Raw genomic sequence first — 671,775 nt, forward strand, 5'->3', positions numbered from 1 at the left:
TTCGAGCGGCACCAGCAGACCCTGGCCGTCCCGGCCGGCACCACCTACGTCGGCGAGGACGCGGGCTTCGCGGCCCTGCACGACGTGGCCCTGCTCAGCGCCATGTACGGGATGTTCGCCGGGGCCGCGCACGCCTTCGCCCTGATCCGCAAGGAGGACATCGACCCCGCGGCGCTCGCCCCGCTGCTCGCCGACTGGCTCGTCGCGATGGCCCCGGCGGTTCACCAGACCGCCGACCAACTGCGCAGCGGCGACTACACCAGGGGCGTCGTCTCCAACCTCGCCATGCAGGTGGCCGGCACGCCGACCTTCCTGAGCACCGCCGAGCAGCAGGGTGTCAGCCCGGAACTGCTCAGCCCGTACTTCGAGCTGATGCGCCGCCGCCTGGCCGAGGGAAGCGGCGAGGAGGACCTGACGGGCGTGATCGACCTGCTGGTGCACTGACCGGCCACTTGCCGCCCCAGCAGCGGCCGTGCTGGTCACAGTCCTCAACGAGGCGCTGTGACCAGCACTTTCACAGAATGCTCCAGGTGGTCACCTGCCCCCGGCCGGCCGGGTCAGAAGCTGATGCTGCCGATCATCCCCGCGATGTTGGTCGTCAACTCACTGATCGTGGGCGCGATCGTCGACGACGCCATGTAGAAGCCGAGGAGCATGCAGACGACCGCATGCCCGGCCTTGAGGCCCGACTTCTTGATCAGCAGGAAGACGACGATCGCCAGCAGCACCACCGCCGAAATCGAGAGTGCCACGGCGGTTCACCTCCAAGGACCCCAGGACGCGGGGGGTAGGGATATGGGGGCAGAGACATCCACACAGCAGCCAGCAGGTTCATACCCACTATGCGCTAAAGATCATAACTATCTGTACGTGCGCATCGATCGGCGCACGGCCGCACAAGGGGGCGCATGGCCAATATGGTCATGGCATGACGACCGAGGCTGACTCCTTCCCCCGACGGCACGCCCGCACCCAGCGTTTCACGCTCGGCGCGCCGCGTTCTTTCACCGTGGCACCCGACGGTTCCCGGGTGGTGTTCCTGCGCTCAGGTTCCGGCACGGACCGGGCGAATTCACTGTGGGTCCTCGATCCGGGGGACGGCGGGGAGCGCGCGGTGGCCGACCCGCGTACCCTCCTGGGCGGCGCCTCGGAGCGCCTGTCGGCCGAGGAGCGGGCCCGGCGCGAGCGCAGTCGTGAGGGAGGCGCCGGCATCGTCGGATACGCCACCGACGCGGCCGTGGAGTTGGCTTCTTTCGCCTTGTCAGGGCGGCTTTTCACGGCCGAGCTGCGGGCCGGTACGGCACGCGAACTGCCCACTCCCGCACCGGTGATCGACCCCCGTCCGTCGCCCGACGGACGCCACGTCGCCTACGTCGCGCAGGGTGCGCTGCGGGTCGTCGGGGCCGAGGGGGAGGATGACCGCGCGCTCGCGACCCCCGAGGCCGACCACGTCACCTACGGTCTCGCGGAGTTCATCGCGGCGGAGGAGATGCATCGCCTGCGGGGCTTCTGGTGGGCGCCCGAGTCGGACCGGCTGCTGGTGGCGCGCGCGGACGACACGCCGGTGGAGCGGTGGTGGATCTCCGATCCGGCGCATCCGCAGCGGGAGCCGCAGCGGGTGGCGTACCCGGCGGCGGGCACCGCGAACGCGGAGGTGCGACTGTTCGTGATCGGACTGGACGGGGCGCGTTCGGAGGTCGCGTGGGACCGGGCGCGGTACCCGTATCTGGCGCATGTGCACTGGTCAGCGGCGGGTGCGCCGCTGCTGCTCGTACAGGCGCGCGACCAGCGCAGTCAGCTGATCCTGGTGGTGGACCCGGATTCCGGGGCGACCCGGATGGTGCACGCCGATGAAGATCCAAATTGGCTTGATCTTTTCCCGGGGGTGCCGTGCTGGAGCCCTGCCGGGCAGTTGGTACGGATCACGGACGAGGGCGGCGCACGGCGTCTCGCCGTCGGGGAACGCCCTTTGACCGGGCCGCAGTTGCACGTCCGCGCGGTACTGGACGTGTCGGACGACGATGTGCTGGTATCGGCGTCGGTGGGTACCGGGCCGGCGGCGCAGGCGGGCCCGGGGATCGGCGAGGTGCACGTCTACCGGGTGAACGAACTGGGCGTGGAGCGCGTCTCCCAGGAGCCCGGCGTGCACTCCGCGGTACGCGCCGGGGGCGTGACGGTTCTGGTGTCCGCGACACCGGACCGGCCGGGGGCGCGGGTGCGGGTACTGCGTGACGGGAAACCGACGGCGACTGTCCCCTCGTACGCCGAAGACCCCGGTATGTCCCCACGGATGACCCTCACCCAGGGGGGCGCACGCAAAATCCCGTGCGCCGTGCTTATGCCAACGGACTACCCCGGTGACGCCCCCCTCCCCGTTCTCATGGACCCCTACGGTGGCCCGCACGGCCAGCGGGTGATGGCCGCACACAACCCCCACCTGACCTCGCAGTGGTTCGCCGACCAGGGCTTCGCGGTGGTCGTCGCCGACGGCCGCGGCACCCCCGGCCGCTCCCCGGCCTGGGAGAAGGCGATCCACCACGACTTCACGCTTACCCTGGACGACCAGATCGAAGCACTCCAGGACCTCGCCGCGTCCCACCCCCTCGACCTCTCCCGGGTGGCCATCCGCGGCTGGTCCTACGGCGGTTACCTCGCGGCGCTGGCGGTGCTCCGCCGCCCCGACGTCTTCCACGCCGGCATCGCGGGCGCCCCGGTGACGGACTGGACGCTGTACGACACGCACTACACGGAGCGGTACCTGGGCGACCCGGCCGCGCACCCGGAGACGTACGCGCACAGCTCGCTGGTCACCACCGAGGGCCTCTCCTTCCCCGCCGACCAGCACCGCCCGCTGATGATCGTGCACGGCCTGGCCGACGACAACGTGGTCGTCGCCCACTCCCTGCGCCTCTCCTCCGCCCTCCTCGCCGCCGGCCGCCCCCATGAGGTCCTCCCCCTGTCGGGCGTCACCCACATCACCCCCCAGGAACAGGTCGCGGAGAACCTGCTCCTGCTCCAGGTGGACTTCCTCAAGCGCTCGCTGGGCCTCACGGGCTGACCACGACAGGGAGCAACCAAATGGACCGCAGTCCGCTTAAGTGGTACAACTTTAAACAACTGCGGTCCGTGTGCTTCTGCAACGCGGTCCGCATGCCGTGCGGAGGAGACTCCCGCGTCGCACCGGTCTCGGCCCGCCGATGCTCCACGCGCCAGCACCCGGGCCGGTCTGCGAGGACCAGAAGAACAATGGCAGGTTTGCTCGACGGCAAGGTCGCCATCATCACCGGCGGAGCGAGCGGCATCGGACGGGCGAGTGTGGAGCGCTTCGTCGCCGAGGGCGCGAAGGTCGCCATCGCCGACATCCAGGACGAGCTCGGGGCGTCGATCGCCGACCGGCTCGGCGCCGCCGCCGTGTACGTGCACACCGACGTCACGGACGAGGCCGCGATCGAGGCGCTCGTCGCCACCACGGTGGAGCGCTTCGGCAAGCTCGACGTCATGTTCAACAACGCGGGAGCGCAGGGCGACGCGTCTCCGATGACCGAGCTCGGCGCGGCGGGTTTCGACAGGACCCTGGCGCTGCTCACCCGCTCCGTCGTGCTCGGCCACAAGTACGCGGCCCGGCAGTTCCAGGCCCAGGGCACCGGCGGGTCGATCGTGACCACCGCCAGCGCGGCGGGGCTCCAGGGCGGATGGTCCGCGGCCGGCTACACGATCGCGAAGCACGCCGTCGTCGGCGTGGTCCGGCAGGCGGTCGCGGAACTCGCCCCTCTCGGCATCCGCTCCAACGCGATCGCGCCGGGGATCATCATGACGGAGATCATGGCGCGCACCTTCGGCGTGCCCCTCGAGGAAGCGGACGGCTTCTCGGCCTTCCTCGCCGACCGACTGGGATCGACCCAGCCGCTCGGCCGGGTCGGGTTCCCGGAGGACATCGCGAAGGCCGCGGTGTTCCTGGCGAGCGACCTCGCCGACTACGTGACCGGCACGGTCCTTCCCGTCGACGGTGGGGCGACGTCGATCACCCAAGGCACCTTCGCCACCGAGGTCGTCGCGGCGGCACAGGAGTACAACGCGCGCTGAGCGCGCTCCACGCCGGGCGGGCACACGTCACTCGTCTGCCTGCCCGGCGGAGGGCCGAAGCCGCCACGCCCTCACCGCGCGCCCTGCCAGGGCCACGAGGACAGCGACCGCCACCAGCCGTACGACGGTCCACGTCGCACCGACCACGGGCCCTTGCAGCGGCGATTCGACACGGAGTCGCTCCGACATCTCGACGACGGCCAGCAGGGGGACCAGCATCCGGAAGGGCAGGCCGCGCAGGCCGGGGTTCCGGGCCAGGTTCCCGGCCAGCCCCAGCACGGGCCCCGTGACACAGGCGACCACGCACCAGGACAGCGTCTTCGAGGCGAAATCGCTCCAGGAGACATGGGGCGTCGCCCCGGCAGGGTCGCCCAGGTCCAGCGTCAGGTACGCCCCTTGCCCCAGTTTCGTCAGGTAGTACGCGACCACCGCGGTGACCAGGGACGCGGCGGCCAGGACGACCGACTCGGCCCTGGACTTCCGGGCGAGACCGACGCAGAACGCCAGTGCCGCCCAGGACCATCCGGCGGACAGGACCAGATGTACGGCGTGGCCGACCGGATGGGTGGCGTTGATCAGAAGCGGGCCGAGCACCCCGACCCCCGCACCGACGGCCGGCGCGGCCGAGAACACCAGGATGCGGGAGCGGGAACGGGTACGGGTGCGGGAGCCCGTGAGCGAAGCCGACACGATGTCCGAAGGGTCCTTTCAACGACCGATCAGGCGCGTAGAGCCCCTGTCCGGCCGGAGCCTACGCACGGCCGCCGTCGAGGGACACCGGCAGGTCGGATTCAGGACTCCCGCGCACGCACACCCGCCTCACCCCGTCCCGGGCAGACGGGCACCGACCGCTTCAGGGCCCCGGGGGCACCTCCGGCGGTACCACCTGTTTCTCCTCGGCGAAGTGGCAGGCCGAGGGGTGGGCCGCCGGGGTGTCCGAGGCCTTGAAGCGCTCGGGGACCGCCAGCAGCGGGACCTCCACCGCGCAGCGTTCCCGGGCCTTCCAGCAGCGGGTGCGGAAGCGGCAGCCCGACGGCGGGTTGGCCGGGGACGGCACGTCGCCGGTGAGGATGATCCGCTCGCGGCGCTCACGGGCCTCCGGGTCCGGCACCGGGACCGCCGACAGCAGCGCCTGCGTGTAGGGATGCGTCGGGTGGTCGTAGATCTGGGTGTCGGTACCGATCTCGACGATCCGGCCGAGGTACATCACGCCGACCCGGTCCGAGAGGTGCCGGACGATCGACAGGTCGTGCGCGATGAAGAGGTACGACAGGTTGAACTCGTCCTGCAGCCCCTCCATCAGGTTGATGACCTGGGCCTGGACGGACACGTCCAGCGCGGAGACCGGCTCGTCGCAGATGATGATCTCGGGGTTCAGGGCCAGGCCGCGGGCGATGCCGATGCGCTGGCGCTGACCGCCGGAGAACTGGTGCGGGTAGCGGTTGATGTACTCCGGGTTGAGGCCCACGACGTCCAGCAGGTCCTGGACCTTCTTGCGCCGGTCGCCCTTCGGGGCCACCTCGGGGTGGATCTCGTACGGCTCCCCGATGATGTCGCCCACCGTCATCCGGGGGTTCAGCGAGGTGTACGGGTCCTGGAACACCATCTGGATGTTGCGGCGGACGGCCTTGAGGGCCTTCCCCGACAGTGTGGTGATGTCCTGACCCTTGTAGAAGATCTCGCCGGCCGTCGGCCGCTCCAGGTGGACCAGCATCTTCGCGACGGTGGACTTGCCGCAGCCGGACTCGCCGACGATGCCCAGGGTTTCGCCCCGGCCGAGTGCGAAGTCGACGCCGTCGACCGCCTTCACGGCGCCGACCTGCTTGCGGATCACGATGCCCCGGGTCAGCGGGTAGTGCTTGACGAGGCCGGACACCTCCAGAATCGGCTCAGCCATCCAGGCATTCCCTCCAGAAGTGGCAGGCGCTCCCCCGCGTCCCCGAGACCTCGTACAGCGGGGGCTCGTCGGTCCGGCAGACGTCGCGGGCCATGGGGCAGCGGGGGTGGAAGGCACAACCGGGCGGAATGTTCATGAGGTTGGGCGGCAGGCCCTTGATGGCGTAGAGCTGCCGGCCCTTCTGGTCGAGGCGGGGGATGGAGTCCAGCAGGCCCCGGGTGTACGGATGGGCGGGGGCTTTGTAGAGGTCGTGCACGGGCGCCGACTCGACGATGCGGCCCGCGTACATGACGGCGATCCGGTCGGCGACGTCGGCGACCACGCCGAGGTCGTGGGTGATGAGGATGAGCCCCATGCGGTACTCGCGCCGGAGTTCCGCGAGGAGTTCCATGACCTGGGCCTGGACGGTGACGTCGAGGGCGGTGGTCGGTTCGTCGGCGATGATCAGGGCCGGTTCCAGGGCCAGCGCCATGGCGATCATGATGCGCTGGCGCATGCCGCCGGAGAACTGGTGCGGGTACTGCCCGACCCGCTCCCGGGCGGCGGGGATGCGCACCCGGTCCATCAGCTCGACGGCCTTGGCCCGCGCGTCCTTCTTCGACATGCCCCGGTGGACGACGAACATCTCGCCGAGCTGGTCGCCGACCGAGATCACGGGGTTGAGGGAGGACAGCGCGTCCTGGAAGATCATCGCCATCTCGGCGCCCCGGACCCTGCGGCGCGCGTCCTCCTTCAGCGCCAGCAGGTCGCGGCCCTGGAAGACGACCTCGCCGCCGGTGATCCGGCCGGGCGGCACGTCGAGGATGCCCATGACCGCCTGCGCGGTCACCGACTTGCCGGAGCCGGACTCGCCGAGCACGGCCAGCGTCTCCCCCGCGTCGACGCCGTAGCTGACGCCGTTGACGGCCTTCGCGACGCCGTCCCGGGTGTGGAACTCCACGTGCAGGTCGCGCACTTCGAGCAGCATGACGGCGACTCACCTCAGCTTCGGGTCGAGGGCGTCGCGCACCGCGTCGCCGAGCATGATGAACGCCAGGACGGTGATCGCGAGGGCGCCGGAGGGCCACAGCAGCGCGTGCGGGGCGTTGCGGACGTAGGGCGAGGCGGCGGAGATGTCGATGCCCCAGGAGACGCTGGGCGGTTTCAGGCCGACACCGAGGTAGGACAGGGTCGCCTCCAGCGAGATGTACGTGCCGAGCGCGATGGTCGCGACGACGATGACCGGGGCGATCGCGTTGGGCGCGATGTGCCGGAAGATCAGCCGGGAGGGGGAGGCGCCGAGCGCCCGCGCGGCCTGGACGTAGTCGTTCTGTTTGGCGGTGATGACCGAGCCGCGGGCGATCCGGGACAGCTGCGGCCAGCCGAGCAGCACCATGAACCCGATGACGGGCCAGACGGAACTGCTGGTGACCACGGACAGCAGCACCAGACCGCCGAGGACGACGGGGATGGCGAAGAAGACGTCGGTGATCCGGGACAGGACCGAGTCCCACACCCCGCCGAAGAAGCCGGCCAGCGCACCGAGGACGCTGCCGAGGAGCGCGACGCCGAGCGTGGCGCAGACGCCGACCGTGACGGACGTACGGGCGCCGTAGACGGTGCGGGTGTAGACGTCGCAGCCCTGGCCGTTGAAGCCGAAGGGATGACCGGACTGCGAGCCCTCCTGGGCCCTGGCGAGGTCGCACTTGAGGGGGCTGCCGGAGGCGATCAGCGAGGGCCGCAGGGAGATGACGATCAGGAAGAGGATCACCAGGGCGGAGAGGAGGAAGACGGGGTCGCGGCGCAGGTCGCGCCAGGCGTCGGACCACAGGGAGCGCGGCTTGTCCCGCGGCCCGGGGCCGTCCGGCCCGCCCGGGACCCTCTCCAGGGTCTCGGCCTCGTCCACGCCCAGGTCCATGGTGCCGCCCATGCCGGTCCCCGCGGCGGCGCGCTCGGGGTCGTGGTGCTGCTCAGGCATAGCGGATCCTCGGATCGAGTACGGCGTAGAGGAGGTCGACGACGAGATTGCAGACCAGGAAGACCAGCACGAGGACGGTGACGAAGCCGACGACGGTCTGGGTGTTCTGCCGCAGGATGCCCTGGTAGATCTGGTAGCCGACGCCGTGGATGTTGAAGATCCGCTCGGTGACGATCGCGCCGCCCATGAGGAAGCCGATGTCGGCGCCGATGAAGGTGACCACCGGGATGAGGGAGTTGCGCAGCAGGTGCCGGGTGATCACCCGGTGCCGGGGCAGGCCCTTGGCGAGGGCGGTGCGGACGTAGTCGGAGCGCCGGTTCTCGGCGATGGAGGTGCGGGTCAGCCGGGTGACGTAGGCGAGGGAGACGGAGGCCAGCACCAGGCCGGGCAGGATCAGCTCGCCGAAGGGCGCCTCGGAGGAGACCGACGGTCTGATCCAGCCCCACTTCACCCCCAGCAGCAGCTGGAGCAGCAGGCCGGTGACGAAGGTGGGAACCGAGATGACGACGAGGGTGAGCAGCAGGACGCCGGTGTCGACGGGGCGCCCCCGGCGCAGTCCGGTGACCACGCCGAGGGCGATGCCGATGACGATCTCGAAGAGGATCGCGAGGAGCGTGAGGCGGATGGTGACGGGGAACGCGGTCGCCATCAGCTCGGTGACCTTCTGGCCGTTGAACGCCGTACCGAAGTCGCCGGTGAAGACGTTCCCCATGTAGGTCAGGTACTGCTGCCAGACGGGCTTGTCGAGGCCGAACTCCTTCTCCAGCCGGGCGGCCGTCGCCGGGTCGCAGCGCCGTTCGCCGCAGAGGCCGGCGATGGGGTCGCCCATCACGTTCACCATGAGGAAGATCAGCAGCGTGGCCCCGACGAACACCGGGATCATCTGGAGCAGACGCCGGACGACATAGCGTCCCATGGCGGATCAGCTCACCTTGATCTGGTCGTACACGGGGACGCTGAAGGGGTTGAGCTTCACGTCGGACAGCCGGTCCGACCAGCCCGCGCTGCCGTTCTGGTACCAGAGCGGGATGGCGGCCATGTGGTCGCGGACGACCTCCTCGGCCTGCTGGAACAGGTCGACGGCCTTGGCGGTGTCGGCCTCCTGGTTGGCCCGGTCGACGAGGCCGTCGAATTCCTTGTTGGACCACTTGCCGTCGTTGGAGGAGGCGTTGGTGTAGTAGAGCGGCTGGAGGAAGTTCTGGATGAGCGGGTAGTCCATCTGCCAGCCGGCCCGGAACGGGCCGTTCATCTTCTGCTGGGTGATCTGGTCGCGGAAGTCGGCGAAGGTGCCGACCGGGTTGCCGGTGCAGGCGCGCTCGTTGTCCAGCGCGTTGTTGATGGAGTTGCAGACGGCGTCGACCCAGTCCTTGTGGGAGCCGGTGTCCGCGTTGTACGTGAGGGTGAAGCGGCCGCCGGGCAGGCCGCCCCCCTCCTGGATGAGCTTCCTGGCCTCGTCGGGCCTGTACTCGCAGGCGTCCCCGCACAGGCCTTCCTGGTAGCCGCCGTCCTCGCCGAGGACCGGGGAGGTCCAGTCGGTGGCGGGGGTGCGGGTATTGGCGAAGAGGGTGTCGGTGATCTGGTCCCGGTCGATCGCCATCGACAGGCCCTTGCGGACCTTCTCCGAGCCGGACTTGTTCCATGCCTCGTCGTAGAACGGGAAGGCGAGGGTCTGGAGGATGCCGGCGGGGGTGTTGAGGTAGCGGTCGCCGAGGTCGTTCTCGACGTTCTTCAGCTGCGAGGCGGGAACGTCGTCGACCAGGTCGAGGTTGCCGGCGATGAGGTCGGTGTAGGCGGTGTTGTTGTCGGTGTAGACCCTGAGGTCGACGCCGCCGTTCTGTGCCTTGTCGTCGCCGGGGTAGTCCTCCCACTTGCGCAGGGACATCTGCGAGCCCTTGGCGTACGAGTCGACGGCGTACGGGCCGTTGCCGACCGGCTTGGCGACCCAGGCGGCGTGGTCGTCGAAGAAGGCCCGGGGCAGCGGGGCGAAGGCGGCGTAGCCGAGGGTGTCGGGGAAGGTGGAGAACTTCTGGGTGAGCTTGACGGTGAAGGTCGTGTCGTCGACGACCTTCAGGCCGGAGAGGGTGTCGGCGCTCTGCTTGCCGCCGTCCTCGGGGTGGACCTCGTCGTAGCCCTCGATGTAGCCGAAGAAGTAGGCGTTGCGCTGGTTGTTCTTCAGACTGGCGCCGTAGTTCCAGGCGTCGACGAAGGACTGGGCGGTGACCTTCTCGCCGTTGCTGAAGGTCCAGCCGTTCTTGACCCTGACGGTGAAGTTCTGCGAGTCCGTGGTCTCGATGCTCTCGGCGAGCATGTCCTGGGCCTCACCGGTCTCCGGGTCGTAGCGCTTGAGACCCCGGAAGATCATGTCGAGGACCTTGCCACCCTGCACCTCGTTGGTGTTGGCCGGCTCCAGCGGATTCTGCGGGTCGCCCCAGGAGGCGCTCAGCACCGCGCCCGCGTCACCACTGCCGCCGCTGTCCCCGCCTCCGCAGGCCGTCACCGCGAGGGCTGCCGCCACCGCGCACACGGCCCATCCGGCGTGCGTGGCTCCGCGCATGGAGTGCCTCCTCGTACGTACGCAGTGGTGCGCTGATCCGTCAGGCACATATCAGCTTAAAAGGTACAGAGCGCGCACGTGCGACACCTGTGCGGACGGAACTCCAGCCATATGTACGTATGGAAAGCTCTCCATACGGGCGGATGTACGCACACAGGGAGAGGGTGGACCGGGAGGCACCCGGAGACGCCGGAACCCGGCACCCCTGTGAGCGGGGGCCGGGTTCCGGCAAGCGGTCGGACACGGACGTCAGACCGCGTGGACGACGTTCTTCTCCTCGGCGAAGTGGCAGGCCGACTCGTGGGCCGCCGGGGTGTCCGAGGCCTTGAAGCGCTCGGGGACCGCCAGCAGCGGGACCTCCACCGCGCAGCGTTCCCGGGCCTTCCAGCAGCGGGTGCGGAAGCGGCAGCCCGACGGCGGGTTGGCCGGGGACGGCACGTCGCCGGTGAGGATGATCCGCTCGCGGCGCTCACGGGCCTCCGGGTCCGGCACCGGGACCGCCGACAGCAGCGCCTGCGTGTAGGGATGCGTCGGGTGGTCGTAGATCTGGGTGTCGGTACCGATCTCGGCCATCTTGCCCAGGTACATCACGCCGACCCGGTCGGAGATGTGCCGGACGATCGACAGGTCGTGCGCGATGAAGAGGTACGACAGGTTGAACTCGTCCTGCAGCCCCTCCATCAGGTTGATGACCTGGGCCTGGACGGACACGTCCAGCGCGGAGACCGGCTCGTCGCAGATGATGATCTCGGGGTTCAGGGCCAGGCCGCGGGCGATGCCGATGCGCTGGCGCTGACCGCCGGAGAACTGGTGCGGGTAGCGGTTGATGTACTCCGGGTTGAGGCCCACGACGTCCAGCAGGTCCTGGACCTTCTTGCGCCGGTCGCCCTTCGGGGCCACCTCGGGGTGGATCTCGTACGGCTCCCCGATGATGTCGCCCACCGTCATCCGGGGGTTCAGCGAGGTGTACGGGTCCTGGAACACCATCTGGATGTTGCGGCGGACGGCCTTGAGGGCCTTCCCCGACAGTGTGGTGATGTCCTGACCCTTGTAGAAGATCTCGCCGGCCGTCGGCCGCTCCAGGTTCATCAGGAGCTTGGCCACCGTGGACTTGCCGCAGCCCGACTCGCCCACGATGCCCAGCGTCTCGCCCTGGTACAGGTCGAAGGAGATGCCGTCCACGGCCTTCACCGCGCCGACGTTCTTCTTGAAGAGGATGCCCTGGGTCAGCGGGAAGTGCTTCACCAGGTTGCGCACCTGGAGGATCGGCTCACCGCGCTCCACCGGCGCCTCGAGCGCGGCGACTTCCTCCGCCTCGGTCCGGGCGTCGACGACCTCCACCTCGGAGACGTTCGGCGTGGCGTCGACCGGCTCGTCGTTCTTGCTGAGCTCAGCCATGGAGCGTCTCCTTCCAGAAGTGGCACGCCGAGCCACGGCCGACCAGTTCGGTTCCGTCCGGCCCGGTGACCGGGTGCAGCGGCGGAACGTCCGTGCGGCAGATGTCCTCGGCCCTGGGGCAGCGCGGGTTGAACGCGCAACCGCTCGGGATGCGCGTCAGGTTCGGCGGCAGTCCCTTGATCGCGTACAGCTCCTGGCCCTTCTGGTCCAGGCGCGGGATCGAGTCCAGCAGGCCCTTGGTGTACGGGTGGGCCGGGTTCTTGTACAGCTCCCGGACCGGGGCCTGCTCCACGATACGGCCGGCGTACATCACCGCGATCTTGTCCGCGACGTCGGCGACCACGCCGAGGTCGTGGGTGATGAGGATCAGGCCCATCCGGTACTCGCGCTGAAGCTCCGCCAGCAGGTCCATCACCTGGGCCTGGACCGTCACGTCCAGGGCGGTGGTGGGCTCGTCGGCGATGATCAGGTCGGGCTCCAGGGCCAGCGCGATGGCGATCATGATGCGCTGGCGCATACCGCCGGAGAACTGGTGCGGGTAGTCGTTCACCCGCGCCGCGGCGGCCGGGATCTTCACCCGGTCCATCATCTCGATGGCCTTGGCCTTGGCGTCCTTCTTGGACAGGCCCTCGTGCACCCGGTACATCTCGCCGAGCTGATAGCCCACGGAGAGCACGGGGTTGAGCGAGGAGAGCGCGTCCTGGAAGATCATGGCGATCTTCCGGCCGCGGATCCGGCGCCGCTCCTCCTCGGACATCTTCAGCATGTCCTGGCCGCGGAACATGATCTCGCCCTGCGGGATGCGCCCGGGCGGCATGTCGAGGATGCCCATGATCGCCTGCGCGGTCACGGACTTGCCGGAGCCGGACTCGCCGAGCACGGCGAGGGTCTCGCCCGCGTCCACGGAGTAGTTGACCCCGTTGACGGCCTTGGCGACGCCGTCCCGCGTGTGGAACTCCACGTGCAGGTCACGGACGTCGAGCAGGGGGCCGTCGAACCCCTCGGCCCTCGGCTCGAGGACGGCGTCGGTCTTGTCGATGATGCTCACGTAACGCCTCCCTCAGCGCGACTTGGGGTCAAGGGCGTTGCGGACCGCATCGCCGAACATGAGGAACGCCAGCACGGTGATGCTCAGCATCACGGCGGGGAAGAACAGGACGTACTGCGCGGTGCGCAGGTAGTCCTTGCCCGCCGAGATGTCCTGGCCCCAGGAGATCGAGTCGGTCAGACCGATACCCAGGAAGGACAGGGTCGCCTCGGCCGTGATGTAGCCACCGAGCGCGATGGTGGCGACGACGATCACGGGGGCGACGGCGTTCGGAAGGATGTGCTTGAACAGGATGCGGCCGGTTCCCGCGCCCAGCGCCTTGGCCGCGGTGACGTAGTCGGCCTGCTTGACCGTGATCACCGAGCCGCGCATGACGCGGGCGATGGAGGTCCAGCCGAGAACGGCCAGCGCCAGCGCGACGACCGGGACCGAGCGCTCGGCGAAGGTGTTCAGCACGACCATGGCGCCGAGCAGGAACGGGATCCCGAAGAAGATGTCGGTGACCCGGGAGATCAGCGAGTCGATCCAACCGCCGAAGTAGCCGGAGATCAGCCCGACCAGACCGCCGAGCACGGTCACCACCGCGGTGACCATGACGCCGACGAGGATCGAGGCACGGGTGCCGTGCAGCAGCCGGGCGTAGATGGAGCGGCCCTGGTGGTCGTAGCCGAACCACTCGGCGGAGAAGAGATGGCCGAGTTCGGGCTTCTGCAGGAAGTGGTTGGTCAGGTCGCCATCACGCGGACTGACGTCGCCCGAGATGAACAGATCCGGCACCGCCGCTATCAGCAGCAGCAACAGGATCAGGAATGTCGAGAGCAGGAACATCCAGTTGTGGCGCAGGTCGTACCAGGCGTCGGACCACAGGCTGCGCGGCTTGCCCGGAGCGGGGCCCGCGTCGGTGGCGAGTACGGCGTCCGGGGTGGTCGCGGCCTGAGCGGCCACGGCGGTGTCCGTTTTTGAGGCCAGCTCAGGCATAGCGAATCCTCGGGTCCAGGACCGCGTACAGCAGGTCGACGAGCAGGTTGACGAAGAGGTAGATGAGGACCATCACCGTGACGATGCCCACCACCGTCGCTCCCTCGCGGCGGCTGAGTGCCTGGTAGACCAGGTTGCCGATGCCCTGGACGTTGAAGATGCCCTCAGTGATGATCGCACCGGTCATCAGGTTGCCGATGTCGATGCCGAGGAAGGTGATCACGGGGATCATCGAGTTCCGCATCAGGTGCATGGAGATGATGCGGCGGCGCGGCAGCCCCTTGGCTATCGCCGTGCGCATGTAGTCCGCGCGCAGGTTCTCCGCGATGGAGGTACGCGTCAGACGTGCCACGTACGCCAGGGAGAGCGAGGCGAGGACGACGGCCGGCAGGAACAGCTGTCCCATGTTCATGGAGTCCTGGACGGTCGGCGTCACCCAGCCGAACTGCATCGCGAACAGCCACTGGAACAGGAAGCCGAGCACGAAGGACGGCACCGAGATCAGCGCCAGCGTGATCACCAGCACGCTGGTGTCGGTCTTCTTGCCCGCCCGCATGCCGGAGATGATGCCCATCGACACGCCCACGAGGACGGTGAAGACGAAGGCGATGATCGTCAGCCGGATGGTGACGGGGAACGCCTGCGCGATGACCTCGGCGACCGGTCGGCGGCTGGCGATCTGGGTGCCGAAGTCGCCCTGCGGCAACCCGGCGAGATAGTTGACGTACTGCTGCCAGAGCGGCTTGTCCAGCCCGTAGTCCGCCTTGATCGCCGCGATCTGCGACGGGTCCACCGACTGTTCTCCGTACAGCGCGCGCACGGGATCGCCGGGGAGCGCGTACATCATGAGAAAGATCAGCAGTGTCGTCCCGATGAACACCGGGATCATCTGGAGCAGTCGCCGCGCGACGTAGCGCCCCATGAGTTCCTCCATGTCGGTCACAGCGGGAAAAGCCGACGGGCTGTCCGCCTCCGTTGTCCGGAGACTCACACCCCGTCGGCCCCCGCCGGCACCGGTGACGGCCCCGGATCGAGGGACCGTCACCCGCGTGCGAACTGTTCGATTACTTCTTGAGGACCTCGATGTCGTGCAGGATCGGGTCGCCTTCGTTGTTGAACTTCACGTTCTTGACGTTCGTGGAGTAACCGAAGTTCGTCTTGTAGTACCAGAGCGGGATGGCCGGCATCTTCTCGAACATGGCCTTCTCCGCCTCCTGGTAGGCCTTGATGGCACCGTCCAGGTCCGCGGCGTTGTCGCCCTTCTTGAAGAGCGCGTCGATCTCCTTGTCCGCGAAGCCGGACGTGTTGCCGTCCGCCTTGGAGCCGTACAGGTCACGCAGGAAGTTCACGTTGAGCGGGTAGTCCTGCACCCAGCCACCGCGGTACATGGACTTGACTTCCTTGGCGTCACGCGCGTCCAGGTCGGTCTGGAAGTCCGGCTTGGAGTCGCCGACACACTCGACGCCGGTGGCCTTGCGGATGCTGTTGCAGACCGCCTCGACCCACTCCTTGTGACCGCCGTCCGCGTTGAACTGGAGGGTGATCTTGTTGCCGGGAACGCCGCCGCCCTCTTCGATGAGCTTCTTGGCCTTCGCGGGGTCGTACGTGAGGATGTCGCCCGCCACGCCCGGCTGGAAGCCGGCGACGCCCTTGGCCACGAAGCTGGTCGCGGGCTCACGGGTGCTGTTGAGGACGGTCTTGGTGATCGTGTCGCGGTCGATCGCCATCGACAGGCCCTGCAGGACCTTGGGGTCGATGTCCTTCCACTGCTTGGTGTAGAAGGCCGGGACGATGGACTGGATGGCGTTGTAGTCCTGGTCCACCGCGCGGTCGCCCAGGTCCGCCTTGCGCTTGGGCAGGTCCTTCGGACCGATCTGGCGGACGATGTCCACGTTGTTGGAGAGCAGGTCCTGGTAGGCGGCCTCGACGGTGGTGTAGTTCTTGAAGATCACACCGCCGTTCTTGGGCTTGTTCGAGCCCTTGTAGTTGGCGTAGGCCTTGACCTCAATCTGCTTCTTGTGCTCCCACTTGACGAACTCGTAGGCACCGTTGCCGACCGGCTTCTCGCCGAAGGCCGCCGGGTCCTTGAAGAAGGCGGAGGGCAGCGGGGACCAGACGTCGTAGCCGAGCTTGTACTCGAAGTACGGGATCGGCGAGGACAGCTCGATGGTGAAGGTCTTGTCGTCGACGACCTTCAGACCGGACATGGCCTCGGCCTTCGGGTCACCCTTCTCCGGGTGGACGTCCTCGAAGCCCTTGATGTTGGCGAACCAGTTGCTGTTCGTCTGGTTGTTCTTGATGTTGGCGGCCCAGTTCCAGGCGTCCACGTAGGACTTGGCCGTCACGGCCTCGCCGTTGTGGAACGTCCAGCCGTCCTTGAGCTTGACCGTCCAGAGCTTGCTGTCCTCGGTCTCGATGGACTCGGCGTTCTCCAGGACGACCTCGCCCTTCTCGTCGAAGTCGACGAGCTGCGAGAACACGGCCTTGATGACCTTGGAGCCGTTCGCCTCCTTGGCGTTCGCCGGCTGCAGCGGGTTCTGCGGCTCGCCGACGTCGACCGAGAAAATACCCTTCGGGTCGACCGCAGCGTTGCTGTTGTCGTCGCTGTCGCTGCCGCTTCCCCCACCACAGGCGGTCGCGCCAAGCGCCACAACCGCGGCCATCGCGACCCACTTGGCGCTCTTGGCACCGCGCATGGGTTCCTCCTCATGAGTCCATTGGTTCACCGCAAAGGGGAGCACAGGACATGTCGTCGTCCACCGCCCGTCGCCGGTGTCGGAGATTGTCAGGTGCCCCCAGGCTCGCGAGTCTTCGCCGTTGGCGCGTGACCCGTTCATCCGAGCTCTACGCGCCTAACTATCTGCCATGCGCCATGACCGAACCACACCCACGAGGTCTCGGTTCGATCACAGCTGATGCCTACATCTTCCAAAATCCGGACAAAGGGTTTGGTGAAAGATCCCTGCGAAACGGACTTGTTACACATCTACCGGGGAGGGGCGTCCGCATATCGGACAACCGCGTGAGGAAAACCCGTTGCGGGTAGCGTGGCCGCCGTGCAGGCCGCCCTTCAGGGCTGCCGTGCGCTCAACACGTCTGGCCGGCAAGGCCGTTGGCTGGCGGGACGTGGCATCCGCTTTCGCCGGCTGCCCCGGATGCGATCGGGCAGCCCGGCGGCCGCGAGGGTGGTCCGCTTCCAGAGCAGGGTAGTGGGAGTCGGCCAACTCAAGGGCGCCTCCCGGCCAGATCAAGGGTTATCCCTACCCTGCCCCTCCGCTCCACTTCTCCGCACGCGTGAGAACGGCGCCGGGCACCCCTGCTGCAGGGGTGCCCGGCGCCGTTCTCACGCGTGCGGTGTGCGGCCGGTGTCAGCCGTGCTTGGCGCGGCTCGCGGCGCGGGCGCGCTCACGGCCGTCCAGGTTCACCTTGCGGATGCGGATGGACTCCGGGGTCACCTCGACGCACTCGTCGTCCCGGCAGAACTCCAGGGACTGCTCGAGCGACAGCTTGCGCGGCGGAACGATCGACTCGGCCACATCGGCCGTGGACGACCGCATGTTGGTGAGCTTCTTCTCCTTGGTGATGTTGACGTCCATGTCGTCGGCGCGGGAGTTCTCGCCGACGATCATGCCCTCGTACACCTCGGTGCCGGGGTCGACGAACAGCACACCGCGCTCCTGCAGGTTGGTCATCGCGAACGCGGTGACCGCGCCGGCGCGGTCGGCGACCAGGGAGCCGTTGTTACGGGTCTGCAGCGGCCCGAACCAGGGCTCGTGCCCCTCGTGGATGGAGTGGGCGATACCGGTGCCTCGGGTCTGCGTGAGGAACTCGGTACGGAAGCCGATCAGGCCGCGCGAGGGCACCACGAACTCCAGGCGCACCCAGCCGGAGCCGTGGTTCGACATGTTGTCCATCCGGCCCTTGCGGACGCCCATGAGCTGCGTGACCGCGCCCATGTGCTCCTCGGGCACGTCGATCGTCATGCGCTCGACGGGCTCGTGCACCTTGCCGTCGATCTCGCGGGTGACGACCTGCGGCTTGCCGACGGTGAGCTCGTAGCCCTCCCGGCGCATCTGCTCCACCAGGATCGCCAGCGCCAGCTCACCGCGGCCCTGCACCTCCCAGGCGTCGGGGCGGCCGGTGTCCAGAACGCGGAGCGAGACGTTGCCGATGAGCTCGCGGTCCAGGCGGTCCTTGACCTGACGGGCGGTGACCTTGCGGTCCTTCACGGCCGCCTTCGCGTCGGCGCCCTTGCCGGTGCCGCCTCGGCCGACCAGCGGCGAGGTGTTGGTGCCGATGGTCATGGAGATCGCCGGCTCGTCCACCGTGATCAGCGGCAGCGGAACGGGGTTCTCCAGGTCGGCCAGGGTCTCGCCGATCATGATGTCCGGGATGCCGGCGACCGCGCAGATGTCACCCGGGGCGGCCTTCTCGACGGGCTTGCGGGTGAGCGCCTCGGTCATCATCAGCTCGGAGATCCGCACGCTCTGCACGGAGCCGTCGCGCTTCATCCAGGCGACCGTCTGGCCCTTCTTCAGCTCGCCCTGGTGGACGCGGAGCAGGGCGATCCGGCCGAGGAAGTTGTCGGCGTCGAGGTTGGTGACATGGGCCTGGAGCGGGGCGCCCTCGTCGTAGGTGGGGGCCGGGACGTGCTGCAGGATGGTGGAGAAGAACGGCTCCAGGGAGTCGGAGTCGGTCGGGACCGTGCCGTCCGCCGGCTTGGTCAGCGAGGCGATGCCGTCCCGGCCGCAGGCGTAGACGATCGGGAACTCGATCTGCTCCTCGTCGGCGTCCAGGTCGAGGAACAGGTCGTAGGCCTCGTTGACGACCTCGTCGATACGCGAGTCCGGCCGATCCGTCTTGTTGATGCACAGGATGATCGGCAGCCGCGCCTGGAGCGCCTTGCGCAGCACGAAGCGGGTCTGCGGCAGCGGACCCTCGGAGGAGTCGACGAGCAGCACGACACCGTCGACCATCGACAGGGCGCGCTCGACCTCACCACCGAAGTCGGCGTGGCCGGGGGTGTCGATGATGTTGATCGTGATCGGGTCCCCGCCGTCCTTGGGGTGGTACTTCACCGCCGTGTTCTTGGCGAGGATCGTGATGCCCTTCTCACGTTCCAGGTCGCCGGAGTCCATCATGCGCTCGTCGACCTGGTCGAGCTGGTGGGCGGCGAAGGCACCTGCCTGCTTGAGCATGCCGTCGACGATGGTGGTCTTGCCGTGGTCGACGTGGGCGATGATGGCGACGTTGCGGATGTCGTGACGCTGGATGGACAAAGCCATGGGTTGGCGTACTCCCGGAATGGTGAGAAGCGCCCTGCGCAGACGGCTGTGGTGCGCGGGCCCTGCCGGGCTGAACACGCCACGGCCTCTCCCCATGTTACGGGCCCGCGGAACCGAGGGCTCGCCCGTCCTCGGCCGGGGCCGCCTCGAGGGCCCGGTGACCTTCCCGGCGCCGTGACCGCCCCCGCGCACACGGGCGGACCGGAACCCGCGGTGCGGGCACCGTCAGCAACCCCGTGGGCCGACCCCGCCGCAGTTCAGCAGTACGGGAAGCCCTCCCCGGCGCCCGCCCGGTGCGCGGGCCGCCCGCGGTGGCCGCTCCGCCGGGGGCGGGGATCGCGAAAAAGTGCCGAGATCTGCCTCACGTCGGCGCGGTGGTCGGGACTACCCCGCCGAGGAGGAGCCCGAGGCGGCGGTCGAGGGCTCGGTGGTCTTCTCCCCCGGTGTCCCGGCCGGGCCCCTCGCGCCCTTCTTCAGGAAGCCCATGTCCTCGTAGACGGGGGTGCGGAAACCGAAGGCGCCCGCGTTGGCCAGGTCCTTGCGGGCCGCGGTGAGCTGGGGGCGCTGGTAGAGGGGGATCGAGCCGGCCGCCGCCCAGATGCGGGAGTCGGCCTTGCGGAGCAGCGAGGCGCGTTTCGCGTCGTCGAGCGTGGTGAGGGCCTGGTCGAAGAGCTGGTCGACCTGGTCGGTGCCGATGCGGGTGTAGTTCTGTCCGATGTTCAGCGAGCCGTCGGCGGCCGGGACCGGCTTGGCGTAGACGGGGCGGGCATCGGTGGCCGGGTAGGCGGTCGCGGGCCAGGAGTAGAGGGCGAGGTCGTACTCACCGGAGGCGATGTGGTCCGTGAAATAGCTCTCGTCGTCGACCGTGGAGATGTTCGTGCGGATACCGACCCGCTCCAGCATCCGCGTGATCCGGTCGGCCACGGTGCCCAGAGTCTGTGAGCCGGGCCCGGAGGGGAGCACGAAGTCGAGCGTGAGCGCCTTGCCGTCCTTGGCGAGCGGGGCGCTCTCGGCCTGGACGGGGGCGGCGGTGCCCTTGGGCGCGTAGGCGCCGGGGGCGCCGCCCCGCTTCAGCCGCGTGTGCTCGGTGCCGTCCTGCGCGAGGTGCTCCGCCCTGCTGCCCTCGCCGCTCTTGCCGTCGTCCTTGCCGTCGTCCTCGCCGTCGTCCTTCGCGTCGTCCTCGCCGACGACGTACGTCCCGTCGTCGCCCTCCGACTCACTCTTGGAGCCCTTGTCGGACGACCCGGTCTTCTTTTTCCCTCCGCACCGGCCGCCTTCTCGCCCTCCCCTTCTTCCTTGTCCTCCTTCTCCTCGTCCTTCTCGTCCTTCTCCTGGTCGACCGGGCCGCCCGGTACCCAGCCGGCGTCCGCGAGCAGGGCGCGCGCCTCCTTGGTGTCCTGGGCCCCGAGGGCGCCGCTCCCGTCGGCGTAGGCGGCCTGCCCGGACAGCGCGACGTGACTGCCGACGGGCTCGGCGGGCAGTCCGAGCGGCTCGAGCACCGCCTTCGCCAGGTCCTCCCGGTCCAGGGCGCGGGCCACGGCACGGCGGACCCGCTCGTCGGCGAGGGGGCCTTCGGCGCCGTTGAGGGCGAGCTGGGTGTAGGCGGGCTCCAGCGACTTGCGCACCTCGAATCCGCTGAGGGCCTTCTGTTGACGCGCGTGCGTCACGGCGGCCTCGTGCTGCTTCTCGCGGGCGGAGACCTCCTCGTCGGCGGCATCCTCGTCGGAGCCGTTCGCGACGGCCCAGGAGCGCAGTGCGTCCGCGGCGGACCGGCCGGCACCGGGGGGACCCATCAGGGGCGCGCTCGCCCGCTCGGCCCCTCCTCCACTTCCCCGCTCACTCGCGCGTGCGCTCTCGCCCCGCGGGCCGGCGGCGACGGAGACGCGGCGGGCGCCGGTGGCGTCGATCTCGGCCAGGTCCAGGGTGCCGGCGGTGAGCGCGGCGATCCGTTCGCCGTGGGGCACCGCGCGCAGCACGATCGTCGAGAGCCGGGCCGGCTCGCCCCACCAGCGGGCATTGCGGGTGAGGGTGACCTCGTCGTCCTTGCGATCGACCTTCTTCACCTTGAACGGGCCGGCGGTGACCTTCAGTTTCTTGCGGGCCCCGTCGTTGAAGGAGTCCGGGGCGCCCATGACCTCCTTCGGGTACAGCGGTGTGAACAGGGACTTCCAGTCGGCGTAGGGGCGGCTGAAGGTGACCTTGACCTCCAGGTCGTCCTTGCCGCGCTCGATCTTCTCGATGCGGTCGTAGCCGGCGTTGCGGGCGGTCCAGTAGGCGGTGTCCTTGCCGGACAGGGCACGCCACTGGGCGGCGAAGTCGGCGGCGCCGATCTCGCGGCCGTCGCTCCAGACGGCCTGCTGGTTGAGCTGGTAGAGGACGACCTGCTTGGGCTCGGTCTCGACGACCTCGGCGGACTCCAGGTAGTCGGCGTTGCGCACCGGGCGTCCCCGGTCGTCCATCCGGTACATCGACGGCAGGACGGCCTGCGCGATCCGGGTGGTGGTGGCGTCGGCGTCCGACTGGAAGGTGTTCAGGGTGTCCGGGACGGTGTCCACGGCCCAGCGCAGGGTGCCGCCGTCGGCGATCCCCGAGCGGTCGGCGCGTGCGATGTCCTCTGCGGCGAGGGGCCTGGCCGGGTCCTCGGAACTGCATCCGGCCAGCGCGGGCACCACGAGGGCGCCCGCGGTGAGGAAGACGGCCGAGCGCATGACCGCGCGCGGGGCGACGCCGTCGTGGAACATCTCTGGTTACCTCCGGGAAGCCGCGGGCGTTATGATCACTTTTGGTAGTATTTTTGGTGTTCATCTGATGTATGCGGCCACTGAAGAGGAAAGGGTTCGGCAACCGAGAGCGACACGGCGGCCACAGGCCGGAAGGTCACCCGTATGGGCGCAGCGCACCGCACGGTGCACCCATGCGCCTCGGCCAATCGATGCACATCCCTTCACAGCGCAAGGTGTGACGCGCAACACTCACAGGCGCATGAACGTTGCCGCCTTGGGCCTGAAGGACCCGCGGGAAGTGAGGGCAAGTCATGTCCGTGCACGACGAACTGGCATCCGTCCAGCGCAGCCTCGACGACCTGATCCGGTCGGTGGGACGCCTGGAGAAGCAACTCGGCAGCGGCGGCCTGGAGATGCGCCGCGTCCGATCCGACACCAACCATCTGCGCGAGAGCGTCGCGCTGCTGCGGGAGACGGCCACGGCCGGGACCACCGCGCCGAAGCGGCCCGATCTCGTCACCATCTCCGACACGCCGTACGACCCCTCCCTGTGGGTGGACTCGGACGACGAGGGACTCGGCGCCCACGACCGCCGCGCCCCCTGACCCCACCGGACCCGCAGCGACCCCTGACCCCTACCGGAGCGGACAAGTGGCCACTGGTACGGAACCTCCCGCCACCGAACCCCACCCCCGACGTACCGGTGTGCGAACCGGTACCCGCGCCGCGATCGCCGCTCCGCATCTGCGGACCGACCGCTGGTGGTCGGCCCCGGCCGCCACCGCGGCCGGTCTGCTCGCCTTCGTCGTCTACTCGACCTGGCGGGCCTTCGCGAACGCCGACTACTACGCGGCGCCGTACGTCTCGCCGTTCTACTCCCCGTGCCTCGCGGAGAACTGCGAGCCGATGCGCGCCGGACCCAACTGGGAGCTGTTCGGAAGCTGGTGGGGCCTCTCACCGGCGATCATCATCCTGATCTTCCCGCTCGGCTTCCGCGTGACCTGCTACTACTACCGCAAGGCCTACTACCGGGGTTTCTGGGCCTCCCGCCGGCCTGCGCGGTGGCCGAGCCGCACAAGAGGTACTCCGGGGAGACCCGCTTCCCGCTGATCCTGCAGAACATCCACCGGTACTTCTTCTACGCGGCGCTCCTGGTCGCCGGGGTGCTGACCTACGACACCGTGCTCGCCTTCCGCGACGAGCAGTACGCGTGGGGCCACATGGGGCTCGGCACCCTCGTCTTCCTGGTCAACATCGCGCTGATCTGGGCGTACACCCTCTCCTGTCACTCCTGCCGGCACATCGTCGGCGGAAAGCTCAAGCACTTCTCCAGGCACCCCGTGCGCTACCGGATGTGGCAGTGGGTGGCCGGCTGAACGCCCGGCACATGCAGCTCGCCTGGGCGTCGCTGGTGAGCGTGGCGCTCGCCGACTTCTACGTCTATCTCGTCGCGTCCGGCGCCTTCGACGATCCGCGATTCTTCTGATGAGTCTGATGAGTGGGGCCTTTTGAGATGACCGTGGTCGACCGGCAGGAATGGGACGTCGTCGTGGTCGGTGCGGGCGGCGCCGGGCTGCGCGCCGCCATCGAGGCACGCGAGCGGGGGGCGCGTACGGCAGTGATCTGCAAGTCGCTGTTCGGCAAGGCGCACACCGTGATGGCCGAGGGCGGCATCGCCGCCGCCATGGCCAACGCCAACGAGCACGACAACTGGCAGGTCCACTTCCGCGACACCATGCGCGGCGGGAAGTTCCTCAACCAGTGGCGGATGGCCGAGCTGCACGCCCAGGAGGCGCCGCAGCGGGTGTGGGAGCTGGAGACCTGGGGCGCGCTGTTCGACCGGACGAAGGACGGCCGGATCTCGCAGCGCAACTTCGGCGGCCACGAGTACCCCCGTCTCGCGCACGTCGGCGACCGCACCGGCCTGGAGCTGATCCGCACCCTCCAGCAGAAGATCGTCGCGCTCCAGCAGGAGGACTTCCGGGAGACCGGGGACTACGAGTCCCGGCTGAAGGTCTTCCAGGAGTGCACGGTCACCCGCGTGCTCAAGACCGCGCCCGACAGCGGCTCCGCCACGGAGGCCCATGTCTCCGGCGTCTTCGGCTACGCGCGGGAGTCCGGCCGCTTCTTCGTGCTGGAGGCGCCCGCCGTGGTCATCGCGACGGGCGGCATCGGCAAGTCGTTCAAGGTGACGTCGAACTCGTGGGAGTACACCGGGGACGGCCACGCGCTGGCGCTGCTGGCCGGGGCCCCACTGGTCCACATGGAGTTCGTGCAGTTCCACCCGACGGGGATGGTCTGGCCGCCGTCGGTGAAGGGCATCCTCGTCACCGAGTCGGTGCGTGGCGACGGCGGGGTGCTGCGCAACTCCGACGGCAAGCGGTTCATGTTCGACTACGTGCCGGACGTCTTCAAGGAGAAGTACGCCGAGTCCGAGGAGGAGGGCGACCGCTGGTACGACGACCCGGACCACAACCGGCGTCCCCCCGAGCTGCTCCCCCGCGACGAGGTCGCCCGCACGATCAACGCCGAGGTGAAGGCGGGCCGCGGCTCCCCGCACGGCGGGGTCTTCCTGGACGTGTCCACCCGGATGCCCGCCGACGTCATCAAGCGCCGGCTGCCGTCGATGTACCACCAGTTCAAGGAGCTGGCGGACGTCGACATCACGGCGGAGGCGATGGAGGTCGGGCCGACCTGCCACTACGTGATGGGCGGCATCGCCGTCGACTCCGACACGACGGCGGCGCGCGGGGTGCCGGGGCTGTTCGCGGCCGGTGAGGTGGCCGGCGGGATGCACGGCTCCAACCGGCTGGGCGGGAACTCCCTGTCCGACCTGCTGGTGTTCGGGCGCCGGGCCGGCTGGCACGCGGCCGAACACGCGGGGGCGTACGCCGCCGGGCGGGGCGCGGAACGGCCCCGGGTGGACGACGCCCAGGTCGACGCGGCCGCCGCGGAGGCCCTGCGGCCCTTCTCCGCCGAGGCCGAGGAACCGGCCGAGGGCCCGGCGCCTGCTCCGGAGAATCCGTACACCCTGCACCAGGAACTCCAGCAGACGATGCACGACCTGGTCGGCATCATCCGCCGTGAGCACGAGATGGAGGAGGCCCTGCGGAAGCTGGCCGAGCTGCGGGTACGGGCACGCCGGGCCGGGGTCGAGGGGCACCGGCAGTTCAACCCTGGCTGGCACCTCGCCCTGGACCTGCGGAACATGCTGCTGGTCAGCGAGTGTGTGGCACGGGCCGCGCGGGAGCGCACCGAGTCGCGCGGCGGGCACACCCGCGAGGACCACTCCGAGATGGAACGCGCCTGGCGCAACGTCAATCTGCTGTGCGCGATGGCCGATCCCACCGGCGGCCTCGCGGCCACCGCCCCGGAGCGCGGCCAGATCACCCTCACCCGTGAGACCACCGAACCCATCCGCCCCGACCTGCTCGCCCTCTTCGAGAAGGAGGAGCTGGTCAAGTACCTCACCGAAGAGGAGCTGTACGATTGAACCCTCCCCCAGCCACAGCAGGGGGATTCCTGGCTCAGGAAACCCCACAGGTCAGCGACCTGCGAGGTCCTACTCCCTCCACGCCGGCCGGGACGGAACCTGCCCGGTTCGTTCGAGCAAGGCCCGGGTGTGCCGTCCCGGTTCCCGTTCGACACGGTGTGCGCGCTTGGTCCTCGCCACGCACGGCAGGCACTTCACCCGATCGCGTCTTTCGCCCTGGGGGCGAAACCTCGTTCTTGCCCTGCTGCGCAGGAGTTCGATTCTCCCCGTACTCGGGTGGTACCCCCACCCCGGCGCTGAAGGCCGGGGCATCCCCCAAGGAGATCAGGTGAGCAGCTACGAGGCCCGCTTCAAGGTGTGGCGGGGGGACGTGCGGGGCGGCGGCCTGGAGGACTTCGAGGTCGAGGTGAACGACGGCGAGGTGGTCCTCGACATCATCCACCGGCTCCAGGCCACCCAGGCCCCCGACCTGGCCGTGCGCTGGAACTGCAAGGCCGGTAAGTGCGGCTCGTGCTCGGCGGAGATCAACGGCCGTCCACGCCTGCTCTGCATGACCCGGATGTCGGTGTTCGACCGGGACGAGACGATCACGGTGACCCCGCTGCGGGCCTTCCCGGTGATCCGCGACCTGGTGACGGATGTCGGCTTCAACTACACGAAGGCGCGCCAGGTGCCGGCCTTCGTACCGCCGGAGGGGCTCGGGCCCGGCGAGTACCGGATGATGCAGGAGGACGTGGACCGCCCGCAGGAGTTCCGCAAGTGCATCGAGTGCTTCCTGTGCCAGGACGTCTGTCATGTGGTCCGCGACCACGAGGAGAACAAGCGGGCGTTCGCGGGGCCGCGGTTCCTGATGCGGGTGGCGGAGCTGGACATGCACCCGCTGGACGCCGCCGAGGAGACCGGCCTGGACCGCAAACGCGCGGCCCAGGACGAGCACGGGCTCGGCTACTGCAACATCACCAAGTGCTGCACGGAGGTGTGCCCCGAGGGCATCCGGATCACGGACAACGCGCTGATCCCGCTGAAGGAACGGGCGGTCGACCGCAAGTACGACCCGCTCGTCTGGCTCGGGAACAAGATCCGTCGGCGGTCGTCGCCGTCCTGAGCCCTCGGCACGCCCTCCGTCCCGACCCGAACGCCGTCCCTCCTCGAGGAGGAACTCCCGGGCCGACCGTGCGCCGTCATGGCCTGTCCACCCAGTCTTCCCGGTACGCCGTCCAGTCCGCCTCCGTCGCCGCGAAGTCCACGTAGAGGGCGACGCCGAAACGGGCGCGGTCGGCGTCGGTGCGGGACAGCCCGAGCCGGACGCCGCGGACGGCGGCGGGGACGGTCTCGGCGTGGGCCCAGTGGCCGAACCGGTTCTCCTTGAAGAAGGGCAGGCCCATGAGGAGGTCGGTGCCGGGCGGGGTGACCTCCAGGGCGAGCGCGGTCTGCTGGGCGACGTAGCCGCCGTAGGTGCCCTCCAGCGGCTGCATGGTGTCGTACGACATGACGGCGATCTGGTCGACCCGGCGCGCGACCTGTCCGAAGAACTCCTGCGACCACCACTTGGGGTGGCCGGTGACCGCGCCCCAGGAGGAGTGGAAGCCGGGGAGCGGATCGATCTGGTGGGCGGCGACGGACAGCGGCACGTTCCTCGAGTCGGTCTCCCGGTGCAGGGCGTCGAGGAGCTCGAGGTAGTCGCCGTCGCCGGAGTGCAGGGGTTCGAGGTCGAAGTGGACGCCGTCGTAGCCGGTGTCCAGGATCTCCCGGGTGGAGCGGAGGATCGCGGCGCGGGACTCGGCCCGCTCCAGGTGCAGCGCCTCGGGGTGCTCGGGCGCGAGGATGTCACCGAGCCAGGCCTGGACCCGGACGCCGGGTATTTCCCGGTGCACCGACTCGATCAGCCAACGGGCCCGAGGATAGCGGGACTTCGGCAGGCTTCCGTCGTGCTCCAGGGGCCCCGAGTGGACGTAGAGGTCGCGTATCCCGGTGCCTTCGAGACGGCGGGCGAGGGCGGTGACGTCGGCGTCCTTCTTCCGCCCGTCGACCCAGGCGTGCCCGAGCCAGAGGGCGTCGCGGTCCCGGGTGTGCGTCCCGTCGGCGGGGTCACCGGTGAAGTTGATCCGCAGCGCCGTCCCGGCGACCAGCAGCGGCACCAGTACGACGAGCACGACCGCGAGCGCGGCCCAGGTGAGCCGGCGCTTCCAGCTCCGGGGCTGCTTACCCGGCCGGTCGCGGGTGGTCTCCGCGCCGGCGGATCCGGGGTCGTCCGGCTCCGCGGGCCCAGTGGGTTCCGCGGGTTCCGTGGGTTCCGTACGTGGCATCGCGCGTCCCCTCCGCCGCCGGTCCGTCCGGGCCGCGCGGCTGATCTTGCGGAGGAGGACGACGACGGGGGGCCCGCGGTTGCGGTTTCATGCAGCGGTGGGCGCGTGCCGTTCGTGCACGTGCCCGTCCAGAGGGAAGGCGGGTGGTGTGGCCGGGAGGATGCCGGTCAGTGCGAAACCGGCCTTCTCGGCGACGCGGCAGGACGCCACGTTGTCGACTTGGTGCAGCAACTCCAGGCGGGTCAGACCCTCGCGGGCGAAAGCCGTGAACGCCCAGTCGGTCAGCGCCGTCAGAGCACACGGGGCCACTCCGCGGCCGCGCGCGTGGGCAGCGGTCCAGTAACCCACCTCGGCGGAAGCCGATTCCCCGGCCGCGTACTTGAGAACGGCGTTGCCGACGAGCCGCGGCGCGGAGCCGGGAACTCGCGTCTCCTCCACGGCGAACGCGAGCCGGTCCCCCGTCTCCCAGCCCCGCTGTTGCGCCGCCACCCAGCGGGCCGCGCTCGCCTCGTCGTGCACGGCGGCGTCCGCCCAGCGGCGCAGCGCCCCGTCCCGGTACAGCTCGGCCAGGTCCGCCGAGTCCTCCGGACTCCAGGGCCGCAGGGTGAGGGTGCCGGTCGCCAGGTGTATCGGGGTCGGGTGCACGTGACGAGAGTAGGCGAGCGGTGGGTCGGGCACGGGCACCTGGGGTCAGAACAGGCTCAGTAGGGCTTCGGCCGGGTCGGTGAGGGGGGTTTCGCCGCCGGGGAGGGGGAGTTCGAACCAGACGGTCTTGCCGCGGGGGGTGCGGCGGGAGCCCCAGGCCGCGCTGAGCAGGCCGACGAGCTGGAGGCCGCGGCCGCCCTCGTCGGTGTCGCGGGCGCGGCGGCGGCGCGGCTGGACCAGGCCGGAGTCCCAGACCTCGCAGACCAGGGTGCGGTCGAGCAGGAGCCGGAGCCTGATCTCACCCTCGCCGTACCGCAGGGCGTTGGTGACCAGCTCGCTGACCAGGAGTTCCGTGGTGTCGACGAGGGGTTCCAGGTCCCAGCCGAGCAGTTGCGCGCGGGCGTGCTCGCGGGCGCGGCCCACGCTGCGGGGTTCGCGCGGCAGCGTCCAGTCGCCGACGGAATCGGCGGGCAGCCCCTGGACCCGGGCCATCAGCAGCGCGATGTCGTCCTCGCCGTGGTGGGTGTCGAGGGTGTTGAGGACGTGGTCGCAGACGTCCTCCAGGTTCGGGTAGGTGTCGGCGCGCGGCGCCGTCGTCGTTGAGGAATGGTGGCCGGGTGACGGGTTGGGCGGGTCGGTGAGGGCGCCCACGAAGGCCCGGAGGCCCTCGTCGAGGGGATGGTCGCGGCTCTCGACCAACCCGTCCGTGTAGAGCGCGAGCAGGGCGCCCTCGGGCAGCTCGACCTCGACCTCCTCGAAGGGTTCCCCGCCGACGCCGAGCGGCATGCCCGGCGGCACGTCCAGCATCAGCGCGGCCTCCCCCGGCTCGACCAGGACCGGCGGCAGATGACCCGCGTTGGCGAAGGTGCACCGCCTGGTCACCGAGTCGTACACGGCGTAGACGCAGGTCGCCAGGTAGACCTCGGAGAGGTCGGCCTCCCGGGGGCGGCGGGCGGCCCGGGTCGCCTGCTGGACGCCTCCGGGGGCGCCGAGTCCCCGGGCGATCTCGTCCAACTGGGAGAGCACCTCGGCGGGTTCGAGGTCGAGCTGGGCCAGGGTGCGGACGGCGCTGCGCAGTTCACCCATGGCCACCGCGGCACGCAGCCCCCGCCCCATCACGTCCCCGACGACCAACGCGGTGCGGTGGCCGGGCAGTTCGATGACGTCGAACCAGTCGCCGCCGACCTCACTGGGCCGGCCGGTCGCCGCGCTGCCGGGCAGGTAGCGGCAGGCGATGTCGAGGCCGGAAGCCTCCGGGTCGCCGGGCGGCAGCAGGGACCGCTGCAGCAGCAGGGCGCGTTCGTGCTCGCGCCGGTAGAGGCGGGCGTTGTCGATACAGACGGCGGCGCGCGCGGCCAGCTCCACGGCGAGGTCGCGATCGCGGTCCCCGAACGGCTCGCTGCCCTTGGTACGGGCGAACTGGGCGAGCCCGACCACGATGTCGTGGGCGACCATCGGCACGGCGAGCGTGGTCCGCACCAGCCCGCCCTCCTCGCCCGGCACCAACCGCGGACGGGCGGTGCGCAGGGCGTCCGCGCACGGCGAGCTGAACGCGTAGTTGTGGACGGCACCCAGCTTCACGGGCTCGCCGGTGACGCTGAACGGCGCTTCGGAGACGGCACTGGCGAAGGCGACGCGGCGCACGTCCGCACTGCCGTCGGCCAGGCCCGGCGGAGTCTCGTCACCGGCCAGCAGCCCCTGGTAGAGGTCGACGGTGGCCAGGTCGCAGAAGCCGGGGACGGCGACGTCCAGGAGTTCGCGGGCCGTGGTCTCCAGGTCGAGGGAATTGCCGATCCGGGCGCCGGCCTCGTTGAGCAGGGCGAGGTTGCGCCGTGCGGCGGCGGCCTCGCGGGCGGCGGCGCGGCGGGCGGTGATATCGATTCCCAGCCACGCGATGCCGATGGGACGGCCGCTGCCGCTGTGCACGCGGTAGAGGTTGACCGACCAGTGGCGGCGCCCCTCGGAGTCCGGGACGAAGCCGGTGACGTGCATGTCCGTGATGGACTCGCCGGTCTCCAGCACCCTGCGCATGGTCGCGGCCACCCGCTCGGCCTCAGCGCGCGGCAGGTAGTCGTGGACGCCCTTGCCCCGGTGGTCGTCGGGCGTGCCGCCGAAGATGGACGCGAACCGCTGGTTGGCGCGGCGCACCCGCAGGTCGGGGTCGATCAGCAGGAAGCCGAAGGGAGATTGGCCGAATATGGCCTGCGAGGCGGCGAGATCGGTCTCGATGCTGCGCAGGGTGCGCACGTCGACGACGATGCAGACGGCGGCCTTCTCGCCGTCCTCGGTGCGCGTCGGCATGACGTAGACCTCGGCGAGTCCCTCCCGGCCGGGCTCGTCGTCGTCCGCGGTGTCGGGGATCCGGAAGGGCACGACCCCGGTCCACTCCCGGCCGTCGAGGATCTCGGCCATCTTGCGCTGGCCCCGCTCGCGCCGGTCCGGGTCGATGAACGCCGCGATGGGGTCCATCCCGACGGCCCGCTGCGCCGGAATACCGAAGATCTTTTCGGCGCGCAGGCTCCACTGGTCGACCAGTCCGTCGGGGCCGATGGAGAAGGACGCGACCTTTATGTAGTCGTACATGGAGCCGGGAGGGCTGCTCTGCCACATCCCGTGGACGGCCGGGGCATCGGTGGAGCGGGGGACGGCGGAAGAGGCGCCGGTGACAGAGGCGCCGAGGGGAGAAACGCCGACGGACGAGGCGTCGCCGGACGAGGCGTCGCCGGAGGTGAGGCCGTCAGCGGCCTCACCTTTTGCGCCGTCCGACGGGTCCTTGGACTCCGTGGCCTTCGCTGGTATCTCGCTCACGCGAACCGTCCCCTCCAGCTCACCGCGTCCGGCACCGGTCGCCGGGGGCGGCTGCCCGCAGTATCCAGCACTACGGCGCCGCGCAACACGGTGTTCACGATCACAGCACGGTCCCGACGCTTTTCGGTCCGTACTGTGAGAACACTCCCAGTCTTCTAACCAGCGGACACACCATCGAACCCCCTTCTCCGACAACCGTCAGGGGCCTGAACCGGCCGCTCGACAGGAGCGGCTCGTGCGTACACGTGCGGCGCGCGGCACGGCGCCTCGTTTCAGCCGGGCGCGAACGCCTCATTTCGGCACCGTGAGTTCGAACCATACGGTCTTGCCGGCATCGCCCGGCCGGGTGCCCCAGCGGCGGGCGGTGCAGGCGACGAGCTGCAGCCCGCGTCCGCCCTCGTCCTCGGGCCGGGCGACGCGCTCGTGCGGGAGGTCCGGCAGCGGGTCGGAGACCTCGACCCGCAGGACGCCGTCCGGGCCGGAGGGACGCGACAGGCAGACGCCGATGGGGCCGGTGGCGTGCCGCAGGGCATTCGTGACCAGCTCACTGACCAGCAGGGCCGCCAGGTCGCCGACGCCGTCGATACCCCATCCCTGCAACTGTGCGCGGACCGTGGAGCGCGCGGTGCCCACGGCACCCGGGTCCGCGGGGAAGGTCCACGTGACACGGTCGCCTTCGGTGTCGATCACGCGGACCACTTCCGTCACTCCGGGGCTGACGACAAGTTCCCCATATCAGGTTTCATGGGACCAATAGGCCCATACCCGGTATTCCGGTCCGAGTACCGTGCGTACGGGCATCGGGCCGTCAGCTCATCAGGCCGTCAGTTCATCGGTCCGTCACCTCGAAGGCGCCGCGCGCCCCGCGCTCGGCGTCGCTCATGAGGTGCGAGACGAACGGATAGGTACCCGCTTCGGGGAAGGTGAGTTCGACGAAACCTCCCGAGCCCGGGGCCAGGGAGAGGATCTGTGAGCCGCCGTCGCCGGGATCGTCCGGGCGGAGCCGGTAGGCGCCCTCCTGGTACACCGTGTCGAACTGGCCGCCGACCACATGGAACGCGCTCGACCGGTTCGGCCGGGCGTCGAGCACCCACATCCGTACCCGCTCGCCGGTGCGCGCGGTCAGCCGGTCGCGGGCGTACTGGTTGGCGTATCCGTTGAAGACGACGGCGTCGGGCCGCTGGGCCGTCAGCTTGTCCGGGTCGGCGGTCCCACCCTGCGTGCCGAGAGAGAGCTCCGACTGGACGAGCACGTACTCCCGGTCGACCTCCGGCAGGTCGGGCGGATCGACGACGACGGCCCGAACATGCCGTTGGCGATGTGCGGCGACATGGGCATCGTGGCGCAGTGGTACATCCACACACCGCTGCGGGTGGCGGTGAACCGGTACGTCAGTGCCTCGCCGGGCGAAATCGTGCGCATCGGCCGGTCCGGCGCCAGGGCTCCGGCGTGGAAGTCGACGGAGTGGCCGATCGTTCCGCTGTTGACGAGCTCGATCTCGAAGACGTCGCCGACCCGTCCGCGGAGCACGGGCCCGGGAGCGGTCCCGTTGAACGTCCACAGCCTCTGCTTGACGCCCGGGGCGACCTCTCGTACGACGTCCCGCACGGCCAGGGTCTTGCGGTGCACCCGGGGAGCAGTGTCGTCGCGCGCGGGCGGCAACTGCGCGTCGTGGCCGGTGAATCGGGCGGGCGGTTCGGCCATGGGGTCAAAGGCCTCCTCGGCGGAGTCCCGCGTCGCTTCCTCGTTGCCGCTGTCGTCACCGCTGTCGTCGGTGGCCGGGGTGTGGCCCTCGTGGCCCGCCGTGACCGCCGTGCCCTGCTCGGGAGAACCGGTGGCCTCGACGGTGAGCGCCATGCCCGTCTGCCGGTGGCCCACCACGGAGCACCACCCGTCCAGGTCCCGTCCGACGACGCCCGCGTCGAGCATGCCCCACTTCCCCGGGGCCAGCCGGGCGGTGCGGGCGCCGGTCTCCAGGACCAGGTCGTGCGTGTCGGTTCCGAGAATGTGCACCTTGATCACGAGCCGGTCGCCCGCGGGCACCTCGACGGTGCCCGGCGTGGACCGCATGCCGCGGACGGTGACCGTCACCGTGGTGGTCCGGCCGGTGGGCGTCACCGCCTCGCCGTCCTCGGTGGCGGCCGCGGCGGCGTCGGGAGAGCCGATCACGGGCAGGGAGCGTACGTCCACCGCACCGCCGCCGGCGACGGCCAGCACCGCCACCGCCACTCCGACGACCACACCGCCCAGCACCCGGTACGGGTGCTGCCGCGGCACGACGGGCCGGGCCGCCGTCCGGGCCGTCGCCCTCGTCCGTACGGCTGCGACCAGCAGCGTCAGGAAGGCCACCAGCACACCCAGCAGCACCGTCGAGCTGATCACGCGCACCACGCTCGGCACCGGCAGCACACACAGCAGCAACGACAGGTTGACGAGGGTCAGCCTGGCCGGGCCGCCGCGCTCCAGTGCCGCGCCGGTGGCCCGTACGGCGGTGGGCCCGCCCCCGAGCACCACGGGCACCAGGAAACTCAGCGCGCCCATGAGCACCTGCGCCATCCATCCCCCGGCCAGCGGGGCGGTCAGCGACGACGTCCGCTCCACCACCGCGGGCCATGACGGCGACGTCAGCAGGATCGCCGTGAGTGCGGCCAGCGCGCCGAGCAGCCAGACCATTCCCGCCGCCACCGACCAGGCCGCGAACGAGGACGGCCTCCGCACCCGCGCCTCGCGGATCCGGGGAAGGCCCGCGGCCACCAGCCCCGCCGCGATGGTCAGCACCAGGAAGACGACCAGCCAGGGCAGCAGTCGGGGCACGTCCAGGCCGCCCAGCCCCAGCAGTGCCGCACCGAGTGCGCACACCGCGCCTGCGGCCTGGCCCACCAGGGCGGGGCCGGGTTGGCGGCGCCAGAAGCGGACGTACAGGGCGAGCAGCAGGGCGGTGCCGAGGACGAACAGCCACTGCCCGACGCGGAGGTCCGCCGGGCCGATCAGCAGCAGGCCGCCCGCGCCCAGCGAACCGGGGAAAGGTATCCCCAGGGGCGGCCCAGCGCGACGGCCCGCTCGAGCGCGATCAGCGTTCCGACGAAGCCGAGGACCATGAGCACGCCGTGCACCTCCGGCAGCCGGTCGGCGGTGACCGGGGCGGGCAGCCCGAGCAGCAGCAGCGCGGCGTCCAGTCCGGCCAGCAGGGCAAGCCCGGCCGGCAGCAACAGCACCGCCCGGCGGGCGCCAACCCGGCGGGCGCAGAAGGCGGGCAGAAGTCCGGCGGTGGTTGCGGCTGCGGTGGCCACGACGACGCCGACGTGCCCGAACTGGACGCCCGCGCCGTCCCGCACGCCCTGCGCCACGCCACGGTCTTCGGCGCCCTCGGCGCCGTTCCCGCGGGCCGCGCCATGGTGCTGATCGCCCCGCACGACCCGCTGCCGCTGCTGGGCCAGCTCGAGCGCCGCAACCCCGGCGTCCTCGCGGTCGAGTACCTGGAGCGGGGCCCGGAGGCCTGGCGCCTGCTGTTCACCCGCAGCTGAGGGGGCGGAACGCCGTCCGGGGGCCTCACCGCGAACAGGCGGTGAGGCCCCCGGACGTGCGCGAGGGGACAGACGGAGGGGCGAGGCCTACGCGAGTTCGCCGGTGGCGGCCAGATCGTCGAAGAGCAACTGGTCCACGGGCGGCACCAGTTCCCGGTCGGCGTACGAGAACCAGGCCATCTCCTCGATCTCGCTGCTCGGCTCCGGCTCGCCCTCGCACTCGGCGGTGTAGCAGGCCATCCGCACGACCGCGCCCTCCGGAAGCCCGGTGGTACCGGCAGTCCCGGGGATCGCCGCCTCGTACGTGCCCACGTGGACGGCGGTGTCCGGGTCGAGCACGACCGCGAGCTCTTCCTCGATCTCGCGCAGCAACGTCTCGACGTCGCTCTCCGCCCCCTCGCGCTTGCCGCCGGGGATGTAGAAGACATCCTTTCCGCGCGGGCGCGCGCACAGGATGCGGCCCTTCTCGATCCGCACCCAGGCCACCGTGTCGATCAGCACCGAGACCGTCCCGTTTCCGCTCGTCCGAACTCCAGTCGAACGGGACCCTACCGGGACACGCGAGGTCAGTCGGCGGCCGTCGCGTTCTGCCCGATGCGCTCGACCCAGTACAACTGCTTGTGCCCGCGGCCGTCGAGACTGTCCGCGATCTTCTGCGCCTCGGCCCGGGTCGCGTACCGGCCCACGCGGTAGCGGTTGCCGTTGTCGTCCTGCCGCACCACGAGCCAGGGAAGCGTGGCCGTGCTGTCGCTCATCGCGCCCCTCCACTTCCCGCCCGCGATCTGCGCCGCGTCCAGCCCGGTAAGGAAACTCCGATCCGCATATGCCCGAGCCTACGCCTCACCTTTACGCAGCGAACATGGGTTTACACAAAGAGGTACGCAACCAGCCAATACGCAGGAGCGCACGGTGGCGAACGCGCCGTGCACGAGCCCGACGTATCCGGTCAGCGGCATGCCGCTCCGTCACCCCCGCTCGGGACCACCTGCGAGAACGGCCAGATTTCTACGCCGTCCGACAGACGTGCCGCCGTTCCCGCACCCGGCCGGACGCATGGATGGGGCGCAGGCGGAGCGCGGAGGGAGCGCTTCGGGCTCGGCGACGGCTCCGCGTCGGCCTCGGGACTGCCGTCCGTGATGTCCCGGAAGGGGGCGGCTACTTCACCGGGAGGTGGTACGCGACCCGGTAGCGATCAGCGGGGATCACCACGTCGGCCGTCTCGACCGGGCGGCCCGAGGCGTAGTACGTGCGCTGGATGACCAGGACGACGTGACCGGGGACGCCGCCCAGCAACACCAACTCCTCGGCGAGCCCGGGGCGGGCGCCGACCTCCTCGGTGACGTTGTCCACGATCACGTCGATGGCGCGCATGCGCTCGACCACGCCCATGCCGCCGAGCGGCCCTTCCTCGGGCAGCATCACGGGCGTCCGACCGGTCAGGGCGAGCGGTTCCCAGGAGGTGGAGAGCATCATCGGCTCGCCGGCCTCCCGGAAGAGGTACCGGGTGCGCATCGCCCGGTCGCCCGGCTCGATCTCGAGCCGCTCGGCGATGGTCTCCTGGGCATCGACCTGCGCACTGCTCGACTCCCAGGTGCCGTGCACGCTCCCGTCCGCCTGCTCCTGCCGGAACGGGGTGGCGCCACGCTCCGGACGAAACCCCGAACGGGCGACGCGCCGGGGGACGGGCCGCTCGCGGACGTAGGTCCCCGAGCCGGAGCGGCCCTCGACGAGGCCCTCCGCCATGAGCACCTTGCGCGCCTCCAGTGCGACCGTGTCGGAGACGCCGTACTCCTCGCGGATCCTCGCCTGGGAGGGGAGACGGGTGTGCGGTGGCAGCCGACCGTCGACGATCTTCTTACGGAGATCACCCGCGACGCGCAGATATGCCGGCTGTTCACCGAATGTCACTGGCCGCTCCCGTCAGGTTTTACAGATAGCGACAGGGTGGCAACCGTAGGTTGTGCCAGGCAAGTAAAGGCCAAAGAATCACTCGAAGTGATGACGCACCCTTGCCCAAGCCTTTGCCCAGGCACTTTCTCCCCGCTACCGAGGCCCTCACACCTCGATACCGCCGTCATCCGCCCCGCCACCCGCGCCCCCGGTCCCACCGTCGCCCTCACTCCCGCTCTCACCCTCGCCGAACGCCGGCGGGGTGGTGGCCAAGCCCAGAGCCTTGCGTACGGTGACCGTCTTGTGGGGGTCGATGAGCTCCCACCCCTTGTCGTAGTGCTCGTAGAAGGCGTCCACGCCGTCGGCCTCGGCGGCCTTCGCCCATTCGGCCTCAGCCTTCTCGAGCTCACCGGCGAGTTCCGTCACCGGCCGCTCGGCGTCGGCGGGCCACTCGTGCTCCCGCAGCATCCCGCTCTGCTCGGCGAGCGCTTCGGAGATCTCCCCCGCCCACTCCTGATGGCCGGGCAGGTCGTCCTCGACCAACTCCGCCTCGGGGGCCTGGTCCAGCGCCGCGTTGAGGACGTGCGTGGCCTTCAGATAGGCCACCTGATCCGCGTCGAGCATGCTCTCGTCCTGGCGCAGCGACCCGGTGAGGGTGGCGTCCGCGTCCCGGTTGCCGAACACACAGGTGATCACGCGGTCGCCGTAGCGCCAGCTCTCCCGGGACGGAGTGAGGTGGTACACGTCCACGTCGGACGGCAGGGCCCAGGCGTCCATGGCGTAGGCGTCCCGGAGGGCGTAGCACCGGTCGTCGGCGGTGTCGCCGAGGCCGTCGTCGCCCGGGAAGGCCCCTTCGGGCAGGGTGACGAGGGCGAAGACCTCCCCGTCGTGCTCCCCCGAGCAGGGCACCTGGTCGGCCTCGGTCGTCCAGCCCACCAGTCCGCCGGGCGAGTCGAAGCAGTCGCCCTCCTCCAGGACGAGGATCGTGTTGCCGCGCGCGCCCTTCTTGAAGCCCTCCCAGAAGTCGGCCGCGGCGCCGGTGGAGAGCGACAGCACCCACAGCGCCAGCCCGACGGAGGACAGCACGGACCCGGCGATCGCCATGCCCCGGCCGCGCTCCGAGCGCCGCCGGATCTGCCCCAGCGCGATCAGCCCCAGCACGAGCCCGACGGCGGGCAGGAAGCACAGCAGGCCGCACACGAGGGCGGCGATGGCGACGCCGTTGACGGCGGCCGGGGGCTGGAGCCCGTAGGGGCCGTACGGGGGGTAGGGGCCCTGAGGGCCTTGAGGCCCGTAGGGGAACTGCGGGGGCGGGTGGGCCCCTTGCGGCCGCGGAGCGGAGTACGGGCCCTGGGGGTACTGCCCCTGGGCATGCGGGCCCTGGAAGTCCTCGGGCTGAGGGGGCCCGGAGGGCGGGGGTATGGACACGGGTGCCGTGCTCCTGGTTCTGCCGTGCTGATGCGGAGAGGTGCATACGCTGGACGCGGGCCGACATACGGCTCCGCGCGCATCGTAAACGCGCGGGGGGCGGGGGCCGTCGGGGCGCCCCCCGTTCAAGCCGAACCGGGCCGGACCGAGCCAAGTCCGCGGTACGCCACACCTCTTCACACATGCGCCGTGCCTCGCCCCCGCGGCGGGCGGCCGGGTCACCGACCCGAAGCCCGACCACGGGGACGAGGCACCAGAACAGCAATGACGTCGGGTCAGGCCCTACGTCAGAACTGCAGGGCCCAGCCGTTGAGCCGGCCGGTGTCCCACCACGCGCGGTCGCTGACGCGCAGCTTCCACGTGCCGTTCGCGGTCTCCGAGGAGGCGTTGACCGTGTACGTGGTGTTGATGTTGTCCGCGCTGCCGCCGGTGCCGTACGACTTCAGCGTGTACGCCGTGCCGTCGGGGGCGACCAGTTGGACCTGGAGGTCGCCGATGTAGGTGTGGGTGATGTCCACGTCGACGGCCAGGTCGGAGGGTGCGTTGCCGGAGACACCGGAGACGGTCACCGGGGACTCGACGGTGGAGAGGTCACTGATGGTGTAGTCCGTGGTGTTCTCGAAGCGGTCACCGGTGGGCGGCGGGGTGGTGCCGCCCTCCCCCACGTTCAGCAGGCGGTTGGGTGAACCACTGCCCGGGTTGCCGACGACGCCGGTGGTGGCGGCGGCCGTCAGCGCGGAGGAGACCTGGGCGGGGGTGGCCGAGGGGTTGTCGGCCAGGTGGAGGGCGGCCGCTCCGGCGACGTGCGGGCTCGCCATGGACGTACCGGAGATGGTGCTGGTGGCGGTGTCGCTGGTGCGCCAGGCGGAGGTGATGGAGGAGCCCGGCGCGAACAGGTCGAGGATCGAGCCGTAGTTGGAGTAGCTGGCGCGGGCGTCACTGGAGGTGGTGGCGCCGACGGTGATCGCCTCGGCGACGCGGGCCGGGGACTTGGTGGAGGCGTCGGTGGACTCGTTGCCGGCCGCGACGACGAAGGTGACCCCGGAGGCGACGGCGTTGCGTACGGCCGCGTCGAGGACGCTGTCCGCGCCGCCGCCGAGGGACATGTTGGCGACGGCGGGCTTGACCGCGTTGCGGGCGACCCAGTCGATGCCGGCGACGACCTGGGCGGTGGTGCCGGAGCCGGAGTTGTTCAGTACGCGGACGCCGACGACCTTCGCCTTCTTGGCCACGCCGTAGGCGCTGCCGGCGACGGTGCCGGCGACGTGGGTGCCGTGACCGTGGCCGTCCTGGGCGGTGTTGTCGTTGTCGATGGCGTCGTAGCCGTCGGAGGCACGGCCACCGAAGTCGTTGTGCGTGATGCGGACACCGGTGTCGATGACGTAGGCGGTCACGCCCTGCCCGGCCGAGTCCGGGTAGGTGTACGAGTTGTTCAGCGGAAGGTTCCGCTGGTCGATGCGGTCCAGGCCCCAGGAGGACGGGCTGGGTTGGGTGCCGGTGATGTGGAAGGTGCGGTTCTGGACCACCGAGGCGACGGCAGGATCGGCGGCGAGACGTTTCGCCTCGGCCTCGGAGGCCTCGACCTCGTAGCCGTTGAGGGCCTTGGTGTAGGTCCGCTCGATCTCGGCGCCGTACTTCTCCGCCAGGGCGCGGCCCTTGGCGGAGCCGGCCTTCGCCTTGTCCGCCTTCAGGGTCACGATGAAGCTGTCGGCGACGGCGTTCGCCGCGCCCTCGTACTGGATGCGGCCTTCGGCAGCGGCGGGGGCCGCGCCGGCGGGGAGCGCGGAGACGAGCCCCGCCACGAGCGCCGCGCTGGTCGCGACGCCGAGGGTGGCCAGTCTTCGCCGGGGGTGACGCATCACTGCCATGTGAGGGTTCCTCCTCAGTCGGTGGTGCGTTGCTGTGGGGGGTGGTGCGGTCGACGCACGTGCTGCGCGTGTGGCACAGCGGACCCGTCATTGAGCTGATCATGTCAACTCTCAGTGACCAGCCAACTCCGTGCGTCTGTCGAAAGATTGAGGGTTCCACAGGAATCCCACAAGGGTCCTGCACGAACAAACAGGCTGGTCATGCCCATGTCATATTCTCGCCGGGCCTTCCACTGTGCTCCTCCGGCGGCGCACCGAGGCCTCGAACGCCCCTTTTCCCACCGCGCGGGAGGCCCTGCCGAACACCCTCAAGTACGCACAAAAAAGCCGCACTTCGACTGAAGTGCGGCACAGCGGACACGGGATCACCGCGGGACCTCGCCGGTCTCCGCGAACGGGTCGACCTTCCGGGCGACGGCTTCAGCGCGGGCCGTCGGGCGGGCAGCGGTTTCGTCGTACGGGCCTGCCCACCCGCGGGACGGCCGCCGTGCCGCTCCCGCGGGTGACCAGCCGTACAAGCCCCGTCATGGGGTCAGGGCAGTGGTGTACCACCCGTCGCGTTGAGGATCTCCGCGGTGATGAAGCCGGCCTGCGCCGAGGCCAGAAAGACATAGGCCGGTGCCATCTCCGCCGGCTGGGCGGGGCGGCCGAGTGGGCTCTGTTTGCCGAACTCGACGGTGTCCTCCAGCGTTGCGGGAATCAGCGGGGTCCACACGGGCCCGGGTGCCACGGCGTTCACACGGACCCCGTCGGACGCGAGCATCTGGGCCAGGCCCTGCGTGAACGTGACGATCGCCCCCTTCGTCATCGCGTAGTCGAGGAGATGGGGGGTGGGCTTGTACGCCTGGACGGACGCGGAGTTGATGATCGAGCCACCCGCCGGGATATGCGGCAGGGAGAACTTGCACAGCCAGAACATGCCATAGAGATTCGTGCGCACGACCCGGTCGAACTGCTCGGTGGAGATACTGCCGATGCCCTCCGGCTGAGCCATCTGGTAGGCGGCGTTGTTGACGAGGACGTCGATGCGCTCGAATTCCGCCACGGCCCTTTCGACCAGCGACCGGCACTGGGATTCGTCGCGGATGTCGCAGGGAACGGCCACAGCCCGACGGCCCGCCTCCTCCACGAGCCGTGTCGTCTCGCGGGCCTCGTCCTCTTCCTCGTGCAGATGGGTGAACAGGACGTCGGCGCCTTCCCGGGCGAACGCGAGGGCGACCGCCCGGCCGATACCGGAGTCGCCTCCGGTGACCACCGTCTTCCGGTCCCGCAGCAGCCCACTGCCGCGGTAGGACTCCTCGCCGTGGTCGGGCGGCGGGTCCATCGGGCCGGTCCAGCCCGGGTGCGGCTGGTCCTGCCGGGGAAAGTCCGGCTGCGGGTGCAGGCTTGTGGGATCTTGCGGTGAATCGTTTCCGTTCGCCATCGTGTCGCCTTCCTGTCCTTCCTGTCCGCTTCCCCGGAACCGTTCTCCTGCCGACCCGTCGCCACAGCGGCGGCCCGCGGCTCGGCAGGCACTGCGCGTCGCCCCCGGCCGTCACACGGGACGCTGGTTGTACGCCCTTGACGCGCGATCGTTGAGCGCGCTGCCCCACGCGCGGACCTTGCGCGCCACCGGATGGGACGGGGGTCCGACCTCGGCACCCCTCCGAAGCCCCTGAGGACCGCCCCCGGCGGACGGCAGCATGCGCGCGGCCAGGGCGGTGGCCCGGGTGGTGAGCGCCGGTGCCACGCCGTGAGCGAGACCGGCCGCGCGGGCGAGGGGCGTGAGCACGATGCGCGTACGCCGCCGCAGGATGCCACGGACGATGGCCCTCGCCGCACGGTCCGCGTCCATGGACACCACCGGCATGCCCGCCAACGTCGAGAACCAGGCGAATTCCTTCTCCCGCTCACCACCGAAAACGGCGTGCAGGTGTGAGCCGGTGCGCATGAGGCCCGGATGAACGGCGGTGACGGTGACGCCGTCGCGGGCGGCTTCGGCGTAAAGCCCCTCCGCCAGCGCTCCCACGGCGGACTTGGCGCAGGAGTACGGAAGCAGATGCGGCACGGCGAGCAGCCCGCCGACCGAACCGATCAGTGCGAGCCTGCCGCTGGCCGGGCTCATCCGCAGATGCGGCAGCGCCTCCAGCGACGTGTGCAGCGCGCCATGGAAAATCGTGTCCATCGCGGACCGGAACTCCTCGGCACCGACGACGTCCACGGGCGCCACCTGGATGATCCCCGCGTTGGCGATCACCAGGTCGACGCCTCCGCATTCCCGAGCGATTTCGCCGAGCATGTCCCGCACCGCCTCACGGTCTCGCACATCGCACACCGCTGTACGAATGCGTGTCCCGCGGCGCCGACGCAGCAGTTCCGCCGCCCGGGTCAGCTCTTCGCCGTCCCGGGCGACTATCGTCACCGCGTAATGCCGTGCGGCCAGCTGATCCGCGAGGAGCAGTCCCAGCCCCCGCGAGCCGCCGGTGACCACGGCTGACGGTCCCCGAACGGACGGGGAAGCGGTCGGAGGTGACATCACGGCCTCCTTGTACGGTGCGCGCCCGCGCGGCTTCTCGGCGTTGCGGGCCAGGGTGCCTCGCGGACGAGTGCCCCTGGCGAGCTGTGGTTAACGTCCGCGGCACGGTGTGGCATGCCGCGGGCTGCGGGTACCCGCAGAGCGTCAGTTCCTGTGTGACGTCCAGGTGAGACAGAGGAGACGCGTCATGCCGTCCGGGTCGAACGCCAAGCGAGAGCGGCAGTACGAGCACATCAAGGAGAGCGCTGAGAAGCGCGGCAGGTCGGAGGAGCGTGCGAAGGAGATCGCCGCGCGCACGGTGAACAAGGAGCGTGCGCGTGCGGGCGAGGCCGAGAACCCGGGCAAGGTCTCCACGCGGGACCCGAAGTCCGCTTCGCAGCGTGGTGGAGAGCGTTCCCACAAGGGTGCGCAGGGCCCCACGAGGGACCAGCTCTACGAAGAGGCGAAGAAGAAGAACATCGAAGGCCGCTCGTCCATGAACAAGCAACAACTGCGCAAGGCCGTCGGGCGCTGACCGCGTACGCCGGAACGGACCGGCACGGTCGTCCCGTGGCCCCGCGGGCGCCGTGCGCCCGTCTCACCGCTCCGGTGCGGGCGGGTGCCCGGCGCCCGCTGCCGCCCGTTCGGCGGCCCGCTCCATCAGGCGTGCGCGCCGCCGGGCCGCCGCCGTCCCCCGCGGTGACAGGCACCACTCCCACCAGCGGTCGAGTTCGCCGGGCGCCGCCCGGTCCGCGGCGAGGAGCGCCGGCCAGCGCAGGGCCCGCGCCTGCGCCGTCACCTTCGCACCGCCGTCGACCGGGTCGACGGCGAGGACGGGAGTCCCCGCCCTGAGCGCCAGCACCAGACCGTGCAGGCGCGTGGTGACGACGACGTCCAGTCGCGAGACGATCGCGAGGTACTGTTCGGCGGTCGAAGCGTGCCGCCAGTCTCCGGTGGCGAGCCGCGTGTCGGCCTCGATCCGCCCGCAGTCCCGGCCGGACAGCCACCGGGTGAGGCCCTCGCCCAGCGCGTCGTGGCGGCGCCGGGCGCCGTACTCCCCCTGCCCGAAGGTGAGGACCAGGCCCGCGAGAGGCGGCAGGGCCCGCAGCGGCGCCGTCGCCGCCAGGTCGGGCTCCGCAGGTGCCCGTGCCCCGTCCCTGGCCAGCACCAGGTCGAAGCCGGTGACCGCCGGAGAGCGGGGGTCGATGACGCTCACGCCCACCGCGATCCGGCGGCAGCCGCGGTAGCGGGCGTGCAGTCGCTCCAACTGAGTGCCGTGCAGGGGGCCGCAGACGAAGACCAAGGTGTCGTAGTCGGCGGGGTCGGCCTGGGTCAGGGAGAGCGCCGAGGGGGCGAACCCGGGGCTCCACGCCGTGTCGTGGGCGAGGCCCGCCGCGTCCAGGGCGGCCTCGACCCGGCGGCAGGCGAGGGCGTCGCCGGCCGTGACCTCCCCGTCGGGGAAGCTGAACCAGCCGGTCAGAAGGATACGGCGCGCGCTGCCTTCCCGCACGTGAAGTGCGGCCAGCAGCCGGGGAATGGCCTCACGCATGGGGCGTCTCCTCGGAAGGACGTGTGAGCCGACGAGTGCCGGGTACCCAGCAGTCGTCCGTCAGTAGACGTCACTTCGTGAACGCTACTGGCACGGTCGCCGGGCCCGTCCGGACAAGTGGCGGAGCCGCCGGAGCGACGGGCCACCGGGAAAGCGGACGGTGCGCACCGTCGTGCGGCCGCACGCCGCCGACCGCAAACTGCATCGGATCCCGGCCCGCGTCGGAGAAACCAGCCGTTCGGCTCCCGCGAGGCCCGGTAGTGCGCTTTCAGTCAATGACGCAGCGTGAGCAATCACTGTCTGCCTCTCCTCACGCATGCGCCGTACAGGAAGGGTCGCCTGCATGAGCACGAGCACGAGTACCGCACCGTGGCGCAGGGCCGTGGTGACCGGTGGCGCCGGTTTCCTCGGCTCGCACCTGTGCGAACGGCTTCTCGACCTGGGTGTCGAGGTCGTCTGCGTCGACAACTTCGCCTCGGGCGCGGAGGCCAACATCGCGCATCTCGACGACCGGGCCGGCTTCCGCCTCGTACGCCATGACGTCTCGGCACCCGAATGGCTGAACGCCCTGGGCGACGGCCCCTACGGCCTCGTGCTGCACTTCGCCTGCCCCGCCTCGCCCGCCGACTACCTGCGCCTTCCGCTGGAGACACTGGACGTCGGCAGCGCGGGCACCCGCAACGCCCTCGCCCTCGCCCACCGGGACGGTGCGCGTCTGCTGCTCGCCTCCACGTCCGAGGTGTACGGAGACCCGCTGGTGCATCCCCAGCGCGAGGACTACTGGGGCAACGTGAACCCGGTGGGGCCGCGCAGTGTGTACGACGAGTCCAAGCGCTTCGCCGAGGCCCTGGTCACCGCGCACGCCGGCGCCAAGGGCACGGACGCCGGGATCGTGCGGCTGTTCAACACGTACGGCCCCCGGATGCGCGCCCACGACGGGCGGGCCGTGCCGACCTTCGTCTGCCAGGCGCTGGCGGGCGAGCCCCTGACCGTCGCGGGCGACGGCAGCCAGACGCGGTCCCTGTGCTACGTGGACGACACCGTGGAGGGCATCCTGCTCGTCGCGGCAAGCCGATCGGTGCGGCCCGTCAACATCGGCGGCACGGACGAGGTCACCGTCCGCGAGATCGCGGAACGGGTGATCGAGCTGACGGGTTCGCGGTCGCGGCTGACCTTCGTGGAGCGGCCGGTGGACGACCCCGCACGCCGCCGCCCCGACACCACGCTCGTCCGCGAACTGTTCGGCTGGGAGCCCCATGTGCCCTGGCCGGAAGGGATCAAGCGGACGATCGCCCACTTCGAGACGCCGACGGTCGCGGGAGCGCGCCGCACCTCCTGAACGTGAAAGGAACGTTGTGCGAGTTCTCGGAATCAACGCCCTCTTCCACGACCCCGCCGCCGCTCTGGTGATCGACGGCCGTACTGTCGCCGCGGCGGAGGAGGAACGCTTCAGCCGCCGCAAGCACGGCAAGCGCCCGGTTCCCTTCTCCGCCTGGGAACTGCCCGAACAGTCCGCCCGCTGGTGCCTGCGCCGGGCGGGTCTCGCCCCCGCCGACCTCGACGCCGTCGCGTACTCGTACGACCCCGCGCTGGCCCGCCCGGCTGCCGACATGGGGCTGGACGACCCGTTCGACCCGCTCCGCCAGGACTACGCCCGGCGCGCCCCCGACTTCCTCGCCGAGGCGCTTCCCGGTCTGAACCCGGCGAAGGTCCGCTTCGTGCCGCACCACGTGGCACACGCGGCCTCCGCGGGACCGGCCTCCCCGTACCCCGACTGCGCGGTGCTGGTCCTCGACGGACGCGGAGAGTGCGCCTCGCACCTGGCGGGCCGGTACGTCGACCGGGAGCTGACCGTGCTCGCCACCCAGGAACTCCCCCATTCCGCGGGCCTGTTCTATGAGGACCTCACGGACCATCTGGGCTTTTTGCGCAGCAGCGACGAGTTCAAGGTGATGGCCCTGGCCTCGTACGGCGTCCCCCGCCACGCGGACGCGCTGCGGGAGGCCGTGCACGGCAACGGCGACGGCGGGTTCACCGCCCGGCCGGTGGACTGGGCCGCGCTGGCGCCGCGACGGGAGCCCGGCGCTCCCTGGACGCGGGAGCACGCGGACCTCGCGGCGAGCGCGCAGGCATGCCTGGAGGACCTCGTCCTGGACCTCGCCCGGTGGCTGCACGCGCGCACCGACGGCGAGGAGGTGCTCACCCTGGCCGGCGGTGTGGCGCTGAACTGCGTCGCCAACAGCCGCCTGCACCGGGAGGGCCCTTTCTCCCGGCTCTGGGTGCAGCCGGCCGCGGGGGACGCGGGCACGGCCCTCGGCGCGGCGCTCCACGTCGCGCGCGAGAAGGAGCCCACGTGGCAGATGGACACGCCGGCCCTCGGGCGCGGCTGGAGCGACGACGAGCTCCGGGCGTGGCTGGAGCGCGCGGCCGTACCGTACGAGGAGCCGGCGGACATCGCGGAGACCGTGGCGGAGACCTTGGCGGCGGACGGGGTGGTCGCCTGGTTCCAGGGCCGTTCCGAGTACGGGCCGCGGGCGCTCGGGCACCGTTCCCTGCTCGCGCATCCCGGGCGGTCGGAGAACCTGGAACGGCTCAACGCCGTGAAGGGGCGGGAGGAGTTCCGTCCCGTGGCGCCCATGGTGCTGGCGGAGCGCGCGGGAGAGCTGTTCGACGGTCCGCTGCCGAGTCCGTACATGCTGTTCGTGCACGAGGTGGCGCGTGAGTGGCGTGACCGGATCCCGGCCGTGGTCCACGTGGACGGCACGGCCCGTATCCAGACGGTGGACCGGGCCGCGGAGCCTCTGGTGGCCCGGATGATCGAGTACTTCGAACGGCGTACGGGCCTGCCCGTCGTCGTCAACACGAGTCTGAACACGGCGGGCCGGCCCATGGTCGACGATCCGCGGGACGCCCTGGAGTGCTTCGGTTCCGCGCCCGTCGACCTGCTGGCGCTCGGTCCGTTCGCCGTGCGCAGGAAGGCGGTGTTCGCCTGATGGACGTCTCCTACGCGGTGGTGATCCCGACCGTGGGCCGACCATGCCTCGCCGACTGCCTCACGGCGCTCGCGGACGCCGAGGGGCCCCGGCCGAGCGAGGTCGTGGTGGTCGACGACCGGCCCGGCCCGAACGGGGAGTTGGCTCTCGGGGCGGCGGAGCGGCTGCCGGTGCGCCGCGTGGTGAGCGGTGGGCGGGGCCCGGCCGCCGCGCGCAACGCGGGGTACCGGACGGTGACCGCCCCCTGGGTGGTGTTCCTCGACGACGACGTCCGGGTCACCCCCGAGTGGGCGCGGCGTCTCGTCGCCGACCTCTCCGGCGCGGGCCCCCGGGTCGGTGGTGTCCAGGGCCGGCTGGTCGTTCCGCTGCCCGCGGACCGCCGGCCCACCGACTGGGAGCGCGGCACGGCGGGTCTCCAGGAGGCGGCCTGGGCGACCGCGGACATGGCCTACCGCCGGGAGGCGTTGGAGGCCGTCGGCGGTTTCGACCCCCGTTTCCGCCGGGCGTTCCGCGAGGACGCCGACCTCGCGCTGCGGGTCCTGGACGCGGGCTGGGAGCTGCGGCGCGGAACCCGCGTCACCCGTCACCCGGTGCGTCCGGTGGACCGTTGGGTGTCGGTGCGGGCCCAGCGCGGCAACGCGGACGACGTCCTCATGACCCGGCTGCACGGACCCGGCTGGTGGGCCCGGGCCCGGGCGCCGAGGGGCAGACTGCCTCGGCATCTCATGGTGACGGCGGCGGGTGCGGCCGCGCTCGCGCTCGGGTTGGCCGGACGGCGGCGCCCCGCCGCCGCGGCGGCGGCCCTGTGGGCCGCCGGTACCGCCGAGTTCGCCGCCGCGAGGATCGCGCCGGGACCCCGTACGGCGGACGAGGTGGCCACCATGCTGGCGACGAGCGTGGCCATCCCGCCCCTCGCCGTGCGGCACTGGCTCACCGGTCTGGTCATCCACGGGCGGGCCGACCGGTGAACGCCGTGACCGCCGTGCTGTTCGACCGCGACGGGACGCTCGTCGAGGACGTGCCCTACAACGGTGTTCCGGAGCGGGTGCGGCCGCTGGCGGGCGCCCGGGAGGCCGTGGCCCTCGTCCGGGCGGCCGGCCTCCGCACGGCCGTCGTCACCAACCAGTCCGGGATCGGGCGCGGCCTGGTGACGGCCGACCAGGTCCGGCGGGTCAACGACCGGGTCGACCAGCTGTTCGGCGCCTTCGACGTGTGGGCGGTGTGCCCGCACGCGCCGGACGCGGGGTGTACCTGCCGCAAGCCGCGGCCCGGCCTCCTGCTGGAGGCGGCCGACCGGTTCGGGGTCGCCCCGGAGTCCTGTGTGCTGATCGGGGACATCGGCGCCGACGTCGAGGCCGCGCGGGCCGCGGGCGCGCACGGCGTCCTCGTCCCCAACCGGGTGACCCGGCGCGAGGAGGTCGAGGCGGCCGAGCACGCCTTCCCCGACCTCCTGAGCGCCGTGCGAGCGCTGCGCGACGGGAAGTGGTCGCGATGAGGGCACTGGTCGTACGACTCGACAGCTTCGGCGACGTGCTCCTCGCGGGGCCGGCCGTACGGGCCGTCGCGGCGCGCGCCGACCGGGTCGACATGCTGTGCTCGCCCCGCGGTGAGCCCGCGGCACGTCTCCTTCCCGGCGTCGACGACGTCGTGGTGTGGGAGGCGCCGTGGGAGGGGTTCAGCCCGCCCACGGTGGACGGGGCCGACACGGAGGGACTCCTGCGGCGCCTGCGGGAGCACGCGTACGACACCGCACTGGTGCTGACGTCCTTTCACCAGAGCCCGCTGCCCACGGCGCTGCTGCTGCGTCTGGCGCACGTACGGACGATCGGCGCCGACTCCGTCGACCACGCGGGCACGTTGCTGGACGTGCGGCACCACCGGCTGCCCGGCCGCCACGAGGTCGCGGCGGCACTGGACACGGCCGCCGCCCTCGGCTTCCCCCTCCCCCGTCGGACAACGGCCTGCTGCGCCTGGTGCCGGGCCCGGACACGGCCGCGCTCACGGGCAACGGCCCCTATGTCGTGCTGCATCCGGGTGCCAGCGCGCCCGCACGGACCTGGGGGGCGGACCGGTGTGCGCAGGCGGTCGCCCGGCTCGCCGACGCGGGCCACCGGGTCGTGGTGACCGGCGGGCCCGGCGAGCGCGCACTGACGCGGCAGGTCAGCGGGACGGCCGGGGTCGATCTGGGGGCAGGACCGACCCGCGCGCACTCGCCGGGGTGCTGCGTTCGGCGGACGCCGTGGTGTGCGGCAACACGGGGCCCGCGCACCTGGCCGCAGCGGTCGGCACACCCGTCGTCTCGCTGTTCTCGCCGGTGGTCCCCGCCGAGCGGTGGGCTCCGTACGGTGTCCCGACCGTCCTGCTCGGCGACCAGGACGCCCCCTGCGCGGACAGCCGAGCCCTCCACTGCCCCGTGCCCGGTCACCCGTGTCTGGGCCAGGTGACGGCGGACGACGTCGTGCGCGCCGTGCAGAAGCTGACGAAGGAGCACCTGTGAACATCCTGCTGTGGCACGTGCACGGTTCGTGGACCACGTCCTTCGTCCAGGGACCCCACACCTATCTGGTGCCGGTCACCCCCGACCGCGGGCCCGACGGGCTCGGCAGGGCGCGCACCTGGGACTGGCCGGCCTCGGTGCGCGAGGTCGCCCCGGAGCAGCTGCGGCGCTGCCCCGTCGACCTCGTGGTCCTGCAACGGCCGCACGAGGCCGACCTGGTACGGCGGTGGACGGGCCGCCGCCCCGGCACCGACGTCCCCGCCCTGTACCTGGAACACAACAGCCCCGCCGGCACCGCGGTGGACACCCGGCACCCGCTCGCCGACCGGGACGACATCCCCGTGGTGCACGTCACCCACTTCAACCGGCTGATGTGGGACTGCGGGCGCGCGCCCACCGCCGTGGTGGAGCACGGCATCGTCGACCCCGGCCACCGCTGGACGGGAGAGGAGCCGACGGCCGCCGTCGTCGTCAACGAGCCGGTACGCAGAGGCCGTACGACCGGCACCGACCTGCTGCCCCGGTTCGCGAAACGGGTCCCCCTCACCGTCTTCGGCATGGCCACCGACGGACTCGCGGACCACCTGGGGCTCCCGGCCGACCGCTGCCGCACCCGTGACCTGCCCCAGCACGAACTGCACGCGGCGATGGCCCGCTGCCGCCTCTACCTGCATCCCGTGCGGTGGACCTCGCTCGGCCTCTCGCTGCTGGAGGCCATGTTCCTCGGCCTGCCGGTCGTCGCTCTGGACACCACCGAGGCACGGGAAGCGGTGCCGGAGGACGCCGGTGTGGTGTCCAACCGGTTCGACGTCCTGGAGGACGCCGTACGCCGCTTCGCCGAGGACCACGCGGCGGCCCGCGAGACGGGGCTGCGGGCCAGGGCGGCGGCGCGGGCACGCTACGGCCTGCCGCGCTTCCTGCACGACTGGGAACTGCTGATCAAGGAGGTCACGCGATGAGGACGAGGAGCCCGAACACCCGCACCGCGCCGGGCCGTATCGCCATGGTCTCCGAGCACGCGAGTCCGCTCGCCGCGCTCGGTGGCCCGGACGCCGGCGGCCAGAACGTCTACGTGGCGGAGTTGGCGGGGCGGCTCGCCCGCCGCGGCCACCGGGTGACCGTGTACACCCGGCGGGACTCCCCCGACCTGCCGGACCGCATACGGACCGCGGACGGCTACCAGGTGGTGCACGTACCGGCAGGCCCGCCCGCCCGCGTGCCCAAGGACGAGTTGCTCGCACACATGCCCTCCTTCGGGGATTTCCTGGGCCGGAGCTGGGCCCTGGATCCGCCGGACGTGGTGCACGCGCACTTCTGGATGTCCGGCATGGCGGCCCTGGCGGGGGCCCGCCCTCTGGGGATACCGGTCGTGCAGACGTTCCACGCCCTCGGCACGGTGAAGCGCCGTCACCAGGGCGTCGACGACACCAGCCCCCCGGAACGCCTCGGTATCGAGAGGTCCGTCGGCAGGGAGGCGGCCAGAGTGCTCGCCACCTGCGCCGACGAGGTCACGGAGCTGCGGGCCATGGGGGTGCCCCGGCGTCAGGTCTCCGTGGTGCCGTGCGGGGTCGACACCGACCACTTCACCGCGATGCCGGGCGCGGCGCGCGGAGCCCCGGCGCCGCGCAGGCTGCTGTCCGTCGGGCGGCTGGTGCCCCGCAAGGGGTTCGACCGCGCCATCCGCGCGCTGGCGCACGTCCCGGAGGCGGAACTGCTCGTCGCGGGCGGTCCCGAGGAGGGGCTGCTGTTCGCCGACCCGGAGGCCGAGCGACTGCGCAAGGTCGCGGAGGAGTGCGGTGTGGCGGACCGGGTGCGGCTGCTGGGCTGCGTCTCCCGGGAGGAGATGCCGCGCCTGATGTCCAGTGCGGACCTGGTGCTCTCGCTGCCGCACTACGAGCCGTTCGGGATCGTCCCGATCGAGGCCATGGCGTGCCGTACGCCGGTCGTGGCGACCGCGGTCGGCGGCCAGCTCGACACCGTCGTGCCGGGGGTCACCGGCGCGCTGGTACCGACGGACGAGGGGTACGACCTCGCCGCCGTCGTCCGGTCGCTGCTCGACGATCCGGCCCTGCTGGCACGGCTCGGCGCGGCCGGGCGGGAGCGGGTGCTGGCCCGCTACACCTGGGACCGCGTCGCCGAGGGCGTGTCGCGGGTCTACGCCCAGCTCTCTTCCGTTTCCTCGTTGACGGGAGCCGCACGATGAAGACCTCACCCACGCACGTCAGTACGCACTGCGAGGACCTGATGCGGGCGCTGAGGCGCTTCGGGCCCTCGACCGACCTCGTGAACCGCTGGGGCGCCGAGCTCGCCGCCCGGCTCGGCGGGGGCGGCCGGCTGCTGGCCGCGGGCAACGGCGGCAGCGCCGCCCAGGCCCAGCACCTGACGGCCGAGCTGGTGGGCCGCTACCGCGACGACCGGGCGGCGTACTCGGCGATCGCGCTGCACGCCGACACGTCGGCGACCACGGCCATCGCCAACGACTACGGGGTGCAGGAGGTCTTCGCCCGTCAGACCTGCGCGCACGGCAGGCCCGGGGACGTACTGATGCTGCTGTCGACCAGTGGCGCCAGCGCGAACCTGATCGCGGCGGCCGACGAGGCGCGCCGCATCGGCATGGACGTGTGGTCCCTGTCCGGGCCCGCGCCGAACCCCCTCGCCGCGGCGAGCGACGAGGTGCTGTGTGTGGACGCCCCGGCGGCGACGGTGCAGGAGATGCACCTGGTGGCGGTCCACATGCTCTGCGAGGCCTTCGACGCGGCGGTGGCACCGTGAACGGCCTCGTGGTGGTCGGTGACGCGCTCCTCGACCTGGACGTGGCGGGCCGCGCGGAGCGCCTCGCGCCCGACGCCCCCGTGCCGGTGGTGAGCGGCGCCCGCACGACGGCGCGGCCCGGCGGCGCCGCACTCGCCGCGTACCTGGCGGCCTCGGACGGACGGGACGTCACCCTGGTGACGGCGCTCGGTTCCGACGAGGCGAGCGACCGGGTGCGCGCCCTGGTGCGGGGCCGCCTGCACCTGGTCGAGCTGCCCCTGTCGGGGAGCCTGTCGAAGAAGACGCGGATCATGGCCGAGGGGCGGGCGTTGCTGCGCCTCGACGAGGGCGACGGCAGGGCGGCGGCCTCGTCGCCACAGGCGGAGGAGGCACTCGCGGCGGCCGGGACCGTACTGGTCTCCGACTACGGGCGGGGCACGGCGGACGTCCTGCGCACGGCGCTGACGGCCGCGGCGGCACGCGTGCCGCTGGTATGGGATCCGCATCCACGCGGCGGCGCGCCGGTGGCCGGCACCCGGCTGGCGACGCCCTCGGCGGCCGAGGCCCGGACGTTCGCGGACGGTGACGGGCCGACGGCGAACGCGCGCGACCTGGTGCGCCGGTGGGGTGTCACCTCGGTCGCGGTGACGCTCGGTGAGCGCGGAGCCCTGCTGTCGCACGGCGGTACGCCTTTGCTGGTGCCCCCTCCGAAGCGGGCCGCCGGTGACGCGTGCGGTGCGGGCGACCGCTTCGCGGCGAGCGCGGCCGGGCAGCTCGCGGACGGTGCGTTGCCGGAGGACGCGGTGCGGGTCGCGGTGGCCGCCGCGACCCGCTATGTCGCCGCGGGCGGTGCGGAGGCGCTGGGGGCCTGGCCCGAGCGTCCGGCCGCGGCCCGTGATCTGGTGGAAGGCGTCCGGGCGGAAGGCGGCACGGTCGTGGCGACGGGCGGCTGCTTCGACCTGCTGCACGCCGGTCATGTCGCGCTGCTGGAGGCGGCCCGCCGCAGCGGTGACTGCCTGGTGGTGTGTCTCAATTCGGACGAGTCGGTGCGCCGGCTCGAAGGGCCGGGCCGCCCCCTCGTGCCCGTCGCCGACCGGGCGCGGGTGCTGCGTGCGCTCGGCTGCGTCGACGCGGTGGAGGTGTTCGACGAGGACACCCCGGAAAGGCTCCTCTCCCGGCTGCGCCCGCACATCTGGGCCAAGGGCGGCGACTACGGCGCCGCGGACCTGCCGGAGGCCGAGCTCGTCAGGAGCTGGGGCGGCGAAGTGGTGCTGCTCCCCTACCTGGACGGCCGCTCGACCACCACCCTGGCCACCCGGGCGGCGCGCCGGTGACCGCGTGGGACGGCGGGGGTCGGGATCCCGTGCGCGGCGGTGGCGGCCGGGACGACAGCACACCGGCGCCCCACCGGAACAGCAGCGGACAGACGACCGCGCGGGACGTCGGCGGGCGGACCGGCCACGGGCGGACCGGCGGCGGGCGGACCGGCGGCGCACCGGTGACCGACCGGGACGGTAGTGGGCGGGACCCCGTTCACGGCGGGGGCGGGCGGGGGCGGGCCCGCGGCCGCGGCTGCTGGTGCTGCGCGCCCTCGGCCTCGGTGACCTCCTCGCGGGGGTCCCGGCGCTAAAGGCGCTCCGCCGGGCCTTCCCGGAACACGAGTCGGTCCTCGCGCTCCCGCCGGCCCTGCGGGACGCGGCGCTGGCGACCGGAACCGTGGACACGGTCCTGCCCACGTACGCCCCCGGCCGGGCGGTCCCCGACCTCTCGCACTGGACCGGTCCCCGGCCCGATCTCGCCGTGGACCTGCACGGCAACGGGCCCGCCAGCCGGGACGCCCTGGCCGCGCTGTCCCCACGGCGGCTCCTCGCCTTCGCCGAGCCCTCGCCACAAACCCCGGCCTGGCGCGCCGACGAGCACGAACGGGCCCGCTGGTGCCGCTTCCTCCACGCTTACGGCATCGACGCCGCCCCCGACGACGTGCGCGTGCCGCCCCCCGAGGGTCCCTCGCCCGCGTCGGGGGCCGTCGTCGTGCACCCGGGCGCGGAGTCGGCCGCCCGCCGCTGGCCCTCCGACCGGTACGCGGAGGTGATCGGCCGACTGCGGGCACGCGGCCTGCGCGTGGTCCTCACCGGCGGCCCCGCGGAGGACCGGCTCCTCGCCCACCTCGCGGCCCGCACGGGCCTGGACGCCGAGGACGTGTACTCCGGCGGGCTGCCCCACCACGCGTTCGCGGCACTCGTCGCCGGCGCCTCCGTGCTGGTCAGCGGCGACACGGGGCCGGCGCATCTCGCCGTCGCCCTCGGCACCCCGTCGGTGACCCTGTTCGGTCCGGTGTCACCGGCCCTGTGGGGTCCGCCGCCCGGGGACCGGCACGTCGCCCTCTGGCACCCGGGTCCGCCGGGCGACCCCCACGCCTCCCGCCCGGACCGCCTGCTGCTGCGCATCCGCGCCACCGGGGTCTTCGAAGCGGCGGCCCGGTTGGCGGACACGTCCAGGCAGGGGGTACGGCATGCCGTCGGCTGACGTCACCGTCGCGGTGATCACACGCAACCGCAGGGCGAGCCTGCTCCGTACCCTCGACCGGCTGGCCGGCCTGCCCGAGCGTCCGCCGGTCGTCGTGGTCGACAACGGTTCGACCGACGGCACCGCGGCCGCCGTGCGCGCCCACCCGGCCGGCGCCACCCTGCTCGGCCCCGGCCGCAACCTCGGGGCGCTGGGACGCAACCTGGCGGTTCGCCACGCCACGACGCCGTACGTGGCGTTCAGCGACGACGACTCCTGGTGGGCGCCGGGCGCGCTCTCCGCGGCCGCGGACCTGTTCTCCGCGCACGCACGGCTCGGACTGCTGTCCGCCCGGACGCTCGTGGGTCCCGACGACGACGAGGACCCGCTCAACGCCGTCCTCGCCGGCTCACCCCTGCCCCCGGCCGCCGACCTGCCGGGGCGGCCGGTACTCGGCTTCCTGGGCTGCGCGGCCGTCGTGCGCAGACGGGCCTTCCTCGACGCGGGCGGCTACCACCCGGTGCTGTTCTTCGGCGCGGAGGAGACCCTGCTCGCCTACGACCTGACGGCCGCGGGCTGGGGCGTGGTGCACGAACCGTCGGTGACGGCACACCACCATCCGGCACCGGACGGGCGTCCCGGCCGGTCGCCTCTGGTCCTGCGCAACGCCACGCTGACCGCGTGGCTGCGCCGGCCGGTCCCGTTCGCCCTCGCCCGGACCTCGACGCTCGCGGTGGACGCGGCGAGAGGCGACCGGGTCGCCGCGCGCGCCCTGGCGGGCACCCTGCGGAGACTCCCGGCCGCGCTCGCGGCCCGCAGACCGCTGCCGGACGTCACGGAGCGGGCGGCGCGGGTGCTGGACCGGACGGGAGGAGGCACGGATCGATGAACGGCGGCAGGGAGCAGCCCGACCGGCGCACCACCGTGGTGGTGATCACCCACAACCGCAGGGACGAACTGCTCAGGACCCTCGGAGAACTGGCCCGCCTTCCGGAGCGCCCGCCCGTGATCGTCACGGACAACGGCTCGACGGACGGCACGGCGCGGGCCGTGGCGGCCCGCCATCCCGAGGTCACGCTGCTGCGGCCCGGCCGCAACCTCGGAGCGGTCGGCCGCAACGTCGCGGTACGACGCGCCGCCACTCCCTACGTGGCGTTCTGCGACGACGACACCTGGTGGGAGCCGGGTTCCCTGCGGCGCGCGGCCACCCTCCTCGACACGCGGCCCCGGCTCGCGGCGGTCACCGCCCGCATCGTGGTGGAGCCGTCCGGGACGGAGGACCCGGTGGTCGCGGAACTGCGGGAGTCGCCGCTGCCGGGCCCCGACTGGCTGCCGGGCCCCGCGCTCGGCTCGTTCCTCGCCGCCGCGACCGTCATGCGCACCGACGCCTTCCTGTCCGCCGGCGGATTCCATCCCGGGCTGTGGCTCGGCGGCGAGGAGGAACTGCTCGCCACCGACCTCCAGCGACGGGGCTGGTGGCTCTGCTACGCGGAGGACCTGACGATCCACCACGCCGCCTCCACGGCCCGCAACGCCACGGAGCGCCGGATGCTCGGGGTGCGGAACACCCTGTGGTTCACCTGGTTGCGCCGCCCGGTCGTGCCCGCCCTCCTGCGCACCGGTCACCTGCTGCGCACGGTCCCCCGCGACATGGCCTCCGTACGGGCCGTGCTGCGCGCGGCCTCCGGGCTGCCCTGGGTCCTGGCCCAGCGCGACCCCGTGCCCCCCGGGCTGGAGGCACGGATCGCCCTGTTGGAGCGGGCCCGGTCCGGTTCGTCCGCGCGCAGGTACGTCGGCTGAGCCCGCCCGGGAAAGGCCGGCGCGTCGTGTCCACGCGCCTCCGGCCGACACCCGTGGTGGGAGTCACCTCCGATGGCCGTCAGCCAGGTTCACCAGCTCGCTCAGAAGCTGGCGGGTCTCGACGGCGAGTTCGCCACCCGTGGCGACCGCCGCCCCTTCTTCCTGCTGAATTTCCTTGGTCAAGGCCTCGTGGGCAGCCAGCGCCTCTTCCAGTGCGGCATCCCGCCGGGCCCGGAGCGATGCGGATGATGCGGAGGGAGGCCGCCCGGACTCCTCCAGGACTTCCGCGTCCACGCGACACACGGTCGCCGCCTGCCCCAGCACCTCGGCACAGCGGGCCAGGTACGCGGAGGAGGGGACCACCAGGCGCGGCTCGTCCCCGGCCGCGCTCTCAAGGGTGCGGGTGAGGGCGACGAGATGGCCGCTGATCCGCTGCCAGGCCACGTCCACATCGGCCGGGGGCAGCGCGGGACCGTTGCGGCGCATCCGCCGCCCGGGGTTGAACCGGTAGCTCTCCGACGTCCACTGCCTGGCGTCGGCCAAGGCCTGCACCGTCCCGCCCAGCCGCCAGGCCCGGTCGTGCCACTCTCCGGCATCCGAAAGCCCGTCTTCCCCACGGAGTCCCTCGGCCACCGAGGCCAGTAGCTCCCCGCTGCGATGGGCCAGCGCATGAAGGTTCTCCCACACACTGCGCAGATGTACCGGCGGCAGAACGAACGCGTTGACCGCGACACCGACCACGGCACCGATCAGCGTCTCGAGCAGCCGGTGGCCGACATCTCCCGCCGTGGACGCGCCGTAGGTGATGACGAACAAAGCCGTGGTGGCGCCGTAGATGCCTTGGCTGCCCAGTCGGCGGTAGTTGCCGATCAGCACCAGGAACGGCAGGGTGACTGCCATCGCGCCCAGGGTGGAACCTCCCGTGACGGCCAATGCCGCCGAGGCCCACACCGTGCCCACCACGATGATGGCGAACTGCTGCACCCCCGAGCGCACCGACCGGTAGACGGTACTGGCCACCAGCACGATGGCGGTCCAGGGCGCCATCAAGGCCATCGGCGCTTCGAGCCACCATCCGGTCAGCGCCCAGGCGAGGATTGCCGCGCCGGCAGCCTTGAGCGACTGCACCATGGTGTCCCGCTCCGGGCCCGGACACCTCAGCGCGGAGCGGGCGGAACGGCCCACCGCGGCGAGCTCCCACCCCAGCCAGCGAGCCGCCCTTCGAAACCACGCTGCCAACCGATCTTCCTCCCGTTCCGCGTCCGCCCTCTCCCGGCCGCCGACGTGGGCCGGCCCGCGCGTCGGCAACACCCCGCCCCCCTTGCCGGCGCGAGTACCCCGGCGCAGCACAGGACACCCGCCCCCGGTCCTCACCGACTCACCCCGGCTCCCCGCACCCTTTCGACGCGGCACAGTGCCCCCGGGCGATGAACTTGATCAACGACGGCGTCAGCCGGCGGACGGCCCGTCGACGACCGGGCCGGTGAGCCGCCGCTTTCCCTGTCGCTCACTCGGGTGCCGGGGGCCTCCCGTCGATCATGCCCAGGCGTGCCTGTTCCTCCTCGACGATCCGGCGCGCCAGCTCGGTGTCCGAGACGTCGACCGCGTCCGGGGTGGCTTCGGCCACGGCGCTGCGGCGAGCGTAGGCATCGAACAGGCGGGTCTTGTTCTCCAGCATCTTCACCACGCGTTCGTCCACTCCCCCGGTGGCGAGGATACGGTGCACGCAGACCGGCCTGACCTGGCCCATGCGGTGGGCCCGGGCCACCGCCTGGTGCTCGAGGGTCGGCTTGATCTGGGGTTCGCAGATGATGACGACCGAGGCGGCCTGCATGTTGAGGCCGACGCCCGCTGCCTGGATCTGCGCCAGGAGCACCGCGGGACCCGAGACACCGGCGAAGTCGTCGACGATCTGCTGTCGCCGTCCGGCCGGGACGCTTCCGGTGAGCGGACCGAACACCGGAGTGCCGTCAGCGGGTCCTGCGGCGAGTTCCTCCTTCACCACGCCCAGGACATCTTTGAAGTGGGAGAAGACCACCGTCTTCTGCTCGTTCTCACCGGCCTCCTGAACGATCTCCCGGAGCCGGTCCAGCTTGGCCGACTTCTCGGGGCGCATGTACGCGGCCCTGCGCATCGCCATGAAGTTGCCGGCGCGCACGGCCTCCCGGTATGCCTCCTCGTCCGAAGCGCTCAGCTCCTCCCACTCGTCGGTCTGCTGGAGACTCGGCAGTTCCGTCAGCACATCCTCCTGGTTGCGTCGCAGGTAGACCGGGGCGACGGCCTTGCGGAAGGCGACCGATCCGGTCGGCGCGTCCCGTTCGCCCAAGGATTCCGCGATGTCGCCGTCGAGCATCCGGACCAAGTTGCGGAACTCCTCGACCCTGTTCTCCATCGGGGTTCCGGTCATGAAGAGGGTGCGCTCGCAATGCTCCACCCACAGGGCGACTGCCTGGGACCGCTTGGCCTTCGGGTTCTTCACGGAGTGCGCCTCGTCGACCACGAGCAGGCCGACTTCTCCACCCCCCGGCGCGGGAAATCCCCGCAGTGCGTCGAACGTGGTCACCCCGACCCCGCCCCGCCCCTTCCAGTCGGCGAACGCGTCGTGCCGATCGGGACCGTGGAGCACCATGGCGCGCAGGGTGCTGCGGGCCTCGATCTCCCGGGTCCAGTTCACGAGGACGCTCGCCGGGCAGACGACCATGAAGTGACTCTGCCCCTCGGCGGCCAGATGTGCCAGCACGGCAATCGCCTGGATGGTCTTGCCGAGACCCATCTCGTCGCCGAGTATCACCTTGCGTTGCGCAAGGGCGAACCGCGCGCCGAACGCCTGGTAACCGCGCAGGGAGACCCGCCGACGGGAGTCGTCGAGATGCTGGGTCCGTACCCGCTCGGCGATCTCGTCGGGCAGGAACCCCTCGGCGGCGGCCGCGTCGGGCAGCCGCCCGGAGATCTCGGCGAGCAGGCTGTAGTACTCGGCCGAGTGGAGCTCGAAGTCCACCCAGGCCGCGACGTCGGACGAGGACCCCCGCAGCAGGTCCACCGAAGTCTGGGCGAGCAGCCCGGGCAGGCCCGCCTGCTCCTCCTCGTCCACCAGCACCCGGATCTCGGTGACCGCGGCCAGCGCGCGAGCCCTCTTCTCCCGGCCCGCCATGAGCATCCGGAGACGCCCGGCGGCGGGCCTGGCATCGGCCAGCAACGGACCGAGCCGCTCCGACAGGGCGGCGGCCTTGTCGACGGCGCGCCGGGCGTCCGGGCCGGCCTCCACCAATACGCGCAAGGCCGTGACGAGCGCGGTGGTGCTCGGTTCCGGCCGGTCCACGTCGATGTGGACGGCCACGGTCTCGTGCGCGGCCTCGGAAAGCCGGCGGGCGGCGGCGAGCATCTGGTCGACGGTGCGCTGCCCGACACCGGGAATCTGCCGCAACCGGTAGGGGCCCGCTTCGAGAACACGGCCCACCGTGCGCAGTCCGCTCTTCTCGACGTTCCCCAGCCGCAGACGTCCTTCGGTGACGTCCTGCAGCCGGGCGACGGGGATGGCGTCGAGTTCCCGCTGCACCGCCGCGTCGTGGATCGGCTCCAGTGCCGCCCGTACCGCCTCGACGGCCCTGCCATGGTCACCGACCACCGCCTGCGCCGCCTCGTACAGTCGCGCTCCCCTCGCGACCGTGTCCCGCTCGCCCCGCCCCACGCTTCCCGCCCTTCCCTCGCCCTCCCCGCATCCTCCCACCGCCCACACCGGGCCCCGACGGACGTTCGCGGTGCGCTGCGGATCGTTCCGAGCCCACGGGAGCCATTCACGCTCGAAGACTCACGATCGCCAGCAGGATCGACACCCGACCGGGCGGCCGCTCTTCTTCGCACCCGTCTCCACAGCCACAAGTACGTCATCGGCGCCACTCCCGCCGCCATCGCCCGCAGCGTGCCCCAACCGTCCACGGTCCTCACTTCCGACCCCGAGGACCTGACACGGCTGTGCGGTCCGGGTCTCGCTGAACGGCGACCCGTCCGTCCACCCCCCAGTACGCCCACACCCGTATCCGCTCACCCCTGAGCCAGGCCGGCGAGGCCCGCCCCCGCCGCGCACTCGAAGTCGGATCCGCCCAAGGCGGAAGGGGCGCCAGATTCTCCAAGAGCTGCCCTCCAAGCACTGTCGTCCCTGCGCCGGCGTGCCGCCGGAAGGGGGAAGAGATCAGCACCTCCCGTACGGCGGGGAAACCTCATCCAGCACAGGTCCAGCGCGGTCGGGATTTACCCAGTGCGCCCTCCTGCCCGCCCGGCCGCCGCAACGAGAAGGCCCCGCCCGTGCGGGCACCATTGCGTACACATGGCACACTCGGTACACTCGGGCACATGACCCAGCCGCTGCCCATAGAGTCCATCCGCGACGTGCGCACACACCTGGCCGAGGTCGTGGATCGCGCCGATCGCGACGACGTGCCCACCGTGATCACCCGACGGGGAAAGCAGGTCGCCGCCGTCGTATCCATCGAGGTTCTGCGCAAGTACCAGGAGTGGGAAGAACGCGAGATCAACCGGATCATCGACGAGCGCATGGCCAATCCCTCGCCCGGCGTCCCGATCGAGGACGTCATGAAGGAGACGCTGGCGCGCAGTGAGTGAATACCGCACCGTCTTCCACCCCGAAGCGCAGGCCGAGCTCCGGAAGATCCCACGAGATATGGCCCTTCGCATCCTGGCCAAGCTGACCGAGCTGGAGAGCGACCCGCTGGGGCTCAACACCACAGCCCTCGTCTCCCAGCCCGACCGGCGCCGCCTGCGGGTGGGCGACTACCGCGTGATCTACACGATCGACAATGGCGAGCTGGTGGTATGGGTCGTACACGTCGGGCATCGCTCCACCGTCTACGGCACCTGAGCAGCCCCGACATGGACTTGATCCGCTTTGGCGGAGACAGCACCGAATCGGCACGGGAACACAGAAGGGGCCGGATCCGCCGGAGCCCGACCCTTTTTGACCTGCACACTTGATCTGGATCGGCTCCGACGCCATCCCCACCATCATCAACGGGCTACCTGACCTGGGCGGCTTCGGTCGACTGACCGCCATCGAGGCCTTCGAGGAGGTGGGCGATCCCCGCCGCGGATGACGCCCCGGCCTGCCTCGGCCCACCTCACCGAGATCACCAGCGACCTCGCCCCACGCCCAGGGGACCCTCCACTCGCAGTTCTGGCGGGTGGACGCCGGTCGTACCTACGGCATCTCCGACACCGGCCCGGACCGGGAACTCGACTGGACCGCGCCCTGGGAGCACCTGGCCGAAGAGGCCCGCACGCGGTCTCTGCTGGAGGCCGACGAAGCCCCGATCGGCGACAACATCTCCGTCGCCCCCGCCCGGATCGACCACACCGACCTGCACCTGGAGAGGTGACCCCGCGCCCTGAGCCTCCTTGCGACAGAAAGGCCGCCCACACGACAGCCATATCGCACTATGGTGCTTGTATGGCTAGCAAGAAGGTCACCATCACTCTCGACGAATCCCTGGTCGAAGCCCTGGCGAGCGCCGCCGAGGAGGAAGGCATCCCGCTCTCCCGTCTCGTCGCAGGGGCCGCCGAGCGCGAGCTGCGACTGCGAGCCGGACGAGCCGTGATAAGGGAATGGCAGGCAGAACACGGCGCCTTCACTCCGGAGGAGCTCGCCGCCGCCCGCGCCGACATGGCCGATGCCGACGCGGAACACCTCAGCGGTACAGGGGCCCCGGCCGCGTGAACATCCCGTACCTCTACGACGCCGGTGCGCTCATCGCCATCGACAACGACGACCGGCGCATGTGGGTCCGCCACAGCCTGGCGCTCGAAGACGGCCGGGACATCCATGTCCCTTCCGTCGTCGTCAGTCAGGCCTGGCGGGACTCCCGGCGCCAGGTCCGACTCGGCAAGTTCCTCGCCGGGTGCGACGTCGTTCCCGTGGGGCTCGAAACCGCCAAGACCGCGGGCATCCTCTGCGGCAAGGCCGGCACCGCCGACATCGTCGACGCCACCGTCGTCGTCATGGCGGCCACCCTCGGCGCCGTCATCTGGACCTCCGACCCGGACGACATCCACGCCCTCATCGACGCCCAGGACATCAGGCCCGCCCCCGTCGTTCGCACAGTCTGACCTCCCGTGGCCTCCTGTCGGCACCCTGCCGGCGGGTCAGCACCAAGCCAGCACGCTCCCCGGAAAAGGCCGGAATCAGCCAGGGAAAACAGGAAGGGGCCAGATCCTAAGGCCTGGCCCCTGACCTGGCACTTCCTACCCTGACCAGCGCTTCCGGCCAATCAAGGAATCACGCGTCAGACGTTGAAGCGGAACTCCACCACGTCGCCGTCACGCATGACGTAGTCCTTGCCCTCCATGCGGGCCCTGCCCTTGGCGCGGGCCTCGGCGACCGAGCCGGTTTCGACGAGGTCGGCGAAGGAGATGACCTCGGCCTTGATGAAGCCCTTCTGGAAGTCGGTGTGGATGACTCCGGCGGCCTCGGGGGCGGTGGCGCCGCGCTTGACGGTCCAGGCGCGGGACTCCTTCGGGCCGGCCGTGAGGTACGTCTGCAGGCCGAGGGTGTTAAAGCCGACGCGGGCGAGGGTGGCGAGACCGGGCTCCTCGGCGCCGACCGACTCCAGGAGCTCCATGGCGTCCTCCTCGTCCAGTTCGGCGAGGTCCGCTTCCAGCTTGGCGTTGAGGAAGATCGCCTCGGCGGGGGCGACCAGGGCGCGCTGCTCGTTCTTGAAGTCCTCGTCGGTCAGCTCGTCCTCGTCGACGTTGAAGACGTAGAGGAAGGGCTTGGTGGTGAGCAGGTGCAGGTCGTGCAGGGGTTCGGCGCGCTCGCTGCCCTGGAGGATGCCGTGCGCGAAGAGCGTGTCGCCCTTCTCCAGGATCTCCTTGGCCTCCTCGACCGCCTTGACCTTGGGCGCGATGTCCTTCTTGATCCGCGACTCCTTCTGCAGGCGCGGCAGGACCTTCTCGATGGTCTGCAGGTCGGCGAGGATCAGCTCGGTGTTGATCGTCTCGATGTCGTCCTTCGGCGAGACCTTGCCGTCGACGTGGACGACGTTCTCGTCCTTGAAGGCGCGGATGACCTGGCAGATCGCGTCGGACTCGCGGATGTTCGCCAGGAACTTGTTGCCGAGTCCCTCACCCTCGCTGGCGCCGCGCACGATGCCCGCGATGTCGACGAAGTCGACCGTCGCCGGGAGGATCCGCTGGGAGCCGAAGATCTCCGCGAGCTTGGTCAGGCGGGCGTCGGGGACGCCGACCACGCCGACGTTCGGCTCGATGGTGGCGAACGGGTAGTTGGCCGCCAGCACGTCGTTCTTGGTCAGGGCGTTGAACAGAGTCGACTTGCCGACATTCGGCAGACCGACGATTCCGATCGTGAGCGACACGTTGCGACTTCCCGTACGTGAGGTGGGGGACGAGGACCCGACGACTGGGCTGCGTGGGCCGATCCACCAGTCTACGGCGTGCCCGTCCCCGCCCCGGTGACCTGTCGAACGTATGGACAGCCTCCGCTTTCCGGCGTGTCTGACGGGCTATTCAGCACATAAACAGACCTAAGTTGGTCCAGTGGAGCAACACAGGACGCGACCCACCCGGTACGGACCGCGACGCGACAGGCCCCGGCCGCCGCTGCCCCCGCAGGCGGGGCGGGCACCCGGGGGTGGGGTCGCGCGGTCCGCCCGGCCCACCACTCGCCCGGTGCCGGGCCTGGCCCTGGTGCGGCGGCCCGCTCTCCCTGCCGCCCGGCACCTGCCGAACCTCCGGCTCACCGGGCTGGGCGGAAGTCTGTTCTGCGGGTTCGTGATGCTGACGCTCGGGTTCCTCGTCGCGCTGCTGTTCGGGGAGGTCCAGACCGTGTACGGCGTTCTGTTCCTGCCGGTGTGCGTGCTGACGGCGCTGTGGGTGCGCGAGGGGGACCTGCTCACCGCTCCCGTGATCGTCCCGATCGCCTTCGCTCTGGGACTGCTTCCGATGGTCGACGACGGCGGGAGCGGCGGCTGGCTGATGGGCATGGTGACCGGCCTCGCCACCCAGGCCGGCTGGCTGTACGGGGGCACCCTCGTCGCCGGTGCGATCGTGCTCGGCCGGAGGATGCGCATGATCCGCGTGATCAACCGCCGGGCCGCCGCCGCTCGGAGCCGGCTCCGGGCCTGATCCGCTCCCAGGTCCGGAGCCGACTCCGGGTCCGATCCGTCGGGCGTCGCGTCACATACCCGTGGCCGCCCGCATCGCCGCCCCGACGATGCCCGCGTTGTTCTGCAGCTGCGCCGGGACGACCTCGGCCTTGATGCCGTGGATGTGGTGCAGGAACTTGTCGGACTTGCGGCTGACGCCGCCGCCGATGACGATCAGCTCCGGCGAGAACAGCATCTCCACATGGGCCAGGTACTTCTGCACCCGGCGCGCCCAGTGCTCCCACGTCAGGCCGTTGTCCTCCTTGGCCTTGCTGGAGGCCCGCTTCTCCGCCTCGTGGCCGTGCAGCTCCAGATGGCCGAGCTCCGTGTTGGGGACGAGGACGCCGTCCACGAACACGGCGCTGCCGATACCCGTGCCGAAGGTCAGCAGGACGACCGTGCCCCGGCGGCCCCGGCCGGCGCCGAAGTGCACCTCGGCGAGGCCCGCCGCGTCCGCGTCGTTGACCACCGTCACGGGCATGCCGCCGAGGCGGTCGCCGAGCAGCATGCGCGCGTCGGTGTCGACCCAGCTCTTGTCGACGTTGGCCGCCGAACGGACCGTGGTGCCGTCGGTGACCACACCGGGGAAGGCGACCCCGACCGGTCCGGTCCAGCCGAAATGGCCGACGACCTCCTTGACGCCGTCGGCCACCGCGTCCGGCGTGGACGGGTGCGGGGTGAGCACTTTGTAGCGCTCCTGCGCCAGGTCCCCCTTGTCCAGGTCGACCGGAGCACCCTTGATCCCGGAACCACCGATGTCCACACCGAAGATCTGCATGAACCTACGTTATGCCGAACGGCGGACAGTCACCGAACCGGATTCCGCCACCCTCGAAAAGCCCTCACAGGGTCACCGCGCGGAATCCGCCCCCGGCCCGCCCGATCCGGTGCCACCGCGCTCCGCCACCAGCTCCGCCGCCTCCTCGCGCAGGTCGCGGCGCAGCTCCTTCGGCAGCGAGAAGATGATGGACTCCTCGGCGGCCTTGACGATCTCGACGTCCTCGAAGCCGCGCCGCGCGAGCCATTCCAGGACCTGCTCGACCAGCACCTCCGGCACCGACGCACCCGAGGTCACGCCGACCGTGGAGACGCCCTCCAGCCAGGCCTCGTCGATCTCGTCGGCGAAGTCCACCAGATAGGCCGCGCGGGCACCGGCGAGCTTGGCGACCTCGACGAGCCGCTTGGAGTTCGAGGAGTTGCGCGAGCCGACCACGATCACCAGGTCCGCCTCGTCGCCCATCTGCTTGACCGCGAGCTGACGGTTCTGCGTGGCGTAGCAGATGTCGTCGCTGGGCGGGGAGATCAGCTGGGGGAACTTGTCCTTGAGCGCGTCGACGGTCTCCATGGTCTCGTCGACCGAGAGCGTGGTCTGGGAGAGCCAGACGACCTTCGACGGATCACGGACCTCGACCTTGGCGACGTCTTCGGGACCGTCGACGAGCTGGATGTGGTCGGGCGCCTCGCCGGAGGTGCCGATGACCTCCTCGTGACCCTCGTGCCCGATCAGGAGGATGTCGTAGTCCTCCTGGGCGAACCGGACCGCTTCCTTGTGCACCTTGGTGACCAGTGGGCAGGTCGCGTCGATGGTGGCGAGCCGGCCGCGCTCGGCCTCCTCGTGGACCACGGGGGCCACACCGTGCGCGGAGAACATGACGATGTTGCCCGGGGGGACCTCCTCCGTCTGTTCGACGAAGACGGCGCCCTTCTTCTCCAGGGTCTGCACGACGTACTTGTTGTGCACGATCTCGTGCCGGACGTAGACGGGGGCCCCGTACTGCTCCAGGGCCTTCTCGACGGCGATCACGGCGCGGTCGACGCCCGCGCAGTAGCCCCGGGGGGCGGCGAGCAGGACACGGCGGCCAGACGAAGCGGTCATGCGTCCCATCGTAAGGGCCACGTCTCGCGGGCCGGTGGTCGCGTCCGGGAAGCGGTGCGGGCCGGCGGGTGAGGTGGCCTGCGTTGTCGGTGGCCTGCGTTGTCGGTGGCGCGCACTACTCTCGCGGCATGGCTCTCAACACGTCTGCGGAAGCGCCCATCCCGGTCGGTGAGGTGTCGCGGCTCATCGGGGGGTGGATCGACCGGCTCGGCGCGGTGTGGGTCGAGGGGCAGATCACCCAGCTGTCGCGGCGGCCGGGCGCCGGGATGGTGTTCCTGACGCTGCGGGACGCCTCGTACGACGTCTCCGTCGGCGTCACCTGCTACCGGCAGGTGTTCGACGCCGTCGCCGACGTCGTGAGCGAGGGCGCGCGCGTCGTGGTGCACTGCAAGCCCGAGTGGTACGCCCCGCGCGGGCAGCTGTCGCTGCGGGCCGCCGAGATCAGGCCGGTCGGGGTCGGGGAACTGCTCGCCCGGCTGGAGCAGCTGAAGAGGTCCCTCGCGCGGGAGGGTCTTTTCGCGCCGGAGCTGAAGAAGCCGCTGCCGTTCCTGCCGCGGCTGATCGGGCTGGTCTGCGGACGCGCCTCGGCCGCCGAGCGGGACGTGCTGGAGAACGCCCGGCGCCGCTGGCCCGCCGTCCGCTTCGAGGTGCGCAACGTCGCCGTGCAGGGTGTGCACGCGGTGCCGCAGGTCGTCCAGGCCGTGAAGGAGCTGGACGCGGTCGACGACGTGGACGTGATCGTCGTCGCGCGGGGCGGGGGCAGCGTGGAGGACCTGCTGCCGTTCTCCGACGAGCAGCTGGTGCGGGCGGTGGCGGGCTGCCGTACGCCGGTCGTCTCCGCGATCGGGCACGAGCCGGACAGCCCGCTCCTGGACCTTGTCGCCGACGTGCGGGCCTCCACCCCGACGGACGCCGCCAAGAAGGTCGTCCCGGACGTGGGCGAGGAGTACGAGCGGGTGCGGCTGCTGCGCGACCGCGCGCGGCGCTGCGTTCAGGCGTTCGTCGACCGGGAGGAGCGGGGGCTGGCCCATGCGCTGGCCCGGCCCTCGATGGAGGACCCGCACCGGATGGTCGACGCGCGGGCCGAGGAGGTCACGGCGCTGCTCGACCGGGCCCGGCGCTGCCTGCGGCACCAGCTGGACCGGACCGACTCCGAGCTGGCGCACACGCACGCGCGCGTGGTGGCCCTGTCCCCCGCCGCGACGCTCAAGCGCGGGTACGCCGTGCTGCAGCGGGCCGACGGGCACGCGGTGCGTGATCCGGGCGAGGTGGAGCCCGGCGAGGCGTTGCGGGCACGGGTGTCCGAGGGTGAGTTCACTGTCCGAGTCGATGCGTAGGGTGGGCGGATGACCAGCGAGAAGGACCAGTCGACGGCGGCCTCGACCGAGGCCGAGGCGCTCGGTTACGAACAGGCGCGGGACGAGTTGATCGAGGTCGTGCGCCGCCTGGAGACGGGCGGTACGACGCTGGAGGAGTCGCTCGCGCTCTGGGAGCGGGGCGAGGAGCTGACCAAGGTGTGCCGGCGCCGGCTGGACGGGGCACGCGCCCGGCTGGACGCGGCGCTCGCGGAGGAGGCCGCTGGAGCGGAACGGGCGGAGAACGGGGCCGGGGAGCCGTAGTCCGCTCCCCGGCCCGCCCCGACTGCCGGGTCCGCCCGCATCCGGCCCGCCAGGACTACTTGGCGTTGTCCTCGGCCAACGTGTGGGCGACGAGGGCGTTCGCGTGACCGTGGCCCAGGCCGTGCTCGGTCTTGAGCCAGGCGACCAGCTCCATGTGCTTGACGAGCGGCGAGGAGCGCATCAGCTCCTTCCACTCCGCGATCGGACGGCCGTATTTCTTCTCGATCGACGGGAAGTAGCTGGCGGGGCCCTTGACGGTGTCGGTCATACCGGGCTGGTCCTCTCTTCCGCGAGTGGCGGCGTGCTGCCCTTCAAGACCGTGAACAGCCGACGAAGCGTCCGCCGGACCGATGTGACATGCGCCACTCCGACACGGTTTCCCTGTGGAGCAGATCACCGGACCCCACCTTTAGTTGAACTTTGAACTTCCCTGTCGTAACGTTTTCCCCGTCAAGGGTTTCGCGCCGATCGTGCGGAGCCGACGCTCCCCCTCAGAAAGTTCACGCATGTCTCTCGTTCTTGACCCCACCGCCCAGGACCTGCTGTTCCGCGAGGCGCGCACCGCCAACACGTTCACCGACGAGCCGGTGACCGACGAGCAGGTACGGGCCATCTACGACCTGGTCAAGTACGGCCCGACCTCCATGAACAACTCGCCGCTGCGCGTCACCCTGGTCCGCTCCCCCGAGGCCCGCGAGCGTCTCGTCCAGCACATGGCGGAGGGCAACGCGACCAAGACGGCCGCCGCCCCGCTGGTCGCCATCCTTTCCGCGGACAACGAGTTCCACGAGGAGCTTCCGCAGCTCTTCCCGCACTTCCCCGGGGCCAAGGACATGTTCGCCGGCGACCGCTCGATGCGGGAGGGCCAGGCTTCCCTGAACGCCGCCCTGCAGGCCGCGTACTTCATCATCGGCGTGCGTGCCGCGGGTCTGGCCGCCGGCCCGATGACCGGCTGCGACTTCGAGGGCATCCGCAAGGAGTTCCTCGACGACGACCACACCCCGCTGGTGGTCGTCAACATCGGCCGTCCCGGCCCGGACGCCTGGTTCCCGCGCCTCCCGCGCCTGGAGTACGACGAGGTCGTCACCACCGTCTGACGGTCGCCCGCACATACGGCAGGACCCCCCGACACGGCGTGTCGGGGGGTCCTGCCGTATGCCTGCCGTCGCGAACCTGTCAGTCGGCGGATTCGGTGCGCAGGGCCTCGGCCATCCGCGTCAGCTGGTCGAAGGACGCCGTGCCCGTCACCACCGTGGTCGAGCCCTCGGGGTCCTCGTGCACCAGCGCGTCGTAGTGATCGCCCTCGTACCGGGTCCAGGTCCTGCCGTCGATCTGCTGGGTGGTCCCGGTCTTCTCCGCGCCCTGGGTCGCGTCCTCGATGAAGACCGAAGGCTTCCGGGCGGACTGCTCGACCGCCACGTACTCCCCGTCGGGGGCCCGGTAGCCGAGGTGCCAGGCGTCGAAGTCCTCGCCCTGGAAGCGGACGGAGGTGGGCTTCCATGCCTCGGGCAGACCCTCGGGCGCGGCCACCGCGTAGGAGGCGGCACGGCGTGCGGTCAGCAGCTCGATCCGGTAGTCGACCCGCTTGAGATCGGGCTCCGTGCCGCCGTGCGGGCTGAACAGCCAGATCACTCCCGCGGCGAGCAAGATGAGACCCAGGGAGAGAATCATGTCCCGGGCCGATTTCTGTGTGCTGTTCGTTCCTGCCACGCCCCCATCGTTGCAGGTGCCCGCCGCGCTCATCCGTGGGGTCCCCTGCTCATTTTGTCGTCCCGGCGTTAGAGTCGACCCCATACCCTCATCCGGCCGTCGTCGTACAGAAAGGTGCGCTCCGATGACCGAGCATCATCAGTTGCCGTCCGAGCTCGATGTGCCCTCCGAAGCTCCCGACCGCAACCTCGCTCTGGAACTCGTCCGGGTCACCGAGGCAGCGGCGATGGCCGCGGGGCGCTGGGTCGGGCGCGGCGACAAGAACGGCGCCGACGGTGCCGCGGTACGCGCCATGCGCACCCTCGTCTCCACCGTCTCGATGAACGGCGTCGTCGTCATCGGCGAGGGCGAGAAGGACGAGGCCCCGATGCTCTTCAACGGGGAGCGCGTGGGTGACGGGACGGGGCCCGAGTGCGACATCGCCGTCGACCCGATCGACGGCACCACGCTGACCGCGAAGGGCATGACCAACGCGATCGCCGTGCTCGCCGCCGCCGAACGCGGCTCGATGTTCGACCCGTCGGCGGTGTTCTACATGGACAAGCTGGTCACCGGGCCCGAGGCGGCCGACTTCGTCGACATCAACGCGCCCGTGTCCGTGAACATCCGCCGGGTCGCCAAGGCCAAGCGGGTCACGCCCGAGGACGTCACCGTGGTGATCCTCGACCGGCCGCGGCACGACGGCATCATCAAGGAGATCCGGGAGACCGGGGCGCGCATCAAGCTGATCTCCGACGGCGACGTGGCCGGCTCGATCCTCGCCCTGCGCGAGGGCACCGGCATCGACCTGCTGCTCGGCATCGGCGGCACCCCTGAGGGCATCATCTCGGCCTGTGCCGTGAAGTGCCTCGGAGGCACCCTCCAGGGCAAGCTGTGGCCGCAGGACGACACGGAGCGGCAGCGCGCGATCGACGCGGGGCACGACCTCGACCGGGTGCTGACCGACGCCGACCTGGTCACCGGGGAGAACGTCTTCTTCGTGGCCACCGGCATCACCGACGGCGAGCTGCTGCGCGGGGTGCGCTACCGCCCCGAGACCGCCACGACCGACTCCATCGTGATGCGCTCCAAGTCCGGCACGGTCCGCCGGATCGACTCCGAGCACCGGCTGAGCAAACTGCGCGCCTACAGCGCGGTGGATTTCGACCGGGCCAGGTAGCTCCGCCGGGTTCGCCGAAGGACGTGCGGGTGGCCCGCGGTGTGCGGTCCGTGGGTCACCGCGGGCCCGTCCCGTCGAACGGGGCGGGTCCGCCGGGGCCGGGCGCGCGGTTCCCGCGCCCCTCTTGAACCACGGCGCGGGGAGCGCACCCGGCGTGCGGCACAGGTCGCGCGGTTCCCGCGTCCCTTGAAGGGCGCGGCGTCAGAAGGGCGCCCCCGGTGCGGTGGGGGCGCCCTGTCGGTGTACGCCTCAGCCGGCCGCCGCTATGGATCCCGTCGTGCGCACCGCCTTCTGCAGTTCCAGGTCGCGGCGGCGGCGCCGCGCCAGGACCACACGGCGCTCGGCGGCGGTCAGGCCGCCCCAGACCCCGTAGGGCTCGGGCTGGAGCAGGGCGTGCTCCCGGCATTCGACCATCACCGGACAGCGGCCACAGACCCGCTTGGCGGCCGCCTCGCGGGAGAGCCGGGCGGCCGTGGGTTCCTTCGAAGGGGCGAAGAACAGTCCTGCCTCGTCACGCCGGCACACCGCCTCGGTGTGCCAGGGCGCGTCCTGATCCCTGTCTCGCGTCGGCACCCGCTGGGCCGGAACGGCAGCTACCTGCAGGGGCGAATGCGGCGGTTGCGGCACGGGTCTACTCCTGACGACGGCTTCGCGAGCGAGAGACGATGCAGCAAGGCCTACCCGCTGTGCGCACGCCTATGCACTGAGTCCCGAACCGCCGTTTCCGACACCGGAATTCGACACGGACCGCCTCCGCGACCCGCGGACGCGGCGATTCCGCTCACCCCCGCCGCAGAGCGTCAACGGTCCAGGTGCCTGCGCTTGTCCACCGAGCGCTGCACCCGGTCGAGGATGTCCGCCACCAGCTTGCCCCGCTTGGGCCGCGCCTCGACATTGCCCAGCACCGCCCAGCCGTCCACGTAGATCACCGGGGCCTCGGGGTCCTCCGCGTCCAGCGAGGCGACCTCGAAGTTGCCGAGCACGCCACCGCCCATGCCGCGCAGCGACACGTTCTGCGGGACGCGGACCTCGACGTTGCCGAAGACCGAGAAGGCCTTGATCACGACCTGCTGGTGGTCGAAGAGCGCCTCGCTGAGGTCTATCTCCACGTTGCCGAAGACCGCGTACACATGGATGCGGCGCCCGGCCCGCCAGCGGCCCTTGCGGGTGGCGGAACTGAAGACCGCCACCACGTTCTCGTCGGGGTCCATCGGGATGGCGCCGGCGGTGGGCCGGCTCGGCGCCGAGGCATGGGCCGGGCGCCCCTGATGGGCACCCGGCAGGTCCCGGACGAACACCTCGAGCTCACCGGCCGTCTTGGCGGCCAGCACGCCCTCGACACGCTCCGCGTGCTCGTCGGCGGTGAGCCGACCCTCCGCGAGGGCCTCGCGCAGGAGGTCGGCGATGCGGTCACGGTCCGCGTCCGAGACGCGCAGATCGGCGGCCGGCGCGGCACCGTCCTGGGGCTGGGCGTGCTTCTGAAGGTCCACGACAGCAGCGTACCCAAACGCGATAGATCGCGACTACCCCCTGTCAGGAACTACTCGTGAACGAGTCCGGAACCCGTCGGAAACCCACCCACGCACCCGTCGGGAGTCACTGAGGACAACCTCACAAGCTCACCGGCTGCGGCAGGCCATACGCTGGTGAGCGCCCGCCGACGGAGGCGGGCGGCCACCTGTCGAGTGAGGAATGGGCGAGATGCCTGAGTTCGAGTACGCCGATCTGCTCCCCATGGGAGAGGACACCACCCCCTACCGGCTGGTGACCTCCGAAGGTGTCTCCACCTTCGAGGCCGACGGACGGACCTTCCTCAAGGTGGAGCCGGAGGCACTGCGCAAGCTCGCCGAAGAGGCCATCCGCGACATCCAGCACTACCTGCGCCCCGCGCACCTCACCCAGCTGCGCCGCATCATCGACGACCCCGAGGCCTCGGCCAACGACAAGTTCGTCGCCCTGGACCTGCTGAAGAACGCCAACATCGCGGCGGCCGGCGTGCTCCCCATGTGTCAGGACACCGGTACCGCGATCGTCATGGGCAAGCGCGGCCAGAACGTCCTCACCGGGGGCCGCGACGAGGAGGCCCTGTCCCGGGGCGTCTACGACGCGTACCGGAACCTCAACCTGCGCTACTCCCAGCTGGCGCCGCTGACCATGTGGGAGGAGAAGAACACCGGCTCCAACCTCCCGGCCCAGATCGAGCTGTACGCCACCGACGGCGACGCCTACAAGTTCCTGTTCATGGCCAAGGGCGGCGGCTCCGCCAACAAGAGCTTCCTCTATCAGGAGACCAAGGCCGTCCTGAACGAGACCTCCATGATGAAGTTCCTGGAGGAGAAGATCCGTTCGCTCGGCACGGCCGCCTGCCCGCCGTACCACCTGGCGATCGTCGTCGGCGGTACGTCCGCCGAGTACGCGCTCAAGACCGCGAAGTACGCCTCCGCGCACTACCTCGACGAGATCCCGGCCGAGGGCTCTCCGCTGGGCCACGGCTTCCGGGACAAGGAGCTGGAGGAGAAGGTCTTCGAGCTGACGCAGAAGATCGGTATCGGCGCGCAGTTCGGCGGCAAGTACTTCTGCCACGACGTCCGCGTGGTCCGCCTGCCGCGGCACGGCGCGTCCTGCCCGGTCGCCATCGCCGTCTCCTGCTCCGCCGACCGCCAGGCCGTCGCGAAGATCACCTCCGAGGGCGTCTTCCTGGAGCAGTTGGAGAAGGACCCGGCGCGGTTCCTGCCGGAGACGACGGACGAGCAGCTGGAGTCGGAGGGCGACGTCGTCAAGGTCGACCTGAACCAGCCGATGGACGCCATCCTGGCGGAGCTCACCAAGTACCCGGTCAAGACCCGGCTTTCGCTCACCGGCCCGCTGGTGGTGGCCCGCGACATCGCGCACGCCAAGATCAAGGAGCGGCTGGACGCGGGCGAGGGGATGCCGCAGTACCTCAAGGACCACCCGGTGTACTACGCCGGTCCGGCCAAGACCCCCGAGGGCTACGCGTCCGGCTCCTTCGGCCCGACGACGGCCGGCCGCATGGACTCCTACGTCGAGCAGTTCCAGGCGGCCGGCGGCTCCAAGGTGATGCTGGCCAAGGGCAACCGCAGCCAGCAGGTCACCGACGCGTGCGAGGCGCACGGCGGCTTCTACCTCGGCTCGATCGGCGGCCCGGCCGCCCGGCTCGCCCAGGACTGCATCAAGAAGGTCGAGGTCCTGGAGTACGAGGAGCTCGGCATGGAGGCGGTCTGGAAGATCGAGGTCGAGGACTTCCCGGCGTTCGTGGTCGTCGACGACAAGGGCAACGACTTCTTCCAGGATCCGGCGCCGGCGCCGACGTTCACGACGATTCCGGTGCGGGGGCCGGGGCTGGCGTAGTGCCCCGGGGGGGCGGCGGTTGAGGGTTTCGGCTCCCGCCGCCCCCTCCCTTCCCGTCTCCTAGGCCGCGCCCCGGGGCTCCTTCGGCCTCGAACGGGCCCCGCCCCCGAACGCCGGACGGGCCGGGGGCGGTCCACCGCCCGCAGTTCGCCCTCGACCGGCCGGGACAGCTCGACACCGGCCGTGCCCTCACGGCAGACCCCGGCCCCGGAAACGCCCGTGAGGGCTGCTGCGGGGCTCCGCGCGCCCGGATAGCGGACGCCGTGTTCCTTTTTGGACAACCTGCCCGCGCGGGCCCCGTTTCCGTTGACTCCCTCAACCTCCGCTGTGAGTCTTCTCGCCAATCTGACATGTACATGCCATGTCGGGCTCCATGTGGCCACCCCACGGCCACCTCTCGAAGGAGACAGTGTGAGACGACGATTCGCCGTGGCGAGCTTCTCCCTCGCCGTCGTGCTCGGCTGCGGAACGCTCCCCGCCGCGGCCGCCGCTCCCGCGGACGCGAGCCGGTCCGCCCTCGCCGTGGACGCGCTCGCCGCGCCTGACGTCGACGTGACGAAGATGCGTGCGCACCTGAGCGAGCTCAGCGCCATCGCCGGCCGCAACGGCGGCAACCGCCGCTCCACCACCCAGGGGTACCGCGACTCCGTCGCCTACGTGAAGGGCAAGCTGCAGGCGGCCGGTTACACCGTCACCGAGCAGCCCTGCACCTCCGGCTGCACCAGCGGAGCGGGCCCCAACCTGATCGCCGAGTGGCCGCGGGGCGACACGAACAACGTGTACATGTTCGGCGCCCACCTCGACGGCGTCTCGGCGGGCCCCGGCATGAACGACAACGGTTCCGGCTCGGCCGCACTCCTGGAGAACGCCCTGACCCTGGCCCAGCAGAACCCGACCATGCGCAACCGGGTCCGCTTCGCCTGGTGGACCGACGAGGAGCAGGGCCTCAACGGCTCGAAGTTCTACGTCCGTTCACTGTCCTCCACCCAGCGCTCCAAGATCCGGGCGTACTACAACTTCGACATGGTCGCCTCGACCAACGGCGGCTACTTCATCAACCGCATCACCTCGTCGGCCGCCGCGCCGATGAAGGCGTACTGGGACTCGCTGGGCCTGCGGCCCGAGGAGAACACCGAGGGCGCGGGGCGCAGCGACGACTACCCCTTCGAGCAGGTTGGCATCCCCACCTCCGGCTACGCGATGGGCGCCAGCGCCCGCAAGACGTCCGCACAGGCCACCAAATGGGGCGGCACGGCCGGTTCCGCCTACGACCCCTGCTACCACCGGTCCTGCGACACCCTCACCAACATCGACACCATCGGCCTGAACCGCGCGGCCGACGGCATCGCCCACACCCTCTGGCAGCAGGCCGTCTCCTGAAGCCGGGACACCGCCGGGTCCCGGCCCGGCGGTGTCCCGGCCCGGCGGTGTCCCGGCAGGTCCTACGGCAGGTCCACGGTCGAGGTCGGCGGCGGCACGCTCACCACGCCGTCCGACGCCGGCGCCCGCAGCGGACGCGTGCGGCGCCCGGTCGGCCTGACGGCGTACGCGGGTCGCCGGGTGGCCGTCTCCCCGCGGCCGGTGAGAGCGCGTCCCCGCGGACGGGCCTCCTGGCCGACGACGCGTGCCTCCGGGCACCTGGCCGGCGCCGGCCTCCACACGGTACTCCGCCCCGCAGCCCCCTCGCGGCGGGGCGGAGTCCGTTCCGGGTACCCGCGCGCAATGCTGTCAAGGGACCGGCAGGAATACACCCGGCCCGCACCACTGCTGTGGACCTTCGGAGGTATGACGATGACGACCACGGACGACAGCCGGCACTACCGCATCGAGCACGACTCCATGGGGGAGGTGAAGGTACCGGCCGACGCCAAGTGGCGGGCGCAGACGCAGCGGGCCGTGGAGAACTTCCCCCTCTCCGGGCAGCGCATCGAACGCGCCCACATCGAGGCCCTCGCCCGGATCAAGGGCGCCGCCGCGAAGGTGAACGCGGACCTCGGGGTGCTGGACAAGGACATCGCCGAGGCGATCGGCGCGGCGGCCGGGGAGGTCGCCGAGGGCAAGTGGGATACGCACTTCCCGGTCGACGTGTTCCAGACGGGTTCGGGCACCTCGTCCAACATGAACGCCAACGAGGTCATCGCCACCCTGGCGACCGAGCGGCTCGGGCGGGCCGTGCACCCCAACGACCACGTCAACGCCTCCCAGTCGTCCAACGACGTCTTCCCGTCCTCGATCCACATCGCCGCCACCGCCGCCGTCACCCGGGACCTCGTGCCGGCCCTGGAGCACCTCGCGGCCTCGCTGGAGCGCAAGGCCGAGGAGTTCGCCGACGTGGTGAAGTCCGGGCGGACGCACCTCATGGACGCCACGCCCGTGACGCTGGGGCAGGAGTTCGGCGGGTACGCCGCCCAGGTGCGGTACGGGGTGGAGCGGCTGCACGCCTCCCTGCCCCGGCTGGCCGAACTGCCCCTCGGCGGGACCGCCGTCGGCACCGGCATCAACACCCCGCCCGGGTTCTCGGCCGCCGTCATCGAGGAGATCGCCGAGGTCACCGGGCTGCCGCTGACCGAGGCCCGCGACCACTTCGAGGCGCAGGGCGCCCGGGACGGCATCGTGGAGACCAGCGGTCAGCTGCGCACGATCGCGGTCGGACTGACGAAGATCGCCAACGATCTGCGCTGGATGGCCTCCGGGCCCCGCACCGGCCTCGCCGAGATCACCCTGCCCGATCTCCAGCCCGGCTCCTCGATCATGCCCGGCAAGGTCAACCCGGTCATCCCGGAGGCCGTGCTCATGGTCTGCGCGCAGGTCATGGGCAACGACGCGGCGGTAGCCACCGCGGGCGCGTCCGGCAACTTCGAGCTCAACGTGATGCTGCCCGTCATCGCGAAGAACACCCTGGAGTCGATCCGGCTGCTCGCCAACGCCTCCCGGCTGCTCGCCGACCGTACCGTCGACGGGGTCGTCGCCGACCGCGAGCGGGCCCGCGAGTACGCCGAGTCCTCCCTCTCCGTGGTCACCCCGCTCAACAAGTACATCGGCTACGAGGAGGCCGCGAAGGTCGCCAAGAAGGCGCTGGCGGAGCGGAGGACCATCCGCCAGGTGGTCCTGGAGAGCGGGTACGTCGAGCGCGGCGACCTCACCGTGGAGCAGCTCGACGAGGCCCTGGACGTCCTGCGGATGACGCGCCCGTAGACCGGCGTGACGCAGGTGGCTCCCCGTCACGATCCGGTCATGGCAGGCCGTTGCGCATGGGTGAACCGTGACGGGGACCGCGGCGTCGGGTGCCATGGGCACCTAATATCTGCCCATGGAAGAGGGCGGAGCGGCAGGACGCGGAGAAGCGGGCGGTCCACGGCGCGAACACGGGGCGGCGGGCGCCCCGGAGGGCCTCGGCGGCCCCCGGGGCCACTGGGCGCCCGGGACGCAGGTGCTGTGGCGTTACCGGGAGAACGGCGGCGCGCACATCCACATCGCGCGCCCCGTCACGGTCGTACGCGACGATCCCGAACTGCTCGCCGCGTGGATGGCGCCCGGCACCGAGTGCGTGAAGCCGGTGCTCGCCGACGGTACGCCCGTGCACCAGGAACCGCTCCCGACCCGGTACACCAAGCCCCGTACGGTGCAGCGCGACCACTGGTTCGGGACCGGTGTGCTGAAGCTGGCCCGGCCCGGCGACCCCTGGTCGGTGTGGCTGTTCTGGGACTCGGGCTGGCGGTTCAAGAACTGGTACGTGAACCTGGAGGAGCCGCTGGCCCGTTGGTCGGGCGGGGTGGACTCCGAGGATCATTTCCTGGACATCTCCGTGCATCCGGACCACAGTTGGCACTGGCGCGACGAGGACGAGTTCGCACAGGCCCAGCGGGACGGACTCATGGACGCCGCTCTGGCCGGAAGGGTGCGGGAGGCCGGCCGGGCCGCGGTGGACGTGATCGCCCGGTGGGGTGCGCCGTTCTCGGACGGTTGGCAGAACTGGCGCCCGGATCCGTCCTGGACGGTACCGTCACTGCCACCGGACTGGGACCGCGCTCCCGCGCATCTGTCGTCATGAGACTCTTGATGCACCCCGGGGCAAGAAACGTAGGATCGTCCTCCGCAAGGCACGGAGCGGCAACAACTTCCGTAGCACGCGCTGGGATTGACCGAACGTCACCGAGGGGCGGCAGGACGTGAGCGAGGGGTACGGCAACACCGGTGCGGGCCGGGGACGGTCGGCAGGCGGCACAGGAACAACCTCTGACCACGCGGGAATTCCGTTCCGGGGACACACATTCCGGGTATCGGAGTTTCGGCGGGACGTACTGCGCGCACGGCGTACGTCCCTGCCCTCACACTCACGGGGCAGGCGGGAATGCGAGGACAGGGACGTGGCCCCGGACGGATGGACTCGACACGCGTGACGGAGCAGCCGACCTCCTACGAGCGCCCGGAACCGGGCGTCACCCCCGCGGATGCCCGCGGGGCGCTCCTGCCCGCCTCGACACCGGCCCGCGGGCCGGGTGCGACATCGCCGTCTGCGCCGCCCGCTGCGTCGTCCGCGTCGGCCGCGTCCCCGACGGCGGGCCCGGCGGGCGGACCCGGCGCCGAGCACTCCCAGCCGGGCGCCGGGCAGGACGCCGAACCGGACGCGCACCGGCCCCGGCCCGCGTCCGAGGGCATCCCGCTCCAGCCTGCCGGAGAACCCGGAGAACAAGGACACAAGCCCGACGCACCGGACGGCCCGGCGCAGGACCGCTCCGCACGACCTCCCGACGGCCTGGAGCGCCGCACCGGGCAGGTGACGATGCCCGGGAGGCCCACGCCGATGCGACGGGACGGGGACCGGCTGAGGTTCGTCGGCGCCGCGACCCGGCGGATCGCCCGCGGTATCGATCTCGAAGAGATCGTCATGGGACTGTGCCGGGCCACCGTGCCCACCTTCGCCGACACGATCCTCGTCTATCTGCGCGATCCGCTGCCGGTCGGCGACGAGCGGCCCACCGGTCCGCTGGTGCTGCGGCTGCGCCGCAGCGACCGGATCCCGGCCGCTCGCGACACCGAGAACGGATTCGTGCCGGCCGCCCCGCCCGAGCCGTCCCCGCTGGACTCGGTCGGCGCGGAGCGGTGCACGGTGCGGCCCGGCAGCGCGCTCGCCGAAGTGCTGCGCGGCGTACGGCCGGTGTTCACGGACGCGCCCGCCGCCCGCGCCGCGCTGCCCGAACTTCTCGGTGAAGAGGGCGGGTCCGCCGTACCCGACGGGCAGCGGGCGATCCTCGCACCGCTGCGCGGCCGGCGCCGGGTCATCGGCGCGGCCCTGTTCCTGCGCGGCCCCGAGCGCATCGCCTTCGAGGCCGACGACCTGCTGGTCGCCGCCCAACTCGCCACGCACAGCGCCCTCGGCATCGACAAAGCGGTGCTGTACGGGCGGGAGGCGTACATCGCCGACGAGCTGCAGCGCACCATGCTGCCGGAGAACCTGCCCCGTTGCACCGGTGTGCGGCTGGCCTCCCGTTATCTGCCGGCCGCGGAGACCGCGCGCGTGGGCGGTGACTGGTACGACGCCATCCCGCTGCCCGGCAGCAGGGTCGCGCTGGTGGTCGGCGACGTCATGGGGCACTCCATGACGTCCGCCGCGATCATGGGTCAACTGCGCACCACCGCCCAGACCCTGGCCGGACTCGACCTGCCCCCGCAGGAGGTGCTGCACCACCTGGACGAGCAGGCCCAGCGGCTCGGCGCGGACCGCATGGCGACCTGCCTCTACGCGGTGTACGACCCGGTCGCGCACCGCATCACCATCGCCAACGCCGGCCATCCGCCGCCCATTCTGCTGCCCCTGGGCGGGCGGGCCGAGGTGCTGCGGGTGCCCTCGGGCGCCCCGATCGGCGTCGGCGGCGTGGACTTTGAGGCGGTCGAACTGGAAGCACCCGCGGGGGCGACCCTGCTGCTGTACACCGACGGTCTGGTCGAGTCCCGGCTGCGGGACGTGTGGACCGGCATCGAGCAGCTGCGCGAGAAGCTCGCCGCGACCGCGCAGCTGACCGGCCCGGATCATCCGCCGCCGCTGGAGGCGCTGTGCGACGAGGTGCTCGACATGCTCGGTCCGGGCGACCGGGACGACGACATCGCGCTGCTCGCCGCCCGCTTCGACGGGATCGCGCCGAGCGATGTGGCGTACTGGTTCCTGGAGCCGGAGGACGCCGCTCCCGGCCGGGCCCGCCGGCTGGCCCGCAGGGCGCTGTCCCGGTGGGGCATGGAGGAGCTGACCGATTCGGTGGAGCTGCTGGTCAGCGAGGTGGTGACCAACGCGGTGCGGTACGCCTCCCGGCCGGTCACGCTGCGGCTGCTGCGTACGGACGTACTGCGCTGCGAGGTCGGTGACGACGTGCCGCAGCTGCCGCGGCTCCGGCAGGCGCGTGCCACGGACGAGGGCGGACGCGGCCTGTACCTGGTCAACCGGCTGGCCCGGCGCTGGGGCGCGACCCGGCTGAGCACGGGCAAGGTGGTGTGGTTCGAGCTGAACCACGGCGGCTGAGCGGCACGGAGAGGAGGTGGGGCGCCCGGTGTTGTCACCGGGCGCCCCACCTCGTTCGTTGCCCCGCCTACTGCTTCACGCCTACTCGTCCGCGCCGCCCGTCGACTTGTCCGGGTCCTCCGGGACCCCGATCGTCGGCGGGGTGGCGGGCGGAGAAGTCGGCGGCGTGGTCGTCGGCTCCTCGGTCGGCGGCTCGGTGGTGGGTTCCTCGGTCGTCGGCTCGGTGGTCGGGGGCTCGGTGGTGGGCGCCTCGGTCGTCGGCTCCTCGGTCGGCGTGTCCGACGGCGTCGGGGTGGAGGACGACGGTGACGGGGGAGGCTTGACGGCCGCTCCCTGGCTGGTCTCCAGGTCGAACCTGCTGGTCTTCTCCCTCACGCCGAAGGTGTACGCCGACCAGATCTGCGCCGGGAAGCCACCGCCGTTGACCCGGTCCTCGCCGCCCGCGCCGTACATCTCGACCTGCTTGTGCGGGGGCTTGTCGTCCTCGCCGAACAGGCCGACCGCGGTGACCAGGTCGGGGGTGTAGCCGGCGAACCACGCCGACAGGTTGTTGTCGGAGGTGCCGGTCTTGCCGGCGACCTGCTGGCCGCCGCGCAGCGGATGGTCCCGGACGGCCGCGCGGGCCGTGCCGTCGTCGACCACGCCGGTCAGGACCGAGGTCACGGTGTCGGCGGCCTCGCGGCTGATGGCCTGTTCGCCGATCGCGTCCGGGGCGGTGACGGTGCGGTCGAGGTGCTCCGCCGACTTCAGGATCGTCGGGGTGGTCTTCTTGCCGTGGTTGTCGAGGGTGGCGTAGACGCCGGCCATGTCCAGCGGGCTCGCGCCCATGGAGCCCAGGGTCTGGGCGGGCACCGCCTCCAGCTTCTCGACGTCCATGCCGAGCTTGCCGGCGGTCTCCATCACCTTCTCCATCCCGATGTCGACGCCCATCTGCGCGAAGACGGAGTTGACGGACTTGTTCATGGCCGTCTGGACGGTGATGTCGTCGTAGTCGACGTCGCCCTGATTCTCCGGGGCGAACCCGACCTCCCTGCCGTTCTCCACGACGGGGCGCTTGCTGGTGCCGTCGTAGACGGTGTTGGCCGTGATCGGCTCGCCGTCCTGGGTCTCGGCCTGCTCCTCGACGGCGGCGGCCAGGATCACCGGCTTGAAGGTGGAGGCGGGCTGGTAGTCGGGGCGGGTGGCGTTGTTCATGTAGTGCTTGAGGTAGTCCACACCGCCGTACATCGCCACGACCGCGCCCGTCTTCGGGTCCACGGACACGGCGCCGGCCTGGACGTCGGCGTCGACCTCGCGTTCCTTCGGGTCCAGCTTGTCGGTCAGCTGGGTCCTGACCGCCTTCTCCAGCGCCGCCTGCTTCTTCTTGTCGATGTTGAGCGTGATGGTCCAGCCGCCGAGGTCCACCAGGGCGTCGGCCTGCTTGGCGTCCTCGACGGCTTCCTCGGCGACCAGCTGCTTCTTCAGGGCGTTGTTGGCCGCCTCCACCAGGTAGCCGGTCTGGCCCGCCATGCCCGGGTTGCCCTTGGGGTCCTCCGGCACCGGGAACTCCATGCCGGACCGCTCGGAGCCGTCCAGCCAGCCCTGCTCGACCATGTTGTCCAGCACGTAGTTCCAGCGGTTCTTGACCAGCTTCTTGCCGTTCTCCGAGGCCACCGCCCAGTCGTACTGGCTCGGCGCCTGGAGGAGCGCGGCGAGGTAGGCGCCCTGCTCGACCGTGAGGTCCTCGCTGTCGACGCCGTAGTAGGCCTGCGCGGCGGCCTGGACGCCGTAGGCGCCCCGGCCGTAGTAGCTGGTGTTCATGTAGCCGGCGAGGATGTAGTCCTTGGACTTCTCCTGGTCCAGCTTCAGGGAGATGACGAGTTCCTTGAGCTTGCGGGAGACCGTCTGGTCCTGGGTCAGGTAGTAGTTCTTCACGTACTGCTGGGTGATCGTCGAACCGCCCTGCGCGCCCTTGCCGGAGAGGGTGTTCAGCACACCGCGCGCGGTGCCCTTGAGGTTGACGCCGGCGTCCTTGTAGAACGTCTTGTTCTCGGCGGCGACGAAGGCCCGCTGGACCGGCTTGGGAACCTGCGCCAGCTCGACGACCTCACGGTTGACCTTGCCGTCGCGGGCCATGATCGAGCCGTCGCTGTACTTGTAGACGTTGCTCTGCTCCTGGGCGTCGGCGTTCCCCTCGGGGATGTCGATCACCATGTACAGCACGATGAAGGCGCCCATGCCGAGCAGACAGAGCCCGAAGAACGTGCCGAGGATCTTCTTCCAGGTGAACAGGCGGCGTATCCGGCCCCGGCCCTGTCCGCCCGACGAACGGCCCCCGGATGCCGCACGGTGCCCACCGCGCTGCCGTGCGCGTCGTTCTTCCGCTCGTCCCATGGGTCCGCTCTGCTCCGCTTCGTTCATGTGTGCGCGACTGCCACACGGATTCGCCGCTCAGGTCAACTCCGCAACCTAACACCGGGAGGTATGACAAACGGCTGCCGATCCGGTCTTTACGGACGTGACAATCAGCACCCGCCTCACTGGAACCGACGCACGAAAGATGTCCAAGGTTGCCGCGATCCGCTAAAGTGATATCACTTAGATATTCAGGCGCTAGCGGCACGAGACCGTGCGGCAGACGCCCCGGAAGGCGGGGGATCACCCATGTCCACACATGACGCGCAGGTCACGGCCGACGTGCCGGAGATGCCGGCACCACGCGTACGGGAGAAGACGGCGCACAGCATCGGCGGCGGGCTGGCGCTGACGCTCGGACTGGCCGGGCTGCTGCTCGGCGTCGGGCTGGCCATCAGCGCCACGGCGGTCACCGGGAACGGCATGAAGGCCCTGCTGATCATCAGCGGCACCCTGATCGCCATAGCCGCGTTCCTCGCGATGTGCGGGCTGAACATGGTGGCGCCGGGCGAGGCCCGCGTGGTCCAGCTCTTCGGCCGGTACCGGGGCACGATCCGGCAGGACGGCCTGCGCTGGGTGAACCCCTTCACCTCGCGCACCAAGATCTCGACCCGTGTGCGCAACCACGAGACCGCGGTCCTCAAGGTGAACGACGCCTACGGCAACCCCATCGAGCTCGCCTCGGTCGTGGTGTGGCGGGTGGCGGACACGGCGCAGGCCACCTTCGAGGTGGACGACTACGTCGAGTTCGTCTCCACCCAGACCGAGGCCGCCGTCCGGCACATCGCCATCGAGTACCCCTACGACGCCCACGAGGAGGACGGCCTCTCGCTGCGCGGCAACGCCGAGGAGATCACCGAGAAGCTCGCGGTCGAACTGCGCGCCCGCGTGGACGCGGCCGGCGTCGAGATCATCGAGTCCCGCTTCACCCACCTCGCCTACGCCCCCGAGATCGCCTCGGCGATGCTCCAGCGGCAGCAGGCGGGCGCGGTCGTGGCGGCCCGGCAGCTGATCGTGGAGGGCGCCGTGGGCATGGTCGAGACGGCCCTGGCCCGGATCACCGAGCACGACATCGTGGAGCTGGACCCCGAGCGCAAGGCCGCGATGGTGTCCAACCTGATGGTGGTGCTCTGCGGCGACCGCGCCGCGCAGCCGGTCCTCAACACAGGGTCCCTCTACCAGTGACCACCCCCTCCGACTCCTCCGAGGGCAGGGCCCCTCGGCGCAGGCCGCAGCAGCAGCGCAAGCAGGTGCTGCTGCGGCTGGACCCGCTGGTGTACGAGGCGCTGGCGCGGTGGGCGAACGACGAGCTGCGCTCGGCCAACGCGCAGATCGAATTCCTGCTGCGCCGCGCCCTCGCGGAGGCGGGCCGCCTCCCCGGCGAGGCGGGCCCCCTCCCCGCCGGGGCCGCCCACCGGTACGACCCCCCTCCGCACCACCGCCCACCCAGCCCCCCGGCGACTCGCCCAAGCCCGGGTGACCCTCCCCGGGCCCCCGGCTCCCCGCCGGGGTCACCAGCACCCCTCAGTGACAGAACCGTGACAATCACCCCTCACCTGGGCTCCCACCCCTCGCTCCACGGTCTGCACACTCGGTGTATACACGGGGCGTATACACCGTGTGTAGAGTCCTCCGCATGTCCATCGGTCACACTCTTCTCGGGCTCCTGGAGTCCGGCCCCCGCCACGGTTACGACCTGAAGCGGACCTTCGACGCGACGTTCGGCCACGACCGGCCGCTGCACTACGGCCAGGTCTACTCGACGATGTCCCGCCTGCTGAAGAACGGGCTCGTCGAGGTCGACGGCATCGAGGCCGGCGACGGCCCCGAGCGCAAGCGGTACGCGATCACCGAGGCCGGCGTCACCGACGTCGCGCGCTGGCTCGCCACGCCGGAGAAGCCGGAGCCGTACCTCCAGTCGACGCTCTACACCAAGGTGGTCCTCGCGCTGCTCACCAGCCGCGACGCCGCCGACATCCTCGACACGCAGCGTTCCGAGCATCTGCGCGGCATGCGCGTCCTCACCGAGCGCAAACGCCGGGGCGACCTGGCCGACCAGCTCGTCTGCGACCACGCCCTTTTCCACCTCGAGGCCGATCTGCGCTGGCTGGAGCTCACCGCGGCGCGCCTCGACAAGCTCCGTGAGGCGGTCAGCCGATGACGATCCCCGCCGGATCCCTGCTCGCCGCCCAGGACCTGCGCAAGGCGTACGGTCCGACCATCGCGCTGGACGGCGCCGGGCTCTCCATCCACCCCGGCGAGGTCGTCGCGGTGATGGGTCCCTCCGGGTCGGGCAAGTCGACCCTGCTGCACTGCCTCGCCGGGATCGTCACCCCCGACTCCGGCTCCCTCACGTACGACGGGCGCGAACTGACCACGATGAACGATTCCGAACGCAGCAGGCTCAGGCGCTCGGAGTTCGGCTTCGTCTTCCAGTTCGGGCAGCTCGTGCCGGAGCTGACCTGCGTGGAGAACGTCGCCCTGCCGATGCGGCTGAACGGCACGCCCCGCAAGGAGGCCGAGCGGACCGCCCTGTCCTGGCTCGAGCGTCTCGAGGTCGACGACGTGAGCAAGAAGCGGCCCGGTGAGGTCTCCGGCGGGCAGGGCCAGCGGGTCGCCGTGGCCAGGTCGCTGGTCACCGGCCCGCGGGTGCTGTTCGCCGACGAGCCCACCGGCGCGCTCGACTCGCTCAACGGCGAGCGTGTGATGGAACTGCTCACGGACGCCGCGCGGTCCACCCACGCCGCCGTCGTCCTCGTCACGCACGAGGCGCGGGTGGCCGCGTACTCCGACCGCGAGATCGTCGTACGCGACGGGAAGTCGCGGGACATGGAGCACGCCGTATGAGCGGGCTCGAGGAGCGGGCCCGCACCGCCCCCGCCGTCCCCGCGGCCCGCGCGGAGTCGAAGCTCCGGGCCGTGGCCCGGGACCTGGGCATGGGCCTGCGGTTCGCCCTGGCCGGCGGGCGTGAGGGATGGGTCCGCGCCCTGCTCACCGGCGTCGGCGTCGGGCTCGGCGTGGCACTGCTGCTGCTCTGCGCCGCCCTGCCCGGCGTACTGGCGGAGCGGGACCGACGGCAGGAGGCGCGCCTCGACTGGCCCTTCAGCCAGGAGGTCCCGCCCAGGGCCGACGACACACTGCTCATCGCGCGCACCGACACCCAGTTCCAGGAGCGGGAGATCCGCGGCCGCACGCTGGAGCCGGAGGGCCCGAAGGCGCCGCTGCCGCCGGGCCTGAAGGAGTTCCCGGCAGCCGGTGACATGGTCGTCTCCCCCGCCCTGAAGGAGTTCCTCGCGTCGGACGGCGCCGAACTGCTGCGCGAACGGCTGCCGTACGACATCACGGGGACGATCGGCGAACAGGGGCTCATCGGCTCGCAGGAACTCGCCTACTACGCGGGCGCCACGGGGCTCGCGGACCGGCTCGGCAGCACGTCGGCGGTGCGCCTGGACGGTTTCGGCCCCCTCCCGGGTACACGCCCAAGGAAGAGACCGACCCGGTGATCACGCTGCTGGTCCTGGTCGTCTTCGTGGTGCTGCTGACGCCGGTCGCCGTGTTCATCGCCACGGCCGTACGGTTCGGCGGCGAGCGGCGCGACCGCCGGCTGGCGGCGCTGCGGCTGGTCGGCTCCGACGCGGCGACCACCCGGCGCATCGCGGGGGGCGAGGCGCTCGCCGGAGCGCTGCTCGGCCTGGTCCTCGGCGCCGGCTTCTTCCTGCTGGGTCGTCAGGTGGCTGCCTCCGTAGAGGTGTTCGGCGTCAGCGTCTTCCCGAGTTATCTGAACCCCTCGCCGCTGCTGGCCCTGCTGGTCGCGGTGGCGGTCCCGGCAGCCGCGGTGCTGGTGACGCTGCTCGCGCTGCGCGGGGTCGTCATCGAACCGCTGGGCGTGGTCCGTACGGCGCGTCCGTCCCGGCGGCGGCTGTGGTGGCGGCTGCTCATGCCGCTGGCCGGGGTCGCGATGCTCTACCCCATGGTCGGACAGGGCCGCGAGAACGGGAACTTCAACGAGTACCTGGTCGCCGGCGGTGTCCTGCTGCTGCTCATCGGCATCACCGCACTCCTGCCGTGGATCGTGGAGGCGGTCGTCTCCCGGCTCGGCAAGGGCAGCCTGTCATGGCAGTTGGCAGTGCGCCGACTGCAGTTGAGCAGCGGCGCGGCGGCCCGGATGGTCAACGGGATCGCGGTGGCGGTGGCGGGCGCGATCGCACTCCAGATGCTGTTCGCCGGCGTCGAGGACGACTACACCGAGGCCACCGGGCTCGACGTGTCGCGAGCTCAGGCGCAGGTGTTTCTGCCGGACGGCCGGGAACTCGCCCCCGCCGTTGACAAGCTGGCGAACACCAAGGGGGTGAGTAAGGTCTACGCGCTGTCCCACGGCTACGTCGCCGACCGGCCCTGGGAGCAGGAGCCGGGCGAGACCGGCGCCGTGACCGTCGCCGACTGCGCGACCCTGCGCACGGTGGCGGAGCTCCCTTCGTGCGGTGACGGCGACGTGTTCGCGGTGTCGGGCGCCGAGTACGTCACCGGCACCGCGGCGCTGAACCGGCCGGGCCAGGAGCTCCACTTCGAGGTGTCCGACCCCTCGACCGCCTCCGGCTACGGCAAGGGCTTCCGCTGGACGGTCCCCGCGGGCGTCAAGCAGGCCCGGTCGATCCCGGACCCGGTGGGCAATGAGCGCGGTGGCTTCCTGCTGACCCCGGGCGCGGTGCCGGCGGGGGTGACGGACGCGCTCTCCGGCGTGCTCTACCTCGCGGTCGACGACTCGGTGCCGTACGCCACGGAGCACGTGCGCAACACAGCCGCCGCGATCGACCCGTTGGCGGACACGGTCAGGTGGACCGCCACCGAGCGTTCCACCACGTACGACTCCATCCGTACCGGCCTGTTCGTCGGCGCCGTCTGTGTCCTGCTGCTGATCGGGGCGAGCCTGCTGGTCTCCCAGCTGGAGCAGTTGCGCGAACGCCGCAAGCTGCTGTCGGCCCTGGTCGCCTTCGGCACCCGGCGGCGCACACTGAGTCTGTCGGTGCTCTGGCAGACGGCCGTCCCGATCGGCCTGGGGCTGCTGCTGGCCGCGACGGTGGGCGTCGCGCTGGGCACGGTCCTGCTGCGGATGACCGGGACATCGGTACGGGTGGACTGGACGAGCCTGTTCCGGATGACCGGCATCGGTGCGGGCGTCGTCCTGGCGGTGACCCTGCTGAGCCTGCCGCCCCTGCTGCGCATGATGCGCCCGGACGGCCTCCGCACGGAGTGACCCGGCCTGCCCCGCCCCGCACCACGGGGCGGGGCGGTGTCAGGCGTCGTCGGGGACGATCCGTACCGGCAGGTCGGCCATCGCCTCCCGGAGCACCTCCGCCAGTTCCTCGTACTCCGCGGCTCGGGCCGCGCCCGTGCGCATGGCGAGGGCGATGCGGCGGGAGGGGGCCGGGTCGGTGAAGCAGGCGGTGCGCAGGCGGCCGGCGCGGCTGGTCTCGACGTCGACGGCGGTACGGGGCAGGAGGGTCACGCCGAGGCCGCCCGCCACCAGTTGCACCAGCGTGGAAAGTCCCGCCGCCGTCGTGGTGGCCGCGACTCCGTCGCGGCCCGCCTCGCGGCAGATGTCGAGGGCCTGGTCGCGCAGGCAGTGCCCCTCGTCGAGCAGCAGCAGGTTCAGCTCGCGCAGGACCGCGCGGGGAAGTCCCGTCCGGTCGCCGAGCGGGTGGTCCGGCGGCGTGACGAGCACGAAGTCCTCGTCGAAGAGCGGCATTTCGGTCACGCCCGGCACCCCGGGCGAGGGCCCCCGACCGGACCCGCCCGCGGCCGGGGAAGCCTTCGCGGCCGGGGGTGACACGGCGAGGAGCAGCAGGTCCAGGCGGCCGCCGGCCAGCCCCTCCAACAGGCTCGCGGTCTGCTCCTCGTGCACCTGGAGGTCGAGGTGCGGATAGCGGGCGCGGACCTGCCGCAGGACGGTGGGCAGCAGATACGGCGCCACCGTCGGGATCACCCCGAGCCGGAACACCCCGGTGAACGGCGCCCGCAGCGCCTCCGCCTCCTCGATCAGCGCCCCGACGTCCTCCAGCACCGCCTTGGCCCGCACCGAGAGGCGCTCACCGGCGGGTGAGAGCAGCACCTTGCGCGTCGTACGCTCCAGGAGGGTGACCCCCAGTGTCTCCTCCAGTGCCGACACGGCCCCCGACAGCGCGGGCTGGCTCATCCCGATGGCCGCGGCGGCATCCCGGAAATGCAGATGCTCGGCCACCGCGGAGAACGCGCGCAGCTGCGCCAGGCTGGGTTGCCGCTTGCGCCGGTTACCCACGGTCACTTATAGGCACCTCCGATCAGCATGACCGAGTGTAGCTATTTCACTAATCAATGCACCCTGTGCCAACATCAAGAACGTCCAACCCATGGGAAAACCCCGCAATCCGGGTGTTTCCTCGCTGCAAGGAGAGCCTGTGCTCACTGTCGGTGACAAGTTCCCCGAGTTCGAACTGACGGCCTGTGTCTCGCTGGAGAAGGGCAAGGAGTTCGACACGATCAACCACAAGACCTACGAGGGCAAGTGGAAGGTCATCTTCGCGTGGCCCAAGGACTTCACCTTCGTGTGCCCGACCGAGATCGCCGCCTTCGGTAAGCTGAACGACGAGTTCGCCGACCGTGACGCCCAGGTCCTCGGCTTCTCCGGTGACTCGGAGTTCGTCCACCACGCCTGGCGCAAGGACCACGACGACCTGCGCGACCTGCCGTTCCCGATGATGGCGGACTCCAAGCACGAGCTGATGCGCGACCTCGGCATCGAGGGCGAGGACGGTTTCGCCAAGCGCGCGGTGTTCATCGTGGACCAGAACAACGAGATCCAGTTCACGATGGTGACCGCCGGCTCCGTCGGCCGCAACCCCAAGGAGGTCCTGCGGGTCCTGGACGCCCTGCAGACCGACGAGCTCTGCCCGTGCAACTGGTCCAAGGGCGACGAGACCCTGGACCCGGTCGCGCTGCTGGCCGGGGAGTGACCTGACATGTCGCTCGACTCCCTCAAGTCCCGCATACCGGACTACGCCAAGGACCTGAAGCTCAACCTCGGCTCGGTCATCGGCAACTCCGACCTTCCCGCCCAGCAGCTGTGGGGCACGGTGCTGTCGACGGCGATCGCCTCGCGCTCGGCCATCGTGCTGCGCGAGCTGGAGCCCGAGGCGAAGGCCAACCTGTCGCCGGAGGCGTACACGGCGGCGAAGGCCGCCGCCGCGGTGATGGCGATGAACAACGTCTTCTACCGCACCCGCCACCTGCTGTCGGACGACGAGTACGGCACCCTGCGTGCCGGCCTGCGGATGAACGTCATCGGCAACCCGGGCGTCGACAAGGTCGACTTCGAGTTCTGGTCGTTCGCGGTGTCCGCGATCAACGGCTGCGGACAGTGCCTCGACTCCCACGAGCAGGTCCTGCGCAAGGCCGGCGTCGCACGCGAGGTCATCCAGGAGGCGTTCAAGATCGCCGCGGTGGTCCAGGCCGTCGCCGCCACGCTGGACGCGGAGGCGGCCCTCGCGGAGTAACTCCGCGGACCCGCCCTCCTCCTCCGCAGCGGGCCCGATCACCACGACGGTGACCGGGCCCGCTGTCGTGCACCACTCCCGTACTACTCCCGTGTGTCCTCCGGCGGAACCGGTTCCGGCGAGGCCGGCGACTCCGGAGATGCCGGCGGTGACGGCAGTTCCGGCGACACCGGCGGCCCGTGGTGGCTCATGGCCGCCGAAACCGCCGTGACACCCCGGGGCCTGGGGGCGAGACGTACGGCCGACTCCTGCGCGTACGCGTGCAGATAGCCCACGACGGTGTTCGTCACCGCGACCAGCGGTACGGCGACCACCGCACCGCCGATTCCGGCCACCATGCCGCCGGTGGCGACCGCCAGCACCACCGCGAGCGGGTGGACGCGCACCGCGCGGCCCAGGATGAACGGCTGGAGGATGTGGCCCTCGATCTGCTGCACCGCCAGGACCACCACCAGCGTCATGACGGCCGTGAACACGCCCTGGGTGACCAGTGCGACCACAACGGCCAGCGCCCCCGACACCACCGCACCGACGAGCGGGATGAAGGAGAACAGGAAGATGAAGACGGCCAGCGGCACCGCCATCGGCACGTTCAGGAAGTAGATGCCGAGGCCGATGAAGATCGCGTCAATCAGCGCCACCACCACCGTGCCGCGCACATACGCCGTCAGCGTCCGCCACGCGGCCGGTCCCGCACCGGCGACACCCGGGCGGGCGGCGGCGGGCACCAGCTTCAGCGTCCACTCCCAGATGCGCTTGCCGTCGTAGAGCAGGAACAGCGTCGAGAAGACCGCGAGCAGGATGCCGGTGAGCGCCTCGACGACGACGGTCACGCCCTCCAGGCCCGCCGAGGTGATCTGCTCGGTGTTGGCGCCGACCGCCTCACGCAGGTTCTTGGCGATCTCGTTGATCTGCTTGTCGGTGACGTGGAAGGGGCTGTTGAGCAGCCAGTTGCGCAGCTCGTCGATGCCGTCCTGGATCTGGTCGGAGAGGTGGTCGATGTTCTCCATGACCTGCCAGGTCACGAACCAGCCTATGAGGCCGATGACCACGAACCCGAACAGCGCGGTCAGCGCGGTGGCCGGTCCGCGCGGCAGCCCTATCTGCCGCAGCCGGGCCACCGTCGGCTGCAGCAGCGCCGTGATCAGCAGCGCGGAGACGAAGGCCAGCACCACCAGTTGGACGGCGCCGATGACCCGCATGAGCACCCAGACCGTGCCCGCGAGCACCAGCAGGCGCCAGCCGGCCTCGGCGGCCACCCGTACCCCCCACGGCACGGCCTGGGCGGGGTCCGGGCGGGAGAGCACGACATGAGCCGGAACGGAGGCGGGATCGGACACGGGGATGTGGTCGCCTGGCAGCGCGGGGGCCCGGTCGGCGGGTGCGGCGGCCGGTTCGGTCGTCTCGGCGTGCTCCGGGACGTCCCTGCTCTCCCGTTCCATCTCGGCACGGCGCTCTTCCAACCGCCTGCTCACTTCGGTCAGTCGGGCTCCGACCCGGCCGAGCCAACCTGGCACTCGTGACATGAACCGTCCCTTGCCCCCGTTTCGTACCACCACTCCCCCTGGAGTCGTCGCTCAGACCGTACATGGCGAAAGCCCCACACCGTAGGACGGTGCGGGGCTCTGCCGGGGTTGAGCGGGGGTCGCGGAACAGTGGGTCCGGCACGACCCGGGAGGCCCTAGTACCAGTGGTTGGCCTGCCAGAACGACCAGGCACCGCAGGGGCTGTCGTAGCGCTCGTTCATGTAGTTGAGGCCCCACTTGATCTGGGTGGCCGGGTTGGTCTGCCAGTCGGCGCCGGCCGAGGCCATCTTGGAGCCCGGCAGTGCCTGGACGAGACCGTAGGCGCCGGAGGAGGGATTCATGGCCTTGTAGTTCCAGGTGGACTCGCGCTGCACGATGTTGCTGAAGCACTGGAACTGGTCGGCCGGAATCATCTGCCGGGCCATCGCCTGGACCTGGGCGACCGTGTACGAGCTCTGGACCGCGAAGTCGGAGGCGGAGGCGGACGCCGTCTTGGAACGACTGGCGGCCTTTTCGGCCTCCGCGCGCTCCTTGGCCTCCTTCGCGGCCTTGGCCTCCTTGGCCGCCTGCTCGGCGGCTTCCTGCTTCTTGGCGATCGCGGTCTCGGCGGCGGCCTTGCGGGCTGCCTCCTCCGCGTCCTTCTTGGCACTCGTGTCCGCGGCGATGGCCATGGTTTCGGCCTGCTGCGTCAGGGACGCGGTCTGTACCTGGGCCTGCTGGCCCGCGGGGATGTCCGCGAGCAGCGTGGTGCCGGCTGCCGTCACCTCGGCGTCATTGTTGGTCTGCGCGGTGCTGCCCGAGGCAACGCCGACGACGCTTCCGACAGCGGTGACCGCCGTGGCCGAGGCCACTGCGAATCCCCGGACCGAAATCCGGCTCACACGGTTTCCTTCCAGCATCGACCGCTTCGGTGACCCTCGCGGACGCAATCGTGCCCCTGGCACTGGCCTCCCCAACTCGGGTCACGGGAGGCACGGGCCCGGTGGGCAACTCCCGAACGGGAGTGCCGCGTGATGCTCGGGCGGCATACGACGACGCTATGTAGTTGGCGCTGGTGCCTGTGGCGCCGTACCGCTGGGGGCACGACTGTGTCGCATGCGGGGCCTGACAGGAGTGAGACTCTGCCGTAATCCGGAGGCGCGAGGCAATTCCCTCACGCGTGTGAAAGCTCACATCTCGTTTGCCTCCGGCGATTCTCGGAAACCCGCACGCACGCCGACGCCGCCCGGCTAGGCTCTTCGCCTTTCCGGACGGCGCCAACTGCCGTGCCGTCGAACCGCGTTCGGAGGCGGGACCAAAGGGTCAACCTGATCCGCAGGGCGACTTACAGGACCCTTCCGACCTATTTACCCAATGACCCCAAGAGGCCGCGACACGGCCGATAAGACCCGGACGGCCCATCGGGGACGGACGGATCAGAGCTGCCCGTCCTCCAGCATTTCGGTCACAAGGGCGGCGATCTGGGACCTCTCGGACCGGTTCAGGGTCACGTGCGCGAAGAGCGGATGCCCCTTCAGCTTCTCGACGACGGCGACCACACCGTCGTACCGGCCCACCCGGAGGTTGTCCCGCTGGGCTACGTCGTGGGTCAGAACGACCCGCGAATTGGCGCCGATCCGGGACAGAACGGTCAGCAGTACGTTCCGTTCCAGTGACTGCGCCTCGTCGACGATCACGAACGCGTCGTGCAGCGAGCGGCCCCGGATGTGCGTGAGCGGCAGGACCTCCAGCATGCCGCGCGCGGTGACCTCCTCGATGACCTCACGACTGGTGACCGCCGACAGCGTGTCGAAGACGGCCTGCGCCCAGGGGCTCATCTTCTCGGCCTCGTTGCCGGGGAGATAGCCGAGCTCCTGCCCGCCCACCGCGTACAGCGGGCGGAAGACCATCACCTTCTGGTGCTGACGGCGCTCGAGCACCGCCTCCAGACCCGCGCACAGCGCCAGCGCCGACTTGCCGGTGCCGGCCCGGCCGCCCAGGGACAGGATCCCCACGTCCGGGTCGAGCAGCAGGTCGAGCGCGATCCGCTGCTCGGCGCTCCTGCCCTTGATGCCGAACGCCTCCCGGTCGCCGCGCACCAGGCGGACGTCGCCCTCGGGCGTGGCACGGCCGAGGGCCTTGCCACGCTCGGACTGGATGGTCAGCCCCGTGTGCACGGGCAGGTCGGCCGCTTCGGGCACGTAGATGTGCCCCTCCTCGAAGAGGATGTCCACCTGCTCGCCGGACAGGGTCAGTTCGGACATTCCGGTCCAGCCGGAGGCGTCCGTGACGGCGAGCTCCGCACGGTACTCCTCGGCGAGGAGACCCACGGAGGACGCCTTGATCCTGAGCGGGAGGTCCTTCGACACCACGGTGACGTCGAACCCCTCGGCCTGCAGATTGCGGGCGACCGCGAGGATGCGGGAGTCGTTGTCCCCCAGGCGGTAGCCACTGGGCAGCACGCTGGGGTCCGAGTGGTTGAGCTCGACACGCAGGGTTCCGCCGAGGTCCCCGATCGGAAGGGGAGCGTCGAGGCGGCCGTACCTCACCCGGTAGTCGTCGAGCAGGCGCAGCGCCTGCCGGGCGAAGTAGCCGAGTTCGGGATGGTGCCGCTTGGCCTCCAACTCCGTCACCACGACGATGGGAAGCACGACCTCGTGCTCGTCGAAGCGGCTCAGGGCGTTGGGGTCGGCCAGCAGAACGCTGGTGTCGATGACATAGGTGCGCCGGTCGGGCTTGTGGCGCTGTGTGCTGGTCACCACGGAAGGACGTACCCCCTCGGAAGAGGTCGGGGAGCGACGGAGCGGAGCTGGACCGGTTGACGGCGCCGATGCACGGGCCGAGAACCGGCCCTCCGCTGCTTCGTCCGTGCCGTGACCGCACGGTCGGGCTGGTGCAAAGGGCCTCCCGGGCGGACGACCCCGGGCCGCCCGCTGAGATCCGACACCCGTGGTTCGGGCGTCGACCTGTCTGAGTTATGCCCTCGAACAAGCGCTGCCATGCCAGACCGCACGACGGCGCTCCGGTGAACTCCCCGTTACGCCGGGCCTTCCAGCGGGTATACGGACCCGCTCGTGGCGCCGTTCGGCGGGGCGGCGGGGCAGTTCAGCCATTCGGCGGTGTTGTCGTGCTGGCCTGCGGGGTGTCGTGCCGATCTGCGGTGTTGCCCTCGCCGTTCCTCGGGGTGACCTCAGCCGCCGTAACGCCGATGGCGGGCGGCGTAGTCGCGTAGGGCGCGCAGGAAGTCGACCTTGCGGAAGGCCGGCCAGAAGACCTCGCAGAAGTAGTACTCCGCGTGTGCGGTCTGCCAGAGCATGAATCCGGACAGCCGCTGTTCACCACTCGTACGGATGACGAGGTCCGGGTCGGGCTGGGCCTTGGTGTAGAGGTGACGCCCGATCATGTCGACGTCGACGGCCTCGGCGAGTGCCTCCATCGAGGTGCCCTTCTCGTGGGCCTCGAGCATCATGGAGCGCACCGCGTCGACGATCTCCTGGCGACCGCCGTATCCGATGGCGACGTTGACCACTATGCCGTCGACCTGCGCGGTGGCCGCCTCGGCCTCTTTGAGCGTGGCCTGCATCCCGGACGGCAGCAGGTCGGGCGTGCCGACATGGTGCACCTGCCAGCGGCCGTCGGTTCCGAGGGTGCGTACGACGTCCTCGATGATGCCGAGGAGCGGGACGAGTTCGTCCTCCGGCCGGTCGAAGTTGTCCGTCGACAGCAGCCAGAGCGTGACGACCTCGACGTCGGTCTCGGTGCACCAGCCGAGGAACTCCCCGATCTTGTCCGCGCCGACCCGGTGGCCGTGGACGGTGCTGGAACCGGAGGCCTTCGCCCAACGGCGGTTGCCATCCATGATGACGCCGATGTGCTTGGGCACCTGAGCGGGGTCCAGGCGGCCTTCCACCCGGCGTGCGTACAGCCTGACCAGCAGGTCGCGCAGCTTGTCGCGCAGGTTCACGTGATCGTCAGCCCCTCCGTACGGGTCGGACAGGAGCGGCACCCGCCACAATCCGCGGCATACGGCCCGCTCTCGGCCGCGGGCGGATCCTGTCCCTCTGGCAGCCCTCGGACGCGAAGCTTACCCCCGTAGGGGGAGGGCTCAGAAAAACGGGCCGGTCCGTGGGGGGATACGGACCGGCCCGAGGGGGGGTTCCACCATAACCCTTCGTAAGTGATGCTGCGCGCATCGGCGGGCCACAACTACTCTCCGCAGCCATCCGGCGACACCCTGACAACCGCGGAACCTCGCATTCCAGGCACTTCGACGGACGGAATGCAGTACTTCCTCCGGGAAGAAACGGGTAATACGCGGTCATCGTGCCCGGCGTGGCGCGGCACACCCCTGAGCGGTCTCCGCCGTGTCAACCCTTCCGGCCGTCCCCCCGACGGGTGACCCCGCGAGGAACGCCCGCTTGACCCTGACCCGACGAGCCGACGACGGAGCGAAGAGCGGACGACGACGGAGGCGTCACGCAGTCCCCTCCACTGCGCGGCACCTCCCACACATCTTTGCTCGCACGAATTGCTGGGACGTGAACGCAGGCCGACCGACAGCCAAAAACCGAACCGCACGGCGATCGAGGGCGGAGTCCATCCTCGATCCTCCCTACCGCCGAAGACATGACGACGAGGTCGAGCACGAGGACAGCGGCGGGAACCGGGATCGGTTCGAAGGCCAGGCGCGAGCGGGACCAACTCGCGACGCGGTTCTTCAGCGTCTTCACCGAAGGGGACATCGACGGGCCGCGAGAGCTGCTCGCCGCCGATGCGCAGCTGGTCGCGGACAGCGGCGGTAAGGCCCGCAGTGGTTCGAGGGCGTCTTCGGCGCCGACCAGATGGCCTGGGTGCTCGCCGCCCTCCTGCCGCCGTTCGTCCATATCGGCGGCGTCGTGGAACCACACCAGGTGAACGGCTGGCCGGGCGCGGTCTTCCGCGACCGGGACGGCAAGGTCATCAACACCTGGGCCCTGGATATCCCCGATGGGCAGATCCAGACGATCCGCACAGTGAGCAACCCCGACAAGCTCGGGCATGCGGGCCCGGTCGCGGACGCCTGGGCGGTCCTGCGCGAAACACAGCAGGCCCGCCGCAATTCGGGCTGACCGCACAAGCGGAGCCTTCACCACAAGGACTTGCAACCAGGAAGGACAGTCGGCATGCGCATCACCGTCTTCGGAGCCAACGGCCCCACCGGCCGCCTGCTCACCGGCCGGGCGCTCGCCGCCGGACACCGGGGCAGCGCGGTGACGTCGATCCGCACCCCTGCACCGATGGCGGTCCCCTGTTCAACCGGCTGCTTCTGCCCTACCTGACGCGGGTGCTGGGCAAGCCGCTGTACGACGACATGCGGCGAATGGAAGCGCTGGTCCAGGCCAGCGATCTGGACTGGATGATCGTCCGCCCGACCGGGCTCTACCACCTGCCGTCCGTCACCGACTGCACCGTTGTCGAAGGCCCCGCCGACGGCAGGTTCGCCGCCCGCGTGGACCTGGCCGTGAGCATGCTGGCTCTGCTGGACGACGACCGCCACCTCCGCACCACCGTCAGCGTCATCACCACCGTCAACAACCCCACCTTGCTCCAGTGGATCCGCACCGAAGCGCTCGCCAAGAACTGAGCCTGGGACATAGCTCGACGACCAGGTACGGCGCGCCGCCGAGGAGGGGCAACTGCGCGCGGCCGGTCGGCCGTCTCATAGGTGGTCGCCTGTGAAACACCGCGCCGCTCGCCGATCATGCTGCGGTTTCTCTGTCTCATGGTCGACCGAAACCAAACTGCCGGACGCCAAAAGCTCCTCCCCGAACTGATCAATGATGCGCCGACTGAGCACGGAAGCACCTGAGTAGCCGGAGGGAAAGCCGCCCTTGGGCCAACCCCTCTCTCCCCTCCACTCGGCCCTCAGCCTGGTGAGCCAGTTCGCTTCCGCGCTGGTGCGCTGCCAGCGCATGAGCCGCTGCCAATCGAAGTTGTTGAGATGCAGCACCCGGTAGTCACTCAGGCTGGGCAGGAGCCAGTACACCGGCAGCCCTTTGCGGGCACATCAGCCACTGAGCCGCCCTCCGTTTTCGTCGTCGTGTCGACCATGATCCATCGCGGAACGCTCGGCCCGACTGATCGGTTCGACACAGCAGGTGGCCCCGGTCGTCCCACTCCTGGCTGGGCCCGGGAGCCCACACGAGTCGGTGTCCGCCGATCCGGCTCATTTCACCCATGCGTGTCGCGTCGCACCCCCTGGGGCCTGTGGACGGCCGCCCGGCGGGCGTGCGGGTCCGGGCGAACGCGTTGGTCGCGAGAGAGTTACTCTGAAGCGTTCCCGGCAGAACGCGGCGGATGTTCCACGAGGTTGAACAGCTCATCGATGAACTCCTCGTCCATCCGCTCGATGCGGCGTTCGCTGCGCCAGTGCAACACGCGGTCCCACGCCGACGACGGAAGTGTTCCTACCAGGGAGGCGGCGGCTGGGCAACCCCCTTCACACTCCCCCATCGCTCAGCGGTCGATGGCCTGGAGTCCTGTGCGATCACGTCCTGGGTAGCTCCGAAGTCGCCGTCCGCACAGGCGCCGCCCGCACCCCGGTGGCCGTCCACTGGATCTTCCGGTGAGCGGCGAGGTATCTTTCAGTATCTCTGCCGGTGGCCGTGGCTGATTCGTATCGGTGGGTGGCCGTGGAAGCAACCGTAGTTGGTCCCCTTATCGGCACGACAGAGCGTGACTGAATGTCGCCGGTGACTGCCGCTTCCCTTCCAAGCAAGGACCCTGTGGGGTGGCACACGCCCACCCGAGGCGAACTTTGCAACCATTTAGGCGATTTCCCCGCCATGCACATCCGACCAGATGCAAGTGCAAACCCTTACTTCATAGTTGAAGCAGAAAGCAAGTGGCCGTGATTGAGTCAATCTCAGGAGACGATCTTGGCCGGGATGCAGCGAGAACTAGACAATATACCGGGCGGTGGCCTGACCCGAAGAACCACTGCCTGACGAATGGCCGCCGGATCCGGCGGTAACGTGCAGGAGGGGTTTTGGAACGCTACTTCACCAGCGAACGGCATATGGACCTGCGGCGTCGCGTACGTGAATTCGCCGAACAGGAGGTACGTCCACGGATAGCCGAGATGGAGGCTTCGCGGACCGTGGCGCATGAGCTGTCCAGGCTCATCGCGCGGCAGGGCTGGATCGGTGTGACCATTGGCAAGGAATACGGTGGGATGGGGGCCGGGCATCTGGCCAAGACGATCATCATCGAGGAACTTGCCCGTGTCAGCGGAGCGATGGGGGCCATGGCGCAAGCCTCCCAGCTCGGTGTCGCCAAGGTCATTCACTTCGGTAGCACACTGCAGAAGGGAACCTGGCTGCCGCGGATCGCCGCAGGTGACTGCCTTCCCACGATCGCGGTCACCGAACCGGAGTCGGGGGGCCATGTTCTGGGGATGGGCAGCACCGCCGTCCGCGACGGCGACGAGTACGTCCTCAACGGCCGCAAGGTATTCGTCGGCAACAGCCACGTGGGCGACCTGCATGGGGTTGTCGTGCGTACCGGCGAGGGATCGAAGGGTCTGTCGGCTTTCCTCGTCGAGGCCGATCGCCCTGGCTTCTCGCTCGGCGAACTGCGACCTGCCATGGGCCTGCACGGCTTCAGTTTCGGAGAGTTGGTCTTCGACAACTGCCGTGTCCCGGCGGGGAATCTACTCGGCACGGAGGGCCAGGGCCTGGCCGTCGCCTACTCGTCGAGCATCCTGTACGGTCGGCCCAACCTGACGGCGGTCTCGCTCGGTATCCACCAAGCCGTCTTCGAGGAGACGACCGCCTTGTGCACCAAGCGTGAGCGGTACGGTGCACCGCTGGGCGAACTCAACAGCATCAAGCTCAAGCTGGGCAAAATGCAGTCACGGCTGATGACCGCCCGGCTGGCTGCCTACCACGCCGTCCATCTGCTCGATCAAGGTCTGCCGTGCGACGCCGAGTTGATGAACGCCAAGTTCATCAACCACGAGTCCGCCGTCGACTCGGCCCGCGACGGCATGGAGATCCACGCCGCGAGCGGCTTGTTCACCGACCGTCCGGTCGAACGTTATCTGCGCGACGCCCATCACATCTACGCACCCGCCGGCACCTCCGACATCCAGTTGCTGAGGCTGGGTGAAGTCGCGCTCGGCACGGTCAAGGGTCAGTGGTCGCAGCGTCTGGCGGATCACGTGCGGACCATGGAGCCGAAGTCGCAGCGCCAGGAAGAACTGCTGGAGGCTGCCGCGTACTCGGACTGAACCAGAGGGAGCCACGGACTCCATGTCGTGTCCGTGGCTCCCGCGTCTGGTTCTCAAGTACGTCGGCACGGGGGAGTCCGCGACCCGGCCGTTCAGATCTGGTCCCGGCCCTCCATCTCGTCGATCCGGTTGACCAGTTGCTGGGCTACGGATTTGATGGTCGCCAGACCCTCTCGCCCCCACGCGTGGGTGTCCGTGTCGACCACGCAGATCGTGCCCAGGGCCATGCCCGTCTTCCGGTCGATCAGTGGCGCGCCCATGTAGGAGCGGATCCCGATCTCGTCCACAACGCGGTTCCCGGCGAACCGCGGATAGTCGCAGACGTCCTCGAGCACCAGCGCCTTCTTGCGCACGACGACATGCGGACAGTACCCCTGATCGCGCGTCATCGTCCGGCTGACCTGGGGCTGCTGCGGTGCTGCGTCCAGTTGCATCCCCGGCCGCCCGGCGGTGTAGAGGCCGGCGAAGTACTGGCGGTTCTCGTCGATGAAGTTGACCATCGCGAACGGTGCACCAGTGACATGCGCCAGGTTGCGTGCGAACTCGTCGAACTCCGGAACGGGTGCGTCCCCGATGCCGAGTTCGCGCAGCCTGACCACCCGGCCAGGTGCGTCCCGGTCCTCGGGGGTCAGTAGCAGGTGGCCGGTCGGGTCGTACAGGGTGTTGTGGGGAACCGGGGCTGACATGCAGACTCCATTCGGTCGTGCTGAGCGCAATTCAGCGCAAGGGGTTGAACTCCGCGGGCGAGGCGCCGGGAGGCGAGGCGAGCAGGTGCTGGACCAGTGCGATCAACACGTGGGTGCCGGAACTGCACTGCCGCGCGTCGCACATCACGACGGGTACGTGGGGCTTCAGGTCGAGAGCCGCGCGAACCTCTTCGGGCTCGTAGTGATAGGCGCCGTCGAACTCGTTGACGGCCACGATGAATCCGATGCCGCGTCGTTCGAAGAAGTCGACGGCGGCGAAGCAGTGTTCCAGTCTTCGAGTGTCCGCGAGAACCACGGCGCCCAACGCTCCGCTGGACAGTTCGTCCCACATGAACCAGAACCGCTCCTGACCGGGTGTGCCGAACAGGTAAAGGACGCGGTCCCGGTCCAGGGTCATGCGGCCGAAGTCCATCGCCACAGTGGTGGTCGACTTTTCCTCGACCCCCACCAAGCTGTCCGTTCGGGCACTGACCTGGGTCAGCACCTCCTCCGTACTCAGCGGCTCGATCTCGCTGACCGATCCGACGAACGTGGTCTTGCCGACCCCGAAGCCTCCAGCAATGAGGATCTTCAGGGCGGTCGGGAAGGGGTCAGAGCCGCTTGCGAAGGCCATCTAGCACCGCCTCAAGGAGTTTTCGGTCGGTTGGGGTGGCTGCCTCGACGACATGTGGCGACCTCATGGTGAGCGCCTGGTGCGAGACGAGGTCGGAGAGCAGGACTTTGGTGATGACGGCCGGCAACCGCAGATGAGCGGCCACCTCGGCGACCGAGACGGGGGCATCGCACAGCGCGAGGACCCGGTCGTAGTCCGGGCCGAGGTACGTCTGGGGACGGACGCCCGTCGTCATCACAAGGGTCAGAAGGTCGAAGTGTGCTGAGGGACGGGTGCGCCCGTTACTGACCGTGTACGGCCGCACTAACCTCCCGGCGTCGTCGTCGAGCCACGCTCCGTCCTCCGCGTCCCGCACCCTCAGCGCCCCGGATCTATCGATGCGCCGACCGTTTGCTGTCGCGCCGGTGTGGCGAGATACGGGCGGACACTCTTGACCAACATGGCCATCTCGTAGCCGAGCACTGCCGCATCCGCTTCCCCGTCGGCCAGGACGGCCAGGACGGCGCCCGAGCCCGCGGCACACACGAACAACAGGGCGGTGTCCAACTCCACAACCACCTGCCGTACGTCGGCTCCCTGGGCGAACTGCACGCCCGCACTGCGGGCGAGCGAGTGGATACCGGAGGCAAGAGCAGCCAAATGGTCTGCTTCGGTTGCTGTCTCGAACCCGTCGCATGCCTTCGCCAGTCCGTCGGAAGACAACAGCAGGGCGCTGCGTGTGTAGGGGACCCTCTGGACAAGGCCGGCCAGGAGCCAGTCGAGATTCTTCGGCTGGTCGGCATGCATGTCACTCACGGTGGCGTTCCTCTCCTTGCTGCAATTACGAAGCCCGCGGTCAGCGAGAGCTGTTGGTGGAAGGCTCGTCGGGCTCGTTGTCGGCGAGCCTGACTCCGCGCTGGAAGCTGGCCATCAGTCCCGGATCATGCTCCACCTCCGGGTCCTCGGCACTGCGGGGGGCGGCGGGACCGTGCCGGAGCTCCGGTACCAGATGCTCCTGTGCGCGACGCTGCGGCAGGCGAGGTCGCTCGTCCCGGGAGCGCGTGCCGTGCACGTCCTCGCGGTCCTGGGGTGCCCATGCTGCTGTGCTCCGGGCATGCTGCGGCGTCGACGCGGACGCGGAATGGACCGGCGGCAGCGGTTGCCGCAGGGCCGGGGGCGGAGTCACGGGTGGGGCGGGGGACACCTGCACTGCGTGATCCCGCGCCGAGGGCGCCCGGGCGGGTCGGGGATCCCCAGCGGCCGCCTCGGCAGGCTCGTCGCCGATCAGCCCGCGCGGAATGACCAGGACTGCCTGAATACCTCCGTAGATGTTGCCCTGCAGCCGGACCACGATGCCGTGGCGGCGAGCCAGCGCGGACACCACGTAGAGACCGATACGGCCGTCGGCGAGCAGCTTGCTCAGATCGATCCGGTCCGGCTCGGCGAGGAGCAGGTTGATCCGTTCCAGTTCCTGCACCGACATCCCCAGGCCGCGGTCCTCGACCTCAACGGCCAGACCTGCGGTCACCCGCTGGGCCCGCAACAGTACTTGGGTATCGGGTTCGGAGAACATCGTGGCGTTCTCCACCAGTTCGGCCAGCAGGTGGATGACGTCGGCGACGGCGTGGCCACGGAGTGTCCCCTCGATGGGCGGCACCAGCTTGACCCGCGAATAGAGCTCGACCTCGGCGATCGACGAACGCAGGACCTCGGTCAAGGTCACCGGTCGGGTCCACTGTCGACGGGACACGGAGCCGCCGAGCACGGCGACGTTCTCCGCGTGACGGCGGATACGGGTCGTCAAGTGGTCTACGTGGAAGAGGCCTTTGAGCAGTTCCGGGTCCTCGACCTCGTTCTCGAGCTGGTCGAGCATGTTAATCGCGCGGTGCACGAGCGACTGCAGCCGCCGGGCGAGGTTGACGAAGACCTCGACCTTCTCCTCGCTGCTCGGCGAGACTTCGCGGGACTTCTGCGCCGTCTGGGCCAGGACCGTCCGGACCTGCCACATGCCGACGTTCATCTCGTATGCCAGACGACCGAGGACATCCGTCGAGGACGGGGCGTGGGGGGTGAACGGAACAGGCTCCACCTGCTCGCCCCGCTCCAGCCGCCGCAGCACGTCCTGCAGGTCTGCCTGGCCCGCGGAGAAGGCCCGGCGCAGTGACGCGTGCCGTCGTGACATCCCCCGCTCCTGGGCGCGGCCGGCGAGCGCGGCACCGACCAGAACGCCACAGCCGAGGACGACAGCGCTGATGAGCACGGCCCAGGTGGCTGCGTCGGCGGTGCCGTCCTGCATACGGAGGACGAAGAGGACCGTGACGGCCGCGATGAGCGCCATGAAGGCGGCGGGCAGCACGGCGAGGCGAACCGCAGGGGAGCGGATGGCCGAATCCGGCCCGTCCTGAGCGGGAGGCCTGGCGTGTTTTTTCCTTGCCGAAACCGGCGCCATCACCCGATAGGGCTCCGAACGCACTGCATGGGTCGGGATTTCGGGCATCGGGGTCCTCTCGATCAAGCAGCTGGGACACACGGCGCACAGGGCGAGACGACCGTCAAATCACACAAGGAATCGGACAGTCCACGAGGAAGGCCAGCCTACGCCACCTCCTCAATGCGACGTAATCGCAGCATCCCAGAATGGGATCGATGGCCTGCCTCAGCCATCCTCTGACACCACCTCGCCAGGTACGGCAAGACGTTTTTGCGCAACAAAGCGCACAAGTGCCACGCGACGCAGTACGCCGGAAATGCCGTACTGGTTAGACGATGCACCACAGCGACAGTAAAGCCCCCACATGGGAGCCATCAGAGCAATCCGCTAAATGGTCCGAATGACCGATACTCCAGTCGCCTGTAACCTGATCATGGAAGATCTGAAAGCCCCGATTCACTCATCGCAACCAGCACGGACGGACCAGTGCCCTCGGAGTGCGAAGCTTCGAGGCCCGCCCTTACGGTGGGGGATGAGAAGCGTCAACACACCTGGGGCTGCCAGCAGGTTCACGGGTGCTGACCTGGGATTGGGGGGTCGATGACCTCACTGGTGGAGATACTGAGAGCAAGGGCGTGGACGGCACTGGAACAGGTGGAGGAGTCACGTTCACGACTCGCCGCGCTGGAGGAGGAGTACGCCGCCGCGCAGGCGAGGCTGACCCACTTGGGCGTCACCGGAGAGACGGTGGCGGAGTTATTGGCCGAGGACGACGGGAGCAGTCGGCACGCCCTGCCCCCACGCGATGGCTGGGCTGCCGAAGGGTGGGGCGGCCATGCGCATCGGGCTGGGCAGGACGGCTGACGAGAGCGATTCCCGTCGGGCGTTCCGGCGAGAAAGGTGGGGACCCGAGTCCGGCGCTCCGCCGTGCGTGGCTGCCTCGCCGAAGCCGGGCCTTTGGTCACAGCCCGCAGGAGCCGCGGTCGAGGTGGAAGTATCGGGCGTTGGCCCAGCGGCACAACCCGATACCGACGGCGACGCCGACGATGGTGACCAGGGCGGGCAGGTATCCGCTGGCAACCTGGATGATCGGGATTGCCGGGCACCCACCTGAGATCGCCCAGCCCGTACCGAACAACACCGCGCCGGGGATCACGCCGGCGTGGATGCGCCCCGGGGTGCGGCGGACCCGCAGCAGAGCGAACACGCACACGATAATCCCGACGGCGCCCGCGAAGGAGAAGAACATGCGCAGGTCCTGGAAGGTGAACATGCGGTTCAGCTCGGCGTAGTCGCCGAAGCCGATGTTGGTGACGGTATAACCGAGGGCCAGTCCGGTGATGATGTTGGCCAGCAGAATCGCGCCCCGGGTACGCATCAGATCACCTTCCACAAGAGGAACGACACCGCGACGGCGGTGCCGAAGAACACCGCGGTCGCCACGATGCTGACCGGGCGCAGACGGCCGCAGCCGCTGAGTCCGTGGCCGGAGCTGCACCCGCCGGCCAGCCGAGTGCCAAAGCCGACCAGAACGCCACCCAGGAACAACAGGCCGATCATGGCAGTCGAGTTGGCGGTGACCAGGTCCTTGAAACCCGGGCCCATGTCGAAGCGGAGCTGGAACCGCCCGGAGGTTACCGCGGCAATCAGTCCGCCGACGAAAATCGACACCAGCAGGGCAGCCTGGGTGACCAGCGGGGCCGGGCGCAGGCTCGTGACCGAGTGGCTCTCATCCGCCGTCGGTTTAACATCCGGTTCGAACGGCTGCGACACGCCGTACGGAACCGGCGGCGAGGTGGTCGCGCCAGGGCCGGGGCCGGTGCCGAAGTGCTCCGCGGTGGCTGCGGCGAGCGCATCGGCGAGAGCTTGATCGTCGGTGAACTCCTCGTCCATCCGCTCGATGCGGCGTTCGCTGCGCCAGTGCAACACCCGATCCCACGCCGACGAAACCCCGAAAGATCGATCGGTCATGAGGGTGTAGGTGACGGTGACCAGAGCGAGCCCGATAGCGCCCGCCCACCAGGGCCAGTAGGTACTCATGCGGGGCCTCTCATCCAGTCGGCGAGTCGAGCCCACCAGCCGCGCTTCGCGTGGGGGGCCTTCCGCGTGCGTCGAGCGAGGCGGTCCGGTGGCTGGGGTATCTGTGTGGGTGGTGACGGCTGGTGATGCCAGGCCGGTGCCAACGGGTGTGCTGGTTCAAACTCGGCCGTGGTCTCCGGTGCTGCGTGTCCAGGTCCCGATGGGCCAGGTGGTTGGGACGGCGTCGGCTGGGACCAGGACACGGCCTCCGGTGACTGCGGAGTGGGTTGTGGCGGCGCGGCCTGCCGGGGTACCTGCCCTGGGTCGGCCTCGCCGGACCGGTTCGCGTCGGCCCCGGGTTCGAGATGCCGCGCGCGGGCTCCGTTGGGCAGCAGGCTGATGGGCACGGGCTCGCCGGTGAGTGCCAACTGGTAGCGCGCACAGTCGTGCCACTGATCCTGGCTGTCGCAGTAGTAGTCGCGCCAGCCTTGCAAGCTCGCCCTGAGTAGTGGGAAAAGTGGACATCCTACGGCGTGCGAGCAACCCACGTCGCTCCCTCCTGACCGGCGCACACCGCCCGTTCGGGGAGGGCGGTCGCCGTTCTCGGTTTTGTCCCTGCTGCGCCCTGTCGACGATCTCAAAGAGTCCAGGAATATAGGCACAGCGCCGTTTCCTGTCTTACCGTCACGACGTTCAGGCGTGATGCAACCATTGTTCCGGTGTCCCGAGCAACCTCAGGGGGCTTTCCCACCGGACCACTTGACAGCACTAGGTGGAATACGTCATGCGACGAATGCGCCTGTCCATCTCTCATGTCCGGATATTCGCGGCCGACAGTGAGGCCACTTGAATCGTGATCCGACCTCATGGTCGCGTTTCTGCTGGTGCGAGTCAGCCATTCATGGAGAGGGTGCGAATACTGGAGTCGATTGTGGCGGGTGTGTAAATGTTTCAGGTCGGAAACGAAGACACTGATGGAGGGGAATCATGTGCCCACGTACTGTCTGTCGGTCGTGCCGGAAGGTGACCTGCGAGGGGTGCGGGAGGCATGTGGAGCAAGTACTCGCGGGTGTGCCCACGACTCAGCGGTGCGCGTGTGAGTCCGCGGGGCGCACGGGTACGCGCACGGCCGAGGCGATGTCTCGACCGGGACCGGCGCCGAGCCGGCGGGGCGACCGGTGGGCCCGGCTCCTCGACTGGGTGAAGCGCCCGACGTGAGGCGACAGCCGGAAGATGTCGAGCGGGAGTTGGGGAAGGTTATCGGCCATCGTGACCGCCAGGGTGGCCCCGGCCGTCCCCCGTCCCGCAACCGCACAGGAGCTGACTTCCGGGGCCTGGCGGGGATAGGTTCGGTGTGGACGGTTGATCGTTCGGTGGTGGAGTGAAGGGGTGGGGTGGGTCGCTGATGGCGCGTTGGCATGACGGGCGTGGAGAGTTGGTCATCCCCGGCGACGACGACCGGCCTGCTGTGCGCGTGCCGCTGGAGATCGCCGGCTCCTATCGGGCGCGCACCAAAGGGCTGTTGGGGCGGGACGCCCTCGACGGCGCGCTGCTCCTCTCACCCGCCAACAGCATCCACACCTTCCGTATGCGCATGCCCATCGACGTCGCCTACCTCGACCGGCGCCTCCGCGTCATCGCCGTACGCACCATGCCGCCGGGACGCCTCGGGCTACCAAGGGTCCGGTCACGGCATGTGATCGAGGCGGAGGCCGGGACGATGGCGGGGTGGAGCCTGCGGGCAGGGACGCGGGTAGAGGTGGTGCGGGAGGGGGAGTGACGGGGCCGCTACGGCTTTCCGTCCACGTACGCGGACGCGCCTTCCCTGGGCAAGACGGCCCACATGCGGGTGCCTCCGCCCGGCTCCCGCGCGTCGCCGAAGCCCCAGTCGCCGGCGCATGCCCTGACGACGCATGCGAGCACCCTGAGTACGGCCCGGCGGCGGGCGTCACACGCGGTCGCCAGACGGAGGTGAGTGTGGCGGGGGTGTGCGTCGTAGAGGACCACGCGCAGGGTGTCGTCCCGGTAGCGAAGGGATACGTACACCTGGGCTGTGGGGGCCAGGCGGCATGCGCAGGCGGCCAGTTCGCCCACGACCTGTACCGCCGCGTCGGTCATGTCGTCCAGGCCGTGGGCCCGCAGGATCGACCGGGTGGCGGTGCGGGCGATGGCGGGGCTCCGCAGGGCCGGGGGGAGGGTGAGGCTGTAGTTGAGAGTGGCGGGGTTCTGCGGAGTGGGCGGCTTGTCGAGGGGGGCGACGATCGGGCAGAGGGCGGTCGATTCGGGCATGGCGACTCCTTCGGGCAACAGGTGGTTCGCGGCTCCGCCCAGTGGCTCGTCTCCCTGACGCGAACGCGCCCCTCCCAGGGCAGGAGAGTGCGGGCAGGCTCGCGCGATGCCCTTCCGGGTCGGTGCGGGCCGTAGTCGACCCATGACCGAATGTACGGACAGTTGTGGCACACGTGCCACTCCCTAAAGGGAAATGCCTCCATTGAGTTTGGGTCGAACGCATAATTGAGGGCAGACTGGGTCTCCGACCGTGGGGAGGAAGGTGTCGATGCCCACACGTGCCACACCCACCGTGCGACAGCGACGAGTTGGCGCTGAGCTGCGGAGGCTGCGCATCGCGGCAGGGCGGACCACGGAGTACGCTGCCGGGCTGCTCGGACTGGACAGGACCAAGGTCTCCAACATGGAGGCGGGAGTTCGCACGATCTCACCTGAGCGCATCCAGATACTCGCCGGCAGCTACGAGTGCACGGATCAGGCTTACATCGACGCGCTGATCGCCATGGTGGCGTCACGCCGACGCGGCTGGTGGGAGCACTACAAGGGCCAGCTTCCTCAAGGCCTCTTGGATGTAGCAGAGTTGGAGTGGCACGCCACGCGATTGCGTAGTCTGCAGACCGTGCATATCCCCGGACTCCTGCAGCTGAGCGGGTACGCACGCGCCGTTTTCGACTCGGCGCTACCACCTCTTCCCAGGTCGGAAGTCGAGCTGCGGGTGGCTCTGCGCATGCAGCGACAGAAGGTCCTGGAGCGTGAGCCTGCGGTTGAGTACGTGGCCTATGTGCACGAGTGCGCCTTGCGTATGCAGTTCGGGGGACTCCGCAACACTCGGGAGCAGTTGGAGCACCTGTGCGAGATGTCCGAGCGCGACAACGTCGACCTACGTGTTCTCCCCGTCGAGGCCGGCGCATTCCCTGGAGCCGGACACGCGGTTCTCTACGCACACGGAGTGGTTCCCCAACTCGACACCGTGCAGCTGGACTCCGCACATGGCGGAGAGTTCACTCACGCTGACGCACAGCTCACGAAGTACCGTTCGCACATGGACTGGTGGCACGAGAGATCACTTGATCCTCACGCCTCCCACGACTTCATTCGCTCACTCACACGCAAACTCTGAGGAGCCTTCATGGCCGAGATCCGCTGGGAAGAGCCGTTCTGCGCCGAAGGCAACAACTGCTTCCGCATAGGGACCGACGCCGAAGGCAACGCCTACATCGCCGTCGCCGGGCAGGAGGAGCACCCGTTGACCGACAGCAGAGAGGCCCTGCGCGCCCTGATCCTGGAGATCAAGGCAGGCAAGGCCGATCACCTGCTGTAGTCAGCTCTCTGCGCGGGGAAGGAGATCTCCACCCTGCGGTTCTTCTTGCGGCCGGACTCCGTCGAGTTGTCGGCGATCGGGTACTGCTCACCGTAGCCGCGCACCTCGTACGTGAGGTCGGAGTCGTTCAGCTCCTGCTCGAGGACGCCGTGTACGGCGTTCGCGCGCTGGCGGGACAGGACGTCGCCGTGCGCGGAGGAGCCGAGGTTGTCCGTGAAGCCGAAGACGCGGATCTTCGTCGGGTTCTGCGCCTTGATCTCCTCGGCGATCGTGGAGATGCGGGACTTCGCCTGCGCGCTCAGCTTGGCGCTGTCCTTGCCGAACAGGACTTCGGCCTGGAGCGCGAACTTCACGTCCGAGTTGGTGTCCTCGCGACGTTCGTCGCCGCTTTGGTCTTCGACGACCTGCTTGATGTCCAGGACCTTGGGCTCCGCGAGGGTGGCGCCGTCCGGGAGCTTGAGGTCGGGGTCGTTCGCGTCGAGTTCCACGGGGGCGGAAGCGGTGGCTTCGGTGCCTGGGGGGACGCTCGGGCCGTCGGCGGCGGAGGCCGCCGTGGCGCCATAGAGGTTCGTGGCGACCAAGACACCGACGGCGGCAAGAGTCACGGCGTACCGAGGCGGCAACGGGCGCGTGTGGCTATGTGTCATGGTCGGCCTCACCCAGAAATCTGAATGGTGCCGCTGGCGAACGTCGGTAGCTGGAAGGTCACTTCGGACACGTCAGCAGGCGGTGCGGGGAACTGCATGAAGACAGAAAGGTTCTCGCCGGACTTGACCGTCGAGAACTCTGTGGTGGTCAGCGGACGACCGTCCGTATCACGCAATACGTAGTACCGTTTCTTACCCTTCGAGTCGACCAGCGTGGCCCCACCAAGCGACCGACCGTTCCGCACGATTTCGGTCTCATTGCCGCTCAGAGCGGCTGGCACGACAACGCTCTTGGCTCCTTCATTTTTCAGAGTGCCGTTCACGGTGACAAAGCCACCGGCATCGCGCTGCGCAGAAGTGATCTGCAGCAGAAGCCCGTCCGAGCCCCTCAGCTCGGCAAGGGGCTCATCCCCCTGTCCCTCCTGCGCACTGGGGTTAGATCCGTTGCCCTTGGAAGCGGAAGACGTGGTTCCCGGCTTCGGGGCGGCGTCTCCACCCCCACCGCAGCCGGCCACCCCGAGGGCCAGTCCGGCGACAAACGCCAGTGCGACCATCCCCCTGCGTGCCTTCGTTGTGCACCGAATGCTCATGACTCTGCTTCCTTAGTCACTCGTCGTTCGCTTGTCAGTCGGCCAGGTGGACATCGAAGAGGTCCTCGGGCTCGGGGAGGAGGTCCTCGGGCGCCTTGGGGTCCAGGTCCCAGTCCCTGTCCTTGCAGGTGAGTAGAGGCAACGTGTCGTCCCCCGCATCCTCGTCCCCCATGGGAAGTTCGAATGCGCAACGCGGCTCGATCACAGCAGTGGCGGTCTCTTTCGACCGCTTGTCCTCCGTGCCGGGCACGATGGAGTCTCCCACCGTGTCGTTCGTCTCGACTTCAACCGAGTAACCCAGTAGGCCGTCTGGAGCACAGCTCAGCACGACGGCATCGTTCCGCGCCGCGAGTTGATCCGCCCTCCCACACGAAGTGGCGGGCCCCAGGCCCTTGCCGTTGAAGATGTCCTGCCACTTGGTCGGGTCCAGAAGGTTCTTCCCCAGGCACCGGCGAGCTTGTCCCGCCTGTCCTGCGCCGCCGCGAGGGCGGCGGCGTCAGCGGCCGTCTGGGCGCCGTTCCGATTCGCCGCGGCCTGGCCGACCGCAAAGTACGCGAACGCGAGGAAGAGCAGGCCCCCCACCACGGTGATGTAGATGGGGAAAGCCTGCCCTGCGTCGCCGAACTTGCGGGACCGCATCAGCCGCCGGTGACCTCGCCGATCTTGGCCGTGATCGCGTCGAAGATCGACTGACCGAGGCTCGTCCCCGTGATCGCCAATACGATCGCCACGACCACCGCGATGATGCCCAGGTACTCCACCGCGGTCTGGCCCTTGTCGTTGCGGGCTGCGCGGGACTGGAGGTACGTGACCGTCGTGTTGATCCAGTTGCTCATGGTGTTCCCCTCCGGCTGACGCTGTTGCGGCCGCCTTCTCCGTGCGGCTGCTTTCGACACGCACAACGTACGGTTGCCGCACCCGCCCACCAGAGGGCCCCAGGGCCCAATTCCGGGCCCAATCACCGGCCCGGCTTCTCGTCCCCCGTACCGTCACCGCAGGTCACCCGTCCCTCGGTCCGAACCCGGTGTCGTGCCGAGCCACTTCGCCGCGGCCTCGGAACGGCTCGTGCTGTGGAGTTTCGCGAAGATGCGGTTGATGTGGTTCTTGACCGTCTTCTGACTGATGAAGCACGTGGCGGCGATCTGCTGGTTGCTCATGCCGGACGCGATGAGGTCCATGATCTCCGCCTCCCTGGTGCTCAGTTGGAATCTCGACCTGTCGGGAGCGGCCGGGCGGCCGCCTGTCCACCCAGACGTCGACTGTGCCACATCCGGTTGCAGTCGTGAAAGGTTTTCCGAAGAGGTAGGCGGAGCCGGGATACGAGGTAGTCCGAATTCACCCGAACTCGCCCGCATATTCGATGGACTGGCCTCCGCACTCCCCAATCCCTCCGGTAGTACCTGCCCCGCACCCGCCCCCTGGCGCAGTTGCGCCAGCAACGCTCCAGCCGCCGTCGGTGTGAAGTGCGGCTTGCCGTGCTTGATGTCCCGTACCGCCGACACCAGCTGGTCCGCCGTGAACTCGCCGTGGACCAGGTAGCCGCCCGCTCCCCTGCGCAGGGCCTCGTGGACGATCTCCGACTCCCTGCTGTACGTCAGCATCACGACCGGGGCGATCCGCACCAGGTACGGGAGGGCGGAGATGCCGTCCACACCCGGCATGCGGACGTCCAGGAGGACGACGTCGGGGCGGTGTTCGTGGGCTGCCTCGTACGCCTGCCTGCCGTCCGCCGCTTCCGCCACGACCGAGATGTCCTCGCGGCCGGAGAGCAGGGCGGTCAGGCCGGCGCGGACCACCGGGTTGTCGTCGGCCACGACCACCCGGAGCACGGCGGGTGGTGGGACGTTCTCGAAGGGGTTCGGCGGCGGCTGCACGAGGCTGCCTCCTCTCCGCGAGTGGGGGGACGGGTACGGCGTCTGCTCCATCATGCGGCCTCCTCCGCCGGATTCGGGCCCGGCGTCGTCACGGCCGCCAGCGGGAGTTCCAGGCGGACCTCCGTGCCGTGGGCCTGTGTGCCCCGGCCTATGCGGATGCGCGCCCCGACGGAGGCGGCCCGCTCGACCATGCCGACCAGGCCGAAGTGGCCTGCCCGGCGGAGCTGTTCGAGGCTGGTGCCGGGGGAAGCCCGCGGCCGTCGTCGTGGACGCTGATGCGGAGCAGGCCGCCGTGGATGCCCGCGTGGACGTCGACCCGGGTCGGTTCCGCGTGACGGTGGGCGTTCTCCATGGCCTCCGAGGCGATGGTGAGGATCTGGCGGGCCACCGCCGGGGGCACGGGTGGGACCGTGTGGTCGCCGGTCGGGCGACAGTTCGCCGGCAGGCCGGTGCGCGTGCTGAAGTCATGGGTGCGGGCCGCCAGTTCCTCCAGGACGTCCGTGCCCTGCTCCGGGTCGGACTCGCGGCGCAGGTCGGCCAGCAGTTCGCGGGATTCCGCCGCCGCTCGGCGGGCTGAGCGTGCGACGAGTTCTGCCTGCTGCTTCACCAGCTCCGGGTCCATGTGCCGCGCTCCCGCCGAACCGGCCAGTCCGTCCGCTGCCAGGGCGACCCCGTGCAGCGTCTTGGCCACCGAGTCGTGCATCTCCCGGGCCAGGCGGGCTCGTTCCGCGCCGACCGCCTCGGTGACGGCCAGGCGGGCCTGGATCGTGGTGAGGGCCTGGGTCGCCGCGCCGAAGCGGAGCATCAGGCCGCGCAGGGTGGAGCCGACCGCCCCCGCGACCACGCAGAGGCCGGGCAGGAACGAGGTCTCCGCCAGGCTCCCGTGCGGGTTCTCCACGGTCGCGTAGACCATCAGCAGGATCAGCCCCTGGAGGGACGCGAAGACGGCCGCGCCCCGCCAGCCGTAGACCAGGCCGGCCAGCAGCGGCGTGCAGACGCTGACGTAGGCGAGGGTGGTGTCCGGACCCGCCGAGATGAGGAGCAGGGCACCGAAGGCGGTGTCCACCGCGAGGAGCGTGGGGTGGCGCAGCAGGAGGGGGCCGAAGCGTTCCCAGTCCCGGAAGAAGACGTAGGAGGCCATGAAGGTGACCACCACCGCGATGCCGACGAGGCGGGTGCCCCAGCCGGGGCTCGCGTTGAGCAGGGCGGCGGGGGCGGCCAGCGCGATCATCGCCAGCCGGAAACCGAACGCCTGTCGGCACAGGGCCTGGAGGGCGTTGATCTGGATGTCGACGTCCGGTGCGGGTGCGTGGAGGGTGCCCCCGCCTTCGGCCGGGATCTCGTTCCCACCCGCACCACCTGTGCGGCTTTCGCCGTCGGCTGCGGGGGGCCCCTGGGAGGGTCGGGCGTCGGCGGCCAGAGCGTTCACCTGGCCCGCTGCCGTCGGCTCCCAGCCCGATGGCAGTGCCGGCGTCACCGACGTCACCGGGATGTCCGACGCTCCCGTGCGGACGTGCTCCGGGAGGACCGTGCCCGCCGGTGGGGTGGTGATCTCCGCGGCCCTGGGGCGGCGGCGGATCCGCACCGTGCGTTCCCTCTCGATCGTCATGGCACCTGGCCCCCGTCCTACTCGCCCGTGAGCGAGCCGAAGTCGGTGCCGGAGCCGAGGATCAGGCCGGCACCGAGGAGGATCATCGTGGCCGGAACCATGAACGTGGTGATCATCATGGTGGCCTTGGGGACCGCGCGGGCGGCCTTGCGGCGGGCGTTCTGCGCGTCCGTGCGGCGCATGTCCTTCGCCAGCGCCACCAGCGTGTCGACGATCGGGGCGCCCAGCTCCTCGCCCTGCTGCAGCGCCGTGACGAACATGGCGACCTGTTCGGAGTCGTTCCGCCGCCGGAGTTCCGCGAAGGCCTGGCGGCGGCTCATGCCGAGGTCCATCTGACGCAGGGTGATGCGCAGTTCGTCCGCCCAGGGACCCTCGTACCTCCTGGCCACACGGTCCAGTGCCTGACGGAAGCCGAGGCCCGCGCTCACCACGACCGCGAGGACGTCCAGGAAGTCGGGCAGCGTGCGCTCGATCACGTCCTTGCGGATGCGGATCGCCGACCAGATGCCGACCTCCGTCCAGAACACGCCGAAGGCGAGCAGCAGCAGGGCCACGAAGAGCTGGCCGCGCATGAGGAAGACCAGAAAGCCGACGCCGCCGAGGAAGCCGTAGACCGCGCGGCGGGCGGCGTAGCGGTCGATGGTGAGGCCGCCGGGGTTGCCCGCCAGGTTGATCTTGCGGCGGTACTTGGCGACCTGCTTGGGGCCCATGAGGCGCAGGACGGCGGGGGCGTAGCGCATGCCGAGGCGGTCGACCAGGGAGTCGACCGCGCCGGTGCGGGTGGAGCCGACCTCCAGGGCGATGGCCAGGTCGCTGGGGAGTTTCGCCTCGGCCCGGTACATGCGGATGCCGGCGAAGACGCCCCAGACGCCGATGGCCATGGTCAGTGCGAGCAGAAGTGCCATGTCAGTTGCTCCTCGCCGCTCAGACGTCGATGCGGGACAGGCGGCGGATGAGGACGAAGCCGACGGCGTAGAGTCCGAAGGCGATGATGACCGCGGCCTGGCCGGCCGGGGAGTCGGTCATGCGTTCCAGCGCGCCGTCCTTCACCCCGTTCATCAGGAACAGGGAGCCGACGCCCAGGACGGGAACGGCGTACGACGTCATGCTGACCTGGGAGAGCTGGGTGCGGACCTCGCGCCGGGTCTCCTTGCGTTCCTCCAGCGTCTCCGTCAGGTTGCGCAGCGCGCTCACCACCTGGCCGCCGGCCCGGTTGGACAGCACCAGGGTGGTGACCAGGACGACCAGCTCGCGGGAGGGAAGGCGGTCGGTGAGTTCGCCCAGTGCGTTGTCCATCGAGGCGCCCACCGCCAACTGATCGGCGACTTTCGCCAGTTCCTCACCGGCCGGGGCCTCCAGTTCCTCCGCCGCCATGCCGATCGCGGTACGGAGAGCCAGGCCGGCCTGGGTGGCGTTGGCGAGGATCCGGGCCAGCTCCGGAAGCTGGTTGATGAACTTCTCGATGCGTTTCTGGCGTTGCCAGTTGAGGAACTGGAAGGCCATCCAGACGCCCAGGAGTCCGGTGAGCGGGCCGAAGAAGGGGGCCAGCGTGGCCTGGCCGGTGAGCCAGAGGCCGGCGACCGTGACGAGCATGGAGACGAAGAACTCGCCCGGGGTGATGTCCAGGCCGGTGGCCGCCAGGCGCAGTTCCAGTTTCTTGCCGGTCCTGGTGCGGCGCAGGCGGCGGTCCAGGCCGTGGAAGTGGCGACGGCGGCCGACGACGGGGATCTGGCCGGTGGCCGAGAGCCGGTCCACCAGCACCTGCCGCTGTGCCTTGCCCATGGCGTAGGAGTGCACGCCCACGACGGCGAGGACGCAGGTCAGCAGGGCGATGCCCGTGGTCAGCGTGATCAGGTTCTGCAGATCCATGGGGACGGTTCCTACCTGGCTTCTCGGGCGGCGAGCTGGTCGGTGGACTGGGCGATGCCGAAAGCCTGGGGAATGGCCTGACTCGCCATGTAGAGGCGGTCGGCGGTGCGACGCGGCAGCGGGTGGTACTCGAACGCGCCGTGGATCCGGCCGTCGGCGGCCATCGGCTGCGCGTGGAAGCGGGCGGCCGTGGCCAGCCGGTACGGTTCGCCCCCGTGGCTCTCCAGCAGGGCGACCTCGGTGATGCGGCGGGCGCCGTCAGCGAAGCGGGTGAGCTGGACGATGACGTCGACGGCGCTGTTGATCTGGTCGTGGAGGGCCACGAAGGGGACCTCCACCTCCGACATGGAGGCGAGCGTCTGGAGTCGCATCAGGGCGTCCTCCGCGCTGTTGGCGTGGACGGTGGCGAGGGAGCCGTCGTGGCCGGTGGACATGGCCTGGAGCATGTCCAGGGACTCACCGCCGCGGACCTCGCCGACGACGATGCGGTCGGGGCGCATGCGCAGCGAGTTGCGTACCAGGTCGCGGATGGTGACCTTGCCCTTGCCCTCGACGTTCGGCGGGCGGGACTCCAGGCGGATGACGTGCGGCTGCTGGAGCTGGAGTTCGGCCGAGTCCTCGATGGTGATGATGCGTTCGCCCTCGGGGATCAGCCCGGACAGGGCGTTGAGGAGGGTCGTCTTGCCGGTGCCCGTCGCGCCCGAGACGATGATGTTGAACCGTGCCTGCACCAGGCCGGCGAGCAGGTACAGCATGGGCTCGTCGAGCGACCCCAGGCCGATCAGCTCCTGGAGGGTGAAGGAGCGCGGGAAGCGGCGGATGGTGAGGATGGCACCGGTCAGGGACAGCGGCGGGATGATGACGTTGACGCGTTCGCCGGAGGGGAGGCGGGCGTCGACCATCGGATTGGACTCGTCCACGCGGCGGTTGACGGTCGAGACGATGCGCTCGATCGTCTGCATGAGCTGGTCGTTGGAGGCGAAGCGCAGGGGCAGTTGTTCCACCCTGCCGCCCCGCTCGACGAAGATCGTGTCGGGGCCGTTGACCATGATCTCCGTGATGGAGGCGTCCTCCAGGAGCGGTTCCAGGATGCCGAGGCCCAGGGCCTCGTCGACGACCCTGCGGATCAGCTGGGAGCGTTCGAGCGTGGACAGGACCGGGCCCTCGCGGCTGATGATGTGCCCGAGCACTCGCTCCAGGCGCACCCGGCGCTCGGCGGCGGCCATCGAACTCATCTCCGCGAGGTCGATCTCCTCGAGGAGTTTGGCGCGGTAGGCGGCGACCCGGTGGCCGTCCTCGCCCCGGCTTCCCTTCTCCTCGGGGGAGTTGATACGTGCCCGCAGACTCATGAGTCCGGTGCTCCTCTCCTCGTTCTTCGTCCTGGTCGGTGGCCGACGGTCAGTCGGCGGCGGTGGTGGTGACCGGCGGTCGGGCGGCGGCGTCAGCGGTCGATCGGCATCGTGGCGGACTTCCGTGCCGGGTCGAAGTCCCAGCCGGGGACGATCGAGGGGATGTCGATCGTGGCGGTGACGGTGACCTCGTCGCCGCCGTACGCGGCCCGGCAGTCGGTGCCGTCGGCGAGCCAGTCGCTGACGGCGGCGGTGCAGGCCTGCCCGGTGCCCCGGTCGAGCGAGGCGCTGCGCGCCGCGGCTCGGGCCGCGGTGCCGGCCTGCTGGGCGGTGTACGCGATCAGGCCGAGTTGTACGGCGGCCATGGCGACGATGATCAGGACCGGGATGAAGCCCAGGAACTCGATCGCCGCCTGGCCCCCGTCACGGCGCCTGTGGTGGTACGGCATGTCAGTCCACCTCCTCCACCGCGCCCGCGCTGCCCGTCACGTCGAAGGGGAAGTCGGCTGTGCCAGGGAACAGCACGGGGACGTTCAGCTTCACTTCGGCCGTGACAAAGCCGCCCGCCGTCGTGCAGTTCACCGTCGCGGCGCCCTTCCACGCGTCGGGCAGCTTGTCCAGCCCGGCCTCGCGGCAGGCACTCTGGCGCCAGGCCCGCTCCGACGCCGTCCCCGCCCGTACCGCCTCGTCCGCGGCATTCCCCGCGAGGGTGAACGTGTATCCCACCAGCACGAGCTGCCACAGCACCACCAACGTCACGAGAATCGCCGGTGTCATACCGAGGAATTCGATGGTGACCTGGCCCCGGTCCCGGACTCGGTTCCGGACTCGGTCACGCGCCCGTCGTATCGCCCGCATCCTCATTCCCTCTGGTCCTTGCGCCGCCGGAAGTTGGCCGATCCCCGGTCGCCGCGCAGCCGACCGGTCTTGTGGGCACCCTCGGTGGCCTTGACCAGGCCGAGTTCGCCTGCGAGGCCCCACAGGGCCTGTTTCACCGCGCTCTTGCTCTCCAGTTCGTGGACACGGCCCGCGTCCACGACGCTCTGCAGCTCCTTGAAGTTGGCGGGGACCGCGGTCGCCGCGACCGTGGTGCCGGTGATCTTCTGGATCAGCGGCGGTTGGATCTCCGTGGCCCGGGTGTGGCGGTTGACGACCACCGTGGTCTCCTCCGCCTTGCGGATCTGCAGCCGTTCCCACATCCGCACCGTCCGTTTGGCTCCCCGGACCGCCACCACGTCCGGCGTGGTGACCAGGAGCGCGGTGTCGGCCATCTCGACCGCCGCCGCGCCCGCCCCGCCGAGCTGGGCTCCGCAGTCGATGACGACGACCTCGTAGCGGGAGCGCAGGGCACTGACGATCTGCCGGGTGGCGCGGTCGGTGACGTCCTCGCCGCGTTCGCCCTCGGCGGGGGCGAGCAGCAGCGCGACACCGGTGTCGTGCCGGAAGACGGCGTCGGCGAGGACGCGCGGGGAGATGTCGGTGACCGCCGCGAGGTCGACGACCGAGCGGCGGAACTGGACGTCCAGGTAGGAGGCGACGTCGCCGGTCTGGAGGTCCATGTCGACCAGGGCGGCGGCTCGGCCGGACGCCTGTGCGGCGAGGGTCAGCTGGATCGCCGTCAGGGTCGTCCCCACGCCGCCCTTCGCCCCGCTGACCGTGACGACGGTGCCGCCGACGCCGGTGAAGACGTCGCCGCTCGCACCCAGGTGACGGCGTACGCCGACCGACCACTGGGCCACCGCCTGGACGCGGCTGCCGAGTTCCTCGTAGCTGAGCGGGAGGGCGACCAGGCCGCGGGCGCCGTAGTCCATCGCGGCCTGGAACAGGCCGGGGCTCGCGTCCGAGGTGACGAGGATGACGCCGACGGCGGGGAAGCGCAGGGCGACTTCGCGGATCAGCTCCAGTGCCGGGACGGGACCGATCCGCTCGTGGACGACCACGACCTCGGGCAGCTCGTCGACCGACTCGGCGGCCAGGCGCGCGAGGGTGTCGATGAGCTGGGTGGAGTCGGCCACCGGAGCCACCGGCTCGGCGTCCGGCAGCTGACTGAGCAGTGTGGTGATGGACCGCACCGCGTCCGCGTCGCCGACCGCCGGGAGGATCCTCGTGGGCATGCGGCTCTCACTTGTCCTTCGCGAGTTCGTACGTCCGCTGGGAGTCCGGGACGGTGGTGTCGCTGCCGGGGGCGACCAGCGCGAGCCGGACACGCTGGGCGAATGACTCGGCGTAGGTGATGCGCTGGGCGTCGATGGTGGACAGCGCGAAGGTGATCGGGACGCCGTCGGTGGGCTGTCGGCCTCGCTCGTCCTCGTCGGGCTCGAGGGCGGTGATCCGGCCGACGTCGAGGACCTTGGCGTTCGTCACGATGATCTTGGATTGGGCGGGATCACCCTGCTGTGCTCCGGCGAAGGTGGCGTAGACGTTGACCGTCGATCCCGGTGTGATCTTGCCGGCGACACCGGTCGCGGCATCGATCATGATGGCGACCTCCTGCTGACCCGGCTTCAGAGCGGGCTGGTTCACGATCATGTCGTTCTGCAGAAGTGAGCCCTTCCGCAGCGTGGTGACGGCGATCTTGCCCTGGATCTCGTCCAGGTCGGTGACGGCGTTCTGGGACAGCCACCGCTCGGGCATCCGGACCTTTTCGAACTGGCCGCTGCTGAGCTCGGTATAGGGCGCCACGTTGGCCTTCAGCCGGTACGCGGCGGCCTCGGGGCCGACTTTGGAGTTCACGTCACTGATGACGGACAGCACGCCGGCGAACGCGCCGAGGGCGCACAGGACCGACAGGAGCAGGAGTATCACGCCGCGGCGCTGACGGGAGTTCATGAACCGTACAACCTCATTGGGGATATCGGTCGAGCGGAGTCGGGTGTGGTGAGCAGGCGCCCGGGCGGGCGTGGGCAGGATCCCCGGGCCACGAGTACCGCGGCGCGCCGCGTGTGTCCAGGACTCACCCGACGGCCGTCCGGTTCCCGGGGCGGGATTGCGGCGGGGCGTCGTGGCCGGGCGGGGTGGCCGAACAGAACACGCACCGGTCGCCGAGGACGTCGAGGCCGCACCAGTGACAGACGCCGCGCCGCACGGACGTGACCAGCTGGTACAGAACGGACAGCTCGGGCAGGTAGGTGCAGAACTCGATCAGCTTGCCGGTTCCCCACCACCCCGGGGACGCGGCCGGCAGTGAAGTCTCTTGCAATCCCTGCACGTTCCAGGCCGGAGCCAGGGTGCCGGTGACCCAGTCGGACTGGAGCTGTCCCTTGGCGGTGAGCATCCACGTGCCGAACTCCGGTCCGTCCAGCGCGGCTTCCGGGCCGAGGCGCACGAGCTGCGGCTGGGGGTGGGCGAGTACGGCGAACTGGCTGCCGGGGAGCCAGGACTTGGCGTGCTGCTTGAGATTCACGGGGACGCGGTCGAGCCGGGCGACAGAGCCCAGCAGGGCACCGGCGTGGATGTAGTGGACCAGCAGGCCTGGCCGAGGCCAGCACGCCGGGGCTGAGATCGCACGAGGCCAGCTGCCGCAACTGGCGGGCCAGGACGGCCAGCCCGAGCGGCGGAAGATCGGGCTGGAAGAACGCGATCCGGTCGGTCTCCAGCAGGGAGCGGAGGCTTTGCAGCCGCCGCTGGACGGCGGTGGGCGCGGCCGGGGAACAGACCACGATGACGTGCCCGTGCCGCTCGATGAGCGTCTGCAGTTCGGTCAGCGCCTGTTCGAACGGGCGGGTGTCGATGTCCTGCAGCACGACGGCCGGCAGGGTTCGTTCGTCCTGTGGCGGCAGCGCCAGGTCGGCGCCGGTCACAGCGATGGCGGTTGGCACGCGCGGCTCCCCCGTTCCCCTCCTGCCTGTCGGCCCACCGGCTGTTTCACCAGGTGAGCCGTGATTACTTCACAGCGTCACTACGTTCGCACTGTATCCACGGCTTCGTGGCTGGAGAACAGCGATTGGGTAGCCGAACGGCAACAGACGTTGCGCAAGCTGCCCTAAAACGGGGCAGGTAGAGCATCTTGACGGGCCCAATTTGGTACGTGGTGTCTGGGCCCTGCGCGCCGCCTTGACACTGGGCCCCGGTTTGGGCCCACGGGCCCACGCTTTCCGACCACGACCGTACCTACGCTCGCGGTCCACACCGAGGCTGCTGGGCGAGGAGGGGTGCCGTATGGCTCGCGGGGGCATACGGACGGGCGGGCGACAGAGACGCGTCCGGGACGACCGGGGGGCGACCGCCCCGGAGTATCTCGGAATGGTCGTGGTCAGCGCCGCCATCGTCCTGGCGGTCTCCGCCACGGGCATCGGACAGTCGGTCTACGACGAGATCGCGGCCCAGGTCTGCCGGGTCACCGGCGGCGGGAACTGCGGCACCGGCGGGAACGGCGGGAACGAGCAGGGCAAGCCGCTCACCGACGCCGACTTCGAGCCGGCGCTGTGCCAGGTCTCCTCGGTCACCAACAAGGCGGGCTCGAAGGTGAAGATCGCCTTCTGGGAGATCGGCAACGAGTACGGCTTCCGGGAGCAGCGGATCAAGGCGAAGACGGACGTCAACGGCGACGGCAAGGTCGACGACAACGACGAGATGGTGTATCTGACCTTCACCGACGCGGCGTCCGTGGCGGCGAAGAAGGACTTCAAGCCCGGCATGAAGGTCGGCAAGTTCGGCACCGACAAGGTGGAGCTCGGCCTCGGCATCAAGGTCACCAACGGTGACACCTGGGTCTTCGAGAGCCCCGAGGAGGCCCAGCGGTTCCGGGACGACGTCGAGAAGCTGCAGATGTACGAGATGCGGCGCACCGCGCCGGGCGGCGCCGAGGCGAGCATGGGCGACAGCATCCTCTACCTCTTCGGGACCGGCCCGCTGAAGGACGAGGAGGAGACGCGGGAGCGGATCGAGAACGATCTCGGCGACAACCGGAAGATCACTTACGGCAAGGTGAACCTGGAGGCCTCGGCAGCGGCCGGCCTGAAGTTCTCGGTGGCCGACGAGAAGAAACTGAGCGCCACGCTCGGCGGCAACTTCAAGTACGCCCCCGAGGTCACCTGGACCGACAACGCGTACAAGAACACCAGGTCGTACACGTACTCCTCGTCCATCGAGTACGGCGCCAAGGCGAGCTACGAGGCGGGCGCGCTCAGCGGCGACGCCTCGGCGAACACCACGCAGACCGGCACCATCACCGTCACCTACGACAAGACCACCGGCAAGCTGGTCCGTATCGACACCACCCGCACTGTCGAGGAGGGCAGCCAGAAGGACGGCGCCAAGCTGGGCGGCGACAACGGCCAGAGCGGGAAGGACAAGCGGGGCGGGAGCGCGAACGTGAAGGGCACGGACAGCCCCAACGAGGTCGAGATCGTCACCAACACCCTGGCCTTCGACCCGGGACCGGCCGGCGATCAGGACCGGGCGATCGCCGAGCAATGGCTCGACGGCAACAACGAGCAGTTCGGGACACCGTTCCAGTACATGTTCGACGACAACGCGCCCACCGACCGCCCCGGTGCCGACGACCCGTTCGGGCAGCTGATGTTCGACAAGGGCAAGTCGAGCCGGATGAACTACACGGGCGAGGTGAACGCCGCCGAGTACGGCTTCGAGCTGAACGTCGGGCTCAGCCTCGGCCTGTCCATCAGTACCGAGCAGAAGGCGGAGACTCTGACCGACGCGCAGTTCCTCGGCGCCCCCGAGGGGAACAACCGCTCCTACGTCCCCTACAGCTACTGTGCCAACTGACCGGACAAGGAGCCCGCACCGATGACTCATCCGAAGCCCCGCAGCACGTACCTGACCACCGGCCTGCTGGCCCTCACCCTCTCCCTCGCCGGCTGCGGCACGGACGACTCCGCCTCCGGCTCCGCCTCGGTGCCGGACGGCTGGGGGACGCTGAAGACCAAGGGGGTCTCCGTGTCGTATCCGGAGGAATACGAGGAGCAGAGCGCGGGAGAGCGCAGCAGGTTCAACGCGGCCGCGGCCGAGCGCACGGAGAGCGGCAGGACGGTCTCGCTGATCACCGTGCAGCTCGGCTTCACACAGGCGGACTCCGCCGAACGGGCGGCCATCGCCGCCGAGGCCGGCATCCAGATGGGCGCGGACGTCAAGGGCCAGAAGGAGGTCGAGCTGGCCGGCACGGACGAGGCCCGCCGGATCGACTTCACCTTCAGGGCCACCGGCGAGGACGGCGGACCGCCCAAGGGCACACCTGTGAACGGTGTGATCCTGACCGGCCTGGACTCCGCCGAGCAGACCTTCCAGGTCCGGATCGACGCCCAGCGGGGAAGCTCTCCGACGCCGATGTACGGCGGATCGTCGAGTCGGTGGAGGTCCACTAGCCATGGAGGTGCACTAGCCGTGGAGGTGCCGGGCGCCGGGTACGTCGTACCCGCTCTGCTCGTGGCGTTGTTCGGCTGGCTGGCGTTGACGTATGCGCGGCGGCTGGTGACGGTGGCGCGGGTACTGCGGCGCGGGGTGCGCACCGGCGGTGAGTGCGTGCGGGTGGAGAGCGAGCCGTACCAACGCTCGGACGCCCGGCGCCACTTCTTCGCCTTCTACACGGCCGACGGCACCCGGGTCGAGTTCGAGGACCTGGCCGGCTGGTCGACGCAGGAGGGCACGCCGGTGACCGTGACGTACGACCCGCGGGATCCGGAGGGATCCGCGACGGTGGCGGACCGGGGCATGTGGTCGCCGGTGCTGGGATCGCTCGCCGTCGTCGCGGGGTGCGGTACGGCGGCCGTGGGTTTCGCGGTGGTCCTGTACTTCGAGATACGGGGAGGTTTCTGATGACCCGCTACGACACCCCGACGCGGGCCGGTTCGCCCGCCCTCGCGCTCGTACGGTCGTGGGCGGTGGGCGTGATCGTCCTGGTCGCCACGGCGGCGGTGCAGGGGAAGCTGGTGTACGACCACCTGGTGGGCCCGGAGGGCGTCGGGTCGTTCGGGGCGGCGCTGGGGCTGGTGCATCTGCCGAACCTGGTGTGCGTGGTGCTGGCGACATGGGCTGCGGCGTCGGTGCATCCGGAGCCGTGGCGGGAGGTGCCGCTGTGGCACGCGGCGGCGGCCTGCGCGGTGCCGGTCGCGGCCCAGGTGCTCACCCTGTCACTGCACTGGGACCGGGCGGGGGCGGGGACGCTCGCGTTCTGGTTGTCGACGGGCGTGCTGCTGGCGGGCTGTGTGCTGGGGGTGCTGCTGGACCGCTTGTGGAAGGCACGGGAGTAACGCGCAAGGGACACAGGGCAGCGGGGAAGCACGGCATGGGGCCGGCCTGAGGGGCCGACGAATGGTCCGGACCTATTGACAAGCCTGTTGGTCTGGGCCATTTTGCATCTCCAGCGGTGGCCACCGCCGTTCCCTCCTCCCCTTCTCCCCCACCGGAGGCCCCAGTGGATCGCGCACCAGGCACGCCAGGACCCAGGCGCAGACGTTTGTGGGCGGGCGCCCTCGTCTCCGCCCTCGTTCTCACCCTCCCCCTCGTGGGCGCGGGCCAGGCGGCCGCGGCGGACGTCAACAACGTCAAGAACGCCGGCTTCGAGGCGGGCCTGAACAACTGGACCTGCTCGGCGAACAGCGGGACGACCGTCTCGTCCCCCGTGCACGGCGGCACGGCCGCGCTCAAGGCCACGCCGTCCGGACAGGACAACGCCCGCTGCGCGCAGACCGTCGCCGTGCGGCCCGACTCCACGTATTCCCTGAGCACCTGGGTGCGGGGCGGCTACGCCTACCTGGGCGTGACCGGCACCGGCACGACGGACGTCTCGACCTGGACCCCGGACTCCAGCAGCTGGAAGCAGCTGACGACGAGCTTCCGGACCGGCTCCGCGACCACCTCGGTGACCGTCTACACGCACGGCTGGTACGGGCAGCAGGCCTACTACGCGGACGACCTGTCGGTCTTCGGCCCCGACGGGGGCGGGGGCGACGGCGGTGACCCGGAGCCCACGATCCCGGGCACGCCGGGCGGCCTCAGCATCTCCGGTACGACGTCGTCGTCGGTGTCGCTGGCGTGGAACGCGGTGTCGGGCGCGACCGGTTACACCATCTACCGCGACGGTACGAAGGTGACGGCGGTGTCGGGCACGTCGGCGACGGTGACCGGCCTCGCCGCCTCGACGTCGTACTCCTTCCAGGTGACCGCCACCAACGGGGCGGGCGAGTCGACGAAGTCGACGGCGGTGACGGCCCGGACGAAGGAGAACGGTGGCGGTGGGGGCGGTGATCTGCCCAAGCACGCGGTGACCGGCTACTGGCAGAACTTCAACAACGGCGCGGCGGTGCAACGCGTCTCGGACGTCCCGGCCCAGTACGACATCATCGCGGTCGCCTTCGCGGACGCGACGGGCACACCGGGGGCGGTCACCTTCCACCTGGACTCGGCGGGCCTGAACGGCTACACCGTCGACCAGTTCAAGGCGGACGTGCGGGCCAAGCAGGCGGCCGGGAAGAAGGTCGTCATCTCGGTGGGCGGCGAACTGGGCACCGTGTCGGTGAACAACCCCACCTCCGCGACGAACTTCGCGAACTCCGTGTACGCCGTGATGCAGGAGTACGGCTTCGACGGCGTCGACATCGACCTGGAGAACGGCCTCCACACGACCTACATGACGCAGGCGCTGCGGTCGCTGTCCGCGAAGGCGGGCCCGGACATGATCCTGACCATGGCCCCGCAGACCATCGACATGCAGTCCACGTCCCACTCCTACTTCCAGACCGCGCTGAACGTGAAGGACATCCTCACGGTCGTCAACATGCAGTACTACAACAGCGGTTCGATGCTGGGCTGCGACGGCAAGGTGTACAGCCAGGGCTCGGTGGACTTCCTGACCGCGCTGGCCTGCATCCAACTGGAAGGCGGCCTCGACCCGTCCCAGGTGGGCCTCGGCCTCCCGGCCTCCACGCGCGGCGCGGGCAGCGGCCACGTCTCCCCGTCCGTGGTGAACGACGCCCTGGACTGCCTGACGCGCGGCACGAACTGCGGCACCTTCAAGCCGTCCCGGACCTACCCGAGCCTGCGCGGCGCGATGACCTGGTCCACCAACTGGGACGCCACCGCCGGCAACGCCTGGTCCAACGCGGTGGGCCCCCACGTCCACGCCCTGCCGTAGCCTCCAGCCGATCCGGCATCGCCCCCGCCCACGGTGACGCGGGCGGGGGCGATGCCGTAACCACACTGACGGTGGTCAAGCGACGGGGACAGCCGTCGGCTCACGCCGTGCGGCCCGCGCTTGCTCGTACGGCGCGTCGAGCTCCTCGGGCGAGAGCCCGGCCGTCTCGCGCATGAAGTAGACCGCGGTACCCGAGATGATCGACACGATGACGCCGAACACTGCCACGGGCAGCCAACCCAGCGGTCCGTCCCAGAGCAGGGCGGTGGCGATCAGCGGTGCGAATCCGGCAATCACGTTGCCCAGCTGGTTGCCCATCGCCATGCCGGAATAGCGGACCGGGGCTGCGAACTGCTCAGCGTAGAAGGACGGCCACACGCCCTCACGGCAGGCATAGAGCAGCGCCATGAACACGATCGTCATGACGGCGATGCCCGGAACGTTGCCGGTCGAGACGATCCACAGGTAGGGGACGATCGTTACCCCACAGCCAATCGAGGCGGTGAGAGTCACCGGTCGCCGGCCGAACCGGTCGGACAGATGAGCCGCGGCGGGTGACGTGAACATCATCAGGGCGACCGCCACCGCGCTGATGATCAGCATCGTCGACCGCTCCACCCCGACCTCCTGCGTCGCATAGGCCAGGACGAACACCGTCGACAGTGACTGCATCATGGCCAGCATCGTCGCGCCCGCGACGCGCACGACCGATCCGGACTGATAGCGCAGCACGTCCTTCGCAGGCAGGCTGCGCACCTCGTCCTCTTCGGCTATCTCCTGGAAGACCGGGGTCTCCTCCAGGCGCGTACGCACCAGGTAGGCGATCAGGACGACGACCGCCGACAGCCAGAAGGGCACACGCCATCCCCAGCTGTACAGCGCCTCGTCCGGCAACGCCGCGACCGGGATGAACACCAGGGTCGCCAGCACGTTGCCCGCCGCGATGCCGACCGAGAGGAAGCTGCTGAAGAAGCCGCGACGTTCGTTAGAGGAGTGCTCGACGGTCAGCGTTGCCGCCCCAGCCGATTCCGCCCCGGCGGAGAAGCCCTGGAGCAGCCGCAACACCGTCAGCCCGATCGGGGCCAGGACCCCGATGGACCCGTAGGTGGGCAGGCAGCCGATCAGGAAGGAGCTCACGCCCATCATCAGCAGACATCCGAGCAACGCCCGCTTGCGGCCGATCCTGTCGCCGAAGTGACCGAACACCAGGCCGCCGAGCGGTCGCGCTATGTATCCCACGCCGAACGTCGCGAACGACGCGATCAGACCGACGGCCGGGCTCACGTCAGGGAAGAACAGATGGTTGAACACCAGCGCAGCCGCGGCGCCGTAGATGAAGAAGTCGTAGTACTCGAGCGTGCTGCCCAACAGTGACGCCATCGCGGCCTTGCGTGGTGTCTGCTGTCTTTGCGTGACATGCTCCATGGTTCTTGCCGTCCTTGCGTCATGCACGAGGCGCTCGTGTCAGGGCGGGGAGTGTGACGGGTACCTACCGCCCCGTCGCTTATGGAACGGCATTCCAACATGAAAAGCAGTTCGATACAAGCTAAAGTTGGAACGACATCGCATAGCGATATGGCGATCCGGATTTTGGTGACAGGATGGGTCACAAGTCGGCGGCACCACCGGCAACGGCCCTCATTGGAAAGGGAAACGACTCATGGCTCCTGCGCTCGCGCGCGGCCTTGGCATCCTCGAAGTCCTCGCCGGCGTCGAGGAAGGCCTGCAGCTGCACCAGATCGCCGACTCACTCGGTATACCTCGCAGTGCGGCTCACCGACTGCTCGCCGAGCTCAGCGACGCCGGCTACGTGCGCCAGGACGGCGCGCTCGGCAACTACGTGCTGAGCCTCAAACTGGTCTCCCTGGGCCTGAAACACCTCGCGGTCAACGACCTGGTCGGCCTGTCCCGGCCCGTGCTCGAACAACTTGCCAGTGACACCGCCGAGCTCGTCCGCCTGGCCGTCATCGACCTTGACGACATGGTCTGGGTCGCCGCCTACCAAGGCAAACGATCCGGGCTGCGCTACGACCCCGACTCGGGCAGCACCGTCACGCTCAGCTGCTCGGCCACCGGTTTCGCTTGGATGGCGCACGTCCCCGAGGAGATCGCGCTGCAGAAGATCCTGCGTCAAGGCATCGCCAGCCGGGAGGACAGCGGGCCCCGCGCACCCCAGACGATCGATGAGATCCGCGCCGAGCTCACGAAGACCCGCGATCAAGGCTTCGCCATCGCCATCGACACCTACTCCTTGGGGGTCGGAACCGTGGCCGCACCCATCTTCGTCGCCGGTGAGGTCGCCGGGGCGATCAGCATTACCGGTCCGACCCCGCGGCTGACCAAGGAGCGACTGACGCAGCTCGCGCCGCGCCTGCTCCAGACCACGGCCGAGGTCACGAAGATCTTGGAAGCCGCCGAAGGACGCCTGCAGACCGTCACCCGTGCCTGAGAGCGGATCCACCCGCTCGTTTCACAGGTCGTTCTTTCCGGTGATCGGCGGATGGGTCCGGCTGCGGGTAGGGGGCCGCTGATCTGCTCGGCGTTCCACGTGTCCGGGGGGCTTGGACCCTCTCGGGCGGACCTGGTGGTGGCTCATACCCCCTGCGCGGATGGGTACGGGACCGCGTACGTGCCGGGCAGCGGCGGAGTGTGCGGCCCGGCACGACAGGAACCGGCGGAAGACGGCGTGCAGTCGTCACACGCTGGGCAACGGCACCGCCGTCCCTCAACCGGTGAATCGGGGCTGAGTCTCGCCGAAGAAGTCGAGCATCGGCTCCAGTTGGGCCGCGAGCATGTGACGGCCTTCGTGCGTCGCATGGCCCAACCGGTCCGCGTGCTCCAACCACGCGGTGCGCGTCGGGTCCATCACGATGTCCGCGACCACCGCGCCCGGTGCGAGCGAGGTACGGCTCAGATCCAACGGCAGCGGGTCGTTCGGTGACAGTCCCAAGGGGGTGGCGTTGACCACCAGGTCACATGCGTGGCCGTCGACACGGTCAAGGACCTGGACCTCGGTGCCCGCAGCGCCCAGCAACGAGGCCACCGCCTCACGGCGGCCCGCGTCGATCTCCCCGATCCGCACCTCGGCACCCTGCGCGTGCAGGGCGAAGGCGATGGCGACGCCTGCACCTCCGCCGCCGATGATGTCGACCCGCGGATGATCGGGCAGCCGGTGTTGAGCACGCAGCCCCGCGACGAACCCCAGGCCGTCGACGTTGTCTCCGTGCCAGCCGCCGCGCGCGTCACGGCGCACGACATTGACGCTGCCGCACGCCTCGGCCGCCTGGCCGAGACTGTCGCACATCCTGGCGACGTTCACCTTGTGCGGCACGGTGACGACGATCCCGGCCACCTGCCCGTTCCCGGACAGGCCGGCCATGACGTCGGACAGGCTGTCCGCACGACAACGTGCCATGACCATCAACCAGTCCAGGCCGACCTCGCGCGCCCGATCGTTCAACAGGTCGGGCAGCTTGGCCTGTTTGATCGGATCGCCGAGCAGCACGAAAAGCTTCATCGCGCGGCAGCCTCCAAGACTATGTGTGAGGCCGCGACGCGGCCGAAGATCAGGCCCTTGCTCAGCGCCGTGCCGGTCACGTACGCCTTGCCGTGAAATCCGCCGACGACCTCGCCCGCGGCATACAACCCGGGTACGGCCGCCCCGGACTCGGTCAGTACCCGGCCGGCGGCGTCGACGGCCACGCCACAGTACGTCGACGTCATCAACGTCTTCGCCGGGTAGGCGTAGAAGGGGGCCTTGGTGACGGGCACGAGACGCCCTACCCCGTTGCACAGTCCGGTGCGGCCGAAGGCGTCCGAGCGCTCATCGGCCACCGCTGCGTTGTACTCATGCACCGTGCGCTCCAACTGCGCTGCGTCGATGCCTGCCGCCTCGGCGAGTTCCCGCAACGAGTCGGCCCGGTGCACATGCCCCTTGCCCTCGAGAGCATCGATGTCCGAGAGAGGGACCCCTGGCTGGGACTGCGCACGTACGTCCGCGTCGAACACCTGGAACGCGATCTGCTGAGGCTGCTCCAGGCACGCGGCGCCCAACGTCTTGTACGAGGCCGACTCGTCCACGAAGCGCCGGCCCTCGACGTTCACGATGATGGCACCCATGTAGAACGCGGTCAGCAGTTCGTGCTCCTTGATGGTCGTCTCGGGGTGAGAGCCGAAGGTGCCCGAGACGTACTCCATGTCGCGCAGGGCTGCGCCTCGCGCGGCGGCGAAGCGCAGGCCGTCGCCGGTGTTGCCCAGGCCCCCGTACGGCATCGCGTCGACCTGACGCGGAGCGTACCGGCCGATGATCTCCGGGGAGCGGGTGAAACCGCCCGTCCCCAGCAGAACGCCGCCGGCGTGCACACGCTGTCGCGTGCCACCGTCCAGCTCGACCTCGACGCCCACGACGGTCCCTCCGTCGTCGATGAGGTCCACCACGCGCGCACCGGTGCGCAGGACCACGGTGGAGGCGGCCTCGACCCGAGCGAGCAGGGCAGCCAGCACGGTCTCGATCGGCGCGCGGTGCGAGCGGGGGACGCTCTGTCCGGAACTGAGCTTGACCACGTCGAACTCCAGCCCCAGACCGCGCATCCAGTCGTAGGCGTCGTGCTGCTCGCGCGCGAACGCCTCCAGCAGCGCTGGATCAGCGACCCCTCCGGAGGCGGCGAGCATGTCCGCCACGAAGGTGGAGTCGTGGTCGACGATGCCGCGCTGCTGCTGCTCGTCGGTGCCCGAGAAGGCGAACCATCCGCCGCTCATCGCGCTCGTGCCGCCGATCTCGGGCTGTTTCTCCAGCAGGACGGCACGTACCTGCTTCTCGGCGCACCACGCCGCGGCCGCGAGACCGGCGATGCCGGCCCCGACGATGACCACGTCCGCCTGAGACGGCACCACGCCTTGGTCGTGGCTCATGACGCCACCTCGACCCGAGCACCCTCGGCGGCCGGACGACAGACCGCACACACCTGTGAAGACCCGGACAACCGTCTCACCGTCCGTGCACGTTCGTGACGTCGGCGAAGACGGGGGCGCGCTTCTCCAGGAACGAGGCCACGCCCTCGATGCCTTCCTGCCCGCTGAACGTCTCGTCGATGAGCACGGAGAGCGCCTCGCGGACCACCGGCAGCGACTCGGTCAGCATCGTGTGGTTGGCGAACTTCTTGCTCAACGCGGTAGCCCGCGGGGCGTTGCGCGCGATCGTGGCGGCGACCTCCCCGCCCACGCGCTCCAGCGCATCCGGCGCGACGACGCGAGTGATGAGACCCGCCTCGAGTGCCTCCTGCGCGCTGACGGGTTCGCCCGTCAGCGCCAGGTACTGCGTCGTACGTCGGCTGGTCGTGTAGCTGGCCGACCCCAGGAAGACGGTGGCCCACAGGCCGATGCTCGTTTCCGGAAGGCGGAAGACAGCGGCATCGCTGGCGATGACGACGTCGCAGAACTGGAGGAGTTCCATGCCGGCGCCGAGCGCCATGCCCTGGACCTCCGCCACGATCGGCAGCCTGCTGCCGGCCATCGCCGCGAGCGTGGGGACCATCAGGTCCAGGAAGTAGGCTCGCGTCTGCGCCCTCGTGGTGAAAGCGTTTGTCTCCTTGATGTCGTTGCCCGCGCAGAAGGCGCGTCCTTGCGAGCGGAGCGACACCACACGGATCGACGGGTCGTCCTCCGCCGTGCGCAGCTCGCGCAGCAGGTCCGTCCACGCCTCGCTGTTCATGGCGTTGAGCTTCTCCGGCCGATCGAGGGTGAGGATCCGGATCGGTCCGGCGGTCTCAGACTTCAAGGCTGTCCTTTCGGGTGAAAAGCTCGGCTGCCATGGGCGACACGTCGTCGAGCACAAGCGTGAAGGGGCAGTGGTCCAGTACGTCGGCCTGTACGTCAACACCGGGGGCGACCTCGCGCAGAGCCCAGCCCTGGGGGGTCAGCTGGAAGACGGCACGCTCGGTGACGAGGTGGACGTCCTGTCCCCGCTTGATCGCCTGCTCGCCGCTGAAGGTGATCTGGTCGACGTCACCGACGAACTTGTCGACGGAGCCCTCGCGGGCGATGCCCAGCGTTCCGTCGCCGATGTCGGGCTTGAAGCCGGCGGCGGTGAGGGAGCCGCAGAAGACCACGCGACGGGCGTTCTGGGCGATGTCGATGAACCCACCGGCCCCCATCACCTCGCCGTTGTAGAGAGACACGTTGACGTTGCCGTGCCGGTCGGCCTGTGCGAAGCCCAGGAAGGTGACGTCGAGCATGCCGCCCTGGTACAGGTCGATGATGTTCGTCATCGTCAGCAGGGCGTCGTGGTTGCTCGACGCGCCGAACGTCATGCCGAGCGACGTGACTCCACCGATGACCCCGTGTTCGTTCGTCATCGTGATCTGCTCGGTCATGCCGGTCTCCTGCAGCACGGACGCCACACCGTCGGGCACCCCGACACCGAGGTTCACCACATCGCCCGGCTGGACGAAGCGGGCCGCCCGCTCGGCGATGATCCGCCGCCACCCGTGCGGCAGCTCGGGGAACTCGTCGATGCGCACATCGCCGGCGAAGGCGTCATTGCGCTCCGCCACATAGGTCTGCCACTGCTCCGGGTACTCCACGACCGCGCTGACGAGCGCCCCGGGTATGTGCACGCGCTTGGGATGGAAGCGCTCGGACGTGACCTCCTTGACCTGCACGAACGTACGCCCCGGCCCGGGACGGGTCGCGCCGCCCCGGTAGCCGGCCATGCTGATCTCCAGTGTGTCGAGGTACGACGGTTCATCGTCGTACACCACGTTGCCCAGTACGTTGGCCCGGCTGCCGCGCACGAAGGCGAAATCGACGGGGATCGCCCTGTAGAAGAGGTACTCCTCCCCGTCGAGCTCCATCACCTCGACGAGGCGGTCCTTGGAGATCGAGTTCAAGCTGCCTCCACCGAGCCGTGGATCGACGAACGTGCCGAGGCCGGTTGTGGTCAGCAGCCCGGGCCGGCGGCAGCGGTGTCGCGGAAGAGCTGACTCAGCACACCGAGCGGAAGGTTGTAGGCCTCGACCTGGTTGTCGCGGATCATCTTGCCGACGGCGGGGCTGTTGCCCATGTGGCCACCGATGAACTTGGCGACCAGGCCGGGCTTGGCCAGGTGACTCATGCCTCGTAGTGCTTTGTCGCCCAAGCCCACGCTGTGCACGATCGTCAGATCGCGCGGGCTCCCCTCAGCCTCGAAGCGGGCCGCCAGAGCCATGAGCAACGCATCCGGTTCGAGCACCCCGCCCCCGGCTCCCGAGATCGCGAGTGTCGCGCCATCGGTGATCTCACGCACTGCTGCGGCTGCGCTGATCGACACGCCACCCACTGCGACGTCCTCCACTGAAGTCACCTGCCCTCTTCCCTCCCACCGACGTTTGGCCGGAAGTGGACACAAAGTAGCATGACTGGAATGGCGTTCCAAGAAAGAACATAATTTCAACAAGGGCACTCAGGGCTTGACTACCTGGGCCTTTCCCCGGCAGTTCCTCCGGTGATGCGGGCGGGGGCGGTCTCCTCACTTCGCTCTGCGGCGACCTGACGGCAGAGGCTGCAAGAACTCCGACAGGTGCTGCCCGCGAGGGGGGCGACGAGGTCGTCGGCCCCGGCACCGGTCGCGGCGACGACGAGGCCGGGGCCGATGTACCGCCAACTGGACTTGCGGGGTTGAGGGGCCGGGGCCGTGGGGTGGCGCCCCGGCGTCGTGGGTGTTTTTCGCGAACCCGGTGTCCGCCGTGATGCGGGAGTACGGCTTCGACGGCGCCGGCCCGTCCCAGGCGGGCCACGGTCTCCCGGCCTCCACCCGCGGCGCGGGCAGCGGCCACGTCTCCCCGACCATGGTGAACAACGCCCCGGACTGCCTGACACGCGACACCGACTGCGGCACCTTCAAGCCGTCCCGGACCTGACCCCCGCCGAACCACGGTGACCGGTCTCGGCCGGGAGCACTGCACACTCTCGCGAAAGCGTGAGCACTTCGACTGCAACTGTCCGGATGCCGCTCGTTTGAGCGCTCGCGTGACAGTTGGCCGCCAAGTGCTCACGCTTTTCGGCAACCTGGCCCGGGGAGTGGGTCACCCCGACGGCAGGGGTACGGGGGCGGGTGGGCTGCCGTACGACCTCGCGCCCGCGCCGGGCAGGGCGGCCCGCATGCCGGTCTCGCCGCCCGGTTCGCTCATCCCTTGCAGGACGGGGTCCACCAGGCCCGCCTGCCCGTGCGCCCGCAGCAGCTCCCGCGACGCCGCTCTCGCCGACGCCGGACTGGTGAGCTGCGCGGGCGGCGTGAAGCCGTAGGCCAGGGTGTCGGGGACGGGGGCCGTAGGGCAGGCGGAGAGCGCGGGTGCGAAGGGGCGGCGGGACGCGGACATCGGTGACTCCTGATCCTCGGCATCAAGGCGGGGAAGGCCGGCCACCTGTTGTGAAGCCGGTGCCGGCGGGGCCGGACCAGTCCCGCCGGTGTGACGTGTGGGTGAAACATTTTCCCGGGTCCGGCGCATCAATGAGGTGAGAGCTGTGGGGTGAGCCGAGGGAGAGGCGCGGATGGTGCAGGACGGTGGCGGGGGCGAGTACGGGGAGTTCGCGGTGGCGCGGGCCGGGCATCTGTACCGGTCCGCGTGTCTGCTCACGGCCGGGGACACGCACCTCGCCGAGGACCTCGTCCAGGAGACTCTCGGACGGGTGTACGTGCACTGGGGACGGGTTTCCCGCGTGGGCAACCCCGCCGGCTACGCGCAGACCGTTCTCACCCGCGCGTTCCTCGCCCACCGGCGGCGGCGCAGCAGTACCGAGCGCTCGACCGCCGCGCTCCCGGATCTGCCGGGTGCCGACGCCGACCCGTCCCTGCGGCTCACCCTGCTCGACGCCCTCGCCGGGCTGCCCGCGAAGGACCGCGCGGTGATCGTCTTACGGTACTGGGAGGACCGCTCGGTCCAGGAGACCGCCGACGCGATGAACGTCAGCTCGGCGGCGGTGCGGACGCGCAGTGTGCGCGCCCTGGCCCGGCTGCGGGAACTGCTCGGTGAGGACCTCGGTGAGTACGCCCGGTCCTGACCGGCCGCAGGCCGTCCCCTCCTCACTTCTCCATGTTCACCTCACGGAAGCGGTGGTTCGTCATGTCCGTCGACCAGCACAGCGACCCCTTCGAGGAGCGGCTCTCCTCCGCTCTGCACGACACCGGCAACGCCTTCGAGGCCGACCGGAGCGCCCTCACCGACGGGGGGCGGGCCCGGGGAAGGCGGATGCGGGTGCGGCGGCGGGCCGCCGTCCTCGGGGGTGCGGCCGGGATCGCGCTCGTGGGGGTGGGCGGGGCACTCCTCCTGCCGGGCGGGACGGGGGCGGGGGCGGGGAGAACGGGCGGGCGTCGGCAGCCTCGGGAGCCGAGGTCACCGCCGACGCCCGGAGCGCTCCGGCGCCCGTTTCCGGTGAGGAACTCGTCCGCACGCTGAAGGGACTCCTCCCCGACGGGGAGTTCAGCGGGGAGCAGGGGCGCGGGACCGACTCGGTCCTCGGGCCGTTCGCCCAGGTCGTGTACGACGACGGCGAGGGGCCCGCAGCCGTCGGCGTCGGTCTCTCCCGCGTCGAGCCGGGAAGCTCCCAGGCCCGTGAGACCACCCGGTGCCCGGACGAGGTATTCACCCCGCACGAGAGTTGTGTCACCAGCACGCTGGCGGACGGTTCGAAGCTCATGCTGTTCAAGGGGTACGAGTATCCGGACCGGCGCGTGGACACCAGGATGTGGAACGCCGTCCTGGTCACCCCCCAAGGGCAGCAGGTCAGCGTGCGCGAGTGGAACTCGGCCGCCGAGAAGGACGAGCCCGTCAGCCGGCCCGCGCCCCCGCTGTCCGCCTCCCAGCTGAAGGAACTCGTCACGGCCCCGCAGTGGCAGGCCGCCGTCGACGCCATTGCCGAGAGGACCGGGAAACCGTCCGCGGCGTCGAGTACGCCGCCGCCGCGCGCCGACGGTCCAGCGGTCCGGGAGACGCTCGCCGAACTCGTCCCCGACCGTGTCGAGGTGGTGTCGAAGGGCGGTCAGGAGGAGGAGTACGCCTATCTCGTCCTCGACGACGGCAAGGGGAGGAGCTTCGTCCAGATCAACGTCCAGCACGGCATGCTCGGTGACGCAGGCCGGCTCTACGGCTCCGCCGAGACACTGGACGACGGAACCCTGGTCGCCACCCGGCAGGGGCCGGGTGAGAAGGGCGCCGCCGGTGTCGTCATGTGGACCGTCGACACCCTGCGGGTCGACGGCATGCGCGTGGTGGTCAGTGCCTTCAACACCGGTGCTCAGCACGAGGACGCCACACGCGACACCCCCGCGCTGAGCATGAAGGAACTCCGGACGATCGCCCTCAGCCCACGGTGGGACGACCTGAACTGACCTGACCGCTAGAAGAACTCCGACCAGGGCTGGTCCCAGACCTGCTTGACGCACAGGACCAGGAAGAGGAGGCCCGCGAGGGCGAGCATGGTGTTGCTGAGGGGGCCGTTGCGCCATTCGCGGGGGGTGCGGCTGGAGTTGAGGAGCCAGACCAGGGTGAGGGCGAGGAAGGGCATGAAGGCGGCGCCGAGGACGCCGTAGATGATGATCAGGCGGAACGGCTGGCCTTCGAACAGCAGGATCATGGGTGGGAAGGTCAGCCACAGCAGGTAGGCGCGGAAGGGCCAGGACTTCTCCGGCCTGCCGGAGGCGATGTGCTCACCCGTGGACCGGGCGGCCTTCTTCCGGCCGCGGGTCACGAAGTCGGCGAACATCAGGCTCACCCCGTGCCACACGCCGATCAGCGAGGTGAACGAGGTGGCGAAGAAGCCGATCAGGAAGAACGTGGCCGTCGTGGCACCGTACTTGTCCTCCAGGATGTCACTCAGCTGGACCAGGCCCTGGTCACCGCCGGCGATCGCGACACCGGCCGAGTTCAGGAGTTCGGCGCCGACCACCAGCATCGCGACCACGAAGATGCCGGTGGTGAGGTACGCGACGCGGTTGTCCAGGCGCATCACCTTCATCCAGCCGGAGTCGGTCCAGCCCTTGGCGTTGATCCAGTAGCCATACGCGGCCAGGGTGATCGTGCCGCCCACACCGCCGATCAGGCCGAGGGTGTAGAGGACCGAGTCGTCCTCGTCGGGCAGGACCGGGAGCAGTCCGGCGAAGGCGTCGCCCAGGTTCGGGGTCACCCTGATCGCCAGGTAGACCGTCACCACGAACATGACGCCCACCAGGACGGTCATGACCTTCTCGAAGACCGCGTACCGGTTGCACCAGACGAAGACCAGACCCACCAGGGCGCAGGCGATGCCCCACCACTCGAGGTCCATCACGCCCGGGAAGAGGGCCTGGAGGGGCAGGGCGCTCGACGACATCGCCGCCGCGCCGTAGACGAAGCCCCAGATGACGACGTAGACGCCGAAGAAGTACGTCGTCCAACGGCCCAGGCTCGCCCAGCCGTCGAACAGGGTGCGGCCGGTGGCCAGATGCCAGCGGCCCGCGGCCTCGGCGAGGGAGATCTTCACCAGGCAGCCGATCACCGCCGCCCAGAGGAGGGTGTAGCCGAAGCTGCTGCCGGCGATGAGGGTGGCGACCAGGTCGCCGGCGCCCACACCGGTCGCGGCGACGACGATACCGGGGCCGATGTGGCGCCAACTGGACTTGCGGGGCTGGGGGCCGGGGCCGTGGGGTGGCGCTCCGGGGTCCTGGGTGTTTCCCGTGGTGTCCGCCATGAAGGTCAAGAAAGCGGATAGGTGCCGACGGGACAAGGGGGCGTGCGGGGATCTTCACCGGATGCACCTGGTCGAGTGGTCGACTGACACGACGGTCTTGACCTGATCATGTCACGCACGCAGGATTGCGGCACCGCACACCGCACCAGGCACGTCGCCATGGACAACCCCACCTCCCGCAAGGAGACTTCATGCGACTTCGCACACGCGGCAGACGCTCCGCCGTGCTCGCCGCCCTCCTCGCCCTCGCCCTCGCCGCGCCCGTGTCGATGACGGCCACGGAGGCCGGCGCCGACAGCGCGGAGCGGGCGGCGCCTTCGGCCGACGACATCCGCCAGTACGAGATCCATCAGCGCACGACTCCCGTGACCCGTACGGCGATTCAGCGGGCCGGGGTCACCGTGGACGAGGCCGACGAGGAGACGGTGGTCGTCTCCGGCCGTGCGGACCAGGTCCGCGCCCTGCGCCAACAGGGTTACGAGGTCACGCCGTTGGGCGCCGCTCCCGACCGCTCGTCCGCCGCCGACGGTCTGCGTCTGTTCGACTTCCCCTCGGCCGACTCCCGCTACCACAACTACGCCGAGATGAACGCGGAGATCGACCAGCGGCTGTCGGCGTACCCGAACATCATGAGCAAGCGGGTGATCGGCCGGTCCTACCAGGGCCGGGACATCGTCGCCATCAAGATCAGCGACAACGTGACGGCGGACGAGAACGAGCCCGAGGTCCTGTTCACCCACCACCAGCACGCACGCGAGCACCTGACCGTGGAGATGGCGCTGTACCTGCTGCGCGAACTCGGCGCGGGATACGGCAGCGACTCGCGGATCACCAACATGGTCAACGGCCGGGAGATCTGGATCATCCCGGACCTCAACCCGGACGGCGGCGAGTACGACATCGCCACCGGTTCCTACCGCTCCTGGCGCAAGAACCGGCAGCCCCACTCCGGTTCGTCGTACGTCGGCACCGACCTGAACCGCAACTGGGACTACCGCTGGGGCTGCTGCGGCGGCTCTTCCGGCTCCAAGTCCTCCGACACCTACCGGGGTTCGGCTCCCGAGTCCGCGCCCGAGGTGAAGGTCGTCGCCGACTTCGTGCGCAGCCGGGTCGTGGGCGGGGTGCAGCAGATCAAGGCCGGGGTCGACTTCCACACGTACAGCGAGCTGGTGCTGTGGCCGTTCGGCTACACCTACTCCGACACCACGACCGGGATGACGGCCGACGACCACGCCGCCTTCCGGACGGTCGGTCAGAAGATGGCCGCGAGCAACGGCTACACGCCGCAGCAGTCCAGCGATCTGTACATCACGGACGGGTCGATCGACGACTACCTGTGGGGCACGCACAAGATCTTCGGCTACACCTTCGAGATGTATCCGAGGTCCTCGTCGGGTGGCGGCTTCTACCCGCCCGACGAGGTCATCGAGCGGGAGACGTCCCGGAACCGGGACGCCGTCCTGCAACTCCTGGAGAACGCGGACTGCATGTACCGCTCCATCGGCAAGGAGGCACAGTACTGCCGTTAGCGGCACCGCCCGTCGCGGGAAGTCGTCGCGGTCCCTAGGCCACGGGGGCGGCGCCCGGCTCGGGCTTGTCCTCCTTCGCCTCCGCGTCGGCGTCGGCGTCCGGCTTGGACTTACCGGCGCCGGCGTCCGCGTCGGGCGCCTCCACGTCGGATGCCTCCTGTTCGGGTGCCTCCGGTGCGGACGCCTCGTCGTCAAAGTAGGCGTCCAGGACCGCGTCCAGTTCCGTGTCCCACTCGGCGAAGCGGCTTCGGGATGCGGCCTCGATCTCCAGCGGGTACCACCGGCTGTCCGTGGTGTGGACCGTCACCGTGTAGCGCTTGCCGAAGCGGGCGGTCTCCGTCTCCACCGCCCCGATCTCGTCCCAGCGGAACTCGCACTCCTGGTCGTCCAGCCGGAGCCGTACACCGCTGTAGTCGGCGACGATCCTGGCGCGGCGGTCGGACGCCTCGAAGACCGGGCCGTCGGGGACGGACTCCTCCTCGGGTGCCTCGGGCTTCTCCAGTGAGGTCCTCTCCTCGGACTCCGTCTCCGTATCCACGTCCGCCTGCTCCGACGCCGCCTTCGAGTCCTCCGGCTCCCCCTCACCCTTCACGTCCGCCTTGCGGTCGGACACGGGTGCGGTGAGCCCGGGGATGAAGGCCGGGTCGAATCCGGCGCCTTCCAGGGGCTGGCTGCTCGAACCTATGCGCTGCTCCACACCGGAGGAGTATGGTCGACGATCCTGTGTGGGACACAGCCAGCCCCTGTTTTCGTTATCAGACGCCTACATGGGAGCCATCGTTCGTACCAATCGGACGATGATCCGACAGGGTTCGCGGGCCGGAGCCAGCAGGCCGGAGTCAGACGACCAGGCTGAGCGCCGCCGCGACCACGAAGCCTGCCACCGACAGGACGCTCTCCAGTACCGTCCACGTCTTCAGTGTGTCCCGCTCACTGATACCGAAGCACTTGGCGACCATCCGGCTGCATCCATGGGCGTGCTCCGCGCGCGGGCGCCGTCGTGACGTGCGAGGCGAAGACGGAGCCCGCCGAGATGGCCATGATGACGAGGGCCACGAACGCCTGGGCGTGGTCCCCCTCGGACAGCAGCGGGGCTGCGATGCCCGCCGTCGTGACGATCGCCACCGTCGCCGAGCCCTGTGCGGCCCGGAGCACCACGGAGATCAGGGCGGAAGGGATGGTCGGGACATTCGGGGGCCCTCTGCTCAAGCACATGGAGCTTTCGGGCATGGGGGATCGCGGCACGGCGTCGCAGGGGTGGCGGACGCCGCGCCGTGGCACCCGAGGTGGGGGGTACGGGAGGAGTGAGTGCGCGTCAGCCCAGTACGGCCAGTGCGTCGATCTCGATGAGGAGCCCCACGGGCAGGCCGACGTAGACGGTCGTGCGCGCGGCGGGCGGCTGGGTGAGGCCCTGCTCTTCGAAGTAGGTGTTGTAGATCCGGTTCATCTCGGCGAAGTGGTCCACGTCGGTGAGGTAGACGCGGATCATCATCACGTCGTCCCAGGTCGCGCCGCCCTCTTCGAGGATCGCCTTGACGTTGGCGAGGGTCTGGAGGGTCTGCTCGCGCAGGGTGGGCCCGGCGGGTGTGGGCGCCTCGCCCTCCTCGGCGGGGAGGAAGCCGACCTGGCCGGCGACCTGGAGGATGTTGCCCTTCCGCACGCCGTGGGAGAACTTCGCGGGCGGGGTGGTGTGGGTGCTCGGGGTGAGGGCGACCTTCTCGGTCATGCGGGGCTGTCCTTCGCTGGAGTTCTGCCGGAGTACTCGCCGCTGATCGCGTCCGCCGTTCGGCGGACCAGCGGGAGCAGGGTGAGGAGTTCGTCGGCGGTGACGACGACGTTCGGCGCGGAGACCGACATCGCGGCGACCACCCGGCCGTCGGCACCGCGGATCGGCGCGGCGACACAGTTGATGGACTCCTCGTGGCCGCCGAGGTCGGTGGCCCAGCCCTGTTCGCGCACCTTCTCCAACTCCCGCAGAAAAGCGGTCGGGTCGGGTGTCGAACGGGACGTGTACATGGGGTAGTCGAGCCTCTCCGCGAGGGCGCGGCGCTCGTGTTCGGGGAGGTCGGCGAGGAGCAGTTTGGCCACGGCGGCGACGGTGATCGCGACGGGCTTGCCGATCCGCGAGTACATGCGCACCGGGTAGCGGCTCTCCACCTTGTCGATGTAGAGGACCTCGTTCTCCTCGTACACGGCGAGGTGCACGGTGTGGCCGCACCGCTCGTTGAGTCGGGCGAGGTGGGCGTGCGCGATCTCCCGGACGTCGAGGTTCTCCATCGCCTCCTGGGCGAGGGCGAAGAGGCGGGCGCCGAGCCGGTAGCGCTGGTCGGACTGGCGGTAGACGAGTCCGTGCGCGTGCAGGGTGCGCAGCAGCCGCAGCGCCGTGGACTTGTGCACGCCCAGGCGGTCGGCGACCTGCCCGAGGTCGGCGGGGCCTTCGGCGAGCAGCGGCAGGATGCTCAGCGCACGGTCGACGGTCTGGCTCATGGGGTGCGTACCTCCTCCTCGGCCCCGTCCGCGTCGCCCGCATCCGTGTGCGCGCCCGCGGTGTCGGTCTCGGTCCAACCGGGGCCGAGTCGCAGTCTCCCCCACGCCGTGTCGTCCAGGGCGGCCAGCCGGTCGGCCAGGTCGCGGGCGGGGGGTGCGGCGAGGTCGCCGGGGGTGGTGAGGGCGGCGGCGGCCGCGAGGTGGCCGTGTCGGAGCCGGTCCCGTACGGGCAGGGCGCGCAGGGTGGCGGAGAGGAACCCGGCGGCGAAGGCGTCGCCCGCGCCGACGGCGGCCACGACGTCCACACCGAGGGACGGGACGAAGACCGCCGCGTCGGTGTCCGCGCCGGGCGGGCCGTACGCCGTCGCGCCGCGGCCGCCCTGCTTGACGACCAGGATCTCCGGTTCCGGCAGCGCCTCCCGTACGGCGGCGGCGTCCCGCAGGCCCCAGGCCTCGCGTGCCTCGTCGTCGCCGACGAAGACGAGGTCGGCGCCGCGGGCCAGTTCCAGCAGCACCTCGGGGCCGTGGGCAGCGCTGTCGCGCCACAGTCCCGGCCGGTGGTTGACGTCGAAGGAGACGAGCGGCCGGCCGGGGCGGCGGGCGGTCAGCTCCCGCATGAGGTCCAGGCAGCCGGCGGAGAGCGCGGCGGTGATGCCGGACAGGTGCAGGACGCGGGCGGCGCGGGCGGCGGCCAGGTCGACGGTGCGGGGGGTCATCGCGGAGGCCGCGGAGCCGGCGCGGTAGTAGGCGACCTCGTGGGCGTCGGTGGCGCGGTCGCCGGCGGTGCGGAAGTAGATGCCGGTGGGGCGGTGCGGGTCGCGCCGGACGTATGACACGTCGACGCCGCACTCCCCGATGGCCCGTACGAGGTGGTCGCCGAAGCCGTCCTGGCCGACCGCGCTGATCCAGCGTGCCGGGTGTCCGGCCGCCGCGAGCACGCACGCGGTGTTGGACTCCGCGCCGCCGATGGCCCGTTCGAAGGAGGGCACGTCGGCGAGGGGGCCCGGCCGGGAGGGCAGGAACGTCACCATGGACTCGCCCAGCGCGACGACGTCGACGACATTCACGACGTCGGGGGCGGTGCGGGGTCCGGCGGCGGTCACGATGGCGGGGCTCCTCGGCGTGGCGGGGTCGAGCGACAGGGGGCGGTGGCGGGGCTCCGCGGCGTTGTCCGCAGCGGTTGCGTGGGTCGCGGAGACCCGTTTCCGTTGACCCCGCATGGCCGAGATGTTAGACAGCGGTAAGCGATATACGCAATGGGTGTTGCAGAAAATGCAACATGCCTGATCAGGGAGGCTCTGATGGTCCTCGACCCCGGCTCCGACAGCTACAAGCACCTCACCGAGGAACGCGTCGACCACCGTTTCAAGGGCCTCCCGCCGGACGCCGCCGGGCTGACCGTCGGCGAGTTGGCCGCGCAGCGCCGCAACCTGTTCACCGGCGGTTTCACCACCCCGGTGCTCGCGCTGTCCGCCGAGCGCCTGGAGCACAACCTGGAGCTGATGGAGACGTACGCGGCCCGGCACGGCCTCGCCTTCGCCCCGCACGGCAAGACCTCCATGGCCCCGCAGCTCTTCCGGCGCCAGATCGAGCACGGCGCCTGGGGCATCACGCTCGCGGTGCCGCACCAGGTGCGGGTGGCGCGGGCGTTCGGCGTGCGGCGGGTGTTCGTCGCCAACGAGGTGGTGGACGCGGCGGCCCTGCGCTGGATCTCCGGCGAGCTGGACGCCGACCCGGACTTCCGTTTCGTCTGCTACGTCGACTCCGTGCGCGGCGTCGAGCTGATGAACGCCGCTCTTGCCGGGTCCGCCCGCCCGGTGGACGTCGTGATCGAGCTGGCCGCCGGTGAGGGCGCCCGGACCGGGGTGCGCACGGAGGCGGAGTGCGCCTCCGTCGCCGACGCGGTGGCGGGCGCGCGCGGTCTGCGGCTGGTCGGGGTCGCCGGGTACGAGGGCGAGGTGCCGGACGCCGACCCGGAGCGGGTGCGCGCGTGGCTGCGGCGACTGGTGGCCCTGGCGGTGGACTTCGACAAGGCGGGACGGTTCGCGGGCCTGGACGAGATCCTGGTGAGCGCGGGCGGCAGCGCCTGGTTCGACGCGGTGGCCGACGTCTTCGCCGAGATCCCCGAACTCTCCCTCCCCGCACTGAAGTTGCTGCGCTCGGGTGCGTACGTCTCGCACGACGACGGGCATTACCGCGCGGTGACCCCGTTCAACCGGGTGCCGGAGGAGGGCGCGCTGGAACCGGCGTTCCGGCTGTGGACGCAGATCGTGTCCCGCCCGTCCGCCGAACAGGCCTTCGCCAACGCCGGAAAGCGGGACGCGGCCTACGACCTCGACCTGCCGTTCGCCCAGGTAGTCCGCCGGGACGGCGCCGAGCGCCCGGCGACCGGGGTCTCGGTGGTCTCCCTCTCCGACCAGCACGCCTGGCTGCGCACCACCCCGGAGGCCGACCTGGAGGTCGGCGACTGGCTGGGGCTCGGGCTGTCCCACCCGTGCACGTCGTTCGACAAGTGGGTACTCATTCCCGTGGCGGAGGCGGACGGCACGGTGGTCGACTACATCCGTACGTTCTTCTAGGAGGCCGCGGCATGGAAGAGCTCGTCATCCGGGACGCCGATGTCGTGGACGGCTCCGGCGAGCACGCGTACCGCGCGGACGTGGTCGTCGACGGCGGCCGTATCGTCTCGATCGTGAAGGAGGCGGCGGCAGCGGGCTGTCAGCGCCCCAAGGCCCGTCGTGAACTGGACGCCGAGGGGCTGGTCCTCTCCCCCGGCTTCATCGACATGCACGCCCACAGCGATCTGGCGCTGCTGCGCGACCCCGACCACAGCGCCAAGGTGGCGCAGGGTGTCACGCTGGAAGTACTGGGCCAGGACGGCCTGTCGTACGCGCCGGTCGACGACCGCACGCTCGGCGAGGTGCGCTCGGCGATCGCCGGCTGGAACGGTGGCGGGGACGACATCGACTTCGACTGGCGGTCGGTGGGCGAGTACCTGGACCGGCTCGATGGGGGCATCGCGGTCAACGCCGCGTACCTGATCCCGCAGGGCACGGTGCGCGCGCTCGCCGTCGGCTGGGAGGACCGGGAGGCGACTCCCCGAGAACTGGACCGGATGCGGCAGTTGGTCGCGGAGGGCATGGAGCAGGGCGCCGTCGGCATGTCGTCGGGGCTGACGTACACGCCCGGCATGTACGCCGAGGAGGCCGAACTCACCGAGCTGTGCCGGGTGGTGGCGCGGTACGGCGGCTACTACTGCCCGCACCACCGTTCCTACGGCGCGGGCGCGCTGCAGGCGTACGAGGAGATGGTGGCGCTCACCCGGGAGGCGGGCTGTCCGCTGCATCTGGCGCACGCGACGATGAACTTCGGCGTGAACAAGGGCAGGGCGCCCGAGCTGCTGGCGCTGCTGGACGAGGCGCTGGCCGCCGGGTCCGACATCAGCCTCGACACCTACCCGTACACGTCGGGCAGCACCACGCTGGCCGCCGTGCTGCCGAGTTGGGCGAGTGAGGGCGGCCCGGAGGAGACCCTCGGGCGGCTCGCGGACGACGAAACGGCCGAGCGGATCCGGCACCACCTGGAGGTCACCGGCTCGGACGGCTGCCACGGGGTGCCCATCGAGTGGGACACCATCGAGATCTCCGGGGTGGGCGACCCCGCGCTGGGCGAGTACGTGGGCCGCACGGTCCAGGAGTCGGCCGGGCTGCGCGGTGAGAGCCCTTGGGTGGTCGCGCGTGAGCTGCTGCTCAAGGACAGGCTGGCCCCGTCGATCCTGCAGCACGTCGGCCACGAGGAGAACGTGCGGGCGATCATGCGGCACCGGGTGCACACCGGTGGCTCGGACGGCATCCTCCAGGGCGCCAAGCCGCACCCGCGCGCGTACGGCACGTTCCCGCGGTACCTCGGCCGTTACGTGAGGGAGTTGGGCGTGCTGTCGCTGGAGGAGTGCGTCGCGCACCTGACGTCGCGGCCGGCCGCCCGGCTGCGGCTCGCGGACCGCGGGCTGGTCCGCGAGGGGTACAAGGCCGACCTGGTGCTCTTCGACCCGCGGACGGTGGCCGCGGGCTCCACCTTCGAGCAGCCCCGGACTCTCCCCGTGGGCATCCCGTACGTGCTGGTCGACGGGCAGTTCGTGAGGGAGGACGGGCGGCGCACCGACGTGCTGGCGGGGCGGGCGGTCCGCAGGTCTCCCCGCTGACCGCCCGCCCGGCAACCCGTGCCTACTTGGGTCCCTTCGGGCCTCCCTGACCCCATCCGGGATGGTCGCGGGAGTTGTCCGAGCCAGGGTCTCCCGGACCGGCGGAAGGGGAGGCGGTCGGCGTGGGGAGGGTCGGTGGGGAGGTGGTGGAGGCGCCGGCCGACGGCGCGGACGGCACGTCGTCCGCCCGCCCGTCCCCCTCGGGGGCGCCGACGCCGGCACCGGGGGCACGGGAGTCCTCCTCACCGGGGTCGGGGGCACGGGAGTCCTCCTCACCGGCGGACTCCGCACCGGACGGCGGGTCGTCGGTGGGGGCCGCGCTCGTGGCGAGAGGGCCGTCGTCGCCCGGTCCGGTGGGCACGGTGTCCTCCGCCGCCGGACGGGTACCGTCCTCCGTGTCCGGAGAGCCGCCCGACGACGAGCCCGAGAGGGAGAACCCGCCGATCAGCGCCGCCACCGCCACGGCCCCCAGCGCGCTGGCGGTCACCACGACCCGACGCGAGCGCCGGGAGCCGGAGCCCGAACCGGAGCCGGAACCGCCGGACCCGACGCCGCGGGGGCGCCGGGCGTGCCGGCCCGTGCCCCGGCGGGCTCCCCCGGCGCCGGACCGGCTGACGGCCGCGCCCTCCTCGCCTTCCTTCGACCCCACACCCGAACCGGGCCCCGGCTCGGCGTCACCCCCCACCGGCTCCCCGGGGCGGGGCGGGTCACCGTCCACCGGTGGCAGTTCGCGGGTCTCGTCGTACGCGTTCCGCCAACCGTGGGCGGTCGCCGGATCGGCGTACGCGTCGTATGCCGGGGGTGGGGCGGCCGGAGGGAGGTACACGTTCGGCGGAGCCTGGGACTCCCGAGCGCCGTACCCCTCTCGGGCCTCTTGCGAAGGCTGGGACATGGCCGTGGATTGTAAGGAGGTGGGCGACCGCGGGGACAGCGGACGGACATAACCACCCGAGCCGGCGCGTCTCACGTGGCGGATGACACGGCGCGCGGGGCATTACCGAGTCGTAAGCTCCCAGCATGCAGGTGATCCAGTCGACCAAGCTCGCCAACGTCTGTTACGAGATCCGGGGCCCGGTGCTCGAGGAGGCGATGCGGCTGGAAGCGGCCGGTCACCGCATCCTCAAGCTGAACACCGGCAACCCGGCCGCGTTCGGCTTCGAGTGCCCGCCCGAGATCCTCGAGGACGTCCTCCGCAACGTGTCGTCGGCGCACGGCTACGGCGACGCGAAGGGGCTGCTGGCCGCGCGCCGGGCGGTCGTCATGCACAACCAGACCCTCGGCATCGAGACCGACGTCGAACACGTCTTCATCGGCAACGGCGTCTCCGAGCTGATCGTGATGGCGATGCAGGCGCTGCTGGACGACGGGGACGAGGTGCTCGTCCCCGCGCCGGACTACCCCCTGTGGACGGCGGCCATCTCCCTGTCGGGCGGCACGGCGGTGCACTACCGCTGCGACGAGCAGGCCGACTGGATGCCGGACCTCGCCGACATCGAACGCAAGGTCACCGACCGCACCAAGGCGATCGTCATCATCAACCCGAACAACCCCACCGGCGCGGTGTACGACGAGGTGATAATCAAGGGCCTGACCGACATCGCCCGCCGCCACAACCTGCTGGTCTGCTCGGACGAGATCTACGACAAGATCCTCTACGACGACGCCACCCACACCCCCACCGCCTCCGTCGCCCCCGACCTGCTCACCCTCACCTTCAACGGCATGTCGAAGGCGTACCGGGTGGCCGGCTACCGGGTGGGCTGGATGTCGATCTCCGGTCCCCGCGCGCACGCCGACTCCTACATCGAGGGCCTGACGATCCTGGCGAACATGCGCCTGTGCGCGAACATGCCGGGCCAGCACGGAGTGGTCGCGGCGCTCAGCGGACGCCAGACGATCAACGACCTGGTACTGCCCGGCGGCCGGCTGCGCGAACAGCGGGACACGGCGTACGACCTGCTGACCCAGATCCCGGGCGTGACCTGCGTGAAGCCGAAGGGGGCGCTGTACCTCTTCCCACGCCTCGACCCCAACGTCTTCAAGATCAAGGACGACCGGCAGATGGTCCTGGACCTGCTGCGCAGCGAGAAGATCATGGTCGTGCACGGCACCGGCTTCAACTGGACGGAGCCCGACCACTTCCGGGTGGTGACCCTGCCGTCGACCGACGACCTGCGGGACGCGGTGGGCCGGATCGCCCGCTTCCTGGAGGGCTACGGCCAGCTCTGACGGGGGGCACCCGCTCACCCTCTGTCCCCACACTGTCCGATCTTGTGAACAACTCAACTTTAGACGAAATCCAAGCTAGGATGGTTTCCTGTGAGCGCTCAGGAGGCCATCCATGTACGAACCGATCCGCAGGAAGTCGGTCCACCGCACGATGGCCGGCACCCCCCACGACTTCCCCCACCGCTCCCGTGAGGAAGAGCTGGACATCCAGCTCGCTGGTCGTCTCGCCGCGCTGCTCGCCGTCACCGACGAGCTGCGTGCCGCAGCGCCCTCGGCCGATCTGGACACCGCGGCCGAGCGGCTCGCCGAGCAGGTGACCCGCCTGCGGGGAGGACGTACGCCGGCCCGTGCGTCGGCGACCACGAAGGGCCGTCAGGCGAACGCCACGGCCCTGCACCGACAGGCGCACGCCCTCGCGGGCCGCGCCCTGGTCGTCGCCGCGTCCCGCGCCGACACGGTGGCCGCGATTCTGGCCGCCGAACGGATGGACGCGCACACCGCGGCCCTCGAGCCGCGCGCACTCGCGTCCCGCTGAGCCCCACCGGGCTCTCCCTGACGGCCCCGGTCCGCGCGCAACCGCAGCGACGTGCGGACCGGGCGCCACGCACCGCGCACCGCCGACGGGGCGCTCCGGACAGCCCGCCCGGAACGCCCCGTCGCCGTTTCCCCGCGGATCGACTCGCGCCCGCGGGATCAGCCCGCGTACTCCGACGCGCCCGCCGTGCGGCGGATCTCCGGCAGCGCCGAGTAGAGCGCGACACCCGGACAGAGCGTGGCGAAGCCGTCGCGGTGGCCGGAAATCGCGTTCAGCGTGACCTTGTCGCCGTTCTTCCAGCCCTTGGCGTCGGCCGCCGCGGTGAGCGTGACCTTCGCCTCCGGGTCGACGCCGTGCAGGCCGAGCTTCCAGGCGGAGACGTCGGCGATCGCCTTCTTGGCCGCGGCCGTCGGAGTGCCGCCGTTCTCGTAGTCACCGAGCAGCGAGACACCGGCCGAGGAGCCGTTGAAGCCATACGTGTGGGCGCCCCGGACGGGCTTGTCGGTGCCGCCCGCGCGGCCCTCGAAGACCGTTCCGCACTTGTCGACGAAGAAGTTGTAGCCGATGTCGCTCCAGCCGTTGGTCTTCACGTGGTACGTGAGGATCGCCCGGATGATGGCCGGTGAATCGGCGCACTCGTAGCTGTTGGTGCCGGCCGTGTGGTGCACGAAGACCGCGTCGACCTTGTCCAGGTACGACGGCGGGTCCGTCACGAGCGACTCGTCCGCGCCCCAGTCGGCACGGCTGACGACCGCCGGTGCGGCGGGAGCGGACGGTGTCGTCGACTCGGCCGGGTCCGGCTGGGTGCTCGGCTCCGCCGTGGGCTCGGTGGTCGGGTCGGCGGTGGGCTCCTCCGTCGGCTCCTCGCTCGGGGCGGGGGCGCTCGGTTCGGCCGTCGGCTCCTGCGTCGGCTCCTCCGTCGGGTCCTGCGTCGGCTCCTCCGTCGGGTCCTGCGTTGGCTCCTCGGAGGGCTCCGGCGCCGTCGGCTCCTCGCTCGGGCTGCTGGGCTCGGCGGTCGGCTCCTCGCTCGGGGCGGGGGCGCTCGGTTCGGCCGTCGGGTCCTGCGTCGGCTCCTCGGAGGGCTCCGGGGCACTGGAGGTGGCCGGCTGCTCGGTGACCGGGGGCTCGGCCGGCTCCGAGGACGGTCCGGTCGGCTGCTCCGGGGCGCTGCTCGGCTCGGTTTCCCCGCCGGATTGCGACGGGTCCGGGGCGGCGGTCCCGGAGTCGCCGGGCTCGGCGGACGGCTTGCCGTTGCCGTTGCCGTTCCCCTTGCCGTTCTCCTGTCCCTTGCCGGTCTTCTCCTTGCCCTTGCCCTTGCCGCCCTTCGTCTCGCCCGGGTCGATCATGTCCAGCCGCAGCGCGTCCGGCACGGCGGTCTCCTTGCCGCCGGCCACGACACGGGCCTCGACGGCGTCCGACGGCCCCACCCACAGCGGCTCGGACGCGCCCCGGACACCGCCGGCGTCACCCTCCTGCGTCTCGGGGGCCCGGATGTCGAAATCGAGGTCGCGCCAGTCGGTCCACGTGCCGTCCTCCGCACCACGGGTACGGATCTGCGCGGTGCCCTCGAACTCGTCGGCGCTGTCCTCCCAGGAGACACCGACGAGCGAGAACAACTGTGTGTCCGTGCGCGGCAGTTCGCGCTTCTTCGGATCCTTGCCGGTCAGCGCCAGCGTATGGGCCTGCGCGGGACGCGCGGCCTCGTCGGCGCCGCCGCCCTCGGAATCTCCGCCGACGGCCACGGCCGTCACACCGGTGCCTGCCAGGACCACGGCCCCGGCCGCCAGCCACATCGTGCGCTTCGACGTTCTCGTACGCCGCGCGCGGGTTCCTCTTGGACTCATGCCCACCCCTTGTGAACCTTGTACGTGAAGACCAGTTGTCGTTGGCGGGCGGCTCGCCGACACCGGTAAAGCGGCCGAACTCACCCACCGCAGTGGCCCGTTGGACGTGCCCGCTGTGGATCGCGAGCGTGCAGGCCGCCCGGCCGCCCCGCTCGCCGAGGACGAGCGCCACCGCTTGCGCCCTTGCCCGCGTTCTCGCCCGCACCGTTCTGCGCACCGGTGGTTTCGGCGCCGGCCGCCGCCGCATCCGCCTTCACACCGCCCTCGGCTTCCGCGTGGTGCGGCCCCTCGGACATGCTCTCCGGTTCTTCGCTTTCCACGGATGCCATGGATTTCGCGGATTCCTTCGATGACACGAACAGGGCCCGGCTTTCGGTGTGACGGATCGATGCGGCATGCAGCTGAAGTCAGACCGGGCGGTTATACACCACGCGGAGCGCGCCACGCGACGGAGAGAGCAAAAGGGGCGAACCGATCGCTTTTCAAGGGGGTAAATTCCCTGAATGTCCTCGGGCTTGACGAGCCCTCGATCCGTTGGTCAATAATTCGCCCGCGCGCCCGCGAGCCGGTCTTTCACCTGCTCACGGGCGGCGGAACACGGCTGACTCCCGGCTTGGTTCTGTCTCGGGCTTGGTTCTGCCCCGGGTTCGTACACCTGCATCGGCGTCCGCTGATGCGCTGAGCGGGCTGCGGTAGGACTCATAGCAGTCCCGGTCCGAGAAAGGCTGGAACCGGTTGTCGCCGTCGCCCCGATGGCCGCATGCGCCATTGGCTCTGTCCACGTGTTTCGACAGCGCCCGAGGCAGTTATTCAGGCCGACCAAGCGTCACCGGAGTGCCACTGCCGCACCCACTGCTCGAAGCCCCAGGCGTCATCCCCGGGCACCGGGCCGGCTTCCACGTCGGCCACCATCCAGACCTCGCCCCGGCGGGGCCCCGTGGTCACCAGCACCCAGAACGACTGCCCGTCCTCCGATCCGAGAATGATCGACCCCTTGGTGTACACGGCATCGGTGCGTGGATCGTCCTCAGGGTCGACCGTCTCGTCGTCCTCCCACTGCCAGGCCGCCTCTAGAGGGAACAGTTCTCCCGGCTGCCGCGGACCGAGGTCCGGCCAGCTCTCCGGCAGCCACCCGAGCGGCTGCAGACCGCCGTCTTCTGCGGGACCGAGGCTGCACCCGTTGCTGATCTCCGCAACAAAGGTTCTGTACGGCTCCGGGAGCATCACCCGGTTCTCGGTCTCCCAGATGGCGACGTCCTCATAGCCGAGGGGAGGCTCACGCCACTCGGGCCCGAACGCGGAACGCAGGAAGTCGAGGGTGGCCTCAACAGGACGCTGATCAGGTGTGGTCGTCACGGCAGGCATGCTGGCAAAAGATCGGTGGTCTGATGGAACGCCTGAGCGCCGGTATTGGCCATCACGGCCATGAAGGCCAGGCCGACCGAAACGGTTCGGGTAGTGGAGTGGCGGCGTCCACACCGTTTTCCCCTTCTCGCGCCGGCGGAGCCCCACGGCCCTGGCCGGCGGCGTCGAAGTCGATCCACTCCGCACCCGCACGACGTCAGTAGTAAATGACGGAGTCGATGTAGAGCTTCGGGTCATCCGGGAGTTTGCCGTCGAAGGACGCGCCCATGACGGTGGTTTCCGAGGCCGTCTGCCCTGCGGGTACTTGCTGGAATTCGAATTTGTTGGTCGTCACCCAGTCCTTTCCGTTACCGACACTGACGGTGACCCTTATGTTGTGGCTCCTGTCCCTGGTGTTGGTGACGTTGCAGGCGACATTGATGCCGATCTCATTGCGGGTGGCCCGGATCTCCGTGTCGCCGAGCGTGACGATCTTCGTCTTCCCCAGGTAGCTGATGACCGGTGACGGTTCCGGGTCGACTGGGGGAGATGCCGGAGGACTCGGGGTGCCGCTCTGCACAACAGGGGAAGGGAGCGAGGAAGCGGCAGGGGGGTGCTCACTGTTCGAGCACCCGGTGACCAGGACGGCAAGGAGCAGGGCCGCGCCCCAGGACGCGGGACGCAGTGCGTTGGAGGAGGGCATCAGTTGCAGGACCCCGTGGTGAGGTAGTTGTCGATGACGGTGCCGCTCCCGGCCTTCATGCGGTCGTAGGCCCGGCCACAGTCGCCGCGCTTCCGGTGGACGAACCCGGCGACGGACCACATCAGTCGGTGTCCGACGGTGAGTCGGCGTGGGGTGGTGCGGGCAGTTCGCCGGCGCAGGTGGCGCGGCCGTGGGCGCCGGAGGCGGTGGCGCTCTGGACGTGAGCGCCGCGAACGGCGAGGGCGCAGCGGGCCTGCCCGCCCGTGCCGTTGAGGACGATGCCGAGGGTGGGCGGCCGGCCCAGGGGCACGTGGACGGTCTTCTTCCAGGGCAGCTCGATGTCCTTCTCGACGGTTGCCCTGCCCTCCTCGCCGCGGGCGAGGTAGCTGACGTCGACGTGGCCCTCACCGGTCACCTGGTACGTCACGGCGGCCGTCGAGGGCTTCGACTGCTCGGGCGCGGTGTCGCCCGTCGTGCCGAGGACGCCGTACAGGAGGAAGCCCAGACAGGCGGTGAGGATCACGCCGGCGGCGAGGAAGCCGGCCCGGTCGCCGCCACGGCGCCTTTCGGCCGATTCACGGGCCGCGGTGGCTGAATTCTTTCCGGTGGCTTCCGGGTCGGCTGTTTCCGTTCCTTCTGCGGTGCTCTCGCTTTTCGGCATGGGCCTGGCCTTCGTCGGGGCGCGATTTCCGCGCGTGCTTCCTGCACGGAACCGGGCGGTTATACCGCATGCCGGTCCGCCGGGTCCACCCCCCGGATAAAGCGGGCATAAATTCGATGTTTAATTCGGCGGCCTTCCGTATCATCCGTCAATCAACCGGAATGTGAAAGAGATTGACGCGGCCCTTCACGCGTGATTAGACAGGCGTCGCTTCGCGGTTTTTCCGCGAAGCGGTCCGGTCGGGAATTCCCGTCCGGTGGCTCGGCGTGCCCGAATTCCAGGCCGTTCTGGTACTACAGCCGGAGATCTTGTGACGGTCTGCGGGGGCGTCGTTGACCGGGCATGATGCTGGATGTGACGGCTGAGCAGATAGCCGAGTGGGACGCCGAACTGTCTGTTCTGACCAGTTCGTTGGGGTACTTGTTCAACCGGCCGGAGCCTCGGGTGGTTTTCGCGCAGTTCATCGAGGGGCTGCTGGCGGAACTGCCGACGAAGAACGGCTGGACGCTCGCCGAGCGGGCCGGGCATGTGACCGCGGATCGGATGCAGTGGCTGCTCAACGGCTCGGTGTGGGATGCGAACCGGCTGCGCGACGCGGTCCGCGACTATGTGGTGGATCACCTGGGCGACGCAGATGCGTCGCTGGTCATCGACGATACACAGGCCCAGAAGAAGGGCAGCAAGTCGGTCGGGGTGGCCTTCCAGCACTGCGGCCTGACCGGCGATATCCGCAACTGCCAGGTCATGGTGATGCTCAGCTACGCCACCGCCGCCGGGCACGCCTTCATCGACCGGCGGCTGTATCTGCCCGAGGACTGGACCACCGACCGGGACCGCTGCCGGGAGGCCGGCATTCCCGACGAGGTCGCCTTCGCCACCAAGCCCAAGCCGGCCATCGCCATGCTCGAGCAGGCCCGGTCGGCGCAGGTGCCGTTCACCTGGATCCTGGCGGACGCCGGCTGACGGGCGGGACCCTCAGTTGCGCGCCTGGTGTCACCGGCAGAGCGCGCCGTACGTCTTCGGCGTCCCGGTCGATCTGCCGCTTGACGGCCCGCCGGGCAGGCCGCGTCAGCCGGCGGTGAAGCGAGCCGACGACCTGCTGCACTACGCAAAGACCCGTGACCAGTGGGAACGCCGCTCCTGCGGGGACGGCGCCAAGGGCGAACGACTCTACGACTGGACCGCCTTCGCCGTGCACGTCAAGGACGAGGACCCCGCCGACACCTTCACTCACTGGCTGGTGCTGCGGCGTTCACTGCACCCCAACCGGCGTGGCAAGGACGGCGAACTGCACCGCGAGGTCGCCTACTTCCTCGTCCACGCCCCGGCCGGCATCACGGTCTCGCAGATCATCGCGCGAGCCGGCGGGCGCCGGCAGATCGAGGAGGACAACGAGATCAACAAGCAGCTCGTCGGCCTCGCCCAGTACCAGGTCCGCAAGTGGACGCCCTGGCACCGGCACGTCACTGCCTGCATGCTCGCCAGCGCCTTCCTGGCCGTCCAACGCGCCCAGATACCCGAACCCGATCCTGCGCCGGAAGAGGGGGCCGACCTGGGAAAAGACCACAACCCCGGCGTGAGCGAGGCCACTGGCTGATCCCCGGACCACTGCTGCGGCCCTCCGTCCACACCATCCGGCACTGCCTGGCCGCCACCCGCCTCAACCCGCACCACCCCGTCGAAACCATCCTGACCTGCGAGTTATGGCGCCGCCTGCACCAGACCCGCGCCCAGGTCAGTCACTACCGACGCCGCGGCGACCCACTTCCGCACCGCCTCCAGCCCTGGGCGCACCACCGACCGATCCCGCCGATCACCGACCCTCAAGATCTCCGGCTGTAGTACAGGGAGGGCGTCACGGGGTGCAACTTGTGGGTGACGTCCAGGAAGCTTCGGCGCCAGAGATTCGGTCCGCGGCCGGTCATGCCTTTCGGCTCGGTGAGTACTGGGGGAGATCGATCGGTGTGCTGCAAGGGGAAGGGACGGTGGTCGCCTTCCCGCACTCGGATGATCAAACGGTTTCCTGCGTGAACTCGACGACGCGCAAATTCGTTGAAACGTCTTGGCGGTGGTGTTCGGCGAGGAGGACCCTGAAAAAAATGGATGACCCGGATCAACTGCAAGACAGTTTGGAGCGCTTCTACGACCTGGCGTGCGAAGTGGATACCGAAGTAGGGCAGAGCAGTAAGTTCAACTGGTGGCCTGGCGTTGTAGCCGGATGGTGACGGCCCCGCGGTCCGAACGCCTTGCCGGGCAAGCACGGCCCGACGGGCGACAGCGCCCGATATCCTCGGCCGCGTGATCGATGAAGCGAGCCGGTGGCGTCGGTTCGCCGCGCTCCTGCCACCCGCCGACGCCGCGGGATTCGTGGACTGCTGGGACATCGGGGAGCAGGAAGCCGGACTCGACCGGCTCGTCGTCGGCCTTCTGGACCATCGGGTGCCGATCAGCGAGACCGTGCGGGCCGAGATCGCCGTGGCGGCCGAGGTCTGGGGCGTGCGGACAGCGCTCGCTCCCCGTCTCGGCCGATGCCTCGGTGATCACCGGGAGGACACCGGACTGAGGTTGATCGAGCACGCCGAGACCGTCCCGTTGCCCGGATCCTCCGTCGGGACCGACACGGCACTGACCGATCTCCTGGTCGTTCCGTGGATCGCCTGTACGCGCTGCGGCCAGGTCCTCGCGCGAGCGCACACCCGGGAGCCGTGGGGTGACCTGTCCTACCTCGCAAGGCACTACGTACTGTTCGCCCCCGGGCGGAACGCGTCGACGGCGCTGTTCGCTCCCGGCTCGGCATGGGCCGCCCTGACGGAGCTGCGCACTTCCTGCGCCCAGGTACAGGCACCCGTTCGAGGGGCTGTACCGCCATCGGAAAATGCATCTTCTGAGGAAATAGCCGAAGAGTGAGGGGTGCCGGTGGCTGGAGACGGAGGGTGGCCCCTTTCTCCTGACACCAGTCTCACGGCTTCACGCGTGGACGGGCCGCCACGGTGACGACGACCTGGTCATCGATGCAGCGGACGCGGGACACTCCGAGTGTTACGCGCTGCCGGGAAGAAACGTCGTGTTTCTCGACGACGAACCGCTTCGCACCACGATCATGGAGTCACGGTCGCTCGTCGTTCAGTGGCTCCACTCCCCCTCCGAGGGTGAACCGAGTGGAGCCACCGCTTCATCACCAGAGACAGGCAGAACCACGATGGCAGCGAAATGTACCGGTGGGCCGGAAGGCTGGCAGTGGTCCCGTCGGGTCGGCCCGGTGTCGCTCCTGGCCGCGCTGGTCCTGGCCGCGCTCACGCTCTCGGGGTGCGGCCGTGGGCCCGATTCGGCGGACGCCGGTCCGGGGAGGGAAACCCGGGCTCCGCAGTCGGCCGATCCCGGCGTCAGGCAGGACAGGCAACCGGTGCGGACGCACTTCCCCGAACTCGGGGACTTCTCCTCCGTGATCTGGAAGGAAGAGATCCTCGGCAAGGACACGTCAAGGGTGCCCGGCCCCTCGGACGTTCGGGTGTCCGGAGTCGTTCGGCTCGCGGACGCTGACGTGGCAAGGCTCAAGGACGACTATGCCTGGCGGCACGAGCCAAGCACGCCGGTGGTGCTGAGTGACATCCGTCCGCACGTACCCGCGGGTACGCACTGGCAGACAAGCGAGGACTTCACGGCCGCCGTCACGCAGGAGCACTACTCCGGCGCGTTCCATGCCGACTTCGAGCAGAGGATCGTCGTCTTCGACGCGATCAACCCCGAGCCGGGATGAGCTTTCCGGCCATCCGGCATCGTGTGCTGGACAAGTGTGGTGATGCGGGTGGTGCTGGTGCTGCGCCGCTTCGGGGCGAGGAAATCGGTCGCGCCCCGTGAGGGGATCCGTTAACTTCCGCCTGAGCACAGTGTGTTGCGTGCGAGACGCGACCGCCGAGGAGGCCGGGCATGGAGATCGAGGGCGTGCGGACCGACCGGTTGGGGCTCCTGCTCGACCAGTTCGACCAGGCCAGGGAGATGGCCCAGGTGCGGCTGACGGGGCTCGGTGACGAGGAGTACCTGTGGGAGCCGGTGCCCGGTTGCTGGTCGATCCGGCGCCGGGGTGAGGCGGCGACGCCCAGGGCGTTCGGACCGGGCGAGTGGCTGCTCGACAAGGGCGCCCCGGACATCCCCTCGAGCGAGTACGCCGAGGTCGCCCGGCAGGCCGCGGGCGGCATGACCGTCGACAGGATCGCCGATGACTGGAGCGTGAGTGTCGAGCGGGTCGAGCAGGTCCTCGCCCACACCGGTGTGCCGGAGCCCGACGCATCGCCGGTCACCACCATCGCCTGGCGGCTGGGGCACCTGCACTCCTGCTTCGCGGGCCAGTGGGAGTGGATCTTCGGTGAGCGGCGGCGGGAGCCGAACCTGCTGGTCGACTTCACCCCCTCCGCCGCCCTGGCACTGGAGCGGTTCTGGGAGCTGGTCGACCGCTGACGCACCGACGTCGGCGCCGTCACCGACGAGCAACTCGACACGGTCGGCTTCTCCCAGTACCCGTACAGCAACGACGCCGACTACCCCTTCATCGCCGTACTGGCGGGGGCCAACCTCGAGTTCATCCACCACATGGCCGAGATCGCGGTGCTCCGCGACCTGTGGCGGGCCCGCTTCACCACGTCCGAGTGACGTCGCGCGGACGGGTGTCGGGCAGGTCGTTGCCCTGCCCGACACCAGCCGGGTATCAGCCGCCCAGGACCGAGCCGAACTCGGCGTTCGCGTAGGTGAGTCCGAAGGACTCCGCGCCGAAGGAGGTCGCGCCGGCCGTCGTCAGACCGTCCGCCGAACCGCGCAGCACCCAGTCGCCGCCGTCGCGCACCGACCCCTCGGTGACGTCCTCGCCCTTCGCCGCGATCGTGAGGTCCGCCTTGCCGTCGCCGTCCACGTCGGCGAGGTCCACTGCGGAGCCGAACCAGTCGTCCGTCTCCGCCTCGTCGGGCACGCCGGCGGTGGTCTGGTCGAACGCCTGGGAACCGCTGCCGGTCAGACCGGCGGCCGTGCCCTTGAGCAGCACCGTCGCGCCGGTCCCCGAGGCATCCCGGACCGTCTTGCCCGGCACGCCGACGGCCACGTCCGCGTAGCCGTCGCCGGTGACGTCGCCGACCGCGACGGACGCGCCGAAGTTGTCGCCGACCCGGTTCTTGCCCGGCACGTCGGCGGTGTCCTGGTCGAGCATGGCGGTGCGTTGGGCGCCGAGGCCCTGCGCGCTGCCGTAGCGGACGTGGACGAAGCCCGCGGCGTCCGGGTACTCGCCCGTGGTGGTCGCCGACGCGGGGACGTGACCGGTGACGAGGTCGGCGTAGCCGTCGCCGTCGACGTCCCCGGCGGCCGTCGAGACGGTGGGCGCCTCGTTCGCGCCGGAGTCGTCGCCGCCCGGGTCCGGCAGCCAGGACTCCTGCAGCCCGCTGTCGCTCCACGTGTAGACGGCGGTGTGCTGGCAGCCGCCCGTCGTCCCGTCGCAGTTCTCCGGCCCGGTGACGACGAGCTGGGCGCGTCCGGCGCCGGTGAAGTCGGCGGCGGTGAGGGTGCGCGGCTGTATGTAGGCGTTGTAGTTGTAGAAGCGCGCCACATCGGTGGGCGCCGTGCGGCCCACCAGGTTGTCGTACGCCCACAGGTTGGTGCGGCTGAGCGTGGCGATCTGCGGGACGCCGTCGCCGTCCAGGTCGGCGACGACGACCTTCTTGCCGTAGTCCTTCTCGGAGGACCACTCGCTGGTGGCGTACGGGCTGACCATCGAGACGCCGTCGCCGGTCAGGCCGCTCGGGCCGCCCCACAGCACCGTGACCGTGCCGTAGTCGCCGCTGTACCGCACCGATTCGCCCGGCGCGCCGATGACGAGGTCGGCGTACCCGTCGGTGTCCAGGTCGCCACTGGCATGCGTGGCACCGAACAGGTGGTGCGAGCCGGCGTCACCGGGGACGCCCGTGGAGTTCTGGGTGAGGGTGGTCGAGCGGGCGGGCGAGACGCCGTCCGCGGAGCCGTACAGGACGGTGACCGAACCCGCGTCGATGTGGCCGTCGACGGGAGCGTGGGGAGTGGCCACGACGAGGTCGGCGACGCCGTCGCCGTTGAAGTCGTCGGCCGCGGAGGTGGCCGCGCTCGCCGTGGGGGCGAGGGTGAGGGACAGGCCCGCGGCGGCCGTGGCGACCGCCAGGGCGACGGCCAGGGTGCGTGTGCGCAAGATTGCTCCAGTCTCAAGGACAGAAGTGAGGCGTGGGGGGCCGCATGCATGACGATCAAGGTGTGGCGGGGGTTGTGCCCGGTGGGGGAAGGATCACGGACGCTCCACAAACAACCCCGGCTCGCTCACCTGCGGTTCACATCTGTCGCGTCCAGGTGGTCAGCGGTGGGAAATCCCGCCGTGGCGGCGGAGCACCGGTGCCAGGTAGGACACGTGCGGGCCGGTGAGGTCCGCCAGGTCGGTGGGGGTGCGGACGAGGGCGAGCCGGTCGAGTTCCGGGGTGCGGCCGAGGGCGCGCTCGGTTGCCGTGAGGGCTGCGTAGCGGTCGTGCAACCATGCCGACGGGCGGGGCGGGGCCTGGAACAGGACGCCGACACTGCCGTTCGCGCCCCGGGTGACCTGCCAGGGGGTGAGGTCGTCGGCAGGGGTGTCGACACTGGTCTCCTCGGCCAGCTCCCGGGCCGCGTGGTGGCGTAGGGTGGCCAGGTCGAGGGGTGCGCCGTCCGGCGGGGGCTCGACCGAACCGCCCGGGAGCTGCCAGCGACCGGGTGAGGTCGTCCAGGACGCCATCCGGCCCACCAGCAGTCGCCCGTCGTCCGTCGGCTGCGCGACCGACACGAACAGGGACGGCAGCCGTACGGTCGCGCCGGGCAGCTTGCGCAGGACGTAGAAGCGGTAGGTCGCCCGGACCCAGGTCAGGACGAGGCCGTCACGTGCGTCGTGTTCCAGGCCCGTACACCCGGCCACCGGCCCGTCGAACAGGGTCGGGTTGGCCCGGACCGCCGCATCCCAGGCATCATCCATGGCGCGCCGGTCCTCCGGCGACAGCTGAGGTGGCAGGGCTTCGACCAGTCGCAACCGGTCAGCGGCGAAGAGGTCCATGCCGGGACCGTACCGGGCCCGTCCGGTACGTCGTCGACAAGCTCGTGCCGGTACGCGGGGCCCCGCCGGCGATCGCGTGGAAGGGCAACCGCCGGGCGCGAGCCGTCCTGAATGCCGCAGCGGAACTCATCGGCCTCCCGGAAGGCGAGTCCCGCATCCCGCCTTGCTTATGCTGTTAGCGACATATACCGTTGCGGCGTGGATGGCTCTTCGCGATCGAGCTCGAACCCGAAGTGCGGGACTGGCTGGAAGCCCTGCCGGCCAAGCACTTCCTCAAGATCGACGAGTATGTCGGGTTGCTGGCGGAGCACGCTGCCGACCTCGGCGAGCCCTACGCCCGCTACCTCGGCGACGGAGTCCGGGAGCTCCGCCCGACGCTTGATGGCGCTGCCATACGCCTCACGTACTGGCTCACCCCGAACCGCACCGCGGTCCTGCTGACCGTCTTCCGCAAGACGAGAATGCGGGAGGACGCCGAGGTCAGGCGCGCGAAACTCGCGCAGAAGGTTTGCGAGGCGGAACACGAACCGGCCCACGAGGAGTTCATTCGTACCGTCGATGAGGGAGAGGTGGAGCAATGAGCCACAGCCGCTGGAAGAGCCTGCGCGAACGGAAGCTCGCGGAGGGCCTCACCGAGCCGGAGGACGTGGCCGAGGCGCGGCGCGGGATCCGCCTGTCCATGGCACTGGCGAAGGCTGTGTACGACCGGCGGACGGAGCTCGGGCTCACCCAGACCGAACTGGCCGACCGCGCCGGCCTCACCCAGGCCAAGATCTCCCGGATCGAGGGTTCCGACACCGTCCCCACGCTGCCGCTTCTCGCCAAGCTGGCAAAGGCCCTGGACGCGACGCTGAACATCGCCCTGGACAACGACGACACCCACGTGACCTTCACCGCTCACGACACCGACGCAGCCTGAGGGGCCGCCGGGGCCCTCTCTGCCGGCCTGCCCGGCGCGATGCGATCCTGCGGCCGTCTTTCCGGTGAACCAGCACTGACGCGGGCTATTTGAGGGACGTGACGAACGACGTCCAGGCCGGGGCCGTGATGGTGAGGACCGGGCCGTGGGGGACCTTGGAATCGCGCACGGGGACGACACCGGTGTGGGCGTCGCACACTTCGAGGCAGTCTCCGCCGTCGCCGTTGCTGTACATGCTCTTGCGCCAGCGGGCGGCGCCGGGGAAGGCTTCGGCTACCTCGACGCAGTTGCCGCCATCGCCGTTGCTGTAGCTGCTCTTGCGCCAGGCAGCCGTGCTCAAGTCAATCGCGTTGCTTGCCATTTCGGTCATCCTCAGCCGCTTGCTCGATCAGGGCGAGGGACGCCTCCGGAGGCAGTGCGGCGGCCCTGAGCCGATCGTATGCCTTGCGGTACTGCTTCACGAGGGCCGGATCGTCGATGGTGTCTCCGCTGTACTGGGCTTCCGTGTAGATCAAAGGTGGGGCGTCGGCAAAGGTCATGACCATGGCCGTGCCCAGCATGAGCGGGTGCGGCCCGCAGTTCCACGGAAGAATCTGGGAAACAATCCGATGGCGCCGCGCCAGTTCCGTGATGCGTTCCCATTGTTCGGCGTTCTGCTCCGGCGGCAGGATCGGCTGACGCAGCAACGATTCGGGCAGGATCACCCAGTACTCCGGGGCCTTGTGGTTGTCCTCGAAGAGCCGGGCCCGCGTCAGCCTGGCGGACACCTTCTCCTCCACCTCCTCGTCCGGCGCCAGAGGGTGCGCAGACCGGGTCACCGCCCGCGCATACGCCTCCGTCTGCAACAGCCCCGGGATCAGCGTCGGGCACCACTCCTCGATGGTCTCCGCGTGCTTCTCCGCATCCAGCACCCGCTCGAAGTAGCTCGCGTGCCCCCGCCGTTTCGCCCTGCGCACGTCCTCGCAGCGGCGCCGGAAGAAGCCGTCCGTGCCGAGCACCTTGTCGACGTGCTCGGCGAGCTCCGCCGGCATCCGGCGCGTCCCCCGTTCGATCTCGCTGAGGTGGCTCGGTCCGTAGAAGCTGCCCTCGGCCAGCTGCTGGAGCGTCAGCCCCGCCTCCTCCCGCTTCCACCGCAACTCGCTGCCGTAGAAGGTCGGGACGCCCGTCGAGCCGTCGATGTCCTTGCGCTGCCCCATCGTTCACCGTCCTTGGTGTGCCGTTACCGCCCGCTGCCCGGCGTTCCCCGGCCCGCACCCACTCCTGGCGGGCATACGCGCAGCTCAGGGCCGGGAGCCCGAACCCCTGTCACGCTACGGAATCCGGCGGCAGAGTGTGAGTGGTTCGTCACACAGCGCACTGGAAGGTGTGAACTCCCCCATGCACGACCACCACCCCACCTCGGCCGACGACTGCGTCGAGGAGCTGCGGGCCGCGCTCGCCGCGCACGGCATCACGCTCCCGTCCCTCGGCATCGACATCCCGGCCTTCGCGGCCCGCCACCCCACCCGACCGCTGATCGCGCTCGGCAACTGCAACCTCCTCACCGCCCGCGCCCTGACCGCTGCCCTCCGTAAGGGGGACGCGTGATGCGACCGTCCCTGACACTGGAACTGCCCGCCACCCCGGCGGCCGTGTCCGGCGTGCGCCGCGCCCTGCGCGACTACGGCACCGACGTCCAGCTCTGCGCGAGCGAACTCGTCACCAACGTGATCCGCCACCTCGGCGAGGGCGTCCCCGTCACCGTGCGGGTGTCCTGTGACGACGGCCGTACGCGGCTGGAGGTCACCGACCCCGACCCGTGTGCCCTGCCCGTCCTCCGCGAGGCGGTCACCGTCGACGACGAGTCCGGCCGGGGGCTCGCCCCGCTCGACGCGCTGGCGCTGCGGCGAGGCGTGACGCAGGGGCCCGGCAGCAAGACCGTGTGGTGCGAGCTGGCGGCGCGGCCGTCAGGAGGCGAGCGCGGCGGACACCCGGGCGAGCCGGGCGGGCGGCAGGGCGAAGTGGTTGGCGGGGTTGCGGTAGGAGTACTCGCCGTCGTTGATGCGGACCCCGTCCCCTCGCGTGGACCAGGTGGCGGGCCCGGGTGCTCCCTGGCTCTCCACGAGTGCGGCGGCGAGCGCTTCGGGGTCCTCGACGCCGACGAGGGCCCGTAGCGCCGAGGCCAGTCGCTCGGTGGCGTGGTCGTCGGGCACGTCGTCGTCGCCCAGCGCCGGCAGCAGGAGCATCAGGCGCGCGTCGGGGTCGGTGGTGGAGCCGCCGGGCAGACCGTTGTCCGCCGCGGTGAGCAACTCGGGCCAGGACAGGGCGGGGCCCATGAAGTGGCCCTCGTCCATGGCGAGGAGTTCGGCCCCGTCCCAGTCGGGGTGGTGCACCAGGTAGTCGGTGCCCGACTCGCCCTGGAACGCGCGGTAGACGACGTGGAGTCGGTGGCCGCCGACGAGGGGGACGGTAAAGGCGGGCCAGTCGGCGTGCTCGTGCAGGCTGCGGTGGAAGTCGTCGACGGCCTCGTAGTCGGCGCCGAGCAGCAACTCCAGTCCCCCTCGCTGCCGTCGGCGCACGAGACGAGATGCCCGAGCCAGAACAGCCGCTCGTCGAGGAGTTCGGGACGGTGGGTGAGGGGGTCGCCGTCGTATCCGGGTATCCGGGTGGGGATCAGGTCCCTGCTGTTCGTCACGGGCGACATCATGTCGCGACCGTCAGCCCCCCATGTCAGTGGCGTCCGTTTCGATGACGGGCATGGACGAACGGGAAGAACTCCGCCTGGAAGAAATCCTTTCGGCGGTCCACCGGCTGGTCGCACCCAGTACGGGCGACCTGGCGTGCGAGGCGCCGGGGCATCGGGCAGGTCGCACATGTCTGGCGTCGTCGGCGGCGATCAGCTTCCCCTGGGTCGTGAGCTACGGCAACGGGGACCGGCAGTGACACCCCGTTGGGGAATACGCGGGGAAGGTCCCGGGCGCCGGGCATGGCGCCACCGGATGCCGGGATTGTCCGCCGGGGTGATCAAGGGGTGGGCGCTGTTGTACAGTCCGCGCCCCGTCGTGACGTAAGGAAAAGGTCCATGCGAACTCGTCCCGGACGCACCGCCGCGCTCGCCCTCCCGGTCTCCCTCACGCTGGCCGCGTGCGGCGCGGCGGCGGAGGAGCAGGTCGGGGCAGGGAGCCCCGACGTGACGGTGCCGTCGTCTCTGGCGGCCGAGCCGTCCGCACCGCCCGAGACCGCGGAGGACTTCCTCGACCTCGCCGAGAAGGCGATGGCCGAGGAACCCGCCTGGACCTTCTCCGTGCAGGGCGAGGAAGGACTGACGCTCCAGGGCCAGAAGAGCGCGGCGACCTACGAGGGCAGCCTCCGGCGTGCCGCCGGGCGGGCGGCACTGCACTCGCAAGGCGTCAGCACCAGCAGCAAGGGCACGAAGAAGACCGAGGAACTCTACGTCGTCGGCGACGCGGGGTATCTGAAGGAAGGCGCGGCCGGCTGGAAGGCCGTGTCTCCCGCCGATCCCGAGATGCGGAACAAGGTCGAAGACCCGATCGCGGTCGTCGACGAGTTCCGGATGTACGCGCAGGCTGCCGACGGCGAGGTGAAGGTGACCGAGACGGAGGGCGGCGGCACGGTCGAACTCCGTGTCGTGAGCGGCAAGCAGAAGCTGAGTGCCGTCCAGGACCGGGCGTGGGCGAAGAAGGCCAAGCGCGAGTTCGACCCGACGGCCGAGCAACTCCGTCAGGCGGGCGTCCCGGTCGAGGACGGGCAGTTGACGCTCTCCGGCCTGGAGGAGGTGCTGGTCCTGGACGCGACGTCGTACCGGATCGAGAGCCACCGTCTCGACTTCGGCTTCCTGATTCCGTACAACGGTCAGGACATCACGTTCGAGCAGAAGGTCAGCGAGGCGAACCAGGGCCCGTACCAGGGGAAGATCGAGCTTCCGGCGGACGTGCGCTGACGCGGAGTTCCCTGCCCGCACCCGAGTGGTGGGCGGCCGGGTGCGGGCGCTACGGGGTCAGGGTCGATGACGGCACCGACGTGCCGACTGCGACCGGGTGGCGTCAGGCGGCGGCACGCCGGCCCCGTCCGTGCAGGGTCAGGTAGAAGGTGCGCAGCGACTCCTGTGAGCTGCCCGCCGTGAAGCAGTTGCGGACCTTGCCGAGGGGGTTCCACACTCGCCCGTCCGGCATCCGTACGCCGACCGGCTGCCCGAAGTAGGCCCGCTGGTCGGCGTCGAAGTCGACCCACTGCGCGTCCGCACGGCGGACCAGCACCTCACCGACGTACGCCCCGAGCCCTAACAACGCACCGCTCACCCGGGCCTCGTCCACGCCGTCCTTGCGCAGCCCGTCGACCAGGAAGTCGACGAGGCGGAGGCTGGCCACGGAGTAGTCCAGCGGGAGCCGCTTGCGGGCGGTGACGCGACCGACAAAGGCCCCCGCGCAGGTCCGCATGTCCTCCGCACACGGCAGTCGATCACTCACATCACTCACAGGACCGCTCCCCCTCCACTCGATTCGGGGAGAGCTCCCGCCCGTCCCCCATCAGATCAAGCGGATCCGGCCATGGAGGCATTACGGGTCACGGACGTGCGGAATCCCACATGAGGTCCTGCGGAAACCGGTACAACCTTTTCACTCGCCATACGTCCTCAGGGTCATGCCGCTGAGCCGGTCAGCCCACGAGCAGGATCGACGGCCGCCAGCCGGGGACACCGGTCGCCCCGCAGAGTCCTTCCAGGGGGCCCGTCATCAGGTTCCAGACCGCCATCGCGAGCCAGAGCAGGGCCACCACCAAGGCCGCCGCTCCGAGGGCGGGCGTGACAGGCCGACGCCCCTCCGCCCTGTGCAGGAGCGCTCCCCAGGTCGCAACTCCTGCCGCTCCCACGACTGTTGCGCTGATCAGGACATGGAGCATGGCGAATCCGGGCTCATCGGCGTGACAGTCCCGCCAGGCGAGACCAAGAAGCAGTCCGTGCGTATAGAACGAGCTGGTGAAGACGAACCATGGCATCAGGACGGGTGCGGCACCACTCCGGCAGAGAGTTCGACTGCCCCATGTATCCGCTGTACACCGGAAGAGACACCACCAGGCGATCAGTCCGATCACAGAAAGCACGATCCGCGCCATCACCGGAATGTCAGCCACGGTCGCCTGTCCCGGCGCACCTACGGCGAACATGACGGCGAAGCCCACCAGGCGCCAATCAATCCATATGTGCCCTTGCAACAGAACTCCAAGGCGTTGATCGGGGGTACCCTCGGCCGGAGGCTGGGGGAGTGCGACCGCAGCGCAGATGGGCCGGCATCAGCAGCGCCTGTCGTCCGACGGGCAGGCGGCGCCATCGTATGTCTTGTTCACGGCGACGTGCCGCCAGTTCGTGGCGAGGAAGCGCAGGGCCGAGGTGGACAGAACGGCGCCGGCTGCAGACAAGCACGCGGGTCGGGTGGCCCGGAGGAATCTCACCTCCGGGCTCCCACAGATCCCGGCGTGACAGTCTCCCGTCACCGGGCTCTTCTCAACCTCTCCGTCAGCACTCCGGGACCCATCGCCAGTGCGCGAAGAAACGCGGGTACTGGCGGATTGTGCGCTTCCAGGCCGCATGCGCCTTGGTGAAGGTCCTCAGCCGTCTGTACTTCTTCCTCATCCAGCGAACCAGGTAGACGTTGACGCGCCTGAGCAGGGGATATAGCTCCGACCGATAGAAGCGGCCGTAGTAGTTCATCCATCCCGACACGATGGGGTTGAGCCATCGTGCGAGGTCCTGCTCGGAGAGGGGGTGTGGCGGTGCAGCCTCCATGACCACACCGTTTTGCTCATCTTCCGCATGGCGGTCTTGGAAACCGCCGGGCCGAAGCCCGTGAACACGGTCCCCTGCCCGCTATTGATCCGAAACGCTTTGTGTTCGCGCTCGTTGACGGTGTGTGAGTGATCTGGTGGGGGATGCGCGGACCTGGTCACCGGACGCGCAGGAGGCTGTGCGTTTGCCGGCGGTATCCGCGCTGGTGGAGGGCCGGGGCCGGTCGGAGGTTGCCGCCCTGTTCAGGGTGTCGGTCAGGGCCGTGGACAAGTGGTGGGCGAGGTGGCGGGCGGGTGGCCGGGACGCGCTGCTGTCCCGTCCGCGGGGCCGGCGTGCGGGTGATCATCAGGTCCTGTCCGAGGCCGAGCAGGCCGCTGTTCGGCAGGCCGTCCTCGACCACACTCCCTCCGACCTGGGTCTTTCCGGTCAGCTGTGGACGCGGAGGCTGGTAGGCGAGCTGATCTTCAAGCTGTACAGGGTCCGCTTCACCGAGCCGGGGGTGGGCAAGTACCTCAAGCGGTGGGGGCTGACGTTCCAGCAGCCGGACAAGCGGGCGGTCGAGCAGGATCCAGAGGCGGTCCGGATCTGGCGCGAGGAGACGTGGCCGGCGATCCGGGCCCGGGCGAAGGCTGAGAACGGGGTAGTGCTGTTCGCCGACCAGGTCGGCATCCGGTCGGACCAGGTCACCGGCCGCACCTGGGGAGCCAGGGGGTAGACGCCGGTCGTGCACCGCACCGGGAACCGGTTCTCGGTGAACGCGATGTCCGCGATCAGCACCAAGGGGCGGATGCACTTCATGGTCTTCACCGAGTCGTTCGACGCGAAGGTCATGTGCCGCTTCCTCACCCGGCTCGTCGGCCACTTCGACCGCAAGGTTCATCTGGTCGTGGACCGGCACTCGGCCCACCGTTCGAAGGCCGTCCGGGCCTGGCTCGCCAACCACAAGGACCAGGTCGAACTGCACTTCCTGCCCTCGTACTCACCCGAGCTGAACCCAGACGAGCTCGTCAACGCCGACCTCAAGCGCAGCCTGCCCCACACCCACCGGGCCAGGAACCAGACCGAACTCGCCTCCGAAACCCGCCGGTTCTTTCACCGCCGACAACACCAACCTCACATCGTGCGCGGATACTTCTGCGGTCGGCACGTCGGCTACGTCATCGACGAGTGAACCCCAGCAGTTTCTGACCAACTACGCTCACACCAGCCGCATAACCCGTGTCCAGGATTCGAGGTCAAGGCCCGTCTAAGGGCTGTCCCGTAATTGATCTTGAGTGGCTTCGGGCATGGGGGCTGCTGTACGGCTTGGTGGTCTATCCGGCGAGGGCGAGGTTGTGCATCCGTGCGATCCCGAGCATGGCGTGGTGAACGCCGTCGCCTTTGAGACGGCAGTCGCGGAGGATCTTCCAGGTCTTCATGCGGGCGAAGACGTGCTCGACGCGGGCGCGGACCTGCTTGTGGGACGTGTTGTGGGCCTGCTTCCAGTCGGGCAACTCCTCACCTTTGCGGCGGCGGTGGGGCATCACGAGCCCGGTGCCCGGATAGCCGCCGTCCGCGATCACTGTGGTGTTGCCGACGGCGGCCTTCGCGCCGGACTCCTCCCACGCCGTGCAGTCGTTGCGGTTGCCGGGCAGGGGCCGGCCGACGGCCACGACGAGCCGGGTGTCGGCGTCGATGACGACCTGGTGGTTGGTGGAGTACCGGTAGTTCTTGGACTGCTCGGCGATGGTGTGGTCGCGGGTGGGGACCAGGGTGCCGTCCACGATCAGCACGGTGTCCCTGCGGAACCGTTTGCGCTGCTGGAGGGCGAGCTGCGGCCCGAGGTGGTTGATGATGCGGTCGGCGGCCGACTTCGAAATACCGAACAGCGGGGCGAGTTGGCGCAGGGTGAGGTTGGTGCGCCAGTAGGCGGCGACCAGCAGCACCCGGTCCTCCAGCGGCAGCGACCACGGTCGGCCCCGCCGCACCTCGTCCGCGCCCTCGCGGCGCAGCATGGTGATCAGCTTGCCGAACTGGCAGGGGCTCAACCCGGTGAACGGGGCTATCCAGGACGGCTCGGACGCGGTGATCACTGCTGCCACACCAAGATCATGACAGGTTCGGGTGCTTGATTCGCCGGGCGATGTCCTGCGTTGGGACAGCGTGCCGCGCTACGTTCGGGGGATGCAGCAGTCTTCCGGGCAGGTTCCCGCGCTTCCCGACGGGCCTGGCGTCGACGTCTCCGACGCGCGCGAGCTCCTCTTCGGCTACCTGGAGTGGTACCGCGAGGCGCTCATGCGGAAGATCTCCGGTCTGTCCGACGGCCAGCTCCGTACGCCCGTCGATCCACTGGGCTGGTCGCCGCTCGGTTTGATTCAGCACCTCGGCTGGGTCGAACGCCGCTGGATACGCTGGGGATTCGCTGCCGAGGACGTCCTGGCCTACCCACCCGGCGGAGACGAAGCCGAATGGGGCATCCCCGCCGACAGGCCGACCGCAGAGGTTATGGCCGCCTACCGTGACGAGGTGACCGCGACGACCTCCCTGGTCGCGGCTGCCGGTCTGGCGGACAAGGCCCGCCTCGGCGGCCGCTTCCGGGCACCCGAGCAGGCTCCCTCCCTCGGACGGATCCTCTTCCACCTGCTTCAGGAGTACGCCCGCCACGTTGGCCACCTCGACGTCGCCCGAGAACTGATCGACGGGAAGACGGGCGAGTAGCGCCCCGACGAGGCACCGCCAGTCCAATTACGGGACAGCCTTTAGACTTCCGAGACCGACTGACGGAAGGCTGGCGCTATGCGGAGACTGCTCTACGGCATGAACCTGTCCCTGGACGGCTATGTCGCCGCGCCCGGCGACGACCTCAGCTGGAGCGGGCCGAGCGACGAGCTGTTCCAGTGGTGGCTCGACCAGGAGCGGGCGATCAGCCTGTTGCTGTATGGGCGCAAGCTGTGGGAGACCATGAGCGCCTACTGGCCGACCGGCGACCAGCAGCCGGGCGCCACCCCAGCGCAGATCGAGTTCGCGCGGAACTGGCGGGACACGCCGAAGGTGGTGTTCTCCTCGACGGTCGACAAGGTCGACTGGAACACTCGCCTGGTCACCGGCGACGCGGTCGCGGAGATCACTCGGCTCAAGGCCGAGGACGGTGGGCCGATGAGGGTCGGTGGCTCAGCGCTCGCCGGGGCGGCGATGCGGGCCGGGCTGATCGACGAGTACGCGATCGTCACCCATCCGGTCCTGGTGGGTAGCGGCACACCGTTCTTCACCGCGCTGGACAGCTGGGCGAACCTGAACCTGGTGGAGACACGGACGTTTCCCGGCGGCGTGGTCCTGACCAGGTACGAGACGAGGCGCTGAACGCGCTGGTCGAGCGGTGGGACATCGACGACGACCAGCGACGGATCGGGTCACGTCCACAGACCGTCGGCGAGCAGTTCGCGGTCGAACAGCCGCTGCGGGTATCGGAGCGGGTGCGGACGCTGCTGCGGGTCACGCTGTACGCGGTCGCCCGTGACGGCGCAGTGCGGGAGCTGGCCTGAGTCGCAGCCGGAGGGGTGTTCCCTCGCGCGCCTGCTCGGCCTCGGACAGGACCTGATGATCACCCGCACGCCGGCCCCGCGGACGGGACAGCAGCGCGTCCCGGCCACCCGCCCGCCACCTCGCCCACCACTTGTCCACGGCCCTGACCGACACCCTGAACAGGGCGGCAACCTCCGACCGGCCCCGGCCCTCCACCAGCGCGGATACCGCCGGCAAACGCACAGCCTCCTGCGCGTCCGGTGACCAGGTCCGCGCATCCCCCACCAGATCACTCACACACCGTCAACGAGCGCGAACACAAAGCGTTTCGGATCAATAACGCAGCGGAGGGTGGTTTGAGGCCACCTCCCGAAAGGCGGCTCCGAAGGGCCGAACATCCTTCATCTCCCGTGCAGCACCACACTCAATCAGCCGCTACCACCGCCGATCTCTCGTGTTCGTGGCACACAAGCTCCTGGCGGGACGGCCTGGACTCGACACCCACCCGTCCACCAGGAGCTTCTCCACATCTGCGCACCACCCGCATCCTCAACGGCCGTGCGCAGCAGGGAGGTTGTAAAAGTTCACTGTGTCCACTACAAGCCGCATGCCACCACCCCGATCCGGCCACATGATGGACGGTGAGCTCAGCCACTCAACCCAAAAGGCTCAGAATCGCCCCATTCGCAATAAGCGGTTTCATTTATGACCTCGCCCTCGATCGCCTCGAACAGTTGTACTGGATCGCATGACTCCGGGACATCGATCGCCACGTGACGATCTCCGCTCCACTCGGAAAGGAAACGGCCGGCGGCAATTGCGGATCGAAGAGCATCTCGCGAGTCCGGTACGTTGATCGGCGGACGTGGGTCCGTGAAGAACACCCGGAAGACTTTCCTGCCCGATCGGGACAGAACGCCAGACACGAATCGCCCATCACTGAGCTTCACCCTGTCACCGAGAGAAACTCCGTAGATCTGGAAGGGGATACAGCAGACTTCAAATTCCTCCCCACCCAGGGAGCGAAGCCAGACTTGCTCCTGTTCATTTTCGAACCCAAAAGGAGCGAGATCGACCATCGCGATATAGCCGTTGCCCGTTGGCCTCCACGCCGGAGCATCGTGGGTAATGTACGAAATCCTGCCGGTCGAATCGTTCACCTCGAGTATCCACCAATGCAAGTCAGTGAGGCGCGGTCCGCCGCTACTGCGACGGGCCGAATCCTACCTAAGGATCGCTGGGAAGCTGCCTTGACCTTGGAGACCCAGGATGAGAAGCGTTCGGCACACGGGTACGGCCGCACCGGTGGCTCCGGTGCGGCCGTACGGAATTCCAGAAGGGTGCTCGATCGGACCGCTACTCCGCCAGTCCCATTCTGCGGAGATCGTTGAGTTCGGAAAGTACCTGACCGAAGCTCTTCGAACGTTTTGGGGCCACGGCGACAATTGAGTCCCAGGGGCTTGCATCGAATCGACCGGCGGCGATTCCCGCATAAACCGGCAATTCCGAGAGGTTCACCCCTGAAAAACTCTCCCGCCGCAGCAGGAATTGCGTTTCCTCATCCCGGATAATCAGTTCACCCGGGACGTAGTAGAAATCCGCGTCGCTGAACTTCGCCTCCCTGATGTCGAGCGCCCATTCCGTCTCCTGGTAGATGGCGCGCATCGCCTCCTCGAAGCTCTTCCGCACCTCTTCCGGAAGAGTACTGTTGGGAGGCGTTGTCACCACTTTCCCGATGTTCCCCCGCAGGGTGACGTTCTCGAAGACGCACCCCTCCAGGAGCAGACCTCCGGCAACGGCGAGGTCCTCGACCAGGAGATCCCGGAAGAGAACACCATGTGCGCCGCAGTTGTCCAACTTGCACCGCTTGGCCTCGACGCCCTGGACGACGAGCCCGAACCCCGGGTCGTCGAACTGTGCGATGGTCGACCCCACACAAGTGCAGCGGGAGAGCTGGATGTCTGCCAGAACTTTGGGTCCTCCGCTGATCTTCTGAGACCGGAAGCCAGCGGAATTCACCTGTTTCATGAACGACATGCTGCCACCTCGGCCGAATATGTCATCGACGTAGCTGTCAGCCACCGTCGGGTAGTCCAGAATCTGGCCGCGGCTGTCGATGCAGGCACGCCGAAGATGGTCCGCGATTGCTGTGGCACTACCACCGGTGACATCGACGTTCACGACGTTGGCCCCATCCAGCAATGGTGAAGTCGGGAACCGACTGACCGGGAGCAGATGTTCCCATGTGCCGGATGTTTGGATCTGCCAGTACAGAAGGATTGTTCGCTGCTGCCTTCTCGATGTCGCTGCCGATGAACATCCTCTTGAGGAAGGGCTTCTTCTTGCCGGCGGCGATCTGCCCCGCACTGAGGCGGGACTTCACGACACTTGCGGGTCGCGTCGCGGCCTGGGCCACGGCGTCCTTGAGCCGCTGGTAGCTGGCCTTGCCCGCGTCGGTCTTGCAGACCTCGGTGGGTTCGTCGTTGTGGACGAGGACCGCTGCCGAGCCGACCGCCACGAAGTACGTGTGCGGGCCGCCGACGGTGAGGTTGTGAACCCGCTGGGTCCGGTGGGTGTCGTCGATCGCGGTGATCTGGACCCAGGTGCCCGCCGAGGTCTGGAGCCACATGCCGGGCTCGAGGTCCTCCGCGTCGGCCCACCTGCCGAAGTCGGGCAGCCAGAACGGGTGCTCGTCCGTGGCCGTGATCTTGCCGGGCTTGGCGTCGCCGTCCTTGCCGTCGGGGTCGACGGCGAGGGTGACCAGGTGCTTGACCCCGCTGTGGTCACGGGTGTCGGTGATCTGACGGGCCCGCAGGTCGCCGGTCTCCGGGTCGGAGGCCAGGACGTACTCGCCCTCCTTGAGGTCCTCCAGGGTCTGGGAGCACAGCCGGCCCACGTTCCTCGGCAAGGTCGTGGGCCCGCACTTCGAGCGACTGTGCCGCGAGTGGGTCGAGTGGCACGCGGACCCCGAGACGTTCGGGGGCATGCCGATCCAGGTCGCCTCGGGAACCGTCGCCGACCCGGTGAGCCGCACCAGCCTCGAGGCCGATGTCGTGGTGCACGGCGCGATCGGCCAGGACCAGGGCATCCTGCTGTCCGTGGGCGAGGCGAAGTGGCACGAGGTCATGTACCTCGGGCATCTCCAGCGCCTGCGCCGCATCCTGGAGTTGCTCGCCGCACGGGGCGTGGACACCCGCCACGCCAGACCCGCCTGCTACAGCGGTGCGGGCTTCGCCCCCGAACTGCGGGCGGCCGCCGACCGGGGCGAGGTGCTGCTCGTGGACCCGGAGCGGCTGTACCGGGGGTCGTAGCCGACGGGCGGTACGACCGTCCGGGTGGTGACATGGGCGAAGGCCTGTCGTCGCCCTGTCCCGCCGGGGCGGGCGGGAGGGCGGCGACAGGCCCAGGGCCCCGCACGCCGTTGTGCGGCGCCTCGCCTGTCCGTCCCGCGGCCGGTCGTGACGATCGCTGGTCAGGGCATCCCATCCCAACCGGCCGCGGAGTCTTTCGGGCTTGCTCAGCCCAGGCGCTGCACCAGGGCGCGGTACTGGTCCCACAGCTCGGTGGGCGTGTGGTCGCCGAAGGTGTTGAAGTGCTCGGGAACGAGCGCGGCCTCCTCGCGCCACACCTCCTTGTCGACGCTGAGCAGGAAGTCCAGGTCGGCGTCGGACAGTTCGAGGCCGTTGGTGTCCAGCGCGCCCTTGGCCGGCAGGATGCCGATCGGAGTCTCGACGCCGTCCGCCTTGCCTTCCAGGCGCTCCACGATCCACTTCAGGACGCGGCTGTTCTCACCGAAGCCGGGCCAGACGAACTTGCCCTCGTCGTTCTTGCGGAACCAGTTGACGTAGTAGATCTTCGGCAGCTTGGACTGGTCCTTGTCCTTCGCGACGTCGACCCAGTGGCCCATGTAGTCGCCCATGTTGTAGCCGCAGAACGGCAGCATGGCGAACGGGTCGCGGCGCAGCTCGCCGACCTTGCCCTCGGCGGCGGCGGTCTTCTCGGAGGCCACGTTGGCGCCGAGGAAGACGCCGTGGTTCCAGTCGAAGGACTCGGTGACCAGCGGTACGGCGGTGGCGCGGCGTCCGCCGAAGAGGATCGCGGAGATCGGTACGCCCTTGGGGTCCTCCCACTCGGGCGCGATGATCGGACACTGCGCGGCGGGCGTAGTGAAGCGGGCGTTGGGGTGGGCGGCGGGCGTGCCGGACTCGGGGGTCCAGTCGTTGCCCTTCCAGTCGGTGAGGTGGGCCGGGGTCTCCTCGGTCATGCCCTCCCACCACACGTCGCCGTCGTCGGTGAGGGCGACGTTGGTGAAGACGGAGTTGCCCCACAGCGTCTTCATCGCGTTGGCGTTGGTGTGCTCGCCGGTGCCGGGCGCGACGCCGAAGAAGCCGGCCTCGGGGTTGATGGCGTAGAGGCGGCCGTCCTCGCCGAACCGCATCCAGGCGATGTCGTCGCCGATCGTCTCGACGGTCCAGCCGGAGATCGTGGGCTCCAGCATGGCGAGGTTGGTCTTGCCGCAGGCGCTCGGGAAGGCGGCGGCGACGTACTTGGACTCGCCCTGCGGCGGGGTCAGCTTGAGGATCAGCATGTGCTCGGCGAGCCAGCCCTCGTCGCGGGCCATGACGGAGGCGATGCGCAGGGCGTAGCACTTCTTGCCGAGCAGGGCGTTGCCGCCGTAGCCGGAGCCGTACGACCAGATCTCACGGTCCTCGGGGAAGTGCGAGATGTACTTGGTCTGGTTGCAGGGCCAGGGAACGTCCTCCTGGCCGGGCTCCAGGGGGGCGCCGACCGAGTGCACGGCCTTGACGAAGAAGCCGTCGTCGCCGAGTTCGTCCAGGACGGGCCTGCCCATGCGGGTCATGGTGCGCATGGAGACGGCGACGTACGCGGAGTCGGTGATCTCGACACCGATCGCGGACAGCGGCGAGCCGAGGGGGCCCATGCAGAAGGGCACGACGTACATCGTGCGGCCCTTCATCGAGCCGCGGAAGACGCCTTTCTCACCGGTGAAGATCTCCCGCATCTCGCCGGGGGCCTTCCAGTGGTTGGTGGGGCCGGCGTCCTCCTCCTCCTCGGAGCAGATGAAGGTGCGGTCCTCGACGCGGGCGACGTCGCTGGGGTCGGAGGCGGCGTAGTAGGAGTTGGGGCGCTTGATCGGGTCGAGCTTGCGGAAGGTGCCCTTGGCGACGAGCTCCTCGCTCAGCCGTTCGTATTCCGCCTCGGAACCGTCGCACCAGACCACGCGGTCCGGCTGGGTCAGCTCCGCGATCTCGTTGACCCAGGAAATCAGTCCCTGGTGGGTGGTGGGGACGGGGGGAGCCGCGATGTCGCGCGCCACGATTGCTCCTAAGTGAGGGTTTTTGGTTGAGAGGCCCCGTGGGGGCTGCGGCCCGGATGCTTCACGGTGGGACGTTCGGCGCTCATCCGGTGCCGACCGCACTCATTTGATCCTCTGATGAGAGTGCCCATCTGTCCAGCGGTACGCACAAGTGAGCAGAGTGACGCTGGCCACGGTCCCCGAGGAGTCCCGCGCGTACGCTGGGTCGCTTTGCTGGCGCGTTGCGTGCGCATGGCGTGCGGCAGGTCGTGTTTTTGCGGGTTCTTTGCGCGGCCGTCGCCGCTGCGCACGCCTCTCGGACGAGCCGGGCGCACCGGCGGATACCGGCCAGGTGCGCCACGTGAGAGGATGACCACTTCCCCCGGTCAAGCAGGCGTCCCGCTCTGTAACTTACGGTTCCGTAGGTACGATGCCGCCATGACAGCGTTCGCCTCCGACGCACCCGCGGACCCGCCGGCCGAAGGCCGCGGCCCGGTAGAGCTCTCCCTCCCGCACCCGGTCAAGCCCAGGCTGCGCGGCTGGCTGCACCTGGGCATGTTCCCCGCCGCCCTGATCGCCGGGCTGGTGCTCACCGCCCTCGCCGACTCACCCCGGGGCCGCATCGCCTGCGGGATCTTCGCCCTGACGGCCTGCCTGCTGTTCGGCGTGAGCGCGCTGTACCACCGCGGCAACTGGAGCCCCCGCATGGACGGGGTGCTGCGCCGCCTCGATCACGCCAACATCTTCCTCATCATCGCCGGCACCTACACCCCGCTCACCATGCTGCTCCTGCCCGAGGCGAAGGGCCGGTGGCTGCTCTGGGGCATCTGGGCGGCCGCCGCCGCCGGGATCCTCTTCCGGGTGTTCTGGGTGGGCGCCCCGCGCTGGCTCTACACCCCCTGCTACATCGCGATGGGCTGGGCGGCCGTCTTCTACCTCCCCGACTTCATGCGCACCGGCGGCATCGCCGTACTGGTCCTGGTGATCGTGGGCGGCCTGCTCTACAGCGCGGGCGGAGTGGTCTACGGCCTCCAGAAGCCCAACCCGTCACCGCGCTGGTTCGGCTTCCACGAGGTCTTCCACTCCTTCACCCTGGCCGCCTTCACCGCCCACTACGTGGGGATCTCCCTGGTGGCCTACCAGCACGGATGAACCGGGAGCGCCCGGAAAAGCCGGGCCGCGAAGCGCGCGCATGACATCCTGAGCGGGTGAACGGTCCCGAGATCCACGTCGAGTTCGCCCCCGAACTGCTCGTCTTCGTCCCCCGGGCACGGTCCACCGGCGCCACGAAGGCCCCCCTCGACGGCGTCTCCACCCTCGGTCACGTCGTCGAGTCGCTCGGCGTCCCGCTGACCGAGGTCGGCGCGCTGCTCGTGGACGGCCGCGAGGTGCCCGTCTCGCACACCCCGGCCGCCGGCGAGTCGGTGACCGTCCACCCCGTCGCGCTCCCCCAGCGGGTGCCCGGCGCCCCGTTGCGCTTCCTGCTCGACGTGCACCTCGGCACGCTGGCCCGCCGGCTGCGGCTGCTGGGCGTGGACACGGCGTACGAGTCGACGGACATCGGCGACCCGGCACTGGCCGCCCGCTCGGCGGCCGAACAGCGGGTGATGCTCAGCCGCGACCGCGGTCTGCTGCGCCGCCGGGAACTGTGGGCCGGCGCGTTCGTCTACAGCACCGGGCCCGAGGAGCAACTCCCCTACGTACTGGACCGCTTCCAGCCCGAACTGCGCCCCTGGACCCGCTGCACCGCCTGCAACGGCCTGCTGAGCCCCGCCACCAAGGACGAGGTCGCCGACCAGCTGAAGAGCGGCACGCACCGCTCGTACGACGTGTTCGCGCGGTGCGCCGACTGCGGCCGCGCCTACTGGCGGGGCGCCCACCACGACCAGCTGGAGGCGATCGTGGAGCGGGCGCTGAGCCGGAGTACTCAGGGGCGTTGAGTACCCCGGCCGATGTCCGGGCGCCGGCCGGCGCGGTGGGATGGGGGCATGAGCATGAGCGCACCGCCGCCGCACTCCACCGCCCGCTTCCTGACGGTATGGTCCGTCGCCGGACTCGTCCTGCTGCCGCCCACCGTGGTCGTCGCCTGGATCGCCGTCCTGTCCACCGAGCGGGGCAGCCTCTGCCTGCTCTACGGCGAGCAGTGCTCCGGTGTGCCGGACGGGCTCGCCCCGGGCTTCTTCGTGACCGCCCTCGTGGCCGGGGTGCTGGCCACGGCGTGGCCCCGGACCCGGTGGCCGTCCGCCCGGTTCGGAGCCGTCGCCGTGCAGTGGCTGGCCATGCTCACCATGGGTGTGCTCATCCTGAGCGGTCCCTGACGCCCGTCTCCAGTCGCCCCTGACGCCCGTCCGCTGTGTCAGCCGCCCAGGGCCGTGCTCAGCCGGTCGGGGTCGGTCGTCGGCGCGTCGCAGGTGAAGTTGCGGCAGACGTACGCGGTCGGTGCGCTCCCCACCAGGGGCCGGTCGGCCAGCAGCGGGAACTCGTCGCTCTCCGGCGTACCGACGGCGACCACCGCGCCCGGGGCGACGCCCAGAAGTGCCCTGCGGTGCAGGGTCGTCGTGGCCGGATCGTCGAGCGCCGGGCCGACCACCGCGACCTCCCGCGGCCCGTCCAGCGCCGCCTCGGCGACCGCGAGCCCCCAGCCGACGAACCGCGGCACCCGCGGACCGAGCGCCTTCACCACGCCCAACGCCCGCTCCGCAGCGGTGCGGTGCGGTGCGGAGCCGGTCTGGGCCGCATACCCGAGCAGCGCGCCCGCGGCGGCCGTCCAGCCGGACGGTACGGCGTTGTCGGTCGGGTCCTGCGGTCGCCGGATGAGCCGCTCGGCGTCGGACGCCGTGTCGTACAGGGCGCCCGTCTCGGGGTCGGTGAAGCGGGCCAGCACATGGTCGAGGAGCAGCCCGGCGAACTCCAGCCACACCCCCTCCCCGGTCACCGAGGCCAGCGCGAGGAACCCCTCGGCGACATCGGCGTAGTCCTCCAGGACGCCCGCGTTGGCACCGACCCGGCCGTCCCTGCTGGTACGGGCGATCCGGGCGTGGTCGTCGAGATGCACCCTGACCAGCAGGTCGGCGGCGGCGACCGCGGCCTCGGTCAGGTCCGGCCGGTCGAAGTAGGCGCCGGTCTCGGCGAGCGCGGCGATCGCCAGCCCGTTCCAGGCGGCGACGACCTTGTCGTCCCGGCCGGGGGCCGGGCGGGCCTCACGCGCCGCGAGCAGCCGTTCCCTGATCCCACCGGCTCCGCCGATCCGGTCGGCGTCGAACACCTCGTCCTGCTGAGGCAGTCGCAGCACCGAGGCGCCCTCCTCGAAGGTGCCCTCCTCGGTCACCCCGAAGTACCGCGCGGCGAGTTCGGCGTCCTGCTCGCCGAGCACCTCGCGCAACTGCGCCGGCGTCCAGACGTAGTACGCGCCCTCGACGTGCCTGCCGCTGCCGTCGTCGCTGTCGGCGTCCAGCGCGGAGGCGAACCCGCCCTCGGACGTGCCCAGTTCGCGGACCATGAAGTCGGCGGTCTCCAGCGCGACCCGGCGCGCGAGCTCGGACCCGGTGGACCGCCACAGGTGGGCGTAGACGCGGCAGAGCAGGGCGTTGTCGTAGAGCATCTTCTCGAAGTGCGGCACCACCCAGTCCCGGTCCACGGAGTACCGGGCGAAACCGCCGCCGATCTGGTCGTAGATGCCGCCGCGGGCCATGCGCTCGGCGGTGTCCCGCGCCATCTGCAGCGCGCCTTCCGAGCCGGTGCGGGCGTGGTGCCTGAGCAGGAACTCGAGCACCATGGACGGCGGGAACTTCGGCGCCCCGCCGAACCCGCCGCGCTGCGCGTCGTACTCCCGCGTGAGCCCGAGCAGCGCCTGGGCCTGCTGCTCCTCGCCCGGAAGCTGTGCGTCGCCGTAGGAGATCTCCCGCCCGGCCAGATCCCGCGCGATCTTCCCCGCGACCTCGGCGACCTCGTCCCGGCGCTCGTCCCATGCCTGGTGCACGCCCTGGAGCAGCTGCCGGAAGGACGGCATGCCGTGCCGGGGCTCGGGCGGGAAGTAGGTGCCGAAGTAGAACGGCTCGGCATCCGGGGTGAGGAACACGGTCATCGGCCAGCCGCCCTGCCCGGTCGCCGCCTGTACGGCCTCCATGTAGACGGCGTCCACGTCGGGGCGCTCCTCGCGGTCCACCTTGACGCTCACGAAGTGCTCGTTCAGGTAGTCGGCGGTGGCCCGGTCCTCGAAGGACTCGTGCGCCATGACATGGCACCAGTGGCAGCTCGCGTAGCCGACGCTCAGCAGGACGGGCACGTTCCGCTCGCGCGCCCGTGCGAAGGCTTCGTCCGACCAGGGCCACCAGTCGACGGGGTTCTCGGCGTGCTGGAGGAGGTACGGGGACGTCTCGTGGGCCAGTCGGTTCGCCATGTGCTCCATCCTGCCCCAGTACCCACGTGGAGGGAGTGTCACCGGCCGCCGGCGGGGTCCGGCCGAGGGATCGTCCGCCGGGAACCACGCCGGCAGCGGCATCGGCACCGGTTGGTGCGCCAGTGCCTTCTCGGCCGTGATCCGCGACCTCGGGCGGAGACCGGGGATCGGGGCCCGCCGGTACGTCGGCGTGTCCACCGCGGTCGAGGAGCGGGTACTCGGCGGCGGCCCGGCCGGCTTCCGGAAGCGTCCGGCGGCGGCCCGGCCGGCTTCCGGATGTCGTCCGGCTCCCTCCTTGCCCCGCCGCGCTCCCGGGTTTCGTCCTGTCTCCCCCTCTCCCCCTCCCCAAGATGCGGCACGCACAGGACACTGGCCGACGCATAACCGGAGAAGGACTCGGGGATGGGTCGGAAGGGACCCGTGGACTCCCGGGCACACCGGGTGCGACCGAGGCCGCCGGAGGGGGACGTGACATGCGGGACGGTCATCGTGCGGACGCGGAGCGGCTGTTGGCACGGGCTGTGGAGGAAGAGGTGCGCCGGTCGGGCGGGCGTACCGACGGAAAGGTGCTGCTGTCCCGGGCGCGCGGGGCGCTGGACGCGATCGCGCGGCCGGCGGCCGAGGAGTACGAGGCGTACACCCGTGCGCTGGACGAGGCGGCGGCCGGGCAGCTCACCTTCCGCCAGCGGTATGCCCGCGAGGGTGCCGGGACGCCGCTGCTCGTGGCCGGGGTGGCCGGGCTCGCGGCCGTGGTCGCCGACCTCGCCCTCGGTACGGGGACCGGGACGGCACTCGGCGCGGGCGTGGCCGTCGGGGTGGCCGGCGCGGCGGCGACCGTGGTGAAGGTGGTGGGCGCGCATGTGCCCGCCGCGCACCACCGGGCCGGTGCGGTGAGCCAGCCGGGCGGGCCGGAGCAGTTACGGCTGCAGTGGCTGACGGCGCTGGAGGTGCGGGGCATCCGGCCGTTCCTGGACCAGCAGCGGATGCTCGCCGCGTCCACGGGCCCCCGGCAGACGGGGCCGCGGCTGCGCGGCGCGGACAAGAGCGCGGCGGCCCGCGGACGGAGTGTGCTGGCGCAGTCGTTCGGGCAACTGCCGGAGCCGGTGGGGCCGTTCGCGGGCCGGCGGCAGGAGATGGCGCGGATCCGGCAGTGGGCGCAGGCGGCGCGCGCGAGCACGGAGACGCAGCCGACGGTGGTGGTGCTGCACGGGGAGCCCGGCAGCGGCCGGACGACCCTCGCCGTGCGCGCGACGCACGAGCTGAAGGACCACTTCCGCGGCGCCTGCGTGGTCGATCTGCGCGCCGACAGTCCCGGCGAGCCGCCGCTGTCCACCCGGGACGCGCTGCTGCATCTGCTGAACCGGCTGGGAGCGCCCCGCGAGCAGTTGCTGTTCCGTGAGCGGTCCTCCCCCGACCAGCAGGTGAGACGGCTGAGCGAGCTGTACCACCAGCATGTGACGGACATGCCGGTGGCGGTCGTCCTCGACGACGCGGCGGATCCGCAGCAGGTCCGCACGCTGCTGCCGGAGCGTTCCGACAGCCTGGTCCTGGTGACCTCCCGCGCGCCGCTCGGCCTGCCCGACGATCTGCCCGCCCGGGTGTACCAGCTGCCGGTGCGGGCCTTGGACGCGGCGGGCGCCGAGGAGCTGCTGGCCGCCGTCGCGCAGGACTCCTCGGAGCCCTACGACGCCGACTCCGCCGACCGGGTCCGGGAACTGTGCGGCGGGCTGCCGCTGGCGCTGCGGATCGCCGGTTCCTCCCTGGGCCCGCGCTCACCGCGCACGCTGGCCACGGACCTGGGCGCCTACGGCCCGGTGGAGCCGGTCGAGCGCGCCCTGTGGCTGCGCTACACCGACCAGCCGGAGACGCTGCGGCGGCTGCTGCGCCGGCTGGCGCTGGCCGGCCGGGTGTCGCTGGGCGCCGCGGCGGCGGCCGCGTTGCTGGCCACCGACGAGGCCGAGGGGACCCGGCACCTTCAGGCGCTGTCCCGGGCCGGTCTGATCACCCCGGTGCGGCCCGGCCGGTACCGGCTGCACGACCTTGTGCGCGCCTTCGCGCTGGCCCGCCTCCTGGAGGAGGAGGACCCGGCCGAGCGGACGGCGGCACAGGAGCGGCTGATCGTGAACTACGCCGAGCTCGCCGACTCGGTGCTGCGGCTGGTCGACGGCAACATGTCCACCCGCTCGGACCGCTTCGGCCCGTACGGCTTCACCTCGCTGGACGAGGCGCTGCGCTGGCTGGACGACGAGTCGAGCTTCATCACGGCGGCGCTGCGGCACTCGGAGGGCGTGAACCAGGCGGCGGTGCTGAATCTCCTCGGCGCGCTGTGCGACTACTGCCTGCTGCGCGGCGACCTGTACCGCCTCGGTGAGATCAGCGAGCTGGCGCAGGCCGTGGACGAGGGGCTCCTGGTGCGTTCGGTGCAGTGGCGCACGGGTATCGCGGCACGTCAGCTGGGTGAGCTGGACAAGGCGCGGACGACGCTGTCCTCGGTGGTCGACCTGTACCGGGAGGCCCATCACGACGCGGGGGTCGCGCGGGCGCTGACCTCACTCGGCATCACGCTGCACCACCAGGGCAATCTGACGGAGGCGTCGGCGCGGCTGCGGGAGGCGATGGATCTGCAGTCCGCGCCCCGGCTGGCCACCGACCGGGCGTGGACGATGCACGCGCTGGGCGCGGTGGAACGCGACCGCGCCCGGCTGTCCGAGGCGCTGGACCTGCTCACCGAGTCGCTGGTGCTGCACCGCGCGGGTGAGTCCGTGCACGGTCAGGCCTGGGCGCACTTCCAGCTCGGGCAGCTGAAGCTGCGGACGGGCGACGTCCCGCGCGCCGAGTCCGAGCTGCGCGAGGCGCTCGAGCTGTACGGCCGTACCCGTGACGCCCGGGGCGAGGCGTGGGCGCTGACCCAGCTGGCCCGGGCCCGGCTGCTCGGCGGGGACGCCTCGCCGGCGGTGGAGGACCTGCGGCGGGCCGCCGCCCGGCACCGGGACAACGAGGACGCGCGGGGGGAGGCGTGGACGCTGTACTACCTGGGCCAGGCGCTGGAGGAGACCGGGGACCTGGACCGGGCGGTGCGCGAGCTGGAGCGGTCCCGCACCATGTTCTCCCGCATGCGGGACGTCTACGGGCTGGCCTGCGCCCGGCACCATTCGGCCCGGGTGACCCGCGACCAGCGGGCCGCGCAGACCGGTTCGCTGCGCAACTCGGGCTTCGCCCGTCAGCTGCTGGTCGACGCCCGCGCGGACTTCCAGCGGATCGGTGTGGCCCACGGCGAGGCGTGGACGTGCCTGGAGCTGGCGGTCGTCGACGCGGGCAATGCCCGTACCCAGCAGGCGCTGGCCCTGTGCGACGAGGCGGCGGCGCTGTTCGCGTCCTACGGGGACCGGCGCGGCGAGGACTGGGCCCGGTTCCTGCGCTGCACGCTCCTCCCGTACGCGGCCCCGGGCGGTACCGAGGTCGGCACGGCGGTGGCCCAGGAGGACCTGGCGCAGCTGGCCCGGACCGCGCACGCCGCCCGCGACGAGAAGCTGGGCGACTACGTGGACGCCTACCAGCTCCTGCTGGAGCGCGGGGTGAGTCTGGAGGTGGGCTGGCAGGCCTGGCGCCTCGGCATGGTCCCCAGCCGCCGCGCCCGGGAGGTGATGGGGGTGGCCATGGGGTCGACGGCGTAGGGCCGCTCCGGCGGTGTGCCGCCGCGTAGCCCTCCGGAGTCCGGAAGGCTACGCGGTTCAGCCCTGCTTCTTCTTCTCGGCCCCGCCGGAGGCCGCGCCGGACGACGTCGGCTTCGTGGCGTCCCCAGGTCCGGTCCGGCGGTCCGCGGACTCGTTGAAGTCGACCCGGTTCATGTGGCGGTTCATCGACTTCATCAGGCCCCAGACCGCCAGGGCCATCACCGCGAAGACGATGAAGCCGAGAACACCGGGAGTGACCTTGTCCTTGTCGACTTCGGCGAGGGTGACCAGGTGGCTCATTGCCAGGCTTGCGCTAACGCTCATATCAGGCATTGTCCCGGATGCCCGCGAAGAGGTCGTCCTCGGGGAGGGAGGTATCGACGAGCGACTTCGCGAGCTCGTACTCCTCGGTGGGCCAGACCTCCTTCTGGATCTCCATCGGCACCCGGAACCAGCCGCCGTCGGGGTCGATCTGTGTGGCGTGCGCGATCAGGGCCTTGTCACGGATCTCGAAGAAGTCCCCGCACGGGACGTGCGTGGTGAGCGTGCGCTCCTTGCGCTCGGACTCCGCCCAGCGCTTGAGCCAGTCCCCGTACGGCGACTCCAGGCCGCGGTCCAGCAGCGCCTGGTGCAGCGCCTCGGTGCGGGGGCGGTTGAAACCCTGGTTGTAGTAGACCTTCAGCGGCTGGTGGGCCGGGCCGAACTCGCTCTCCGGGTACTTCCCGGTGTCCACCGCGCCTTCGAAGGCCACCATCGTGATCTTGTGGGTCATGATGTGGTCGGGGTGCGGGTAGCCGCCGTTCTCGTCGTAGGTGGTGATCACCTGGGGACGGAACGCGCGGATCTTCCGCACCAGCTCACCGGCCGCCTTGTCGACGTCCTCCAGGGCGAAGCAGCCCTCGGGCAGCGGGGGCAGCGGGTCGCCCTCGGGCAGGCCGGAGTCGACGAAGCCGAGCCATTCCTGCTTCACGCCGAGGATCTCCCGGGCCTCGTCCATCTCCTTCCTGCGTACCTCGTGGATGTGCTCCTCGATGTACGGGTCACCCTGCAGCTTGGGGTTGAGGATGGAGCCGCGCTCCCCGCCCGTGCAGGTCACGACCAGCACGTCCACCCCCTCGGACACGTACTTCGCCATGGTGGCCGCGCCCTTGCTCGACTCGTCGTCGGGGTGGGCGTGCACGGCCATCAGTCGCAACTGGTCAGTCAAGACTCATTCCTCAAGTCGATAGGCACCCGGTGCGCCCGGCGCGGCCCCACTGGCCGCCGTCCCCCGCGGGACGTCGCGGTGGGGTGGCGGTCGGGCGACGGACGGAAGACTTCTATAGTGACCGAAGCCGGGGACGAATAATTCCGAAGCCCGGGACCGGGCCCCGCCCGGGGCGGACGTCCCCCCTTTCCGCCGAGGAGACGATCATGAGTACGGCGAGCACGCGACCGCCCGAGGGCCGTTACGGCCGTACCTCGGACGAACGTCGCGACCGCACCCTCAAGATCGTCGGCACGGGCCTGGCCGTGCTCATGCTGGCCCTGATCGGCTGGTTCGGCTACCACTACGTCGCGGGGAACCAGATCAGCGGCGAGATGATCGGCTTCGACACCTCGAAGGACACCGTGCGGGTGCGCCTGGAGGTCCACAAGGACGCGGGCGTGGACGGCTACTGCACGGTACGGTCCCAGACCGTGGACGGCGCCGAGGTGGGCCGCGCCGACTTCCGCTTCGACGGGGACGGCACGCGTTTCGACAAGGTCGTCACGCTCCGCACCACCTCCCCGGCCGCGACGGCCGAGCTGCTCGGCTGCCACGCCGACTGACTCCGGCCGGCTCCTCCGCTTCCGGGAACCGGTGTCGCGAGCAATACAGGGCCGCTGACCTGCGGGAAACCAGTTCTGATGGCATATGTCCTCCCCCTTCGGTCGCTGAATTGTTAGGCTCGTGGTTTCGCCCATCCGTGGAGGAACATCCTTCAGGGAGGGCGTTGCTTTGTATTCCCAGTACCTACGAGGAGCACCAGTGACCCAGACCAGCGAGAACGCCACCTGGCTGACGCAGGAGGCGTACAACAAGCTCAAGGACGAGCTTGCATACCTTACTGGTCCCGCGCGTACGGAGATCTCCGCCAAGATCGCCGCCGCGCGCGAGGAGGGCGACCTGCGGGAGAACGGCGGGTACCACGCGGCCAAGGAGGAACAGGGCAAGCAGGAACTCCGCGTGCGGCAGCTCACCCAGCTCCTCGAAAGCGCCAAGGTCGGTGAGGCGCCGGCGGCCGACGGCTCGGTGGCGCCGGGCATGGTCGTGACGATCGCCTTCGACGGCGACGAGGACGACACGCTGACCTTCCTCCTCGCCTCGCGCGAGTACGCGAGTGCGGACATCGAGACGTACTCACCGCAGTCCCCGCTGGGCGCCGGGGTGTCCGGCCACAAGGTCGGCGAGACCGTGGAGTACGAGCTGCCGAACGGCAAGACGGCGTCCGTGAAGATCCTGAATGCCGAGCCGTACAAGGGCTGACCCACAGCTCACGGCTCCAGGCCGAGACGGGCCCCCGGCGCCATGCCGGGGGCTTCGTCATGCCGTCGCCGAGCGGTACTTGCGCACGGCGAGCGTCCTGAAGATCACGATGATCAGGACGGAGTAGATCAGCGAGGCCCACACCGGGTGCTGCATGGGCCAGGCGTCCGGCACCGGATAGCCCGCCGGGAGGTTGCCGAAGAGCTGGCGGCAGGCTTGCACAGTGGCGCTGAACGGGTTCCAGTTCGCGAGGGTCTGCAGGAACGAGGGCATGTTCTCCGCAGGCACGAACGCGTTCGAGATGAACGTCAGCGGGAACAGCCAGATCAAGCCGCCGGAGGTGGCCGCCTCCGGGGTGCGGACCGACAGGCCGATCAGCGCGCCGATCCACGAGAACGCGTAGCCGAGCAGGAGCAGCAGGCCGAATCCGGCCAGCACCTTGCCGAAGTTCTCGTGCGTGCGCCAGCCCACCAGGACGGCGACGGCCGCGAGGACCAGCAGGGTGAGCGCCGTCTGCACCAGGTCGGCGAGGGTGCGGCCGGTGAGCACCGCGCCGCGGGCCATGGGCAGAGAACGGAAGCGGTCGATGAGCCCCTTGTGCATGTCCTCGGCGATGCCCGCTCCGGCTCCGGCGGTGGCGAAGGTGACGGTCTGGGCGAAGATGCCGGCCATCAGGAACTCGCGGTATCCGGAAGGGCTGAGGCCCGCACCCGGGACATTGATCGAGCCCCCGAACACATAGCTGAACAGCACTACGAACATGATCGGCTGAATCAGCCCGAAAATAAGAATTTCGGGGATCCGGGCCATCCGGATCAGGTTCCGCTTGGCGACGATCAGGGAGTCCCGGATCGACTGCGTGACGGGGTTGCCCGGTGCCGCGACCCGCACGGCGGCGGTGACGGGACTCACTTGACGGCCTCCTTCGTGTTCTCGCCGTCGTCGTCGGCCTCGGCGGCATGTCCGGTGAGGGACAGGAAGACGTCGTCGAGGGTCGGGCGGCGCAGGCCGATGTCGTCGATCTCGATGCCGCGGACGTCGAGTTCGCGGATGACCTCGGCGAGGAGCTTGGCACCGCCGGTGACGGGCACGGTGAGTTTGCGCATGTGGTCCTCGACCTTGACGTCGCCCTTGCCGAAGCCGTTGAGGACTTCCGAGGCGGTCTGGATGTGTTCGCGCTGGTGCACCACGACCTCGACGCGTTCACCGCCGGTGCGGGCCTTGAGCTGGTCGGAGGTGCCCTGGGCGATGACCCGGCCGTGGTCGACCACCGCGATGTCGTGCGCGAGGTGGTCGGCCTCCTCCAGGTACTGGGTGGTCAGCAGCAGTGTCGTACCGCCGGAGACGAGTTGCTTGATCACGTCCCACAACTGCTGGCGGTTGCGCGGATCGAGGCCGGCGGTCGGCTCGTCCATGAACATCACGGGCGGTGAGACGACGAGGGCCGCCGCGAGGTCGAGCCGGCGGCGCATGCCTCCGGAGTAGGTCTTCGCGGTGCGGTCGGCGGCGTCCGCGAGGTGGAACTGCTCCAGCAGTTCGTCCGCGCGTGCCTTCGCCGCCTTCGCCCTCATCTGGTAGAGCTGCCCGACCATCTGCAGGTTCTCGCGGCCGGTCAGATATTCGTCGACCGCCGCGAACTGGCCGGACAGGCCGATGGAACGGCGCACGGCGTCGGGGTGCTTGAGCACGTCGATACCGGCGACGACCGCCTTGCCGCGGTCGGGCCGCAGCAGGGTGGTCAGGCAGCGGACGGAGGTGGTCTTGCCCGCGCCGTTCGGCCCGAGCAGGCCCAGGACGGTGCTCTCGGGGACGTCGAGGTCGACGCCGTCCAGTGCCTTTACGTCTCCGAAGGCCTTCACCAGACCTTCGGCATAGATGGCGCCTGGCATATGAGTCTCCACGTCATCGGGGATTCTTCCGAAAAGCCTATGGATGCACGTTTTGCTCCGAACGCACCCTGCCGATCATGCCGCACCTGGACCGGGGCCGGGGATGAGGTCGCACGAGACACATCATAACGCGATATGTCGCGTCTCTCGATGTATTTCCACGAACGAGTGACGAGGGGTCATGTCAGGTCAGTGCATGACCCTGTAGCCCGCGTCCCGCAGGGCCTGCTCGACCTCGGCGCAGTGCTCCGGGCCCTTCGTCTCCAGGTGCACTTCGACCTCCACCTCCGTGAGCCCGAGCCGCGGATCAGTCCGCACATGGCTCACGTCGAGGACGTTGGCGTCCACCACCGACAACGCCCCGAGAAGCGACGCGAGAGCGCCCGGCCGGTCCGCCAGCCGCAGCCGAACGGCCAGGTAGCGGCCCTGCGCCGCCATGCCGTGCCGCAGCACCCGCTCCATCAGCACCGGGTCGACGTTGCCACCCGACAGCACGGCGACGACCGGGCCGTCGAACGCGTCGGGGCGGCTCAGCAGCGCCGCGACCGGGCTCGCCCCGGCCGGCTCGACGACCAGCTTGGCCCGCTCCAGGCACAGCAGCAGGGCGGCGGACAGCTCGCCCTCGGTGACCGTGCGGACCTCGTCCACCAGGTGCCCGACGATCCCGAACGGCACGTCGCCGGGCCGCCCCACCTTGATGCCGTCGGCCATCGTCGCCGGATTGCGCACCGACACCGGATACCCGGCCGCCAGCGAGGGCGGATACGCCGCCGCGCCCGCCGCCTGCACCCCGATGATCCGTACGTCCGGCCGCAGCGCCTTCACCGCGACGGCGATCCCGGCGATCAGCCCGCCGCCGCCCATGCCGACGACGATCGTGCGCACCTCGGGGCACTGCTCCAGGATCTCCAGGCCCACGGTGCCCTGACCCGCGATGACGTCGGGGTGGTCGAAGGGGTGGATCAGCACGGCGCCCGTCTCGGCCGCGTACTCCTCGGCGGCGGCCAGCGCCTCGTCGACCACCTGCCCGTACAGGCGCACCTCGGCGCCGTATTCCCGGGTGGCGCTGATCTTGGGCAGCGGGGCGCCCTTCGGCATGAACACCGTCGACCGCACCCCGAGCAGCGAGGACGCGAGCGCGACGCCCTGCGCGTGATTGCCGGCGCTCGCGGCGACCACCCCGGCGGCGCGCTGCTCGGGCAGCAGCCCGGCGATCCGGACGTACGCGCCACGCAGCTTGAACGAACCCGTCCGCTGGAGGTTCTCGCACTTGAGGTGCACCGGTGTGCCCACCGTCCGGGACAGGTGCCTGCTGCTCTCCATCGCGGTCACTCTCGCCACACCCGCGAGCATTTTCCGGGCGCCGCGCACATCGTCGGGCGTGACGGTGCGCAAGGAGTCAGCCGTGCCGTAGCTCATGACTCCAGCATCGCAGTCCACGGCCGACGGAGAGCACGGTGACAAATCCACGGATGCGGCTTTGCGCAGCGCCGGTACGACCGGCCCCCCAGCCGCGTACTCTGTCCCCCAATGAGCAGCCCTCCACGAAGTGAGCCTCCGGCCATGCCCACTACACCTGACATGTCGATGGACATGACGACCGTCGGTGACACCGGTCTTCTCGACACGCTGCAACACGAGGTGGCGCTGTTCGCCCGGCGCGCCGAACAGACCCGGCTCGGCGGCGTCGGCCAGGTACGCAACTCCATGGACCGCGCCGCCTATCTGCTGCTCAACCGCCTCGACAACGAAGGCCCGATGGGTGTCAAGGCGCTCGCCGCCAGCATGGGCATCGACTCGTCGACCGTCACCCGGCAGGTGGCCCCGCTGGTCGACACCGGACTTGTCAAGCGCACCTCGCACCCCGAGGACGGCCGGGCGGTCGTGCTCCAGCTTTCTCCGCGCGGGAAGTCGCGCCTGGAGGAAGTGCGGTCCTCACGGCGCCAGTTGATGGCTGACCTGACCCGCGACTGGGCGCCGGAGGAGCGCGAGGTGTTCTGCGCGCTCCTCACGCGCTTCAACGGCGCGCTCTCCGCGCGGATGTCGGTTCAGGGTGCACCGGGGCCGGAGGGCGGCCGGTCGGAGTCCTGATCCAGAAAAAGGCCCGGGGCCGGGCAGTCGGTGCGCTGAGCCGTGCGCGGCTCTTGACCCCGGGGAGGCCCTGCCCTCAGATGAGATCGGGTCCCGTCGCACGCGCCCGCCGAAGGCCGTACGCGGCCGGGACCGGCTCTGGCAGGGTCGTGCGGGAGGCGCGGTTGCTACAAGGGCATGCGTCCCGGGAGGCCCGCCGGGCCCGCGAGTTCGAGGCGTTCGTCGCGGGCGCGGCCGGGCGGCTGCTGCACGCCGCCACCCTGCTCACGGCGGAGGCGCGGGACGACAACCTCCGCGCGCGGCGCCTGCTGACCCTGGCGCTGGCCCACACGTACGCGTGCTGGGACCGGCTGCGCGGTGACGACCCCTACGACCGGGCCCGCCGGTATCTGGCCACCCGCTTCGCCCGTACCGCCTGGCACCAGCACGGCGGCCTGCTCCGCTCCCGGCCGCACCCCGCGAGCCCTCTGGCCGGGCTCGGCCCGCAGGAGCGTCTGATCCTGGTGCTGCGGCTCTACGAGGGTGTCGCCGAGGAGCAGACGGCGGCCCTGCTCGGCCTGTCCGCGGACCGGGTCCGCGCGATCTGCGACCGCGCGACGACCGCCGTACTGCACCAGCGGCGGCGCGCGCCGGCTCCGGCGGCGCGGGGCGTCAAGGCGGTGTCGTCATGAGCCGGGACCGTGAGGCGGCCGTACGACGGCTGCTGGAGCAGGCACCACCGCCGGTGCCGCCCGAACTGCACGCGAACGCCGTGCGCCGCGGGGCCCGCATACTGCGGCGCAGGACGCTCGCCCGCCGCGTGTGGTGGCTGGTGATGCTCGCGGCGGGCCTGGCCTTCGTGATCTGGGCGCTGACCGCGCACCCCTGGGTGGAGCCGCCGTCGGAGACGACTCCACCCCTGACGGGCTGGTGAACCGGCCGGGTGCGAACCGGACCGGAGCCCCCTCGCGGCTTTACCGGCCGAGGGCCTGCTGGAGGTCTTCGAGCAGGTCGTCGATGTTCTCGATGCCCACGGAGAGGCGCACCAGGTCGCCGGGGACCTCGAGCGCGGAGCCGACCACGGACGCGTGCGTCATGCGCCCGGGGTGCTCGATCAGCGACTCGACACCGCCCAGGGACTCGCCCAGCGTGAACACCTTGGCCCGGTTGCAGACCTCGACGGCCGCCTCCTCGCCGCCCTCCACGCGGAAGGAGACCATGCCGCCGAAGGACCGCATCTGCTTGGCGGCGACCTCATGGCCGGGGTGCTCCGGCAGCCCCGGGTAGAGAACGCTCGTCACGCGCGCGTGCCGGCTGAGCATGTCGGCGACCTTGGTGGCGTTCTCGCTGTGCCGGTCCATGCGCACCGAGAGCGTCTTGGCGCCGCGCAGCACCAGCCAGGAGTCGAACGGCCCGGCGACCGCGCCCATCGCGTTCTGGTGGTAGGCCAGCTCCTCGCCGAGCTCCGCGTCGCCGGTGATCAGGGCGCCGCCGACGACGTCCGAGTGGCCGCCCATGTACTTGGTCAGGGAGTGCACGACGACGTCCGCGCCGAGCGCGATCGGCTGCTGGAGGTAGGGCGTGGCGAAGGTGTTGTCGACGACGAGGCGGGCGCCGGCGTCCTGGGCGACCTGGGCGACGGCGGCGATGTCGGTGATGCCGAGCAGCGGGTTGGAGGGGGTCTCCACCCACACGGCCTTGGTCTTCGGGGTGAGGGCGGCCCGGACGGAGGCCGGGTCGCTGGTGTCGGCCACCGACCACTCCACCCCCCAACGGGCGACGACCTTGGCGAACAGCCGGAACGTGCCGCCGTAGGCATCGTTCGGGATCACCACGTGGTCGCCGGGGCTGAGCAGCGTACGCAGCAGGCAGTCCTCGGCCGCCAGTCCGGACGCGAACGCGAGGCCGCGGCGGCCGCCCTCCAGGGCGGCGAGGTTCTCCTCCAGCGCGGTCCTGGTCGGGTTGGCGCTGCGGCTGTACTCGTAGCCGCCGCGCAGGCCGCCGACACCGTCCTGCTTGTAGGTGGACACCTGGTAGATCGGCGGGACCACCGCGCCGGTCAGGGGGTCCGCGGTGTTGCCCGCGTGGATCGCGAGCGTCTCGAAGTGTTGACTGATATGCCTGTCGCTCATGGGCACCGAGGGTAGTCCGCGCGCGGTGGATGACGCGTTAGGGAGTTTCCCACAGGTCGGGCGGCAGATCGGGCGGCAGGTTGGCCAATCGTCGGCGCGATCTGGTTCGCTGGTGGCATGGAGATTCTCTTGGTCCTGCTCGGGCTGGTCATGATCGGCTTCGTGGTGGTGCCGTTCCTCAGGCGCGCGCGCGGCGGGATCGCGCAGGTGTCGCCCGGCCATCCGGACGCGGCGGACCCGGCGGACTACGGCTTCGCCCTCGAGGAGGAGCTGGACATCCGCATGCCCGGCCCCGACCAGGACCTTCTGGATGTCCTGGACCTGGTGCAGCGCACCCAGGACTACCGCGGGGCGCAGCAGCTGCTGGCCGGTACGGACGCGAGGAGCGAGCTGCGCTGGCAGCGCGTGCAGGCCTTCGCGGGCGCCGCCTCGCTGGAGCTCGCCGCGCGGCCCGGCGGGGCCGGTGAGTCTCCGGGCGGGCAGTGGCTGCGGGTGTGGCGTGCCGAGGCGCCCAAGGACGCGGGCGGTGCGGCGGTGCACGCCGAGTTCCTGGTGCAGCAGGCGTGGCGTACGGCGACGCGGGGGACGGACGAGTTCCGGATCATCATGGAGGAGGCGAAAGCGGCGTGCGGTGAGGCGGCGCTGCTGGCCCCCGGTGACCCGGTCCCGTACATCGTCGAGCTCTCGGTGGCCCGTGGACTGGCCTACGAGCAGAAGGACTTCGAGCAGGTCTGGCTGAAGATCCTGGACCGCGCGCCGACCCACATGGGCGCGCATCTGGCCGCGCTGCACTACTGGTGCGAGAAGTGGCACGGCTCGCGGGAGCTGGCGAACTCGTTCGCGGAGGCCGCGGCGGCACGCGCACCGCAGGGTTCGCTGCTGGCCGCGATGCCGCTGTTCGCCGTGTTCGAGCATCTGCCGGAGGTGAACCTGGTCAGCGGTTTCTACCGGAGCCAGGTGGTGACCAGGGCGGTCCACGGCGCGCTGCACGCGGTGCACTCGGCCCGCCCCGACGACCCGATGGCGGCGCACGTCCGGCACCTTCTGGTGTTTTTCCTGGTCCGGGGTGAGCGCTGGGCGGAGGCCATGAACCAGCTGATACACATCGACGGCCACGTCGGCGCGCTGCCCTGGACCCTGTCCCCCGATCCCGCCGCGGAGTTCGCGGTCTACCGGGCCCTGGCGGTCGCGGGCTACGAAGCGAACGGCGGCAGCCCGGCCACACTGCCGCACTGAGGACCGTCCGCGTGGCGGCTGAGGGCTCGAGCCCGTGTCGCCCCGTATGCGGAGGGCCCGCCGGAAGGTGTGCTTCCGGCGGGCCCTCGCCCGGTGCTCAGCAGTGGGCCGGCGGGCGGCTCACTTGCCGTAGTAGGCGTGGTAGATCGAGATCGTCGACTTGTTGCCCTTCTTGTTGGCGATCTTGGCGTGGAAGGAGACCGCCTTCCCCTTGGCGGGGTTCTTGACGGTGATCCTGCCCTTCTTGACGTCGGTCTTCTTCCAGGTCTTCCCGTAGTCGTAGGAGACGTACACCGCGAGGGACTTGAGGTTCTTGCCCTTGGCGGCGCCCTCGACGGTGACCGGGAAGGTGGCCTTCTTGCCCGCTGTGACCTTGCCGTCCAGTCCGGTGACCGCGTGGAAGCGGGCCGTGGAGGCGGGCAGTCGCTTCAGGCCGGAGGTCTTCTTGGAGCGGAAGGTCCAGCTCGCGTCGATGCGGGTGGACGCGGCGGCGACCTTGGCGCTGCGCTTGACCGAGGTCGTCAGCCGGTAGGAGGCGTCGCCGGCGGGAACCGCGAACTCCTCGTCCCCGAACAGCGGGTCGTCGTGGGAGCCGGCCTTGGTGCCGTTGCGGTAGAGGCTGGTGGTGACCGAGGTGAACTGCGAGGAGCCGGGGTTGCCCTTGCCGTTGGCGAACAGCGGGACGGACCCGTAAATGCTGTTGCCGTCGCGGAAGAGGCCGAATTCCGAGGTGAGACGCGGCCCGAAGACGGCCGTGTGCACGGTCCGAGAGTACTTCTTGCCGGCCTTGAAGGCCAGTGCGTCGCCGAGGGTGTAGCCGGTCTCGACGATCGGCCAGCCTTCGGCGTCGACACCGCCCTGCTGCTCGAAGTCGAGGCCCCACTTCACCCCGCCCGTGGTGGACAGGTACAGGGTGCGGGTGCCGGGCAGGGTCTGCGGGAGGGCGACCGAGGATGCGGAGTAACTTCCCGGCAGCCAGCCGGTGGCGCTGAGCGTGCCCTTCTTGCCGCTCGCCGCGGCGCCCATGGCGACCTTCACCGTGGCCAGTTCGGTCGCCTTGTAGTGACGGGTGAAGCCGGTGGCGAGCTTCTTGACCTTGCCGCCGGCGGCGGTGCTGTACTGCGCCTTGGTGCCCTTGCTCCAGTGGGCGTCCCACTGCTGGCTCAGCGAGCCGTCGGTGATCTGCGGGCCGAGGTGGGCGGAACGGAAGTCGTCGTACGAATCCAGCCACCAGCCGAAGCCGTAGACGCCGCTCTTCGTCTCCACGGTGTAGTCGGCCGAGGCGAACTCCGACTTGGCCGCCTTGTCCGGCACGGTGATCTTCACCGGTTTGGCCTTGCGGGCGTCCAGCGTGACCGTGGTCTTCTTGGTGACGCTCAGCTTCGGCTGGGCGAGCCAGTCGGCGCCGCCGAACTTCTCCGGGTCGGAGCCGACGAACACCGCGGTGTCCACGACGTAGTCGCCCTTGGGCACCCGGACGGTGACGGTGCCGTCGGGGTCGTAGGGCATGAACCACTCGCCGGCCGCCGCGCCGGAGAGGCCGTCCAGGCTGGCGAGGTAGTCGCCGGTCGCCCTGCCGTCGCGGCCGAGGACCTTGAGCGTCACGTCGTAGGACTCGGCCTCCCGCTCCACGCCCGCGGCCGTGCGGACGGTCTGGTCGCCGCCGGTCGCGACCACGTACGCCGAGTACGCGCCGTCGGTGGTGCCGCCGAGCCGGGTGTTGACGGTGAAGTCGACGGAGGCCTTGCCGCCCGCGGGGACCGTCACCGTGGTGGCGCCCAGGGTGAAGAAGCCGGCCGGGGCCGCCTTGCCCTTGGGGTTGGTGGCGGTGGACGTCAGCTTCAGGGTGACGTCCTTGGTGCCGAGGTTGCGGTAGGCCAGCTGCTTGGTGACCGGCTTGTCGTCGGTGTGCGGCCACTGCTGGACGCCGAAGCTCACCGAGACCGGGTCGGCGATCACCGTCTGCTTGACGGCCTTGTCGACCTGGACCCGTCCGGAGCCCTGCTCGAACGGCGTGTACGCGCCGCCCTTGGTGGAGCCGGTGAGCGCGCCCTTCAGCTCCGTGTGGGTCCAGTCGGGGTGCTGCTGCTTCAGGAGCGCGGCCGCGCCCGCGACATGGGGGGTCGCCATCGACGTGCCCGAGAGGGACATGTAGCCGGCCTGCTTCGCCGACCTCCTTGGCGATGTCGTTGCCCTTCGCCGAGGCGGCCGTGATGTCGACGCCGGGCGCGGTGACGTCCGGCTTGACGGCGCCGTCGCCGATGCGGGGGCCGGTGGAGGAGAAGTCGGCGAGCTTGTCCTTGTCGTCGACGGCGCCGACCGTGAGGGCGGCATCGGCGCTGCCGGGCGAACCGATCGACTCGGGGCCGGAGTTGCCCGCGGCGATGGCGAACAGGATGCCCTTGTCCGCGGAGAGCTTGTTGACCGCCGCTTCCAGCGGGTCGATCTCCGCCGTGTCTCCGCCGCCCAGGCTCATGTCGACGACGTCGGCGCCCTGCGCGGCCGCCCACTCCATCCCTGCGAGGATGCCGGAGTCGTCGCCGAAACCGTCGTCGTCGAGGACCTTGCCGTTGAGGACCTTGGCGCCGGGCGCCACGCCCTTGTACTTGCCTCCGCCCTTTGCGCCGGTACCGGCCGCGATCGAGGCGACGTGGGTGCCGTGGCCGACCTTGTCACCGGTGTTCGGCGCGGTGGTGAAGTTCCTGGACGCCGTCACCTGGCCCTTCAGGTCCGGGTGGGTGCCGTCGACACCGGTGTCCAGGACGGCGATCTTCACGCCCTTGCCGTCGTCGCCGGCGGCCCACGCCTTGGGGGTGCCGATCTGCGCGACGGACTTGTCGAGGGCCACCTCGCGGACGCCGTCGAGCCAGACGTGGGCGATGCCGGACGCGGTCCGGTCGCCGTCGGTGACCGCCTTCCACAGGTCGGGCGTGTCCTCGTGCGGGGTCTGCACGGCGTCCGCGTTCAGGGCGCCGAGGGTCCGGCGCAGCGTGCCCGCGTCGCGGACGTCGGACTTCGCGGCGGCGGCGCGACCCTGGTACCCGACGATGACCTTCAGGCCGCGCTGCTGGGAGCGTCGGAGGGATGCCTTGCCGAGTTCGGTGACGTCGAAGAGCCGCCGGTCGAGCCTGCCGCTCGCGACCAGCCGGGCGGCGTCCGCCGGCAGTACGTGGGTGTGGCCGCCGGACCTGCTGATCTGGACGGGTATGTGTTCCCTCCCCTTGGCCCGCTCCAGGCCGACGACGCGGCCCTTGGCGTCCACGGCGACCCGGTCACCGGTGATGAGGGTGACGCGGTGCTTGGCCTTCGGCGAGGACGACGCCTTCGCCTGCGCCGCGTTCGTGTGCGCCGGCCCGGACGCCCGGGCGGCCGTACCGGCCGCGGTGCCCGTCGCCGTCCGTTCCCCGTTCGCCGACGCCGGGCCGGTCATGCCCGCCACGAGCGCCACGGCGGCTGCCGTGGCGACCGTGGCCGCGCCCGTCGCGCGCGCTCTCTTGAATTGTCTGCGCAAGGTTCCCCCTAGCGGAGTTGCCGGGCGAATTCCCCTTCACCCGGCCGGGGGTGGTCTCGTACGCGTGTGCGCACCCCCCGGGTCACGCAGTATGCCGAGGTGTGATCAAACACCTCAAGAGGCCCCGGAAAAGAACACCGAGTCGACGGGTATCTGTGACACCACCGCCGGAACTCCGTTACCTGATCGACGGGTTGAGCGCGTGTGGACGGCTGCGCGACCGTGCCGAGCGGCGGTCGCGTCCCCGGCCCCGCGCCCTCCGGTCGCGTTGTCAGCGGTCGGGGACAGCTTCGACCGGGGCCTTGGCCCAAGGCCCCCGCAGGAGAAGACCGATGCCGCGTCCACCCCCGAAAGGGTGGACGCGGCATCGGTCAAGTGGGCCGAGCGGTTGAGCTGTTGGGCTGCAGGCGGCCGGGCGGTGTCAGACCGCCGAACCCGCCTTCCACTGGGCCCAGTCCATGTTCCAGCCGTTGAGGCCGTTGTCCGGGGCGACGGTCTTGTCGCCGGTGTTCTGCACGACGACGACGTCACCGACGAGGGAATTGTCGTAGAACCAGGAGCCCGGCGTGTTCGGGTCGTTGGCGCCCTTGGTGTTGGCCAGGCCGATGCAGCCGTGGCTGGTGTTCGCGCTGCCGAAGATGGACTTGGCGCCCCAGTAGTTGCCGTGGATGAAGGTGCCGGAGGTGCTCAGGCGCATGGCGTGCGGGACGTCCTTGATGTCGTACTCGCCCTTGCCGTTGTCGTCGGTGAAGCCGACGGTCGCGCCGTTCATCCGGGTCTCCTCGAACTTCTCGGAGATGACCATCTGGCCCTCCCACGTCTTGTTCTCGGGGGATCCGGCGGAGATCGGGATCGTCCGGATGGTCTTGCCGTCCTGGGTGATCTTCATCTGCTTGGTCTTGGCGTCGACGATCGAGACCTGGTTGCGGCCGATCTTGAAGTTGACCGTCTTCTGCTGGACGCCGTAGACCCCCTCGGCACCCTCGACCCCGTCGAGGGCCAGCTTCAGGGTGACGGTGGAGTCCTCCTGCCAGTAGTCCTCGGGGCGGCAGTCCATGCGGTTGGCGTTGAACCAGTGGCAGGCGACCTCCTGACCGCTGGTGGTGGAGACGGTGATGCCCTTCTGGACCTCGGCCTTGTTGGTGATCGCCTTGTCGAAGTTGATCGACACCGGCATGCCGACGCCCACGGTGGAACCGTCGTCCGGGGTGAAGGTGCCGATGAAGCTGTTGTCCGGGGAGACCGTGGTGAACGACGCGTTCTCGTGGGCGGCACGGCCCTCGGAGTCCTCGGCGGTGGCCGACAGCTTGTAGGTGGTGGCGCGCTCCAGCTGACCGCTGGGCTTCCAGCTCTTCTTGTCGGCAGATATCTCACCCTCGACGGCGGTGCCGTCGGTGGCCTCCATCGTCACTTCGGTGAGGGTGCCCTTGGCCACGGCCACCGCGGCGGAATTGTTGATGGAGGCGTTGTTCGAGCCGTCCTTCGGCGTGATCTTGATCTGGGCCTCGGAGGTCTTCTTGGCCGCCGCCTCGTCGACCTGGGCCTGCGACGCACCCTTGGCGCTGTCCCCACCGGAGCCGGCGTCGTCACCGCCGCCGGAGCACGCCGAGAGCACCATCACTCCGCCGAGCAGAGCGGACGCAGCCATCAGACCCCTGCGCCGCTTACCGTCCGTCATCACACGCTTCTCCATCATCGCCGCTTCCCCGAACCCCGCGGGCCCCCGCGCCCGAAGCCGAGAGTCCCCGTCAATCACTTCAACGCTACGACCGGTAGGTCCCGTTCCATATGGGCCACGAATGTGGGGCTTACCACGTCCATCGCGGCCGGGCGGGGGTTCGGCCATGCGCCACCTGAGACGCCGTGCCCCCGGGCTGCGGTTGCCGCCCGGGGTCACGATTTCCCCCGTCGCCTCATCCAGTCACGTCGACCCGGCGCGACTCACCTTTTTCGAGCTGCCCCTTCGGCCAATTCTCCTTATTCTCTTACTTCATCACTCTCGCCTGCTTAGCACTAATTGCCTGCCTTGCCCTTGCTGCCACCGTCGTCGGCTTCGTCACCTTCTCCGTCGTCGGCCTCGTCTGACACGTCGTAGAATTCCTCGCCCTCGCCCTCGTCGAGGTCCCACTCCGGTGAGTCCGGGTCGTAGTCGATCTGCTCGCTGCTCCACGAGGCCTGCTGGAGCTCCACCCCCGGCACGTCACCGACCAGACTGAAGGGGTCGACGAGATACGCGAGGGCCTCGGCCGCGTCCTCGCTCACCGCGTTCCGGGCGGGCAGCCGTTCGGCGTCCGCCATGTCGTCGTCCTCGATCCTCGCCAGCGCGGCGCTGGTCACCGCGTCCTCGTCGTCGACCTGGAGGACGAGGTCGACGCGAAGCCGCACAAACCGTGACGTCTCTGGAGTGCTCATGCCCGGAGCGTACGGCTCCGGGGCCCGTGACTTTCCCGTGACCCGCGACTTTCACTAACATCACTCCACACGGCCAATTAGCCAGCGCCACAAGGGGATCGATATTCCGTGTCATCCGCTCTCCGTCCGTTGCTGACCGCCACCGCCGCGGGCACCCTGCTGTGTGCCCTGTGGTTCGTCCCGTCCGCCAACGCGACATCGGACACCCCGGCGGGGTGGACACCCTCGGCAAGCACGTCTTCGCAGGTCACCGAGCGGACGAGGGTCGTGTCCAGCACCTCGTCCACATCGCCCGCCTCGTCAGGGGTTCTCGACACCGCCGGCGGGCAGGTCAGGCTCGCCGACACCGGCAGCTTCAACAGCACGCCGTACATCCTCGGCGGCACCGCCTTCCTCACCCTCGGCGCGGGCTTCGTCGTCTACTCGGTGCGCCGGGAGCGCCTGGACTTTTAACTCGCCCGACTCCCCTTCGAGAGGGACCTGCCCTCCGGCGCCCCGCACCGCGTGATCGTCACCGCAGCGGGCCGGTGACCTTTTCCACCGCCGCCAGCAGCCGGCCGTCGCGCACGAACGCTTCCGCCGCGGCGAGGTCGGGCGCGAGATGACGGTCCGGGCCGGGACCGCCCACGCCCGCCTTCCGCGCGGCCTCGATGACGGCCCGGGTCGCGGGCGCCGGGCTCAGCCCCTCACGCAGCTCGACGGCGCGCGCGGCGGCGTACAGTTCCACGGCGATGACCCGGGTGAGATTGTCGACGGACGTCCGCAGCTTGCGCGCGGCCGACCAGCCCATGGAGACGTGGTCCTCCTGCATCGCGGAGGACGGGATCGAGTCCGCCGACGCCGGTACGGCGAGCCGCTTCAGCTCGCTCACCAGCGCGGCCTGCGTGTACTGAGCGATCATCAGACCGGAGTCGACGCCGGCGTCGTCGGCGAGGAACGGCGGCAGTCCGTGGCTGCGGTTCTTGTCCAGCAGCCGGTCGGTGCGGCGCTCGGTGATGGAGCCGAGGTCGGCGACGGCGATGGCGAGGAAGTCCAGCACGTACGCCACCGGGGCGCCATGGAAGTTGCCGTTGGACTCGACGCGCCCTCCCCCTGAGCCGAACGCCCCCGATCCGGTGTCCGCGGGCAGCACCACCGGATTGTCGACGGCGGAGGCGAGTTCGCGCTCGGCGACCAGCCGGGCGTGGGCGATGGTGTCCCGTCCGGCGCCCGCGACCTGCGGGGCGCAGCGCACGGAGTAGGCGTCCTGGACCCGTGGGGCGTCGTCCTGGTGATGTCCCGTCAGTCCCGAACCGGCGAGTACGGCCAGCATGTTGGCGGCACTGGCGGCCTGGCCCGGGTGCGGGCGAAGGGCGTGCAGTTCGGGGACGAGCACCTTGTCGGTGCCGAGCAGCGCCTCCAGGCTCAGGGCGGCCGTGACGTCGGCGGACCGGTACAGGGTGTCGAGGTCGGCGAGGGCCATGATGAGCATGCCCAGCATGCCGTCGGTGCCGTTGAGGAGGGCGAGCCCTTCCTTCTCGCGCAGCTCGACGGGCCGGAGGCCGTGCGCGGCGAGCAGTTCGCCGGCGGGCCGCAGGGTCCCGTCGGGTCCCTCGGCCTCCCCCTCGCCCATCAGCGTGAGGGCGCAGTGGGACAGCGGGGCCAGGTCGCCGGAGCAGCCGAGGGAGCCGTACTCGTGCACGACCGGGGTGATCCCGGCGTTCAGCACGTCGGCCATGGTCCGTGCGACCTCGGGGCGTACGCCGGTGTGCCCGGAGCAGAGGGTCTTCAGCCGCAGGAACATCAGGGCGCGTACGACCTCCCGCTCGACGCGGGGGCCCATGCCGGCGGCGTGCGAGCGGACGATGTTGCGCTGCAGCCGGCCGCGCAGTTCCGGGCCGATGTGCCGGGTCGCCAGGGCACCGAAGCCGGTGCTCACCCCGTACACGGGGTCCGGCTTGGCGGCCAGGGCGTCCACGATCTCGCGGGACGCGGCGAGGGCGGCCAGCGCCTCGCCGGAGAGCTCGACGCGGGCCCCGCCGCGCGCCACGGCGAGGACGTCGGACGCGGTCGCTCCGAACGCCCGCCCGTCTCCCACCACCACCCTTTCACGGCCGCGCTTCGCGCCTTCCCCGTTCACCACGGTATGCATATTCATATTCAGGAGCGTACGCAGTGAATTCGACGATGTCACCACTGGAGCCCGTGTTCACCCCTTACAGGCACTAGGGCGAGTGCCGGCCCCGGAACCGGCGCCGCTCCCCGTCCCCGTTCCGCGCGGGTTCGTCCGCCAGCCGCACGACCGGGTCGCCCGGACCCGCACGCCCGGCGACGACGGGATGGGCGGCCCGCTCGGCCTTGGCGCGGTACTGCGCCGCGTCGGCCAGCCGGAAGAGCCGCCGCGCGGAGGACACCGGCCCGATGGGGTCGCCGGTGGAGGCCACCCCGCAGGCCACGCCGTCCCCGATCCCCAACTCCACCGCGCGGCGGCACACTTCGTCGGCCGCCTTGACGACCTCGTCGGCGGACGGGCCCACCGCCAGCAGACAGAACTCGTCCCCGCCGAGCCGCGCCGCCAGGGCCCCCGGCAGCATGGCCCCGCACAGGGACAGCACGGTTCCGAACCGCTCCAGCAGCCGGTCGCCGACGGCGTGCCCCTGCGTGTCGTTGACCCGCTTGAGCCCGTTGACATCGCACACCACGAGGCTGACGACCGCCCCGTCCCCGCGATGCCGCTCGATCGCCCCGTCGAGCCGCGCATCCACCGCCCGGCGGTTGGCGAGCCCGGTGAGCGCGTCCGTGTACGCCAGCCGCCGCGCCTCCTCCAGCCGTTCGGTCTGCGCGAGCCCGGCGGCGACGACGGCGGCCAGCACCGTCGCGAAGTCGGCGTCGCCGTGCCCGAAGACGGGCACGCCCACCGGACGGGCCACATACAGCTCTCCCCATGCCCGCCCGTGCAGCATGATCGGGGCGACCACGCAGCAGCCGCGCCCGCGCCGCCGCAGGGCCGCAACCCGCTGAGGGCAGTAGCCGGGGCTTCCCTCCGCCGGCCCCTCGGCGGTCTCCACCCAGGCGTCGGGTTCGCCGCCACCCGCCCACCGCTCGTGCAGGAACTCGGTGATCTCGGCGAACTGGTGCACGGGATAGGCCTCGCCCTCCGGGAACTCCTCCTCGCCCTCGGCCAGCTCGCCGACGTTCACCAGGACCCGCAGGCGCCCCAGCTCCCGCTCCCACACGGACAGCGCGGCGAAACTCCCGTCGAGCGCCTGGCAGGCTCCGAGGGCCGCGGCCCGCCAGGCCCCCCGCGCGCCCTGCGCGGCGGCCATGCCCTGCGCCAGCGCCACCACGGCCGCCAGCCGGCTGTCCTCACCCATCCCTCCAGGCTAAGGACGTTCGGTGCGAATCGGGAGATATAAGGAGCGAACGGGGAGCCTTCGAGGCAAGTCGCCGCAGGTGGGCGGGGCTCCGCCCACCGCTGCCGGCCCGTTACCGCCCTGCCCGCCCGTCACTGCCCCGGCCAGTTCGGCTTGCGCTTCTCGTTGAAAGCGGCGACGCCCTCCGCGCGGTCGCCCGAGAACGCCACCGCCCGCCAGGCGGCGTCCTCCACCTCGAGCCCGGCGGGCAGATCCAGCCCCTGCCCGAGACGCAGCGCACGCTTGGCGGCCCGCAGGCCCACCGGCGAGTTCGCGGCGATCCGAGCGGCCATGGCCAGCGCCTCCTCCCGGTCCCGCCCCGCCTCCACCAGCTCGTCGACGAGCCCCAGTTCACGGGCCTCGGCGGCCTCCACCCGACGCGCCGTGAAGATCAGCTCGGCGGCCCGGGCCGCCCCCACCCGCCGGGGCAGCAACTGCGTACCACCGCCGCCCGGGATCACCCCGACGGACACCTCGGGCAGTCCCAGCACGGCCGTACGGTCGGCCACGATCACATCGCAGGACAGGGCCAGCTCGAAACCGCCCCCCAGCGCGAACCCGTGCACCGCCGCCACGGTCGGCACCGGCAGCTCCAGCACACCGGTGTAGGCCCCGCGCGCCACCGGCCGCTGGCGGACCAGATCGGCGTCGCTGAAGGAATTGCGCTCCTTCAGGTCCGCCCCGACGCAGAAGGCCCGCTCGTGCGACGAGGTCAGCACCACCACCCGCACCTCCGGGTCCCTCCCCAGCTCCGCGCAGGCTTCGGCGGCGGACCGGGCCATCTCGGTCGAGACGGCGTTCATGGCCTTGGGCCGGTCGAGGACGAGCTCCGCGACATGCCCCTGCTCATGCCGCCGCACCAGCACGAACTCCCCGAACCGTTCCTCACTCATGACACCCTCCGGTTAACGCGGGTTAACATCCGTCACCCCGATCATCGCAGCCGGAACCCGCCGGCAAAAGGGCGTACGCCCGGTTCCCTCGTCACCCCCCGTCCACCCGTTCGAGTGATATCCGGCCTACTTCGGCCCGGCCCCGGACCGGAACGCATAGCGTGCGTGCACCGCGGCGCGTCGGGGGCGCGTACGCAGGGGGAGGAATCGCCATGACGACGAACACGCCGACCAGACCACAGCCCACCGCACCGGACGCGGCCGACCGGCCGCCGGCGCACACCGGATTCGCTCTCTTCAGCGCGCGTATCCGGGGCCGCCACCGCAAACCGCGCCCCCGGAAGCTGCTGCTGGCCGCCGGCGGCCTGGCCCTGGCGGTCGGCACCCTGGGTCTCGTACGCACGGCGTCCGACCCCGGCCCCGGGGACATCGGTGCCGAGGCCGGCCTCCGCCCGGTCCCGGACACCGCGAGTGCCACAAGCCCCGGCAATGACAGCACCGACAGCACCGCCGGCACCACCCCCGCGAGTCCGGCATCCCCCGCCCCGGAGGCGAGTCCCTCCTCGCCCGCCGCCCTGGGCGGCCAGAGCGGCGTGCCCCTCACATCGACCGCTCCGGATGGAACCGCCGCACCGACCGCCACCGCACCGGCCGCACCGACCGCCCCGAACACTCCGAACGCCCCCGGGGCACCGGCTCCCACCGGCACCGCACCGGACGAGCCCCCACCGGGCCCTCCGGGCCGCACACCGTCTCAGTCGCAGCCGCCACCGGACCGGCAGGCACCACCACCGCCCCCTTCCTCGGACCGGCCGGGTGAAACGGACGACGGCCCCCTCCTCTGCGTACCGATCATCGGCCTGTGCGTCGACGGCGGCCTGACGCTCACGGGCTGAACAGACCGAACCGGCCGGGGGCGGCCGTCAGGGATTGTCCCGGCGGGTGAGCAGCCAGGGTTCCACCACACCCAGCCCACGCACCGGCCGCTGATACATCGGCTGCAGCGCGAAGCGGTACGTCGGCGGCTCCTCGCCCTCCTTCTCCGCCGACGCCGCCGCCTCGGCGGCGGCCGCCTCGGAGGCGGGGGCGTCTCCGGTGCGGGTCAGCTCCTCGGCGAACGCGGTGTCGACGAGTATGCCGTCACGAGGAGCTATCGAGGTGAGCCGGGAGGCCAGGTTCACCGTCGTACCGAAGACATCGCCCATCCGGGTGGTGACGGTGCCGAAGGCCATGCCGACCCGCAGCTCCGGCATCGTCTCGTCGTTCGCCATGGTCTCGATCAGCCGCATGGCGATCTCCGCGGCCGTCCCCGCGTCGTCGGCGGCGTAGAGCACCTCGTCGCCGAGGGTCTTGATGAGTCGCCCGCCGCGCGCGGCCACCAGGTCGGCGGCGGTCGTCTCGAACGCCTCGACGAGCTCGCCGAGCTCCTCCTCCTCCATCCGCCGGGTGAGCCGGGTGAACCCGACGAGGTCCGCGAACGCGACGGCGAGGCGCCGGTCCACCATCTCCTCGTCGTCGGCCGCCTGGAGCACCCGCCCGGCCGAGGCGGCGAGCTGCCGCCGCCAGACGTAGACGAGGAACTCCTCCAGCTCGGGCAGAAGCAGCTCGATGATGGGGTACGTGACCTCGGTGCGCGTCATGCCCAGCTCGGGCGGCTCGGTCAGGCCCTCCAGGAAGGAGTCGATCTGCCACTCGGCCAGGCGCGCGGTGGTCTGCCCCGTGGACCGCGCCACCTGCACGGCCATCGCCTCGCTCAGCAGTCCCGCCTCCACCAGACCGGCCAGCCGGCGCAGCGCCAGGACGTCCGCCTCCGTGAGCACCCTGGCCTGCCCGACGTCGGCGAACCCCATGGCCCGCCAGAACCGCGTGGCCAGCTCCACCGTGACGCTGGCACTGCGGGCCGCCTGAAAGGGGGTGTAGCGGCGCTCGGCACCCAGAATGAGCTGTTCGAGACGCAGAGCGAGCGGGTCCTCGCCGTTGTCGGCGGAACGGGAGTCGTCCCCCGCCGGTCCCCCCGCTCACGGGGGTTCCCCCGATCGGGAGGATTCGAGGGTGGGGGAGGCTCCGCGCGGCCCTGCGCTTCCGTACCGGAACCCGAGTCGTCGACGGTCACGCGTTGCTGCCCTTCCGATCTGCCACGGCCATGTATCGACCGGCCTCAACTCTACGGCAGGTGTGCGCCAGCTCACTCCGTCCGGACGGCCCGACAGGTGGCACGACCGGCGCATCCGGCATCGGGGTACCCACCGTACGCATCCGCATCCGCGTGCGCCCGCCGCGCCCCGCCGGGCCTGGCCCGGGGCCCGTCACCCGCCCGCGACGGGGCGCACATGCACGATGTCCCCCGCTCCCACCGGTTCCTGCACCCCGGCCTCCGTCGCCAGCACCAGCCGCCCGTCCCCGTCGACCGCGACCGCCTCGCCCACCAGGACCCTGTCGCCCGGCAGCTCGGCCCGCACCGTCCGCCCGAGCGTCGCGCACCCCGCCGCGTACGTCTCCTGCAGGCCGCTCGCCGCCGGGTCGCCGCCTGCCGACCGCCAGCGCCCGTACCAGTCCTCCAGCGACCGCAGCACCCCGCGCAGCAGCGGGTCCCGGTCGGTGTTCACCGCGCCCGCCAGTGCCAGCGACCCCGCGGTGGGCACCGGTAGCTCGTCGGCGCGCAGGCTGACGTTGATCCCGACGCCGATCACCACCCCGTCACCGGCCCGCTCCGCGAGGATCCCGGCGGCCTTGCGCTCCTCTCCGCCGACGGTGACGAGCAGGTCGTTGGGCCACTTCAGGGCGGTATCGACGCCCGCCGTCCGGGACAGTCCGGTCGCCACCGCGACGCCGGTGAGCAGCGGCAGCCAGCCCCAGCGGGCCACGGGCACCTCGGTGGGCCGGAGCAGTACGGAGAAGGAGAGTCCGGAGCGGGCCGGGGCCGTCCACTGCCGGTCCAGGCGGCCCCGCGCGGCGGTCTGCTCCTCGGCGACAAGTACGGTCCCCTCCTCCGCCTTCCCCTCGGCGGCGCGGGCCACCAGGTCGGAGTTGGTGGAGCCGGTGCGCTGCACCACGTCGACCTGCCGCCACAGCCCGCCGGCGCGCACCAGTCCTCTGCGCAGGCCGGCGGCGTTCAGCGGGGGCGGTCGAGGTCGGACCAGCGTTCCGAACGCTCCGGCCGCGGCGGACGCTGCCCGCCGGGCGTATCTTCGTCATCAGGTGGCTGAGTCATGCGGGCAACCCTAGGTTCGGCCTCCTCCCTCCCGCAGCGCGGACGGACGCCGGGCCCGGTCCCGACCCGGCTTCCAGCGCCCGGACCCCCGTCGTCCACCGCCATTCGACCGCTGTCGCGGAATCGCGTTCTCCGGTCTGTGAAGAGGCAAGGGGTGTGGGAAACACCGCACCGCCGATCCCAAGGGCCCGCACTACGCTACGGATGAGTAACCGTCCCCCCTTTGAGCAGGCAGGGAGCCACATCCCGATGTCCGAGCCGGAAGAGCAGCAGCCTGACATTCGCACGACCGCGGGCAAGCTCGCGGACCTCCAGCGCCGCATCCACGAGGCGACGCACGCCGGCTCGGCCCGCGCCGTCGAGAAGCAGCACGCCAAGGGCAAGCTGACGGCCCGCGAACGGATCGCCCTGCTGCTCGACGAGGACTCCTTCGTCGAACTGGACGAGTTCGCCCGGCACCGCTCCACCCACTTCGGCCTGGACGAGAACCGCCCCTACGGCGACGGCGTCGTCACCGGCTACGGCACCGTCGACGGCCGCCCCGTCGCCGTCTTCTCCCAGGACTTCACCGTCTTCGGCGGCGCCCTGGGCGAGGTCTACGGACAGAAGATCGTCAAGGTGATGGACTTCGCGCTGAAGACCGGCTGCCCCGTCATCGGCATCAACGACTCCGGCGGCGCCCGCATCCAGGAGGGCGTGGCCTCGCTGGGCGCCTACGGCGAGATCTTCCGCCGCAACACCCACGCCTCGGGGGTGATCCCGCAGATCAGCCTGGTGGTCGGCCCGTGCGCGGGCGGCGCGGTCTACTCCCCCGCCCTCACCGACTTCACGGTGATGGTCGACCAGACCTCGCACATGTTCATCACCGGCCCGGACGTCATCAAGACGGTCACCGGCGAGGACGTCGGCTTCGAGGAGCTGGGCGGCGCCCGCACCCACAACACCGCCTCCGGCGTGGCCCACCACCTGGCCGGCGACGAGAAGGACGCCCTCGAGTACGTCCGGCAGCTGCTGTCCTACCTGCCGTCCAACAACCTCGCCGAGCCGCCGGCGTACCCGGAGGAGGCCGACCTGGCGGTCACCGACCAGGACCGCGCGCTGGACGCCCTGGTGCCGGACTCCGCCAACCAGCCCTACGACATGCACACGGTGCTCGAGCAGGTGCTGGACGACGGCGAGTTCCTGGAGACCCAGCCGCTGTTCGCGCCGAACATCGTCACCGGCTACGGGCGGGTGGAGGGCCGCCCGGTCGGCGTCGTCGCCAACCAGCCGATGCAGTTCGCCGGCTGCCTGGACATCCGGGCGAGCGAGAAGGCGGCCCGCTTCGTGCGCACCTGCGACGCCTTCAACGTGCCGGTGCTCACCTTCGTGGACGTGCCCGGCTTCCTGCCCGGCGTGGACCAGGAGCACGACGGCATCATCCGGCGCGGCGCCAAGCTGATCTTCGCCTATGCGGAGGCCACCGTCCCGCTGATCACGGTCATCACCCGCAAGGCGTTCGGCGGCGCCTACGACGTGATGGGCTCCAAGCACCTGGGGGCCGACCTCAACCTGGCCTGGCCCACCGCCCAGATCGCGGTGATGGGCGCCCAGGGCGCCGTCAACATCCTGCACCGGCGCACCCTGGCCGGCGCGGACGAGCCCGAGGCCGTCCGGGCGCGGCTGCTGCGGGAGTACGAGGACGCCCTGCTCAATCCCTATGTCGCGGCCGAGCGCGGCTACGTGGACGCGGTGATCATGCCGTCCGAGACCCGCCGGCACCTGGTCCGCGGCCTGCGCCAGCTGCGCACCAAGCGCGCCTCGCTGCCGCCCAAGAAGCACGGCAACATCCCCCTCTGACCCCAGGAGCCGCTGTGATCAAGGTCGTACGGGGCAACCCCACCCCGGAGGAGCTCGCCGCCGCACTGGCGGTGGTCCGCGTCCGCGCCGCGGCGGCGTCCGCCATGCCGTCCGGCGCGCCCGCTCCCCGCGACTCCTGGTCCGACCCGTCCCGCATCGCCGCCCACCACCTGCCCCAGCCGGGGCCGACGGCCTGGTCACGCACGTACTGGCCAGGCGTGTAGGGCTGTCCGGCGCGCCGGCAGGCGGTGGCCGCCCGGGGAAGTTGAGTACGCGTACTCAGGCGCCCCGGGGGCCGCCGCCGGACCATGGAAGGCATGCTGTGGTCCGATCCCGAGAACGAGCCGCCCAAGGAACTGCGGGACACGCAGGACATGCTGCGGCGACTGGGCGTTCTCGTGGCGCTGGCCATGGTGCTCGCGATGCTCGTGATCGGCGTGAGGTGAGGCATCCGGTCCACGCCGATACGCTGACCGCATGACAGATCAGCCCCGCCGCCGACTCGTGCTCGCCTCCCAGTCCCCCGCCCGGCTAGGGCTGCTCCGCCAGGCCGGGCTCGACCCCGAAGTGGTCGTCAGCGGCGTCGACGAGGACGCCGTCACCGCACCCACCCCGGCCGAACTGGCACTCGCCCTCGCCGAGGCGAAGGCCTCCGTCGTCGCCGCGAAGCCCGAGGTCAAGGGCGCACTGGTGATCGGCTGCGACTCGGTGCTCGAACTCGACGGCCGGGCCCTCGGCAAGCCCGAGGACGCCGAGGAGGCCACCGCTCGCTGGAAGGCGATGCGGGGCCGTGCGGGCATCCTCCAGACCGGCCACTGCGTCTACGACACCCTCGCCGAGGGCAGTCGGTACGCCTCCGCCACCGCGTCCACCGTGGTCCGCTTCGGCGAGCCCACGGACGAGGAGATCGCCGCCTACGTCGCGTCCGGCGAACCGCTCCGGGTCGCGGGGGCGTTCACCCTGGACGGCCGCTCGGCCCCGTTCGTCGAAGGCATCGACGGCGACCACGGGAACGTCATCGGCATCAGCCTGCCGCTGGTGCGCCGCCTGCTGGCCGAGCTGGGCGTCGGCATCACGGAGCTGTGGGCGCCGCCGGAGGCGTGACCGGGGTCCCGTCGGCACCGCCGGGCGCGGGGGCGACGGCCTCGTCCGGGCGGTCGTACGTCATCAGCAGCAGGACGACGAGGCCGCACAGCGCGAAGTAGAGCCCGAAGACGAGGCCGCCGGCCTTCGAGGACACCGACATCATGTGCGAGTCGAGGTCGGCCAGCGACATGTCCTGCCGGTCGATGACGACACCGAGGAACCAGTTCACGGCCCCGATGCCGAGGGCCTCGGCGAAGAGCACGAGTGCCACGATCCACGCCACCGGTCTGCGGACCACCGGCCCCCACCCACTTTCCAGCACGACTGTGGTTACCCCGAGTATGTTCGAGACAGCGCGAACGTTACTGACAAGTAAAGTCAGCGACAAGGGTCCCCCGGAGGGCAAAGAACCATTGGGCCATTCGTAGGGACTCGACAAAAAAACAGAGTGGGCCGCAGCACGCTCTCACAGAGACCTTGACCACATGGGAAGGCTAGGGTTTCCCGGAGGAGTCTTGCGTACCAAGGTGCGACATGGGATTTCGCGGGTCGAGCGAGCCTCGGATCACGCTCCGTGTGGGCAAGCTCACCAATGGGGACGGGTCGTAGTGCCGTGTCGGCAGTCCCTAAACTCGGCTTGTTTCAAGGAGGGAGCCTCAATCGTGCGCAAGGTGCTCATCGCCAACCGTGGCGAAATCGCTGTCCGCGTGGCCCGGGCCTGCCGGGATGCCGGAATCGCGAGCGTTGCCGTCTACGCCGACCCGGACCGGGACGCTCTGCATGTCCGCGCCGCGGATGAGGCGTTCGCCCTGGGCGGTGACACCCCGGCCACCAGCTACCTGGACATCGCCAGGGTCCTGCGGGCCGCCACCGACTCCGGCGCGGACGCCGTCCACCCCGGCTACGGCTTCCTCTCGGAGAACGCCGACTTCGCCCAGGCGGTCCTGGACGCCGGACTGATCTGGATCGGCCCGCCGCCGGCCGCCATCCGCGCCCTGGGCGACAAGGTCGCCGCCCGGCACATCGCCCAGCGCGCCGGCGCCCCGCTGGTGGCCGGCACCCCCGACCCGGTCGCCGGGGCAAACGAGGTCCTCGCCTTCGCCGAGCAGCACGGCCTGCCGATCGCCATCAAGGCCGCCTTCGGCGGCGGCGGCCGCGGCCTGAAGGTGGCCCGCACCCTGCAGGAGATCCCCGAGCTGTACGAGTCCGCGGTGCGCGAGGCGGTGGCCGCCTTCGGCCGCGGCGAGTGCTTCGTGGAGCGCTACCTGGACCGGCCCCGGCACGTGGAGACCCAGTGCCTGGCCGACACCCACGGCAACGTGGTGGTCGTCTCCACCCGGGACTGCTCGCTGCAGCGCCGCCACCAGAAACTGGTCGAGGAGGCCCCCGCCCCCTTCCTGTCGCCGGCGCAGAACGCCGAGCTGTACGCCGCCTCCAAGGCCATCCTCAGGGAGGCCGGCGACGTCGGCGCGGGCACCGTGGAGTTCCTGGTCGGCACCGACGGCACCATCTCCTTCCTGGAGGTCAACACCCGGCTGCAGGTGGAGCACCCGGTCACCGAGGAGGTCGCCGGCCTGGACCTGGTGCGCGAGATGTTCCGCATCGCCGACGGCGAGGAGCTGGGCTACCCCGACCCGGTGCTGCGCGGCCACTCGCTGGAGTTCCGCATCAACGGCGAGGACCCCGGCCGCGGCTTTCTGCCCGCCCCCGGCACCGTCACCGCCTTCGCCCCGCCGTCCGGCCCCGGGGTGCGGCTGGACGCGGGGGTGGAGGCGGGCAGTGTGATCGGCCCGGCCTGGGACTCGCTGCTGGCCAAGCTGATCGTCACCGGCCGCACCCGCGAGGAGGCGCTGCGCCGGGCCGCCCGGGCGCTGGGGGAGTTCACCGTGGAGGGCATGGCCACCGCCCTGCCGTTCCACCGCGCGGTGGTCAGGGATCCCGCCTTCGCCCCGGAGCTGGCCGGCTCGGCGGCCCCGTTCACGGTGCACACCCGCTGGATCGAGACCGAGTTCGTCAACGAGATCCCCCCTTCGGCGCCGCCGCGGACGCCGCCGCGGACGCCGAGGCGGACCGGGAGACGGTCGTCGTCGAGGTGGGCGGCAAGCGGCTGGAGGTCTCGCTGCCCGCCTCGCTGGGCATGTCGCTGGCCCGTACCGGGCTGGCGGCGGGCGCCAAGCCCAGGCGCCGGGCGGCCAGGCGGTCCGGGCCGGCCGCCTCCGGCGACGCCCTGGCCTCGCCGATGCAGGGCACCATCGTCAAGGTGGCGGTGGAGGAGGGCCAGCAGGTCACCGAGGGCGACCTGGTGGTGGTGCTGGAGGCGATGAAGATGGAGCAGCCCCTCAACGCCCACCGTTCCGGCACCGTCAAGGGGCTGGGTGCCGAGGTCGGCGCCTCGGTCACCTCCGGCGCCGTGATCTGCGAGATCAAGGACTGACGACACCCCGGGGCGCCCGGCGGAGCCTCAACGGCTCCGCCGGGCGCCCGGCGTCATCACCGTCTGCGCAGGTCCGCGACGCGTGCCCGCTCCGCGCTCTGGGCCTGTTCGGCCGCTCCCAGGGCCACGGCGGAACGCAGCCCCGGACCCTGTCGGCGCGGACCCGGCAACGGCACGTCCCGACGCTGTTGCTGACGCGCCGGGACCCCGTCACCCCCGGGCCCGTGGCACCTCCCGGTGCCCCGGCCACGGCGATCTGCACGCCCTGGTCGGCGAGCGCCTGCAACTCGGTGCCGGCGCGGTCGTCGTGCGCCGGCGGCTCGTCCGTCACCAGGCGGGTGATGACGTCCGTGGGCACGGTCTGGAACATGGTGTCCATGCCGAGCTTGGTGTGGTCGGCGAGGACCACCACTTCCGCGGCGGCCTGTACCAGCGCCCGGTCGACGGAGGCCGACAGCATGTTGGACGTGGACAGCCCCCGCTCGGCGGTCAGCCCGCTCCCGGAGAGGAAAGCCCTGGACACCCGGAGCCCCTGGAGGGACTGCTCGGCACCGCTGCCGACGAGGGCGTAGTTCGAACCACGGAGCGTCCCGCCGGTCATCACGACCTCCACCCGGTTGGCGTGCGCCAGCGCCTGCGCCACGAGCAGGGAGTTGGTGACGACGGTCAGGCCGGGCACCCGGGCCAGCCGGCGGGCCAGCTCCTGCGTGGTGGTGCCCGCGCCGACCACGACGGCCTCGCCCTCCTCCACGAAACTCGCGGCGAGGTCGGCGATGGCGGTCTTCTCGGCGGTCGCGAGATGTGACTTCTGCGGAAAGCCGGACTCCCGCGTGAAACCGCCCGGCAGTACCGCACCGCCGTGCCGGCGGTCGAGGAGTCCTTCTGCCTCCAGCGCGCGCACGTCCCGCCGTACGGTCACTTCGGAGGTCTGGACGACGCGGGCGAGCTCACGGAGCGACACGGCCCCGTTCGCTCGCACCATTTCGAGAATCAATTGGCGACGTTCTGCAGCGAACACGAAACTGACAGTAACGCCAGCGACCGTCTGCTTTCAGCACTTTGCGCTGAATAGCAGAAGTTGTTCGCGCACCCGACCACTGAATGGTATAAGCCCTAGTCGTACCGCATATGCCGAACACCTATCCGGCAACTCCCCGTAACCGGCGGGGAGTTGGTTTCGGCCGTCAGGCCTCTCCCGTCACCTTGCGCGTGTGCAGCTGCCGCGCCACCTCGGCGATCGACCCCGACAGCGAGGGGTACACGGTGAAGGCGTTCGCGATCTGCTCGACCGTCAGGTTGTTGTCGACCGCGAGCGAGATGGGGTGGATGAGCTCCGAGGCGCGCGGCGCCACGACGACGCCGCCCACCACGATCTCGGTGCCCGGCCGGCAGAAGATCTTGACGAATCCGTCGCGGATGCCCTGCATCTTCGCGCGGGGGTTGCGCAGCAGCGGCAGCTTGACGACCCGTGCGTCGATCTTCCCGGCGTCGACCTCGGCCTGGCTGTAGCCGACGGTGGCGATCTCCGGGTCGGTGAAGACGTTCGACGAGACGGTCTTCAGGTTCAGCGGAGCCACCGTGTCACCCAGGAAGTGGTACATGGCGATCCGCCCCTGCATCGCCGCCACCGACGCCAGCGCGAAGACGCCGGTGACGTCGCCGGCCGCGTACACGCCCGGAGCGGTGGTCCGGGACACCCTGTCGGTCCAGATGTGTCCCGACTCGCGCAGCCTGACCCCGGCCTCCTCGAGCCCCATGCCCTCGGAGTTCGGAATGGCGCCGACGGCCATCAGGCAGTGCGACCCGGTGATGACCCGCCCGTCGGCGAGGGTCACCTCCACCCGGTCCCCGACCCGCTTGGCGGACTGCGCGCGCGAGCGCGCCATGACGTTCATGCCGCGCCGGCGGAAGACGTCCTCCAGCACCGCGGCGGCGTCCGGGTCCTCACCCGGCAGCACCCGGTCGCGCGACGACACGAGCGTCACCTTCGACCCCAGCGCCTGGTAGGCACCGGCGAACTCGGCACCGGTCACACCGGAACCGACCACGATGAGCTCCTCGGGGAGCTCGTTCAGGTCGTACACCTGTGTCCAGTTGAGGATGCGCTCACCGTCGGGCCGGGCGTCGGGCAGCTCGCGGGGATGACCGCCGGTGGCGATGAGCACCGCGTCGGCGGTCAGCGTCTCCTCGGACCCGTCGGCGGCCCGGACCACGACCTTGCGCGACCCGTCCAGGGCCTGCATGCCCTCGAGCCGCCCCCGCCCGCGCAGTACCCGCGCGCCGGCCCGCGTCACGGACGCGGCGATGTCGTGCGACTGGGCCAGGGCCAGCCGCTTCACTCGGCGGTTCACCTTCCCCAGGTCCACGCCCACGACCCGGGCGGCCTGCTCCACGTGCGGGGTGTCGTCGGCCACGATGATGCCCAGCTCCTCGTAGGAGGAGTCGAAGGTGGTCATCACCTCGGCCGTGGCGATCAGGGTCTTCGACGGCACGCAGTCGGTGAGCACCGACGCCCCGCCCAGACCGTCACGGTCGACGACGGTCACCTCCGCGCCGAGCTGCGCGGCGACCAGCGCCGCTTCGTATCCGCCGGGTCCGCCACCGATGATCACGATCCGAGTCACATGCTCCATTGTCCCGCACACTTCACCGCGCGACCGTCCGGGGGCCACCCCCGTGGCTCCCCTGTTACCGGAGTGGCCCGCGGTGCGGCTGCCGTACGCTCTTCCCCATGTCGCTCTACGCCGCGTACGCCGGCAACCTCGACGCGCGGCTGATGTCCCGCCGCGCCCCGCATTCGCCGCTGCGCGCCACCGGCTGGCTGAACGGGTGGCGGCTGACCTTCGGGGGCGAGAGCCTGGGCACTCCCTGGCCGAGCGAGCCCACCGGCCCGGCCGAGGGCGGCGGCGCGCTCCCGACGATCGTCGAGGACCACTTCGCCCAGGTCTTCGTCGCGCTGTACGACATCGCCCCCATGGACGAGGACTCCCTGGACCGCTGGGAGGGCACGGGCCTGGACATCTACCGGCGCATCCGCGTCCGCGTCCACACCCTGGACGGCGAGGAACCCGCCTGGACCTACGTCCTGAACGCCTATGAGGGCGGCCTCCCCTCGGCCCGCCACCTCGGCGAGGTCGCCGACGCGGCGGAATCCGCGGGCGCCCCCCACGACTACGTGATGGAACTGCGCAAACGCCCCTGCTGAACCCGCTCCCCGAGCCGGGCCGCCGGGACCCGCGGCCGAGACGGCAATGCCTCTTCGGAAACGACAGGACAACGATCGCGAGCCCGTGAGCTTTGACATCTACGCGCGTAGGCGAAGACCGGCTACCCTCATCCGCGTGAACGCTTCTCTTCTTCCGGACGACATCCAGGGCGACCCCCACGCCGCAGCCGACGCCGCAGCCGCGCGCCTGCGCGAGCTCACGGGCGCCGAGACCCACGACGTCGCCCTCGTGATGGGCTCCGGCTGGGCACCGGCCGTGGACGCCCTCGGCTCGCCCGACGCCGAGTTCCAGGTCACCGAGCTGCCCGGCTTCCCGCCGCCGGCGGTCGAGGGGCACGGAGGCAAGATCCGCTCCTACCGCCTCGGCACCAAGCGTGCCCTGGTCTTCCTGGGCCGCACCCATTACTACGAGGGCCGCGGCGTGGCCTCCGTCGCCCACGGCGTCCGCACCGCCGTCGCCGCCGGCGCCAAGACGATCGTCCTGACCAACGGCTGCGGTGGCCTGCGCGAGGGCATGCGCCCCGGCCAGCCGGTCCTGATCAGCGACCACATCAACCTCACGGCCACCTCCCCCATCGTCGGCGCCAACTTCGTCGACCTCACCGACCTCTACTCCCCCCGGCTGCGCGCCCTCTGCAAGGAGATCGACGCCACCCTGGAGGAGGGTGTCTACGCCCAGTTCCCCGGCCCGCACTACGAGACCCCGGCGGAGATCCGCATGGCACGGGTCATCGGGGCGGACCTGGTGGGCATGTCGACGGTGCTCGAGGCCATCGCGGCGCGGGAGGCGGGCGCGGAGGTGCTCGGCATCTCCCTGGTCACCAACCTCGCCGCCGGTATGACCGGTGAGCCCCTCAACCACGAGGAGGTCCTCCAGGCGGGCCGGGACTCCGCCGCCCGGATGGGCACCCTCCTGACCCGGGTGCTGGACCGCCTGTAGCCGCCCGCGCCCCCCGGCGGCGGGGGCGGGACAACTCAACCGACACTCGAGAGGCTGACCGACACGTGCACGACGACCTGACCGCCCGGGCCCGCGCCTGGCTCGCCGAGGACCCCGACCCCGAGACCCGGGCGGAACTCGCTGCACTCCTCGACAGGAACGCCACGGACGAGGCCGACGCAGTCGCCGAACTCGCCGCCCGTTTCAGCGGCACCCTCCAGTTCGGCACCGCCGGCCTCCGCGGCGAACTGGGCGCCGGCCCGATGCGCATGAACCGCGCCGTCGTCATCCGCGCCGCCGCCGGCCTCGCCGCGTACCTCGGGAAGCAGGGCCACACCGACGGCCTCGTCGTGATCGGCTACGACGCCCGGCACAAGTCGGCGGACTTCGCCCGCGACACCGCCGCCGTGATGACCGGCGCCGGTCTCCGGGCGGCCGTCCTCCCCCGCCCCCTCCCCACCCCGGTGCTCGCCTTCGCCATACGGCACCTCGGCGCGGTCGCCGGGGTCGAGGTCACCGCCAGCCACAACCCGCCCCGCGACAACGGCTACAAGGTGTACCTCGGCGACGGGTCCCAGATCGTCCCCCCTGCCGACGCGGAGATCGCCGCCGAGATCGCGGCCGTCGGGTCGCTGAACGACGTGCCCCGCCCCACCACCGGCTGGCAGACCCTCGACGACTCCGTCCTGGACGCCTACCTCGCCCGCACGGACGCGGTCCTGGCCAAGGACTCCCCCCGTACCGCCCGCACGGTCTACACGGCGATGCACGGCGTCGGCAAGGACGTCCTGCTCGCCGCGTTCGCCGGGCCGGCTTCCCGGAGCCGGTCCTGGTCGCCGAGCAGGCCGAACCCGACCCGGACTTCCCCACCGTCGCGTTCCCCAACCCGGAGGAGCCCGGCGCGATGGACCTGGCCTTCGCGAAGGCCCGCGAGACCGAGCCCGACCTGGTCATCGCCAACGACCCGGACGCCGACCGCTGCGCCGCGGCCGTCAAGGACACCGGCAACGGCAACGGCGACACCGACACCGCCGCCGGGGACTGGCGCATGCTGCGCGGTGACGAGGTCGGCGCCCTGCTCGCCGCCCACCTGGTCCGGCGCGGCGCGACCGGCACGTTCGCCGAGTCGATCGTGTCGTCCACCCTGCTCGCCCGGATCGCCGAGCAGGCGGGGCTGCCGCACGAGGAGACCCTGACCGGCTTCAAGTGGATCGCCCGGGTCGAGGGCCTGCGCTACGGCTACGAGGAGGCACTGGGCTACTGCGTCGACCCGGACGGCGTGCGCGACAAGGACGGCATCACGGCCGCCCTACTCCTCGCCGAACTGGCCTCCGAGCTGAAGGCGGAGGGCCGTACCCTCCTGGACCTCCTCGACGACCTCGCCGTGGCCCACGGCCTGCACGCCACCGACCAGCTGTCGGCCCGCGTCGAGGACCTGTCGCTCATCGCGGACGCCATGCGCCGCCTGCGCGAGAACCCCCCGACCGAACTGGCCGGCCTGCGCATCACCGAGGCCGAGGACCTGACCCGCGGCACGGACACCCTCCCGCCCACCGACGGCCTGCGCTACACCCTTCAGGGCGCCCGCGTCGTCGTCCGCCCGAGCGGTACGGAGCCGAAGCTCAAGTGCTACCTGGAGGTCGTCGTCCCGGTCACCACGCGGGCCGACCTGCCGGCGGCCCGCACCAGGGCGGCCGCCCTGCTGACCGCGATCAAGCAGGACCTGAAGACGGCGGCCGGCATCTGAGTGATCGGGAACCGGGGGCCTGCGGTTCTGCGGACCCCCGGCCCCCGACCGCCTCCGTCCGCAGAATCAGGCGACGGCCAGCAGGACCGTCAGCAGGATCACCCCGGCGAGCGTCGGGGCCAGAACCGCGTAGGACCACCGCGCGCTCACCGCGCCCTGCGCGCTTTCCGCGGCCTGCCGGTTCTCGTGCAGCTCGCGCAGTTCGTCCATCGCGCGGTCGGTCCGCGCCCGCTCCGGTCCTTCCGATCCGCCCGTCACGGGCGCGGCACCCCCGCGCCGGAACGCGCCGCTCACGCTCGGGGCCTGCCCCGCGGTGCGGACGTCGACGCCCTGCGCCCGCTCGCCCGTGGCCCGCATCTCCCGCCGCGCGGCCCGCTTGCGGGCCCGCAGCGACACGGGCAGGGCCCACAGCTGGTACTTGGTGCCGGCGTCGGAGACGACCTCGTTGGTGTAGCCGGAGCGCAGCGCGGCGACCCGGCCCCAGGGCAGCACGATCGTGCGGAAGGGATTGCGGACGCGCAGCCGGTCCTCGTTGGCGTACACGGCGGGGAGCAGGGTGTAGGCGACCACCGGGGGCACGATCACCAGCAGCGCGGCGAGCGCCAGCCACGGGGCGCGGCCCTCGCCGGTGACCACGGCGTCGACGCAGAGCCAGCCGAGGATCGCCAGCAGCAGCACGCCGCCGGCGATGCCCGGGTTCGACCGGTACACCCGGTCCTCGGCCCCGGGCTCGGGCGCGTTCTCGGGCTCCGGGTCGGACGGCTGCTGCTCGGGGGTCGTCATGCCCCCGATTCTGCCCGACGGGTCCGCACGCGCCGGTGGGTGGTGGGCGGGTCGGAAAGGGGCGGGAGGACTGTACAGCCGCTACGCGCGTAGATATGCTCGGCTGGTGACCATGTCCTCCACTGCACCCTCCTCCCCCAGGCCCCCGGCGGCGCTCGAGCGGGGTGGCGCCCCCTCCGCGCTGGGCGACGTCGCCGCGTCCGACAGCACGCTGCGCCGCTTCCTGCACGGGCTGCCCGGCGTCGACGCGGTCGGCCTGGAGGCGCGTGCCGCCTCGCTCGGCACCCGCTCGATCAAGACGACCGCGAAGGCGTACGCCATCGACCTCGCCATCTCGATGGTCGACCTGACGACGCTGGAAGGCGCGGACACCCCGGGCAAGGTCCGGGCGCTCGGCGCGAAGGCGGTCCGCCCCGACCCGACCGACCGCACGGCGCCCGCCACGGCCGCGGTCTGCGTCTACCCCGACATGGTGGCCACGGCGAAGGAGGCCGTCGCCGGCTCCGCGGTCAGGGTCGCCTCCGTCGCGACCGCCTTCCCGGCCGGCCGCGCCCCGCTCGCGGTCAAGCTGGCCGACGTCCGGGAGGCCGTCGCCGCCGGTGCGGACGAGATCGACATGGTCATCGACCGCGGCGCGTTCCTCGCCGGGAACTACATGAAGGTGTACAACGAGATCACCGCGGTGAAGGAGGCCTGCGGGGCGAGCGCCCGGCTGAAGGTCATCTTCGAGACGGGCGAGCTGTCGACGTACGACAACATCCGCCGGGCGAGCTGGCTCGGCATGCTGGCCGGCGCGGACTTCATCAAGACCTCGACCGGCAAGGTGGCGGTGAACGCCACGCCCGCGAACACGCTGCTGATGCTGGAGGCGGTCCGCGACTTCCGCGCGCAGACCGGTGTCCAGGTCGGTGTGAAGCCGGCCGGCGGCATCCGTACCAGCAAGGACGCGATCAAGTTCCTCGTCCTGGTCAACGAGACCGTCGGCGAGGACTGGCTGGACAACCACTGGTTCCGCTTCGGCGCCTCCTCGCTGCTGAACGACCTGCTGATGCAGCGCCAGAAGCTGGCCACCGGCCGCTACTCCGGCCCCGACTACGTGACGGTGGACTGAATCACCATGACCACGGAAAAGACCACGCACAAGCGGTCCTCCGCATTCGAGTACGCCCCGGCCCCCGAGTCCCGCGCGATCGTCGACATCGCGCCCTCGTACGGCCTGTTCATCGACGGCGAGTTCACCGAGGCGGCCGACGGCAGGGCCTTCAAGACCGTCAGCCCGGCCACCGAGGAGGTCCTCTCCGAGGTCGCCCAGGCCGGTGAGACCGACGTGGACCGCGCGGTGAAGGCCGCGCGGAAGGCCTTCGCGAAGTGGTCGGCGCTGCCCGGCGCCGAGCGTGCCAAGTACCTGTTCCGCATCGCCCGCATCATCCAGGAGCGCAGCCGCGAGCTGGCCGTCCTGGAGACGCTGGACAACGGCAAGCCGATCAGGGAGACGCGGGACGCCGACCTGCCCCTGGTCGCCGCGCACTTCTTCTACTACGCGGGCTGGGCCGACAAGCTCGAGCACGCCGGCTACGGGGCGGACCCGAGGCCGCTGGGCGTGGCCGGTCAGGTCATCCCGTGGAACTTCCCGCTCATGATGCTGGCGTGGAAGATCGCCCCGGCGCTGGCGACCGGCAACACGGTGGTCCTGAAGCCCGCCGAGACGACCCCGCTCTCCGCGCTCTTCTTCGCGGACATCTGCCGTCAGGCGGGCCTGCCCAAGGGCGTCGTCAACATCCTTCCGGGATACGGCGACGCGGGCGCCGCACTGGTCGCCCACCCGGACGTGGACAAGGTGGCCTTCACCGGTTCCACCGCGGTCGGCAAGCAGATCGCGCGGACGGTCGCCGGAACCCGCAAGAAGGTCACGCTGGAGCTGGGCGGCAAGGGCGCCAACATCGTCTTCGACGACGCCCCCATCGACCAGGCCGTCGAAGGCATTGTCAGCGGCATCTTCTTCAACCAGGGCCAGGTCTGCTGCGCGGGTTCCCGCCTGCTGGTCCAGGAGTCGATCCAGGACGAGCTGCTGGACTCCCTCAAGCGCAGGCTGTCCACGCTCCGCCTGGGCGACCCGCTGGACAAGAACACCGACATCGGCGCGATCAACTCCGCGCAGCAGCTCGCACGCATCACCTCGCTCGTCGAGCAGGGCGAGGCGGAGGGCGCCGAGCGCTGGTCGGCGGCCTGCGAACTCCCGGAGAACGGCTACTGGTTCGCGCCGACGCTGTTCACGGGCGTCACCCAGGCGCACACGATCGCCCGCGACGAGATCTTCGGCCCGGTGCTGTCGGTGCTCACCTTCCGCACCCCGGACGAGGCCGTCGCCAAGGCCAACAACACGCCGTACGGCCTGTCGGCGGGCATCTGGACGGAGAAGGGCTCCCGCATCCTGGCCGTGGCGAACAAGCTCCGCGCGGGTGTCGTCTGGTCCAACACGTTCAACAAGTTCGATCCCACCTCACCGTTCGGCGGCTACAAGGAGTCGGGCTTCGGCCGCGAGGGCGGTCGCCACGGCCTGGAGGCGTACCTCGATGTCTGAGAAGTCCGAGAAGATCGAGAAGGCCGAGAAGGCCGACAAGACCCAGAAGGTCGAGAAGACCGAACCGCGGCTCTCGGTCTTCAAGACCTACAAGCTGTACGTCGGCGGGAAGTTCCCGCGTTCCGAGAGCGGCCGGGTGTACGAGGTGACCGATACAAGGGGCAACTGGCTGGCGAACGCCCCGCTGTCGTCCCGCAAGGACGCCCGGGACGCGGTGGTCGCCGCCCGCAAGGCGTTCGGCGCCTGGTCGGGCGCGACGGCGTACAACCGGGGCCAGGTCCTCTACCGCGTCGCGGAGATGCTGGAGGGCCGCAAGGACCAGTTCGTCCGGGAGGTCGCCGACGCGGAGGGCCTGTCGAAGACCAAGGCCGCCGCGCAGGTGGACGCGGCGATCGACCGCTGGGTCTGGTACGCGGGCTGGACCGACAAGATCGCCCAGGTGGTCGGCGGCGGAAACCCGGTCGCGGGCCCGTACTTCAACCTGTCCTCCCCCGAACCGACCGGTGTGGTCGCCGTCCTGGCGCCCCAGGATTCGTCCTTCCTGGGCCTGGTCTCGGTGGTCGCCCCGGTGATCGCCACCGGCAACACGGCGGTCGTGATCGCGAGCGAGCGGTCCCCGCTGCCCGCCCTCTCCCTGGGCGAGGTCCTGGCCACCTCCGACCTGCCCGGCGGTGTCGTCAACGTCCTCTCCGGCCGTACGGCGGAGATCGCCGCGCCGCTGGCCGCGCACCAGGACGTCAACGCGATCAACCTGGCGGGCGCCGACGAGGCGCTGGCGAAGGAGCTGGAGATCGCGGCGGCGGACAACCTCAAGCGCGTCCTGCGTCCACAGCCTGTGGACAACTGGTCGGCGACACCGGGCACGGACCGCATGACGGCCTTCCTGGAGACGAAGACGGTCTGGCACCCGACGGGCTCCCTGGGCGCCTCGGGCTCCGCCTACTGACCGAGCGGCCACTCCGCAACCCGGAGAGCCGCGTCCCTGGACGGAAGGGACGTGGCTCTCCGCCGTTGTCCTGCCGCCCGGGTCAGCCGCCGAGCGGCTCCGTCACCTGGCCGACCACCGGGACACTGCCGACCGACGGGGCATGGGCGACCGGACCGGTCACCGTGCGCGAGTCCACCGGCTTGAAGTCGGCGACCTGGGTGCTGACGCCGTTGTCGAGCGGGTCGACGCCCGTACCGGCCAGCGGATTGGGCTTCAGGCCGGAGACCGGGCCCACGACATGGCCGGCCGTACCGGTCAGGGGCTGCGCACCGGCCTGCGGGTCCGCCTCACCCAGAGACGTGGGAGCGGCGCCGGTCAGGCCCAGCGGGGACCCGGAGTCCGCCGCTGCCGCCGTCGTCGCGCCCACCCCCAGGACCACTCCCGCGGCCGCGAGCGTGGCCAGGGCGCGCCGGACGGTCGACTTCTCGGGTGCGTCGTGTCGGGCCATTACTGGTGCCACCTTTTACTTCGCTCGGTAATCGGTTTGACGCGCAGCGTAATGGGGATGTGATGCGTGCTTCAAAGCCGACCCGCGCGGTCGTGGAGCACCCGTTCCATGCCTCAGACTGGTGTCCCGTGAGTTACCAGTCGCCCCTCTCCGCGCGAGTCGTGCTGCTCTGCGGCCCCTCCGGCTCCGGCAAGTCCCTCCTCGCGGTCCGCTCCGGCCTGCCCGTGCTGCGTCTCGACGACTTCTACAAGGAGGGTGACGACCCGACGCTGCCCCTTGTGGGGGGCAGCTCCGACATCGACTGGGACCACCCCGGCTCGTGGGACGCGGACGCCGCCGTCACCGCCATCGACCGGCTGTGCCGCACGGGCCGTACGGATGTGCCCGTGTACGACATCGCCCTCAGCGCCCGGACCGGTGCGGACACGGTCGACATCGGGGGCGCCCCGCTGTTCGTCGCCGAGGGCGTCTTCGCCGCGGAGATCGTCACGCGCTGCGGCGAGCTGGGCCTCCTGGCCGACGCGCTGTGCCTGAGCCGCGGTCCGATGAAGACCTTCCGCCGCCGCTTCCTGCGGGACCTCAGGGAGGGGCGTAAGTCCATACCCTTCCTGCTGCGGCGCGGATGGCGGCTGATGCGGCTGGAGCGGACGATCATCGCCCGCCAGACCTCGCTCGGCGCGTACGCCTGCGACCGCGCCGAGGCGCTGAGCCGTCTGGCGGCGGCGCGGGACGGCGGCGGCAGCAGTCAGGGTACGGCGGACACGCGCGCCGAGGACTCGGGTGCGGACTCGGGCGCGAGGACGACCGTGCGGGCGGTGTAGCCGACGCGGACCCGGCGCGTACGCACGAAAGCGGGGCCGGAAGGCCCCCCGGCCCTCCAGTCCCGCTCCTTCGTGCTCCCCCGTTGTCCCCCCGGTCCCCCCTTGAGATCCCCCGATCCCCTCGGTTCCCCGTTTTTCCCCTTCCCCGGTTCCCCCGTTCCCCCGGACCTTCAGGCGACCAGTTCGCCGAAGGCGTCCTCCTCGTCACGGCCGAAGCTGAGGACCTCGTCCTCGCGCAGCCGGCGGAGCGACCGCCAGATGCTGGACTTCACCGTGCCGACACTGATGCCGAGGATGTCCGCGATCTCCGGGTCCGTGCGGCCCTCGTAGTAGCGCAGGACCAGCATGGTGCGCTGGAGTTCGGGCAGCCGGGCCAGCGCCTGCCACAGGACCGCGCGCAGCTCGGTGCCGCGCATGGCGTCCGTGTCGCCGACCGTCTCCGGCAGTTCCTCGGTCGGGTACTCGTTCAGCTTGCGGCGGCGCCACGCGCTGATGTGCAGGTTGGTCATGGTGCGGCGGAGGTATCCGCCGACCGCGGCCTTGTCGCTGATCCGGTCCCACGCCCGGTAGGTTGAGAACAGCGCGCTCTGCAGCAGGTCCTCGGCCTCGAAGCGGTCGCCGGTCAGGTGATAGGCGGTCGCGTACAGGGAGGCGCGTCGTTCCTGTACGTAGGCGGTGAACTCCGCCTCCGACAGCGAACGGCGCTCCTCCGCCGCCTCCCCGTACCCGCTTCCCCCGTGCGTTTCCCCCGTGTTCGTTTCCCCCGTGGGCGCGTCAATCACCGTCATGTAGGCGGTGTGACGCCCGGTACCGCGAGCGCACCCCCGTTTGCCCAGGGCACCGGACTTCTCGCCGGCTCGGTGCACGTCGTGCAGACGCGTGACGACTGCGCTGGAGCTGGTGCCGTGCAGCGTGTTCATCTCGCGCCCCCCGTCGTGGACTTCCGGTGTCTCGCACGTGCTGTTCTGCTGATGACGGAAATCCTGCCCGGGCGACTTCATAGCCGTGTCCGCCGACTGTCACAGACCTGTCACAGGGGTCCGCCACGCCGAGCGCCGGTCGTCGCACACGGCACCTTCACGGATGCCGGCGCATGTAGCCGCCCGTATGCGGGCCCAACGGGCATCTGCCCCCATGGGTCGAACCGGGAGCCCTTCATGGGACAGAATGAGCCCGTGCCTTCCCTGTTGCTGATCGAGGACGACGACGCCATCCGCACGGCCCTGGAGCTCTCACTCACGCGCCAGGGCCACCGCGTGGCGACCGCTGCCAGCGGTGAGGACGGTCTGAAGCTGCTGCGCGAGCAACGGCCCGATCTGATCGTGCTGGACGTGATGCTGCCCGGCATCGACGGATTCGAGGTGTGCCGGCGCATCCGGCGCACCGACCAGTTGCCGATCATCCTGCTGACCGCGCGCAACGACGACATCGACGTCGTGGTCGGCCTGGAGTCCGGTGCCGACGACTACGTGGTCAAACCCGTGCAGGGCAGGGTGCTGGACGCCCGGATCCGGGCGGTGCTGCGCCGCGGGGAGCGGGAGTCCAACGACGCGGCGACCTTCGGCAGCCTGGTGATCGACCGCTCGGCGATGACCGTGACGAAGAACGGCGAGGACCTCCAGCTGACGCCGACCGAGCTGCGGCTGCTGCTCGAACTGAGCCGGCGGCCGGGTCAGGCGCTGTCCCGGCAGCAGTTGCTGCGGCTGGTGTGGGAGCACGACTACCTGGGCGACTCGCGTCTGGTGGACGCCTGCGTCCAGCGGCTGCGCGCCAAGGTCGAGGACGTGCCGTCGTCCCCGACCTTGATCCGTACCGTGCGGGGTGTCGGCTACCGACTGGACCCACCTCAGTGACACAGGAGCACCAGGAGAGTTCCCGCGGCTGGTCCGCGGCGCGCAAGGGAGTCTGGTCGCGGCTGCGCTTCACGAGTCTGCGGCTTCGGCTGGTGGTCGTGTTCGGGCTGGTCGCGCTCACCGCCGCGGTGTCCGCGTCGGGCATCGCGTACTGGCTCAACCGCGAGGCGGTGCTCACCCGTACCCAGGACGCGGTACTGGGCGACTTCGAGCAGGAGATGGAGAACCGGGCGGGGGCGCTGCCGGAGCATCCGACGCAGGAGGAACTGCAGCACACCGCGGGCCAGATGGCCAACAGCAGTCAGCGGTTCTCGGTGCTGCTGATCGCCGAGAACCCGCAGGGCCGTACGGTGTACGGCAGTTCGGGCGGGCTGAGCGGCTTCTCGACCAAGGACGTGCCGACCTCGTTGCGCGAGGCGGTGAACGAGCGGCAGAAGATCACCTCGACCAACAAGCACGCCCACCACCTGTACTGGCAGCGGATCGTCGACGGTGGCACCCCCTATCTGGTGGCGGGCACCCGGACGATCGGCGGCGGACCGACCGGCTACATGGTCAAGTCGCTGGAGCCGGAGGCCAAGGACCTCAACTCGCTGGCCTGGTCGCTGGGTATCGCGACCGGCCTCGCGCTGATCGGCTCCGCGCTGCTGGCGCAGGCCGCGGCGACGACCGTGCTGAAGCCGGTGCAGCGGCTCGGGGTCGCCGCCCGGCGGCTCGGCGAGGGCAGGCTGGACACCCGGCTGAGGGTGTCGGGGACGGACGAACTGGCCGATCTGTCCCGGACGTTCAACAAGGCGGCCGAGGCGCTGGAGAAACGGGTGGCCGACATGGCCGCGCGGGACGAGGCGTCCCGCAGGTTCGTGGCGGACATGAGCCACGAGCTGCGCACTCCGCTGACCGCGATCACGGCCGTGACGGAAGTCCTCGAGGAGGAACTGGAGTTCGAGGGCGGCGGCATCGACCCGATGATCGAGCCCGCCGTACGGCTGGTGGTCAGCGAGACACGGCGACTCAACGACCTGGTCGAGAACTTGATGGAGGTCACCCGCTTCGACGCGGGCACCGCCCGCCTCGTCCTCGACGACGTCGACATCGCCGACCAGATCACCGCCTGCATCGACGCCCGCGCCTGGCTGGACGCGGTCGAGCTGGACGCGGAGCGCGGCATCCACGCCCGGATCGACCCGCGCCGACTGGACGTGATCCTGGCCAACCTCATAGGCAACGCCCTCAAGCACGGAGGCTCGCCGGTACGGGTGTCGGTGCGCGTGGAACACGAGGACGGCGGCGACGACGCGGGTCCCGTGAGCAGGGGGGACAGCGGGGACGCCGGGGACGGTGGGGAGCGCAGGGACTGCGGGGCCCGCGAGGACGGCACCGGGGAAGACACCGGGGCGGGCACCGAGGACGGGGGCACCATGGCCGGAGGCGCTGTGGTCATCGAGGTACGGGACCAGGGGCCGGGCATCCCCGAGGACGTCCTGCCGCATGTCTTCGACCGGTTCTACAAGGCCAGTGCCTCCCGGCCGCGTTCCGAGGGAAGCGGTCTGGGCCTGTCCATCGCCCTGGAGAACGCCCATGCCCACGGCGGCGAGATCGCCGCGGCCAACTCCCCCGAGGGCGGCGCGGTGTTCACGCTGCGGCTGCCGCGGGACGTCTCCGCCCTGACCGAGCGGGACGCCGTGGCCGCCGCCGCCGAGGACGCCCGGGAGGGCAAGGGCGGCACCGGCACCCGGCGGTCGAGCGCCGGAGGGGACGCCCGATGAACATACGCCGGACGACCCCGCGCCCGACGGGCATACGAGGCATCCGACGGCTGCCGGGGCTGCTCGCCGTCACCACGCTCGGCGTCCTGCTCGCCGGGTGCGGGATCCGGGCCACCGAGGTGCCGACCGACTTCGGTCCGGCGCCCTCCCGGGTGCGCTGCTCGCAGGCCGAGGCGGGCGGGGCGGCCCAGCCCGCGCAGGGCCTGCCGGTGCGGGTGTTCCTGCTCTGCGGCTCGTCGCTGGCGGCCGTCGACCGGACCGTACGGGTGCCGGAGGGCGCGGCGGACTCCGGGCAGCGGCGCGCCCTGGTGGCGCAGGGCCTGCTGGACCAGCTCTCGGCGCCGCCGGCGCCCGCCGAGAAGGAGGCCGGGTACACGACGCACGTACGGGGCGGGATGACCGTGGGCGGTCCGCGGCCCGGCGACCCGGAGGACGCGCTGCGTCTGAGCACCCCGCCCGGGAGCCTGACCTCCTACGCGCTCGCGCAGATCGTCTGCACCTTCTCCGACTCGGCGGCGGCCGAGGGCGACGGCTCGGTGATCCTGGGCGGCCAGGACGACGGGCCCCCGCGCCGCTACCGGTGCACGGACGAGGTCCGGGCCCGTCCGGGCAGCACGGAACCCCCGTCCTCGGTGGCCACCGAGGGGTGACCCCGGAGGTCGTCCGGGGAGTGCGCCGGCGCGTACCGGGGCGGGGGCGATGGACTGTGGCGCATGCCTCACCCGGCGAACGGGGCACTTCCCGGAACCGATCCCGCCGGGCGTCGCGTCTAGGGTTTCGTGCAGCGTCAAGGCCCCGTCGGCGGCACCGCCGCGTCCCGTGTCCGTGTGACAGGAGGTCTCCTCCTGGCCGCGTACCTCGTATTCGTCGCCTGGTGCACGCTGCGCCCTCTGAACGTCCCCTGGGTGATGCCCGCCAACCTGCGGCCCTTCGACGGCATCCGGGCCGACTTCGCGCTGGGCTGGGGGGCCGGGGCCCGCCGGGTCGGCGAGGGGCTGGCGCTGCTCGCCCCGCTGGGTGTGCTGCTGCCGATGGCGGGGGCAGGCCGGCCGTCTCGCCGCTGGGTTCGCTGATCCGCACCACGGCCGCGGTGGCGCTGCTGTCGCTGGGCATCGAGATGCTGCAGACCGCGGTGCCCGGCAGGGTCGTGGACGTTGACGCGCTGTTGCTGAACACGGTGGGCGCGGCGCTCGCGCATACCGCCGTGGTACCGGGGGGCCGTGCCTGGCTGCGCCGCCGGGCCGTACGCCGGGACGGCGCCGAAATCCGCCAGGAGGAGCCGGCGCAGGGTCGGACCCCGACGATTCCCAGGGTCGGGATCGCCCCGTGGAGCGATGCTTTGCCCCCTTCGTCTCCGTAGTGTGGAGAGCGGTAGAACAGCCGACGGAAGCCGATGCGGCGCCGTGGGTCAACGAACCGCACACCCCACGAAGGAGTCCACGATGTCCCGCCTCGCCCGCCCCACCGACAACCGCGTGATCGGCGGCGTGTGTGCCGCGCTGGCCCGGCGCTTCGGCACCTCCGCGACCACGATGCGCGTGGTCTTCCTGGCCTCGTGCCTGCTCCCCGGGCCGCAGTTCCTGCTCTACATAGCGCTGTGGATCCTGCTCCCCTCGGAGGACAAGGTACGGACGGCCTGGTGAGTCCGTGTGCCGCCCCGCGCGAACGCCGATGGGGCGCGCCCCGGACTCGGGGTGCGCCCCATCGGCAGGGGTCCGCGCGGGTGGGTCGGTGCGGGTGGGTCAGCCGAGCGGGACCCCGTTGACGGAGACACCCTGCGTGGGCAGCCCCTCCGTCGGCAGGCCCCCGAGCAGAGCGGCGGCCCGCTCCTGGGGGCCCTCGGAGGTCAGCTGCTCGGCGACCGGTCGCGTCGTCGTCATGCCCGTGCCGGCCACGTCCTGTCCCGTCTGCAGGGCCCGGTCCGCGCCCGGCGCCACACGGGAGACGCCCTCCGCCGGGAGGCTCTGAGTGACGGTGTCCAGCGCAGCACCGGCGTTCGGGACGGCCGGGGCGGCCGGGACCGCGGTCGCGGCACCCGCGCCGGCGGCGGCGAAGGCGGCACCGAGAACGGCGACACCGAGGGTCTTGGCGGCAGACTGCTTCATGAAATGCGTCCTCGAAACGGGATGGGGGAAGTGAGCGGTCCTCGACCGTAAACACCCGGCACCACCCGCCGCAAACCTCGAAATGCGGACGGACGGTGGGGGCCGCCCGCATTCCCGGAGCCCGCGAACGTCTCTGTCAGTCCTCTGCAGCCACAGAACCGCTGGTGGAGGCGGTCTGCCGAAACAGCCATTCGGATTTCAGCTCGGAATATCCGGGCTTGATGACGTCATTGATCATGGCCAGTCGTTCATCGAAAGGAATGAACGCCGACTTCATCGCATTGACGGAAAACCATTGCATGTCGTCGAGCGTGTAACCGAACGCATCGACCAGGTGCTCGAATTCCCGGCTCATGCTGGTGTGCGACATGAGGCGGTTGTCGGTGTTCACCGTGGCCCGGAAGTGCAGCCGGCGCAGCAGTCCGATGGGATGCTCGGCGTACGAGGCCGCCGCCCCGGTCTGCAGGTTGGAACTGGGGCACAGCTCGAGCGGGATGCGCTTGTCCCGGACGTAGGAGGCGAGCCGTCCGAGTGCGACCGAGCCGTCGTCGTGGACCTGGATGTCGTCGATGATGCGCACCCCGTGCCCGAGCCGGTCGGCGCCGCACCACTGGAGGGCCTGCCAGATGGACGGCAGCCCGAAGGCCTCGCCGGCGTGGATCGTGAAGTGGTTGTTCTCCCGCTTGAGGTACTCGAAGGCATCGAGGTGCCGGGTGGGCGGGTAACCGGCCTCGGCGCCCGCGATGTCGAAGCCGACGACGCCCAGGTCCCGGTAGCGGTTGGCGAGTTCGGCGATCTCCAGGGCCCGCGCGGCGTGCCGCATCGCGGTGAGCAGCGCGCCGACACGGATGCGGTTTCCGTCCTCCCGCGCCCGCCGCTCCCCTTGCCGGAAGCCCTCGTTGACCGCCTCGACGACCTCTTCGAGGGTCAGTCCGCCTTCGAGGTGCTGCTCGGGGGCGTAGCGCACCTCGGCGTAGACGACACCGTCCGCGGCGAGGTCCTCGGCGCACTCGGCGGCGACCCGCACCAGCGCGTCACGGGTCTGCATGACCCCGACGGTGTGCGAGAACGTCTCCAAGTACCGCTCCAGGGAACCGGAGTCGGCGGCCTCCCGGAACCAGAGGCCGAGCTTGTCGGGGTCGCTCTGGGGGAGCCCGGAGTAGCCGGTCTCGCGGGCCAGGTCGACGACCGTGCCGGGGCGCAGGCCGCCGTCGAGGTGGTCGTGCAGCAGCACCTTGGGCGCCCGGCGGACCTGGTCCGAGGTCGGGGTGTTCGCAGTGGTCTGGCTCGTCATTTCCGCACTCTAACGCCTACGCGCGTAGATCGCCGGGTGTACGAATCCGTCGATACGTAACGGTGACCGCACGCGCGGGTGGCGTACACCGGGGCTTCTGACACTCTGCTGTCATGGCACAGCAAGCGACGCCGGTTCGCACGGCCCGGCTGGGGAGGGCGCTCGGCCCGAAGCCGAAGGCGGTGAGCGGCGCGGTGCTGCTGCTCCCCGGCGGTGAACCGGTCTCCAGCCGCAGGCCGTCCCCCGTGGTGGCGACCGCCTCCGTACGCGCACTGGGAAACCGTCTCGGCCGCGCGGGGCGGGCCGAGGGTCTCGCCACCCATGTCGTCCACTACCGCTACCGGGGCTGGAACGGCAGTGAGGCGCATCTCGCGCGTGATGCCACCTGGGCCGTCGACGAGATCGTGCGGCGCTACGGGGATGTCCCCGTGTGCCTGGCCGGCCTCGGCATGGGCGGCCGGGCGGCGCTGCGCGCGGGCGGCCACGAGGCCGTCAGCTCCGTACTGGCGCTGGCTCCCTGGCTGCCCGAGGAGGACGTGGCCGCGCCACCCGAACCGGTGAAGCAGCTGGCGGGGCGGCAGGTGCTGATCGTGCACGGCACGCGTGACGCGCGGACCGACCCGGAACTGTCCTTCCGGCTGGCGGCGCGGGTGAAGAAGGCGAACCGGAACGTGTGCCGCTTCGAAGTGCACGCCGACGGACACGGGTTGAACCAGTACCGGGACGAAGTGCTGGCGTTGTGCGAGGACTTCATGATGGGGACGCTGTTCGGGCAGGCGTTCTCCCGTCCGGTGCAGGACGCCCTGGCGGCGCCCCCGCCACTGGGGCTGCGGATGCCGCTGGCCTCGGGGTTCGGCGCGTCGTTACGGCGGTAGGCGGCAGGCCGTGGGCCGTGGGTCGCAGGTGGTCGCGGTCAGTCCGGAAGCAGGTGGCCCCTTCTCGACAGCAGGAACTTCTTGAAGGCCGCCACCGGCGGGGTGTCCGGGCGGCCGGCCAGCCAGGCGACGCCGATCTCGCGGGCCGCCCGCGGGGAGGTCACGGTCAGTTCCACCACTCCGGGGCGGGGCACCGCCGGCGGGGGCAGCAGGGCGACGCCCAGGCCGGCGGCCACCAGGCCCCGCAGGGTCTCCGCCTCCTCGCCCTCGAAGGCGACCCGGGGCCGGAAACCGGCCTGCGCACAGAGGTCGTCGGTGATGCGGCGCAGGCCGTATCCGGGCTCCAGGGTCACGAACGTCTCGTCGGCGGCCTCGGCGAGGCGGATACGGCGCCGGCCGGCGAGCCGGTGGTCGGCGGGGACGACCAGGCGCAGCTTCTGCTCGTCCAGGCGGCGGGCCACGAGGTCGGGGGCGTCCGGGACCGGAGAGGTCAGGCACAGGTCCAGCTCGCCCGCGCGCAGGCGCTCCAGCATGGCCTCGCCGTAGTTCTGGACGAGGCTGAAGCGGATGCGCGGGTGGTCGGCGCGGAAGGCGTGCAGCAGGCCGGGCACGGTCTCGGCGCCCATGGTGCGCAGAAACCCGAAGGCGACCTTGCCGGTGGCCGGGTCGGCGTCGGCACGCACCTCGTCGGCGGCCCGCTCGACCTCGGCGAGGGCACGTTCGACGGAGGCGAGGAAGGTGCGGCCGGCGGGGGTCAGGGAGAGGGTGCGACCGTGCCGGGCGAACAGGTCGACACCCAGGTCCTGTTCGAGGCGGACCATGGACCGGGAGAGTGTGGACTGCGGGACCTGCATCTCGCGGGCGGCGCGGGTGACATGCTCCGTGCGGGCGACGCCGGCGAAGTGAACGAGACGTGGCGCGAGCAGCGCGACGATGTCTTCTGTGTCACCGGACGGTGACAGCTGCTTCTGTGACCTCTGCTGATGCACCATGGGAACGATTATGTCGATTCCATGCATTGGACGGATGAGCGGGGCCGTTCGTAGGTTCGGGGCATGTCTTCCGTCAGTACCGGGGCGTCCACGCGCGTGGACGCCGGCCCGTCCGTCCCTCCTCCCTCTCCTTCTCCCTCGTCGCCGGCCGTCCCGGGCGGCCCCGACTCCCGGATGTCCCCCGGCGGCCCCGGTTACCGGCGGATGAGCCTCGCCCTCTTCCTGGCGGGCGTCGCGACCTTCGCGCTGCTGTACTCCACCCAGGCCCTGCTGCCGCTGCTCTCCGGCGACCTCGGGGTGAGCGCGGGCGACGCGAGCTGGACGGTGGCGGCGGCCACCGGCGGTCTGGCGCTGTTCGTGCTGCCGATGAGCGCGCTGTCGGAACGCTACGGGCGCCGTACGGTCATGACGGCCTCCCTGGCCGTCGCGGTGACCGTCGGGCTGCTGGTCCCCTTCGCCCCGTCGCTGGGCGCCCTGGTGGCGCTGCGCGCGCTCCAGGGGGCGGCCCTGGCCGGGGTGCCCGCGTCGGCGACCGCGTATCTCGCGGAGGAGGTCGGGCCCAGGTCGCTGGTGACCGCGATCGGGCTGTTCGTCGCGGGCAACAGTGTCGGCGGGATGAGCGGCCGGGTCGTCACCGGATGGGTGGCGCAGGAGTGGGGCTGGCGGATCGCCGTCGGCGTGATCGGGGTGCTCGCGGTGGCGTGCGCGGTGGCGTTCCGGCTGCTGCTGCCGGCGCCGAAGCACTTCCGGCCGGGCTCACTGCACCCGCACGTGCTGGTCGGCACGGTCCGCGGCCACCTCGCCAACCCGCTGCTGCGGCGCCTGTACGCGATCGGCGCGCTGTTCATGACGGTGTTCGGCGGGGTCTACACCGTGATCGGCTACCGCCTGAGCGAGGCGCCCTTCTCGCTCCCCCAGGGCATCGTCGGCTCGATCTTCCTGGTCTACCTGGTCGGCACGGTGTCGGCCTCGGCGGCGGGGCGGCTGGTCGAGCCGGCTGGGCCGCCGGGGCACGCTGTACGCGGCGGGCGGGACCACCGCGGCGGGTCTGCTGCTGTCCCTGGCCGGCTCACTGTCCCTGATCCTGCTGGGCCTGGTGCTGATCACCGGGGGCTTCTTCGCGGGCCACGCGGTCGCGTCCTCGGCGGTCGGACGGACGGCCACCGAGGGCCGCGCCCAGGCGTCGGCGCTGTACCAGTCCGCCTACTACGTCGGCTCCAGCGCGGGCAGCACGGTCGGCGCGCTCGCCTTCCACTCGGGCGGCTGGGCCGGGACGGTGGGGGTCGGCCTGGTGGCGGTGGCCGGCGTCGTGACCGTCACCGTGCTGGGCACCCGGGCGGCCCGGGTGGAGCGGCGGCTCGCACCCGCGTGAGGCCGCGCGCGCCTGGCCTCGCGGGCGGAAGTTTTCGTTCTGCCCGTTGAACCCGCCTCCCCCACCTGCGCGTTCATCCGCTCGGGGGGCCGTTGTCAGTGGGCTGCGATAGCTTCCGAAGTGCTGGGTGCGAAGGCGCGCCACAGAGAAGCCACAGGGGTGGGTGGACGATGACGAACGGCACGGCGACGACCGGTCTCGACGCCAGGCTCGAGGCGCACCGCGTCGAGCTGACCGGGTACTGCTACCGGATGCTCGGCTCCTCCTTCGAGGCGGAGGACGCGGTGCAGGACACGATGGTCCGTGCCTGGCGCAGCTTCGACAAGTTCGAGGGCCGTTCCAGCCTGCGCTCCTGGCTGTACCGCATCGCGACCAACGTCTGCCTGGACATGCTGACGGCCGGCAACAAGCGGGCCCGGCCCATGGACCTGACAGAGTCGACCCCGCTGGCCCGGGCGGCCCTCTCGCCGCGGCCGGACCACACCTGGCTGGAGCCGATGCCGGACTCCCGGGTGCTGCCCGACACCGCCGACCCTGCGGAGGCGGCGGTCGCCAAGGAGTCCGTGCGGCTCGCCTTCATGGCCGCGCTTCAGCAGCTTCCCCCAAGCAGCGGGCGGTGCTGCTGCTGCGGGAGGTGCTGGCCTGGCGGGCGAGCGAGGTGGCGGAGCTGCTCGACACCTCGGTGGCATCCGTCAACAGCGCGTTGCAGCGGGCGCGGGCGACGCTCGCGGAGCGACGGCAGCCGGGCGCCGACGCGTCCGTCTCCGACCCGCTGGACGAGGAGCAGCAGAAGCTCCTGGAGCGCTATGTGGCGGCGTTCGAGGGGTACGACATGTCGGCGCTGACGGCGTTGCTGCACGAGGACGCCCTCATGACGATGCCGCCGTTCGACCTGTGGCTGACCGGCACCGCCGACATCGCGGGCTTCATGACGACGCTGGGCGCCTCCTGCGCGGGCTCGCGACTGCTGCCGGTCCAGGTCAACGGCCTGCCCGGGTTCGCCCAATACAAGCCGGACCCGGAGGCGGGTGGTTTCACGCCGTGGGCGGTTCAGGTGCTGGAGATCTCAGACGGCCGGATCACCGGGTTCCACTTCTTCCTCGACACCCGGCGCTGGTTCCCGCTGTTCGGGCTGCCCCTCCACCTCGAAGCAGAGGCCGACCAGGTCGAGCAGGGAGCATAGGGCGGGATCGGGGTCGCGCAGCCGTATCCGGCCCCCGGTCCGGCGGGCCAGGAGCTGGAGGCGGGCGAGCAGGTTCACGGCGGCGAGCCCCGGCGGCCCCAGCCCGCCCACATCGCAGACGACGATCCCGTCGGCCCCGCCGCCGTCCAGCAGTGCCCGCAGCGCATCGCTCGGCCCGCTCACCCCGTCCTGGGCGGCGGGGCCGCGCAGCACGAGTACGGGAGGTGTCGTGGCGTCCACGAGCGGTAGACCGGGCACGGGCGCGTGATTCATCGCGGCATCTCGCCGGCATGCGGGCGCCACGGAGATCACATTGACCCGAGCACGACCTTCCCCCGAGGGTTGGCTGTATGCGCCACAGACCCTCCTCGTCCGCGACCTCCGGTGCTCGCCGCCCCGGCGAGGAGCCGCTGTGCAGGGGGTGCTGAGCGGTTTCGCGGTGATCGCGGTGGTCATCGGCGTCGGCTATGTGATCGGCCGCCGGGGGTATCTGGGCCGGCAGGCCCACGAGGTGCTGACGAAACTCGCCTTCCACGTGGCCTCACCGGCCCTGCTGTTCACCCTTCTCGCCGAGGCGGACCTGTCGGTGGTTTTCTCCGGCAGGCTGCTGGTCACCGTGCTGAGCACGGCCGCGGTGGGCGGCGTCTTCGTGGCGGTGGGTGTCGTACGCCGCTGGGGCGTGGGCCGCACCACCATCGGCGCCCTGTGCTCCAGTTACGTCAACTCCGGCAACCTCGGCATCCCGATCGCCGTGTACGTCCTCGGCGACGCCTCGCTGGTGGCCCCGGTGCTGCTGTTCCAGCTCGTCGGGGTCACCCCGGTCGCGCTGACGATCCTGGACCTGGCGACCGCCGGTGAGAAGCTGCCCCTGTGGCAGCGGCTGCTCACACCGCTGCGGAACCCGGTCGCGCTGGGCTCGCTGGCGGGGGTGGCGGCGTCGGCGTCCGGCCTCGAGATCCCCGGCCCGGTCATGGACCCGGTGACGCTGATCGGCAACATGGCGGTTCCGGCGGTCCTGCTCGCGTTCGGCATCTCGCTGCGCGGCAGTGCCCTGCCGCTGCGGGGCGGTGAGCGCGGAGCGGTCCTGCTCGCCGTGGCGCTGAAGTCGGTGGGCCAGCCGGTGGTCGCCTGGGCGCTGGCGATGGGGGTCTTCGGGCTGCGCGGGGCGCAGTTGCTCGACGTGGTGGTGACCTCCGCGCTGCCGGCCGCGCAGAACATCTTCACCTACGCCGGCAGCTACCGCGTGGGCGAGACCCTGGCCCGGGAGGCGATCCTGGTGTCGACCCTGCTGTCGGTACCGGTGCTGGTGGTGGTGGCGGCACTCCTGGGGTGAGGCCACTCACCCCAGGAGTGCACCCCGAACGGGGCGTGTCCGACAGCGGCCTCCGGCCGCGGGCGCAGGTCAGGCGATGCGTTCCCGCACCACCGGCGGCGCCGTGAAGGCCGTGTCGGGGGCCGCGATGTCGTACGAGCCCGCCACCGCCTCGAGGGCGTAGTCGAAGCGGTCCGGGGTGTCCGTGTGGAGGGTGAGGAGGGGCTGGCCCTCGGTGACCGTGTCGCCGGGCTTGGCGTGCAGTTCGACGCCCGCGCCCGCCTGCACCGGGTCCTCCTTGCGGGCGCGGCCCGCGCCGAGGCGCCAGGCGGCGACGCCGATGTCGTAGGCGTCCAGGCGGGTCAGAACGCCGGAGGCGGTCGCCTTCACCACGTGCTGTTCCCGCGCCGTCGGCAGGGGCGCGTCCGGATCGCCGCCCTGGGCCGCGATCATGCGGCGCCAGACGTCCATCGCGGTGCCGTCGGCGAGGGCCTTCGCCGGGTCGGCGTCCTTGAGGCCGACGGCGTCCAGCATCTCGCGGGCCAGGGCGAGGGTCAGTTCGACGACGTCCGCGGGGCCGCCGCCCGCCAGGACCTCCACCGACTCGCGGACCTCCAGGGCGTTGCCCGCGGTCAGGCCGAGCGGGGTCGACATGTCGGTGAGCAGGGCGACGGTCTTCACGCCGTGGTCGGTGCCGAGGCCGACCATCGTGGACGCCAGTTCGCGGGCGTCGTCCAGGGTCTTCATGAAGGCGCCGCTGCCCACCTTCACGTCCAGGACCAGCGCGCCCGTGCCCTCGGCGATCTTCTTCGACATGATCGAGGAGGCGATCAGCGGGATGGCCTCGACGGTGCCGGTCACGTCGCGCAGGGCGTAGAGCTTCTTGTCGGCGGGGGCCAGGCCGTCCCCGGCCGCGCAGATGACGGCGCCCACGCCGTCCAGGACGGACAGCATCTCGTCGTTGGACAGCAGCGCGCGCCAGCCCGGGATCGACTCCAGCTTGTCCAGGGTGCCGCCGGTGTGCCCGAGGCCCCTGCCGGACAGCTGGGGGACGGCCGCACCGCAGGCCGCGACCAGCGGGGCGAGCGGCAGGGTGATCTTGTCGCCGACGCCGCCGGTGGAGTGCTTGTCGGTGGTGGGGCGGGACAGCGAGGAGAAGTCCATGCGCTCGCCGGAGGCGATCATCGCGGCCGTCCAGCGGGCGATCTCGGTCCGGTTCATGCCGTTGAGCAGGATCGCCATCGCGAGGGCCGACATCTGCTCGTCGGCCACCTCCCCGCGGGTGTACGCGTCGATGACCCAGTCGATCTGCTCGTCGCTGAGTTCGCCGCGGTCCCGCTTGGTGCGGATGACGGAGATGACGTCCATGGCCATGGCTGGCATTCCTTCCGGAGTGCGAAGGCGCGGCCCCTCCGGTCGGCAGTCGACCGGAGGGGCCGCGGGGGAGTTACTTGGCGAGGTGCTGCGGGCCGAAGGCCTGGGGCAGCATCCGGGACAGCGGCAGGATGCCCGCCGGGGTCTCCAGCAGCAGTCCGGGGCCGCCGAACTCGTACAGCAGCTGCCGGCACCGGCCGCACGGGACGAGGATCTCGCCGTTCCCGTCCACGCAGGTGAAGTGCGTGAGCCGGCCGCCCCCGGTGCGGTGCAGCTCCGAGACCAGCCCGCACTCGGCGCACAGGCCGAGCCCGTAGCTGGCGTTCTCGACGTTGCAGCCGGAGACCGCGCGTCCGTCGTCGACCAGGGCGGCGGCGCCGACCGGGTAGCCCGAGTACGGGACGTACGCGTGGGACATGGCCTCGCGCGCGACCGCGCGCAGGGCCTCCCAGTCGGTGTCGGTCGTGGTGGCCTCGGGCGGGGTCATCCGCCTTGTCCCTTCCGGTAGGGCAGTCCGTCCGCCTTCGGCATGCGCAGCCGCTGTGCGGACAGGGCGAGGACGACCAGGGTGATGACGTACGGCGTGGCGGAGACGACCTGGTTGGGGACCTCGTTGGTGCCGGCGTACCAGGCGTAGACGAGGGCGCCGACGACCAGGGTGACGACCGCGTGCACGTACTTCTTGCGGACCACCAGCCAGATCGTGCCGATGACCAGCAGCAGCGCGCCGAGCAGCAGCAGCGCGTGCACGTTGGCGGAGCCGCCGCGCAGGTTGAGGCTGTCGGTGTAGCCGAAGAGCCCGGCGCCGATGGCGAGGCCGCCCGGCATCCAGTTGCCGAAGATCATCGCGGCGAGGCCGATGTAGCCGCGCCCGCTGACCTGGCCCTCCAGGTAGAAGGGATTGGCGACGATGGACAGGAAGACACCGCCGAGGCCGGCCAGGGCGCCGGAGATGATCACGGCGATGTACTTGTACTTGTAGACGTTGACGCCGAGGGACTCGGCGGCGACCGGGTTCTCGCCGCAGGAGCGCAGCCGCAGGCCGAAGGCGGTGCGCCAGAGGATCCACCAGGTCGCGGGGACGAGCGCGAGGGCGATGAGGGTCAGCCAGGACACGTTGGTGACCAGCCCGCCGAGCAGGCCGGCGATGTCGGAGACGAAGAACCAGCCCTTGTCGTTGAGGTCGCGCAGTCCGTCGGACAGCCCCGGCACGGTGAAGTGGCCGAGCGACTCGATCGCCGGGGACTGCTTGGCGGAACCGCCCTGGTGGCCCTCGAAGGCCAGCGGGGCGAGGTAGCGGGTGGCGCCGAGGGCGAGGATGTTGATGGCCACACCGGAGACGATGTGGTTGACGTGGAAGGTGACGGTGACGAAGGCGTGCAGCAGGCCGCCGAGGGCGCCGCCGAGGAGACCGACGAGGACGCCGGTCCACGGGCCCCACTGGAATCCGGCCCAGGCGCCGAACCAGGTGCCGAGGATCATCATGCCCTCGAGACCGATGTTGACGACGCCCGCGCGCTCGGCCCACAGACCGCCGAGTCCGGCGAGGCCGATGGGCACGGCCAGCTGGAGGGCGGTGGACATCTGGCTGACGTTGGTGATGCCGTTCGCGCCGGTGACGAGGCGGACGAACGAGACCAGGGCCAGGGCTCCGGCGATGACCAGCAGCAGCACGGGCCACGACATGCGGCGGCCGGTGGGCGCCGCGGGCTGCAGCGAGGGCTGGTTGACGTCGGTCGCTGTGGTCGGGGCGGTCATCGGCCAGCCACCTCCTTCGTGGTGTTGTTGTCGGCGCCGAGGACGTGACCCGCGGCGAGTTCCGCGCCGACCCGGCGCTGCTGGCGGCGCAGGCCCCACTCGCGGACGGCCTCGTAGGAGACGACGACCGAGAGCACGATCAGGCCCTGCATGATGACCGCGATCTCCTTGTCGTAGCCGTGGAAGTCCAGCTCGGGCGAGGCCTTGTCGAGCCAGGCCCACAGCACGGCGGCGAAGGCGATGCCGACCGGGCTGTTGCGGCCGAGCAGGGCGATGCCGATGCCGAGGAAGCCGATGCCGGTCGGGAAGTTCAGGCTGTAGGTGTGGGTGTCGCCGAGCAGGATGGGCAGACCCGCGAGACCCGCGAGGCCGCCGGAGATCAGCATGGCGCTGAGCACCATGCGCCTGGGGTTGACCCCGCTGGCCGCGGCGGCGGTCTGCGAGGCGCCGGAGGCGCGCAGGTCGAAGCCGAAGCGGGTGCGGTTGAGGACGACCCAGTAGCCGATGCCGAGCAGGACGGCGAGGATCACCAGGCCGTAGATCTCGCCGGCCTCGCCCATGTCGATGCCGGGGACCCAGCCGGACTCGTGCATCACGCCGGTGGTGTTGTTGTTGCCGACCTTGACGCCGAAGACGGTCGGCAGCCACAGGTAGCCGATCACGGACGTCGCGATCGCGTTGAGCATGATCGTGGCGACGACCTCGCTGACCCCGCGGGTGACCTTGAGGACACCGGCGATGCCGGACCAGAAGGCGCCGGTGAACACGGCGGTGAGGAGCAGCAGCGGGATCTGCAGGGCGGCCGGCAGGTTGGCGTGGGCGCCGACGATGGCGGCCATCATGGCGGCGAGCTGGTACTGGCCGTCGACACCGATGTTGAAGAGGTTCATCCGGAAGCCGATGGCCACCGCGAGGGCCGCGATGTAGTACATCGAGGCCTGGTTGATGATCAGCACCTGGATGTCGGAGAACGTCGCCTGCTCGAACATCAGGGCGAACGGCTCGACCGGGCTCTTGCCCGAGGCCAGCAGCACGATCGCGCTGAGCACGAAGGCCACGGCGAGCGCGATGACCGGGCCGGCCACCGCGAGGAGCACACGCTCCTTGTCGAACTTCTTCATCAGCGGGCCTCGTCTTCCAGAGACTCGGGGGCGTAGGCCCGGGTCTCGGGGGTCTCTTCGTGTTCGAGGTGTCCGGTGGCCGCACCCGTCATGGCGGTGCCGAGCTCCTCCGGGGTGACGGTCGCGGGGTCGGCGCCCGCGACCAGCTTGCCGTCGTAGATCACCCGGAGGGTGTCGGACAGACCGATCAGCTCGTCCAGGTCGGCGGAGATCAGGAGAACGGCGAGGCCCTCGCGGCGCGCTTCCCGGATGTGGTCCCAGATCGCGGCCTGCGCGCCGACGTCCACACCACGGGTGGGGTGGGAGGCGATCAGGAAGCGGGGCCGGTGGCTCATCTCGCGGCCGACGATCAGCTTCTGCTGGTTGCCGCCGGAGAGGGAGGCGGCGGTGACGTCGATGCCGGGGGTGCGCACGTCGTACTTCTCGACGATGCGGCGGGTGTCCTCCTGGGCGGCCTTCAGGTCCAGCCAGGCGCCTTTGGCGTTGGGCTTCTCCGTGACGTGGCCGAGGATACGGTTCTCCCAGAGGGGGGATTCGAGGAGCAGCCCGTGGCGGTGCCGGTCCTCGGGGATGTACCCGATGCCCTCTTCGCGCCGCCGGCGGGTGGTCCAGCCGGTGATCTCCTCGCCGGCCAGCCGGATGACGCCGGAGTCGGCGGTCCGCAGACCGATGAGCGCGTCGACCAGTTCGGTCTGGCCGTTGCCCTCGACGCCGGCGATGCCGAGGATCTCGCCCTCGTGGATGGTGAAGCTGATGTCGTCGAGCAGGGCCTTGCCGCCGGGGGCCACCAGGCGCAGCTTGTCGACGGTGAGCACCGCGCGGTCGGTGACCGTGGACTCGGCGGTCTGAGGCGTCGGCAGTTCGCTGCCGACCATCATCTCGGCCAGCTGGCGCGAGGTGGTCTCGGCGGGTATGGCGGTGCCGACGGTGGTACCGCGGCGGATGACGGTGATGTCGTCGGCCACGGAGAGGACTTCGCCCAGCTTGTGGGAGATGAAGATGACCGACAGGCCCTCCGCCTTGAGCTCGCGCAGGTTGTCGAAGAGCGCGTCGACCTCCTGCGGGACGAGAACGGCGGTGGGCTCGTCGAGGATCAGCGTGGTGGCGCCGCGGTAGAGGACCTTGAGGATCTCCACGCGCTGGCGGGCGGCGACACCGAGTTCCTCGACCAGCAGGTCGGGGCGTACACCGAGGCCGTAGCGCTCGGAGATCTCCTTGATCCTGCGGCGGGCCTTCGCGCCGATGCCGTACAGCTTCTCGCTGCCGAGCACCACGTTCTCGAGGACCGTGAGGTTGTCGGCGAGCATGAAGTGCTGGTGGACCATGCCGATGCCGCGGGCGATGGCGTCGGCCGGCGAGGAGAAGGCGACCTTCTCGCCGTGGATCGCGATGGTGCCCTCGTCCGGCTTCTGCATGCCGTAAAGGATCTTCATCAGCGTCGACTTGCCGGCCCCGTTCTCACCGACGAGGGCGTGCACGGTGCCCTTGCGGACCGTGAGGTGGATGTCGTGGTTGGCCACGACGCCCGGGAAACGCTTCGTGATCCCGGCGAGCTCGACGGCGGTCACCGATTCGTTGACCGCAGCTCCGGCCGGAGGGCTGCTGGACGCGTTGATGGCGTACTCCTGGGGACGGGGGTCGTCTACGCGCGTAGCGCCCCGACGGCATCAAAGGGGGCGGCACACCGAACCGACGGGGCGCGGGGAGCATACTCCCCGCGCCCCGTCGAGCGGTGGCAACCCCATGGGTTACACGTTGCTCAGGACTTGCGGGCTCAGCTCGACTTGACCTTGATCTCGCCGCTGATGATCTTCTTCTTGGCCGTCTCGAGGACGTCCTGGAGCTTGGCGTTGTCCGCGAACTTCGGGTTCGAGTTCGACAGGCTCACCTCACCCGACTTCAGATCGCCCTTGAGGATACCGGTCCGGGGACTGCGGTCCTCGACCGATTGCGCCAGCTTGTACACCGACTTGGCGACGTCCTTCATCGCCGAGGTGAGGATCCAGTCCTTGTGCTTCGCCAGGGCTTCCTGCTTGTACTGGTCGGAGTCCACACCGATCGCCCAGACCTTGTTGGCGGCGGCGGCCTCGATGACACCCTGACCGGACAGACCGGCCGCCGCGTAGACGACGTCGGCCTTCTTCTCGATCTGTCCCTCGGCGGCGGCCTTGCCCTTGTCGGGGCTGGAGAAGCCGCCCTCCTCCGCGGTCTGCGTGAGGTACTGCGAGATGACCTTGACCTTCGGGTCGGTGTCCTTGACGCCCTGCTCGAAGCCCGCCCGGAACTTGTGGATCAGCGGGATGTCCACCCCGCCCACGAAGCCCACGACGTCGGTCTTGGTGGTCTCGGCGGCGGCGACACCGGCGAGGTAGGACGCCTCCTCCTCCGAGAAGACCATGTCGGCCACGTTGTCGGCCTCGACGGTGGCGTCGTCCACGATGCCGAAGGTGGTGTCCGGGTACTTCTCCGCGGCACCCTTCACCGCGGCGGCGTAGGCGTAGCCGACACCGATGACGGGGTTGTAGCCCTGCTTGGCCAGCGAGCCCAGCCGCTGCTCCTTGTCCGCGTCGGTCTCGCCCTCGGTGGGCTCGACGTCGCGGGTCTCGTAGCCGAACTGCTTCTTCGCCTGCTCCAGGCCGGCGTACGCGGCGTCGTTGAAGGACTGGTCACCCCGGCCGCCGACGTCGTACGCGATGGCGATGCCCTTGTCGCCCTTCGACTCCGACGAGCCGGAAGAGGTCGAGGTGCCGCCGCAGGCGGAGAGCGCGAGGGCCAGAGAGGCGGTCGCTGCGCCTGCGACCGTGATCCGGGAAAACCGGCGCATGTGTGGTGCTCCTTCGTACAAGCGCCGGACGGGTTCGGCTACGGCGCTGCCTTCGCCGCAGATTAACGCGCGTAGACCTCCCGGGAAAACCCTTCTGTCCACCTTGTTATGGGCCCGTGGCCAACCCGCCTCCCCGCCCTGTCGCGACGTTGCCGATCGCGAACGAAGGGTGGCCTTGCGGGGCAAGGGAGTTGACGCACTGGGCGGGCACCCGTTCAGGTGCCCGCCCAGTGTTCGGTGTGATGACCGACGCTTTCGTCCTACCGGCTCCTGCTGCCGATCACTCCGACTTGACCTTGATGGAGCCGTCGACGATGCCTTCCTTGGCCTTGGCCACGGCGTCCGTCAGGCCCTCGATCTCGGCCATCTTCGGGTTGCTCTCGGAGAGGCCGACACCGTCCGCCTTCAGGTCGAAGACCTGGGTGCCGGTCAGCGGCTTGTCGCCCTCGACGGACTTGGCGAGGGCGTACACCGAACCGCCGACCTCCTTGGTGGCGGAGGTGAGGATGAAGTCCTTGTAGCCGGCGAGGGCTTCCTGCTTGTACTGGTCGGAGTCGACGCCGATCGCCCAGACCTTCGCCTTGGCGGCGGCCTCGATCACGCCCTGTCCGGAGAGACCGGCCGCCTGGTAGACGACGTCGGCCTTCTTCTCGATCTGTCCCTCGGCGGCGGCCTTGCCCTTGTCGGGGCTGGAGAAGCCGCCCTCCTCCGCGGTCTGCGTGAGGTACTGCGAGATGACCTTGACCTTCGGGTCGGTGTCCTTGACGCCCTGCTCGAAGCCCGCCTCGAACTTGTGGATCAGCGGGATGTCCACCCCGCCCACGAAGCCGACCGTCTTCGTCTTGGTGGCCTTGGCGGCGGCGACACCGGCGAGGTAGGAGGCCTGCTCCTCGGCGAAGACGAGGGAGGCGACGTTCTTGCCCTCGACCACGGAGTCGACGATGCCGAAGGTGGTGTCGGGGTACTTCGCGGCCACGGCCTCCATCGCCGGCGCGTAGGCGAAGCCGACGCCGATGACGGGGTTGTAGCCCTGCTTGGCCAGCGAGCCCAGCCGCTGTTCCTTGTCCGCGTCGGTCTCGCCCTCGGTGGGCTCGATGTCGGCGGTCTTGTAGCCGAACTCCTGCTCGGCCTTCTGCAGTCCCGCGTAGGCGGCGTCGTTGAAGGACTGGTCGCCCTTGCCGCCGATGTCGTAGGCGATGGCGAGACCGAGGTCTTCCTTGGCGCTGCCGCTGTCGCTGTCGCCACCGTCGCTGCTGGTGCCGCCGCAGGCCGTGGCGGCGAGTGCGAGCGACGCGACGCCCACCGCGACGCGAGTCAGTCTGGATATCCGACGCATCTGAAGTTCCCCATTCCGCAAAGCCCCGCATCGGGTGCTTGGTTCGGCGCAGATTAACGCGCGTAGACACTCCTGGGAACGGGGTACCGCGGGGCCGTTATCCATTCGTGCCGCCGGGACGGCACGCGCACCACGCTGCCCCTCCCCCGAAGCACGCGAACGCGACGGAAGGGGGAGGGGAGGGGACCGGGGCAGTCAGCGCAGGGCGTCCAGCAGGGCGGCGGCGGTGAAGAGCTCGACGCCGACGGTGATGGCGTGCTCGTCGACGTCGAAGTCGCCCTGGTGCAGATCGCGCACGGTGCGCTCGCCCGGGGGGCGGACCCCGAGACGGGCCATGGCGCCGGGAACCCGCTCCAGGTACCAGGAGAAGTCCTCGCCGCCGAGGCTCTGTTCGGTGTCCTCCACGGACTCCGAGCCGCGCCGGGCGATCATGGCGTCCCGCAGGAGCTCGGTGACGCCGGCCTCGTTGACCACCGGCGGGACCCCGCGCACGTAGTTGATCTCCGACTTGGCGCCGTGCAGGTTGGCCACCTCGTCGATCGCGGCGACCACGAGGTCGGGGACCAGCCGCCAGGTGTCCAGGTCGAGGCAGCGCACGGTGCCGGAGAGTTCGGCGTGCTGCGGGATGACGTTGGGCGCGTGGCCCGACTCGATCCTGCCCCAGGTCACGGCGAGCCCGCTGCGGCTGTCGACCCGCCGGCCCACCAGGGCGGGCACGTCGGTGACGACCCGGGCGGCGGCGGTGACCAGGTCGGTGGTCAGATGCGGCCGGGCGGTGTGGCCGCCGGGGCCGTCGAGGGCGATCTCCAGGCGGTCGCAGGCGGAGGTGAGGGGGCCCTGGCGCAGCCCGATCCGCCCGGCGTCGACCCGGGGGTCGCAGTGCACGGCGATGATCCGCCCGACCCCGTCGAGCGCGCCGTCCGCGATGGTGTCGGCGGCGCCGCCGGGCAGCACCTCCTCCGCGGGCTGGAAGATCAGCCGCACCGGTCTGGGCAGCAGGCCCTGGCGGTGCAGTTCGGCGAGGACGAGCCCGGTGCCCAGCACCACGGTGGTGTGCACGTCGTGGCCGCAGGCGTGCGCCCGGTCGGGCACGGTGGAGCGGTACGGGCACTCGGTCTTCATGTCGGGGATGGGCAGGCCGTCGATGTCTGCGCGCATGGCGAGGATGCCCGGGTCCGCGCCGATGTCCGGGTCCACGCCGATGCCCGGGTCCGCGCCGATGTCCACGGGCACACCGGCGGCGACGCCGGTGCCGTCCGTCACCCCGATGTCACAGATGACCCCGGTCCCGCCGGAGAGTACGCGCGGCGCGAGGCCGGCCCGCTCGAGCCGTTCCTTGATCGCCGCGGTGGTGCGGAACTCCTGGTTGCCGAGCTCGGGGTGCATATGCAGGTCGCGCCGGAACGCGACGAGCTCGGTGCGCAGAATCTCGGGGAGGGCGCCCGGAAGCACCGCCCCTCCGGGTAGATCGACCTCGGACTCCAGTGACATCAGTTGCTTCACCCTTTGAAGGGTAGGACGCCGGGACGGTCCGCTGCTCCCCGATCAAGAAAAATCAGCCCGTCAGGGGAAGAAAAACTGGCGGCCCCGCGCATAGCCGTGCATCGGGATGGGTAAACTCGCGGCTTTGGTACGGAGTGTAAGGCTGTCCGGCCCGCCGGTGCGTGACGTCGGTCACAGCGGCCGTTCCGCTGTGGTTCCGTCGTCGTTCCGCCGTCTTCCGGTACTCGTTTCACCGCGCTTCACCTCTCCTCGGTGTACCACACACCGCTCGAGGCACGCCGACCGGTTCGTGTGACGGACACCGCGCCCGCGCCACCGCCGCCGCCGTCCGTGCGTACGTACGGGTGAAAGCGTCTCCGGGGCCGCGGATTCCGCCGATAGGGTGCGGAGCCATGCGCGCCGACCCGCCGGAGTTCCTCCACGCCACCCGCGTCTCGTACGACGCCATCGCCGACGACTACACCGACCGGTTCGCCGACGGACTGGCCGGTCTGCCCCTGGAACGCGCCCTGCTCACGGCCTTCGCCGACCTCGCCCGGACCTCCGGGACGGCCGAGGGGACCACCCGGCCGCCGGTCGCCGACCTCGGCAGCGGTCCCGGGTACGTGACCGCGCGGCTGCACCGGCTCGGCGTGCCGGTCTTCGGGGTCGACCTCTCACCGCGCATGGTGGCCCTGGCCCGCGAGGCGCACCGGGGTCTGCGTTTCCACGTGGGCTCGATGACCTCGCTGGACCTGCCGGACGGGACGCTGGGCGGCATCGTGGCGCTTTACTCGGTCATTCACGTCCCGGACGACCACCTCACCGACGTCTTCGCCGAGTTCACCGCCTCCTGATACCGGGCGCCCCGGTCCTGCTCGCCTTCCAGTCGGGCGACGAGGACGACAGCCTGCACCTGGACGAACGTTTCGGCCGCACCGTCTCCCTGGACTACTACTGGCGCTCCCCGGCCACGGTCATCGCCCACCTGACCAAGGCGGGCCTGGAACTCACCGCGCAGGTCCTGCGGGAGCCGGCAGGCGACGAGAAACGCCCCCGCGCCCTGCTGCTGGCCCGCAGGCCGGAGACGGCGCGGGACTGACGCGGGCGTCCACGTGGGCGGCACGGATCGCCGCAATCCGACAGCCGCCGGCCTGCTCGACGCAGTCGGCCCGGACCCGCGGGATCCGGGCCGGGACGCTCCGGCCTCCCGTCCGCACCACCAGGGCGGCGTCTGCTCGGCCAGTTGCGCCGACTTGCCGGAACCGGCGGAGAAGGCCCGGCAGTGGTCCCTTGCCGCACGGCGCATGCCGCTCCACCTGGCCGGCCGGATCGTGGCCGGTCGCGACATCCGCGACGAGGTCGCGGATCCCTTCGTCACCCGCTCTGCCGACATCGCCGAACTGCTGGCGCCGACAGAGGAAGCACTGGGCGACCCCGCCCTCGCCGATGACTCCCTGAACCACGTTCAGCTCCTGTCGGCCTCGCTCAGCTTCGTGGGAGTCGAGGGCTGGGGCGAGCACCTCGACCGGGTGAAGGAGAGGAGTGCGAGGTCCCCTGCCCGGCCTGCTCCTCGGAGAACTTCATCGTCCTCGGAGAGGGCGGCCACTCCACCGCCGACGAGACGTACGTCAAAAGACGCCGCGGTCGGCGCCGTTGAAGGACTCCATGGCGACCAGTTCGTTCCTGGTGCCGGCGGTGTCCCACTGGTCGGTGGCCTCGGGCAGGGCGAAGGCGCTGTCGCCGGTCTTCGCCCTGCCCGGGATCGGCTCAGTGTCCGCGTGCGATCCATTCGGCCAGGTACGGCGCCTCGGCGCCGATCGTGGTGCCGTCGCCGTGTCCGGTGTGGACACGGGTTTCCTCAGGCAGCGTGAACAGCCTGTCGCGGATGGACCCGATGATGGTGGGGAAGTCGGAGAACGAACGGCCTGTGGCTCCGGGGCCGCCCGAGAACAGCGTGTCCCCGGTGAACAGCACCTTGGCTTCGGGCAGGTGCAAGCAGACGGACCCGGGAGAGTGTCCCGGAGTGTGGATCACCTCGAGTGCCGTGCCCGCCACGTTGACGCGTTGCGCGTCACTCGCGTGCCCGAAGGCCTGGCCCGGGTGGGTCATCTCCCACAACTCCCGGTCGCCGGGATGCAGCAGGATCGGCGCCTGGAGCTCACGGGACAGTTGCGGCGCGACGGTGACGTGGTCGTTGTGGCCGTGCGTGCACACGACGGCCACCACGTTCCGGTCTCCCACCGCCTTGGTGATCGATTGCTCGTCGTGCGCCGCGTCGACGATCACGACCTCGTCGTCGTCACCGACGAGCCAGACGTTGTTGTCGACGTCCCACGTGCCGCCGTCGAGGGCGAAGACACCGGAGGTGACCACGCGCTCGATACGCAGACCGCTCACAGGACCACCACCGAACGCAGCACCTCGCCGGCGTGCATGGTGTGAAAGGCCTTCTCGACCTCTTCGAGTGCGATGCGCTCGGAGACGAACTTCTCCAGCGGCAGCCTGCCTTGCAGGTGCAGGTCTACGAGCATCGGGAAGTCGCGCTCCGGCAGACAGTCGCCGTACCAGGACGACTTCAGGGAGCCACCGCGGCCGAACACGTCGAGGAGCGGCAGTTCGAGCTTCATCTCCGGGGTGGGCACGCCGACGAGGACGACCGTGCCGGCCAGGTCGCGGGCGTAGAAGGCCTGCTGGTACGTCTCGGGGCGGCCGACCGCGTCGATGACGACATCGGCGCCGAACCCGCCTGTCAGCTCGGCGATCGCGGTGACGACGTCGGTCTCGCCGGCCTTGACCGTGTGGGTGGCGCCCAGGTCGACCGCCCAGGCCAGCTTCTTCTCGTCCCGGTCCACCGCGATGATCTTCGATGCGCCCGCCAGCCGCGCCCCGACGACGGCTGCGTCGCCCACGCCGCCACAGCCGATGACGGCCACCGAGTCCCCGCGGCTCACCCCGCCGGTGTTGACGGCGGCGCCCAGGCCGGCCATGACACCGCAGCCGAGCAGACCCGCGACGGCGGGGTCCACGGACGGGTCCACCTTGGTGCACTGTCCGGCGTGGACCAGGGTCTTGTCCGCGAAAGCGCCGATGCCGAGCGCCGGGGTGAGTTCCGTCCCGTCGGTCAGAGTCATCTTCTGGCTCGCGTTGAACGTGTCGAAGCAGTACTGGGAACGCCCGCGCTTACAGGCCCGGCACTGCCCGCACACGGCACGCCAGTTCAGGACGACGAAGTCGCCGGGCTGCACCGACTCGACCCCTTCGCCGACGCTCTCCACGGTGCCGGCGGCCTCGTGTCCGAGGAGGAACGGGAAGTCGTCGTTGATACCGCCTTCGCGGTAGGTCAGATCGGTGTGGCACACGCCGCACGCGGCGACCGCGACAACGACCTCACCTGGTCCCGGATCGGGAATCACGATGTCGGTGAGCTCGACCGGAGCTCCCTTGGAACGGGCGATCACGCCGCGGACCTGCTGTGGCATCTGGGCTGGTTCCTTCATCAGTCGGTCGGAAAGGCATGCGCACCGGCGCATGCCCTCCACGACGTTAGCTCCGCACCAAGGACGGGCGACCTGTGCGACGGACCAGTGAAACCTCGACTTCCGGCCAGCGGCCGGACCGGCTATGGTGCGCGGAATGCTCGACATGAAGGCACCCCCGGAGACGGATCTCCTCGCACTGCGAGAGGTCATCGAGGGTCCGCTGCACGAGATCGCACGCCGGTTCTCCCGCCTTTTGTCGGACCGGTGGCCGCACACCGCGCTCATCATCTTCACCAGGGAGTGCACTGGCCGGCCACGAAAGGTCACCGGCGCGACCGAAATGATCAACAAGGTCACGATCGACGAACTCGAGCAGCTGAAGGCCCTTGTCGAGCCCGGTCAGCCGCTCAGCACCACGGCGGCGATCGGCGGGGCCACCCGCACCGTCTGGGCCGTCCGCGACCCGGTCGGCACGCTGCTCGTCCTCGTGCCGCGCGCCTCCCGGAAGCGGCTCCCGCAACCCGCCGCCCTGTCGGCCCTCTTCGGGATCGTCGCGACCTCGATCAGCCAACAGGTCGCGCAGGCGAGCCCGGACTACCTTGCCGAGTCGCGCGCGGCCTCCAGCGAGCGGGCCCGCACCATCACCGAGATGGCGACGGCGCATGAGAGTGCGCTGGTGGCCATCCTGAACACGCTGCGCGCCACCGCACTCGACGATCACCGTGCCCGTGTGGCCGCGACCGAGTCCGCCTCCGTCGCGCTGGTCGCGTTGCGCTCCGCCCAGAAGTCCGATCTGGCCCTGTCCGAGGAACCGGCCCCGGCCGCGTTCACGAAGCTGCGCAGGGACATTCGGCACATGCTCAAGCATCACGAAGCGCGCGTCGAATTCGTGCCGCCGGCGAAGGCGGCGCGGCCGGTGCCCGGAGAAGTCGCCTACGCCGCTCGCGCGATGACACGGACCGCGGTGCTGGCCTTCACCGCGCAACCGGGTCCATCGCGCCTGCGCGTCGCTTGGATCTGTGACGGCACGTCGCTGCGGATCGACGTGCGGGAGCAGGAATCCGGGAACGTGGATGTGCGCACGCTGTCACGCCAGCTCGAAGGCCGCGCACGCACGCTCGGCGCCACGGTCGGCATCGACGTCGTGGCGGGCTGGGGGAGCCGGGCCGACATCGTCCTTCCTTTCGACCCGCCGGCCGTTCGGACAGGTGAGACCAGGCTGTCGAGTCTCAACGCACGGGAACAGGAGGTTCTACACCTTCTTGCGCAGGGCAAGCGGAACAAGGCCATCGCGGACGAACTCGGAATCACCGAGAGCACTGTCAAGTTCCACGTCACCGGAGTGCTGAGGAAACTCGAGGTCAGCTCACGGGGTGAGGCAGCAGCACTGGCCCTGAACGGGTACGAGCAAGGCTCGGCGGCCGGGGGCCGGGAGGGGCAGTGACCGTTGCCCTCCAGCCGGGCTCCCGGAGAGTCGCCGTGCGCTCTGCGGGCGGTGACGCCGTCGCTCACTTCCAAGTGGGCCGTCACCGGCATCCGTTCACGCCGTCGCCACCGCCGACAGGCGGTGGACGTCGCGGGCTGTGCCGGTCACGCCTGACAGGAAGCCCTGGGCGCGGGGGGAGGCGTTCTCAGTGAGCCAGGCGGGGTTGATGTCGCAGACCGCGATGCGCACCTCCGTGCCGGACAGGGCGAGGGGGAGGGTGTGGACGACGGTCGACGGGAAGCTGAGGACGGTGCCGCCGATGGGGCCGCGGCGGGCGATCAGCTCCAGGGGGAGTTCGGGGCGGACGATCTCGAGGCCCGTCTCGACCGCCAGCCGGTGGAGTTTCCCGGTGCTCTCGCGGCGGTGGGCGAAGTAGCGGGTCGCGCCGTGGGCCTTGGCGAGGGAGCGGACGGCCTCCAGGTAGGCGTCGGCGTCCACCACACCGGTCTCCACCAGGGACGTGCCCACCATGTCGGCGGTCCTGGTGATGCGGGGCGGGCCGAACCGGGCTCGGGTCCAGGCGAAGGCGTTGGCGCTGACGGTGACTCCGGTCGGGATGTCCGCCACCGGCATCGAGGAGAAGACCTCCACCCGGCGTCGGCCGCCCGGGGTGAGTCTGCGCCGGGCGACGGCGGACACCGGGGCGAGGAGCAGGTCCCGGGGGCCGCGGCGGCCGCCCTTGCGGTGCCAGCGCACCAGGCGCTCGCCGCGGGCGAGTTGGCCGACGAACTCCATGGTCGCCGTACCGTCGTCGACGACGACGAGGTCGCGGGCCCGGGTGATCGTCAGCAGGAGTTGCACATACCGCGAGAAGGGGTCCCCGAGGAGGACGCGGTCGGCCCGGCGGAGCGGGCCGGCCAGGCCGCCGATCGTCTGCAGGGGCGCGGCGGCTCCGCCCCGTGCCTCCTCCCAGCGGACCTCGTGGCCCTCCTCGCGGGCCAGTTCGGACATGCGGCGCAACTGGCCGCGGGTCATGGGGTCGACGGGGGACAGCACCACGAGGGTGAGCCCCACGCCGGGCGCATGCGCGTGCGCCCACTCCAGCACGTTCAGCAGCTGTACCGGGCTCTCGACGAAGGCGAGAGTGTGGGAGCCGGCGTTCCCGGCGCGGGGGCTCATCGACGTACGACCGTTCCCGTCGTCAGGGGGATGGTGGGTGGGGAGGGTCAGACGGTCAGCGGCTCGCCCGCGGCCGCGGCGATCTCCGCCTCGGCGACGACGCCGGGGACCCGGCGGAGCTTCTTCATCGGGCCCAGCTCGGACTCGTAGACCTTCTTGACGCCGTCACCGAGGGAGGCCTCGATGGTGCGGATGTCGCGGACGAGGCGGGTCAGGCCCTGCGGCTCGACGGACGCGGCCTGGTCGGAACCCCACATGGCGCGGTCCAGGGTGATGTGGCGCTCGACGAAGGTGGCGCCGAGGGCGACGGCGGCCAGGGTGGTCTGCAGGCCGGTCTCGTGGCCGGAGTAGCCGATCGGGACGTTCGGGAACTCCTGCTGGAGGGTGTTGATCGCGCGGAGGTTCAGCTCCTCGGCCTTCGCCGGGTAGGTGGACGTCGCGTGGCAGAGCAGGATGTTGTCGCTGCCCAGGACCTCGACCGCGTGGCGGATCTGCTTCGGGGTGGACATGCCGGTGGAGAGGATGACCGTACGGCCGGTGGCGCGCAGGGCGCGCAGCAGCTCGTCGTCGGTGAGGGAGGCCGAGGCGACCTTGTGGGCCGGGACGTCGAACTTCTCCAGGAAGGCGACGGCCTCGGTGTCCCACGGGGAGGCGAACCAGTCGATGTTCTTGCTCTTGCAGTAGTCGTCGATCTGGCGGTACTCGTCCTCGCCGAACTCCACGCGGTGGCGGTAGTCGATGTACGTCATCCGGCCCCAGGGCGTGTCGCGCTCGATGTCCCACTGGTCGCGCGGGGTGCAGATCTCGGGCGTGCGCTTCTGGAACTTGACGGCGTCGCAGCCGGCTTCGGCGGCGGCGTCGATCAGCTTGAACGCGTTCTCGATGTCGCCGTTGTGGTTGATGCCGATCTCGCCGGTGACGTACACGGGGCGGCCGGGCCGGCTTCGCGGGTACCGAAGCGACGGATGCGGGAGCTGGGGTTCACAGTGCTCATGACGGTGCTTCCTTACGTGGGGAGGGAATCGAGAGAGGGGCCGAGGATCCAGCTGGCGATCTCCCGGATCGCGCCGTCGCCACCGGGGACGGTGGTGACCGCGCGTGCGGCGCCGCGCACGACGTCGTGGGCGCTCGCGACCGCCACGGGCCAGCCCACGAGGGCGAAGCACGGGAGGTCATTGACGTCGTTGCCGACGTAGAGCACGCGCTCGGGCGCGATGCCCTGTTCCTCGCACCACTGCTTCAGTGCGAGGTCCTTGCGGTCGACGCCGTGCAGCACGGGGAGCTTGAGCTTGCGTGCGCGGGCGGCGACGACCGGGTTCTGTTCCGTGGACAGGATCAGCATCTTCAGGCCCGACCTGCGCAGGGCGGCGATGCCGAGTCCGTCGCCGCGGTGCACGGCGACGAACTCCTGTCCGTCGGCGTCGATCAGCACCCTGTCGTCGGTCTGGGTGCCGTCGAAGTCGAGGACGACCGCGTCGATGTCCGCGGCGGTCGGGAGGGCGCCGGCCGCGTCGAAGAGCGGGGCCAGGGCGCGGGCGCGGGCGAGGTCGTGCGGGTCGTCGATCTCCAGGACCCGCGCGGGGTCGGTGCGCACGAGTTCGGTCCGGCCGAAGAAGCGGTGCCGGTGCTCGCGGAAGCCGGCCGCGTCCATCGCGTAGGCGGCGCCGGTCTCCAGCAGGTCCTGGGGGCGGTCCTGGCGGCGGGGGCGGAAGGACTTGTCGTGGTTGACGCCGTATCCGCCCGTCGCCGAGGCGGCGCCGTCCGCCGCCGTCTCGTCCGTCGCGTCCCGCCAGACGAAGCCGTGGAAGGGGGCCACGGTCACCGCGGTGTCGGCGCCCTGCTCGGCGACCGCGGCGGCCACCCCGTCGATGTCCTCGCGGACCAGGAAGGGGCTGGTGCACTGGACGAGCAGGACGACGTCCACCGGGGCGCCGTACAGGGCCTCGTGGGCGTCCATGGCGTGCAGGACGGCGGCCTCGGAGGTGGCGAGGTCGCCCGCGATGGCGGCGGGGCGCAGCACGATCTCGGCGCCGGCCTGCCGGGCGGCGGCGGCGATGGCCCGGTCGTCGGTGGAGACGACGACGTCCGTGACGCGGCGCGCGGCCCGGCACTCGCGGACGGCGCGGGTCACCAGGGGCGCGCCGCCGACCGGCGCGAGGTTCTTCGCGGGCACGCCCTTGGAGCCGCCGCGTGCGGGGATCACGGCGAGCACCCGGCGCTCCCCCGAGCTCTCGACCGCTCCCCCGGGTTCTCGACTTCGCTCGAGCGGGGGGACCCCCACGAGCAGGGGGCATCCCCACTGGCGCCGCTTTGGCCCGCTTGCGGGTCGGTCATGGGATCAGCTCCTTGAGCAGGAAGGGAGTCGGTCACAGCTCGCCCATCCGACGGATCACCGGGGCCACCCGCTGGACGCCGTGCCGGTAGGCGCCCCGCGCCGCGCGGCGCACGATCTGCCGGACCGGTCCGGGTTCCTTGTCGGCGGCGGGGGCGCCGGGCAGCGGGGTGCCGTCCGGGCCGAGGTGGTGGCGGGCGAGCAGTCCGGGTAGGTAGCCGGGCGCGGTGACGGGCGTGTAGTACGGGGCCAGGGGCGGCAGGCCGCCGGGGCGGTCGAGCAGCTCGGCGACGCGTTCGCGGGCGGCGTCGAAGGCGGTGCCGTACGCACCTCCCCCGGAGGGGGCGCCCCCAGCCGCCACGCCCTGCCTGGACACCCACTCCTCGTCCGGCACGGGCCGGTAACCGGCGTCGAGTTGGTCCCAGGAGGCGAGGCAGCCGGAGCCGACGAAGTGGTGGTTGCCGAGCGCCTCGCGCACCCCGAGGTCGGTGAGGACGACGGTCGGGATACGCCGGTGCAGGGACTCCAGGGCGGCCGTGGAGCTGATCGTGACCAGCAGATCGGTGCGGTCCAGCACCTCGCCCATGTGCCCGTACACCAGGCGGAAGTTGGACGGCGGGTCGAGTCGCTGGGCCAGCTTCTGGTACGGCAGTTCCTCGATGTGCGTGGTGTGCTCGCCCGGCTTGGAGCGCAGCTTGAGCAGCACCTCGCGCTCGGGATGCCGTCGTGCGTGCTCGACGAGCCGGTGCAGCAGGTAGGTACGGTCCTTGCGGCTCTCCGGGACGGAGGGCTGGGCGGCGAAGACCACCGTGTAGGGGTCGTGCTCCGCGGTGTAGGCGGCCCCGCCGAGGAAGGGCAGCGCGACCTCCGTCACCGAGCCGGCGTCGGCGCCCACTCCTTCGTACACGGCGCGGAAACGGTCCGCGTCCTGGCGGGAGTTGGCGAGGACGAGGTCGGCGCCGTGGCGCAGCAGCAGGCCGTCGGCGAGCTTCTCGTAGACGACACCCACGTATCCGGTGACCACGACCGGCCGCTTCGGCCGACCGTCGGGGCTGTCCCAGACGCGCCCGAGCCCGTGCAGCATCGCCTGGACCCCGCCGCCGACCAGGGCGAGGACGAGGACGTCGTACGACTCCTCCTTCATCGCGTGCAGGAACTGGACCGCGGTCACCTCGTGGAGGGCGTCCGCCTGGACGCCGACCTCTTCGAGCTGACGGGCGGTGGGAGTCGCACGGCCCCGCAGGAGATATCCGTCCAGACGGATGTCCGAATTCTTCGGGGCGATGCGGTTCGCGGTGAGCGAGCCCCATTTCCACCGGGTGTCGGAATCCGCGAGGACGGCCACTCGCAGGGTCTTCGTTGCACTTACTGGCACGACGAAGACGCTAGGAAGCAATTTCTAGTAGCGGCCCAACCCAAATCCAACAAATGGTTAACAGCAGATCGCCGAATGGCGAATCGGCCCGTCCGGCGCCCGGAAGAATGTTCGCTTCACGGCTTCGACACGCGTCGTTCACTGCGCATCAAGGTTCAGGTAAAGGCGCATGACGGACCGCCACCTAACGTCGCTGACGTGCTCAAGCTCTCCGTCATCGTGCCGTTCTACAACGTGCGCCCCTACGTCCCCGATGCCCTGCGAAGTCTGCGCGCCAACGCGCGGGACGACTTCGAATTCATTCTCGTCGACGACTGTTCGACCGACGGCACCGCCGACCTCCTCGCGCGCGCCGAGCGCGAGCTGCCGGGCGCCGTGCTGGTCAGACACGAGCAGAACGGCGGGCTCGCGACCGCCCGCAACACCGGCGTCGACCGGGCCCGCGGCCAGTACCTGACCTTCCTGGACGGTGACGACTGGCTGGCGCCCGGCCACTACGCCCGGCTGGTCTCCGTGATCGAGAAGCTGGACTGCGACTTCGTGCGCACCGACCACGTGCAGTGCACCGCGCGGGCCCGTGCCGTGCACCGCGTCCCGCACGGCCAGCGCAACGTGCCGCTCAACCCGCGCGACGCGATCCTCCCCGCCCACCGGACCACCTCCGTCGACTACGCCTACGCCTGGGCGGGCATCTACCACCGCAGGCTCGTCGAACGGGGCCTGCTGCACTTCACCGACGGGCTGCGCACCGCCGAGGACCGGCCCTGGATCTGGAAGCTGCACCGGGAGGCGGAGTCCTTCGCGGTGACCGGTCTGCTGGGGGTCTTCTACCGGCGCGGAGTCGCCTCGTCACTCACCCAGATCGGTGACGTGCGGCAGCTCGACTTCATTCGCGCGTTCGACCAGGTGATCGAGGAGACCGCGCGGGACGCGGATGCGGCGACCCTGCTGCCGAAGGCCGTGCGCACGTACTGCGCCATCATTTCCCACCACCTGGGATCCATCGAAAGGTTCGAGCCGCCCGTGGCCCGGAAACTGAAGGCGGTGAGCACCGCCGCGCTGCGGCGCATGCCGCAGGACGTGCTCGACGACGCACTCGGCTCGATGGACGCCGCGCGCGCCACCCGGCTGCGCCGGCTGCGCCGCCGGGCCGTGCCGGCCACGGAGGTCGCCGCGTGACCACGCAGATCTTCATGGCGTCGACCCTGTACGGCACGGCTACCCTCGCCGCCGCCCTGGACTCGGGCTGCTTCGCCCCGGCCGGCCGGCGGATCCTGCTGGTCTCCAACAACGCGACGACGCCCGAGACGGCGCCCGCCGTGGACGAGATGCCCGGGTTCGAGCGGCTGCGGTCCCGGTTCGACGACGTGGTGTCGTGGAACGAGGCCGTCTTCCCCTTCCATCCCGGCGGCTGGGCGCCGCGCCTGGACGACGTGCCCGTGTGGGAGCGGTATCTGCGGCTGCTGTGGAACCTGGGCGACGACGACGTGGCGCTCGCCGTGGAGTCCCTCCAGGTCAACCCGGCGCTGGGGGTGGCACAGATCTTCACCGACGCGCCCGTCACCGTCTACGCGGACGGCCTGATGAGCTACGGCCCCACCCGCAACAAGATCGACCCGCTGGTCGGCACCCGGGTGGAGCGGCTGCTCCACCTCGACCTGGTGCCGGGGCTCGAGCCGCTGCTGCTCACCGAGTTCGGGGTGGCGCCGGAGGTGGTGGCGACCCCGGCGTTCACCAAGGTGCTGGCCGAACTGGCCGACACCGGCGACGAGCTGCCGGACGTGACGGAGCCCGCGCTGCTCCTTGGCCAGTACCTGTCCGCGCTGAACATCCTCTCCGCCGAGGAGGAGGAGCACCTGCACGTGCGGATGCTGAAGGGCGCGGTGCACCTCGGTCACAGCCGGGTGGTGTTCAAGCCGCACCCCACGGCCCCGGCGCGCTTCACCCGCACCCTGGAGGAGGAGGCCGAGCGGCTCGGCGTCGGCCTCACGGTGGTGGACACCCCGGTCCTGGCCGAGGTGCTGTACCAGCGGATGCGTCCCGCACTGGTCGTCGGCTGCTTCTCCACGGCCCTGCTGACCGCGTCCGCCCTGTACGACCTGCCGGTCGCCCGGGTCGGCACGGACACCCTGCTGGACCGGCTGACGCCCTACGAGAACAGCAACCGCGTCCCGGTCACCCTCGTCGACGCGCTGCTGCCGGCGCCGACGGACGCGGCGGCGGTCGCCGAACGGCGCGGGGCCATGGACACCGACGCGCTCGGGGACCTGGTACGGACCGTCGGGTTCACGATGCAGCCGAAGATCCTGCCGGTCCTGCGCCCCGAGGCCGAGCGGTACCTGTCGACGCGGCTGGACAGTGGTACCTGGCGGTACTTCAAGAAGAGGCGGCTCACCTCGCTGGGCCTGCCCGGCGGAGTTCCGCGGCGCCTGGCATTCCTGCGGCACAACGCGACGGCGCGCAGGGCGGTGCGGTGCGCACGGGCCGTCCGGCACGCGGTCAAGCGGTAGGACCGACGCGCGGCCGGGCGGCGAGGGACCGGCCGACCGTGCGAAGGAAAGTGTTCATCACCCGTCAGCCGGAAAGCCACCCGCGGCCCGTAGCAGTGGGGCACATTCGGCCTCCGATCCGAGAACGGTGGAACGTATGACGAACCCCCTGGCGGGATTGCTCAAGGCCCGGCAGAAGGAGGCCGCCAGGCCGGCCTGTTCGCCCGGTGCACGCGCCTGTGCGGCGAGTACCTCGCGACGCGGGGCGCCACGCCCGCTCCTGCCCGGCTGACGCAGGCGATCGGCGCCTTCGCCGTCTCCCTCGAGACCCCGTCCGCCGACCCCTTCGACGCCCTGCTCCAGGTCGGCGAGCGTGCGCTCGAGGCCGGCGGGGACGGCGCGTCGCGCCTCGCCCTGGGCGTCGCCGAGACGGCGACGCTGATCCGGCAGCGGTCCAAGGGAGCCTGGCGGCTGCGCGGCCTGGCGCTGGACGGGCTCGGTCGCGGTGACGAGGCTCTGGAGTGCTACGAGCGCCACCTCTCGCTGCAGCAGAACGGTGACGGAGCACCTGAGGTCGCCCGCAGAATCGACACCCTGCGCCGCCGGAAGGCGTGCCTGGACGCAGCCGTCGCCCTCTTCCCCGGGGCGGACTCCCCACCGCGCGGCCTACCCGGACAGCCCACCGCGACCGCGGTGCTCGAATTCGCCGCCCACGTAAGGGCGCGGGTGGCCGAGCACGGCATGGCCGACCCCGACGTACGGCGCCTGCTGGAGCTGTACAGCACGTACCGACGGCTCGTCGAGCGGACCGGAACGCCCGATCCGCTGCTCGGCGGAAGCACTCCGATCGGCGTCAGCGGTCTGCGCGGCCTGGTCGCGGGGCGGACGGTGTGCCTGGTCTCGCACGGCGGGGATGCGGCCGGGAACGGGCTGGGCGCCGAGATCGACGGCTACGACCTGGTGGTGCGCTGCGACTCGTTCCGCATCCGCGCCGAGGACACCGGCGAGCGCACCGACCTGCACGCCGTCTCGCTGCGGGGCGACGCCCCGTGGAACGGGCCCGCCTGGACCGAGTCGGCCGGCATCCGGCTGGTGTTCGGTGACCCGGCCGCGGGATGGCGCCGCGCCACGCGACAGCGGCTCGTGCCCGGGGCGCAGGAGCACGTCGGTGACGCCTCCCTGCGCCGGCCCCTGACCGACCCCGCGCTGCTGGGCGAGGACGGCTGGGAAACGGCGACCACCACCGCTTTCACCGTCCTGAGGCTGCTGGACTTCCTGGATGTCAGCCCCCGCCTGGACCTCATCGGCTTCGGCCTGCCGGGCCGGCTGCGGCCGAGGGAAGCCGAGTGGGTCATGGACCGTGCGACGCGCGTCGACGACAGCAAGATGAGGATCGCCCTGAGATGACCCACTCCTCCGCGGACGACCGGAGCACCGTCACCGGCAGACGCCGGATGGCCTTCGCCGTCCACGCCGACTCCGACCACATGTCCGGTCTCCCCACGCTGATGCGCAGCCTGGCGCTGACCAACCCGGGCGTGTGCGAGGACTTCGTGGTCCTGCACCCGGGGCTGCCCGACGCCGCGTTCGACGCACTGCGCCGCCTGCACCCGCGGGTCGCCACGCGCCGGGCGGACAGCCGCACGGACCTCTTCCGGCTGGAGGGCTACGACACCGTCATCGCCCTCAGTCCGGCCATGGTCGTCCTCGGGGACATCGGTGAGCTGCTGCGGATGCGCCACGGTGTGGGCGCCGTACCTCAGTTGCTGTGCGACGCGGAGGACGGTGCGCGGCGCGCCGTCCTGCCCGACGGTCTCCTGGTCATCCAGCGCGCCGACGTGGACGACGCCGTGTCGGCCCGGTTCGCCGAGGTCACCGGGGAGGGCGGTCCGGACGCGCTGGAGGACGTCCTGGTTCCGGTGGACGCGCGCTACGACTTCCTCACCCGGCGGCTGTACGACGACACGCCGGTGCCCCCGAACGTCGCCGTCCTCCACTTCACCGAACCGTTCGACGCGCCCGGGTACGGTCCGGCGGCCGAGGCACGGCGCCGCTTCGAGATGAGCGACGACGACTTCCGGGCCGCCTACTGTGCCCTGCCCGGTGGCAAGCACCCCGACCTCCTGGCGCACTGCGCGCCGCCCCTGCTCGAGGCGCGCCCCTCCCTCGACCTCGCCCGCACGGTGGCCGACGTCTACCGTCGGCAGGGCCGCCACGACGAGGCCGTCGACGTCCTCGCGCCCGTGGTGGCGGACCGGCTGGACGCGCCGCGGTGCCACGAGACGCTCGGCCTGTCGCTGATGGCGCTGTCGCGCTACGACGAGGCCGAGGCCCACCTGCTGCTGGCGGCGGCGTCACCCGATGTCGCCCCGCGCGCCTTCGCCCAGCTCGCCCGCCTGGCGTGGCTGTGCGGGCGGGAGGAGGACGCGCACGCGTACGCCCGTGACGGCCTGGACGCCGACCCCACCGATGCCGGGTGCCACAGCTGGTACGTCCGTACCCGCGTGCAGGGCCCGGAACCGCGGCGGCCGTCCGCCGCCGCCGCGGACCAGCTGGCGCACGTGGCGTTGTTCGCGGAGGGTCAGGAGAACGCCGGGGACAAGGTCCTGCCCGAGGCCGTGCGCATGTGCTTCGGTGCCGACACCGGACCGCGCCGCTGGTACCGGCAGCCGGTGCACCACCTGGTCGACGAGGCGGCGCTGGAGCAGCTGAACGCCCGGCGCGGGGTGATCGTGGGCGGTGGCGGGCTCTTCCTCCCGGACACCTCCCCCAACGGCAACAGCCACTGGCAGTGGAACATCCCGGACGAGATCCTGGCCCGGATCACCACTCCCCTGGCGGTGTTCGCGGTCGGCTACAACGTGTTCGACGGGCAGCTCTACCGCCGGGGCCGGTTCGCCGAGAGTCTGCGGGTACTCGTCGAGCGGTCGGCGTTCTTCGGATTGCGCAACCGCGGCTCGATCGAGCGGGTCCGCGAGCTGCTGCCTGAGGAGTTGCGCGACCGGGTGCGCTACCAGCCCTGCCCGACCACGGTGGCCCGGTACCTCGTCCCGGGTCTGCTCGACCCGGCGGAGCGGTCCGACACCGTCCTGGTCAACTGCGCGTACGACCGCGCGGGGCTGCGGTTCGGCCACGACTACGGCCACTTCCTCGCCCAGATGGCCACCGCGCTGCGGGCACTGCGGGAGAGGACCGACGTGCGGTACGCGGCCCACATGCCCGCCGACGAGAAGTTCGTGCACGACCTGCGCCGGGAGCACGGCCTCAGCCTGCCCGTGGAGCAGCTGTACGACATGTCGAACGACGGCATCCGCGGTCTCTACAACCGATCGCGGCTGGTGATCGGCATGCGCGGGCACGCGGGCATGATCCCCTTCGGCTGCGGCACCCCGATCCTCAGCCTGGTCTCCCACCCGAAGCTCGCCTACTTCCTGTCCGACATCGGCCGTGCGGAGTGGGGGCTGTCCGTGCACGACCGGGAACTCGGCGCACGGCTCTCGGAGCGTGCCGCGGCGATCCTCGACGACCACGCGGCAGCCGTGACGGACGTGCACGACGCGCAGAAGTTCCTGTGGGAAACCACCCGGTCGAACATCGACGAACTCCGGGAAATCTTCGGTCGAGCGTGAGACACCAAGAATTCACCTTTGATGTGTACGGAATTCACCTCTCCGTCTCGGGCGGCATCTTCCCTTTCGAAAAAATCAACAGGCTGTTCCCCATCTCCCTCCTTCAAGCGTGAGAGGCCCACGTGCCGAGATTGTCCGTCGTCGTCCCCATGCACAATGTGGGAGCGTTTGCCGAGAGCACGCTGCGAAGCCTCGACAACAACGCGGGCCCCGATGTCGAGTTCCTGCTCGTGGACGACTGCTCCACGGACTCGACTTCCTTGCTGATCGACCGATGGGCGGAGCAACATCCCGGCGCCAGGGTGATCCGGCACGAGAAGAACATGGGGATAGCCCAGGCGCGCAACAGTGGTATCGACGCGGCGGACGGCGAGTTCCTCACGTTCCTCGACGGTGACGACTGGTACGGGCCCGGCCACCTTGCCGAACTGGTGTGCGCCATGGACGAGCTGGGCTGCGACTTCGCCCGCACCGATCACGTCCAGGTCACCGGCACCGAGCGAGTGATCCGGCGGCCCCCGGCCCCGGCGCGCAACATCGTGATGGATCCGCGCGAGGGAATAGCGCCGGCCGACATGGAGACCATGGTCGACTACCCCTTCGTCTGGGCGGGGATCTACCGTCGGCACCTCTTCGACGACGGCGGCATGCGCTTCGCGACCGAACTCCGCACGGCTGAGGACCGGTTGTGGATCTGGCGGCTGCATCTGAAGGCCAGGACGTACGCGTCCCTCGGTGTGCACGGTGTGTTCTACCGGCGGGGCGTCGCGACCTCGCTCACCCAGATCAAGGACTCCCGTCAGCTGGACTTCATCCCGGCGTACGACACGCTGCTGCGGGAGCTGCAGAAGGACCCGGAGGCAGAGCGCTTCCTCCTCAAGGCCGTACGGACCTACTGCGCCATGATCGCCTTCCACACCGGCAAGGCGAACGAGTACGAGCCCTCGGCGGCGCAGCGGCTGCGGCAGGAGACGCGAGCCGCGCTGCACCGCATGCCCCAGCAGGCGCTCGAGGAGACCCTCGGAACCATCGACAGCACTCGGAGCAGGTTGCTCAGCCGCCTGCGCGACGGGCGGAAGGCTGCCTGATCCATGTCCCGCAAGACCCAGATCTTCCAGGTCTCGACCCTCTACGGAGCGGCCACCCTCGCCGCGGCGCTCGACGCGGGCCTGTTCGGACCGCGTGACGGGGCCCGGCGCATCCTGCTGGTCTCCAACAACGCCGCCATACCGGAGACCGCCCTGCGCCTCGACGAGATGCATGGCTACGCGCGCATAGCGGGCCGGTTCGACTCGGTGGTCAGCTGGAACGACGCGATCAGTCCCCATCACCCCAGCGCCTGGGGCCCACGGGGCAACGACACGGTGATGTGGCAGAAGGCGTTCCGTCTGCAGTGGGGCATCGGCGAACGTGACCTGATCGAGCTCGCCGTCGAGTCGATCCAGGTCAACCCGGCCCGCGCGTTGGCGGCGATCTTCTCCGAGAGCACCGTCCACGTGTACGCCGACGGCCTCATGAGCTACGGCCCGACCCGGGACAAGCTGCCGCTGACCATCGCCCGCCGCATCCGGCGGCTGCTCCACCTCGACCTGATTCCCGGTCTGAAGCCCTTGCTGCTGTCCGAGTACGGCGTCGGGCCCGAGGTCGTCCCGGACGAGGCGTTCCGCGAGGTGCTCGACGAGATCTCCCAGGACGCGGCGGAGGACCCGCGGTTGGCACCCGTCCTGAAGGAGGCGCCGACGGCCGTGCTGCTCGGCCAGTACCTGGCGGCGATCAACATCCTGAGCGCGCAGGAGGAGGAGGACCTCCATGTCCGCATGCTCACCGGGGCCGTGCGGGCCGGCCACCGGTCCGTGGTCTTCAAGCCGCATCCGACGGCACCCGCCGGCTACTCGGCGGCGCTGAGCAAGGCGGCGGCGGACGCCGGGGTCCGGCTCACCGTGCTGGACGCACCGCTGCTGGCCGAGACGCTGTACCACCACTGCCGTCCCACACTCGTCGCCGGCTGTTTCTCGACGGCGATGGTGACCGCCTCCGCCTACTACGACGTGCCCGTCGCACGGGTCGGGACCGGACTGGTGATGGGGCGTCTCAAGCCCTACCCGAACAGCAACCGCGTGCCCCTGGCCGTGATCGACCATTTGGTGCCCGACCTGGAACGCGACCAGGCCCCGGCACTCGTCGGCACGGCCCCCGAGACGTTGTCACCGCTGGTCCGGGCAATGGGTTTCTGCATGCAACCCAAGACGTACCCACAGCTGCGGGAGTCGACGGCGGACTGGCTGCGGCGCAACCTGACCGGCAGCCCCGGCTACTACTTCCCCGAACCGCGGCTGGCCGAGCTCCGCCTTCCCGGCAGCAAGCCTCGATCGCGCGCCAAGCTCCAAGTGAGCCGGGCGAAGCGTGTGGTGCGCAGGACGGTACGGCGCGGCGTCCGGAAGGGATGACGCGCTGCGGGGACCGCGGCACGTTCCCGGTCGGTGGCGGATCGGTGGAGCCGCGTTTCGCCGGCGGCCCCTTGCCACCGTGGGAGACCAGCCCCCTCACCTGCCCCGGGCCGCCAACCGAGACTCACCGGTCACAGTGGAGCCATTCACTCTTCAACTCCCGTACACCGGAAGCACCGAGAGTTGCCCGGTGCCGAACGACATAGCAGTGCGCCTGCCGCAGCAGCAGAGCAGCGCTCCTTCCGGACAGACCGCCGCACCGCGCGAACACCGCTTCGACATCGACCTGATGCGGCTGATCTGTTCCGCCACCATCATGCTGGGGCACGTGGGCGCCCAGTTCATCCGCTCCACCGGCAACGACCCGGAGAACGGCTCCGGGTCGTACTGGGCGGGACACGTGGCGGAGGCGATCAACCCGTTCGCCGTTCCCATGTACTTCGCCATCGCCGGCTGGGCCGTGCTGGTCGGCGCGCCCCCGCGCGACAGCGCGCGGATGTGGCAGCGGATCGTCCGCAACATCGTTCCGCTCTTCGTGTGGACGGCGATCTACCTCGTCTGGACCTGGCTGCGCAACCGCAACGACCGGCCCATGACCGAGCTGGCGACGGACTCCCTCTTCGGCTCCGTGCAGCCCGCCTATCACCTGTGGTTCATGTACGCCTACATTCCGATCATCGCGCTGCTCGCCTTCGCGATGCTGCTCAAGGCCGGTAAGCGGCCCTGGGGGCTCGGGGCGGCCCTGCTCGGCATCGCGGTCCTCCCCAGCGTGCTGACCACTCTCGCCGAGGTGACGGACCATGAAATGCCGTCGTCAGCCTGGGGCTTCGGCACCTATTCACTGGTGTACGCGGTCGGCGGCGCGCTGCTGTTCGCCCTCCCGGCCGGCTCCGTACGGTCGCGTTGGCCGCTGTTCGTCCTGCTGCCGCTCACCATGGTCGGAGCCCTCTGGTACAACACGCAGATCCATTACGTGATGCCCAACGCGCACCTTTTCGTCGCCCTCATGAGCATCTGCGTGCTGCTTCTGATCAGCAGGGTCAAGGTTCCCGAGAAGCGGCGGCCACTGCTGCGGAAGCTGGCCGATGCCGCGCTCGGCGCGTACATGGTGCATGTGCTCTTCGTCGAGGAGATCGTCGCCCCGCTGGTGTCGCCGGACTTGAGCGGACCGGTGGCGGGGCTGCTTCTGGTGGGTCTGCTGATCACCGTCATCGCCCTGTCGTTCGCCACCAGCCTGCTGTGGGGGAGGCTGAACCTGCGACGCCTGCTCGGGTGAGCCGACAGGACGCCGATGCGCGTCGAGAGGCCCCGCCCCGCCGAGACGACCGGGCTCGCGGGGGCGGGGCCTTCGGCGTTCCCGCGTCCACCGGCATCCGGCGCACCCGGACCCCGTGAGGGCTCCATACGGAGTTCGCCACTTGTTCGCCTGCCGATCGACTTCGTATTCCTTCCCCACCGCGGCCCCACCCCTAGCCTGTCCCCAGCCCGCGAGCCGCATCACTCCCACTCGACTCCCGACGGATTGAGGCATTCGGTTCCATGAACAGCCTTTCTTTGCTGACCAGCTCGGCTTCCCGACGTCTGCTGCGCCCGGTGGCCGACCTCATCGACCGACGCATCGAGCGGCGCATCCGCTCGGCGGCCGCCGCGGACACGGCGGAGAGAGAGCGACTCCGCGATGCCGTCGAGGAGATGAAACGCGGACGACTCACCCTCGACCTGCTGCTCGACTCGCGTGGTCGAGGTCTTTCACGCATGGTGAGCCCCGGTCCTCTGGGCCGCCTGCACTCCGAGGTGGCCGAGCTGGCCGGGGACCGGGCCGCCGCCGAGCGCAACGTCGCCACCGCCTTCCGGCTGCTGGTCTCACTGGAGTCGCTCGGGGTCGGCCGGATCGCCGGCGGCACCATGAACATCTGCGGCAAGCTCGGCACCATCCCCCTGCTCGACCCGCCGAACGACGAGGTCCTCGAAATCGGCACCCTCTACGGCATGTTCTCCACCGGGCTGATCCGGATGCTGGAGCGCGACGGCCGCAGCCCGAGCGTGACGATCGTCGACCCGTTCGCCGGCGTGCAGCTCCAGCCCGGCACGCCGCGGCGCAACGACCCCTCCGGCACCCCGGTCGACGAGCACGCCGTCCGCACCAACCTCGCCCTGGCCGGTCCGGCGGGCCTGGCCGCCCGGATCCAGCGCGGCTACTCTGAGGACCCCGACACCCGCGCGGCCGTCTCGGACCGCCGCTACGGCGTGATCGTCGTCGACGGCGACCACTCGGCCGAGGGTGTCGCCAGGGACCTCGAATGGGCGGAGGAGATCGCCGCCCCGGGCGCGATCGTCGTCCTCGACGACTTCGGCGACCCCAAGTGGCCCGGCATCAAGGAGGCGCTGGACAAGCACCTCACGAGCGACACCCGCTTCACCTGCCTCGGCAAGGCGTCTCACTCGGCGTTCCTACGGGCTTCCTGACACCCGGACGGGGCGACGGCGCGAACGGCGCGGACAGTACGAAGCACGGAGGACCACCAGCGTGACCGAGACGGCCGTCAGCCCGGCACCGCGGCCCCGGCCCACCGCCACGGCACCCGCGGAACCACGGGACACCCCCACCGCTGCCCCGCCCCGGTCCGGAACCTCCAGCGGCCGGCTGCGCGCCCTGGACGGGCTGCGGCTGCTGGCCGCGCTGATGGTCGCGGCCTACCACTACGGCGGTCGCGGCGGCGAGGTCACCACCGCCTGGGGAAGCTCACCGAAGGACCAGTTCCCCACCCTCCACGAGTACTTCTCGTACGGCTGTCTCGGCGTCCAGATCTTCTTCGTGATCAGCGGATTCGTCATCTGCATGAGCGGCTGGGCAGGCCGCTGCGGTCGTTCTTCGCCTCCCGCACCTCCCGGCTGCTGCCCGCCTACTGGGCGGCGGTCGTCCTGGTGACGGCGGTGTTCGCCCTGCCGGTGGTCGTCTACGACGCGGTCTCACCGAGCGACGCACTGGTGAACATGACGATGCTGCAGATGCCCCTGGGTGTGGACCGGGTGCTGGGGGTGTGCTGGACGCTGTGGGCGGAGATCCGCTTCTACGCGCTGTTCGCCCTGTTCGTGGTGATGCCCGGGGCGACCCGGCAGCGGGTGATCCTCTTCTGCGGGCTGTGGATCCTGGCGGCGGCGATCGCCGAGGGTGCGAACGAGCCGCTGCTCGACCTCGTCCTGATGCCGGAGTACGCGCCGTTCTTCGTCGGCGGTGTCGGCCTGTACCTCGTCCACCGCGACCGCAGGGACGCGTACGCCTGGGGCATCGTCGGGGTGAGCTGGCTGATCGGCCAGCACTACGCGGTCCAGGACCTGTGGCACGCGCCGAGCGCGGACGCCTTCTCCCACCGGACCTCGTTCGGCATCATCCTGATCGTGACGCTCGGCTTCGCCGCGGTCGCCGCCATCGCGCTGGGCCGGCCGGGCTGGGCGAACTGGCGCTGGCTGACCGTCGCGGGCGCCCTCACCTACCCGTTCTACCTGGTCCACGAGCATCTGGGCTGGGTGGTGATCCACGGCCTGCACCGCGGCCTCGGCATCGGCTCGGCGGAAACCTTCGCACTGACGGTCACCGCGATGCTGGCACTGGCCTGGCTACTGAACCGGTACGTGGAGGAGACCCTGACCCCGAGGATCCGGGCACGGTTGTCCCGGCCGTCCTCCACGCCCCTGTCCAAGGCACTCTGAGCGCCGGACAGCCACCCGGGCGCCTCTGCCTGCCCCGCCCGGCCGGGCAGGGCCCTACGCGCTCGCCAGGGACAGCTTCGCCGCGAAGCCCAGGAACAGGGCGCCCGCCGCCGAGGTCGCCCCCGCCGACAGGCTCCGGCGGCGGCGGAAGACGTCGGCCAGCCGGGTGCCGCCGAATATCAGCGCGCTCAGGTACAGGCCGCTGGCGAGCTGGAGCATGACGCCGAGGACCACGAAGGACAGCGCGGGATAGGCGTAGCCCGGGTCGACGAACTGCACGAAGAAGGCGACGACGAACAGGATCGCCTTCGGGTTGATGAGGCTGATGACCAACGCCTGGCGGAAGGGCCGCTCCGCGGCGGTGGCGGCGGCCGGGGCCCCGGCCGGGTCGTTCTCCCGGCGCGTGCGCCACATCTTCCAGGCGGCGCGGAGCATGCCGATGGCGAGCCAGGTCAGGTATCCGGCACCCAGCAGCTTCACGATCCCGAACAGGAAGGCGTTCGCCTGGAGCAGCGAGGCGGCTCCGGCGGCCGACAGCGTCATGAGCACGGCGTCCCCGCACCAGACACCGGCCGCGGCGGTGTACCCGGCCCGCACGCCGCGCCGGGCGGCGACGGACAGGACGTACAGCGAGTTGGGGCCGGGCAGCAGCACGATGAGGATCAGACCCGCGAGGTAGGTGGGAAGATCGATGACACCGAACATGACATGAGTGTCGCACGGGGGTACGACACTCCGATTCTGCTGTCCGGAGTTCGGTCAGTCGCCGTCGAGGAGGGTGTCGACGGCGAGGTCCAGGGTGATCCCGACGGACTCCGGGATGCGGACGGACCGGTCCCGCTCGAAGCGCTGGGGGTCGGGATACTTGCCGTCGGCCGGGTCGGTGCAGAGCAGGACCTGGTCGTGCTTGCGGTCGGCCACGAGGGAGACGGGAATGCCGGCCTCGGCATAGATCCCTACCTTGCTGGCCGTGTCATCGGTCCAGTGGGAAGAGGTCACCTCGAGCACCATGCGGAAGACATGGGGTTCGTAGCAGTTCTTCTGGACGAACGCGTCGGCGATATCGGCGTCGACGACGGACAAGTCCGGAACCGCATAGTTCGCAGGACGGTCGGCAACCACAATCCGATCCCGGGTCGGACCTTGGGCCCGGCTTCCTTCGCGCCGGCCCGCCGAATCTCGTAGCCGACTTCGAAGACCGTTCCCTGATGCGGCTCATCCGGCGGTGGTGACACGGTGATTCCCCCTCGAAGGAATCTCCACGCGGTGTCCGGGCAGCATGCTGGAGATACGGTCGGTGGCCTCATCGATCGTCGTCTCATGCCCTATGACAGCCACGGCAACCTCCTTCCGGGGGACGCCCTCCACGACCGTAACCGGAACCGGGCGCATTCCGCCCATGATCACCCGTCCGGGGGATCCCGCCGGCTCAGAACGCGTCGCTCGGTACGTACGTGCCCCAGATCTCCCGCAGCGCGTTGCACACCTCGCCCACCGTGGCGCGGGCTCGGAGGGCCTCCTTCATCGGGTACAGGACGTTGTCCTCGCCCTCGGCGGCCTTCTTCAGGGCGGCCAAGGCGCTGTCCACCGCCGGCTGGTCGCGCTCCGCGCGGAGCTTTGCCAGGCGCTCGGCCTGCTGGGCCTCGATCGCCGGGTCGACGCGCAGCGGCTCGTACGGCTCCTCCGCGTCGAGCTGGTAGCGGTTGACGCCGACCACGACCCGTTCGCCGGAGTCGGTCTCCTGGGCGATGCGGTAGGCGCTGCGCTCGATCTCGCTCTTCTGGAAGCCGTGCTCGATGGCGTTGACCGCGCCGCCGAGGTCCTCGACCTTCTGCATCAGCTCCAGCGCCGCGGCCTCCACCTCGTCGGTCATCTTCTCGATGACGTAGGAGCCCGCGAAGGGGTCCACGGTGGCCGTCACGTCCGTCTCGTAGGCCAGGACCTGCTGGGTGCGCAGGGCCAGGCGGGCGGACTTGTCGGTGGGCAGCGCGATGGCCTCGTCGAAGGAGTTGGTGTGCAGGGACTGGGTACCGCCGAGCACCGCAGCGAGACCCTGGACGGCGACACGGACCAGGTTGACCTCGGGCTGCTGGGCCGTCAGCTGCACGCCGGCCGTCTGCGTGTGGAAACGCAGCATCAGGGACTTCGGGTTCTTCGCCCCGAACTCCTCCCGCATCACCCGCGCCCAGATCCGGCGGGCCGCCCGGAACTTGGCGACCTCCTCCAGGATCGTCGTCCGGGAGACGAAGAAGAACGACAGGCGCGGGGCGAAGTCGTCGACGTCCATCCCGGCCGCGACCGCCGTACGGACGTACTCGATGCCGTCGGCCAGCGTGAACGCGATCTCCTGCGCGGGGGACGCCCCCGCCTCCGCCATGTGGTAGCCGGAGATCGAGATCGTGTTCCACTTCGGGATCTCGGCCCTGCAGTACTTGAAGATGTCGGCGATCAGGCGGAGGGACGGCTTCGGCGGGAAGATGTAGGTCCCGCGCGCGATGTACTCCTTCAGCACGTCGTTCTGGATCGTGCCGGTGAGCTTGTCGGCCTGGCACGCCCTGCTCTTCGGCGACCAGTTGGTACAGGAGCAGCAGGAGGGCGGCGGGCGCGTTGATCGTCATCGACGTCGAGACCTGGTCCAGCGGGATGCCGCCGAACAGCACCCGCATGTCGTCGATCGAGTCGATGGCGACGCCCACCTTGCCGACCTCGCCGGAGGCGATCGGGGCGTCCGAGTCGTGGCCCATCTGGGTGGGCAGGTCGAAGGCGACCGACAGGCCCATCGTGCCGTTGGCGATCAGTTGCTTGTACCGCGCGTTGGACTCGGTCGCCGTGCCGAAACCGGCGTACTGGCGCATCGTCCAGGGACGGCCCGTGTACATCGTCGGGTACACGCCCCGGGTGAACGGGTACTTCCCCGGCTCGCCCAGTTGCTCGGCCGGGTCCCAGCCCTCGAGGGACTCCGGCCCGTAGACCGGTTCGATGGGTAGTCCGCTCTCGGTGGATCGAGCACTGCCCGACTCGCGCGCCATGGTGTGATGCCTCCCGCTGAGCAGTGCTGCTCGGCCTGCTCGGCCTGCTCGCCCGTTACCCGTCAGTTACTCGCCAGTAAAGACATGTCGCTTCGACGGACTGTAGCCGTGGGGATACGGCCCGGTGCAGAGGCGCACGCTGGGATCTTGCTCACAGGGCCGGTGGGGCCCCGCTCACAGCACGCGTCGCCGCGGGCCGCCCTCCCCTCCCTCACCACCATGCCCCGTGGTTCGGGAACGGTCACGTCCGGGAAACACATCTTATGTGACGACAGACAGCGACCGGTGAGACAACGGGGGGCCGCGTGGTGCGTAGTAGTGCGGGCATGGGGACGGGGAGAGCGGCCGCCGCGTTTCTGGCACTGGCCGCCTTGACCGGCGGTGCGGTGGGGTGCACGGTGCAGCCCGTCGACGCGGACGGCAAGCGACGGTCACCGGTGCACATCGAGATGCCGAGCGAGACGCCGTCCGCGTACCGGCCCCCGGACTCCGGGTCCGATTCCAATTCCGGTTCCGACGGCAGGGAGAAAGGCGGCGCGGAGTCCGGTGACCGCCCGGAGACCGCCGCACCGACTCGGCCGCCCGCGCGGGTGCTCTGGTCGCCCGGCGACTCGGGGCGTGACATCCGCGAGCTCCAGGCCCGGCTGCGTCAGGTCGCGTGGCTGTTCGACGGCCCCACCGGGACGTACGACGGCCGGACGAGGGAGGCGGTCGAGGGGTTCCAGGGCAAGCGCGGGCTCCCGCGGACCGGGAGGACCGACACCGTCACCTGGCAGCGGTTGCTCGGCATGACGCATGAGCCGGGCAAGTGGGAGCTGTACCTGATGGGCGGCCAGCCGGCCGCCGCACCCGACGCGCGTTGCCGGACGGGCCGGGTGCTGTGCATCAGCAAGTCCACCCGCACCCTGCGCTGGATGATCGACGGCCGGACCGTGATGACACTGCCCGTCCGTTTCGGCGCCGACCCCACACCCACCCGCGACGGCGTCTTCCAGGTCTACTGGAAGTCCCGCGACCACTGGTCGACGCTCTACGACTCCCCGATGCCGTACGCCATGTTCTTCAGCGGCGGCCAGGCCGTGCACTTCTCGGCGGACTTCGCCGCGCGGGGCTACGCAGGTTCCTCGCACGGCTGCGTCAACGTGCGGGACGAGGCGGCCATCGCCCGGCTGTACGCGCAGGTGCGCAACGGCGACAAGGTCGTCGTCCACGGGTGAGCGCCGCGCGGGCACGGAGGGGTGGGAAAGGGCGCGGGCGGGACCGGGGGAACGTGTCCCGCCCGCGCCGAGATGCACGAGCCGCAGGTACGGGGGGAACCCCGGCTCAGTGCCAAAGCCGATGACCAGTCGGCTCACTCATTACTGCGCCCCGGTGGCCAAAAACGTCACACATGGCGGTGAAGAGGTAGTCACAGCCGCGAAGTCGCAGGTCAACCAGGTTTGTTGGCACCCTTGCCGCCGCCGTTGTCCTTGCCACCGCCGTTGTCCTTGCCGCCGCCGTTGTCCTTGCCGCCGCCGTTGGGGCTGCCGTTGCCCGCGCCCGCGCCCGCGCCGTTGCTGTTGCCGTTGCCCACGCCCTCGCCGTTGCCGTTGCCGTCGCTGTTTCCGCTGCCGGTGGTACCGCCGTTGCCGTTGCCGTTGTGGCCACCGTTGCCGTTGCCCCTGCTGTTGCGGGTGCCGGAGTCCCCGTTGTCCTGCGCCGTGGAGCCGGAACCGGAGCTGTTGCCGGAGCTGTTGCCGGAGGCCGTGCCGCCTTCTGCGCCGGCTCCCCTGTCCCCGGCGGCCAGGACGTTCTCGCAGTACGGCCCGACCTGGGAGGAGCCGCCCGCGGCGTCCTCCAGAACGCGCTTGCGGTTGCCCTGGAGCTTCCCGCCGTCGCGCAGGGCACGGCAGGCCGAGGCGATCTGTCCGCGGCCGGCACCGACCGCCGGGTCGCCTGGCCGCGCCGCCGCGCCGCCGTCGGTGCCCGGTCCGGCCCCGGGGCCCGTATCCGCTTCGGCTTCCCCGGACCGCTTGCCCGGGTCGTCCTCCGGCGAGACCCCGCCCCGCGTGTCCTCCTTCGGCGGGGGCGGCGGCTGGGGGCTTTCGGGGGTGGCCGTGGCGGAGGCGGCGGAGCCTGAGGACGGCGTCGGCAGGACTCCGGTCGCGGCCACGACCGCCGCTCCACCGACCATGCCCACGGTCAGCGCGGCCGCCAACCCGTAGCGCACGGGGCGCGCCCAGCGGGGTCCCCGCCGGGCTCCGGAACCGTCCGAACCGTCCGAACGCGGGGCGCCGATACGGACCGGTCCGGCGTCGGCGGCCCGCGTTCCGGCCCGGTGCGCGGCGGACGGGACGGACGCGTCAACGTGAGACTGCCCCACGCGTTCCTCGCGCACCTTGCGGAAGGCGGTCAACGCGGCGGCCTCACCGGGGAGTTCCTCGCCGGTCGGCGGAGGTGGGGAGGAGAGTGCGCCGAGCGTTCGGGTGAGGCGTTCTGCCTGGTCACGGGTGGCCGGGTCGGCAGCTTCGAGTGGCTCTCCGTTCAGCAGTCGCTCCGCGGTTCCACGGTTCAGCCACCTGTACTGCTCGTCGGCCATCACATGTCCTTCTGCGTCCGCGCTCGCGTCTGCGTCACACTCGCGGACGTCACCGCAGGGCGGCGCGGTTCTCTCTGGAGTGGGAAGGCATCGAGCACCCCGGCGGATTCCGGATGTGCCTCCGGATCGCCGTCGAGCATCTCGGCCAGCCGTTTCAGGCCCCGGTGCGCGGCCGTGCGTACGGCGCCCGGCCGTTTGCCCAGCGTCTCCGCGGCGGTCTTCGCGTCGAGGCCCACGACCACCCGGAGCACGACGGCCTCGGCCTGGTCCTGCGGCAGTCGGGCGATGAGGGCGAGGGCACCGTCGGTGGCCATCGCCTCGAGGGCCTGGTCGGCGGTGTCGAACGCCGCGGCCCGCCCGGTCAGTTCGGTCTCGTCGCCGCCGACCGCGGGACGGCGCCCGCGCATGCGTATGTGGTCGAGTGCGCGGTTGCGGGCGATCCGGGCGGCCCAGCCGCGGAACCGGTCCGCGTCACCGCTGAACCGCTGCAGGTCCCGGGCGATCTGCAGCCATGCCTCGGACGTCACGTCCTCTGCGTCGAGATCGCCGACCAGTGTGCGCACGTACCCCAGCAACCGCGGATGCACGGCTCGGTACACAGTCCGGAACGCGGTCTCGTCCCCGTCCTGTGCCGCCCCCACCGCGGCGGTCAACTCCGCGTCGTCCCCCAACACCGCGCGCGCCCTTCTGCGCCTCAGCCGGCACCGCTTCCGCGGACCGGGTACTCGCCGTCGTGGTTCCTCGATCGATTACGGACTCTAGGGCCTGCCCCAGGGCCCGTGGTTGTTGTGGTCGTTTGTCCTTCACGGCCTGGCGCGAAAGGCACGTTACGACCTGAAACCTCTCCCCGTCCATGTCCGTCCACGATTTCGTCCATGGTTCAACAGGTCGGTGACCGGGTGGTGTGACAGAAAACGCGCACATGGCGCTGTAGGAGTTACGGGCCGCCGCGCGGCCCGTGCCGCGCGACGGCCGGGGCCTCTCCTGTGGGGGGTGGCGGCCTCGGCCGTTGCCTTGGCGGCCAGGTCCTGGATCTGTGGGACGCCGTGCAGGGCGCCCGCGACCGCGGAGCGCCCTGTCCTCGCCGGCTAACGGCCCGGATTACGGATTCTTCTCGCCACCCGGGCGAGCAGGCTTGCCCTGGCTCTCGCTCGCGCCGGTGCCCGCGCCGTTCTCGGCACCGTTGTCCGCGCCACCGGAGCCGGTGCCGGCGGTGGCCGCGTCGTTGCCCGAAGCGCCGGTGCCGGCGGTGGCCGCGTCGCTCGCGGTGCCCGCGGCGCCGGAGGAGTTGTTTCCGGCCGCCCCGCCCGCGCCACCGGTCCTGTCGGCCGGCGCACCGGTGCCGCCGGGTTCCGCCTCCCCCGTCGACGGCCGCAACTGCGCGGCGCAGTACGCGTCGACGTTCGCCGCGCCGCCCGCCGCCTCGGTGAGCCGCTTCCAGGCAACCGAGTCCAGCGCCTTACCGCGCCCTTCGACCCGCTCATAGGTTCGACAGTGGTCCTCGAGGTCCTGGGCCCGGACGGGAGGTTCCGACGCGGCGGGGTCGGAGCCGGGACGGGAGTCCGCACCCGCACCGGAGGACCGGTCGGCGGACGGGGCCCCGAGCGGGGCCGAGGTGCTGGACGGAGCCGTGGTACGGCTGCCCCGGCTCCCGTCGTCCCCGGAGCCGTCCACCCCCGAGCCGACCGCGCCGATCCCTGCGACGGCGACCCCGCCCAGGCTGAGACCGGCGATCAGGACGGAGAACCCTGCCTTCACCGAGAAGCGGCCGAGGCGCCGCTCCCGGGGCCGCCAGTCGTCCCGGCGCCGGGTGCGGGCGCCGGTGCGGTGCGCGCCCGCCTCCCGCGCCTCCCGGAACGCGGCCACGACCCGCTGTTCGGCCCCGGCGTCGACACCGTCCCGGACCAACGCCTGGACGAGCAGCGCCTCGAGGCCCGCGGTGTCACGGACACCGTGCGGACCGGAACCGGGGCGGCCCTGTCCGGCCGGGCGGTGGCCCTGCGACGCGCCCTCGGGGTGCCCACGCCGACGGCCGGACGGCCCGTCGTCGTTCCTCCGTTCACCCATGTCCGTTTCCGTCCCTGCTCGATCCACTCGGTTCACTCCCGGCTCCGCCCGGCACGGCCGGTCCACACGGCCCGCGCGCCCCGCTCACTCGGGCGGTACGGTCCGACCGACCCATACGTTCCACGCGTCCGGCCTGTTCAGACCGCCCGCCGGGCCGAACGCCGCGGGTCGCCGGGTCCGGCCTGCCCGGTCCGGGCGCCGCCGCCCCGTCCGCTGTCACGCACCGTCCCGGTCACGGGTCACTTCGACTCACCCAGCGTCCGGGAGGCCTCATCCGTCACACTTTCGACGCCCAGTTGCGCGGCCAGGCGTTTCAGACCCCGGTACGCGGCCGTCCGCACCGCGCCTGGCCGCTTTCCGAGGACGCGGGCGGCGGCGGGGCCGTCGAGGCCGACGACCACGCGCAGCAGTACGGCCTCGGCCTGGTCCCGGGGCAGCCCCGCGACCAGCGCCAGGGCGTGCTCCGTGGAAATGGCCTCCAGCGCCATCTCGTACGTGCTCTGCGGACCGGGGAGGTCCCACACGTCCTGTTCCAGCGTCGAGGGGCGGGGCCGCGCCCGTTGCCGGCGCAGGTGGTCCAGCGCCCGGTGCCGGGCGATGGTCGCCGTCCAGCCCCGGAACCCCGCCCCGTCGCCCTTGAACCTGCCCAGGTCGCGGGCTACCTCCAGCCAGGCGTCCGACATCACGTCCTCGGCGTCGTCGCCGACCAGTCCGCGCACGTAGCCGAGCAGTCCGGGCTGGACTAATCGGTAGGCCACGGCGAAGGCGGCCTCGTCCCCGTCCTGGGCCCGCGCGACGGCCGCGCCCAGTTCCCCGTCGTGCGCCTTCGCGCGGCGGGGTTCGCCTCCCTTACCCAAAAACCGTCCTCGTCCGTACCGGGTTCGTAGGGCGATCGCTTGGCGCGACACATCGGGTCGTAGCCACGCCCCCACGGCTCTCAGCGTCCGGCGCCCCGAAAGTGTCACAGCTCGTCAACCGCCCTGTGTGGCCCTCCGGTTGCGCAGGGGCCGGGTCCCACAGACGTGCCGGGCGCCGTGGGCCGGCCGGTGAGGACCCGTGAGTGACGTTTGGCCACGCATGAGCGCTGAGTTAGTGCCACCTGTGTGACAGGTGATGAACTCGTGCTCATTTTCTAGGGGTGGGACAGTTGAGTGCTCGTAAGAGCCGTGTGTACAGACCGCTCAGCATGAAGCGGCGTGCATGGCTGACCGTAGGCGCCGTCGTGCTGAGTGGCGCGGGCATCGCCACATACGCGATGGCCGATCCGTCGTCCACGCCCGCCGGTGCCGGGGAGAAGCCCCGCAAGCCGAGCGTGGACACGGTGAAGCTGGAGAACCGCGGAGCCTGCCGCTGCGGGCTGGAGCGGCGGGACACGGATCGCTTCAGTGCCGTGCTCGTGACCTGGGACAACCCGGATGCCGAGGTCAAGGGCACGCCCGAAGTGCGTACCCGGGACCTTGAGACCGGGAAGTGGTCCGGCTGGCAGGAACTGGAGGACGAACCGAACCAGGCCGACGGCGCGGAAGGCGCGCGGGCGGCCACGCGCGGCGGTACGGCCTCGGTGTGGACCGGTGCCTCCGACGGCATCGAGGTGCGTGTGGTGAAGGCCGACGGCACCCAGGCGGGCGGCCAGCCGGCAGGCATGGACGTCAAGCTGCTCGACCCGGGCACCAACCCGAAGGGCGCCCCGGACGTGGCCGCCCTGGATCCGGTGGCGTTCGCGGCGGAGACCACGGCCCCGGTGACGCCGGAGCCGACGGAGGACCCGACCACCACCCCGCCGCCCACGTCCCCGCTGCCCTCGAGCACGGAGACCGGGACGGAGACGGCGACCGGGACGCCCACCGGCACCGCGTCGGAGACGGCCACGGAGTCCGCGTCCCCGACGACGTCCCCCGAGCCCACCCCGACCGTGCCCGAGGCCCGCCCCTCGACGGTCGTGAAGCCGCCGGTCATCACGCAGGCCGAGTGGGGCGCGTCCACGGACTACGACGGCACGCCGAGCTACGGCACCGATGTCAAGGCCGCCGTCATCCACCACACCGGCATGGACAGCGACAACAGGCTGTCCTGCGCCGAGTCGCGGGCCCGGATGCGCTCCATTCAGCAGGAGCACTTCACTCGCGGCTACTACGACATCGGCTACAACTTCGTCGTCGACCGCTGCGGTCAGATCTTCGAGGGCCGCAGCGGCGGCATGGACCTGCCGGTGGTCGGCGCGCACGACGTCGGCTTCAACACCGACACGCTCGGCATCTCGTACCTCGGCAACTTCGAGAGCGTTCAGCCGGGCCGGGCCGCGATGGACGCGATGGCGCGGATCATCGCCTGGAAGTTCGGGATGTACGGCCTCGACCCGACCGGCCAGGTCACGCTGACCTCCGGTGTGGACGCGGGCGTCAACGGCAACAAGATCGCCAAGGGGCAGGCGGTCACCCTGCCGCGGGTCTTCGGCCACCGGGACACCAACTACACGGCCTGCCCCGGCAAGAACCTGTACCCGAAACTGTCCCGCATCGCCACGCTCGCCAAGACGCCGGGCATCTCGCACGCCCTGCCCACCTCGGACTACAACCGTGACGGCCTCGCGGACCTGGTCGCCGGTGTGCCCAAGGCGAACGCCGTGCGGGTGGTCCCCGGCGGCATGAACGGCCCGGTGACCTCGGCGAAGCTGTCGCTCACCCAGAGCAGCCCCGGCGTGCCCGGCTCCTCCGAGTCCGGTGACGCCTTCGGTTCCTCCACCGCGTGGGGCGACGTCAACGGCGACGGCTACGCCGACCTGGCGATCGGGGTCCCCGGCGAGGACGACACCAGCGGCCACGCCGACCGGGGCGCGGTCACGGTGATGTACGGCCCCGCCCTGAACACCGGCTTCTCGTACACCACCACGGGCGTGACGCAGACCGGCGCCAAGCTCGGCACCACCGTCGCCGTCGGTGACTTCAACGGTGACGGCAAGGCGGACGTCTTCGCGGCCGGCACCGGCCGTGGCGGCAACTGGAACGCCCGGCACACCGGCGGCGCCACCAAGTACGGCACGCTGACCTCCGCCACGGGTTCGGTGTCCTACCTGGACGCCGCGAGCGGCGACTTCAACCGGGACGGCTACGCGGACATCGCCGTCAACTACCGCGACACCGGCGGTATCGGCCGCGTGATGCGCTTCGCGGGCTCCGCGTCCGGGCTGACCAAGGTGGGGGTCATCTCCGTCAAGGGCGGCCGCTCCATCGCCGCGGGCGACATCAACGGCAACGGCTACGACGACATCGTCATCGGCCAGCCGGTCGCGGCCGAGTCCGGCGGTACGAACGCGGGCGGGCGGATCACCATGGTCCTGGGCACGTCGGCCGGGTTCACCACCACCGGCATGAAGACGCTCCACCAGAACACGGCGTACGTCCCCGGCGGCAACGAGTCCGGTGACGCCCTCGGCACCTCGGTAGCCGTCGGCGACTACAACGCCGACGGCTACGCGGACGTCCTGGCCGGCGCCCCCGGCGAGGACCTCACCCGCGGCGGCGTCAACCGCTCCAACGCGGGCAACGCGATCCTGTTCCGGGGCACCTCGTCCGGCCTCACCGGTTCCGGTTCGGTGTCCATCTCCCAGGACACCCCCGGCGTTCCCGGCTCCACGGAGTCGGGCGACAGTTTCGGCTCCTCCGTGTCCCTGGCCGACCTGTCGGGCTACGGCCGCGCGGACCTCACGTTCGGCGCCGCCGGCGAGGACAGCGGCAACGGGGTCCTCACGTACGTGCCGAGCAACAGCTCGGGGCTCGGCTTCGGTGACTCGTACGTGTTCGGCAAGGGCACCCTGGGCACCCCGACGGGCGCCCGGCTGGGGCACACGCTGACGCCGTAGCCGCACGTCGGCCGACGCACACCACGGCCGGGGCCCGTGCGGGACACGGGACCCCGGCCGTGGTGTGCGCGCGGCGCCGCACGTCACGTCATCCCACGCCCCGTGGTACCCCGCACGTCACGTCCGTGACGCGTCCCGGCACAGCAGGCGCAGTGACCCGTCGCCCGTGTAGCAGCGGCGGGCCTCGTCCACGGGGTCCCAGAAGCGGCCGTCGGGGGTGCGGACCCAGTGGTCGCCGCCCGAGGCCCACCACTCTCCGCCGGTCTGACGCACGATCACCTCACCGGTGTAGGCGCCGAATCCGCGCAGCACCGTCTTCACGGCGGCGTACGGGGCCGCCTCCCGGCGTATGTCCTCGATCGTGCGGTCGACGCTCCACAGGCTGCGCGCCGAGTAGTCGAGGCGCAGCCGCGCCCCTTCGCGCATCGCCGTCACGGTGTCCGCCGCCCACCGCGCGGGCTTGGTCGCGGCCGAAGGCCTGGTCTCCTGCTGTGTCGTCACAGTCGTCGCAGTCGTCACACCCGGTAGAGCGCACGAGCCGAGGGATTCGTCACCGCGATTCCGCCCGGGTTCCGCAATCGGTGCGGAACCGCCCCCGGTCCACCGCACCGCGGTCACAGGACGTGCTCGTTCGGGCGGGAATGTCGACACGGGGGTGACGGATCGGGGCCGGCTGCGCTCCTGTCTTCGATGAGTACGTACTTCCATTTACGCGCCGTGCCGTCCCCGGCCCTGCGCAACAGCCCCGCCTGGCTGCTGCGTCTGTTCGAGGACGACTGGGAGGCCGTGCGCGCACGCATCGGCCGGCATCGCGAGGAGATCCTGGACAAGGCTTACCTGGACCAGGAGTTCCTCTACACAGGTGCGCCCCCGCGGCACACGCCGGACGGCCCGCCCGCCCACGTGGTCCTCGGCGGGCGGCCGGTCACCCCGCCCGGCCCGGACCGGCCGCCGTTCCTGCTGCTGACCGCGGCCCAGGCCGGCCGCGTCGCCGGCTTCCTGGAGACCGCCGACTTCGACGCGCTGTGGCGACGGGCCCGTGACCGGCTCCTCCCGCGCTACGGCGGTCCGGACGTGGAGCCGCAGGCCCGCGACGCCTTCGCGGCGGCCCACCGCGACCTGACCACGTTCTACACGCGCACGGCGCGGCAGCACGAGGCGGTGGTGAAGTGGCTCCTGCACTGAACCGGGACGACCGTCCCGGCCGGTCGCCGGTGCCTGGCGGTCAGCCGTCTCTGCGGCTTCGGCGGGACAGCGCGGCGACCAGCACGCGGCGGCCCTCCGTCGACACCTCGAGCGCGCGGCGCAGTCCGGCCGGGCCGTGACCGGCCAGGACCTCCAGGACCGTGATCTGGCGGCGCAGTTCGGCGGCGACGAGCGGCGACATGCCCTCCGTACGGCCTTCGCGGGGCGCGTCGACCGTGTCCGTGGCGTCCTCGGCGGGATCGGCGCCGTCCAGGATCCGGTGGATCCGCAGCGCGGCGACGGAACAGGCGTGGGCCCACTCCCGCAGTGCGGGGGCGGAGCGCTCAGCGGGGGCGGTGGCGAGCATCCGGTGCGCGAGCGCCGTGGCCGCGTCATCGTCGGCCGTCCCGTCGAGCTTGCCCCGCGTCTGCTCCAGCCGCCGCGTCCAGTCGTCGGCGGCGGCGTCCCCGGCGAGGCTCGCCCACAGGGGGCGCAGCGTCTCGTCGCCGCCGCCCAGTAGCGGTACGCACCGATCCAAACAAGCCAGCCCACTCGCGGCCAGCTCACGCTCGTCCGCCTGCGCGATCAGTTCCACCAGGCTCATCCACGTCTCCCTCAGCGGGTCTTCGCAGGCCCCTGACGAGGCCCTTTCACGGACCTCACGGGACGGAGGCCGCATTTTCCCTTACTGCGTGCGACGGCCCGGGAGTGTCACAGAGGCACCACTCCGAGCCGGTCGAGTAAGCGGAAGAAGAGGTTTTCGGCCATGGAGCCGGGGTCGGGGTCGGCGGTCAGGACCCCGACCAGTTCCCCGGCGGAAACGGTGTGTCCGGCCTCGGCGGCCCATTCCACGGCACGGTCGGCGGCGTCACGGGGCTCGAGGAAGTAGTCCTCCAGCGTGAGCCCGCCCTGCTCCACACCGTCCTGCTCGCCGTCCGCTCCCGCGCCGAGGTAACCGGCCATCGCGGCGCGCGCCAGGCAGGTCGTCCACGCGCCGCTCTCCGGCGCCGCCGCCTCCACCACCACGCAGTCGCTGTCCCTCACGTACCCGAACAGCGCGGGCGCGCCCGTCTCCCTGGCGAGGTCGTTCATGTTCCCGATGCCGCCGTCGCCGCTCGGGTACTCCCAGATCTGCCAGCCGCCCGGTGCCGACGTGCGCAGGGTCATGCCCCGGGCGCCGGCAGGCGCGTCCAGTCCGGCGAGCGGCCGCTCCCCACGGCCCACGACGAAACACCCCCAGAAGCCCATGTGCCGGTATTCCCCCCGGTGTCGTTTTCGGCTCGTCAGAAGACCACCACAGTCGCACGGGGGTTCGCAGGAAGACGCCGCAATCCGTCTGTCCGTGACCTCGCCGAAACCGCCCGCTCAGTCCAGCTTGTCCGCCAGGGCCCGGAACTCCGCCCAGGACAGTGCCGGTTCACCGTCCGGGTGCCAGAGCTTCTGCACCGTCGCCCGCAGCGGCATCCTGATCCCGGCCGCGACCTGCTCCTGGGTCTGGGAATTCGCCAGGTCGCACCAGACGGCGAAGGACCCGCCGAGGATCTGTCCGTCGTACTTGTCGGGCACCGCGGTGGTGCCGCGCAGCACCAGCGGCGTCCACTGCTCGTAGATCCGCTCGCCCGTCGGGTAGACGAAGGTCTGCGGCTCCCCGAGCACGTAGTAGAGGAACTCGTCGTTGTAGTTGATGACGTCGCGGCCCTCGCTCAGGTACTCCGCCGGCTGGCGGGCACCGATCTCCTTGCCGGTCCAGTAGGCGACCTGGACGTCCTCGGCGGCCCGCACCGAACCGTCCTCGAAGAAGCCGTCGTTCCAGGCGCGGGGCGTGCGGTCGTGGGCGCGGACGGTGTCGGCCCGGTCGTTGAGCCAGCCGGTGGCCAGGTCCTCGACGGTGGCGCCGGAGCCGTGCTTCTCCCGGGCGGCGGTGGCCAGGCCCGGGAACGACGCCTCGGGGTCGGAGACCACCAGCGCCTGGTACTCGTCGGCGCCGAGGTGCCACTGCCCTCCGGGGAAGAGCCCGGCGTACTCGTTCAGCAGGTCGTCGACGATCTCGGCGGACGCGTCCTTGGAGATGTCGATCGCGCCGCGCACCACGCCGCCGTTCACGTTGCGCAGCTGGAGGTCGGGGTGGGCGGCGATGACCGCGCCGAGGTGTCCGGGCGAGTCGATCTCGGGTACGACGGTGATGTGCCGGCTCGCCGCGAGGTCGACGATCCGCTTGACCTGTGCCTTGGTCAGGTGCTGGTCGGACACGACCTCCGGGTGCGAGTCGGACTCGATACGGAAGCCCTGGTCGTCGGAGAAGTGCAGACCCAACTCGTTGAACTTCAGGTCGCCGAGCTCGCGGACCCGGTCCTCGATCCAGTCGGCGGTGAAATGCTTGCGCGCGACGTCCAGCATCATCCCGCGCCGCTGTTTGGCGGGCTCGTCGCGCACGACGCCCTCGGGGGCGGTCCCGGCGCCGCGTATCTGCTGCTTGAGGGTGCGGGTGCCGTAGAAGACGCCCGCCTCGGCGGGAGCGCTGACGGTCACCCGGCCGCCCCGCACGGTCATGGTGTACGACTCGGGATGCGCGCCCTCGCCCTTGTTCAGCACCAGGCTCAGGTCCCCGGCCCGCTCGTCGTCCTTCTCCCCCGCGTACGTCAGGCCCAGCTCATCGGCTACGAGGCGGCCCTCGTCGGCCAGTGCCGGATCGCCGACGACCACCCGGTGACCACGCTCGGGACGCCAGCCGGGACCGCGCTCGGCGCTGTGGTCGCGGACGGCGGGTATGGTCCGGGGCGCCTGGGACAGGGGGTAGGAGCGGGTGGGGCTCGGCTCCGGCGGCGAGCCCGCGGAGTTCCCGGACCGGGAGGCGGCGGAACCGGCGTCGTCGTCCGAGGTCGCCCAGAACCCGAGGCCCACTCCGGACGCCGCGACCACCGCGCCCGCGGCCAGGGCCACGACCAGCACCCGCCGCTGCTTCTTCTGAACGGATGCCCGACGTGCCCGACGTCTGCCTCGCCTGTGCCGACTCACACGGCCAACCTACGACCCGTACGAGTGACGGGCATCGACGGGGCGTTCCGAAACTCTCCCGTCCGGGTGAATTTCGACTATCGATCGGACACACCATGGACTCACTCGATAACGTGACGACACACCTCTCACACCATCCGTCACCCGATCCCTCACCGATCCCACCCACCGACACACCTGTGACACCTCCGAGGACCCACGCTGCCTGTGCACCGCCTCCCGCATCGCCCCGGCCGTGTCGTCATACCCGGACAGTCGCGCGGCACACCCGCACCCGACACACCGGGACCGTCCGACACGCCCGGCGGCGCCCCGTCCCCGCTGGAGCGCTTCAACGCCGCGTCCGCCGAGGACGCCGAGCGCGCCCTCCTGACCTGTCTGCACAGCCCTCGCTGGGCGGTGCGCGTCGCGGCCCACCGCCCGTACCCGGACCTGGGCTCCCTCCTGGCGGCAGCGGACGAAGCGGCCTACGACCTGCCCCGCGCGGAGCGCGTCGCGGCCCTGGCCGCGGAGGCCCTCCCCGACCTCCCAAAGGACGCGTACTCCGCCGCCCATACGGCGCTGAACGCCGCCCGCGCGGCCTACGAGAGCCGGTTCGGACACCCGTTCGTCACCTATGTCGACGACCTGAAGCCGGACGAGGTCCCGGACCACGTACTCGAGAACATCCGGTCACGATTGGCCAACGATCCGGAGGAGGAGCGCCTGGTCGCGGGGGAGGAACTCCGGCGCCTGGCACGGGGCCGCCTGGCCGCTCTCCTCTCGGACACGGACCGCTGACGGCCTGCGGCATCCGCCCCGTCGGCGCCGCCCCGGAGCATCACCGGACATCTCACCGCAGAAGCCACCTCTCTAGCCCGTAAGCGTGCCAGTTCGATCACAAGGACAGGGCCCCTGTCCGCCTCGCGGCAACACGTGGCTACGATGCTAGGGGCCGGTGGACCGTACCCGGCCGGGCCCGACCGACACGGAGAAGCCGGCGCGGCCCCAACCCCCGCTCCCGGAGGAAACTTCCGTGCCGGCTGGAACGCTGTACCGCGGCCGGGAAGGAATGTGGTCCTGGGTGGCTCATCGAGTCACCGGCGTCCTCATCTTCTTCTTCCTGTTCGTTCACGTGCTGGACACCGCCCTCGTGCGCGTGTCCCCGGAGGCCTACGACACCGTCGTGGCCACGTACAAGACGCCGATCGTCGCGCTGCTGGAGTACGGCCTCGTGGCCGCCATCCTCTTCCACGCGCTCAACGGCCTGCGTGTCATCGCCGTCGACTTCTGGATCAAGGGTTCCCGGTACCAGAAGCAGATGCTCTGGGCCGTCGTCGCCCTATGGGCCGTGCTGATGATCGGGGCCGTCTACCCCGTGCTCGGCCACGCCGCTCGTGAACTGTTCGGGAGCTGACCCATGTCCACCACTGAAACCTCCGCCTCGGGCATCGGCCCCGTCGAGGGCGACTCCCTCTACTCCGTCGACAACCCGGCGCCGGTCATCGAGCCCCCGCGCGCGCGGACCAAGAAGACCCCGAAGACCACCCGGGGCAACTTCGAGATGGCCGCCTGGCTGTTCATGCGCCTCTCCGGTGTCGTCCTGGTCGTCCTGGTCATCGGGCACCTGCTGATCCAGCTCGTCCTGGACGGCGGCGTCTCCAAGATCGGCTTCGCCTTCGTGGCGGGCCGCTGGGCCTCGCCGTTCTGGCAGGTCTGGGACCTGCTGATGCTGTGGCTGGCCATGCTGCACGGCGCGAACGGCCTGCGCACGGTCATCAACGACTACGCGGAACGCACGAACACCCGGCTGTGGCTCAAGGGCCTGCTCTACACCGCCACGGTGTTCACCATCCTGCTGGGCACGCTGGTGATCTTCACCTTCGACCCGAACATCCGCTAGGCACGGGGCTACGAGAATCATGAAGATCCACAAGTACGACACCGTCATCGTCGGCGCCGGTGGCGCGGGCATGCGCGCGGCCATCGAGTCGACCAAGCGCAGCCGCACCGCCGTCCTGACCAAGCTCTACCCCACCCGCTCCCACACGGGCGCCGCGCAGGGCGGCATGGCCGCCGCGCTGGCCAACGTGGAGGAGGACAACTGGGAGTGGCACACCTTCGACACGGTCAAGGGCGGTGACTACCTGGTCGACCAGGACGCCGCCGAGATCCTGGCGAAGGAGGCCATCGACTCCGTCCTCGACCTGGAGAAGATGGGCCTGCCGTTCAACCGCACCCCGGACGGCACCATCGACCAGCGCCGCTTCGGCGGCCACAGCCGCAACCACGGCGAGGCCCCGGTCCGCCGCTCCTGCTACGCCGCCGACCGCACCGGTCACATGATCCTTCAGACGCTGTACCAGAACTGCGTCAAGGAGGGCGTGGAGTTCTTCAACGAGTTCTACGTCCTGGACCAGCTGATCACCAAGGTCGACGGCGTCAGGAAGTCGGCCGGTGTGGTGGCGTACGAGCTGGCCACCGGTGAGATCCACGTCTTCCAGGCGAAGTCCGTGATCTACGCCTCCGGTGGCAACGGCAAGTTCTTCAAGGTGACGTCCAACGCGCACACCCTGACCGGTGACGGTCAGGCGGCCGTGTACCGACGCGGGCTGCCGCTGGAGGACATGGAGTTCTTCCAGTTCCACCCGACCGGCATCTGGCGCATGGGCATCCTGCTGACGGAGGGCGCCCGCGGTGAGGGCGGCATCCTGCGCAACAAGGACGGCGAGCGCTTCATGGAGAAGTACGCGCCGGTCATGAAGGACCTCGCCTCCCGTGACGTCGTGTCCCGGTCCATCTACACGGAGATCCGCGAGGGCCGCGGCTGCGGTCCCGAGGGCGACCACGTCTACCTGGACCTGACCCACCTCCCGCCTGAGCAGCTGGACGCCAAGCTGCCCGACATCACGGAGTTCGCGCGGACCTACCTGGGCATCGAGCCGTACAACGACCCGATCCCGATCCAGCCGACCGCGCACTACGCCATGGGCGGCATCCCGACGAACGTCCAGGGCGAGGTGCTGGCGGACAACACCACCGTCGTCCCGGGCCTGTACGCGGCCGGCGAGGTCGCGTGCGTGTCGGTGCACGGCGCCAACCGCCTGGGCACCAACTCGCTGCTGGACATCAACGTGTTCGGCAAGCGGGCCGGCATCGCGGCCGCCGAGTACGCGCACACGGTCGACTTCGTCGAGCTGCCGGAGAACCCGGAGTCGTTCGTCGCCGAGCAGATCGAGCGGCTGCGGTCCTCCACCGGCACCGAGCGGGTCGCCACGATCCGCCGCGAGCTGCAGGAGACCATGGACGCCAACGTCATGGTGTTCCGCACCGAGCAGACGATCAAGACGGCGGTCGAGAAGATCGCGGAGCTGCGCGAGCGCTACCGGAACGTCGCCATCCAGGACAAGGGCAAGCGGTTCAACACCGACCTGCTGGAGGCCATCGAGCTGGGCAACCTGCTCGACCTGGCCGAGGTCATGGCCGTCTCCGCGCTGGCGCGCAAGGAGTCCCGCGGCGGTCACTACCGCGAGGACTACCCGAACCGCGACGACGTCAACTTCATGCGCCACACCATGGCGTACCGCGAGGTGGGCGACGACGGCACCGAGTCCATCCGTCTCGACTACAAGCCGGTCGTCCAGACCCGCTACCAGCCGATGGAGCGTAAGTACTGATGGCTACCCCTGTTCTGGACAAGGCGAACGCGGCCGGATCGCCCGGGCCCGGTTTCGCCGACTCCCCCTACATCACCGCCAACTTCCGGATCCGCCGTTTCAACCCGGAGGTCTCCGCCGAGGCGACCTGGGAAGACTTCCAGCTGGAGATCGACCCCAAGGAGCGTGTCCTCGACGCGCTGCACAAGATCAAGTGGGACCAGGACGGCACGCTGACCTTCCGCCGCTCCTGCGCCCACGGCATCTGCGGCTCCGACGCCATGCGGATCAACGGCACGAACCGCCTGGCGTGCAAGACGCTGATCAAGGACCTCAACCCCGAGAAGCCGATCACGGTCGAGCCCATAAAGGGCCTCACGGTCCTCAAGGACCTGGTCGTGGACATGGAGCCGTTCTTCCAGGCGTACCGGGACGTGATGCCCTTCCTGATCACGAAGGAGACCAACGAGCCGACGCGTGAGCGGCTGCAGTCCGCCGAGGACCGCGAGCGCTTCGACGACACGACGAAGTGCATCCTGTGCGCCGCCTGCACGTCCTCGTGCCCGGTCTTCTGGAACGACGGCCAGTACTTCGGTCCGGCCGCGATCGTCAACGCGCACCGTTTCATCTTCGACTCGCGTGACGAGGCCGGCGAGCAGCGCCTGGAGATCCTCAACGACCGTGACGGCGTCTGGCGCTGCCGGACGACCTTCAACTGCACGGACGCGTGCCCGCGCGGCATCGAGGTCACCAAGGCGATCGCGGAGGTGAAGCGGGCGCTCATCACGCGCCGCTTCTGACGTTCTCCCGACGCTCTTCGCCGTGACGACCGAGGGCCCCGATCCATTGGATCGGGGCCCTCGGTCTGTTCGTCCGCCGGGCGGGGCATGACCGCCGGGCAGGTCCTGGACGGTGTCAGCCGCGCAGCACGCGGCCCTGCTTGTCGGTGCGGTCGTTGCTGACCAGGTACATGATGCCGTCGATCAGCGCCCAGATGCCGAGGCCGCCGCAGGTGAGCAGCTGGGCGATGCCGATGCCGACGGAGCCGACGTAGAACCGGCCGATGCCCAGGGTCCCCAGGAAGAGCTGGAGGATGCCGGCGACGATCTTCGACTTGTCCGAGTACGGACGGCCCTGCGGGTCAAAGCCGAAAGGAGCCTGGGGGTTGGGGGGACGGTCATGGTGGTGCTCCTGGGAAAAGAAAGCGGATACAGGCCGGGCGACTGCGCCCGGACGGCCCAGGAAGGAGCATCGGACGACCGCGTACGCGACCACGCGCGACAGCCCATGGTTCGTCAACTGTCCCCCCTGCGCGTGAGGAGCGTAAACGGCCAGGTCGGCGGGCGGGAGAGGAGCAGAACTAACGTTCCCGTTCCGTGATCAACTCGTACCGTCAGACGATGTTGCGGGCCACCGTCCAGGCCACCGCCGACAGCAGGATCAGCACCTGGACCCGGGGGGCGAGCCGAGGTGCCCAGGCGCGGCCCCGCAGACCCTCGATCGTCCAGCGCCCCCACAGCACCAGCGCGAACGGCGCGGCGAGCAGCAGGGCCCGGTTGTCCAGCCAGGCCGCGGCGAAGTGACCGTGCATCAGGTCGTACGCCATGCGTGTACCGCCGCAGGCTGGGCACAGCAGGCCGGTGACGGCCCGGAACGGGCACTGGGGCAGGACATGGCCGGGCTCGTGCGGGTCGGTGCCCCACAGGTAGGCGGCTCCCGCGACGCCGGCGACCAGCAGCGCGACGGGGGGCACCGCGGGATGCCACCGCGGCCGCCCCCGGCCGGCGCGGAAGGAGCCGCGTCAGCCACGCAGGATCCGCCCCTGGTCGTCCGTGCGGTCGTTGCTGACCAGGTACATGATGCCGTCGATCATCGACCAGATGCCAAGGCCGCCGCAGGTGAGCAGCTGGGCGATGCCGATGCCGACCGAACCGACGTAGAAGCGGCCGATGCCGAGGGAGCCGAGGAAGAGCTGGAGGATACCGGCGACGATCTTCGACTTGTCGGAGTAGGGGCGGCCGTAGGGGTCGTACCCGTAGAGCGCGTGGGGGTCGCCCGGGGGGAACCCCGGGGACTTCTGGTCAGCCGGCCTGCTGGTAGCCGGGCGGCGGGTAGCCGCCGGGGGGCTGCTGCTGGGGGTAGCCGTAGCCGGGCTGACCGGCCTGCGGGTAGCCGTAGGGGTCGGGCTGTCCGGCCGCGCCGGGGTTCGGGGGGCCGAAACCGGGCGGCTGGGACGGCTGCTGCGGCTGCTCGCTCACGGTGGTGTCTCTCCTGGAGGATGCGGAAACTGCCAGTCATCTTGCAGGACGCGGAGGGCAAAGAGAAGTCGGGGGCCCTACGTCGGCCGCCCCTCCGGAAGAGTGACCCGCCACCGCCCTGTCACCTCATCTGCCCACTTCGCACGGAGAACACCTGATGTGACGTCATGTCAGGTGACGAGTCCTGCGAACTGCTCGGGTTCGACCATGTGCTGCCGCCCGTCGGGGACCTCGACGAGGCCGTCGGGTTCTACGGGCGGGCCGGGTTTCCCGTCGGCTTCCGGCTGGACGAGGCCGGGACCGTCCTGCTGAAGGTGGGCGGCGAGACGCCCGGGACGGTGCTGCGGCTCGAGGAGGGGCTGGGGTGCCGACCGCCGGTGTGGCCCTCCGCACGGGTGTGGCTGGAGGTGCCCGACGCCCGGGTCGCCGCCGAGGCGTTGAGCGGTGCCGGGATCGGTCCGCTCGACGGGCTCTTCTCGGGCGCCACCGGCTGGACCGTCGAGTTCGCCGGCCCCTGGGGCAACGTGGTCGGCCTGACCGACTACACCAAGCGCCCTCAGCTCGGGCGCCGACCGTGACCACCGGCCGTCCCCGCGACGGGCCGGGACGGCCCCGCGCCGCCCCGTAGGGCCTTCCTCCCGCCGGGGGGCTTTCCGCCTGCCGTTAGGCTCTCCTTCCGTGCCCGCGAAGAACGACGGCCCCGGCGACGGTGCCGCACCCAGCAAGTCCGAGCAGACCCGCGCCCTGATCCTGGAGACGGCCATGCGGCTGTTCCAGGAGCGCGGGTACGGCAGGACGACCATGCGGGCCATCGCCGCGGAGGCCGGTGTCTCCGTCGGTAACGCGTACTACTACTTCGAGGGCAAGGAACACCTGATCCAGGGGTTCTACGACCGGATCGCCGCCGAGCACCGGCGGGTGGTCCGGGAGATCCTGGACCGGGAGACCGAGCTGGAGGCCCGGCTCGCGGGCGTGCTGAAGGCATGGCTGGACATCGCCACGCCGTACCACGAGTCCGCGGTGCAGTTCTTCAAGAACGCCGCCGACCCGGACAGCCCGCTCAGCCCCTTCTCCCCGAGTCGGAGCACGCGCGCGTGCAGGCGATCGGTGTCCACCGGGAGGTGCTGGCCGGGTCGGGGGCCAAGGTCGCACCGGAACTGCGGGGGGTGCTGCCCGAGCTGATGTGGCTGGCCCAGATGGGCCTCGTCCTGTACTGGATCTTCGACCGCACCGAGGACCGCGCACACAGTTACCGCCTCGCCGAGCGCGGCGCCCGCATCACCGCGCGGGGTGTCGCCCTGGCCCGTTTCCGCGTACTGCGCCCCCTGGTCCGCGAGGTCCACGAACTGTTCACGGACTTCCTGCCGGGCCTGACCAGGGCCCTGCCCGACCCGGCGAAGCCCCGCGGCACACCCGCCGGCCACGACCGCCCCGCACCGCTCGGCTGACCGCGCCCCGCGCGGGAGGCGCGCGGGGCAGCCGTCAGGTCTGCTTCGACGCCAGTTCGATCACCGTGATGTCCGACGGCGCGCCGACCCGGGTCGGCGGGCCCCAGGCGCCGGCGCCGCGGCTGACGTACAGCTGGGTGTCGCCGTAGCGGTCGAGACCGGCGAGGGTCGGGTTGACGGCGCCGGCGACGAGGCTGGCGGGCCAGAGCTGGCCGCCGTGGGTGTGGCCGGAGAGCTGGAGGTCGACGCCGTGGTCGACGGCCTCGTGGACCTGCACCGGCTGGTGGGCGAGGAGCACGCACGCGCGTGCCCGGTCCCGGTCGCCGAGCGCCCGCGCGTAGTCGGGCCCCTGGCCGTAGCCCTCACCGGCCAGGTCGTTCACCCCGGCGAGGTCGAAGTGCGGGAGTTCCGTGCGGGCGTTCTCCAGGGGGCGCAGACCGAGCCGGCGCACCTCGTCGACCCACTCCTCGGCGCCGGAGAAGTACTCGTGGTTTCCGGTGACGAAGAAGGAGCCGTGCCGCGCCGTCAGCTGCGCCAGGGGAGCCGCGGCCGGGCCGAGGTCCTTCACGGTGCCGTCCACCAGGTCGCCGACGACGGCGATCAGGTCGGGCTGGGTCGAGTTGATCGTGTCGACGACCTTCTGCGCGAAGCCCCGGCCGAGAACAGGTCCCAGGTGGATGTCGCTGACCACCGCGATCCGGTAACCGTGCGCCGCGCGGGGCAGCTTGGCGAGCGGCACGGTGACCCGCTTCACCCGCGGTCCGCGCAGCACGTCGTACGTGCCGTACCCGACCGTCCCGACGGCCGCCGCGGCGGCGGCCCCGGCGACCACCCGGGAGACGAAGAGACGACGGGAGGGACCGACAGGGAGGGAGGCAGTGGCGGGACCGGCAGGGGCGGCTGGAGCGGCCGGATCGGGGGTGGCTGAGTCAGGGGTGCCGGGGGTGCCGGTGGGGGCAGGGGTGTCCGGGCCCGCCGACTGCGTCGATCCCGGTGCGGCGGCCATCGCTCCCGCGGGTATCGGCGTCGGTTCCTCGCGCGGCGGTGCCGTCCGCCGCGCCGCCCGGCGCTCCAGGACCAGGCGCAGTACCGGGCGTACGACCTCACCCGCGAGCACCCCCAGCAGCAGGTAGAGGCACAGGGCCAGCCAGAGGAAGCCGGGCCAGGCCAGGACCTGGTGGAGCCAGAACGGGGCACCGCCGCGCGCGGTGAAGGAGGCCGCGAAGGTCACCGCCCAGCCCCCGGCGATCACCAGGACGCCCAAGCGGCGCACGGCACCCGGCCCCCGGGTCGTGTCGCGGAACAGACGGCGCCACACGTACCAGTTGCCCGTCACCAGGACGGCGAGGACCAGCAGTGCGATGAGTACCAAGACGATGGGCACGGTGCGGTGTTCCCCAGTTTTCCGTTACGACGTCCGTGACGTCCGGCTCAGTGCGCGCAGACCACGCAACCCGATGACCCCGATGACCGTCCCCCATACGAAAGAGACGACGGCCAGCAGCAGATGGACCCAGAAGTACGCCGTCGGCTCGCCGTCGTCGAACGCGAGACCGCTGCCGTCCTTGACCAGGTTCCTGACGAAAGTGATCCAGATGATCCAGCTCCACACCCCGAAGACGAGCAGGAACCAGGAGACGGGGCGGCTGAGTTTCACCAGATCAAACCTTTCATCACAACGCCGGGCACCCGGAGTCGGCCAGGGGGCCGGGAGTGGTCACCCGGACGGGCACGGCATGGATCCAGTATCGCCGGACGGTGTCCGATTCCGTTCACGGGGTGGGGGCGGAAGGGGGACTTCCCCGGGCAGGACATGTACGTTTCCGACCGTGCCCACACCCAAAAACTCCATCCGGCGATCACTGCTGGTCACTTCCGCCGTTCTGTTGTCCACCGCGCTGACCGCTCCCGTCGCACTCGCGGCGCCGAGCCCTTCGAGCAGTCCGTCGAAGAGCCCCTCGGCCACTCCCCCGGCGACCATGTCGTCGGTGGGCGGCGCACGGCTCGGGCAGCCGGGAACGCAGGTCAACCTCGCGAGCGGGGTGCCGGTGCTGCCGAAGGAACTGTCGGCCCGTTCCTGGATCGTCGCCGACGCCGAGTCCGGCGCGGTGCTCGCCGCGCACAACGCGCACTGGCGGCTGGCCCCGGCGAGCACCCTGAAGATGCTGTTCGCCGACACGCTGCTGCCGAAGTGGCCCGGGTCCGCCAAGCACAAGGTCGTTCCCTCCGACCTCGCCGGTATCGGCCCCGGCTCCAGCATGGTCGGGATCAAGGAGGAGGAGACCTACACCGTCCACGACCTGTGGCTCGGCGTCTTCCTTCGCTCCGGCAACGACGCCGTGCGGGTGCTGTCCGCCATGAACGGGGGCGTCGAGACCACCGTCAAGGAGATGAACGAGCACGCCGAGGAGCTCCAGGCCCTCGACACGCACGCGGTGAGCCCGGACGGCTACGACGCCGAGGGCCAGGTGTCGTCCGCGTACGACCTGACGCTGATCGCCCGTTCCGGGCTGCAGAAGAAGGCCTTCCGGGAGTACGCCTCGACGGTCCGCGCCAACTTCCCGGGCGAGACGAAGAAGAACAAGAAGGGCAAGAAGGTCCGCAAGCCCTTCGAGATACAGAACACCAACCGGCTGCTGTCCGGTGACTACGACGTACCCGTCTACGAGGGCATCGCGGGTGTGAAGAACGGCAACACCACCAACGCGGGAGCGACCTTCACCGGGGTCGCCGAGCAGGACGGCACAGTGCTGCTCGTCACCGTGATGAACCCGGAGAAGGACGGGCGCAACGCGGTCTACAAGGAGACCGCGAAGCTCTTCGACTGGGGTTTCAAGGCGGCCGGCAAGGTCGATCCGGTGGGTGAGCTGGTGCCGCCGAAGAGCGCCGTGCGGGCCGACGCCCGGTCGGGTGCCTCCGCCTCCCCCGGCGAGGCGGGCGGCGCCGGCGACGGTACGCCCGGCGTCGCGGGTGCCGAGCCGGTGGCGAGCGCCGCGGCCGGGGGCGGCGCCGACGGCATAGGCACCGCGCTCGCCGTCACGGGCGGGGCGCTGGTGCTGCTCGCGGGCGGGGCGTTCCTGGTCAACCGCCGTTGGCCACTGCCGGATCTGGTGCGCCGCCGCCCGCGTCCGTGAGCGCGGTCTCCTCGTTCTGCGTCGTCGCGGTCCAGGCGGCGCAGAACAGAACGAGTTTCGCGGTGAAGTTGATCCACAGCAGCAGGGCGACCGGGACGCCGAACGCGCCGTACATGCTCTTCGTGGCCACGCCCTGCATATAGCCGCTGAGCAGCAGTTTCAGCAGTTCGAAACCGACCGCGCCGGTGAGCGCGGCCACCACCAGACGGCGGCGGGCGGGTTCAACGCCGGGCAGCAGGGTCAGGACGTACAGCAGGAGCAGGAAGTCGGCGCCCACGGCGACGGCGAAGGCCGCGACGTGCAGCACGATCCCGCCCCAGCCGCCCTCCTCCAACCCGATGCCCCGGCTGATCCGGCCGACCATCGCGGAGGCGACGGCGGACGCGCCCAGGGTGATCAGGAACGCGCCGCCGAGCCCGATGAGGACGCCCGCGTCCTTGCCCTTGCGCAGGGCGGGATTCTCCTCCTCGTCGGGCAGCTCCCACACCGCGCGCAGGCACTCGCGCATGGATCCGGCCCAGCTGATGCCGGTGAGCAGCAGGGCGGCACCGGCGATGAGGCCCACGGTCCCGGCGTTCTGCACCAGGCCCCCGATGTCCAGTTGGTCGGAGATGCCGGGCACCTGCTGGGTGATCTTGTTCTGGAGGGTGTCCTGCTGTTCCTGGCCGAGAGTGGCGGCGCCGATCGCGGCGGCGACCGTGAGCAGCGGGAACAGCGCGACGAAGCTGGTGAACGTCATCGCGGCGGCCAGCCGCGTCCAGTGCACGCGGTCCATCCGCTCGTACGACCGCCACGCGTGCGTGCGCATCAGTCGCACCGCCCACGGGCCGACGACCGGGAGCTTCTTCAGCCAGTCCATGCATCGTCCCTGCCCCCGTCCCACCGGGCCGGAACCCCTGACCGGAACCCCTGCCGCAGCGACATCCCGTTAATCACCCGTTCCGGGCAGGAAAGTGACGTCTCGAAACCGATCGCTCCCGCATGGGCGACACGGTCGCCGGAGGCCGCCGTGCGGGTCGCGCAGACCGACTACACCGGCGCGGTCCCGGCGGGCCTCGTGTGCGCGAGCGCCCCCAGGCCCAGGGACACTGCTCCCCGGTGGTGCTGTCGTCCGTCGCCGGTGGGCGGGCCCGCCGCGCGGACTTCGTCTACGGCATCCACGGCTCCGGCGAGGCAGGCCCGGACACCGTCGCCCAGGACCTCGGCGACGCGCTGTACGGCCCGGGCGTGCACGTCATGGCCGTACGCCCCGGCTTCGTCCGTACCCGGATGACCGCGGGGCCGCCCGAGGCGCCACTCGCCACCCCGCCGGAGGCGGTGGCGACGGCGGTCGAGCTGGGGCTGCGGCGCCGAACGGAGACGGTACGGGTGCCGGGTACGGCGGTCAGTGCGCGGAGACGGAACCGCGGTCCGCGCACCCGGTCTGCGAAGGCACCACCAGCGAGCCGAACGGGAACTTCCGCAGCATGCGCCACACCGCGTCGGCGCCCTGTTCGTAGAGCGCGAAGCCGGTGCAGGCCCAGCGCGCCTCGTAGTCGGCGAGTTCCTCGAAGGCGCGGTCCAGCGCCGCCTCGTCGATCCCGTGCGCCACGGTGACGTGCGGGTGGTACGGGAACTGCAGCTCACGGGCGACGGGACCGGACGCGTCGCGGACCTGCTTCTGCAGCCAGGTGCAGGCCTCGGCGCCCTCCACGATCCGGACGAACACGACCGGCGACAGCGGCCGGAAGGTGCCGGTGCCCGACAGCCGCATGGGGAACGGCCGACCGATCGCGGCGACCTCGCTCAGATGCGCCTCGATGGCCGTCAGGTCGCCCTCGTCGACCTCCGTCGGCGGCAACAGGGTGACATGCGTGGGGATACCGTGAGCGGCGGCGTCGCCGAAGCCCGCGCGCAGCTGCTGAAGCCGGCTGCCGTGGGGCTCCGGGACCGCGATCGACACACCGATCGTTACGGTCCCCACGTCGTCTCCTTCGTTGTGGTGGTGGTGATCTTCGGCGAGCACCCGGCGACCGCCGAAGCGGTCGCCCTCTCCCCGACTGTACGACCACGGCCCCGTCCCGGGCAGGCGCAGCCGGAGTGATGTACGGCGCTCGCCCGGTGGTACGGACCGGTGCCGGGGTCGCGTTCAGTACTGCCGGTAACCTGGTCCGTTCAGTGCTTGGCGGGCAGGAAGCCCACCCGGTCGTAGGCCTGGGCGAGGGTCTCCGCGGCGACGGCACGCGCCTTCTCCGCACCCTTGGCCAGGATCGAGTCGAGTGTCTCGGGGTCGTCCAGGTACTGCTGGGTGCGCTCCTTGAAGGGGGTCACGAACTCGACCATGACCTCGGCGAGGTCCGTCTTCAGCGCACCGTAGCCCTTGCCGGCGTACCGCTCCTCCAATTCGGTGACACCCGCTCCGGTCAGGGTCGAGTAGATCGTCAGGAGGTTGCTGACGCCGGGCTTGTGCTCGCGGTCGAAACGGACCACCGTGTCGGTGTCCGTGACCGCGCTCCTGACCTTCTTCGCGGTGGCCTTCGGCTCGTCGAGCAGGTTGATCAGGCCCTTCGGGGTGGCCGCCGACTTGCTCATCTTGGCGGTCGGGTCCTGAAGGTCGTAGATCTTCGCCGTTTCCTTGAGGATGTACGCGCTCGGGACGGTGAAGGTGTCGCCGTAGGTCTGGTTGAAGCGGTCGGCGAGGTCGCGGGTCAGCTCCAGGTGCTGGCGCTGGTCCTCACCGACCGGGACCTGGTCGGCCTGGTAGAGCAGGATGTCGGCGACCATCAGCATCGGGTACGTGAACAGGCCGACGGTGGTGCGGTCGCTGCCCTGCTTGGCGGACTTGTCCTTGAACTGGGTCATCCGGGACGCCTCGCCGAAGCCGGTGACGCAGTTCATCAGCCAGCCGAGCTGGGCGTGCTCGGGGACGTGGCTCTGCACGAACAGCGTGCAACGGTCCGGATCGAGGCCGGCCGCGAGGAGCTGGGCGGCGGCGACGCGGGTGTTCTCGCGCAGTTCCCTCGGGTCCTGCGGGACCGTGATCGCGTGCAGGTCGGCGAGCATGTAGAACGCGTCGTGGGTCTCCTGCAGGGCCACCCACTGGCGCACGGCGCCGAGGTAGTTGCCGAGGTGGAACGAGCCGGAGGTCGGCTGGATACCGGAGAGCACGCGCGGAGAGGCCATGTTCACCATTCTCTCAGGCCGCGGGGAGCGGTCGGGCACGGGTTCGGAACAGGGGGGTTCCATTCCGTCCGCGGTGGTGTAACAAGGGCCGGGAGCGGGTGGGAGGGGAGCGGCGTGCGGCGAGGGGTGTGCGCGATCGCGGCGACGGCGGCGGTGCTACTGGTGGAGGTGCCCGGGGCCGCGGCGGCGGACGGTGCGCCGCCCGCCGGGGAGCCGGACGTGGCGGTGGTCGTGTGGTCCGGCACCGGACGCACCGCGTCCTGGCACGCCGGGGAGGCCGGCTTCGACCGGCTGCGGAGCCTGCTGGACCCGGCGTACACGGGCACGGAGCGGGTCCCGGAGACCTGGACAAAGGGACGCCGGCCTCCGGTGCGGTTCACCGTGCTGTGGGGGCTGACCGGGGTCGGGGGCTGGCCGCAGACGCGGCGGGCGCCGGGTGGCGACGTGGCGATGCTGCGCCAGGACCAGCTGTTTCTCGCCGAGGACGGCACGCCGTGGGTGCGCACGGACCCGGCGCCGGACCTGGCGGACGACGACATCCGCTGGCACCGGGTGCCGCGGAAGGTCTACGACCGGCTGGACGAGGCCGGTTTCCTCGGGGCGGAGCCCGCCGATCCCGACGGCGGCGACGGCGTGCGGGACCGGTTGTGGTGGGCTGCCGCGGGGATCGGGGCGGGCATCGCCGGGACCCTGCTGACACGCCGCGCGGCGGCCCGGTACGGTGCCGGACCGCCGCGTGAGGAGCCGCGTCAGGAACTGATCGACCTCTGAGCCGCCTGGACCCGTGCGTCAGCCGAGGTCGATCTCCGGGTAGAGCGGGAAACCGGCGACGAGGTCGGTGGCGCGGCGGGAGATCTCGTCGGCGGTCTTCGCGTCGAGGACGTGCGCGGCCTTGGACGGGGCGCCGGACTTGGTGGTGCCGGGCTCCGTGGTGGTCAGCACGCGGTCGATGAGGGCGGCGACCTCGTCCATCTCGGCGGTGCCCAGGCCGCGCGTGGTCAGCGCGGGGGTTCCGACGCGGATGCCGGAGGTGTACCAGGCGCCGTTGGGGTCGGCCGGGATGGCGTTGCGGTTGGTGACGATGCCCGACTCGAGCAGGGCGGCCTCGGCCTGACGGCCGGTGAGGCCGTAGGAGGCGGCGACGTCGATCAGGTTGAGGTGGTTGTCGCTGCCGCCGGTGACGAGGGTGGCGCCGCGGCGCATCAGGCCGTCGGCGAGGGCGCGGGAGTTGTCCACAACACGCTGGGCGTAGTCCTGGAAGGAGGGCTGCCGGGCCTCCGCCAGGGCGACCGCCTTGGCGGCCATGACATGCGGGAGCGGACCGCCCAGGACCATCGGGCAACCGCGGTCGACCTGGTCCTTGAGGGAGGCGTCGCACAGGACCATGCCGCCGCGCGGGCCGCGCAGCGACTTGTGGGTGGTGGTGGTGACGATCTGGGCGTACGGGACCGGGTCGAAGTCGCCGGTGAGGACCTTGCCGGCGACGAGACCGGCGAAGTGGGCCATGTCGACCATGAGCGTGGCGTCGACCTCGTCGGCGATCTCCCGCATGATCCGGAAGTTCACCAGACGGGGGTAGGCGGAGTAACCGGCGACGATGATCAGCGGCTTGAACTCGCGGGCGGAGGCGCGCAGCGCCTCGTAGTCGAGGAGGCCGGTGGCCGGGTCGGTGCCGTAGGAACGCTGGTCGAACATCTTGCCGGAGATGTTCGGGCGGAAGCCGTGGGTGAGGTGGCCGCCGGCGTCCAGGGACATGCCGAGCATGCGCTGGTTGCCGAAGGCGCGGCGCAGTACGGCCCAGTCGGCGTCGGAGAGGTCGTTGACCTGGCGGACACCGGCCTTCTCCAGGGCGGGGACCTCGACGCGCTGGGCGAGCACGGACCAGAAGGCGACCAGGTTGGCGTCGATGCCCGAGTGCGGCTGGACGTAGGCGTGGCGGGCGCCGAACAGTTCCTTGGCGTGCTCGGCGGCCAGCGACTCGACGGTGTCGACGTTGCGGCAGCCGGCGTAGAAGCGGCGGCCGACGGTGCCCTCGGCGTACTTGTCGCTGAACCAGTTGCCCATCGCCAGGAGGGTGGCCGGGGAGGCGTAGTTCTCGGAGGCGATCAGCTTGAGCATCTCGCGCTGGTCGGCGACCTCCTGGCTGATGGCGTCGGCGACGCGCGGCTCGACGGCGCGAATCACCTCGAGGGCGGAACGGAAGGCGGTGGAAGCGGTGGAGAGGGGCTCGGCGGACATGAGGGACCTCCGGACGTGGCGTTCAGCGTGCACGGCATGGCCCAGGCGCACGGCACTCGTACCGGGCGCAGGGGGTGGCCCGCGGGCCGCTCCCCGATGGTCGGTCCCATCCCAGCGCGCCAGTCACGGCCCTCGGTCAGCCTACCGGGCGGCGCTGAGTGTCGTAGTGGGGCGTCCACCATGCGAGCGGAAGCGTCTGCCCAGCGACTGCCGGTTGCGGGTTTGTTGTGGCTGGTCGCGCAGTTCCCCGCGCCCCTCGAAGGGGCGCTCACAGGATCACGTGCGGCAGGAACCGGGCGTACTCGTCGGTGATGAGGCCCGAGGACTCGCGGATGCCGAGGCCGGCGGACTCGCCCCCGACGGTCCAGGCGCCGAGGACGACGTGGTTGCCGTCGAAGTCCGGCAGCGGGGCGAATTGCTGGTAACAGCAGGGCTCGTCGCGGACGACGGGGGCGCTGCCCGGGTGGTGGATCGTCACACCGGCGCCCTCGCGGCCGAGCAGCGGCTTGGCCACGTAGCCCGCGCCCGACGCCAGGTCGCGCGGGCCGTCTAGGTGGGCCGGGAGGAGGTTGGGGTGGTCCGGGTGGAGCTCCCAGAGGATCGCCAGCAGGGCCTTGTTGCTCAGCAGCATCTTCCAGGCCGGCTCGATCCACAGGGTGCTGCCGGTGCCGCCGCCGTTGTCGAGGGTGTCGAGGACGTGACCGGCGAAGCGGTCGGTGGTGAGCCACTCCCAGGGGTACAGCTTGAAGATGCTGCGGATGAACCGGAGGCTCTTGTCCACGAAGCGGCCGGAGAGCCGGTCCCAGCCGATCTCCTCCATGGAGAGCCACTCGGTGTCGAGGCCCGCTTGTTCGGCGGTCTCCTTGAGGTAGGCGACGGTCATGAGGTCCTCGCCGAGTTCGTCGGCCGAGGAGTGGGCGAAGTGCAGGGGACTGCCCGGCGGGAGGAGGGCGGCCTGTTTCCTCCAGGCGTCGACAAGGCGTTCGTGGAGTGAGTTCCACTGGTCGGCACCGGGGAAGCGCTCCTCCATCCAGAACCACTGGGGCGAGGCCGCCTCCACGAGGGAGGTGGGGGTGTCGGCGTTGTACTCCAGGAGCTTCGCGGGGCCGGTTCCGTCGTAGCGGAGGTCGAAGCGGCCGTAGAGGGAGGGGAGTTCGGCGCGCCGGTGCCAGGCCTCGGCGACCGCTCGGACGACCCGCGGGTCGGTGATGCCGAGGTCGGCGAAGCGGTCGGCGGTGACGATGTGGTCGGCGGCCGCGAGGCACATGCGGTGCAGTTCCTCGACGACCTCCTCCAGCGCCTCGACCTCGTCCAGGCCGAAGACGTAGTAGGCGCTCTCGTCCCAGTAGGGGACCCAGGCGTCGTCGGGGACGGGCATTCCCGACGCTCGCGCGGACTCGAGAGCCCTGGGAAGGGTGAGGGGGTAGATGAGCCCTTGTTCCTCGACGGTCTGCTGCCAGCCGGGGCGGGGCTCGATGGTGCGGCGTTCCACGGGCGGGCCCTTCGTTCCTTCGCTCGAGGGGGTGTTCAGCCGCCGCCGCTGCCGGAGGAGGAGCCGAAGCCGCCCCGGTCGACGGCCTCGCTCCGGCTGAAGGTGCCGTCGTCGGCCCAGCCGCTGCTGACGTCGGCGTCGTAGTACCAGTCGGCGTTGACGCGCTGCGCCGAGCCGGAGGTGCCGCCCTTGCCCACGGAGCCGGAGGTCGTGCAGTTCTTGTCGGCGACGATCTTGTAGCCGTCGACGTAGTCGTAGCTGTTCCGGTCCACGCAGCGGCGGTCCGGTTCCGATCCGCACGCGGACAGGGCGGCCGCGAGAAGGCCCGCGCCGCCGAGCATCACCGTGCCGGACCGCAGCCGTCGCCGTGTCTCCGTCATGTCCCCACTCCCCCTTGTGCCGCGTGTGTCCGCCGCCGGGTGCCTGCTCCCCGGCTCGCGGCGGACAGCCTAGGCGTCGGCCGCCCGACGTGTCCGCGAGACCCCTGATGACGGCCCCCCCTCCCCCGTTGTTTTGCGGTTTTTGCGCCGGTGTGCGCGCGTGGCACGGCGCCGGGAGCCTCAGGGAAGGGCTCTGCACAGGGCGTCCAGGGTGGCCGCCCAGGCGTGGTCCGGTGGGGTGCCGTAGCCGACGACCAGGGCGTCCAGAGGGGCGACCTCGGCGGCGGGGTGGCGGAAGTAGGACAGGCCCTTCACGGCGAGGCCCTGCCAGGCGGCCGCCCGGACGACCGACTGCTCGGTGCCCGGCGGCAGCCGGAGCACGGCGTGCAGCCCGGCCGCGATGCCCGTCACCCGTACGTCGGCTGCCTGTTGGGCGACGGCCTCGACCAGGGCGTCACGGCGGCGCCGGTAGCGCAGGCGAGCGGCGCGGACGTGCCGGTCGTACGCACCGGAGGTGAGGAACTCGGCGAAGGTGAGCTGTTCGACGACGTTGACGGACCGGCCGACGCCGTGCGCGACGGCCTCCGGAAGCAGCGACGGGGGAAGCACCATCCAGCCCAGACGGAGGCCCGGGGCAAGGGACTTGCTGACTGTGCCGAGGTGGACCACGCGGTCGGGGTCCAGATCCTGAAGCGCGCCGACGGGCTGGCGGTCGTACCGGAATTCGCTGTCGTAGTCGTCCTCCAGGATCAGGCCGCTGGTGCGGCGGGCCCAGTCGATGACGGCTGCCCGGCGCTCGGGGCGCAGCACCCCGCCCAGGGGGAACTGGTGGGCGGGGTTGAGCAGCACCGCGACGGCGTCGCCCGGGTCGGCGTCGTCGGAGGGAATCGGGGTGGTGCGCAGACCGGCGCGTTCGATCAGGTTCCGGTGTTCGGGCAGACCGTAGGGCTCCACGGCGAGCGTGCGGGCGCCGCGGGCGCGCAGGACGTCGCCCAGCAGGCGGAGGCCGTGGGCGAATCCGGCGCAGACGACGACGCGTTCGGGGTCGGCGCGCACGCCCCGTACCCGCGCCAGGTAGTCGGCGAGGGCGGTGCGCAGTTCGGGGCGGCCCCTCGCGTCGCCGTATCCGAAGGCTTCGTTGGGGGCGGCCGCCAGGGCTCGGCGGGAGGCCCTGAGCCACTCGGCACGTGGGAAGGACGAGAGGTCGGGCGTGCCGGGGTGGAGGTTGTGGGGGAGCCTGCCGGGCGGGCGTTGCGGGGCCGGCGGCCTGGTGGCCGGCCGGGGCGCCGCACGGTCGGCGACGCGGGTCCCGGAGCCCTGCCGGGCGGTCAGCCGGCCCTCGGCGACCAGGTCGGCGTACGCCTCGGCGACGGTGTTGCGGGCGATGCCCAGGTCGGCGGCGAGCGCCCGGGAGGAGGGCAGGCGGGTGCCGGGGCGAGCCTGCCGCTGCGGACCGCTTCGCGCAGGGCGTCGGTCAGGCCGCGGCGCAGGCCCGGACCCGCCGGTTCCAGATGGAGGTCGATGCCGAAAGTGGCCCAGGGTTTCGCCATGCGAGTGGACCATACTCCTGGGCTGCCTCGCTCCTACGCTCGATGCCATGACGACGACCACGAACGACGGCACGACGGCGACCACGAGCGAGGGCGGAGCGACGGCCCAGGGGTACGCACCCGAGCAGGCCCCCAGGCTGGACTGGTCCGCGCTCGCCCCGGACGTCTTCAAGGCGATGATGCGGCTCGACGCGGCGGCCCGGAAGGGGGTCGACCCGAAGCTGCTGGAGCTGGTGAAGATCCGTGCCTCGCAGCTCAACCACTGCGCCTTCTGCCTGGACATGCACAGCAAGGACGCGCTCGCCGCGGGCGAGAGCGTGGAGCGGATCGTGCAGCTCGCCGCCTGGGAGGAGTCACGGCACTTCTACACGGAGAAGGAGCTCGCGGCGATCGAGCTGACCGAGGCGGTGACGGTCCTGACCGAAGGGTTCGTGCCGGACGAGGTGTACGGGCGGGCCGCCGAGCAGTTCGAGGAGGCCGAGCTGGCGCAGCTGATCGCCACGATCACGGTCATCAACGCCTGGAACCGGTTCGGCGTGACCTGCCGCCTGGCCCCGGGTCACTACCAGCCGGGCTCGCACGCCTGACCGGTCTCCGGTACGTGCCGCGTGACAGCACGTACCGCGTGACAAGTGGCCCCGGACCCACCGTGCTCGGTGGGTCCGGGGCCACGCGTCACGCCCGGGCCGGACCGGCCGTCAGGACAGCCACTCCTTCCAGGTGGACTCGTGGCTGTCCACCCACTTCTTCGCCGCCTCCTGAGGTGTCAGCTTCTGGTCGGCGATCATCAGGGAGACCTCGTTCTGGTCCTCCGTCGACCATTCGAACTTCTTCAGGAAATCCGCCGCCTCGCCCCCGTCCTTCGCGAAGTCCGCGTTGAGGTACTTCTGCAGCGGGGCGGTCGGGTAGGCGCAGGCGACCTTCTCCGGGTCGGCGTCGCAGCCCTCCGTGTACGGGGGCAGCTCCACCTCGGTCATCGGCACCTTCTCGAACAGCCAGTGGGGTGTGTTCCAGTAGGTGAGGAAGGGCTTCTGCTCCTTGGCGAACTGCTTGATCTGGGTGAGCAGCGCGGCCTCGGAACCGGCGAACACCACCTTGAAGTCCAGCTTCAGGTTCTTCACCAGCGCCTTGTCGTGGGTGAGGTAGGCCGGTGAGCCGTCCATCAGCTGGCCCTTGCCGCCGCTCTCCGCGGTGCGGAACCGGTCGGCGTACTTGTTGAGGTCCTTCCAGCTCTTCAGGTCGGGGTGCTGCTCGGCGAAGTACGTCGGTATGAACCAGCCGATGTGCCCGGTGACCCCGAGGTCGCCGCCGCGCGCGATCGTCTTCTTGTCCTCGACGTACAGCTGTTCCTGCTCGGGGTGGCCCCAGTCCTCCAGGATCGCGTCGACCCGGCCCTGGCTGAGCGCGTCCCAGGCGGGCACCTCGTCGACCTGGACGATGTCGACGCGGTAGCCGAGTTCGTTCTCCAGCAGGTGCTGGGCGACGGCCACGTTGGCCAGGGAACCCACCCAGGACTGCACCGCCAGGTTCACCGTCCTGGCACCCTTGGCGTTGGCGTACGGCGAGGCCTGCTTGGTCATGTCCGCGGCACCGCAGCCGGTGAGCAGCGCGAGCGCGAAGGCTCCGGCCACCGCGGAGGTCGTACGGCGTCGCATGTCAGGCTCCCTTCTTCGCGCGGCGTTCGGTGGGCTGGGTCACCCGGTCGAGCATCAGGCCCAGGCAGACGATCGCGGCACCGGCGACCAGGCCGGTCGCCAGGTCGCCCTGGGCGAGGCCGAAGACGACGTCGTAGCCGAGTGCGCCACCGCCGACCATGCCGCCGATGATGACGACGGCGAGGACCAGGACCAGGCCCTGGTTGACGGCGAGGAGCAGCGCCGGGCGGGCCAGCGGGAGCTGGACCTGACGCAGCTGTTGGGCGCTGGTCGCGCCGAGCGAGCGGGCCGACTCCAGGGCCGCCGGGTCGACCTGGCGCAGACCCTGCGCGGTGATGCGGACGACGGCCGGCAGCGCGTAGACGATGGCTGCGGCGACGGCGGGGGCGCGGCCGACGCCGAACAGGGCGACGACCGGGATCAGGTACACGAACTGCGGCATCGTCTGGAACACGTCCAGCACGGGCCGCAGCAGACGGTCGACGCGGTCGCTGCGTGCCGCGACGACACCCGTCGCGAAGCCGATGACAAGGGTGACGCCGACGGCCGCGAGGACCTGGGAGAGCGTGTCGAGGGACGGCTCCCACACGCCGAGCACCCCGATGGCGGCCATGGCGAGGACGGCGGTGAGCGCGGTGCGCCAGGTGCCGATCAGCCAGGCCAGGGTGGCGACGACGAGCAGCACCGACCACCAGGGCAGCCACTGCAGTCCGTCGCGGATCGGGTCGAGCACCCAGGTGGTGAAGCGTGCGGCCCAATCGGCGGTGCCGCCGATGACGGGGACGCCCGAGTACAGGTGGTCGGTCATCCAGCCGACGGCCCGGTTGACCGGCTCGATGAGGGGCACGACCCATCCGTCGGGCCACTCCAGGCGCGCTGTCAGCCGTCCGGCGACGGCCACGACCGCGGCGCCGGCCACGACGTACAGCCAGTGCGTGCGGGGCCTGGGCGCCTGGCCCAGGCTCGCCCCGGCCGCGCCGGTCACCCGGTCGAGGACGACGGCGAGCAACACGATCGGGATACCGGCGGCGAGGGCCGCGCCGACGTCGACCGAGGCCAGCGCCTGGTAGACGCGGTCGCCGAGGCCGCCCGCACCGATCACCGACGCGATGACGGCCATGGACAGCGCCATCATGATCGTCTGGTTGAGGCCGAGGAGGAGTTCCTTGCGGGCAAGCGGGACACGGGCCGTCAGCAGGCGCTGGCGGACGCCGGCGCCGAGCGACTCGACGGCCTCCAGCACTTCCTTGTCGGCGCCGCGCAGGCCGAGCGACGTCAGCCGGGCCATGGGCGGCGCGGCGTAAATGACGGTGGCCAGGACGGCGGCCGGGACGCCGATGCCGAAGACCAGCACGACCGGCAGGAGGTAGGCGAAGGCGGGGAACACCTGCATGGTGTCCAGGACCGGGCGCAGGGCGCGGTGCATGCGGTCGGAGAGGCCGGCGGCGAGCCCGAGCAGCGCGCCGACGACGACGGACGCGGTGACCGCGACCACCATCAGGGCGAGCGTCTGCATGGTGGGCACCCACATGTCGAGCAGACCGCAGGTGAGGAACGCGGCGACGGTGCCGAGCGCGAGCCGGATGCCCGCGACCCGCCAGGCGACCAGCCCGGCGACGGCGGTCACGCCCGCCCATCCGACGGCGAGGAGGGCGAGGTAGACGGCTCGTACGGCGATGACGACGACGTTGCTGACGTGGCCGAAGAAGTACAGGAAGAGGGGGTGGGAGTCCCGGTTGTCGATGATCCAGTCACTGACTCCGGCCAGCGGTTCGGAGACGTCGACGGTCAGCGCCTCGGGCCAGCCGGCGCCGGTCCAGCGCGCGAGGGCGAACGGGACGAGGACCGCGGCTGCCACGGTGAGCAGCAGGAGCTTGCGCACGGCGAGGTGCCCGAGCAGTCCCGGCCGACCGGCCCGGGGGACGACTGCGGTGACGGTCACCATCAGACGGCCTCCTCGGACCGTTCCGCCCCGGCGACGGACTCCGTGGCGAGGGGCTTCTCCGGTCCGGCGGACGCCCCCGTCCCCGCGATGACCGACAGCAGGGCGGCGGAGTCGACGATTCCCACGCAGCGGCCCTGGTCGAGGACGCGGGCCGGGGAGCCCGCGCGGGCGACGGCCTCGATGGCCTCCGACACCGTGGCGTCCGGGCTGACGGCGGGTCCGCTGCCGGCCTCGTCCGCCGAGGAGGCGGGACGCATGACCGTACGGACGGTGAGGACCTGCTCGCGCGGGACGTCCCGGACGAAGTCGCGGACGTAGTCGTCGGCGGGCGAGCCCACGATCTCCTCGGGGGTGCCCAGCTGGACCACCCGTCCGTCGCGCATGAGGGCGATGCGGTCGCCCAGCCTCAGGGCCTCGCCGAGGTCGTGGGTGATGAAGACCATCGTGCGGCCCTCCTCGCGGTGCAGCCGGATCACCTCCTCCTGCATGTCACGCCGGATGAGGGGGTCGAGCGCGCTGAACGGCTCGTCGAACAGCAGCACCTGGGGGTCGACGGCGAGCGCGCGGGCGAGCCCGACGCGCTGACGCTGACCGCCGGAGAGCTGGGCGGGCCTGCGCTGCTCCATGCCCTCCAGGCCGACCTTGGCGACGACCTCGGCGGCCTTCTCGCGCCGCTGCGCCTTGCCCATGCCCTGGATCTCGAGGCCGTAGGCCACGTTGTCGAGGACGGTGCGGTGCGGCAGCAGCCCGAAGTGCTGGAAGACCATGGCGGCGCGGTGCCGGCGCAGTTCGCGCAGCCGTGCCCTGTCCATGGCGCGGACGTCCTCGCCGTCGATGACGATGGTGCCCGCGGTCGGCTCGATCAGCCGGGTCAGACAGCGCACCAGCGTGGACTTGCCGGAGCCGGACAGGCCCATGACGACGAAGACCTCGCCCTTGCGGACGTCGAAGCTGACGTCCCGGACGGCGGCCGTGCAGCCGGTGCGGGAACGCAGCCCGGCCGGGTCGAGCGCGGTCAGTTCGGGGTCGCCGGGCACGCGGTCGGCCTTCGGACCGAAGACCTTCCACAGCCCGTCGACGGAGAAGACGGGTGAGCCGGCCTGGGCCGGCGGGAGCGGCGGCAGCGGTGGCGGTACTCATCACACCTCGCCCCCGATCAGATCGACGGCCCGCTCGCCGACCATCAGCACGCCGATCATCGGGTTCACGGCGGTCATGGTCGGGAAGACGGAGGCGTCGGCGATCCGGATGCCCTGCAGCCCACGGACCCTCAGCTCGGGGTCGACCACGGCCTGTTCGTCGGTCGCCGCGCCCATCCTGCAGGTGCCCGCCGGGTGGTAGACGGTGTGGGCAACCTTGCGGGCGTACTCGCTGAGCTCCTCGTCACCCGTGACGTCCGGGCCGGGGGCCACCTCGCGCTTGAGCCAGTGGGCCAGCGGCTCGGTCTTCGCGATCTCGCGGGCGATGCGGATGCCGTCGACGAGGGTACGGCCGTCGTAGTCGTCCTCGTCGGTGAAGTAGCGGAAGTCCAGCGCGGGCTTGACCTCGGGGTCGGCGCTGGTCAGGTAGAGCCTGCCGCGGCTCTTCGGCTTGGGGATGTTCGGGGTCATGGAGACGCCGAACTCCGGCCGCCGGTAGCCCAGTCGCTCCGGATTGTCCGTGAACGGGATCTGGTAGAAGTGGAACATCAGGTCGGGGCCCGCGTGTTCGGGGTCGCGGCGCACGAACAGTCCGGCGTCGGAGTCCATCGCGGAGTTGTCCGGGATGGGGCCGTCGGTCTCCCAGACGATCACCGACTCGGGGTGGTCGAGCAGGTTCTCGCCGACACCGGGGAGGTCGTGCGCCACGGGTATGCCGAGCGCCTCCAGGTCGGCCTTCGGACCGATGCCGGAGTGCAGCAGAAGCCGGGGCGAGTCGACCGCGCCGGCGCACAGCAGGACTTCGCCCCGGGCCCGGACGAGGATCTCCTCGCCGTCCTTGGTGCGGACGTGGACCCCCTCGGCGCGGGTGCCGTTCAGCTCCAGCCGGTACGCCCAGGTCTCCAGCATGATCGTCAGGTTGGGGCGCTCGTCCATCACCGGGTGCAGGTACGCGACCGACGCCGAGGAGCGCTTGTTGTTCTCCGGGTGGTAGGCGAGGTCGAAGAAGCCGACGCCGTCGTTGAACGGTTTCTTGTTGAAGCCCTCGACACGCGGCACGCCCAGCGCGCTCCGGGCGGCGTCGACGAAGTCACGGGCGATGGCGTTCCGGTCCTTCTCGTCGACCGGGACGATGTTGTTCTTGAGCCGGGCGTAGTACGCCTCCATCTGCACCGCGCCCCAGCCCTTGGCGCCGGCCTGCTCCCACTCGTCCCAGTCGGACGGGAGCGGCTTGAAGGCGATCAGCGTGTTGTGCGAGGAGCATCCGCCGAGGACGCGGGCCCGGCTGTGCCGGATGTGTGAATTGCCGCGTGGCTGCTCGGTGGTGGGGTAGTCGTAGTCCAGCTCGCCGCCGAGCAGGCCCATCCAGCGGCGCAGGGTCAGCACGTCGTCGCGGCCGACGTCGCTGGGGCCGCCCTCGATGACCGCGACGGTGACGTCCGGGTTCTCGGTCAGCCGGGAGGCGATGACGGACCCGGCGGTGCCACCGCCTATGACAACGTAGTCGTACGTGTGTTCAGGGGTGTGATGCGGCATGGAGATTACTCCTCCGGGGACTCGAAGACGGGACAGGTGAACGGGGCTTGTCCGGCGCTGTCGGCGGGACCTCGGGGAAGCCCCGGTCAGGGGTGTTGCTCGAAGCGGTACTTCGTCACGCGGGGCACACGGCACGCGAAGGGCGCCGGGGCGGGTGGTCCCGGGAAGGGACCACCCGGTGTGCCGCCCGGCGGCTGCGCCGGCACGGGGGCGGCGCGTGCGCCGTGTACGTCGGGGGCGCGGCCTGCGCCGCACGTACCGTGTTCACCGCGGGTGACGCTCGGCGGTGGCTCCTCAGCCCGCGAACCAACGCACCGGCTTCGGCGCGAGGTTCTGGTAGACGTGCTTGGTCTCGCGGTACTCGGCGAGGCCGGCCGGGCCGAGTTCGCGGCCCACTCCGCTCTTGCCGAAGCCACCCCACTCCGCCTGCGGGAGGTAGGGGTGGAAGTCGTTGATCCACACGGTGCCGTGCCGCAGCCGCCCGGCCACCCGCCGGGCGCGGCCCGCGTCGGCGGTCCAGACGGCGCCGGCCAGCCCGTACTCGGTGTCGTTGGCGAGGGCGACGGCCTCGTCCTCGGTACGGAAGGTCTCGACGGTGAGGACCGGCCCGAACACCTCCTCGCGCACGACCCGCATCTCGCGGTGGCAGTGGTCGAGGACGGTCGGCTCGTAGAAGTCGCCGGCCTCGGGCCGGTCGGCGGACGGCTCGGGCCGCTTGCCGCCGGAGCGCAGCACCGCCCCCTCCTTCAGCGCGGAGGCGACATACGCCTCGATCTTGGCGCGCTGCTGCTCGGAGACCAGCGGTCCGCACTCGACGTCGTCCGCGGTGCCCCGGCCGAGCCTGATCTTCTCGGCGCGGCGGGCCAGTTCGGTGACGAAGCGGTCGCGGACCGACTCCTCGACGATGAGCCGGGCGCCCGCCGAGCAGACCTGGCCGCTGTGGATGAAGGCCGCGTTGAGGGCCTGGTCGACGGCGGTGTCGAAGCCGTCCTTGGTGGCGCAGGCGTCGGCGAAGACCACGTTGGGGTTCTTGCCGCCGAGTTCGAGGGCGACCTTCTTCACGCTCGGCGCGGCGGCCTGGGCGACCTTGGCGCCGCTGACCAGCCCGCCGGTGAAGGAGACCAGGTCGACGTCGGGGTGCTCGGCGAGCCGGGCACCGACGGTGTGACCGGGCCCGGTGACGATGTTGGCGACCCCGGCGGGCAGCCCCGCCTCGATCAGCAGGTCGATGAGCGCCACGGTGGTCAGCGGGGTGATCTCGCTGGGCTTGACGACGAAGCTGTTGCCGGCCGCGAGCGCGGGGGCGATCTTCCAACTGGCCTGGAGCAGCGGATAATTCCAGGGCGTGATCATGGCGCAGACGCCGACGGGCTCGTGCACGACGACGCTGTGGATGTCGGTGGAGCCCGCGTCGACGACCCGGCCGGGGGCCTCGCCGGCGACCAGATCGGCGAAGTAGCGGAAGGCGTCGGCGACACAGTCGATGTCGACGCGCCCCTCCTCGACGGTCTTGCCCGCGTCCCGGCTCTCCAGCAGGCCGAGCGTCTCCCTGTCCCGGACGAGGAGACCGGCGACGCGGCGCAGCAGCGCGGCCCGCTCGGCGACGGGGGTGTGCGGCCACGGCCCCTCGTCGAACGCGCGCCGGGCGGCGGCCACCGCCAGGTCGGCGTCCTTCTCGTCACCCTCCGCGACCACGGCGAACGGCAGCGCGTCCGCGGGGTCGAGGATCTCGCGGGTGGCTCCCGAGACGGCTGCTCGCCACTCGCCTCCCGCGTGGATGGAGGTGCGCACCTGGAGCTCTGTACTGTCCGCCATGATCGTCTGCTGCCTTCCGTTCCTGTTCAGCGCCCGTGAGTGACACAGGTCGAGTGACACAGGTCGAGTCACACGGGCGTCACCCACGGAACGGGGTGGCGCCTTCCCCCGAGACCCGAATACATGCGCGATTCATGCCCGGAGGTGTGCCACCTCACGGAGAATGCGGTCGAAAGGGTGGAAACCCCGCTCCCCGTACACGGAAGGGCCCCGTACCGGTGGAGACCGGCACGGGGCCCTGGCCCGAAGTCCGTCGGACGGAGCGGACGGATCGGATGAACCTGACGGGATCTGACGGGATCAGATGAGGCCGAGGCCGCGGACCGCCTCGCGCTCCTCCTCGAGCTCCTTGACGGAGGCGTCGATGCGGGAGCGGGAGAAGTCGTTGATCTCCAGGCCCTGGACGATCTCGTACTTACCGTCCTTCACGGTGACCGGGAAGGAGGAGATCAGGCCCTCGGGGACGCCGTAGGAGCCGTCCGACGGGATGCCCATGGAGACCCAGTCGCCGTCCGCGGTGCCGTTGACCCAGGTGTGGACGTGGTCGATGGCCGCGTTGGCGGCGGAGGCGGCCGAGGAGGCGCCACGGGCCTCGATGATCGCGGCACCGCGCTTGGCGACGGTCGGGATGAAGTCCTCGGCCAGCCACTTCTCGTCGTTCACGACCTCGGCCGCGTTCTTGCCGGCGACAGTGGCGTGGAAGATGTCCGGGTACTGGGTGGCGGAGTGGTTGCCCCAGATGGTCAGGCGCTTGATGTCGGCGACCGTGGAACCCGTCTTCTTCGCCAGCTGGGTCAGCGCGCGGTTGTGGTCCAGACGGGTCATCGCGGTGAAGCGCTCGGCCGGTACGTCCGGTGCGGCGGCCTGGGCGATGAGCGCGTTGGTGTTGGCCGGGTTGCCCACCACCAGCACCCGGACGTCGTCCGCGGCGTGGGCGTTGATGGCCTGGCCCTGCGGCTTGAAGATGCCGCCGTTGGCCTCCAGGAGGTCACCGCGCTCCATGCCCTTGGTGCGCGGGCGGGCACCCACGAGGAGGGCGACGTTGGTCCCGTCGAAGGCCACGTTCGGGTCGTCCGTGATGTCGATGCCCTGCAGGAGCGGGAACGCGCAGTCGTCCAGCTCCATGGCCGTGCCCTCGGCCGCCTTGAGCGCGGGGGCGATCTCCAGCAGGCGCAGCTTGACCGGCACGTCCGCGCCGAGCAGCTGGCCTGAGGCGATGCGGAAGAGCAGGGCGTAACCGATCTGGCCGGCCGCGCCGGTGACGGTGACGTTCACGGGAGTGCGGGTCATGGCGTTCTCCGTATGACAGCTGGCGGTGGGGCGTCCCTGCCCCGGGGTACGGATCCCGCTCCGGCGCGTGACCGGTGCCCGCCACGATGATCGATCACCGGTGCGGATGGATCACCGAGGGGTGATCGATCTCTTGGCGTCAAGAGAGATCCAGCGGTCAGGCTATCGCGCATCGACGATCGCGGACGTCCGGGCTCCGTGTGGCCCCTCCCACAGAGTGACCGACGTGTACACGAGCGTGCCCGGGGAAGGCGGCCGCCTGTCCGGGAGAGGAGGACGGGAGGCGGCCGCCGGTCGGGGGACCGACCGTGCCGGACTCCCGTGGGGGGTGACATTCGCATGCCCCGATTCCGCCGCCCCATGCCCACCCCGCGCCATGGAATTCACGGGCGGCTTCACGGCGTGCCGGGATCGTCGGTGGGTCGCCGCCCCGGCGCCGCCCTACTCCGTGCACCCCTCCTCGCCGGAGGCCAGCACCGCGCAGGCCCTGGCCTGTGCCGCGCTCCCGACCGCCGTCATCGGGGTGTAGGCGACCGTGTCGCCGACCTCGGTGATGCTGTCGCTCTGCTTCGACTTCCCACCGGCGATCTCGATCTCGTCACCCTGGGTCGCCTGGGTGATACGGCCCCACGCGGCACCGCAGGTCTTGCTGTAGCGGACCTCGACCAGGGTGGTGCCGACGGTCGCCGTCTGTGTGGTGGTCACGAGGTCGCCGCTGCACCCCATGTTCTCCGCGTCCTTGCCGTCGCAGCTGTCGCCGCTGCACTTCACTCCGGCGGGCAGGTTCGCGGGGGCGGAAGCGGTGGGCGAGGGGGACTTCCCGACGTCGTCCTTCTTCCCGTCGTCACTCCCGGTGACGTAGAAGGCGGCGGCGATCACCACCAGCACTCCGACGGCACCCGTGAGGAACATCCCCGTCCGCCGCTTGCCGTCCGAGCCACCGGAGCCGCCTCGGGGCGGTGCGCCCTGCGCGCCGGGCGAACCCGGCGTACGCCCTCCCCCGTGGGCGGCGCGGGAGGGGCACCGGCGCCGCGGCGGCCCGACGGGGAGGGCCCGGCGTACCCGGCCATGCCCCAGGAGTTCGTCCCGGAGGCGTCATGGACGTCCGAGGCGGTCGGCTGCGGCGGCACGGCCGGTGAGACGCCGGCCGGTCCGGCGACGCCCGGCCGGACCGGAGCGCCACCGCCCTTGCGGCCCCTGCCGCCCGCGCCGTTCGACGACGGTCCGGCGAGCTCGCTCAGCGCGGAACGCGCCTGCGAGATCCTGATCGCCTCCATCGTCATGTCGTGCCGCATCTCCGAGCGGCTCCAGGCCCGCTCGGCCAGCTCCCACATGGTGGTCAGATGCACCGGATTGGTCCCGGTGACCTCGGCCAGGGCCACGATCGCGCCCTTGGGCGCGAGCAGCCGGCCGTTCAGGTAACGCTCCCAGGACGTCTTGCTGTAGCCCGTGCGGTCGGAGACCGACGCGATGCTCAGGCCGCTGCGGTCCACGACGCGCCTGAGCTGGCTCGTGAACTCCCTGATCTGCGGATCGAGCTCATCCGGCAAGGCCTTCCAACGAGGCATTGCTTCCCCCTCTTCCCGGTCGTGCCGGTATGTCCCTCGCGCGTGGTGGCCCTCTGCCGAGTCGCCGTTCCGGCTACCCGCATGGATGCCGCCCGTCAGGATCTCAGTTCCCGGGGTGGGGGCGCACGGGAGCGTCAGGGCCGCGGGCATGCGCCGTCGCACGCTCACTCGCTCGTGGCCCAGTCTCCCACCGGCAGCCCCCTCGACCGAACAGAAACCGGCACCACACGTGGGGCGTCACGGATTATCCAGGGTCCTCAGGGTTGTCACGCCGGTCCCGCAGAGTTCCCGCCCTGCGGTGGACGGCGGCCCGTCCTCACCCCCGTGAAAGGACGGGGCGGCCCGTCCTCACCCCCGTGAAAGGACGGGCCGCCGCCGGAAACAACCTTCCTGCACGCCGAACCCGCTGTTCAACGGCTGTCCGGGCGCTGTGGCACGGAAGTGACCGTTCCGCTACGTCCCCCGGATTCCCCGGATCATCCTGGGACGGGCCGCTAACCGCTGACCGTGAAATGCAGGGTGTCCTTCAGGAACGGGATCTCCAGCCAGGGCTTGGGCTGCACCATCAGCGCCAGCAGCACGATCGTCAGCCCCAGCACGCCGTACGTGACGATGTCCGTGAAGCGGGAGCGCACGGCGAGCATGCCGACACTCGGCAGTACCCAGCGGAGCACGCCGCCCGCCAGCAGCGCCACGCCGATCAGCAGCGTGCCGAGCCGGAACAGGTCGAACACGGTCAGCAGCAGGCCGAGCCCGGCCGTGAGCAGCACGGCGAGGATCGGCCACTGCCGGGCGGGCGCGGGGGCGTCGCCGGGGGCGGCCCGGCCGCCGCCCTCCGGGCGGGCGGTGTCCCTGGTGAACCGCGGGAAGCGGCGGGTGGTACGCCGCGGCTTCCCCTCGGCGTCGGGCGCGCTGATGGGATCGGGTGCCTCGGCGAGGTCGGGGACCGCGCCGTTCCCGGCCTGCGCCGAGGTCGGCGCCGGCGCCGAGGTCGGCGCCTGCGCCGACTCCTGTGCCCGGGGTTGCTCCGGCGCCGGCGCCGACCCGGGTGCCCGCGCCTTGCGGGCGTCGCTGTCAGCCGACACTGCGCTCTGCCGCCTCCACCACGTTGACCAGCAACTGGGCCCGGGTCATCGGGCCGACACCGCCGGGGTTCGGGGAGACCCAGCCGGCCACCTCGGCCACGTCCGGGTGGACATCACCCACGATCTTGCCCTCGGCGTCGCGGGAGACCCCGACGTCCAGGACGGCCGCGCCGGGCTTGACGTCCTCCGCGCGGACGAGATGGGCGGAGCCGGCGGCGGCGACGATGATGTCCGCGCGCTTCAGGTGCGCCGACAGGTCGCGGGTACCGGTGTGGCACTGGGTCACGGTGGCGTTCTCGCTGCGCCGGGTCAGCAGCAGCGGCATCGGGCGGCCGATGGTCACTCCGCGGCCGACGACCACGACCTCGGCCCCCTTGATCTCCACGCCGTAGCGGCGCAGCAGGGTGAGGACACCGTGGGGGGTGCAGGGCAGCGGGGCCGGCTCGTTCAGGACGAGGCGGCCGAGGTTCATCGGGTGGAGGCCGTCGGCGTCCTTGTCCGGGTCCATGAGTTCGAGGATGCGGTTCTCGTCGATGCCCTTGGGCAGCGGCAGCTGGACGATGTATCCGGTGCACGCCGGGTCCTCGTTCAGGTCTCGGACGACCGCCTCGATCTCCTCCTGCGTGGCCGTGTCGGGCAGCTCCCGCTGGAGGGAGGCGATGCCGACCTGGGCGCAGTCGCGGTGCTTGCCGGCGACGTACTTCTGGCTGCCGGGATCGTTGCCGACGAGGATCGTGCCGAGGCCGGGTGTGACTCCCTTCTCCTTCAGCGCCGCCACGCGGGCGGTCAGATCGGACTTGATCGCTGCTGCGGTGGCCTTGCCATCGAGAATCTGGGCGGTCATGGACCCATCCTCGCGGATGACCGGGCCCCGGTTCCAATCCGCGCGCGTTCCGCCCGCGCTCCGGACGCGTCCCCGGCTCATCCCGGGCGTCCGCGAGGTTCGCGATCCCACATTTCATCCCCGGCCCACCCTCGGCCCAGCCATGTTTCACCTGTGTCCGGCCAAGATCAGCGATGTTGCACTTGCACAACACATACCGCCTGCGGCTGGACAATCGGCAGATCGGTCAAGAACGATGAATGGCACGGTGCCGCGGGCAAGAACCGGGGGACGGACCGCGTCTGCAGAACTTCCTCCGAACCGTGCCCCGCGTCGTCCCCGCACCCGCAGAGACAACGGAGGAAGAAGCGCCATGAGTTTCGGCGACCCGAACAACCCCTACGGACAGCCGCCCCAGCAGCAGCCCGGCCAGCCCGGCTACGGCTACCCCCAGCAGCAGCCCCCCGGCCAACCCGGTCACGGCTACCCGTCACCGCCCGCGTTCCCGCAGCAGCCCTACGGCCGGCCGGGCCCCGTGGCGGTCATGCCCGGCAGCGTGAAGGCCGCGCGCGTGATGCTGTTCGTACTCGGTGGCTGCCAGATCCTCATCGGCTTGGCAATGATGATCGTCAGCGCCCGGTTCGCCGAGATGTTCGAGGAAATCATCGCCGACGACCCGAGCATCTCCGCGGAGGACGTGGACACCGTCGCCGGCATCGGCGCGGGCGTCATGATCGTGTTCGGTGTGATCGTACTGGCGTTCGCGTTCTGGGCGATCTTCACAGGCGTCAAGATGAGCACCGGCCGGAGCGGGGTGCGTATCTCCGCGATCGTCTACGCCTCGATCGTCACGCTGATCAGTGTGCTCAACCTGCTGGGGGCCAACCTCTTCGCCCTGATCAGCCTGGTCCTCGGCGTCCTGATCATCGTGTTCTGCGCCAACAAGAACGGAAGCTACTGGTTCAACCGGCCCCAGTACTGAACCCGTTCCGCCGCTGTGTGTGTCGTGCGCGCTGCCCGGCGTGCGGGAAGGGGGCCCCGGCCGACGCCGGGGCCCTCATTCGGTTCGGGGAAGACGTGGGAAGACGTGCCACTCAGTGGAAGAAGTGCCGCGTCCCCGTGAAGTACATCGTGACGCCGGCCTTCTCCGCCGCCTCGACCACCGACTCGTCCCGGACCGAACCGCCCGGCTGGACCACGGCCTTGACGCCCGCCGCGGTGAGGATCTCCAAACCGTCCGGGAAGGGGAAGAAGGCGTCGGAGGCGGCGTAGGAGCCCTGGGCGCGCTCGGCGCCGGCCCGCTCCACCGCCAGCTTCGCGGAGTCGACCCGGTTGACCTGGCCCATGCCGACGCCGACCGAGGCGCCGTCCTTGGCGAGCAGGATCGCGTTGGACTTCACGGCCCGGCAGGCCCTCCACGCGAAGGCGAGCTGCTGGAGCTCCTCCGCGCCGAGCGCCTCACCGGTCGCGAGCGTCCAGCGCGCGGGGTCGTCGCCCTCGGCCTGGAGCCGGTCGGTGACCTGGAGCAGCGCGCCGCCGTCGATGGCCTTGACCTCGACCGGGTTCGACGGGCGTTCGGGGCAGCGCAGCACGCGGATGTTCTTCTTCTTGGTGAGGGCCTCGAGGGCGCCCTCCTCGTAGTCCGGCGCGACGACGACCTCGGTGAAGATCTCGGCGACCTGCTCCGCCATCTCCTTGGACACCGGCCGGTTGACCGCGATCACGCCGCCGAACGCGGACAGCGGGTCGCAGGCGTGCGCCTTGCGGTGCGCCTCGGCGACGTCCTCGCCGGTCGCGATGCCGCACGGGTTGGCGTGCTTGATGATCGCGACACAGGGCTCGTCATGGTCGTACGCGGCACGGCGCGCGGCATCCGTGTCCGTGTAGTTGTTGTACGACATCTCCTTGCCGTGCAGTTGCTCGGCCTCGGCGAGGCCCCCCTCGCGGGAGGTGTAGAGCGCGGCGGGCTGGTGCGGGTTCTCGCCGTAGCGCAGGGTGCGGGCGCGGTCCCAGGTGGCGCCGAGGAAGTCGGGGAACCGCCCCGCGGCGGAGCCGCTGTCGGCCGCGGCGTCGACGGGTGCGTACTCGGAGGCGAACCAGGAGGCGACGGCCACGTCGTACGCGGCCGTGTGCCGGAAGGCCTCGGCGGCCAGCCGCTTGCGCGTGGCGAGGTCGAAGCCGCCGTCCCGCACGGCGGACAGGACGTCGGCGTATCGGGCGGGGCTGGTCACCACGGCGACGGACGGGTGGTTCTTGGCGGCGGCGCGGACCATGGAGGGGCCGCCGATGTCGATCTGCTCCACACACTCGTCCGGCGTCGCCCCCGAGGCGACGGTCTCGCGGAACGGGTAGAGGTTGACCACGACCAGGTCGAACGGCTCCACCCCCAGCTCACCGAGCTGCTGCCGGTGACTGTCGAGGCGCAGGTCGGCGAGGATGCCGGCGTGCACCTTCGGGTGCAGGGTCTTGACCCGGCCGTCCAGGCACTCGGGGAAGCCGGTCAGTTCCTCGACCTTGGTGACGGGGACGCCCGCGGCGGAGATGCGGCCGGCCGTGGACCCGGTGGAGACGAGTTCGACGCCCGCCTCGTGCAGGCCACGGGCGAGCTCCTCGAGCCCGGTCTTGTCGTAGACGCTGACGAGCGCCCTACGAACGGGGCGGTCCTGCAAGGCCTCCGACTGAGGGTGGTGGTGGGTGACGGGTGGGTGGATGGCTCGCTTGTTGCTCTCGGCGGTCACTGGATAACTACCTTTCGTCCCTCGATGCGATAGCCGTTGCGGGCGAGCCGCCCCACGACCTCGACGAGCAGCCTTCGCTCGACTTCCTTGATGCGCTCGTGCAGCGCGCTCTCGTCGTCCTCGTCCCGGACCTCCACCACGCCCTGCGCGATGATCGGCCCGGTGTCGACGCCGTCGTCGACGAAGTGGACGGTGCAGCCGGTGACCCTGGCCCCGTACGCGAGCGCGTCCCGTACGCCGTGGGCGCCGGGGAAACTGGGCAGCAGGGCGGGGTGGGTGTTGACGAACCGCCCGCCGAAGCGCGCGAGGAACTCCTTACCCACGATCTTCATGAACCCGGCGGACACCACGAGGTCGGGCTCGTGGGCGGCGACCGCCTCGGCGAGCGCCGCGTCCCACTCCTGACGGTCGGCGAAGTCCCTGACCCGGCACACGAAGGTCGGCAGCCCGGCGCGCTCGGCGCGGGCGAGCCCCTCGGCGCCCTCACGGTCGGCGCCGACGGCCACGACCTCGGCTCCGTACGCCTCGGTGCCGAGGGCGGCGATCTCGTCGAGGAGGGCCTGCAGGTTGGTGCCGGATCCGGAGACCAGCACGACGATGCGCCTGGCGCGCTCGGCCACGGGCTTGGCGGCCACGGTGGGGCCCTTTCTCGGGAAGCGCTCGTGCGGTCGGAGGCACGGCGCTTTGTACATTCGTACGAATGCTTCGCGCCCTCGGATACGGGGGAGCCTACGAAGCGGCCGACCGTCAGCAACGATACCGGCACACGGGGCGGCCCCCACGGGACGGGGGCGTGGCTGGAAGGTAGCGTCTGGGAAGAGTTGGTTCGGGAACGTTCGGGAACGTTCGGGTCACCCGGGAACGCCACCTGTGCACCAGGCGTTCACAGGGCGGGGGACCCGGGCCGGAGAACGGACGGAACACTCCGGCTCAGCCGTGGAAGTCGTTCGTAGTCAGCCGTACTTGATCAGTCGTACTTCGTTAAAAGGGGAAGACGCTCACTTGATGCCGGACCGCAGCCTGCGATTCCTCACGTTCCTCCAGCCGTCGGTACAGGGAGGGGAGCGTGGCGCCGTGCTGCTGCGGGAGCGCCCCGCCTCACCGCCCGAGACGCCCCAGGGCGAGGGCAGCGGCGGCGAGCGGCGCCGTGACTCCGAGGAGGACAATCCGTTCGCGCCGCCACCGAAGGGGACCCCCGACCAGCCCTGGCAGCCCCGGCACCCGTCCGGCGACGAGGGCGGTGACGAGGACGGTGACGGTGGCGGCCGGGGAGACGGCGGCCCCTCCCTCTGGGGTGGGCGGTGGAGCGACCGGCAGCCCGGCCGTTCCTCGGGCGGCTTCGGCGATCGCCCTCGCGGCCCGGAGGGACAGGGCGGCGGGAGCGGCGGCCCCCAGAGCCCCGGTCCGCGCTGGGACCCGACGGATCCGGTCCAGCGCCGGGCGCGTTACTCCCTGCTGTCCGGCATGTGGGCCTTCTTCTTCGCCCTGTTCAGCTGGCCCTACGTCGCGCTGCTGCTGGGCGCGCTCGCCCTGTACTGGGCGATCAGCGCCCTGCGGGCCAAGCCCCGCGCGGCCTCCGACCCCGACTCCCCGGCACCGGGGCAGACGGGCCGTCCGCAGACCACGGCCGCGGTGAGCGGGCTGGTCACGGCCTCCCTGGCGCTCGCCCTCGTCGCCGCCAATTTCACGGCACAGCTGGTGTACCAGGACTACTACACCTGCACGAATGACGCCCTCACTCAGGAGGCCGAGCAGTCCTGCAACACCCTCCTGCCGGACGGACTCCAGAACTTCCTCGGGACGGCCGACTGAGAGGTCGACCGACAACGACTCCCACACCCCCGAGCCGCCCCCCGCCTACACGGTGGGGGGCGGCTCGGGGGTGTTCGGGGGTTCGGGAGCACGCGGCCCGGGGGGAGCCGTGGGAGCACTGGAAGCCGTGGGAGCACTGGGTACGGCCGAGGTGGGGTCCGCGGGCAGGAAGTCGTAGGGGCTGGAGGTGTCCGGGAGCCGTCGCGCGTCCGTCGTGCGCGCCTCGCCCTCCGGTGACCGCCTGCGCGGCCTGCCGATCCTCGGCCCCCGCACCCGCACCCATGCCTGTGCTCCTGCCCTTACCCTCGCGCCTGGCCCCGCTCCTGCCGACGCCGACGCCCTTGCCGGTGCCCGTTCCGCCGGTTCGTCCCGAGGCGGGCGGCACCGCCATGCCCGTACCGCCAGGGCCGTCGCCGTGGCCACCAGCCCGATCCACACCAGCGTCGCGCCTCCCGTCTGCCACCACACCGGCCCGAAGCGGGAGAGCGCCGCGACCCCCATCGGCCCGCCCGCCAGCGCGGCGGACAGCGCCAGCAGGGCCGCGCACAACACCGCCGCCATCCCGGCGGCGCCGGCTGTCCGGCCCCGCGACCAGGCCGCGTCCGGCGCCCGCCCCGACCGCCGGCCCTCCCGTTCCGCTGCCGCCGGGCACCCGGTCGCCGTGGCGCCCTTCCCGACGAACCACCCCGCCACCACGCCGGCCGCCAACGGCACCGCCCCGGCGGCCCAGTTCACCGGCGTCCCCGCCCCCGCGTCCGGCACCGCCGCCAGCAGCGGGAACGCGGGCAGCAGCGGGGCCGGGGTGGCGGAGAACGGGGTCACGGCGACGCCGGCCCGAGGAGGAACCCGGGGCCCAGCGCGTACGCCGCCGCCCACACCGCCGCGTTCGGCAGCAGCATGACGCCGAGCAGCAGCACCGCGACCCGCCCCGACCACCCCTCCGTCAGCCGCAGAAAGGCCGCCTGGGTCTCTCCGCCGTGCCACAGCAGCGACACCGTCAGCAGCAGTGCCCCGCCGCCGACGAGCACCGCGGCCCCGGCCGTCGCCGCGCGTGCCGCGGTCCCGAGGCGTCCGTCCGGGCCGAGGAGCAGATGACGCACGCCCCTCGGCAGCAGCGCCCCCACGGTCTGTTCCAGCGGCCCGCTGGGGCAGCCGTACGCCCGCCACACCCCCACGCCCGCTGCCACCACGGCGACCAGCGGAACGCACACGCCGGCCGACGCCCACGCCGGCCGCAGCTCACCACCCGCGGCATAGAGCGCGGCGGGCGTACCGACGGCCAGGTAGCCGAGGACGACGCCCGCCCATGCGGTCGGGCCGTCGACGAGCGGAGCGTCGTCCGACGCGTCCCCGTCCGTGGCGTCGCGGGCCGCCCGGTGCAGCAGCCACACCGGGACCGTGAGCAGCAGCAGCGGCGGAACACCCAGGGGCGCCGGCACACCGGAGAGCGTGTCGGTACGGATCAGCTCGGCGCCGTGCGCCAGCAGCCACAGTGCCGCCGCGAGGTGCAGCGCGCCGTCGGGTCCGCTGTCGGGGTAGGGCGAGCTGATCCACAGCAGGGTCACGAGCATGGCGAACGCGGCGAGTCCGAGTCCCGCGGCGAGAGCGCCGCCGAGGAGGCCGGAGGTCAGTCCGGGCGAGCGGTCACGCATCCGGGTGAGCAGCAGGGCCGTCGTCGATCGGCGGGCAGTCGTCTGGGTCACATCCGCCATGTTCCCAACGACACGCGCTTTTCCGTCGTAACGGGCGAAGCACCGCTGTGTCGCTCAATATAACTTTATGTACTTTCTCGCACGGAGGGGCGTCCTGTGACACGGAGCCCCGCCACCCCTCTCCCCCGCCCGGGGAACGCCGACGCCTGCGCGAATCCCGCTCTCTGACGCAGGCTCAGCTCGCGAAGCGGATCGGCGTCAGCCGCGAGACGGTGCGTGCGTGGGAGTCAGGCCGCGGCGCACCGCGCGGCCGGAAGCGGAAGAGATACGCGAAACTGCTGGCGGCCACGACGGCATCCGCGCCCGCCGGGAGGTCCGAGCGGCCCCTCGAACACCCTGATCGCCCCGTATGCTCCGATGACCCCGAGGCAGTACTCGCCCCGTCCGGCCAAGAGGGCGGCGGTTCCTCCGACCTGACACCCACTCAGGCCTTCGACGCCCTGTACGCCTTCTGCGCCCCGCCGCTCGTACGGCAGACGTATCTGCTGTCCGGCCGCCGCGGGCTGGCGCGCGAATCGGTCGAGCGGGCCTTCCAACTGGCCTGGGAGCGCTGGCCCGAAGTGGCCCGCGACCGCGACCCGGCCGGTTGGGTGCGCGCGGCGGCGTACGAGTGGGCGCTGTCCCCGTGGCATCGCTTCCGGCCCCGCTGCCGGCGCCCGGAACCGCCGCCTTCGGACCCGTCCGACCGGGCGCTGCTGGACGTCCTGTTGCACCTGCCACCGCCGTACCGCCGCACGCTCGTGCTCTACGACGGTGTCGGCCTCGACCTGCCGGAGACCGCGGCGGAGACGGAGGCCAGCACGCGGGCGACCGCGAGCCGGCTGCTGCACGCGCGCGAGACGGTCGCGGCCCGGCTGCCGGAGTTGTCGGATCCGCGGATGCTGCACGAACGGCTGGCCGAACTGGCCTCCTCCGAGCACCTGCGGTCCGCCAAGCCGCCGGAGGTGCGGGACAGCAGCGAACGCAGGGCCCGGTTCTGGACCCGGGCCGCCCTCGCCTTCACGGTCACCCTGATCGGCGCCACCGCGCTCACTCTGGCCACGGCGCCCACGCGCTACGATCCGCCGCTGCCGCCCGGGGAGACCGTCCAGGGGGTGCCGCCGCAGGTGGCCCCGGGTCCCCTCTCGGACACGGAACGGAAGCTGCGCAGCAAGCTCCGGGAGGAGTTGCAGCACGGCCCGCAACGGCTGGCACCGCAGCCGCGGTGATCGGCCGACGTGGTGCCGGGTGACGCGGTCGGAAACGACGGTGGGCCCGTCCCCCTGAGGGAACGGGCCCACCCGTGTGCTGCGGTCGCTCAGCCCGCGAGGATCTCGCGCGCCAGCTTGGCCGTCTCGGTCGGCGTCTTGCCCACCTTGACGCCCGCGGCCTCGAGGGCCTCCTTCTTCGCCTGGGCGGTACCGGACGAACCGGAGACGATGGCGCCGGCGTGGCCCATGGTCTTGCCCTCGGGCGCGGTGAAGCCCGCGACGTAGCCGACGACCGGCTTCTTCACGTTCTCCTTGATGAACGCCGCGGCCCGCTCCTCCGCGTCGCCGCCGATCTCACCGATCATCACGATCAGGTCGGTGTCGGGGTCGGCCTCGAACGCGGCCAGCGCGTCGATGTGCGTCGTGCCGATGACCGGGTCGCCACCGATGCCGACGGCCGAGGAGAAGCCGATGTCCCGCAGCTCGTACATCATCTGGTACGTCAGGGTGCCGGACTTCGAGACCAGGCCGATCCGGCCCGGCTTGGTGATGTCGCCCGGGATGATGCCGGCGTTCGACTGGCCCGGGGTGATCAGACCGGGGCAGTTCGGGCCGATGATCCGGGTCTTGTTGCCCTTCTCCACGGCGTACGCGTAGAACGCGGCCGAGTCGTGGACGGCGATGCCCTCGGTGATGACGACCGCGAGCGGGATCTCGGCGTCGATCGCCTCGACGACGGCGGACTTCGCGAAGGCCGGCGGCACGAAGAGGACGGATACGTTCGCGCCCGTCTTCTCGATCGCCTCGGCGACCGTGCCGAAGACCGGGATGTCGTTGCCGTCGATGTCGACGGAGGTGCCCGCCTTGCGCGGGTTCACACCGCCGACGACGTTCGTGCCGTCGGCCAGCATGAGCTTGGTGTGCTTCATGCCGGTGGCACCGGTCATGCCCTGGACGATGACCTTGGAGTCCTTGTTGAGGAAGATAGCCATGGCTGTTCTGTCCCTCGTCCCTTACTTCGCGGCCGCGAGCTCGGCGGCCTTGTCGGCCGCGCCGTCCATGGTGTCCACACGCTGCACGAGCGGGTGGTTGGCGTCGGAGAGGATCTTGCGACCCAGTTCGGCGTTGTTGCCGTCCAGACGCACGACCAGCGGCTTGGTGACTTCCTCGCCCCTGTCCGCGAGCAGTTGCAGTGCCTGCACGATGCCGTTGGCGACCTCGTCGCAGGCGGTGATGCCACCGAAGACGTTGACGAACACGGACTTGACGTCCGGGTCGCCGAGGATGATCTCCAGGCCGTTCGCCATGACGGCGGCGGAGGCGCCACCGCCGATGTCGAGGAAGTTGGCGGGCTTGACGCCGCCGTGCGCCTCACCGGCGTAGGCGACGACGTCCAGGGTGCTCATCACGAGCCCCGCGCCGTTGCCGATGATGCCGACCTCGCCGTCGAGCTTGACGTAGTTGAGGTTCTTCTCCTTGGCGGCGGCCTCGAGCGGGTCGGCCGCGGCCTTGTCCTGGAGGGCCTCGTGGTCGGGGTGACGGAACTCGGCGTTGTCGTCCAGGGTGACCTTGCCGTCGAGGGCGAGGACGTCACCGGAGGCGACCTTGGCCAGCGGGTTGACCTCGACGAGGAGCGCGTCCTCGGCGATGAAGGTCTTCCACAGGGTGACGAGGACGTCGGCGACCTTGTCGGCCACCTCGGCCGGGAAGTTCGCGGCCTCGACGATCTCGCGCGCCTTCTCGGGGGTCACGCCCTCGTTGGCGTCGATCGGCGTCTTGGCGACGGCCTCCGGACGGGTGGCCGCCACCTCCTCGATGTCCATGCCGCCCTCGACGGACGCGATGGAGAGGAATGTGCGGTTGGCACGGTCGAGGAGGAAGGAGACGTAGTACTCCTCGACGATCTCCGGGGCGGTCTCGGCGATCATCACCTTGTGGACCGTGTGGCCCTTGATGTCCATCCCGAGAATGTCCGTCGCACGGGCGACGGCCTCGTCCGGAGTGGCCGCCAGCTTCACGCCACCGGCCTTGCCGCGTCCACCGACCTTCACCTGAGCCTTGACGACGGACTTGCCGCCCAGGCGCTCGGTGATCTCGCGCGCCGCCTCAGGCGTGTCGATGACTTCACCGGCCAGCACCGGTACATCGTGCTTGGCGAAGAGGTCCCTCGCCTGGTACTCGAACAGGTCCACGCGCTTCCGTCCCTATCAGTGGTTCGCGATTCGTTGGATGCGTGGGCGTGCCGCGAAGGGCAACGTGACTACGTCCGCAGTGTCACAAAGGGAGCGCACACGGTGTCCGAGCGCGCGGCATGTCCGTCTCGCAGGTTAGCCCCGGTTGCAAGGCGTCTCTAAATCGCGGGTCACACCTGAGCGGTGATACCTGTCACATGATGCCGCAAACAGTGACACAGCGTGCCATCGGTGTGGGGCCTCACCGGGCTGGGGTTGACCCGGTGAGGCCCGCCGTGCACCCGGAGGAGCGGCGACATCCCTGCTCGCCGGGGTGCGGGCGGTCGGCCCCCACCCCAATGGGGGCCGACCACCCTCTCCACGGGGTTGCGGCCGGACCAGCCGATGGCGTTCGGCCGTCCGGTTCCGGATACCCCCGTAAAGCTTTCCTTACTCGTGAGTCAGGTGCCGCACGCACGGGTGGGGACGCGTGCTGTACGGGGCGTGCCTGACGTACGAGGTGGGGGGAGGTGTTCGAGGTGTACTCGAGGTGTACGGATGCAGGGGCGCTCGTACGGGCGTAGGGGCGTACTCGTGCCCGGGCGGGTGGTGAGGGCCTGCGCAGGTGCGCGGCCTACCCGCTGGAGGCCGCCCAGGCGGGAGGGACCGGGACGTCCCGCTCCCGGTCCCGGGTCTCGGCCGCCTCGATGGGCGCGGCGGCGCCGGGTACGAGCCGGACACGGAGACGGTGACTCGGGGTGACGGCGTGCGCGTCGCCGTGGCGTGGTGTGCCGTGGTCCGCCGCGGAGCGGTTGCCCGTCGTGCCGTCCGGGCTCCCGCCGGGGGCGTGGGGCGCCGGGGTCGGGTCGGTGTGCGGCGCGGGGGGCGTGGCGCGGTGCTCGGCGTCGTCGTGCGCCAGCGGGTCGACGGCGAGGCCCGTGCCGGCGCCTCCGACGTCCGGACCGTGCGTGGCGGCCTCCGCGGCTTCGGGCCGCGCGGTGGGAGCGGAGGCGTCGGCCGGCGGCGGGAGGGCCGCGGCGCCCGTCGGCGGGTCGGGGATGAGCGGCGCGGGGAGGATGTCCGGTAGCACGGCGGGCAGCCTCGGGAGTCCGGGCTCCACCGGGACGTCGGACAGACCTGGGAACCCCGGGAGAGGCGCGGGCTGCGCCAGGCCGGGCGCCGCCAGGCCGGGCACGGTCGGCAGGGAGGGAGCCGGAGCCTGCGGCAGCGACGGAGGGGACGGCGCCGGGAGCACCTTCTCGGTCGCCTCGGTCAGACCGGCGGCAACCCCGCCCAGCCGATCGGCGACCGGGGTCACGCCCCGCTCACCCACCGACCGGACCGGGTGCTTCCCGTTGCCCGTGCCCTCGTCCGTGTCTTCGTCTGCGTCTGCGTGCTCCGGGCGGGGCTGCGCCGAGTGGGCCGGCCCTGGGCCGTGAGCGGCGCTCTGTGCGGGTGCCGGGACACCCTCCCCGGAGTGGGCTCCGGTCGCCGGCGGGTCGGGCTCGCCGGTCCGCCCGGCCGCAGCGGTCAGCCCCGCCCCGACGCCGTCCGCCACCGCCACCGGCGCCACCGCACCGGCGGCCGGAGAGGCGGAGGAGGTGTTCACCGGGCCGCCGCCGTCCGCCGCCTGGGCCCGCTCCCCGCACAGCACGCCGAGCGCGAACACCGCGCCCACCAGGAACGTCAGGTGCAGCGCACGCCTGCCGGCCGCCGTGCGCATCGCACGCGGAGCGGCACCGGACAGGACGGCTGACCAGGTCAAGGGAGGGAGGTTCCTCGGGGACGGCGGTACAGGAGAGGGGCTCGACGCCTCAGGCGTCGAGCGGCGTCGATCCTCGCACGCGACTCCCGAGGTTGCGCAAGCCCTCTCTCACCGACGGGGCGTCATGTCCGCCTTTGCCGACCCGAGTCGGACGGCGACGGAGCGACAATTCGCCCCTCTCCCCGATTACCCCTGGCTGCCCCGCTCCGCCGCTCCTCCTCTCTCCTCTACGTTCCTCATGCCGGGTCCGGTACCGGCAGCGGCCGCTTCTCGATCGCCGCGGCCATCACCTCCGGGAACAGGTCGGGCGTGCAGGCGAACGCCGGCGCGCCCAGCGCGGCGAGGGCCGCCGCGTGCTCCCGGTCGTAGGCGGGCGCTCCCTCGTCGGACAGCGCCAGCAACGCCACGAACTGCACCCCCGACGCCTTCATCGCCGCGACCCGCTTGAGCATCTCGTCGCGGATACCCCCCTCGTAGAGGTCGCTGATCAGTACGAGCACCGTCTCCGCGGGCCGGGTGATCCGCGACTGGCAGTACGCCAGCGCCCGGTTGATGTCCGTACCCCCGCCGAGCCGGGTACCGAAGATCACGTCGACGGGGTCGTCGAGTTGGTCCGTGAGGTCGACGACCGCCGTGTCGAACACGACGAGCCGCGTGTGGACGGACCGCATGGACGCGAGCACCGCCCCGAACACCGAGGCGTGGACGACGGACGCCGCCATCGACCCGGACTGGTCGACGCAGAGGATGACCTCCTTCTTCACGGACTGCGCGGCACGCCCGTAGCCGATGAGCCGCTCGGGCACGATCGTCCGGTACTCGGGGAGGTAGTGCTTGAGGTTGGCCGCGATCGTGCGGTTCCAGTCGATGTCGTGGTGGCGGGGCCGGCTGACGCGGGCACTCCGGTCGAGGGCGCCGGTGAGGGTGGCCCGGATGCGGGTGGCGAGCCGCCTCTCCAGTTCGTCGACGACCTTGCGGACGACGGTCCGTGCCGTCTCCTTCGTCGTGTCGGGCATCGCCTTGCTGAGCGACATCAGCGTGCCCACGAGATGGACGTCGGCCTCGACCGCCTCCAGCGTCTCCGGTTCCAGCAGGAGGGTGGCGAGCCCCAGCCGGTCGATGGCGTCGCGCTGCATGACCTGGACGACGGAGGAGGGGAAGTAGGTCCGGATGTCCCCGAGCCAGCGCGCCACCGACGGCGCGGACGCCCCCAGCCCGGCCGAACGTTCCCGCCCCCTCTGCGGCTTGTCCCCCTTGCCGTAGAGCGCGGTGAGCGCTGCGTCCATGGCGGCGTCCTGGCCGGACAGCGCGCATCCGGTGACGTCCGCCGCGTCCCCGCCGAGCACCAGCCGCCACCGCCGCAGCCGTTCCTGCGCCGGGTCCGCCACCGCTGCCGTCATCCGTCCCCCTCCGTCCGCTGCTCCTTCGCCCGGTGACCGTGTGTCCGTCATCGCGCCGCTCCCACCAGGCCGGCGGCCGTGTCCTCGCCGTTCTCGCCGTCCCCGGCCGCCTCCTCCAGTCCCAGCAGCAGCCGCACCACGGGCAGGACCGCGTCCGCCCGGCCGGTGTCGAGGCCGGCCGCGAAGCCGGGTGTTCCGGAACCGGCGTTCGCCGCACCGCCCCGCGCCCCCGGCCCGCGCCGGACCAGCTCGCCGAGCGTGCGCCGCACCCCGGGCTCGTACGCCGAGAAGGTCCGCCGCAGCAGCGGGAGCACATCCGTGAACGCCTCCGCCGGCACCCCCGTCAGCCACGCGTCAACCAGTCCGAGGAGCCGCTCGTCGTGGACGAGGAGCAGCCCGCTCCCCGAACCGCCGGCGAAGCCCTCGATCCACGCCGCCGCGTCCGCCGGTGACGTACCCGGCGACGACAGCACCAGCCCCATCTGCCGGGCCGCCTCCTCCTCCACCAGCTCCTCGTCGTCCAGCAGCAGGCGGACGGACCGCCCCCGTACGACACCGGGCACGGTGTCCCGCGTCGCCAGCTTCCCCAGCACCGACGCCCAACGGGCGCGCAGGTTCTTGTGGCCCGGTGCGGGGACGTCACCGAGGAGCCCCACCGCCCCGTGCACGGCGTCGAGATGGCGCCGCATCTCGTCGGCGGCGTCCGCGTCCAGTCCGGCGCAGGCCGGGGGCAGGCCGACCAGGATCCGCTCCGCCAGCCCGGCGGCGACCTCGGCCAGCGCCGCGGTGCCGGTGCCGCGCACATCGCCGTAGCGCAGCGAGCGAACCAGGGCGGGCAGGGCCTGGGCGAGATGGCCGACGTCCGTGTCGAGGGCCGCGCGGTCGGCGAGTATCCGCATCACCGTGGGCAGCGCGTCGGGCAGTCCGGCCAGGAGGCAGCGCTCGGCGAGCCCGGTGACGTCGGCGAGGTCCCGCGCGGCGACGGCGTCCGCCTCGGCCCTGGCGGTCGCGGCGGCGAGTACGGTCGTGCCCCATATCCCGGCCTCGGCGACCCGCACGGACAGCTCCGGCTCCCAGCGCAGCCGCCACGTCTCCCGGAACGTGCCCGTGCTCCCGTACGAGGCCGCCGGCTCCCCCAGCCGATGCCGAGCAACCGCAGCCGGTGGAGCAGCCTGCTGCGCTGCCCGTTGGTCTCCTTGCGCAGGTCGAGTTCCAGCTCCCGCTCCGCGGCCTCGGGTTTCAGCCGCAGTCGGCGCTGTGTCCGGGTGAGGTCCCGCTGCAGGGGCACCGCGGGAGCCGTCGCCGGCACCTCCCCGAGCACGTCACCGACGATCAGCCGGTCGTGCACCAGCGCCAGCGGCACGTCGGAGCCGTCGCACATCACCGCCCGCACCGCGTCGGTCGTCTCGCCCAGGCCGGGCAGGGGACGGCCGCGCATCGCGGCGAGCGTCTCCGCCAGCCGTACCGCCTCGATGACATGGGCGGAGGACACGATCCGGTCCTCGGCGCGCAGCAGCCCCGCCACCTTCGTCATCCACCGCTCGACGGGCCGGTCCTCCGCGCCGAACAGATGTCCGTACCAGCCGGGCGAGTCGATGCCCGCGCCGTATCCGCTGAACCGGGACAGCCTGCGGTTCGTCCACGGCACCCACGTCATGTCCGTCTTGACCTTCGGCAGCCCTTTGAGCAGGGCCCGGTCGGCGGTGACGGTGGCCTTCCGCCGCAACGCGGGCACGTGCCAGGCCCCGCAGACGACGGCCACGCCTTCCCCGAACTCCCGCTGCGCCGCCCGGATCTGGAGCCGCATGTACGCCTCGCGCACGAGATCCCGGTCGGGTCCCCCGCTCCCGTACACCTCCCGCAGCGCCGTCATGGCCTCTTCCAGTGCGGTGAACGGCGCGAGCGCGTCACCCTCCTCCCCCACTGCCCGGTGCTCGACGACGTCCTCCCACCACCGCTCGGCGTCGTCGTACCCGGCGGCCTCGGCCAGCACCCGGAGCGGATCGATCCGCACATCGCCCTGCTGCCCGGAGGCCGCCTGCTCTCCGGCCGCCTGCTGTCCGTCGTCCGGCTGTTCCCCGTGGCGCGTCCGCCCCCCGTCGTCCGCCCCGCCCCTCCCCCGGGCCAGGGTGTGGGCGGCCGGCAGGTCGATGAAGCGGGCCGGGGCGCCGTGCTCCCGCGCCCAGTGGATCGCGACCCACTCCGGGGAGAACGCGGCGAGCGGCCAGAACGCCGAGCGGCCGGGCTCGTCCACCGCATGGGCGAGCAGGGCGACCGGCGGGCGCATGCCGTCGTCCGCGGCGAGCGGAATCAGCTCGTTCGCCTCGGGCGGACCCTCGATCAGGACGACTTTCGGGCGGGCCTTCTCCAGGGCCGCCCGCACGGCCCGCGCCGACCCCGGCCCGTGGTGCCGCACCCCGAGCAGCAGCGGTCCCGCTCCCCGGCCGCCGCCGGGCTGCTCCACCTCGCTCACGCCGTCCCCCTCACGCTCTCTCCGGGCGGGCGTCCGGGCGAACACGCCGGCTCACGGCGCCGCACGGCCGCCCGCCGCCTGCCGTTCACGCGCCTGTCTCCCTGCAGGCCCGGTAGAAGTCCTGCCAGCCGTCGCGCTCGCGGACGACGGTCTCCAGGTACTCCTGCCAGATGACGCGGTCCGCCGCCGGGTCACGGACGACCGCGCCGAGAATGCCCGCCGCGACGTCTCCGGCCCGCAGCACGCCGTCCCCGAAGTGGGCCGCCAGCGCCAGCCCGCCCGTGACCACGGAGATCGCCTCGGCGGTCGACAGGGTGCCGCTGGGCGACTTCAGCTTCGTCCGGCCGTCGGCGGTGATCCCGTCGCGCAGCTCGCGGAAGACGGTGACGACACGGCGGATCTCGGCGATGCCGTCGGGCACGGCCGGCAGGTCGAGGGAGCGGCCGATCTGGTCCACCCGGCGCGAGACGATGTCGACCTCCGCCTCGGGGGTCTCCGGCAGCGGCAGCACCACGGTGTTGAACCGGCGGCGCAGGGCGCTGGACAGGTCGTTGACCCCCCGGTCACGGTCGTTGGCGGTGGCGATCAGGTTGAAGCCGCGGACCGCCTGCACCTCCTGGCCCAGTTCCGGTATCGGCAGCGTCTTCTCCGACAGGATCGTGATCAGCGTGTCCTGCACATCGGCCGGGATCCGGGTCAGTTCCTCGACACGGGCCGTCATCCCCTCCGCCATCGCGCGCATGACGGGACTGGGCACGAGGGCGTCGCGGCTGGGGCCGTGGGCGAGCAACCGGGCGTAGTTCCAGCCGTAGCGGATGGCCTCCTCGGGCGTGCCGGCGGTGCCCTGGACCAGCAGTGTGGAGTCGCCGCTGACCGCCGCGGCCAGGTGTTCGGACACCCAGGTCTTCGCGGTGCCGGGCACGCCGAGCAGAAGCAGGGCGCGGTCGGTGGCCAGGGTGGTGACGGCGACCTCGACGATGCGGCGCGGGCCGACGTACTTCGGTGTGATCACGGTGCCGTCCGGCAGTGTGCCGCCGAGCAGGTAGGTGGCGACGGCCCACGGGGACAGCTTCCAGCGGACCGGCCGCGGACGGTCGTCCTGCGCGGCCAGCGCGGTGAGTTCGGCGGCGAAGGCGTCCTCGGCATGCGCGCGCAGCACCCCGGCCGCGGGCGGGGTGGCTCTCGCGCCCCCGTTCGCGGGCGCGGAGCCGTTCCGGTTCGGGTCGACGGATGTCGGTTCGACGGACACAGGCATGGCGGAGTCCCCCTCCAGCTCGGCCGGTTCGGATCTGGTACCCACCGTGCACCACACCACTGACAATCGCTGCGACCTGGGCAAACACGCACGCGAGACCGATTGTCAGTGGGGGGGTCTACCTTCGATGACATGACTGAGCAGGGGGTGCGCTGGACCGCGGACCAGGTGCTGGCCTTGGCGCCTGACATCGCGTCCCGCAAAGCGGGAAGCGAACTCGGCGCGACCGGTCCGTGGTCCGAGGCCGGCAGTTCGGGCGAGGGGGCGGTGTGGGGGCTGTGCGAGGGCAGCGGCAGCAAGCCGTACCGGACGGTGGTCGACCTCTCGGACGTCTCCGGGCCCGCGTACAAGTGCAGTTGCCCGAGTCGCAAGTTCCCGTGCAAGCACGCCCTCGGCCTGCTGCTGCTCTGGGCGGGCGACGAGGGGGCGGTGCCGCGGGCGGAGGTGCCGGAGTGGGCCGGGCAGTGGATCACTGGCAGGCGCGGGCGCGCGGAACGGAACGGGACCGCGGCCCCGTCGGTTTCCCCGTCCGGACCAGCCGATCCGGAGGCGGCCCGGCGCAGGGCGGAGCGCCGGGCCGAGCGGGTCACCGCGGGCGCGTCGGAGCTGGAGCAGCGGCTGACGGATCTGCTCCGCGGCGGACTGGCCACGGCGGAGCGGTCCGGGTACGGCCTGTGGGAGGAGACGGCGGCCCGCATGGTTGACGCACAGGCGCCGGGACTGGCCACCAAGGTCCGGGAGTTGGGGGCGATTTTGGGCACGGGTCCGGGTTGGCCGGTGCGGCTGCTGGAGGAGTGCGCGCTGCTCCACCTCCTCGATCAGGGCTGGCTGCGCCGTGACCGGCTGCCGGAGGGTCTGGCCGCGACCGTCCGCTCCCGCATCGGTCTGCCGGCCTCCGCGGACGGCCCGCCGGTGCGGGACCGCTGGCTGGTCCTCGCCCAGTACGACTCGGCGGACGCGCGTCTGACGACCCGCCGGATCTGGTTGTACGGCGCAAACTCGCGGCGCACCGCGCTGCTCCTCTCCTACGGGGCCGCGGGGCGCGCTCCGGAACTCGCGCTGCCGGTGGGGCTGGCCATGGACGCGGAACTGTCCGCCTACCCGGGTACCGGGCAGTCGCGGGCGGCCCTGGGCGAGCGGTTCGCGGCACCCGCCCCCACGGCCGAGCGGCCCCCCGGGACGACGACGGCCCGGGCCGCCGCCCGCTACGGCGACGCGCTGCGCGACGATCCCTGGCTGGACTCCGTGCCAGTGACCCTGGGCCGGGTGATACCGGCCCCGGACGGCGACTCCTGGCAGCTCGCGGACGCCGACGAGGACGCCGCCCTGCCACTCACCCCGGCCGCGCGTTCCCGTCCCGGCCTGTGGCGTCTCGTCGCCCTCTCGGGCGGTGCGCCGGTCACGGTCTTCGGCGAGTGCGGCCACCGGGGATTCACCCCGCTGTCGGCCTGGCCGGAGGGGCCCGGCGAGGTGGTGCCGCTGTGCTGAGCCGCCCGCACTTCCCCGGCTCCACCCTCCGCACGCGTTTTCCGGTCATCGCCGGACACGCGGTGCGCGCCCGCCTGCGGCCGCTTCCGGGCGCCGCCTGACATCCCGCCAGCCCGGCGGTAGGCCCGGTCGGCTTGGTTTTCGCCGACCGGGCATCCCGGACACGTCACCCCGTCCGGGGGCCGTAGGTGGCCGACGACGAATCGCCCTGAAGGACGGGGTTTCCTCGAAGGAGATCAGATGAGCAGGACCTCCGTACCGGCCGCACACTCGGCCGCGCCGGCGTCGCACTCGGCGGACCCGTCCCTCCCGGGCGCCTGGGAGGACCTCGTCACCACCGCACTGCTGGGGACGGACCGGCGTACTCCGGCCGGCTCCGCGCCCGGTGCGGACGCCCCGAAGGCCCTGCTGGACGCGGCGGCCGTGGCGACCGTGCGGCGCCGCGCCGGACTGCGTCCCGCCAGGGCTGCGGAGCGTCCGCGACCGGCGCCCCGGGACCCGCGCCCCGCGCTCCCACCCGCCGCCGCCCGCAGGCTCACGATGCTGCTCGCCGACCGCCCCGGCACCTCCGGCGGCGGCCGCCGGGGCACGGCACCGGACCTGAGGGAGCTGCTGCCCCAGTGGCTGGCGGCGGCGAACGCCCACGGTTTCGCGGCGCCCGCCCCGGCGCTGCCCGCGCTGCTCGACGCCGCGCGGGGGCGTACGGACCTGCGGTCGGCGGCCCTGCGGTTCGCGGGGCCGCGCGCTCTGTGGCTGGCCCGCCTCAACCCGGACTGGCGGTTCGCCCTGCGCTCGGCGCCGGGAGGGGGCACGTCACTGCCGGGGACCGTGAACCCCGAGGACCCCGAGAACACGGAGCCGTCCCTGCGGCTCTGGCAGGAGGGCCTCTTCGCGGAACGGGTCGCCCTGCTCGCCGCCCTCCGTTCCCGCCGGCCCGCCGCCGCACGCGAACTCCTCGCGACGACCTGGGCGACGGAACGGGCCGAGGACCGGCTGATGTTCCTCGACTCGTTGCGTACCCGTCTCGCCCCGGACGACGAGCCGTTCCTGGAGCTGTCGCTCGCCGACCGCAGCCGCAACGTGCGGGCGACGGCCGCCGAGTTGCTGTCGGCACTGCCCGGCTCGGCCCTCGCGGAGCGCATGGCGGTCCGGGCCGGGGTGTGCGTGGCCGTGGACCACACGCGGGACGTGCCCACCCTCACCGTCGAAGCGCCGCACGAGTGCGACGCGGGCATGGAGCGCGACGGTGTGGTGGCCAAGGCTCCCGCGGGCCGGGGCGAACGGTCGTGGTGGCTGGGGCAGCTGGTGGAGGCGGCGCCCCTGGGCACCTGGTCGCGGCGGCTCGGCGGACGTACCCCCGACAGATCGTGGCCCTTCCGGTCGCGGACGGCTGGCGGAACGAACTGCACGCGGCATGGTGCCGCGCGGCGGTGCGCCAGCGGGACGCGGAGTGGTCGCGGGCACTGCTCGGCGAGCCCGCCGCGGCGGAGGCGGGCGGCCCGGGAGCGGTGTCCCCGGCCGAGCGCGCCAAGCTGCTCGGCACTCTGGACGCGGTGGAACGAGCCGAGTGGGTGGCGGGGTTCATCGGGACACATGGGCTGCCGGACGCGTTCCAGCTGCTCGGCGTGTGCGCGGTGCCGTGGGCGCCGCCGCTCGGGCGGGCCGTGGTGGACGCGCTCGACATCGCGCGGGACGCGGGGAGCTATCCCTGGAGTTTCAGTGGTGTCATGGGCCTGGCCGAGCGCTGCCTCGACCCCCTGGAGGCAGGCCACCTCGACGCGCTCCTGGCCGTACCGGACGAGCCGGAGGACGCCTCGCCGGGCGCCGGTGGCTACTGGTCGGAGGCGTTCCAGCGGCTGGTCACCACGCTGCGTCTGCGCGCCGCGATGCTGGCGGAGCTGACCCCGGCGCCGCCCGACCACCCCTGACTCCCCCGCCACGACCAGCGCGAACCGCCCCGCGGAGGAGCGCAGGGACGGCCGGCGTCGAGCCGGAACCGCACGGTCTGCATCGGAGCCGGAGCCCGCACGGTTGGCGCTGAGCCGGAGCCCGCACCGTCGGCGCTGAGCCGGAGCCCGCGCGGTCGGCGCTGAGCCGGAGCCCGCGCGGTTCGACGGTGACCGGCCGGAGGCCGGACACACCGGTGGCGCCCCGTCGCGGCAGCAGCGCCGCGTGGACCGCGCGGGTCGGACGCGGCACCTGCCCCGCGGGGCAGGTGAGCGACCGCCCGGCCCGGGGCCTACGCCTCCGCGGGCTGCCGTACGGTCGCGCGCACCCAGTCCACGATCGACGCCGTCGTCGCACCCGGGGTGAAGATCTCCGCGACGCCCTTCTCCTTCAGCGGAGCGATGTCCGCCTCGGGGATGATCCCCCCGCCGAAGACCAGGATGTCCGCCGCGTCCCGCTCCTTGAGCAGCTCGATCACCGCCGCGAAGAGCGTGTTGTGCGCACCGGAGAGGATGGACAGACCGATCGCGTCGGCGTCCTCCTGGATCGCGGTGTCGACGACCTGCTCGGGAGTCTGGTGAAGCCCGGTGTAGATGACTTCCATACCGGCGTCGCGCAGGGCCCGCGCGATCACCTTGGCCCCGCGATCGTGGCCGTCGAGCCCCGGCTTGGCCACCACCACGCGGATCGGACCGGCTGCCACACCCATCACTGCCTCCCTGAAGCGACTACATCCATCCGTACCGACAAACACCGCACACATCAGCCATGCCGCACCCGTCACGTGTACCGCATGCCTCCGCCGCCCCACCGCACCGAATACGCCGCCGAGGTACGGACGCCCCGGACCGGGGAAGTGAACGCACGTTATCCCCAGCATCCCGCACCCGACAGTTTCACGGTGCGGACCGAGGGGGAAATCACACACAGGAACATGTTCACCGCGCACCGTTCCGGCGCCTCGCGATCCGGGCACTGCTGCCCGTGCGACACGCGGACAACAGTGGGAACATGCGTAGAAGGGATTCGCAACGAGGTCGCCCCACCGCCGCGACCACCTCAAGCTCCTGACGGGCGCGGCGTCGACCGCTTTTCGTGGCGGACCCCATGAGGGCACCCGGGGGACAGAGCTGTCCTTCGCGTGCCGACGGGAGGTCGGCCATGAAGGTCACGGAGGCAGTACTACCCTTTCTGCCGCTCTGCCGGCGTCTGGTACCGAGCCGGTTGACGGGTCTCTCCACCGCCCTGCTGAAGGCCACCGCCCTGGAGCTCGCCATCCTGGCGGCCCACCTGCTCCTCTATCCCGTCGGCATCGTGCAGGAGCGGCGGGACACGACCACCGAACTCCCCCCGCCGGACGGCGCCGCGAAGCTGCCGGTGGAGAGCCGGCCCCGGTCGTGCTGCTGCACGGCTTCATCGACAACCGCTCGGTTTTCGTGCTGCTGCGCCGCAGTCTCGCCCAGCACGGCAGGCAACAGGTCGAGTCGCTCAACTACTCTCCGCTGACCTGCGACATCCGCGTCGCGGCCGAACTTCTGGGCCGGCACATAGAGGAGGTGTGCGAGCGCACCGGCAGCAGCCGCATCGACATCGTCGGGCACAGCCTCGGCGGGCTGATCGCGCGGTACTACGTGCAGTGCCTGGGCGGCGACACCCGCGTACGGACACTCGTCACGCTCGGTACCCCGCATTCCGGCACGCGCGTCGCGCCACTGGCCAACGCACACCCCATCGTGCGCCAGATGCGTCCCGGTTCCCCGGTGGTCGAGGAGCTCGCCCGCCCCGCGCCCGGCTGCCGCACCCGCTTCGTCGCCTTCTGGAGCGACCTCGACCACATGATGGACCCGCTGGAATCGGCCTGCGTCGAGCACCAGGACCTGATCGTGCAGAACGTGCGGGTGAGCGGCGTCGGCCATCTCGCCCTGCCCGTGCACCCCGCCGTGGCGACCGGCATACGGGAGGTCTTGGACACGGCGCAACCTGGAGAACCGTCCACCGGCCACACGGGCGGTCTGACGGTGGCCTGACGCCGGCCCGGTCCTGGATTCCGGCCCGGGGGACCGGTTCGAGCGCTTCGCTGCGGCGTCCGGTCGTGAGGGAGGCGGCGACACGCCCGAAGCGCATGCTCCTCGGCAACCGCGGCGGCAGCGCTTCCCTCCCCGAACAACAGCCGCTCCACCCGGCCGACTTGGCGACGTGAACGCATACACATCTCGAACAGACTTCGAACAAAAAGCCAAGACTCTGGATACCCGCTGCCAAAACGCAACCGAATGCCCGTTTCCTGCGCGCGCGAAACCTGCGGAAGATTGTCGCGCCCGCATACCGCCGGGTACAGTCGCCGCACTGCTCTGCCAGCCCCTGTCGTCGAGGCGAAAGAGAAGTTGGTGAACGACCGTCACCCGTCGGGGACAATGGCCCCGGCCCCGGCTTCCGACGCCGTCTCGGCGCACTACGCGTCCTATGACACCCAGGAAGCCCCGTACGGCGACTTCACCACGTACAGCGGCTACGACACCAACGGTTTCGACCCCACGGGCTTCGGAACCGGCGCTCCGGCCACGGCGGCCTTCGCCACCGACCCCCTCTTCGGCAACCTCCCGGGCAGCGGTCACGACCCGGGTTCGTACGCCACCGGCAACTGGTCCGCGGGCGGCCACGACACCGCGCACTACGACGCGTACGCGGCTCAGCAGCAGGCCGCCTATGACACGGGCGGCTACGACGCGACCGCCTGGACCACCGGGCAGCAGATGCCGACGGTTCCGCCGCAGGCCGCGGCACCCGACGCGAGCGGTCAGTGGGACGCCGGTGCCTGGCTCCAGCCCGACCAGGCCCAGAGCTCCGCCGATCCGACCCGGCAGTGGTACTGGGGCACCCGGACTTCCGACACCGGCGCCTACGACGCCACGCAGTGGAACTCCGACGGCAGCACGGCCGCACCGGTCCCCGAGGCCTACGAGGCCCCCTCCTACGAGCATCGGGCCGTACCGTTCGACCAGCAGGCCACCGCCACGTTCGAGCGGCACCCAGACCTGCGGGCGTCCACCGCCGGCACCTCCCCGGGCTTCGATTCCCAGGCATCCGGTCAGGAACTCCACGAGGTCCGCTACGAGGATTCCCACGAGCCCGCCCCCGACGCGCCGGACGACACCGGTGAGCCGCCCACGGTGGCCCCGCTGCTCGACGAGCAGGAGGAGCCCACCCCGTTGCCCGCGCCGCGCGCGGCGTCACACGGCGGGTCCCGTTCCCGCCGTCGCACGCCCGCCAAGCGCTCCGCGCTGCTGACGGTGGCCGTGCCCTCGGTGTGTGTGATGGGTGTCGCCGGTATCGCGGCGGCCTCGGTCGGCGATCTGGCCGAGGACGGCGGCGGTCCGGAGACCAGGACGACCGCGGCGGATCCGCCGCCGGTGCAGCCCTCCGCCGTCAACAACGAACTCAACACCCAGCTCGAGAGCCTTTCCGCCGGGGCCAACGACTTCGCCGACCGGGCCAGTCGCACCCAGGAACGCATCGACCTGAAGGCCCAGCAGGTGGCCGACCGCAAGGCGGCCGCGGAGGAAGCGGCCCGTAAGGAGCGGCTGCGCCCGAAGTTCGCGCTTCCCGTCGCGCAGCAGGGCCTCAGCGCCTACTACGGCCAGTCCGGCATCAACTGGATGTCCGTGCACAGCGGAATCGACTTCCCCGTCTCGTACGGCGCGACGGTGATGGCCGCGACCGACGGCACGGTCCGCACCCAGTACAACAGCGCCTACGGCAACATGATGATCGTGACCGCGATGGACGGTACGGAGACGTGGTACTGCCACCTCTCCAGCTACCAGGTCCCCTCCGGTACGGCGGTGAAGGCCGGCCAGCCGATCGCGTTCTCCGGGAACTCGGGCAATTCCACCGGCCCGCATCTCCACTTCGAGGTCCGCCCGGGCGGCGACTCGGCGATCGACCCACTGGCGTGGTTCCGCAGCCACGGCCTCGACCCGACGTAGAACCCCCGCCGCTCAGCGCCGGCGGGGCTCGTCAACCGGCTCCGGGTGCCGGGCGCTCCCGGCTCCCGGCTACAGCTTCTCGACCGGCGCGTACCGCAGCAGCAGTCGCTTCGGCTTGGTGTCCCCGAAGTCGATCGTCGCCTCGGCGTTGCCGCCCGTGCCCTTCACCCCGACGACGGTGCCGAGCCCGAACTGGTCGTGCGTGACGCGGTCCCCGACCGTCAGCGACACCACCGGTTTCTCGGCGGCCCGGCGCGTGGCGAAGCCGGACGCGCCCGACGCCGCCGAGCGGGAGCGGGACGACGACAGCGAGGCCGCCACCCCGGACGCCGGTCCGGAGGACACCGGAGAACTCGCACCCGTCCGCTTCCACTCCAGATGGGCGGCCGGGATCTCCTCCAGGAAACGCGAGGGCGGGTTGTACGAGGGCTGCCCCCAGGCACTGCGCAGCGTCGACCGGGTGAGATACAGCCGCTCACGCGCGCGGGTGATGCCGACGTACGCCAGGCGCCGCTCCTCCTCCAGCTCCTTGACCTCCCCCAGGGCGCGCACGTGCGGGAAGACGCCGTCCTCCATGCCGGTCAGGAAGACGACGGGGAACTCCAGTCCCTTGGCGGTGTGCAGGGTCATCAGGGTGATGACGCCGGAGCCGTCCTCGTCCTCGTCGGGGATCTGGTCGGAGTCGGCGACCAGGGCGACCTGCTCCAGGAAGTCGGCCAGCGTGCTCCCCGGGGCGGTAGCCCCTGATGTCGCTGCGCCCTCGCCGCGCTCCTGCTCGAATTCCAGGGCGACGGCGGCGAGTTCCTGGAGGTTCTCGATCCGGGTCTCGTCCTGCGGGTCGGTGGAGGCCTGCAACTCGGCGAGGTAGCCGGTGCGTTCGAGGACCGCTTCCAGGACGGTCGCCGGGCCCGCGCCGGACTCGACGATCGTACGGAGGTCCTCCATCAGCGTGTTGAACCGCTTCACCGCGTTCACGGAGCGCGCGGCCATGCCGTACGCCTCGTCGACGCGCTTCAGCGCCTGCGGGAAGCTGATCCTCTCGCGCTGGGAGAGCGCGTCGATCATGGCCTCCGCGCGGTCGCCGATGCCCCGCTTGGGGACGTTGAGGATGCGGCGCAGCGGCACCGAGTCCTCCGGGTTGGCGAGCACCCGCAGGTAGGCCAGTACGTCCCGGACCTCCTTGCGCTCGTAGAAGCGAACGCCTCCGACGACCTTGTAGGGCAGGCCGACCCGGATGAAGATCTCTTCGAAGACACGGGACTGGGCGTTGGTGCGGTAAAAGACGGCGACGTCCCCGGCCTTGGCCTCGCCCGCGTCCGTGAGGCGGTCTATCTCGTCGGAGACGAACTGGGCCTCGTCGTGCTCGGTGTCGGCGACGTATCCGGTGATCCGCGCGCCGGTGCCCGCGTTGGTCCACAGGTTCTTGGGACGGCGGGACTCATTGCGCTCGATGACGGCGTTGGCGGCGCTGAGGATCGTCTGCGTGGAGCGGTAGTTCTGCTCGAGCAGGATCGTCGTCGCGTTCGGGTAGTCCTCCTCGAACTGGAGGATGTTGCGGATCGTCGCGCCGCGGAAGGCGTAGATCGACTGGTCGGCGTCGCCCACCACGCACAGTTCGGCGGGCGGCGGGTCGTCCGCGCCCGGCTGTCCGTCGGCGGGCTGATCGGAGGTGCCGACCAGCTCGCGCACGAGTGCGTACTGGGCGTGGTTGGTGTCCTGGTACTCGTCCACGAGGACGTGCCGGAAACGGCGGCGGTAGTGCTCGGCGACGTCCGGGAAGGCGCGCAGCAGATTGACCGTCGTCATGATCAGGTCGTCGAAGTCGAGCGCGTTGGCCTCGCGCAGCCGCGACTGGTAGAGCACGTAGGCCTGGGCGAGCGTCTTCTCGAAACCGTCAGCCGCCTGCGCGGCGAAGTCCTCCTCGTCGATCAGCTCGTTCTTCAGGTTGCTGATCTTGGCGCTGAAGGACTTGGGCGGGTAGTGCTTCGGGTCGAGGTCCAGGTCACGGCAGACCAGGGCCATCAGGCGTTTGGAGTCGGCGGCGTCGTAGATGGAGAACGACGACGTGAAGCCGAGCTTCTTGCTCTCGCGGCGCAGGATGCGCACACAGGCGCTGTGGAACGTCATGACCCACATCGCGTGCGCGCGCGGGCCGACGAGCCGCTCGACCCGCTCCTTCATCTCGCCGGCGGCCTTGTTGGTGAAGGTGATCGCGAGGATCTGGCCCGGGTGGACGCTCCGCGCGGCCAGCAGATGCGCGATGCGGTGCGTGAGCACACGGGTCTTTCCGGAGCCGGCGCTGGCCACGATGAGCAGCGGGGAGCCGGAGTGCGCGACGGCGGCGCGCTGGTTGTCGTTCAGCCCCTCCAGGAGGGCGGCGGGGTCGAGCACCGGGCGCGGGGCACCGTCGCGGTAGTGGGTGTCCCGGTCCGGCGGCACGTCGAACTTCCCGCCGAACAGATCGTCCGGAACCTCCTCCGGTACGTGATCGTCCTCGGGCGGCGGCGGGGGTTCGTCCACGGGGGCCCGCTGGGCCTGGAGGTCCGCCAGGAAGCTGTCGTCAAAGAGGCTGCTCATCGCTCTCCGAGTCTAGGCCGCCCCGCCGCCGGTCCGCGGCCACCCCGAGAACATCACCCCACACCGCTTCCCCACCCTCCAGCATCGCGGTCTCACCCTGCGTGACGCAACGAAGAAGGTCACGAAAACGTATCGGGCATATCACCCATCAACCTTCACACGAGCCACATGAGTTGGCTACGGTTCGGGCGGGCCGCGCGTCCCCCACCGGCGAACCCGCCGGGCCGAGCGGCCTCCGCCGGGTCCGTCACCACTGTCGCGGCAGCCGGTCCCCGGCCCTCCCCGGAGCGATGACGACCTGGAAGTCCCCCTGCCGCCGCCCCGCAGGCGGAACGTTGGAAGGAGTCGCCTCCCTTGGCGTCGCACCGCAAGTCGCGCACCCCCGGTACGCGCGTGGCAGGCATACGGACCCCCGCTCTCGCCACGGCGGCCCTGACCTCCGTCGCCCTGCTCTCCCAGACGGCCGACGCCGCTCCCTCGGACGACGGCAGGCCGAGCCTGGAGGAGGTCGAGAAGAAGGTCGACGATCTGTACCGCCAGGCGGAGTCGGCGACCGAGAAGTACAACGCGGCCAAGGAGAGGACCACGAAGCAGCGCAAGCGCGTCGACACCCTCCTCGACGACGTGGCCGAGCGCACCCAGACGCTCAACGAGGCGCGGGAGAAACTGGGTTCCTTCGCGGCCGCCCAGTACCGGACCGGCGCGGGCGTCCCGGACACGGCGACCTTCCTGCTCGCGGACTCCCCGCAGGACTTCTTCGACCGGAACCGGCTGATGGACCGGATGACCGGCCGCCAGAAGGAAGCGGTCGACGACTACGTCACCAAGCAGTCCGAGACGATGGAGAAGCGGCGGGAGGCCACCGAGAGCCTCGAGACGCTCACCGAGTCGCAGAGCGATCTGAGGACCGCGAAGGCCACCGTCCAGAAGAAGCTCAGCACCGCGCGTGAGCTGATGTCGAAGCTGACCGCCGAGGAGAAGTCGCGGCTCGCGGCGGCCGAGGAGAAGAAGCAGGAAGAGGCCGCCCGCAAGGCCGCCGAGCTGGCCCGGCAGCAGGCGGAGCAGCAGAAGGCCGCAGAGCAGGCGCAGCAGGAGAGCGGCCCTTCCGACACCTCCGGCGCGTCCGGCTCCTCCGGCTCGGCGTCGACCGCCCCGTCGACCTCCACCCCGCCGTCGACGTCGACTCCGACGGACTCCTCGTACGCCGCCAAGGCCGAGAAGGCCCTCGCCTTCGCCCGCGCGCAGATCGGCAAGCCCTACGTCTGGGGCGCCACCGGTCCCGGCTCCTACGACTGCTCCGGGCTCACCCAGGCCGCCTGGAAGGCCGCCGGCGTCACCCTTCCCCGCACCACCTACGACCAGGTCGACGCCGGCACCACGGTCCCGCTGTCCCAGGCACAGCCCGGCGACCTCGTCTTCTTCTACGACGACCTCACGCATGTGGGCCTCTATGTCGGCAACGGCATGATGATCCACGCGCCGAAGCCCGGCACCTACGTCCGCGAGGAGTCGGTCTTCTACGACGGCGAGTCGTCGATCCACAGCGTGGTCCGCCCGGCCTGACCCACAGCAGGTGGCCGAGGGAGCCGGAGACCACTGGGTCGCGGGTGGGGCCATCGCTCTCTCGTCACTCGCCGGCGCCAGGCTGCTCGCCGCCGACAACGCCCGGCTGTGTCTGTGGAACGACGACCTCGGGGTCCTGCGCCTGATGACCGTCGCCCTGCTGGTGCTCGACCTGGCCCGGTACGCGGTACTGCTGGTCGCCGAGGCCGTCCGGCCGCGGCTGAGCTAGGACACACGGCGCTGGGCGACCGTGTTCCCCCTCGGCATGACGGCGGCGGCGACGCTCTCCGCGTCCGCCGCCCTCGGTGTCCCGTGGCTCGAGGGTCTGGGGCGGGTGCTGCTGTGGGTCGCGGTGGCCGTCTGGCCGGCGGCCGCCGTCGGCGCGGTGGCCTCCGCGCGGACCGCGACCACGTCCGGCCCCGTACCGGCCTCCGTCAGGTCCAGAGCACGGCGATGAAGATGTTCGCCGTGGTCAGCAGTCCGACCAGCCCGAACAGGCCCTTGTCCACCTTCTCCTCGTCCCGCTTCACGTAGACCAGGCCGAGGATCACGATCAGCAGGGCCAGCTTGACGCCGATCTTGATGTGGTTGACAGACTGGCCGTCGCCCTCGTTGAGGCCGACCAGGACCACACCGGTGACCAGCATGGTCAGCGCGCCGTGCAGCATCGCGGGGACGAAGCGGGCGGTGCCCTGGCCCATGGCCTTCATCTGGGTCAGAAACCCGCCGAGCAGCGACGCGATGCCGATGATGTGCAGTCCGACGAAGAGGTGGGTGAGTACGTCCATGAGCCGGAGCCTAACCAGCCCCGCCCCCTCACCCTGCACCGGCCCGATGCGATGGCTACGGCTGTAGGGCCGTGGCCTGACGGAATGTGGCCGGTCGTCGGCGGTCACGGGCGGCCAGGACGGCTTCGCGAGCGAGGGCGGAGGCACGGGACGTGGTGCCTGACGGAGCCGTCTGTACGGCGTCCTGGATATCGCCACGCGGCACGACGGTACGGCAGCCCCGGCACAGACCGCCGACGAAGGCGGCGGGAGGCCCCGGTACGCCGCACTTGGTGCACTCCGGCAGGAGACGGCCGACGAGGCGTGGCCCGGGGGCATCCCGCGTCGGCTCCGGGGCCGGGGCCGTGGAGGGCACGGGCGGCAGCTTGTCGCGCAGGCGCCGAGCGACGAACCCGCGCGGCGCGTGGACGGCGTCGGGCAGGCCGGAGGTGAGGGCCTGCATCAGGGAGCCGGGAGTCGCACCGCGCTCCAGCCAGGGGACAACCATGTCGGTGAGAGCGTTGCAGTCGGCATCGGACAGGGCGAGCCCGGGTTCGACGCGGCCGAGCCGGGCGAGCGTCCGGTAGCCGGTGGCTCGATGCGTTTCGGGGGCGGTGGGGACGGATTCGGATGCGGGCGCAGCAGGAACAGTGGCCTGGTCGATTGCCCCCGCGATGTCCGCCGCTTCACCGCCTCCCAGGAAGCGAGCCCACCAGGCGCTGTCACGTGCGGTGCTGGACCAGAACGTACGGAACACCCAGCGCGTTGCGCCGTCGCCGGTTGTGGCGAGGCCACGGACCCGGTGGAGATGCCCGGCGCGGGAGAGAGCGTTGAGTGCGCTGCGTACGGCCTGCTGGCCGTAGAGGGGAAGCGCCTTGGCGAGGCTCTTCACGTCCATCGCGGCGCCCTCGGGGAGCTGGTCGACGTAGGCGGCGATGTAGGCCTCGCGGGCGGGGAGGTGCGAGAAGTCGACGGGCCGGAACGCGGCACCGGGCTCAGCCGGGGCGGTGCGTTTCCCATAGCCGGGACTGGCCATGGGATGAGCTGCGGGTGCGGGCAGGGCACCGTTAGAGTCTTCGTAAGCCACGAGATCGCTCTTTTCGATCTTGAGGTGAGACCCCGGTCGGTGTTCCCGCACCTGCCGGGGTTGTTTGTTGTCGCGAACGCTAGAGGGTGGCGACGGCGTGTCGCAAGCCGATCACGAAAAGTCATGACGACTGGTAGCGCGGCACGTTGCGAGGAGGGCGGGTGGTGGGTTGAACCCCACCACCCATTCCTTGCAAACGCCGCTCGGGCCTCGGAGCCTGTCCCTCGAAGCTCAAGCTCCGGTACGGGCGTACGCGACGAACGCGCTCCAGGTGCCTCCGGCGACGGTGAACCGAGGACTCCGGGGCCCGAGCTTCGAGTCTCGGATGTGGATGGTGTGGGGGCAGGGGGCGACTTCGACGCACGCCCCGCCCTGGCTGTGGCTGGACTTACTCCAGTCGAGGGCTACTTCGAGGCAGTTGCCGCCCTCCGTGCCGCTGTACGTGGACTTGAACCATCGCAGGTCCCTGTTCATTACTCCTCCGCCACCTCGCAGATAAATCGTGCGGATTCCGAAAGACTCAACGCCATCCGAAGGATCATCGCATGACGCTGCGTGGCGATACTGACGCGATCCGGATCCGAGTACAGGACGCCAGCCGTTTGTCCCTCCTCGTACCCAACATGCTCGTGCTCCGGTGTCTCAAGCAAGAGCAGTGGCCCGTTGAGGCCAGGATGTGCACCGACAATGGGGAGCACCTGCACCGTGACATTCCGCTGCTGCGACATGGTCAGCAGATGGCGCAACTGACGGGAGTGCGCTTCAGCCCCGCCAACCTCGTTGCGCAGCGCAGACTCGCCAATCACGAAGCTGAAGGACCTGGTCTGCTTCGTCAGCAGATCTTGCCGCTTGAGTCGCGCCGCCACGCGCTCTTCAACGGTCTCATCGTCAAGCGGGGGCCAGTGAGCCTTGAGCAACGCCCGGGTTGTCTCCTCTGTTTGCAGGAGCCCAGGGATGAGTAGCGGCTCGTAGGTACTGAGCGAGATGGCCTCTGACTCATACCGAATGAAGTCCTGCGAGAAAGTCGGGAACGGCTCCGGCTTCAGGTACTCCTGAGCCGCCACCAGCTTCCCGCCCGCCCCGCACACCTGATCCGCGATCTGCAGGAACCGCAGCGTGGGCCGACGGCGGCCGTTCTCCATCGACTTGACGTACTCGTAGTCGTCGCCGGCCTCCTTGGCCAGCGCATCCCGACCGACACCGGCCTCCGCACGCCACATCTTGATCTGGCTGCCGCAGTACCTCCAGGCCACGGGCGGCTGGGAGTTCACTTCGGTCGACACACGCACCTCCGCCGGGTCCACCGTGGGGACAACCACGTGCTGTACCCACGTCGCTCCTCGCGAGGCTATGCGCGAGCCGAGACCGTGATCCCACGAAACGTCAGAAGTTCGACGCAAGGGATGAACAGCGCATGCAGACCCCACGACTTCCGCTGCCCGTGACCGCCCCGAGGGACATCGAGTGGCGCCTGCCGCGTCACGCGAGAAGCGTGGGCAGGGCCCGCGCACTGTTCCGCGAACAGGCGGCGTCCTGGGAACTGCCGCAGGGCGCGACGGACACGGCGGAACTCCTCCTGAGCGAGCTGATGACCAACGCCTACCGCCACGCGAAAGTCCCGGCCGGCCACGAGATCCGGGCCCGCTGCGAACTCACGGCCAACCGCCTCCGCATCACGGTGACCGACGCGAACGACACACTGCCAATGCCGGGAGCGGCAGCTCTGGACGACGAATCGGGCCGGGGCCTGGAACTGGTGACGACGCTGGCGGACGACTGGGGTGCGGAGCTACGCAAGTCCGGCGTCGGCAAGATGGTTTGGTTCGAGCTTCGGTACGAGAACCTCCCGGAGACGTTGCCGCACGCCGAACCAGTGAGGCATTTCCCACCCGGTTGAGCAGCGCGGCTGACATAGCCCATCCCCGTACGCTTCCCCCCGACGCGCTGTCGGGTACGAGCTCAACCGGACGGCGTGACCGAGGACCACACACCGAACCACTGCTCGGCGCCGAACTCCTCGAACCGCTCCACCTCGGTGAACCCCAGCTTCGCCGCGAGACGCATCGAGCGGTCGTTGGCGGTCTGGGTGCAGAGCACCACCGGCTCGCCGGGAAGCGCGTCGGCGAACCAGTCGAGTGCCGCCACGCACGCCTCGGCGGCGTAACCGCCTCCCCACGCCTCCGGCAGAAACATATACGACCTTTCCCACGATTGAGGCGTGGGCGTGCTCGCCCGGCGGTTCGGCTGGTGGATGATCAGCAGGCGGCCTGTCGGGCGAGCGCCAGTTCGGTGCTGTGGATGGGCCGGGTGGCCCGTCGGGCGGCACGGTCAGAGACCAGGCTCGCGATGGCGCGGTGGGTCTCTGCGTAGTCTTCGCGGCGGCTGGTGAAGCGCTGCAGCGGCCGCCAGTGGCGCATCTCGGTGTTGGCGTGCTCGACCGGGATGCGGGAGGAGGACTGGCGGCGCTTGGCTTCGCGCCAGGCTCGCTTGTCGCCCTCGGGTGCGTCGTCCTTGGCCCTCTTCGGCGGGGCGCTGACCTGGTCTGGGAACTCGTTCGCCAGGCCCCGGTAGCCGTCGTCGACCTCGGCCTTGACGCCAGGGTGGAGGCGGAACTGCTCGGCGATCCCTTCGGTGCGCATCGCGGTCTGGTCGTGCATGCGGCTGGGCCGGTCGGCTCCGTTCCACAGGGTGCGGCCCTGCCCGTCACTGATGGTGGTGGTCTTGATGGTGTTCTGCTTCTTCTTGCCGGACACGAACGCACGGCGTCCGGGGCGGTGTGCCCAGGGGCGGCGGACCTGGGTCTCCATGCCATCGATGCGCAAGGTGACGCCCTCGGCCTCGGCGTAGGCGAACACGTCCTCCAGGATTCGCAGGCGCAGACCGGGGCGTTCGGGGACGGCGAAGCCGCGTGCGGCCAGTAGCGGGCGGACCTCGGTCACGGCTCGGCCGATCGTGGAGGAGCCGACCTCGTACAGGATGCCCAACGCTTGGTAGGTCAGCTCGGTCCGGAGATGTACGAGGGTGACCACGAGCCTGTCGACGAAGGGGAGTTCGTACTTCGGGCAGGCTCCGCGTTGCCGGCGGCGCGCGGAGCCGCGTCGTTCCCGGCGCCCGGACTCGCACCGGGCCTCCCAGCGCGAAGCGAGCTCTTCGAGCAACTCGCCGAGATGTTGGCGGGACAGCCCGGTGAAGGCAGGATGGGACAAGGCCGCGCGGGCTTGCTTCTTGACCACACTCGAAGAACCCGCGCGGCCGCCATCACGTCACGGCCACTGCGCCGCAAGCCTGGGTCAGGTCGTAAATACATGGACAGCTCCCCGCCGCACCCGGCAAAGTGGCCGCCCGTGACGAGCAGTGAGCTATGGACCCGTGCGACCGCCGACCGCTACGACGCCGAGGAGAGCGAGATGTCCTCGGCCGCTGTTCTCGGACCGACCCTCGCCTTCCTCACCGAACTCGCCGGAGACGGCCGGGCACTGGAGTTCGCCATCGGAACCGGACGAGTGGGCGTCCCGCTCCGGGAACGCGGCGTGCCCGTTGTGGGCATCGAACTGTCCGAGCACATGGCAGCGGTCCTGCGGCGCAAGATCGACGAGGACATGCTCCCGGTCGCCATCGGGGACATGGCCACGACCGTCGTCCCCGGCGAGTTCACCCTGGTCTATCTCGTCTACAACACGATCACGAACCTGCTCACGCAGGACGAGCAGGTCGAGTGCTTCCGCAACGCCGCACGTCACCTGACGCCCGGCGGCCGATTCGTCATCGAGCTGGGCGTGCCGCCGCTGCGGTTCCTGCCGCCCGGGCAGGTCGCGGTGCCGTTCGACGTCTCCGAGCGGCATCTCGGCTTCGACACCTTCGACCTGGTCGAGCAGATTCTCGTCTCGCACCACCTCACCCGCGACGGCGAGGACGGCCGCTACCGCCGCGGCTACTCCCGGCACCGGTACGCGTGGCCGGCGGAGCTCGACCTGATGGCACGGATCGCGGGGCTCGAGCTGGAACGGCGCGTCGCGGACTGGGACGGGGCGCCGTTCACCCAGGACTCCGCGAAGCACATCTCCGTGTGGCGCAAGCCGGCCTGAGGCAGCCCCTCCTGGTCCCGCCCCTCGGCCAGGCCGGGCACGATGAAAAAGTCACGACGGTGGGAGGTATCCCGCCGTCGCAGGTGCGTATCCACCTGGCACGCCGACTGCCATGTCCTCAGTTCCAGCCGATCGCCGATGACCGGCAGAGCCGCATGGGGCGCGACGAGGGCCGGGAGGACGTGGTCGCGGCCGTGGCCGGGGCTGCCGTGGGGTGCTGCCAGCGGTCGTCGGCGGGCAGAAGGGTGTGCAGAGCGTCCAGGAGGTCGTCGTCGCTGGGCGCCCGTCTCGATGATCGCCACGCCGGTCGTGGCGTGCGGCACGAAGACGTTCAGAAGGCCGTCGCGGCCTGCCGCCGCCTTGCGGAGGAAACCCTCACAATCGCGGGCGAGGTCGATAGCCGAGCTCGGCCTCCCCGGCATCCGGACGGACGTGTCCCGGACGCTCGGCGTCGCGCCGATCGAGCGCGATCGTGCCGATCATCGCTCCGTCGAGACCGATCACGAAGAGGCCAGGGCGCCGCCCGGGCACCTCAGGCACCGCGCGCTCGAGCTCATCACGCGGTCGAGGGCCACCGAGGTAGGTGCGCACCTCCGGCGAGGCGAACAGCTCGATGAACGCCGCACGGCCCCGGGCCCCGGACTCACGGAGCACGAGCCGCTCGGTCCTGATCGGGGCGGGTGGCCAGGCCACGGGTCCGAGCTCGGTCATGGCGGGCAACCTATCGCACGCCCGCCGGGCAGAAGCCTCGGACGACCCACAGCGGCGGCAGCCACTGACCCGTCGGCCCCAGCCGAACGGGATGATCGCGGACGCGCCCAGCAGATCGTCAGACCAGGCGGCGGGCCGTCGCCCAGCGGGTCAGTTCGTGGCGGTTGGAGAGCTGGAGCTTGCGCAGCACCGCCGAGACGTGGGACTCGACCGTCTTCACGGAGATGAACAGCTGCTTGGCGATCTCCTTGTACGCGTAGCCGCGGGCGATCAACCGCAGCACCTCGCGCTCGCGCTGGGTGAGGCGGTCGAGGTCCTCGTCGACCGGAGGGGCGTCGGTCGAGGCGAAGGCGTCGAGGACGAAGCCGGCCAGGCGGGGGGAGAAGACGGCGTCGCCCTCCTGGACCCGGAAGACCGAGTCGACCAGGTCGGCCCCGGTGATCGTCTTGGTCACGTAGCCGCGGGCGCCGCCCCGGATCACCCCGATCACGTCCTCCGCCGCGTCCGAGACGGAGAGCGCGAGGAAGCGGACCGGCTGCTCGGGGTCCCCCATCAACGGGGCGCAGCGGCGGAGCACTTCCACACCGCCGCCACCGGGCAGGTGCACGTCGAGGAGGACGACCTCGGGCCGGGTCGCGGTGATGACCGTGACCGCCTGGTCGACGTCCGCGGCCTCGCCGACCACCTCGACGCCGGTCTGTTCGGTCTGTCCTATCTCGGCTTGGACGCCCGTGCGGAACATGCGGTGGTCGTCGACGAGGACGACACGCACATGACGTCCGGCGCCGTCGGCCGGTCCCGCCGTTGCGTTCGTCCCGGTCGGTTCGGTGGGCTCGCTCATGACGTCTTCTCCGCCCTCTCCATCTCCAGCTCGACCTCCGTGCCGCCGTCCGGCACCGCGCGCAGCCGCGCCGTGCCGCCGTTGCGCTCCATGCGGCCGATGATCGATTCTCTGACACCCATGCGGTCGGCGGGTATCGAGTCGAGGTCGAAGCCGGGGCCGCGGTCCCGGACGGACACGAAGACCGTCCTTCCCTCGACTTCGGCGTAGACCTGTACGGCACCCCCCTCGCCACCGTACTTGGCCGCGTTCACCATAGCCTCGCGCGCGGCCTGCATCTGCGGGCCGATCTTCTCGTCCAGCGGGCAGTCGCCGACGACGACGACCTCGATGGGGACGCCGTGCTTGTCCTCCACCTCGGCGGCGTTGCGCCGCACGGCGTCGGCGAGGGTGGTGGGCTCGTCGGCCTCGTCCTTGCCGGTGCCCTCGGGCTTGTAGAGCCAGGTGCGCAGGTCGCGCTCCTGGGCGCGGGCGAGGCGGCGCACCTCCCCCGGGCTCTCGGCGTTGCGCTGGATCAGGGTGAGGGTGTGCAGTACCGAGTCGTGGACGTGGGCGGCGACCTCGGCACGCTCCTGGGCGCGGATGCGCATCAGCCGTTCCTCGGAGAGGTCCTGGGTCATGCGCACGAGGTAGGGGCCGGCGAGGAGCGTGATCCCGACGAGGACCGCGAGGGCCGCCTGGAGCACCGATGCGAGGTGGCTCCCGGAGCCCCGCAGCACGAAGATGCCCGAGACACCGGCCGTGACCAGCAGGACGCCGGCGCCGGACCGCAGCAGGGTGACCGTACGGCGGCGGCTGCCGACCTCGACCCAGCGGGCCCGGCGCGCGTTGTCGGCCTGCCGCCAGACCAGGGCTACGCCCGCGCCGACCAGCACGGTCGGCCAGAGATAGGCCTTGGCGCCGTTGGACAGGTTCACATTGCCGACGAAGGCCATGGCCACGACGACCATGAGGAGCAGGGCGACGATCTGGCCCTTGTCCGGTCTGCGGGTGACGAGTCTGCGCCGGCCGTCCGGCGAGGTCTCGGTCCCGACCAGCGGGGGCGGCTTCGGCGCGTCCACACCGCCCACGCCGAGCGGTACGAAGAACCAGAACGCGGCGTACAGCAGTGCGCCGAGGCCGTCGGCCATGAACAGGCCGACGAACACGAGCCGTACCCAGACCACGGGCAGCCCGAGGTGCCCGGCGAGCCCCCGCGCCACACCACCGAGCCAGCGTCCCTCACCGCTGCGGTAGAGCTTGCGCGGCGGCCGCGGCTCGACGAGTGGCGCTGCTGCGGCTTCCGACATGCCAATGATGGTCACACGGCCCCCGGTTCCGGGGCATCAGGGTCGGCCCCGGAGACTCCCCTGATCTCCGGTCCGGGCACCTCGAACACTCCCCGGCCGTCCCTCAGGGCCGATATCAGGGTCCGGCCAGGGTCGTCCCGACTGCCGTCACGGCGGCTCGCCCGTCACCATGGACCCATGACAGATCACCAGCACTCCGCGACGGGTCCGGGACCCGGCTCCGGCCCGCGCCCTCCCGAGGGCGCGGGGCCGCGGGATGCCGCGCCTACCGCGTCCGCGGCAGGCGGTGCGGCGGCCGGGGAGACCGCCTCCGCCGGAGCTCCGCACCCTCCCGGCGAGGCCCCCGTGCCCGAGTCGCCGCACCGTTTCCGGCGCGACCGCCGGCACCAGATGCTCGGCGGGGTGTGCTCCGGGCTCGGCCGGCAGTGCGACATGGACCCGGTGATCTTCCGCATCACACTGGCGGTGCTTTCCGCCACCGGCGGCGTCGGCCTCATCTTCTACGGCTTCGCCTGGCTCCTCGTCCCGTACGAGGGCGAGGAGGAGAACGAGATCCGCAGACTGCTGACCGGCCGGGTCGGCGGCCATACGCTGGCGGCGATACTTTTCGCGCTGGTCGGCTGCGGCGTCTTCCTCACCATGCTGAACAACGGCGGGGTGCTGAGCTTCGCCGTGATGCTCTCCCTGCTGCTCGCCGGTGCCGGGTACTGGTCCCGGCAGCGCGGTACCCCCAGCCCCGACCCCCTCGCCGCCCAGGCCGCCGCCGACGCCCCGCCGGAGCCCCAGGCGCCGCCGGTTCCCGTCGCCTACTCCTCGTGGTGGCGCGATCCCCTCGTCAAGGACGGCACGCACATCGGCGGTACGGGCTATCTGTGGGGCCCCGGGGACTCCCGCGACCTGGACGTCGCCGCAGCGGTCAACGTCCGCCTCGACCCCCACGGCTCCGGCCACGGTGACGTGCGCACCCCGCACCCCCGGTCGGCCGAGCCTCGAGGGCCCCGCTGGATCGGCGGCTGGGTCTTCCTGCTCGCCCTGCTCGCGGCCGGCCTGGGCACGGGCCTGACATGGCAGGAGCATCCGCTCGGCACCAGTTTGCAGACCGGCCTCGCGTGTGCGCTCGCCGTCTTCGGCGTCGGTGTGGCGGTCAGCGCGTTCCTGGGCCGCACCGGGGCGGGATCGATCATCCTGGCGGTCGTCACCGCGGGGCTGCTGGCCGCCTCTGCGGCCATGCCCAAGGACATCGGCACCGAGTGGATGCGCACCACCTGGGAGCCCGCCTCGGTCGCACAGATACGCCCGGCGTACGACCTGGGCACGGGGAGCGGCACCCTTGATCTGTCCGGGGTGCGGGTGGCCGAGGGGCAGACCGTGTCGACACGGGCGGACGTCGGCCTGGGCCGCATCCACGTGATCGTGCCCGAGGACGTGACCGTGCGGCTGAACATCCAGATCGGGTTGGGCGACATCCAGTTGCCGGGCGACTTGCGGAAGGACGTGGACGTGGCACCCGACAAGCACAAGGAGGTGACCCTGGATCCGCCCGCGGGCGTCAAGAAGGCGGGCACGCTCGACCTGGACCTCCAGATCGGTGCCGGACAGGCGGAGGTGAGCCGTGCTACGTCATGAGTTCCAGCCCGGCAGGCTGGTCGCCGGCGCCTCCCTCACCCTCGCCGCCGTGCTCTACGCCGGAGACGCGGGCGGCGCCTGGCACACCCCGTGGTTCGTCGTGTTCCCCGTCGTCACGGGCGGCCTGTGCCTGGCCGGAGCGGTGGGCGGCGTGACGGGCCTGATACGCCGGCACAGACGGTCCGGCGACCGGGAGAGCCACGCGAAGTCACCGACCTGACGAAGGCGGCCGGGCCGGGCACCTTCGCCGCGGGTGAGGGCGGCCCTACCGGTAGCCGCCCACCCGCTGTCGCCGGCGTCCACGGAGGGCGGCGTCCACGGAGAGCAGGGGGGCACCTGCCAGCACGAGGGGTACCCAGCAGAACAGGTACGGGAGGTCATTGCCGTAGTAGTACGGTTCGGCGGCCCAGCTCACCGTCAGCCACAGGCTGAGGGAGATCAGCGCGCCGCCGAGGGCGGCCGGCCGGGCGAGCAGACCGATGAGGGTCGCGATGCCGACGGCCAACTCGCCGAAGGCGATGGCGTACCCGAAGGCGACGGGATTCTCCAGGGACATGTCGACCAGCGCGGGAACGGCCGAGGAGTCGCGGACGGCACGCATCATGTCGCCGATCGACCCGGCCCCGGCGTCCTTCATGAACGCGCTGTCGGTGAGTTTGTCCAGTCCGGCGTAGAGGAAGGTGATGCCCAGAAAGATCCGCAGAGGCAGGAGCGCGTACCGCGTGGCGGTGTCCCGCCAGTTCCTGTCACCCTCGAAGCGAGGGCTGTACGTATCCGTGCGCACACCTTGAGTCATCGCCGTCTGTCGCCTCTCGCCGCCGTACCGAGATCCTCTCGACAGACCATACGTACGACAATCAAGGCCGGATCAATCCCCTGCCGCCCTGATTCCCTCGGAGCGTCACCTCGACTGCTCCGTCCGACTACTCCGTCACGTCGATCGCGTACCGGTTCGTCTCCACCCCGGCTGCCGTGACGACCTGTACCTCCACCCGCCCCGGTTCCACCTCCGCCGGGACCGGAACGGTCAGCAGGGCGTCCGTCGGGTTGTCGAAACCGCCCGTCACCGGCACCAGCGGCACATGGACGTGCACCGCTCCCACCCGGACCACCATCCGGGCCAGCCGGTCGGCTCCCTGCGCGCCCATCGGCACGAAGCCGGTGCCCCGGATCTCGATGTCGTCGCCGGTCCGGATCGGCGCGTCCAGGTCGCCCGCCTCCCGCGCCCGTACCACCGAAAGGATGACCGGCCGGCCGCCCTCCGCGTACTTCCCCGCGAGATAGGTCGCCGCCGACACCAGCACGACCACCGCGAGCCCCCACGGCAGATCCGGCAACTGGTCCGGCCGCCGCGCCAGTCGCACCGCCGCGAACACCAGCGCGACGGCGCTGATCACGACGTACTGGATGTCGGCGAAGCCACCCCGTCCCGCGTCGTCGGTCAGCAGATCGGCCGCCCGGGGCCGGTCCGCGCGCACCTTCTGCAGCCGCTGCCCCTGCACCCGCAGTCCGACCACCCGCCGCACCACTACGGCGATCCCGGACACCACGGCGAGCACGGTCACCACGCCCGCACCGCGGGCCAGTTCCAGCCCCGCGATCAGCGCGTCGCGTTCCCGGTGCTCGGAGGCGACCGCCAGTCGCCCCACCAGGACCAGCACCGCGTACGCCAGGAACAGCACCCAGGAGGCCGCCACCGCGCGGGACGTGGAAAGGCGGTTGTCCTCCCCGATCACCGGCGCCAGTACCCCGCCCCGCGCGCGGTGGAACCACGAAGCGGCGGTCAGCGCGCCGGCCACCACCAGCGCGGCCAGCAACCCGGCCGTGCGCGCGGCACTCCAGCCCGAGCCGATCGCCGTGAGCGCCTGGCCCAGAAGCAACAGCACGACCGCCGCCCACACCACGACCGCCGTCCGACGCCACAGGCGCGCCAGCCAGGCCGTGCCCTCGGCCCGGCCGCGCTCGGCGACGAGTTCCGCGGCCTGTGCCAGCTCCTCCGAGACCCACTGGCGGGAGGCGGACGCCGAGTGGGCGACCGCCGCGGGCAGCCCGTGCCCGGCCGCGAACTCCTCGCGTTTGAGCAGGAACGCGGCGACCGCGCGCCGGTGCCCCTCACGCACCCCGTGCGGACAGTCCCCGCAGGCGCAGCCGCCCTCGTGGGCGCCCGCGACCGCGCCGCCCTGTCCCGCCTCCCGCACCGCCACGACCGAAGCCCGCCTTCCCCATGTCCGCGTACACGTTCACTCTCACCATCGGTGCACGCGACTCCCCTGCGACGACTGCGAATTGTGCCCTACTTCCGGCCCCCCACCCGGCAGGTCCGGCCAGTGGGGGTGAAGTTCGAGGCGTCATGTTGACCCGGCCACGAGAATCCCCCCCGCGGCAATCCCCCCGTGGCCGACCGTGGCCGAGCTCATCGGTCAGCCCAGCAGATCCGGCTCGCTGCGGCTGATGTCCTGCCACATCGGCTGGTAGTTGATCCACGCCACCAGGTCTCCGCCCAGCTGCTCCCGTGTCGCCACGGCCTGCCGGTGGTCGATCAGGACGGGCAGGCCCGCGGACTTCGCGCTGAGCTGCACCTGGCAGGAGCGTTCCATGGACACGAACCACCAGGCCGCCGCGTCCACCGAGTCGCCCACGGTGAGCAGTCCGTGGTTGCGCAGCACCAGCGCCTTGTGGAATCCCAGCGCGGCCGCGATGCGCCTGCCCTCGTCCGCGTCGACGGTGACACCGCTGTAGGTGTCGTAGAGGGCGTGGTCCTCGTAGAACGCGCAGCTCTCCTGGGTGATCGGGTCGAGCAGGTCACCGAGGGCGGCGAGCGCGCGGCCGTGCACCGAGTGGCAGTGGGCGACGGCGACGACGTCGGGCCGGGCCAGGTGCACCTGGGCGTGCACGGTGAACGCCGCCTGGTTGACGTGGTGGCCGCCCTGGACGACCTGGCCGTCCCGGTTGGCCAGCACCAGGTCGCTCACGGTGACGTACCGGAAGGGCATCCCGAACGGATTGACCCAGAAGCAGTCGCTGAACTCCGGATCGCGGGCGGTGATGTGCCCCGAGACGCCGTCCTCGAAGCCGAGTCGCCCGAACAACCGCAGCGCGCCCGCCAGCCGCTCCTTGCGGTGCCGGCGCTCGTCCTCGATCGACTCGTGCATGGGCGGCATGGCGAACCGCAGCTTGTCGGTGGGCAACGGCAGGGGCGGGGTGGGCCCGTGCATCAGTCCTCCTGCGGGGGATTTCGCATGGTGCGGAAGTTACCGTCGTGCAGCCGCGGACGACAGGCCCCTTCCATAAAGATGGCGGTGCCGGGTGACAAACGCGACGACCCCGGCCCCGTACGCCGGCTGCTGCTCCCTCCGGAGGACACCGCGGATACCCGACACAAGACGTCCGGTATCCGCGCCACACTCGGCCCATGCACACGAACTGGAAGGCCTTCGCCTCCGCCGAACCCGCTCTCGCGAAGACCGTGGAGGAGCGCTTCGGCGCGCACACCCACCACGTCCTCGCGACCCTGCGCAAGGACGGGTCGCCGCGCACCACCGGCCTCGAGGTGCGCTTCCTGAAAGGTGAGCTGTGGCTCGGCATGATGCCGGACTCGCTCAAGGCGCGCGACCTGCGCCGCGACCCGCGCTTCGCGCTCCAGGCGAACCCGGGGCCGGGCACGGGCATGGGCGGCGGGGACGTCCGGATCAGCGGGCGCGCGTTCGAGGTCGAGGACGCGGACACCCGGGCCGCATACTCCGAAGAAGTGGGGCCGCCGGAGCCGTTCCACCTCTTCCGCACCGAGTTGACGGAGGTCGTACGGACCTCCGTGGAGGACGAGACGTATCTCGTCCTCCAGGTCTGGAAGCCCGGTGAACCGGTGCGCACGCTCACACGGAGCTGACGGCTACTCCCACTCGATGGTCCCCGGCGGCTTGGAGGTCACGTCGAGGACGACGCGGTTGACGTCCCGCACCTCGTTGGTGATGCGGGTCGAGATCTTCCCGAGGACGTCGTACGGCAGCCGCGACCAGTCGGCGGTCATCGCGTCCTCGGAGGACACCGGGCGCAGGACGACGGGGTGGCCGTAGGTGCGGCCGTCGCCCTGGACACCGACGCTGCGGACGTCCGCGAGCAGGACCACGGGGCACTGCCAGATGTCCCGGTCGAGGCCGGCCGCGGTGAGCTCCTCGCGGGCGATGGCGTCGGCCTCGCGCAGCAGGTCGAGCCGTTCCTTGGTCACCTCGCCGACGATACGGATGCCGAGTCCCGGGCCGGGGAACGGCTGCCGCTGGACGATCTCCTCCGGCAGGCCGAGTTCCTCGCCGACCATCCGGACCTCGTCCTTGAACAGCTGGCGCAGCGGCTCGATCAACCGGAACTCGAGGTCTTCGGGGAGGCCGCCCACATTGTGGTGCGACTTGATGTTGGCGGTGCCGGTGCCCCCGCCGGACTCGACGACGTCCGGGTAGAGGGTGCCCTGGACCAGGAACTCCACGGCCGGGCCCGCGTCCGCGACGATCTCGGCCTGGGCCTGCTCGAAGACCCGGATGAACTCGCGGCCGATGATCTTCCGCTTCTGCTCGGGGTCCGAGACGCCCTTGAGCGCGGTCAGGAACCGCTCCGACGCGTCCACGACCTTCAGCTGGACGCCGGTCGCGGCGACGAAGTCCTTCTCGACCTGCTCGGTCTCGCCCTTGCGCATCAGCCCGTGGTCGACGTACACGCAGGTCAGCTGCGAACCGATGGCCTTCTGGACGAGGGCCGCGGCGACGGCGGAGTCCACCCCGCCGGACAGACCGCAGATGGCGCGCCGATCACCGACCTGCTCGCGGATGGCGGCGACCTGCTCCTCGATGACGCTGCCGGTGGTCCAGCTCGGGCTCAGGCCCGCGCCCCGGTACAGGAAGTGCTCCAGCACCTGCTGCCCGTGCGTGGAGTGCATCACCTCGGGGTGGTACTGGACGCCGTAGAGCTTCTTGTCGTCGTTCTCGAAGGCGGCGACTGGGACGACGTCCGTGGAGGCCGTGACGGCGAAACCCTCGGGGGCGGCGGAGCAGGCGTCACCGTGCGACATCCACACGGCCTGCTCGCCCGGGGTGCCCTCGAAGAGGGTGGAGGACGTCTTGGAGACGCGCAGTTCGGTACGGCCGTACTCACGCGCGCCGGTGTTGTCCACCTGGCCGCCCAGGGTCCGCGCCATGAGCTGGAAGCCGTAGCACATGCCGAAGACCGGGACGCCGGCCTTGAAGAGCGCGCGGTCGATGGTGGGGGCGCCCTCCTCGTACACCGACGAGGGGCCGCCGGAGAGGATGATCGCCGCCGGGTTCTTGGCGAGGATCTCCGCGACCGGCATGGTGCTCGGCACGATCTCGCTGTAGACCCGCGCCTCGCGGACGCGACGGGCGATGAGCTGGGCGTACTGCGCGCCGAAGTCGACGACCAGGACGGTGTCGGGCGCGTGGGCAGCGGAAGTCGCTGAGGACACGAGGTGCCTTCCGGCGGTGGGCGGGTCTGGTGCCTCCCGATTCTACCGGGGTGGACGTGCGGCCCTCCCCCCGCTTCCCGGAGCCGCGTACGGCGGGGCCCGTCTCCGTCGCCGTCTCAGCATGCGACCCGTGTTGGACGGTCGGGGCGGGCGCGGCATACTGGAACCATGCTCGCGCACTCGACCTTCCTGTTTACCTATGGCAACCGGCCCACCGGCTGCCATGGTCGTGCTGCTTGAGCAACTGACAAGCGACTTCCCAGGCGCCCCGGGCCGACAAGGTCCGGGGCGCCTGGCGTTTTCGGACCCGGTCGCTCCGGGGCACCCCCACCCGACGAGGAGCCCCGGCATGACCACCACCACCGACCTCATGAGCACCGCCGGCACGAGCACCGGCAGCACGAGCGGCGACACCACGCGCGCCGAGGCTCCGAGCACTGGCATGGCGCACACCGAGAGGACCGGCGCCCGCACCGCCGAGGCCGCCGACGTGATCACCGGTGCCCGCGAGCGGATCGACGCCCTCGACGACCGGATCATCGGCCTGGTCCAGGAACGGATGGCCGTGTCGGCCGTCATCCAGCGGGAACGGATCACCTCCGGCGGCCGGCGTGTGAACCTCTCCCGCGAGATGGAGATCCTCAGTCACTACAGTGACGCCCTGGGCAAGTCGGGCACCACGCTCGCGATGACCCTGCTGGAGCTGAGCCGCGGCAGGATCTGAACCGGCCGGGCACCGCTGCCGTCCACCGGCGACTGGATCCGTGTTCCAGGGACAGGCGTACGCATCCCCCTCACCCGTACGGCGCGTGACCGGAGCCGTGGTCGCGCCGTTGGTCCGGGTGTCCGTGTCAGCCAGGGGCGGGCCCGAAGGAACCACGCGTGGCTCGCCGGAGCGATGAGACGTACGGATCGTGCCGTGCGTCGTGGGACCTCGTTCCGGACAGGTGACCGGACGGCAGGGGACAGCAGCCCGGTCACCCAAGAGAACGGCCGGCTCCGGGGACGCCCGGGGCCGGTCGGCGGGACAAGTCCCGGTCCGGCCGGAACCGCGGGCCCAGGTCCTCCGCGGACAGCGTCCTCGGGGGGCAGTGTCCTCGCGGACGGCAGACGAGACGGACCGCACACGAGACGGACCGCAGACGAGACCAGCGGCGCTCCCCCTGCGCCGCTCCCCGGCACCTGCGCCGTCCTGACGTCGGTGCTCACGCAAGGGAAGGGCCTCCGCGCCCCCCGCCCCGCGGGGGCCCTTCCCCTGCGGCCGGTATCCGCGCGGGACGCGGTGTCAGGTGCGGGAAACGACGCCGCATTCCTCGGCGGCCCCGTCCAGTCCCTGGCTCCGGTCGTACGGATCCTGCGCCTCCCCCGTCGCCGTCGCCGCGGGGCCGCCACCCGGATCGCCGAGGAACATCGGACGGATCACCCCGTCGCCCTCGCGGCAGTCGTCGTTGCTGATCTCACCGTTGATGCCGGCGAGCCAGATGTGTCCGTCGGTCGTCTGGAACCTGACGGGATCCACCGCCTCCACCTCGATCACCCGACGCACGATCACGCGGGCCACCTCGCCGCCACCGGGGCGGTGGAGCGCGTACACGAAGGTGTAGTCGCCCTTGACCACGGCCTTCCCGGCGGTTCCGCGCACGGGCTTGACCGTCAGACGGCCACGAACCCTCACATCGTCCAGCAGTTCGACCTCGTCGGGGTCGAACCGGGTGAACATCCACACCGGGTCGTTCTCCACCGTGGGCTTGCGCAGCCCGGCGCGCACATCGGCGAGGTAGTCCTTCATCAGCGGGTCGAGGAGGGCCAGCGCCTTCTTCGGCTCGGCACCCATGATCACCTCACGGTCGAGGTTCGAGGCGATCAGGAACTCCCTCGCCCCGTCCAGGGCGGCCTCGACGGCGGCGGCGGACACGCCGTTGACGGCCTTCGCCTTCCCCTCCGGCAACCGGATCGCCTCCGCTCCCGACTCCCACCGCGCGGCCGGAGACCCGGCGAACGGCCGCTCACGGGTGGGCATATCGGCGAGCTCTGCGGAAGGGGCTCTCGTGGGGCGGGCGGTCTCGGGGGCCAGCGGTGCGACGGAGGCCGTTTCCACTCCGTTCGCCCCGTCCGAGCCGAACCCGTCACCGAGACCGCCGGGCAACCAGGACAGCGCGGCGGACGGATTGACGGCGGCCACCGCGACCGCGGCGGCGGCCAGCACGCCGACGACGCTCCAGCCCGTGCGCCGACGCGTGGCGCGGCCGTCCATGTCCTGCCAGGCAGGACCGGTGCGCCATCCCTCGGGCTGGGCGGGCGGGGCGGCGGGCTTGTTCCGGCCCCAACGGCGCTTCCCGCCACCGCCGTTCGACCTGGCCTGCGCCTCGTCCATGGCGCGCAGCCGCTCGGTCACCATCCGCGCCCGCGCGGACGGTTCCTTCGGAGCGGAGCCGCGGATGTCGCGCTCACTGTCCTCGACGAATTTGTCCCACACGTCGTCAGACGGAGTGGACGACTTCGGCCTTGCGGGTTCTTCGGGCGGCTGCTGCTCGGGCACTGGGTGACGCGCTCTCTGTCAGGCGGTGTCGGACGTCCGTCCACGCGGATCGGAGGGTGAGCGTACGCGGTTGCCGATCAGCTCATATCAGTGATCCACCTCACATAAAGTTTCTGTCAGGGTCGGGACAACCATTCACAGGCTTCGGTGATCAAACCCACCGGAACCACGGGCCACTCCCGCGCCCCACCGCGGAGGCCTCCCCTGACGCGTACCGCAACCGGCGGTACACCTGACTTCCCGAGGTCTTCATGAAGCTCCGCCGTGCCATGGTCACCGCGGCCGCGACGGCTGTCATATCCCCGCTCGCCCTGCTCTCCGCCCCCGCCGCGTTCGCGACGGGCGAGCAGCCGAGCGCGTCGACCAGCAGTTCCTCCGTGAACGTGGACGGGGACGACTCCTCCACGGAGCAGACCACCCCGGCGACCGACGAGGAGACCAGCCCCACCACGGACGAAACCACGACGGCCGACGAGCAGAACCACTCCTCCACAGAGGAAAGCAGCCCGGCGACCGACGAGGAGACCAGCCCCTCCGCCGACGAAACCACGACGGACGAGGAGGAGAAGGAGGAGGGCGACCCGGTCACCGACGAGAGCAGCCCCGCCACCTCGCCGAGCCCGAGCGAGAGTGCTCCCGGGGACGACGCCCAGCTGTGCGTCGACGAGGACGGCAACGACATCCTCGAGCTGAGCGAGGACCTGACGAGCGGTCTGTCGGGCCTGCCCGAGACGATCGTCGCGGGCAGCGGCTGGACCAACTTCCGGTTCAACGTCTCCAACACGAGCGACCGTGACATCAAGGACATCTCTCCGCTGATCGGCGTGGCGGCCATCGGCTGGGACGACGTGGAGGACTACTCCGGCGAGATCAGCGTGCAGGTCCTCGACAAGTCGAGCGGCACCTGGCGCGAGGTCGCCGGGGCCGCCGGTGAGGGCGGCACGTTCACCTCGTTCTCGCTGGGCGCCCACAAGTCGACCTCGTACGAGCTGCGGCTGCGGGTCAGCGGCGACGTGCCCGACTCGGTCGGCGTGACGATCGGCTTCGCCCACTACTCGGACGAGGGTGGCTGCTGGATCGCCGACGACCCGAACGGCTGGATCTACTTCTTCGACATCCTGGCCGCCGGTTCCGAGCCGGGCAAGCCGGCGGACGCCAAGCCGCAGACCGGTGGCACGAAGCCGATCAGCCAGGTCAAGACGGTCGAGGCCACCGGCAGCCTGGCCGAGACCGGTTCCAGCTCCGCGCTTCCGATGATCGGACTCCTCGGCGGTGCCGCCGTCGTGGCCGGTGCGGGTGCGGTGTTCGTGGTGCGTCGCCGCAAGGCCGGTGCGGTGGCGTAAGCACGTCGCGGACAAGGGGAGAGGACCTGCGCTCGGAGGGGGGCGCAGGTCCTCTTTCCCTTCCCGGCTCGCCCGGCTGCCGCGGCTACTTCTTCGGCGGCACCGTCGGCATCCCCAGGAACGGCAGCTTCAGCGCACCGAACGCGTCCGCCGGGACCACCGGCGACTTCGGCTCGACCGGCCGGAGCCGCTCGTAGGCCGCCCCCTGCTGCGGACGACGGTCGGGCTCGTCCTTGTTGGGCCAGTACGACATGGCCCGCTCGGCCTGTGCCGTGATCGTCAGGGACGGGTTCACGCCCAGGTTCGCCGAGACCGCCGCTCCGTCCACGACCGAGATACCGGGGTGACCGTAGAGGCGGTGGTACGGGTCGATCACACCGGTGTCCCGGGTGGCGCCGATGGGGCAGCCGCCCAGGAAGTGGGCCGTCAGCGGCATGCCCGACAGCTCACCGATGTTGGAACCGGCGAACCCGTTGATCTCGGCCGCCAGGGCGGACGCGCCCTCCGTGGCCGCCTTGATCTGCTTGGGGTTGGCGGCACCATGGCCCTGCCGCGCGGTGAGCAGCCCCCGGCCCGCCCCGGTCGGCTTCAGGTACGTCGTCAGGGAGTTGTCCAACGACTGCATCACCAGGCCGATGATGGTCCGCTCCGACCAGCGCCGGTTGGAGAGCGAACGCATCATCAGCCAGGGGTGCCTCGCCGCGTTGCCCAGCCAGCCCAGCACCCTGGCCGCGCCCGAACCGCCGCCCGCGTACGGGACCTGGAGGATCGACAGGACTCCCATCGAGTTGGAGCCGCGACCGTAGCGGACCGGCTCGATATGGGTGTTCTCGTCGGGGTGGATCGACGAGGTGATGGCCACCCCGCGGGTGAAGTCGACCTTGGGCGCCCCTGTCACCTTGCGATAGCGGCGGTCGTCGGTCTGCGCGCCGACCAGCGCCTCGGAGTTGGTACGGGTCAGCTCACCCAATCTGTCCGAGATGTGCGGCAGTTGGCCGTTGGCCTTCATCCGGTGCAGCAGTGTCTGGGTGCCGTACGTGCCGGCGGCCAGCACGACGCAGCGGGCCCGGAAGGTCCGCCCGCCGCCCTTGCGGCGATTGCCGGTGGGGAGCGTGGCGACGGCGAATCCGCCCCGCGAGTCCTCCGTCACCGACACGGCCGTCGTCATGGGATGGACGACCGCGCCCGCCTTTTCGGCGAGGTGCAGGTAGTTCTCGTTGAGGGTGTTCTTCGCGCCGTGCCGGCAACCGGTCATGCACTCGCCGCACTCGGCACAGGCCCGGCGCGACGGCCCGGCCCCGCCGAAGTACGGGTCGGCCACCTCCTGCCCCGGCTTCGCCCTCACCGTGCCGTCGGCGTCCTCGCCGTCGCCGAAGAAGACGCCGACCGGGGCCATGTGGAAGGTGTCGCCCACGCCCATCCGCTCGGCCGCCGCCTTCAGGTGCACGTCGGACGGGGTCGTCGTCGGGTTGAGCCGTACGCCCAGCATGCGCCGCGCCTGGTCGTAGTACGGCTTCAGCTCGTCCTGCCAGTCGGTGATGTCACGCCACTGCGGGTCGTCGAAGAAGGGTTTGGGCGGTACGTAGAGGGTGTTGGCGTAGTTGAGGGAGCCGCCGCCGACGCCCGCGCCGGCCAGGACCATCACGTTGCCCAGCAGATGGATGCGCTGGATGCCGTACATGCCGAGCCTGGGGGCCCACAGGTAGTTCCTCAGGTCCCAGGAGTTCTTCGGCAGGGAGTCGCGGGTGAAGCGGCGGCCCGCTTCCAGTACGCCGACGCGGTAGCCCTTCTCGGTCAGGCGCAGGGCCGTGACGGAGCCGCCGAAACCCGAGCCGACGACGAGGACGTCATAGTCGTACACGGTGTCGTCTTCGCGTTCGTCGTTCCGTTCCTGGACGGAGTTCTCCTGTGACACACGCTCTCCTCGTCGAAAGCTGCGGGGCCGGCCGACTAGCGGAAACGGAATGCCTTCATCAGGCGCAGGCTCCGGCTCATGAACTCCGCGTACCGCTCGTCGTCCAGGCCGAGGGAGGGAGCCATCGGCAGCAGCCGCTGGTGCGCGACGGTCTGGGCCTCCGTGTACTTGAGGATGCCCTCGGAGCCGTGCCGGCGGCCGAGGCCGGAGTCCTTCATGCCGCCCATCGGCGACTGGACGCTGCCGTAGGCGGGCGCGTACCCCTCGTTGATGTTGACCGTGCCGGTGCGCAGGCCAGGCCACCTCACGGCCGCGCCGGGCGTCCTTCGTCCAGACCGAGGCGTTCAGGCCGTACGGGGTGGCGTTGGCGCGTTCGACGGCCTCCTCGTCGGAGCCGAAGCGGTAGAGGGAGACGACCGGGCCGAAGGTCTCCTCCGCGCAGACGCTCATGGACTCCTCGACGCCGTCGAGGATGGTCGGCTCGTAGAAGTACGGCCCGACGTCCGGACGGGCCGTGCCGCCCGCGACCACCTTGGCGCCCTTGGCGACGGCGTCCTCCACGTGCCGGGTGACCGCGTCCAGCTGGCGTTCGCCGACCAGGGAGCCCATGTCGGCGCCGTAGGCCAGGGAGGTGCCGAGGCGGATCGCGCGGGTCCGGGCGGCGAAGCGCTCCAGGAAGGCGTCGGCGACCGACTCGTGGACGTACAGCCGCTCGATGGAGATGCAGAGCTGGCCCGCGGAGGAGAAGCAGGCCCGGACGGCGCCGGCGGCGGTCTTGTCCAGGTCTGCGTCCTCCAGGACCAGCATGGCGTTCTTGCCGCCGAGTTCGAGGGACACGCCAACCAGGCGGGCGGCGGCGCTCCGGGCGACCTCGCGGCCGGTGCGGGTGGAGCCGGTGAAGGAGACGTAGTCGGCGTGCCTGACGACCTCCGGACCGACGACCGGCCCCTCGCCGAGCACGACCTGGAAGACGTCGGCGGGCAGCCCGGCCTCGATCAGCAGGTCACGGGCCCAGAGCGCGGTGAGGCAGGTCTCCGTGTCGGGCTTCATCACGACCGCGTTGCCCGCGACGAACGCCGGGAGCGCGTCGCCGACGGACAGTTCGAGCGGGTAGTTCCAGGGCGCGATCTGACCGACGACACCGCGCGGGTGACGCAGTTCGGTGACCTTCGTGAGGGCCGGCACGGCGCCCGCGTGGCGCTTGGGCCGCAGATACGCGGCGGCCCGGCGGCCGTAGTGACGGGCGGCGACGGCGACGGCCTGGACCTCCTCGTGGGCGTGCAGGCGGGCCTTGCCGGTCTCCAGCTGGATCAGGTCGAGCACCTCGGCCTGGCGTTCGAGCACCAGGTCGTGGAACCGGAGCAGAACGGCGGCGCGCCGTCGTACCGGGATCTGCGCCCACACGGCCTGGGCGGTGCGGGCCGCATCGAAGGCCCGCGCCACGTCCTCGGGGGTCGACTCGGGGAGGTCCGCCAGCTTCTCGCCGGTGAAGGGCGTGTGGTTGGCGGTCCGCCCGGAACCGACGACTCCCTTGGTGAGCCGGGCGACCAGTTCGGGAGTGACCACGTCGGCCGCGGTGCGGGCGCCCGCCGGAGCGGGGGCGAGAGGGTTGGTGCCGGTGGTGTCCCGAAGGGTCTGCGCGTCCGTCATGAGCCGCAGGGTATGCCCACGCGAACGCTTTGTGTACCCGTCGGTAACAGATTCACGGACCGCTCACACACCCCGCCAGTGAACGCTGGCAGCAAACCCGCTGATCAGGGCGTTGGTCGGTTCAGGGCTCGCCGACGGGCTCCTCGACGTCCAGATTGTCGATCACGGTCTTCGCCACCTCGCGCCCGCGTTCCGTGAAGTCGCCCTTGCCCGGGTAGCTGATGGTGAGCTTGTACATGTCCTCGGAGGAGGTCATGTAGTAGAAGATCCGCATCTCGCGCGGACGGGGGTCCCGGCTGTCGTTCGTGGTGTAGACGACGGTGTTCTCCGCGGCCTGCTTCCCCTTGTACGTGAGGTTGGGCTTCGGATGCGTCGTCGGGTTCTCCGGCATGTCGAGGGAGTAGTTGCCGGTCTCCTTGAAGCGCTTGTCGTCGTCGTACATCTCGGCGTCGGCGGAACCCTCGATGTCGTTACCGGTGTCCTCGGCCTTCCGCTCGAGCGTCAGACCGACCCAGATGCTGCCGCTGTAGTCCGTGTACCTGACCCAGTGGTCCTTGTCCGTCTCCCGGTCGGGCACGGACCTCTGGTAGTCCTTCGGCACCGACACGGACGCCGCGACGTCCCTCTCCTTGTGGGTCTTCCAGCCGTCCGGCAGCGGCCCCGCGAAGGGATCCGCGATCACCAGGTACGCGGCCACCGCTCCGGCGACGACCGCCGCACCCAGACCGGCCAGCGTCTTGTAGCCGACTCGCACACCGCCCTTGCCGCCGGACGCGGGCCCGGACCCGTTGCCGAAGCCCGGGGTGTGGACGACCTGCGTGGGCTGGGGCGCGGGCGGGTTGGCGACGGCTTCCAGCAGCACCCGGACCTGCGCGGCGTTCGGACGGTGCGCCGGGTCCTTCCGCAGCAGCCCGGTGATGGCCTCGGCCAGCGGCCCCTTCGCGGCGGTCGGCGGCGCGGGCGCGGCGTTGAGGATGGACTGGAGTGTCGCGGGCGTGTTGCTGCGCCGGAACGGCGAGACCCCCTCCGTGACCGCGTACAGCACGACGCCGAGGGACCACAGGTCGGAGGCGGGGCCGGGACGCTGGCCCAATACCCGCTCCGGCGCGATGTACTCGGGCGAACCGACGAAGCCGCCGGTGTCGGTCAGGTTGGTCTCGCCCTCGATCTGGGCGATGCCGAAGTCGGTGAGGACGACCCGGTCGTGCCGGCCGAGAAGCACATTGTCCGGTTTCACGTCCCGGTGCAGGATGCGGGCCGCGTGCGCGGCCTCCAGCGCGCCGAGCACCTCCAGGCCGACCCTGGCCGCCTCGCGCGCGGAGAGGGTGCCCTCCTCCTGCAGGACAGCGCCCAGCGAACGGCCCTGGACCAGCTCCATCACGATCCACGGCTGTCCGTCCACGACCGCGACGTCATGGACGTTGACCACCGCCGGGTGGTCGAGCCGGGCGGCGGCACGGGCCTCGCGGCGCATCCGTTCGAAGGCGTTGGCGCGTTCGCGTTCGGGAAGATGATCCGGGACGCGGGGCTCCTTGACGGCGACCTCGCGGTCCACCGTCTCGTCCGCGGCCCGCCACACCGTGCCCATGCCGCCGTGCCCGAGCTTGGAGAGCAGCCGGTAACGACCGGCGATGAGCCGACCGACGCCGGGGTCCTGCGACGGCTGTGAGTGGGGCGGCTGCGACGGCGGTCCCGGCCGGCTGTGCGCCTGCGGCGGCACCACCTGCGTGGGGGACGCGTACGGGTTGCCGGGATGCGGCCCGGACGCAGTCGGATTCGGGTTCGAGTACGGAGCCGGCGGTTGCAGATCAAAACTCGTCGGCTCGTCCGCTCCGCCGTGGCGGGCTCCCCCGTTGCTGCTCATGCTCCATCCATATCGCGCCGACCCCTCACAGAGCCACTTCGAACGCCTTCCGGTCACAGACCCGTGACTCCGTCTGCGGCTTATCTCCCATTTATGCGGCTACGCGGCCGGTGACGACACGTCGGACGTCACCCCGGACGGCACCCCGGACGTGACAGACGCGCCGGGGGCCGTGGGGACGGTCGTGGGGGAGACCGCCGGGGAAGACGCAGCCGGGGGAGGCGCCGCTGTGGGAGACGCCGTGGTCGACGGGCGGCCCGTGCGGGACGGGTGTGGCGTATCGGACGGCCGGGGTTCGGGAGACCGGCTCGCGGGTGTCCGCGGTCCCGTGCTGGACGGCGTACCGCCCCCGCCGCCTCCACCCCCGTCACCGTCATGGGCCAGGAGCAGTGCCGCCGCGGACACCCCGGCGCCCGCCATCGCGGCGGCGGCCAGCGCGGCCACGAGCACGCTCCGCGTGGGATGCCGGGCCGGACGCTCCCCGGCGAGGCCGTCGGCCGGGCGCCCGTGCCCGGCCCCTCCTCCCGCACCCCCTCCCCCGACCGCTCTTCCCCCGGCCCCGCTTCCTCCGGCCGTCCCTCCCCCGGGGCCCGCCCGTCCTCCGGCTTCCGCCGCCACGGCGTATCCGAGCGGCGGGTACTCCGGTGTGCGGCCCGTCTCGCGGAAGGCCCGCAACATCCTCTCCGCCCGGTCCGCGTCCAGCCGTCGGTCGGGGTCGCGCTCCAGCAGGCCTCGTACGACGGGCAGGATCGGCCCGGCCTGCGCGGGTGGCCGTATCTCCTCGGTCACGACCGCGTGCACGACCCCGCCGATCGAGTCCCGGCGGAACGGCGACTCACCGCTGAGCACCGTGCACAGCAGGGCGCCGAGCGACCACAGGTCGGACTCGGGACCGGTCCTGGTCCCGGACATCCGCTCGGGGGCGGTGTACTCGGGCGAGCCGACGAAGGAACCGGACTCGGTGAGCGTGGTGGCCCCCGCGACCTGGGCGATCCCGAAGTCGGTGAGGACGACCCGGTCGGTGTCGCGCTCCAGCAGCACGTTCGCGGGTTTGAGATCGCGGTGCAGGACACCCGCCGCGTGGGCGGCCCGAAGTGCGCCGAGCAGGTCGATGCCGATGCGCGCGGCCTCCGCGGCGTCGACCGGGCCCCGCGTGGCGATATGGTCGGCCAGCGATCCGCCGTCGATCAACTCCAGGACGATGTAGGGACGTTCGTCGTCCTCGACGACATCGTGCACGACGGTGATGTGCGGGTGGCTCAACTGGGCGAGCGCGCGTGCCTCACGGAGCGTGCGGTCCCGCTGCCGCCGGGCCTCCGCCGCGGAGAGCGTCTCGTCGTGGGGGAGTTCCTTGACGGCGACGCCACGCCCGAGCAGTTGGTCGGTCGCCCGCCACACCACGCTCATGCCACCGCGGCCGAGTCTCGCCTCCAGCCGGTAACGGCCCGCTACGACACGGGCGTTGTGCCGTGCCGACCCGCTTCCGGGCTCCCCCTCGGTCCCCATGGGCCCATCATGCCCCACCGGATGTGTTCCCTCCGGTAGGCCTATTCGGCCAAGCACGCCCGGCTATCGAGGTTCGCGCCACCCCTGCAGGACCGTTTCGAACTGCTTGCTCGCCGTGGCCCAGTCCTCGGCCGGGGCCGCCATGCAGATCGCGTACTCGGCCCCGTCGCGCGAGAGGTACATCTGGTCGACGGCCCGGCACGGCCCTGGGAACTCCGTGTCCTTGGGCAACGCGGTCCAGGAGTACTCGAGCCGCGCGCTCTCGCGGTCGCGGTAGACGCGGCGCTCCAGACCCACCTGCCGGTAGTCGACCAGCCGCTGGCCCATCTGCTGGTCCAGGTCGCTCAGGTGCTCGTACGGGTCGTGGAAGCCGGGGGAGTCGTCGGCGGCGAGACCGACCCAGTGCCGCCTCGGTGCTCCCTCGGTGTTTCCTGCGTGCCTCCTCGCTCAGCCGGTGAATCGGTACGTCGTCGACGCCTGCTCGAACAGCCGGCTCACCTCGTCCCGTTCGCCCTCCGGGCCACGCACCTGCACGACGTGGTACCGGCCGTCGATCAGCGCCGCGAGGTTACGCACGTACAGCTCGCTCCCGTTGCCGCCGGTCCACGTGAACTGTCCCTCGGCCATGGTCCGTCCGCCCACCTCGATGGTCTTCAGCCCGGTGGACGTGGCCCAGCTGGAATCGCGGTACGGCTGGAGCTCACGCTCGTCGTCCCGCTGATAGGCCATCGGGTCGTCACCGTACTGCGAGGCACTGTCCCGGCCCGGTACGACGATCAGCTCGAAGTCGCCGCTGGAGTAGACGACCTGGCCGCTGCCGTTCTTCCCGGTGCGCTGCCAGCCTTCGGCGACGGCGACCCGGAAGCCCTCCGGGTCCTTGCGCAGGGTGAAGCCCTCGGCGGCGTCGGGGCCGGTGGTCTGCGTTTCGTTGGACGCGCCCGAGTCCTCGGCGCCGCCCTCCGGGTTCTTCGGGTCCTCCGGTTTCGTCGAGGAATCGTCGGCGCCCGGCGCTCCGCCGGCCTCCCGCGACGGCGACGCCTCGCCGACCTCCCCGGCCGCGCCGGTACGGTCGGCCGCACCCGCGCCCCCGGTCTCCTCCCCGGCCTTCGGCATGAACACGACGGCGTACGCGATCGCCGCGGCCATGGCGAACAGCACCAGCAGGAGCAGGGTGCGGCCCAGCCGGCGCGGGGACCCCGACCCCTGCCTGGCCCGCTTGTGCCGTCCGTGATGCGCGGGCAGCGCGGCGCGGCGCCTGCGCACCAGCTCGCCCCGGCGCCGCACGATGGGCAGGCGGCTGGTCTCGACCGGCGGTGCCGCTATGACGTGTACGCCGGCCTCCGGCTCGGGCGCCGACCGCACCAGTGAACGCAGCCAGCCACGCAGCTCTTCGAAGTCCAGCCGCTCCGTGGGGTCCTGACGCAGCAACGACTCCACGACCGGCCTGAGCGGCCCGCACTCCTCGGCGAACGCGGGGGGCTCGGCGCACACCATCTGCACCAGCTCGGCCGTCGACTCCTCCGGGTAGGGCGCATGGCCCTGCACGGCCCGGAACAGGAGCGCGCCCAGCGCCCACAGGTCGGTCGCGGGACCGATGGGGGCGGCCAGCTGCCAGTTCTCGTGCACGGGCCCGGCCTGCTCCGGTGCCCACCGCTCCGTCACGGGGCCGACGACGGCCATCCGCGCCTGTCGTGCCCGCTCGGCGGCCAACGCGGTGACGGGACCCCGGCGCGCGGGGGCGGGGGCCGCCAGATCGTTCCAGCGGGCGGGCGGGGCGGTCCCGCCGGACGGGGCTGAGCCGCCCGAGTCCGCCGTGCCGGTCGCGGGGCCGAGCGCCGGGACCGACGTGGAACCGCCGGGCGGCAGCGCGGCGCCGGGCCGGCCGGTGGCTCCCACACCGTAGGGGTCGGCTATCTGCCCCGGCGGAACCACCCCGGCCTGCGCCCCGGTCCCGCCGCCCTGCCCGGCGCCGGGCAGGGCGGCCCGGCCTGTCTGCTGCGCCTCCTGCACCCTGGCGGCGGCGCGGGCGCCCGCCCGGTACGCGGCGATCGCCCCCGCGCGTGCGGCCCTGACGTCTCCCGTGCTGCCGACGGCCCGCGGGACCGCCGCGGCGGAGGCGCCGTTGGCCGGGTTCGGCGTCCCGCCACCGGGCAGGCCAGGCCCGCGCTTCGATGGCGGCCCGCCGCGCGGCGTCGGGGTCCGGGTCGGAGTCGGCCGTGAAGCCGGGGGGCCACGACGGAGTGCGCTGCGGAGCCGAAGCGCCCATGCCCGTACCCGTGGGCGCCACCGGGCCCAGCTCCCCGGCCGCTCCCGCCCCCGGCACCGCGGCATTCGGAACGACGGCACCCGGAACGGGACTGCCCGAGGCGGGCGTCCCCGTGGCGGGAGTGTGCGGAATGAGGGGGTCCTCAGCAGGCACCGGGTCGTACCCGCACAGTGCCTCCTCCGCCGCGCCGACCGCGAGACCGGTGAGCATCACCCGGCCGTCGTCACAGACCAGCACCGTGCGCGGGGTGATGTTCCGGTGCACCCAGCCGTGGGCGTGCAGGACCCGCACCGCCATCAGGACGTCCGAGGCGACCTCGGCCGCCCGGTACGGAGTCAGCGGCTGCTCGGCCAGCAGCGCCGCCAGGGTGCGGGCGGACACCAGTTCGCTGACGATCCACAGGGAACCGCCCTCCGCGAACACGTCGAAGACCTGGTCCAGCCGCGGATGGTCGGGGATGGCCGCCGCGGCCTGCGCGGCCTCGACCGCTCGCCGCACCACGGGGTCGGTGGGCCGTCGTGTGCCCGCGCGGTTGTCGGTGCGTCCGGCGGCCCGCCGGACGCTTCCGTCACGCGCCGTGAAACCGTCGGGCAACCCCTCCGCGTCGAGCACCTCGGCCTCGACGACTTCCGGCAACGGCACCTGCCTGACCAGGACTTCCTGCCCGCTGTAGGTGTCGAAGGCGCGGGTCTCGGCCATTTCGTACTCGTCGGAGGGCGGCAGCGGCAGGCGGTAGCGATCGGCGAGAACCCGTCCCGCGTATTCGTCCACTGTGCCTCCCCCAGGAGTACGGCCGGTCGGTTCCGCTCGCCCCGCGGCCTGTTCCGGCTGCGTACGGCCCGCGCACACTCACGATACGTGCCGGAGGCAATCCGCAGAGAGGGGATGCCACATCTCACTCCCCGATCCGGCCCCGATCCGGCGACCGCTCATGCTCAGGACTTGGGTTCAAAGGACTGCGCCAGTGCCCGCCACGTCTCCTTGCGCTGCTCGCCGTCCCAGTCGGCGGCCTTCGCCGTGTACATCAGCGCGTAGCCGAACCGGCCGTCGACGACGAACCCCCGGTCGATGGTCCGGTACTTGGTCCCCCCGTCCACATAGGTGAACTCCCAGTCGGCGGTGTTCCACCCCCGGTATTCCACCGCCTCTATGCGGACCCTCTTGTACTGCGAACGCACCATGGAGCGTTCCTGGTTCTTCCAGTCGGCCACCGGATCGCCCTTCGGCGTGGACGTCCAGGCGACGAGCAGTCTCTGTCCGTCGGGCCCGGTGAAGCGGTCCCCGGCCCCATCCGTCGACCGGTACTTCCAGCCCTCGGGCAGTCCGATCGAGTACCCCTGGCTCCCGTTGTGCGTCGCCTCCACCGCCGAGGCGTCCCCGCCGTCCCCGGCCGGGTCGTCCGCTCCGCTCTCCCGCGAACCGGCGTCGCCGGACTCCGCTCCCGTGCCTGTGCCCGTGTCCGCCGACTCGGTCGCCTCACCGTCGGTACCGGTACCGTCCTGATCGGCCTCGGTTCCCTCGGTGCCCTTGGCGTCCTTGGTGTCGGTGCTGGGCACCTGACTGGAAGCAACCTTGTCCGTGCCGCTGTTCTTCGCCCCCGCGCCGCTCTTGTCACCATCGCCGCTGAGGACGAAGGCCAGCACGGCACCGAGTACGGCGAGCACCACGACCACCGCGATGACGACCAGTGTCCGCCGCGGCACCACATCGGTGAGCGACGCCTTCGGCGCGGACCTCGCCGGCAGGTCCGGCGGCGTCATCACGGGCCACCCCGAACTCCGCCCGCCCGGAGCCCGGTTCGACGGTCCACCGGGTGCCGAGTGCGGCGTCGGGCCCGAGCCCGCACCGGAGCCACGAGTCGAACCCGGTGTCGAGGCCGAGGTCGGCCCGGAACCCGAGGGGGACCCCACAGCCGGCCGTCCCTCAGCCCGGGTTCCGGCTCCCGCACCGGACGTCGTGGCCGCGGAGGTTGTGTCGGACGGCGAACCGGCGGCACTCCTGCCGGACTTGGCGCGCGTCGCCGCCACGGCACCGGCCGAGCCGGCGGCCACCGCGGCCTTCCGCACGGAACGCATCGCACCGCGCAGTCGCTCCCCGGCCTCCTCGCCCCGCCTGCTCCCGCCACCGGCCCGCCCCTCGGGCTGCTCGGGCAGCGGCACGACCTTCGTCGCGTCCGCCGGTTCCGAGTCGCCCCGCTTGCTTCCGGGGCCGTGGATCACCGCGTTCAGCATGGTCCGCGCGCGGGTGTCGTCGAGCCGCTGGGCAGGGTCCTTGTTGAGCAGCCCGTAGATGACGTCCCTGAGCGGGCCCGCGTTCCTGGGCTCCTCGAGCGGCTCGGTCATCACCGCCGTGAGCGTCGCGATCGCGGACCCCTTGTCGTACGGCGGCGTACCCTCCACCGCCGCATACAGCAGCCCACCGAGCGACCAGAGGTCGGCCGCCGGCCCCGGCTTGTGCCCGCGGGCCCGCTCCGGGGAGATGTAGGAGGGGGCGCCGACGAGCATGCCGGTCGAGGTGATGGACGGGTCGCCCTCGACCTGGGCGATGCCGAAGTCGGTGAGCACGACCCGGCCGTCCTCGGCGATCAGCACGTTCGACGGCTTCACGTCCCGGTGCAGGATGCCCTCGCGGTGCGCGGAACGCAGCACGTCGAGCACCGCGAGCCCGACCTCGGCGGCACGCCGGGGCTCCAACAGGCCGTCCTCCCGGATGACTTCGGCGAGCGACTTGCCCTCGACGAGCTCCATCACGATCCAGGGCCGGTCGTCCTCCTGGACCACGTCGAAGACCGTCACGGCACCGTTGTTGCGGATCCGCGCGATCGCCTTGGCCTCACGCAGCGTCCGTGTGATCAGCCGCCGCTTCTCCTCCTCGTCGATGTTCGACGGGAACCGGAGCTCCTTGACGGCGACCGTCCGCCCCAGGGTCTCGTCCACGGCTCGCCACACCGTCCCCATGCCGCCGCGGCCGAGCACATCTCCCAGCCGGTACCGCCCGGCGAGGAGACGTGCGCTCTCGTCCTGACGGGATGTCCCCGCCCGCTCCGGCTCCGACATGCGTCCCCTCATGCAACCCGCCCTGACAGAGACTTCATTGTCCCTCACCCGACAAGTGCTCCACGCCCAGGGTGCTCCTGGCGACGCCCCGCGTCCGGCGCACCCGGAACCCGGGTGAAGGGCGTGTTCCGCGGCCTTGCATGATGTCCCTCCGACGCGAGAGGAACCGGAATGCCGCCACCTCGGACGCTACTGGCCATCGCTGTGTCCGTGGCTTCGCTCGTCCTGGCCCCGACCTCTTCCTCAACCCTGCCGGTCCCGCCGGCGGACGCGCTCCTCCCGCTGCTGGTCACACAGGGCGGAGCCCCGGCGGCGGCCCTCCTTGCCCTGGAGGAGACCGGCCCGCGCTATGCCTCCGTCGGCGAGGGCATCACCCGGGCCGACCACTTCCGCGCCGGCAGCGTCACGAAGACGTTCATCGCGACGGTCGTCCTGCAACTGGCGGACGAACACCGCCTGTCGCTCTCCGACACCGTGGAGAAACATCTTCCGGGACTGGTGCGAGGAGCGGGCAACGACGGCCGCGCGCTGACTCTGCGTTCCCTGCTCAACCACACCAGCGGTCTGTACGACTTCGCCAAGGACACCGGTGGCACCGTCCCCGTCACTCCGCATCAGGCACTGCGTATCGCACTCACCCACTCCCCGGCCGCTCCCGGCCGCTTCACCTACTCGAACACCAACTACGCTTTGCTCGGCCTGGTCGTCGAACACGTCACCGGTCACTCGTACGCCACCGAGGCCGAACGGCGCATCATCTCCCCCATGCGTCTGACGGGCACCTCCTTTCCCGGCTCCCGCATCTCTCTGCCCTCTCCGCACGGCCGCGCCTACGCCACCGACGGAACCGACGTCACCGAACTCGACCCGCGGGTGGCCGGCGCCGCGGGCGAGTTGGTGACCACGCTCACCGATCTGGACCGCTTCTACGCGGGCCTGCTCGGCGGTGAGCTGCTGCCCCCGCGCCAACTGCGCGAGATGCTCGACACCCGTGCCGCACACGGCTCGTACGGCATGGGCCTGTTCCCCGTGAAGCTTCCGTGCGGCACCACTGTGTGGGGGCACAACGGTCACATCTCCGGCAGCTACGTGCGCACCGCGGCCACCGCCGACGGCGGGCATGTCCTCACCCTCCGGGTGAACACGGACGCGATAACGGACCCCGGTCTCGTACCCGCGGTACTCACGGCCGAGTTCTGCCCTCGCACCTGGTAGAACGCCCGGGTTCCGGACGGAGATCCCCGTCCACGACACTCGTTCGAGTGAAAGCGGCCCCGGACTCGCGTCGACCTACAACGGAACGATGTCCGGCGCTCCCAGCCGCGCCGCGTCCGCCGTCAGGTCGTCCGGCTGGCGCTGCGACTCCCGTTCGGCCTCCACCCGCTTCTCGTAGTGCCGCACCTCGCGCTCGATCCGCTCGTTGTCCCAGCCCAGTACCGGCGCCATCAGCTCGGCGGCCTCCCGTGCGCTGCGCGTACCCCGGTCGAACGTCTCGATCGATATGCGGGTGCGCCGGGTCAGCACGTCGTCCAGGTGGCGCGCCCCCTCGTGCGAGGCGGCGTAGGTGATCTCGGCGCGCAGATAGTCGTCGGCCGCCTGCAGCGGTTCGCCCAGCGAGGGATCCCCGGCGACGAGTTCCAGGACCTCCTCCGTCAGCGTCCCGTACCGGTTCAGCAGGTGCTCGATCCGCACCACGTGCAGCCCGGTGCGCGCGGCGGTCCGCGCCCGCGCGTTCCACAGCGCCCGGTACCCCTCGGCGCCCACCAGGGGGGTGTCCTCGGTGACGCAGGCGGCGACGCGTGCGTCGAGCCCGTGCACGGCCTCGTCCACCGCGTCCTCGGCCATCACCCGGTACGTCGTGTACTTGCCGCCCGCGACCACGACGAGTCCGGGGACGGGATGCGCCACGGTGTGCTCCCGCGACAGCTTGCTGGTGGCCTCCGACTCCCCGGCGAGCAGCGGCCGGAGGCCGGCGTAAACGCCCTGGACGTCGTCCCGCGTGAGCGGGACCGCGAGCACCGAGTTCACATGCTCGAGCAGGTAGTCGATGTCCGCGCTGGACGCGGCCGGGTGCGCCTTGTCGAGGTCCCAGCCGGTGTCCGTGGTCCCGACGATCCAGTGCCGGCCCCACGGGATGACGAACAGTACGGACTTCTCCGTGCGCAGGATGAGTCCGGTCGTGGAGTGGATGCGGTCCTTGGGGACGACCAGGTGGATGCCCTTGGAGGCCCGTACGTGGAACTGGCCCCGCTCGCCCACCATCGCCTGGGTGTCGTCGGTCCACACTCCGGTGGCGTTGACGACCTGCTTGGCGCGGACCTCGTACTCCCCGTCGCCCTCGACGTCCCGCACCCGGGCGCCGACGACCCGTTCGCCCTCGCGCAGGAACCCGGTCACCCGGGCGCGGTTGGCGACTCGCGCGCCGTACCCCGCCGCGGTGCGCACCAGGGCCGCCACGAATCGGGCGTCGTCCATCTGTGCGTCGTAGTACTGCAGTGCCCCGACCAGGGCGTCCTTCTTCAGACACGGGGCCACGCGCAGTGCGTGACGGCGGCTCAGGTGCCGGTGCGCGGGCAGCCCTCGCCCATGTCCGGGGGCCATCGACATGACGTCGTAGAGCGCGACGCCCGCCCCGGCGTACAGCCGCTCCCAGCCCTTGTGCTGCAACGGGTAGAGGAACGGCACCGGCTTCACCAGGTGCGGGGCGAGTTTCTCCAGCAGCAGGCCACGCTCTTTCAACGCCTCCCGCACGAGGGCGAAGTCGAGCATCTCCAGATAGCGCAGACCGCCGTGGATCAGCTTGCTGGACCGGCTGGAGGTGCCCGAGGCCCAGTCACGTGCTTCGACCAGTCCCGTGGACAGACCACGAGTCACGGCGTCGAGCGCGGTACCGGCGCCCACCACACCGCCGCCCACCACCAGGACGTCCAGCTCACGCTCGGCCATGGATGCGAGTGACTCGGCGCGCTCCGCCGGTCCCAGTATCGCTGTCCTCACCGCTGCCTCCCGCTCATCGGTCGCGTCGGCCGCACCCGTCGGGCGAAGCCCGGTCCCCCTCCCCTCATGCCCAAATTCTGGCCGGGTTGCCCGACTCCAGCCACCGCGCGCTCCCCGCCTGTGGACAACTCTCGCGGCGACCCAAAGAAACCCGACCGATCAATACAGCAAATCGGTCATATTTACTCCTAGTCTGACATTGCGCTCGCTCGTTCTGTCCACCGGGCTTGCGCGCCTGTCCCGCTTCGGTTACTGGGAAGGACGGCCCACGCCATGCCCGCAGATCTCGCCGTCATCGGACTCGGCCCGTACGGCCTGCCCCTGGCCCAGGCCGCCGTCGCGGCCGGCATCCCCACCATCGGCTACCGGACCGGCCCGGAGGCCGCCTCCCTCAGCCCCGCCGAACTGCGCCGCATGGTCGCGCAGGGGTTCCGTGTGATGACCAGCCCAGTCGAACTCGGCCGGGTACGTACGGCGGTCATTTGCGTGCCGACCCCGCTCGGCGCGGAAGGCGGACTGGATCTCGGCCCGGTGGGGACGGCCGCCCATGCCCTGGCGACGCGGCTGCGCCCGCGCACCACGGTGATCCTCGAGTCACCGGTCCCACCCGGGACGACCGAGGGACTCCTCTGCCCCCTGCTCGAATCCGGATCCGGACTCCGCGCGGGCCGCGACTTCCACCTCGCCTACTCCCCCAGCCGCGTCGATCCCGGCAACCGCGACTTCACCCCCGCCAACACCCCGAAGGTCATCGGCGGGCTCACCCCGGCCTGCACCGAGTCGGCCGCCGCGTTCTACGGCAGGCTCACCGACAAGGTGGTACGCGCGCGTGGCCCACGGGAAGCGGAGACCGTGCAGTTGCTCGAGACCAACTTCCGGCACGTCAACACCGCCCTCGTCAACGAGATGGCCGTGCTCTGCCACGACCTGGGCGTCGACCTGTGGGACGTCATCCGCTGCGCGGAGACCAAACCCTTCGGCTTCCACGCCTTCCGCCCCGGCCCCGGCGTCGGCGGCCACGCCGTCGCCCAGGACCTGACCGCCCACACGGGCCGCACCCTGCGGATGGCGGAGCTCGCCCAGCAGGTCAACGGACGGATGCCCCACTACGTCGTACAGCGCGCCGCCGCGCTCCTCAACGAACACGGCAAGTCGGCCCGCGGCGCACGCGTGCTGCTCCTCGGCGTCACCTACAAGGCCGACCTCGCCGACCAGCAGGGCAGCCCGGCGCAGGAGATCGCCACGCGGCTGATGGAGCTGGGCGCCTCCGTCAGCTACCACGACCCGCACGTCCCGTCCTGGAGCGTGCTCGACCGTCCCCTCCCGCGCGCCGATTCCCTGTACGAGGCCGCGGCCGACGCCGACCTGACGATCCTGCTCCAGCAGCACCGCACATACGACCTCCAGGGCCTGTCGGTGAAGGCCCAGCTGCTGCTGGACACGCGCGGGGCCACCCCGACGGGGGCGGCGCACCGGTTGTGACAAGGGGCGCCCACGACGCCCCGCGCTCCAGGGCTGTGGGGGGCCGCCGCACTCGTCGCGGGTACCGTGGGATTCGGGTGGAGTCCACCGCAGCGGGTACCGCGTCGGGCTCCGGAGGGGTCACGGAGTGTCCCCTCCCGCTTCTCTTGGGGGCGGCCGCTCACCATCCGAAAATCCGCAAGCCCACCTCCTCCCGGCTCGAAACGGCCCTTCCCCGGCATTCACCCCGGAGGCGACCGCACGCCCCCTGCGCCCCCACCACTCCCCCCCACACGGACACGCGAAGGGGCCCGGCCACCACGACGGCATGCGGGGTGGCCGGGCCCCTTGGTCACTCTCAAGGGTGTCCGCCGCGCTCAGGGTGAGCGCGGCAGCACGTCATCGCCGGTGCTGCGAGTCCGCCACCGTCACCTCGACGCGCTGGAACTCCTTCAGCTCGCTGTACCCGGTGGTGGCCATGGCGCGGCGCAGGGCGCCGAAAAGGTTCATCGAGCCGTCGGGAGTGTGGGACGGGCCGGTGAGGATCTCCTCGAGGGTGCCGACGGTGCCCAGGTCGACCTTCTTGCCACGGGGCAGTTCCTCGTTGACGGCTTCCATGCCCCAGTGGTTGCCCTTGCCCGGACCGTCGGTGGCGCGCGCGAGCGGGGAGCCCATCATCACCGCGTCGGCGCCGCAGGCGATCGCCTTGGGCAGGTCGCCCGACCAGCCGACGCCGCCGTCCGCGATCACGTGCACGTATCGGCCGCCGGACTCGTCCATGTAGTCACGGCGTGCGGCGGCCACGTCGGCGACCGCGGTGGCCATGGGGACCTGGATGCCCAGCACGTTGCGGGTGGTGTGCGCGGCACCGCCGCCGAAGCCCACCAGAACGCCGGCCGCGCCGGTGCGCATCAGGTGCAGGGCCGCGGTGTAGGTGGCGCAGCCGCCGACGATCACCGGGACGTCGAGTTCGTAGATGAACTGCTTCAGGTTGAGCGGTTCGTGCGAGCCGGAGACGTGCTCCGCGGAGACCGTCGTCCCGCGGATCACGAAGATGTCCACGCCCGCGTCGACGACGGCCTTGGAGAACTGGGCGGTGCGCTGCGGGGAGAGCGCGGCCGCGGTGACGACACCGGAGTCGCGCACCTCCTTGATGCGCTGCCCGATCAGCTCCTCCTTGATGGGGGCGGCGTAGATCTCCTGGAAACGGCGCGTGGCCGACTCGGCGTCCAGTTCGGCGATCTCGTCGAGCAGCGGCTGCGGGTCCTCGTACCGCGTCCACAGCCCTTCGAGGTTCAGCACGCCGAGGCCGCCGAGCTCGCCGATGCGGATCGCCGTGGCCGGTGAGACGACCGAGTCCATGGGGGCGGCCAGGAAGGGCAGCTCGAAGCGGTAGGCGTCGATCTGCCAGGCGATCGAGACCTCCTTCGGGTCCCGCGTACGGCGGCTGGGGACGACGGCGATGTCGTCGAAGGCGTATGCCCGGCGGCCGCGCTTGCCTCGCCCGATCTCGATCTCAGTCACGTCTGTGGCCTTTCCCTGATGCGTTGCAGCGCCTTCCAGTATCCCCGACGGCCGCGGCAGTCGGCGCCCCGGACATACGGCGAGGGCGGCCCGGACCTTCCCGGGCCGCCCTCCGACGACGTCACACGCGCGCGTGCTGTCAGCGCTTGTTGCTGTAGTTGGGTGCCTCGACGGTCATCTGGATGTCGTGCGGGTGGCTCTCCTTGAGACCCGCGGAGGTGATCCGCACGAACCGGCCCTTGGTCTCCATCTCCTCGATGGTGGCGGCGCCCACGTAGCCCATGGTCTGGCGCAGCCCGCCGACGAGCTGGTGCAGCACGTTGGCCAGCGGGCCGCGGTAGGGCACTTGGCCCTCGATGCCCTCGGGGACGAGTTTGTCGTCGGAGGCGACATCGGCCTGGAAGTAGCGGTCCTTCGAGTACGACCTGGCCTGGCCGCGCGACTGCATGGCGCCGAGCGAGCCCATGCCGCGGTACGACTTGAACTGCTTGCCGTTGATGAACTGCAGCTCGCCGGGTGACTCCTCGCAACCAGCGAGGAGGCTGCCGAGCATCACGGTGTCGGCACCGGCGGCCAGTGCCTTGCCGATGTCGCCGGAGTACTGCAGACCGCCGTCACCGATCAACGGCACGCCGACCGGGCGGGCCGCGAGGGACGCCTCGTAGATGGCGGTGACCTGCGGGACGCCGATGCCGGCGACCACCCGGGTGGTGCAGATCGATCCGGGGCCCACCCCTACCTTGATTCCGTCGACACCGGCGTCGATCAGCGCCTGGGCGCCGTCACGCGTCGCGATGTTGCCGCCGATCACGTCGACGCCGACACTCGACTTGATCTTCGACATCCAGCTGAGAGCGTTGCTGTTGTGGCCGTGCGAGGTGTCGACGACCAGGAAGTCCACCCCCGCCTCGGCGAGCGCCTGGGCGCGCTCGAGTGCCTCGGGGCTCGCGCCCACCGCGGCACCGACGATCAGGCGGCCCTCCGAGTCCTTCGCGGCATGGGGGTACTGCTCGGCCTTCACGAAGTCCTTGACCGTGATGAGGCCCTTGAGGACGCCGTGGTCGTCGACCAGCGGAAGCTTCTCGATCTTGTGGCGGCGCAGCAGCTGCATGGCGTCCGGGCCGGAGATGCCGACCTTGCCGGTGACCAGCGGCATCGGCGTCATGACGTCGCGCACCTGCTGGGAGCGGTCGGTCTCGAAGGCCATGTCACGGTTGGTGACGATGCCGAGCAGTTTCTTGTTGCCGTCGGTGACCGGGACGCCGCTGATGCGGAACTTGGCGCACAGGGCGTCGGCCTCGGCGAGGGTGGCGTCCGGGTGGATGGTGATGGGGTCGGTGACCATGCCGGACTCGGAGCGCTTCACCAGGTCGACCTGGTTGGCCTGGTCCTCGATGGACAGGTTGCGGTGCAGGACGCCGACACCGCCCTGGCGAGCCATCGCGATCGCCATGCGGGACTCGGTCACCTTGTCCATGGCCGCCGAGAGCAGCGGGATGTTCACCCGGACGTTGCGCGAGATGCGGGACGAGGTGTCGACCGCGTTGGGGAGCACCTCGGATGCGCCCGGCAGCAGCAGCACGTCGTCGTAGGTCAGCCCGAGTGTCGCGAATTTTCCGGGCACTCCGTCGACGTTCGCAGTCATGACACCTTCCCCAAATGGCCTTGATCGGTGCGGATGTCCATGCTAACGGGAAGCGGGGGTGTCCCATTCCATGCTTCCACACGGCTCCGGTCTTCGTATGTTCGTACGGAATCGGCCGGGTTTCCGTTCCACACCCGAGGGCGCGCGGGGCGACGGATGGTTTCGGCAGTGGCGGTCACTGCTCCGCCAAGGCTCGCAGCCGGCTCAGCGCGCGGTGCTGGGCGACCCGGACGGCGCCGGGTGACATTCCCAACATCTGGCCGGTCTCCTCCGCCGTGAGGCCCACGGCGATGCGCAGCAGAAGCAGCTCGCGCTGGTTCTCGGGCAGGTTGGCCAGCAGCTTCTTGGCCCATGCGGCGTCGCTGTTGAGCAGGGCGCGCTCCTCCGGGCCGAGGGAGTCGTCGGGACGCTCGGGCATCTCGTCGGAAGGTACGGCTGTCAGACCGGGATGGCGCATCGCCGCGCGCTGGAGGTCGGCCACCTTGTGCGCGGCGATGGCGAAGACGAACGCCTCGAAGGGGCGACCGGTGTCCCTGTAGCGGGGCAGCGCGAGGAGCACCGCCACGCAGACCTCCTGGGCGAGGTCCTCGACGAAGTGCCGGGCGTCACCCGGGAGCCGGGACAGGCGGGTGCGGCAGTACCGCAGCGCCAGGGGGTGGACATGGGCGAGCAGATCGTGCGTGGCCTGCTCGTCCCCGTCGACAGCGCGGTGGACGAGCGCACCGATCGCCCCTTGGGCAGTGCCCGCCTCGTCGTCGCGCATCGGACCATGGTGCCCTGCGTGCGTCGGCTCCGCGGCACCACGTCCCTTGTTGTGCACCGAAGCGTTATGAGCAGGTGCGCCGGAACTCATCTCCTGCGCCCTCCCCTCCCGCTCGACCGACTCGTCCCCGAGGAACTCCACACCTCAAGGATGCGTCATCCGCGGCGAAACAGGCACAGGGCACCCGGCGGCCGGCTTCGGTGCCCTGGTGGGCCGGGCTTTCCGCGCCCCTGCCGACGCGGCATGAGCGAGCGGCCGTGGGACCTGTCGTTCGGATCGGCCCGGGGCGGTCGAGCCGCGCACCCGCCCCGCCAGACCGCGGGTCGCACCCGGCGGTGCGGCGGCGGTTCGCACCGGTGGCACCGCGCTTCATCGGTGCGGCCCCACGCGGGTGCGGTCCGGGCGGGGACGGCCCGCGCGGGGGCATCCGCGTGCCCGCACTCGCGGGCCGTCGCTCGATGTCGTACACCGGAGCCGGTCCGATCCGAAGGACAGGCCCTAGCGCACCAGACCCCACCGGAATCCGAGCGCCACCGCGTGGGCCCGGTCCGACGCACCGAGCTTCTTGAAGAGCCGCCGGGCGTGCGTCTTGACGGTGTCCTCGGAGAGGAACAGCTCGCGGCCGATCTCTGCGTTGGAGCGGCCGTGGCTCATACCTTCGAGGACCTGGATCTCACGCGCGGTGAGCGTGGGCGCGGCACCCATCTCCGCCGAGCGCAGCCGCCGTGGGGCGAGCCGCCAGGTCGGGTCGGCGAGTGCCTGGGTGACCGTCGCGCGCAACTCCGCGCGGGAGGCGTCCTTGTGCAGATAACCGCGGGCGCCGGCGGCCACAGCGAGCGCCACACCGTCGAGGTCCTCGGCGACGGTGAGCATGATGATGCGCGCGCCGGGGTCGGCGGACAGCAGCCGCCGGACGGTCTCGACACCGCCCAGGCCGGGCATGCGTACGTCCATCAGAATCAGGTCCGAGCGGTCGGCTCCCCAGCGGCGGAGGACTTCCTCGCCGTTGGCGGCCGTCGTCACGCGCTCGACGCCGGGCACGGTCGCGACCGCGCGGCGCAGCGCCTCTCGGGCAAGCGGGGAGTCGTCGCAGACGAGGACGGAAGTCATGGCCGCCCTCCGCAGCTGATGCGCGTCACCTTGTGCCTCCAGGCTGGTACGAAATCGTCACCTGTGCGGTCGACCGCTTCGGACACCCGCCCGAGCGCTTGTTCCTTCAACCGCCTCGCACTCTCAACGACGGTCACTCGAAAGAGTTACGGGGCCGTCTGTCGTCTTCGGCACTCTATGTGAGGGGACGGACACGGTGCAGATACGCGCGGGAGACCCTCGAACTTTCATCACAATCGATGCCCCTTTTAGCCCCTTTTCTTCCCATTTACTGGTGTCTGAGGCTAGATTCGCAATGAGTCATATTTTCATCTCCTTGGATCGTAGTTGTACGGTCGTGGACACGGATCCGCCCAAAACGGCTACAAGGGGTCACGCAATGGCAGATTTCTCCCGCCTTCCCGGACCGAACGCGGACCTGTGGGACTGGCAGCTCCTCGCCGCGTGCCGCGGGGTGGACAGCTCGCTCTTCTTCCACCCCGAGGGCGAGCGCGGTGCGGCACGAAGCGCTCGCGAGAACTCGGCCAAAGAGGTCTGCATGAGGTGCCCGGTGCGCGCCGAGTGCGCCGCCCACGCACTGGCCGTACGCGAGCCGTACGGCGTGTGGGGCGGACTGACCGAGGACGAACGCGAAGAGCTGATGGGCCGGGCGCGCCACCGGCTGGTGTCGACCTCGGCATCGCCGCCGACCTCGGCATCGCCGCCGACCTCGGCGTCGGCGGCCGTATCGGCGCCGGTTCCGGCCTCGGTCTCGACCGCCGACGGGCATGCCGCTTCGAACAACTGAAGGAACGTTTCTTCATCATCGGGGACACGTGTGTCCCCTTGTTTTTCGCAGGAGGCGCCCCACCGCCCCCACCGACGGACAGCCGGCCAGACAGACGGGCCGGCAGCCGGACGGACCCGCCGGGCCCCGGCCTACCGGCCGCCCGCCCGCGCCAACTGGTCGAGCGTCGCGGCGACCGCGGGCACCTGGGCGAGGTCGGGAAGCGTCAGCGCGACGATCTCCCGCCGCACCGCGGGTTCCAGGGCGACAGTGCGCACCCTCCTCGGCCGTACGGACTCGATGGCCAGCTGGGGCAGGACGGCTACTCCGAGTCCCGCACCGACCAGGCCGGCCACCGCGGGGTAATCGTCGGTCGCGAAGTCGATACGCGGGGTGAAGCCGGCCGTCTCACACACCTCGACCAGCTGACCGCGGCAGCGCGGGCAGCCCGCGATCCACGGCTCCTCGGCGAGTTCGCCTATGGCGAGGGACTCCGCGTGCGCCAGCCGGTGCCGCTCGGGCACCAGCCCCACGAGCCGGTCCGTGAGCAGCGGGCGCACGGCCAGGTCGTCCCACTCCTCGGCTCCCGCCGCCCCCTCGTACCGGAAGGCGAGGGTGATGTCGCAGTCGCCCTCACGCAGCATCTCGACGGACCGGGGCGGCTCGGCCTCCTCCAGGGAGACCCGGGTGCCGGGGTGGGCGTCACGCAGAGCGGCGAGCGCTGTCGGAACGAGCGTCGAGCTGCCGCTGGGAAAGGACACGAGCCGCACCCGCCCCGCCCGCAGCCCGGCGATGGCGGCGACCTCCTCCTCGGCGGCGGTCAGCCCGGCGAGGACACCAGCCGCATGGCGCACCAGCACTTCCCCGGCCTGCGTCATGCGCATCTTGCGCCCGGAACGGACGAGCAGCGGCGTGCCCACGGACCCTTCCAGTGCCTTCATCTGCTGGCTGACGGCGGGCTGGGTGCAGCCCAGCTCCCGGGCCGCCGCGGAGAACGAACCGGTGGTGGCCACGGCGCGCAGCACACGGAGATGACGGGCTTCGATCACACCTCAAGAATAAGCCGTCCTTTGACGTGACGCCGAATACCACGTCGTTACTTTGACCCACATCGCTTACCGTGCAGCTCATGAAGCTTTTGTCTGTGAACCTGGGGCGCCCCAAGGCCGTGCCGTACACGGAGCAGCCCGAGGGCCTGACCGGCATCGACAAGCAGCCGGTGAACGGGCCGGTGCGAGTGGCGGCACCGGGGCCGAAGGGGGTCGGCGCGAGCGGGCTGGCCGGGGACGCGGTGTGCGAGACGCGGCACCACGGAGGCGATGACCAGGCCGTGTACGCGATGGCCCGCGAGGACCTCGACGAGTGGGAGGGCGTGCTGGGACGCACGCTGCCGAACGGCTCGTTCGGCGAGAACCTCACCACGGAGGGGATCGACCTGTCCGGCGCCCTGATCGGTGAGCGCTGGGGCATCGGGTCCGAGGTGGTGCTGGAGGTCACCTCCGGCCGCATTCCCTGCCGCACCTTCCAGGGCCATCTGGGTGAGAAGGGCTGGGTGAAGCGGTTCACGCGGCGGGGCGCGCCGGGTGCCTATCTGCGGGTTGTCCAGCCCGGTGAGGTCCGGGCGGGCGACGCGATCCGGAGGGTGCACCGGCCGGATCACGAGGTGACGGTCGCTCAGCAGTTCCGGGCGGTGACGACGGAGCGGACGCTGCTGCCGCTTCTGCTCGCGGCGGCAGACGCGCTGCACCCGGAGGCGCTGGCGAAGGCGCGGCAGTACGTGACGAAGTACGGGACGGACCGGGAAGCCTGACGAAGGGCCACGGGGCGCCGCACGGCTTCTCCGCACCGCCTCTCCGCGCGCTTCTCCGCACGGCTCCAGGGGGAAATCCCCGAGGCCGAGCGAGGGTCGACTCAGGGCCGGTTCCGGGAGGTCCCCGATGTCCGGCTGACCGTGGTCCACGACGCTCGAAGCATGTCTCGTCACATGCCCAGGAGCGCGGTGCCGGACGGGGAAGCCCGCCCGGCACCACTCGCCGCGCATTCCGTGGAAAGCGCCTTGTCCTCGTGCTCGGCTCCCTGGTCGCCACGCTCGCCGTGGCCGCCGGCGCCCTGTTCGCCTGGCTGTGGACCGGCGCCCCGGTCAGCACGGTGGACAAAGCCCCGTTCGACAACGCGCTGGCGATACCTCCGCAGGCCGAGTCGACCGTGGGGAAGGACGGCACACGGGTCTTCGACCTCCGCATGCAGGCGGGCGAGACGGAGTTCGAGGACGGGAAGAGGACCACGACCTGGGGGTTCAACGGCTCCTACCTCGGCCCAACGCTCCGGGCGAAGCGCGGCGAGAAGGTGCGGGTACGGATCGGCAACGACCTGGACGAGGCGTCCTCCGTGCACTGGCACGGGATGCATCTGCCAGGCCCGCATGGACGGCGGCCCGCACCAGATGATCGCCCCGGGCGCCACCTGGACACCGCACTGGACGGTGGACCAGCCGGCGGCGACGCTCTGGTACCACCCGCATCCGCATGGCAGGACCGAGGAACACGTCCGGCGTGGCCTCGCCGGCCTGTTCCTCCTCGACGACGAGAAGTCCGCTCGTCTGCCCCTGCCGAAGCGGTACGGCGTCGACGATCTGCCGGTCGTCGTGCAGGACGTCCGCTTCGACGGCTCACGGCTGTCCGGCGACCGCGGGCTGATGCAGAACGTGGGCTTCCTGGGTGACCGGACCATGGTCAACGGCACCCTGCGCCCCTACCGGGAGGTCCACGACGAGCTGATACGGCTGCGGCTGGTCAACGCCTCCACCGCCCGCACCTACCTCTTCGGTTTCCCGGACGACCGTGACTTCTCGCTGATCGGGACGGACGGTGGGTTGCTGGCGCGGCCCGCGGTCATGGACCGGATACAGCTGTCACCGGGTGAGCGCGCCGAGATCGTCGTACGCGTCGAGGCGGGTGAGCGGGTGATGCTCCGGAGCTTCCCGCAGGACAACTACGGAGATTTCTGGCAGCGGCGGTTCAACGGCGGCGACGACTCCTTCGACGTACTGGAGCTGCGGGCGGCCCGGCAGTCGCGGCCGTCACCGCGGTTGCCTGCCACGCTCACCGAGCCGGAACTCCCCGACGGTGACGAGGCGGTGCGCGGGCGGCACTTCGATCTGAAGCTGTCCGGGATCAACGGCCGGTCGATGGACATGGGCCGCATCGACGAGGCCGTCACTCGCGGGACGACGGAGGTGTGGACGATCCGCAACACGAACGGCATGCCGCACAACTTCCATGTGCACGACGTGCAGTTCCGCGTGATGGAGGTGAACGGGTCGGCTCCGCCGCCAACGCTGCGCGGGCCGAAGGACACGGTGTTCGTCCCGCACGGCACGACGATGAAGCTGGCATTGCGCTTCACCGGGCCGGCCGATCCTGACGTCCCGTACATGTACCACTGCCATCTGCTGTACCACGAGGACTTGGGGATGATGGGTCAGTTCGTGGTGGTCGAGAAGGGCCAATCCGCGGGGACCCCGCCGGAGCACGCGGAGCACGGGGGCGGGTAGAGGGGCGGGCACTCGGATGACTGATCCGGCCGGGCTTCAGTGCACCGGTCGGGGCGGCGACGCCGGGCGGACGCCCGGACTTCGGGTAACTAGTCTTGCGTCATGACAACCGCTCTGATTACGGGATCGACGGCCGGGATCGGTGCCGCGTTCGCGCGGAAGCTGGCAGCCGACGGGCATGATCTGGTACTGGTGGCCCGCGACCTCGTCCGGCTCCGCGAGCAGGCGACCGAGCTCCACGACCGTCACGGCATCGAGGCGGAGGTGCTGAGGGCCGACCTCGCGGAGGACAAGGGCATCGAGGCGGTGGCCGAGCGGCTGGGCGACCGCAGGAACCCCGTCGACCTGCTGGTCAACAACGCGGGTTTCGGCAACAAGGGCCGGTACCTCGAGGTTTCGATGGCGGACGAGCTGAGGATGCTCAAGGTGCACTGCGAGGCGGTGCTGCGGCTGACGTCGGCGGCGGCGGAGGCGATGCGGGAGCGCGGACGCGGGGGAATCGTGAACGTCGCCTCGACCGCCGCGTTCGTGCCGCGCGGGACCTACGGGGCGTCCAAGGCGTGGGTGGTGCAGTTCACCCAGGGCGCGGCACAGGACCTGGCGGGCAACGGCGTACGCCTGATGGCGCTGTGTCCCGGCTTCGTCCGCACCGAGTTCCACGAGCGGGCGGGGATGGGGACGGACAGCATCCCGAACTGGATGTGGCTGGACGCGGACAAGGTGGTGGAGGCGGCCCTCGCGGACCTGGCCCGCGGCAAGTCGGTGTCGATCCCGGACCCGCGGTACAAGGCCCTGATGGGAGCGGCGAGGCTGGTCCCACGCAACCTCCTGGGCGGCCTCTCCTCCCGGACGGGCCGCAAGTACGGGCCGCGATGAGATCAGGAACGGACCTGTTGCGAAAGCGACCCTGGAGGTTCAACGGTCGGGTCATGGGCCTTCGACGATTTCCTTGCAAGGGCCTGCTCCCGCCGCGATGAGGAGTCTGGCAGTCCCGGGGGACGGCCAGGGAAACTCGCGACTGGTCACCGACGCGGAGCTGCATGTGTCGGCCGAACTCTTCCCGCAGGCCCTGGGCGAGGGCCTGAAGGGATTCTTCGAGCGGGCGCTGCACCGGGACGTGGAGCAGCGCTACGACAGTCCGCGGCAGGTGCAGGAGGCGTGGCGGCAGGTCTTCCGCAGGGCGGACGCGGCGCCTCCCGCGACGGCTCCGGCCACGGTCGGTATCGGTGCGGAGGACCTGGAGGACGCCCGCGAGCAGGCGGCCGAGGAGCCGACATCCGTCTCGAACGAGTTCTCCGGCGGCGACAGCGACGCGGTGGTCCAAGCCGGGACCGTGCATGGTGGTGTACACGTGCACGGCCCCGATCGCTCCCTCCCCCGCCCCGCCAACTCCCCTAGGCGGTAACAGGTTTCGTCAACCGCGTGCACGAGTTGGCCGCACTGGCCGTGTTCCGGGAGCACGGCATCAGGCGGGGCGAGGGGATGAGTCTGCTCAGCCTCGCGACGTGCGCCCGCTCCCGCGACGACCACGCGGACGCCGCCGCGCTCTCCCGCCGCGCCATCGACGTCTTCCGTTCGATCGACGACCGGTGGAGTGAGGCTTGGGGCGCTCCCCCTCGCCGAAAGTCTCGGCGAGCTGGGTGAGTTCCACGACGCGGAGGAGCGCCTCGGGCGAGCCCTGGAGACGTTCCGCGAGTTCACCGATCGGCGCGGCGAGGCGTCGACGCTCAGGCGTCTGGGAGACGTGTCCCTGGCACGCCGCGAGTTCGCCGCCGCCCGTGACTTCTGGACGCGGGCCGCGGGTCTCTGCGAAGAGCTCGGCGACGCGCTTTCCGGCACCCTGCGGAGACCGGTGGAGGACATCACGGACGCGAGGAGCAGCGCGCGGCCCTCTCGGTGCGGCCCGCCGCCCTCGCCACGCAGAGCGTCTACCGGCACTGGGGTGGAGGAAGGCCGGCAGGAAAGGCCCTCTGGCCGGCGTCACACCGCCCTACTGGGACATCTACGTCCGCGAACTGGGCGTTCCGCGCCAGTAGTCGGGCCCGTTCCCCTGCGGGGTGCGTTCCGGGGCGGTCATGGGTGCGGTTCACAGAAAAGGTTTGTTCGGGCGCGGACGGTACAGACGAGGAACTGACACAGTCTTCATGACAGGACGGAGACAACAATGGGCATCATCGCGTGGATCGTCATCGGCCTGCTCGCCGGCGCCATCGCCAAGTTCATCATGCCGGGCAAGGACCCCGGTGGCATCATCATCACCATGCTCATCGGCATCGCCGGCGGTCTGCTCGGCGGCTGGCTCGGCAAGGTGATCTTCGGCGTCGACTCCATCGACGGGTTCTTCGAACTCTCCACCTGGATCGCCGCGATCGTCGGCTCTCTCATCCTGCTCGCTCTTTACCGCCTCATCACCGGCAACCGGCGTTCACACCGTCACGCCTGACCCCCTGATGGCGCCTCTGGACGGCTCCCCCTCGTTCGCAGGGCGGGAGCCGTCGGGCGTGTACGGACGGGGGCGCGTGTACGGACGGGGCGCTGGAGCGGCCGGTTCGGACGGCGCAGAGAGGTCCTCGCTCAGGGCCTGCGGAAAGAGCCGTGCCATGCCCACATGCCGCGCGCGCAGCAGAGCCGCACCGCTCGCAGCCGGCTCGCCCGCGCTCATACGGGTCAGGCCGCGGCGAGCGGCCCAGTGGCCCAGTGCGATCTCCGCGGCGCCTCACCGGCCTCGGTGATCACAGCGGAACTCCCAGGTCAGCGCACGTCCCCGGCGACCGGTTCGGGAGGTTTTCAACGGGACGGATCGTGACGTCACGGGCCCTCCGGCCGGCCGGAGTGAGGGGATGGGCGGACTTGACCGTCGGTGAAGAGCTTCTCGGCAAGAGGATCATCAAGACCCGCCCACCTCGTGGCGACATTCAGCTCGCCCGGTGGGAGTCGGTCTCGACCTTCACCTGCTCGCGGTGCACCTCGGCAAAGACCGCACGTCTTGTCGCCGTCCACGGTGGCTCTCTCCTGTGCAACGGTTGTCACGGACGCATGGGTGCCTCGGCTGCGGAGAGCGATCAGCAAGCGCGGAAGGCACCGGTGGGCCGTCGGCGGCCTCCACGTCTCCGTCGGCGGTCGCGGATGCCCGGGCGTCGTCCCGTCAGGCCGAGGACCTCACGCGGGTCGTCGTAGAGGAACGTGGCAGTGGGCTGCCCTACTCGGTGATCAACACCGGGCGCGCCGTCGAGTGGAAGTTCCCCGTGCGTGCCGAGCATCTCCTGCACGGCACGGGCCCCGTGCCGGCCGAAATGGCGGATCGGACCTCCCCTCATGAACCACTGGACCTCACCTTTCCGCGAGGGCGTCGCCGCATCGGGGTCCTGGACCGGGCAGGCGTCGCCGCGTCGATCGGACCGGTCGGCGACGCGTACGACTGTCAGTCTTTTCGCACCGGATCCCGCAAGGATCAACGCGCTGATGGAGCCGCGATCGGCCTCTTCAAAACCTAGGTGATCAAGCCGCGGCGGCCCTGGCGCTCCCTCGCCCAGGTCGAGCCGGCCACCGCCGAATGGACCGACTGGTACGACCACACCCGGCTCCACGGTGAGATAGGGCACATCCCGCCCGCCGAACCCGTCCGCCGAATACGAGGCCAACCACTACCTGAGCACCACGAAAGCCCAGGTCACAACCAACATCTGAGATATCTACCGACCCCGGAGCGGTTCACGGAGATCATTTCGTTAGGAGTTCTAATGGCTAGGTGGGCCCCACGACAGGGTGCCCACTGTGCACGGCCTCCCCCATCCCTTCGGATCGAGGCCGCGGACGTCTGCCCGCACCGACGCCCGCCCAGACTCATCGCCGACAGGAGGAGGACCGCATGCCCGAAGCCGCAGACACGCCCCGCCCCGGGGGCGAGCCGCCGAAGGCCCCGATCGAACGCCGTCACCTCGGTGGCACCGAACGGCGGCGCCACGGCCAGGAGGCCGAGAACCGTCCTCCCGTCTCCAGCCAGGAGCTCAGCAAGGCCCCCGCGGAACTCATCGAGGAGCCCGGCCCCAGGGTCAACTGGCGCGTCTTCGTCATCGCCTCGGCCGTCATCGTCGCCTTCTCCCTCTGGGCCATGCTCGTGCCCGCGCACGCCAGCGGCACCATGCAGACCGCGGTGGCCTGGATCGCGGAGAACCTCGGCTGGTTCTACGTCCTGACCGTCACCGTGGTGATCGTGTTCGTCCTCTGGGTCGCGCTGTCCAAGGAGGGCTCCGTCCGGCTCGGCCCCGACCACTCCCGGCCGCAGTACAAGCTCTTCACCTGGGTGGCCATGCTGTTCGCCGCCGGCGTGGGCATCGACATGCTCTTCTACTCCGTCACCGGGCCCATCACCCAGTACATGGCTCCGCCGGCGGGCGAGGGCCAGACGGGCGCGGCCGCCCAGGACGCCGTGGTCTGGACCATGTTCCACTACGGCGTGGCCGGCTGGGCCATGTACTCGCTGCTCGGCATGGCCATGGGCTACTTCGCCTACCGCTGGGGCATGCCGCTGTCCATCCGGGCCGCCCTGTACCCCCTGCTCGGCAAGCGCGTCCGCGGCGGGATCGGCGACACCATCGACATCGTCACCCTGGTCGGCACCGTCTTCGGCGTCGCCACCTCCATGGGCATCGGCGTCGTGCTGCTGAACGTCGGCTTCGCCTGGCTGTTCGGCCTCCAGGAGGGCCTGGCCCTGCAGATCGCGCTGGTGGTCGTGGCCGTGATCATGACCATCGCCGCCTGCACCTCGGGCGTGGACAAGGGGATCCGGCTGATCTCCGAGCTGAACATCTGGAGCGCGGCGGCCATGCTGCTCTACATCCTGGTGACCGGACAGTCGGCGTTCCTGCTCAACGCGCTGGTGGAAAACATCGGCCGGTTCATCTTCTCGCTGCCGGACCGAACCCTGCAGACCTTCGCCTACCAGGAGGGGGGCTCCGAGTGGATGGCCGGCTGGACCCTGTTCTTCTGGGCGTTCTGGCTGGCCTGGGGCCCGTTCGTGGGCCTGTTCCTCGCCCGCATCTCCCGCGGCCGGACGCTGCGCGAGTTCGTCATCGCCGCCATCACCGCTCCGGTGCTCTGCGACTTCCTGATCGTGAGCATCTTCGGCAACAGCGCCATGTACCAGGTCCTGAACGGGAACACGGAGTTCGCCCAGCTGGCCATGGACAGCCCGGAGGAGGGCTGGTTCGCGCTGCTGGAGTTGTTCCCCGGCGCCGGCTTCCTGATCGGCCTCGGCACGCTGTCCGGATTGCTGTTCTACCTCACCAGCGCCAACTCCGGCGCCATGGTGATGTCCAACTTCTCCTCCTCGATCCCCAACCCGTCGCAGGACGGGGCGAAGTGGCTGCGCATCTTCTGGGCGGTGCTCACCGCGGTGCTGACCATCGCGATGCTGGTGGCCGGCGGGGTCACCACCATGGAGTACGCGACGCTCATTTTCGCCCTGCCGGTGACGGTCATCGCCTGGCTGGTGATGGCCTCCTTCTCCAAGGTCCTGCGCATGGAGCGGGCCGAGCGCGAGGGCCGGGTCCTGCGCCGGCAGTCGACGGCGGCGCACGGCGGCCACGTGCCCGAGCGCACCTGGCGCCAGCGGCTGGAGCGGATGCGCTCCTACCCCTCGAAGAAGCAGGTGGCCCAGTTCATGGAGCGCACCGTGCAGGCGGCGCTGGCCGACGTGGTCCGCGAATTCGCGAAGCAGGGCTACCAGGCCACGCTGGACCTGGCCCCGAACGAGCACACCGGCATCTCCGGCCACGCGCTGGTGGTCACGATCCCCGAGCACCGCAACTTCCACTACCAGGTGCAGACCGTCGAGGCCCCGGTGCCGATGTTCGGTGGACGCATGTCCCGCCAGACGGACGTCTACTACCGGGTCGAGGTGTTCACCCAGACCGGCTCCGAGGGCTACGACCTCATGGGCCTGTCCCACCAGCAGGTGATCGACGACGTCCTGGACCGCTACGAGGCGCACCTGGGCTTCCTCACCTACTCCACCGAGCACGACTACGCCTCGGTGCTCACGCCGCCGATCGTGACCGCCACGGGCGCCATCTCGGTGGTGGAGCCCGCGGAGCCGCAAGGCGACGCCGGTGCGGACACAGCGGGCAGCGGGCCGAAGGCGTAGGCGCCGCTCCACCGGACGCCGGTGCCCGCGCCACCCGCTTCGCAGCCCCACCGCTTCACCACGCCACCACTTCCCAGCGCCAGCACTCGCTGATCGTTTCAAAGTGAGGTTCGGAGTCGTCTCCAGCAGATGATGCCGCAGGCGAGTTGGAGCAGGCCGAGGTGGAGGTCGGCGCGTATCTCGTAGCGGGTCCGCAGCCGTTTGAACTGATGCGGCCGGGCGAGGGTGCGCTCGGCGCCCCAGCGGGTCTTCCCCAGGCCGGGACCGTGGGCGGTGCCCTTGCGGGCGGTCTTCGGTGTGATGCCCCGGGCTCGAAGGAGGCGGCGGTACTTGTCGTGGTCGTCGCCGCGGTCGGCGATCAGTCGTCCGGACCGTCGGCGAGGCCGTCCACGGGTCCCGCGGAGGTGCGGTATCGCGTCGAGCAGAGGCATGAGCCGGGTGGCGTCGTGACGGTTTCCGCCGGTCAGAGACACGGCCGGCGGCGTTCCGTGCCGGTCGGTGATCAGGTGGTGCTTGCTGCCCGGGCGGGCCCGGTCGACCGGCGAAGGTCCGGGGTGAGCTCCCCTTTGAGCGCCCGTGCGTGCGAGCCGTCGATCGCCGCGTCGTCCGTCTCCAGCAGTCCCGCCTTGCGCAGTTCACCCAGATGACCTCGTGCAGACGCGGCCGGGGGCCCGCCTCGGTCCAGTCCCGCAGCCGTCGTCAGGCCGTCACTCCGCTGCGGCCGATGCGTCCGGCCGGCACATCGGCCCTGCACCAGGGTGGGAAGCGCCTGGTCTTCTGCGAGGCGGCTCTGGCGGAACCCAGAGCCGGGCCGGTTCCTGCTGCGGCAGGACGGCTGACCGCACGGGAAAAGCGGGAAGGCCCCCGCTCCGGGACCGGATCTTGCGTCCGGGGCCGGAACGAGGGCCTTCTGCGAGCGGGTCGCTCAGTTCGCTCAGTGGGCGTGGCCGTGGCCGTGGCCACCGGCGGCCGGCTCCTCTTCTTCCTTCTTCTCGACGACCAGGGTCTCGGTCGTGAGCAGCAGGGAGGCGATGGAGGCGGCGTTCTCCAGGGCGGAGCGGGTGACCTTGACCGGGTCGATGACGCCGGCCTTGATCAGGTCGCCGTACTCGTCGGTGGCGGCGTTGTAGCCGCTGCCCTTCTCGAGCTCGGCGACCTTGGAGACGATGACGTAGCCCTCGAGGCCGGCGTTCTCGGCGATCCAGCGCAGCGGCTCGACGGCGGCGCGGCGGACGACCGCGACACCAGTGGCCTCGTCGCCGGTCTTGTCGAGGTTGCCCTCGAGGACCTTGACGGCGTGGACGAGCGCGGAGCCACCACCGGAGACGATGCCCTCCTCGACCGCGGCGCGGGTCGCGGAGATGGCGTCCTCCAGACGGTGCTTCTTCTCCTTCAGCTCCACCTCGGTGGCGGCGCCGACCTTGATGACGCACACGCCGCCGGCCAGCTTCGCGAGGCGCTCCTGGAGCTTCTCGCGGTCCCAGTCGGAGTCGGTGGTCTCGATCTCGGCCTTGATCTGGCCGACGCGACCGGTCACGTCCTCCTTCTTGCCGCCGCCGTCGACGATCGTGGTGTCGTCCTTGGTGACGGTGACGCGGCGGGCGGAGCCCAGCACGTCCAGGCCGACCTGGTCGAGCTTGAGGCCGACCTCCTCGGAGACGACCGTGGCGCCGGTGAGGACGGCCATGTCCTGCAGCATCGCCTTGCGGCGGTCACCGAAGCCGGGGGCCTTGACCGCGACGGCGTTGAACGTGCCGCGGATCTTGTTCACGACCAGGGTCGACAGGGCCTCGCCCTCGACGTCCTCGGCGATGATCAGCAGCGGCTTGGAGGCGTTGGCCTGGATGACCTTCTCCAGCAGCGGCAGCAGGTCGGCGATGGAGCCGATCTTGCCCTGCGTGATGAGGATGTACGGGTCGTCCAGTACGGCTTCCATGCGCTCCTGGTCCGTCACGAAGTACGGCGACAGGTAGCCCTTGTCGAAGGCCATGCCCTCGGTGAAGTCCAGCTCCAGACCGAAGGTGTTGGACTCCTCGACGGTGATGACCCCGTCCTTGCCGACCTTGTCCATCGCCTCGGCGATGAGCTCGCCGACCTGCTGGTCCTGGGCGGACAGCCCGGCGACGGCGGCGATGTCGGACTTCTCCTCGATCGGGCGCGCCGAGGCGAGGAGGTCCTCGGCGACCGCGGCGACCGCGGCGTCGATGCCCTTCTTCAGGGCGGCCGGGGAGGCACCGGCGGCGACGTTGCGCAGGCCCTCGCGGACCAGGGCCTGGGCCAGCACGGTCGCGGTGGTCGTACCGTCACCCGCGATGTCGTTGGTCTTGGTCGCCACCTCCTTGACCAGCTGGGCACCGAGGTTCTCGTACGGGTCCTCGACCTCGACCTCGCGGGCGATCGTGACACCGTCGTTGGTGATGGTGGGGGCGCCGAACTTCTTGTCGATGACGACGTTGCGGCCCTTGGGGCCGATCGTCACCTTCACCGTGTCGGCAAGCTTGTTGACGCCGCGCTCAAGGGCGCGACGGGCGTCCTCGTCGAACTTCAGGATCTTCGCCATGGCAGCGGGAGCCCTCTCGGAAATCAGGGGTGAAAAAACACTGCGCCCCGGGCCCCCGGCTCAGTAAGCGTGTCGGGACCAGGGGCGCAGTTCGGAGCAAATCTGCTACGAGGTGACTTACTTCTCGATGATCGCGAGAACGTCGCGGGCCGAGAGGACGAGGTACTCCTCGCCGTTGTACTTCACCTCGGTGCCGCCGTACTTGCTGTAAAGCACGACGTCGCCGACCTTCACGTCGAGTTCGACGCGCTTGCCGTCCTCGATGCGGCCCGGACCGATGGCCAGGACGACGCCCTCCTGGGGCTTCTCCTTGGCAGTGTCCGGAATGACCAGGCCCGAAGCCGTGGTCTGCTCGGCGTCGAGCGGCTGGACCACGATGCGGTCCTCGAGCGGCTTGATGGCAACCTTGGAGCTGGCGGTCGTCACGATCCGACCTCCCCCTTCGGAGATCTCGGGGTTAACTGTCTGAGGTGGCGACCAGGTCGATCCGTCGTCGCGGGTGCCGGACCTGCCCGTCGCGTGTGTTGGCACTCTCCAGGGGGGAGTGCCAGACCCGAGACTATGACCGCGATTAGCACTCGGTCAAGCGGAGTGCCAATTCACTGTGTCGCGTCGTCGCCACCGCCGGCCTCCCGGCAGGTGTGAACGCCCGGGAAAGCACGCCCTTCAGTGCGTGATGTAGTCCTCCAGGCGGCCGACCTTCAGCCCCTGCTCGTCGAGGTGCCGCAGCAGGCGTGTCGTCCGTTCCGCCAGGGTCAGGGGCGGGGTCTCGCCGGCGGGGACGGAGATGATGTCGCCGGGGGCCGGGCGGTGGGTGCCGCGGGTGTACGTGAGGGTGCCGTCGCCCTTCAGGGTGGCCCGCCAGAGCACGACCGCCGCGATGCCGCAGTCGGCGGCGGCCCGGAGGGTCGTGGCGTCGTACGTGCCGTAGGGCGGGCGGAAGAGGTGGGGGCGGATGCCGAAGCGGGACCGGAGCTTGCGCTGCTGGCCGCAGATCTCGGCGCGCTGACCGGCGTAGGGCAGGCCGCGCAGGGCGGGGTGGTCGAGGGTGTGGTTCTGCAGGCTCGCCCCGACCGCACGCAGGCGGGCGAAGTGGCCGTAGCCCGGCCCCACCACACTGTCCGTGAGGAACATGCTGACGGGAAGGCGGCGTTGCCGTACGAGGTCGAGGAAACGGGGGTCGCGTTCGGCGCCGTCGTCGTAGGTCAGGAAGACGACCCTGTCCCGGGTCGGGACGTGGTCCACGACGGGCGGGAGGGTCGGATCACGGTGGCCGGGTGACCGGCCCGCGCCGTCCCCGGCCCCCGTCTCCGACTCGGTCCCTCGAACCGTCGGGCCCGCGACCGCCCGCCCGGCCGGCGAGCCGCAACCCGCCAGCACCGCCAGGAGAGCCGCCACGGCCGCTCCCCGCCGGATCACAGGTAGTCCTCCAGGCGCCCCACCGCGTACCCCTCGGCCGTGACCTTGTCCAGGAAGCGGCGGATCATGTCGGACATGGTGCCCTTCCACTCGTTCCGGCCCCGGAAGTGGGTGAGGACGATGTCACCGGGGCGCAGGTCCCGGTCCCACTCGCGGTAGTCCCAGCGGTCGACGAAGACCTCCTCGTTCCACAGCGGGGCGTACTCGATGCCGCAGGACTTGGCCGCGCGCAGGGTGTCCTTGTTGTAGTTGCCGAACGGCGGGCGGAACAGGACGGGGCGATGGCCGTACCGCTCCTCGATGACGTCCTGCATGCCGCAGATCTCGCGCTTCTGGCGGGCGTAGGACAGGCCGGGCAGGTACGGGTGGTTCAGGGTGTGGTTGTTCAGGCCGACGCCCCGGTTCCGCATCCTCTCGAAGTAGCCGTAGTCCTCCTTGATGACGTAGTCGCTGAGGAACGCGGTGTACGGGATCTTCAGCTCGCTCATCATGCGCAGGAACGCCGGGTCCTTCTCGGCACCGTCGTCGATGGTGAGGAAGACGACCTTCTCGTCCGTGGGGACGGTGGTGAAGACCGGGGGAAGGCCCAGTTCCCGGTGGCCGTCGACCTCGAAGCCCTTACGGGTGGTGATCCTGGGTTTCTCCTCCGGCGCGGGCGGGGCGGTGAGGGGCACCTGCTTGAGCCCCCAGCGCTTGGCCACGGCCACCCGCGCGGCGTGCGCGGCGCGCAGTTTGGTGGCGTAGGAGTCGAGCGCGCGGGCCGGGGGCGCGTGGAGGGGCTGCTGTCCGCCCTCAGCCGGGTCCGGGGCGGAGGAGTCCTTTCCGCAGCCCGCGGCAAGAGGGGCGAGGGTCGCGAGGGAGAGCACGGCGACACCGGCCCGCACACCACGCCGCGACCGCCTTTTGTCGTTTTGTCCTACTACTCGCATGGAGCCGGATCCTCGCAGTCCACCGCCCCGGACCCGGCCCGACACCGCGGCCGGCGGCACACCGTCCACCGACTGGCCCACAGTGGGCCCGCGCCTGCCGCACAATGGGCCGGTGAAAGACCGCACCCCGCTCTCCGCCTCGCCGCTCGCCCCGCTCCTCACCCCCGAGGGCCGTGCCCTCCTCGACGAGGTGCGCGACACCGACCCGGCGCGGGAGCTGGCCGTCGCCACCCGGCTGCGCCGTGAACATCCGGCGGAACTGGTCTCGGCCGCGCTCGGCCAGGCACGCCTGCGGCAGCGGGCGGTGGCGAAGTTCGGGGCCGAGGACGCCGCGCGCATGTTCTTCACGCCGAACGGGGTCGAGCAGTCGACCCGGACGAGCGTGGCGGCGTACCGGGCGCGGCGGCTGAAGGAGCGGGGCGTGACCTCGGTGGCGGACCTGTGCTGCGGGATCGGCGGGGACGCGATCGCGCTGGCCCGCGCCGGAATCCGGGTACTGGCGGTGGACCGGGACCCGCTCACCGCGGCGGCGGCCCGCGCGAACGCGGAGGAGCTGGGCCTGGCCGCGCTGATCGAGGTGCGGGAGGCCGACGTCACGGAGGTGGACCCGGCCGGTTACGACGCCGTCTTCGTCGACCCGGCCCGACGCGGCGGCCGCGGCCGGGTCTTCGACCCCGAGGCCTACTCGCCCCCGCTGTCCTGGGCGATCGAGACGGCCCGCAAGGCGCCCCGCGCCGCCGCCCTGAAGATCGCGCCGGGCATCCCGCACGAGGCCGTCCCCGAAGACGCGGAGGCCGAGTGGATCTCGGACTGCGGGGACGTGAAGGAGGCGGTGCTGTGGTTCGGCACCGGGCGGGCCGCCGCCGGGGCGGGCAAGGCCCCGGCGATCCGGGCGACCCTGCTCCCCGGTCCCCGCACACTCCCCTCCCACGGGCTGCCGGACCCCGCGGTGCGTCCGCCCGGCCGGTACCTGTACGAGCCCGACGGCGCCGTCATCCGCGCACACCTCGTCGCCGAGGTCGCCGAACAGCTCGACGGCGGACTCATCGACCCGACCCTCGCCTACGTCACCGCCGACGAGCACCGCCCCACCCCGTACGCCACCGCCTACGAGATCACCGACCGGCTCCCCTTCAACGTCAAGAAGCTGAAGGCGCTGCTGCGTGAGCGTCGGATCGGCACGCTGACCGTCAAGAAGCGCGGCTCGGCGGTGGAACCGGAGGAACTCCGCCGCAAGGCCCTGCCCAAACCCCACGGCCCCGAGTCCGTCACGGTCTTCCTCACCCGCGTCGCAGGCGCCCCGACGATGCTGCTGGGGCACCCGGTGCGGTGAGGCCCGCGGGCCCGGCTCAGGACCCGATGCTCGCCCGCCCCGAGGGTCAGCTCCCCTCCCCCGCCCGTCGCAGCAGCATCTCCCGTTCCCGTTCGTTCCTGGTCAAGGACGCCGCCCGCGCGAACTCCGCGCGGGCCTCCTGCGTACGGCCGAGGCGTGCCAGGAGGTCGCCGCGCACGCTCGGCAGGAGGTGGTACTCCCGGAGCGCCGGTACGTCGGTCAGGGCGTCGACGAGGGGGAGGGCCGCGGCGGGGCCCTCGGCCATGGAGACGGCGACCGCGCGGTTGAGTTCGACGACCGGGGACGGGGCGCGGGCGGCGAGGAGGCCGTAGAGGGTGGCGATGCGGGGCCAGTCCGTCTCCTCGTAGCGGTACGCGTGCGTGTGGCAGGCGGCGATGGCGGCCTGGAGGACGTACGGGCCCGGGGCGCCGCCGGAGGTCGCGTCGGCGCGGGCGAGGGCGGTGACGCCGCGGGCGATGAGCATGCGGTTCCAACGGGCCCGGTTCTGGTCCTTGAGCAGGACCGGTTCGCCCGTCGGACCGGTGCGGGCGGCGGCGCGGGACGCCTGGAACTCCAGCAGCGCGGTGAGGCCGTGGACTTCGGGTTCCTCGGGCACCAGCCCGGACAGGACGCGGGCCAGCCGCAGCGCGTCCTCGCACAGCCCGGGGCGGAGCCAGTCGTCTCCGGCGGTGGCCGCGTACCCCTCGTTGAAGATCAGGTAGATCACGTCGAGGACCGACTCGAGGCGGGCCGCCCGGTCGGGGCCGTAGGGCACCTCGAAGGCGACGTTCTTGGTCGCGAGGGTGCGTTTCGCGCGCACGATCCGCTGGGCCACCGTCGGCTCCGGGACCAGGAACGCGCGGGCGATCTCGGCCGTGGTCAGGCCGCCGAGCAGGCGCAGGGTGAGGGCGATGCGGGCCTCGGCGGACAGGACCGGGTGGCAGGCGGTGAAGACGAGCCGGAGCAGGTCGTCGTCGATGTCGTCCGGGTCGGCGGGCTCCTTTGGCGGGGCGACCGTCGAGAGGTCCCGGCCGATCTCGGCGAGCTTGCGGGCGTAGTTCTCGCGGCGCCGGATCAGGTCGACGGCACGGTTCCGCGCGGTGGCCATGAGCCAGGCGCCCGGGTTGTCGGGCACCCCGTCCCTCGGCCACTGCTCCAGCGCGGCGACGAGGGCGTCCTGCGCGAGTTCCTCGGCGATGCCGACGTCCCGGACGATACGGGCCACGCCGGCGATCACCCGCGGGGACTCCAGGCGGAAGACGGTCTCGACGGACTGGCGCGTCCGGGCGGGGGTGGGCTGCGATGTCACAACCCACCATCAGACACCTCTGCGGCGCCGGGGCCAAACAGCAGCCCCGCCGACCCGTCGGGCCGCCGGCCCGTCGGGCCGGTGCTCAGCCCTCCAAGATCTCCCGCACCTCGCAGGTCACCGTCCAGTGCTCCTCGTGCACCTTCAGGAAACGCTTGGCCCACTCGATCGCCTCGGCCCTGTCCTTGGCCTGCATCAGCGCATAGCCCCCGATGACCTCCTTGGACTCGGTGAACGGCCCGTCGGTCACGGCCAGTTGTCCGCCCTCGTAGCGCACCCGGGTGCCCTGGGCCGTCGGGGTCAGCCCGGCGGTGTCCAGCAGGACCCCGGCCTTCGTCATCTCCTCGATCAGCTCGCCCATGCGCTGCATCAGTTCGGGACTGGGACCCTCCGCGGGGGCGTTGGACTCGTCGATCCGGACCAGGGAGAGATAGCGCGGCATGGTGACTCCTCGTGTCGTCGTCTCGTACGGGCCGGATCCTTCCCGGCCTCTCACCCCTGCGTCGAACGGGAGACGCCGGGATCGACACGCTCCCCGGATTTCCCGGAACTTTCTTCCGGCACGCCGCGGGTCACCGCGGCGACGCCCACAGCTCCTCCGCCTCCCGCTGGTCCGGCACCGCCCGATTGGCGTCCCAGGGTCCCGCGAGAGCCCCAGATTCGAAAATTTCGATTTCACGGGTGACAGTCCTCGGAAGCTCCACCGCAGGCGATCCGGGAGACCGAGAACGTCAGACCCCGGTCGGCGGCGCTCCCGTACTGCTGCGCACCACCAGGCTCGTGGCCAGTTCCACCCGGGTCGCGGCCGCCGCGCCCTCCCCCTTGCCCAGGTCGAGGACCAGCTTGGCCGCCGCCTCGGCCATCTCGGTCAGCGGCTGCCGCACGGTCGTCAGCGGCGGCCCCACCCAACGGGCCACCGGCAGATCGTCGAACCCGACCACACTCAGGTCCTCGGGAATCCGCAGGCCCAGCTCGCGTGCGGCCTCGTAGAGACCGAGCGCCTGGAGGTCGTTGCCGGCGAAGACCGCGGTGGGCCGGTCGTCGCGGCGCAGCAGGGCGAGGCCCTGGCGGTAGCCGGTCTCGTGATGGAAGTCGCCGGGCATGATCAGCCCGGGGTCCACCGGAAGCCCGCCGGTCTCCAGCGCGGCCCGGTAGCCGTCGATGCGGGCACGGCTGCACATCATCTGCGAGGGGCCGCTGATCGCCCCGATCCTGGTGTGCCCCAGCTCGACCAGATGCCGGGTGGCGGCGAGGCCGCCCTGCCAGTTGGTCGCGCCGATCGAGGGCACGTCGGTGCCCGGGTCGCCGGCCGGGTCCATCACCACGAACGGGATGGAACGGCTGGTCAGCAGCGCCCGCCCGGACTCGTCGAGGCCGGACAGGACGAGGATCACCCCGTGCGGGCGGCGCGCGGCGACCTGGTCGGCCCAGGTGCGCCCCGGCGTGAGCCGCCCCGCGCTCTCCGAGAGCACGACGCTCAGTCCGGCGTCCCTGGCCACGTTCTCCACGCCCCGGATGACCTCCATCGCCCAGGCGCTCTCCAACTCGTGGAAGACCAGGTCGATCAGCGGTGAGCGGGTGGCCTCGGCGCGTCGGCGCCGGTAGCCGTGGGAGCGCAGCAGCTCCTCCACCCGGCTGCGCGTGGCGGGGGCGACGTCGGCACGCCCGTTCAGCACCTTCGAAACAGTCGGCGCGGAGACGCCGGCCTCGCGGGCGATCTCGGCGAGGGTCGCAGTCTGCGCACTGCGCCCTCGCGTCCGGGTTTCATCGGGCTGCGAGGAAGTCATGGCGGCGATCGTATCCCTGCGGGCCCCCTTGACGCAGTCCTCCCCGCACCACGGACCCCCGGAACATTCGATATTTAATCCGAAATATTCGTGCCCCAGAGGGTAACCCAGGGCAGTAGCCCCACCGCTGACCCAGTCATGGAGGACGTTCGTGAGAGGGCCGCCCGTCCACCCGGACCTCTCGGCGTTCACCGACCGCTCGGGCCGACGGGTGGTCGAACCGGGCGCCCCGGAACTACGGTCGGCCGCCTCCAGCACGGACGTACGCCACACCACACAGCTCCCCCTCACCGACCCACCCCGCCAACTCGGCCCCGACCGACGCTTGTTGTGCGGGACGGGGGTGTCTGACACGGTGTGGCGGGGCGGCGGCCGGCCCAGGTGGCCAGGAGCCGGCCGCCGTCCGGTCGGACGCCGGTCAGTCCGCCGCCACCGACTCGAACCGCCACCGGTGTACCGTGCGGGTGACCAACTCGGCTCCCGGCTCCGGCAGTTCGGGAAGCTCCGCGTCGTACGGGGCGTCCCACCAGGTGATGACCAGGACCCGGTCCTGCGGAGCGCGGAAGGTCTCGCGGCGCAGCGGGGCGGCGGGCAGTTCCTGTGCCCGCGCCCAGGCCAGCAGGTCCTCACCCCGATCGGGCACCGCCCGCGCCTCCCACATCAACGCGACGGTCATGAGTACAGGTTCTCCCTGCTGACCTCGTGAACGTGGTCGTGGTCGTGAACGTGGCCATGGCTGTGGGTGCGGGCCTCGCCCGGGACGTGCGGTTCCGTCACCGGGAGCGACGAGTCGGCCGACAGGTCCCAGTCGGAGGCGGCCCGGCCCCGGGCGACCATCTCCGCGCCCAGGGCGGCCACCATCGCGCCGTTGTCCGTGCACAGCTTGGGGCGTGGCACGCGCAGCCGGATGCCGGCCGCCTCGCAGCGCTCCTGGGCCAGCGCCCGCAGCCGGGAGTTGGCGGCCACTCCACCGCCGATCATCAGATGGTCGACACCCTCGTCCTTGCAGGCGCGTACGGCCTTGCGGGTGAGCACGTCCACGACCGCCTCCTGGAAGGACGCCGACACGTCACGCACCGGGACCTCCTCCCCCGCCGCCCGCTTGGCCTCGATCCAGCGGGCCACGGCCGTTTTCAGGCCGGAGAAGGAGAAGTCGTACGCCGGGTCGCGCGGACCGGTGAGCCCGCGCGGGAACGCGATCGCGGCCGGATCGCCCTCGCGCGCGTACCGGTCGATGACCGGGCCACCGGGGAAGCCGAGGTTCAGCACGCGCGCGACCTTGTCGAAGGCCTCGCCCGCCGCGTTGTCGATGGTGGCGCCCATGGGGCGGACGTCGGAGGTGATGTCCGAGGACAACAGCAGCGAGGAGTGCCCGCCGGACACCAGCAGCGCCATCGTCGGCTCGGGCAGCGGCCCGTGCTCCAGCTGGTCGACGCAGATGTGTGAGGCGAGGTGGTTGACACCGTAGAGGGGCTTGCCGAGGGCGTAGGCGTACGCCTTCGCCGCCGAGACACCGACGAGCAGCGCACCGGCGAGCCCCGGCCCGGCGGTGACGGCGATGCCGTCCAGGTCCCGGGCGCTCACCCCCGCCTCCTTCAGCGCCCGGTCGATCGTCGGCACCATCGCCTCGAGGTGCGCCCGGGAGGCGACCTCCGGGACGACGCCGCCGAAGCGGGCGTGCTCGTCGACGCTGGAGGCGACGGCGTCGGCCAGCAGGGTGGTGCCCCGGACGACTCCGACACCGGTCTCGTCGCAGGAGGTCTCGATCCCCAGGACCAGGGGTTCGTCAGCCATGGGTCTCGGCTCCTTCTACGCCGTTCACGGGATTCACCGGGTTCACCGGGGTGGCCGGGTCGGTCAGCCGCATCACCAGGGCGTCCACGTTCCCCGGCTGGTAGTAGCCCTTCCTGACCCCGATGGTCTCGAAGCCGAAGCGCTCGTACAGCTTCTGGGCACGGACGTTGTCGATCCGGCACTCCAGGAACACCTCGGCGCACTCGAACGCGGTCGCCGCCCTCAGCAGTTCCGTCAGCAGCCGCGAGCCGAGGCCGGTGCCCCAGTGGTCCCGGGTGACGGCGATGGTCTGCACGTCGGCCACCCCGGTGGCATCCCCGCCGGACGCCCCGTCACCGTCGGGCGGCGCACCCGCGGCGGTGAGCCCCGCGTATCCGACGAGGCGGTCCCCCTCCTCGGCGACCACATACCGGCGGGTCGCGGCGGGCCCGCGCGCATGGGCCAGCTCGGACCAGAACATCCCCCGTGACCAGGCGTCCTCGGGGAACAGATCGCGCTCCACCTGGAGCACGGGTTCGATGTCCCACCAGCGCATCTCACGCAGTACGACGTTCTCGGGTCCTGTCACTTGGGGGTGACCACCTTGTAGTTCTTGGGGACCTGGGCATCGGGCCGGCGCAGATACAGCGGCCGGGGCGCGGGCAGTTCCTCACCCGCCGCCAGCCGCTCGGCGGCCAGCCGGGCGAGGGCGGCGGCCGACACGTGCTCCGGCTCGTGCGCCCTGGGGAAGGTGTCGGGGTACAGCAGCGCACCCGCGCCGACCGCGGGCAGCCCCGCGACCTGACCGGCGATGTCGGCGGGGCGGTCGACGGCGGGGTCGGTGAGGCGGGTGCGGGAGTCGGCGTAGCGCGCCCAGTAGACCTCCTTGCGGCGGGCATCGGTCGCCACGACGAAGGGGCCCCCCAGGTCGGCGGCGTAGGCGAGGCCGTCCAGCGTGCACACACCGTGCACGGGGACGCCGAGCGCGAGCCCGAAGGTGTCCGCGGTCATCAGGCCGACCCGCAGCCCGGTGTACGGACCGGGGCCGATGCCGACGACGATCCCGGTGACGGCGTCCATCTTCAGACCGGCTTCGGTGAGCACCCGGTCGATCGCCGGGAGCAGCAGCTCGCCGTGCCGGCGGGCGTCCACCTGACTCGACGAGGCGATGACGTCGTCGCCGTCGTGCAGCGCGACGGTGACGGCGGGGGTGGCGGTATCCAGAGCGAGCAAGAGCACACAAACAGCCTACGGCTCCCCACGGCCCGCGTCGGACGACCCGGTCGGTCGGTCACGTACTGCTACCGTCACATCGGCGGACGCACAATCCTGGATCATTCCCGACAATCAATGACACAAGAGGGACTGAGGTGACGGCGGTGGCAGGCAACAGCTCGGCGATCGTGGCGGGACTGACCGCAGCCGCCCTCGCGACGGTCGGCTTCCTCGGTCACCAGGCGGCGGCGAACGCCCCGGCCCACCCGCACCCCACCCGCGCGGGCACCGCGTCGGGCGCCGTGCAGGCGGACCAGGACACTGACGCCACCGACGGCACAGGCGACACCGGCGCCCCCACCGCACCACCCCAGGGCTCCGGCCGGGGCGCCCGGGTCGTGTACGCGCTGGACACCGACCGGGTGTGGCTCGTCGAGAGCGGCGGCAAGGTCAGGCGCACCTTCACGGTCAGCCCCAGCACGGTGGACCCGGAGCCGGGCACCTACCGGGTCACCTCCCGCTCCGGGAAGATCACCGGATCGGACGGCGTCCCGGTCGAACACGTCGTCCGCTTCGCCGACAACGACGGCACGGTGATCGGCTTCAGCGCGGCCGTCGACGGCTCGGCCCCGGAACTCGACCCGAAGGTCCGCACGGGCGGTGTCCGCGAGACCCGGGCGGACGGCAGGGCGATGTGGAAGTTCGCGACGATCGGCCGCAAGGTCGTCGTCGTGCGGTAGGTGCCGGAGCCTGTCCCTGCGGGTCAGGCGGCCTCACGGTGGGTACCGGTCGGCCGCGTGGGCCGCGACTGCGGCCGTGGCAGCGGCTCGGGAGCGCGGGGCGGGGTGGAGACCGCGGCGGCGGCCGCACCGGCGGCCAGCAGGTCACGCATCGAAACCCCGGTGAACGACTGCGGCCGTACCTCGGTCCTGCGAGAGCTCTCGGTGGCCGACATGGACGCCTCCTGGGGGCCGGGGGCGGACGTAGTTAGGTAGCCCTAACTACGAGCTGAATACCATGTGACCACGCCCGGGACACCGAATGCAACATTTTACCGACGCCTTGTCGGAACGTAAGGGGAACGTACGGGGGACGCGGCCTCCACCCGGCCTCCACGCGGCTCCCCCGGGCCGGTGCCTCCCGGGTCAGGCCGACAGCACGCTCAGGTCGGCGCCCACCCAGCGGGCGCCCAGACCGGTCAGCGTCACGTGCCGCACCTCGTCCGTCGTGTCGCCGACCGCGCGGTGGATGACGAGCTGGAGCCGGTCGTCGGTCAGTTCCTCGACCCTGCCCTCGCCCCACTCCACGACGATCACCGACTCGGGCAGCGAGACGTCGAGATCGAGGTCCTCCATCTCGTCCAGCCCGCCGGAGAGCCGGTACGCGTCGACGTGGACCAGCGGCGGACCGTCCCCCAGGGACGGGTGGACGCGGGCGATCACGAACGTCGGGGAGGTGACGGCACCGCGCACCCCGAGCCCCTCACCGAGCCCGCGGGCCAGCGTGGTCTTGCCCGCGCCCAGCTCCCCGGTGAGCATCACGAGGTCGCCGGCGCGCAGCAGCTTGGCGAGCCTGCGGCCCAGTTCCCGCATCTGCTCGGGGGAGTCGACGACCAACTGGACGGACGGGGGTGGCGCCGCGACTTCTCTCATCATCACTCACTCGCAGTAATACGGTAAACACACCCCGCAAGGGGTCGGTTCGGGCCGGACCGCAGCCGAAGGCTGGAAGCCACCCCCGTCAAGGGGAGGCGGAGTCACAGGCACCCACGGTAGCCGTGGTGGCCACCGTCCACCCGTCTCCCACCACCACCCTTACACGGCCGCGCTGCGCGCCTTCTCATACGCGCGGGCCAGCAGATCAGCGAGGCGGTCGGTGACGACTGCCGGCTGCTCCAGCATGACAAGGTGCCCGGTGCCCGGCACCAGCACCAACTCCGCGTCCGGCAGGATGTCCGCGATCGCCTCGCTGTGCTCGCTGGGCGTCACCAGGTCCTGCACCCCGGCCAGCACCAGCACCGGGAGGTCGGCGAAGTGGGCGAGGGCCTCGGTCTTGTCGTGGTCGCTGAACGCCGGATAGTACTCGGCGACGACGTCGATCGGGGTGGACTCGATCATCCGCTCGGCGAAGCGGGCGACGGCCGGGTCGATGTCCCGGGTCGCGAACGAGTACCGCTTGATGACCCCGGCGAACAGGTCCGCCGTGGCCCGGCGCCCCTTCTCCACCAGCTCGGCCCGCTGCCCCAGCGCCTTCAGCACCCCCGGCAGCACCCGCCGCACCGCGTTGACCCCGGCCACGGGCAGCCCGAAGTTGACCTCGCCCAGCCGCCCCGACGACGTACCGACGAGGGCGACAGCGACGACCCGCTCGCGGATCAGCTCGGGGTACCGGTCGGCGAGGGCCATCACCGTCATCCCGCCCATGGAGTGCCCGACCAGCACGATCGGCCCCTCGGGGACGGCGGCGTCGATGACGGCCTTGAGGTCCTGTCCGAGCTGATCGATGGTGACCGGCTCGTCCCGCTCGGTCTGGGCCGCGCCCCGTCCGGAGCGGCCGTGGCTGCGCTGGTCCCAGTGCACGGTCCGTACGACACCCCTGAGCGCGGCCCGCTGGAAGTGCCAGGAGTCCTGGCTGAGGCAGTAGCCGTGGCTGAAGACGACGGTGACGGGAGCGGGCGACTTGCGGCCGAACAGCCGGCGGCGCCGTGCGGGAGCGGCGGCGGGGTCGGGGTCCAGGTCGTCGACCTCGTAGTACAGCTCCGTGCCGTCCTCGGCGTACGCCTTCCCGGAGGTGCCGCGCAGCGAGCCGTAGGGCCCCGTGGAGTCGAGGGCGAGCCGGGCCTTCTTGCGCATGCCCCGGCCGACCGTCATCCGCTCTATGGCGACGCCCGCGGCGGCACCCGTCGCGAGCACGCCTATCGCGACGCCGGCGACGCCGGTCGCCCGGCGCCAGCCGCCGGGCGCCGCGGCGACGGAGTCGGAAGCCGCCGTGACGGCGGTCGTGACGGCCTCCGCACTGCTCTCGCTCACGTACGGCTCCTCTGTCGTTTCCGTGCCTGCCGTGTCCGCGTCTACGTCGTCGCGTTCACATGGACGCGCGGAACGCGGGTTCCGATCCGGGTGACGATCTCGTACCCGATGGTGCCCGCGGCCTGTGCCCAGTCCTCGACGGTGGGTTCGCCGCGGTCGCCGGGGCCGAAGAGGACCGCCTCGGCGCCCGCCCGGGTTTCGTCCCCGCCCAGGTCGACGGTGAACTGGTCCATCGCGATCCGCCCCGCGACCGTGCGCCACTTGCCCTCGACCAGCACCGGACCGGCGGAGGAGGCGTGCCGCGGGATGCCGTCCGCGTAGCCGAGCGGGACGAGACCGAGGGTGGTCGCGCCCGGGGTGACGTAGTGGTGGCCGTACCCGATGCCCTCTCCGCCCGGAACGTGCTTCACCAGGGCGAGGGAGGCGGTCAGGGTCATCACCTGGCGCAGCCCGAAATGGGCGGGGGTGCCGATCTCGGGGCTGGGCGAGACGCCGTACAACGCGATGCCGGACCGGACGAGGTCGAAGTGGCTCTCGGGGAGGGTGAGGGTGGCGGCCGAGTTGGCGATGTGCCGGACCTCGGGGTCGACACCCTGCTTCTCGGCCTGCGCCACCATCTCCCGGAAGCGGGTGAGCTGGGCGTCGATGGAGGGGTGCCCCGGCTCGTCGGCGCAGGCGAGGTGCGACCACAGGCCGACGACGCGCAGCAGTCCGTCGGCCTCGGCGCGCAGCGCCCCGGCGATCAGCTCGGCCCAGTCCCCGGGCACGCAGCCGCCCCGCCCGAGGCCGGTGTCGGCCTTGAGGTGGACGCGCGCGGGCCGTCCGGCGAGACGCACGGCCGCGGTGACCTCCTCCAGCGCCCACAGGCCGCTGACGGACACGTCGAGATCGGCCTCGATCGCTTCGCGCCAGGGCCCGCCGGGCGTCCACAGCCAGCACATGACGCGTACGTCGTCCGGCACTCCGGCGCCGGGCGCGCGCAGCGCCAGGGCCTCCTGCGGGGTGGCCGTACCGAGCCAGGTCGCCCCCGCCTCGACGGCCGCCCGCGCGCACGCGATCGCGCCGTGCCCGTAGCCGTCCGCCTTGACGACGGCCATGAAGGCGGCATCGGGCGCACACGCGCGCAGGCTCCGCACATTGGCACGCAGCGCGGCCAGATCGATCTCGGCGCGGGCCCGCAGCGTCGCGCCCCGCACAGCATCTGTCTCGTTCATCGCACCCCAGTCTCTCAGAGCGGTACGACACCCCACCGGGAGCGGTACGACACCACCGGGCGGCCTCCGGGCTCCGCAGGCCCGGAGCCCGGGCGGGACCCGGAGCCGACTCGGAACCCTGAGCCGGACCAGAGCCCGGAGTCCGGGTCAGACCCCCAAGTCCCCTGGTCTCACCTGCGGGTGACGTCCCGCCAGGCCCTCGGGAGCGCCTCCGCCACGTCGTGCGCCCCCACCGGTGCGCCGTTCGCCGCGAATCGTCCGGCGAGGCCGTGCAGGTAGGCCGCCGCGCTGCCCGCGTCCCGTGGCGGCAGTCCGGCCGCCAGCAGCGAGCCCGCCAGCCCGGACAGGACGTCCCCGCTTCCGGCCGTGGCCAGCCAGGACGTGCCGGTCGGGTTCACCCGTACGGCCATCGCTGTCCCGCCGCCCGTCCCGTCGCCCGGGTCGGCGATCAGGGTCGTGGAGCCCTTGAGCAGCACGGTCGCCCCGTACCGTCCGGCCAGTTCACGCACCGCGGCCAGCCGGCCGCCCTCGACCTCCTCCCGCTCCACGCCGAGCAGCGCGGCGGCCTCGCCGGCGTGCGGGGTCATCAGCGTGGGCGCCCGGCGGGCCCGTACGACCGAGGCCTCGGCCAGCCGCAGCCCGTCCGCGTCGATCAGCACCGGCACGTCCGCCGCCAGGACCTCCGCCACGGGCCCGGCGTCGTCGCCGGCCCGGGCCCGACGACCCACGCCTGCACCCGCCCGGCGTGCTTCGGCCCCCGGTCGGACACCAGCGTCTCGGGGAAGCGGGCGATCACGTCCCGCGCGGCGGGACCGACGTACCGTACGGCCCCGGCGCCGCCCCGCAGCGCGCCGGACACCGTGAGCACGGCGGCGCCGGGATAGCGCGCGGACCCGGCGGCGACCCCGACGACACCGCGCCGGTACTTGTCGCTCTCCGCGCCGGGCACCGGCAGCAGCCGTGCCACGTCGGCGTGCTGGAGCGCCTCCAGCTCCGGCTCGACGGGCAGATCCAGCCCGATGTCGACGAGCCGTACCGACCCCGCGTACTCCCGGGCCGGATCGACGAGCAGTCCCGGCTTGTGCGTGCCGAAGGTCACCGTGAGGTCGGCCCGGAGCGCGGTGCCGCGCACCTCGCCGGTGTCCGCGTCGACGCCGCTCGGCAGGTCGACGGCGACGACCGCGGCACGCGACCGCTCGGCGGCCTCGGCGAGTGGCACCGCGTCCGGCCGCAGCCCGCCCTTGCCACCGATCCCGACGATGCCGTCCACGACGAGATCGGCCCGCCGGATCAACACCTCGGCGCCGCCGGTCCCCACGGCCCGGCCCCCCGCCCGGCGCAATGCCGCGAGTCCGGCGGTATGGGCGCGCTCCGGCGCGAGCAGCACCGCCGTGACGCCCGCGCCGCGCCGGGCCAGCCGGGCACCGGCGTAGAGGGCGTCACCGCCGTTGTCCCCGCTGCCGACCAGCAGGACGACCCTGCTGCCGTAGACCCCGCCGTGAGTCCGCCCCAGCAGGTCCGCGCAGGCCGCGGCGAGCCCGGCGGCGGCGCGCTGCATCAGCGCGTCCTCCGGCAGCCGCGCCATCAGTTCCCGCTCCGCCGCCCTGATCGTCTCCACGCAGTACGCAGTACGCATACGTCCGAGTGTCCCGCACCGAACGGCCCAACTCCCGTATTCGAAGGGCCGTCCCACGCCTTTGAAACCGGTCGGAAGTTGTCGGGGCCCGCGCGCCCGTCGCACCCGTTGACGGCATGCCGCGCCGCCGCCACACTCACACACCCCCACCGGATGAATCGATTCAGTCGAACCGGAACGTGAACCTCGCCGCGCAGAGCGGCACCGTCACGGGCGGCGGCGAGATCCGGCCGGCCGCGCGCACGGAGTTCGCGAACAACCGGGACATCGCCGTCCAGAACCTGACGGTGACCAACTCATCGATCCGTGAGAGCCCCTGCGGCGAGAACACCACGTTCCGCAACAGCAGGCTGGTCAACAGCAGCCAGTCCATCTGCTGACACCGCCGGAAGCGGCCGGTGACCGGCCGGATGGACGGGGCACGTCCGGCCGGTCACCGCCGCCGCTTGCGCCCCAACCGCACGATCCGCACCAGCGTGAACACCACAACCAGCACGGCCGCGATGCCGAGGGACACCTGCCCCCAGACCGGCAGCTCGACCCCGACGCCCCCGACTCCGGGAAAACCCAGCAGGCTCTGGTCCACTGCCGTCACCGTCACCCTTCCGCGACCACGACCGCCGAGGCCACGCCCGCGTCATGGCTGAGCGAGACGTGCCACGACCGCACGCCCAGTTCGGCGGCCCGCGCCGCCACCGTCCCCTTCACCCGCACCCGCGGCTGCCCGCTGTCCTCGCAGTACACCTCGGCATCGGTCCAGTACAGCCCGCCGGGCGCCCCGAGCGCCTTGGCCAGCGCCTCCTTGGCGGCGAACCGCGCGGCCAGTGAGGCGACCCCACGCCGCTCCCCGCTCGCCAGCAGCAGCTCGCTCTCCACGAACAACCGCCGCGCGAGCCCGGGCGTCCGCTCCAACGACGCCGCGAACCGCTCGATCTCGGCCACGTCGATCCCGACCCCGATGATGCTCATGCCGGTCACTTTACGGCGGTGCCGGGGCCCGGCGGGTTCACGCGGCGACCGGGTGGGGCACGGCCGGCTCGAACCACACGTACTCCCCCGGTTGCCCTCCCTGGCCGGCGGCTGCCGGCCCGACAGGTCGGCACAGGCCCGCACCAGCGCCGGTCCGCGCCCGTCCTCCGCGTCGAGCGCCTGATCGAAGGCCCTCGGCGGTTCGGGCGGCGCGGGGCCGGTGTCCCACGCCCCGACCCGCAGCACCCCGGCGGCCCACCGCACCCGCAGCGCAGCCGGCCCCTTCGGGTGCCGGACGGCGTTGGCGACCAGCTCCGCCGCGAGCAGCTCGGCGACGTCCACGAGCCGGATCAGCCCGTGCATGGTGAGGACGAGCCGGAGCGTGCGGCGACTCACGGTGACGGCCCGTGGGTCGTTGGGGATGTAGAGAGGAGTACTCCCAGGACTCGTGCTTTCGGACAAGCGTGCCCCTTCCGGGACGCGGTCTCCCGTCACGGCGAACGCCTCGTTCACTCCACCGTGACCGACTTCGCCAGGTTTCGGGGCTGGTCGACCTCGTTGCCGCGGGCTGTGGCGAGTTCGCAGGCGAAGACCTGGAGGGGGACCGTGGCGACCAGGGGCTGGAGGAGGGTCGGAGTCGGTGGGACGCGGATGAGATGGTCGGCGTAGGGGGTCACCTCGTCGTCGTTGTCCTCCGCGATGACGATGGTGCGGGCGCCCCGTGCCCGGATTTCCTGGATGTTGGAGACGATCTTGTCGTGGAGGACGGAGCGGCCGCGTGGTGAAGGAACGACCACGACGACCGGCAGGTCGTCCTCGACCAGGGCGATCGGGCCGTGCTTCAGCTCGCCCGCGGCGAAGCCCTCCGCGTGCATGTAGGCGAGCTCCTTGAGCTTGAGCGCGCCCTCCAGGGCGACCGGGTAGCCGACGTGCCGGCCCAGGAACAGCACCGTGTTCTTGTGGGCGAGGGCGCGGGCGAGTTCCCGTACCGGTTCCATCGTCGCCAGGACGCGTTCCACCGACCCGGCGATGGAGGACAGGTCCCGGACGACCGCGCGGATCTCGTCGCCGTACTTCGTGCCCCGGACCTGGGCCAGGTACAAGGCGACCAGGTAGCAGGCGACCAGTTGGGTCAGGAAGGCCTTGGTCGAGGCGACGGCGACCTCGGGCCGGCGTGCGTGTAGAGCACGGCGTCCGACTCGCGCGGGATCGTCGAGCCGTTGGTGTTGCAGATGGCCAGGACCCGGGCGTCCTGTTCGCGGGCGTGCCGCAGGGCCATCAGCGTGTCCATGGTCTCGCCGGACTGGGAGATGGCGATGACGAGGGTCTGCCGGTCCAGGATCGGATCGCGGTAGCGGAACTCGCTCGCCAGCTCGACCTCGCAGGGGATCCGCGTCCAGTGCTCGATGGCGTACTTGGCGATCAGCCCGGCGTGGAAGGCCGTACCGCAGGCGACGATGACGACCTTGTCGGCCTCGCGCAGCGCCTTCGGGGGAATCCGTACCTCGTCCAGGGACAGGGTGCCGGAGCCGTCGATGCGGCCCAGCAGGGTGTCGGCGACCGCCTTCGGCTGCTCGGCGATCTCCTTGAGCATGAAGGAGGCGTCGCCGGCCTTCTCGGCGGCGGAGGCGTCCCAGTCGACGTGGTACGAGCGGACGTCCGCGGGTGTTCCGTCGAAGCCGGTGACCGTGGCACCGTCCCGGCGCAGCTCCACCACCTGGTCCTGGCCCAGTTCGATCGCGGAGCGGGTGTGGTCGATGAACGCGGCGACGTCCGAGGCGAGGAAGGACTCGCCCTCGCCGACGCCCACCACGAGCGGCGAGTTGCGGCGTGCGCCGACGACCGTGTCCGGCGCGTCCGCGTGGACGGCGACCAGGGTGAAGGCACCGAGCAGGCGGCGGCAGACGAGGCGCATCGCCTCGGCGAGGTCCGCGCAGGAGGAGAACTCCTCGGCGAGCAGATGGGCGACGACCTCGGTGTCCGTCTCGGAGGCCAGGTCGTGGCCGCGCTCGGCGAGTTCGGTCCGCAGTTCGGCGAAGTTCTCGATGATGCCGTTGTGGACGACGGCGACCCGGCCCGCGTTGTCGAGATGCGGGTGGGCGTTGGCGTCGGTGGGGCCGCCGTGGGTGGCCCAGCGGGTGTGGCCGATGCCGGTCGCCCCGGTGGGGAGTGGCCGGGCGGCCAGTTCCTTCTCCAGGTTGACCAGTTTCCCGGCCCGTTTCGCCGTGGCGAGCCCACCGTCCGCGAGGACGGCCACGCCCGCCGAGTCGTAGCCCCGGTACTCCAGCCGTTTCAGCCCGGCCGTCACGACGTCCAGCGCCGACTGCGGCCCCACGTATCCCACAATTCCGCACATACCCGGCAGCCTACGATCCGTCAGGTCCCGTAAACGGCCACCGCGCGCCCGGATTCGGAAATTCCCACCGGTGCGCGCAGCCGTCCCGGGTCCCCCGGGTGGGCCTGCGGGCCGGGGCCGCGATCGACGGCGTGGGCTTTCGCGTCGCACGCGTGACACAGCACACGCACCATCCCGTTCGAACTCCGTTAACAATGGACCGTGATCTCACCGGCCTCCTCGACTTCCCGGAGCGCCCACCGGCAGCGGCCGGAGGCGACTCCCTACCTCGACCTCACCCGTGCCGAGTGGAGCGCCCTGCGCCACAAGACGCCACTGCCGCTGTCCGCCGAGGAGGTGGAACGGCTGCGCGGGCTCGGTGACGTCATCGACCTCGACGAGGTGCGGGACGTCTACCTCCCGCTGTCCCGGCTGCTCAATCTCTACGTCGGCGCCACCGACGGGCTCCGCGGCGCGCTGAACACCTTCCTCGGCGAACAGGGCTCCCAGTCCGGCACCCCCTTCGTCATAGGGGTCGCCGGTTCCGTCGCCGTCGGCAAGTCCACGGTCTCCCGTCTGCTCCAGGCCCTGCTGTCCCGCTGGCCCGAGCACCCGCGCGTCGAACTGGTGACGACGGACGGGTTCCTGCTGCCCACCGAAGAGCTCCAGGAACGCGGCCTGATGTCGCGCAAGGGCTTCCCCGAGTCGTTCGACCGCCGCGCGCTCACCCGTTTCGTCGCCGACATCAAGGCCGGCAAGGACGAGGTGACGGCCCCGGTCTACTCCCACCTCATCTACGACATCGTCCCCGGCGAGCTGCTCACCGTGCGCCGCCCGGACATCCTGATCGTCGAGGGGCTGAACGTCCTGCAGCCGGCGCTGCCCGGCAAGGACGGCCGTACGCGCGTCGGTCTCGCCGACTACTTCGACTTCAGCGTGTACGTGGACGCCCGCACCGAGGACATCGAACGCTGGTACCTCAGCCGCTTCCGCAAGCTGCGCGCGACCGCCTTCCAGGACCCGTCCTCGTACTTCCGCCAGTACACGCAGGTCTCGGAGGCGGAGGCCCTCGACTACGCCGGCACGATGTGGCGCACCATCAACAAGCCCAACCTGGTGGAGAACATCGCCCCCACCCGCGGCCGCGCCACCCTCGTCGTCCGCAAGGGCCCGGACCACAAGGTCCAGCGTCTCCGGCTGCGCAAACTGTGACGGCCACGCCGCCCCTGCCGGCCCTGCTGGCCCAGAAACGCTTCTGGACCAGCCGGCACGAACGCCTGCACAGACCCCCCGCGTCCCGGCCCAGGACCTAGCCCAGCGCCGACTTCACCACGTCCGCCAGGCGCCCCGCGACCGTGCGGGCCTGGTCGATGTCGGCGGCCTCGACCATCACGCGGACCAGCGGTTCGGTGCCCGAGGGGCGGAGCAGCACGCGGCCGGTCTCGCCCAGTTCGCGCTCGGCCTCCGTCACGGCCGCAGAGAGCTCCGCGGACGTCTTCACCCGGGACCTGTCCACGTCCGGCACGTTGATGAGCACCTGCGGCAGCCGTTCCATCACCGAGGCCAGCTCGCGCAGCGGACGCCCGGTCTCGGCGACGCGCGCCGCCAGCAGCAGACCGGTGAGCGTGCCGTCGCCCGTGGTCGCGTGGTCGAGGACGATGACGTGGCCGGACTGCTCGCCGCCGAGGGCGTAGCCCTTCTCCTTCATCTGCTCCAGGACGTACCGGTCGCCGACCGCGGTCTGTACGAAGTGGATGCCTTCGCGTTCCATGGCGAGCTTGAAGCCGAGGTTGGACATCACGGTCGCGACGACGGTGTCGGAGCGCAGTGCGGAACGCTCCCGCATCGCCAGTGCGAGCACGGCGAGGATCTGGTCGCCGTCCACCTCGGCACCGGTGTGGTCGACGGCCAGGCACCGGTCGGCGTCGCCGTCGTGCGCGATGCCGAGATCGGCCCCGTGTTCGACGACCGCGGCCTTCAGCCGGTCCAGGTGGGTGGAACCGCAGCCGTCGTTGATGTTGAGCCCGTCCGGCTGGGCACCGATGGTGACGACCTCGGCCCCGGCCCGCGCGAACGCCTCCGGCGAGACCCGGGAGGCGGCGCCGTGCGCCTCGTCGAGGACGATGCGCAGACCGTCCAACCGGTTCGGCAGGACGCCGACGAGGTGGGAGACGTAGGTGTCGAGCCCCTCCTCGTAGTCCCGCACGCGGCCCACACCGGCTCCGGTCGGGCGGTCCCAGGTGGCGCCGGTGCGGTGCTCCTCGTACACGGCTTCGATCCGGTCCTCCAGCTCGTCGGCGAGCTTGTGGCCGCCGCGCGCGAAGAACTTGATGCCGTTGTCGGGCATGGCGTTGTGGCTCGCGGACAGCATCACACCGAGGTCCGCGCCGAGCGCTCCGGTGAGGTGCGCCACGGCGGGCGTCGGCAGCACGCCGACCCGCAGGACGTCCACGCCGGCGCTCGCCAGCCCGGCGACCATGGCGGCCTCCAGGAACTCACCGGACGCCCGCGGGTCACGTCCGACCACGGCGGTCGGCCGGTGCCCTTCGAACGTGCCCGCCTCGGCCAGTACGTGCGCGGCGGCCACGGAGAGACCCAGTGCCATCTCGGCGGTCAAGTCCGCGTTGGCGACACCGCGCACCCCGTCCGTGCCGAAGAGTCGTCCCACTTGTCCTCCTGAGGAAGCGTCAGTATCGAAGCCGTGTCGACGGCCATGTCGAAAGAGGTACCGAAAGCGGGACCGGGAGCGGTGCCGGAAACGGTGCCGTGGTGTCGGCCGAGGCGTTTTGAGCTGTACCGAGGGGTTTGACCGGTCGGCGCGTTCGACGGTTGCGCCGCCGATGCGGCATGCGAGGTGTTCGACGGTCGCGATGCCCGGGCGGCTCCCGCACCCGCGGCCCAAGGCGAGCGCTACCCGACCATCCGATCACATTAGCCTTCGAGCGCCTTGGGTCGTTATACGCCCGCCGCAGTGAGAAAACGAACGCCCCGGCGGCACTGTGGCGTGCCGCCGGGGCGTTCGGAGTACATGCAGGAGCAGCTGCAATCAGCGCTTGCTGTACTGCGGGGCCTTGCGGGCCTTCTTCAGACCGGCCTTCTTCCGCTCGACCGCGCGGTCGTCGCGGCGCAGGAAGCCGGCCTTCTTGAGCGCGCCGCGGTTGTTGTCGACGTCCGCCTCGTTCAGCGCACGGGCGACACCGAGACGGAGCGCGCCGGCCTGACCGGAGACGCCGCCACCCGAGATACGGGCGACGATGTCGTAGCGACCCTCGAGCTCGAGCACCTTGAAGGGCTCGTTGACTTCCTGCTGGTGCACCTTGTTCGGGAAGTAGTCCTCGAGGGTGCGACCGTTGATCTTCCACTTCCCGGAGCCCGGAACGATCCGGACGCGGGCGATGGCGTTCTTGCGGCGACCCAGGCCGGCGGCCGGCTGCGGCTCGCCGAAGTGGGAGGCCATCGACTCCGAGGTGTACTCGCCCTCGACGGGCACCTCGGACTCGGTGGTGTAGCTGTCGATGTCGATCTCTTCGAGCGGCTGCTCGGCAGTGGTCTCGGCCACGATGCTCCTCAGATTCTCTTCGGTCTTAGGGGGTGGCCGGACTTACTGCGCGACCTGGGTGATCTCGAACGGCACCGGCTGCTGCGCAGCGTGCGGGTGCTGGTCGCCCGAGTAGACCTTCAGCTTCGAAAGCATCTGACGGCCCAGGGTGTTCTTGGGGAGCATGCCCTTGACGGCCTTCTCGATGGCCTTCTCGGGGTTCTTCGCCAGCAGCTCGTCGTAGCGGACGGAGCGCAGACCACCCGGGTAGCCCGAGTGGCGGTACGCCAGCTTCTGGGTCCGCTTGTTGCCGGAGAGGTGCACCTTCTCGGCGTTGATGACGATGACGAAGTCACCGGTGTCGACGTGAGGGGCGTAGATCGGCTTGTGCTTGCCGCGCAGGATGGAGGCCGCAGTGGAGGCCAGACGCCCCAGGACGATGTCCTGAGCGTCGATGACGTGCCACTGGCGCGTCACATCGCCGGGCTTGGGGCTGTACGTACGCACGGTTCGTAGCCTTCGCTTCTTCAGTGAGTGGTCCTGACATGGTCACCGAAGACGATCACGACAGCCCTGACCGCACCGCGGTGACGCAAACCGCGTGCTGGTCGCTGGTCATCGGCCCGGTGGACCGGTGTAAGGGCCCCTCACGTGAGAATGAGCAAGCCAATACACATAACAAACATGCAGAATACCCGCCCTCGGCCGGACGGGTCAAAACGAGTCCGCCGGGTGTGGGTCGCACCGACTCTACAACCGTCCGCCGCCACCCCGGCCGGCGTGGTCGCCTCGGCCGGGGAAGTGCGGATCGTCATACCGTGAACCACCGGTCGGCCAGGTGCCCGCCGCCTCCATGACGACAGCGTCGTCCAGGCATCCGTCCGAGGTCACACGCACCGTGTGCGCCGTCAGGGCCGCGGCGGCGCCACGAGTCCCGCCCACAGGTGCTCGTCCGCGGGTCGCACCAACCACCCGGAGATGTCGCTTTTGCTCCTCGTCATGGCGGCAACGCCAGGGCCTGCGTACGGGGTTGGGGCGGACCAGCACACCCCGTGCCCCGTCTAAGATGCGCCCCATGAGTTATGGGCAGGGGGGACCTCCTTCGCAGTGGGATCCCTGGAAACCGCAGTCTCAGCAACCCTGGAACGGCGGGGTCGGCAGCAGCCAGTCACCGGACTGGGCCGCACTGGCCGAGGCGTCCGAGACACGTCACAAGCGGCGCCGGCTGCTGTTCATCGGCGGCGGCGCGATCGCCACCGTCGCGATAGGCACGGCCGTGGCGGTGGCCGTCGTCTCGGCGAACGGTGACAACCGGGCCGCGGGCGGACCGTCCTCCCAGCTGCCGGCGACCGCCGACCTGCCGAGCCCCACCGGCACGGTCCCGTCGTTCGCCCCGACGAGCGCCCCGCCGCCGCTGGACCCGAAGGACTTCATCTCCAGCGCGAAGAAGGACCGGGCGCCGCTGGGCCCGGACGTCCTCTTCCCGGGCACGCAGCTCACCATGGGCGAGACGGTGTACAAGAAGGGCCCGACGGCCGACACCCGCGACTGCGCCTCGGCCGCGAAGGCCACGCTGCCCAAGGTCCTCACCGACAACGACTGCAGCCGCCTGCTCCGGGTCACCTACACCAGGGACGACATCGCGGTGACGGTGGGCGTGGCCGTCTTCGACACCGAGGCCCAGGCCGCCGAGGCCAAGCGGCAGGCCGACACGAAGAGCATCATCAAGTCCCTCGCGGGCGGTGGCGTCAAGGAGTTCTGCGACGGCGCGATCTGCCGCTCGACCACCAACTCCTACGGTCGCTACGCCTACTTCACCCTGTCCGGCTTCACCTCCGCCAAGGACGTGACGGAGCAGGACAAGACCGTCTTCACCACCGGCAACGATCTCGCCGAGTTCACCTTCCGGCAGATCCGCCGCCGCGGCGAGGCCCAGGCGTCGGCCGCCGCGAACGAGTAACGACGGCGGCCGCGGCAGCGGCGACCGCACGCGGGGCCGACCACGTCTCCGACCGGCCCCGCACCCCACCCCGCCTCACCGTCGCCTCACAGCCGCTTCGCGCTGCGCAGCGTCTTCGCGTAGTACCCGTTGCCGTCCAGCCGGGAGACACCGCCGATGTCGCCGATGGTCGGGCCGTTCACCTCTTCGCGGCTGGAGACGAAGATCAGGTGGCCCTCGGTGTCGTAGCCGAGCACCATGCCCACGTGGTCCAGCCGCTCCTTGGTCCGCGCGTCGAGCTTGAAGAAGACCAGGTCGCCGGGCTGGAGCTGGTCGATGTTGGCGGGCCGGTCCTCCGCGGAGATCCCGGTCAGCGGGAGCACGTCGGCGCCCAGCTTGGAGCGGGCCATGCCGTTGGCGGTACGCGGCAGTCCGTCGCCGGAGGAACTGTCCGCGGACATCAGCGGGTAGCGGGCACGGTAGCCGAGCACCATGCGGATGAAGCCGGAGCAGTCCAGGGCCCTGGCCCGCATGGTCTCCGGCGACCCTGTCGCACCGTCCCGGAACGGGTACGGGACGCCGAGGAAGTCGTAGAAGTCGGACTGCTCCAGGCGCAGGTCGCCGCCTTCCGCGCCGGTGGTGTTCAGCGGGCCGAAGTCGGCGTCACCGGCGTAGAGCGTGCCCTGCTCGTCCTTCTTGTCCGGGGCGCCCGCCACGTACTGGAAGGCGAACGCGAAGAGGTCGTCCTCCTCGCTGTCCTTGTTCTCGGCGTACCAGTCCTTGAACCACTGTTCCTTCTCCGCGCCCTTCTCCCACTCCTCGGGCAGGAGCCGGACCCAGTCCCGGGTGGACACCTTGGACTTGGTCGCGGTCGGCTCCTGGAACGTGCGGGCCTTCCCGGTCAGCGTCGCGGTGCGCGACCCGTCGGTGAGGACCGCCATGATCTGCCCGTCGCCACCGCGCAGTACCGAGCGCGCCGGGTTCTCCAGCCGGGACCAGGTCGCCTTGCTGTCGTCGTCCGACCCGCCCCCGGACCCGCGGTTGCCCTCCAGGACACCGACGTTGCGGACCTCGGTGACCGCGGGCGCCTCCTGCTTGCGCAGTTCCACGGTGAGGTAGCCGGACCCCGCGACGAGCGTGAGCACCACCAGTCCGGGGACGATGTGGCGCGTCTTCTTCCCTTTCCCTGCCATCGAAATGCTCCTCGGTTGTTGTCAGACAGTGGGCATGACGCCGAGCAACAGGCCGGCGGCGATGACGATGTAGGCCATGAGCGAGACGGTGCCCGTGGCCAGCAGAGTGGGCCCCTTGGGCTGGCGCACCATCTGGTAGGCGATCAGACCGGGCACGATGAACCCGAGGGTCTGGTTGCCGTACAGCAGCGGGAACTCGAGTGAGAGCACGATCATCACGGTGGCCTGGAGCAGCACGCCCAGCAGCACCACCGCGGCGAACAGCCGCTTGCCGTACAGGATCACCAGTCGCTGCATCACCTTGGTGCCCGCGTAGGTCAGGGCGGTCACACCCACCACCATCGCCGCGCGCTGCAGGTCCTCGATGAGGGTGAGCGCCAGCCAGCCCGGGGTGATCATGCCGCCGGGCGACAGGTTGGTGGTGAGGTAGCACAGCAGTGAGAAGAACAGGCCTATGGCGATGCCCAGGGCGGCCATCTCGGGGGTCAGTGCGGCGGTGATCAACGGGGTCTCCGGGCAGGTGTGCGGAAGGGAGGAGGGCGGTCGGCCCGCGGGAGGTCAGCGGCGTGGGGGCGGTCCACCACCACTGTCCTCGCCGGTCGGATACCAGGGCCCGCCGTCGGGCTCGTCGTAGTACGGCGGGCGCTGCTGCTCGGGCCCGTGCTCCTGGTACTGCCCGTGCTGCGGAACATGCTCTGCGCGCCGCTGCTCGTACTGCTCACGCTCTGCGTACTGCGCGCGCGGCTCGTACTGCTGGTACTGGCCACGCTGCTCGTACTGCTGCTGGTACTGGCCACGCTGCTCGTACTGGCCCTGCTGCCCCTGCTGCTGCTTCTGGAGTGCCGCCTGCTGGGCGAGGAGGTGGCGGCGGATCACGGGGATCTCCTGGGTCTGGGACGCCTGGTAGCGCTCCTCGTACGCCGTCGGGTATGCGGCGAACGGGTCCAGGCGGGGCACCTGCTGCGCCGGAACGGCGACGGCCGGGCCCGGTGCCGTCCGCTCCGTGGCGGACGGCTGCCCCGGGTCGGCCGGCTGCTCCGCGTCGGGCGTCTCGTCCGCCGGGAGTTCGGCCAGGTACTCCAGGAGTTCCTCGCCCTGGCCGTGGATGTTGCCGATGGCGACGAGGGAGGAGCCGTCGGACATGCGGCCGAGCAGTTCCGGCATGAACTCGTGCGCGTCCCGGCGGTCGCCGCCCAGGTCCACCGCGCGGTCCCGCCACTCGGCGGGGATGGCGTCGATGGCGCTCTTGGCGGGGTGCCCGATGACGAAGACGTTGTCCGGCTGGAGGTCGGGGACGATCTCGCCCATCTGCCCGTTGCGCTCCACCCGGTCCGGGCGGCAGTTGATGACGACGTTCAGCGGACGGCTGATCGCGCCGAGGTCGAGCAGCTGGTTGATGTTCATCAGCGTCGACTCGGGGTCGTTGGCCGCGAAGACGTTGGCGAAGGCGAGCCGCTTGCCCTCCTCGGTCACGTACCGCTCGACGGAGAGCACACCGGGGTCCGGCGGGGCGTCGTACATGCCCTGCAGGGCGACCTCGCGTTCCACGCCGAGCAGGTCGGCCACGACCAGGGCGATCGCGACGTTCTCCTTGAACGTGAACCAGCTGAAGCCACGCAGCTCCTCGTCGGTCACCGTCTCGGGGTCCGCGTAGATCAGCTTGCAGTTCCGGGCGTCGGCCTCCTCCTGGAGGATGTCGAAACGATCCTTCTCGGCGGTGACGCAGATGCCGTCCTGGGGCATGGAACGGCACAGCGAGCGGGCCACGTCGTCGAGCGTGGGGCCCATCTCGGCGAGGTGGTCCTCACGTACGTTGCACAGCACGCCGATCGTCGAGCGGATCAGCTTGCTCTGGTTGACCTCCTGCAGGGCCGGCATGACCGCCATGCACTCGATGACGAGCGCGTCGGGCCGGTATGCGGCGGCCCGGCGGACGATACCGATCTGCTCCACCACGTTGGCGATGCCGAACTTGCGGTAGACCGGCTCCTCGGTCGCGTCCGGGTGGATGAAGCGGGCGGCCGTGCCGGTCGTCTTGGCGACCGTGGTCAGGTCACCACCGCGCAGGGCGCCGGCGCACAGCCGGGTGATGGAGGACTTGCCCCGGATGCCGTTGACGAGCACTCGGGACGGGATGGAGTGCAGGGCGGCGTAGTGCCGGCGCTGCTCGACGATGCCCGCGACGAGCAGGAGCACGCAGCAGACCAGCAGGGCGAAGTAGAGGTAGAGCACGGCGGATCACCTTCCTCCGGCGCCGAGCCGGGGTTCACCGGGTCGGGGCTCGGTCGGCCGGGGTTCGGCGGGGCGGCGGGGCTGGTTCTGTCTGCGGGCCTGGAGCTGCTGACGGATCAGTTCGAGGCTGCGGACGACCGCTCCCACCTCGTCGTGGTACGTGGGATAGAGCACCGACTTCAGGTCGCCGTCGGCCAGCTTCTCGGCGCTGGTGGCGAGGGCCCGCAGCGGCCGGGCGACCACCAGGTGCACCCAGCCCAGGCAGACCACGATCGCGGCGAGACCGAGCAGGCCGGCGAGCACACTGCGGTCCTCGCGCTCGTACGCGGTGATCTGGAAGCGGTCGGCGTTCTGCCAGCTGACCACGGTCCAGCCGACGTCGGCGGCGACACCGCCGCCGCTGAAGGGAGCCGCGGCCGCGACGGTGACGTTGCCGCCGTCGCGGAGGAGCAGCCCGTTCTCGACGGGGCCCGCGCCGACCCGCACGCTGCCCGCCCGGGCCAGGTCGGTCAGGGCCTCGCGGGGCAGGTCCTCGAAGGCGAGGAAGCCGTCACTGGCGGCGAGGGTCCGCCCCTTCGCGTCCACCACGCGGACCTCGCCGAGGCCGGGTCGTTTCAGCAGCGAGTTGAGGAACTCGATCCGCACCTCGCCGACCAGGGTGACGCCCTTCTCCTCGGGCACGGGGGCACCGGCCTGGAGCACCGGCTTCTTGCCGCCCTCCCCGGACACCCGGACCAGCGGCAGCTTCTTGTCGTCACTCCAGTCGTGCGGGTCACCACCGGCGCGGGCGACGACCTCGCCACCCTCGTCGACGACGTACAGCGCGGCGTACCGGGTGTGCTTGAGCAGGGCGTCCTTGAGCACGTTCTCGGTGGCGGTCCGGTCGGCCACGTCGACGAGACGGGAGGTGGAGACCAGGTCCGCCTGGGCCTCGTTCAGCGCCCGGCGGACCCGGTCGGACACCAGGTCGGTACGGTCACGCTGGTCGTTGACCATGGTGGCGGGGACGCTGACCGAGTCGTCGGTGCGGTTCAGCAGCAGGCCGACCGGCAGGCACCACAGGAGCAGCAGCACCGCGGTCACCACGAGCTGGGCCCGGATGCCGAACCTGCGCCGGCCGCCCGGCTTCCCCCGCTCGCCCCACCGGGACCACCCGGGCCGCCGAGCTGGCCCCGGAGCCGTTCCAGGGCGGAGCCGATGCGGGCGGCCTCGCCGCCGCGGAAGGTACCGACGGGACGGGTCAGGTCGCCCCGGGCGAGCCGGCGGGACTCCAGGAACAGGCGCAGCAGCGGACGCTGCACCCGCGCCCACAGCACCGCGGCGGCCAGCAGTCCGAGCACCACCAGGGCACCGGCCGCGATCAGCCCGTACAGTTCCCGGCCCGCCGCGCCGGCGCTCTGCTCGGCGACCACGGGCAGCATGGCCACGACGGTGAGTCCGAGGCCCGCCGCGACGCTGTCCTTCTCCTCGGGGTCGGAGGAGGCCAGGGAGGCGTATCCGGCGGTGACGACACGACCGTTGTAGTCGTCGCCCACCAGGGTCCCGCTGACGCCGGGGTAGCCGCGGGAACCGGGCTCCTTGGCGGTGACGGGGTGCTGCTCGGTGTGCTCGGCGGCTTGGCCGGACAGGTCGGACATCTGCTTCTGGAGGAATTCGAGTTCCGTGCGCTCCTGGTCCGAGTTGAGCGCCTCGGACCGCTCGAAACCGGCCGTCGCCAGCACCTCGCCACCCTTGGCCGCGACCGCCATGGTGCGGAACGGGCCCAGCGTGATGGGCGGCACGGACAGGCTGTTGGAGGCGATCAGCAGTTGTTGCGGACGGTCCTTCCAGTCGAGGACGGCCATCGTCATCAGCCGGACGTCACCGGTCTCCAGCCGCACCATGCGCGGGACGAGGGCGGTCTTTCCGGTGAGGACCTCCTTGTCCAGCCAGGCGAGCGGGATGCGTTCGCCACGCGCGGCGAGCACGTCTCCGCTCTCCAGGTCCACCACCGTGGTGCCGGTCCACTTCTGGTACGTCCGGCCCAGGTCGGACAGGACGTCCTCCGGCTCGGCCGGCTTCCCGGCGTTCAACGCGGTGGCGGTGCGCCGCAGGTCCGTGACCCGCTCGTCGATCGAGGCGCGCAGCGCGATCGCCCCGTCCTCGGCGTAGTGCTGCTGGGAGGAGAGCACCGCCTTGGGCACGACGGGGTCGCCGCCTGGGCCGAGCACCTTGGCGGTCAGCCCGGCCAAGGCGAGGATCAGCACGCACAGCACCGCGATCGGCGGGCGGATGCCGCCGAGCAGGGCATGTCCGCCCGCCTGCGACTGCGGCGCTGTCTCTGCGCTGAGGACGGCGCGACATGGCTCGATGTCACCGGTGGTCTTCCTTGGTCTTGACGCGAGTGCCGGGCGTACGCCGGCGCACCACTACCGCGGCCGTGCGACGTCGTCACTGAATAGACTGATAAACGCCGACATGGTTGCACTCTCGGCGCGAATTTCGAGTGTGGGACCGGTCACTTCTCCAGCAAGAGCTGCTCCAGGCCGTCGCCACCGGGGGCTCCCCGGTTGTAGAGGAAGCCCCGCGTCCGGTCGATCGCCAGCCGGTAGCGGGCGAGCCGCTCCTCGGACAGGCCTCCCGGCTCGTCGAGCATCTGCTGGGCGTCCACCAGCCGGAGGTCCCGCACCGCGCCGTCGGGAACCTCTTCCTCGGCCTCCACCTCGGGCGGAATGTCCACCAGCGTGGTGCGGTAGCGCGCGGTGACGTCCCAGCCCTCGGCAGTCTCCTGGAACTCGAACCAGCCGATGGCCCCTTCCTCGGTCAGTCCGGTCGGCGAGGAGTGCCGGGCCACCTGGTTGCCGAGGCTGTAGGCGACCCAGGTGCCGTTCACCTTCTGGATCGGCTGGACGACGTGGGCGTGGTGGCCGATGACGAGGTCGATGCCCGTCTCCTCAGTGAGCCGCTGCGCCATCTGCAACTGCGGCACGCTGGGTTCGTTGTAGTGCTCCAGCCCCCAGTGGACGGTGAGGATCACTACCTCGGCGCCCTCTTTCCGGGCCCGCATCTCGGCCTTCTTGATCTCGTCGGTGTTGAGCCGGTTCAGCGCCCACTTCTGCTTCTCGGGCGTCGGGTTCAGGAACGACTCCCAGGAGTAGGAGAGATGCGCGACCTTGACGCCCTTGACGTCACGGATGTTGATCCGCTCCGCCTCCTTGGCCGACCTCGCCGATCCGGCGTGTCCGAGGCCCACCTTGTCCATGACGTCCAGCGTGCGCCGTACACCGCTCAGCCCGTGGTCGTAGGTGTGGTTGGAGGCCGTCGAGCAGGTGTCGTAGCCCACGTCCTTCAGCGACGTCAGGACCTGCGGCGGGACCAGGAACTCCGGATACCCCTCGAAGGGGCCCTCCGGCTTGCCCACGGGGGTCTCCATGTGGCAGATCGCCAGGTCCGCCTCGCTGATGACAGGCTTCACCCCGGCGAGCAGCGGCCCGAAGTCCAGCCCCTTCTCTCCCTCACCGGTCTCCTTGGCATCCTTGGCGGCCTGGTCGACCAGCTCGGGGTGGATGAGCACGTCACCTGCGGCGGCGACGGTGAAGGAACGTCCCCCCGGCTTGGCCTGCGGCTCCACGGAGCCGTCGGCCGTACCGCACGAGGCCAGCAGTCCGGTCAGCGCGATCAGGGTGGCGGCCACCCGAGCCTTAGGGAGAGACTTACGCAGTGTCACTCGGTCATGTTCACACGGTCCACACAGCCATCGCGCCAATAACCATTACGAGACAGTCACGTTTCTTTCCGCTTTTCGCCCTCGTGCTACTTGTTCTGACATTGACGGGTTGCCAGGCGGACTCGGAGCGGAAATCGGAGGAAACCGTTCCGGCATCCCGGGAACTGGTGGACCTTCGCAGCCGCGTCCTCTCCTACACGGAGACCTTCGAGCGCGACGGCCCCTACACGCCCCCCGACGCCGACCAGCGCGACCGGCTCGCCCGCGGCATCGGACGGCTCCTCGACCGGGACGCGCGCAAGGCGGACGAACTCCTCGCCCCGATCGGCCTGCGCGTCACCCGGCTCACCGACACCGCGACCGGCCGCCGCTACGACGAGGTCGCGGCCTCGGGCAAGGGTGCGAGCACGGGCTGGGGGCGCCTCTATCTGAACGCGGACTCCACCGTCCGCTGGAACGCCCAGGTGCCGCACCCCGTCGCCGACCGGGAGACCGAGGCGCTCGGCCTACGGCTGCTGGAGGACAACCCGGGCGGCGCGCTGGTCCTGGCCGGCGCCCACCGCCGGGCGGGCGGCCGCGACGCCGATGTGGCCCACCGCGAGGACAGCGCCTTCCACCTGATCGTCGTGGAGCTGCAGAAGCGCGGAGTGCCCGGAATCCAGCTGCACGGCTTCGCCGAGTCCTCCGCGAAGCGCCATGACGCCGTCCTCTCCAGCGGTGCCGCGCAGAGCGCACCCGGCGAGGCCTCCGTCCTGGCCGACCGGCTGGAGACGGACGGCCTGCGGGTCTGCCGGGGCTGGTCGGCCCGCTGCCCCCTGGAGGGCACCACCAACGTCCAGGGCAGGGCGGCGCAGCAGCACCACACGACCTTCCTGCACCTCGAACTGGCCCCGGACGGCCGCGGCGACGGCCCCGACGCCGAGGTGGTCGTGGACGCCCTGTCGGGACTGCTCACGACCTGGGCGGAGGAAGGAGCGGGCAAGTGAGCCCGGCGCGGGTCAGCCGCACCGGGCCGCGGCCGACGGCATCACGTCCCGGTCAGCAGCACCGTGCCGTCGTCGGCAGCGACCGCCTGTTGCGGGCCTCCTTGTTGCGGGCGGCCAGGAGTTCGTCGGCCGGGTAGCCGACCTCCTCCAGGGTCAGCCCGTGCGGACGTACGACATGTACCGCCGAGTCCCGTACGCCCGCCGCCAGCACCTTGCCCGGCCAGTCGGGCGCGCGGTGCCCGTCGCCGACGAACAGCAGCGCCCCGATCAGCGAGCGCACCATGTTGTGGCAGAAGGCGTCGGCCCGGACCGTCGCCGTGATCACCCCGTCCGCGTCGCGCAGCAGGCTCAGCTCCTGGAGCGTACGGATGGTCGTGGCGCCCTCCCGCCGCTTGCAGTACGCGGCGAAGTCGTGCTCCCCCAGTAGCAGCCCGGCGGCCTCGTTCATGGCGTCGACGTCAAGTGGCCAGTCGTGCCACAGCACATGACCGCGCAGCAGCGGGTCCACGCCGCCGGGGTGGTCGGTGACGCGGTACGCGTAGCGCCGCCAGACCGCGGAGAAGCGGGCGTTGAAGCCCGTGGGGGCCTCGGTGAGGGACCAGATCCGCACATCGCGCGGGAGCCGTCCCGCGAGCCGCTTGAGCAGCTTCTCCCGGTGCTCCGCCCACAGTTCGACCGGCAGGTCGACATGGGCCACCTGGCCGCGCGCGTGCACCCCGGCGTCGGTCCGGCCGGCCACGGTCAGCTCGTACGTCGTCTCCCCGGACCGCGTGACGGTCCGCAGGGCCTCCTCGATCTCCCCCTGCACGGTCCGCCTGCCCCCGGCCTGCTTGGCCCAGCCGGAGAACTCGGTCCCGTCATAGGAGAGATCGAGACGGATACGGACATGCCCGGGCTCTACTTCGTCACTCACGTACAAATCCTCTCAGGCACGCGAGAGCGGGCCCGCCCCCACAAGGGCGGACCCGCTCGGCGTGAAGCAGCGCTGCCTCAGGCGTCCTTGGCGCTGTCCTCGGCCGGGGCCTCGGCGGCCTCGTCCTTGGTCAGGTCGGCCTTGGCGTCCTCGGACTTGGCGTCCTCGGGCTTGGCGTCCTCGACGGCCTCGTCCTTCTTGAGGGCGTCTTCCTTGACCGCACGCTTGGTCGCGGCCTCGGCCTCACCGGTGGCCTCCTGGGCGACCGTCAGGGCCTCGACCAGCTCGATGACGGCCATGGGCGCGTTGTCGCCACGGCGGTTACCGATCTTGGTGATACGGGTGTAGCCACCGGGACGGTTCTCGTACCGCGGGCCGATCTCGGTGAAGAGCGTGTGGACGATGCTCTTGTCCGTGATCACCTGGAGCACCTGACGGCGGTTGTGAAGGTCGCCCTTCTTCGCCTTGGTGACCAGACGCTCGGCGTACGGGCGCAGCCTGCGCGCCTTCGCCTCGGTGGTGGTGATGCGCCCGTGCTCGAAGAGCGACTTCGCGAGGTTCGCGAGCATCAGCTTCTCGTGCGCGGGGCTGCCGCCCATACGGGCACCCTTGGCGGGCTTCGGCATGGTGAATCTCCTAGGTGTCTGCCCCGGCCGTATCAGGTACCGAGGTCAGTATCCGAGCAGGCGGTCGCCTGTCGGAGATCCGGAGGCAGCCCCGTAAGGGGCGCCTCCGGAAGGGGCGCGGGCGTTGTCGGCATGCGACTCCGTCGCGTGGGCGCGATCAAGCACAGCGGACCCGCACCCGGAAAACGGACCGTCCGGCCCGAGCTCAGTACTGCTCGGTCTCTACGAACCCGGCATCCGCGTCGTCGTCCGCGCCGAAGGCGTCCGCGGCAGCGGTCGGGTCGAATCCAGGCGGGCTGTCTTTGAGCGCAAGGCCCATCCCCGCCAGCTTCGCCTTGACCTCGTCGATCGACTTCGCACCGAAGTTGCGAATGTCGAGAAGGTCCGCCTCGGAGCGCGCGACCAGCTCACCCACGGAGTGGATGCCCTCACGCTTGAGGCAGTTGTACGACCGGACGGTGAGCTCCAGCTCCTCGATCGGCAGCGCCAGATCGGCGGCGAGAGCGGCGTCCGTCGGGGACGGACCCATGTCGATGCCCTCGGCGTCGATGTTCAGCTCACGGGCCAGACCGAACAGCTCGACCAGGGTCTTACCGGCCGATGCCATGGCGTCACGCGGACGCATGGCCTGCTTGGTCTCGACGTCGACGATCAGCTTGTCGAAGTCGGTGCGCTGCTCGACACGGGTCGCCTCGACCTTGTACGTGACCTTCAGCACGGGGCTGTAGATGGAGTCGACCGGGATACGGCCGATCTCCTGGCCCACCTGCTTGTTCTGCACGGCGGAGACATAGCCGCGACCGCGCTCGACGGTCAGCTCCATCTCCAGCTTGCCCTTGCCGTTGAGCGTGGCGAGGACGAGGTCGGGGTTGTGCACCTCGACACCGGCCGGGGGCGCGATGTCGGCGGCGGTGACATGACCCGGGCCCTGCTTGCGCAGGTACATCACCACGGGCTCGTCGTGCTCGGAGGACACGACCAGCTGCTTGATGTTGAGGATCAGGTCGGTGACGTCCTCCTTGACGCCCGGCACGGTGGTGAACTCGTGCAGGACACCGTCGATGCGGATGCTGGTGACAGCGGCACCGGGGATCGACGACAGGAGGGTGCGGCGGAGGGAGTTTCCGAGGGTGTAGCCGAAGCCCGGCTCCAGCGGCTCGATCACGAACCGGGAGCGGAACTCGTCGACGACCTCTTCGGTCAACGAAGGACGCTGAGCGATCAGCATGTGTGGATCAAATCCTTCTCTCGTGGACGCCCGCTATTTGACGCCCGACGGAAACCGCACCCGGTGAAAGGTGCGGGTACTGCAAGGGTACGGGCGGTACGGCCCGAATACGGAGCGTACCGCCCGAAAAAACCACTACGGCCGAACTCGCGACTCAGACGCGACGGCGCTTCGGCGGGCGGCAGCCGTACTGCGACCTTGCGGGGGACGACCCCCGCACCCCCAGCAGGAGGCCGACCGACCGAACTCGCGACTCAGACGCGACGGCGCTTCGGCGGGCGGCAGCCGTTGTGCGGGGTCGGGGTGACGTCCTGGATGGAGCCGACCTCGAGACCGGTCGCCTGGAGCGAACGGATGGCGGTCTCACGACCGGAACCCGGGCCCTTGACGAACACGTCGACCTTGCGCATGCCGTGCTCCTGCGCGCGACGGGCAGCCGACTCGGCGGCCATCTGCGCGGCGAAAGGCGTGGACTTCCGGGAGCCCTTGAAGCCGACGTGGCCGGCGGAGGCCCAGGAGATCACGTTGCCGGTCGGGTCCGTGATGGACACGATCGTGTTGTTGAACGTGCTCTTGATGTGCGCGTGGCCGTGAGCGACGTTCTTCTTTTCCTTGCGGCGCACCTTCTTGGCAGCGCCCTGACGACCCTTGGGGGGCATCTACAAACTCCTACGGGAGGTGGTCGGTCCTACAGCGAAGACCGTGGACAGGTGTCCGCTGCGGACTACTTCTTGCCCGGCTTCTTCTTGCCGGCGATGGCGCGACGCGGGCCCTTGCGGGTACGCGCGTTGGTGCTGGTGCGCTGACCGCGAACGGGCAGACCGCGACGGTGACGCAGACCCTGGTAGGTGCCGATCTCGACCTTGCGGCGGATGTCGGCCTGGATCTCGCGACGGAGGTCACCCTCGGTCTTGATGTTGTTGTCGACGAACTCGCGGATCGCGACGAGCTGCTCCTCGGAGAGGTCGCGAACGCGGGTGTTCGGGTCGACGCCGACAGCGGCCAGCGTCTGCTGCGAAAGGGTTCGGCCGATGCCGAACACGTAGGTGAGGGCGATCTCCACGCGCTTTTCGCGCGGGATGTCAACACCGGAAACGCGTGCCATTCAATGGCTCCAGTTAGTTGTCGGAGGTCTTCCGCAGAACCGTCTCCCAGCCGCCGTCCTCGCCTGCTGCGGCGATTTGGTACGGACTGGGTCCCCAGCCTCCGAGCCCGGGGGTGTCGAGCCGCGAGGCTCGGGGTCTGCGTATGAACATGTGTTGCTCGCGTCGCGCGAAGTTCCGCGGAAGTCGCAGAGGGTGGTTCGTGCTGCGGGTCAGCCCTGGCGCTGCTTGTGGCGCGGGTTGTCGCAGATGACCATGACCCGGCCGTGACGGCGGATCACCCTGCACTTGTCGCAGATCTTCTTGACGCTCGGCTTGACCTTCATGGGATGTGAAGTTCTCCGGGCTCAGTGCCCCCGCACCACGGGGAGACGGGGGCAAGATCTACTTGCTCACTTGTACCGGTAGACGATCCGGCCACGGGTCAGGTCATACGGAGAGAGCTCCACCACGACCCGGTCGTCAGGGAGGATACGGATGTAGTGCATACGCATCTTGCCACTGATGTGTGCCAGGACCTGGTGGCCGTTCTGGAGCTCAACCTTGAACATGGCGTTCGGAAGAGACTCGACGACAGTGCCCTCGATCTCGATGGCACCTTGCTTCTTGGCCACGCTTCGCCCTTCGAATCGACTACCTTGATCGACTCCGCTGCGCACCGTGATCACATGCAGGCATGCGGATGCACAAGAGCCGACGAGTCAGTCTACGTCAGGGCATCCGGAAAGACGAATCGAGGGAGTCTGCCCCACCCATGAGGTCCTTAACCCGCGGGCTTCCGCAAGCACCCGGGCTCACTCCGGGGGATCGGGTGCGGCCGTGATCCCGTCCTCGGCGAGCTTCGCCCTCCCGCCGTCCGGAGCCGTCAGCACCAGCGGCCCCGCCCCCGTCAGCGCGACCGAGTGCTCCCAGTGCGAGGACCAGGTGCCGTCCGTCGTGATGACGGTCCAGTCGTCCCCTCCTGGACGCCCCCCTCGCGGGCTCGGCGCCCGGGGCGCCTCACAAGCCTCGAGCGGCTGCGCCGGCCTCCGACCGGCGGTCGCGGCGAGGGCCGTCGTCAGGCGAGCGGGTCCGGAGCCGCCGTGATCCCGTACTCGGCGAGCTTCGCCCTCCCGCCGTCCGGAGCCGTCAGCACCAGCGGCCCCGCCTCCGTCAGCGCGACCGAGTGCTCCCAGTGCGAGGACCAGGTGCCGTCCGTCGTGATGACGGTCCAGTCGTCCTCCAGCACCCGCGTCTTCGCGGTGCCCAGCGCGACCATCGGCTCGATGGCGAGGCAGAAGCCCGGGACCAGCTTGGGCCCCTTGCCCCGGCGGCGGTCGACGTAGTTCAGCAGATGCGGGTCCATGTGCATCTCGGTGCCGATGCCGTGGCCGCCGTAGTCCTCGATGATCCCGTAGCGCCCGCCGCCGGGCTTCGGCTGCCGGCGGATGTAGGTCTCGATGGCGCGGGAGACGTCGACCAGCCGGTTGCCCTGCTTCATGGCCGCGAGGCCGGCCCACATCGACTCCTCGGTCACCCGGGACAGCTCGACCAGCTCCGGCGCGTGCCCCGACCCGACGAAGGCGGTGTAGGCCGCGTCGCCGTGCCAGCCGTCGATGATGGCGCCGCAGTCGATGGAGATGATGTCCCCGTCCTTGAGGACGACCTCGTCGGAGGGGATGCCGTGGACGACGACCTCGTTGACCGAGGTGCAGATCGTCGCGGGGAAGCCGCCGTAGCCGAGGAAGTTCGGCTTGGCGTTGTGCTCGGCGAGCACCTTGCGGGCGACCTGGTCCAGATCCCTCGTCGTGGCCCCGGGCACGGCCGCCTCACGTGTGGCCGCGTGGATGGCGGCGACCACCAGCCCCGCCTCACGCATCTTGGCGATCTGCTCGGGGGTCTTGATCTGCACCATGAGGGCTACGGCCTTTCTGGACCGGAGAGAGTACGGACATCGTCAACGATACGGGGAAGCCGTCCGCCCCTCCCCCGCGCACACGTCGGCCGCGGCCCCCGCAGGGGACCGCGGCCGGACGCGCGCAGTCACTGATCGCGGTTGAGCGCCTCCAGCGCACGCCCGGTGACCTCGTCGACCGGGCCCAGCGCCGAGATCGTCACCACGAGGCCCTGGGCCCGGTAGTAGTCGATGATCGGCTCGGTCTGCGTGTGGTAGACCTCCAGCCGGGTGCGCACCGTTTCCTCGGCGTCGTCGTCGCGCTGGTACAGCTCGCCGCCGCAGACGTCGCAGACGCCCTCCTGCTTCGGCTTGCTGTACGTCATGTGGAAGACGTGGCTGGAGTCGTTGCGGCAGATTCGCCGCCCGGCGATCCGCTTGACCACCTCGGCCTCGGGGGCCTCCAGGTCGAGCACCGCGTCCAGTGTGATGCCCTCGGTCTCCAGCAGCTCGTCGAGCGATTCCGCCTGGGAGACGTTCCTCGGGAATCCGTCCAGCAGGAAGCCGGCCTCGGCGTCCGGCTGCTCCATACGGTCCTTCGCCATGGCGATGGTGACCTCGTCCGGTACGAGGTTGCCCGCGTCCATGTACGACTTCGCGAGCTTGCCCAGCTCGGTCTGCCGACTGATATTGGCGCGGAACAGGTCGCCCGTGGAGATGTGGGGGATGCTCAGCTTCTCGGCAAGGCGGGTGGCCTGGGTGCCTTTGCCAGCACCGGGCGGCCCGACGAGGACGATTCGCATCAGCGGAGGAACCCTTCGTAATTGCGCTGCTGGAGCTGGCTCTCGATCTGCCTCACCGTCTCGAGACCGACACCCACGATGATCAGGATGCTGGTCCCGCCGAACGGGAAGTTCTGGTTTGCCCCGAAACCGGCCAACGCCATCGTCGGCACGAGAGAGATCAGACCCAAGTACAGCGAACCCGGCCAGGTGATCCGGTTGAGTACGTAGCTGAGGTACTCAGCGGTCGGTCGGCCAGCCCGGATGCCCGGGATGAAGCCACCATACTTCTTCATGTTGTCGGCGACTTCTTCGGGGTTGAAGGTGATCGCCACATAGAAGAAGGCGAAGAACACGATCAAGAAGAAGTAAAGAATGATGTGCGCCGTTGCTCCCGTGTCGGCGAGGTTCTTCGTGACCCATGTCGCCCAGCCCGCGGTGGAGCTGGAGAACTGGACGATCAGCGCCGGAATGTAGAGCAGCGACGAGGCGAAGATGACGGGGATGACGCCCGCCTGGTTCACCTTGAGGGGAATGTAGGTGGACGTACCGCCGTAGGAACGGCGGCCGATCATGCGCTTCGCGTACTGCACGGGAATCCGGCGCTGGGCCTGCTCGACGAAGACGACCAGGCCGACCATGACCAGGCCGACGAGCATGACCGTGCCGAACTCGATCCAGCCGTCGGCCAGGTTGCCCTGCTCCTTGATGGCCCACAGGGCGGAGGGGAAGGTCGCGGCGATCGAGATGAACATCAGGATCGACATGCCGTTGCCGATGCCGCGGTCGGTGATGAGCTCACCGAGCCACATCACGACGGCCGTACCGGCGGTCATGGTGATGACCATGGTGATGGTCACGAACATGGACTGGTCGGGGACGATCTGGTTCGCCACCGGGCAACCCTGGAAGAGGGCGCCGCTGCGGGCGGTGGCCACCAGGCCGGTGCCCTGCAGGATGGCGAGCGCCACCGTCAGGTAACGGGTGTACTGCGTGATCTTGGCGGTACCGGCCTGGCCCTCCTTCTTCAGGGCTTCCAGGCGCGGGATCACCACGGTCAGCAGCTGCAGAATGATGCTCGCCGTGATGTACGGCATGATGCCCAGCGCGAAGATCGTGATCTGCAGCAGCGCGCCGCCGCTGAACATGTTGACCAGTCCGAACAGGCCCTGGTTCGCCTGGGCCGCGTCGATACACGTCTGTACGTTGCGGTAGTCGACACCAGGGATCGGGATGTTCGTACCGATCCGGTACACCACGATGATGCCGAGTGTGAACAGCAGTTTCTTGCGCAGGTCGGGCGTCTTGAACGCCCGGGCGAACGCGGTGAGCACGGTGCCTCCTGCGACCCCCGCGCAACCGCGTCAAGGGTGATGGTCGTGAGATTCCGATGAGGACGAATACGTAACGGACAACTTCCCTCCGGAGTGCCCGAGTGGGGCGCCCGGGGAAAGTGGGCAGTGCAGGTCACCTTACCGGCGAGACCACCGCCCTTGGAACGACCAACCGGGGATACCCCAAATGTGGGGTATCCCCGGTCGGGATCGTTCAAGTCATCGGCACGCCTGAGTGGTTCAGACGAGCTCGGTGACGGTACCGCCGGCGGCGGTGATCTTCTCCTTGGCGGAGCCGGAGACGGCGTCGACCGTCACCTGCAGCGCCACGGAGATCTCGCCCTGGCCGAGGACCTTGACGAGGCTGTTCTTGCGAACGGCCCCCTTGGCCACCAGACCCTCGACGGTGACCTCGCCACCCTCGGGGTAGAGCGCGGCCAGCTTGTCGAGGTTCACGACCTGGAACTCGGTCTTGAACGGGTTCTTGAAGCCCTTCAGCTTCGGGAGACGCATGTGGAGCGGCATCTGGCCACCCTCGAAGCGCTCCGGAACCTGGTAACGGGCCTTGGTGCCCTTCGTACCACGACCGGCCGTCTTACCCTTGGACGCCTCACCACGACCCACACGGGTCTTGGCGGTCTTGGCGCCCGGGGCGGGACGGAGGTTGTGGATCTTGAGCGGGTTCTGCTCCGCCATGATCAGTCGACCTCCTCGACCGTCACGAGGTGGCGGACGGTGTGCACCATGCCGCGGAACTCGGGGCGGTCCTCCTTGACGACCACGTCGTTGACCTTCTTCAGGCCAAGCGAACGCAGGGTGTCACGGTGGTTCTGCTTGCTGCCGATGTAGGACTTGACCTGCGTAATCCTGAGCTGCGCCATGATTACGCACCCGCCCCGGCACGTGCGCGGAGGAGAGCCGCGGGGGCCACGTCCTCGAGCGGCAGACCGCGGCGGGCCGCGACCTCCTCGGGACGCTGCAGGCCCTTCAGGGCCACCACGGTCGCGTGCACGATGTTGATCGCGTTGTCGGAGCCGAGCGACTTCGACAGGATGTCGTGGATACCGGCGCACTCGAGCACGGCACGCACCGGACCACCGGCGATCACACCGGTACCCGGGGCAGCCGGCTTGAGCAGCACGACACCGGCAGCCTTCTCACCCTGGATCGGGTGCGGGATGGTGCCCTGGATGCGGGGGACCTTGAAGAAGTGCTTCTTGGCCTCCTCCACACCCTTGGCGATGGCGGCCGGCACCTCCTTGGCCTTGCCGTATCCGACACCTACGGTGCCGTCACCGTCGCCCACCACGACCAGCGCGGTGAAGCTGAAGCGACGACCACCCTTCACTACCTTGGCGACACGGTTGATCGCGACGACGCGCTCAACGTATGCGGTCTTGTCGGCGGCAGCTGCGCCGCCGTCACGGCCCTTCCGGTCCCGCCGCTCGCCGCCACCGGCACCGCCACCGCGGCGCTGGGGTCCAGCCATTGGAATTACCTCTCTCTGTTTCCGCTAGCTACGGAACCGGCTCAGAACTTCAGTCCGGCTTCGCGGGCGGCGTCCGCCAGGGCGGCGATGCGCCCCGCGTACTGGTTACCACCACGGTCGAACACGACGGCCTCGACACCGACGGCCTTGGCGCGCTCCGCGACCAGGGCACCGACCTGCTTGGCCTGCGTCGACTTGTCGCCGTCGCCACTGCGGATCGACGAGTCCAGAGTGGACGCCGACGCCACGGTGTGGCCCTTCAGGTTGTCGATCACCTGCGCCACGATGTGGCGGTTGGAGCGGGTCACGACCAGGCGAGGACGCTCGGCGGTACCAGAGACGTTCTTGCGGATCCGAAGGTGACGACGCTTGATAGCGGCACGCTTGTAGGCGTCGCCCTTGAGGATCTTCTGCCCGTATGCCATGGCTTACTTACCCGCCTTTCCGACCTTGCGCCGGATGACTTCGCCCTCGTACTTGACGCCCTTGGCCTTGTACGGGTCGGGCTTGCGCAGCTTGCGGATGTTCGCCGCAACCTCGCCGACCTTCTGCTTGTCGATGCCCTCGACCGAGAAACGGGTCGCGGACTCCACCTTGAAGGTGATGCCCTCGGGGGCCTCGACCAGAATCGGGTGGCTGTAACCGAGAGAGAACTCCAGGTTCGAACCCTTGGCGAGCACGCGGTAACCGACACCGCTGATCTCGAGCTTCTTCACGTAACCCTGGGTCACGCCGGTGATCATGTTCGCCACCAGCGTGCGGGACAGGCCGTGCAGGGCCTTGTTCTGACGCTCGTCGTTGGGGCGGGTGACGCTGAGCACGCCGTCCTCACCCTTGGCGATCTCGATCGGCGCCGCCACGGTGTGGGTCAGCGAGCCCTTCGGGCCCTTGACCGCGACCGTGCGACCGTCGATGGTGACGTCCACGCCGGCGGGAACCGCGATGGGGAGCTTGCCGATGCGCGACATAGCTGTTTCCTCCGTTCCCTTCTGCTACCAGACGTAGGCGAGGACTTCCCCACCCACGCCCTTCTTGCCGGCCTGCTTGTCGGTGAGGAGCCCGTGCGACGTGGAGATGATCGCCACGCCGAGGCCGCCCAGCACCTTCGGCAGGGAGGTGGACTTCGCGTACACCCGGAGACCGGGCTTGGAGATCCGCTTGATGCCCGCGATGGAGCGCTCACGGTTGGGGCCGAACTTCAGCTCCAGGACGAGGTTCTTGCCGACTTCGGCGTCCTCGACCTTCCAGCCCGTGATGAAGCCCTCCTGCTGGAGGATCTCCGCGATGTGAGACTTGATCTTGGACGCCGGCATCGTCACAGAGTCGTGGTACGCCGAGTTCGCGTTCCGCAGACGCGTCAGCATGTCTGCGATCGGATCAGTCATGGTCATGAATTGGCCTTCGGCCTCTCTCGCCGTGGTTTCCTGGTGCGCCATCCCTCTCCCCGATCCGAGACGGGACGGGTGCGGCGCGGTGGACCTACGGCGTAGTAAGCAAACATGAGCGGGTGTTGCCCGCGTGCTTCGGGGCACGGCAGGTGCCCAACCCCACAAGCCTAAGCCATGTGGAGCGGGCCTCCCGCCGATTCCCGTTGCTTACCGAGAGTCCTGGGAGTCCGGAACTACCGGATTACCAGGAACTCTTGGTCACGCCCGGCAGCTCGCCACGGTGAGCCATCTCACGAAGGCACACGCGGCACAGGCCGAACTTGCGGTACACGGAGTGCGGGCGACCGCAGCGCTGGCAGCGGGTGTAGCCGCGCACTCCGAACTTGGGCTTGCGAGCAGCCTTCGCGATGAGAGCCTTCTTCGCCATCTCGCTCACGCCTCCTTGAACGGGAAGCCGAGGTGACGGAGAAGGGCACGGCCCTCTGCGTCGTTGGTCGCCGTGGTGACCACGGTGATGTCCATACCCCGGACACGGTCGATCTTGTCCTGGTCGATCTCGTGGAACATGACCTGCTCGGTGAGACCGAAGGTGTAGTTGCCACGGCCGTCGAACTGCTTGGGGGACAGACCGCGGAAGTCGCGGATGCGCGGCAGCGCGAGCGACAGGGTGCGGTCCAGGAACTCCCACATGCGGTCGCCACGGAGCGTGACGTGGGCACCGATCGGCTGACCCTCGCGCAGCTTGAACTGCGCGATGGACTTGCGGGCCTTGGTGACGGCCGGCTTCTGACCGGTGATCGTGGTGAGGTCGCGCACGGCGCCCTCGATCAGCTTGGAGTCGCGGGCGGCGTCGCCCACACCCATGTTGACCACGATCTTGACGAGGCCGGGAACCTGCATGACGTTCTCGTAGGAGAACTCCTCACGCAGCTTGCCCGCGATCTCCTCGCGGTACTTCGTCTTCAGACGCGGAGTGGTGGTGGTCGTCATCAGATGTCCTCACCCGTCCGCTTGGCAACGCGGATCTTGTTGCCTTCGTCGTCGAAGCGGTAACCGACGCGAGTCACGACCTTCTGGCCGTCCTTCTCCACGACGAGCTGAACGTTGCTCACGTGGATCGGGGCCTCGGTGGTCACGATCCCGCCGGCCTGCGAACCGCCGGCGGTCGGAGCGGCCTTGGTGTGCTTCTTGACCCGGTTGACGCCCTCGACCAGGACGCGCTCCTCGCGCGGGTAAGCGGCAATGACCTTGCCCTGCTTGCCCTTGTCCTTGCCGGTGACGACCTGGACCAGGTCACCCTTCTTGATCTTCATGCTCACAGCACCTCCGGCGCGAGGGAGATGATCTTCATGAACTTCTTCTCGCGCAGCTCTCGGCCGACCGGGCCGAAGATACGGGTGCCACGGGGGTCGCCGTCGTTCTTCAGAATGACGGCGGCGTTCTCGTCGAAGCGGATGTACGAGCCGTCCGGACGGCGACGCTCCTTGACGGTGCGAACGATGACCGCCTTGATGACGTCACCCTTCTTCACGTTGCCACCGGGGATCGCGTCCTTGACGGTGGCGACGATGACGTCGCCGATGCCCGCGTAGCGGCGACCGGAGCCACCGAGCACACGGATACAAAGGATTTCCTTCGCCCCCGTGTTGTCGGCGACGCGCAGTCGCGACTCCTGCTGGATCACGTCTATCTCCTGAATGTCTGCCGGTTCCCCGGGGGCCGCTCACCTGCGTGAGCGAACGGCCCCCGGAGCCTGGCGGAACTGTCCTGCGAGGGGTGCCCCGCAGGAGACTTACTTGGCCTTCTCGAGGATCTCGACGATGCGCCAGTGCTTCGTCGCGGACATCGGCCGGGTCTCCATCAGGAGGACACGGTCGCCGATGCCGGCGGCGTTCTGCTCGTCGTGGGCCTTGAGCTTGCTCGTGCTGCGGATGACCTTGCCGTACAGCGCGTGCTTCTTGCGGTCCTCGACGGCGACGACGACGGTCTTGTCCATCTTGTCGCTGACGACGATGCCTTCACGGCTCTTGCGGAAGCCCCGCTGCGAACCCGCGGCGGAGCCGCTGTCGTGTGCAGTGTCAGTCACGTTGTTCTCGCTCATCAGGCGCTCTCCACCGTTTCGATGCCCAGCTCACGCTCGCGCATCAGGGTGTAGATCCGCGCGATGTCCTTGCGGACCGCCTTGAGACGGCCGTGGTTCTCAAGCTGCCCGGTCGCCGCCTGGAAGCGGAGATTGAACAGTTCTTCCTTGGCCTCGCGGAGCTTCGCCAGAAGCTCCTCGTTGCCCAGCTCGCGCAGCTCGGACGCCTTGGTACCGGCCGACATCACGCTTCACCTGCCTCGCGCTTGACGATCCGGCACTTCATCGGCAGCTTGTGGGCCGCACGGGTCAGCGCCTCACGGGCGATCTTCTCGTTGGGGTACGACAGCTCGAACATGACGCGTCCGGGCTTGACGTTGGCGATCCACCACTCCGGAGAACCCTTACCGGAACCCATGCGGGTCTCGGCCGGCTTCTTCGTCAGCGGGCGGTCCGGGTAGATGTTGATCCAGACCTTGCCGCCACGCTTGATGTGGCGGGTCATGGCGATACGAGCAGCCTCGATCTGGCGGTTCGTCACGTACGCCGGGGTCACCGCCTGGATGCCGTACTCGCCGAACGCAACCTGCGTTCCGCCCTTGGACATGCCGCTGCGGCCGGGGTGGTGCTGCTTGCGGTGCTTGACCCTACGGGGGATCAGCATGTCGGTCAGGCCTCCGTTCCGGTGCTCTCAGCCGGAGCGGCGGCAGCGGGAGCCTCGGCCTTGGGGGCCTCGGCAGCCGGAGCCTGCTGCGGCTTACGACCGCGCCCGCCACGCTCGCCACCACGGCCACCACGGGCCGGGCGGTCGGCGCCGCCACGAGCCGGGCGGTTGCCGGCGCGGGCAGCGGCGTTCTCGGCGCGGACCTCGGCGATGTTCTTGACGTCGCCCTTGTAGATCCAGACCTTCACACCGATGCGGCCGAAGGTCGTCTTGGCCTCGAAGAAGCCGTAGTCCACGTTCGCGCGGAGCGTGTGCAGGGGCACACGGCCCTCGCGGTAGAACTCCGAGCGGGACATCTCGGCGCCGCCGAGACGGCCACCGCACTGGATCTTGATGCCCTTGGCGCCCGCCTTCATCGCCGACTGCATGCTCTTGCGCATGGCACGGCGGAAGGAGACGCGGGAGGAGAGCTGCTCGGCGACGGCCTGGGCGACCAGCTGAGCGTCCGTCTCGGGGTTCTTGACCTCGAGGATGTTCAGCTGGACCTGCTTGCCCGTGAGCTTCTCGAGGTCGCCGCGGATGCGGTCGGCCTCGGCGCCGCGGCGGCCGATGACGATGCCCGGACGCGCGGTGTGGATGTCCACCCGCACACGGTCACGGGTGCGCTCGATCTCCACCTTCGAGATGCCGGCGCGCTCCATGCCGGACGTCATCATCCGACGGATGGCGACGTCTTCCTTGACGTAGTCCTTGTACAGCTTGTCGGCGTACCAACGCGACTTGAAGTCGGTCGTGACACCGAGCCGGAACCCGTGCGGGTTTACCTTCTGGCCCATTACCGGGTTCCTTCCTTGCTGCTGACGACCACGGTGATGTGGCTGGTCCGCTTGCGGATCCGGTAGGCACGGCCCTGGGCGCGCGGCCGGAACCGCTTCAGGGTCGGACCCTCGTCGACGTACGCCTCGGAAATGAAGAGGCTGTCGGCGTCGGTGTGGTCGTAGTTGTGCGCGGCGTTGGCAATGGCGCTGTCCAGCACCTTGCCGACCGGCACGCTCGCGGCCTGCGGGGCGAAACGCAGGACCGCCTGAGCCTCCGTGGCATCCATGCCACGGATGAGGTCCACCACACGGCGGGCCTTCATGGGCGTGACGCGGATGTACCGCGCCTGGGCCCTGGCTTCCATGGTTGTCCTTCCAGTGTCTGTCATGGTCATTCCACTCCGCCCTTTAGCGGCGCTTCGACTTCCGGTCGTCCTTGACGTGACCCCGGAAGGTGCGCGTCGGCGAGAACTCGCCGAGCTTGTGGCCGACCATCGACTCGGTGACGAACACCGGAATGTGGGTCTTGCCGTTGTGCACCGCGATCGTGTGGCCGAGCATGGCCGGGACGATCATCGAGCGACGGGACCAGGTCTTGATGACGTTCTTGGTGCCGGCTTCGTTCTGGACGTCCACCTTCTTGATCAGGTGGTCGTCGACGAAGGGCCCCTTCTTCAGACTACGAGGCATCTCAACCCGTCCTTAGCGCTTCTTGTTCGTCTTGCGGCGGCGGACGATGTACTTGTTCGACGCCTTCTTGGGCGCCCGAGTACGGCCTTCCTTCTGGCCCCACGGGGACACCGGGTGGCGACCACCGGAGGTACGGCCCTCACCACCACCGTGCGGGTGGTCAACCGGGTTCATGACCACACCACGCACGCTCGGGCGAACGCCCAGCCAGCGCTTACGACCGGCCTTGCCCCAGCTGATGTTGTTCTGCTCGGCGTTGCCGACCTCGCCGACGGTGCCGCGGCAGCGGACGTCGACCAGGCGGATCTCACCGGACGGCATGCGCAGGTGGGCCATGGAGCCCTCCTTCGCGAGCAGCTGCACCGAGGCGCCGGCGGAGCGGGCGAACTTGGCGCCGCCGCCGGGACGCAGCTCGATGGCGTGCAGCGTCGTACCGACCGGAACGTTGCGCAGGGCAAGGTTGTTGCCCGGCTTGATGTCGGCCTCGGGACCGTTCTCGACGCGATCGCCCTGGCTCAGGCCACGCGGCGCGAGAATGTAGCGCTTCTCGCCGTCCGCGTAGTGCAGGAGCGCGATGCGCGCGGTGCGGTTGGGGTCGTACTCGATGTGCGCGACCTTCGCCGGCACGCCGTCCTTGTCGTGACGACGGAAGTCGATCACGCGGTAGGCGCGCTTGTGTCCGCCACCCTGGTGGCGAACGGTCACACGACCGGAATTGTTACGGCCGCCCTTGCTGTGCAGGGGACGGACCAGCGACTTCTCCGGCGTGGACCGCGTGACCTCGACGAAGTCGGCGACGCTGGAGCCACGACGGCCCGGGGTCGTCGGCTTGTACTTGCGGATACCCATTGTCTCTCAGTCCTCGGAAGTTTGTTCCGAAATCTGGACGCTCCGGACCTCCGTCAGGAGGTCGGACCGCCGAAGATGTCGATACGGTCGCCCTCGGCGAGGGTCACGATCGCGCGCTTGGTGCCCACGCGCTGGCCGAAGCCGGTACGCGTGCGCTTGCGCTTGCCCTGGCGGTTGATCGTGTTGACGCCGGTGACCTTGACCGAGAAGACCGCCTGCACGGCCTCCTTGATCTCCGTCTTGTTGGAGCCCGGAGCGACGATGAACGTGTACTTGTTCTCGTCGATGAGCGCGTAGCTCTTCTCCGACACGACCGGCTTGACCAAGACGTCACGGGGGTCCGTGAACGACTTGCTCACCGGGGTGACGACGGTGTTCTTGCCTTCGGTGGCGTGGCGACGCGCCTTCTTGAGGCGCGCCTCCTTGGCCTTCTTCGCCGCCTTGGAGGCGATGGAGGGGTGACGGATAGCCATCAGACCTCGCTCCCTTCGTTGTCGTTGGCCTTGTTCGGGCCGGCGACGAAGGACTCGAAAGCGGCCTTGGTGAAGACCACGTCGTCCGAGACGAGAACGTCGTACGTGTTCAGCTGGCCCGGCTCCAGGATGTGCACCTGGGGCAGGTTGCGGGCGGACAGCCACGCGGCCTCGTCGGCGCGGTCGACGACCAGGAGCAGGTTCTTGCGCTCCGAGATCTTGCCGAACAGCGTCTTGGCGGCCTTCGTGGAGGGGGTCTCACCCTCGATCACGCCGGTGACGACGTGAATGCGGTCGTGGCGGGCCCGGTCGGTGAGGGCGTGGCGCAGGGCCGCGGCCTTCATCTTCTTCGGGGTCCGCTGCGAGTAGTCGCGCGGCTGCGGGCCGTGGACGATGCCACCGCCGGCGAACTGCGGCGCACGGGTCGAACCCTGACGGGCGCGGCCGGTGCCCTTCTGGCGGTACGGCTTCCTGCCGCCACCACGGACTTCACCGCGGGTCTTGGTCTTGTGCGTGCCCTGGCGGGCAGCGGCCAGCTGAGCGACGACGACCTGGTGGATCAGCGGAATGCTGACCTTCTCCACGTCGAAGATCTCCGAGGGGAGCTCGACGGTACCGGCCTTGTCGCCCGCCGGCGAAAGGATGTCAATGCTTGTCGCAGTACTCATCGCTTACCTCAGGCCCCCTTGGCCGCGGTGCGGACCAGGACGAGGCCGCCGTTCGGACCGGGAACCGCGCCCTTGATGAGCAGCAGCCCCTTCTCCGCGTCAACGGCGTGGACGGTCAGGTTCTGGGTGGTGACCCGCTCGTTGCCCATGCGGCCCGCCATGCGCTGGCCCTTGAACACACGACCCGGGGTGGCACAGCCGCCGATGGAACCGGGCGTGCGGTGCACGCGCTTGGCACCGTGCGAGGCGTTGTTGCCCTTGAAGTTGTGGCGCTTCATGACGCCGCTGAAGCCCTTGCCCTTGCTCTTCGCGGTCACGTCGACCTTCACGCCGGCCTCGAACACCTCAGCGGTGACTTCCTGGCCCAGCGTGTACTCGGAGGCGTCCGCGGTGCGGATCTCGACGAGGTGGCGACGGGGGGTGACGTCGGCCTTGGCGAAGTGACCCTTGAGGGGCTTGTTCACCTTGCGCGGGTCGATCTCGCCGAAGGCGATCTGCACGGACTCGTAGCCGTCGGCGTCATTCGTACGGACCTGGGTGACGACGTTGGGCCCGGCCTTGACGACGGTGACGGGAACAACACGGTTGCTCTCGTCCCACACCTGCGTCATGCCGAGCTTCTCGCCCAGGATGCCCTTGATCTGCTTGGTCATCTCTCAGATCACCGGCCCTCAGAGCTTGATCTCGATGTCGACACCGGCCGGGAGGTCGAGTCGCATCAGAGAGTCAACGGTCTTGGGAGTCGGGTCGAGGATGTCGATGAGGCGCTTGTGCGTGCGCATCTCGAAGTGCTCGCGCGAGTCCTTGTACTTGTGCGGCGACTTGATGACGCAGTACACGTTCTTCTCAGTGGGCAGCGGCACCGGGCCCGCGACCGACGCACCAGTACGCGTCACCGTCTCGACGATCTTCTTCGCCGAGGAATCGATGACCTCGTGGTCGTAGGCCTTGAGCCGGATGCGGATCTTCTGTCCCGCCATGGCTGCTTCGTAGTCCTGTCTCTAGAAAACGCTCCGGAACCCGGTGTTCCCACTCTCCCCTCCGACCCACGCGGTCGGGCGTGTCGCGCTCCCGTTGACATGAATGTCCCTTGGCGGAACTTCCCTGTCGGGGAGTGCGGACCCTTCCGGAACCGCGGATGGGGGCGAGAGGCCCACCGGGCGCCTGGTCTGCACCCCGCTGACGCTTCCCGGAAGATTCCCGTACGTCCGCCCCTGCACCTCTCGGTGCAATGCGTGGGACGACGAGTACTGTGGGACTCGCTTCCGGTCCCCCCGGCGGGAGGCGCGCAGCATCGGCACTCGACCGAGCAACCCCGCTAGTTTGCCACACGGGGTGCGGGGCTGGCCAATCGAAGCGGAGAGAATACCCCGGGCGTGACGCAACTCAAACCCGGGGCGCGCGTCCGCCTCCGATGACCAAGAGGAAGCCACCGGCTGGATCCTTCCGGTGAGTCCTTGCATCGCTTCGTCGGGCGTGGGGGCCGGCGGCCGGACACCGCCCGTGCCGGCGCAGAAGTCCCGCTCCCGGACCAGGCGGCCCAGCCTCGTCGTAGATGACGTACTCCCCTGCGGAGCCCTGCCGGCTGGTCACCGAGGTGACGCGCAGCTCGCCGTCGCAGGCGAACCGTACCCGTGAGGCACGTGTCCCGGTGCGGCGCCGACTCCGGGTGCTGCCGCAGGCGTTCACTCACCACCCGGTGGATCGGGTCGTCCCGCGGCTCCGGCCGCACGTCGCCCTCCCACCAGGAATCCGGCGCCTTGATCCGGAAACCGCCTCGCTCGACGGTCGGCGTCTCCAGGTGGCGGACCATGGCGCCGGCCTCCCCGTCCACCCGATCACCTGTGCGGACATCGTGCCATTGCGCGAACCGCTGGGGAGGCCAACCCCACCGGAACCCCGAGACCGCCTCAGCCCCGCTTGGCGACGGTGAGGACCACCGCCGCGTCCTCCAGTGCCTCCAGGGCGTGGCGGGCCTGTGGGACGACGAGCAGGTCTCCGGTCTGGCCCTCCCACGACGTGTCGCCGCTGGCGAGGCGGACCCGACCGCGCAGGACCAGCAGGGTCGCCTCGCCGGGGTTCTCGTGTTCGGCGAGGGAGGCGCCGGCGGTGAGGGCGAGGAGGGTCTGGCGCAGCGTGTGTTCGTGGCCGCCGTAGACCGTGCTCGCGCTGCGGCCGGTGGTGGAGGCGGTGGCGCGTTCGAGCTGCTCGCGGGCGAGGGTGTCGAGGGAGAGTTTCTGCATGTGTCCGAGTCTCCACGGCCGGGTCGCGCGAGGCCAGGGCCATGTGGGGTAGTCCCCCGGTCCGGTGGGGGAGGACCTCGACCCTCCCCCACCGGACCGGCACCGTCAGATGACTCCCTGCGCCAGTACCGCGTCCGCGACGCGCTCGAAGCCGGCGATGTTCGCGCCCGTGACGTAGTCGCCGGGAGCGCCGTAGCGGTCGGCGGTCTCGGCGCACGTGCGGTGGATGTCGGTCATGATGCGGGCCAACTCGTTCTCGACCTGGTCGGCCTTCCACGTCGTGCGGGACGCGTTCTGCGTCATCTCCAGCGCGCTGACCGCCACCCCGCCGGCGTTCGCGGCCTTGCCGGGCCCGAAGGCGACTCCGGCCTTCTGGAGGAGCTGCACGGCATCCGGCGTCGTCGGCATGTTCGCGCCCTCCGACACCGCCTTCACGCCGTTACGGATGAGCACCGCGGCGGCGTCCGCGTTCAGCTCGTTCTGCGTCGCCGACGGCAGGGCGATGTCGGCCGGGACCTCCCAGACCCGCCCGCCGGGCACGAACCGCGCGGAGGCGCCACGCCGCTCGGCGTACGCGCTCACCCGGCCGCGCTCGACCTCCTTGATCTGGCACAGCAGCTCGACGTCGATGCCCTTCTTGTCGAAGACGTAGCCGCTGGAGTCGGAACAGGTCACCGGGTTGGCCCCGAGGGCCGTCAGCTTCTGGATGGTGTAGATCGCGACGTTTCCGGATCCGGAGACGACCGCGGTCTGGCCCTCCAGGTCCTCGCCACGCTCACTCAGCATCGCCTCCGCGAACAGCACGTTGCCGTATCCGGTCGCCTCCGGCCGTATCAGCGAGCCGCCCCAGCCGGCGCGCTTGCCGGTCAGTACGCCGCCCTCCCAGCGGTTGGTGATCCGCCGGTACTGGCCGAACAGGTAGCCGATCTCACGGGCGCCGACACCGATGTCGCCCGCCGGTACGTCGGTGTACTCACCGATGTGCCGGTACAGCTCCGTCATGAACGACTGGCAGAAGCGCATGACCTCCGCGTCGCTGCGGCCCTGCGGGTCGAAGTCGCTGCCGCCCTTGCCGCCGCCGATGCCGAGCCCGGTCAGCGCGTTCTTGAAGACCTGCTCGAAGCCCAGGAACTTGATGATCCCGAGGTTCACCGAGGGGTGGAAGCGCAGACCGCCTTTGTACGGGCCGAGGGCGCTGTTGTACTCGATCCGGAATCCCCGGTTTACGTGAACACGCCCCTGGTCGTCCTGCCACGGCACCCGGAAGATGATCTGCCGCTCCGGCTCGATGAGCCGCTCGACGAGCCCCGGGTCCGCGTACTCCGGACGCGCCGAAAGCACCGGCCCGAGGGTGTCCAGCACCTCACGTGCGGCCTGGTGGAACTCGGGTTCGGCCGGATTCCGGCGCAGGATGTCGGTACGCAGACGGTCCAGCGAGGTGTGGAAGTCGGGTCGTGAAGTCACGGAGTCCCTTTCTGGCGCGGCTGACACCGGTACGGGCCCGGTGATGGGCGCGCGGCGCCATTGCCTCGCGCAGGACGGTGACCGCCTCGGGGGTTCTCGGTACGGCAGTCGACCCTTCAGTGTTACTCATGTGTTAAGCGGAAGGCCAAGGGCCTCGCATGATTGTCCGCTATTCGAGACCCTGCGTACGCAGCGCGGGACGGCGGCCCCGGTCCGAGCGGGGAGGGCCCACGGCCGGATGCCGCCGCCCTCGGCAACTGGCCACACGGTGCGCGGGGAGCTCGGATGGCACCTCGTCCCGTCAGGCGTGATGCTGAAAACCGGGAGGTGATCCCCATGAGCGGGAGCCACAGCCACAGCAGTACGCCGATCAAGAGGGAGGAGGGGGAGCGCGGCGGGCAGGCGGACGTTCCGGGCTCCCTCGTGGACGCGTTCGCCTCCAGGTTGCGGGGGCGGCTCATCCGGCCCGGGGAGGCCGACTACGAGCCGGCACGAGAGCTCTGGAACGGCATGATCGACAGGCGCCCGGCACTGGTGGCCCGGTGTGCGGGCGACGAGGACGTGGTCGCCGCGGTCGACTTCGCCCGCGACAACGAGATGCTCGTCGCCGTGCGCGGGGGCGGACACGGCGTCGCCGGTCAGGCGGTCTGCGACGGTGGTCTGGTCATCGATCTGTCGGGGATGAGAGGTGTCGAGGTCGACCCGGAGGGGCGGAGGGCGGTCGCACAGGGTGGCTGCACGTTGGGGGACGTCGACCGGGAGACTCAGCGTCATGGGCTTGCCACTCCGTTGGGCGTGGTGACGCAGACGGGGGTAGCCGGCCTGACCTTGTCCGGGGGAATAGGCTGGCTCCGGCGTAAACACGGGCTGAGCTGCGACAATCTCCTGTCCGCACGGGTTGTCACCGCTGACGGGCGCCTCCTGGTCGCCGACGGGAGCCAGAACCAGGACCTCTTCTGGGCGATCCGGGGCGGTGGCGGCAACTTCGGCGTCGTCACCTCGTTCGAGTACCGCCTGCATCCCCTCGGGCCGGAGGTCTTCCTCTGCTTCGTGTTCTACCCCGCAGCCGCCACCAAGGAGGTGCTGCGGGCCTGCGAGCACTACCTGTCCCAGAGGCCGGACGACTTCGCCCCGATCGGCATCCTCGGGAAGGTCCCGGAGGCAGAGCCCTTCCCGCCCGAGGCACACGGGAAGAGCTTCGCAGCACTGCTCGCGCCGTACCCGGGCGACCCGGCGGACGGCGAGCGGCTGCTACGGCCGCTGCGAGAGATCGCCGACCCGATCTGCGACCTCAGCGGCACCATGCCCTACACGGAAGTCCAGGCGATCCTGGACGAGGACTACCCCGACGGCTGGCGCTACTACTGGAAGTCCGTGAACGTGCCCGAGCTCGGCGACGAGCTGATCGAGCGGCTCGCCGAGCACGCCGCCGCGGCGCCTTCGCCCCAGACCACCATCGACGTCTGGTACCAGGGCGGTGCCATGGCCCGTGTCGGCGAGGAGGAGACCGCCTTCGCCAACCGCGACGCCCCCTACCTGCTCGGAATCGAGGCGAACTGGGAGGCGGAAGCCGACTCGGCCGAGAACATGGCCTGGGTACGCGACACCTTCGCCGACCTGAGTTCGTTCTCCACCGGGGGCCTCTACCTCAACTTCCCCGGCTTCCTCGAGGAGGGCGAGCAGCTCCTGCGCGAGGGCTACGGCACGAACTACGAACGGCTCTCTGCAGTCAAGGCGAAGTACGACCCCACCAACCTCTTCCACCTCAACGCGAACATCAGGCCGAAGAGTTGAGGGCGGGCGATGGTCAGCTTCCCGAGGCGTACGTCAGGAAGTCCACCCACGCGCTGCGGGTGACCGCGAACTGGGGGCCTCCCGTGTTCTTGGAGTCACGGACGTGCACCGCGTCCAGCGTGGTCGCGACCTCAACGCACTCGTTGCTGTTGCTGCTGTCGCTATAGCTGCTCTTGAACCACCGCAGCCCCGAGCCGTCCTCAGCAGACGTTTTGCGGATCATGTCTCTCCCAGCACTTGCTCGATGAAAGCCAGCGACTCCCCTGGCGAGAGAGCCTGAGCCCGGATGATGCCACACCGCAGTTCCATGATCCGTAGATGCTTCCATTCCGAGACGGGACGGCTACCGAAGTCCCCCTCGGCTCGACCAACTGCCGTACCGTCGGCGAACTTGAGCACCTGGATCTCGCCTCCCATGCCAGCATGGACCGCACGGTCGATCGGCATCACCTGGATCTCAACGTTCCGCATTTGACCGAGTTCCAGGAGGTGTTCCAACTGGCGGCGCAGCACCATTTTTCCCCCGAGTGGCCGCCTGAGCGTCGCCTCTTCTTGGACAAAGCACAGTTCCGGAGCCGGGTCCCGCTCAAAGATCGTCTTACGGGCCATACGTGCACTCACCAGCCGCTCCACTTGGTCCTGCGAGTGCGCCGGCCGCCGCATCTCGAACAGCGTCCGCATGTAGTCCGCTGTCTGCAACAGACCGTGAAGGTTGTGGGTGCCGTACGCGGTCAGCTCGACAGCCTGTGCCTCCACACGAGCCAAGTCCCGCACTTTCTTCGGGTACCGGACCCTCTTCACATCCTCCCAAGCCGCCGAGAGCAACCCACCCGCTCCCAACACCTCGTCAGCCCTGTCCAGATACTCCTGCCGAGGAATCCGCTTCCCGCCCTCGACCTTGTAGACCAGGTCCTCCCCGTACCCGACCGCCGCCCCGAACTCGCCGGCCCGCATCCCCACCGCCTCGCGCCGCAGCTTCAACTGCCGCCCCACCGTGGTGATGACCGCGACGCCCCACTCGTCGTCCGGATCGACCTCCCACCCCGGCTCGTCCGCCTCGCTCCTGAGCTGTACCGCCTCGCCGTCCACCGTCATGCCGCGCCCCTCCGTCGTCCCGCGCCGTACCGCGACGCCCTACCCGTACCAACCGCCCCGACCGTCCGGACAGCACCGGACAACCGACGGACAGTTACCGTACGTAGCCACCTCGTCACAACTCACGCTAGATCGCGACAGGAGCCCCCGGCAGAGCCGAACGCACAATTCACACGTTCGAGATCACCGCAGCACACCGGCCCACCTCAGCCGACGTCCCACCCTCTGCACGCACCCCCTCGAAACCGCGGGCACTTTCCCGAGAAGTGCTCACGCGGCGCACACCTGATGCCCCTCGCCGACCGGGCCTGCCGCACCGGCCGCCACCGCTCGGCCGGTGAAGGTGAGCCTGCCGTCCTCCACCGGCCGATACAGGTGCCCGTCACCGTGGTTCGGGCGTGATGCGCGCCTGGCACTCAGCACTCAGGCCGTGCTTCACGGGGTGTCAGTCGGGGACTTGGATGTCCGCCGTCCAGCGGACGTTGTCCGAGGTTTCGACTCGGAAGCGTCCCTTGCGACCCTCGACCAAGTCGAGCTGGTTGACGTTGATGCGGACCTCGGTACTGGGGCAGTCGACGGTGAACTCGCCCACGGTGTCGATGGCCAGCGTGAGCTTGCCCGTACCGGTGTCAGCGACGCAGTCGGCGTTGACCCAAGAGATCCCCTCCGGGAACCGGACGGAGCCCAGATTCCAGTCACCGCTCCGGGGCCCTCCGGCAGCCAGTCGGTGATGGCCCGGCCGCTGCTCCGGTGCCGTGAGCTCGGCCGGCGAGGCGGAGGAGGATGAGGCGCTGGGAGTGGGAGACGTCGTCTTCGGGCTCGTGTTGGTACACCCCAGCGACGTCGCCAGTGCGGTGACAGCCACTGCGGACAAGGAGCCCTGACAGACACCCAGGGGCGTGTCACGACGGTGGGAGCGGCGTGGTCATCGTGTGCGTAACATCGTTGCCCGACAAGGCTGTTGACCGGCCGATAAGGCTCATGTGTCAGGGTTGGGAAATGATGGACAACGGGGGTGGCGCGGGGGCGCCGGTGCGGCGTTCCCGGCTCGCCGACTACGCGGAGATGACCCGGCGGCCCGAACCGCCGGAGGCGGCCCCGGAGCCGCCGGTGCCCGAGGCCGCCGAGGGGACCGAGACACCGGGCTTGGGAGAGACGGACGAGGTCGTCGAACCGTCCGCCGAGGAAGTGGCGGCCCGCCGCCGTGAGTTCGCCTCGCTGCTGGAGGCATTCCGGGACACCGCGGTGCTGGTCCCACTCCGGAGCGGCGGATGGCTCACCACCGACTTCGGCGGCGTGCGCTGGATCCTGGCCTTCTCCGACGAATCGGCCCTGGCCCGGTACGCGTTGGCCCGCGACGAGGCTCACCAGGAGTGGACGTATCAGACGGTGCTCGGGGCACGGCTGCTGGACGTGGCGGTACCCGCGGCCGGTGTGCCCTGCGGCGTGGCGCTGGACGCGGCCGACGGCGCCGAGCACGCGGTGCTGTTTCCGCCGGTGTCGGGAGTGGTGCCCGACGCCTTCGCCGTGGATCACGTACATCAAGGGGGTGCGCCTCGATGACGGGAGGCGGCAACGGCAAGGACCTGGCGGCGATCGGTCTCGACGAGATCGCCAAGGGACTGACGCTCGCCCTGGGCGAGCTGAAGGAACTCGGCATGGTCGGCGAGGCCGGCACGGGCCGTGGCTTCGGCGACATCGCGCTGTCCGGGCTCGAACTGGGCGCGGCGGGCCTCACGAGCGCCTTCGACTCCTTCTGCGAGCGGTGGGAGTGGGGCGTGCGCTCGCTGATCAACGAGGGGAACGGGTTCGCGCTCAAGACCGGGCTGGCGGCCGGCACGTACTACGAGACCGACCAGTACGTGGAGGGCGCCATGAAGATCGGCGTCAACTCCGTCATGGGCAACCCGTACGCCTCGGAGGAGGAGATCACCGGCAAGGACTGGAAGCAGGTTCTGTCGAGCAACGCGTTCACCCACGTCAGGGACGCCGACTACAGCAAGGAGTCCTTCGAACGCGCTTGGGAGAACAGCGCCCAGGGGTGGAGAGACGCGGGCCGGGACGTGATGACCTCCGAGAACCTCGGTCTGCCGGGGGTGGGCCCGGAGAGCGTGCGCGAGCGCCTGGGGGTTTCGGATGCCCAGTACGAGCGGATGCTGGACGAGCAGTTCGGCCCTTCGCCCGAGGAACGCGCCCGTGTGCAGAGTGACGGGAGCGATGACTGATGGGCGTCCTCGACGACATCGGTGACGACCTGGGAAAGCTGAAGGACGGTCTCAACAGCGGCCTGAGGGTCGTTGAGCACGGCATCGACGCGGGCAAGAGGGTCGTCGGCGAAGGCGTCGACTGGGGCACCGACCGGCTCGGCGAAGGCCTGGACAAGGTCGGCCTGAAAGACGCCGCGGACGCGGTGGAGGACTGGGGCGACGAGCTCGCCTCCGACCTCGGCGCCACACCGGGCGAACAGCAGCTCGGCCAGACCGAGGAAGCCGACGAACTCATCCACGGGAACCCCGAAAGGATCCGGAGCAGCGCCAAACACCTCCGCGACTTCTCCACCGCCTTCGACAAGGTCGGCTCGGGGATGAAGAAGGTCGACTCCTCCAGTTGGCGCGGCGAAGGCGGAGAAACCTTCCGCGAGAAGTTCGGCGTCCACCCCACGAAGTGGCTCCGGGCCGCCGACGCCTGCGAGACAGCCGCAGGCGCACTGGAGTCCTACGCCGACACCGTCACCTGGGCACAGAGGCAGGCACAGGAAGCGATCGCGCTCTACAAGCGGGGCAAACGCGCCTCCGAGCAGGCCGTCGAGGACCACAACAAACAGGTCGACGCGTACAACGCCAAGATCAAGGCCGATCAGGACCCCGGGCCGACACCCGGGCCGTTCCGCGATCCCGGCAAGGAGACCATCCGGCAGGCGCGCGAGAACCTCGCCGAGGCGCGCAAGCAGCGCAACACCGCAGCCTCGGACGCCGAGAGGAGCATCGGGAAAGCCCTGGCCCACGCCCCGGCCGAGCCGCCGCCGCTGGAACGCATCGGCAACAACCTCGTCGACGGCTTCATGGCGGGGAACATCGAAGGCACCCACTTCGTGGGTGGTGTGGTCAAGGGCACGGCCGGCCTGGTCACCTTCGTCCGCGGCATCAACCCCGCGGACCCCTACAACCTGACCCACCCGGCGGAGTACCTCGAGAACACCTCGATGACGCTCTCCGGCCTGGTCTCCACCGTGGCCCACCCCGACCGGGCGTTGACCGCCGCGGTGGAGGGCTTCAAGAAGGACCCCTCCGAGTTCATCGGCCGCCTCGTTCCCGAACTGATCGGCACCAAGGGCGCGGGGGTGGCCCGCGGCGGCCTCCGGCTCGCGGTGAAGGAGGGAGTGGAGACCGGAATCGGAAAGGCCGCGCCCAACGGGACGAAGTTGGCCGACGACGCCGCCGGCGCGGCGTCCAAGGACTGGAGTGACCTTGCGCGGTCCACGGACCATGTCAAGGAGAGGGCGATTCACTACGAATCCGTGGACCCGAAGAAGGCCCAGGATTTCCTGGACAGCGAGTATCCATGGCTCAGGGACGTCAACAATAAAGGAAACCCTGGATACAGAGACAACTGCAGCCACAACGTCGTAACCGTGGATCGCAGACTGGACGGAGTCGACGTCAGTGCGGCACCGAAGCAGCAGCCCGACCATATTCCCCCCGAGCAGCTTGGAATGAAGGACAGGGCAAAGGGCCACTACGACATGGTCAACAGTTACGATGACGTCATCAGGGATCTCCAAGCGCGGGGTGAGGGTTCCAGAAGTGCTGTGTACATCAGCCGACCCGACGGCAGCGCACACGTGTTCAACGCTGTGAACACCAAGCACGGAGTGGTTTTCCTTGACGGCCAGAGCGGCACGCTCGGGATCCTGGAGAAAAACGTGTCATCAATCGGGCACATTCCTTACCGTAATGGGAGTTCCTAAATGTTGAGTCGGGACGAAGCCGTCGCAGCGGCTTCCGAGTACCTCAAGAAGAAGGCATATCCGGAGAAGCCTGATTCCGTGGTGATGCTCCCCGAAACGGGTATCAATTACGCATACGGCTGGACGGTTCGATTCGATTTCAAGGAGCACATCGAGACGGGCGATGCCGCTCAGGCTCCTTTCACATCGGTCGTCGTCGTGCCTCACGACGGAACGGACCCCCACTTTTCCCCGACCTATCTTCCGGTGGACCACTACATGGAATTGCAGGCATCGGGCGAGTGGCCCCACGGCTGGCCGCCGAGGAAGGACCGCTGACATGCCGAGCCCCGAGCAACAGGCCACGGCCTGGTTGAACGCCACCTACGGCGGTCTCGTCCAACTGGCCACCCCCTACCCCGTGCACGAGACCCCTGGCGCCTGGTTGATGGCCTGCCGGGCCCTGCCGCAGGCCGGCTATCCGGAAACGCCGATGCTCGCGGCCTCGGTCGTGGTGCCCAAGAACGGCGGCAGCCCCTTCCACCCGGCGCCGAGCACCCCGTTGGCCGACCTGGAGCCGGCCCCGCCGGAGGAGACGGTCCGCAGGGTCGAGAACCAGTCCCGCCGGATCAACGCCCGGGGCTGCGTCGTCTCCCTGCACTCCGCGATCAACGGTGCTCCCTCCGTGCCTCTGCCCTGGCGTCCGTCGGACGAGGCACCCGGCTGGTGGGACCGGCTGGTCCGCCGGTACTTCCCCGAATGCACACGGGTCGACGTCAGCGGCTGGGACGACGTGGTCCGCTCGGTCACGGAAACCGGGCCGGACACGCGGGGCCTGGTGTGGGTCCGGCGGGAGGTCAGCGGCCAGGAGGCGACGGGCAACCTGCTCTACGCGCACAACAACAAGGGGCAGGTGGTCCTGCTGGACGCCCTGACCTCGTCCCTCGCCCGGCTCGACCCCTCGCTGGTCCACGAACTGGTGCTGATGCGCGCGCTGCCGGGGGCCTTCACGCCACGCCGTGCCCCGTGGGAACAGCCGGCACCGGACTTCACGTCCGCCGTCGACAAGGCCCGCCGGTGGCTCCAGGACGCCTACCACGGCCAGGTCGAGCTGCACGCCCCGACGGCGCAGGACGAGACCACACGCGGCTGGGTCTTCTCCTGCAACACCACGCACTTCCTGCGCGACGGTCAGTGGCGGGACGCCATGCTCGACGCGACGGTCGTCGTCCCGAAGGACGAGTCCGCGCCGTTCGGCCTGCCCAACACCGACCCGTGGACCTGGCTGGCCCGTTGGGACGCGGGCACCACCCCGGGGACGGCGGACCTTCCGAAGCCGCCGCCTCCGGCGCGCGCCGCGTGGTTCGAGCCGACGCTCGCCGAACTCGGCCCCGTCCTGTCGGTGTCCGAGCACCGGGACTGGGCGTCGGCGATGGAAGCCGCCTCCGCCCTGCCGGTCGCGGCGCGGGCCCTGATCTGGGCGCGCCGTACCAACGGCCGGGGCCGGGAAGCCGTCGGCCGACTGGTGAACGCACTCCGCCTGGAGACCGGCGTGATGGTGGTCGACGGCTCCACGGGCGAGCCCGTCTCCTTCGACCCGACGGGGGTTCAGCTACTGCACGTGATCCGGTACCGCTGAGGTCCGCACGGAAGGGGGCGCCGGTCCCGATAATGGCCGCACCAGTTCCCACCCCGCCCCCTTCACGCCGCAAGTTCCCTTCCTCGAGCTGGAGTTGCGGCATCTGAAGACGATCATGGCGATCGCGGACGCGGGCAGCCTCACCAGCGCGGCGACCGATCTGGGCCTGGCACAGCCCGTGCTGAGCACCTCGACGTGGTACCCGATCAGGAAAGACCAACCAGCATGAGCTCCGCACACCCTGACCGCCGGATCAACCCACGCTTCGCCGAGAGCGTCGGCGGCCGCATCGTGCCGGGAGGACCACCGCGTTACGCCCGTCACACCGGACGTCCCGTGCAGTACGTGGCATTCGCCGACACCGAGAACCGAGTGCTCGGTCACGTATGGGCGAACGACGAGGACGATGCCGCTGGCGTAGAACTACACAACGCTGCGGGCCCTGATGCCTCCAACAGCGCCGGCGCTTGGGTACTGCACCTGCATTCGGCCAAGGAGCGGGGCATCGCGCCAACTCAGGCCCTGACGGAAATCATGACGCAGCCGACTGCCGCCCACGGTTTCCACATCGTGCCGGACTCCCTCGCCCAGGCCGAAAGCCTCGCCGTCCTCGACGAGCTCACCGAGCGGAAGTGGCGCAGGGACACCATCAAGGGTGGACCGACGTCAGCGATCTTCGGCCTCGCCCTCGGTGACGCCATGGGCTATCCCACCGAGTTCCTCGACATCACCCAGCTCACCAGTCGATACGGCTCCTGGCGGCAGATGGAGCTGCCCGTCCGCTCCGGCGTGGCCCGGGTCTCGGACGACACCCGGATGACCCTGGCGGTGGTCGTGGCGCTGGCGGACGTCGCGGACCACGGCGTCTCCTCCTTGACGGCCGCGACCATCGCGCCCGCCCTGCGGGCACGCTTCGTGGCGTGGCTCCGCTCTTCGGACAACAACCGCGCTCCGGGGCGGACCTGCCTGGACGCGTGCGCGGCTCTGGAGCGCGGTGTGCCGTGGCAGGAGGCCACCGTGATGGCTTCCAAGGGGTGCGGGGCGAACATGCGGGTGGCGCCGTCGGTCTGCTGCCGGGACTGACAGCGGAACAGCGCGCCGGTACGGCCCAGTTGCAGACCGCGCTGACCCACGGCCATCCCACCGCGCTTGCGGCAAGCGACCTCACCGCACACGCCGTGTGGCTGCTCACGCACAACTGCCACCCCTCGGAGCTGCTGCCGCGGCTGCACCACTACGGACGGTCCGCGCGCCGGACGTACCACGGAGACTGGCTCGGCGACCTGGCGCAGCGAGCGGGTGCGGCCGACCCCGCCGATTTCATCGCACACGGCTGGGACGAGACCCTGGCGGCTCTCGACACCGTTTCCGCCGCTCTCGACCGGCCCGACCCGGAGCGCGACCCGTGCGAGGTGGTCGGCGCGGGCTGGATCGCCGAGGAAGCTCTGGCCACCGCCCTCTACTGCTTCCTGCTCTTCCCCGAGGAGCCCGTGGCGGTCGTCCAGCGAGCGGCGTTCTCCTCCGGCGACTCCGACTCCGTCGCCGCACTGGCCGGAGCGCTCGCCGGGGCGTCGGTCGGCGGCTCGGCCTGGCCCGCCGACTGGGTAACCGCACTCGAGTACGGGGACCGGGTGCGCCCTCTCGTCTCCTTCTGGGACTCGGGCAACCCGAAGAGCTACCGCGGCCCGTCGGGGCGCCCGCATGCTCTGCACCGGCATCTCCCTGGTCAGCACGATGGTGATGGCCACCTCTGACCGGGTCCGTGACCTGGCGGTGCTGCGGCCGACCAGGGGCACCAACGGGCAGGTACCGCGACTGGTAGTCGCAGAGTCACTGCTGGTTGTCGTGGTCGACGCGCTCCTGGGACTGATCGTCGCCGGTCTCGAACTGGCCGGGATGTGGGCGGCGCTGGGCCTGCTCTCGGTGCGCCCCACACCCCGCACTGCCACGGCCGACGATCGGCGCGGTCGTGACCGCCCGCGCGTTCCTCGCGGTGCTCGCGTCGGTCGCCCCGGCCGGTCTGGCCCTGCGGCGCCGTGCGGTGGAACTCGCGGATATCCGCGAGCGGCCACCCTTTTGACGCATCGCCGCCGCGCCGCCGAACCGGCTCAGCCCGCCTCACCGCTCTCGAAGACCTCCGCCGCCGACGTGGCCGTGATCGCCCGGGTGAACCAGACATCCAACGTGTCCAGGTCACCGCACCCGGCAATACGCTCCCGCTCCTCCGCGGACACCTCGATGCCCCGGCCGTCGAGCAGCCGCAGAATGTCCTCCGCCCGGCCCTCGATCCGGCCCTCGTCACGGCCCTCCGCCCGAAGCCTCTGAGCAGTCTCCGACTGGAAGAAAGAGAGGTCGACAGCCATCAGGTGCCTCCAGAGATCCGCGGCCGGCGTCTTGCCGAGGCCTTGTTCAGTGAGTTCGATGAAGGTGCCCGCGGTGTCCTCGTCGTCGGCCGACAAGCCCTTCAGTGCCTTTGCCAGCGCATTCAGTATGGCATCGGCGTCCGGATCCCGGCGGTGCAGAGCCGCCGACAGGACCGTGAGCGGAATGTCGCGAGCGGCCTCGTCGGGGCTGGCGATCACCGGCAGACTGTCCGGTCCCAGGACCAGAGGACGCAGGGTGAGCGAGGGCCACTGCGGCGGGCCGATGTCTACCTGCCGGGCCGCCCAGGCCGCGGTGGACCGGTCCGCGCAGACGACGAGGAGGACCGGGGGGATGCCGTACTTGGCGTACAGGTGGGAGAGATAGTACGCCCAGCTCGCGGGCTTGTCGGGGGCCCGTTTCCCCTGGGACTCGACCGCCAGGATGAACTCGCCGTCCTCGGTGTCCATCCTCAGCAGCGTGTCCACCCGTCGCTCCATCGGACGGTTCTCCGTGAGGTCGGTGGGAAGCGGGGAAGCGGAAACAGGCGGCGGAAAGGAAACACCGAGCCTTCTGACGGCACGGGCGAAGAGGCCCGGGTCCTCCTGGAAGATCCGGTGCAGGGCCTCATGGGATGAGCTGAGCATGATCCGAAATTAGGGCCGACTCCCGCTCTACGGCGCGCATATGCCAACCCCTCCCGCGATCGAGTGACAGCAGGACATGGAGGTTGACACCACCGGCCCCCTGCGACACGAAAAGGCCCGCACGACCGAAGTCGTGCGGGCCCTCTCAGGTGCTCGCGGTGGAGCTACCAGGTCGGATCAGCAAGCAGCCGGAGCTTACTTGTTGATCTTGGTGACCTGGCCGGCGCCCACGGTCCGGCCACCCTCGCGGATGGCGAACTTCAGGCCCTCTTCCATGGCGATCGGCTGGATGAGCTCCACCTTCATCTCGGTGTTGTCACCCGGCATGACCATCTCGGTGCCCTCGGGGAGGGTCACGACGCCGGTCACGTCCGTCGTACGGAAGTAGAACTGCGGGCGGTAGTTGTTGAAGAAGGGGGTGTGACGGCCACCCTCGTCCTTCGACAGGATGTAGGCCTGGGCCTCGAACTCGGTGTGCGGGGTGACCGAACCGGGCTTGATGATGACCTGGCCGCGCTCGACGTCCTCGCGCTTGATGCCGCGGAGCAGCAGACCGACGTTCTCACCGGCCTGACCCTCGTCGAGCAGCTTGCGGAACATCTCGATGCCGGTGACCGTGGTGGTGGTCTTCTCGGTCTTGATGCCGATGATGTCGACGGTCTCGTTGACCTTGAGGATGCCACGCTCGATACGGCCGGTGACGACCGTACCGCGACCGGTGATCGTGAAGACGTCCTCAATCGGCATCAGGAACGGCTTGTCGACGTCACGCTCGGGAGCCGGGATCGACTCGTCCACGGCCTTCATCAGCTCGAGGACGGTGTTGCCCCACTCCTTGTCGCCCTCGAGGGCCTTCAGAGCGGAGACCTTGACGACGGGAACGTCGTCGCCCGGGAACTCGTACTCGGAGAGGAGCTCACGGACCTCGAGCTCGACGAGCTCCAGGATCTCCTCGTCGTCCACCATGTCGGCCTTGTTCAGGGCGACGACGATGTACGGAACGCCGACCTGGCGGGCCAGGAGCACGTGCTCCTTGGTCTGCGGCATCGGGCCGTCGGTGGCGGCGACCACGAGGATGGCGCCGTCCATCTGGGCAGCACCCGTGATCATGTTCTTGATGTAGTCCGCGTGACCGGGGCAGTCGACGTGGGCGTAGTGACGCGACTCGGTCTGGTACTCGACGTGCGAGATCGAGATCGTGATACCACGCTGGCGCTCTTCGGGCGCCTTGTCGATCATGTCGAAGGCCGAGGCCTCGTTCAGGTCCGGGTACGCGTCATGCAGCACCTTGGTAATGGCGGCCGTGAGGGTCGTCTTACCGTGGTCGATGTGACCGATGGTGCCGATGTTGACGTGCGGCTTAGTCCGCTCGAACTTCGCCTTCGCCACTGGGGTCCTCCTGTGGAGTGGTTCTGTACGCCTTACTCATCGGCGCCAGGTGATCTTTGCTGGAAAGCCCGGGGCCGGGGCATTCCACCGGTTTGCGGCGGAATGCCCCGAGCAGGCTCCGGGGTCAAGCCTAAAGCGTGTGAACGGAGTCCGTTACTCGCCCTTGGCCTTCGCGATGATCTCCTCGGCGACGTTCCGCGGAACCTCGGCGTAGGAGTCGAACTGCATCGAGTAGCTTGCGCGACCCGACGTCTTGCTGCGGAGGTCCCCGACGTAGCCGAACATCTCCGAAAGGGGCACGAGGCCCTTCACGACGCGAGCACCGGCCCGCTCCTCCATGGCCTGGATCTGGCCACGGCGGGAGTTGATGTCGCCGATGACCTCACCCATGTAGTCCTCGGGCGTGGTGACCTCGACGGCCATCATCGGCTCGAGGAGCACGGGCGAAGCCTTGCGCGCGGCCTCCTTGAAGGCCTGCGAACCGGCGATCTTGAACGCGAGCTCGGAGGAGTCCACCTCGTGGTAGCCACCGTCGAGAAGCGTGACGCGGACGCCCGTCATCTCGTAGCCGGCGAGGATACCGAACTGCATGGCCTCCTGCGCACCGGCGTCCACCGAAGGGATGTACTCCTTCGGGACACGGCCGCCGGTCACCTTGTTCACGAACTCGTACGAGGCGTCGCCGCCCTCGAGGGGCTCGATCGCGATCTGCACCTTGGCGAACTGACCGGTACCACCGGTCTGCTTCTTGTGGGTGTAGTCCACGCGCTCGACGGCCTTGCGGATCGTCTCGCGGTACGCGACCTGCGGCTTGCCGACGTTGGCCTCGACCTTGAACTCACGGCGCATGCGGTCGACCAGCACCTCGAGGTGCAGCTCGCCCATACCGCCGATGATGGTCTGGCCGGTCTCCTCGTCCGAGTGGACCTGGAAGGACGGGTCCTCCTCGGCCAGGCGCTGGATCGCGACACCCAGCTTCTCCTGGTCGCCCTTCGACTTGGGCTCGATGGCGACCTGGATGACCGGCGCCGGGAAGTCCATGGACTCCAGGATCACCGGCTGCTTGTCGTCGGACAGCGTCTCACCGGTGGTGGTCTGCTTCAGGCCCATGACGGCGACGATGTCACCGGCGACCACCGACTCGATCTCCTCACGCTTGTTGGCGTGCATACGGTAGATCTTGCCGATGCGCTCCTTCTTGCCCTTGACGGAGTTCAGCACGGCGGTGCCGGACACCAGGCGGCCCGAGTAGACCCGGACGAAGGTGAGCTTGCCGAGGTGCGGGTCGCTCATGATCTTGAACGCGAGGGCGGACAGCGGCTCGTCCTCGGACGGCTTGCGCTTGATCACGACCTCGGGGTCCTTGACGTCGTGGCCCTCGATGGCCTCGATGTCGAGCGGGGTCGGGAGGTAGCGCACGACCGCGTCGAGCAGGGGCTGAACGCCCTTGTTCTTGAACGCGGTGCCGCAGAACACCGGGGTGACCGTGGTCTCGGTGGACTTGCCGGACGCGATGGTGATGCGACGGATCGCGGCGTGCAGCTGCTCCTCGGTGGGCTCCTGGCCCTCCAGGTACAGCTCCATGATCTCTTCGTCGTTCTCCGCGACGGCCTCGATCAGCTTGCCGCGCCACTCCTCGGCGGCCTCGGTGTGCGTGGCCGGGATGTCGACGGTGTCGTACATCTCGCCCTTGGCGGCCTCGGCGGACCACACGAGCGCCTTCATGCGGACCAGGTCCACAACGCCGTGGAAGTCGGCCTCGGCACCGATCGGCAGCTGCATGACCAGCGGCTGCGCACCCAGGCGGTCCTGGATCATGCCGACGCAGCGGTGGAAATCCGCGCCGGTACGGTCCAGCTTGTTGACGAAGCAGATACGCGGCACGCCGTAACGGTCGGCCTGACGCCACACCGTCTCGGACTGCGGCTCGACACCGGCGACACCGTCGAACACGGTCACGGCACCGTCGAGCACTCGCAGGGAACGCTCCACCTCTACGGTGAAGTCGACGTGCCCCGGGGTGTCGATGATGTTGATCGTGTAGTCGTTGTCTTCGAGCGGCCAGTGACAGGTCGTCGCAGCAGAGGTGATCGTGATGCCACGCTCCTGCTCCTGCTCCATCCAGTCCATCGTGGCGGAACCCTCGTGGGTCTCGCCGATCTTGTACGACACGCCGGTGTAGAACAGGATCCGCTCGGTGGTGGTCGTCTTGCCCGCGTCGATGTGGGCCATGATCCCGATGTTGCGGACCTTGGCCAGGTCAAGTGAAGTGGTAGCCATAAGGCTTCAGTCTTCTCTCGGTCTCGATGTGGGTAGCGACTACCAGCGGTAGTGCGCGAAGGCCTTGTTGGACTCGGCCATCTTGTGCGTGTCCTCGCGCTTCTTCACAGCGGCACCGAGGCCGTTGCTGGCATCGAGGAGCTCGTTGAGCAGACGCTCGGTCATGGTCTTCTCGCGACGGGCGCGGGAGTAACCGACCAGCCAGCGCAGCGCCAGGGTGTTGGCGCGGCCGGGCTTGACCTCGACCGGCACCTGGTAGGTGGCACCACCGACACGGCGGGACTTGACCTCGAGGGTCGGCTTGATGTTCTCGAGAGCGCGCTTCAGCGTGATGACCGGGTCGTTGCCGGTCTTCTCGCGAAGGCCCTCCATGGCGCCGTAGACGATGCGCTCGGCGGTGGAGCGCTTGCCGTTCATCAGCACCTTGTTGATCAGGGAGGTCACCAGAGGAGAACTGTAGACCGGGTCGATGATGACCGGGCGCTTCGGGGCGGGGCCCTTACGAGGCATTCTTACTTCTCCTTCTTGGCGCCGTAACGGCTGCGGGCCTGCTTGCGGTTCTTGACACCCTGGGTGTCGAGGGAGCCGCGGATGATCTTGTAGCGAACACCCGGCAGGTCCTTCACACGGCCGCCGCGCACGAGCACGATGGAGTGCTCCTGCAGGTTGTGTCCCTCACCCGGAATGTAAGCAGTGACCTCGATACCGCTGGTCAGACGCACACGCGCGACCTTACGCAGGGCCGAGTTCGGCTTCTTCGGGGTGGTGGTGAACACACGCGTGCAGACGCCACGACGCTGAGGGGAACCCTCGAGTGCGGGCGTCTTGTTCTTCTCGACCTTGTCCTGCCGGCCCTTGCGGACCAGCTGCTGGATCGTAGGCACTACTTCTCCGGTTTCTGTGTGCCGATAGGTACAGCTAACCTGGAACGCCACCGACCCACGCGGTCGGGTGTGTCGAATCCCGCGGACTCCCGCCGCAAGGCAGAAAGAAACGCATGATTGCGGTGGCCGTTCACAGCCCCCGACGCGGTCTGACGGCACGCGCGGAGGCCAGGGCACACCCCAGGCACAAGGTCTGAGCGTACCTATAGCATTGGCTGCGGTCAAAACAAATGGGCCGTCATCCCACCTCTGCACGGAGCGAGTGAAGCCCGGGAAAGAGAATGATCTTCGAAAGGGCGGCCCCGGTCCCCTTCCGCTGCCTCCACGCGTCAGCCCGACGTGATGCCGAGCATGAACAACAGGAGCAGGATCGCGGCCCAGCCGGCCGTGGACAGCCAGCCGAGCACCAGCCCGGCCATCGCGAGCCCGTCCCCCTGCTCCCCCGAGCGCCGGATCTCCGCACGGGCCATGTGCCCCAGCACCACGGCCGGGATGCCGGTCACCCCGCCCGTCGCCAGGCACAGCACCCCGCACACCATGGACCCGATCGCCTTCTCGTTGGTCTTCTGCCGGGCCAGGAACGTCGCCGGCGCCATGGGAACGGCATGCTGCTGCACCGCCACGGTCTGCGGCACGGGGCCCTGCGGCAGATCGGCCACCAGCAGCGAGAGATCCGCCACCGTACGGGCCTGGTAGGCCCGCGCCACCCGCCGCTCGAGCTCCTGCTGGTCCAGACGGCCCTCCGCGTACCCGGCCCGGAGCACGTCCACGGTGCGCTCCCGGTCCGCGTGCGAGGCCAGCATCGGGGGCCCGCCCTGATGCGGCCCACCCGGCCCGCCCCACGGCTGTGGAACGCCTCGCCCCTGCCAGGGCTGCCACGACGGATACGGCGACTGCGACACCAGGTACCTCCCCCGACTTCCCACGTCATTCCATCATGCGCCCGAGTAAGGCCTTCCGGCACGGCCTACGCGTCACGAAACCGGTACAGGTCATCGGTACAGGCCGCGAAACGCCGCAGGGCGGTCACCCCCTTGTGCACGGGGTGACCGCCCTGCGGTACGTCAGACGATCCGCCTACTGGTTGTACGGACCGTAGTCGTAGTCCTCCAGCGGAACGGCCTGGCCGGAGCCCGTGCCGAACGGCGAGTAGTCGATGTCGTCGTAGCCGACGGCCGAGTACATCGCGGCCTTGGCCTCCTCGGTCGGCTCGACCCGGATGTTGCGGTAACGGGACAGGCCCGTACCGGCCGGGATGAGCTTACCGATGATGACGTTCTCCTTGAGGCCGATCAGGGAGTCGGACTTGGCGTTGATCGCCGCGTCCGTGAGGACCCTGGTCGTCTCCTGGAAGGACGCCGCCGACAGCCACGACTCGGTCGCCAGCGAGGCCTTGGTGATACCCATCAGCTGCGGACGACCGGAGGCCGGGTGACCGCCCTCCTGGACCACACGACGGTTCTCGGTCTCGAACTTCGAGCGCTCGACCAGCTCGCCGGGCAGCAGCTCGGCGTCGCCGGACTCGATGATCGTCACGCGGCGGAGCATCTGCCGGATGATGATCTCGATGTGCTTGTCGTGGATCGACACACCCTGCGAGTTGTAGACCTTCTGGACCTCGCCGACCAGGTGGACCTGGACGGCCCGCTGACCCAGGATGCGCAGCACGTCGTGCGGGTTGGTGGCACCCACGGTGAGCTTCTGGCCCACCTCGACGTGATCGCCCTCGCCGACCAGCAGACGGGCGCGCTTCGAGATCGGGAACGCCGTCTCGTCGCTGCCGTCGTCCGGGGTGACGACGATCTTCTTCGTCTTCTCGGTCTCCTCGATCCGGACGCGGCCGGCGGCCTCGGAGATCGGGGCGACACCCTTCGGGGTACGGGCCTCGAAGAGCTCGACGACACGCGGCAGACCCTGGGTGATGTCGTCACCGGCCACACCACCGGTGTGGAAGGTACGCATCGTCAGCTGGGTGCCGGGCTCACCGATGGACTGGGCGGCGATGATGCCGACCGCCTCACCGATGTCGACCAGCTTGCCGGTGGCCAGCGAACGGCCGTAGCACATGGCGCAGGTGCCGACGGCGGACTCGCAGGTCAGGATCGAACGGGTCTTGACCTGCTCGACGCCGTGGTGCACCAGCTGCTCGATGAGCACGTCACCGAGGTCGACGTTGGCCGGCGCGATCACCTTGCCGTCGATGACGACGTCCTCGGCGAGCATGCGGGCGTAGACGCTGGTCTCGACGTCGTCCGCCTTGCGCAGGGTGCCGTCGGCCTCCCGCTTGGCGATCCGCAGCTTCAGACCGCGGTCGGTGCCGCAGTCCTCCTCGCGGATGATGACGTCCTGGGAGACGTCGACCAGACGACGGGTGAGGTAACCCGAGTCGGCGGTACGCAGAGCGGTGTCCGCCAGACCCTTACGGGCACCGTGCGTGGAGATGAAGTACTCCAGCACGGAAAGACCCTCACGGAACGAGGCCTTGATGGGCCGCGGGATCGTCTCGTTCTTCGCGTTCGACACCAAACCACGCATACCGGCGATCTGACGCATCTGCATCATGTTGCCGCGTGCACCCGAGTTCACCATCATGAAGATCGGGTTGGTCTTCGGGAAGTTGTCGTTCATCGCCTCGGCGACCTCGTTGGTCGCCTTGGTCCAGATCGCGATGAGCTCCTGCGTGCGCTCGTCCTTGGTGATCAGACCGCGCTCGTACTGCTTCTGGACCTTCTCGTCCTGCGCCTCGTAGCCGTGGACGATCTCCTTCTTCGCCTCGGGAACGACGACGTCGGAGATGGCGACGGTGACGCCGGAACGGGTCGCCCAGTGGAAGCCGGCCGCCTTCAGGTTGTCGAGCGTCGCCGCCACGATGACCTTCGGGTAGCGCTCGGCGAGGTCGTTGACGATCTCGGAGAGCTGCTTCTTGCCGACCTCGTAGTCGACGAACGGGTAGTCCTCGGGCAGCAGCTCGTTGAAGAGCGAACGGCCCAGGGTGGTGTTCAGGCGGAAGGTGTCACCCTGCTGCCACTCCGGCTCACCCTCCTCGCGCACCGGCGGGATCCAGCCGCGCGGCGGGATGGTGCCGACCGGGAAGCGGACGTCGATCCTCGACTGGAGCGACAGCTCGCCCGCGTCGAAGGCCATGATCGCCTCGGCGACCGAGGAGAAGGAACGCTCCTCGCCCTTGAGCTCGCGCATCTCGCCGTCGGTGGTGAGGAAGAACAGACCGAGGACCATGTCCTGGGTCGGCATCGTCACCGGACGGCCGTCGGCCGGCTTGAGGATGTTGTTCGAGGACAGCATCAGGATGCGGGCCTCGGCCTGCGCCTCCGCGGACAGCGGCAGGTGCACGGCCATCTGGTCACCGTCGAAGTCCGCGTTGAACGCGGTGCACACGAGCGGGTGGATCTGGATGGCCTTGCCCTCGACCAGCTGCGGCTCGAAGGCCTGGATGCCGAGGCGGTGCAGCGTGGGAGCACGGTTCAGCAGAACCGGGTGCTCCGCGATGACCTCTTCCAGCACGTCGTACACGACCGTGCGGCCGCGCTCGACCATGCGCTTGGCACTCTTGATGTTCTGCGCGTGGTTCAGGTCGACCAGGCGCTTCATCACGAACGGCTTGAACAGCTCCAGCGCCATCGCCTTCGGCAGACCGCACTGGTGCAGCTTCAGCTGCGGACCGACGACGATCACGGAACGCGCGGAGTAGTCCACGCGCTTGCCGAGCAGGTTCTGACGGAAGCGGCCCTGCTTGCCCTTGAGCATGTCGGACAGCGACTTCAGCGGACGGTTGCCGGGGCCCGTCACCGGGCGGCCACGACGGCCGTTGTCGAAGAGCGCGTCGACGGCCTCCTGGAGCATGCGCTTCTCGTTGTTCACGATGATCTCGGGCGCGCCGAGGTCGAGAAGCCGCTTCAGGCGGTTGTTGCGGTTGATCACGCGGCGGTACAGGTCGTTCAGGTCGGAGGTCGCGAAGCGGCCACCGTCCAGCTGCACCATCGGACGCAGGTCCGGCGGGATGACCGGCACGCAGTCCAGCACCATGCCCTTGGGGCTGTTGCTGGTCTGCAGGAACGCGGAGACGACCTTGAGGCGCTTGAGCGCACGGGTCTTCTTCTGGCCCTTGCCGGTGCGGATGATCTCGCGGAGACGCTCGGCCTCCTCCTCGAGGTCGAAGGACTCCAGGCGCTTCTGCAGCGCCGCGGCACCCATCGAGCCGTCGAAGTACGTGCCGAAGCGGTCACGCAGCTCGCGGTAGAGCAGTTCGTCGCCCTCGAGGTCCTGGACCTTGAGGTTCTTGAACCGGTTCCACACCTCGTCGAGACGGTCGATCTCGCGCTGCGCGCGGTCGCGCAGCTGCTTCATCTCACGCTCGGCGCCTTCGCGCACCTTGCGGCGCACGTCGGCCTTGGCGCCCTCGGCCTCGAGCTCGGCCAGGTCGGTCTCGAGCTTCTTGGCGCGGGCCTCCAGGTCGGCGTCGCGACGGTTCTCGACCTGCTGGCGCTCGACGGAGACGTGCGCCTCCAGCGAGGGCAGGTCGCGGGTGCGGCGCTCCTCGTCGACGTACGTGATCATGTACGCCGCGAAGTAGATGACCTTCTCCAGGTCCTTCGGGGCGAGGTCGAGCAGGTAGCCGAGGCGCGACGGAACGCCCTTGAAGTACCAGATGTGCGTGACGGGCGCGGCGAGCTCGATGTGGCCCATCCGCTCACGGCGCACCTTGGCGCGAGTGACCTCGACGCCACAGCGCTCGCAGATGATGCCCTTGAAACGGACGCGCTTGTACTTGCCGCAGTAGCACTCCCAGTCCCGGGTCGGACCGAAGATCTTCTCGCAGAAGAGTCCGTCCTTTTCGGGCTTGAGGGTGCGGTAGTTGATGGTCTCGGGCTTCTTGACCTCGCCGTGGCTCCACTGACGGATGTCGTCAGCGGTGGCCAGGCCGATCCGGAGCTCGTCGAAGAAGTTGACGTCGAGCACTATGCGTCAATCCCTCTCAGGGTCGTGAGTCTTGGGGTCTGATACGGGGGTCCTGGGCCGGCCGGAGGCTCAGGGATCTTCATCGCTGAACCTCCGGACCGAAACTCCCGTCAGACCTCTTCGACGCTGCTCGGCTCGCGCCGGGACAGGTCGATGCCGAGCTCCTCCGCAGCGCGGAAGACGTCCTCGTCGGTGTCACGCATCTCGATGGACATACCGTCGCTGGACAGCACCTCCACGTTCAGGCACAGGGACTGCATCTCCTTGATGAGGACCTTGAAGGACTCGGGGATGCCCGGCTCGGGGATGTTCTCGCCCTTGACGATGGCCTCGTAGACCTTCACGCGGCCGGTGACGTCGTCGGACTTGATGGTCAGCAGCTCCTGGAGGGCGTACGCGGCGCCGTACGCCTCCAGCGCCCACACCTCCATCTCGCCGAAGCGCTGGCCACCGAACTGGGCCTTACCACCCAGCGGCTGCTGGGTGATCATCGAGTACGGACCGGTCGAGCGGGCGTGCAGCTTGTCGTCGACCAGGTGGTGCAGCTTGAGGATGTACATGTAGCCGACCGAGATCGGCTCCGGGAACGGCTCACCGGAGCGGCCGTCGAACAGCCGCGCCTTACCGCTCGGGAGCACCATGCGCTCGCCGTCGCGGTTCGGGATGGTGTGCTGCAGCAGGCCGGCCAGCTCGTCCTCGCGCGCACCGTCGAAGACCGGGGTCGCGACGTTGGTGCCGGGCTCGACCCGGTCGGCGCCGATGTCCCGCAGGCGCTCCGCCCATTCCTCGGCGAGGCCGGAGACGTCCCAGCCGCGGCTGGCGAGCCAGCCGAGGTGGATCTCCAGTACCTGTCCCGGGTTCATTCGGGACGGCACACCCAGCGGGTTGAGGATGATGTCGACCGGGGTGCCGTCCTCCAGGAACGGCATGTCCTCGATCGGCAGGATCTTCGAGATGACGCCCTTGTTGCCGTGGCGGCCGGCGAGCTTGTCACCGTCGGTGATCTTGCGCTTCTGCGCGACGTAGACGCGCACCAGCTGGTTCACACCGGGGAAGCTCGTCGCCCTCCTCGCGGTCGAAGACGCGCACGCCGATGATCTTGCCGATCTCGCCGTGCGGCACCTTCAGCGAGGTGTCACGGACCTCACGGGCCTTCTCACCGAAGATCGCGCGCAGCAGACGCTCCTCGGGGGTCAGCTCGGTCTCACCCTTGGGCGTGACCTTGCCGACGAGGATGTCGCCGGCGACGACCTCGGCACCGATGCGGATGATGCCGCGCTCGTCGAGGTCGGCGAGGACCTCCTCGGAGACGTTCGGGATGTCCCGGGTGATCTCCTCGGGGCCGAGCTTGGTGTCACGGGCGTCGACCTCGTGCTCCTCGATGTGGATCGAGGAGAGGACGTCGTCCTGCACGAGGCGCTGCGACAGGATGATCGCGTCCTCGTAGTTGTGACCCTCCCACGGCATGAACGCGACCAGCAGGTTCTTGCCGAGCGCCATCTCGCCGTTCTCGGTGGCCGGACCGTCGGCGAGGACCTGGCCCTCGATGACGCGGTCGCCCTCGTTGACGATGACCTTCTGGTTGACCGAGGTGCCCTGGTTGGAGCGGGCGAACTTGGCCAGGCGGTACGTGATGTACGTGCCGTCGTCGTTGGTGGTGGTGATGTAGTCCGCGGAGACCTCCTGGACCACACCCGCCTTCTCGGCCTTGACCACGTCACCGGCGTCGGCGGCGGAGCGGTACTCCATGCCGGTGCCGACGAGCGGGGCCTCGGACCTGATCAGCGGCACGGCCTGACGCATCATGTTCGCGCCCATGAGGGCACGGTTGGCGTCGTCGTGCTCGAGGAAGGGGATCATGGCGGTCGCGACCGACACCATCTGGCGCGGCGAGACGTCCATGTAGTCGACCTCGTCGGGGCTGACGTAGTCGACCTCACCGCCCTTGCGGCGGACCAGCACGCGGGCCTCGGCGAACCGCAGTTCGTCGGTGAGCGGGGCGTTGGCCTGCGCGAGGACGAAGCGGTCCTCCTCGTCTGCGGTCAGGTAGTCGACGTCGTCGGTGACCTGGCCGTCGTTCACCTTGCGGTACGGGGTCTCGACGAAACCGAACGCGTTGACCCGGCCGTAGGAGGCGAGCGAGCCGATCAGGCCGATGTTCGGGCCTTCGGGCGTCTCGATCGGGCACATGCGGCCGTAGTGCGAGGGGTGTACGTCACGGACCTCGAAGCCGGCCCGCTCACGGGAGAGACCACCCGGGCCGAGCGCGGACAGACGACGCTTGTGCGTCAGCCCGGACAGCGGGTTGTTCTGGTCCATGAACTGGGACAGCTGGCTGGTGCCGAAGAACTCCTTGATGGAGGCGACGACCGGCCGGATGTTGATCAGGGTCTGCGGCGTGATCGCCTCGACGTCCTGCGTGGTCATGCGCTCACGCACGACGCGCTCCATCCGGGCCAGACCCGTGCGGACCTGGTTCTGGATGAGCTCGCCCACGCTGCGCAGGCGACGGTTGCCGAAGTGGTCGATGTCGTCCGTCTCGACGACGATGGTCTGGCCGCTGTCGCCGACGGTCTCGATCTCACCGGCGTGCAGCTTCACCAGGTACTTGATCGTCGAGATGACGTCCTCGACGGTCAGCACGCCCGCGTCGAGCGGCGCGTCGGCACCCAGCTTCTTGTTGACCTTGTAGCGGCCGACCTTGGCGAGGTCGTAGCGCTTGGGGTTGAAGTAGAGGTTCTCGAGCAGCGTCTGCGCGGCCTCGCGGGTGGGGGGCTCGCCCGGACGCAGCTTGCGGTAGATGTCGAGCAGCGCGTCGTCCTGGCCCTGGGTGTGGTCCTTCTCCAGGGTGGCGCGCATGGACTCGTACTCGCCGAACTCCTCGAGGATCTGCTCGGTGGTCCAGCCGAGCGCCTTGAGCAGGACGGTGACGGACTGCTTGCGCTTGCGGTCGACGCGGACGCCGACCATGTCGCGCTTGTCGATCTCCATCTCCAGCCAGGCACCCCGGGACGGGATGATCTTGGCGGAGAAGATGTCCTTGTCGGACGTCTTGTCGATGCTGGAGTCGAAGTAGACACCCGGCGAACGGACCAGCTGCGACACCACGACACGCTCGGTGCCGTTGATGACGAAGGTGCCCTTGTTCGTCATGAGCGGGAAGTCGCCCATGAAGACGGTCTGGGACTTGATCTCGCCGGTCTCGTTGTTGGTGAACTCGGCGGTGACGAAGAGCGGCGCCGCGTACGTGAAGTCACGGTCCTTGCACTCGTCGATGGAGTTCTTCGGCGGCTCGAAGCGGTGGTCGCGGAAGGTCAGCGACATCGACCCGGAGAAGTCCTCGATCGGGGAGATCTCCTCGAAGATCTCCTCCAGACCGGACTTGGTGGGGACGTCCTGACCGTTCTCCAGAGCGGCCTCGACGCGAGCCTTCCAGGCGTTGTTGCCGAGCAGCCAGTCGAAGCTCTCGGTCTGCAGCGCAAGAAGGTTCGGAACCTCGAGGGGCTCCTTGATCTTTGCAAAAGAGATGCGCAGCGGGGCGGTGCTGGCAGCGTTGTTCATATTCGCGGTCGAGGCATTGCGCGAGGCGGCCAAGAGGGGGTCCTTCCGAGGGCTCGGACTCACTACGCGCGTGCCGGCCCCCCACGGGACACGGTGCCAGATACTTCTCCATCCGACCGGAAAAAGGCCAGGTCAGAGAGCTCTGATCCTCTGTGCTCAAGTGAGGGCATGCCCCTGGTGACGGGCAGGGGGCAGCTAACAGGCAGCGCAAAGGGTCAGTGTAGCCACTTGGCACACTGATGTCCAGTGCGGGTTTTCGAGACCCTCAAAGGCCCTCGTTGTTCTCAACTCCTGTGGCACGGTCGTGCCCTCGACGCACCGTGATACTGCCCTCTTCGCCACCGATCCATGCCTCGGATTCGGATCCTTGTGACGACGCGTCCTGAGAATTACGCGCTGCGTGCGGTTCGTCAAGGCCCCCTTGCCCGAACCGCCTTTCAACAGGCGACTCTTCGCGGCCCGCGGAGGGCCACATCGAAGATCACCATACCCCCCGCCGTCCCGGGTGCAAGGCAGCCGCTGCCGGGCCCCGGACACACCGAAGGAGCGACCACCCGGATGGATGATCGCTCCTCGGTGCTTACGCGTTACACGCCCTGGTGGACGCGGTGCGGGTCCGGCTCAGCCGGGCCGCGGGAGCCCTGTCGGACCCGGAAGGTCTTACTTGACCTCGACGGAGGCGCCGGCGCCCTCGAGGGCCTCCTTGGCCTTGTCGGCGGCTTCCTTGTTGACCTTCTCGACGACGGGCTTCGGCGCACCGTCGACCAGGTCCTTGGCCTCCTTCAGGCCGAGGGAGGTCAGCTCGCGCACGACCTTGATGACCTGGATCTTCTTGTCACCGGCGCCGGTGAGGACGACGTCGAACTCGTCCTTCTCGGCCTCGGCCTCGACCGGGGCGGCCGGACCGGCCGGGCCGGCCACGGCGACCGCGGCGGCGGCGGTGACGTCGAACTTCTCCTCGAAGGCCTTCACGAACTCGGAGAGCTCGATGAGGGTCATGCCCTCGAACTGGGCCAGCAGCTCGTCCTGGGTGAGCTTCGCCATGATGGCGGTCCTTCCACTAAATCGGCAGGTGCCGGATGTACGGGGTGAGGCGGGCGTACGTCGGGCCCGCATCGGCCCTCACCTCAAGCGGCGAGGGCCGGAAAGCGAGCCGAATTACTCGGCACCGCCCTGCTCGTCCTGCTTGGCACGGAGCGCGTCCACGGTGCGGACGAGCTTCGACGGAAGCGCCTGGAAGAGCTGCGCAGCCTGGGACTGCTTGCCCTTGAAGGCACCCGCCAGCTTGGAGAGCAGAACCTCGCGGGACTCGAGGTCCGCAAGCTTCTTGATCTCGTCGGCGGACAGCGCCTTGCCGTCAAGGACACCGCCCTTGATGACGAGATTCGGGTTGTCCTTGGCGAAGTCACGGAGACTCTTCGCCGACTCCACCGGGTCACCGGTGATGAAGGCGACCGCCGTCGGACCAGCGAAGAGCTGGTCGTCCAGCGTGATCCCGGCCTCGTTGGCCGCAATCTTGGTCAGCGTGTTCTTCACCACGGCGTACTGGGCGTTCTCACCGAGCGAACGACGCAGCGTCTTGAGCTGCGCCACGGTGAGACCGCGGTACTCGGTCAGCATGGCGGCGTTGGAGCTGCGGAACTTGTCCGTCAGCTCGGCAACCGCGGCAGCCTTGTCGGGCCTCGCCATAGAGTCTCGGCCTCCTTCCGGGTGATTCAGACCGCGCGGACCCGAAGGAGGACTGGGAAAAACGAAACGCCCCGGACGCAGGCGCACGGGGCGAGGCTCAACCGGTGATTCGCATCCTCGCGGCGGCGAATTCCGGGAACTCTTCCACTGTCACCTGCGCGGGTCGTCCGCAGTTCAGCGGATCCTTCGGCCACCGCACTCTCTGACGAGCGCACGGCAACGACCAGCGGTCTTTGGCTTCTTCAGGAGAGTACGGGAACGGATCGCCGGGAGGCAAATCCGTTCCCCGGGACCAGCGGGCCGTTCCAGTCCGGGCCGATCCGATCCGGTCAGCTCTGCTCGGCTTCCTTCATCATCTCGGCCAGGTCGGCGGTGTCCTCGGCCGGCGGGGCCTCGACCGTCACCGGCTTGTTGACGTCGAGGAACTTGATGGTCATGTCCATCGGGCCCTCGGTGGCGTCGCCGCGCATCCGGAACTGCTTGGTGCGGTCCTCGCCGTCGACCCACATGTCCATCGTGAGCGATTCGAGGCCCATCTTCTCGTACTTCTCGATGCTCTTCTCGCCGGTCTCGGCGGCCTTGGCGTCCTTGTCCTTGAGCGAGTCGCGCAGGTCGTCGAGGGTGACGGTGCCCGAGTAGTGGGTGGTCTCGACCCCGTCGATCTTCTCGGTGCCGACCTTCTTCACGTCCTCGGCACCGGTGAGGAAGGTGGACTCGGCGGCCGGGTTCTGCTCGGCCTGCTTGGGGGCGCCGAGCTCGTTCAGCTCCGCGTCGGCGCCGAGCGCGGCCAGGTCGAACTTCATCCAGCTCTTGCCGTCCATCTCCTTGGCCATCGCGGCGCCGCCGCCGATGTACATGGCCTTGTCGACGAGCCGGATCTCCACCTTGTCCTGCGCACCCGCGTCGGGAGCCGACATCTGCATGCTCATGGCAATGTCGGGCTTGACCCGCATCGAGGCCTCGGCCTCGATCTTGCCCTGCTCCGGGACCTCACCGGTCATCGTGTACCGGAAGGACGTGATGTCCTCGGTGTTCTTCGCCGCCTTGGCCACGGCCGCCGCCGGCGTCATCTCGGGCGATTCCTCGGCGCCCTTGGAGCAACCGACCGCGCCGGCCGCGAGAACGAGTGCAGTGAGTCCGGCGGCAGGTATGGAAGTTCTCATCGAATCCCCCCAGGTCCTCGGTTCCCCCCAGGGAACACATGGCTTGTCCAACAAGGATTTTGACCCTATCTCACACCCCTGACAGCGGCCTTCGAGTTCTGCCGGAGGGCGTGGCAGGGGTACGGCGGGCGGCGGCTCGGAGGGCGGCGCGCCGGCCGTCCAGCACGTTCGTGGCGTCCTGGGTGCCGTCGGCGGGGGGAGCCTCGGCCGTCACCTTCACGCCGTATTCGGCGTAGTGCGCGGTCTGGGTGAGCCGGCCCGTCCCGTCTCCGCCCGCTCCACCTTCTTGACCAGCAGATCCCGCTCGTCGACCCAGACGTCCACCGTCTGGGTGGTGACCCCGGCCCGGATCAGCCGCTCCTTCAGATCCGCCAGGTCGGCCGCGCGTCCCTCCCCGGGGCCCGGGTTCCGTGTCTCCAGGCCGGACGGCTCCGCCGTGCCCGAGCAGCGCGTGGCGGGTGTGCCCCGTACCTGTTCCTCACCGATGCTCCGCACGTCGCCGGAGGCCAGCAGCGGCTTCACGCACTGCTGGGGCGTGAAGCCGCGGATCTGGTCCCCGAGACCGGCGGCTCCGCCGCCGGCGATGCCCTCGAGATCGTCGTGGCCGTACCGGAGCCAGTGCCTGCCGCCCGTCCGCGCGGCGAACGCGTCGCCCACGCGCGCGTAGTAGGCGTCGGGCAGGGAGCGGGCCTCCATCGACGTGCTGCCGAGGCGGCGCATGGCGTCGGCCACCGCGCCGTCCGTGTACGTGAGGGTCACGGTACCGATGAGATCGTCGCTCCAGGCGAGGGTGCCCTCGGCCGTCATGGGCATCATCGAGCCCATGGCCGTAGTGGACTCGACCCGGGCGGACCCGGCGCCGTCGGTGGAGCGCTCGGCGGAACGCAGCGCCGTGACGGACCGGAGGCGCGGCGCCTCGTCCCGCTGTCCGGTGCCGGCACCACGGCCGCCGGAGGGACCGGAGGAAGCCGAGGACGTACAGGCGGACAGCGCGGTGAGCGCGGTGAGCGCGGTGAGCGCGAGGCCCGTCCGGCGCACGGTCGTGATCGCCATCGGTCCCACCCGTACGCGCCCCGCCCTCTCCCGTGCGAACCCCGTGGCCGCACCGTAGCGCGGACCATCCGGGGCCCGTACCGGAACCGGAACGGGCCCCGCGCCCGCAGCAGGGATGCTGCGGGCGCGGGGCCCGTGACCGTGGGGACGAGCCGTCAGGCTCAGACCGCCGCCGGGTCCTCCTCGACGAGGAGGTTGCGGGTGCGGTTCGGGTCGAGCGGAATGCCGGGGCCCATCGTGGTGGTCATCGCGGCCTTCTTGATGTAGCGGCCCTTCGCGGCGGACGGCTTCAGACGGAGGATCTCGTCCAGCGCGGCGCCGTAGTTCTCCACCAGCTTGGTCTCGTCGAAGGACGTCTTGCCGATGATGAAGTGCAGGTTCGAGTGCTTGTCGACGCGGAACTCGATCTTGCCACCCTTGATGTCGTTGACAGCCTTGGTGACGTCCGGGGTCACGGTGCCGGTCTTGGGGTTCGGCATGAGACCACGGGGACCGAGGACGCGGCCGAGGCGGCCGACCTTGCCCATGAGGTCCGGGGTGGCGACGACGGCGTCGAAGTCCAGACGGCCCTTCGACACCTCGTCGATCAGTTCGTCGGCGCCGACGATGTCGGCGCCCGCGGCACGCGCGGCCTCGGCACGGTCGCCGGTCGCGAAGACCAGGACCCGGGCGGTCTTGCCGGTGCCGTGCGGGAGGTTCACGGTGCCACGGACCATCTGGTCGGCCTTGCGCGGGTCGACACCCAGACGGAAGGCGACCTCGACGGTGCCGTCGAACTTGGACGTGGAGGTCTCCTTGGCGAGACGGACGGCCTCGAGCGGGGCGTACAGCTTCTCCCGGTCGATCTTGGCGTCCGCAGCGCGGAGAGACTTGCTGCGCTTGCTCACTTAAAGCTCCTGTGGGTTCTTAGGAGTCGTGGTCCGGGCCGAGCGGGCCCTTCCACACTTCTGCTTGGCTTACGGGGGTTGAGGTCAGCCCTCGACCGTGACGCCCATGGAACGGGCGGTGCCGGCGATGATCTTCTCGGCGGCGTCCAGGTCGTTGGCGTTGAGGTCGGGCATCTTGGTGGTGGCGATCTCGCGGACCTGGTCACGCGTGATCTTCGCGACCTTGGTCTTGTGCGGCTCGCCGGAGCCCTTCTCCACGCCCGCGGCCTTGAGGATCATCTTCGCGGCCGGCGGGGTCTTGGTGATGAAGGTGAAGGAGCGGTCCTCGTAGACCGTGATCTCCACCGGGATGACCCAGCCACGCTGCGACTCGGTCGCGGCGTTGTAGGCCTTGCAGAACTCCATGATGTTGACGCCGTGCTGACCCAGCGCGGGGCCGACCGGCGGAGCCGGGTTGGCGGCACCGGCCTGGATCTGGAGCTTGATGAGCCCCGTGACCTTCTTCTTCTTGGGAGGCATGGCTCTCCGGGTCCTTTCCATTCGGGTCCTGCCTGCGCGACGGGGACCAGCCCGGACGCAGGCATACCGCACAACGATAGCGGGTATGGATGTGCGGCCAAAAACCGCGCAGGTCAGGCGGGCGCCTGAGCGTTCGCCTGACCTGCGCGGAAGCGTTTGTCCTGAACTCTGCCCAGCGGATCGGGGTGGGTCAGTTCTTCTGGATCTGGTCGAAGGAGAGCTCCACCGGCGTCTCGCGGCCGAAGATCTCCACCAGGCCCTTGACCTTCTTGGAGTCCGGGTTGATCTCGTTGATGGTCGCCTGGAGCGTGGCGAACGGGCCGTCGGTGACGGTGACCGAGTCGCCGACCTCGAAGTCCAGCACCTGGACCTCGACCTTGCGCTGCGGAACCGGCTTGCCCTCGGCCTCGGCGGCCTCGCGGGCGGCCTTCTCCTCGGCCTCCGGGGCCAGCATCTTGACGATCTCGTCCAGGGTCAGCGGATACGGGTCGTAGGCGTTGCCCACGAAGCCGGTGACGCCGGGAGTGTTGCGGACGACGCCCCAGGACTCGTTCGTCAGGTCCATGCGGACCAGGACGTAACCCGGGAGCTTGTTCTGCTTGATCGTCTTGCGGTCGCCGTTCTTGATCTGGACGACCTCTTCCTGCGGCACCTCGGCCTGGAAGATGAACTCCTCGACGTTCAGCGAGACGGCGCGCTGCTCCAGGTTGGTCTTCACCCGGTTCTCGTAGCCCGCGTAGGTGTGGATGACGTACCACTCGCCGGGCAGCGCCCGCAGTTCCTCGCGGAGCTTCTCGACCGGGTCGGGGACGTCCTCGGCCTCTTCGGCGGCTTCCCCGGCGTCCTCGGCCTCGGGGGTCCCGTCGGCCGCTTCCTCGGTCTCGTCCGCGGCGGCATCGGCAGCCTCGACCTGGGCGGAGGCCTCCGAGACCTCGCTGTCCGCGCCCTCGACGGCGTCGAGTTCGTCCTCGACGGACTCGGCCCCTTCGCCGTGAGGCTCAACGGCGTCGTTCACGTTCGGGTCAGACACGGTGGCTGCTTCTTCCTGGATACATAGGGGTGGAACACGCGAAAAGGAGCGCCGGGTACCTCGGCGCTCTTCGCTGGCGGCTCAGCCGAAGACGTACTTGGCGGCTTGGCCGAAACCGTAGTCGAACAAAGTGATCAGGCCGATCATGAAGACCACAAAGATGATCACTGCGGTGGTGTACGTCGACAGCTGGTTACGGGTCGGCCAGACAACCTTGCGAAGCTCCGCCACGATCTGGCGGTAGAAGAGCGCCAGACGCTTCAGTGGGCCCTTCTTGGCCCGCTTTCCGCCCTTGCGGTTCTTCTTCTTGGTATCTGGTGCCTCGTCCTCGGCATCAGGCATGTCGATGGAGCCCACGGCGTCCGTCACTCGTCCTCACCTGATTCCGGGTCGTGGCCGTGCCGCGCCCGGTATGAGCCGCACGGCGATGCATTGCTGTACGTACATGCGTACACATCCTGGCCAAGGTGTGTGTAGCAGGGCCGGAGGGACTCGAACCCCCAACCGCTGGTTTTGGAGACCAGTGCTCTACCAATTGAGCTACGACCCTTTGCGTGTCCCCCAACGTACCGCATTCACACGGATGCTTGGTGTGCACCCGGCGAGCGCGGCCGCAGAAGGCCAACGAGGTGTGAGTGTACGTGTTCCGGCGCCGGGCGTCGAACAGAAAGCGCCCGTGACGGCTCTTCCGACGCAAGCCCGTCCAGGCCGCGGGGCTCCGGGGAAACGAATACGGACTGGTGTTCAACGGTTTGCCCGTACCTGTTCAGTCTGTGAAACCCCCGTACCGGGCGGGTTGCCGGTCTGGAACGATGGGGCCATGAGCGCTGCAACCCCTCCCACCGAGCGCCGGGTCTCCGCCCGGATCGGTGCGATCTCCGAGTCCGCCACCCTCGCCGTGGACGCCAAGGCCAAGGCCCTCAAGGCCGCCGGACGTCCGGTGATCGGCTTCGGCGCCGGTGAACCCGACTTCCCGACCCCGGACTACATCGTCGACGCCGCGATCGAGGCGTGCAGGAACCCGAAGTACCACCGGTACACGCCGGCCGGCGGGCTGCCCGAGCTGAAGACCGCGATCGCCGCGAAGACGCTGCGCGACTCCGGCTACGAGGTGGACCCCGCCCAGGTTCTCGTCACCAACGGCGGCAAGCAGGCCATCTACGAGGCCTTCGCCACGATCCTCGACCCGGGCGACGAGGTCATCGTCCCGGCGCCGTACTGGACGACGTACCCGGAGTCGATCCGGCTGGCCGGCGGTGTCCCGGTCGAGGTCGTCGCCGACGAGACGACCGGCTACCGGGTCAGCGTGGAGCAGCTGGAGGCCGCGCGGACGGAGAAGACCAAGGTCGTCCTGTTCGTCTCCCCCTCGAACCCGACCGGCGCGGTCTACAGCGCCGAGGACGCCGAGGCGATCGGCCGCTGGGCGGTCGAGCACGGGCTGTGGGTGCTGACCGACGAGATCTACGAGCACCTGGTCTACGGCGACGCCACCTTCACCTCGCTGCCCGCCCTCCTGCCCGAGCTGCGGGACAAGTGCATCGTGGTCAACGGCGTCGCCAAGACGTACGCGATGACCGGCTGGCGGGTCGGCTGGCTCATCGGCCCGAAGGACGTCGTGAAGGCGGCGACCAACCTGCAGTCCCACGCCACGTCGAACGTGTCGAACGTCGCCCAGGTGGCGGCGCTGGCCGCGGTCTCCGGCTCCCTGGACGCGGTCGCCACGATGCGTGAGGCCTTCGACCGCCGGCGCCGGACCATCGTGCGGATGCTCAACGAGATCGACGGCGTGGTCTGCCCGGAGCCCGAGGGCGCGTTCTACGCCTATCCGTCGGTGAAGGCCCTGATCGGCAGGGAGATCCGGGGCAAGCGGCCGCGTAACTCCGTCGAACTGGCCGCACTCATCCTGGAGGAGGCCGAGGTCGCGGTCGTACCCGGTGAGGCCTTCGGTACTCCGGGGTACCTGCGGCTGTCCTACGCGCTGGGCGACGAGGACCTGGTGGAGGGCGTGAGCCGGATCCAGAAGCTGCTGGCGGAGGCACGGGACTGACGCCGATGACGTACAGGCGGGCCTCCGGTCGAGCCGGGGGCCCGCTTGTACGTTCAGGCACGCGCCCGTTCGGTGAACTCGCTGCCTGTACAGGATCCTTTGCGGCACGATCCTTGGGTGACTCCGCCCCGTGCGGGGCTTCCCGCTCAGCTCGCACCCAGCGGCGGACAAGCCCTGTCCGGCACCTTGCGGCACGGAGCGGATCCTAACGCATACGGAGAGTTGATGGAGACGGTTCGAAACGTTCAGCTGCTACCGAAAGCCCATCTGCACCTGCACTTCACCGGGTCGATGCGGCCCGCCACCGTGCTGGAGCTGGCCGACAAGTACGGCGTGCGTCTCCCCGACACGCTGACCGACGCGCTGACCAGCGGGGAACCTCCGAGTCTGCGGGCCACGGACGAGCGGGGCTGGTTCCGGTTCCAGCGGCTGTACGACGCCGCCCGCTCCTGCCTGAGGGAGCCGGAGGACATCCACCGGCTGGTGCTGGAGGCGGCGGAGGAAGACCTGAAGGACGGCTCGGGCTGGCTGGAGATCCAGGTGGACCCCACGTCGTACGCACCGCGGATGGGCGGGCTGATTCCGGCGCTGGAGATCATCCTGGACGCGGTGGACACGGCGCGGCGGGACACCGGGCTCGGGATCAGGGTGCTGGTCGCCGCGAACCGGATGAAGCACCACTTGGACGCGCGCACGCTGGCCCGGCTGGCGGTGCGGTACGCCGACCGGGGGGTCGTCGGGTTCGGCCTGTCCAACGACGAGCGGCGCGGAATGGCCCGGGACTTCGACCGGGCGTTCGCCATCGCGCGCGAGGGCGGGCTGCTGTCGGCGCCGCACGGGGGTGAGCTGGCCGGGCCCGCGTCCGTGCGGGACTGCCTGGACGACCTGGAGGCCGACCGGATCGGGCACGGGGTGCGGGCGGCGGAGGATCCGCGGCTGCTGCAGCGGCTCGCGGACCGGCAGGTGACGTGCGAGGTGTGTCCGGCGTCGAATGTGGCGCTGGGTGTGTACGAGAAGCCGGGGGACGTGCCGTTGCGGAGGCTGTTCGAGGCGGGCGTGCCGCTAGCCCTGGGGGCGGACGATCCGTTGCTGTTCGGCTCGCGGCTGGCGGCGCAGTACGAGATCGCGCGCCGGTATCACGGGTTCACGGACGCGGAGCTGGCGGAGCTGGCGCGGCAGTCGGTGCGGGGGTCGGTGGCGCCGGAGGACGTCAAGGCCAAGCTGCTGGCGGGGATCGACGCGTGGTTGGTGGGGCCGGGGGTGTGAGGGCGTCGGCGGAGGGGCCGGAGGTCAGAGGGTGGCGCCCACGGTCACCGGCTCGTTGGTGAGGGTGATGCCGAAGGTCCGGTGGACGCCGGCCACGACCTCGCGGGCGAGGGCCAGGAGGTCCTCGGTGGTCGCGTCGCCGCGGTTGGTGAGGGCGAGGGTGTGCTTGGTGGAGATGCGGGCCGGGCCGTTGCCGTAGCCCTTGGTGAAGCCGGCCTTGTCGATCAGCCAGGCCGCGGAGGTCTTGGTGCGGCCCTCGCCGGCGGGGTACGCGGGGGGCTCCGTGTCGGGGCCGAGGAGCTGCCGCGCCCGGGTCCGGAAGGCCGTGAACTCCGCGGTGGTGAGGATGGGGTTGGTGAAGAACGAGCCGGCCGACCAGGTGTCGTGGTCCTCGGGGTCCAGGACCATGCCCTTGCCCGCGCGGAGCTTCAGCACCGTCTCGCGGGCCGCGGCCAGGGGGACGCGGTCGCCCGGTTCCACGCCGAGGGCACGGGCGGTCTCCGCGTACTTCACGGGGCCGGAGAGGCCGCCGGCGTCCTCCAGGTCGAAGCGGACCCGCAGGACGACGTAGCGCTCGGGGTCGGCCTTGAAGCGACTGTGGCGGTAGGAGAAGGCGCACTCCTCGTTGGCCAGGGTGACCGTCTCACCGGTGGTGCGGTCGTAGGCGACCACCTCGGTGATCGTGGAGGAGACCTCCTGGCCGTACGCGCCGACGTTCTGGATCGGGGTCGCGCCCGCCGAGCCGGGGATGCCGGCCAGGCATTCGATGCCGGCCAGGCCGGCCTCCACGGTGCGGGTGACGGCGTCGGTCCACACCTCGCCCGCCGCCAGTTCCAGGTGGGTGCCGTCGAGGGTGACGCCCTTGGTGGCGATGACGAGCGCCATGCCATCGAAGCCCTTGTCGCCCACGACCAGGTTCGAGCCGCCGCCGATGAGCAGCAGGGGCGTGCCGTCGGCGTCGGCCTGGCGGACGACGCCGATCACCTCGTCGTCGGTCGTCGCGGTGACCAGCCGGGTCGCGGGTCCGCCCAGGCGGAACGTGGTCAGCGGGGCGAGGGGGGCGTCGTGGAGTTCCTGCACGGGCTCAAGAGTAAGGCCCCCGCCGGGGCGGGCCGGCGGGGGCGGTATGCGCGCGGGATGCCGCTGTCGGGCGCGGGCGCGTGGGGGCTGTCGGGCGTGGGGGCTGTCGGGCGTGCGGGGCGTGCCTCCGGCCGTCATCCCCGCGCGCGTTCGGCCGTCATTCAGGCGCGCGTGCTTCAGGTGAGGCGGCGCCGCACTTCGGGCCAGTCGACGGGGAGGTCCTCGCTCTTCGCGGTCCAGCCGGCGAACTTGGCGTCGCGCATCTGCGCGGCGAGCCCTCGGGCGGTCGGCGCGTGCGGGCCGGTACGGGCGAACTCGCCGAGGGCCTTCGGGGACTCCCAGGCGGACAGGGTCCAGAAGGTCCGCCGCAGCGGCTCTGCCTTCAGGGAGGCTCCGTACGCGCCGGGAGCCCTGCTGACCTGCCACCACACCCCGGGCGTCTTGAAGAAGAAGCGCAGGGCTCCCCAGAGGGTGCGGGTCTCGAAGCGGGAGGCGAAGACATGCACTTCGGTGTGGGGCGGCGGAGTGTTCGGGACGGTCCAGGGGAGGGTGGGCATGATTCGGGTCCTTCCGTGGTGGGAGGGCGCGCGTGGGTGAGTGGCGTTTCGATGCGTTCCGTTTCGATGCCTTCAGGAGACCGTTTCCAGTGCCGTCTCGGGCGTCGGAGCGGCCGGGGGCGGGAGGGGGGTGGTGGGCCTGCGCGCCGGTATGAACAAGGTCGCGATGCCCGCGAGGGCGACTGCCGCGGCACCGGTGACCAGCGCCGGCCGCATGCCGTCGACGAAGGCCTGGCCGGACTCGTAGCCGCCCTGGGTCGCGAAGATCGACGCCATGACGGCGATGCCGAGTGCGCCGCCCACCTCGCGCAGGGCGTTGTTGGCTCCGGAGGCGATGCCCTGCTCCTTCGGAAGGACGCTGGACATCACCAGGTTGGAGGCCGGGGCGAAGTACAGCGCCATGCCGATGCCGCTGATGACCAGGGCGGGCAGCTGGGCGGCGTAGGAGGCGTCCGCCGTCGCCACCACCGCGAGGTGGGCGAGGCCGAGCGCCTGCAGGAACAGGCCCGTGGCGACGACCGGACGGCCGCCGACGCGGTCGGAGAGGATGCCGGCGATCGGGGCGACAAGCATCGGCATGCCGGTCCAGGGCAGCATCCGCAGGCCCGCCTCGGTGGGCGAGTAGCCGAGTACGCCCTGCATGTACTGGCTGAGCAGGAAGATCGAGCCGAACATGCCGAGGAACATCAGCAGGCTCGCCGCGTTGATGCCGGAGAAGGCACGGGAGCGGAACAGCCGCATCGGCAGCATGGGGTTCTCGGCACGGATGCTGTAGAGGACGAAGCCGACGAGCAGCGCCGTCCCGGCGAACAGGCCGGTCAGCACGACGGTGCCGGTCCAGCCGTCGACGGGCCCGCGGACCAGACCGTAGACGATGCCGAAGAGTCCGCCGCTGGTGAGCAGGGTGCCGGGCAGGTCGAGCGGGGCTCCGGTGCCGTGGGACTCGGCGAGGCGCAGGCGGGCCAGCGGGATGAGGACCAGGCCGAACGGGACGTTCAGCCAGAAGATCCACTGCCAGGAGATGTGCTCGGTGAGGCTGCCGCCGACCAGCGGGCCCGAGGCCACGGCGAGGCCGTTCACGGCACCCCAGATGCCGTACGCCATGCCGCGCCGGGCTTCGGGCACGGCCGCCGTGAGCAGGGTGAGGGTGAGGGGCATCATGACCGCGGCGCCGGCGCCCTGCACCGCGCGTGCGGCGATCAGGGAGTCGATGCCGGGTGCCATGGCCGCTGCGGCGGAGGCCGCGGTGAAGACGGTGATTCCGGCGATGAAGAGCCGGCGGCGGCCGAAGCGGTCGCCGAGGGCCGCGCCGAACATCAGCAGGACGGCGAAGGTGAGCGTATAGGCGCTCACGGTCCATTCCAGGTCGTGCAGGGCGCCACCCAGGTCCTTGCGGATGGAGGGCAGTGCGGTGGTGACGACGAGGTTGTCGAGGGCCGCCATGAAGCCGGCGACGCTGGTGATGACCAGGGCCCAGGCGGCCGACCCGCCGCGTGCGGTGGTCTGTTGCGACATCGCTCCCCCAGGAGATGTTGTTAGTTATTGATTACTAACTTTCACGTTCACGAAAGGGCGGCATCGACTTTCCGGCGCGCCTTTCTTCCGCCCACCGCCCGACGGGGCTCTCACTTCTCCACTGGGCCTTCTGGTCCCGCCCCCGGATGGAGCCCCGCCCAGACCCGGTGCCCGGGCGGGAACCCCATGGCGGTCAGGCAGTTGATGAGCATTCCTTGTGCCATGAAGATCGTCGTCCCGTCGACGTCGGCCCCCAGCGTGAGGTGAACAACGTCCCACAGCCGCAGCCAGCCGGCGCGCACTGTCGCGCCGAACTCGTGATCGCCCTCCTGCTCGGCGGCCGCCACCGCGAGGTACATCTGCATCTGCATCATCAGCAGCTCGGGGCGCTCCGCGATGGTCCGCGTGTAGGCGTTCGCCATGGCGTGCAGGGCCTCTTCGCCCTCCAGCCCTTCGGAGGCCTCCGTGAACATGCGGATGGTGTCCGCCACGCAGCGCTCCGCCGCCGCCAGGAAGATGGCCTTCTTGCCCGGGAAGAGCCGGAAGAGATACGGCTGCGAGACACCGACCCGCTTGGCGATCGCCTCGGTCGACGTGCCGTGGTAGCCGCCGCGGGCGAACTCGGTGCTCGCCGCGCGGACGATGCTCTCGCGCCTCTCCTCCGCATTCATCCTGACCATGCAGTGAAGTTAGTGCTCAATCACTAACTACGTCAAGGGGTGAAGCGCGGCCAGAACGACCGAAATGACGGACCCCATGGTGCCGGGCGCCCCAGGACAACGCGAGGGGCGCTCTCAGTGAAGAACGCCCCTCACTCGGTGACCTGCGGGTCAGGCGAGCCGTACGACCGCCCGGGACATCCCCAGTACCTTCTGTCCCGCGCTGGTCGCCGTGAGGTCGACGCGGACCGTGCGCTCGTGGTCGTCGAGCTTGACCGCGACCTTGCCGCTGACCTCGATGGTGGCGCCCTGCTCGTCGTTGGGGACGACGACCGGCTTGGTGAAGCGGACGCCGTACTCGACGACCGCGCCCGGGTCGCCCACCCAGTTGGTGACCACGCGGATCGCCTCGGCCATGGTGAACATGCCGTGCGCGATGACGTCGGGCAGGCCGACCTCCTTGGCGAACTTCTCGTTCCAGTGAATGGGGTTGAAGTCGCCGGAGGCACCCGCGTACTGGACGAGGGTGGCCCGGGTCACGGGGAACGTCTGCGCGGGCAGCTCGGTGCCGACCTCGACGTCGGCGTAGGAGATCTTCGTCGTCATGATGCTGCTCACGCCTCCTCGGCGGCGCGGGCCACCAGCTTGGTCCAGGCGGTCACGACGTGCTCGCCGGCCTCGTCGTGCACCTCGCCGCGAATGTCCAGGATGTCGTTGCCCGCCATCGACTTGATCGCCTCGATGGTCGAGGTGACGGTGAGCCGGTCACCGGCGCGCACCGGGCGGCGGTAGGCGAACTTCTGGTCGCCGTGCACCACCCTGCTGTAGTCCAGGCCGAGCTGGGGGTCGGCGATGACCTGCCCGGCGGCCTTGAAGGTGATCGCGAACACAAAGGTCGGCGGGGCAATCACCTCGGGGTGGCCGAGCGCCTTGGCGGCCTCCGCGTCCGTGTACGCCGGGTTGGCGTCCCCCACCGCTTCGGCGAACTCGCGGATCTTCTCCCGGCCCACCTCATAGGGAACGGTGGGCGGGTAGCTCCGTCCCACGAAGGACTGGTCGAGCGCCATGCGCGCGGCACCTCCTGTGTCTGGTCCGGCCCTGGTCGGCCTGAATCCGATGCGGCCACGGTCGGCCGGTGAGCAAAACGACGCGAGGCCGCCCCCTGACAACGGGGACGGCCTCGCGTACGAGCCTGATTTATCGCGTTTCGCGGTGCGCGGTGTGCGCCTTGCAACGCGGGCAGTGCTTCTTCATCTCAAGACGGTCCGGGTTGTTACGCCGGTTCTTCTTGGTGATGTAGTTCCGCTCCTTGCACTCCACGCAGGCCAGCGTGATCTTCGGGCGGACGTCGGTGGCAGCCACGTGAGTGCTCCTTGACGAACGGATAGACGAATGAACACAGAAAGAGTAGCCGACCGAAGGACCGACCCCGCAATCGGCTACTGCATGTAGCGGTGACCGGACTTGAACCGGTGACACAGCGATTATGAGCCGCTTGCTCTACCGACTGAGCTACACCGCTGTGATGCGGTCGGGCCCCGCCTCGCGGCGGGAACCTCACACACCAGAGCCCCAAAACGGAATCGAACCGTTGACCTTCTCCTTACCATGGAGACGCTCTGCCGACTGAGCTATTGGGGCGAGCGATGAAGACATTACACGCTCTGCCGCCGTTCACCCAAATCCGTTTCGCGGCCCCTGTCCCCCCTGTGGCGCGCACTTCCCGCGAGTGAAGCAGCTCCCACCCGACCACGCCGGTACGACTATTGCGCTCCTCCCGGCGAGGGACGGGCCGCCGCCCTAGGCTCGACTCACTCTGCGTGATCTTCTCTCTGTGTGATCCTGCGACAACCGCGCGCAGTCCGAGCCCCAGGAGCGCGATGCCCGACAGTCGGCCGCAGCCGCCGCCCCCCTCGTCGCCCTCGCTTTCCTCCGGCGCGGCCGACCCGGCGCCGCTCCTGCTGTGCGGCGCGCGGCTCACCGACGGCCGGACCGTGGACGTACGGCTGGGTGGCGGACGCATCGAGGCGGTCGGTACGGCCGGCAGCCTGACCGTGGACGGCACCCGCGGGGGCGGCACCCGGGTCGATCTCGCCGGCCATCTGCTCCTTCCGGCTCCTGCCGAGCCGCACGCCCACGCCGACACCGCCCTCTCCGCCGACGCCGACGGCCCCGTCTCGTACGACTCCCAGGACGTCCGGCGCCGGGCGACGGAAGCCGCGCTGCTCCAGCTCGGGCACGGGGCGACGGCGCTGCGGGCACATGTGCGCGTGGACGACGTGACCGGGCTCGGCGCGCTCACCGCCGTACTGCAGGTCGAACATGCGCTGCGCGGGCTGACCGAGCTGACGACGGCGGCGATGCCGCGCGTGCTGACCGGGGTGGCCGGAGCGGACGGGCTCGCGATGCTGCGGGACGCGGTGAAGATGGGCGCGTCGGTGGTGGGCGGCTGTCCGGACGCCGACCCCGATCCCACGGGGTATGTGGAGGCGGTCCTGGAGGTCGCCGCCGAGCACGGCGTCCCCGTCGACCTACACACCGACACCGCCGACCCCGCCCGCGTGGCCCGGCTCGCGGCGATGGCGGGCGGGCTGCGGCCGGGAGTGACGCTCAGCCCGTGCGGCGGCCTCGGACGGCTGCCCGCCGAAGCGGCCTCGCGGAGCGCGGACCAGCTGGCGGCGGCCGGGGTGACCGTGGTGTGTCTGCCGCAGGGCGGCTGCGGCAGCGTCGACCGCCGGGGCACGGCTCCCGTGCGGCTGCTGCGTGCGGCGGGCGTCCGGGTGGTGGCCGGGAGCGGCGCCCTGCGGGACGTGTCGAACCCGGTCGGCCGCGGCGACCCGCTGGATGCGGCGTACCTGCTGGCCTCCCGTCACGGACTGTCCCCCGAGGACGCCTACGACGCGGTGAGCACCTCGGCACGGGCGGCCCTGGGGCTCCCCGAGGTACGGGTGGAGGCGGGTTTCCCCGCCGAACTCCTCGCGGTCCGCGGCGACCGGCTGCCGGCGGCGCTGTCACTGGCGTACAGCCGGATCGTGGTGCACCGGGGGCGCGTGGTGGCCCGCACGAGCGCGGTGCGCGAGTACTGTGGTTCGACGACGACACCGCCCGCGGAGCCGGGGCGGGGACTGCCCCGGCAGGGACGTGGCGAGGCGTCGTAGGTGCGTCGCGCTCGGTACGTCGCGGGCGGATGCGATCGTCACGGCGTACGGTCGAAGACATGCGCATTGTCATCGCTGGTGGTCATGGTCAGATCGCGCTGCGGCTGGAGCGGTTGCTCGCCGCGCGTGGGGACGAGGTGGCGGGCATCATCCGCAAGCCCGAACAGGCCGACGCGTTGCGGCAGCTCGGCGCCGAACCGGTCGTACTCGACCTGGAGTCGGCGTCGGTGGAGGACGTCGCGGAGCAACTCCGAGGCGCGGACGCCGCGGTGTTCGCCGCGGGTGCCGGTCCGGGCAGCGGCGCGGCACGCAAGGACACGGTGGACAGGGCCGCGGCGGTCCTCTTCGCCGACGCCGCGGTCCGTGCGGGCGTCCGGCGGTTCGTGGTCGTCTCGTCCATGGGCGCGGACCCCGCCCATGAGGGGGACGAGGTCTTCGACGTGTACCAGCGCGCGAAGGGCGAGGCCGACGCGTACGTACGCGGCCTGGACGCCCTCGACTGGACGATCCTGCGCCCCGGCCTGCTCACCGACGACGCCGGCACCGGCCTGGTCCGCCTGGAGGTCCACACCGGCCGCGGCCCGGTCCCCCGCGACGACGTGGCCGCCGTCCTGGCGGAGCTGGTGGAGAACGCCGCGACGGCCGGCCTGACCCTGGAACTGATCAGCGGGCCCGTACCGATCTCGGTGGCGGTGAAGTCGGTCGCGGGCAACTGAGCCACTCAGCCACTGGAAGGCTTCCCGGGGCGGCTAGAACAGAGGCATCTGCCCCGGGAACTCCGGTACGACGTACCCGTCCAGCGCGCGCTGCTCGGCGCCGAGCCCGGCGTGTTGACGGGACCCCGCGCACGAGGTGAGTTCCCCGCTCCCCCGCGCGCCGGGCGGATCGTGACGCGCGTACCGCCCGGCCACGACGGCGATCTCACGACGGCACTCGGGGCACTGCCTACGACGCGGCGACATGGCGCCAGTGTCCCCCGCCCCTCGCCCCACAACGCGAAGACCCCCTCCGCACCGCGTTTCCGCAGTCCGGAGGGGGTCTCCCCTTGTGGCGGCGCCAGGATTCGAACCTGGGAAGGCTGAGCCGGCAGATTTACAGTCTGCTCCCTTTGGCCGCTCGGGCACACCGCCAAGCTTGCTGCCCTCGAACCGCCTTGTGGTGGCGCTCCGTGGCAACGACGTAAACGATACCTGATGGGCAGGGGTGCTTCGCCACCCGATTGATCGCCGCCCGGAGGCCCGGGGGGTGACTAGGCTTGTGCGGATGGCGGCCCGGGACCGATGCCGGGCCCGAGGGCCGCCCACGTATGCCGGTAGCCGGTACGCATCCGGGCCGCAGCCCGATAAGCGGCCCGATACGCACCCTGATACAAGGAGCCACAGGACATGGCCGACTCCAGTTTCGACATCGTCTCGAAGGTCGAGCGGCAGGAGGTCGACAACGCCCTCAACCAGGCCGCCAAGGAGATCTCGCAGCGCTACGACTTCAAGGGCGTGGGTGCCTCGATCTCGTGGTCCGGGGAGAAGATCCTCCTGGAGGCGAACTCCGAGGACCGGGTGAAGGCCGTCCTCGACGTCTTCCAGTCCAAGCTGATCAAGCGGGGCATCTCGCTGAAGGCCCTGGACGCCGGCGAGCCGCAGCTCTCGGGCAAGGAGTACAAGATCTTCGCGTCGATCCAGGAGGGCATCTCCCAGGAGAACGCGAAGAAGGTGGCGAAGCTCATCCGCGACGAGGGCCCCAAGGGTGTGAAGGCCCAGGTGCAGGGTGAGGAACTGCGGGTCAGCTCCAAGAGCCGCGACGACCTGCAGGCCGTCATCGCCCTGCTCAAGGGCCAGGACTTCGACTTCGCCCTCCAGTTCGTCAACTATCGCTAGCTGGAGGAGCCATGGGCGTGGGGGCGGGTGTGGGCTCTCGCCGGTGACGTCCGTGGTCGACGCGTGCGCCTCGCGCACCGCGTGTGAGGAGGGTGGGCGCCTTGGGGTGCCCGCCCTTCTCGTCCGTCGGCCGGGATTCCGGGGTGCGGTCAGTCGCGTGAGTGGCCGAACAGGAGGCGGTACGCGACCAGGAGGACCAGTGAGCCGCCTATCGCGGCGGCCCAGGTGGCGCCGTCGTAGAAGTCCTTGGTGATCGAGTGGTCGAGCCAACGGGCCGATATCCAGCCGCCGATGAACGCCCCGGCGACGCCGATCAGGGTCGTGCCGATGAGACCGCCCGGGTCGCGGCCCGGCAGCAGGAACTTCGCGATCGCTCCGGCCAACAGTCCCAGAATGATCCAGCTGATGATCGTCATGCCATGAACCCTGCCCTCTCGCGCGGTGCTCTCACCTGCCCCGGCCGGTGACTCCGGTCCAGATGTTCGTGCTGTCTTGGTGCGTAGGACGACGCGTGTACGTGTGACGGTTGCCGTGATCAGTAGGGTGCGATCTCATGACAGCCCATTCCGGTTCCGAACTGCGCCGCACGCTCGGCGTGGGAGACGCCGTCGTCATCGGGCTCGGCTCCATGGTGGGGGCCGGGATCTTCGCCGCTCTGGCGCCCGCCGCGCAGGCAGCCGGATCCGGGTTGCTCCTCGGGCTCGCGGTCGCCGCCGTGGTCGCCTACTGCAACGCCACGTCGTCGGCCCGCCTCGCCGCCCTGTATCCGGCCTCCGGCGGCACCTACGTCTATGGACGGGAGCGGCTCGGGGAGTTCTGGGGCTATCTCGCGGGCTGGGCGTTCGTGGTCGGGAAGACCGCCTCCTGTGCGGCGATGGCGCTCACCGTCGGCGCGTACGTCTGGCCGGGGCAGGCTCACGCCGTTGCGGTCGCCGCCGTCGTGACGCTGACCGCGGTGAACTACGGCGGTGTGCAGAAGTCGGCGTGGCTGACCCGGGTGATCGTGGCCGTGGTCCTGGCCGTCCTCGCTTTCGTGGTGGTCGTGTGTCTGACCTCGGGACAGGCCGATGCCGGGCGCCTGGCCGTCGGGACGTCGGGCGGCGCGGGCGGGGTGCTCCAGGCGGCAGGCCTGCTGTTCTTCGCCTTCGCCGGGTACGCCCGGATCGCGACCCTGGGTGAGGAGGTGCGGGATCCGGCGCGCACCATCCCGCGCGCGATCCCGCTGGCGCTGGGTATCGCGCTGGTCGTGTACGCGGCTGTCGCGATCGCCGTCCTTTCGGTGCTGGGGGCAGGGGGGCTGGGGGATGCCGGTGCGCCGCTGGCCGACGCGGTGCGGGCGGCAGGGGTTGCGGAGCTGACGCCGGTGGTACGGGTGGGGGCGGCCGCGGCCGCGCTGGGGTCGCTGCTCGCCCTGATTCTGGGCGTCTCGCGGACAACGCTGGCCATGGCCCGGGACCGGCATCTGCCGGGCGCCCTGGCCGCCGTCCATCCCCGGTTCCAGGTGCCGCACCGGGCGGAGCTGGCCGTGGGAGTGGTGGTCGCCCTCCTGGCCGCGACGGTGGACGTGCGGGGCGCGATCGGGTTCTCCTCCTTCGGGGTGCTGGCGTACTACGCGGTGGCCAACGCGTCGGCCTGGACGCTTCGCCCGGGGCCGGCGGCACGGGTGCTGCCTGCCCTCGGATTGGCCGGGTGCCTGGTCCTGGCGTTCTCACTGCCCGCGGTCTCCGTCGCCATCGGCACGGGGGTGCTGGCGGTGGGTGCGGCGGCCTACGGGGTGCGACGGTGGGGTGGAGGGAGGACCACCGGGCGGTAGGGCACCACGAGTAGGGCGAGTACGGTGGTGGCCGCCGCCCCGCGCCCTGCCGGAGGTCGCTCAGGGCGCGTGCGCCGCCGTCACACGTGGGGGGAAGTCGGTCCACGGGGCGAGATCCGTCCCCTCGTTCTCCTCCTCGTACCAGCCCGTGCCATCGATCCATGCGCGCAGCCGGCCCGTGCGGCTCGGGGCGTCGACGAACCAGGCGTGGTCGGGGTCGTCCGCATGGGGCCCGAAGAGGAGAGCGGTGGAAACCCGGTTCGGTTTCCCGCCCGGCCCGCTCCCCGCCCGTACCGCGCTACAGCCCGCCCGTACCGCGCTACAGGCGGGCCGAGAACGGCTGGTCGGTTCGTACGATCTCGCGGCCCATCGGGAGCAACGAGACGGGGATCAGCTTGAAGTTGGCGATGCCGAGCGGGATGCCGATGATCGTCACGCACAGGGCGATGCCGGTGGCGATGTGGCCGAGGGCCAGCCACCAGCCGGCGAGGAGCAGCCACAGCACGTTCCCGATGCAGGAGGGGGCGCCCGCGTCCCGACGCTCGACCGTCGTGTACCCGAAGGGCCAGAGGGCGTAGACACCGATACGGAAGGCAGCCAGGCCAAAGGGGATGCCGATGATCGTGATACACAGCAGGACGCCCGCGAGCAGGTAGGCGAGGAACAGCCAGAAGCCGCTCAGGACGAGCCAAATGACGTTCAGGATGGTCTTCACTGCGTGCGACCTGCCATCTTCTCGAGTCGGGCGATGCGTTCGGTCATGGGCGGGTGGGTGGAGAACATCTTCGCGAATCCCTGACCCGGACGAAACGGGTTCGCGATCATCATGTGGCTGGCTGTCTCGATGCGGGGCTCGGGCGGCAGGGGGAGCTGCTTGGTGCCCAGTTCGAGTTTGCGCAGTGCGCTGGCGAGGGCAAGGGGGTCGCCGGTCAGCTGGGCGCCGGAGGCGTCGGCCTCGTACTCCCTGGAGCGGCTGATGGCCAGTTGGATGAGGGAGGCGGCGAGCGGGCCCAGGATCATGATCAGCAGCATGCCGAGGAGGCCGGGGCCGTCGTCGTCGTCGGAGCGGCCGATCGGGATCAGCCAGGCGAAGTTCACCAGGAACATGATCACGGAGGCGAGGGCGCCGGCGACCGAGGAGATCAGGATGTCGCGGTTGTAGACATGGCTGAGTTCGTGGCCGATGACGCCGCGCAGTTCGCGCTCGTCCAGCAGGCGCAGGATGCCTTCGGTGCAGCACACGGCGGCGTTGCGCGGGTTGCGGCCGGTGGCGAACGCGTTCGGTGCCTCGGTCGGGGAGATGTACAGGCGGGGCATGGGCTGGCGGGCCTGGGTGGAGAGCTCGCGGACCATGCGGTACAGCCCCGGGGCCTCGAACTCGCTCACCGGGCGGGCGCGCATCGCGCGCAGGGCGAGCTTGTCGCTGTTCCAGTACGCGTAGGCGTTGGTGCCCAGGGCGATCACGACGGCGACAACGAGCCCCATGCGGCCGAAGAAGCTGCCGATGACGATGATGAGTGCGGACAGTCCCCCGAGGAGGACCGCGGTCCTGAGCCCGTTGTGCCGGCGGTGCACTGTACGCCCTCCAAGTCGTGCGGCGGGGGACTCTGGTTCGCCGGCCTTCCTTCTGACCTGCGATGGTCCCGGGTGTCCTGGCCTCACGTCCAGTGGACCCTCCCGTATTCGTCAACGCCAGGCGGGGGGCTCTAGTTCCCTTGTGCGCGCGGTGGCGCGTGTAAACCGTCCGGGTGACGGCGGCCGCGACGCCGTGTTCGCCGCTCGGCCCGGTGGCCGAAACGCGCGGTCGCCGAACGGGCGGTCACCACGTGGGCCGGGGGTTGTCGAGCGGGCCGCCGGGGCCTCGGACGGGCCACGGGGCGGGGTTGCCGGGCCGGCCCCGGAGCGTCAGAAGAGACCGGTGCCAGTGAGGCGCAGGATCAGCTGGGGCGCGCCGGACAGGGCGATGCCGAGGACTCCGGTGAGGGTGATCGCGGCGGTGAGCGGGAGCGGGACGCGGTGCTCGGCCGGTTCGCCCTCGGGGGCGCGGAACAGCAGTGCCGTCCACTGGAGGTAGTAGACCAGGGCGATGACGACGTTGACGGCCATGACCACGGCGAGCCAGCCGAGTCCGGCGTCGACGGCCGCGGAGAAGACGGTGACCTTGGCGAAGAGGCCGATGATGCCGGGCGGGAGTCCGGCGAGACACAGCAGGAAGAAGGCCAGGAGCAGGGCGGTGAGCGGGCTGGAGGCGTACAGGCCGCGGTAGTCGGAGACCCGGTTGAGGGACTGAGTGCGGCCGACGAGGGCGGCGACGGCGAAGGCACCGAGGTTCACCGCGCCGTACATGAGGGCGTAGGCGAGCGTGGAGCCGATCGACTTCTCGGCGTCGCCGGAGTACGCGGCGGCGGCGATCGGCACCAGGAGGTAGCCGGCCTGGCCGACGGAGGACCACGCGAGGAGGCGTACCGCGCTGTACGCGCGCGTGGCCTGCTGTCTGAGGGCGCCGACGTTGCCGACGGTCATGGTGAGGGCGGCCAGTACGGCGAGGGCCGGGCCCCAGACGTTGGCGTACGACGGGAGGGTGACGACGGTGACGAGGATCAGGCCGGTGAAGCCGACCGCCTTGCCGATGACGGACAGGTAGGCGGCGATGGGCAGAGGGGCTCCGACGTAGGTGTCGGGCACCCAGAAGTGGAAGGGGACGGCGGCCGTCTTGAAGGCGAAGCCGACGAGGGTGAGGACGACGCCGGCCTGGGCGAGCGTGTGGAGTTGTCCGTCGACGGTCTGGATGCGCTCGGCGACCAGGGTGAGGTGGAGGGTTCCGGTGGTGGCGTAGAGGAAGCTGATGCCGAGGAGGCTGACCGCGGTGGCGGTGACGGAGGACAGGAAGAACTTCAGGGCCGCTTCGGACGACTTCCGGTTGCCGTGGCGGAGACCGACCAGGGCGAAGGCGGGCAGGGAGGCGACCTCCAGGGCGACGACGAGCGTGGCGAGGTCACGGGCGGCGGGCAGGAGGGCGGCGCCCGCGGCGGAGGACAGGAGCAGGAACCAGTACTCGCCCTCGGGGAGCCGCTTGTCCGCGTCCTTGAGGACGGTGACCGACAGGAGGGCGGTCAGGAGCGCGCCGCCGAACACCAGGAACTGGATGACGAGGGTGAAGCGGTCGGCGGTGTAGCTGCACACTCCGGGGTCGCCGACCAGGCAGAACGTGCTGCGGTCGGCGTCGAGGAGGGGCAGCAGCATGAGCGTGGCGGCGGCGAGTCCGGTGACCGCGAGCCCGCCGAGCAGCTGCTTCCTGGCCTCGCCGATGAACAGGTCGGTGACGAGGACGGCGAGTCCGGCGACGGCCGCGAGGGTGGGCGGTGCGATGGCCAGCCAGTCGACGGACTGGACGAGGGAGCTCATCGGGTGCCTCCTGCGAGGAGCTGCTGCACGGCCGGATCGGTCAGTCCGATCAGGGCGCCGGGCCACAGTCCGGTGACGACGGTGAGGACGACGAGCGGGGTCCAGGCCGCGAACTCGTAGCCGCGGACGTCGGTGAGGGCGGGGGCTTCCTGCGGCTTGGCGCCCATGCAGACCCTGCGGACCACGATCAGCAGGTAGGCCGCGGTCAGCAGGGTGCCGAAGGCGCCGATCGACATGAAGGTGAGGAAGGCAGGGCGGCTGAGTCCGGCGGCGGGTTCGAAGGCGCCGAAGAGGGCCAGCATCTCGCCCCAGAAGCCGGCGAGGCCGGGCAGGCCGAGGGAGGCGACGGCGCCGAAGGCGAGCAGTCCGCCGAGGCGCGGTGCCCTGCCGTAGAGGGCGGCGCCGGTCGCTGAGGCGTGCCGGTCGGGCGACGGGCGGGCCAAGGTGTCGAGGTCGACGGTGCCGGTGCGGTCCTTGAGGGCGCCGACGAGGAAGAAGAGCAGGCCGGTGACGAGGCCGTGGGCGATGTTGGCGAACAGGGCGCCGTTGACGCCGGTCGGGGTCATGGTGGCGATGCCGAGGAGGACGAAGCCCATGTGGCCGACGGAGGAGTAGGCGATGAGGCGTTTGAGGTCGCCCTTGGCGCCTTCCTTGGCGAGTGCCAGGCAGGCGAGGGACCCGTAGATGATGCCGACGACGGCGAGGGCGCCGAGGGAGGGCGCGAAGGTGCGGAAACCGTCCGGTGCGACGGGGAGCAGGATCCGTACGAACCCGTACGTGCCCATCTTCAGCAGGACGCCGGCCAGCAGGACCGAGCCAACGGTGGGGGCGGCGGTGTGGGCGTCGGGCAGCCAGCTGTGCAGCGGCCACATCGGGGTCTTGACCGCGAGCCCGATCCCGATCGCCAGAACGGCGACGACCTGCACGGACACGGTCAGTGACCGACCGTTGTCAGTGGCGAGTGCCACCATGTCGAATGTGCCCGCCTTGATTCCGATCAGGAGCAGGCCGAGCAGCATGACCACGGAGCCGAGCAGCGTGTAGAGGATGAATTTCCAGGCGGCCCCGGCCCGGCCCTCGCCGCCCCAGCGGGCGATGAGGAAGTACATCGGGATCAGGACCATCTCGAAGGCGAGGAAGAAAAGGATCAGGTCCAGGACGGCGAAGGCCGCGAGGGTGCCGGATTCGAGGACGAGCAGCAGGGCGACGAATGCCTTCGGGGACGGGCCCGCGGGCGGTTTGAAGTATGTGTACAGCGCGCTGAGGAAGGTCAGCAGCGCGGTCAGGACCAGAAGGGGGAGGGAGATGCCGTCGGTGCCGAGGTGGATCCGTACGTCGAGTGCGGGGATCCAGCTGATGTCGGTCGTGGCCTGCATCTTCGACGGCTGGTCGTGGTCGAAGCCGAGCGCGAGGGCGATCGTCGCGATGAGGACGGCGCCGGTGACCGTCACGCCGTGCCGGAGCACGGCCTGGTCGGGTGATGTCCCCTTGAGTCCGGGCGGGGCCGGCAGGAGAGCGGCGACGGCGCCGAGGAGTGGGCCGACGACGAGAAACGCCAGAAGGAACCGCATCACGGACTCGTTGATATCGATCATGTCTGCTCACGCTCCCGTCGCGAGGAGGACGACGGCGACCGCGAGGACGACGGTGCCGACGAGCAGCGCGCTCACATAGGTCTGCAGATTGCCGGTCTGGGCGCGTCGTACGGCGGTCCCGAGCCACCGGGGCAGCGCTCCCGCGCCGCGTACGTAGGTGTCGACGACCTCGCGGTCGAGGAACCGGACGAGAGAGGCCGCCGCCTGGACGGGGCGGACGAAGAGGGTCGTGTACACGGCGTCGAGGTGGAACCCGGCGGCCGCGTGGCGGTGCAGCGGGCCGAGCAGCAGCCGTCCGGGGTCCGACGGGTCGGGTACGTACGCGAGGTCCCCGTAGGCGGGTTCGTGACTGGCGACGGCCTCCGCCTCGACCTGTCCGGCGTCGCCGTGCGGGTGGGCGGCGACGGCACCGAGGGGGACGCGGGGGGCGTGTGCGGTCGTGTGGCGCCAGGTGGCATAGGTGACGATGCCGCCGACCAGGGCCACACCCGTGCCGAGCACGGAGGTGGTGAGGGTCGGGGTCAGGTCGTGGCCGTCGAACCAGTCGGGCAGTGCGCGGAAGGCGAAGCCGCCGAGCGCGAGGGACGGGACGGCGAGCACCCACAGCACGGCGGTCATGGTGAGGGGCTGCCTGCCGTGGTCGGGGGCCTCGGTGCCGTGTCCGCGGAAGGCCAGCAGCCACAGGCGCACCGCGTACGCCGCGGTGAGCAGGGCGGTGGCCAGGCCGGCGAGGAGGACGATCCAGCCCGCGGCCGCAGGGGCCTGCCCGGTGTGGCCGGTGACGACGTGTTCGGCGACCCCGAGGACGGCCTCCTTGGAGAAGAAGCCGCTGAACGGCGGGATCGCGGCGAGCGCGAGGAGCGCCACGGTCATCGTCCAGTAGGCGTCGGGAACGCGGTCGCGCAGGTGGCTCATGCGGGACATGGCGGCCAGCGAGTTGGTGCCGGCGGCGTGGATGATCACGCCGGCCGCGAGGAACAGCAGCGCCTTGAAGGCGCCGTGGGACAGGAGGTGGAAGACGGCGGCCCCCCGGTCGCCGACGGCGAGGGCGCCGGTCATGTAGCCGAGTTGGCCGATCGTCGAGTAGGCGAGGACCCGTTTGATGTCGTCCTGGGCGAGAGCGCCGAGCGCCGAGCCGGCCATGGTGACGGCGGCCATGACGGCGAGGACGGTCATGGCGGCCCGGGAGGACTCGAAGAGCGGGAGGAGACGGGCGACGAAGTAGACACCGGCGGCGACCATCGTCGCGGCGTGGATCAGCGCGGAGACGGGGGTGGGGCCCGCCATCGCGTCGGGGAGCCAGGTGTGCAGCGGGAACTGCGCCGACTTGCCCGCCACGCCCGCCAGGAGGAGCAGGGCGATCAGTGTGGGGTGCTCGACGCCGCCGCCCGCGACGGCGTCGAGGATGCGGGTGAGGCGGAAGGAGCCGGTGTCACCGGCGAGGGCGAACAGGCCGATGAGGAAGGGGACGTCGCCGAGCTTGGTGACCAGGAAGGCCTTCAGGGAGGCGGCGCGGGCCTCGGGGGTCTCCCAGTAGTGGCCGACCAGGAAGTAGGAGCAGATGCCCATGACTTCCCAGCCGACCAGCAGCACCATCAGGTCGCCGGAGTAGACGACGAGGAGCATCGCGGAGGTGAACAGGGAGACGAGGGCCGCGTAGGAGGGGTAGCGCGGGTCGTCGCGGAGGTAGCCCGTCGAGTAGATCTGCACGCAGGTGGCGACGACACCGACGAGCACGGCGGTGAGGGCGGCGAAGCCGTCGATGTGCAGGGCGAGTTCGATGGGGACCGAGCCGGTGGGGGTCAGCTCGGTGGCTGCGTCGACGGCCCGGTCGCCGCCCTGGCGCGCGGCGACCGCGGCGGCCAGCGCGAGGGAGGCGACGGTCGGCAGGACGGCGAGCGGGCGGACGAAACCGGGGGCCGTGCGGCCCAGGAGCAGTCCGGCGACCGCGCCGAGGAAGGGAAGGAGGGGGACGAGGACGGCGAGGGTGGTCGTGGTCACGCGGTGGCCTCAGCCTTCGTGGCGTCCGCCTGGGTCGGGGAGGCGCCGGCGTCGCCGTCGACCACGGGGCCGCCCGTGCCGCCCGTGTCGTTGGGGTCGTGGCCCTCGGCGGTGTCGCGGAGCTTGTCGATGTCCGCGGTACCGCGGCTGCGGTGGACGGCGAGGACGATCGCCAGACCGATGCCGATCTCGGCGGCGGCGATGGCGATCGTGAACAGGGCGAGGGCCTGACCGGAGTGCAGGGTCTCCTCGGCGGTCCTGCTGAGCCAGACGTCGAAGGCGACCAGGTTCAGGTTGACGGCGTTGAGCATCAGCTCGACCGACATGAGGACCAGGATCGCGTTGCGGCGGGCGAGGACTCCGTACAGGCCGGTGCAGAACAGGAGGGCGGACAGTACGGCGGGATAGGCGAGGTGCATCAGCGGTCCCCCTCCGTGTCCCGGCGGGCGGCCGCCGCGCCCGGGGCACGGGCGCTCGGGGTGCCGGGGGTGCTCGTCGCGCCGGGCGCGCTCGGGGTGCCCGCCTTCGCCCGGCGGGAGAGGACGATCGCGCCGACGAGGGCGGCCAGGAGGAGGACGGAGAGGGCCTCGAAGGGGAGGACCCAGTGCTGGAAGAGGCTCGCGCCCGTCACATCGGTGGAGCCGGCGGACGCGCCGTCCAGGTCGATCCAGGTCGTGCGGAAGGCGTCGACGACAACCCAGACCAGGGCGGCAGCGGCGGCGACGGCCACGGCGAGGGCGACCCAGTGGTTGCCGGAGTCGGCGTCCGGGGAGCGGCCGATGGGGGCTCTGGTGAGCATCAGCCCGAACAGCAGGAGGACGATGACCGAACCCACGTAGATGAGGACCTGCACCCAGGCGATGAACTCGGCCGTGAGCAGGAGGTACTCGACGGCGAGTCCGCCGAGGGCCACCACCAGCCACAGGGCGGCGTGCACCAGCTGCCTGGTGGTGACGGTGACGACGGCGGCGCCGAAGGTGACCAGGCCGACGAGGAGGAAGGCGATCTCCACACCGGTCGGGGAGAGGAAGCCCTGCGGGGCCGTGCCGGCGGCTGCGGCGAGGGTCACGACTCCTCCCCCTTCGGCTCGGTCGGGCCGGCGGTCGGCGGCCCGGACCGCGGATCGGTCTCCGCGGCGGCCCGGGTGGCGGCCAGCTTGTCGGCCGTCTTGCGGGCGGCGGCGAGTTCCTTCGGTTCCTCGGCGGCGGGGTCGAGGGCCGGCGGGGCCGGGACCGTCCACATCCACTCGCGGAGCTTGTCGCGTTCGTGGGTGAGTTCGCGGATGTCGGTCTCGGCGTACTCGAACTCGGGTGACCAGAACAGGGCGTCGAAAGGACAGACTTCGATGCAGATACCGCAGTACATGCACAAGGAGAAGTCGATGGCGAAGCGGTCGAGGACGTTGCGGCTGCGGTCGCGGCCGCCGGGCGTCGCCGCCGGGACGGTCTCCTTGTGGGAGTCGATGTAGATGCACCAGTCCGGGCACTCGCGGGCGCACAGCATGCAGACCGTGCAGTTCTCCTCGAACAGGCCGATCACACCGCGGGTGCGGGGCGCGAGGTCGGGCTGGGTGTCCGGGTACTGGCCGGTGACGGACTTCTTCGTCATCGTCCGCAGGGTGACGGCCAGGCCCTTGGCCAGGCCGGAGCCGGGGAAGCCAGAGAAGCCGGGAAGGGGTGCCATGGCTAGGAGATCACCACCTTGACGACGCCGGTGAGGGCGATCTGGGCGAGGGCGAGGGGCACGAGGAGGGTCCAGGAGAGCTTCTGCAACTGGTCCTCGCGCAGGCGGGGATAGGTGACACGGAGCCAGATGACGACGAAGGCGAGGACCGCGGTCTTCAGCAGGGTCCAGACCCAGCCGAGGCCGTCGGCGCCCCACGGACCGTGCCAGCCGCCCAGGAAGAGGACGGTGGTCAGACCGCACAGGACGACGATCCCGGCGTACTCGGCGAGCAGGAAGAGCGCGAACCGCAGGCCGGTGTACTCGGTGTACGCCCCGAAGATGATCTCCGAGTCGGCGACGGGCATGTCGAAGGGCGGACGCTGGAGTTCTGCGAGGCCGGCGACGAAGAAGACGATCGCGCCGACGATCTGCCAGGGCAGCCACCACCACGCGAAGGCGTCGAGGATGCCGACGAGCGAGACGGTGCCGGCCGCCATCGCCACCGAGGCGGCGGCGAGCAGCATCGGCAGTTCGTAGGCGAGGAGTTGGGCGGCGGTACGCAGGCCGCCGAGGAGGGAGTACTTGTTGGCGGAGGCCCACCCGGCCATGAGCGAGCCGAGGACGCCGACGCCCATCACCGCGAGGACGAAGAACACGCCCGCGTCCAGCACCTGCCCGACGGCGCCCTCGCCCGGCCCGATCGGGATGGCGAGCAGGACCAGGAGGTACGGCAGGAGGGCGACGGCTGGAGCGAGTTGGAAGACACGGCGGTCCGCACCGGCCGGGACCACGTCCTCCTTCTGCGCGAACTTCACGCCGTCGGCGATGAGCTGGGCCCAGCCGTGGAAGCCACCCGCGTACATCGGGCCCAGACGGCCCTGCATGTGGGCCATCACCTTGTGCTCGGTCTGCCCGACGATCAGGGGGAAGGTGAGGAAGACGACGAAGACGACCAGGAGTCGCAGGGCGACGTCGAGTACGTCGTTCACTACGGACCTCCTGAGGGGTCGGGGTCTTCGGGTGCCGCGGGGCCCGGTTCCGGTTCGGGACGGGCTTCGGGCTCGGGCTCGCGTCCGGGCTCGGAATCGCGTCCGGATTCGGGCGGGGCGTAGGCGGGGCGGGCGTGGTGCCAGGGGGCGTCCGGGCTGCGCGGTGCGGCGGGGGACTTGTCGTCCGGGCTGTCCCCGGTGGGCACGGCAGCGGGCTCGGTGCCCGACGCCCCGGTTTCGTCCGGCGCCTCTGTTTCGGTGGGCTCCGGCGGCGGCGCCTCGGCGCGCTGGGACGCCGAACCCTCGCTCGCGCTGCGGGCACGACGCGTGGGACGCGCCGGACGTGCGGGAGGCGGGGTCGGCGTGGGTGTTTCGGACCGTGCCGCTTCGGACCGTGCCGGGGTGTCGGCGGTCGGTGGTTCGGGGGTGGCGCCCGCGGCCCGCCGGCTTGTGGAGCCCTCGGCCGCCGAGCGGGTGCGGCGCGGCTCCGTGGGCCGGTCCGAGGGCGGCTCCGTGGGCCGGCCCACGGAGCCGCCCTCGGTTCCTGCCGGGGCGGACTGGCTCGCCGAGCCCTGCGCCGCCGTACGGGTGCGGCGTACCGGGCGTTCGCCGGGGGTGCGTCCCGTGCCGGCGGCCGCCCTGCCCGCGCCACGGGCCGGCCGGGCCGGAGCCGGGGGAGCTGGCCCTTCAGGGGACCCCATTCGTTCGGGTCGGGAACGCCCGGGGGAAGCATCTGGCGGCGCTTCGGGCCGCCGTGTTCGGACTCCCCGGGTTCCTTGGCGCCGGGCCAGGCCTTGGCGACGCGGGCGGCGAGGACGAAGTCCTTGCGCAGCGGGTGGCCCTCGAAGTTGTCCGGCAGGAGCAGGTGGTCCAGGGCCGGGTGGCCGGTGAAGGCGACGCCGAACATCTCGTGCGTCTCGCGCTCGTGCCAGGCGGCCCCCGCGTAGACATCCACGGCGGAGGGCAGCGTCGGGGCCTCGTGCGGGACCGTCGTCCGCAGCAGCAGGCGTCGGACCGGGGAGAGGGCGACGACGTGCGCGGTGACGCGGAAGCCCGTGCCGGGCTCGTCGACCGCGCTCAGCCAGTCGAAGTACGTGCAGCCGAGCCGGTCGCGGGCGGCCTCCAGGGCCGGGATCCAGGAGGCCGGCGGGACGTCGACGGTCAGGACGTCGTACGACTCCTCGGCCGTGGCCTCCGTACCGAACAGCTCCTCGACGTCGGCGGGGAGCCAGCCGACCGCGGTCACCGGTCCTCCCCCCGCCGGACTTCGCCGCACCGGACTCCCCCGGCGTCGGCGGCTTCACCAACCCGCTCCGCAGCGCCGCCACCGACGCACCCCGGGTGCCCGGGGCACCCCGCTCGCCCGCCCCGTACCGCTCCCCCAGCGACTCCCGCGCGATCTTCTCCTGGAGCTTCAGGACTCCCTGGAGCAGCGCCTCGGGCCGCGGCGGGCAGCCGGGAACGTAGACGTCGACCGGGATGATCTGGTCGACGCCCTTGGTGACGGAGTAGGAGTCCCAGTACGGCCCGCCGCAGTTGCTGCACGCGCCGAACGAGATGACGTACTTCGGCTCGGGCATCTGCTCGTACAGACGCTTCACCGCGGGTGCCATCTTGTCCGTGACCGTGCCGGAGACGACCATCAGGTCGGCCTGGCGCGGCCCCGGCGCGAAGGGAATGACGCCGAGACGGATGAAGTCGTGGCGGGCCATCGACGCGGCGATGAACTCGATCGCGCAGCAGGCGAGGCCGAAGTTGAAGACCCAGAGCGAGTAGCGGCGGCCCCAGTTGAGGATGACCTTCATCGGCTCGGGGGCGAGCCGGGAGAGCGCGCCGAGCTTCCCCGCCCTCGGCGGGAAGTACGGCGGGATCCGGCAGCAGGACCGGTCCGGAGCCCGCCCCGGGGGCCGCCCCGGGGCCCGCCCCGACGCCCGATGAGTTGGTGGGGGTCACGTCCATGTCAGGACGCCCTTCTTGTATGCGTACAGCAGGCCGACGGCGAGGAAGCCGAGGAAGATGAACATCTCCACCAGGGTGGTCGCGCCGTAGCCGTCGGCGGCGAAGACGGTGGCCCAGGGGAAGAGGAAGATCGAGTCGACGGCGAAGATCACATAGAGGAAGGCATAGACGTAGTAGCGGACCTGGGTGTGGGCCCAGCCCTCGCCGACGGGGTCGACTCCGCACTCGTACGTCATGAGCTTCTCGGGGGTGGGGACCACCGGCCGCAGCAGGCGTCCCGCGCCGAAGGCGACAGCGACGAACAGCACACCGACGACGGCGAGCATTCCGACGACCGAATACGCCTGGAAGTAGTCCGCCGCGACGTACTGCGAAGCGATCACGCTCGGATCGACGCCGGTCGGTTCCCGCACGTCCGCCCCTCGCTGTCGACGATCTGTACGCACGGGAGTCTAGGCCCTTATAAGGAGGCTGTAAGCAGCCCGTCGCCCCTGGGTACCAGGGGTGGGGATTTCCCCCGTGCATCTCAGGGGCCCACCTCATGGCGCGGGCCCCCGTGGCCGGGCACGCTGAGACCCATGACCGAACCTCTCCCCGCTCCCGACGACCGTCCGCCGCCGGCCCGCCTCGCCTACGACCGGCACACCTGGCGGGAGATCGCCCACCTCCTGGCGAACCTTCCGGTGTCGCTGGTCGGCTTCACCTATGTCGCGACCGTGCTGTTCACCGGCCTCGGGCTGACGGTCACGGTGATCGGGCTCCCGCTGCTCGCGGCCGGTCTGGCGGGTGCGCGGTGGCTGGGCAGGGCGGAGCGGGCGCGGGCCAGGGCGCTGCTCGGGGTGCGGGTGGAGGAACCGAGCCGGCTGCCGCTGCGCGGTGCCGGAGGGTTCCTGCCACGGGTGTGGATGGCGCTGAAGGACCCGGTGGGCTGGCGCACGGTGCTCTACGAGGCGATACGGCTGCCGTGGGGCATCGTCACCTTCACCGTCACGCTGACCTCGCTGTTCGTGTTGTGGCCGGTGCTGCCGTTCATCGCGCGGGGGCTGGCCAACGCGGACCGGGCCATGGTGCGCGGTCTGCTCTCGCCCTCCGACGAACTGGAGCGGCGCATCGCCGAGCTGGAGTCCGACCGGGGTGTCGTGTTCGACACGGCCGCGGCGGATCTGCGGCGCATCGAGCGCGATCTGCACGACGGGGCGCAGGCCCGGCTGGTCAACCTGGCCATGGGGCTGGGGCTGGCCAAGGAGAAGCTGCTGGAGGATCCCGACACGGCGGCGTCGATGGTCGCGGAGGCGCACGGCGAGGTGAAGCTGGCCTTGCAGGAGCTGCGGGATCTGGCCCGCGGCATCCATCCGGCGGTCCTGACGGACCGGGGGCTGGACGCGGCGCTGTCGTCGGTCGCCTCGCGCTGCACGGTGCCGGTGAAGGTGACGGTCGACCTCACCGAGCGGCCGGCCGCGGCCATCGAGGGCATCGCGTACTTCACGGTCTCGGAGCTGCTGCAGAACGTCAGCAAGCACAGCGCGGCGCGTTCGGCCACGGTCGAGGTGTGGCGGGTGGACGGCCGGCTGCTCATCCAGGTGGAGGACGACGGCCGCGGGGGAGCGAGTCTGGACGGCGGTACGGGGATGCGGGGTCTGGCGGACCGGCTGGGCGCGGTCGACGGCCTGTTCGTCGTGGAGTCGCCGGAGGGCGGCCCGACGACGGTGACGGCGGAGCTGCCGTGGCGGGACCGTTCCGGCGCCCTCGCCGAGGACGCGCGAACGGCCCGCCCGCGGTCGTAGGGCCTGTCCGGTGGATCAGGTCGCGGGGATCGGCGGTGCCTCATCGGCTCGGGTGGGCGGGGGCGAGGGGGCCCGCACGAGAGTGTTCGAGTGCGGAGGAGTCGGCGAGCGACGACAACGCCGCTGGGGTCCCCCCGCTCGAAGGGCTTGGGGAGGGCGTGCCGGCCCCCGTGTCTGGCGTGCCGGACCCCGTGTCTGCGGCATGCTCCGCCGGACAGGCCGGGCTCCGAGCGGCGAGAGGTGGGGAAAACCCCCGTCCAAGACTGCGACGTACTCCATGGTCCGCCGACCTGCGGCCCAGCAGTCTGGAGATACGACAGCACAGCCGCCGGACGAGGAGAAGGACGACGCCGATGGCCACGGAGTACGGACAGGGCTACGGGCTCGACAGCACGCCCGCCGGGCACCCCGGGTATCCCGGGAGGGCCGGTGAGCGGCGACACCGGCTGCCGGCCGTGCTGCGGGCCCCGGTCGGGGGACGGATCTGGCGCGAGCTGGCATATGTACTGCTGAGCCTGCCGATCAGCATTCTGCTGTTCACCTACGCGGTCACGATGGTGTCGCTGGGGGCCGGTCTGCTGGTGACCTTCCTCGGCGTTCCGGTGCTGGCCGCCGGGCTCGCCGGATGCCGCGGGTTCGGGGCGTTGGAGCGGGCCCGGGCCCGGGGACTGCTGGGCCTGGACGTGGTCGAGCCGGAGCCGCTGCGCATGAAGCGGCAGGGGTTCACGGCCTGGCTGGGCGCGGTGCTGAAGAGCGGTGCCTCGTGGCGGTCCCTGCTGTACGCGGTGCTGCATCTGCCGTGGGCGACGTTCTCCTTCGTCGTCTCGGTGACCTTCTGGACGATCGGCTGGTCGCTGCTGACGTATCCGCTGTGGTTCTGGGTGTTCCCGGTGTACGCCGGTCAGGGCGGGATCCAGCTGTACGGCGACGGGCAGCACCGGATCCATCTGGACAACCCCTTCGAGATCACGGTGACCGCGCTGATCGGACTGCTGTTCACCCTCACCACGCCGTGGATCGTGCGCGCGCTGACCATGGGGGACAGGCTGCTGGTGCACGGGCTGCTCGGGCCGTCGCGGCTGGTGACGCGGGTGGTGGAGCTGGAGTCGGACCGGGGGGCCGTGGTGGACACGGCCGCGGCGGACCTGCGGCGCATCGAGCGCGATCTGCACGACGGGGCGCAGGCCCGGCTGGTGGCATTGGCCATGGATCTGGGACTGGCGAAGGAGAAGCTGCGGGAGGACCCGCGGGCCGCGGCGCACATGGTGGACGAGGCGCACGGCGAGGTGAAGACGGCGCTGCAGGAGCTGCGGGACCTGGCGCGCGGCATCCATCCGGCCGTGCTGACGGACCGGGGGCTGGACGCTGCGCTGTCGTCGGTGGCCTCCCGGTGCACGGTCCCGGTGCGGGTCGAGGTGGATCTGACCGAGCGCCCGGCGCCGGCGATCGAGGGCATCGCGTACTTCACGGTCTCGGAACTGCTGCAGAACATCAGCAAGCACGCGCGGGCGACCTGGGCGGCCGTGGAGGTGTGGCGTACGGAGAACCGGCTGATGGTGCAGGTCGAGGACAACGGTGTGGGCGGCGCCGATGTGTCCGGGGGGTCCGGACTCGCCGGGCTGGCGGAGCGGCTGGACGCGGTGGACGGAATCCTGGTGGTGAACTCACCGGCCGGCGGTCCGACCCGGGTGACGGCGGAGCTGCCGTGGCGGGCCGGGCGGACGCGGCGACCCGGTGGTGAGCAGCGGCTGAGCGGCGAATGAGGCGCGGCTGAGCAGCGGCCGAGGGAGCCGGGAAGGAACCCGAACGGCAGGTGTGCGGGGACGGGCGGTGGGCCCGGCCCCGCACCTCCTCGCGTCGCCCCCTCCGCATCGCCCACCGGATACTGGAATGCTGGTCCCGTCAGCCGGGCCTGCCGTACGGGCGGGCGCGGAGGAGGGGCGGGGGCCGAGAAAACATGGAGGACAGGGTGCGCGTGGTCATCGCCGAGGATTCGGTGCTGCTGCGGGAGGGCCTGACCCGGCTGCTGACCGACCGGGGGCACGAGGTCGTGGCCGGGGTCGGCGACGGTGACGCGTTGCTCAGGACCATCACCGAGCTGGACGGTCAGGGCGAGCTCCCGGACGTCGTGGTGGCCGACGTCCGGATGCCGCCGACGCACACCGACGAGGGGGTGCGGGCCGCCGTACAGCTGCGCAAGGCGCATCCGGGTGTCGGGGTGCTGGTGCTGTCCCAGTATGTGGAGGAGCGCTACGCCACGGAGCTGCTCGCCGGCTCCAGCCGCGGCATCGGCTATCTGCTCAAGGATCGGGTGGCCGACGTGCGTGAGTTCGTGGACGCGGTGGTGCGCGTGGCCCAGGGCGGTACGGCCCTGGACCCAGAGGTGGTCGCGCAGCTGCTCGGCCGCAGCCGCAAGCAGGACGTCCTCGCGGGACTCACCCCGCGCGAGCGGGAGGTCCTGGGGCTGATGGCCGAGGGACGGACGAACTCGGCGATCGCCCGGCAGCTGGTGGTGAGCGACGGGGCCGTGGAGAAGCACGTCAGCAACATCTTCCTGAAGCTGGGCCTGTCCCCGAGCAACGGCGATCACCGCCGGGTGCTGGCCGTGCTCACCTACCTCAACTCCTGACCGCCGGGTCCGCCCCCGGCCGAACCGCCGGCGAGCGGGCGGCGTCCTTTGAAGTGAAGGGGCCGGGCTCGGCAGCCGGGCTCGGCGGTGGGGGGAATCCGGGCAAAAGGCGGGACACGTCGGCACACCGGGCATCTCGAAGTCGTGTCCAAGATGCGAATGGCCTGAGGAAGGCGACCCTCACGGACGTAGGCTTGATCCAGGGACGGCCTGCGGGAGGGCCGGTCCCGGACAGCGCCTCGAGGAGGTCCAGTTCAGTGACCAGCCAGGTCAGCAGCCCAGCGGAGCAGACCGACGGAACAGTCCTAGGAGGGCAGCGCAAACCGGCGGGAGCGAAGGACGTCCGCCGCCTCGACCGGGTGATCATCAGGTTCGCGGGGGACTCGGGTGACGGCATGCAGCTCACCGGTGACCGCTTCACCTCGGAGACGGCGTCGTTCGGCAACGACCTGTCGACGCTGCCGAACTTCCCGGCCGAGATCCGCGCCCCGGCCGGCACCCTGCCGGGCGTCTCGTCCTTCCAGCTCCACTTCGCCGACCACGACATCCTCACTCCCGGTGACGCGCCGAACGTACTGGTGGCGATGAACCCGGCCGCGCTGAAGGCGAACATCGGGGATCTGCCGCGCGGCGCGGAGATCATCGTCAACACGGACGAGTTCACCAAGCGGGCGATGCAGAAGGTCGGGTACGACAGCAACCCGCTGGAGGACGGTTCGCTCGACGGCTACAGCCTCCATCCGGTGCCGCTGACGACACTGACGGTGGAGGCGCTGAAGGACTTCGACCTCAGCCGCAAGGAGGCCGAGCGCAGCAAGAACATGTTCGCGCTCGGGCTGCTGAGCTGGATGTACCACCGGCCCACCGAGGGCACGGAGAAGTTCCTGAAATCGAAGTTCGCCAAGAAGCCGGACATCGCGGCGGCCAACATCGCCGCGTACCGGGCGGGCTGGAACTTCGGCGAGACGACGGAGGACTTCGCCGTCTCCTACGAGGTGGCCCCGGCCGCCGCGGCGTTCCCGCCGGGCGTGTACCGCAACATCTCCGGCAACCTGGCCCTGGCGTACGGCCTGATCGCGGCCTCCCGGCAGGCGGATCTGCCGCTGTTCCTGGGGTCGTATCCGATCACCCCGGCCTCGGACATCCTGCACGAGCTGAGCCGGCACAAGAACTTCGGTGTGCGGACCTTCCAGGCCGAGGACGAGATCGCCGGCATCGGCGCCGCGCTGGGCGCGTCCTTCGGCGGTTCGCTCGCCGTGACGACGACGTCCGGCCCCGGGGTGGCCCTGAAGTCCGAGACGATCGGTCTCGCGGTGTCGCTGGAGCTGCCGCTGCTGATCGTGGACATCCAGCGCGGCGGTCCGTCCACGGGCCTGCCCACCAAGACCGAGCAGGCGGACCTGCTCCAGGCGATGTACGGGCGCAACGGCGAGGCCCCGGTCCCGGTGGTCGCGCCGCGCACGCCGGCCGACTGCTTCGACGCGGCCCTGGAAGCGGCCCGGATCGCGCTGACCTACCGGACCCCGGTGTTCCTGCTCTCCGACGGCTATCTGGCCAACGGCAGCGAGCCGTGGCGCATCCCGGACCCGGAGGAGCTGCCGGATCTGAGCGTGCGGTTCGCCCGCGGCCCCAACCACACCCTGGACGACGGCACCGAGGTGTTCTGGCCGTACCAGCGGGACCCGCACACCCTGGCCCGGCCGTGGGCGGTCCCGGGCACCCCGGGTCTGGAGCACCGGATCGGCGGCATCGAGAAACAGGACGGCACGGGCAACATCTCCTACGACCCGGCCAACCACGACTTCATGGTGCGTACCCGGCAGGCGAAGGTCGACGGCGTCGAGGTCCCCGACCTGGAGGTCGACGACGCGGACGGCGACGCCAGGGTGCTGGTCCTCGGCTGGGGTTCCACCTACGGGCCGATCACCGCGGCCGTACGGCGCATCAGGGGCGCAGGTGGCGCGATCGCCCAGGCCCATCTGCGCCATCTCAACCCCTTCCCGCGGAATCTCGGGGAGGTCCTGGAGCGTTACGAGAAGGTGGTCGTACCCGAGATGAACCTCGGCCAGCTCGCCACCCTGATCCGGGCGAAGTACCTGGTCGACGCCCACTCGTACAACCAGGTGAACGGCATGCCGTTCAAGGCGGAGCAGCTTGCCAAGGCGCTGAAGGAGGCCATCGATGACTGAGACGATGCCGGGAGGCGGCCCATCCCTCGGCGAGGCGCTCTCCCTGGTGCCCAAGGCCGAGGCCAAGCAGTCCATGAGGGACTTCAAGTCCGACCAGGAAGTGCGCTGGTGCCCCGGCTGCGGCGACTACGCGGTCCTCGCCGCCGTGCAGGGCTTCATGCCCCAGCTCGGACTGGCGAGGGAGAACATCGTCTTCGTCTCCGGCATCGGCTGCTCGTCCCGCTTCCCGTACTACATGAACACCTACGGGATGCACTCCATCCACGGCCGCGCCCCCGCCATCGCGACGGGCCTGGCGACGTCCCGGCGCGACCTGAGCGTATGGGTCGTCACGGGTGACGGGGACGCGCTGTCCATCGGCGGCAACCACCTGATCCACGCGCTGCGCCGGAACGTCAATCTGAAGATCCTGCTGTTCAACAACCGGATCTACGGCCTCACCAAGGGCCAGTACTCGCCGACCTCCGAGATCGGCAAGATCACCAAGTCGACGCCGGTGGGCTCGCTGGACGCGCCGTTCAACCCGGTGTCGCTGGCGATCGGCGCGGAGGCGTCCTTCGTGGCCCGCACGGTCGACTCGGACCGCAAGCATCTCACCGAGGTACTGCGGCAGGCCGCCGCCCATCCGGGCACGGCACTGATCGAGATCTACCAGAACTGCAACATCTTCAACGACGGCGCCTTCGAGGTCCTCAAGGACCGCCAGCAGGCCGAGGATGCGGTGATCCGGCTGGAGCACGGCAGCCCGCTCCGCTTCGGCGCCGACAATTCGAAGGGCGTCGTACGGGACCGGGCCACCGGCGATCTGAAGGTGGTCGCGGTGACGCCGGAGAACGAGGCGGAGATCCTGGTCCACGACGCGCACTCGGCGTCGGCGACCACCGCGTTCGCGCTGTCCCGGCTCGCCAATCCGGACACCCTGCACCAGACCCCGATCGGCGTCTTCCGCTCCGTGGACCGCCCGGTGTACGACACGCTGATGGCCGAGCAGTTGGACAACGCCGTCGAGCAGCACGGCAAGGGCGAGCTCGGCGCGCTGCTCGCGGGCAACGACACGTGGACGGTCGTCGGCTGACCCCGACCACCGGCCGACACCCGGCGGCCACCCGCCCGTACGGACCCGAGGCCCGGACGCTTCAGAGCGTCCGGGCCTCGTCGTACGCCTTCCGGGCGGTCAGTACGTCGTCCATGCGCCGTTCGGTCCACAGCGCCAGCGCGCTCACCTGCTCAGCCGCCTCCAGCCCCAGGTCGGTGAGGGAGTAGTCGACCCGCGGCGGGATCACCGGCTTGGCGTCACGGTGGACGAGCCCGTCCCGCTCCAGTGTCTGGAGGGTCTGGGTGAGCATCTTCTCGCTGACCCTGCCGATCGCGCGGCGCAGCTCACTGAAGCGGTGGGGCCGCTCCCGGAGGCGGATCAGCACGAGCACCCCCCAGCGGCTGGTCACATGCTCCAGGACCAGGCGGTGCGGACACATCGCCTCACGCGCGCTCCGCCGGCCCTCGCCCTCCCGAACGGACACGTCACTTACCGTCATGCCGGTACCTTACTTCAAAGTGGGTACTTTCCCATAGTTAGCGCAGCTCTTAAGGTTAGTGCCATACGCACCCCCACAAGGAGTTCTGATCATGAGCATCGTCGTCACCGGAGCCACCGGAAACCTGGGCCGCCACGTCGTGGGGCAGCTCCTGGAGAAGGTTCCGGCCGAGCAGGTCACCGCCGTCGTACGCAGCGCCGGGAAGGCCGCGGACCTGGCGGAGCGCGGGGTACGGATCGCGGTCGCCGACTACAACGCCCCCGAAACCCTCGAGGGCGTGTTCACGGCCGGCGACAAGGTGCTGCTGATCTCCGGCAGCGAGGTCGGCGCGGACCGGGTGGCACAGCACACGGCCGTCATCCACGCCGCCAAGGCCGCCGGTGTCTCCCTGCTCGCCTACACCAGCGCCCTCGGAACGCTGACCGCCGCGCTCGCCGACGACCACCGCGGCACCGAGAAGGCACTGCTCGACTCCGGCGTGCCGTACGTCCTGCTGCGCAACGGCTGGTACCACGAGGTCTACACCGAGAACCTCGCCCCGGTGCTGGAGCACCACGCGGTCGTCTCCGCCGCCGGCGAGGGCCGTCTCTCCTCCGCCGCGCGCGCCGACTACGCGGCGGCCGCCGTCGCCGTGCTGACCGGCGAGGGCCACGAGGACAAGACGTACGAGCTGGGCGGCGACGAGTCGTGGGACCTCGCCGAGTACGCGGCCGAGCTGAGCCGCCAGACCGGCAAGGAGATCGTCCACAAGCCGGTCACGGTCGAGGCGCTCACCGGCATCCTGACCGGCGCCGGGCTCCCCGAGCCGGTGGCCGCCATCTTCGCGGGCACGGACGTCTCCATCGAGAAGGGCGAGCTGGTCGTCACCAGCGGCGACCTGACTCGCCTGATCGGCCGCCCGACCACCCCGATCGCGGACGCCATCGCCGCCGCGCTGAAGGCCTGACCACCGGGGCAGACCCCGGGGTGGGCCCCAGAGCAGGCCTCGGGCGGCCCTCGGACCCGACGCCCCCGCTCGTCATGACCGTGTCCCGGTACGGGCATGACACGCGGGGGCGTCCGGCGTTACCGTCGTCCGGGCGAGCGTCGCTCGCCCCAGGCACGCGTCAGGCAAGAAGGAGGGCGGCCCGTGACCGAGAAGTCGGACGGCGAGCGGCGTAAAGGACTGCTGAACGGCTTCGCGGCTTACGGCATGTGGGGGCTCGTTCCCCTCTTCTGGCCACTGCTGAAGCCCGCCGGAGCCGTGGAGATCCTGGCCCACCGGATGGTCTGGTCGCTGCTCTTCGTGGCCGCCGCCCTGCTCGTCATACGTCGCTGGGCCTGGCTCGGCGAGCTGCTGCGGCAGCCGCGCAGACTGGCCCTGGTCGCCGTCGCCGCGGCGGTCATCACCGTGAACTGGGGCGTCTACATCTGGTCGGTGAACTCCGGGCATGTCGTCGAGGCCTCCCTCGGCTACTTCATCAACCCGCTGGTCACCATCGCCATAGGTGTCCTGCTGTTGAAGGAACGGCTGCGGCCCGTGCAGTGGGCGGCGGTCGGGGTCGGCTTCGCGGCGGTGCTCGTCCTCACCATCGGCTACGGCCGCCCGCCGTGGATCTCGCTCTGCCTCGCCTTCTCCTTCGCCACGTACGGACTGGTGAAGAAGAAGATCAACCTCGGCGGCGTCGAATCGCTGGCCGCCGAGACGGCCATCCAGTTCCTTCCCGCGCTCGGCTATCTGCTCTGGCTGGGCAGCCGGGGCGGATCCACCTTCGGCGTCGAGGGAGCGGGACACGCGGCGCTGCTGGCCGCCACCGGCCTCGTCACCGCGCTCCCCATGGTCTGCTTCGGCGCCGCCGCCATCCGCGTACCGCTGTCCACCATGGGGCTGCTCCAGTACCTGGCCCCGGTGTTCCAGTTCCTGCTCGGCATCCTCTACTTCAAGGAGGCCATGCCGCCCGAGCGCTGGGCCGGATTCACGCTGGTGTGGCTGGCGCTCATGCTGCTGACCTGGGACGCGCTGCGCACCGCCCGCCGGTCCGCCCGCGTACTCGCCACCGAGCGCGCGAGGGCGTCGGCCGCGGCCACAACCGGCGCGGCGGCGGTCCCGGTGGACCCGTCGGTCGTGGCGAACCCCGCGGTCGTGGTGGGCGCACTGGACGCGCTGGATGCGCCGAAGGTCCGGCCGTAACGCTCCTCAGCGCGTTGAATGGCCGCATGACGCAGCCGCCGGCATCACCCACGCCCGACACCGCCGACACCCCTGTCGCTCCCGTCGCTCCCGTGCACTGGAAGCTCGTCATCGACGCGGTCGACCCCCACGCGCAGGCCGATTTCTGGGCCGCCGCCCTCGGGTACACGGTCGAGGACAACAGCCCGCTCATCGAGAAACTGCTCGGCCGGGGCGCCGTACCGGCCGACCTCACCGTCGAGCACCACGGCCGCCGCGCCTTCCGGGACCTGATCGCGGTCCGGCATCCCGACGACCCGTACGAGGAGGAGAGCGGCACGGGTCTGGGGCGGCGGCTGCTCTTCCAGCGGGTGCCGGAGGCGAAGACGGTCAAGAACCGGCTCCACCTCGACCTGCATCCCGGTGAGGGGCGCCGGGAGGAGGTGCGGCGGCTGGAGCGGCTCGGCGCGAGGGTGCTGCGGCAGGTGCGGGAGCCGTCCGGTTCATGGACCGTGATGACGGACCCGGAAGGTAACGAGTACTGCGTGCACTGAGCCCCGCGCCCCGCGCCCACTCACCCGTGCTGGGCGCGGGCGCGGTCGGTCAGCCGGCTCATGCGGGTGCGAGCGGACTCCAGTTCCTCGATCTCGTCGGCGGCCGGGCCGTCCTCGGCGGCGAGTTCGGTCCACAGTTCGATCAGCCCGCGCCCCAGCTCCAGCCCGCGCAGCGGATCGCGCACCGCGCGCCAGGCGGTGGCCGCGCTGCGGACGTTGCCGTAGGCGGCCTCCGCGTCGCCCGCCCTGCGGTGGATCCCGGCGAGGTCGAGGGAGAGCCGGAAGGCGTGGAGCGGCTCGTCACCCAGGTAGGCGATGTACGCGGACAGCTCGCGCAGCTTGAGCACCTCCGGGTGCTCGGGCCCCAGCGTCTGCGACGCCTCGGTCACCGTCTCACCGGCAAGTCGCGCCGCCGTGTCGATCCGGCCCGCCCGAACGGCGTCGTTGATCCGGCCCATGGGCTCGGCCAGGTGGGTCTCGCCCGGGGTGCCGGGCGGCTCGTCCCCGAGCACCGCCTCCGCCACGGCGTCGAAACCGCGGGGCGGGGTCGGCTTGAGGTCCGGGTCGAGGGCGGGTTCGGACTCGGCCTCCGCAGCCGATTCGGGGGTGCGGGGAGGAGCGGCCCCTGGTGTCGGGGGCGGTATCCGGTCGGCCGGCGGCAGCGGACCCGGTATCCGGTCGGCCGGGGGAGCGGGTCCGGTATCCGGTCAGCCGGGGGTATGGGAGGCGCTGAGGGCGCCGGGGGTGTCGGGGGTGCCTGAGGCGCCGACGGTGCCTGAGCGGGTGCCGGGTGCCGGGTGCGGTCTGCCTCGGGGGCGGGGTACGGCCTCGGGTCCATGGGCGGGGGCGGGCCGAACTCACCCGTCGGCGGCGCGACCGTGCCGGGAGGTACGGCTTCCGCCGACTCGGGCACCGGCCGCAGCCGGAAGGTGGGTGCGCTGTCGCGCACGGGAGCGGGAGCCGGGGTCGGTGCCGACGCCGGGGCCCGTGCTGCCGGCTCCTGCGCGGGGTTCGGGTCCGCCACGGGGCGCAGGACGTGGGTGGGCCGATCGTGCTCGGGGCGCGACGGCGGGGCGGGTTCCGCCGAAAGGGGTACGGCGCCGGTCGGCGCCGTCGCCTGGGCCGGAAGCCGCACCTGGGCCTGGACAGGGGCCTGGGCATGGGCAGGCGGCTGTGTCTGGTCGGCCCGTCCGGGTTCCTGGGCCGGCTCCATGGGGACCGGTTCTCCGGCGAAGTGGCTGGCGCCGTCCGGGTCGATCCGGAGCGGGACGACGTACCCGATGCGCTCGTCGTGGACGGTGGCGAGGACGGCGTGGCCCGAGGCGACGGCGATGCGGTGGAGGCGGTTCAGCACCGCCTGCTGCACCTCCTCGTCGGGTCCGGCGACCACCAGCACTCCGCCGACCGACGCCTTCCGTGAGCCGGCACCCGCCGCAGGGGCGGGGACATGGACGTCGATCGGCACTGCCGCACGGTTCGCCGCGTGTGCGGCCTGCTGCTGTTCCCGCTTCTTCTCGCGGCTGAGTCGCGCCATCGTCCCCTCATTCGGGTCGTAAACCTACCGACGAGTCTGTCCGCTCATCCCCGTTTCTCACGTCACCGCGTTGTCACAGGCTCGTCCCAACGGCCGTCCGCCCGGTTCCGTGCCCGCCGGCCGGCATGAGGACCGGGGTGACGAGGCAGGAGAGGGGCATGCGTACAGGCATGCGACAAGGACCGGAGATCTGGATCCGAGGGCCGGTGGCCGCGCCGGAGCCGGTCCCGCCGGAGCCCGCCCGCGCCCATGCGACGGCCCGGCGCTTCTCCTGGGTCGGCACCCACGGCGGCGCCGGGGTCTCCACGCTGGCCGCGGTCCACGGCGGTCACGACAGCGGCCGCGCCTGGCCGGGCCGGGGTGATCCGCAGTCGGTGCTGCTTGTCGCCCGGACACACGCGTCCGGTCTGGACACCGTCGTCCCGACCGTGGAGATGTTCCGGCGCGGGGAGGCCCCGTACGGGCTCGACCTCGACGCCGTGGTCCTGGTGGCCGACGCGCCGGGGCGGCTGCCCCGCCCCCTCGCCCAGCGCGTCCGGCTCATCGAGTCGCTGATCGACGTGTACCGCGTGCCGTGGGTTCCCGAGTGGCGCCTGGGCGACCTGAGCGGCCGCCCGCCCCGCGAGACGGAGCCACTGGCCCGCCTGACGGGATCGCTGCGCTGACCCGCACCGACGCGCGCCGTCCTCCTCACGCCTCTCGGCTCCAGCGTATCGGCCGCGCGAGCGGGGAAGGAGCCGGGCGTGAGGAGACTGGTGGGGGCCGCTCCGTCCAGGACGGTGGCGGAGATCGCCTCCGCGGTGCGCGCGCGGAGACTGCGGGCCGTCGATGTGGTCGCGGAGGCGCTGGCGCGGATCGAGCGGGCCGATCCGGTGCTGTGCGCGTTCACCGAGGTGTGGGCCGAGGAGGCGCTGCGGCGGGCGGCCGAGGTGGACGCCCGGCTCGATGCGGGTCCACCCGGCTCCGGCGGGGCCGGGAACCCGGGAGCCGAGAGTCCGGTGGCGGGTGGGTGGCTGTCGCTGGCCGGGGTGCCGGTCGCCGTGAAGGGGCGGTACGGGCGGCGGGCGGCGGGTCCGCTGCTCGCGGCCGGTGCTGTCGCCGTGGGGGCCACCGCCGTACCCGGGCCCGGCACCCCCTGGCAGACCTGGGGGCTCGGGGCGCGCGGACGGACCGTCAACCCGTGGCGGGCGGACCGCACACCGGGCGGTTCCTCGGCCGGGGCCGCGGTCGCGGTGGCGGCGGGGCTGGTGCCGCTGGCGACGGGCAGCGACGGTGCGGGGTCGGTACGCATCCCGGCGGCGTGGTGCGGGGTCATCGGCCTGAAGGTCACCAACGGCCGCCTCCCGTCACCCGACCGCACGGGGCTCGCGGCACCCGGCGTCCTCGCCCGTACGGCAGCGGACGCGGCGGCCTGGTGGCGGGCGGTGTCGCCGCCGCCCACCGCCGTCGAGGCGTCGCCGCCCGGCCCCCGCACCGCGCTCTGGTCCTCCGACCTCGGCTACGCCGACCCCGACGAGGAGCCCGTCGCGCTGGCCCGCGCCGCGGTCGACCGGCTCGTCGACGCCGGAGTCGTACGGCTCGTACGGCCCCCGCGGCCCGTACGGTCGTCGGAGCCTCCGCTGCTCCTGGACCCCGCCCCGGCCTGGCTCGCCCTGCGCGCCCCCGGCGGTCCCCGCCCCGGCCTCCTCGACCCCGCCGGCCCCTCCGAAGCCCACCGCGTCCGGGTGGCGAACGACCGGCGCCTGGCCCGCCTCTTCACCCACGCCGAGTTGCTGCTGACGCCCACGGCGCCTACCGCGCCGCACGGCCACGAGGGCCCCGGTGACGTCTACTCCACCTCGCTCACCTGGGCGTTCAACGTGAGCGGGCACCCCGCGCTGAGCCTCCCGGCCGGGTTCGGCAGCGACGGCTGCCCGGCGGGGCTCCAACTGGTGGCACCGCACGGGCGGGAGGCGCTGCTGCTCGCCGTGGCACGGGCGGCGGAACGGCGGGGTGCGAGCGGCGCAGGAGCGGGGGCGGGTCCCTCGGGTCCAGGCGGTTCTATGCGGTGATGTCCTTCTTCGTGAACCTCGCCCGGGCCGCCGAGCCGAACACCAGCGCGTACAGGGCCTGAAGGCCGAGGTTCTTCACCAAGTCGTCCCAGTGGACGGGCATCGGCGTGCGGACGGTGGTGGTCCTGCCGGAGCCGTGGGGACCGAGGAAGCCGAAGACGCTGCCGGCCGGGACGGTCGGATCGAGACCGTCGACGGCGAGCCGTCCGCCGCGGTAGCGCTTGGTGAGCCCGCGGGTGACGATGAGCCGTCATCCGTACCTGCCTCACCCGCCGGCTCCCTCGTCCCCCGTCGTGCCCCACCGGGCCGGCCCTGTCGCCTCGTCAGGAGGTCCCAGGGGCCTGCATCCCCCGCTACTTCGCCTCGTTGGCAGCCTTCACCAGCGCGTCCTTCGTGACGGCGCCGGCGTAGACCTTGCCGTCCTCGGTGAACAGGGCGTTGACCAGGCGGGTGCTGAACACGGTGCCCGTGCCGAACTCGCCCTTCACCTGGTCGCCGAGCGAGCCGAGGAAGCCGCCGAGGTCACCGCCCTCGGAGCCGGTCGGCAGACCCCCCTCGGCGCCGGTGTCGAAGGTGGCGACGGAGTTCCAGCCCTCGCCGAGCATCTTCAGCCCGTCGAGTCCCTCGGCGAGGTCCTCCTCGGACTTGGGGGCACCCTGCGGCTTGCCGGTGAGCTCCCTGCCCTTCTCCCCCTCCTCCAGGGCCCCTTCCTCCGTCACCTTGGCGCCCTTGGGCGGGGTGAAGTCGAAGGTCGACGCGGCCGGCCGGTCGAAGCTGACCTTGGTGAAGCCGACATCCACGACGGCGGCACCGCCGCTCGCCGGGGTCAGCGTGAACTTCAGCGGCGTCCCGGTCCTGTGGTCCACCGCGATGCTGATCACACCGACCGTGGAACCGGACTGCTTGGGCTTGACCACCAGCTTGTAGGCGTCGCGACCGGCCACCTGCGCGGTGCCGTCGACGGTGACGGACGTGGTGTCGTCGACCGACTTCAGCACCTCCTCGGCGAAGTCCTTCGGCATGGCCGGGGGCTGGTGCTCCCGGTCCTCGTCCTCGGCGGACTCATCGACGGTGCCGTGGTAGACCTCGTGGGACTCGCTGTCGTAGCCCCAGACGTCCTTGCCGTTGTGGATCAGGCTGTACTCGGCGGCGTTCTCGAGCAGCGACACCTTCTGCCGGTCGGGGCCGTCGACCGCGACGCGCAGGGTGTGCGTGCCGGAGGCCAGCTCGGTGAGCTTGGCGGACGGGTCGGCGGACGAGCCGCCCTCGCCCCGCCCCATGGCGCCGGAGGCCAGGCTGCTCTCCAGGCCCCCGAGGTCCGGCAGTCCGAGGTCGGTGGTGATCTTCACGGTGCCGGACAGCTGTTCGGTGTCCGACTCGGCTATCTTCTCGATGAGCTGCGCGGCGGTGATCTTCGGCAGGTCCGGGTCGCCTGAGTCCGCGATCGCGGGGACGAGCCCGATGGTCGCGGCCGCCACTCCCATCACCGTGACCGGGACGATGTACCGCGCGGCCCTGCGCCCGCCCGCGCCCGGCTCGCGGGTCGTCCCCGCGGTCGTCGTGTCGTCGGATTCGTACGGTGCCATATGTGCCTTACCTCCGTGGTCGGCGGCGGCCTGCGTCTCGTGTTCCTCGCACCAGTCACACCCTGAGCCGCCATTCTCACCCGAATCGGTGAGGAGTGGTGTCCGTCGTGCTCCATCTGATCAAACCCCGCAGGCGGAAGCGTCAGACCCCGGACTCAACTCCGTGTACTGCTGCGGTATGACACGAGGAGGTGTTTCCTCCCCCGACCAGTAGGGGTCGAGGGAGGGTGGCGGGCGGTCAGCCGGCCCGGTGCACCACCGCGTCGCACAGCTCGGCCAGGGCCGTCTTCACGTCGCACTCCGGCAGCGGCGCCAGCGCCGCGCGCGCCTCCTGCGCATAGCGCACGGTGTCCCGGCGGGCCTGCTCCAGCGCGGGGTGCGCGCGCAGCAGGCGCAGGGCCTCGGCGTGCCGGCCGTCGTCCCTGAGATCGGAGTCCAGCAGCTCGCACAGCGCGATGTCCTCGGGCAGGCCCAGCCGGGCCGCTCGCTCGCGCAGCCGCAGCACGGGCAGCGTCGGAATGCCCTCGCGCAGGTCGGTGCCCGGGGTCTTGCCGGACTCGTGGGAGTCGGAGGCGATGTCCAGCACGTCGTCGGCGAGCTGGAAGGCGATCCCGAGCCGCTCGCCGTACTGGGTCAGCACGTCCACGACCGTGTCGTCCGCGCCGGACATCATGGCGCCGAACCGGCACGAGACGGCGACCAGTGAGCCGGTCTTGCCGCCGAGGACGTCCAGGTAGTGGTCGATCGGATCGCGGCCGTCCTGCGGCCCCGCGGTCTCCAGGATCTGACCGGTGACCAGCCGCTCGAACGCCCCCGCCTGTACCCGTACGGCCTCCGGCCCGAGGTCGGCCAGGATGTGCGAGGCGCGCGCGAAGAGGAAGTCGCCGGTGAGGACCGCGACGGAGTTGCCCCAGCGGGTGTTCGCGCTGGGCACCCCGCGCCGCACACCGGCGTCGTCCATCACGTCGTCGTGGTACAGCGTGGCCAGGTGGGTCAGCTCCACGACCACGGCGGACGGTACGACGCCGGGCGCGTAGGGGTCGCCGAACTGGGCGGCGAGCATCACGAGCAGCGGCCGGAACCGCTTGCCGCCTGCCCGCACCAGGTGCTGGGCGGCACCCGTGATGAAGGGGACCTCACTCTTGGTGGCCTCGAGCAGCCCTTCCTCGACAGCCGTCATCCCGGCCTGGACAGCGGCTTCCAGAGCCTGGTCCCGCACGCTCAGCCCGAATGGCCCGACGACGGTCACGAGGGGTCTCCTGTCTGCTGGTGTCCACTGGCGCTCAGACGTCTTGCGCTGCTTGTCGACAGGTCGCTGACATCACTCGAGTCAGCGTATCCGGTCATGTTTCGATCACCGCCAGCACCCACATTCCCCAAATTCACTTGCGCACGCGTGGACGGCACGTCACGGCGCCCTCCGATACCGGAACACCACCAGATCGTTTCCGACCAGTTGACAGCACAGGACATTCATCGACTTTCCGGACGCGCCTCACGCATGCGCCGGACACGCACCGAGCCGCATCTCGGCACGCAGTCCACCCCGCCCACCCCGGTGCCCGATTTGCCGTATTTGCTATGCAAATTCCTGTTGGCGGCAAATGCGCCCGCGCGGTGCGGCCAGTGAGGTCGGTCACGCGCATCCCGACCCGCACGCGACTCGCACGTGGGGACGTTTCCCCTTCCATCGAGCGCGAGTTGACCGTTGACGCCCGCAAAGGATCAAGCCCCCCAAACAACCCAAGGAAAGATCAACCGGCGTTATCCGTGACGTTCGCACTTGTTCCCGACATGTGCTCTCGCATACGTTCCCGGCCTGTCGGGCGGACGCCGAATCCTGCCGCCGCCCGCACCACCCATCGATCAACTCACTCACGCACGGCAGGAGCGGGGGACCCAGGTAAGCCGCCGGACCGGTTCGCGCCGGGACGGCTCGGGGTGAAGCCATGCCCGCAGGGGCACGGCCGGGCACTCTCCCGCCCGAACCCGACAGCTCACCTCGTAGGCGTAGGAGAGGAACGCATACATGCCCGCCATGCCCGCATCCGGTCAGCGCCGCTTCGGCCGCACCCGCCTCGTCCGCTCCCTCGCCGTCGCCGGCGTCGCCGTGATCGCCCTCCCGGTGTTCGGCGCCACCAGCGCCTCCGCCGCTCCCGCCGCGCCCGCGTCGTCCGCCCCGGCCGCCGCCGGATCCGAGACGGCGTACCCGGACAACCTCGACGGCTGGATCCGCGAGTCGCTGTCGATCATGGCGCAGCACGGCATCCCCGGCAGCTACGACTCCATCCACCGCAACATCCTGCGGGAGTCCTCCGGCAACCCGCAGGCCGTCAACCTGTGGGACTCCAACGCCGTCGCCGGCACCCCGTCGAAGGGCCTGCTGCAGGTCATCGACCCGACCTTCCAGGCGTACCACGTGCCCGGCACGGCCTTCGACCCGTTCGACCCGGTCGCGAACATCACGGCTGCCTGCAACTACGCGGCGGACCGCTACGGCTCGATCGACAACGTCTTCGGCGCCTACTGAGACACCCGGGCGCACCAGGGCACACCCGGCCCGAGGGGTCACCCGCCGGGGCGGAGGGCGGGGCGGCACGTGTGGGGGCGCGTGCCGCCCCGCTCCGCCCCGCCGAACAACCGCTCGAGGACGGCGGCCACGCCGTCGTCCTCGTTCGTCGTGGTGATCTCGTCGGCCACCGCCTTCAGCTCGGGGTGCGCGTTGGCCATGGCGACACCGTGGGCCGCCCAGTCGAACATCGGGATGTCGTTGGGCATGTCGCCGAAGGCGAGGGTCCGTTCCCGACTCAGCCCCAGATGCTCGGCGGCCAGCGCCAGCCCCGTCGCCTTGGTGACACCGCACGGCTGGAGCTCCACCGTGCCCGGTCCCGACATGGTGACCGTGGCCAGCGAACCGACCACCGAACGCGCCGTCGCCGCCAACTCGTCGTCGGTCAGGTAGGGGTGGCGCAACAGCACCTTGCTGATCGGCAGGACCCACAGACCGTCCCGTCGGCCGACCCGCACGGCGGGCAGCGTCGGGTGCGGCATCCGATAGCCCGGCTCGATCAGGGTGAGTCCGTCGGCCCCGTCCTGGTCGACCGCGGCGTACACCTCCCCCACCTCTGCCTCGATCTTGCCGAGCGCGGTCTCCGCCAGTTCCCGGTCCAGCGTGACGGAGTGGAGCAGCCGGTTCGCGCCGGCGTCGTACACCTGCGAGCCCTGTCCGCACACCGCGAGTCCCGTGCTCCCCAGCTCGTCCAGGAGCGGCCGCACTCTGGGCACCGGGCGGCCCGTCACCACGAGATGCCGGGCACCGGCCCGCGTCACCAGTGCGAGTGCGGCGAGGGACCGGTCGGAAAGAGAGTCGTCGCCGCGCAGCAGCGTCCCGTCCAGGTCGGTGGCGATGAGTGAATAAGCGGTGGGTGCGGCCATGATCAGAGAATACGGACACCACGCCTGCCCGACTCACCCTCACCCGGAACACCTCCGTCCGCACACCCCCGGCCCTTATCCTGCGCCCCCACCGCCGGACCATCGCCGCGCGACCGCTGTCCCACCACCGTGCGACCGCCTCGTCACGGCCGCGCGCCCGGCCGCTTCCGTCATCACCGGGTACGGGCCTGTCAAAGGCCTCTGCACCACTTGGCAACAACATGGTCCGCCACCTACCGTCCCGGTGGTCCCGGGCGGTACCTTCCAAGTGTCCGGGGGGACTTGATCGGGGGGTCAGGTGAGCAGTGGACGCACACGTGTGCTGAGGCTCGAGGAGCTCGGGGAGGGGGAGCGGAAACGCTGGCGTGAGCTGCGCGCCGCGACGGACGCACCCCGCAGCCCTTTCATGGAACCGGAGTTCGCCACCGCCGTGTCCCGGGTGCGGCCGCAGGCCCGGGTGGCGGTCCTGTACGAGGGGGCGTCCGCCGAACCGGTCGGCTTCCTGCCGTACGAGCGGGGCGCGTGGGGGCAGGGCCGGGCGGTCGGGCTCGGGGTATCGGACTGTCAGGGCGCCGTCCTGCGTCCGGGCCTCGTCCTGGAGACCGGTGAACTGCTGCGCGACTGCTCGGTGTCGAGCTTCGCCTTCGACAACTTGGAGGCGGACCAAGCCCTGTTCGTCCCGCACGCGGCCGAGGAGCACGCCACCTATGTCATCGACGTGGAGAAGGGTTACGAGACCTACGAGTCCGTACTGCGCACCCGGTCGCCGAAGTTCCTGAAGACAACGCTGACCAAGGAGCGCAGACTCGGCCGCCAGGCCGGACCCGTGCGGTTCGTCTTCGACGAACGCGAACCGGCCGCGCTGCGCGCTCTCATCGGGTGGAAGTCGGCCCAGTACCGCAGGACCGGGCGCCGCGACCGGTTCGCACAGGAATGGATCACACGGCTCGTGGGCCGCCTGGCCGGGACCCGGGCCCCGGAGTGCACGGGCACACTGTCCGTCCTGTACACCGGGGACCGCCCCGTCGCCGCGCACTTCGGCCTGCGCTCGGCCTCGGTCCTGGCCTGCTGGTTCCCGGCGTACGACCCGGAGTTCGCGAAGTACTCGCCGGGGCTCGTGCTGCATCTGCGCATGGCGGAGGCGGCGGCCGGCGAGGGCATCGGCCTGCTCGACATGGGGCGCGGCCCGGCCGAGTACAAGGACTCGCTGAAGACGGGCGAACTCGCCGTCTACGAAGGGGAGGCGATGCGTCCGGGCCTGGGCGCCGCGCTGCACCTGCTGCGCCATGAGCCCGTACGCCGGGCGCACCGCTTCGTCCGCGCCCACCCGCGTCTCGCGTCGCTGGCGTCGCGGACGTTGAAGGGGGCGGGGCGGCTGCGCCGTTCGTGAGGACCGGTCGTGAGAACCGGTCGTGAGGAGGGGGAGGGCTCATGTTACGCACGGCACGTACGCAGGAGGAGATACGGCGGTTCCTGGACATCGGCGCGGTCCAGGTCGCCGAACTGGACCTGAGCGGTGAGGAGACCGCCCTCAGACCCGGTCCGGGCAGCCCACCGGTGACGCACGGAGAGGTGTTCGTACTGGTCAGGCGGAGCGGCCGGCCGGTGGGCGCGCTGCTGGGACGGGTGCCGGAGGGGGCCGATCCGACGACGGTCCTGACGGCGCTCGCACGGCAGGCGCAGGGGCAGGCGCAGGACGTGGAGAGGTCCGTGGCCGCCGGGCCGCCGCCGCCCCACACCTCGGTCGTCGTGGCCACCCGGGAGCGGGCCGGACAGCTTGCCCGCACGCTCGACTCGCTCCTCGCGCAGGACCATCCGCGCTTCGAGGTCGTCGTCGTCGACAACGCGCCCGTGACGGACGAGACGCGTGACCTGGTGGAGCGGAAGTACGGGGAGCGCGTGCGGTACGTGTGCGAGCCGGTCCCCGGGCTCGCGACCGCGCACAACACCGGAGTCGCCGCCGCCCGGGGCGAGGTGATCGCGTTCACCGACGACGACGTCGTCGCCGACCCCCGCTGGCTCACCGAGCTGACCACGCCCTTCGCCACCGACCCCGGACTCGGCTGTGCCACCGGCCTGATCCTGCCCGCCCGGCTCCGCACCCCGGCCCAGGTCCTGCTGGAGAGCCACGGCGGTTTCGCGAAGGGGTTCACGCCGACGACGTACGACCCGGAGGACCCGCCCCGCGACGAGCCGCTGTTCCCCTTCACCGCGGGCCGGTTCGGCTCCGGCGCGAACATGGCGTTCCGTGCGGAGGTGCTGCGCGGAGTCGGCGGCTTCGACTCGGCCACCGGCGCCGGAACGCCGGCCCGGGGCGGCGACGACCTCTACGGGTTCGTCCGGATCCTCGCCCAGGGACACAGGCTCCACTACACGCCCGGCGCGCTGGTGTGGCACCACCACCGGGAGACCTGGGCCGACCTGGAGACCCAGGCGTTCGGCTACGGCGCCGGCCTCACCGCCTACCTCACCGCGATCCTGGTCAACCGGCCCGCGCTGCTGACGGCGTTCCTCGCCCGGGTGCCCCGCGGCCTGACCCACGCCCGCGGCCTGACCGCCGTACGGGACACCGGTGACGGGGGTGAGGGCGGTGGCACTGATGACGGAGGGGCCGCGCCGGGCGACCACGGCACCCGCACGCATCCATGGCCACGTCGCCTCTCACGTCTGCAGCGCAAGGGGATGCTGTACGGCCCGGTCGGCTACCTGCGAGCCCGGCGGGCGACAACGAGCCGAGCCGGGAGGGGCACGAGATGACGACGTCGTCGCGGGGTCCGGCGGCCATCCCCGTGTTCCTCTACCACGCCGTGATGGACGATCCGCCCGACTGGATCGCCGAGTTCACCGTCACGCCCAGGGAGTTCGCGGCCCATCTGGACGCCGTCGTGGACAGCGGCCGCACGCCCGTCACCATCAGCGCTCTCGCCGACCATCTGGCCGGGCGCGCGCCGCTGCCGCCCCGGCCGGTGCTCCTCACCTTCGACGACGGTTTCGCGGACCTGCCCGGCCCCACCGCCGAGGCACTGGCCGAACGCGCCCTGCCCGCCACCGCGTACCTCACCACCGGCGCCCTCACCCCGGCCTGCCGCAGCCTGCTCCCGCCGGCGCCGATGATGACCCTGGGCCGGGTGGCGGAGCTGGAACGTTCCGGCATGGAGATCGGCAGCCACACGGTCAGCCACGCCCAGCTGGACACGCTGACCGCCAGGCAGCTGCGCGCCGAACTGGTGGACTCGAAGGCCGTGTTGGAGGACACCCTCGGTCATCCGGTCCCCCACCTCGCCTACCCGCACGGCTACAACAGCCCTCGGGTGAGGGCCATGGCGTCCCGCGCCGGCTACGAGACGGCGACCGCCGTACGGCACGCGCTCAGCTCGGACCGGGACGAGTGCTACCGCATCGCCCGCCTCATCGTCCGCCGCGGCCACACCGTCGCCGACGTCACCACCTGGCTGGCGGACGGCGGCGCCCGGGTCGCCCCCTACCGCGACGGCCCGAAGACGATCGCCTGGCGCTGGTACCGGCGCGCCCGAGCGGCCCTGCGCGGAACGGAGTTCGCGGGCTGAACGGACCGGGCGGTCGTTCCAGGTTCGCCCCGGCGTTCGCTCCGGCCGCGTCGGGGCGAACGCCCGGTCACGTCATTTCGCCGGCTGGTTCAGGTACGGGTCGGACACCACCTCGCGCAGGCTTTCCCATGCCGCCTCGTCGGCCACGGCCAGATCGCAGTGCGGTCCGGGATCGTGGTGGTTCCACTGGAGCGCGGCCTTGACCCCCTCCAGCCCCTTCAGTACGGGCGGCACCTGCGCGTACCACTCGGCCTGCCGCTCCGGCCGCGAGTCGTCGTCCGCCGAGCCGAACTCGGAGAGCATCAGCGGCTTGCCGGCGGAGATGTTCTCGCGTACCCAGTCGTGCGTGGCCGTCTGGGTCTGCTCGAAGGTCAGCCACTCCGTCTTGTGACAGCGGTAGTAGTTGTACTGGTTGTAGCCGATCCAGTCGACGTACTCGTCCCCCGGGTACATCCCCTTGAACAGGTCACCGTGGTTGAGGTACCCGGTGATGATCCAGGTCCACACCACGTTGTCCACGCCCAGTTCCCGGAAGCGGTCGTGGATGTGCCGGTACGCCTTCACGTACTCCGCCGGTGTGCCGTTGTCCGGGGTGCGCGTGTCCATCTCCAGGTCGAAGGAGAGGAAGACCTTCTTCCCGGTGCGCTGCCCGTAGTCCTTGACGCGCCGGGCCTGGACGTCGATCACGGTCGCGTCCAGGTCGCCGTCGGCTATCTCCCTCCACGTCGGCTGCTGTCCCTTCGTGCCGCCCCACCATTTGCTCTCCCAGGACAGCAGCAGCATGCGGTCCTCGCCGACCCGTTGTTCCTCCGGGCTCAGCAACTGCCCCTCCCTGCGGGTGCCTTCGGACAGGGACATGTCGTGGTACGTGTACACGATGTCGAGCTTGCGGCCCACTCGTTCCTCGTATGCCTTCACCTTGTCCTCCAGGCCGGCCCGCTCATGCGGCACGAACGCCCCGAACCAGGCACCGCACGGCGGTTCGAGCAGCTCCGTGGGCCGGCACTCCTCCCCCGTTCCGGAGGACTCCGAGCCGGACGGTCCGGAGGCGTTGCACAGCGCGAGTACGGCGACCAGCACCGCGCAGACGGCCACGGCGGAGGTGCTCCACGGCCGCCGGCGGTTCGCGGCCGACCTGGTTCCGGGTTCCCGGCGCTGACCAGTGCCGGGACCGGGCCCGGTGTGCGTAGTGGCGTTCGTGCCGGTGGAGCGCCGGGCACGGCGCAGGGCGGCGACGATGCGGCGAGAGGGACGGGCGAACCTCACAGGACGGAACCCTTCCGTGTCCTCGGCGGGGAGGCACGCAGCCGCGGGAAGAACGCGGCGAGCGTGGTCAGCAGCGTCAGGGCCAGCAGCACCCGCTGCGCGCTGAAGGCATGGGTGGCGATCAGCACCGTCGCGACGACCATCACCGCGCCGATGCTGACGAACACGACCAGCATCAGCCGTTCCAGCAGGTCGGAGTGGCGGGCGAAGTCGGGGGCGCGCCGCTCGACGGGCCCCTGTGCGGCGCGTACGCGCAGCGCGGGACCGCAGAGACCGACCAGGGCCGCGCCGGGCCCCGCCGCCAGGAAGACGACGACGGCCGCACCCCGCAGCGGCGACCCGCCGGGGAGGGCCAGCGCGGCCAGCGCCAGCCAGCCGCCGAACGGCGGGAGCATCCTGATCACGAAGTCCTGCGGTGTCATCGTTCCGCCCCCTCCGCTGCGTCTTCCTCCGTCTGTCCCAGCTCGTAGACCACTCCCGCGCTGTTCTCCGCCACCGGCCGGAACCGCGGCGACGCGGCGACGGACTCCCGGACGCGGTCCAGCTGGGCCCCGGTGAGCTGCCCGTTCATCTCGGAGTTGGCCAACTGGCCCTGGGTGAAAAGGAAGTAGGCCCGAGCGGGACGTTCCACCCCGGCCATGTCGGTGGCGAGGGTGCCGGCCGGGTCCCGCACGATCTCGTCGACGTGTCTCCGGTCGTCCTCGAGGAACCAGTAGTGGTCGACACTCCCGTACGAGGCGTGGGCGAGCGGATAGTTGCGGTTGACGGCGACGACCAGTGAGCCCTCGGGCGCCTCGTCGAAGAGCTGCCGCACCAGGGCCACCTCCTGCGGCGGGAAGTAGCTGATCCTGTCCTTGCCCGAGTAGCTCGGGACGAACGCCAGGGTCCCGGCGAGCAGCACCGGCAGTGGGCCCCAGACCCGGACGCCGAAGCCGGTACGCAAGCCGAAGCCGTGGCGCGCACGGACTTCACCCTTCCGGCGGACCTCGGCCGCCGTCTCCGCCGCCGCCTCGGCGGCGGCGAGGGTGCGCACCTCGGGCAGCAGTGCGGCGGCGCCGAAGAAGGCGGCGCCGGGCAGCATGAACATCAGCACCCGGAAGATCATCTCGCTGCCGTAGCCGCTCGCCGCGAACATCGGCAGCGGTGCCGCCGTGATCACCAGCAGCGGCATCGCGCGGTACCGCAGCACGGGCTGCCGCCACACTCCGGCCGCCGTCAGCAGCAGGACGGAACCCGACAGCAGCCGGGCCACCCACGAGGTCGCCACCGCCCCGGTGCCGGTCGGGGTGGTGCCGTACCCCGTCTCGACGTTGCCGCCGACGTCGCCCACCGCGCGGATCATGTCCGGCAGCGCGGCGGACAGGAAGGGCAGCGCGGCCGTCAGACACCAGGCCAGGAAGATGACGACCGTGGTGACCACCGGAACCCAGTCCCGGTGGCGGCGCAGCAGCCACAGCGCGAGCAGTGACACGACCAGCATCCCGGGGGTGAGCTGGTGCGAGATGACGATCGCCGTCACCAGCAGGGTGACGACGGCGGTCCAGACGGCCTGCCCGCGCCGCCCGTCGCCCTCACCGGAAAGGCCGTACCTGCGCAGCACCACGGCCAGCACACCGAGATGCAGCGCGAAGGCGACGGACTGGGGGAGAAGTAGTCCTGGCCCACCCAGTTGGCGACGTAGAAGAGCCAGACCGCGGTCCAGATCAGTCGCCGGTCCTCGGTGAAGGTGCGGTAGATCAGCAGCAGCGGAAGCAGCAGCAACAGGCTGGACGCCAGCGGCCACCACGCCATGTACATCGCCGCCGAGTCCACGCCCAGCAGCCGCACCAGCGCCGCCTGTGCGGCGAAGAAGCCCGGCCACTGGTCGTAGACCGCCATGTCGCCGATCCGGTCGGCGCTCTGGAGCCCGCCGACCGTCAGCAGGTGGTCGACGACACCGTCGTGCTTCCACGCCCAGGCGTACAGCGGGGTCGGGTAGAGCACGGCCTGTGTGGCCCGCTCCATCACCAGCAGGCCGAGCACGTACGCAGCCGACCAGCCGCCGGGCCGCCGCCGGTCGCGGACCGTGCACCAGAAGCCGGCGGTGAGCACGGCGAGACCGGCCCAGAAACCCGGGTGGAGCGCGGTGACCAGGCCGTAGTCGTCGAGGTGCGACACATCGGTGTGCCGGACCGCGTACAGCCACAGCGCCAGTGCCAGCGCCAGCGGTACCGCGGGCCAGAGCGCGCGGGCACGGGGCACCAACCAGAGGGGCGGCAGGTCGGAAAGATCCGTCACGGGCTCATGGACCGGGGTCGACGACTCCGAGGAGGGACGGGTCCGCGACTCGGTCCGCGAATGCGGTTCAGCAGGCATGACCGACGCCGGTGTGCTCTCCGGTGCGGGCTCGGACGCGGATCTCTCGCGTGGAGTGGCTGGCGGACGCACGGTGGTTCCCCCCTGGCGGTTCGGCTCCAGAACGTGATCGGTCGTTTCGGTCGGTCGCTGGTTCAGCCGTTCGGTTGTCTGCGGTCGGGCGACCGCGTCGCCGGCATGGCACGGCGCAGCGGCGGAAGGGGGAGGAGAGGCAGCAGCAGAAGCAGCGCGGCGAGCAGGGGCGGGGCCACCGGTGCGAGCGCGTCCCGCCACACCCAGCCGGCCACGGCGAGGGGATACAGCACCCCCCAGCGTCCCGGCCAGGACAGCCGGCTGCCCGCGCGCGCCGACAGCAGCCACAGCGGGACGAGGCACAGCAACTGGCAGAGCGGCGGTGTCCAGCGCAGCAGGGGCTCGGGGCCGGCGAGTCCCATCGCGTCCGCGAGAAATGTGGCCGTCTGCGAATACCACACCCCACCCACCGGCCTTGGCTCCCAGCCGAGGGCGACAGGTGCGGCGTACAGGGCGAGCAGGGCGGAGCCCAGCGCGGTGCCGGGGAGCCAGGGGTCGGGTCGCGTGCACAGCGTCACCGAGGCGACGAAGACCAGGAGCAGCACTCCCCCTGCGGCGAGCGCCGGAAGCGACAGCCCTCCCAGTAACAGGCGCCCCGTCAGTTCCCCCGGTTCCTCGGGCTCGGATCCGCCGAGCCAGGGCAGCGAGCGCACCGACACCCAGAAGACGATGAGGGCGAGTCCGAGCAGCACCCAGAGGACGTCGCGCAGGCGTCGCTCGGTCTCGTCACCGGTCGACGACGACGGGGCCACGCGGCGCGCACCGGACCGGACGGGGCGAACGTCCTCCACGCTGTCCCGCGGCGCGTCCCGTGAGGGGCGCTCCTCCTGCTTCTCCGGCTCTCCCTGCTTCTCCGGCTCATGCGGCTCATGCGGTCCGTCGTCCCGGCCCGGTACATCCCGGGGAGTGTGCGCCTCCCCGTCCCCCTCCCCCGGCTCAGGACCGGTGTCCTCCTCCGCGTCCCCCTGCGCAGCCGTGTCCGCGGGGCGGGACCGCACGAGGAACGCCAGCGTGTCCGCCTGGAGCGCCTCCCGTTCGTAACCGGGGCGGCCGATGAACAACGTGACGGTGTCGTCGCCGTCCTGCCCGGAATCTTCCTTGTCCTCGTAGACGGCCCGGCGGGCCCAGCCCGTGCCGTACCCGGCGGTGGCGTTCGGCTTCGCCCAGCGGGTGCCGTAGGCGGACCCGGCGGAGGCCCGGCCGGCCCGGCCCGTCCCGTCCTGCCCCAGGGGCCCGCCGAGCGTGCCGCGCAGCGCCGACCGTAGCCCGAACACCGAGACGACGGCGATCAACGTCATGCTGATCAGCACCGCCCACCCGGCCCCCGCGATCCCCGCGGGGCTGAACAGCACGGCCGCGCTGCCCAGTACCAGCACACACATGGCCCCTTGGAGGGCGGCGAGCACACCGGTGCGTCCCTGCACCCGCAGCACCCCGATGTACAGCTCCACGACCACCCGGGGCAGCGCCCCGAGCGCGAGCAGCCGCAGCACGGCCGCGCCGTGCTCGGCGTAGTCCGCGCTGAACGGTGTGAGGATCTGCGGCGCGAAGACCGCGAGCACCAGCACCACCGGCACCAGCAGCAACGCCATCCGGCGCAGTGCCCCCTGGACGCCGTCCACGAGTTGCCGTGGGTCGTGCGAGGCGTGGGCGGTGAGCGACGAGGCCATATTGATGGCCATGAACTCCATGGTGCCGCCGACGGTGTACGCCACGTAGAAGTAGCCGTTGTCGGCGGCGCTGAAGCGCACCGCGACCATCACCGGCAGCAGGTTGATCATCGCCAGGCTGAACAGGGCGCCGAGCGAGTCTCCGGCCAGGAAACGGCCCATGTCCCGGACCTTGGGCGGTTCCCGGTCACGGTCGACGACGGCCTGGCCCGGGATGAGCCTACGGAAGATCAGCCAGCCGAGCGGCAGCGTGGAGAACGCGATCGCGACGGCCCAGGACACGAAGATGCCCAGTACCGGCAGCGCGCTCGCGAAGACGGCCAGCAGGACCAGCTTCCCGGTGGAGAAGACGGCGTTCCCGACGGGCACCCACTCCGTCTTCCGCAGGCCCGTGAGCACCCCGTCCTGCAACGTGAGCAGCGCCCACGCCACGCACGCCGCGACGAACAACGCGCCCGCCAGCGGTGTGCCGAGGGGTTCGTACGACGTGCCCCACAGATCCAGCGTGAGCAGGAAGACGCCCGCGGCCAGGGCGACGACCAGCGAACTCGCCCCGTACACGCTCCACACCAGGCGCCCGGTCTCGCGGCCGGCCCGCGGCACGAAGCGGACCACGGCGCCGATCATCGTGGTCGCGGTGATGCCGGCGAGCAGCCGCATCGCGGCGATGGCGGCAGAGCCCTGGCCGACCGCGTCCTCGGAGTAGTAGCGCGCGGCCACGAGCCAGAAGCCCAGGCCGAGGACCGCGGACACGCCGGTGCTGAGCATCAGGAAGTAGGCGTTCTTGAACAGCGAGTCGGAGCCGGACCTGTTGTCGGCAGGTTCGGGGCGGCCGCCGCGCACCACGGCGGGTTCGTGCACCTGGATCTCAGTCACGGGGCGGACCCAGCCCTCTCGCCGTGTTCCCCGGCCGTACCACCCCGTGCCGCGCCGGTCCCCCCGGTACCGCCGACGCCGCCGATTCCTGCGGTACCGCCGATTCCTCCGGTGCGGCCCACGTCTCGGGCGGCTCGGTCGGCCGTGCCCCGGACCGTTCCAGCACCTCGACGGCCTCCCGGGCCCGCAGCGGGTCCACGGGCAGCGCGTGCCGCGCGAACCAGCGAGCGCCCTCGGGCGCGGGCGACGGGTCGGTGAACACCGCTCCCGCGTAGTCGTCCAGGGGCGGATCGTAGAGGTAGCCGACGACGATGCCGCGCCGTGCCAGCGCCTCGATCGCGGCGTCCCGGTCCGCCACGAGCAGCGGCACCCGGAACAGCGGCTGCGCCGCACTGTCCGGACGCGGCCGGGCCCACCGCGTCGACAGCAGCAGTTCCGTACCCGCGCGCGAGGCCGCCAGCACGTCGTCCAGCCGCCCGAGCCTGCGACGGACCCGGCGCAGACGCACGGGGCCGGACTCCAGCCGGTAGTCGTGCATGTCGACCCGGACCCAGGGATCGTGCGCGGCCAGATCCGGGGCGGAACGCACGGCGTCGGCCAGCGCGTCCGGACGCAGTGGCATGCGGATCCCCTCACGCTCCGTCAGCCCCAGCAGTCCCATCGCGGCCCAGGCCGCCCGGCGCAGCCCGAGCCTCCGCACGGAGGCCTCGGCATACGGCCTTACCGCATAGGTGAGTTCGGACGCCATCCGGCGTGGGGCGAGCAGTTCGGCGCAGGCCTCCCGCACCGCTGCGCCCCGGCCCGGGTCGGCCAGCGAGAGAATGCCCCCCGTCTGGGCGCCGACGTGTTTGGAAAGGCTGAAAACAGACGCATCACCCCAGGCGCCGACCGGCCGCCCACCGATTTCGCTGCCGATGGCGTGCGCCCCGTCCTCGAACAGCGGGATGCCCAGCGCATCACAGCGGGACCTCAGTCCGGGCGCCGGATCCGGGTTGCCGTACAGGTTCGTGGTCAGTACGGCGGACAGCGAGCCCCACACCTCGTCAGGCACGGCATCGGTGTCGATGGACGCGTCGAGCGGGTTCAGCGGCGCCTGCACCGGGCGCAGCCCCGCCGCGAGCACCACGAAGAAGATGACGTCGTCGTTGACCGGCGACATCAACACCCTGCCGCCGGGCGGGCACCAGTGGCGCAGTGCCACGAACAGCCCGAACCTGCATGACGGCACGTACACGCATTCCCGGCTGAGCCGGCCGCGCATGACTTCTTCCAGCCTCTTCGGCTGCGAGCCAGACCGCGCCGAGCCCGGACCGGCCTCCCCTATGGCCATCCGTCCCCCTGATGTGCCATCGGAACGCCCCCTCCCCGAGGCCTTCCGGCACCCGCCCAGAGTCGCCCCGTTCGCACCGCTCCGTCAAGATTGCGTCGCGTCCTGTGGATAACTTCCGGTACGCAAGGGGAAGCGGCACATGAACCCGCTTCCCCGTCACCCGTCGCCCCGGACCCGTCCGTCCGCCTCTGCCCAAGACCACCGCGGCACCCGTAACGTGTGGCACGACCACGGAAACGTGGAGCACCTGCGCACACGAAAGCGAGGCAGCACCCGATGCCCCCCTTCGATGTCCCCGAGGGCGATCCCTTCGGCCCGCACAATCTGCCGTACGGCGTGTTCTCTCCCCCGGCTCGACGGAGCAGAGGGTGGGCGTCCGGCTCGGCGATCACGTCCTCGACGCCGGCGCGGCAGCACACGCCCTGGGCTCCCCGTACGCCTCCCTGCTCGCCCGCCCGACCCTCAACCCCCTGCTGGCGGCGGGCCGGACGGCCTGGTCCGACGTGCGGCGGGCACTCACGGCCTGGGTGACCGTCCCGGCGCACCGGGAGACCGTCGGGCCGCTGTTCCACCCGTTGTCCTCGGTGGCCCTGCACCTCCCCTTCGAGGTCGCGGACTACGTCGACTTCTACGCCTCCGAGAACCACGCCCGGAACGTTGGCCGGATCTTCCGCCCCGACGCGGCCGACTCCCTCACCCCGAACTGGAAGCACCTGCCGATCGGTTACCACGGCCGCTCCGGCACGGTGCTGGTGTCCGGCACGGACGTCGTACGGCCCTCGGGGCAGCGCAAGGCACCGACCGACCCGGTCCCGGTCTTCGGCCCGTCGGTCCGGCTGGACATCGAGGCCGAGGTCGGCTTCGTGGTCGGGACGCCGTCCGAGCGGGGCCGGCCGGTGCCGCTCGGCGGCTTCCGTGACCACGTCTTCGGCCTCTGCCTCCTCAACGACTGGTCCGCACGCGACGTCCAGGCCTGGGAGTACGTCCCCCTCGGCCCGTTCCTCGGCAAGTCCTTCGCCACCTCGGTGTCGGCCTGGATCACCCCCCTGGAAGCCCTGGAAGAGGCCCGGGTGGCGCCACCGGAGCGCACTCACGAGCTGCTGCCGTACCTGGACGACGCGGACGAGGAACCCGGCGGTTACGACCTGCGGATCTCCGTGGCCGTCAACGGCCACGTCGTCTCCGAACCCCCCTTCTCCACCATGTACTGGACGGCCGCCCAGCAGCTCGCCCACATGACCGTGAACGGCGCCTCCCTGCGCACCGGCGACCTCTACGGCTCCGGCACGGTGAGCGGCCCCGCCGAACGGGAACGCGGGTCCCTGCTGGAACTGACGTGGAACGGGCGGGACGCCCTCGAACTCCCCGACGGCAAGCGGACGTTCCTGGAGGACGGCGACGTGGTGACCCTGTCGGCCTGGGCCCCGGGACCGGACGGTGTCCGCGTCGGCCTCGGCGAGGTCACGGGGCAGGTGATCCCCGCAGGCTGATCCCGGGGGCCGGTCCTGGCGGCCGGTCCTGGCGGCCGGTCCTGGGTCAATCCCCTCGATCCCAGGGTTGCCTCCCGCGGGCCGTCCTCCCGCCGCCGCGACGACTGCCCCGCACGCCCTCCCATCTTCGTCGACCCCCTGCCTCACACCGTCCTTCGCCGTCATACTTGGCGTCGGGCGGTGTGCGGCTCCCGCACGTCCCGCACGGTCCGAAGCCCCCTCTGCCGACAGGATCCGGAGCCCGTGGCATGACCCTCTGCCTGCTCCTGCTGAGCGTTGTCGCCGTGACGGCCGCCGGGCCCGTCCCTCGCGCGCTGACCCGGGCCAACTGGCCGGAGCGGGAACCGGTGGTCGCCCTGTGGGTCTGGCAGTGTCTCGTCGCCACGGTCCTGCTGTGCTGCGCGACCGCCCTCGCCCTGGGCGCCGCGGCCGTCTTCGGCACCGTCCGCGCCCAGCTCTTCGCGCCGGCCCCGCCCGCGGTGACCGCGGCGTACGACCTGTCCGCCGCCTCGCCGTGGACGGCCGCTCTCACCCTGCTGCTGGCCTGCGGTGCCGCCTGGACCGCGGCCATGCTGGTGCGGGAACTGGTCGACGCCCGCCGACGCCGCGCCCAGGTCCGCGCACATCTGCTGGAACGCGCCCCCGACCTGCCCGCCGGTCTCCCCGCCGCCCGTGGCCCCCTGCTGGTGCTGGAGGACGAGTACCCCGACGCCTGGTGGATGCCGGGCAGCCCGCCCCAGCTGATCGTCACCACCGGTGCCCTGCGCCGCCTCACCGACCACCAGATCGACGCTGTCCTCACCCACGAACGCGGCCACGCCCGCGCCCACCACGACTGGCTGCTGCACCTCTCCACCGCGCTGGCCACCGGCTTCCCCCGGATCCCGCTGTTCACCCACTTCTGCGACCAGACCCACCGTCTGGTCGAACTGGCCGCCGACGACACGGCCTCCCGCCGCTGCGGCCACCTGACCACGGCACTGGCGCTGATCGAGCTCAACCAGCACCGTGGCGTCCTGTCCTGCGCCTCCAGCCACCGCCTGCTCGGCGAGCGCGTCGACCGCCTTCTGAAGCCCCCGCCCCGCCTCGGCCGCCGTGACCGCGCCCTGACGACGACAGCGGCGGCCCTGGTCCCCCTCCTCCCCCTGCTGATCACCTTCGCCCCGGGCCTCACCGCCCTGTCCTAGGCCCCGAGCCGCACCGTCCGCCCGGTCCGCACCCGGCGGCGGGCTACACCCAATCGTCCGGCTCCGGTTCGGCGTCCATCTCGGGCCAGTCGTCCGACGCGGAACCGGTGCCGTCGTCCGGAGCCGCGCCCTGCGCCCCGGCCCCCGGCCACCCGCCCAGCGCCCCCAGCACCGTCAGTACGCCCTCCCCGTACGTCGCGAGCTTCTTCTCACCCACCCCGCTGATCCCGCCGAGCTCGGCCATCGAACCGGGCCAGACCGTGGCGATCTCCCGGAGCGTGGCGTCGTGGAAGATGACGTACGCGGGGACACCCTGCTCGCGGGCCTGCTCGGCACGCCAGGCGCGCAGCGCCTCGAAGGCCGGCACGAGTTCCTCGGGCAGCTCGGCCGCAGCGGCCTTGGCCCTGCCCCTCCCGGAGCCCGCCGTTCCCGAGGGCCCCGACCGGGAAGTCACCGGCTTCTTCGGCTCCTTGCGCAGCGGCACCTCACGCTCGCGACGCAGCACCGCCCCGCTGGCCTCGGTCAGCACCAGCGTGCCGTAGTCACCCTCGACCGCCAGCAGTCCCTGGGCCAGCAACTGCCGGACGACGCCCCGCCACTCGCCCTCGCCGAGATCCTCACCGATCCCGAACACGGACAGCTGGTCGTGATCGAACTGAATGACCTTGGCGGTGCGCTTCCCCAGCAGGATGTCGACGATCTGCACCGCGCCGAACTTCTGCCCGCGCTCCCGCTGCAGCCGCACCACCGTCGACAGCACCTTCTGGGCCGCGACGGTGCCGTCCCAGGTTTCCGGCGGGGTGAGGCAGGTGTCGCAGTTGCCGCAGCCCGCCGGAGCGGCGCCGTCCTGGCCGAAGTAGGCCAGGAGCCGACCGCGCCGGCACCCGGCCGTCTCGCACAGTCCGAGCATCGCGTCCAGATGCTGGGCGGCTCGCCGCCGGAAGGCCTCGTCGCCCTCGCTGGACTGGATCAGCTTGCGCTGCTGTATGACGTCGTTCAGCCCGTACGCCATCCAGGCCGTGGACGGCAGCCCGTCACGCCCCGCGCGGCCCGTCTCCTGGTAGTAGCCCTCGACGGACTTGGGCAGATCCAGGTGGGCGACGAACCGGACGTCCGGCTTGTCGATGCCCATCCCGAAGGCGATGGTCGCCACCACGACCAGGCCGTCCTCCCGCAGGAAGCGGGCCTGGTGCGCGGCGCGCGTCCCCGCGTCCAGCCCCGCGTGGTAGGGCACCGCCTCGATGCCGTTGCGGCTGAGGAACTCGGCCGTCTTCTCGACGGAGTTGCGTGAGAGGCAGTAGACGATGCCCGCGTCGCCGGCGTGCTCCTCGCGCAGGAAGCTCAGCAACTGCTTCTTGGGGTCGGCCTTCGGCACGATCCGGTACTGGATGTTGGGCCGGTCGAAGCTCGCCACGAAGTGCCGGGCGTCCGGCATGGCCAGCCGCTCGGTGATCTCCTGATGCGTGGCATGTGTGGCCGTCGCCGTGAGCGCGATCCGGGGCACGTCCGGCCAGCGCTCGCCGAGCAGTGACAGCGTGAGGTAGTCCGGCCGGAAGTCGTGTCCCCACTGGGAGACGCAGTGCGCCTCGTCGATCGCGAAGACGGAGATCTTCCCCGCGAGAGCAGCTCCAGCGAGCTGTCCAGCCGCAGCCGCTCCGGCGCGAGATACAGCAGATCCAGCTCGCCCGCCAGGAACTCGGCCTCGACCACGCGACGCTCGTCGAAGTCCTGCGTGGAGTTCATGAACCCGGCGCGCACACCGAGCGCCCGCAGCGCGTCCACCTGGTCCTGCATCAACGCGATCAGCGGGGAGACGACGACTCCCGTGCCCGGTCTGACCAGGGCCGGAATCTGGTAGCACAGGGACTTGCCACCACCGGTCGGCATCAGGACGACGGCATCCCCGCCCGCGATCACATGCTCGATCACCGCTTCCTGCTCACCGCGGAAGGCCTCGAACCCGAACACCCGACGCAGCGCCGCCAGCGCCTCGCTCTCCCTCACTGCCATCCCACCACTACCGCCCGTCCCACCCATCGTCCCGCCCCCGTACGACCACGCTCGTTCACTCTCGACCACCACGCCCACGATAGGCGCCCGCACCGACAACCCCGGAGTTGTCCACAGGCCGCGTCGGCCCTGTCCTTGTCACGACGACGGCCCGGCACCCCCCGAGCGGGTGCCGGGCCGCCCTGTCGTCGGCGGGTGCCTGGTCAGCGCACGAACACTCCCGCGTCGCCCGCCAGCTCCAGGAAGTACTGCGGTGCCACACCGAGCACCACCGTGACCACCACGCCCAGCCCAATCGCCATCATCGTCAGCGGCGACGGCACCGCGACGGTCGGGCCCTCGGGCCGCGGCTCGCTGAAGAACATCAGGACGATCACCCGGATGTAGAAGAACGCCGCGATCGCCGACGCGATCACACCGACCACGACCAGCGGTACCGCACCGCCCTCCGCCGCCGCCTTGAACACGGCGAACTTCCCGGCGAAGCCGGAAGTCAGCGGAATGCCCGCGAAGGCGAGCAGGAACACCGCGAACACCGCCGCCACCAGGGGCGAACGGCGGCCGAGACCCGCCCACTTGGACAGGTGCGTCGCCTCACCGCCGGCATCCCGCACCAGCGTCACCACCGCGAACGCGCCGATCGTCACGAACGAGTACGCCGCCAGGTAGAAGAGGACGGACGAGATGCCGTCCGGCGTGGTCGCGATGACACCCGCGAGGATGAAGCCCGCGTGCGAGATCGCCGAGTACGCCAGCAGCCGCTTGATGTCGGTCTGGGTGATCGCGAAGATGGCACCGCCCAGCATGGTGACGATCGCGACGGCCCACATGACCGGCCGCCAGTCCCAGCGCAGGCCGGGGAGCAGCACGTACAGCACCCGCAGCAGGGCACCGAACGCCGCCACCTTGGTCGCCGCCGCCATCAGACCCGTCACCGGCGTGGGCGCGCCCTGGTACACGTCGGGTGTCCACATGTGGAAGGGGACGGCACCGACCTTGAACAGCAGGCCCATGATCAGCAGGCCCGCGCCCACCAGCAGCAGCACGTCGTTGCCCATGGTGTTGACGAGGGCGGGGTCGACCTCCTGGATCGTGCCGTCGACGACCTGCGCGATCGTCGCGTACGACATCGAGCCCGCGTAGCCGTACAGCAGCGCGATGCCGAAGAGGAGGAACGCGGAGGCGAACGAGCCGAGCAGGAAGTACTTGACCGCGGCCTCCTGCGAGATCAGCCGCTTGCGGCGGGCCAGCGCGCAGAGCAGGTACAGCGGGAGGGAGAGGACCTCCAGGGCCACGAAGAGCGTCAGCAGGTCGTTGGCCGCCGGGAAGACCAGCATGCCGGCGACCGCGAAGAGCAGCAGCGGGAACACCTCGGTGGTGGTGAACCCGGCCTTGACCGCCTTCTTCTCGCTGTCGCTGCCCGGCACGGCCGCCGCCTGCGCGGCGAACGAGTCGACGCGGTTGCCGAGCACCTCCGGGTCGAGCCTGCGCTCGGCGAAGGTGAACAGGCCGACCAGGGCCGTCAGCAGGATCGTGCCCTGCAAGAACAGGGCCGGGCCGTCGACGGCGATCGCGCCCATCGCCGCGATGCCCGCCCTGGTCGTGCCGTAGCCGTCGGCCGCGAGCGCCACCACCGCGGCGAACGCGGCGACGAGTGCGGCCGTCGCGACGAACATCTGTGCGTAGTAACGGAACTTGCGCGGGACGAAGCCCTCGACCAGGATCCCGACGACCGCCGCGCCGACGATGATCAGGGTGGGGGCGAGCTGGGCGTACTCGATCTTCGGCGCGTCGATCCTCGAGATCGGGTCGGCCGCCGTTGTCCACAGGCTGTGGACGGCTGATGTGCTCACTTGGCCGCCTCCACCTCGGGCTGGGGGTCCTTCTTCTGTACGTCGGACATGGTCTGCTTCACCGCCGGGTTCACGATGTCCGTGACGGGCTTCGGGTAGACGCCCAGGAAGACCAGCAGCACGATCAGCGGCGCGGCCACGGCGATCTCACGCACCCGCAGGTCGGGCATCTTGGCAAGCTCGGGCTTGAGGGGGCCCGTCATCGTCCGCTGGTAGAGGACGAGGGTGTAGAGCGCGGCGAGCACGATGCCGAAGGTGGCGATGACACCGATCACCGGGTAGCGCGTGAACGTGCCGACCAGGACCAGGAACTCGCTGACGAACGGCGCCAGTCCCGGCAGCGACAGCGTCGCCAGGCCGCCGATCAGGAACGTGCCGGCGAGGACCGGCGCGACCTTCTGCACACCGCCGTAGTCGGCGATGAGCCGGGAGCCGCGCCGCGAGATCAGGAATCCGGCCACCAGCAGCAGGGCGGCGGTGGAGATCCCGTGGTTGACCATGTAGAGCGTCGCCCCGGACTGGCCCTGGCTGGTCATCGCGAAGATGCCCATGATGATGAAGCCGAAGTGCGAGATCGACGCGTACGCGATCAGCCGCTTGATGTCGCGCTGGCCGACCGCGAGCAGCGCCCCGTAGATGATGCTGATGACGGCCAACACCATGATCGCGGGCGTCGCCCACTTGCTCGCCTCCGGGAACAGCTGGAGGCAGAAGCGCAGCATCGCGAAGGTGCCCACCTTGTCCACGACGGCCGTGATGAGCACGGCGACCGGGGCGGTGGACTCCTGCATGGCGTTGGGCAGCCAGGTGTGCAGCGGCCACATCGGTGCCTTCACCGCGAAGGCGAAGAAGAACCCGAGGAACAGCCAGCGCTCGGTGCTCGCCGACATCTCGAGCGAGCCGTTGGCCCGCGCCTCGGCGATCTCCGTGAGCGAGAAGTTCCCGGCGACCACGTACAGCCCGATCACCGCGGCCAGCATGATCAGACCGCCGGCCAGGTTGTAGAGCAGGAACTTGACCGCCGCGTACGAACGCTGCGTCGCGGCCGCCTGCTCGCCGTGCTGGTGGGCCCGGTCCCCGAAGCCGCCGATCAGGAAGTACAGCGGGATCAGCATGGCTTCGAAGAAGATGTAGAAGAGGAAGACGTCGGTGGCCTCGAAGGAGAGGATCACCATCGCCTCGACGACCAGGATCAGCGCGAAGAAGCCCTGCGTGGGCCGCCACCGCCCCGCGGCGAAGCTGCTGCGGGATGCAGCGTCGGTCTTCAGGGGGTCCGCGTCGTGCCAGCCCGCGAGGATGATGAACGGGATCAGCAGGGCGGTCAGCGCGATCAGCGCGACCCCGATGCCGTCCACCCCGAGCTCGTAGCGGACCCCGAAGTCCGCGATCCAGGCATGCGATTCGGTGAGCTGGTAGCGGTCGCCGCCCGGGTCGAAACGCACCAGGACGACGATCGCCAGCACCAGGGTGGCGATCGAGACCAGTAGGGCCAGCCACTTGGCGGCGGTGCGTTTCGCGGCCGGTACGGCGGCCGTGGCGATCGCCCCGATGGCCGGGAGCGCCGCCGTCGCTGTCAGCAGAGGAAAGGACATCGGTATCAGACCGCCCTCATCAGCAGGGTCGCGGCGACCAGGACTGCCGCGCCGCCGAACATCGAGACCGCATACGACCGCGCGAAGCCGTTCTGCAGCTTGCGCATCCGTCCGGACAGACCGCCGAACGAGGCCGCCGTCCCGTTGACGACCCCGTCGACCAGGGTGTGGTCGACGTACACCAGGGAGCGCGTGAGGTGCTCGCCACCGCGCACCAGGACCACGTGGTTGAAGTCGTCCTGGAGCAGGTCGCGCCGGGCGGCCCGGGTGAGCAGCGACCCGCGCGGGGCGACGGCCGGAACCGGGCGGCGCCCATACTGGCCCCAGGCGATCGCCACGCCGATGACCATCACGGCCACCGTGGACAGCGTGACCGTCAGGGGGCTGATCGGCGCGTGACCGTGGTCGTACCCGGTGATGGGCTCCAGCCAGTGCAGGAACCGGTCGCCGATGCCGAAGACCGCGCCGGCGAACACGGAACCGAAGGCGAGCACGATCATCGGGATGGTCATGCTCTTCGGCGACTCGTGCGGGTGCGGCGGGGTGTACTCGCCGAGGGTCTCGGCGGCGGGCTCCACGTCGGGTGCGGCCGGGGACGGCGTCGGGGCGTTGCGCCAGCGCTCCTCGCCGAAGAACGTCATCAGCATCACACGCGTCATGTAGTACGCGGTGATGGCGGCGCCCAGCAGGGCCGCGCCGCCGAGGATCCAGCCCTCGGTGCCGCCCTTGGCGAAGGCCGCCTCGATGATCTTGTCCTTGGAGAAGAAGCCGGACAGGCCAGGGAAGCCGATGATGGCGAGGTAGCCGAGGCCGAAGGTGAGGAACGTGACCGGCATGTACTTGCGCAGTCCGCCGTAGCGGCGCATGTCGACCTCGTCGTTCATGCCGTGCATGACCGAGCCGGCGCCGAGGAACAGGCCGGCCTTGAAGAAGCCGTGCGTCACCAGGTGCATGATCGCGAAGACGTAGCCGATGGGGCCGAGGCCCGCCGCGAGCACCATGTAGCCGATCTGCGACATCGTCGAACCGGCCAGCGCCTTCTTGATGTCGTCCTTCGCGCAACCGACGATCGCACCGAACAGCAGCGTGACCGCGCCGACGATGGTGACGACCAGCTGCGCGTCGGGGGCACCGTTGAAGAGGGCACCGGAGCGGACGATCAGGTACACGCCCGCCGTGACCATGGTCGCGGCGTGGATCAGGGCCGAGACCGGGGTCGGGCCCTCCATCGCGTCCCCGAGCCAGGACTGCAGCGGCACCTGGGCGGACTTGCCGCAGGCCGCGAGCAGCAGCATGAGGGCGATCACGGTGAGCTTGCCCTCACCGGCGGCGCCCGCGAGCCCGGCCTCCTCGTGGTTGCCGAGCACCGGCCCGAAGGCGAAGGTGCCGAACCACAGGAACATCAGCATGATCCCGATCGACAGACCCATGTCGCCGACACGGTTGACCAGGAATGCCTTCTTCGCCGCGGTCGCGGCGCTGGGCTTGTGCTGCCAGAAGCCGATCAGCAGGTAGGAGGCGAGACCGACGCCCTCCCAGCCCAGGTACAGCAGCAGGTAGTTGTCGGCGAGCACGAGGATCAGCATCGCCGCGAGGAACAGGTTCAGGTAGCCGAAGAAGCGCCGACGCCGTTCGTCGTGCTCCATGTACCCGATCGAGTACAGGTGAATGAGCGAGCCGACGCCGGTGATCAGCAGGACGAACGTCATCGACAGCTGGTCGAGCTGGAAGGCGACGTCTGCCTGGAAGCCCTCCACCGGGATCCAGCTGAACACATGCTGTGTCAAGGTGCGGTCGTCGGCGGCGCTGCCCAGCATGTCGGCGAAGAGGACGACGCCGATCACGAAGGACGCGGCGGCGAGCAGCGTGCCGATCCAGTGACCGACGGCGTCCAGCCGACGGCCGCCGCACAGCAGGACCACCGCTCCGAGCAGGGGCGCCGCCACCAGCAGCGCAATCAGATTCTCCACGATTCAGCGACCCCTCACAGCTTCATCAGGCTGGCGTCGTCGACCGAGGCCGAGTGGCGGGAACGGAACAGGGACACGATGATCGCCAGCCCGACCACGACCTCCGCCGCGGCAACGACCATCGTGAAGAAGGCGATGATCTGGCCGTCGAGGTTGCCGTGCATACGGGAGAAGGCGACGAACGCGAGGTTGCAGGCGTTGAGCATGAGCTCGATACACATGAAGACGACGATCGCGTTGCGCCGGATGAGCACACCGGTGGCGCCGATCGTGAACAGCAGGGCAGCGAGGTACAGGTAGTTGACCGGGTTCACTTCGATGCCTCCTCGGCCCGCTCGTACGCCGACTTGAACGCCGGCTCGATCGCCGTGCGCTCAAGCCGCTCCTCCGCGCGCCGCTCCAGCGCCCGCAGGTCGTTGAGCGCCTCCTGCGACACGTCCCGGATCTGACCGCGGTCGCGCAGCGTCTTGCTGACGGTGAGGTCGGACGGTGTGCCGTCGGGCAGCAGTCCCGCGATGTCCACCGCGTTGTGCCGGGCGTACACACCCGGGGCCGGCAGCGGCGGAAGGTGCTTGCCCTCGCGGACGCGCTGTTCGGCCAGCTCCCGCTGGGTGCGGGCACGCTCGGTGCGCTCGCGGTGGGTGAGCACCATGGCGCCGACGACGGCCGTGATGAGCAGGGCGCCGGTGATCTCGAAGGCGAACACGTACCTGGTGAAGAGGATGGCCGCGAGGCCCTCCACGTTGCCGTTCGCGTTCGCCCGGCCGATGCCGTTGAACTCCTGGAGCGAGGCGTTGCCGATTCCTCCGACCAGCAGGATGCCGAAGCCGAGCCCGCACAGCAGGGCCAGCCAGCGCTGGCCCTTGATGGTCTCCTTCAGGGAGTCCGCCGCGGTGACGCCGACCAGCATCACCACGAACAGGAACAGCATCATGATCGCGCCGGTGTAGACGATGATCTGGACGATGCCCAGGAAGTAGGCGCCGTTGGCGAGGTAGAACACCGCCAGGATGATCATGGTTCCGGCCAGGCAGAGCGCGCTGTGCACGGCCCGCCGCATCAGAATGGTGCACAGGGCGCCGATCACGGCGATCGTGCCGAGGGTCCAGAACTGGACGGCCTCTCCGGTGGAGGTGGAGTAGGCGGCGAGGTACTCGGTGTACGCAGTCATCCCCGGATCACCTTCTCCGACGCCGGTTCGTCCTCGCCGAAGGTCGAGGTCGCCTCCTGCACGACCTCCCCCTTGGAGTGGGCGACCTGCTGCTCCGTGCCGGGCGCCGCCTCGGTCACCAGGCCCCGGTAGTAGTCCTGTTCGTCGGTGCCCGGGTACATGGCGTGCGGGCTGTCCACCATGCCCTCCTCCAGACCGGCGAGCAGCTGCTCCTTGGTGTAGATGAGGTTGGCGCGGCTGGAGTCGGCCAGCTCGAACTCGTTGGTCATCGTCAACGCGCGCGTGGGGCACGCCTCGATGCACAGGCCGCACAGGATGCAGCGGGCGTAGTTGATCTGGTAGACGCGGCCGTACCGCTCGCCGGGCGAGTAGCGCTCCTCGTCGGTGTTGTCCGCGCCCTCGACGTAGATCGCGTCGGCGGGGCAGGCCCAGGCGCACAGTTCACAGCCGACGCACTTCTCCAGGCCGTCCGGATGGCGGTTGAGCTGGTGCCGGCCGTGGAAGCGCGGGGCCGTGGTCTTCTGCTGCTCGGGGTACTGCTCGGTCAGCCGCTTTTTGAACATGGCCTTGAAGGTCACGCCGAAGCCGGCCACCGGGTTCAGGAAACCAGGATTCGTCTGCCCGGCCTCCTTGGGTTCCTCAGCCATCGGACGCCTCCTTTCCATCCAGAGATCCGTCACTCTGAGTATCGGGCCCACCACTGACAACGAGCTCCCGCTCCTGGCGTGAGGGGCGTCGCGGCACCGGCGGAAGCTCCTGTCCGGGCAGCGGCGGTACGGGGAATCCACCCGCCATCGGATCGAAGGCGGCCGGGGTCTCGCCGGGTCGCTCGGCCTCCTTGCCCTTCGCCCGGAACATGTCGGCGACGAAGGACAGCACCAGCAGGGCGAGGACGGCTGCGGCGATGTAGAGGGCGATGTCGGTGAAGCCGTAGTTCTCGTTCCGCAGGGCCCGCACCGTGGCGACGAGCATCAGCCACACCAGGGAGACCGGGATCAGGACCTTCCAGCCGAGCTTCATCAGCTGGTCGTAGCGGACCCGCGGGAGCGTGCCGCGCAGCCAGACGAACATGAACAGCAGCAGCTGGACCTTGACGATGAACCAGAGCATCGGCCACCAGCCGTGGTTCGCGCCCTCCCAGAAGGTGCTGATCGGCCACGGAGCGCGCCAGCCGCCCAGGAAGAGGGTGGTGGCGACGGCCGAGACGGTCACCATGTTGATGTACTCGGCGAGCATGAACATCGCGAACTTGATCGACGAGTACTCGGTGTTGAAGCCGCCGACCAGGTCGCCCTCGGACTCCGGCATGTCGAAGGGGGCGCGGTTGACCTCGCCGACCATCGTGACGATGTAGATGAGGAAGGAGACCGGCAGCAGCAGGATGTACCAGCGGTCGGCCTGCTGCTCGACGATCGCCGATGTCGACATCGACCCCGAGTAGAGGAACACGGAGGCGAACGCGGCGCCCATGGCGATCTCGTAGGAGATCATCTGCGCACAGGAGCGCAGACCGCCCAGCAGCGGGTAGGTGGACCCGGAGCTCCAGCCCGCCAGGACGATGCCGTAGATGCCGATCGAGGCGACCGCGAGGATGTAGAGCAGCGCGATCGGCAGGTCGGTGAGCTGCATCGTGGTCCGCTGGCCGAAGATCGAGATCTCGTTGCCGGACGGCCCGAAGGGGATCACCGCGATCGCCATGAAGGCCGGAACGGCCGCGACGATCGGCGCGAGGACGTACACCGCCTTGTCCGCGCGTTTGACGACGACGTCTTCCTTGAGCATCAGCTTCACGCCGTCGGCGAGCGACTGGAGCATGCCCCAGGGGCCGTTCCGGTTGGGGCCGATGCGCCGCTGCATCCAGGCGACGATCTTGCGTTCCATCACGATGGCGATCAGCACCGTCACCATGAGGAAGGCGAAGCAGAACACCGCCTTGACGGCGACCAGCCACCAGGGGTCGCGGCCGAACATCGAGAGGTCTTCAGCGGCGAAGTACAGGCTCATGCCTCCACCTCCTTGGGGGCTTCGCCGGCGAGTGCCGCCGGGCCGATACGGACGAGGGAGCCGGGCAGCGCCCCGGTGTCGGAGGCGACACCGCCGCCCACGGAGTTCAGCGGGAGCCACACCACGCGGTCGGGCATCTCGGTGACGCTCAGGGGAAGTTCGACCGTTCCGGCGATGCCGGTCACCGCGATCGGGTCGCCGTCCTTGACGCCGACCTCGGCGGCCGTGGCGGCCGACACGCGCGCGTACGCGGCGTGCCGGGTGCCGGCGAGCGCCTCGTCGCCCTGCTGCAGAAGGCCCTGGTCCAGCAGCAGCCGGTGTCCGGCCAGCACCGCCTCCCCGGCGGCCGGCCGGGGCAGCGCGCCCGCGGTCTGCAGCGGTTCGGTGGCCCACGGGCCGTCCCAGGAGCCGAGCCGCTCGAGCTCCGCGCGTACCGTGCGCAGGTCCGGCAGGCCCAGGTGCACGTCCATGGCGTCGGCCAGCATCTGCAGCACGCGCGCGTCGGTCGGCGGGAGAGGGCGGGTCATCTGGTCGGGCTTGAGCGCCAACTCGAAGGGCCGCACCCGGCCTTCCCAGTTGAGGAAGGCGCCGGCCTTCTCGACGACGGCGGCGACCGGCAGCACCACGTCGGCGCGTTCGGTGACCTCGCTGGGCCGCAGCTCCAGTGAGACCACGAACCCGGCCTCGACGAGTGCCGCACGCGCGCGTGCGGGGTCGGGCAGGTCGGCGATCTCCACGCCCGCGACCAGCAGCGCCTGCAGCTCGCCGGTCGCCGCGGCCTCGACGATCTCGCCGGTGTCCCGGCCGTAGCGGTGCGGGAGAGCGGCGACGCCCCAGACGGCGGCGACCTCCGCACGCGCGCGGGGGTCGGTCGCCGGGCGCCCGCCCGGCAGCAGCGACGGCAGCGCGCCCGCCTCGACGGCGCCCCGCTCCCCGGCCCGGCGCGGGATCCACACCAGCCGGGCGCCGGTCGCGGTGGCGATCCGTACGGCGGCGGTCAGGCCGCCCTCGACGGCGGCGAGCCGCTCACCGACGACGATCACCGCGCCCTCGGTCCGCAGCGCTTCGGCCGCCCTGGCCCCGTCGCCCTCCAGGCCGACGCCGCTCGCGAGCGCGTCCAGCCATTCGGTCTCGGTGCCGGGAGCCGCCGGCAGCAGCGTGCCGCCGGCCTTCTCCAGGCCGCGTGTGGCGTACGTGGCCAGGGCGAAGGTCCGCTGCCCGTGGGTGCGCCACGCCTTGCGCAGCCGCAGGAAGACGCCGGGCGCCTCCTCCTCCGACTCGAACCCGACCAGCAGGACGGCGGGTGCCTTCTCCAGTGACGTGTACGTGACGCCCGCGTCCGCCCCGGAGTCCGCCCGGGAGGCGCCCGCGAGGTCATGTCCGCGACCCGCGACGCGCGCGGCGAGGAAGTCGGCCTCTTCCGCGCTGTGCACGCGCGCGCGGAAGTCGATGTCGTTCGTGTCGAGCGCCACGCGCGTGAACTTGCTGTACGCGTAGGCGTCCTCGACGGTGAGCCTGCCGCCGGTCAGGACGCCGGTGCTGCCCCGGGAGGCCAGCAGTCCCTGGGCCGCGATCTGCAGCGCCTCGGGCCAGGAGGCAGGCTCCAGCTCACCCTCGGCATTGCGCACGAGCGGGGTCCGCAGCCGGTCCCGCTGCTGCGCGTACCGGAACCCGAAGCGCCCCTTGTCGCACACCCACTCCTCGTTGACCTCGGGGTCGTCGGCGGCGAGCCGCCTCATGACCTTGCCGCGCCGGTGGTCGGTGCGGGTGGCGCAGCCGCCGGAGCAGTGCTCGCACACCGACGGCGAGGAGACCAGGTCGAAGGGGCGGGAGCGGAACCGGTAGGCCGCCGAGGTGAGCGCGCCGACCGGGCAGATCTGGATGGTGTTGCCGGAGAAGTACGACTCGAAGGGATCGCCCTCGCCGGTGCCGATCTGCTGGAGCGCGCCCCGCTCGACCATCTCGATCATCGGGTCGCCGGCGATTTGGTTGGAGAACCGGGTGCAGCGGGCACACAGCACACACCGCTCACGGTCGAGCAGCACCTGTGTGGAGAGGGGGACGGGCTTCTCGTAGGTCCGCTTCTTTCCGTCGAAGCGGGACTCGGGGTTGCCGTGCGACATCGCCTGGTTCTGCAGCGGGCACTCGCCGCCCTTGTCGCAGACCGGGCAGTCCAGCGGGTGGTTGATGAGCAGCAGTTCCATCACCCCGTGCTGGGCCTTCTCCGCGACGGGCGAGGTGAGGTGGGTCTTCACCACCATCCCGTCGGTGCAGGTGATGGTGCAGGAGGCCATGGGCTTGCGCTGGCCCTCGACCTCGACGATGCACTGGCGGCAGGCGCCGGCCGGGTCGAGGAGTGGGTGGTCGCAGAACCGGGGGATCTCGATGCCGAGCTGTTCGGCGGCCCGGATGACCAGGGTGCCCTTGGGCACGCTGATCTCGACGCCGTCGATCGTCAGCGTCACGAGGTCCTCGGGCGGGACCGCCGCCTCTCCCCCACCGGAGGGAGAGCTGGTGGTCACAGTCATGCGTGCACCTCCGTACGGTCGGCCCAGGCCGTCGACTTGGCCGGGTCGAACGGGCAGCCACGGCCCGTGATGTGCTGCTCGTACTCCTCACGGAAGTACTTCAGCGAGGAGAAGATCGGCGAGGCGGCGCCGTCGCCGAGGGCGCAGAAAGCCTTGCCGTTGATGTTGTCGGCGATGTCGTTCAGCTTGTCGAGGTCGGACATCCGGCCCTTGCCGGCCTCGATGTCGCGCATCAGCTGCACGAGCCAGTACGTCCCTTCGCGGCACGGCGTGCACTTGCCGCAGGACTCATGGGCGTAGAACTCGGTCCAGCGGGTGACGGCCCGTACGACACAGGTCGTCTCGTCGAAGCACTGGAGCGCCTTCGTGCCGAGCATGGAACCGGCGGCGCCCACCCCTTCGTAGTCCAGGGGGACGTCGAGGTGCTCCTCGGTGAGCAACGGCGTCGAGGAGCCGCCCGGCGTCCAGAACTTCAGGCGGTGCCCCGGCCGCATGCCGCCGCTCATGTCGAGCAGCTGGCGCAGCGTGATGCCCATCGGCGCCTCGTACTGGCCGGGGCGTGCGACGTGGCCGCTGAGGGAGTAGAGGGTGAAGCCGGGTGACTTCTCGCTCCCCATCGAGCGGAACCATTCCTTGCCCCGGTTCATGAGGGCGGGAACCGAGGCGATCGACTCGACGTTGTTCACCACAGTCGGGCACGCGTAGAGGCCCGCGACGGCAGGGAAGGGGGGACGGAGCCGCGGTTGACCACGGCGGCCTTCGAGCGAGTCGAGCAGTGCGGTCTCCTCACCGCAGATGTACGCGCCGGCGCCCGCGTGCACGGTGAGTTCGAGGTCGAGTCCACTGCCCAGGATGTTCTCGCCGAGCAGGCCCGCCGCGTAGGCCTCGCGCACGGCCTCGTGCAACCGCCGCAACACGGGGACGACTTCACCGCGCAGGTAAATGAAGGCATGGGACGACCTGATGGCGTAACAGGCGATGACAATGCCCTCGATGAGGCTGTGCGGGTTCGCGAAGAGGAGCGGAATGTCCTTGCACGTTCCGGGCTCCGACTCGTCGGCGTTGACAACTAGATAGTGTGGTTTTCCGTCTCCCTGGGGAATGAACTGCCATTTCATTCCCGTCGGGAAGCCGGCGCCGCCGCGCCCGCGCAGACCGGACTCCTTGACGTACGCGATGACGTCGTCTGGTGACATGGCGAGTGCCTTGCGAAGCCCCTCGTATCCCTCGTGCCTCTTGTAGACGTCCAGGGTCCAGGACTCGTCCTCGTCCCAGAAGGCCGACAGCACGGGTGCGAGCAGCTTCTCCGGGCCGATGTCCTTGAGTTCGGGTGCCAAGGTCATCACTCCCCCTCCTCGGCGACGGGTCCGGCCGAACCGGAGGGGCGGGGCGGAGCCTCTCCGTCACGGGTGGTGGTGGGCGACGGGTGGGCCGGATCGGAGGCCGATGTGTCCTGCGGCGCGTCGTGCGAGCTGAGGTGCTCCACCGGCGACGGGTCGTGCGGCGGGGTGTCCGTGGGCGCCTCGCCGCGCGGGTGCACCACGCGCGCGGGGCGGCCTCCCCCTTGGCCAGCTTCAGGCCGGCCAGGGAAGCGGGTCCCGCGCTTCCCGTGGCCTCGACGGCCCCCTCCCGCTCGTCGGGGAAACCGGCCAGGATCCGGGCGGTCTCCTTGAACGTGCACAGCGGCGCCCCGCGCGTGGGCGAGACCGGGCGGCCGGCCCGCAGGTCGTCGACCAGGCGCTTGGCGCTCTGCGGGTCCTGGTTGTCGAAGAACTCCCAGTTGACCATCACGACGGGTGCGAAGTCGCAGGCCGCGTTGCACTCGATGTGTTCGAGGGTGACCTTGCCGTCGTCGGTGGTCTCGCCGTTGCCGAGGCCGAGGTGCTCCTGGAGCTCCTCGAAGATGGCGTCGCCGCCCATGACGGCGCACAGGGTGTTGGTGCACACCCCGACCTGGTAGTCACCGCTCGGCCGGCGCCGGTACATGCTGTAGAAGGTGGCGACGGCGGTGACCTCGGCCGTGGTCAGGCCGAGCATGTCCGCGCAGAACTGCATTCCGGTGCGCGTGACATGGCCCTCCTCCGACTGCATGAGGTGCAGCAGCGGCAGGAGAGCGGACCGGGAGTCCGGGTAGCGGGCGATGACCTCGCGCGCGTCGGTCTCCAGCCGGGCCCGGACGTCGTCCGGGTAGGCGGGCGCGGGCAGTTGGGGCATGCCCAGACTGACGCCCCGCTCCGAAGATGAGGTGGTCACCGGTCGACGCCTCCCATCACGGGGTCGAGGGATGCCACGGCGACGATGACGTCGGCGACCTGGCCGCCCTCGCACATCGCCGCCATGGACTGCAGGTTGGTGAAGGACGGGTCGCGGAAGTGGACCCGGTAGGGACGGGTGCCGCCGTCGGAGACGACATGCACCCCGAGCTCGCCCTTGGGCGACTCGACCGCCGTGTACGTCTGTCCCGGCGGCACGCGGAAACCCTCGGTGACCAGCTTGAAGTGGTGGATCAGGGCCTCCATGGAGGTGCCCATGATCTGCTTGATGTGGTCGAGGGAGTTGCCCAGTCCGTCCGGACCCATGGCGAGCTGGGCGGGCCAGGCGATCTTCTTGTCGGCGACCATGACCGGTCCGGGCTGGAGCCGGTCCAGGCACTGCTCGACGATGTGCAGCGACTGCCGCATCTCCTCCAGCCGGATCAGGAAGCGGCCGTAGGAGTCGCAGGTGTCCGCGGTGGGGATCTCGAAGTCGTACGTCTCGTACCCGCAGTACGGCTGCGCCTTGCGCAGGTCGTGCGGCAGGCCGGTGGAGCGCAGGACAGGGCCGGTGGCCCCGAGGGCCATGCAGCCGGCCAGGTCCAGGTAGCCGACGTCCTGCATGCGGGCCTTGAAGATCGGGTTCCCGGTGGCGAGCGCGTCGTACTCCGGGAGGTTCTTCCGCAGCGTCTTCACGAGCTCGCGGATCTGGTCCACCGCGCCGGGCGGCAGGTCCTGGGCGAGCCCGCCGGGGCGGATGTACGCGTGGTTCATCCTGAGGCCCGTGACGAGCTCGAAGGCGTCGAGAATGAGTTCACGATCACGGAATCCGTAGATCATGATGGTGGTGGCGCCGAGTTCCATGCCTCCGGTTGCGATGCACACCAGGTGGGAGGAGAGTCGGTTCAGCTCCATCAGGAGCACGCGGATGATCGAGGCGCGGTCGGGGATCTGGTCCTCGATGCCGAGGAGCTTCTCGACGCCGAGGCAGTACGCCGCCTCGTTGAAGAACGGCGTCAGGTAGTCCATGCGCGTCACGAACGTGGTGCCCTGGGTCCAGGTCCGGTACTCGAGGTTCTTCTCGATGCCGGTGTGGAGGTAGCCGATGCCGCAGCGGGCCTCGGAGACGGTCTCGCCGTCGATCTCCAGGATCAGCCTGAGCACGCCGTGCGTGGACGGGTGCTGCGGGCCCATGTTGACGATGATGCGCTCGTCGTCACTGCGGCCCGCCGTCTGGACGACCTCGTCCCAGTCGCCGCCGGTGACGGTGTAGACGGTGCCTTCCGTGGTCTCGCGCGCCGAGGCGGCGGACGCCGCGGATGCCGTCGAAGAGGTGGTCCCGGAGGGGCTCGATGAGGGGTGGTGGCCGGGCGACGGGTTGGGAGTGCTCATGAGTACGACCTCCGCTGGTCCGGAGCCGGGATCTGGGCGCCCTTGTACTCGACGGGGATGCCGCCGAGGGGGTAGTCCTTGCGCTGCGGGTGGCCCTGCCAGTCGTCCGGCATCAGGATCCGCGTCAGGGCCGGGTGACCATCGAAGACGATGCCGAAGAAGTCGTACGTCTCGCGCTCGTGCCAGTCGTTCGTCGGATAGACGGAGACCAGCGACGGGATGCGCGGGTCGTTGTCGGGGGCGCTGACTTCCAGGCGGATCAACCGGTTGTGGGTGATCGAACGCAGGTGGTACACGGCGTGCAGTTCGCGGCCCTTGTCGTTCGGGTAGTGGGTGCCGCTGACGCCGGTGCACAGTTCGAAACGCAGCGCGGGGTCGTCCCGCAGGGTCGTCGCGACCCGGACCAGGTGTTCCCGCTCGATGTGGAAGGTGAGTTCGTCGCGGTCGACGACCGTCTTCTCGATTGCGTTCTGGGGAAGCAGGCCCTGCTCCTCCAGCGCGCCCTCCAGTTCGTCGGCGACCTCGTCGAACCAGCCGCCGTAGGGGCGGTTCGACGGTCCCGGGAGCCGGACCGAGCGGACCAGACCGCCGTAACCGGAGGTGTCGCCGCCGTTGTTGGCGCCGAACATGCCGCGCTGGACGCGGATCTCCTCACCGCCCTCGCCGCGTTGCCCGGGGAGGTTTTCCGCGGAGAGGTCCTTCTCGGGGTTCACGCCACCGTCACCCGCGGTGTTCTTCGCGTCACTCATCGCAGCAGCCCCTTCATCTCGATGGTGGGCAGCGCCTTGAGCGCCGCCTCCTCCGCCTCACGGGCCGCTTCCTCGGCGTTCACACCGAGCTTGGAGCTCTGGACCTTCTGATGGAGCTTGAGGATGGCGTCGATCAGCATCTCGGGCCGGGGCGGGCAGCCGGGGAGATAGATGTCGACCGGGACGACGTGGTCGACGCCCTGGACGATCGCGTAGTTGTTGAACATGCCGCCCGAGGAGGCGCAGACCCCCATGGAGATCACCCACTTGGGGTTCGGCATCTGGTCGTAGACCTGCCGCAGCACCGGCGCCATCTTCTGGCTGACCCGGCCGGCCACGATCATCAGGTCCGCCTGCCGCGGCGAGCCGCGGAAGACCTCCATGCCGAAACGCGCCAGGTCGTAGCGGCCGGCACCGGTGGTCATCATCTCGATGGCACAGCAGGCGAGTCCGAACGTGGCGGGGAACATGGATGACTTGCGCACCCAGCCCGCGGCCTGCTCGACGGTGGTCAGCAGGAATCCGCTCGGCAGCTTTTCTTCGAGTCCCATGGTCAAAGGCCCTTCAGTCCCATTCCAGGCCGCCCCGCCGCCATACGTACGCGTATGCGACGAAGACGGTGAGCACGAAGAGCAGCATCTCCACGAGCCCGAAAATCCCCAGCGCGTCGAAGCTGACCGCCCAGGGATAGAGGAAGACGATCTCGATGTCGAAGACGATGAAGAGCATCGCCGTCAGGTAGTACTTGATGGGGAAGCGCCCGCCGCCGGCCGGCGTGGGGGTCGGCTCGATACCGCACTCGTAGGCCTCGAGCCTGGCGCGGTTGTACCGCTTCGGACCGATCAGCGTGGCCATGACCACGGAGAAGATCGCAAAGCCTGCCCCGAGGGCTCCCAGTACGAGGATGGGCGCATACGCGTTCACCGCTCCTCGCTCCTCTCAGTCGGCACTGACTGCTGGCGAGTCGGGCTCACTTGCGCCCCACACGTCCCGCGAACCACGCCCGCCCCGGCGAAGATCGAGAACATGTGAAGCGGGTCACAAGCCCAACCGCTCCGCATCCTATGCCCGCAGGTCTGTGATCTGCGACACGGGGTATTGCCAAAGCTTTGTGATCTCCACCACCTGACGAACGATCATGAAGCCGGATGAGCGGTGATCTTCACACGCGAAGCGTCCGCGCGGTCACCAGAAGTGACAATTTGCCACGTCGGTGCAGGTCAGAGGGGTCGCCTCAATATCAAGAAGATTCTTCCGCGTGCAAATTGGCGCTGGACCCGATCTCTTGTTAGAGGACGCGTTCACACATCAGGGGGACGCGAGGCGCGATGTGGACGCGTGCACGCGTTCACGAAGTCCGACGCCGCGATCCGGACGAGACCCGACCGCGATCCGGCCGCGATCCGGACGAGACCCGACCGTGATCTCACCGCAACCGACCACAACCCCGCCGCGGCACACATTCCGGACGCGTCGGGACGGGTGACCGTTCCGTGACCTCCGCCACATCCGTCGAGGCGACACGAGCAGGGGGCTTGGCCAATCGTTTCAAGCGATGGTAGGTGCGGGGCAATCCAGACATAAAGAGGAAAGACCGTGATCACGAGCCCATTACGGCCCGTCCGCAATGTCCGTTACGGCGTCAATAAAGAACGACACGCCCGGGGTTCGGGGCCACCATTGAACAACTGTGGCGCAGCACACGTTTCTTGTAGATATGAAGGAGCCCCTGGTACCGGTTGTTCCCATGTCCCACACCGCTCACATACGCAGCCACCGGAAACCCCGCCGCACCGCGCCGTCCACGATGGCGATGCGGGCCGGAGTCGCCAGTGGTGTTCTCAGCACCCTGGCAGTGGCCGGGGCGTCGGCGGCGAACGCCGCCGAGCCGGTGACGCAGACCCTCGAACTGCCCACCCTGACGGCCGACCTGTCCACTCAGGTCGCCCAGTCCGCACAGGTCACCCAGCAGGCCGCCGCGAACTACCAACTGCAGGCCGAGCGTGACGCCGCCGCGGCCGAGGCCGCCAAGGAGGCGAAGGCCGACCTCGCCGAAGCCAAGAAGAAGGCCGAGGCGAAGAAGAAGGCCGCCGAGGAGGCCCGCGAGGCCGCCGCCGAGCGCGCCACGCGCGACGCGGAGCGCGCCACCCTCACCACCGACTCGGGCGCCACGAGCACGACGGCCACCGCGGCCAACGTCTCCGCGCCGGCCGGCGGCGGCAGCGTCGCGACCGTCGTCTCCTTCCTCAAGGCGCAGGTGGGCGACGCCTACGTCATGGGCGCCACGGGCCCCAACGCCTGGGACTGCTCCAGCCTGGTGCAGGCCGCGTTCCGCCAGGTCGGCGTCGACCTCCCGCGCGTCTCGCAGGACCAGTCGACCGTCGGCACCGACGTCTCGCTGTCCAACCTCCAGGTCGGCGACATCCTGTACTGGGGCGGCAAGGGTTCCGCGTACCACACGGGCGTCTACATCGGTAACGGCCAGTACCTGGACGCCGCCAACCCGTCCAAGGGCGTCGTCATCCAGGATCTCTCCGGCTACCCCGCGTCGGGTGCCGTGCGCGTGCTCTGAGCCACGCCCATACGGACGGATCGGGTCCGCACGGGTTCGGTTCACACGGCTCCCCGTTCGCACGGGCCGAAGGGCCGCTGCCATTCGGTGGCAGCGGCCCTCCCGTTCGCGCGCCCCGCTCACCCCGGCCAAAATGGCCCGCATGCCCGAATCGTCACCCGGTGGTGTGCGTTGACGGGGTGACATCGCATCGACTGAGCGGCGTGTGGCGCCGTGGCGGCCCCTCACAGTGCCTCGAACACGCGCCGACGGCCGAGAGCCCGTCCCTCCGGCCCCGGCCGCCCACGGCGCCCCTCACGGCTCCCGCGCGCGGGACGCGTCACGCCTTCGGCGCCACCTTGCTCAGACCGTTGATGATGCGGTCCATCGCGTCGCCGCCCGTCGGGTCCGTCAGGTTGGCGAGCAGCTTCAGGGTGAACTTCATCAGCATCGGGTGCGTCAGCCCGCGCTGGGCGGCGATCTGCATGATCTTCGGGTTGCCGATGAGCTTCACGAACGCACGGCCGAGCGTGTAGTAGCCGCCGTAGGTGTCCTTCAGGACGCGCGGGTAACGCTGGAGGGCGATCTCCCGCTGGGCCGGCGTCGCCCGGGCGTGCGCCTGGACGATGACTTCGGCGGCGATCTGCGCGGACTCCATGGCGTAGGCGATGCCCTCGCCGTTGAAGGGGTTCACCAGACCGCCCGCGTCACCGACGAGCAACAGCCCGCGCGTGTAGTGCGGCTGGCGGTTGAAGGCCATCGGGAGCGCGGCACCGCGGATCGGGCCGGTCATGTTGTCCGGGGTGTAGCCCCAGTCCTCGGGCATCGAGGCGCACCACGCCTTCAGGACCTCGCGCCAGTCCAGCTCCTTGAAGGAGTCCGAGGTGTTGAGCACACCGAGGCCGACGTTGCTCGTCCCGTCGCCCATGCCGAAGATCCAGCCGTAGCCGGGCAGCAGCCGGTCCTGCGGGCCGCGGCGGTCCCACAGCTCCAGCCAGGACTCCAGGTAGTCGTCGTCGTGGCGGGGCGAGGTGAAGTACGTGCGGACCGCGACACCCATCGGGCGGTCCTCGCGGCGGTGCAGCCCCATCGCCAGGGACAGCCGCGTGGAGTTGCCGTCGGCGGCCACCACCAGCGGGGCGTGGAAGGTGACTTCCCGCTTCTCCTCGCCGAGCTTGGCCTTCACGCCGGTGATGCGGCCGGTGCGGTCGTCGAGGATCGGCGCGCCCACGTTGCAGCGCTCGTACAGCCGCACGCCGGCCTTCTGGGCCTGCCGGGCGAGTTGCTCGTCGAAGTCGTCGCGCTTGCGGACCAGGCCGTAGTCGGGGAACGAGGCGAGCTCCGGCCAGTCGAGCTGGAGGCGGACACCGCCGCCGAGGATGCGCAGGCCCTTGTTGCGCAGCCAGCCCGCCTCCTCGGAGATGTCGATGCCCATCGCGACGAGCTGCTTCGTGGCGCGCGGGGTGAGGCCGTCGCCGCAGACCTTCTCCCGCGGGAACTCGGTCTTCTCCAGCAGGAGCACGTCGAGACCGGACCTGGCCAGGTGGTACGCGGTGGTGGAGCCGGCTGGCCCCGCGCCCACAACGATCACATCGGCGGTGTTGTCGGAGAGGGGCTCGGTCACGGCGGGATCTCCCCAAGTTCGAAATCTGCGTGCCGACGGGCACTGGACACGGGCAGTCTATGCAGCGGAATTGACACCCGACCGAAGGGCCGCCTCCGCGGACCGAGCTCTGCCCGCTGCACGGCTCCGCGTCCCCACCCACGAGGACGCCTTCGCCCGGCACCGGGTCTTCGCCGATCCGGACGTCATGGAGTTCCACGGCGGCGAGGCCGCGGAGCTGCCGGTCCAGGGGGAGCTCACCGCCCGCCAGCGGCGGCACGACGCCGAGCGCGGTTTCCGCCTGTGGACCATGGTCGACGAGACGGACCGCGTCATCGGCTTCACGGGCGCCCAGCCGTGGGAACAGGACTGGGACCCGACGGGCGAGATCGAGAGCGGCCGGCGTCTCGGCCGGGAGCACTGGGGCAGGGGCTACGCGACCGCGGCCGCACGGCAGACGCTGGAGCGGGTGCGCACCACGGGCGTGCCGGACGTGGTCGCCATGGTCGACGCCCGCAACACCCGCTCGACCGCGGTCACCCAGCGGCTCGGCATGCGCCTCACCGAGACCTCCACGACCCGGGTCTCGCGCCGGGAGGGGCACGCTACCGGCTGACCCTCTGAAACCGGAAGCGTGAACCACCATTTCCACTACGCAATGTGACTGATTGTCACAGATGGCCACGTATTGCTTCCTGCCGGCGCGTGGCCGGGTCTACCCTGCCGGTACCGCTGGGGGGTGACGTCCGTGCGTGTGGCACCCAGGACATCGGACAGGACACCGGAAGTGCGCGTGCCGCGCCTGGTCGGCCTGATGGCCGTGGACGCGCGCGAGTCCGCCCGTGCGCACGGCCTGTTCCTCGACGCGCCGGACCGGCCGGCCTTTCACCTCACCGTCGTCGACTACGTCGTACGCCAGTATCCGCAGCCCGGCGTCGAGGTGCCACGGGACTCCCTGGTCCATGTGTGGTTCGACTTCGGTGAGGGGGACGGTGGAGGAGGGGTGCGCGAGCCGCGCGGACCTGTACCGCCCGGCGGCGGTCTCCCGCGCGAACTGGACGAACCGAATGCGCCGATCACCCCTTACGCGGCCCTCCTCAGCCGGCCTTGAAGCCCCGGTGCAGCGCGACCACACCGCCCGTGAGGTTGCGCCACGCCACCTTCGTCCAGCCGGCGCCCTGCAGCCGCGCGGCCAGGGCGGGCTGGTCGGGCCACTCCCGGATGGACTCGGCGAGGTAGACGTACGCGTCGGGGTTCGACGACACCGACCGCGCGACCGGCGGCAGTGCGCGCATCAGGTACTCGGTGTAGACGGTGCGGAACGGCGCCCATGTGGGGTGCGAGAACTCGCAGATGACGATCCGCCCGCCGGGCCGGGTCACCCGGTGCATCTCGCGCAGCGCGGCGTCCGTCTCCTGGACGTTGCGCAGCCCGAAGGAGATGGTGACGACATCGAAGACGTCGTCCTTGAACGGCAGCCGGGTCGCGTCGCCGGCGGTGTAGGGCAGCCAGTTCCGGCGCTGCTTGCCGACCCGGAGCATGCCGAGGGAGAAGTCGCAGGGGACGACGTAGGCACCGGCCTGCGCGAAGGGCTCCGAGGACGTGCCCGTACCGGCCGCCAGGTCCAGGACCTTCTGCGCGGGACGCGCGTCGACCGCCTTCGCCACCTCCTTGCGCCAGATCCGGTCCTGGCCGAGCGACAGCACGTCATTCGTCAGGTCGTACCGTTCCGCCACGTCGTCGAACATCGAGGCGACTTCGTGCGGCTGCTTGTCCAGGGATGCGCGGGTCACGGGCCCATTGTGGCAGTACGGTCCCGGCGGGCCCACGGCACCCACCGCCCCGCCGCGCGATTCAGCGGCGCCGGTACACCAGCCGCCCCGCGACGACGGTCGCCACGCAGGTGACGGCACCGCGCTCGCCCAGCGCGGCCTCGTCGGCGACGTCGAACACGGCGAACGTCGCCGTCGTGCCCTCGCCCGGGAACGGCGTCACCATCGCCTCCGACGGCCGCCGCCCGGCCAGCGGATCGAGGGTCGGCGACCCGTCGGAAGGAGTCCCGGGCGCGGCGCGCGGGAACGTGACGCTCAGCCCGGCCCGGCGCACGGCAGCCACCACAGCGGCCCGCCGCAGCTCCCCGGCCACGGCGACGGTTCCGTGTGCCAGCATCCGCTGCACCCCCCGCCGCGCGCTCGCGCCCCAGCGGGCGTCGGTCATGGGCAGCGCCGCGAGCGCCTTCCCCACGAGCGGTGCGGTGCCCAGTTCATCGGCCTCGCGCGGATCGGGGTGGTAGGCCTGCTCCAGCAGTTCGGGGCCGTGCGGGTTCAGCAGCCCCGGGGTGAGCAGCCCCGGCCAGCGCCGGATCCGTGCGGTGGGATGCGCGGCCGCCAGTTGTTCGTAGGGGCCGACGGCAGCGACCGTCAGCCCGTCGACGAGCACCGCTCCGTGCGGCACGGACGGCCGCCGATCCCCCGGGACCAGCAGCTCGGCGACGTGGAGTGTCGGCACGTGGGCCCTAGTGGGAGGCGAGGAGCTTCAGCTCCGGGTGGGCCGTGCCGCCCTCGATCGCCGTGGAGGAGATGTGGGAGGCCACGCGGTCGTCGACGGGGTCGTTCGCCGGGTCGTCGTGCACGACGAGGTGCTCGTACGTGGTCGACCGCTGGGCGGGCACCCGACCGGCCCGGCGGATGAGGTCGATGATCTCCAGGCGGTTGGAGCGGTGCTTGGCACCGGCGGAGGAGACCACGTTCTCCTCCAGCATGATCGAGCCGAGGTCGTCCGCCCCGTAGTGCATCGAGAGCTGGCCGATCTCCTTGCCCGTGGTCAGCCAGGAGCCCTGGATGTGGGCGACGTTGTCGAAGAACAGCCGGGCGATGGCGATCATCCGCAGGTACTCGAAGATCGTGGCCTGGGTGCGGCCCTTCAGGTGGTTGTTCTCGGGCTGGTAGGTGTACGGGATGAAGGCGCGGAAGCCGCCCGTGCGGTCCTGCACGTCCCGGATCATGCGCAGGTGCTCGATGCGCTCGGCGTTGGTCTCGCCGGTGCCCATCAGCATGGTGGACGTCGACTCGACGCCCAGCCCGTGCGCGATCTCCATGATCTCCAGCCAGCGCTCACCGGACTCCTTCAGCGGGGCGATGGCCTTGCGCGGCCGCGCGGGCAGCAGTTCGGCGCCGGCGCCGGCGAAGGAGTCGAGCCCGGCCGCGTGGATGCGCGTGATGGCCTCCTCGACGGACACCTTCGAGATCCGGGCCATGTGCTCGACCTCGCTCGCCCCCAGGCTGTGGATGACGAGCTGCGGGAACTCCTTTTTGATGGCCGCGAAGTGCTTCTCGTAGTACTCGACGCCGTAGTCCGGGTGGTGGCCGCCCTGGAACATGATCTGCGTGCCGCCGAGCTCGACGGTCTCGGCGCAGCGCCGCAGGATGTCGTCGAGGTCGCGGGTCCAGCCCTTGGCGGTGTCCTTGGGCGCGGCGTAGAAGGCGCAGAACCTGCACGCCGTGACGCACACGTTCGTGTAGTTGATGTTGCGCTCGATGATGTACGTCGCGATGTGCTCGGTCCCGGCGTACCGGCGGCGGCGTACGGCGTCGGCGGCGGCGCCCAGCGCGTGCAGCGGGGCGTCGCGGTAGAGGTCGAGCGCCTCTTCCGGGGTGATCCGCCCGCCTGCGGCAGCACGGTCGAGGATGGGCTGAAGGTCGGCCTTCTCGGTCACCGGGCGTCCCTTTCGTAAGGTTCGTAAGGGTTGTGGACGGGCTGAATCAGCCTACGCCAGCGGTCCACGGCATCCGACGTCAGGCCGTACCCGCACCGGCCCGCGGCGTACCCGCACCCGGTGCACATACCCCGGCGTCAGGCCGTGTACGCGCCGATCAGCAGCCCGGCGAACGCGCCGGCGATCAGGAACGGCCCGAACGGGATGGCCGTCCTGCGCCCCGCCCGCCGCGCGACGACGAGGGCACCGCCGTACAGCGCCCCGAACAGGAACCCGGCGAAGGTGCCGAGCATCACGGTGGGCCAGCCGTACCAGCCGAGGACGGCCCCCGCGCCGAGGGCGAGCTTCACGTCTCCGAAGCCCATGCCGCCCGGGTTGATGAGGAACAGGACGAAGTAGCCGGCGCCGAGCGCGAGGGCGCCCAGCAGGGCGGTCGTCCACTCGCCCGCGTGCTCGGGGACGAGGGTGACCAGGCCGAGCAGGGCGAGGGCGGCCGCGGCGAACGGAAGGGTGAGCGGGTCGGGCAGCCGCTGGACCCGGAAGTCGACGACGGCCAGCAGGACTCCGACGGGCACGAGCAGCAGCCAGACGCCCGCCTCGGGCCGCGTGCCGGTGGCGGCGGCGAGGGCGGCGCACACGAGCGCGGTGACGGCTGCGGGGACGGCGGGCCCGGCGCCGTACGCCCTCCCGGCAGTCCCCTTCCCACCTCCGCGCGGGGCACCCTCTGCGCGCGGGGCGCACGGTGCGCACCGTGCCGGTCCGAGCCACCCTCGCAGCGGATGTCCCTCGGGGCACCGCGCGCGCCACTCCTCCCCCGTCGGGACGGCGAACCGGTACACCGCGCGGGGCAGCAACGCACCCGTCACCGCACCCCACAGCGCGGCGACCAGGACGACGACCGCGACCGGCGGCACCGGAAGGTCCATAAGCTCGCTCATCCCGCGGCCGCGAGGGCGTCGCGCCAGGTCGGCAACAGTTCGTCGAGCGGCGCCTCGGTGCGCGGCGGCAGCCCGCGGGCGACGCTGCGGTCTCCCGTCACGCTGGACGAGCTTGAACTACGGCGTCGTGGCATGGCGGGTGTCCCGGGTCGTGGGGTGTGGGGTATGGGAGGAGTCACGGTGACGGCGTGGAGTGAGACGGGATCAGGTGATGAAGGGTGCACTGAGCCTACAAAGATCCTATTGACTCGCACCGGCCCCGTCGAAGGGCAGCTTCACCCTGCCCACGCCACACTTCCCGCACACCCCTCCGGCTCCTCTCGAGTCCCCTCGTCCTGCCCCCGCCGACTTCGTTCCCGTTACGCACAGCCGATATCAGGGGGAACATCCGTGGCCCGCCGCACACTGCGGCATCGGCTGCCTCCGCACCACAAACGGCGACCCGTACCGGCTGACGGCCGGCATCACCTGACAAATCTCCTGGGAGGGCACGGGCGGAGCAAACGGCATCAGCCCTCGGCACAGAACAACGCTTCCGGGCCCCGTACCTCGTAGGCCGGCGAACGCCGGCGTTCCTGCTCGTCCGGATCCCTGCTGGCCCGCACCTTCCGCCGCACCGATTCCGGTGCGTCGATCCCACGCCGGTAGAACAGCCGCAGGACGATGCTCTGCGCGAGCCTCTCCCGGCGGCCCTGCTCGAAACCTTCCGTGAAGCACCGCTCCGCTGCCTCCAGCCGCGAACGGCGCGCGTTCTCGTGCCAGATGTACGGCGAGCTTCCACGAGGTCCGCTCCTCCTCCACCCCGCGCTCTCCGCGTCAGGTCCCGTCAACGAACAGGTCCTCTGCCCTGCTCGCGTGCACCGCCCGTTGCGCCCAGGCCTCGAGCCGGTCCAGGTCGGAGCAGGCCGGCCCCGCTCCCCAACCCCCTCAGGCACCGGGATCCCCGTCACTCCAGGATCCGAAGGGTCGTTTCGGCGCTCTTCTCGACACGCCCCTCCTCTCGCCGGCCCTGCTCGGTACGGACTCGGCACAGATCAGTCAGACCGAGGCCGGCATGACGGAGGACGGGTGCGGCAACTCGCCTGGTCGGACCACGTGCACGGCCGTCGCGTGACCCCGCCAAGGGAGTTCGTCGAGCATGTGGCCGCTGGACCACGCGGTCTCGCCACTCTCCGTCGAGCGGCGCATGGAGACACTCGAGGCCGAGGGCATTTCCACGACCTCTACGGCGCCGTGAGCAGTACCTTCCGCTTCGTCTGATCCGATCCGAAGAGAGGGCTCCGGGCCATGGGCAAGAGCGACCTCGCGCTCCCGCTGAGTGAGGTGGAGGACTACGGGCGTCGGCTGCGGTCGCTCAAGACGCGGCTGAATCACACCAAGAAGCTCTTCGATTCCCACAAGGACGACATCGGCGACGGCAGCGTCAATGACGCCCTCGCCGATTCGAGGCGAACTGGGAGGACGGCCGCGAGGACATCACCCAGCAACTCGGCGACGAACTCGCCGAGCAGGTCAAGGACAAGGTGAAGATCAAGGATGAACGGGGCGGCAAGAGCGATCGAATAGCGTCCCCCGTGCCTGTGCACATCGCGCCGCAGACGCGCCGTGGGCCCCGGTTCCAGGCTGGAACCGGGGCCCACGGCGCGTGTTCTGTCAGTACTGGGCGACGGCGAGGCCGCCGACCGCCGAGAGGCCCTCGGGGGAGACGGAGGCGCCCAGGCCCGCGGTGACCCCGATGTCGCCGGCCTCGGCGTGGACACCGAGACCGGGGTTCGCGGCGGCGCCGACGCCCGCCTGGCCACCGGAGATGGAGTCCAGATCGGCGTCGGAGATTTCGGCGGTCGCGACCTGGGGGACGAGGTTCATGGCGGGCGTTTCCCTTCGTATCAACAATGAGCGGTGGCGGATTTCGCCGGATTCCCGAACTCGGGATTACCTACCGGCGAACCGCACGACCTGATCAAAGCACGCGGGGAATGAAGTGACCAGCGGCGTACGAACCGTATTCCCCTGCCGATCGTCGCAGAATTCACGAGTGTGGCGAAGCAGTCGGCCGAACCCCTCACTTCCTTCACTCGTACTCGCCCGTAAGTGGCTCGTCCGCGGACCCCGGAGGGAATGCGAGGCGGCTCACCCGGCACTCGTGCCCGTCGTACGAATCCACGGTGAACGGTGTGCAGATCCTCGGGATGTTCCAGAACTGGGCCGCCTCGGAACACGCGTCAGAGCACAGCGCCCGCGCGATGCCGTCCACGACGGCCTCCGGGGATTCGTCGAGGACCGGCTCCGTCCAGGACACCAGGAGGGTGACGGCCGCCTCCGCCAGCCCTCCTCGCCGCTCTTCACGTCAAGGGGCGACGAGTACGCCGTCGTAGTGCCGTCGACCGACCGCTCGGGTTGTGCCGAAGTCGATGACGCGGGGACCGCCGGCGGCCGGCAGGACATTGGAGGGCTTGAGGTCGCGAGGGATCAGGCCCGCCGCATGGACCTCTTGACAGTGCCGCGGCGAGGCCGGCGGTCAGGGCACGGACGTGCGCTCCGGCAGCGCGCCGAGCGCGGCCACCACGTCCGTGAGATCGGGACCGAGCACGTACGACGTCGCCGGCCACGGCAGCGACGCCACCGGGTCGGCGTCCACGACCGGCGCGGTGAAGCAGCCGGACACCGCCTCGGCGACTTCCGCCTCGTGCCGGAAGCGGTTCCGGAAGCCCGCGGTGGCCTTCCCCGTCGTGATGCCCTCGAGGCATGTGCTGCGCCCGATGTTGTTCGCCCACGCAGACACATTGGTGGGTACCGGGAGACGGACGGCGACCGGGAGGAGCGGGGAAGCATCTACTCGATCTTCGACAGCCGGGCCTTCGGGCTGCCCGAGTCCTTGCTGTCCGACTCGTAGACGAGGTCGTCACCGGTCGGGGTGAGGTGGACGGTGTGGCGGGCCTGGTTGCAGACGTCGCGGTTGGACTTGGCGCCGACGGAGGTCGCGACGAGCCGCTTCTTCGTGACCTGCTTCAGGGTGAGTACGTCGTCGCAGATGCCGCCGAAGATGTCGGTGTGCCGGAGTGTGGCCACCTGCTCGCCGGCCTCCGCCTGATTGACCGTCACCCGGAATGTGCCCAGGGGAATGGCGATGCCCTCCCGCGAGTCGGCCTGGCCCTCCCAGGTGCCCAGGTAGGCGGTGGGGACGGCGGGGGGCGGCGCCTCGGACTGGGCGCCGCCGTCGGAGCCGGAGGTGCTGCCCCCGGGGCCGCCCGGCAGCAGGTCGAGCACGAACACCGATCCGACGGTCACCGCGGCCAGCGCCCCCGCCACGGCCAGGGCCACCGTGCAGCTCATCCGGCGCCCCCGGCCGCCCTGCCCCGTGCCGGACGTGGCGGCGACGGAGACCGAGAGCCTGCCGGGGCGGTGTCCGCCGGCGGGCTGGGTCGGCGGATGCGGGTCCCGGGGGCCGGGGACGGCATCAAAGGAGGGGGCGGGGGCGGCCGAGGTGTCCGACACCTCCGCGAGTACCGGCCGCACCGGCATCACCGGCGGCGGCCCGAACATCCCGGCACCGGACGCACCGGACGCACCGGAGGCACCGGGCGCCCAGGCATCCGCCGGTCCGGTGCCGCCCACCGACGGGCTGCTGAAGTCCACGGGGCCGGACTCAGGGCCGGTCGTCGTGTCGTTCTGTCCCGCCTCCAGGTTCAGCAACCGCACCGCCGACCGGCTCACCTGCTCGACCAGTTCCCCCGGCAGCCACCCGCCCGCCACCAGCCGGGCCGCGCCGCCCTCGGGGGCCAGTCGCCGGGCCACCTCGGCCGGGGTCGGACGGGCGCCGGGGTCCTTGTCCAGGCAGGCCGCCACCAGCTCCCGCACCTGGTCGCCCGAGCCGCCATCGCCGCCCCGTCCACCCAAGTCGCCCAGTTCCGGGGGCTCGTGGACGACCTTGTAGAGCAGCGCCGCCGAGGAGTCACCGCGGAACGGCGGCTCGCCCGTCGCCGCGTATGCCAGCACGGCGCCCAGCGAGAAGACGTCCGCCGCGCCCGTGACGCCCTTGCCCAGGATCTGCTCGGGCGACATGTAGCCGGGCGAGCCGATGGACACGCCGGTCGAGGTGAGGGAGGCCGTGCCGTCCATCGCCCGGGTGATGCCGAAGTCGATCAGCAGCGGGCCGTCCAGGGTGAGGAGGACGTTCGACGGCTTCACGTCCCTGTGCACCAGGCCCAGTTCGTGCACCGCCGCCAGCGCCTCGCCCAGGCCCGCGCCCAACGCCCGTACGGTGCGGGCGGGCAGGGGGCCGCCGTGCGTGACCGCCGCCGTGAGGGACGGACCCGCCACGTAGGCGGTGGCGACCACGGCACCCGGGCGTCGGGGTCGGCGTCCAGGACGGGGGCCGTCCAGGCGCCGCCCACCCGGCGCGCGGCCTGCACCTCGCGCCGGAACCTGGCGCGGAACTCCTCGTCCAGCGCGAAGTGCGGGTGCACGATCTTGACCGCGACCGTGCGTCCGCCGGCGCTGCGGCCCAGGTAGACCCGGCCCATGCCACCCGCACCGAGCCTGCCGAGCAGCCGGTACGGCCCCACGGCCGTGGGCTCGTCGGCATCGAGCGGCCGTATGGAGTCCACCCCGTCCACCCCTCCCCCGTCCCACCCGTACGCAGGAACCTGTCAGCAGGGTAGTGGGCTGTCGCCGCGTCCTCACGGCTGCAGCAGGTCGACCTTCACGTCCGCCGCGAAGCCCGTCGTCGGCCCCACCCGGCGGGCGAACTCCGTGACCGCCGCCAGCTGCGGGGAACCGAAGCTGAAGTCGAGGGTGGTGAAGTACTGGGCCAGGGTCTTCTCGTCGAAGGCCTCCCAGCGGGCCGCCTGCTCGGCGACCTTGCCGACCTCCTCCAGGGAGAGGTTGCGCGAGGCGAGGAAGGCCTCGTGCACCTGGCGGGTGATGACCGGCTCGCGCTCCAGGTAGTCGCGGCGTGCCGCCCAGACGGCGAACACGAACGGCAGCCCCGTCCACTCCTTCCACAGCGCGCCCAGGTCGTACACGTCGAGCCCGTAGCGGGGCCCGTCGACCATGTTCGCGCGCAGTGCCGCGTCGCCGATCAGGACGGCCGCGTCGGCCTCCTGCATCATCAGACTGAGGTCGGGCGGGCACGTGTAGTAGTCGGGCTGTACGCCGTACCGCTCGGCGAGCAGGAGCTGGGCGAGGCGTACGGAGGTGCGCGAGGTCGAGCCGAGGGCGACCCGGGCGCCGTCCAGCCGCTCCAGCGGGACCTGCGAGACGATCACGCACGACATCACCGGGCCGTCGCAGCCGACGGCGATGTCGGGGAAGGCGACCAGTTGGTCGGCGTGCTTGAGGAACTCGACCAGGGTGATCGGCCCGATGTCGAGATCTCCCTGTACGAGCTTCTCGCTGAGCTTCTCGGGGGTGTCCTTCGACAGCTCGAAGTCGAGGAGAGTGCCCGTTCTCGCGAGCCCCCAGTAGAGGGGCATGCAGTTCAGGAACTGAATGTGTCCGACGCGCGGCCGGGTGCGAGGATTGTCCACATCGCGAGGCTAGCCCTCATGACATGGAGTGGGCTCTCCGGGCCCCCGGCATTGACTCGACACCCGTCGGACATCGGCCCGCCACCGGTCCGGCATCGGCCCCACGCCCGGGAGGGCGGTGACGTTAAAACATTCGGGTGACGTGATCTTGACCTCTATTGCGCGCGGGCGGTCGCGTGCTAGGCTCGTCCGCAAGTTGCAGTTTGGTTTCCCTTGCAGTACAGAGCCTGCGGAGCATGTGACCGCGGGCTCTCGTCGTTCTCAGACGGATGCGATTGTGCAGAATTGGTCTTCACACTTGCTGGGTTCTGGAGCAGGGCAACCCTTTGGGCCCAAGGAGGGCTTATGGCTACCGGAACCGTGAAGTGGTTCAACGCCGAAAAGGGCTTTGGTTTCATCGCCCAGGAAGGCGGCGGCCCCGACGTCTTCGTCCACTACTCCGCGATCAACGCGAGCGGTTTCCGCTCCCTTGAGGAGAACCAGCAGGTGTCCTTCGACGTCACGCAGGGTCCCAAGGGCCCGCAGGCGGAGAATGTCACCCCGGTCTGATCCTCCCCGATCCGGGAACGACTAGCAGTACCCAAGGAGCCCCGCGCCGTCAGGCGAAAGGGGCTCCTGCCTTTCCCCGGCTCCCCGCATCAGAGCCACGCACATCCCTGTCACGGCACTAGGCTCCCCGTCCATGACCGACACCGTTCGTGCCTTCTACGACGCCATCGCCGAGGACTACGCCGACCACTTCCGTGACACTTTCGCCGCCCGGCCGCTGGACCTGGCGCTGCTGGCCGGGTTCGCCGGGCTCGTCGGGGCGGGCGGTGAGGTCGCCGACCTGGGGTGCGGCCCCGGATGGGCGACGGCGCACCTGGCCTCCTGCGGCCTGAACGTCTTCGGCCTCGACCTGTCGGAACAGATGCTCGGGGTCGCCCGCCGCGAGAACCCGGGCCTGCGTTTCGAGCAGGGTTCGATGCGGGAGCCGGGCCTCCCCGACGGCTCCCTGGCCGGCGTCGTCTCCTGGTACTCGAGCGTCCATGCCCCGCAGGACGAGCTGCCGGCCCTGTTCGCCGGATTCCGCCGGATCCTGGCACCCGGGGGGTATCTGCTGCTCGCCTTCCAGGCCGGCGAGGAAGCCCTGCGCGTGGAACGTCCTTTCGGGCACCCGGTCGTCCTGGACTTCCAGCGGCGCCGCCCGGAACAGATGGTGAACGTCCTGGAGGCGGCCGGATTCACCCTCGTCCTGCGTTCCGAGCGCGCAGCGGACGAGGCACAGGGCGAGTCGGCCCCCCAGGCGTTCCTGATCGCCCGCACCCCGCACGCCGACGGCTGCTCGTGAGCCGCCTCCCTCTCCACCCTCCCCTATCCCCTGTACAGCCTCTCCACCTCCTCCGCGAAGTCACGGAGGATCACGTCGCGCCGCAGCTTCATGGACGGGGTCAGGTGGCCCGTGTCCTCCCCGAAGTCGAAGGGGAGGATGGTGAAGCGGCGGATGGACTCGGGGCGGGAGAGCATCTTGTTGGCCTCGTCGATCGCGCGTTGCAGGACCGCGCGCAGTTCCTCGTCGTCCACCAGGAGCTTGGCCGGGACCGGGTGTTTGCCGTTCATCCGGCGCCAGTGGGTGATCCCGTCGGGGTCCAGGGTGATCAACGCGGATACGTAGGGGCGGCCGTCGCCCAGGACCACGCACTGGGAGATCAGGGGGTGTGAGCGGAGCCAGTTCTCCAGCGGGGCCGGGGCGACGCTCTTGCCGCCCGCCGTGATCAGCATTTCCTTCTTGCGGCCGGTGATGATCAGGTAGCCCTCGTCGTCCAGCCGGCCGATGTCGCCCGTCGCGAGCCAGCCGTCGGGGGCCGCGGGGACGACTCCGCCGGCCTGGAGGTCCCAGTAGCCGCGCAGTACGTGCTCGCCCGCGACGAGGATCTCGCCGTCCGCCGCGATACGGACCCTGGTGCCGGGCAGCGGCCAGCCCACCGTGCCGAGGCGGGGCTGGAGCGGGGGCGTGATCGTGGACGCGCCCGTGGTCTCGGTGAGCCCGTAGCCTTCGAAGATCTCGATGCCGGCGCCGGCGTAGAACGCCGCCAGGCGGCGGCCGAGCGGGGAGCCGCCGCAGAGGGCGTAGCGGACCCTGCCGCCCATGGCGTTGCGGATACGGCGGTAGACCAGCGGGTCGTAGAAGGCACGGGCGATCTTCAGGGAGCCGCTCGGACCGTGGCCCGCACCGGTGTGGCGGGCGTCGACCGCCTCTCCGTAGCGGCGTGCCACCGAGGCCGCGCGGTCGAAGGCGGGGGCCCGCCTGCCCGCCTCCGCCTTGGCGCGGGCGGTGTGGAAGATCTTCTCCAGCATGTACGGGATGGCCAGCAGGCAGGTGGGCCGGAAGCTCGCCAGGTCGTCGAGCAGTTCCTCGGCCTTCAGGCTCGGCGCGTGGCCCAGCCGCACCCGGGCCCGGATGCAGGCGACGGCGACCATGCGGCCGAAGACGTGGGACATGGGGAGGAAGAGGAGGACGGAGGCCTCTTCACTGGTCCGGGCCTTGAAGACCGGGTAGAGCAGCTCGATGGCGTTGTCCACCGCGGCGAAGAAGTTGCCGTGGGTGAGGGCGCAGCCCTTGGGGCGGCCGGTGGTGCCGGAGGTGTAGACCAGGGTGGCGAGGCTGTCCGGGCCGAGGACTCCGCGGCGTACCTCCACCTCCTGGTCAGGGAGGTGCGGGCCGGCCTCCGCGAGCCGTTCGACGTGGCCCTTCTCCACGACCCACACATGCCGAAGGTCGGGGAGGTGCTTCAGTTCGGGGCCGAGGGCGGCGGCCTGGGCGGCCGTTTCCGTGATCAGGGCGGCGGCGCCCGAGTCGTACAGGATCCAGCGGGCCTGGAAAGCGGAGGACGTGGGGTAGAGGGGGACGGTGATCAGTCCGGCCGCCCACGCGGCGAAGTCGAGGACCGTCCACTCGTAGAGGGTGCGGGCCATGACGGCGACCCGGTCGCCCGGGGTCAGGCCCTCGGCGATGAGGCCCTTGGCCACCGCCATGACCTGGCCGGCGAACTCGGCGGCCGTCACGTCCGTCCAGCTGCCGTCCCCGGAGCCCCCGGCCCGCCCGGTACGGCGGCTCAGAACCGCCGTGCCCGGGGCCGCTTTCGCGTTGTCGAAGGGCAGGTCGGCGAGCGATCCGTGCCGTACGGGCTTCGCGAACGGCGGTACCGCCGCCTCCCGTACGACCCCGTCCAGCCGCCGCGTCTCCAGCTCGACCAGGACGGGGGCGCCGTATGCGTCACCGGTGGCGGCGGAGAAGGCGAGGGAGGCCGCGGAGAAGGCGGAGGATGCGGAGGCGGAAGGGACAGCGGACACGGGCGACTCCTCGGGCGTGCGGCGGAACTGCTTGCTGCGATACGTACGCGCCTCGCGCGCCGAGGCGCTCACCGGCACTCTCCAGTGCTCATGGCAACTCCAGCGCCTTCGGTTCCTCCGAGGGGCGGGAGTCGCCACCGGTTCGGACTCGGGATCGTACGGCCCGCCTGTGGCGGGTTCGTGCGGGTCCGAGGGCGGGGATGTGCGACGCCGGGGATTACCTGACGGTAATTCACGTTCGTTCCGGCATCACCGTCGGATCCTGTCCGCCCTCAGGGCGCCGCTCTCGGCCCCACTCGGTCCACCCCTCCCCGCAACATGACCTTACCTTCGGTAACCTTACTCTGGAGTAAGCGAAGTGTCCGTAGTGAGTGAGCCCTCACACCCCGCTGGGAGTCGCACATGGCCGACCGCTGCCCGAGCTTCACCGGCACCGCGCCCGGCCGCTTCCGGACGCGCCGTCCGGACCTCGCCGAGGTGCACGCGGCTCCACTCCCGGAGGCGGTGGGGGTGCGCGCCGGATTCAAGGCGCCGGTCCTGCTGCCGGGCGCGGTGACGTACGGGGCTCAGGGCGGGTGCTTCGAGCTACGCGGCCCCGGCGACCGCCTTCACCTGACCGGGGAGGTCCGCCCGGCGTGAGCGACCGGGCCGGCCGGTACATCGACTCCGGCGCCGGCGTCGTCGGGCGGTGACCAGCGGCGGCCCGCCATCAGGTCGCCCAACCCCGCCCAGGAGAAGTTCATCAGGGTGGCCGACGCCTGCCGGGCCGTGACGCCGGGGGTGGCGTTGGCCCAGTCGGCGAGCGCCTCGGCGGCGCCGACCAGGGCCTCCGCGAGCCCGGAGACCTCGCTCTCGGGAAGGTCGGGGTTCGTGGGGGTCCCCCCTGCTCGTGGGGGTGCCCCCGCTCGAGCAGAGCCGGGAGTGGGGGAGCAGCCGAGAGCTCGGGGGACGGCTTCGCGGGCGGCGGTGAGGATCAGCTCGGTCACGAACGCCACGATCTCCGCGCGCATCGCGGCGACCTCGGCGGCGAAGACCTCTCCGTGCGTGCGGGCCTGGAGGTGCAGCACGGTCCAGGCGTCCGGGTGCCGCGCGGTGTGGGTGAAGAACGCCGTCAGGCCCGACCAGAGCTGGCGGTCCGCGGGCAGCTCGGGACTCGCGCCCACGCGCACCGCCTCGACGAGGGCCTTCGCCTCACGGCGGATGCACGCGGTGAACAGGTCTTCCTTAGAGTTCAGATACAGGTAGACCAACGGCTTGGACACGCCCGCCAGTTCGGCGATCTCGTCCATCGACGCGGCCATGTATCCGCGTCGGCCGAAGGTCCGCACGGCGGCGTCCAGCATCTGCTGCTCGCGAACCGCCCGCGGCATCCGCTTGCTCTTCACGGCACCCATACGGATCAGCCTACGGGCCCGTGGCGCCCTCCCGGCCCCACCGGGGACAGGGTCCTTGCCCGCCGGCGACGCGTGAGGGAACTCACCGGCCTACGAGGTCTGCTCCTGCCCCTGCTGGCTCTGGGGCTGCGTCCGGGTGCGGGCGGCGTCGTCGGCCACGTCCTCCTGGTTGCGGTTGGCCTCCAGGTTGGCCTTCGCCCGGTCGACCCGCCGCACGATCCGCTCCGAGGCCCGGTCCCGTTCCTTGCGCAGCACGACGAGGCTGATCGGGGCCGAGATCACCAGGGCGAGCAGGACGATCCACAGACCGTTGGAATCGCCGAGGCCACGCGGGGCGAGGCCGGAGTAGACGAGGCCCCAGACGACCAGGAGACAGCCCACGAAGATCCCGAAGCGCATCAACGTGTAGCGGAGCATCTCATCCACTCTCCCGGACGAACGGTCAGAACGTATCCCAATGGGACATCCTCCAGTGAAGCACGCCCGCCCCCGGAAACCCCCGGCGGGGTGCGCCCAGGATCGGCCGGAGGTCAGGCCAGCGGCAGCAGCATGATCACGTCGTCCCGCTCGTCGCCCGGGGCCACCCGGATCGCGCCGGGGATCCGGCCGACCTCCTTGTAGCCGCAGGAGCCGTAGAAGCGCTCCAGGCCGAGCCCGCCGCGGCAGGTGAGCCGTATCCCCTCGATGCCGGGAAGGGTGCGGGCGGCCCGTTCCGCGGCGGCGAGCAGGTCACGGCCGTACCCCTTGCCCTGGTGACGGGGGTGGACCATCACCGTGTACAGCCAGAGCCAGTGGGTCATCAGGCGGTGGGTGTTGAGGGTGAGGAACGCCGTCGCGGCCACCCGCCCCTCCTCGTCGTACCCGACGAGGAGCCGGGACCGCTCCTCGGCCATCGCCACGAACTGCCGCACCAGCTCCGGGCGGACCTCGTCCCGCGTCACCGGCGGCACGAAGCCGACGGCACCTCCCGCGCCGGTGACGTCGACCCACAGGTCGAGGATTCCGTCGCGGAGGCCAGGGGTCACTGCGGGGTCGAGAGCGAAGGTAAGGGGCATACAGCGATGGTAATCATTACGTGAGTGTTTCCGCCGCCACTTTCAGGTCCGCCACCAGCCCCCGGTACGCCGCCTCCCGGTCGTCCGCCCGCAGCACTGCCGAGGGATGCACGGTGGGGACGAGCCGCTCGGGACGGCCGTGGACCTCCTCCTCCAGCACCGTCCCGCGCACCGGCGTGACCCGGAAGGACGAGCCGAGCAGCGCCTTCCCGGCGGTCGCGCCGAGGAGGACGATCAGCTCCGGCTCGACGACCGCCAGCTCCGCGGCGAGCCACGGCCCGCAGGCGGTCATCTCGCGCGGGGAGGGCGCCTTGTGTATCCGGCGCTTGCGGGGCTCGGACCGCGTGAACTTGAAGTGCTTGACCGCATTGGTGACGTACGCCTCGCCGGGATCGATCCCCGCCTCGGCCAGCGCCCGGTCGAGCAGCTTCCCGGCGGGCCCGACGAACGGCCTGCCCTGCCGGTCCTCCTGGTCCCCGGGTTGCTCACCCACCAGCATCAACCGGGCGTCCGCCGCCCCGGCACCGAAGACCGTCTGTGTGGCGTCCCGGTGCAGCGGGCAGCCCCGGCAGTCGGCGGCGGCCCGGCGCAGCGCGGGCAGACCACCGCGGTCCGGGAGGAAGGGTTGCGCGGTGTAGGCGTCCTCGGGTGCTTTGGCGGCGGCCATGCGGGACGGGTACCCGTCCCGCCGCCGGTGTCACAGCCCGGCCCGCACCGGACCGCACGCTCAGACCCGCATCGGCTGCGGGGACTCGCGGCGGGCGGGGTCGGGGGCGTCGTACTCGCGGATGATCTCGTACCGCGTGTTGCGCTCCACCGGACGGAAGCCGGCGTCACGGATCAGGTCCAGCAGGTCCTCGCGGGTGAGCTTGTCCGGCGTGCCGAAGCCGTCCGCGTCATGGGTGATCTTGTACTCGACGACGGAACCGTCCATGTCGTCCGCGCCGTGCTGGAGGGCGAGCTGGGCGGTGTTGACGCCGTGCATCACCCAGAAGACCTTGACGTGCGGGACGTTGTCGAAGAGGAGACGGGAGACGGCGAACGTCTTCAGCGCCTCGGCGCCGGTCGCCATCTGCGTCCTGGCCTGGAGGCGGTTGCGGATCTTGCCGTCCTTCATGTCCACGAAGTCGTGCTGGTAGCGCAGCGGGATGAAGACCTGGAAACCGCCGGTCTCGTCCTGGAGCTCACGCAGCCGCAGCACGTGGTCGACGCGGTGGCGGGGCTCCTCGATGTGGCCGTAGAGCATGGTGCAGGGCGTCTTCAGCCCCTTCTCGTGCGCCAGCCGGTGGATCCTCGACCAGTCCTCCCAGTGGGTGCGGTGGTCGACGATGTGCTGCCGGACCTCCCAGTCGAAGATCTCCGCGCCGCCGCCGGTGAGGGACTCGAGCCCGGCGTCGATCAGTTCGTCGAGGATCTCGGAGGCGGACATCCCGGAGATGGTCTCGAAGTGGTGGATCTCGGTGGCGGTGAACGCCTTCAGGGACACGTCCGGCAGCGCGGCCTTCAACTCGCGCAGGGAGCGCGGGTAGTAGCGCCACGGCAGGTTCGGGTGGAGCCCGTTGACGATGTGCAGCTCGGTGAGGTTCTCCGCCTCCATCGCCTTCGCGAGCTTCACCGCCTCCTCGATCCGCATCGTGTACGCGTCCTTCTCCCCCGGCTTGCGCTGGAAGGAGCAGTACGCGCAGGAGGCGGTGCACACGTTGGTCATGTTGAGGTGGCGGTTGACGTTGAAGTGGACGACGTCGCCGTTCTTCCGCGTCCGCACCTCGTGCGCCAGCCCGCCCAGCCAGGCCAGGTCGTCCGACTCGTACAGCGCGATGCCGTCCTCGCGGGACAGCCGCTCACCGGAGCGGACCTTCTCCTCCAGCTCGCGCTTGAGCCCGACGTCCATGCCGATACCTCTTTCCTGAGACAGACTCCGCCCACCGTAACGTCCCGGCTAATGAACCTCTTCGGGCAGCTCACCGACGCGGTTCTCCCACTTCGTGGAGAGCACGATGGTGGTACGGGTCCGGGAGACGCCCTTGGTGCCGGACAGCCGGCGGATGATCCGCTCCAGCCCGTCCACGTCGGTCGCCCGCACCTTGAGCATGTAGGAGTCCTCACCGGCGATGAACCAGCAGTCCTCGATCTCCCTCAGGTCCTTCAGCCGCTGCGCCACGTCCTCGTGGTCGGCGGCGTCGGAGAGCGAGATGCCGACCAGGGCCGTCACCCCGAGGCCGAGCGAGGCGGCGTCCACGGTGGCGCGGTAGCCGGTGATGACGCCGGCCGCCTCCAGCCGGTTGATGCGGTCGGTGACGCTGGGGCCCGACAGTCCGACGAGGCGCCCCAGCTCGGCGTAGGAGGCCCGGCCGTTCTCTCTCAGGGCCTGGATGAGCTGCCTGTCCACCGCGTCCATGCGATCGAAGCCTTCCGCTGAAGAGTCTGAAGTTTGCCGAGAGGTGGTTCGGGTGGTGGTCTGCTGCTGGTGCTGTCGGTAGTGGTGCGGGTGGTGCCGCGACGGGCTCGACGGACTCCACGGGCTCATTCGGTACGCGTGGATCCACCGCCGAGTTCGCCCTTCCACCGGCGGTAGAGCCGGTGTTCGACGCCCGCCGCGTTCGAGCACGCGTCCGGCGACGAAGTCCACCAGGTCCTGGATGTGCGTCGCGCCCGCGTAGAAGCCCGGCGAGGCGGGCACCACGGCCGCGCCCGCGTCGTCGAGGGTGACCAGGTGCCGCAGGGTCTGGCCGTTCAGCGGGGTCTCCCGGACGGCCACGACCAGCTTGCGCCTCTCCTTCAGGGTCACGCTCGCCGCCCGCTGCAACAGGTCCTTGGACAGCCCGAGCGCCACCCCGGCCACACAGGCCGTGGAGGCGGGCACGATCAGCATGCCCTTGCTCGGATACGAGCCGGAGGAGGGGCCCGCCGCGAGGTCGCCGGCGGCCCAGTGCCGTACGCCGTCGAGGTCCACGGCGAAGGTGCCGGGCTTGCCGTCCGCGCCCCGGGACAGCCATTCCCGCAGGTCGTCGCGCCAGTGGGCGTCCCTGAAGGAGATGCCGGTCTCGTCCAGCAGGGTGAGCCGCGAGGCGCGGCTCACGACGAGGTCGACACTCTCTCCCGTCTGGAGGAGCGCACGCAGCACGGCTGCCGCATACGGCGTGCCGGAAGCGCCGGACACCCCCAGGATCCAAGGCGTTCGGGTCGTCTCTCCTAGCTTGAGGTGGTTCACGAGACCGAGCCTATCCGGCATGGTGGGGTGGGAACCGGGCAAGGGGGCCGGTCCGTTCCCCAGGCGGACGATCGGACGGAGGGGGTTGCCGTGTCCAACACCGGTTCACAGTGGGCGGGACGCGAGCGGGCGAAGACGGCGGCCGTGGTGATGGCGGCCTGGGTGGCGCTGCTGTGGCTGCTGGAAGTGGCCGACACGGTCTCCGGCCACGCCCTGGACGACTTCGGTGTCGTGCCGCGCACGACCTCGGAGCTGGTCGACGTCGTCCCCTCCGCCTTCGTCCACTTCGGCTTCGCCCATGTCGCGGCGAACAGCGTGCCGCTGCTGGTGCTCGGCTTCCTCGCCGCCCTCGGCGGCCTGCGCCGGTTCGCCGCCGTGTGCGCGCTGATCATCGTTGCCGACGGACTGGGGGTGTGGCTCATAGCCCCGGCGCACACCAACACGGCGGGCGCCTCCGGCCTGATCTTCGGCCTCTTCGGCTTCCTGCTGTGCAGTGGCTTCGTGGAACGCCGGCCGATGGGCGTCGTCGTCGGGGTGCTGGTCGGCGCGGTCTGGGGCGGCTCGATCCTCGCGGGCATCGCCCCCGGGCAGACCGGCGTCAGCTGGCAGGGCCACCTCATCGGCCTGCTGGCCGGCGTGGCCGCGGCCTTCCTGTTCCGCCGCCGGCCCGACCCGCGAGACGCGCTCATTGCGTGAGGCGGCCTCCCCGGCCCGGTGAGGACACGTTCCGGGGCTCAGGGCCGTCCGGGGCTCAGGGCCCTCCGGGGCTCGGGATCAGCGGTCGAGGCACTGCTCCGGGCACCGCTCCGGCCGGCGTTCGGCGTCGTACTGATCCCGCAGAGTCGCGTGCCGGGTCGGCCGGGCGGGCACCCTCAGCTCGATCCGGTCACCGCTCCGGCAGGCCGGGCCCCTGCCCGGGACGCCCCGCAGGGCGCTCAGGACCGGCTCGGGGCCTTCGGGTCCACGGGGACTGCGGCAGTGGCGATCGTCAGCTTGCCGAGCGGGGAGTCGACCTTGGGGCCAGGGCCCTGGGGAATGGTGTCGCGGTCTCGGTAGCCGTCCGGGCCCGGGTTCCACAAGGTGACGACGTGGCCCCGGAACGGGTCGAAGACCAGATGGTTGGCGAGGCCGCGGGAGGCGCACCAGCGGGTTTCACCTCGTAGGCGCGGCGGATGCTGCTCGGCGACACCACTTCGGCCACGAACTCGATCAGGTCGGGCTGGTACGCGCCGCTGTTCTCCTCCTCCGCCTCGGCCGGGAGGACCGCCAGGTCGGGGCAGAACTCGTTGTCGTCGTGAAAGAGCGTGAGCACTCCGGCCATAACTGTCCACATGCCGCTCATCTGAGCGTCAATGTGACTCACCGGCCGACTGCTCACGCTTTTCAGCAAGGCCCCTGCTCCTGTCCGGGCCGTGCTCCTTACGAGCTCTCCGCTACACCGTCAGCCCCCGCACCAGCAGGTCCAGCAGCGCGCACACGAACAGCGCTATGCCGATGAAGCCGTTGACGCTGAAGAAGGCGCGGTTCAGGCGGGTCAGGTCGTTCGGGCGGACGATGGTGTGCTCGTAGACGAAGGCCGCCGCGACGATCACGAGGCCGAGCCAGAAGAAGGCTCCCGCATCGGTGAGGACCGCGTACCAGACGAACAGGGCCGTCGTCACGGCGTGGCAGGCGCGGGCGCCCCAGATGGCGGCCGGGACGCCGAAACGGGCCGGGACCGACTTCACGCCGACCTCGCGGTCGGTGTCGACGTCCTGGCAGGCGTAGATCAGGTCGAAGCCGCCGATCCAGACGCCGACCGCGAGGCCGAGGACGACCGCGTCCCAGGACCAGGCGCCGGTGATCGCCAGCCAGCCGCCGACCGGCCCGATGGCCTGGGCGAGGCCCAGGATGGCCTGCGGGAAGTTGGTGAACCGCTTGCCGTACGGATAGACCACCATCGGGATGACCGCGAGGGGCGCGAGAGCCAGGCAGAGCGGGTTGAGCAGGGCCGCCGCGCCCAGGAACACCACCAGGGCGATGAGCGCGCCGATCCACGCGTGCTTCACCGACACCGCGCCGGTGACCAGTTCGCGGTGCGCGGTGCGCGGGTTACGGGCGTCTATCTCACGGTCGATGATCCGGTTGGCGGCCATCGCGAAGGTGCGCAGCCCGACCATGGCGACCGTGACCAGGAGCAGCCGGCCCAGTGGATGTTCCCGTCCCACTCGTACATCGCGGTGAGGGCCGCGATGTAGGCGAAGGGGAGGGCGAAGACCGAGTGCTCGATCATCACCAGGCGCAGGAACGCCCTGGTGCGCCCCGGCTGCCGCGGGAGCGCGGCGGAGGCCGACGTCACAGTCCGTATTCCTTCCAGCGACGGTCGACCAGCGCCGCCGTGGCCGGGTCGGACTCGACCATGTCGGGCCAGCCGCCGTCGCGCGTGTACCCCTCCTCGGGCCACTTCTTCGTCGCGTCGATACCCGCCTTGCCGCCCCAGAACTGCTGGTAGGAGGCGTGGTCGAGATGGTCGACGGGACCTTCGACGAGGCTGAGGTCGCGGGCGTAGTCGGTGTTGCCGAGCGCGCGCCAGGCGACCTCGTGCAGGTCGTGCACGTCGCAGTCGGAGTCGACGACCACGATCAGCTTGGTCAGCGACATCATGTGGGCGCCCCAGACCGCGTGCATCACCTTCTGCGCGTGCTTCGGGTACTTCTTGTCGATCGAGATGATCGCGCAGTTGTGGAAGCCGCCGGCCTCGGGGAGGTGGTAGTCCACGATGTCCGGAATGATGATCTTGAGGAGGGGGAGGAAGAAGCGCTCGGTGGCGCGGCCCAGCGGGCCGTCCTCCGTCGGCGGGCGGCCGACCACGATCGACTGGAGCAGCGGGCGCTTGCGCATCGTGACGCAGTCGATCTTCAGGGCGGGGAACGGTTCCTGCGGCGTGTAGAAGCCGGTGTGGTCGCCGAACGGGCCCTCGGGGAGCATCTCCCCCGGCTCCAGCCAGCCCTCGATGACGACCTCGGCCTGCGCCGGGACCTGGAGCGGGACCGTCTTGCAGTCGACCATCTCGATCCGCCTGCCCTGCACGAACCCGGCGAACAGGTACTCGTCGATGTCACCGGGGAGCGGCGCGGTGGAGGCGTACGTCACGGCGGGCGGGCAGCCGAAGGCGATGGCGACCGGGAGCCGCTCACCGCGCCGGGCCGCCACCTGGTAGTGGTTCCGGCTGTCCTTGTGGATCTGCCAGTGCATGCCGATGGTGCGCTTGTCGTGGCGCTGGAGCCGGTACAGGCCGAGGTTGCGGATGCCCGTCTCGGGGTCCTTGGTGTGGGTGAGGCCCAGGTTGAAGAAGGAGCCGCCGTCCTTGGGCCAGGTGAACAGGGCGGGGAGCTGGTCGAGGTCCACGTCGTCGCCGTGCAGGACGACCTCGTGCACCGGGGCGTCCTTCACCTTCTTCGGCGGTACGTGGGTCATCGCGCCGAGCTTGCCGAACGCCTCGCGCACGCCGATGAAGCCCTGCGGCAGCTCGGGCTTGAGCAGGCCGCCGATCTTCTCGCTGATCTCGCCGTACGACTTCAGGCCGAGCGCCTTCAGCAGCCGGCGGTCGGTGCCGTACACGTTCATCGCGAGGGGCATGGTCGAACCGCGCACGTTCTCGAAGAGCAGTGCGGGACCGCCGGCCTTCTGCACCCGGTCGACGATCTCACCGACCTCCAGATGCGGGTCGACCTCTGCCTTGACGCGCTTGAGGTCGCCCTCGCGCTCCAGGGCCCTCAGCAGGGAGCGAAGATCGTCGTAAGCCATGGGGTCAAGTATCCCCGAGCGGCTACCCTTGCCAGGTACCTGGGGGCTGTGACTGTGCCGAGGTCCCCGACGACCCCTTCTCTGGAGAGGCCCATGCTCCGGGTGCTGATGTTCCTCGTCCCCCTCGCGCTGAGCGTCTATGCGTTCATCGACTGCATCAGCACGCAGGATGAGGACATTCGTCACATGCCCAAGCCGCTGTGGGCGATCCTCGTGCTGCTGTTCCCGCTCGTCGGTTCCCTCTCGTGGATCATCGCCGGCAAGAAGCGGCATCCGAGGGGCGCGGACGGCCAGGTCGGTTCCGCCTGGAACCGGGGCGGCGGGCGGCAGCAGTGGGTCGCCCCGGACGACAACCCCGACTTCCTCAAGTCGCTGAACGAGGAGAAGGACGGGGACGCAGACGACAGCAAGGACGACAAGGGCAAGGGCAAGGGATTGGACGGCTAGGGTCTTTCGTCTGGATCAGGCCGCCCCTCGCACCGTAGTTCGGGGCACCATCCGTCGCGCTGAAAAGCGCCGCCACGTCGCGTATCCGCTCGCAGGAACGGCATTCCCCTGATCGGGTCTGTCCCCGCTGCGAACGGAGACGCCCCCGTGCGAATGACCGACATCCAGCGGTGCGGAATCCGGCCGGGACGGCTCGTCGAGTGGACACTCAGTCCGAGGACCCTGGAAATCGCGGCCGCGCTGCCGGAGGACGCGCGGCCGCCTGCGTACATCCAGGAGTCCCGCATCAGGACGGCCCGGTCCGTCCGTGACGACGGCCTGTTCGTGCCGACCTGCTCGGCGCGGCCTTCGACATCCCGGGGCCGGTCGACCTCGACGAGTCGGAGCAGGTCAGCGCAGGCGCGACGAGGACAGGATCGACAGCAGGTGGGCCGGGACCATCAGCCAGGTGATCACGGCCAGCGCGCCCAGCGCCCAGCGGGTTGGCTCGATGCCGCCGGTCACCGCGTCGGCGACCGCCGCGACCAGCAGGACGAGGGAGGCCTCGATGCCGTTGGTCACCCGGTGGATCTTGAAGGCGGCGGCGACCCGGCGCACGGTGGCCACGCCCTGCGAGCGCGGGCGGGTCGACTCGTCGTCGGCGACGGCCAGTCCGCGCCGGGCGCGGGCGACGTCCACGAGGTCGGTGGAGGCCTTGAGCAGGACGACCCCGAGGGCGGTGGCGATGCCCACCGACAGCCAGCCGCCGACGCCGGACTCCGCGGCCCGGTAGCCCGCGCCCGCCAGCAGTGCCGCGTCGGCGAGATACGCGCCGAGCCGGTCGACGTAGATGCCGGCCGCGCTGTTCTGACCCTTCCAGCGGGCGACCTCGCCGTCCACGCAGTCGAAGAGCAGGAAAAGCTGCATGAGGACCACGGCGAGGATCGCACCGGTCAGGCCGGGGATCATCAGCGCGGCGCCGGCGGCGACCCCGCACACGACCATCGTCCAGGTCAGCTGGTCCGGGGTGACCGGGGTGCGCACCAGCTGGCGGGTCGCGCGCAGCGAGATCCAGCGCATGTAGAGGCGGCCCGCCCAGTGTTCGCCGTTGCGGCTCGCCAGCTTGGCCTGCGGCTGGCAGACCTCCCGCAGCTCCTCCAACGCCGGAGCAGCACCCATGACGTTCCTCCCACCCGGGCCCAACCGCCGCTCACGCGGCGATGATCGAGCCAGGCTACAGAGGCGGTCCGGCGGCTCCGACGGGGGTCGCCGTTCCACCGCCCCGGCGTCCGTGAGAACCGCGCGGGCTCGCGGGAACCGCGCGGGTGGGCGGGAGACTGGCCCCATGGAGTCGATCGATCGGGAAACGGCCCGTGCCTGGCTCGCCACCGCCCTCGCGGAGGCCCGCGCGGGGCTCGCCGAGGGCGGTGTCCCCGTCGGCGCCGCGCTGTACGGCGCCGACGGGACCCTGCTCGGCCGGGGCCGCAACCGCCGTGTGCAGGACGGTGATCCGTCCGTGCACGCGGAGACGGCCGCCTTCCGGGCGGCGGGACGGCAGCGCTCGTACCGCGGTACGACGATGGTGACGACCCTGTCGCCCTGCTGGTACTGCTCCGGGCTGGTCCGGCAGTTCGGTATCTCCCGGGTGGTGATCGGCGAGGCGGTCACCTTCCACGGCGGTCACGACTGGCTGGCCGAACACGGCGTCCGGATCGTACTGCTGGACGATCCGGAGTGCGCCGCGATGATGCGGGACTTCGTCGAACGGCATCCACAGCTGTGGCACGAAGACATCGGAGACATCGAAGACCTCGAAGACCTCGGGAAGTGACGAAGGCCGGTTCCCGCGACCCGGAGATCGGGTCGGGGGAACCGGCCTTCGCGGGCGGTGCGCCGAGGTCGCTCAGAAGCCGACGGAGGCCAGGACGCCCAGGCCGACATCGGCGTAGGAGTGCTTGCCGGAGACGAAGATGTTCACGCCGTAGTAGTTGAACAGCCAGCAGCCGAAGGCGGCCAGCGCCAGGTAGGCGGCCTTGCGGCCCTTCCAGCCGGCGGTGGCACGGGCGTGCAGGTAGCCGGCGTAGGCGACCCAGGTGATGAAGGACCAGGTCTCCTTGGGGTCCCAGCCCCAGTAACGGCCCCAGGCGTTGCCGGCCCAGATGGCGCCCGCGATGATCGTGAACGTCCACAGCGGGAAGACGGCCGCGTTGACGCGGTAGGAGAACTTGTCGAGCGAGGCGGAGGCGGGCAGCCGCTCCATGACGGAGGTGGCGAAGCCGCCGGGCTTGCCGCCGCGCGCGAGCTTGCTCTCGTAGGAGTCCTTGAACAGGTACAGGATCGTGCCGACCGCGCCGACGTAGAACACCGCGCCGCACAGGATCGCGGTGGAGACGTGGATGTAGAGCCAGTACGAGTGAAGGGCGGGAACCAGCTGGTCGCTGGCGGTGTACAGGACGGTGACGGCGAGACCGAGATCGAGGAGCACCGAGGTGGTCAGGAACAGCCCGAGCCAGCGCACGTTCTTCTTCAGCGCCAGCAGCAGGAGGTACACGCCGACGGCGGTGGTGGTGAAGGTGATGTTGAACTCGTACATGTTGCCCCAGGGCGCCCGCTGCACGGACAGCGCCCGGGTGAGCACACCACCGAACTCGATCACGAAGGCGAGCACCGTGAAGGAGATGGCGATGCGCCCGTAGAGGTCGCCCTGTGCGTCCCCGCCGTGCGCCCCGGGCCCGTCGGGCACGTCGCGCGTGCCGGCCGCGGCCCGTACGACGACCTTCGGTCGCTCCAGTACGCCGGTGCCGCCCGCCTTGGCGACGGTGACGGCGGGTGCCTTCCCGGCCGCCTTCCCGGCCGCCTGTGCCCGGGGGGTGAGCGCGGCGGCGGTGCGGGCGACCTTGCTGCGGCTGCCGAAGAGCCATTCGGCGATGTACGCGAAGAAGGCCAGGGTGTAGACCGCCATCGCGGAGTAGATCAGCACGTTGCTGATCTCCGCGAGGTTCTCGTTGTTCGCGGCGGCCAGGCTCGTGGCGGTGGCCAGATCGGTTGCGGCGGCGAGAGTCACGGCTTCTCAGCCCCTTCGGCAGGTGCGGCTTGGGGGTCGGGGGAATCGGCGGATGCTGCGGGGTCGCTGTCGGGGTCGGCGTCGGGGACGCCGGGAGCCCGGTCGTAGAGGATTCCGGCGAGGTCGCCGAGTTCCTCGGGCACCTTGGCGGACTCGCTGCGGCCGAGCCCAGCCATCTCGACGACGGTGACGCCGTCGGGGCCCTCGACCGCGCGCACCCACACGCGGCGCCGCTGGATGAACAGGGAGCAGGCGAGGCCACCGATCGCGAAGAGGGAGCCACCGAGGGCCCAGCCGCCGCCCGGTTCCTGGACGACCTGGAAGCCCGCCCACTCCTTGACGTCCTTCTCGAAGGTGACCGAGCCGGCACCGTCCGGGAGGGTCATGGTCTCGCCGGGCATCAGCAGCTTCTTGAACAGCTCGCCCTCGGAGTCCTTGAACTCCTTCATCTTGGTCTTGTCCATCTGGTAGACGCTCTGCGGAATGCCGGCGTCGGCCTTCAGGTCGCCGTGGTAGGCGGAGAGTGCGAGCACCGGGTAGTTCAGTGCCGGGAACTGGGAGAGCATCGTGCCGGTGGCCGGGCCGCCGAAGGTGGGCACGAAGAAGGCGTTGAAGCCGAGCTGCTCCTTCTTGCCCTCGGGGTTGCGATAGCCGTCGAGGACCTTGACCACACCGGAGGAGGTGACGTTGGCGTCGAGCGGCAGCAGCGGCACGGCGTCCTTGAAGACGACCTTGCCCTCGCCGTCGCGGACGGTGACGACGGGCGCGTAGCCGTGGCTGACGAGGTAGACCTTGGCGTCGCCGATCTTCAGCGGCTTGTTCACCTCGACGGTGGTCTTCTTCTCCTCGCCGTAGGCGCCCTCGCTGTAGATCAGCTCGGTCTCGTAGACGCGCGGGGTGCCCTTGTTGGGGCCGGTGGCCTCGTACGTGCCGGTGAAGGACTTCACCTGGAAGCTGAACGGCTCCAGGTCGGCGACGTCGAAGAGGTTGCCGGACTTGAAGTCGTCGTACTGCGAGAGCGTGTTGGCGAAGCCCTGGCCCTCGACGATCAGCTTGTTGCCCTCGGACTTGAACAACTGGCCCCAGCCGAAGGCGATCAGCATCACGATCAGGGCGATGTGGAAGGCGAGGTTGCCGACCTCCCGCAGATAGCCCTTCTCGGCGGCGACGGCGTCACCGGCCCGGTGGGCGCGGAAGCGGCGCTTCCGCAGCAGGGCCAGGGCGGCTTCGCGGACCTGCTCGGGCCCGGCCTCGGTGCGCCAGGTGGTGTACGCGGGCAGCCGGGTCAGCCGCCGGGGGGCGCCCGGCGGACGGCCGCGCAGCTGGCCGACGAACTGCCAGGTGCGGGGCACGATGCAGCCGATGAGGGAGATGAACAGCAGGATGTAGACCGCCGAGAACCACACCGAGCTGTAGACGTTGAACAGGCCCAGCTTGTCGTAGATCGGCGCGAGGACGTCGTGCTGCTCGCGGAAGTCGTCGACCCGGGTCTTGTCGATGCCGGTCTGCGGGATGAGCGAGCCGGGGATCGCGGCGAGCGACAGCAGGAGCAGCAGCAGCAGCGCGACCCGCATGGACGTGAGCTGCCGCCAGAACCAGCGGGCCCAGCCGATGACGCCCAGGGCGGGCAGGTTCGGCAGCTCCTCCTTGGGCGCGGTGGACAGCTGGGAACCGGCGGCGCCCAGCTCCTGGTCGCGGGCCCCGGAGTCGGCCGCGGTTCCCTCGGGCCTCGCCGGGGTTTCTTCGGATCCGGTTTCGGAAGTCGTGCTCATCGCCGTCAGATCCCCACAGTGAAGCCGTTGGACCAGGTCTGCATCTGCACCACGAGGCTGTCCCACACACCGGTGAGCAGCAGCACTCCGGTCAGGATCATCATCGTGCCGCCGACCCGCATGACCCAGACGTAGTGCCGCTTGACCCAGCCGAAGGCACCGAGCGCCTTGCGGAAGGCGACAGCCGCGAGGACGAAGGGCAGACCCAGTCCCAGACAGTACGCGACGGTCAGTACGGCCCCGCGTCCGGCGCTCTCCTGCTGTGCGGAGAGCGTCAGCACGGAGGCGAGGGTGGGGCCGATGCAGGGGGTCCAGCCGATGCCGAACAGGGCGCCGAGGACGGGCGCGCCGGCCAGGCCGGCCGCCGGCCGCTTGTGGAAGCGGAACTCGCGCTGGGTGAGCCAGGGCATCATCCCCATGAAGAAGACACCCATGAGGATCATGAAGACGCCCAGCACCTTGGTCAGGACGCCGGACTGTTCCTGCAGCGTCTGCCCGAAGTAGCCGAAGAAGGCCCCGCCGGAGACGAAGACGACGGTGAAGCCGAGGACGAACAGCGAGGCCCCGGCGACCATCCGGCCGCGCCGGGCCTCGGCCAGGTCGGTGCCGGACACGCCGGTGACGTAGGAGAGGTAGCCGGGGACCAGCGGCAGGACGCAGGGCGAGAAGAAGGAGACGAGCCCGCCGAGCAGGGCGATGGGCAGTGCCACCAGCAGGGCGCCGTTGAGCACCGTGCCGTTGTAGCCCGTCTCGGCGGCGAGGGCGCCCGTGCCGGCGGCGAGCGTGGTGAGGGTGGTCACGTCACTTCTCCGCGACGACCGGCTTGAGCATCTTCAGCAGCCGCTCCTCGCTGAGCGCGGTCAGCGAGCGGGCCGCGATCTTCCCGTCCCGGTCCAGGATCAGGGTGGAGGGGATCGCCTGCGGGTTGAGGGTGCCCTTCTCGAAGCGGAGCATCAGCTTGCCCGTGGGGTTGTACAGGCTCGGGTAGGTGATGCCGAAGTCCTTCTCGAAGGCGAGCGCCGAGCCGGCGCTGCTGTCGCGGGTGTTGATGCCGACGAACTGCACGCCCTGGTCGGCGTACTCCTCGGACACCTTGGCGAAGTACTTGGCCTCCGCGCGGCACGGGTTGCACCAGGAGCCCCAGACGTTGAGGACGACGACCTTGCCCTGGAAGTCGGCGACGTCGAGGTGCTCGCCCTCGAGTGTCTTTCCGGACAGGTCGGGTGCGGCGACACGCTCGCCCTTGGCGACGGTGGAGATGCCGTCGGGGCCGACGACGAAGTTGGTGTTGCCGCCCCCGCCCGACGTTCCGCCGGAACCGCACGCGGAGACCAGCAGTGCGGCCACGGCGGCGCCGGCGGTCAGGACGGCACGGCGGCGGACGCGGAGGGCGCGGTTCGAGCGCTGGGGGGCACGGCTGGCGGCACTCATGTGAAAAGTTTCGCATGTCCGTTCCGGGGATCTCGCCCACCCCCCTCGCGGACGGAAACCCGCCATATCGGCGCAGCTCGGATGTCCCGTCAGGCGCCGCTCGGTTCCCCGGTCCCTGCCGTACTGCCGGCGTCCTTCAGGAAGCCCTGCCAGCCACCGGCCGGTTCCTGCCCGACGTCCAGGGTGCGCAGCCGCTCCAGCACCTCGGGCTGTTGCGCGTCCAGCCAGTCGGTGAACTGCCGGAAGGAGACGATGCGCACGTCACCGCCCTTCTCCTTCGCCCGCGCGATGTGCTTGAGGGCTTCCTCCACCGCGTCCATGTAGATGCCGCCGTTCCACTGCTCGAAGTGGTTGCCCACGAAGAAGGGTGCCCGGTTCGTCTCGTATGCCCGATCAAATCCCGATATGTACGCTTGGGCCGCCTGCTTGCGCCAGCCCGGGTGGTGGTGGGCGGGCGCGTTGGTGGAGTTGACGGACTGGTTGGCGAGGATGTTGTAGTCCATCGACAGGACCTCGAAGGAACGTCCGGGAAAAGGTATCTGCTGCAGCGGAAGGTCCCAGATGCCGTCCCGCTTCGACGGCCAGACCTGACGGCCGCCGGGCGAGGAGGCGTCGTAGCGCCAGCCGAGCTCGCGGGCGGTGGTCAGCAGGTTGTCCTGGCCGAGCAGACAGGGCGTGCGGCCGCCGACGAGTTCCTTGTCGTAGTCGAACGGCAGCGACGGCAGATCGGTCCAGCCGGAGTTGGTCCGCCACTCCTTCACGAACGACTTCGCCTGGTCTATCTCGCTGCGCCACTGCTTCGGCGTCCAGTTGCCGACGCTGCCGGAGCCGGCGCAGAAGTGGCCGTTGAAGTGGGTACCGATCTCGTGGCCCTCGAGCCAGGCGCGGCGGACGTTCTTCAGTGTGTCCTTGATGTGCTCGTCGGTGAGGTAGCCGATGTCGGAGGCGCCGCGCGGGTTGTTCGGCGGGTGGTACAGCCGCTTCTTCGACTCGGGCAGCAGGTACAGCCCGGAGAGGAAGAACGTCATGTGCGCTTCGTGCTCCTCGGCGAGGTCCAGGAAGCGCGGGAAGAGTCCGTTGCCGACCTCGCCGGCCCCGTCCCAGGAGAAGACGACGAACTGCGGCGGGGCCTGGCCCGGCTCCAGCGGCACCGGCCTGGCGGGCTGGTGGGGCTGCTTGCCGGTGAAGGCGGTGGAGCCGTCGCCGATCGGCCGGGCGGTCTTCGTCGGCTCGGGGGTGCCCGTACGGCCGCCCCCGCCAGAACCGTCGGCACGGCTCGCACCGCCAGAACCGTCGGCACGGCTCGCACCGCCCGGGCCGGTGGCGCCGCCGCAGCCGACCAGCGACACCGCCGCGGCGGCCCCCGCACCGAGCCCGAGCATTCCCCTGCGGGTGAGAGTGCGCATGACATCCCCGATCGTCACGTCCTCCGGTGGTCACTCCTTCAGAGGACGTGACGCGAACGGGGGTTCCCGTGGATTGCGAAGGTTTGGCAACGATCGTCACGGGGGTGTCATGCGGCCGCCGGAGCACCCACCCCGCCCCGGGGCCTAGGCCCCGAAGGCTTTCCCCTTTCCCTTCACCGGCTTGGCACCGGCGAGGAGATGGGCGGGGACGAGGTCGCGGGCCGGTTCGCTGTAGCCGACGGAGACGATCCGGTCGCCCCGGTAGGTGAAGGTGGTCAGCGAGGCCAGCGTGCACTGCCGCTTGCGCGGGTCGTGCCACAGCCGCCGCTTCTCGACGTAGGACCGCACGATCCAGATCGGCAGCTGATGGCTGACCAGCACCGCCTCGTGACCGCGCGCCGCGTCCCTGGCCGCGTCCAGCGCGCCCATCATGCGGACGACCTGCTCGATGTACGGCTCGCCCCAGGACGGCTTGAACGGGTTGACGAGGTGCTTCCAGTTCTCGGGCCGGCGCAGCGCGCCGTCGCCGACCCCGAAGGTCTTGCCCTGGAAGACGTTCTCGGCCTCGATCAGCCGCTCGTCGGTGGCGATGTCCAGGCCGTGCGCCTTGGCGATCGGCTGGGCCGTCTCCTGCGCCCGCTCCAGCGGGGAGGCGCCGACATGGACGACGTCACGGGAGGCGAGGTGCTCGCCGACCCGTTCGGCCATCCGCCGGCCCAGCTCGGAGAGCTGGTAGCCGGGGAGTCGGCCGTAGAGGACTCCGTCCGGGTTGGCGACCTCGCCGTGCCGCAGCAGGTGGACGACGGTGAGGTCGTTCTTGTTCCCGGTGCTCACGCCGTCGCCTCCGCCGCCGCTCGGGCCGCCGCCGGGAGGGCGTCGGCGACCCGCTGGACGGCCCGGTCGTCGTGCGCGGTGGACACGAACCAGGCCTCGAAGGACGAGGGCGGCAGGTGGACGCCGTTCGCGAGGAGGGAGTGGAAGAAGGCGGTGTAGCGGAAGGACTCCTGCGCCTTGGCGTCCTCGTAGGTGCGCACCGGCCGATCGGTGAAGAACACGGAGAACATGTTGGAGGCGTTCTGCAGCGTGTGCGCCACGCCCTCCTTGGTCAGCGCCTCGGTGACGAGGGACTGGATCCGCGCGGAGACGGCGTCGACCTTGGCGTAGGCGGCGGCGTCGAGCAGCCGGAGCTGGGCGAGCCCGGCGGCAGTGGCGACGGGGTTCCCGGAGAGGGTGCCGGCCTGGTAGACGGGCCCGGCGGGGGCGAGGTGGGCCATGACGTCGGCCCGCCCGCCGAAGGCCGCGGCCGGGAAGCCGCCGCCCATCACCTTGCCGAAGGTCATCAGGTCGGGCCGCACCCCGTCGACGCCGTACCACCCGGCGCGGCTGGTACGGAACCCGGTCATCACCTCGTCGGAGATGTACAGCGCGCCGTTCGCGGCGCAGGCGTCCTTGAGCCCCTGGTTGAACCCGGGCAGCGGCGGTACGACGCCCATGTTGCCCGGGGACGCCTCGGTGATCACGCAGGCGATCTCACCGGGGTGCGCGGCGAAGGCGGTGTGCACGGCGTCGAGGTCGTTGTACGGCAGGACGATCGTGTCGCCGGCCTGGGCTCCGGTGACACCGGGGGTGTCCGGCAGCGCGAAGGTGGCGAGACCCGACCCCGCGGCGGCGAGCAGCGCGTCGACGTGGCCGTGGTAGCACCCGGCGAACTTGATCACCTTGGCACGCCGCGTGAAGCCGCGGGCGAGCCGGATGGCCGACATGGTGGCCTCGGTGCCGCTGGACACCAGCCGGACCTGCTCCAGCGGCTCGACCCGGGCGACCATCTCCTCGGCGAGCGCGACCTCGCCCTCACCGGGCGTGCCGAAGGAGGTTCCGCGCGTGACGGCCTCCTGCACGGCGGCGACCACCTCGGGGTGCGCGTGCCCGAGGATCATCGGCCCCCAGGAGCAGACCAGGTCGACGTACTCCCGCCCGTCGGCATCGGTCAGATACGGGCCGGTGCCGGACACCATGAACCGGGGCGTGCCCCCGACGGCGCGGAAGGCACGCACCGGCGAATTCACGCCACCGGGGGTGACGGCCGCGGCACGATCGAACAGCGCCTGCGAGGCTTGGGCTTCGTATGGGTATGGCAGTTCGCTCATGACCTGCGACTTCTCCGACCTCTCCGACATCTCGGACTCGGGGTGCGAGTGACCTGTTCAGGGTAGGCCAGGCGGGAGCGGAGGGCCGGAGGCCGGGGGACGGAGCGGCTCCGGGCGGGCCCGGACGGTCCGGGCGAGCGCCCGCCGGCCCCTCGGCCGACCTCTCGGCCGGCTCCTCGGCTGAGTCATCCGGCCGCACCCGTTCGTACAAGCATTTCGTACGCCTGTTCCGTACGGTCGTCCCACACGACCGGCCACAGGCTCGGGTATCCGGCCACCTGCGGGGACATCCGGTTCCGGATCGCCCGTGATCTGCGAAACTGGCGTCTGAGTAGAAACAGCTCACCCGGCCCGGGGCGGCCGGAAGCTGGGAGGGTCCCGCGGGCAGATGCAACACCGCACGTTTCGGCGGGCGGCCGTGGGGGAGGTCACTGACACGATGATCGGGTTGCGCGGCGGCGCCATGCGGCCTAGAAAAGCAGTCGGGTGGAGATATGCATCGCGGTGGCGGACTGGGCGAGGGGACTGACGGCCTCGGTCCTCGACGTTCCCGGCGGGGAAGGCACCGGCGCGAGGCGGAAGAGGTGGACGAGGCCCGTCGGGCACACGGTGTTCCGGGCGAGGCCGAGTCGATCGACCCGTCGCGTACGGGGAGCAGGAATGGTGGTCGAGTGGGGGTGACCTACAAGTATTTCGGCGCGCCGGACGGCGCCACTGCCGCTCGCGTCCCGATTTCGATGCGCCCCGAGGAACTCGGCGGCGACGAACTCGGCATGAACGGCATGTTCACCAAGATCAAGCCGGAGACGATGGCCGCCATGGTCCTCACCGGCATCGAAGGCGTCCCCCTGCACAAGGTGCCGCCGCTGGAACTGGTCGTCCTGCACCCCGACTACGCGGTCGTGAAACTCCCCATGACGGTCGTCGACCCACTCCGCGGCATAGGCGAGGAGTCGGTGGGCGCGGCAGCCTTCATCTGGTCCACGGTCCCCGACCGCGGCGGCCCCCGCGACGCCTTCAACGTCTACCGACTGCTGCACGAGTGGCAGGACTTCAGCCACCGGCTGCACGAGGCGGGGCATCAGGCTTACTGCCTTGTGTGGCCCTGATCCGGGGTTTCGCGGGCTTTCGGGCGGGGCTTTCGGGTCCCGCCCCCGTCATGTGCCGGGAGGAGCCGTCGGGCAGCCGTGCCGCGGTGGACACCGGCGGGCTGGACCGTCCTGCGGGTGAGCCGCTTCTTGCGGCGCCAGGCGACCCCGGGCGGGGCGGAGACGAGGTCCATCGCCGCCGGCGGCAGCACGAGCGCGAGCGAACCGAACGCCGGAGCGCTGTCATGGATGACGTAGGAGAAGACGGACATGGCGGCCCCGGTCGGCCACAGCGGTCTGCGCGGCAGGCCCAGGAACAGGCTCGGACGCAGGGACGTGTTCCCGGGTACCGGGGCGGCGGCCTGTGGGCACGACGACCGCAACGGCTGAGCAGCAAGCGGCTGCCAGTGCCGCAACCACCGTCACGCCGGTCGCCGTGGATCCCCGCAGCCGCCTCGCGCCGTCCTGACTCCGTACGTCACCCGGCGCGTGGCAGAAGAACCCGGTCGCCTTCGACGCGGGCCGGCCACGTCATGGTGCTCTGCGGGCCTCGCTCGGGGCCCCGGACGGAGCTCACGCAGGGTGCCGGTGGAGGGCCAGGGCCGGTGCGGCGGTACTTGGTGGCGCCCGTTTCGGCCTGGTTCCTGCCTGGACCGCCGGACTGCCCGGCTCACCACCCGAATGGCCGCTTCGGAGGGCCTCGGCGGCAGCACCACGGCAGAGGCCCGGTGGAGGAGCGCCCGTTCCGGGGGCCTTTCGGGCGTCGGCATACCACGCCCGCGAGGCGTGCCGCGCCGAATCCCGGTCACGTTCCGTAAGCCACCCGAAGGGGTTATCCCAAGGGAGCAGCGCAGTACGAGTGCGGGTCGTATGAGGCAGGGGGCCGCCATCCGAGAAGCCCCCGAAGGAGGACTTCGTGTTCCGCCACTCGATACGCACGCTCGTAATGGGTCTGTGCGCACTGACCGCAGCCTCACAGGCAGTGCCAGGCCCTGGCCCTGGCCGCCCCGGCCGGTGGAGCGCCCCGACCCCGTACACCGCCGCCCGGGCTCTCCAGGCGCAGACTCTCGCCGATCTGGCCACCGCCATGAAGGGCGGGGTGTACGCCCACGCCGCCTACGGTCTCTTCGCCGCCGAGGCCGAGCGCGCGGGCCATCCGGACATCGGCAGGCTCTTTCGCACCACGGCACAGACCGAGCTGAACGAGCACCTGCATGAGGCGGTCACCCTCGTCAACGCGGTCGGCACGAACGCGGCCAACCTGCACGAGGCGATCAACGGCGAGACCTACGAGCACCAGGTCGTGTACCGCGGCTTCGCCGACCAGGCCCGGCAGGACGGGGACCTCGAGGCCGCGGAGCTCTTCAGCGAGATCGCCGCGGACGAGGGCCGTCACCGCGACGCCTTCCGTACCGCGCTGACGGCCGTGACCACCGGCCGCGGCACCGTCCCGGCACCGCCGAAGGCCGACGTGGTGGCGGTGCCCGCCGGGCTGCCGAAGGTGAAGGCCGCCCGCACCAAGACCAACCTGGACACCGCCATGCACGGCGAGGCGCTCGCGTACACCAAGTACCTGCTCTTCGCCGCCCATGCCAAGGAGACCGGCAATCCCGCGCTGGCCCGCCTGTGGGAGGGCACGGCCGAGGTCGAACTGCAGGAGCACTTCGCCGAGGAAGCGGTGCGGGCCGGTCTGGTGCGCAGCACCAGGGACAACCTGGACAAGGCCATCACCGGAAAGCGCAACGAGGCGACCACCGTGTACCCGGGGTTCGCCGAGCAGGCCACCTCCGTCGGTGACACCGCCGCCGCCCGCTTCTTCCGCGGCACCGCCGCGGACGGGGCCCGGCACGCCGCCGCCTTCCAGAAGGCACTCGACCAGCTGCGCTGACCACCCCGCACCGAGGGGACCGCGGCGCGACCGGCCGGGCGGACCACAAACCACAGAGCGCCCGGCCGGTCGCGGCGTCATCCCCGCCAACGGTGCGGAGGGCACGACCCGGGCAGCGTCCGCCCGGGGACGGACGGCCGCTGCCCGTCCGCACGACGACGTCGCAAGGCCGACCCGCCTCGCCCACGGCTGAGCCGCTCACCCCTCGGCCACTTGGTTCGACATGTGTCAACATAGGTGTATGTCGAACACGAAGGTGCTGCCGCTGCTCGGTTCCGAGGCGTCCGACGCCGTAGTGCCGTGCTGCCCGCCGCTCACCGAGCGCCCGTTCACCGCGGAGGAGGCCGAGACGGCCGCGCGGATGTTCAAGGCCCTGGGCGACCCGGTACGCCTGCGGCTCTTCTCCGCGGTCGCCTCGCACGAGGACGGCGAGGCGTGCGTGTGCGACATCTCCGACGTCGGCGTCTCGCAGCCGACCGTCTCCCACCACCTGAAGAAACTCAAGGAAGCCGGCCTGCTCACCTCGGAGCGGCGCGGCACCTGGGTGTACTACCGGGTCGAACCGTCGGTGCTGGCCGCGATGGGCAAGCTGCTGACCATCGCTCCTGCCGCTGCGGGGCCTCCGCCCCGCTGAAGGCGCTGACCGACTCCACCGGGGCAGCCGGGATCCGGACCGTCCGGTCCGGTCCGGCGTCCTCCCCGAGCACACCAGCGGCCTCGCCCGCCACCAGCGGGCCGGCTTCCGCGTCACCGGCACCCGCGAGTACCTCGGCCGCCACCACGGCCACTGGCGCGACATCGTCCTCGCCGAACGCCGCAGCCCCGCCCTCGCCCGACTCCTGTGAGGAGCAGGCCTCCCGACACCCGCGCGGTCAGGGTCGGGTCGGCTCACTCTCGGGCAGCCGTGCGCGCAGCGTGACGGCGAACTCCTCGGCGCGGGAGAGCTGGACGCGCAGCTTCTCCACCTGCTCCGCCGCCGCCCGCTCGTACCCGCGCACGCGCTCCAGGAGCGTCTCGCGCTCCTCCGGGGCGAGCTCGTCGCCCGCGTCGAGGCGGTCGGTGGCGTCCAGCAGGTCGCGCATCTGGTCCAGGGTGAAGCCGAGTGGCTTCATCCGCCGGATGACCATGAGGCGGGCGACGTCGGTCTCGGTGTAGAGACGGAAGCCCCCCTGGGAGCGGGCGGAGGGGACGACGAGACCGGCGTCCTCGTAGTGCCGGATGGTGCGCAAGGACAGCTCGGTGCGCGCGGCGACCTCGCCGATCTGCATGTGCTTACCGTCCACGCCCGTCCTTCCAGCCTTTCTCCCGGTGGCGGGCCGCGTGCCGTACTCCTCGCCGATCTCTACCCTAACGTTAGGGTAGAGTTTCCGGTGGTGAGGACGGCTGCCCCTGCCCCGCCATTGCCGTGTCGGGGCCGATGCCGCCCCCGGCGAAGTTCCGATTCTTGCAGGAGAGAAGCGTGCGCGAGCCCATGCCGCCCGGTGCCTCCGCCTGCCCGCCGTGACGCTTCGTCCCCGGATGTGAGCCCGGCCCTCGCCGTCGACCGTTCCCCTGCTCCGTCCCGTCCCAGTCTTCCGGCTCCGCGCTCACGGGGGCCGCCCGCGGGGTGCCGGCCCGGCTCCTCCGCGTCCTCCCGCACACCCCGGCCTGCCGAATGGGGTGTGCCCGAGCACGACAGGTTCCTTCACCCTTGTCTTCCACCGCTGTGTCCCCGGCCGCGCGGCTGCGCGGCCTGAAGCCCGACTGGCTGACCGACCCGAAAGTCTGGCGCACCGAGGTCCTGGCCGGCCTGGTCGTCGCCCTGGCGCTGATTCCCGAGGCGATCTCGTTCTCGATCATCGCCGGGGTCGATCCGGCGATCGGTCTGTTCACCTCCTTCACCATGGCTGTGACCATCGCGATCGTCGGCGGCCGTCGCGCGATGATCTCCGCCGCGACCGGCGCCGTCGCCCTCGTCATCGCGCCGCTCAACCGCGAGCACGGCCTGGGCCACCTGATCGCGGCCGTCCTCCTCGCCGGCGTCTTCCAGGTCGTCCTGGGCGCCCTCGGGGTGGCGAAGCTGATGCGGTTCATCCCTCGCTCGGTGATGGTCGGCTTCGTCAACGCCCTGGCGATCCTGATCTTCATGGCCCAGGTCCCCGAGATGCGGAACGTCCCGTGGGCCGTGTATCCGCTGATCATCGGCGGCCTGGCGCTGATGGTGTTCTTCCCGAGGGTCACCACCGTGATCCCGGCGCCGCTGGTCTCCATCGTGATCCTCACCGTGATCACCGTCGGGGCGGCCATCGCGGTACCCACGGTGGGCGACAAGGGTGCCTTGCCGTCCTCCCTGCCGGTACCGGGCCTGCCGGACGTGCCCTTCACCCTCGACACCCTGACGACGATCGCCCCGTACGCGTTCGCCATGGCGCTGGTCGGCCTGATGGAGTCGCTGATGACCGCCAAGCTGGTCGACGACCTCACCGACACCCGCTCCGACAAGACCCGCGAGTCCATCGGTCAGGGCATCGCCAACATCGTCACCGGTTTCTTCGGCGGCATGGGCGGCTGCGCCATGATCGGCCAGACGATGATCAACGTGAAGGTCTCCGGCGCCCGCACTCGCGTCTCGACCTTCCTGGCGGGCGTGTTCCTGATGGTGCTGTGCATCGTCTTCGGCCCGGTCGTCTCCGACATCCCCATGGCCGCCCTGGTCGCCGTCATGATCATGGTGTCGTTCGCCACCTTCGACTGGCACTCCATCGCCCCCAGGACGCTGAAGCGGATGCCCGTCGGCGAGATCGCCGTCATGGTGATCACCGTTGCCTGCGTCGTGGCCACCGACAACCTCGCCATCGGCGTCGTCGTCGGCTCCCTCACCGCCATGGTGATCTTCGCCAAGCGCGTCGCCCACCTCGCCGAGGTCACCGCCGTCACCGACCCCGACGACACCACGGTCGTCTACCGGGTCACCGGCGAGCTGTTCTTCGCCTCCTCCAACGATCTCGTCGGCCAGTTCGACTACGCGGGCGACCCGAAGAAGGTCGTCATCGACCTGAGTGCGGCCCACATCTGGGACGCCTCCTCCGTCGCCGCCCTCGACGCGATCGAGACCAAGTACGCCCAGCGCGGCAAGACCGTCGAGATCACCGGACTGAACGACCCCAGCGCCCACCTGCACGGCAAGCTCAGCGGCGAACTCGCGGCCGGCCACTGACGCGCCGAGAACCGTGTCGGGCCGGCATCCCTCCCCCATCCGGGGCCGGGTGCCGGCCCGACAGCCATGTCACGGGCAACCGTCGGCCGCGAAAAAGCTGTGCGATCCGGCCGGCAGCTTCCCTGGCCGGGCGTCCCTGGCCGGCAGCTTCCCTGGCCGGGCGTCCCACACCGGTACGGAAATCTCCCCCGCCCGGCACTCGGCGCTGTCCCGGTGGTTCACGTCACTTGGTTCCGACCGTGCGCAGCGCCGTGAGGACCAGGGTCCTGGCCACTGCCACCGTCTCCCGCAGGGAGACGTGTTCGCGCGCGCTGTGCGCCACCTCGATGTCTCCCGGTCCGAACTGCAGCGTCGGGATCCCCGCGCCGGTGTAGTGGCGCAGGTCGCTGCCGTACGTCGCGCCCCGCCGACGGGGCGGCGGGGCGCCCGTCGCGTCGGTGTACGCGGCGCCGACGACGTCCGGCAGGGGGTGGCCCTCCGGCAGGCGGCCGCTCGCGAACCGGCCGCCCGGCCAGGTCACCGTCGCCGGGTGGTCGCGCAGCCACGGGTCGGCGGCGCAGGCCTCGGCCACGCACCGTTCCAGGTCGGCCCGCGCCTCGGCCGGGTCCTCGTCCAGGCGTACGCCGAGCCGGCCCTCGGCGACCAGCAGGTCCGGCACGCTGCTCGCCCAGTCCCCGGCGCGCACGGTGCCCACCGACAGGGCGTACGGGACCGGGTACTCGGCGAGCAGCGGGGACGGGTTCCGGTTCCGCTCGGTCTCCAGGGCGGCCAGCGCCCGGTGCAGGGGCAGGTAGGCGTCGACGGCGCTGACTCCCTGCTCCCGCGCACTGCCGTGCGCCGCCTTGCCGGGCACGGTGATACGGAACGTCAGCGCACCCGCGTTCGCGGTGATCAGGGTGCCCCCGGTGGGCTCGGCGATGACGCAGGCGTCGCCCCGGTGTCCGCGCTCCAGAGTGCCGAACGCGCCGATGCCCCCGTCCTCCTCGCCGACGACGAAGTGGGCCGCGACCCGGCCGCGCAGCCGTATCCCGGCCGTCCGTATCGCGGCGAGCGCGGCGAGGTGCGCGGCGAGCCCCGCCTTCATGTCGCAGGCGCCGCGCCCGTGCACCACGTCCCCGGTCACGCGCGGCACGAACGGGTCGCCGTCCCCCCACGCCTCGGGGTCGCCGGGCGGTACGACGTCGACGTGGCCCTGGAGAACCAGGGTGGGCCCGTCGCCGCCGTCCTGGGTGGTTCCGACCAGGCCCCACGCCTCCTCACGGGGCACCTCCATGCCCGGGAAACCGGGGTGGGCGCGCAGCGCGGGCAGGTCCATGGACCACAGGTCGACCTCCAGCCCCAGCCACTCCAGCCGACCGGCCAACTGGTGCTGGAGTTCGGACTCGGCGGCGCTCCCGGTCACGCTCGGCACCGCGATCAGCTCCCCCAGGGTCCGCCCCAGGGCCACCTCGTCGATCGCCGCCAGCGCGGCGGCCTCCTCATCGGTCAGCACGTTGCCGCTCCTCCCCTCCCGGGAGCGCGTGCGGCGCGCCCCCCGCACGCATACATGCTCACCTCCGGCCGCCGGTACGCGGAGACGGGGTGGCGATCTCGACCACGGGTGCGAGACGCGGGCGCGGGGCGCGGACGGGTCAGAGGGGCGGTTCCTCGTCCTGGTGCGTCAGGGGGATGCCGCCCACCGTGAAGCCGATCACCGTGCCGCCGCCGGCCCGGCGTACCGCGTACGGTGCGCCCCCGTGGGCCAGGGCCACCTCGCGGACGATGGACAGGCCGAGGCCCGAACCGGGCAGGGAGCGGGCGTCGGCGGCGCGGTAGAAGCGGTCGAAGACGCGGACCAGGTCGGCGGCCGCGATACCGGGCCCCCGGTCGCGGACCTCCACCCGCACCGTGCCCGGTCGCGCGGGCCCCGCGACGGTGACGTCGATGGGCGCCGTGCCGTCCCGGTCGAACTTGACGGCGTTCTCGACCAGGTTGGACACCGCCCGGGTGAGCATCCCGGGCCGTCCGTCGGTCGTGGTGTCGCCGCTCGCGTGGACGATGATCTTCCGTCCGTTGCGGCGCCGGGCCGGTCCCGCCACGTCCTCCGCGATGTCGGCGAGGTCGACGCGCCGCGGCGGCTCGGTGTCGGACTGACCGGCCGCCAGCTCGACGAGCTCGTTGACCAGGTCGGTCAGCTCACGGGCCTCCTGGGAGAGGTCGGCGACGAGTTCCTCACGGGTGTCCGGCGGGAGTTCGTCGATACGGCGCAGCAGGGAGATGTTGGTCCGCAACGAGGTGAGCGGAGTACGCAGTTCGTGCCCCGCGTCCTGGACGAGCCTGCGCTGGTCGTCCTCCGACTGGGCGAGCCGGCCCAGCATCCGGTCGAAGGCGCGGCCGAGCCGCCCCACCTCGTCCCGGCCGGCGACGGGCACCTGGATGCCGAGCCTGCGGGTGCGGGCGACGTCCTCGGCGGCGTCGGTGAGCACGACCAGGCGGCGGGTGATGCGCCGGGCCAGCCACCAGCCGAAGAGGCCGGCCCGATCACCACCGCCGCCATCAGGACGAGGGTGCGCTGCTGGAGGGCCCGCAGCAGGTCCTCGGTGTCGCTGAACTCCTGCGCGATCTGCACCGCGCCCCGGCCGTCGCCCAGCGCGACGGTCGCGACGCGGTAGATGTCGTCGCCGACGTCGACGTCCGCGTGTTCGACCACCCGCCCGGCCGTGGCGGCGCCCGCGACCACGCGGTCGGCGTCGACCACCGGCAGCCCCGGGTCGCCCGGGTCGGCGATCCGGCCGTCCGGCCCGAGCACCTGGACGTCCGTCCGGGCGGGCCGCACCAGGTCGTGGCCGGGGGCGGCGGAGGAGAAGTCGAGCGGTGACATCCGGTTCGACCTGACCTCGCTGCGCAGGTCCTCCACGACCTCGTCGAACACGGTCTGCTGGTCCACCCGTACGAGTCTCGCGGCGGCGCTGTACGACAGGATGCCGACCAGGACGGTGATCGTGGCCGTCACGGCGGCGAACGCCACCGCGAACTTGGTGCCCAGCGACAGCAGCGGCAGCCGGCATCGCCCGGTCCGCGGCGGCGGCCGGTACGCGCGCTCCGGGGCGCGGGAGGCGCGTGGGGTGTCCGAGGTGCGTGAGGTGTCCCGCAGACCCGAGGTGCCCGGCGCCACTCAGAGCTCCCGCAGCACGTAACCCACCCCGCGCACCGTGTGGATCAGCGGCGGCGCCCCGGGCTCGTCGAGTTTGCGGCGCAGGTAGCCGACGTAGACGGCGAGGTTCTTGGAGCCGGGGCCGAAGTCGTAGCCCCAGATACGGTCGTAGATGGTGGAGTGGTCGAGGACGATGCCCGCGTTGCGGATCAACAGCTCCAGCAGTTCGAACTCGGTGCGGGTCAGTTCCAGCTCCCGCTGTCCACGCCAGGCCCGGCGTGCCTGCGGGTCCATGCGCAACCCGGCCGCGCCGATGTATCGCCCCGCAGCGGCGTTCTGCGCCTCCCCCGGATCCCTCGTTTCCCGGGTATCCGCCGGCTCCTGCGCCGTCGACGTCCCGTCGGGCACGGAGGCCGGTGCGGGCGCTGCCCGGCGGAGCAGGGCCCGCAGCCGGGCGAAGACCTCCTCGACGTCGAACGGCTTGACGACGTAGTCGTCGGCGCCCGCGTCCAGTCCGGCGATCCGGTCGGCGGTCTCCACCAGTGCCGTCAGCATCAGCACGGGGGTGCGGTCGCCCTCGGCGCGCAGCACCCGGCACACCTGGAGCCCGTCGATGCCGGGCATCATCACGTCCAGCAGGAGGACGTCGGGCCGGCTGCGGTGGGCCTGCGCCAGCGCCTCGACGCCGTCGGCGACCGCCGTGACCCGGTAGCCCTCCAGGGTCAGCGCGCGCTCCAGGGCGTTGCGGATGGCGCGGTCGTCTTCGGCGAGCAGCACGGTGTGGGTGCGGGGCGCGGTAAGGGACACGGTGTCAGTGTGCCAAGCAACCGCCATCCGCCGGACGGAGCAGTGGCCGGACGGGCACCTTCTTTCCCCTGCTCACCCCGCCGCGGTCCGGTCGCGGGCGTCCCTGCCCGCGACCGGGACCTCGCGAACGACCGGAACCGGTCGCCTCACCCGGCGGCCGCTGTCCCTGAAGGACCGCCGGGAGTGGTGAGGATGACGGGGGTTGTGGGAGCTCTGCCCCGGGTGCGGTCCGCGCCCTCAGCCGACCGGCCGCAGCGCGGCCAGCTGCTCCTCGAACGGCACCACGTTGCGCGCGTCGAACTTGTCGTCGACCGCGCCCCCGCGTGTGACACGGACCGCGTCGCCGCCCGTGCCGTCCGTACCGTCGACCGTTCCGTTGCCGGTGCCCGGCCGGGCGGCGGCCGGCAGCGCGCCCACCAGGGCGGCCAGCTCGCCCGCCGCCCGGTCGATCCGGGCGTCCAGGCCCTTGTCGCCCCAGTCCTGGGACGCGGCGTACACCCCCGTGGGGACGACGACCGCGCGCAGGTGGGCGAAGAGGGGCCGCAGGGCGTGCTCCAGCACCAGCGAGTGCCGGGGCGTGCCCCCGGTCGCGGCGATCAGCACCGGCTTGCCGGCCAGGGCCTCCCGGTCCCGTACGCCGAGCACGTCGAAGAACGACTTGAACAGCCCGCTGTACGACGCCGAGAACACCGGCGTGACCACGATCACCCCGTCCGCCCCGGTCACCGCGTCCATGGCGGCGGAGAGCGCCGGCGCCGGGAAACCGCTGGTGAAGTTGTGCGCGATGTCGACCGCGAGGTCTCGCAGTTCGATCACCGGCACGTCCGACGGGGCCTGCCCGGTGGCCGCGGCGGCCAGCCGCTCCCCGAGCAGGCGGGTGGACGACGGCACGCTCAGCCCGGCCGATACGACGACGATGTTCATACCTTGCTCACTTCCCGGCCGGCCAGCAGCGAGGAGTGCGTCGGCGCGTCCGGCACGTCGGCCGGGCGGTCCTTGGCGAACTCCTTGCGCAGCACCGGCACGACTTCCTCGCCGAGCAGGTCGAGCTGCTCGAGCACGGTCTTCAGGGGCAGCCCGGCGTGGTCCATGAGGAACAGCTGGCGCTGGTAGTCGCCCGCGTAGTCGCGGAAGGACAGCGTCTTCTCGATGACCTGCTGCGGGGAGCCCACGGTCAGCGGGGTCTGCTGGGTGAACTCCTCCAGCGAGGGCCCGTGCCCGTAGACGGGGGCGACGTCGAAGTACGGCCGGAACTCCCGCACGGCGTCCTGCGAGTTCTTCCGCATGAACACCTGCCCGCCGAGGCCGACGATGGCCTGCTCGGCCGTGCCGTGCCCGTAGTGCGCGTACCGGGCCCGATAGAGCTCGACCATCCGCTTGGTGTGGTCAGCCGGCCAGAAGATGTTGTTGTGGAAGAAGCCGTCGCCGTAGTAGGCGGCCTGCTCGGCGATCTCGGGCGAGCGGATCGACCCGTGCCAGACGAATGGCGGTACGTCGTCCAGCGGGCGGGGCGTGGAGGTGAAGCCCTGCAGCGGGGTGCGGAACTTGCCCTCCCAGTTGACGACGTCCTCGCGCCACAGGCGGTGCAGCAGGGCGTAGTTCTCGATGGCGAGGTTGATGCCCTGGCGGATGTCCTTGCCGAACCAGGGGTACACCGGCCCGGTGTTGCCCCGCCCCATCATCACGTCCATCCGGCCGTCGGCCAGGTGCTGGAGCATGGCGAAGTCCTCGGCGATCTTCACCGGGTCGTTGGTGGTGATGAGGGTGGTGGAGGTGGAGAGGATCAGCCTCTCCGTGCGCGCGGCGATGTAGCCGAGCATGGTCGTCGGCGAGGACGGGACGAACGGCGGGTTGTGGTGCTCGCCGGTCGCGAACACATCCAGGCCCACCTCCTCGGCCTTCAGCGCGATGGCGACCATGGCCTTGATCCGCTCGCGCTCGGTGGGGGTACGCCCCGTCGTGGGGTCGGGCGTGACGTCGCCGACGCTGAAGATCCCGAACTGCATGGCCGTTCACCCTCCAAATTGGTTGACGGTTCAACTATACCCGGCCCAACGGTCCTCCCTCCCCCTTATTCCGGATCCGGTCTGCGAAGCTGCTCGCATGCTGATCGCCCGCTCCGCCGCCCTGTTCGTCCTCGCCGCGATCCTGGAGATCGGGGGCGCCTGGCTGGTCTGGCAGGGCGTGCGGGAACAGCGCGGCTGGATGTGGGCGACCGGCGGCGCCCTCGCCCTCGGCGCGTACGGATTCGTCGCCACCTTCCAGCCCGACGCGCACTTCGGCCGCGTCCTCGCCGCGTACGGGGGCGTCTTCGTCGCCGGGTCGCTCCTGTGGGGCGCGCTCGCGGACGGCTACCGCCCGGACCGCTGGGACGTCACCGGCGCCCTGATCTGCCTCGCCGGAATGGCCGTGATCATGTGGGCACCGCGCAACGGCTGACCACGCGCCCGCGCCCCCGGACGGGCCCGGACGGCCCGCATATGCTGGCCCGGCACGGCATCGCCCACATATGGAGGAGCAGCCCATGGCCACCGCCGCACCGTCCGCAGCGTCTCGTATCGCCGTCGTCACCGGCGCGAGCAGCGGCATCGGCGCCGCCACGGCACGCGGGCTCGCCGAGGCCGGTTACCGCGTCGTCCTCACCGCCCGCCGCAAGGACCGCATCGAGGCGCTCGCCGAGGAGATCAACGCGGCCGGCCACGCGGCGACCGCGTATCCGCTCGACGTCACCGACCGCGCGGCCGTCGACGAGTTCGCCACCGCCTTCAGGACGATCGGCGTCCTGGTCAACAACGCCGGCGGCGCGCTGCGTGCCGACCCGGTCGCGACCGGCGACCCGGACGACTGGCGCCGGATGTACGAGACGAACGTCATCGGCACCCTCCACCTGACCCAGGCCCTGCTGCCCAGGCTGGAGGCGAGCGGCGACGGCACGGTCGTCATCGTCTCCTCGACGGCCGGCCACGGCACCTACGAGGGCGGCGCGGGCTACGCCGCCGCCAAGCACGGCGAACACGTCCTCGCCGAGACCCTCCGCCTGGAGATCGTCGGCCGGCCCGTGCGCGTCATCGAGATCGCGCCCGGCATGGTGAAGACGGACGAGTTCGCCCTCACCCGCTTCGACGGCGACGAGGCGAAGGCCGCCAAGGTGTACGAGGGCGTCGCCGAGCCCCTCACCGCGGACGACGTCGCCGACACCATCACCTGGGCGGTGACCCGCCCGAGCCATGTCGACATCGACCTGCTGGTCGTCCGCCCGCGGGCCCAGGCGTCGAACACGAAGATCCACCGGGAGGCGTGACGGCCGCGCCGCACCCGACGCAGCGGGTCAGCCCTTCACGCAGACGACCTGCTTCAGCTTCGCCACGACCTCCACCAGGTCCCGCTGCTGGTCGATGACCTGCTCGATCGGCTTGTACGCGCCCGGGATCTCGTCCACGACACCGAAGTCCTTACGGCACTCCACGCCCCGCGTCTGCTCCTCCAGGTCCTGCGTCGAGAAGCGCCGCTTCGCCGCGCTGCGGCTCATCCGGCGGCCGGCGCCGTGGGACGCCGAGTTGAAGGAGTCGGCGTTCCCGAGGCCCTTGACGATGTACGAACCCGTGCCCATGGAACCCGGGATGATCCCGAACTCGCCGGAGCCCGCGCGGATCGCCCCCTTGCGGGTGACGAGCAGGTCCATGCCGTCGTAGCGCTCCTCGGCCACGTAGTTGTGGTGCGCGCTGATCTCCGCCTCGAAGGCCGGCTTCGCCTTCCTGAACTCCTTGCGGACCACGTCCTTCAGGAGCGCCATCATGATCGAACGGTTGCGCTTCGCGTACTCCTGCGCCCAGAACAGGTCGTTCCGGTACGCCGCCATCTGCGGGGTGTCCGCGACGAAGACGGCGAGGTCACGGTCGACCAGGCCCTGGTTGTGCGGGAGCTTCTGCGCCACTCCGATGTGGTGCTCGGCGAGTTCCTTGCCGATGTTCCGGGAACCGGAGTGCAGCATCAGCCAGACCGCACCGGTCGTATCCGTGCAGACCTCGACGAAGTGGTTGCCTCCGCCCAGCGTTCCCATCTGCTTTCCGGCCCGCTCCTGACGGAACCTGACCGCTTCCGCCACACCGTCGAAGCGCCCCCAGAACTCGTCCCAGCCGCCGGTCGCGAAGCCGTGCAGACGGGTCGGGTCCACGGGGGAATCGTGCATCCCGCGCCCGACCGGGATCACCTGCTCGATCTTCGAGCGCAGCCGGGACAGGTCGCCCGGCAGGTTGTTCGCCGTCAGGGACGTCTTCACCGCCGACATTCCGCAGCCGATGTCGACGCCCACCGCCGCCGGACACACCGCACCCCGCATCGCGATGACCGACCCGACCGTCGCGCCCTTCCCGTAGTGCACGTCCGGCATCACGGCCAGACCCTTGATCCAGGGCAGGGTCGCCACGTTCCGCAGCTGCTGGAGGGCACCCTCCTCCACCGTCGCCGGGTCCGTCCACATACGGATCGGCACCTTCGCACCCGGCATTTCCACGTACGGCATGTCTTCCCCATTCCCCCGAACCGCAACATAAGCGTAAAAGAGCAAAAACCGTCGCCCAGGTCGACGAAAGAGACTTCGGACCGGCGTTCACGGCAGTGCGTGCGATACACATTGTCTGCCGGGGGTGCCCCCGTGCGGCAAGTGATTAACCAGCGGGGACACTGAGAGACCCGGCGGGCTGCGGCCCGCGCCCACCATCGAGAGGAGCCCGGCCGTGCAGCGGAGGGCATACGTACCCGGCGTCGCCGCGCTCCTCGCGGCCCTGCTGGCCGGCTGCACCGGCAGTCCGGACGGCGGAAGCCAGTCGGACGACTCCAACCCGGGCAGCGTCGGTACGGCCTCGCAGGCGGCCCAGCCGGGCAGGTACGCCACGCTTCCCGAGCCCTGCGGCGTGGTCGGCGCCAAGACGCTCGACGAACTTCTGCCCGGCATCAGGGAGTTGGCCGACGAGGCGCAGCGCGAGAAGGCGTACGCGGGCGAGGCGGCCCTCACGTACGACACCGACCGCAAGGTGGGCTGCCGTTGGAAGGTGGAGTCGTCCCAGGCCACCGATCGCCTGGTGATCGACCTCGAACGGGTCGTCTCCTACGACAACGCCGTCAGCGACGACAACCAGGCCCAGCAGCTCTTCGCGGCGAAGCAGGAGGCGGCCGACCTCCCGGAGCCGACGGCCACGGAGTCCGGTTCCGCGGACACCGGCGACGACGCCGCGGAGGGCGGCAGCGCCTCCACCGACCCGGACGCGCCGGCCTCGACCCCTTCCCCGACTCCCCTGATTCCCCCGACTCCCCTGATTCCTCCGGCTCTTCCGATTCCTCCGCACCGTCCGACGCCGCTTCCCCGGGCTCCGGCTCACCGTCCGACGGCGGCTCCTCCCCCGCGTCGCCGTCCACATCGTCCTCCGACCTCCAGCCCCGTCTCCTGGGCGAATTCGGCGACGAGGCCTTCATCGACGACGAGCTGAGCAGCTCCGGTTCGACCGCCGAGCAGCGCACGGTGACTGTGGCGTTCCGCACGTCCAACGTGATCGTGACGATCGAGTACACGGAGCAGCCGGCGACCGTCGGTGCCGTCCCGGACAGCAAGGAAATGCAGGACAGGGCGCGGAAACTGGCGTCCCTGCTGGCCGACTCGCTGGGCGGCTGAGCCTTGTTCACACCCCCTTCACCGCCCTGCGCGAAGCACTCGAAGGAAGACCACACGGACGGCGTACCGCGTACGGTGACCCCTCGGATCCGGTTTTGACCGCGGGTTCGACCGCAGGGAACACGAGCGTCATGAGTGAAGGAACCATGCAGCGACGAGCACAGCGAGACCAGGGGGCACCGCCCACGTCGTCCGGACAGCGGGGGAGAGCGAAGCGCCTCAACCGCGTCCTTGTCTGCGCGGCGGCCGTCCCCGCGATGCTGATCGCCGCCGGCTGCTCCTCGGACTCCGGCTCCGACGGCGGCGAGGGCAAGGCGGCCGGCACCTCCGCGTCGGCGTCCGCGAGCCCGTCCCCGACGGTGCGGGCGGCGGTCTACACGAACCTCCCGGACGCGTGCGACGTCCTGTCGGAGAAGACCCTGGACGACCTCGTGCCCAAGGCGAAGTCGGGCAAGGAGGGCCAGTCCGCCGACGTCTCCACGCGCGCCAGCTGCTCCTGGAGCAGTCTCGCCAACAACGGGGTGGACGGCTCGCAGTTCCGCTGGCTGAACGTGTCGATGCTGCGCTTCGACTCGGACACCGCACGCGGCGCGGGCGACGAACTGGCCAAGGAGTACTACGACAAGCAGGTCAGGGACATCCAGGCCACCGACGGCGCCAAGGGCATCGAGACGGAGCCGGTCTCCGGCACCGGCGACGAGGCGACGGCCGTGCGCTACGACCTGAAGAAGAAGGAAGGCACCTTCAAGCAGCAGGCGGTGGTGGCGCGCGTCGAGAACGTGGTCGTCACCCTCGACTACAACGGGGCGGGCCTCGCCGGGGACAAGACGCCGAGCGCCGACGACCTGTCGAAGGACGCGAAGAAGGCGGCCAAGGAAGCGGTGACGTCCGTGACCGAGACCAAGGGCGGCAAGGACGGCAAGGGCGACGGCGACAGCGGGGCCGCCGAGAGCGGTTCGCCGTCGAAGTCGGCGTCCCCCTCGGCGACGGAGAACTGACGAACAGGCACAGAAGCGTGCACGGCGACGTACCCGGAGACGTGCGGTGAAGCTCTGATACGGAACCGGCCACCCGGCCTCCGCACACATGTGCCACTCTGTTGCGCGCAACCACACGCAAGAGGAGGGGAGTACGGGTGGCCGCGCCCATTCAGCTGACACGGACGCACCGGATTCTCATCGGTGTGGTCGTCACCGGAGCCGTGATCATCGCCGCAATCGGCTTCGCGGGTTCGTACGCGGCCGTCCGTGAACTGGCCCTGCAGAAGGGTTTCGGGAACTTTAGCTACGTGTTCCCGATCGGCATCGACGCCGGCATCTGCGTCCTGCTGGCCCTGGATCTGCTGCTGACCTGGATCCGTATCCCCTTCCCGCTGCTGCGTCAGACGGCGTGGCTGCTGACGGCGGCCACGATCGCCTTCAACGGCGCGGCGGCCTGGCCGGATCCGCTCGGTGTGGGCATGCACAGCGTGATCCCCATCCTGTTCGTGGTGTCCGTGGAGGCCGCCCGGCACGCGGTCGGCCGGATCGCCGACATCACCGCGGACAAGCACATGGAGGGCGTCCGCCTCACCCGGTGGCTGTTGTCGCCGATACCCACGTTCCTGCTGTGGCGGCGGATGAAGCTGTGGGAGCTGCGTTCCTACGATCAGGTCATCAAGCTGGAGCAGGAACGCCTCGTCTACCAGGCCCGGATGCGCTCCCGCTTCGGCCGGAGCTGGCGCCGCAAGGCCCCGGTGGAGTCCCTGATGCCGCTGCGCCTGGCAAAGTACGGCGTCCCCCTCGCCGAGACGGCCCCGGCGGGTCTGGCGGCGGCCGGCATCGAGCCGGCTGTGCTCCGCCGGCCCCCGAGCACCGGACGGCCGCGGACGGCCCGGCCATGGCGTCGTCGGCGCCCGCCCTGCGGAAGGCGGCCCCCTCCGCCGAGCGTCGCCCCGAGCTGACGGGCGACCCCGGCACCAGCCCCCACCCCGGTGACCGGGACGAGCGGGACAACCCCGGCGCCGTGGACCCCCGGAATTCCCAGGGCCCCCGGGAAATCCGCGAGTTCCCGGATGCGGAGGAGCCCACGGCGCAGCCCCCGTACGAGCAGCAGTCCGCCACGGACCAGAACCTGTGGCTGCACGCCCGGGACCCGCAGACCGTCGAGTACCACGGCGGCTACGACCCCACGTACGACCCGCAGAACGACCCGCAGTACGCCCAGTGGGTTGCGGAGCAGGAGCAGGCCGAGCAGTACCGCCGTCAGTTCGAGGAGGTACCTCCGGTGCGGGAGCCGTCCCCGGAGGACACCGGCACCTTCCCCATCCCGGTCGGCCCGGGGGGCCGTACGCGTGAACTGGGCGAGGGCGGTGGCCCTCCGGAGCCCCAGGCCCCGGACGACGATGCCTACTACAAGCTGTTCAAGCAGTCGATAAGCGGCAGCGGCTACCCGACCCCGCGCGAGTTCGGCGAATACGTCGAGGCGACGTACGGCCACTCGCTGCTGGACGCGGACGCCAAGCGCATGGTCCTGGACTTCCAGAACCGTCACTCCGCCGAGCTGGAGGAAGACCACATTGCGTGACCCGCACGCGAACGAGCGCACGGTACGGCGATGGGGGCGCCCGGTGGAACACCGGGCGCCCCCATCGCCGTACGCGTCGACACGCCGGTCAGTGCCCGAGCAGCCTCCGTACCCGCTCCTGGCCCACCGCGAGCAGCAGTGTGGGCAGGCGCGGGCCGGTGTCGCGGCCGACGAGCAGGTGGTAGAGCAGCGCGAAGAACGACCGCTGCGCGGTCTTGATCTCCGCGGGCAGCTCCTTGGGCGTGGCGTCGGCGGGGAAGCCCGCCTGGACCTTGGGAACGCCGTAGACGTGGTGGGTGAGCCCGTCCAGGGACCAGTGGTCGGCGAGCCCGTCGACCAGCAGCCGCAGGGACTCCCGGCCCTGCTCGTCGAGTGACTTCAGCAGCTCCTCGTCGGGCTCCTTACGGACGATGGTGCGCTGGTCGGCGGGGACGTGGGTGTTGATCCACGCCTCGGCCTTGTCGTAGCGCGGCCGTGCCTCGTCGAGGGAGGTGAGCGGGTGGGCGGGGTCGAAGTCGCTGAGGATGCGCAGCGCCTGGTCCGTGTGCCCGCCGGTGATGTCGGCGACGGAGGCGAGGGTGCGGTACGGCAGCGGCCGGGGCGTCCGCGGCAGCGCGCCGCTCGCCGTGCCCACCGCGCGGGAGTGCGCGGCGACGTCGGCGGGCAGCCCGGCGCCCTCGGCGACCTTGGCGTCGAGCCGGTCCCACTCGTCGTAGAGGCGCTGGATCTCCTGGTCGAAGGCGACCTTGAAGGACTGGTTGGCCGGCGGCGGGCGTACAGCCAGCGCAGCAGCTGGGGTTCCATGATCTTCAGCGCGTCGGCGGGCGTGGGCACGCCACCGCGCGAGGACGACATCTTGGCCATGCCGCTGATGCCGACGAACGCGTACATCGGGCCGATCGGCTGCTTGCCGCCGAAGATCCCGACGATCTGCCCGCCGACCTGGAACGACGAGCCGGGGGACGAGTGGTCGACACCGCTCGGCTCGAAGATCACGCCCTCGTACGCCCAGCGCATCGGCCAGTCGACCTTCCAGACCAGCTTGCCGCGGTTGAACTCGTTCAGCCGGACCGTCTCGGAGAAGCCGCACGCGGTGCAGGCGTAGGTCAGCTCCGTGGTCCCGTCGTCGTAGGCGGTGACGGTGGTGAGGTCCTTCTCGCAGTTGCCGCAGTACGGCTTGTACGGGAAGTAGCCGGCGGAGCCGAGGCTGCCGTCGTCCTCGGTGGCGGCGCCGGAGCCCTCCGCCGCCTCCAGCTCCGCCTCGTCGGCCGGCTTCTGCTGCTGCTTCTTCGGTGCGGCCTTCTGCTTGGTGCGGTACTGGTCGAGGACGGCGTCGATGTCCGCGCGGTGCTTCATCGCGTGCAGGATCTGCTCGCGGTAGGCGCCGGAGGTGTACTGCTCCGTCTGGCTGATCCCGTCGAACTCCACGCCCAGCTCGGCGAGCGACTCGATCATCGCGGCCTTGAAGTGCTCCGCCCAGTTCGGGTACGCCGAGCCCTTGGGGGCCGGGACCGAGGTGAGCGGCTTGCCGATGTGCTCGGCCCACGTCTCGTCGACGCCCTCGACACCGGCCGGGACCTTGCGGTACCGGTCGTAGTCGTCCCAGGAGATCAGGTGCCGCACCTGGTGGCCGCGGCGGCGGATCTCGTCGGCGACCAGGTGCGGGGTCATGACCTCGCGGAGGTTGCCCAGGTGGATGGGGCCCGACGGGGACAGTCCGGAGGCGACGACGACGGGTTTGCCCGGGGCCCGACGCTCCGATTCCTCGATGACGTCATCCGCGAAACGGGAGACCCAGTCGGTGGTCTCGGTGCTCTGAGCCACGATCGGCACGTCCTTCTTTCTGCTCGGGCAGCCAGTACGGTCGCACGGCTGACCCCTCCATTCTCCCAGCCCGGCCCCCATCCGCGAAAACCGCTTTTCGCCGGCGCCCAGGGGCGCGGGCCGTGTCGACATGCGGCTCCGCCGCGCGGGCGCGACGAGCCCCACCGGCCCGCGGCCGGGAAACCGCTTTGCCACCCGTGGGATACTGACCAGGTCTATCTGAACCCACGAGGAGAACGGGCACCCACTCCTATGGCCTCGGTCACGTCGCTCACCGATCTCGTCAACCAGCAGCTCGCGTCCGCCATCTCCGCCAGCCGGCCGGAGGCATCCGCGGACCCGCTGCTGCGACGAAGCGACCGGGCGGACTACCAGGCCAACGGCATCCTGGCGCTGGCCAAGAAGGTGAAGGCGAACCCGCGGGAACTGGCCGCCGAGGTCGTCGCGCACATCGCCACCGGCGACGAGCTGATCAAGGGCGTCGAGGTCTCCGGGCCCGGCTTCCTCAACATCACGATCGCGGACCGGGCGATCACCGCGAACCTCGCCGCGCGCTACGCGGACGCCGAGCGCCTCGGCGTGCCGGTGGCCGAGCACCCCGGCACCACGGTGATCGACTACGCCCAGCCGAACGTGGCGAAGGAGATGCACGTCGGCCATCTGCGGTCCGCCGTGATCGGCGACTCGGTGGTCCAGCTCCTGGAGTTCACCGGTGAGAACGTGGTGCGCCGCCACCACATCGGCGACTGGGGCACCCAGTTCGGCATGCTCATCCAGTATCTGGAGGAGCACCCGCACGAGCTGGACCACAAGTCCGCCGCCGCCGCTTCCGGTGCCGCTGACAGTGGCGACGCCCGTGCCGGTGAGGAGGCGATGTCGAACCTCGACCGCCTCTACAAGGCGGCCCGTGGCGTCTTCGACTCCGACGAGGAGTTCAAGACGCGGGCGCGGCGCCGGGTGGTCGACCTCCAGGCGGGCGACCCGCAGACCCTCGCCACCTGGCAGCGGTTCGTCGACGAGTCGAAGATCTACTTCTTCTCCGTCTTCGAGAAGCTGGACATGGAGGTCCGCGACTCCGACATCGTCGGCGAGTCCGGCTACAACGACATGCTCGCCGAGACCTGCCGACTGCTGGAGGAGTCCGGCGTCGCGGTGCGCTCCGAGGGCGCGCTGTGCATCTTCTTCGACGACATCCTGGGCCCGGACGGCAAGCAGGTCCCGCTGATCGTGCAGAAGTCGGACGGCGGCTACGGCTACGCGGCGACCGACCTGTCGGCGATCCGGGACCGGGTGTTCCACCTGAAGGCGGACACGCTGCTGTACGTGGTGGACGCCCGGCAGTCGCTGCACTTCAAGATGGTCTTCGAGACCGCGCGCCGGGCCGGCTGGCTCGGCGACGGGGTCACGGCGACGCAGCTCGCCTTCGGCACGGTCCTCGGCAAGGACGGCAAGCCGTTCAAGACCCGCGCCGGTGAGACGGTGAAGCTGGTGGACCTGCTGGACGAGGCGATCGAGCGCGCGTCGGCGGTGGTCCGGGAGAAGGCGCAGGACCTGTCCGAGGAGGAGATCGCCGAGCGGGGCACCCAGGTGGGCGTCGGCGCGGTGAAGTACGCGGACCTGTCGACGTCGGCGAACCGGGACTACAAGTTCGACCTCGACCAGATGGTGTCCCTGAACGGCGACACGTCCGTCTACCTCCAGTACGCCTACGCCCGTATCCAGTCGATCCTGCGCAAGGCGCCCGACGGCGTACGCCCTTCGGCACACCCGGAGTCGGCCCTGCACGAGGCCGAGCGGGCGCTGGGCCTGCACCTGGACGCGTTCGCGGAGACGGTGGCGGACGCGGCGCGGGAGTACGCCCCGCACAAGCTGGCCGCGTACCTGTACCAGTTGGCGTCCCTGTACACGTCGTTCTACGACAAGTGCCCGGTGCTGAAGGCCGAGTCGCCCGAGCAGGTGGCCAACCGCCTGTTCCTGTGCGACATCACGGCCCGCACCCTGCACCGGGGCATGGCGCTGCTGGGCATCAGGACGCCCGAGCGGCTCTGAGACCGTACCGACGGCATGAGCGCGGCCCGTCCTCCCGCCGGGGAGGACGGGCCGCGGCCGTTCACGCGCTCAGCCGGCCGACCGGCGGCCGGTCAGGTGGGGGCGCCGTCGGCGAACCGTTTGCGGGTGCTCACCGTCGGCTGCTGCGTCCGGCCGGACGCAGCAGCCGGTCCTGGCTTCGAGGCCACCCGTACGCTGAGCTACGCCCCCAGCTTCTGGGCGACCTCGGTGGCCCAGTAGGTGAGGATGTTCTGCGCCCCGGCCCGCTTGATGCCGGTCAGGGTCTCCAGGATCGCCCGGTCCCGGTCGATCCAGCCCTTCTCGGCGGCGGCCTCGATCATCGAGTACTCACCGGAGATCTGGTACGCGGCCACCGGCACGTCCACGGCGTCGGCGACCCGGGCGAGGATGTCGAGGTAGGGCCCGGCCGGCTTGACCATCACCAGGTCGGCGCCCTCCGCCAGGTCGAGCGCCAACTCCCGCATCGATTCACGGACGTTGGCCGGGTCCTGCTGATACGTCTTGCGGTCGCCCCGGAGCGACGACCCGACGGCCTCGCGGAACGGCCCGTAGAAGGCGGAGGCGTACTTGGCGGTGTAGGCGAGGATCGCGACGTCCTCGCGGCCGATCTGGTCGAGGGCGTCGCGGATGACGCCGATCTGCCCGTCCATCATCCCGCTGGGCCCGACGACATGGGCGCCCGCGTCGGCCTGCACCTGCGCCATCTCGGCGTACCGCTCGAGCGTCGCGTCGTTGTCCACACGCCCCTGGTCGTCCAGCACCCCGCAGTGACCGTGATCCGTCGTCTCGTCGAGACAGAGGTCGGACATGACGAGCAGGTCGTCCCCGACCTCGGCCCGTACGTCCCGCAGGGCGACCTGGAGAATCCCGTCCGGGTCGGTGCCCACCGTGCCCAGGGCGTCCTTCTTCGACTCCTCCGGCACCCCGAACAGCATGATCCCGGAGATCCCGGCGGCCACGGCCTCGGCCGCCGCCTTCTTCAGGGTGTCGCGCGTGTGCTGCACCACGCCCGGCATCGCCTCGATCGGCACCGGCTCGCTCACCCCCTCACGCACGAAGGCCGGAAGGATGAGGTCGGCGGGGTGCAGCCGGGTCTCCGCGACCATTCGCCGCATGGCGGGGGTGGTCCGCAGACGCCGCGGTCGCGTGCCGGGAAAGGATCCGTACGTCGTCATACCGCCTACGCTACGCCCGCCTCACCCGTGCCTTTGCCGACGCCCGGTCGGCCCGGGGCGGCGACCCCGGTGCCCCCGTCCCGCGCCGCCGCCCCGCGCCATCGCCTCGCGCCGTCGGTCCCCCGTTCTAGGCCGCCCGTGCGTCGTCGTCCGCGGGCGGCTCGGTCACGAAGATCGTCTTGTACTGGATGTACGCCTCGATCGCCTCACGCCCCAGTTCGAAGCCCAGACCGCTGGCCTTCCGCCCGCCCATGGGTGCGCCGATGTCGAAGTTGGCGTGGTTGACGCTGAAGGTTCCGGTGTCCACCGCGCGGGCCACCCGGCGCCCCAGCGCCTCGTCGACCGTCCAGACACTGCCGGCCAGACCGTAGGCGGAGTCGTTGGCCATGGCGACGGCACCCTCGACGGAGCCGTCGTAGGCGGAGATGGTCACCACGGGGCCGAAGATCTCCTCCCGGGCGACGACCATCGCGGGGTCCACGTCGGCGAAGACGGTGGGCTCGATGTAGAAGCCCCGGTCGAGGCCGGCCGGGCGGCCGCCGCCGGTGGTGACGCGCGCCCCCTCCTGCCGGCCCTGACGGAGGTAGCCCTCGATCCGGTCGCGGTGAGCGGCCCCGGCGACCGGTCCGATCACCGTGGACGGGTCCAGCGGGTCACCGACCGTCCAGCCCGCGACCGTCGCGGTGACGGCGTCCACGATCTCGTCGTGGCGCGAACGGGGCACCAGCAGCCGGGTGTTGTTGGTGCAGGTCTGGCCGTTGTTGTTGAACGACAGCCCGAGCAGGTGGTCGAGGAAGAGGGGCAGCGGCGCGTCCTCCAGGAGGATCGCGGCGGACTTGCCGCCCAGTTCCAGGGTGACGGGGCGCAGCAGTTCGCCGCAGAGTCCGCCGATGCGCCGTCCGGCCGCGGTGGAGCCGGTGAAGGCGACCTTGTCCACTCCGGGATGGGTGACCAGGTACTCCCCCACCTCCCGCTCGGCGGGCAGGAAGTTGATCACGCCCGGGGGGAATCCCGCCTCGTGGACCGCGTCGGCGACGAGGAACGAGTCGAGCCCGGTGGTGGGTGAGGGCTTGATCACGGCGGTGCAGCCCATGGCCAGCGCGGGCGCCAGTTTGAAGAACAGGGTGCTGAGCGGGTAGTTCCACGGCGCGATCATGGCGACCACGCCGACCGGCTCACGGCGGACCAGGCTGTGGCCCACCCCGGCGGGGCGCAGGTCCTCCGCGTACATGACGTCGGCGAGCGGGGCGTAGAAGCGGAGCAGTCCGCTCGCGGCGCCGACGTTGGCTTCGATCGCCCGTGCCAGGGGCGTGCCGACCTCCTGGGCGATCACGGTGCCGAGGGCCTCGGTGCGGGACTCCAGGGCGAGGGCCAGGCGCTCCATCGCGGCGGCCCGCTCCGTGGCCGAGCCCCACCCGCGTGCGCCGCCCAGGGCGCGGCGCGCGGCGGCGACAGCGACGTCCACATCGGCGCGGTCCGCCTCGGGGAAGACGCCGAAGGGCTCCTCGGTGGCGGCGCTGACCGCGGTGAACGTGCGGTCGGTGGCGGGGGTGCGCCAGTCGCCGTCGATGTAGAGCGCGTCACGGTCGGTCCCGTGGGACATGGCGGGGTGCTCCTTCTGCTCCTTCGGGTGCTGCTCTTGCCGCTGATCCTGCTGTACTCGCATGGGGTGCTCTCGTTGCTCCGGGCTTCGGTTCACTGTGCGGGGCCGTGGGCGACGATGCCGCGCAGGTTGCGGCCGGACCGCAGGTCCTCGAAGCCCTGGTTGATCTCGTCGAGGCTGTAGGTGCGGCTGACCAGCTCGTCGAGCTTGATCAGGCCCTGGCGGTACAGGGACAGCACACGGGGCACGTCCCGGATGGGGCTGCACGAGCCGAAGATGGTCCCCTGGAGGCGCTTCTCGGCGAAGACGAGCTGCGTTCCGGGGAGCTGGATGTTGATGTCGTGGACGTCCTCGGACATGCCGGCGAGGACGATCGTGCCGCCCTTGCCGGTGGCCTCGAAGGCGGCGCGGACGATGGGGGCGGTGGTCTCGCCGGTGCAGACGAGGGTGGAATCGGCGCCCTTCGCATCGGGGTTGAGCTCCGCGGCGAGGGCCGCCGCCTCGTCGAGGGTGCGGCAGACGTGGGAGGCCCCGAGGTCACGGGCGAGGGCGTGCTTGGCCTCGTTGGGGTCGACGAGGATGACGTTGCCGGCGCCGGAGAGCCGGGCTCCCTGTACGGCGTTGATGCCGACGCCGCCCGCGCCGACGACGATGACGGTGTCACCGGGCTCGGGCTCGGCCGCGTACACGGCGGCGCCCCAGCCGGTGAGGACGCCGCAGCTCACCAGCGCGACCACCGAGAGCGGCAGGTCGGGGTCGACCCGGACCAGGGAGTCCTGGGAGACGACGGAGTGCTCGGCGAAGGTGCCCAGCGCGCAGTTGGCGCCGATGGGCCCGTCGGGGCCGGTGAACCGGTAGGTGCCGTCGGGGAGTTTGCCCTCGGGGCCGAACGCCGCGGCGTCGCACAGGTTGGCTCGGCCTGCCGCGCACCAGCGGCAGTGCCCGCAGGACGGTTTGAAGGAGGCGGCCACATGGTCGCCGGGGGCGAGCTTGGACACGCCTTCGCCGACGGCTTCGACGATCCCGGAGCCCTCGTGCCCGCCGATGATGGGCAGCGGGGCCATGTTGCCGGTGCGGACGTGCTCGTCCGAGTAGCAGAGTCCGGCGTGGGTGAAGCGGACCAGGACCTCGCCCGCCTGGGGCGGGGCGAGTTCGAGTTCGGTGATCTCCCAGTCCTTGCCGGGTGCGGTCATGACGGCGGCACGGGTCTTCATCGGGGCCCTCCAGGGGGAGACGGCGGCGTAGGCGCCCTGAAAGGGACGTACGCAACGGAAAGAACGGTGGAATGGACGACAAAGGGCGGTGGAACGGACGACAGGACGACACGGAAACGCGGACGGGACGGGGCAGACCGGCGCACGCCGGCCTGCCCCGTCGGATCAGACCGTGCTCCGGTCCTTCTCCTCCGTCTCCGTCTCCACCTCCGCCTCCGCCCGAAGCGGGACGCGGGGCGGGAAGAGTTTGCTGAACGCGGCGTGCAGGGCGATACCGCCGAGGAAGGCGACGGCCCAGCCGTAGTCGAACAGCGGCTTGAGGAAGGGGACGAATCCGTCCGCGGGGAAGGGCCCGTTCCCGTTCTCGGAGTACGCACCGGCGAGGGACAGGAACAGGACGATCCCGAGCGTGAGGAGGGGACGCCAGTTGAAGCCCTTGGCGTACTCGTACGGTCCGCCGCGCGTGTACAGCCCGGCGAGGTCGAGCTGACGCTTGCGCAGCAGCCAGTACTCGGCGGCGAGAACCCCGGCGACACTGCCGAGGACGGCGCCGGTCACACCGAGCCAGCTGAAGATGTACAGCTCGGGCGAGGAGAGCAGCCGCCAGGGCTGCATCAGGATGCCGATGACGCCGGCGATGACGCCGCCGGTGCGGAAGCTGATGAGGCGCGGCAGGGCGTTGGAGAAGTCGAAGGCGGGGCCCACGACGTTGGCCGCGACGTTGACGGCGATGGTGGCCACGATGACGCACAGCAGGGCGAACACGACGACGACCGGGTTGGAGAAGCGGCTGACCAGCTCGACGGGGTCCCAGATCGCGTGCCCGTAGACAACGATGGTGGCCGAGGTGGTGAGGGCGCCGATCATGGAGAACAGGGTGATCGTCGGGGGCAGGCCCAGTGACTGGCCGATCATCTGTTCCCGCTGTCCCTTGGAGTAGCGGGTGAAGTCCGCGATGTTGACGGACATCGTGGCGAAGTACGCGATCATGCCCATCAGGGAGGGCGCGAACAGCAGCCAGAAGTCGGCGCCCCAGCCCAGCTTGGACGGCTCGGTCGCGAGCGGGCCGAAGCCGTCCGCCTGGATGACCATCCAGACCAGCAGGAACGCGGCGACGATCAGGATGAGCGGCGCGGACCAGTTCTCGAAGCGGCGGATGGATTCGACACCCCGGACGATGAGCGCGATCTGCAGGAGCCAGAACACCGCGAAGGACAGCCACAGGCTCTTGGGGTGACCCCACAGCTCGCCCGCGTTGAGCCACGCGTCACCGGCGAAGGCACCGGTGATCGTGTAGATGGCCTGCCCGCCGATCCACGTCTGGATGCCGAACCAGCCGCATGCGGACAGGGCCCGCATCAGTGCGGGCACGTTGGCGCCGAGGGTGCCGAAGGCGGCACGGGCGAAGACGGGGTAGGGGATGCCGTACTTGGTACCTGCGTGACTGTTGAGCAGGATGGGCCCCAGGACGATCAAGTTGCCCAGGGCGATCGTCATGACCGCCTGGTACCAGCTCATGCCAAGGCCGATGAGGCCACTGGCGAGGTAGTACGTGGGGATGCCGTGGGCGATGCCCATCCACAGCGCCGCATAGTTGTACGTGCCCCAGGTCCTGCGGGAGAGGGGTACGGGCGCCAGGTCCTCGTTGTAGAGCGGGCTCCCCTCGATACTGCTCGGATCGGAGAGCTCTACCTGTGCGCTGGTGCGCTCGTTCGCTCGCATAGCCGTTCACCTGTGGGTCCATTGAGTGAACCAAGGGTTCAGAGAGTGGGAAGAGTCTCCGGTAGGTCCACCGACGTGTCAAGAGATGTCGGTGTATCCACCAAGAGACAGGGAAAGGGGTTACGGGACACCCGCGTACGGGGCATCGGGGCCGGCCGGAGGTTTCCCGGGCGCTGGAGGGTGTCCGGGCGCCTCACGGGGGTGAGGAGGCGCCCGGAAACAGGGCCGGGAAGCGGCCCGGGCAAAGGAGACGAGCCGGCCCTCAGGCCAGGGTGCGGGAGGGATCCGGGAGGAAGTCGCCGGTCCGGTAGACGTCCGTACGCCGGTCGCCGAGCGGCTGGTTGAAGGGGTTGCCCAGCCGCTCCCCGCGGGAACCGATCAGGTCCACCTCCGCGAGGACGATGGCCTCCTCGTCACCGCCGGCCGGTCCGGCCAGCAGCCAGCCGTCCGGGCCCACGATCAGCGACCGGCCGATGAACGGCTGGTCGCGCTCGGTGCCGATACGGCTGACCCCGGCGACGAAGAACTGGTTGCTGTGCGCCCCGGACATGCACATCAGGTTGGCCATCACCGGGACGTCCTCCGGCTGCCCGGGTACGGGCACCCAGTTCGACGGGAGGGCCAGCAGGTCGGCTCCGCCGAGCGCGGCGCTGCGGAACGTCTCCGGGAACCACGCGTCGTAGCAGATGCCGATGGCGATATTGCCGAGCGGGGTGCGGAAGACGGGGAAGCCGTCCTCCTGACGGTCGTAGAGTTCCTTCTCGAAGTTCCACAGGTGCGCCTTGCGGAAGGTGCCGATGTGCCCCTCGGGGCCGATCAGGACCGCCGCGTTGTACACCTTCTCGCCCGCCAGCTCGATGATCCCGGCGACGATCCACAGATCCAGTTCGGCGGCGAGCGCGGCCCAGGCCGAGCAGACCGGACCGCCGGGGACGGGCTCGGCGTTCCTGCGGGCGTCCGCGCGGTCGGTGAACATGTACCCGGCCGAGGCGGCTTCGGGCAGGACCACCAGCCGGGCCCCGGCGGCCGCCGCCTCACGAATGAGCCGCGAGGACGTCTCGATGTTCGCCGCGGGATCGCGGAAGGCCGGTTCGAACTGGAGGCCCGCCAGAATGAAGCCCGTCATCGGTCCGCCTTGATCGCCAGGTACTTGGTGCTCAGGTATTCGTCGATGCCCACCGCCCCGCCCTCCCGGCCGAGCCCGGACTGCTTGACCCCGCCGAAGGGAGCGGCGGGGTTGGAGATGACCCCTTGGTTGAGTCCGACCATGCCGCATTCCAGCCGCTCACTCACCCGCAGGCCACGGCTCAGGCTCTCGGTGAACAGATAGCCGGCCAGTCCGTACTCGGAGTCGTTCGCCAGGGCCACCGCCGTCTCCTCGTCGTCGAAGGTGACGAGCGGCGCGACCGGTCCGAAGATCTCCTCCGTGAGGGTGCGGGCCCCGAGCGGCACGTCGCCGAGCACGGTCGGTGCGAAGAAGTGACCGTCGGAGGGGACCGGTCCGTCCCCGGTGAGCACGGTGGCACCGGCGGCGGTGGCCTCGGCGACCAGGGCGGTGACGTTCTTCACCGCGTTCGCGTCGATCAGCGGACCGACCTGGCTGTCCGGGTCGAGACCGTGGCCCACCGGCAGGGCGGCCAGCCGCTCGGCCAGGCGGCGCCCGAACTCGTCGGCGACCGAGGAGTGGACGTAGAACCGGTTGGCGGCCGTGCACGCCTCGCCGATGTTGCGCATCTTCGCCTGGAACGCGCCCTCCACCGCCGCGTCGAGGTCGGCGTCGGCGAAGACCAGGAAGGGGGCGTTGCCGCCGAGTTCCATGGACGTGCGCAGCACGTTCCGTGACGACGCGGCGAGCAGCGCGCGGCCGACCTCGGTGGACCCGGTGAAGGACAGCTTGCGCAGCCGGGGGTCGTTCAGCAAATGGTCGGTGACCTCGCCCGAGCGGTTGGTGGTGAAGACGTTCACCACGCCGGCGGGTGCCCCGGCCTCCCGCAGGACGTCCACCAGGGCCAGCATGGACAGCGGGGTCTGCTTGGCCGGTTTGACGACGACGGTGCAGCCCGCCGCGAGCGCCGGACCGATCTTGCGGGTGCCCATCGCCATGGGGAAGTTCCACGGGGTGACCAGCAGACAGGGACCCACGGGCTGACGCATCGTCACCACTCGGGAGCCCCCGCCCGGGGCGGTCATGTATCCGCCGTCGATCCGCACGGCCTCCTCGGAGAACCAGCGCAGGAACTCTGCGGCGTAGACCACCTCGGCCTGGGACTCGGCGAAGGGCTTGCCCATCTCCAGGGTCATCAGCAGGGCCAGGTCGTCCTTACGGGCCATGATCGCCTCGAAGGCCCGGTGCAGCACCTCGCCGCGCTCGCGGGGAGGCGTCGCCGCCCAGGACGCCTGCGCCCGCACAGCGGCGTCGAGGGCGTCCACGGCGTCCGCCGGGCCCGCGTCGGCGACCTCGGCGATCACCGTACCGGTGCCCGGGTCCTCGACGGAGACGGTCGACCCGCTGCGGGACGGGCGCCATTCGCCGTCGATGTAGAGGCCCTTGGGTATCCGGTCCACAACCTCTCGGGCGGCGTGGAGCCGCGCCTGAAATGCCGCCATTCGCTTCCTCCTGATCGGGCCACCGCGCTGGGCGGTGGTTGCTCTCGGTGGTGCCCTAGTGCTCGGTGAATCCCGTGGGCAGTTCGATGCCGGTGACGCTCAGCAGCTCGCTGAGCTGACGTGCCGCCTTCATCACGGACTCGGCGACCTCGTCGATGCGCGTGCGGGTCAGCCGGTAGGTGGGTCCGCCGATCCACACGGCATAGGTGGTGGCGTCGCCGACCCGGACCGGGGCGGCGACGGAGGCCGCTCCCACCTCCAGTTCGTCGTAGGCGAGGGCGTAGCCGCGGGCCCGCACCTCGGCCATGGAGTCGATGAACGCGTCGAGCCCGCCGAGTTGTTCGGGCGCGTTGGCCTCGAACTCCTCGCCGAACTCGGCGCGGACCTGCGCCGGGTCGAGCGCGCTGAGCAGGACCTTGCCGGTGGAGGTGGCCCAGACGGGCTGGGTCCTCGGTACGGGTTTGAGGGTCTGTCCGATCAGGGACGGGCCCGGCACCTGGGCGACGACCATGACGTTGGGGGCGAGCAGGACGTCGAAGCCGGCGGTCTCCTTGGTCTCCTTCGCCAGATCCCGCAGCACATCGCGCATGTGCCCGTAGGCGCCGCCACCGTCCAGCAGTCCGCCGACGATGGACAGCAGGCCCAGCGAGACGCGGTAACGGCGGGTGACCGGGTCCAGGTTCAGCCAGCTCTCGCGTTCGAGGACGGTGAGGACCCGGTAACAGGTGGCCTTGGGGATACCGGACTCCCGCGCGATCTCACTGAGCCCGACCCCTTCGGGGTGCGCCGCGACCGTACGCAGCAGCCAGATCGTCCTTCGGACGAGACCTGCTTCACTGGGTGCCATTGTTCCTCCGTCTGTCACGTCGAGATCACTGCGGGCGGTCCGACCATCCTGGCAGGGAAGCCCGCCCCTGCTGCCGTGTGCCGCGGGACCGGCATGCGGCGGGGGACGTCTCTTACTTGCCACCCGGGGTGACGGTGACCGTTTCCGGCTTGTAGGACTCACCGGTGATGTCGAATCCCTCGGCCTTCAGCTCCTTGAGCGCCTGCTCGGTCAGGTCGGTGCGGTACGCCCCGTCCGTGGGCGGTGCCTTGAGGACGCCGGCCTGCACCGCGATGTCGATGGTCTGGTCCCAGGCGGCCTTGTCCATCGTCCCGACGCCGTTCTTGGCGGGCCAGATGACCTTGTTGACCTCGTTGAGCATCCAGGTCTGGTGACCCTCGCCAAGCGCGCTGCCGTTCTTGAGCACGACGTCGACACAGCCCTTGAGTTCGTCCCGGCAGTAACCCCATCCCTCGTAGGTGGCCTTGAGGAACCTGACCGCGGTCTCCTGGTTCTCCTTCTTCGTCAGCCAGTCCTCCTTGGCGTAGACGCCGTCTTCCAACGTCTGGTATCCGGCGTCCTGGAGGTTGATCGCGACGAAGTCCGACGGCTGGTAGAGCTTTCCGGTCTTCGGGTTCGTGGTCTCCAGGAGTTGCGCGTACTCGTTGAAGGTCTTGGCCTGGGCCGCGTCGACCTCGCGCTTGAGCAGCAGCGACATGTCGAACGGCTGCTGGATGATCTTGGCGTCCTTCTTCGGGTCGACGCCGGAGCCCCGCATCGCGGCGAAGAGGGTCAGTTCGTTGCCGTATCCCCAGCTCCCGACCCGCTTGCCCTTGAGGTTGGCGAGGGTCTTGATGCCGGAGTCGGCCCAGGCGACCTGGAGGTAGGCGCCGCGCTGGAACTCCTGGCCGATGTTGACCAGGTCGGCGCCCTGCTCACGGGTCACCATGGTCTTGGTGACGTGGGAGACGGCGAACTCGGCGTTGCCGGCCGACAGGACCTGCTGGGGCACGATGTTCACGCCACCCTCCTGGATCGTTACGTCCAGGCACGCCTTGTCGTAGAAGCCTTTCTCCTTCGCCGCGTAGTAACCAGCGAACTGGGCCTGGGCGACCCACTGGAGGACGACTCGGACCTTCGTCCTGGACTCGCAGTCCTTGCCGGCCTCCGCAGCGGCCTCGCTGGTCGGCTCGGACATGCCCCCGCAGGCGGAGAGCAGCAGCACGGCGGCGGAGAGACCCGCGGTCGCCCGGACGCGACGGCGGCCTGTTCCGGGAAATGGTGCTCGTTTTCTGGACACGTTACCTCCGCAGGGGAAGGAAGGAGGAAGGGGCGGGAAGAACGGGGGAGGGGAATCGGGAATGCCGCTGCCGCGGTCAGGATTCTTCTTCGTGCAGGGATTCGTGCCAGGGCATCAGGAATCGCTCCAGGAGAGTCACGGCTCCGAACATGGCGAGTCCGAGCGCACCGGATACCAGGATTCCGGCCCAGGCGTAATCAAAACGGGGAAGAGCCGCCTGATAGGCGATGTACACACCGAGCGCGTCGGTGCTGCCCCCGAAGTATTCGCTGACGATCACGCCGATGACGGCGAGCGTGGTGCCGAGCTTCAGCGCGTTGAAGATGAACGGGAGGGCATTGGGCAGTCGTAGCAGGAGGGCCACCTGGCGTGGGCGGGCCGCGAGGGACTCCATGAGCTCCACGTGCAGGGGCGCGATCTGGAGGAGCCCCCGGGTGGTGTTGACGAACACCGGGAAGAACACCATGACGGCGGCCACCCCGGCCTTGGAGAGCATGCTGGTCACGCCGAACCAGTTGTTGAAGATCGGGGCCAGGGCCACGATGGGCGCGCAGTTGATCAGCACGGCGGCGTTGAGGACCGGGCCCGACATCCGAGGGAAGCGGCTGACGACGAGCGCCACGGTGACGCCCCCGAGGGAGCCCAGGACGAGCCCGAGCAGGACGGCCTCGACAGTGGACCGGGATGCGGACATGATCGTCCCGAAGTCCTGCTGGAACGCTTCGGCGATCATGACCGGACTCGGCATGATGAACACGGGCACGTCGAACAGCACGACGACCGATTGCCACAGGCCGAGCAGGAGTACGGCGGTCACCGTGACCGGCGCGACCTGCAGGGCCCGCGACGTGAGCGCGGGGCGGCCGGGGCGGGAGAGCCGGACGGTGCTCATGCCGCCGCCTGCTCGCTCGGAGCCGCGTGGAGGGCCTGGCGGACTTCCTTCACCTTCTCGAAGAACTCCGGCGTGGTGCGGGTCTCGGCGGTCCTGGGGTGGGGCAGGTCCACGTCGATACAGGCCGCGACCCGGCCGGGCCGCGCGGACATCACCACCACCCGCGAGGAGAGGAAAACGGCCTCGGAGATGCTGTGCGTGACGAACACGACGGTCGTGCGGGTGTCGCCCCAGATACGCAGCAGCTCTCCCTGAAGCCGTTCGCGGTTCATCTCGTCGAGGGCCCCGAGCGGTTCGTCCATGAAGAGGATCTCGGGGTCTGCGGAGAGGGCACGGGCAATCGCGACGCGTTGCTGCATACCGCCGGAGAGCTGCCAGGGGTAGTGCCCGGCGAAATCGCTGAGGCGGACCAGTTCCAGCATCTCCAGGGCCTTGGCCCGGTGGACCTCCTTCTTCACCCCTGCCACCTGGAGCGGCAGTTCGACGTTGCGCAGCACATTGCGCCACTCGAAGAGTCCGGCCTGCTGGAAGACCATGCCGTAGTCGCGGCCGGCGCGGGCCGCACTCGGCGTCTTGCCGTTGACGGTGACGGTGCCGCTCGTGGGTCCGGTGAGGTCCGCCATCACCCGCAGCAGAGTGGACTTGCCGCAGCCACTGGGCCCGAGCAGGGAGATGAACTCGCCCCGCTCTATGGTCAGGTCGATGTCCTGCAGAGCGGTGACCGCGCGGTCGGAACCGCCGTTGAAGACTTTGTCGACTCCGCGGACGGAGATGATTGCGTGCTCGGCCATCAGAGGCTCCAGAGATTGTGGATGCTCGGCTAGCGGGCGTGCCGGTTGCGGAGCGCGAACCGCTCCAGCAGGGCAAGGACCTGCACGAAGAGGATTCCGGCGATCGCGGCGACGAGAACGGCGGCGTACAGCTTCTCCGGGCCGTTCGAGTAGTAGTAGGCGGAGGTGAGGATGGCGCGGCCGATACCGCGGCCGGTGCCGGCCGACAGCTCGCCCACGATGGCGCCCACCACGCTCGCGGTGGCGGCGAGCCGCAGCCCGGCGAAGACGTACGGAAGGGCCGCCGGGAACCGGAGCGACCACAGCACCCGGGCGCGCCCGGCGCCCACGCTGCGCATGAACTCGAGCTGCACCTTCGGCGGGGACTTCAGTCCGCGCAGGGAGTTGATGGTGACGGGGAAGAACGCGAGGTACGCGGCGATGCCGGTGACCGCGACCCACGGCTGCAGACCGGCCTTGCCGCCCCAGATCACGATCATCGGGGCGATGGCGACCAGCGGAACCGTCTGGGAGGCGACCAGCCAGGGCATCAGGCCTTTGCTCACCGGTGTCAGATGAAGGAAGAGCACCGCGAGCGCGAGACCGAGGAGTGATCCGGCCGTCAGGCCGTAGAGGGCTTCGCGGAGCGTCACGGTGGTCTCGCCGATGAGGTACACCGCGAGCGAGGTCGGGTCGCCCGCGCGGGCCGGCGCGGTGAGCGAGCCGAAGATCGTCCACAGGTGCGGCATCGACAGGTCGTCGGTGGCGACCGGCAGGCCGATCCCGAGGATCCGGTCGTCGACGGCCCGGCCGAACGCCTTGTACCCCTCCCACAGTCCGGCGAGGACGACCACGACAAGGAGCGCGCCGAGCGGATCGACGAGTCGACGCGCGAGGGCGCCGCCGCGCCCCGTCCGCGCTGTGCCGCCGGATCCGCCTGGTCCTCACGAGCCGCGGGTGGTCTGGGCGATGCAGAGATGTTGGTCGCAGTCATGCTCGGGCACTCTCCGAATCCTTCGGATGTGTCGTCCAGGGAGGGGATCCACGTCGCCCTGCCAACCTGTCGGGGCACTCAGCCACTGGATCACTGAGTGAACTGATGGTTCACGCTAGAGCCAGGTCTGGTTTCCGTCAACGGTTTGGCCGAAATGCGCGACCGGTTTTTGCAAGGAACTGAATCCCGCGTTCCCGGAGCTTCGGAACACGGTCGAATCACGGCACGGCGATACGTGTCGGCCGCCGTTCCAGGTGCAATGGGCAAGACGATGCACAGAGAATCCGCGGGGCATCGACGAAGGGAATCCGCCGGGATATCCGGGCGAATCCACGAGGGTCGCCCGATTTCCGTGGCGCCCGGTGGAGCACGGCCGTCCCGGCAGGTGTGCGGGACGGCCGTCCGCTAGGAATTCAGCAGGGTCAGCGGTGGCCTCGACGGCCGCCACACTCCGTCGTGCGTGCGGGCCACCGCCTCCCGCTCCGCGCTGACGGTGCCGTAGGTGGTCGTCCTCATCCGGGCCGGACGGCCGGCGTCGTGGGCCAGCGCCTCCAGGTCGGTGATGCTCTTGTGACTCCCCTGCTCCGAGCCCGCCATCCGGCTGATGGTCTCCTCCATCAGCGTTCCGCCGATGTCGTTGACACCGCCCCGCAGGACGTCGAGGACGCTGTGGCGCGCCAGCTTCACCCAGCTCGTCTGGATGTTGCGGATCCTGCCGTGGAGCAGGATCCGCGCCAGGGCGTGCACGGCCCGGTTCTCCAGGGCCGTCGGCCCGGACCGGGCGATTCCGGCCAGGTAGACAGGGGAGTTGGTGTGCACGAACGGCAACAGGACGAACTCCGTAAAGCCGCCCGTCTCCTCCTGGAGGCGTCCGATCAGCCGGATGTGGTCCACCCAGTGCCGCGGGGTGTCCACATGGCCGTACATCATCGTCGCCGTGGTCGGCATGCCCAGCGCGTGGGCGGTCGTGACCACCTCGATCCACTGGGCCGCGGGCAGCTTCCCCTTGGTGAGCACCCAGCGGACCTCGTCGTCGAGGATCTCGGCGGCCGTGCCGGGCAGCGAGTCGACGCCCGCCTCCCGGGCCGCCTCGAGCCACTCCCGTACCGACACGTTCATCCGGGTCGCGCCGTTGACCACCTCCATGGGTGAGAAGGCGTGCACGTGCAGGTCCGGGGTGCGCCGCTTGATCTCGGCGGCGATGTCGAAGTACGCGCTGCCCGGCAGGTCCGGGTGGATGCCGCCCTGGAGGCAGACCTCGCTCGCCCCCACCGCCCATGCCTCCTCGGCCCGCGCACCGATCTGCTCCAGGGAGAGGGTGTAGGCGTCGGCGTCGGTGCGGCGCTGGGCGAAGGCACAGAAGCGGCAACCGGTGTAACAGACGTTGGTGAAGTTGATGTTGCGGGTGACCACATAGGTGATCTCGTCCCCGGCCGCCTCGGCCCGCAGTGCGTCCGCGAGCGCGGCCAGCGCCTCGATCTCCGCTCCGGGTGCGGCACCGAGCAGGGTCAGGGCGGACGCGGAAGCGAGCCCAGCGGGATCGGCCTCCGCCGCCCGCAGCGCCGCCGCGAACTCGGGGCGCAGCCGCTCCGGCCGCCCGCCCGGGGCAGGCAAGGGCCCGTCCGCGCCGCCCGTCCGCCCGGACGCGCGTGCGGCCTGCGGCACCGCCTGGGCGATCGCCGCCCAGTCCCCGTACACCGAGTCGAAGTCCGCCCGCCGGTCGGTGGTGCGGCCCTCGCTGTCGATGGCGGCGAACAGGTCGGTGCGGCCGGCGGCGACGAGCGGGGTCTCCGGTTCCTGCCAGGGCAGGCCGCGGGGTCGCACCCCGTCGGCCGCCAGGCCGGTCACGGGATCGGCGAGCGCCACCACGTGGGGAGCCAGCCGGGGGTCGAGCCACGGCTCACCCCGCCGCAGGTGCTCGGGGTAGACCGTCAGCCGCTCGCGGAGGGTGAAGCCCTCGGCCTCGGTGTGGGCGGTCAGTTCCTCGATCACCGGCCAGGGCCGCTCGGGGTTGACGTGGTCGTCGGTCACCGGGGACACCCCGCCCCAGTCGTCGATGCCGGCCCGCAGCATCAGGGCGAACTCCTCGCCCACCAGGTTCGGCGGGGCCTGGATGCGGGCGGCTGGCCCGAGCAGCAACCGCGCCACCGCGACGGTGGCGGCCAGCTCCTCCGGGCCGGCGTTGGGGGCGCCGCGCATCGCCGTGTCCGACTTGGCCCGGAAGTTCTGCACGATCACCTCCTGGATCCCGCCGTACGTCCGGGAGATCCGGCGGATCTCCCGGAGTGCGTCGATCCGTTCGGCCGGTGTCTCCCCGATGCCGATGAGGATGCCGGTGGTGAACGGCACGTTGCTGCGGCCCGCGTCCTCGAGCACCCGCAGCCGTACGGCGGGCTCCTTGTCGGGGGAGCCGTAGTGCGGGCCGCCGGGCTCGGACCACAGCCGGGTCGCCGTGGTCTCCAGCATCATGCCCATGCTCGGCGCCACCGGCTTCAGTCGCTGGAGGTCGGTCCAGGACAGCACCCCGGGGTTGAGGTGCGGCAGCAGGCCGGTCTCCTCCAGCACCCGGATCGCCATGGCGCGTACGTAGCTGAGCGTGTCGTCGTAACCGTGCGCGTCCAGCCAGGCGCGAGCCGCGGGCCAGCGTTCCTCGGGCCGGTCGCCCAGGGTGAACAGCGCCTCCTTGCACCCGGCCGCCGCTCCCGCGCGGGCGATGTCCAGCACCTCGTCGGGACTGAGGTAGGGCGCGGGAAGCCGCCCCGGGACGGTGGCGAAGGTGCAGTAGTGGCAGCGGTCCCGGCACAGCCGGGTGAGCGGGATGAACACCTTGCGGGAGTAGGTGATCACATCCGGCCGGTCCGCGGCCTCGAGGCCGGCGTCGCGGACCCGGCTCGCCGCCGCGCAGAGCCGGTCGAGGTCGGCGCCGCGCGCGTGCAGCAGAACCTCGGCCTCGGCGGCGTCGAGCGTCACGGCGTCGGTGGCCCGGCGCAGCGCCCGGTTCATGGCCGAGCGGGTGGGGGTGGGAAGGCCGTTCACAGTGCTCCGACCCTTCTTTCGTGCGCGGTCGTGCGCGGCTGGGGTCCATCGGGCCGGAAGGCGGCGAGCCATTCCCGGGTGGCGGGACCGAGCGTGTGCGGGGGCAGCGCCAGCAGGTGGTCGACGGTGTCGACGTCCCGGCGCAGCGGGGACGCGGGTCCCACGCCGAGGTGGTGGTATCCGGCGGCGTGGAACCGGGCGAGGGAGCCGGGTCCGAGGAACGGCCGGAAGTCCCCCGCCTCACGCAGGGTGAGCAGGGTCGTCCCGGTGCCGTCGGCGTCCCCGACGACCGCCCGCCGGTGGCGGGCGGCCAGGGTGAGGGCCCTCGTGTAGTCGGCGGTGCCCGCCCCCGCGAGGTCGCCCATGGTCAGGGCGAGTGCGGCAGCGGGGGCGGTACCGCCGATCAGCTCGAGGGCTTCCCCGGCCTCGCCGTTGAGTCCGGGGGAGCGCCTCGAGCCGGTGACGGCGGCCCCCGTGGCGAGGGCCAGGCCCGTCACCTCGGGATCCGTCGTCACCACGACGACCGAGCGGACGGCGGGGACCGCACGCAGCCGCCGCACCGTATCGGTCAGCATGGCCCTGGCCAGGGAGCGCCGGGCGTCGGGGGTGAGCCCGACGCACCGGCTCTTGGCCCGCGCGAAGGCCTTGGCCGGTACGAGGGCGATCCACTGCGTGGTCACGGCGCGGTCCGTGGCGCGGTCATGACGTCGCCGGTCCCATGCCGGTCAGCCGGCTGTACAGCTCCGGACGGCGGTCGCGCAGGAACGGGCGGCTGCGCCGGGTGGCGGCCACCCGCTCCAGGTCGACCTCGGCGACGGCGATGTCGTCGCGGTCGTCGGCGGCCTGGGCGAGGATGTCGCCGTCGGGACCGTAGACGGCGCTGAGCCCGAAGTACTCCTTGACGCCCTCCTTGCCGACGCGGTTGGAGCAGATGACGAACATCCCGTTGAAGACGGCGTGGGCGCGCAGTTCGAGCTGGAACACCTCACGCATCGGCACGCTCGCCGAGGCCACCGGCACGCAGAGCACGGAGCCGCCGCGCAGGGCGACGATCCGGCTCAGCTCGGGGAAGTGCCGCTCGTAGCAGATGATCGTGCCGACGCCGGTCTCGCCGGTGTCCACGACCTCCGGCTCCGTCCCGCCGGGCCGGAAGTAGAACTTCTCCGGGAAGCCGTTGGAGAACGGCAGGTGGGACTTGCGGTAGACCGACTTCAGTTCGCCGCGTACGTAGGTGCAGGCGGTGTTGTAGTAGACACCGGGTACCTCGCCCTCCTCGAAGAGGGAGGAGACGACGGTGATACCTGCCCTGCGGGAACGTTCCGCCGCCATGGTGTTCGAGGGTCCGTCGATGCTCTCGGCGAGCCGGAAGTACTCCGGGTCGGGGTCGGGCTGGACGAACGGGACGGCGAACAGCTCGGGCAGCAGGACGATCCCGGCGCCCTGGTCGGCGGCGGCGTCCACCAGGTCGCCGGCGCGTTCGATGGTCTCGGTCCGGTCGTCGGTGGCCCGGAGCTGGACGGCGGCGAGTTTCATGCCACTTCCTCCTTGGCGGGGGCCAGGCCGGTGAGAGCGACACCGGACCTGGTCTTGTAGCGCTTGTTGACGGAGATCAGTACCGCGGTGAGCGGTTCGAGCTGGGCGGCCAGCCGCAGCCGGCCCGCGTCCACCGCCCGGCCCCCGGTGACGGCGGCGGCCAGGGCCAGCACCTGGGCCTTCGCGTCGGCGTCGTCCCCGCAGACCAGGACGTCCTCGTGGCGCAGATCGGCCTCGGGGTCGAGCAGCAGCGGGGCGGCCAGGTGGTGGAAGGCGCCGACGACGGCGGCGGACGGAACGATCCCGGCCGCCTCCTCCGCGGCGCTTCCGGCCGCGACGGGCAGACCGTAGGGGCCACCCTTGTCGAAGCCCAGCGGGTTGACGCAGGAGATGACCACCTTGCCGGCGAGCCCCTCGGCCAGCGAGGTCACCAGTTCGGCGTGGCCCTGGTAGGGGACGGCCAGCAGGACGGTTCCGGCCTGCCGGACGGCGTCCTCGTTGGCGGCCCCGTCGATGCGCGCGGCCACGCCCGGCAGGGCGCGCAGTGCCTCGGCCGCCTCGGCGGCCCGGCCGGCGTCGCGCGAACCGAGCACCACCGGGTGGCCGGCACGGGCGAGCCGGTAGGCCAGGCCCTTGCCCTGGGGGCCGGTGCCGCCGACCACGGCGATCCGGGCGGAGGAGAAGTCGCTCATCGTCCTCAGCCCTTCGCGGCCTGGGCGATACGGGTCAGCGTCTGCTCCTTGTCGCCCAGGGTGGAGACGACCGGGCAGCGGACCCCGGCCTCGTGGTACTCCATGAGCTTGGCGAACACCTCGTCGGTCGTGCCGCAGGCGGTGACGTTCTGCACCAGGCTGTTGGGGACCAGCGGCATGGCCTTCTTGATCGCCTCGGGGGTGGCGGGCCAGCCGGCCCGCTCCTGGATGCGGTCCACCAGTTCGCGTTCCACGCCGCAGTGCTCGGCGATGTGCGGCTGCTGGGCGAGGTAGAGGGTGAGGAACGCCTTGCAGGCGTCGATCGCTTCCTGCGGGTCGTCGTCGTTGACGCTGCAGGCGACGATCTGCGTGAGGTCGATCGAGTCCTTGCCGTCGGTCCGCTTGGCGATGCCCTTGTCGATCGCCTCCTTGGCGCCCACCAGGTACGAGGGCGGCAGCAGGAAGTCCATGTGCACGCCGTCGCTGATCTCACCCGCCAGCTCCAGCATGCGCGGGCCGACGGCGCCGATGTAGATGGGGATGTCGACCGGCTTGTTCTCCCGGTACATGCTGTCGAAGCGCACGTCCTGCATCTGCACGAACTCGCCCTCGAAGGAGACGACCTCGTTGCGGAAGAAGGTCTGCAGCACGGTGATGTACTCGCGCATCGAGGCGACGGGCTTGCGCAGCGGCTGGCCGACCTTGGTGGCCAGCGGCTCCCACCAGGCGCCGATGCCGAGGATGGCACGGCCGGGGGCCAGCTCGTCGAGGGTCTTGAAGGTGACCGCCATCAGGGCGGCGTTCCGGCTCTTGTTGTTGACGACGCCGGTGCCGATCTTGACGTTGCGGGTCTTGCTGGCGATGACGGCGGCGGGGACGATGCCGTCGCGCGCCAGCCGTCCCTCCGCGACCCACACGGATTCAAAACCGTTCTGGTCGGCCAGCTCGGCCTGCCAGTACGTCTGCTCCAGGCTCAGCCGTTCGCCGACGTGGATGCCCAGGGGGAGTTTCATCGAGCCACCGTTCCGTTCGTGTTGCGTGACGCGTGTCCGGGGTGCGGAACCCGCGTGCTGGGGATTCCGCACCGTGGACACGTGTCAGTTGGTGTACGCGTCAAGGGCGTGGGGGAGGTCAGTGCAGCTGGGGCTTGCCCCGGGTGAGGAAGCGTCCTCGGCCCGCGGCCCCCTCGAAGGCCCCGTCGGGGCCCACGAGCTGCGTGCCCCGGGAGAAGACGCGGACCGGACGGCCGGTCACGCGCATCCCCTCGTAGATGTTGTAGTCGGTGCGCATGTGGCTGCCGGCCGCGCTGATCACATGGTCGGCGGCCGGGTCCCACACGAGCAGGTCGGCGTCGGCGCCCACGGCGACGGCGCCCTTGTGCGGGAACATCCCGAACAGTTTGGCCGGGCGGGTGGAGACCAGGTCCACGAACCGGCAGGCGTCGAACCGGCCGCTCGCGACCCCGGTCTCCCAGAGCACCATGAGCCGGTCCTCGATCCCGGGGACCCCGTTGGGGACCTTCGGGAAGTACCCGGGGCTGCGCAGCTTCTGCGGCGGCAGGTCCTCGGGCTGGTGGAGACAGAAGCCGGCGTGGTCGGTGGCCACCGTGGACATCGCCCCGGTGACCAGGGACCGCCACAGCCCCTCCTGGTTGCCGCGCTCCCGGATCGGGGGCGAGCAGAGATAGGCGGCGGCCTTCTCACCCAGTTCGGCGTAGTCCTCGTAGGCGACCGCCAGGTACTGCGGGCAGGTCTCGCCCCAGACCCGAGCCCCGGCTGCCCTGGCCCGGCTGATCTCGTCAGCCGCGGCGGCGCTGGAGACGTGCACGACGTAGAGCGGGGCGCCGACGGACTCGGCGAGCACCACCGCGCGGTGCACGGCCTCCGCCTCGGCGTCGTGGCCGTGGGCGGTGGCGTGGAAGACCTCGGCGGTGCGGCCGTCGGCCAGCAGCCGCTGGGTCTCCCGGGCGATCATGTGGCCGTTCTCGGCGTGCACCATCGGCAGCACGCCGTGCTCCAGGGCGAGTTCGAAACCCTCCAGCAGTTCCCCGTCGTCCACCATCTGGGTGCCGGGGTAGGCCATGAAGAACTTCCAGCTCGTGGCGCCCTCCCCGGCGAGCTTCCGCAGGTCGTCGAGGACGTCGGGCTGCTGCTCGCGGGGCGGGACGATCGCGTGCAGCCCGAAGTCGACCACCGCCTTGGCCGCCGCGACGTCGCGCCGGGACCGGTAGGTGTCCAGCAGGCTCCGCTCGGGTTCCTTCTTCACGAAGTCCAGGACCGTGGTCGTCCCGCCGTGGGCGGCGGCCACCGTCCCGGTGTGGAAGTCGTCCGCGGTCCGGGTGGTGAAGCCGTCGATGGGATATTCGAGATGGGTGTGCGCGTCGATGCCACCGGGCATCACGAGCATCCCCTCCGCGTCGATCACCTGGTCGGCGCTCCAGTCCTCCGCGCCCGTGCCGAGCGCGGCGACGACACCGTCGCGGATCAGTACGTCGGCCCGGACGGCGGCGTCGGCGTTGACGACCGTACCGCCCCTGATCAGCGTGGACCCCATGTTGCTCTCACTTTCCCGCAGTGCGTTCGCGTGCCCTCACCGCTGCGCCTCACCCTACGTAGTGCTCGTCGGCGAGGCTCAGGACGTCGTCCAGCACACCGAGCGCGGTGTCGATCTCGGATTCCGTGATGACCAGCGGAGGGGTGAGCCGGAGCACGTTGAAGTTGGCCGCGAGGTAGAGGCCGCGGGCCATGGCCTCCTTCACGATCCGGCCGACCGGAGCGGCGGCCGGGCCCTTCGCGTTGAACGCCACCAGCGGTTCGCGGGTCTCCCGGTTCTTCACCAGCTCGACGCCGTAGAACAGGCCGCGGCCGCGGATCTCGCCGATGCTCGGGTGGCTCTCGGCGAGCTTGGCCAGGCCGGCACCGAGCTGCTCACCGCGTGCCCGCGCGTTCTCCACGACGTTCTCCTCCTGCATGATGCGCAGGGAGGCGACACCGGAGGCACAGGCCAAGGGGTGTCCGGCGTAGGTGAGACCGCCCCAGAACATGTTGTCCCTGAGCCACTCGGAGATACGGGCCGAGACGGTCATCGCGCCGAGCGGGACGTATCCCGAGTTCAGGCCCTTGGCCGTGGTCAGGATGTCGGGGGTGACGTCCCAGTGGTTGCAGGCGAACCACTCGCCGGTGCGGCCGAAGCCGGCCATGACCTCGTCGAAGATGAGCAGGATGCCGTACCGGTCGCAGACCTCGCGCAGCGACCGCAGATACCCGTCGGGCGGGTAGAGCAGGCCGTTGGTGCCGGTGACCGGCTCCACGATCACGGCGGCGACGGTCTCGGGGTTCTCGTACTGGAGGATCTCCTCCAGGTGCGGCCCCCCGGAGCAGACCGGGCAGGGGTCCGGATGCCCGGCCGGGCAGCGGTAGGTGTAGGGGTCGAGCATCCGCACCACGCCGGGCATCCCGCCGGGTTCGGCGGACCAGCGGCGCGGGTCGCCGGTCAGCGACATCGCCCCGTTGGTGGCGCCGTGGTACGAGCGGTAGCGGGCGATCACCTTGTGCCGTCCGGTCACATGGCGGGCGAGCCGGATCGCGTTCTCGTTGGCCGCGGCACCGCCGGTGGTGAAGAAGCTCATCTTCAGGTCGCCGGGGGTGAGTCCGGCCAGCGTCTCGGCCAGTTCGGCGCGGGAGCGTTCGGCGAAGCCCGGACCGATGTAGCAGAGCCGCTCGGCCTGCTCGCGGATGGCCTCGACCAGCTTCGGGTGCTGGTGGCCCAGGTTGAGGTTGACGAGCTGGGACTGGAAGTCGAGGTAGCGGTTCCCCTCGTAGTCCCAGAACCAGGACCCCGACCCGCCGGCCACCGGTATCGGGTTGAGCGCGCCCTGGACGGACCAGGAGTGGATGACGTATTCGCTGTCGGCTTCCTTGATGCGCTGCCCGGTCCACGCATCGGTCTCGGTGATGGTCAACGGACTGCCCTCCTCGTCGTTCTCGTCGTTCGTCGGCTGCTGCTGGGCACCGGGTCGGCTACTGGTTCTTCGTCTCGGCGCCGAAGGCGGCGAGACGGGCCAACGGGCGGCCGGCGTTCGCGGCGGCGCACACGACGAAGATCTCGCGCGGCCGGGGGACATCGGCGACCTGAAGCGTCACCGTCTGGTGGTGCGAGCGGGTCTTGGCGTCCGTCTTGTGCTTCAGCGGGATGTCGATCGGGCTGCCCGGGAGGCCGACCTTCTCGGCGGCCGGCAGCAGCTCGGTGCCGCCGGCGGCGGTGCGGAAGACGTTGCCGAAGCGCAGGTTGTGGATGAGTGCCGAACCGTGCTCGACCTCCCCCTCGATGCCGACGAGCGCGGCCTTGCCGAACGCCTCGACCTCGCCGCCCAGCAGCTCCACACAGGCGGGGCCGACCAGCTTGCCGATCTCCTCGCCCAGCTCGTCGGCGAGGGTCACGAGGTCCTGAACGTACTCGCTGGGGTACGGGTTCTCGATGACGGCCCCGACGAACGCGACCCGGTGCACCGGGTCCACGGCACGGCCGTTCTCCAGCCTCGTCTCATCGAGCTGCTTGATGATCTTGCGGACCCGAATGCGCACGGCTCTCCTCCAGGGATCAGGCTCGCTGGTTCATTAAGCGAACCGTTGGTTCACATACTCCTGAGCGGCGATCGGAGTGTCAAGAGGTCGTCCGAGGAGTGATTCGTCGAAACAGCGGGGTCCGCCGGAAAACGGCCCGGAGAGCCCCGCGAAGACACCGCGTGGCCGCCGCCACCAAAGACGCGGCGGTGGCGCCGGGCAGCACTCGGAGGCCGGCCGCGCACGTGGACCCATGGGGCACCAGGGGACACCAGGGGCCGGCAGAGAGCCGCCAGCGGCCGGCCGAACGGCGGCGCGGGGCGGCGCGGGGCGGCGAGCGAACGAGCGACGGCCGTCCCGCAGGGGCGAGGACCCCGGCCGTCGGAGAGCCAAGTCAGGTACCGAACAGCACGATTGACGTCGCGTCAGAGTGGCTCGAGCGTGCCGGCCGACAGGTCGAGTTCGGCCTCCGCGAACTCGGCCGCCCGGCACCGAGGAATTCGTCAACAAGAAGCTGATCCGCACGGGGTGGCCCAGGGTCTGTCCCGGCCAGGCCGGCTCGGGATCGACGAAACCCCCGCACGCGGCGCGTGCGGGGGTTTCATGACGTATCGGCCCGCCCGGCCACAGCGGCGGGCGATCGGACAAAGAGGCGGACCCACTCCTTGCCACTCTCAACATATAGCGCACCGGGGGGCTTGCGGCAAGGCCCCCGTCATGGCGCAGAATCGCTGATCGTGACACCGACAAACCACCCGACGACCAGCGTCTTCGGCCTTCCCGAACGCCTTTCCGCCAAGGCCGACCCGAACCTGATCGCCGGGGACGAGCGGCACTTCGCGGCCATCGCGGAGAGCCTCGAGCAGACGATCGCCGAACTGTCCGACCACCGCGCCGCCACGCTCAGGGCGCCCGGCGGCGTCGGCCGGGAGGCCATGGACCGGGACATCAAGGTGCACCGGCTGACCTCCCGCCTGCGCGCCCTGCGCCGCTTCGGCCTGGACCTGTGCCTCGGGCACATCGTCGGCGCGGACGACTCCGAGCCCGTGTACATCGGGCGGCTCGGCCTCACCGACAGCACGGGCCGTCGCCTGCTGCTCGACTGGCGCTCCCCCGCCGCCGAGCCGTTCTTCGCGGCGACCCACGCCAACCCGATGGGGCTCGCGAGCCGCCGCAGGTACCGCTGGACCGGCGGCCGGATCAGCGACTACTGGGACGAGGTGTTCACCCCCGACGGGCTGGAAGGACACGCCGCCCTCGACGACCACTCCGCCTTCATCGCCAGCCTGGGCGGCAACCGGTCGGCCCGGATGCGGGACGTGCTCGGCACCATCCAGGCCGACCAGGACGCCATCGTCCGCGCGGGCTCGCGCGGCGCGCTCGTCGTCGACGGCGGCCCGGGTACGGGCAAGACCGTCGTCGCCCTGCACCGCTCCGCCTACCTCCTCTACTCCGATCCCCGCCTCGGCCACCGTCGGGGCGGCGTGCTCTTCGTCGGCCCGCACCAGCCCTACCTGGCCTACGTCGCCGACGTCCTCCCCAGCCTCGGCGAGGAGGGCGTGCGGACCTGCACGCTGCGGGACCTCGTCCCCGAGGGCGCCACGGCAACGGCCGAGACCGACCCGGAGGCGGCCCGCCTGAAGTCGTCCGCGGACATGGTGAAGGCGATCGAGACGGCCGTCCGCTTCTACGAGGACCCACCCGCCCAGGGCATGACGGTGACCACCCCCTGGTCCACCGTCCGCCTGAGCGCCGACGACTGGGCCGAAGCGTTCCAGGCGGCGGAAACGGGCATCCCGCACAACGAGGCACGCGACCAGATCTGGGAGGAGCTGGTCACGATCCTCCTGGACAAGCACGGCGGCGAGGTCCCGCCGCACCTGTTCCAAAAAGCCCTGCGAAGCAACCACGAACTGGTCACCACCCTCAACAACGCCTGGCCGCTCCTCGAACCCACCGACATCGTCTCCGACCTGTGGTCGGTCCCCGCGTACCTACGCCTGTGCGCCCCCTGGCTCGGCCCCGACGAGGTGAAGCGCCTGCGGCGCGAGGGCGAGGCCGCCCAGGTCTGGACGGTGTCCGACCTGCCCCTCCTGGACGCGGCCCGGCAGCGACTCGGCGACCCGAAGGCATCCCTGCGCAAGCGCCGGCACGACGCGTCCGTCGCCGCGCAGCGCGAGCGCATGGCCACCGTCATCGACAACGTGATCGCCTCCGACGACGACGGCGAGGGCGCGGTGACGATGCTGCACGGACAGGACCTGCGGGACAGCCTGATCGACGAGACCGCCCTGCCCACCCCCGAACCGGACGTGCTCGCGGGCCCGTTCGCGCACGTCGTCGTGGACGAGGCCCAGGAACTGACCGACGCGGAATGGCAGATGCTGCTCCTGCGCTGCCCGTCCCGCAGCTTCACCGTCGTCGGGGACCGCGCCCAGGCCAGGCACGGCTTCACGGAATCGTGGCGGGAACGGCTCCAGCGCATCGGCCTCGACCGCATCGACGTGGCCTCCCTGAACATCAACTACCGCACACCGGAAGAGGTCATGACGGAGGCCGAGCCGGTCATCCGCGCCACCCTCCCGGACGCCAACGTGCCGACCTCCATCCGCAGCAACGGCATCCCCGTCGTCCACGGATCGGTCGCGGACCTGGACTCGGTCCTCGACACCTGGCTCGCCGCCCACGACGACGGAATCGCCTGCGTCATCGGCCACCCCACGTTCCGGGCGACGCCCCGCGTCCGGTCACTGACCCCGGAGCTGTCCAAGGGCCTGGAGTTCGACCTGGTGGTCCTCATCGACCCGGACTCGTTCGGCGAGGGCATCGAAGGAGCCGTCGACCGCTATGTCGCGATGACCCGGGCAACCCGGCAGCTCGTCATCCTCACCTCACGCCGTAACCAGCTCCCGTACGCTCCGAGCACTCCGTTCACCCACGCGGTCACGAGGCCACCGGCGCCCTGACACGGCGCCGACTCCGCTCCCCGACCGCGCCCGTCCACAGAATCCAAGGAGAGGAATGACATGCGGCTTCGCTGCGCCGTGCTCGACGACTTCCAGGACATCGCCACCAGCATCGTCGACTGGAGCCCTGTCCATGACCGGGTGGAGGTCGTCGGCTTCACCGAGCACTTCGACTCGGAGGACGACCTGGCCGCGGTGCTGGCCGGCTTCGACATCGCGGTGACACTGCGGGAGCGCGTCCCGTTCCCCGCCTCCCTGCTCGACCGGCTCCCCCGGCTCAAGCTGCTCATCGCTTCCGGCATGCGCAACTCGGTCATCGACTACGCGGCCGCCGAGCGCAACGGAGTCACCGTCTGCGGCACCCAGAGTTCCTCCACCCCGCCGGTGGAGCTGACCTGGGCGCTCCTGCTCGGCCTGGCCCGTGGCCTCGTCACCGAGAACAACGCCCTGCGCACGGGCGGCCCTTGGCAGTCGACCGTCGGCGTCGATCTGCACGGCAGCCGCCTCGGTCTGCTCGGCCTGGGGAAGGTGGGCAGCCGGGTGGCGCGGGTCGGGCTCGCCTTCGGCATGGAGGTCACGGCCTGGAGCCGGCATCTCACCAAGGAGCGCGCGGACGAGGTGGGCGTCGAACTGGCCTCCTCCAAGGAGGAGTTGCTGCACAGCAGTGACTTCGTCTCGGTCCACCTCGTGCTCGGCGAGAGCACGAGGGGCCTGCTGGGCGCCGCCGAACTGGCCCTGATGAAGCCGACCGCGTACCTGGTCAACACGTCCCGCTCGGCGATCGTCGACCAGGAAGCCCTGCTCACCGCGCTGCGCGAGGACCGGATCGCCGGCGCCGGCGTCGACGTCTTCGACGTCGAGCCGCTGCCCTCGGACCACCCCCTGCGCACCGCACCCCGGCTGCTGGCCACCCCGCACCTCGGCTACGTGTCCCAGCTCAACTACCGCACCTACTACGGCCAGGCCGTCGAGGACATCGAGGCCTACCTGGCCGGCGCACCCCTCCGCCGCCTCGGCTGACACCTCTTTCCACCACACGCGTGGTCCGCCCCTCGGAAAGAGGACGGGCCGCGGCGTGTCCCAGGGGCGCAACAGCACTTGTCGACGCAGAGTCGCCACGGCCGGGGACGGCTCGTCAGGCTGCGGCTCTGGTCGATCCGCTGCCGGGAGGCACGCGCTCAGGCCGCGCGGGCGCCCTCGCTCGTTGCCGTCGGGCCGGACCGGCAGTCGCGGCAGCGGCCGGGGGCCGGGGCGCGAACGCGATCCGGTCCCGCCCCTCGGGGAAGCGTTCCGCGAGGCTGCGGATGTCGACCAGGGGGCCCTCGGGCACCGACGGGATGTACGTCGCCTGCCCGATCGCGGTCAGCGACAACTCGCGGTGCTGGGCGAGGTGGTCGCCCACGACCACGTACTGACCGGACTGGTGTGTGCGTACGTGGGTGACACCGGAGGGGTGGCGCTTCGTCGAACACCCTGATTCGGGTGCGGGGCAGGGTGAGGCTTCTTCTCAGCCAGGGGAAGAAGTCCTGTCTTCCTTGTTGGTCAGGCCCTCGCACGGGGAGTGGAGTCCCGGCGAGGACCGATGCATGTACGGGCTCGTGAGGACGCCGAGTTGCCTCGGTCTCGAGCTGAGACCGCCCGCCCGAACCACCGACGCGCCAGCCACACCGGCCGGTTTCACCCGCTCGAGTGACCTACGCGAGGTTTGGCTTGGTTGGTTTTCTCCCAGGGTTCTTTGGTCTTCTACCGCCCGCAGCCCCGGCCCACGTACCGCCGCAGCCTGTCACTTCCCGGCGCCGGTGGGCCGCCTACCCGGCGCGCCGACACGAAGGCCGGATGTCAGTGCGAGCAGCTACGGTGCCGCACGTGAACGAGATGACCGGCGACGACCGCCGCCTTCCACCCGCCCTCGCCGACCTGGCCCGCGTCGAGTTCGACTACGCCGACGGTGACGGGATCGACTTCGAGCCCTACGACGCCTTCGACTCGGCCGAGGAAACCACCGACTGGCTGCGCCAGTGGACCGGAAACCCCGAGCTCGACGGCGACGCCTACCGGCTGTTCGGGCAGGACGGTACCGGCGGTCTCGCGGCCGTCTGGTACGGGCGGCCCGGCCGGCCCCTCGCCGAGCAGCCCGTGGTGTTCATGGGCTCGGAGGGCGAGTGCGGCGTGGTGGCCGGGAACCTGTCCGACTTCCTGTGGGTGCTGGCCGACGGCATCGGACCGCTGGAGTCCGTGCTGTACGAGGAGCACGAGTCGCGTCCGGACGCGAGCCTCACCCGGCTCGCCGAGCGACACGCCACCACCCCGCGCCGCCCGGCCCGGGACATCATCGCCGAGGCCCGTGCCGAGTTCCCGACCTTCGCCGACGACACCGACGCACTCTGCCGCTGAGCCGCCAAGGGCCTTCGCACGAGGTTCCCGCCTGTGACCGCCCGGGCACGTGGCCTTTCCACGCTCCGAGTCTCACCGTCACCCCCTCGCGGTGCCTACGGCATTACCGACGGGGTGACGCGGGGGGCGACCCACCGCATGCGTCAGTGGGCCGTCCCCGGTCCCTCAGGCGGGGCCGGGATCGAAGATCTCGTGTCCACCGATCCGGCGCCAGATGACGTGCGGCTCACCTTCGCGGAGTTCATCTCCGTACTGCCAGGTGGCGCGCCCGTCGGGAGCCCACGTCATTTCCGTGACGGGACGCTCGCCGTCAGGGAGCCTGACTCCCTGAACCGGCTCGGCCCGGAGGCCGGGCCGAAACTGCCCGGTCGCGCCATCCGGCACGAACTTGTTCCGGACGGCGCCCTCGAACCTCTCTCGCTCCTGCGGAAGGAGTTCCTTGAAGTCGTGGTCGAAGCGGGCAGTCGTCGCGAAAGTCGGCAAGGGGCCTCCAAGGGGAGGGTCGAAGCACCCGACGTACCGGGCGATCGAGGAACTCGGGCGGGCGGTGCGTACCTCGTTCGTCTGCGACTACCTCGCGGACGTCGAGATGCGCCAGGAGATCCACGAGGGGTTGCAGATGGTGGAGAACTGGAACTCCGCGGACAAGGACCTCTTCCACGGCAGGGACGGTGACCTGGCCGATGCGGACAAGGAGTCGCAGGAGGTCAGCATGCTGGCACTGCACCTGCTCCAGTCCGCGCTGTTGCACGCCGACACGCTGCTGGTGCAGGAGGTCCTGGCCGATCCGACGTGGGCGGACAAGCTCACCGACGCGGACCGCCGGGCGCTGTCGCCGCTGTTCTGGACCCCCATGTGAATCCGTACGGCCGGTTCGAGCCGGACATGAACAGCCGCCTCGATCTGGACCTGTCCGTCCGGGCGACGGTGCCCGGCCCGCGCACCCCGCAGGGAGAAGCAGCCGCCGCCCCGGCGTGACACCCGGGCTCCGGGGCCCTGACCGGAGACCTGGTGAAGGCGGTGTTACCCGGGACGCTGAAGCGTTCCGGGTAACGTGCGTGAGCGGCGGCGGCGAAGCTGCCGGGAAAGCCGCGGGTCCCCGCCGTCTCAGGCCGCGGCCGTGGGGTTCGCCGATTCGGCGGCGCGGCGGTATGCGGCGTTGAGGCGCTGGGCTTCCTCGAGCTGGTCTTCGAGGATGACGATGCGGCAGGCGGCCTCGACGGGGGTGCCCTGGTCGACGAGTCCCCGGGCGCGGGCCGCGATGCGCAACTGATAGCGGGAGTAGCGGCGGTGGCCGCCCGCGGAGCGCAGCGGGGTGATCAGGCGGGCTTCGCCGAGGGCACGGAGGAAGCCCGGGGTGGTGCCGAGCATCGCGGCGGCCCGACCCATCGTGTAGGCGGGGTAGTCGTCGTCATCGAGCCGGCCGAACGAGTCGTCTGCGGTCATTGCACCTCTCTGTAAAACGCGGGGAGGGGCCCTGGTGCCAATGGCACCAGGGCCCCGAAGGAACTGCTACACCATCTGCCGGCCCTGGTCCTGCGCCGGCCTTCTGTGTCCGCGGACCCGACCGAGATGCCGTCGGGGGTGCGGGGATCGCGGTTGCTTGACCGGAGACCACCTCACTATCGATGTCCTGCGGTACCCGGGCCCAAGACGTCCGCCCGGGCGATCCTGATGGCGCTCGGCTCCTCCGTTCTTCCCTCTTGATCAACTACTTACCAACGGGGGACTGCGCACTGCTGGTACTACGCACTGCTTGTACTACTGGATACTCCGAACTGCTGGTGGCCTGTGACAGCGCCACTCTTCGACAGCCGGCCCCGTCGCCCGTCATGCGTCTGCTCTGGCTTAGAACCCCACTGCCGAACTTCCCGGTGCGCGCGTCCGCAGCCGACGCCTTCACCGAGGTACTGCTCACTGACTTCGCTGCTGGGTACTGCACTTACGGGTACTGCCACTGCGGGGTCCTGCTCACGGCGGCCCCTGATCACTGCGGGCCACCCGGTCCGGTCGTCAGCCCCGTCGCCGTCCTGCAACCGCTCTGGCTTCGGAACTCCACCACCGCACCGTCCTGCGTACTGCGACTGCGGGTACTGCGGCCCGGCAGTTCGTCTCTGCCGGGCCTTGCTGATCTCGGCTACGAGAGAAACCATAACCACACCACCGCCCAATGTCTACTCCAGCCGTCATAGATTTCCGCGCGTTCAACGGTGAGGTAATCGAGCCCTGTCGGGTTAAGGGGGCGCTGGGCGGGGCACAGCGGGCGGGCAGGCAAAACCGGGCATTGACGAGCCAGAGGCCAGGGTGGACCTGCTGGGCACGATGTGCGTCGACGCCACGACCATCCGCCCCGCGACCGCGGTCGCCGTCGCACGCGAGACCACCCGGGCCTTCCTCGAAGCCCTCCGACAGCCGGCGGTCGACTCAGAAGTGGCCGACACCGTCGTCCTGGTCGTCTCCGAACTCGTCACCCACGCCTTACGCCACGGCGGCGGCACCCAACTCCTCCGCCTGACCGCCCACCCCCATGAAGCTCACGCCCGATCAGGACGCATTGGCGGTAGAACATCACGACTGCCCGAACTGCGAAGCGCCAGCCGCGCCCGGGGCGGGAAGACCGCGCGAAGTACCACGGCTGCGCGTCGCCGGGACCGAGGGCACCGAACTCGACCTCAACCCACGCTGCAGTTGCTGCGGCAGCGGATCATCGACGCCCACCCGGGTTTCGAGGCACGCGACGTAGCGCTCGAGCGCGGATTCGAGCAGTCGTATCCGGGGCTGCAGTCCAACAAGGTGATCGATCCCCCACGCCCGGGACCGGCGCCCTGTCCAACGACGCCGACGACCCGCTGAGCCCGGGCTTCAGCCTGCCGGACGGCTCGTTCGTCTTCGCCTACGGCACGAACCACGTGGCCACCCGGCAGGCGAGCTACTCCAGCATCTCGCTCTCCGCCGACAAGGAGGCGGCCGTCCCGGTGGCCGCCAAGCACCACCGGGACCTGCGCGGCAGCGCGCGTGACTTCATCGCCGACCAGCCGGACGCGGACAAGCTCCACGCCTGGAGCTTCAGCCGCGCCGACGACGCCGGACCGACCGGACCGCACGTCACCAAGCTCCCGTCCACCGGCACCGACTTCTGCGCGCAGTACGGCGCCGACAGGCCCGTCGACTCGGGCTGCGTGCAGGCCGTGGCACGCGCCTGCACGCAGCCCGAGACCCTCACCCACCCCGCCCTCTCCTCGCTGCTCCTGGACCGTCTGCTGGTCTTCACGCCCCAGTAGGGCACAGACCCGAAACGGCCCACAGGACGCGACGAGGCGGAGCGGTCCCGCAGGACCGCTCCGCCTCGTGGGATCGGCTCAGGTCGTCGACCGGCGTCTCCGTGCCCCCGGCCGCCGCTCGCTCGGCCGGGTGACCGGGTCGCCCGCGTCGATCGCCGCGAGGCGGCGTCGCGCGCCGAAGTCCGCCAGGGCCGCCGCCAGCTTGTGCACCGACGGCTCCGGTGCCATGACGTCGACGCGGAGTCCGTGCTCCTCGGCCGTCTTGGCGGTGGCCGGGCCGATGCAGGCGATGATCGTCACGTTGTGCGGCTTGCCCGCGATGCCGACCAGGTTCCGGACCGTCGACGACGAGGTGAAGAGCACCGCGTCGAAGCCACCGCCCTTGATCGCCTCACGGGTCTCCGCCGGCGGGGGCGACGCGCGCACCGTGCGGTAGGCGGTGACGTCGTCGACCTCCCAGCCCAGCTCGATGAGGCCGGCCACCAGTGTCTCGGTGGCGATGTCCGCGCGGGGCAGGAAGACCCTGTCGATCGGGTCGAAGACCGGGTCGTACGGCGGCCAGTCGTCCAGCAGCCCGGCCGCCGACTGTTCGCCGCTCGGCACCAGGTCGGGCTTCACGCCGAAGGCGACGAGCGCGGCCGCGGTCTGGTCGCCGACCGCGGCGACCTTGATCCCGGCGAAGGCGCGGGCGTCGAGGCCGTACTCCTCGAACTTCTCCCGCACCGCCTTGACCGCGTTGACGGAGGTGAAGGCGATCCACTCGTAGCGGCCCGTCACCAGGCCCTTGACCGCGCGCTCCATCTGCTGCGGGGTACGCGGCGGCTCGACGGCGATGGTCGGCACCTCGTGCGGCACCGCGCCGTAGGACCGCAGTTGGTCGGAGAGCGACGCCGCCTGCTCCCTGGTACGTGGAACAAGGACCTTCCAGCCGAACATCGGCTTGGACTCGAACCACGCGAGCCGGTCGCGCTGGGCGGGGGCGGAGCGCTCACCGACCACGGCTATCACGGGCCGGCCGCCGTCGGGCGACGGCAGCACCTTCGCCTGCTTCAGCGTCTGTGCGATCGTGCCGAGCGTCGCCGTCCAGGTCCGCTGCCGGGTCGTCGTACCGGCGACGGTCACCGTCAGGGGGGTGTCGGGCTTGCGACCGGCGGACACCAGTTCGCCCGCAGCGGCGGCCACCGAGTCGAGCGTGGCGGAGACGACCACCGTGCCGTCCGACGCCCCGACCTCGGTCCAGCACCGGTCCGACGCGGTGCGCGCGTCCACGAACCGCACGTCCGCACCCTCGGCGTCCCGCAACGGCACACCGGCGTACGCGGGCACGCCGATCGCGGCCGCGATACCGGGGACGACCTCGAAGGTCACCCCGGCCGTCACGCACGCCAGCATCTCCTCGGCGGCGTACGCGTCGAGGCCGGGATCACCGGACACCGCGCGCACGACCCGCCTGCCGCCCCGCGCGGCCTCCATGACAAGATGTGCGGCATCCCGCACCGCGGGGGCGCCGACGGTTGTTGACGTGCCGTCAACAACCTTCAGTTGAGGCGTGCCTGTGCCCGGAGCGGACGGCGCGGAGGAACCCGCCGAGTCCGTGTCCGTCAGCACTTCGGCAACGCCCTGCCTGGCGTGCCGACGTACGACGTCGAGCACATCGTGCTCGGCGACGAGAACGTCCGCGTTCGCCAGCGCCTCCACGGCGCGCAGAGTCAGCAGTCCCGGATCCCCGGGTCCGGCACCGAGGAAGGTGACGTGCCCGTGTTCCGGAGGGGGTGGAAGGGTGGTGGGGCTCAATGTGCTCGCTCCCCCATCAGACCGGCCGCGCCCTGCGCGAGCATCTCGGTGGCGAGTTCGCGACCGAGCGCCATCGCCGCCTCGTGCGTCTCGGGCACGGGACCGGTGGTGGACAGCTGCACCAGTGTGGTGCCGTCGGTCGTGCCGACGACGCCGCGCAGGCGCATTTCCTTGACAATCGGCCCGTCCGCTTGGGGGTCCCCCCAGGCTCGAGCGAAGCCGAGATCTGGGGAAGGTCGGCCAGCGCCCCCACAGGGGCGGTACAGCCGGCCTCCAGGGCGGCGAGCAGTGACCGCTCCGCCGTCACGGCGGCCCGTGTGAACGGGTCGTCGAGTTCGGCGAGCGCGGCGGTCAGCTCCGTGTCACGCACGGTGCACTCGACCGCCAGGGCCCCCTGGCCGGGAGCGGGCAGAATCGTGTCGACCGACAGGAAGTCGGTCACCTCGTCGCTGCGACCGACCCGGTTCAGTCCGGCGGCGGCCAGCACGACGGCGTCCAGCTCACCGCTCTTGACGTACCCGATCCGGGTGTCGACGTTCCCGCGGATCGGCACCGTGGTGATCTCCATGCCGTGGCCGGCCGCGTACGCGTTCAGCTGGGCCATGCGACGCGCCGAACCGGTGCCGATCCGGGCGCCGCGCGGCAGATCGATGAGCTTGAGCGCGTCACGCGCGATCATCACGTCCCGCGGGTCCTCGCGCTCCGGTACGGCGGCCAGGACCAGCTCGTCGTGCGGTGCGGTCGGCAGGTCCTTCAGCGAGTGCACCGCGAAGTCCACCTCACCGCGCACCAGAGCCTCGCGCAGCGCGGCCACGAAGACGCCCGTGCCGCCGATCTGCGCGAGGTGCTCGCGTGACGTGTCGCCGTACGTGGTGATCGGGACGAGCTCGACAGGCCGTCCGGTCACCTGGCTCACGGCATCCGCCACCTGCCCGGACTGGGCCATGGCGAGCTTGCTCCGCCTGGTCCCGAGCCTCAGTGCCTTCTCAGTCATGCCGGCCCTCGGTTTTCTGCGTTCTCCGCACTCTTCGCGTTCTTCGCGTTCTTCGCGCTTTTCTCGGTGCTTCCCTCGGCGCGGGAGACGGAGACCACCGTCTCCGGGTCGAGGTTGAACAGGGTGCGCAGCGCGTCCGCGTACCCCGCGCCGCCAGGCTCGGCCGCGAGCTGCTTGACCCGCACGGTCGGCGAGTGCAGCAGCTTGTCGACCACCCGCCGCACGGTCTGGGTGATCTCCGCGCGATGCCTGTCGTCCAGGCCGGGCAGCCGCCCTTCCAGGCGGGCGATCTCACCGGCCACCACGTCCGCGGCCATGGCGCGCAGGGCGACCACGGTCGGCGTGATGTGCGCGGCCCGCTGTGCCGCCCCGAACGCCGCGACCTCTTCGGAAACGATACGCCGGACCTGGTCCACATCGGCGGCCATCGGAGCGTCCGCCGACGCCTCCGCGAGCGCCTCGATGTCGACCAGCCGCACCCCGGGGATGCGGTGCGCGGCCGCGTCGATGTCGCGCGGCATCGCGAGGTCCAGCAGGAAGAGCACGGGCTCCGGGCGCGGCGGCTCGGCCACCGGCTCCGGACGGCGCCGCTCGGGGATCCGGCAGGCGCTGGCCGCGGCCGCGGCCAGCGCGCCGATCAGCTCGGTGTCCGCCTCGGTCCCGGCACCGCGTCGGCCGCCCTGGCGGCGGTCGACGGCGCCGCCCGCGGCCCATGCCGCGTGCTGTTCCAGCGTCGCCGCGTCCATACCGGCGACGGCCGCCTCGCCCATCACGGAGAAGCCCGGTGGTACGGAGGCCAGGTCCAGCGGGCAGTCCTCGTCGTTACTGGTACCGGTGCCGGCGGGGCCGGCCACCGGGGTGACCGCGGAAGCGGGGGCAGCGGCGTCGGCCGCTCGGCCGACGCCCTGGGCGCGTCGTGCGCCGACGCCTCCGTGGCTCCGGCGGCCCCGGTGCGTATCGTGTCCGGCTGCTGCCCGGCGCGGTCCTCGACACCGGCGGCGATCGCGTCGGCCGTGAGGACGAGTCCGGTCGCGCCGGTGCAGGAGACGACGACGTCTGCACGTGTCAGTTCGTCCGCCACCGATCCCATCGGTATCGCGCGGGCCAGCACGTCCGTGTCCTCGGCCTCGGTGAGGATCTGCACGAGGCGCTCGGCGCGGTCGGCGGTGCGGTTGGCGATCACGATCTCGGCGACACCGGCCCGCGCGAGCGTGGCCGCGGCCAGCGAGGACATCGATCCGGCACCGATGACCAGAGCCTTCTTGCCCCGTGCCCAGCCGTCGACGAGCGAGCCGGCGGCCAGCTGCTCCAGTCCGAAGGTGACCAGGGACTGCCCGGCGCGGTCGATGTCGGTCTCCGTGTGGGCGCGCTTGCCGACCCGGAGCGACTGCTGGAACACGTCGTTCATCAGCCGTCCGGCGGTGTGCAGTTCCTGCGCACGCGCCAGGGCGTCCTTGATCTGGCCGAGGACCTGTCCCTCGCCCACCACCATCGAGTCCAGTCCGCAGGCCACCGAGAACATGTGGTGGACGGCGCGGTCCTCGTAGTGCACATAGAGATAGGGCGTGAGCTCCTCCAGGCCGACCCCGCTGTGCTGGGCCAGCAGCGTGGAGAGCTCGGCGACACCGGCGTGGAACTTGTCCACGTCGGCGTACAGCTCGATGCGGTTGCAGGTGGCGAGCACCGCGGCCTCGGTGGCCGGTTCGGCGGCGACCGTGTCCTGCAGCAGCTTGATCTGCGCGTCCGCGCTCAACGAGGCCCGGTCCAGCACGCTGACCGGCGCGCTGCGGTGGCTCAGTCCGACGACGAGGAGGCTCATGTCGGCATCACGGCGGGTACGTCCCCATCGGGCCCCTGGTCTGCGGCGGACTCATGGCCGTCGACGGAGACCCGGCGCGCGGCGACGGGCTCCGGGCGGGAACCGACGGGCGGAACGACGGTCCCGGCGGCCACCTCGCCGGCCTTGCGCTGCTCGTGGAAGGCGAGGATCTGCAGCTCGATGGAGAGGTCCACCTTGCGCACGTCGACACCGTCCGGGACGGACAGCACGGTCGGCGCGAAGTTCAGGATGGAGGTGACGCCCGCGGCCACGAGTCGCTCGCACACCTGCTGGGCGGCACCGGCGGGCGTCGCGATCACGCCGATCGACACGCCCTCGTCCTGGATGATCTTCTCGAGTTCGTCGGTGTGCTGCACCGGGATGCCGGCGACGGGCTTTCCGGCCATCGCGGGATCGGCGTCTATGAGCGCGGCGACCCGGAACCCGCGGGAGGCGAACCCGCCGTAGTTGGCGAGCGCGGCACCGAGGTTACCGATACCGACGATCACAACCGGCCAGTCCTGGGTGAGGCCGAGTTCACGGGAGATCTGGTACACGAGATACTCGACGTCGTAGCCCACACCCCGGGTGCCGTAGGAACCCAGGTAGGAGAAGTCCTTACGAAGCTTCGCGGAATTGACGCCCGCGGCCGCCGCCAGCTCCTCCGAGGAGACTGTGGGCACCGAGCGCTCGGAGAGCGCGGTGAGGGCGCGGAGATACAGCGGAAGCCTGGCGACGGTGGCCTCGGGAATCCCTCGGCTACGGGTCGCCGGTCGGTGAGTTCGGCCAGTTGCCACGGTGCTCCTGCGGGTAGAGCGGGGCTTCAGGCGGTCATACGTCCCCGGACCGCCCCGTCGAATGCAGGCTATGTCTTTGTGAACGCGTGCACAAAGATGGTGTCCGATTTGCCCACCCAACGTGACCGGGGTCACGCGCCCCCGGCGCAGCCGTGTGGAACCGGCGCACGAGCACCATCGCTCCCTTTGTTCTGGGGGCAAAACCGCACACTCTCCTCTGTGTATCCCGCCCCCGAGACCAAGCCACCATCGATCCTAAGCGACTTTCCCGCCACTTTGGACTGGTCGGTCAGTCGTGGATCAGTGGTCCCGACCACCCGCCCAGTCGGTCAGGCGCTCAGCCGGTCAGGGCTTTGCGGAGGCGGTCCTCGTCGACACGCCAGAACGTGTGCTGACGGCCGTCGACGAGGACAACGGGAATCTGCTCCCAGTACCGCTCATGCAGTTCCGGGTCCTCGGTGATGTCCTTCCCCTCCCACGCGACCCCGAGATCAGCGCACACCTTCTCCACCACGGCCTGCGCGTCGTCGCACAGGTGACAGCCGGGCTTGCGGACGAGGGTGACGAGACGATCCTGCGGGGTTTTACGGCGAAAGAACGGACTCATGTCAGCCATTCTCGCCCTGCGGCGGTACAGGGGAACCCCTCTGCGGCCACTGTGACGCGGAGTAGCGTGCGGGGACCTGGTTCCGGACCGGTCCCGGGCCGGTCCCATCCGCCGGGCGGGGCACTTTAACGACACGGACGCGCAGAGTTCACGGTGTTCAAACCTCTCCGCTCCGGAACCGCCGACCGGACTGGCTATGCTCAACGCCATGGCCGCTCTCGGATGGCTCACCCCCCGTAGGCGCTCCGCCACGGCGCGGAGCGTGTTGGCAGGCGAGGCCTCGGCGGAGGCTGCCCGCAAATCCACTCAGGAAATTTCCGCCCGTGAACCGGAGTTCCCGGTTCACGGCGACGACCGGGCCGCCGCGTTCTTCGACCTGGACAACACGGTGATGCAGGGCGCGGCCCTGTTCCACTTCGGGCGGGGCCTGTACAAGCGGAAGTTCTTCGAGACGCGCGACCTCGCGCGGTTCGCGTGGCAGCAGACGTGGTTCCGGCTGGCCGGCGTCGAGGACCCCGAGCACATGCAGGACGCACGCGACTCGGCGCTCTCCATCGTCAAGGGCCACCGGGTCTCCGAGCTGAAGTCCATCGGCGAGGAGATCTACGACGAGTACATGGCCGGGCGGATCTGGCCGGGCACGCGGGCACTGGCGCAGGCGCACCTGGACGCCGGGCAGCGAGTGTGGCTGGTCACGGCGGCGCCGGTGGAGATCGCCCAGGTGATCGCGCGGCGCCTGGGCCTGACCGGGGCGCTGGGGACGGTGGCCGAGTCCCTCGGCGGCGTGTACACCGGCAAACTCGTGGGCGAACCGCTGCACGGTCCGGCGAAGGCGGAGGCCGTACGCGCGCTGGCGGCGGCGGAGAACCTGGACCTGGGCCGCTGCGCCGCGTACAGCGACTCGCACAACGACATCCCGATGCTCTCGCTGGTCGGGCACCCGTACGCGATCAACCCGGACTCCAAGCTGCGCAAGCACGCCCGCGCGATGGACTGGCGCCTGCGCGACTACCGGACGGGCCGCAAGGCGGCGAAGGTCGGCATCCCGGCGGCGGCGGGCGTGGGCGCGGTGGCCGGCGGCACGGCGGCGGCCATCGCGATGCACCGCCGCCGGCGCTGAGCCCGGCGGCGCCCGCTCACTCCGGGTGCCCCTCCGCCCGCCCGTCGGATGACATCCCCACGCACGCCGGGTGACCGGTCAACCCGACGGCGACGGACACCCGTACGGCCGCAGCCCTGATCAGCGGGGAACAAAAGTGGCACCCCGCCCGCAACCCTGCCAATCCAACCGCTGCGCCCCGCACCCCCGCTGTCCAGTCCTCTTGGCTGCACACGGCCACAACATGCCCCGCACCGAACCGGAAAGCGAAACTTTTCGGTCAACATCCGGTCATCATCAGGTACTTGAATGTGCGTCAACAGGTCACGGAAGCGATGTAATCGATGATTTGAGCAACTCGGTGTAGCAGTGTCTGCACGAAGCGTTATTCTCCTCAGACGCAATCGGGCACCCCTCGTCGCTATGACGGGTGAATGACCCGTACTGCACGTGATGGAAGCTCTGCCTCTGGGAGTCCCGTGTACCCACACGTCGGGGTTGACGACTCGGGCCTGACCGCACTGCGCACCGCAGTCGTCACGGCCCGGGAGTTGTTGCGCGGCTTCGTCCCCACCGCGCACGCCGTCCCCGCATTCGCCACCGCCACCGGCGGCCCCTGCTACGCCCTCGCCGACCCACCCGTCGGCCCCAGCTACGCCCTCACCGACGACAGCACCGCGGTGACCAGGCGCGGACGCTCGTCCGGCGCGGCCGCCGCGCGCCGTCCCGCCGCGGACAGTGACAGCGCCCGGATGATGGACCTCGTGGAGCGCGCCCAGGCCGGCGAGGCCGACGCCTTCGGACGGCTCTACGACCAGTACAGCGACACCGTGTACCGCTACATCTACTACCGGGTGGGCGGCAAGGCGACCGCCGAGGACCTCACCAGCGAGACCTTTCTGCGGGCACTCCGCCGCATCGGCACCTTCACCTGGCAGGGACGCGACTTCGGCGCCTGGCTCGTCACCATCGCCCGCAACCTGGTCGCCGACCACTTCAAGTCCAGCCGCTTCCGCCTCGAGGTCACCACCGGGGAGATGCTCGACGCCAACGAGGTCGAGCGGTCCCCGGAGGACTCCGTCCTCGAATACCTCTCCAACGCCGCCCTCCTCGATGCCGTACGACGACTCAACCCCCAACAGCGCGAATGCGTCACGCTCCGATTCCTCCAAGGCCTCTCCGTCGCGGAGACCGCCCGCGTGATGGGCAAGAACGAGGGAGCGATCAAGACCCTCCAGTACCGGGCCGTCCGCACCCTCGCCCGGCTCCTCCCGGAGGACGCGCGCTGAGCGGAACGGACCCGACACCGACGATGCACCATCCGTGACAGCCAACTCACCTTCAGTGATACCCCGTTGACTCCCCCCAGCCGTTCCTCCGGCGTGCGTAACCCAAGTACCGCGCCGCTCGTTGTGCGGGATGCAGGCTCCCTGTGGTCACTCCCAACCGACTCCGATCACCCGATCGTGTGGACATGGTCAGGGGGTGGAACCCTCAGGACCCCCTGGGGAGTCGATCTTCATGACGAGAGGAGGTGCCGCCAGTGATCGCGAACGTATCGGCGCACCGGCGGGCGAACGCCTTCGCCCAGGCCCTGGAGGAGCAGTCCGACCGGGGCACGGCGGCCGAGCAGCCCGAAGGATCGGCACCAGCCCCGGCTGCCGCGAAGACGGAACAGGAGCGGCTGCTCACGCTCGCCGCCGGTCTCGGCGCGCTGCCCAGGCCGGAGCTGGATCCCGAGGTCAAGGTCGTCCAGCGGGCCCAACTGGTGGCCGCGTTCGAAGCCATGCTCCAGGAAGGCACCGCCGCGGGCGAGGCAGCGGATTCATCCGTGCCCGAACAGCGTTCACGTCGCGCCCGGGGCAGTCACCGGGCGACCCCCATGGGGAAGCTGAGACCGCGCTCACGGCTGACCAAGGGACTCACCGCGGGCGGACTCGGCGTCACCGTGGCCGCCGGCGCCCTCGGCGGAGTCTCCGCCGCCAGCTCCGACGCCCTGCCCGGTGACTCGCTCTACGGCCTCAAGCGCGGCATAGAGGATGTCAAACTCGGCCTGGCCGACGGCAACGACGAGCGGGGCCGCGTCCTCCTCGACCACGCCTCCACCCGGCTCAGCGAGGCCCGCCGGCTGATGGAGCGCAGTCGCAGCGGCCCCCTCGACCACGAATCGCTCGGCGAGGTCCGCCGCGCCCTGTCCGGCATGCGGCACGACGCGTCCGAGGGCCATCGGCTGCTGCGCGAGGCGTACCGCCTCGACCCGGACTCCCTGGGCCCCATGCAGGCCCTCTCCTCCTTCTCCCACTCGCACCGGGAGGTCTGGGGCTCCCTGCGCGACAGGCTGCCCGCGCAGCTCGGAGACGTCAGCGAGCAGGTGTCGTCGGTGTTCGACGCCATAGACGAGGACGTCACCCCGCTGCAGTCCCTGCTCCCCCAGCCACCGGCCCGGGACGGCGGCGACCGCGGCGAGCGGCAGGGCGACTCCGGGGCCACACCCGGCGCCCCGTCCGGCACCAGCCGTTCCCAGGCGCCCGGCACCAGCACCGACGGCCCCGACCAGGACAGCACCAGCAGCAGCGACCCCAGTGGGGCCGCCGACTCCGGCGACGAGAGCGACAGCCTGCTCGGCGGCAACAGCGGCGGACTGCTCGATCCGCCGGAGGAGACCGGCGTCAGCACCTCACCGCCGTCCACCGGCGGCATCGCCCCACCCCCCAGCCCGACGTCACCCTCCCGCCCCTCCTGCCCGGCCTGCTCCCGGGGTTGGGCATCGACAGCGAGCGCGCCGACTAGGGCGGACCAGTGCCGTGGCAGGCAACGTCTGCCCGTCAAGGAGCGGCGTCATGGGGGTCCCCCCGGCTCGGAGAGCTTGGGGGGTGCCGGCCGGAAGCCCTCGTACTGGACGTACTCGGGCTTTCGGCCGGTGCTCCCCCTGCTCGAAGAGCTCGGGGGAGCGTGCCGGGCGTCGCGACGGGGCAGACGTCGCCTGCCACGGCACTGGCGGAGCGTAGGGCAGCAGGCGGCGCCTGGCGCGGCAGGACGTACGTGGTGGGGGTGCCCCTTGTCGCAAGGGGCACCCCCACCACGTACGTCCGCCTTCTAGAAGAACACCGACCTTCGCTGTACCAGCAGCTTGTAGAGGGTGTGCTGGATCTGCTCCCGGACCTGGTCGGTCAGGTTGAACATCAGCATCGGGTCCTCGGCCGCCTCCGGCGGATAGCTCTCCGTGTGGATCGGCTCGCCGAACTGGATCGTCCACTTCGTCGGCAGCGGGATCGCGCCGAGCGGGCCGAGCCACGGGAAGGTCGGCGTCAGCGGGAAGTACGGAAAGCCGAGCAGCCGGGCGATGGTCCGACCGTTGCCGATCATCGGGTAGATCTCCTCGGCCCCGACGATCGAGCACGGGATGATCGGCGCCCGCGCGCGCAGCGCCGTGGACACGAAACCGCCGCGCCCGAAGCGCTGGAGCTTGTAACGGTCGGCGAAGGGTTTGCCGAGGCCCTTGAAGCCCTCCGGCATCACCCCGACCAGCTCCCCCTGCTCCAGTAGCCGTGCCGCGTCCTCGGCACAGGCCAGGGTGTGACCGAGCTTGCGGGCGAGCTCGTTGACCACCGGCAGCATGAACACCAGGTCCGCCGCGAGCAGCCGCAGGTGCCGGTCGGCCGGGTGGTTGTCGTGGACGGCGACCTGCATCATCAGACCGTCCAGCGGCAACGTCCCGGAGTGGTTGGCGACGATCAGGGCGCCGCCCTCCGAGGGGATGTTCTCGATGCCCTTCACCTCGACCCGGAAGTACTTCTCGTACACCGGGCGCAGCAGCGACATCAGGACCTGGTCGGTGAGTTCCTCGTCGTAGCCGAAGTCGTCGACCGCGTAGTCCCCCGTCAGCCGGCGGCGCAGGAAGGCCAGGCCACTGGCGACACGCCGGTCCAGGCCACCGCCGTCGCCCGCGTCCGGGCGTACGCCGCCGTCGGCGACCGGTTCCCGGGGCCGGTCCTCGTGGGGTTCACGGTGTTCGCGGGGCACCGGAGCATCGTCCTTCGCGGACGCCCGGCCCGGCAGGGGCTGGACCTCGCCCATCGAGGCGCTCCCGGCGCCCTTGCGCCGACTGCCCGCGCCGCGGCGCGACGGGCGCTGCGCCGCGCCCCCGGCGCCCCCGCGGGAACGGTCGTCGTCGAACGGAATGACCTTGGCGTCCGCCATCGTTGCTGCGCTCCTCAGTTGGCGCTCTGCTTCGGGGGGTGACCGCCGCCCGGCAGGGGCAGTGCGGCGATCCGGTCGACGGTCCTCTCGAGGACCTCCGGCGGAAGCAGTCCGGGGCCACGGCTGCGCACGAAGTCCGCGAACGTTTCTGCAGTCGTGTACTTCGGTGTGAAGCCCAGCGTCTCGCGCATCTGGTCCGTCGCCACCACCCGGCCATGTGTGAGCAGTCGGATCTGCTCCGGCGAAAAGTCCGACACCCCCAGCGTACGCACCAGCGAGCCCGCCCAGGTGACCGCCGGGAGCAGCAGCGGCACGGTGGGCCGGCCGAGCCGCCGCGAGCACTGGGACAGCAGCAGGACCCCATCGCCGGCGACGTTGAAGGTGCCGCTGTTGAGCGTGCCGCGCCGGGGTTCGCGCGCGGCCAGGCGCAGTACTTCGATCACGTCGTCCTCGTGCACGAACTGCAGCCGCGGGTCGTAGCCGAACACGGTCGGCAGGACCGGCAGCGAGAAGTACGAGGCGAGCGGGCTGTCCGCGGCGGGGCCCAGGATGTTGGCGAACCTGAGCACGCACACGGCGACATCCGGGCGGCGGCGCGCGAAGCCACGCACATAGCCCTCGACCTCGACCGCGTCCTTCGCGAACCCGCCGCTGGGCAGGGACTTGGGCGGAGTCGTCTCGGTGAAGACCGCCGGGTCGCGGGGCGCGGAGCCGTAGACGTTCGTACTGGACTTCACCACCAGACGTTTGACGCGCGGAGACTTCTGACAGGCACCGAGCAGTTGCATGGTGCCGATGACGTTGGTCTCCTTGAGCGCCGTCCGGCTGCTGCCGCTGCCGAGCGGCGTGCCCGTGACGTCCAGGTGCACGACGGTGTCGGCACCGGCCTCCGCGAGCACGCGCGCGACGGTGGGCTGCCGGATGTCGGCTTGGACGAAGTCGGCGCCGCCCAGAGGGTGCGCGGGCCGGACCGCGTCCACGGCGACGACCCGTTCCACCTCCGGGTCACGCTGGATCCGCCGGACGAAACGGCCCCCCAGAGGGCGGGCCACTCCCGTCACAAGCACGACCTTTCCCAAAACCAGCGCCTTCCTCTCGCCTACGTCCTGCCCGCCAACCTAACGGGTCACGGTCGCTCTGTGCTGTCCACTCGATACATGGCGTGATGACAACCGGGGAGAAGAACAGACCCGGCCAGATGTAAAGACAGTGGCCCCCCACCTCACCGGTGGGGGGCCACTGGACACGCTTCCGCGACGTCGCTTACTTCTTGTTGCGACGCTGAACGCGCGTGCGCTTGAGCAGCTTGCGGTGCTTCTTCTTCGCCATCCGCTTGCGCCGCTTCTTGATAACAGAGCCCACGACTACCCTCGCTCACTTCTCATCACTCGGTGTTTGGGCGCCATGGGCCCACACGACCTACGAGGGGCCAGCCTACCCGCCCGAGCGCTGAGGTCGTAATCGAGGAGCCAGGGAGGCCCGTGAGTGCCCTGTGCGGGCCCTCCCCGGTTCGCCGTCAGGCGGTGTCCACCCCCACATAGCTCTCGCGGAGGTATTCGTGAACCGCTTGCTCCGGGACGCGGAAGGACCGCCCCACCCGGATCGCGGGCAGATGACCACTGTGCACCAGCCGGTACACGGTCATCTTCGACACTCGCATCACCGAGGCGACCTCCGCCACGGTAAGGAACTGAACCTCGTTCAGAGGCCTTTCGCCAGCTGCAGCCATGACACACCTGAACCTTCCGCACTCGACGGCCACCGGCTTCCCCTTCCGGTGACTCTTCGTCGCTGCGTGCTCACTCCCCAATGTAGGGGCGGGTGATGCGAGTGGGGAAGAGGTGCACCCATCGGCGGCCTACTGTGACAGACACGCTCGATTGAGTACGTAGCGGATCAGCGGCACATAGTGATCGGACCGCGCACCGTCATCAAGGGGGACCACCACCGACACACACCCCTCGGCCTCCCCCACGAACGGGGCGGGGTCGTTCACATCGGCCAGCGCGACGGCCTCGAACCCCAGCTGACCTGCCCCGCAGGTCCAGCCGTGGTCTCCGATCACCAGCCCGGGGAGCGGCCCGCCGCTCTCGGCGGCCACGGCGAGGGCGGTCCGAACCGGGAGCGGGGAGTGCGTGTGTGCGCCGGGCCCACCACCGGGGCGTTCGGGGTCCGCGCCCCGGACGAACGCGACTCCTCGCACGTAGTCGAGGTTGTACGTGCGTAGACCGAACCGGGTCGTTATGTCGACACAGCGACCCTGCGCCGGAGTGAGAACGTCACATCCCGCCGCCGACAGAGCGTCTGCCAGCCCGGCGTAGAAACCGAGCAGCCGGTGCGGGTGGCCGGTACCCAGCAGCACGGGCGCACCGCTCCGGGCGGCGACCGCGAGGCGCTCCGCATAGGCGTCCAGGGCCGCCAGGGTCCGCTCCGGGTCGATCACATCATGCCCGGAAACATGGTGAGGATCGGCCGAAACACCACACCTGTCCGCCATCAACTCGATCAACTCCCGCTGACTCCAAGCCCGTTCCGGGTCCAGGCCGATCAGCAGGCGCGGATCCCGGGCGGCGAAGAGCCGGTAACTCCGCAGGCTCTCCTCCCGCGTGGTGGCCACGACCCCGGCCAGCCGGGCGGCCAGCAGATGCGCACGAAGGCCGCCGCGGTCGGCGAAGTCAGCGGGGTCGGTGGGATCGGCAAGGTGGGCGGGGTCAGCGGTGGTCGGCACGGGAGCGATGGTGCGCGAACCTGAGCCCGGGCACCTCGAAAAACGGGAAACACCGCACAGTCGGCGTAAGCACAACTGGCGGGACCCGCTTCAGAGCCCGGCACCGGAGCCCGGCACCGGCCCGTTCATGCCAGCAGCCCCCGCAGCGGGAACGCCGCTCGGCGGGCCGCCAGTACCGCCTGGTCCAGCCGGTCCGCCGGGTCGTCAGCCGGCCTCCCAGGGGGCCCAGGACACGGGCCACCGGCCGTCGGTCATCCGCATCGGCCCCAGTTGCCGGGTCCGGGCGTACACCTCCTGCCGCCAGCTCTCGGGAATCACCGTCACCGGATCCACCGGCCGCTCGGCCGCGATCGCCACCAGATGGGTCCAGGACCGCGGCACGACCTCCACCACCGCGTAACCGCCACCGCCCAGGGCCACCCATCGCCCGTCGGCGTGCTCGTGCGCCAGCTCGTGGCACGCCACCTGGACCGTGCGCTGCGCGTCCAGCGACACCGCCAGATGCGCCAGCGGGTCCTCGAAGTGCGTGTCGGCGCCGTGCTGGGTCACCAGCACCTGCGGCCGGAAGTCCTCGAGCAGCTCCGGTACCACGGCGTGGAACGCCCGCAGCCATCCCGCGTCCCCGGTCCCGGCCGGCAGGGCCACATTGACCGCGCTGCCCTCCGCGCTGTCCGCCCCCGTCTCCTCCGGCCACCCGGTCTGCGGGAACAGCGTCCGGGGATGCTCGTGCAACGACACCGTCAGCACCCGCGGGTCCTCCCAGAACGCCGCCTGTACACCGTCCCCGTGATGCACGTCGACGTCCACGTACGCGACGCGCTCGGCCCCCAGCTCCAGCAGCCGGGCGATGGCCAGCGCGGCGTCGTTGTACACGCAGAAACCCGAGGCCGACCCCGGCATCGCGTGGTGCAGTCCGCCCGCGAAGTTCACCGCGTGCAGCGCGTCCCCGCGCCACACCGCCTCCGCCGCGCCCACCGACTGCCCCGCGATCAGCGCCGACACCTCGTGCATCCCGGTGAAGGCGGGATCGTCCATCGTCCCCAGCCCGTACGACGGGTCCGCCGTCTCCGGATCCGCCGAGGCCGCCCGCACCGCGCGGATGTAGTCGTCGCGGTGCACCAGCCTCAGCGTCGAATCCCCGGCCGTCTTCGCGGCGACCACCGCCACCTCGCGGTCCAACCCGAACGCGCCCACCAGACTCCGGGTCAGCGCGAGCCGCACCGGGTCCATCGGATGGTCCCGGCCGAAGTCATAGCCCGTTACTGCCTCGTCCCACATCAGCTGTGTGCGGCCGCTCATGCCCGCCACCGTACCGGTCAGGTTCAAGCGCGAACGACCTGGCGTACCCCAGAGTCACCAGCACCAACCCCATCGGCGCCAGCATCGCCCCCCGATGACTCCAGGCATCCCCGAGCGCCCCGACCAACGGGGAACCGATCAGGAACCCCACATAATCGAAGACATTGAGGCGTGCCACGGCCGCATCCGAAGCCCCCGGGCCGCCCTGCGCGGAAGCGCGCCGGCCCGCCGCCGCGAAGGTCTGCGGCACCAGCACACAGAGCCCCAGCCCCAGCAGCGTGAACCCCGGCATCCCCACCCACGCCCCGGACGCCCCGGCCACCACGGCGAACCCCGCCGCCGCCAACAGCGCCCCGGCCCGCACCACCACCACGGCCCCGAACCGCCGCACCCCGACGTCCCCGAGCGTCCGCCCCAGCAGCGTGGTGACCATGTAGACGTTGCACGGGACGGTCGCCATCTGCTCCGAGCTCCCCAGCACGTCCTGGAGGTACTTCGCGCTCCAGTTCGAAACCGTCGAGTCCCCGATGTACGCCACCGTCATCACCACACACAGCGGCAACAGCAGCTTGAAGGCGACAGCCCCGTCCTCGCCCCGGCCGCCCCTGCCCCTCCGGCACGGGCTCGTCGACCTCGCCGGCCTCGCCGTCGACGTACCACCGGCTCCCGACCAACGCCGCCGGCATCAGCACCAGCACGACCGGCAGATACGACACCCACAGCGCCAACTGCCAGTACGCCCCCACCCACGCGAGCGACGCACCGGCGATCCCGCCCAGGCTGTAGGCGGCATGAAAACTCAGCATGATGCTGCCCCCGTACGCCCGCTGCAGACTCACCCCGAGCATGTTCATCGAGGCGTCCAGCGCCCCCACCGCCAGCCCGAACGCGGCCAGCGACACAGCCAGCCCGGCCAGGTGCCCCCGGCCCCGACCCCGAGCAGCGCCGGTAGCACGACAGGCTGCGACCACCGCAGCACGCGGCTCGCCGGCACCCACCGCACCAACCACTCCGTCGTCACACTCCCGACACCGGCCAGGATGGGCACCGCGGCGAGGAAGACGGGCAGCAACGCGTCGGAGACCCCGCACCGATCCTGAATGGCCGAAATCCGCGTCACGTGCAGAGCGAAGGCGACGCCCTGCACGAGGAAGCCGAACGCCAATGAGACCCTGCCGCGCCGCAGTACATCAGTCGTGGCGGCGAGCGTAGGGCCCCGGTGTACTGGTGGGTAGATCCAGCCAAAGATGAATTCCGCTCAGTTTCAGCGGAGCAGTTCCGTCAACTCCCCCATGTCCACGAAGAGTCGAGTGGCCCCGGCGAGCTTCTCGGCCGACGCCATCGAGGCGAACCCGTACACGTCCATCCCGGCCGCGACCGCAGCCTGTACGCCAAGAGGGCTGTCCTCGACCACGACACACCGTTCCGGTGCGACACCCATCCGCTCGGCGGCGTGCAGAAAGAGATCCGGTGCCGGCTTGCCCCGTCCCACGTCCTGCGAGCTGAAGATCCGCTCGTCGTCGAACCACCGGTCCAGCCCGGTCGTGCGGTGTCCCACCCGGATCCGCTCATGGCTCCCGGACGAGGCGACGCAGTACGGCACGCCGTCGGCGGCCAGCCGCTCCAGCACCTCCACGGCGCCGGCGATCGGCTTCAACTCCCGCTCGAACGCGGCGAAGACGCGGGCGTGGAACACGTCGTCGAAGTCCACCGGCAACCGCTGCCCGGTCCTTTCCTCCACCAGGTCGTGCACCCGATGCATGGCGGACCCCATGTAGTCATGGAGGGAGTCCTTGTACGACGTCGGATGCCCGAGCTCGGTGAGGTAGCCGGCCAGCAGCCGGTTGGAAATGGGTTCGCTGTCGACGAGGACGCCGTCGTTGTCAAAAATGACCAGGTCATAGTGCATGACCTTGACCCTAAACGCGGAAAGCCCCGTGCCGAAGGGCACGGGGCTTTCCACAACAATTGTTCGGCGGCGTCCTACTCTCCCACAGGGTCCCCCCTGCAGTACCATCGGCGCGGTAGGGCTTAGCTTCCGGGTTCGGAATGTAACCGGGCGTTTCCCCTACGCTATGACCACCGAAACCCTGATGGTTTCGAGCGAACAAGCACACTCTTCTGTTCTGTCCCGCTCAAAGCCGGCAACCGTTCGCTGCCTCAGAACTAACACAGTGGACGCGAGCAACCTGGGGACAAGCCCTCGGCCTATTAGTACCGGTCAACTCCACACGTTACCGTGCTTCCATATCCGGCCTATCAACCCAGTCATCTCCTGGGAGCCTTACCCCATCACGTGGGTGGGAGCCCTCATCTCGAAGCAGGCTTCCCGCTTAGATGCTTTCAGCGGTTATCCCTCCCGAACGTAGCCAACCAGCCATGCCCTTGGCAGGACAACTGGCACACCAGAGGTTCGTCCGTCCCGGTCCTCTCGTACTAGGGACAGCCCTTCTCAAGACTCCTGCGCGCGCAGCGGATAGGGACCGAACTGTCTCACGACGTTCTAAACCCAGCTCGCGTACCGCTTTAATGGGCGAACAGCCCAACCCTTGGGACCGACTCCAGCCCCAGGATGCGACGAGCCGACATCGAGGTGCCAAACCATCCCGTCGATATGGACTCTTGGGGAAGATCAGCCTGTTATCCCCGGGGTACCTTTTATCCGTTGAGCGACGGCGCTTCCACAAGCCACCGCCGGATCACTAGTCCCGACTTTCGTCCCTGCTCGACCCGTCGGTCTCACAGTCAAGCTCCCTTGTGCACTTACACTCAACACCTGATTGCCAACCAGGCTGAGGGAACCTTTGGGCGCCTCCGTTACCCTTTAGGAGGCAACCGCCCCAGTTAAACTACCCATCAGACACTGTCCCCGATCCGGATCACGGACCCGGGTTAGACATCCAGCACGACCAGACTGGTATTTCAACGACGACTCCACCACCACTGGCGTGGCGGCTTCCCGGTCTCCCAGCTATCCTACACAAGCCGAACCGAACACCAATATCAAACTGTAGTAAAGGTCCCGGGGTCTTTCCGTCCTGCTGCGCGAAACGAGCATCTTTACTCGTAGTGCAATTTCACCGGGCCTATGGTTGAGACAGTCGAGAAGTCGTTACGCCATTCGTGCAGGTCGGAACTTACCCGACAAGGAATTTCGCTACCTTAGGATGGTTATAGTTACCACCGCCGTTTACTGGCGCTTAAGTTCTCAGCGTCGCCCCGCCGTAGCGGGACTAACCGGTCCCCTTAACGTTCCAGCACCGGGCAGGCGTCAGTCCGTATACCTCGCCTTACGGCTTCGCACGGACCTGTGTTTTTAGTAAACAGTCGCTTCTCGCTGGTCTCTGCGGCCACCCCCCGCTCACCGAGTAAATCGGCTCACCGGGCGTGGCCCCCCTTCTCCCGAAGTTACGGGGGCATTTTGCCGAGTTCCTTAACCATAGTTCACCCGAACGCCTCGGTATGCTCTACCTGACTACCTGAGTCGGTTTGGGGTACGGGCCGCCATGAAACTCGCTAGAGGCTTTTCTCGACAGCATAGGATCGTCCACTTCGCCGCAATCGGCTCGGCATCGGGTCTCGGACGCATGGCGTGCGGATTTGCCTGCACGCCGTCCTACACCCTTACCCCGGGACAACCACCGCCCGGGCTGGACTGCCTTCCTGTGTCACCCCATCACTCACCTACTGCGGGTCTGGTCCGCCGGCTCCGCCACTCCCCCTCGCCCGAAGGCTTAGGGGCGGCGTCGCGGGCTCAGCATCGCCCGGTTCGGCGCTGGGCGCCTCATGGCGGGTACCGGAATATCAACCGGTTGTCCATCGACTACGCCTGTCGGCCTCGCCTTAGGTCCCGACTTACCCTGGGCAGATCAGCTTGACCCAGGAACCCTTAGTCAATCGGCGCACACGTTTCTCACGTGTGTCTCGCTACTCATGCCTGCATTCTCACTCGTCAACCGTCCACAACTCGCTTCCGCGGCTGCTTCGCCCGGCAGACGACGCTCCCCTACCCATCACAGCGGGCGTTGGCCCCATGTGCTGCAATGACACGACTTCGGCGGTACGCTTGAGCCCCGCTACATTGTCGGCGCGGAATCACTAGACCAGTGAGCTATTACGCACTCTTTCAAGGGTGGCTGCTTCTAAGCCAACCTCCTGGTTGTCTGGGCGACTCCACATCCTTTCCCACTTAGCGTACGCTTGGGGGCCTTAGTCGATGCTCTGGGCTGTTTCCCTCTCGACCATGGAGCTTATCCCCCACGGTCTCACTGCCGCGCTCTCACTTGCCGGCATTCGGAGTTTGGCTAAGGTCAGTAACCCGGTAGGGCCCATCGCCTATCCAGTGCTCTACCTCCGGCAAGAAACACGCGACGCTGCACCTAAATGCATTTCGGGGAGAACCAGCTATCACGGAGTTTGATTGGCCTTTCACCCCTAACCACAGGTCATCCCCCAGGTTTTCAACCCTGGTGGGTTCGGTCCTCCACGAAGTCTTACCTCCGCTTCAACCTGCCCATGG

At 70.6% G+C, this 671,775-nt stretch carries 584 protein-coding genes, 4 tRNA genes, 2 rRNA genes, 71 pseudogenes and 1 riboswitch (2 of these 662 running past the window's edge); of the genes and pseudogenes, 240 read left to right on the top strand and 421 right to left on the bottom strand.

Annotated features, from left to right (window positions below; genetic code table 11):
• Positions 1-444, top strand: partial view of an NAD(P)-dependent oxidoreductase gene (locus WJ438_RS14810; RefSeq protein ID WP_406725656.1) — the 3' portion only. The gene continues 438 nt to the left of window position 1, outside the view; 444 of the gene's 882 nt are visible here — the last part of the coding sequence; its start codon lies beyond the left edge, outside the window; its stop codon occupies positions 442-444.
• 113 nt (positions 445-557) lie between these two features.
• Here the strand turns inward: WJ438_RS14810 and WJ438_RS14815 are convergent, their stop codons facing one another.
• Entirely contained in the window at positions 558-752 is a 195-nt protein-coding gene (locus WJ438_RS14815) for a hypothetical protein (RefSeq protein ID WP_406725657.1), read from the bottom strand.
• Positions 753-928: 176 nt separating this feature from the next.
• Here WJ438_RS14815 and WJ438_RS14820 point away from each other — a divergent pair, with 176 nt between their 5' ends.
• Entirely contained in the window at positions 929-3,058 is a 2,130-nt protein-coding gene (locus tag WJ438_RS14820) for a prolyl oligopeptidase family serine peptidase (RefSeq protein ID WP_406725658.1), read from the top strand.
• 188 nt (positions 3,059-3,246) lie between these two features.
• A complete protein-coding gene (locus WJ438_RS14825; RefSeq protein WP_406725659.1) occupies positions 3,247-4,083 on the top strand; it encodes an SDR family NAD(P)-dependent oxidoreductase in 837 nt (278 codons plus the stop codon).
• A 27-nt stretch (positions 4,084-4,110) separates the two neighbouring features.
• On the opposite strand, the gene WJ438_RS14830 is transcribed toward WJ438_RS14825, so the two are convergent.
• The 13 genes and pseudogenes from WJ438_RS14830 to WJ438_RS14890 all read right to left on the bottom strand — a co-directional run bounded on the left by WJ438_RS14830 (position 4,111) and on the right by WJ438_RS14890 (position 21,941).
• Positions 4,111-4,773, bottom strand: a complete 663-nt coding sequence (locus tag WJ438_RS14830; RefSeq protein ID WP_406725660.1) for a hypothetical protein — start codon at positions 4,771-4,773, stop codon at positions 4,111-4,113.
• A 163-nt stretch (positions 4,774-4,936) separates the two neighbouring features.
• Positions 4,937-5,980 (bottom strand): ABC transporter ATP-binding protein, encoded by a 1,044-nt coding sequence (locus WJ438_RS14835; protein ID WP_406725661.1) that lies wholly within the window; start codon positions 5,978-5,980, stop codon positions 4,937-4,939.
• Positions 5,973-6,947 (bottom strand): ABC transporter ATP-binding protein, encoded by a 975-nt coding sequence (locus tag WJ438_RS14840; RefSeq protein ID WP_406725662.1) that lies wholly within the window; start codon positions 6,945-6,947, stop codon positions 5,973-5,975. The genes WJ438_RS14835 and WJ438_RS14840 overlap by 8 nt, the downstream gene beginning before the upstream one ends.
• 9 nt (positions 6,948-6,956) lie before the next feature.
• Positions 6,957-7,937, bottom strand: coding sequence for an ABC transporter permease (locus WJ438_RS14845; RefSeq protein ID WP_406725663.1), 981 nt, complete (start codon positions 7,935-7,937; stop codon positions 6,957-6,959).
• Complete coding sequence (locus WJ438_RS14850; RefSeq protein WP_406725664.1) at positions 7,930-8,853, bottom strand: ABC transporter permease; 924 nt, start codon at positions 8,851-8,853, stop codon at positions 7,930-7,932. Before WJ438_RS14850 ends, WJ438_RS14845 begins: the two co-directional genes overlap by 8 nt.
• Before the next feature lie 6 nt (positions 8,854-8,859).
• Entirely contained in the window at positions 8,860-10,491 is a 1,632-nt protein-coding gene (locus WJ438_RS14855; protein WP_406725665.1) for an ABC transporter substrate-binding protein, read from the bottom strand.
• A 249-nt stretch (positions 10,492-10,740) separates the two neighbouring features.
• A complete protein-coding gene (locus WJ438_RS14860) occupies positions 10,741-11,889 on the bottom strand; it encodes an ABC transporter ATP-binding protein (RefSeq protein ID WP_406725666.1) in 1,149 nt (382 codons plus the stop codon).
• The gene (locus tag WJ438_RS14865; RefSeq protein ID WP_406725667.1) at positions 11,882-12,937 is read right to left on the bottom strand and encodes an ABC transporter ATP-binding protein; all 1,056 of its coding nucleotides are present in this window, start codon (positions 12,935-12,937) and stop codon (positions 11,882-11,884) included. The genes WJ438_RS14860 and WJ438_RS14865 overlap by 8 nt, the downstream gene beginning before the upstream one ends.
• Before the next feature lie 12 nt (positions 12,938-12,949).
• Entirely contained in the window at positions 12,950-13,915 is a 966-nt protein-coding gene (locus tag WJ438_RS14870) for an ABC transporter permease (RefSeq protein ID WP_406725668.1), read from the bottom strand.
• Positions 13,908-14,837, bottom strand: a complete 930-nt coding sequence (locus WJ438_RS14875; protein WP_406725669.1) for an ABC transporter permease — start codon at positions 14,835-14,837, stop codon at positions 13,908-13,910. Before WJ438_RS14875 ends, WJ438_RS14870 begins: the two co-directional genes overlap by 8 nt.
• Positions 14,838-14,979: 142 nt before the next feature.
• On the bottom strand, positions 14,980-16,611 hold the full coding sequence (locus WJ438_RS14880) for an ABC transporter substrate-binding protein (protein ID WP_406725670.1): 1,632 nt from the start codon (positions 16,609-16,611) through the stop codon (positions 14,980-14,982).
• A gap of 672 nt (positions 16,612-17,283) precedes the next feature.
• Positions 17,284-19,200: a translational GTPase TypA gene (gene typA, locus WJ438_RS14885; protein WP_406725671.1), complete on the bottom strand. Its 1,917-nt coding sequence runs from the start codon at positions 19,198-19,200 to the stop codon at positions 17,284-17,286.
• 384 nt (positions 19,201-19,584) lie between these two features.
• A pseudogene (locus tag WJ438_RS14890) lies at positions 19,585-21,941 on the bottom strand (ABC transporter family substrate-binding protein).
• A 293-nt stretch (positions 21,942-22,234) separates the two neighbouring features.
• On the opposite strand from WJ438_RS14890, the gene WJ438_RS14895 reads away from it, so the two are divergent.
• From WJ438_RS14895 to WJ438_RS14910, 4 genes and pseudogenes are all read left to right on the top strand, one after another.
• Positions 22,235-22,528: a hypothetical protein gene (locus tag WJ438_RS14895; protein ID WP_406725672.1), complete on the top strand. Its 294-nt coding sequence runs from the start codon at positions 22,235-22,237 to the stop codon at positions 22,526-22,528.
• A gap of 46 nt (positions 22,529-22,574) precedes the next feature.
• Positions 22,575-23,409 (top strand): annotated as a pseudogene (locus WJ438_RS14900) (hypothetical protein).
• A 27-nt stretch (positions 23,410-23,436) separates the two neighbouring features.
• The gene (locus tag WJ438_RS14905) at positions 23,437-25,416 is read left to right on the top strand and encodes a fumarate reductase/succinate dehydrogenase flavoprotein subunit (RefSeq protein WP_406725673.1); all 1,980 of its coding nucleotides are present in this window, start codon (positions 23,437-23,439) and stop codon (positions 25,414-25,416) included.
• A gap of 328 nt (positions 25,417-25,744) precedes the next feature.
• Positions 25,745-26,521, top strand: coding sequence for a succinate dehydrogenase/fumarate reductase iron-sulfur subunit (locus tag WJ438_RS14910; RefSeq protein ID WP_406725674.1), 777 nt, complete (start codon positions 25,745-25,747; stop codon positions 26,519-26,521).
• Between the two features lie 76 nt (positions 26,522-26,597).
• Here WJ438_RS14910 and WJ438_RS14915 read toward each other — a convergent pair whose 3' ends face one another.
• From WJ438_RS14915 to WJ438_RS14945, 7 genes are all read right to left on the bottom strand, one after another.
• Positions 26,598-27,722, bottom strand: coding sequence for a hypothetical protein (locus WJ438_RS14915; RefSeq protein ID WP_406725675.1), 1,125 nt, complete (start codon positions 27,720-27,722; stop codon positions 26,598-26,600).
• A gap of 87 nt (positions 27,723-27,809) precedes the next feature.
• Entirely contained in the window at positions 27,810-28,367 is a 558-nt protein-coding gene (locus tag WJ438_RS14920) for a GNAT family N-acetyltransferase (RefSeq protein ID WP_406725676.1), read from the bottom strand.
• A gap of 45 nt (positions 28,368-28,412) precedes the next feature.
• On the bottom strand, positions 28,413-31,175 hold the full coding sequence (locus WJ438_RS14925; RefSeq protein WP_406725677.1) for a SpoIIE family protein phosphatase: 2,763 nt from the start codon (positions 31,173-31,175) through the stop codon (positions 28,413-28,415).
• 291 nt (positions 31,176-31,466) lie between these two features.
• Positions 31,467-31,874: an ATP-binding protein gene (locus tag WJ438_RS14930; protein ID WP_406729695.1), complete on the bottom strand. Its 408-nt coding sequence runs from the start codon at positions 31,872-31,874 to the stop codon at positions 31,467-31,469.
• A gap of 130 nt (positions 31,875-32,004) precedes the next feature.
• A complete protein-coding gene (locus WJ438_RS14935; RefSeq protein WP_406725678.1) occupies positions 32,005-32,427 on the bottom strand; it encodes a hypothetical protein in 423 nt (140 codons plus the stop codon).
• Positions 32,364-34,055: a multicopper oxidase domain-containing protein gene (locus WJ438_RS14940; protein ID WP_406725679.1), complete on the bottom strand. Its 1,692-nt coding sequence runs from the start codon at positions 34,053-34,055 to the stop codon at positions 32,364-32,366. The genes WJ438_RS14935 and WJ438_RS14940 overlap by 64 nt, the downstream gene beginning before the upstream one ends.
• Positions 34,056-34,162: 107 nt before the next feature.
• Entirely contained in the window at positions 34,163-34,465 is a 303-nt protein-coding gene (locus WJ438_RS14945; protein ID WP_406725680.1) for a hypothetical protein, read from the bottom strand.
• Between the two features lie 12 nt (positions 34,466-34,477).
• Here WJ438_RS14945 and WJ438_RS14950 point away from each other — a divergent pair, with 12 nt between their 5' ends.
• On the top strand, positions 34,478-34,699 hold the full coding sequence (locus WJ438_RS14950) for a DUF2249 domain-containing protein (protein ID WP_406725681.1): 222 nt from the start codon (positions 34,478-34,480) through the stop codon (positions 34,697-34,699).
• Positions 34,700-34,786: 87 nt separating this feature from the next.
• Here WJ438_RS14950 and WJ438_RS14955 read toward each other — a convergent pair whose 3' ends face one another.
• From WJ438_RS14955 to WJ438_RS14985, 7 genes are all read right to left on the bottom strand, one after another.
• Positions 34,787-35,200: an NUDIX domain-containing protein gene (locus tag WJ438_RS14955; protein WP_406725682.1), complete on the bottom strand. Its 414-nt coding sequence runs from the start codon at positions 35,198-35,200 to the stop codon at positions 34,787-34,789.
• Positions 35,201-35,265: 65 nt separating this feature from the next.
• The gene (locus WJ438_RS14960; protein ID WP_406725683.1) at positions 35,266-35,454 is read right to left on the bottom strand and encodes an SPOR domain-containing protein; all 189 of its coding nucleotides are present in this window, start codon (positions 35,452-35,454) and stop codon (positions 35,266-35,268) included.
• A gap of 400 nt (positions 35,455-35,854) precedes the next feature.
• On the bottom strand, positions 35,855-36,607 hold the full coding sequence (locus WJ438_RS14965; RefSeq protein ID WP_406725684.1) for a GntR family transcriptional regulator: 753 nt from the start codon (positions 36,605-36,607) through the stop codon (positions 35,855-35,857).
• 147 nt (positions 36,608-36,754) lie between these two features.
• Positions 36,755-38,017: a DUF4190 domain-containing protein gene (locus WJ438_RS14970; RefSeq protein ID WP_406725685.1), complete on the bottom strand. Its 1,263-nt coding sequence runs from the start codon at positions 38,015-38,017 to the stop codon at positions 36,755-36,757.
• A gap of 287 nt (positions 38,018-38,304) precedes the next feature.
• Positions 38,305-39,885 carry a S8 family peptidase gene (locus tag WJ438_RS14975; protein ID WP_406725686.1) on the bottom strand — a complete coding sequence of 527 codons (1,581 nt, stop codon included), beginning with the start codon at positions 39,883-39,885 and terminating at the stop codon, positions 38,305-38,307.
• A gap of 532 nt (positions 39,886-40,417) precedes the next feature.
• Positions 40,418-41,308, bottom strand: a complete 891-nt coding sequence (locus WJ438_RS14980; RefSeq protein WP_406725687.1) for an SDR family oxidoreductase — start codon at positions 41,306-41,308, stop codon at positions 40,418-40,420.
• 111 nt (positions 41,309-41,419) lie between these two features.
• Positions 41,420-42,400 carry an SDR family NAD(P)-dependent oxidoreductase gene (locus WJ438_RS14985; RefSeq protein WP_406725688.1) on the bottom strand — a complete coding sequence of 327 codons (981 nt, stop codon included), beginning with the start codon at positions 42,398-42,400 and terminating at the stop codon, positions 41,420-41,422.
• Between the two features lie 187 nt (positions 42,401-42,587).
• On the opposite strand from WJ438_RS14985, the gene WJ438_RS14990 reads away from it, so the two are divergent.
• Positions 42,588-42,914, top strand: a complete 327-nt coding sequence (locus tag WJ438_RS14990; RefSeq protein WP_406725689.1) for a plasmid stabilization protein — start codon at positions 42,588-42,590, stop codon at positions 42,912-42,914.
• Positions 42,915-42,977: 63 nt separating this feature from the next.
• Here WJ438_RS14990 and WJ438_RS14995 read toward each other — a convergent pair whose 3' ends face one another.
• Entirely contained in the window at positions 42,978-43,928 is a 951-nt protein-coding gene (locus WJ438_RS14995; RefSeq protein WP_406725690.1) for a polysaccharide pyruvyl transferase family protein, read from the bottom strand.
• A gap of 343 nt (positions 43,929-44,271) precedes the next feature.
• Between WJ438_RS14995 and WJ438_RS15000 the strand changes: the two genes are divergently transcribed.
• The 12 genes and pseudogenes from WJ438_RS15000 to WJ438_RS15055 all read left to right on the top strand — a co-directional run bounded on the left by WJ438_RS15000 (position 44,272) and on the right by WJ438_RS15055 (position 56,474).
• The gene (locus WJ438_RS15000; RefSeq protein WP_406725691.1) at positions 44,272-45,267 is read left to right on the top strand and encodes an NAD-dependent epimerase/dehydratase family protein; all 996 of its coding nucleotides are present in this window, start codon (positions 44,272-44,274) and stop codon (positions 45,265-45,267) included.
• A gap of 16 nt (positions 45,268-45,283) precedes the next feature.
• On the top strand, positions 45,284-46,921 hold the full coding sequence (locus WJ438_RS15005; RefSeq protein ID WP_406725692.1) for a carbamoyltransferase: 1,638 nt from the start codon (positions 45,284-45,286) through the stop codon (positions 46,919-46,921).
• Complete coding sequence (locus WJ438_RS15010; protein ID WP_406725693.1) at positions 46,921-47,889, top strand: glycosyltransferase family 2 protein; 969 nt, start codon at positions 46,921-46,923, stop codon at positions 47,887-47,889. Before WJ438_RS15005 ends, WJ438_RS15010 begins: the two co-directional genes overlap by 1 nt.
• Positions 47,886-48,416: a D-glycero-alpha-D-manno-heptose-1,7-bisphosphate 7-phosphatase gene (locus tag WJ438_RS15015; protein WP_406725694.1), complete on the top strand. Its 531-nt coding sequence runs from the start codon at positions 47,886-47,888 to the stop codon at positions 48,414-48,416. Before WJ438_RS15010 ends, WJ438_RS15015 begins: the two co-directional genes overlap by 4 nt.
• Positions 48,413-49,418, top strand: a pseudogene (locus WJ438_RS15020) (glycosyltransferase family 9 protein). The gene WJ438_RS15015 and the pseudogene WJ438_RS15020 overlap by 4 nt, the downstream one beginning before the upstream one ends.
• Positions 49,415-50,377: a glycosyltransferase gene (locus tag WJ438_RS15025; RefSeq protein ID WP_406725695.1), complete on the top strand. Its 963-nt coding sequence runs from the start codon at positions 49,415-49,417 to the stop codon at positions 50,375-50,377. Before WJ438_RS15020 ends, WJ438_RS15025 begins: the two are co-directional and overlap by 4 nt.
• Positions 50,374-51,621, top strand: coding sequence for a glycosyltransferase (locus WJ438_RS15030; RefSeq protein WP_406725696.1), 1,248 nt, complete (start codon positions 50,374-50,376; stop codon positions 51,619-51,621). The genes WJ438_RS15025 and WJ438_RS15030 overlap by 4 nt, the downstream gene beginning before the upstream one ends.
• Positions 51,618-52,190, top strand: coding sequence for an SIS domain-containing protein (locus tag WJ438_RS15035; protein WP_406725697.1), 573 nt, complete (start codon positions 51,618-51,620; stop codon positions 52,188-52,190). Before WJ438_RS15030 ends, WJ438_RS15035 begins: the two co-directional genes overlap by 4 nt.
• Entirely contained in the window at positions 52,187-53,503 is a 1,317-nt protein-coding gene (locus WJ438_RS15040) for a PfkB family carbohydrate kinase (protein ID WP_406725698.1), read from the top strand. The genes WJ438_RS15035 and WJ438_RS15040 overlap by 4 nt, the downstream gene beginning before the upstream one ends.
• A 244-nt stretch (positions 53,504-53,747) precedes the next feature.
• On the top strand, positions 53,748-54,695 hold the full coding sequence (locus tag WJ438_RS15045; RefSeq protein WP_406725699.1) for a glycosyltransferase family 9 protein: 948 nt from the start codon (positions 53,748-53,750) through the stop codon (positions 54,693-54,695).
• Entirely contained in the window at positions 54,682-55,563 is an 882-nt protein-coding gene (locus WJ438_RS15050) for a glycosyltransferase family 2 protein (RefSeq protein WP_406725700.1), read from the top strand. Before WJ438_RS15045 ends, WJ438_RS15050 begins: the two co-directional genes overlap by 14 nt.
• Positions 55,560-56,474, top strand: coding sequence for a glycosyltransferase family 2 protein (locus WJ438_RS15055; protein ID WP_406725701.1), 915 nt, complete (start codon positions 55,560-55,562; stop codon positions 56,472-56,474). Before WJ438_RS15050 ends, WJ438_RS15055 begins: the two co-directional genes overlap by 4 nt.
• 63 nt (positions 56,475-56,537) lie before the next feature.
• On the opposite strand, the gene WJ438_RS15060 is transcribed toward WJ438_RS15055, so the two are convergent.
• Both WJ438_RS15060 and WJ438_RS15065 read right to left on the bottom strand, forming a co-directional pair.
• Positions 56,538-57,605, bottom strand: coding sequence for an aromatic acid exporter family protein (locus WJ438_RS15060; RefSeq protein WP_406725702.1), 1,068 nt, complete (start codon positions 57,603-57,605; stop codon positions 56,538-56,540).
• Between the two features lie 376 nt (positions 57,606-57,981).
• Positions 57,982-60,162, bottom strand: a complete 2,181-nt coding sequence (locus WJ438_RS15065) for a DEAD/DEAH box helicase (RefSeq protein ID WP_406725703.1) — start codon at positions 60,160-60,162, stop codon at positions 57,982-57,984.
• Positions 60,163-60,309: 147 nt separating this feature from the next.
• Between WJ438_RS15065 and WJ438_RS15070 the strand changes: the two are divergent.
• The 7 genes and pseudogenes from WJ438_RS15070 to WJ438_RS15100 all read left to right on the top strand — a co-directional run.
• Positions 60,310-60,525, top strand: a pseudogene (locus WJ438_RS15070) (hypothetical protein); the annotation flags it as partial.
• Between the two features lie 299 nt (positions 60,526-60,824).
• Entirely contained in the window at positions 60,825-61,094 is a 270-nt protein-coding gene (locus WJ438_RS15075; protein WP_406725704.1) for a type II toxin-antitoxin system Phd/YefM family antitoxin, read from the top strand.
• The gene (locus tag WJ438_RS15080; protein WP_406725705.1) at positions 61,087-61,350 is read left to right on the top strand and encodes a type II toxin-antitoxin system RelE family toxin; all 264 of its coding nucleotides are present in this window, start codon (positions 61,087-61,089) and stop codon (positions 61,348-61,350) included. The genes WJ438_RS15075 and WJ438_RS15080 overlap by 8 nt, the downstream gene beginning before the upstream one ends.
• 109 nt (positions 61,351-61,459) lie before the next feature.
• Entirely contained in the window at positions 61,460-61,582 is a 123-nt protein-coding gene (locus WJ438_RS15085) for a hypothetical protein (protein WP_406725706.1), read from the top strand.
• Between the two features lie 87 nt (positions 61,583-61,669).
• Positions 61,670-61,864, top strand: a complete 195-nt coding sequence (locus WJ438_RS15090; protein WP_406725707.1) for a hypothetical protein — start codon at positions 61,670-61,672, stop codon at positions 61,862-61,864.
• A gap of 71 nt (positions 61,865-61,935) precedes the next feature.
• Positions 61,936-62,202, top strand: coding sequence for a hypothetical protein (locus tag WJ438_RS15095; RefSeq protein WP_406725708.1), 267 nt, complete (start codon positions 61,936-61,938; stop codon positions 62,200-62,202).
• Positions 62,199-62,591 carry a twitching motility protein PilT gene (locus WJ438_RS15100; protein ID WP_406725709.1) on the top strand — a complete coding sequence of 131 codons (393 nt, stop codon included), beginning with the start codon at positions 62,199-62,201 and terminating at the stop codon, positions 62,589-62,591. The genes WJ438_RS15095 and WJ438_RS15100 overlap by 4 nt, the downstream gene beginning before the upstream one ends.
• Before the next feature lie 176 nt (positions 62,592-62,767).
• Here WJ438_RS15100 and ychF read toward each other — a convergent pair whose 3' ends face one another.
• A complete protein-coding gene (ychF, locus tag WJ438_RS15105) occupies positions 62,768-63,856 on the bottom strand; it encodes a redox-regulated ATPase YchF (protein WP_406725710.1) in 1,089 nt (362 codons plus the stop codon).
• A gap of 313 nt (positions 63,857-64,169) precedes the next feature.
• On the opposite strand from ychF, the gene WJ438_RS15110 reads away from it, so the two are divergent.
• Positions 64,170-64,625, top strand: a complete 456-nt coding sequence (locus WJ438_RS15110) for a DUF6542 domain-containing protein (protein WP_406725711.1) — start codon at positions 64,170-64,172, stop codon at positions 64,623-64,625.
• 51 nt (positions 64,626-64,676) lie between these two features.
• On the opposite strand, the gene ppgK is transcribed toward WJ438_RS15110, so the two are convergent.
• Together ppgK and WJ438_RS15120 are read right to left on the bottom strand one after the other, a co-directional pair.
• A complete protein-coding gene (ppgK, locus tag WJ438_RS15115) occupies positions 64,677-65,423 on the bottom strand; it encodes a polyphosphate--glucose phosphotransferase (protein WP_406725712.1) in 747 nt (248 codons plus the stop codon).
• A 72-nt stretch (positions 65,424-65,495) separates the two neighbouring features.
• Positions 65,496-66,530 (bottom strand): 4-hydroxy-3-methylbut-2-enyl diphosphate reductase, encoded by a 1,035-nt coding sequence (locus WJ438_RS15120; RefSeq protein WP_406725713.1) that lies wholly within the window; start codon positions 66,528-66,530, stop codon positions 65,496-65,498.
• Positions 66,531-66,649: 119 nt separating this feature from the next.
• On the opposite strand from WJ438_RS15120, the gene xseA reads away from it, so the two are divergent.
• Both xseA and WJ438_RS15130 read left to right on the top strand, forming a co-directional pair.
• Complete coding sequence (xseA, locus tag WJ438_RS15125) at positions 66,650-67,858, top strand: exodeoxyribonuclease VII large subunit (RefSeq protein WP_406725714.1); 1,209 nt, start codon at positions 66,650-66,652, stop codon at positions 67,856-67,858.
• 9 nt (positions 67,859-67,867) lie between these two features.
• Positions 67,868-68,140: an exodeoxyribonuclease VII small subunit gene (locus tag WJ438_RS15130; protein WP_406725715.1), complete on the top strand. Its 273-nt coding sequence runs from the start codon at positions 67,868-67,870 to the stop codon at positions 68,138-68,140.
• 55 nt (positions 68,141-68,195) lie between these two features.
• On the opposite strand, the gene WJ438_RS15135 is transcribed toward WJ438_RS15130, so the two are convergent.
• Positions 68,196-68,408 carry a DUF4287 domain-containing protein gene (locus WJ438_RS15135; RefSeq protein WP_406725716.1) on the bottom strand — a complete coding sequence of 71 codons (213 nt, stop codon included), beginning with the start codon at positions 68,406-68,408 and terminating at the stop codon, positions 68,196-68,198.
• A gap of 238 nt (positions 68,409-68,646) precedes the next feature.
• Between WJ438_RS15135 and WJ438_RS15140 the strand changes: the two genes are divergently transcribed.
• Positions 68,647-69,237, top strand: a complete 591-nt coding sequence (locus WJ438_RS15140; protein ID WP_406725717.1) for a malonic semialdehyde reductase — start codon at positions 68,647-68,649, stop codon at positions 69,235-69,237.
• Between the two features lie 79 nt (positions 69,238-69,316).
• Here WJ438_RS15140 and WJ438_RS15145 read toward each other — a convergent pair whose 3' ends face one another.
• Positions 69,317-69,850, bottom strand: a complete 534-nt coding sequence (locus WJ438_RS15145; RefSeq protein ID WP_406725718.1) for a DUF4245 domain-containing protein — start codon at positions 69,848-69,850, stop codon at positions 69,317-69,319.
• A gap of 124 nt (positions 69,851-69,974) precedes the next feature.
• On the opposite strand from WJ438_RS15145, the gene glpX reads away from it, so the two are divergent.
• Positions 69,975-71,009, top strand: a complete 1,035-nt coding sequence (gene glpX, locus WJ438_RS15150; RefSeq protein ID WP_406725719.1) for a class II fructose-bisphosphatase — start codon at positions 69,975-69,977, stop codon at positions 71,007-71,009.
• Between the two features lie 249 nt (positions 71,010-71,258).
• Here glpX and WJ438_RS15155 read toward each other — a convergent pair whose 3' ends face one another.
• Positions 71,259-71,636 (bottom strand): WhiB family transcriptional regulator, encoded by a 378-nt coding sequence (locus WJ438_RS15155; RefSeq protein ID WP_406725720.1) that lies wholly within the window; start codon positions 71,634-71,636, stop codon positions 71,259-71,261.
• A 173-nt stretch (positions 71,637-71,809) separates the two neighbouring features.
• Entirely contained in the window at positions 71,810-72,499 is a 690-nt protein-coding gene (locus tag WJ438_RS15160) for a DUF1707 domain-containing protein (RefSeq protein WP_406725722.1), read from the bottom strand.
• Positions 72,500-72,701: 202 nt separating this feature from the next.
• On the opposite strand from WJ438_RS15160, the gene WJ438_RS15165 reads away from it, so the two are divergent.
• The 5 genes from WJ438_RS15165 to WJ438_RS15185 all read left to right on the top strand — a co-directional run bounded on the left by WJ438_RS15165 (position 72,702) and on the right by WJ438_RS15185 (position 80,892).
• Entirely contained in the window at positions 72,702-74,378 is a 1,677-nt protein-coding gene (locus WJ438_RS15165) for a fumarate hydratase (RefSeq protein WP_406725723.1), read from the top strand.
• 411 nt (positions 74,379-74,789) lie between these two features.
• Entirely contained in the window at positions 74,790-75,758 is a 969-nt protein-coding gene (locus WJ438_RS15170) for a M28 family metallopeptidase (RefSeq protein WP_406725724.1), read from the top strand.
• A 411-nt stretch (positions 75,759-76,169) separates the two neighbouring features.
• Complete coding sequence (locus WJ438_RS15175) at positions 76,170-77,573, top strand: class II fumarate hydratase (protein ID WP_406725725.1); 1,404 nt, start codon at positions 76,170-76,172, stop codon at positions 77,571-77,573.
• 115 nt (positions 77,574-77,688) lie between these two features.
• Positions 77,689-78,429, top strand: a complete 741-nt coding sequence (locus tag WJ438_RS15180) for a DUF402 domain-containing protein (protein ID WP_406725726.1) — start codon at positions 77,689-77,691, stop codon at positions 78,427-78,429.
• Between the two features lie 330 nt (positions 78,430-78,759).
• The gene (locus WJ438_RS15185) at positions 78,760-80,892 is read left to right on the top strand and encodes a SpoIIE family protein phosphatase (protein WP_406725727.1); all 2,133 of its coding nucleotides are present in this window, start codon (positions 78,760-78,762) and stop codon (positions 80,890-80,892) included.
• An 81-nt stretch (positions 80,893-80,973) separates the two neighbouring features.
• Here the strand turns inward: WJ438_RS15185 and WJ438_RS15190 are convergent, their stop codons facing one another.
• Positions 80,974-83,265, bottom strand: coding sequence for a transglycosylase domain-containing protein (locus WJ438_RS15190; RefSeq protein WP_406725728.1), 2,292 nt, complete (start codon positions 83,263-83,265; stop codon positions 80,974-80,976).
• A 270-nt stretch (positions 83,266-83,535) separates the two neighbouring features.
• Here WJ438_RS15190 and WJ438_RS15195 point away from each other — a divergent pair, with 270 nt between their 5' ends.
• From WJ438_RS15195 to WJ438_RS15215, 5 genes and pseudogenes are all read left to right on the top strand, one after another.
• Positions 83,536-84,471, top strand: coding sequence for an SPFH domain-containing protein (locus tag WJ438_RS15195; protein WP_406725729.1), 936 nt, complete (start codon positions 83,536-83,538; stop codon positions 84,469-84,471).
• Positions 84,468-84,766, top strand: a pseudogene (locus tag WJ438_RS15200) (hypothetical protein). Before WJ438_RS15195 ends, WJ438_RS15200 begins: the two are co-directional and overlap by 4 nt.
• Before the next feature lie 156 nt (positions 84,767-84,922).
• On the top strand, positions 84,923-85,447 hold the full coding sequence (locus WJ438_RS15205) for a PadR family transcriptional regulator (RefSeq protein ID WP_406725730.1): 525 nt from the start codon (positions 84,923-84,925) through the stop codon (positions 85,445-85,447).
• Complete coding sequence (locus tag WJ438_RS15210; protein WP_406725731.1) at positions 85,444-86,133, top strand: ABC transporter ATP-binding protein; 690 nt, start codon at positions 85,444-85,446, stop codon at positions 86,131-86,133. Before WJ438_RS15205 ends, WJ438_RS15210 begins: the two co-directional genes overlap by 4 nt.
• 89 nt (positions 86,134-86,222) lie before the next feature.
• Positions 86,223-88,540 (top strand): annotated as a pseudogene (locus WJ438_RS15215) (ABC transporter permease).
• A 39-nt stretch (positions 88,541-88,579) separates the two neighbouring features.
• Here the strand turns inward: WJ438_RS15215 and WJ438_RS15220 are convergent.
• Positions 88,580-89,587 (bottom strand): LysR substrate-binding domain-containing protein, encoded by a 1,008-nt coding sequence (locus tag WJ438_RS15220; protein ID WP_406725732.1) that lies wholly within the window; start codon positions 89,585-89,587, stop codon positions 88,580-88,582.
• A 133-nt stretch (positions 89,588-89,720) separates the two neighbouring features.
• Between WJ438_RS15220 and WJ438_RS15225 the strand changes: the two genes are divergently transcribed.
• Positions 89,721-90,275 carry a peroxiredoxin gene (locus WJ438_RS15225; RefSeq protein ID WP_406725733.1) on the top strand — a complete coding sequence of 185 codons (555 nt, stop codon included), beginning with the start codon at positions 89,721-89,723 and terminating at the stop codon, positions 90,273-90,275.
• Between the two features lie 6 nt (positions 90,276-90,281).
• On the top strand, positions 90,282-90,815 hold the full coding sequence (locus WJ438_RS15230; protein WP_406725734.1) for an alkyl hydroperoxide reductase: 534 nt from the start codon (positions 90,282-90,284) through the stop codon (positions 90,813-90,815).
• An 83-nt stretch (positions 90,816-90,898) separates the two neighbouring features.
• Here WJ438_RS15230 and WJ438_RS15235 read toward each other — a convergent pair whose 3' ends face one another.
• From WJ438_RS15235 to WJ438_RS15250, 4 genes are all read right to left on the bottom strand, one after another.
• Positions 90,899-92,341: an AI-2E family transporter gene (locus WJ438_RS15235; protein ID WP_406725735.1), complete on the bottom strand. Its 1,443-nt coding sequence runs from the start codon at positions 92,339-92,341 to the stop codon at positions 90,899-90,901.
• Positions 92,342-92,496: 155 nt separating this feature from the next.
• The gene (locus WJ438_RS15240) at positions 92,497-93,222 is read right to left on the bottom strand and encodes a transglycosylase SLT domain-containing protein (RefSeq protein WP_406725736.1); all 726 of its coding nucleotides are present in this window, start codon (positions 93,220-93,222) and stop codon (positions 92,497-92,499) included.
• Between the two features lie 534 nt (positions 93,223-93,756).
• Positions 93,757-95,082 carry a PhoH family protein gene (locus WJ438_RS15245; RefSeq protein WP_406725737.1) on the bottom strand — a complete coding sequence of 442 codons (1,326 nt, stop codon included), beginning with the start codon at positions 95,080-95,082 and terminating at the stop codon, positions 93,757-93,759.
• A gap of 428 nt (positions 95,083-95,510) precedes the next feature.
• A complete protein-coding gene (locus tag WJ438_RS15250) occupies positions 95,511-96,284 on the bottom strand; it encodes an isoprenyl transferase (protein WP_406725738.1) in 774 nt (257 codons plus the stop codon).
• Positions 96,285-97,170: 886 nt separating this feature from the next.
• On the opposite strand from WJ438_RS15250, the gene WJ438_RS15255 reads away from it, so the two are divergent.
• From WJ438_RS15255 to WJ438_RS15265, 3 genes are read left to right on the top strand one after another with little or no spacing between them, the layout of a single operon-like run.
• On the top strand, positions 97,171-97,428 hold the full coding sequence (locus WJ438_RS15255; protein WP_406725739.1) for a hypothetical protein: 258 nt from the start codon (positions 97,171-97,173) through the stop codon (positions 97,426-97,428).
• A gap of 54 nt (positions 97,429-97,482) precedes the next feature.
• On the top strand, positions 97,483-97,638 hold the full coding sequence (locus tag WJ438_RS15260; RefSeq protein WP_406725740.1) for a hypothetical protein: 156 nt from the start codon (positions 97,483-97,485) through the stop codon (positions 97,636-97,638).
• A 5-nt stretch (positions 97,639-97,643) separates the two neighbouring features.
• Entirely contained in the window at positions 97,644-97,943 is a 300-nt protein-coding gene (locus WJ438_RS15265) for an NAD(P)H-binding protein (protein WP_406725741.1), read from the top strand.
• A gap of 75 nt (positions 97,944-98,018) precedes the next feature.
• Here the strand turns inward: WJ438_RS15265 and WJ438_RS15270 are convergent, their stop codons facing one another.
• On the bottom strand, positions 98,019-98,345 hold the full coding sequence (locus WJ438_RS15270; protein WP_406725742.1) for a hypothetical protein: 327 nt from the start codon (positions 98,343-98,345) through the stop codon (positions 98,019-98,021).
• 1,002 nt (positions 98,346-99,347) lie between these two features.
• On the opposite strand from WJ438_RS15270, the gene WJ438_RS15275 reads away from it, so the two are divergent.
• Positions 99,348-100,589: an acyl-CoA dehydrogenase family protein gene (locus WJ438_RS15275; protein ID WP_406725743.1), complete on the top strand. Its 1,242-nt coding sequence runs from the start codon at positions 99,348-99,350 to the stop codon at positions 100,587-100,589.
• 92 nt (positions 100,590-100,681) lie between these two features.
• Here the strand turns inward: WJ438_RS15275 and WJ438_RS15280 are convergent, their stop codons facing one another.
• From WJ438_RS15280 to WJ438_RS15310, 7 genes are all read right to left on the bottom strand, one after another.
• Positions 100,682-101,275, bottom strand: coding sequence for a GAF domain-containing protein (locus WJ438_RS15280; RefSeq protein WP_406725744.1), 594 nt, complete (start codon positions 101,273-101,275; stop codon positions 100,682-100,684).
• A gap of 31 nt (positions 101,276-101,306) precedes the next feature.
• Positions 101,307-101,909 (bottom strand): GTP-binding protein, encoded by a 603-nt coding sequence (locus WJ438_RS15285; RefSeq protein ID WP_406725745.1) that lies wholly within the window; start codon positions 101,907-101,909, stop codon positions 101,307-101,309.
• Positions 101,887-102,270: a DUF742 domain-containing protein gene (locus WJ438_RS15290; RefSeq protein ID WP_406729696.1), complete on the bottom strand. Its 384-nt coding sequence runs from the start codon at positions 102,268-102,270 to the stop codon at positions 101,887-101,889. Before WJ438_RS15290 ends, WJ438_RS15285 begins: the two co-directional genes overlap by 23 nt.
• Positions 102,267-102,695, bottom strand: a complete 429-nt coding sequence (locus tag WJ438_RS15295; RefSeq protein WP_406729697.1) for a roadblock/LC7 domain-containing protein — start codon at positions 102,693-102,695, stop codon at positions 102,267-102,269. The genes WJ438_RS15290 and WJ438_RS15295 overlap by 4 nt, the downstream gene beginning before the upstream one ends.
• A 49-nt stretch (positions 102,696-102,744) precedes the next feature.
• A complete protein-coding gene (locus WJ438_RS15300) occupies positions 102,745-104,244 on the bottom strand; it encodes a sensor histidine kinase (protein ID WP_406725746.1) in 1,500 nt (499 codons plus the stop codon).
• 1,036 nt (positions 104,245-105,280) lie between these two features.
• On the bottom strand, positions 105,281-105,697 hold the full coding sequence (locus WJ438_RS15305; RefSeq protein ID WP_406725747.1) for a YeeE/YedE thiosulfate transporter family protein: 417 nt from the start codon (positions 105,695-105,697) through the stop codon (positions 105,281-105,283).
• On the bottom strand, positions 105,697-106,359 hold the full coding sequence (locus WJ438_RS15310) for a YeeE/YedE family protein (RefSeq protein WP_406725748.1): 663 nt from the start codon (positions 106,357-106,359) through the stop codon (positions 105,697-105,699). Before WJ438_RS15310 ends, WJ438_RS15305 begins: the two co-directional genes overlap by 1 nt.
• 1,384 nt (positions 106,360-107,743) lie before the next feature.
• Here WJ438_RS15310 and WJ438_RS15315 point away from each other — a divergent pair.
• A complete protein-coding gene (locus WJ438_RS15315; RefSeq protein WP_406725749.1) occupies positions 107,744-108,118 on the top strand; it encodes a DUF192 domain-containing protein in 375 nt (124 codons plus the stop codon).
• Between the two features lie 8 nt (positions 108,119-108,126).
• Here the strand turns inward: WJ438_RS15315 and WJ438_RS15320 are convergent, their stop codons facing one another.
• Complete coding sequence (locus WJ438_RS15320) at positions 108,127-108,627, bottom strand: ATP-binding protein (RefSeq protein WP_406725750.1); 501 nt, start codon at positions 108,625-108,627, stop codon at positions 108,127-108,129.
• A 268-nt stretch (positions 108,628-108,895) separates the two neighbouring features.
• On the opposite strand from WJ438_RS15320, the gene WJ438_RS15325 reads away from it, so the two are divergent.
• Entirely contained in the window at positions 108,896-109,747 is an 852-nt protein-coding gene (locus tag WJ438_RS15325) for a helix-turn-helix domain-containing protein (protein ID WP_406725751.1), read from the top strand.
• 9 nt (positions 109,748-109,756) lie between these two features.
• A complete protein-coding gene (locus tag WJ438_RS15330; protein ID WP_406725752.1) occupies positions 109,757-109,948 on the top strand; it encodes a hypothetical protein in 192 nt (63 codons plus the stop codon).
• Here the strand turns inward: WJ438_RS15330 and WJ438_RS15335 are convergent.
• The 14 genes and pseudogenes from WJ438_RS15335 to WJ438_RS15400 all read right to left on the bottom strand — a co-directional run bounded on the left by WJ438_RS15335 (position 109,936) and on the right by WJ438_RS15400 (position 121,686).
• Positions 109,936-110,595 (bottom strand): OmpA family protein, encoded by a 660-nt coding sequence (locus WJ438_RS15335; protein ID WP_406725753.1) that lies wholly within the window; start codon positions 110,593-110,595, stop codon positions 109,936-109,938. The two genes, WJ438_RS15330 and WJ438_RS15335, sit on opposite strands and share 13 nt — an antisense overlap.
• 8 nt (positions 110,596-110,603) lie before the next feature.
• The gene (locus WJ438_RS15340; protein ID WP_406725754.1) at positions 110,604-111,185 is read right to left on the bottom strand and encodes a hypothetical protein; all 582 of its coding nucleotides are present in this window, start codon (positions 111,183-111,185) and stop codon (positions 110,604-110,606) included.
• Between the two features lie 34 nt (positions 111,186-111,219).
• Positions 111,220-111,824, bottom strand: a pseudogene (locus tag WJ438_RS15345) (pilus assembly protein TadG-related protein).
• Positions 111,824-112,021, bottom strand: coding sequence for a Flp family type IVb pilin (locus WJ438_RS15350; protein ID WP_406725755.1), 198 nt, complete (start codon positions 112,019-112,021; stop codon positions 111,824-111,826). The pseudogene WJ438_RS15345 and the gene WJ438_RS15350 overlap by 1 nt, the downstream one beginning before the upstream one ends.
• 153 nt (positions 112,022-112,174) lie before the next feature.
• Positions 112,175-113,113, bottom strand: a complete 939-nt coding sequence (locus WJ438_RS15355; protein WP_406725756.1) for a response regulator — start codon at positions 113,111-113,113, stop codon at positions 112,175-112,177.
• Positions 113,110-114,668 (bottom strand): annotated as a pseudogene (locus tag WJ438_RS15360) (sensor histidine kinase). The gene WJ438_RS15355 and the pseudogene WJ438_RS15360 overlap by 4 nt, the downstream one beginning before the upstream one ends.
• A 17-nt stretch (positions 114,669-114,685) precedes the next feature.
• Positions 114,686-115,573, bottom strand: a complete 888-nt coding sequence (locus WJ438_RS15365; protein ID WP_406725757.1) for a DUF5936 domain-containing protein — start codon at positions 115,571-115,573, stop codon at positions 114,686-114,688.
• A 19-nt stretch (positions 115,574-115,592) separates the two neighbouring features.
• Positions 115,593-116,537, bottom strand: coding sequence for a type II secretion system F family protein (locus WJ438_RS15370; protein WP_406725758.1), 945 nt, complete (start codon positions 116,535-116,537; stop codon positions 115,593-115,595).
• Between the two features lie 11 nt (positions 116,538-116,548).
• Positions 116,549-117,886 carry a CpaF family protein gene (locus tag WJ438_RS15375; protein ID WP_406725759.1) on the bottom strand — a complete coding sequence of 446 codons (1,338 nt, stop codon included), beginning with the start codon at positions 117,884-117,886 and terminating at the stop codon, positions 116,549-116,551.
• Between the two features lie 92 nt (positions 117,887-117,978).
• On the bottom strand, positions 117,979-118,335 hold the full coding sequence (locus WJ438_RS15380) for a TadE/TadG family type IV pilus assembly protein (protein WP_406725760.1): 357 nt from the start codon (positions 118,333-118,335) through the stop codon (positions 117,979-117,981).
• A 1-nt stretch (position 118,336) separates the two neighbouring features.
• Positions 118,337-118,750: a pilus assembly protein gene (locus WJ438_RS15385; protein ID WP_406725761.1), complete on the bottom strand. Its 414-nt coding sequence runs from the start codon at positions 118,748-118,750 to the stop codon at positions 118,337-118,339.
• Positions 118,747-120,000, bottom strand: coding sequence for a CpaE family protein (locus tag WJ438_RS15390; protein WP_406725762.1), 1,254 nt, complete (start codon positions 119,998-120,000; stop codon positions 118,747-118,749). Before WJ438_RS15390 ends, WJ438_RS15385 begins: the two co-directional genes overlap by 4 nt.
• Before the next feature lie 7 nt (positions 120,001-120,007).
• On the bottom strand, positions 120,008-120,715 hold the full coding sequence (cpaB, locus tag WJ438_RS15395) for a Flp pilus assembly protein CpaB (protein ID WP_406725763.1): 708 nt from the start codon (positions 120,713-120,715) through the stop codon (positions 120,008-120,010).
• 124 nt (positions 120,716-120,839) lie between these two features.
• Positions 120,840-121,686 (bottom strand): annotated as a pseudogene (locus WJ438_RS15400) (hypothetical protein).
• 442 nt (positions 121,687-122,128) lie between these two features.
• On the opposite strand from WJ438_RS15400, the gene WJ438_RS15405 reads away from it, so the two are divergent.
• The 4 genes from WJ438_RS15405 (at position 122,129) to WJ438_RS15420 (ending at position 126,977) form a co-directional block, all read left to right on the top strand.
• The gene (locus WJ438_RS15405; protein ID WP_406725764.1) at positions 122,129-123,613 is read left to right on the top strand and encodes a hypothetical protein; all 1,485 of its coding nucleotides are present in this window, start codon (positions 122,129-122,131) and stop codon (positions 123,611-123,613) included.
• Positions 123,614-123,634: 21 nt separating this feature from the next.
• Positions 123,635-124,660: a DUF3592 domain-containing protein gene (locus tag WJ438_RS15410; protein WP_406725765.1), complete on the top strand. Its 1,026-nt coding sequence runs from the start codon at positions 123,635-123,637 to the stop codon at positions 124,658-124,660.
• Complete coding sequence (locus WJ438_RS15415; protein WP_406725766.1) at positions 124,660-125,094, top strand: hypothetical protein; 435 nt, start codon at positions 124,660-124,662, stop codon at positions 125,092-125,094. The genes WJ438_RS15410 and WJ438_RS15415 overlap by 1 nt, the downstream gene beginning before the upstream one ends.
• A gap of 164 nt (positions 125,095-125,258) precedes the next feature.
• Positions 125,259-126,977, top strand: a complete 1,719-nt coding sequence (locus WJ438_RS15420) for a chitinase (RefSeq protein WP_406725767.1) — start codon at positions 125,259-125,261, stop codon at positions 126,975-126,977.
• A gap of 75 nt (positions 126,978-127,052) precedes the next feature.
• Here WJ438_RS15420 and WJ438_RS15425 read toward each other — a convergent pair whose 3' ends face one another.
• Positions 127,053-128,402 (bottom strand): MFS transporter, encoded by a 1,350-nt coding sequence (locus tag WJ438_RS15425; RefSeq protein ID WP_406725768.1) that lies wholly within the window; start codon positions 128,400-128,402, stop codon positions 127,053-127,055.
• Between the two features lie 235 nt (positions 128,403-128,637).
• Between WJ438_RS15425 and WJ438_RS15430 the strand changes: the two genes are divergently transcribed.
• Positions 128,638-129,426 (top strand): IclR family transcriptional regulator, encoded by a 789-nt coding sequence (locus WJ438_RS15430; RefSeq protein ID WP_406725769.1) that lies wholly within the window; start codon positions 128,638-128,640, stop codon positions 129,424-129,426.
• Positions 129,427-129,702: 276 nt separating this feature from the next.
• Here WJ438_RS15430 and WJ438_RS15435 read toward each other — a convergent pair whose 3' ends face one another.
• The 5 genes from WJ438_RS15435 to WJ438_RS15455 all read right to left on the bottom strand — a co-directional run bounded on the left by WJ438_RS15435 (position 129,703) and on the right by WJ438_RS15455 (position 134,307).
• Positions 129,703-130,482, bottom strand: coding sequence for a shikimate dehydrogenase family protein (locus tag WJ438_RS15435; protein WP_406725770.1), 780 nt, complete (start codon positions 130,480-130,482; stop codon positions 129,703-129,705).
• 8 nt (positions 130,483-130,490) lie between these two features.
• On the bottom strand, positions 130,491-131,888 hold the full coding sequence (locus tag WJ438_RS15440) for an FAD-dependent oxidoreductase (protein WP_406725771.1): 1,398 nt from the start codon (positions 131,886-131,888) through the stop codon (positions 130,491-130,493).
• 76 nt (positions 131,889-131,964) lie between these two features.
• Positions 131,965-132,753, bottom strand: a complete 789-nt coding sequence (locus WJ438_RS15445; RefSeq protein WP_406725772.1) for an enoyl-CoA hydratase/isomerase family protein — start codon at positions 132,751-132,753, stop codon at positions 131,965-131,967.
• Positions 132,743-133,921, bottom strand: a complete 1,179-nt coding sequence (locus WJ438_RS15450; protein WP_406729698.1) for a CoA-transferase — start codon at positions 133,919-133,921, stop codon at positions 132,743-132,745. Before WJ438_RS15450 ends, WJ438_RS15445 begins: the two co-directional genes overlap by 11 nt.
• Positions 133,915-134,307, bottom strand: coding sequence for a CoA-transferase (locus WJ438_RS15455; protein ID WP_406725773.1), 393 nt, complete (start codon positions 134,305-134,307; stop codon positions 133,915-133,917). The genes WJ438_RS15450 and WJ438_RS15455 overlap by 7 nt, the downstream gene beginning before the upstream one ends.
• Before the next feature lie 364 nt (positions 134,308-134,671).
• Here WJ438_RS15455 and WJ438_RS15460 point away from each other — a divergent pair, with 364 nt between their 5' ends.
• Positions 134,672-134,872 carry a hypothetical protein gene (locus WJ438_RS15460; protein ID WP_406729973.1) on the top strand — a complete coding sequence of 67 codons (201 nt, stop codon included), beginning with the start codon at positions 134,672-134,674 and terminating at the stop codon, positions 134,870-134,872.
• A 165-nt stretch (positions 134,873-135,037) separates the two neighbouring features.
• Here WJ438_RS15460 and WJ438_RS15465 read toward each other — a convergent pair whose 3' ends face one another.
• Positions 135,038-135,331 carry a hypothetical protein gene (locus tag WJ438_RS15465; RefSeq protein ID WP_406725774.1) on the bottom strand — a complete coding sequence of 98 codons (294 nt, stop codon included), beginning with the start codon at positions 135,329-135,331 and terminating at the stop codon, positions 135,038-135,040.
• Positions 135,332-135,503: 172 nt separating this feature from the next.
• On the opposite strand from WJ438_RS15465, the gene WJ438_RS15470 reads away from it, so the two are divergent.
• From WJ438_RS15470 to WJ438_RS15480, 3 genes are all read left to right on the top strand, one after another.
• Entirely contained in the window at positions 135,504-136,013 is a 510-nt protein-coding gene (locus WJ438_RS15470; RefSeq protein WP_406725775.1) for a SigE family RNA polymerase sigma factor, read from the top strand.
• Positions 136,014-136,045: 32 nt separating this feature from the next.
• Positions 136,046-136,408, top strand: a complete 363-nt coding sequence (locus WJ438_RS15475; RefSeq protein WP_406725776.1) for a hypothetical protein — start codon at positions 136,046-136,048, stop codon at positions 136,406-136,408.
• Between the two features lie 80 nt (positions 136,409-136,488).
• On the top strand, positions 136,489-137,340 hold the full coding sequence (locus WJ438_RS15480; RefSeq protein ID WP_406725777.1) for a hypothetical protein: 852 nt from the start codon (positions 136,489-136,491) through the stop codon (positions 137,338-137,340).
• 8 nt (positions 137,341-137,348) lie between these two features.
• On the opposite strand, the gene WJ438_RS15485 is transcribed toward WJ438_RS15480, so the two are convergent.
• Positions 137,349-138,677 (bottom strand): Nramp family divalent metal transporter, encoded by a 1,329-nt coding sequence (locus tag WJ438_RS15485; RefSeq protein WP_406725778.1) that lies wholly within the window; start codon positions 138,675-138,677, stop codon positions 137,349-137,351.
• 191 nt (positions 138,678-138,868) lie between these two features.
• Here WJ438_RS15485 and WJ438_RS15490 point away from each other — a divergent pair, with 191 nt between their 5' ends.
• On the top strand, positions 138,869-140,206 hold the full coding sequence (locus WJ438_RS15490) for a M14 family metallopeptidase (RefSeq protein WP_406725779.1): 1,338 nt from the start codon (positions 138,869-138,871) through the stop codon (positions 140,204-140,206).
• Positions 140,207-140,240: 34 nt separating this feature from the next.
• On the opposite strand, the gene WJ438_RS15495 is transcribed toward WJ438_RS15490, so the two are convergent.
• The 5 genes and pseudogenes from WJ438_RS15495 to WJ438_RS15515 all read right to left on the bottom strand — a co-directional run bounded on the left by WJ438_RS15495 (position 140,241) and on the right by WJ438_RS15515 (position 143,796).
• Entirely contained in the window at positions 140,241-140,903 is a 663-nt protein-coding gene (locus tag WJ438_RS15495) for a hypothetical protein (protein ID WP_406725780.1), read from the bottom strand.
• A 142-nt stretch (positions 140,904-141,045) separates the two neighbouring features.
• Positions 141,046-141,379: pseudogene (locus tag WJ438_RS15500) on the bottom strand (GntP family permease); the annotation flags it as partial.
• Positions 141,380-141,521: 142 nt separating this feature from the next.
• A complete protein-coding gene (locus WJ438_RS15505) occupies positions 141,522-141,932 on the bottom strand; it encodes a RidA family protein (RefSeq protein ID WP_406725781.1) in 411 nt (136 codons plus the stop codon).
• Positions 141,929-142,693 (bottom strand): IclR family transcriptional regulator, encoded by a 765-nt coding sequence (locus tag WJ438_RS15510; protein ID WP_406725782.1) that lies wholly within the window; start codon positions 142,691-142,693, stop codon positions 141,929-141,931. Before WJ438_RS15510 ends, WJ438_RS15505 begins: the two co-directional genes overlap by 4 nt.
• Positions 142,690-143,796, bottom strand: coding sequence for a sugar kinase (locus tag WJ438_RS15515; RefSeq protein WP_406729699.1), 1,107 nt, complete (start codon positions 143,794-143,796; stop codon positions 142,690-142,692). The genes WJ438_RS15510 and WJ438_RS15515 overlap by 4 nt, the downstream gene beginning before the upstream one ends.
• Positions 143,797-143,994: 198 nt before the next feature.
• On the opposite strand from WJ438_RS15515, the gene WJ438_RS15520 reads away from it, so the two are divergent.
• A complete protein-coding gene (locus WJ438_RS15520) occupies positions 143,995-145,272 on the top strand; it encodes an amino acid deaminase (RefSeq protein WP_406725783.1) in 1,278 nt (425 codons plus the stop codon).
• 11 nt (positions 145,273-145,283) lie between these two features.
• Complete coding sequence (locus WJ438_RS15525; protein WP_406725784.1) at positions 145,284-146,894, top strand: amidohydrolase family protein; 1,611 nt, start codon at positions 145,284-145,286, stop codon at positions 146,892-146,894.
• Between the two features lie 22 nt (positions 146,895-146,916).
• Here WJ438_RS15525 and WJ438_RS15530 read toward each other — a convergent pair whose 3' ends face one another.
• On the bottom strand, positions 146,917-147,786 hold the full coding sequence (locus WJ438_RS15530; RefSeq protein ID WP_406725785.1) for a hypothetical protein: 870 nt from the start codon (positions 147,784-147,786) through the stop codon (positions 146,917-146,919).
• A gap of 125 nt (positions 147,787-147,911) precedes the next feature.
• Here WJ438_RS15530 and WJ438_RS15535 point away from each other — a divergent pair, with 125 nt between their 5' ends.
• Positions 147,912-149,123, top strand: coding sequence for a pyridoxal phosphate-dependent aminotransferase (locus WJ438_RS15535; protein ID WP_406725786.1), 1,212 nt, complete (start codon positions 147,912-147,914; stop codon positions 149,121-149,123).
• Positions 149,124-149,235: 112 nt separating this feature from the next.
• On the top strand, positions 149,236-149,658 hold the full coding sequence (locus WJ438_RS15540; protein ID WP_406725787.1) for a hypothetical protein: 423 nt from the start codon (positions 149,236-149,238) through the stop codon (positions 149,656-149,658).
• A gap of 158 nt (positions 149,659-149,816) precedes the next feature.
• Here WJ438_RS15540 and WJ438_RS15545 read toward each other — a convergent pair whose 3' ends face one another.
• From WJ438_RS15545 to WJ438_RS15565, 5 genes are all read right to left on the bottom strand, one after another.
• On the bottom strand, positions 149,817-151,502 hold the full coding sequence (locus WJ438_RS15545) for an N-acetylmuramoyl-L-alanine amidase (protein WP_406725788.1): 1,686 nt from the start codon (positions 151,500-151,502) through the stop codon (positions 149,817-149,819).
• 810 nt (positions 151,503-152,312) lie between these two features.
• Positions 152,313-152,858 (bottom strand): SMI1/KNR4 family protein, encoded by a 546-nt coding sequence (locus tag WJ438_RS15550; RefSeq protein WP_406725789.1) that lies wholly within the window; start codon positions 152,856-152,858, stop codon positions 152,313-152,315.
• A 205-nt stretch (positions 152,859-153,063) separates the two neighbouring features.
• Complete coding sequence (locus WJ438_RS15555; RefSeq protein WP_406725790.1) at positions 153,064-153,549, bottom strand: hypothetical protein; 486 nt, start codon at positions 153,547-153,549, stop codon at positions 153,064-153,066.
• Entirely contained in the window at positions 153,549-153,671 is a 123-nt protein-coding gene (locus WJ438_RS15560; protein ID WP_406725791.1) for a hypothetical protein, read from the bottom strand. Before WJ438_RS15560 ends, WJ438_RS15555 begins: the two co-directional genes overlap by 1 nt.
• Entirely contained in the window at positions 153,671-154,210 is a 540-nt protein-coding gene (locus WJ438_RS15565) for a hypothetical protein (RefSeq protein ID WP_406725792.1), read from the bottom strand. Before WJ438_RS15565 ends, WJ438_RS15560 begins: the two co-directional genes overlap by 1 nt.
• Positions 154,211-154,564: 354 nt before the next feature.
• On the opposite strand from WJ438_RS15565, the gene WJ438_RS15570 reads away from it, so the two are divergent.
• The 6 genes and pseudogenes from WJ438_RS15570 (at position 154,565) to WJ438_RS15595 (ending at position 158,857) form a co-directional block, all read left to right on the top strand.
• On the top strand, positions 154,565-155,173 hold the full coding sequence (locus WJ438_RS15570) for an IS701 family transposase (protein ID WP_406725793.1): 609 nt from the start codon (positions 154,565-154,567) through the stop codon (positions 155,171-155,173).
• Between the two features lie 115 nt (positions 155,174-155,288).
• Positions 155,289-155,807, top strand: a complete 519-nt coding sequence (locus tag WJ438_RS15575) for a hypothetical protein (RefSeq protein WP_406725794.1) — start codon at positions 155,289-155,291, stop codon at positions 155,805-155,807.
• Between the two features lie 274 nt (positions 155,808-156,081).
• On the top strand, positions 156,082-156,435 hold the full coding sequence (locus WJ438_RS15580; protein WP_406725795.1) for an SUKH-4 family immunity protein: 354 nt from the start codon (positions 156,082-156,084) through the stop codon (positions 156,433-156,435).
• Positions 156,436-156,508: 73 nt separating this feature from the next.
• On the top strand, positions 156,509-157,117 hold the full coding sequence (locus WJ438_RS15585; protein ID WP_406725796.1) for a hypothetical protein: 609 nt from the start codon (positions 156,509-156,511) through the stop codon (positions 157,115-157,117).
• A 13-nt stretch (positions 157,118-157,130) separates the two neighbouring features.
• On the top strand, positions 157,131-157,967 hold the full coding sequence (locus WJ438_RS15590; RefSeq protein ID WP_406729700.1) for a hypothetical protein: 837 nt from the start codon (positions 157,131-157,133) through the stop codon (positions 157,965-157,967).
• 170 nt (positions 157,968-158,137) lie between these two features.
• Positions 158,138-158,857: pseudogene (locus tag WJ438_RS15595) on the top strand (DinB family protein).
• 55 nt (positions 158,858-158,912) lie between these two features.
• On the opposite strand, the gene WJ438_RS15600 reads toward WJ438_RS15595, so the two are convergent.
• Both WJ438_RS15600 and WJ438_RS15605 read right to left on the bottom strand, forming a co-directional pair.
• Positions 158,913-160,409, bottom strand: coding sequence for an FG-GAP repeat protein (locus WJ438_RS15600; RefSeq protein ID WP_406725797.1), 1,497 nt, complete (start codon positions 160,407-160,409; stop codon positions 158,913-158,915).
• Positions 160,410-160,568: 159 nt separating this feature from the next.
• Entirely contained in the window at positions 160,569-161,291 is a 723-nt protein-coding gene (locus WJ438_RS15605; RefSeq protein WP_406725798.1) for an NUDIX hydrolase, read from the bottom strand.
• 191 nt (positions 161,292-161,482) lie between these two features.
• Between WJ438_RS15605 and WJ438_RS15610 the strand changes: the two genes are divergently transcribed.
• Entirely contained in the window at positions 161,483-161,872 is a 390-nt protein-coding gene (locus WJ438_RS15610) for a type II toxin-antitoxin system RelE/ParE family toxin (RefSeq protein WP_406725799.1), read from the top strand.
• Complete coding sequence (locus tag WJ438_RS15615) at positions 161,869-162,210, top strand: helix-turn-helix domain-containing protein (RefSeq protein WP_406725800.1); 342 nt, start codon at positions 161,869-161,871, stop codon at positions 162,208-162,210. Before WJ438_RS15610 ends, WJ438_RS15615 begins: the two co-directional genes overlap by 4 nt.
• An 85-nt stretch (positions 162,211-162,295) precedes the next feature.
• On the opposite strand, the gene WJ438_RS15620 is transcribed toward WJ438_RS15615, so the two are convergent.
• Positions 162,296-162,571: a DUF397 domain-containing protein gene (locus tag WJ438_RS15620; protein ID WP_406725801.1), complete on the bottom strand. Its 276-nt coding sequence runs from the start codon at positions 162,569-162,571 to the stop codon at positions 162,296-162,298.
• Positions 162,552-163,406 (bottom strand): helix-turn-helix domain-containing protein, encoded by an 855-nt coding sequence (locus WJ438_RS15625; RefSeq protein ID WP_406725802.1) that lies wholly within the window; start codon positions 163,404-163,406, stop codon positions 162,552-162,554. The genes WJ438_RS15620 and WJ438_RS15625 overlap by 20 nt, the downstream gene beginning before the upstream one ends.
• A gap of 181 nt (positions 163,407-163,587) precedes the next feature.
• Here WJ438_RS15625 and WJ438_RS15630 point away from each other — a divergent pair, with 181 nt between their 5' ends.
• Both WJ438_RS15630 and WJ438_RS15635 read left to right on the top strand, forming a co-directional pair.
• A complete protein-coding gene (locus WJ438_RS15630; protein ID WP_406725803.1) occupies positions 163,588-163,797 on the top strand; it encodes a hypothetical protein in 210 nt (69 codons plus the stop codon).
• Positions 163,797-164,120 (top strand): annotated as a pseudogene (locus WJ438_RS15635) (ATP-binding protein); the annotation flags it as partial. The gene WJ438_RS15630 and the pseudogene WJ438_RS15635, both read left to right, overlap by 1 nt.
• A 36-nt stretch (positions 164,121-164,156) precedes the next feature.
• Here WJ438_RS15635 and WJ438_RS15640 read toward each other — a convergent pair.
• A complete protein-coding gene (locus WJ438_RS15640) occupies positions 164,157-164,768 on the bottom strand; it encodes a hypothetical protein (RefSeq protein ID WP_406725804.1) in 612 nt (203 codons plus the stop codon).
• 178 nt (positions 164,769-164,946) lie between these two features.
• Here WJ438_RS15640 and WJ438_RS15645 point away from each other — a divergent pair, with 178 nt between their 5' ends.
• Positions 164,947-165,132 (top strand): hypothetical protein, encoded by a 186-nt coding sequence (locus WJ438_RS15645; RefSeq protein WP_406725805.1) that lies wholly within the window; start codon positions 164,947-164,949, stop codon positions 165,130-165,132.
• A gap of 139 nt (positions 165,133-165,271) precedes the next feature.
• Positions 165,272-166,150 carry a hypothetical protein gene (locus WJ438_RS15650; RefSeq protein ID WP_406725806.1) on the top strand — a complete coding sequence of 293 codons (879 nt, stop codon included), beginning with the start codon at positions 165,272-165,274 and terminating at the stop codon, positions 166,148-166,150.
• Between the two features lie 103 nt (positions 166,151-166,253).
• Here WJ438_RS15650 and WJ438_RS15655 read toward each other — a convergent pair whose 3' ends face one another.
• From WJ438_RS15655 to WJ438_RS15670, 4 genes and pseudogenes are all read right to left on the bottom strand, one after another.
• Positions 166,254-166,685 carry a hypothetical protein gene (locus WJ438_RS15655; protein WP_406725807.1) on the bottom strand — a complete coding sequence of 144 codons (432 nt, stop codon included), beginning with the start codon at positions 166,683-166,685 and terminating at the stop codon, positions 166,254-166,256.
• Positions 166,686-166,866: 181 nt separating this feature from the next.
• A complete protein-coding gene (locus WJ438_RS15660) occupies positions 166,867-167,205 on the bottom strand; it encodes a hypothetical protein (RefSeq protein ID WP_406725808.1) in 339 nt (112 codons plus the stop codon).
• A 270-nt stretch (positions 167,206-167,475) separates the two neighbouring features.
• Positions 167,476-167,625, bottom strand: a pseudogene (locus tag WJ438_RS15665) (IS5/IS1182 family transposase); the annotation flags it as partial.
• A gap of 97 nt (positions 167,626-167,722) precedes the next feature.
• Entirely contained in the window at positions 167,723-167,992 is a 270-nt protein-coding gene (locus WJ438_RS15670; protein ID WP_406725809.1) for a group II intron maturase-specific domain-containing protein, read from the bottom strand.
• A 205-nt stretch (positions 167,993-168,197) separates the two neighbouring features.
• Here WJ438_RS15670 and WJ438_RS15675 point away from each other — a divergent pair.
• A pseudogene (locus WJ438_RS15675) lies at positions 168,198-169,163 on the top strand (IS630 family transposase).
• A gap of 142 nt (positions 169,164-169,305) precedes the next feature.
• Here the strand turns inward: WJ438_RS15675 and WJ438_RS15680 are convergent.
• Positions 169,306-170,073 (bottom strand): transposase, encoded by a 768-nt coding sequence (locus WJ438_RS15680; protein ID WP_406725810.1) that lies wholly within the window; start codon positions 170,071-170,073, stop codon positions 169,306-169,308.
• An 82-nt stretch (positions 170,074-170,155) separates the two neighbouring features.
• Here WJ438_RS15680 and WJ438_RS15685 point away from each other — a divergent pair, with 82 nt between their 5' ends.
• Entirely contained in the window at positions 170,156-170,689 is a 534-nt protein-coding gene (locus WJ438_RS15685; protein WP_406725811.1) for a DinB family protein, read from the top strand.
• Between the two features lie 78 nt (positions 170,690-170,767).
• Positions 170,768-171,331, top strand: coding sequence for a dihydrofolate reductase family protein (locus tag WJ438_RS15690; RefSeq protein WP_406725812.1), 564 nt, complete (start codon positions 170,768-170,770; stop codon positions 171,329-171,331).
• A 132-nt stretch (positions 171,332-171,463) separates the two neighbouring features.
• Here the strand turns inward: WJ438_RS15690 and WJ438_RS15695 are convergent, their stop codons facing one another.
• The 4 genes from WJ438_RS15695 to WJ438_RS15710 form a co-directional block, all read right to left on the bottom strand.
• Complete coding sequence (locus tag WJ438_RS15695) at positions 171,464-171,790, bottom strand: helix-turn-helix domain-containing protein (protein ID WP_406725813.1); 327 nt, start codon at positions 171,788-171,790, stop codon at positions 171,464-171,466.
• 350 nt (positions 171,791-172,140) lie between these two features.
• Positions 172,141-172,653 (bottom strand): DUF4265 domain-containing protein, encoded by a 513-nt coding sequence (locus WJ438_RS15700; RefSeq protein WP_406725814.1) that lies wholly within the window; start codon positions 172,651-172,653, stop codon positions 172,141-172,143.
• Positions 172,654-172,849: 196 nt separating this feature from the next.
• Positions 172,850-173,674 (bottom strand): hypothetical protein, encoded by an 825-nt coding sequence (locus WJ438_RS15705; protein WP_406725815.1) that lies wholly within the window; start codon positions 173,672-173,674, stop codon positions 172,850-172,852.
• Positions 173,649-174,401, bottom strand: coding sequence for a polymorphic toxin-type HINT domain-containing protein (locus WJ438_RS15710; protein WP_406725816.1), 753 nt, complete (start codon positions 174,399-174,401; stop codon positions 173,649-173,651). The genes WJ438_RS15705 and WJ438_RS15710 overlap by 26 nt, the downstream gene beginning before the upstream one ends.
• A gap of 4 nt (positions 174,402-174,405) precedes the next feature.
• Between WJ438_RS15710 and WJ438_RS15715 the strand changes: the two genes are divergently transcribed.
• A complete protein-coding gene (locus WJ438_RS15715; RefSeq protein ID WP_406725817.1) occupies positions 174,406-174,804 on the top strand; it encodes a hypothetical protein in 399 nt (132 codons plus the stop codon).
• Positions 174,805-175,010: 206 nt separating this feature from the next.
• Here WJ438_RS15715 and WJ438_RS15720 read toward each other — a convergent pair whose 3' ends face one another.
• Entirely contained in the window at positions 175,011-176,831 is a 1,821-nt protein-coding gene (locus WJ438_RS15720; RefSeq protein WP_406725818.1) for a phosphoenolpyruvate carboxykinase (GTP), read from the bottom strand.
• Between the two features lie 417 nt (positions 176,832-177,248).
• Here WJ438_RS15720 and WJ438_RS15725 point away from each other — a divergent pair, with 417 nt between their 5' ends.
• The 3 genes from WJ438_RS15725 to WJ438_RS15735 are packed head-to-tail and all read left to right on the top strand — an operon-like array spanning position 177,249 to position 179,128.
• The gene (locus WJ438_RS15725) at positions 177,249-177,962 is read left to right on the top strand and encodes a hemolysin III family protein (RefSeq protein ID WP_406725819.1); all 714 of its coding nucleotides are present in this window, start codon (positions 177,249-177,251) and stop codon (positions 177,960-177,962) included.
• A gap of 56 nt (positions 177,963-178,018) precedes the next feature.
• Positions 178,019-178,750, top strand: coding sequence for a Mut7-C RNAse domain-containing protein (locus tag WJ438_RS15730; protein ID WP_406725820.1), 732 nt, complete (start codon positions 178,019-178,021; stop codon positions 178,748-178,750).
• A 54-nt stretch (positions 178,751-178,804) separates the two neighbouring features.
• On the top strand, positions 178,805-179,128 hold the full coding sequence (locus tag WJ438_RS15735; RefSeq protein WP_406725821.1) for a hypothetical protein: 324 nt from the start codon (positions 178,805-178,807) through the stop codon (positions 179,126-179,128).
• A 38-nt stretch (positions 179,129-179,166) separates the two neighbouring features.
• Here WJ438_RS15735 and WJ438_RS15740 read toward each other — a convergent pair whose 3' ends face one another.
• The gene (locus WJ438_RS15740) at positions 179,167-181,209 is read right to left on the bottom strand and encodes a thioredoxin domain-containing protein (protein WP_406725822.1); all 2,043 of its coding nucleotides are present in this window, start codon (positions 181,207-181,209) and stop codon (positions 179,167-179,169) included.
• A 473-nt stretch (positions 181,210-181,682) separates the two neighbouring features.
• Between WJ438_RS15740 and WJ438_RS15745 the strand changes: the two genes are divergently transcribed.
• The gene (locus WJ438_RS15745) at positions 181,683-184,883 is read left to right on the top strand and encodes a tetratricopeptide repeat protein (RefSeq protein WP_406725823.1); all 3,201 of its coding nucleotides are present in this window, start codon (positions 181,683-181,685) and stop codon (positions 184,881-184,883) included.
• Positions 184,884-184,940: 57 nt separating this feature from the next.
• On the opposite strand, the gene WJ438_RS15750 is transcribed toward WJ438_RS15745, so the two are convergent.
• A complete protein-coding gene (locus tag WJ438_RS15750) occupies positions 184,941-185,216 on the bottom strand; it encodes a hypothetical protein (RefSeq protein ID WP_406725824.1) in 276 nt (91 codons plus the stop codon).
• Positions 185,209-186,090: a mycothiol conjugate amidase Mca gene (gene mca, locus WJ438_RS15755; protein WP_406725825.1), complete on the bottom strand. Its 882-nt coding sequence runs from the start codon at positions 186,088-186,090 to the stop codon at positions 185,209-185,211. The genes WJ438_RS15750 and mca overlap by 8 nt, the downstream gene beginning before the upstream one ends.
• 206 nt (positions 186,091-186,296) lie before the next feature.
• On the opposite strand from mca, the gene WJ438_RS15760 reads away from it, so the two are divergent.
• Both WJ438_RS15760 and greA read left to right on the top strand, forming a co-directional pair.
• A complete protein-coding gene (locus WJ438_RS15760; protein WP_406725826.1) occupies positions 186,297-186,695 on the top strand; it encodes a DUF4307 domain-containing protein in 399 nt (132 codons plus the stop codon).
• A gap of 199 nt (positions 186,696-186,894) precedes the next feature.
• Positions 186,895-187,392 (top strand): transcription elongation factor GreA, encoded by a 498-nt coding sequence (gene greA, locus WJ438_RS15765; protein ID WP_406725827.1) that lies wholly within the window; start codon positions 186,895-186,897, stop codon positions 187,390-187,392.
• Between the two features lie 57 nt (positions 187,393-187,449).
• On the opposite strand, the gene WJ438_RS15770 is transcribed toward greA, so the two are convergent.
• The 3 genes from WJ438_RS15770 to ilvA form a co-directional block, all read right to left on the bottom strand.
• Positions 187,450-188,304: an ABC transporter permease gene (locus WJ438_RS15770; RefSeq protein ID WP_406725828.1), complete on the bottom strand. Its 855-nt coding sequence runs from the start codon at positions 188,302-188,304 to the stop codon at positions 187,450-187,452.
• A complete protein-coding gene (locus WJ438_RS15775) occupies positions 188,301-189,281 on the bottom strand; it encodes an ATP-binding cassette domain-containing protein (protein ID WP_406725829.1) in 981 nt (326 codons plus the stop codon). Before WJ438_RS15775 ends, WJ438_RS15770 begins: the two co-directional genes overlap by 4 nt.
• A gap of 189 nt (positions 189,282-189,470) precedes the next feature.
• Positions 189,471-190,700 carry a threonine ammonia-lyase gene (gene ilvA, locus WJ438_RS15780; protein WP_406725830.1) on the bottom strand — a complete coding sequence of 410 codons (1,230 nt, stop codon included), beginning with the start codon at positions 190,698-190,700 and terminating at the stop codon, positions 189,471-189,473.
• Between the two features lie 162 nt (positions 190,701-190,862).
• Between ilvA and WJ438_RS15785 the strand changes: the two genes are divergently transcribed.
• The 3 genes from WJ438_RS15785 to WJ438_RS15795 all read left to right on the top strand — a co-directional run bounded on the left by WJ438_RS15785 (position 190,863) and on the right by WJ438_RS15795 (position 192,285).
• Positions 190,863-191,372 carry a MarR family winged helix-turn-helix transcriptional regulator gene (locus WJ438_RS15785; RefSeq protein ID WP_406729701.1) on the top strand — a complete coding sequence of 170 codons (510 nt, stop codon included), beginning with the start codon at positions 190,863-190,865 and terminating at the stop codon, positions 191,370-191,372.
• 164 nt (positions 191,373-191,536) lie between these two features.
• On the top strand, positions 191,537-192,043 hold the full coding sequence (locus tag WJ438_RS15790) for a sigma factor-like helix-turn-helix DNA-binding protein (protein ID WP_406729702.1): 507 nt from the start codon (positions 191,537-191,539) through the stop codon (positions 192,041-192,043).
• Positions 192,040-192,285, top strand: coding sequence for a hypothetical protein (locus WJ438_RS15795; RefSeq protein ID WP_406725831.1), 246 nt, complete (start codon positions 192,040-192,042; stop codon positions 192,283-192,285). Before WJ438_RS15790 ends, WJ438_RS15795 begins: the two co-directional genes overlap by 4 nt.
• A gap of 40 nt (positions 192,286-192,325) precedes the next feature.
• On the opposite strand, the gene WJ438_RS15800 is transcribed toward WJ438_RS15795, so the two are convergent.
• The gene (locus WJ438_RS15800) at positions 192,326-193,483 is read right to left on the bottom strand and encodes a cystathionine gamma-synthase (protein ID WP_406725832.1); all 1,158 of its coding nucleotides are present in this window, start codon (positions 193,481-193,483) and stop codon (positions 192,326-192,328) included.
• Between the two features lie 117 nt (positions 193,484-193,600).
• Here WJ438_RS15800 and WJ438_RS15805 point away from each other — a divergent pair, with 117 nt between their 5' ends.
• A complete protein-coding gene (locus WJ438_RS15805; RefSeq protein ID WP_406725833.1) occupies positions 193,601-194,719 on the top strand; it encodes a hypothetical protein in 1,119 nt (372 codons plus the stop codon).
• 120 nt (positions 194,720-194,839) lie between these two features.
• Here WJ438_RS15805 and WJ438_RS15810 read toward each other — a convergent pair.
• From WJ438_RS15810 to WJ438_RS15820, 3 genes and pseudogenes are all read right to left on the bottom strand, one after another.
• A pseudogene (locus WJ438_RS15810) lies at positions 194,840-198,149 on the bottom strand (S8 family peptidase).
• A 502-nt stretch (positions 198,150-198,651) separates the two neighbouring features.
• Complete coding sequence (locus tag WJ438_RS15815) at positions 198,652-199,908, bottom strand: Ig-like domain-containing protein (RefSeq protein WP_406729703.1); 1,257 nt, start codon at positions 199,906-199,908, stop codon at positions 198,652-198,654.
• A 335-nt stretch (positions 199,909-200,243) separates the two neighbouring features.
• On the bottom strand, positions 200,244-200,642 hold the full coding sequence (locus WJ438_RS15820) for a hypothetical protein (protein ID WP_406725834.1): 399 nt from the start codon (positions 200,640-200,642) through the stop codon (positions 200,244-200,246).
• Positions 200,643-200,750: 108 nt separating this feature from the next.
• On the opposite strand from WJ438_RS15820, the gene WJ438_RS15825 reads away from it, so the two are divergent.
• Positions 200,751-201,095: an LPXTG cell wall anchor domain-containing protein gene (locus WJ438_RS15825; RefSeq protein ID WP_406725835.1), complete on the top strand. Its 345-nt coding sequence runs from the start codon at positions 200,751-200,753 to the stop codon at positions 201,093-201,095.
• 58 nt (positions 201,096-201,153) lie between these two features.
• Here the strand turns inward: WJ438_RS15825 and hutH are convergent, their stop codons facing one another.
• The 3 genes from hutH to WJ438_RS15840 all read right to left on the bottom strand — a co-directional run bounded on the left by hutH (position 201,154) and on the right by WJ438_RS15840 (position 204,927).
• On the bottom strand, positions 201,154-202,779 hold the full coding sequence (gene hutH / locus WJ438_RS15830; protein ID WP_406725836.1) for a histidine ammonia-lyase: 1,626 nt from the start codon (positions 202,777-202,779) through the stop codon (positions 201,154-201,156).
• A gap of 67 nt (positions 202,780-202,846) precedes the next feature.
• Complete coding sequence (locus WJ438_RS15835; RefSeq protein WP_406725837.1) at positions 202,847-203,995, bottom strand: diguanylate cyclase domain-containing protein; 1,149 nt, start codon at positions 203,993-203,995, stop codon at positions 202,847-202,849.
• Positions 203,996-204,126: 131 nt separating this feature from the next.
• On the bottom strand, positions 204,127-204,927 hold the full coding sequence (locus tag WJ438_RS15840) for an enoyl-CoA hydratase/isomerase family protein (protein ID WP_406725838.1): 801 nt from the start codon (positions 204,925-204,927) through the stop codon (positions 204,127-204,129).
• 212 nt (positions 204,928-205,139) lie between these two features.
• On the opposite strand from WJ438_RS15840, the gene WJ438_RS15845 reads away from it, so the two are divergent.
• Positions 205,140-205,823: a hypothetical protein gene (locus tag WJ438_RS15845; RefSeq protein WP_406725839.1), complete on the top strand. Its 684-nt coding sequence runs from the start codon at positions 205,140-205,142 to the stop codon at positions 205,821-205,823.
• A gap of 27 nt (positions 205,824-205,850) precedes the next feature.
• Here WJ438_RS15845 and WJ438_RS15850 read toward each other — a convergent pair whose 3' ends face one another.
• Positions 205,851-206,885 carry an adenylate/guanylate cyclase domain-containing protein gene (locus WJ438_RS15850; RefSeq protein ID WP_406729704.1) on the bottom strand — a complete coding sequence of 345 codons (1,035 nt, stop codon included), beginning with the start codon at positions 206,883-206,885 and terminating at the stop codon, positions 205,851-205,853.
• A 348-nt stretch (positions 206,886-207,233) separates the two neighbouring features.
• Positions 207,234-208,138 (bottom strand): annotated as a pseudogene (locus tag WJ438_RS15855) (biotin--[acetyl-CoA-carboxylase] ligase).
• A gap of 249 nt (positions 208,139-208,387) precedes the next feature.
• Here WJ438_RS15855 and WJ438_RS15860 point away from each other — a divergent pair.
• The 4 genes from WJ438_RS15860 to WJ438_RS15875 all read left to right on the top strand — a co-directional run bounded on the left by WJ438_RS15860 (position 208,388) and on the right by WJ438_RS15875 (position 211,081).
• On the top strand, positions 208,388-209,977 hold the full coding sequence (locus WJ438_RS15860) for an acyl-CoA carboxylase subunit beta (protein ID WP_406725840.1): 1,590 nt from the start codon (positions 208,388-208,390) through the stop codon (positions 209,975-209,977).
• Positions 209,978-209,991: 14 nt separating this feature from the next.
• On the top strand, positions 209,992-210,201 hold the full coding sequence (locus WJ438_RS15865) for an acyl-CoA carboxylase subunit epsilon (protein WP_406725841.1): 210 nt from the start codon (positions 209,992-209,994) through the stop codon (positions 210,199-210,201).
• 93 nt (positions 210,202-210,294) lie between these two features.
• Positions 210,295-210,423: a morphogenic membrane protein MmpB gene (mmpB, locus tag WJ438_RS15870; RefSeq protein ID WP_279334254.1), complete on the top strand. Its 129-nt coding sequence runs from the start codon at positions 210,295-210,297 to the stop codon at positions 210,421-210,423.
• Between the two features lie 31 nt (positions 210,424-210,454).
• Positions 210,455-211,081: a Maf family protein gene (locus tag WJ438_RS15875; RefSeq protein WP_406725842.1), complete on the top strand. Its 627-nt coding sequence runs from the start codon at positions 210,455-210,457 to the stop codon at positions 211,079-211,081.
• On the opposite strand, the gene WJ438_RS15880 is transcribed toward WJ438_RS15875, so the two are convergent.
• A complete protein-coding gene (locus WJ438_RS15880; protein ID WP_406729705.1) occupies positions 211,050-211,361 on the bottom strand; it encodes a hypothetical protein in 312 nt (103 codons plus the stop codon). The genes WJ438_RS15875 and WJ438_RS15880 overlap by 32 nt on opposite strands.
• Before the next feature lie 364 nt (positions 211,362-211,725).
• Here WJ438_RS15880 and WJ438_RS15885 point away from each other — a divergent pair.
• A pseudogene (locus WJ438_RS15885) lies at positions 211,726-213,497 on the top strand (acetyl/propionyl/methylcrotonyl-CoA carboxylase subunit alpha).
• A 56-nt stretch (positions 213,498-213,553) separates the two neighbouring features.
• Here the strand turns inward: WJ438_RS15885 and WJ438_RS15890 are convergent.
• Both WJ438_RS15890 and WJ438_RS15895 read right to left on the bottom strand, forming a co-directional pair.
• Positions 213,554-214,479: pseudogene (locus WJ438_RS15890) on the bottom strand (DeoR/GlpR family DNA-binding transcription regulator).
• Between the two features lie 202 nt (positions 214,480-214,681).
• Complete coding sequence (locus WJ438_RS15895; protein ID WP_406725843.1) at positions 214,682-216,130, bottom strand: NAD(P)H-quinone dehydrogenase; 1,449 nt, start codon at positions 216,128-216,130, stop codon at positions 214,682-214,684.
• 98 nt (positions 216,131-216,228) lie between these two features.
• On the opposite strand from WJ438_RS15895, the gene WJ438_RS15900 reads away from it, so the two are divergent.
• The 3 genes and pseudogenes from WJ438_RS15900 (at position 216,229) to WJ438_RS15910 (ending at position 219,410) form a co-directional block, all read left to right on the top strand.
• Positions 216,229-216,702: a gamma-glutamylcyclotransferase gene (locus tag WJ438_RS15900; RefSeq protein WP_406725844.1), complete on the top strand. Its 474-nt coding sequence runs from the start codon at positions 216,229-216,231 to the stop codon at positions 216,700-216,702.
• Between the two features lie 136 nt (positions 216,703-216,838).
• Complete coding sequence (locus tag WJ438_RS15905; protein WP_406725845.1) at positions 216,839-217,663, top strand: purine-nucleoside phosphorylase; 825 nt, start codon at positions 216,839-216,841, stop codon at positions 217,661-217,663.
• Between the two features lie 65 nt (positions 217,664-217,728).
• Positions 217,729-219,410, top strand: a pseudogene (locus WJ438_RS15910) (phospho-sugar mutase).
• A 66-nt stretch (positions 219,411-219,476) separates the two neighbouring features.
• On the opposite strand, the gene WJ438_RS15915 reads toward WJ438_RS15910, so the two are convergent.
• Positions 219,477-220,193, bottom strand: coding sequence for a PH domain-containing protein (locus tag WJ438_RS15915; RefSeq protein ID WP_406725846.1), 717 nt, complete (start codon positions 220,191-220,193; stop codon positions 219,477-219,479).
• A gap of 112 nt (positions 220,194-220,305) precedes the next feature.
• Here WJ438_RS15915 and deoC point away from each other — a divergent pair, with 112 nt between their 5' ends.
• The 3 genes from deoC to WJ438_RS15930 are packed head-to-tail and all read left to right on the top strand — an operon-like array spanning position 220,306 to position 223,720.
• Positions 220,306-221,304: a deoxyribose-phosphate aldolase gene (gene deoC / locus WJ438_RS15920; protein ID WP_406729706.1), complete on the top strand. Its 999-nt coding sequence runs from the start codon at positions 220,306-220,308 to the stop codon at positions 221,302-221,304.
• Between the two features lie 6 nt (positions 221,305-221,310).
• The gene (locus WJ438_RS15925; RefSeq protein ID WP_406725847.1) at positions 221,311-222,774 is read left to right on the top strand and encodes an aldehyde dehydrogenase family protein; all 1,464 of its coding nucleotides are present in this window, start codon (positions 221,311-221,313) and stop codon (positions 222,772-222,774) included.
• Positions 222,767-223,720, top strand: coding sequence for an aldehyde dehydrogenase family protein (locus WJ438_RS15930; protein ID WP_406725848.1), 954 nt, complete (start codon positions 222,767-222,769; stop codon positions 223,718-223,720). The genes WJ438_RS15925 and WJ438_RS15930 overlap by 8 nt, the downstream gene beginning before the upstream one ends.
• A gap of 82 nt (positions 223,721-223,802) precedes the next feature.
• On the opposite strand, the gene WJ438_RS15935 is transcribed toward WJ438_RS15930, so the two are convergent.
• Positions 223,803-224,210, bottom strand: a complete 408-nt coding sequence (locus WJ438_RS15935) for a hypothetical protein (RefSeq protein WP_406725849.1) — start codon at positions 224,208-224,210, stop codon at positions 223,803-223,805.
• A gap of 128 nt (positions 224,211-224,338) precedes the next feature.
• Between WJ438_RS15935 and WJ438_RS15940 the strand changes: the two genes are divergently transcribed.
• A complete protein-coding gene (locus WJ438_RS15940; protein WP_406725850.1) occupies positions 224,339-225,031 on the top strand; it encodes a uridine kinase in 693 nt (230 codons plus the stop codon).
• Between the two features lie 170 nt (positions 225,032-225,201).
• On the opposite strand, the gene WJ438_RS15945 is transcribed toward WJ438_RS15940, so the two are convergent.
• Complete coding sequence (locus tag WJ438_RS15945) at positions 225,202-225,951, bottom strand: SigE family RNA polymerase sigma factor (RefSeq protein ID WP_406725851.1); 750 nt, start codon at positions 225,949-225,951, stop codon at positions 225,202-225,204.
• Positions 225,952-226,206: 255 nt separating this feature from the next.
• Between WJ438_RS15945 and afsQ1 the strand changes: the two genes are divergently transcribed.
• The 5 genes and pseudogenes from afsQ1 (at position 226,207) to WJ438_RS15970 (ending at position 230,293) form a co-directional block, all read left to right on the top strand.
• Positions 226,207-226,884, top strand: coding sequence for a two-component system response regulator AfsQ1 (afsQ1, locus tag WJ438_RS15950; RefSeq protein ID WP_158101933.1), 678 nt, complete (start codon positions 226,207-226,209; stop codon positions 226,882-226,884).
• Positions 226,881-228,650: an ATP-binding protein gene (locus WJ438_RS15955; protein WP_406725852.1), complete on the top strand. Its 1,770-nt coding sequence runs from the start codon at positions 226,881-226,883 to the stop codon at positions 228,648-228,650. The genes afsQ1 and WJ438_RS15955 overlap by 4 nt, the downstream gene beginning before the upstream one ends.
• Positions 228,647-229,300 carry a hypothetical protein gene (locus WJ438_RS15960; protein WP_406725853.1) on the top strand — a complete coding sequence of 218 codons (654 nt, stop codon included), beginning with the start codon at positions 228,647-228,649 and terminating at the stop codon, positions 229,298-229,300. The genes WJ438_RS15955 and WJ438_RS15960 overlap by 4 nt, the downstream gene beginning before the upstream one ends.
• A gap of 129 nt (positions 229,301-229,429) precedes the next feature.
• Positions 229,430-230,010 (top strand): annotated as a pseudogene (locus WJ438_RS15965) (VanZ family protein).
• A gap of 82 nt (positions 230,011-230,092) precedes the next feature.
• Positions 230,093-230,293, top strand: a complete 201-nt coding sequence (locus tag WJ438_RS15970) for a PspC domain-containing protein (protein ID WP_406725854.1) — start codon at positions 230,093-230,095, stop codon at positions 230,291-230,293.
• 99 nt (positions 230,294-230,392) lie between these two features.
• Here the strand turns inward: WJ438_RS15970 and WJ438_RS15975 are convergent, their stop codons facing one another.
• Both WJ438_RS15975 and WJ438_RS15980 read right to left on the bottom strand, forming a co-directional pair.
• A complete protein-coding gene (locus tag WJ438_RS15975) occupies positions 230,393-230,755 on the bottom strand; it encodes an ATP-binding protein (RefSeq protein ID WP_406725855.1) in 363 nt (120 codons plus the stop codon).
• Between the two features lie 136 nt (positions 230,756-230,891).
• Positions 230,892-232,049 carry an adenosine deaminase gene (locus WJ438_RS15980; RefSeq protein ID WP_406725856.1) on the bottom strand — a complete coding sequence of 386 codons (1,158 nt, stop codon included), beginning with the start codon at positions 232,047-232,049 and terminating at the stop codon, positions 230,892-230,894.
• Between the two features lie 113 nt (positions 232,050-232,162).
• Between WJ438_RS15980 and WJ438_RS15985 the strand changes: the two genes are divergently transcribed.
• Positions 232,163-232,924, top strand: coding sequence for an alpha/beta hydrolase (locus tag WJ438_RS15985; RefSeq protein WP_406725857.1), 762 nt, complete (start codon positions 232,163-232,165; stop codon positions 232,922-232,924).
• Positions 232,925-232,962: 38 nt separating this feature from the next.
• Here WJ438_RS15985 and WJ438_RS15990 read toward each other — a convergent pair whose 3' ends face one another.
• Complete coding sequence (locus WJ438_RS15990; protein ID WP_406725858.1) at positions 232,963-233,916, bottom strand: LysR substrate-binding domain-containing protein; 954 nt, start codon at positions 233,914-233,916, stop codon at positions 232,963-232,965.
• Positions 233,917-233,979: 63 nt separating this feature from the next.
• Between WJ438_RS15990 and WJ438_RS15995 the strand changes: the two are divergent.
• Positions 233,980-235,288: pseudogene (locus WJ438_RS15995) on the top strand (MFS transporter).
• 170 nt (positions 235,289-235,458) lie between these two features.
• A pseudogene (locus WJ438_RS16000) lies at positions 235,459-236,471 on the top strand (sigma-70 family RNA polymerase sigma factor).
• On the opposite strand, the gene WJ438_RS16005 reads toward WJ438_RS16000, so the two are convergent.
• A complete protein-coding gene (locus tag WJ438_RS16005; RefSeq protein ID WP_406725859.1) occupies positions 236,355-236,744 on the bottom strand; it encodes an STAS domain-containing protein in 390 nt (129 codons plus the stop codon). The pseudogene WJ438_RS16000 and the gene WJ438_RS16005 sit on opposite strands and share 117 nt — an antisense overlap.
• A 139-nt stretch (positions 236,745-236,883) precedes the next feature.
• On the opposite strand from WJ438_RS16005, the gene WJ438_RS16010 reads away from it, so the two are divergent.
• Entirely contained in the window at positions 236,884-237,804 is a 921-nt protein-coding gene (locus WJ438_RS16010) for an AEC family transporter (protein WP_406725860.1), read from the top strand.
• A 69-nt stretch (positions 237,805-237,873) separates the two neighbouring features.
• Here the strand turns inward: WJ438_RS16010 and WJ438_RS16015 are convergent, their stop codons facing one another.
• From WJ438_RS16015 to WJ438_RS16050, 8 genes are all read right to left on the bottom strand, one after another.
• Entirely contained in the window at positions 237,874-239,151 is a 1,278-nt protein-coding gene (locus tag WJ438_RS16015) for a thymidine phosphorylase (RefSeq protein ID WP_406729707.1), read from the bottom strand.
• A 79-nt stretch (positions 239,152-239,230) separates the two neighbouring features.
• Positions 239,231-239,644 carry a cytidine deaminase gene (locus WJ438_RS16020; RefSeq protein ID WP_406725861.1) on the bottom strand — a complete coding sequence of 138 codons (414 nt, stop codon included), beginning with the start codon at positions 239,642-239,644 and terminating at the stop codon, positions 239,231-239,233.
• Complete coding sequence (locus tag WJ438_RS16025; protein ID WP_406725862.1) at positions 239,641-240,915, bottom strand: ABC transporter permease; 1,275 nt, start codon at positions 240,913-240,915, stop codon at positions 239,641-239,643. The genes WJ438_RS16020 and WJ438_RS16025 overlap by 4 nt, the downstream gene beginning before the upstream one ends.
• A complete protein-coding gene (locus WJ438_RS16030; protein WP_406725863.1) occupies positions 240,912-242,036 on the bottom strand; it encodes an ABC transporter permease in 1,125 nt (374 codons plus the stop codon). Before WJ438_RS16030 ends, WJ438_RS16025 begins: the two co-directional genes overlap by 4 nt.
• Positions 242,036-243,604, bottom strand: coding sequence for an ABC transporter ATP-binding protein (locus WJ438_RS16035; protein ID WP_406725864.1), 1,569 nt, complete (start codon positions 243,602-243,604; stop codon positions 242,036-242,038). Before WJ438_RS16035 ends, WJ438_RS16030 begins: the two co-directional genes overlap by 1 nt.
• A 206-nt stretch (positions 243,605-243,810) precedes the next feature.
• Positions 243,811-244,860, bottom strand: a complete 1,050-nt coding sequence (locus WJ438_RS16040) for a BMP family protein (RefSeq protein ID WP_406725865.1) — start codon at positions 244,858-244,860, stop codon at positions 243,811-243,813.
• A gap of 280 nt (positions 244,861-245,140) precedes the next feature.
• Positions 245,141-246,196, bottom strand: coding sequence for a BMP family protein (locus WJ438_RS16045; RefSeq protein WP_406725866.1), 1,056 nt, complete (start codon positions 246,194-246,196; stop codon positions 245,141-245,143).
• Positions 246,197-246,391: 195 nt separating this feature from the next.
• Positions 246,392-247,687, bottom strand: a complete 1,296-nt coding sequence (locus tag WJ438_RS16050) for a M20 family metallopeptidase (RefSeq protein WP_406729708.1) — start codon at positions 247,685-247,687, stop codon at positions 246,392-246,394.
• 404 nt (positions 247,688-248,091) lie between these two features.
• On the opposite strand from WJ438_RS16050, the pseudogene WJ438_RS16055 reads away from it, so the two are divergent.
• Positions 248,092-248,780: pseudogene (locus WJ438_RS16055) on the top strand (class I SAM-dependent DNA methyltransferase).
• A gap of 668 nt (positions 248,781-249,448) precedes the next feature.
• Here WJ438_RS16055 and WJ438_RS16060 read toward each other — a convergent pair.
• Positions 249,449-250,078: an MBL fold metallo-hydrolase gene (locus WJ438_RS16060; protein ID WP_406725867.1), complete on the bottom strand. Its 630-nt coding sequence runs from the start codon at positions 250,076-250,078 to the stop codon at positions 249,449-249,451.
• Positions 250,075-251,160 carry an S-(hydroxymethyl)mycothiol dehydrogenase gene (locus WJ438_RS16065; protein ID WP_406725868.1) on the bottom strand — a complete coding sequence of 362 codons (1,086 nt, stop codon included), beginning with the start codon at positions 251,158-251,160 and terminating at the stop codon, positions 250,075-250,077. The genes WJ438_RS16060 and WJ438_RS16065 overlap by 4 nt, the downstream gene beginning before the upstream one ends.
• 340 nt (positions 251,161-251,500) lie before the next feature.
• On the opposite strand from WJ438_RS16065, the gene WJ438_RS16070 reads away from it, so the two are divergent.
• Positions 251,501-252,604 (top strand): response regulator transcription factor, encoded by a 1,104-nt coding sequence (locus WJ438_RS16070; RefSeq protein ID WP_406725869.1) that lies wholly within the window; start codon positions 251,501-251,503, stop codon positions 252,602-252,604.
• 96 nt (positions 252,605-252,700) lie between these two features.
• Here the strand turns inward: WJ438_RS16070 and WJ438_RS16075 are convergent, their stop codons facing one another.
• From WJ438_RS16075 to WJ438_RS16090, 4 genes and pseudogenes are all read right to left on the bottom strand, one after another.
• Entirely contained in the window at positions 252,701-253,765 is a 1,065-nt protein-coding gene (locus WJ438_RS16075; protein WP_406725870.1) for a hypothetical protein, read from the bottom strand.
• 47 nt (positions 253,766-253,812) lie between these two features.
• A pseudogene (locus WJ438_RS16080) lies at positions 253,813-254,750 on the bottom strand (N-acetylneuraminate synthase family protein).
• Positions 254,751-254,771: 21 nt separating this feature from the next.
• The gene (locus tag WJ438_RS16085; protein WP_406725871.1) at positions 254,772-255,977 is read right to left on the bottom strand and encodes a cytidylyltransferase domain-containing protein; all 1,206 of its coding nucleotides are present in this window, start codon (positions 255,975-255,977) and stop codon (positions 254,772-254,774) included.
• Positions 255,978-256,131: 154 nt separating this feature from the next.
• Positions 256,132-257,472, bottom strand: a complete 1,341-nt coding sequence (locus WJ438_RS16090; protein WP_406725872.1) for a DUF6716 putative glycosyltransferase — start codon at positions 257,470-257,472, stop codon at positions 256,132-256,134.
• Positions 257,473-257,670: 198 nt separating this feature from the next.
• On the opposite strand from WJ438_RS16090, the gene WJ438_RS16095 reads away from it, so the two are divergent.
• The 9 genes and pseudogenes from WJ438_RS16095 (at position 257,671) to WJ438_RS16135 (ending at position 269,748) form a co-directional block, all read left to right on the top strand.
• Positions 257,671-258,651: a glycosyltransferase family 2 protein gene (locus tag WJ438_RS16095; protein ID WP_406725873.1), complete on the top strand. Its 981-nt coding sequence runs from the start codon at positions 257,671-257,673 to the stop codon at positions 258,649-258,651.
• Positions 258,648-259,982 (top strand): polysialyltransferase family glycosyltransferase, encoded by a 1,335-nt coding sequence (locus WJ438_RS16100; protein ID WP_406725874.1) that lies wholly within the window; start codon positions 258,648-258,650, stop codon positions 259,980-259,982. The genes WJ438_RS16095 and WJ438_RS16100 overlap by 4 nt, the downstream gene beginning before the upstream one ends.
• Before the next feature lie 672 nt (positions 259,983-260,654).
• Complete coding sequence (locus tag WJ438_RS16105; protein ID WP_406725875.1) at positions 260,655-261,368, top strand: hypothetical protein; 714 nt, start codon at positions 260,655-260,657, stop codon at positions 261,366-261,368.
• Positions 261,365-263,590, top strand: coding sequence for a polysaccharide pyruvyl transferase family protein (locus WJ438_RS16110; RefSeq protein ID WP_406725876.1), 2,226 nt, complete (start codon positions 261,365-261,367; stop codon positions 263,588-263,590). Before WJ438_RS16105 ends, WJ438_RS16110 begins: the two co-directional genes overlap by 4 nt.
• A 122-nt stretch (positions 263,591-263,712) precedes the next feature.
• Positions 263,713-264,678 (top strand): glycosyltransferase family 2 protein, encoded by a 966-nt coding sequence (locus tag WJ438_RS16115; protein WP_406725877.1) that lies wholly within the window; start codon positions 263,713-263,715, stop codon positions 264,676-264,678.
• Positions 264,679-264,681: 3 nt separating this feature from the next.
• Positions 264,682-266,037 (top strand): polysialyltransferase family glycosyltransferase, encoded by a 1,356-nt coding sequence (locus tag WJ438_RS16120; RefSeq protein ID WP_406725878.1) that lies wholly within the window; start codon positions 264,682-264,684, stop codon positions 266,035-266,037.
• A 190-nt stretch (positions 266,038-266,227) separates the two neighbouring features.
• Entirely contained in the window at positions 266,228-267,313 is a 1,086-nt protein-coding gene (locus WJ438_RS16125; RefSeq protein WP_406725879.1) for an acyltransferase, read from the top strand.
• Between the two features lie 263 nt (positions 267,314-267,576).
• On the top strand, positions 267,577-268,503 hold the full coding sequence (locus WJ438_RS16130; protein WP_406725880.1) for a class I SAM-dependent methyltransferase: 927 nt from the start codon (positions 267,577-267,579) through the stop codon (positions 268,501-268,503).
• A 61-nt stretch (positions 268,504-268,564) separates the two neighbouring features.
• Positions 268,565-269,748, top strand: a pseudogene (locus WJ438_RS16135) (acyltransferase family protein).
• A 54-nt stretch (positions 269,749-269,802) separates the two neighbouring features.
• Here WJ438_RS16135 and leuE read toward each other — a convergent pair.
• The 4 genes and pseudogenes from leuE to WJ438_RS16155 form a co-directional block, all read right to left on the bottom strand.
• A complete protein-coding gene (leuE, locus tag WJ438_RS16140; protein ID WP_406725881.1) occupies positions 269,803-270,453 on the bottom strand; it encodes a leucine efflux protein LeuE in 651 nt (216 codons plus the stop codon).
• Positions 270,454-270,507: 54 nt separating this feature from the next.
• Positions 270,508-270,831, bottom strand: coding sequence for a Uma2 family endonuclease (locus tag WJ438_RS16145; protein ID WP_406725882.1), 324 nt, complete (start codon positions 270,829-270,831; stop codon positions 270,508-270,510).
• Between the two features lie 132 nt (positions 270,832-270,963).
• The gene (locus WJ438_RS16150; RefSeq protein ID WP_406725883.1) at positions 270,964-271,086 is read right to left on the bottom strand and encodes a hypothetical protein; all 123 of its coding nucleotides are present in this window, start codon (positions 271,084-271,086) and stop codon (positions 270,964-270,966) included.
• Between the two features lie 91 nt (positions 271,087-271,177).
• Positions 271,178-272,777 (bottom strand): annotated as a pseudogene (locus WJ438_RS16155) (methylmalonyl-CoA mutase).
• A gap of 326 nt (positions 272,778-273,103) precedes the next feature.
• Here WJ438_RS16155 and WJ438_RS16160 point away from each other — a divergent pair.
• A complete protein-coding gene (locus WJ438_RS16160; RefSeq protein ID WP_406725884.1) occupies positions 273,104-273,994 on the top strand; it encodes a L,D-transpeptidase family protein in 891 nt (296 codons plus the stop codon).
• A gap of 212 nt (positions 273,995-274,206) precedes the next feature.
• On the opposite strand, the gene WJ438_RS16165 is transcribed toward WJ438_RS16160, so the two are convergent.
• From WJ438_RS16165 to WJ438_RS16180, 4 genes are all read right to left on the bottom strand, one after another.
• A complete protein-coding gene (locus WJ438_RS16165; protein WP_406725885.1) occupies positions 274,207-275,355 on the bottom strand; it encodes a hypothetical protein in 1,149 nt (382 codons plus the stop codon).
• Positions 275,355-276,029: an RNA polymerase sigma factor gene (locus WJ438_RS16170; protein ID WP_406725886.1), complete on the bottom strand. Its 675-nt coding sequence runs from the start codon at positions 276,027-276,029 to the stop codon at positions 275,355-275,357. The genes WJ438_RS16165 and WJ438_RS16170 overlap by 1 nt, the downstream gene beginning before the upstream one ends.
• 427 nt (positions 276,030-276,456) lie before the next feature.
• Positions 276,457-277,422: a hypothetical protein gene (locus WJ438_RS16175; protein ID WP_406725887.1), complete on the bottom strand. Its 966-nt coding sequence runs from the start codon at positions 277,420-277,422 to the stop codon at positions 276,457-276,459.
• A gap of 239 nt (positions 277,423-277,661) precedes the next feature.
• Complete coding sequence (locus WJ438_RS16180) at positions 277,662-278,279, bottom strand: RNA polymerase sigma factor (RefSeq protein ID WP_406725888.1); 618 nt, start codon at positions 278,277-278,279, stop codon at positions 277,662-277,664.
• 329 nt (positions 278,280-278,608) lie between these two features.
• On the opposite strand from WJ438_RS16180, the gene WJ438_RS16185 reads away from it, so the two are divergent.
• Positions 278,609-281,281: an FG-GAP-like repeat-containing protein gene (locus WJ438_RS16185; protein WP_406725889.1), complete on the top strand. Its 2,673-nt coding sequence runs from the start codon at positions 278,609-278,611 to the stop codon at positions 281,279-281,281.
• Positions 281,282-281,398: 117 nt separating this feature from the next.
• Here the strand turns inward: WJ438_RS16185 and WJ438_RS16190 are convergent, their stop codons facing one another.
• Positions 281,399-281,782, bottom strand: coding sequence for a hypothetical protein (locus WJ438_RS16190; RefSeq protein ID WP_406725890.1), 384 nt, complete (start codon positions 281,780-281,782; stop codon positions 281,399-281,401).
• 189 nt (positions 281,783-281,971) lie between these two features.
• On the opposite strand from WJ438_RS16190, the gene WJ438_RS16195 reads away from it, so the two are divergent.
• Positions 281,972-282,466, top strand: coding sequence for a DUF1877 family protein (locus WJ438_RS16195; protein ID WP_406725891.1), 495 nt, complete (start codon positions 281,972-281,974; stop codon positions 282,464-282,466).
• Positions 282,467-282,506: 40 nt separating this feature from the next.
• On the opposite strand, the gene WJ438_RS16200 is transcribed toward WJ438_RS16195, so the two are convergent.
• The 3 genes from WJ438_RS16200 to WJ438_RS16210 form a co-directional block, all read right to left on the bottom strand.
• Positions 282,507-283,070, bottom strand: a complete 564-nt coding sequence (locus tag WJ438_RS16200; RefSeq protein ID WP_406725892.1) for a hypothetical protein — start codon at positions 283,068-283,070, stop codon at positions 282,507-282,509.
• Positions 283,071-283,177: 107 nt separating this feature from the next.
• Positions 283,178-283,714, bottom strand: a complete 537-nt coding sequence (locus WJ438_RS16205) for a hypothetical protein (RefSeq protein WP_406725893.1) — start codon at positions 283,712-283,714, stop codon at positions 283,178-283,180.
• A 117-nt stretch (positions 283,715-283,831) separates the two neighbouring features.
• Positions 283,832-285,412 (bottom strand): beta-N-acetylhexosaminidase, encoded by a 1,581-nt coding sequence (locus WJ438_RS16210; protein WP_406729709.1) that lies wholly within the window; start codon positions 285,410-285,412, stop codon positions 283,832-283,834.
• Between the two features lie 276 nt (positions 285,413-285,688).
• On the opposite strand from WJ438_RS16210, the gene WJ438_RS16215 reads away from it, so the two are divergent.
• From WJ438_RS16215 to WJ438_RS16235, 5 genes are all read left to right on the top strand, one after another.
• Positions 285,689-286,261 carry a 2-oxo-4-hydroxy-4-carboxy-5-ureidoimidazoline decarboxylase gene (locus WJ438_RS16215; protein ID WP_406725894.1) on the top strand — a complete coding sequence of 191 codons (573 nt, stop codon included), beginning with the start codon at positions 285,689-285,691 and terminating at the stop codon, positions 286,259-286,261.
• Positions 286,262-286,496: 235 nt separating this feature from the next.
• Entirely contained in the window at positions 286,497-286,877 is a 381-nt protein-coding gene (gene sdhC, locus WJ438_RS16220) for a succinate dehydrogenase, cytochrome b556 subunit (protein WP_391961667.1), read from the top strand.
• A gap of 3 nt (positions 286,878-286,880) precedes the next feature.
• A complete protein-coding gene (locus tag WJ438_RS16225; protein WP_406725895.1) occupies positions 286,881-287,363 on the top strand; it encodes a succinate dehydrogenase hydrophobic membrane anchor subunit in 483 nt (160 codons plus the stop codon).
• A 19-nt stretch (positions 287,364-287,382) separates the two neighbouring features.
• The gene (gene sdhA / locus WJ438_RS16230) at positions 287,383-289,137 is read left to right on the top strand and encodes a succinate dehydrogenase flavoprotein subunit (protein ID WP_406725896.1); all 1,755 of its coding nucleotides are present in this window, start codon (positions 287,383-287,385) and stop codon (positions 289,135-289,137) included.
• Positions 289,137-289,916, top strand: a complete 780-nt coding sequence (locus WJ438_RS16235) for a succinate dehydrogenase iron-sulfur subunit (protein ID WP_406725897.1) — start codon at positions 289,137-289,139, stop codon at positions 289,914-289,916. Before sdhA ends, WJ438_RS16235 begins: the two co-directional genes overlap by 1 nt.
• Positions 289,917-290,031: 115 nt before the next feature.
• Here WJ438_RS16235 and WJ438_RS16240 read toward each other — a convergent pair whose 3' ends face one another.
• The 3 genes and pseudogenes from WJ438_RS16240 to WJ438_RS16250 all read right to left on the bottom strand — a co-directional run bounded on the left by WJ438_RS16240 (position 290,032) and on the right by WJ438_RS16250 (position 291,374).
• Positions 290,032-290,415, bottom strand: coding sequence for a TM2 domain-containing protein (locus WJ438_RS16240; protein ID WP_406725898.1), 384 nt, complete (start codon positions 290,413-290,415; stop codon positions 290,032-290,034).
• A gap of 94 nt (positions 290,416-290,509) precedes the next feature.
• A complete protein-coding gene (locus WJ438_RS16245; RefSeq protein ID WP_406725899.1) occupies positions 290,510-290,869 on the bottom strand; it encodes a DUF2752 domain-containing protein in 360 nt (119 codons plus the stop codon).
• Positions 290,870-290,917: 48 nt separating this feature from the next.
• A pseudogene (locus WJ438_RS16250) lies at positions 290,918-291,374 on the bottom strand (TM2 domain-containing protein).
• 167 nt (positions 291,375-291,541) lie between these two features.
• Here WJ438_RS16250 and WJ438_RS16255 point away from each other — a divergent pair.
• Together WJ438_RS16255 and WJ438_RS16260 are read left to right on the top strand one after the other, a co-directional pair.
• Positions 291,542-291,952, top strand: coding sequence for a VOC family protein (locus WJ438_RS16255; protein ID WP_406725900.1), 411 nt, complete (start codon positions 291,542-291,544; stop codon positions 291,950-291,952).
• A 100-nt stretch (positions 291,953-292,052) separates the two neighbouring features.
• Positions 292,053-292,822, top strand: a pseudogene (locus WJ438_RS16260) (TetR/AcrR family transcriptional regulator).
• Between the two features lie 34 nt (positions 292,823-292,856).
• Here the strand turns inward: WJ438_RS16260 and WJ438_RS16265 are convergent.
• A complete protein-coding gene (locus WJ438_RS16265) occupies positions 292,857-294,206 on the bottom strand; it encodes a metallophosphoesterase (RefSeq protein WP_406725901.1) in 1,350 nt (449 codons plus the stop codon).
• 24 nt (positions 294,207-294,230) lie between these two features.
• Positions 294,231-294,479: an SCO4848 family membrane protein gene (locus tag WJ438_RS16270; RefSeq protein WP_406725902.1), complete on the bottom strand. Its 249-nt coding sequence runs from the start codon at positions 294,477-294,479 to the stop codon at positions 294,231-294,233.
• A gap of 172 nt (positions 294,480-294,651) precedes the next feature.
• Here WJ438_RS16270 and WJ438_RS16275 point away from each other — a divergent pair, with 172 nt between their 5' ends.
• Positions 294,652-295,956: a D-alanyl-D-alanine carboxypeptidase family protein gene (locus WJ438_RS16275; protein ID WP_406725903.1), complete on the top strand. Its 1,305-nt coding sequence runs from the start codon at positions 294,652-294,654 to the stop codon at positions 295,954-295,956.
• Here WJ438_RS16275 and WJ438_RS16280 read toward each other — a convergent pair.
• Positions 295,904-296,815, bottom strand: a complete 912-nt coding sequence (locus tag WJ438_RS16280; protein WP_406725904.1) for a YihY/virulence factor BrkB family protein — start codon at positions 296,813-296,815, stop codon at positions 295,904-295,906. The two genes, WJ438_RS16275 and WJ438_RS16280, sit on opposite strands and share 53 nt — an antisense overlap.
• A 138-nt stretch (positions 296,816-296,953) precedes the next feature.
• On the opposite strand from WJ438_RS16280, the pseudogene WJ438_RS16285 reads away from it, so the two are divergent.
• Positions 296,954-297,333: pseudogene (locus tag WJ438_RS16285) on the top strand (decaprenylphospho-beta-D-erythro-pentofuranosid-2-ulose 2-reductase); the annotation flags it as partial.
• A 7-nt stretch (positions 297,334-297,340) separates the two neighbouring features.
• Here WJ438_RS16285 and WJ438_RS16290 read toward each other — a convergent pair.
• A complete protein-coding gene (locus WJ438_RS16290) occupies positions 297,341-297,919 on the bottom strand; it encodes a 2'-5' RNA ligase family protein (RefSeq protein ID WP_406725905.1) in 579 nt (192 codons plus the stop codon).
• A 191-nt stretch (positions 297,920-298,110) separates the two neighbouring features.
• Positions 298,111-299,118, bottom strand: coding sequence for a tryptophan--tRNA ligase (trpS, locus tag WJ438_RS16295; protein WP_406725906.1), 1,008 nt, complete (start codon positions 299,116-299,118; stop codon positions 298,111-298,113).
• Between the two features lie 114 nt (positions 299,119-299,232).
• On the opposite strand from trpS, the gene WJ438_RS16300 reads away from it, so the two are divergent.
• The gene (locus WJ438_RS16300; protein ID WP_406725907.1) at positions 299,233-299,889 is read left to right on the top strand and encodes a hypothetical protein; all 657 of its coding nucleotides are present in this window, start codon (positions 299,233-299,235) and stop codon (positions 299,887-299,889) included.
• A gap of 18 nt (positions 299,890-299,907) precedes the next feature.
• Here the strand turns inward: WJ438_RS16300 and WJ438_RS16305 are convergent, their stop codons facing one another.
• The 4 genes and pseudogenes from WJ438_RS16305 to WJ438_RS16320 all read right to left on the bottom strand — a co-directional run bounded on the left by WJ438_RS16305 (position 299,908) and on the right by WJ438_RS16320 (position 304,778).
• Entirely contained in the window at positions 299,908-301,356 is a 1,449-nt protein-coding gene (locus WJ438_RS16305) for a glycine hydroxymethyltransferase (protein WP_406725908.1), read from the bottom strand.
• A 268-nt stretch (positions 301,357-301,624) separates the two neighbouring features.
• Positions 301,625-302,848 carry a glutathionylspermidine synthase family protein gene (locus WJ438_RS16310; protein WP_406725909.1) on the bottom strand — a complete coding sequence of 408 codons (1,224 nt, stop codon included), beginning with the start codon at positions 302,846-302,848 and terminating at the stop codon, positions 301,625-301,627.
• A 35-nt stretch (positions 302,849-302,883) separates the two neighbouring features.
• Positions 302,884-303,228, bottom strand: a complete 345-nt coding sequence (locus WJ438_RS16315) for a hypothetical protein (protein WP_406725910.1) — start codon at positions 303,226-303,228, stop codon at positions 302,884-302,886.
• 180 nt (positions 303,229-303,408) lie between these two features.
• A pseudogene (locus WJ438_RS16320) lies at positions 303,409-304,778 on the bottom strand (PLP-dependent aminotransferase family protein).
• Between the two features lie 47 nt (positions 304,779-304,825).
• Between WJ438_RS16320 and WJ438_RS16325 the strand changes: the two are divergent.
• The gene (locus WJ438_RS16325) at positions 304,826-305,365 is read left to right on the top strand and encodes a carboxymuconolactone decarboxylase family protein (protein WP_406725911.1); all 540 of its coding nucleotides are present in this window, start codon (positions 304,826-304,828) and stop codon (positions 305,363-305,365) included.
• Positions 305,366-305,476: 111 nt separating this feature from the next.
• On the opposite strand, the gene WJ438_RS16330 is transcribed toward WJ438_RS16325, so the two are convergent.
• The 9 genes and pseudogenes from WJ438_RS16330 to WJ438_RS16370 all read right to left on the bottom strand — a co-directional run bounded on the left by WJ438_RS16330 (position 305,477) and on the right by WJ438_RS16370 (position 317,655).
• Positions 305,477-306,433, bottom strand: coding sequence for an ABC transporter substrate-binding protein (locus tag WJ438_RS16330; RefSeq protein ID WP_406725912.1), 957 nt, complete (start codon positions 306,431-306,433; stop codon positions 305,477-305,479).
• Between the two features lies 1 nt (position 306,434).
• Positions 306,435-308,378, bottom strand: a complete 1,944-nt coding sequence (locus WJ438_RS16335) for an ABC transporter permease (protein ID WP_406725913.1) — start codon at positions 308,376-308,378, stop codon at positions 306,435-306,437.
• A complete protein-coding gene (locus WJ438_RS16340) occupies positions 308,378-309,502 on the bottom strand; it encodes a glycine betaine/L-proline ABC transporter ATP-binding protein (RefSeq protein WP_406729710.1) in 1,125 nt (374 codons plus the stop codon). Before WJ438_RS16340 ends, WJ438_RS16335 begins: the two co-directional genes overlap by 1 nt.
• A 15-nt stretch (positions 309,503-309,517) precedes the next feature.
• On the bottom strand, positions 309,518-311,053 hold the full coding sequence (locus WJ438_RS16345) for a GMC family oxidoreductase (RefSeq protein WP_406725914.1): 1,536 nt from the start codon (positions 311,051-311,053) through the stop codon (positions 309,518-309,520).
• A gap of 294 nt (positions 311,054-311,347) precedes the next feature.
• Positions 311,348-312,868, bottom strand: a complete 1,521-nt coding sequence (locus WJ438_RS16350) for an aldehyde dehydrogenase family protein (RefSeq protein WP_406725915.1) — start codon at positions 312,866-312,868, stop codon at positions 311,348-311,350.
• Between the two features lie 300 nt (positions 312,869-313,168).
• Positions 313,169-314,158: a malate dehydrogenase gene (locus WJ438_RS16355; protein ID WP_406725916.1), complete on the bottom strand. Its 990-nt coding sequence runs from the start codon at positions 314,156-314,158 to the stop codon at positions 313,169-313,171.
• Positions 314,159-314,599: 441 nt separating this feature from the next.
• Positions 314,600-315,726: pseudogene (locus WJ438_RS16360) on the bottom strand (DUF2690 domain-containing protein).
• 494 nt (positions 315,727-316,220) lie between these two features.
• Positions 316,221-316,643, bottom strand: coding sequence for a DUF3017 domain-containing protein (locus WJ438_RS16365; protein WP_406729711.1), 423 nt, complete (start codon positions 316,641-316,643; stop codon positions 316,221-316,223).
• Between the two features lie 157 nt (positions 316,644-316,800).
• Positions 316,801-317,655: a bifunctional methylenetetrahydrofolate dehydrogenase/methenyltetrahydrofolate cyclohydrolase gene (locus tag WJ438_RS16370; protein ID WP_406725917.1), complete on the bottom strand. Its 855-nt coding sequence runs from the start codon at positions 317,653-317,655 to the stop codon at positions 316,801-316,803.
• A gap of 352 nt (positions 317,656-318,007) precedes the next feature.
• On the opposite strand from WJ438_RS16370, the gene WJ438_RS16375 reads away from it, so the two are divergent.
• Positions 318,008-318,616, top strand: a complete 609-nt coding sequence (locus WJ438_RS16375; protein ID WP_406725918.1) for a hypothetical protein — start codon at positions 318,008-318,010, stop codon at positions 318,614-318,616.
• 112 nt (positions 318,617-318,728) lie between these two features.
• On the opposite strand, the gene purH is transcribed toward WJ438_RS16375, so the two are convergent.
• Positions 318,729-320,372 (bottom strand): bifunctional phosphoribosylaminoimidazolecarboxamide formyltransferase/IMP cyclohydrolase, encoded by a 1,644-nt coding sequence (gene purH, locus WJ438_RS16380; protein ID WP_406725919.1) that lies wholly within the window; start codon positions 320,370-320,372, stop codon positions 318,729-318,731.
• A complete protein-coding gene (gene purN, locus WJ438_RS16385; RefSeq protein ID WP_406725920.1) occupies positions 320,369-321,007 on the bottom strand; it encodes a phosphoribosylglycinamide formyltransferase in 639 nt (212 codons plus the stop codon). Before purN ends, purH begins: the two co-directional genes overlap by 4 nt.
• A gap of 370 nt (positions 321,008-321,377) precedes the next feature.
• Here purN and WJ438_RS16390 point away from each other — a divergent pair, with 370 nt between their 5' ends.
• Positions 321,378-322,184, top strand: coding sequence for a hypothetical protein (locus WJ438_RS16390; RefSeq protein WP_406725921.1), 807 nt, complete (start codon positions 321,378-321,380; stop codon positions 322,182-322,184).
• A gap of 45 nt (positions 322,185-322,229) precedes the next feature.
• On the opposite strand, the pseudogene WJ438_RS16395 reads toward WJ438_RS16390, so the two are convergent.
• Positions 322,230-323,896: pseudogene (locus WJ438_RS16395) on the bottom strand (DUF6350 family protein).
• A gap of 59 nt (positions 323,897-323,955) precedes the next feature.
• On the opposite strand from WJ438_RS16395, the gene WJ438_RS16400 reads away from it, so the two are divergent.
• Positions 323,956-325,104, top strand: a complete 1,149-nt coding sequence (locus WJ438_RS16400) for a helix-turn-helix domain-containing protein (RefSeq protein WP_406729712.1) — start codon at positions 323,956-323,958, stop codon at positions 325,102-325,104.
• 89 nt (positions 325,105-325,193) lie between these two features.
• On the opposite strand, the gene sucD is transcribed toward WJ438_RS16400, so the two are convergent.
• The 6 genes and pseudogenes from sucD to WJ438_RS16430 all read right to left on the bottom strand — a co-directional run bounded on the left by sucD (position 325,194) and on the right by WJ438_RS16430 (position 334,150).
• Positions 325,194-326,078: a succinate--CoA ligase subunit alpha gene (gene sucD / locus WJ438_RS16405; RefSeq protein ID WP_406725922.1), complete on the bottom strand. Its 885-nt coding sequence runs from the start codon at positions 326,076-326,078 to the stop codon at positions 325,194-325,196.
• Positions 326,079-326,099: 21 nt separating this feature from the next.
• The gene (gene sucC / locus WJ438_RS16410; protein WP_406725923.1) at positions 326,100-327,278 is read right to left on the bottom strand and encodes an ADP-forming succinate--CoA ligase subunit beta; all 1,179 of its coding nucleotides are present in this window, start codon (positions 327,276-327,278) and stop codon (positions 326,100-326,102) included.
• Positions 327,279-327,891: 613 nt separating this feature from the next.
• Positions 327,892-329,022, bottom strand: a complete 1,131-nt coding sequence (locus WJ438_RS16415) for a hypothetical protein (protein ID WP_406725924.1) — start codon at positions 329,020-329,022, stop codon at positions 327,892-327,894.
• A 236-nt stretch (positions 329,023-329,258) separates the two neighbouring features.
• Positions 329,259-330,422: a VWA domain-containing protein gene (locus tag WJ438_RS16420; protein ID WP_406725925.1), complete on the bottom strand. Its 1,164-nt coding sequence runs from the start codon at positions 330,420-330,422 to the stop codon at positions 329,259-329,261.
• Between the two features lie 47 nt (positions 330,423-330,469).
• Positions 330,470-332,940, bottom strand: a pseudogene (locus WJ438_RS16425) (DUF5682 family protein).
• Positions 332,941-332,980: 40 nt separating this feature from the next.
• Positions 332,981-334,150, bottom strand: a complete 1,170-nt coding sequence (locus WJ438_RS16430) for an AAA family ATPase (RefSeq protein ID WP_406729713.1) — start codon at positions 334,148-334,150, stop codon at positions 332,981-332,983.
• Between the two features lie 132 nt (positions 334,151-334,282).
• On the opposite strand from WJ438_RS16430, the gene WJ438_RS16435 reads away from it, so the two are divergent.
• Both WJ438_RS16435 and WJ438_RS16440 read left to right on the top strand, forming a co-directional pair.
• Positions 334,283-335,638: an SWIM zinc finger family protein gene (locus WJ438_RS16435; protein ID WP_406725926.1), complete on the top strand. Its 1,356-nt coding sequence runs from the start codon at positions 334,283-334,285 to the stop codon at positions 335,636-335,638.
• 240 nt (positions 335,639-335,878) lie between these two features.
• Positions 335,879-337,566, top strand: a pseudogene (locus WJ438_RS16440) (DUF5691 domain-containing protein).
• Between the two features lie 311 nt (positions 337,567-337,877).
• Here the strand turns inward: WJ438_RS16440 and WJ438_RS16445 are convergent.
• Positions 337,878-338,294: a cobalamin B12-binding domain-containing protein gene (locus WJ438_RS16445; protein WP_202275927.1), complete on the bottom strand. Its 417-nt coding sequence runs from the start codon at positions 338,292-338,294 to the stop codon at positions 337,878-337,880.
• 452 nt (positions 338,295-338,746) lie between these two features.
• Between WJ438_RS16445 and WJ438_RS16450 the strand changes: the two are divergent.
• Positions 338,747-339,612: pseudogene (locus WJ438_RS16450) on the top strand (esterase/lipase family protein).
• A 246-nt stretch (positions 339,613-339,858) separates the two neighbouring features.
• Positions 339,859-341,571, top strand: coding sequence for a peptidoglycan DD-metalloendopeptidase family protein (locus WJ438_RS16455; protein WP_406725927.1), 1,713 nt, complete (start codon positions 339,859-339,861; stop codon positions 341,569-341,571).
• A gap of 69 nt (positions 341,572-341,640) precedes the next feature.
• Here WJ438_RS16455 and pcrA read toward each other — a convergent pair whose 3' ends face one another.
• Positions 341,641-344,148, bottom strand: a complete 2,508-nt coding sequence (gene pcrA, locus WJ438_RS16460; protein WP_406725928.1) for a DNA helicase PcrA — start codon at positions 344,146-344,148, stop codon at positions 341,641-341,643.
• 354 nt (positions 344,149-344,502) lie between these two features.
• Between pcrA and WJ438_RS16465 the strand changes: the two genes are divergently transcribed.
• Together WJ438_RS16465 and WJ438_RS16470 are read left to right on the top strand one after the other, a co-directional pair.
• The gene (locus WJ438_RS16465; protein ID WP_406725929.1) at positions 344,503-345,711 is read left to right on the top strand and encodes an NlpC/P60 family protein; all 1,209 of its coding nucleotides are present in this window, start codon (positions 344,503-344,505) and stop codon (positions 345,709-345,711) included.
• A pseudogene (locus WJ438_RS16470) lies at positions 345,704-346,168 on the top strand (hypothetical protein); the annotation flags it as partial. The gene WJ438_RS16465 and the pseudogene WJ438_RS16470, both read left to right, overlap by 8 nt.
• Here the strand turns inward: WJ438_RS16470 and WJ438_RS16475 are convergent.
• The 4 genes from WJ438_RS16475 to WJ438_RS16490 form a co-directional block, all read right to left on the bottom strand.
• Positions 346,146-346,499 carry a hypothetical protein gene (locus WJ438_RS16475; RefSeq protein WP_406725930.1) on the bottom strand — a complete coding sequence of 118 codons (354 nt, stop codon included), beginning with the start codon at positions 346,497-346,499 and terminating at the stop codon, positions 346,146-346,148. The pseudogene WJ438_RS16470 and the gene WJ438_RS16475 sit on opposite strands and share 23 nt — an antisense overlap.
• Positions 346,500-346,554: 55 nt before the next feature.
• The gene (locus tag WJ438_RS16480; protein ID WP_406725931.1) at positions 346,555-347,514 is read right to left on the bottom strand and encodes a MarR family transcriptional regulator; all 960 of its coding nucleotides are present in this window, start codon (positions 347,512-347,514) and stop codon (positions 346,555-346,557) included.
• 282 nt (positions 347,515-347,796) lie between these two features.
• The gene (locus WJ438_RS16485; RefSeq protein ID WP_406725932.1) at positions 347,797-348,039 is read right to left on the bottom strand and encodes a DUF397 domain-containing protein; all 243 of its coding nucleotides are present in this window, start codon (positions 348,037-348,039) and stop codon (positions 347,797-347,799) included.
• The gene (locus tag WJ438_RS16490; protein ID WP_406725933.1) at positions 348,039-348,848 is read right to left on the bottom strand and encodes a helix-turn-helix domain-containing protein; all 810 of its coding nucleotides are present in this window, start codon (positions 348,846-348,848) and stop codon (positions 348,039-348,041) included. Before WJ438_RS16490 ends, WJ438_RS16485 begins: the two co-directional genes overlap by 1 nt.
• 131 nt (positions 348,849-348,979) lie before the next feature.
• On the opposite strand from WJ438_RS16490, the gene WJ438_RS16495 reads away from it, so the two are divergent.
• Positions 348,980-349,462, top strand: coding sequence for an ATP-binding protein (locus WJ438_RS16495; protein WP_406725934.1), 483 nt, complete (start codon positions 348,980-348,982; stop codon positions 349,460-349,462).
• A gap of 62 nt (positions 349,463-349,524) precedes the next feature.
• Here the strand turns inward: WJ438_RS16495 and WJ438_RS16500 are convergent, their stop codons facing one another.
• Together WJ438_RS16500 and WJ438_RS16505 are read right to left on the bottom strand one after the other, a co-directional pair.
• Positions 349,525-349,821 (bottom strand): GNAT family N-acetyltransferase; N-acetyltransferase, encoded by a 297-nt coding sequence (locus WJ438_RS16500; RefSeq protein ID WP_406729714.1) that lies wholly within the window; start codon positions 349,819-349,821, stop codon positions 349,525-349,527.
• Entirely contained in the window at positions 349,821-350,798 is a 978-nt protein-coding gene (locus tag WJ438_RS16505; RefSeq protein ID WP_406725935.1) for a transposase family protein, read from the bottom strand. Before WJ438_RS16505 ends, WJ438_RS16500 begins: the two co-directional genes overlap by 1 nt.
• Positions 350,799-350,909: 111 nt before the next feature.
• On the opposite strand from WJ438_RS16505, the gene WJ438_RS16510 reads away from it, so the two are divergent.
• Positions 350,910-351,650, top strand: a complete 741-nt coding sequence (locus WJ438_RS16510) for a class I SAM-dependent DNA methyltransferase (protein WP_406725936.1) — start codon at positions 350,910-350,912, stop codon at positions 351,648-351,650.
• A gap of 119 nt (positions 351,651-351,769) precedes the next feature.
• Here the strand turns inward: WJ438_RS16510 and WJ438_RS16515 are convergent.
• The 4 genes and pseudogenes from WJ438_RS16515 to WJ438_RS16530 all read right to left on the bottom strand — a co-directional run.
• Positions 351,770-352,072 (bottom strand): annotated as a pseudogene (locus WJ438_RS16515) (YjbQ family protein); the annotation flags it as partial.
• Positions 352,047-352,361: pseudogene (locus WJ438_RS16520) on the bottom strand (GNAT family N-acetyltransferase); the annotation flags it as partial. The pseudogenes WJ438_RS16520 and WJ438_RS16515, both read right to left, overlap by 26 nt.
• Before the next feature lie 118 nt (positions 352,362-352,479).
• Complete coding sequence (locus tag WJ438_RS16525; protein ID WP_406725937.1) at positions 352,480-353,202, bottom strand: LuxR C-terminal-related transcriptional regulator; 723 nt, start codon at positions 353,200-353,202, stop codon at positions 352,480-352,482.
• Positions 353,199-354,491, bottom strand: a complete 1,293-nt coding sequence (locus tag WJ438_RS16530; RefSeq protein ID WP_406725938.1) for a PspC domain-containing protein — start codon at positions 354,489-354,491, stop codon at positions 353,199-353,201. The genes WJ438_RS16525 and WJ438_RS16530 overlap by 4 nt, the downstream gene beginning before the upstream one ends.
• Positions 354,492-354,668: 177 nt before the next feature.
• On the opposite strand from WJ438_RS16530, the gene WJ438_RS16535 reads away from it, so the two are divergent.
• Positions 354,669-356,117, top strand: a complete 1,449-nt coding sequence (locus WJ438_RS16535; protein WP_406725939.1) for a PspC domain-containing protein — start codon at positions 354,669-354,671, stop codon at positions 356,115-356,117.
• Positions 356,104-356,337 (top strand): hypothetical protein, encoded by a 234-nt coding sequence (locus tag WJ438_RS16540; protein ID WP_406725940.1) that lies wholly within the window; start codon positions 356,104-356,106, stop codon positions 356,335-356,337. Before WJ438_RS16535 ends, WJ438_RS16540 begins: the two co-directional genes overlap by 14 nt.
• Positions 356,338-356,382: 45 nt before the next feature.
• Here the strand turns inward: WJ438_RS16540 and WJ438_RS16545 are convergent, their stop codons facing one another.
• The 3 genes from WJ438_RS16545 to WJ438_RS16555 all read right to left on the bottom strand — a co-directional run bounded on the left by WJ438_RS16545 (position 356,383) and on the right by WJ438_RS16555 (position 359,332).
• A complete protein-coding gene (locus WJ438_RS16545; protein WP_406725941.1) occupies positions 356,383-356,913 on the bottom strand; it encodes a DoxX family protein in 531 nt (176 codons plus the stop codon).
• A gap of 127 nt (positions 356,914-357,040) precedes the next feature.
• A complete protein-coding gene (locus WJ438_RS16550) occupies positions 357,041-358,321 on the bottom strand; it encodes a hypothetical protein (protein ID WP_406725942.1) in 1,281 nt (426 codons plus the stop codon).
• Positions 358,322-358,537: 216 nt separating this feature from the next.
• Entirely contained in the window at positions 358,538-359,332 is a 795-nt protein-coding gene (locus tag WJ438_RS16555) for a class II aldolase/adducin family protein (RefSeq protein WP_406725943.1), read from the bottom strand.
• Positions 359,333-359,529: 197 nt separating this feature from the next.
• On the opposite strand from WJ438_RS16555, the gene WJ438_RS16560 reads away from it, so the two are divergent.
• Complete coding sequence (locus WJ438_RS16560) at positions 359,530-360,003, top strand: pyridoxamine 5'-phosphate oxidase family protein (RefSeq protein ID WP_406725944.1); 474 nt, start codon at positions 359,530-359,532, stop codon at positions 360,001-360,003.
• Positions 360,004-360,006: 3 nt separating this feature from the next.
• Here the strand turns inward: WJ438_RS16560 and guaA are convergent, their stop codons facing one another.
• A complete protein-coding gene (guaA, locus tag WJ438_RS16565; RefSeq protein WP_406725945.1) occupies positions 360,007-361,587 on the bottom strand; it encodes a glutamine-hydrolyzing GMP synthase in 1,581 nt (526 codons plus the stop codon).
• A gap of 349 nt (positions 361,588-361,936) precedes the next feature.
• Between guaA and WJ438_RS16570 the strand changes: the two genes are divergently transcribed.
• Positions 361,937-362,311, top strand: a complete 375-nt coding sequence (locus WJ438_RS16570; protein WP_406725946.1) for a chorismate mutase — start codon at positions 361,937-361,939, stop codon at positions 362,309-362,311.
• Between the two features lie 561 nt (positions 362,312-362,872).
• Here the strand turns inward: WJ438_RS16570 and WJ438_RS16575 are convergent.
• The gene (locus WJ438_RS16575; RefSeq protein ID WP_406725947.1) at positions 362,873-364,063 is read right to left on the bottom strand and encodes a hypothetical protein; all 1,191 of its coding nucleotides are present in this window, start codon (positions 364,061-364,063) and stop codon (positions 362,873-362,875) included.
• 314 nt (positions 364,064-364,377) lie between these two features.
• Here WJ438_RS16575 and WJ438_RS16580 point away from each other — a divergent pair, with 314 nt between their 5' ends.
• Positions 364,378-365,469 (top strand): LAETG motif-containing sortase-dependent surface protein, encoded by a 1,092-nt coding sequence (locus WJ438_RS16580; RefSeq protein ID WP_406725948.1) that lies wholly within the window; start codon positions 364,378-364,380, stop codon positions 365,467-365,469.
• A gap of 85 nt (positions 365,470-365,554) precedes the next feature.
• On the opposite strand, the gene WJ438_RS16585 is transcribed toward WJ438_RS16580, so the two are convergent.
• The 7 genes and pseudogenes from WJ438_RS16585 to WJ438_RS16615 form a co-directional block, all read right to left on the bottom strand.
• Positions 365,555-367,384, bottom strand: a complete 1,830-nt coding sequence (locus WJ438_RS16585) for a GMC oxidoreductase (RefSeq protein WP_406725949.1) — start codon at positions 367,382-367,384, stop codon at positions 365,555-365,557.
• Positions 367,385-367,419: 35 nt separating this feature from the next.
• Positions 367,420-369,034, bottom strand: a pseudogene (locus WJ438_RS16590) (succinic semialdehyde dehydrogenase).
• 121 nt (positions 369,035-369,155) lie between these two features.
• Positions 369,156-370,898, bottom strand: coding sequence for a serine/threonine-protein kinase (locus WJ438_RS16595; protein WP_406725950.1), 1,743 nt, complete (start codon positions 370,896-370,898; stop codon positions 369,156-369,158).
• A 126-nt stretch (positions 370,899-371,024) separates the two neighbouring features.
• Positions 371,025-372,404: pseudogene (locus WJ438_RS16600) on the bottom strand (serine/threonine-protein kinase); the annotation flags it as partial.
• Positions 372,405-372,467: 63 nt separating this feature from the next.
• A pseudogene (locus WJ438_RS16605) lies at positions 372,468-372,800 on the bottom strand (serine/threonine protein kinase); the annotation flags it as partial.
• A gap of 51 nt (positions 372,801-372,851) precedes the next feature.
• A pseudogene (locus WJ438_RS16610) lies at positions 372,852-375,441 on the bottom strand (protein kinase domain-containing protein).
• Positions 375,442-375,605: 164 nt separating this feature from the next.
• On the bottom strand, positions 375,606-377,726 hold the full coding sequence (locus WJ438_RS16615; RefSeq protein ID WP_406725951.1) for a protein kinase domain-containing protein: 2,121 nt from the start codon (positions 377,724-377,726) through the stop codon (positions 375,606-375,608).
• A gap of 171 nt (positions 377,727-377,897) precedes the next feature.
• Between WJ438_RS16615 and WJ438_RS16620 the strand changes: the two genes are divergently transcribed.
• Positions 377,898-378,941 carry a serine hydrolase domain-containing protein gene (locus WJ438_RS16620; protein ID WP_406725952.1) on the top strand — a complete coding sequence of 348 codons (1,044 nt, stop codon included), beginning with the start codon at positions 377,898-377,900 and terminating at the stop codon, positions 378,939-378,941.
• Between the two features lie 75 nt (positions 378,942-379,016).
• On the opposite strand, the gene WJ438_RS16625 is transcribed toward WJ438_RS16620, so the two are convergent.
• Positions 379,017-380,723: a glycerol-3-phosphate dehydrogenase/oxidase gene (locus WJ438_RS16625; protein ID WP_406725953.1), complete on the bottom strand. Its 1,707-nt coding sequence runs from the start codon at positions 380,721-380,723 to the stop codon at positions 379,017-379,019.
• Positions 380,724-380,996: 273 nt separating this feature from the next.
• Between WJ438_RS16625 and WJ438_RS16630 the strand changes: the two genes are divergently transcribed.
• Positions 380,997-382,205, top strand: coding sequence for a nucleotide sugar dehydrogenase (locus tag WJ438_RS16630; RefSeq protein ID WP_406725954.1), 1,209 nt, complete (start codon positions 380,997-380,999; stop codon positions 382,203-382,205).
• A gap of 378 nt (positions 382,206-382,583) precedes the next feature.
• On the opposite strand, the gene WJ438_RS16635 is transcribed toward WJ438_RS16630, so the two are convergent.
• From WJ438_RS16635 to WJ438_RS16650, 4 genes are all read right to left on the bottom strand, one after another.
• The gene (locus WJ438_RS16635) at positions 382,584-383,708 is read right to left on the bottom strand and encodes a GuaB3 family IMP dehydrogenase-related protein (RefSeq protein ID WP_406725955.1); all 1,125 of its coding nucleotides are present in this window, start codon (positions 383,706-383,708) and stop codon (positions 382,584-382,586) included.
• Positions 383,709-383,847: 139 nt separating this feature from the next.
• Complete coding sequence (gene guaB, locus WJ438_RS16640) at positions 383,848-385,353, bottom strand: IMP dehydrogenase (protein ID WP_406725956.1); 1,506 nt, start codon at positions 385,351-385,353, stop codon at positions 383,848-383,850.
• A gap of 175 nt (positions 385,354-385,528) precedes the next feature.
• Complete coding sequence (locus tag WJ438_RS16645) at positions 385,529-386,116, bottom strand: sigma-70 family RNA polymerase sigma factor (RefSeq protein WP_202275863.1); 588 nt, start codon at positions 386,114-386,116, stop codon at positions 385,529-385,531.
• A gap of 498 nt (positions 386,117-386,614) precedes the next feature.
• The gene (locus tag WJ438_RS16650) at positions 386,615-387,226 is read right to left on the bottom strand and encodes a response regulator transcription factor (protein ID WP_003948568.1); all 612 of its coding nucleotides are present in this window, start codon (positions 387,224-387,226) and stop codon (positions 386,615-386,617) included.
• Between the two features lie 379 nt (positions 387,227-387,605).
• Between WJ438_RS16650 and WJ438_RS16655 the strand changes: the two genes are divergently transcribed.
• Positions 387,606-388,013: a WhiB family transcriptional regulator gene (locus WJ438_RS16655; protein ID WP_406725957.1), complete on the top strand. Its 408-nt coding sequence runs from the start codon at positions 387,606-387,608 to the stop codon at positions 388,011-388,013.
• Positions 388,014-388,144: 131 nt separating this feature from the next.
• Here WJ438_RS16655 and WJ438_RS16660 read toward each other — a convergent pair whose 3' ends face one another.
• Positions 388,145-389,041, bottom strand: coding sequence for a LysR family transcriptional regulator (locus tag WJ438_RS16660; protein ID WP_406725958.1), 897 nt, complete (start codon positions 389,039-389,041; stop codon positions 388,145-388,147).
• 80 nt (positions 389,042-389,121) lie between these two features.
• On the opposite strand from WJ438_RS16660, the gene WJ438_RS16665 reads away from it, so the two are divergent.
• From WJ438_RS16665 to betT, 10 genes and pseudogenes are all read left to right on the top strand, one after another.
• Positions 389,122-389,802, top strand: a complete 681-nt coding sequence (locus tag WJ438_RS16665; protein WP_406725959.1) for an MOSC domain-containing protein — start codon at positions 389,122-389,124, stop codon at positions 389,800-389,802.
• A gap of 431 nt (positions 389,803-390,233) precedes the next feature.
• Positions 390,234-390,350 (top strand): annotated as a pseudogene (locus tag WJ438_RS16670) (multicopper oxidase domain-containing protein); the annotation flags it as partial.
• Between the two features lie 64 nt (positions 390,351-390,414).
• Positions 390,415-391,545 (top strand): multicopper oxidase family protein, encoded by a 1,131-nt coding sequence (locus WJ438_RS16675; RefSeq protein ID WP_406725960.1) that lies wholly within the window; start codon positions 390,415-390,417, stop codon positions 391,543-391,545.
• A 102-nt stretch (positions 391,546-391,647) separates the two neighbouring features.
• Positions 391,648-392,421: an SDR family NAD(P)-dependent oxidoreductase gene (locus tag WJ438_RS16680; RefSeq protein ID WP_406725961.1), complete on the top strand. Its 774-nt coding sequence runs from the start codon at positions 391,648-391,650 to the stop codon at positions 392,419-392,421.
• Positions 392,422-392,518: 97 nt separating this feature from the next.
• On the top strand, positions 392,519-392,950 hold the full coding sequence (locus WJ438_RS16685) for a hypothetical protein (RefSeq protein ID WP_406725962.1): 432 nt from the start codon (positions 392,519-392,521) through the stop codon (positions 392,948-392,950).
• A 17-nt stretch (positions 392,951-392,967) separates the two neighbouring features.
• Positions 392,968-393,189 carry a hypothetical protein gene (locus tag WJ438_RS16690; RefSeq protein ID WP_406729974.1) on the top strand — a complete coding sequence of 74 codons (222 nt, stop codon included), beginning with the start codon at positions 392,968-392,970 and terminating at the stop codon, positions 393,187-393,189.
• Positions 393,140-393,679, top strand: coding sequence for a tetratricopeptide repeat protein (locus WJ438_RS16695; protein WP_406725963.1), 540 nt, complete (start codon positions 393,140-393,142; stop codon positions 393,677-393,679). The genes WJ438_RS16690 and WJ438_RS16695 overlap by 50 nt, the downstream gene beginning before the upstream one ends.
• Before the next feature lie 30 nt (positions 393,680-393,709).
• Entirely contained in the window at positions 393,710-393,988 is a 279-nt protein-coding gene (locus WJ438_RS16700) for a GlsB/YeaQ/YmgE family stress response membrane protein (protein ID WP_406725964.1), read from the top strand.
• A 763-nt stretch (positions 393,989-394,751) separates the two neighbouring features.
• Entirely contained in the window at positions 394,752-395,039 is a 288-nt protein-coding gene (locus WJ438_RS16705) for a hypothetical protein (protein WP_406725965.1), read from the top strand.
• A 374-nt stretch (positions 395,040-395,413) separates the two neighbouring features.
• Positions 395,414-397,690: a choline BCCT transporter BetT gene (gene betT / locus WJ438_RS16710; protein ID WP_406725966.1), complete on the top strand. Its 2,277-nt coding sequence runs from the start codon at positions 395,414-395,416 to the stop codon at positions 397,688-397,690.
• A 98-nt stretch (positions 397,691-397,788) separates the two neighbouring features.
• On the opposite strand, the pseudogene WJ438_RS16715 reads toward betT, so the two are convergent.
• From WJ438_RS16715 to WJ438_RS16735, 5 genes and pseudogenes are all read right to left on the bottom strand, one after another.
• A pseudogene (locus tag WJ438_RS16715) lies at positions 397,789-398,413 on the bottom strand (IS5 family transposase); the annotation flags it as partial.
• A gap of 211 nt (positions 398,414-398,624) precedes the next feature.
• Complete coding sequence (groL, locus tag WJ438_RS16720) at positions 398,625-400,250, bottom strand: chaperonin GroEL (RefSeq protein WP_406725967.1); 1,626 nt, start codon at positions 400,248-400,250, stop codon at positions 398,625-398,627.
• A 117-nt stretch (positions 400,251-400,367) separates the two neighbouring features.
• Positions 400,368-400,676 carry a co-chaperone GroES gene (gene groES / locus WJ438_RS16725; protein WP_037939482.1) on the bottom strand — a complete coding sequence of 103 codons (309 nt, stop codon included), beginning with the start codon at positions 400,674-400,676 and terminating at the stop codon, positions 400,368-400,370.
• Between the two features lie 240 nt (positions 400,677-400,916).
• On the bottom strand, positions 400,917-401,669 hold the full coding sequence (locus tag WJ438_RS16730; protein ID WP_406725968.1) for a polysaccharide deacetylase family protein: 753 nt from the start codon (positions 401,667-401,669) through the stop codon (positions 400,917-400,919).
• Complete coding sequence (locus WJ438_RS16735; RefSeq protein WP_406725969.1) at positions 401,666-402,598, bottom strand: polysaccharide deacetylase family protein; 933 nt, start codon at positions 402,596-402,598, stop codon at positions 401,666-401,668. Before WJ438_RS16735 ends, WJ438_RS16730 begins: the two co-directional genes overlap by 4 nt.
• Positions 402,599-402,710: 112 nt before the next feature.
• On the opposite strand from WJ438_RS16735, the gene WJ438_RS16740 reads away from it, so the two are divergent.
• The gene (locus tag WJ438_RS16740) at positions 402,711-403,931 is read left to right on the top strand and encodes a THUMP-like domain-containing protein (protein WP_406725970.1); all 1,221 of its coding nucleotides are present in this window, start codon (positions 402,711-402,713) and stop codon (positions 403,929-403,931) included.
• A gap of 46 nt (positions 403,932-403,977) precedes the next feature.
• Here WJ438_RS16740 and WJ438_RS16745 read toward each other — a convergent pair whose 3' ends face one another.
• The 3 genes from WJ438_RS16745 to WJ438_RS16755 all read right to left on the bottom strand — a co-directional run bounded on the left by WJ438_RS16745 (position 403,978) and on the right by WJ438_RS16755 (position 407,027).
• Positions 403,978-405,240 carry an RNA polymerase sigma factor gene (locus tag WJ438_RS16745; RefSeq protein ID WP_406725971.1) on the bottom strand — a complete coding sequence of 421 codons (1,263 nt, stop codon included), beginning with the start codon at positions 405,238-405,240 and terminating at the stop codon, positions 403,978-403,980.
• Positions 405,241-405,325: 85 nt separating this feature from the next.
• Positions 405,326-405,682 (bottom strand): YciI family protein, encoded by a 357-nt coding sequence (locus tag WJ438_RS16750; RefSeq protein WP_406725972.1) that lies wholly within the window; start codon positions 405,680-405,682, stop codon positions 405,326-405,328.
• A gap of 289 nt (positions 405,683-405,971) precedes the next feature.
• Positions 405,972-407,027, bottom strand: a complete 1,056-nt coding sequence (locus WJ438_RS16755) for a LacI family DNA-binding transcriptional regulator (RefSeq protein WP_406725973.1) — start codon at positions 407,025-407,027, stop codon at positions 405,972-405,974.
• A gap of 169 nt (positions 407,028-407,196) precedes the next feature.
• On the opposite strand from WJ438_RS16755, the pseudogene WJ438_RS16760 reads away from it, so the two are divergent.
• Positions 407,197-407,376: pseudogene (locus WJ438_RS16760) on the top strand (hypothetical protein); the annotation flags it as partial.
• A gap of 69 nt (positions 407,377-407,445) precedes the next feature.
• Here WJ438_RS16760 and WJ438_RS16765 read toward each other — a convergent pair.
• Genes WJ438_RS16765 through tsaB form a run of 4 tightly spaced genes read right to left on the bottom strand, consistent with a single transcriptional unit; the run spans position 407,446 to position 410,039 of the window.
• Entirely contained in the window at positions 407,446-407,703 is a 258-nt protein-coding gene (locus WJ438_RS16765) for a hypothetical protein (RefSeq protein WP_406725974.1), read from the bottom strand.
• Positions 407,700-408,821 carry a tRNA (adenosine(37)-N6)-threonylcarbamoyltransferase complex transferase subunit TsaD gene (gene tsaD / locus WJ438_RS16770; RefSeq protein ID WP_406725975.1) on the bottom strand — a complete coding sequence of 374 codons (1,122 nt, stop codon included), beginning with the start codon at positions 408,819-408,821 and terminating at the stop codon, positions 407,700-407,702. Before tsaD ends, WJ438_RS16765 begins: the two co-directional genes overlap by 4 nt.
• Positions 408,814-409,389 (bottom strand): ribosomal protein S18-alanine N-acetyltransferase, encoded by a 576-nt coding sequence (rimI, locus tag WJ438_RS16775; protein ID WP_406725976.1) that lies wholly within the window; start codon positions 409,387-409,389, stop codon positions 408,814-408,816. The genes tsaD and rimI overlap by 8 nt, the downstream gene beginning before the upstream one ends.
• Positions 409,386-410,039 carry a tRNA (adenosine(37)-N6)-threonylcarbamoyltransferase complex dimerization subunit type 1 TsaB gene (tsaB, locus tag WJ438_RS16780; protein ID WP_406725977.1) on the bottom strand — a complete coding sequence of 218 codons (654 nt, stop codon included), beginning with the start codon at positions 410,037-410,039 and terminating at the stop codon, positions 409,386-409,388. Before tsaB ends, rimI begins: the two co-directional genes overlap by 4 nt.
• 140 nt (positions 410,040-410,179) lie before the next feature.
• On the opposite strand from tsaB, the gene WJ438_RS16785 reads away from it, so the two are divergent.
• Positions 410,180-410,755 (top strand): hypothetical protein, encoded by a 576-nt coding sequence (locus WJ438_RS16785; RefSeq protein ID WP_406725978.1) that lies wholly within the window; start codon positions 410,180-410,182, stop codon positions 410,753-410,755.
• Between the two features lie 23 nt (positions 410,756-410,778).
• Here the strand turns inward: WJ438_RS16785 and WJ438_RS16790 are convergent, their stop codons facing one another.
• The 5 genes and pseudogenes from WJ438_RS16790 to WJ438_RS16810 all read right to left on the bottom strand — a co-directional run bounded on the left by WJ438_RS16790 (position 410,779) and on the right by WJ438_RS16810 (position 415,894).
• Positions 410,779-410,970, bottom strand: coding sequence for a hypothetical protein (locus WJ438_RS16790; RefSeq protein WP_406725979.1), 192 nt, complete (start codon positions 410,968-410,970; stop codon positions 410,779-410,781).
• Between the two features lie 190 nt (positions 410,971-411,160).
• Positions 411,161-411,667 carry a tRNA (adenosine(37)-N6)-threonylcarbamoyltransferase complex ATPase subunit type 1 TsaE gene (tsaE, locus tag WJ438_RS16795; RefSeq protein WP_406729715.1) on the bottom strand — a complete coding sequence of 169 codons (507 nt, stop codon included), beginning with the start codon at positions 411,665-411,667 and terminating at the stop codon, positions 411,161-411,163.
• Between the two features lie 162 nt (positions 411,668-411,829).
• On the bottom strand, positions 411,830-413,044 hold the full coding sequence (locus WJ438_RS16800) for an alpha/beta fold hydrolase (protein ID WP_406725980.1): 1,215 nt from the start codon (positions 413,042-413,044) through the stop codon (positions 411,830-411,832).
• A 41-nt stretch (positions 413,045-413,085) separates the two neighbouring features.
• Positions 413,086-414,258 (bottom strand): alanine racemase, encoded by a 1,173-nt coding sequence (alr, locus tag WJ438_RS16805; RefSeq protein ID WP_406725981.1) that lies wholly within the window; start codon positions 414,256-414,258, stop codon positions 413,086-413,088.
• A 170-nt stretch (positions 414,259-414,428) separates the two neighbouring features.
• Positions 414,429-415,894: pseudogene (locus WJ438_RS16810) on the bottom strand (NAD(P)H-hydrate dehydratase).
• A gap of 161 nt (positions 415,895-416,055) precedes the next feature.
• Between WJ438_RS16810 and WJ438_RS16815 the strand changes: the two are divergent.
• Positions 416,056-416,274: pseudogene (locus WJ438_RS16815) on the top strand (hypothetical protein); the annotation flags it as partial.
• Between the two features lie 53 nt (positions 416,275-416,327).
• On the opposite strand, the gene WJ438_RS16820 reads toward WJ438_RS16815, so the two are convergent.
• The 3 genes and pseudogenes from WJ438_RS16820 to glmS form a co-directional block, all read right to left on the bottom strand.
• Entirely contained in the window at positions 416,328-416,489 is a 162-nt protein-coding gene (locus WJ438_RS16820; protein ID WP_406725982.1) for a hypothetical protein, read from the bottom strand.
• A gap of 2 nt (positions 416,490-416,491) precedes the next feature.
• Positions 416,492-416,863 carry a holo-ACP synthase gene (locus WJ438_RS16825; protein ID WP_406729716.1) on the bottom strand — a complete coding sequence of 124 codons (372 nt, stop codon included), beginning with the start codon at positions 416,861-416,863 and terminating at the stop codon, positions 416,492-416,494.
• Between the two features lie 509 nt (positions 416,864-417,372).
• Positions 417,373-419,219, bottom strand: a pseudogene (gene glmS / locus WJ438_RS16830) (glutamine--fructose-6-phosphate transaminase (isomerizing)).
• A gap of 201 nt (positions 419,220-419,420) precedes the next feature.
• Between glmS and coaA the strand changes: the two are divergent.
• Complete coding sequence (gene coaA, locus WJ438_RS16835; protein WP_406725983.1) at positions 419,421-420,410, top strand: type I pantothenate kinase; 990 nt, start codon at positions 419,421-419,423, stop codon at positions 420,408-420,410.
• Between the two features lie 97 nt (positions 420,411-420,507).
• Here the strand turns inward: coaA and glmM are convergent, their stop codons facing one another.
• From glmM to rplM, 3 genes are all read right to left on the bottom strand, one after another.
• Complete coding sequence (glmM, locus tag WJ438_RS16840) at positions 420,508-421,866, bottom strand: phosphoglucosamine mutase (protein ID WP_406725984.1); 1,359 nt, start codon at positions 421,864-421,866, stop codon at positions 420,508-420,510.
• A gap of 378 nt (positions 421,867-422,244) precedes the next feature.
• Complete coding sequence (rpsI, locus tag WJ438_RS16845; RefSeq protein WP_406725985.1) at positions 422,245-422,757, bottom strand: 30S ribosomal protein S9; 513 nt, start codon at positions 422,755-422,757, stop codon at positions 422,245-422,247.
• 42 nt (positions 422,758-422,799) lie between these two features.
• Positions 422,800-423,243 (bottom strand): 50S ribosomal protein L13, encoded by a 444-nt coding sequence (rplM, locus tag WJ438_RS16850; protein ID WP_406725986.1) that lies wholly within the window; start codon positions 423,241-423,243, stop codon positions 422,800-422,802.
• A gap of 568 nt (positions 423,244-423,811) precedes the next feature.
• Here rplM and WJ438_RS16855 point away from each other — a divergent pair.
• Positions 423,812-424,696 (top strand): hypothetical protein, encoded by an 885-nt coding sequence (locus WJ438_RS16855; RefSeq protein ID WP_406725987.1) that lies wholly within the window; start codon positions 423,812-423,814, stop codon positions 424,694-424,696.
• Positions 424,697-424,782: 86 nt separating this feature from the next.
• Here the strand turns inward: WJ438_RS16855 and WJ438_RS16860 are convergent, their stop codons facing one another.
• The 6 genes from WJ438_RS16860 to WJ438_RS16885 form a co-directional block, all read right to left on the bottom strand.
• Positions 424,783-425,868, bottom strand: coding sequence for a C40 family peptidase (locus WJ438_RS16860; protein ID WP_406725988.1), 1,086 nt, complete (start codon positions 425,866-425,868; stop codon positions 424,783-424,785).
• 21 nt (positions 425,869-425,889) lie between these two features.
• The gene (locus WJ438_RS16865) at positions 425,890-426,372 is read right to left on the bottom strand and encodes a poly-gamma-glutamate biosynthesis protein PgsC/CapC (RefSeq protein ID WP_109377689.1); all 483 of its coding nucleotides are present in this window, start codon (positions 426,370-426,372) and stop codon (positions 425,890-425,892) included.
• Between the two features lie 54 nt (positions 426,373-426,426).
• Positions 426,427-428,100: a poly-gamma-glutamate synthase PgsB gene (gene pgsB, locus WJ438_RS16870; protein WP_406725989.1), complete on the bottom strand. Its 1,674-nt coding sequence runs from the start codon at positions 428,098-428,100 to the stop codon at positions 426,427-426,429.
• 6 nt (positions 428,101-428,106) lie between these two features.
• Entirely contained in the window at positions 428,107-429,174 is a 1,068-nt protein-coding gene (locus WJ438_RS16875) for a HAMP domain-containing protein (protein WP_406725990.1), read from the bottom strand.
• A 5-nt stretch (positions 429,175-429,179) separates the two neighbouring features.
• Positions 429,180-430,346: a hypothetical protein gene (locus tag WJ438_RS16880; protein WP_406725991.1), complete on the bottom strand. Its 1,167-nt coding sequence runs from the start codon at positions 430,344-430,346 to the stop codon at positions 429,180-429,182.
• Between the two features lie 251 nt (positions 430,347-430,597).
• The gene (locus WJ438_RS16885; protein WP_406725992.1) at positions 430,598-431,773 is read right to left on the bottom strand and encodes a CapA family protein; all 1,176 of its coding nucleotides are present in this window, start codon (positions 431,771-431,773) and stop codon (positions 430,598-430,600) included.
• Between the two features lie 200 nt (positions 431,774-431,973).
• On the opposite strand from WJ438_RS16885, the gene WJ438_RS16890 reads away from it, so the two are divergent.
• Positions 431,974-432,792 carry a hypothetical protein gene (locus tag WJ438_RS16890; protein WP_406725993.1) on the top strand — a complete coding sequence of 273 codons (819 nt, stop codon included), beginning with the start codon at positions 431,974-431,976 and terminating at the stop codon, positions 432,790-432,792.
• A 52-nt stretch (positions 432,793-432,844) separates the two neighbouring features.
• Here the strand turns inward: WJ438_RS16890 and truA are convergent, their stop codons facing one another.
• The 33 genes from truA to gdhA form a co-directional block, all read right to left on the bottom strand.
• Complete coding sequence (gene truA, locus WJ438_RS16895) at positions 432,845-433,705, bottom strand: tRNA pseudouridine(38-40) synthase TruA (RefSeq protein WP_406725994.1); 861 nt, start codon at positions 433,703-433,705, stop codon at positions 432,845-432,847.
• Positions 433,706-433,782: 77 nt separating this feature from the next.
• Positions 433,783-434,331 carry a 50S ribosomal protein L17 gene (gene rplQ, locus WJ438_RS16900; protein ID WP_406725995.1) on the bottom strand — a complete coding sequence of 183 codons (549 nt, stop codon included), beginning with the start codon at positions 434,329-434,331 and terminating at the stop codon, positions 433,783-433,785.
• Between the two features lie 205 nt (positions 434,332-434,536).
• Positions 434,537-435,559, bottom strand: a complete 1,023-nt coding sequence (locus WJ438_RS16905) for a DNA-directed RNA polymerase subunit alpha (RefSeq protein WP_406725996.1) — start codon at positions 435,557-435,559, stop codon at positions 434,537-434,539.
• Between the two features lie 254 nt (positions 435,560-435,813).
• The gene (rpsK, locus tag WJ438_RS16910; RefSeq protein ID WP_003948617.1) at positions 435,814-436,218 is read right to left on the bottom strand and encodes a 30S ribosomal protein S11; all 405 of its coding nucleotides are present in this window, start codon (positions 436,216-436,218) and stop codon (positions 435,814-435,816) included.
• Positions 436,219-436,283: 65 nt separating this feature from the next.
• Positions 436,284-436,664, bottom strand: coding sequence for a 30S ribosomal protein S13 (gene rpsM, locus WJ438_RS16915; RefSeq protein WP_031041520.1), 381 nt, complete (start codon positions 436,662-436,664; stop codon positions 436,284-436,286).
• Positions 436,665-436,874: 210 nt separating this feature from the next.
• Positions 436,875-436,988 (bottom strand): 50S ribosomal protein L36, encoded by a 114-nt coding sequence (gene rpmJ, locus WJ438_RS16920; protein WP_003974245.1) that lies wholly within the window; start codon positions 436,986-436,988, stop codon positions 436,875-436,877.
• Positions 436,989-437,054: 66 nt separating this feature from the next.
• On the bottom strand, positions 437,055-437,276 hold the full coding sequence (gene infA / locus WJ438_RS16925; protein WP_003948620.1) for a translation initiation factor IF-1: 222 nt from the start codon (positions 437,274-437,276) through the stop codon (positions 437,055-437,057).
• A gap of 443 nt (positions 437,277-437,719) precedes the next feature.
• Positions 437,720-438,556: a type I methionyl aminopeptidase gene (gene map / locus WJ438_RS16930; RefSeq protein WP_406725997.1), complete on the bottom strand. Its 837-nt coding sequence runs from the start codon at positions 438,554-438,556 to the stop codon at positions 437,720-437,722.
• Positions 438,557-438,684: 128 nt separating this feature from the next.
• A complete protein-coding gene (locus WJ438_RS16935; RefSeq protein ID WP_406725998.1) occupies positions 438,685-439,338 on the bottom strand; it encodes an adenylate kinase in 654 nt (217 codons plus the stop codon).
• The gene (gene secY, locus WJ438_RS16940; RefSeq protein ID WP_406725999.1) at positions 439,338-440,651 is read right to left on the bottom strand and encodes a preprotein translocase subunit SecY; all 1,314 of its coding nucleotides are present in this window, start codon (positions 440,649-440,651) and stop codon (positions 439,338-439,340) included. The genes WJ438_RS16935 and secY overlap by 1 nt, the downstream gene beginning before the upstream one ends.
• A 240-nt stretch (positions 440,652-440,891) precedes the next feature.
• Positions 440,892-441,347 (bottom strand): 50S ribosomal protein L15, encoded by a 456-nt coding sequence (gene rplO / locus WJ438_RS16945; RefSeq protein WP_023547373.1) that lies wholly within the window; start codon positions 441,345-441,347, stop codon positions 440,892-440,894.
• Positions 441,348-441,349: 2 nt separating this feature from the next.
• Positions 441,350-441,532 (bottom strand): 50S ribosomal protein L30, encoded by a 183-nt coding sequence (gene rpmD, locus WJ438_RS16950; protein ID WP_109381506.1) that lies wholly within the window; start codon positions 441,530-441,532, stop codon positions 441,350-441,352.
• Positions 441,533-441,534: 2 nt separating this feature from the next.
• A complete protein-coding gene (gene rpsE / locus WJ438_RS16955) occupies positions 441,535-442,140 on the bottom strand; it encodes a 30S ribosomal protein S5 (RefSeq protein WP_406726000.1) in 606 nt (201 codons plus the stop codon).
• Between the two features lie 41 nt (positions 442,141-442,181).
• Positions 442,182-442,565 (bottom strand): 50S ribosomal protein L18, encoded by a 384-nt coding sequence (rplR, locus tag WJ438_RS16960; protein ID WP_406726001.1) that lies wholly within the window; start codon positions 442,563-442,565, stop codon positions 442,182-442,184.
• A gap of 3 nt (positions 442,566-442,568) precedes the next feature.
• On the bottom strand, positions 442,569-443,108 hold the full coding sequence (gene rplF, locus WJ438_RS16965; RefSeq protein WP_406726002.1) for a 50S ribosomal protein L6: 540 nt from the start codon (positions 443,106-443,108) through the stop codon (positions 442,569-442,571).
• 24 nt (positions 443,109-443,132) lie between these two features.
• Positions 443,133-443,531 carry a 30S ribosomal protein S8 gene (gene rpsH, locus WJ438_RS16970; protein WP_013001411.1) on the bottom strand — a complete coding sequence of 133 codons (399 nt, stop codon included), beginning with the start codon at positions 443,529-443,531 and terminating at the stop codon, positions 443,133-443,135.
• A 238-nt stretch (positions 443,532-443,769) separates the two neighbouring features.
• Positions 443,770-443,955 carry a type Z 30S ribosomal protein S14 gene (locus WJ438_RS16975; protein WP_003948630.1) on the bottom strand — a complete coding sequence of 62 codons (186 nt, stop codon included), beginning with the start codon at positions 443,953-443,955 and terminating at the stop codon, positions 443,770-443,772.
• 5 nt (positions 443,956-443,960) lie between these two features.
• Complete coding sequence (gene rplE, locus WJ438_RS16980) at positions 443,961-444,518, bottom strand: 50S ribosomal protein L5 (protein WP_406726003.1); 558 nt, start codon at positions 444,516-444,518, stop codon at positions 443,961-443,963.
• Positions 444,518-444,841: a 50S ribosomal protein L24 gene (gene rplX / locus WJ438_RS16985; RefSeq protein ID WP_406726004.1), complete on the bottom strand. Its 324-nt coding sequence runs from the start codon at positions 444,839-444,841 to the stop codon at positions 444,518-444,520. The genes rplE and rplX overlap by 1 nt, the downstream gene beginning before the upstream one ends.
• 2 nt (positions 444,842-444,843) lie before the next feature.
• Entirely contained in the window at positions 444,844-445,212 is a 369-nt protein-coding gene (gene rplN / locus WJ438_RS16990) for a 50S ribosomal protein L14 (RefSeq protein WP_003992364.1), read from the bottom strand.
• A 108-nt stretch (positions 445,213-445,320) separates the two neighbouring features.
• Positions 445,321-445,629 carry a 30S ribosomal protein S17 gene (rpsQ, locus tag WJ438_RS16995; protein ID WP_406726005.1) on the bottom strand — a complete coding sequence of 103 codons (309 nt, stop codon included), beginning with the start codon at positions 445,627-445,629 and terminating at the stop codon, positions 445,321-445,323.
• Positions 445,629-445,853: a 50S ribosomal protein L29 gene (gene rpmC, locus WJ438_RS17000; RefSeq protein WP_003974259.1), complete on the bottom strand. Its 225-nt coding sequence runs from the start codon at positions 445,851-445,853 to the stop codon at positions 445,629-445,631. The genes rpsQ and rpmC overlap by 1 nt, the downstream gene beginning before the upstream one ends.
• Positions 445,853-446,272: a 50S ribosomal protein L16 gene (rplP, locus tag WJ438_RS17005; protein ID WP_406726006.1), complete on the bottom strand. Its 420-nt coding sequence runs from the start codon at positions 446,270-446,272 to the stop codon at positions 445,853-445,855. Before rplP ends, rpmC begins: the two co-directional genes overlap by 1 nt.
• A gap of 5 nt (positions 446,273-446,277) precedes the next feature.
• A complete protein-coding gene (rpsC, locus tag WJ438_RS17010) occupies positions 446,278-447,108 on the bottom strand; it encodes a 30S ribosomal protein S3 (protein WP_406726007.1) in 831 nt (276 codons plus the stop codon).
• Positions 447,108-447,455: a 50S ribosomal protein L22 gene (gene rplV / locus WJ438_RS17015; RefSeq protein WP_003974262.1), complete on the bottom strand. Its 348-nt coding sequence runs from the start codon at positions 447,453-447,455 to the stop codon at positions 447,108-447,110. Before rplV ends, rpsC begins: the two co-directional genes overlap by 1 nt.
• Positions 447,456-447,498: 43 nt before the next feature.
• A complete protein-coding gene (gene rpsS, locus WJ438_RS17020; protein ID WP_003948639.1) occupies positions 447,499-447,780 on the bottom strand; it encodes a 30S ribosomal protein S19 in 282 nt (93 codons plus the stop codon).
• A gap of 12 nt (positions 447,781-447,792) precedes the next feature.
• Positions 447,793-448,629: a 50S ribosomal protein L2 gene (gene rplB / locus WJ438_RS17025; protein ID WP_406726008.1), complete on the bottom strand. Its 837-nt coding sequence runs from the start codon at positions 448,627-448,629 to the stop codon at positions 447,793-447,795.
• Positions 448,630-448,682: 53 nt separating this feature from the next.
• Positions 448,683-449,102: a 50S ribosomal protein L23 gene (gene rplW, locus WJ438_RS17030; RefSeq protein WP_406726009.1), complete on the bottom strand. Its 420-nt coding sequence runs from the start codon at positions 449,100-449,102 to the stop codon at positions 448,683-448,685.
• The gene (gene rplD, locus WJ438_RS17035; RefSeq protein WP_406726010.1) at positions 449,102-449,770 is read right to left on the bottom strand and encodes a 50S ribosomal protein L4; all 669 of its coding nucleotides are present in this window, start codon (positions 449,768-449,770) and stop codon (positions 449,102-449,104) included. Before rplD ends, rplW begins: the two co-directional genes overlap by 1 nt.
• 8 nt (positions 449,771-449,778) lie before the next feature.
• A complete protein-coding gene (gene rplC / locus WJ438_RS17040) occupies positions 449,779-450,423 on the bottom strand; it encodes a 50S ribosomal protein L3 (RefSeq protein ID WP_406726011.1) in 645 nt (214 codons plus the stop codon).
• A gap of 18 nt (positions 450,424-450,441) precedes the next feature.
• Entirely contained in the window at positions 450,442-450,750 is a 309-nt protein-coding gene (rpsJ, locus tag WJ438_RS17045; RefSeq protein ID WP_003948644.1) for a 30S ribosomal protein S10, read from the bottom strand.
• 930 nt (positions 450,751-451,680) lie between these two features.
• Complete coding sequence (locus WJ438_RS17050; protein ID WP_406726012.1) at positions 451,681-452,013, bottom strand: cupin domain-containing protein; 333 nt, start codon at positions 452,011-452,013, stop codon at positions 451,681-451,683.
• A gap of 105 nt (positions 452,014-452,118) precedes the next feature.
• Positions 452,119-453,477, bottom strand: coding sequence for an NADP-specific glutamate dehydrogenase (gdhA, locus tag WJ438_RS17055; protein WP_406726013.1), 1,359 nt, complete (start codon positions 453,475-453,477; stop codon positions 452,119-452,121).
• A gap of 336 nt (positions 453,478-453,813) precedes the next feature.
• Here gdhA and WJ438_RS17060 point away from each other — a divergent pair, with 336 nt between their 5' ends.
• Entirely contained in the window at positions 453,814-455,271 is a 1,458-nt protein-coding gene (locus tag WJ438_RS17060) for an FAD-binding oxidoreductase (protein WP_406726014.1), read from the top strand.
• 13 nt (positions 455,272-455,284) lie between these two features.
• Here WJ438_RS17060 and WJ438_RS17065 read toward each other — a convergent pair whose 3' ends face one another.
• The 3 genes from WJ438_RS17065 to WJ438_RS17075 form a co-directional block, all read right to left on the bottom strand.
• On the bottom strand, positions 455,285-455,494 hold the full coding sequence (locus WJ438_RS17065) for a DUF397 domain-containing protein (RefSeq protein WP_406726015.1): 210 nt from the start codon (positions 455,492-455,494) through the stop codon (positions 455,285-455,287).
• Positions 455,491-456,366 (bottom strand): helix-turn-helix domain-containing protein, encoded by an 876-nt coding sequence (locus WJ438_RS17070; RefSeq protein ID WP_406726016.1) that lies wholly within the window; start codon positions 456,364-456,366, stop codon positions 455,491-455,493. The genes WJ438_RS17065 and WJ438_RS17070 overlap by 4 nt, the downstream gene beginning before the upstream one ends.
• A gap of 445 nt (positions 456,367-456,811) precedes the next feature.
• Positions 456,812-457,231 carry a hypothetical protein gene (locus WJ438_RS17075; protein WP_406726017.1) on the bottom strand — a complete coding sequence of 140 codons (420 nt, stop codon included), beginning with the start codon at positions 457,229-457,231 and terminating at the stop codon, positions 456,812-456,814.
• 134 nt (positions 457,232-457,365) lie between these two features.
• Between WJ438_RS17075 and WJ438_RS17080 the strand changes: the two genes are divergently transcribed.
• From WJ438_RS17080 to WJ438_RS17110, 7 genes and pseudogenes are all read left to right on the top strand, one after another.
• On the top strand, positions 457,366-457,929 hold the full coding sequence (locus WJ438_RS17080; protein WP_406726018.1) for a hypothetical protein: 564 nt from the start codon (positions 457,366-457,368) through the stop codon (positions 457,927-457,929).
• Positions 457,926-458,591 carry a hypothetical protein gene (locus WJ438_RS17085; RefSeq protein ID WP_406726019.1) on the top strand — a complete coding sequence of 222 codons (666 nt, stop codon included), beginning with the start codon at positions 457,926-457,928 and terminating at the stop codon, positions 458,589-458,591. Before WJ438_RS17080 ends, WJ438_RS17085 begins: the two co-directional genes overlap by 4 nt.
• Complete coding sequence (locus tag WJ438_RS17090; protein WP_406726020.1) at positions 458,591-460,333, top strand: putative T7SS-secreted protein; 1,743 nt, start codon at positions 458,591-458,593, stop codon at positions 460,331-460,333. Before WJ438_RS17085 ends, WJ438_RS17090 begins: the two co-directional genes overlap by 1 nt.
• Positions 460,334-460,651: a YrhB domain-containing protein gene (locus tag WJ438_RS17095; RefSeq protein WP_406726021.1), complete on the top strand. Its 318-nt coding sequence runs from the start codon at positions 460,334-460,336 to the stop codon at positions 460,649-460,651.
• 1 nt (position 460,652) lies between these two features.
• Positions 460,653-461,951 carry a YrhB domain-containing protein gene (locus tag WJ438_RS17100; RefSeq protein ID WP_406726022.1) on the top strand — a complete coding sequence of 433 codons (1,299 nt, stop codon included), beginning with the start codon at positions 460,653-460,655 and terminating at the stop codon, positions 461,949-461,951.
• Positions 461,952-462,045: 94 nt separating this feature from the next.
• A pseudogene (locus tag WJ438_RS17105) lies at positions 462,046-462,138 on the top strand (LysR family transcriptional regulator); the annotation flags it as partial.
• 512 nt (positions 462,139-462,650) lie between these two features.
• A pseudogene (locus tag WJ438_RS17110) lies at positions 462,651-463,612 on the top strand (ADP-ribosylglycohydrolase family protein); the annotation flags it as partial.
• A 447-nt stretch (positions 463,613-464,059) separates the two neighbouring features.
• Here the strand turns inward: WJ438_RS17110 and WJ438_RS17115 are convergent.
• From WJ438_RS17115 to WJ438_RS17195, 17 genes and pseudogenes are all read right to left on the bottom strand, one after another.
• Positions 464,060-464,959 carry a hypothetical protein gene (locus tag WJ438_RS17115; RefSeq protein WP_406726023.1) on the bottom strand — a complete coding sequence of 300 codons (900 nt, stop codon included), beginning with the start codon at positions 464,957-464,959 and terminating at the stop codon, positions 464,060-464,062.
• 195 nt (positions 464,960-465,154) lie between these two features.
• Entirely contained in the window at positions 465,155-466,348 is a 1,194-nt protein-coding gene (tuf, locus tag WJ438_RS17120; protein WP_406726024.1) for an elongation factor Tu, read from the bottom strand.
• 153 nt (positions 466,349-466,501) lie between these two features.
• A complete protein-coding gene (fusA, locus tag WJ438_RS17125) occupies positions 466,502-468,628 on the bottom strand; it encodes an elongation factor G (RefSeq protein ID WP_406726025.1) in 2,127 nt (708 codons plus the stop codon).
• A gap of 39 nt (positions 468,629-468,667) precedes the next feature.
• Positions 468,668-469,138: a 30S ribosomal protein S7 gene (gene rpsG, locus WJ438_RS17130; protein WP_406726026.1), complete on the bottom strand. Its 471-nt coding sequence runs from the start codon at positions 469,136-469,138 to the stop codon at positions 468,668-468,670.
• A 2-nt stretch (positions 469,139-469,140) separates the two neighbouring features.
• Entirely contained in the window at positions 469,141-469,512 is a 372-nt protein-coding gene (rpsL, locus tag WJ438_RS17135; RefSeq protein WP_003948652.1) for a 30S ribosomal protein S12, read from the bottom strand.
• 329 nt (positions 469,513-469,841) lie between these two features.
• Positions 469,842-470,315, bottom strand: coding sequence for a DUF1707 and DUF4190 domain-containing protein (locus WJ438_RS17140; protein ID WP_406726027.1), 474 nt, complete (start codon positions 470,313-470,315; stop codon positions 469,842-469,844).
• A gap of 274 nt (positions 470,316-470,589) precedes the next feature.
• Positions 470,590-474,489 (bottom strand): DNA-directed RNA polymerase subunit beta', encoded by a 3,900-nt coding sequence (locus WJ438_RS17145; RefSeq protein ID WP_406726028.1) that lies wholly within the window; start codon positions 474,487-474,489, stop codon positions 470,590-470,592.
• A gap of 110 nt (positions 474,490-474,599) precedes the next feature.
• Positions 474,600-478,083, bottom strand: a pseudogene (gene rpoB / locus WJ438_RS17150) (DNA-directed RNA polymerase subunit beta).
• 627 nt (positions 478,084-478,710) lie between these two features.
• A complete protein-coding gene (gene rplL, locus WJ438_RS17155; RefSeq protein WP_406726029.1) occupies positions 478,711-479,094 on the bottom strand; it encodes a 50S ribosomal protein L7/L12 in 384 nt (127 codons plus the stop codon).
• A gap of 114 nt (positions 479,095-479,208) precedes the next feature.
• Positions 479,209-479,739: a 50S ribosomal protein L10 gene (rplJ, locus tag WJ438_RS17160; protein ID WP_406726030.1), complete on the bottom strand. Its 531-nt coding sequence runs from the start codon at positions 479,737-479,739 to the stop codon at positions 479,209-479,211.
• A 329-nt stretch (positions 479,740-480,068) separates the two neighbouring features.
• A complete protein-coding gene (locus WJ438_RS17165; protein ID WP_406726031.1) occupies positions 480,069-480,902 on the bottom strand; it encodes a DUF1396 domain-containing protein in 834 nt (277 codons plus the stop codon).
• Between the two features lie 216 nt (positions 480,903-481,118).
• Positions 481,119-481,955 carry a hypothetical protein gene (locus WJ438_RS17170; RefSeq protein ID WP_406726032.1) on the bottom strand — a complete coding sequence of 279 codons (837 nt, stop codon included), beginning with the start codon at positions 481,953-481,955 and terminating at the stop codon, positions 481,119-481,121.
• 161 nt (positions 481,956-482,116) lie between these two features.
• Entirely contained in the window at positions 482,117-482,842 is a 726-nt protein-coding gene (rplA, locus tag WJ438_RS17175) for a 50S ribosomal protein L1 (RefSeq protein WP_406726033.1), read from the bottom strand.
• Positions 482,843-482,926: 84 nt separating this feature from the next.
• Positions 482,927-483,361: a 50S ribosomal protein L11 gene (gene rplK, locus WJ438_RS17180; RefSeq protein WP_006130605.1), complete on the bottom strand. Its 435-nt coding sequence runs from the start codon at positions 483,359-483,361 to the stop codon at positions 482,927-482,929.
• 190 nt (positions 483,362-483,551) lie between these two features.
• On the bottom strand, positions 483,552-484,391 hold the full coding sequence (gene nusG / locus WJ438_RS17185; protein ID WP_406726034.1) for a transcription termination/antitermination protein NusG: 840 nt from the start codon (positions 484,389-484,391) through the stop codon (positions 483,552-483,554).
• 81 nt (positions 484,392-484,472) lie between these two features.
• On the bottom strand, positions 484,473-484,760 hold the full coding sequence (gene secE / locus WJ438_RS17190) for a preprotein translocase subunit SecE (protein WP_406726035.1): 288 nt from the start codon (positions 484,758-484,760) through the stop codon (positions 484,473-484,475).
• 108 nt (positions 484,761-484,868) lie between these two features.
• Positions 484,869-484,941, bottom strand: a tRNA-Trp gene (locus tag WJ438_RS17195).
• A 270-nt stretch (positions 484,942-485,211) separates the two neighbouring features.
• On the opposite strand from WJ438_RS17195, the gene WJ438_RS17200 reads away from it, so the two are divergent.
• Positions 485,212-486,438: a pyridoxal phosphate-dependent aminotransferase gene (locus WJ438_RS17200; protein WP_406726036.1), complete on the top strand. Its 1,227-nt coding sequence runs from the start codon at positions 485,212-485,214 to the stop codon at positions 486,436-486,438.
• A gap of 225 nt (positions 486,439-486,663) precedes the next feature.
• On the top strand, positions 486,664-487,704 hold the full coding sequence (locus WJ438_RS17205; RefSeq protein WP_406726037.1) for an adenosine deaminase: 1,041 nt from the start codon (positions 486,664-486,666) through the stop codon (positions 487,702-487,704).
• A gap of 24 nt (positions 487,705-487,728) precedes the next feature.
• On the opposite strand, the gene WJ438_RS17210 is transcribed toward WJ438_RS17205, so the two are convergent.
• The 9 genes from WJ438_RS17210 to WJ438_RS17250 all read right to left on the bottom strand — a co-directional run bounded on the left by WJ438_RS17210 (position 487,729) and on the right by WJ438_RS17250 (position 493,156).
• A complete protein-coding gene (locus tag WJ438_RS17210) occupies positions 487,729-488,784 on the bottom strand; it encodes a UDP-N-acetylmuramate dehydrogenase (protein ID WP_406726038.1) in 1,056 nt (351 codons plus the stop codon).
• Positions 488,785-488,960: 176 nt separating this feature from the next.
• Positions 488,961-489,341, bottom strand: a complete 381-nt coding sequence (locus WJ438_RS17215) for a DUF3291 domain-containing protein (RefSeq protein WP_406726039.1) — start codon at positions 489,339-489,341, stop codon at positions 488,961-488,963.
• A 72-nt stretch (positions 489,342-489,413) separates the two neighbouring features.
• Positions 489,414-490,856 carry an MFS transporter gene (locus WJ438_RS17220; RefSeq protein ID WP_406726040.1) on the bottom strand — a complete coding sequence of 481 codons (1,443 nt, stop codon included), beginning with the start codon at positions 490,854-490,856 and terminating at the stop codon, positions 489,414-489,416.
• A gap of 110 nt (positions 490,857-490,966) precedes the next feature.
• Positions 490,967-491,536 (bottom strand): TetR/AcrR family transcriptional regulator, encoded by a 570-nt coding sequence (locus WJ438_RS17225; RefSeq protein WP_406726041.1) that lies wholly within the window; start codon positions 491,534-491,536, stop codon positions 490,967-490,969.
• A 150-nt stretch (positions 491,537-491,686) separates the two neighbouring features.
• A complete protein-coding gene (locus WJ438_RS17230; RefSeq protein ID WP_406729717.1) occupies positions 491,687-492,121 on the bottom strand; it encodes a MaoC family dehydratase in 435 nt (144 codons plus the stop codon).
• An 8-nt stretch (positions 492,122-492,129) separates the two neighbouring features.
• Positions 492,130-492,582 (bottom strand): MaoC family dehydratase N-terminal domain-containing protein, encoded by a 453-nt coding sequence (locus tag WJ438_RS17235; protein WP_406726042.1) that lies wholly within the window; start codon positions 492,580-492,582, stop codon positions 492,130-492,132.
• Between the two features lie 130 nt (positions 492,583-492,712).
• Positions 492,713-492,877, bottom strand: coding sequence for a 50S ribosomal protein L33 (rpmG, locus tag WJ438_RS17240; protein WP_006347275.1), 165 nt, complete (start codon positions 492,875-492,877; stop codon positions 492,713-492,715).
• Positions 492,878-492,964: 87 nt separating this feature from the next.
• A tRNA-Met gene (locus tag WJ438_RS17245) sits at positions 492,965-493,037 on the bottom strand.
• Positions 493,038-493,083: 46 nt separating this feature from the next.
• Positions 493,084-493,156: transfer RNA gene (locus WJ438_RS17250), tRNA-Thr, on the bottom strand.
• Positions 493,157-493,395: 239 nt separating this feature from the next.
• Between WJ438_RS17250 and WJ438_RS17255 the strand changes: the two genes are divergently transcribed.
• On the top strand, positions 493,396-494,673 hold the full coding sequence (locus tag WJ438_RS17255; protein WP_406726043.1) for an amidohydrolase family protein: 1,278 nt from the start codon (positions 493,396-493,398) through the stop codon (positions 494,671-494,673).
• Between the two features lie 59 nt (positions 494,674-494,732).
• Positions 494,733-495,389 (top strand): NAD(P)H-binding protein, encoded by a 657-nt coding sequence (locus tag WJ438_RS17260; RefSeq protein WP_406726044.1) that lies wholly within the window; start codon positions 494,733-494,735, stop codon positions 495,387-495,389.
• Between the two features lie 33 nt (positions 495,390-495,422).
• On the opposite strand, the gene WJ438_RS17265 is transcribed toward WJ438_RS17260, so the two are convergent.
• Positions 495,423-495,635, bottom strand: coding sequence for a hypothetical protein (locus WJ438_RS17265; RefSeq protein WP_406726045.1), 213 nt, complete (start codon positions 495,633-495,635; stop codon positions 495,423-495,425).
• An 86-nt stretch (positions 495,636-495,721) separates the two neighbouring features.
• Positions 495,722-495,803, bottom strand: a tRNA-Tyr gene (locus WJ438_RS17270).
• 255 nt (positions 495,804-496,058) lie between these two features.
• On the opposite strand from WJ438_RS17270, the gene WJ438_RS17275 reads away from it, so the two are divergent.
• A complete protein-coding gene (locus WJ438_RS17275; RefSeq protein WP_109381551.1) occupies positions 496,059-496,547 on the top strand; it encodes a YajQ family cyclic di-GMP-binding protein in 489 nt (162 codons plus the stop codon).
• A 149-nt stretch (positions 496,548-496,696) separates the two neighbouring features.
• On the opposite strand, the gene WJ438_RS17280 is transcribed toward WJ438_RS17275, so the two are convergent.
• The gene (locus WJ438_RS17280; RefSeq protein WP_406726046.1) at positions 496,697-496,963 is read right to left on the bottom strand and encodes a GlsB/YeaQ/YmgE family stress response membrane protein; all 267 of its coding nucleotides are present in this window, start codon (positions 496,961-496,963) and stop codon (positions 496,697-496,699) included.
• Between the two features lie 137 nt (positions 496,964-497,100).
• Between WJ438_RS17280 and WJ438_RS17285 the strand changes: the two genes are divergently transcribed.
• Positions 497,101-498,360 (top strand): APC family permease, encoded by a 1,260-nt coding sequence (locus WJ438_RS17285; RefSeq protein ID WP_406726047.1) that lies wholly within the window; start codon positions 497,101-497,103, stop codon positions 498,358-498,360.
• Between the two features lie 319 nt (positions 498,361-498,679).
• On the opposite strand, the gene WJ438_RS17290 is transcribed toward WJ438_RS17285, so the two are convergent.
• The 12 genes and pseudogenes from WJ438_RS17290 to WJ438_RS17345 all read right to left on the bottom strand — a co-directional run bounded on the left by WJ438_RS17290 (position 498,680) and on the right by WJ438_RS17345 (position 510,387).
• Entirely contained in the window at positions 498,680-499,075 is a 396-nt protein-coding gene (locus WJ438_RS17290) for a YccF domain-containing protein (RefSeq protein WP_406726048.1), read from the bottom strand.
• Positions 499,072-499,935: a zinc metalloprotease HtpX gene (gene htpX, locus WJ438_RS17295; RefSeq protein ID WP_406726049.1), complete on the bottom strand. Its 864-nt coding sequence runs from the start codon at positions 499,933-499,935 to the stop codon at positions 499,072-499,074. Before htpX ends, WJ438_RS17290 begins: the two co-directional genes overlap by 4 nt.
• A gap of 330 nt (positions 499,936-500,265) precedes the next feature.
• On the bottom strand, positions 500,266-501,765 hold the full coding sequence (locus WJ438_RS17300) for an NADH-quinone oxidoreductase subunit N (RefSeq protein WP_406726050.1): 1,500 nt from the start codon (positions 501,763-501,765) through the stop codon (positions 500,266-500,268).
• Positions 501,762-503,360, bottom strand: a complete 1,599-nt coding sequence (locus tag WJ438_RS17305; protein WP_406726051.1) for an NADH-quinone oxidoreductase subunit M — start codon at positions 503,358-503,360, stop codon at positions 501,762-501,764. The genes WJ438_RS17300 and WJ438_RS17305 overlap by 4 nt, the downstream gene beginning before the upstream one ends.
• A 6-nt stretch (positions 503,361-503,366) precedes the next feature.
• Positions 503,367-505,361, bottom strand: a complete 1,995-nt coding sequence (locus WJ438_RS17310; RefSeq protein WP_406726052.1) for an NADH-quinone oxidoreductase subunit L — start codon at positions 505,359-505,361, stop codon at positions 503,367-503,369.
• Entirely contained in the window at positions 505,358-505,780 is a 423-nt protein-coding gene (gene nuoK, locus WJ438_RS17315) for an NADH-quinone oxidoreductase subunit NuoK (protein WP_406726053.1), read from the bottom strand. Before nuoK (WJ438_RS17315) ends, WJ438_RS17310 begins: the two co-directional genes overlap by 4 nt.
• On the bottom strand, positions 505,780-506,430 hold the full coding sequence (locus tag WJ438_RS17320) for an NADH-quinone oxidoreductase subunit J (RefSeq protein WP_406726054.1): 651 nt from the start codon (positions 506,428-506,430) through the stop codon (positions 505,780-505,782). Before WJ438_RS17320 ends, nuoK (WJ438_RS17315) begins: the two co-directional genes overlap by 1 nt.
• Complete coding sequence (locus tag WJ438_RS17325; RefSeq protein ID WP_406726055.1) at positions 506,427-507,044, bottom strand: NuoI/complex I 23 kDa subunit family protein; 618 nt, start codon at positions 507,042-507,044, stop codon at positions 506,427-506,429. Before WJ438_RS17325 ends, WJ438_RS17320 begins: the two co-directional genes overlap by 4 nt.
• A 2-nt stretch (positions 507,045-507,046) precedes the next feature.
• Positions 507,047-508,015: an NADH-quinone oxidoreductase subunit H gene (locus tag WJ438_RS17330; RefSeq protein WP_406729718.1), complete on the bottom strand. Its 969-nt coding sequence runs from the start codon at positions 508,013-508,015 to the stop codon at positions 507,047-507,049.
• Positions 508,015-509,261: pseudogene (locus WJ438_RS17335) on the bottom strand (NADH-quinone oxidoreductase subunit C). The gene WJ438_RS17330 and the pseudogene WJ438_RS17335 overlap by 1 nt, the downstream one beginning before the upstream one ends.
• A gap of 1 nt (position 509,262) precedes the next feature.
• Positions 509,263-509,974 (bottom strand): annotated as a pseudogene (locus WJ438_RS17340) (NADH-quinone oxidoreductase subunit B); the annotation flags it as partial.
• Positions 509,965-510,387 (bottom strand): NADH-quinone oxidoreductase subunit A, encoded by a 423-nt coding sequence (locus WJ438_RS17345; RefSeq protein ID WP_406726056.1) that lies wholly within the window; start codon positions 510,385-510,387, stop codon positions 509,965-509,967. The pseudogene WJ438_RS17340 and the gene WJ438_RS17345, both read right to left, overlap by 10 nt.
• A gap of 165 nt (positions 510,388-510,552) precedes the next feature.
• Here WJ438_RS17345 and WJ438_RS17350 point away from each other — a divergent pair, with 165 nt between their 5' ends.
• The 5 genes from WJ438_RS17350 (at position 510,553) to WJ438_RS17370 (ending at position 517,651) form a co-directional block, all read left to right on the top strand.
• Positions 510,553-511,758, top strand: coding sequence for a sensor histidine kinase (locus WJ438_RS17350; RefSeq protein WP_406726057.1), 1,206 nt, complete (start codon positions 510,553-510,555; stop codon positions 511,756-511,758).
• A 353-nt stretch (positions 511,759-512,111) separates the two neighbouring features.
• Positions 512,112-513,521, top strand: coding sequence for a sensor histidine kinase (locus WJ438_RS17355; protein ID WP_406726058.1), 1,410 nt, complete (start codon positions 512,112-512,114; stop codon positions 513,519-513,521).
• Positions 513,522-513,715: 194 nt separating this feature from the next.
• Positions 513,716-514,387, top strand: coding sequence for a LuxR C-terminal-related transcriptional regulator (locus tag WJ438_RS17360; protein WP_406726059.1), 672 nt, complete (start codon positions 513,716-513,718; stop codon positions 514,385-514,387).
• 257 nt (positions 514,388-514,644) lie between these two features.
• Entirely contained in the window at positions 514,645-516,576 is a 1,932-nt protein-coding gene (locus WJ438_RS17365; RefSeq protein ID WP_406726060.1) for a 2-oxoacid:acceptor oxidoreductase subunit alpha, read from the top strand.
• Positions 516,569-517,651 (top strand): 2-oxoacid:ferredoxin oxidoreductase subunit beta, encoded by a 1,083-nt coding sequence (locus tag WJ438_RS17370; protein ID WP_406726061.1) that lies wholly within the window; start codon positions 516,569-516,571, stop codon positions 517,649-517,651. Before WJ438_RS17365 ends, WJ438_RS17370 begins: the two co-directional genes overlap by 8 nt.
• Before the next feature lie 61 nt (positions 517,652-517,712).
• Here WJ438_RS17370 and WJ438_RS17375 read toward each other — a convergent pair whose 3' ends face one another.
• On the bottom strand, positions 517,713-518,111 hold the full coding sequence (locus WJ438_RS17375) for a winged helix-turn-helix transcriptional regulator (protein ID WP_406726062.1): 399 nt from the start codon (positions 518,109-518,111) through the stop codon (positions 517,713-517,715).
• A 91-nt stretch (positions 518,112-518,202) separates the two neighbouring features.
• On the opposite strand from WJ438_RS17375, the gene WJ438_RS17380 reads away from it, so the two are divergent.
• The 3 genes from WJ438_RS17380 to WJ438_RS17390 all read left to right on the top strand — a co-directional run bounded on the left by WJ438_RS17380 (position 518,203) and on the right by WJ438_RS17390 (position 520,814).
• A complete protein-coding gene (locus WJ438_RS17380; RefSeq protein ID WP_406726063.1) occupies positions 518,203-519,057 on the top strand; it encodes an SDR family oxidoreductase in 855 nt (284 codons plus the stop codon).
• Between the two features lie 183 nt (positions 519,058-519,240).
• Positions 519,241-520,281, top strand: coding sequence for an EamA family transporter RarD (gene rarD / locus WJ438_RS17385; RefSeq protein WP_406726064.1), 1,041 nt, complete (start codon positions 519,241-519,243; stop codon positions 520,279-520,281).
• Between the two features lie 26 nt (positions 520,282-520,307).
• A complete protein-coding gene (locus tag WJ438_RS17390; protein WP_406726065.1) occupies positions 520,308-520,814 on the top strand; it encodes a VOC family protein in 507 nt (168 codons plus the stop codon).
• 20 nt (positions 520,815-520,834) lie between these two features.
• Here WJ438_RS17390 and WJ438_RS17395 read toward each other — a convergent pair whose 3' ends face one another.
• Positions 520,835-521,338 carry a hypothetical protein gene (locus WJ438_RS17395; RefSeq protein WP_406726066.1) on the bottom strand — a complete coding sequence of 168 codons (504 nt, stop codon included), beginning with the start codon at positions 521,336-521,338 and terminating at the stop codon, positions 520,835-520,837.
• A 635-nt stretch (positions 521,339-521,973) separates the two neighbouring features.
• On the opposite strand from WJ438_RS17395, the gene WJ438_RS17400 reads away from it, so the two are divergent.
• The 3 genes from WJ438_RS17400 (at position 521,974) to WJ438_RS17410 (ending at position 524,399) form a co-directional block, all read left to right on the top strand.
• A complete protein-coding gene (locus WJ438_RS17400) occupies positions 521,974-522,234 on the top strand; it encodes a hypothetical protein (RefSeq protein ID WP_406726067.1) in 261 nt (86 codons plus the stop codon).
• Positions 522,235-522,506: 272 nt separating this feature from the next.
• Entirely contained in the window at positions 522,507-523,013 is a 507-nt protein-coding gene (locus tag WJ438_RS17405) for a DUF6668 family protein (RefSeq protein WP_406726068.1), read from the top strand.
• A gap of 78 nt (positions 523,014-523,091) precedes the next feature.
• Complete coding sequence (locus WJ438_RS17410; RefSeq protein WP_406726069.1) at positions 523,092-524,399, top strand: amidase family protein; 1,308 nt, start codon at positions 523,092-523,094, stop codon at positions 524,397-524,399.
• A 100-nt stretch (positions 524,400-524,499) separates the two neighbouring features.
• Here WJ438_RS17410 and WJ438_RS17415 read toward each other — a convergent pair.
• The 3 genes and pseudogenes from WJ438_RS17415 to WJ438_RS17425 all read right to left on the bottom strand — a co-directional run.
• Positions 524,500-524,643: pseudogene (locus WJ438_RS17415) on the bottom strand (ABC transporter ATP-binding protein); the annotation flags it as partial.
• 109 nt (positions 524,644-524,752) lie between these two features.
• Entirely contained in the window at positions 524,753-525,985 is a 1,233-nt protein-coding gene (locus WJ438_RS17420) for a LolA family protein (RefSeq protein ID WP_406726070.1), read from the bottom strand.
• A 238-nt stretch (positions 525,986-526,223) separates the two neighbouring features.
• Positions 526,224-527,234: a polyprenyl synthetase family protein gene (locus tag WJ438_RS17425; RefSeq protein ID WP_406726071.1), complete on the bottom strand. Its 1,011-nt coding sequence runs from the start codon at positions 527,232-527,234 to the stop codon at positions 526,224-526,226.
• A 613-nt stretch (positions 527,235-527,847) separates the two neighbouring features.
• Positions 527,848-528,011: riboswitch (cyclic di-AMP (ydaO/yuaA leader) on the top strand.
• Positions 528,012-528,023: 12 nt separating this feature from the next.
• On the opposite strand from WJ438_RS17425, the gene WJ438_RS17430 reads away from it, so the two are divergent.
• Complete coding sequence (locus WJ438_RS17430; protein WP_406729719.1) at positions 528,024-528,515, top strand: transglycosylase SLT domain-containing protein; 492 nt, start codon at positions 528,024-528,026, stop codon at positions 528,513-528,515.
• A 38-nt stretch (positions 528,516-528,553) separates the two neighbouring features.
• On the opposite strand, the gene WJ438_RS17435 is transcribed toward WJ438_RS17430, so the two are convergent.
• Positions 528,554-529,420, bottom strand: a complete 867-nt coding sequence (locus WJ438_RS17435; RefSeq protein WP_406726072.1) for an HAD family hydrolase — start codon at positions 529,418-529,420, stop codon at positions 528,554-528,556.
• 319 nt (positions 529,421-529,739) lie between these two features.
• Between WJ438_RS17435 and WJ438_RS17440 the strand changes: the two genes are divergently transcribed.
• Genes WJ438_RS17440 through WJ438_RS17450 form a run of 3 tightly spaced genes read left to right on the top strand, consistent with a single transcriptional unit; the run spans position 529,740 to position 532,986 of the window.
• The gene (locus tag WJ438_RS17440) at positions 529,740-530,810 is read left to right on the top strand and encodes a GNAT family N-acetyltransferase (protein ID WP_406726073.1); all 1,071 of its coding nucleotides are present in this window, start codon (positions 529,740-529,742) and stop codon (positions 530,808-530,810) included.
• Between the two features lie 41 nt (positions 530,811-530,851).
• Complete coding sequence (locus tag WJ438_RS17445) at positions 530,852-532,177, top strand: glycosyltransferase (protein ID WP_406726074.1); 1,326 nt, start codon at positions 530,852-530,854, stop codon at positions 532,175-532,177.
• Complete coding sequence (locus tag WJ438_RS17450) at positions 532,174-532,986, top strand: polysaccharide deacetylase family protein (protein WP_406726075.1); 813 nt, start codon at positions 532,174-532,176, stop codon at positions 532,984-532,986. Before WJ438_RS17445 ends, WJ438_RS17450 begins: the two co-directional genes overlap by 4 nt.
• A gap of 72 nt (positions 532,987-533,058) precedes the next feature.
• On the opposite strand, the gene WJ438_RS17455 is transcribed toward WJ438_RS17450, so the two are convergent.
• The 6 genes from WJ438_RS17455 to WJ438_RS17480 form a co-directional block, all read right to left on the bottom strand.
• A complete protein-coding gene (locus WJ438_RS17455; protein WP_406726076.1) occupies positions 533,059-534,252 on the bottom strand; it encodes a glycosyl hydrolase in 1,194 nt (397 codons plus the stop codon).
• Positions 534,249-534,674, bottom strand: a complete 426-nt coding sequence (locus WJ438_RS17460; RefSeq protein ID WP_406726077.1) for a hypothetical protein — start codon at positions 534,672-534,674, stop codon at positions 534,249-534,251. The genes WJ438_RS17455 and WJ438_RS17460 overlap by 4 nt, the downstream gene beginning before the upstream one ends.
• On the bottom strand, positions 534,671-535,852 hold the full coding sequence (locus WJ438_RS17465; protein WP_406726078.1) for a hypothetical protein: 1,182 nt from the start codon (positions 535,850-535,852) through the stop codon (positions 534,671-534,673). The genes WJ438_RS17460 and WJ438_RS17465 overlap by 4 nt, the downstream gene beginning before the upstream one ends.
• The gene (locus WJ438_RS17470; RefSeq protein WP_406726079.1) at positions 535,768-536,529 is read right to left on the bottom strand and encodes a hypothetical protein; all 762 of its coding nucleotides are present in this window, start codon (positions 536,527-536,529) and stop codon (positions 535,768-535,770) included. The genes WJ438_RS17465 and WJ438_RS17470 overlap by 85 nt, the downstream gene beginning before the upstream one ends.
• A 212-nt stretch (positions 536,530-536,741) precedes the next feature.
• The gene (locus tag WJ438_RS17475; RefSeq protein WP_406726080.1) at positions 536,742-539,225 is read right to left on the bottom strand and encodes an oligosaccharide flippase family protein; all 2,484 of its coding nucleotides are present in this window, start codon (positions 539,223-539,225) and stop codon (positions 536,742-536,744) included.
• Positions 539,218-540,486: a DegT/DnrJ/EryC1/StrS family aminotransferase gene (locus WJ438_RS17480; protein WP_406726081.1), complete on the bottom strand. Its 1,269-nt coding sequence runs from the start codon at positions 540,484-540,486 to the stop codon at positions 539,218-539,220. The genes WJ438_RS17475 and WJ438_RS17480 overlap by 8 nt, the downstream gene beginning before the upstream one ends.
• 345 nt (positions 540,487-540,831) lie before the next feature.
• Between WJ438_RS17480 and fahA the strand changes: the two are divergent.
• Both fahA and WJ438_RS17490 read left to right on the top strand, forming a co-directional pair.
• Positions 540,832-542,045: pseudogene (fahA, locus tag WJ438_RS17485) on the top strand (fumarylacetoacetase).
• 248 nt (positions 542,046-542,293) lie between these two features.
• Positions 542,294-543,232: a M56 family metallopeptidase gene (locus WJ438_RS17490; RefSeq protein WP_406726082.1), complete on the top strand. Its 939-nt coding sequence runs from the start codon at positions 542,294-542,296 to the stop codon at positions 543,230-543,232.
• Positions 543,233-543,275: 43 nt separating this feature from the next.
• On the opposite strand, the pseudogene recQ reads toward WJ438_RS17490, so the two are convergent.
• The 15 genes and pseudogenes from recQ to WJ438_RS17565 all read right to left on the bottom strand — a co-directional run bounded on the left by recQ (position 543,276) and on the right by WJ438_RS17565 (position 561,677).
• Positions 543,276-545,269 (bottom strand): annotated as a pseudogene (gene recQ, locus WJ438_RS17495) (DNA helicase RecQ).
• Positions 545,270-545,445: 176 nt separating this feature from the next.
• Positions 545,446-547,095, bottom strand: a complete 1,650-nt coding sequence (nuoN, locus tag WJ438_RS17500; RefSeq protein ID WP_406726083.1) for an NADH-quinone oxidoreductase subunit NuoN — start codon at positions 547,093-547,095, stop codon at positions 545,446-545,448.
• The gene (locus WJ438_RS17505; RefSeq protein WP_406726084.1) at positions 547,092-548,687 is read right to left on the bottom strand and encodes an NADH-quinone oxidoreductase subunit M; all 1,596 of its coding nucleotides are present in this window, start codon (positions 548,685-548,687) and stop codon (positions 547,092-547,094) included. The genes nuoN and WJ438_RS17505 overlap by 4 nt, the downstream gene beginning before the upstream one ends.
• A 5-nt stretch (positions 548,688-548,692) precedes the next feature.
• A complete protein-coding gene (gene nuoL, locus WJ438_RS17510; RefSeq protein WP_406726085.1) occupies positions 548,693-550,657 on the bottom strand; it encodes an NADH-quinone oxidoreductase subunit L in 1,965 nt (654 codons plus the stop codon).
• Between the two features lie 14 nt (positions 550,658-550,671).
• On the bottom strand, positions 550,672-550,971 hold the full coding sequence (gene nuoK / locus WJ438_RS17515; RefSeq protein WP_003974374.1) for an NADH-quinone oxidoreductase subunit NuoK: 300 nt from the start codon (positions 550,969-550,971) through the stop codon (positions 550,672-550,674).
• Positions 550,968-551,828 carry an NADH-quinone oxidoreductase subunit J gene (locus WJ438_RS17520; protein WP_406726086.1) on the bottom strand — a complete coding sequence of 287 codons (861 nt, stop codon included), beginning with the start codon at positions 551,826-551,828 and terminating at the stop codon, positions 550,968-550,970. Before WJ438_RS17520 ends, nuoK (WJ438_RS17515) begins: the two co-directional genes overlap by 4 nt.
• A complete protein-coding gene (gene nuoI, locus WJ438_RS17525; protein WP_406726087.1) occupies positions 551,825-552,475 on the bottom strand; it encodes an NADH-quinone oxidoreductase subunit NuoI in 651 nt (216 codons plus the stop codon). The genes WJ438_RS17520 and nuoI overlap by 4 nt, the downstream gene beginning before the upstream one ends.
• Positions 552,468-553,832 (bottom strand): NADH-quinone oxidoreductase subunit NuoH, encoded by a 1,365-nt coding sequence (gene nuoH, locus WJ438_RS17530; RefSeq protein WP_406726088.1) that lies wholly within the window; start codon positions 553,830-553,832, stop codon positions 552,468-552,470. Before nuoH ends, nuoI begins: the two co-directional genes overlap by 8 nt.
• Positions 553,829-556,360 (bottom strand): NADH-quinone oxidoreductase subunit G, encoded by a 2,532-nt coding sequence (locus WJ438_RS17535; protein ID WP_406726089.1) that lies wholly within the window; start codon positions 556,358-556,360, stop codon positions 553,829-553,831. Before WJ438_RS17535 ends, nuoH begins: the two co-directional genes overlap by 4 nt.
• A complete protein-coding gene (nuoF, locus tag WJ438_RS17540; RefSeq protein ID WP_406726090.1) occupies positions 556,357-557,703 on the bottom strand; it encodes an NADH-quinone oxidoreductase subunit NuoF in 1,347 nt (448 codons plus the stop codon). Before nuoF ends, WJ438_RS17535 begins: the two co-directional genes overlap by 4 nt.
• Positions 557,703-558,613: pseudogene (gene nuoE, locus WJ438_RS17545) on the bottom strand (NADH-quinone oxidoreductase subunit NuoE). Before nuoE ends, nuoF begins: the two are co-directional and overlap by 1 nt.
• Entirely contained in the window at positions 558,610-560,004 is a 1,395-nt protein-coding gene (locus WJ438_RS17550) for an NADH-quinone oxidoreductase subunit D (protein WP_406726091.1), read from the bottom strand. Before WJ438_RS17550 ends, nuoE begins: the two are co-directional and overlap by 4 nt.
• Positions 560,001-560,753, bottom strand: a complete 753-nt coding sequence (locus WJ438_RS17555) for an NADH-quinone oxidoreductase subunit C (protein ID WP_406726092.1) — start codon at positions 560,751-560,753, stop codon at positions 560,001-560,003. Before WJ438_RS17555 ends, WJ438_RS17550 begins: the two co-directional genes overlap by 4 nt.
• Complete coding sequence (locus WJ438_RS17560; RefSeq protein ID WP_406726093.1) at positions 560,750-561,304, bottom strand: NuoB/complex I 20 kDa subunit family protein; 555 nt, start codon at positions 561,302-561,304, stop codon at positions 560,750-560,752. Before WJ438_RS17560 ends, WJ438_RS17555 begins: the two co-directional genes overlap by 4 nt.
• Positions 561,305-561,317: 13 nt before the next feature.
• Positions 561,318-561,677, bottom strand: a complete 360-nt coding sequence (locus tag WJ438_RS17565; RefSeq protein WP_055570452.1) for an NADH-quinone oxidoreductase subunit A — start codon at positions 561,675-561,677, stop codon at positions 561,318-561,320.
• Positions 561,678-562,470: 793 nt separating this feature from the next.
• On the opposite strand from WJ438_RS17565, the gene WJ438_RS17570 reads away from it, so the two are divergent.
• Positions 562,471-563,325 carry a C40 family peptidase gene (locus WJ438_RS17570; RefSeq protein WP_406726094.1) on the top strand — a complete coding sequence of 285 codons (855 nt, stop codon included), beginning with the start codon at positions 562,471-562,473 and terminating at the stop codon, positions 563,323-563,325.
• A gap of 319 nt (positions 563,326-563,644) precedes the next feature.
• Here WJ438_RS17570 and WJ438_RS17575 read toward each other — a convergent pair whose 3' ends face one another.
• Complete coding sequence (locus tag WJ438_RS17575) at positions 563,645-564,928, bottom strand: geranylgeranyl reductase family protein (RefSeq protein ID WP_406726095.1); 1,284 nt, start codon at positions 564,926-564,928, stop codon at positions 563,645-563,647.
• Between the two features lie 70 nt (positions 564,929-564,998).
• Between WJ438_RS17575 and WJ438_RS17580 the strand changes: the two genes are divergently transcribed.
• Entirely contained in the window at positions 564,999-565,523 is a 525-nt protein-coding gene (locus tag WJ438_RS17580) for a GNAT family N-acetyltransferase (protein WP_406726096.1), read from the top strand.
• Between the two features lie 171 nt (positions 565,524-565,694).
• Positions 565,695-566,018, top strand: coding sequence for a PASTA domain-containing protein (locus WJ438_RS17585; RefSeq protein WP_406726097.1), 324 nt, complete (start codon positions 565,695-565,697; stop codon positions 566,016-566,018).
• Here WJ438_RS17585 and WJ438_RS17590 read toward each other — a convergent pair.
• The 5 genes from WJ438_RS17590 to WJ438_RS17610 form a co-directional block, all read right to left on the bottom strand.
• Entirely contained in the window at positions 566,005-566,700 is a 696-nt protein-coding gene (locus WJ438_RS17590) for a demethylmenaquinone methyltransferase (protein ID WP_406726098.1), read from the bottom strand. The genes WJ438_RS17585 and WJ438_RS17590 overlap by 14 nt on opposite strands.
• 61 nt (positions 566,701-566,761) lie before the next feature.
• Positions 566,762-567,415, bottom strand: a complete 654-nt coding sequence (locus WJ438_RS17595) for an imidazolonepropionase-like domain-containing protein (protein WP_406726099.1) — start codon at positions 567,413-567,415, stop codon at positions 566,762-566,764.
• A 7-nt stretch (positions 567,416-567,422) separates the two neighbouring features.
• On the bottom strand, positions 567,423-568,622 hold the full coding sequence (mqnC, locus tag WJ438_RS17600) for a cyclic dehypoxanthinyl futalosine synthase (protein ID WP_406726100.1): 1,200 nt from the start codon (positions 568,620-568,622) through the stop codon (positions 567,423-567,425).
• Between the two features lie 137 nt (positions 568,623-568,759).
• Positions 568,760-569,560, bottom strand: coding sequence for a prepilin peptidase (locus tag WJ438_RS17605; RefSeq protein ID WP_406726101.1), 801 nt, complete (start codon positions 569,558-569,560; stop codon positions 568,760-568,762).
• A 509-nt stretch (positions 569,561-570,069) separates the two neighbouring features.
• Entirely contained in the window at positions 570,070-570,390 is a 321-nt protein-coding gene (locus WJ438_RS17610; protein ID WP_406726102.1) for a hypothetical protein, read from the bottom strand.
• Between the two features lie 457 nt (positions 570,391-570,847).
• Between WJ438_RS17610 and WJ438_RS17615 the strand changes: the two are divergent.
• Positions 570,848-571,122, top strand: a pseudogene (locus tag WJ438_RS17615) (hypothetical protein); the annotation flags it as partial.
• A 91-nt stretch (positions 571,123-571,213) separates the two neighbouring features.
• Here the strand turns inward: WJ438_RS17615 and WJ438_RS17620 are convergent.
• The 5 genes and pseudogenes from WJ438_RS17620 to WJ438_RS17640 all read right to left on the bottom strand — a co-directional run bounded on the left by WJ438_RS17620 (position 571,214) and on the right by WJ438_RS17640 (position 575,088).
• Positions 571,214-571,426, bottom strand: coding sequence for a hypothetical protein (locus WJ438_RS17620; protein WP_406726103.1), 213 nt, complete (start codon positions 571,424-571,426; stop codon positions 571,214-571,216).
• Positions 571,427-571,631: 205 nt separating this feature from the next.
• The gene (locus tag WJ438_RS17625; protein ID WP_406726104.1) at positions 571,632-571,859 is read right to left on the bottom strand and encodes a hypothetical protein; all 228 of its coding nucleotides are present in this window, start codon (positions 571,857-571,859) and stop codon (positions 571,632-571,634) included.
• 219 nt (positions 571,860-572,078) lie between these two features.
• The gene (locus WJ438_RS17630; protein WP_406726105.1) at positions 572,079-572,342 is read right to left on the bottom strand and encodes a hypothetical protein; all 264 of its coding nucleotides are present in this window, start codon (positions 572,340-572,342) and stop codon (positions 572,079-572,081) included.
• A gap of 50 nt (positions 572,343-572,392) precedes the next feature.
• Positions 572,393-574,158: pseudogene (locus WJ438_RS17635) on the bottom strand (serine/threonine-protein kinase).
• 81 nt (positions 574,159-574,239) lie between these two features.
• On the bottom strand, positions 574,240-575,088 hold the full coding sequence (locus WJ438_RS17640; protein WP_406726106.1) for a menaquinone biosynthetic enzyme MqnA/MqnD family protein: 849 nt from the start codon (positions 575,086-575,088) through the stop codon (positions 574,240-574,242).
• Positions 575,089-575,433: 345 nt separating this feature from the next.
• Here WJ438_RS17640 and WJ438_RS17645 point away from each other — a divergent pair, with 345 nt between their 5' ends.
• The gene (locus WJ438_RS17645) at positions 575,434-575,637 is read left to right on the top strand and encodes a cold-shock protein (protein WP_003992177.1); all 204 of its coding nucleotides are present in this window, start codon (positions 575,434-575,436) and stop codon (positions 575,635-575,637) included.
• Between the two features lie 133 nt (positions 575,638-575,770).
• Positions 575,771-576,418: a class I SAM-dependent DNA methyltransferase gene (locus WJ438_RS17650; protein ID WP_406726107.1), complete on the top strand. Its 648-nt coding sequence runs from the start codon at positions 575,771-575,773 to the stop codon at positions 576,416-576,418.
• 23 nt (positions 576,419-576,441) lie between these two features.
• Here the strand turns inward: WJ438_RS17650 and WJ438_RS17655 are convergent, their stop codons facing one another.
• The gene (locus WJ438_RS17655) at positions 576,442-578,421 is read right to left on the bottom strand and encodes an AMP-dependent synthetase/ligase (RefSeq protein ID WP_406729720.1); all 1,980 of its coding nucleotides are present in this window, start codon (positions 578,419-578,421) and stop codon (positions 576,442-576,444) included.
• A gap of 402 nt (positions 578,422-578,823) precedes the next feature.
• Between WJ438_RS17655 and WJ438_RS17660 the strand changes: the two genes are divergently transcribed.
• Complete coding sequence (locus WJ438_RS17660; RefSeq protein WP_406726108.1) at positions 578,824-579,060, top strand: hypothetical protein; 237 nt, start codon at positions 578,824-578,826, stop codon at positions 579,058-579,060.
• Here the strand turns inward: WJ438_RS17660 and WJ438_RS17665 are convergent.
• From WJ438_RS17665 to WJ438_RS17695, 7 genes and pseudogenes are all read right to left on the bottom strand, one after another.
• Positions 579,030-579,815, bottom strand: a complete 786-nt coding sequence (locus tag WJ438_RS17665; protein ID WP_406726109.1) for a TetR/AcrR family transcriptional regulator — start codon at positions 579,813-579,815, stop codon at positions 579,030-579,032. The two genes, WJ438_RS17660 and WJ438_RS17665, sit on opposite strands and share 31 nt — an antisense overlap.
• Before the next feature lie 90 nt (positions 579,816-579,905).
• Entirely contained in the window at positions 579,906-580,232 is a 327-nt protein-coding gene (locus tag WJ438_RS17670; protein WP_406726110.1) for a DUF4229 domain-containing protein, read from the bottom strand.
• Between the two features lie 113 nt (positions 580,233-580,345).
• A complete protein-coding gene (locus WJ438_RS17675) occupies positions 580,346-580,870 on the bottom strand; it encodes an N-acetyltransferase family protein (protein ID WP_406726111.1) in 525 nt (174 codons plus the stop codon).
• A 16-nt stretch (positions 580,871-580,886) separates the two neighbouring features.
• Positions 580,887-581,537, bottom strand: coding sequence for a UdgX family uracil-DNA binding protein (locus WJ438_RS17680; RefSeq protein ID WP_406726112.1), 651 nt, complete (start codon positions 581,535-581,537; stop codon positions 580,887-580,889).
• 60 nt (positions 581,538-581,597) lie between these two features.
• Positions 581,598-582,761, bottom strand: coding sequence for an aminofutalosine synthase MqnE (mqnE, locus tag WJ438_RS17685; protein ID WP_406726113.1), 1,164 nt, complete (start codon positions 582,759-582,761; stop codon positions 581,598-581,600).
• A 48-nt stretch (positions 582,762-582,809) separates the two neighbouring features.
• Positions 582,810-583,397 carry an Lrp/AsnC family transcriptional regulator gene (locus tag WJ438_RS17690; RefSeq protein WP_406726114.1) on the bottom strand — a complete coding sequence of 196 codons (588 nt, stop codon included), beginning with the start codon at positions 583,395-583,397 and terminating at the stop codon, positions 582,810-582,812.
• Positions 583,394-584,102, bottom strand: a pseudogene (locus tag WJ438_RS17695) (UbiX family flavin prenyltransferase). Before WJ438_RS17695 ends, WJ438_RS17690 begins: the two are co-directional and overlap by 4 nt.
• Positions 584,103-584,171: 69 nt before the next feature.
• On the opposite strand from WJ438_RS17695, the gene WJ438_RS17700 reads away from it, so the two are divergent.
• On the top strand, positions 584,172-584,777 hold the full coding sequence (locus WJ438_RS17700) for a rhomboid family intramembrane serine protease (RefSeq protein WP_406726115.1): 606 nt from the start codon (positions 584,172-584,174) through the stop codon (positions 584,775-584,777).
• Between the two features lie 292 nt (positions 584,778-585,069).
• Here the strand turns inward: WJ438_RS17700 and WJ438_RS17705 are convergent, their stop codons facing one another.
• The 3 genes and pseudogenes from WJ438_RS17705 to WJ438_RS17715 form a co-directional block, all read right to left on the bottom strand.
• On the bottom strand, positions 585,070-585,393 hold the full coding sequence (locus WJ438_RS17705; RefSeq protein WP_406726116.1) for a hypothetical protein: 324 nt from the start codon (positions 585,391-585,393) through the stop codon (positions 585,070-585,072).
• A 121-nt stretch (positions 585,394-585,514) separates the two neighbouring features.
• Positions 585,515-586,419, bottom strand: a pseudogene (gene mqnP / locus WJ438_RS17710) (menaquinone biosynthesis prenyltransferase MqnP).
• Positions 586,416-587,867 carry a menaquinone biosynthesis decarboxylase gene (locus WJ438_RS17715; RefSeq protein ID WP_406726117.1) on the bottom strand — a complete coding sequence of 484 codons (1,452 nt, stop codon included), beginning with the start codon at positions 587,865-587,867 and terminating at the stop codon, positions 586,416-586,418. The pseudogene mqnP and the gene WJ438_RS17715 overlap by 4 nt, the downstream one beginning before the upstream one ends.
• 93 nt (positions 587,868-587,960) lie before the next feature.
• Between WJ438_RS17715 and WJ438_RS17720 the strand changes: the two genes are divergently transcribed.
• Together WJ438_RS17720 and WJ438_RS17725 are read left to right on the top strand one after the other, a co-directional pair.
• Positions 587,961-588,314 (top strand): PLD nuclease N-terminal domain-containing protein, encoded by a 354-nt coding sequence (locus tag WJ438_RS17720; RefSeq protein ID WP_406726118.1) that lies wholly within the window; start codon positions 587,961-587,963, stop codon positions 588,312-588,314.
• Between the two features lie 147 nt (positions 588,315-588,461).
• Positions 588,462-588,691, top strand: a pseudogene (locus WJ438_RS17725) (acyltransferase papA2); the annotation flags it as partial.
• A gap of 13 nt (positions 588,692-588,704) precedes the next feature.
• On the opposite strand, the gene WJ438_RS17730 reads toward WJ438_RS17725, so the two are convergent.
• On the bottom strand, positions 588,705-589,472 hold the full coding sequence (locus WJ438_RS17730; protein WP_406726119.1) for a CDP-alcohol phosphatidyltransferase family protein: 768 nt from the start codon (positions 589,470-589,472) through the stop codon (positions 588,705-588,707).
• Positions 589,473-589,638: 166 nt separating this feature from the next.
• Between WJ438_RS17730 and WJ438_RS17735 the strand changes: the two genes are divergently transcribed.
• Positions 589,639-590,124 (top strand): nucleoside deaminase, encoded by a 486-nt coding sequence (locus tag WJ438_RS17735; RefSeq protein WP_406726120.1) that lies wholly within the window; start codon positions 589,639-589,641, stop codon positions 590,122-590,124.
• Positions 590,125-590,196: 72 nt separating this feature from the next.
• Here WJ438_RS17735 and ccsB read toward each other — a convergent pair whose 3' ends face one another.
• The 7 genes from ccsB to hemL all read right to left on the bottom strand — a co-directional run bounded on the left by ccsB (position 590,197) and on the right by hemL (position 598,113).
• Positions 590,197-591,357: a c-type cytochrome biogenesis protein CcsB gene (gene ccsB / locus WJ438_RS17740; RefSeq protein WP_406726121.1), complete on the bottom strand. Its 1,161-nt coding sequence runs from the start codon at positions 591,355-591,357 to the stop codon at positions 590,197-590,199.
• On the bottom strand, positions 591,354-593,129 hold the full coding sequence (locus WJ438_RS17745; RefSeq protein WP_406726122.1) for a cytochrome c biogenesis protein ResB: 1,776 nt from the start codon (positions 593,127-593,129) through the stop codon (positions 591,354-591,356). Before WJ438_RS17745 ends, ccsB begins: the two co-directional genes overlap by 4 nt.
• Before the next feature lie 5 nt (positions 593,130-593,134).
• A complete protein-coding gene (locus WJ438_RS17750; protein ID WP_406726123.1) occupies positions 593,135-593,929 on the bottom strand; it encodes a cytochrome c biogenesis CcdA family protein in 795 nt (264 codons plus the stop codon).
• 1 nt (position 593,930) lies between these two features.
• The gene (locus WJ438_RS17755; RefSeq protein WP_406726124.1) at positions 593,931-594,560 is read right to left on the bottom strand and encodes a TlpA family protein disulfide reductase; all 630 of its coding nucleotides are present in this window, start codon (positions 594,558-594,560) and stop codon (positions 593,931-593,933) included.
• Positions 594,561-594,649: 89 nt separating this feature from the next.
• On the bottom strand, positions 594,650-595,942 hold the full coding sequence (locus tag WJ438_RS17760) for a hypothetical protein (protein WP_406729721.1): 1,293 nt from the start codon (positions 595,940-595,942) through the stop codon (positions 594,650-594,652).
• Positions 595,943-596,110: 168 nt separating this feature from the next.
• Positions 596,111-596,800 carry a histidine phosphatase family protein gene (locus tag WJ438_RS17765; protein ID WP_406726125.1) on the bottom strand — a complete coding sequence of 230 codons (690 nt, stop codon included), beginning with the start codon at positions 596,798-596,800 and terminating at the stop codon, positions 596,111-596,113.
• Positions 596,797-598,113: a glutamate-1-semialdehyde 2,1-aminomutase gene (gene hemL / locus WJ438_RS17770; RefSeq protein ID WP_406726126.1), complete on the bottom strand. Its 1,317-nt coding sequence runs from the start codon at positions 598,111-598,113 to the stop codon at positions 596,797-596,799. The genes WJ438_RS17765 and hemL overlap by 4 nt, the downstream gene beginning before the upstream one ends.
• A 671-nt stretch (positions 598,114-598,784) precedes the next feature.
• Between hemL and WJ438_RS17775 the strand changes: the two genes are divergently transcribed.
• A complete protein-coding gene (locus WJ438_RS17775; RefSeq protein ID WP_406729722.1) occupies positions 598,785-599,222 on the top strand; it encodes a hypothetical protein in 438 nt (145 codons plus the stop codon).
• Here the strand turns inward: WJ438_RS17775 and WJ438_RS17780 are convergent.
• Positions 599,201-599,473 (bottom strand): hypothetical protein, encoded by a 273-nt coding sequence (locus tag WJ438_RS17780; protein WP_406726127.1) that lies wholly within the window; start codon positions 599,471-599,473, stop codon positions 599,201-599,203. The two genes, WJ438_RS17775 and WJ438_RS17780, sit on opposite strands and share 22 nt — an antisense overlap.
• 710 nt (positions 599,474-600,183) lie before the next feature.
• On the opposite strand from WJ438_RS17780, the gene WJ438_RS17785 reads away from it, so the two are divergent.
• The 3 genes and pseudogenes from WJ438_RS17785 to WJ438_RS17795 all read left to right on the top strand — a co-directional run.
• Positions 600,184-601,089 carry a ferritin family protein gene (locus WJ438_RS17785; protein ID WP_406726128.1) on the top strand — a complete coding sequence of 302 codons (906 nt, stop codon included), beginning with the start codon at positions 600,184-600,186 and terminating at the stop codon, positions 601,087-601,089.
• 241 nt (positions 601,090-601,330) lie between these two features.
• On the top strand, positions 601,331-601,723 hold the full coding sequence (locus tag WJ438_RS17790; RefSeq protein ID WP_406726129.1) for an ArsR/SmtB family transcription factor: 393 nt from the start codon (positions 601,331-601,333) through the stop codon (positions 601,721-601,723).
• Positions 601,708-601,934 (top strand): annotated as a pseudogene (locus WJ438_RS17795) (N-acetyltransferase family protein); the annotation flags it as partial. The gene WJ438_RS17790 and the pseudogene WJ438_RS17795, both read left to right, overlap by 16 nt.
• A 27-nt stretch (positions 601,935-601,961) precedes the next feature.
• Here WJ438_RS17795 and WJ438_RS17800 read toward each other — a convergent pair.
• Positions 601,962-602,372 carry a MerR family transcriptional regulator gene (locus tag WJ438_RS17800; protein ID WP_406726130.1) on the bottom strand — a complete coding sequence of 137 codons (411 nt, stop codon included), beginning with the start codon at positions 602,370-602,372 and terminating at the stop codon, positions 601,962-601,964.
• Positions 602,373-602,743: 371 nt separating this feature from the next.
• Between WJ438_RS17800 and WJ438_RS17805 the strand changes: the two genes are divergently transcribed.
• Positions 602,744-604,285 (top strand): SulP family inorganic anion transporter, encoded by a 1,542-nt coding sequence (locus tag WJ438_RS17805; protein ID WP_406726131.1) that lies wholly within the window; start codon positions 602,744-602,746, stop codon positions 604,283-604,285.
• A gap of 223 nt (positions 604,286-604,508) precedes the next feature.
• Here WJ438_RS17805 and WJ438_RS17810 read toward each other — a convergent pair whose 3' ends face one another.
• From WJ438_RS17810 to WJ438_RS17830, 5 genes and pseudogenes are all read right to left on the bottom strand, one after another.
• A complete protein-coding gene (locus WJ438_RS17810) occupies positions 604,509-605,777 on the bottom strand; it encodes an ArgE/DapE family deacylase (RefSeq protein WP_406726132.1) in 1,269 nt (422 codons plus the stop codon).
• 139 nt (positions 605,778-605,916) lie between these two features.
• Positions 605,917-607,325, bottom strand: a pseudogene (locus tag WJ438_RS17815) (ATP-binding protein).
• 114 nt (positions 607,326-607,439) lie between these two features.
• The gene (locus WJ438_RS17820) at positions 607,440-608,252 is read right to left on the bottom strand and encodes a response regulator transcription factor (RefSeq protein WP_406726133.1); all 813 of its coding nucleotides are present in this window, start codon (positions 608,250-608,252) and stop codon (positions 607,440-607,442) included.
• Between the two features lie 210 nt (positions 608,253-608,462).
• Positions 608,463-609,149: an FMN reductase gene (locus WJ438_RS17825; protein ID WP_406726134.1), complete on the bottom strand. Its 687-nt coding sequence runs from the start codon at positions 609,147-609,149 to the stop codon at positions 608,463-608,465.
• On the bottom strand, positions 609,146-610,231 hold the full coding sequence (locus WJ438_RS17830) for an LLM class flavin-dependent oxidoreductase (protein WP_406726135.1): 1,086 nt from the start codon (positions 610,229-610,231) through the stop codon (positions 609,146-609,148). Before WJ438_RS17830 ends, WJ438_RS17825 begins: the two co-directional genes overlap by 4 nt.
• 97 nt (positions 610,232-610,328) lie before the next feature.
• On the opposite strand from WJ438_RS17830, the gene WJ438_RS17835 reads away from it, so the two are divergent.
• Entirely contained in the window at positions 610,329-610,664 is a 336-nt protein-coding gene (locus WJ438_RS17835; protein ID WP_406726136.1) for a YnfA family protein, read from the top strand.
• Positions 610,665-610,749: 85 nt separating this feature from the next.
• Positions 610,750-611,526 (top strand): SDR family NAD(P)-dependent oxidoreductase, encoded by a 777-nt coding sequence (locus WJ438_RS17840; protein ID WP_406726137.1) that lies wholly within the window; start codon positions 610,750-610,752, stop codon positions 611,524-611,526.
• A 27-nt stretch (positions 611,527-611,553) separates the two neighbouring features.
• Here the strand turns inward: WJ438_RS17840 and WJ438_RS17845 are convergent, their stop codons facing one another.
• Positions 611,554-612,747, bottom strand: coding sequence for an RtcB family protein (locus WJ438_RS17845; RefSeq protein ID WP_406726138.1), 1,194 nt, complete (start codon positions 612,745-612,747; stop codon positions 611,554-611,556).
• Between the two features lie 214 nt (positions 612,748-612,961).
• Between WJ438_RS17845 and WJ438_RS17850 the strand changes: the two genes are divergently transcribed.
• The 4 genes and pseudogenes from WJ438_RS17850 (at position 612,962) to WJ438_RS17865 (ending at position 616,458) form a co-directional block, all read left to right on the top strand.
• On the top strand, positions 612,962-613,711 hold the full coding sequence (locus WJ438_RS17850) for a DUF3558 domain-containing protein (RefSeq protein ID WP_406726139.1): 750 nt from the start codon (positions 612,962-612,964) through the stop codon (positions 613,709-613,711).
• 32 nt (positions 613,712-613,743) lie between these two features.
• Entirely contained in the window at positions 613,744-613,893 is a 150-nt protein-coding gene (locus tag WJ438_RS17855; RefSeq protein WP_406726140.1) for a hypothetical protein, read from the top strand.
• A gap of 131 nt (positions 613,894-614,024) precedes the next feature.
• Entirely contained in the window at positions 614,025-614,891 is an 867-nt protein-coding gene (locus WJ438_RS17860) for a DUF3558 family protein (RefSeq protein ID WP_406726141.1), read from the top strand.
• Positions 614,892-615,028: 137 nt separating this feature from the next.
• A pseudogene (locus WJ438_RS17865) lies at positions 615,029-616,458 on the top strand (DUF2637 domain-containing protein).
• An 88-nt stretch (positions 616,459-616,546) separates the two neighbouring features.
• On the opposite strand, the pseudogene lysS reads toward WJ438_RS17865, so the two are convergent.
• Positions 616,547-618,291: pseudogene (gene lysS / locus WJ438_RS17870) on the bottom strand (lysine--tRNA ligase).
• A gap of 243 nt (positions 618,292-618,534) precedes the next feature.
• Here lysS and argS point away from each other — a divergent pair.
• On the top strand, positions 618,535-620,331 hold the full coding sequence (gene argS, locus WJ438_RS17875; protein WP_406726142.1) for an arginine--tRNA ligase: 1,797 nt from the start codon (positions 618,535-618,537) through the stop codon (positions 620,329-620,331).
• Positions 620,332-620,531: 200 nt separating this feature from the next.
• Here argS and hemB read toward each other — a convergent pair whose 3' ends face one another.
• The 19 genes from hemB to WJ438_RS17970 form a co-directional block, all read right to left on the bottom strand.
• Entirely contained in the window at positions 620,532-621,527 is a 996-nt protein-coding gene (gene hemB / locus WJ438_RS17880) for a porphobilinogen synthase (protein ID WP_406726143.1), read from the bottom strand.
• Positions 621,528-621,654: 127 nt separating this feature from the next.
• Positions 621,655-623,130 (bottom strand): aldehyde dehydrogenase, encoded by a 1,476-nt coding sequence (locus tag WJ438_RS17885; protein WP_406726144.1) that lies wholly within the window; start codon positions 623,128-623,130, stop codon positions 621,655-621,657.
• A 92-nt stretch (positions 623,131-623,222) separates the two neighbouring features.
• The gene (locus WJ438_RS17890; RefSeq protein WP_406726145.1) at positions 623,223-624,344 is read right to left on the bottom strand and encodes a Zn-dependent alcohol dehydrogenase; all 1,122 of its coding nucleotides are present in this window, start codon (positions 624,342-624,344) and stop codon (positions 623,223-623,225) included.
• A gap of 165 nt (positions 624,345-624,509) precedes the next feature.
• Positions 624,510-626,066 carry an NCS1 family nucleobase:cation symporter-1 gene (locus tag WJ438_RS17895; protein ID WP_406726146.1) on the bottom strand — a complete coding sequence of 519 codons (1,557 nt, stop codon included), beginning with the start codon at positions 626,064-626,066 and terminating at the stop codon, positions 624,510-624,512.
• A gap of 262 nt (positions 626,067-626,328) precedes the next feature.
• Positions 626,329-627,192 carry a nitrilase family protein gene (locus WJ438_RS17900; RefSeq protein ID WP_406726147.1) on the bottom strand — a complete coding sequence of 288 codons (864 nt, stop codon included), beginning with the start codon at positions 627,190-627,192 and terminating at the stop codon, positions 626,329-626,331.
• Complete coding sequence (locus tag WJ438_RS17905; protein ID WP_406726148.1) at positions 627,189-628,673, bottom strand: NAD-dependent succinate-semialdehyde dehydrogenase; 1,485 nt, start codon at positions 628,671-628,673, stop codon at positions 627,189-627,191. Before WJ438_RS17905 ends, WJ438_RS17900 begins: the two co-directional genes overlap by 4 nt.
• 55 nt (positions 628,674-628,728) lie before the next feature.
• Positions 628,729-629,520 (bottom strand): IclR family transcriptional regulator, encoded by a 792-nt coding sequence (locus tag WJ438_RS17910; RefSeq protein ID WP_406726149.1) that lies wholly within the window; start codon positions 629,518-629,520, stop codon positions 628,729-628,731.
• Positions 629,521-629,632: 112 nt separating this feature from the next.
• Complete coding sequence (locus tag WJ438_RS17915) at positions 629,633-630,697, bottom strand: ABC transporter substrate-binding protein (protein WP_406726150.1); 1,065 nt, start codon at positions 630,695-630,697, stop codon at positions 629,633-629,635.
• A gap of 178 nt (positions 630,698-630,875) precedes the next feature.
• Entirely contained in the window at positions 630,876-631,691 is an 816-nt protein-coding gene (locus WJ438_RS17920; RefSeq protein WP_406726151.1) for an ABC transporter permease, read from the bottom strand.
• On the bottom strand, positions 631,688-632,482 hold the full coding sequence (locus WJ438_RS17925; protein ID WP_406726152.1) for an ABC transporter ATP-binding protein: 795 nt from the start codon (positions 632,480-632,482) through the stop codon (positions 631,688-631,690). The genes WJ438_RS17920 and WJ438_RS17925 overlap by 4 nt, the downstream gene beginning before the upstream one ends.
• Before the next feature lie 29 nt (positions 632,483-632,511).
• The gene (locus WJ438_RS17930) at positions 632,512-633,315 is read right to left on the bottom strand and encodes an ABC transporter permease (RefSeq protein WP_406726153.1); all 804 of its coding nucleotides are present in this window, start codon (positions 633,313-633,315) and stop codon (positions 632,512-632,514) included.
• A 545-nt stretch (positions 633,316-633,860) separates the two neighbouring features.
• Entirely contained in the window at positions 633,861-636,458 is a 2,598-nt protein-coding gene (locus tag WJ438_RS17935; protein WP_406729723.1) for a bifunctional FO biosynthesis protein CofGH, read from the bottom strand.
• A 29-nt stretch (positions 636,459-636,487) separates the two neighbouring features.
• On the bottom strand, positions 636,488-637,171 hold the full coding sequence (locus WJ438_RS17940; RefSeq protein WP_406726154.1) for a hypothetical protein: 684 nt from the start codon (positions 637,169-637,171) through the stop codon (positions 636,488-636,490).
• Positions 637,172-637,190: 19 nt separating this feature from the next.
• Positions 637,191-638,024 carry a nitrilase-related carbon-nitrogen hydrolase gene (locus WJ438_RS17945; protein ID WP_406726155.1) on the bottom strand — a complete coding sequence of 278 codons (834 nt, stop codon included), beginning with the start codon at positions 638,022-638,024 and terminating at the stop codon, positions 637,191-637,193.
• The gene (npdG, locus tag WJ438_RS17950; RefSeq protein ID WP_406726156.1) at positions 638,021-638,716 is read right to left on the bottom strand and encodes an NADPH-dependent F420 reductase; all 696 of its coding nucleotides are present in this window, start codon (positions 638,714-638,716) and stop codon (positions 638,021-638,023) included. Before npdG ends, WJ438_RS17945 begins: the two co-directional genes overlap by 4 nt.
• Positions 638,717-638,721: 5 nt before the next feature.
• Positions 638,722-639,729 (bottom strand): LLM class flavin-dependent oxidoreductase, encoded by a 1,008-nt coding sequence (locus tag WJ438_RS17955; protein ID WP_350856848.1) that lies wholly within the window; start codon positions 639,727-639,729, stop codon positions 638,722-638,724.
• Between the two features lie 118 nt (positions 639,730-639,847).
• Entirely contained in the window at positions 639,848-641,269 is a 1,422-nt protein-coding gene (gene hydA / locus WJ438_RS17960; RefSeq protein ID WP_406726157.1) for a dihydropyrimidinase, read from the bottom strand.
• Between the two features lie 49 nt (positions 641,270-641,318).
• A complete protein-coding gene (locus WJ438_RS17965; RefSeq protein ID WP_406726158.1) occupies positions 641,319-642,677 on the bottom strand; it encodes an aminotransferase class III-fold pyridoxal phosphate-dependent enzyme in 1,359 nt (452 codons plus the stop codon).
• A 58-nt stretch (positions 642,678-642,735) separates the two neighbouring features.
• Positions 642,736-643,299 carry an amino acid synthesis family protein gene (locus WJ438_RS17970; protein WP_406726159.1) on the bottom strand — a complete coding sequence of 188 codons (564 nt, stop codon included), beginning with the start codon at positions 643,297-643,299 and terminating at the stop codon, positions 642,736-642,738.
• A gap of 716 nt (positions 643,300-644,015) precedes the next feature.
• Here WJ438_RS17970 and helR point away from each other — a divergent pair.
• Positions 644,016-646,244 (top strand): RNA polymerase recycling motor ATPase HelR, encoded by a 2,229-nt coding sequence (gene helR / locus WJ438_RS17975; RefSeq protein ID WP_406726160.1) that lies wholly within the window; start codon positions 644,016-644,018, stop codon positions 646,242-646,244.
• Between the two features lie 60 nt (positions 646,245-646,304).
• The gene (locus WJ438_RS17980; protein WP_406726161.1) at positions 646,305-647,264 is read left to right on the top strand and encodes a D-2-hydroxyacid dehydrogenase family protein; all 960 of its coding nucleotides are present in this window, start codon (positions 646,305-646,307) and stop codon (positions 647,262-647,264) included.
• Positions 647,265-647,379: 115 nt separating this feature from the next.
• Here the strand turns inward: WJ438_RS17980 and WJ438_RS17985 are convergent, their stop codons facing one another.
• On the bottom strand, positions 647,380-647,652 hold the full coding sequence (locus WJ438_RS17985) for a hypothetical protein (protein WP_406726162.1): 273 nt from the start codon (positions 647,650-647,652) through the stop codon (positions 647,380-647,382).
• Positions 647,653-648,110: 458 nt separating this feature from the next.
• Between WJ438_RS17985 and WJ438_RS17990 the strand changes: the two genes are divergently transcribed.
• Positions 648,111-648,638 carry an SMI1/KNR4 family protein gene (locus WJ438_RS17990; protein WP_406726163.1) on the top strand — a complete coding sequence of 176 codons (528 nt, stop codon included), beginning with the start codon at positions 648,111-648,113 and terminating at the stop codon, positions 648,636-648,638.
• A 165-nt stretch (positions 648,639-648,803) separates the two neighbouring features.
• Here WJ438_RS17990 and WJ438_RS17995 read toward each other — a convergent pair whose 3' ends face one another.
• Positions 648,804-648,926 carry a hypothetical protein gene (locus WJ438_RS17995; RefSeq protein ID WP_406726164.1) on the bottom strand — a complete coding sequence of 41 codons (123 nt, stop codon included), beginning with the start codon at positions 648,924-648,926 and terminating at the stop codon, positions 648,804-648,806.
• A gap of 151 nt (positions 648,927-649,077) precedes the next feature.
• Between WJ438_RS17995 and WJ438_RS18000 the strand changes: the two genes are divergently transcribed.
• Both WJ438_RS18000 and WJ438_RS18005 read left to right on the top strand, forming a co-directional pair.
• Entirely contained in the window at positions 649,078-649,497 is a 420-nt protein-coding gene (locus tag WJ438_RS18000) for a Tn3 family transposase (RefSeq protein WP_406726165.1), read from the top strand.
• Positions 649,494-649,616, top strand: coding sequence for a hypothetical protein (locus WJ438_RS18005; RefSeq protein WP_406726166.1), 123 nt, complete (start codon positions 649,494-649,496; stop codon positions 649,614-649,616). The genes WJ438_RS18000 and WJ438_RS18005 overlap by 4 nt, the downstream gene beginning before the upstream one ends.
• 129 nt (positions 649,617-649,745) lie before the next feature.
• On the opposite strand, the gene WJ438_RS18010 is transcribed toward WJ438_RS18005, so the two are convergent.
• Entirely contained in the window at positions 649,746-650,084 is a 339-nt protein-coding gene (locus tag WJ438_RS18010) for a MerR family transcriptional regulator (RefSeq protein ID WP_406726167.1), read from the bottom strand.
• A gap of 858 nt (positions 650,085-650,942) precedes the next feature.
• Between WJ438_RS18010 and WJ438_RS18015 the strand changes: the two genes are divergently transcribed.
• Together WJ438_RS18015 and WJ438_RS18020 are read left to right on the top strand one after the other, a co-directional pair.
• Positions 650,943-651,491, top strand: a complete 549-nt coding sequence (locus WJ438_RS18015) for a hypothetical protein (RefSeq protein ID WP_406726168.1) — start codon at positions 650,943-650,945, stop codon at positions 651,489-651,491.
• A gap of 56 nt (positions 651,492-651,547) precedes the next feature.
• Positions 651,548-651,919 (top strand): hypothetical protein, encoded by a 372-nt coding sequence (locus tag WJ438_RS18020; protein WP_406726169.1) that lies wholly within the window; start codon positions 651,548-651,550, stop codon positions 651,917-651,919.
• A gap of 78 nt (positions 651,920-651,997) precedes the next feature.
• On the opposite strand, the gene WJ438_RS18025 is transcribed toward WJ438_RS18020, so the two are convergent.
• The 5 genes and pseudogenes from WJ438_RS18025 to WJ438_RS18045 form a co-directional block, all read right to left on the bottom strand.
• Positions 651,998-653,713: a uroporphyrinogen-III synthase gene (locus WJ438_RS18025; RefSeq protein ID WP_406726170.1), complete on the bottom strand. Its 1,716-nt coding sequence runs from the start codon at positions 653,711-653,713 to the stop codon at positions 651,998-652,000.
• A pseudogene (hemC, locus tag WJ438_RS18030) lies at positions 653,710-654,707 on the bottom strand (hydroxymethylbilane synthase). Before hemC ends, WJ438_RS18025 begins: the two are co-directional and overlap by 4 nt.
• Positions 654,704-656,526 (bottom strand): annotated as a pseudogene (locus tag WJ438_RS18035) (glutamyl-tRNA reductase). Before WJ438_RS18035 ends, hemC begins: the two co-directional pseudogenes overlap by 4 nt.
• Complete coding sequence (locus tag WJ438_RS18040; protein WP_406726171.1) at positions 656,523-657,323, bottom strand: redox-sensing transcriptional repressor Rex; 801 nt, start codon at positions 657,321-657,323, stop codon at positions 656,523-656,525. Before WJ438_RS18040 ends, WJ438_RS18035 begins: the two are co-directional and overlap by 4 nt.
• Before the next feature lie 337 nt (positions 657,324-657,660).
• Positions 657,661-657,939, bottom strand: coding sequence for a glutaredoxin family protein (locus WJ438_RS18045; protein ID WP_406726172.1), 279 nt, complete (start codon positions 657,937-657,939; stop codon positions 657,661-657,663).
• Positions 657,940-658,138: 199 nt separating this feature from the next.
• Here WJ438_RS18045 and WJ438_RS18050 point away from each other — a divergent pair, with 199 nt between their 5' ends.
• The 3 genes and pseudogenes from WJ438_RS18050 to WJ438_RS18060 all read left to right on the top strand — a co-directional run bounded on the left by WJ438_RS18050 (position 658,139) and on the right by WJ438_RS18060 (position 661,819).
• Positions 658,139-659,050: an HAD family hydrolase gene (locus WJ438_RS18050; RefSeq protein ID WP_406726173.1), complete on the top strand. Its 912-nt coding sequence runs from the start codon at positions 658,139-658,141 to the stop codon at positions 659,048-659,050.
• A 458-nt stretch (positions 659,051-659,508) separates the two neighbouring features.
• Entirely contained in the window at positions 659,509-660,318 is an 810-nt protein-coding gene (locus tag WJ438_RS18055) for an ECF subfamily RNA polymerase sigma factor, BldN family (RefSeq protein ID WP_406726174.1), read from the top strand.
• Positions 660,319-660,572: 254 nt separating this feature from the next.
• Positions 660,573-661,819: pseudogene (locus WJ438_RS18060) on the top strand (DUF5667 domain-containing protein).
• 306 nt (positions 661,820-662,125) lie between these two features.
• On the opposite strand, the gene WJ438_RS18065 reads toward WJ438_RS18060, so the two are convergent.
• The 10 genes and pseudogenes from WJ438_RS18065 to WJ438_RS18110 all read right to left on the bottom strand — a co-directional run.
• On the bottom strand, positions 662,126-663,229 hold the full coding sequence (locus WJ438_RS18065; RefSeq protein WP_406726175.1) for a lysophospholipid acyltransferase family protein: 1,104 nt from the start codon (positions 663,227-663,229) through the stop codon (positions 662,126-662,128).
• 14 nt (positions 663,230-663,243) lie between these two features.
• Entirely contained in the window at positions 663,244-664,308 is a 1,065-nt protein-coding gene (locus WJ438_RS18070; protein ID WP_406726176.1) for an NAD-dependent epimerase/dehydratase family protein, read from the bottom strand.
• A 184-nt stretch (positions 664,309-664,492) separates the two neighbouring features.
• Positions 664,493-664,591, bottom strand: a complete 99-nt coding sequence (locus WJ438_RS18075) for a 30S ribosomal protein bS22 (protein WP_003948845.1) — start codon at positions 664,589-664,591, stop codon at positions 664,493-664,495.
• Positions 664,592-664,745: 154 nt separating this feature from the next.
• Positions 664,746-664,958: a helix-turn-helix domain-containing protein gene (locus WJ438_RS18080; protein ID WP_157842153.1), complete on the bottom strand. Its 213-nt coding sequence runs from the start codon at positions 664,956-664,958 to the stop codon at positions 664,746-664,748.
• Positions 664,959-665,087: 129 nt separating this feature from the next.
• The gene (locus WJ438_RS18085) at positions 665,088-665,873 is read right to left on the bottom strand and encodes a phosphatase (RefSeq protein WP_406729724.1); all 786 of its coding nucleotides are present in this window, start codon (positions 665,871-665,873) and stop codon (positions 665,088-665,090) included.
• A 209-nt stretch (positions 665,874-666,082) separates the two neighbouring features.
• Positions 666,083-667,256, bottom strand: a pseudogene (locus WJ438_RS18090) (acetoin utilization protein AcuC).
• A pseudogene (locus tag WJ438_RS18095) lies at positions 667,207-668,442 on the bottom strand (MFS transporter). Before WJ438_RS18095 ends, WJ438_RS18090 begins: the two co-directional pseudogenes overlap by 50 nt.
• A gap of 78 nt (positions 668,443-668,520) precedes the next feature.
• Entirely contained in the window at positions 668,521-669,165 is a 645-nt protein-coding gene (locus WJ438_RS18100) for an HAD family hydrolase (RefSeq protein WP_406726177.1), read from the bottom strand.
• A 61-nt stretch (positions 669,166-669,226) separates the two neighbouring features.
• Positions 669,227-669,343 (bottom strand): 5S ribosomal RNA (gene rrf, locus WJ438_RS18105).
• A 104-nt stretch (positions 669,344-669,447) separates the two neighbouring features.
• Positions 669,448-671,775, bottom strand: a 23S ribosomal RNA gene (locus WJ438_RS18110); it runs 794 nt beyond the window's last position.

The sequence above is a fragment of the Streptomyces sp. GD-15H genome, assembly GCF_045291515.1.
GTDB lineage: Bacteria > Actinomycetota > Actinomycetes > Streptomycetales > Streptomycetaceae > Streptomyces.

What these genes read in the sequence shown, in the direction of transcription:
- WJ438_RS17845 (WP_406726138.1), bottom strand. Translation starts at nt 612,747, where the DNA reads ATGCCGTACGTGGAAATGCCGGGTGCGAAGGTGCCGATCCGTATGTGG.
- cpaB (WP_406725763.1), bottom strand. Translation starts at nt 120,715, where the DNA reads ATGAACTCCCGTCAGCGCCGCGGCGTGATACTCCTGCTCCTGTCGGTC.
- WJ438_RS15390 (WP_406725762.1), bottom strand. Translation starts at nt 120,000, where the DNA reads ATGCCCACGAGGATCCTCCCGGCGGTCGGCGACGCGGACGCGGTGCGG.
- WJ438_RS16645 (WP_202275863.1), bottom strand. Translation starts at nt 386,116, where the DNA reads ATGCGCGACGACGAGGCGGGCACTGCCCAAGGGGCGATCGGTGCGCTC.
- WJ438_RS17070 (WP_406726016.1), bottom strand. Translation starts at nt 456,366, where the DNA reads ATGACGGTGGACGGCGAGGCGGTACAGCTCAGGAGCGAGGCGGACGAG.
- WJ438_RS17275 (WP_109381551.1), top strand. Translation starts at nt 496,059, where the DNA reads ATGGCCGACTCCAGTTTCGACATCGTCTCGAAGGTCGAGCGGCAGGAG.
- WJ438_RS18050 (WP_406726173.1), top strand. Translation starts at nt 658,139, where the DNA reads ATGGCCGCTCTCGGATGGCTCACCCCCCGTAGGCGCTCCGCCACGGCG.
- WJ438_RS15325 (WP_406725751.1), top strand. Translation starts at nt 108,896, where the DNA reads ATGCCCACACGTGCCACACCCACCGTGCGACAGCGACGAGTTGGCGCT.
- rpsE (WP_406726000.1), bottom strand. Translation starts at nt 442,140, where the DNA reads ATGGCTGGACCCCAGCGCCGCGGTGGCGGTGCCGGTGGCGGCGAGCGG.
- WJ438_RS15685 (WP_406725811.1), top strand. Translation starts at nt 170,156, where the DNA reads ATGCAGCAGTCTTCCGGGCAGGTTCCCGCGCTTCCCGACGGGCCTGGC.
- WJ438_RS16160 (WP_406725884.1), top strand. Translation starts at nt 273,104, where the DNA reads ATGGGGACGGGGAGAGCGGCCGCCGCGTTTCTGGCACTGGCCGCCTTG.
- WJ438_RS17100 (WP_406726022.1), top strand. Translation starts at nt 460,653, where the DNA reads ATGCCGAGCCCCGAGCAACAGGCCACGGCCTGGTTGAACGCCACCTAC.
- sucD (WP_406725922.1), bottom strand. Translation starts at nt 326,078, where the DNA reads ATGGCTATCTTCCTCAACAAGGACTCCAAGGTCATCGTCCAGGGCATG.
- WJ438_RS15785 (WP_406729701.1), top strand. Translation starts at nt 190,863, where the DNA reads ATGTCGATGGACATGACGACCGTCGGTGACACCGGTCTTCTCGACACG.
- WJ438_RS17405 (WP_406726068.1), top strand. Translation starts at nt 522,507, where the DNA reads ATGCGTACAGGCATGCGACAAGGACCGGAGATCTGGATCCGAGGGCCG.
- WJ438_RS15095 (WP_406725708.1), top strand. Translation starts at nt 61,936, where the DNA reads ATGGCTAGCAAGAAGGTCACCATCACTCTCGACGAATCCCTGGTCGAA.
- WJ438_RS15525 (WP_406725784.1), top strand. Translation starts at nt 145,284, where the DNA reads ATGGAAGAGCTCGTCATCCGGGACGCCGATGTCGTGGACGGCTCCGGC.
- WJ438_RS17200 (WP_406726036.1), top strand. Translation starts at nt 485,212, where the DNA reads ATGAGCGCTGCAACCCCTCCCACCGAGCGCCGGGTCTCCGCCCGGATC.
- rplJ (WP_406726030.1), bottom strand. Translation starts at nt 479,739, where the DNA reads ATGGCGAGGCCCGACAAGGCTGCCGCGGTTGCCGAGCTGACGGACAAG.
- WJ438_RS16580 (WP_406725948.1), top strand. Translation starts at nt 364,378, where the DNA reads ATGAAGCTCCGCCGTGCCATGGTCACCGCGGCCGCGACGGCTGTCATA.
- rplC (WP_406726011.1), bottom strand. Translation starts at nt 450,423, where the DNA reads ATGACCAAGCAGATCAAGGGCATCCTGGGCGAGAAGCTCGGCATGACG.
- WJ438_RS15510 (WP_406725782.1), bottom strand. Translation starts at nt 142,693, where the DNA reads ATGAGCCAGACCGTCGACCGTGCGCTGAGCATCCTGCCGCTGCTCGCC.
- WJ438_RS15535 (WP_406725786.1), top strand. Translation starts at nt 147,912, where the DNA reads ATGCAGGTGATCCAGTCGACCAAGCTCGCCAACGTCTGTTACGAGATC.
- WJ438_RS15370 (WP_406725758.1), bottom strand. Translation starts at nt 116,537, where the DNA reads ATGGATCTGCAGAACCTGATCACGCTGACCACGGGCATCGCCCTGCTG.
- WJ438_RS15230 (WP_406725734.1), top strand. Translation starts at nt 90,282, where the DNA reads ATGTCGCTCGACTCCCTCAAGTCCCGCATACCGGACTACGCCAAGGAC.
- WJ438_RS16375 (WP_406725918.1), top strand. Translation starts at nt 318,008, where the DNA reads ATGAGTTTCGGCGACCCGAACAACCCCTACGGACAGCCGCCCCAGCAG.
- WJ438_RS16020 (WP_406725861.1), bottom strand. Translation starts at nt 239,644, where the DNA reads ATGACCCCGCCCGAGGCCACCACGACCGACACCGACTGGGAGGCCCTG.
- WJ438_RS16130 (WP_406725880.1), top strand. Translation starts at nt 267,577, where the DNA reads ATGAACAGCCTTTCTTTGCTGACCAGCTCGGCTTCCCGACGTCTGCTG.
- WJ438_RS15970 (WP_406725854.1), top strand. Translation starts at nt 230,093, where the DNA reads ATGTCCCGCCTCGCCCGCCCCACCGACAACCGCGTGATCGGCGGCGTG.
- WJ438_RS15165 (WP_406725723.1), top strand. Translation starts at nt 72,702, where the DNA reads ATGGGCGAGATGCCTGAGTTCGAGTACGCCGATCTGCTCCCCATGGGA.
- WJ438_RS16165 (WP_406725885.1), bottom strand. Translation starts at nt 275,355, where the DNA reads ATGGCCGACGAGCAGTACAGGTGGCTGAACCGTGGAACCGCGGAGCGA.
- nuoK (WP_406726053.1), bottom strand. Translation starts at nt 505,780, where the DNA reads ATGCACCTCGCCTATCCCGCCGTACTGTCCGCCCTCCTGTTCTGCACC.
- WJ438_RS17355 (WP_406726058.1), top strand. Translation starts at nt 512,112, where the DNA reads ATGGCCACGGAGTACGGACAGGGCTACGGGCTCGACAGCACGCCCGCC.
- WJ438_RS15925 (WP_406725847.1), top strand. Translation starts at nt 221,311, where the DNA reads ATGACCACGGAAAAGACCACGCACAAGCGGTCCTCCGCATTCGAGTAC.
- WJ438_RS17050 (WP_406726012.1), bottom strand. Translation starts at nt 452,013, where the DNA reads ATGCAGAAACTCTCCCTCGACACCCTCGCCCGCGAGCAGCTCGAACGC.
- WJ438_RS17265 (WP_406726045.1), bottom strand. Translation starts at nt 495,635, where the DNA reads ATGTCGCCGCGTCGTAGGCAGTGCCCCGAGTGCCGTCGTGAGATCGCC.
- WJ438_RS16475 (WP_406725930.1), bottom strand. Translation starts at nt 346,499, where the DNA reads ATGGACGTACTCACCCACCTCTTCGTCGGACTGCACATCATCGGCATC.
- WJ438_RS16765 (WP_406725974.1), bottom strand. Translation starts at nt 407,703, where the DNA reads ATGACCGTCGCGTTGATGTGGGAGGCGCGGGCGGTGCCCGATCGGGGT.
- WJ438_RS17480 (WP_406726081.1), bottom strand. Translation starts at nt 540,486, where the DNA reads ATGCGCGGCCGGCTCAGCCGGGAATGCGTGTACGTGCCGTCATGCAGG.
- rpsC (WP_406726007.1), bottom strand. Translation starts at nt 447,108, where the DNA reads ATGGGCCAGAAGGTAAACCCGCACGGGTTCCGGCTCGGTGTCACGACC.
- WJ438_RS16070 (WP_406725869.1), top strand. Translation starts at nt 251,501, where the DNA reads ATGATCAACAAGGTCACGATCGACGAACTCGAGCAGCTGAAGGCCCTT.
- WJ438_RS17390 (WP_406726065.1), top strand. Translation starts at nt 520,308, where the DNA reads ATGACGCAGCCGCCGGCATCACCCACGCCCGACACCGCCGACACCCCT.
- rplD (WP_406726010.1), bottom strand. Translation starts at nt 449,770, where the DNA reads ATGAGTACTGCGACAAGCATTGACATCCTTTCGCCGGCGGGCGACAAG.
- WJ438_RS15615 (WP_406725800.1), top strand. Translation starts at nt 161,869, where the DNA reads ATGAGCCACAGCCGCTGGAAGAGCCTGCGCGAACGGAAGCTCGCGGAG.
- WJ438_RS17115 (WP_406726023.1), bottom strand. Translation starts at nt 464,959, where the DNA reads ATGCTCAGCTCATCCCATGAGGCCCTGCACCGGATCTTCCAGGAGGAC.
- WJ438_RS16675 (WP_406725960.1), top strand. Translation starts at nt 390,415, where the DNA reads ATGGACGGCGGCCCGCACCAGATGATCGCCCCGGGCGCCACCTGGACA.
- WJ438_RS16330 (WP_406725912.1), bottom strand. Translation starts at nt 306,433, where the DNA reads ATGCGACGCCGTACGACCTCCGCGGTGGCCGGAGCCTTCGCGCTCGCG.
- rpsQ (WP_406726005.1), bottom strand. Translation starts at nt 445,629, where the DNA reads ATGAGCGAGAACAACGTGACTGACACTGCACACGACAGCGGCTCCGCC.
- WJ438_RS17505 (WP_406726084.1), bottom strand. Translation starts at nt 548,687, where the DNA reads ATGTCCTTTCCTCTGCTGACAGCGACGGCGGCGCTCCCGGCCATCGGG.
- WJ438_RS17205 (WP_406726037.1), top strand. Translation starts at nt 486,664, where the DNA reads ATGGAGACGGTTCGAAACGTTCAGCTGCTACCGAAAGCCCATCTGCAC.
- WJ438_RS15140 (WP_406725717.1), top strand. Translation starts at nt 68,647, where the DNA reads ATGTCTCTCGTTCTTGACCCCACCGCCCAGGACCTGCTGTTCCGCGAG.
- WJ438_RS16175 (WP_406725887.1), bottom strand. Translation starts at nt 277,422, where the DNA reads ATGGGTGAACGGAGGAACGACGACGGGCCGTCCGGCCGTCGGCGTGGG.
- WJ438_RS14820 (WP_406725658.1), top strand. Translation starts at nt 929, where the DNA reads ATGACGACCGAGGCTGACTCCTTCCCCCGACGGCACGCCCGCACCCAG.
- rpsS (WP_003948639.1), bottom strand. Translation starts at nt 447,780, where the DNA reads ATGCCTCGTAGTCTGAAGAAGGGGCCCTTCGTCGACGACCACCTGATC.
- WJ438_RS15555 (WP_406725790.1), bottom strand. Translation starts at nt 153,549, where the DNA reads ATGCCCTCCTCCAACGCACTGCGTCCCGCGTCCTGGGGCGCGGCCCTG.
- WJ438_RS15365 (WP_406725757.1), bottom strand. Translation starts at nt 115,573, where the DNA reads ATGGCACTTCTGCTCGCACTGACCATGGCCATCGGCGTCTGGGGCGTC.
- WJ438_RS17420 (WP_406726070.1), bottom strand. Translation starts at nt 525,985, where the DNA reads ATGGCACCGTACGAATCCGACGACACGACGACCGCGGGGACGACCCGC.
- WJ438_RS16755 (WP_406725973.1), bottom strand. Translation starts at nt 407,027, where the DNA reads ATGACTTCCTCGCAGCCCGATGAAACCCGGACGCGAGGGCGCAGTGCG.
- WJ438_RS14985 (WP_406725688.1), bottom strand. Translation starts at nt 42,400, where the DNA reads ATGTCACCTCCGACCGCTTCCCCGTCCGTTCGGGGACCGTCAGCCGTG.
- WJ438_RS15305 (WP_406725747.1), bottom strand. Translation starts at nt 105,697, where the DNA reads ATGCGTACCCGGGGCGCGATTCTGCTGGCCAACATCATCACCGGACTG.
- WJ438_RS16195 (WP_406725891.1), top strand. Translation starts at nt 281,972, where the DNA reads ATGAGTACGTACTTCCATTTACGCGCCGTGCCGTCCCCGGCCCTGCGC.
- WJ438_RS15620 (WP_406725801.1), bottom strand. Translation starts at nt 162,571, where the DNA reads ATGGCAAGCAACGCGATTGACTTGAGCACGGCTGCCTGGCGCAAGAGC.
- WJ438_RS15010 (WP_406725693.1), top strand. Translation starts at nt 46,921, where the DNA reads ATGGACGTCTCCTACGCGGTGGTGATCCCGACCGTGGGCCGACCATGC.
- WJ438_RS16025 (WP_406725862.1), bottom strand. Translation starts at nt 240,915, where the DNA reads ATGACCGCCCCGACCACAGCGACCGACGTCAACCAGCCCTCGCTGCAG.
- WJ438_RS14915 (WP_406725675.1), bottom strand. Translation starts at nt 27,722, where the DNA reads ATGCCACGTACGGAACCCACGGAACCCGCGGAACCCACTGGGCCCGCG.
- WJ438_RS16570 (WP_406725946.1), top strand. Translation starts at nt 361,937, where the DNA reads ATGACCACCACCACCGACCTCATGAGCACCGCCGGCACGAGCACCGGC.
- WJ438_RS15350 (WP_406725755.1), bottom strand. Translation starts at nt 112,021, where the DNA reads ATGAGCAACTGGATCAACACGACGGTCACGTACCTCCAGTCCCGCGCA.
- WJ438_RS14825 (WP_406725659.1), top strand. Translation starts at nt 3,247, where the DNA reads ATGGCAGGTTTGCTCGACGGCAAGGTCGCCATCATCACCGGCGGAGCG.
- WJ438_RS15945 (WP_406725851.1), bottom strand. Translation starts at nt 225,951, where the DNA reads ATGAACACGCTGCACGGCACCAGCTCCAGCGCAGTCGTCACGCGTCTG.
- WJ438_RS17895 (WP_406726146.1), bottom strand. Translation starts at nt 626,066, where the DNA reads ATGCGAGCGAACGAGCGCACCAGCGCACAGGTAGAGCTCTCCGATCCG.
- WJ438_RS17690 (WP_406726114.1), bottom strand. Translation starts at nt 583,397, where the DNA reads ATGAGCCCGTGGAGTCCGTCGAGCCCGTCGCGGCACCACCCGCACCAC.
- WJ438_RS14880 (WP_406725670.1), bottom strand. Translation starts at nt 16,611, where the DNA reads ATGCGCGGTGCCAAGAGCGCCAAGTGGGTCGCGATGGCCGCGGTTGTG.
- WJ438_RS15060 (WP_406725702.1), bottom strand. Translation starts at nt 57,605, where the DNA reads ATGGTGCAGTCGCTCAAGGCTGCCGGCGCGGCAATCCTCGCCTGGGCG.
- WJ438_RS16665 (WP_406725959.1), top strand. Translation starts at nt 389,122, where the DNA reads ATGAAGCTTTTGTCTGTGAACCTGGGGCGCCCCAAGGCCGTGCCGTAC.
- WJ438_RS17450 (WP_406726075.1), top strand. Translation starts at nt 532,174, where the DNA reads ATGACGACGTCGTCGCGGGGTCCGGCGGCCATCCCCGTGTTCCTCTAC.
- WJ438_RS17460 (WP_406726077.1), bottom strand. Translation starts at nt 534,674, where the DNA reads ATGACACCGCAGGACTTCGTGATCAGGATGCTCCCGCCGTTCGGCGGC.
- WJ438_RS17825 (WP_406726134.1), bottom strand. Translation starts at nt 609,149, where the DNA reads ATGAACATCGTCGTCGTATCGGCCGGGCTGAGCGTGCCGTCGTCCACC.
- WJ438_RS17890 (WP_406726145.1), bottom strand. Translation starts at nt 624,344, where the DNA reads ATGAAGACCCGTGCCGCCGTCATGACCGCACCCGGCAAGGACTGGGAG.
- ilvA (WP_406725830.1), bottom strand. Translation starts at nt 190,700, where the DNA reads ATGAGCTACGGCACGGCTGACTCCTTGCGCACCGTCACGCCCGACGAT.
- alr (WP_406725981.1), bottom strand. Translation starts at nt 414,258, where the DNA reads ATGAACGAGACAGATGCTGTGCGGGGCGCGACGCTGCGGGCCCGCGCC.
- WJ438_RS17325 (WP_406726055.1), bottom strand. Translation starts at nt 507,044, where the DNA reads ATGGCACCCCTTCCCGGCTTCTCTGGCTTCCCCGGCTCCGGCCTGGCC.
- WJ438_RS16545 (WP_406725941.1), bottom strand. Translation starts at nt 356,913, where the DNA reads ATGACTCAAGGTGTGCGCACGGATACGTACAGCCCTCGCTTCGAGGGT.
- WJ438_RS17400 (WP_406726067.1), top strand. Translation starts at nt 521,974, where the DNA reads ATGGGCAGGCGGCTGTGTCTGGTCGGCCCGTCCGGGTTCCTGGGCCGG.
- WJ438_RS15330 (WP_406725752.1), top strand. Translation starts at nt 109,757, where the DNA reads ATGGCCGAGATCCGCTGGGAAGAGCCGTTCTGCGCCGAAGGCAACAAC.
- WJ438_RS16905 (WP_406725996.1), bottom strand. Translation starts at nt 435,559, where the DNA reads ATGCTGATCGCTCAGCGTCCTTCGTTGACCGAAGAGGTCGTCGACGAG.
- WJ438_RS15835 (WP_406725837.1), bottom strand. Translation starts at nt 203,995, where the DNA reads ATGGGTGAGGACAGCCGGCTGGCGGCCGTGGTGGCGCTGGCGCAGGGC.
- WJ438_RS15340 (WP_406725754.1), bottom strand. Translation starts at nt 111,185, where the DNA reads ATGAGCATTCGGTGCACAACGAAGGCACGCAGGGGGATGGTCGCACTG.
- WJ438_RS17305 (WP_406726051.1), bottom strand. Translation starts at nt 503,360, where the DNA reads ATGATCGATATCAACGAGTCCGTGATGCGGTTCCTTCTGGCGTTTCTC.
- WJ438_RS15745 (WP_406725823.1), top strand. Translation starts at nt 181,683, where the DNA reads ATGCGGGACGGTCATCGTGCGGACGCGGAGCGGCTGTTGGCACGGGCT.
- WJ438_RS15180 (WP_406725726.1), top strand. Translation starts at nt 77,689, where the DNA reads ATGGAAGAGGGCGGAGCGGCAGGACGCGGAGAAGCGGGCGGTCCACGG.
- WJ438_RS16750 (WP_406725972.1), bottom strand. Translation starts at nt 405,682, where the DNA reads ATGCCGCGCTATCTCTCCCTGGTCCGGATCGACGAGTCCAACGCCCCC.
- WJ438_RS15800 (WP_406725832.1), bottom strand. Translation starts at nt 193,483, where the DNA reads ATGAGCGACAGGCATATCAGTCAACACTTCGAGACGCTCGCGATCCAC.
- rplR (WP_406726001.1), bottom strand. Translation starts at nt 442,565, where the DNA reads ATGGCATACGGGCAGAAGATCCTCAAGGGCGACGCCTACAAGCGTGCC.
- WJ438_RS17905 (WP_406726148.1), bottom strand. Translation starts at nt 628,673, where the DNA reads ATGGCGGCATTTCAGGCGCGGCTCCACGCCGCCCGAGAGGTTGTGGAC.
- WJ438_RS16655 (WP_406725957.1), top strand. Translation starts at nt 387,606, where the DNA reads ATGGCAGATTTCTCCCGCCTTCCCGGACCGAACGCGGACCTGTGGGAC.
- WJ438_RS15750 (WP_406725824.1), bottom strand. Translation starts at nt 185,216, where the DNA reads ATGCCTGATATGAGCGTTAGCGCAAGCCTGGCAATGAGCCACCTGGTC.
- WJ438_RS16700 (WP_406725964.1), top strand. Translation starts at nt 393,710, where the DNA reads ATGGGCATCATCGCGTGGATCGTCATCGGCCTGCTCGCCGGCGCCATC.
- rplK (WP_006130605.1), bottom strand. Translation starts at nt 483,361, where the DNA reads ATGCCTCCCAAGAAGAAGAAGGTCACGGGGCTCATCAAGCTCCAGATC.
- WJ438_RS14840 (WP_406725662.1), bottom strand. Translation starts at nt 6,947, where the DNA reads ATGCTGCTCGAAGTGCGCGACCTGCACGTGGAGTTCCACACCCGGGAC.
- nuoI (WP_406726087.1), bottom strand. Translation starts at nt 552,475, where the DNA reads ATGGCTGAGGAACCCAAGGAGGCCGGGCAGACGAATCCTGGTTTCCTG.
- rplE (WP_406726003.1), bottom strand. Translation starts at nt 444,518, where the DNA reads ATGACGACCACCACCACTCCGCGTCTGAAGACGAAGTACCGCGAGGAG.
- WJ438_RS17140 (WP_406726027.1), bottom strand. Translation starts at nt 470,315, where the DNA reads ATGCTGGCCTCGCACGCGGACCGGGAGCGCACCGTGGACGTGCTCCGG.
- WJ438_RS15895 (WP_406725843.1), bottom strand. Translation starts at nt 216,130, where the DNA reads ATGGAGCATGTGACTCGGATCGTGATCATCGGTGGCGGACCCGGCGGA.
- WJ438_RS15235 (WP_406725735.1), bottom strand. Translation starts at nt 92,341, where the DNA reads ATGTCACGAGTGCCAGGTTGGCTCGGCCGGGTCGGAGCCCGACTGACC.
- WJ438_RS15295 (WP_406729697.1), bottom strand. Translation starts at nt 102,695, where the DNA reads ATGCATGCCGACCAGCCGAAGAATCTCGACTGGCTCCTGGCCGGCCTT.
- WJ438_RS16200 (WP_406725892.1), bottom strand. Translation starts at nt 283,070, where the DNA reads ATGAGCCTGGTGGAACTGATCGCGCAGGCGGACGAGCGTGAGCTGGCC.
- WJ438_RS17215 (WP_406726039.1), bottom strand. Translation starts at nt 489,341, where the DNA reads ATGCCCACCCTCCCCTGGACCGTCCCGAACACTCCGCCGCCCCACACC.
- WJ438_RS17675 (WP_406726111.1), bottom strand. Translation starts at nt 580,870, where the DNA reads ATGCCCCTTACCTTCGCTCTCGACCCCGCAGTGACCCCTGGCCTCCGC.
- nuoH (WP_406726088.1), bottom strand. Translation starts at nt 553,832, where the DNA reads ATGAGCCTGTACTTCGCCGCTGAAGACCTCTCGATGTTCGGCCGCGAC.
- mqnE (WP_406726113.1), bottom strand. Translation starts at nt 582,761, where the DNA reads ATGGACGTCGGGCTCAAGCGCGAGCTGGAGGAGAAGGTCCGCTCCGGT.
- WJ438_RS14960 (WP_406725683.1), bottom strand. Translation starts at nt 35,454, where the DNA reads ATGAGCGACAGCACGGCCACGCTTCCCTGGCTCGTGGTGCGGCAGGAC.
- rpmD (WP_109381506.1), bottom strand. Translation starts at nt 441,532, where the DNA reads ATGGCGCAGCTCAGGATTACGCAGGTCAAGTCCTACATCGGCAGCAAG.
- WJ438_RS16255 (WP_406725900.1), top strand. Translation starts at nt 291,542, where the DNA reads ATGTCAGGTGACGAGTCCTGCGAACTGCTCGGGTTCGACCATGTGCTG.
- WJ438_RS16560 (WP_406725944.1), top strand. Translation starts at nt 359,530, where the DNA reads ATGCACACGAACTGGAAGGCCTTCGCCTCCGCCGAACCCGCTCTCGCG.
- WJ438_RS17065 (WP_406726015.1), bottom strand. Translation starts at nt 455,494, where the DNA reads ATGATCCGCAAAACGTCTGCTGAGGACGGCTCGGGGCTGCGGTGGTTC.
- hemB (WP_406726143.1), bottom strand. Translation starts at nt 621,527, where the DNA reads ATGACGACGTACGGATCCTTTCCCGGCACGCGACCGCGGCGTCTGCGG.
- WJ438_RS16855 (WP_406725987.1), top strand. Translation starts at nt 423,812, where the DNA reads ATGAGTTATGGGCAGGGGGGACCTCCTTCGCAGTGGGATCCCTGGAAA.
- WJ438_RS15980 (WP_406725856.1), bottom strand. Translation starts at nt 232,049, where the DNA reads ATGACGAGCCAGACCACTGCGAACACCCCGACCTCGGACCAGGTCCGC.
- WJ438_RS15425 (WP_406725768.1), bottom strand. Translation starts at nt 128,402, where the DNA reads ATGGAGCATGTCACGCAAAGACAGCAGACACCACGCAAGGCCGCGATG.
- WJ438_RS16205 (WP_406725893.1), bottom strand. Translation starts at nt 283,714, where the DNA reads ATGGGCTTCTGGGGGTGTTTCGTCGTGGGCCGTGGGGAGCGGCCGCTC.
- WJ438_RS15055 (WP_406725701.1), top strand. Translation starts at nt 55,560, where the DNA reads ATGAACGGCGGCAGGGAGCAGCCCGACCGGCGCACCACCGTGGTGGTG.
- rplQ (WP_406725995.1), bottom strand. Translation starts at nt 434,331, where the DNA reads ATGCCGAAGCCCGCCAAGGGTGCCCGTATGGGCGGCAGCCCCGCGCAC.
- WJ438_RS16280 (WP_406725904.1), bottom strand. Translation starts at nt 296,815, where the DNA reads ATGGACTGGCTGAAGAAGCTCCCGGTCGTCGGCCCGTGGGCGGTGCGA.
- rpsK (WP_003948617.1), bottom strand. Translation starts at nt 436,218, where the DNA reads ATGCCCCCCAAGGGTCGTCAGGGCGCTGCCAAGAAGGTGCGCCGCAAG.
- WJ438_RS17095 (WP_406726021.1), top strand. Translation starts at nt 460,334, where the DNA reads ATGTTGAGTCGGGACGAAGCCGTCGCAGCGGCTTCCGAGTACCTCAAG.
- WJ438_RS16485 (WP_406725932.1), bottom strand. Translation starts at nt 348,039, where the DNA reads ATGAACAGGGACCTGCGATGGTTCAAGTCCACGTACAGCGGCACGGAG.
- WJ438_RS15645 (WP_406725805.1), top strand. Translation starts at nt 164,947, where the DNA reads ATGGACGAACGGGAAGAACTCCGCCTGGAAGAAATCCTTTCGGCGGTC.
- rpsM (WP_031041520.1), bottom strand. Translation starts at nt 436,664, where the DNA reads ATGGCACGCGTTTCCGGTGTTGACATCCCGCGCGAAAAGCGCGTGGAG.
- WJ438_RS17260 (WP_406726044.1), top strand. Translation starts at nt 494,733, where the DNA reads ATGCGCATTGTCATCGCTGGTGGTCATGGTCAGATCGCGCTGCGGCTG.
- hydA (WP_406726157.1), bottom strand. Translation starts at nt 641,269, where the DNA reads ATGGGGTCCACGCTGATCAGGGGCGGTACGGTCGTCAACGCCGACGCC.
- WJ438_RS14850 (WP_406725664.1), bottom strand. Translation starts at nt 8,853, where the DNA reads ATGGGACGCTATGTCGTCCGGCGTCTGCTCCAGATGATCCCGGTGTTC.
- rplO (WP_023547373.1), bottom strand. Translation starts at nt 441,347, where the DNA reads ATGGCGGAGCAGAACCCGCTCAAGATCCACAACCTCCGTCCCGCCCCG.
- rpmC (WP_003974259.1), bottom strand. Translation starts at nt 445,853, where the DNA reads ATGTCGGCCGGTACCAAGGCGTCCGAGCTGCGCGAGCTGGGCAACGAG.
- WJ438_RS17085 (WP_406726019.1), top strand. Translation starts at nt 457,926, where the DNA reads ATGACGGGAGGCGGCAACGGCAAGGACCTGGCGGCGATCGGTCTCGAC.
- WJ438_RS17165 (WP_406726031.1), bottom strand. Translation starts at nt 480,902, where the DNA reads ATGAGAACTTCCATACCTGCCGCCGGACTCACTGCACTCGTTCTCGCG.
- trpS (WP_406725906.1), bottom strand. Translation starts at nt 299,118, where the DNA reads ATGGCCTCTCCGCGCGTGCTCTCCGGTATCCAGCCGACCTCCGGCTCG.
- WJ438_RS17780 (WP_406726127.1), bottom strand. Translation starts at nt 599,473, where the DNA reads ATGTCCGTCTTCTCCTACGTCATCCATGACAGCGCTCCGGCGTTCGGT.
- WJ438_RS15120 (WP_406725713.1), bottom strand. Translation starts at nt 66,530, where the DNA reads ATGGGACGCATGACCGCTTCGTCTGGCCGCCGTGTCCTGCTCGCCGCC.
- WJ438_RS16790 (WP_406725979.1), bottom strand. Translation starts at nt 410,970, where the DNA reads ATGTCGGCCACCGAGAGCTCTCGCAGGACCGAGGTACGGCCGCAGTCG.
- WJ438_RS16420 (WP_406725925.1), bottom strand. Translation starts at nt 330,422, where the DNA reads ATGACGGCAGCGGTGGCGGACCCGGCGCAGGAACGGCTGCGGCGGTGG.
- WJ438_RS17715 (WP_406726117.1), bottom strand. Translation starts at nt 587,867, where the DNA reads ATGGCTTACGACGATCTTCGCTCCCTGCTGAGGGCCCTGGAGCGCGAG.
- WJ438_RS17535 (WP_406726089.1), bottom strand. Translation starts at nt 556,360, where the DNA reads ATGACTGTGACCACCAGCTCTCCCTCCGGTGGGGGAGAGGCGGCGGTC.
- WJ438_RS14835 (WP_406725661.1), bottom strand. Translation starts at nt 5,980, where the DNA reads ATGGCTGAGCCGATTCTGGAGGTGTCCGGCCTCGTCAAGCACTACCCG.
- WJ438_RS15485 (WP_406725778.1), bottom strand. Translation starts at nt 138,677, where the DNA reads ATGGCGGACACCACGGGAAACACCCAGGACCCCGGAGCGCCACCCCAC.
- rplW (WP_406726009.1), bottom strand. Translation starts at nt 449,102, where the DNA reads ATGGCTATCCGTCACCCCTCCATCGCCTCCAAGGCGGCGAAGAAGGCC.
- WJ438_RS15625 (WP_406725802.1), bottom strand. Translation starts at nt 163,406, where the DNA reads ATGGGGCAGCGCAAGGACATCGACGGCTCGACGGGCGTCCCGACCTTC.
- glpX (WP_406725719.1), top strand. Translation starts at nt 69,975, where the DNA reads ATGACCGAGCATCATCAGTTGCCGTCCGAGCTCGATGTGCCCTCCGAA.
- WJ438_RS16615 (WP_406725951.1), bottom strand. Translation starts at nt 377,726, where the DNA reads ATGTCGGAGCCGGAGCGGGCGGGGACATCCCGTCAGGACGAGAGCGCA.
- WJ438_RS17090 (WP_406726020.1), top strand. Translation starts at nt 458,591, where the DNA reads ATGGGCGTCCTCGACGACATCGGTGACGACCTGGGAAAGCTGAAGGAC.
- WJ438_RS17235 (WP_406726042.1), bottom strand. Translation starts at nt 492,582, where the DNA reads ATGGCGCTCGACCAGTCCTTCGTGGGACGGAGCTACCCGCCCACCGTT.
- WJ438_RS16185 (WP_406725889.1), top strand. Translation starts at nt 278,609, where the DNA reads ATGAAGCGGCGTGCATGGCTGACCGTAGGCGCCGTCGTGCTGAGTGGC.
- npdG (WP_406726156.1), bottom strand. Translation starts at nt 638,716, where the DNA reads ATGAGCGACTTCTCCTCCGCCCGGATCGCCGTGGTCGGCGGCACCGGC.
- WJ438_RS16735 (WP_406725969.1), bottom strand. Translation starts at nt 402,598, where the DNA reads ATGCGAGTAGTAGGACAAAACGACAAAAGGCGGTCGCGGCGTGGTGTG.
- WJ438_RS14855 (WP_406725665.1), bottom strand. Translation starts at nt 10,491, where the DNA reads ATGCGCGGAGCCACGCACGCCGGATGGGCCGTGTGCGCGGTGGCGGCA.
- WJ438_RS17885 (WP_406726144.1), bottom strand. Translation starts at nt 623,130, where the DNA reads ATGTCCCACGGGACCGACCGTGACGCGCTCTACATCGACGGCGACTGG.
- WJ438_RS15560 (WP_406725791.1), bottom strand. Translation starts at nt 153,671, where the DNA reads ATGTGGTCCGTCGCCGGGTTCGTCCACCGGAAGCGCGGCGACTGTGGC.
- groL (WP_406725967.1), bottom strand. Translation starts at nt 400,250, where the DNA reads ATGGCGAAGATCCTGAAGTTCGACGAGGACGCCCGTCGCGCCCTTGAG.
- WJ438_RS17300 (WP_406726050.1), bottom strand. Translation starts at nt 501,765, where the DNA reads ATGAGCTCCCTCGTCCAGTCCGTCGACTGGCTGGCCATCGCACCGCCC.
- typA (WP_406725671.1), bottom strand. Translation starts at nt 19,200, where the DNA reads ATGGCTTTGTCCATCCAGCGTCACGACATCCGCAACGTCGCCATCATC.
- WJ438_RS17650 (WP_406726107.1), top strand. Translation starts at nt 575,771, where the DNA reads ATGACCGACACCGTTCGTGCCTTCTACGACGCCATCGCCGAGGACTAC.
- WJ438_RS16050 (WP_406729708.1), bottom strand. Translation starts at nt 247,687, where the DNA reads ATGTCACTGGAGTCCGAGGTCGATCTACCCGGAGGGGCGGTGCTTCCG.
- WJ438_RS17805 (WP_406726131.1), top strand. Translation starts at nt 602,744, where the DNA reads ATGGGGTGTGCCCGAGCACGACAGGTTCCTTCACCCTTGTCTTCCACC.
- rplL (WP_406726029.1), bottom strand. Translation starts at nt 479,094, where the DNA reads ATGGCGAAGCTCACCCAGGACGAGCTGCTGGCCCAGTTCGAGGGCATG.
- WJ438_RS17920 (WP_406726151.1), bottom strand. Translation starts at nt 631,691, where the DNA reads ATGAGCACCGTCCGGCTCTCCCGCCCCGGCCGCCCCGCGCTCACGTCG.
- rpsH (WP_013001411.1), bottom strand. Translation starts at nt 443,531, where the DNA reads ATGACCATGACTGATCCGATCGCAGACATGCTGACGCGTCTGCGGAAC.
- WJ438_RS14895 (WP_406725672.1), top strand. Translation starts at nt 22,235, where the DNA reads ATGTCCGTGCACGACGAACTGGCATCCGTCCAGCGCAGCCTCGACGAC.
- WJ438_RS15320 (WP_406725750.1), bottom strand. Translation starts at nt 108,627, where the DNA reads ATGCCCGAATCGACCGCCCTCTGCCCGATCGTCGCCCCCCTCGACAAG.
- WJ438_RS17230 (WP_406729717.1), bottom strand. Translation starts at nt 492,121, where the DNA reads ATGACGACGAAGATCTCCTACGCCGACGTCGAGGTCGGCACCGAGCTG.
- WJ438_RS16355 (WP_406725916.1), bottom strand. Translation starts at nt 314,158, where the DNA reads ATGACCCGCACTCCCGTGAACGTCACCGTCACCGGCGCGGCCGGCCAG.
- WJ438_RS14860 (WP_406725666.1), bottom strand. Translation starts at nt 11,889, where the DNA reads ATGGCTGAGCTCAGCAAGAACGACGAGCCGGTCGACGCCACGCCGAAC.
- WJ438_RS17860 (WP_406726141.1), top strand. Translation starts at nt 614,025, where the DNA reads ATGAGTGAAGGAACCATGCAGCGACGAGCACAGCGAGACCAGGGGGCA.
- WJ438_RS17220 (WP_406726040.1), bottom strand. Translation starts at nt 490,856, where the DNA reads ATGTCGCAACAGACCACCGCACGCGGCGGGTCGGCCGCCTGGGCCCTG.
- WJ438_RS15190 (WP_406725728.1), bottom strand. Translation starts at nt 83,265, where the DNA reads ATGGGACGAGCGGAAGAACGACGCGCACGGCAGCGCGGTGGGCACCGT.
- WJ438_RS15185 (WP_406725727.1), top strand. Translation starts at nt 78,760, where the DNA reads ATGGACTCGACACGCGTGACGGAGCAGCCGACCTCCTACGAGCGCCCG.
- WJ438_RS14875 (WP_406725669.1), bottom strand. Translation starts at nt 14,837, where the DNA reads ATGGGGCGCTACGTCGCGCGGCGACTGCTCCAGATGATCCCGGTGTTC.
- WJ438_RS15405 (WP_406725764.1), top strand. Translation starts at nt 122,129, where the DNA reads ATGGTCGTGGTCAGCGCCGCCATCGTCCTGGCGGTCTCCGCCACGGGC.
- WJ438_RS16075 (WP_406725870.1), bottom strand. Translation starts at nt 253,765, where the DNA reads ATGAGCCCCCGCGCCGGGAACGCCGGCTCCCACACTCTCGCCTTCGTC.
- WJ438_RS16040 (WP_406725865.1), bottom strand. Translation starts at nt 244,860, where the DNA reads ATGCGCCGGTTTTCCCGGATCACGGTCGCAGGCGCAGCGACCGCCTCT.
- tsaD (WP_406725975.1), bottom strand. Translation starts at nt 408,821, where the DNA reads ATGGCTGACGAACCCCTGGTCCTGGGGATCGAGACCTCCTGCGACGAG.
- WJ438_RS15465 (WP_406725774.1), bottom strand. Translation starts at nt 135,331, where the DNA reads ATGTCCGCGTCCCGCCGCCCCTTCGCACCCGCGCTCTCCGCCTGCCCT.
- hutH (WP_406725836.1), bottom strand. Translation starts at nt 202,779, where the DNA reads ATGAATATGCATACCGTGGTGAACGGGGAAGGCGCGAAGCGCGGCCGT.
- guaB (WP_406725956.1), bottom strand. Translation starts at nt 385,353, where the DNA reads ATGACTGCGAACGTCGACGGAGTGCCCGGAAAATTCGCGACACTCGGG.
- WJ438_RS17370 (WP_406726061.1), top strand. Translation starts at nt 516,569, where the DNA reads ATGACTGAGACGATGCCGGGAGGCGGCCCATCCCTCGGCGAGGCGCTC.
- WJ438_RS17980 (WP_406726161.1), top strand. Translation starts at nt 646,305, where the DNA reads ATGCGGCTTCGCTGCGCCGTGCTCGACGACTTCCAGGACATCGCCACC.
- WJ438_RS15975 (WP_406725855.1), bottom strand. Translation starts at nt 230,755, where the DNA reads ATGAAGCAGTCTGCCGCCAAGACCCTCGGTGTCGCCGTTCTCGGTGCC.
- WJ438_RS17550 (WP_406726091.1), bottom strand. Translation starts at nt 560,004, where the DNA reads ATGAGCACTCCCAACCCGTCGCCCGGCCACCACCCCTCATCGAGCCCC.
- WJ438_RS17790 (WP_406726129.1), top strand. Translation starts at nt 601,331, where the DNA reads ATGTCGAACACGAAGGTGCTGCCGCTGCTCGGTTCCGAGGCGTCCGAC.
- WJ438_RS15335 (WP_406725753.1), bottom strand. Translation starts at nt 110,595, where the DNA reads ATGACACATAGCCACACGCGCCCGTTGCCGCCTCGGTACGCCGTGACT.
- WJ438_RS16315 (WP_406725910.1), bottom strand. Translation starts at nt 303,228, where the DNA reads ATGACGGAGACACGGCGACGGCTGCGGTCCGGCACGGTGATGCTCGGC.
- WJ438_RS17360 (WP_406726059.1), top strand. Translation starts at nt 513,716, where the DNA reads ATGGAGGACAGGGTGCGCGTGGTCATCGCCGAGGATTCGGTGCTGCTG.
- WJ438_RS16535 (WP_406725939.1), top strand. Translation starts at nt 354,669, where the DNA reads ATGACAGATCACCAGCACTCCGCGACGGGTCCGGGACCCGGCTCCGGC.
- WJ438_RS17755 (WP_406726124.1), bottom strand. Translation starts at nt 594,560, where the DNA reads ATGAGTGCCGCCAGCCGTGCCCCCCAGCGCTCGAACCGCGCCCTCCGC.
- map (WP_406725997.1), bottom strand. Translation starts at nt 438,556, where the DNA reads ATGGTGCAGATCAAGACCCCCGAGCAGATCGCCAAGATGCGTGAGGCG.
- WJ438_RS17280 (WP_406726046.1), bottom strand. Translation starts at nt 496,963, where the DNA reads ATGACGATCATCAGCTGGATCATTCTGGGACTGTTGGCCGGAGCGATC.
- WJ438_RS17080 (WP_406726018.1), top strand. Translation starts at nt 457,366, where the DNA reads ATGATGGACAACGGGGGTGGCGCGGGGGCGCCGGTGCGGCGTTCCCGG.
- WJ438_RS16110 (WP_406725876.1), top strand. Translation starts at nt 261,365, where the DNA reads ATGACCCACTCCTCCGCGGACGACCGGAGCACCGTCACCGGCAGACGC.
- WJ438_RS15735 (WP_406725821.1), top strand. Translation starts at nt 178,805, where the DNA reads ATGAGCGCACCGCCGCCGCACTCCACCGCCCGCTTCCTGACGGTATGG.
- ppgK (WP_406725712.1), bottom strand. Translation starts at nt 65,423, where the DNA reads ATGCAGATCTTCGGTGTGGACATCGGTGGTTCCGGGATCAAGGGTGCT.
- WJ438_RS15195 (WP_406725729.1), top strand. Translation starts at nt 83,536, where the DNA reads ATGTCCACACATGACGCGCAGGTCACGGCCGACGTGCCGGAGATGCCG.
- WJ438_RS17620 (WP_406726103.1), bottom strand. Translation starts at nt 571,426, where the DNA reads ATGAACCTCGTCCCCCAGGTCGCGACCGCCGAAATCTCCGACGCCGAT.
- mmpB (WP_279334254.1), top strand. Translation starts at nt 210,295, where the DNA reads ATGCTGTGGTCCGATCCCGAGAACGAGCCGCCCAAGGAACTGCGGGAC.
- WJ438_RS16680 (WP_406725961.1), top strand. Translation starts at nt 391,648, where the DNA reads ATGACAACCGCTCTGATTACGGGATCGACGGCCGGGATCGGTGCCGCG.
- WJ438_RS15050 (WP_406725700.1), top strand. Translation starts at nt 54,682, where the DNA reads ATGCCGTCGGCTGACGTCACCGTCGCGGTGATCACACGCAACCGCAGG.
- WJ438_RS16120 (WP_406725878.1), top strand. Translation starts at nt 264,682, where the DNA reads ATGTCCCGCAAGACCCAGATCTTCCAGGTCTCGACCCTCTACGGAGCG.
- WJ438_RS17375 (WP_406726062.1), bottom strand. Translation starts at nt 518,111, where the DNA reads ATGACGGTAAGTGACGTGTCCGTTCGGGAGGGCGAGGGCCGGCGGAGC.
- WJ438_RS15505 (WP_406725781.1), bottom strand. Translation starts at nt 141,932, where the DNA reads ATGACCGAGAAGGTCGCCCTCACCCCGAGCACCCACACCACCCCGCCC.
- WJ438_RS15740 (WP_406725822.1), bottom strand. Translation starts at nt 181,209, where the DNA reads ATGGCGAACCGACTGGCCCACGAGACGTCCCCGTACCTCCTCCAGCAC.
- WJ438_RS16430 (WP_406729713.1), bottom strand. Translation starts at nt 334,150, where the DNA reads ATGCCTGTGTCCGTCGAACCGACATCCGTCGACCCGAACCGGAACGGC.
- WJ438_RS15930 (WP_406725848.1), top strand. Translation starts at nt 222,767, where the DNA reads ATGTCTGAGAAGTCCGAGAAGATCGAGAAGGCCGAGAAGGCCGACAAG.
- WJ438_RS15385 (WP_406725761.1), bottom strand. Translation starts at nt 118,750, where the DNA reads ATGAGGATGCGGGCGATACGACGGGCGCGTGACCGAGTCCGGAACCGA.
- WJ438_RS15795 (WP_406725831.1), top strand. Translation starts at nt 192,040, where the DNA reads ATGAGCCGGGACCGTGAGGCGGCCGTACGACGGCTGCTGGAGCAGGCA.
- WJ438_RS16390 (WP_406725921.1), top strand. Translation starts at nt 321,378, where the DNA reads ATGCCGGACCGCAGCCTGCGATTCCTCACGTTCCTCCAGCCGTCGGTA.
- WJ438_RS15210 (WP_406725731.1), top strand. Translation starts at nt 85,444, where the DNA reads ATGACGATCCCCGCCGGATCCCTGCTCGCCGCCCAGGACCTGCGCAAG.
- WJ438_RS15415 (WP_406725766.1), top strand. Translation starts at nt 124,660, where the DNA reads ATGACCCGCTACGACACCCCGACGCGGGCCGGTTCGCCCGCCCTCGCG.
- WJ438_RS16455 (WP_406725927.1), top strand. Translation starts at nt 339,859, where the DNA reads ATGCCCGTTTCCTGCGCGCGCGAAACCTGCGGAAGATTGTCGCGCCCG.
- WJ438_RS16435 (WP_406725926.1), top strand. Translation starts at nt 334,283, where the DNA reads ATGACTGAGCAGGGGGTGCGCTGGACCGCGGACCAGGTGCTGGCCTTG.
- WJ438_RS17660 (WP_406726108.1), top strand. Translation starts at nt 578,824, where the DNA reads ATGGCCGACCGCTGCCCGAGCTTCACCGGCACCGCGCCCGGCCGCTTC.
- WJ438_RS15565 (WP_406725792.1), bottom strand. Translation starts at nt 154,210, where the DNA reads ATGCCGAAAAGCGAGAGCACCGCAGAAGGAACGGAAACAGCCGACCCG.
- WJ438_RS18100 (WP_406726177.1), bottom strand. Translation starts at nt 669,165, where the DNA reads ATGCACTATGACCTGGTCATTTTTGACAACGACGGCGTCCTCGTCGAC.
- WJ438_RS16030 (WP_406725863.1), bottom strand. Translation starts at nt 242,036, where the DNA reads ATGAAGAAGTTCGACAAGGAGCGTGTGCTCCTCGCGGTGGCCGGCCCG.
- hemL (WP_406726126.1), bottom strand. Translation starts at nt 598,113, where the DNA reads ATGAGCGAACTGCCATACCCATACGAAGCCCAAGCCTCGCAGGCGCTG.
- rplX (WP_406726004.1), bottom strand. Translation starts at nt 444,841, where the DNA reads ATGAAGATCAAGAAGGGTGACCTGGTCCAGGTCGTCACCGGCAAGGAC.
- WJ438_RS15605 (WP_406725798.1), bottom strand. Translation starts at nt 161,291, where the DNA reads ATGGACCTCTTCGCCGCTGACCGGTTGCGACTGGTCGAAGCCCTGCCA.
- WJ438_RS15410 (WP_406725765.1), top strand. Translation starts at nt 123,635, where the DNA reads ATGACTCATCCGAAGCCCCGCAGCACGTACCTGACCACCGGCCTGCTG.
- WJ438_RS16530 (WP_406725938.1), bottom strand. Translation starts at nt 354,491, where the DNA reads ATGTCGGAAGCCGCAGCAGCGCCACTCGTCGAGCCGCGGCCGCCGCGC.
- WJ438_RS14870 (WP_406725668.1), bottom strand. Translation starts at nt 13,915, where the DNA reads ATGCCTGAGCTGGCCTCAAAAACGGACACCGCCGTGGCCGCTCAGGCC.
- WJ438_RS15530 (WP_406725785.1), bottom strand. Translation starts at nt 147,786, where the DNA reads ATGTCCCAGCCTTCGCAAGAGGCCCGAGAGGGGTACGGCGCTCGGGAG.
- WJ438_RS16480 (WP_406725931.1), bottom strand. Translation starts at nt 347,514, where the DNA reads ATGGCCAGTCCCGGCTATGGGAAACGCACCGCCCCGGCTGAGCCCGGT.
- WJ438_RS15375 (WP_406725759.1), bottom strand. Translation starts at nt 117,886, where the DNA reads ATGAGTCTGCGGGCACGTATCAACTCCCCCGAGGAGAAGGGAAGCCGG.
- WJ438_RS15845 (WP_406725839.1), top strand. Translation starts at nt 205,140, where the DNA reads ATGACGACGAACACGCCGACCAGACCACAGCCCACCGCACCGGACGCG.
- fusA (WP_406726025.1), bottom strand. Translation starts at nt 468,628, where the DNA reads ATGGCTACCACTTCACTTGACCTGGCCAAGGTCCGCAACATCGGGATC.
- WJ438_RS15520 (WP_406725783.1), top strand. Translation starts at nt 143,995, where the DNA reads ATGGTCCTCGACCCCGGCTCCGACAGCTACAAGCACCTCACCGAGGAA.
- WJ438_RS15545 (WP_406725788.1), bottom strand. Translation starts at nt 151,502, where the DNA reads ATGAGTCCAAGAGGAACCCGCGCGCGGCGTACGAGAACGTCGAAGCGC.
- WJ438_RS17835 (WP_406726136.1), top strand. Translation starts at nt 610,329, where the DNA reads ATGCTGATCGCCCGCTCCGCCGCCCTGTTCGTCCTCGCCGCGATCCTG.
- WJ438_RS15775 (WP_406725829.1), bottom strand. Translation starts at nt 189,281, where the DNA reads ATGCCAGGCGCCATCTATGCCGAAGGTCTGGTGAAGGCCTTCGGAGAC.
- WJ438_RS15030 (WP_406725696.1), top strand. Translation starts at nt 50,374, where the DNA reads ATGAGGACGAGGAGCCCGAACACCCGCACCGCGCCGGGCCGTATCGCC.
- rplP (WP_406726006.1), bottom strand. Translation starts at nt 446,272, where the DNA reads ATGCTGATCCCCCGTAGGGTCAAGCACCGCAAGCAGCACCACCCCGGC.
- WJ438_RS15000 (WP_406725691.1), top strand. Translation starts at nt 44,272, where the DNA reads ATGAGCACGAGCACGAGTACCGCACCGTGGCGCAGGGCCGTGGTGACC.
- WJ438_RS15035 (WP_406725697.1), top strand. Translation starts at nt 51,618, where the DNA reads ATGAAGACCTCACCCACGCACGTCAGTACGCACTGCGAGGACCTGATG.
- WJ438_RS14845 (WP_406725663.1), bottom strand. Translation starts at nt 7,937, where the DNA reads ATGCCTGAGCAGCACCACGACCCCGAGCGCGCCGCCGCGGGGACCGGC.
- WJ438_RS16495 (WP_406725934.1), top strand. Translation starts at nt 348,980, where the DNA reads ATGCAGACCCCACGACTTCCGCTGCCCGTGACCGCCCCGAGGGACATC.
- WJ438_RS15900 (WP_406725844.1), top strand. Translation starts at nt 216,229, where the DNA reads ATGTCGCTCTACGCCGCGTACGCCGGCAACCTCGACGCGCGGCTGATG.
- WJ438_RS15875 (WP_406725842.1), top strand. Translation starts at nt 210,455, where the DNA reads ATGACAGATCAGCCCCGCCGCCGACTCGTGCTCGCCTCCCAGTCCCCC.
- rplF (WP_406726002.1), bottom strand. Translation starts at nt 443,108, where the DNA reads ATGTCGCGCATCGGCAAGCTCCCCATCGCGGTTCCCGCCGGCGTGGAC.
- WJ438_RS16370 (WP_406725917.1), bottom strand. Translation starts at nt 317,655, where the DNA reads ATGACCGCCCAGATTCTCGATGGCAAGGCCACCGCAGCAGCGATCAAG.
- WJ438_RS17670 (WP_406726110.1), bottom strand. Translation starts at nt 580,232, where the DNA reads ATGCTCCGCTACACGTTGATGCGCTTCGGGATCTTCGTGGGCTGTCTC.
- WJ438_RS15175 (WP_406725725.1), top strand. Translation starts at nt 76,170, where the DNA reads ATGACGACCACGGACGACAGCCGGCACTACCGCATCGAGCACGACTCC.
- WJ438_RS15760 (WP_406725826.1), top strand. Translation starts at nt 186,297, where the DNA reads ATGAGTACGGCGAGCACGCGACCGCCCGAGGGCCGTTACGGCCGTACC.
- WJ438_RS17430 (WP_406729719.1), top strand. Translation starts at nt 528,024, where the DNA reads ATGCCCGCATCCGGTCAGCGCCGCTTCGGCCGCACCCGCCTCGTCCGC.
- WJ438_RS16825 (WP_406729716.1), bottom strand. Translation starts at nt 416,863, where the DNA reads ATGAGCATCATCGGGGTCGGGATCGACGTGGCCGAGATCGAGCGGTTC.
- WJ438_RS16620 (WP_406725952.1), top strand. Translation starts at nt 377,898, where the DNA reads ATGCCGCCACCTCGGACGCTACTGGCCATCGCTGTGTCCGTGGCTTCG.
- leuE (WP_406725881.1), bottom strand. Translation starts at nt 270,453, where the DNA reads ATGTTCGGTGTCATCGATCTTCCCACCTACCTCGCGGGTCTGATCCTC.
- WJ438_RS16225 (WP_406725895.1), top strand. Translation starts at nt 286,881, where the DNA reads ATGTCCACCACTGAAACCTCCGCCTCGGGCATCGGCCCCGTCGAGGGC.
- WJ438_RS15310 (WP_406725748.1), bottom strand. Translation starts at nt 106,359, where the DNA reads ATGAGTACCTACTGGCCCTGGTGGGCGGGCGCTATCGGGCTCGCTCTG.
- WJ438_RS17255 (WP_406726043.1), top strand. Translation starts at nt 493,396, where the DNA reads ATGCCCGACAGTCGGCCGCAGCCGCCGCCCCCCTCGTCGCCCTCGCTT.
- WJ438_RS15540 (WP_406725787.1), top strand. Translation starts at nt 149,236, where the DNA reads ATGTACGAACCGATCCGCAGGAAGTCGGTCCACCGCACGATGGCCGGC.
- WJ438_RS16685 (WP_406725962.1), top strand. Translation starts at nt 392,519, where the DNA reads ATGAGGAGTCTGGCAGTCCCGGGGGACGGCCAGGGAAACTCGCGACTG.
- WJ438_RS17830 (WP_406726135.1), bottom strand. Translation starts at nt 610,231, where the DNA reads ATGCAGTTCGGGATCTTCAGCGTCGGCGACGTCACGCCCGACCCCACG.
- WJ438_RS16345 (WP_406725914.1), bottom strand. Translation starts at nt 311,053, where the DNA reads ATGCCGCATCACACCCCTGAACACACGTACGACTACGTTGTCATAGGC.
- WJ438_RS15935 (WP_406725849.1), bottom strand. Translation starts at nt 224,210, where the DNA reads ATGGCCCGACACGACGCACCCGAGAAGTCGACCGTCCGGCGCGCCCTG.
- WJ438_RS16335 (WP_406725913.1), bottom strand. Translation starts at nt 308,378, where the DNA reads ATGGTGACCGTCACCGCAGTCGTCCCCCGGGCCGGTCGGCCGGGACTG.
- nuoF (WP_406726090.1), bottom strand. Translation starts at nt 557,703, where the DNA reads ATGACCTTGGCACCCGAACTCAAGGACATCGGCCCGGAGAAGCTGCTC.
- WJ438_RS15380 (WP_406725760.1), bottom strand. Translation starts at nt 118,335, where the DNA reads ATGCCGTACCACCACAGGCGCCGTGACGGGGGCCAGGCGGCGATCGAG.
- rpsG (WP_406726026.1), bottom strand. Translation starts at nt 469,138, where the DNA reads ATGCCTCGTAAGGGCCCCGCCCCGAAGCGCCCGGTCATCATCGACCCG.
- WJ438_RS17560 (WP_406726093.1), bottom strand. Translation starts at nt 561,304, where the DNA reads ATGGGACTCGAAGAAAAGCTGCCGAGCGGATTCCTGCTGACCACCGTC.
- WJ438_RS17555 (WP_406726092.1), bottom strand. Translation starts at nt 560,753, where the DNA reads ATGAGTGACGCGAAGAACACCGCGGGTGACGGTGGCGTGAACCCCGAG.
- WJ438_RS16305 (WP_406725908.1), bottom strand. Translation starts at nt 301,356, where the DNA reads ATGTCCGCCGAGCCCCTCTCCACCGCTTCCACCGCCTTCCGTTCCGCC.
- WJ438_RS15985 (WP_406725857.1), top strand. Translation starts at nt 232,163, where the DNA reads ATGGCACAGCAAGCGACGCCGGTTCGCACGGCCCGGCTGGGGAGGGCG.
- xseA (WP_406725714.1), top strand. Translation starts at nt 66,650, where the DNA reads ATGGCTCTCAACACGTCTGCGGAAGCGCCCATCCCGGTCGGTGAGGTG.
- WJ438_RS16005 (WP_406725859.1), bottom strand. Translation starts at nt 236,744, where the DNA reads ATGAATCACGCGCCCGTGCCCGGTCTACCGCTCGTGGACGCCACGACA.
- WJ438_RS17225 (WP_406726041.1), bottom strand. Translation starts at nt 491,536, where the DNA reads ATGGTCAGGATGAATGCGGAGGAGAGGCGCGAGAGCATCGTCCGCGCG.
- WJ438_RS15430 (WP_406725769.1), top strand. Translation starts at nt 128,638, where the DNA reads ATGGCTCCTGCGCTCGCGCGCGGCCTTGGCATCCTCGAAGTCCTCGCC.
- WJ438_RS17645 (WP_003992177.1), top strand. Translation starts at nt 575,434, where the DNA reads ATGGCTACCGGAACCGTGAAGTGGTTCAACGCCGAAAAGGGCTTTGGT.
- WJ438_RS18080 (WP_157842153.1), bottom strand. Translation starts at nt 664,958, where the DNA reads ATGGCTGCAGCTGGCGAAAGGCCTCTGAACGAGGTTCAGTTCCTTACC.
- WJ438_RS15355 (WP_406725756.1), bottom strand. Translation starts at nt 113,113, where the DNA reads ATGATGGAGCAGACGCCGTACCCGTCCCCCCACTCGCGGAGAGGAGGC.
- WJ438_RS17945 (WP_406726155.1), bottom strand. Translation starts at nt 638,024, where the DNA reads ATGAAACTCGCCGCCGTCCAGCTCCGGGCCACCGACGACCGGACCGAG.
- WJ438_RS15860 (WP_406725840.1), top strand. Translation starts at nt 208,388, where the DNA reads ATGTCCGAGCCGGAAGAGCAGCAGCCTGACATTCGCACGACCGCGGGC.
- rplV (WP_003974262.1), bottom strand. Translation starts at nt 447,455, where the DNA reads ATGGAAGCCAGGGCCCAGGCGCGGTACATCCGCGTCACGCCCATGAAG.
- WJ438_RS15840 (WP_406725838.1), bottom strand. Translation starts at nt 204,927, where the DNA reads ATGAGTGAGGAACGGTTCGGGGAGTTCGTGCTGGTGCGGCGGCATGAG.
- WJ438_RS16445 (WP_202275927.1), bottom strand. Translation starts at nt 338,294, where the DNA reads ATGGGTGTGGCAGCCGGTCCGATCCGCGTGGTGGTGGCCAAGCCGGGG.
- WJ438_RS15285 (WP_406725745.1), bottom strand. Translation starts at nt 101,909, where the DNA reads ATGGCCTTCGCAAGCGGCTCTGACCCCTTCCCGACCGCCCTGAAGATC.
- WJ438_RS15205 (WP_406725730.1), top strand. Translation starts at nt 84,923, where the DNA reads ATGTCCATCGGTCACACTCTTCTCGGGCTCCTGGAGTCCGGCCCCCGC.
- WJ438_RS14975 (WP_406725686.1), bottom strand. Translation starts at nt 39,885, where the DNA reads ATGGCAGTGATGCGTCACCCCCGGCGAAGACTGGCCACCCTCGGCGTC.
- WJ438_RS17925 (WP_406726152.1), bottom strand. Translation starts at nt 632,482, where the DNA reads ATGGCCGAGCACGCAATCATCTCCGTCCGCGGAGTCGACAAAGTCTTC.
- WJ438_RS14905 (WP_406725673.1), top strand. Translation starts at nt 23,437, where the DNA reads ATGACCGTGGTCGACCGGCAGGAATGGGACGTCGTCGTGGTCGGTGCG.
- rpsJ (WP_003948644.1), bottom strand. Translation starts at nt 450,750, where the DNA reads ATGGCGGGACAGAAGATCCGCATCCGGCTCAAGGCCTACGACCACGAG.
- WJ438_RS17170 (WP_406726032.1), bottom strand. Translation starts at nt 481,955, where the DNA reads ATGGCGATCACGACCGTGCGCCGGACGGGCCTCGCGCTCACCGCGCTC.
- WJ438_RS17490 (WP_406726082.1), top strand. Translation starts at nt 542,294, where the DNA reads ATGACCCTCTGCCTGCTCCTGCTGAGCGTTGTCGCCGTGACGGCCGCC.
- WJ438_RS17520 (WP_406726086.1), bottom strand. Translation starts at nt 551,828, where the DNA reads ATGACTGCGTACACCGAGTACCTCGCCGCCTACTCCACCTCCACCGGA.
- WJ438_RS17745 (WP_406726122.1), bottom strand. Translation starts at nt 593,129, where the DNA reads ATGAGCACGACTTCCGAAACCGGATCCGAAGAAACCCCGGCGAGGCCC.
- WJ438_RS16525 (WP_406725937.1), bottom strand. Translation starts at nt 353,202, where the DNA reads ATGAGCGAGCCCACCGAACCGACCGGGACGAACGCAACGGCGGGACCG.
- WJ438_RS18010 (WP_406726167.1), bottom strand. Translation starts at nt 650,084, where the DNA reads ATGACCGCAGACGACTCGTTCGGCCGGCTCGATGACGACGACTACCCC.
- betT (WP_406725966.1), top strand. Translation starts at nt 395,414, where the DNA reads ATGCCCGAAGCCGCAGACACGCCCCGCCCCGGGGGCGAGCCGCCGAAG.
- WJ438_RS15820 (WP_406725834.1), bottom strand. Translation starts at nt 200,642, where the DNA reads ATGAGCACTCCAGAGACGTCACGGTTTGTGCGGCTTCGCGTCGACCTC.
- WJ438_RS17730 (WP_406726119.1), bottom strand. Translation starts at nt 589,472, where the DNA reads ATGGGTGCTGCTCCGGCGTTGGAGGAGCTGCGGGAGGTCTGCCAGCCG.
- WJ438_RS14995 (WP_406725690.1), bottom strand. Translation starts at nt 43,928, where the DNA reads ATGCGTGAGGCCATTCCCCGGCTGCTGGCCGCACTTCACGTGCGGGAA.
- WJ438_RS16975 (WP_003948630.1), bottom strand. Translation starts at nt 443,955, where the DNA reads ATGGCGAAGAAGGCTCTCATCGCGAAGGCTGCTCGCAAGCCCAAGTTC.
- WJ438_RS15670 (WP_406725809.1), bottom strand. Translation starts at nt 167,992, where the DNA reads ATGGAGGCTGCACCGCCACACCCCCTCTCCGAGCAGGACCTCGCACGA.
- WJ438_RS16630 (WP_406725954.1), top strand. Translation starts at nt 380,997, where the DNA reads ATGCCCGCAGATCTCGCCGTCATCGGACTCGGCCCGTACGGCCTGCCC.
- WJ438_RS15650 (WP_406725806.1), top strand. Translation starts at nt 165,272, where the DNA reads ATGCGAACTCGTCCCGGACGCACCGCCGCGCTCGCCCTCCCGGTCTCC.
- tsaE (WP_406729715.1), bottom strand. Translation starts at nt 411,667, where the DNA reads ATGAGAGAAGTCGCGGCGCCACCCCCGTCCGTCCAGTTGGTCGTCGAC.
- WJ438_RS16235 (WP_406725897.1), top strand. Translation starts at nt 289,137, where the DNA reads ATGGCTACCCCTGTTCTGGACAAGGCGAACGCGGCCGGATCGCCCGGG.
- argS (WP_406726142.1), top strand. Translation starts at nt 618,535, where the DNA reads ATGGCCTCGGTCACGTCGCTCACCGATCTCGTCAACCAGCAGCTCGCG.
- WJ438_RS15815 (WP_406729703.1), bottom strand. Translation starts at nt 199,908, where the DNA reads ATGACGGACGGTAAGCGGCGCAGGGGTCTGATGGCTGCGTCCGCTCTG.
- pcrA (WP_406725928.1), bottom strand. Translation starts at nt 344,148, where the DNA reads ATGAGCAGCCTCTTTGACGACAGCTTCCTGGCGGACCTCCAGGCCCAG.
- WJ438_RS15915 (WP_406725846.1), bottom strand. Translation starts at nt 220,193, where the DNA reads ATGACGACCCCCGAGCAGCAGCCGTCCGACCCGGAGCCCGAGAACGCG.
- WJ438_RS16935 (WP_406725998.1), bottom strand. Translation starts at nt 439,338, where the DNA reads ATGCGAATCGTCCTCGTCGGGCCGCCCGGTGCTGGCAAAGGCACCCAG.
- sdhA (WP_406725896.1), top strand. Translation starts at nt 287,383, where the DNA reads ATGAAGATCCACAAGTACGACACCGTCATCGTCGGCGCCGGTGGCGCG.
- WJ438_RS16860 (WP_406725988.1), bottom strand. Translation starts at nt 425,868, where the DNA reads ATGGCAGGGAAAGGGAAGAAGACGCGCCACATCGTCCCCGGACTGGTG.
- WJ438_RS17680 (WP_406726112.1), bottom strand. Translation starts at nt 581,537, where the DNA reads ATGGCCGCCGCCAAAGCACCCGAGGACGCCTACACCGCGCAACCCTTC.
- WJ438_RS17285 (WP_406726047.1), top strand. Translation starts at nt 497,101, where the DNA reads ATGACAGCCCATTCCGGTTCCGAACTGCGCCGCACGCTCGGCGTGGGA.
- WJ438_RS17350 (WP_406726057.1), top strand. Translation starts at nt 510,553, where the DNA reads ATGACCGAACCTCTCCCCGCTCCCGACGACCGTCCGCCGCCGGCCCGC.
- WJ438_RS15130 (WP_406725715.1), top strand. Translation starts at nt 67,868, where the DNA reads ATGACCAGCGAGAAGGACCAGTCGACGGCGGCCTCGACCGAGGCCGAG.
- WJ438_RS14980 (WP_406725687.1), bottom strand. Translation starts at nt 41,308, where the DNA reads ATGGCGAACGGAAACGATTCACCGCAAGATCCCACAAGCCTGCACCCG.
- WJ438_RS17570 (WP_406726094.1), top strand. Translation starts at nt 562,471, where the DNA reads ATGAAGGAGCCCCTGGTACCGGTTGTTCCCATGTCCCACACCGCTCAC.
- WJ438_RS16015 (WP_406729707.1), bottom strand. Translation starts at nt 239,151, where the DNA reads ATGGACGTCATCTCCGTCATCCGCACCAAGCGGGACCGCGGCGAACTC.
- WJ438_RS15315 (WP_406725749.1), top strand. Translation starts at nt 107,744, where the DNA reads ATGGCGCGTTGGCATGACGGGCGTGGAGAGTTGGTCATCCCCGGCGAC.
- WJ438_RS17665 (WP_406726109.1), bottom strand. Translation starts at nt 579,815, where the DNA reads ATGGGTGCCGTGAAGAGCAAGCGGATGCCGCGGGCGGTTCGCGAGCAG.
- WJ438_RS15805 (WP_406725833.1), top strand. Translation starts at nt 193,601, where the DNA reads ATGGAGATTCTCTTGGTCCTGCTCGGGCTGGTCATGATCGGCTTCGTG.
- WJ438_RS15960 (WP_406725853.1), top strand. Translation starts at nt 228,647, where the DNA reads ATGAACATACGCCGGACGACCCCGCGCCCGACGGGCATACGAGGCATC.
- WJ438_RS17935 (WP_406729723.1), bottom strand. Translation starts at nt 636,458, where the DNA reads ATGAACCGGGCGCTGCGCCGGGCCACCGACGCCGTGACGCTCGACGCC.
- WJ438_RS15470 (WP_406725775.1), top strand. Translation starts at nt 135,504, where the DNA reads ATGGTGCAGGACGGTGGCGGGGGCGAGTACGGGGAGTTCGCGGTGGCG.
- WJ438_RS15660 (WP_406725808.1), bottom strand. Translation starts at nt 167,205, where the DNA reads ATGCCATGGTTCGTCTTCACCAGCTCGTTCTATACGCACGGACTGCTT.
- WJ438_RS17760 (WP_406729721.1), bottom strand. Translation starts at nt 595,942, where the DNA reads ATGCTCGGGCTCGGTGCGGGGGCCGCCGCGGCGGTGTCGCTGGTCGGC.
- WJ438_RS17915 (WP_406726150.1), bottom strand. Translation starts at nt 630,697, where the DNA reads ATGTCCGAGCCGACCAGCGAGGCCGCTGCGGAGGCCGGCAAGGACTGC.
- rplB (WP_406726008.1), bottom strand. Translation starts at nt 448,629, where the DNA reads ATGGGTATCCGCAAGTACAAGCCGACGACCCCGGGCCGTCGTGGCTCC.
- WJ438_RS16555 (WP_406725943.1), bottom strand. Translation starts at nt 359,332, where the DNA reads ATGCACGGGCCCACCCCGCCCCTGCCGTTGCCCACCGACAAGCTGCGG.
- deoC (WP_406729706.1), top strand. Translation starts at nt 220,306, where the DNA reads ATGTCCTCCACTGCACCCTCCTCCCCCAGGCCCCCGGCGGCGCTCGAG.
- WJ438_RS17380 (WP_406726063.1), top strand. Translation starts at nt 518,203, where the DNA reads ATGAGCATCGTCGTCACCGGAGCCACCGGAAACCTGGGCCGCCACGTC.
- WJ438_RS16650 (WP_003948568.1), bottom strand. Translation starts at nt 387,226, where the DNA reads ATGACTTCCGTCCTCGTCTGCGACGACTCCCCGCTTGCCCGAGAGGCG.
- WJ438_RS17435 (WP_406726072.1), bottom strand. Translation starts at nt 529,420, where the DNA reads ATGGCCGCACCCACCGCTTATTCACTCATCGCCACCGACCTGGACGGG.
- WJ438_RS15440 (WP_406725771.1), bottom strand. Translation starts at nt 131,888, where the DNA reads ATGAGCCACGACCAAGGCGTGGTGCCGTCTCAGGCGGACGTGGTCATC.
- WJ438_RS15260 (WP_406725740.1), top strand. Translation starts at nt 97,483, where the DNA reads ATGCGCATCACCGTCTTCGGAGCCAACGGCCCCACCGGCCGCCTGCTC.
- WJ438_RS17820 (WP_406726133.1), bottom strand. Translation starts at nt 608,252, where the DNA reads ATGGCGGTTGCTTGGCACACTGACACCGTGTCCCTTACCGCGCCCCGC.
- WJ438_RS17720 (WP_406726118.1), top strand. Translation starts at nt 587,961, where the DNA reads ATGCTCCGGGTGCTGATGTTCCTCGTCCCCCTCGCGCTGAGCGTCTAT.
- WJ438_RS16595 (WP_406725950.1), bottom strand. Translation starts at nt 370,898, where the DNA reads ATGAGCAGCAACGGGGGAGCCCGCCACGGCGGAGCGGACGAGCCGACG.
- WJ438_RS17900 (WP_406726147.1), bottom strand. Translation starts at nt 627,192, where the DNA reads ATGACGGGCTTCATTCTGGCGGGCCTCCAGTTCGAACCGGCCTTCCGC.
- WJ438_RS17445 (WP_406726074.1), top strand. Translation starts at nt 530,852, where the DNA reads ATGTTACGCACGGCACGTACGCAGGAGGAGATACGGCGGTTCCTGGAC.
- WJ438_RS17910 (WP_406726149.1), bottom strand. Translation starts at nt 629,520, where the DNA reads ATGGCACCCAGTGAAGCAGGTCTCGTCCGAAGGACGATCTGGCTGCTG.
- WJ438_RS15690 (WP_406725812.1), top strand. Translation starts at nt 170,768, where the DNA reads ATGCGGAGACTGCTCTACGGCATGAACCTGTCCCTGGACGGCTATGTC.
- WJ438_RS15135 (WP_406725716.1), bottom strand. Translation starts at nt 68,408, where the DNA reads ATGACCGACACCGTCAAGGGCCCCGCCAGCTACTTCCCGTCGATCGAG.
- WJ438_RS14990 (WP_406725689.1), top strand. Translation starts at nt 42,588, where the DNA reads ATGCCGTCCGGGTCGAACGCCAAGCGAGAGCGGCAGTACGAGCACATC.
- WJ438_RS17060 (WP_406726014.1), top strand. Translation starts at nt 453,814, where the DNA reads ATGAGCGGGAGCCACAGCCACAGCAGTACGCCGATCAAGAGGGAGGAG.
- WJ438_RS15490 (WP_406725779.1), top strand. Translation starts at nt 138,869, where the DNA reads ATGCGACTTCGCACACGCGGCAGACGCTCCGCCGTGCTCGCCGCCCTC.
- WJ438_RS15725 (WP_406725819.1), top strand. Translation starts at nt 177,249, where the DNA reads ATGACAGCGTTCGCCTCCGACGCACCCGCGGACCCGCCGGCCGAAGGC.
- WJ438_RS16065 (WP_406725868.1), bottom strand. Translation starts at nt 251,160, where the DNA reads ATGCCACAGCAGGTCCGCGGCGTGATCGCCCGTTCCAAGGGAGCTCCG.
- WJ438_RS17995 (WP_406726164.1), bottom strand. Translation starts at nt 648,926, where the DNA reads ATGACGTGGGCTCCCGACGGGCGCGCCACCTGGCAGTACGGAGATGAA.
- WJ438_RS16350 (WP_406725915.1), bottom strand. Translation starts at nt 312,868, where the DNA reads ATGGCGGACAGTACAGAGCTCCAGGTGCGCACCTCCATCCACGCGGGA.
- WJ438_RS16325 (WP_406725911.1), top strand. Translation starts at nt 304,826, where the DNA reads ATGACGACGACCACGAACGACGGCACGACGGCGACCACGAGCGAGGGC.
- WJ438_RS15280 (WP_406725744.1), bottom strand. Translation starts at nt 101,275, where the DNA reads ATGTCAGCCCCGGTTCCCCACAACACCCTGTACGACCCGACCGGCCAC.
- WJ438_RS15990 (WP_406725858.1), bottom strand. Translation starts at nt 233,916, where the DNA reads ATGGTGCATCAGCAGAGGTCACAGAAGCAGCTGTCACCGTCCGGTGAC.
- WJ438_RS15075 (WP_406725704.1), top strand. Translation starts at nt 60,825, where the DNA reads ATGACCCAGCCGCTGCCCATAGAGTCCATCCGCGACGTGCGCACACAC.
- WJ438_RS18045 (WP_406726172.1), bottom strand. Translation starts at nt 657,939, where the DNA reads ATGGCTGACATGAGTCCGTTCTTTCGCCGTAAAACCCCGCAGGATCGT.
- WJ438_RS18065 (WP_406726175.1), bottom strand. Translation starts at nt 663,229, where the DNA reads ATGGCGGACGCCAAGGTCATTCCGTTCGACGACGACCGTTCCCGCGGG.
- WJ438_RS15475 (WP_406725776.1), top strand. Translation starts at nt 136,046, where the DNA reads ATGTTCACCTCACGGAAGCGGTGGTTCGTCATGTCCGTCGACCAGCAC.
- WJ438_RS15630 (WP_406725803.1), top strand. Translation starts at nt 163,588, where the DNA reads ATGCACGACCACCACCCCACCTCGGCCGACGACTGCGTCGAGGAGCTG.
- rpmJ (WP_003974245.1), bottom strand. Translation starts at nt 436,988, where the DNA reads ATGAAGGTCAAGCCGAGCGTCAAGAAGATCTGCGACAAGTGCAGGGTG.
- WJ438_RS17955 (WP_350856848.1), bottom strand. Translation starts at nt 639,729, where the DNA reads ATGAAACTCCCCCTGGGCATCCACGTCGGCGAACGGCTGAGCCTGGAG.
- WJ438_RS17840 (WP_406726137.1), top strand. Translation starts at nt 610,750, where the DNA reads ATGGCCACCGCCGCACCGTCCGCAGCGTCTCGTATCGCCGTCGTCACC.
- WJ438_RS17735 (WP_406726120.1), top strand. Translation starts at nt 589,639, where the DNA reads ATGGAGTCGATCGATCGGGAAACGGCCCGTGCCTGGCTCGCCACCGCC.
- WJ438_RS17605 (WP_406726101.1), bottom strand. Translation starts at nt 569,560, where the DNA reads ATGAGCGAGCTTATGGACCTTCCGGTGCCGCCGGTCGCGGTCGTCGTC.
- WJ438_RS16045 (WP_406725866.1), bottom strand. Translation starts at nt 246,196, where the DNA reads ATGCGTCGGATATCCAGACTGACTCGCGTCGCGGTGGGCGTCGCGTCG.